This is a genomic window from Heyndrickxia sp. FSL K6-6286, assembly GCF_038630395.1.
Classification (GTDB): Bacteria; Bacillota; Bacilli; order Bacillales; family Bacillaceae_C; genus Heyndrickxia; species Heyndrickxia oleronia.
This window is the reverse complement of the sequence record NZ_CP152029.1, coordinates 1,328,428-2,251,173: the sequence shown is the minus strand read 5'-3', so window position 1 is coordinate 2,251,173 and position 922,746 is coordinate 1,328,428. Positions and strand designations below refer to the sequence as shown.

The 922,746-nt window shown below is 34.6% G+C and carries 935 protein-coding genes, 23 tRNA genes, 3 rRNA genes, 3 other RNA genes, 6 pseudogenes, 7 riboswitches and 10 other annotated features (2 of these 987 cut by a window edge); of the genes and pseudogenes, 200 read left to right on the top strand and 770 right to left on the bottom strand.

Annotated elements, in window-relative coordinates; genetic code table 11:
• A protein-coding gene (locus MHI39_RS11385) for a hypothetical protein (protein WP_259545252.1) crosses the window boundary here: on the top strand, nucleotides 1-167 show its 3' end. Its footprint begins 226 nt before the window's first position; 167 of the gene's 393 nt are visible here — the last part of the coding sequence; the start codon falls outside the window, past its left edge; the stop codon is at nucleotides 165-167.
• A gap of 171 nt (nucleotides 168-338) precedes the next feature.
• Here MHI39_RS11385 and MHI39_RS11380 read toward each other — a convergent pair whose 3' ends face one another.
• The 4 genes from MHI39_RS11380 to MHI39_RS11365 all read right to left on the bottom strand — a co-directional run bounded on the left by MHI39_RS11380 (nucleotide 339) and on the right by MHI39_RS11365 (nucleotide 3,833).
• Nucleotides 339-1,592 (bottom strand): MFS transporter, encoded by a 1,254-nt coding sequence (locus MHI39_RS11380; protein ID WP_280615569.1) that lies wholly within the window; start codon nucleotides 1,590-1,592, stop codon nucleotides 339-341.
• 130 nt (nucleotides 1,593-1,722) lie between these two features.
• A complete protein-coding gene (locus tag MHI39_RS11375; protein ID WP_058004351.1) occupies nucleotides 1,723-1,998 on the bottom strand; it encodes a YqhV family protein in 276 nt (91 codons plus the stop codon).
• 97 nt (nucleotides 1,999-2,095) lie between these two features.
• Nucleotides 2,096-2,431 carry a hypothetical protein gene (locus MHI39_RS11370; protein WP_071974969.1) on the bottom strand — a complete coding sequence of 112 codons (336 nt, stop codon included), beginning with the start codon at nucleotides 2,429-2,431 and terminating at the stop codon, nucleotides 2,096-2,098.
• 37 nt (nucleotides 2,432-2,468) lie between these two features.
• Nucleotides 2,469-3,833, bottom strand: a complete 1,365-nt coding sequence (locus MHI39_RS11365; protein ID WP_342541259.1) for an amino acid permease — start codon at nucleotides 3,831-3,833, stop codon at nucleotides 2,469-2,471.
• 176 nt (nucleotides 3,834-4,009) lie between these two features.
• Between MHI39_RS11365 and MHI39_RS11360 the strand changes: the two genes are divergently transcribed.
• The 3 genes from MHI39_RS11360 to MHI39_RS11350 all read left to right on the top strand — a co-directional run bounded on the left by MHI39_RS11360 (nucleotide 4,010) and on the right by MHI39_RS11350 (nucleotide 5,632).
• Complete coding sequence (locus tag MHI39_RS11360; RefSeq protein ID WP_342541258.1) at nucleotides 4,010-4,363, top strand: hypothetical protein; 354 nt, start codon at nucleotides 4,010-4,012, stop codon at nucleotides 4,361-4,363.
• Between the two features lie 123 nt (nucleotides 4,364-4,486).
• Nucleotides 4,487-4,933: a YndM family protein gene (locus MHI39_RS11355; protein ID WP_058004347.1), complete on the top strand. Its 447-nt coding sequence runs from the start codon at nucleotides 4,487-4,489 to the stop codon at nucleotides 4,931-4,933.
• 75 nt (nucleotides 4,934-5,008) lie between these two features.
• Complete coding sequence (locus MHI39_RS11350; RefSeq protein WP_078111264.1) at nucleotides 5,009-5,632, top strand: LysE family transporter; 624 nt, start codon at nucleotides 5,009-5,011, stop codon at nucleotides 5,630-5,632.
• Between the two features lie 525 nt (nucleotides 5,633-6,157).
• On the opposite strand, the gene MHI39_RS11345 is transcribed toward MHI39_RS11350, so the two are convergent.
• The 5 genes from MHI39_RS11345 to MHI39_RS11325 all read right to left on the bottom strand — a co-directional run bounded on the left by MHI39_RS11345 (nucleotide 6,158) and on the right by MHI39_RS11325 (nucleotide 11,013).
• Nucleotides 6,158-8,137, bottom strand: a complete 1,980-nt coding sequence (locus MHI39_RS11345) for an LTA synthase family protein (protein ID WP_058004346.1) — start codon at nucleotides 8,135-8,137, stop codon at nucleotides 6,158-6,160.
• A 342-nt stretch (nucleotides 8,138-8,479) separates the two neighbouring features.
• Nucleotides 8,480-8,680, bottom strand: coding sequence for a cold-shock protein (locus MHI39_RS11340; protein WP_058004345.1), 201 nt, complete (start codon nucleotides 8,678-8,680; stop codon nucleotides 8,480-8,482).
• A gap of 480 nt (nucleotides 8,681-9,160) precedes the next feature.
• Complete coding sequence (locus tag MHI39_RS11335) at nucleotides 9,161-9,316, bottom strand: YjcZ family sporulation protein (RefSeq protein ID WP_071974974.1); 156 nt, start codon at nucleotides 9,314-9,316, stop codon at nucleotides 9,161-9,163.
• Nucleotides 9,317-9,424: 108 nt separating this feature from the next.
• Nucleotides 9,425-10,087: a phosphatase PAP2 family protein gene (locus MHI39_RS11330; protein WP_251345071.1), complete on the bottom strand. Its 663-nt coding sequence runs from the start codon at nucleotides 10,085-10,087 to the stop codon at nucleotides 9,425-9,427.
• Nucleotides 10,088-10,173: 86 nt separating this feature from the next.
• The gene (locus MHI39_RS11325) at nucleotides 10,174-11,013 is read right to left on the bottom strand and encodes a Ku protein (RefSeq protein WP_058004343.1); all 840 of its coding nucleotides are present in this window, start codon (nucleotides 11,011-11,013) and stop codon (nucleotides 10,174-10,176) included.
• 131 nt (nucleotides 11,014-11,144) lie between these two features.
• Between MHI39_RS11325 and MHI39_RS11320 the strand changes: the two genes are divergently transcribed.
• A complete protein-coding gene (locus tag MHI39_RS11320; RefSeq protein ID WP_071974976.1) occupies nucleotides 11,145-12,983 on the top strand; it encodes a DNA ligase D in 1,839 nt (612 codons plus the stop codon).
• Between the two features lie 62 nt (nucleotides 12,984-13,045).
• On the opposite strand, the gene dapF is transcribed toward MHI39_RS11320, so the two are convergent.
• The 8 genes from dapF to MHI39_RS11280 all read right to left on the bottom strand — a co-directional run bounded on the left by dapF (nucleotide 13,046) and on the right by MHI39_RS11280 (nucleotide 20,355).
• Nucleotides 13,046-14,029 carry a diaminopimelate epimerase gene (dapF, locus tag MHI39_RS11315; protein WP_058004341.1) on the bottom strand — a complete coding sequence of 328 codons (984 nt, stop codon included), beginning with the start codon at nucleotides 14,027-14,029 and terminating at the stop codon, nucleotides 13,046-13,048.
• A 153-nt stretch (nucleotides 14,030-14,182) separates the two neighbouring features.
• Nucleotides 14,183-15,436: an EAL domain-containing protein gene (locus MHI39_RS11310; protein ID WP_058004340.1), complete on the bottom strand. Its 1,254-nt coding sequence runs from the start codon at nucleotides 15,434-15,436 to the stop codon at nucleotides 14,183-14,185.
• Nucleotides 15,437-15,594: 158 nt separating this feature from the next.
• Nucleotides 15,595-16,878 (bottom strand): NCS2 family permease, encoded by a 1,284-nt coding sequence (locus tag MHI39_RS11305; RefSeq protein WP_058004339.1) that lies wholly within the window; start codon nucleotides 16,876-16,878, stop codon nucleotides 15,595-15,597.
• Nucleotides 16,879-16,992: 114 nt separating this feature from the next.
• Nucleotides 16,993-17,754: a hypothetical protein gene (locus MHI39_RS11300; RefSeq protein WP_078109920.1), complete on the bottom strand. Its 762-nt coding sequence runs from the start codon at nucleotides 17,752-17,754 to the stop codon at nucleotides 16,993-16,995.
• Nucleotides 17,755-17,830: 76 nt separating this feature from the next.
• Complete coding sequence (locus MHI39_RS11295; protein WP_078109921.1) at nucleotides 17,831-18,610, bottom strand: hypothetical protein; 780 nt, start codon at nucleotides 18,608-18,610, stop codon at nucleotides 17,831-17,833.
• Entirely contained in the window at nucleotides 18,607-19,515 is a 909-nt protein-coding gene (locus MHI39_RS11290) for an ABC transporter ATP-binding protein (protein ID WP_078109922.1), read from the bottom strand. Before MHI39_RS11290 ends, MHI39_RS11295 begins: the two co-directional genes overlap by 4 nt.
• On the bottom strand, nucleotides 19,512-19,727 hold the full coding sequence (locus tag MHI39_RS11285) for a PLD nuclease N-terminal domain-containing protein (protein WP_235813336.1): 216 nt from the start codon (nucleotides 19,725-19,727) through the stop codon (nucleotides 19,512-19,514). Before MHI39_RS11285 ends, MHI39_RS11290 begins: the two co-directional genes overlap by 4 nt.
• Before the next feature lie 304 nt (nucleotides 19,728-20,031).
• A complete protein-coding gene (locus tag MHI39_RS11280) occupies nucleotides 20,032-20,355 on the bottom strand; it encodes a DUF4870 domain-containing protein (protein WP_058004335.1) in 324 nt (107 codons plus the stop codon).
• A gap of 157 nt (nucleotides 20,356-20,512) precedes the next feature.
• Here MHI39_RS11280 and MHI39_RS11275 point away from each other — a divergent pair, with 157 nt between their 5' ends.
• The 5 genes and pseudogenes from MHI39_RS11275 to MHI39_RS11255 form a co-directional block, all read left to right on the top strand.
• Nucleotides 20,513-21,295, top strand: coding sequence for an undecaprenyl-diphosphate phosphatase (locus MHI39_RS11275; RefSeq protein WP_058004334.1), 783 nt, complete (start codon nucleotides 20,513-20,515; stop codon nucleotides 21,293-21,295).
• 15 nt (nucleotides 21,296-21,310) lie between these two features.
• A complete protein-coding gene (locus MHI39_RS11270; protein WP_342541252.1) occupies nucleotides 21,311-21,910 on the top strand; it encodes a DedA family protein in 600 nt (199 codons plus the stop codon).
• 271 nt (nucleotides 21,911-22,181) lie between these two features.
• A complete protein-coding gene (locus tag MHI39_RS11265; protein ID WP_058004333.1) occupies nucleotides 22,182-22,745 on the top strand; it encodes a GNAT family N-acetyltransferase in 564 nt (187 codons plus the stop codon).
• A gap of 68 nt (nucleotides 22,746-22,813) precedes the next feature.
• Nucleotides 22,814-23,365, top strand: a complete 552-nt coding sequence (locus MHI39_RS11260; RefSeq protein WP_058002529.1) for a helix-turn-helix domain-containing protein — start codon at nucleotides 22,814-22,816, stop codon at nucleotides 23,363-23,365.
• Nucleotides 23,329-24,216, top strand: a pseudogene (locus MHI39_RS11255) (IS3 family transposase); the annotation flags it as partial. The gene MHI39_RS11260 and the pseudogene MHI39_RS11255, both read left to right, overlap by 37 nt.
• A gap of 56 nt (nucleotides 24,217-24,272) precedes the next feature.
• Here the strand turns inward: MHI39_RS11255 and MHI39_RS11250 are convergent.
• The 3 genes from MHI39_RS11250 to MHI39_RS11240 form a co-directional block, all read right to left on the bottom strand.
• Nucleotides 24,273-24,419, bottom strand: coding sequence for a DUF2639 domain-containing protein (locus MHI39_RS11250; RefSeq protein WP_071975549.1), 147 nt, complete (start codon nucleotides 24,417-24,419; stop codon nucleotides 24,273-24,275).
• Nucleotides 24,420-24,857: 438 nt separating this feature from the next.
• Nucleotides 24,858-25,607 carry a CAP domain-containing protein gene (locus MHI39_RS11245; protein ID WP_058004332.1) on the bottom strand — a complete coding sequence of 250 codons (750 nt, stop codon included), beginning with the start codon at nucleotides 25,605-25,607 and terminating at the stop codon, nucleotides 24,858-24,860.
• A gap of 345 nt (nucleotides 25,608-25,952) precedes the next feature.
• Entirely contained in the window at nucleotides 25,953-26,219 is a 267-nt protein-coding gene (locus MHI39_RS11240; protein WP_058004331.1) for a hypothetical protein, read from the bottom strand.
• Between the two features lie 95 nt (nucleotides 26,220-26,314).
• Between MHI39_RS11240 and MHI39_RS11235 the strand changes: the two genes are divergently transcribed.
• Nucleotides 26,315-26,560: a hypothetical protein gene (locus MHI39_RS11235; RefSeq protein ID WP_058004330.1), complete on the top strand. Its 246-nt coding sequence runs from the start codon at nucleotides 26,315-26,317 to the stop codon at nucleotides 26,558-26,560.
• A 43-nt stretch (nucleotides 26,561-26,603) separates the two neighbouring features.
• Here the strand turns inward: MHI39_RS11235 and MHI39_RS11230 are convergent, their stop codons facing one another.
• From MHI39_RS11230 to deoD, 3 genes are all read right to left on the bottom strand, one after another.
• Complete coding sequence (locus MHI39_RS11230) at nucleotides 26,604-28,100, bottom strand: S41 family peptidase (protein ID WP_058004329.1); 1,497 nt, start codon at nucleotides 28,098-28,100, stop codon at nucleotides 26,604-26,606.
• Between the two features lie 142 nt (nucleotides 28,101-28,242).
• Nucleotides 28,243-29,046, bottom strand: a complete 804-nt coding sequence (locus tag MHI39_RS11225; protein ID WP_058004328.1) for a M15 family metallopeptidase — start codon at nucleotides 29,044-29,046, stop codon at nucleotides 28,243-28,245.
• Nucleotides 29,047-29,334: 288 nt separating this feature from the next.
• The gene (deoD, locus tag MHI39_RS11220; RefSeq protein ID WP_058004327.1) at nucleotides 29,335-30,033 is read right to left on the bottom strand and encodes a purine-nucleoside phosphorylase; all 699 of its coding nucleotides are present in this window, start codon (nucleotides 30,031-30,033) and stop codon (nucleotides 29,335-29,337) included.
• Between the two features lie 133 nt (nucleotides 30,034-30,166).
• On the opposite strand from deoD, the gene MHI39_RS11215 reads away from it, so the two are divergent.
• The gene (locus tag MHI39_RS11215) at nucleotides 30,167-30,292 is read left to right on the top strand and encodes a hypothetical protein (RefSeq protein ID WP_139254839.1); all 126 of its coding nucleotides are present in this window, start codon (nucleotides 30,167-30,169) and stop codon (nucleotides 30,290-30,292) included.
• Nucleotides 30,293-30,592: 300 nt separating this feature from the next.
• Here the strand turns inward: MHI39_RS11215 and MHI39_RS11210 are convergent, their stop codons facing one another.
• Entirely contained in the window at nucleotides 30,593-30,772 is a 180-nt protein-coding gene (locus tag MHI39_RS11210; RefSeq protein ID WP_058004326.1) for a YozD family protein, read from the bottom strand.
• A 140-nt stretch (nucleotides 30,773-30,912) separates the two neighbouring features.
• Here MHI39_RS11210 and MHI39_RS11205 point away from each other — a divergent pair, with 140 nt between their 5' ends.
• Entirely contained in the window at nucleotides 30,913-31,050 is a 138-nt protein-coding gene (locus MHI39_RS11205; RefSeq protein ID WP_158022186.1) for a hypothetical protein, read from the top strand.
• Nucleotides 31,051-31,089: 39 nt separating this feature from the next.
• Here the strand turns inward: MHI39_RS11205 and MHI39_RS11200 are convergent, their stop codons facing one another.
• Both MHI39_RS11200 and MHI39_RS11195 read right to left on the bottom strand, forming a co-directional pair.
• On the bottom strand, nucleotides 31,090-31,749 hold the full coding sequence (locus MHI39_RS11200; RefSeq protein WP_071975547.1) for a hypothetical protein: 660 nt from the start codon (nucleotides 31,747-31,749) through the stop codon (nucleotides 31,090-31,092).
• Nucleotides 31,750-32,121: 372 nt separating this feature from the next.
• Nucleotides 32,122-32,343 carry a YozE family protein gene (locus MHI39_RS11195; protein ID WP_058006402.1) on the bottom strand — a complete coding sequence of 74 codons (222 nt, stop codon included), beginning with the start codon at nucleotides 32,341-32,343 and terminating at the stop codon, nucleotides 32,122-32,124.
• A 254-nt stretch (nucleotides 32,344-32,597) separates the two neighbouring features.
• Between MHI39_RS11195 and MHI39_RS11190 the strand changes: the two genes are divergently transcribed.
• Nucleotides 32,598-34,442 (top strand): methyl-accepting chemotaxis protein, encoded by a 1,845-nt coding sequence (locus MHI39_RS11190; protein WP_278892400.1) that lies wholly within the window; start codon nucleotides 32,598-32,600, stop codon nucleotides 34,440-34,442.
• 43 nt (nucleotides 34,443-34,485) lie between these two features.
• Here MHI39_RS11190 and MHI39_RS11185 read toward each other — a convergent pair.
• The 3 genes and pseudogenes from MHI39_RS11185 to msrA all read right to left on the bottom strand — a co-directional run.
• A pseudogene (locus tag MHI39_RS11185) lies at nucleotides 34,486-34,575 on the bottom strand (YjcZ family sporulation protein); the annotation flags it as partial.
• A 161-nt stretch (nucleotides 34,576-34,736) separates the two neighbouring features.
• Nucleotides 34,737-35,174 carry a peptide-methionine (R)-S-oxide reductase MsrB gene (gene msrB / locus MHI39_RS11180; RefSeq protein ID WP_251337116.1) on the bottom strand — a complete coding sequence of 146 codons (438 nt, stop codon included), beginning with the start codon at nucleotides 35,172-35,174 and terminating at the stop codon, nucleotides 34,737-34,739.
• Nucleotides 35,164-35,700: a peptide-methionine (S)-S-oxide reductase MsrA gene (gene msrA, locus MHI39_RS11175; RefSeq protein WP_310795790.1), complete on the bottom strand. Its 537-nt coding sequence runs from the start codon at nucleotides 35,698-35,700 to the stop codon at nucleotides 35,164-35,166. The genes msrB and msrA overlap by 11 nt, the downstream gene beginning before the upstream one ends.
• A 138-nt stretch (nucleotides 35,701-35,838) precedes the next feature.
• On the opposite strand from msrA, the gene MHI39_RS11170 reads away from it, so the two are divergent.
• Nucleotides 35,839-36,531 carry a DUF4397 domain-containing protein gene (locus MHI39_RS11170; RefSeq protein WP_278892399.1) on the top strand — a complete coding sequence of 231 codons (693 nt, stop codon included), beginning with the start codon at nucleotides 35,839-35,841 and terminating at the stop codon, nucleotides 36,529-36,531.
• A gap of 238 nt (nucleotides 36,532-36,769) precedes the next feature.
• Here MHI39_RS11170 and MHI39_RS11165 read toward each other — a convergent pair whose 3' ends face one another.
• The 3 genes from MHI39_RS11165 to MHI39_RS11155 form a co-directional block, all read right to left on the bottom strand.
• The gene (locus tag MHI39_RS11165) at nucleotides 36,770-37,345 is read right to left on the bottom strand and encodes a YpmS family protein (RefSeq protein ID WP_058006406.1); all 576 of its coding nucleotides are present in this window, start codon (nucleotides 37,343-37,345) and stop codon (nucleotides 36,770-36,772) included.
• 23 nt (nucleotides 37,346-37,368) lie between these two features.
• Nucleotides 37,369-38,157: an SGNH/GDSL hydrolase family protein gene (locus MHI39_RS11160; protein ID WP_278892401.1), complete on the bottom strand. Its 789-nt coding sequence runs from the start codon at nucleotides 38,155-38,157 to the stop codon at nucleotides 37,369-37,371.
• Between the two features lie 84 nt (nucleotides 38,158-38,241).
• Complete coding sequence (locus MHI39_RS11155; protein ID WP_280615596.1) at nucleotides 38,242-39,204, bottom strand: nucleoside hydrolase; 963 nt, start codon at nucleotides 39,202-39,204, stop codon at nucleotides 38,242-38,244.
• A 189-nt stretch (nucleotides 39,205-39,393) separates the two neighbouring features.
• Between MHI39_RS11155 and MHI39_RS11150 the strand changes: the two genes are divergently transcribed.
• Nucleotides 39,394-40,029 carry a hemolysin III family protein gene (locus tag MHI39_RS11150; RefSeq protein ID WP_058006409.1) on the top strand — a complete coding sequence of 212 codons (636 nt, stop codon included), beginning with the start codon at nucleotides 39,394-39,396 and terminating at the stop codon, nucleotides 40,027-40,029.
• 81 nt (nucleotides 40,030-40,110) lie between these two features.
• Here the strand turns inward: MHI39_RS11150 and MHI39_RS11145 are convergent, their stop codons facing one another.
• From MHI39_RS11145 to MHI39_RS11105, 9 genes are all read right to left on the bottom strand, one after another.
• Entirely contained in the window at nucleotides 40,111-40,602 is a 492-nt protein-coding gene (locus MHI39_RS11145) for a dihydrofolate reductase (protein ID WP_058006410.1), read from the bottom strand.
• Entirely contained in the window at nucleotides 40,599-41,393 is a 795-nt protein-coding gene (locus MHI39_RS11140; RefSeq protein ID WP_058006411.1) for a thymidylate synthase, read from the bottom strand. Before MHI39_RS11140 ends, MHI39_RS11145 begins: the two co-directional genes overlap by 4 nt.
• 19 nt (nucleotides 41,394-41,412) lie before the next feature.
• A complete protein-coding gene (locus MHI39_RS11135) occupies nucleotides 41,413-42,108 on the bottom strand; it encodes a toxin (protein ID WP_342541250.1) in 696 nt (231 codons plus the stop codon).
• A gap of 107 nt (nucleotides 42,109-42,215) precedes the next feature.
• On the bottom strand, nucleotides 42,216-42,812 hold the full coding sequence (locus MHI39_RS11130) for a YpjP family protein (protein WP_342541249.1): 597 nt from the start codon (nucleotides 42,810-42,812) through the stop codon (nucleotides 42,216-42,218).
• A 428-nt stretch (nucleotides 42,813-43,240) separates the two neighbouring features.
• The gene (locus MHI39_RS11125) at nucleotides 43,241-44,023 is read right to left on the bottom strand and encodes a class I SAM-dependent methyltransferase (RefSeq protein WP_058006414.1); all 783 of its coding nucleotides are present in this window, start codon (nucleotides 44,021-44,023) and stop codon (nucleotides 43,241-43,243) included.
• 76 nt (nucleotides 44,024-44,099) lie between these two features.
• Nucleotides 44,100-44,534 carry a BrxA/BrxB family bacilliredoxin gene (locus MHI39_RS11120; RefSeq protein WP_058006415.1) on the bottom strand — a complete coding sequence of 145 codons (435 nt, stop codon included), beginning with the start codon at nucleotides 44,532-44,534 and terminating at the stop codon, nucleotides 44,100-44,102.
• A 143-nt stretch (nucleotides 44,535-44,677) separates the two neighbouring features.
• Nucleotides 44,678-45,802, bottom strand: coding sequence for a conserved virulence factor C family protein (locus MHI39_RS11115; protein WP_342541248.1), 1,125 nt, complete (start codon nucleotides 45,800-45,802; stop codon nucleotides 44,678-44,680).
• 164 nt (nucleotides 45,803-45,966) lie between these two features.
• A complete protein-coding gene (locus tag MHI39_RS11110) occupies nucleotides 45,967-47,871 on the bottom strand; it encodes an ABC-F family ATP-binding cassette domain-containing protein (protein ID WP_058006417.1) in 1,905 nt (634 codons plus the stop codon).
• Entirely contained in the window at nucleotides 47,868-48,512 is a 645-nt protein-coding gene (locus MHI39_RS11105; RefSeq protein ID WP_342541247.1) for an HD domain-containing protein, read from the bottom strand. Before MHI39_RS11105 ends, MHI39_RS11110 begins: the two co-directional genes overlap by 4 nt.
• A 167-nt stretch (nucleotides 48,513-48,679) precedes the next feature.
• Between MHI39_RS11105 and MHI39_RS11100 the strand changes: the two genes are divergently transcribed.
• Both MHI39_RS11100 and MHI39_RS11095 read left to right on the top strand, forming a co-directional pair.
• On the top strand, nucleotides 48,680-50,335 hold the full coding sequence (locus MHI39_RS11100; RefSeq protein WP_071975545.1) for a glutamine--tRNA ligase/YqeY domain fusion protein: 1,656 nt from the start codon (nucleotides 48,680-48,682) through the stop codon (nucleotides 50,333-50,335).
• Between the two features lie 256 nt (nucleotides 50,336-50,591).
• Nucleotides 50,592-51,854 (top strand): SulP family inorganic anion transporter, encoded by a 1,263-nt coding sequence (locus tag MHI39_RS11095; RefSeq protein WP_058006420.1) that lies wholly within the window; start codon nucleotides 50,592-50,594, stop codon nucleotides 51,852-51,854.
• Nucleotides 51,855-51,901: 47 nt separating this feature from the next.
• Here MHI39_RS11095 and MHI39_RS11090 read toward each other — a convergent pair whose 3' ends face one another.
• From MHI39_RS11090 to mntR, 7 genes are all read right to left on the bottom strand, one after another.
• Nucleotides 51,902-52,120 (bottom strand): hypothetical protein, encoded by a 219-nt coding sequence (locus MHI39_RS11090; RefSeq protein ID WP_058006421.1) that lies wholly within the window; start codon nucleotides 52,118-52,120, stop codon nucleotides 51,902-51,904.
• 19 nt (nucleotides 52,121-52,139) lie between these two features.
• Nucleotides 52,140-52,994, bottom strand: coding sequence for a TatD family hydrolase (locus tag MHI39_RS11085; protein ID WP_071975544.1), 855 nt, complete (start codon nucleotides 52,992-52,994; stop codon nucleotides 52,140-52,142).
• A 9-nt stretch (nucleotides 52,995-53,003) separates the two neighbouring features.
• Nucleotides 53,004-56,069 carry a GNAT family N-acetyltransferase gene (locus tag MHI39_RS11080; RefSeq protein ID WP_058006423.1) on the bottom strand — a complete coding sequence of 1,022 codons (3,066 nt, stop codon included), beginning with the start codon at nucleotides 56,067-56,069 and terminating at the stop codon, nucleotides 53,004-53,006.
• A 243-nt stretch (nucleotides 56,070-56,312) separates the two neighbouring features.
• Nucleotides 56,313-56,816: a hypothetical protein gene (locus MHI39_RS11075; protein WP_058006424.1), complete on the bottom strand. Its 504-nt coding sequence runs from the start codon at nucleotides 56,814-56,816 to the stop codon at nucleotides 56,313-56,315.
• A gap of 34 nt (nucleotides 56,817-56,850) precedes the next feature.
• Nucleotides 56,851-58,539, bottom strand: coding sequence for a formate--tetrahydrofolate ligase (locus MHI39_RS11070; protein WP_071975542.1), 1,689 nt, complete (start codon nucleotides 58,537-58,539; stop codon nucleotides 56,851-56,853).
• Between the two features lie 74 nt (nucleotides 58,540-58,613).
• The gene (locus MHI39_RS11065; protein WP_058006425.1) at nucleotides 58,614-59,288 is read right to left on the bottom strand and encodes a class I SAM-dependent methyltransferase; all 675 of its coding nucleotides are present in this window, start codon (nucleotides 59,286-59,288) and stop codon (nucleotides 58,614-58,616) included.
• A gap of 62 nt (nucleotides 59,289-59,350) precedes the next feature.
• Nucleotides 59,351-59,776, bottom strand: a complete 426-nt coding sequence (gene mntR / locus MHI39_RS11060) for a transcriptional regulator MntR (protein WP_058006426.1) — start codon at nucleotides 59,774-59,776, stop codon at nucleotides 59,351-59,353.
• Nucleotides 59,777-60,153: 377 nt separating this feature from the next.
• Here mntR and cspD point away from each other — a divergent pair, with 377 nt between their 5' ends.
• Nucleotides 60,154-60,354 carry a cold-shock protein CspD gene (gene cspD, locus MHI39_RS11055; RefSeq protein WP_058006427.1) on the top strand — a complete coding sequence of 67 codons (201 nt, stop codon included), beginning with the start codon at nucleotides 60,154-60,156 and terminating at the stop codon, nucleotides 60,352-60,354.
• Between the two features lie 28 nt (nucleotides 60,355-60,382).
• Here cspD and MHI39_RS11050 read toward each other — a convergent pair whose 3' ends face one another.
• Both MHI39_RS11050 and MHI39_RS11045 read right to left on the bottom strand, forming a co-directional pair.
• The gene (locus MHI39_RS11050; protein WP_058006428.1) at nucleotides 60,383-60,613 is read right to left on the bottom strand and encodes a zinc-finger domain-containing protein; all 231 of its coding nucleotides are present in this window, start codon (nucleotides 60,611-60,613) and stop codon (nucleotides 60,383-60,385) included.
• A 79-nt stretch (nucleotides 60,614-60,692) separates the two neighbouring features.
• Nucleotides 60,693-61,346, bottom strand: a complete 654-nt coding sequence (locus MHI39_RS11045) for a reverse transcriptase-like protein (protein WP_342541245.1) — start codon at nucleotides 61,344-61,346, stop codon at nucleotides 60,693-60,695.
• A gap of 280 nt (nucleotides 61,347-61,626) precedes the next feature.
• Between MHI39_RS11045 and MHI39_RS11040 the strand changes: the two genes are divergently transcribed.
• Together MHI39_RS11040 and MHI39_RS11035 are read left to right on the top strand one after the other, a co-directional pair.
• Nucleotides 61,627-62,025: a reverse transcriptase-like protein gene (locus MHI39_RS11040; protein WP_058006430.1), complete on the top strand. Its 399-nt coding sequence runs from the start codon at nucleotides 61,627-61,629 to the stop codon at nucleotides 62,023-62,025.
• A 4-nt stretch (nucleotides 62,026-62,029) separates the two neighbouring features.
• Entirely contained in the window at nucleotides 62,030-62,953 is a 924-nt protein-coding gene (locus MHI39_RS11035; protein ID WP_058006431.1) for a DMT family transporter, read from the top strand.
• A 20-nt stretch (nucleotides 62,954-62,973) separates the two neighbouring features.
• Here the strand turns inward: MHI39_RS11035 and MHI39_RS11030 are convergent, their stop codons facing one another.
• From MHI39_RS11030 to MHI39_RS11010, 5 genes are all read right to left on the bottom strand, one after another.
• Nucleotides 62,974-63,255, bottom strand: coding sequence for a DUF6123 family protein (locus tag MHI39_RS11030; RefSeq protein ID WP_342541244.1), 282 nt, complete (start codon nucleotides 63,253-63,255; stop codon nucleotides 62,974-62,976).
• 679 nt (nucleotides 63,256-63,934) lie between these two features.
• The gene (locus MHI39_RS11025) at nucleotides 63,935-64,837 is read right to left on the bottom strand and encodes a 5'-3' exonuclease (RefSeq protein ID WP_078110801.1); all 903 of its coding nucleotides are present in this window, start codon (nucleotides 64,835-64,837) and stop codon (nucleotides 63,935-63,937) included.
• A gap of 104 nt (nucleotides 64,838-64,941) precedes the next feature.
• Nucleotides 64,942-65,772, bottom strand: coding sequence for a sulfurtransferase (locus MHI39_RS11020; protein WP_342541243.1), 831 nt, complete (start codon nucleotides 65,770-65,772; stop codon nucleotides 64,942-64,944).
• Nucleotides 65,766-65,954: a hypothetical protein gene (locus MHI39_RS11015; protein ID WP_058006434.1), complete on the bottom strand. Its 189-nt coding sequence runs from the start codon at nucleotides 65,952-65,954 to the stop codon at nucleotides 65,766-65,768. Before MHI39_RS11015 ends, MHI39_RS11020 begins: the two co-directional genes overlap by 7 nt.
• A gap of 26 nt (nucleotides 65,955-65,980) precedes the next feature.
• Entirely contained in the window at nucleotides 65,981-69,613 is a 3,633-nt protein-coding gene (locus MHI39_RS11010) for a dynamin family protein (protein WP_342541242.1), read from the bottom strand.
• A gap of 702 nt (nucleotides 69,614-70,315) precedes the next feature.
• On the opposite strand from MHI39_RS11010, the gene MHI39_RS11005 reads away from it, so the two are divergent.
• The 4 genes and pseudogenes from MHI39_RS11005 (at nucleotide 70,316) to MHI39_RS10990 (ending at nucleotide 74,488) form a co-directional block, all read left to right on the top strand.
• Nucleotides 70,316-71,444, top strand: a protein-coding gene (locus tag MHI39_RS11005; protein ID WP_152984831.1) for an IS3 family transposase whose coding sequence is annotated in 2 segments (ribosomal slippage) — nucleotides 70,316-70,579 and nucleotides 70,581-71,444 — 1,128 coding nt in all. Because the reading frame shifts where the segments join, the coding sequence is not laid out codon by codon here.
• A gap of 541 nt (nucleotides 71,445-71,985) precedes the next feature.
• Complete coding sequence (locus tag MHI39_RS11000; RefSeq protein WP_058006928.1) at nucleotides 71,986-72,831, top strand: copper amine oxidase N-terminal domain-containing protein; 846 nt, start codon at nucleotides 71,986-71,988, stop codon at nucleotides 72,829-72,831.
• Nucleotides 72,832-73,021: 190 nt separating this feature from the next.
• A pseudogene (locus tag MHI39_RS10995) lies at nucleotides 73,022-73,438 on the top strand (solute carrier family 23 protein); the annotation flags it as partial.
• A gap of 279 nt (nucleotides 73,439-73,717) precedes the next feature.
• Complete coding sequence (locus tag MHI39_RS10990; RefSeq protein ID WP_259545194.1) at nucleotides 73,718-74,488, top strand: glucose 1-dehydrogenase; 771 nt, start codon at nucleotides 73,718-73,720, stop codon at nucleotides 74,486-74,488.
• Nucleotides 74,489-74,528: 40 nt separating this feature from the next.
• Here MHI39_RS10990 and MHI39_RS10985 read toward each other — a convergent pair whose 3' ends face one another.
• Nucleotides 74,529-74,981 (bottom strand): chemotaxis protein CheX, encoded by a 453-nt coding sequence (locus MHI39_RS10985; protein ID WP_251337146.1) that lies wholly within the window; start codon nucleotides 74,979-74,981, stop codon nucleotides 74,529-74,531.
• A gap of 1,070 nt (nucleotides 74,982-76,051) precedes the next feature.
• On the opposite strand from MHI39_RS10985, the gene MHI39_RS10980 reads away from it, so the two are divergent.
• Together MHI39_RS10980 and MHI39_RS10975 are read left to right on the top strand one after the other, a co-directional pair.
• Complete coding sequence (locus MHI39_RS10980) at nucleotides 76,052-77,125, top strand: 3-oxoacyl-[acyl-carrier-protein] synthase III C-terminal domain-containing protein (RefSeq protein WP_342541240.1); 1,074 nt, start codon at nucleotides 76,052-76,054, stop codon at nucleotides 77,123-77,125.
• A complete protein-coding gene (locus MHI39_RS10975; RefSeq protein WP_342541239.1) occupies nucleotides 77,125-77,586 on the top strand; it encodes an isoprenylcysteine carboxylmethyltransferase family protein in 462 nt (153 codons plus the stop codon). The genes MHI39_RS10980 and MHI39_RS10975 overlap by 1 nt, the downstream gene beginning before the upstream one ends.
• Nucleotides 77,587-77,796: 210 nt before the next feature.
• On the opposite strand, the gene MHI39_RS10970 is transcribed toward MHI39_RS10975, so the two are convergent.
• The 3 genes from MHI39_RS10970 to MHI39_RS10960 form a co-directional block, all read right to left on the bottom strand.
• Nucleotides 77,797-78,925 (bottom strand): IS3 family transposase gene (locus MHI39_RS10970; RefSeq protein WP_152984831.1). Its coding sequence is split into 2 segments (ribosomal slippage): nucleotides 77,797-78,660 and nucleotides 78,662-78,925, totalling 1,128 coding nucleotides; the frame shifts between segments, so codons are not numbered across the junction.
• 1,120 nt (nucleotides 78,926-80,045) lie between these two features.
• Complete coding sequence (locus tag MHI39_RS10965) at nucleotides 80,046-80,222, bottom strand: hypothetical protein (protein WP_342541237.1); 177 nt, start codon at nucleotides 80,220-80,222, stop codon at nucleotides 80,046-80,048.
• An 11-nt stretch (nucleotides 80,223-80,233) separates the two neighbouring features.
• Nucleotides 80,234-80,518, bottom strand: a complete 285-nt coding sequence (locus MHI39_RS10960) for a hypothetical protein (RefSeq protein ID WP_342541236.1) — start codon at nucleotides 80,516-80,518, stop codon at nucleotides 80,234-80,236.
• Nucleotides 80,519-81,008: 490 nt separating this feature from the next.
• Here MHI39_RS10960 and MHI39_RS10955 point away from each other — a divergent pair, with 490 nt between their 5' ends.
• Nucleotides 81,009-81,140: a hypothetical protein gene (locus MHI39_RS10955; protein WP_257234352.1), complete on the top strand. Its 132-nt coding sequence runs from the start codon at nucleotides 81,009-81,011 to the stop codon at nucleotides 81,138-81,140.
• A 154-nt stretch (nucleotides 81,141-81,294) separates the two neighbouring features.
• On the opposite strand, the gene MHI39_RS10950 is transcribed toward MHI39_RS10955, so the two are convergent.
• From MHI39_RS10950 to MHI39_RS10935, 4 genes are all read right to left on the bottom strand, one after another.
• Complete coding sequence (locus MHI39_RS10950) at nucleotides 81,295-81,660, bottom strand: DUF2178 domain-containing protein (protein WP_180213766.1); 366 nt, start codon at nucleotides 81,658-81,660, stop codon at nucleotides 81,295-81,297.
• Nucleotides 81,632-81,868, bottom strand: coding sequence for a helix-turn-helix transcriptional regulator (locus tag MHI39_RS10945; RefSeq protein ID WP_058006931.1), 237 nt, complete (start codon nucleotides 81,866-81,868; stop codon nucleotides 81,632-81,634). Before MHI39_RS10945 ends, MHI39_RS10950 begins: the two co-directional genes overlap by 29 nt.
• 788 nt (nucleotides 81,869-82,656) lie before the next feature.
• Nucleotides 82,657-83,961 (bottom strand): nucleobase:cation symporter-2 family protein, encoded by a 1,305-nt coding sequence (locus tag MHI39_RS10940; RefSeq protein ID WP_071975532.1) that lies wholly within the window; start codon nucleotides 83,959-83,961, stop codon nucleotides 82,657-82,659.
• Nucleotides 83,961-84,545 (bottom strand): xanthine phosphoribosyltransferase, encoded by a 585-nt coding sequence (locus tag MHI39_RS10935; protein ID WP_058002411.1) that lies wholly within the window; start codon nucleotides 84,543-84,545, stop codon nucleotides 83,961-83,963. Before MHI39_RS10935 ends, MHI39_RS10940 begins: the two co-directional genes overlap by 1 nt.
• A gap of 127 nt (nucleotides 84,546-84,672) precedes the next feature.
• Nucleotides 84,673-84,774, bottom strand: a riboswitch (purine riboswitch).
• A gap of 255 nt (nucleotides 84,775-85,029) precedes the next feature.
• Here MHI39_RS10935 and MHI39_RS10930 point away from each other — a divergent pair.
• Genes MHI39_RS10930 through MHI39_RS10920 form a run of 3 tightly spaced genes read left to right on the top strand, consistent with a single transcriptional unit; the run spans nucleotide 85,030 to nucleotide 87,312 of the window.
• On the top strand, nucleotides 85,030-85,170 hold the full coding sequence (locus MHI39_RS10930; RefSeq protein WP_139254838.1) for a cytochrome c oxidase subunit 2A: 141 nt from the start codon (nucleotides 85,030-85,032) through the stop codon (nucleotides 85,168-85,170).
• A 13-nt stretch (nucleotides 85,171-85,183) separates the two neighbouring features.
• Complete coding sequence (locus tag MHI39_RS10925; protein WP_071975531.1) at nucleotides 85,184-85,666, top strand: cytochrome c oxidase subunit II; 483 nt, start codon at nucleotides 85,184-85,186, stop codon at nucleotides 85,664-85,666.
• A complete protein-coding gene (locus MHI39_RS10920; RefSeq protein WP_058002409.1) occupies nucleotides 85,663-87,312 on the top strand; it encodes a b(o/a)3-type cytochrome-c oxidase subunit 1 in 1,650 nt (549 codons plus the stop codon). The genes MHI39_RS10925 and MHI39_RS10920 overlap by 4 nt, the downstream gene beginning before the upstream one ends.
• Before the next feature lie 127 nt (nucleotides 87,313-87,439).
• Here MHI39_RS10920 and MHI39_RS10915 read toward each other — a convergent pair whose 3' ends face one another.
• The 11 genes from MHI39_RS10915 to MHI39_RS10865 all read right to left on the bottom strand — a co-directional run bounded on the left by MHI39_RS10915 (nucleotide 87,440) and on the right by MHI39_RS10865 (nucleotide 99,648).
• Nucleotides 87,440-88,342, bottom strand: a complete 903-nt coding sequence (locus MHI39_RS10915; protein WP_218958462.1) for an EamA family transporter — start codon at nucleotides 88,340-88,342, stop codon at nucleotides 87,440-87,442.
• 66 nt (nucleotides 88,343-88,408) lie between these two features.
• Nucleotides 88,409-89,917, bottom strand: a complete 1,509-nt coding sequence (locus tag MHI39_RS10910) for a carboxypeptidase M32 (protein ID WP_259545186.1) — start codon at nucleotides 89,915-89,917, stop codon at nucleotides 88,409-88,411.
• A 217-nt stretch (nucleotides 89,918-90,134) separates the two neighbouring features.
• Nucleotides 90,135-92,054, bottom strand: a complete 1,920-nt coding sequence (locus tag MHI39_RS10905) for an ATP-dependent DNA helicase (RefSeq protein WP_212942810.1) — start codon at nucleotides 92,052-92,054, stop codon at nucleotides 90,135-90,137.
• Between the two features lie 90 nt (nucleotides 92,055-92,144).
• Nucleotides 92,145-92,321, bottom strand: a complete 177-nt coding sequence (locus tag MHI39_RS10900; protein WP_212942813.1) for a hypothetical protein — start codon at nucleotides 92,319-92,321, stop codon at nucleotides 92,145-92,147.
• Between the two features lie 69 nt (nucleotides 92,322-92,390).
• Nucleotides 92,391-93,527, bottom strand: coding sequence for a class I SAM-dependent RNA methyltransferase (locus MHI39_RS10895; protein ID WP_212942816.1), 1,137 nt, complete (start codon nucleotides 93,525-93,527; stop codon nucleotides 92,391-92,393).
• 147 nt (nucleotides 93,528-93,674) lie between these two features.
• An RNA gene (rnpB, locus tag MHI39_RS10890) (RNase P RNA component class B) lies at nucleotides 93,675-94,079 on the bottom strand.
• 83 nt (nucleotides 94,080-94,162) lie between these two features.
• Complete coding sequence (gene gpsB, locus MHI39_RS10885) at nucleotides 94,163-94,465, bottom strand: cell division regulator GpsB (RefSeq protein WP_058002404.1); 303 nt, start codon at nucleotides 94,463-94,465, stop codon at nucleotides 94,163-94,165.
• A gap of 224 nt (nucleotides 94,466-94,689) precedes the next feature.
• Entirely contained in the window at nucleotides 94,690-95,241 is a 552-nt protein-coding gene (locus MHI39_RS10880; protein ID WP_259549516.1) for a DUF1273 domain-containing protein, read from the bottom strand.
• Nucleotides 95,242-95,337: 96 nt separating this feature from the next.
• Nucleotides 95,338-95,634: a spore coat protein gene (locus MHI39_RS10875; RefSeq protein WP_259545181.1), complete on the bottom strand. Its 297-nt coding sequence runs from the start codon at nucleotides 95,632-95,634 to the stop codon at nucleotides 95,338-95,340.
• Nucleotides 95,635-96,116: 482 nt separating this feature from the next.
• Complete coding sequence (locus MHI39_RS10870) at nucleotides 96,117-97,367, bottom strand: ribonuclease H-like domain-containing protein (RefSeq protein WP_278890793.1); 1,251 nt, start codon at nucleotides 97,365-97,367, stop codon at nucleotides 96,117-96,119.
• 22 nt (nucleotides 97,368-97,389) lie between these two features.
• Nucleotides 97,390-99,648: a DEAD/DEAH box helicase gene (locus MHI39_RS10865; RefSeq protein WP_058002401.1), complete on the bottom strand. Its 2,259-nt coding sequence runs from the start codon at nucleotides 99,646-99,648 to the stop codon at nucleotides 97,390-97,392.
• Between the two features lie 142 nt (nucleotides 99,649-99,790).
• On the opposite strand from MHI39_RS10865, the gene MHI39_RS10860 reads away from it, so the two are divergent.
• Nucleotides 99,791-100,261: an Hsp20/alpha crystallin family protein gene (locus MHI39_RS10860; RefSeq protein ID WP_058002400.1), complete on the top strand. Its 471-nt coding sequence runs from the start codon at nucleotides 99,791-99,793 to the stop codon at nucleotides 100,259-100,261.
• A 160-nt stretch (nucleotides 100,262-100,421) separates the two neighbouring features.
• On the opposite strand, the gene MHI39_RS10855 is transcribed toward MHI39_RS10860, so the two are convergent.
• The 3 genes from MHI39_RS10855 to MHI39_RS10845 all read right to left on the bottom strand — a co-directional run bounded on the left by MHI39_RS10855 (nucleotide 100,422) and on the right by MHI39_RS10845 (nucleotide 101,708).
• Nucleotides 100,422-100,925 (bottom strand): YppG family protein, encoded by a 504-nt coding sequence (locus MHI39_RS10855; protein ID WP_058002399.1) that lies wholly within the window; start codon nucleotides 100,923-100,925, stop codon nucleotides 100,422-100,424.
• A gap of 100 nt (nucleotides 100,926-101,025) precedes the next feature.
• A complete protein-coding gene (locus tag MHI39_RS10850; protein ID WP_058002398.1) occupies nucleotides 101,026-101,391 on the bottom strand; it encodes a YppE family protein in 366 nt (121 codons plus the stop codon).
• 74 nt (nucleotides 101,392-101,465) lie between these two features.
• Nucleotides 101,466-101,708 (bottom strand): hypothetical protein, encoded by a 243-nt coding sequence (locus tag MHI39_RS10845; RefSeq protein ID WP_058002397.1) that lies wholly within the window; start codon nucleotides 101,706-101,708, stop codon nucleotides 101,466-101,468.
• 624 nt (nucleotides 101,709-102,332) lie between these two features.
• On the opposite strand from MHI39_RS10845, the gene recU reads away from it, so the two are divergent.
• Nucleotides 102,333-102,941 (top strand): Holliday junction resolvase RecU, encoded by a 609-nt coding sequence (recU, locus tag MHI39_RS10840; protein ID WP_278890792.1) that lies wholly within the window; start codon nucleotides 102,333-102,335, stop codon nucleotides 102,939-102,941.
• 145 nt (nucleotides 102,942-103,086) lie between these two features.
• Nucleotides 103,087-105,744 carry a PBP1A family penicillin-binding protein gene (locus tag MHI39_RS10835; protein ID WP_342541234.1) on the top strand — a complete coding sequence of 886 codons (2,658 nt, stop codon included), beginning with the start codon at nucleotides 103,087-103,089 and terminating at the stop codon, nucleotides 105,742-105,744.
• 57 nt (nucleotides 105,745-105,801) lie between these two features.
• Here MHI39_RS10835 and nth read toward each other — a convergent pair whose 3' ends face one another.
• The 17 genes from nth to MHI39_RS10750 form a co-directional block, all read right to left on the bottom strand.
• On the bottom strand, nucleotides 105,802-106,452 hold the full coding sequence (nth, locus tag MHI39_RS10830; protein WP_058002394.1) for an endonuclease III: 651 nt from the start codon (nucleotides 106,450-106,452) through the stop codon (nucleotides 105,802-105,804).
• Between the two features lie 36 nt (nucleotides 106,453-106,488).
• Complete coding sequence (locus tag MHI39_RS10825) at nucleotides 106,489-107,187, bottom strand: DnaD domain-containing protein (protein ID WP_058002393.1); 699 nt, start codon at nucleotides 107,185-107,187, stop codon at nucleotides 106,489-106,491.
• Nucleotides 107,188-107,626: 439 nt separating this feature from the next.
• Nucleotides 107,627-108,919 carry an asparagine--tRNA ligase gene (gene asnS, locus MHI39_RS10820; protein WP_058002392.1) on the bottom strand — a complete coding sequence of 431 codons (1,293 nt, stop codon included), beginning with the start codon at nucleotides 108,917-108,919 and terminating at the stop codon, nucleotides 107,627-107,629.
• 145 nt (nucleotides 108,920-109,064) lie between these two features.
• On the bottom strand, nucleotides 109,065-110,255 hold the full coding sequence (locus MHI39_RS10815; RefSeq protein WP_058002391.1) for a pyridoxal phosphate-dependent aminotransferase: 1,191 nt from the start codon (nucleotides 110,253-110,255) through the stop codon (nucleotides 109,065-109,067).
• Between the two features lie 15 nt (nucleotides 110,256-110,270).
• Complete coding sequence (locus tag MHI39_RS10810; RefSeq protein ID WP_058002390.1) at nucleotides 110,271-110,753, bottom strand: DUF5590 domain-containing protein; 483 nt, start codon at nucleotides 110,751-110,753, stop codon at nucleotides 110,271-110,273.
• A gap of 9 nt (nucleotides 110,754-110,762) precedes the next feature.
• Nucleotides 110,763-110,933, bottom strand: a complete 171-nt coding sequence (locus MHI39_RS10805; RefSeq protein ID WP_065107196.1) for a YpmA family protein — start codon at nucleotides 110,931-110,933, stop codon at nucleotides 110,763-110,765.
• Nucleotides 110,934-111,280: 347 nt separating this feature from the next.
• Complete coding sequence (dinG, locus tag MHI39_RS10800) at nucleotides 111,281-114,088, bottom strand: ATP-dependent DNA helicase DinG (RefSeq protein WP_278890790.1); 2,808 nt, start codon at nucleotides 114,086-114,088, stop codon at nucleotides 111,281-111,283.
• Between the two features lie 615 nt (nucleotides 114,089-114,703).
• Nucleotides 114,704-115,087, bottom strand: coding sequence for an aspartate 1-decarboxylase (gene panD, locus MHI39_RS10795; RefSeq protein WP_259545166.1), 384 nt, complete (start codon nucleotides 115,085-115,087; stop codon nucleotides 114,704-114,706).
• 32 nt (nucleotides 115,088-115,119) lie between these two features.
• Complete coding sequence (panC, locus tag MHI39_RS10790) at nucleotides 115,120-115,968, bottom strand: pantoate--beta-alanine ligase (RefSeq protein ID WP_259545165.1); 849 nt, start codon at nucleotides 115,966-115,968, stop codon at nucleotides 115,120-115,122.
• A 1-nt stretch (nucleotide 115,969) separates the two neighbouring features.
• Nucleotides 115,970-116,803, bottom strand: coding sequence for a 3-methyl-2-oxobutanoate hydroxymethyltransferase (panB, locus tag MHI39_RS10785; protein ID WP_180212397.1), 834 nt, complete (start codon nucleotides 116,801-116,803; stop codon nucleotides 115,970-115,972).
• Between the two features lie 300 nt (nucleotides 116,804-117,103).
• Nucleotides 117,104-118,087, bottom strand: a complete 984-nt coding sequence (locus MHI39_RS10780) for a biotin--[acetyl-CoA-carboxylase] ligase (protein WP_342541232.1) — start codon at nucleotides 118,085-118,087, stop codon at nucleotides 117,104-117,106.
• Nucleotides 118,057-119,265 carry a CCA tRNA nucleotidyltransferase gene (locus MHI39_RS10775; protein ID WP_342541231.1) on the bottom strand — a complete coding sequence of 403 codons (1,209 nt, stop codon included), beginning with the start codon at nucleotides 119,263-119,265 and terminating at the stop codon, nucleotides 118,057-118,059. Before MHI39_RS10775 ends, MHI39_RS10780 begins: the two co-directional genes overlap by 31 nt.
• Nucleotides 119,262-120,416 carry an N-acetyl-alpha-D-glucosaminyl L-malate synthase BshA gene (gene bshA, locus MHI39_RS10770; protein WP_342541230.1) on the bottom strand — a complete coding sequence of 385 codons (1,155 nt, stop codon included), beginning with the start codon at nucleotides 120,414-120,416 and terminating at the stop codon, nucleotides 119,262-119,264. Before bshA ends, MHI39_RS10775 begins: the two co-directional genes overlap by 4 nt.
• Complete coding sequence (gene bshB1, locus MHI39_RS10765) at nucleotides 120,413-121,120, bottom strand: bacillithiol biosynthesis deacetylase BshB1 (RefSeq protein WP_342541229.1); 708 nt, start codon at nucleotides 121,118-121,120, stop codon at nucleotides 120,413-120,415. Before bshB1 ends, bshA begins: the two co-directional genes overlap by 4 nt.
• Nucleotides 121,113-121,526, bottom strand: coding sequence for a methylglyoxal synthase (mgsA, locus tag MHI39_RS10760; RefSeq protein ID WP_342541228.1), 414 nt, complete (start codon nucleotides 121,524-121,526; stop codon nucleotides 121,113-121,115). The genes bshB1 and mgsA overlap by 8 nt, the downstream gene beginning before the upstream one ends.
• Before the next feature lie 12 nt (nucleotides 121,527-121,538).
• Nucleotides 121,539-122,342 carry a 4-hydroxy-tetrahydrodipicolinate reductase gene (gene dapB, locus MHI39_RS10755; RefSeq protein ID WP_342541227.1) on the bottom strand — a complete coding sequence of 268 codons (804 nt, stop codon included), beginning with the start codon at nucleotides 122,340-122,342 and terminating at the stop codon, nucleotides 121,539-121,541.
• 5 nt (nucleotides 122,343-122,347) lie between these two features.
• Complete coding sequence (locus tag MHI39_RS10750; protein ID WP_342541226.1) at nucleotides 122,348-122,680, bottom strand: nucleotide pyrophosphohydrolase; 333 nt, start codon at nucleotides 122,678-122,680, stop codon at nucleotides 122,348-122,350.
• Between the two features lie 201 nt (nucleotides 122,681-122,881).
• On the opposite strand from MHI39_RS10750, the gene MHI39_RS10745 reads away from it, so the two are divergent.
• A complete protein-coding gene (locus MHI39_RS10745; protein ID WP_058002378.1) occupies nucleotides 122,882-123,754 on the top strand; it encodes a YitT family protein in 873 nt (290 codons plus the stop codon).
• A gap of 53 nt (nucleotides 123,755-123,807) precedes the next feature.
• On the opposite strand, the gene MHI39_RS10740 is transcribed toward MHI39_RS10745, so the two are convergent.
• The 29 genes from MHI39_RS10740 to MHI39_RS10600 all read right to left on the bottom strand — a co-directional run bounded on the left by MHI39_RS10740 (nucleotide 123,808) and on the right by MHI39_RS10600 (nucleotide 150,142).
• The gene (locus tag MHI39_RS10740) at nucleotides 123,808-124,479 is read right to left on the bottom strand and encodes a zinc metallopeptidase (protein WP_342541225.1); all 672 of its coding nucleotides are present in this window, start codon (nucleotides 124,477-124,479) and stop codon (nucleotides 123,808-123,810) included.
• A 58-nt stretch (nucleotides 124,480-124,537) separates the two neighbouring features.
• On the bottom strand, nucleotides 124,538-125,320 hold the full coding sequence (ypjB, locus tag MHI39_RS10735) for a sporulation protein YpjB (protein ID WP_342541224.1): 783 nt from the start codon (nucleotides 125,318-125,320) through the stop codon (nucleotides 124,538-124,540).
• A 76-nt stretch (nucleotides 125,321-125,396) separates the two neighbouring features.
• Complete coding sequence (locus MHI39_RS10730) at nucleotides 125,397-125,990, bottom strand: DUF1405 domain-containing protein (RefSeq protein WP_058002375.1); 594 nt, start codon at nucleotides 125,988-125,990, stop codon at nucleotides 125,397-125,399.
• Nucleotides 125,991-126,073: 83 nt separating this feature from the next.
• The gene (locus MHI39_RS10725; RefSeq protein ID WP_058002374.1) at nucleotides 126,074-126,844 is read right to left on the bottom strand and encodes a menaquinol-cytochrome c reductase cytochrome b/c subunit; all 771 of its coding nucleotides are present in this window, start codon (nucleotides 126,842-126,844) and stop codon (nucleotides 126,074-126,076) included.
• Between the two features lie 66 nt (nucleotides 126,845-126,910).
• Nucleotides 126,911-127,585, bottom strand: coding sequence for a cytochrome b6 (locus tag MHI39_RS10720; RefSeq protein ID WP_058002373.1), 675 nt, complete (start codon nucleotides 127,583-127,585; stop codon nucleotides 126,911-126,913).
• 14 nt (nucleotides 127,586-127,599) lie between these two features.
• Nucleotides 127,600-128,109 carry a ubiquinol-cytochrome c reductase iron-sulfur subunit gene (locus MHI39_RS10715; protein WP_058002372.1) on the bottom strand — a complete coding sequence of 170 codons (510 nt, stop codon included), beginning with the start codon at nucleotides 128,107-128,109 and terminating at the stop codon, nucleotides 127,600-127,602.
• Nucleotides 128,110-128,263: 154 nt separating this feature from the next.
• A complete protein-coding gene (locus MHI39_RS10710) occupies nucleotides 128,264-128,725 on the bottom strand; it encodes a YpiF family protein (protein WP_058002371.1) in 462 nt (153 codons plus the stop codon).
• Nucleotides 128,726-128,928: 203 nt separating this feature from the next.
• Nucleotides 128,929-129,477 (bottom strand): ReoY family proteolytic degradation factor, encoded by a 549-nt coding sequence (locus MHI39_RS10705; protein WP_058002370.1) that lies wholly within the window; start codon nucleotides 129,475-129,477, stop codon nucleotides 128,929-128,931.
• Between the two features lie 34 nt (nucleotides 129,478-129,511).
• Nucleotides 129,512-130,783, bottom strand: a complete 1,272-nt coding sequence (locus MHI39_RS10700) for a tetratricopeptide repeat protein (protein WP_058002369.1) — start codon at nucleotides 130,781-130,783, stop codon at nucleotides 129,512-129,514.
• 14 nt (nucleotides 130,784-130,797) lie between these two features.
• Complete coding sequence (locus MHI39_RS10695) at nucleotides 130,798-131,685, bottom strand: hypothetical protein (RefSeq protein WP_058002368.1); 888 nt, start codon at nucleotides 131,683-131,685, stop codon at nucleotides 130,798-130,800.
• 83 nt (nucleotides 131,686-131,768) lie between these two features.
• Nucleotides 131,769-133,052 carry a 3-phosphoshikimate 1-carboxyvinyltransferase gene (gene aroA / locus MHI39_RS10690; protein WP_310795886.1) on the bottom strand — a complete coding sequence of 428 codons (1,284 nt, stop codon included), beginning with the start codon at nucleotides 133,050-133,052 and terminating at the stop codon, nucleotides 131,769-131,771.
• Between the two features lie 27 nt (nucleotides 133,053-133,079).
• Nucleotides 133,080-134,186, bottom strand: a complete 1,107-nt coding sequence (locus tag MHI39_RS10685) for a prephenate dehydrogenase (RefSeq protein WP_071976097.1) — start codon at nucleotides 134,184-134,186, stop codon at nucleotides 133,080-133,082.
• Between the two features lie 27 nt (nucleotides 134,187-134,213).
• Complete coding sequence (gene hisC, locus MHI39_RS10680; RefSeq protein ID WP_058002365.1) at nucleotides 134,214-135,317, bottom strand: histidinol-phosphate transaminase; 1,104 nt, start codon at nucleotides 135,315-135,317, stop codon at nucleotides 134,214-134,216.
• 6 nt (nucleotides 135,318-135,323) lie between these two features.
• Nucleotides 135,324-135,689, bottom strand: a complete 366-nt coding sequence (aroH, locus tag MHI39_RS10675; protein WP_058002364.1) for a chorismate mutase — start codon at nucleotides 135,687-135,689, stop codon at nucleotides 135,324-135,326.
• Between the two features lie 14 nt (nucleotides 135,690-135,703).
• Nucleotides 135,704-136,768 carry a 3-dehydroquinate synthase gene (gene aroB / locus MHI39_RS10670; RefSeq protein ID WP_278890777.1) on the bottom strand — a complete coding sequence of 355 codons (1,065 nt, stop codon included), beginning with the start codon at nucleotides 136,766-136,768 and terminating at the stop codon, nucleotides 135,704-135,706.
• A 1-nt stretch (nucleotide 136,769) separates the two neighbouring features.
• Complete coding sequence (gene aroC, locus MHI39_RS10665) at nucleotides 136,770-137,942, bottom strand: chorismate synthase (protein ID WP_058002362.1); 1,173 nt, start codon at nucleotides 137,940-137,942, stop codon at nucleotides 136,770-136,772.
• Nucleotides 137,943-138,108: 166 nt separating this feature from the next.
• Nucleotides 138,109-138,882, bottom strand: coding sequence for a protein-glutamate O-methyltransferase CheR (locus MHI39_RS10660; protein ID WP_058002361.1), 774 nt, complete (start codon nucleotides 138,880-138,882; stop codon nucleotides 138,109-138,111).
• A 112-nt stretch (nucleotides 138,883-138,994) separates the two neighbouring features.
• Nucleotides 138,995-139,441, bottom strand: a complete 447-nt coding sequence (gene ndk, locus MHI39_RS10655) for a nucleoside-diphosphate kinase (protein ID WP_058002360.1) — start codon at nucleotides 139,439-139,441, stop codon at nucleotides 138,995-138,997.
• A gap of 109 nt (nucleotides 139,442-139,550) precedes the next feature.
• Nucleotides 139,551-140,513: a heptaprenyl diphosphate synthase component II gene (hepT, locus tag MHI39_RS10650; protein WP_071976099.1), complete on the bottom strand. Its 963-nt coding sequence runs from the start codon at nucleotides 140,511-140,513 to the stop codon at nucleotides 139,551-139,553.
• A gap of 19 nt (nucleotides 140,514-140,532) precedes the next feature.
• A complete protein-coding gene (locus tag MHI39_RS10645) occupies nucleotides 140,533-141,237 on the bottom strand; it encodes a demethylmenaquinone methyltransferase (protein ID WP_058002358.1) in 705 nt (234 codons plus the stop codon).
• A 3-nt stretch (nucleotides 141,238-141,240) separates the two neighbouring features.
• Nucleotides 141,241-142,053, bottom strand: a complete 813-nt coding sequence (locus tag MHI39_RS10640) for a heptaprenyl diphosphate synthase component 1 (RefSeq protein ID WP_058002357.1) — start codon at nucleotides 142,051-142,053, stop codon at nucleotides 141,241-141,243.
• Between the two features lie 166 nt (nucleotides 142,054-142,219).
• On the bottom strand, nucleotides 142,220-142,786 hold the full coding sequence (folE, locus tag MHI39_RS10635; RefSeq protein ID WP_058002356.1) for a GTP cyclohydrolase I FolE: 567 nt from the start codon (nucleotides 142,784-142,786) through the stop codon (nucleotides 142,220-142,222).
• A gap of 278 nt (nucleotides 142,787-143,064) precedes the next feature.
• The gene (locus MHI39_RS10630; RefSeq protein ID WP_058002355.1) at nucleotides 143,065-143,337 is read right to left on the bottom strand and encodes an HU family DNA-binding protein; all 273 of its coding nucleotides are present in this window, start codon (nucleotides 143,335-143,337) and stop codon (nucleotides 143,065-143,067) included.
• A gap of 263 nt (nucleotides 143,338-143,600) precedes the next feature.
• Complete coding sequence (spoIVA, locus tag MHI39_RS10625) at nucleotides 143,601-145,079, bottom strand: stage IV sporulation protein A (protein ID WP_058002354.1); 1,479 nt, start codon at nucleotides 145,077-145,079, stop codon at nucleotides 143,601-143,603.
• A 276-nt stretch (nucleotides 145,080-145,355) separates the two neighbouring features.
• Nucleotides 145,356-146,063 carry a hypothetical protein gene (locus tag MHI39_RS10620; protein ID WP_058002353.1) on the bottom strand — a complete coding sequence of 236 codons (708 nt, stop codon included), beginning with the start codon at nucleotides 146,061-146,063 and terminating at the stop codon, nucleotides 145,356-145,358.
• A 36-nt stretch (nucleotides 146,064-146,099) separates the two neighbouring features.
• Nucleotides 146,100-146,300 (bottom strand): DUF2768 domain-containing protein, encoded by a 201-nt coding sequence (locus MHI39_RS10615; protein WP_058002352.1) that lies wholly within the window; start codon nucleotides 146,298-146,300, stop codon nucleotides 146,100-146,102.
• Nucleotides 146,301-146,888: 588 nt separating this feature from the next.
• Nucleotides 146,889-147,932 (bottom strand): NAD(P)H-dependent glycerol-3-phosphate dehydrogenase, encoded by a 1,044-nt coding sequence (locus tag MHI39_RS10610; protein ID WP_058002351.1) that lies wholly within the window; start codon nucleotides 147,930-147,932, stop codon nucleotides 146,889-146,891.
• Nucleotides 147,933-148,031: 99 nt separating this feature from the next.
• Nucleotides 148,032-149,342, bottom strand: a complete 1,311-nt coding sequence (gene der, locus MHI39_RS10605; RefSeq protein WP_058002430.1) for a ribosome biogenesis GTPase Der — start codon at nucleotides 149,340-149,342, stop codon at nucleotides 148,032-148,034.
• Nucleotides 149,343-149,527: 185 nt separating this feature from the next.
• The gene (locus MHI39_RS10600) at nucleotides 149,528-150,142 is read right to left on the bottom strand and encodes a hypothetical protein (protein WP_058002350.1); all 615 of its coding nucleotides are present in this window, start codon (nucleotides 150,140-150,142) and stop codon (nucleotides 149,528-149,530) included.
• Between the two features lie 105 nt (nucleotides 150,143-150,247).
• Between MHI39_RS10600 and MHI39_RS10595 the strand changes: the two genes are divergently transcribed.
• Entirely contained in the window at nucleotides 150,248-150,382 is a 135-nt protein-coding gene (locus MHI39_RS10595; protein ID WP_065107195.1) for a YpzI family protein, read from the top strand.
• A 124-nt stretch (nucleotides 150,383-150,506) separates the two neighbouring features.
• Here MHI39_RS10595 and rpsA read toward each other — a convergent pair whose 3' ends face one another.
• From rpsA to prsW, 9 genes are all read right to left on the bottom strand, one after another.
• Nucleotides 150,507-151,643 (bottom strand): 30S ribosomal protein S1, encoded by a 1,137-nt coding sequence (gene rpsA, locus MHI39_RS10590; protein WP_071976100.1) that lies wholly within the window; start codon nucleotides 151,641-151,643, stop codon nucleotides 150,507-150,509.
• A 184-nt stretch (nucleotides 151,644-151,827) separates the two neighbouring features.
• Nucleotides 151,828-152,412 carry a lysophospholipid acyltransferase family protein gene (locus MHI39_RS10585; protein ID WP_058002348.1) on the bottom strand — a complete coding sequence of 195 codons (585 nt, stop codon included), beginning with the start codon at nucleotides 152,410-152,412 and terminating at the stop codon, nucleotides 151,828-151,830.
• A 2-nt stretch (nucleotides 152,413-152,414) separates the two neighbouring features.
• A complete protein-coding gene (gene cmk / locus MHI39_RS10580; protein ID WP_058002347.1) occupies nucleotides 152,415-153,089 on the bottom strand; it encodes a (d)CMP kinase in 675 nt (224 codons plus the stop codon).
• Between the two features lie 143 nt (nucleotides 153,090-153,232).
• The gene (locus tag MHI39_RS10575; RefSeq protein ID WP_058002346.1) at nucleotides 153,233-153,415 is read right to left on the bottom strand and encodes a DUF5359 family protein; all 183 of its coding nucleotides are present in this window, start codon (nucleotides 153,413-153,415) and stop codon (nucleotides 153,233-153,235) included.
• 148 nt (nucleotides 153,416-153,563) lie between these two features.
• A complete protein-coding gene (locus tag MHI39_RS10570) occupies nucleotides 153,564-154,217 on the bottom strand; it encodes a flagellar brake domain-containing protein (RefSeq protein ID WP_071976101.1) in 654 nt (217 codons plus the stop codon).
• 219 nt (nucleotides 154,218-154,436) lie between these two features.
• Nucleotides 154,437-154,898 (bottom strand): IS200/IS605 family transposase, encoded by a 462-nt coding sequence (gene tnpA / locus MHI39_RS10565; protein WP_058006971.1) that lies wholly within the window; start codon nucleotides 154,896-154,898, stop codon nucleotides 154,437-154,439.
• Between the two features lie 174 nt (nucleotides 154,899-155,072).
• Nucleotides 155,073-156,422 carry a germination protein YpeB gene (gene ypeB / locus MHI39_RS10560; RefSeq protein ID WP_058002344.1) on the bottom strand — a complete coding sequence of 450 codons (1,350 nt, stop codon included), beginning with the start codon at nucleotides 156,420-156,422 and terminating at the stop codon, nucleotides 155,073-155,075.
• Nucleotides 156,423-156,434: 12 nt separating this feature from the next.
• Nucleotides 156,435-157,277: a spore cortex-lytic enzyme gene (sleB, locus tag MHI39_RS10555; protein WP_071976102.1), complete on the bottom strand. Its 843-nt coding sequence runs from the start codon at nucleotides 157,275-157,277 to the stop codon at nucleotides 156,435-156,437.
• Nucleotides 157,278-157,408: 131 nt separating this feature from the next.
• Complete coding sequence (prsW, locus tag MHI39_RS10550; RefSeq protein WP_058002342.1) at nucleotides 157,409-158,113, bottom strand: glutamic-type intramembrane protease PrsW; 705 nt, start codon at nucleotides 158,111-158,113, stop codon at nucleotides 157,409-157,411.
• A 109-nt stretch (nucleotides 158,114-158,222) separates the two neighbouring features.
• Here prsW and MHI39_RS10545 point away from each other — a divergent pair, with 109 nt between their 5' ends.
• Entirely contained in the window at nucleotides 158,223-159,200 is a 978-nt protein-coding gene (locus MHI39_RS10545) for an asparaginase (protein ID WP_058002341.1), read from the top strand.
• A 176-nt stretch (nucleotides 159,201-159,376) separates the two neighbouring features.
• Here the strand turns inward: MHI39_RS10545 and MHI39_RS10540 are convergent, their stop codons facing one another.
• From MHI39_RS10540 to MHI39_RS10515, 6 genes are all read right to left on the bottom strand, one after another.
• Nucleotides 159,377-160,345, bottom strand: a complete 969-nt coding sequence (locus tag MHI39_RS10540) for a YpdA family putative bacillithiol disulfide reductase (protein WP_058002340.1) — start codon at nucleotides 160,343-160,345, stop codon at nucleotides 159,377-159,379.
• Between the two features lie 191 nt (nucleotides 160,346-160,536).
• On the bottom strand, nucleotides 160,537-161,814 hold the full coding sequence (locus MHI39_RS10535; RefSeq protein ID WP_058002339.1) for a Glu/Leu/Phe/Val dehydrogenase: 1,278 nt from the start codon (nucleotides 161,812-161,814) through the stop codon (nucleotides 160,537-160,539).
• Between the two features lie 201 nt (nucleotides 161,815-162,015).
• On the bottom strand, nucleotides 162,016-162,567 hold the full coding sequence (locus MHI39_RS10530) for an adaptor protein MecA (RefSeq protein ID WP_058002338.1): 552 nt from the start codon (nucleotides 162,565-162,567) through the stop codon (nucleotides 162,016-162,018).
• A gap of 59 nt (nucleotides 162,568-162,626) precedes the next feature.
• A complete protein-coding gene (locus tag MHI39_RS10525) occupies nucleotides 162,627-163,394 on the bottom strand; it encodes a metallophosphoesterase (protein ID WP_058002337.1) in 768 nt (255 codons plus the stop codon).
• Nucleotides 163,395-163,651: 257 nt separating this feature from the next.
• The gene (tnpA, locus tag MHI39_RS10520) at nucleotides 163,652-164,113 is read right to left on the bottom strand and encodes an IS200/IS605 family transposase (RefSeq protein ID WP_058006971.1); all 462 of its coding nucleotides are present in this window, start codon (nucleotides 164,111-164,113) and stop codon (nucleotides 163,652-163,654) included.
• A gap of 186 nt (nucleotides 164,114-164,299) precedes the next feature.
• A complete protein-coding gene (locus tag MHI39_RS10515; protein WP_071976104.1) occupies nucleotides 164,300-164,932 on the bottom strand; it encodes a CBS domain-containing protein in 633 nt (210 codons plus the stop codon).
• A gap of 186 nt (nucleotides 164,933-165,118) precedes the next feature.
• Here MHI39_RS10515 and MHI39_RS10510 point away from each other — a divergent pair, with 186 nt between their 5' ends.
• The 3 genes from MHI39_RS10510 to MHI39_RS10500 are packed head-to-tail and all read left to right on the top strand — an operon-like array spanning nucleotide 165,119 to nucleotide 166,214.
• Entirely contained in the window at nucleotides 165,119-165,337 is a 219-nt protein-coding gene (locus MHI39_RS10510) for a spore coat associated protein CotJA (RefSeq protein WP_058002335.1), read from the top strand.
• A gap of 8 nt (nucleotides 165,338-165,345) precedes the next feature.
• Nucleotides 165,346-165,606, top strand: a complete 261-nt coding sequence (locus MHI39_RS10505; RefSeq protein ID WP_058002334.1) for a spore coat protein CotJB — start codon at nucleotides 165,346-165,348, stop codon at nucleotides 165,604-165,606.
• Between the two features lie 38 nt (nucleotides 165,607-165,644).
• Complete coding sequence (locus MHI39_RS10500) at nucleotides 165,645-166,214, top strand: manganese catalase family protein (protein ID WP_058002333.1); 570 nt, start codon at nucleotides 165,645-165,647, stop codon at nucleotides 166,212-166,214.
• A 15-nt stretch (nucleotides 166,215-166,229) separates the two neighbouring features.
• On the opposite strand, the gene MHI39_RS10495 is transcribed toward MHI39_RS10500, so the two are convergent.
• The 5 genes from MHI39_RS10495 to MHI39_RS10475 all read right to left on the bottom strand — a co-directional run bounded on the left by MHI39_RS10495 (nucleotide 166,230) and on the right by MHI39_RS10475 (nucleotide 170,589).
• Nucleotides 166,230-166,682 carry a YpbF family protein gene (locus tag MHI39_RS10495; RefSeq protein ID WP_058002332.1) on the bottom strand — a complete coding sequence of 151 codons (453 nt, stop codon included), beginning with the start codon at nucleotides 166,680-166,682 and terminating at the stop codon, nucleotides 166,230-166,232.
• Between the two features lie 159 nt (nucleotides 166,683-166,841).
• Complete coding sequence (locus tag MHI39_RS10490) at nucleotides 166,842-167,471, bottom strand: LysM domain-containing protein (RefSeq protein WP_058002331.1); 630 nt, start codon at nucleotides 167,469-167,471, stop codon at nucleotides 166,842-166,844.
• A 22-nt stretch (nucleotides 167,472-167,493) separates the two neighbouring features.
• A complete protein-coding gene (locus tag MHI39_RS10485; RefSeq protein ID WP_058002330.1) occupies nucleotides 167,494-168,081 on the bottom strand; it encodes a CPBP family intramembrane glutamic endopeptidase in 588 nt (195 codons plus the stop codon).
• Nucleotides 168,081-169,538, bottom strand: a complete 1,458-nt coding sequence (locus tag MHI39_RS10480; protein WP_058002329.1) for an ATP-dependent DNA helicase RecQ — start codon at nucleotides 169,536-169,538, stop codon at nucleotides 168,081-168,083. Before MHI39_RS10480 ends, MHI39_RS10485 begins: the two co-directional genes overlap by 1 nt.
• On the bottom strand, nucleotides 169,525-170,589 hold the full coding sequence (locus MHI39_RS10475) for a helix-turn-helix domain-containing protein (RefSeq protein WP_058002328.1): 1,065 nt from the start codon (nucleotides 170,587-170,589) through the stop codon (nucleotides 169,525-169,527). Before MHI39_RS10475 ends, MHI39_RS10480 begins: the two co-directional genes overlap by 14 nt.
• 213 nt (nucleotides 170,590-170,802) lie before the next feature.
• Here MHI39_RS10475 and MHI39_RS10470 point away from each other — a divergent pair, with 213 nt between their 5' ends.
• Nucleotides 170,803-171,051, top strand: coding sequence for a ferredoxin (locus MHI39_RS10470; protein ID WP_058002327.1), 249 nt, complete (start codon nucleotides 170,803-170,805; stop codon nucleotides 171,049-171,051).
• Between the two features lie 31 nt (nucleotides 171,052-171,082).
• Here the strand turns inward: MHI39_RS10470 and MHI39_RS10465 are convergent, their stop codons facing one another.
• From MHI39_RS10465 to MHI39_RS10395, 15 genes are all read right to left on the bottom strand, one after another.
• The gene (locus MHI39_RS10465) at nucleotides 171,083-171,655 is read right to left on the bottom strand and encodes an ECF transporter S component (RefSeq protein WP_058002326.1); all 573 of its coding nucleotides are present in this window, start codon (nucleotides 171,653-171,655) and stop codon (nucleotides 171,083-171,085) included.
• Nucleotides 171,656-171,845: 190 nt separating this feature from the next.
• A riboswitch (FMN riboswitch) is annotated at nucleotides 171,846-171,988 on the bottom strand.
• Between the two features lie 288 nt (nucleotides 171,989-172,276).
• Nucleotides 172,277-173,173: a M23 family metallopeptidase gene (locus tag MHI39_RS10460; protein ID WP_058002325.1), complete on the bottom strand. Its 897-nt coding sequence runs from the start codon at nucleotides 173,171-173,173 to the stop codon at nucleotides 172,277-172,279.
• A 216-nt stretch (nucleotides 173,174-173,389) separates the two neighbouring features.
• Nucleotides 173,390-174,604: a hypothetical protein gene (locus tag MHI39_RS10455; protein ID WP_058002324.1), complete on the bottom strand. Its 1,215-nt coding sequence runs from the start codon at nucleotides 174,602-174,604 to the stop codon at nucleotides 173,390-173,392.
• A complete protein-coding gene (gene sigX / locus MHI39_RS10450; RefSeq protein WP_342541221.1) occupies nucleotides 174,597-175,133 on the bottom strand; it encodes an RNA polymerase sigma factor SigX in 537 nt (178 codons plus the stop codon). Before sigX ends, MHI39_RS10455 begins: the two co-directional genes overlap by 8 nt.
• A gap of 221 nt (nucleotides 175,134-175,354) precedes the next feature.
• Nucleotides 175,355-177,115 (bottom strand): ATP-binding protein, encoded by a 1,761-nt coding sequence (locus tag MHI39_RS10445; protein ID WP_058002322.1) that lies wholly within the window; start codon nucleotides 177,113-177,115, stop codon nucleotides 175,355-175,357.
• On the bottom strand, nucleotides 177,112-177,828 hold the full coding sequence (locus MHI39_RS10440) for a response regulator transcription factor (RefSeq protein WP_058002321.1): 717 nt from the start codon (nucleotides 177,826-177,828) through the stop codon (nucleotides 177,112-177,114). The genes MHI39_RS10445 and MHI39_RS10440 overlap by 4 nt, the downstream gene beginning before the upstream one ends.
• 335 nt (nucleotides 177,829-178,163) lie before the next feature.
• Nucleotides 178,164-179,363 (bottom strand): c-type cytochrome biogenesis protein CcsB, encoded by a 1,200-nt coding sequence (gene ccsB / locus MHI39_RS10435; RefSeq protein WP_058002320.1) that lies wholly within the window; start codon nucleotides 179,361-179,363, stop codon nucleotides 178,164-178,166.
• Between the two features lie 12 nt (nucleotides 179,364-179,375).
• Entirely contained in the window at nucleotides 179,376-181,004 is a 1,629-nt protein-coding gene (locus MHI39_RS10430) for a cytochrome c biogenesis protein ResB (RefSeq protein ID WP_058002319.1), read from the bottom strand.
• Nucleotides 181,005-181,015: 11 nt separating this feature from the next.
• Entirely contained in the window at nucleotides 181,016-181,549 is a 534-nt protein-coding gene (gene resA / locus MHI39_RS10425; protein WP_342541220.1) for a thiol-disulfide oxidoreductase ResA, read from the bottom strand.
• Between the two features lie 133 nt (nucleotides 181,550-181,682).
• Nucleotides 181,683-182,417 carry a 23S rRNA pseudouridine(2605) synthase RluB gene (rluB, locus tag MHI39_RS10420; protein ID WP_058002317.1) on the bottom strand — a complete coding sequence of 245 codons (735 nt, stop codon included), beginning with the start codon at nucleotides 182,415-182,417 and terminating at the stop codon, nucleotides 181,683-181,685.
• 318 nt (nucleotides 182,418-182,735) lie between these two features.
• Nucleotides 182,736-183,266, bottom strand: coding sequence for a spore maturation protein (locus MHI39_RS10415; RefSeq protein ID WP_058002316.1), 531 nt, complete (start codon nucleotides 183,264-183,266; stop codon nucleotides 182,736-182,738).
• A 1-nt stretch (nucleotide 183,267) separates the two neighbouring features.
• Nucleotides 183,268-183,861, bottom strand: coding sequence for a nucleoside recognition domain-containing protein (locus tag MHI39_RS10410; protein WP_078111223.1), 594 nt, complete (start codon nucleotides 183,859-183,861; stop codon nucleotides 183,268-183,270).
• Nucleotides 183,854-184,972 (bottom strand): D-alanyl-D-alanine carboxypeptidase family protein, encoded by a 1,119-nt coding sequence (locus tag MHI39_RS10405; RefSeq protein WP_058002314.1) that lies wholly within the window; start codon nucleotides 184,970-184,972, stop codon nucleotides 183,854-183,856. Before MHI39_RS10405 ends, MHI39_RS10410 begins: the two co-directional genes overlap by 8 nt.
• A gap of 260 nt (nucleotides 184,973-185,232) precedes the next feature.
• Nucleotides 185,233-185,823 carry an SMC-Scp complex subunit ScpB gene (gene scpB, locus MHI39_RS10400; protein ID WP_058002313.1) on the bottom strand — a complete coding sequence of 197 codons (591 nt, stop codon included), beginning with the start codon at nucleotides 185,821-185,823 and terminating at the stop codon, nucleotides 185,233-185,235.
• Nucleotides 185,810-186,565, bottom strand: coding sequence for a segregation/condensation protein A (locus MHI39_RS10395; protein WP_173720034.1), 756 nt, complete (start codon nucleotides 186,563-186,565; stop codon nucleotides 185,810-185,812). The genes scpB and MHI39_RS10395 overlap by 14 nt, the downstream gene beginning before the upstream one ends.
• 206 nt (nucleotides 186,566-186,771) lie before the next feature.
• On the opposite strand from MHI39_RS10395, the gene MHI39_RS10390 reads away from it, so the two are divergent.
• Together MHI39_RS10390 and MHI39_RS10385 are read left to right on the top strand one after the other, a co-directional pair.
• The gene (locus MHI39_RS10390; RefSeq protein WP_071976118.1) at nucleotides 186,772-186,864 is read left to right on the top strand and encodes a YjcZ family sporulation protein; all 93 of its coding nucleotides are present in this window, start codon (nucleotides 186,772-186,774) and stop codon (nucleotides 186,862-186,864) included.
• Nucleotides 186,865-187,023: 159 nt separating this feature from the next.
• A complete protein-coding gene (locus MHI39_RS10385) occupies nucleotides 187,024-187,572 on the top strand; it encodes a DUF309 domain-containing protein (RefSeq protein WP_158022207.1) in 549 nt (182 codons plus the stop codon).
• Between the two features lie 13 nt (nucleotides 187,573-187,585).
• Here MHI39_RS10385 and MHI39_RS10380 read toward each other — a convergent pair whose 3' ends face one another.
• The 20 genes from MHI39_RS10380 to MHI39_RS10285 all read right to left on the bottom strand — a co-directional run bounded on the left by MHI39_RS10380 (nucleotide 187,586) and on the right by MHI39_RS10285 (nucleotide 205,526).
• Nucleotides 187,586-187,951: a GNAT family N-acetyltransferase gene (locus MHI39_RS10380; RefSeq protein WP_058002310.1), complete on the bottom strand. Its 366-nt coding sequence runs from the start codon at nucleotides 187,949-187,951 to the stop codon at nucleotides 187,586-187,588.
• 431 nt (nucleotides 187,952-188,382) lie between these two features.
• Nucleotides 188,383-189,705, bottom strand: coding sequence for a diaminopimelate decarboxylase (gene lysA, locus MHI39_RS10375; RefSeq protein WP_058002309.1), 1,323 nt, complete (start codon nucleotides 189,703-189,705; stop codon nucleotides 188,383-188,385).
• Between the two features lie 137 nt (nucleotides 189,706-189,842).
• Nucleotides 189,843-191,321, bottom strand: coding sequence for a spore germination protein (locus tag MHI39_RS10370; RefSeq protein ID WP_078110876.1), 1,479 nt, complete (start codon nucleotides 191,319-191,321; stop codon nucleotides 189,843-189,845).
• Nucleotides 191,299-191,883 (bottom strand): stage V sporulation protein AE, encoded by a 585-nt coding sequence (locus tag MHI39_RS10365; RefSeq protein WP_058002307.1) that lies wholly within the window; start codon nucleotides 191,881-191,883, stop codon nucleotides 191,299-191,301. The genes MHI39_RS10370 and MHI39_RS10365 overlap by 23 nt, the downstream gene beginning before the upstream one ends.
• Before the next feature lie 18 nt (nucleotides 191,884-191,901).
• Nucleotides 191,902-192,324: a stage V sporulation protein AB gene (locus tag MHI39_RS10360; RefSeq protein WP_058002306.1), complete on the bottom strand. Its 423-nt coding sequence runs from the start codon at nucleotides 192,322-192,324 to the stop codon at nucleotides 191,902-191,904.
• Nucleotides 192,314-192,934 carry a stage V sporulation protein AA gene (locus MHI39_RS10355; RefSeq protein ID WP_078110875.1) on the bottom strand — a complete coding sequence of 207 codons (621 nt, stop codon included), beginning with the start codon at nucleotides 192,932-192,934 and terminating at the stop codon, nucleotides 192,314-192,316. Before MHI39_RS10355 ends, MHI39_RS10360 begins: the two co-directional genes overlap by 11 nt.
• 289 nt (nucleotides 192,935-193,223) lie before the next feature.
• Nucleotides 193,224-193,982: an RNA polymerase sporulation sigma factor SigF gene (gene sigF / locus MHI39_RS10350; protein ID WP_058002304.1), complete on the bottom strand. Its 759-nt coding sequence runs from the start codon at nucleotides 193,980-193,982 to the stop codon at nucleotides 193,224-193,226.
• Between the two features lie 12 nt (nucleotides 193,983-193,994).
• Nucleotides 193,995-194,435 (bottom strand): anti-sigma F factor, encoded by a 441-nt coding sequence (gene spoIIAB / locus MHI39_RS10345; protein ID WP_058002303.1) that lies wholly within the window; start codon nucleotides 194,433-194,435, stop codon nucleotides 193,995-193,997.
• 3 nt (nucleotides 194,436-194,438) lie between these two features.
• The gene (gene spoIIAA / locus MHI39_RS10340; protein ID WP_058002302.1) at nucleotides 194,439-194,789 is read right to left on the bottom strand and encodes an anti-sigma F factor antagonist; all 351 of its coding nucleotides are present in this window, start codon (nucleotides 194,787-194,789) and stop codon (nucleotides 194,439-194,441) included.
• 153 nt (nucleotides 194,790-194,942) lie between these two features.
• Complete coding sequence (locus MHI39_RS10335; RefSeq protein ID WP_058002301.1) at nucleotides 194,943-196,106, bottom strand: D-alanyl-D-alanine carboxypeptidase family protein; 1,164 nt, start codon at nucleotides 196,104-196,106, stop codon at nucleotides 194,943-194,945.
• Nucleotides 196,107-196,280: 174 nt separating this feature from the next.
• The gene (locus MHI39_RS10330; RefSeq protein ID WP_071976121.1) at nucleotides 196,281-197,585 is read right to left on the bottom strand and encodes a pyrimidine-nucleoside phosphorylase; all 1,305 of its coding nucleotides are present in this window, start codon (nucleotides 197,583-197,585) and stop codon (nucleotides 196,281-196,283) included.
• Complete coding sequence (locus MHI39_RS10325) at nucleotides 197,582-198,415, bottom strand: purine-nucleoside phosphorylase (protein ID WP_058002299.1); 834 nt, start codon at nucleotides 198,413-198,415, stop codon at nucleotides 197,582-197,584. Before MHI39_RS10325 ends, MHI39_RS10330 begins: the two co-directional genes overlap by 4 nt.
• A 13-nt stretch (nucleotides 198,416-198,428) precedes the next feature.
• Nucleotides 198,429-199,616: a phosphopentomutase gene (gene deoB, locus MHI39_RS10320; RefSeq protein WP_058002298.1), complete on the bottom strand. Its 1,188-nt coding sequence runs from the start codon at nucleotides 199,614-199,616 to the stop codon at nucleotides 198,429-198,431.
• 336 nt (nucleotides 199,617-199,952) lie between these two features.
• Nucleotides 199,953-200,846: a site-specific tyrosine recombinase XerD gene (xerD, locus tag MHI39_RS10315; protein WP_058002297.1), complete on the bottom strand. Its 894-nt coding sequence runs from the start codon at nucleotides 200,844-200,846 to the stop codon at nucleotides 199,953-199,955.
• Between the two features lie 4 nt (nucleotides 200,847-200,850).
• Entirely contained in the window at nucleotides 200,851-201,066 is a 216-nt protein-coding gene (locus MHI39_RS10310) for a YqzK family protein (RefSeq protein ID WP_058002296.1), read from the bottom strand.
• 117 nt (nucleotides 201,067-201,183) lie between these two features.
• Nucleotides 201,184-201,639 (bottom strand): Fur family transcriptional regulator, encoded by a 456-nt coding sequence (locus tag MHI39_RS10305; protein WP_058002295.1) that lies wholly within the window; start codon nucleotides 201,637-201,639, stop codon nucleotides 201,184-201,186.
• 113 nt (nucleotides 201,640-201,752) lie between these two features.
• Nucleotides 201,753-202,403 (bottom strand): stage II sporulation protein M, encoded by a 651-nt coding sequence (gene spoIIM / locus MHI39_RS10300; RefSeq protein ID WP_058002294.1) that lies wholly within the window; start codon nucleotides 202,401-202,403, stop codon nucleotides 201,753-201,755.
• 179 nt (nucleotides 202,404-202,582) lie between these two features.
• Nucleotides 202,583-203,779, bottom strand: coding sequence for a class I SAM-dependent methyltransferase (locus MHI39_RS10295; protein ID WP_058002293.1), 1,197 nt, complete (start codon nucleotides 203,777-203,779; stop codon nucleotides 202,583-202,585).
• A 32-nt stretch (nucleotides 203,780-203,811) separates the two neighbouring features.
• Entirely contained in the window at nucleotides 203,812-204,975 is a 1,164-nt protein-coding gene (locus tag MHI39_RS10290) for an endonuclease Q family protein (RefSeq protein WP_342541433.1), read from the bottom strand.
• Between the two features lie 2 nt (nucleotides 204,976-204,977).
• Entirely contained in the window at nucleotides 204,978-205,526 is a 549-nt protein-coding gene (locus MHI39_RS10285) for an NUDIX hydrolase (RefSeq protein ID WP_058002292.1), read from the bottom strand.
• Nucleotides 205,527-205,647: 121 nt separating this feature from the next.
• Here MHI39_RS10285 and mciZ point away from each other — a divergent pair, with 121 nt between their 5' ends.
• The 4 genes from mciZ (at nucleotide 205,648) to MHI39_RS10265 (ending at nucleotide 207,841) form a co-directional block, all read left to right on the top strand.
• On the top strand, nucleotides 205,648-205,776 hold the full coding sequence (gene mciZ, locus MHI39_RS10280) for a Z-ring formation inhibitor MciZ (protein ID WP_071976122.1): 129 nt from the start codon (nucleotides 205,648-205,650) through the stop codon (nucleotides 205,774-205,776).
• 71 nt (nucleotides 205,777-205,847) lie between these two features.
• On the top strand, nucleotides 205,848-206,762 hold the full coding sequence (locus MHI39_RS10275; RefSeq protein WP_058002428.1) for an aldo/keto reductase: 915 nt from the start codon (nucleotides 205,848-205,850) through the stop codon (nucleotides 206,760-206,762).
• A 417-nt stretch (nucleotides 206,763-207,179) separates the two neighbouring features.
• Nucleotides 207,180-207,314, top strand: a complete 135-nt coding sequence (locus tag MHI39_RS10270) for an anti-repressor SinI family protein (RefSeq protein WP_078110871.1) — start codon at nucleotides 207,180-207,182, stop codon at nucleotides 207,312-207,314.
• Between the two features lie 197 nt (nucleotides 207,315-207,511).
• Nucleotides 207,512-207,841, top strand: a complete 330-nt coding sequence (locus MHI39_RS10265; protein ID WP_058002291.1) for a helix-turn-helix domain-containing protein — start codon at nucleotides 207,512-207,514, stop codon at nucleotides 207,839-207,841.
• Nucleotides 207,842-208,122: 281 nt separating this feature from the next.
• Here MHI39_RS10265 and MHI39_RS10260 read toward each other — a convergent pair whose 3' ends face one another.
• The 4 genes from MHI39_RS10260 to MHI39_RS10245 all read right to left on the bottom strand — a co-directional run bounded on the left by MHI39_RS10260 (nucleotide 208,123) and on the right by MHI39_RS10245 (nucleotide 211,116).
• The gene (locus tag MHI39_RS10260) at nucleotides 208,123-208,371 is read right to left on the bottom strand and encodes a YqkE family protein (protein ID WP_058002290.1); all 249 of its coding nucleotides are present in this window, start codon (nucleotides 208,369-208,371) and stop codon (nucleotides 208,123-208,125) included.
• A 147-nt stretch (nucleotides 208,372-208,518) separates the two neighbouring features.
• Complete coding sequence (locus MHI39_RS10255; protein WP_259545083.1) at nucleotides 208,519-209,187, bottom strand: CoA transferase subunit B; 669 nt, start codon at nucleotides 209,185-209,187, stop codon at nucleotides 208,519-208,521.
• Nucleotides 209,188-209,212: 25 nt separating this feature from the next.
• Entirely contained in the window at nucleotides 209,213-209,902 is a 690-nt protein-coding gene (locus tag MHI39_RS10250; RefSeq protein ID WP_058002288.1) for a CoA transferase subunit A, read from the bottom strand.
• A gap of 26 nt (nucleotides 209,903-209,928) precedes the next feature.
• Nucleotides 209,929-211,116 carry an acetyl-CoA C-acetyltransferase gene (locus tag MHI39_RS10245; RefSeq protein WP_342541216.1) on the bottom strand — a complete coding sequence of 396 codons (1,188 nt, stop codon included), beginning with the start codon at nucleotides 211,114-211,116 and terminating at the stop codon, nucleotides 209,929-209,931.
• Between the two features lie 246 nt (nucleotides 211,117-211,362).
• Here MHI39_RS10245 and MHI39_RS10240 point away from each other — a divergent pair, with 246 nt between their 5' ends.
• The 7 genes from MHI39_RS10240 (at nucleotide 211,363) to MHI39_RS10210 (ending at nucleotide 217,452) form a co-directional block, all read left to right on the top strand.
• Entirely contained in the window at nucleotides 211,363-212,022 is a 660-nt protein-coding gene (locus tag MHI39_RS10240; RefSeq protein WP_342541214.1) for a 5-bromo-4-chloroindolyl phosphate hydrolysis family protein, read from the top strand.
• Entirely contained in the window at nucleotides 212,019-213,197 is a 1,179-nt protein-coding gene (locus tag MHI39_RS10235; RefSeq protein WP_342541213.1) for a toxic anion resistance protein, read from the top strand. Before MHI39_RS10240 ends, MHI39_RS10235 begins: the two co-directional genes overlap by 4 nt.
• A 250-nt stretch (nucleotides 213,198-213,447) precedes the next feature.
• Nucleotides 213,448-214,344 (top strand): hydroxymethylglutaryl-CoA lyase, encoded by an 897-nt coding sequence (locus MHI39_RS10230; RefSeq protein WP_251345152.1) that lies wholly within the window; start codon nucleotides 213,448-213,450, stop codon nucleotides 214,342-214,344.
• 56 nt (nucleotides 214,345-214,400) lie between these two features.
• Nucleotides 214,401-214,532 carry a hypothetical protein gene (locus MHI39_RS10225; RefSeq protein ID WP_278890761.1) on the top strand — a complete coding sequence of 44 codons (132 nt, stop codon included), beginning with the start codon at nucleotides 214,401-214,403 and terminating at the stop codon, nucleotides 214,530-214,532.
• Between the two features lie 87 nt (nucleotides 214,533-214,619).
• A complete protein-coding gene (locus MHI39_RS10220) occupies nucleotides 214,620-215,543 on the top strand; it encodes an alpha/beta fold hydrolase (protein WP_058002283.1) in 924 nt (307 codons plus the stop codon).
• 103 nt (nucleotides 215,544-215,646) lie between these two features.
• On the top strand, nucleotides 215,647-217,062 hold the full coding sequence (locus tag MHI39_RS10215) for a LysM peptidoglycan-binding domain-containing protein (protein ID WP_058002282.1): 1,416 nt from the start codon (nucleotides 215,647-215,649) through the stop codon (nucleotides 217,060-217,062).
• 192 nt (nucleotides 217,063-217,254) lie between these two features.
• Entirely contained in the window at nucleotides 217,255-217,452 is a 198-nt protein-coding gene (locus tag MHI39_RS10210; RefSeq protein WP_058002281.1) for a CDGSH iron-sulfur domain-containing protein, read from the top strand.
• A 158-nt stretch (nucleotides 217,453-217,610) separates the two neighbouring features.
• On the opposite strand, the gene MHI39_RS10205 is transcribed toward MHI39_RS10210, so the two are convergent.
• The 6 genes from MHI39_RS10205 to MHI39_RS10180 form a co-directional block, all read right to left on the bottom strand.
• Nucleotides 217,611-218,165 carry an NAD(P)H-dependent oxidoreductase gene (locus MHI39_RS10205; RefSeq protein ID WP_071976126.1) on the bottom strand — a complete coding sequence of 185 codons (555 nt, stop codon included), beginning with the start codon at nucleotides 218,163-218,165 and terminating at the stop codon, nucleotides 217,611-217,613.
• A 568-nt stretch (nucleotides 218,166-218,733) separates the two neighbouring features.
• A complete protein-coding gene (locus tag MHI39_RS10200) occupies nucleotides 218,734-219,216 on the bottom strand; it encodes a CBO0543 family protein (protein ID WP_058002279.1) in 483 nt (160 codons plus the stop codon).
• Nucleotides 219,217-220,031: 815 nt separating this feature from the next.
• Nucleotides 220,032-220,658 (bottom strand): alpha/beta hydrolase, encoded by a 627-nt coding sequence (locus tag MHI39_RS10195; protein ID WP_342541212.1) that lies wholly within the window; start codon nucleotides 220,656-220,658, stop codon nucleotides 220,032-220,034.
• A 413-nt stretch (nucleotides 220,659-221,071) separates the two neighbouring features.
• Complete coding sequence (locus MHI39_RS10190; protein WP_342541210.1) at nucleotides 221,072-221,866, bottom strand: SDR family oxidoreductase; 795 nt, start codon at nucleotides 221,864-221,866, stop codon at nucleotides 221,072-221,074.
• A 418-nt stretch (nucleotides 221,867-222,284) separates the two neighbouring features.
• Nucleotides 222,285-223,244 (bottom strand): LLM class oxidoreductase, encoded by a 960-nt coding sequence (locus MHI39_RS10185; RefSeq protein WP_342541208.1) that lies wholly within the window; start codon nucleotides 223,242-223,244, stop codon nucleotides 222,285-222,287.
• A gap of 175 nt (nucleotides 223,245-223,419) precedes the next feature.
• A complete protein-coding gene (locus MHI39_RS10180; protein ID WP_342541206.1) occupies nucleotides 223,420-224,262 on the bottom strand; it encodes an aldo/keto reductase in 843 nt (280 codons plus the stop codon).
• 1,022 nt (nucleotides 224,263-225,284) lie between these two features.
• Here MHI39_RS10180 and cyoE point away from each other — a divergent pair.
• Nucleotides 225,285-226,223: a heme o synthase gene (gene cyoE, locus MHI39_RS10175; RefSeq protein WP_342541204.1), complete on the top strand. Its 939-nt coding sequence runs from the start codon at nucleotides 225,285-225,287 to the stop codon at nucleotides 226,221-226,223.
• Between the two features lie 322 nt (nucleotides 226,224-226,545).
• On the opposite strand, the gene MHI39_RS10170 is transcribed toward cyoE, so the two are convergent.
• Nucleotides 226,546-227,040, bottom strand: a complete 495-nt coding sequence (locus MHI39_RS10170) for a hypothetical protein (RefSeq protein ID WP_071976131.1) — start codon at nucleotides 227,038-227,040, stop codon at nucleotides 226,546-226,548.
• 333 nt (nucleotides 227,041-227,373) lie between these two features.
• Between MHI39_RS10170 and MHI39_RS10165 the strand changes: the two genes are divergently transcribed.
• A complete protein-coding gene (locus MHI39_RS10165) occupies nucleotides 227,374-227,757 on the top strand; it encodes a hypothetical protein (protein ID WP_071976132.1) in 384 nt (127 codons plus the stop codon).
• Nucleotides 227,758-228,009: 252 nt separating this feature from the next.
• On the opposite strand, the gene MHI39_RS10160 is transcribed toward MHI39_RS10165, so the two are convergent.
• The 3 genes from MHI39_RS10160 to MHI39_RS10150 form a co-directional block, all read right to left on the bottom strand.
• Nucleotides 228,010-228,861, bottom strand: coding sequence for an MBL fold metallo-hydrolase (locus tag MHI39_RS10160; RefSeq protein WP_078109401.1), 852 nt, complete (start codon nucleotides 228,859-228,861; stop codon nucleotides 228,010-228,012).
• Between the two features lie 102 nt (nucleotides 228,862-228,963).
• Entirely contained in the window at nucleotides 228,964-229,668 is a 705-nt protein-coding gene (locus MHI39_RS10155) for a GNAT family N-acetyltransferase (protein WP_342541202.1), read from the bottom strand.
• 12 nt (nucleotides 229,669-229,680) lie between these two features.
• Complete coding sequence (locus MHI39_RS10150) at nucleotides 229,681-230,790, bottom strand: dipeptide epimerase (protein ID WP_342541201.1); 1,110 nt, start codon at nucleotides 230,788-230,790, stop codon at nucleotides 229,681-229,683.
• A 124-nt stretch (nucleotides 230,791-230,914) separates the two neighbouring features.
• On the opposite strand from MHI39_RS10150, the gene MHI39_RS10145 reads away from it, so the two are divergent.
• Complete coding sequence (locus MHI39_RS10145) at nucleotides 230,915-232,186, top strand: transcriptional regulator (protein ID WP_342541200.1); 1,272 nt, start codon at nucleotides 230,915-230,917, stop codon at nucleotides 232,184-232,186.
• 131 nt (nucleotides 232,187-232,317) lie between these two features.
• On the opposite strand, the gene nhaC is transcribed toward MHI39_RS10145, so the two are convergent.
• The 4 genes from nhaC to MHI39_RS10125 all read right to left on the bottom strand — a co-directional run bounded on the left by nhaC (nucleotide 232,318) and on the right by MHI39_RS10125 (nucleotide 236,778).
• Nucleotides 232,318-233,745, bottom strand: a complete 1,428-nt coding sequence (nhaC, locus tag MHI39_RS10140; RefSeq protein ID WP_078109405.1) for a Na+/H+ antiporter NhaC — start codon at nucleotides 233,743-233,745, stop codon at nucleotides 232,318-232,320.
• A gap of 120 nt (nucleotides 233,746-233,865) precedes the next feature.
• Nucleotides 233,866-234,963, bottom strand: a complete 1,098-nt coding sequence (locus tag MHI39_RS10135; protein WP_078109406.1) for an amidohydrolase — start codon at nucleotides 234,961-234,963, stop codon at nucleotides 233,866-233,868.
• A 40-nt stretch (nucleotides 234,964-235,003) separates the two neighbouring features.
• The gene (locus MHI39_RS10130) at nucleotides 235,004-235,801 is read right to left on the bottom strand and encodes an SDR family oxidoreductase (protein WP_078109407.1); all 798 of its coding nucleotides are present in this window, start codon (nucleotides 235,799-235,801) and stop codon (nucleotides 235,004-235,006) included.
• Nucleotides 235,802-235,812: 11 nt separating this feature from the next.
• The gene (locus MHI39_RS10125; RefSeq protein WP_071976137.1) at nucleotides 235,813-236,778 is read right to left on the bottom strand and encodes an MBL fold metallo-hydrolase; all 966 of its coding nucleotides are present in this window, start codon (nucleotides 236,776-236,778) and stop codon (nucleotides 235,813-235,815) included.
• Between the two features lie 174 nt (nucleotides 236,779-236,952).
• Nucleotides 236,953-237,168: a binding site (T-box leader), on the top strand.
• A gap of 173 nt (nucleotides 237,169-237,341) precedes the next feature.
• On the opposite strand from MHI39_RS10125, the gene proC reads away from it, so the two are divergent.
• On the top strand, nucleotides 237,342-238,154 hold the full coding sequence (gene proC, locus MHI39_RS10120; RefSeq protein WP_078109409.1) for a pyrroline-5-carboxylate reductase: 813 nt from the start codon (nucleotides 237,342-237,344) through the stop codon (nucleotides 238,152-238,154).
• 288 nt (nucleotides 238,155-238,442) lie between these two features.
• Nucleotides 238,443-239,462 (top strand): NADPH dehydrogenase NamA, encoded by a 1,020-nt coding sequence (gene namA, locus MHI39_RS10115; RefSeq protein WP_078109410.1) that lies wholly within the window; start codon nucleotides 238,443-238,445, stop codon nucleotides 239,460-239,462.
• A gap of 620 nt (nucleotides 239,463-240,082) precedes the next feature.
• On the opposite strand, the gene MHI39_RS10110 is transcribed toward namA, so the two are convergent.
• Nucleotides 240,083-241,255: an IS256 family transposase gene (locus MHI39_RS10110; protein WP_071976245.1), complete on the bottom strand. Its 1,173-nt coding sequence runs from the start codon at nucleotides 241,253-241,255 to the stop codon at nucleotides 240,083-240,085.
• A gap of 355 nt (nucleotides 241,256-241,610) precedes the next feature.
• Nucleotides 241,611-242,525, bottom strand: a complete 915-nt coding sequence (rnz, locus tag MHI39_RS10105) for a ribonuclease Z (protein ID WP_071976141.1) — start codon at nucleotides 242,523-242,525, stop codon at nucleotides 241,611-241,613.
• Between the two features lie 233 nt (nucleotides 242,526-242,758).
• On the opposite strand from rnz, the gene zwf reads away from it, so the two are divergent.
• Nucleotides 242,759-244,264, top strand: a complete 1,506-nt coding sequence (zwf, locus tag MHI39_RS10100; RefSeq protein ID WP_071976142.1) for a glucose-6-phosphate dehydrogenase — start codon at nucleotides 242,759-242,761, stop codon at nucleotides 244,262-244,264.
• A 304-nt stretch (nucleotides 244,265-244,568) separates the two neighbouring features.
• Nucleotides 244,569-245,021: a YueI family protein gene (locus MHI39_RS10095; RefSeq protein ID WP_071976143.1), complete on the top strand. Its 453-nt coding sequence runs from the start codon at nucleotides 244,569-244,571 to the stop codon at nucleotides 245,019-245,021.
• 8 nt (nucleotides 245,022-245,029) lie between these two features.
• On the opposite strand, the gene MHI39_RS10090 is transcribed toward MHI39_RS10095, so the two are convergent.
• The 6 genes from MHI39_RS10090 to mce form a co-directional block, all read right to left on the bottom strand.
• A complete protein-coding gene (locus MHI39_RS10090) occupies nucleotides 245,030-246,232 on the bottom strand; it encodes a DNA polymerase IV (protein ID WP_071976144.1) in 1,203 nt (400 codons plus the stop codon).
• A gap of 45 nt (nucleotides 246,233-246,277) precedes the next feature.
• Nucleotides 246,278-246,754 (bottom strand): chemotaxis protein CheW, encoded by a 477-nt coding sequence (locus MHI39_RS10085; protein WP_058002258.1) that lies wholly within the window; start codon nucleotides 246,752-246,754, stop codon nucleotides 246,278-246,280.
• Between the two features lie 60 nt (nucleotides 246,755-246,814).
• Complete coding sequence (locus MHI39_RS10080) at nucleotides 246,815-247,936, bottom strand: tripeptidase T (protein ID WP_071976145.1); 1,122 nt, start codon at nucleotides 247,934-247,936, stop codon at nucleotides 246,815-246,817.
• A 140-nt stretch (nucleotides 247,937-248,076) separates the two neighbouring features.
• Nucleotides 248,077-248,523 (bottom strand): hypothetical protein, encoded by a 447-nt coding sequence (locus MHI39_RS10075; RefSeq protein ID WP_342541197.1) that lies wholly within the window; start codon nucleotides 248,521-248,523, stop codon nucleotides 248,077-248,079.
• Between the two features lie 271 nt (nucleotides 248,524-248,794).
• Complete coding sequence (locus tag MHI39_RS10070) at nucleotides 248,795-250,345, bottom strand: acyl-CoA carboxylase subunit beta (RefSeq protein ID WP_173720035.1); 1,551 nt, start codon at nucleotides 250,343-250,345, stop codon at nucleotides 248,795-248,797.
• Nucleotides 250,346-250,372: 27 nt separating this feature from the next.
• The gene (mce, locus tag MHI39_RS10065; protein ID WP_071976148.1) at nucleotides 250,373-250,780 is read right to left on the bottom strand and encodes a methylmalonyl-CoA epimerase; all 408 of its coding nucleotides are present in this window, start codon (nucleotides 250,778-250,780) and stop codon (nucleotides 250,373-250,375) included.
• Nucleotides 250,781-250,992: 212 nt separating this feature from the next.
• Between mce and prli42 the strand changes: the two genes are divergently transcribed.
• On the top strand, nucleotides 250,993-251,085 hold the full coding sequence (gene prli42 / locus MHI39_RS10060; protein ID WP_158022208.1) for a stressosome-associated protein Prli42: 93 nt from the start codon (nucleotides 250,993-250,995) through the stop codon (nucleotides 251,083-251,085).
• Nucleotides 251,086-251,288: 203 nt separating this feature from the next.
• Here prli42 and MHI39_RS10055 read toward each other — a convergent pair whose 3' ends face one another.
• The 12 genes from MHI39_RS10055 to MHI39_RS10000 all read right to left on the bottom strand — a co-directional run bounded on the left by MHI39_RS10055 (nucleotide 251,289) and on the right by MHI39_RS10000 (nucleotide 267,843).
• The gene (locus tag MHI39_RS10055) at nucleotides 251,289-251,726 is read right to left on the bottom strand and encodes a BrxA/BrxB family bacilliredoxin (protein ID WP_071976149.1); all 438 of its coding nucleotides are present in this window, start codon (nucleotides 251,724-251,726) and stop codon (nucleotides 251,289-251,291) included.
• 242 nt (nucleotides 251,727-251,968) lie between these two features.
• Complete coding sequence (gene meaB / locus MHI39_RS10050; RefSeq protein ID WP_342541195.1) at nucleotides 251,969-253,084, bottom strand: methylmalonyl Co-A mutase-associated GTPase MeaB; 1,116 nt, start codon at nucleotides 253,082-253,084, stop codon at nucleotides 251,969-251,971.
• Complete coding sequence (gene scpA, locus MHI39_RS10045) at nucleotides 253,085-255,211, bottom strand: methylmalonyl-CoA mutase (RefSeq protein ID WP_180212399.1); 2,127 nt, start codon at nucleotides 255,209-255,211, stop codon at nucleotides 253,085-253,087.
• A 42-nt stretch (nucleotides 255,212-255,253) separates the two neighbouring features.
• Nucleotides 255,254-257,089 (bottom strand): methylmalonyl-CoA mutase family protein, encoded by a 1,836-nt coding sequence (locus MHI39_RS10040; protein ID WP_236722870.1) that lies wholly within the window; start codon nucleotides 257,087-257,089, stop codon nucleotides 255,254-255,256.
• A 481-nt stretch (nucleotides 257,090-257,570) separates the two neighbouring features.
• Nucleotides 257,571-258,866: a dihydrolipoamide acetyltransferase family protein gene (locus MHI39_RS10035; protein ID WP_342541194.1), complete on the bottom strand. Its 1,296-nt coding sequence runs from the start codon at nucleotides 258,864-258,866 to the stop codon at nucleotides 257,571-257,573.
• A gap of 33 nt (nucleotides 258,867-258,899) precedes the next feature.
• Nucleotides 258,900-259,883: an alpha-ketoacid dehydrogenase subunit beta gene (locus MHI39_RS10030; protein ID WP_058002249.1), complete on the bottom strand. Its 984-nt coding sequence runs from the start codon at nucleotides 259,881-259,883 to the stop codon at nucleotides 258,900-258,902.
• Between the two features lie 28 nt (nucleotides 259,884-259,911).
• A complete protein-coding gene (locus tag MHI39_RS10025; protein ID WP_058002248.1) occupies nucleotides 259,912-260,910 on the bottom strand; it encodes a thiamine pyrophosphate-dependent dehydrogenase E1 component subunit alpha in 999 nt (332 codons plus the stop codon).
• Between the two features lie 29 nt (nucleotides 260,911-260,939).
• Nucleotides 260,940-262,364 carry a dihydrolipoyl dehydrogenase gene (gene lpdA, locus MHI39_RS10020; RefSeq protein ID WP_058002247.1) on the bottom strand — a complete coding sequence of 475 codons (1,425 nt, stop codon included), beginning with the start codon at nucleotides 262,362-262,364 and terminating at the stop codon, nucleotides 260,940-260,942.
• Nucleotides 262,365-262,391: 27 nt separating this feature from the next.
• Nucleotides 262,392-263,495 (bottom strand): butyrate kinase, encoded by a 1,104-nt coding sequence (gene buk, locus MHI39_RS10015; RefSeq protein ID WP_139254880.1) that lies wholly within the window; start codon nucleotides 263,493-263,495, stop codon nucleotides 262,392-262,394.
• Between the two features lie 117 nt (nucleotides 263,496-263,612).
• Nucleotides 263,613-264,710 carry a branched-chain amino acid dehydrogenase gene (gene bcd, locus MHI39_RS10010; RefSeq protein ID WP_058002245.1) on the bottom strand — a complete coding sequence of 366 codons (1,098 nt, stop codon included), beginning with the start codon at nucleotides 264,708-264,710 and terminating at the stop codon, nucleotides 263,613-263,615.
• Between the two features lie 21 nt (nucleotides 264,711-264,731).
• Nucleotides 264,732-265,634, bottom strand: a complete 903-nt coding sequence (yqiS, locus tag MHI39_RS10005) for a phosphate butyryltransferase (protein WP_058002244.1) — start codon at nucleotides 265,632-265,634, stop codon at nucleotides 264,732-264,734.
• Nucleotides 265,635-265,779: 145 nt separating this feature from the next.
• A complete protein-coding gene (locus MHI39_RS10000; RefSeq protein WP_251345164.1) occupies nucleotides 265,780-267,843 on the bottom strand; it encodes a sigma-54-dependent Fis family transcriptional regulator in 2,064 nt (687 codons plus the stop codon).
• A gap of 180 nt (nucleotides 267,844-268,023) precedes the next feature.
• On the opposite strand from MHI39_RS10000, the gene MHI39_RS09995 reads away from it, so the two are divergent.
• Nucleotides 268,024-268,266 carry a DUF2627 domain-containing protein gene (locus tag MHI39_RS09995; protein ID WP_058002242.1) on the top strand — a complete coding sequence of 81 codons (243 nt, stop codon included), beginning with the start codon at nucleotides 268,024-268,026 and terminating at the stop codon, nucleotides 268,264-268,266.
• Nucleotides 268,267-268,314: 48 nt separating this feature from the next.
• Here MHI39_RS09995 and MHI39_RS09990 read toward each other — a convergent pair whose 3' ends face one another.
• On the bottom strand, nucleotides 268,315-269,058 hold the full coding sequence (locus tag MHI39_RS09990) for a glycerophosphodiester phosphodiesterase (RefSeq protein ID WP_058002241.1): 744 nt from the start codon (nucleotides 269,056-269,058) through the stop codon (nucleotides 268,315-268,317).
• A gap of 254 nt (nucleotides 269,059-269,312) precedes the next feature.
• Between MHI39_RS09990 and MHI39_RS09985 the strand changes: the two genes are divergently transcribed.
• Entirely contained in the window at nucleotides 269,313-269,645 is a 333-nt protein-coding gene (locus MHI39_RS09985) for a hypothetical protein (RefSeq protein ID WP_058002240.1), read from the top strand.
• 278 nt (nucleotides 269,646-269,923) lie between these two features.
• On the opposite strand, the gene MHI39_RS09980 is transcribed toward MHI39_RS09985, so the two are convergent.
• The 26 genes from MHI39_RS09980 to MHI39_RS09855 all read right to left on the bottom strand — a co-directional run bounded on the left by MHI39_RS09980 (nucleotide 269,924) and on the right by MHI39_RS09855 (nucleotide 293,039).
• Nucleotides 269,924-270,187: a hypothetical protein gene (locus MHI39_RS09980; RefSeq protein WP_071976156.1), complete on the bottom strand. Its 264-nt coding sequence runs from the start codon at nucleotides 270,185-270,187 to the stop codon at nucleotides 269,924-269,926.
• Between the two features lie 835 nt (nucleotides 270,188-271,022).
• A complete protein-coding gene (gene spo0A / locus MHI39_RS09975; protein ID WP_058002239.1) occupies nucleotides 271,023-271,802 on the bottom strand; it encodes a sporulation transcription factor Spo0A in 780 nt (259 codons plus the stop codon).
• A 359-nt stretch (nucleotides 271,803-272,161) separates the two neighbouring features.
• Entirely contained in the window at nucleotides 272,162-273,451 is a 1,290-nt protein-coding gene (gene spoIVB / locus MHI39_RS09970; protein ID WP_071976157.1) for a SpoIVB peptidase, read from the bottom strand.
• A gap of 151 nt (nucleotides 273,452-273,602) precedes the next feature.
• Nucleotides 273,603-275,315, bottom strand: a complete 1,713-nt coding sequence (gene recN / locus MHI39_RS09965; protein WP_058002237.1) for a DNA repair protein RecN — start codon at nucleotides 275,313-275,315, stop codon at nucleotides 273,603-273,605.
• Nucleotides 275,316-275,422: 107 nt separating this feature from the next.
• On the bottom strand, nucleotides 275,423-275,872 hold the full coding sequence (argR, locus tag MHI39_RS09960; RefSeq protein WP_058002236.1) for a transcriptional regulator ArgR: 450 nt from the start codon (nucleotides 275,870-275,872) through the stop codon (nucleotides 275,423-275,425).
• Between the two features lie 159 nt (nucleotides 275,873-276,031).
• Nucleotides 276,032-276,874, bottom strand: coding sequence for a TlyA family RNA methyltransferase (locus tag MHI39_RS09955; protein ID WP_342541191.1), 843 nt, complete (start codon nucleotides 276,872-276,874; stop codon nucleotides 276,032-276,034).
• 3 nt (nucleotides 276,875-276,877) lie between these two features.
• Nucleotides 276,878-278,767, bottom strand: a complete 1,890-nt coding sequence (dxs, locus tag MHI39_RS09950; protein WP_058002234.1) for a 1-deoxy-D-xylulose-5-phosphate synthase — start codon at nucleotides 278,765-278,767, stop codon at nucleotides 276,878-276,880.
• Nucleotides 278,768-278,972: 205 nt separating this feature from the next.
• Nucleotides 278,973-279,833: a polyprenyl synthetase family protein gene (locus MHI39_RS09945; RefSeq protein ID WP_251345174.1), complete on the bottom strand. Its 861-nt coding sequence runs from the start codon at nucleotides 279,831-279,833 to the stop codon at nucleotides 278,973-278,975.
• 20 nt (nucleotides 279,834-279,853) lie between these two features.
• Nucleotides 279,854-280,078 carry an exodeoxyribonuclease VII small subunit gene (gene xseB, locus MHI39_RS09940; RefSeq protein WP_058002233.1) on the bottom strand — a complete coding sequence of 75 codons (225 nt, stop codon included), beginning with the start codon at nucleotides 280,076-280,078 and terminating at the stop codon, nucleotides 279,854-279,856.
• 5 nt (nucleotides 280,079-280,083) lie between these two features.
• The gene (xseA, locus tag MHI39_RS09935) at nucleotides 280,084-281,427 is read right to left on the bottom strand and encodes an exodeoxyribonuclease VII large subunit (RefSeq protein WP_058002232.1); all 1,344 of its coding nucleotides are present in this window, start codon (nucleotides 281,425-281,427) and stop codon (nucleotides 280,084-280,086) included.
• Between the two features lie 232 nt (nucleotides 281,428-281,659).
• A complete protein-coding gene (gene nusB / locus MHI39_RS09930) occupies nucleotides 281,660-282,052 on the bottom strand; it encodes a transcription antitermination factor NusB (RefSeq protein WP_058002231.1) in 393 nt (130 codons plus the stop codon).
• A 197-nt stretch (nucleotides 282,053-282,249) separates the two neighbouring features.
• Complete coding sequence (locus MHI39_RS09925) at nucleotides 282,250-282,663, bottom strand: Asp23/Gls24 family envelope stress response protein (RefSeq protein ID WP_071976161.1); 414 nt, start codon at nucleotides 282,661-282,663, stop codon at nucleotides 282,250-282,252.
• A gap of 23 nt (nucleotides 282,664-282,686) precedes the next feature.
• Nucleotides 282,687-284,036 (bottom strand): acetyl-CoA carboxylase biotin carboxylase subunit, encoded by a 1,350-nt coding sequence (gene accC / locus MHI39_RS09920; protein ID WP_058002229.1) that lies wholly within the window; start codon nucleotides 284,034-284,036, stop codon nucleotides 282,687-282,689.
• A gap of 12 nt (nucleotides 284,037-284,048) precedes the next feature.
• A complete protein-coding gene (accB, locus tag MHI39_RS09915) occupies nucleotides 284,049-284,537 on the bottom strand; it encodes an acetyl-CoA carboxylase biotin carboxyl carrier protein (RefSeq protein WP_058002228.1) in 489 nt (162 codons plus the stop codon).
• A gap of 252 nt (nucleotides 284,538-284,789) precedes the next feature.
• Nucleotides 284,790-285,329: a SpoIIIAH-like family protein gene (locus tag MHI39_RS09910; protein WP_058002227.1), complete on the bottom strand. Its 540-nt coding sequence runs from the start codon at nucleotides 285,327-285,329 to the stop codon at nucleotides 284,790-284,792.
• Between the two features lie 13 nt (nucleotides 285,330-285,342).
• On the bottom strand, nucleotides 285,343-286,002 hold the full coding sequence (spoIIIAG, locus tag MHI39_RS09905) for a stage III sporulation protein AG (protein WP_058002226.1): 660 nt from the start codon (nucleotides 286,000-286,002) through the stop codon (nucleotides 285,343-285,345).
• Nucleotides 285,992-286,612 carry a stage III sporulation protein AF gene (gene spoIIIAF / locus MHI39_RS09900; protein ID WP_058002225.1) on the bottom strand — a complete coding sequence of 207 codons (621 nt, stop codon included), beginning with the start codon at nucleotides 286,610-286,612 and terminating at the stop codon, nucleotides 285,992-285,994. The genes spoIIIAG and spoIIIAF overlap by 11 nt, the downstream gene beginning before the upstream one ends.
• 36 nt (nucleotides 286,613-286,648) lie before the next feature.
• Nucleotides 286,649-287,815, bottom strand: a complete 1,167-nt coding sequence (gene spoIIIAE / locus MHI39_RS09895; RefSeq protein WP_235813238.1) for a stage III sporulation protein AE — start codon at nucleotides 287,813-287,815, stop codon at nucleotides 286,649-286,651.
• 49 nt (nucleotides 287,816-287,864) lie between these two features.
• Entirely contained in the window at nucleotides 287,865-288,263 is a 399-nt protein-coding gene (spoIIIAD, locus tag MHI39_RS09890; protein ID WP_071976162.1) for a stage III sporulation protein AD, read from the bottom strand.
• A 7-nt stretch (nucleotides 288,264-288,270) separates the two neighbouring features.
• Nucleotides 288,271-288,477, bottom strand: a complete 207-nt coding sequence (gene spoIIIAC / locus MHI39_RS09885) for a stage III sporulation protein AC (RefSeq protein ID WP_058002222.1) — start codon at nucleotides 288,475-288,477, stop codon at nucleotides 288,271-288,273.
• Nucleotides 288,478-288,495: 18 nt separating this feature from the next.
• A complete protein-coding gene (spoIIIAB, locus tag MHI39_RS09880) occupies nucleotides 288,496-289,011 on the bottom strand; it encodes a stage III sporulation protein SpoIIIAB (protein ID WP_058002221.1) in 516 nt (171 codons plus the stop codon).
• Nucleotides 289,004-289,933: a stage III sporulation protein AA gene (spoIIIAA, locus tag MHI39_RS09875; RefSeq protein ID WP_058002423.1), complete on the bottom strand. Its 930-nt coding sequence runs from the start codon at nucleotides 289,931-289,933 to the stop codon at nucleotides 289,004-289,006. The genes spoIIIAB and spoIIIAA overlap by 8 nt, the downstream gene beginning before the upstream one ends.
• A gap of 379 nt (nucleotides 289,934-290,312) precedes the next feature.
• The gene (efp, locus tag MHI39_RS09870) at nucleotides 290,313-290,870 is read right to left on the bottom strand and encodes an elongation factor P (RefSeq protein ID WP_058002220.1); all 558 of its coding nucleotides are present in this window, start codon (nucleotides 290,868-290,870) and stop codon (nucleotides 290,313-290,315) included.
• Between the two features lie 71 nt (nucleotides 290,871-290,941).
• Complete coding sequence (locus tag MHI39_RS09865; RefSeq protein ID WP_058002219.1) at nucleotides 290,942-292,003, bottom strand: Xaa-Pro peptidase family protein; 1,062 nt, start codon at nucleotides 292,001-292,003, stop codon at nucleotides 290,942-290,944.
• A 2-nt stretch (nucleotides 292,004-292,005) separates the two neighbouring features.
• Complete coding sequence (aroQ, locus tag MHI39_RS09860) at nucleotides 292,006-292,452, bottom strand: type II 3-dehydroquinate dehydratase (protein ID WP_058002218.1); 447 nt, start codon at nucleotides 292,450-292,452, stop codon at nucleotides 292,006-292,008.
• Between the two features lie 89 nt (nucleotides 292,453-292,541).
• A complete protein-coding gene (locus MHI39_RS09855; RefSeq protein ID WP_139254882.1) occupies nucleotides 292,542-293,039 on the bottom strand; it encodes a YqhR family membrane protein in 498 nt (165 codons plus the stop codon).
• A 240-nt stretch (nucleotides 293,040-293,279) separates the two neighbouring features.
• Here MHI39_RS09855 and MHI39_RS09850 point away from each other — a divergent pair, with 240 nt between their 5' ends.
• Together MHI39_RS09850 and MHI39_RS09845 are read left to right on the top strand one after the other, a co-directional pair.
• A complete protein-coding gene (locus MHI39_RS09850) occupies nucleotides 293,280-294,176 on the top strand; it encodes a DUF1385 domain-containing protein (protein WP_058002421.1) in 897 nt (298 codons plus the stop codon).
• Nucleotides 294,177-294,400: 224 nt separating this feature from the next.
• On the top strand, nucleotides 294,401-294,751 hold the full coding sequence (locus MHI39_RS09845; RefSeq protein ID WP_058002217.1) for an SA1362 family protein: 351 nt from the start codon (nucleotides 294,401-294,403) through the stop codon (nucleotides 294,749-294,751).
• 65 nt (nucleotides 294,752-294,816) lie between these two features.
• On the opposite strand, the gene MHI39_RS09840 is transcribed toward MHI39_RS09845, so the two are convergent.
• Complete coding sequence (locus MHI39_RS09840) at nucleotides 294,817-295,707, bottom strand: patatin-like phospholipase family protein (RefSeq protein ID WP_058002216.1); 891 nt, start codon at nucleotides 295,705-295,707, stop codon at nucleotides 294,817-294,819.
• Between the two features lie 538 nt (nucleotides 295,708-296,245).
• Here MHI39_RS09840 and MHI39_RS09835 point away from each other — a divergent pair.
• Nucleotides 296,246-297,067: a phosphotransferase gene (locus tag MHI39_RS09835; protein WP_058002215.1), complete on the top strand. Its 822-nt coding sequence runs from the start codon at nucleotides 296,246-296,248 to the stop codon at nucleotides 297,065-297,067.
• Here MHI39_RS09835 and MHI39_RS09830 read toward each other — a convergent pair.
• From MHI39_RS09830 to MHI39_RS09820, 3 genes are all read right to left on the bottom strand, one after another.
• Nucleotides 297,021-297,551 carry a hypothetical protein gene (locus MHI39_RS09830; protein WP_058002214.1) on the bottom strand — a complete coding sequence of 177 codons (531 nt, stop codon included), beginning with the start codon at nucleotides 297,549-297,551 and terminating at the stop codon, nucleotides 297,021-297,023. The two genes, MHI39_RS09835 and MHI39_RS09830, sit on opposite strands and share 47 nt — an antisense overlap.
• A gap of 426 nt (nucleotides 297,552-297,977) precedes the next feature.
• Complete coding sequence (locus MHI39_RS09825) at nucleotides 297,978-299,051, bottom strand: hypothetical protein (RefSeq protein WP_058002213.1); 1,074 nt, start codon at nucleotides 299,049-299,051, stop codon at nucleotides 297,978-297,980.
• Nucleotides 299,052-299,109: 58 nt separating this feature from the next.
• On the bottom strand, nucleotides 299,110-299,640 hold the full coding sequence (locus MHI39_RS09820) for a hypothetical protein (protein ID WP_058002212.1): 531 nt from the start codon (nucleotides 299,638-299,640) through the stop codon (nucleotides 299,110-299,112).
• Nucleotides 299,641-299,876: 236 nt separating this feature from the next.
• Between MHI39_RS09820 and MHI39_RS09815 the strand changes: the two genes are divergently transcribed.
• From MHI39_RS09815 to MHI39_RS09805, 3 genes are all read left to right on the top strand, one after another.
• The gene (locus MHI39_RS09815) at nucleotides 299,877-300,434 is read left to right on the top strand and encodes a recombinase family protein (RefSeq protein WP_342541187.1); all 558 of its coding nucleotides are present in this window, start codon (nucleotides 299,877-299,879) and stop codon (nucleotides 300,432-300,434) included.
• Nucleotides 300,435-300,695: 261 nt separating this feature from the next.
• Nucleotides 300,696-301,241 carry a type II toxin-antitoxin system PemK/MazF family toxin gene (locus MHI39_RS09810; RefSeq protein ID WP_333728193.1) on the top strand — a complete coding sequence of 182 codons (546 nt, stop codon included), beginning with the start codon at nucleotides 300,696-300,698 and terminating at the stop codon, nucleotides 301,239-301,241.
• A gap of 366 nt (nucleotides 301,242-301,607) precedes the next feature.
• Nucleotides 301,608-301,757, top strand: a complete 150-nt coding sequence (locus MHI39_RS09805) for a hypothetical protein (protein WP_342541186.1) — start codon at nucleotides 301,608-301,610, stop codon at nucleotides 301,755-301,757.
• Between the two features lie 26 nt (nucleotides 301,758-301,783).
• Here the strand turns inward: MHI39_RS09805 and MHI39_RS09800 are convergent, their stop codons facing one another.
• Entirely contained in the window at nucleotides 301,784-302,239 is a 456-nt protein-coding gene (locus MHI39_RS09800; protein WP_333728194.1) for a hypothetical protein, read from the bottom strand.
• Nucleotides 302,240-302,338: 99 nt separating this feature from the next.
• On the opposite strand from MHI39_RS09800, the gene MHI39_RS09795 reads away from it, so the two are divergent.
• Together MHI39_RS09795 and MHI39_RS09790 are read left to right on the top strand one after the other, a co-directional pair.
• Nucleotides 302,339-302,773 carry an HTH domain-containing protein gene (locus MHI39_RS09795; protein WP_333728195.1) on the top strand — a complete coding sequence of 145 codons (435 nt, stop codon included), beginning with the start codon at nucleotides 302,339-302,341 and terminating at the stop codon, nucleotides 302,771-302,773.
• 199 nt (nucleotides 302,774-302,972) lie between these two features.
• Nucleotides 302,973-303,533 carry a DUF3967 domain-containing protein gene (locus MHI39_RS09790; protein WP_333728196.1) on the top strand — a complete coding sequence of 187 codons (561 nt, stop codon included), beginning with the start codon at nucleotides 302,973-302,975 and terminating at the stop codon, nucleotides 303,531-303,533.
• A gap of 621 nt (nucleotides 303,534-304,154) precedes the next feature.
• Here MHI39_RS09790 and MHI39_RS09785 read toward each other — a convergent pair.
• Nucleotides 304,155-305,132, bottom strand: a complete 978-nt coding sequence (locus tag MHI39_RS09785) for a site-specific integrase (protein ID WP_333728197.1) — start codon at nucleotides 305,130-305,132, stop codon at nucleotides 304,155-304,157.
• Between the two features lie 1,208 nt (nucleotides 305,133-306,340).
• Nucleotides 306,341-306,634: a hypothetical protein gene (locus MHI39_RS09780; RefSeq protein WP_342541182.1), complete on the bottom strand. Its 294-nt coding sequence runs from the start codon at nucleotides 306,632-306,634 to the stop codon at nucleotides 306,341-306,343.
• A gap of 4 nt (nucleotides 306,635-306,638) precedes the next feature.
• Between MHI39_RS09780 and MHI39_RS09775 the strand changes: the two genes are divergently transcribed.
• Nucleotides 306,639-306,917: a hypothetical protein gene (locus tag MHI39_RS09775; protein ID WP_058002199.1), complete on the top strand. Its 279-nt coding sequence runs from the start codon at nucleotides 306,639-306,641 to the stop codon at nucleotides 306,915-306,917.
• A gap of 361 nt (nucleotides 306,918-307,278) precedes the next feature.
• Here MHI39_RS09775 and MHI39_RS09770 read toward each other — a convergent pair whose 3' ends face one another.
• On the bottom strand, nucleotides 307,279-309,840 hold the full coding sequence (locus MHI39_RS09770; protein ID WP_342541180.1) for a vitamin B12-dependent ribonucleotide reductase: 2,562 nt from the start codon (nucleotides 309,838-309,840) through the stop codon (nucleotides 307,279-307,281).
• 428 nt (nucleotides 309,841-310,268) lie between these two features.
• Between MHI39_RS09770 and MHI39_RS09765 the strand changes: the two genes are divergently transcribed.
• A complete protein-coding gene (locus MHI39_RS09765; protein ID WP_058002197.1) occupies nucleotides 310,269-310,649 on the top strand; it encodes a rhodanese-like domain-containing protein in 381 nt (126 codons plus the stop codon).
• A gap of 128 nt (nucleotides 310,650-310,777) precedes the next feature.
• Here the strand turns inward: MHI39_RS09765 and gcvPB are convergent, their stop codons facing one another.
• The 3 genes from gcvPB to gcvT are packed head-to-tail and all read right to left on the bottom strand — an operon-like array spanning nucleotide 310,778 to nucleotide 314,700.
• Entirely contained in the window at nucleotides 310,778-312,235 is a 1,458-nt protein-coding gene (gene gcvPB, locus MHI39_RS09760) for an aminomethyl-transferring glycine dehydrogenase subunit GcvPB (RefSeq protein WP_058002196.1), read from the bottom strand.
• Nucleotides 312,228-313,577, bottom strand: coding sequence for an aminomethyl-transferring glycine dehydrogenase subunit GcvPA (gene gcvPA, locus MHI39_RS09755; RefSeq protein WP_058002195.1), 1,350 nt, complete (start codon nucleotides 313,575-313,577; stop codon nucleotides 312,228-312,230). The genes gcvPB and gcvPA overlap by 8 nt, the downstream gene beginning before the upstream one ends.
• A gap of 16 nt (nucleotides 313,578-313,593) precedes the next feature.
• Entirely contained in the window at nucleotides 313,594-314,700 is a 1,107-nt protein-coding gene (gene gcvT / locus MHI39_RS09750) for a glycine cleavage system aminomethyltransferase GcvT (protein ID WP_058002194.1), read from the bottom strand.
• 224 nt (nucleotides 314,701-314,924) lie between these two features.
• Nucleotides 314,925-315,019: riboswitch (glycine riboswitch) on the bottom strand.
• 284 nt (nucleotides 315,020-315,303) lie between these two features.
• On the opposite strand from gcvT, the gene MHI39_RS09745 reads away from it, so the two are divergent.
• Both MHI39_RS09745 and MHI39_RS09740 read left to right on the top strand, forming a co-directional pair.
• Complete coding sequence (locus MHI39_RS09745) at nucleotides 315,304-317,010, top strand: SNF2-related protein (protein WP_058002193.1); 1,707 nt, start codon at nucleotides 315,304-315,306, stop codon at nucleotides 317,008-317,010.
• Nucleotides 316,979-317,785: a YqhG family protein gene (locus tag MHI39_RS09740; RefSeq protein ID WP_058002192.1), complete on the top strand. Its 807-nt coding sequence runs from the start codon at nucleotides 316,979-316,981 to the stop codon at nucleotides 317,783-317,785. Before MHI39_RS09745 ends, MHI39_RS09740 begins: the two co-directional genes overlap by 32 nt.
• 622 nt (nucleotides 317,786-318,407) lie before the next feature.
• Here MHI39_RS09740 and MHI39_RS09735 read toward each other — a convergent pair.
• Genes MHI39_RS09735 through comGA form a run of 9 tightly spaced genes read right to left on the bottom strand, consistent with a single transcriptional unit; the run spans nucleotide 318,408 to nucleotide 323,109 of the window.
• Nucleotides 318,408-318,584, bottom strand: coding sequence for a YqzE family protein (locus tag MHI39_RS09735; protein ID WP_065107193.1), 177 nt, complete (start codon nucleotides 318,582-318,584; stop codon nucleotides 318,408-318,410).
• 25 nt (nucleotides 318,585-318,609) lie between these two features.
• On the bottom strand, nucleotides 318,610-319,128 hold the full coding sequence (locus MHI39_RS09730) for a shikimate kinase (RefSeq protein ID WP_321202138.1): 519 nt from the start codon (nucleotides 319,126-319,128) through the stop codon (nucleotides 318,610-318,612).
• Between the two features lie 15 nt (nucleotides 319,129-319,143).
• Nucleotides 319,144-319,518, bottom strand: coding sequence for a competence type IV pilus minor pilin ComGG (gene comGG / locus MHI39_RS09725; protein WP_342541179.1), 375 nt, complete (start codon nucleotides 319,516-319,518; stop codon nucleotides 319,144-319,146).
• Between the two features lie 16 nt (nucleotides 319,519-319,534).
• Nucleotides 319,535-319,948, bottom strand: a complete 414-nt coding sequence (comGF, locus tag MHI39_RS09720) for a competence type IV pilus minor pilin ComGF (RefSeq protein WP_161809502.1) — start codon at nucleotides 319,946-319,948, stop codon at nucleotides 319,535-319,537.
• Nucleotides 319,851-320,261, bottom strand: a complete 411-nt coding sequence (locus MHI39_RS09715; RefSeq protein WP_058002188.1) for a type II secretion system protein — start codon at nucleotides 320,259-320,261, stop codon at nucleotides 319,851-319,853. Before MHI39_RS09715 ends, comGF begins: the two co-directional genes overlap by 98 nt.
• Complete coding sequence (comGD, locus tag MHI39_RS09710; protein WP_058002187.1) at nucleotides 320,251-320,694, bottom strand: competence type IV pilus minor pilin ComGD; 444 nt, start codon at nucleotides 320,692-320,694, stop codon at nucleotides 320,251-320,253. Before comGD ends, MHI39_RS09715 begins: the two co-directional genes overlap by 11 nt.
• Nucleotides 320,691-321,014: a competence type IV pilus major pilin ComGC gene (gene comGC / locus MHI39_RS09705; protein WP_058002186.1), complete on the bottom strand. Its 324-nt coding sequence runs from the start codon at nucleotides 321,012-321,014 to the stop codon at nucleotides 320,691-320,693. The genes comGD and comGC overlap by 4 nt, the downstream gene beginning before the upstream one ends.
• 15 nt (nucleotides 321,015-321,029) lie before the next feature.
• Complete coding sequence (gene comGB / locus MHI39_RS09700) at nucleotides 321,030-322,100, bottom strand: competence type IV pilus assembly protein ComGB (protein ID WP_083498326.1); 1,071 nt, start codon at nucleotides 322,098-322,100, stop codon at nucleotides 321,030-321,032.
• Nucleotides 322,009-323,109, bottom strand: a complete 1,101-nt coding sequence (comGA, locus tag MHI39_RS09695) for a competence type IV pilus ATPase ComGA (RefSeq protein WP_078111013.1) — start codon at nucleotides 323,107-323,109, stop codon at nucleotides 322,009-322,011. The genes comGB and comGA overlap by 92 nt, the downstream gene beginning before the upstream one ends.
• A 221-nt stretch (nucleotides 323,110-323,330) precedes the next feature.
• Here comGA and MHI39_RS09690 point away from each other — a divergent pair, with 221 nt between their 5' ends.
• Nucleotides 323,331-323,573 carry a DUF2626 domain-containing protein gene (locus MHI39_RS09690; protein ID WP_058002183.1) on the top strand — a complete coding sequence of 81 codons (243 nt, stop codon included), beginning with the start codon at nucleotides 323,331-323,333 and terminating at the stop codon, nucleotides 323,571-323,573.
• Nucleotides 323,574-323,975: 402 nt separating this feature from the next.
• Here the strand turns inward: MHI39_RS09690 and MHI39_RS09685 are convergent, their stop codons facing one another.
• Nucleotides 323,976-324,608, bottom strand: coding sequence for an MBL fold metallo-hydrolase (locus tag MHI39_RS09685; protein ID WP_058002182.1), 633 nt, complete (start codon nucleotides 324,606-324,608; stop codon nucleotides 323,976-323,978).
• A gap of 222 nt (nucleotides 324,609-324,830) precedes the next feature.
• On the opposite strand from MHI39_RS09685, the gene MHI39_RS09680 reads away from it, so the two are divergent.
• The gene (locus MHI39_RS09680) at nucleotides 324,831-325,004 is read left to right on the top strand and encodes a DUF2759 domain-containing protein (protein ID WP_065107192.1); all 174 of its coding nucleotides are present in this window, start codon (nucleotides 324,831-324,833) and stop codon (nucleotides 325,002-325,004) included.
• 38 nt (nucleotides 325,005-325,042) lie between these two features.
• Here MHI39_RS09680 and MHI39_RS09675 read toward each other — a convergent pair whose 3' ends face one another.
• The 4 genes from MHI39_RS09675 to MHI39_RS09660 form a co-directional block, all read right to left on the bottom strand.
• Nucleotides 325,043-326,167: a hypothetical protein gene (locus MHI39_RS09675; RefSeq protein WP_342541177.1), complete on the bottom strand. Its 1,125-nt coding sequence runs from the start codon at nucleotides 326,165-326,167 to the stop codon at nucleotides 325,043-325,045.
• A 72-nt stretch (nucleotides 326,168-326,239) separates the two neighbouring features.
• Entirely contained in the window at nucleotides 326,240-328,120 is a 1,881-nt protein-coding gene (locus tag MHI39_RS09670; RefSeq protein ID WP_342541176.1) for an LTA synthase family protein, read from the bottom strand.
• Nucleotides 328,121-328,323: 203 nt separating this feature from the next.
• On the bottom strand, nucleotides 328,324-329,301 hold the full coding sequence (locus MHI39_RS09665) for an ROK family glucokinase (RefSeq protein WP_058002179.1): 978 nt from the start codon (nucleotides 329,299-329,301) through the stop codon (nucleotides 328,324-328,326).
• Between the two features lie 18 nt (nucleotides 329,302-329,319).
• Nucleotides 329,320-329,514, bottom strand: a complete 195-nt coding sequence (locus MHI39_RS09660; RefSeq protein ID WP_058002178.1) for a YqgQ family protein — start codon at nucleotides 329,512-329,514, stop codon at nucleotides 329,320-329,322.
• 166 nt (nucleotides 329,515-329,680) lie between these two features.
• On the opposite strand from MHI39_RS09660, the gene MHI39_RS09655 reads away from it, so the two are divergent.
• Complete coding sequence (locus MHI39_RS09655) at nucleotides 329,681-330,562, top strand: hypothetical protein (RefSeq protein ID WP_280615877.1); 882 nt, start codon at nucleotides 329,681-329,683, stop codon at nucleotides 330,560-330,562.
• Here the strand turns inward: MHI39_RS09655 and MHI39_RS09650 are convergent.
• The 4 genes from MHI39_RS09650 to rpmG all read right to left on the bottom strand — a co-directional run bounded on the left by MHI39_RS09650 (nucleotide 330,559) and on the right by rpmG (nucleotide 333,269).
• On the bottom strand, nucleotides 330,559-332,070 hold the full coding sequence (locus MHI39_RS09650) for a rhomboid family intramembrane serine protease (protein ID WP_342541175.1): 1,512 nt from the start codon (nucleotides 332,068-332,070) through the stop codon (nucleotides 330,559-330,561). The two genes, MHI39_RS09655 and MHI39_RS09650, sit on opposite strands and share 4 nt — an antisense overlap.
• A gap of 155 nt (nucleotides 332,071-332,225) precedes the next feature.
• Nucleotides 332,226-332,402 carry a hypothetical protein gene (locus MHI39_RS09645; protein ID WP_158022210.1) on the bottom strand — a complete coding sequence of 59 codons (177 nt, stop codon included), beginning with the start codon at nucleotides 332,400-332,402 and terminating at the stop codon, nucleotides 332,226-332,228.
• Nucleotides 332,403-332,482: 80 nt separating this feature from the next.
• The gene (locus MHI39_RS09640; RefSeq protein ID WP_342541174.1) at nucleotides 332,483-333,046 is read right to left on the bottom strand and encodes a 5-formyltetrahydrofolate cyclo-ligase; all 564 of its coding nucleotides are present in this window, start codon (nucleotides 333,044-333,046) and stop codon (nucleotides 332,483-332,485) included.
• A 73-nt stretch (nucleotides 333,047-333,119) separates the two neighbouring features.
• Nucleotides 333,120-333,269, bottom strand: a complete 150-nt coding sequence (gene rpmG, locus MHI39_RS09635) for a 50S ribosomal protein L33 (RefSeq protein WP_058002175.1) — start codon at nucleotides 333,267-333,269, stop codon at nucleotides 333,120-333,122.
• A gap of 224 nt (nucleotides 333,270-333,493) precedes the next feature.
• On the opposite strand from rpmG, the gene MHI39_RS09630 reads away from it, so the two are divergent.
• On the top strand, nucleotides 333,494-333,853 hold the full coding sequence (locus MHI39_RS09630) for a hypothetical protein (RefSeq protein WP_058002174.1): 360 nt from the start codon (nucleotides 333,494-333,496) through the stop codon (nucleotides 333,851-333,853).
• 19 nt (nucleotides 333,854-333,872) lie between these two features.
• Entirely contained in the window at nucleotides 333,873-334,409 is a 537-nt protein-coding gene (locus MHI39_RS09625; protein WP_342541173.1) for a hypothetical protein, read from the top strand.
• A 93-nt stretch (nucleotides 334,410-334,502) separates the two neighbouring features.
• On the opposite strand, the gene MHI39_RS09620 is transcribed toward MHI39_RS09625, so the two are convergent.
• Nucleotides 334,503-335,851 (bottom strand): IS3 family transposase gene (locus MHI39_RS09620; RefSeq protein ID WP_342539361.1). Its coding sequence is split into 2 segments (ribosomal slippage): nucleotides 334,503-335,395 and nucleotides 335,395-335,851, totalling 1,350 coding nucleotides; the frame shifts between segments, so codons are not numbered across the junction.
• A gap of 698 nt (nucleotides 335,852-336,549) precedes the next feature.
• Between MHI39_RS09620 and MHI39_RS09615 the strand changes: the two genes are divergently transcribed.
• Nucleotides 336,550-336,774: a hypothetical protein gene (locus tag MHI39_RS09615; RefSeq protein WP_342541172.1), complete on the top strand. Its 225-nt coding sequence runs from the start codon at nucleotides 336,550-336,552 to the stop codon at nucleotides 336,772-336,774.
• Between the two features lie 738 nt (nucleotides 336,775-337,512).
• Here MHI39_RS09615 and MHI39_RS09610 read toward each other — a convergent pair.
• The 4 genes from MHI39_RS09610 to sodA form a co-directional block, all read right to left on the bottom strand.
• The gene (locus MHI39_RS09610) at nucleotides 337,513-339,705 is read right to left on the bottom strand and encodes a penicillin-binding protein 2 (RefSeq protein ID WP_342541171.1); all 2,193 of its coding nucleotides are present in this window, start codon (nucleotides 339,703-339,705) and stop codon (nucleotides 337,513-337,515) included.
• A gap of 124 nt (nucleotides 339,706-339,829) precedes the next feature.
• Nucleotides 339,830-342,007, bottom strand: a complete 2,178-nt coding sequence (locus MHI39_RS09605; RefSeq protein ID WP_342541170.1) for a penicillin-binding protein 2 — start codon at nucleotides 342,005-342,007, stop codon at nucleotides 339,830-339,832.
• Between the two features lie 125 nt (nucleotides 342,008-342,132).
• A complete protein-coding gene (locus MHI39_RS09600) occupies nucleotides 342,133-343,350 on the bottom strand; it encodes an MFS transporter (protein WP_342541169.1) in 1,218 nt (405 codons plus the stop codon).
• A 188-nt stretch (nucleotides 343,351-343,538) separates the two neighbouring features.
• Nucleotides 343,539-344,147, bottom strand: coding sequence for a superoxide dismutase SodA (gene sodA, locus MHI39_RS09595; protein ID WP_212943292.1), 609 nt, complete (start codon nucleotides 344,145-344,147; stop codon nucleotides 343,539-343,541).
• Nucleotides 344,148-344,386: 239 nt separating this feature from the next.
• Between sodA and MHI39_RS09590 the strand changes: the two genes are divergently transcribed.
• The 3 genes from MHI39_RS09590 (at nucleotide 344,387) to ispG (ending at nucleotide 346,808) form a co-directional block, all read left to right on the top strand.
• Nucleotides 344,387-345,160: a DUF1189 domain-containing protein gene (locus MHI39_RS09590; RefSeq protein WP_342541168.1), complete on the top strand. Its 774-nt coding sequence runs from the start codon at nucleotides 344,387-344,389 to the stop codon at nucleotides 345,158-345,160.
• 112 nt (nucleotides 345,161-345,272) lie between these two features.
• Complete coding sequence (locus tag MHI39_RS09585; RefSeq protein ID WP_342541167.1) at nucleotides 345,273-345,596, top strand: hypothetical protein; 324 nt, start codon at nucleotides 345,273-345,275, stop codon at nucleotides 345,594-345,596.
• A gap of 117 nt (nucleotides 345,597-345,713) precedes the next feature.
• The gene (gene ispG / locus MHI39_RS09580; RefSeq protein ID WP_139254887.1) at nucleotides 345,714-346,808 is read left to right on the top strand and encodes a flavodoxin-dependent (E)-4-hydroxy-3-methylbut-2-enyl-diphosphate synthase; all 1,095 of its coding nucleotides are present in this window, start codon (nucleotides 345,714-345,716) and stop codon (nucleotides 346,806-346,808) included.
• An 89-nt stretch (nucleotides 346,809-346,897) separates the two neighbouring features.
• Here the strand turns inward: ispG and MHI39_RS09575 are convergent, their stop codons facing one another.
• Nucleotides 346,898-347,275, bottom strand: coding sequence for a DUF4190 domain-containing protein (locus tag MHI39_RS09575; RefSeq protein ID WP_058002165.1), 378 nt, complete (start codon nucleotides 347,273-347,275; stop codon nucleotides 346,898-346,900).
• Between the two features lie 202 nt (nucleotides 347,276-347,477).
• On the opposite strand from MHI39_RS09575, the gene MHI39_RS09570 reads away from it, so the two are divergent.
• Nucleotides 347,478-348,053, top strand: a complete 576-nt coding sequence (locus MHI39_RS09570; RefSeq protein ID WP_058002164.1) for a hypothetical protein — start codon at nucleotides 347,478-347,480, stop codon at nucleotides 348,051-348,053.
• Nucleotides 348,054-348,094: 41 nt separating this feature from the next.
• On the opposite strand, the gene MHI39_RS09565 is transcribed toward MHI39_RS09570, so the two are convergent.
• Entirely contained in the window at nucleotides 348,095-348,517 is a 423-nt protein-coding gene (locus MHI39_RS09565) for a Fur family transcriptional regulator (protein WP_280615886.1), read from the bottom strand.
• A 212-nt stretch (nucleotides 348,518-348,729) separates the two neighbouring features.
• Between MHI39_RS09565 and MHI39_RS09560 the strand changes: the two genes are divergently transcribed.
• Nucleotides 348,730-348,984, top strand: coding sequence for a DUF2624 domain-containing protein (locus MHI39_RS09560; RefSeq protein ID WP_058002162.1), 255 nt, complete (start codon nucleotides 348,730-348,732; stop codon nucleotides 348,982-348,984).
• A 33-nt stretch (nucleotides 348,985-349,017) separates the two neighbouring features.
• Here MHI39_RS09560 and MHI39_RS09555 read toward each other — a convergent pair whose 3' ends face one another.
• On the bottom strand, nucleotides 349,018-349,911 hold the full coding sequence (locus MHI39_RS09555) for a deoxyribonuclease IV (RefSeq protein WP_342541166.1): 894 nt from the start codon (nucleotides 349,909-349,911) through the stop codon (nucleotides 349,018-349,020).
• Nucleotides 349,912-349,940: 29 nt separating this feature from the next.
• Nucleotides 349,941-351,251 (bottom strand): DEAD/DEAH box helicase, encoded by a 1,311-nt coding sequence (locus MHI39_RS09550; RefSeq protein ID WP_280615889.1) that lies wholly within the window; start codon nucleotides 351,249-351,251, stop codon nucleotides 349,941-349,943.
• A 232-nt stretch (nucleotides 351,252-351,483) separates the two neighbouring features.
• On the opposite strand from MHI39_RS09550, the gene vrrA reads away from it, so the two are divergent.
• Nucleotides 351,484-352,188: a VrrA/YqfQ family protein gene (gene vrrA / locus MHI39_RS09545; RefSeq protein WP_342541165.1), complete on the top strand. Its 705-nt coding sequence runs from the start codon at nucleotides 351,484-351,486 to the stop codon at nucleotides 352,186-352,188.
• A gap of 137 nt (nucleotides 352,189-352,325) precedes the next feature.
• Nucleotides 352,326-353,279: a 4-hydroxy-3-methylbut-2-enyl diphosphate reductase gene (locus MHI39_RS09540; RefSeq protein WP_280615891.1), complete on the top strand. Its 954-nt coding sequence runs from the start codon at nucleotides 352,326-352,328 to the stop codon at nucleotides 353,277-353,279.
• A gap of 56 nt (nucleotides 353,280-353,335) precedes the next feature.
• On the opposite strand, the gene MHI39_RS09535 is transcribed toward MHI39_RS09540, so the two are convergent.
• From MHI39_RS09535 to rpsU, 25 genes are all read right to left on the bottom strand, one after another.
• On the bottom strand, nucleotides 353,336-354,454 hold the full coding sequence (locus MHI39_RS09535) for a Nif3-like dinuclear metal center hexameric protein (RefSeq protein ID WP_342541163.1): 1,119 nt from the start codon (nucleotides 354,452-354,454) through the stop codon (nucleotides 353,336-353,338).
• Nucleotides 354,451-355,155, bottom strand: a complete 705-nt coding sequence (locus tag MHI39_RS09530) for a tRNA (adenine(22)-N(1))-methyltransferase TrmK (protein ID WP_342541162.1) — start codon at nucleotides 355,153-355,155, stop codon at nucleotides 354,451-354,453. The genes MHI39_RS09535 and MHI39_RS09530 overlap by 4 nt, the downstream gene beginning before the upstream one ends.
• 108 nt (nucleotides 355,156-355,263) lie before the next feature.
• On the bottom strand, nucleotides 355,264-355,626 hold the full coding sequence (cccA, locus tag MHI39_RS09525) for a cytochrome c550 (protein WP_280615894.1): 363 nt from the start codon (nucleotides 355,624-355,626) through the stop codon (nucleotides 355,264-355,266).
• Nucleotides 355,627-355,889: 263 nt separating this feature from the next.
• Nucleotides 355,890-357,032, bottom strand: a complete 1,143-nt coding sequence (locus MHI39_RS09520; protein WP_058002154.1) for an acyl-CoA dehydrogenase family protein — start codon at nucleotides 357,030-357,032, stop codon at nucleotides 355,890-355,892.
• Between the two features lie 98 nt (nucleotides 357,033-357,130).
• Entirely contained in the window at nucleotides 357,131-357,670 is a 540-nt protein-coding gene (locus MHI39_RS09515) for a hypothetical protein (RefSeq protein WP_251337327.1), read from the bottom strand.
• 202 nt (nucleotides 357,671-357,872) lie between these two features.
• Nucleotides 357,873-359,009 (bottom strand): RNA polymerase sigma factor RpoD, encoded by a 1,137-nt coding sequence (gene rpoD / locus MHI39_RS09510; protein WP_058002152.1) that lies wholly within the window; start codon nucleotides 359,007-359,009, stop codon nucleotides 357,873-357,875.
• A 43-nt stretch (nucleotides 359,010-359,052) separates the two neighbouring features.
• Nucleotides 359,053-360,870 carry a DNA primase gene (dnaG, locus tag MHI39_RS09505; RefSeq protein ID WP_342541160.1) on the bottom strand — a complete coding sequence of 606 codons (1,818 nt, stop codon included), beginning with the start codon at nucleotides 360,868-360,870 and terminating at the stop codon, nucleotides 359,053-359,055.
• Nucleotides 360,871-360,938: 68 nt separating this feature from the next.
• Nucleotides 360,939-361,331 carry a DUF188 domain-containing protein gene (locus MHI39_RS09500; protein WP_235813236.1) on the bottom strand — a complete coding sequence of 131 codons (393 nt, stop codon included), beginning with the start codon at nucleotides 361,329-361,331 and terminating at the stop codon, nucleotides 360,939-360,941.
• Nucleotides 361,332-361,761: 430 nt separating this feature from the next.
• On the bottom strand, nucleotides 361,762-362,559 hold the full coding sequence (locus MHI39_RS09495) for a pyruvate, water dikinase regulatory protein (RefSeq protein WP_058002149.1): 798 nt from the start codon (nucleotides 362,557-362,559) through the stop codon (nucleotides 361,762-361,764).
• Nucleotides 362,560-362,590: 31 nt separating this feature from the next.
• Nucleotides 362,591-363,238 carry a helix-turn-helix transcriptional regulator gene (locus MHI39_RS09490; RefSeq protein ID WP_058002148.1) on the bottom strand — a complete coding sequence of 216 codons (648 nt, stop codon included), beginning with the start codon at nucleotides 363,236-363,238 and terminating at the stop codon, nucleotides 362,591-362,593.
• 268 nt (nucleotides 363,239-363,506) lie between these two features.
• Nucleotides 363,507-364,259, bottom strand: a complete 753-nt coding sequence (recO, locus tag MHI39_RS09485; RefSeq protein ID WP_058002147.1) for a DNA repair protein RecO — start codon at nucleotides 364,257-364,259, stop codon at nucleotides 363,507-363,509.
• A gap of 60 nt (nucleotides 364,260-364,319) precedes the next feature.
• Nucleotides 364,320-364,463 carry a YqzL family protein gene (locus tag MHI39_RS09480; RefSeq protein ID WP_065107198.1) on the bottom strand — a complete coding sequence of 48 codons (144 nt, stop codon included), beginning with the start codon at nucleotides 364,461-364,463 and terminating at the stop codon, nucleotides 364,320-364,322.
• Nucleotides 364,464-364,620: 157 nt separating this feature from the next.
• Nucleotides 364,621-365,544 carry a GTPase Era gene (gene era / locus MHI39_RS09475; protein WP_071976195.1) on the bottom strand — a complete coding sequence of 308 codons (924 nt, stop codon included), beginning with the start codon at nucleotides 365,542-365,544 and terminating at the stop codon, nucleotides 364,621-364,623.
• A complete protein-coding gene (locus MHI39_RS09470; protein ID WP_071976196.1) occupies nucleotides 365,534-365,935 on the bottom strand; it encodes a cytidine deaminase in 402 nt (133 codons plus the stop codon). The genes era and MHI39_RS09470 overlap by 11 nt, the downstream gene beginning before the upstream one ends.
• Nucleotides 365,936-366,190: 255 nt before the next feature.
• On the bottom strand, nucleotides 366,191-366,583 hold the full coding sequence (locus MHI39_RS09465) for a diacylglycerol kinase family protein (RefSeq protein ID WP_071976197.1): 393 nt from the start codon (nucleotides 366,581-366,583) through the stop codon (nucleotides 366,191-366,193).
• The gene (gene ybeY, locus MHI39_RS09460; protein ID WP_071976198.1) at nucleotides 366,561-367,031 is read right to left on the bottom strand and encodes an rRNA maturation RNase YbeY; all 471 of its coding nucleotides are present in this window, start codon (nucleotides 367,029-367,031) and stop codon (nucleotides 366,561-366,563) included. Before ybeY ends, MHI39_RS09465 begins: the two co-directional genes overlap by 23 nt.
• A gap of 33 nt (nucleotides 367,032-367,064) precedes the next feature.
• Nucleotides 367,065-369,209, bottom strand: coding sequence for an HD family phosphohydrolase (locus MHI39_RS09455; RefSeq protein ID WP_071976199.1), 2,145 nt, complete (start codon nucleotides 369,207-369,209; stop codon nucleotides 367,065-367,067).
• Between the two features lie 254 nt (nucleotides 369,210-369,463).
• Nucleotides 369,464-370,426 (bottom strand): PhoH family protein, encoded by a 963-nt coding sequence (locus MHI39_RS09450; RefSeq protein ID WP_342541159.1) that lies wholly within the window; start codon nucleotides 370,424-370,426, stop codon nucleotides 369,464-369,466.
• Nucleotides 370,423-371,616, bottom strand: coding sequence for a sporulation protein YqfD (gene yqfD / locus MHI39_RS09445; protein WP_180211703.1), 1,194 nt, complete (start codon nucleotides 371,614-371,616; stop codon nucleotides 370,423-370,425). Before yqfD ends, MHI39_RS09450 begins: the two co-directional genes overlap by 4 nt.
• Before the next feature lie 13 nt (nucleotides 371,617-371,629).
• Nucleotides 371,630-371,914: a sporulation protein YqfC gene (gene yqfC, locus MHI39_RS09440; RefSeq protein ID WP_058002139.1), complete on the bottom strand. Its 285-nt coding sequence runs from the start codon at nucleotides 371,912-371,914 to the stop codon at nucleotides 371,630-371,632.
• Between the two features lie 111 nt (nucleotides 371,915-372,025).
• Nucleotides 372,026-372,409 carry a hypothetical protein gene (locus MHI39_RS09435; RefSeq protein WP_071976202.1) on the bottom strand — a complete coding sequence of 128 codons (384 nt, stop codon included), beginning with the start codon at nucleotides 372,407-372,409 and terminating at the stop codon, nucleotides 372,026-372,028.
• 31 nt (nucleotides 372,410-372,440) lie between these two features.
• On the bottom strand, nucleotides 372,441-373,442 hold the full coding sequence (floA, locus tag MHI39_RS09430) for a flotillin-like protein FloA (protein WP_058002137.1): 1,002 nt from the start codon (nucleotides 373,440-373,442) through the stop codon (nucleotides 372,441-372,443).
• 28 nt (nucleotides 373,443-373,470) lie between these two features.
• Entirely contained in the window at nucleotides 373,471-374,784 is a 1,314-nt protein-coding gene (locus tag MHI39_RS09425; protein WP_218958286.1) for a nodulation protein NfeD, read from the bottom strand.
• A 145-nt stretch (nucleotides 374,785-374,929) separates the two neighbouring features.
• The gene (locus MHI39_RS09420; protein WP_058002135.1) at nucleotides 374,930-375,373 is read right to left on the bottom strand and encodes a GatB/YqeY domain-containing protein; all 444 of its coding nucleotides are present in this window, start codon (nucleotides 375,371-375,373) and stop codon (nucleotides 374,930-374,932) included.
• Between the two features lie 14 nt (nucleotides 375,374-375,387).
• Nucleotides 375,388-375,561 (bottom strand): 30S ribosomal protein S21, encoded by a 174-nt coding sequence (rpsU, locus tag MHI39_RS09415; protein ID WP_039238310.1) that lies wholly within the window; start codon nucleotides 375,559-375,561, stop codon nucleotides 375,388-375,390.
• 248 nt (nucleotides 375,562-375,809) lie between these two features.
• Here rpsU and MHI39_RS09410 point away from each other — a divergent pair, with 248 nt between their 5' ends.
• Complete coding sequence (locus MHI39_RS09410; protein WP_342541155.1) at nucleotides 375,810-376,748, top strand: Na/Pi symporter; 939 nt, start codon at nucleotides 375,810-375,812, stop codon at nucleotides 376,746-376,748.
• Nucleotides 376,749-377,137: 389 nt separating this feature from the next.
• Here MHI39_RS09410 and deoC read toward each other — a convergent pair whose 3' ends face one another.
• The 13 genes from deoC to gpr form a co-directional block, all read right to left on the bottom strand.
• Nucleotides 377,138-377,809, bottom strand: a complete 672-nt coding sequence (gene deoC / locus MHI39_RS09405; RefSeq protein WP_342541154.1) for a deoxyribose-phosphate aldolase — start codon at nucleotides 377,807-377,809, stop codon at nucleotides 377,138-377,140.
• Nucleotides 377,810-377,988: 179 nt separating this feature from the next.
• Nucleotides 377,989-379,344: a tRNA (N(6)-L-threonylcarbamoyladenosine(37)-C(2))-methylthiotransferase MtaB gene (gene mtaB / locus MHI39_RS09400; RefSeq protein ID WP_280615906.1), complete on the bottom strand. Its 1,356-nt coding sequence runs from the start codon at nucleotides 379,342-379,344 to the stop codon at nucleotides 377,989-377,991.
• Nucleotides 379,345-379,349: 5 nt separating this feature from the next.
• Nucleotides 379,350-380,102, bottom strand: a complete 753-nt coding sequence (locus tag MHI39_RS09395; protein WP_342541153.1) for a 16S rRNA (uracil(1498)-N(3))-methyltransferase — start codon at nucleotides 380,100-380,102, stop codon at nucleotides 379,350-379,352.
• Between the two features lie 8 nt (nucleotides 380,103-380,110).
• The gene (gene prmA, locus MHI39_RS09390; protein WP_071976208.1) at nucleotides 380,111-381,049 is read right to left on the bottom strand and encodes a 50S ribosomal protein L11 methyltransferase; all 939 of its coding nucleotides are present in this window, start codon (nucleotides 381,047-381,049) and stop codon (nucleotides 380,111-380,113) included.
• A gap of 57 nt (nucleotides 381,050-381,106) precedes the next feature.
• Entirely contained in the window at nucleotides 381,107-382,234 is a 1,128-nt protein-coding gene (gene dnaJ / locus MHI39_RS09385) for a molecular chaperone DnaJ (RefSeq protein WP_071976209.1), read from the bottom strand.
• Between the two features lie 216 nt (nucleotides 382,235-382,450).
• Entirely contained in the window at nucleotides 382,451-384,283 is a 1,833-nt protein-coding gene (dnaK, locus tag MHI39_RS09380; protein WP_078109897.1) for a molecular chaperone DnaK, read from the bottom strand.
• A gap of 35 nt (nucleotides 384,284-384,318) precedes the next feature.
• The gene (gene grpE / locus MHI39_RS09375; RefSeq protein ID WP_058002127.1) at nucleotides 384,319-384,888 is read right to left on the bottom strand and encodes a nucleotide exchange factor GrpE; all 570 of its coding nucleotides are present in this window, start codon (nucleotides 384,886-384,888) and stop codon (nucleotides 384,319-384,321) included.
• A gap of 157 nt (nucleotides 384,889-385,045) precedes the next feature.
• Nucleotides 385,046-386,074 (bottom strand): heat-inducible transcriptional repressor HrcA, encoded by a 1,029-nt coding sequence (hrcA, locus tag MHI39_RS09370; protein ID WP_071976210.1) that lies wholly within the window; start codon nucleotides 386,072-386,074, stop codon nucleotides 385,046-385,048.
• A gap of 130 nt (nucleotides 386,075-386,204) precedes the next feature.
• On the bottom strand, nucleotides 386,205-387,353 hold the full coding sequence (gene hemW / locus MHI39_RS09365; protein WP_078109911.1) for a radical SAM family heme chaperone HemW: 1,149 nt from the start codon (nucleotides 387,351-387,353) through the stop codon (nucleotides 386,205-386,207).
• A gap of 105 nt (nucleotides 387,354-387,458) precedes the next feature.
• Nucleotides 387,459-389,291 (bottom strand): translation elongation factor 4, encoded by a 1,833-nt coding sequence (gene lepA / locus MHI39_RS09360; RefSeq protein WP_058002125.1) that lies wholly within the window; start codon nucleotides 389,289-389,291, stop codon nucleotides 387,459-387,461.
• A 463-nt stretch (nucleotides 389,292-389,754) separates the two neighbouring features.
• Nucleotides 389,755-390,090: a YqxA family protein gene (locus MHI39_RS09355; protein ID WP_342541152.1), complete on the bottom strand. Its 336-nt coding sequence runs from the start codon at nucleotides 390,088-390,090 to the stop codon at nucleotides 389,755-389,757.
• Nucleotides 390,091-390,130: 40 nt separating this feature from the next.
• Nucleotides 390,131-391,339, bottom strand: a complete 1,209-nt coding sequence (locus MHI39_RS09350) for a stage II sporulation protein P (protein WP_342541151.1) — start codon at nucleotides 391,337-391,339, stop codon at nucleotides 390,131-390,133.
• A 108-nt stretch (nucleotides 391,340-391,447) separates the two neighbouring features.
• A complete protein-coding gene (gene gpr, locus MHI39_RS09345) occupies nucleotides 391,448-392,569 on the bottom strand; it encodes a GPR endopeptidase (protein ID WP_342541431.1) in 1,122 nt (373 codons plus the stop codon).
• A 269-nt stretch (nucleotides 392,570-392,838) separates the two neighbouring features.
• On the opposite strand from gpr, the gene rpsT reads away from it, so the two are divergent.
• Complete coding sequence (gene rpsT / locus MHI39_RS09340) at nucleotides 392,839-393,102, top strand: 30S ribosomal protein S20 (RefSeq protein ID WP_058002121.1); 264 nt, start codon at nucleotides 392,839-392,841, stop codon at nucleotides 393,100-393,102.
• A gap of 46 nt (nucleotides 393,103-393,148) precedes the next feature.
• Here the strand turns inward: rpsT and holA are convergent, their stop codons facing one another.
• Nucleotides 393,149-394,159, bottom strand: a complete 1,011-nt coding sequence (gene holA / locus MHI39_RS09335) for a DNA polymerase III subunit delta (RefSeq protein ID WP_342541150.1) — start codon at nucleotides 394,157-394,159, stop codon at nucleotides 393,149-393,151.
• 295 nt (nucleotides 394,160-394,454) lie between these two features.
• Between holA and MHI39_RS09330 the strand changes: the two genes are divergently transcribed.
• Entirely contained in the window at nucleotides 394,455-394,586 is a 132-nt protein-coding gene (locus MHI39_RS09330) for a YqzM family protein (RefSeq protein ID WP_065107191.1), read from the top strand.
• Nucleotides 394,587-394,681: 95 nt separating this feature from the next.
• Here MHI39_RS09330 and MHI39_RS09325 read toward each other — a convergent pair whose 3' ends face one another.
• The 3 genes from MHI39_RS09325 to MHI39_RS09315 form a co-directional block, all read right to left on the bottom strand.
• A complete protein-coding gene (locus MHI39_RS09325; protein ID WP_342541148.1) occupies nucleotides 394,682-396,973 on the bottom strand; it encodes a DNA internalization-related competence protein ComEC/Rec2 in 2,292 nt (763 codons plus the stop codon).
• A gap of 10 nt (nucleotides 396,974-396,983) precedes the next feature.
• On the bottom strand, nucleotides 396,984-397,553 hold the full coding sequence (locus MHI39_RS09320) for a ComE operon protein 2 (protein WP_058002118.1): 570 nt from the start codon (nucleotides 397,551-397,553) through the stop codon (nucleotides 396,984-396,986).
• 118 nt (nucleotides 397,554-397,671) lie between these two features.
• Nucleotides 397,672-398,292, bottom strand: a complete 621-nt coding sequence (locus MHI39_RS09315) for a helix-hairpin-helix domain-containing protein (RefSeq protein ID WP_342541146.1) — start codon at nucleotides 398,290-398,292, stop codon at nucleotides 397,672-397,674.
• A gap of 126 nt (nucleotides 398,293-398,418) precedes the next feature.
• Between MHI39_RS09315 and comER the strand changes: the two genes are divergently transcribed.
• Complete coding sequence (gene comER / locus MHI39_RS09310) at nucleotides 398,419-399,237, top strand: late competence protein ComER (protein ID WP_342541145.1); 819 nt, start codon at nucleotides 398,419-398,421, stop codon at nucleotides 399,235-399,237.
• A 55-nt stretch (nucleotides 399,238-399,292) separates the two neighbouring features.
• Here comER and MHI39_RS09305 read toward each other — a convergent pair whose 3' ends face one another.
• From MHI39_RS09305 to MHI39_RS09270, 8 genes are read right to left on the bottom strand one after another with little or no spacing between them, the layout of a single operon-like run.
• Nucleotides 399,293-400,063 (bottom strand): class I SAM-dependent methyltransferase, encoded by a 771-nt coding sequence (locus MHI39_RS09305; protein ID WP_071976218.1) that lies wholly within the window; start codon nucleotides 400,061-400,063, stop codon nucleotides 399,293-399,295.
• Nucleotides 400,060-400,416, bottom strand: a complete 357-nt coding sequence (gene rsfS / locus MHI39_RS09300; protein WP_058002114.1) for a ribosome silencing factor — start codon at nucleotides 400,414-400,416, stop codon at nucleotides 400,060-400,062. The genes MHI39_RS09305 and rsfS overlap by 4 nt, the downstream gene beginning before the upstream one ends.
• Nucleotides 400,406-400,987 carry a bis(5'-nucleosyl)-tetraphosphatase (symmetrical) YqeK gene (gene yqeK, locus MHI39_RS09295; RefSeq protein ID WP_071976219.1) on the bottom strand — a complete coding sequence of 194 codons (582 nt, stop codon included), beginning with the start codon at nucleotides 400,985-400,987 and terminating at the stop codon, nucleotides 400,406-400,408. Before yqeK ends, rsfS begins: the two co-directional genes overlap by 11 nt.
• A complete protein-coding gene (locus MHI39_RS09290) occupies nucleotides 400,974-401,549 on the bottom strand; it encodes a nicotinate-nucleotide adenylyltransferase (RefSeq protein WP_071976220.1) in 576 nt (191 codons plus the stop codon). Before MHI39_RS09290 ends, yqeK begins: the two co-directional genes overlap by 14 nt.
• 11 nt (nucleotides 401,550-401,560) lie before the next feature.
• Nucleotides 401,561-401,851: a ribosome assembly RNA-binding protein YhbY gene (gene yhbY, locus MHI39_RS09285; protein WP_071976221.1), complete on the bottom strand. Its 291-nt coding sequence runs from the start codon at nucleotides 401,849-401,851 to the stop codon at nucleotides 401,561-401,563.
• On the bottom strand, nucleotides 401,838-402,689 hold the full coding sequence (gene aroE / locus MHI39_RS09280; RefSeq protein ID WP_342541144.1) for a shikimate dehydrogenase: 852 nt from the start codon (nucleotides 402,687-402,689) through the stop codon (nucleotides 401,838-401,840). The genes yhbY and aroE overlap by 14 nt, the downstream gene beginning before the upstream one ends.
• 13 nt (nucleotides 402,690-402,702) lie before the next feature.
• A complete protein-coding gene (gene yqeH, locus MHI39_RS09275) occupies nucleotides 402,703-403,803 on the bottom strand; it encodes a ribosome biogenesis GTPase YqeH (RefSeq protein WP_235849602.1) in 1,101 nt (366 codons plus the stop codon).
• A 2-nt stretch (nucleotides 403,804-403,805) separates the two neighbouring features.
• A complete protein-coding gene (locus MHI39_RS09270; protein WP_058002108.1) occupies nucleotides 403,806-404,324 on the bottom strand; it encodes a YqeG family HAD IIIA-type phosphatase in 519 nt (172 codons plus the stop codon).
• Between the two features lie 420 nt (nucleotides 404,325-404,744).
• Between MHI39_RS09270 and MHI39_RS09265 the strand changes: the two genes are divergently transcribed.
• Nucleotides 404,745-404,885, top strand: coding sequence for a sporulation histidine kinase inhibitor Sda (locus MHI39_RS09265; protein ID WP_058002107.1), 141 nt, complete (start codon nucleotides 404,745-404,747; stop codon nucleotides 404,883-404,885).
• 68 nt (nucleotides 404,886-404,953) lie between these two features.
• On the opposite strand, the gene MHI39_RS09260 is transcribed toward MHI39_RS09265, so the two are convergent.
• Complete coding sequence (locus MHI39_RS09260; RefSeq protein ID WP_342541143.1) at nucleotides 404,954-405,736, bottom strand: phosphatidylserine decarboxylase; 783 nt, start codon at nucleotides 405,734-405,736, stop codon at nucleotides 404,954-404,956.
• Between the two features lie 155 nt (nucleotides 405,737-405,891).
• On the opposite strand from MHI39_RS09260, the gene pssA reads away from it, so the two are divergent.
• Entirely contained in the window at nucleotides 405,892-406,431 is a 540-nt protein-coding gene (gene pssA / locus MHI39_RS09255; RefSeq protein ID WP_058002105.1) for a CDP-diacylglycerol--serine O-phosphatidyltransferase, read from the top strand.
• Nucleotides 406,432-406,488: 57 nt separating this feature from the next.
• On the opposite strand, the gene MHI39_RS09250 is transcribed toward pssA, so the two are convergent.
• The 9 genes from MHI39_RS09250 to mtnN all read right to left on the bottom strand — a co-directional run bounded on the left by MHI39_RS09250 (nucleotide 406,489) and on the right by mtnN (nucleotide 416,030).
• Complete coding sequence (locus tag MHI39_RS09250) at nucleotides 406,489-408,285, bottom strand: M3 family oligoendopeptidase (RefSeq protein ID WP_342541142.1); 1,797 nt, start codon at nucleotides 408,283-408,285, stop codon at nucleotides 406,489-406,491.
• A 362-nt stretch (nucleotides 408,286-408,647) separates the two neighbouring features.
• Nucleotides 408,648-409,370, bottom strand: coding sequence for an RNA polymerase sporulation sigma factor SigK (gene sigK, locus MHI39_RS09245; protein ID WP_071974994.1), 723 nt, complete (start codon nucleotides 409,368-409,370; stop codon nucleotides 408,648-408,650).
• A 124-nt stretch (nucleotides 409,371-409,494) separates the two neighbouring features.
• Nucleotides 409,495-409,677 carry a transposase gene (locus tag MHI39_RS09240; RefSeq protein WP_071974995.1) on the bottom strand — a complete coding sequence of 61 codons (183 nt, stop codon included), beginning with the start codon at nucleotides 409,675-409,677 and terminating at the stop codon, nucleotides 409,495-409,497.
• Nucleotides 409,678-409,914: 237 nt separating this feature from the next.
• On the bottom strand, nucleotides 409,915-410,058 hold the full coding sequence (locus tag MHI39_RS09235; RefSeq protein ID WP_078109906.1) for a YrzI family small protein: 144 nt from the start codon (nucleotides 410,056-410,058) through the stop codon (nucleotides 409,915-409,917).
• 434 nt (nucleotides 410,059-410,492) lie between these two features.
• On the bottom strand, nucleotides 410,493-412,313 hold the full coding sequence (locus MHI39_RS09230; RefSeq protein ID WP_342541141.1) for a DHA2 family efflux MFS transporter permease subunit: 1,821 nt from the start codon (nucleotides 412,311-412,313) through the stop codon (nucleotides 410,493-410,495).
• An 8-nt stretch (nucleotides 412,314-412,321) separates the two neighbouring features.
• Nucleotides 412,322-412,966 carry an efflux RND transporter periplasmic adaptor subunit gene (locus MHI39_RS09225; RefSeq protein ID WP_078109908.1) on the bottom strand — a complete coding sequence of 215 codons (645 nt, stop codon included), beginning with the start codon at nucleotides 412,964-412,966 and terminating at the stop codon, nucleotides 412,322-412,324.
• A 133-nt stretch (nucleotides 412,967-413,099) separates the two neighbouring features.
• Nucleotides 413,100-413,357, bottom strand: coding sequence for a YrhC family protein (locus MHI39_RS09220; protein ID WP_342541138.1), 258 nt, complete (start codon nucleotides 413,355-413,357; stop codon nucleotides 413,100-413,102).
• 503 nt (nucleotides 413,358-413,860) lie between these two features.
• Entirely contained in the window at nucleotides 413,861-414,994 is a 1,134-nt protein-coding gene (locus MHI39_RS09215) for an IS110 family transposase (protein ID WP_259544790.1), read from the bottom strand.
• Between the two features lie 340 nt (nucleotides 414,995-415,334).
• On the bottom strand, nucleotides 415,335-416,030 hold the full coding sequence (gene mtnN / locus MHI39_RS09210) for a 5'-methylthioadenosine/S-adenosylhomocysteine nucleosidase (protein ID WP_342541137.1): 696 nt from the start codon (nucleotides 416,028-416,030) through the stop codon (nucleotides 415,335-415,337).
• 249 nt (nucleotides 416,031-416,279) lie between these two features.
• Between mtnN and MHI39_RS09205 the strand changes: the two genes are divergently transcribed.
• The gene (locus MHI39_RS09205) at nucleotides 416,280-416,486 is read left to right on the top strand and encodes a DUF2536 family protein (protein ID WP_280615923.1); all 207 of its coding nucleotides are present in this window, start codon (nucleotides 416,280-416,282) and stop codon (nucleotides 416,484-416,486) included.
• A gap of 18 nt (nucleotides 416,487-416,504) precedes the next feature.
• Here MHI39_RS09205 and MHI39_RS09200 read toward each other — a convergent pair whose 3' ends face one another.
• The 32 genes from MHI39_RS09200 to MHI39_RS09045 all read right to left on the bottom strand — a co-directional run bounded on the left by MHI39_RS09200 (nucleotide 416,505) and on the right by MHI39_RS09045 (nucleotide 447,266).
• Nucleotides 416,505-417,212, bottom strand: a complete 708-nt coding sequence (locus MHI39_RS09200) for a YrrS family protein (RefSeq protein WP_280615924.1) — start codon at nucleotides 417,210-417,212, stop codon at nucleotides 416,505-416,507.
• Nucleotides 417,213-417,304: 92 nt separating this feature from the next.
• Nucleotides 417,305-419,053, bottom strand: a complete 1,749-nt coding sequence (locus tag MHI39_RS09195; RefSeq protein WP_342541136.1) for a penicillin-binding protein 2 — start codon at nucleotides 419,051-419,053, stop codon at nucleotides 417,305-417,307.
• 369 nt (nucleotides 419,054-419,422) lie between these two features.
• Complete coding sequence (greA, locus tag MHI39_RS09190; protein WP_058002095.1) at nucleotides 419,423-419,899, bottom strand: transcription elongation factor GreA; 477 nt, start codon at nucleotides 419,897-419,899, stop codon at nucleotides 419,423-419,425.
• A 108-nt stretch (nucleotides 419,900-420,007) separates the two neighbouring features.
• On the bottom strand, nucleotides 420,008-420,643 hold the full coding sequence (gene udk, locus MHI39_RS09185; protein WP_058002094.1) for a uridine kinase: 636 nt from the start codon (nucleotides 420,641-420,643) through the stop codon (nucleotides 420,008-420,010).
• Nucleotides 420,644-420,724: 81 nt separating this feature from the next.
• Nucleotides 420,725-421,363, bottom strand: a complete 639-nt coding sequence (locus tag MHI39_RS09180) for an O-methyltransferase (RefSeq protein WP_058002093.1) — start codon at nucleotides 421,361-421,363, stop codon at nucleotides 420,725-420,727.
• Between the two features lie 152 nt (nucleotides 421,364-421,515).
• Nucleotides 421,516-422,664: an endolytic transglycosylase MltG gene (mltG, locus tag MHI39_RS09175; RefSeq protein WP_071975002.1), complete on the bottom strand. Its 1,149-nt coding sequence runs from the start codon at nucleotides 422,662-422,664 to the stop codon at nucleotides 421,516-421,518.
• Between the two features lie 257 nt (nucleotides 422,665-422,921).
• Nucleotides 422,922-423,209 (bottom strand): DUF1292 domain-containing protein, encoded by a 288-nt coding sequence (locus tag MHI39_RS09170; protein WP_058002091.1) that lies wholly within the window; start codon nucleotides 423,207-423,209, stop codon nucleotides 422,922-422,924.
• Between the two features lie 13 nt (nucleotides 423,210-423,222).
• Nucleotides 423,223-423,639, bottom strand: coding sequence for a Holliday junction resolvase RuvX (ruvX, locus tag MHI39_RS09165; protein WP_058002090.1), 417 nt, complete (start codon nucleotides 423,637-423,639; stop codon nucleotides 423,223-423,225).
• A complete protein-coding gene (locus MHI39_RS09160) occupies nucleotides 423,640-423,909 on the bottom strand; it encodes an IreB family regulatory phosphoprotein (RefSeq protein ID WP_058002089.1) in 270 nt (89 codons plus the stop codon).
• 249 nt (nucleotides 423,910-424,158) lie between these two features.
• A complete protein-coding gene (alaS, locus tag MHI39_RS09155; RefSeq protein WP_071975003.1) occupies nucleotides 424,159-426,792 on the bottom strand; it encodes an alanine--tRNA ligase in 2,634 nt (877 codons plus the stop codon).
• 50 nt (nucleotides 426,793-426,842) lie between these two features.
• Nucleotides 426,843-427,074, bottom strand: a binding site (T-box leader).
• 102 nt (nucleotides 427,075-427,176) lie between these two features.
• Nucleotides 427,177-428,253 (bottom strand): AI-2E family transporter, encoded by a 1,077-nt coding sequence (locus MHI39_RS09150; protein ID WP_342541134.1) that lies wholly within the window; start codon nucleotides 428,251-428,253, stop codon nucleotides 427,177-427,179.
• A 93-nt stretch (nucleotides 428,254-428,346) separates the two neighbouring features.
• Nucleotides 428,347-428,481 carry a YrzQ family protein gene (locus MHI39_RS09145; protein ID WP_251337378.1) on the bottom strand — a complete coding sequence of 45 codons (135 nt, stop codon included), beginning with the start codon at nucleotides 428,479-428,481 and terminating at the stop codon, nucleotides 428,347-428,349.
• Between the two features lie 22 nt (nucleotides 428,482-428,503).
• Nucleotides 428,504-428,692: a hypothetical protein gene (locus tag MHI39_RS09140; protein WP_058002086.1), complete on the bottom strand. Its 189-nt coding sequence runs from the start codon at nucleotides 428,690-428,692 to the stop codon at nucleotides 428,504-428,506.
• Nucleotides 428,664-429,182: a PRC-barrel domain-containing protein gene (locus tag MHI39_RS09135; RefSeq protein WP_342541133.1), complete on the bottom strand. Its 519-nt coding sequence runs from the start codon at nucleotides 429,180-429,182 to the stop codon at nucleotides 428,664-428,666. The genes MHI39_RS09140 and MHI39_RS09135 overlap by 29 nt, the downstream gene beginning before the upstream one ends.
• A 300-nt stretch (nucleotides 429,183-429,482) precedes the next feature.
• Nucleotides 429,483-430,202 carry a YebC/PmpR family DNA-binding transcriptional regulator gene (locus tag MHI39_RS09130; RefSeq protein ID WP_071975005.1) on the bottom strand — a complete coding sequence of 240 codons (720 nt, stop codon included), beginning with the start codon at nucleotides 430,200-430,202 and terminating at the stop codon, nucleotides 429,483-429,485.
• 120 nt (nucleotides 430,203-430,322) lie between these two features.
• A complete protein-coding gene (locus tag MHI39_RS09125) occupies nucleotides 430,323-432,722 on the bottom strand; it encodes an ATP-dependent RecD-like DNA helicase (RefSeq protein ID WP_259544821.1) in 2,400 nt (799 codons plus the stop codon).
• Nucleotides 432,723-432,747: 25 nt separating this feature from the next.
• Nucleotides 432,748-433,416, bottom strand: coding sequence for a tetratricopeptide repeat protein (locus MHI39_RS09120; protein ID WP_259544819.1), 669 nt, complete (start codon nucleotides 433,414-433,416; stop codon nucleotides 432,748-432,750).
• Nucleotides 433,417-433,841: 425 nt separating this feature from the next.
• On the bottom strand, nucleotides 433,842-434,957 hold the full coding sequence (gene mnmA / locus MHI39_RS09115; protein ID WP_251337384.1) for a tRNA 2-thiouridine(34) synthase MnmA: 1,116 nt from the start codon (nucleotides 434,955-434,957) through the stop codon (nucleotides 433,842-433,844).
• 9 nt (nucleotides 434,958-434,966) lie between these two features.
• Nucleotides 434,967-436,115 (bottom strand): cysteine desulfurase family protein, encoded by a 1,149-nt coding sequence (locus tag MHI39_RS09110; RefSeq protein ID WP_259544816.1) that lies wholly within the window; start codon nucleotides 436,113-436,115, stop codon nucleotides 434,967-434,969.
• A 212-nt stretch (nucleotides 436,116-436,327) separates the two neighbouring features.
• Nucleotides 436,328-436,747, bottom strand: coding sequence for an Rrf2 family transcriptional regulator (locus MHI39_RS09105; protein WP_058002079.1), 420 nt, complete (start codon nucleotides 436,745-436,747; stop codon nucleotides 436,328-436,330).
• Between the two features lie 381 nt (nucleotides 436,748-437,128).
• A complete protein-coding gene (locus MHI39_RS09100; RefSeq protein WP_058002078.1) occupies nucleotides 437,129-438,409 on the bottom strand; it encodes a replication-associated recombination protein A in 1,281 nt (426 codons plus the stop codon).
• A 118-nt stretch (nucleotides 438,410-438,527) separates the two neighbouring features.
• Nucleotides 438,528-439,481 (bottom strand): ABC transporter permease, encoded by a 954-nt coding sequence (locus MHI39_RS09095; RefSeq protein ID WP_058002077.1) that lies wholly within the window; start codon nucleotides 439,479-439,481, stop codon nucleotides 438,528-438,530.
• Nucleotides 439,474-440,397 (bottom strand): ABC transporter ATP-binding protein, encoded by a 924-nt coding sequence (locus tag MHI39_RS09090; RefSeq protein ID WP_342541132.1) that lies wholly within the window; start codon nucleotides 440,395-440,397, stop codon nucleotides 439,474-439,476. The genes MHI39_RS09095 and MHI39_RS09090 overlap by 8 nt, the downstream gene beginning before the upstream one ends.
• Nucleotides 440,394-441,116, bottom strand: a complete 723-nt coding sequence (locus MHI39_RS09085; protein WP_071975012.1) for an ABC transporter ATP-binding protein — start codon at nucleotides 441,114-441,116, stop codon at nucleotides 440,394-440,396. The genes MHI39_RS09090 and MHI39_RS09085 overlap by 4 nt, the downstream gene beginning before the upstream one ends.
• Nucleotides 441,106-441,483: a GntR family transcriptional regulator gene (locus MHI39_RS09080; protein WP_342541131.1), complete on the bottom strand. Its 378-nt coding sequence runs from the start codon at nucleotides 441,481-441,483 to the stop codon at nucleotides 441,106-441,108. The genes MHI39_RS09085 and MHI39_RS09080 overlap by 11 nt, the downstream gene beginning before the upstream one ends.
• 5 nt (nucleotides 441,484-441,488) lie before the next feature.
• The gene (locus MHI39_RS09075; RefSeq protein WP_342541130.1) at nucleotides 441,489-442,088 is read right to left on the bottom strand and encodes a hypothetical protein; all 600 of its coding nucleotides are present in this window, start codon (nucleotides 442,086-442,088) and stop codon (nucleotides 441,489-441,491) included.
• A gap of 32 nt (nucleotides 442,089-442,120) precedes the next feature.
• Entirely contained in the window at nucleotides 442,121-442,261 is a 141-nt protein-coding gene (locus tag MHI39_RS09070; RefSeq protein WP_342541129.1) for a hypothetical protein, read from the bottom strand.
• A gap of 142 nt (nucleotides 442,262-442,403) precedes the next feature.
• Complete coding sequence (locus MHI39_RS09065; protein WP_058002072.1) at nucleotides 442,404-443,168, bottom strand: tRNA threonylcarbamoyladenosine dehydratase; 765 nt, start codon at nucleotides 443,166-443,168, stop codon at nucleotides 442,404-442,406.
• 188 nt (nucleotides 443,169-443,356) lie between these two features.
• Nucleotides 443,357-443,545, bottom strand: a non-coding RNA gene (ssrS, locus tag MHI39_RS09060) — 6S RNA.
• 96 nt (nucleotides 443,546-443,641) lie between these two features.
• Entirely contained in the window at nucleotides 443,642-445,411 is a 1,770-nt protein-coding gene (gene aspS, locus MHI39_RS09055) for an aspartate--tRNA ligase (protein WP_342541128.1), read from the bottom strand.
• 13 nt (nucleotides 445,412-445,424) lie between these two features.
• Nucleotides 445,425-446,696 (bottom strand): histidine--tRNA ligase, encoded by a 1,272-nt coding sequence (hisS, locus tag MHI39_RS09050; protein WP_216385747.1) that lies wholly within the window; start codon nucleotides 446,694-446,696, stop codon nucleotides 445,425-445,427.
• A gap of 102 nt (nucleotides 446,697-446,798) precedes the next feature.
• Nucleotides 446,799-447,027: a binding site (T-box leader), on the bottom strand.
• A 62-nt stretch (nucleotides 447,028-447,089) separates the two neighbouring features.
• Complete coding sequence (locus tag MHI39_RS09045) at nucleotides 447,090-447,266, bottom strand: hypothetical protein (RefSeq protein ID WP_169846956.1); 177 nt, start codon at nucleotides 447,264-447,266, stop codon at nucleotides 447,090-447,092.
• A 326-nt stretch (nucleotides 447,267-447,592) separates the two neighbouring features.
• Here MHI39_RS09045 and MHI39_RS09040 point away from each other — a divergent pair, with 326 nt between their 5' ends.
• Nucleotides 447,593-448,867 carry an N-acetylmuramoyl-L-alanine amidase gene (locus MHI39_RS09040; RefSeq protein WP_158022168.1) on the top strand — a complete coding sequence of 425 codons (1,275 nt, stop codon included), beginning with the start codon at nucleotides 447,593-447,595 and terminating at the stop codon, nucleotides 448,865-448,867.
• 73 nt (nucleotides 448,868-448,940) lie between these two features.
• On the opposite strand, the gene dtd is transcribed toward MHI39_RS09040, so the two are convergent.
• From dtd to MHI39_RS08985, 11 genes are all read right to left on the bottom strand, one after another.
• Nucleotides 448,941-449,378 carry a D-aminoacyl-tRNA deacylase gene (dtd, locus tag MHI39_RS09035; RefSeq protein WP_058002068.1) on the bottom strand — a complete coding sequence of 146 codons (438 nt, stop codon included), beginning with the start codon at nucleotides 449,376-449,378 and terminating at the stop codon, nucleotides 448,941-448,943.
• Between the two features lie 87 nt (nucleotides 449,379-449,465).
• Nucleotides 449,466-451,655 (bottom strand): bifunctional (p)ppGpp synthetase/guanosine-3',5'-bis(diphosphate) 3'-pyrophosphohydrolase, encoded by a 2,190-nt coding sequence (locus MHI39_RS09030; protein WP_058002067.1) that lies wholly within the window; start codon nucleotides 451,653-451,655, stop codon nucleotides 449,466-449,468.
• Between the two features lie 687 nt (nucleotides 451,656-452,342).
• Nucleotides 452,343-453,476: an IS110 family transposase gene (locus MHI39_RS09025; RefSeq protein WP_078109156.1), complete on the bottom strand. Its 1,134-nt coding sequence runs from the start codon at nucleotides 453,474-453,476 to the stop codon at nucleotides 452,343-452,345.
• 416 nt (nucleotides 453,477-453,892) lie between these two features.
• Complete coding sequence (locus MHI39_RS09020) at nucleotides 453,893-454,405, bottom strand: adenine phosphoribosyltransferase (protein ID WP_058002066.1); 513 nt, start codon at nucleotides 454,403-454,405, stop codon at nucleotides 453,893-453,895.
• Complete coding sequence (gene recJ / locus MHI39_RS09015) at nucleotides 454,396-456,765, bottom strand: single-stranded-DNA-specific exonuclease RecJ (RefSeq protein WP_342541127.1); 2,370 nt, start codon at nucleotides 456,763-456,765, stop codon at nucleotides 454,396-454,398. Before recJ ends, MHI39_RS09020 begins: the two co-directional genes overlap by 10 nt.
• 116 nt (nucleotides 456,766-456,881) lie before the next feature.
• Nucleotides 456,882-457,223: a VOC family protein gene (locus tag MHI39_RS09010; protein ID WP_342541126.1), complete on the bottom strand. Its 342-nt coding sequence runs from the start codon at nucleotides 457,221-457,223 to the stop codon at nucleotides 456,882-456,884.
• A gap of 21 nt (nucleotides 457,224-457,244) precedes the next feature.
• Nucleotides 457,245-458,309: an S-adenosylmethionine:tRNA ribosyltransferase-isomerase gene (locus MHI39_RS09005; protein WP_235849756.1), complete on the bottom strand. Its 1,065-nt coding sequence runs from the start codon at nucleotides 458,307-458,309 to the stop codon at nucleotides 457,245-457,247.
• The gene (locus MHI39_RS09000; RefSeq protein ID WP_058002063.1) at nucleotides 458,281-458,997 is read right to left on the bottom strand and encodes an SDR family oxidoreductase; all 717 of its coding nucleotides are present in this window, start codon (nucleotides 458,995-458,997) and stop codon (nucleotides 458,281-458,283) included. Before MHI39_RS09000 ends, MHI39_RS09005 begins: the two co-directional genes overlap by 29 nt.
• A gap of 345 nt (nucleotides 458,998-459,342) precedes the next feature.
• Nucleotides 459,343-460,476, bottom strand: a complete 1,134-nt coding sequence (locus tag MHI39_RS08995) for an IS110 family transposase (RefSeq protein WP_259544790.1) — start codon at nucleotides 460,474-460,476, stop codon at nucleotides 459,343-459,345.
• A gap of 395 nt (nucleotides 460,477-460,871) precedes the next feature.
• On the bottom strand, nucleotides 460,872-463,133 hold the full coding sequence (gene secDF, locus MHI39_RS08990) for a protein translocase subunit SecDF (protein WP_071977012.1): 2,262 nt from the start codon (nucleotides 463,131-463,133) through the stop codon (nucleotides 460,872-460,874).
• A 294-nt stretch (nucleotides 463,134-463,427) separates the two neighbouring features.
• Nucleotides 463,428-463,748 carry a post-transcriptional regulator gene (locus MHI39_RS08985; RefSeq protein WP_058002061.1) on the bottom strand — a complete coding sequence of 107 codons (321 nt, stop codon included), beginning with the start codon at nucleotides 463,746-463,748 and terminating at the stop codon, nucleotides 463,428-463,430.
• Nucleotides 463,749-463,854: 106 nt separating this feature from the next.
• Here MHI39_RS08985 and spoVB point away from each other — a divergent pair, with 106 nt between their 5' ends.
• The gene (gene spoVB / locus MHI39_RS08980) at nucleotides 463,855-465,399 is read left to right on the top strand and encodes a stage V sporulation protein B (protein WP_278891797.1); all 1,545 of its coding nucleotides are present in this window, start codon (nucleotides 463,855-463,857) and stop codon (nucleotides 465,397-465,399) included.
• Nucleotides 465,400-465,420: 21 nt separating this feature from the next.
• On the opposite strand, the gene MHI39_RS08975 is transcribed toward spoVB, so the two are convergent.
• Nucleotides 465,421-466,083, bottom strand: coding sequence for a DUF421 domain-containing protein (locus tag MHI39_RS08975; protein WP_071977009.1), 663 nt, complete (start codon nucleotides 466,081-466,083; stop codon nucleotides 465,421-465,423).
• Nucleotides 466,084-466,273: 190 nt separating this feature from the next.
• Here MHI39_RS08975 and MHI39_RS08970 point away from each other — a divergent pair, with 190 nt between their 5' ends.
• Nucleotides 466,274-466,663 (top strand): TIGR04086 family membrane protein, encoded by a 390-nt coding sequence (locus MHI39_RS08970; RefSeq protein WP_278891811.1) that lies wholly within the window; start codon nucleotides 466,274-466,276, stop codon nucleotides 466,661-466,663.
• A gap of 42 nt (nucleotides 466,664-466,705) precedes the next feature.
• Here MHI39_RS08970 and yajC read toward each other — a convergent pair whose 3' ends face one another.
• From yajC to safA, 9 genes are all read right to left on the bottom strand, one after another.
• A complete protein-coding gene (gene yajC, locus MHI39_RS08965) occupies nucleotides 466,706-466,990 on the bottom strand; it encodes a preprotein translocase subunit YajC (protein ID WP_058002058.1) in 285 nt (94 codons plus the stop codon).
• Nucleotides 466,991-467,010: 20 nt separating this feature from the next.
• The gene (gene tgt, locus MHI39_RS08960) at nucleotides 467,011-468,150 is read right to left on the bottom strand and encodes a tRNA guanosine(34) transglycosylase Tgt (protein ID WP_071977008.1); all 1,140 of its coding nucleotides are present in this window, start codon (nucleotides 468,148-468,150) and stop codon (nucleotides 467,011-467,013) included.
• A gap of 74 nt (nucleotides 468,151-468,224) precedes the next feature.
• Nucleotides 468,225-469,253 (bottom strand): tRNA preQ1(34) S-adenosylmethionine ribosyltransferase-isomerase QueA, encoded by a 1,029-nt coding sequence (queA, locus tag MHI39_RS08955; RefSeq protein ID WP_071977007.1) that lies wholly within the window; start codon nucleotides 469,251-469,253, stop codon nucleotides 468,225-468,227.
• Between the two features lie 46 nt (nucleotides 469,254-469,299).
• The gene (gene ruvB / locus MHI39_RS08950) at nucleotides 469,300-470,301 is read right to left on the bottom strand and encodes a Holliday junction branch migration DNA helicase RuvB (protein ID WP_071977006.1); all 1,002 of its coding nucleotides are present in this window, start codon (nucleotides 470,299-470,301) and stop codon (nucleotides 469,300-469,302) included.
• 44 nt (nucleotides 470,302-470,345) lie between these two features.
• Nucleotides 470,346-470,957, bottom strand: coding sequence for a Holliday junction branch migration protein RuvA (gene ruvA, locus MHI39_RS08945; RefSeq protein ID WP_071977005.1), 612 nt, complete (start codon nucleotides 470,955-470,957; stop codon nucleotides 470,346-470,348).
• 100 nt (nucleotides 470,958-471,057) lie between these two features.
• Complete coding sequence (locus tag MHI39_RS08940; protein ID WP_071977004.1) at nucleotides 471,058-471,612, bottom strand: BofC C-terminal domain-containing protein; 555 nt, start codon at nucleotides 471,610-471,612, stop codon at nucleotides 471,058-471,060.
• Nucleotides 471,613-471,732: 120 nt separating this feature from the next.
• The gene (locus tag MHI39_RS08935; protein ID WP_216385756.1) at nucleotides 471,733-472,458 is read right to left on the bottom strand and encodes a YhcN/YlaJ family sporulation lipoprotein; all 726 of its coding nucleotides are present in this window, start codon (nucleotides 472,456-472,458) and stop codon (nucleotides 471,733-471,735) included.
• Nucleotides 472,459-472,568: 110 nt separating this feature from the next.
• A complete protein-coding gene (locus MHI39_RS08930) occupies nucleotides 472,569-473,549 on the bottom strand; it encodes a phosphotransferase (RefSeq protein WP_342541124.1) in 981 nt (326 codons plus the stop codon).
• Nucleotides 473,542-474,927 (bottom strand): SafA/ExsA family spore coat assembly protein, encoded by a 1,386-nt coding sequence (safA, locus tag MHI39_RS08925; RefSeq protein WP_328797903.1) that lies wholly within the window; start codon nucleotides 474,925-474,927, stop codon nucleotides 473,542-473,544. Before safA ends, MHI39_RS08930 begins: the two co-directional genes overlap by 8 nt.
• A 216-nt stretch (nucleotides 474,928-475,143) precedes the next feature.
• On the opposite strand from safA, the gene MHI39_RS08920 reads away from it, so the two are divergent.
• Entirely contained in the window at nucleotides 475,144-475,689 is a 546-nt protein-coding gene (locus MHI39_RS08920) for a transcription repressor NadR (protein ID WP_139254931.1), read from the top strand.
• 34 nt (nucleotides 475,690-475,723) lie between these two features.
• Here the strand turns inward: MHI39_RS08920 and pheA are convergent, their stop codons facing one another.
• The 22 genes from pheA to MHI39_RS08810 all read right to left on the bottom strand — a co-directional run bounded on the left by pheA (nucleotide 475,724) and on the right by MHI39_RS08810 (nucleotide 497,456).
• A complete protein-coding gene (gene pheA / locus MHI39_RS08915) occupies nucleotides 475,724-476,596 on the bottom strand; it encodes a prephenate dehydratase (RefSeq protein ID WP_058002048.1) in 873 nt (290 codons plus the stop codon).
• Nucleotides 476,597-476,623: 27 nt separating this feature from the next.
• On the bottom strand, nucleotides 476,624-477,079 hold the full coding sequence (locus MHI39_RS08910) for an ACT domain-containing protein (RefSeq protein WP_058002047.1): 456 nt from the start codon (nucleotides 477,077-477,079) through the stop codon (nucleotides 476,624-476,626).
• An 85-nt stretch (nucleotides 477,080-477,164) separates the two neighbouring features.
• Nucleotides 477,165-478,454 carry a GTPase ObgE gene (obgE, locus tag MHI39_RS08905; RefSeq protein ID WP_342541122.1) on the bottom strand — a complete coding sequence of 430 codons (1,290 nt, stop codon included), beginning with the start codon at nucleotides 478,452-478,454 and terminating at the stop codon, nucleotides 477,165-477,167.
• Nucleotides 478,455-478,507: 53 nt separating this feature from the next.
• The gene (locus MHI39_RS08900) at nucleotides 478,508-479,041 is read right to left on the bottom strand and encodes a Spo0B C-terminal domain-containing protein (protein WP_078109884.1); all 534 of its coding nucleotides are present in this window, start codon (nucleotides 479,039-479,041) and stop codon (nucleotides 478,508-478,510) included.
• A 334-nt stretch (nucleotides 479,042-479,375) separates the two neighbouring features.
• Entirely contained in the window at nucleotides 479,376-479,666 is a 291-nt protein-coding gene (gene rpmA / locus MHI39_RS08895; protein ID WP_058002044.1) for a 50S ribosomal protein L27, read from the bottom strand.
• A gap of 12 nt (nucleotides 479,667-479,678) precedes the next feature.
• The gene (locus tag MHI39_RS08890; protein WP_058002043.1) at nucleotides 479,679-480,008 is read right to left on the bottom strand and encodes a ribosomal-processing cysteine protease Prp; all 330 of its coding nucleotides are present in this window, start codon (nucleotides 480,006-480,008) and stop codon (nucleotides 479,679-479,681) included.
• 12 nt (nucleotides 480,009-480,020) lie between these two features.
• A complete protein-coding gene (gene rplU / locus MHI39_RS08885; protein ID WP_058002042.1) occupies nucleotides 480,021-480,329 on the bottom strand; it encodes a 50S ribosomal protein L21 in 309 nt (102 codons plus the stop codon).
• Between the two features lie 13 nt (nucleotides 480,330-480,342).
• Nucleotides 480,343-480,423: a sequence feature (ribosomal protein L21 leader region), on the bottom strand.
• 53 nt (nucleotides 480,424-480,476) lie between these two features.
• A complete protein-coding gene (locus MHI39_RS08880; protein WP_342541121.1) occupies nucleotides 480,477-481,943 on the bottom strand; it encodes an Rne/Rng family ribonuclease in 1,467 nt (488 codons plus the stop codon).
• 87 nt (nucleotides 481,944-482,030) lie between these two features.
• Entirely contained in the window at nucleotides 482,031-482,897 is an 867-nt protein-coding gene (locus tag MHI39_RS08875; RefSeq protein ID WP_251337417.1) for a M50 family metallopeptidase, read from the bottom strand.
• Complete coding sequence (locus MHI39_RS08870; RefSeq protein WP_342541120.1) at nucleotides 482,890-483,660, bottom strand: M23 family metallopeptidase; 771 nt, start codon at nucleotides 483,658-483,660, stop codon at nucleotides 482,890-482,892. Before MHI39_RS08870 ends, MHI39_RS08875 begins: the two co-directional genes overlap by 8 nt.
• A gap of 137 nt (nucleotides 483,661-483,797) precedes the next feature.
• Nucleotides 483,798-484,604: a septum site-determining protein MinD gene (gene minD, locus MHI39_RS08865; protein WP_058002038.1), complete on the bottom strand. Its 807-nt coding sequence runs from the start codon at nucleotides 484,602-484,604 to the stop codon at nucleotides 483,798-483,800.
• 2 nt (nucleotides 484,605-484,606) lie between these two features.
• Complete coding sequence (gene minC / locus MHI39_RS08860) at nucleotides 484,607-485,287, bottom strand: septum site-determining protein MinC (protein WP_058002037.1); 681 nt, start codon at nucleotides 485,285-485,287, stop codon at nucleotides 484,607-484,609.
• A gap of 80 nt (nucleotides 485,288-485,367) precedes the next feature.
• A complete protein-coding gene (mreD, locus tag MHI39_RS08855; protein ID WP_058002036.1) occupies nucleotides 485,368-485,886 on the bottom strand; it encodes a rod shape-determining protein MreD in 519 nt (172 codons plus the stop codon).
• A complete protein-coding gene (gene mreC, locus MHI39_RS08850; RefSeq protein ID WP_342541119.1) occupies nucleotides 485,886-486,737 on the bottom strand; it encodes a rod shape-determining protein MreC in 852 nt (283 codons plus the stop codon). The genes mreD and mreC overlap by 1 nt, the downstream gene beginning before the upstream one ends.
• 77 nt (nucleotides 486,738-486,814) lie before the next feature.
• Entirely contained in the window at nucleotides 486,815-487,834 is a 1,020-nt protein-coding gene (locus MHI39_RS08845; protein ID WP_058002035.1) for a rod shape-determining protein, read from the bottom strand.
• A 326-nt stretch (nucleotides 487,835-488,160) separates the two neighbouring features.
• Nucleotides 488,161-488,844, bottom strand: a complete 684-nt coding sequence (radC, locus tag MHI39_RS08840) for a DNA repair protein RadC (RefSeq protein WP_276514094.1) — start codon at nucleotides 488,842-488,844, stop codon at nucleotides 488,161-488,163.
• A 48-nt stretch (nucleotides 488,845-488,892) separates the two neighbouring features.
• Complete coding sequence (locus MHI39_RS08835; protein ID WP_342541117.1) at nucleotides 488,893-489,465, bottom strand: Maf family protein; 573 nt, start codon at nucleotides 489,463-489,465, stop codon at nucleotides 488,893-488,895.
• A gap of 180 nt (nucleotides 489,466-489,645) precedes the next feature.
• Nucleotides 489,646-490,644 carry a hypothetical protein gene (locus MHI39_RS08830; protein ID WP_071976995.1) on the bottom strand — a complete coding sequence of 333 codons (999 nt, stop codon included), beginning with the start codon at nucleotides 490,642-490,644 and terminating at the stop codon, nucleotides 489,646-489,648.
• A gap of 131 nt (nucleotides 490,645-490,775) precedes the next feature.
• Nucleotides 490,776-491,531 carry an A24 family peptidase gene (locus tag MHI39_RS08825; protein WP_058002031.1) on the bottom strand — a complete coding sequence of 252 codons (756 nt, stop codon included), beginning with the start codon at nucleotides 491,529-491,531 and terminating at the stop codon, nucleotides 490,776-490,778.
• 101 nt (nucleotides 491,532-491,632) lie between these two features.
• Complete coding sequence (locus MHI39_RS08820; protein ID WP_078109886.1) at nucleotides 491,633-493,339, bottom strand: sensor domain-containing diguanylate cyclase; 1,707 nt, start codon at nucleotides 493,337-493,339, stop codon at nucleotides 491,633-491,635.
• An 86-nt stretch (nucleotides 493,340-493,425) separates the two neighbouring features.
• Nucleotides 493,426-494,727 carry a folylpolyglutamate synthase/dihydrofolate synthase family protein gene (locus MHI39_RS08815; RefSeq protein ID WP_180211680.1) on the bottom strand — a complete coding sequence of 434 codons (1,302 nt, stop codon included), beginning with the start codon at nucleotides 494,725-494,727 and terminating at the stop codon, nucleotides 493,426-493,428.
• A gap of 83 nt (nucleotides 494,728-494,810) precedes the next feature.
• Nucleotides 494,811-497,456, bottom strand: a complete 2,646-nt coding sequence (locus MHI39_RS08810; protein ID WP_342541116.1) for a valine--tRNA ligase — start codon at nucleotides 497,454-497,456, stop codon at nucleotides 494,811-494,813.
• 55 nt (nucleotides 497,457-497,511) lie between these two features.
• Nucleotides 497,512-497,779 (bottom strand) — a binding site (T-box leader).
• A gap of 173 nt (nucleotides 497,780-497,952) precedes the next feature.
• Here MHI39_RS08810 and MHI39_RS08805 point away from each other — a divergent pair.
• Nucleotides 497,953-498,144 (top strand): hypothetical protein, encoded by a 192-nt coding sequence (locus MHI39_RS08805; RefSeq protein WP_058002029.1) that lies wholly within the window; start codon nucleotides 497,953-497,955, stop codon nucleotides 498,142-498,144.
• Nucleotides 498,145-498,208: 64 nt separating this feature from the next.
• Here the strand turns inward: MHI39_RS08805 and ysxE are convergent, their stop codons facing one another.
• Nucleotides 498,209-499,225 carry a spore coat protein YsxE gene (ysxE, locus tag MHI39_RS08800; RefSeq protein ID WP_058002028.1) on the bottom strand — a complete coding sequence of 339 codons (1,017 nt, stop codon included), beginning with the start codon at nucleotides 499,223-499,225 and terminating at the stop codon, nucleotides 498,209-498,211.
• Nucleotides 499,226-499,333: 108 nt separating this feature from the next.
• Nucleotides 499,334-500,530, bottom strand: coding sequence for a stage VI sporulation protein D (gene spoVID, locus MHI39_RS08795; protein ID WP_058002027.1), 1,197 nt, complete (start codon nucleotides 500,528-500,530; stop codon nucleotides 499,334-499,336).
• Nucleotides 500,531-500,697: 167 nt separating this feature from the next.
• Between spoVID and MHI39_RS08790 the strand changes: the two genes are divergently transcribed.
• Nucleotides 500,698-502,046, top strand: a protein-coding gene (locus MHI39_RS08790; RefSeq protein WP_342539361.1) for an IS3 family transposase whose coding sequence is annotated in 2 segments (ribosomal slippage) — nucleotides 500,698-501,154 and nucleotides 501,154-502,046 — 1,350 coding nt in all. Because the reading frame shifts where the segments join, the coding sequence is not laid out codon by codon here.
• A gap of 55 nt (nucleotides 502,047-502,101) precedes the next feature.
• Here the strand turns inward: MHI39_RS08790 and hemL are convergent.
• The 6 genes from hemL to hemA form a co-directional block, all read right to left on the bottom strand.
• Nucleotides 502,102-503,391 (bottom strand): glutamate-1-semialdehyde 2,1-aminomutase, encoded by a 1,290-nt coding sequence (hemL, locus tag MHI39_RS08785; RefSeq protein ID WP_058002026.1) that lies wholly within the window; start codon nucleotides 503,389-503,391, stop codon nucleotides 502,102-502,104.
• 125 nt (nucleotides 503,392-503,516) lie between these two features.
• On the bottom strand, nucleotides 503,517-504,494 hold the full coding sequence (hemB, locus tag MHI39_RS08780; RefSeq protein WP_058002025.1) for a porphobilinogen synthase: 978 nt from the start codon (nucleotides 504,492-504,494) through the stop codon (nucleotides 503,517-503,519).
• Complete coding sequence (locus MHI39_RS08775; protein ID WP_058002024.1) at nucleotides 504,491-505,291, bottom strand: uroporphyrinogen-III synthase; 801 nt, start codon at nucleotides 505,289-505,291, stop codon at nucleotides 504,491-504,493. Before MHI39_RS08775 ends, hemB begins: the two co-directional genes overlap by 4 nt.
• Nucleotide 505,292: 1 nt before the next feature.
• Complete coding sequence (gene hemC / locus MHI39_RS08770) at nucleotides 505,293-506,222, bottom strand: hydroxymethylbilane synthase (RefSeq protein ID WP_058002023.1); 930 nt, start codon at nucleotides 506,220-506,222, stop codon at nucleotides 505,293-505,295.
• Between the two features lie 12 nt (nucleotides 506,223-506,234).
• The gene (locus MHI39_RS08765) at nucleotides 506,235-507,068 is read right to left on the bottom strand and encodes a cytochrome c biogenesis protein (RefSeq protein WP_058002022.1); all 834 of its coding nucleotides are present in this window, start codon (nucleotides 507,066-507,068) and stop codon (nucleotides 506,235-506,237) included.
• A 95-nt stretch (nucleotides 507,069-507,163) separates the two neighbouring features.
• A complete protein-coding gene (gene hemA, locus MHI39_RS08760; RefSeq protein ID WP_058002021.1) occupies nucleotides 507,164-508,492 on the bottom strand; it encodes a glutamyl-tRNA reductase in 1,329 nt (442 codons plus the stop codon).
• A 201-nt stretch (nucleotides 508,493-508,693) separates the two neighbouring features.
• Between hemA and MHI39_RS08755 the strand changes: the two genes are divergently transcribed.
• Complete coding sequence (locus tag MHI39_RS08755; RefSeq protein WP_058002020.1) at nucleotides 508,694-509,179, top strand: DUF5668 domain-containing protein; 486 nt, start codon at nucleotides 508,694-508,696, stop codon at nucleotides 509,177-509,179.
• Between the two features lie 202 nt (nucleotides 509,180-509,381).
• Here the strand turns inward: MHI39_RS08755 and yihA are convergent, their stop codons facing one another.
• The 18 genes from yihA to MHI39_RS08665 all read right to left on the bottom strand — a co-directional run bounded on the left by yihA (nucleotide 509,382) and on the right by MHI39_RS08665 (nucleotide 528,545).
• On the bottom strand, nucleotides 509,382-509,963 hold the full coding sequence (gene yihA / locus MHI39_RS08750; RefSeq protein ID WP_058002019.1) for a ribosome biogenesis GTP-binding protein YihA/YsxC: 582 nt from the start codon (nucleotides 509,961-509,963) through the stop codon (nucleotides 509,382-509,384).
• Nucleotides 509,960-512,284 (bottom strand): endopeptidase La, encoded by a 2,325-nt coding sequence (gene lon, locus MHI39_RS08745; protein WP_058002018.1) that lies wholly within the window; start codon nucleotides 512,282-512,284, stop codon nucleotides 509,960-509,962. Before lon ends, yihA begins: the two co-directional genes overlap by 4 nt.
• A 183-nt stretch (nucleotides 512,285-512,467) precedes the next feature.
• The gene (gene lonB, locus MHI39_RS08740) at nucleotides 512,468-514,135 is read right to left on the bottom strand and encodes an ATP-dependent protease LonB (protein ID WP_078110119.1); all 1,668 of its coding nucleotides are present in this window, start codon (nucleotides 514,133-514,135) and stop codon (nucleotides 512,468-512,470) included.
• A gap of 233 nt (nucleotides 514,136-514,368) precedes the next feature.
• A complete protein-coding gene (clpX, locus tag MHI39_RS08735) occupies nucleotides 514,369-515,637 on the bottom strand; it encodes an ATP-dependent protease ATP-binding subunit ClpX (protein WP_058002016.1) in 1,269 nt (422 codons plus the stop codon).
• A 691-nt stretch (nucleotides 515,638-516,328) separates the two neighbouring features.
• The gene (gene tig, locus MHI39_RS08730; protein ID WP_078110051.1) at nucleotides 516,329-517,615 is read right to left on the bottom strand and encodes a trigger factor; all 1,287 of its coding nucleotides are present in this window, start codon (nucleotides 517,613-517,615) and stop codon (nucleotides 516,329-516,331) included.
• Nucleotides 517,616-517,760: 145 nt separating this feature from the next.
• On the bottom strand, nucleotides 517,761-518,768 hold the full coding sequence (locus tag MHI39_RS08725; RefSeq protein ID WP_342541111.1) for a tetratricopeptide repeat protein: 1,008 nt from the start codon (nucleotides 518,766-518,768) through the stop codon (nucleotides 517,761-517,763).
• A 132-nt stretch (nucleotides 518,769-518,900) separates the two neighbouring features.
• A tRNA-Arg gene (locus MHI39_RS08720) sits at nucleotides 518,901-518,977 on the bottom strand.
• Nucleotides 518,978-519,522: 545 nt separating this feature from the next.
• On the bottom strand, nucleotides 519,523-520,032 hold the full coding sequence (locus tag MHI39_RS08715; protein ID WP_342541110.1) for a metallophosphoesterase: 510 nt from the start codon (nucleotides 520,030-520,032) through the stop codon (nucleotides 519,523-519,525).
• Nucleotides 520,029-520,643 carry an XTP/dITP diphosphatase gene (locus tag MHI39_RS08710; protein WP_259544730.1) on the bottom strand — a complete coding sequence of 205 codons (615 nt, stop codon included), beginning with the start codon at nucleotides 520,641-520,643 and terminating at the stop codon, nucleotides 520,029-520,031. The genes MHI39_RS08715 and MHI39_RS08710 overlap by 4 nt, the downstream gene beginning before the upstream one ends.
• The gene (gene rph, locus MHI39_RS08705) at nucleotides 520,640-521,401 is read right to left on the bottom strand and encodes a ribonuclease PH (RefSeq protein WP_342541109.1); all 762 of its coding nucleotides are present in this window, start codon (nucleotides 521,399-521,401) and stop codon (nucleotides 520,640-520,642) included. Before rph ends, MHI39_RS08710 begins: the two co-directional genes overlap by 4 nt.
• Nucleotides 521,402-521,508: 107 nt before the next feature.
• Nucleotides 521,509-522,576: a GerMN domain-containing protein gene (locus MHI39_RS08700; protein WP_071976988.1), complete on the bottom strand. Its 1,068-nt coding sequence runs from the start codon at nucleotides 522,574-522,576 to the stop codon at nucleotides 521,509-521,511.
• 94 nt (nucleotides 522,577-522,670) lie between these two features.
• On the bottom strand, nucleotides 522,671-523,474 hold the full coding sequence (gene racE, locus MHI39_RS08695; protein WP_180211675.1) for a glutamate racemase: 804 nt from the start codon (nucleotides 523,472-523,474) through the stop codon (nucleotides 522,671-522,673).
• 10 nt (nucleotides 523,475-523,484) lie between these two features.
• On the bottom strand, nucleotides 523,485-523,943 hold the full coding sequence (locus tag MHI39_RS08690; protein WP_071976986.1) for a MarR family transcriptional regulator: 459 nt from the start codon (nucleotides 523,941-523,943) through the stop codon (nucleotides 523,485-523,487).
• A 239-nt stretch (nucleotides 523,944-524,182) separates the two neighbouring features.
• Entirely contained in the window at nucleotides 524,183-524,407 is a 225-nt protein-coding gene (locus MHI39_RS08685; protein ID WP_055739090.1) for a response regulator transcription factor, read from the bottom strand.
• A gap of 187 nt (nucleotides 524,408-524,594) precedes the next feature.
• Nucleotides 524,595-525,047, bottom strand: a complete 453-nt coding sequence (locus MHI39_RS08680; RefSeq protein ID WP_212943587.1) for a thioesterase family protein — start codon at nucleotides 525,045-525,047, stop codon at nucleotides 524,595-524,597.
• Between the two features lie 232 nt (nucleotides 525,048-525,279).
• The gene (gene sdhB, locus MHI39_RS08675) at nucleotides 525,280-526,047 is read right to left on the bottom strand and encodes a succinate dehydrogenase iron-sulfur subunit (RefSeq protein WP_259544719.1); all 768 of its coding nucleotides are present in this window, start codon (nucleotides 526,045-526,047) and stop codon (nucleotides 525,280-525,282) included.
• Nucleotides 526,048-526,117: 70 nt separating this feature from the next.
• Complete coding sequence (gene sdhA, locus MHI39_RS08670; RefSeq protein WP_058006597.1) at nucleotides 526,118-527,869, bottom strand: succinate dehydrogenase flavoprotein subunit; 1,752 nt, start codon at nucleotides 527,867-527,869, stop codon at nucleotides 526,118-526,120.
• A 64-nt stretch (nucleotides 527,870-527,933) separates the two neighbouring features.
• Nucleotides 527,934-528,545, bottom strand: a complete 612-nt coding sequence (locus MHI39_RS08665) for a succinate dehydrogenase cytochrome b558 subunit (RefSeq protein WP_058006598.1) — start codon at nucleotides 528,543-528,545, stop codon at nucleotides 527,934-527,936.
• Nucleotides 528,546-528,887: 342 nt separating this feature from the next.
• Between MHI39_RS08665 and MHI39_RS08660 the strand changes: the two genes are divergently transcribed.
• Complete coding sequence (locus tag MHI39_RS08660; RefSeq protein ID WP_310795780.1) at nucleotides 528,888-529,340, top strand: YslB family protein; 453 nt, start codon at nucleotides 528,888-528,890, stop codon at nucleotides 529,338-529,340.
• Nucleotides 529,341-529,379: 39 nt separating this feature from the next.
• Here MHI39_RS08660 and MHI39_RS08655 read toward each other — a convergent pair whose 3' ends face one another.
• The 15 genes from MHI39_RS08655 to zapA form a co-directional block, all read right to left on the bottom strand.
• Nucleotides 529,380-530,606, bottom strand: a complete 1,227-nt coding sequence (locus MHI39_RS08655) for an aspartate kinase (RefSeq protein ID WP_058006620.1) — start codon at nucleotides 530,604-530,606, stop codon at nucleotides 529,380-529,382.
• A gap of 113 nt (nucleotides 530,607-530,719) precedes the next feature.
• A riboswitch (Lysine riboswitch) is annotated at nucleotides 530,720-530,898 on the bottom strand.
• 60 nt (nucleotides 530,899-530,958) lie between these two features.
• Nucleotides 530,959-532,731, bottom strand: coding sequence for an excinuclease ABC subunit UvrC (gene uvrC / locus MHI39_RS08650; RefSeq protein WP_058006599.1), 1,773 nt, complete (start codon nucleotides 532,729-532,731; stop codon nucleotides 530,959-530,961).
• Nucleotides 532,732-532,807: 76 nt separating this feature from the next.
• Nucleotides 532,808-533,122 carry a thioredoxin gene (gene trxA / locus MHI39_RS08645; RefSeq protein WP_058006600.1) on the bottom strand — a complete coding sequence of 105 codons (315 nt, stop codon included), beginning with the start codon at nucleotides 533,120-533,122 and terminating at the stop codon, nucleotides 532,808-532,810.
• A gap of 132 nt (nucleotides 533,123-533,254) precedes the next feature.
• Nucleotides 533,255-535,441, bottom strand: coding sequence for a heavy metal translocating P-type ATPase (locus MHI39_RS08640; RefSeq protein ID WP_342541105.1), 2,187 nt, complete (start codon nucleotides 535,439-535,441; stop codon nucleotides 533,255-533,257).
• A gap of 56 nt (nucleotides 535,442-535,497) precedes the next feature.
• Nucleotides 535,498-536,208, bottom strand: a complete 711-nt coding sequence (locus tag MHI39_RS08635) for a cytochrome c oxidase assembly protein (RefSeq protein ID WP_216384999.1) — start codon at nucleotides 536,206-536,208, stop codon at nucleotides 535,498-535,500.
• A 378-nt stretch (nucleotides 536,209-536,586) separates the two neighbouring features.
• Nucleotides 536,587-537,567: an electron transfer flavoprotein subunit alpha/FixB family protein gene (locus MHI39_RS08630; protein ID WP_058006603.1), complete on the bottom strand. Its 981-nt coding sequence runs from the start codon at nucleotides 537,565-537,567 to the stop codon at nucleotides 536,587-536,589.
• Nucleotides 537,568-537,650: 83 nt separating this feature from the next.
• Nucleotides 537,651-538,424, bottom strand: a complete 774-nt coding sequence (locus tag MHI39_RS08625; RefSeq protein ID WP_071976983.1) for an electron transfer flavoprotein subunit beta/FixA family protein — start codon at nucleotides 538,422-538,424, stop codon at nucleotides 537,651-537,653.
• A gap of 130 nt (nucleotides 538,425-538,554) precedes the next feature.
• Nucleotides 538,555-539,328 carry an enoyl-CoA hydratase gene (locus tag MHI39_RS08620; protein ID WP_212943410.1) on the bottom strand — a complete coding sequence of 258 codons (774 nt, stop codon included), beginning with the start codon at nucleotides 539,326-539,328 and terminating at the stop codon, nucleotides 538,555-538,557.
• Between the two features lie 25 nt (nucleotides 539,329-539,353).
• Nucleotides 539,354-539,935, bottom strand: coding sequence for a TetR/AcrR family transcriptional regulator (locus tag MHI39_RS08615; protein WP_058006606.1), 582 nt, complete (start codon nucleotides 539,933-539,935; stop codon nucleotides 539,354-539,356).
• A 227-nt stretch (nucleotides 539,936-540,162) separates the two neighbouring features.
• The gene (locus MHI39_RS08610; RefSeq protein ID WP_342541104.1) at nucleotides 540,163-541,842 is read right to left on the bottom strand and encodes an AMP-binding protein; all 1,680 of its coding nucleotides are present in this window, start codon (nucleotides 541,840-541,842) and stop codon (nucleotides 540,163-540,165) included.
• Nucleotides 541,843-542,097: 255 nt separating this feature from the next.
• Nucleotides 542,098-542,508 carry a DUF350 domain-containing protein gene (locus tag MHI39_RS08605; protein WP_058006608.1) on the bottom strand — a complete coding sequence of 137 codons (411 nt, stop codon included), beginning with the start codon at nucleotides 542,506-542,508 and terminating at the stop codon, nucleotides 542,098-542,100.
• Between the two features lie 79 nt (nucleotides 542,509-542,587).
• On the bottom strand, nucleotides 542,588-544,942 hold the full coding sequence (locus tag MHI39_RS08600; RefSeq protein WP_259544705.1) for an endonuclease MutS2: 2,355 nt from the start codon (nucleotides 544,940-544,942) through the stop codon (nucleotides 542,588-542,590).
• A 90-nt stretch (nucleotides 544,943-545,032) separates the two neighbouring features.
• On the bottom strand, nucleotides 545,033-546,754 hold the full coding sequence (gene polX, locus MHI39_RS08595; RefSeq protein WP_342541101.1) for a DNA polymerase/3'-5' exonuclease PolX: 1,722 nt from the start codon (nucleotides 546,752-546,754) through the stop codon (nucleotides 545,033-545,035).
• 106 nt (nucleotides 546,755-546,860) lie between these two features.
• Nucleotides 546,861-547,400, bottom strand: a complete 540-nt coding sequence (locus tag MHI39_RS08590; RefSeq protein ID WP_212943414.1) for a CvpA family protein — start codon at nucleotides 547,398-547,400, stop codon at nucleotides 546,861-546,863.
• A 12-nt stretch (nucleotides 547,401-547,412) separates the two neighbouring features.
• Nucleotides 547,413-547,664: a cell division protein ZapA gene (gene zapA / locus MHI39_RS08585; protein WP_058006612.1), complete on the bottom strand. Its 252-nt coding sequence runs from the start codon at nucleotides 547,662-547,664 to the stop codon at nucleotides 547,413-547,415.
• Nucleotides 547,665-547,793: 129 nt separating this feature from the next.
• Here zapA and rnhC point away from each other — a divergent pair, with 129 nt between their 5' ends.
• Both rnhC and MHI39_RS08575 read left to right on the top strand, forming a co-directional pair.
• Entirely contained in the window at nucleotides 547,794-548,717 is a 924-nt protein-coding gene (gene rnhC, locus MHI39_RS08580; RefSeq protein ID WP_280616056.1) for a ribonuclease HIII, read from the top strand.
• A 332-nt stretch (nucleotides 548,718-549,049) separates the two neighbouring features.
• On the top strand, nucleotides 549,050-549,694 hold the full coding sequence (locus tag MHI39_RS08575) for a Bax inhibitor-1/YccA family protein (RefSeq protein WP_342541088.1): 645 nt from the start codon (nucleotides 549,050-549,052) through the stop codon (nucleotides 549,692-549,694).
• A 157-nt stretch (nucleotides 549,695-549,851) separates the two neighbouring features.
• Here the strand turns inward: MHI39_RS08575 and pheT are convergent, their stop codons facing one another.
• The 3 genes from pheT to MHI39_RS08560 all read right to left on the bottom strand — a co-directional run bounded on the left by pheT (nucleotide 549,852) and on the right by MHI39_RS08560 (nucleotide 554,453).
• Nucleotides 549,852-552,266, bottom strand: coding sequence for a phenylalanine--tRNA ligase subunit beta (gene pheT / locus MHI39_RS08570; protein WP_342541086.1), 2,415 nt, complete (start codon nucleotides 552,264-552,266; stop codon nucleotides 549,852-549,854).
• A 19-nt stretch (nucleotides 552,267-552,285) separates the two neighbouring features.
• Entirely contained in the window at nucleotides 552,286-553,323 is a 1,038-nt protein-coding gene (pheS, locus tag MHI39_RS08565) for a phenylalanine--tRNA ligase subunit alpha (protein ID WP_342541084.1), read from the bottom strand.
• A gap of 90 nt (nucleotides 553,324-553,413) precedes the next feature.
• Nucleotides 553,414-553,642, bottom strand: a binding site (T-box leader).
• Between the two features lie 55 nt (nucleotides 553,643-553,697).
• Nucleotides 553,698-554,453: an RNA methyltransferase gene (locus MHI39_RS08560; RefSeq protein ID WP_342541083.1), complete on the bottom strand. Its 756-nt coding sequence runs from the start codon at nucleotides 554,451-554,453 to the stop codon at nucleotides 553,698-553,700.
• A 115-nt stretch (nucleotides 554,454-554,568) separates the two neighbouring features.
• Here MHI39_RS08560 and sspI point away from each other — a divergent pair, with 115 nt between their 5' ends.
• Nucleotides 554,569-554,778 (top strand): small acid-soluble spore protein SspI, encoded by a 210-nt coding sequence (sspI, locus tag MHI39_RS08555; RefSeq protein WP_058006618.1) that lies wholly within the window; start codon nucleotides 554,569-554,571, stop codon nucleotides 554,776-554,778.
• Between the two features lie 86 nt (nucleotides 554,779-554,864).
• On the opposite strand, the gene MHI39_RS08550 is transcribed toward sspI, so the two are convergent.
• On the bottom strand, nucleotides 554,865-555,950 hold the full coding sequence (locus MHI39_RS08550) for a M42 family metallopeptidase (protein WP_071976976.1): 1,086 nt from the start codon (nucleotides 555,948-555,950) through the stop codon (nucleotides 554,865-554,867).
• A 163-nt stretch (nucleotides 555,951-556,113) separates the two neighbouring features.
• Between MHI39_RS08550 and MHI39_RS08545 the strand changes: the two genes are divergently transcribed.
• A complete protein-coding gene (locus tag MHI39_RS08545) occupies nucleotides 556,114-556,506 on the top strand; it encodes a hypothetical protein (protein ID WP_058006622.1) in 393 nt (130 codons plus the stop codon).
• A gap of 17 nt (nucleotides 556,507-556,523) precedes the next feature.
• Here the strand turns inward: MHI39_RS08545 and MHI39_RS08540 are convergent, their stop codons facing one another.
• The 22 genes from MHI39_RS08540 to citZ form a co-directional block, all read right to left on the bottom strand.
• Nucleotides 556,524-557,093, bottom strand: a complete 570-nt coding sequence (locus MHI39_RS08540; RefSeq protein ID WP_058006623.1) for a VTT domain-containing protein — start codon at nucleotides 557,091-557,093, stop codon at nucleotides 556,524-556,526.
• Between the two features lie 80 nt (nucleotides 557,094-557,173).
• Entirely contained in the window at nucleotides 557,174-557,440 is a 267-nt protein-coding gene (locus MHI39_RS08535; RefSeq protein WP_058006624.1) for a DUF1294 domain-containing protein, read from the bottom strand.
• A gap of 67 nt (nucleotides 557,441-557,507) precedes the next feature.
• Nucleotides 557,508-557,867, bottom strand: a complete 360-nt coding sequence (gene rplT, locus MHI39_RS08530) for a 50S ribosomal protein L20 (RefSeq protein WP_058006625.1) — start codon at nucleotides 557,865-557,867, stop codon at nucleotides 557,508-557,510.
• 28 nt (nucleotides 557,868-557,895) lie between these two features.
• On the bottom strand, nucleotides 557,896-558,096 hold the full coding sequence (rpmI, locus tag MHI39_RS08525; RefSeq protein WP_058006626.1) for a 50S ribosomal protein L35: 201 nt from the start codon (nucleotides 558,094-558,096) through the stop codon (nucleotides 557,896-557,898).
• Nucleotides 558,097-558,118: 22 nt separating this feature from the next.
• Complete coding sequence (infC, locus tag MHI39_RS08520) at nucleotides 558,119-558,619, bottom strand: translation initiation factor IF-3 (RefSeq protein WP_235813426.1); 501 nt, start codon at nucleotides 558,617-558,619, stop codon at nucleotides 558,119-558,121.
• Nucleotides 558,620-558,773: 154 nt separating this feature from the next.
• Nucleotides 558,774-558,911: a sequence feature (ribosomal protein L20 leader region), on the bottom strand.
• A gap of 218 nt (nucleotides 558,912-559,129) precedes the next feature.
• On the bottom strand, nucleotides 559,130-561,055 hold the full coding sequence (gene thrS, locus MHI39_RS08515) for a threonine--tRNA ligase (protein WP_280616061.1): 1,926 nt from the start codon (nucleotides 561,053-561,055) through the stop codon (nucleotides 559,130-559,132).
• Nucleotides 561,056-561,232: 177 nt separating this feature from the next.
• Nucleotides 561,233-561,461, bottom strand: a binding site (T-box leader).
• 73 nt (nucleotides 561,462-561,534) lie between these two features.
• Entirely contained in the window at nucleotides 561,535-562,383 is an 849-nt protein-coding gene (locus MHI39_RS08510) for a putative sporulation protein YtxC (RefSeq protein ID WP_251337463.1), read from the bottom strand.
• A gap of 92 nt (nucleotides 562,384-562,475) precedes the next feature.
• The gene (gene dnaI, locus MHI39_RS08505) at nucleotides 562,476-563,411 is read right to left on the bottom strand and encodes a primosomal protein DnaI (RefSeq protein WP_071976973.1); all 936 of its coding nucleotides are present in this window, start codon (nucleotides 563,409-563,411) and stop codon (nucleotides 562,476-562,478) included.
• A gap of 7 nt (nucleotides 563,412-563,418) precedes the next feature.
• The gene (locus MHI39_RS08500) at nucleotides 563,419-564,816 is read right to left on the bottom strand and encodes a replication initiation and membrane attachment family protein (protein WP_342541078.1); all 1,398 of its coding nucleotides are present in this window, start codon (nucleotides 564,814-564,816) and stop codon (nucleotides 563,419-563,421) included.
• An 82-nt stretch (nucleotides 564,817-564,898) separates the two neighbouring features.
• Nucleotides 564,899-565,354: a transcriptional regulator NrdR gene (gene nrdR / locus MHI39_RS08495; protein WP_058006632.1), complete on the bottom strand. Its 456-nt coding sequence runs from the start codon at nucleotides 565,352-565,354 to the stop codon at nucleotides 564,899-564,901.
• Between the two features lie 121 nt (nucleotides 565,355-565,475).
• On the bottom strand, nucleotides 565,476-565,853 hold the full coding sequence (gene speD / locus MHI39_RS08490) for an adenosylmethionine decarboxylase (RefSeq protein WP_058006633.1): 378 nt from the start codon (nucleotides 565,851-565,853) through the stop codon (nucleotides 565,476-565,478).
• 226 nt (nucleotides 565,854-566,079) lie between these two features.
• Entirely contained in the window at nucleotides 566,080-567,111 is a 1,032-nt protein-coding gene (locus MHI39_RS08485) for a glyceraldehyde-3-phosphate dehydrogenase (protein WP_071976972.1), read from the bottom strand.
• Between the two features lie 184 nt (nucleotides 567,112-567,295).
• Nucleotides 567,296-567,898, bottom strand: coding sequence for a dephospho-CoA kinase (coaE, locus tag MHI39_RS08480; protein ID WP_180211664.1), 603 nt, complete (start codon nucleotides 567,896-567,898; stop codon nucleotides 567,296-567,298).
• Between the two features lie 13 nt (nucleotides 567,899-567,911).
• A complete protein-coding gene (gene ytaF, locus MHI39_RS08475) occupies nucleotides 567,912-568,544 on the bottom strand; it encodes a sporulation membrane protein YtaF (RefSeq protein WP_342541077.1) in 633 nt (210 codons plus the stop codon).
• Nucleotides 568,545-568,617: 73 nt separating this feature from the next.
• Nucleotides 568,618-569,451, bottom strand: coding sequence for a DNA-formamidopyrimidine glycosylase (gene mutM / locus MHI39_RS08470; protein ID WP_058006637.1), 834 nt, complete (start codon nucleotides 569,449-569,451; stop codon nucleotides 568,618-568,620).
• Between the two features lie 22 nt (nucleotides 569,452-569,473).
• Nucleotides 569,474-572,107, bottom strand: coding sequence for a DNA polymerase I (gene polA, locus MHI39_RS08465; RefSeq protein ID WP_342541076.1), 2,634 nt, complete (start codon nucleotides 572,105-572,107; stop codon nucleotides 569,474-569,476).
• 109 nt (nucleotides 572,108-572,216) lie between these two features.
• Nucleotides 572,217-573,152 (bottom strand): protease modulator HflC, encoded by a 936-nt coding sequence (locus MHI39_RS08460; protein WP_058006639.1) that lies wholly within the window; start codon nucleotides 573,150-573,152, stop codon nucleotides 572,217-572,219.
• Complete coding sequence (hflK, locus tag MHI39_RS08455; protein ID WP_058006640.1) at nucleotides 573,142-574,116, bottom strand: FtsH protease activity modulator HflK; 975 nt, start codon at nucleotides 574,114-574,116, stop codon at nucleotides 573,142-573,144. The genes MHI39_RS08460 and hflK overlap by 11 nt, the downstream gene beginning before the upstream one ends.
• A gap of 99 nt (nucleotides 574,117-574,215) precedes the next feature.
• Nucleotides 574,216-574,692, bottom strand: coding sequence for a MaoC/PaaZ C-terminal domain-containing protein (locus MHI39_RS08450; RefSeq protein ID WP_058006641.1), 477 nt, complete (start codon nucleotides 574,690-574,692; stop codon nucleotides 574,216-574,218).
• Between the two features lie 130 nt (nucleotides 574,693-574,822).
• The gene (gene mdh / locus MHI39_RS08445; protein ID WP_058006642.1) at nucleotides 574,823-575,761 is read right to left on the bottom strand and encodes a malate dehydrogenase; all 939 of its coding nucleotides are present in this window, start codon (nucleotides 575,759-575,761) and stop codon (nucleotides 574,823-574,825) included.
• Nucleotides 575,762-575,878: 117 nt separating this feature from the next.
• The gene (icd, locus tag MHI39_RS08440) at nucleotides 575,879-577,153 is read right to left on the bottom strand and encodes an NADP-dependent isocitrate dehydrogenase (RefSeq protein WP_058006643.1); all 1,275 of its coding nucleotides are present in this window, start codon (nucleotides 577,151-577,153) and stop codon (nucleotides 575,879-575,881) included.
• A gap of 180 nt (nucleotides 577,154-577,333) precedes the next feature.
• Nucleotides 577,334-578,449 carry a citrate synthase gene (gene citZ / locus MHI39_RS08435; RefSeq protein WP_058006644.1) on the bottom strand — a complete coding sequence of 372 codons (1,116 nt, stop codon included), beginning with the start codon at nucleotides 578,447-578,449 and terminating at the stop codon, nucleotides 577,334-577,336.
• Nucleotides 578,450-578,984: 535 nt separating this feature from the next.
• Here citZ and ytvI point away from each other — a divergent pair.
• Complete coding sequence (ytvI, locus tag MHI39_RS08430) at nucleotides 578,985-580,112, top strand: sporulation integral membrane protein YtvI (RefSeq protein ID WP_058006645.1); 1,128 nt, start codon at nucleotides 578,985-578,987, stop codon at nucleotides 580,110-580,112.
• A 247-nt stretch (nucleotides 580,113-580,359) separates the two neighbouring features.
• Here the strand turns inward: ytvI and pyk are convergent, their stop codons facing one another.
• The 7 genes from pyk to dnaE form a co-directional block, all read right to left on the bottom strand.
• A complete protein-coding gene (gene pyk, locus MHI39_RS08425) occupies nucleotides 580,360-582,120 on the bottom strand; it encodes a pyruvate kinase (protein WP_058006646.1) in 1,761 nt (586 codons plus the stop codon).
• 23 nt (nucleotides 582,121-582,143) lie between these two features.
• Nucleotides 582,144-583,103, bottom strand: coding sequence for a 6-phosphofructokinase (gene pfkA / locus MHI39_RS08420; RefSeq protein WP_071976968.1), 960 nt, complete (start codon nucleotides 583,101-583,103; stop codon nucleotides 582,144-582,146).
• A gap of 327 nt (nucleotides 583,104-583,430) precedes the next feature.
• Nucleotides 583,431-584,408, bottom strand: coding sequence for an acetyl-CoA carboxylase carboxyl transferase subunit alpha (accA, locus tag MHI39_RS08415; RefSeq protein ID WP_058006012.1), 978 nt, complete (start codon nucleotides 584,406-584,408; stop codon nucleotides 583,431-583,433).
• A complete protein-coding gene (gene accD, locus MHI39_RS08410; RefSeq protein WP_342541073.1) occupies nucleotides 584,402-585,271 on the bottom strand; it encodes an acetyl-CoA carboxylase, carboxyltransferase subunit beta in 870 nt (289 codons plus the stop codon). Before accD ends, accA begins: the two co-directional genes overlap by 7 nt.
• A gap of 24 nt (nucleotides 585,272-585,295) precedes the next feature.
• Nucleotides 585,296-585,853 (bottom strand): GntR family transcriptional regulator, encoded by a 558-nt coding sequence (locus MHI39_RS08405; RefSeq protein ID WP_058006064.1) that lies wholly within the window; start codon nucleotides 585,851-585,853, stop codon nucleotides 585,296-585,298.
• A 68-nt stretch (nucleotides 585,854-585,921) separates the two neighbouring features.
• Nucleotides 585,922-587,160: a malic enzyme-like NAD(P)-binding protein gene (locus MHI39_RS08400; RefSeq protein WP_078110172.1), complete on the bottom strand. Its 1,239-nt coding sequence runs from the start codon at nucleotides 587,158-587,160 to the stop codon at nucleotides 585,922-585,924.
• 107 nt (nucleotides 587,161-587,267) lie between these two features.
• Complete coding sequence (dnaE, locus tag MHI39_RS08395; RefSeq protein WP_180211660.1) at nucleotides 587,268-590,618, bottom strand: DNA polymerase III subunit alpha; 3,351 nt, start codon at nucleotides 590,616-590,618, stop codon at nucleotides 587,268-587,270.
• A 299-nt stretch (nucleotides 590,619-590,917) separates the two neighbouring features.
• Between dnaE and MHI39_RS08390 the strand changes: the two genes are divergently transcribed.
• Both MHI39_RS08390 and ytrI read left to right on the top strand, forming a co-directional pair.
• Nucleotides 590,918-591,250, top strand: a complete 333-nt coding sequence (locus tag MHI39_RS08390; protein ID WP_058006016.1) for a YtrH family sporulation protein — start codon at nucleotides 590,918-590,920, stop codon at nucleotides 591,248-591,250.
• Nucleotides 591,247-591,747 (top strand): sporulation membrane protein YtrI, encoded by a 501-nt coding sequence (gene ytrI, locus MHI39_RS08385; protein WP_058006017.1) that lies wholly within the window; start codon nucleotides 591,247-591,249, stop codon nucleotides 591,745-591,747. Before MHI39_RS08390 ends, ytrI begins: the two co-directional genes overlap by 4 nt.
• Before the next feature lie 176 nt (nucleotides 591,748-591,923).
• Here ytrI and MHI39_RS08380 read toward each other — a convergent pair whose 3' ends face one another.
• Entirely contained in the window at nucleotides 591,924-592,859 is a 936-nt protein-coding gene (locus tag MHI39_RS08380) for a bifunctional oligoribonuclease/PAP phosphatase NrnA (RefSeq protein WP_251345883.1), read from the bottom strand.
• Between the two features lie 115 nt (nucleotides 592,860-592,974).
• Here MHI39_RS08380 and MHI39_RS08375 point away from each other — a divergent pair, with 115 nt between their 5' ends.
• Nucleotides 592,975-593,277: a YtpI family protein gene (locus tag MHI39_RS08375; RefSeq protein WP_058006019.1), complete on the top strand. Its 303-nt coding sequence runs from the start codon at nucleotides 592,975-592,977 to the stop codon at nucleotides 593,275-593,277.
• A 54-nt stretch (nucleotides 593,278-593,331) separates the two neighbouring features.
• Here MHI39_RS08375 and MHI39_RS08370 read toward each other — a convergent pair whose 3' ends face one another.
• Together MHI39_RS08370 and MHI39_RS08365 are read right to left on the bottom strand one after the other, a co-directional pair.
• Nucleotides 593,332-594,636 carry a CBS domain-containing protein gene (locus tag MHI39_RS08370; RefSeq protein ID WP_058006020.1) on the bottom strand — a complete coding sequence of 435 codons (1,305 nt, stop codon included), beginning with the start codon at nucleotides 594,634-594,636 and terminating at the stop codon, nucleotides 593,332-593,334.
• 87 nt (nucleotides 594,637-594,723) lie between these two features.
• On the bottom strand, nucleotides 594,724-594,957 hold the full coding sequence (locus tag MHI39_RS08365; protein WP_251345882.1) for a hypothetical protein: 234 nt from the start codon (nucleotides 594,955-594,957) through the stop codon (nucleotides 594,724-594,726).
• A gap of 237 nt (nucleotides 594,958-595,194) precedes the next feature.
• On the opposite strand from MHI39_RS08365, the gene MHI39_RS08360 reads away from it, so the two are divergent.
• Complete coding sequence (locus MHI39_RS08360) at nucleotides 595,195-596,769, top strand: IS1182 family transposase (protein WP_342540934.1); 1,575 nt, start codon at nucleotides 595,195-595,197, stop codon at nucleotides 596,767-596,769.
• 97 nt (nucleotides 596,770-596,866) lie between these two features.
• On the opposite strand, the gene MHI39_RS08355 is transcribed toward MHI39_RS08360, so the two are convergent.
• On the bottom strand, nucleotides 596,867-597,547 hold the full coding sequence (locus MHI39_RS08355; protein WP_058006021.1) for a metal-dependent hydrolase: 681 nt from the start codon (nucleotides 597,545-597,547) through the stop codon (nucleotides 596,867-596,869).
• Between the two features lie 197 nt (nucleotides 597,548-597,744).
• On the opposite strand from MHI39_RS08355, the gene MHI39_RS08350 reads away from it, so the two are divergent.
• Entirely contained in the window at nucleotides 597,745-598,842 is a 1,098-nt protein-coding gene (locus MHI39_RS08350) for a Xaa-Pro peptidase family protein (RefSeq protein ID WP_180211658.1), read from the top strand.
• 250 nt (nucleotides 598,843-599,092) lie between these two features.
• Here MHI39_RS08350 and MHI39_RS08345 read toward each other — a convergent pair.
• From MHI39_RS08345 to MHI39_RS08305, 9 genes and pseudogenes are all read right to left on the bottom strand, one after another.
• A pseudogene (locus tag MHI39_RS08345) lies at nucleotides 599,093-599,980 on the bottom strand (IS3 family transposase); the annotation flags it as partial.
• The gene (locus MHI39_RS08340) at nucleotides 599,944-600,495 is read right to left on the bottom strand and encodes a helix-turn-helix domain-containing protein (RefSeq protein ID WP_058002529.1); all 552 of its coding nucleotides are present in this window, start codon (nucleotides 600,493-600,495) and stop codon (nucleotides 599,944-599,946) included. The gene MHI39_RS08340 and the pseudogene MHI39_RS08345, both read right to left, overlap by 37 nt.
• A gap of 153 nt (nucleotides 600,496-600,648) precedes the next feature.
• Nucleotides 600,649-600,777: a hypothetical protein gene (locus MHI39_RS08335; protein WP_259544660.1), complete on the bottom strand. Its 129-nt coding sequence runs from the start codon at nucleotides 600,775-600,777 to the stop codon at nucleotides 600,649-600,651.
• 115 nt (nucleotides 600,778-600,892) lie between these two features.
• Nucleotides 600,893-601,408, bottom strand: coding sequence for a MogA/MoaB family molybdenum cofactor biosynthesis protein (locus MHI39_RS08330; RefSeq protein ID WP_342541069.1), 516 nt, complete (start codon nucleotides 601,406-601,408; stop codon nucleotides 600,893-600,895).
• Between the two features lie 5 nt (nucleotides 601,409-601,413).
• Complete coding sequence (locus tag MHI39_RS08325) at nucleotides 601,414-602,226, bottom strand: EcsC family protein (protein ID WP_342541068.1); 813 nt, start codon at nucleotides 602,224-602,226, stop codon at nucleotides 601,414-601,416.
• Between the two features lie 149 nt (nucleotides 602,227-602,375).
• A pseudogene (locus MHI39_RS08320) lies at nucleotides 602,376-602,456 on the bottom strand (hypothetical protein); the annotation flags it as partial.
• Between the two features lie 98 nt (nucleotides 602,457-602,554).
• Nucleotides 602,555-603,187: a hypothetical protein gene (locus MHI39_RS08315; RefSeq protein WP_342541066.1), complete on the bottom strand. Its 633-nt coding sequence runs from the start codon at nucleotides 603,185-603,187 to the stop codon at nucleotides 602,555-602,557.
• Nucleotides 603,188-603,199: 12 nt separating this feature from the next.
• Nucleotides 603,200-604,366: an FtsK/SpoIIIE domain-containing protein gene (locus tag MHI39_RS08310; protein ID WP_342541064.1), complete on the bottom strand. Its 1,167-nt coding sequence runs from the start codon at nucleotides 604,364-604,366 to the stop codon at nucleotides 603,200-603,202.
• Between the two features lie 9 nt (nucleotides 604,367-604,375).
• On the bottom strand, nucleotides 604,376-604,723 hold the full coding sequence (locus MHI39_RS08305) for a hypothetical protein (RefSeq protein ID WP_342541062.1): 348 nt from the start codon (nucleotides 604,721-604,723) through the stop codon (nucleotides 604,376-604,378).
• Between the two features lie 306 nt (nucleotides 604,724-605,029).
• On the opposite strand from MHI39_RS08305, the gene MHI39_RS08300 reads away from it, so the two are divergent.
• Together MHI39_RS08300 and MHI39_RS08295 are read left to right on the top strand one after the other, a co-directional pair.
• Nucleotides 605,030-605,245: a helix-turn-helix transcriptional regulator gene (locus MHI39_RS08300; RefSeq protein ID WP_342541061.1), complete on the top strand. Its 216-nt coding sequence runs from the start codon at nucleotides 605,030-605,032 to the stop codon at nucleotides 605,243-605,245.
• A 45-nt stretch (nucleotides 605,246-605,290) separates the two neighbouring features.
• On the top strand, nucleotides 605,291-605,494 hold the full coding sequence (locus tag MHI39_RS08295; RefSeq protein WP_259545029.1) for a YqaE/Pmp3 family membrane protein: 204 nt from the start codon (nucleotides 605,291-605,293) through the stop codon (nucleotides 605,492-605,494).
• Between the two features lie 31 nt (nucleotides 605,495-605,525).
• Here the strand turns inward: MHI39_RS08295 and MHI39_RS08290 are convergent, their stop codons facing one another.
• The 40 genes from MHI39_RS08290 to MHI39_RS08095 all read right to left on the bottom strand — a co-directional run bounded on the left by MHI39_RS08290 (nucleotide 605,526) and on the right by MHI39_RS08095 (nucleotide 636,807).
• Complete coding sequence (locus MHI39_RS08290; protein WP_342541060.1) at nucleotides 605,526-606,161, bottom strand: M15 family metallopeptidase; 636 nt, start codon at nucleotides 606,159-606,161, stop codon at nucleotides 605,526-605,528.
• 54 nt (nucleotides 606,162-606,215) lie between these two features.
• The gene (locus MHI39_RS08285) at nucleotides 606,216-606,449 is read right to left on the bottom strand and encodes a phage holin (protein ID WP_259545025.1); all 234 of its coding nucleotides are present in this window, start codon (nucleotides 606,447-606,449) and stop codon (nucleotides 606,216-606,218) included.
• Nucleotides 606,450-606,462: 13 nt separating this feature from the next.
• Nucleotides 606,463-606,720 (bottom strand): hypothetical protein, encoded by a 258-nt coding sequence (locus MHI39_RS08280; RefSeq protein WP_259545024.1) that lies wholly within the window; start codon nucleotides 606,718-606,720, stop codon nucleotides 606,463-606,465.
• A gap of 12 nt (nucleotides 606,721-606,732) precedes the next feature.
• Complete coding sequence (locus MHI39_RS08275; protein ID WP_342541059.1) at nucleotides 606,733-606,903, bottom strand: hypothetical protein; 171 nt, start codon at nucleotides 606,901-606,903, stop codon at nucleotides 606,733-606,735.
• The gene (locus tag MHI39_RS08270) at nucleotides 606,896-609,010 is read right to left on the bottom strand and encodes a phage tail spike protein (protein WP_342541058.1); all 2,115 of its coding nucleotides are present in this window, start codon (nucleotides 609,008-609,010) and stop codon (nucleotides 606,896-606,898) included. Before MHI39_RS08270 ends, MHI39_RS08275 begins: the two co-directional genes overlap by 8 nt.
• 119 nt (nucleotides 609,011-609,129) lie before the next feature.
• Complete coding sequence (locus tag MHI39_RS08265) at nucleotides 609,130-609,294, bottom strand: hypothetical protein (protein ID WP_342541057.1); 165 nt, start codon at nucleotides 609,292-609,294, stop codon at nucleotides 609,130-609,132.
• Nucleotides 609,287-609,430 (bottom strand): hypothetical protein, encoded by a 144-nt coding sequence (locus tag MHI39_RS08260; protein WP_342541056.1) that lies wholly within the window; start codon nucleotides 609,428-609,430, stop codon nucleotides 609,287-609,289. The genes MHI39_RS08265 and MHI39_RS08260 overlap by 8 nt, the downstream gene beginning before the upstream one ends.
• Nucleotides 609,430-609,735, bottom strand: a complete 306-nt coding sequence (locus MHI39_RS08255; protein WP_342541055.1) for a hypothetical protein — start codon at nucleotides 609,733-609,735, stop codon at nucleotides 609,430-609,432. Before MHI39_RS08255 ends, MHI39_RS08260 begins: the two co-directional genes overlap by 1 nt.
• Nucleotides 609,736-609,823: 88 nt before the next feature.
• Nucleotides 609,824-611,155, bottom strand: coding sequence for a hypothetical protein (locus MHI39_RS08250; RefSeq protein ID WP_342541054.1), 1,332 nt, complete (start codon nucleotides 611,153-611,155; stop codon nucleotides 609,824-609,826).
• A 98-nt stretch (nucleotides 611,156-611,253) separates the two neighbouring features.
• Entirely contained in the window at nucleotides 611,254-612,618 is a 1,365-nt protein-coding gene (locus MHI39_RS08245; RefSeq protein WP_342541053.1) for a hypothetical protein, read from the bottom strand.
• Nucleotides 612,619-612,629: 11 nt separating this feature from the next.
• Entirely contained in the window at nucleotides 612,630-613,436 is an 807-nt protein-coding gene (locus MHI39_RS08240; RefSeq protein WP_342541051.1) for a distal tail protein Dit, read from the bottom strand.
• Nucleotides 613,436-616,240, bottom strand: a complete 2,805-nt coding sequence (locus MHI39_RS08235; RefSeq protein WP_342541050.1) for a replication protein — start codon at nucleotides 616,238-616,240, stop codon at nucleotides 613,436-613,438. The genes MHI39_RS08240 and MHI39_RS08235 overlap by 1 nt, the downstream gene beginning before the upstream one ends.
• A 218-nt stretch (nucleotides 616,241-616,458) precedes the next feature.
• Nucleotides 616,459-616,842, bottom strand: a complete 384-nt coding sequence (locus MHI39_RS08230; RefSeq protein WP_342541049.1) for a hypothetical protein — start codon at nucleotides 616,840-616,842, stop codon at nucleotides 616,459-616,461.
• A gap of 18 nt (nucleotides 616,843-616,860) precedes the next feature.
• On the bottom strand, nucleotides 616,861-617,151 hold the full coding sequence (locus MHI39_RS08225) for a fibronectin type III domain-containing protein (RefSeq protein WP_342541048.1): 291 nt from the start codon (nucleotides 617,149-617,151) through the stop codon (nucleotides 616,861-616,863).
• Nucleotides 617,129-617,695 (bottom strand): major tail protein, encoded by a 567-nt coding sequence (locus tag MHI39_RS08220; RefSeq protein WP_342541047.1) that lies wholly within the window; start codon nucleotides 617,693-617,695, stop codon nucleotides 617,129-617,131. Before MHI39_RS08220 ends, MHI39_RS08225 begins: the two co-directional genes overlap by 23 nt.
• Complete coding sequence (locus MHI39_RS08215) at nucleotides 617,696-618,025, bottom strand: hypothetical protein (protein WP_342541046.1); 330 nt, start codon at nucleotides 618,023-618,025, stop codon at nucleotides 617,696-617,698.
• The gene (locus tag MHI39_RS08210) at nucleotides 618,022-618,366 is read right to left on the bottom strand and encodes an HK97 gp10 family phage protein (protein ID WP_342541430.1); all 345 of its coding nucleotides are present in this window, start codon (nucleotides 618,364-618,366) and stop codon (nucleotides 618,022-618,024) included. Before MHI39_RS08210 ends, MHI39_RS08215 begins: the two co-directional genes overlap by 4 nt.
• A 1-nt stretch (nucleotide 618,367) precedes the next feature.
• Nucleotides 618,368-618,670 carry a phage head closure protein gene (locus tag MHI39_RS08205; RefSeq protein WP_342541044.1) on the bottom strand — a complete coding sequence of 101 codons (303 nt, stop codon included), beginning with the start codon at nucleotides 618,668-618,670 and terminating at the stop codon, nucleotides 618,368-618,370.
• Complete coding sequence (locus MHI39_RS08200) at nucleotides 618,663-618,938, bottom strand: head-tail connector protein (protein ID WP_342541043.1); 276 nt, start codon at nucleotides 618,936-618,938, stop codon at nucleotides 618,663-618,665. Before MHI39_RS08200 ends, MHI39_RS08205 begins: the two co-directional genes overlap by 8 nt.
• A complete protein-coding gene (locus MHI39_RS08195) occupies nucleotides 618,939-619,223 on the bottom strand; it encodes a hypothetical protein (RefSeq protein WP_342541041.1) in 285 nt (94 codons plus the stop codon).
• 15 nt (nucleotides 619,224-619,238) lie between these two features.
• Nucleotides 619,239-620,381, bottom strand: a complete 1,143-nt coding sequence (locus MHI39_RS08190) for a phage major capsid protein (protein WP_342541039.1) — start codon at nucleotides 620,379-620,381, stop codon at nucleotides 619,239-619,241.
• A gap of 4 nt (nucleotides 620,382-620,385) precedes the next feature.
• Nucleotides 620,386-620,982, bottom strand: a complete 597-nt coding sequence (locus MHI39_RS08185; protein ID WP_342541038.1) for an HK97 family phage prohead protease — start codon at nucleotides 620,980-620,982, stop codon at nucleotides 620,386-620,388.
• Complete coding sequence (locus MHI39_RS08180; RefSeq protein ID WP_342541036.1) at nucleotides 620,909-622,147, bottom strand: phage portal protein; 1,239 nt, start codon at nucleotides 622,145-622,147, stop codon at nucleotides 620,909-620,911. The genes MHI39_RS08185 and MHI39_RS08180 overlap by 74 nt, the downstream gene beginning before the upstream one ends.
• Nucleotides 622,148-622,162: 15 nt before the next feature.
• A complete protein-coding gene (locus tag MHI39_RS08175; protein WP_342541035.1) occupies nucleotides 622,163-623,833 on the bottom strand; it encodes a terminase TerL endonuclease subunit in 1,671 nt (556 codons plus the stop codon).
• The gene (locus MHI39_RS08170) at nucleotides 623,830-624,198 is read right to left on the bottom strand and encodes a hypothetical protein (protein ID WP_342541032.1); all 369 of its coding nucleotides are present in this window, start codon (nucleotides 624,196-624,198) and stop codon (nucleotides 623,830-623,832) included. The genes MHI39_RS08175 and MHI39_RS08170 overlap by 4 nt, the downstream gene beginning before the upstream one ends.
• Before the next feature lie 102 nt (nucleotides 624,199-624,300).
• Nucleotides 624,301-624,516 carry a hypothetical protein gene (locus MHI39_RS08165; RefSeq protein ID WP_342541031.1) on the bottom strand — a complete coding sequence of 72 codons (216 nt, stop codon included), beginning with the start codon at nucleotides 624,514-624,516 and terminating at the stop codon, nucleotides 624,301-624,303.
• A complete protein-coding gene (locus MHI39_RS08160; RefSeq protein ID WP_342541030.1) occupies nucleotides 624,513-624,815 on the bottom strand; it encodes an HNH endonuclease in 303 nt (100 codons plus the stop codon). The genes MHI39_RS08165 and MHI39_RS08160 overlap by 4 nt, the downstream gene beginning before the upstream one ends.
• Nucleotides 624,808-625,005 carry a hypothetical protein gene (locus MHI39_RS08155; RefSeq protein WP_342541028.1) on the bottom strand — a complete coding sequence of 66 codons (198 nt, stop codon included), beginning with the start codon at nucleotides 625,003-625,005 and terminating at the stop codon, nucleotides 624,808-624,810. The genes MHI39_RS08160 and MHI39_RS08155 overlap by 8 nt, the downstream gene beginning before the upstream one ends.
• Entirely contained in the window at nucleotides 624,989-625,348 is a 360-nt protein-coding gene (locus tag MHI39_RS08150) for a hypothetical protein (RefSeq protein WP_342541027.1), read from the bottom strand. The genes MHI39_RS08155 and MHI39_RS08150 overlap by 17 nt, the downstream gene beginning before the upstream one ends.
• Nucleotides 625,349-625,457: 109 nt before the next feature.
• Complete coding sequence (locus MHI39_RS08145) at nucleotides 625,458-625,640, bottom strand: hypothetical protein (RefSeq protein WP_342541026.1); 183 nt, start codon at nucleotides 625,638-625,640, stop codon at nucleotides 625,458-625,460.
• 744 nt (nucleotides 625,641-626,384) lie between these two features.
• Nucleotides 626,385-626,948, bottom strand: a complete 564-nt coding sequence (locus MHI39_RS08140) for a hypothetical protein (protein ID WP_342541025.1) — start codon at nucleotides 626,946-626,948, stop codon at nucleotides 626,385-626,387.
• Between the two features lie 232 nt (nucleotides 626,949-627,180).
• On the bottom strand, nucleotides 627,181-627,900 hold the full coding sequence (locus MHI39_RS08135) for a Rha family transcriptional regulator (RefSeq protein WP_342541023.1): 720 nt from the start codon (nucleotides 627,898-627,900) through the stop codon (nucleotides 627,181-627,183).
• 572 nt (nucleotides 627,901-628,472) lie between these two features.
• On the bottom strand, nucleotides 628,473-631,262 hold the full coding sequence (locus MHI39_RS08130; protein ID WP_342541022.1) for a hypothetical protein: 2,790 nt from the start codon (nucleotides 631,260-631,262) through the stop codon (nucleotides 628,473-628,475).
• A gap of 75 nt (nucleotides 631,263-631,337) precedes the next feature.
• On the bottom strand, nucleotides 631,338-632,822 hold the full coding sequence (locus MHI39_RS08125; RefSeq protein ID WP_342541021.1) for a hypothetical protein: 1,485 nt from the start codon (nucleotides 632,820-632,822) through the stop codon (nucleotides 631,338-631,340).
• Between the two features lie 229 nt (nucleotides 632,823-633,051).
• Complete coding sequence (locus MHI39_RS08120; RefSeq protein WP_342541020.1) at nucleotides 633,052-633,276, bottom strand: hypothetical protein; 225 nt, start codon at nucleotides 633,274-633,276, stop codon at nucleotides 633,052-633,054.
• A gap of 128 nt (nucleotides 633,277-633,404) precedes the next feature.
• Entirely contained in the window at nucleotides 633,405-633,662 is a 258-nt protein-coding gene (locus MHI39_RS08115; RefSeq protein ID WP_342541019.1) for a hypothetical protein, read from the bottom strand.
• A gap of 760 nt (nucleotides 633,663-634,422) precedes the next feature.
• Nucleotides 634,423-634,602 carry a hypothetical protein gene (locus MHI39_RS08110; RefSeq protein WP_342541018.1) on the bottom strand — a complete coding sequence of 60 codons (180 nt, stop codon included), beginning with the start codon at nucleotides 634,600-634,602 and terminating at the stop codon, nucleotides 634,423-634,425.
• Between the two features lie 95 nt (nucleotides 634,603-634,697).
• Nucleotides 634,698-635,831: an AimR family lysis-lysogeny pheromone receptor gene (locus MHI39_RS08105; protein ID WP_342541016.1), complete on the bottom strand. Its 1,134-nt coding sequence runs from the start codon at nucleotides 635,829-635,831 to the stop codon at nucleotides 634,698-634,700.
• Nucleotides 635,832-636,068: 237 nt separating this feature from the next.
• Nucleotides 636,069-636,434 (bottom strand): hypothetical protein, encoded by a 366-nt coding sequence (locus MHI39_RS08100; protein WP_342541015.1) that lies wholly within the window; start codon nucleotides 636,432-636,434, stop codon nucleotides 636,069-636,071.
• 34 nt (nucleotides 636,435-636,468) lie between these two features.
• Nucleotides 636,469-636,807: a hypothetical protein gene (locus tag MHI39_RS08095; RefSeq protein WP_342541014.1), complete on the bottom strand. Its 339-nt coding sequence runs from the start codon at nucleotides 636,805-636,807 to the stop codon at nucleotides 636,469-636,471.
• A 144-nt stretch (nucleotides 636,808-636,951) separates the two neighbouring features.
• On the opposite strand from MHI39_RS08095, the gene MHI39_RS08090 reads away from it, so the two are divergent.
• Nucleotides 636,952-637,176, top strand: coding sequence for a helix-turn-helix transcriptional regulator (locus MHI39_RS08090; protein WP_342541013.1), 225 nt, complete (start codon nucleotides 636,952-636,954; stop codon nucleotides 637,174-637,176).
• A 40-nt stretch (nucleotides 637,177-637,216) separates the two neighbouring features.
• Here MHI39_RS08090 and MHI39_RS08085 read toward each other — a convergent pair whose 3' ends face one another.
• The 9 genes from MHI39_RS08085 to sppA all read right to left on the bottom strand — a co-directional run bounded on the left by MHI39_RS08085 (nucleotide 637,217) and on the right by sppA (nucleotide 645,285).
• The gene (locus MHI39_RS08085) at nucleotides 637,217-637,951 is read right to left on the bottom strand and encodes a helix-turn-helix domain-containing protein (RefSeq protein ID WP_342541012.1); all 735 of its coding nucleotides are present in this window, start codon (nucleotides 637,949-637,951) and stop codon (nucleotides 637,217-637,219) included.
• 207 nt (nucleotides 637,952-638,158) lie between these two features.
• The gene (locus MHI39_RS08080; protein ID WP_342541011.1) at nucleotides 638,159-639,181 is read right to left on the bottom strand and encodes a tyrosine-type recombinase/integrase; all 1,023 of its coding nucleotides are present in this window, start codon (nucleotides 639,179-639,181) and stop codon (nucleotides 638,159-638,161) included.
• A gap of 106 nt (nucleotides 639,182-639,287) precedes the next feature.
• The gene (locus tag MHI39_RS08075; RefSeq protein ID WP_342541429.1) at nucleotides 639,288-640,478 is read right to left on the bottom strand and encodes an acetate kinase; all 1,191 of its coding nucleotides are present in this window, start codon (nucleotides 640,476-640,478) and stop codon (nucleotides 639,288-639,290) included.
• Between the two features lie 270 nt (nucleotides 640,479-640,748).
• Entirely contained in the window at nucleotides 640,749-641,744 is a 996-nt protein-coding gene (locus MHI39_RS08070; RefSeq protein ID WP_058006044.1) for a class I SAM-dependent methyltransferase, read from the bottom strand.
• Nucleotides 641,745-641,907: 163 nt separating this feature from the next.
• Nucleotides 641,908-642,408, bottom strand: coding sequence for a thiol peroxidase (gene tpx, locus MHI39_RS08065; protein WP_058006045.1), 501 nt, complete (start codon nucleotides 642,406-642,408; stop codon nucleotides 641,908-641,910).
• Between the two features lie 87 nt (nucleotides 642,409-642,495).
• Nucleotides 642,496-642,966, bottom strand: a complete 471-nt coding sequence (ytfJ, locus tag MHI39_RS08060) for a GerW family sporulation protein (protein WP_058006046.1) — start codon at nucleotides 642,964-642,966, stop codon at nucleotides 642,496-642,498.
• Nucleotides 642,967-642,988: 22 nt separating this feature from the next.
• Entirely contained in the window at nucleotides 642,989-643,666 is a 678-nt protein-coding gene (locus MHI39_RS08055; protein ID WP_058006047.1) for a DUF2953 domain-containing protein, read from the bottom strand.
• Between the two features lie 74 nt (nucleotides 643,667-643,740).
• Complete coding sequence (locus MHI39_RS08050) at nucleotides 643,741-644,181, bottom strand: RDD family protein (protein WP_058006066.1); 441 nt, start codon at nucleotides 644,179-644,181, stop codon at nucleotides 643,741-643,743.
• A gap of 96 nt (nucleotides 644,182-644,277) precedes the next feature.
• Nucleotides 644,278-645,285 (bottom strand): signal peptide peptidase SppA, encoded by a 1,008-nt coding sequence (sppA, locus tag MHI39_RS08045; RefSeq protein ID WP_342541010.1) that lies wholly within the window; start codon nucleotides 645,283-645,285, stop codon nucleotides 644,278-644,280.
• Nucleotides 645,286-645,391: 106 nt separating this feature from the next.
• Between sppA and MHI39_RS08040 the strand changes: the two genes are divergently transcribed.
• The gene (locus MHI39_RS08040) at nucleotides 645,392-646,189 is read left to right on the top strand and encodes an NAD kinase (protein WP_058006049.1); all 798 of its coding nucleotides are present in this window, start codon (nucleotides 645,392-645,394) and stop codon (nucleotides 646,187-646,189) included.
• A gap of 81 nt (nucleotides 646,190-646,270) precedes the next feature.
• Here MHI39_RS08040 and rarD read toward each other — a convergent pair whose 3' ends face one another.
• From rarD to MHI39_RS08025, 3 genes are all read right to left on the bottom strand, one after another.
• Nucleotides 646,271-647,200: an EamA family transporter RarD gene (gene rarD / locus MHI39_RS08035; protein WP_058006050.1), complete on the bottom strand. Its 930-nt coding sequence runs from the start codon at nucleotides 647,198-647,200 to the stop codon at nucleotides 646,271-646,273.
• A gap of 241 nt (nucleotides 647,201-647,441) precedes the next feature.
• Nucleotides 647,442-649,028 carry an acyl--CoA ligase gene (locus MHI39_RS08030; RefSeq protein ID WP_058006051.1) on the bottom strand — a complete coding sequence of 529 codons (1,587 nt, stop codon included), beginning with the start codon at nucleotides 649,026-649,028 and terminating at the stop codon, nucleotides 647,442-647,444.
• 164 nt (nucleotides 649,029-649,192) lie between these two features.
• Nucleotides 649,193-649,387: an alpha/beta-type small acid-soluble spore protein gene (locus tag MHI39_RS08025; protein ID WP_058006052.1), complete on the bottom strand. Its 195-nt coding sequence runs from the start codon at nucleotides 649,385-649,387 to the stop codon at nucleotides 649,193-649,195.
• Between the two features lie 330 nt (nucleotides 649,388-649,717).
• Between MHI39_RS08025 and MHI39_RS08020 the strand changes: the two genes are divergently transcribed.
• Nucleotides 649,718-650,005, top strand: a complete 288-nt coding sequence (locus tag MHI39_RS08020; protein ID WP_058006053.1) for a hypothetical protein — start codon at nucleotides 649,718-649,720, stop codon at nucleotides 650,003-650,005.
• A gap of 161 nt (nucleotides 650,006-650,166) precedes the next feature.
• On the opposite strand, the gene thiI is transcribed toward MHI39_RS08020, so the two are convergent.
• The 4 genes from thiI to refZ form a co-directional block, all read right to left on the bottom strand.
• Nucleotides 650,167-651,375: a tRNA uracil 4-sulfurtransferase ThiI gene (thiI, locus tag MHI39_RS08015; RefSeq protein WP_078111128.1), complete on the bottom strand. Its 1,209-nt coding sequence runs from the start codon at nucleotides 651,373-651,375 to the stop codon at nucleotides 650,167-650,169.
• Entirely contained in the window at nucleotides 651,372-652,523 is a 1,152-nt protein-coding gene (locus MHI39_RS08010; protein WP_071976958.1) for a cysteine desulfurase family protein, read from the bottom strand. The genes thiI and MHI39_RS08010 overlap by 4 nt, the downstream gene beginning before the upstream one ends.
• A 388-nt stretch (nucleotides 652,524-652,911) precedes the next feature.
• Nucleotides 652,912-654,603 (bottom strand): septation ring formation regulator EzrA, encoded by a 1,692-nt coding sequence (gene ezrA, locus MHI39_RS08005; RefSeq protein WP_058006056.1) that lies wholly within the window; start codon nucleotides 654,601-654,603, stop codon nucleotides 652,912-652,914.
• A gap of 268 nt (nucleotides 654,604-654,871) precedes the next feature.
• A complete protein-coding gene (gene refZ / locus MHI39_RS08000; protein WP_058006057.1) occupies nucleotides 654,872-655,504 on the bottom strand; it encodes a forespore capture DNA-binding protein RefZ in 633 nt (210 codons plus the stop codon).
• A 189-nt stretch (nucleotides 655,505-655,693) separates the two neighbouring features.
• Here refZ and MHI39_RS07995 point away from each other — a divergent pair, with 189 nt between their 5' ends.
• Nucleotides 655,694-656,173, top strand: coding sequence for a GAF domain-containing protein (locus tag MHI39_RS07995; RefSeq protein WP_058006058.1), 480 nt, complete (start codon nucleotides 655,694-655,696; stop codon nucleotides 656,171-656,173).
• Nucleotides 656,174-656,232: 59 nt separating this feature from the next.
• Here the strand turns inward: MHI39_RS07995 and MHI39_RS07990 are convergent, their stop codons facing one another.
• Nucleotides 656,233-658,092: a diguanylate cyclase gene (locus MHI39_RS07990; protein WP_342541008.1), complete on the bottom strand. Its 1,860-nt coding sequence runs from the start codon at nucleotides 658,090-658,092 to the stop codon at nucleotides 656,233-656,235.
• Between the two features lie 389 nt (nucleotides 658,093-658,481).
• On the opposite strand from MHI39_RS07990, the gene rpsD reads away from it, so the two are divergent.
• A complete protein-coding gene (gene rpsD / locus MHI39_RS07985; RefSeq protein WP_058006060.1) occupies nucleotides 658,482-659,084 on the top strand; it encodes a 30S ribosomal protein S4 in 603 nt (200 codons plus the stop codon).
• A 335-nt stretch (nucleotides 659,085-659,419) separates the two neighbouring features.
• On the opposite strand, the gene MHI39_RS07980 is transcribed toward rpsD, so the two are convergent.
• The 4 genes from MHI39_RS07980 to MHI39_RS07965 all read right to left on the bottom strand — a co-directional run bounded on the left by MHI39_RS07980 (nucleotide 659,420) and on the right by MHI39_RS07965 (nucleotide 661,440).
• Nucleotides 659,420-659,752 carry a YolD-like family protein gene (locus MHI39_RS07980; protein WP_058006061.1) on the bottom strand — a complete coding sequence of 111 codons (333 nt, stop codon included), beginning with the start codon at nucleotides 659,750-659,752 and terminating at the stop codon, nucleotides 659,420-659,422.
• Nucleotides 659,749-661,017: a UV damage repair protein UvrX gene (locus MHI39_RS07975; protein ID WP_058006062.1), complete on the bottom strand. Its 1,269-nt coding sequence runs from the start codon at nucleotides 661,015-661,017 to the stop codon at nucleotides 659,749-659,751. Before MHI39_RS07975 ends, MHI39_RS07980 begins: the two co-directional genes overlap by 4 nt.
• Nucleotides 661,018-661,019: 2 nt before the next feature.
• Nucleotides 661,020-661,241, bottom strand: a complete 222-nt coding sequence (locus tag MHI39_RS07970) for a hypothetical protein (protein WP_058006063.1) — start codon at nucleotides 661,239-661,241, stop codon at nucleotides 661,020-661,022.
• Between the two features lie 121 nt (nucleotides 661,242-661,362).
• A complete protein-coding gene (locus MHI39_RS07965) occupies nucleotides 661,363-661,440 on the bottom strand; it encodes a hypothetical protein (protein WP_313902939.1) in 78 nt (25 codons plus the stop codon).
• Nucleotides 661,441-661,933: 493 nt separating this feature from the next.
• Here MHI39_RS07965 and MHI39_RS07960 point away from each other — a divergent pair, with 493 nt between their 5' ends.
• Nucleotides 661,934-662,413 carry an NUDIX domain-containing protein gene (locus tag MHI39_RS07960; protein ID WP_071976953.1) on the top strand — a complete coding sequence of 160 codons (480 nt, stop codon included), beginning with the start codon at nucleotides 661,934-661,936 and terminating at the stop codon, nucleotides 662,411-662,413.
• Between the two features lie 320 nt (nucleotides 662,414-662,733).
• Complete coding sequence (locus MHI39_RS07955; protein WP_342541007.1) at nucleotides 662,734-663,042, top strand: hypothetical protein; 309 nt, start codon at nucleotides 662,734-662,736, stop codon at nucleotides 663,040-663,042.
• Nucleotides 663,043-663,449: 407 nt separating this feature from the next.
• Here MHI39_RS07955 and MHI39_RS07950 read toward each other — a convergent pair whose 3' ends face one another.
• A complete protein-coding gene (locus MHI39_RS07950) occupies nucleotides 663,450-663,989 on the bottom strand; it encodes a Chromate resistance protein ChrB (protein ID WP_216385030.1) in 540 nt (179 codons plus the stop codon).
• 135 nt (nucleotides 663,990-664,124) lie between these two features.
• Here MHI39_RS07950 and MHI39_RS07945 point away from each other — a divergent pair, with 135 nt between their 5' ends.
• On the top strand, nucleotides 664,125-664,505 hold the full coding sequence (locus MHI39_RS07945; RefSeq protein WP_216385032.1) for a DUF1232 domain-containing protein: 381 nt from the start codon (nucleotides 664,125-664,127) through the stop codon (nucleotides 664,503-664,505).
• Nucleotides 664,506-664,891: 386 nt separating this feature from the next.
• Complete coding sequence (locus MHI39_RS07940; protein WP_071976949.1) at nucleotides 664,892-666,187, top strand: VTT domain-containing protein; 1,296 nt, start codon at nucleotides 664,892-664,894, stop codon at nucleotides 666,185-666,187.
• A 174-nt stretch (nucleotides 666,188-666,361) separates the two neighbouring features.
• Here the strand turns inward: MHI39_RS07940 and MHI39_RS07935 are convergent, their stop codons facing one another.
• From MHI39_RS07935 to MHI39_RS07890, 10 genes are all read right to left on the bottom strand, one after another.
• Complete coding sequence (locus MHI39_RS07935; protein ID WP_058006916.1) at nucleotides 666,362-667,051, bottom strand: N-acetylmuramoyl-L-alanine amidase; 690 nt, start codon at nucleotides 667,049-667,051, stop codon at nucleotides 666,362-666,364.
• Nucleotides 667,052-667,367: 316 nt separating this feature from the next.
• Nucleotides 667,368-667,589, bottom strand: coding sequence for a BhlA/UviB family holin-like peptide (locus tag MHI39_RS07930; protein WP_058006917.1), 222 nt, complete (start codon nucleotides 667,587-667,589; stop codon nucleotides 667,368-667,370).
• A gap of 367 nt (nucleotides 667,590-667,956) precedes the next feature.
• Nucleotides 667,957-669,093, bottom strand: coding sequence for a phosphodiester glycosidase family protein (locus tag MHI39_RS07925; protein ID WP_071976948.1), 1,137 nt, complete (start codon nucleotides 669,091-669,093; stop codon nucleotides 667,957-667,959).
• A gap of 552 nt (nucleotides 669,094-669,645) precedes the next feature.
• A complete protein-coding gene (locus tag MHI39_RS07920; RefSeq protein ID WP_058006919.1) occupies nucleotides 669,646-670,113 on the bottom strand; it encodes an ArpU family phage packaging/lysis transcriptional regulator in 468 nt (155 codons plus the stop codon).
• Nucleotides 670,114-670,131: 18 nt separating this feature from the next.
• Nucleotides 670,132-670,320, bottom strand: a complete 189-nt coding sequence (locus tag MHI39_RS07915; RefSeq protein WP_071976946.1) for a hypothetical protein — start codon at nucleotides 670,318-670,320, stop codon at nucleotides 670,132-670,134.
• Between the two features lie 372 nt (nucleotides 670,321-670,692).
• On the bottom strand, nucleotides 670,693-670,896 hold the full coding sequence (locus MHI39_RS07910) for an XtrA/YqaO family protein (RefSeq protein WP_235849540.1): 204 nt from the start codon (nucleotides 670,894-670,896) through the stop codon (nucleotides 670,693-670,695).
• Between the two features lie 181 nt (nucleotides 670,897-671,077).
• Nucleotides 671,078-671,419, bottom strand: a complete 342-nt coding sequence (locus MHI39_RS07905) for a hypothetical protein (protein ID WP_342541005.1) — start codon at nucleotides 671,417-671,419, stop codon at nucleotides 671,078-671,080.
• Nucleotides 671,420-671,594: 175 nt separating this feature from the next.
• Nucleotides 671,595-671,879 carry a hypothetical protein gene (locus MHI39_RS07900; RefSeq protein WP_342541004.1) on the bottom strand — a complete coding sequence of 95 codons (285 nt, stop codon included), beginning with the start codon at nucleotides 671,877-671,879 and terminating at the stop codon, nucleotides 671,595-671,597.
• A complete protein-coding gene (locus MHI39_RS07895) occupies nucleotides 671,863-672,654 on the bottom strand; it encodes a conserved phage C-terminal domain-containing protein (RefSeq protein WP_071976945.1) in 792 nt (263 codons plus the stop codon). The genes MHI39_RS07900 and MHI39_RS07895 overlap by 17 nt, the downstream gene beginning before the upstream one ends.
• 625 nt (nucleotides 672,655-673,279) lie before the next feature.
• The gene (locus MHI39_RS07890) at nucleotides 673,280-673,492 is read right to left on the bottom strand and encodes a helix-turn-helix domain-containing protein (RefSeq protein WP_071976944.1); all 213 of its coding nucleotides are present in this window, start codon (nucleotides 673,490-673,492) and stop codon (nucleotides 673,280-673,282) included.
• Between the two features lie 109 nt (nucleotides 673,493-673,601).
• Between MHI39_RS07890 and MHI39_RS07885 the strand changes: the two genes are divergently transcribed.
• On the top strand, nucleotides 673,602-674,042 hold the full coding sequence (locus MHI39_RS07885) for a helix-turn-helix domain-containing protein (protein ID WP_058005578.1): 441 nt from the start codon (nucleotides 673,602-673,604) through the stop codon (nucleotides 674,040-674,042).
• Nucleotides 674,043-674,050: 8 nt separating this feature from the next.
• Nucleotides 674,051-674,470 carry an ImmA/IrrE family metallo-endopeptidase gene (locus MHI39_RS07880; RefSeq protein ID WP_058005579.1) on the top strand — a complete coding sequence of 140 codons (420 nt, stop codon included), beginning with the start codon at nucleotides 674,051-674,053 and terminating at the stop codon, nucleotides 674,468-674,470.
• 118 nt (nucleotides 674,471-674,588) lie between these two features.
• On the opposite strand, the gene tyrS is transcribed toward MHI39_RS07880, so the two are convergent.
• Nucleotides 674,589-675,848 (bottom strand): tyrosine--tRNA ligase, encoded by a 1,260-nt coding sequence (gene tyrS / locus MHI39_RS07875; RefSeq protein ID WP_342541002.1) that lies wholly within the window; start codon nucleotides 675,846-675,848, stop codon nucleotides 674,589-674,591.
• Nucleotides 675,849-675,962: 114 nt separating this feature from the next.
• Nucleotides 675,963-676,184, bottom strand: a binding site (T-box leader).
• A gap of 138 nt (nucleotides 676,185-676,322) precedes the next feature.
• On the opposite strand from tyrS, the gene MHI39_RS07870 reads away from it, so the two are divergent.
• Nucleotides 676,323-679,154: a transglycosylase domain-containing protein gene (locus MHI39_RS07870; protein WP_065107319.1), complete on the top strand. Its 2,832-nt coding sequence runs from the start codon at nucleotides 676,323-676,325 to the stop codon at nucleotides 679,152-679,154.
• Nucleotides 679,155-679,385: 231 nt separating this feature from the next.
• Here the strand turns inward: MHI39_RS07870 and acsA are convergent, their stop codons facing one another.
• Nucleotides 679,386-681,104, bottom strand: a complete 1,719-nt coding sequence (gene acsA / locus MHI39_RS07865; protein WP_071976940.1) for an acetate--CoA ligase — start codon at nucleotides 681,102-681,104, stop codon at nucleotides 679,386-679,388.
• A 267-nt stretch (nucleotides 681,105-681,371) separates the two neighbouring features.
• Between acsA and MHI39_RS07860 the strand changes: the two genes are divergently transcribed.
• From MHI39_RS07860 to MHI39_RS07850, 3 genes are read left to right on the top strand one after another with little or no spacing between them, the layout of a single operon-like run.
• Nucleotides 681,372-682,004, top strand: coding sequence for a GNAT family N-acetyltransferase (locus tag MHI39_RS07860; RefSeq protein WP_058005582.1), 633 nt, complete (start codon nucleotides 681,372-681,374; stop codon nucleotides 682,002-682,004).
• Between the two features lie 29 nt (nucleotides 682,005-682,033).
• Complete coding sequence (locus tag MHI39_RS07855) at nucleotides 682,034-682,684, top strand: acetoin utilization AcuB family protein (protein ID WP_058005583.1); 651 nt, start codon at nucleotides 682,034-682,036, stop codon at nucleotides 682,682-682,684.
• A complete protein-coding gene (locus MHI39_RS07850; protein ID WP_071976939.1) occupies nucleotides 682,681-683,844 on the top strand; it encodes an acetoin utilization protein AcuC in 1,164 nt (387 codons plus the stop codon). Before MHI39_RS07855 ends, MHI39_RS07850 begins: the two co-directional genes overlap by 4 nt.
• 74 nt (nucleotides 683,845-683,918) lie before the next feature.
• Here the strand turns inward: MHI39_RS07850 and lepB are convergent, their stop codons facing one another.
• The 3 genes from lepB to MHI39_RS07835 all read right to left on the bottom strand — a co-directional run bounded on the left by lepB (nucleotide 683,919) and on the right by MHI39_RS07835 (nucleotide 686,961).
• On the bottom strand, nucleotides 683,919-684,467 hold the full coding sequence (gene lepB / locus MHI39_RS07845; RefSeq protein ID WP_058005585.1) for a signal peptidase I: 549 nt from the start codon (nucleotides 684,465-684,467) through the stop codon (nucleotides 683,919-683,921).
• Between the two features lie 167 nt (nucleotides 684,468-684,634).
• Nucleotides 684,635-685,633, bottom strand: coding sequence for a catabolite control protein A (gene ccpA, locus MHI39_RS07840; RefSeq protein ID WP_071976938.1), 999 nt, complete (start codon nucleotides 685,631-685,633; stop codon nucleotides 684,635-684,637).
• A 251-nt stretch (nucleotides 685,634-685,884) separates the two neighbouring features.
• Nucleotides 685,885-686,961: a bifunctional 3-deoxy-7-phosphoheptulonate synthase/chorismate mutase gene (locus tag MHI39_RS07835; protein ID WP_071976937.1), complete on the bottom strand. Its 1,077-nt coding sequence runs from the start codon at nucleotides 686,959-686,961 to the stop codon at nucleotides 685,885-685,887.
• A 495-nt stretch (nucleotides 686,962-687,456) separates the two neighbouring features.
• On the opposite strand from MHI39_RS07835, the gene MHI39_RS07830 reads away from it, so the two are divergent.
• Nucleotides 687,457-689,646, top strand: coding sequence for a cell division protein FtsA (locus MHI39_RS07830; protein ID WP_216385038.1), 2,190 nt, complete (start codon nucleotides 687,457-687,459; stop codon nucleotides 689,644-689,646).
• Nucleotides 689,647-689,678: 32 nt separating this feature from the next.
• On the opposite strand, the gene MHI39_RS07825 is transcribed toward MHI39_RS07830, so the two are convergent.
• Together MHI39_RS07825 and MHI39_RS07820 are read right to left on the bottom strand one after the other, a co-directional pair.
• Nucleotides 689,679-690,044: a YtxH domain-containing protein gene (locus tag MHI39_RS07825; protein ID WP_180211647.1), complete on the bottom strand. Its 366-nt coding sequence runs from the start codon at nucleotides 690,042-690,044 to the stop codon at nucleotides 689,679-689,681.
• A 22-nt stretch (nucleotides 690,045-690,066) separates the two neighbouring features.
• Nucleotides 690,067-690,558 (bottom strand): DUF948 domain-containing protein, encoded by a 492-nt coding sequence (locus MHI39_RS07820; protein WP_342540999.1) that lies wholly within the window; start codon nucleotides 690,556-690,558, stop codon nucleotides 690,067-690,069.
• A 216-nt stretch (nucleotides 690,559-690,774) separates the two neighbouring features.
• Here MHI39_RS07820 and MHI39_RS07815 point away from each other — a divergent pair, with 216 nt between their 5' ends.
• The gene (locus tag MHI39_RS07815) at nucleotides 690,775-691,890 is read left to right on the top strand and encodes an aminopeptidase (protein ID WP_078109097.1); all 1,116 of its coding nucleotides are present in this window, start codon (nucleotides 690,775-690,777) and stop codon (nucleotides 691,888-691,890) included.
• An 89-nt stretch (nucleotides 691,891-691,979) separates the two neighbouring features.
• On the opposite strand, the gene murC is transcribed toward MHI39_RS07815, so the two are convergent.
• A complete protein-coding gene (gene murC / locus MHI39_RS07810; RefSeq protein ID WP_216385043.1) occupies nucleotides 691,980-693,281 on the bottom strand; it encodes a UDP-N-acetylmuramate--L-alanine ligase in 1,302 nt (433 codons plus the stop codon).
• Between the two features lie 229 nt (nucleotides 693,282-693,510).
• A complete protein-coding gene (locus MHI39_RS07805; protein ID WP_342540998.1) occupies nucleotides 693,511-696,489 on the bottom strand; it encodes a DNA translocase FtsK in 2,979 nt (992 codons plus the stop codon).
• A 245-nt stretch (nucleotides 696,490-696,734) separates the two neighbouring features.
• Between MHI39_RS07805 and MHI39_RS07800 the strand changes: the two genes are divergently transcribed.
• Entirely contained in the window at nucleotides 696,735-697,355 is a 621-nt protein-coding gene (locus tag MHI39_RS07800) for a YhcN/YlaJ family sporulation lipoprotein (RefSeq protein WP_259544605.1), read from the top strand.
• A gap of 49 nt (nucleotides 697,356-697,404) precedes the next feature.
• On the opposite strand, the gene MHI39_RS07795 is transcribed toward MHI39_RS07800, so the two are convergent.
• The 5 genes from MHI39_RS07795 to MHI39_RS07775 form a co-directional block, all read right to left on the bottom strand.
• A complete protein-coding gene (locus tag MHI39_RS07795) occupies nucleotides 697,405-698,199 on the bottom strand; it encodes a DUF1444 domain-containing protein (RefSeq protein WP_071977014.1) in 795 nt (264 codons plus the stop codon).
• Between the two features lie 89 nt (nucleotides 698,200-698,288).
• Complete coding sequence (locus MHI39_RS07790; RefSeq protein WP_071976929.1) at nucleotides 698,289-698,600, bottom strand: thioredoxin family protein; 312 nt, start codon at nucleotides 698,598-698,600, stop codon at nucleotides 698,289-698,291.
• Between the two features lie 16 nt (nucleotides 698,601-698,616).
• A complete protein-coding gene (locus MHI39_RS07785; protein WP_071976928.1) occupies nucleotides 698,617-699,120 on the bottom strand; it encodes a hypothetical protein in 504 nt (167 codons plus the stop codon).
• A 106-nt stretch (nucleotides 699,121-699,226) separates the two neighbouring features.
• Nucleotides 699,227-699,742 (bottom strand): DUF84 family protein, encoded by a 516-nt coding sequence (locus tag MHI39_RS07780; RefSeq protein ID WP_071976927.1) that lies wholly within the window; start codon nucleotides 699,740-699,742, stop codon nucleotides 699,227-699,229.
• A 55-nt stretch (nucleotides 699,743-699,797) separates the two neighbouring features.
• Nucleotides 699,798-700,868: a M42 family metallopeptidase gene (locus MHI39_RS07775; protein ID WP_058005598.1), complete on the bottom strand. Its 1,071-nt coding sequence runs from the start codon at nucleotides 700,866-700,868 to the stop codon at nucleotides 699,798-699,800.
• A 338-nt stretch (nucleotides 700,869-701,206) separates the two neighbouring features.
• Here MHI39_RS07775 and MHI39_RS07770 point away from each other — a divergent pair, with 338 nt between their 5' ends.
• Nucleotides 701,207-702,046, top strand: coding sequence for an MBL fold metallo-hydrolase (locus MHI39_RS07770; RefSeq protein WP_078111174.1), 840 nt, complete (start codon nucleotides 701,207-701,209; stop codon nucleotides 702,044-702,046).
• Nucleotides 702,047-702,149: 103 nt separating this feature from the next.
• On the opposite strand, the gene MHI39_RS07765 is transcribed toward MHI39_RS07770, so the two are convergent.
• The gene (locus MHI39_RS07765) at nucleotides 702,150-702,461 is read right to left on the bottom strand and encodes a PepSY domain-containing protein (protein ID WP_071976925.1); all 312 of its coding nucleotides are present in this window, start codon (nucleotides 702,459-702,461) and stop codon (nucleotides 702,150-702,152) included.
• Between the two features lie 153 nt (nucleotides 702,462-702,614).
• Between MHI39_RS07765 and MHI39_RS07760 the strand changes: the two genes are divergently transcribed.
• Nucleotides 702,615-704,477, top strand: coding sequence for an LTA synthase family protein (locus MHI39_RS07760; RefSeq protein ID WP_342540997.1), 1,863 nt, complete (start codon nucleotides 702,615-702,617; stop codon nucleotides 704,475-704,477).
• A 47-nt stretch (nucleotides 704,478-704,524) separates the two neighbouring features.
• Here the strand turns inward: MHI39_RS07760 and trmB are convergent, their stop codons facing one another.
• A complete protein-coding gene (gene trmB / locus MHI39_RS07755) occupies nucleotides 704,525-705,178 on the bottom strand; it encodes a tRNA (guanosine(46)-N7)-methyltransferase TrmB (RefSeq protein WP_180211645.1) in 654 nt (217 codons plus the stop codon).
• A gap of 107 nt (nucleotides 705,179-705,285) precedes the next feature.
• Here trmB and MHI39_RS07750 point away from each other — a divergent pair, with 107 nt between their 5' ends.
• Nucleotides 705,286-705,564 (top strand): YtzH-like family protein, encoded by a 279-nt coding sequence (locus MHI39_RS07750; protein WP_058005602.1) that lies wholly within the window; start codon nucleotides 705,286-705,288, stop codon nucleotides 705,562-705,564.
• Nucleotides 705,565-705,621: 57 nt separating this feature from the next.
• Here the strand turns inward: MHI39_RS07750 and MHI39_RS07745 are convergent, their stop codons facing one another.
• From MHI39_RS07745 to pepV, 6 genes are all read right to left on the bottom strand, one after another.
• Entirely contained in the window at nucleotides 705,622-706,398 is a 777-nt protein-coding gene (locus MHI39_RS07745) for a phosphotransferase family protein (RefSeq protein ID WP_071976923.1), read from the bottom strand.
• A 308-nt stretch (nucleotides 706,399-706,706) separates the two neighbouring features.
• Nucleotides 706,707-707,657 carry a diacylglycerol kinase family protein gene (locus MHI39_RS07740; protein WP_180211643.1) on the bottom strand — a complete coding sequence of 317 codons (951 nt, stop codon included), beginning with the start codon at nucleotides 707,655-707,657 and terminating at the stop codon, nucleotides 706,707-706,709.
• A 6-nt stretch (nucleotides 707,658-707,663) separates the two neighbouring features.
• Nucleotides 707,664-708,623 carry an NERD domain-containing protein gene (locus tag MHI39_RS07735; protein WP_078111178.1) on the bottom strand — a complete coding sequence of 320 codons (960 nt, stop codon included), beginning with the start codon at nucleotides 708,621-708,623 and terminating at the stop codon, nucleotides 707,664-707,666.
• 23 nt (nucleotides 708,624-708,646) lie between these two features.
• Nucleotides 708,647-709,210 (bottom strand): RNA 2',3'-cyclic phosphodiesterase, encoded by a 564-nt coding sequence (gene thpR, locus MHI39_RS07730; RefSeq protein WP_078111179.1) that lies wholly within the window; start codon nucleotides 709,208-709,210, stop codon nucleotides 708,647-708,649.
• Nucleotides 709,211-709,606: 396 nt separating this feature from the next.
• A complete protein-coding gene (gene dat, locus MHI39_RS07725; protein WP_342540996.1) occupies nucleotides 709,607-710,455 on the bottom strand; it encodes a D-amino-acid transaminase in 849 nt (282 codons plus the stop codon).
• Nucleotides 710,456-710,483: 28 nt separating this feature from the next.
• On the bottom strand, nucleotides 710,484-711,899 hold the full coding sequence (pepV, locus tag MHI39_RS07720) for a dipeptidase PepV (RefSeq protein ID WP_278890974.1): 1,416 nt from the start codon (nucleotides 711,897-711,899) through the stop codon (nucleotides 710,484-710,486).
• A gap of 571 nt (nucleotides 711,900-712,470) precedes the next feature.
• Between pepV and MHI39_RS07715 the strand changes: the two genes are divergently transcribed.
• Nucleotides 712,471-712,692 (top strand): DeoR family transcriptional regulator, encoded by a 222-nt coding sequence (locus MHI39_RS07715; protein ID WP_078111183.1) that lies wholly within the window; start codon nucleotides 712,471-712,473, stop codon nucleotides 712,690-712,692.
• 56 nt (nucleotides 712,693-712,748) lie between these two features.
• Here MHI39_RS07715 and MHI39_RS07710 read toward each other — a convergent pair whose 3' ends face one another.
• Nucleotides 712,749-713,474, bottom strand: a complete 726-nt coding sequence (locus MHI39_RS07710; RefSeq protein WP_342540995.1) for a pseudouridine synthase — start codon at nucleotides 713,472-713,474, stop codon at nucleotides 712,749-712,751.
• A 123-nt stretch (nucleotides 713,475-713,597) separates the two neighbouring features.
• Here MHI39_RS07710 and MHI39_RS07705 point away from each other — a divergent pair, with 123 nt between their 5' ends.
• Complete coding sequence (locus MHI39_RS07705; protein WP_180211641.1) at nucleotides 713,598-713,813, top strand: hypothetical protein; 216 nt, start codon at nucleotides 713,598-713,600, stop codon at nucleotides 713,811-713,813.
• Nucleotides 713,814-714,042: 229 nt separating this feature from the next.
• Here MHI39_RS07705 and MHI39_RS07700 read toward each other — a convergent pair whose 3' ends face one another.
• Nucleotides 714,043-715,635, bottom strand: coding sequence for a polysaccharide biosynthesis protein (locus MHI39_RS07700; RefSeq protein WP_078111186.1), 1,593 nt, complete (start codon nucleotides 715,633-715,635; stop codon nucleotides 714,043-714,045).
• Nucleotides 715,636-715,760: 125 nt separating this feature from the next.
• Here MHI39_RS07700 and MHI39_RS07695 point away from each other — a divergent pair, with 125 nt between their 5' ends.
• Nucleotides 715,761-717,017 (top strand): NAD(P)/FAD-dependent oxidoreductase, encoded by a 1,257-nt coding sequence (locus MHI39_RS07695; protein WP_342540993.1) that lies wholly within the window; start codon nucleotides 715,761-715,763, stop codon nucleotides 717,015-717,017.
• A gap of 79 nt (nucleotides 717,018-717,096) precedes the next feature.
• Here the strand turns inward: MHI39_RS07695 and MHI39_RS07690 are convergent, their stop codons facing one another.
• From MHI39_RS07690 to MHI39_RS07655, 8 genes are all read right to left on the bottom strand, one after another.
• The gene (locus MHI39_RS07690; RefSeq protein WP_058005615.1) at nucleotides 717,097-717,279 is read right to left on the bottom strand and encodes a sporulation protein Cse60; all 183 of its coding nucleotides are present in this window, start codon (nucleotides 717,277-717,279) and stop codon (nucleotides 717,097-717,099) included.
• Between the two features lie 209 nt (nucleotides 717,280-717,488).
• Nucleotides 717,489-717,803 (bottom strand): rhodanese-like domain-containing protein, encoded by a 315-nt coding sequence (locus MHI39_RS07685; RefSeq protein ID WP_216385045.1) that lies wholly within the window; start codon nucleotides 717,801-717,803, stop codon nucleotides 717,489-717,491.
• A 166-nt stretch (nucleotides 717,804-717,969) separates the two neighbouring features.
• Nucleotides 717,970-718,542 (bottom strand): class D sortase, encoded by a 573-nt coding sequence (locus tag MHI39_RS07680; protein WP_216385047.1) that lies wholly within the window; start codon nucleotides 718,540-718,542, stop codon nucleotides 717,970-717,972.
• Nucleotides 718,539-719,672 (bottom strand): processed acidic surface protein, encoded by a 1,134-nt coding sequence (locus tag MHI39_RS07675; RefSeq protein ID WP_342540992.1) that lies wholly within the window; start codon nucleotides 719,670-719,672, stop codon nucleotides 718,539-718,541. The genes MHI39_RS07680 and MHI39_RS07675 overlap by 4 nt, the downstream gene beginning before the upstream one ends.
• A 233-nt stretch (nucleotides 719,673-719,905) precedes the next feature.
• Nucleotides 719,906-722,320, bottom strand: a complete 2,415-nt coding sequence (gene leuS / locus MHI39_RS07670) for a leucine--tRNA ligase (RefSeq protein WP_071976917.1) — start codon at nucleotides 722,318-722,320, stop codon at nucleotides 719,906-719,908.
• Between the two features lie 149 nt (nucleotides 722,321-722,469).
• Nucleotides 722,470-722,689 (bottom strand) — a binding site (T-box leader).
• 84 nt (nucleotides 722,690-722,773) lie between these two features.
• Entirely contained in the window at nucleotides 722,774-723,967 is a 1,194-nt protein-coding gene (locus tag MHI39_RS07665) for an MFS transporter (RefSeq protein WP_071976916.1), read from the bottom strand.
• A gap of 280 nt (nucleotides 723,968-724,247) precedes the next feature.
• Nucleotides 724,248-724,418 (bottom strand): hypothetical protein, encoded by a 171-nt coding sequence (locus MHI39_RS07660; protein WP_058005621.1) that lies wholly within the window; start codon nucleotides 724,416-724,418, stop codon nucleotides 724,248-724,250.
• Between the two features lie 9 nt (nucleotides 724,419-724,427).
• Nucleotides 724,428-724,703: a YtzC family protein gene (locus MHI39_RS07655; protein WP_071976915.1), complete on the bottom strand. Its 276-nt coding sequence runs from the start codon at nucleotides 724,701-724,703 to the stop codon at nucleotides 724,428-724,430.
• 167 nt (nucleotides 724,704-724,870) lie between these two features.
• On the opposite strand from MHI39_RS07655, the gene MHI39_RS07650 reads away from it, so the two are divergent.
• The gene (locus tag MHI39_RS07650; protein WP_071976914.1) at nucleotides 724,871-725,443 is read left to right on the top strand and encodes a class I SAM-dependent methyltransferase; all 573 of its coding nucleotides are present in this window, start codon (nucleotides 724,871-724,873) and stop codon (nucleotides 725,441-725,443) included.
• Nucleotides 725,444-725,704: 261 nt separating this feature from the next.
• On the opposite strand, the gene MHI39_RS07645 is transcribed toward MHI39_RS07650, so the two are convergent.
• Nucleotides 725,705-726,826 (bottom strand): tetraprenyl-beta-curcumene synthase family protein, encoded by a 1,122-nt coding sequence (locus MHI39_RS07645; RefSeq protein ID WP_071976913.1) that lies wholly within the window; start codon nucleotides 726,824-726,826, stop codon nucleotides 725,705-725,707.
• A gap of 15 nt (nucleotides 726,827-726,841) precedes the next feature.
• Nucleotides 726,842-727,648 (bottom strand): alpha/beta hydrolase, encoded by an 807-nt coding sequence (locus tag MHI39_RS07640; RefSeq protein ID WP_058005625.1) that lies wholly within the window; start codon nucleotides 727,646-727,648, stop codon nucleotides 726,842-726,844.
• Nucleotides 727,649-727,846: 198 nt separating this feature from the next.
• Here MHI39_RS07640 and MHI39_RS07635 point away from each other — a divergent pair, with 198 nt between their 5' ends.
• Together MHI39_RS07635 and MHI39_RS07630 are read left to right on the top strand one after the other, a co-directional pair.
• Nucleotides 727,847-728,359 (top strand): gamma carbonic anhydrase family protein, encoded by a 513-nt coding sequence (locus MHI39_RS07635; RefSeq protein ID WP_071976912.1) that lies wholly within the window; start codon nucleotides 727,847-727,849, stop codon nucleotides 728,357-728,359.
• Nucleotides 728,360-728,532: 173 nt separating this feature from the next.
• Nucleotides 728,533-729,297 (top strand): C39 family peptidase, encoded by a 765-nt coding sequence (locus MHI39_RS07630; protein WP_216385049.1) that lies wholly within the window; start codon nucleotides 728,533-728,535, stop codon nucleotides 729,295-729,297.
• Between the two features lie 23 nt (nucleotides 729,298-729,320).
• Here the strand turns inward: MHI39_RS07630 and asnB are convergent, their stop codons facing one another.
• Both asnB and metK read right to left on the bottom strand, forming a co-directional pair.
• On the bottom strand, nucleotides 729,321-731,213 hold the full coding sequence (gene asnB / locus MHI39_RS07625; RefSeq protein ID WP_078111355.1) for an asparagine synthase (glutamine-hydrolyzing): 1,893 nt from the start codon (nucleotides 731,211-731,213) through the stop codon (nucleotides 729,321-729,323).
• Between the two features lie 328 nt (nucleotides 731,214-731,541).
• Nucleotides 731,542-732,738 carry a methionine adenosyltransferase gene (gene metK / locus MHI39_RS07620; protein ID WP_071976910.1) on the bottom strand — a complete coding sequence of 399 codons (1,197 nt, stop codon included), beginning with the start codon at nucleotides 732,736-732,738 and terminating at the stop codon, nucleotides 731,542-731,544.
• Between the two features lie 281 nt (nucleotides 732,739-733,019).
• Nucleotides 733,020-733,201, bottom strand: a riboswitch (SAM riboswitch).
• A 241-nt stretch (nucleotides 733,202-733,442) separates the two neighbouring features.
• On the opposite strand from metK, the gene pckA reads away from it, so the two are divergent.
• Nucleotides 733,443-735,032 carry a phosphoenolpyruvate carboxykinase (ATP) gene (gene pckA, locus MHI39_RS07615; RefSeq protein ID WP_071976909.1) on the top strand — a complete coding sequence of 530 codons (1,590 nt, stop codon included), beginning with the start codon at nucleotides 733,443-733,445 and terminating at the stop codon, nucleotides 735,030-735,032.
• A gap of 290 nt (nucleotides 735,033-735,322) precedes the next feature.
• Here the strand turns inward: pckA and MHI39_RS07610 are convergent, their stop codons facing one another.
• On the bottom strand, nucleotides 735,323-735,565 hold the full coding sequence (locus MHI39_RS07610; RefSeq protein ID WP_058005631.1) for a DUF2584 domain-containing protein: 243 nt from the start codon (nucleotides 735,563-735,565) through the stop codon (nucleotides 735,323-735,325).
• Between the two features lie 41 nt (nucleotides 735,566-735,606).
• Nucleotides 735,607-736,338: a prolyl oligopeptidase family serine peptidase gene (locus MHI39_RS07605; RefSeq protein ID WP_078111239.1), complete on the bottom strand. Its 732-nt coding sequence runs from the start codon at nucleotides 736,336-736,338 to the stop codon at nucleotides 735,607-735,609.
• Nucleotides 736,339-736,571: 233 nt separating this feature from the next.
• Between MHI39_RS07605 and MHI39_RS07600 the strand changes: the two genes are divergently transcribed.
• The 4 genes from MHI39_RS07600 to MHI39_RS07585 all read left to right on the top strand — a co-directional run bounded on the left by MHI39_RS07600 (nucleotide 736,572) and on the right by MHI39_RS07585 (nucleotide 740,224).
• Nucleotides 736,572-737,576, top strand: a complete 1,005-nt coding sequence (locus MHI39_RS07600) for an ABC transporter substrate-binding protein (protein ID WP_071976907.1) — start codon at nucleotides 736,572-736,574, stop codon at nucleotides 737,574-737,576.
• 17 nt (nucleotides 737,577-737,593) lie between these two features.
• Nucleotides 737,594-738,367 (top strand): ABC transporter ATP-binding protein, encoded by a 774-nt coding sequence (locus tag MHI39_RS07595; RefSeq protein ID WP_071976906.1) that lies wholly within the window; start codon nucleotides 737,594-737,596, stop codon nucleotides 738,365-738,367.
• Nucleotides 738,351-739,160 (top strand): ABC transporter permease, encoded by an 810-nt coding sequence (locus MHI39_RS07590; protein WP_071976905.1) that lies wholly within the window; start codon nucleotides 738,351-738,353, stop codon nucleotides 739,158-739,160. The genes MHI39_RS07595 and MHI39_RS07590 overlap by 17 nt, the downstream gene beginning before the upstream one ends.
• 203 nt (nucleotides 739,161-739,363) lie before the next feature.
• A complete protein-coding gene (locus MHI39_RS07585; protein WP_071976904.1) occupies nucleotides 739,364-740,224 on the top strand; it encodes a DUF6612 family protein in 861 nt (286 codons plus the stop codon).
• A gap of 45 nt (nucleotides 740,225-740,269) precedes the next feature.
• Here MHI39_RS07585 and MHI39_RS07580 read toward each other — a convergent pair whose 3' ends face one another.
• Nucleotides 740,270-740,599, bottom strand: coding sequence for a hypothetical protein (locus MHI39_RS07580; RefSeq protein WP_058005637.1), 330 nt, complete (start codon nucleotides 740,597-740,599; stop codon nucleotides 740,270-740,272).
• 100 nt (nucleotides 740,600-740,699) lie between these two features.
• Between MHI39_RS07580 and MHI39_RS07575 the strand changes: the two genes are divergently transcribed.
• Nucleotides 740,700-740,948, top strand: a complete 249-nt coding sequence (locus MHI39_RS07575) for a DUF6154 family protein (protein ID WP_071976903.1) — start codon at nucleotides 740,700-740,702, stop codon at nucleotides 740,946-740,948.
• A gap of 47 nt (nucleotides 740,949-740,995) precedes the next feature.
• Here MHI39_RS07575 and MHI39_RS07570 read toward each other — a convergent pair whose 3' ends face one another.
• Entirely contained in the window at nucleotides 740,996-741,442 is a 447-nt protein-coding gene (locus MHI39_RS07570; RefSeq protein WP_071976902.1) for a Dps family protein, read from the bottom strand.
• 133 nt (nucleotides 741,443-741,575) lie between these two features.
• On the opposite strand from MHI39_RS07570, the gene ytzI reads away from it, so the two are divergent.
• From ytzI to MHI39_RS07555, 3 genes are all read left to right on the top strand, one after another.
• Nucleotides 741,576-741,755 (top strand): YtzI protein, encoded by a 180-nt coding sequence (gene ytzI / locus MHI39_RS07565; protein WP_058005640.1) that lies wholly within the window; start codon nucleotides 741,576-741,578, stop codon nucleotides 741,753-741,755.
• A gap of 90 nt (nucleotides 741,756-741,845) precedes the next feature.
• Nucleotides 741,846-742,079: a membrane protein insertion efficiency factor YidD gene (yidD, locus tag MHI39_RS07560; protein ID WP_058005641.1), complete on the top strand. Its 234-nt coding sequence runs from the start codon at nucleotides 741,846-741,848 to the stop codon at nucleotides 742,077-742,079.
• 97 nt (nucleotides 742,080-742,176) lie between these two features.
• On the top strand, nucleotides 742,177-742,338 hold the full coding sequence (locus MHI39_RS07555) for a DUF1540 domain-containing protein (RefSeq protein WP_065107321.1): 162 nt from the start codon (nucleotides 742,177-742,179) through the stop codon (nucleotides 742,336-742,338).
• A 60-nt stretch (nucleotides 742,339-742,398) separates the two neighbouring features.
• On the opposite strand, the gene menC is transcribed toward MHI39_RS07555, so the two are convergent.
• From menC to MHI39_RS07525, 6 genes are all read right to left on the bottom strand, one after another.
• Nucleotides 742,399-743,505, bottom strand: a complete 1,107-nt coding sequence (gene menC, locus MHI39_RS07550) for an o-succinylbenzoate synthase (protein WP_342540991.1) — start codon at nucleotides 743,503-743,505, stop codon at nucleotides 742,399-742,401.
• A 6-nt stretch (nucleotides 743,506-743,511) separates the two neighbouring features.
• Nucleotides 743,512-744,984, bottom strand: a complete 1,473-nt coding sequence (locus tag MHI39_RS07545; protein ID WP_342540990.1) for an o-succinylbenzoate--CoA ligase — start codon at nucleotides 744,982-744,984, stop codon at nucleotides 743,512-743,514.
• 310 nt (nucleotides 744,985-745,294) lie between these two features.
• Nucleotides 745,295-746,113: a 1,4-dihydroxy-2-naphthoyl-CoA synthase gene (menB, locus tag MHI39_RS07540; protein WP_071976899.1), complete on the bottom strand. Its 819-nt coding sequence runs from the start codon at nucleotides 746,111-746,113 to the stop codon at nucleotides 745,295-745,297.
• A gap of 47 nt (nucleotides 746,114-746,160) precedes the next feature.
• Nucleotides 746,161-746,970, bottom strand: coding sequence for a 2-succinyl-6-hydroxy-2,4-cyclohexadiene-1-carboxylate synthase (gene menH / locus MHI39_RS07535; RefSeq protein WP_342540989.1), 810 nt, complete (start codon nucleotides 746,968-746,970; stop codon nucleotides 746,161-746,163).
• Complete coding sequence (menD, locus tag MHI39_RS07530; RefSeq protein ID WP_180211632.1) at nucleotides 746,967-748,721, bottom strand: 2-succinyl-5-enolpyruvyl-6-hydroxy-3-cyclohexene-1-carboxylic-acid synthase; 1,755 nt, start codon at nucleotides 748,719-748,721, stop codon at nucleotides 746,967-746,969. Before menD ends, menH begins: the two co-directional genes overlap by 4 nt.
• Complete coding sequence (locus MHI39_RS07525; RefSeq protein WP_058005647.1) at nucleotides 748,718-750,127, bottom strand: isochorismate synthase; 1,410 nt, start codon at nucleotides 750,125-750,127, stop codon at nucleotides 748,718-748,720. Before MHI39_RS07525 ends, menD begins: the two co-directional genes overlap by 4 nt.
• A gap of 405 nt (nucleotides 750,128-750,532) precedes the next feature.
• Here MHI39_RS07525 and MHI39_RS07520 point away from each other — a divergent pair, with 405 nt between their 5' ends.
• On the top strand, nucleotides 750,533-751,459 hold the full coding sequence (locus MHI39_RS07520) for a 1,4-dihydroxy-2-naphthoate polyprenyltransferase (RefSeq protein ID WP_058005648.1): 927 nt from the start codon (nucleotides 750,533-750,535) through the stop codon (nucleotides 751,457-751,459).
• A gap of 511 nt (nucleotides 751,460-751,970) precedes the next feature.
• On the opposite strand, the gene MHI39_RS07515 is transcribed toward MHI39_RS07520, so the two are convergent.
• The 23 genes from MHI39_RS07515 to MHI39_RS07405 form a co-directional block, all read right to left on the bottom strand.
• Nucleotides 751,971-752,042 (bottom strand) — tRNA-Glu (locus tag MHI39_RS07515).
• A 7-nt stretch (nucleotides 752,043-752,049) separates the two neighbouring features.
• Nucleotides 752,050-752,137: transfer RNA gene (locus MHI39_RS07510), tRNA-Ser, on the bottom strand.
• A 7-nt stretch (nucleotides 752,138-752,144) separates the two neighbouring features.
• Nucleotides 752,145-752,219 (bottom strand) — tRNA-Asn (locus tag MHI39_RS07505).
• An 18-nt stretch (nucleotides 752,220-752,237) separates the two neighbouring features.
• Nucleotides 752,238-752,314 (bottom strand) — tRNA-Ile (locus MHI39_RS07500).
• Between the two features lie 10 nt (nucleotides 752,315-752,324).
• A tRNA-Gly gene (locus tag MHI39_RS07495) sits at nucleotides 752,325-752,398 on the bottom strand.
• Nucleotides 752,399-752,531: 133 nt separating this feature from the next.
• A tRNA-Phe gene (locus tag MHI39_RS07490) sits at nucleotides 752,532-752,607 on the bottom strand.
• Between the two features lie 156 nt (nucleotides 752,608-752,763).
• Nucleotides 752,764-752,840: transfer RNA gene (locus MHI39_RS07485), tRNA-Asp, on the bottom strand.
• Nucleotides 752,841-752,869: 29 nt separating this feature from the next.
• Nucleotides 752,870-752,943: transfer RNA gene (locus tag MHI39_RS07480), tRNA-Met, on the bottom strand.
• Nucleotides 752,944-753,112: 169 nt separating this feature from the next.
• Nucleotides 753,113-753,205: transfer RNA gene (locus MHI39_RS07475), tRNA-Ser, on the bottom strand.
• A gap of 9 nt (nucleotides 753,206-753,214) precedes the next feature.
• Nucleotides 753,215-753,291 (bottom strand) — tRNA-Ile (locus MHI39_RS07470).
• 4 nt (nucleotides 753,292-753,295) lie between these two features.
• Nucleotides 753,296-753,372, bottom strand: a tRNA-Met gene (locus MHI39_RS07465).
• 24 nt (nucleotides 753,373-753,396) lie between these two features.
• Nucleotides 753,397-753,472, bottom strand: a tRNA-Ala gene (locus MHI39_RS07460).
• Nucleotides 753,473-753,482: 10 nt separating this feature from the next.
• Nucleotides 753,483-753,559, bottom strand: a tRNA-Pro gene (locus MHI39_RS07455).
• A gap of 4 nt (nucleotides 753,560-753,563) precedes the next feature.
• Nucleotides 753,564-753,640 (bottom strand) — tRNA-Arg (locus MHI39_RS07450).
• 10 nt (nucleotides 753,641-753,650) lie between these two features.
• A tRNA-Leu gene (locus MHI39_RS07445) sits at nucleotides 753,651-753,736 on the bottom strand.
• 10 nt (nucleotides 753,737-753,746) lie between these two features.
• Nucleotides 753,747-753,821 (bottom strand) — tRNA-Gly (locus tag MHI39_RS07440).
• 15 nt (nucleotides 753,822-753,836) lie between these two features.
• Nucleotides 753,837-753,918 (bottom strand) — tRNA-Leu (locus MHI39_RS07435).
• Nucleotides 753,919-753,978: 60 nt separating this feature from the next.
• A tRNA-Lys gene (locus MHI39_RS07430) sits at nucleotides 753,979-754,054 on the bottom strand.
• Between the two features lie 173 nt (nucleotides 754,055-754,227).
• Nucleotides 754,228-754,303 (bottom strand) — tRNA-Thr (locus MHI39_RS07425).
• Nucleotides 754,304-754,311: 8 nt separating this feature from the next.
• Nucleotides 754,312-754,387: transfer RNA gene (locus MHI39_RS07420), tRNA-Val, on the bottom strand.
• A 7-nt stretch (nucleotides 754,388-754,394) separates the two neighbouring features.
• A 5S ribosomal RNA gene (gene rrf, locus MHI39_RS07415) occupies nucleotides 754,395-754,511 on the bottom strand.
• 190 nt (nucleotides 754,512-754,701) lie between these two features.
• Nucleotides 754,702-757,669 (bottom strand): 23S ribosomal RNA (locus tag MHI39_RS07410).
• Nucleotides 757,670-757,976: 307 nt separating this feature from the next.
• Nucleotides 757,977-759,529 (bottom strand): 16S ribosomal RNA (locus MHI39_RS07405).
• The 16S, 23S and 5S rRNA genes sit together here with 20 tRNA genes alongside, the layout of an rRNA operon.
• Before the next feature lie 323 nt (nucleotides 759,530-759,852).
• Between MHI39_RS07405 and MHI39_RS07400 the strand changes: the two genes are divergently transcribed.
• Nucleotides 759,853-760,026, top strand: a complete 174-nt coding sequence (locus tag MHI39_RS07400; RefSeq protein ID WP_158022253.1) for a hypothetical protein — start codon at nucleotides 759,853-759,855, stop codon at nucleotides 760,024-760,026.
• Between the two features lie 67 nt (nucleotides 760,027-760,093).
• Here MHI39_RS07400 and MHI39_RS07395 read toward each other — a convergent pair whose 3' ends face one another.
• Nucleotides 760,094-761,008, bottom strand: a complete 915-nt coding sequence (locus MHI39_RS07395) for a DMT family transporter (protein WP_058006828.1) — start codon at nucleotides 761,006-761,008, stop codon at nucleotides 760,094-760,096.
• Nucleotides 761,009-761,107: 99 nt separating this feature from the next.
• Here MHI39_RS07395 and MHI39_RS07390 point away from each other — a divergent pair, with 99 nt between their 5' ends.
• On the top strand, nucleotides 761,108-761,797 hold the full coding sequence (locus tag MHI39_RS07390; protein ID WP_058006827.1) for an MgtC/SapB family protein: 690 nt from the start codon (nucleotides 761,108-761,110) through the stop codon (nucleotides 761,795-761,797).
• Nucleotides 761,798-761,987: 190 nt separating this feature from the next.
• Here the strand turns inward: MHI39_RS07390 and MHI39_RS07385 are convergent, their stop codons facing one another.
• The 5 genes from MHI39_RS07385 to MHI39_RS07365 form a co-directional block, all read right to left on the bottom strand.
• A complete protein-coding gene (locus MHI39_RS07385; protein WP_078111426.1) occupies nucleotides 761,988-762,713 on the bottom strand; it encodes an ABC transporter ATP-binding protein in 726 nt (241 codons plus the stop codon).
• 4 nt (nucleotides 762,714-762,717) lie between these two features.
• The gene (locus MHI39_RS07380; protein WP_342541428.1) at nucleotides 762,718-763,494 is read right to left on the bottom strand and encodes an ABC transporter ATP-binding protein; all 777 of its coding nucleotides are present in this window, start codon (nucleotides 763,492-763,494) and stop codon (nucleotides 762,718-762,720) included.
• A gap of 2 nt (nucleotides 763,495-763,496) precedes the next feature.
• Nucleotides 763,497-764,510: a branched-chain amino acid ABC transporter permease gene (locus MHI39_RS07375; protein WP_209391884.1), complete on the bottom strand. Its 1,014-nt coding sequence runs from the start codon at nucleotides 764,508-764,510 to the stop codon at nucleotides 763,497-763,499.
• A gap of 14 nt (nucleotides 764,511-764,524) precedes the next feature.
• A complete protein-coding gene (locus MHI39_RS07370; RefSeq protein ID WP_071977804.1) occupies nucleotides 764,525-765,406 on the bottom strand; it encodes a branched-chain amino acid ABC transporter permease in 882 nt (293 codons plus the stop codon).
• A 66-nt stretch (nucleotides 765,407-765,472) separates the two neighbouring features.
• Complete coding sequence (locus tag MHI39_RS07365; protein ID WP_071977803.1) at nucleotides 765,473-766,639, bottom strand: ABC transporter substrate-binding protein; 1,167 nt, start codon at nucleotides 766,637-766,639, stop codon at nucleotides 765,473-765,475.
• A gap of 445 nt (nucleotides 766,640-767,084) precedes the next feature.
• Between MHI39_RS07365 and MHI39_RS07360 the strand changes: the two genes are divergently transcribed.
• Nucleotides 767,085-767,270 carry a YjfB family protein gene (locus MHI39_RS07360; protein ID WP_071977802.1) on the top strand — a complete coding sequence of 62 codons (186 nt, stop codon included), beginning with the start codon at nucleotides 767,085-767,087 and terminating at the stop codon, nucleotides 767,268-767,270.
• Between the two features lie 107 nt (nucleotides 767,271-767,377).
• Here the strand turns inward: MHI39_RS07360 and MHI39_RS07355 are convergent, their stop codons facing one another.
• Nucleotides 767,378-768,586: an MFS transporter gene (locus tag MHI39_RS07355; protein ID WP_071977801.1), complete on the bottom strand. Its 1,209-nt coding sequence runs from the start codon at nucleotides 768,584-768,586 to the stop codon at nucleotides 767,378-767,380.
• Between the two features lie 694 nt (nucleotides 768,587-769,280).
• Between MHI39_RS07355 and MHI39_RS07350 the strand changes: the two genes are divergently transcribed.
• Nucleotides 769,281-769,535, top strand: a complete 255-nt coding sequence (locus MHI39_RS07350) for a hypothetical protein (RefSeq protein WP_058006820.1) — start codon at nucleotides 769,281-769,283, stop codon at nucleotides 769,533-769,535.
• A gap of 479 nt (nucleotides 769,536-770,014) precedes the next feature.
• Nucleotides 770,015-770,650 (top strand): hemolysin III family protein, encoded by a 636-nt coding sequence (locus MHI39_RS07345; protein WP_071977799.1) that lies wholly within the window; start codon nucleotides 770,015-770,017, stop codon nucleotides 770,648-770,650.
• Between the two features lie 325 nt (nucleotides 770,651-770,975).
• On the opposite strand, the gene MHI39_RS07340 is transcribed toward MHI39_RS07345, so the two are convergent.
• Both MHI39_RS07340 and MHI39_RS07335 read right to left on the bottom strand, forming a co-directional pair.
• Entirely contained in the window at nucleotides 770,976-771,584 is a 609-nt protein-coding gene (locus MHI39_RS07340) for an IS3 family transposase (RefSeq protein ID WP_342540987.1), read from the bottom strand.
• Between the two features lie 53 nt (nucleotides 771,585-771,637).
• Entirely contained in the window at nucleotides 771,638-771,934 is a 297-nt protein-coding gene (locus MHI39_RS07335; protein ID WP_342540986.1) for a transposase, read from the bottom strand.
• Nucleotides 771,935-772,747: 813 nt separating this feature from the next.
• On the opposite strand from MHI39_RS07335, the gene MHI39_RS07330 reads away from it, so the two are divergent.
• On the top strand, nucleotides 772,748-773,293 hold the full coding sequence (locus tag MHI39_RS07330; protein ID WP_342540985.1) for a hypothetical protein: 546 nt from the start codon (nucleotides 772,748-772,750) through the stop codon (nucleotides 773,291-773,293).
• 105 nt (nucleotides 773,294-773,398) lie between these two features.
• Nucleotides 773,399-773,629, top strand: a pseudogene (locus tag MHI39_RS07325) (hypothetical protein).
• A 264-nt stretch (nucleotides 773,630-773,893) separates the two neighbouring features.
• On the opposite strand, the gene MHI39_RS07320 reads toward MHI39_RS07325, so the two are convergent.
• The 19 genes from MHI39_RS07320 to MHI39_RS07230 form a co-directional block, all read right to left on the bottom strand.
• A tRNA-Ala gene (locus tag MHI39_RS07320) sits at nucleotides 773,894-773,966 on the bottom strand.
• Nucleotides 773,967-774,102: 136 nt separating this feature from the next.
• Nucleotides 774,103-774,504 (bottom strand): hypothetical protein, encoded by a 402-nt coding sequence (locus MHI39_RS07315; protein ID WP_342540984.1) that lies wholly within the window; start codon nucleotides 774,502-774,504, stop codon nucleotides 774,103-774,105.
• 95 nt (nucleotides 774,505-774,599) lie between these two features.
• Complete coding sequence (locus tag MHI39_RS07310; RefSeq protein ID WP_342540983.1) at nucleotides 774,600-775,040, bottom strand: DUF2577 family protein; 441 nt, start codon at nucleotides 775,038-775,040, stop codon at nucleotides 774,600-774,602.
• Nucleotides 775,041-776,780, bottom strand: a complete 1,740-nt coding sequence (locus MHI39_RS07305) for a hypothetical protein (RefSeq protein WP_342540982.1) — start codon at nucleotides 776,778-776,780, stop codon at nucleotides 775,041-775,043. It lies immediately after the preceding gene.
• A complete protein-coding gene (locus MHI39_RS07300) occupies nucleotides 776,764-777,102 on the bottom strand; it encodes a hypothetical protein (protein WP_342540981.1) in 339 nt (112 codons plus the stop codon). Before MHI39_RS07300 ends, MHI39_RS07305 begins: the two co-directional genes overlap by 17 nt.
• 47 nt (nucleotides 777,103-777,149) lie before the next feature.
• Nucleotides 777,150-777,326 carry a hypothetical protein gene (locus MHI39_RS07295; RefSeq protein WP_342540980.1) on the bottom strand — a complete coding sequence of 59 codons (177 nt, stop codon included), beginning with the start codon at nucleotides 777,324-777,326 and terminating at the stop codon, nucleotides 777,150-777,152.
• A complete protein-coding gene (locus tag MHI39_RS07290) occupies nucleotides 777,326-777,991 on the bottom strand; it encodes a hypothetical protein (RefSeq protein ID WP_342540979.1) in 666 nt (221 codons plus the stop codon). The genes MHI39_RS07295 and MHI39_RS07290 overlap by 1 nt, the downstream gene beginning before the upstream one ends.
• Nucleotides 777,975-778,391: a hypothetical protein gene (locus tag MHI39_RS07285; RefSeq protein ID WP_342540978.1), complete on the bottom strand. Its 417-nt coding sequence runs from the start codon at nucleotides 778,389-778,391 to the stop codon at nucleotides 777,975-777,977. The genes MHI39_RS07290 and MHI39_RS07285 overlap by 17 nt, the downstream gene beginning before the upstream one ends.
• Nucleotides 778,391-778,807 carry a hypothetical protein gene (locus MHI39_RS07280; RefSeq protein WP_342540977.1) on the bottom strand — a complete coding sequence of 139 codons (417 nt, stop codon included), beginning with the start codon at nucleotides 778,805-778,807 and terminating at the stop codon, nucleotides 778,391-778,393. The genes MHI39_RS07285 and MHI39_RS07280 overlap by 1 nt, the downstream gene beginning before the upstream one ends.
• A gap of 1 nt (nucleotide 778,808) precedes the next feature.
• The gene (locus MHI39_RS07275) at nucleotides 778,809-779,210 is read right to left on the bottom strand and encodes a phBC6A51 family helix-turn-helix protein (RefSeq protein ID WP_342540976.1); all 402 of its coding nucleotides are present in this window, start codon (nucleotides 779,208-779,210) and stop codon (nucleotides 778,809-778,811) included.
• Between the two features lie 358 nt (nucleotides 779,211-779,568).
• Nucleotides 779,569-779,736, bottom strand: a complete 168-nt coding sequence (locus MHI39_RS07270) for a hypothetical protein (RefSeq protein ID WP_342540975.1) — start codon at nucleotides 779,734-779,736, stop codon at nucleotides 779,569-779,571.
• Nucleotides 779,737-780,094: 358 nt separating this feature from the next.
• Complete coding sequence (locus MHI39_RS07265; RefSeq protein ID WP_342540974.1) at nucleotides 780,095-780,295, bottom strand: helix-turn-helix transcriptional regulator; 201 nt, start codon at nucleotides 780,293-780,295, stop codon at nucleotides 780,095-780,097.
• An 89-nt stretch (nucleotides 780,296-780,384) separates the two neighbouring features.
• Nucleotides 780,385-781,185 carry a hypothetical protein gene (locus MHI39_RS07260; RefSeq protein ID WP_342540973.1) on the bottom strand — a complete coding sequence of 267 codons (801 nt, stop codon included), beginning with the start codon at nucleotides 781,183-781,185 and terminating at the stop codon, nucleotides 780,385-780,387.
• A gap of 182 nt (nucleotides 781,186-781,367) precedes the next feature.
• Nucleotides 781,368-781,943: a hypothetical protein gene (locus tag MHI39_RS07255; protein ID WP_342540972.1), complete on the bottom strand. Its 576-nt coding sequence runs from the start codon at nucleotides 781,941-781,943 to the stop codon at nucleotides 781,368-781,370.
• Between the two features lie 70 nt (nucleotides 781,944-782,013).
• Nucleotides 782,014-782,463 carry a hypothetical protein gene (locus MHI39_RS07250; RefSeq protein ID WP_342540971.1) on the bottom strand — a complete coding sequence of 150 codons (450 nt, stop codon included), beginning with the start codon at nucleotides 782,461-782,463 and terminating at the stop codon, nucleotides 782,014-782,016.
• A gap of 78 nt (nucleotides 782,464-782,541) precedes the next feature.
• Nucleotides 782,542-783,006, bottom strand: coding sequence for a DUF4241 domain-containing protein (locus MHI39_RS07245; RefSeq protein WP_342540970.1), 465 nt, complete (start codon nucleotides 783,004-783,006; stop codon nucleotides 782,542-782,544).
• 588 nt (nucleotides 783,007-783,594) lie between these two features.
• Complete coding sequence (locus MHI39_RS07240) at nucleotides 783,595-783,852, bottom strand: hypothetical protein (RefSeq protein WP_342540969.1); 258 nt, start codon at nucleotides 783,850-783,852, stop codon at nucleotides 783,595-783,597.
• Nucleotides 783,853-783,944: 92 nt separating this feature from the next.
• The gene (locus tag MHI39_RS07235; RefSeq protein ID WP_342540968.1) at nucleotides 783,945-784,070 is read right to left on the bottom strand and encodes a hypothetical protein; all 126 of its coding nucleotides are present in this window, start codon (nucleotides 784,068-784,070) and stop codon (nucleotides 783,945-783,947) included.
• Nucleotides 784,067-784,381: a hypothetical protein gene (locus MHI39_RS07230; protein WP_342540967.1), complete on the bottom strand. Its 315-nt coding sequence runs from the start codon at nucleotides 784,379-784,381 to the stop codon at nucleotides 784,067-784,069. The genes MHI39_RS07235 and MHI39_RS07230 overlap by 4 nt, the downstream gene beginning before the upstream one ends.
• Nucleotides 784,382-784,528: 147 nt before the next feature.
• On the opposite strand from MHI39_RS07230, the gene MHI39_RS07225 reads away from it, so the two are divergent.
• Nucleotides 784,529-784,750, top strand: coding sequence for a helix-turn-helix transcriptional regulator (locus MHI39_RS07225; protein WP_342540966.1), 222 nt, complete (start codon nucleotides 784,529-784,531; stop codon nucleotides 784,748-784,750).
• Between the two features lie 15 nt (nucleotides 784,751-784,765).
• Here the strand turns inward: MHI39_RS07225 and MHI39_RS07220 are convergent, their stop codons facing one another.
• The 4 genes from MHI39_RS07220 to MHI39_RS07205 all read right to left on the bottom strand — a co-directional run bounded on the left by MHI39_RS07220 (nucleotide 784,766) and on the right by MHI39_RS07205 (nucleotide 787,068).
• Nucleotides 784,766-785,422: a hypothetical protein gene (locus MHI39_RS07220; protein WP_342540965.1), complete on the bottom strand. Its 657-nt coding sequence runs from the start codon at nucleotides 785,420-785,422 to the stop codon at nucleotides 784,766-784,768.
• Nucleotides 785,419-786,564, bottom strand: coding sequence for an FtsK/SpoIIIE domain-containing protein (locus MHI39_RS07215; RefSeq protein WP_259544442.1), 1,146 nt, complete (start codon nucleotides 786,562-786,564; stop codon nucleotides 785,419-785,421). Before MHI39_RS07215 ends, MHI39_RS07220 begins: the two co-directional genes overlap by 4 nt.
• Nucleotides 786,561-786,752 carry a hypothetical protein gene (locus MHI39_RS07210; protein ID WP_342540963.1) on the bottom strand — a complete coding sequence of 64 codons (192 nt, stop codon included), beginning with the start codon at nucleotides 786,750-786,752 and terminating at the stop codon, nucleotides 786,561-786,563. Before MHI39_RS07210 ends, MHI39_RS07215 begins: the two co-directional genes overlap by 4 nt.
• A gap of 145 nt (nucleotides 786,753-786,897) precedes the next feature.
• Nucleotides 786,898-787,068, bottom strand: a complete 171-nt coding sequence (locus MHI39_RS07205; RefSeq protein ID WP_342541427.1) for a helix-turn-helix transcriptional regulator — start codon at nucleotides 787,066-787,068, stop codon at nucleotides 786,898-786,900.
• 161 nt (nucleotides 787,069-787,229) lie between these two features.
• Between MHI39_RS07205 and MHI39_RS07200 the strand changes: the two genes are divergently transcribed.
• On the top strand, nucleotides 787,230-787,772 hold the full coding sequence (locus MHI39_RS07200) for a tyrosine-type recombinase/integrase (protein ID WP_342540962.1): 543 nt from the start codon (nucleotides 787,230-787,232) through the stop codon (nucleotides 787,770-787,772).
• Between the two features lie 486 nt (nucleotides 787,773-788,258).
• Here the strand turns inward: MHI39_RS07200 and MHI39_RS07195 are convergent, their stop codons facing one another.
• Nucleotides 788,259-789,005, bottom strand: a complete 747-nt coding sequence (locus tag MHI39_RS07195) for a helix-turn-helix domain-containing protein (RefSeq protein ID WP_342540961.1) — start codon at nucleotides 789,003-789,005, stop codon at nucleotides 788,259-788,261.
• Nucleotides 789,006-789,159: 154 nt separating this feature from the next.
• Entirely contained in the window at nucleotides 789,160-790,212 is a 1,053-nt protein-coding gene (locus MHI39_RS07190) for a tyrosine-type recombinase/integrase (protein ID WP_342540960.1), read from the bottom strand.
• Between the two features lie 321 nt (nucleotides 790,213-790,533).
• Between MHI39_RS07190 and MHI39_RS07185 the strand changes: the two genes are divergently transcribed.
• A complete protein-coding gene (locus MHI39_RS07185) occupies nucleotides 790,534-791,526 on the top strand; it encodes a potassium channel family protein (RefSeq protein ID WP_259544532.1) in 993 nt (330 codons plus the stop codon).
• Between the two features lies 1 nt (nucleotide 791,527).
• Here the strand turns inward: MHI39_RS07185 and MHI39_RS07180 are convergent, their stop codons facing one another.
• Together MHI39_RS07180 and MHI39_RS07175 are read right to left on the bottom strand one after the other, a co-directional pair.
• Nucleotides 791,528-791,929: a YugN-like family protein gene (locus tag MHI39_RS07180; RefSeq protein WP_251346603.1), complete on the bottom strand. Its 402-nt coding sequence runs from the start codon at nucleotides 791,927-791,929 to the stop codon at nucleotides 791,528-791,530.
• 95 nt (nucleotides 791,930-792,024) lie between these two features.
• Complete coding sequence (locus tag MHI39_RS07175) at nucleotides 792,025-793,374, bottom strand: glucose-6-phosphate isomerase (protein ID WP_071976447.1); 1,350 nt, start codon at nucleotides 793,372-793,374, stop codon at nucleotides 792,025-792,027.
• A 370-nt stretch (nucleotides 793,375-793,744) separates the two neighbouring features.
• On the opposite strand from MHI39_RS07175, the gene MHI39_RS07170 reads away from it, so the two are divergent.
• Nucleotides 793,745-793,975, top strand: coding sequence for a DUF378 domain-containing protein (locus MHI39_RS07170; RefSeq protein WP_071976448.1), 231 nt, complete (start codon nucleotides 793,745-793,747; stop codon nucleotides 793,973-793,975).
• 121 nt (nucleotides 793,976-794,096) lie between these two features.
• Here MHI39_RS07170 and MHI39_RS07165 read toward each other — a convergent pair whose 3' ends face one another.
• Together MHI39_RS07165 and MHI39_RS07160 are read right to left on the bottom strand one after the other, a co-directional pair.
• Nucleotides 794,097-795,341, bottom strand: a complete 1,245-nt coding sequence (locus MHI39_RS07165; RefSeq protein ID WP_058002753.1) for a Glu/Leu/Phe/Val dehydrogenase — start codon at nucleotides 795,339-795,341, stop codon at nucleotides 794,097-794,099.
• 59 nt (nucleotides 795,342-795,400) lie between these two features.
• On the bottom strand, nucleotides 795,401-796,594 hold the full coding sequence (locus MHI39_RS07160; RefSeq protein ID WP_058002754.1) for an ornithine--oxo-acid transaminase: 1,194 nt from the start codon (nucleotides 796,592-796,594) through the stop codon (nucleotides 795,401-795,403).
• Between the two features lie 273 nt (nucleotides 796,595-796,867).
• Here MHI39_RS07160 and MHI39_RS07155 point away from each other — a divergent pair, with 273 nt between their 5' ends.
• Nucleotides 796,868-798,169, top strand: coding sequence for a sigma 54-interacting transcriptional regulator (locus MHI39_RS07155; RefSeq protein WP_071976449.1), 1,302 nt, complete (start codon nucleotides 796,868-796,870; stop codon nucleotides 798,167-798,169).
• A 91-nt stretch (nucleotides 798,170-798,260) separates the two neighbouring features.
• On the opposite strand, the gene yugI is transcribed toward MHI39_RS07155, so the two are convergent.
• Nucleotides 798,261-798,638 (bottom strand): S1 domain-containing post-transcriptional regulator GSP13, encoded by a 378-nt coding sequence (yugI, locus tag MHI39_RS07150; protein ID WP_058002756.1) that lies wholly within the window; start codon nucleotides 798,636-798,638, stop codon nucleotides 798,261-798,263.
• A gap of 273 nt (nucleotides 798,639-798,911) precedes the next feature.
• Here yugI and MHI39_RS07145 point away from each other — a divergent pair, with 273 nt between their 5' ends.
• The 3 genes from MHI39_RS07145 to MHI39_RS07135 all read left to right on the top strand — a co-directional run bounded on the left by MHI39_RS07145 (nucleotide 798,912) and on the right by MHI39_RS07135 (nucleotide 801,631).
• Complete coding sequence (locus MHI39_RS07145; protein WP_058002757.1) at nucleotides 798,912-799,118, top strand: helix-turn-helix transcriptional regulator; 207 nt, start codon at nucleotides 798,912-798,914, stop codon at nucleotides 799,116-799,118.
• 191 nt (nucleotides 799,119-799,309) lie between these two features.
• The gene (locus MHI39_RS07140; protein WP_342540957.1) at nucleotides 799,310-800,140 is read left to right on the top strand and encodes an alpha/beta hydrolase; all 831 of its coding nucleotides are present in this window, start codon (nucleotides 799,310-799,312) and stop codon (nucleotides 800,138-800,140) included.
• 360 nt (nucleotides 800,141-800,500) lie between these two features.
• Nucleotides 800,501-801,631 (top strand): MalY/PatB family protein, encoded by a 1,131-nt coding sequence (locus tag MHI39_RS07135; protein WP_342540955.1) that lies wholly within the window; start codon nucleotides 800,501-800,503, stop codon nucleotides 801,629-801,631.
• A gap of 90 nt (nucleotides 801,632-801,721) precedes the next feature.
• Here MHI39_RS07135 and MHI39_RS07130 read toward each other — a convergent pair whose 3' ends face one another.
• Nucleotides 801,722-802,231 (bottom strand): superoxide dismutase family protein, encoded by a 510-nt coding sequence (locus tag MHI39_RS07130; RefSeq protein ID WP_216386496.1) that lies wholly within the window; start codon nucleotides 802,229-802,231, stop codon nucleotides 801,722-801,724.
• A 1,132-nt stretch (nucleotides 802,232-803,363) separates the two neighbouring features.
• Nucleotides 803,364-803,957, bottom strand: coding sequence for a peptidylprolyl isomerase (locus MHI39_RS07125; protein ID WP_342540952.1), 594 nt, complete (start codon nucleotides 803,955-803,957; stop codon nucleotides 803,364-803,366).
• A 149-nt stretch (nucleotides 803,958-804,106) separates the two neighbouring features.
• On the opposite strand from MHI39_RS07125, the gene MHI39_RS07120 reads away from it, so the two are divergent.
• Nucleotides 804,107-804,511, top strand: a complete 405-nt coding sequence (locus MHI39_RS07120; RefSeq protein ID WP_058002763.1) for a kinase-associated lipoprotein B — start codon at nucleotides 804,107-804,109, stop codon at nucleotides 804,509-804,511.
• A gap of 256 nt (nucleotides 804,512-804,767) precedes the next feature.
• A complete protein-coding gene (locus tag MHI39_RS07115; protein ID WP_071976500.1) occupies nucleotides 804,768-805,976 on the top strand; it encodes an MFS transporter in 1,209 nt (402 codons plus the stop codon).
• A 146-nt stretch (nucleotides 805,977-806,122) separates the two neighbouring features.
• On the opposite strand, the gene MHI39_RS07110 is transcribed toward MHI39_RS07115, so the two are convergent.
• A complete protein-coding gene (locus MHI39_RS07110; protein ID WP_058002764.1) occupies nucleotides 806,123-806,506 on the bottom strand; it encodes a hotdog fold thioesterase in 384 nt (127 codons plus the stop codon).
• A 352-nt stretch (nucleotides 806,507-806,858) separates the two neighbouring features.
• Here MHI39_RS07110 and MHI39_RS07105 point away from each other — a divergent pair, with 352 nt between their 5' ends.
• Entirely contained in the window at nucleotides 806,859-807,242 is a 384-nt protein-coding gene (locus MHI39_RS07105; RefSeq protein ID WP_058002765.1) for a hypothetical protein, read from the top strand.
• A 33-nt stretch (nucleotides 807,243-807,275) separates the two neighbouring features.
• Here the strand turns inward: MHI39_RS07105 and MHI39_RS07100 are convergent, their stop codons facing one another.
• The 6 genes from MHI39_RS07100 to MHI39_RS07075 form a co-directional block, all read right to left on the bottom strand.
• Entirely contained in the window at nucleotides 807,276-807,485 is a 210-nt protein-coding gene (locus tag MHI39_RS07100) for a hypothetical protein (RefSeq protein WP_058002766.1), read from the bottom strand.
• A gap of 127 nt (nucleotides 807,486-807,612) precedes the next feature.
• The gene (locus MHI39_RS07095; protein ID WP_071976453.1) at nucleotides 807,613-809,115 is read right to left on the bottom strand and encodes a leucyl aminopeptidase; all 1,503 of its coding nucleotides are present in this window, start codon (nucleotides 809,113-809,115) and stop codon (nucleotides 807,613-807,615) included.
• 145 nt (nucleotides 809,116-809,260) lie between these two features.
• Entirely contained in the window at nucleotides 809,261-809,977 is a 717-nt protein-coding gene (locus tag MHI39_RS07090; protein ID WP_058002768.1) for a 3D domain-containing protein, read from the bottom strand.
• 169 nt (nucleotides 809,978-810,146) lie between these two features.
• On the bottom strand, nucleotides 810,147-810,470 hold the full coding sequence (locus MHI39_RS07085; protein ID WP_058002769.1) for a YuiB family protein: 324 nt from the start codon (nucleotides 810,468-810,470) through the stop codon (nucleotides 810,147-810,149).
• A 728-nt stretch (nucleotides 810,471-811,198) separates the two neighbouring features.
• Nucleotides 811,199-811,321, bottom strand: a complete 123-nt coding sequence (locus tag MHI39_RS07080) for a YuiA family protein (RefSeq protein WP_161809507.1) — start codon at nucleotides 811,319-811,321, stop codon at nucleotides 811,199-811,201.
• 200 nt (nucleotides 811,322-811,521) lie between these two features.
• Nucleotides 811,522-812,739, bottom strand: coding sequence for an NAD(P)/FAD-dependent oxidoreductase (locus tag MHI39_RS07075; RefSeq protein ID WP_058002770.1), 1,218 nt, complete (start codon nucleotides 812,737-812,739; stop codon nucleotides 811,522-811,524).
• Between the two features lie 400 nt (nucleotides 812,740-813,139).
• Here MHI39_RS07075 and MHI39_RS07070 point away from each other — a divergent pair, with 400 nt between their 5' ends.
• A complete protein-coding gene (locus MHI39_RS07070) occupies nucleotides 813,140-814,138 on the top strand; it encodes an NAD(P)/FAD-dependent oxidoreductase (RefSeq protein ID WP_058002771.1) in 999 nt (332 codons plus the stop codon).
• Between the two features lie 72 nt (nucleotides 814,139-814,210).
• Here MHI39_RS07070 and MHI39_RS07065 read toward each other — a convergent pair whose 3' ends face one another.
• Nucleotides 814,211-814,573 carry an iron-sulfur cluster assembly accessory protein gene (locus MHI39_RS07065; protein ID WP_058002772.1) on the bottom strand — a complete coding sequence of 121 codons (363 nt, stop codon included), beginning with the start codon at nucleotides 814,571-814,573 and terminating at the stop codon, nucleotides 814,211-814,213.
• Nucleotides 814,574-814,787: 214 nt separating this feature from the next.
• On the opposite strand from MHI39_RS07065, the gene MHI39_RS07060 reads away from it, so the two are divergent.
• Complete coding sequence (locus MHI39_RS07060; protein WP_058002773.1) at nucleotides 814,788-815,480, top strand: DUF2225 domain-containing protein; 693 nt, start codon at nucleotides 814,788-814,790, stop codon at nucleotides 815,478-815,480.
• Nucleotides 815,481-815,757: 277 nt separating this feature from the next.
• On the opposite strand, the gene MHI39_RS07055 is transcribed toward MHI39_RS07060, so the two are convergent.
• Nucleotides 815,758-815,994, bottom strand: coding sequence for a YuzB family protein (locus MHI39_RS07055; RefSeq protein ID WP_058002774.1), 237 nt, complete (start codon nucleotides 815,992-815,994; stop codon nucleotides 815,758-815,760).
• Between the two features lie 67 nt (nucleotides 815,995-816,061).
• On the bottom strand, nucleotides 816,062-816,394 hold the full coding sequence (locus MHI39_RS07050; RefSeq protein WP_058002775.1) for a YuzD family protein: 333 nt from the start codon (nucleotides 816,392-816,394) through the stop codon (nucleotides 816,062-816,064).
• 132 nt (nucleotides 816,395-816,526) lie between these two features.
• On the opposite strand from MHI39_RS07050, the gene MHI39_RS07045 reads away from it, so the two are divergent.
• The gene (locus MHI39_RS07045) at nucleotides 816,527-816,763 is read left to right on the top strand and encodes a NifU family protein (RefSeq protein ID WP_058002776.1); all 237 of its coding nucleotides are present in this window, start codon (nucleotides 816,527-816,529) and stop codon (nucleotides 816,761-816,763) included.
• A 522-nt stretch (nucleotides 816,764-817,285) separates the two neighbouring features.
• Nucleotides 817,286-818,419, top strand: a complete 1,134-nt coding sequence (locus MHI39_RS07040) for an IS110 family transposase (protein WP_259544790.1) — start codon at nucleotides 817,286-817,288, stop codon at nucleotides 818,417-818,419.
• Nucleotides 818,420-819,049: 630 nt separating this feature from the next.
• Here the strand turns inward: MHI39_RS07040 and yutH are convergent.
• Nucleotides 819,050-820,057: a spore coat putative kinase YutH gene (gene yutH / locus MHI39_RS07035; RefSeq protein ID WP_342540948.1), complete on the bottom strand. Its 1,008-nt coding sequence runs from the start codon at nucleotides 820,055-820,057 to the stop codon at nucleotides 819,050-819,052.
• A 137-nt stretch (nucleotides 820,058-820,194) separates the two neighbouring features.
• Between yutH and MHI39_RS07030 the strand changes: the two genes are divergently transcribed.
• On the top strand, nucleotides 820,195-820,692 hold the full coding sequence (locus MHI39_RS07030; protein WP_058002778.1) for a phosphatidylglycerophosphatase A: 498 nt from the start codon (nucleotides 820,195-820,197) through the stop codon (nucleotides 820,690-820,692).
• A 129-nt stretch (nucleotides 820,693-820,821) separates the two neighbouring features.
• Here MHI39_RS07030 and MHI39_RS07025 read toward each other — a convergent pair whose 3' ends face one another.
• Both MHI39_RS07025 and MHI39_RS07020 read right to left on the bottom strand, forming a co-directional pair.
• A complete protein-coding gene (locus tag MHI39_RS07025) occupies nucleotides 820,822-821,586 on the bottom strand; it encodes a TIGR01457 family HAD-type hydrolase (RefSeq protein WP_058002779.1) in 765 nt (254 codons plus the stop codon).
• A gap of 35 nt (nucleotides 821,587-821,621) precedes the next feature.
• Nucleotides 821,622-822,059, bottom strand: coding sequence for a DUF86 domain-containing protein (locus MHI39_RS07020; protein ID WP_058002780.1), 438 nt, complete (start codon nucleotides 822,057-822,059; stop codon nucleotides 821,622-821,624).
• 158 nt (nucleotides 822,060-822,217) lie between these two features.
• Between MHI39_RS07020 and MHI39_RS07015 the strand changes: the two genes are divergently transcribed.
• Nucleotides 822,218-822,526, top strand: coding sequence for a hypothetical protein (locus MHI39_RS07015; RefSeq protein WP_058002781.1), 309 nt, complete (start codon nucleotides 822,218-822,220; stop codon nucleotides 822,524-822,526).
• A 13-nt stretch (nucleotides 822,527-822,539) separates the two neighbouring features.
• Here the strand turns inward: MHI39_RS07015 and MHI39_RS07010 are convergent, their stop codons facing one another.
• Entirely contained in the window at nucleotides 822,540-822,815 is a 276-nt protein-coding gene (locus tag MHI39_RS07010) for a YutD family protein (RefSeq protein ID WP_058002782.1), read from the bottom strand.
• A 99-nt stretch (nucleotides 822,816-822,914) separates the two neighbouring features.
• Here MHI39_RS07010 and MHI39_RS07005 point away from each other — a divergent pair, with 99 nt between their 5' ends.
• Entirely contained in the window at nucleotides 822,915-823,628 is a 714-nt protein-coding gene (locus MHI39_RS07005; RefSeq protein ID WP_139254910.1) for a YhcN/YlaJ family sporulation lipoprotein, read from the top strand.
• Between the two features lie 249 nt (nucleotides 823,629-823,877).
• Nucleotides 823,878-824,843: a M23 family metallopeptidase gene (locus tag MHI39_RS07000; protein WP_235813255.1), complete on the top strand. Its 966-nt coding sequence runs from the start codon at nucleotides 823,878-823,880 to the stop codon at nucleotides 824,841-824,843.
• An 18-nt stretch (nucleotides 824,844-824,861) separates the two neighbouring features.
• On the opposite strand, the gene MHI39_RS06995 is transcribed toward MHI39_RS07000, so the two are convergent.
• The 23 genes from MHI39_RS06995 to MHI39_RS06885 form a co-directional block, all read right to left on the bottom strand.
• On the bottom strand, nucleotides 824,862-824,975 hold the full coding sequence (locus MHI39_RS06995) for a methionine/alanine import family NSS transporter small subunit (protein WP_071976460.1): 114 nt from the start codon (nucleotides 824,973-824,975) through the stop codon (nucleotides 824,862-824,864).
• Between the two features lie 2 nt (nucleotides 824,976-824,977).
• A complete protein-coding gene (locus MHI39_RS06990) occupies nucleotides 824,978-826,492 on the bottom strand; it encodes a sodium-dependent transporter (protein WP_058002784.1) in 1,515 nt (504 codons plus the stop codon).
• 191 nt (nucleotides 826,493-826,683) lie between these two features.
• Complete coding sequence (yunB, locus tag MHI39_RS06985; protein WP_058002785.1) at nucleotides 826,684-827,433, bottom strand: sporulation protein YunB; 750 nt, start codon at nucleotides 827,431-827,433, stop codon at nucleotides 826,684-826,686.
• Between the two features lie 60 nt (nucleotides 827,434-827,493).
• Nucleotides 827,494-827,796 (bottom strand): DUF1805 domain-containing protein, encoded by a 303-nt coding sequence (locus MHI39_RS06980; RefSeq protein WP_058002993.1) that lies wholly within the window; start codon nucleotides 827,794-827,796, stop codon nucleotides 827,494-827,496.
• A 60-nt stretch (nucleotides 827,797-827,856) separates the two neighbouring features.
• Nucleotides 827,857-829,230: a bifunctional UDP-sugar hydrolase/5'-nucleotidase gene (locus MHI39_RS06975; protein ID WP_342540947.1), complete on the bottom strand. Its 1,374-nt coding sequence runs from the start codon at nucleotides 829,228-829,230 to the stop codon at nucleotides 827,857-827,859.
• Nucleotides 829,231-829,241: 11 nt separating this feature from the next.
• Entirely contained in the window at nucleotides 829,242-830,087 is an 846-nt protein-coding gene (locus MHI39_RS06970) for a DUF72 domain-containing protein (RefSeq protein ID WP_058002787.1), read from the bottom strand.
• 71 nt (nucleotides 830,088-830,158) lie between these two features.
• Complete coding sequence (locus tag MHI39_RS06965) at nucleotides 830,159-830,302, bottom strand: hypothetical protein (protein ID WP_158022214.1); 144 nt, start codon at nucleotides 830,300-830,302, stop codon at nucleotides 830,159-830,161.
• 30 nt (nucleotides 830,303-830,332) lie between these two features.
• The gene (sufB, locus tag MHI39_RS06960; protein WP_071976462.1) at nucleotides 830,333-831,730 is read right to left on the bottom strand and encodes a Fe-S cluster assembly protein SufB; all 1,398 of its coding nucleotides are present in this window, start codon (nucleotides 831,728-831,730) and stop codon (nucleotides 830,333-830,335) included.
• A 65-nt stretch (nucleotides 831,731-831,795) separates the two neighbouring features.
• Nucleotides 831,796-832,230, bottom strand: coding sequence for a Fe-S cluster assembly sulfur transfer protein SufU (sufU, locus tag MHI39_RS06955; protein ID WP_058002789.1), 435 nt, complete (start codon nucleotides 832,228-832,230; stop codon nucleotides 831,796-831,798).
• Complete coding sequence (locus MHI39_RS06950) at nucleotides 832,220-833,449, bottom strand: cysteine desulfurase (RefSeq protein ID WP_342540946.1); 1,230 nt, start codon at nucleotides 833,447-833,449, stop codon at nucleotides 832,220-832,222. Before MHI39_RS06950 ends, sufU begins: the two co-directional genes overlap by 11 nt.
• On the bottom strand, nucleotides 833,449-834,759 hold the full coding sequence (gene sufD / locus MHI39_RS06945) for a Fe-S cluster assembly protein SufD (RefSeq protein ID WP_058002791.1): 1,311 nt from the start codon (nucleotides 834,757-834,759) through the stop codon (nucleotides 833,449-833,451). Before sufD ends, MHI39_RS06950 begins: the two co-directional genes overlap by 1 nt.
• Nucleotides 834,760-834,776: 17 nt before the next feature.
• Nucleotides 834,777-835,562 (bottom strand): Fe-S cluster assembly ATPase SufC, encoded by a 786-nt coding sequence (gene sufC / locus MHI39_RS06940; protein WP_058002792.1) that lies wholly within the window; start codon nucleotides 835,560-835,562, stop codon nucleotides 834,777-834,779.
• 927 nt (nucleotides 835,563-836,489) lie between these two features.
• Nucleotides 836,490-837,323 carry a MetQ/NlpA family ABC transporter substrate-binding protein gene (locus MHI39_RS06935; protein ID WP_058002793.1) on the bottom strand — a complete coding sequence of 278 codons (834 nt, stop codon included), beginning with the start codon at nucleotides 837,321-837,323 and terminating at the stop codon, nucleotides 836,490-836,492.
• Nucleotides 837,324-837,350: 27 nt separating this feature from the next.
• The gene (locus MHI39_RS06930) at nucleotides 837,351-838,019 is read right to left on the bottom strand and encodes a methionine ABC transporter permease (protein WP_058002794.1); all 669 of its coding nucleotides are present in this window, start codon (nucleotides 838,017-838,019) and stop codon (nucleotides 837,351-837,353) included.
• The gene (locus MHI39_RS06925; RefSeq protein WP_058002795.1) at nucleotides 838,012-839,043 is read right to left on the bottom strand and encodes a methionine ABC transporter ATP-binding protein; all 1,032 of its coding nucleotides are present in this window, start codon (nucleotides 839,041-839,043) and stop codon (nucleotides 838,012-838,014) included. The genes MHI39_RS06930 and MHI39_RS06925 overlap by 8 nt, the downstream gene beginning before the upstream one ends.
• A 106-nt stretch (nucleotides 839,044-839,149) precedes the next feature.
• A riboswitch (SAM riboswitch) is annotated at nucleotides 839,150-839,255 on the bottom strand.
• 146 nt (nucleotides 839,256-839,401) lie between these two features.
• Entirely contained in the window at nucleotides 839,402-839,740 is a 339-nt protein-coding gene (locus MHI39_RS06920; protein ID WP_058002796.1) for a hypothetical protein, read from the bottom strand.
• A 165-nt stretch (nucleotides 839,741-839,905) separates the two neighbouring features.
• Entirely contained in the window at nucleotides 839,906-841,174 is a 1,269-nt protein-coding gene (locus MHI39_RS06915) for an MFS transporter (protein WP_071976465.1), read from the bottom strand.
• A gap of 88 nt (nucleotides 841,175-841,262) precedes the next feature.
• On the bottom strand, nucleotides 841,263-841,580 hold the full coding sequence (locus MHI39_RS06910) for a thioredoxin family protein (protein WP_058002798.1): 318 nt from the start codon (nucleotides 841,578-841,580) through the stop codon (nucleotides 841,263-841,265).
• Nucleotides 841,581-841,737: 157 nt separating this feature from the next.
• Nucleotides 841,738-842,121 (bottom strand): glycine cleavage system protein GcvH, encoded by a 384-nt coding sequence (gene gcvH, locus MHI39_RS06905; protein ID WP_058002799.1) that lies wholly within the window; start codon nucleotides 842,119-842,121, stop codon nucleotides 841,738-841,740.
• A gap of 70 nt (nucleotides 842,122-842,191) precedes the next feature.
• Nucleotides 842,192-842,548: an arsenate reductase family protein gene (locus tag MHI39_RS06900; protein ID WP_058002800.1), complete on the bottom strand. Its 357-nt coding sequence runs from the start codon at nucleotides 842,546-842,548 to the stop codon at nucleotides 842,192-842,194.
• A 594-nt stretch (nucleotides 842,549-843,142) separates the two neighbouring features.
• Nucleotides 843,143-844,918, bottom strand: coding sequence for an acyl-CoA dehydrogenase family protein (locus MHI39_RS06895; protein WP_058002801.1), 1,776 nt, complete (start codon nucleotides 844,916-844,918; stop codon nucleotides 843,143-843,145).
• 111 nt (nucleotides 844,919-845,029) lie between these two features.
• The gene (locus MHI39_RS06890; protein WP_071976467.1) at nucleotides 845,030-846,205 is read right to left on the bottom strand and encodes an acetyl-CoA C-acetyltransferase; all 1,176 of its coding nucleotides are present in this window, start codon (nucleotides 846,203-846,205) and stop codon (nucleotides 845,030-845,032) included.
• A 52-nt stretch (nucleotides 846,206-846,257) separates the two neighbouring features.
• Nucleotides 846,258-848,642, bottom strand: coding sequence for a 3-hydroxyacyl-CoA dehydrogenase/enoyl-CoA hydratase family protein (locus MHI39_RS06885; RefSeq protein WP_342540945.1), 2,385 nt, complete (start codon nucleotides 848,640-848,642; stop codon nucleotides 846,258-846,260).
• Between the two features lie 421 nt (nucleotides 848,643-849,063).
• On the opposite strand from MHI39_RS06885, the gene MHI39_RS06880 reads away from it, so the two are divergent.
• From MHI39_RS06880 to MHI39_RS06855, 6 genes are all read left to right on the top strand, one after another.
• Nucleotides 849,064-849,198: a YuzL family protein gene (locus MHI39_RS06880; RefSeq protein ID WP_071976468.1), complete on the top strand. Its 135-nt coding sequence runs from the start codon at nucleotides 849,064-849,066 to the stop codon at nucleotides 849,196-849,198.
• Nucleotides 849,199-849,224: 26 nt separating this feature from the next.
• The gene (locus tag MHI39_RS06875; protein WP_058002803.1) at nucleotides 849,225-849,512 is read left to right on the top strand and encodes a hypothetical protein; all 288 of its coding nucleotides are present in this window, start codon (nucleotides 849,225-849,227) and stop codon (nucleotides 849,510-849,512) included.
• Nucleotides 849,513-849,581: 69 nt separating this feature from the next.
• Nucleotides 849,582-849,860, top strand: a complete 279-nt coding sequence (locus tag MHI39_RS06870) for a spore coat protein (RefSeq protein WP_058002995.1) — start codon at nucleotides 849,582-849,584, stop codon at nucleotides 849,858-849,860.
• 97 nt (nucleotides 849,861-849,957) lie between these two features.
• Nucleotides 849,958-851,061, top strand: a complete 1,104-nt coding sequence (locus MHI39_RS06865) for a sugar diacid recognition domain-containing protein (RefSeq protein ID WP_342540943.1) — start codon at nucleotides 849,958-849,960, stop codon at nucleotides 851,059-851,061.
• A gap of 114 nt (nucleotides 851,062-851,175) precedes the next feature.
• Complete coding sequence (gene glcD / locus MHI39_RS06860; protein WP_342540942.1) at nucleotides 851,176-852,588, top strand: glycolate oxidase subunit GlcD; 1,413 nt, start codon at nucleotides 851,176-851,178, stop codon at nucleotides 852,586-852,588.
• Nucleotides 852,585-853,910: a (Fe-S)-binding protein gene (locus tag MHI39_RS06855; RefSeq protein WP_058002806.1), complete on the top strand. Its 1,326-nt coding sequence runs from the start codon at nucleotides 852,585-852,587 to the stop codon at nucleotides 853,908-853,910. Before glcD ends, MHI39_RS06855 begins: the two co-directional genes overlap by 4 nt.
• A 42-nt stretch (nucleotides 853,911-853,952) precedes the next feature.
• Here MHI39_RS06855 and MHI39_RS06850 read toward each other — a convergent pair whose 3' ends face one another.
• The 5 genes from MHI39_RS06850 to MHI39_RS06830 are packed head-to-tail and all read right to left on the bottom strand — an operon-like array spanning nucleotide 853,953 to nucleotide 857,876.
• The gene (locus MHI39_RS06850) at nucleotides 853,953-854,210 is read right to left on the bottom strand and encodes a YusU family protein (RefSeq protein WP_058002807.1); all 258 of its coding nucleotides are present in this window, start codon (nucleotides 854,208-854,210) and stop codon (nucleotides 853,953-853,955) included.
• A gap of 25 nt (nucleotides 854,211-854,235) precedes the next feature.
• Nucleotides 854,236-854,994: an IucA/IucC family C-terminal-domain containing protein gene (locus tag MHI39_RS06845; RefSeq protein WP_078109456.1), complete on the bottom strand. Its 759-nt coding sequence runs from the start codon at nucleotides 854,992-854,994 to the stop codon at nucleotides 854,236-854,238.
• A complete protein-coding gene (locus tag MHI39_RS06840; RefSeq protein ID WP_058002809.1) occupies nucleotides 854,984-855,808 on the bottom strand; it encodes an ABC transporter ATP-binding protein in 825 nt (274 codons plus the stop codon). Before MHI39_RS06840 ends, MHI39_RS06845 begins: the two co-directional genes overlap by 11 nt.
• An 11-nt stretch (nucleotides 855,809-855,819) precedes the next feature.
• Nucleotides 855,820-856,875 carry an iron ABC transporter permease gene (locus tag MHI39_RS06835; RefSeq protein WP_071976473.1) on the bottom strand — a complete coding sequence of 352 codons (1,056 nt, stop codon included), beginning with the start codon at nucleotides 856,873-856,875 and terminating at the stop codon, nucleotides 855,820-855,822.
• A complete protein-coding gene (locus MHI39_RS06830) occupies nucleotides 856,872-857,876 on the bottom strand; it encodes an iron ABC transporter permease (protein WP_259549412.1) in 1,005 nt (334 codons plus the stop codon). The genes MHI39_RS06835 and MHI39_RS06830 overlap by 4 nt, the downstream gene beginning before the upstream one ends.
• Nucleotides 857,877-858,056: 180 nt before the next feature.
• Here MHI39_RS06830 and MHI39_RS06825 point away from each other — a divergent pair, with 180 nt between their 5' ends.
• Nucleotides 858,057-859,022 carry an iron-siderophore ABC transporter substrate-binding protein gene (locus tag MHI39_RS06825; RefSeq protein ID WP_180213333.1) on the top strand — a complete coding sequence of 322 codons (966 nt, stop codon included), beginning with the start codon at nucleotides 858,057-858,059 and terminating at the stop codon, nucleotides 859,020-859,022.
• 38 nt (nucleotides 859,023-859,060) lie between these two features.
• Here MHI39_RS06825 and tatC read toward each other — a convergent pair whose 3' ends face one another.
• The 4 genes from tatC to MHI39_RS06805 all read right to left on the bottom strand — a co-directional run bounded on the left by tatC (nucleotide 859,061) and on the right by MHI39_RS06805 (nucleotide 862,692).
• Nucleotides 859,061-859,804, bottom strand: coding sequence for a twin-arginine translocase subunit TatC (gene tatC, locus MHI39_RS06820; protein ID WP_058002813.1), 744 nt, complete (start codon nucleotides 859,802-859,804; stop codon nucleotides 859,061-859,063).
• A 131-nt stretch (nucleotides 859,805-859,935) separates the two neighbouring features.
• Nucleotides 859,936-860,139 (bottom strand): twin-arginine translocase TatA/TatE family subunit, encoded by a 204-nt coding sequence (gene tatA / locus MHI39_RS06815; protein WP_058002814.1) that lies wholly within the window; start codon nucleotides 860,137-860,139, stop codon nucleotides 859,936-859,938.
• Nucleotides 860,140-860,156: 17 nt separating this feature from the next.
• Nucleotides 860,157-861,872 (bottom strand): GMC family oxidoreductase, encoded by a 1,716-nt coding sequence (locus MHI39_RS06810; RefSeq protein WP_058002815.1) that lies wholly within the window; start codon nucleotides 861,870-861,872, stop codon nucleotides 860,157-860,159.
• Nucleotides 861,873-861,924: 52 nt separating this feature from the next.
• Complete coding sequence (locus MHI39_RS06805) at nucleotides 861,925-862,692, bottom strand: gluconate 2-dehydrogenase subunit 3 family protein (RefSeq protein WP_058002816.1); 768 nt, start codon at nucleotides 862,690-862,692, stop codon at nucleotides 861,925-861,927.
• A 154-nt stretch (nucleotides 862,693-862,846) separates the two neighbouring features.
• On the opposite strand from MHI39_RS06805, the gene MHI39_RS06800 reads away from it, so the two are divergent.
• From MHI39_RS06800 to MHI39_RS06785, 4 genes are all read left to right on the top strand, one after another.
• Nucleotides 862,847-863,566 carry a hypothetical protein gene (locus MHI39_RS06800; protein ID WP_058002817.1) on the top strand — a complete coding sequence of 240 codons (720 nt, stop codon included), beginning with the start codon at nucleotides 862,847-862,849 and terminating at the stop codon, nucleotides 863,564-863,566.
• 163 nt (nucleotides 863,567-863,729) lie between these two features.
• Nucleotides 863,730-865,229, top strand: a complete 1,500-nt coding sequence (locus tag MHI39_RS06795; protein ID WP_078109454.1) for a spore germination protein — start codon at nucleotides 863,730-863,732, stop codon at nucleotides 865,227-865,229.
• A gap of 59 nt (nucleotides 865,230-865,288) precedes the next feature.
• On the top strand, nucleotides 865,289-866,377 hold the full coding sequence (locus MHI39_RS06790; RefSeq protein WP_342540936.1) for a GerAB/ArcD/ProY family transporter: 1,089 nt from the start codon (nucleotides 865,289-865,291) through the stop codon (nucleotides 866,375-866,377).
• On the top strand, nucleotides 866,374-867,444 hold the full coding sequence (locus MHI39_RS06785; protein WP_259549410.1) for a Ger(x)C family spore germination protein: 1,071 nt from the start codon (nucleotides 866,374-866,376) through the stop codon (nucleotides 867,442-867,444). The genes MHI39_RS06790 and MHI39_RS06785 overlap by 4 nt, the downstream gene beginning before the upstream one ends.
• Nucleotides 867,445-867,489: 45 nt before the next feature.
• Here MHI39_RS06785 and MHI39_RS06780 read toward each other — a convergent pair whose 3' ends face one another.
• Nucleotides 867,490-868,662, bottom strand: a complete 1,173-nt coding sequence (locus tag MHI39_RS06780; RefSeq protein ID WP_212944505.1) for an FtsW/RodA/SpoVE family cell cycle protein — start codon at nucleotides 868,660-868,662, stop codon at nucleotides 867,490-867,492.
• 264 nt (nucleotides 868,663-868,926) lie between these two features.
• On the opposite strand from MHI39_RS06780, the gene MHI39_RS06775 reads away from it, so the two are divergent.
• Complete coding sequence (locus MHI39_RS06775; protein ID WP_251338256.1) at nucleotides 868,927-869,244, top strand: thioredoxin family protein; 318 nt, start codon at nucleotides 868,927-868,929, stop codon at nucleotides 869,242-869,244.
• 222 nt (nucleotides 869,245-869,466) lie between these two features.
• Here MHI39_RS06775 and MHI39_RS06770 read toward each other — a convergent pair whose 3' ends face one another.
• Both MHI39_RS06770 and MHI39_RS06765 read right to left on the bottom strand, forming a co-directional pair.
• On the bottom strand, nucleotides 869,467-869,943 hold the full coding sequence (locus tag MHI39_RS06770; protein ID WP_058002823.1) for a spore coat protein: 477 nt from the start codon (nucleotides 869,941-869,943) through the stop codon (nucleotides 869,467-869,469).
• An 85-nt stretch (nucleotides 869,944-870,028) separates the two neighbouring features.
• Nucleotides 870,029-871,450, bottom strand: a complete 1,422-nt coding sequence (locus tag MHI39_RS06765) for a phospholipase D family protein (protein ID WP_342540935.1) — start codon at nucleotides 871,448-871,450, stop codon at nucleotides 870,029-870,031.
• 141 nt (nucleotides 871,451-871,591) lie between these two features.
• Between MHI39_RS06765 and MHI39_RS06760 the strand changes: the two genes are divergently transcribed.
• Nucleotides 871,592-871,729: a lmo0937 family membrane protein gene (locus MHI39_RS06760; RefSeq protein WP_139254913.1), complete on the top strand. Its 138-nt coding sequence runs from the start codon at nucleotides 871,592-871,594 to the stop codon at nucleotides 871,727-871,729.
• A gap of 107 nt (nucleotides 871,730-871,836) precedes the next feature.
• Here MHI39_RS06760 and MHI39_RS06755 read toward each other — a convergent pair whose 3' ends face one another.
• Nucleotides 871,837-874,920: an efflux RND transporter permease subunit gene (locus MHI39_RS06755; RefSeq protein ID WP_058002825.1), complete on the bottom strand. Its 3,084-nt coding sequence runs from the start codon at nucleotides 874,918-874,920 to the stop codon at nucleotides 871,837-871,839.
• A gap of 98 nt (nucleotides 874,921-875,018) precedes the next feature.
• On the opposite strand from MHI39_RS06755, the gene MHI39_RS06750 reads away from it, so the two are divergent.
• Both MHI39_RS06750 and MHI39_RS06745 read left to right on the top strand, forming a co-directional pair.
• Nucleotides 875,019-875,879, top strand: coding sequence for a TetR/AcrR family transcriptional regulator (locus MHI39_RS06750; RefSeq protein ID WP_058002826.1), 861 nt, complete (start codon nucleotides 875,019-875,021; stop codon nucleotides 875,877-875,879).
• Nucleotides 875,880-876,037: 158 nt separating this feature from the next.
• Nucleotides 876,038-877,612 (top strand): IS1182 family transposase, encoded by a 1,575-nt coding sequence (locus MHI39_RS06745; RefSeq protein ID WP_342540934.1) that lies wholly within the window; start codon nucleotides 876,038-876,040, stop codon nucleotides 877,610-877,612.
• 113 nt (nucleotides 877,613-877,725) lie between these two features.
• Here the strand turns inward: MHI39_RS06745 and mgtE are convergent, their stop codons facing one another.
• The 8 genes from mgtE to MHI39_RS06705 all read right to left on the bottom strand — a co-directional run bounded on the left by mgtE (nucleotide 877,726) and on the right by MHI39_RS06705 (nucleotide 888,051).
• Complete coding sequence (gene mgtE / locus MHI39_RS06740; RefSeq protein WP_058002827.1) at nucleotides 877,726-879,084, bottom strand: magnesium transporter; 1,359 nt, start codon at nucleotides 879,082-879,084, stop codon at nucleotides 877,726-877,728.
• 152 nt (nucleotides 879,085-879,236) lie between these two features.
• Nucleotides 879,237-879,389, bottom strand: coding sequence for a hypothetical protein (locus MHI39_RS06735; RefSeq protein ID WP_161809508.1), 153 nt, complete (start codon nucleotides 879,387-879,389; stop codon nucleotides 879,237-879,239).
• A 141-nt stretch (nucleotides 879,390-879,530) separates the two neighbouring features.
• Nucleotides 879,531-879,700: riboswitch (M-box (ykoK) riboswitch) on the bottom strand.
• A gap of 75 nt (nucleotides 879,701-879,775) precedes the next feature.
• Nucleotides 879,776-880,723 carry a magnesium transporter CorA family protein gene (locus MHI39_RS06730; protein WP_058002828.1) on the bottom strand — a complete coding sequence of 316 codons (948 nt, stop codon included), beginning with the start codon at nucleotides 880,721-880,723 and terminating at the stop codon, nucleotides 879,776-879,778.
• 381 nt (nucleotides 880,724-881,104) lie between these two features.
• Nucleotides 881,105-883,429 carry an RNA polymerase recycling motor HelD gene (gene helD, locus MHI39_RS06725; RefSeq protein WP_342540933.1) on the bottom strand — a complete coding sequence of 775 codons (2,325 nt, stop codon included), beginning with the start codon at nucleotides 883,427-883,429 and terminating at the stop codon, nucleotides 881,105-881,107.
• Between the two features lie 591 nt (nucleotides 883,430-884,020).
• Nucleotides 884,021-884,800 carry a hypothetical protein gene (locus MHI39_RS06720; RefSeq protein ID WP_065107209.1) on the bottom strand — a complete coding sequence of 260 codons (780 nt, stop codon included), beginning with the start codon at nucleotides 884,798-884,800 and terminating at the stop codon, nucleotides 884,021-884,023.
• 145 nt (nucleotides 884,801-884,945) lie between these two features.
• Nucleotides 884,946-887,372: a heavy metal translocating P-type ATPase gene (locus MHI39_RS06715; RefSeq protein ID WP_058002830.1), complete on the bottom strand. Its 2,427-nt coding sequence runs from the start codon at nucleotides 887,370-887,372 to the stop codon at nucleotides 884,946-884,948.
• A 123-nt stretch (nucleotides 887,373-887,495) separates the two neighbouring features.
• Nucleotides 887,496-887,702: a copper chaperone CopZ gene (gene copZ / locus MHI39_RS06710; protein WP_058002831.1), complete on the bottom strand. Its 207-nt coding sequence runs from the start codon at nucleotides 887,700-887,702 to the stop codon at nucleotides 887,496-887,498.
• A gap of 13 nt (nucleotides 887,703-887,715) precedes the next feature.
• Nucleotides 887,716-888,051 (bottom strand): metal-sensitive transcriptional regulator, encoded by a 336-nt coding sequence (locus MHI39_RS06705; RefSeq protein WP_218958433.1) that lies wholly within the window; start codon nucleotides 888,049-888,051, stop codon nucleotides 887,716-887,718.
• Between the two features lie 273 nt (nucleotides 888,052-888,324).
• On the opposite strand from MHI39_RS06705, the gene speD (MHI39_RS06700) reads away from it, so the two are divergent.
• Entirely contained in the window at nucleotides 888,325-889,137 is an 813-nt protein-coding gene (gene speD, locus MHI39_RS06700; RefSeq protein WP_058002833.1) for an adenosylmethionine decarboxylase, read from the top strand.
• Nucleotides 889,138-889,265: 128 nt separating this feature from the next.
• Here speD (MHI39_RS06700) and MHI39_RS06695 read toward each other — a convergent pair whose 3' ends face one another.
• The 9 genes from MHI39_RS06695 to MHI39_RS06655 all read right to left on the bottom strand — a co-directional run bounded on the left by MHI39_RS06695 (nucleotide 889,266) and on the right by MHI39_RS06655 (nucleotide 899,998).
• Nucleotides 889,266-889,778 (bottom strand): DinB family protein, encoded by a 513-nt coding sequence (locus tag MHI39_RS06695; RefSeq protein WP_058002834.1) that lies wholly within the window; start codon nucleotides 889,776-889,778, stop codon nucleotides 889,266-889,268.
• A gap of 22 nt (nucleotides 889,779-889,800) precedes the next feature.
• On the bottom strand, nucleotides 889,801-890,259 hold the full coding sequence (locus tag MHI39_RS06690; protein WP_058002835.1) for a DinB family protein: 459 nt from the start codon (nucleotides 890,257-890,259) through the stop codon (nucleotides 889,801-889,803).
• 456 nt (nucleotides 890,260-890,715) lie between these two features.
• Nucleotides 890,716-892,377: an alpha-glucosidase gene (locus tag MHI39_RS06685; RefSeq protein ID WP_071976484.1), complete on the bottom strand. Its 1,662-nt coding sequence runs from the start codon at nucleotides 892,375-892,377 to the stop codon at nucleotides 890,716-890,718.
• Between the two features lie 52 nt (nucleotides 892,378-892,429).
• Nucleotides 892,430-894,115 (bottom strand): alpha-glucosidase, encoded by a 1,686-nt coding sequence (locus MHI39_RS06680; RefSeq protein ID WP_342540932.1) that lies wholly within the window; start codon nucleotides 894,113-894,115, stop codon nucleotides 892,430-892,432.
• 37 nt (nucleotides 894,116-894,152) lie between these two features.
• On the bottom strand, nucleotides 894,153-895,175 hold the full coding sequence (locus MHI39_RS06675) for a LacI family DNA-binding transcriptional regulator (RefSeq protein WP_251346071.1): 1,023 nt from the start codon (nucleotides 895,173-895,175) through the stop codon (nucleotides 894,153-894,155).
• Between the two features lie 83 nt (nucleotides 895,176-895,258).
• Nucleotides 895,259-896,080 (bottom strand): carbohydrate ABC transporter permease, encoded by an 822-nt coding sequence (locus MHI39_RS06670; RefSeq protein WP_058002839.1) that lies wholly within the window; start codon nucleotides 896,078-896,080, stop codon nucleotides 895,259-895,261.
• Complete coding sequence (locus MHI39_RS06665) at nucleotides 896,080-896,940, bottom strand: sugar ABC transporter permease (protein WP_180213326.1); 861 nt, start codon at nucleotides 896,938-896,940, stop codon at nucleotides 896,080-896,082. Before MHI39_RS06665 ends, MHI39_RS06670 begins: the two co-directional genes overlap by 1 nt.
• 175 nt (nucleotides 896,941-897,115) lie before the next feature.
• Entirely contained in the window at nucleotides 897,116-898,420 is a 1,305-nt protein-coding gene (locus tag MHI39_RS06660) for an ABC transporter substrate-binding protein (protein WP_180213325.1), read from the bottom strand.
• A gap of 789 nt (nucleotides 898,421-899,209) precedes the next feature.
• On the bottom strand, nucleotides 899,210-899,998 hold the full coding sequence (locus MHI39_RS06655) for a zinc ribbon domain-containing protein (RefSeq protein ID WP_071976488.1): 789 nt from the start codon (nucleotides 899,996-899,998) through the stop codon (nucleotides 899,210-899,212).
• Nucleotides 899,999-900,206: 208 nt separating this feature from the next.
• On the opposite strand from MHI39_RS06655, the gene MHI39_RS06650 reads away from it, so the two are divergent.
• Nucleotides 900,207-901,139 (top strand): VanW family protein, encoded by a 933-nt coding sequence (locus MHI39_RS06650; RefSeq protein WP_071976489.1) that lies wholly within the window; start codon nucleotides 900,207-900,209, stop codon nucleotides 901,137-901,139.
• Nucleotides 901,140-901,371: 232 nt separating this feature from the next.
• Here the strand turns inward: MHI39_RS06650 and MHI39_RS06645 are convergent, their stop codons facing one another.
• A complete protein-coding gene (locus MHI39_RS06645) occupies nucleotides 901,372-903,054 on the bottom strand; it encodes an FAD-dependent oxidoreductase (RefSeq protein ID WP_278891077.1) in 1,683 nt (560 codons plus the stop codon).
• Between the two features lie 214 nt (nucleotides 903,055-903,268).
• Here MHI39_RS06645 and MHI39_RS06640 point away from each other — a divergent pair, with 214 nt between their 5' ends.
• Together MHI39_RS06640 and MHI39_RS06635 are read left to right on the top strand one after the other, a co-directional pair.
• A complete protein-coding gene (locus MHI39_RS06640; protein ID WP_342540930.1) occupies nucleotides 903,269-903,937 on the top strand; it encodes a TetR/AcrR family transcriptional regulator in 669 nt (222 codons plus the stop codon).
• 209 nt (nucleotides 903,938-904,146) lie between these two features.
• Complete coding sequence (locus MHI39_RS06635; RefSeq protein ID WP_278891075.1) at nucleotides 904,147-904,554, top strand: LAGLIDADG family homing endonuclease; 408 nt, start codon at nucleotides 904,147-904,149, stop codon at nucleotides 904,552-904,554.
• Between the two features lie 471 nt (nucleotides 904,555-905,025).
• Here MHI39_RS06635 and ssrA read toward each other — a convergent pair.
• From ssrA to rpoN, 13 genes are all read right to left on the bottom strand, one after another.
• Nucleotides 905,026-905,366: a transfer-messenger RNA gene (gene ssrA, locus MHI39_RS06630) on the bottom strand.
• A gap of 134 nt (nucleotides 905,367-905,500) precedes the next feature.
• Nucleotides 905,501-905,968, bottom strand: a complete 468-nt coding sequence (gene smpB, locus MHI39_RS06625; protein ID WP_058002848.1) for an SsrA-binding protein SmpB — start codon at nucleotides 905,966-905,968, stop codon at nucleotides 905,501-905,503.
• A gap of 68 nt (nucleotides 905,969-906,036) precedes the next feature.
• Nucleotides 906,037-908,364 (bottom strand): ribonuclease R, encoded by a 2,328-nt coding sequence (gene rnr, locus MHI39_RS06620; protein WP_071976493.1) that lies wholly within the window; start codon nucleotides 908,362-908,364, stop codon nucleotides 906,037-906,039.
• Nucleotides 908,365-908,376: 12 nt separating this feature from the next.
• Nucleotides 908,377-909,123, bottom strand: a complete 747-nt coding sequence (locus tag MHI39_RS06615; protein WP_058002850.1) for a carboxylesterase — start codon at nucleotides 909,121-909,123, stop codon at nucleotides 908,377-908,379.
• A gap of 317 nt (nucleotides 909,124-909,440) precedes the next feature.
• Entirely contained in the window at nucleotides 909,441-909,674 is a 234-nt protein-coding gene (secG, locus tag MHI39_RS06610; RefSeq protein WP_058002851.1) for a preprotein translocase subunit SecG, read from the bottom strand.
• Between the two features lie 382 nt (nucleotides 909,675-910,056).
• On the bottom strand, nucleotides 910,057-911,349 hold the full coding sequence (gene eno, locus MHI39_RS06605; protein WP_058002853.1) for a phosphopyruvate hydratase: 1,293 nt from the start codon (nucleotides 911,347-911,349) through the stop codon (nucleotides 910,057-910,059).
• 76 nt (nucleotides 911,350-911,425) lie between these two features.
• Nucleotides 911,426-912,961: a 2,3-bisphosphoglycerate-independent phosphoglycerate mutase gene (gpmI, locus tag MHI39_RS06600; protein WP_280616633.1), complete on the bottom strand. Its 1,536-nt coding sequence runs from the start codon at nucleotides 912,959-912,961 to the stop codon at nucleotides 911,426-911,428.
• The gene (gene tpiA, locus MHI39_RS06595) at nucleotides 912,954-913,715 is read right to left on the bottom strand and encodes a triose-phosphate isomerase (protein WP_251346065.1); all 762 of its coding nucleotides are present in this window, start codon (nucleotides 913,713-913,715) and stop codon (nucleotides 912,954-912,956) included. The genes gpmI and tpiA overlap by 8 nt, the downstream gene beginning before the upstream one ends.
• Before the next feature lie 31 nt (nucleotides 913,716-913,746).
• Entirely contained in the window at nucleotides 913,747-914,931 is a 1,185-nt protein-coding gene (locus tag MHI39_RS06590; protein ID WP_342540928.1) for a phosphoglycerate kinase, read from the bottom strand.
• Between the two features lie 214 nt (nucleotides 914,932-915,145).
• Nucleotides 915,146-916,153 carry a type I glyceraldehyde-3-phosphate dehydrogenase gene (gene gap, locus MHI39_RS06585; protein ID WP_342540927.1) on the bottom strand — a complete coding sequence of 336 codons (1,008 nt, stop codon included), beginning with the start codon at nucleotides 916,151-916,153 and terminating at the stop codon, nucleotides 915,146-915,148.
• A 66-nt stretch (nucleotides 916,154-916,219) separates the two neighbouring features.
• The gene (locus MHI39_RS06580; RefSeq protein ID WP_280616631.1) at nucleotides 916,220-917,245 is read right to left on the bottom strand and encodes a sugar-binding transcriptional regulator; all 1,026 of its coding nucleotides are present in this window, start codon (nucleotides 917,243-917,245) and stop codon (nucleotides 916,220-916,222) included.
• Between the two features lie 145 nt (nucleotides 917,246-917,390).
• A complete protein-coding gene (locus MHI39_RS06575) occupies nucleotides 917,391-917,627 on the bottom strand; it encodes a glutaredoxin family protein (protein ID WP_251338289.1) in 237 nt (78 codons plus the stop codon).
• Between the two features lie 16 nt (nucleotides 917,628-917,643).
• Nucleotides 917,644-918,987 (bottom strand): RNA polymerase factor sigma-54, encoded by a 1,344-nt coding sequence (rpoN, locus tag MHI39_RS06570; RefSeq protein WP_342540925.1) that lies wholly within the window; start codon nucleotides 918,985-918,987, stop codon nucleotides 917,644-917,646.
• Between the two features lie 306 nt (nucleotides 918,988-919,293).
• On the opposite strand from rpoN, the gene MHI39_RS06565 reads away from it, so the two are divergent.
• Nucleotides 919,294-919,365 (top strand) — tRNA-Arg (locus MHI39_RS06565).
• A 255-nt stretch (nucleotides 919,366-919,620) separates the two neighbouring features.
• Entirely contained in the window at nucleotides 919,621-920,214 is a 594-nt protein-coding gene (clpP, locus tag MHI39_RS06560) for an ATP-dependent Clp endopeptidase proteolytic subunit ClpP (protein ID WP_058002861.1), read from the top strand.
• Between the two features lie 94 nt (nucleotides 920,215-920,308).
• Here clpP and MHI39_RS06555 read toward each other — a convergent pair whose 3' ends face one another.
• The 4 genes in view from MHI39_RS06555 to rapZ are tightly spaced (at most 58 nt apart) and all read right to left on the bottom strand, a layout consistent with a single transcriptional unit that may run on beyond the window.
• A complete protein-coding gene (locus MHI39_RS06555) occupies nucleotides 920,309-920,563 on the bottom strand; it encodes an HPr family phosphocarrier protein (RefSeq protein WP_251338291.1) in 255 nt (84 codons plus the stop codon).
• Nucleotides 920,564-920,602: 39 nt separating this feature from the next.
• Nucleotides 920,603-921,562, bottom strand: coding sequence for a DNA-binding protein WhiA (whiA, locus tag MHI39_RS06550; protein ID WP_058002863.1), 960 nt, complete (start codon nucleotides 921,560-921,562; stop codon nucleotides 920,603-920,605).
• 58 nt (nucleotides 921,563-921,620) lie between these two features.
• Nucleotides 921,621-922,613 carry a YvcK family protein gene (locus tag MHI39_RS06545; protein ID WP_058002864.1) on the bottom strand — a complete coding sequence of 331 codons (993 nt, stop codon included), beginning with the start codon at nucleotides 922,611-922,613 and terminating at the stop codon, nucleotides 921,621-921,623.
• Nucleotides 922,610-922,746: the final stretch of an RNase adapter RapZ gene (gene rapZ, locus MHI39_RS06540; RefSeq protein WP_058002865.1), read on the bottom strand. 742 nt of this gene lie beyond the right edge of the window; the window shows 137 of its 879 coding nt (coding positions 743-879); the start codon falls outside the window, past its right edge — the gene reads right to left on this strand; its stop codon occupies nucleotides 922,610-922,612. The genes MHI39_RS06545 and rapZ overlap by 4 nt, the downstream gene beginning before the upstream one ends.

The window sequence follows — 922,746 nt, the reverse complement described above, 5'->3', positions numbered from 1 at the left end:
GCTTTGCCATCCTTTGTTCCCTACTAGCTACTAAACAAATGAGTAATGCTGAGTTCGAAGAAGCAGTAAACCGTCTTCAACAGATCACCCAAAATAAATTTGTTTTTAATGATAATAATAGTTTATCTACAGTAAAACTATTCGAAGACAATCATAGAGTGAATTAACATTAATTCACTCTTCTTTATGTCAGAAGTCCTCCTACTTTCTATGAAAAATAAGGAAAGATATTTTTCATTCTGGTCTTCACCATTTGTTCAAGACTTTATGATTTCTCGATTTATTTCTATGCTTCAAAAAAATATGCCGTACGATAAATAGTACGACAATCGATTTATTTATTCATTATCAGGCTTTATTGCAAAAAAGGTTGCAATTAAGGCAATTATACTTAATCCACTTAGTAAATAAAAAAGTGAGTTTTCAGCGTTCTTCATTAAGATAGCCATTATAGGAGGACCTGCTGCAACCCCAATAAATCGCATTGAGCTATAAATAGATGAGATGGTTCCACGCTCCTGTTTTGCAATTCCCGACGTAATAAACGCATCTAAACATGGTAATCCAACACCAATTCCAATCCCACTAATTAAAAATAAACTAAGCATAAACCACATCGCTTTTGACATACCTAGAAATGCAATAGATCCAGCAAGTAATACTATTCCACCGAAAGTAATCCACTTCATCAATATTTTATTTTCTTTTATTAATTTTCCTGTGATATAAGAAGCGATACACAATCCGCCTAAAGGAATCGCAAGTAAAAGCCCTTTCTTTACATCCTTTATATGATATACCTTTTCCAATATATCAGACATAAAGAACAATACTGCAAAAAGAACAAACATTAATATTATTCCGATCAAAAAAATTGCAAATAGCCATTTCCAATTATTTTTGAATGTATCTTTTATACTTGCTATAAACTTTTTGAAAGGAATAGGTTCTTGCTTTTTTTTCGGACTTTTCACTAAAAAAATCATTAATAAAATCGATAGTAGGCAAAAAACGGGAATAGAAAAAAATGGGATAAACCATACAAAACCAGCCAAAAAAGCCCCTAAAATTGGACTCAGTACTTTTCCAAGAGTATTTGATGTTTCAATTAAACCTAAGGAACTACTGACGTCATCATCACTTTTAAACATATCGCCAACAAGGGGCAAAACAATAGGAAATGCACCTGCAGCTCCGACGCCTTGAAGTGCTCTTCCGATAAGAATAATCCAATAGGGATTTCCCATTTTCCAACCAGCCCACGCGGAGATGAGTCCCCCTATTCCTGTAATAATTAAACTCGGAATAATAACATTTTTTCTACCGATATGATCAGATAAAAATCCAGCAACAGGAATTAGTATGATTGCAACTATTGAATAAACGGTAATAATCATACTTGACTCAAAGGGAGATATTCCTAACTGCCTTTCCATCGCAGGAAGAACTGGAATTAGCATAGAATTTCCTAATGTCATTACAAGCGGAATAGATGATATTGATAATACAGCCCATTTTTGATTATTTTTATTCGAATCGCTTTTCGATCTTTTCTTTCCAACTACAGATTGAATATTTTCTACATGTTCCATTATTGACACGCCTTTTTGTGTTTTATTTTCAAAGATGGATTAAAAGTCTTAAACGAATCACATTACTTTTAATATGGACTAATACTCGAAAAAATACATGTACCTTTTGATTACATTTTATGGAATGTCTTTAATTTCCTTTTACTCCATAGAGAATACATGCTACTCCACCAAATATCCAAAGCATCTTAGTAAAAGAAATCTTATCTGCAAGACCAAATAAACCGATTGTTGTTGTAAGGATTAGAATAATTGGACCAATAAGAGCGAGGGAGCTATTAATAACTAGAGCCTTTTCCACATCATTATATTTAAGAATTAATAAAGCAACTAAGATCTCAATACTCCCAGATATAATTCTTAAAAATGCCATCCCTATAATCGCTTTTTCAAAGAAAAGAAACATCATTGTCCTCCTCGAGCACATCACTTTTTTACATTATATGCATCATGTGGTCAGAGAAGGACAAGTAATAAGCATTATCAAGATGTTTTTACTAAATCTACTCTTTTTTACTTTCCGGTTTTTTCTCATTTAAAGTTCGGTATAATTGGGTATTCATACTTCCTTGAACAATATTGTCTAGAAAAAAACTGCCAATTATTTTTAAATATTCTTCATCAGCAAACATCTTTTTGTTTTGCAGTTCCATTTCTGCTAATCCTTCATAAGTCGAAAGAACTGCATATGTATGATCAGGACCAGTAATAGGAGTTAAAATTTCCATTTGATGACTATAATTTTCATTACGATAATTTTTCATTTCATGTAAATTTTCGATAGCTTCTTTAAATTTTTCTTGTTTAATTTGAAAAGTTTGATAAACAAATACTGGCATAATTCTACCTCCAAAATTTTATAGTAAATTGGCAAAATCAAATGCCTTGTGGAAATAAATTTTTCTTCTTTCTTTTTGTCATTTGTAAAATGACAACGACAATAATTACCACCGCAACAAAACCAATACTTACAAAAAATCCTGGCCTACTCGTCTGATGAATGCATGTCCCACTAACAGCAAGTACTATTAATAACATGCCTATGAAACGCTTTAAATGATCAAATTTGGTTGCTTTAATTAATCTTGGAAAAGAAATAAGTATAAAGAACCAGTTATATAAAAGCATTAGTCCTGCAGCTGTTGTTATATATTCATACACGCGATCAGGCATTATTAGAGCTAATATAATTGAAATAATCATTCCACAAATTGTTAAGCCTAATGCAAGTGGGGGTACCTTCATTTTTCCTTTTTTAGAAAAAATCCTAGGTGCATCGCCATCCTCTGCTAACGTCACTAACATACTAGTTACTGCGAATAATGATGCAACCATTGTAGAAAATCCCGCAATAATTATTCCGCCTGTAAACAAATGAGGAAAGAAGGAAATATCATATTTATCAAGAGCAATTACAAATGGACTTTCCTTTGCATTAAATTTATTAAAACTTACTAAACTCGTTGCAAATATCAATGATATTAAATAAATGAATGTTAACATAAGGAGCATACTAGCCCCTGCCTTTTTTGCATCTTCTTTTTTCTTTAATCTAGTTGCCATAATACCCATAATCTCGATGCCACCAAAAGCGTAAAAACCAAAGATAAGTGAGGACCACAAGCCCATAATTCCTTTTGGAAAAAAATCTGTCTTGTGATAATGAAAGTGAAAATCTGCCTTACTTCCTCCAAAAAAGCCGATAACTACAGAAATGGCAAGCACTATAAACATAAAAATAGCAGCAATCTTTATGATTGCAAATATATTTTGAGCTCTTTCAAATCCCTTTGTCCCTATAATGACAATAAGTATACCAAGAAGAGCGTATACCGATGCAAAAATCCAAAGTGGAATATTCGGAAACCAAAACCTCGATAAAATTGAAAGTGCAGTTAATTGGCTACCAGTGATCAACATTTCTGAAAACCAGTATACCCATCCACTGCTAAAACCCGCCCAAGGACCGAATGCCTTTTTAGCATATGAACGAAATGAACCCTTTTGAGGGTCTTGTGCTGACATTTTTGATAAAGCTTCTGAAACGATATAAGTACCTACAGCAGCTAATATAAAGGTAATAAGGATCGAAGGACCAGTCATCTTAATTCCTATTCCCGATCCTAGAAAATACCCTGTACCGATAATGCAACCTAATCCAATAAGTGAAAATTGCCACCAAGCTAGTTTTTTCTCATTGCTATCCTCTTGTTTTTTTCCCGCACTAGCAGGTATCTCCAAATTTATCCCCTCCTTATTACTCAATATATTATTTGTCTGACTATTATTTATTATGTAAGAGAGTAAATAATGGTTTTTTTAATCTAATGATTTAAATATTCTGTCTAATCATATTTCCCTGAAGACAAGCATATTTGTAAAGGGCAAAGTTCTATAATAAAGGAGTGTAAACTTAAATGACTGGGAAACGATTTAATAAAAAGCTTTCAATTGTCGTTATACTTCTATTTACATTATTGACAATGGCCTTTTTAGATCATAAAACGGAGGTTGATGCGCTTAAAGTACCAGTATCGATTGCAACAATGGGAAATGATCAGGAAAATCAATCAACGAAATTGAATGAAACCTTTGATTTAGAATTTAAGCTCGTTGATACAAAAGAGGATAAGGATGAAGGAGAAATTGTTGAGACTTACCAAGAATTTGAAGTGTATAAAGATGAGAATGGTGTTGTTACAAAAGAAGTGCCTACAAACCATTATAATTACTTAACTTATTCAACTGACAATGGAAAATCTGATCAATAAAAAATTCTGCTGCCTCTTCCTAAAGAATGGGCAGTTTTTTTATTTATATCCATTGTAAAACGAATAATCTTTGCTTGTTATATAGAAACTATTATCAATTCAATTATGAAAGGAGTTACACTGTTGAAAAGATTAACTGCATTGGTGCTTAAATTTGGGGCCACTCTCATTGCACTCTTTATTGTATTAGGTCTTATTTATGGCATGTCTTTCCAAAGCATTGTTTTACTTACAGCTGTAATAGGTGTTGTATCTTATATTATCGGTGATTTATTAATCTTACCTCGGTCAAACAATATCGTAGCTACTGCAACAGACTTTGGTTTAGCTTTCCTTTTAATTTGGTCTATTGTTTCTTTTGGAAACGTAGATAATAATTATCGTGCACTCTTTTTTGCTTCCTTATTAGGAGCATTCGCTATATCTATATGTGAGTCTCTTTTTCATATCTATATGTATCGAAACTTCTATCAGGATGAACCGAAAAGTAAGCGAAGAATTTCTGTCATGAATTATGCAATGGAGAGTTCAGAAGAAATTGCTCCACCAAACAAAAAAAGTAAGAAATAATCTTATAAATAGTTGTACAAGCATAGTCCTCTGAATACAATGTAATACACAAATATTGTATGGAGGACTATTCATTTGAACAACTTTATTAGTTATGTCTTTTTAGGGATTACTTTAGCTGCTCCAATCGGACCAATAAACGCTGCACAATTAGATAAAGGGATAAAAAGCGGATTTCTTCACGCTTGGTTTGTAGGACTTGGAGCAATAGTTGCAGATTGTTTTTACATGCTGTGTGTCTATTTTGGACTTGTTCACTTTTTGGAAGCGCCTATTTTAAAACTATTTCTTTATTTATTCGGTTGTTTTGTCCTAGCGTATACAGGAATAGAGAGCCTGTCTACTGCAGGAAAAATTTCAACAAATCAATTTCGCAATAGGGAATCTTTAAGAAAATCATTTTCAACAGGTTTTCTTATGTCTATCTCAAATCCATTATCTATTTTATTCTGGCTTGGTATTTATGGATCAGTTTTAGCTAAATCTGTTCAAACCGTCGATTCGAGTCAACTTATCTTTAATAGTAGTGCCATATTTATCGGTCTCTTCATTTGGGATATCGCTATGGCTGGTTTAGCTAGTACCTTTCAAAAGATCATTGATTCAAAATTTCTTACCCTTATTTCCTACTTTTCTGGACTATCACTCATCGGTTTTAGCATCTACTTCGGATTTGAAGCTTATAAAATGATATTCTAAAATTTATGGTAAGCAACATGCTTAGAATCGACTCAGTTTCTTACGACCATCAATTTATACCAAGTTTATTCATTAAACGATTGATGGTCTTAATATCATCATATATTCCATTTAATCCTTAGCTATTTTATAACAATACCATACGAACTGTGCATTCATGATAATTTCTTCTTAATTGCCTCTTTCACATTAGCATATTCTTTTTCCCTGATTATTTCGTTCATTTCAACCAAAGCATTCAAGCTTTTTAAGTAATCCTTCTCATTTCTAAGCTCATAATTTTTTTCTCGTCATGCTTCTACTGAGTCTATTTCTTCTTATAATTGGAAAACACTCCCCTTTGCCTCTAGCTCCTCTAATTATTTTCTTTAGCAACTGATTCCGTTGATAAATAGTAACTTTATCTAGTCGATATTTCATTTCTATTTCCAGTTTTCAACTTCGATTACATGCCTTGAAATGAAAATACCCCGTAAATGTTAGTCATTAAACTAATATTTACGGGGTATTTATCAATAAGGATTTTTATTTCTCTTTATTTTTATCTTTTTCTTTTTCACTTGTTATAGGATTATTGATCGTTTGATCAGTTGTGTAATCATAATCCGCACGATTTACTGGTGTAAAGCCATTAGGTGTATAGAATCTTAATAAATCATCATAAACCACTTTATCTGAAAGTTCTAATTCAGTTTTTGAAACCTTATCACCTTCTTGACAAAGCTTATCATCCACTTTCTCACCTGTTGGATTACTATAACACTCACCACTTACTTGTGTTACATCTTTTGATACAAAATCACCGTTACGGAACGGAACAATTTGACGATGTTCTTTAGATAATAAATCAGAACCAAATTGAATGTACTCTTTTGTATCGATACCAAGTAAATGCATTAAAGTAGGACGAACATCAACTTCACCACCATATGTGTGGTCAGCCTTTGCTTTCACCCCTGGTACATGTATAAATAAAGGAACTCTTTGTAATTGAGCATTTATATATGGAGTAATTTCATCAACACCCATTACTTTAGCCATTGCTTTATTATGATTTTCTGATAAACCATAGTGGTCACCATACATCACAATAATCGAGTTATCATATAAACCAGATGTTTTTAAATCATTAAAGAATTGTTCAATTGACTCATCTAAATAATGAGCAGTTTGAAAATACTTATTAACAATTTTATCTCCAAAGTCACCTTCCGGGAAATTAGGGTCATTATTTAACTCAAACGGGAAGTGGTTTGATAGAGAGATAAATTTTGTATAAAACGGTTGTGGAAGTTTTTCAAGATAAGGCATTGACTCTTTGAAAAATGGTTTGTCTTCCATACCATAGTTAATTGTATTTTCCGGACTCATATCATAATAATTCGCATCAAAGAACTTATTATATCCAAAGGACTTATAGATTTCATCACGATTCCAGAATGTTTTCGTGTTACCATGGAATACTGCAGATGTATACCCTTTTTGTCCTAAAATTGCAGGTGCTGCTTGATATGTGTTCAGTGCTTTAGTAGTGAACACTGCACCTTTTGGTAGAGGGAATAATGAGTTCTCCATCATGAATTCAGCATCAGATGTTTTCCCTTGTCCTGTTTGATGGAAGAAGTTGTCAAAATAAAATGTATTTGGGTCCTTCGTTAATTTATTTAAGAACGGTGTAACTTCTTGACCATCTAATTTGTAATTAATAATAAAGTTTTGTAGAGACTCTAAAGAAATGTAAATGACATTTCTACCCTTTGCTGCACCAAAATAATCTGGATTTGGTTCAGAATGGTTTGCCTTCACATAATTTTCAACATCAACTACATCACTACTATCAGCTAGCGCACGTTGTGCAGATGATTTTGTCGTTTGAATCGCATCATAAATCGTATAGTTATATGCTCCTAAATATTTTACGATATAGTTACGATCAAACGTACGTGTTAATAATTCCGGACGATCAGCTTCAGCTAATCCTAAGTTAATGATAAAAAATGCAATCGCTGCTGCAAATACAGCAAAGATTGAGCGACGATTTATTTTTTCAGCTTGTGATTTAATTACTTTAAATACAATTAAACCGATTATGATAATCGTATCAAGGAAATAAAGCACATCATAAGGCTCCATTAACGCTGCTGCACTACCGCCTAAATCTCCAAAGTTCTTTGTTTGAAAAAGTACTGGAATGGTAATAAAATCATTGAAAAATCGATAATAACAGACGTTTGCATATAACAGTATCGATAAAATTAAATCGATGACTATGATCGCAATTGTTCGGGCACGTCCTTTAAAGAACAACGCAAAGCCAAAAAAGAGTAATGCTGAGCTTATTGGGTTAAAGAACAATAAGAACGCCTGCATACTATTTTTAATGTCTAAATTAAATTCTGCCTGATATACCGCATATGATTTTAACCAAAATAAAATAACGATTAAGAAAAACAAAGAAAACTTTTTATTTAACAAACTATGAATTTTTGATTTTATATTTCCCATTTTTTTACCTCCTATTTGTCATCGTGATGACTCAAAGGTGAATGAATTGAATTACATTGATATTTTTGACCCCAGGTAATTGGTACTCAATCATTTTAATACTTTCTAAAAAAAAAGCAAGCATTTTTAATGAAAACAGTATATCCGTACTAGTAAAAAATATCGGTAAATTAGTTGATTTTTCGACAAAAAAAATAAACATACTGTTTTATATTAGACTAAAGCTATGTTTAACTTATATATATTATAACATATTTTTATTTAGATTCTCGAACTTCATATAATTGTCAAAGTTTCTTATTCCAATAAAAAAACTGCCTAAAAAGGCAGCTTTTTAATCAATTATAGTTTTACAACGTTGTCAGCTTGAGGTCCACGTTGGCCTTCAACGATATTGAATTCAACACGTTGACCTTCTTCTAATGTTTTGTAGCCTTCTCCAGCGATTGCACTGAAATGTACAAATACATCATTTCCACCTTCAACTTCGATGAAGCCGAATCCTTTTTCACTGTTAAACCATTTTACTGTACCTTGTGTCATATATAGACAACCTCCAAAAATTTTTTAATATGTTACTCATATTTACGCAGTAAATAAAAATTCACATATTATAAAGAGCATCCACACAAATAAAAGTAGGTACTCTTTATAACATGTGAATCTAATAAACTCGATATTTGCATCCATAATAGATCATAAAAATGATTGGTATCCTTGTATTGCTTAAAGTAAAATGTAATGCATTGCACTATGCATCTGTCTTTCAAAACAACGAAAGCCCTTCCTCTCATCCGTCCTTACGGTTCCTAGACCGCGCCAGTATGAATTGAAAACTCCAAACCATACAGCGGAAAAGAATATAGCTTCAAAACTATTCACTCCTTAACTGAGTACTACCATATTGTACAACTATTTACAAAAAAAATCAACAAATATAGAAATTCTCCCATTTATTTCATGGATTTTCTTGATTTCTTTATAAATAATGAAAAGGCATCTAAAAAATAGATGCCTAAAAAATCACCAGAAGCCGCCATATCCACCATATCCGCCATAACCGTAGCCATAACCACCGCCGCCAACATAGGCAGCACCCACTATTATTAAAAGGATAAATAATACGACGATAAACGCAAAACCACCGCCATATCCTACTCCACCTGCAGCACCACTCATATGGTCATTCCTCCCTTATAGAAACTTCCCTAGCATAGTATTCATTTTTAGGGATTTGGGAATAGAAATTTATAATATTGGGCGAAAATGGACAATAGCCTATGTATCTCAAACGTTAAGATTTATCCTCTGTTTCCATTTCTCAATCATTACATATGTATTAAAACAAATGATTAACCAAAATGCTCCAGCAATATATCCACCTACTACATCACTAGGATAATGAACACCTAAATAAATTCTACTTATTCCTACAATTAAAATCATAATAATACCAATAATGGCCCCACATAACTTAGCCCATTTATGTTTATAAACTTTAAAAAGTATAAACGCTAAGCATCCATACAATATCATTGACCCCATCGAATGTCCACTAGGAAAACTATATCCTTGCTCTTGAATAATTGGTTGAATATCAGGTCTTTCACGTTTAAAATACAATTTTAAAATTTTATTAAATACACCCGCACCTAGTCCAATTGTAAGTGCCAAAAACAAACACATTAATCGATGACGTGTAATAAATAAAATGATGATGGCAATGACTGAAATGATTGCTACTCCTTTTACTGAACCAAAAAATGTGATGACTAACATTATGGAAGTTAACCTATCGGATATATTGCTTTGTACTTTTGAAATTATATCGTTATCAAATGAACGAATTTGTGGTCCGTTTAAGCTTGTACCAATCATCCAAAACACCCAAATAAAAATAACAAGCAGTAATATTTGAATTACACCTAACCAAATTACCTTCCTTTGCATCCTTAAACCTCCTGAAAACACTAGTCATTTTATGGTAACATATGAAATGAAAAAGACAATTCTTTTTCGAACTGTCTTGTCGTTCTTTATTGAACTTTTTTCTCCTTTCCTGGGGACTTCCGACGTCTTGTAGGAGCTTTCTTTTCTACCTTGGGCTTCGTTTTATCTATGGATGCTTGCAATGCAGCCATTAAATCAGTAACATTTGCTGTTGGAATCTTTTCTTTCGGTGTAACCATTTCTTTCCCTGTTCGTTTCGATTCAATCAATTCCATAAGTTTAGAACGGTATTCATCCGTGTATTTCTCTGGTTCAAAAGGAGTAGTTAATTGATCGATTAAAAGAATTGCAGTATCAATTTCTTTTTTTGTTACTTGATCCTCTGCTGGTACATTCGGTACATCTCCTACATTTCTTACTTCATCTGGAAAATGGATGGTCTCCATTAATAATGTGTTTTCATATACCCTTATCACTGCTAATTGTTCTTTAGAACGCATAACAATTTTCGCAAGTCCTGATTTTTTAGATTCAATCAATGCTTTGCGAAGTAATCCATATGCCTTCATCCCGCCTTCATTTGGGGACATATAATAACTACGATTATAATAGATTGGATCTATTTCCTCCATTTTAATAAAATCAATAATTTCAACAGCCTTTTCTTCAGTCGCCTTCTTCAAATCCTCCAACTCTTCATCCTCAAGTATCACATATTTTCCCTTTGCAATTTCATATCCTTTAACAATTTCATTCATAGATAGTTCCATTTCACAAACTGGACATCTTTTCTCATATTTTATTGGTGTGTGGCATTTTTTATGAAGTGATCGAAGCTTTATGTCTTTATCCTCAGTTGCAGCATGTAGTTTGATTGGTATATTGACTAATCCAAAGCTAATGCTCCCTTTCCAAATAGTGTGCATGGATGTCACCCTTTCGTAAATAACTATATATTATAAGGTTTAATTGTTAAGGGTGGTTTCATACTTAAAAAGTTATGGAAATAATATATCCCATCTTGTTAATAATCACTTGAATAGAAAGGGGACTAGCTATGAAACCGATGCTCCCAACTTTGAAATCAATTGCTCCTCTCACTTCAGATTGGCTATTTGAAATCAAATATGATGGTTTTCGAGCTATTTTAGACTGGGATCATGACACAATACATTTATGGAGCAGAAATGAAAAAGATCTACTTCCACAGTTTCCAGAAATTAAAGAGTATTTATTAAGTATTTACGATCAATTCAAAGATATACTTCCATTAATATTTGACGGTGAACTAGTTGTTTTGGAAAATGAAGGAAAGGCGAATTTTGGAGAATTACAAAAAAGAGGTCGTATGAAGTCACATGATCGAATTCAGCAAGTTGCCTATAAAAGACCATGCACTTACTTAGTCTTTGATCTATTAACCATTAATGGTAATGCCCTCATTGATAAAAGTTATTTAGAACGAAAAAAAATGTTAAAGGGCTTGTTTGTAACTTACCAATTACCTCTAAACCCGACATCTGGTACTTTTGAACTACTTCAATATATTCCAAATGAACAACATTTTGATACTATATGGGAACAAGTCACAACGGATGACGGAGAGGGCATCATTGCAAAACTTAAAAAAAGTAAATGGGAAATTGGTAAACGGACAGAAACATGGTTAAAAATAAAAAATTGGAAGAAAGTTTCATGCTTTATTACTGCATTCGATACCTCCAATGGATATTATCATGTTGGTGTTTTTAAGGGAGAACAGATCTACCAAATAGGCTTATTTTTATTCAGTCTAGATCCTGATCAAAAAAAAGCATTGAGTCAAGTCATTAAGGCAAATGCACTTAACAATCAGAATGGTGTCCTTAACATCCATCCTTCGATATGTGTTGATATCCATTATTTGGAGTGGTATGAGGAACAGTTACGAGAACCACATTTTCATGAGTTTCGTTTTGATTTATCACCAGAATCCTGTACATATGAACAGTTTCTTTTAGATGAAGCAGCTATACCAAGGGAAATTACGGTGACCCACCCAGATAAACCACTTTGGGAAAAGGAGCAAATAAAAAAGTTAGATTTTATTCGATATATGAGAGAAATTTCGCCATTTATTCTGCCTTTTCTACGTAATCGTACATTAACTGTAATTCGTTATCCCCATGGTGTATTTGGTGAACCTTTTTATCAAAAAAATTGTCCTGATTACGCACCGAATTTTATTCAAACATACCATCAGGAAAACATAGATTATATTGTTTGTAATGATTTAAAAACATTAATGTGGTTGGCCAACCAATTAGCAATTGAATACCATATACCATTTTCTACTATAAATAATCCTTATGTGAGCGAGATCGTTTTTGACTTGGATCCTCCATCTAGAAACGAGTTCCACTTAGCGGTTACAGCTAGCCTAATGATGAAGAAAATATTTGATCAATTAAATATTATTAGCTTTATTAAAACATCAGGAAATAAAGGACTTCAAATATATATACCACTGATTGATGGTACATATACTTGGAGTGATACTCGATTATTTACGGAATTTATCGCTAATTATCTTGTAACAGAAAGATCCGACCTCTTTACTATTGAACGAATGAAGAAAAAGAGAAATGGACGTTTATATGTTGATTTTATACAGCATGCAGAAGGAAAGACCATTATTGCTCCGTATTCAATGAGAGGTCATAGTGATGCACTTATTGCAACGCCATTGTTTTGGGACGAGGTGAATGAAAATCTTAATCCAGAATCCTTTACGATTCCTACCGTCCTGCATCGGGTTAATACCCTCGGATGTCCATTTGCTAACTATGTAAAAGCAAAAACAATACAAGTTTTCGATCCTGTACTTAACTTTTTAAAAGCAAATAATTTGAAATAAGAAGAAAACGGAGCTTTTCTATAGGAGCTCCGTTTTGACAATTTATTTAAATCATAGTTAAGTTAGAAAAGAATTCTCTCAACATATTCTTTCGCATGTGTTTCTAATTGTTCATATTGAATTTGTTCTTCTTTGTAATGTGTTGTGCTACTTACCTCAAAGGAACTTTGATTATTGTTCATAATGATTTCTGCATCATATAAATAAGTTGCATTTCCAATGAGTTCAATCCAATATGTTTGATCAGACTTATGAACGACACAACGAACCTTTCCACCATTATTATATACATCAATTTCCTCTTCATAATTATTTAAGGACAATATACATGAAATTAATGATGACGCTGACATGGCTGTTCCACAAGCATTTGTAAAACCAACACCACGCTCAAACGTACGAACATAGATAACTCCTTTTTCAACGGAATGAACAAAGCTTACATTAACTCCATCAGGAAATAACTGATTTGGTCCATTTACATATTCAGAAATCATTCTTTGTGTATTCGTTCGCATCATTTCTTTATCTACAAAAGTTATAAGGTGAGGATTTGGAACAGCGACTGCGCTAAATAATAACTGATCTGAGAGTTCATGTATCTTTTCATTCACCAATTGCTCTTGATTAAGATTCATCGGTAACGCATCTAATGAAAAAAGTACTGGTGATATTTCGACACAATAGGTTGGTAATTCATTAAAAATAGAATCTGACTTATTTACCTTCAAAATCGCCTTCATCGTTTCTACTCTTATTTCATCTTTCTGCAATAATTCGCACACATATCTACCAACACAGCGCAAGCCATTACCACACATGGAAGCCTCTGAGCCATCTGCATTAAATACCCTCATTTTTGCATCTGCTTTATCACTTTTCATGACAAAGAGAATACCGTCCGCACCTAATTCAGCATTTCTGTCACAGAGAGTAATACTCAAATTTTGACGGTCCTCTTCAGAAAACGTATATGGCATAGAGATCTCATCTATTAATAAAAAGTCATTTCCTGACCCATGACATTTTCGAATGTTTATATTCATAGCCTACCCCCATTAATTCAATGTGTTAATTTAAGCTCTATCTTCAAGATTATCGTTAATTAGAAATGTCTAATAATTTCTAAAAGGGTTTATGTCAAACTAAAAATAGATATATCCATAATCCTAACATTAAGGGTGACATAAAAAATTAAATCAATCAAGTGAGATATATGTAAAATCCTCATTCATGACCTGGTCACTCCATTCCCATGCCTGCTGATAAAATCTTGACAGTTCTTGTTCGGTAAGATCGGTAATCTGCAGCAATTCATCCATTTTTTCCCATTCTGCTTTTTCCAGAGCAATCGATAAATCAAGCACTTTCCTCATACTATTCTCTTCACCACATAATGCATTAAAAAGGCTTTCCTCCAATGATAATTGATTTAGCACCTCATCCATTGGCTTAAAGAGGATAGCGTCTAATAAAGAAAAAAGACCTAACAAAAAAAATTTCGGTGACTCTGATTTACCGAACTGCTTTTCAGATATTAACTCACAAAACTTCGCTCTAGTTAAGCTCGTTCTACATACTTCTTCTGAAAGTTGTTGTCTCCATCCAGCGTTTTCCCTAATTGCTAAAATAAATATCCATCTTTTAATTTCAATTAAACCTAGTAATATAATTGCCTGATGGATAGAGTGTATCTTTTGAGTAGGTCGGTGAGCTGGTGAGTTTATTAGTTTTAATAGTTTATAAGCTAATGATAAATCTTGTTCAATAATCATACTAATATGCTCAATGCTGACATCTTCATTAGATAATAAACGAACGATTTGTAAGTACGAATGAAAAGATGCTGGAATATCAAATGTTGAAATAATTACAGGTTGACTAAAATAATAGCCTTGAAAATACGTATAGCCATTTTGTTTAGCCTCTTCAAACTGCTCCTTCGTTTCAACTTTTTCAGCCAGTAATTTTATGTTAAACGATTGAATAATTTTTTCTATTTCTTTTCTTTCGATTTTATTCGTATTCATAAAATCTATTTTTACTATATCCACAAATTTTAATAATTCTAATGAATACAGATTATTACTATAAAAAATATAATCATCCAATGCAATTTTATAACCTAGCTTTTTTAATTCTCTACATATTTCTACTAATTCTCGAGAAGGAGTAACATTTTCAAGTATCTCAATCACTATATCCCTTGGTGAGAAATAAGTTGGAACCTTATGCTTAAGAAGGTTTTCAGTAAAATTAATAAAACATGGTAGTCCTGATGAAAGATTATCTATACCAATATTAAAAAAACTGTTAATAATTACGTCAGCAGTTGCTTGATCCCCATCAATATTTGGGAAGGAATTGACATTATCATTCCGATACAATAATTCATATGAAACAACCCTATTATCAATATTAAAAATGGGCTGACGTGCAACAAAAACTTCCATCGAGCTCTCTCCCTGCTTTAAAATGCATAATATTTCAAAATATATACGATTCTCTACTAAATGTATGTTATCAAATTACTAGGATAAAAGTCTATATTCAAAAAATAGAAAAAGAGGGTGAATCCATAATTGATTCCCCCTCAAAATGTCTAACAAAATTACATATACTGTAATAAAAAATTGATAAAAAACAAACTTGCAATAATATAAAGAGGAATGGATACATCCTTTGCTTTACCAATAGAAAGCTTCAGAACAGGATAAAGAATAAATCCAATCGCAATTCCATCTGAAATGCTAGATGTAAATGGAATCATCGCAATGATTAAAATAGCGGGCAGTGCCTCGGTCATGTCACGTAAATCCATAAATCGAATATTTTGAGTCATCAATATGCCAATTAATATAAGGATGGGGGCAATTGCATTATCCGGTATAATTTTCATATAAGGTATTGCAACTACGGACAATAAAAACAAGGCCCCAGTAGTGATTGCAGTTAAACCTGTACGGCCACCAGAGGTAATTGCGGCAGTTGATTCTACCGCTGACACTGTTGGACTAGATCCAAGCAGACCCGAAAAAATTGCAGAAATACTTGTTGCCTGTAATCCTTTACTAAATTTAGCTTCGTTTTTTAATTGGACTGTATGACTATGAACAAGACCGATATTTTCAAACACGACAACCATAGAAATTGTAAATACCGCAATCCAGAAAGGCAACGTCCATACCCGTTCAAAAGAAAAATGACCAAAAACTATTTGATAATTTTCTAATGAAAAACCTTGCTTACCTGTTTTCGGTATAATTCCAAATAATGCTGATAATCCAGTTCCAAAAAGAATGGTCCATAAGAAATGTCCCTTTACATTTCTCAAAAAAAGGATCAACAATACTAAGAAGGTGATAATCGTAGCCAAAACTTTTATATCACTTAAATTACCTAATGCAATGATGGTAGTTCCACCACGAACGACAAGACCACCCTTTTCTAATCCAATCAGCATTAAAAATAATCCTAACCCAACGGTTATCGCATCCTTTAATGTTGTAGGAATAGATGTATTCAAAATGGTTGCCAATCTCGTAAATGCTATAATCGAAAAGATCATGCCTGACACAAATACAACTGCTAAAGCCTCTTGCCAGGTCAATCCCATCGATTGTACTAGAGTATATGAGAATAATGCATTTATTCCCATACCTGGTACAAGAATAATTGGTGAATTTGCCCATAATCCCATTATTAAACAACCAAAAAAAGAGGTTAAGATGGTTGCAATAACAGCACCTTCTAAGGGTATCCCTGCTTCGGAAAGGATAAGGGAATTAACAGCAATAATGTATACTACAGTAAAAAAACCAATGACTCCAGCTGTTATTTCCTTTTTCACTGTTGTCTGATGATTTTTAATCTGGAAAATACCCTTCTTATCCATTTATTTGACACCTATATTTAGTTGTCCCTCTCCCAACCCGCTTTTATCTGTAAGAAAATACAGATTAGCCACAATTTAATATTATATAGATGAATCTCCGGAATGACAATATTATTAATCGTAGTAAACATGATAAAGATAAATCAATAGTCCAATACAAATAAAAAAATCCCTTTCATTCATAGTTTCTGTAAACTCAATGATTGGTGTATTGGGTGAAAAGTGTTTTTGCCAGTTTAAAGGCATAACACCTTTGGTAATTTTCGAAATAACTTGATCATCCTTACAAATTTTTATTGTTGCCAAACTCTTATTAATCGTAAACTGATTATTTTCCACTGAAAAACACAATGTTCTCCAATTTTCTTTCTTAGGATACATTTCTATTGTTTTCGATGGTAGAATCATTTTTGTAGCTTTCTTCTTGTTTTTACTTATTTCAATGTATACACAGTTGCTTCCACTGTGATTTTGGATCATATACATACTTTTAAATGTATGATTGAGGTTACTCCACTTCTTACCGTTTGTATTATAAGGTGCAATCTTCCATGCGCAAAGTCCATTACTTTTAAAAAATTTCAATTGTAGAAAGGGAGTTGCAGAAAGAACGAATAAGAAGCGATCATAAGAAGGTAACTCTTTCTCTTGAGAATCAAATGGAATAGAAGATTTTATTTCGCGAAAGACATAATAATAATATTTTATTAAATAATAGAGGATAACAATAAAAAGAAGACATACTGCCCATTTAGCGATTAAGGAAAAACTAGTATTCAAAAGAATAAATAAACAAATGGTCATATATATCCCGATAATGATTATTTGCTGCAAATATAATTTAGTCTTATAGGAATAGTATTCTTTTATATTCATCTTTCAATTCACCCTATCAATGAAGATTCTTTCTATTATATGAATATAACAAGAATATATTCCTATCTAGTTACTTCTAAATTAATTCTTTTCTTTTAAAAATTGATAGAGAAGATACAATCAGTATGATAATTAAACATATAGTAATGATAACCGTAGGAATTGTTCCTTTACTTAGATAGCCATTCGTCCATAATTCTCCTGTATATTTTAGGATATTTGAGGGTATCCAATCTAATTTTTCAGATAAAACCGAAGAAAGAAAGCTCAGAACGATTGTAACGACAAGTGTTAAAGCTGCAGTAACTCCAGAGGTATTTGACATACTTCCGAAGAAAAAGATTAAGGTTACAATTAATGTTAGCCATAACCCATATAGGAACATTCCTTTAAGCATAAGTGATAGATTTACTAATTCAAATAATTGGTATGTATAATACCAATTTGCCATCATTCCCATAAAGTAAGAAAACCAAACAATAAGTAAAGCCATCACCCATTTTGCGATCATATAGGAAGAAAATGAAACTGGTTTCACTAATATCAGTGCAGCACTACCATTTTTCCTTTCTGCCGTAACAGAAGACATAAAAGCTAAAACTATTACCAGTAAACCAATCATATTAAATTGTTGGGTTAAAGTACTGAATAAAACCTCAGGTGCATGTGGTAATGGTATTTCTATCACTGTACCTTCCGGTAGATCTCCTAAGGAATCAATAATTTTAGGCAAATAGTAAGTTGTAACTGGTTGCATAATCCCTAAAAGGATAAATAGTAAAGGCATCCATAACCATCTATAGTTTCTCAAGGACTCAGTGTTTTCTTTTTTTATAAAAATAAAAAATTGATTCATTCTTTCACCACTTTTCTAAATATCTCTTCTAACGAAAGTTGACATAAATCAAAACTATCTAATGGCCAATTCTCTTCACTTGCCATTTTAAGTAGTTGTTGTCTTCCAACCTGTAGATCCTTTACATACAGTACGATGACTTTTTCATTTTGCTCTATCTTTTCTACCCATGAATATTTCTGAAAGCGAGGAAGTAATAACTTTGGATTAGTTGAAAAAGTTAGTCGAATCATTTGACTGGAATGCTTTGCTCTTACATCAACGATATTCCCATCCTCTATTAACTCGCCATTATTTAACAGTAATACCTGATCACAAACCTCTTCTGCATCATTTAAAATATGCGTTGAAAATAATATCGTGGTTTCCGTTTTCATCAGTTTAATTAAATCGATGATTTCCCTGCGACCGAATGGATCTAATGCTGAAACTGGTTCATCGAGAATAAGAATCTGCGGCTTATGGATGAGCGCTTGAGCAATTCCAAGCCTCTGTTTCATTCCTCCCGAATATTGTCCAATTCTACGCTTTCTCCCCTCCATTAAACCAACCACTTCAATTAGTTCATCAATTCTTTGATTTAATCTATTGCTTTCAATATTTGTTAATCGACCAACAAAAGATAAATATTCTTCTCCACTCATCCAATCATAAAATGCTGGATATTGAGGAAGAAAACCAATCATACCTCTTAAATCCTTTTGATTTGGATAATTAGGAGAAAAGACTTTCCCACTCGTTGGAGTGATCAGCCCTGCAATCATATTAAGAGTGGTTGTTTTACCTGCACCATTGGGACCTAATAATGCAGTACATTTTCCTTCTTCTAGTGAAAAACTAATTGTGTCAACCGCCGTTTTCCCTTTATATTCTTTCTTTAAATTTTTTATCTTCAAGATACTCATCTATTGTGTCTCCTTCCTACAATGAAATAGATAATTGGACCAACTATATTTATAAATAAAATAATCAATACCCACATCCATTTAGGACCATTGGTTTGTTTATTGCGTATTAGATCAATGACCGCAATAATAACTAACAAAAATTGAATAATTATGATGGGCGCAATCAATCCCCAATTTATTTCTTTTAACACCTCATAAATATTTTCCACCTTTATCCTCTCCTGCTCTAATTACTATTCATGATTATCTGTTATATAAATAATAGAACAGATAATCATGAATAGCAATAGTTTAATTATTAATGTCAAAAAACTGTTTTCACATCGTTTGATGCTTGTGTAAAAGCCTAACTGATCGGCTTTTTATCTTAAAAAGGATTCTAGCGGTTCTAATGGAGTGTAGCGATCCTCAGACGATATTTATTAGCTATTACTTTACATAAATAGCAACAATATTTGAAAAAAGAGCCAAAAAAAAGAATGACCACAACTTCAGTCATTCTTTAAAACAGATTTATTTAATCCATTCAAAGGTAAAAGGAATTTTATAACGCTCACCCTGAAAGGCTTTGACGGCACCTATGATCGTAAATACAAATACAACGATTCCAAGTAACCAAAGCAATACAATTCCAATTAGAACGATAACGAGAATCCCGAAAATAATACTGTATATAAAATAAGAAATAATAAAATTAAAGTATGCTTTTCCATGTGCATTAATAAATTCAGAATCGTCTTTTTTAATTAACCATATGATTAAAGGACCTATGATCGTTGTAAAAAAGCTTGTGATATATATTCCAGCTGCTAATAATTTTTCCTCTTGTGATACCAATGATAACCCCTCCTTTTATTCTTACTAGTGAATATACGTTAAATTTTCACTTTTAGTTTCATTTCGGAAAATTTTTTCTTCATTATTATTTCCATCGGACTTGCATATGTTTATTATAGTTGTCCATATTTATTTTACTCAAGAAGTAGGTGATTATATGTTATCCAATATTGAGGCGTTCATTTTAGGAATTATCCAAGGTTTAACTGAGTTTCTGCCAATCTCAAGTACCGGACATTTGTATATTGGAAGACATCTATTTGGATTAGATGAAGCTGGCCTTTTTCTTGATACAATGCTCCATGTAGGTACTCTTCTTGCAATTATTGTGGTTTATAAGGATGATTTATGGAAAATGATACGTCACCCATTTAGCAAATTGAGCCTCATTATGGTGATTGGTACAATTCCTGCAGTGATCGTCGGATTTTCACTAAAAGATTACTTTGAAGAAATCTCTAAAACTGGGGTAACAATTGGTTGGGAATTTCTCGTAACTGGAGGGGTGCTTTGGTTTGCAGAGAAAGCAAAAAAGGGTAGTAAAAAGCTTGAAGATATCAAATATTCCGACGCGCTAATCATTGGCACATTTCAAGCTGCTGCAATCTTCCCGGCCTTATCAAGATCAGGATTAACGATTGCTGCCGGATTGATGAGAAAATTGGATAGACAAACAGCAGCATATTTTTCTTTTTTGTTATCAACTCCAGCCATTTTAGGTGGGATAGTTCTACAAGGAAAAGATCTTATAGTAGGACAAGTTGAATCCGTTACTTTATTTGGACTTCTTATCGGTACAATTGCATCAGCCATCTTTGGGTATCTAGCAATTGTTGGAATGGTCAATTTTTTAAAGAGAAAATCTTTGAAAATCTTTGCCTATTATGTTTGGACACTTGGAATCTCCATCATTCTATTGCAATGGTTGGGAATTTTTTAAATGGAGTTGAGGGTATTGTCTAGCGAATGGATAACAAACACATTAGAAACACTTGGCCAACATGGTTTTTTCGGAATTGCTTTTGCCCTTATGATTGAAGTGATCCCTAGTGAAATCGTATTAGGCTATGGTGGGTTTCTCATTTCTGGTGGGAAAATTTCATTTTTTTCTGCCTTGTTAGCGGGAATCATAGGTGGGACAATGGCACAAGTTTTTTTGTATTGGTTAGGTAGCTATGGTGGCAGACCATTTTTTGAAAAATATGGGCGTTTCCTTTTGATTAAAAGAAATCACTTAGATGCTGCTGAATCTTGGTTCGAAAGATATGGTACAATTGTTATTTTCCTAGCAAGATTTATCCCCATCGTTCGACATGCTATCTCGATTCCAGCGGGCATCGCTAGGATGCCGTTCTACCAATTTCTTTTATATACGATTGCAGCTATGTTGCCATGGACCATCCTGTTCCTTCTTATAGGAATGCAGTTAAACCAACATTGGAACACAATCTGTGAGGTTGCAACTGCTTACATTAAACCGATTGTATTCATTGCTGTAGCATCCTTGACCCTCTATTTCTTCTACCATTATTTTAGAAGATATAGATCTAAATAACAGAATGTCGAATCGAGGGAAAAATAGTCAAAAAAAATTAACAAAAAACCTATTTTCAATTTTAAATTTTTATTGTAAGATACAAAAAGAAATACACACATAAACGTATATACTGCAATTAGGGAAGGCAAATGGTGCGCCACCAGCAAAGTTTCTTGACTGGTCCTAGTGGGTTCGATTCCCACCCCGAAATTTTTTACGTAACTTTAAAAAATTTCGAGGGTGAGGCTGACCTATTTAGGTGAAATCTGCCCTCTGTGGAGGGGATAACATGCTCAAGAAACGTGAATTAATTGGCCAAGAGAGTCAAATTCTTTTTGATTTGATGGTGCACCCAGAAGTCTTCCCTTTTGTACGTCATAAGGCATATTCACATGATGAATTTCTTTTTTTAACGAAGCAAATAATCGAGGCCGAAGAACATGGAAAATTAATTTCTCGTACGATCACAGACGAATGGGAAAATCCAATTGGAACCATTAATTTATATGATATAGAGGATAATGCAGGTTTTCTAGGTACATGGATTGGAAAACCTTATCACGGTAAAGGCTATAACCAATTAGCAAAGGAAGCTTTTTTTAACGAAGTATTTTATGAATTAGGTATTGAAACCATTTTTATGAGAATTCGAAAAGAAAATATTCGTTCAAGAAAAGCGGCTGAAAAATTACCCTATACAATAAAAGCCAATGAAACGAGAAAATCTGTGTTCGAACAACTAAATTCAACAGGTTATATTTATGATCTTTACGAAATATCAAAAGATCTTTTCTCACTTCATATGATGCGAAACTCGTCTATCAAAGAAGATACGCAAGCTTTAGAAGCTTAAAAAAAGGATGACTCACTGATGTGCACCCCAAAAGTTAGACCAAAAATCTAACTTTTGGGGTGTTTTTTATGGTCAAATACGATGAAGGATTTAAGCAACAAGTTGTAGATGCTTATCTTTCAGGAGAAGGTGGCTATGATTCCATAGCTAAAAAGTTTGGAGTTAGAAGCTCAACGAATGTGGCAAAATGGGTTAATACCTTTAGGCAATTTGGAAAGGATGGTTTTCTTAGAAAGAAATCCCCGACTACTTATCCTGTTCAATTTAAGTTAGATGTCCTAAACTATAAATTAAGAACAGGAGAATCCTTTGAATCAGTTGCTATAAAATTCGGCATTCATGAGCCACCAATGATTGCAAATTGGATGCGTACATGGCAAAACGAAGGCATTGAAGGACTCTCTAAACTAAGGGGGCGTCCATCAATGTCAAATAAACAAAAGAAGAAAAACTCAGAGAAAAAGTTAACGAAAGAACAACAACTTGAAAAAGAGATAGAGTTACTTCGTGCGGAGAATGCCTATTTAAAAAAGCTCCGAGCTTCAGGGATAAATATTCCGAGCCGACTGCTAAAACAGAATCGAGAGTCATCCATGAACTCAGAAAAAAATTCAAACTAGCCGTTATCCTTGAAGCAACAGGTTTTCCAAAGGCAACTTATATGTACTGGAAAAAACGATTTGATGAACCTAGTCCAGATGAAGAAATAGAAAAGGTTATTAAAGAAATCGTTGATAAACATACAGGAAATTATGGATATCGTCGAATTGATATGGAATTACGTAAGCGTGGTTATGTTGTAAATCACAAGAAAATTCTACGGATTACAAATAAACTCGGCATTACTTGTAAATCCTTCACACGTAAGTCTCGTAAATTTAGTACTTACAAAGGAACGATCGGTAAGATTGCGAAGAACCTTATCCACCGTAGATTTGATACAAACATTCCACATCAAAAAATGACAACTGATACATCAGAATTTAGATACTACACGGCCGATTCTAAAGGAAATATGAACATCAAGAAAGCCTATTTAGATCCATTTTTAGATATGTATAACGGTGAAATTCTATCCTTTAGGGTATCAGAACGACCAAATTCAAAAGCTATAATGGAGGCTTTAGATGAAGCCATTGAACGAACAAAAGATTGCCCATATAGAACAACTGTTCACTCTGATCAAGGGTGGGCATATCAAATGAAAGCATATGTAAAAAAACTAAAAGATAATAATATATTTCAAAGCATGTCCAGAAAGGGTAACTGTCTAGATAATTCACCTATGGAAAATTTCTTTGGCATTATGAAGCAAGAAATGTACTACGGTAGAATTTATCACTCTTTTGAAGAGTTAAAACAGGCTATTATAAACTATATTTATTATTATAATAATGAACGAATAAAAGCAAAATTGGCTGGCATGAGCCCGGTTGAATACCGTCTTCATACCAGCCGATTAGCTGCTTAAATATTTAGTCTAACTTTTGGGGTTCAGTACACACATGTCATCCTTTTTTTAGTTCCCTATTCTTTTGAATTTAATTCATTATATAGATTTCTTACCACCCATGTTTTATAAAGTTCTAGTTTTTTTCTACCTACAGGATGATAACGGATTCCTCTGTTTTTTAATTGCATTACATACCAACCTTTAGAATACTTATATGCCATGGACAGGTCTCCCCTCTCAAAATGCTTGTCCATACAATATATGTGAGCATTAGATGAAATATGTTTAGCTAAATCATATTTCTTTCGAAGACCATTTACGTTAAATGTATTCTTTTAATTTAATGATAAGTTAACAATAACATAGGTATAGATCATATCGATTCGAATATACTTTAACTTTTACTATTATTTTTGATTAGGCTTTTCTATAACATTGTTGCTATTTAAGTAAAGTTTAACTCTGATCTAAAAATCGCAGCGTCTTACATTTTACTGAGAAAAGAGCAGCAATCTCCATAAGAAACCTAGACTCCTTTATCGGAGGAAAAAGCAGGCCAGTTAGGTTTTTTCGAAAACAACAAATTTTTCGAAAGCAGCATTTGATTAAAATGATAAAATAACAAAAAGAACCCCATAACAGGGGCTCTAGTCAATTATTTATTTTCCGATAAATTCTTGTGTCCAATAATTTCCATTCGCTACATAACCTACACCAATATGTGTATAGTTTTTATTTAAAATATTCGCACGGTGACCGTCACTATTCATCCAAGCTTTCATAACTTCTTCAGGTGTACGTTGACCCATAGCAATATTTTCACCCGCTGTTGAATATTTAATGCCAAATTTCTTCATCATATCAAATGGTGATCCATAAGTAGGACTTGTATGATCAAAATATTTATTTGTAGCCATATCATTTGATTTAACTCGTGCGACCTTACTTAGTTCATTATCAATTTTCAATGCAGGTAATCCTTGTTTCGCACGTTCTTTATTAACTAACTCTACTACTTGCTTTTCAGAAGCATTTAAAGTATCTCCTGCTGATTGATTGGTTGAAGTAGTTGGCTTTGTCGTCTGTGATGTAGACGGTTTATTTTGATTAACTACTGGTTTATTTTGGGAAGCTTGAGGTTTCGCAGGTTTTGATACTGGTTTTTTTGTATTTTCAGTTGTTTTTTGTTGAGTAATGTTTTTTGCTTGATTATAGCTTACATTATATTTAGTCATAATCTGATTGATTAGAGATTGTAAATCTTTTGCATTTTCTACTTTATATTCATATTTTGCTATATTAACAGTTTTATGTGAATCATTTTGAAATGTAGCAGCATCAGCTTTGTTTACAAATGGTGTCGCAAGAAGTGCAAATGCAGTTGCAGTAGTAATAATTGTTTTTTTCATCGTAATTTCTCCTCCTTGAGATCTGCGATATGTGTTTGTCTTACATGAAAATCATATCACAGCTTTTTTGTAATAAACTTGGAAGAGACTACTATTTTCATTTTAAAAGAGTCATTTTATGTTATTTTCATATAAAATTTATATATAAATAGCTATATTAATAGATTTATCTTTTTTCAACTTCATTTACTTACATCGGAAAGTTTACCAACTAATCCTAAAACAAACCATATATTAACAGGTTTTTTCTATTGACAGGTTTTAAAATGAGCGCTACATATAACGATTATTACAATTAAATTTCAAACATGTAGTTTAAGTAAAAAGAATAGAGGTTAATTATCATTAACCCCGTAAACCTTCCATTTGTTTTATAAAATAATTAATCAATCCCATTTTTTCAGATAAATCCAAGGAGGAATTAGATATCCTCTGGACAGCAAAAAAGAATTTTGTCTCTTTACTTACTCTAAGCCTCGGGTGTGTTTGCTCATCTAATAACTCACTTAACACAGCAGCTTTTAATTGTTCTTCTGATTTAGAATGACAATTTGTACTTTTACGATTTTTCCAAATGCTCAAATACACCTCTAATAATTTTTCATCATTCACTTCAATTTCTCCTCTTTTTAGTTTATTCTTCCGAATACTCTCCAAATTATTGGGTATTCTAACCCAATAATTAAAAAAGATTGGAGGATATTCATATGCATGGTCCCTATTGTTGTCCAAATTGTAAAACGAATAGAACCCGATTTAATATCATTCAGCAAGTTCCGCAGGCAGTTAAAATGGATCCAAAAACTGGTGAAATCATTGAGCAATATGGAAATGAAGCATCTGATCTATTCCATATTTCCTTTAAAGGCCCTGAATATAGGGTTCAATGTGGAGCGTGTGGGCTAGTAGAAGACGAAACAACCTTTTTGAAATTTGGTGAGTATAAACGATAAGAAATGGCTGTCTGAAAGTTTCAGACAGCCTCATTTTATGTTCCTATTTTTTCAAAATACTAATTGCTTTTTTGACCTGTGTGTCATTTTTAACAATATCTTCTCTCAATTGATTCATCAATTGAAGTGTTGTTTCTCCTTGTAAAACACCAGTTTCTTTTAAATTATTCTTCTTTTGAAACTCTTTAACAGCAGCCTCTGTATCCTGATCAAAGAATCCATCAACTTTCCCTGGGTTGTAGCCTAATGCCTTGAGCATTTCTTCCGCAGCCTTCACATCAGATGAAATTGATGACATTTCGATTTTAGTATCTGGATTTATAATTGGTAGATCCGCATATTTTGGTAGACTTACTTCATAATCTGGTTTGATCCCTTTTTGATGAATCCAGTTTGCATCTGGCGTTAGCCATTTTGCTGTTGTAATTTTCATATTAGACCCATCTTTAAAATCGGTGGCAGATTGTACAGTTCCTTTACCAAATGACTTTTGCCCAACTAATGGTATACCAGCAGACTCTTTAACAGCAGCAGCAAGGATTTCTGAAGCACTTGCACTTCCATTATCAATAATTACTGCAACTGGAACATTAATTTTTTTACCATCTTCAGCGACAAACTCTTCACGCTTCCCTTTTTTATCTTCAATTTGAACAATTTTCTTGCCTTCTGGAACAAAAAGATTTGAAATTTTAATTGCTTGGTCTAATAAACCACCTGGATTTTGACGCAAATCTAATATCAGTGATTTCATTCCCTTAGATTCCATATCTTTTAATCCATTTAATAGTTCATTATACGTATTCTCAGAAAAGCTAGTGATTTGGATTTTTGCAACACCATTTTCCAGCATTTCGGAATAAACCGTATTGACCGGAATATCATCTCGGGTGATCGTAATCTTTGTTGATTCACTTGACCCAGCTTTTTGAATCGTTAAAGTTACTTTGGATCCTTTTTCACCGCGAATCAACAGGACCGCTTCATTGGCGCTCATTCCTCTAATACTTTTTCCATCAACAGCTAAAATTTTATCATTTGGTTTTAAACCAATTTTTTCAGCAGGTGAACCTTTGATTGGAGAGACAACAACAATATAACCATCCTTTTCCTGTATCTCTGCACCAATTCCTTGGAAGGAGGATGAAATGCTCTCATGAAATTGTGCTGCTTCCTCTTTAGTCATATAATCAGAATAAGGGTCATCTAATGAGTCAAGCATTCCGTTAATTGCACCATTTATTAATTTATCATTATTCAGATCTTTATAATAATTTTTCTTCAATTGATCATAAGTATCATATAATTTATTGAATTCCGTTCTTTGATTTACAGCAACTTTAACAGGCTTATCATCACCAAATGCTAAAGCAAAGGTTGTCACTCCGGCTGTAGCAAAAACAAGAACAAAAATTAGCATGACAAATTTAAATTTTCTAATTCGAATATATCCATTTGTTTGTGCTGTCTGTGTTTCTTGAGACTCTACTTCTTTTTTCTCATTTTCCAAGACTTTCACCACTTTCATAACCAAGTACATTACAAGTTATATTTTCAAATACTAACTTCTTTATTTTATCAGTTTTTTTGATTATAAGGAAGAAAAGCTTTTAATTCCTATCTTCCTTCCTATTAACAGTTTCTCATTAAAACAGCCAAAGAAAAAGCAGGCCAAGCCTGCCTTACATTTTCTCAACATGCTGAAAATACTCTTCTAGAGTCCATCCATTTTTATAAATAACAGCAGCTGCCTTTTTTCCAACATATCGGAAATGCCATGGTTCATATTCATAACCCGTAATGTTTTCTTTATCTTTAGGGTAGCGCAGAATAAAACCAAATTCATGAGCATGTTCTCTTAGCCAAATCCCCTCTTTTTGTTTCCCAAAATTTTCAGAGAGAAGATAATTTTCACTTTCGCTAGTAATATCCATCGCAAGTCCTGTCTGATGTTCACTTTGGCCTGGAGTGGCTACTGCTTGCTCAGCTTTTTCTTTCCCTACATTTGCAATTTCATTATTTAAAATCGCTTTTTGTCTTTCATAGGAACGATACCCAGATGAAGCAAATAAATATATCCCATTTTTTTCAGCTTCACTGAACATTTTTTCTAATGCAGTTGCAGCTTCCTGTCTCATATAGCTTTTTTCTATATCTTGGTCACCAAATGAAAATTTCACCTTTGGGCGGACTAAGTCATTAGGAACATAACTCCCTATCGAATATTCTTTATTAACTAATGATAATATATTAGATGTGTTTTCTATCATTTTTTGACCATTTACTTCTTTGATTTGATTAAAATACTTTGATTCCAATAGCAAATCATTATTTTTTTCTTTTGTTTTCGTACCATTTTCTGCATTTGCTTGTTCATGGTTACTAGTTTGCTGTGAATTTTTGGATGCATCTTTCTCATGATTCTGTCCCCCACTACAACCACCTAATAGAAGAAGAACTGCTGCAACTGATACAATTCGTTTCATAATTTCACCTTTCTCTTCCTTTTGAGGCTTCTTTTCATAAAAATTTGATGCTTAATTCTATCAAACGCACCAAAAAATTAGAAAATAGCCTTTGAAAAACATAAGTAAATATTATCAAATCAGAGGAAAGTCCGCTAGAGGAAAATGAATAAAGAAAGACCATCTCAAAAGCATGTTTTTAAAACCATCTCTCACTAAAAATTCATTACCAAGAAAGATGATGTAAAACACTTATGAGATAGTCTCATTTTCCACATAAGACTGCTATGTAATATACTTTACCGATTATTAGACAAGTGTAGATAAAGCAACTTCAATCATGTCATTAAAAGTAGTTTGTCTCTCTTCAGAAGTCGTTTCTTCACCAGTTAATAAATGATCACTTACAGTTAGGACAGATAATGCTTTACGATCGAATTTTGCTGCTAGTGTATAAAGAGCGGCTGTTTCCATTTCAATGGCTAATATACCGTATTTTGCCCATTTTTCATGTTCTGCATTATCATTATAAAACATGTCAGCGGTAAATACATTTCCTACTTTCAGGTTCAATCCTTTTTCTAGTCCGCCATCATATGCTTTCTTTAATAAATCAAAATTTGCTGTTGGCGCATAATCAATTCCATTAAATGTTAGTTTATTCATTTGTGAATCAGTAGACGCAGACATTGCTAATATCACGTCTCTTACCTTAACATCCTTTTGAATCGCACCACATGTCCCAACTCTTATTAGATTTTGGACATTATAGCTTTGCATTAATTCATTAATATAAATTGAAATCGAAGGCACACCCATACCTGTTCCTTGAACAGACACTCTTTTCCCTTTATACATACCTGTATAACCAAACATATTGCGAACTTCGTTGTAGCAAGTTACATTTTCAAGGAATGTTTCCGCTATATACTTAGCTCTTAGAGGATCTCCCGGTAATAGGACTGTTTCCGCAATTTCATTTTCTTTCGCATTAATATGTACACTCATTTTATTTCCTCCTCCAAAATACCAATGTTTTCATTGTAATGTTTTCCTGGCAAGGATGCAAATATTGTTTGTAAGAATGTCGAAGTGGTTTTAGGCAATACTAAAAATGTAATGTACTAAAAGGAGGATCATCATGGGCAAAAAAAACCGTAATCGGATAAATGGTCAGAAGAAAAATAATCATATTCCTGCAGAGCAAATAATCGCAGAGCATGAAGCTCATGGAAAAGAATTTTCAGCACAAAGCCGAAAAAAATAAAACAAATGTGTAAGTACCTACTCAATTCCAATCACTTTTTGTGGGGAAATGTCCATAGGAAGTATAAACTTTGTTTTCATACGGTGAAAGTGAATAAACTAACATACACGATGATGAGAGACTGCAAAGTAACTTTCATATAAAAATTATCTATATTCTTAATTATAAAAAAAATGGTCATCTACAAAAAAGCAAAGGGGTCTGATCCTTAAATACAATATCTAATGAGATATTGCCATTTAAATGGTGTCAGACCCCCAATTGATTAATTATTCTTGAGTTATTACCTCTAATTCCTTTCTAATAAAGGTCATCCTCAGATTCCTCATCGATTATGGATTTTGCAATTAAGTAATCAAATGTTATGTCGGCGATTTCTTCTACCTCTTCTTCCTTAGGGGCATATCCCCTCTTGATTAATTCTTGAAAGAAAAACTCAGCAATTTCTTCTGTATCAATAAATACTTCGATTTCCTTCATCAAAATCGCCTCCTCTGATTTACAATGTATGTTTTATAACAAAAAATTATGCAGAATAACTTGATAATAGTCATCAATTTAATAGGACAAGCATATGGATAGAATAAATCATTCTTTACAAAGACTAGGGGGCAATAAGTATGAATCGTTTATCTAACGAATCCGCCAATCATATCGAAATCAAAATCATTCAATTCATGGACATTATTTTATCATTATTATTTAAATCTTTCATCCTTTCTTTTATTGCTTTATCACTTTATTTACTGTTAAGTTAACTTACTTTTCCAACCTTAGTAATATAAATAATTGCTCGCCTATTGTTTTTTTAATCTTTTGTTTTTTGCTATTGTAAGATGGTGCAATTGTTTTTCAATTGAATGTATGCAAGAGAGATATTCATCGTCCTGAAATAATAAATAAAGTGCTTTATAATCATTGTATTTATCTAACAAACAGTCAATTTTATGGGAAAGTTGTTCCTTTGACGTTGAGATATTCAATGGTTTTTTTGTTTTTTTAATTGGGTAAACAAAGCCAAACTTTTTTAAAAAGCTGTCAGCATGTTCAGAATCAGCGACTAAAATTAATTCCGCTTCATCCGCTTCTAGCCATTCTCCATCATGTATTCTTGTTAGCTCGTAAATAATATCTTCCCATGCGTCTTCCTGATAACGCCAAATTTCTGTACGAAAGCCTACTACCTTAAATATCTCTTCTCTATATCCTTTAACTTGAACTAAATCTCCAAAAAAGAATTTATATTCTATATCAATTTGTTCCTTATCAAATAATTCACCTTTATAGTCTGCTAGTAACATAATTCCATTTTCATTAAATAAGCCACCACTCTCATTAACTTCATACAATAATTGTCCATCCACAAATTTAATACTTGTTATTTTACCAACAGAACCATATCTGATAATTACAACAATATCCCCTATCTCAAATTTTGATCTGCCATATTCATCCATATCCTCCCGTCTCCTTATTTACTATCTAAGTATTATTAGTCAGTATATGCAATTGATTTCTTTTCGGTTTGGTTATTCGTTTGTCATTTTAATTTATGTATTTATTTATACTTATTATATTCAGGCAAATTTCGTATAGTTTGGCGTTGTATATTGCTTTATTTCCAGCTTTTACACTTAAATAGGCATTTCGCAGTTTTTATGACATTGCCAGGCTTTTTCTCAATGGAAAAAGGACTTATCCTTCTTCAACTTGTTTTCATAGGTAATACATTACCTAAATAGAAAAAAGGTTTGCAAAAAGAGCCTTAATTAAAATAAAAAAAGGCCTTCTTACCATATTTGCTAAAAATGATAAGAAACGCCTTTTTATTATTTTTTTTCATTTACATAAAGTTCCCATGCGTCATCAAATACCTTCATTGACTGTAGGTAGTGCCCATTTAATTCTAGGTAGGTACTCAATTCATGATAGTCAGATAATCCTTTCGGAAATGAATGATCTTCATAAGCATAATTAGCAAATTCAGATAAACTATCCTTTGGTTTTGGATCACGATATTTTATTAAAAAGTGGTAAAAAGATTGATTCAACTTTGTGACCCCCTTATTGATTCACTATATAAAAAAATAATTTAGTGAGAAATAAAAATCTCCTCTATTATATTTTATCTAGTCAAATTTTTAAACACATGACGAATGTTCTATCACTTTTTTCACATAAATTTTCTTTCTTTTTCGACAAAATTATTTTTAATTACTAGATAATTCAGTTCACTCAGGTTAAAATGATAATTATTAATAGTTTTTAAATTCAGTTATAAAGGGAAAAAGGGGGAAAAGGTTTGGTGAAAAAACAACAAAAGAGAATAAAGGAAAAAAGTCATATACCAAAAAAGAACAAAAAAACAACACTAGGGAAAAAGACCCTCTTTCAAAAATCAGATAATAAAAAACAAAAAACAAATGCTCAAAAAGGAAAAATCATAGCTTATTTACAAACAATCCGTGGAAAGGTTGTAGTATCCTTTAGTATTCTGACCATACTATTAATGATTCTAACTACTACTTCCTATATCAATATGTCTAAGCTTGAATCTGAAATTGATAGAGTGGTAAATAAGGATTTAGTTATTCATGATAAAGTAAAAGATATTGAAAACACTTCCTTAAAAATTGAATCTGCAGAATTAAGCTATGTTGCTTCTGGAGATAAAACATTCTTAAAGACGTTAGAAAAAGAAAAAGACCATGCAGGTGTATTAATCAAAGATCTACAAAAATTGTTAAAAAACAACAAAGATCAATTAAATAAACTGGACGGTATTGAAAATTCCTATCAATTCTGGGTTGAGTGGGTTAACAAGGTTATACAAATTCGTGATTTTTGGACAATCGATGAAGCTGGCAAAGAAGTACAGTCTGCTAGAGGCCAAGATTATATGAAGCAAATGAATGATAATATCCAGGCTCTAATTGAAGCAGAATCGAAATCTACAAAGCAACGAATTGACAACTTACATACTCAAGCAAATATTGCAAAAATAGTAACCATTGGATTATCCTCTTTAGCACTAATTTTATCTGTTGTACTTGCAATCATTTTGTCTAAAAATATTGTTACAAGTGTAAGAAAAATCAGTCGATCCATACTTGATATAGCAAATGCTGGAGGAGATCTAACCAAGAGGATTGTTGTTAAGTCAAATGATGAACTTTCAGACTTAGCTAAAGATACAAATACTTTAATTGAAGGAATTGCTGAACTTGTAAAAAGAGTATCTGCAATGTCTGAGAATGTTTCAGCTAGTAGTGAAGAATTACTAGCATCAGCTGAAGAAACCTCTAAAACCATTCTGTCAATTGCTGAAACATCAAGTGAGATTGCAACTGGAAGTGAAAAAACAACCACTCAAATGGATGAGTCTTTGAGTAAGATGAAGAATTTAGAGAAACTAGTCCATTCATTACATTCAGAGGCTGATCGAGTAAAAACTGCTGCTATGCAAATGCAGTCAGCTGCCGTAACTGGTAGTGAATCCGTCAAAAAAGCATCCAATGAAATTATGGGCATTGAGGAAACGATGGCTAGTACTAGCACAACTGTGGAAGCTCTTGGGAAAAAGTCTGATGAAATCACCAAAATTATAAACACGATTACAGGTATTGCTGAACAAACAAATCTCTTGGCACTAAATGCTGCTATTGAGGCAGCACGTGCTGGTGAACATGGACGTGGCTTTGCAGTGGTAGCTGATGAAGTGAGAAAGCTTGCAGAACAATCTCAAGGAGCAGCAAAAGAAGTAACAAAGATTGTATACTCAATTCAAGATGAAGTGAACAGAATCATAAGCCAAAATAAAGATGGTGTTCAAGCTGTTATTGCTGGAGTTGAAATATCAAACGAAACCAATCAGTCACTTCAAAGAATTTTGCAACAGTCCACTCAAACGAATGATGTAGTTGCCGAAATGGTCGCACAGATTGAACAGACGTTACTTCTTAGCCAAGAGGTCTCCACTTCATTCACCGCTGTTAGTGAGATCGCTGAAATTACAGCTTCTCATACAGAAACAACTGCAGCTGCCTCAGAGGAAGGTTCAGCAGCTATGGAGGAAGTTACAGCATCTGCATCTGAACTATCAAAGCAAGCTGAAAACTTAAGATCACTTATTTCTAATTTTAAAATTTAATACACAAATAGAAATGGGGAGGTTTTAACTCCCCATTTTATATTTAACATTTAGGTCCTATCCAGCTTGCGCCAATAATAATTAAAAGAATAAATAGAACAACAATTAGAGCAAAACCATTTCTGTATCCACCACCATAGCCATAACCACATGGGGCATAATTATATGTTGGATAGCAGCAGTTATCATATCCGTAGTACATACCTTTCACTCCTCATTTTTTTGTCAATGCTAAGGTATGATGATAACCTATTTTTTGTATGTGTATTTGCCCATATTTTTTGAACATTCTTCTTATTCTTTGTGATCCTCAAACAAAGAAGCCCATTCATCATATCCCTCTTCTTTAAGCTTATCTTTCGGGATAAATCTCAAAGCAGCTGAATTTATGCAATAACGAAGCTTTGTTGGTCCTGGACCATCATCAAATACATGGCCTAGGTGTGAATCTGCCGTTTTACTTCTTACTTCAGTACGAATCATTCCATGACTTGTATCTCTTTTTTCCATAATTTCTTCTTCAACAATTGGTTTTGTAAAACTAGGCCAACCACACCCTGCATCGAACTTATCTTTGGAACTGAATAGTGGTTTTCCAGAGACAATATCAACATAAATTCCTTCAGCAAATTGATCCCAATATTCATTTCGGAACGGTGGTTCTGTGCCATTATTTTGTGTCACTTCATATTGTATCGGATTTAATTTAGATTTGATTTCCTCATTTTTCATGAATATCACTCCAATGCTTTCGAATAAATGACGCTCTTCCTGATCCTTCATTGTACGCGTTGTAATGGGAAGGGTTTTTCTTATAGTAATCCTGATGATAATCCTCCGCCGGATAAAATGCTGTTGCTGGTAGAATTTTAACAACAATAGGTTTATCAAATCTCCCACTTGTCTGTAAATCGTTCTTCGATTTTAATGCTAATTGCTGCTGATGTTCGTTATGATAATAAATGGCAGGCTGATAGGAGATTCCTCGATCAAAGAATTGTCCATATTCATCTGTAGGATCAATTTGCTGCCAATATACTTCTAATAACTTTTCATACGAAAAAGTATCTGGGTGAAATGTGATTTGAACAGCTTCAGTATGACCAGTTGTTCCCGAGCATACCTCTTCATATGTAGGGTTCTCTGTTCTTCCTCCCGTATATCCTGAAACAACACTCTCTATGCCTGGTTGTTCATGAAATGGTTTTACCATACACCAAAAGCAACCACCTGCAAAAGTAGCCTTTTCCGTTTGCAAATTTCTCATCCTTTCCATCTATTTAAAATAAATATTACGCTTTTTTTTATTAATGCACAAATAATAGGAAACATTTACAGATGATAACGAATACAATGACAACGGTAACCATCGTATTTAATGAATGGAGAGAATAGTATGGCAGATCAATCGTATTTTTTTCATCATTTAGGAAATCCTTATATTCACTCAAATTCTACCTCATTTCTAAATACTTTAAATTCTGTTAGGGTTTTTCATAAACATTTACCTACTAACGTTAATAGACAAATCTATCTTCCGCCAATTTTTATACGTTTTCTACATGCAACACAAAGCTTAAAGGGTGTAGACGTTTATTTGAATGGAAAGAAAATACTCTATAATTTTTCTTTTAAAGAAATTAGTCAATATATCACCTTACCTGTTGGTATTTATTTAATAGAGATTTATCCACAAGGATCTACATCTACTCCAATCATTCGAAAGGAAGTGAAACTCAAAGAAAATCATCATTATACAATACCTCTCATAAGTAAAGACAAAACCTATCAACTTCTTGAATATATTGATGATAATAAAATCCAATCACCAATCACAAATATACGTGTTATCAATTTAAGCCCATTTTATAAGAATATCGATGTTTCTATTAAAAATGGAAACACTCTTTTCTCTACAATTGGATTTAAAGAGGCTACACCTTACTTAACTTTAACCCCTATGACTGTCGATCTAGAAATTAAAGATTCTTTAACAAAAGAAACCATTAGAGAAATAACTAATACTACTTTCAAGCCCAATCTTCATTATAGTATTGTGTTACTTAATCACTCTGTAATTATCTATTAAATAAAAAGCCTCTCTTCTGAAACATAGTTACTATTTATAAATCCGTTGAAGACCATCCCCTTCATTTCACTGAGAAAAGAGCTGCAAGCTAAATAAGAACTGCAAAAAGCCTATAACAAACGTAAAATTTCCGCAGCTGGACTTTTAAAAATGGCACTATATGAAAACAGCCAATAAAAAAGAAAGGATTAAACTATTAATCCTTTCCTATCGATGTGTAATTTTATATACATATTGGTTAGTTCATTGGTACTTGTAAGGAAAATTCAATATCATCATTTTCTAAATCAAATGTATTTGCTCGTACAGTCATATTATTTACCTTTAAATCATGTAAACCGACATAGATTACTTCTTCATTCGGTACAATCGTTACCCATTCGGGTAGTTTATATGACTTTTGAATAAATTTCAACACATATGAAACAGGTAAATTTAGATCTCCAATTAAAATCGATTTTTGCTTTAATAATAAGTCACCGTTTTTTAGTGCTACTGGTTCAAAAGTCATTTTTAATTGGACATCCTCTGAAAAAATTTGCATTGTTCCAAAAAGCTCAACTTCATTATCTAAATTTACACTATAATCTATCGGACCGTTTAAATTCTCCTTTTGAATATAATGGTTAATTAAATTCGTTAAGTCTTTTTTATTCGATTTTACTTTTAAGTTGATTTTATCAGATTCTTTGACATTATATTTTGGAATCTCATTAACACCGGGACTAAAAATGAAATATGATAGTAAACCGACAATCAAAATATTCAGGACTAATAAACTAAAAAATGCGATTTTCCATCGACTTTTTTTCATTATATCTCTTCCCTTGCACCATATTACTCTATGAATTGAGCTAATTTATTATTGTCTAAATAACTAAAGATTCGTTTCGCCATTAGCTTATAGCCATGATCATTTGGATGAAAATAATCGGTATACAGTAAGTCCTCTTCTTGATTTTCAAATATATCGAAGATTGGAATAAACTTTGTTTTACTATATTTAGCCAAAATTTGTTCACTGGCTTGATTCCATTCCTTAATGATTTCATCCACTTCTTTAATATCCGAAAACCATTTCATAAATGGATTATATATACCAACAAGTACAATCCCCGTTTCAGGATTATTTTCTCGAATCGTTTCAATTATTTCTCCAAGTCTTTTTTTGTAACCTACTAATGCCTGTTCAAATTTAGATACTTGAAGACTTGAAAAATTATCTTTAAACACTTGCATTACATCATTTCCACCGATTGTTATAATAACTAAATCTGCTTTTTTAATCGCTTTTTTTATTTCCTTTTGATCTAGTCTTTTTTCTAATTGATCGGTACGATTCCCTTTGACACCATAATTTTGAAAGTTCGCTGACCTTACCTCTTTTAATGTTTCAAGATCTTTTTTCAAATACGGAATATATCCACCCTGATTTGTACTATCACCCACACCTTGAGTTAATGAATCACCAACAGAGACTATTTCCACATCCTTTGGAATAAAACTAGATGGAGGATTTTTCTTATCTTGAACATCTATGCTCTTTAATGCATGTTCTGCTGTTCCACTCGAACAACCTGACACAAATAACATAGTAGCAAAAAGGAAGGTGAGAATTCTTTTCATTACACATCACCCCACTTTTACATTGTTTTATTATAACACGTAAATTAAGGGTCAAACATTTTTAAAGGTAATTTTTCATACTTTTTAACTTTTGATTGCAGTTAATGTTTCAATGACCTGTTTAATAAATTGAGAATAGTTAAATTGTTGGGCAATATGATGGACTGGCCATGGTGCCTTCATAATGGTATCGCGAAAATCTCCTAGACTTTGACCATAAGCATCCCCTTTTGTCACACAAATTTTCACCGGAACATCAACAAACTTTATATCTGCATAATCACTTATAGACCAAATGGCAAATAAGTCATGTATGGGACTACCTATTAATTTTGGATTCATTTTTTTATAATAATTGAAATAAAAATCGATCATAGGTTTAATCAATTGTCCAACTTTATTTTTTGTCATACTATAATGAGAATGCAATTCGTTCACAAGTTCTGGAGTAAGAATAGCATATTTGGTCACATCCAACGGAACAATATGAATCTTAATAGGAGATAATTGCATGACTAGATTAGCAGCGTAAGGATCACTAAAAATATTCGCTTCGGCAACTGGAGTTACATTGCCTGGTGATTTAAAAGCACCACCCATCATATAGATTCCTTTCACTTTTTTCATCATTTCTGGATATAAAATAAACATTGTTGCTAACGAAGTTAGTCTGCCAGCACTAAAAATAATTAGTTCATTTTCATATTTTTTTATCACATCATTAATGCTATTGAAATTTTCCAATGAATTTTGTGTATATAGTTCGGGTATTATCGGACCTAAACCAGATGGTCCATGAATTTCAGGATAGTAAACGGGGCTTTCTCCTGTAAGAGGAATCACCGCACCACCGAAGACTGGTACATCATAAATCCCTGTTAGCTGTTGAAAAAATTTAACATTCCGCAAAGCATCTTCTCTTGAAACATTCCCATAATCCGCTACAAAGCCAACAAGCTCTATTTCTTCACTAAAATAGGCATATATTCCTGCAAGCATATCATCGACACCGAAATCACTAAAAAAAAGAACCTTTTTTTTCCTCATGATCTCATCTCCTTACTTACATCTATGTGAGAAGGCTTGGTTTTAAAGCATGTTTTAAAAAAAGGATTGGCTCTATCAATTGAGCATCCTAGAAAAAGTTTGCTTAACATTGTAGAAACAGTTATCATATGGATAAGTTATGAAGGAAAAATCGCAAAATTGTAATGGTTATAGAAGGAGGTAAACTAATTGAATAGTACTTATTTCTATGATTGGAAAGAAGAGCTCGCAAATGCAATTACTCATGGTATAGGATTTTTATTAAGTATTCCTGCATTAGTCATGCTTATTATCTTTGCAGCACAAAAAAATAATCCTGTATATATGGTTAGTTTCATTATTTTTGGAACAACTATGTTATTGCTTTATTTATTTTCAACTATGCTTCACAGCTTTAAGCCATCTAGAGCCCGCAAGGTATTTGCTATTCTCGATCATTCGGCTATTTATCTACTAATCGCCGGCACATATACCCCACTTGTTTTAATATCTATTAATGGAGCATTCGGCTGGACATTATTCGGAATCATTTGGGGTCTTGCCTTATTAGGAATTACTTTTAAATGTTTTATGATTCACCGATTCCGAATCCTCTCTACTCTATTTTACATTTTAATGGGGTGGCTTGTTATTATTGCCATTAAACCCCTTTATGCAAGTCTTACTGGTACTGGCTTTGGTTTACTTTTAACTGGTGGAATCCTCTACACAATTGGTGCAATTTTTTATATATGGCGAAGATTGCCATACTCTCATGCAATTTGGCATTTATTTGTCATAGGCGGAAATGCATTTATGTACTTTTGTGTCTTATACTTTGTGTAAATCTTGATGTAAAACAATCATTGAACAACAACATTAATACGATATCACTTAGAAATGTAGAAAACCGTGAACAAAATATGTTCACGGTTTTCTTTGATACACCTGAAATTCATAATCATAAGGATTATCCTTATTTTTTAGACCTGTTTCTGATGAGACTAAATCCCATTCATCCCACTCGATGATTGGAAAATACGTATCTCCCTCAATATCATGGTAGATTTTTGTAACATACAACCGATCCACCTCATCCATCAGTAAGCCAAAAATTTCCGCTCCCCCGGTAACAAAAATCTCATTTGGAGCATTCCTAGATGCCCATTCTAGTAGCTGCTGTTTAGATTGAAATATTAAGCAACCATCAGCCTTAAAATCTACATCTCGAGTGATGATAATATTTTGTCTTCCAGGTAGTGGTTTCCCAATGGAGTCGAAAGTTTTCCGTCCCATCACAATGGGGTGTCCCATCGTTGTTCGTTTAAAATATTTTAAATCCTCGGGAATATGCCATGGTAACTGATTATTTCGTCCAATAACCCCTTTTTCATCCTGTGCCCATAAAAAAGAAATCATACACTTACCACTCCTTTTATATGTGGATGTGGGTCATATGCTTGAATCTCGAAGTCTTCATATTTAAAATCAAAAATATTTGTTACATTAGGATTTATAACCATTTTCGGTAGAGCACGTGGTTCTCTTGTTAATTGCAACTGGATTTGTTCGATATGATTTTTATAAATATGTGCATCCCCTAGAGTATGCACAAATTCACCCGGTTCTAAATCACATACTTGTGCAATCATCATCGTTAATAATGCATATGATGCTATATTAAATGGAACGCCCAAGAAAATATCTGCTGAGCGTTGATATAATTGACATGATAATTTTCCATTTGCTACATAAAACTGAAAGAAACAATGGCATGGCGGAAGCGCCATTTTATCAATTTCTGCTACATTCCAAGCATTCACAATCATTCTCCGTGAATCAGGATTGGTTTTAATTTGTTGAATCACTTCGACTATCTGATCAACGGTTGTTCCATCAGCTCCAGTCCATGAGCGCCACTGATGTCCGTAAATGGGACCAAGATTACCATTTTCGTCAGCCCATTCATTCCAAATCCTTACACCATTTTCTTGGAGATAGCTAATGTTCGTATCCCCTTTTAACATCCACAGAAGTTCATGTATGATTGATTTCATATGTAGCTTTTTTGTCGTTAAAAGCGGAAAACCCTGTTGAAGATCAAAGCGCATTTGATAACCAAATGTACTAATAGTACCTGTTCCAGTGCGATCCTCTTTAGTTACTCCAGTTTCTAGTACATGTTGACATAAATCTAAATACTGTTTCATTACTTGATATCCCCCAATTCTACTGAAGAAGTGAAATATAGGTGTATGTGCTTGGTGCTAATCGCCTTAATTCATTTTTCGTTACTTTATTATAGTAGTACATCGCAAAGGTTTCTGCAAAATATTCTTCTGGATATGTTAAAAAATATTGTGTATGGGGGAATAATAATGGTGCTTCCTCTTTCCAAATGTACTTAAAATTCCTTTTTTTATCATTGGAAGAATAGAGAAATCGTTCTAATGAATGGGCCATTTCATGAAGCTCTAAATTTACAGAACCATGCCCCATTCCTTGTTCACTACTTCCAATCTTCACTAATACAATTTGTGAGCCACCAATACCCGGAACTTTATCCCAAGTCATGGACCGATCCTGATAACCTCTTGGGGTTATTCCTTTTAAAAAAGCAGCTGAGGGATTATCTGTGAGCTTGCCATCGAATAGTTTAACTTTTATGCCCGCTAGCATTGCCCTATTTAGCATAGATGATGGTAAATGGTCCAATCTAGAAATAATTTTTTTTACTTCCCCATAATGATAATTTTTATGATTTGGTAAAATGATTATATTTTTTAATTGCTTGCCCGATTTCAAGTTCAGCGTTTGAAGTATCTTTGAATTTTTCAATAGAATTCCATCAATATCAGGTTTTGAATTTCCTTGCAGCAGCACTAAAGAAAAGATTAAAAGACTAATCATTAAGTATTTCCCCATTGGCTTCACTTCCAACTAGTATAATAATTTCATTATATCATAGAGAAATAGTCACTCCTTTTAATTAAAATTTGGTAAATAAAAAAAAATCGGTCTTAGCCGATTTTTTAAACGCTCATCCATTTTGGTGGTGTATTTTTATCCCAGTATATTTCACCTAAATGATAATGGGATTGATAGTTGTCAAACTTAGTATGATAATGAAAATTAAAATAATACCCATCCATAGGTGGGTGGTCTCTCCTTACGTGAAAACGGATAATGTCCTCATTCGTCTTAATATTGTAAATATGGAAAATTTTCTCACTTACACCACCACTTGGTGTTTCTGTAATGGCAAATGATGATAATTCTTCTTCTGGGTATTCTGCAATCGTCATTTCAATTGCATCTTGGATTTTTGGTAGAATCACTTGGCGAAATTCATCTTCAATAATTGGTGAAATTTTTTCACCAAACTTTTCAAAAGATTGTTTCTCAGCTTCCATCATCATTTTTTGAATAATCGTGTCACGATTATTTTCTTGTTGTTCGCTTCTATAGCTGCTAAGTGTTGTTGCTTGTTTTAAATCTGAAGCCTCATTTTGATGTTTTGCTTTATCAACCCCGTGATTCTCATTCCAAATTGCATGGGCAGGTGTCACTAGCCCAAATGTTAATATAGAAACGAGTATTACGACGGATTTTCTCAACCATTGTTTCATATAACATAGTCCTTTCTATTAAGATAAGACATGATTATTCTCCACTTAAGTCCAGTTACTAGAATCATATACTTATATAGACGATTTTTCGAATGAAAAGGTTTCAATTATTACCAAAAGGATATATAGTAGTATATATGTTGTTTGATTAATTGATTAAATAGTAATATTCTAAAATTAATCTTTATATGAATATTGTAAATCTAAAATTATTTGTTGTAAAGGAAGAGTATTTTATACTGTAACGGTATAAGCTAATTGTAAATTACATATCCTTGTGTAAACTTATTTCATTCATAGGAGGGGTCGAAATGGAAACAACACTTACTTATATTGGTATATTTATTATGCTGGCATATTTTGTCTATTTAACCATAACAGATTAATGAATGATATAAATAGAGGACTATCTGGATCAGATAGTCCTTCTATTTTGTTTCAAGTTCAATTACTCCATAATGAAATTTTGCGGACTTTCTAATATTGACATGGAATCCATACATTTGAAAATTGGGGGAGCGAAAATGATCTTTTAGAATGATCCGTTTTTTTGCGACTCGCTTTGCCTCAGAAATTAGCCCCTCATTCAATGAAGAATAGGAAGCAAATTGCCGTAACCCTGATATGCCATCAGATGATAAAATTGCATCTTCAAACATTGGATCAAAATAGACGATATCTACATAATGGTCTGGTAGACCTTTTAAAAACTCTAAGTGATCTGCATGATTTGTTTCTATTCTCCTCATGGCATGATTCATTTCTTCTATCTCCGATCGCCACTGTGTTAATCCATTTTTCACAATATAATGCAAATAAGGATTGGCTTCAATTGCGATGACCTTCCCTGTATTTCCAACGATGAAGGATGCAACAATACTGTCAGATGCGAGTCCCATTGTACAATCTAAAATCGACATTCCAGTCGATAATTGACAGACATCGATAAATGGATCTTTGTCACCCCTTTTTAATCTTTTTATTCTGAAACTTGCTGAATTAGGGTGAAAGAAAAACGCTTGATCTAAAGCGAAAGGAACTAATTCCAGTCTTTCTTTTCCTACAATCAGACAATCACATCTATATAAGTCATGTAGCCTTTTTACGGATTGCTTGTTTCGAGGTATATAACGTAATAGTAGTTCAGCTGCAATTAATTTTGCCTTCTCTATCATTTTTTTATCCGTTCGTCCTGCTGTTGTTACAATCATTTTTTCAACCTTCATTCAATACTATATTTAATTCACTATTTTCTATAACAAAAAAACAGGGTGTAAATACACCCTATTATAAATACTTATCAAATGCAGTTGTCAAATTACTTACTATCTCTTCCACATCATGATCCTCGATTTCATCTCTCGGAATGAAATGAACAACTTCTTTACCACTTAGTATGGCCATAGATGGAGAGGATGGTTCAAAACCAGTAAAAAATTCACGCATTTTTCCTGTCGCTTCCTTATCTTGACCAGCAAATACAGTAACTAAATGATCTGGTTTTTTGGTACTGCTTTGAACAGCAGAAACAGCTGCAGGGCGAGCCAATCCAGCTGCACACCCACATACAGAATTAACTATCACTAATGTTGTTCCTTCGACAGTATTCATAAAATTTTCTACTTCTTCTTCCGTAGTTAGTTCTTTGAAACCTGCATTGACTAATTCTGCCCGCATAGGCTTTACTATTTCTCTCATATATTCTTCATATGCCATTGACATATTATTCAGCCTCCTATTCGCTTTTACACTCATTTAATATGGATTTCTTTTAACAATAGCTTAAGTCCTACAATTCGAACAAATTTTTTCATTTAACTCTTCTTTTTGAAAGCAAGATAGTCAATGTTTTTGGTAGTATACGTTTAACTATTTTTTTGACGGGCTTCCAACATTTGCTTCCAAATTGATCCTTTAGCTTGCTCTCCACCTTCTATTCTTTCAATTGCCATCTTCACTTGTAACTGAACTTCAAATTCCGCATCATTTTCTGCTTGATGTAACGCTGAAAGTGCTCTTTCATCTCCTTCTTCATATAAGAACATCGCCGCTCGCCAACGTACTATTTTACTCTTATCACTAAGCGCCTCCATAATTGGTTCAATTGCTTCTTTGAAACCAAGATCTGATAAAGCGTCCCCTGCTGTTCTTCTTACCGTTACAACTTTATCCTTTAAGCCTTTATATAATAAGGGGAGAACTTGTTTATCTTTTATCATCCCAAGATAAACGACTGCTAATCTTCTAATTGAAGATTTTTCATCTGCTAGTGCCTTTTCTAATAAAGGGAGATCTTCTACTGTTGGCTCTTCCATTTGTTCGAGAAGCTGATATCTCTTTCTCCAATCAGGATCATCTAACATTTCCGGTGTAAGTTTTATAAGTTTCTTCAATTGTTTAGAACTTTCAGGGTTCTTTGCCATTTCAACGAGATTTTTTAATCTATTTTCTGGGTATGCAGCTAAGAGTTCTTCAACTACATCTTCACCGATCTGTTGAAGATCACCGTAGCGAACACCATATTCTTGCCATCTTCTTAATAGTACATAATTATCTCCCTCTAGCTGAGCTTCATTCATCGCTTCTACAAACATGCTTGGAAGACCAAATCGCTGTTCATGTTCCCCATCTGTAAGCTTTACTTGCAAAGGAATTCCTTTAAACATTTGGACATGAACATTAACCTCTCCAAAATGCTCATCTACGATCCCATGGTCTGCTTGATTTCCATCCTCTTCCCCAAATATTTCCCTTACTTTTGGTAAGATTTGTTGCCAATCAACTTTTCCATTTCGTTCAACCGCAAGGAAATCTGCTACGTGGTACACACCTTTGACTCCATCAATTTCTAGTATAGCTTTAATATAGGCTGGCGCATCTTCAATCTGTTCTTTTTTATAATTATTGCTTTTACCTGCAGGGAGCTCCTGATCTAATATTACTTTCATCGTATTTGGACTCGGTGTAGGTTCAATAGAAATAATGTTCATGAATCAATATCCACCCTTCTCTTTTTTCTTATCCCCATTTTAACATAAGAGAATTTTATCTTGTTCTTATTCGCACAAACTGTATTAGACAGCCTATTCTTTTTATAACCCTTCAAATTGATTTTTTCATCAATACCAATAAAAGTGTAAAAACCAATCGTAAATTATGAGGAGAAGGATTCGATGAGTTCAGATAAATAGCTCCATCTTTCAATTAATTGTTCAAGCTTCTCATTTTCAACGTCAATTTCCTCTGTTAGTGCTTGGGCCTTTTCAAAATCACTCCCAACCTGATTTAATTGATTTTGAAGTAATTCAAGTTTTTCTTCTGTTTCCGAAATTTTGGTATCAATCTCATCCCATTCGCGTTGCTCATTATAGGATAATTTTTTCTTTTTAGCCGGTTTATTTTGTTCAATCGCTGACGTGTCTTCTTTTACTTTTTCTTTTACTTGCCCTGACTTGATAGTCTTCACAGATTGCTCCAAATACTCACTATATGTCCCATAATATTTATCAATCACTCCATCTCCTTGAAACACGAGAAGCTGTTCAGCAGTTTTATCAAGAAAATAGCGATCATGCGAGACTGAAATGACTACACCAGGGAACTCTTCTAAATAATCCTCTAAAACCGTTAAAGTCTGGGTGTCTAGATCATTCGTTGGTTCATCCAAAAGGAGAACATTCGGTTTTCCCATTAATAGTTTTAATAAATACAAGCGACGCTTTTCCCCACCTGATAATTTTCTAATAGGGGTACCGTGGGTATGCATCGGAAATAAAAATCTTTCTAGCATTTGGGCTGCAGAGATGGTTTCCCCATCCTTAGTCGTTACAACGTCCCCATATTCCCTTATATATTCTATCATTCGTTTCGATTCATCTAACTCTTCATTTTGTTGTTGGTAATAGGCGATTTTCACCGTTTGACCTGTTATAAAACTACCTTGATCCAACTCAATTTTACCAGCAATCATATTCATAAGCGTTGATTTGCCACTTCCGTTTTTACCAACGATTCCAAAGCGATCCTGAGGTTTTACTAACCAATTAAAATCTTTTAAAATCATTTGAGTCGGATACGATTTATAAGCATGTTGAAATTCGAACACTTGTTTACCTAATCGACTTCCTTGGATAGCAATGTCTACGTTTTCTTTTGCTGGAACATTTCCTAAGTTCCCTTCTAACTCTTCAAATCTTTGTATTCTTGCTTTTTGTTTCGTAGAACGTGCTTTTGCTCCACGTCTCATCCATGCTAATTCTCTTCGATATAAGTTTTTTCTTTTTTCTTCTGTTTGGATACTTTCTTCATCTCGTCTCGCCTTCGCTTCAATAAAGGATTGATAATTCCCTTGATAAGCATATAAAGAACCGTGATCCAATTCAAAAATTCGGTTCGTAACATGATCAAGGAAATAACGATCATGAGTAACTAATAGAACTGCACCTTGATATTTTGCTAAATACTCTTCTAACCATTTGATCGATTCATAGTCTAGATGATTGGTTGGTTCATCTAAGATTAATAAATCTGGTGTTTCAATAAGAACTTGCGCTAAAGCAACACGCTTTTGTTGTCCTCCAGACAACTCTCCAATTTTTCTATAAAAATGATCAATACCTAATTTGGATAAAATAGTTTTTGCATTTGAACTTGCATCCCAAGCATTTTGTGCATCCATATCAGATTGAAGTTTAAATAGCTGTTCTTGATATACTTGATTTTCCGGTTCCTGTTCGAGTTTTATAAGAGCGGTCTCATATTCTCGTAACAGCTTCATTATCGCCGCTTCTCCTTGATATACCTGTTCTAAAATAGAAAGTTCAGGATTTAAATCTGGTTGTTGTGATAAATAGTTAATTGTGTAATCATTCGGGTGGATTAATTCACCTGTATCTGGATCATCAATTTTTGCAATAATTTTAAGCAGACTAGATTTTCCGGTTCCATTTACACCAATGAGACCCACTCTTTCTTTTTCATTAATATGAAATGAAATCTGTTGAAATAATTGTTTATCACCGTAAGATTTTGAAAGATTTTCAACAGTTAATGATCTCATATGTCACCATTCCATTCTTTAAAAAATTGTTTTAAAAAGTTTTCTATCCACTGATGTCTTTCTTCGGCCAATTTTTTGGCAGTCTCGGTATGCATTCGATTCTTTAGTAATAATAGCTTTTCGTAAAAATGATGGATTGAAGTTGATTTTCCCTTTCGATATTGTTCCACTGTCATGTTTTCACGTACTGCAATGTCTGGATCATATATTGGTTGTCCTTTTTTTCCTCCATAGGCAAAAACACGAGCAATCCCCATTGCCCCAATTGCATCAAGTCGGTCAGCATCGCGAACTACTTTTTCTTCAAAGGTAGTTAACTCTGCTTCATTTCCCCCTCTAAATGATAGCTTACTGATTATATTGATGATTTGTTTGCTTTGGACATCTGTTAGCTGAATGGAGGCTAAAAAGGATTGTAATTTAATCATCCCTTCATGGATGTCCGTGTTTAATTTTTCGTCAGGTATATCATGAAGGAGGGCCGCCATTTCAATAATGAACAGATCTCCATTTGCTTCATTTTTAGCTATATGTAAAGCAAGTTTCCTTACACGGTTCACATGATAATAATCATGGCCACTAGTATCCTCGCCCAATTCTTTTTTTATAAATTGCTCTGTTTTCTTAATTATCTCTTCCAAATAGTTCTCTCTCCCCTCACATCCATTTATTTTACCATGTTTTCTATATATAACATAAAGAAGAACCCTTTTCTTTACATATTCTTAAGAGAAATGTTTACTGTTTTGTTTTGTTTGTTATAATATTAGAATATGCAAAATGAATGTGTTAGAAGGGTGATTAATTAATGGAAGAAAAAGCGACTCCGTCCAATTTTATAAAAAATATTATGGTGGAAGATTTACATAACGGAAAACATGATACAATTGTTACTCGTTTTCCTCCTGAACCAAATGGTTACTTGCATATCGGTCATGCAAAATCCATCTTTATTAACTTCTCTTTAGCAGATGAATTTAATGGCAAGACAAACCTCCGTTTTGATGATACAAATCCTTTAAAGGAAGATATTGAATTTGTTGAGTCAATTAAGGAAGATGTAAAATGGCTTGGCTATGAGTGGGAAAATCTTCACTTTGCCTCCGACTATTTTGATGAAATGTATAAAAGAGCTGTGCTTTTAATAAAAAAAGGACTTGCCTATGTAGAAGACTTTTCAGCTGATGAAATTAGAGAGCATCGTGGTACATTAACAGAACCTGGAATAGAGAGCCCTTCAAGAAACCGTTCAATCGAAGAGAATCTTGATTTATTCGAACGAATGAAGAATGGTGTATTTGCCAATGGTGAAAAAGTATTACGTGCAAAAATTGATATGGCTTCCCCTAATATTAACTTAAGAGATCCAGTTCTATATCGTATCTCACATACTAATCATCATAATACAGGAGATAAATGGTGTATTTATCCGATGTATGCATTTGCCCATCCAATTGAGGATGCTATTGAAGGAATTACTCATTCACTGTGTACGGTAGAATTTGAAGATCAACGACCACTTTACGATTGGGTAGTTAAAAACTGTGAAATGGAAGCAACTCCTAGACAAATTGAATTTGGACGTCTAAATTTAACGAATACAGTCATGAGTAAACGAAAACTAAAGCTATTAGTTGATGAAAAAATTGTTGATGGCTGGGATGATCCTCGCCTACCAACCATTTCTGGTTTACGTCGCAGAGGCTACACACCTGAGGCAATACGCGCCTTTTGTGAAGAACTTGCGATTACAAAGGGCAGTGGTGCAGTAGATGTTCAAATGCTTGAGCATTTTATCCGTGAAGATCTAAAATTAAAAGCACCTCGTACAATGGCAGTATTGAAACCATTAAAAGTTGTCATTACTAATTATCCAGAAGGACAAGTAGAGATGCTGGACGCGGAAATCAATCCTGAAGTTCCAGAAATGGGAATGAGAAAAATTCCATTCTCTCGTGAGATTTATATTGAACAAGAGGACTTTATGGAGGATCCGCCAAAGAAATATTTCCGCCTTTTCCCTGGGAATGAGGTACGTTTAAAACATGCCTATTTCATAAAATGTGAAGAGGTCATAAAAGATGAAAACGGTGAAGTTATAGAATTACGTTGTACCTATGATCCTGAAACAAAGAGTGGCACTGGATTTACAGGTAGAAAAGTAAAAGGTACGATTCATTGGGTCGAAGCTTCAAAAGCAGTTCCTGCTGAGTTTCGTTTATACGATTCATTAATATTAGACGAGGAACTAGATGAAGATGGCGGAACATTCCTAGATCATATCAATCCAAATTCATTGGAAGTTGCCCAAGGATTTGTAGAACCAAATATGGCTGATGCGAAACCATATGATAAATTTCAATTCTTCAGACACGGGTATTTTAATGTTGATCCAAAACATTCTACATCTGATTCAATCGTCTTTAATCGTGTAGTATCATTAAAGAGTTCATTTAAATTATAATTTTTCATTTACTTTGTAAGAAAAAGTATTAGGATATTACTAAAGTTCTAAGCAATCAAACATAGATTAAAAAATGAAGCATACACACCAAAAACTATATGTGAAAAGATCCAATTTATACTAACAATAATAAGAGGCTTGTTTACAAAGAACTTTATTTCTTGTAGACAAGCCTCTTTTTCCCCATCATCCTACTCATAAATCCTTGTATTTCGAATATGTTTTAAAAGGACAAACTATAGAAAGGAGAACATTTGTGGCACTAAAACATACTTCGATTCCACATGTTAGAAACCACCATTTTCGTCATTCCTTTTCAAGTGATCTAACTGCTGGTATCATCGTTGCCATACTGTTTATCCCACAAAGTATGGCCTATGCGAATCTTGCAGGTGTCAATCCTGTATATGGCCTATATGCAGCCATTACTTCTTTATTAATATATACATTACTCGGTTCATCCAAATTTTTATCTGTTGGCCCAACTTCCATCATCTCTCTTATTGCTTTTGCAGGAGTTTTTTCAATAGCAAAACCACAGTCTCTTCATTTTTTTGAAGCAATGGTACAACTTACTTTGTTAGTAGGAATCATTCAAATTCTATTAGGGATTTTTCATGTAGGCAAATTATTTAATTACATCCCTAAACATGTGATCAGTGGGTTTATTTCTGCTGCAGCAGTTATAATAATTCTACATCAAATCGATGTTTTATTAGGTATAGAACGGATTACACAAACTAATGTTCTTAACTATATGTCTAAATTGTTTACAAACCTACCTTCTATTCATCCAGTCACTTCCTTGATTGGTATAGGGAGTATCATTATATTAATAATCCTAAAGAGAACTACTAGCATTTCACCTGGACCAATATTACTTGTTTTTCTTTTTCCAATCATAAATAAAATGTTTTTATTACCATACCATACAGCCATAGTTGGCTTTATTCCAAATGGGGTTCCTGAATTTATTCTTCCTAAAATAAATTTGGAAGATATGAAAGCACTTATACCTACTGCATTTATTATCGCCTTCATATCCTTCCTAGAATCATATGCAATCGCCCATTCTATTGCAGAAAAGGAAAATCAACTAATTCACCCTAATCGGGAAATGACTGCATTAGGTTCAGCAAATATTTCAAGCGCTTTTGTCGGATCGATTCCAGTTGCTGGTGCATTGTCCCGGACAGCTGTTAACTATCAATCGGGTGCACAAACTAAACTTGCAAACATCATTTCTATGTTCATGATATTAACTACTCTCCTCTTTTTCACATCTATATTTTATTATTTACCACTTGCAACTCTAGCAGCTGTGATAATTGTTTCCGTCTACCCTTTAATAAATTTTAAAAGGATGATTATACTATTAAAAAATAAGCCCCTTGATGGATTTAGTTTACTCATTACATTTATTTGCACATTATTCGTTGGTATGATCCAAGGATTTATTATTGGGTTAACACTTGCAACTATAAGTTCACTTATTCAGTTAAATAGAGTGAAAAACTAAAAAAGGGCTATGAATACGGAACTTCCGTATTCATAGCCTACTCTTTATTACCTATCATAATCACTATCCTCAAACTTAATCCCCTTTACTTTCTTCACTTTTTCCTGTTTATAAGTTACAAAAAAATAAATAGACAAGAACAAAAGGGTAAAAGGAAAAACAAATAAACCAATATTGTTATTAGCATACGGTAAAAATGTTTCAATTAAATACATAAACATTACAAATGAGAAACTTAAAGCAATGGTACCACTTACTAGTTTCATCTTTTGTATCCCCTTATCGTTAATCTATAATGTTTCTTAACCGTGGAAACACTTTTAAAGCATTATTGAAAAAAACATCTTCGTGAAATCTTTCTGGTATTAGATTCTTTACGAATTCAATATAGGGTTTTACCGGTGCTAATGGCCAATCCGTCCCAAATAGTAATCGATCATAATGATCACAATAAACTAATGCATGACGTAAATGGTCTAAAAAACGGCCTTCCGAATAACTTTTCAACTCTTTTTCAGTACCAACAATTAAGCCTGATAAATCAGCATACATATTTGAATTTTTATAAACAACTTCTGCCCCTGTTAATACCCAGGGATCACCGAAATGAGCCATGATAAAACGGATATTTCGGTACCGAACAGCTACTTCATCTAATGTGAGTGGATGAGAAAATTTCAGTAAACCACGCTCAGAATAAGTATCCCCCGTATGAAAAACAACCGGAACATCATATTTTTCAGCAAGTTCATAGACTGGATGATATACTTCATCATAAGCATAGAAAGGATAATAACCCAAATATATCTTTAATCCCACTACATTTGGTTTTTGGAGCTCTTTTTCTAGTAATATTAGACTTTGGTCATTTAAAGAATATGGATTAATTCCTGCACAGTAAACGATGTTATTTGGTAGCTCAGTTTCTAAATCTAATCCCATAGGGGTCATTGCTTCGGGATCCGGGAATCCTATCCCTTTTGTTTCGGTTAACCCCATGCCTATACCTAGGACAACTCCAGCTTCAGAAAATTCCTTTACAATCCCAGATTTTGAGTAGTCAACATGTGATTGCTGATTAGCGGTTTCATGGAATGAACGAATATTGGAGAAATGGATATGTGAATCAATAATTTTCATAACTTTCTCCTAAAATTTAATGGTTTTTAAACTTTCAATCGCTTCTTTTTCTATCGGCGTTCCTGGGAATAACATAAAAATTGGTTCCGTTCTATGATCATCACCTGGATTAATATTTAAATGAGAAATTGTAGCTGCTAGGGCGAATTCTTCGCTAAAAATACATTCTGAATCTGCCTTTGAATTTGCCGAAAATACTTGCATCCATTCTGTTTGATCATGATTAGAAACTAGATAAGGATTGCTAGAACGGAAGATATGTTCTTCTGACCCCGCTTTGAACCATTGGCTTCCTTTAGTATCAACTAATTGTGCCATTGTATGGCTAATCGATCCTTTCTTTAACCATAATTCAGTATAAAGTGGTTCATGTATTGAGCGGTGGAGATGAGCTAATTCTGTAAAATGAACGATAATTGGCACACCTGGCAAGGTTAAATAATATTGAATACTTCTTAATCCTTTCCATTTTTCATGTTTTTCAAAATTCGTATGAATAGCCAACCCTTCCCATACATTCCCGTGCTGATCCGTTTTCTTCACAAAAGTTGTATAGGATTGTTCTTTTAACCATGAAAAAAGACTTATACCATTTAAAGATGACTGTACTCCACCTCCCCAAGGATTCCACCATGCTTTTGGTTCAGGGACTGGAAAGCTAGAATCTAACCACTCTTGGTCTTTATATTTAATTGAATATAGTGTTGGAAAAAACCTCGTTGATGCCCGTATAGTTAAATCACCATTCGTTAACTTATAAATAGATTGTTCTTCCTCTTTGGTTAACTGAATTTTTGTATGATCTTGTTGAATAAATAACATTGAACCTTGTATTTGCTGCGAATCACTTTCCAATGAATAGTGAATAGGAGTAAACGCTTTTTTCTTTGTTGGAATTTCCAATTGAATATCCTGATTATTTTCTTGATGTATCTCCATTTGATGGATTATTTCCTGTCCTTCTTCAATGGATAGTGTTCCGTGAAAATATCGATTTTGGATTCTTTTTAATTGTACTGCCATTTTATCCTGATCCGCTAAAACTAAATTAGTTGTCGGAGTAGATAAATTTACTTCTTTATTGATGAGCATTGTTTCACGTAAACCGGTCGCAAAAAATTGAAAGTCTTCAACAGATTTAATTGCCCCAACCGCTATATGGATAGGACTCGTTCTTATTTTCCCCTTTACTTGAAGCGTTTCTATCTTCTCTTCTACATATAATAGCCAACCATCAAAGCCTATTTTTGCATTTTTACTCCAAGATAGACCATGAGGTTCTTTTAAGTCATCTGAAAAAATCCAATTCTCCGAAACTTCATTACTATTTAATTGGCTGAGATCCGTCATTTTAGCATCGTTAAAATAAATAATATTATTGTTTAAAGGGACATATGTTTGATTAAGTTCATGTCTAATGGGTTGGTATACATAAAGTTCATGCAATTCATCCCGGGAACTATTTTCTATTTCCAACCAATATTTCAATAGCCCTTCTCCATATAATTCAAAGCAAGCTATTAGTTTTAAATTTGATGGCTTAGAAATCTCATAAAATAATTTTAATGTTGACTTTTGCTCATCCTGATTCCATTCAAAATGACTTGCCTCTTTTTTCGAAAGTTCTCCAATATAAGGTTTACCAAATTTCGGTGGAAATATCACTGTTCTTTGAATAAGATTTTCCTCAGAACCAACAGTCATTGCATTGTCTCTTTTTCTTATACGCACTTTATAGTAGCCATTTTGTAGGTAATAATATTCTTTATCATACCCACACGCCTTAACGCCGAAATTTGGAAGAGAAAATGCAACTGGTTCTGACCATTCGAAGGTTTCATCTTCTGTTTTCACCGTTACTTTACATTCAGCCTGTATAAATCCATATTTATTGATTAAAAATGGAACCTCCAATAGTCCAATTTCCTCAACAGAATTTGTGATAATCGGTTCCGTCCACTCCAGCCAGGAATTCTCTGGTAATTCAAGTGAGATTTCAGCATTCTGTTTTAATTGATTATCAATCTCTAAATAACAGATTTGCCTTTTATTGGTTTCAAATTTTTTCGGGTGGTACACCCATTTTAACTTCATCGCTTTTTTCGGGTAGGTTCCTAGAGCCATTATACATCTCAGCCCATTCATTTGAATATTTAATTCTGCTTTAGGATGTGTAACCCACTCGTTCGGTTCACTTCCATCATAGATGGATACAGGTATATCTATATGGTATTGTTCTTTGACGTGTACTTGTTTATAAGTAGCATGAACATGAATTCGTTCATTTTGCAATCCGTTCACATCGATAGTCAAAGCCTCATTCGTTTTATTTTTTACAAAAACCTGTAAATTTGCATCTCTTCCCTCGATCTTTGAGTGACTATCCATCTTAATTTCTAATAAATATTCATTTGTTTCAATGAGACGAATTCCTCTCCCACTCTTTTCAATCTGAACCCTGACATAGTACTGTTCATTCTGCCAAATATATTCAAAAAAAGTAAATCCATTCTCCTTTGTTCCATCAGGTTTTACTTCAATAACTCTCTTATTATCTTTATACCAATCTAAGTGTTGAAAATATGGTTTTAAAAGTTCATTTTGCAAGACTAATGGGATAAAATTCATAAGGTGAGTCGTTTCATCACGATCCTCCCAAAAGAAACCACATTTTTTATAAAGAGGTACTGCCTTTACATTCCCTGCCCAGGTATATAGATCAATCCGTGGCCAACCGAGTTCAACTGTTTTTTCAACAGCTTTCAAAACTAATTGCTTACCAATCTTTTTCCCCTGATAATCTGGATGAACATTTAATAATCGAATATACAGAGCCTTGACATCTTCTTTATATTCAGATATACCACAATACCCCACTACCTTTTCATTATCTAAAGCAAGGTATAAAAACAAATCTTCTGAATTAGCTTCTTTTTCAATGACTTGCTCTTCAGTCATGATACTAGCATCTCCGCCCCAGCCCTCACGACTTTCATTCCACATATCAGCAATTGATTTAGCTAATCCTTCATGGTATTTTACAATTTTTATACTATCTATCGTTGATTGGGTCATTTAATAGCCTCCTAAAAAAATTCCTTCAATTTCTACTATGGAGAATCGTCCTTTAATCTTTTTAAAGACTTTTTTGTGTGCTGCATCATGTAAAACTCCTCCTTTTTTCTTTGAATTTGGAAGTTTTTTCTTCCTTTTGTAATACTAAAGGATTACTCTTTCTTTGTAAACACTTTTCTGAAAAATATATACGTTCTGAAAAATGATCATACAATTATTGTTTTTCAATAAAAAAACAGGCATTTAGCCTGTTCCTGTTAATAACTTTTTGATTGTTACTATAGAATAGTGAAACATCTCTACTAAATCATCTACCATCTCTTCTGTCATCGTACGAGAAAATCGAATCGTCATTTCTTCATGTGAACCATGTAACGAAGATATGATTTGTTTTTCCTCATATATATGTTCTGGACCCCAATGGGATTTAATGGAGTGAAAAAAATCCTTCGTATTTTCACTCGTATTCCAAGAAAAAGAAATGGCAATATTCGCTCCAAACATACTTTGATTTTCAATATTTAATAATTCGGAAGCTAATTGATTTAAATTTGCTTCAAGTGATATATTGGCCTTTATAGATGGCTGATTGACAAGTATATAGGTTATTTCATACCGTCTTACTATTTTTGCTAAATCTACGATATCATTCCGTTCAATTATTTTTAATTCCCCACTTAAATCTAAATCGTATACTGCTCCTTCCAATATTACTTTCAAATTATCATATGCTGTTGGATCGAACATAAAGTCACCTCTACTAAATTAAACGCAGGTAAACTTAGAAGAGTCCCATGGCTCTTCCATTTGCGTCAACGTCCATCTGATAGGCAGCTGGTTTTTTAGGTAAACCTGGCATGGTCATTACATCTCCAGTTAATGCCACAATAAAACCTGCTCCCAATTTTGGTTTTAGTTCACGGACATGAATAGTAAAATTTTTGGGACAACCTAATTTACTAGGATCATCAGATAATGAATATTGTGTTTTAGCCATACATACAGGTAGATTTCCCCAACCGAATTTTTCAAATTCGATTAATTGTTTTTCGGCTTTAGAAGAAAACTCTACATCCGTGCCTCCATATACTTTTTGTACAATCGTTTTAATCTTCTCCTTAATTGGTAATTGAAGATCATATAGATATTCAAATGTTTTATTATTTTTTTCAATTTCCTGGAGCACTAACTGTCCAAGCTCGATTCCGCCTTTTCCACCTTTTCCCCATACCTCTGTTAATGCAACAGGAACGGAACGCTGCTGACACCACTCTGTAAGTACAGCTATCTCATCCTTAGTATCTGTCGTAAATCGATTAATAGCTACTACAATCGGAAGACCATATTGCTGAATCGTTTCGATATGCTTCTGTAAATTTTCAAGACCAAGTTTTAATGCATCTAGGTTTTCTTTCTGTAACTCAGTTTTTGGTACTCCACCATGCATTTTTAGTGCTCTAATTGTGGCAACAATAACAACTGCATCAGGCTTAATATTTGCTGCTCTAGATTTAATATCTAAAAATTTTTCCGCACCTAAATCAGCTCCAAAACCTGCTTCTGTTACAACATAATCTGCTAATTTCAAAGCAGTTTTTGTTGCCATGATGCTATTACATCCATGGGCAATATTAGCAAACGGTCCCCCGTGAACTAGTGCTGGAGAATGTTCGATCGTTTGAACTAAATTTGGTTTTAATGCATCTTTTAATAGTAGTGTTAGTGCACCTTCAACACCTAAGTCACCAACTGTGACTGGTTCTTTTGCAATATTATAGCCTACCACCATTTTCGAAAGTCTTAGTTTCAAATCATCTATGCTAGAAGATAAACAAAGTACTGCCATAATTTCTGATGCTACAGTAATATCAAAACCATCCTCACGTGGAACGCCTTGTGATGGTCCACCTAAGCCAATTACGATCTGTCGTAAAGCACGGTCATTCAGATCTAATGCACGTTTCCAAACGATTCTTCTTTGATCAATTTTTAATAAGTTCCCTTGATGGATGTGATTATCCAATAGGGCAGCAAGTGCATTATTGGCAGTCGTAATCGCATGTAAATCACCTGTAAAGTGAAGGTTAATATCCTCCATCGGTAGTACTTGTGCATATCCTCCGCCTGTTGCTCCTCCTTTCATTCCCATTGTCGGTCCTAAGGAAGGCTCTCTTAAGGCAATTAATGTTTTTTTGCCAAGCTGGTTTAATGCATCACCAAGACCCACAGTAACTGTCGATTTACCCTCTCCAGCAGGTGTAGGATTGATGGAAGTGACCAATATTAACCTTCCATCGCTTTCATTTTGTAGACTATGTATTTTTTCATAAGTGATTTTCGCTTTATATTTCCCATAATAATCAATATCGTTTTCAGAAAGTCCAATCGATTTCGCTATATCTTTAATTGGTAGTAAACTAGACTCCTGTGCAATTTCTATATCTGTTTTTACTCGTTTGTCTGTCCCCATTTTTCTTCCCCCAATCAACTTTTAATACATCAATATTTTAACATTCCTCTGTAACAATTTGGTTAAAAGAATAACTATTTTACTTTTAAAATGAATATAGTCATGAATGATAAAGCTTGCTTCAATTTATTCGATAATCCCGTTACATGTCTATCTGTGACTTCTTTTTTATATACTTCTTTTTCCGCAATAAGTTCCCAACCATTTTCCGTTGCCAATTTTAAAAATTCCCATGGCATCATTGTATTACAAATGGTGTCTTTTCCTTCTAGCCTTGAAAAACTATTGATCCTTGGCATTGCCGTAGGGCCTAGAATGCCAAAGCAGCCAAACCCATTATCTTTCATCACCCTTTTTACTTCATTTAATGCATCTAACGGTCTTTCAGTCCATTCCAAAGAATTAATGGCCATCATTCCAGTAAATTCTTCATCATTAAATGGAAGGTTTAGCATATCCCCTTGATAGAAAGTCAAATGGTTGGTTTCCTTTTTTTTCGCATACTGAATCATTTTTTCCGAAATATCTATCCCGCTGACATCGTATCCCCTTTCAAAAAGTAAATAGGATCCAAAGCCATCACCACAACCTAAATCAAGAAACTTACCTTTAGGAATATAATTCTCAATAAACGGGATAATTTCCTTCCTACTTCCGTTTAACCACATATTTAAACTCTTAGAATGCCAAGATTTTGCGCGCTCATCCCATTGAAATTGAGACGTGTCCGTCCAAGAAAATGATTTCATCACTTACCTCCTTATCCTTAATGAAGAGTGATAGAAAAAAAGAACCGCTTAACGGTTCGATTTTATACCTCTTTTTCATTCTTTTCTTGTAATTGTTTAAGCACTTTCGCATGTTCTGGATTCTCTTCAAAAAATTGGACTAAATCTCCAATACGATCAATGGAATTCCAACTAAGATGATGTTCGATTCCTTCAACATCTTGATATATATTTTCTTCTTTAACGCCTATAATAGTAAGAAATTGTTCAAGTAGATCATGTCGGTCTACCAAACGTTTTCCAATCTTTTTCCCTTTTTGTGTAAGAACTAAACCACGATATTTTTCGTAAACTAAATATTCATCCTTATCAAGCTTTTGCACCATTTTTGTCACTGATGAGGGGTGAACAGATAGAGCATCCGCAATATCCGATACTCTGGCATATCCTTTATTTTCAATTAATAAATAAATTTGTTCGATATAGTCTTCCATACTTGGTGTAGGCATCCCTAAACCCCCATTATATAAAATAAAAAGTTAAATCACAATTCAAATATATCAATTATGTATATAGAATAAGATCAAGAGCATAAAAATGAAATTCTATTTTTATCTTCCATAAAAAGTTTACTATAATTACAATAATTAAACAAGAAATCCTATGTTTTAGGCAATATGGCATTAGCACGAATTACTTATCAAAAAATTCATAAAATTTTATTTTTAACAAAATGTTATCTTGACGCACTGAATGACATTGGTGTATATTAAATTTAACATTAATAGATATAAATATTTCTTATTATGGAAATCTTTATGACTCATTAATGGACTATATTTTTTCTTGGCACTTTGTGCTGTAAGATTTAGGAGGAATAAGAATTATGCAAAACGGTAAAGTTAAATGGTTTAACAACGAAAAAGGCTATGGTTTTATCGAAGTGGAAGGCGGAGATGACGTATTCGTTCACTTCACTGCTATTCAAGGTGAAGGCTTCAAGACTCTAGAAGAAGGCCAAGAAGTTTCTTTTGAAATCGTAGAAGGAAACCGCGGACCTCAAGCTGCTAATGTTACAAAAAAATAATCAAAATAAATGATATGGCTGACTTCTGTCAGCCTTTTTGGTTTTGATTCATATGCGCCTCGGCAGTTTGACCATTTTTGTGATTAAGTAGTGCTTCTCCATATTTCTTTATTTGCTCCCCAACTGTACACTCACGAATACAAAATTGATGTGCGTATCCTTTATTATATTCCTTCCTCAAAGCTGATTTAACAAAACATCCTTCACAATATGTGCTTATTATAGTATTCATATCCTCTAAGATGGTTCTTCGATTCATCGTCTCAACCTTTCATTATATAAAATGGCCCTTTTGGTATGGATTTTAAGTTCTGATTCCAATATCCATTATCTAACATTTATAATTCAATTTGACTATGCACAATCTTATTATTGAGTGCTTGAGATGCTAATTGGTCGGCTTCCTTATTATCACTACGAGGGATCGGCTCATAAATTGGTTTTATCCCTAATTTCTTTATTTTTGATTCAATTCGATCCAGCCATTGATTTAAAACCTTTTCAAAGCATGGCCATTCTCCTGATAATTGCTTCAATACACCATGCGAATCCCCTTTTATTGTACATGGCATATGGCGAATATTTAACTCTTCCAATAACATAATTGCATTATATAGTGCTGCATATTCTGCTTCATTATTTGACTCAAGTTCTTCCAATCGATAGTTAGAACGTACTCGAAAATGTTTGTCACCTTTATCATAATAAATCACTATTCCTATTCCTGCTACCTTTTGCTTAAGGTCATATCCTCCATCAAAATAAACAATAATATTGCTGGGCTCCAGTTCAATTGCTTTTTTCAATTTTACATATTCTTTTTTCGTCCACTCATTTCCCATTTCATCGAGAATCGTTATATCTACTGTCCGACCCGTTTTAATAAAATCATCCATTAACCGATCGATAACTTTTTCTGATATCCATTCCGTTTCTAAGAAAATGGTATCCATTTTAGGTGCTTTATATTTCCAAAGAATTTTATAATTCATAGCAAATCCCCTAAATAATTATTAATTATATTTTAATGCCCTTGGTTAAACTTTTCCTTTTATTGTCGCTTACATTCATATTACAATAGAAAGAGTTCTTGACATTTAAATTATTCCGTAAGGATGAAAAATCCTTCATTCATCCTACAACATAGATATTCTCTCTGTACTTAAATAGATAATATGGAAAGAGACTAAAAACGATGTTTACTTAATGATACTATTTATTTACCAATTCATGATATATTATTACTTTTACAATTGATAGGAGTGGTTAGTATTGGTGGAAGTCTATATTGATGGAGCAAGTGCAGGAGACCCAGGGCATAGTGGTGCTGGAATCTTCATTAAAAATAATGGTCAAGTTGAACGTTACTCTTTTCCCTTAGGGATTCTAAATAATCATGAGGCTGAATTCCATGCACTTATTAAAGCGCTAGAGATCTGCCAATCAAAGAAATATTCGATTATTTCTGTTCGATCTGACTCCACAGCAGTTGTGCATGCTGTTGAAAAAGAGTTCGCAAAAAAAGAAAAATATCGAGTATTACTAAATCAGGTATTATCATTAACAAAATCATTTGATTTGTTTTTTATTAAATGGGTACCAAGTTCTGAAAATAAAACTGCAGATGAATTAGCACGTCAAGGAATACGTTTAAATAAGGATTTGAGGTGATAGTTTGAATAAAAAATTCACAGCTGAAATCTTACTACTATTTGTTGCATTTATTTGGGGTGCAACGTTTGTCATTGTACAAAATGCAATTGATATTTTACCACCCCTTCTATTTAATGCTATTCGTTTTATGATTGCCGGAATAATCATTCTTATCATTTATTTAATTAGAAGGAAAAAAAATAAAATCCCTCAAAAAAACGCATTTATAGCAGGTGTTGTTTTAGGAAGTTGTTTATTTATTGGTTACTCACTACAAACAATAGGATTACTCTATACAACCCCTTCTAAAGCTGGCTTTATTACAGGTTTAAGCGTTGTAATGGTTCCATTACTTGCTTTTTTTATTTTAAAAAGTCGGCCATCACCAACAGCGATACTTGGGTCGATAGCTGCTACAATTGGATTATATTTATTAGCAGTAAAAAATACTTCTCCATTTTCAATTGGTGATTTTTATGTTTTACTTTGTACATTTGGCTTTGCTTTCCATATTATCTTTACCGATCGATTTGCAAAAAAATTACCCGTATTGTTACTTACAACTATACAACTTTTTACTGTAGCATTTCTTTGCTTAATAAGTGCATTTATATTTGAAAATTGGGAAATCATATTAAATCCAGAACTTTACAATTCCTCGTCATTATTATTTGCACTATTTATTACTGCTATTTTAGGAACTTCAATTGCTTTTTTTATCCAAACCTATTCCCAAAAAGCTACTTCACCCACAAGAGTTGCGATCATTTTAGCCATGGAACCTGTTTTTGCAGCTATAACATCATTTTTATGGATCAATGAGCGTTTGAGTATAGGAGCGGTAATTGGTTGCATTCTTATATTATTTGGCATGATCATAGCTGAACTTCCAGTAAGTAAATGGGGGATATTCCCATTTAAGAAGAAGCAGACAATTCCAAAATAAAAGAGGGCGTCATGCCCTCTTCATGCAGGTAATAAGCCGATCTCTCTAACATATGTATATGCCTGCTTCCTTGTTTCAATATTTTTTCTTTTAAATGTTTCCAATAAAGATATATAAAAGCTGCCATCAAAGCTTTTTTGTGTTTTTAGTGTTATTTCAATCGCAGCCTTTATGCTTTGATCTGATGCAGCGGTATATTGTTTACCAAAATAGATAAACCCGATGACATCCTCCTCAAATTTAAAACCTTTATCCCTTAAATAAACTAGGTACTCATCTAATGAAGCTTTTCTTGAATCCACTTCTTTCTCCTCCACTCCCCGAACATCCTTTATTATTGTACAGTATTTTTAATTTGGTGACTATATGAATGTTTTAAATGTAATGGAAATTGGGAAACATCCTTTCAGGATCGGTTAGTTCCTACTCTTTTCATCTATTCTTTAGATTTACTCAAGACAATTTATTACAAAGTCCAGCTTACTAGCGTACAATTTTTTTCTTTTTTAACCGCAAATTTATATATTTCTATTTATATTGGGAAGTCTACATTTACGGAGGTGAGTTTATTGGGTAGAAGGAAAAAAAATAGTAGGGAAAAAGTTACACCTGGTTCACACCCCTTAGGTTGGGGTCAAGAGAACATAGAATTTTCCGAGGAATATCAGCCAAATTCACAAACCTCAATTCAAAAGAAACCAAATAAAGTGTAAAGATAGAATCGTCACTTGTGGGATCAGACTTTGACTTTTAGACGCGCTGTTTGCGTTGTTGCTTTTGTAAAAGCCCAATAAAGGATATCAGCTGTTCTTATAGTGTTTGCAGTTCTAGCGATCTTCAGCGGATATTTAGTAGTTAATCTTTTACTTAAATACCAACAATGTTTGCGAAAAGAGCCTTTAAAAAACATCAAAAAAACCGAAAAGCCGGAATTAAATGCTTTTCGGTTTAAATTAAATCTCCAAATAGAACAAATTATCTTTAAGCAAGTTCAACCTGTTCCAACCATTTACTTTGAATCAAGTGACGTCTTATGCTTTTTAATTCTAATTCATCAATCATATCTATAAATGTGTTCGGGATTTGTTTTCTAATCACGGTTTCAAGAGAAAACTCAATTGGCACTTCACAATGAATTCTTGCTAATTTTCTTGAAAGATGAAGCATTTCCATATCCTCTTCAATCTTTTTTCGTTGACCTGGTGTTAACCGCTCCAAATTCTTTAGCAATTCATCGATCGTACCATATTCCTGAATAAGCTTCATCGCAGTCTTCTCTCCAATTCCCTTGACACCTGGATACCCATCACTTGTATCTCCCATTAATGCTTTAACATCTATAAATTGATTAGGGGTTATTCCCATCTCTTCTATAAAGCTAGTATGACTATAATGATTATAATTTCCAAAGCCCTTTTGAAGAATTTGAACTTCGATATTTTCATCTAATAGTTGCAATAAATCTCGATCACCCGTTAATATAGTTATCTTGGCATCATTTTGCATTCTTTTGGCGATAGTTCCTATACAATCATCTGCTTCATATCCTACCACCCCATGATTGGTTAAATGAAAAGCCTCTACAACTTCCTTAACTAAATCAAATTGAGGAATCATCTCAACTGGTGGTGCGGAACGATTTGCTTTATATCCATCAAACATTTCATTCCGAAATGTTTTACTTCCCATATCCCAGCATATTGCTGTATGGCTTGGCTCAACAGCTTCTAAGGCAAAAAATAAATGCCGCATAAATCCCTGAACAGCATTGGTTGGCATTCCTTTTGAATTAATCATAAATTGGCCAGTAACGGAAGTGGCATAAAAAGCTCGAAACAATAATGCCATTCCATCCACTAATAATAAATTTGGTTTATTATTCATATTTTCACCTCTATTTTCTTTACGTTATCTTTATTCCATTTTATATAGTCCATTATAACACGAAAGGACAAAGTTATTTTTACCACTTTGTCCCTTGGTATTTCCTATACTTTTTCAATTGGATTTTCATCGTAGGAAACCCAATCAGAATAACTTCCCACATATAGCTTGATATTTGAAAACCCTGCCTCCATTAAGGCTACTATATTTGGTGTTGCTGTTACACCTGAACCACAATAAACAATAAATGAATCAGACTTATTAAATTCAGTGAATCTTTCTATTTGTTGTTCTTTCTCTTTCCAATATCCATCTTTTAAACCTTCCATCCACTCTTTATTGATCGCGCCAGGGATATGACCCGGTTTCTTATCAATAGGTTCCTCGATCCCAGCAAAGCGTGAATAAGCTCTAGAGTCTATTAAAATTGCTTGCTGAGAAAGCATATTTTCTTTTACATCTTCAATGGTTGCTAGCATTGAAGATTGAATAGAAACTGGAAAGTTTGCTTTTTTATAATTAGGCACTTTATTATCAATTGGATATTTTGCGTTTATCCACTCACGATACCCACCATTTACTATTGAAACCCTCTGATGTCCTAAATACGTGAGGAGCCACCATAAACGGCTTGCATATTGCCCCTCCCCATTATCATATAGTACAACATGAACATTTCTATCTATTCCTGCTGTTTCAAGTTTTTCTTTTAATTCACTCAATGATGGAAGAGGGTGCCTACCACCATGTTCTTTAGGTTTACCGGATAAATCCTTTTCCAAGTCAAAATAAACAGCACCAGGAATATGATTTTGCATATATGCTTTTTCCCCTGCACTTGGTTCACCTAAGGTAAATCGACAATCAATAATTCGAACATTATCTTCGTGTAAATGATTCTTTAACCAATTTATTGGAACAATTATACTCAACATGACTCCCCCCGTTCTTTTTCTATTAGTTTGATAATATGGTCTTTTGGAGTCCAGCAATCAAAAGTGTAATTCGGCTTTGTCTCATATCCTAAACGACTACATGAATAATGCATACCATGATCCAATTTTTCAGCATGAAAATGGATACATGTTGCACATACATGAAACCGATTTTTCTTCACTAAATCCACTCCCTAATTTCCAACTATTATCGATTAAGTTGATTTTTAATTTCTACCCATTCCTGAATATCTATATGTTCATCAAGGATATCATACCAACCATTAAATTGTTCACTGACATCAGCAGCAATCTCTTTTTTCATTCGTGAAAATTCATGATTAATATAGTTTGTATAGCTCAACAAAATTACCTTTTCCTGCTCACTAATATATTCATCCGCCAATGGTTTAAGTTTTTCTTCTAGTTCATCTTGCATTTTTTGTTTTTCATTTTTTTCAAAAAAGGCATTGGCGTTTTTAAAATATTTAAAGGACCTCTCTAATGGAGCTTTTGAAATCGATTCAAATGCATTAGGAAACTCTGGTGTTTTGTTTGGATTGAACTCTATCATTGAAAGAGTAATATCCTTCTCAATTTCTGTAATTTGATCTTTTATTTGATTGAATCGATGTTTTAAAGTTTCTTTAATAAAGTTTTCTAATCTTAATGACGTTGCTCTAAGTTCCTGTGCAAAATCATAGCCGAGACTTTGTAATAAGTCATCAAGAGCAATATTAAGTGATGATTTATTCGTCTTTTGAATTAATGATGGATTAAATGCTTCTTTAAAAAAGTCTGGGAAACGATAAAATACTCTTTGTTTCACATAAAATAATAATTCATTGCTTTCGTGCTCAAATTGTTCAATGGCTGACTCAGCTGTTGAAGCATCCATTAATTGAATAATATCTTCCTGCTCTTTTTTTAATTTTTGCTTCTTCGATTGTTTCTCTTCTTTTCCTTCCTGTGCAGTGGTTATAAATTGATCTAGCATTTGTAAGCCTTTTTGGTATTCTGATACAGCTGATTGAATGGTCATTTGCATTAAATCATTGTCAAGAAAATGATTAAATTCGTTTTTAAACTCATCAATTCTCGATTCCTCTACACGATCTGTTAGTGCTAAAAGACTAGATATACCGAAAAGACGCGGAAAACGAATTCCATATTGGGTTAATTGTTCATACACATATGTATGAACTTCCTCTTTTTCTTCTAAAGAATCAGCTAAATCGATTGCATTAATCATAAAGAACATTTTATCTAATTCAAATGCATCCTTTACTCTACCTAACTGGATTAGAAATTCACGATCTGCCTTAGAAAATGCATGATTGTAATAAGTAACATAGAGAATGGCATCTGATTGTTTAATATATTCAAATGCTACACCAGTATGACGCGCATTAATCGAATCTGCCCCTGGAGTATCAACTAGAGTTATTCCTCTTCTCGTAAGTTCAGAATCATAAAATAAATCAATAGACTCTACAAAGCATGATTGCGCTTCATTCGCAACAAAACCTCTGAATTCATTCATATCTGTTTTTAATGTTTGGCCTAGTGTGTCCTGGTAAATTGAATATCCCGCATGAAATGCTTTAAGAAATGAGAGATGTACATTTACATAACCCTCCGTATTTTCCTTCTCTATTAGCTTTGGAATCAATGCCTCTGCCTCAGCCAAAGATTTACATTGTTGGTCAAAGTATTTCAGTGATTTTTGGACATCTTCTAACACTTGTGCCTCTGTCTTCAAATGTACAGCTGCAGTACCATGCATATGTTCTTTTGTTGGTGGACAAATGCGGTTAATAGCGGCCGTCGTCGGATTTGGTGATACAGGGAGTACTTTTTCTCCTAAAAGTGCATTCGCAAAAGAAGATTTACCAGCACTAAACGCACCAAACAAGGCAATCGTATATTTTCTATTCTTCAGTCTTTCTGCTTTTAAGGCTAAATTATCTATTAACCGTTGAAATCCTTTTCGATTTTTTAATAAGGTGACAGCTTGATTCAATTTAGAAATGATGTTCTCTAACGAATCATTTGTTTCCAATTTAGTAGTTTCTTTCTCAGCTTCTTTAATAATCTGTTTTTTTTGCTCCTGATTTGTTGCTTGTTCTTCTTGTTTATTATAAATCCGAATATTTTTCTCTTCTTCTAGCCAATGATTTTGTAATGCTTGATAGCATTCATTTAGGTCTGATAATGGTTTAAAGATATTTTCTTCCTTTTGTTTTCTTTCACTTTCAAAGTTTTCGATTTCTTTTATCGCTTCCGTTGCTTTTTGTACATAATGCCATTCATCTCGAAGAGCTGCTAAATCCTTGTCAATTTGTCTTTTCAATATTTCCCCTGTTTTTTCTTTAAAATCCTGACAAATTACCCTTGCTTTTTTCTGTAAGCGTTCAACTATTTGATCACAATAGTTTAGTACATATTCACCTGTTAATCGTGCACCAGATTTAACCATTTGAGAGATGAACTCTTCATCAAATTCAACGGTTAAATTTTGAGCAGTTCTTTGAAGATCATCATTAATAATGTCTTCTTCCTTCAATATCTTTATAGCAAACTGGCGAAGATGCCAATTCAGTTGGGAATCTACTTGAGTACAAAGATTTTGATAGAAGGATTGTAAGCGTTCAGTTCTTTCAATCACTGTTTTTTTCTTTCCAAATAAGCCGACTTTAAAATCGGGTTGAACCGATTCCAAATATTTTTCTGCTAATTCCCGTGTTTGATAAGGCATTAAATATGCAGTTTTTAAAATTTCTTCCACCTGTTCATGAAATTTGTCTTGCCAGTTTTTAAATCGGTTATTTAATTGCTCAATTTGTTCAGCAAGAGCCTTTTCATCCTTTAAAATAGTTGCTAGCTTTTCTTCAGAATATTGCTGTAGAATTTCCTCAGCGTGTAACGATTTCTCTTCTTGCTGTTCTTTAAGCCATTTAAAATGCTCTTGAACAAGTATATGAATTGATGATTCCGTGGATGCTCTTAAACGTTCTTCCTTATTTTTCAAAGTGTTATCAATTAGATTTTTAACATCAGAAAATTGATTTCGTGTATCATTTGGCTTTTTCAATGTTGTATAAAAAATCCCATTTGGGTGTACATTCCATGATGCAAAGGACTCTTTGACAGACATTTTAAACTCTTCGAAGGACAATTCTTCCTCATTATGTTTATCAATTTGATTAATAATTAAGTATAGCTCCACGCCATTTTGTAAAAGTTCCTTCGTATACGTAAAATTTAATTCTGATTGGACATGATTATAATCCATTACATAAAATACGATATTAGCCAAATGAATAGCTGACTCAGTTGAAATTCGATGAGCATCATCTGTAGAATCAACTCCAGGCGTGTCCATCACTGTTACACCATCAGATAATTTTGATAATGATTGACCAATCTCTATTTCTCGAACATCACCATTTTTACAAAACTCCTTAACCTTGGCAAAATCGTATGGTGCTTGGAATAGCAACGGTGGTTCATTACGATAAAATACCTTAGCAAAATCCTTTTGGGATTTATGCACTTTAACAAGATTAGCACTTGTCGGAATGGGACTTGAAGGAAGGACATTCTCTCCAAGTAAGGAATTGATCATCGTTGATTTTCCTGCTGAAAAATGACCACAGAAGGCAATAATGTATTCATGATTCAATAATTTCTTTAATAGTGCTTCCGTTTTTTCCGCACGCTCTATATCTCCATTATTATGAAAATGTTTGTATAACCCAATCAATTGCTCTGTTGATTCTTGTGTTTGATTGATGTCCATCGTTTTTGTCATGTTGATTTTTATCTCCCTAACTAACATTTGATACTCCTATTTTAACGGATTTGATGTTGTTTCCCAAGAAAAAATTCTGCTTTTAAAAACATCTTAGTTTTGTTAAAAAAATGATTGCTTTCGTTTAGTTGCCTAACTGCATTCTTTTAGACTTAATAAACTTCAGCGGTTCTTATGATGTTTGTATCACTTTTCTAAGTGAACTAAAGGGAGGTCACGGTAATAATCTTATATTTATTAGTAAAATACGATTGTTTGAGAGAAGAACCAAATAAAAAAACGTCCACATTAGCCGTGAACGTTTAAAATCGCTTATAAGTTTAATCTTGCTTCACTATATTAGGATTAAGTCCTTTTATAATATATTTCATTAACATACTATAGACAACAATAGTTATGCTTACCAATCCCCAAACCATATTGTCCCACCACCTTTTGTTTAATGAAAAATAGACCTATTATTTAAAAAAATTATTTTCTATGTAACTGAGAATAACTTTCATCCTCAAGTAAAAAGATATCATAATCGAGAAAGGTTTTCAATTACTTTTTTAGCTTTGGAAAATATCTTGGTTGTTCATTATGAATGAATGCGTAATCCGTATTTTCAGCTAATATTTTCTCTTCATATGGAATTCTTATCGCTAATATCAATTGATTTAATATGAAGAAGCAATATAATGGACCCAAGAAACTAGACACGAAATGAGGAGATGTTAAAGTAGGTTTATGAAAAGAAATCGATACACACCAGAGTTTAAAGCTCAAATCGTGCTAGAGGTCCTAAAGGAAGAAAAGACCATGAATGAAATCGCTTCATCTCATGGAATTCACGTCAATCAAATTAGACAATGGAGGAATGCATTTCTTGATCAAATGCCTTCGATCTTCGCTAAAGAAAATAAAAAAGCGGATCAAATGAAGGCGGAATATGAAAATCAAATTGAAAACCTCTACGCTGAGGTTGGCCGTTTAACCACGCAATTGTCGTGGCTTAAAAAAAAATCTGGAATCAAGGAGTAGGGCCGAGCGTATTCAAATGATTGATTGGGATGATAAAGAGCTGCCAATCACTACCCAGGCTCAGCTGCTTGGGCTCAATCGTACTAGCTTGTATTATAAGCCAGTCGAGCCTTCTCCTGAGGAAATATTTATCAAGCACAAGATTGATGAAATTTATACCAAGCATCCCTATTTTGGGTCTAGGCGAATTACTGTTGTTCTAAACAACAATGGAATAAATATTAATCGCAAGGCTGTACAACGTCATATGCGGGAAATGGGCATTGCAGGGATTTCTCCCGGCCCTAACCTTAGTAAACGCAATCTTGAGCACCGGATCTATCCGTATCTTCTTAGAAATTTGGCCATTAGCCACCCTAACCACGTCTGGGGAATCGATATTACCTACATTCGCCTCCAACGAGGCTGGATGTATCTTGTAGCTCTGATAGACTGGTATTCTCGCTTTGTCGTTAGCTGGGAGCTAGACCAAACACTAGAGATTGACTTTGTCTTGGAGGCAGTGAAACGGGCTCTGTCGGTAGGACAGCCAGAGATCTTAAATAGTGATCAGGGTAGCCATTTTACCAGTCCCCAATATACCGGATTACTGCTGGATAAGGACATCCGAATTAGCATGGACGGCAAAGGAAGAGCCCTTGATAATATTGTTACAGAGAGGTTATGGAGAACGATTAAATATGAGGAGGTTTACTTAAAAGATTACGAGAGTCCAAGAGAAGCAAGGAAAGAGATTAACAATTTTATCCACTTCTATAACTATGAACGCCCTCACCAATCGATTGGCTATAAACCCCCCGCCTCCGTTTATGGCCTCGGAGTGATTCATCCATAAGGGATGATACTTCTCAGGGAAGAACCTGTCAAGGGTATGGCTAGCCCTCGCTCCGCTCGCCCTTGACAGAACCTCCCCTGAGAAGGAAAAATAGAGTAGGATGAATCACTCGCAAAAAAATGTGCACCTACCACCCCCCTAGCCCCAGTGAGCACCTCTAGCTCCTATAAAGCAGATATCCATAATGGATTCTGACCCACCTTAAAAAATTTAAATTAGTGTCTTGACGAAGGGGTCCACTTTAAGATCCCGTTGAGATATCTTATTTGCTTTATCCTTTCCAGTAGCAATGTGATCATTGTTGGAGCGTGTTTTTCTATATGTTTGGTAATGTGAAAAGGTATGTTCTTTAATTCAATCAGCAGGACTAGGTTATGTATTGATACAGGTAACACCTTTAATATTGAATGTTTTGAAGCAGGTTGGGAAGGCTATAAAAGCGAGTAAAAATGTCTGAATTTAATAATATATTAGTCTCTTTTTCTCTTAATATGGTAATATCTAACTGCAAAGTAATCTATTATCATATTGGAGGTATAGTATGAAAAAACTATTTACAAGTTTAGTAGCAGTCATTCTCATCTTTACTCTAAGTCCTTTAGCATCAGGAGCAGCAAGTAAACCAATCAAAGTCTTTTATAATGGTAATCAGCTTAAGTTTGATGTTAATCCGATAGTTGAAAATGGGACTACGCTCGTTGAGTTTAAATCCTTGTTTAATGCATTAGGGTTAAGCATTGGATATGATCAATTTACCAAAAAAGTTACTGGTAAAAAAGGGGATTTAAATATAGAACTAACTATTGGTAGTAAAGCTGCAACTGTTAACGGTAAAAAGGGATCTTTAGATGTTCCTGCTAAGATTAAAAATGGTCGTACATTAGTGCCACTACGTTTTGTTGGACAATCTACAGGAGCTAACGTTGACTGGGATAGTAAAAATCAAGTAATCAATATTAAAAAATCTACATCAAATGAAGCACCAACTATCCCTAATCCTCAACCAGAAGAACCAGTTAAAGAAATTCCAACATTAAAAATTGGGGAAACTTTTTCTAATGCTCAGTTAGACATCACTCTTCAAAAAATCGAATATGCTTCCCAAGGTATTGAGATTTACTTTGATTATCACAATAAATCAGATATTCCTGTTCAAATGCCAGGAAATTTTCAATTCAAACTAGATCAACCAATGTATGAGCATGAACTAAACAATATGGGTTTCAGTTATCGCTCACAATCTTTCGGATATATTTATAAAGGTGAATCCAGATCCGGTTACTATTTTTATGTATTCGACAAGAATGTAAAAATTAAAGAGTTAACATTTCATTCACTGCAAGATGGTATAATTAAAGAAGCACTTGTTAAATGGAATGTTGAGTAGTGTACTTTACTAGACTAGGAACAATTTACCTAGTCTTATAATCTTATTGTAAATTAATAGATTACAGCTTATATTTCAGAATAAGATTATAAAATATTCATGACTAATTAATATGTGGGAGTACTAATTTTATCAAAACGTGATTAAATTAGTCATTATAATATATGGACTTCATCCGTATTTTTCCCGTGTTCAACTGTCAGGGATTAAGTCTAAAAATGTGATTTATTTAGTGGGAGTATATTTGATGGTTTTAGGTGTTATTCCTAAAATAGGGGCATTAACTACCATTATTCCCTCTGCTGTTTTAGGTGGCGCCATGGTAGCAATGTTCGGAATGGTCATTGCGTCCGGTATTAAAATGCTTAGCCGTGTTGATTTAACTTCCCAAGGAAATTTAATGATTATCGCATGCTCAGTTGGTATGGGAATGGGAGTAACAGTGGTCCCTAAAATGTTTACCCATCTCCCTGAAAATTTTCAAATCTTAACAAGTAATGGTATTGTTGCAGGAAGCTTTACGGCAATTCTTTTAAATCTTTTATTTAATCATTCGGCTACTAAGCAAAAGAAAAGCATCGAAATAATAGGTCAAAAAGCTTCTTAAAAAAGTAGTCACACAATCGCTTTAAAGTGCATATAATAATCTATAGTTTTATGAAGCGAGTGTGACACGATTATATGGAAAAATATTATTGTGAGCATTGTAGAAACTTAACTGATAAACAGGAAAGTTGCAGTAAATGCGGGAAAGACGTAACAAGAAAAATTATTATCCACGTACAATATCAAAACATTTATGGATCAAACCTTAATGGGGTTTGATCCTTTTATTTTATCGATTGAAATGAGTATGTTAAAATATGTTTAAAAAAGTAGGGATATTATGTATTTACCTTCATTTCATTTAAATGGAAAAACAGCAATTATTACTGGTGCAGGTAGAGGAATTGGAAAAGCTTTAGCAATTGGTTTTGCGGAAGCTGGAGCAAATATTGCGTTATTATCTAGAACAGAAGCTGATTTAGTCGATACTGCTAAAATAATTGAACAACTAGGTAGAACAGCTTATATTTTACCCACGGATGTAACTAATCGCGATGAGGTAAAAGCGGCTATTAACCATGTAGCTGAGTCTGCAGGGAAAATAGATATTTTGGTTAACAATGCCGGAATGAATATTCGTTCTCAAGCATTGGATGTTACAGATGAGGAATGGCAAAAAATAATGGATACGAATTTAAAATCTGCTTTCATGGCTTCTCAAGAGGTAGGACATTTTATGAAGCAGCAAAATGAAGGAAAGATTATTACAATTGCCTCTGTAGGAGGACATATTGCATTAAGAACAGGAGTGGTGTATGCTGCTACAAAAGCTGCATTAATTCAGATGACTAAGGTTTTAGCCTTTGAATGGGGGAAATATAATATTAACGTAAATGCCATTGGACCATGGTATTTCAAAACTCCTTTAACGGAATCTTTATTGCAAGATGAAGCCTATGTAAATGATATCTTAGCCGTTACTCCTTTGAGACGAATTGGTGAATTGGAAGAGTTGGTTGGTCCAGCGATTATGTTCGCCTCTGAAGCAGGAAAATACATAACAGGCCAAACGTTATTTGTTGATGGTGGTATGACGATAAATGGATTTTAATTTTTTTCAGGAGCGGTTTATACATTGTAGTAACCGCTCTTTACATTTCAATTGATAAGATAATGTTTAATACCCCTGCTTGTTCGATATTTACAGGAAGACAAAGTGCTTTTTCGAAACCAGAAAACTTGGAATGTCCAATAATAACAGTTGGTGGAGTAATATCAATGATAAATCCTTTTTGGGATATACTAGTTGACATATTTCCTGCAAGCATGTTTCCTAGTTCTCCCGCAAAGGATTCGAGCATTTCTTCTTGAAGTGGCATGCCAAACATACCTTCTCCAATTTTTGAGATCATTTCTTTTTCAGCATCAATGATCATTCTTCCTTTAATGTCACCAGTAATTCCGATTAAGACACCGACAGTATGCCCAGCAATTGGTGATTTAAAAAGCTTTGGAGAATCAATGATAATCGTAAAGGGTAGGACAGATTGTAATGCTTCAATTGTTGAATTTAGTACATCTGTCACATTTTTTGTTTGTGTCAATAGTCGTTTCCTCCCGAATTTTGTCTAAATTTATAGTATCATTTTAGGTGAGATTATTAAATAGTTTTTAAATAATTTCGAAAAAATGAATATGATGGCGACTTGGAATGTTTATATGGAAATTTTTGATTCTATGGTATATATGATTTCAAAGGTATAATAAAATTGCACAACAATTCCTTCAAAACGAAAAAAGTGGATGCTCCAGTTATTGGGGCATTTTTTTTTGCTCTTTTCAAAAGCATTATATGATCGTACTCGGTAACAAAAGAGAGTGCCTGGTAACCAAAGAGAGAGTATGATTCCCTTGAAGGATGAAATAGAGCATGCTCGGTAACCAAAGAGAGAGTATGATTCCCTGAAGGAGGAAATGGAGAGTGTCCGGTAACTAAAGAGAGAGTATGATTCCCTTGAAGGAGGAAAATGGAGAGTGCCCGGTAACAAAAGAGAGTGCTTGATTCCTTTGAAGAAGGAAAATGAGCGTACACGGTAACTAAAGAGAGAGTATGATTCCCTTGAAGGAGGAAAATGAGAGTGCCCGGTAACCAAAGAGAGAGTATGATTCCTTTGAAGGAGGAAATAGAGCATGCCCGGTAACCAAAGAGAGAGTATGATTCCCTTGAAGGAGGAAAATGAGCGTACACGGTAACTAAAGAGAGTGCTTGATCCCCTTGAAGGAGGAAATAGAGCATGCTCGGTAACCAAAGAGAGAGTATGATTCCCTAGAAGTAGGAAAATGAGCATACACGGTAACTAAAGAGAGTGCTTGATTCCTTTGAAGGAGGAAATAGAGCATGCCCGGTAACCAAAGAGAGTTTGGTTCCCTTGAAGGAGGAAATGGAGCGTACATGGTAACCAAAGAGAGAGTTTGAATGCCGTTAAGGAAGAAAATAACGATTCATATAGCAAGTCCCTTTTCATTTAACTAAGAAAAGAGCTACAACCTTTTAAGAATCGCTGAATCTTTTACAAAGCAACAAACTATACGAAAACAGCATTTTTTTTATCCTTATACATAATTCTCCTTTATTTGGTAAACATATCCTTATCGCATAAGGAGAGATTATAAAATGTCTAAAATATGTGCAGTTGGTTTAGGAAAACCTACTTATAAGATTTCACAAAATGAGACAATGGAATTTGCCAAGCGCTTGTTTTCTTCCTCGTTTCCAGATATTCATAGACTTTTGAGAGTGTTTGAAAACGGTGAAATAACTTCACGATACTTTGTTAAGGATTTAGATTGGTATGAGCAAGAACATTCATTTGCCGAGAAAAATGATGCTTTTATAGATGAATCCTTTGAATTAGGAAAAAAAGCAATAAATGATTGCCTCGAACAATTGGAAGGAATCGATTATTTCGATATTGATGCAATATTTATGATATGTACAACCGGGATGGCTACCCCAAGTATAGAAGCGCGAATACTGAATCAACTTCCCTTAAGAGAGGATATTAAGCGTATTCCAATATGGGGACTTGGTTGTGCAGGTGGGGCTGCAGGGTTATCGCGTGCTTATGATTATTGTCTTGCACATCCGAAAGATAAGGTTATTGTGCTATCTATTGAGCTTTGCAGTCTTACGTTTCAAAAAAATGATCACTCCAAAAGTAATTTAATTGGTACATCATTATTTGCCGATGGTGCTGCATGTACATTAGTAGTAGGAAATGATTGTGAGCTACTTAAAAATATTTCATTCCCACTACCAACTATAATTGACACGAAATCTAACTTGATGAAAAATTCTATGGATGTAATGGGGTGGAATATTAAGAATGATGGTCTTCATGTCGTTTTTTCTAAAGATATTCCATCAATAGTAGAAAGCTGGCTAAAACCAAAAATAGCAACATTTATTCAAAAGTATGGGCTAAAACTTACCGATATCTCACAATTTATTGCTCATCCAGGTGGGAAAAAAGTTATTAGTGCTTACGAAAAAAGTTTAAACTTCCCATCTTCAATAACAGAAGCATCGAGGGAAGTACTCAGACAATTTGGGAATATGTCTTCTCCTACCATCCATTATGTACTAAAAAGTATTATGGAAAAGAATATCCAGTCAGGTGAATGGGGTCTTGCCTTAGCTTTAGGCCCGGGTTTTAGTTCAGAACAGTTGTTAATGAGGTGGGAATAATGTTTTTTAATCTTTTTTTCTCAATCATTATTATACAAAGGCTAGCTGAACTTTTCTTAGCAAAGAAAAATGAACGCTGGATGAAGCAAAACGGTGGAGAGGAATATGGTGTTAGACATTATCAACTAATGGTGATGATTCATTCCTGTTTCTTTCTTGCCTTACTACTTGAAGTATTTTTTTTCGAAAAAACGATTCATTCACTATGGATAGTCTGGTTAGCCCTTTTTGTTATCACACAGCTAGGTAGGATATGGGTTATTTATTCTTTGGGGAAGTATTGGAATACGAAAATTATCGTACTACCTAGTTCCAAAACAATTTCTAAAGGACCCTACAAATATTTAAAACATCCCAATTATTTAATTGTTACGTTAGAATTATTAATCATTCCACTAATGTTTAATGCTTATATCACATTAATTTGTAAAGTGGACCCCTTCGTCAAGACACTAATTTAAATTTTTTAAGGTGGGTCAGAATCCATTATGGATATCTGCTTTATAGGAGCTAGAGGTGCTCACTGGGGCTAGGGGGGTGGTAGGTGCACATTTTTTTGCGAGTGATTCATCCTACTCTATTTTTCCTTCTCAGGGGAGGTTCTGTCAAGGGCGAGCGGAGCGAGGGCTAGCCATACCCTTGACAGGTTCTTCCCTGAGAAGTATCATCCCTTATGGATGAATCACTCCGAGGCCATAAACGGAGGCGGGGGGTTTATAGCCAATCGATTGGTGAGGGCGTTCATAGTTATAGAAGTGGATAAAATTGTTAATCTCTTTCCTTGCTTCTCTTGGACTCTCGTAATCTTTTAAGTAAACCTCCTCATATTTAATCGTTCTCCATAACCTCTCTGTAACAATATTATCAAGGGCTCTTCCTTTGCCGTCCATGCTAATTCGGATGTCCTTATCCAGCAGTAATCCGGTATATTGGGGACTGGTAAAATGGCTACCCTGATCACTATTTAAGATCTCTGGCTGTCCTACCGACAGAGCCCGTTTCACTGCCTCCAAGACAAAGTCAATCTCTAGTGTTTGGTCTAGCTCCCAGCTAACGACAAAGCGAGAATACCAGTCTATCAGAGCTACAAGATACATCCAGCCTCGTTGGAGGCGAATGTAGGTAATATCGATTCCCCAGACGTGGTTAGGGTGGCTAATGGCCAAATTTCTAAGAAGATACGGATAGATCCGGTGCTCAAGATTGCGTTTACTAAGGTTAGGGCCGGGAGAAATCCCTGCAATGCCCATTTCCCGCATATGACGTTGTACAGCCTTGCGATTAATATTTATTCCATTGTTGTTTAGAACAACAGTAATTCGCCTAGACCCAAAATAGGGATGCTTGGTATAAATTTCATCAATCTTGTGCTTGATAAATATTTCCTCAGGAGAAGGCTCGACTGGCTTATAATACAAGCTAGTACGATTGAGCCCAAGCAGCTGAGCCTGGGTAGTGATTGGCAGCTCTTTATCATCCCAATCAATCATTTGAATACGCTCGGCCCTACTCCTTGATTCCAGATTTTTTTTTAAGCCACGACAATTGCGTGGTTAAACGGCCAACCTCAGCGTAGAGGTTTTCAATTTGATTTTCATATTCCGCCTTCATTTGATCCGCTTTTTTATTTTCTTTAGCGAAGATCGAAGGCATTTGATCAAGAAATGCATTCCTCCATTGTCTAATTTGATTGACGTGAATTCCATGAGATGAAGCGATTTCATTCATGGTCTTTTCTTCCTTTAGGACCTCTAGCACGATTTGAGCTTTAAACTCTGGTGTGTATCGATTTCTTTTCATAAACCTACTTTAACATCTCCTCATTTCGTGTCTAGTTTCTTGGGTCCATTATATCTAAAATAAGTGCCAATGTAGATAAGGTTGGTTCACACCTACCACATGGTATACGATGGCAATACTCTAGACCCCAATCTAAATTTTTCTTTTTTATTAATTGAGTGGTGTATGTTTTGTTTCAATCTTTTACATTCAATCCAGTTCATCAATAAAGTTTCTATATTTTTGGAATCAATTCCCTCTCCATTATTTGATAAATATGCTTGCCACGCTAAACCTCCTATCAACATAGTACTATCACATATATCATTCAATTTTCCTCCTTACAAAGCCACCTCAAAACTTGCGGTAGAAAGTAAGTTATCCTATCAATCAAAAATTTTTGATTGGAGTTTTTTGAAGACTACTATATTAAGGATCTCGTAGTCATTTGGCATATACCCAGACATGCTATTGGGGGTGGAATTGAATTTGGTATTTGATAAATCATATTTAGAGATAGTTTTGTCTAATATTGTGAAAGGAATTAATTAAATTGCGATTGAATATATTTATTTGGTGTTATAGATGAAAACAGTAATAAGTAATATAGGATGGTTATTAATAAAAGAGCAGGATATAATAGAAAACAATTAAGAAAGAGGTATGGTAAATCACTCAATACAATTAGTAATTGGTGTACACGCAAAAGTTATCATTCCGTACCTGAATTGTATGATTTGGTTGAATTACTTGATTGCAAAGTTGACGATTTATATGTACGTAGTAAGGAAAATGAGGATTAATATTTACATAGATGGATTAATATTTAATTACCTATTTATTAAATAAGGTAATATAGAGTGTATTATGCTATTGAAGCCAAATAGGGGTAAATAAAGTTAATAGTATGTCAAATGATGAACTATTTGATGAAACAAAAAGTATAATATGGCTATCTGCCTGTTCAAACAATAATCCACGATTTGATTCCCTTAGCATGTAGATGCTTGTTATTATGTATGGAAAGAACGGAATAATTGAGAATGTTATAAAAGAGCTTATGTTGAAGAGATTAAAGAGCTTTAAGATAAATTGCGACATTTATAAAAAGCCCCAATAATATTCTGGGACTCAAGGTAATTTAATCGATTACTTCAATTATAGATACTAATTCAATATCAGTATCTTCGAGATTGATTAATGGTAATTCTAATGAACCTTTTAAAGTTTTAGCATTTAATAAATAGGGGTAAAAAGGACTGAATTCATCATTAATATCTGCATAATTTAAGATTCGTAATAATGAATTGAAGAGCATTGTAGGATCATTTATCTTTTTAAACAGATTGTTTCTTGATATGAGTCCCATATAGATTTAAATAATGCACTATTGTCATAATTTGGGCTGAATCTAACTTTTTCAATGTCACCAATATCGTCAATGAAATATTGGTATGCAAATACCCCATCCATTTGAACAAAATCACCATACCAAAGCTTATTATTGTAACTGATTACTAATTTTAGATTCTTCCCATAGAAAGGATAATTACTTTCTAAAAGGATTCTTTTTAATAGGTAGTCAAGAGCTTGCATTTGTTGAACAGTGTACATATTCTCCACCTCCATTTTATATTACTATTTTACTAGATTTAAAATATTAAGTAGAGGATATTTGTAAAAAATTCAAATAATTATTAGATTCGTTTCTTCATTCCTCAATTACTACATTGACGAAAGAAAGTATATATTTCTTTGCTTTACTTTGTAAGTGATTATTACCACAATTGTCAACACGTCACAATGTATTTATCTGACTATTCTTTATAGTCATGAATTATACTAGAGTCATTAGTAAGATTTTCATTTTGTTCAATCTTTTAATCACCAATTATTATTTATTAATTATTGATATTAAAGTTAGGTAAGTAAGTGTCAAATAAATTAAAAGAGAGAGATAAAATAGAAAGACAAAGTTGAATATATTAGACATGATAGAGTTAAACATCAGGTAAATTGAGAATACACTATTGTATTTAACTTTTGTACACCTAAAGTCAATGGAGTTACTAAAAACTATAAACAACGATTAATGAGAGATACAATGAATGGGCACACAATTAATAATGCTCTTGCTTTAAAAGAGAAAGATATGATGAAAGCCGTAGTAGCACTTTATAAAAGCGATATCATTTCAGATAAAGCAAAAGAAATACTGAAACAAACAAGGTATTAAATAATAGGGTTAGATTAATGAAAAGGAGAACATGGTTTTGATGAAATAAGTCTTTCTCGACTCATCACATACACAGTGTTCTATCTAAAATCAACAACGAATTCTCTCATAGAATTTACAGGCATTTCTCATATCCTCCTGTTTCGTTCTATAGTTAAAAAAAGTCTTTTTTATATCGAACTACTAGATAGATTGCTGAAGCAAGGAATGCAAGAGAATATTTAAATAAGAAGAAAATCTGCCACATATATTCTTTCGGGAAAATCACGTCGCATAAAATTACTACACATAACACTATAAGTGCACTATTTAAAGATATTTGCTTTGTTCTTTCATCAACTTTACCCATTTTTTTGTGTAGTGCGTATGTTACAATTGCTCCGACAAAAACCAATATAAAACCGCTAACAATGAGAAGATTCCAATTTCCTTGTGATTGTTCAGCCCAAGACTTTAACGGGTTAAAAATAGCGTTAAAGATTTCAGAAAAATTAATCACTATGATCACTTCCTTTCTCATAAGTAAAAATGTCGTTTACATCAACTTTAAAAAATTCTGCAATTCGAAAGGCTAACAGCAATGTTGGAACATAATTTCCTTTTTCCATGACAAAGATGGTTTGTTTGGAAACCCCGACTTTCTCTGCTAATTCTTGCTGAGACATTCTGGCAAGTACGCGATATTCATAAACCTTATTTGATATCGAATCACCAAAATCTTTCTTCATGACCATCACCTCATGAATAAAATGATAAACTAATCTTTAGTTAACGTAAAGTAAACTTATACAAAAGTATTAAATATTTTTATTTTCGGTTAGATTACTTTGATTCAGCAAGATCCAGAATACAGAAAGAACCTGACGAAATTCATGATTCTTTCAGGTTTACATATCGATCTGGTGTATTTTATGGTATTTGGTTGTGCATTTCATGATATTAAGTGGTGCAAAAACAGTCAGAGTAGTGCAGTCGGGTGATAATATTCACGAGAAAATCTAATATCTTTGCTAATAAGACGCAAAACATCAGATTTAATAACAACAAAACGTCCAGTTTATGGTACTTTCATTTTATTTAATTTAGTACCTGAGCAACAATACAGTCATAAACATTAATCTTTGATTTCACTTTATATTGATAATTCGTGTTTCTTAGTTTTGTAATTAAAACAATCCTCACGCATGTAATTCAAATATTCCCGAATTAATAAAGTACCCATATCAATTACTTTGCAATTTCCGGAATATATTATTTAATCCAATTAATAAAGAAATAGTGTTCAAAATAACTTTTTATTGTTTTTTCTCTAAGATCTTCTGCATTTTTTGCTGAAACGAAATAGTCAAATGTGAAATTAAATTCTAAATTAGTTGTTTCATTTTTTACTATGGGATTACTACAATTCTTTTTCGCTTCATAAAAAAATGCCACCACCATTTCTAAAATTAATAAGAAATGGTGATGACATATCGACATATTTTTAGTTGTAATATGTGGAAGTGTGACTACTTTTTTAAGAAGCTTTTTGACCTATTATTTCGATGCTTTTCTTTTGCTTAGTAGCCGAATGATTAAATAAGAGATTTAAAAGAATTGCCGTAAAGCTTCCTGCAACAATGCCATTACTTGTTAAGATTTGAAAATTTTCAGGGAGATGGGTAAACATTTTAGGAACCACTGTTACTCCCATTCCCATACCAACTGAGCATGCGATAATCATTAAATTGCCTTGTGAAGTTAGATCTACACGGCTAAGCATTTTAATACCAGACGCAATGACCATTCCGAACATCGCTACCATGGCGCCACCTAAAACAGCAGAAGGAATAATGGTAGTTAATGCCCCTATTTTAGGAATAACACCTAAAATCATCAAATATACTCCCACTAAATAAATCACATTTTTAGACTTAATCCCTGACAGTTGAACAAGTCCAACATTTTGCGAAAAGGTAGTATAGGGAAATGAATTAAATAATCCCCCGACAACACTCGCGAGTCCTTCTGAACGATATCCCCTAGCTAAGTCATCCTCTGTTAACTTTTGATTGGTTATATCACTTAAAGCATAATACACACCAGTAGATTCAACTAAACTTACTACAGCTACTAAAAACATAGTAATGATAGATGTCCACTCGAAAGTAGGAACCCCAAAGTAAAGTGGTTGAATCATATGAAACATCGATGCATCAGCTACAGGAGAAAAATCTACTTTTCCCATTAGAGCTGCTGCTATCGTTCCAGCCAATAATCCTAATAATATAGAAATAGAACGAATAAAACCAGTAAAGAATCGTTGTAAAAGAATAATTAAAATGAGTGTACCAAATGCTAAACAAACATTACTAACAGAACCATAGTCTGCACTTCCTTCTCCACCAGCCATATTATTCATTGCTACAGGAATAAGTGTGATTCCAATTGTCGTAACTACCGAACCTGTAACAACCGGTGGAAAAAAACGCACAAGTTTGCCAAAAAATTTACTAATAATCATGATCATAAGTCCAGATGCAATAACTGCACCATAAATAGTTGTTAAACCATGCTGTTCACCTATTGCAATCATTGGACCGACAGCGGTAAACGTACAACCTAATACTACGGGTAGACCAATACCAAAGAATCGACTCTTCCAAACTTGTAAAATAGTCGCTATGCCGCACATAAAAATATCAATAGATACTAAATATGTTAACTTTTCTGGAGAGAGTCCCATTGCCCCTCCAACTATTAAAGGGATAATCACTGCACCTGCGTACATCGCAAGAACATGCTGCAAGCTTAAAGTTGCTGTTTTTAACTTGCTATGCATTAGGCCATTACCTCCTCTTTGAAAATGACCTGCCCATTATCAAGTTTTTCAATTTCTGCTAGTGACTCTACTCTAATACCTTTATTACGAAGAAGCTTACCCCCATCTTGAAATGCCTTTTCAATGACGATACCAATCCCAGCAACAGATGCCCCCGCCTGTTCAACAATATCAAGTAGTCCTAACGCTGCTTGGCCATTTGCTAGGAAATCGTCAATTACTAATACATGATCATTTTCATTGATAAAACGTTTAGAAACCGCAATTTCATTTGTTACATTTTTGGTAAATGAATGTACACTTGCTGTATATAATTCATCAACAAGAGTAAGAGATTTTCGTTTTCTAGCAAAAATAACATTGACCCCTAAATTTAAACCTGCCATCACAGCCGGTGAGATACCTGAGGATTCAATCGTTAATATTTTCGTAATCTTCTCATTTTGGAATCTTTTAACAAACTCATCACCTATCTCCTTCATTAGTACAGGATCAATTTGATGATTGAGAAAAGAATCAACTTTCAATATTGAATCTGATAATACTACTCCATCTTGTTTAATTTTTTCTTTCAATAATTTCAATTTTTATTCCTCCCTTAGTTAATCATCGACCAATGAAGAAATATAAAAAGCTCAATGGTCATTGCACTCACCATGATCATGAGTGAGGCAATGTCCATTGAGCGTTAAGTCAATAGAAAATAAAATTGATATCCCATTGCTCACTCATAGTCAAGCCATTTACGGTAGCTTGGTAGAAACTTACGAGCCTTATTCTCGTGATTATATGAGTAAATGCAAGCTTATTTAAATGTAGCTAGATTATACCATCAATATTCAATGAAGAAAAGATGTTTAGAAAAAGCCTAAATAATATGAATTGTTTCGATCCTTGAATGAATTATTGATTCTTTTAAAGTTATAGTCCTATATTGTTGTCCTTCTATTTTCACAGATTCATCACAAAATGACTAGGAAAGTGTGATAAAAGTCACAGATGATTATAAAGGTCCCAACTATGATAAAGGTATCAGGAAGATCATTTTTTTAGGTGGGAGTGAGAAAAATGGCTAAAATTCAACCAAAAAAGAACATCCATGAAGAGACTTCTTCTTTAAAAGGTACTTTAATTGCTGTATTCATTGTTGGAGCCTTTCTAGTTATTTCATGGATTGCCGTCTTCGGATTATATTTAAATCGAATATAGGAGTTGAAAGTATATGCATTTACATCGTTATGAGAAATGGTGGTTAACCTTTGGAATTGGTGCACTTATTGTCTTTTTAGCTATTGTAGGTATTCAAGCATTTCATCAAGGACACCAACCACCAAGTGCAAAAGTAAAAGTGGATCCTGAACGTGTAGATCAAACTGAACCTTTTACCAAACCAGGATTACACAAGGTCACTGGGAAGGATTGGGATTATGAATTAGTTATTGTTGCCTCTGCCTTCATGTTTAATCCAGGTGAAATCGAAATTCCTAGAGGCTCAAAGGTTAAAATTATTGCAACAACAAAGGACGTTGTTCATGGGTTCGAAGTAGCTGGAACAAATATTAATATGATGCTCGAACCAGGATATGTTAGTGAATACATTACAACGTTTAAGAAGAATGGGGAGTATTTAATCGTGTGTAATGAGTATTGTGGCACTGGACATCATATGATGTCTGCAAGACTAAAGGTGGTGGATAAAGCATGATAACAACAATTAGTAAAGTAGATAAACGAGATGCACGATTGTCTATGGCATATATTTACGTTGCCTTTGCCGCATTAGCCATAGGCGGTTTAATGGGACTTTTACAAACATTAGTGCGGTCAGGAAGACTTGAATTACCGGGTGGAATTAATTATTATGAAATTTTAACTGCACATGGAGTTTTACTTGGTCTTGGACTTACTACTTATTTTATATTAGGCTTTCAATTTGCAGCTATTAGCCGTACAGTTGGAACTTTATCTACAAAAGCTCGATTATCAGGTTGGGTAGGCTTTTTACTAATGATCATTGGAACATTATTTGCTACTGCTATGATCTTAACAAATAAAGCCACTGTTCTTTATACGTTTTATGCTCCATTACAAGCGCATTTCCTATTTTATTTAGGATTAACTCTTTTAATAGTTGGGAGTTGGGTTGCTTGTGGAGCAATGATAGCCACATATATTAGATGGAGGAAGCAAAATCCTGGAAAACCAAGTCCATTATTAAGCTTTATGGTAGTAACAAATTCTTTGATGTGGATTGTTTGTACACTTGGTGTAGCAGGAGAAGTATTATTCCAATTACTACCTTGGTCCCTCGGTTGGGTTGATACAGTTAATGTACTCGTTAGTCGAACATTATTTTGGTACTTTGGTCATCCATTAGTCTATTTCTGGTTATTACCTGCCTACATGGCATGGTATGTAATCATTCCAAAAATCATCGGTGGAAGGATATTTTCAGACTCACTTGCCCGTTTAGTGTTTATATTATTCCTATTATTCTCTATACCAGTAGGATTTCACCATCAATTAACTGAGCCAGGTATTAATGCTAATTGGAAATTTGTCCAAGTTATCCTTACATTTATGGTTATTATTCCATCTTTAATGACTGCCTTCTCAATGTTTGCAACTTTCGAGATGTTTGGGAGATCAAAGGGTGCCAAAGGATTATTTGGTTGGTTAAAAAAACTACCTTGGAAAGATGCAAGATTTCTCGTTCCATTTATTGGTATGGTAGCCTTTGTACCCGCCGGTGCAGGTGGAATAATAAATGCATCTAACCAAATGAATCAAGTTGTCCATAATACCATTTGGGTTACCGGTCACTTTCACTTAACCGTTGCTACAACAGTAGTACTAACTTTCTTTGGAATAAGCTATTGGTTAATCCCACATTTAACAGGAAGAGTATTTACTAAAGCGATGAATCGATTAGCTATTTTCCAAGCTATTTGCTGGACGATTGGTATGGCGATCATGTCTACATCTATGCACCTTGAAGGGCTATTAGGTGCACCTAGACGAACAGCCTATACAACATATGGAGATGCTGCACAGGCACTGGATTGGATTCCATATCAGGTTGCTCAAGCAGTAGGTGGTTCCGTACTATTTTTAGGAATTGTATTAATTATCGTCATCATCTTAAACCTTGCGTTTTTTGCACCGAAAGGAAATCAAGAGTTCCCAGTCGGTGAAGTAGCAGAAAATGCTGAGAAAACACCTATGGTATTAGAAAACTGGAAAATTTGGTTAACCATATTGGTAGCATTAATCTTAATAGCCTATACCGTTCCTTTTGCTGATATGATTCAAAATGCACCCCCTGGTTCAAAAGGATTTAAATTATGGTAATCAGAAATCCAATTTTATCTAGATGCTTTCGCAATACAATATAGGCATAATAAATCAGACTTCGCGTCTTTACTATAATCCTTTATAGTAAAAGCAATAAATTAAAGATCCGCTCACTGCGGATCTTTTAAAATTCCTTTGATATTCTTTTAGATAGATCCCCTTTTGTTTTTCTCTTTATGCTTAAAATAAACACTGAGGATAAAATAAAGAGTATACCTATAAATTGTAAAATAACAATATCTTCTTTAAAAAGTATTATTCCTACTAAAATAGCTGCTACTGGTTCCATCGTCGCTAAAATAGCCGCCGTGCTACTTTCAACCTTATTTAGTCCAATGGTATATAATAAATAGGCTAATACAGTAGGCACAGTTGCTAATCCAATCATATATAAGTGATTTTCAATCGTAAAATCGCTCATTTTCCGCCAAAAATGAAAAAAAGGAGCTAAAGATACGCTAGCAACTAAAAACGTATAAAAGGTTATCGTCAATGAATCATAATGCTTCAAGGCTAATTTACCAAAGATACTATACAGTGCATAGCCAAGCCCTGCACCCAAACCAATAATAAATCCACCCCAATTCCAACTGGTTCCTCCTCCACTACTTGAAATCGCTATTAACGTACATCCCGTAATCGTTACAATTATCGCGAAAAATTTTTTTAGTGAGAGTTTTTCTTTTAATATAAAATAAGATAAAATCGCTACAAACGCTGGAGAAGTATATAGTAGCATAACAGCTAAGGATACGGAGAGTTGATTAATTGCGGTAAAATAACACCAATTAAAAAACACAATACTCAATAGACCAGTGCCAACAAAAAATGGGAGATGTTTTAATTTTATTTTAAACATAGCCTGTTTCTTTTGTAAAAATGTTAAAGGAAATAAAAGGATCCATGCATAAACGACACGAATTGTCACGATTTCCATCTCAGTAAATCCATAACTAGTAAGTTTTTTCGTAAAAATAGAAATAAAACCCCAAGATAATGCTGCTAATATAATGAAAGCACTAGGCAATCGTTCCCCCTCCCTAGAGATGGAGGCTGCCTAAATAGAAAACTATTAGACAGCCCCTTATTAAAATTATAAATTATAGACTTTTGTATATTTATTCGTTAAGTATTCGATAAGATATTTTGCGTTTAGACCTTCTCCCGTAACATCATGTAAAATTTCTAACGGTTTTTTCATTTTACCATATTGGTGAATATTCTTTGTTAACCATTCTTGGATTGGCTTCAGATTTCCAGATGCTAATAACTCATCAAAATTTGGTAGCTCTTCTACCATCTTATGTTTAAATTGAGCAGCATACATATACCCTAAAGCATAAGAAGGAAAATAACCGAAACTTCCCCCAGACCAGTGAACATCCTGTAAGATACCTTCTGCATCATTATTTGGACGGATCCCTAAATATTCTTCATATTTATCATTCCAAATTTGAGGTAGATCTTTCACTTCGATTTCATCATTAAAAATTGCCTTTTCAATCTCATAACGAATTATAATATGTAATGGGTATGTCAACATGTCAGCTTCAATTCTGATAAATGAAGGCTTGGATTCATTGATCGCATTATAAAAATCATCTATTTCGATTCCTTCAAATTGACCATCGGTATAATCCTGTAAAATTGAATAATTATGCTTCCAGAACGAATAATCCCTCCCCACAATATTTTCGTAGAATAAGGATTGTGACTCATGAATGCCCATCGACGTTCCACTACAAAGCGGAGTACCGATTAAATCTTTTGAAATATTTTGTTCATATAAGGCATGCCCACCCTCATGGATGGTTCCAAATACTGCTGTCCGAAAATCATTTTCGTCATATCTAGTCGTTACACGAACATCTCCTGGATTTAATCCAGTTGCAAACGGATGGACTGTTTCATCCAAACGTCCCGAATCAAAATCATACCCCATTTGTTCTAATATCTTGAGGCTAAATTCTTTTTGCTTATCTTTCGGAAAAGTTTCAAATAAGAAAGATGTTTTCGGCTTATTAGGCGATTCTGAAATTTTTTGAACTAAAGGAATAATTGCATTTCGAACCTCGGAGAAGACCTGATCGAGAATATCCACTGTAATCCCCGGTTCATACATATCCAATAATGTATTATATTTATTCCCTTCATAGCCCCAATAATTAATAAATTTTTTCTGATAGTTGATAATTTTTTCTAAATAAGGAAGAAACATGCTGAAATCTGATTTTTCTCTCGCAACTTCCCAAACACTTTCCGCTTTAGATTGTAAAACGACATATTCCTGGAATTCCTTAGCAGGTATCTTTTTATTACGGTCATATGATTTTTTACATTCTTCCAATGTTTTTAAGGTAATTTCAGAAAGCTCATTATTACCAGATAAACTTGCAATATATGCTGCCATCTCTTCTGATGTTGACATGTGAAACATTTCAGAAGACAACATACCTATTACTTCTGCACGCTGATCAACGCCATTTTTAGGAGCCCCAGTTCGCAAATCCCAATATATTAAGCCAAGCGCTTCATTATAGGCTTGCATTTTTTTAACATAATCTAAAAATTCTTTTTCTAATTCAATTAGAGTTTCAGTCATTTTTATCCTCCTCCTCAATCGACTCTTTCTTATTTTATCATATTGTTCTGAAAAGGGAGAACTATTAATGTACAACGTAAATTCTTAACTTAACTAAGTAATAAGTAGAATTAAGTACTCTACTAACGCTTACACTCTTTACAAGAAAAGCGCTAGTGGGCCATTTTTTATAAAACAGTCCACTAGCGCACTATTGAATAATTCTTTCGTGAGAAACTTAAACTCTTGGTTCTACTGGTAATATTGATTTTACTTGATCCAAAATAGAATGATTACTTTCATTCTCCATCCATATATGAATGTCTCCCTTATCTGTGGACGTCCGAATTAGACGTCCAATTCCTTGTCTTAGTCGAAGTAGCATATATGGCAAATCAACCTCTTCGTATGGATTTACACTTGATTGACGTTTGGCATCAAAAACAGGGTCATTAGGAGGAAATGGTAAATTTGCGATAAGGACATTGGATAGAGATGGTCCAGGAATATCTAATCCCTCCCATAAATGGTATGAACAAAGGATCGTTTCGTCATTCTTTTGAAATTCTTCAACTAGATGACTAATTTCTCGATCTCCCTCAAATATTACTGGATAGTTCAATTCATTTGATTCGTTAATATACTTTTTAAATTGATTCATTGAATCCTTTGTATCAAATAAAATGAGGCTTTTTCCTCCCCTTTCATTTAGGAGATTAGTCATTTCTTTACTTTTATTTTTAGGATCATTTTTGTGCATAATAATCTTCATATTTTCTTCATAATCAAATGGTGAATCGACTTTTAAAGATAAGAATTTCTCTATACCAAGACTTTTTGCTATATAAGAATAATCGCCGTTATTTGATAGAGTTGCCGATGAAAAAATAAAAGGAATCTTTTTTGAAAATACTTCATCGCGTAGTATTTCCTCGACAAGTCTAGGCATAATCACTAGAGTATGTTCAGTATCCGACATTTCAACCCAAATAACACCCTTATCATCTTTAGAAAACAATTTTAAGAAATACAGCACTTGATCTAAATATTCTTCAACGATATGCAAATCATATTCATTTAAGACAAACATTTCACCCTCATAAACAAGCTGCTCTGACAATTTTTCTGTTTGTAAATGCAAAGAATGAGCATATTTCATTAGTTCATCTGATTTCTCAATATGATATCGTTCTGAACCACTAATAGACTTCGCGTCTCTTTCAATAATTTCAAATAATTTATCATTAAAGAATAATACATTTTCAATGGTGTATAACGTTTCTTCACGAACATCATTTTCCATAAGTCTTGTTAATAATGTTTCTAATGTTTCAGATTGAATTCGATAGGTTAAAGCCTTTTGACTAGCATATTCAAGTAAATGACCTTCATCAAAGACTACACAACTTGATTCTGGTAATAAAGGTAATTGCCCTTCACGGATTCTTGATTCCTTCGTCCAAATATGTTCCATATAATAATCATGAGAACAAATAATTAAATCTGCAGCTTTACGGTAATGATCTCGATGAAGAGTTTGTCCACATCGATGTCGTACATCACAGGCTAAGCAATCCTGTAATGAATCCCATCCAATTCGTTTCCATTTATCCTCAGAGAGATTAGAATAATCCTTTCTGTCTCCATATTTCTCATATTTAATCATGGATCCTTGTGCATGAACAAATTCAGGTAATTCTTCGTAGATATCGAGAAATTCATCTAATTCGTTCTTTGCTACTTCTTTATCTAATTTTTTTAAGCATAAATATTGGTCTCTTGACTTTGCTAATCTTACATCAGTCTTTAAACCAAGTGCTTGTTCTAATTTTTGAATATCGCCCTCTTTTTTAACAAGCTGTTCAATCAACGTCTCATCTGCACAAGCAATAATTGCAGGTCTACCTGTATACCTCGCATAGCAAATGGCATATAGAAGATAGACAATCGTTTTTCCTGTCCCAACTCCCGCTTCAGCAAACATGATACTTTTTTCTTTAAACGCTTTTTCTAATTGGAAGGCCATATAGATTTGTTCGTCTCTAATTTCAAAACCTTTTTCCGGAAGAAGATCGTAAAATACATCCCCAATCCAATCACCCAACTTTTCATAGAAGGATTCTTCCTTAGTTACTGTAAATGGTAATCCCGTTTTCATATTTTTCCTCCAGCTATTCACTTCTGTCATTTATTTCGATCAATAGGTTCACCATATAAAAACGCAAGTGCATCATCTACACTTGCGTTCTTAAATAATGGTTTTTTCCCTTGTTAACACATAGCTTTTAGCACAATTTAGAGAATGCTCTGCTTCCCTTAGCTGAGCCATTACCGCTTCAGATGGACTCTCCTCTAATTGGATAAGCCGATATGTATTAGAAATCGCTCTTGAGATTTTATCAAAGTCAATAGAAACCAATGACAAGTTTCCCACTCCTTCATCTAATTTTATATATTATTATACTCAAGGAATGGGGGACTTATAACTATGAACTTAATTTCTAGGTGGTCTTGGACCCCAAAATTGATAAAGATCTGTTCGAATAAACCCATTAAATAGTTTCCGCTTTTTCGTTGCCTTTTTACCATAAACTTCTTCAAATTGTTCATATGATGTCAGCATATAGATGGACCATGTATCTAGTTTAGAAAATGCTTTTCCCATTTCACTATATAATTTTTCGACTTCACGACGTTCACTAAGACGCTCCCCATAAGGAGGATTTCCAACAAGTACACCATATTGATCCCTTGTAGAAATATCAGTTACTTGCATTTGTTTGAATTCAATTAAATCACCTAATCCAGCTTCAATGGCATTTTCCTCAGACACTTTTATCATTCGATGGTCAATATCAGAACCAATGATCTTTAATGGTTGATCATACTTAGCTAGATCTTCCGCTTCATTACGCGCATCATCCCATATATTTTTTCCGATCCACGGCCAAGATTCTGAAGCGAAATCACGATTAAATCCAGGAGCAATATTTTGACCAATTAATGCAGCTTCAATGGGAATTGTCCCCGATCCACAAAAAGGATCCCAAAACGGACGATCAGGATGCCAATTGGTCAATTGGATAAGTGCGGCAGCTAAAGTTTCCTTTAACGGTGCTTCCCCTTGATTAACACGGTACCCTCTTTTGTGAAGCCCTACTCCACTTGTATCGATTGTTAATGTTGCTATATCTTTGTGAAGTGCCACTTCAATTTTAAATAATGGACCATTCTCTTCAAACCAAGAAACCTGTTTATATTGGGAACGAAGTCGATCAACAATCGCTTTTTTTACAATTGCTTGACAATCTGAAACACTAAATAATTTTGACTTTACTGATTTACCTTGTACAGGAAATTCGGCATTAACAGGTAGGAATGTCTCCCAATTTAAAGCCTTCGTCTTTTCAAATAATTCATCAAATGTAACAGCCTTAAATTCTCCTACTTTAATTTTCACTCGATCAGCTGTGCGTAGCCAAAGATTACTACGTGCAATGGCTCGTTCATCACCTTTATATTCAATCTTACCATTATCGACTTTACATTCATAACCTAATTGATTTACTTCTTTTGCAACGATCGACTCGAGCCCCATCGCTGCAGTAGCAATTAAGGAATAGTTAGACATCATGTCACCCTTCGTATGTAATATTTTCACCTATCTAGTTTTTTTCTTTAAATAAGCATCTTTCAAACAGATAAGGATTATACAAAATATGCTCTCCTTTTCGGAAGGAGAGCATAACAATTTGTTTATTTATTACCTTCAATAACGTTCTGTAAGCCATGTTCTGTACCGTTGTACTTCTAACGACCAGGTAATGATCTCGTACTCAGGTGGTAATCATCTATCTACAGACACTTCATGTAGTGCCTGTCCCTTTCTTCGTTCATTTCCGAGAGAAAGGATTCCCCTACCATAATTTGAGTTTCTCGCTCGCGGGGTTTACCTCGTTCCACCCTTATGATTTCTCATAAGGCTACGTCACTGTGGCACTTTAAAGGTATTCACACCATATCCATTATTGGACTTAGGTATTTTCCCTGCCGTCAGCCCAGACGAATCCAAACTGCCCTAGCTTATGACTTTGCTAGGCACGATCACTACGGGCATCTCAGCACCGTGCGAGCATGGACTTTCCTCAACAACAGTTATCTGTTGCAGCGATTACCCGAACGCTATTTCATTACGACTTAACGTCGCTTGTTTATTATATATAAGATTTACTTAAATTTCAATAAGAAATTTCATCCAAGCAAATACTATTCACTCAGTTTGCTTCCAAAAACATGCTTTTCTAGATTTGATAGCCTCTTTAAGATATCAAAGTTAGTCGTTCCAGTTGTTGGCTGCGAAGGTTGTCTGCGAAATGAATCATCCGCTTGTTTCTTTAAGCGCATATTTTCCTGTTGTAAATCTTCTATTGTTTGATGAAAGGTTTCATAATCTTTAATAATAAAATCTAAAAATTTATCCACTTCTTCTTGCTTATACCCTCGAACTGCCGTTTTAAATTCTTTTTCTAAAATGTCCTTTGCAGTTAATTTAATTTTATCAGATAACATCTAACACACCACCTTAAATATTCGCAGGTTGCCCATTATTACTATTCTTTCAAAAATTAATATATTTGTCAATTTAATATGGTTTGACAACTAAAAAATCCAGTTAGATTTTATTCATAAATTAGTTTTGCTTTTTTACAGTAAGCATATAATAATGTTTATTTTTTCTTCACTACCGAAGAATTTTATCATTGTATTTTACTTTAAAGCAAGTGTGAAACGACTTATTTAGAATTCCATTGTGCCTCTTCTATTAACATTTGTAAATCATAAAAATCTATCGTTCTCATGTCATATTTACTCTCTTCGACTAATCGTTTTGCCTCATCAAAAATGTACTTTGGTGAACCTGGTTTTTCACCGTCATATACAATGATCATCCCTTGACTTTTATGTAAGAAAAGTTTGTTTTTATTACGGAATTGCTGTGGACTTGAATATGGTTGTTTTGATATAGAATCGACAAAATCAGCTTTACTAACGATCATTTCATAATAGTCTTTATTCATTTCATTCCAGCTCTCTTCTTGATGTAAAAAAGGTGTTAAAACAGCAAGCTTTAGTTCAGGATACTCATTTTGAAGTTCTAGAGTCACTTCAGCTGCCCAAAGTTCTACACCTAACTGGCCAGAAATTATCACCCATTCAAGTCCTTCATCCAAAAAGCTTACTAGCTCTTTTTTTATTGCCATTTTGATAAAGTCGATTGCGGGGTGTTTATTTGAAAATATCCCTAGTTCGAAGGGCTTATACCCCGTAATCGTAATTACATTAATCATCATTTTCACCTACTCTAAGACTCACTAGTTGATAAACCGATTATTTATATAAAAAAACAAGGATGGCAATTACCATCCTTGAAAATTCAACCTTTACCTCGGAAAACAGAATGGCATTGGTCCAGGACCACCCATTGGTCCCATAGCACCTGGCCCAAATCCACCCATCCCACCTGGAACCGGTCCGGAAACTGGACCTAAGTTTACATTTGACACTTCATTTACAAATGATTCAGTATGAGGATAGTAATTTGCGTGTCCAATTACTTGGTGATTCACATTTGTTGTATGTGATGGATAAATATGTGGTTGAATGAAATTTTGTTGAGTATGATTCGTACAGCATTTTGTCGGATGAACAATTGGTGGTAAAACCTTTCCACAAAACATAGTCATAACTCCCTTCATTAATTTGTCTTGCTACACTAACAAACTATGTGAAAAGGCTATAACATGTACTAATTCAAATACCTATTTTTAAAAGAAATCTTTTTTTCTCGAAAGATTTAAATATTCTTGATTTTAACCAAAAATCAATTTAAAAGAAAGTATAAAAACTATCTTTTAAACTAGTAAAAAGCAATGCTGTTAAACAAACAACGATAAAAAACAAGATAAACAGTGCTCGATACATGATTTCAGCCCCTATAATCCAATAAATTGCAATGAAGATTTCCATTATTATTCACAAACGATAATTCGTCCATCTACCGTCGCAATTTATTATTCTACAGGTTTCTATCATTCGACACAATCATTCCCATATAAAATAATTATTAATTTTTTATGACATTCTTGTAAGTTTTTGGCGTTTTTTGAAAAACTTTTTGAAACCTACGTCGAATTATGCGCTTCCCCAGGAAATAGAAGCATTATTTTCTTTCAAGTCTAGTAATTCTTTTGATCAAATCTTGATAAATTTTATCATCCTTCTTTTGCTTTCCAGATTGCCCTTCTTCATGCAAAGATAAACCGATTCGAGCGATTTTTAATGCTTGATCATAGTTCTTGAATTGGTGTTCAAATAATTTTGCAACCTCTATGCTTGATTTTATTTTAAGCTTACCATTCCCCTTTTCTAGCACCTCTAACCATAAATCCCTAGCATCTGAATATTTTTTTTGCCTTTTCAAATGAAATGCTAATTCAAATTTCGCCTCAATCTCATTAGCAAGTGAAAGCTTCTCGAACGTTTGAATGGCTACATCCTTTTCACCAATAGCCTGAAGCCATTTCCCAAGCATAAGTTTTTCTTGTGAGGTCTGAGAGGGATCTAGCTGCAAAATTTGAAAGGTTAAATGAGTATATAAAGTAATTAATGAAAGAATATCGTTTTCATTATGTTGTAAAACTGTAATGATCCCTTCAGGGTTTTTTCTTTCTACAAAATCAAAGTAAATCATCGGCGCTAAAAAACCTGGTACATCATCTTTTCTCTCAAATTCAAGAATATCCTTCTCTACATTTACTAGTTTTACAGACTCTAATTGATCCTTCCAAAATCTTCTTGATGCATGGTATAAATCAAAATGGCCAAATGATGGTAGTTTTGGGACATGTTCGCGAATAAGTGTATGCCTCGTTTTAACCTGTGGCCAATCAAAAGCTTTTCCATTGTATGTAACAAGGGTTGTGTAATCAATATTCTCAAGAAAACTATAATATAAAGGGATTTCTAAACCAGGTTCAGGTAAAAAATGCTGTCTTAAAATGATTTCATCCTTTTCAAGATATGCGTATCCAAGTAGAAAGATTGTATTTCCAACACCGCCACCTAATCCAGTAGTTTCTGTATCGAAAAAGAACAAATCATTCGGTTGATATCCATATGCAGATAATGGATGTTTCATACCATTATGATTCCACATATCAACAGCCTTAATATAATCTTGAAACCGATATTTGCCATGTTGATGACTTAATGGATAATGAACCTCACGAATAAAGCAGTATTCATCTTCTAAATAATAAACCTTTGTATTTGCTTGTTCCCACATTTCTATAAAGGGGATTTCACCTTTTGTATCTATATTTTTTGGATTTTCATTCATGTTTTTAGGCTGTTGTACCTGTTCTGGAACTAAGTGATTTTTAAAGCGTTGCAGCTTATTTTTCAAGGACATGTCATTTCACCTCGATAGGGATCTATTCCTTAAAATGTGATAATAGATGTAATGCGATATTTTTAGAACGTGAAGTAGTTCCATCTAACCCAATACATGATGGGCAACCATTTTCACATGGACATTGAGATATCATGTCAGTCGTCTTGCTTATGATTTCTTTTATATTTTCAAATACCTTTTCACTTAAGCCCACACCCCCCGGATAACGGTCGTACAAAAAGATGGTTGGCTTTTCATTGTGAATAGCTTTGATTTGTGGTACCACGTGAATATCCTGAGGATCACACATAACAAATAAAGAAACAATTGAATTCAATGCATGTGAAATTCCAATTAAACCTTCTTCTAATTTACTTTCTGATAACTCACTTTCAAACGTAAACCAAGTAGCACTTGTATGCAATTCTTGCTCAGGAAGATTGATAGGACCAGAGCCAATATTTTCATGTGTATTAAACTTAATTTTTTTAAAAATAGTTGCCATGGCTTGGACTGTGACATCTCCATAGCTCACTTCACCATTATGAATATATTTATGTTTATCCTCTTCTAGCACATGTAATTGTACGGCTAAATTAGCATCGGTATAATAATCTACTTCAACTTCCTTTACATACGCTTTTTTCTCTTCCCAATCTAGTTTCTCCACTTGGTATTGAATTCCTTGATGAAGGTAAATTGCTTCCTCATGTAAAAGGGTCATTGCACTAAATTGATCCATTTCACCAATTACTTTCACATTTGCTGTTTCAGTATAATCAATCACTACAACATTTTCCTGTGAAGCAGAACGTAAACTAATATTATGTGCTGGAAAGGAATCATTCATCCAATTCCATTTTTCACTTCGATAATGAAGGACTCTTTCTTCTACCAAATATTCAAGAATATCTTCAATTTCAACATCACCAAATGTTTCTCCCTTTTTAAAAGGTAATTCATATGCAGCGCATTTAATGTGATCAACAAGGATAATCAGATTATCTGGGTTAATTCTAGCGGTTTCGGGTGATTGATGTAGAAAATACTCAGGATGTTCAATAATATATTGATCGAGTGGTGAAGAACTTGCGACCATTATTACTAATGATTCTCCATGTCTTCTTCCTGCTCTCCCAGCTTGTTGCCATGCACTGGCAATTGTTCCAGGGTACCCTGTCATAATACATACTTGGAGTTGACCAATATCTACTCCAAGTTCTAATGCATTTGTACTTACTACACCAATAATCTCTCCATTCCTTAGTCCTTTTTCGATTTCTCTCCTTTGTGAAGGTAAATATCCTCCCCGATATCCTTGTATGGATTTAGAACCCAATTCATGTTTTACAACCTCTTGCAAATAGGTCAATATAATTTCAACTCTAACTCGACTACGCGCAAAAACAATTGTTTGAATTTTTTGCTGTAATAATTGCTTAGCAAGATGACTCACTTCTAATGTAGCACTTCTTCTGATATTTAAAGGCTTATTTACGATTGGAGGATTGTAAAAAATAAAATGCTTCTTCCCACTAGGTGCACCATTATTATCGATTAGCTCCATATGCATTCCTGTCAATCCTTCTGCTAATTCTTTTGGATTTGCAATAGTTGCAGAAGTACAAATAAATACAGGGTTACTACCGTAATACGTGCAAATTCGCTTTAGTCTTCGCAGGACATTTGCCACATGACTCCCAAATACACCTCGATATGTATGTAATTCATCAATAATTATATATTTAAGATTTTCAAAAAAAGCGACCCATTTTGTATGATGCGGGAGAATAGCGGAATGGAGCATATCAGGATTAGTAATCACAATATGTCCAGCTTTTCTTACCTTCTGCCTGATACTTGACGGTGTATCTCCGTCATATGTATAACTGTTAATGTCTAGTCCTGTTTCATCAATAATCTCATTTATCTCACTTTTTTGATCTTGAGCAAGTGCCTTAGTTGGAAACATATACAATGCTCGAGACGTTGGTTCTTCGAGAATCGTTTGGATAACTGGTAAATTATAACAGAGAGTCTTTCCGGACGCTGTTGGTGTAACAGCAACAAAGCTCTTCCCTTGCATTGCCAGTTCAAACGACGATTTCTGATGCGTATATAGTTCAGAAATTCCTTTGCGATTTAATGATTCTTTTAATAATGGATGAATTCTATTTGGAAACGGAGTAGTTTGTGCCTCTTTTGAATTTAATGTATGCCAATGAATAATTTGCTTATTTATATGAACATCCTCTTTTAAACCTTGGATGACCTCTTGTAAATTTTTTCGACGTTTCATTTTCTACACACCTCTTTCTATATTTTAGCGAATAAATGTTCGTTTTCCTAGTGTTTTTTATTGGTACTCATTGTCAAAAACATCATATTATACAATAGATAAAGTTGGTATTTAAATCTTACAGAGAGGAGTTTTTATTAAGATGACAGAGAAATTACCTGAAGAACCTAAAAAGGGATTGTTCCACGAACCTTTTCAAGACTTTTTTCGATCTATGAATGAACTTTTCCAGGAAAGGCCAGTGAAAGGCTTTCTTCAAAGCATTGATGATTTTTTTTCCTCGCCATTTCCAATCAGTGGTTTCCCTATTGACTTAACTGAATTAGATGATAAATATATTATCACCGCAAAATTATCTGGCATAAAAAAGGATCAGATAGATATTGGTATATTTCCTAAGTATATTACGATTACAGTCGAAAATAATGAAAAAGTTACAAAAGAAGATCAGTCCCAAAATGTGTTTTTTAATAAAAGCTCAATCCAACGATCCTCTAAAACCATTCCATTTCCGCAACCGATTATTGAAGATAAAGTCAAGGCAACCTATGAAGATGGCTTACTAACGATTAAAGTACCAAAGGAAAAAGGGAAACGATTAAGAATAGAATAAACATATTAAAACGGAATCAGAAAATAAGCTGATTCCGTTATTAACTATTTAGCTGTTATATGATATTTGTAAAACAATATTTTTCAATCGTCGAAAAACACAAAAATCAAATCTAGTTTTTACTAGATGAATAAATAAAAAAGCAAAAAGGCCAGGAACTCTAAGGCTTAAAGAGTCCCCCTAGCCCTTTCACCATCGTTGACACCTGGTTAACTGCATTCATCATTTGCCCAGCTGTGTTGACCATTTTATTAAAGTCAATCGAACCATCCTGTGATTTAAAAGAGTTCATCAGTGAATTAATCCCACCTGTTTGTGGTTGTTTAAAATGATTCCCTTGAGGATATGGATGAACGTATTGATTTAACATTTGATTTTGTTTATTGCTTTGATACGTTGCTTTTGTTTGAAGCGGGTTATCAAAAATGTTCGGCTGCGGACTATGATTCTGTTCATAACCCGGTTGTTGATAATATGGACTGTTTTCATTTTGCATAAATGGTGGTATCCCATTGTAATGGTAAGGTCCGTATGGATGTTGATATGGTATATTCGGCTGATTATATGCTTGCATATGAGGAATACCCTGTGCATGATATGAATGATTTTGCGGTTGATAATTACGTAATGGTAAATAGTTCATATATGGATTATAACCTTTCATCACTTTTTCCTCCAGATGACAATCTTTACTACCACAATATGAATGGTAAAAAAAATGGTGATATGTCTAAGAAAAAAATAAAAAGGCAGGGTTTGACTCATCAGTTATTTTTTTTGGTTTCCTCCAACAGTCTTTTCAACACATAGTCTACAGATTGAATATGACTTTTAAATTTTTTTAAACTAGAGTCTGGATAAAAGGCTTTAACTGAAACCATTTGAAGATTTTCACTTGTATTTTTTAACTGTATTGGATGTAAGTGTTTTGGCTGAACCTCATTTAGCCAAGCAATTGCCAAGGGCAACCATTGTTCACAAGCATCTCTTACTTGATCTGCAAACGGTTTAACATCTTGATAGAAATCCCCTTGTTCCCCTTTTTCTCTAACTTGATTATATGAATGATAGGCATAATCATTTAATTCTATTAATTTATTTGTTAAATGTATCAAGTCATTTTCGTACATTCGCATTATTCCTCCTGAGAAACTAACTAATGCAATTATACGCTGGAGTCACCACTAAGGTCAAAAAGACTAACTCAACCAAGCTGCTGCAACTTTGGTTGTTCATTTTTAATGTTTATCGAAGTTGACAGTTTTTTAATTTTGAATTTCTTTTCAAGACGTTTCAGTTTAGCTTCTAAAATGGAGTGATCTTCAGAAGCCCTCAATATGATTTCTTTTCTTACTTTTTTGATTTCTGCGTCAAAACATTTTTCTAGCTTCTCTAATAACTGTTCACATTCCTCAAGCTTTGCTAAAATCTCTTCCTTTAATAACATATCAACGCCTCCTAAGATTCTTTTAACGCTATATATTCTTCCTAATCTTCTAATCACCTCCATGCATGACAAAACTAGAACTGATTCGTCAAAGAAAGTGTTAAACGAACAATGCATTTTAATCTATTCGACAAAAGAATAAACTTCTTTATCAATGAATGGAGAACAGTCTTTGGTGCAAAATAGGTTCTAGGAGGTGGAAAATAATGAATAAAGAACTTAAAAATCAACGTAAAAAAGAAGAACGTTCTAAAACGAAAGCTGGTAACGGAAATCCTAAATTATCTGGGCCAAATCGTCCCTCAACTTAATTATAGAAATTCTAGTGATTCATACATTTATGTAGCTATTACGAAATAGGAAAAGGTTGATCCAAATGACGAAATTGGATCAACCTTTTTATTATTTTGTAATAAAATTACATCTAAATTTTAAATAAATGAAACAAATGGTGATTGCTATTCGTCGAATACTAATAAGAAGCAGCAAAAAATCACTATTTTCCCTTGAAAAACAACCATTTTACGCAATCTAACGTTATATTGGCAAGAAATCAAACTTTTTATTCACCCAATCTGTCTAGTTTTCTGCTATGATATAATTTAGTTTGTGAGGTGAGGATGAATGGATCTTCGATACCCTAATGGAAAACAATATACGATGAACAAAACGGGCATAAATAAATCTATCGCTTCGAAGAGTATTTCATACAGTAATAGAGGGATGACGTTGGAAGACGATTTAAATGTAACGAATCAATATTATTTACTAAATGAGATTGCTGTTATTCATAAAAAACCTACTCCGGTACAGATCGTCCATGTTGATTATAAGTCAAGAAGTACTGCAGTTATTAAAGAGGCGTATTTTAAACAACCATCAACAACCGATTATAATGGAGTCTATCAAGGTAGATATATTGATTTTGAAGCAAAGGAAACGAATAATACAACATCTTTTCCATTACAGAACTTTCATGAACATCAAATCGAACACATGAAAAAAGTAGTTGCACATAATGGAATATCCTTTGTTATACTTCGTTTTGCAAAAACTGAAGAAGTCTTTTTATTACCGAGTTCAGATTTATTCATCTTTTGGGATCGAATGCTAAATGGTGGGCGAAAATCTATAAAAAAAGAGGAAATTGAAGAAGTTGGACATCCTATCTCATTAGGCCTTCACCCTCGAATTGATTATATTCAAACGGTAAAAAAGATTTTTATAATCTAAGTTTTACACTTCTAAATCAATATTTGGTTTAGATCGGCTTTTTTTAAAATTTTTGTTGCTTATTTAAACATAATAGTAAAAACTATCATTTAAGCAATAATCAATGTTTAAAAACAGCCTAAAGGAAAGAGAGGAAAATTTGTTTATGGCTGAAAAATACCAAACACGTGAGGAACGAAGAAAACAGCAGGAAGCTGTTAAAAATAAAAAAGGAAAAGGTAAGAAGAAAAAACGTTCTATATTTAAGAAATTCATATTAAGTTTATTTCTAATTTGTGTTGTTGTTTTCTTGGCAGGTGTTGGAACATTCGCTTATTATGCAAGTAAAGCACCACATTTAAATAAAACCCAATTAAAAGATCCTATCGCTTCTGAGGTGTTAGCGATGGACGGTAAATCAGCTGGAACGATCGGCGCAAAAAAACGAGACTATATTGCCTATGATAAAATTCCTGATAAAGTAAAGGATGCAATCATCGCTACTGAGGATTCTCGTTTCTTTAAGCATCATGGGATTGATCCAATTCGACTTGGTGGTGCTGTTATTGCCAATGTTACACGTGGATTCGGTTCTGAAGGAGCGAGCACGATCACCCAGCAAGTAGTGAAAATGTCCTTTTTGACTAATAAAAAGACACTAGAACGTAAAGCACAAGAAGCATGGCTTTCATTACAGCTTGAACGCCAATACACAAAAGAAGAAATCTTCGAGATGTATGTGAACAAAATTTATATGTCAGCTGGAATTCATGGAATCCAAACTGCTTCTAAATATTATTATGGAAAGACATTAGATAAATTAACCCTACCGCAGATTGCACTAATTGCGGGACTACAGCAGAGTCCAAATAACTATAATCCATTTGAACATCCAGATTTGGCTGAAAAACGAAAAAATGTTGTTTTAGGGTTAATGTACCAACATAAGAAAATTTCTAAAGAGGAAATGGAAGCAGCGAAAAAGGTGCCTGTTACAAAAGGACTTAAAAAACAGACCAATGTCAACAATGTTGCTCAAAATAAATATGATGCGTTCATGGACATGGTCATTGATGAAGTTGAAGCGATGGGTTATAATCCATTTTCTGATGGCTTAAAAATCTATACTACATTAGATACAGATGCCCAAGAATATACAGAGCAAATTTTAAATTCAAATGATATTGTGCAATATCCGGATGATATGTTCCAAGCGGGTATAACATTATTGGATACGAAAACTGGAGAAATTCGTGCTGTAGGTGGAGCAAGAAATCCAAAAGTTCAACGTGGATTAAATCGAGCAGTGGATATCAAGCGTTCACCGGGTTCTACAATCAAACCGATATTAGATTACGGCCCAGTAATCGAGGAAAAACAATGGTCCACCTATCATCAAATCGTAGATGAACCATATAATTATGAAGGAACATCAGTTAAATTAAACAACTTTGACAACCGTTTCTTAGGACCAATGTCAATGAGGGAAGCTTTATACCGTTCCCGAAATGTTCCAGCAGCTAAAGCTTGGGCAGAAGTAGGTCCAAACAAAGCAAAAGAATTTGCCAATAACTTAGGTTTAGGATTAAAAGATTCAGAACTAGTACCCTCATCCGCAATTGGTGGTGGACTTGAATTATCCCCACTAAAAATGGCAGGAGCCTATGCAGCATTCGGTAATAATGGTATTTATAATAAACCACATACCGTAAGAAAAATTGTCTTACAAGATGGGGAAACCATTGTTAAAACAAATCCTGAACCAAAAGTTGCAATGAAGGATTATACTGCGTATATGATTACAGATATGCTTAAAGATGTTTTATCTTCAAAACCAGGTGCAACTGGTCGCTCAGCAATCATCCCTGGGCTAGAAGTTGCAGGAAAGACAGGTACCACTAATTTTAGTGACGATGATGTTGCAAAATATAATATACCTGCTGGTGCCAGCCCTGACTCATGGTTTGCAGGTTACACAACTAATTACACTGCAGCTATCTGGACAGGATATGATAGTTCCAAAGATGAGAATGGGAACTTTAAATATTATTTAACACCAAATGAACAAAAAATCTCACAGCTCATCTTTAAAAACCTAATAGAACATGTATCTGAAGGGAAAAACACACCTGATTTCAAAATGCCAAAAAGTGTTGTGAAGATTCCGATTGAAAAAGGAACAAATCCACCACAAAAAGCAAGTGAATATACTCCTTCTGGAAGTATTTCATATGAATTATTTGTTCGAGGTCATAATGAACCAAGTCAAGTTTCACATAGATATGAGCAATTAGAAGCTCCTACAAATTTAAACGGAACCTATGATCAAGCAACCAATCAAATAATTGTCAATTGGAATCATCCAAAAATATCTGAAGGGGTTTCTTTTGAAATATCTGGTTCACTTAATAATGAAGGTAAACAATCCTATGGAAATACGAAGGATACAACATTATCAATAGCCAATCCACAGCCTGGTGGAACCTACCAAATTGAAGTGAAAGCTATATTAGGTGATCAAACAAGTAAATCAGCTACTATCACTATAAAAGTCCCAGATCCTGATGAATTAGGAAATGGCGATGATAATGGTGATAATGGTGACCAAGATCAAGACAATGGGGAACATAACGGTTCTGATAATGGAAATGGTCCTGGTAATGGGAATGATAATGGTTCTGGTAACGAAAACGGACCTGGTAATGGGAATGGTAATGGTCCTGGCGATGGTAATGGTCCTGGTAATGGAAATGGCAGCGGCAATGACAATGGAGGAGGTAATCAAGAAAATCCAGATCCAGGTAGCGGAACCGAAACACCATAATTAATACAAAAAAGTCATCTAATCAAATCTGATTAGATGACTTTTTTCATTATATGGTTACTCCCTCTTCTTCATTCGTTTTTGTCCTTCCCGACAAACACTTAATAAAGGGCAAATGTCACATTGCGGATTTTGTGCCTTACAATGATATCTACCAAAAAAAATTAAGCGATGATGAGTCTGAGACCATTCTTCTTTTGGAACTTTTCTCATTAATGTATTTTCTACTTCTAACACACTATCTTTCCATCTGCAAATTCCTAGTCTTTTACTCACCCTTTCAACATGTGTATCTACGGCGATAGCAGGAATACCAAATGCTACTGAAACGACGACATTAGCTGTCTTTCGTCCGACACCAGGAAGTTTTGTTAATTCATCTCTATCCTCCGGAAGCTTCCCTTGATATTCATTAATAAGCATGCTACATAATTTTTGAATGTTTTTCGCTTTGTTTCTATATAGACCAATAGATCTTATATCATTTTGTAACTCTTCTAAAGAAACAGCTAAATAATCTTCGGGGGTCTTATATTTTTCAAATAAAGATTTAGTTACTTTATTAACAAGAACATCCGTGCATTGTGCTGAAAGTGAAACAGCAATGACAAGTTCAAAAGGATTAGAATGATTTAATTCACAATGTGCATCGGGAAACATTTTTCCTATTTCATCTAAGCAAAATCGAATTTGCTGCATATTTAACATTTTTCGTTCCACCTTGACTATTTCTTAAGTAATTTATTATTGTTCTAACCAATTATAAAAAGGGATGGTTTTCGAATCACTTTTTTGAACGAGCGTAGTTTTTTTACGTTGCTGACGAAATTTATTACCATAATCCTTTGCTTGTTCAATTGTTTTAATTCCGTTTTTCTTCCATTCAAATAATATTCGATCAATATATCGAAAATTTAATTTTCCAGAAATAACAGCTTCCCTTAGAGCTGCCTTTATTACAGATGGATCTTGATGATCTTGGTCAAGCCACATCGCCAAAGTTTCGCATTCAAGAGGAGATAATGGTCTTCCAAATTCCTGTTCAAAAATTGTATATAGATTCGTTTCTTCATGTAAATTATGTTCTAGTTCAGCTTGTTTCTTTTCAAATGTAAACTCATCGATTAATTTACTCCATAGAGGTTTTAATGAGTACTTTTCATAACGTATATTCTCTTCGGAATACCCTTCTTCAATACTAATATATTGATTCTGAACTAATCTTCTTAACAATGAAGCACACATGCCATCAGGAATCGTCATTCTTTCTGAAAGTTGTGCCGGGGTAGGAAAATCATTTCCTTTTTCTAAAAAGGAAAAAACCTGCAATAACAAAACTAATTCAGTTTCGTTTAAACCAATATGTTTATATTTAACCATTAAAAGTCGAGGAATCTGAATCATCCCATCCTCTATCCATGATAAAATTAAATCCTTATCCATTTTGTACACCTCATAAGTAAGTATAAAGGAAGTATTACAAATATGGAACAAGGAAAATCTGCCCTTTGATTTTCCCTAAATAGGAAAGTCACGTTCCTAGACTTTCCAAGAAAATCTGCCCTTTTGATTTTCCCTAAAAAGGAAAGTCACGTTCCTAGACTTTCCAAGAAAATCTGCCCTTTGATTTTCCCTAAATAGGAAAGTCACGTTCCTAGACTTTCCAAGAAAATCTGCCCTTTGATTTTCCCTAAAAAGGAAAGTCATGTTCCTAGACTTTCCAAGAAAATCTGCCCTTTGATTTTCCCTAAAAAGGAAAGTCATGTTCCTAGACTTTCCAAGAAAATCTGTCCCTTGATTTTCCTGTATATCCACAATGTAATGTCTATCGAAATAAAGAAAAAAGGCTGTGTTTATTAGACACAACCTTTTAATTCGTTAATTATGGGTAAAGTCGGTTAAGTAAACGTGGGAATGGAATTGTTTCACGAACATGCTCAACTCCAGAAATCCAAGCTACAGTACGTTCTAGTCCTAATCCAAAACCTGAATGCGGAACCGCTCCATATTGACTTAATTCAAGATACCATTGGTATGCATCTATTCCTAAGCCATGTTCTTCGATTCTTTTCTTCATTAATTCATAATCATAAATACGTTCAGAACCACCAATAATCTCCCCATAGCCTTCAGGCGCAATCAAATCAGCACATAGAACAACTTCAGGACGCTCTGGATGTGGTTGCATATAGAATGGCTTTAATGAAGTTGGATAATTCGTAATAAAGACTGGTTTATCAAATGATTCTGCAATTGCTGTTTCATGTGGTGCACCAAAGTCGTCGCCCCACTCAATATCATTAAAACCTTTTTCATGTAGAAGCTTAAGAGCATCATCGTATTCAATACGAGGGAACGGTGCCTTTACTTGCTCAAGCTTAGAAGTATCCCTACCTAATCGTTCCAATTCTAATTTGCAATTCTTTAGAACTGATTGAACAATATGAGCAACGTATTCTTCTTGAACTTTTAAGCTATCTTCATGTTGGTAAAATGCCATTTCTGGTTCAATCATCCAAAACTCAATTAAATGTCTTCTTGTTTTTGATTTTTCCGCGCGGAATGTTGGTCCAAATGAGAATACTTTACCTAAAGCCATTGCGGATGCTTCCATATATAGCTGACCACTTTGTGAAAGGTATGCATCTTCATCGAAATATTTTGTATGAAATAATTCTGTTGTTCCTTCAGGAGCACTTCCAGTAAGAATTGGTGGATCGATTTTAGTAAATCCATTGTCATTAAAAAATTCATACGTGGCGCGAATGATTTCATTACGGATTTTCATTACCGCATGTTGACGACGTGAACGTAACCAAAGATGACGATGATCCATTAAGAACTCTGTTCCATGTTCTTTCGGAGTAATCGGGAAATCATGTGCTTCATGAATTACTTCTACATCCTTTACTAAAAGCTCGTATCCGAAAGATGAGCGACTATCTTCTTGAACAGTTCCTGTCACATAAATAGAAGTTTCTTGTGTTAAAGATTTTGCTTTTTGAAAAACTTCTTCAGGGACATCTGTTTTTACTACAACCCCTTGGATAAACCCTGTTCCATCACGAAGTTGTAAAAATGCGATTTTCCCGCTAGATCTTTTGTTGGCAACCCAGGCACCTATCGTGACGTCTTGTCCAACGAATTTATTTACTTCATTAATTGTCGTTTTCAATCTACTTCCCTCCAAAAACTTCAAAAACTACACTTCATATCATTTTATATCCAAACTTATTATACTAAACAAGTATATAAAAGGAAAATATTAATTAAAAATCCCCCCTATTTATTAGGGGGATACTCTATTTTATAGAATGGATTTATTTCATTTTACTTTTTACAAACTGTTGAATTCTTTCAATTGCTTTTTCTAATAATTCTAATGATGTCGCATAAGATAAACGAATATAATCTTGAGCTCCAAAGCCTGAACCCGGAATGACTGCAACGTTTGCCTCTTCAAGTAATGCTTCCGCGAATTGATCCACTGAATCAAAACCTGTTAGCTTAGCTGCCTCGATTACATTTGGAAACAAATAAAAAGCACCTTGAGGCTTCAAACAGCTTACTCCTGGAATTTGAATAAGTTGTTGATGTATTTTATTTAACCTATCTTCAAATGCTTCTCGCATTGTTTCTACTGGCTCCTGAGTACCATTATATGCCGCAATCGCTCCATATTGTGATGGAGTAGTCGGATTTGAGGTGGAATGACTGGCAAGGTCTGTCATTGCTTTGATAATTAGTGCATTTCCAGCTGCATATCCAATTCTCCATCCAGTCATTGAATGTGATTTAGAAACTCCATTGATGATGATTGTTTGATTTTTTAATTCAGTTGAAAGTTCTGCAATTGAAACATGTGTATGTTCACCATAAATTAACTTTTCATAAATTTCATCAGAGATAATCAAAATATTATGTTCTAAACAAATTTCACCTAATTCAGTTAACTCTTCTTTTGTATAAAGCATACCTGTTGGATTGCTTGGTGAGTTAATAATGATAGCTTTTGTTTTAGAAGTTATAGCAGATTTCAGCTGATCTGCTGTAATTTTAAATTGATTTGCTTCTTCTCCATTAATATATACGGGTTCTCCTCCAGCAAGCTTAACCTGTTCTGGATAACTGACCCAATATGGAATTGGAATGATGACCTCATCCCCTTCATTTAAAATCACTTGAAAAAGTGTATAAAGGGCATGCTTAGCACCATTTGTTACAATGATTTCAGAAGGCTTATAATCAATATTTTGATCCTTTTTAAACTTTCCAATAATAGCTTTCTTTAATTCAGGAAGTCCACCTGTAGCTGTATATTTTGTTTGTCCTTCATTCATCGCCTTTATTGCAGCGTCGATAATATGTTGTGGTGTATTAAAGTCTGGTTCTCCAGCCCCTAGTCCGATGACATCTATTCCTTCTGCTTTCATTGCTTTTGCTTTTGCAGTAATGGCTAGTGTAGATGATGGTGTAAGAGCACTTACACGATTTGCTAGTTGTAATGTCATTTCTCCTCACCTTTTCTATATATTTGTAATCATATACGGAGTTTTATCATTATCCTTTAAAAAGTACACATAGGCATAATTTAACCGTGATGAATGATCAAGATATGAAATTTCCCAAACCGGTTCCTTATCTAACATACCTAAGCGACTACCTAGTACTTTAGCCGGTTTTTCCTTTTTCATTACTGTATTAATTGCCTCAGACTTTGAAATTCCATCTGACCATTTTTCAATGGTAATTTGATCACTGTTTTTTTCAGGTATCCATACAGCAACCTTTTTCCCATTTTTTTGTTTCCCAACTGCTACATAATAGGTAATATCCCCATTATACAGATAAAATTGATCCATAGACGTAAGATTCGCCTTTTCTCTTGCCTTTTTTTCTGCAAAATCTTTCGCATGGCTTATAGGCTTCATTGATTGGAAGTATACATTTACACTGACCCCAACAATAACTAAAATACATAATCCAGCGATGATAATCCATTTTTTCATAATAACCCTCTATGTACGATATATTGTAAATACTGCTTTACTTTGGTCCTCAGTATCTAATGCTAATCCGAACATTAAATCTTGATTTTTTAATGTTCTGTTGAGTGCATCAACGATTTTGTATAATTCAGCTTGGTATTCAATCTTTACAGTTGATAGCACTTCTATTTTGCTGTCCATCATAATCCCCCTACAAAAACAAATATTGTTATAAATATCGTAACCGATTATAGCCACAATATAAATACTGAAACACAAATTTATTATAACAACATTTCCGTGTTTATTGACGATATACCAAAAAATTTTTCTAATCCACACATTTTTTCACGCTGCTACTAAAAAGCAGCGTGTTTTTTACGATAAGAAATTATAAAATTCAATGTAGTTTATATAATTGAGTCGTGTCTACTCAAGTCGAAACTACGCCTAGCCCAAATATCTCTCTGCTAAGATAGCTATTTCTTCTATAAAAGTTTAATGCAAATTTTGTTATAGAAAATCAAAAGCCAATCAACTCCACATGTTTATAACCAATTTTCAACCGTTTCAATCATTTCCTTTAGTGATACATGTTCAATTGGAACGGATGGTATTGAGCGAATAAAAGCATTTCCATATGATGTTGTTTCAATTCTTCTATCAAATACAATGACAATTCCTTTGTCAGTACCGCTACGAATAAGTCGTCCAAACCCTTGCTTAAATCGAATAACCGCTTCAGGTAATGAATAAGTAGAAAATGGATTTTTCCCTTCGGCCTGTATAGCTTCATTCTTTGCCCATGTATATGGCTCATCAGGAGGACTAAACGGTAATCTCACAATTGATAAACACGACAGATCTTCACCAGGAATGTCTACGCCCTCCCAAAAACTATTTGTACCAAAAAGGACAGCTTTATCAAACCGTTGAAAGTTTTTTGTTAATCTCATCCTGCTTCCTGTCGTAATTCCTTGAGCAATAAGTATAAAATCATCCAATAAGCCACTTTCCTTCATTAACTCATACGTTTTCTTTAACATGTCATATGAGGTAAATAAGACGAGCATTCTACCTTTTGTTGCCTGTGCAATGGCAATTAAATGATTAGCGATGGCTTCTACATATTCAGATACTGCCACCTCACGAATTTCAGGAATATCATTTGGAATTAACAACTTGGTCATTTCTGAATATGGAAAAGGAGAAGGTATTTGCTTCTTTATTAAATCCGCAAATTGATGAAGTCCTAATTCATTTTCAAAAAAACGGAAAGAATCTTTTACAGTTAAAGTAGCAGAAGTTAAAATCACACTCTTTCTTTTAGCAAAAAACTCTTTGCTCAATTTCTCACTTACAGAAATCGGTTGTGCCTGTATCGAAATACTATTAGGTATGGCCCGCATATCACCTTCTAGCCAATAAACAAATTCATTTGTTTGCTCTAACAAAAGATGTTGGATCGAATGCTTAAATGATACTAATTCATGATCATAGCTAAAGACTTCCTCAAGAAGAGCCTTATCTTTTTCAGATAATTTTTCACTAATATTTTTCAATTGACTTAACCGCTCTTCTAATCCACTTCTTATTTGATTAACGGATGATATTACTCTTTCAGCTGCAAATAAAATTGGTTGTAAAGATTTTTCTTTCAATAACTTGTTTGAAAGACGAATCTGCAGTTTATGATGTCCTTTATTTTTCTTCTCATTTTTCAACAATTTCTCTGCAATAATGGTGAATAATTCATCGATTTCCGTTTCAAGCTCAGCGATAATAAAATCTAACTCAAAGGTAGGCATTTTTAGTGAAATTTTCTGCTTTTGTACCATTACTTCGAGTTGATAAAATAGTTGCTTTTTTTCATATGAACCTAGTTGGCTGCAAAAAAATTTGCTAGGAATATACTCCAATTTTTCTCCTAGAAAACCTCTAGAAGTTTTTTCAAAATGATGGGCTTCATCTATAACCACATAATTAAATTCTTTAAATAGTTGTTGTTTCTGAATTAAATCAAGTAGTAGCATAGAATGGTTTGTAATAACAATATCTGCATTCTCGGCTTCTCTTCTCGCGTATAAATAAAAATCCTTTGCTATCCATGGATCCCGTTCTTTCGATAAATGCCAACCATCATGCCTTATCCGATTCCAAAAGATTTTTCCGCCACTTGATAAATTCACCTCATCAATATCACCTGTTTCAGTATGAATAAGCCAAACTAATAACTGCATTTTCGTTAGGATTGTGTCATATTGCTGATCAGCTTCATAAAGTGTTTGTTCAAATTTAAATAAATTTATGTAATGTTGTTTCCCCTTAAGCACAACTGCTTTAAATGGAAAAGAGAGTACTTTTTCAAGTTTTTTCAATTCCGTATTTAATAATTGATCCTGCAATTGTATCGTATGAGTACTAATTAAAATGGGTTGATTTTCAGTTTTACTAAAATAAATACTCGGTAATAAATACGCAATTGATTTACCAATTCCCGTTCCAGCCTCAATCATTGCATGCTTATTTAATCGAAATGCTTCATACACGGTATCCATCATTTCATGTTGATCATCTCTTACTTCATAATGCTTTATTCCATTTGATAGTAATTTTTGCTTATCATGATGATGTAAAGGATACTCCTTTTTTTCGCGATAGTTATGATCGGAGTATTTCTTATTTTTTTTACGGAGTGCAATTCCTTTAAATACCTCTAAATGCTCAGAGAGGTTTTCTAAATGATTTCGTTTCTCTGTCAGAATGTCTTCAAAAATTTCGTTTAAATTACTCTTTAATCCTATTGAAAGTTTTGCAAGCTTTTCGAGTGTTACAAGCGGTAGCTCTCTTGTTTGGTTAATAAATTGCAAAAGCAATTCAGCGGTTACTAACGCATCACTATCCGCTTGATGTGGCCGATCATGCTTGATTGCGAGACATTCAGTCAACTCAAACAGCTTATAGCTATCAGATGTTGGCAATAATACTTTTGCTAATTCGACCGTATCGACATTTAAGCCGACAAATTCCGGGCAACCTACTCGAGTAAATTCTGATTGGAGAAAATTCAAATCAAACAAGACATTATGCGCCACAAAGATACTGTCTTTTAAAATCCTTGTTAACTCAGGGGCAACTTCTTCAAATAATGGTGCCTGTTTGACCATTTCATCATTAATCCCAGTTAGTTCCTCAATAAATGATGGAATTGGTACACAAGGATTAACAAATGTTGTATATTGATCAATTATTTCTTCATTTTCAATGACAACAGCAGCTATTTGGATGATTCGATCACCTTTTTTGGGTGAATTTCCTGTTGTCTCTAAGTCTACTACTACAAAACGCTGTTTCATTCAATCACCTATTTCATATTTCAAAAGGCTATTTTTGTTTCTACTTAGTTTATCATATTAAAGCGAATAATCCATAACTATTATATCCAAAAACGTATGCTCCTTGTTCAACAGCGTCGAATGCGAGAGCTTTGCAATGACAATTCCAATCTTAAAAATTGTATCGAGGTATAAACAAACATTCTCTACATAAGGAGATTTTCGTATCGTTTGTTGCAACCTATTTTGGTTCATTAAACTATTTAGCATAAATTTTGAGAAGAGAGCCTTATACTATACACTTCAACTAATGTATTGCTGTGTAAAAGGAGAGCGTTCTTATATTGCTTGAAGCTCTTTTCTCGGTGAACTAAGGAAACTTATCCTAAACTTATTTTTATTTGTAAAAACTTAAATTCTATACTATTGAGAAAAGGGACTTATATATACACTTCAACTAATGTGTTGCTTTGTAAAAGCCCTATTGCCGGCTTTTACTCCTATTAGATAATTAGCGCTCTTATATTGCTTGCAGCTCTTTTCTCAGTTAAAATAGAGAGACTCATCTCCATTTTAACTGAGAAAAAGCCTTATACCAAAAAACCGTATCCACTGAGATACGGTTTTCTTTTTATCTTAAATCATTGTTGCTTCGGGTTCATAGGAAATCATCTGCGAAATATGGTTATTTTCATCCAGAATAGCGATTTTTGGCTGATGATTTTTTATTTTATCCTCTTGAATAAGAGCGTATGAAATAATAATGACAATATCTCCTACTTGAACAAGTCTGGCAGCTGCACCGTTCAGACAAATTACACCACTTCCCCGTTTGCCTGGGATAATATACGTTTCTAAACGTGCTCCATTGTTATTATTCACGATTTGTACTTTTTCATTAGCAACCATTCCAACCGCGTCTAGTATATCCTCATCGATTGTAATACTGCCGACATAATTTAAATTAGCTTCTGTAACTGTTGCTCGGTGAATTTTCCCATTCATCATTGTACGAAACATAAATGATTCTCCTTTTATTTCTTTTGTGTAGTCTACCGGACATCAAGGATGAAATTATCAATCAATCTTGCTTTTGAAAACTTTACTGCTATTGCGATGATAACCTTCCCTTCAATAACATCTATCGCTTTTAATGATGGATAAGAATATATTTCAACATAGTCAATCTCACCACTTGTATTTAATTGAAGATGGTCAATCACCATTTCTATAATCCGTTTTTTAGATTTTTCACCAGACGTAATTGCAGTCTTTGCCTTTGTAAGACTTATATATAATTCTTTTGCCTCAACTCTTTCTGAATCGGATAAAAAGACATTTCTTGAGCTTTTTGCTAAACCATCAAGCTCTCTATTTGTTTCAACAGCAATGATTTGGATAGGTAGAAAGAAATCCTGTACAAGTCCATCAATCACTGCAATTTGCTGTGCATCTTTCTTACCGAAATATGCTCTCTCAGGCATAATTAGTGAAAATAGCTTTAACAAAATGGTAACTACTCCATCAAAATGGCCAGGTCTACTTCTCCCACAAAGTACCCCGGCTCTTTCCACGACAGTAATTTGATTATTCATTTTATTTGGATACATTTCCTCAACGGAAGGTGCAAAAATATAGTCCACTCCTGCTGCTTCTGCTAAACGTTGATCATGTGCCAAATCTCGTGGATAGGAGTCAAAATCTTCATTTGGTCCAAATTGAGTAGGATTGACAAAAATACTCATAATCACGATATCATTTTGTTCCTTAGCTTTTTCCACTAAAGCTAAATGGCCTTCATGTAAATAGCCCATGGTAGGAACAAATCCGATAGTTTCATGATTTTGTCTATGCTGCTTAACTATTTTCGAAATCGTCGTTCTATCTGTCACCAATTTCATTTTATTTTCCTCCGTAAAATGTAGACAATTCCTCTTGTTTCATTGTGAACGAATGCTTATCCTCTGGGAATTTACTCGTTTTCACATCTGCCACATAATTTTTTAGTCCATTCAAGATGAAATCATTACTATCTGCATATGTTTTTACAAATTTAGGTACTCTTTCAACACCAAACATCGTTAAGTCATGGAAAACTAATACTTGACCATCGACATCTACTCCTGCTCCAATACCAATGGTTGGAATACTGATGTTAGCTGTCACCTCTTTTGCTAATTGCTTTGGTACACATTCTAAGACAATTGCAAAAGCACCTGCTTCTTCACATTTTTTTGCATTTTCAATCAACTGTATAGCTGCATCTGCCGTTTTGCCTTGAACCTTATATCCCCCTAAGACACCTACAGTTTGAGGGGTTAAACCGAGATGTGCCATAACAGGAATACCTGATGATGTTAACGCTTCAATCATTGAAATTACATGTCCAGCACCTTCAACTTTTACAGCATTCGCACCACCATTTTGAATAAGACTAGCGGCATGTTTCAACGTTTCCTCCCGGCTAAGATGATATGTCATAAATGGCATATCGGTAACGACAAATACATCACTAGCTCCTCGTTTTACAGCTTTTGTATGATGTATCATATCCTCAATCGTAACAGGTACTGTTGAATCATACCCTAAAACAACCATCCCTAAAGAATCGCCAACTAAGATCATATCCAAATTGGCCTGCTGTGCCAATTTTGCAGTTGGAAAATCATACGCGGTAACCATGGTGATCTTTTCCTTATTTTGCTTCATCATTTTAAAATCTGTCGTTTGTTTCATCATGTTTCCTCCCTTAGTATTTGACTAGGGGAGCATCCAACCTTGCTTTTTATGGTTAGCTTGACACAAAGTCTAATTTGCTGGATCATATTTAGAACGTTTGATGCAAAAAGAGCCCTTCCGCAAGGCAGAAGGACTCCTGTTATTAGTAAATGATTGACCCATCCTCCGTCCCCGTCCAATTCATGGATCAAGGCAGAACAATATTCTATTAATAATAAATGTAAGCAAGGTGCAGTTCCTTTTGGATACTACCCGAGTAAATTATATCAAAAGTTTTCATTACTTACTATCCATTTTTTATTTTCCTACCTCAATATCCGCAGAATAAATATCATGAATGACACCATTTTTATCCTGGATTTTTAATACGCCTTCATCAGAGATACCTATTGCTTTACCAGCTATCACTTCATTAACGGTACGAGCAATAATGTCCTTCCCAATACTGATGGCATAGCTTTCCCATAATAACTTTAATGGAGCAAAGCCTTTATCTAAGTAAATCTGATAATACTTTTCCAAATTAGCTAGGATTTGTTGAATAAGTATAGAGCGGGACAGCTTTCCACCATTTTCAATCGCTATTGATGTTGCAACTGAATGCAATTCTTCGGGAAAGTCTTCTCTCGTTTGGTTAACATTAATTCCGATTCCAATAATAATAGAGTGAATTTTATCCGAATCTGCTTGTAATTCCGTCAATATGCCGGTTACTTTTTTTCCTTTTATTAAGATATCATTTGGCCATTTAATTTCTGGCTGTAGGTCGAATAGTTGTTCGATTGCCTGTACAACTGCAACTGCAGTAATCAAAGTAAATTGTGGTGCCTTAAAAGGTGGAAGTTTTGGTCGTAACACAATGCTCATCCATATTCCAGTAAACTTTGGAGAATGCCAATGTCTAGTTAATCTTCCTCTTCCATTCGTTTGTTCTTCAGCTACCACTATTGTTCCTTCTGGACAACCTTCTTGTGCTAGTTGATGGGCCACTTTTTGTGTCGAATCAATTGTATCTAAATATTGAATCATACTACCTAGTTTAGAAGTTTTCAGGCCTAAACGAATTTCATTTTCTGTCACTCTGTCCATTGTCGATATAATTCGATACCCTTTTTTACGAACAGCCTCCAGTTCAAATCCTTCTTTTCGCAGCTCCTCTATATGCTTCCATACTGCCGTTCTTGAACAACCTAAAATATCAGCGAGTGCTTGTCCTGATAAAAATTCTCCATTTGCATTGGTAAATGCCTCTAGCAATCGTTTGCGAATGGGAGATTGCATGTTCGACTCCACCCCTTTATCTCATCTCGATCATTGGCAATTTCTTTATTTAAAATGGCCAATTCAATCTGTTGCAACAAATCCTTAATCCAAGGTCCACCGGGTCGATTAAACCAATTTATTAAGTCTTCCCCTGAAATGACTATTTCTTCACGTGTCTTAATCGGCATGATTGAAAATTCATTCTCGATTGTTTCCTTGATCATGTATATCGACTGTTTATTCATTGTTTTATATACTACTTCAGCATCAATCGCAATTTCCTTTGTTGCATAAAAAAGTGAAGCAACTGTCCAAGAACTTTGATATCTTTCCTTCAAGACCGAAAGAGCTTTCACAATGTATTTCATTTGTTTAGATGGCATTCGCCATTCTCTTAAGAAATTCATCGGTTCGTTTACATCGATTAAGGCTAATATTAAAAGCCATGTTTGATTTTCAGAAAGTTCATTCACATCTAATTCTAAGCATTGTTTCAATTTATCTGTATGGTCTTTAAAACCGGGCAAGTAATCAATAATTTGACAATCAAACAATAGAGTTAAAGCTTGTTTTTTATTGCTGCCTCTAATTAACTTTGTAAACTCTGCTAAGATACGCTCTATCGCAATATGCTTTAATAAATAGGCATTTTCACTAATTGCAAGCTTTGTACTCATATGCAATGAAAATTCAAGTTGACTAACAAATCGAACCGCTCTCATCATTCTTAGTGCATCTTCATGAAATCGTTCTTTTGCATCCCCAACTGTTTCAATTAATTGATCATTAATCGCTTGTATACCATTAAACAAATCAATGATTCTTCCTTTTTTATCCATGGCTAATGCATTCATAGTAAAATCTCTTCGTTCTAAATCCTTTGTCAATGAACGGATAAAATGAACCGTTTCTGGTCTGCGATAATCCCGATAATCAGATTCTGCACGAAAAGTAGTAACTTCATAGCCAATCCCGTCGAAGAGAACAAGTATCGTTCCATGTTCAATACCAATATCTATGGTTTGACTAAAAATTTTTTTTACTTCCTGAGGAGTAGCAGATGTTGCAATATCAACATCATCAATTTTTCGATCTAGTAAATAATCTCGGACGGAACCCCCGACAAAATATGCCTCAAATCCATTACTTTCTAATGCCTCTATAATTGGGATGGCACTTAGAAATGGTTCATTCATTCCATCCCCACCTTTTCTTTGTCTGGTATTAGATGGTAATAAATGTCTTCATATTGTTCAATTATTTTCTCTGACATAAACTGATTGTGAACGGTTTGAATCGCATTTTCAGAAAACTCATTGTGTATTTTTTCATCTTCAAGAAGCTTTAAAGCATAGGTTGAAATCATTTCAATATTTCCCAATTCACAAACATACCCATTCATATGATCTGTAATTACTTCTGGAATTCCACCAATATCGGTTCCAATACATGGAACACCACAGGCCATAGCCTCAAGAGCTACTAATCCAAAACTTTCCTTTTCTGATAGCAAAAGCATTAAATCACTTATGGAGTATAATTCTTCAAGATTATCTTGCTTTCCCAACATGAGCACGTCTTCATTTAGTTGTAATTCATTCACTAATTTGCATACGATTGTCATCTCGGGACCATCACCAACTAAAAGGAGTTTAGCCGGTATTTTCTTTTTTATTTGAGCAAAAACCTTAACTACATCTGGTACTCTTTTCACATTTCGAAAATTAGATACATGAATGATGATTTTCTCATCTGGTGAAATTCCATATTCCGTTTTTAAATCACTTGAATTAACATTTCTGTACACCCGTTCATCAATAAAATTATAGACTGTATCAATTTCTTTCTTTGGTTGAATTAGATCATAAGTTTGTTGAACTAAAGCTTTTGAAACAGCTGTCACATAATCAGATTGCTCTATACCGAAGCGAATTGCTTCAGTTAATGATGGATCATAACCTAAAACAGTAATATCTGTTCCATGTAAGGTCGTTACAATCTTTACATTAGTCCCGGCCATCTGTTTTCCTAATATTGCACAAACAGCATGAGGCATTGCATAGTGAACATGGAGAATATCTAATTTTTCTCTCTTTATCACTTCTGACATCTTACTAGCTAACGCTATATCATAAGGTGGATATTGAAACACAGAGTATTGATTTACTTCGACCTGATGAAAATAGATATTATGATACATCTTATTTAAACGGAATGGGATGCTTGAAGTAATAAAATGGATTTCATGGCCTCGCTCTGCAAGAAATTTTCCTAATTCTGTGGCTATGACACCTGAACCTCCAACAGTCGGGTAACAGGTAATACCAATTTTAAGCTTTTTTCTCATTCTCCAATCACATCCATATTTAATATAAGCGGCTTTTTCGTTTTAAAGCCCTCGGCAAATTTTACTCCAACTTCTTTTCCGAACATTCTCTCTCTCGCTTGTACAGTTTCAATATAACCATCTGTTAGCGGTGTCCTTACACCTGTACTATTCATCACAAACTGGCTCTGGTATGCTTCTAAACTTTCTACTTTTTTAACCATATAGTTGGTTACATCAATGACAAAATCAGGATGATGAAAACCATTTATCATATAATGATATAAACTTTTTGGTTTATGTGGAGGCAAATTTAAACTCGTTTCAAATTTTTTAATCCCCGCAGAAAATATGGCCTCTTCTACTAATTTTGCACAATTACCATGGTCTGGATGTCTGTCCTCTAAAAATGGCGCAAAAACCACTGTAGGTTTATATGTACGGATGACTTCTACAACCATGCGTATATGTTCAATGGTAAGATAAATTCCACGATCAGGAATTTTTAATGAAATCCGTTCCTCAACACCTAAAATTGAGGCAGCCTTTGCCGCCTCAATCTTTCGATTTTCAACCGTTCCATTTGAAGACAATTCTGCTTCTGTTAAATCACAGATGACGACTTTTTTTCCTTCACTCGTCCATTTTGCAATCGACGCGGCCATTCCAATCTCTACATCATCTGCGTGTGCCCCAAATGCTAATATATCTATTTTCTTATTCATGCCTTGTTTCACCTCTAATAATACTTCGCCATTGTAAATCGCCTTTTTCTAACCCACGAACAAGAACCTCGGCAGTACCCATATTCGTTGCAAGGGGAACGGAATATACATCACATAAACGAATTAATGCGGTCACATCTGGTTCATGTGGCTGAGCTGTTAATGGATCCCTAAAAAAAATAACCATATCCAGTTTATTATTGGCAATTAATGCTCCTATTTCTTGATCACCGCCATATGGCCCTGATTGGAAACGGATCACTGGTAGGTTTGTCTCTTCGTTTATCCTTTTCCCAGTCGTACCTGTTGCATATAATCGTTGCTGTGCAAAAATATCTTGGTATGCTGTCACAAACCGAATCATATCATCTTTCTTTTTATCATGTGCAATTAATGCAATCTCCATTTCCTATGCCCCTTAATCGATAATATTTTCCAATCCGTAGACTAATGTATTGATTGCCAATACTGTTTCAATGGATAATTTGACCCCTGACATAAAGGAAGAACGATTATATGAATCATGACGAATTGTTAAGGATTGTCCATCTGCACCAAATAACACTTGCTGATGTGCGATTAATCCTGGTAAACGGACACTATGTATATGCATTCCATCAAAGTTGGCTCCTCTAGCACCAGTTATACTTTCTGATTCATTTGGATGTCCCTGTTGCTTTTTCTCCCTTGATAAAGAAATCATCTCCGCTGTTTTTACAGCTGTTCCAGAAGGTGCATCAAGTTTCTGATCATGATGCATTTCAATTATTTCTACATCTTTAAAATATTTTGCAGCTAATTGGGAGAACTTCATCATTAACACCGCACCTATAGCAAAATTAGGTGCAATGATACAACCAATATTTTTTTCTTCTGCTAATTGTTTCAATTCTATTAGTTGTTCTTGGGTAAAACCTGTTGTTCCCACAACCGGTCGAACTCCATATTGTAGGGCAGTTTTTGTATGTAAATAACCAACTTCAGGTGTAGTTAAATCCACAAATACATCTGCATTTGATTTCTGAAGACATTCTTCTACATTTGAATATACAGGAATATTTTCATATAAATGAAAATCTTCTATCTCATGTAACATTTTCTGATCATGCTTATGATCTAAAACACTCACAAGCTCAAATTTTTCTTCGTGAAAAACCAGCTTGACTGCTTCTTTTCCCATTCTTCCACGAGGCCCTGCAATAATTACTCTCACTTTATCCATAATTCTTACTCCTTTTCTTTTTTCGTCCATCTATCTTTATCACGTGTATTAAATTTGTACATCACTCTTTCATGAGCTTCTTGTAAATTTATATTTAATGAATTAGCTAAACAGATAAGAACAAACTGTAAATCTCCTAACTCTTCTTCCACCGTTTTTACCTTTTCTGTATTCTTCTTAGGTTTCTCTCCATAATAATGATTTACTTCCCTTGCTAATTCACCGAGTTCCTCAGTTAATCGGGCAACCATCGCTAATGGGCTAAAATAACCTTCCTTGAATTGTCCTATATAATCATCAACTTCTTGCTGCATTTGTTTTATTGTTTTTTCTTCCAATATCAAAACACCTCACTTATTTCTCTCTTCATGTTAGCTAAAACAAAAAATTTTTACAAATGTTTTAATTTATTCTAGAACCAAGCATTGCCAGTTGTAAATCCGTTTTATATAATGAGAACGTTGTGCTAATTTTGATTTTATTAACTTTTTCTTTAATAACTTGGACAATCTATACTCAAAAGGACAGGAGGAAACAACATGCTTCGTGGTTTAAAAATAAAAAATATTTTATTTATTCTATTAGGCTCTGCAATTTTTTCATTTGGTATCTATCACTTTAATATGCAAAATAACCTTGCTGAAGGTGGATTTACCGGTATTAACCTGCTATTATATGCCCTTTTTAACATAGATCCTTCCTATTCAAACTTAGTGTTAAACATTCCGGTATTTATTATCGGTTGGAAATTACTTGGGAAAAGAGAATTTATTTATACGGTGATTGGAACAATTGCTACATCCATATTTCTATGGATCTTTCAAAGAAAGCATTTAAATATTCCACTTGAGCATGATATGTTTCTTGCTGCTTTATTTGCTGGAGTATTTATTGGTATTGGCTTAGGGATTATTTTCCGTAATGGTGGTACAACAGGTGGCGTTGATATTATTGCACGATTAATATTTAAATATAAAGGATTAGCCATGGGTAGAACGATGTTCATATTTGATGCATGTGTCATCACTCTTTCCCTTTTGACCTATTTGAATTATCGTGAAGCCATGTATACACTAGTCGCTGTATTTGTTGGTGCAAGAGTGATCGACTTTATGCAGGAAGGTGCTTATACCGCAAGAGGAGCATTAATTATTTCACCAAAGCATGATGAAATTGCTAATTTAATTATGAATGATATGGAGAGAGGAGTAACAGTTTTACAAGGGCGAGGCTCCTACACAAAGGAAGAAAAAGATGTACTTTATTGTGTCGTAGGTAAAAATGAAGTCGTCCGTTTAAAAGGATTGATAAATGCCGTAGATCCACATGCATTCGTTTCCGTTACAATTGTTCATGATGTATTAGGAGAAGGTTTTACTCTTGATGAAAATAAGAAACCCATTGAAGTTTAAATTCATTTCCACTAAGTATAAAAAGGAAGGCATGTTATCATGCCTTCCTTTTCTTAATCATCACTTCTATTTGAAAAAATTAAGATCAACCTTAACAATTCAAGAACTGCAACAGCTGCAGCAGCTACATATGTTAATGCAGCAGCATTAAGCACCTTTCTTGCATCATGCTCTTCCTGATTATTAATTATGCCTAATGAGACAACTTGATCCATTGCTCTTGACGAGGCATTAAATTCTACAGGGAGGGTGACTAATTGAAATAAAACCCCTAAAGCCATTAAAACAATCCCAATTAGCAGAAAAGTTTGACTAGCGATTAATCCAATAATAATGAAAATCCAAGAAGCGTTCGAACTAATATTTGCTACAGGAACAAGGGAGTGGCGAAATCTTAATGGACCATAGCTCTCTTTATCTTGAATAGCATGACCAACTTCATGGGCTGCAACAGCTGCTCCGGCAACAGAATTGCCATGATAGTTTGAAGAAGATAAATTTACCGTTTTCGTCATTGGATTATAATGATCACTCAAAAATCCACTATGTTCAACCACTTTTACATTGTATAAACCATTTTCGTCTAAAATTCTTCTAGCTACTTCTGCTCCATTCATACCAGTAGTATTTGGAACTTCCGCATATTTCTTAAAAGTTCTTTGTACTTTAACCTGCGCCCAAATCGGAATAAGAGCAATAATAATATAGTAAATAATAAACTGCATTGGTTTCCTCCATATCTCGATGATATTACTATTATTTTATTCAATTCAGGTGAAATGGTCAATCATAATGCTCTTTTTGCTTCGTATGTTTTTCTCCTCTGTATTTTCTCCAACCAACATACGATAATGTCATGACAATAATACTACCTGTTGTAATAATCACCCACCATAATAAAGGATCTGTTTCATCCTCAGATAATTTATCGAAAATATGTTGTAAATCTGACTCTATAATATCTAATTGTACTAGCTGTGTGTCATCTTCAATAATTCGATTTCTAAACTTATCAATAAAAGAAATATCAGAATCTAACTTTTCTAATTTTTCTAAAGACAGATCCACCTTTAAACTTGGTTGAATTAATGAATATTTTTCTAAAAACATAGTAAGTGCTACATCATATGCCATTCGGTCCTTCTCTTTAGCCGCTTCTTTGATTTGAGAAAATGCTCCCATAATTGGCTCCTGTAACTCTGTCCACAATGGTTGATAGTGAGAATTAATTGCATCAATCACTAATCGGAACGTAGTTACTTTATCAATTTTTTCTCTAGGTTCTAAGCTTACTTTATTTATTGCACGAATAGCATCATTATATGACATCATGACTATTTTTAATTCATCCATTGCTAATATCGAGCCGTAGGATGTCTCTTCAATAAATTGATCTTGAAATTGTTCAAGAAATTTTTTAGCCGCTTCGAACCGGCCAATCTTTGTCATTTGTAAAGCTTCATCAGCAATTTTATCTAACCTATCTAATGGTGAAGTTTCCGCTGCATGAACGTGAGTGGAAGTCAATAAAACGAGCGAAAATAGAAGGATTAATATTTTTTTCATCCTTGTCCCTCCTCAAACTACTAATAAAGTGTATGAGAAGATGGACAAGATTAGACCTGATTTTAAATAGGACTAATTAATAGATCGTTAATTTAAGACTATTTTTTCGAACGGAGAAATAATAGCCGATTGCTAACGATAATATGCTTAACCAGAACGTAAAATATCCAATTTCTCGAACATAGATTGCCAATGCACCGTATTTCGGATATTGCATAAATACGTAATCAATTACATCATTATGTAAAGTCCAGATAGCTACTATTATAATATGTTTAAGCTTTATTCGATAAAAAGGAGAATATAATATCCCTTCTATTGCCATAGCTCCATGTGACATTATTAACATATACCCTTGCCATGGCAATTCACCAGTCACAATTAAGGTTAAAATGTTCATGACTACAGCCCAAACCCCGTATTTAAATAAAGTAACGATTGCTAAAGCTTCAATGATCGGCCAATTTTTTTTCAATAAAAATGCAAATAATACAAGAGTGAAAAACAAACTAGCTGTAGGGCTATCAGGTACAAAAGGAAGGAATATTGTCGGTGTAACATCAAATTGAGGTTTATACCATATATATCCATAAATTGTCCCTAATAAATTTACGATTAATAACACCCACAAAATATACCGATTCGCTAATATTGGATATAATAACTTCATTACGTACCGCCTTTCCTCTCACTCCCCAAATGACTTGAAATAGAAAGAAAAGCTGGCAAAAACGCCAGCTTTATCCCTTTCTATTATTCAGCTTTTAGCCCTGAAACAAATTCAGATAGCTTTTTCAATTCATCGTCAGAACCTTTAAATTGATTAGCTGGCATATTGCCTTTACCTTCTTTAGCAATTTTTGCAACTTCATCAGCACTTAAACCAGTACCAATTAATGATGGAGCTGCTGGACCACCAGTTAAATTCTCACCGTGACAAGTAATACATGATTGTTTAGAAATAACTTGGTATCCTTCTGAAGATTTATCAATATCTGCTTTCGCAACAATTTTCCCTTGTTCAGCCGCTTTTTCCCAATCATGGTGAGCCGCTGCTTCCCAAGTTAAATAGAAGACTGCTGCAATGGACAATAGCATAAATCCAGTTGCTAACGGACGTTTCAATGGACGTCTATGTGGTCCACGATCAATAAATGGAGCTAAAAGTAATCCTACAAATGCAATGCCAGGAATAATTAGTCCAATGATATTATATGGACCTGATGCATAGGAATATTTCAACATTTGATAAAGGAATAAGAAATACCAGTCAGGCATTGGAATATAACCTGCATCAGCTGGGTCAGCAATACGCTCTAATGGTGCTGGATGTGCAGCAGTTAGGCATAAAAATCCAACTAAGAATACGGCACCGACCATCCATTCCTTTAATAGGAAGTTTGGCCAAAAGGCTTCTGTTTTCCCTGGATATTCCGAATAGTCCTTAGGGCCCATTTTTTTACGAACCGAAGGGTCAAGAACACGTGAATCCCCTACAAATTTCATCCCTTTTCCACGATGCATTATGTCCCCCTCCTTCTTATAAAGAGTCAAAAATTTCTTAAATCAATTATTATAGCGAAATTAATTTTACAATGGTCCAGAAATACCTTGTTTACGGATCATTAGGAAATGGGCAGCCATTAATCCTAATAATACTGCTGGCAAGAAGAATACGTGAATCGCAAAGAAACGTGTCAATGTTTGTGCACCAACAATATCCGGATGTCCTGAAAGTAGTTCTTTCGCATATGGCCCTATTAATGGTACTGAATCAGCAATTTGCAATGTAACTTTTGTCGCAAATAACGCTTTCATATCCCAAGGTAATAGGTAACCAGTTAATCCTAAACCAAGCATAACAAATAAAATAAGTACCCCAACAATCCAGTTTAACTCACGAGGTTTTTTGTACGCGCCTTGGAAGAAAACACGAAGTGTATGTAAGAAAATCATAACAATAACTAAACTTGCTCCCCAATGGTGCATACCACGAACAATTTGACCGAATGCTACTTCATTTTGAAGATAGTAAACAGACTCCCAAGCGTTCTTAATATCCGGTACATAATACATTGTTAAAAACATACCAGATAAAATTTGGATTACCGTAATGAAGAAGGTTAATCCACCAAAGCAGTAAACAAACGCTGAAAAATGATGCGCCGGGTTTACATGTTCTGGTACTTCATGATCAGCGATATCTCGCCATAAAGGCGTAATATCTAAGCGCTCATCTACCCAATCATAGATTTTATTAAGCAATGATTACGCCTCCTTTACTTTACAAATGGATTTTCTTTCGGTTTTCCTAAGTACAAGTAACCATCTTTAACTTTTGTTGGATACGCATCCAATGGTGCAGACGGTGGTGTACCAGGGACGTTTTTGCCATTTAGCTCATAGCGTCCACCATGACAAGGACAATAGAATTGATGTGGATGTTGTTTGTTTTCGCCCCATGTTACGTTACAGCCTAAATGCTTACAAATAGGTGATAATGCGATGATTTCGCCCTTATCATCTTTATAAACCCATGCTGTTTGTTCCACATCTGACTTATACCATGCATCCACTTGTTCGTATTTAAACACGACACGTTGTGGTTCATTTGTCAGTTCAGCTACTTTTTTTGGTGTAGCGTGAAACTCACCAGCACCTCTATGCTGTAGAACTGGGTCTACTGCAAAACGAACCATTGGCATTAAAATTCCAGCTGCCATAAACCCTCCTACACCTGTAAGTGTGTAGCTAAGGAATTGACGTCTTGTTACAGGATTCTTGCTCATCCTTTTCCCCCCTCTAACAGTAAGGTAAGTCCAATGGACATTAATAAAATACGCACAAATACAAACTAGGACATAACCATGATATATCAATCTTTCAACTAGGTCAATATGTCACAACTTTAAAAACATGTCAACAATGTGACGAATATCCGAATTATTTTATAGTTTGCCATTGTTGAACAATAATATTAATTAATTGTTTTACTTGATCCTCTAAAATGGAATGTTTATATTGTTCTTCCATATGTTCAAGAGGGACAGACGGTATCCAGATCAATTTTCCCTCCGTTTTATCTTGCTCCCTCCATGAGATATCGGAAGTTAAATAAAAGATATGGGAAAAACCACTTTCTTTCAATTTCACCTCCCAATTTTGAAGCATGTCCATTTTTTGATGATCTTCCAATGTATTTAAATACGTAAAAGCTGGAAACAGAAGCAATCTTCCTTTAAATTGCCTTTCTAAATGTAAGGATAAAAGCTCAATGAATTCACCTTGTGAAGCTGCTTGTTTCATTTCTGACCCAATTGCAATTGGCAATAAGGGGACGACTGCAGTATCAATAAACTGCTTCTCCTTTAAATAGGTTTCTATATCATTTCCATTCCACTTCATATAAACACTCCTAAAATATATTATTACAAAACCTTTTACAGAACATGCAAAATAAAGTACATCTTTTCTAATAGCTATTGTCTAAATTTAAAAAGAAAAGTGCATCTGCAAACGTTAGCACTTAATATTATAAATGAAATCCTGTTCCCTAAACAATCATTTATCTTTCAAGAAAAAACCTCTTGCAGGAGCAAGAGGAGAAACTAGTCGACATTTAATTGTTTAAGCTGCTCTGTTAATTTGTTAAATGAATCTAAGTCAAGGTTATCAAGAGCTTCATCAATTTCCTTTAATAATTTTTCCCGTTGAAAGCCTAGTATACTTTCCTGTAAAAATTTTTCAGCAACAATACGATCTTCATCATTTATGCGTAATAAATTTGGCATAAAAGGATTCTCTTCAAGCACAGCGGCATACTGATAAGAAAGATTAGCTGATTTGAAATTTAACTGGATGTAAATATCTTCCTCTCGATTTAAGCGAATATCATGAAACGATTTTTCAGCATCAGTAGTCATAATATTTTCTTTATAAAATCGGAATGGTACATTATCAACACAATGGGTAGACATAATTAATCCTCGAGGACAAAATTGCGCTTCTTCGACAAAATGAACCTTTTCCATTAATTGGTCATGACTCATTAAATAATTTAAGATCCAGACTGATTCCCTTCTCTTTAATTGATAATGATTCAAAAACCAGCGTATAAAATCTTTTTTCTCGTTGACAGATACAGGGGTGGCAGCCAATGTAATCCCTCCTCTGCATAATGAATATATGCGATTAATGATCTTCTAGTCGTTCCAAGAGTGAGATCCATTCCTCATTTAAAGGATCATCGTGTAAAAGTGTTTGAAAAATTTCAATTGCTTCTGATCTTTTTCCTTCTTCCATTAAGAAGTAACCATATTCCGCTAAAAATTCTGAATGATTCTTTAAGTCATTATATGCTTGCTGATAATGTTTTAATGCATCCTGATATTGTTCTAAAGCTTGGAAAGAGATTGCAGCATCCCAATGTAATTGTGGATCGATGTCACCTTCTTTTTCCATTTGCAATGTAATTTCTAAGACATCTTCATAACGCTGTTGATGTAGAAGAAGCTTATTTAGTGTTAAAGCAGCATCAATATAACCTGAATCTAAAACAAGTGCTTGTCGAAAATATTCTTCAGCAAGCGACTCATCTCCTAACTTTAACGCAAGCTTTCCACCAAATTGGTATAATTCTTTATTAAATTCATCTACTGCTATGCCAGATTTTACAGCTTGCATCGCATTTTCTAGATCCTCTTCACTTTCATAACATTTTCCTAAATACAAATAAAGTGAATGATATTCAGGATCCATTTCTCTCAATTGTATAAATAATTCGATAGCCTTTTTGAAAAATCCTGCTTGATAGGCGGTCAATGCATAACCAAATAATGTATTTATTTCATTATTTTCTTCAACTGCTCGTTCAAAGAAAGGTAACGCCTCTTCGAATTTTCCGGCTGAACTCAGTACTTCAGCTAAACGTCCATTTATATCTACACCTGCAATTAAAGTTTTTCCTTGATTAAGAAGCTCTTCATAGAACTTTATCGCTTCATTATTTTTACCCTCCGATGCATAGAGTTCCCCTAATGCGAAATCAATAATGGATTCGTCTGGAAGTAACTGCTTTGCCTGACGTAGTTTATTCTCACTCACTTCCACTAATCCTTGCATTTGGTATAAATCCGCTAAAATTAGTAAAGCTCGCGGATAATCAGGATCATCCTCTTGGATTGAATCTAAATAACTAATTGCATCAGATTCCTTATCCATCTCAATGAGTATTTCTGCTAATGAAACTTTTAATTCACCTTCATTTGGGTATGAGACAAGTAATAGTTCATAAAGTTCCTTTGCTTCATTTAAAAACCCTAATTGCAATAATTCCTCAGCTAATAAATATTTTTCTTCATCATTATTTGAATTTTTTATTTTAAGAAAAAGATCCTTTGCTTTATCCATATCTCCATTTTCTAGTAACTGAATCATTTTCTCTATATTTTCGTGTATGTTCATTTTCTTTCCCTTTCTTACACAAAGAGGGAAGTTCTTCTTATTATTATTTCTTCCCCGAAACCTGGACGAAATGTCACATGATTCGCCGTAGTAATTACTCGCCCTTTGTGTACCATAATCGCTAATCTACTATTATCATAAAGAATCTTACTCTGTTCAGCAACTATCCCGTTTTTAAAATAAAGATTATAATTGATTTCTCCCCCAACATGTAAATCTCCTCTCTTAGGGTATAAACCAAATTTCTTTAAGTCTTTTATTGAAATTGGGGTTTTTTGCAACAATTCTTTAGAAAGTTTCGGAATTTTCTCTTTTCCTAATACATCATTCCATTGTTTTAAGATCAATTTTCTTCTTGACTCTTCTTTAGTTAATAAAGTTGGTACTAGTATAGGATTATAAGGAAACATTGCTTCTCTTATCCATCCCCATGGAATATCGTTTATAGTAGATTCATCTTGAATTTCTAATAAAATGATGGCGATTTTTTCCTTTTTACACTTTCGAATCAAACTAGTTGATAGTTTTTCTAATGGTAGTCTTATGGCAATACAATAATCAACAGGACTATTGAGTAATGTTATTCTTTTTTTATGTAGTTCTTCATCAAATTGGAATTCATATTGAATGGCGAATGACGTTATAATCGTATGACAACCTTCTTGAAGAAAATTTTTAATGAAGTACTGTTTTAGTAATGGAAACGAGGTGTTGGGGAGTTTTTCGTCTAGCATCACATGTGTAGGTGTCATGATAAATGACGCTACATTCATTTTCATCAATGATGATTTCATCTTAGTTGCTTTAATTGAATGGAAGCTATTGTTTTTAATAATAAATGATTGCTGCTTTATGTCTTTTGCTTCTTCAGAGTATATATCTGCATTATCTATGATATACATACTTTCCCCTCCATCTAATAACTATATAGACAAGCTATGTTTTGATGGAGGAGAAAATGACAGGATGAACTGTAGATTTTTTCTTATTTTTTTGTTAAATAATGTAAATGTTCAAAGAAATTCGGGTAGGAAACACTGACTGCTTCTGCTCCTTCGATATATACATCTTCTTCGCAAATTAAGGCAGCAATACTTAGCATCATCCCTATTCGATGATCTCCATAGCTTTTTACTTTACCACCTTTTAGAGGTGTTTTCCCATAAATAATCATACCGTCCTCTGTAGCTTCAATCTTTGCTCCAAGAATAGACAATTCCTTTACAACCGCATCAATTCGATTCGTTTCCTTTACTTTCAATTCTTCTGCATTTTTAATGACAGTTTTCCCACTTGCTTGGGTAGCTAAAAGTGCAATGATTGGCAATTCATCGATCAGACGTGGAATCAACTCACCTCCGATTTCGATTCCTTGTAAATTACTCGTTTTTACAGTCACTGTACCTGATGGTTCGAAATTGCTCAAAGTATTTTCTTTTACATCAATGGATGCACCCATTTTTTGTAAGACTTCAATAATTCCTGTACGAGTCGGGTTTAAACCAACGTTTTCAAGAATTACTTTACTCTCATTCACTATCGCTGCAGCAACCATAAAGAAGGCTGCAGAGGAAATATCCCCTGGAACTTGAATATCTGATGCTACTAATTTTTGTTTTCCAGAAATCTTTATTGTATTTTCATTAATGGTTAGATTTCCACCAAATTGTTTAATCATTCTTTCCGTATGATCTCTCGTAGAAGCTGGCTCTATAATTGTCGTTTCCCCCTCTGTTTGCAAGGCAGCTAAAAGAAGACAGGATTTAACCTGTGCACTTGCGACAGGTAACCTATACTGTATAGGATGCAATGTACTACCTACAATAGATAATGGGGTATAATTCGCCCCTCTCCTGCCATGTATTGTCGCTCCCATTTGTTTTAATGGGTCTGTTACGCGATTCATCGGTCTTTTCGCAATGGAATCATCTCCAATGATGACTGAATGAAAGGGCCTACCAGCAAGTAATCCAATAATAAGCCGTGTCGTTGTACCAGAATTACCAACGTCTAAAATTTCAACTGGCTCCTTTAAGCCATCAAAACCATTTCCATGTATTTTTATTTCGCCATCCTGCTCCTCTATCTTGATCCCAAGCTTTCGAAAGCACTCAATCGTGCTTTTACAGTCAGCTCCGTATAAGAAGTTTTTTACAGTCGTTATCCCTTCTGCAATCGCTCCAAACATAATGGCTCGATGAGATATCGATTTATCACCGGGAACATCAATTGTTCCATTCAATCCCGATTTTTTTGATTGTAGATGGATCATATCGGCAACACTCCTTCCATTTTTTTATTGTATGAATAGTTCATAATTGGTCCTATTTTTTAAACAAACCATCGCTTGTTCCCGATCTTGGATTGTTTGAAAACTAATTCGCAATACTCCATAAATGTCTTCTCTCGTTTCCAAAATTCGGATATTTGTAATACTAATTCGTTCTTCAGCTAAGTACCCAGTTATTTCAGAAATAACCCCTGGATAATCAGGTACATCGACATATAAATCATAAAAAGAATGGATGACACCTTTTGTATGTATGGGTAAGCCATCACGATAAGATTTTGCATTTGCAAAAAATTGATAGATTTTATTATATTCATCATCTATTAGCATTTGTTCGATTTTCTGCATTTCTTGTTTCCATTCACACATAAGCTGTAATAATACATCCTTGTTACGCAAAGATATATCAGTCCACATATGTGGGTTAGAGGAGGCAATCCGTGTAATATCTCGAAATCCACCAGCTGCTAATCTTTGCAATAATGGATAGATCTCTTGATATTTTTTTGCATGCCCTACTAATGACGCTGCAATAATATGAGGAAAATGACTAAGAATACCTGTCATTTCATCGTGCTCATCTGCGGTTAATTCAATAAACTTAGATTTTGTACCAGCTAATAAATGTTTTAATTGGTTCACTTGTTCCGTCATGTTTGTATGTTCGGGTGGAGTTAGCATGTAAAAGGCATTTTCAAATAACAAACGTTTGGCAGCTACCACTCCACTTTTATGTGATCCTGCCATCGGGTGACCCCCAATAAAAGTAATACCTTTCTCAATAAATAATGCAGCCTTTTTCATAATTGATTTTTTTGTACTTCCTGTATCGGTGATAATAACGCTTTGTTTTAATGGCAATAATGCTAATTCTTCCATTACTTTTTCCGTTTCAAAGATTGGAATAGACAAAATAATGAAATCGGCATCAACGGCACCTTGTTTGATGCTCTCTGCCATATCATCGATTACTTTTAAAATTTTCGCCTGATTAGCTATCTCTGCATCCCTATCATAGCCAATAATTGTAGTATTTGGGTGCTCATTTTTAATTGCTAAAGCAACCGAACCTCCAATTAGACCTAATCCGATAACGAATATTTTCTGTTGCAACTCTTCTCCCCCTGATGTGTATAAATTCTAATTTATCATCGATGCTTGCTTCAGAAATTCAAGCATTGCATCCATAACACCATCATTTTGTTCTTTTGTACCAATTGTTACCCGAACCGATGTAGGGAAACCTAATGCTTTCCCTGAACGAACAATATATCCCTTTGAGAGTAAAAATGAGAATACCTCATCACCATCATGTGCAAAATCAATTAAAATAAAATTTCCTTGTGAAGGATAATAATTTAGATTTTCTTTCTCACAAAATTGATAGAAACGTTCTAATTCCTCGTGATTTAATTTCCTACAATTTTGAACAAAGCTTTGATCACTCAGAGCTACTGATGCTACTTTTTGGGCTAAAACATTTGTATTGAATGGTTGTCGGACAGGTTCAAGTGCTTGAATAATTTCTTCAGATGCAATCCCATAGCCTATTCTAAAACTTGCAAGACCATAAATTTTAGAAAATGTTCTTGTAACAATTAAATTTGGATATTGCTGGATTAATACACGTGCATCATAATAATCATCAGCGCAAACATATTCATAATAAGCTTCGTCTAATACCACTAGTACATCTTTAGGTACTTTCTTTAAAAAACTCTGTAATTTTTCATCGTTAATATATACACCTGTAGGGTTATTAGGACTACAAACCCAGACAATTGCTGTATCCTGATTAATTTGAGTAAGCATTCCATCTAAATCATGTTCTCCGTTTATTAACGGTACCTCTCTTATCTCAGCACCTTCTAATATTGCATTATGCTTATATTGTGAAAAGGTAGGATTGGCCATCACTGTATTTTTTCCTGGCTCTAGTAGAGCATTAGAAATAATATGTAGCAGTTCATCTGTTCCATTTGAGAAAATTAACTGGGTTGGCTTTACCCCTAAAAATTCAGCCGCTTCTTTTCGTAATTGGGTTGAATATCCATCCGGATAATAAGAAAATGTTGAGCTACCCTCTTTATCTAATAAGTCCTTTACTTTTGGTGAGTAGCCATACGGATTTTCATTTGATGCTAATTTATGAATTTCATCTAAATGAAAGGCTGCTTTCACCTCTTCTATTGATTTACCTGGTTGGTATGCCTTTAGATTTAAAATTTTACTATTCCATTTCATGAATATTCACTCCTTTATCAAATCTGGTCTCAGAGTTACTGCATCTTTTAAATAAATGTGTATAATATCTTGTTGAGCTTTATCTGTATTTACATGAATCATCACACGGATACAAAGAGGGAGACTTCCCTTCACGTTAATTTCCTTCATACACATCACAGGTACATATTTCCATGAAGAAAACCTTCTCAATGCTTTGGCAGGAAACTCGGCATTGATATCTGCTGTTACTGATATGAAAACAGAAGCAACATTAGCTGCTTCTATGGCATTTTGCTCTATCAATTCCATTATTAATTCCTCTGTCGAGTTCACAATCTCATTTTCATCATTTTGTGTAACTGTTGTCGCTCCCCTAACTCCGCGTATCATTTTTCCCCCTCCTATTAACTCATCATATAAAATGTTTCCCTTAATACAGGCACATCTACAGCTGTTAATACGGGTTCTCCGATGCTTTTAAGTAAAACAAAGACAGGTTTATTTGCAACAGACTTTTTGTCTCTTTTCATTAATTCGTATATTGTATCAAATTGTGTGGATGAAGGAATTTTCCACTGATACCCTAATCTTTCAATCCAATTTATAAATGAATCTAAATCAAAGTCTAATCCAACAAGCTTTTTGCTTAATAAAAGAGCGTAAACCATGCCACACATAACTCCTTCACCATGAGTAAGATTACCAAATCCCGCATGTGCTTCTAATGCATGACCAAGTGTATGCCCAAAATTCAAATAGGCTCGTACACCACTTTCCCTTTCATCAAGACCTACAATTTTTGCTTTCACTTCAATTCCTCTTTTTAAATAGGTAGGAAGCTTGTCACTAATTACTTCTTCAATTGACTGTACATGATTCATGAGTTCATTTAAGAAATTAACATCCGCAATCAGGGCATGCTTAACCACTTCTGCAAATCCGCTTTTAATTTGCCTAACAGGCAAGGTGTTGAGATAGTTTGTATTATAAATAACAATATCTGGTTGATAAAAAGCGCCAACCATATTTTTACCAAGCGGATGATTGATTCCTACCTTTCCACCTACTGCACTATCATGAGCTAATATTGTGGTTGGGATCTGTATAAATGCAATTCCACGCATATATGTCGCTGCGACAAAGCCGGCTAAATCACCAATAGCCCCTCCACCAAATGCAAGAATCACTGATTTTCGATCAATACCCACTTTTAACGCAAAGGAAATACAGTCTTCATAAACCTTAAACGTCTTCGCTTTTTCTCCACTTGGAGTCGTATAGACTTCATAATCTATTCTTTCTGGGATACTATGAATGATAGTATTTAAATGAAGACGATTGACCGTTTCATCTGTCACCAATAGTACCTTTGAATATTTATTCAGTCTCATATGTAATGAATCTAAAATATCTTCCCCTATAAACACTTCATAATTTTTTGAATCAGTAAAAATCGCTACTTTTTCCATACTAAAAAAACCTACTATATGTTTTTTCTTTTTCTACGATTTCCTTTAATGTTTCAAAACGATCACTATAATACTGTTCAACTATTGCAGAAGCTACTTCCCAAGCAACCACTGCTTCAGCAACAACACTAGCAGCAGGAACAGCACAGCTATCTGAACGTTCAATACTTGCTGTAAATGGTTCCTTTGTTTCAATATCAACACTTTGTAGAGGTTTATATAATGTAGGTATAGGCTTCATTACACCACGAACAACAATTGGCATACCGGTGGTCATTCCTCCCTCAAAACCACCTAAACGGTTGGTTCGTCGTTCATAGCCTCTTTCCTCACTCCAAAGGATCTCATCATGAACCTGACTACCTGGTATATGAGCCATTTCAAATCCCAGACCAAACTCAACACCTTTAAATGCATTAATACTCATAATGGCTGCAGCAATCTTAGCATCTAACTTCCGATCATAATGCACATAACTCCCTACACCTGATGGCATTCCTTCCACTATTACTTCGACAATTCCCCCAATGGAATCTCCATTCTTTTTAGCTTTATCAATTGCTTCCATCATATTCTTTTCTGCTTCCTTATCAATACAACGAACTGGAGATTTTTCACTTCTTTCTTTTAATTCATCTATGGTTGAGTATTCCAATGCATTTGCACGAACTCCACCAATTTCAAGCACATGTCCTGCAACTTTTATCCCTAATAATGCTAATAGCTTTTTTGCAACTGCACCTGCAGCTACTCTCACAGTCGTTTCTCGTGCAGAGGAACGTTCTAATACATTACGCATATCATGATGACCATACTTTATACCGCCAACTAAATCAGCATGTCCTGGTCTTGGGCGAGTCACTTTTCTTTTGATTTCCTCATCTTGACCTTCCTCTAGTGGTTCTATCCCCATTATTTTGGTCCAATGTTTCCAATCCTTATTTTCTACAACCAATGCTAATGGTGATCCAAGTGTTAAACCATGGCGAACTCCACCTAAAATGTTAGCGCGATCGGTTTCGATTTGCATTCGCCTTCCACGACCATAACCTTTTTGTCGTCGTGCTAATTCAGTATTAATATCCTCAGCTGTTAATGGCATTCCCGCTGGTAACCCTTCAATAATCGTCGTAAGTTGTGGGCCATGGGATTCACCAGATGTTAAGTATCTCATTTCCTCTTCCTCCTTCAGTACTTTAAAGGATTTATGTATCACTATAACATAACTTCCAATAGAGATAAATAAAATTTTGAATTTTTACGATAGTCAAAAACCCTTTAATAGTAATTAAACTAATCCTATTAAAAAAAGTGACGCCTAAGAAATGGGTCACCCTCAATTAAACTTTTTTATAAAAGAACGTATCTTCAATAGCAAAATGATAGGATTGAGGATTAAAAATTTGTTCGGTACTTCCTACAAATAACATTCCTCCTGGTCTAAGAGCTGCATTAAATTTTTGATAAAGAGAATCTTTCGCTTCTTCAGTAAAATAAATCATTACATTTCTACAAACAATTAAATCAAAACCTGATTCATATGAATCTGCAAGTAAATTATGTTGTTTAAATTTAACAGTTTTCTTTATCTCGTCAGCCACATGATAGTAGGAACCCTGTTTTTCGAAATATTTCTTTTTTATATCTTCAGGTACTTCATTAAGAGATCTTTCAGGATATATACCTAACTTTGCTCTTTGTATCGCGTTTACATCAATATCGGTTGCTAAAATAGAAATACTTGATAAAGGAACATGCTTTGATAACACCATTGCAATTGTATATGGTTCCTCACCTGTAGATGAAGCAGCTGACCAAATTTTTAATGGCTTTCCTTCTTTTAAGAGAGTAGGGAATATTTTATTCTCCAAAACATCCCATCTTTGCTTATTACGATAGAACTCGGAAACATTAATTGTCATTCTATCTAAAAATTCATTTAATAATTCTTGGTCATTATTCATTGCCTGAAAGAATTCTTGAAAAGATGTAAAACCTTTTTTTTCATACAAGGAGGTTAATCTTCTTTTCATTTGCGCCTCTTTATATAGTGATAAATCTATTTTTGTCTTTCTCTTTACTTGGTTAATAAATTCTATGTAATCCGTTGTCATTTCCATTCTCCTATGAAATAGTCATATTACAATTTAAGTATAACGGACTTTACCAATAAAAAGCACCATGAAAATAAAAAAAGATTGGTGAAATCACCAATCCTAAAAAAAATTAATAAATCCAGTTATTAATTAATTTTGAGTACTCTACTAATTCTTCTTCTTTGAAGAAAAGGCCAATCTCTCTTACTGCACTTTCAGGTGAATCAGAACCATGAATAATATTTTTACCAACTGTTACTCCAAAATCACCACGGATTGTTCCAGGTGCAGCATCTTTTGGATTAGTAGATCCCATCATTTGACGTGCAGTAGCAATAACGTTTTCACCTTCCCAAACCATGGCAAAAACTGGACTTGAAGTAATGAAATCCACTAATTCGCCAAAGAATGGACGCTCTTTATGTTCACCATAATGTTGTTCAGCTAATTCTTTTGATACGCTCATAAGTTTTGCACCAACAAGGTGGAATCCTTTTTTCTCAAAACGGGAAACGATTTCACCAATTAATTCTCTTTGTACTCCATCTGGTTTTACCATTAAAAATGTTTTTTCCATTATAAAATCCTCCTACTGATGTTCCTCTTTTTCTAGTTGGAATTATGTATCCTCGAAAATATTATCATTTTTTGCGAGATTTAGCAATGAAAGGTATGATAACTTGACTTTAATATTTACGCTTTCCAATAAAATTAGCCACATCAGTCAATGATTTTCTGACCCGATTATTCGGAAGTTGCTCTAACATGGATAATGCTTTTTTTAAATATCGCTGACTAATTTCATTCGATTTCTCGATTGCACCTGAGCTTTTTATTTTCAAAATAATTTCTTTCATTTCATCTTTTGATGTATGCTCATTAATTCGCTTAATCATTGTTTCTATTTCAGGATCTTGCATGGCATACAGTACAGGTAATGTAATATTTCCTTGAAGCAAATCACCACCAGCTGGTTTACCTAGTTCCTTTTCAGATGCAGTAAAATCAAGTATATCATCTGTAATTTGATAAGACATTCCAACATAATAGCCAAATTTATATAGTTTCTTATGTATATCTTCTTCTGTTCCACCAGCAATTGCCCCTAATTGGCAGCTTGCTGCAATTAATATAGCTGTCTTCCGTTTGATTCGTCGAAGATAATCACGTAAATTTTGATTATATCGATATTTATCTTGAATTTGCTTAATCTCTCCTATGCATACTTCTACCATCGTATCAGCTAATATTTTATGTGCTAAGTAATGATCAATTTTAGTCATGTATTCAAGAGAACAGGCTAATATGTAATCACCTGTATACATAGCAATACGATTATCCCATTTCGCCTTAACAGTGGGTTTGCCTCTCCTTAGCTCCGCATCATCAATTACATCGTCATGAACAAGAGAGGCCATATGAATAAGCTCTAAAGAGACAGCAACATTTTTTACTCTCTCAATATCATAATTTCCAAATTTAGCGGAGAGAAGTACAAAAATTGGTCGTATTCTTTTTCCGCCAGCCCTTATCAAATTTAAAGATGCTGTTTCCAATAATTTAGATTCAGACTGTATTGCTGCAATAAGTTCCTTTTCAATTATATCTATATCCGTTTTTAGGAACGAATACAATCTTTGCAATTTCATATAATATCCACCTAGCTTATTATTTCTCTTTATAGCCTATATGTGATGCTGCAGCGCCCCCGCTATAAGGCTTATATTGTATATTTACAAATCCTGCTTTTTCAAACATATTTGCAAGTTCTTTTATACCAGGAAAGTCCCTTGCAGATTCTTGGAGCCAAGAATACTCTTTATAGCTTTTCGCAAATATTTTTCCCATTAAAGGCATGATATATCGAAAGTACATATAATATAGTTGCCGATATCCGATCATGGTTGGCTGGGATGTTTCTAAACATACAGCTATACCACCTGGCTTAAGTACACGATTCATCTCTTTTAATACCTGCATATAATCTGGAACATTTCTTAAACCAAAACCGATTGTTACATAATCAAATGTATGATCATCAAATGGAAGCTCCATTGCATTTCCGTGGATCATTTCTACTTGATCAAGACCTAATTTTCGTACTTTTTCTTCCCCCACTTGAAGCATATTTTTACTGAAGTCCAAACCGTAAACTTTGCCCTCTGTTCCTACTGCATCGGCAAGTGCAATCGTCCAATCACCTGTTCCACAGCAAACATCTAGAGCAGTTTTTCCTCTTTCCACAGCCATTTTTTTCATTGTATCTTTTCTCCATTTAAGATGCTGTTGGAAACTTATTACGGAGTTCATTTTATCGTAATTATCATAAATTTTTTCGAAGACATTATGTACACGCTCTTCCTTTGATGCCATCGCTTAACCCTCTTCCAAAAATAATTTTTCTCTTGAATGTTGTTTCAGAAGAAAATGTATTCTTTGATCTAATAATTGATTGAGATTTAATTTTTCCTTTACCATCACTATCTTTTCAATTGTCTGGTCTATAAATGGTTGACATTTTTCAATCAGGTAATATTTATTTTCTGAAGATAGCTGTTGAAAGGTATTTAAATTAGTCGGCAAGAGAAGCTTAGTTAGCGCTTCAAAGAGTGTTGAGTGTTTCTCTTTTTTCACCTTTTCAATTTCATTACTGATTGTAATTAAAAATAATAGCTCTTCACCTAAAATAGAAAGTTCTTTTGATCCAAAAAAATTAATAAATTTAGAAATAATCGTTGATTCAACCTTTTTTAAAGTATCCATATACTGTTCAACAGTGCAATCCTCTAGTCGGTAGATTGCTACTTTATGTTCATTTACGATCTTAATTCCTTCAGCAAGCGTTCGAATGAGTGGTACATTTTCAACTTCAGCTAATATTTTATAATATAGACCACTATAATAATCACCAGCTAAAACGGTTAATTGTCGCTTTTTTAACAATTCGGATGTATTATTCACTTTATCATGGGTATCAAGGGCTATTTGAATGAGCATGGTCGTCGTTACATATTTATTTATATTTCCTTTTGTAAGCTTCAAACTAGACAAGCTTTCAATTAATATGTTCATACGATCCTCATCAATATAGGGCTCATCAATAAACTGCATTAAATAATTTTGAGATATCTTTTGTTTAATTGTTTCTTTAATTAAAGCGATTTGTTGCATCCTTTCTTGCAAGTCCATTTCCCTTAAGCCCCATTTCTTTCTCGTACTTGATTTATATCTAAAAATAGTGTGTCATGAAAACTTCAACAAAAAATATTATAACATAAAAAAACTATAACTTGTGAGCATTATAAATTTGTTAGGCTCTTTTCTAAAACTTTGTTACAAGAGAAAAATATAATGATCAATTATGTATTAAATTTAGTATTTCTGAGCGTGCATATGAATCATTGACGAGTGATCCACGAACGGCTGTCGTAATAGCCTTTGCCCCTGGCTTTTTAACTCCTCTCATTGTCATGCACATATGCTCGGCTTCAATAACTACCATAACACCATGTGGGTCAAGTATTTCATATATTGAATCTGCTACAGTAGAGGTCATTCTTTCCTGTATTTGTGGGCGTTTTGCTACAATTTCAATTGCACGAGCTAATTTACTTAAGCCAGTGACTTTCCCATTACGAGGCAGGTATGCGATATGTGCTTTCCCATAAAAAGGGAGTAAATGATGTTCGCACATTGAAATAAATGAGATATCTTTTACTAAAACTAGTTCCTCATGTTCTTCACTAAAAACTAAATCAAAAGATTCTTTTGGGTCCAGATTAATTCCCTCAAAAATTTCTTCATACATTTTAGCTACCCGCTTAGGTGTGTCTAGCAAACCTTCTCTATCAGGATTCTCCCCAACAGCCTCTAAAATCATTCGAATAGCTTCTTCTATTTGGCTGTGATTGATCTCTACCATGGTGTGTCCTCCTACAAATTAAAAGCATTATTTATTTTTCAATCATTATATCGGTTTCACTATTGATTGGCTGTTTCCATAACAAAGTTTTAGAAAAGTGCCTTTACATAACAGTTCTAATCTTAGCATATTCTGTGTAATACAGTAAAATACTAGAATCGAGATTTGTAACATTTTGTTAGGAGTTTTGATTCAAGGAGAGTATTTTTCTTGAAGAGTTTATAAAAGAAAAAGGGCTGTAGCCAGCCCTTTTTTAACGCCTAAAGTAAAATATGTATTTATTTCACAGCATCTTTAAGCGCTTTACCTGGTTTAAATGCAGGTACCTTGCTGGCTGCGATTTCAATTTCTTCACCAGTTTGTGGATTACGTCCTTTACGAGCAGCACGTTCACGCACTTCAAAGTTACCAAATCCAATTAATTGGACTTTATCACCACTAGCTAATGCATTTTGAATAGATTCGAAAATAGCATCAACCGCTTTAGTTGCATCCTTCTTAGAAAGTTCTGTGCTTTCAGCAACAGCATTGATAAGTTCAGTTTTGTTCATGCCATTCACCTCCTCCCAGAGAAATAAAACATTTAGTTTTTGTCCTATTTACATTACTAAACATTTTGACCGGTTTCTATACATGTATACCATGAAAAACCTGAATAGAACAGCGTTGATTGCTGAACCAACAACAATTCTGATAAAAGATTATCACAATAAAATAGCCTTAGCAAGAATAATTCGTGAATTAGTGGGAAATCTTTCATCAAAAAAAGAAAAATACCAAGCTTTTTTAGCTTGGTATTTCTTTTTCTAAACGATTATAGTATAATCGCAATCAGTCCACCTGAACCTTCATTTATGATTCTTTCCAATGTTTCTTTAAGTTTATATCTAGCATTTTCAGGCATTAATGACAGCTTCGCCTGAATTCCTTCACGTACTATTGAACTTAAGTTACGCCCAAATATATCAGAATTCCAAATGGATAGTGGATCATCTTCAAAGTCCTGCATGAGATATCGAACAAGTTCTTCACTCTGTTTCTCTGTCCCAATGATTGGAGAAAATTCTGATTCAACATCAACTTTAATCATATGAATGGATGGTGCAACAGCTTTTAATCTCACTCCAAATCGTGAGCCTTGGCGAATAATTTCCGGCTCATCCAAACTCATATCTCCTAAAGTTGGAGACGCAATTCCATAACCAGTTTGTTTGACCATTTTTAGCGCATCTGCAATTTGATCATATTCTCGTTTTGCATGGGAGAAATCTTGCATTAATTCAAGTAAATGATCTTTTCCGCGAATTTCTACCCCAACTATCTCTTTTAATACTTGATCATACAGTTCATCAGGAGCAAACAAATCAATTTCTGCAACCCCTTGCCCCATTTCAATCCCTGCTAGTCCTGCATCCTGTATAAATTCATATTCATTAAATTGTTGCACAACACGATCAACATCTCTTAGCCTTTTAATATCTTTGACAGTTTCCTTGACTGCTTCTTGATAATTTTCTCGTAGCCAATGATTTTCTGTTAGAACCATCACCCAGCTTGGTAGATTAACATTTACTTCTAGCACAGGGAATTCATAAAGTGCCTCTCTTAAGACATTTAATACATCCCCTTCTCTCATGCTTTCAACTGACATGGCTACAACTGGTATATCGTATTTTTCAGCAAGTGATGAGCGCAATGCTTCCGTTTCAGGATGATGAGGCTTGGCAGAATTAACAACCATAATAAAAGGCTTTCCAACCTCTTTCAACTCAGCAATGACTCTTTCCTCTGCTTCAACATAATCCTGACGCGGGATTTCGCCAATTGAACCATCAGTTGTAATGACGACGCCAATAACAGAATGCTCTTGAATTACTTTACGTGTACCAATTTCTGCTGCTTCGTGAAATGAGATAGGTTCTTCATACCATGGAGTATGAATCATTCGTGGTCCATTCTCATCCTCATACCCCTTTGCACCTGGTACGGTATACCCAACACAGTCAACAAGGCGAATGTTGACATCCAATCCATCACCGACATGAACAGAAACCGCTTGGTTCGGAACAAATTTCGGCTCAGTTGTCATTATTGTTCTACCTGCTGCGCTTTGAGGCAGTTCATCCTGAGCTCGATTACGATCCGCTTCTGTTGCAATATTTGGTAAAACGACTAACTCCATAAATTTTTTTATGAATGTTGATTTTCCAGTTCGTACTGCACCTACTACACCTAAATAAATATCGCCGCCTGTTCTTTCAGCAATATCTTTAAAAATATCAACCTTTTCCAAGAGATTCCCTCCCCACATTAAGTTCCTGGGACATTACATCCTTAAAAAGTTTTGGACACTATATGTGTATGATGTTGTCCTATTCTCTTATGACTATAAATTGATGATTTATCAACTTTTTCTATCATTTTGGCCAAGTTAATCTATACCTTGATAGTGGTATCCCATTCATCTATTACAAGTCATGAGACAGATTCATATCAATTTAAAATGACCACAAAACCATAAAAATAAAACCCTTCCTTTACAATATATTTTGTAAAGAAAGGGTTATGACTATTTTGCTAAAAAAATAGGTTCATTTTTTTGGTTTATTGTATAGGGGAGAGAATACGCTGGTACAAATAAGGAATCATCCGTTAAAATATGTCGGATATCCTCTCCAGGTTTAACTTTTACATTTTTGTTGCGAAGTACATGATATAGGTCACTACTATAGTCTACAAAAATGTCTCCTTGTCCTGTGATGACAAAAGGAAGATTATTATTTGTATACGGGGAAACTACAAACGGTTCCTCCTTATAACCAATTTTTTTATAGTTTAGTGTATATACATTTTTAGATACTTCATTTTTATATGGAGGATACCCTTGAGCATTGATCCTCATATGTAATTCTCTTATTTTTTCCGCTATTCTTAAATCAAATATTTTAACTGTAGGATTTGTTTCTACATCTATTAAAACATATTGAAAGATTCCACCATTTTCATAAGAATTCCCAGGAGAATCAGATAAGTATTGCGGAACTATTTTTTTATAGTCTATTGGATATTTTTCATATATTGGTGTACTTTGATCCCTAGTCTTGATAGGTAGAATCCCACCATTATCTTTTTGAAATTTATCTACTGCCGTTTGTACCGATTGTATTTGATCCTCATAAGGAATTTGATTTTCAGCTAATTTTTCTTGAGGGTATAGACAACCACTTAACATAGTAATAGAAATACATACTAGAAATAGGAGAGTCAATCTTTTCAACGTACTATTCCAATCCTTTCCACGGAAAATTCATCATTAACTTGTAGGTCCTGTAAATACGACGTATACCATGATTAATCCGCCAATAATTAAACATAAATAAGCAATAATAGCTGTTATAGCTTTTAAAAATTTGAATTTAATCTTATACCTACTTAAATAAATGACAACCATCGCTATTGCCATTAAGCCCATTCCAGCAATAGACACCCACATTTTAAACATCGATTCAGACATATAATATCCACCTTTTTGTTCAACTAATCTTATGTATAATGACTGCGTTTACTTTTAAAAATAAGCAAAGCAACTATATTATAACACAATCCCTTCTATGGTCTATCTATGTTTGCCAAGCCATGTGACAAAATCTGAAATATTTTTCAATGACATCATTTGATCAATAATGATTAGTAAATGAACTGAAAAATTTTAAGCATCTTCCGTACTTCATGCTATTTTCATATCGTAAGTTGCTTTTTTTGTATAAGTCCTACTGCAGGCTTTTATGCCTAATAAAAAGTTTAGTGTTCGTATCACGTTCAAAATTCTTTTCTTAGTTGATCAAAAGACTCGGCGGTCTTCAACCTATTTTTTCCAATTAATATCACCTCAAAAATGTAAAAGAAAAAAATTCCTTATTGAAAACTAAAAAAACCGAAGCAAGGGGCGTTAACCTCACTTCAGTAAGAAAAAAATAGACAAATACCCATTCCACAAGTTTAAAGCTTTTACTTCATGGCATTTTATGCAAATCAATACTTATTTGCATCGTCGAATGCCCATTCATTTGAAAAAGTAGGACAAAAAAAGTTACTAAATGTATCATTCAATATTTAATAAATTTGTTAAATCTTCCATCTCATTCGTTTTCAATCTTCCCATGAGATTATCAACTGCATCTTTTGGATGGTATTCATTAAAGAGAACTCGATATAATTCATCGGTTATCGGCATTCTAACAGCATATTTCTCTGATAATTGATGTGCTGCTTTTGTGGTTCTTACCCCTTCAACGACCATTCCCATATTTTCCAGTACTTCTTCTAACTTCATTCCCTTACCAAGCATATTTCCTGCTCGCCAATTTCGTGAATGAACACTTGTACAAGTGACAATTAAATCACCTATCCCAGAAAGACCCAAAAACGTTAATGGGTTAGCACCCATTTTTGTACCAAGTCTTGCAATTTCCGCTAATCCTCTTGTTATTAATGCAGCCTTCGCATTATCCCCATAGCCAAGTCCATCAGATATACCTGCTGCCAAAGCAATGATGTTTTTTAATGCTCCACCTATTTCAACACCAATAACATCTAAGTTGGTATAGACCCGAAAATTTTGATTCATAAATAGGTCTTGTACACGTTTAGCAGCAGCTTCATCGTGAGAAGAAACTGTAACTGTTGTTGGATGTCTCAAGCTTACTTCCTCAGCGTGACTAGGTCCTGATAAAACAACAACAGCATTTAAAAGATCGTTAGGCATTTCTTCTTCAATCATTTCAGATATTCTAAGTAAAGTGTCTGGCTCAATTCCCTTGCTGACATGAACAATTGTTAATTTAGATAATTGAAATTCACGTATTTTCCCTAATACTTCTCGAATGGCCTTAGTTGGGACAGCCAAAATGATAACCTCGATATCTTCAAGGGCTTCTTGTAATGAAGAATAACCAATAATAGATTCAGATAATTGAATATTAGGTAAATATTTTTGATTAGTATGAAAACGATTAATTTCCTCGATTTGTTCTTGTTTATGTCCCCAAAGACGTACTTCATGCTCATTGTCTGCTAAAACCATTGCCAGTGCTGTTCCCCAGCTACCCGCTCCAATCACTGCAACCTTTTCCTTTTTATTAGACAACACGATCACCTGCTTTTTTATTTGAAGATAAGTATAAAATGACAAAACAGTTTTACAATAGCCATCTTGTTTTTCTTATTTACTGTTTTTTCACAATTATTATTTCCTTCTACGTGGTATTAAACGAATTGGTGTACCTTCAAAGTCAAAGGCATCACGAATTCTATTTTCAAGAAAACGTTCATAGGAAAAATGCATTAATTCAGGTTCATTTACAAAAACAACAAAGGTCGGAGGTTTAACTGCAACTTGAGTTGAATAATATATTCTTAAGCGTTTTCCCTTATCTGTTGGGGTTGGATTCATAGCAACAGCATCCATTACGACCTCATTTAGTATGCTTGATTGTACACGCATTGCATGATTTTCACTTACAGTTTTAATAATAGGGATTAAATTTTGTAAACGTTTCTTTGTTTTTGCTGATAGAAATACAATTGGTGCGTAACTTAAGAAAAGAAAATGTTCGCGAATATTTTCTTCAAACTTCTTCATCGTTTTTTCATCTTTCTCAACTGCATCCCATTTATTTACTACAATTACGATTGCTCTACCCGCTTCATGTGCATAACCAGCAATCTTCTTATCCTGCTCTCTTATTCCTTCTTCACCATTAATTACGACACAGACAACATCTGAACGCTCAATCGCTCTTAAGGCACGTAACACACTATATTTTTCAGTACTTTCATAAACCTTTCCTTTTTTCCTCATTCCAGCAGTATCAATGATGACATATTCTTGATCTTCAAAGGTGTAGGAGGAGTCAATTGCATCTCTTGTTGTCCCTTCAACATCACTTACAATTACTCTTTCTTCACCTAAGATCGCATTTACTAGCGAGGATTTCCCAACATTTGGGCGTCCAATAAAACTAAATTTAATCGTATCTTCTCCATATTCCGTTTCTTCCATTTTTGGAAAATGTTTTGCAACTTCATCTAAAAGATCTCCAAGACCAATCCCATGTGATCCAGAAATCGGAAATGGATCTCCGAAACCTAAAGAATAGAAATCATAAATTTGATCTCGCATTTCAGGATTATCAATTTTATTTACACCTAAAACAACAGGTTTTTTTGATTTGTATAAAATTTTAGCGACCATTTCGTCTGCAGAAGTAATCCCTTCACGACCACTAGTAATAAAAATAATCACATCAGCCTCATCAATTGCGATTTCAGCTTGCCCTCGTATTTGTTCGAGGAATGGTTCATCACCGATATCTATCCCTCCGGTATCAATGATATTAAAATCGTGAGTAAGCCACTCTGCCGAGCTATAAATACGGTCTCTTGTCACACCGGGAACATCTTCAACAATTGATATACGTTCACCGACAATACGATTAAAAATTGTCGATTTTCCTACATTCGGACGACCTACAATTGCGACAACTGGTTTTGTCACCTCAATCACCCTTTCATTTATAATTTCTTTCATTTCATTCATTTTTACTCTTTCATTTACTTGCTTTAGTATAATGTCTAACCTACATAGTTTATCAATAATATGTATGACAAGCAATCATTGAATGGAAAGAAACTCAAATCTAATAAAATAAACATTCATCCATATTATAACGAGCCAAAAAACTATTTTAACAATTTCGCCTTATTTTCCTTCAGTACATTATTTTTTAGTGTTATACTTGTTATCATTTTATTAATCATAAACCAAGATAAGAGGAAAAAAATAACTAAAGCGCAAATATCTAAACACGATCTATCACCTATAATATATGGAAATCCCCACTTTTTTAAAATTAAAGAATAGATTATTTCTCCATGTATAGTACCAGTGAATGCACACAAAATTTGCGAAGGTAAAGAACGAGGATATAATAATTGAGCAAGTAAAAAAAGCACGAATCCAAATAAAAATTTCCTGTCCATAAAAATCCAAACTGGATCGTATAATTCTAATAATAAAAATCCAGAATAACCAATCATAATAATAAAAATAGCCAAAAACATATAGACTTTTTTCCAAAATTTCAGCTTACTAAAATAAAAATAACAGATAATAAGTAGTATAATTGATGACAATTGCATCGGAATGGAAAAAAGCGAAATGCTAAATGGATATACGATTAATAATAATAATGATAGAAATGCAATCCGGAATCTTAATTGATTTTGACGACTTAAGATAAATGTGGTATAAATCCAAACTGACCATAAAAAGAATAAAGAATAAAAACCATCCATCCCTTTAACCTCCTTTCATTTTCATTATAGGAAAATAAAAAAGGTTCTAACCATGAATAGTAATAATTTTTCAAGTTATCCTACTTTTTAGGAGGTGTTTAAAATATGGGAAGAGATAGACAAGAAAAAAAGTTAAAACAAAGTAGAAGAGTTGAGTCAGATAGAGATCAGGCCCTTCATTATAATGGCTCAACTAAATTAGAGAGTGCCGAGGATGCCAGAAGGAATCAAAAAGGCTAACATAAAATGGCAAATTTCATGTTTTATCATCATTAGTGCAGAATTGAATAGATAAGCATGAACAAAATTTTATACGGAAAAAGGCTATCCCTATATTACTATGAGGATAGCCTTATATCTTATTTTATTTATTTAAATCTTTTAGTTTATCACCAATCACTTCACCTAATTGGAATCCTTTTGTTTCTTCGGGAAGTTCATAGTCCACAACTTCTTCTTCACGTTCTTCAAGATCTTTAATACTTAAAGAGAGGCGACTATCTTGAGTATTTACATCTAATACTTTCACTTGAACCTCTTGACCTTCTTTTAGAACTTCATGTGGTGTATTGATATGCTTATGGGAAATTTGTGAGATATGAACTAAGCCTTCCACTCCAGGGAACACTTCAACAAATGCCCCAAATGAAACTAATCTCTTCACTTTACCCGTTAGTACTGTTCCTTTCGGAGCCTTTTCTTCAATATCTGCCCAAGGTCCAGGCTGAGTTTCTTTTATTGACAGTGATATACGTTCATTATCGTGATCAACCGATAATACTTTCACTTTTACAAGTTGCCCTTCCTCAATTACATCAGAAGGTTTTTCTACATGTTCATGAGAAAGCTGAGAGATATGAACAAGTCCATCTACACCACCAATATCAACAAAAGCTCCAAAATCAGTAATTCTTTGTACTTTCCCTTCAAGAATTTGACCAGCTTGAATATGATGTAAAGCCTGTTTCTTTTTCTCTAATTTTTCTGATTCAATAACTGCTCTATGTGAAAGGATAATACGGCTTTTGTCACGATCTAATTCTACGATTTTAAAAGTTAATTGTTTACCCTTATAATCGCTAAAATCCTCTACATAATGATCTTCAACTAATGAAGCAGGAACGAAGCCACGGATTCCAAGATCAACAACTAATCCGCCTTTAACTACATCACTGATGGTTGCTTCAAAAATTTCATTGTTTTCAAAACGACGTTGCATTTCTTGCCATGCTATTTCTGCATCTACTTTGCGTTTAGAAACAACTAATGCTTCTTCTTCAACCTTTGTTACAATTAGATCAAGGACATCCCCTTCTTTTACAACGTCAGATGCTTGTTCAACATGAAGACTAGACAGTTCACTGATTGGGATGATGCCATCTATTTTACTACCTTCAATGGCTACTAGCACTTGTTTTTCTTCAACCTTAGTAACCGTTCCTTTTACCCTATCATTCTCTAAAAAGGTCTTTACTTCCACTTGATTCATATCATCTGTCATATGTACTCCTCCTTAATCCAAATAACGATAAGCTTTGGCTAGTTGTCTTTCAAGTCATCATCTCTATCGATAAAACTAGAAATCATCCAATTAGCAACAATAGCTTTTTATACTTTCAAACAATTCAAAAATGATCCTTTATACTAACTTCTAACAAATACTACATTTTGTCAAGTAAAGTGACTCATTTGCGATGTTCATCGATCAATTTTTTAATTCGATTCATGATCACATCTGTGACTTCACCAGGATTTGCTTTGTTATCACGATATTCTTGTAGGTCTATCGGTTCCCCATACACCACTTTTAATTTGCTAAAAGGTTTATAAGGTCCAATAATTGCACAAGGAATAACAGCGGCATCCGTCCTTAATGCAAAAAAACCTGCGCCTGCAAGACCTTTACCTAGTTCCCCAGTTTTACTGCGTGTACCTTCAGGAAAGAGTCCTAGAACTTGATCCTTTTTTAGAACATTTAGTCCTTTACGCAACGCTTCCCTATCACTCATACCTCTTTTTATAGGAATGACATTTAATTTTTCCATTAATGTTTTTAATAGTGGTTTTTGAAAAAGTTCTTCCTTTCCCATAAATACAACTGGTCTAGGTGCTGTAATACCAACTACTGGTGGATCCAGATTATCGATATGATTAGCACATAAGAGCACACCACCCTTTTCAGGAAAATGCTCTTTGCCAATAACCTGAATTCTATATAGCGGTTTAAAAATCCTCCATACAACCACTTTTGCAAATGAGTAAAAAGTCACTTTTATTCGATCCTTTCATTAGCAAAATTCATTATTTTATTTACAACATCTTGAATAGTTAATGAAGTTGTATCAATCACTATAGCATCATCAGCCTTCTTTAATGGTGAAACTTCCCGTTCTGAATCTAACTTATCCCTTAATTCAATTTCTTTTTGTAACTGATTTAAATCAGATGGATAATTTTTCGCAAGATTTTCAGTATGCCTTCTTAAGGCACGTTCTTCTACGCTAGCAAGTAAAAAGATTTTTAATTCAGCGTTCGGGATTACATGAGTTCCAATATCCCGGCCATCCATGACCACTCCACCGTCTTTAGCAAACGCTTGTTGCCTTCTTACCATTTCCTCACGAACTAGACGGTGTTTAGATACTTCCGATACATTATTTGTGACCGAAGCTTCACGGATTTTTTTAGTTACATCCACTCCATCTAAATAGACTAGCTGACCTTCAATCCCTGGCTTTAGTTCAATCATAGTGACATTCAGCAAGTCTGCTAGTGCTGATTCATTATTTGGAGATATCTGATTATCTAGAGCCTTTAATGTTAAAGATCTATACATTGCTCCCGTATCTATATAGATATAAGATAGTCTTTCGGCAACAATTTTTGCAACCGTACTTTTGCCTGCAGCAGCAGGACCATCAATAGCAATACGAATTTTTTGATTCATTCAGCTTTCCACCCATTCTTTATAATAACCATGACAATCCACGTTAACTAAATACTCTATTATGATGTACTTTTAGGTAGTTAACAGTTCACTTAATATTAACATATTATATAACAACTAAAAAAGACAGAATCTAATCTGCCTTAATGATGATTCTTCCATGTTTCTATTATAGGGGTTTCATTCATTTTATTAACCCCTTCATAAAAGGTGATTTTTTGATAATCTTGAAAAAAATGAAGTGAGTGAAGAACCCCTTGAATCAATAGTAATAATATAAAGTGAAAAATTATTAATTTTACCATCCATCTTTCTATTAATTTCATTTCATCCACTCCTAAAATAATATATTAATCATTATGGGAGTAGAAGAAATTCTTTATTCATTTAAGAAACTTAAATGTTTCTTAATTAAAGCTGAATTCAAGTCTATAGACCAAATTATAGTAGTTAAATTTCACCTAAGAAAATGCTTTAAGTTAATAATCCTTTTTTTCGAAGCTCTAATTGTCTTTCAAAACAGAAGCGAAAAAGTGATTGGGTATCTTTCTCATCTAAATCAATGAATTCAATTGATGCAATGTTCTTACCTGCATCCTCCCAATTTCTTATAAGTTTAATTGGTGTATTAATATACTGATAATCTCCGTTTTGCATTGGAAGTACGATGGTAGCATCACCCGTTTCTAATGGGTGCATCTGTATATTTTTTGGTAAAAGAACGGCACATCCTCCTGCACTTATATCCTCAGTAATTGTCGTGAATCTTTCTTTAGAATTTTGTAAATACAAGGATATATCAACCGCTGTTTCAACCCTTACGTATTGTCTACGTTGTATCTTCTTAAACTCCTCAACTGGTGGGATATGTAAAATAATCAAGGGGATATTTTTTTTGACTTTGCCTATAACTTTTGTACGAAAGAGATAAGTTCCATTATCTTCTGTAGAAAAAATACAATTTAAATGTAAATCATTCACAAGAAAAGCAGTACGATTAGTCGTTAAACTAATGGGATAATCGATATATAAATTATTATTTTCAATATCAGCAATTTTGCATTTATATTTATCAGGATTATTACTTTCCAAAGATTCAAGAGTTAAGTTCATTCCAATATTTAACATCGATTTGCAAATCCTTCCTTGACATAAGAATATGGTCCTGAGTATATTATGCCATTTAATGACAGACTTTTCTAGATATTCACCAAAATCAAAACCACCAGTGTGAACTGGTGGTTTGCTCTGCGGCTGAAAGCCTATGTTACCGGCCTTGGCCTAAAAGGCCCACTGAGAGGGTTTCCCGCCTGCACCACATTCACTCACTAATTCTAAAGAATTTCTTTATTTCTTCTTATTTTTCTCTCCTGTAAATGGGTCATATTCCTCGAATAATGTTAATTGATCACCCATATAGTCTTCCTTTAGCTGATTTCTAATGTATTCTTGTATTTGTTTCTTATTTCTGCCTACTGTATCAACATAGAAGCCCCTACACCAGAATTTCCGATTTCCGTATCGATACTTCAAATTGGCATGTCGATCAAATATCATGAGGCTACTTTTTCCTTTTAAATAACCCATGAATTGAGATACACTTAATTTAGGTGGAATACTGACTAACATATGAATGTGATCTGGACAGGCATTTGCTTCATGAATTATTACACCTTTCCGTTCACATAAATCTCGTATGATTTGCCCAATGCTCTTTTTATATTTTCCATAAATAATCTGCCTTCTGTACTTTGGGGCAAAAACTATGTGATACTTACAATTCCATGTTGTGTGTGCTAAACTATTCATGTCCTTCACAGGGCATACCTCCTTCTATGGTGAGATGAAGTGGTCGGGAAACCAACTTTATCTTACCCTGAAGTGAGGTTTTTTTATTACCACGCTATAAGCTCTCTGGAACCCCCGGCATAGCCAGGGGTTTTCTAAACCATAAAGAAAATGAGGAAAGCTAGATAGCTTTCCTCATAATACATTGTGATATACAGGTTCCGCGTTTTGCAGTTTTTCTACATTTTCTTCCTTTCCATCGTTTGCGTTTATAAAGATCCGGTACGTATCCTTACCTAGTGTACCTAAGAATTCATAGCAAAGCACTTCTTTTCCTAGTTCATTACTGATAATAGCCAATCTATCCTCCATTACCTTTAATTTTGGATTAATAGAGCCTTTTGCCTCTGCCATTGTTAGCTTAGGCTTAGGAATTTTTCGATTCTCAGTATTTTTCATATAATCTTGAGCAGTAAAACCAATTATTTGTCCATTATCTAAAGCAACCTTTAACTTGATCGTTTCTGGATAGATTCGAACGCCTTCTTCATTTACTACAAAGGAAAAAACACCTATATGATCATATTGTGTACTCTCAAAAACCTCCATATGATCAAACTGATTATTTTTCAAAAATTTAGACGCAGCCTGAATTCCATCATTTAAACTTAAATTTTGCTTTGTAATGTCTCGTCTTTCAATAAAATATATCGGATGTCCGCCTTTTTTAGTCATATCCATATTGCCCTCATTACCATTCTTATCTGCTAAGGTTACACTATAGAAACTAAAATTAGCACCTTTTCCATTTTCGGTTACCTTTACTTTGGTAGGATTTTTTATGTTTGTAAACTTCTTCGCTATTTGAATTGCTTCATCTTTAGTAATCGATTTACCTTTTACGTCCCGAAAATTGTTGTTATTTTTTTGAAAGCTTACTAAAGATGGATCATTTGTATTCGATTCATCGTATCCTTTAACTGTTTTTTCTACTGTTTTAAAGCCATCGATGATCGTATTATCTGCACCTTCCTTGCCAGTAGCTAGTGCCATTTCAACATCCATCCAACGTAAGTTGTTTTTTAGTACTAAGTGTTGTACTTTTCTTAGTTCCCCTTGAATATTAGCACTTTGTGAATATAATCTTTTAAGGGTCCCATATTCTTCATTAGATAGTGGTTCCTTATCAAGATCTCTAACTGCTGTTCGATAACTAAAATTTCCGATATTCGATAAAAATTCCTCTGTTTTATTAAATGGTAATAAAGTAAGAGGCAATTGACCGACATTACTATGTGCTTCCGAAGTAAGTCTCCATACATCTGCAAGGGCAGGTGAAAGAGACTTTCTTGAATTCATGGCTAACGTAGTACCAATTTGGTCATGTAACTGATCCATTTGATAAGCTAAATCATGAAATGCTCGTTGATAATTATTTTCAGCGTTTATTAAGATTGCATTTTTTTCTCGGTGTTCTTGGTACCCCCATACTCCAGTTCCAATGACACCAAGTGATAATACAGCTATAATAATTCCTCTAATCATTCAAATCACCCCTTACATACAAAATATATGTTTGCCAATTTGCTTGATTTGTGGTCTCGACCAAATCCATTTACTTGTTGCTGTAACAGGATTAAAGTAATATAAAGCATTTCCTGTAGGATCCCATCCATTAATCGCATCAATCACAGCTTTTTTTGCCGTTTCATTTGGTGTTAACCAAATTTGTCCATCTGCTACTGCTGTAAATGCACCTGGTTCAAAGATTACACCTGAAATTGTATTCGGAAATGAAGAGCTCTCCACTCTATTTAATATGACAGCAGCTACTGCCACCTGACCTTCATATGGTTCTCCTCTTGACTCTCCATACACCGCATTAGCTAATAATTGAATGTCATTTTGAGAGTAGCCATTTGGTACATTGGTCGCAGTTACATTCGTAGTACCTGATGGTTTTTTTGTTGTAGTAGTTTTTTTATTAGACGTAGATGATTTAGGCTTAATTTGTTTATTAATATCAACGCCCCCATAATAAGTAAACTCATTCCCCTTTTTAATTTGATCTTTAACAAAGGCAGCATTATAATTCGATGCTTTAACCAATTTCGCTTTTGTTGTTGGTCCAGCTAATCCATCAATATCTAAGCCAAAATCCTTTTGAAAATTTCGTAATGCCCAATACGTTCCCCATCCAAAAACACCATCAATTTTACCTGTATAAAATCCGATATTCTGCAATCTTGCTTGCAATTCTATAACATCGTCTCCAACTGCACCCCTTTGGATCACTTGATTTGTAAACGCCTGAATTGGCTGTTTTGAACTTGAAATTGTCAATGTTACAAGACAGAATAAAAGTACGAAAACAACTTTTACAAAAATGTTGTTCCTCATTGCGTTTTACCCCTCCAAAAATTGTTTTAGAATTACGGCTAGTTTTTGTTTCCAAAGGAATTTTATACAAAAAAGTAATAGTATCTTGTCATTTCCTGAAATTAGGGCAAAAAAAAACAACCGGACACAGATCATCCAATTGTATCTATAGCCGATTGATTATTTTCTGTCGTATTCATTTCATGATGCTTTTTAGATAAGGCATGCGCTTGCTTTACCTTTTTTAAACCAAGCCACCACAGAAAGAGCATAAACGGAATAATATAATATATCCATTTTGTCTTTGACAATAAAATGTAATCATAAAATCCATGAAGTAGTAAAGGGATTGTGAAAGAATATATTAATGCTTGCTTCATCTTGCGATCAAGTGAGAATTTGGCCTTACCTAAATAATAGCCCATAATTACCCCAAATAATGCATGACTTGAAACCGGTAGTAATGCTCTTCCAAAAGCAGTTCCGACACCATCAGCAATTAAATATAAAATATTTTCAACGGTTGCGAATCCTAAAGAAACACTAGCACCATAAACAATTCCATCATATGGTTCACTAAAATCCCCATGCTGATACACAACAAAAAAGAGGATAAACCATTTAAAAAATTCCTCTAATAATGCTATATTTATAAAAGCGTTAAAAATATTACCTTGTAAAATTTGCTCAATATCCAAAACATGCTGAATAAACATGATTGGAAACGTAAGAAATGCACCAAATAAAAAGGCCTTAAATACTAGTAGTACAGGCTCTAATTCATATTGATCTTTTAAATAAAAATAACTTAAAAGTGCTAAACCTGGTGCAATTCCTGCTGATAATATTACCAGCATTTTTCTGCCTCATTTCTTTTTCATTTTCTTAATCGTATCATGTATACTATAGAAAGAAAATAACCTTTTCAAAATTTGGAAAAGTATTGCTTTATTTGGGGGAATTTTTATGAAAAAAAATATATTGGTCATTCACACTGGTGGAACCATTTCTATGTATGAGGATGGGGAAACTGGTGCAGTTAAACCCGGCGAAGAAAATCCTTTATCAGCTCAAACAAAAGGACTTTCTAATCTTGCTAATTTAATCGTAAAAGAGCCATTTAATTTACCTTCACCACATATTACAATGACAGAAATGCTAAAATTAAAGGAATTAATCATAAATGAAACGAAAGAAAATACTATTGATGGGGTTGTCATTACTCATGGAACAGATACTCTAGAGGAAACTGCTTATTTTCTTGACCTTACCACTGGACTTGAGCTCCCTATAGTAGTAACTGGGGCAATGAGGTCTAGTAATGAAATCGGTTCTGATGGATTATATAATTTAATTACGTCTATAAGAGTAGCTGCCTGTGAAGAAGCAAAAGGTAAAGGTGTACTAGTTGTATTAAATGATGAAATTCATACCGCAAAAAACGTTACAAAAACACATACAAGTAATTTGTCAACATTTCAAAGTCCACAGTTCGGACCAATTGGAATCATATCAAAGCCAGGTATATTTTTCCATAATGCACCGACACATAAGGAATACTATCCTATCGATAGCATTACAAAAAATGTAGCATTACTCAAAGCACATGCCGGAATGGACTCTTTATTATTTAAAGCTATTTTAGATTTAAACTATGATGGTCTTGTAATCGAAGCATTAGGACAAGGGAATTTGCCGCCAGCAACTGTAGAAGGAATTAAGTTACTCATTGAAGCAAATATCCCGACAATCATTGTCTCAAGATGTTTTAATGGCATTGCACAGGATATTTATGGCTATGAAGGTGGAGGAAAACAGCTAAAGGAATTAGGTGCGATCTTTTCTAACGGATTGAATGGGCAAAAAGCTAGAATTAAACTACTTATTGCCCTTTCACAAACAAATAATATGAAAGAAATCGAAGAAATGTTTCATAAAATATAAAAATAGAAGCAGTCCTACAAGTACTTGGTTGTACTTGCTATGACTGCTTCTATTTTTTGAAGTCAATAAGATTACAGATTTCAACGAAACATCATATAGGGTAATACCGAGTGGAATAAGGGAAAAAAGTCTTTTTTTATTCCATCTGCCCCACCCTACCTCTAGTAAGAGATATTTTATTGGTTTTTTTCTTTTAAATAATTGGCGATTAACTCACCATGAAATCGCCCGTTTTCAATAAAGATTTCATTTGCATTATTCCCGGCAGCAAGCACACCTGCGATAAAGATCCCTTCCACATTTGTTTCCATTGTATCCTGATTAAATTCAGGCTTACCTGTCTCAGAATCAATCCTTACTCCCATCTCTTTTATAAAATGATGGTCAGGGTGGTAGCCAATCATTGCAAATACATAATCATTACTTATTTCCTTTATTTCCCCGTTCACTACATATCTCACAGTACCCTCAGTAATTGCTAAAGGCTCTGCATTAAATTCCATTTTTATTTGACCGTTTCGGATTAATGAATCAAATTCTGGTAATATCCAAGGTTTTACACTTTTAGAATACTCCTTCCCTCTATATAATACCGTCACATTCGCACCAGCTTTATGTAATTCAATTGCAGCATCAACAGCTGAATTTTTCCCGCCAATTACCATGACATCCATATCGAAATATGGATGAGCCTCCTTAAAATAATGAAAAACATGTGGGAGAGTTTCTCCAGGAATATTTAATTGGTTAGGATGATCATAATAGCCCGTTGCGATGATTACATACTGTGCTTGATATTCGTTCTTTGATGTTTGAACTTCAAAACTGCCATCTTTCATTTTCTGTACACTTTTGACTGTTTCAAACCTATTAATCCGTAGATTTTTTCTTTTTACGACTTCACGATAATAAACTAATGCATGATTTCTTCTCGGTTTTAAATTTTCGTTAATAAATGGAACCCCACCAATTTCAAGCTTTTCACTAGAGCTGAAGAAAGTCTGATGGGTAGGATAATTGTAAATAGCATTGACAATATTACCTTTTTCGATTACTAATGGATTCATTCCGATTTCTTGTAAAGCAATTGCAGCTGAAAGTCCACATGGGCCTCCTCCAACAATAATACAATTCTCAAACTGCATGTTTTGGTCACCTCTTATACACTATTTTGTTCATGAAAGAACAAAATGTTCCATATTCACTTTTTATATTATTACTAGACAGTACCGAACTGTTAATTAAAATCAAAAAATCTCCCATCCATAATGATAGGAGATTTTCTATTTTCATGCAATGATTTAAAATGATATGGAAAAGTCCATGTATAATTCGTTTAAATCCAACCTCTAAAGCGAGAAGCTTCTGCAGATTTTCTAACACCAACCATATATGCAGCTAGTCTCATATCGACTCTTCTCGTCTCAGCAGTATTGTAAACATTTTCAAATGACTGCACTAAGACTTTTTCAAGTTTCTCATCTATTTCTTCCTCTGTCCAATAGTATCCTTGGTTATTCTGTACCCACTCAAAATAAGAAACGGTTACTCCACCAGCAGAGGCTAAAACATCAGGTACTAATAAAATACCACGATCAGTAAGTATTTGTGTCGCTTCTAATGTAGTTGGACCATTAGCAGCTTCTACAACAATTTGTGCACGAATATTATGTGCATTTTCTTCTGTTATTTGATTTTCAATAGCAGCAGGGACTAAAATATCACAATCTAATTCTAGTAATTCTTTATTTGAAATGGTATTGTCAAAAAGCTTTGTTACTGTACCAAAGCTATCACGACGGTCAAGTAAGTAGTCAATATCTAAACCATTAGGATCATAAAGGGCACCATATGCATCTGAGATTCCGATGACTTTTGCTCCTGCATCATGCATGAACTTCGATAGGAAGCTTCCTGCATTTCCGAATCCCTGTACAACAACACGAGCACCTTCTAAATTAATACCGCGTTTTTTTGCTGCTTCGCGAATACAGATGGTTACTCCTTTAGCTGTAGCAGTTTCACGACCGTGAGATCCACCTAATACTAATGGTTTACCAGTAATAAAACCTGGTGAATTAAATTCATCGATTCTGCTATACTCGTCCATCATCCATGCCATAATTTGAGAGTTTGTGAAAACATCCGGAGCAGGAATATCCTTTGTTGGTCCTACGATTTGGCTAATTGCTCGAACATATCCACGACTTAATGCCTCAAGTTCACGAAATGACATTTCACGAGGGTCGCAAATGATTCCTCCTTTACCGCCACCATACGGTAAGTTAACAATTCCACATTTTAATGTCATCCAAATTGATAACGCTTTTACTTCTTTTTCAGAAACATTCGGATGGAAACGTATCCCACCTTTTGTTGGACCCACAGCATCATTGTGTTGGGCACGATACCCCGTAAAGATTTTTACAGAGCCATCATCCATTCGAACAGGTATTTTTACTGTTAGCATACGGATTGGTTCTTTTAGAAGCTCATATACTTCTTCAGGGTACCCTAGTTTTTCTAGTGCCTTATGAATTACTGTTTGTGTTGATTTTAAAACATCATGCTTTTCGTCAAATGCTTGATTATCTGCACCCAAATCGGCTGCCATTGTTGCAAACCTCCTAAAAATCACTCGTTGATGTGTATCATCCTTTCAGACATAGTATACACTTTTACTGCATTTATGCAAGACTTAAAATTATACTTTTTAAATTTTTGCAAACGCTATCAAACTAGATTTAGATTTGCTTAGTAAAACTGACAAAAAATAGGGCAATAGAAAAAATTCTCATCGCCCCATTTATGGTTGTTATTGGTTGAAATAACTTAAAAGTACCGGTAAAGCATTATTTTCAATAATCACCATTCCATATTCCTCTACCATTTCTATAGACATAGTTGATTCAATTCCATACTCTTCACAAAGTACATTTACTGCCTTAGTATTTGGTATCTTAAGATAATATTGATCTTCGAAAACCATTAATTTACTATTCAAACGTATTTGCAAATTTTCAAAGCATTGTGCAAGTTGAATAACATCTTCAATTGATTCAAAGCAAAAAACACTATCTGGAATAAATGTTGGAATTAAATGATTCGTTGATTGCTCTTCATTCATTGATTTCTCATCCATAGTTAATATTAAAACAATTTCCATTGAACTTAGTGAGAATATTTCAATTGAGATCGTATCGGTAATTTCACACTGATATTCTTTTTTTGCAATTTCAACCATCTCATCAAAAAGGTCATACCATATAAATGATTCAAACTCATCTGTTAAAAATCCTTTATCAGATAACTCTTCAAATGTAATCGAGTATTTTATTTTATTTCGTGATAATCGTTCTAATTTCATTTATTTCCGCCCCCTGATATGGCTTCTATGACCATACTATGTAAAAATGGGGAGAAAGTTCATTTTAAAGTAATGATATGGGCTTCAGGTTTGGCACCAAGTCTTAAAGGAAATAATGATGTTCCGTAACCATTGCTTACTAATTGAATGATATCTGAGTATTTATACACCCCACCTTTTTTATAAGGTGTATAACCTAAAATACGGATCTGGCCACCGTGCGTATGTCCACTAAGAATAAATGAGATTGTATCAAAATCAAACATTTTTTGAGTAATATCAGGGTTATGACTCAATAAAATTTGAAAACATGGTTCACTAATCTTTGCCATTGCTTTATGTAAATCATCCTGCTCTTGCGAGATATCATCAATTCCAATAATCGCAATTTTTTCTCCTGCTTTTGATTGGAGAAAATCAACATCATTCCTCAGCATTTTCACATCATATTTCTTAAAAATACGAAATAATTTAGCTTCATCAATTTCATAATCATTATTTCCCCATATAAAATAAATTGGACCAAGCATTTTTAATTTGCGAAGATTTTCATCGATTCTTGTCAGTGGAACACCTTGTTCAGCTAAGTCACCACCAATTATTACAAAATCTACCTTCCCTAAAGACTGCTTAATGATAGATGAATGAATATTACGCCGGTGTATATCAGAAATGAAAAACAGTCTAAGCTTCTTAAAAGATTTTGGAAAATTATTAAATTCAAATGTATGATATTGAACATTATTCTGAAAAGCTTCTGTCACCATATAAACTACTAGTAATACTCCAGCAATTATTACCATCATAAAAATTAACCAATAAATCATGTTTTCCTCCAATAATTTGGATCAATTACTAATAAATCATACCATAAATGTTGGTAATCGACACAATTGCAAGCAATTTTTCCACTTATCCTATTAACTCATCTTTTTAATTAGAGCTGCGGCAAATCAAAACCACCAGTGTGAACTGGTGGTTTGCTCTGCGGCTGAAAGCCTATGTTACCGGCCTTGGCCTAAAAGGCCCACTGAGAGGGTTTCCCGCCTGCACCACATTCACTCACTAATTCTAAAGAATTTCTTTATTTCTTCTTATTTTTCTCTCCTGTAAATGGGTCATATTCCTCGAATAATGTTAATTGATCACCCATATAGTCTTCCTTTAGCTGATTTCTAATGTATTCTTGTATTTGTTTCTTATTTCTGCCTACTGTATCAACATAGAAGCCCCTACACCAGAATTTCCGATTTCCGTATCGATACTTCAAATTGGCATGTCGATCAAATATCATGAGGCTACTTTTTCCTTTTAAATAACCCATGAATTGAGATACACTTAATTTAGGTGGAATACTGACTAACATATGAATGTGATCTGGACAGGCATTTGCTTCATGAATTATTACACCTTTCCGTTCACATAAATCTCGTATGATTTGCCCAATGCTCTTTTTATATTTTCCATAAATAATCTGCCTTCTGTACTTTGGGGCAAAAACTATGTGATACTTACAATTCCATGTTGTGTGTGCTAAACTATTCATGTCCTTCACAGGGCATACCTCCTTCTATGGTGAGATGAAGTGGTCGGGAAACCAACTTTATCTTACCCTGAAGTGAGGTTTTTTTATTACCACGCTATAAGCTCTCTGGAACCCCCGGCATAGCCAGGGGTTTTCTAAACCATAAAAAAAGGCAGTTGACCATTTAAGATCAACTGCCTCTTTTATTTAATCTTCAGTAATATTTAAGATTCTAAATCCTGCATCTTCTAAACTATCCGTAAACTTTTTAATATTATCTCGTTTTTCTATTTTTAAAATAATTCTTCTTACCAATTTATCTGTTTCATCAAACGTTACTAAAGAGATTACTGATTCATGATACTGCTGTATAATATTAGCTAATCTTGCAATTCTACCTTCTACTTCCACTGAACTAAATGCAATCCGAATCCCTGGACGTTTAATTCCAAAGGCACTTTGGAATTGTTCGATTACATCAAATCTAGTTACAACTCCTAGAAATTTTCTATTCTCATCTACTACCGCAAATAAAGGAAAATCCTTCAATTCAACTAATGTATTTTCAAAAATTTCATTACCCTGGAAAAAGATTTCCTGATGGGTTGCAATTTCCTTTACCTTTACTGTTTTTAAATACTCTTCTTTATTGAGCTCTGAATTAAAATAATTCCTATATATATGATAATGCGTAATCATACCTACATATTCATCCCCATTTAAGACAGGCAAACCATCAACTTGCTTTTTTCTTAGTACTTCCAATGCTTCTTCAATTGAATCTTCAGCATGAACATAAAAGCATTGAGATTTTGGAATCATAATATTTTTTGCGAACATCACTTTCACCTCATAAGATAGATTTCACCATGAATATATATTCTACAAACAATGAAATATTCCCTTTATGTAGATTCGCTTTTTTGCTTAAATATACATTTTTATTTTATTGTCTTTATTTTAATGACATGTAGGACAAATCTCTCCCATAAAATTAAATGATGACAAATACAAGGAGGGAAGAAGATGCATTCATTTTATAAAAGTTACAAACCTTATATTAGTCCATTTGATCCTTGTCCACCGATAAAGGTAAAAACCTATTCAACACCACCCAATTTATATATGGGCTTTCAACCACCAAATTTACCACAATTCCCACCATTAGAAGCATTAAGAAAAGGAACACTTTGGCAACCATTATATGATCCTTACTATAGTCCGTATGAACGAGCAAAGGAGTGAACCGAGTGATGAAACAAGTACCTCCTGAATATTATCAAAAACTTGAGGAACTTCAGGCTATTGATTTTGTAATAGTTGAATTGACATTGTATTTGGACACTCATCCAAAAGACCAGGATGCTGTTCAACAATACAACCAATTTGTACACCACAGAAAGAAACTAAAAAAGGAGTTTGAAAAGCTGTTTGGACCGCTGACTAACTTTGGTTATAGTTATTCTGATTATCCATGGAATTGGAAGGATGCACCTTGGCCATGGCAAGTTTAAATAGACTAATAATAAATACAAAGGAGTGAAGATCATTCATGTGGGTTTATGAGAAAAAGCTCCAGTACCCAGTTAAAGTTGGTCAATGTAACCCAATGCTTGCAAAATTCTTAATTGAGCAATACGGCGGTGCGGATGGAGAACTTGCTGCAGCACTTCGTTATTTAAACCAAAGATATACAATCCCGGATAAAGTTATAGGGTTACTAACAGATATTGGAACTGAGGAATTTGCTCATCTTGAAATGATTGCAACGATGGTGTACAAATTAACAAAGGATGCAACACCTGATCAAATGAAAGCAGCAGGTTTGGGTGCACATTATGCAGACCATGATAAAGCTCTTTATTATGAAAATGCTGCAGGAGTACCTTGGACAGCTGCACATATCCAAGCTAAAGGTGATCCCATTGCTGATTTATACGAAGATATTGCTGCGGAAGAAAAAGCTCGGGCGACTTATCAATGGATAATTAATATGAGTGATGATCCTGATATTAATGATACTTTAAGGTTTTTAAGGGAGCGTGAAGTAGTTCATTCTCAGCGATTCCGTGAGGCAGTTGAAATATTAAAAGAAGAAAGAGGAAAGAAAAAAATATTTTAAATATTTCATATTCCTCTATTTACTTTCATGGTATAAATTTATATTAAACTTTGCTTTCATGATTTCAAAAACTATATATCTAGAAGCCCAAGCATCATTTTTCCATAAATCTTTACTACGATCAACAATTTCACATCTTAATTCATGATACTCTTTTTCAGCTTTTTCTTTTTTATCATATAGCACCTTTGTCGCTCCGAATAATCCTATAGCAAGAAAAATAAATAGCAAATGTGTATTGTCTCCCACCAGAATAGAAAAGATCTCTGAAAATGAATACGAATATGGTTCAAGAATACGATAATATAAAAAATAAAGACATCCAAAACTGTAAAATACGCTAATTGTTAAAAGCAATATATGTTGCTGCTTTAAACGATCAAATTTTATTTTCCTGTTGACAAGATTTTGCAGCATTTGTTTTGTAGCTTGGTCAGTTTGCTTAAGTGATAAAATAGTAGATTCCATGGCAACTCCCCCTTTCAAATTCATTGTATGAACCAGTCCAAATAGGTATACCAAAAAAAGAGGTTCACTTAATTTTTAATTGAGGGGAAAGTCACCAATGCCATATTTTTAGGGTGATCGGATTGAGACTACCTTTCACCCTAATACACTTTAAACTTATTAAGGAAGATGAATTTCCAACACTTGGCCAACAATGATGCCATCATTCGATAGATCATTCCATTGTTTAATAAGATCTATCCCTGATTTGGAATGATAGTATTTTAACGCTATGCTATACAATGTTTCATTTGGTTGAACAGTGTGAAAAATAATTTTTTGGTCTTCGTTATTTGTCTGTGAATTGGTTTCAATATCTATTTTTTCGGCGACAGAATCATCTTGAGTCTCTTGTTCACCACTATTTTTATTTTCATTCGAGCCACTGTTATTGTATGTATTAGGTTGCTTGGCCTGTTTTTCTCCCGCTGACACAATCTCATAAGGAACCTCTTCCCCAGCCATTTTCGCACCTAAATCAAGAAAAAATGATTTTTTTAGTATAAATGTATATAGTGAAAAACTAATAATTGGTAATAAAATAAAAAAAGTTAAAAGTACTCTTAATAATGGGAAAGTCATTTTCCTTTTTTTCTTTTTTCTTTGTTTATTTCTTGAACCGTGTAATTCACTTCTAGTAGGTAGACGATGCACATCTTCATTTTCTTCTATATTCGTTTCATCCATCTTTATCTTTTCAATTTTCTTTCGATGGATCTCAATTGGATCTTTATATGGATCCGTCCTCATTTTTCATCACTTCCACTGCACTTTACTTAATTGTCTTGTTATTATATTTGATACTTAAACCAAGCAAAAAATCAACAATAAAATGCATGACGATTGTTGTCACAACATTATGGTCAGAAATCTCGTAAACCAAGCCCATCAAAAAACTTAAAACTACAATGTTTACGATCAAAAACCAATGTCCCCAGTACCGAATATGTGCAATTGCAAAAACGATACTAGCAATAACCATTCCGAAATTCGTTTGAATGACTCCTCTAAATAGGAGCTCCTCACTGAATGCAATGACTGCTGCTAAAAAAAGAATCTCAAGGAATGAGCGGTCTTTAAATATTTTTTCATTTACCCCACCATCGTCATAATAATGTTGAGGTAGAACTCTCATCAAAATAAGATCTAATATAACGATGATAATCCCACTGACAACTCCCAATGATAGGATAGATGAATTTACTTTAAATAAATGAAAAAACGATTGATAATCGTGAAATAAAAAAATAGACGAGATGATAGAAATTGTTAAGATTATCACTTGTGTAATATATAAATGGAAAGTTAGTTCCCGTTTCGACAACTGCTTTATTACATCTGATTGTTTGTTTTTTCTCATTATTTTTCGCCTCTCAGCAATAAATGACCTAGCATGGACTGCCAAGTTTTCTGTTGCTCCTCATTAATTGACTCTACTATTTCCATTTCAAACTCTTCCATCTGGATGCCACAATTATCACAACAGTTGTGAATCTGAAGGGTTTGGGTTTCATTAAAATACTCTAATATATCTTTTCGACGGCATGAGGTTGATTTTAACCATTTTATCATATCTTTCAGTTTTAATTGTTTATATTGAATCCTACTATCTCGGATTTTTTTCACTTTGTTAATCAATATAGACTGTTCTTCTGATAACTTACTATAATATATTAAAAAACGATGCTGTATTTCAGATAAGTTTAAAAGATCCACATGCTTTTTTCTTTCATCAGATAGATTATAAAACTGTTCTATTTGAGAATCAGTTGGCAGTTCTTGATCGAACATTTGTAATGGTAATAATTCATCCCCTGAAGCATATAAAAGAATGGCTATGCTCTGTTCTCCATCTCTACCTGCACGACCAATCTCCTGTAAATAAGACTCTAATTGATATGGCATATGAAAATGAATGACAAAGCGAATATTATCCTTATTTACCCCCATTCCAAATGCACTTGTTGCACAAATTATCTGTATCTGATCATGTAAAAATTGTTGCTGTATCAGTATTCTTTGCTCTTGCTCCATTCCCGCATGATAAGCTGCTATATTACCTATGCCCTCATTGCGAAGCAATTGAGCAATTTCTTCTGCTAGACGCTTACTTGAAAAATAGATAATGCCAGGCTTTTGTAGATGTTTAACCAAATATAAAAGTTTTTTAACCTTCATTTGATGGTTCCTAACTTTATCCACAGTTAATGAAATATTCGGGCGATCCACAGAGAATATTAATTGATTTACTCTTTTTAATCGCAAATATTTAATGATATCTTCACGTACTTCTTCTGTGGCTGTAGCAGTTAAAGCTAATGTAACCGGATTCCCAAGTAATGCTCGTACCTCATGTAAATTTAAATAATCTGGTCTAAAATCATGACCCCATTGTGAAATACAATGTGCTTCATCTACTACAAATAGAGTGATATTCAAATTCTTAATCTTTTCTAATACAAATTCATTTGTCAGCATTTCGGGTGAAATATAAATAAAACGATATAAATGTAATGTATTTAGTAATTTTTTTCGTTCTTGAAATGTAAGAAATGAATTCAATGCAATTACCTTTTTTTCTCCCATCATCCGAAATTGATCTACTTGATCCTGCATTAAGGACAATAATGGAGAGACGATTAAAACAGCACCTGTCATTAAATAACCCGGTAACTGATAACAAAGAGATTTTCCGGTACCTGTTGGCAATAATGCCAATGTATCCTTGCCGTTTAAAACCGAAGAAATGACATCCTCCTGCCCCGTACGAAATGAAGAAAAACCAAAATGATTATATAATTCATCAGTTAAGTTCATTGCCATTCCCCTTGTTTTTTGCTAATGCTAATCGAATTTGAAAATATGATACCTCTTGTATTACTTCTTTAATTGGCTTTAGCTTTTTTTTCCCTACGATTGCCGCTGTTTGAATAATTTCAGTTTCTAATTCCTTTGATAAATATGGTGAAACATCCAAATCTACTTGATTTAGCAAAATTTCAATTACATGGTCTTCAATTGTATTCGTTTTAAGTTTACGTAATATCGCTACTTCTTGAATCGAATGCCCGTTTTTTAATAATAAATAGGTTTCTTTCGTAGAATTTGTTAGAGGAACGGATTGATGGCTGTCTTTTATAAGCGAAAATAATAGCGGATATTCCGAATTATTCTGCAAAATTGTACCGAGCATAAAATGCAGTAAATGGATAAAACGATACCAATATTCCGTATACTCCATTCCGAAATATTCAGCGGATTGCTCTATCGTTAAGCCGACCTGTTGATTCCCTGTCAAACGAATGAGGAATAATTCCGGTTTTTCCGGAGGTTCCTGTTTAAAAATGGAAGATAACTCATGAAATAATTTTATACTTATCTCTTGTTTTGAAAATTGTGATTGCTTCAAAAAGGATTTAATCCAAATTTGTGTATCTGGATCCCTGACAATTGGATAGTATTTTTGTATATCATGAATTGAATTTGAAAGAACCTGAACAAATAATGTCAGCCGTCTCCAGAAAATGATTCCTACATCTTGGTATTTCAATCCGTTTAAGTATGAAGGAAATGTATCTTTTTCAAAAAAAACAGCTAATTCCTGACATCCTTTTTCAGAAAGGACGAACTTTAGTTCATCTTGTTGAGTAATGAATCCATTTTGATAAAGATCATGGATGATCTCATCAAATACATTCCGTTGTAGATTGGGAAAGGTTTGAAAAAAAACACCTAAATTAAATAAGTGAGCATCCTGAATCGTCTGAGATGACTTCTTACCTTTAAGTAAATGGTAAATGGAATAAACTGTACGTGCTCCTTCTATTCTTTGTAATTGAACTAATACGATAGCATGTAAAAACGTCATTATGTTTTTACCTCTTTGTCTTTTTATGTCTAATTTTATCATGAATGATAAAGCTATTGTTGATTATTTTTATGAACAAATTAAGAAACAGAAACTATCTATTGAAAAGTTGCTAGATGAGTTTTATTATTAGGATTGTATGAATAATAATGTTTCACATTTATATAGCTCCCAGATCAATGGGTATAGATAGATATTAGGAGGTCTTTTTTCATGCCAAAATATACAATAGTTGACCAGGATACATGTATTGCCTGCGGTGCCTGTGGTGCTGCTGCACCAGATATATATGATTATGATGACGAAGGAATTGCCTATGTGATTCTAGACAATAATAAAGGTGAAGTAGAGGTCCCTGAAATTTTAGAGGATGACCTTATTGATGCTTTCGAGGGATGTCCTACAGATTCAATCAAAATGGCTGATGAACCGTTTGATGGTGACCCACTTAAATTTGAATAATAATAAAAAAGCAAGTGCTAAAGCACTTGCTTTACGTATTTTTAAGGATAGTTTGTTTATTAATCCAATTTTGCATTTTTGAAAACAATAGCATAAATATAATAGCTACTAAAATACCTTTTACGAAATTAAACGGAAGAATTCCAGCAAGAATGTATTCTTTTACATTAGGTACTTGGAAATTCATTAAAGCTAGATATGCAGGTAGTATGACAAAATAATTTAATATACTCATCATTACTGCCATAGAAATCGTACCGACAAACAAAGCTAAAGTCATTCCTTTTTTCGTTTTCATTCGTTGGTATATATAATAAGTTGGAAGTACAAATAAAAGACCTGCAAAAAGATTAGCAATATGACCAATTGGAATCCCTGTTTCACTACCTGTCGTAAGGAAATCCAATAAATTTTTTATAAGTTCCACTAATAAGGCTCCGATAGGTCCGAAGATTAGTGCGGCGATCAATGCAGGTATATCGCTAAAATCTACGGTTAAATAATTCGGAAATGGCGGAATTGGAATTTTTATCAACATGATGACATACGCTAAACTACTTAATACCGCAATACTTACAAATGATTTTAAACCTAATTTTTTCATACTTTCTCTCTCCTTATGAGATCCATCTCTTGTCAGAAGAAAGTTGCCTATTTTTGAGCATAAATAAACCCTCAAGGAAAGAACCTTGAGGGAGAAAAAGGCATGCTCAATAAGCGTTCAAAACCTGCATTTTTTGAACGCTAAGAGACTGTCTATCGAAGGGTTACCCTTTATAGACTGCTCTAGGCACCTCCATCTTCTCCCATCCAGACTGTACTGTCGGCTTTGGAATCACACCAAATCCTGCCTTATTATTCTAAGGCTCGCGGGCTAAAAGCATGTATGAGCTTTATTACCGCCGGTCGGGATTTTCACCCTGCCCCGAAGATGAATCGTATTTTTTTTACATTTTAAATTATATCCCATCACGATACAATAGGGAAGTAAAATGATTCTAAAAAGTTTTTTTAAAGGATCCATTTCTTAAACATCGTTGCTATTTAAGTAAAGTTATAACAAGAAAATATCAACTGATGATCGCTAACGTTGAAAAATCAGCATCACTATAGGAAACTCTAGAATTCTTTATTGCGAGTAAAATCCGATAAATGTGCCTTTACAAAAGCAATAAACTATACGAAAACAGCCTTTTTATCATTAAGATGGATTGCTTTTCGATTATTATGTATGCTTAATGACGATTTTTTGCTTAGTATGAATTAAATCCTTGTTAGAAATATTATTCCATGACAGTAATTGATCAATTGTTACATCAAATTTCCTAGATATTTTACTTAATGTATCCCCTGATTGAACGATATACATTTCCTCTTTATCATTGTTAGATGATAAGAAGTTATCTACATAAATTGGTTGACCTTTTTCTATCGATTGATTACCAATAATTTCTGCTAAAAAATGTGTAATAATGACCTTTCGATCAGCGATCGGTTTTGCAGTCAGATTTAGTGTTAATTGTTCTTCCTTTTGTTTTTCTTTTTGTACTTCCTGTAAATTACCTGCCACATCAATGACACGGTAAGGATCATGATTCAGCGCAAATACAAATTGTCCTATCTCTCCTTCACCAAATACAGTAAATGGATCGATTGCATTTACTTTGTCAATGGTCCATTCGCCTTTATGAATTTCAAAATGAAGGTGAACTCCAGTGGAATTACCTGTATTACCCATTTTTCCGATTTCATCACCTTTTCCAACAATTTGTCCTTCAGCTACCATCCGATTTTGCAAATGAGCATAAACGGTCTCAAAACCATTGTCATGATGGATAAAAATAACATTCCCATATGATGGAGAATAGTATGACCGAATGACTTTTCCTCCTTCTACAGCATAAACAGCTGATTGATATTCCCCAGCAATATCCAAACCTTTATGGATGCCACTTCTAGAATCAAATACATCCGAAATTTCCCCTTCTGCAGGAAAGTACCAATCGTCCGTATTTTCATATATATTTATTTCGGCAGCTTGCACTCTTCCGCCTAAAATAAGCATGCTTACACATAAAGCCATGATCGCTACAATTAACATTCTTTTTAAATAATCAAGCATAATTTTCCTCCTCGGATAAACAAACTCTTGCTTAAACTTATATGACTGCTTGTATATTTTTAGAACATATTGTCAAAATCAAGTTTGCTAGAGCGAATCTTATTTTATGCTAAATCAAAGCTTTTATTCAAAACAAAAAACTGATACTTTTAAAAAAAACTATTGTTACGCACAAAAAAAAAGAGGCATTCTATATTTGAGAATGCCTCTTAATTATTATCTTTTTATAGTATATTTATTGGGGGAAATTGGTACCTTAATTGGTTTAGAAAAATCGAATTTCTCCCATTTCATTGGGGAAACATTTTTAAAGAATACCTCTTTATATCCAAAGCTTTTCGCTGTTAACAAAATCCCATCTAGCATTAATTGGTAATCCTCATTACCTTGTGAAAAATCAAGTAACTTATTGAATTCGATATTAAGACTTTTATCATGATTTTCTGTCGCTTTCAGATAAATCTGATTTGGAATGATTGGTTGGTAAAAATCATTTGGTGCTTTTTTCATATTTTCTATAGCGGAATTAAAAGAATTGTATTCCAAATCTGAAGGTACTAAAAGTTTCATACCATTTGTTTGATAGGAGAAATACCCAACATTCACTAACGGCGATACCTTATAAGGTTTTAATAATCCGATATTATTTAATTGGATTGGATCCCCATTTTCATCAGAATAATCAACTTCTTTAATATGATTTAGAAACGAAAAACTGTATTGTAAAATACGAGTTAAATTTTGTTCTACATATTCTGGAACTTTCTTCACCTGTTCCTTAGGAACGGTAATGTGGAGTTTCTTCTCATTTTGAATATATTGTACTTTCCCAGGAATATTGGGTAAACTAGCAAACCCCCATTGTTCTAGTGGTAAGGCTTCAGCAGTTTGCAAATAATTAGTAAACCAATCAATATCCGATTTGGAAACCTCCACACTTATTGGTACTAGGATAGCGTCTTTCGTAAAAACTCCATAGGTAAACATATCATTTTGTTGCAAATCTTGTTCATATATCGCTAGCGTGCTTTTCTCATTAATCGTACGTGTAGAAAACTCACTAACTATTCCTTCATCTGGACTGGCATCTCTTTTCTCTGAGTAAGAAAACTGCGAATTATGTTCAATATTTTGCTGATCTTGGTCTATGATTACTTTATTTTCTATTGATTCTTTTTTAGTATCGATTGTAGATTTCGCTATTTCATTAGGATTAGATTGCTTGAAGGAAGATGATATTAACACAACAATGATAGCAAAAGTGGCAATGATGACGGACGGAATCATTAGCATTTTCTTTTTACTTTGTTTTTTTTCTACTTTATATTTTATATTTCTGTAAATTTCCTCAGGACTCCGTTGATCACTCATTTTTGGCATATTCATCAAAAGATTTTTTATATATTCTTCTTCATTTTCAAACTCAGCCATACCGTTGTACTCCCCCTTCCTGACCCTTTTCTACCATCATTTCTCGCAAGATTTTCAGTGTACGATGTTGTGTAATTTTCACTTTACTTTCAGACCATCCAAGTATTTCTGCCGTTTCTGCAATCGTTAATTCATTAAAATAGCGCATAATAATCACCATTTTTTGATCTTGAGTACAATGATCCAAACACTCATATAATTTTCTCATATCATCACTTTGAATAATTATTTCTTCAGGTAAGGCAGACGAATCTTTTAATTGGCTGCGATTCCAGTCAAACGTATCGAATAATTTTTTTTTCCAACTTTTTTGCTTACGAAAATAATCAATTGCTACATTTCGAGCAATGGAAAATAACCACGTTTTTTCTGAGCTTTTTCCTTCAAAATTTTGATACGCTTTTAATACTCTAATATATACCTCTTGAACTAAGTCCTCAGCTAGTTCACGACTTTTTACCATATAAAATAAGAATTGAAAAAGATCGCGATGATATCTTTGATGTAAATCATTGAAAACGGAGTCCATTCATCTCCCTCCTCCGTTATATATTTAGTCGTTATCAATAAGGATAAGTTTCAATTAATTTCGAAAACTATTCCCTTTATGAGTTTATACTACCAAAATCCGAAAAAAAAAGCGCTACATTTTATAGCGCTTTTTTGTCATAATATTTTTATTATGATATTTTCAGTGCTTGTTTCTCATGAAACAAGATTTCTCGGCAGCATTCATCAATCATTATTCATTTACTTAGGTAAAAAGAAGGAAAATGTCGTCCCTTGTCCAACCTTGCTTTTAACAGTTATATTTCCATCATGGGCTTCTACAATATTTTTAGCAATTGCTAATCCTAACCCTGTACCAGATTTACCACGTGTTCTCGCCTTATCCGCCTTATAGAATCGTTCAAAAACAAATGGAATATCTTCTTCAGGTATCCCAGAACCATTATCTTCGACATTAATCTGGAACCCTTTATTGGTTTCCTCAAACTTTACTTTGACATTCCCATTCTCTGGTGTATGTCTGATTGCATTATCGATTAAATTTGTTAAAACTTGTTCAATGCGGTCTGAATCAATGAAAAACGTTTCTCTAGTAGATTGTATTTCACAGCTTAAATGGACATGGTTTTCCTTTGCTAAACCATTAAATTTATTCGTTACTCTTTCAATAAATGTGTGAATCGGTATGTCATCTTTTACTAAGGAAATATGACCTGCTTCCATTCTAGCTAAATCTAATAGTTCATTAACAAGTCTACCTATTCTTAATGTTTCATCGTAAATAATTTTTGCAAATTCCTTTTTCTCTTCATCAGATGCAGCGATATCGTCAATGATCGCCTCACTATATCCTTGCAGCATTGCTACAGGCGTTCTTAACTCATGTGATACATTGGCTATAAAATCGTCTCGAAGCTTATCTAATCGCCTTTCTTCTGTCATATCACGAATGACTACTACTGCCCCTCTTACACTCTCTTGATTATAGAGGGGGCTAACTATGATAACATAGGTCCTACCTTGAATCGTAATTTCACCTGTTTGCTCCATTTCAGTTTCAAGAACCTTTTGTAATAGCAATTCCTCTGGAGCTAAAAATGTTTCATCTTCACCTTGTTCATAAAACCATTGTTGAAGAAATTTTTCAGCAGGTGGATTTGTTATTAATATCGTTCCATCACGATTCAATGTTAAGACTCCATCTGCCATACTACTTAAAATACTTCTAAGCTGTTCCTTTTCTTGATTTAAAGCATTTATATTAAACTTTAGTTGTTTTCCCATTTGATTGAAAGCAGTAGCTAACTCCCCAATTTCATCATGGGTTAATATCGGCACCTTTTTATCAAATTTACCTTTAGTAATTTCAAAAACTGCTTCACGCATTTTTCTTAATGGAGCTGCTATTCTAGTTGATAAAAAGAACGCAAAACCAGTAGTTAATATAATAGCAATTCCAGCTGCTAATAATATGAGCCTTGTTGTTTGTTTTGTCGTTTCTTGCAAAATATCTAACGACCGATAAATAAAAATAGCCCCATTGCTATTGTCAGTTACATGTAATGGAACAGCAGCAACGATCACATTTTCATATCTATTATTCGTGTTGTTACTCGGGGCAGCAAATTCTTTTCTTTTACTCTTCCCATTATTAAATACTGCTGAAAATTCCGGATCGTTTAAAATTGTACTCGGAGGTATTTTATCCTTCGCATGAATATTTGGAGAATAATAAACATTATCCTTGCTGTATGCAATCATTACTTTCATTGATCGATCGACGAATTCCAGAGCCAACTCTTTTCCAAGATCATCACCAGAATGTGTCTCCACAATATTAGCTACTTTATGAGCTGTATTAGATAAATCTTTTTCAATCTGCCCTACATGGTAGTTCTCGAAAAACTCAAGCAATAGAATCGTTAGTATAAAAAGAACGAAACATACTAAAAATAAAATCGTTAGCCAGAGTTTTCCGACAACACTTCGCCATAATCTCATTCCGTGGTAACCTCAAATTTATATCCGACACCCCAAACCGTGACAATCATCTTAGCCGCTTGTTCTGACACACGATTTAGTTTTTCACGAAGTCTTTTTACATGTGTATCGACTGTACGTAGATCACCGAAAAATTCATAATGCCAAACTTCTTTTAATAAGTGCTCTCGATCAAATACCTTATCTGGTGATTTAGCGAGGAAATATAATAATTCATATTCCTTTGGAGTTAAGTTTACTTCTTTACCATCGGCACTAACTCGGTGTGCATCATTATCAATAGTAAGATGAGGAAAAACGATCATATCCTTCGTTTTTGTATCTGTATTTAAAAAGCTTGTAGAAGATGATCTTCTTAGTAAAGCTTTTACACGTAAAACCACTTCTCTAGGACTGAATGGTTTTACAATATAATCATCTGTACCAACTTCAAATCCTTCTACACGGTTTGCTTCTTCCCCTTTTGCTGTAAGCATTATGACAGGAGTAGCTTTTTTTTCACGTAGTTCTTTACAAACATCTATCCCATTTTTACCTGGCATCATCAAATCTAGCAGAATACAATCATAATCATTAGTTAAAGCCATTTCTAATGCTGACTCACCATCTCCTGCTTCTTCGATATAATAGTTTTCTCTCTCAAGATACATTCTCAATAATCTACGAATTCTATCTTCATCATCTACGACTAAAATTCTTGCTTCAAAATCCATTTTTAATCCCCCTATCATAGACTATCATTCAAATTCTTTACTCATAATAAATTATATATGAAAAAAGAAAATGAATCTTGTATTGTCATTACTTTCTTAAAAAAGCCTCCACAAAAGTGAAGGCTTTTTTGTTTTGACTCTTTTCTCAAACATTGTTGCATTTAAGTATTGTTTAAATTAGTAAAAATAGGTGGAAGACCAATAAGTCTTCCTTCCTTTGAGAAAAGAGGTACAAACTTCATAAAAACGTTGAGCCCATTAATTATTGTAATATCCAATATAAGGGCTTATAAAAAAGCAACAAACTTTACGAAAATTTTTATATGTCCTAATAATTAATTGGATGCATATGAATGAAGACCTGCTATTACAAGGTTAACAGCTACTAGATTAAACATAATAATAGCAAAACCAACAACTGCTAGCCATGCAGATTTTTCACCATGCCAGCCTTTTGATAAACGTAAATGTAAAAATGCTGCATAGAATAACCAAGTAACAAGAGCCCATACCTCTTTTGGATCCCAGCCCCACGGACGACTCCAGGCAATCTGGGCCCAAATCATGGCAAAGATCAAACCACCTAAAGTAAATACAGGAAAACCAATAATTACTGAACGGTAGCTAATTTCATCAACAAAATCTAATTTCAAATTTTTAGTCAGTGGCTTTAATAGTGCGCCAATTCGTTTTCTTGCAATGACTCTTACGAGTAAGTAAATAATAATACCAGAAATAAGTGACCAAATAACTGTATTCAATTTCACTGCATTTACAATACCAGGCACATTAAATAGTGGTTTGAATCGATCCGGTGTTTGCAATTCACCTTCATGAGGTCCAATCAATGCTGGTAGCTCATATTTCAATCCAGTCTGTTCAACACCTTTTTTATCCACCCAATTAAATGTGGCTTCATAATGACCTGCTTTAAAAATAACCGAACAAATGACAAAACCTAAAACTGCAATTAGCGAAAACATTACTAGTTCTAAAAGAAATGTTCGAGCAGACTTTTTAGATTGATCAATGCATTTAACTAAATAGATTAATCCTGCAGCAAAACTAATGGCCAATATCGCCTCTCCTGCTGCAACGGTTGTAACATGTATGTATAACCAATGGCTTTTTAATGATGGCACTAATGGATTCAGTTCTCCTGGGAACATGCTTGCAAATGCTATAACAAGTAATGCAATTGGTAATGCAAACAACCCAAGGACTGGAGTTTTATAAATAAAGTTGATCACAATAAATGCTGCTACTAGCATCATACCAAAGAACGTTACAAATTCAAACATATTACTAACTGGTGCATGACCAGATGCAATCCATCGAAGGATAAAGTAACCTAATTGAGCAATAAAGCCAATTATAGAGACAATTACTGCAATCGTCCCCCAACGATTCGGCTTTTCTTCATTCCCATGAATCTTTTTTTGCCTAATTGCTCCTCCGAAGAAAAAAGTGCCTAATAAATATAGAATAAAAGCTGCATATAATAAATTACTACTAATCTTAACTAATTCAGACAAATTCGCCCCTCCTTAATGTTTGTCTTTTTTCTTATCCTGCTGATCTACTGGTTCAGGAACATTTGTACCTTGTAAAATATACTTAATTTCGTTCTTTATGCCATACCAATTTTTGTTGGTGTGTGCAGCAACTAGAACTTCACCATTCACACGCCTAATCCATATTCTACGATGATTCCAGTACATGCCTTGAACGACACCTATCATAAAAATAAGTCCACCGAGAGCTAATATCCAAAGGGTTAAATCTTTTCGAACGGTTAGAATTGTTGCATTACGAGTATCGATTGATGAAAATGCAATTTTATAATCATTTTCACCTAATGGTTCTTGATTTAATTTTATTCCAATTAAACTAACTTCACCTTTTGGATGTTCAGGTGAAATCATATTAAATAAGAATGCAGGATTATTAGGTACAGAAGTTTTCGTTTGTGGTTCTCCTTCTTTAGAAATCCCACTAAAATCAGGATAATAACCCATTAGTTCTACTTTATACCCATTTTTCAAATCATAAACATCTTTCGGGTTATATAAATCAATTTTAAATTCACCCAATGATTGTCCATTCTTTTTATTTTGTAATTTAAACGACATTGCTTTTAGTTCATCAAGGGTGTAACTCATTTGATATAGTCGGTAATGCTCCATTTTCAAAGGATCATTTACACGTATTGAGTAATCCTTTACCTTTTTTAACTTATCCGATTCCCCTGCTATACCACCATCTTCACGTTTATAGAGAGTTACGTTCGTTTGGAAATTTTTCGCCACTGTACCTACACGATCTAATGCTTGATTAAACTTTTCTTTATCTTTGTTTTTATCATATGTTTCTAAAATAAATTTTTTGTTTTCTAGAACATATTGCGAATGTGTACCAGGGATTACCTTCTTTTCTCCTTCACGTAGCTTTAATGTTTCATCCACATACATGCCGGGGACGGAGCGTAACAATGCACCTATAAGAAAAATAATAAGACCAATATGATTGACGTAAGGACCCCATCTAGAAAAACGTCCTTTTTCTGCTAGAATACTTCCATCTTCTTCCCGGATCTTGTATCTTTTTGCTTTAAGATTTTGTTTAATTAAATCAAAATGATTATCTGTAAGTTCTACTTCTGATCTGATATATAATCGCTGACGTTTTAAAAATCCCTCATGTCGACCAATTTTTTGAGTTTTCAATGCTCGATGTAGTGGAATAAAGCGATCCAAACTACAAATAACAAGTGAAACGCCAATACTTGCAACTAATAACAAATACCACCATGAACTATAAAGATCTTGGAAGCCTAATTTGAACCATAATTCTCCAAACCAACCATATTCATCCTTATAATATTGTTCAGGGGTTAGTGAATTTATGTATTCTTCTTGCGGAAGGATCGTTCCGAGAGCACTTGCAATTAATGTTATAACGATTAACCATACTCCAACCTTAACTGATGAGAAAAAATTCCATATCTTATCTACAATTGTTTTATTATACGTTTGCGATCTGCGAGCACTACCTTCATAGCGCATGTCATGAAGTTTTTCCTGCTTAGCTTCATCTGTTAATGCTCTACCACAGGATTCACAAAGAATCGTACCAATAGGATTAACGTGACCACATACACATTTTATTTCTTTCATGATAAAACTCCTTAAGGTTTAATACTCTCCATTAAGTTTTGGATATTCTCTTTGGACATCGTTGTTTCTACTATTTTCTTTATTGTTCCACTTGAATCAATAAAAAATGATGTGGGTATTGGATCTATGCCATATGCATTCTGTACATCCTTACTCTTATCTACTAGTACAGGGAAATTTAAATCATAGCTTTTTATAAACTTATTAATTAAGAAATTGGATTCTCCAACATTTGCGGCTAGAATTTCAACTCCTTGCTGTTTATACTCTTTATACAAATCTACCATGTATGGCATCTCTTCTTTACAGGGCCCACACCAAGTTCCCCAAAAGTTTAAGAATACCCCCTTGCCTTTGTAATCGGATAATCGATGTTTCTGGCCATTCATATCTTGCAAAACAAAATCAGGGGCCTTATCGCCAACTTTCAAAGCCTTGCGACTATCCTTTGTTAAATTATTGTATAAAGCATAGGATACCGCAGCTATTAGAACGACTAGTATGATCGTTCGTATAACGAGCCTTTGCTTTTTCTTTTGTGACATTTCGTAACCTCCAATCGAAATTTCTGCCACATTATAATCAACATTATATCATTCCCCCAAATCATCCTGATTACCATAATTTGAAGGTTATGTGAAACTTTAAACAGTTGATAAACATGGATGGAACAACCATTTATTGGTTCCCTGATCCTGTTTCTGCAAGTGCGCGTAATTGTTTAACCTCATGAGGAGAAAGTTCTCTTACTTCACCCGCATTTAACCCGTGTAAATTTAAAAATGCGTATCTTTCTCGTTTTAACTTTTGAACGGGATGTCCTATAGCTTCAAACATACGTCGAACTTGTCTATTTTTCCCTTCATGGATGGTTAGTTCAATGATTGATTTTTGTGTTTTCTTATCTGCTGATAATAACTTTGCTTTTGCTGGTGCAGTCAATCCATCTTCTAATTTAATTCCTTTTTCTAATTGTCTCAACATTTGTTTTGATGGAATCCCTTTTACTTTTGCAACATATGTTTTATGAATTTCATAACGTGGATGCATAAGTAAATTAGCAAAATCACCATCATTTGTTAGGATTAACAGGCCTGAAGTATCATAATCTAAACGGCCAACAGGATATACTCTTTCCTTTATTTCCGGAAGAAAATCTGTTACCACTTTTCTGTTCTTATCATCAGTAACAGCAGATATGACTCCTCTTGGTTTGTACATTAACAAATATACTTTTGTTTCCCTTTCTAGCGGTATTTCATTCACTTCTACTTTATCATTAGAAGATACTTTGCTCCCTAGTTCAGTTACAATTTTACCATTTACTTTTACCTTACCTTCTAGAATTAACTCCTCAGCCTTTCGACGCGAGGCTATTCCCGCATGTGCTATAACCTTTTGAAGACGTTCCATCTATTTATCCACCTCATTTAAATTTTGAAAGTTATACTTTATGAATTATTACATATCAATGACAAAAAGCAAAGAAACTAAACCGGTTTAATGCGATTTTTGTTCTAAAACTTACCACTATTTATCATTCCAATCGTTTTTTTTTAAAACCGTTTTTGTATAATTTGTTACCCATAATATAGGTTTCTGCCGATCTTATGCAGTTTGCAGTTCTATTCCAGTGAATTAAAGGGGCAACATTTTTTTAAGTTTATACTTTACCTTACTAGCTATAAAATTTTATAAAAGAGCCTACAAAAAAACATGGATGTTGGAGAATTATCCAAACATCCATGTAATAATAATGATAGCTGCACCTATACCAACCAAATCTGCCAATAAGCCAACTTTCAATGCATCCCCCATTTTTTTAATACCTACTGCTCCAAAATAGACGGTTAAAACATATAGGGTCGTATCTGTACTTCCTTGAATGGTCGAGGCTAATTTACCAATGAAAGTATCCGGGCCATGTACTTTAAGAATATCACTCATCATTCCTAGAGCAGCATTTCCAGATATAGGACGAATCAGTGCTAATGGAACGATTTCTGTAGGAATTCCTAACCATTCAAGGACTGGCTTTATTAACTGTACAAAAAAATCTAATGCACCAGACGTTCGAAAGACAGTGATTGCTACTAACATTCCTACTAAAAATGGAATAATCGAAACTGCAATCTTTATACCTTCCTTACCTCCATCAACAAAATTTTCGTAGGCAGGTACTTTTTTCCACACACTATATAATAATATATAACCAATAAGAATAGGTATGATCCAAATAGAGATTAAGGAAATAATTTGCAATTTATTTCACCCCATTACGCGCTCTTTTATGATAAAAATAACGGTCGATTAAAATTGCTGCTATTGTTGCAATGGTTGTAGCCATAAGTGTCGGTCCCACAATTTCTGTAGGTGAAGCGGAATGGTAGTTCATTCGAATGGCTATTACTGTTGTAGGAATGATTGTCAATCCAGATGTATTTAAAGCCAGAAAAGTGATCATTGACCTACTGGCACTCGTTTTTCCCCCGTTCAATTCCTTTAGCTGCTCCATTGCCTTTATCCCAAGCGGTGTAGCAGCATTTCCTAATCCGAACATATTAGCGATAATATTTGATAATATATAGCCCATTGCTGGATGATTTTCAGGAACTTCGGGAAATAACCTCTTAATTAGTGGCCTAAATACACGTGCAAACTTATCTAGGAGCCCTGACTCTTGTGCGATTCGCATAATCCCTAACCAAAATACTAATATACTTATTAAGCCAATACATAAGGTAACTGCTTCAGTAGCAGATTGAAAAATAGCCTCATTCACTTCTTTCATTCTTCCATTTATTGCAGCAAAAACTAACCCAATCAATGTCATCCCAATCCATATATAATTAACCATCGTTTTTCACACCAATATGGATTAAAAATGTTTTCACAAAAAAATTAAACCACCCTTTTTTCTCGTTCATTTCTGCGTATTTAAAATAAACAGGTACCGTTTTTAATTTCTGTTCATCTAAATATATGACTGCTTTACCGACTATTTCAGGAATGTTTTTTTGATCCTTCCACTCTTTTTTTGATTTTAATAGTTGATATTCAATGGTAACTTTATCTTTCTCTTCATTTGTTAGAGAATATACAACTTTATTTTTGATATAAATATGATTTTTTAAGTATTTTTGATTAATATTATTGATTTTCCCTTTATCTAAAACAACGGTCGTATCAAAGTTCTTAAATCCATACTCAAACATATTGATGTGATCATCCCAGTCATTTGGTCCATTTAATGTAACAGCTATTAAATTTTGATGCTCTTTTGTAGCTGTTGTCACTAATGTACGTTTAGCTTTTTTTGTAAATCCTGTTTTTCCTCCAGTACAATATTTATACTTTTCAGTTAATAATCTATTTTTATTTGCCCAGCCTTTATAAGATTTTGTTCCGGAAATTTTTCTATAGGTTTTATTTTGCATTGCATATTTAGTTAATAGCGCCATATCATATGCTGTTGAAAAATGATTGTCCTTATTATCTAAGCCGTTAGGATTGGCAAAATGTGTATTTTGCATACCAATTTCTTCTGCTTTTTGGTTCATTAAGAAAACAAACCCATCAATACTTCCTCCAACATGTTCTGCAATCGCATTAGCTGCATCATTGCCCGATCTAAGCATTAAACCATAAACTAAATCTTCAAGCTTAACTATATCTCCAGGTTTTAAATATATAGATGAACCTTCTGTCCGAACGGCAGTATCACTAATTTTCACATCCTCTTTTAATTTTCCAGATTCTATTGCTAAAATAGCTGTCATGATTTTAGTGATCGATGCAATCTTTCGAACATCCTTTGCATTTTTTTCATAAAGGATTCGCCCACTGTCTTGATCCATAAGTATCGCACTAGCTGCACTAACCGAAGGTGTCGCCGCAAAAGTTTTGTCTGGCAATACTATTAGAATAAGTAGAAATACAATCATCATTAATGATATAAAACGTTTCATATAATTGCCCCTTTTCTCAATGCTCATACGCTTAAACTATAGAACTATCTTTTGTACAAGTTTATGCAGGACAAGTTTGTATATGACAAGAAAAGCACAAGCATCAAGACATTCTTCATTCACTAAAGAGACTTTTTTCATCTCGTTCTAAATTAACATTACTGGGATATGAATCATGTTTTTAGAAATTTAAGTAAGCTCACACCGATCTCCTCAAAAAAAAGACTATTTGCACATGCAAATAATCTTTTTTACTACTACTAATTATTTTCGATTGTCTCTTGGAATTTCTCAAAAAATAAATCAGCATCTTCCTGCTCAAAGTCATCTATTGACGCCTCTGCTAATGGCGGTAATTCATTAATGTCCTTTAATCCGAAGTAATCTAAAAATTCCTTAGTTGTCCCATATAGGATGGCTCTACCTGCTCCATTTGCTCTTCCAACCTCTTTAATTAAACCCTTTGCAGTTAAGGTTTGCAGTGGACGTTCTGTTTTTACACCACGGATATCTTCAATTTCTATCCTTGTAATGGGCTGCTTATAAGAAATAATCGCTAATGTTTCTAAGGCAGCCTGTGATAATGTATTCATTCCAGGAGATTCAACGAGTCTTTTTAAAAAAACAGAGTTTTCCTTTTTAGTAACAAGCTGATATGTACCAGCAAGTACAACGATAGCAATCCCTCTTTCTGCGTTCGAATCATACTCCTGCTTCAGTGATTCAACTAATTCAACTGCTTGATACTCTTCAAGCTCCATGACAGACATAATTTGTTTGATGGATAATCCTTCATCTCCTGCAGCAAACAAAAGACTTTCAAGAATTCCCTTCAAATTAGTAATTTCCAACCAAACTTACTCCTTTCCTTGCTACAAATATTTCCTCAAAATTCCCTTCCTGTTCAACCAATATTTCATTTCGCTTCATTAGTTCTAATACAGCAAGAAATGTAATCACGATATGATGTTTATCTGGTATCTCAAATAATGTAAAAAAGCTTCTTCTTCCTGATATGGAGGTTAAATCATTTAATATTTCCTCCATTCTATTTTCAATCGAAATTTCTTGTCTACTTATTTTCGTTGAAAGTGGCTTTTGTAATTTTTTTCTTCTTAATAATTTATTTAGAGCACCAATCATGTCATAAATCGTTACATCACTTTGTTGTTGATCGATCTGTATGTCTTTCATATACTCGGATAAATCACTTGGAGGTTTTGTAAATATCTGCCCACGTTCCTCCTCTAGATGCTTTAATTCTTGAGCTGCTTCCTTATACTTTCTATATTCAATCAGTTTTTCAACTAAATCATCACGTGGATCTTCCTCATATTCAAAATCCTCTTCTAGCTCTTCTTCATGCTTTGGAAGAAGCATTTTACTCTTTATTGCTAATAATGTCGCTGCCATTACTAAATATTCACTGGCAATATCTAATTCTAATTCCTTCATTGTATGAATGTAAATTAAATACTGCTCTGTAATTGCTGCCATTGGTATATCATATATATCAATTTCTAGTCGATTAATTAAATGCAGTAAAAGATCTAAAGGACCTTCAAACGCATCAATTTTTACATTATATTCCACAAATATCACCAATTCCAAATCAAAGCTATTTTAAGTTACATAACACCATTGTTATTTAAGTATAGAGGATTATTTAAAGTAGTCCAATATAAATTTACCTTATACCGCAATGATTAACAATAAAAAATAGGCTGAGGCCTATACAACTCTAACAAAACTTACATAGTATAAATCGACTAAACTATTTTCTTAGGAGGTTTTACATTATGTCAGACGGCTTTGGATATGGTGGCGGTTTCGCATTAATCGTAGTACTATTTATTTTATTAATTATTGTTGGCAGTGCATACATTTGGTAATTTACTCAATTATACATGATTAAAAAACAAGTTCAGTATTGGTGCTGAACTTGTTTTTTTTGGCTTTTATGGAATGAAAAACACTATCATTCTCCTACTATTAAAATTAAAATCTTGCTATTTATGTTACACTTATATAAGACAGAGAGGAGTTCATTCATGATAGTAACTAAAGCCTTTATACAATATTTAGTCCATTTCCATGGCGATAGAGATTATTTTGAATGCCATGAAATTCTTGAAGATCACTGGAAACAACAGGATGCAAGAAACCGTGACTCCATTTGGATTGCTTTTATTCAATTAGCAGTCTCCTTATATCATTATCGAAGAAAAAACCTAATTGGTGGTATCCGAATGATGGAGAAAGCCCTTCAACGTTTCATTCACAAAAAAGACCAATTACTATTATTGAAAATTGATGTTGATGATTTAATTTCCAAAATCAATATAGTATTAGACAAGATGAAAACAAATCAAGATTATGAACCGATTCAAATTAAAATAGATGATCAACAATTATTAGATATATGTAAGGAAGAATGTAAAAAACTTGGTGTTACATGGGCAGGAAAAGAGGATTTGTCTAATGATCCTATTATTCATCGTCATATCCTACGTGACCGCTCCACTGTGGAAAACGAAAGATTTCTTTCTTCTGTCATAAAAAAAATGGAGAGAGACGAAGGTAAATTCATCAACAATTAGAAAAGGGCTTCGATCATTCATCGAAGTCCCCATCCTCTTTCTCACAGATTTCACAAAATGCTGCTGTGTATTCATTTGAAATAATTTTCTTACCTTCATATATTTGCTTTAATGATTTAAGCATATTTTTTCCAATTCCTTGAAGACGATGGGATGGATTGACTGAGATGTGCTGAATTTCTACCGTTTCATTATGAATAGTAACACCAATTAGTCCAACTATATCATCATCTATCTTCCATAAAAAAAGCTGCCAATCATCTTCCTGTTCATATTGCTTTATTGTCTGCTGAAGCTTTTTAATATCCTTCTCGTTTGGCATAAACGATAAAAGACCCATAGCAATTTTCTCAAATGCTTTTTTATATCGAATTAACATGAATATCCCTCGTTATCTTTAATACATAATGTGAATGCTTTTATAACATTATAAACATTGGTGGCAAATAATAAACATTTTATCATACTTAGTCTTCACCTTATACGATAAATAACCAATAATATAATCCCCACCCTAAAGCTAATATTAGTATTAGAACAAATAACAAAGCGTTTTTTTTCCTCAAATGAATGACACTCCTATTTCTATTATTTCATCTCATCGTTGCTTGATCAAAAAGGCCAAAAAAAAGAACTTGGGGCGTTCATCTTCAAAACACATCTATGTACCTTGTCTATTGTATCTATTTTCATCGTTTTTCGCAATCGTGAAAAAAGTGGTGTAAGTGTTTTCACTCCCAGCAGTATAAAAGACCTATAAAATAAACCCATTCAATCCCTGACTAGGACGATCGAATGGGTTCTTTTGATTTATGATTGATTGATTTTACTTGGTAGTGGTAAATCGAGTCTTATTAAATCCTCATATGTTTCTCGCTTTATCACTAAATAATCTTCACCATTTTCGACAAAGACAACTGGAGGTCTTGGAATTCGATTATAATTATTGGACATAGAATATCCGTACGCACCAGTACAAAATACCGCTAAAATATCATTACTTACCGTCTTAGGTAAAGGTAAATCCCAAATTAACATATCACCTGATTCACAACATTTACCAGCGATTGAAAATGTTTCTTCTATAGTTGCTGTAGGTCGATTTGCTAGGACAGCTTCATATTTTGCTTCATATAAAGCAGGTCGGATATTATCGCTCATCCCTCCGTCCACTGCTAAATATTTCCTTACATTAGGAACATCCTTTCTCGAACCGATCGTGTATAAGGTGGTTCCTGCTTCTCCAACTAATGATCTTCCAGGCTCAATCCAAATTTCTGGCATTGGTAGTTGATAAGATTTTGTTCTGTTTTGCACTTCGATTATAATTTCTTTGACATAACTATCAGGACTAAGAGGTTCATCCTCTTCAGTATAGCGAATACCGAAACCACCACCTAAATTTAATACTGAAGGGAAGTATAAAAATTTTGAATTCCATTCTGCCAATTTATCGATGATCTTTCTAGCAGCTAATATAAAACCGGTACTATCAAAAATTTGTGAACCGATATGACAATGGATTCCTAATAATTTTATATGGTCAGAACCCATTGCTATTTTTATTGCCTCTTCAGCTTGACCATTTTGAAGATCAAAACCGAATTTTGAATCCTCTTGTCCAGTCAATATATAATCATGCGTATGTGCTTCAATTCCAGGTGTAACACGTAAAAGAATGGAAATACTTTTTTTCTGTTCATTACATAAACTTTCCAATAACTCTAATTCATAAAAATTGTCTACAACAATGCATCCAATATTATGCTCGAGTGCTAGTAAAAGTTCTTCTTTACTTTTATTATTTCCATGAAAATGAATTCTTTCTACTGGAAATTTAGCTGCTAATGCAGTATATAATTCACCACCAGAAACGACATCCAATGATAAACCCTCTTCATTTACTAAATTTAACATCGCAATGGACGAAAATGCTTTACTAGCGTATGCGACTTGTGATTTTACACCCAATTTTTCAAAAGTTTGTTTAAATCCTCTAGCACGTTCACGTATTAAAGTCACATCATACACATATACAGGTGTTCCATATTTTTGCACCAAATAGACTGTATCAACACCACCAATTTCTAGATGTCCCTGTCCATTTACTGTCGTAGTACCATGAAAATACATCCGCTTCCCTCATTTCATTTGAATCACCGATTATAAGGAGAAATAGACAGTTGTCTAAGTTCGACAAACTGTCTACTATATTCAGTATTTATAATAAATTAGATAAACTTTATCATAAAAAAGTAATTTTGACAATCTTATTCTGGTGGTTGTCTAAATCGATCACGCGGATGAACGATGCTTGGTCTAATTATTGATCCCGGAACAGTTCTTCTTATAAGTACATGGCTAATCGCTTGCGGATTAAATGGGATAAACGGCCATAAATAAGGGGCGTTCAAAGCACGTATATGAACCAAATAAATAATGAAAAGTGTACTACCAATCATCAATCCTGGTAGTTTGAAAAAGGCTACTAATAATAATAAGATAACCCTGACTATTTTATTGGCAACACTTAGTTCATAACTAGGTGTTGCATAGGTACCAATCGAGGCAACAGAAACATATAAAATAACTTCTGGTACAAACAAGCCCACATCTACTGCAATTTGACCGATTAACACGGCAGCAATTAATCCCATGGCAGTGGCTAAAGGAGTCGGGGTATGGATGGCTGCAATCCTTAGAAATTCAATCCCCATATCAGCAATAAAAAGTTGAAGAATTAATGGGATATGAGTATGTTTATTAGGTCCAATAAAATCAATATTCTCTGGTAGAAAGGACGGTTCTATTGCAAATAAATACCATAGAGGTAAAAGAAATAATGATGCAAGTATGCCGAGAAAACGAATCCAGCGGATAAATGTTCCTACAGCAGGTGCTTGTCTATATTCTTCAGCATGCTGAGCATGGTGAAAAAACGTTGCTGGTGTCACCATCACACTAGGAGAAGTATCGATAAAAATTAGTACATGCCCTTCAAGTAGGTGAATCGAACCAACATCTGCTCTTTCCGTATAACGAACGAGCGGATAGGGGTTATAGCCTTGTTTTAATAAGAACTCTTCAATTGTTTTATCAGCCATTGTAATCCCGTCAACATCAATAGTCTTTAATTCCTTCTTTATCGTTTCGATTAAATCTGGATTTGCCACCCCTTTTATATAGCCAATTGCTACATCTGTCTTTGATCTTTCTCCAATTTGCATAATTTCAAATCTTAATCGCTCATCACGAATTCTTCTTCTTGTAAGTGCAGTATTAACAATAATATTTTCTACATATCCATCGCGAGAACCCCTGACGACTTTTTCCGTATCCGGCTCCATCGGTTGACGGCCTGGGTAGCTACGTACGTCTACAATAATCGCTTCGCCTTCGCCTTCTATAACGATTGCGATTAATCCAGATAAAACTTGATCTACCATTTCATCAACTGTTTTTACTTTTTCTACTGATTGATTGACAATTCTATTTTCAATTACTTCATAAACTTTACTGGAAAGTCTCTCGGTATCATTTAACAGTACCAGTTCTTTTAAAATTTCAATGATAAACTCTGTATCTGTGAGACCATTAACATAATATAGTTGGATATGTTTTTTTAAAACTTTAATGCTGCGTACTCCCAGATCAAAACTTACACCTAATCCGACTCTTTCTTCAAAAATTTTCTTTAGCTTTTTTACATCCTCAGGTATGGGGAGTTTATTGTTTAGATCTTTTGTCATAAAATCCACTCCTTTCTAAAACTAACTTTACAGCTTTTTTTGTGATCGGAGCTCCCTTTGAATAGTGATCTTGCTTTCCCATTTTTCCTATATCACCAATCCCAACAATAATTGGAACGTCTAATTGATCTAAAGAATACACCGTATCACCATTAATTTTTTTTAACTCCATTTCTGGAATTCCATATTTATCTACACCATAGGGAGTCAATTCTCCATCCCGATCGATACAAACATCAACCCTTGTCCATTCTGCTTGATGAGTTTTTGATGCGACAGCAATGATCCCTAGAACATCAATGTCAGGATGATTAGCAACAGTCAATAAGGAAGCCTCCCCTTGTCCTTTACCTAAAAATCCACTATCATCAAACATCACTAAAACTGGGTCACATTGCGCTTTTTTTATTAAATTGACGATCTCCTGACCAGAAAGATGGGAAGGATTTCCGTGGGACTGAGAAATGCAGCGGCCACCTATTTCCTTCGCTACTGCCTCCAAAGCTTTTCTGGCATAATCATCTCCATCTGTAATTAATATCACCTGTCGTTTACTATTCATACGAAAATCCTTTCCATTTTAATGATCAATAAAATAGATCCAATGAAATAATGAGCCGAAAACTTTTCCAAATACTATTGCCATTAAAGCAATGATTAAATGACCTTCGATTCCAATTCTTTTTGCAAGAATTGGGATGACATTAATCACTTCAGTTAACGCAGCGGCAAGCATACCAACAAAAATTCCACATGCCAGACCAATAGGGATGAGTAATAGAGAAGTTAATTGAAAATGAATGTCCCTAAGCTGTGCCCAACCTCCTAGTAACGAGCCAATCACAATCGCCCATTCGTAAAGAGTAATGAATTTTGATGTTTTCGATATTTGTGTCAAACGAGGAATAATTCCAAGAACTGATAGAAACGCAACCAAGCCACAACCAACAATTAATCCACCTGCTAATCCAATAAATGCTAAAGAGATCCACTTAATGATCATCAAGTCGTTTAATACTCTCTTTATTTTCATTCATTACTACATAATGATCGACATCTTGTTGGTAATTAAAGATTTCTACCTCTAATGGACTTGGTTCTTCATTAAATCTTTTTTTAAAGAGATGATTAAAGTAAATGATCATTCCTAAACCTAGCCCTAATGAATAAGGAATTTGAAGAATTAGTGGTTTTGATTGATCATTCCCCGTAATCATTTTATATATTTTTTGATGAACGGCCCTCATACTAACATCCTCATGAAAATTCATGATGGCAAGTGCTGATCCAAAAAAAAGTAATAGCCAGATAAGAATAAAAAATATGATTGGTACTTTCTTTTTTTTATAAATGATATCGATAATCGTTTGCGATGGTCCTATTGTTTGGATATCAACAGCACCCCATTTTTCTGTAATGAGATCGATGAGTGTCATAACATCAATTACTACAGAGGATTTATCTGATGTAGATACTTCGTATACAGTTAGTTGTTTCAACTTAGTTAAATCTTTTTCAGGCGCAATAATTTGTGCAATATCTGCAAGAGTAATTTTACTGTTCGGCTTTACTTCTACTCGGTGCCGTAAACGAAGATAAATAAAACTCTCCATTTCCCTCAACCCCTGATTTTTTTTTATTGTAAATAGTAGTATGTGGAAATGAAATCATTTCATTCACGTTGTTTAATAATGGTGACTTTCTAAAGACATGGCTACTATTTAGATGTAATTTTGACGAATAAATAGGTTGAAGAGCGTCAATCACCTTCTTATCCTAGGAAAAGTTGTAACTTCATAACAACTACTAATTAGTTGTAAAAGCAAGCTGGCAGTAGGCTTTACAAAGCAACAGACGATACAAAATGCCTTTTTAATTGAACAAAAAAAGGATCGTATGGTCTTATAAGTCCATACGATCCTTCATTTGTTCTAATATTTTTTTTTCTAATCTAGATACTTGTACTTGTGAAATACCTAATCTTTCCGCTACTTCTGATTGCGTTTGATCTTTATAATACCGTAAATATACAATTAATCTTTCACGATCGTCCAATCCACGAATAGCCTCTTTTAAGGCGATTTTATCAAACCATTTTTGGTCATTTTGATCAGCAATTTGATCGAGCAAAGTAATAGGGTCGCCATCATTCTCGTACACAGTTTCATGAATGGAGGATGGTGTTCTACTTGCTTCCTGAGCCATAATTACATCTTCAGCCGTAATCTCAAGATAATCAGCAATTTCATTCACAGTGGGGACTCGTCCTAAATCTTTCGTTAATAGATCCTTCGCCTTACGAATTCGATTACCAATTTCCTTTAACGATCGACTTACTTTTACTGTCCCATCATCCCTTAAAAAACGTTGAATTTCACCTATAATCATGGGAACAGCATATGTTGAGAACTTAACATCGTATGATAAATCAAATTTATCAACAGATTTTAAAAGACCGATACAACCAATTTGAAATAAATCATCTGGTTCATACCCACGATTTAAAAATCTTTGGACGACAGACCAGACGAGCCGAATGTTTTTTTCTACAATTTCATCTCGTGCCTCTTGATTTCCTGCCTGGCTCCTTTTGATTAAATCCTTGACCTCTTGATCCTTCAAAAACTTTCCTGTTTTCTCTTTCTTTAGTTCCACATCCATAGGCACGACTCCTTAATTACATAAGGCTTTTTTAATCGCCAAATGCTTTTTTAAACGAATAATGGTGCCTAAACCAGGTTGTGATTCAACTTCTATATCGTCCATAAAGTTTTCCATAATTGTAAATCCCATGCCTGAACGTTCCATCTCTGGCTTTGTGGTAAACAATGGCTGTCTTGCTTCTTCAATATCAGAAATTCCTGCTCCCTCATCACGAATAATCATTTCAACTACTCCGTCCTCTATGGCTACAGAAATATAAACCATTCCATCTGGATTTCCTTCGTATCCATGAATAATCGAATTTGTTACTGCTTCTGAGACAACAGTTTTAATTTCTGTAAGTTCATCTAAGGTTGGGTCTAATTGCGCAATAAAGGCAGCAACTGTTACCCTAGCAAAGGATTCATTTTGGCTAAGTGCTGAAAATTGAATATGCATCTCATTTTTCATTATTTACGCAACCCCCAATCTTTCTAAAGCAAATTTTTCTGACTCATCAAGTCTAATAATTTTAAATAGACCCGACATTTCAAAAAGCCTCTTTACTGCAGGAGAGATTGCGCAAACAACCATTTCACCGTTTTTTTGTTTTATTTGTTTATATCTGCCTAAGATTACTCCTAAACCCGAACTATCCATAAATGTTAATTGTTCTAAATTTAATACAAGATGCTGTATTTGATAGTTTTCAATTGCTTGATTCACATTTTCTCTTAAGCTTTCAGCAGAATGATGATCCAATTCACCACTTAATCGAATGCATAGAACCTTTTGTTTGACTTCCAAATCGATTAATAGACTCACTATTTATTTCCTCCTTCTTTCTTTATAGTGAGTCAATTCGCCTTTAAAACCCTGTTTTCCTTCTTCATGACAAAACTAGAAGGATATCGTCATAATTAGTCCCTCTTCGACGTTATTCAATCAAACAATAAATTACAATTAATGATATTTTTATTAATTTGTTTTATTGAACATACCAAATGAACGCTTAAATAGCTTCCACCATCCAGCTTGCTTTACATCTTTACTAGCTATTAGATTTGATTTTGCTAATACCTTTCCGTCTTTTTTAATTGTAATGGTCCCAATCTTATCGCCCTTTTTAACCGGTGCTTTTAGATTTTCATTTAGTTTTATTGTTTTCTTTATACTTTCTATTTTTTCTCCTTTTTTAGTTAATACAGAGATCGGTTCACTTGTTAATGCTTGAATTTTCTTTGTATCACCTTTACTTACTTTTACTTCTGCAAGTGATTGCCCTTTTTTATATATCGGATGAGTGACATATTTTGCAAAAGCATAATCTAGCATTTTAGATACTTGAGCATTTCTTACTTTCGTAGAAGGTGCTCCAAAAACCACTGCGACTACACGCATACCATTCTTTTTTGCAGTTGCTGTTAAACAAAACTTTGCTTCATTTGTAAATCCTGTTTTCAAACCATCAACACCAGGATAAAACTTTACAAGCTTATTTGTATTAACTAACCAAAACTTCTTGTCGGTACTTTCACGTAAATAGGATTCATATGTACCTGTAAATTTCGTGATATTTTCATGTCTTAATAACTCTTTCGCCATCATTGCCATATCATAGGCTGAACTATAATGATCCTTCTCAGGTAAACCTGTTGCATTTTGAAACTTTGTATCTTTAAGTCCAAGCTCTTTTACTTTTTTATTCATCATGTCAACAAATTCTTCTTCACTGCCAGCTATCTTTTCTGCCATCGCAACGGAAGCATCGTTAGCTGACCCGATAGAAATACCTCTAAGCATTTCTTCGACAGTCATTTCCTCACCAGTCTCAAGAAAAATCTGTGATCCTCCCATAGAAGCTGCATATTCACTCGTCCGAACTTTTTCGTTCATTGATAGCTTATTTTGTTCAAGAGCTTCCATGATTAGTATCATGGTCATAATTTTCGTCATTGAAGCGGGTGGTAGCTTTTCATGACTATTCTTATCGTATAATATACTACCTGTATCACGCTCAATTAATATTGCTGATTTTGCGTCTGCAGCTAATTCTGTTGATTTTTCAGCTGCAAATGCAGGTAATGAAATCGTTGCAGTCAATAACAATAAGCATATTATTGAACTAAATATTTTTTTCATCTTGACCCCTCCATCATTGTTCTTCTTTTAACACGATACATAGCACCATTTTTTCCATCTCTAGTATTTTTATACAATGATTCCCTATTTCATAAATAAAAAAACAGTGGTCAATCCGTGTGTTCATCACGAATCGACCACTGTTAAACAATATAGCGGGTAATTGATGTCTAATTAATGTGTAATTTCCTCATGAACGAGTATTGGTGCAGGTACTTTTTCTTTAGAAATTTTAATATTTTTGTAAAGGATCTGCTTCACTTCTTCAATTTGTTCTTGGTTTGAATGAATAGTTAAAAGTGATTCACCTTTTTTCACTTGATCTCCAATTTTTTTCTTCAGTACAATCCCAACAGCTAGATCGATGATTGATTCTTTTGTTGCACGACCAGCTCCTAACATCATAGCAGCTGTACCAATTTCATCAGCAACGATTTCAGAAATATACCCATCCTCTGTAGCTTCCAATTCAATGATATATTTCGCTTGAGGTAATTTTGCTGGATCATCTACAACTTCAGGATCTCCGCCTTGCGATTGTAAAAAGATTTTAAACGTCTCCAATGCTTTCCCATTGGAAATCACTTCATTTAACTTATTACGTGCTTCATCTAGTGTAGCTGCTTGCCCAGCTAAATAAACCATATGACTACCTAATGTAAGACATAATTCTGTTAAATCTTCTGGTCCATCTCCACGTAATGTATCTATTGCTTCTTTAACTTCTAAAGCATTCCCTATCGCAAAACCAAGTGGTTGACTCATATCAGAAATAACAGCCATCGTTTTTCTGCCAACATTATTCCCAATACTAACCATCGCTTTGGCAAGCTCTCTAGAATCATCCAGTGTTTTCATAAATGCTCCTGCACCTGTTTTAACATCTAAGCAAATAGCATCTGCACCAGCAGCAATTTTTTTACTCATGATGGAGCTTGCGATTAACGGGATACTATTCACCGTTCCTGTTACGTCTCTTAAAGCATAGAGCTTTTTATCTGCTGGTGTTAAATTTCCGCTTTGCCCTATTACTGCAATTTTATTTTCATTTACCAGGCGGATAAATTCATCATTTTCAATTTCTACATGAAATCCTTTTACTGCTTCAAGTTTATCAATCGTACCACCTGTATGTCCTAAGCCTCTTCCACTCATTTTCGCCACAGGTACTCCTAATGCAGCAACTAAAGGCCCTAAAACTAAAGTTGTAGTATCCCCTACTCCTCCAGTAGAGTGTTTATCAACCTTTACTCCATCAATGGCAGATAGATCAATCGTATCACCTGAATTGACCATAGCCATTGTTAATTCTGCACGTTCACGTTCATTCATCCCTTGGAAATAGATCGCCATAGTCATAGCGCTCATTTGATAATCTGGAATGGAGTTATTGGTATATCCTTCAATAATGAATTGGATTTCTTCTGTTGTTAACTCTTTCCCATCACGTTTTTTTTCTATCAAATCTACCATTCTCATTTTGGTTCACCAACTTTTATATTTTTAACAATTTCTTTTACAAAAAGTAAGAAATCTTTTCGAACCTTTTCTGTTGTTTCTATTACTTCATCATGAGTTAAAGGCTGATCTAATATCCCAGAAGCCATGTTTGATATACAGGAAATTCCTAATATCTTTAGCCCAGCATGCTTTGCTACGATTACTTCAGGAACAGTTGACATTCCAACTGCATCTCCCCCAAACGTACGGATCATTCTAACCTCTGCCGGAGTTTCATATGTAGGTCCTGTATTTCCAACATATACTCCTTCTTGGATTCGAATATTTAACTTTTCTGCAACATTACGTGCGATTAAACGTAATTCCTTATTATACGGCTCAGACATATCAGGGAAACGAGCACCAAATCGATTGTCATTTGGACCAATAAGTGGGTTACTTCCCATATTATTAATATGATCTGAAATAATCATTAAATCCCCTGGTTCATAAGTTTCATTTACCCCACCTGCAGCATTCGTAACTACTAGGACTTCAACTCCCAGTTCCTTCATAACCCTTACAGGAAATGTAACTTGGTCAAATGAATATCCCTCATAATAGTGAAATCGGCCTTGCATAGCAACTACTTCCTTGCCACTTAAAGAGCCAAATACAAGTTGACCTGCATGGCCTTCGACTGTTGAAATAGGAAATTCAGGTATATCCTCATAACGGATTTTTACGGCATCCTCAATTTCATCTGCAAGAACCCCTAATCCAGATCCTAGTATTAAACCAATTCTTGGAGTTTTTGTATATTTACCTTGTAAATATGTTACTGCTTGTTCTATTTGTTGAAAATTCACTCTTAGTTCCCCTCTATTCTTGTATATCTTTTAAAAAGCTAGTTCCGTATTTTGGCATTGTTACATGGAAATTCTCAGCGACAGTTGCACCAATATCTGCGAAAGTTTTTCTTAGAGGTAATTCCTTTCCCTCTTTAAAACGTTTCGAATAGATCAACAGTGGCACATATTCGCGTGTATGATCGGTACCATGATGAATAGGATCATTTCCATGGTCTGCAGTGATAATTAATAAATCATCATCTTTCATTTTTTCGAAAACTTCTGGCAAACGAGCATCATATTCTTCCAATGCTTTTCCATAACCAATTGGATCACGTCGATGACCATATAACGCATCAAAATCAACTAAGTTCAAAAAGCTTAAGCCTGTAAATTCTTTGTCAAATGTTTCGATAAATTTATCCATACCGTCCATATTCGATTTAGTTCGGATTGCTTCTGTTACTCCCTCTCCATCATAAATATCGGATATTTTCCCTAAGGCAATCACATCAAAATGACTATCCTTTAATTCATTCATAACTGTACGGTCAAATGGTTTCAGTGCATAATCATGTCGATTAGGAGTTCTCGTAAAATGACCTGGCTCTCCGACAAATGGACGTGCAATAATTCGACCAACCATATATTTCTCATCTAAAGTTAGTTCCCTGGCGATCTCACATATTTTATATAGTTCTTCAAGTGGGACAATCTCTTCATGGGCAGCAATTTGTAGTACTGAATCAGCAGAAGTATACACAATTAGTGCACCTGTCTCCATATGTTCCTTTCCAAGTTCATCAAGAATCTCTGTCCCACTAGCTGGTTTATTGCCAATAATTTTCCGTCCGGATTTCTCTTCTAATTCATTGATTAATTCAGCTGGAAAGCCTTCAGGAAAGACTTGAAAGGGAGTTTCTATATTCAACCCCATTATTTCCCAATGCCCAGTCATCGTATCTTTTCCATTTGAAGCTTCCTGCATTTTTGTGTAATATGCAAGCGGAGGATTTGCCTTTTCAACACCTTGAATGTGCCGAATATTTGAAAGTCCTAATTTCCCCATATTTGGCATGTTGAGTCCATTCATTTTCTCTGCAATATGACCAAAGGTATCTGACCCTTTATCATCAAATTTCTCAGCATCTGGAGCTTCACCAATTCCTACTGAATCCATTACAATTAGATGTATTCGCTTATATGTATAGTTACTCAATTATTTCATTCCCTTCTTTAAAGATTAAAACGGTTACAAAAGGTTCAAAACTATATTACCCTTTTCTATGCATGTTACTCAAAATTAGAGCTATATTAACCTTTCATGTTTCCCTTCATGGTAAGAGGTCTGACAACTATATTGTATCAAATTCATTCCTTTTTCTGCAATAGTATCAAACGTTACATTTGAATGATTGAACATTTAATAGGGTTAGTATAAATAGTAAAGAGGTCTGCCCCATCATTCTATATCAAGTAGGAAATAGTTAATTTCTCACGAGGTACAGAATTTTAGTGTGGTCAGACCCCTTAATAGACAAACTCTACCTATCTATTAAGCTCGTGGATGATGCTTTGCATAGACATCCTTTAATCTTGTTTTCGTTACATGCGTATAAATTTGTGTCGTGGAAATATCTGCATGACCTAACATTTCCTGTACAGCTCGTAAATCAGCTCCATTTTCTAATAAATGCGTCGCAAATGAATGGCGGAGGGTGTGAGGAGTTAACTCCTTTTCAATATTTGCCTTTTTCGCAAGTCCTTTTAATATTTTCCAAAAACCTTGTCGGGTTAAACGATTTCCATGATGATTTAGGAATAAAGCTTCTGTTTGTCTCTGCTTCGAAGAAAGTTTTGGTCTGCCATCCTTTATATATTCTTCTAATACAACGGTTGCAGTTTTGCCAATTGGGATAATTCTTTCTTTATTTCCCTTTCCAATACATCTCACAAACCCCATCGTTAAATGTAGGTCATCAAGATTAAGATTTATTAGTTCACTTACACGAATTCCAGTCGCATATAAAAGCTCTAGCATCGCTTTATCTCTTAATGGTAAAGGCCCTTTTTCCGAAGGAGCATCTAATAGTGCTTCAACCTCTGTTAAGCTTAGCACTTTCGGAAGACTTCTCTCTGTTTGAGGTGTTTCAATATGAACAGAAGGATCGTTTTCGGTTACTTTTTCTCTTAATAGAAATTGGTGAAAGGACCGAATTGATGCAACATGTCTTGCTAGAGTTTTAGCGGACTTTCCCTGCTGTTTTAAATGATGTAAAAAGTGGACAATATGTATTCTAGTAATCTCATTCAAGGATTGAATTTGCTCCACTTTAACCATATAAGTTAAATAGCTTTTTAAATCTCTTTCATAAGACACAATTGTGTTTTTTGATAATCCTTTTTCAACCACCATAAAATGGATGAAATCCTTTAAACGATCTAGCATATAATTACTCCCCATCTAAATAGAACAATAGTAAACGATCAAACCATCCCGAATCATTTTCTTCCACAGAATTTACTTTAATCGCTGTTCCTTTTGGTTCATCATATCGATGATAATCCTCATATTCTTGATTTACCCACATAATACCATAATAAAAGAGTAATGTGCATCCAGTAAATAATATAAACACTTTTAACGTACGAAAAATCATCTTCACCATGACATAGACCAGTCCATCCTTTTTTAGTTTATCTTATACAAGCCTATGCCAAAGTGTGCCATTTTTATACCTTTCACTTAATAAACATAAAAGAACCTTTTCACACGAAAAGGTTCTTCAATCTTCACTTTTTTCTTTATCCTGGCATCGCCAGCAAATCCCATGGAAGGTTAAGCGATGATCTTTAATTTTAAAGTTCCAACGTCTTTCTACAATTGCTTCAACATCTTCGAGTAAATCCTCTTGAATTTCATCTACAGCTCCACATTCTATACAAACTAAATGATGATGGAAATGTGCAGCTCCCTCTTGTCTTAAGTCATAGCGTGATACACCATCACCAAAATTAATCTTATCTACAACCTTTAATTCCGTTAATAACTCTAGTGTTCGATATACGGTTGCTAGGCCGATTTCTGGCGATTTCTCTTTTACAAGGAGGTAAACATCTTCTGCACTTAAATGATCTTCTTCGTTTTCCAGCAATACTCGGACGGTTGCTTCACGTTGTGGAGTAAGCTTATAGCTTGCAGAATGTAATTGTTTTTTTATTCTCTCAACACGACTTTCCATCTGAAGTATCCTCCCTCGCCACTATCCACTTTATTATAGCAGAAGGAAGAAAAGATGCAAAATAAAATTATTATAATCTCTAAAATAGAAATTTTATTTGATAATAATTATTATTATCTATTAATATATGACATTGCCGATTTCATTAATTCAGGTGAAATATACGCTTCAACACCTGCAGCAATGGATATAAAACCAACCGCAATGATTAACACAATAAAATATTGTGTTAACATAGGAATAATTTGAACCCCCATACTTTGTTTAATAAAGATTTTACGAATTAACTTTAAGGATACACCTACAGCTACTACTGCAATAAAAATAAACATTGGGATGATAAAAAGATTTTGTGGTAATACGGTAACAAAAGAAAGAAGGAATCCCCCCCATCCCATTTGATTGACAAGAAATCCTACGGAAAATCCAACAACAATTCCTTTAATAAATAACAGAACTAAAATAAGTGGCAAACCAATAATCGAGATTCCCAAAACCCACATTAAACCTAAAAATTTCACATTATGAAGAAAACTTAATCGAAATAAATCGGTTGGTGCTGCAATTTTCCCTTCCGAAATTTGCCCAAAAAATTGATTTAAATAATAAAATAAATCTTCCTTTTGGTCGATTGATAAGCTGTTTACAATAATGGCACCAAAAACTACTCCCATTAAAAATAAAACAATAATAAATGAGTAAATCGAGGAATATTCTTGTACATGGCGAATGATAGGATTAGACAACGACTTTTTTCTGCGCATTTTTACTTCCTCCTATTAATCTAGGTAACATAATCTCATTACTAAATTATGCAGGAAATAAAAAGATAGACCTTAAATCTACTAATTTTTAAAAATTATAATAGAATCAATAAGTTGGCGTTGCAAAAAAAATTAGAGGGGTCCCCCCTCATTACAAGATCGAATGATTAATCAAACCCTTAACATAAGCATTTCTTTGCGACTAATGTAAAAGTCTTCGGCAATCCTATATCGTGAATTTTATGATTTGGTTCCTCTTCTAAAATGTCTATTTGCATTGGTGCCTTTGCAACTGCTGTTATTACCTCTCCCAATGTCCACTTTCTTTGTAAGACATGTTGCAGTTTAGCCTTTTCCTCTTCTGGCATATGCTTTGTAAACGCAACCTCATTCTTCACAATGGATGGATCAAAATAATTCCCAATCACCTTATGCTTTTTACCAGTGGAGGTAATCAGTTTCGTTGAAATCGGATGGAATTCATGGAGAACAAACTTTCCATCCTTGCTTAATAACTGCTGAATTTTCTTCATTAATTCCTGAATATCTAGCAAATAATGAAGAACCCCAAGTTCCATTAATACAACATCGAATTGCTCAAAATAAAGATCATTTGGCAGTGAGAGTACGTCCGAAACGATATAGTTGATTTTCACATTGGCATGGCTCGCAATTTCCATAGCAAAAGCTTTATTTTCCTCTGAAAAATCAACAACGGTTACATCTGCCCCAAGCAGTGAAAGGGCTACTGCTTTAATGCCATTGGAACCCATAAGATGCAGAACTTTTTTATTCGCAATTGGTTCAAGATAATGATCAAATGGGTGCAACCTCCATCTTGGATTATGCCTAATTTTTTCTGCAATTTCTTGAGGAGAACCGTATCTATTTAATAAAGCTACATAATTATTTTGATTCCAAGCTTGTTCATTTAACTTAGTTACCTTAGCATGTTCATTTTCTAAGTACCTATGAATTTTTTCTCTATCTATACCGCTTTGTTCGCTAAATAAATATTTATAAAGTGATATACACCATATTGGTTGTTCATCGCATGTCACTTGGATTCGATAGGGGTTTGTCTTAATTGTCGTATTATAACGGCATTGTACAATAATGGTATATATATCTTGTTGTACCTGAAAGGATGCGGTGGCTATATTTGAGTTCAAGTCAGTCTTTTCTATTGTAGAGAATAGTTCATAGGCTTTTTCTATGATATCCCACTGTACTTCTATATATATAGTATTGAAATGAGGAATATCCACCCCTTGAATATATAAGGAAGTAGAATCTAAAAAATGATATGGGATATTTTCCTCATCAAAACGAATGGAAAGTTCCTTTATAGCTTGTGCATATTTTTTGTCTTTCATGTTAATCCTCCATCAAAAGCTTGGATGAACGTTTATTGTTCATTAGCAACTCTACCATATTGGCCTCCGCCTCCAGCAGATAATTGCAGATTTCCCATTCTTGCTTTCATAATTAAATCAACTAACTCTTGTTTTATAACCTTTTCTAGTTCTTCCTTTGGAACATTATGTAAGATATTCATCTCTGTTCCGAAATGATCTAGAAGTTTTTCCATCGTTTTTGGTCCTAATCCAGGTAAGAAATCTAACGGTACTTGATGAATATAGGGTGGTCTATCGCAACCAGTATCTGTAGTTGTTAGTTCTTGAATTCGTTCAGATACTCCTTTTGTAAATTGTGTTGATCCACATACGTGACAGACATCATGTTCTTTTTTAGCAAAGCATTTTGCACAGGTTGTTTGGTGATATTTCCCAAGATAAGGATCTAGCCCATAATTCGCTATCACTTCATTTCCATCTTTTTGATGAAGTGCTTTTTCTAACCCCTTGAAAGTAGGAGCTTCAAATTGCATTATTTGATATTCACGTGCAATCTTCGCTAAAGAATGGGCATCTGAATTACTGACAAATGTATATCTATGGAGTTCTTTTATATGATCTGCCATGTCTGTATTTGAACTCAATCCTAGTTCGATGGCATCAATAAGATTTGCATCAAATACTTCTTCTAACGATTTTTCAACGCCTTTACCATATAAGCTTTTAAACGGTGTAAATACATGGGCAGGAATAAATAGACCACCTAATGACTTTATTTTTTTCTGTAAGCTTCTAGCATCTTCGTGGATACGTTGTGTACTTAATTGATTATTCTTTACCTTTCCAGTATACCAATAGGAAAATTCCTTTAATGAGCCTAGTGAAGGAAAGTATCCTAATACATGCAGTGGTCCTTTACAATTGTCATCATTTATTTCTATCTCTACACCTGGAATTAATGTAACCGATTCTTGATAAAGCAATCCTCCATCTTCCATTTCAATCATTTCTTTACTTTGCAGAAGATCTTCTATTTCAGCGATAACTTCAGGGGAATGGCAATCAATTACTCCAATCATATCTAAGCCTTTGGGTATTTTTGCTGCCTTCAAAATATTGGTAAGTGTCAATGTTTTTGAACCAGTAATTTTAACCGGTTTCCCTGTTTTCGTTCGTCCAATATGAATATGTAAATCAACAAAATAATTTTTCATCATTATTTTTGCGCCTCTTTTAACTGTAAATATTGAATTGCATATGCCGTTTTAGCATCAAATATTTTTTGCTCTTTTACTAGCTGGATAGCTTCCTCAAGTGATACCTCGATCAGCTCAACAAATTCATCCTCATCCGCAGCTCTAGGATTTTCTTTTTTTCTAAGCCCCGTTGCTAGATATAAATGAATAAGTTCATCAGCAAATCCCGGGGATGTATAAAAAGAAATGATATGGTCCAAGCGGTTACACTCATACCCAGTTTCTTCTTCTAATTCCCTAACTGCAGTAACTTCAGGCTTCTCTCCTGGCTCCAACTTACCTGCTGGAATTTCAACGAGAGCTCGTTCCATCGGTTTACGATACTGTTCTACAAGAACAATTTTATTTTCTGGAGTTAATGCCAAAACTGCCACTGCTCCAGGATGTTTAATAATTTCTCTTTTTGATGTTTTTCCATTTGGTAATTCAACATCATCTATTTGCAAACGAACGACTTTACCTTCAAATAATTTTTCCGTGTGAATCGTTTTTTCTTCAAATTTATGCATTTCTTCCACTCCTAGTTCTAATTAAACATATCATTCATACATTTTAACACAACTAGGTAGGGAACAAATAATACGAACGGATTGTTGATCATCATGTATAAAATAAGGAGATGAGTTATCGATGAAAATCTATATTCAGCAGAATGGAATTGTATTATGCGGCAAAGCTTGGGAAATTAGAGAACAGCTTAAATATTATTCTAAACAATACCAATTTGTTTATGATTGGATAAAGCAAACTAATTCATAACATATTCTTGGTAATCTTACAGAATCTTCGATAGAATAAGGGAAAAAGTTATTTTGAAAGGACTTATTCTTATGGAAAAACAACAATTGGGAGCTTCCAATCTATTCATATCTAAGCTAGGACTTGGTTGTATGTCATTAGGTACTGATGAAAACAAGGCAAAGGACATTATTAAAGCAGCACTTGATGTTGGTATCAATTATTTCGATACAGCCGATTTATATGATTTTGGTGTAAATGAAGAAATTGTAGGGAAATCATTAAAATCCGTACGGGATCAAGTCATCATAGCAACAAAAGTAGGAAATCGTTGGAATAAAGATCAAACTGGCTGGACTTGGGATCCATCTAAATCCTACATAAAAGAGGCTGTCAAAGCTAGTCTTCAAAGGCTTCAAACAGACTATATTGATTTATACCAATTACATGGTGGAACAATTGAGGACAATATTGATGAAACCATTGAAGCATTTGAAGACTTAAAAAAGGAAGGCTTAATCCGTTATTACGGACTATCCTCCATTAGACCCAATGTTATACGCGAATATGTTCAAAAATCTAATATTATTAGTGTCATGATGCAATATAGTTTATTAGATCGACGACCTGAGGAAACTGTTTTATCTCTTTTAAAAGAAAACAACATTAGCGTTGTTACTAGAGGTGCTTTAGCAAAAGGTATATTAAGTGAAAAAGCTCTCACTAAGATCCCGCAACAAGGGTATTTAAGTTACACGAATAAAGAATTGGTTGAGCTAGTTAAAGGCATTGAATCGAAATTAGTGAAAAAAAACCGAAGCATGACAGAGTTAGCATTGAAATATAATTTAAATAATGAAACTGTTGCAGCAGTTATCACTGGTGCTAGTTCCATTCACCAAATTAAAGAAAATGCTCATGTATTACAAGGAAATCCATTAACTAAGGAAGAATATTTGTTATTACAAGAGCTCAGTAAACAAACAAGCTATTCTGATCACCGCTAATAGTTTTTTATATGCTCTTTTCTCAGCGAAATGAAAGCTGCTACACCTTTCATTTCGCTGAGAAAAGAGCTTACAGAAAACTTTTCACCATCTTTCGTTTTTTTTAAACAAAATCCCCAAATCGTTTCGATAAATATTACAAGGTTCACAAGTAATCCTTTGATTGTTTTTTCTAAATATTCTAATTTTCTACATAATTGGATAATACATTCTTTTTTTGTTCATTGCTCCAGGGATTTTCCCCTTTTTTTTCAGCTATAGTTATCGACAAATTTTACGAGTTAATTATGCCTAATTCCTTTATACTTTTCATAAAGATAGAGAAATAGTAATAGTAAAAAAGGTTTGCACAAGCTTAAAATTTCTTCATGGGATAGGAAATTGCAAACTTAATAGTTTTCTAGGGGGAAAAGGGAGATGGAAAAACAATTTATTGTAAAGAAAGAATCATTAGATCCTGAATGGATTGACCTCATTCTTGATGCTTTTGATTTGGGAATGAGTGTTGAGGAGATAAAAGATTATTTTTCGAAAAAGCGTTACTCTTCTTAAAAGATTTACCACACCTTCAAAGTATTTAAGTTAAATTTCACATGATTGTTTAGTATATTTTTTCACTCCATTAGATTTTTTACCATTACTAATATTTCACTCAGATTAGTTTTTTGACTTATTAATTATTTTTCATTTAATGCGAAACAATTCCTTCTGTATATGTTATAATAACACGAAGGAAGGTGACATAAAGTATGATTGGACAACGTATTAAAAAATTTCGCTTACAAAAACAATTATCTTTATCTGAACTAGCAGAAAGAGCTGGAATAGCAAAATCATATTTGAGCTCCATTGAGCGAAATTTACAATCCAATCCATCTGTTCAATTTCTCGAAAAAATTGCAGCAGTTTTAGGGATTTCCGTTAACTTGCTATTGCATGATCAAATAGATGAAACGAATACTACCGAACTCGATTCAGAATGGGAATCATTAGTTAGAGAAGCAATGAATTCAGGAGTTTCAAAAGAGGAATTTAAAGAATTTCTAGAGTTCAATAAGTGGAAAATAAATAATAAATAATAAGAGTTTATGATGATTTCTTCATCGTAAACTCTTTTTTATTCATTATGAAAGGAGACTTGACAATAATTACAGGCTACAAAGTCAAATCAGCCATACTTTGGCCGCGCTAATATCGACACGCACTTTTTTTAATTGATGGTTTGATTTATGGGCTATTTTTCGAGCTTCTTGTGTAAAAGCACTAATAGCAGCTTTTACACTAAATAAAGGCTTCAGGCGTTAACCTAAAATTACCGGTAAGACTATTTCAAAAGAGTAATATTATTTATGGGAAGCACTTATTTATATTTTTTCCAGTCCATCGGGTTTTCGTTTAATAATTCTTCAAATGACTTGTTTTTTTCTTTTTGTCTTCTCTCTTCCCTTTTTCTCTCTTCTTCTAATTTTTTCTTCGACTCTTCATCCTGTTTCAGTTGCTGCTGTGTATGCTTCAGCTTTAAAAGGATATCTTGATTTAACGTATCTTGCAATGTTAATTTATCATCGGTTTGTTTATTTTTTCTTTGTGTTTGTTTCGATCTTGCCATGGGATGACTCCTTTAAATTCATTAATAGTAGGCTCTTTTTGCATAGATTATTATTTCCAAAATTCAGGATTGAACCTGTAGTTCTTCTCATGAAAGCTTAATAAGAAAAAGGGAATGCATTCATTCCCCCTTATTTTACTATAAATACTAATAGGCTTCTAGTTTGACATCTTTTGCAACTAATAGATCCGGTTCAGTTGATGAAAGAATTTCTTCAATTGAATATCCTTTTGCTACTTCCTTTAAAATTAAACCATCGGTAGTTACATCGATGACAGCTTGATCAGTTATTATCCGATTCACTACACCCTTACCAGTTAAAGGCAAGCTGCATTGTTTAAGTATTTTTGGTTCGCCCTTTTTATTTACATGATCCATAATGACGATTATTTTTTGGGCACCGTGGACAAGATCCATTGCTCCACCCATCCCTTTAATCATTTTTCCTGGAATCATCCAATTAGCCAAGTCACCAGCTTCTGACACTTCCATGCCACCTAATATTGCTACATTAATATGTCCCCCACGTATCATTGCAAAGGATTCTGCACTATCAAAATATGCAGCGCCTGGAATGGCAGTAACGGTTTCTTTACCGGCATTAATTAAGTCGGCATCAATATTTTCCTCTGATGGATATGGACCAATTCCTAATAAACCATTTTCAGACTGTAAAACTACCTGTTTATTATAGGCAATATAGTTAGCTACTAATGTAGGCATTCCAATACCAAGATTAACATAATCTCCGTCTTCAATCTCCTTTTCCGCTCTGCGAGCAATTTTTTCTCGTATTGTGAACTTATCTAGTGCCATTCTACATTTCTCCTTTCACTATGTATTAATGACTGATGGTTCTTCTCTCGATTCTCTTTTCTTGTTTTCCTTGAATAATTCTTTGGACATATATACTTGGTGTATGGATAAAATTAGGATCTATATCGCCAATTTCATAGAGCTCCTCTACTTCAGCAATGGTTACTTTTCCAGCTGCTGCAATCATTGGGTTAAAATTACGGGCCGTTTTGTTATAGACTAAATTCCCCATTTTATCCCCTTTCCAGGCTCGTATTAAACTAAAGTCTGCAATTAGCGCTTCCTCCAACACATATTCCTTCCCATTAAAATTACGGATTTCTTTTCCGTCAGCGATTGGCGTTCCGACTCCTGCTGGTGTATAAAAAGCAGGAATTCCTGCCCCACCTGCACGAATCTTTTCAGCTAGTGTTCCTTGTGGTGTTAATTCCACTTCTAGTTCTCCTGATAATACTTGTCTTTCAAACTCTTTATTTTCCCCTACATAGGATCCAATCATTTTTTGAATTTGTTTGTTCTGTAATAGAGGCCCAAGTCCCCAATCATCAATTCCACAATTGTTTGAGATAACGGTTAAATTTTTTACCCCTTTTTCAACTAACGCTTGAATTAAATTTTCCGGTATCCCACAAAGGCCGAAACCACCAACCATTAGAGTAGCCCCATCATGTATATCAGCAACTGCCTCATGAAAGGATGTATAAACTTGTTTCATTGCTCTATCTCCCTTCTATTCTTGCATTATGCTAATTCAACAATTGTTGCAACACCCTGTCCACCACCGATGCATAAAGTGGCTAAACCTGTTTTCGCTTGTCTTTTTAACATTTCATGGATTAGCGTTACAAAAATTCTAGTTCCACTTGCTCCAATTGGATGACCAAGTGCTATCGCACCACCATTCACATTTAATATATCTTTATTAAAATGTAGTTCGCGATCAACGGCAAGGCTCTGAGCGGCAAAAGCCTCATTCGCCTCAATCAAATGAATTTCCTCTAAAGAAAGGTTAGCCTTTTTCAATGCTTTATTTACTGCAGCTACTGGTCCAATCCCCATAATACTCGGATCAACCCCTGCACTTGCATTGGCTTTAATTGTTACAAGCGGCTTAATACCAAGTTCTTCACATTTTTTCCGTGACATGACAACAACGGCAGCTGCCCCATCATTAATTCCTGAAGCATTACCTGCTGTTACAGAACCGTTCTTTTTAAAGGCTGGTCGCAATCCCGCTAATTTTTCAGGTGTCGTTCCTTTTTTCGGATATTCATCCGTATCGAATACGATTGGTTCGCCTCTTCTTTGCGGAATTTCAATCGGAATAATTTCCTCCTGAAATTTACCTGCCTCGATTGCCTTTACTGCCTTTGATTGACTGTCACTTGAAAATTGATCCTGTTCTTGCCGTGTAATTTGATATTTATCACAAAGATTTTCCGCGGTAATTCCCATATGATAATCATTAAAAGCACACCATAAACCATCTTGAATCATACTGTCTACAAGCTTTTGATCGCCCATTTTAAACCCATCCCTCGCCTGATTCAATAGATATGGAGCTCTGCTCATATTTTCCATGCCACCAGCGACAATAATGTCTGCATCCCCTGCCACTATTGCCTGGGTAGCCAAGTGAACCGCTTTTAATCCTGAACCACAAACCTTATTAATCGTCATGGAGGAAACGCTTTCAGGAACACCAGCTTTAATGGCAGCTTGACGTGCCGGATTCTGGCCAAGTCCTGCTTGAAGTACATTTCCCATAATGATTTCATCTACCTGATCACCACTAACCCCCGCCTTTTCAAGTGCACTTTTAATAACAATTGCACCCAACTCAGTAGCTGATGTATTTTTTAATGTACCATTAAAGCTACCTATCGCTGTACGTACAGCACTTACAATGACAACTTCTTGCTTTTCCATGTTTTCTCCTCCCCTGCTGAACATAGTACTTTAAAAGCATTCTCCATTTTATTTTTCGCTAAAAAATAAGAAATTCCTTTAATTTTCGCAATTCTTTTCTACTGCTTCCACAGGAGTATGGTTGACTACTTCTCAAGATGTATTTATTTCAACTTCATACTCCTTTATAATAATATGCAATGAAACTTTTTTTTACGATAACCGTATATAATGATGTATTAGTTCTTTAGACAGGAGTCGATAGTTATGCACCCCTTTTTAGCATTCATGTTACGATTTTTTGTAACTCTTCCTACGATGACTATTATTTGGCTAGTAAGCAATTTCGCATTTAATCAAACTTTTTGGATCTCCGCATTGTGTGCATTAGGTGGAGGAGTGATTACTTACGTAGCCACTAAATGGTATACAGACCATGTTTTCTTAAAGAGGCATCAATTAACAAGGAAAGAGTATGCATATATTATAAAAAATCTAAAAGAGGCTCAACAGAAAATCTCACGACTACAAAAGGTATTTTTTAGTATTCGGAGTATCGGTTCTTTTAAACAAATGTTTGAAATTATTCGTTTGGTCAAACGCATCCAGTCGATTATAAAAAAAGAACCACAGCGTTTTTTCAAAGCGGAAAAGTTTTATTTCTATCATCTTGATTCTGTAGTTGAGCTATCTGAAAAATATTCCTTTTTAGCGTCTCAACCTGCTAAAAATGATAAATTATATTATTCATTGAACGAAACTCGTGATACATTAAAGGATTTGAAAAGATCGATCGAGAAAGATTTATATGAGGTTCTTTCAAATGATATTGAACATCTGGAATTTGAATTAGATGTAGCAAAACGCTCATTAAAAACATTAAAAAATCCATTGACGAAAGATGATGAAAGGAGATCTACTAAATGAGTGAAACAAAAGAAACATTATGGCAAGAAGATATAAGTGACGGGATGGATGACCTTTTATCTAACCCTTTTGGTGATAAAGAACTGATTATTAATGATACACCGTTACAAACAGAAGCTGAAAAACCAACCCGCTTAATCGATGTTATTCCCGAGGAAAACCGACAGAAGGCTATTCAATTAGCTGAGCAAATTGATCCTAAAAATCATCAATCCATTATTTTATATGGAACTCAAGCACAATCCAAGCTTTTAAATTTTTCTCATTCCATGCTTGATCATGTACAAAAGAAAGATATTGGTGAGATTGGCGATATTCTTAGTGATTTAATGAAAAAATTACATGATGTAAATCCTGACGAATTAACACCTGAGAAAAAAGGGTTATTCTCTCGCATGTTCGGTAAGATTTCAAATTCTATTCAAGAGGTACTATCAAAATATCAAAAGACTGGTGCCCAAATTGATCGAATAAGTGTAAAACTCGATCATTCGAAAAAAACTCTTCTTGCTGATGTTCAAATGCTTGAACAATTATATGAAAAAAATAAGGATTATTTCCATGCGTTGAATATTTATATTGCAGCTGGTGAAATCAAGCTTGAGGAATTACAAACAAAAACAATACCAGAATTAAAAAATAAAGCGGCTGCCACTGGAGATCAAATGGCTGTTCAAGACGTCAATGATATGATCCAATTTGCAGATCGATTGGAAAAGCGACTTCATGACTTAAAATTAAGCAGACAAATTACAATTCAGAGCGCACCTCAAATTCGCTTGATTCAAAATACGAACCAAGCACTTGCTGAAAAAATTCAATCATCAATCATGACCGCAATTCCTTTATGGAAAAATCAAATTGCGATTGCATTAACCTTGATTCGTCAACGAAGTGCAGTGGAGGCACAAAAACAGGTATCGAAAACTACGAATGATTTACTTCTAAAAAATGCTGAGATGCTTAAGCAAAATACGCTTGAAACGGCAAGAGAAAATGAACGTGGTTTAGTAGATATCGAAACACTTAAGAAAACACAGGAAAATCTTGTTTCCACACTAGAAGAAACTCTACGTATTCAGCAGGAAGGTCGTGCTAAACGTTACCAGGCGGAACAAGAACTTATGACCATGGAAAATGAACTAAAACAAAAACTGCTTAATTTAAAATCGTGATATTGTGCGGTTTTCGTAAATGTTAATGCTAATAATAAAGAAATTTAGCGATTCGAATGAATTTTCCAGCCCTTTTCTAATTGAAATGAAGAGGTTAAAAGGCTTCAATACTAAATTATTAGTTAGTTAAATAGTACATGTGTGATAGAATAGCCTACTTTAAAAACAAAGCTCTCATTCAGGGCTTTGTTTTTAATTATTCTTGCAATTCTTTTATTTCCCTCTAAAATGAAATTGGGAGGGAGATTTCATGTTATTACCTAAAGAAGTAACAATTATTGAGGTTGGTCCTCGCGATGGACTTCAAAATGAAAAGAATTTTGTACCTACCGAAGTAAAAGAACAATTTATTCACAATTTATCTGATGCTGGAATACAAGAAATGGAGATCACCTCGTTTGTATCTCCGAAATGGGTTCCGCAAATGCAGGATGCGGCTAGTATCGTATCTTCAAATTTCAATATTCGAAGGAAATTGGTTTTAACCCCCAATCGAAAAGGGGTTGATCGTGCACTTGAACTTGGTTGTGATGCAGTAGCAGTATTTGTTGGGGTTAGCAATAGCTTTAATAAGAAAAATATTAATAAAACGACGATGGAAAGCATGGAAGAACTAAAACCTATTATTGCAGAATTAAAGAAAAAGAATATTTTTGTTCGAGCCTGTATTTCCACCGCTTTTTACTGTCCCTTTGAAGGAAAAGTTTCGGAAGAAGCCACTATTAAATTATGTCAAGAATTTGTCACTGCTGGTGTCGATGAGCTTAGTGTAGCTGACACGATTGGCATGGCTGTACCAACAGAATCCTTTGCACTGTTCTCAAAATTAAAAGAAAAGCTGCAAGCTACTCTTTTAACTGCTCATTTCCATGATACGAGGAAAATGGCTTTAGCAAATATCTTTGCAGCTCTGCAGGCTGGCATTGATCGTTTCGATACTTCTGCTGGAGGACTTGGGGGCTGCCCTTTTGCACCTGGAGCAACTGGAAATGTTGCAACTGAGGATGTTGTTTATATGCTTGAAAGAATTGGCATTCAAACAGGAATTGAATTAGATAAACTCGTAAATGCCATTGATGTGATCGCACCTATGATTGCTCGACCAATCGAAAGTGGTTATTATCAACTAGCTAAGAAATCAGTATAGTTTTCTCCTCTTTTGCTCATTTTAAGGGTATCGTTGCAAATAAGGAGGATTGTCAAATGACTAAACAACGTGAAAAGGGCTATAGTCAAAAAGGGAAACCAACAGGTGATACAACAAAAAAGATGATTGCTGCTGAAGAATTAGAGCAGGCCATTCACCCGACTAAAAGACAAAATTCCAAACAATAACTTGCTAGTTGAAACTGACTTTGTTAGTCAGTTTCTTTTTATATATGGTAAAATATAGGAAAAATATAAACATTGGAGGAACTCACTATGAAAAAAGGATTGTCCATTTTCGGTGGTGCCACATTATTAGCTACAACTGGATTGGGTCTCTATCTTTCCGAACGTATTATGCATATAACAAAAAAAGATGAAAAGTATGTATACGATCGTGAAGTTCATGCTAAACGGGTCGACCCTGTTTCTTTTGATGCCCTACCGAAAGAAGAGGTTATGATTCCTTCCCCTTTCGGCTACCAAATTAAAGCTTTATTTATCCGGCCCTTCCCCCAAGTCAAAAAATATATGATTTTTTGCCACGGGGTTACTGAAAATAAAGTAAATTCCATTAAATATATGAATTTATTTTTGGAAAAAGGCTTCAATGCTGTCATTTATGATCATAGAAGACATGGAGAAACAGGCGGAAAAACTACGAGTTATGGTTATTATGAAAAACATGATTTAAAAGCTGTAGTTGATGCCCTTCTTTCCATTGAAGGAGAGGATATCGTATTTGGTATTCATGGCGAATCTATGGGTGCTGCGACTACCCTTTTATACGCAGGGATGCTAGAAGATCGCGCCAATTTTTATATTGTTGATTGCCCATTCTCAGATTTTCGTGAATTATTAGCGTATCAAATCTCTAATGAGATTAAGCTTCCAGGAAAATGGTTTCTTCCCTTGGCAAATTTGTTTATTCGATTGCGCGATGGTTATTCGTTAAAAAATGTTTCACCTATACAGGTTATAAAAAATATACAGAAGCCCATTTTATTTGTACATAGTGAAAAAGATGATTATATACTTCCAGAAATGACGAAAGAATTATTTAAACAGAAAAAAGGAGCTAAAATGCTTTTTATGGCAAGCAATGGAGCACATGCACAATCCTTTAATGAAAATCGGGAGGAATACGATCAAACCATTGACGAATTCTTAACGAAATATGTTAATGAAGCATGTAGTTAAAAGGATTGTTAAGATTTTCTCTTCCTATTTTTATTTTTTCTAAACATCCGCACCTGTCTATGAATACAGTAAATATTAAGGAAAAAAATAGGGAGAGATTGAAATGAACATTCATGTAGTACAAAAAGGAGAAAATCTTCGTGTGATTTCTCAGAGATATGGGGTCAATATAAATCAAATCGCTACGGCCAATCAATTGCCCAATCCCAATGTATTAGTCATTGGGCAAGCACTTGTTATTCCTGCTTCAGGACATGAATACGTTATTCAACCTGGGGACAATCTTTGGTCTATTGCCCAGCGATTTGGAACGACCGTTCAAGCTATAGCTGATATAAATCAGATTTCCAATCCAACCGATATAATGGTAGGTCAAATATTAATTATTCCCATTCAGTACCATACCGTACGTTCAGGTGAAACCCTATGGTCAATTGCTCAACGTTATGGTATCAGTATCACTTCTCTTATCCAAATCAATCGCGTTTTAAATCCTGCGAATCTTTATGTTGGGCAGGTTTTACGAATCCCAGAAACCTCCCTTCCTATAAAAGAAGTAAATGCTTATATTACCTCACTTGGTGAAAGTGGAGCTCGTGAAGTAACGCAATTAGGTAGATACTTAACGTATATATCTCCTTTTACGTATTCAATAAAGGAAGATGGAAGCCTCACTGACTTAACTGAATCAGCCGTTTTGGATGCTGCCCGTGTGGAACAGGTTGCTCCACTAATGGTTGTTACAAATTTTACAAATAGCGAATTTAATTCTGATCTTGCAGCAACTATTTTAAGAAATCCCTCGCTTCAAAATACAGTGATTGATCAATTGCTTTCTATAATGCGTGAAAAGGGCTATTCAGGGGTGAATTTTGATTTTGAATATGTGTATCCAGAAGATCGTGAGAACTATAATGATTTTCTCAGACAGGTTGTTACAAAACTGCACCCTGAAGGATTTTTGGTTTCTACCGCACTCGCCCCCAAAATATCTACTGATCAAAAAGGGATATTATATGAAGCACATGATTATGCTGCACAAGGAGAAATTGTTGATTTTATTGTTTTGATGACCTATGAATGGGGATGGGCTGGTGGAAAACCTTGGGCAATTGCACCGATTAACGAGGTGAAGCGAGTACTAGACTATGCTGTTACAGTTATTCCTCGTCAAAAAATTATGATGGGAGCCCCACTCTATGGTCGTGATTGGAAGATCCCCTGGAAGGAAGGAACCATTGCAAAAACAGTTAGCTCCCAGCAAGCTCTGAGCTTAGCAAGTAAGTATGGTGCCAGTATTCAATATAATACGACCTATCAATCCCCATTTTTCCGATATACTGATGAAAATGGTCAACAGCATGAAGTATGGTTTGAAGATGCACGTAGTGCTCAAGCAAAGTTTGACGTTGTAAAAAATTATCGACTTCGGGGGATTAGCTACTGGGTGCTTGGAATCCCTTTCCCACAAAACTGGCTCGTACAACAAAATAATTTCAATGCACGCAAACTTATTTAATGTTTTTCCTGCATTTTCATAACATCGGAATCAGTTTTGTCAATCATTATTTTCTCTTACAATCATCCAAAAGTAGTTAAAAAACCTTAAGATAAATTACATTAGAAATAATATCCATCTTACCTAGTTGCTTTTTCTACTTTTTCCTTATACCATCATAATAGAGTGTTAATTATAGAAAGGATGTTGTTAATGTCTAAAGTACAAATTAAAGTAAATGATAATGGATCCTACCGCATAACGGGGGATGTGGAACTAATTGACGCAGAAGGAAATGTGTTTGAAACTAAGCCGTCGTTTTCATTATGCCGCTGTGGATTATCTATGAAGAAGCCTTTTTGTGATGGTTCCCATAAAGGGCATTTTGAATCTGTTGTTCGTGCAAAATAAATATTTACTAAAAAAAGAATCCGAAGTCATTCCTACGAATTATTCGTGATTCTTTTTTTGATTCTTCAATATTCACCTTCATTTTAATAATCTCCTTTGTATAAAAAACAAATGGTCGGAGATAATGCTCAATTACAATATACATCCACATGTATTATTTATTCTTGATGTTTCTTAATTAAATCAACAAACGCATCAACGAAGGATTGTAGGAATTTAACAGTTCCTTCATCTTTTATCTTACCATCTTCATCCAATATATCAGCGACATTTCCAATATAGGCCTCAGGTTGCTGAAGTATTGGCATATTTAAGAATACTAAAGGTTGACGTAAATGATGATTAGCACCAAAACCACTCAATTTACCTGGAGATTGACTGATAATTGCTGCTGGTTTGTTATTCCATACACTTGCTCCATAAGGACGAGAACCCACATCTAATGCATTTTTTAATACAGCAGGTATTGAACGGTTATATTCAGGAGTTACAAATAATACGGCTTCCATTTCCTTCATCTTGTTACGAAAGGTCGTATACTCTGGCGGAGCATTGTTTTCATCGTCAAAATCCTGATTATATAATGCCAAATCTCCTATTTCAACAAATTCTGTTTCATATCCATTTGGGAATAAAGTTGCAACATTTGCTGCAAGTTTTTTTGAAAAAGATTCTTTCCGAAGACTACCAACCAAAATACCAACTTTAGTCATTATCCATTTTCCTCTCTGTTTTTTTATTGGACATAATAACATAGATTTCCTTTTTATTATCTCTTAAATGATTGCTAATCATTCTTCAAACAGTTAAGCAATCGTTTAATTTCGTTGCTCCATCTTTTTTCTAATATGTGCTTCATATATTTTCTAAACTTAATTTCTTACATTATGCAATCTTATACTTTTATATGAACAACTAGTTCATTTAATTACATTCGCGAAAATCTCTATTTTAAGATATATAATAAAAATATTGATTCTAATAAATTAACAATATCAAAAAAAATTATCGGCTTTACCTTTGAATATAAACTAATCTTTATAAGTTATTAAGCAGCTTTTTCAATAAAGTAGTTTAATTTTTCATTCAACAATAACCCAACAAACTAATTCATAACTAAAATCATTCATTACAGTTTGTTGGGTTTTTCTAAAAGACTGTTTTCGTATAGATTATTGCTTCTCTATTGTCGACTTTTACATTCAATAAAGGTATTAGCGGTTAGTAGAAACAGATATTTATGAGTTAAAAATATCCCTAAGTAGGAACAATGCAGAAATATTAGGTTACATTTTGATTATGCTTAAATTTATCTAACATCTTAATTAATCCGACAAGACCTCTAATCGTAAATAAAGTAAAACTTACACTTCCGAATGTATGAAGCGGTGACCATTTTTTCCATTTAAATAATTTTGAATATTTTTCTAAATACCATTGGCCTAAACTCATAGGGACACTAAAAAGTAGACTTTTTAAAAGGATTTTTCCAAAACTGTCATTATATGATAATTTAACCCAGATTACACTTAAAAGCGGGAAAAACAGTATGTCATAAACAATATTGGTTTTAAAAATTTTGGGGAAAGGGCGAACAGGATACTCTATCCTTTTAGTACCTACAACATAAGCATCTATAAGGGTTGCGATAACTCCTTTTGAGAAAAAAACAACAAGATTTTCTCTCATTTTTGATCCTCTAAATAAAAATGGGAGGCACAGCATGCATAGAGTAAATAGTAAGTGTAATAATCTTTTTTCCATTAATAACATCCTTTCAAGGATTTATTTACAATTTCCTAAATAATTTGCATCTACTTTAAATAATTTTAAAAATGTCATATATAGGTAAGAGGTTATCATCTATATTATTTTTACCTGAAAACATTTACAGTATTCTAGCATTACATTTTTCTGTATGATGTATAAATAGAGTGCAAATTCACAATATATTCCTACATTCCCAAAACACTGAAATGAGTTCAATGAATTATTTTTCCTACAGTAATTCTTATGTAGACAGCACCTAAAAAGCACCTTTTAGGGAAAATCTTGCTCTTCAACTCTTCTTCCCCTTTATTAGCTCAAGAACAAACTACAACCAAAAAAGCATTAATCCTCCTTGGATTAATGCAATGTAAATGCAATACAAACAACCTAAATTTGTTGGATAAATTTAATCCACTCATTTATATCTACATGATATACCATTTGATCCTATCATGTCCTTTAATCGTACAAGAGGATAAAATTCTATTAGATAATCTAGATTCTCTCTTATGTAAAATAAATGCTTGAAGATTATAAGTTAATTCCAAACTCAATAATGGTATATAACATTTTGTAACCTAATGATTTATATAAGGATATAACCCTTCCATTATCACCAAATACACTTAAAGTGTCTTCACTCTTTCCTTTGTTTTTTAGGAACTTTAAAGCTTCTGTTATTACCGCTTTAGCGATTCCTTTTCTTCTCCATTCTGGTAAAACAAAAATGTTTTCTGTAGCACTTATTTCCTTTCACAAGTCATTACACTAATTCATTAAATAAAAAACTGTGTGCTAACGACACAGTTTTAAAATTCATCTACTTTAACCATTACATCCTTAAGCACTTCAATTGATTTAAAAATATCACCTTCAATCTCTAAACTATGATTAGCACCTTCAATTAAACTTGTTTTTAATATATTATTGTTTTTAATTTCTTCAAATTTTTCATAGATATAACAAGGGTCCTTATCACCAATAATACAAAGTGCCTGATTTTTATTATTTAATAAAGCATTATAAACATCGTTTCGCTGTAATAAAGGAGTTAACCAAATAGCCTTTGCTGCGTGATACTTCGGATAATTCAAAAGATGAGTCAACGCAATTGTACCTAATGATTTAGCAACTATAGTAAAATCAGTGTAATCATTAGCTTTTAAAATTGTTTCAATCACTGCTTGAACATCGGATGTATGTTCATCTGCACTTAAGGAAGATACTTCCTCTTGTGAATAATTATAATTTACAAGTAAAATATCAGAACCTTTTTTTAACATAATTCCTGTTGTATAGTGGAGTAATGGTGCCTGAGTAGTATAACCTGCACCAGGTAAGATGATAGTAAGAGATTTAGATTTCTCTTCATGTTTATAATGTTTATATGGGATATCCCTGTTGGTTGATTTCGTATTGCCACTAATAAGCTTCATATTCCACACCTCTTTTAATAAAATTATACTATAAATCAAAAATTTACCAATAGAAAAGTCAATAATTCACTACTTAATAGTTATTCTTCAATCTTACTAAGTGAAAAATGGTTAGTATAATATAATAACTTAAAACCTTGTATCGAGATATTCTCGCGTAGAATATTTAGACATTTGACTTCCACAATCACACGTGTTTAGGAAATAACGAAAAAGCCCAAGTTTCTCAATTTGATTAAAGAGAACCTGGACCTCCCTTAAATGTAGTTTGCGCATTTTCCTGACATTACCCATTAATTGAGTCGTTTCAGATGAGGGAATAAACCCTGACTTCCCTATTAAAAAAATTGCTCTTGTAACCATTCAATTTATGGTTAACTAAGACATATTGAAAACTGGTAACGCTTTTGTCATTAAAACACACTACGTACTAATCCACCATCGATTCTCAAAGCAGATCCATTAATAGCTGAAGAAAGAGGACTACTTAAAAACGTAACAAAATGTGCAATTTCTTCTGGTCGAATAAGCCTCTGAATGATAGAGGTTGGCCGATTTTCTTTCATAAACCGTCTTTCAGCTTCTTCCATGGTCAATTTCTCATGAGGATAAAGGGTATTTAGCATTGTTTCTACTCCTTCTGTTAAAGTAGAACCTGGCATAATAGTGTTGACTGTTACATTTGTTCCTTTAGTCAGCTCAGCTAAACTTCGTGAAAGCGAGAGCTGCATCGTCTTAGTTGCGCTATAATGAGCCATTTCTTGAGATGGCATTATGGCTGCTTCGCTAGCAATAAATACAACTCTTCCTTCCTTTTTTTGGATCATTTGATTTAGGTACCATCGAGTAAGCCGAACACCACTCATAATATTGACCTCAAACATTTTAAACCACTCTTCATCAGAGATAGTAAAATATTCTTTGGGTTCAAAGATTCCCAGGTTGTTAATGAGAATATCTACTTCTGAAAATTCCTCTATAGACTTTTGGCATCCTTGTTCTGTACCCAAATCAGAAACCAATGACTGTAGGATAGCTTCAGGAAACTGTTCTTGAATTTCTTTAATTGTTTGACTAACCTTTTCTTCACGACGTCCATTAATAATGACAGTAACACCTTCTTTTACTAATGACATCGCAATTGCTTTACCAATTCCTGATGTTGACCCTGTAACGAGCGCAGTTTTTCCTTTCAAATTCAGAAACATATTGAATCACTCCTAATTGCTTTTTAAATGATTAATTATATTTAATAATATGGTTAGTATGGATTTTCCCCCTTATTTTAAACTGAAGGGATTATTTTACTTATAGAAAGGTAGCTTCATCATGTGCAACTATATTGTTATATATCTCATTGATAATCAATATCTTCAGAGACATGACGAATTAGATGGTTAAAATACAAACCGTCAAAATTGACCCATAAGAAATCGAAACAACTCGATGTAAGGCATTAGGATTTAACCAACGGAAAAAAGAGAGAAGTTGATGTACTTCTCTCCTTCAATCAAAAGCCAGGTGAAGCACTATCTTGTTAATCCTTCCTGCATGCACATCAATCCAGGTTCATTACTGATAATGTTGCTAACTTCCTATTATTCAATGAACAAGTAGTTTCATGAATTACAACTTAATCGCAGGAAAATGAGGCAAAACCTCTTCCCCTAATTCCTGTATAACTTCATCAGCTGGTCTTTTACTATCAAAAAGTGCAAAGAAAAGATGATTTACACCAATTTCTTTGTAAATATTCAATAATTCTATTAATCTATTACGCCCTATCCTGAATCCCAATCTTATAGCCGTAGGCATTTCATTTGGATCCTCAGACAAATCCAAATGCATCGGTTGTGAAAATGGCTTAAAAACTCCAGGATGGTATTCTGCAACAAGTTGTCTCCATTTTTCTATTGCTTCTGCTTGAAAATGCGGACTTCTAGGATAGTAAATCCATCCATCACCATTCTTTGCAAACCATTCCATGGATTGTTGAGCGTAACCAGTAATCATTGTTGGAATTCGTTTTGTAGGTTTTGGAACTAAATTACTTCCTTGAATTAATCCTAAAGATGACTCAATAGATGGATACTCCTCATATAATACTTGATTTAAATAATTAAATGATTCAACGAATCGTTTTCCCCGTTCCTCATGGTTAACGTTTAAACCATAGAAGTCAGCTCTTCGATCCCCAGAAGAAACTCCCATAATTAAGCGTTCTGGAAACAGTTGATCAATTGTCGCAATTTCTTTTGCAACGCGTAAAGGATGGCGCAGGGAAAGGACAACCGCTGCGGTTCCCAGAGCGATTTCTTTTGTATGGCTTGCTAAATATGTTAAATAAATTAACATATCATATATTTGTCCGATAGCTGGGTCACCGAACGATGGATCATCTAATATGACATCTCGAAGCCATAAACCAGTAAAACCGTAAGACTCAGCTAATTGAGATAGCTCCACTTGTTTTTCCATCTTGGGAGTTTCAAATTGATAATTTTCTAATGGTATATGGAGTCCTAGGGTCAACTCCCCTTCTTTATACATTCGACTATATCCATAATGCTTAGAGAATATACTCATAGCTTTTTATCCTTCTTTCTTAACAAAATGCCTTATGAATAACTCAGAGAACCCTTCTTTTGGGAGACATCAAATGATGATTCTTCTTCCTTATAAAGAAAGTCACCTTTTAAAGGTGACTTTCGCTATTAAAATACTGTGACTTACTTGGGCATACAAGTGAAACATAGATTCATTAGAAATCAAAATTATCAGGATCTGGACCTACTCGATGATTTTGATTTAAATCATCAATACGTTCCATATCTTCCTTGGTTAACTCAAAGTCAAATACATTTGCATTTTCTATAATTCGATGCTCTTTTGTTGATTTTGGAATAGTTACTACTCCGTTTTGTAGGTCCCAACGTAAGATAACTTGAGCAACGGACTTGTTATATTTAGTAGCAATTTCAGCTAGAACTTCATTATTTAATAATTGCCCTTGCATTAATGGTGACCACGCTTCTAATTGAATACCATGTTCTTGGCAGAACGTTTGAACTTCCTTTTGAGTTAATCGTGGATGGTACTCTACTTGATTTACCATCGGTTTAATTTCCGCATCTTTCATCAATTCTTCAAGATGATGTGTTTGGAAATTACTTACCCCAATAGCTTTAATTTTTCCTGCTTTATAAAGAGTCTCTAATGCTCTCCATGCCTCTTTATATTTCCCTTCTACTGGCCAATGGATTAGATACAAATCAAGATAGTCTAACCCAAGTTTTTTTAAGCTTGTTTCATAGGCTTGAATAGTAGACTCATATCCTAAATCAGCATTCCAAACTTTAGAAGTCACGAACAAATCTTCTCTGGTGATTCCTGCTTCTTGAATTCCTTCACGAATGCCTTGTCCAACGCCTTCTTCATTTCCATAGATAGCTGCTGTGTCAATACTACGATAGCCATTCTTTATGGCTGCTCTTACCGCATGAACCAAATCGGGTCCTTCTTCCACTTTAAATACTCCAATACCAAACCAAGGCATTTTTACTCCGTTATGCAAAGTAGTTGTATCCTGTAAATTTTTAACCATTACTTTTACCTCCAATATTCTCGATATTATTTTTTATTCGAATGCTTACGCTTTTAAGTTGTCTGACTTTTTGTAGGAATTACTCTATCTGCTCCCGTTATACCACTTTGTCCCCAATTTCCGGGAATCATATCACGAAAAACCATGAGATCTTAATCCAATTAAGTAAATTAGATGTTAATTGAGCAGGCTAGTGGACCCACTTATCATTTGTATCTTGATCAAATGTATTCTTTTCATCAATGGTTAACTGAGCCATTCCATCTACGTTCCTTTCTAGTCATGATGTAAATTTTCCTTGAACAGGAACTTCAAAAAGTCTGGTAGAAAGTGTTCGCAAGAAGTATTATAAGCAATGTATTTTATAAAAGTAAGTACGCACTTCAAAGTTATATAAGAACCCGAGAGTAACATAGGTACTTTTAGGTGCCCATAAATATTAATCAAAAGAATAATTATCTACTAAAAGGATCGTATTTTGGTTGAAGCATACTTGAAATTACTGGTGGTAAATGGAAGTGTTTATTTTTTTATTTGACATGGTAAAATGCGAACAAGTTAATTTAAACAACTTTTGCCTTCCATCTCATAGAAAGTGTTAACCTAACAATGAGGTGAATGAAAACAGAATGGAATAATAGAATTATATATAAAAAGCTTCTGCAAATTTCTAAGTCTAGAAAGAAGATTTCCAGGAAGGGGTAACAAGGAAAAATTTTCACTAAAACTAAGTAACCAAGTTTACCTATAGGATATTGTACATGCAATTCTGCCCTGTTAATAAAGAGGATTATGAGAAATTATATAGGCTTATTATAGAAGAAACAAAAAAAGACCCTACAGATGCCTCCATAAGTTCATTAATAATACTGCTAATAAATAATTAACAGGAAATGAAACCCACTTTCATATACTTCGCAGATTGTTCATAACTGAACATGCTTTTCATGCTTGAATTATGATAAACTGGTAAAGAACAGTTAGAGAATAGATTAACCTGATATATAGGAAAGAGGGTAAACATGCGAAGTGATGTAAAAATCGAGAAAGGTATTCAACATACCTCTTCAACGATTCAAAAACAGGCTTTGTCAAAAGTTTTGGCAGAAACCGTAAAAACAGGCATAATTAAATCAAATCTAATGGCGATGCTTGCTGGATTAGCATTAGCTTTATATACAAACCATATTAGACCCTTTGAAAAGCTACCTGAAATTATACTAGCAATCATTGGATCAGCTTTAGTTATAGGTGCAGCAGGTGTTTTTAATAATTTATATGATCGTGACATCGATTCCATTATGAATCGAACTAAAAATCGCCCAACTGTAACAGGTGCGATTCAACCAAAAACTGCACTCTTATTAGGTATCTTCATGGTACTAGTTGGACTCATTGCACTATTTTTCACAACTCCACTAGCAGCATTTTTTGGTTTTCTAGGCTTATTTTTCTATGTCATTCCATATACTATGTGGTCAAAACGTAGAACCATTTATAATACAGAAATTGGAAGCATTTCAGGAGCGATGCCTCCGCTAATCGGATGGGCCGCCATTACTTCTGATATGATGCATCCCGCACTATTTGGAATTTTTGCAGTCATGGTCCTTTGGCAAATGCCACATTTTTATGCGATTGCTATTCGAAAGTATGATGATTATAAAGCAGCGAATGTACCGATGCTACCAGTAGTAAAAGGATTTAAACGTACCTTCGTGCAAACAAATATATATTTAATTGCATTGATTGCAGCAAGCTTTCTATTTATTACTTTCAGTCTTAGCATTACAATTGTCGCGCTAGTATTAAGTGTAGCATGGTTTATTTTAAGTATTATGAGCTACAAAAAAATGGGTCCTGAAAAATGGGCAAAAACAATGTTTATATTTTCACTCAATCATTTAACCATTTTATTTGCAATTATCATTGTCTACTCTATTATCCGGACATATATTTAGTAGATCATGGACCGATCACAGATTATCATGGATCGGTCCTATTTTTTATTTCAATTCTAAGCAATTTTTTCCCCTAATACCGATTCCAACTATTTTTCCTGATTGATTCATATGTGACATTCATTGTAATGCTTTTTCCCCACCACTTCGGATATCTAAGTTCCAATAATTCATTCCTTTAAGAGCAAAGTTCATTATCCTCATCAAAATTAACTTAAGATGACATTAGGATTTTAAACCTGTTCAATTAACTTGTTTAGTACATCCATGTTTATACGCTTTGCACTTAGTTTATTGACTTTCTAAATTCTCTAAAGATTATTCAATGTTTTATATCTTTCATATCTAAAGTTATTTTTTCATTACCATCAATAATGACAATATTCGTTAATTTACTTGATATATTTTTATCCAATTTAAAAACAAAGTTTTTTGGTTTTGCATCAGCGGTACATTCCCCATCCTTTGTAGATAACATAATATTCATTATTGAAGAATCAATTCTAATTTCTTTAATATTTGTAGGGCAACTCCCACTTTCAGTTAGCCCCAAAAAATATATGTCATATTTTTCAAAATCGATTTCTGGTAGATTTTTATCTTTGTTATATTCCTTCCAGATTTTTTTGTTCTCATTTTTCGTACTAGCTATTTGCATCAAAAAATGGTTTTCACCTCTATTAAATTGTTCAGGTAAACTTTGTTCACTTGACAACAAGTAATCCTTAATTGAAATATTATGATCAGAGGGTTTTACACAAGCGTTCAAAAAAATTAATAAAGCAAATATTAGAGTAAAGAAAAATATGTTCTTCATTTTAACTCCCTTCTACTCACCAATTATTAATACTAGACGTTTTTAATGATTAAATGTTTCATAATTAACCTCAAATGATGTTATAATAAATGTAACATTCAAAATTTTTCCACTTCTAACCCTGGAGAAGCTTGAAATTTTTCAGATCTTTGCAACTTCGGTCGATTAAAAACAGAATTTCTAAAAAAACAAGTATGTCATTAGATTTCAACTATCACGCTTACAAAGGAGTTGCTTTTATTCGATCAGGACAAAACATTTAGAGAGAGTATGAAACTTTATGGCAAGGAGGGACGTAAAAATTAGAAGTATATAATTTAGGAGGTGGGCTGAATGAATTTTATGAAAGCCAACTATTTGGATTTAATTTTTTATATTGTCTTTAGTCTAGCGCTCTGTTATGACTATTTTCCGACTGTATTTCCTTCAACACCTTTTCAAAAATGGATATTCTTTTTTGCCATTCTCATTTTATTCGTTATAGGGCTAATAAAGGACCAAATAAAAAATTCATCCGAACAAAATGTCTTTCCTGCACAATTATTTTTTCACATTTTTTCAATCGCCTTTATAGGAGCTTTAACATTTTTAGGAGGGGAATCTCATTCTGGAATCTCGCTCACGAATCCCATTTTATGGATTGTATTTACCGTTTCTTTTATCCAAATATTTCTTCAAAGGAAAAAAAGCAAGAGAAGGCGATTTGATACATTGTAAAACAATATAAATTAGACCGTTTTCTTTTTTATCATGGGCTGTTTTCGTAAAGGTTGTTGCTTTTATAAAAGCCTTAGTGGCTTTTACACCTTTACACCCAATAAAGGATTTAACGATTCTTTTGGAAATTGCTGCTTTTTTCTCAGTGAAATGATAGATGTAGCAGTTTTTAGCCGATAGTTAATCGTTAAAACTTTACTTAAATAGCAACAATGTTTGAGATAAAAGCCTTTCATGCCTCTCTTCTTTTTTCTATAAGGAATAACCATTCACAAAAAAGCGAATAGTTTCTAACTCATCTTCATTTAATTGCCTTTTAATTATCTGCGACAATTCTTGAATGATTGAAGGTTCATTTCCAGCATATTTTTCAGTAAGGATTGCTGTATTTTTTAATAGACTGAGCTGGGAACTAAACTGATTTTTCGTTAATGGCTCAGGTGTATGAGATTGAAAAATTATTTCTGCATCATATTTTTCAAGTTTGTCCAATAACTGGAGTGTTTCCTCGACCGTATAATTCCATTTCTCAGAATAAAGATTTGCATACATACAATCCCCAAGAAAAAGCACTTTTTCCTCTGGGATATAAACGATACTAGAATCTGATGAATGATCCCCTCCAATATGTTCGATGAAACATGTCACTCCACCAAGGTCAATCGTCAGTTGACAATCAAATGTAATTTCAGGAACTGGAAGGTGAATCACGCGATTATTTCCAAGCTCTTTCTTTATGGCATCTGCACAAAATGGAATTTCAATTCCCTCTTTTACACGCTCATCTAAATACTCATCCTCCCAAGATAAGAGCTGCATTTCTTTAATCTTTTCCTTAGTCTCAGCATAGCAAATTTTCGGAACAGTCATCTCACTCATACCAAACACATGATCCCAATGCCAATGTGTAAGTGCTAAATAATCCCCTTTAATTTGTCTTTCTTCAAGTTGCTTCAAAAACAGCTTCGCGTGATTTTCCGAGTTTCCAGCATCAATTAATAAAGTTCTCTGAGATCCTTTAACCGCAGCCAAAATCGGGCGATCTGTTTCTTGATATGGAGGTAGATATAGGAAGTGGTCAGATATTTTTTGTAGCTTTTGCAAAGTTCATATCCTCCTTAACAATGTATGGATTAAATCATCTATTAAACAATCTTACTCATCATTATAAGCGTTTAAAAATAAGGTGAACAAGTGATGATCTGTTCATTTACCTATTCTACTATACTCAATCCAGTACTCACCGTTTTGAACTTCCATTCCAGTTCCTTTCCAATTGAATGCTAAAAGCTCTTGCTGGCCTTTTATATCTTTTATGTTCAATTTTACTTTTTCATCTAAAGACTTTTCACAGGGTTCGTCTATTTTTTTTGTGAAAATATAACGTAAACGACCACCGTATTTTTCCTTTAGAGCAGCAATATGCATACCTTGGACAAATTTATCTTTTAAACTAGGAATATTATATGGTGCAACAGTACAACAAAGATATGAATAAGCTAATTTCTTCCGTGCTAATTCTTTCATAATAAGTGTAGCTAAAGTTTGCTGCAACCGATTCCCACGATAGGTAGGATGAACATTTGAAATTTCTTGATAGATTACTTTTTTTAAGTCCTCTTCAGCAAGTCCAATATCTAATCCAAGATGTTCCTCATCAATGACTGGTACTAAGAGGGCACGAAAGGCAATCAATTTCTCATCCAAAAACGCACCAATCATCAGACCATTTCCATTCAAGATATACGCAAATTCTTCTCTAGATAATGGCTGTAACATACCTTTATCCTCTAAAGCATCAATCACAATTTCTTGTAAGTCTAATATCTTTTCTATATGTATGATAGATAACGGAATAACATAAAACGTTTCCTGTCCATTACATAAACTTCCTTCGAAAATCACTTCCATAAATCCCACTCCTTACTGAACTCTGTCCTGAAATACACTTAACTCATTCACAATCTTTTCACTCACATCAATCCCTAGCCCTGATTTTTCGGTCAATCGAATCATTGGAACATCATACTGAAGGTTACCAACATCCTTTGAAAATTTCAAAGGACCGGTTAATTCAACACTAGTAATATTTTTTTTAGAAAAAGCAACATGAAATCCAGCAGCAGAACCAATGGACGATTCAACCATTGAACCAATTTGACATTCTATTCCTGCGATTTCTGCTTGATGTGCCAGTTTCATCGCTGGATAGATCCCACCACATTTCATTAGTTTAATGTTCACTTTGTCTGCTGCTCGTTTTTGAATGATTTCACGCATTTCACGTGTTCCTTTCAATCCTTCATCTATCATAAGTGGGATATCAGTTTTTAATTTTATATCTACCATACCATCAATATCATCAGCAAGTACGGGTTGTTCGATCCAATCAAGGTTTAAATCGCCTAAGGAACGTAAGGCTACTAATGTATTAGCACTATTTTTCCAGCCCTGGTTTACATCCACGCGAATAGATATATCCTCCCCAACTCGATCCCTAACAGCACGAATTCTCATGACATCCTGCTTAACCTCAGTACCAACTTTCATTTTAAATGAGTTATACCCTTGTTTAACCATTGCTGCTGCTTCCTTTGCCATTTCATTAGGCTCACCAATACTTAATACATGAGTAATCGAAAATTCATCATGATAACGACCACCAAGTAATTGATACACGGGTTGTTCTAATTTTTTCCCTATAATATCATGGCACGCAATATCAATCGCTGCTTTTGCGGATGGTGCAAAGTAAATAGTCTTATCCATAATTTCATGCAATTTTTCAAGATTCATTGGATTACATCCGATAATTACTGGGGCAAGTGTATGTTTTAACGTTTGATAGGTTCCTTCCCATGATTCACCGGTTACATGCTCATCTGCGACAGCTTCTCCATAACCGAAGATTCCCTCGTCAGTTTCTAGTTTTATAATAATAGACGGCATATAATCGTATGTATGATAACTCACCACAAACGGCACTTTTAGTGGTAAGTGTATTGCAAATAGTTTCATTCCTGTTATTTCCATTCTATAACCCCTCCTCATTTTCATTCAAAATGACTCTATAATAAAGAATATTTACAATATATTTATTCAATTGATATAATGTCGCTAAGTAGTCGCTAAATTACGGAATGTAGGAGATGTTAACATGCCAACCAAAATCGCTGTTATTGGTTCAAAAGATTTTATCGACCATTTAGTAAAAATTATACCTCAAATAGAGAATGTTGAGATTGAACCATATATTTATACAGAACCATCCCAAGCCACTAAGCTTATACAACAATTGAAACCATGTGATATTGTCTTTTTCTCAGGAGCATTACCCTACTATTTTTCTAAGGAAAGTCATGAGCAACTGCCCATTCCTTGTATTTATTTAGAACAAGATGAATCAGTTATAGCTACATCTTTACTTTCTATTATATATCACCAGAACATCCACGTTGATCGAATATCTATTGATTTAATGAGATCATCATTTGTCGCGAATGTTTTAAGAGATATCGGTATCTTTCGTTCCCCACAACATGTAATTGATTATGAGGATATGCTTCCAAATGAGTTTGATATTACACAAATTATACAATATCATCACTCGCGCTACGAATTAGGCTTAATTGATATTGCCTTAACAAGTATTCATGCCGTTTACGACCAACTGCAGAAGCTCGGTGTTCCAACAGAAAAAATGATTGATCCTACACATTCATTAGTTAAAGGATTAGAAAGAGCAAAAACACTTGCTGAATATACCAATAGTCGCTCTACTGCAATCGCAGTCGTATCGGTTTCTCTACTTGTTCCGGCAAATTCACAGATAAATGCACTTCATAACTTAGCACAGGCAATTCATAGCACATTACAGGAAATAACTCAAACAAATTTTTTACTTTACAGCACACGTGGAGATATTGAATCATTTATGGCAGATAATGCTTTTTCAGACTTTATAGCGAATTTTATGGATCCCATCTCTATTGGCTTCGGATATGGTAAAACCATAATGGAAGCAGAGCAAAATGCCATCATTGCAAGAAGCTTTGCAGAAAATCATGCGAATTCGAGCACTGGATTTATTTTAACAGAGTCGAAGGAGTTGCTTGGTCCTTTTCCAAAAGGGAATAAAGTCTATCGTCTAAAAAACGATCATCCTGCACTTCTACAAATAGCAAAGGACATGAAACTCAGTCCTGTAAATCTGTCAAAGATCATTCAATTTAGTCGCTCTCGTCAACATCTTCAATTTACAGCAGCAGATCTTTCGGAGTATTTACAAATCACACGCCGCTCCACCGAAAGAATAATAAAAAAACTAGTTGATCATGGTTCAGCAAAAATAGTAGGAGAAGAAATGACCTATCAGCAAGGTCGCCCACGAGCAATATACGAACTTACGCTACCCATCTATTATTTGTAAGCATAACTGAGCTGCCTATTTAGACAGCTCTATATGATTTAACTCTTATTCTTATTCTACAAATTATTAGGAGAGTAAAAAATTTGTAATAAACAATTCTAAATAGATATCAACAGTTTTGTGCATAAGCCTTATACATTTATTGAAGAATGTTCTTCCTCTTTCAACTCTCGCATTTCTGTCTTAGATAATTTCGTGATAGTGAATCCCGTCAATGCATATACAATTGAAATGATTGGTATTACAAAATTTAAAACCGCATATGGTGCATATTGTAGAGTAGGTACTCCAAGTGTTCCTAAAATAAATACTCCACATGTATTCCAAGGAACAAAAACAGAGGTTAGTGTCCCTCCATCTTCTAATGCACGTGAAAGGTTCTTCGAATGGAGCCCCTTTTCCTTATATGCATTTGCATACATTCGAGAAGGAATGACAATTGAAATGTATTGCTCAGAACATGTTGCATTTGTTGCAAAACATGAAACAACTGTCGAAGCAACTAATGATTTAGATGACTTAGCAACCTTTAGGATTTGATTCACAATTGCTTTCAACATACCAGTATGCTCCAAAATACCGCCGAAAGTCATTGCAACAATTGTCATTGAAACCGTATACATCATGGAATCTAATCCGCCGCGGTTAAATAATTCATCCACCATGGTATTCCCCGTTTTTATTGTAAATCCACTTTGCAAAGCTTCAATTGCTCCCGAAAAATTTCCTCCTTGAATATATACTTGAGATAAAAAGCCAAGAATAATTCCAATAAGTAATGCGGGTATGGCAGGGACTTTTTTAGCTACTAAAACGATAACTAGAACTGGAATAATTAATAAGTAAGGAGAAATAACAAAACTATCTTGAAGAACATAGATTGTTTGCTGAATATCTGCTGTATCCACACCGCTTTTTCCGAAATTCTTTCCTAAAATTGCATACACAATTAAGGCAATCACTAGCCCTGGAATGGTTGTAAACAACATATGTCTAATATGTACAAACAAATCAGTATTTGTAAGCCCTGAGGCTAAATTCGTTGTATCTGAAAGCGGTGACATTTTATCACCAAAATATGAACCTGAAATAATCGCACCTGCAATCATTGGAGCAGGTATCCCCATACTAAGACCAATTCCCATGCCAGCTACCCCGATGGTTCCCATTGTTGACCAGGAACTTCCTATCGCTAAAGCGACTACTGCACAAATAATCGTAATCGAAACTAAAAAAAGTGATGGGGTAATAATTTTCAGCCCATAGTATATCATTGTTGCTACGATCCCCCCACCAATCCAAGCACCAATTGTAATACCTACGAGCATAATAATTACCACAGCGGGTAATGCAAGGCGAATTCCTTTATACATCGATTCTTCGATATCCTTCCATTTAAAACCGGAACTTAATGCGACAATAGCAGCAACGGTGGTTCCTACAATTAATGGAACATGCGGTCCTTGCTCTAATTTAATAATGGTTATCCCCATTACAACGATCATCACAATAAGTGGAATAACCGCCTTCCAAAAAGGCATTTCTTTTTCATTGATCATTATTATCCTCCCTATCCCCTTTGTTTTGGATAATTTTAAATAGTCGCTAAATAGACGCTATTAGGATAATAATATATTTTCCTCCATTGTGAGTCAATTTGTTTTGCTATTAATAGGTAATTATGCTCTTATTATTGTTTCAGCTAAAACACGTGCACCTATATCTAGTGCCTTATGATTGAATGTCATGTTCGGATGATGCAAGCCTGGTGTCAAGTCAGCACCAATCCCAATCATTGTCGCTTTCACATTTGGATGTTTAATCGTATAAAAATGAAAATCATCGCTTCCCGATGTCACAACCGCTGATGCGGTCGCTACATCACCAACTACATGACGAATAGCTTTTTCAGCGATCGATGCCGCTTCCTTTGAAACTTCAGCCCCAGGCGTATAATCCACCCAACGAGTTTCAATGTCAACCCCATATAAAGCTTTTAACCCACTTAATCCATGCACAATTCGTTCCTGAAGTTCATTTAGTATAGAATTTTTTTGTGCTCGTACATCAATAGCAAACTCTGCAACACCAGGAATTATATTTAAGCTTTCCCCACCTGCTATTATTTTTGTTAATTTCGTTGAATACGATTCAAAAGGTGAAATGTATATAGACTTCAAGAATTGATGCAACCCAACAACGACATCCAAAGCATTTTTTCCTTGATGTGGCCGAGCTCCATGTGCATCTTCACCAATAATTTTCCCTTCTAAAAATACCCCTGCCCCATGATGAATGGATGGTGCTACTAATCCAAATGGAAGCTCTTCAATCGGTCGTAAATGAATACCAAATAAATAGTTCACCTGATCCATAGCCCCACGCTCAATCATTGCTAGTGCTCCATTCCCTTTTTCTTCAGCTGGCTGAAAAATAAAACGAACTCTTTTATTTAAGGGTTGATCTTTCAAATAATGAAGTGCACCAAGAACCATTGAAATATTTGCGTCATGTCCACATGAGTGGTTGGCTTGCATGACCCCATTCACCTCTTGCCATAGTGCATCCATATCGGCTCTGACAGCAATTACTTCTTCCCCTTCACCTATTTCAGCAATTAAGCCTGTCACATCTGAAAAACGTCGATACGATACACCCACTTCATCTAAAATTTCGGCAATCTTATTTGTTGTATTAACCTCATTCCAACTCACTTCCGGGTGTGTGTGAAAATGATCAAACCATTTTAATATTTGTGTTTCTATATTGGCCATCATCTTTCTAACCTCCAACTTTAACCATATGAATATAGATTTTCTATTTTTTAAAAAAGGCCTTTCTTCCTACTCTTTCCACTAAACGTGGAAAAAGTGTATAGATGATGCTCCCTGCATTCATCCATTTTGGAGCATTAATTTCTCTCTTATTTGTTAGCATACTATCCACAATCTGATTCGCTAATTTTTCCGGATTTAACATAAATCGTTCTACATTTTTAACATACGTACCTGACTGATCTGCAATGGAAAAAAAATTGGTTGCGATTGGACCAGGATTCACTGTTGTTACAAACACATCAAAAAGGGATAATTCCATGCGTATACTATTTGAATATCCAAGTACTGCATGCTTAGTTGCAGCGTATATACTTGACTTAGGCGTAGCCATTTTTCCTGCCTGAGATGCGATATTGATGATATGTCCATACCTTTTTTTCCTCATTTGAGGCATCACCTCTTTGGTACATGCCATCAATCCAAGTACATTTACATCAAACATCCCTTTAATATGCTCAATGGAAACTGTATGTGCTTCTTCAAAAATTCCATATCCTGCATTATTAACTAGTACATCAATGTCCCCATTTTCCTCGGTGATTCTTTGAAATACTTTTGAGACTTGTTCATGATTTGAAACATCTAAATAATGCACGTCACATTGGACCTTGTAATTTTCTTCAATTTCTTGTTTTATTCCTTCTAGCCTTTTTATATTTCTAGCAAGCAAAATCACATTAGCGCCGTTTTTAGCAGATGAAAAGGCAATTTGTTCACCTAATCCCCCTGAAGCACCTGTAATTACTATTGTTTTATTTCGTAGCCGTTGATTTGCCATCCTTCCCACTCCTATACTGCTGTAAAATAAGCCACACCATTGTCATTCACATGTTTTTCAACTACCTCGATGGATAATAAAAAATCTAATTGTGCGGTTGTTTCCGATAATGTTAATCCTAGTTCCTTCTGATAAACGGCTGGAAATAGCTGCTTACAGATTTCAAATGTAGTTAATGCTTGATTATGAAGCATTTCCCTTACTTGCATCGCACGATCATATTGTCTTTGTAGTCTTCTTTCCACTAGGGAGTGTACATGATTAATTTCTGCACCATGACCAGTAAAAACCTTGTTAATTTCATAATTAAATAGCTTTTTTAAGGAAGCATTATATTGTAGCTGTGGTTTTGGACGCTCATTCTTTTTGAGTAATGGAGGTTCTAATAATGGATTAGATGAAATTGTCGCAAGCACATGATCTCCACCAATGAATATTCCATCCTTTGGGCGGTAAAAGGACAAATGGCTCTGAGCGTGTCCAAGAGTTTCTACGATTACCCAATCATTCAATCCCTCTATTTTATCACCTTCATTTATAGCATTTGTTAATGGTCGCTTAGAAGAGAATTTTAATGGTGATTTCCACTTTTTCAAAAGAGGGCTAAATTCACCTTCGATACCAAACTCCTGGAAAAGCCCATAATAAAATTGATCATGAGCAATAAAAAAGTCTGTGTCCATTTTTAGAAAAGGCTCACAATAGGGGTGTCCCAAAACTTTCACATGATCTGGCAACCATTCTAACAAACCGACATGGTCAGGGTGATGATGGGTTAAAATTACTTGGTCTATATCATTGGGTGCATAACCCAATTGGGCTAATTGTTTAGTAAATGAATCCCATGCTTCCTTTGTTTTTACCCCAGCATCAATAAGGGATAAAGCCTCCCCTTTCACTAAATAAACATTCACATCTCCTACAGCAAAAGGTGTCGGTAAAATGATTTTTGCAATATTTCCAATCCAAGAAGCCATTTTTCTCCATCCCCCTTAATCCTATATTTCTATAATTTCTAAAAAGTTATTTATATATATTGTACCTAGTTTTATAAAGGATGTCATTATATCGATATAAATAAAACAGAAAATTTAAATAAATCGCTTGACAAACAAGCACGATCTTCGGCATAATCGATATAATTTAATTATTCATCGGCAATGAACAAGACTACTAGATGAAAAATGATGAAAGAGAGTGAGGTCCACTGGCTGAAAGGCTTCACCATCCACTTTTTCATTGAACCTACCTTGTGAGCTTATTGGTAAACCAATACGTTTCCCGACGTTACCGGTTCAAGATAAATGTAGAAGTACAACTCTGCATTTAATAAAGGTGGTACCGCGAATCAACCCTTCGTCCTTTTTTGGATGAAGGGTTTTTTATTTATCTTTTTCTTTACTGCAAAAGTATAGGCTGGAGATTCTGCCGCTAAACAACCTACAAAAACAACTTTATTTCATTAACTTAAAACATTAAAAATGGGAATTTTACTAAAGAGGAAGAAACTTTATCAATCATATGAGAAGGAGGAAATACGATGAAGATTTCATTTATTGGTGCAGGATCCATGGCTGAAGCGATGATTAGTGGAATCATAAAGAAGAAATTGATTGACCAAAAAGATATTTTTGTAACCAATCGTTCCGATGATATTAAATTATCCACATTGCATGATAAATACGGGGTGCAAATAACCTATAAACTGGATGAACTCCTTAATGATGTAGACATTATTGTATTAGCAGTGAAACCAAAAGATGCCGATGAAGCACTTCAATTGATTCGCCCCTATATTCAGCCTATTACATTAATTTTATCTGTTTTAGCTGGAATTTCAATTTCATATATCCAGTCACTTTTAAATTGCCCAATTATACGTGCAATGCCAAATACTTCTGCCGCTATTGGAAAATCAGCAACAGCTATTGCTCTAAGTCCAGACGTTACAAAAAAACAATTAAATGATACAACAAAGCTTTTATCCGCAATAGGAAATACTACTATTGTTGAGGAAGAAAAGCTTGATGCAATTACCGGCTTATCTGGGAGTGGACCTGCTTATATTTACTATATTGTCGAGGCTATGCAGCAATCCGCAGAAGAAATTGGTCTTGAAGAAACAGTTGCAAAGCAATTGATTATTCAAACACTTCTCGGAGCAACAGAAATGCTCAGTGTTTCAGATAAATCTCCTGCAGATCTAAGAAAGGCAGTGACAAGCCCTGGTGGAACAACGGAGGCAGGAATACGGGTTCTCGAGAATAATCAAGTAAAGGAAGCATTTATACATTGTATTAAAGAAGCTACTTTACAATCTAGAAGACTTTCCAGAACAGTAAAAATAAAGTAATGATATACTTCATTCTATTGCATTTAATTAGGCTCTTTTCTCTTTTAACGAATACTATCGGTTGAAAACTGCTACATCTATCCTTTTACTGAGAAAAGAGCGGCAATTTCCATAAGAATCGCTAAATCTTTATTAGGTATAAAAGCCGGCTCTTAGGCATTTACAAAAGCAACAAACTATATAAAAACAGACAAAGGTCCCTCCCATATGCTGCCTTCCCAAGCAAGTTTCTTTCCTCAACCACTAGCTATTGCTATAATTTTTATTAATCTTTGAGGAGGGAAAGAAATGACTGTAAAATTATTTGAACCATATACACTTAAGAATATTACCATCAAAAATAGAATCGTCATGTCACCAATGTGCATGTACTCATGTGAAGCTGAAGATGGGAAAGTAACCGATTGGCATCGAACTCACTATACAAGTCGGGCCGTAGGGCAGGTAGGAATGATTATTCTTGAAGCTACCGCTGTCACACCACAAGGCAGAATTAGCCCTCAAGATTTAGGAATTTGGAATGATGACCATATTGAAGGATTATCAGAATTAGTCAAACTTATTAAGTCACATGGTTCTGTCGCTGGAATTCAAATTGCGCATGCAGGTAGAAAAGCCGAACTAGAAGGAGAAATTATTGCCCCTTCCGCTATTGCTTTTGATAATAAAAGTAAAACACCGAAGGAAATGTCTAAATCAGATATAGAGGAAACGATTGAGGCATTTAAACAAGGCGTTTTACGTGCAAAAAAAGCTGGTTTCGAAGTAATTGAATTACATGGGGCACATGGTTACTTAATCAATGAATTTTTATCTCCACTTTCGAACAAGCGAACAGATGAATATGGAGGTTCAGCTGAAAATCGCTATCGTTTTTTACGAGACATCATTGAAGCTGTGAAATCAGTATGGGAAGGACCGCTTATGGTTCGAGTATCTGCTAATGACTATCATGCTGAAGGATTAACTCCAGAGGATTATGTTCAATTCGGTATATGGATGAAGGAACAAGGAGTCGATCTTATTGATGTAAGCTCAGGTGCCGTTGTTCCAGCAAGAATCTCTGTTTATCCAAGCTATCAAGTACCATTTGCACAGGAAATTAAACAAGGCGTAAACATCGATACTGGTGCAGTAGGGCTAATTACATCTCCGCAACAAGCAGAGGAAATTCTCCAAAATGACCGTGCTGATTTAATCTTATTAGGACGTGAATTATTAAGAGATCCTTATTGGCCAAGAAAAGCCGCAAAAGAGCTTGGTATTGCGATAGACAGCCCCGTACAGTATGAACGTGGATGGAAATAAGAAAAGTTTGTTGTTGTTTAGCATATTTTTTGTAAAGTAATATTGAAAAGCAACAAATTATAAGAAAAGTATTTTTTTAAATGCCAAAGTACCTCAGAACTTTTGACTGAGGTACTTTTTTTGATAGCTGTTTCTGTGAATTTCGCTGATACACATTTTTCTGCATTTGGCTCCATTATCTGTTTCAAAACCTCGAGTTGACGCACATTTTTCTGCATTCGGCTCCATTATCTGTTTCAAAACCTCGAGTTGACGCACATTTTTCTGCATTTCGCTCTGTTATCTGTTTCAATACCTTTGGTTGACGCACATTTTTCTGCATTCGGCTCCATTATCTGTTTCAAAACCTCGATTGACGTACATTTTTCTGCATTTCGCTCTGTTATCTGTTTCAATACCTTTGGTTGACGCACATTTTTCTGCATTTTACAGTCAAGTCCTGGTTTTTGTGTAAAATCACTGGCAAGTACTTTCAACCTTAACCCTTTTATTTTTTTTGCGAAACTTCCATGGATTTTGAACTTCATATCCGGTAAGGGATGTCAAATGGTTTTCAATTTGACATCCCTTACCGGATATGTGATCATCCATGATGGAAGTTTAGCTGAAAATAATCTGTTCTATCTTCCACCCATAAGTGCTTTTCTCTTAGCGTAAACCGTATCCTGATATTGCATTAGAACAGCTCCAATCAAGCGAAAAGCCGATTGGGTGTTTGGAAAAATACGTATGACCCTTTCTCTTCTACGGACTTCTTGGTTCAACCGTTCAAGGGAATTGGTACTACGGATGTGGCATCGGATACTTTCGGGAAAGATCATATACTGGATGGTATCTTCGAACCCCTCATCTAATATAGAGAGTGCTTTTTCAAACTTTGGCTCTGTCCCGAACCTACTCATTAGCTCATCTTTAAACAGACGGATATCATCAATGGTTACTGCTTCAAATACGCGTTTGATCATTGTCTTGATTTCAGCCGAGCTCTTTTTGGGAAGTTTATCAAAGATATTTCGCTTAAAATGGACATTACATCTTTGCCAAGCTGTCCCAATAAATTCACGCTGTATCGCTTTTTGGAGACCTTGATGGGCATCAGAGATGATTAGTTTGGGAGATTGAAGGCCCCGTGATTTTAGCTGTTGGAAGAACTGCCCCCAACTCTCATAACTTTCCGCATGGTCAACACTCAAGCCAATTATTTCACGTGTATTCTTCTCAGTAATGGCAGTGGCAATATAAACAGCCTTGGAAACAACGCTTTGGTGCTCGCGCACCTTTATATACATAGCGTCAACGAATACGAAAGGGTAGTATGTTGTATTTAAGGGTCTCTTAGCCCACTCGTTCACAATGGGATCAAGCTTTTGTGTAAGTGATGATACAAACGACTTGGAAATGTTCTTGCCGCAAAGCTGTTCGACAATATTGGTAACATTCCTAGTTGAAACACCATTGATGACCATTTCCAGCATAGAGAGGACCAATGCCTGGTCACAACGGGCATATTTTTCAAAAACGGTAGTTGAGAATTCCCCGTTGCGTGTCCGTGGTACCTTAAGTGTTAAGGTACCGATGCTCATCATAAGATCACGTTCATAATAACCGTTGCGATAGTCACGGCGTTCAACAGCTCGTTCATAAGGTGCAGCCTTTAAATAGTCATCCCTTTCTTTTTCCATAAATTCGTTTAGTACTAAGACAACCGCTGATTTTATAACCATATCAAGGTTGGAATTTACAATGGCTTCTTTTAAAACATCCAAATTTAGGTTAAACTGTACTTGAGTCATTTTTATTCCTCTTTTCATTGTTTATCGTGGTTGAAAACAGTGTTGCCAAGAGTGAATAAAATGACTCATTTTTTTTGCATTTTCTTTTTACACAATTATACGGACTTAATCCATTTTACTCCATTATCTGTTTCAAAACCTCTAGTTGACGCACATTTTTCTGCATTTCGCTCTGTTATCTGTTTCAAAACCTCTGGTTGACGCACATTTTTCTGCATTTCGCTCTGTTATCTGTTTCAAAACCTCTAGTTGACACACATTTTTCTGCATTTCGCTCCATTATCTGTTTCAAAACCTTTGGTTGTCGCACATATTGTCTATTCTAGCCTCATAGACGATATGATATTTTGCTCATTTAGATAGATACTTCCATAAAATCATGTGCTATCAATGTTTGAGGGAAAATCGTTTTTGCTTCCTCAATTAATTGTTGCCAATCTCCTTTTCCATATCTTGAGCTAATATGTGTTAAGCATAAATTTTTCACATTGGCCTCATACGCGACTTTAGCAGCCTGAATAGTTGTTGAGTGGAAATAGTTATGAGCCATTTCTTCACTATCCCCTGCAAATGTCGCCTCATGAATCAAGAGGTCAGCCTGTTGCGCAAGACGAATCGCATTTTCACATGGTCTTGTGTCTCCTAGAATTGTGACTATCTTACCTTTTTGATTCGGGCCAACATAGTCTTTTCCATGGATCAATCGTCCATCCTCTAGATATACGCTTTCCCCATTTTTTAATTTGGCATAGATAGGTCCTGGAGGAATCCCGTCTTCCTTTAGCTTAACGGCATCTAAGGTTCCTATCCGATCCTTTTCAGTGATTCGATAGCCATAGCTATGAACAGCATGGTCCAATGTAGCCGCCTCAACGACAAACTGATCATCTTCAAATATAATGCCATCACTAATTTCCTCAATTATTAATGGGTATTGTAAATGGGTTTCACTCACCCTTAAGGACACTTCAATAAAATCTTTGATTCCTTTTGGACCATAAATGGTTAAGGTTGTGTCCCCTCCTTGGAAAGATCGACTTCCTAATAAACCTGGAAGGCCAAAAATATGATCACCATGTAAATGGGTAATAAAAATCTTTTCCAATTTTCTCGGTTTTAATGATGTATGTAAAATTTGATGTTGCGTCGCCTCTCCACAATCAAATAACCATATTGATTTTCTTTCTTCTAGCAATTTTAATGCAATAGATGTAACATTTCGTAACTTGGCTGGTATTCCTGCACCAGTTCCTAAAAATAAAATATCCAAGAGAGTCCCTCCCAAAAAACAACTATTTATTTATATTATCATATCTTTCATAAAATAGTCTTTAGTGCGTTAATTGCATATCAGTTGCTAATTCATATAAGAATGGAGTAAATTTAATACTTGGATGCACGAGAAAAAAGTAACACAATAAAAATTTTATGATTCTTAACTATTAACAACAAGTTATTGGTATCCTATAAACTAGAATGCAAAAAAGGAGAGAATAAACCACGATGACAACAAACGAAACACATACATCATTAATTATGATTTTCGGTGCAACAGGTGATTTAGCAAAGAGAAAACTATATCCTTCCCTCTTTCATTTATATAGAAAAGGCAAACTGGCTGATAAATTCGCGATTATCGGAACGGCTAGAAGCCCGTGGACACATGAGGAATTTCGTGCAAATGTTAAGGATTCCGTATTAACAGCACTAGGTTCCAATGAACAAATTGATGATTTTGCTTCTCATTTCTATTATCAACCACATGATGTAACTGATTCTGAGTCTTACATAAAATTACGTAATTTAGCTGGAGAACTTGATTCCAAATATGAACTACAAGGAAATAGAATTTTCTATTTAGCAATGGCCCCTGAGTTCTTTGGAACGATTGCAGATCATTTAAAATCAGACGGTCTAACGGAAACAGAAGGGTTCAAACGCTTAGTAATTGAAAAACCGTTTGGACATGATTTAGAATCTGCAGAAAAACTAAATGCGCAGATCAGACAATCATTTGCTGAAGAAGAAATTTATCGTATCGATCATTACCTTGGCAAAGCAATGGTACAGAATATTGAAGTCATTCGATTTGCTAATGCTTTCTTTGAACCATTATGGAATCATCGTTATATTTCAAATATCCAGATCACTTCTAGCGAAAAACTCGGTGTTGAAGAACGAGCAAGATATTATGAAAAAAGTGGTGCCTTAAGGGATATGGTACAAAACCATATGCTACAGATGGTAGCGTTATTAGCAATGGAGCCCCCTATTCGCTTATCTACGGATGAAATACGTAGTGAAAAAGTTAAAGTCTTCCGTGCATTGCGTCCAATTGAAGGAGAGGAAGTAAATAACTATTTTGTACGAGGACAATATGGACCTGGTTCCATTGATGGTGAAAAGGTTGAAGGATATCGAAACGAATTAAACGTAGATCCTCAATCAAATACAGAAACATTTGTAGCTGGTAAGTTGATGATTGATAACTTCAGATGGGCAGGTGTCCCGTTCTATATCCGTACAGGAAAACGAATGACAGCAAAATCAACCAAAATTGTTGTCCAATTTAAAGACATACCAATGAATCTTTACAAAAATAATCATGATCAGTTAAATCCAAACTTGCTTGTTATTCATATTCAACCTGATGAAGGAATTACTCTACACCTAAACGCAAAAAAATCAGGTCAGAATATGCAAACCAATCCTGTCAAATTGAATTTTTCAAATGAAGGATCAAATGGAATTAATACTCCTGAGGCTTATGAAAAACTCCTCTATGATTGCTTACAGGGAGATGCAACAAACTTTACTCATTGGGATGAAGTAGCCTTATCATGGAGATTTGTAGATAAGATTTCAGAGGTTTGGGAAAATACAACATCTAGCACTTTCCCCAACTATTCTTCCGGTTCTATGGGACCAGACGATGCAGATAAACTTGTCGAAAAAGATGGATTTTTCTGGTGGAATGTAACTGATCTCGATGTAGAAGATTGTAAATAATAATTCTCCTAAACAAATCCGAACAATGCTTTTAAAAAGTAAGCAAAAGAAAAAGAATCCATTTTGAACAAAAATCAAGATGGATTCTTTTTTTAGCCTCTTTCCTCACGGCTGAAGTCCACTACACCTTTCATTTCCCTAAGAAAAAAGTTGCAAACTCCATAAGAATCCTGAACCCTTTATTGGGTGTAAAAGCTGGCAGTTGGGCTTTAAAGAAAACACCAATAACTACAATCATTTGTAACAATTTATCTTCAATTGCCTATGTTATAATTAGGATTCTATTATATAGGAGGATTGTGCCTTGTCTAGACAGCCAAATATTGATGATTATTTACAAAAAGGGATGTACGGGGATAAACAAATAAAACCTGATGAAAAGAGGAAATTTCTTGGTACATTTCGTGAGCGAATCATTATTGCCCTAAAAAAAAGCCAAGTAATGGAAAACAAGATTTATTTCGAGATTGAGGAAATGATGTTAAAGTATCCAAATTCGAAGCTTTTATTAAATGGAGACATAAATTATCCTTCTCTCTCTAAATATATACAAATTGCAAAAAAACGTGGGAATCCTTATTCCATCATTACGAATAATGATTCTAATACATCGATTGGATTAGTTCTTGCACTTGATTATGCTATTAATATTGAAAATATTTATATCACTAATGAACTGACTCCTAAATCAAAAAAACAGAAAAAAGCAAGCTTTTGGTCCTCTATAAAGAGTACTCTTAATAGAAGAAAAAAATAAAAGGCTTGCTATTTCTTTCTGTCATTGTTTTTTAAACCTTTTAACACTGCATTTTCACCATATTTTTCGCGTAATTGATCAATTGCTTTATATAAAGGTTCTTTAACTGCAGCCTTTTCATAGGAAAACAAATTAAGTTGTTCAACAGCATGTTGCTGATCGACAAGATCTTGCCCTGTAACCCCTAGTAAACGAACAGGATTTCCATTCCAATGCTTCATAAAAAGTACCTTCGCAGCATTATAAATATCACTGTACTGAATGATAGGATTATTGAGCTTTCGACTTCTTGTTATAGTGCTGCGGTTTTTGTATCTTATTGTAATGGATACATTTTTCGTTAGGTAGTTTTTCTTCTTTAAACGTTGTGCAGTTTCTAATGCTAACCTTTCAAGCACTTTTAGAAGCTCTTGTTGATTGGAACAATCCTTCGGTAATGTGGTCGAGCTGCCTACACTTTTAAAGTCATTTGCTGCATTAGGATCAACTGTACGCAAATCTACTCCATTTGCACGTTCTTTTAATTTCATGCCTCGAATACCAAGTATTTTCTCAAGCTGCTTTTCATCTGAATAGGCTAAATCCTTAATCGTTTGCAATCCTATATTCATTAATTTCTCTGCAGTTTTTTTTCCAATTCCATGCATTTCAATTAGTGGCAAAGTCCAAATCTTTTCAGGTATATCTCTTTTTCTCATAATGGTAATGCCCATTGGTTTCTTCATATCCGATGCCATTTTAGCAAGAAATTTATTTGGAGCTATTCCAATGCTGCAAGGTAAATCCAACTCATTTAATAATTGTTTCTGAATTTTAGTAGCAATTTCCAGCGGAGTGCCAAGCTCATAGCTCTCTGTAATATCAATATATCCCTCATCAATCGAAACGGGTTCAACTAACTCAGAATATTGTCTTAAAATATCAAACATCGCACCTGATGCTTCACGATACCGCTCAAAATTCGGTCTTAGTATAATCAATTTAGGACATAATTTCTTTGCTTCCCAAACTGCCATCGTTGTTTTGACACCAAATTTTCTTGCTTCATAGCTACAAGTAACTATAATGCCCTTCCGCTCCTCAGGATTACCTGCAACCGCAATTGGCTTCCCTTTTAGAGAGGCATCATAGGCCATTTCAACAGATGCAAAAAAGCTATTCATATCAACATGTAATATGACCCGTCCATTTTTTGGATAGTATTGCTTCATCTGCTCACTTCCTGTTCCATGTAAAAATGCATGTTTTCACATGCATTATATCTCTTGCTGTTTCATATATTCAATAATATCTTTTATTCCTTCTAATGATTGCACTAATAAATTAGGATCAATCATCGTAATTAATCGTGATTCAAGATTAGCAACACTCCGGAAATATTTAGTTCTTTGATAGGCCATTAGACCAATTTGTTTTAAAGATTCTTGTGGAATGTTTAAGATTTCCTTTGCCTCTTTTACGAGTAACCCTATGTGTAGTTCCTCCGTATTTAAAACAATAAGCTTGGATTGATCATTATTCAGTAAAGTAGTTTGGTAGAGAACTTGTTCAAAATCGATAACAGGAATAAGTTCCCCTCTTGATTTCACAATTCCTTTTACAAAGTCAGGTAAATTAGGAATTCTTGTTGCATTTTCAAATTTTTCAATGGAAATAACATGATCAACGGAGATTCCATATTCTTCATTTCCAACTTGAAATACAATTGCTTGTTCATTTAGATCCACAATCATAATCCCCCAAATATAATTTCTAAATCAGACCGCCTGTAGCGGCCTGATTCATTTTTATCTTTATGCGCCTGCCACTTCTTCAACAATGGCAACAACCATTTCAGAAAGCTTAACAAGTTCCTCAACTGGCATGCGTTCATTGGTTGTATGAATTTCTTCATAACCTACAGCTAAATTTACTGTTGGAATCCCAAATCCTGCAATGACATTTGCGTCACTACCTCCACCACTTTGCTCCAACTTACTTTCACGTCCAATTTTAGCTGCTGCCTTTTTCGCAATTTCAACGACTAAATCGCCATCAGCAAATTTAAAGCCTGGATACATGACTTGAACATCCACTTCAGCTTTACCACCCATTTCAACTGCTGCTTGTTCGAATGCTTCCTTCATTTTCGCTACCTGTGCTTCCATTTTTTCAGGTACTAGTGAACGTGCCTCTGCTAAAATAGTCACATGGTCACAAACAATATTTGTTGCTTGTCCACCCTCAAAACGTCCAATGTTAGCTGTTGTCTCTTCATCAATTCGACCAAGAGGCATTCTTGAAATTGCTTTAGATGCAATTGTAATTGCTGATACACCTTTTTCAGGGGCAACACCAGCATGTGCTGTTTTCCCAAGTATAGTAGCATTTACTTTTGCTTGTGTAGGTGCAGCAACGACGATATTTCCAACTTTTCCATCACTATCTAAGGCAAATCCGTATTTTGCTTTCACTAAATTTCGATCCAATGCTTTAGCTCCAACTAAACCAGATTCTTCTCCAACAGTAATAATAAATTGAATGGTACCATGTTCAATATTTTCTTCTTTTAATACACGCAACGCTTCAAACATAGCTGCAAGACCTGCTTTGTCATCTGCCCCAAGAATAGTGGTACCATCTGTTACAACATAACCATCTTTAATCGAAGGCTTTACACCATTACCAGGAACGACTGTATCCATATGTGAAGTGAAATAAATGGGATCAACATTCTCCTTTGTACCTTTTAAAGTACAGATCAAATTCCCCGCCCCATGTCCAGTTTGAGACATCGTATCATCTTCAAATACCTCAACACCTAAATCTTCAAATTTTTTCTTTAAGACCTTTGAGATATTTCCTTCATTTTTTGTTTCAGAATCAATTTGCACTAATTCTAAAAATTCATTAAGTAAACGCTCTTGATTAGCCATATGAAAGACCTCCAAAAATGTATGTATTCTTCTCTATATTAGTATATCTCTAAATAAGTGGATGGACAAATAAACATTCTCTCTTGGATATAAAAAAAGGAAAGTCTGCAATACAAATCACAGCTTTCCTTAATTATAGGTTAGTACGGAACTCTCTTACTATTATAAATGACAATGCGCTCATTAGATCTGCTTCCATTATGGAAAAACGCAATAATAACAGGTGCAAGAATTAATAAAAATATGGATGACATGAGTAAAAGAAATGATCCTGTGCGCAATTTTTTCTCACCGACATTTTCATGCTTTTTTAAAAATTCACTTGTTGCTTCATTTCCTAAAACATCAGCAGAATTAACAATCTGGTTATTATCTATATCATAATAGTAAATTTGCGAATTATTCCAGAAATAAATGTCCCCACGTACTTCCTTAAATGCGACAAAGAGCACTTTCACATTTTTATCCGTTTCTTTCTTATTTTCCATTACGGGAACATTGGTTTCAATTGAGTCAATCACATTTACAGAATGATTATCATAATATGTAACTTCGTCTTTTAACGCTTTATTAATATCTTCAATCATGGAGCTTTCACCTAGAACTGTTGTACTTGAAAAAGAAACTAAAAGCAGAGTTAAAAATATAAGAAAACCCAGTCGTTTCAATATTATCACCCCTACATATAATAAGTACTTCTACAATATATTCTAGATTAGCCTCCTTTTTTAAGTAATAAAGCAAAAGCAAGTAATCTGTAAATTATATTCGTTGGAAAAACATACTCATTTTATATCCATACTATGACAAGTTTGAAAGAAATATTCTTGAACTTGAAACATAAAAAGCGTTCCTCGGTTACAACGGTATATTCCCATGTTTTTTATACGGTCTTTCTTCCTTTTTGTTTCTCATCATTTCCAATGCTTGTATCAATTTAATTCTAGTTTCTCGCGGATCAATTACATCATCAACCATACCGCGGGATGCCGCTACATAAGGATTAGCAAATTTCTCTCGATATTCTTCAATTTTTTGTTTTCTTGTTTCATCAGGATGATCACTGCTATTAATTTCTTTCGCAAATATAATATTGGCAGCTCCCTCTGGACCCATAACGGCAATTTCTGCATTTGGCCATGCATAGACGAGATCTGCACCGATTGATTTACTATTCAGAGCTACATAAGCACCGCCAAATGCTTTTCTTAAAATAACGGTAATTTTTGGAACGGTTGCTTCAGAATATGCATACAATATTTTCGCACCATGTCGAATAATACCGCCATGTTCTTGCTTTATTCCAGGGAAAAAGCCGGTTACATCTTCAAATGTAATGATTGGGATATTAAAAGAATCACAGAAACGAATAAAACGTGAGGCTTTATCTGATGAATCAATATCTAAACCACCTGCCATGACCTTGGGCTGATTGCAAACTAGCCCCACTACTTCTCCTTTTATACGTGCTAGTCCAATAACAATATTTTTAGCAAATTCCTTTTGAACCTCAAAAAATGATTGATCATCAACTACTTGTTCAATCACCTTTCTAATATCATACGGTCTAATTGCATCGAAAGGAATCACATCCGTTAAGTCAGGTCGGTAATCATTTGACTCATCAGTCGGTTGTATTGGTGCTTTTTCTTGATTATTTTGTGGTAAATAAGTCAATAAAGTACGTACCATACTTAACACTTCTTCTTCATTTTGAGCGCGAAAATGAGCATTGCCACTAATCGAGTTGTGCACTTTAGATCCGCCTAAATCTTCTGAGGAAATTCTTTCACCTGTTACCGTTTCTATTACTTTTGGACCGGTAATGAACATTTGGCTTGTCTCATCTACCATAAAGACGAAATCAGTAATAGCAGGTGAATATACAGCCCCCCCTGCACATGGACCCATAATAACTGAAATTTGTGGAATGACTCCAGAATAAATCGAATTTCGATAAAAAATATGTCCATACCCATCTAATGAAACGACGCCCTCTTGTATACGTGCTCCACCAGAATCATTAAGACCGATAAAAGGAGCACCATTTTTTGCTGCCAAATCCATCACATTGGCAATTTTCTCCGCGTGCATTTCTCCAAGTGCACCGCCAAAGACCGTAAAATCTTGTGAAAACAAATAAATTGGACGGCCATTTACTTTAGCATATCCTGTAACAACCCCGTCACCAGGACCTTTAACCTCAGATAAACCAAAATCATGGCTTCGATGCTCGATAAAAGGATTTAATTCGACAAATGTGCCTGGATCGACTAACAAATCAATTCTTTCCCTAGCTGTTAATTTGCCTTTTTGATGTTGTTTCTCGATTTTTTCATCTCCTCCACCGAGCTCGATTTCTCTTTTTTTATCATATAATTCATTGATTTTTTCATATATATCTGTCAATTTCATTCTCTCCCTGAAGTATAAATTTCATCTTTCCTTTTTCTTTTCGCATAATTCATAGAGGACTCCATGTCCCGATTTTGGATGAAGGAAAGCGACTTGAGCACCACCTGCTCCGAGCTTAGGTTGTTCTTGAATCATCTTTATTCCTTTTTCTTTAAGCTCTTTCATCCGTGACTCAATATCCTCTACCCCAAATGCGATGTGGTGAATTCCTTGACCACGTTTTTCTAAAAATTTAGTAATTGTACTAGATTCATTTAATGGCTCCAATAATTCTATCTTTACATTCCCAGCATCAATAAACGCCACTCGAATCTTTTCTGAATCTACCTCTTCAATATGTAAGCATGTAAATGGAAGCGTTTCCGTATAAAAAGGCAAAACGTCCTCAATTGAGTGTACGGCAATACCAATATGATCCACTTTTTTCATTATGACCCCTCCCCTTGTTGTATCAATATATACTTATACATGAAGTGTCAAATTTCCTGCAATTATTTGATATTTTAGTCGTTACTTTCTCTTTCAACTCATACAATCTTTCATAAAAACGTCTTATTTAATTCTATTTATGGCTTGTCTTCGTTTCTTTTTGTGAATAAAATATGAATAAGGAATCCTTGAAATAAGGAGTGAATGTTTACATGTCTAAAAAAGCTCAAAAATTTATAGTCTATTTAATGTTAATCGTTATGCTGGCTTCTACTTTATTAATGGGACTCTCATGGTTATTATAATTGCCTCTTTTCTCATGTTTCTATTAAAGTAATGATTTTACTAATAAAAATATGTTCAATAACGATCATTCCTTGCCATACATTGTTCTTCAAAAGTTGAAAGTGAAAAAGGCGACAATAGGGCTTTTACACAGGCAACAAACTAGACAAAAAAGTCTTATAATAAAAAAATCCGGTCGATAACCGGATTTTTTTATTACCTATTAAATTTCCTCACAATATTGATCAAAGTATTCTTGTAGTTTATTTACGACAGACATCGGATCATGTCCTTCGATTTCATGACGCTCAACCATTGTTAATAGCTTCCCATCTTTTAACAGAGCAAATGATGGGGATGAAGGCGGATACCCTTCAAAGTAACTACGAGCTTTTGCTGTAGCTTCTTTATCTTGTCCAGCAAACACTGTGACAAGATGATCTGGTCTTTTATCATGATGAATCGCATGAGCAGCCGCTGGGCGTGCTATTCCACCTGCACAACCACAAACAGAATTGACAAGGACTAAAGTAGTCCCTTTTTGGTTTAATGCCTCATCCACTTCTTCTGCAGTTAATAATTCTTTATAACCAGATGCCGTTGCCTCTTCTCTTGCACCACGGACGACATCATTCATGAATAGATTGAAATCCATACTCATTTTCTCGCTTCCTTTCATACCTCAATTAATCTACCTATTCATCATAGCAGGTTTTTCCTCAATTATACAAATAATCAATTTCAAAAATAGATCAGCACACATTTGATATTTTTTATAAAGGAAAAGGTTTAAGAAATTTTAAAGCGGGTATGATATGAATACATCTAGATCCATACCCCTAAACTCCCTAGATGTTATTGGATAGCGATCGCTCGCTGTCCTTTTTTTATGTTTAATAATTTTTATTTCTCCTTTTTAAAGTAGGAGTGGAAAAGATCATTCACCGCATTTGTAACGGTTATATTTCCTTCAATCACTGATTTTTTATAAATTGGAAGTAGTTTCTTCACCTCAGAATGTTGGTAAAAGGACTGCTCTAGCCTTTCTGTGATTTGTGAAAACATCCACTCCTGTGCTTGTAGCTTCCTTCTTTCCGCAAAAGCTCCAGATTCACTTGTATTTTCCATAAAGCTAGTAATTATATTCCAAACATTTACAATGCCATTTCCATAAAGGGCGGAGCAAGTATAAGCTTTCGTTTCCCATCCTTTAGTAGCTGGCATAAGAAAATGAAGAATTTGATTGTATTCTTTCCGTGTTTTTTCTGCTAAGGATTTATTATCACCATCAGCTTTGTTCACAACAATAGCATCAGCCAATTCCATAATTCCTTTTTTCATCCCTTGCAACTGGTCACCTGCACCGGTAATAGTCAAAAGCATGAAAAAATCAACCATGCCTCTAACAATCACTTCACTTTGTCCAACACCAACCGTTTCTACAATAATCACATCAAATCCAGCAGCTTCACATGCTAGAATTGATTCTCTAGTTTTACGATGTACTCCTCCTAATGTCCCAGATGAAGGGGACGGACGAATATATGCATTTTCATTTTTTACTAATCTTTCCATCCTTGTTTTATCACCTAGAATACTGCCACCACTAATACTTGAACTTGGATCAATGGCAAGTACCGCCACCTTATGTCCTCGTTCACATAATAACATACCGAATTCTTCAATAAATGTACTTTTCCCTGCACCAGGTACACCAGTAATGCCAATTCGAATTGAATTTCCTGTAAAAGGCAGTAATTCGCCAAGTATTTCTTGAGCCTTTTCAAAATGATGGGGTGCATTACTTTCAATAAGCGTGATCGCCTTTGAAAGAATCATTCTATCTCCTTGTAAAATACTTTGTACGAAATCAATCACAGAGGGATCTTCTTTCAGTCGTTTTCGAAATAGTTTTCTAGATGATTTCGTAAATCCATCATGTGTTGAAGAAATCCCTGGTACATAGGATGAGGTATCATGTTCATCATTTGACCATTCAGGTCGATTCAAATTAGTCATTTAATCCGTCACTTCCTCATAGCCTAAACGATGATAAATTTCTTCAATCACCTTTCCTGCTGCAACAGGAATGACTGTACCAGGTCCAAAAATCGCTGCTGCCCCATTTTCCTTTAAAAATGGATAGTCTTGAGCAGGAATCACCCCACCGATAACGACAACTATATCTTCACGACCTATTTTTTTAAGTTCTGCAACTAATTGTGGCAATAAGGTTTTATGTCCTGCCGCTAATGAACTCACACCGATGACATGGACATCATTTTCAGCGGCTTGTTTGGCTGTTTCTTCCGGAGTTTGGAATAATGGACCAATATCCACATCAAACCCTAAATCCGCAAATGCGGTTGCAATGATTTTAGCCCCGCGATCATGGCCATCCTGCCCCATTTTTGCAATTAATATTCTCGGTCTTCGTCCTTCATTCTCCATGAATCCCTCTGCCATTTCCTGCACCTCGGAAATCTCCTCTTCATTTGAAAAATGCGAGCTATATACTCCACTCACAGAACGAATCACCGCCTTATGTCTTCCAGAAACTGATTCAATCGCATCTGAAATTTCACCTAATGTAGCACGGGCACGGGCAGCATCGACCGCAAGCTCAAGTAAGTTTCCTTCTCCACTTTTTGCTGCCTTCGTAAGTTTTTGCAGACTAATCTTAATATCATTTTCATTTCGCGATGACTTTAAATGCTTCAACCGTTCAATTTGTTTTTGCCTAACCACCGTGTTATCAATATTTAAAATATCAAGAGGCTCCTCTTCCTCTAAACGAAACCGATTCACACCAATAATCGTTTCCTTCCCTGAATCGATGTATGCTTGCCTTCTTGCGGAGGCTTCTTCTATTCTCATTTTTGGTAAGCCTGTTTCAATCGCCTTTGTCATTCCTCCTAGACTTTCAATCTCTTCAATATGCTCCCATGCTTTATTCATTAATTCATTGGTTAGAGATTCAACATAATAGGAGCCTCCCCAAGGATCAATAACATTTGTAATCCCTGTTTCCTCCTGTAAATATAGTTGCGTATTACGAGCAATTCTTGCAGAAAAGTCAGTTGGTAGTGCAATGGCCTCATCAAGTGCATTGGTATGAAGTGATTGTGTATGTCCCATTGCTGCTGCATGTGCCTCAATCAAAGTCCTCGTTACATTATTAAAAGGATCTTGCTCGGTTAAACTCCACCCAGATGTTTGCGAATGTGTTCGTAGTGCCAATGACTTTTTGTTTTTAGGTTCAAAAGGTTGGATTAATTGTGCCCAAATTCTTCTCGCAGCACGCATCTTTGCCACTTCCATAAAATAATTCATACCGATAGCCCAGAAGAACGATAATCTCGGAGCAAATGAGTCGATATCAATCCCTGCTTTTAAACCTGTTCGAACATACTCTAATCCATCTGCTAATGTGTAAGCTAATTCAAGATCTGCCGGTGCACCCGCCTCTTGCATATGGTAACCTGATATTGAAATGCTATTAAATTTCGGCATTTTTTTTGATGTATATTCAAATATATCCGCAATAATTTTCATAGACATTTCAGGAGGATAGATATACGTGTTACGAACCATATATTCTTTTAAAATATCATTTTGAATCGTACCAGCCAGTTTCTCTGGTGGTACTCCTTGCTCTTCTGCAGTTACTATATAGAATGCTAAAATTGGTAAAACTGCACCATTCATTGTCATAGAGACAGACATTTGATCAAGAGGAATCCCATCAAAGAGAATCTTCATATCCAAGATTGAATCGATAGCAACCCCTGCTTTTCCTACATCACCAACAACGCGCGGATGATCAGAATCATATCCTCGATGAGTGGCTAAATCAAAGGCAACAGATAATCCTTTTTGTCCCATCGCTAAATTTCTTCTGTAAAATGCATTACTTTCTTCAGCAGTGGAGAATCCTGCATATTGGCGAACTGTCCAAGGACGATTTACATACATCGTAGGATACGGACCTCTCGTATACGGAACCAAACCTGGTTTATCATCTAAGTGGTTTAGTCCTTGAATATCCTTTTTGGTATAAAGTGGTCGAATAGAGATTTTTTCATTCGTTTCAAATAATTGGTCCTCCGTTATCGAAAGGGTGTCATACCGTTCTAGAGTAGACATTAATTCTGGTTCAATGATTTGAAAATTTGGTTTATTCCCCACCTATTCCACCTCCCATAATGACAACAACGCGGTTAATTTTTCGATCCTATTTTGATTTTTATTAATTGATCCAGAGATACCCTTATTCTTCAGTTGTGAAAATACTTCAGTTGTAATGTTCCCAACAATATCAATGATTGGTTTTCGATTATTTTTTGAAAACCAAGTTTCATATTTCCCTAAAAATAATTGATAAACTTCATCATTTCCACAAACACAATAATATGGGTAGTTGGTTTCTCTCATGAAGGTCTGCATATCATCTATATTCATGCATTCCTTGCTCCATGTAGCTTTTATCCCACCAGAAGCTAAAAATCCAGTTGCAAAATCTGCCCGTGCTTTATGATCCTTTAATGGTCCTAAACAGATCATTCCTGCATGAGGAGATACTCCCATTTGTTCTAGTTGATAAGATTTTTTTCTTAGCCTTTCAAATGGCTCAGATAATCTATTTACTGAAGTGTTCGCATTGTGTTTATGAAATTCAGCTGGGAAAGTGATTGGTTCTGCTAAATTAACATACACATTGGTTCCAATTAATGATTGCTTACCAGTAGCTATTGCGTTCTGTCTTTTTTCCAATACTTGATTGATTTCATCTTGAATCCAGTCTGATTTAAGAACGTCAATTATTCCACCTTTCGCATCGATTAATTGAAATAGCTCCCATGCTTTACTGGCAATTTCATTCGTAAGGGATTCAATATAATAAGAGCCGCCTGCAGGATCGATGACTTTACTTAAATGAGCTTCTTCTCTTAGGATCCATTGAATATTTCTTGCAATCCGAGCTGAGAACTCATTTGATTCTGCATAGGCCTCATCAAATGCTGCGACATGAAGAAAATCAATCCCACCAATTACAGCCGCGAATGCTTCATTGCCAGCTCTTAAGAGATTGACATATGGATCCAAAATGGATTTCGTTAATGAAGAAGTTTCTGCACTAGTGGTCACATGCTGATATTCTTTAGGTAATTGATAAGCATTTGCTACTGTAGACCATAATCTGCGAAATGCGCGAAGCTTAGCAATTTCCATAAAAAAGTTCGCACCTATTGAAAAGTGAAAAACTAGTTTTTCAGCAATTCTTTCTGGTTCCCATTGTTCATCCTTTAAGCTTTCTATATAAAATATCGATTCCGCAAGAGCAATGGCAATTTCCTGTATAGCATTTGCCCCAGCATTATGATAGGGGGCTGTGTCTATTAATATTGTTTTTAATTTTGGAAACTCATTATCTGCTTGCTTGATTTGTATGATCCATTCATTCAATTCTCTATCATCCAGGTTCACTATATCCCCTTTAGCAATTTTACGTGAAATTATATCGGTTCCTACAAAACCGTTTATATTTTCCTTCTCTGGATGCCTCAACAGTTTTTCCAACAAGCCTTTAAAATGGTTCTTTGTTGGTAAGAAAAGAGGTACCTTTCGAAACTCAATTCCTTTTAGATCAAAAAAATTAATTTGATCAAAATCATCGACTTGATCGACGTCAAATACAATGGTTTCCTGCCCTCTTTGCATAAAATTTTGAAGCATCGGGTAAAGATCTTCCCAGCTACTTTTCTTTATTTGTTGGGCAATTTTCCATCCATACTGCTTCCTTCCAAGCTCATCGAATCCTCTTGTATGGAAACCTGTACCAGGAATCTGCTCTATTTTTGTTTGATCAATATCTTCAACTGTATATAAAGGTTTCAAAGCAATATTTTCATACGTATCTTTAGTTGATATACCCCTACCCTTTAGTGATTGTTTAACTGCTTCTTCCCAATCTTCTATGGAATGAACAGGAAAGTTCTTTTGCTTTATGTCCTTTACATTCATCACCTGTTAAACCCCCTTTGTCCGTTGTAAACGATTGCAATTTTTATAAAATAAAATAGATTATGAATTACCTAATATTATTTTAATATAAATAAAGTTTTCAATCTACTTTTTCCCGATTTATTCTAAGTTTGTTTTAATGGAGCAGTAATTGTCCTTCCTGCCTATATTGAGGAATATTATTCCATATATAGACTAAAATTGTCTCTCATACTTATGTTGAAAGACATTTCTATACGAAAAATGAGAATAATGGCTCCTTCATGTACAAATAGTATATATATTGCAAAGGCTGTTTTTGTATGTTTTGTTACCTTATGTAAAAGGCTACCGCATGCTTGTTACACCTAATTAAGGGGTCTATATTTTACAGGGAAGTTCTTCGATTTATTCCTATTATCCTAAATAGCTACAAAGTTTGAGAAAAGAGCCTACAAAAAAGAACCCGTCATAATGACGAGTTCTCTACAAGTATTTATTATTAGTAAACAGACGTTTCGTTTGAAATATTTTCAAGAATTTGTTTTACACGTTGAAGGAATCTACCACAAATTAATCCATCAAGAACACGATGATCTAGGGACATACATAGGTTCACCATGTCGCGAACTGCGATCATCCCATTATTCATTACAACTGGTCGTTTCACAATCGATTCAACCTGTAGAATTGCAGCTTGTGGATAATTAATGATCCCCATTGATTGGACAGAACCAAATGAACCTGTGTTATTCACAGTAAATGTTCCACCTTGCATTTCATCTGCTTTTAATGTTCCCGTACGAACTTTATTTGCTAAATCAAATATTTCCTTTGCGATTCCTTTGACTGATTTATCGTCTGCATTTTTAATAACAGGAACAAATAATGCATCATCCGTAGCAACCGCTATTGAAATATTAATATCTTTCTTTTGAATAATTTTGTCACCAGCCCACATTGAGTTAATTTGTGGGAATTCTTTTAGGGCTTGTGCTACTGCCTTAACAAAGAAAGCAAAATAAGTGATATTAAATCCTTCACGTTTTTTGAAGTCTGATTTGATGGAATCACGATACTCCACTAAGTTTGTTACATCAACTTCCATCATTGTCCAAGCATGTGGTGCTTCATGCTTGCTTCTTAACATATTGTTTGCAATTGCTTTTCGAACCCCACTAACAGGGATTTCAATATCCCCTGGCAATGTTGGAATATTAACAGTTGGTGTAGATGGCTTCGCAGCAACAGCAGCTACAGGTGCTGCAGGTTTATTTTCTACCGTTTGATTAGTTTGTACTGTTGCCTCATTACTTGCCTTTGGAATATTTCCAGACTCAATGATTTTAAGTAAATCTTTTCTTGTAATCCGACCATCTTTACCTGTACCATCAACTAGCATTAGATCAATATCGTGCTCCTGTGAAAGCTTAAGAACAGCAGGTGAGTAACGTGCTTTTCCTTTGTTTTCCTTTATTTCTTGTGATGGTGCAGAATCCTTTTTATCTTTTTCTATCTTCTCCTCGCTATCTGAAGAAGCTGTAGCCGTTGCATTTCCTTCCACTTCCATCGTACAAATTACTTGACCTACTTCAAGAGTATCACCTTCTTCAGCAATTAACTCTTTAATTACCCCTGTAAAAGAAGATGGTACTTCTGCATTTACTTTATCTGTCATCACTTCAGCTAGCGGGTCATATTTATTTACATGGTCTCCCGGGGAGACAAGCCATTTACTTATTGTACCTTCTGTTACACTTTCCCCTAGTTGAGGCATCGTAATTTTTTCTAGTGTCATTAAGGGTACCTCCTTGTCATCTATTGATCAGTATTAGTATTCAGCTAATTCCCTCATTGCTTTTTCAACTTTATCAGGGTTAACCATAAAATACTTTTCCATTGTCGGAGCATATGGCATAGCCGGAACATCAGGACCTGCCAAGCGCATGATTGGAGCATCTAAATCAAACAAGCAATTTTCCGCAATAATCGCAGAAACCTCACTCATGATGCTACCTTCTTTATTGTCCTCGGTTACTAATAAAACTTTTCCAGTTTTTGAAGCTGCCTCAATAATTGCCTCTTTATCTAATGGATAGACAGTACGAAGATCCAAAATATGAGCTTCAATTCCATCTTGAGCAAGCCTTTCTGCCGCTTGTAAGGCAAAGTGGACACTTAATCCATATGTAATAACCGTGATGTCATCACCTTCACGCTTAACATCTGCCTTCCCAATTGGTAGGACATAATCATCATCAGGAACCTCTCCCTTGATTAGACGGTATGCACGTTTATGCTCAAAGAATATAACAGGGTCCTCATCACGGATTGCAGCCTTTAGTAATCCCTTGACGTCATATGGAGTCGATGGCATAACAATTTTCAATCCTGGTTGATTAGCAAACACTGCTTCAACAGATTGAGAATGATACAATGCACCATGAACACCACCACCATACGGTGCCCGAATAACCATTGGGCAATTCCAATCATTATTCGAACGATAACGTATCTTCGCTGCTTCTGAAATAATTTGATTAACAGCAGGCATGATAAAATCAGCAAACTGCATTTCAGCAATAGGTCTCATTCCATACATCGCTGCTCCAATTCCGACACCTGCAATTGCCGATTCTGCTAATGGGGTATCAATAACACGCTCTTCACCAAACTGATCATAAAGTCCTTGTGTGGCCTTGAATACCCCACCTTTTTTACCAACATCTTCTCCTAAAACAAATACACGTGAATCACGTTCCATTTCTTCTCGAATTGCCATTGTAACTGCATCTATATATGAAATAACTGGCATTTTTTGTTCCCTCCTGTTCTCCTAAAAATTATTCACTTTTAGCATAGACATACTTCAATGCATCCTCAGGATCTGCATAAGGTGCATTCTCAGCGTAATCTGTCGCTTCATTGACAATCTTCATCACACGATCATTTATTTCTTTTTCAAGTGCATCATTCAACACACCGACTTCCTTTAAATAAGCACCAAATGTAATGATGGAATCCTTGGTTCTCGCTTCTGCAACTTCATCTTGTGAACGATATGCACGATCATCATCATCTGAAGAGTGAGCAGTTAGACGGTAAGAAATGGCTTCAATTAGTGTTGGTCCTTCACCTTTTCTTCCTCTATCAGCAGCTTCTTTCACCGCTTTATATACTTCTAATGGATCATTTCCATCAATTGTTACTCCAGGCATTCCGTACCCAATTGCACGATCAGATACTTTTTCACAGGCTAACTGACGTTCAATAGGAACTGAAATCGCATATTTATTGTTTTCACACATAAAAATTACAGGTAATTTATGAACTCCTGCAAAGTTTGCTCCTTCATGGAAATCACCTTGATTGGAAGAGCCTTCACCAAATGTCACAAATGTAACTAAATCTTTCTTTTCCATTTTACCTGCTAAAGCGATCCCTACTGCATGTGGCACTTGAGTAGTTACAGGAGAGGATCCTGTTACAATACGATTTTTCTTTTGTCCAAAATGGCCTGGCATTTGGCGCCCCCCAGAGTTTGGATCTTCTGCCTTAGCGAATCCAGATAACATCAGTTCTTTAGGAGTCATTCCAAATGCTAAGACAACTCCTAAATCACGATAATAAGGAAGGACATAGTCCTTATCACGGTCTAAAGCAAATGCTGCACCAACTTGTGCAGCTTCTTGTCCCTGACAGGAAATAACAAATGGTATTTTTCCTGAACGGTTTAACAACCACATTCGTTCATCAATACGGCGTGCCATTAACATTGTTTCATACATTTCTAAAACGGTTTCGTCCGATAAACCTAAAGCTTTATGTCGATTTTCAGTCATAGTTTCCTACCTCCTAATAAAATCTAATTTTATGAATGAATCGCTTTGCCGTCAACAGCTAACGCTGCTTCTCCAATTGCCTCACTTAATGATGGGTGCGGATGTATAGTATGCGCAACCTCCCATGGAGTGGCATCCAGAACACGAGCAAGTCCCGCTTCAGAAATCATATCTGTCACATGTGGACCAATCATATGAACACCAAGAATATCATCTGTATCTTTGTCTGCAATGATTTTCACAAAACCATCTGCTTCTCCATAAACTAAAGCTTTACCAATTGCTCTAAAATTGAATTTCCCTACTTTCAGATGATAGCCTTTATCCTTTGCTTCCTGTTCTGTAAGACCGACACTTGCCATTTCAGGATTACTATAAATACACTTAGAAATTAAAGAATAATCGATTGGATCTGGTTTTTCCCCAGCAATATGTTCGACAGCAACAATTCCTTCATGTGAAGCAACATGGGCTAATTGTAAGCCACCAATCACATCACCGATTGCATATATATGTGATTCCTTCGTTTGAAAATATTCATTTACCTGGATAAATCCTTTTTCTACTTGAATTTCAGTGTTTTGTAACCCGATATTTTCAGTATTTGCTTGGCGTCCTACTGAAACAAGAATTTTTTCTCCTTTAAAACTTTGTTGTTCACCTTTTACTTCAGCAGAAATTGAAACTTGTGTATTTTCAATCTGTAAGGATTCAGAAAGAACTTTTGCAGAGGTTACAATTTTCACCCCTTTTTTCTTTAAGATCCGCGCTGCTTCCTTCGAAATTTCATGATCTTCAGTTGGAACAATTCGATCAGCATATTCAATGACTGTAACTTCTACACCAAAATCATTTAACATCGATGCCCACTCAATCCCAATCACACCACCACCAACAATAATAATTGATTTTGGTAATTCAGTTAAACTGAGTGCTTCGTCAGATGAAAGAATTTTTTCCCCATCAAACTCTAATCCTGGAAGTGATCGAGGACGAGAGCCTGTCGCAATAATCACATTTTTAGGAATAAGCATTTCATTTTCTTGACCATTGTTCATTTCTACAGAAATTGTTCCAGGCATCGGGGAGAAGATAGATGGTCCTAAAATTCGACCAATTCCTTCGTAAACATCAATTTTTCCTTGTTTCATCAAATGTTGAACGCCACGATGTAGTTGATCAACAATTTGATTTTTTCGTTCTTGCACACGTGGAAAATTAAGCTGTACTTCTCCTATTTCAACTCCAAAATCCTCGCTTTTTTTAGCAGTTGCATACACTTCTGCACTGCGTAGTAAAGCTTTACTTGGTATACAACCTTTATGTAAACATGTACCGCCTAAAAGCCCTTTCTCAACAATCGCTGTTTTAAGCCCTAATTGTGATGCTCGAATGGCGGCAACATAACCACCAGTTCCACCACCTAAAATGACTAAATCATATTCTTGTGCCAAAAATATTCCTCCTAACTTACTCACATTTTACATTTTATGAACAATTTTATCATTCGTATATTCTTTTGCTTGTTCTTCACCTATGAGGACGCGTAAAGTTCCTTCAGCTAATGCTTGAAGCTCATCTTCACCTGGTTGTACAATAACATCTGCTATCCAATTAATATACTCGCGAATTTTACTTACAAACTCTTTTCCGTATGCAAGACCGCCTGTTAAAATGATCGCATCGACCTTTCCTTTTAAAACAGCGCTTGCAGATCCGATCTCTTTGGCTACTTGGTATGCCATCGCATCATAGACAAGCTTTGCATTTTCATCACCATGTTCAATCATTTTTTCTACTTCAATCGCATCATTTGTCCCTAGGTAGCCAACTAAACCACCTTGACCCACGATTTTCTTCATAATTTCTTCACGATAATACATCCCAGAAAAACAAAGATCGATAAGATCACCAACTGGAACCGTACCTGCTCGCTCAGGACTAAATGGCCCTTCACCATGTAAACCATTATTTACATCGATCACTCTACCATTTTTATGTACACCAACTGTAATGCCTCCACCCATGTGAACAACAATAACACTTAATTCCTCATATTTTTTTCCTAATTGCTTAGAGACTCGTCTTGCAACGGCTTTTTGATTTAATGCATGAAATATACTTTTGCGTTCAATTAATGAAAAACCAGATATTCTTGCAAGGGGCTCCAGCTCGTCAACAACAACTGGATCAACGATAAATGCAGGAATATTTAATGCAGTAGCTATCTCATATGCTAATATCCCCCCGAGGTTTGATGCATGTTGTCCTGCATATCCTGAGTGTAAATCATCTAGCATCTCTTTATTTACTGTATAGGTTCCTCCTTCAATAGGGCGAAGCAGGCCACCCCTTCCACATATAGCATCTAAACGAGAAAGGTTTATCCCTTCTTCATCTAATGTTTCAAGAATGGTTTTTTTACGAAATTCATATTGGTCAGCTATTTTATGAAAGCATTGTATGAATTGTGAATCATGACGGATTGTTTTTTCAAAAATAGAATGATCATTTACAAAGACACCAATTTTAGTCGAAGTTGATCCAGGGTTAATCACTAATATTCTGTGTTCGTTATGCGACAAAGCTGTTACCTCCATTTACTTTCTTAACGCGAAAGATGTGAAGAATTATTTTTTTCACAAACAGCATCAATGAACCAGCTTGATGCTGATTCATTGATGGATGAAACCAGTTGTTGCTTAAGCACGATTGCTTAAAATATGTTTGCTATTTAATAAAAATTGACTTCTAGATTTTGAAACCTTTGCAATTCTTTCTTCTGCCATACGATCAGCTGCCATGTAAGTAGGAATTGCGTCACGCTTTGAAATTTCAATTACTTTTGCCACATTTTGATAAATTCCTTCTACCTTTTTCATAGCACGTTCATGATTATATCCATATAATTCATCCGCTACATTAATAACACCACCAGCATTAATGACATAATCTGGTGCATAGACAATGCCCATCTCATGAATTTGATCACCATGACGAGTTTCTTTTAATTGATTATTTGCTGATCCAGCAATAACTTTTGCCTTTAATTGTGGAATAGTTTCATCATTAATAATTGCTCCTAGTGCACACGGTGCAAAAATATCACTTTCAACACCATAAATATCATTAGGATCTACAGCTTTCGCTCCAAATTGTTCAACAGCTCTTTGTACCGCTTCTTTATTAATATCAGTAACAATTAGTTTAGCGCCTTCCTCATTCAAATAACGGCATAATTCGAATGCAACATTTCCTACACCCTGTACTGAAACCGTTAACCCTTCAAGTGAATCTGATCCAAAAGCTTCTTTAGCAGCAGCTTTCATACCTACGTAGCAACCGTATGCAGTTACAGGTGATGGATTACCTGAAGATCCGAATGCAGGAGAAATTCCTGTTACAAAATTAGTTTCTTCATGAATTAAATCCATATCAGCTACTGTTGTTCCTACATCTTCAGCTGTAATATATCGACCATTTAACCCTTGAATAAAGCGACCAAAGGCACGGAACATTTCTTCGTTCTTGTCTTTACGTGGATCACCAATAATGACAGTTTTTCCTCCACCTAAGTTCAAACCTGCTGCAGCATTTTTATAGGTCATTCCTCTTGCTAAACGAAGTGCATCTTCAATTGCTGCATCCTCTGATGCATAAGTCCACATTCTTGTCCCACCTAATGCAGGTCCTAAAGTTGTATCATGAATAGCAATAATGGCTTTTAATCCAGATTGTTCATCCTGACAGAATAATAATTGTTCATAATCATATTTACCCATGTATTCAAAAATTTTCATTTCATCTCTCTCCATTTCAACTTAATTTGATGAGCATATTGCAAGTGCTAGTGAATATAATTTATTCTCGGCACTATCTGCTCTTGATGTTAATACAATTGGTACTTTTGCACCAGCTATAACTGCAGCAACTTTTGCCTTAGCAAAATAAATTAATGATTTATAAAGGGAGTTTCCCGTTTCAATAGTTGGTACTAATAGAATATCCGCTTGACCCGCAACTTCACTATGAATCCCTTTGTGCTCTGCGGCTTCAAGAGAAATAGCATTATCAAGTGCAAGTGGTCCATCAACGAGACAATTTTTAATTTGCCCCCTATTATTCATTTGTGTTAGTGCTGCTGCATCTAATGTTGCTTTCATTGTAGGATTAATTACTTCCACTGCTGCCAAAACTGCAACTTTTGGAAGTTCAATTCCAGTTGCACGAGCAATTTGAACAGAATTGTTTATAATATGAGCCTTTTGTTCAACATCAGGCTCAATATTCATAGCAGCATCTGATACAAATATTAAACGGTCAAATGCTGGTACTTCAAAAGCAGCAACATGTGATAAAACTTTCCCCGTTCTTAGTCCATATTCCTTTTTTAATACTGTTTTCAATAACTTAGCTGTAGGAATATTTCCTTTCATTAGAACGTGAGCATTACCACTCCCCACTGCAAGCACAGCTAATTTAGCTGCTTCATCATTAGATTCGGCATGAATAATTGCAATATCCTCATGGCCAATTAGCTGCGGAAAATTGCGATCGATTAATTCGTAAATCCCTTTTTCCGATCCGTATAATAAAAAACTAGCCAGTCGATGTTCCACAGCGAGTGAAACCGCTTCCAATACCTCGTAATCCTCAGCGGCTGCAATTGCCACTTTTGCCTTATTTTGTTGGGTTGCTTTTTTTATTACTCCGTCTAAATTCATGTTCGTTGCCTCAACCCCTTTTCTTATTCTTCCACCAAATAGATATCATGCAATTTTCATACCAAAAATTATTATAGCATGTTCATAGCAACTAATAAAAAATATACACTTATCTCTGCGTGCAATATTTTTCTCACCATGCAAATTATTGCATGTTTATATTTGCAAGATTATATTTTTCAATTTTATAATATAGATTTCTAATTGAAACACCTAATTGCTTTGCCGTTGCTGTTTTATTGCCATTATTGTGCTCTAACACTTGTTTAATAATATTTTTTTCATACTGATCTACTAATGATGTTAGATCCTTATCAATTGTTATTTTTAAAGGTGATTCTAATGGCTTTGCTTGGTGGCTGGTTAAATCCATAATATGCCTACTATCCAATTGCACTTCATTATAGCCCATAAATATTATGGCACGTCCTAGGATATTTTCTAGTTCTCGAACATTTCCTGGCCAATCATATTCCATTAGTTTTACAATTGCCTGCTCAGTTATTCCTTCAACATTCCTACCATAGTCTTGATTTAACTTATGAATCAACTTATCACACAATAATGGAATTTCCTCTTTTCTATTTCTTAAAGGAGGAATATGAATCGGCATTCGATTCAAACGATAATACAAGTCTTCGCGAAACGAGCGATCAGCAATCGCTTTCTCAAGATTGACATGAGTAGCAGCAATGATTCTAACATTTATCGGGATAGCATTTGTACCGCCAACACGTACAATTTCGTTTTCCTGTAAAACCCTCAATAACTTTGCCTGAGTATTCGCACTTAATTCACCAATTTCATCAAGGAAAATACTCCCATTATTAGCTTCTTCAAACAAACCTTTTTTTCCGCCACGTTTTGCACCAGAAAAGGCTCCTTCTTCATAGCCAAATAATTCACTTTCCAATAAAGATTCTGAAATAGCTGCACAGTTCACACGGATAAATTTATTATATTTTCGATCACTTGCATTATGTATTGCATGTGCGAATAACTCCTTACCTGTCCCAGATTCCCCTCTTAGTAAAATGGTTGCAGGCGTTTTTGCCCCTAACTTTGCCTGTTCCACCGCAATGTTCATTTCATCAGAATTAGAAATAATATCTTCAAAGGTATACTTAGCTTCTAAGTTCCGAATGATTTGTCTTGCGCGATTTAATTCTTTTGTAAGGGATTGAATCTCGGAAACATCGTGAATGACTCCTACACTTCCTTTTAAAATTCCATCTACTATAATTGGTGCAACATTAACGATTACCTCTTTTTTCATCGGGCCAACACGCATTTTTGTACCTCTTATTGCTCGGCGTGTTTGAATGACCTTTAAATGCATACTTTCTCCCTCAGAGATATCTGCTGTGGCCGGCTGGCCAATTACTTGTTCTTTTGGTAGCCCGGTAATTCTTGTATATGCAGGATTAATTAATATCCCGCGTCCATTCTCATCAACAACGGAAATTGCTTCATCACTTGACTGAATGATTGCTTCTAACATTGTTTGAATTTCTTTCAGATTTGTTATTTCCTCAGCTAGATTAACAACCTCCGTTATGTCTTTAAACACGGCAATGGCTCCGATCACTTCATTACGATCGTTCGTCATTGGAATTCTTGTGGTGATAATTCTTTTTCCATTTTCAAGAACGGATTCTTGATTACTTTCTATTCTTTTAGTTGAAATAATTCTCGGCAATTTACTTTTTGGAATGACTTCATGAATATGTTTTCCAATTGCTTGTGATACAGGAACACCTGTCATACGGGCTGCACTTTTATTAAAGAAAATGATCATTCCATCTGTATCAATCACAACCATAGCATCATCAGTAGAGTTTAAAATTAAATGGTGTTTATATGTCTCATTTTGTAATTCTGTAATTAATCCTTCTTTTTCCTCCATTAAAGTAGCAATTAAATATGCAACACTGCCAGGAATTAAGACAGTTTGTTTACTTCTTACTTCTAAAATTTCTTGGAATACATTTTGATCACCTGTGACTTCAATTATAATATCAATCGAGTCATTATAAAAATCTCTCCAATTGCTTCCTGTAGGGATTCCTTTTTTTTCTGCCAATTGGATTGCCCTAGCATTTATATTTCGATCAATAACCGCCTGTATCCTAAAATTGTTACTACCAAGAAGCATTTTCAAAATTGCTGCTCCGCCCTTGCCTCCTCCAACTAATAGAACATTCTGCAATTTTGTTCCTCCCTAAATATGCAAAATTTTTCATACTATTATTTTATGTTTAGAAGAAATAATTTTCAAGTTTGGACTAACCAATTATTTCACTCGGATGGATTCTAATGACTGTTTGCTTGACAAATATTTTGTTTGGTATATGATTTTTTTGAAAGCGTATGTATAAGGAGATAGCTCATGATTCGTTTATTTGCATTAATTATTATGGTGATCCCAGGAATTATTGCCGCAATTGGTATTAAGTTAATGAGAGATATGTTATTCGGAATTCTTCAAGCGCCTTTTCCATATCTTTGGATACAATTTTTAATCGGCTTTATATTTTTTCTTGGTGGTTTAGGATTTATTGCAGGATTTGTATTTTATCGTGATCGTAAAAGAAATAAAGTTCAAAAAAGATTCGTCAAAAAGTCTAAATAAAAAAGGATGTTCCTATAGCAGCATAAAGCTAAGGACATCCTTTTTATTTTAGGTTTTCATCATTTGTTTTTTTATTTTTTTTGCTTTTTCTGGGTAATCCGTTATAATTGCTGAACACTCAATGGCAATTAATCGCTCCATATCTTCTTTTTTATTAACTGTATATGGTCTTACAGCAATACCATCTTCAATAGCTCCTCGAATAATCATATCTGGAGCAGCCTTCATATTTGGATGCATCCCCTTTGCATGGATGGCACGTGCATAAATCCAAGGCATATAAAGGCCTTCAGAGTACAAAGGTGCTGTTTCTATATCCGGAGCCAATTGATAACAGTGCACAAGTGAGTAATGATTAAAAGACGATATTATGATTCGCTCCTCATATTGATATTCCCGAATCAAATCAATTACTTTTTCTTCAAGAAACGGATACATAATTTTCCCATTTTTCAATTCAATATTACATTGAAGTTGATTTCCTTTCATCCAATCAAATACTTCTCTTAACGTAGGAATTCTAGGTACTCGAATAAAAGATTGAAAGGTCTTAAATTTATAACTTGCATTCAAGGATTTTAAATCACTTAGAAAAAAATCTTGTACAAATCCTTTTCCATTCGTTGTTCGATCCACTGTTTCATCATGAATAACAACAATTTCTCCCTCTTTGGACAAATGTACATCCAATTCAATTCCATCTGCCCCACATTTCTCCGCTGCAATAAACGATTCCATCGTATTTTCAGGGTGTGTCCCCGCTGAACCACGATGGGCAAAAATTAAAGTCATTTTTTCACGTCCTTTTTCGATACTGCGATTTAGCGTTCTCTTATATAGTCACTTATTCAATTTGATCACTCACTGAAAAACTAGATGCCTTGGCCCTTTTCTCAGTAAAGGCCATCAACAACTAAGAAAAGAGCCTACAGATCAAAAAAGATTAAATAGCGACTTCATCTTTCAAGTGGATAGATACAATTCGAATATTTTTAAACATACACCTATATACATAGTATAAACAGATTGTAGGCAGGGAGTGCATAATGAAAAAAGTCTTAATAAAAATGATTATACTAGTCGTTTTACTCGTTTTATTCCTATTTCTATTTTTTAAACTTCCAAAAAGCACATATAAAAGGGTTGAGATCATCGAAAAATACTACACTCCTCACTCCAATGGCAAAGCTAAAGGGATTACTACAAATAAAAATGTTCCTACCTATACAATCCCAAATGGTCAGGAGGCTTGTTTAATGGAATTCAGCAATGGTCAAATATTAGAAATGGACTGTACTCAATACCTCAACTATAAAGTCGGAGAAAAAGTCAAGATTAAATATGACAAACACCGGCTCCTTGATATCAGAAGGAAGTAAAGTGAACATAAAAAGAGAATCAAACCCCACAAAGAATATTTAGTGTTAAATTCTACACTAATAATATTCTCTGTGGGGTCTTTCCTTTTTGGATTAGGCTGTTTTCGTATCGTTTGTTGCTTTTGTAAAAGCCCAACTGCCGGCTTTTACATCTTATAATGATTCATCAATTCTTATGAAGAAGTAAGCTCCTTTTCAGTGAAATGAAACGTGTAGTGATCTTCAGCCGATAAAAACTTTAATCAAATAGCAACAATACTTGAGAAAAGAGCCTTGGATTAAATGATTAATTTCCGTTTTACATTAAAGTATGTTGCAATGCCTAAACATACATACATGCCTACCACGATTGAACAAATAATTGGGGAATATGAGTATAAATTTTTTAAAATGAAAAATCCAATAACAATTAGATATATTAAAAAAATTGATCCCGCTACTTTTCTTTTAACAATTAATGAAGAAAAAATAGCTAAAGATAACATTGTCATGAATAGATGAAAAACTAAAATTATTGATCCCTCTAATAAAATATTATCCATACGTTTCTCCTATATTGTAACTTTTAATGAAAGGCTGTTTTCGTATCGTTTGTTGCTTTTGTAAAAGATTCAGCGATTCTTATAAAGTTTGTTGCACTTTTCTCAGTGAATTGAAAGGTGTAGCGGTCTTCAGCTAATAGTTATTTATTAAAACTTTACTTAAATAGGAACAATGTTTGAGAAAAGAGCCTATTAATATAACCACCTATATAGTTTTATCTATACTTGCAATAAATAAGCTGTATGCAATATAAAGGGATAAGATTATCTAAAATTGCGAAGAGGATTTCCTAAATTTATTGTTAACCATATTTTTTTAGAAGATGAAGATTTCTTTCATTGGTATTTTTAATTACAAAATAATGAATATAATCATTATGGCATAAAAATTTTAAACATTCAATTAAGTAAATCAATTCTCATCCTTTTAAAAGATATTCAAAGCCTCTTTCCACAATAAAATAAACAAATCCGTTAGTCCTCAACCTTTTTTAATTGAACATTATCGATCAAGCAACAATGTTTGTGTAAAAAACGATAAAAAAGGCTATTTTCGTATCGTTTATTGCTTTTATAAAAGAAAAGCCCAACTGCCGGCTTTTACACCCATTTAAGGATTTTAGAGATTGCAGCTCGCAATATGAATGTTGTAGCGATCTTCAGCCGATATTATTAGCAAAAACATTAATTAAACAACACCAATGTTAGAGACAAATAAATTTAATCCCAACAAAAAAAAAGACATCTTCTTATATAAAGAATGATGTCTTTTTGAAACAAATTATATTTTCAAGTGTTGATACTGTACTTTAACAACATTAGCAAATAATGTGAATTATGATGCCTTATGTTCCAAACGCAATTTATCTGCAACCATTGCAATGAATTCTGAGTTCGTTGGCTTTGCTTTTGACATACTGACAGTGTAACCAAATAAGGAGGAGATAGAGTCAATATTTCCACGGCTCCAGGCCACTTCAATTGCATGGCGAATGGCTCTTTCTACACGGCTTGCAGTGGTATTATATTTTTTGGCAATATCAGGATACAATACCTTTGTAATAGAACCTAATAATTCAATATCATTATATACCATTGAAATGGCTTCTCGTAAATATAAATACCCTTTAATATGTGCAGGGACTCCAATTTCATGTATGATACTAGTTATGCTTGCATCTAAATTTTTAGGCTTTTGCTCAGTCCTTATAGAAGGATGACTTGTTTTCTTAATTATTGGACTAGTCTTTCCACTAACTTGCCTAATCTGACTAGCCAAATTGTTCATATCAAATGGCTTAAGAATAAAATAAGACGCACCTAATTCAACTGCTTTTTTTGTAACATCTTCCTGACCAAATGCAGTTAGCATAATGACATTTGGCATCTCACCATTTTCCCGTAACTGTTGTAATACCCCTAATCCATCCAAATGCGGCATAATAATATCGAGAATTAGAACATCAGGCTTAGCATCTTGCAATAGTTCTAAGCACTCCTGACCATTATAAGCAACACCACTTATTTCCATGTCCTCTTGGGATGAAATGAATTCCTCTAATAATCCGACTAGTTCACGATTATCATCTACAATAAAAACTTTAATTTTGTTCACTCCATGTTTCCTCCTCAATCACCTAAACGCGTTTTTCAACTTTTATTTGTTCTCTAATGAGATTTCGACAATGGCGTATAAATTCCTTCTGATATTTAAAAATTTCTCAAAAAAACTATAAAATCTTTATTTTTCTCTTAAAATCTCTTGTTTTCGACCTAATTCGATTTTCAATATTGCATTTGTCGAAAAAACTTTATTTTTATCATACCATAAATTATATCGGTAATTTCATGTTAATGTTGAATAAGATTTTTTCCAATTTTGTTCAGCATCCGAAATGCCATCATCACTTATTTCATAACCTACTTAGATCTAAAAAAGTATGATAAAAAAAGCAAGCTGGTAGAATTTCTCTATCAGCTTGCTTTTTCATGTTGTTTTTTATAAATATCTATCCCTGCTTCGCGAAGCATCCACTCAATATGAACTCCATATCCCGAAGTAGGATCATTTACAAATACATGTGTGACAGCTCCAACCAATTTTCCCTTTTGAATAATTGGACTCCCACTCATGCCTTGGACAATACCACCAGTCTTTTTAAGAAGCTTTGGATCAGTTATTTTGATAATCATTCCCTTAGTTGCAGGAAACTTTTGTGGGATTGTATTAACTATTTCTATATCATATTCCTCCACTTTATTCCCTTCGACAACAGTTAGTATTTTAGCCGGTCCTTCTTTTACTTGGTTGGATAAAGCAATGGGCATCGGTTTATCATATTTTTCATTTGATAAAGTTTTATCTAACGTACCGAATATCCCAAATGGGCTATTTCGCTTTATATCTCCAATTACTTCATGATCGGAAGAAAATCGTGCTAACTTCTCACCAGGCTTCCCATCACTTCCTTTTTCTATTGAAGTAACTGTGGATTTTAAAATTTGTCCATCATCAACAACAATTGCTTTTTTCGTATCCATATCTGAAATCACGTGACCAAGTGCACCATATTTTTTTGTCTTTGGATCAATAAAGGTCATTGTACCAATTCCTGCAGCTGAGTCTCGAATATATAACCCAAGCTTATAGCTTTGTTCTGATTGATCTTTTTCAGGATTTAATGAGGTTTTTATAATTTCCTGCTCGCGCTGGATAGTAATTTTTAATGATTTCCCCTCTTCTCCAGCCTTCTTCACCATAGGTGCCACATCTGACATTGTTTCTATTTTTTCATCATTTATTTCAGTTATAATATCTCCTACTTTGATTCCAGCCCTTTCTCCAGGTGAAACTTTACCAGATTTTGTTTCTACAAGATGATGACCGACTACTAAAACCCCTAAAGTATTTAATTTTACTCCTATTGAATGTCCACCCGGAATCACCTTAAAATCTTTAATGACATTAATGTCAACTTTTTTAATAGGTATTCCCGCAAATTCAAAGAAGATTTCATCTTCTCCTGTAGTATTCCCTTTAACAGTTAATGACTTCTTTTCCGAAAAAACGTTTACACTTTCACCATCATGCCTAACTTTAGCGGAAACTTTTGCTGTTTTAGGAAAACTTAGCTGATCACCTTCAAACAATGTTACATGGGTTGGAATGCTTAAATAATCTTGGAATGGTATTGAAAAACTAAATATACAAAGTGAAACAAGGAGAAATCCACCTAATATTTTTCTAAGAAGTTCAAATTTCAAAACCTTTCACTCTCCTCGCTTCTAATCCACACAAAATGGTTCTTGGAAATAGCCTTTTCTTTTTTAATTGGCTACAATTTTAATTTAGCCTTGATAGGGCGGAAATATAACAAGGGAAAAAGAAAAAAGCTAACCATTCATGGATAGCTTTTCAAGTTGCCTTCTTTGCATAAGCCAATTGTAATAATTCTTCTGCATGTTCCTTTGTTTTATCCGTAATTTCAACTCCAGAAATCATACGGCCTACTTCCTTTATCTTTTCATTATGTTCGAGGGTTCTAACCAATGTTCTTGTACGTCCGTCAACCGTTTCCTTCATAATAAATAAATGAGTATCAGCCATGGCAGCTACTTGTGGAAGATGGGATATACATAATACTTGAGAGTGTTCGGATACTTGGTAAATCTTCTCAGCTATAGCTTGAGCAACCCTACCGCTAACACCCGTGTCGACTTCATCAAAAATAATAGAAGTAATTCCTTGGTGTTTCGAAAAGATTGTTTTTAAGGCAAGCATCATTCTTGATAATTCCCCACCTGAAGCCACTTTATTTAAAGGTTTCAACGGTTCCCCTGGGTTTGTCGAAATATAAAATTCAATAATATCTAATCCATCCTTACGAAACGGTGGATTTGGGTTTCCTTTAAGTTCGCCAGCAGATTGAAGGAATCTAACTTCAAAGATAGTTTTATCCATGTATAAATGTTTTAATTCATCATGGATTGCCTTAGTTAATTGATCTGCCCATATCTTTCTAAGATCATGTAACTGCTTTGCTTCAAGAAATAAATCCTTCTGAACTTGGTAAAGTTTTTTTTGTAAATCCTCAATATGACTTTCTCTATTTATAATCGTTTCAATTTCTTCTTCGATGGTGGCACTGTATTCTAAAATATCTTCAACTGTCCCACCATATTTCCTTTTTAATTGATTGATTTCATTTAGACGACTTTCTATATCATTAAGCCTCTCCGGACTATACTCGAGACTATCATATTCGTTACGAATCGTTCGTGCTACATCCTCTAAGATATAAAAACAATTAGACACAGATTCTAAAATAGGACTAAAATCCTTCTCAATTTCAGCAGCAGCTTCTAATTGAGTCATCGCAAGGCCTACCCAATCAATTCCTTTTTGTTCCCCTTGGAGTGCTCCATAACTTGTTTTTAATGAATCAAACAGTTTTTCAAAATTTGAAAGCTTCCTTTTCTCCTCCATTAATTCCTCATCTTCATTTAATTGAAGATTAGCCCCTTGAATTTCACGAAGCTGAAATTGAATAAGATCGAGTCGATGCGCCATTTGTTGTTCATTTTCACTTAAACTTTTTAGTTTCGAAAGGGTTTGTTCATATTGTTTATATAGTATTCCATAATTATTTAGTGCTTGTTCAATTTCCTGACTTCCATATTGATCTAAGAGACGTAAGTGATTGGTTTCATTCATTAATTCCTGATGTTCATGTTGACCATGAATATCAATTAGAGTACTTCCAACTTCTCTTAAAATTGAAATAGTAACAAGCTTTCCATTAATTCTACATACACTTTTACCAGTACTTGATAGATCCCGATGAAGAATAATCATACCTTCTTCAATATCAATGCCAAATTCCCTTGCTCTCTCATAGCAGGGATGTGTTGGGTCATCTAAGATAAAAAGTCCCTCTATTTCAGCTTTTTTTTCTCCATGTCTTACAAATTCCGAAGACCCTCTACCACCAACTAATAAATGAACTGCATCGATGATGATTGATTTACCTGCACCAGTTTCACCAGTTAAAACAGTTAATCCTTTTTCAATTGATAAAAATAGTTCATCAATGATGGCAAAATTTTTTATGGATAATTCCTGTAACACTGAAAACTTCACCTCATTTTTCATCAAGCTTTTTGCCCAAACTCTGCTTTTATTATCTTTTTTATTTACTAATTAGCAACAGGATTTGCCATGCTAGCGTAGTATTATTAGAGCATGTCTAATATTTTTTCTGAAATCAGCTTAGATTTCTCCTCATCTCTACAAATAATTAAACATGTATCATCACCACATAGTGTACCAATGATTTCATCCCAATCAAGAATATCAATCAATGCACCAAGTGCATGTGCATTTCCTGGTAATGTTTTCAAAACGATCAGATGGCCCGCAGAATCTATACTTATAAATGCATCCATTAAGGTTCTTTTTAATTTTTGCATTGGATTAAAACGTTGATCTGCAGGTAGGCTATATTTGTATCTTCCATCCATTAACGGAACTTTCACTAAATGCAATTCTTTAATATCTCGTGATATTGTAGCCTGAGTGACATTAAACCCGCCATTTCTTAAATGTTCAACTAATTCATCTTGCGTTTCTATATCAAAATTAGCAATAATTTCTCGGATTTTTATCAATCGTTGTCCCTTATTCATACTCATCCACCTTTATTCAAAATACATTAAAACAACTTTTACATATTAAACTTTTTACTTCCATGTTAGCCTATTTTAGTTTAAATGTACACTTAAACAGCGTAATAAACATGGTTACTCCATAAAATTGTGTACTAAGAATTAGAAAAGAACAGATCCTTATTGATCTGTTCTTCCTGATAATTCACTGTGTGCTTTTTCAACCACTTCTTTAATAGAGAACGTAAGATTGCTAGTACCTTCCGTATCGATATTCTGCCCAGACCATTGTAAGTGAATTAAAAATTCAATATTCCCTTCTCCACCTGTAATCGGTGAATATGAAAGGTTCTCTACATTATAGCCTTCTTGAATAGAGAGTTTTATAATCTTTTCTATTACTGCTTCATGAACTTTTTTATCTCTTACAATTCCCTTTTTGCCCACTTGCTCTCTTCCTGCTTCAAATTGTGGTTTAATTAAAGCAATTACATCACTTGACGGCACTAATAAGGTTTTTAATACTGGAAGAATTAATGATAAGGAAATAAATGAGACATCAATAGTTGCCAAATCCGGCATTTCCCTAATTAAATCTTGAGGGGTTACATAACGAAAATTTGTTCTCTCCATTACAACAACCCGATCATCATTTCTTAATTTCCATGCTAATTGATTGTATCCCACATCAAGTGCATAGGACATTTTGGCACCATTTTGAAGTGCACAATCTGTAAATCCACCCGTAGAAGAACCAATATCAATTAAAATCTTATCCTTGGCAGTCACATTAAAAACATTTAATGCTTTTTCTAATTTTAATCCACCCCTACTTACGTAAGGAATGACATTTCCTTTAACAGTTAATGGAATATCTTCTGCTACCTTTTCACCAGGTTTATCTAACCGTGATTCATTTGAATAGACAATACCCGCCATAATGGCACGCTTAGCTTTTTCCCTTGTGTCAATGAGACCTCTTTCCACGAGAAGCACATCTAGACGTTGTTTTTTACTTTTCATTTTTCATGCCCTTTTTTGTATTTTCGGTGCAATAGCTTGTACCTTTTTTACAACTTCTTCTGTTGTCATACCAATTTCCTGTAATAATTGATTTACACTACCATGCTCAATGAACTGATCAGGAATCCCCATTCGATCGATTGTATTAGTAAATCCATGATCATGAGCATATTCAATAACCGCACTTCCAAATCCGCCTTGAAGTACAGCTTCTTCGATTGTTAATATCGGTAAGTTTAATGATAATAAATCATGTAACATATTTTCATCCATCGGTTTAATAAAGCGTGCATTAATCACTTTAACAGATAATCCTTGTTTTTGCAGAAGATTGGCAGCTTCAAGAGCCATTGGAATAGTCGTCCCAAATGTAAGAATTGCTGCATCTTTTCCTTCACGAAGAATTTCCCATGTACCAATAGGAATTGTTCTAAGTTCCCTATCCATCGGTACACCATAACCATTCCCACGTGGGAATCTCATAGCAATAGGACCATCATCATATTGAATGGCTGTATTAACCATATGTTGACCTTCATTTTCGTCTTTCGGCATCATTAAAACGAGATTTGGAATATGTCTTAAAAACGCAATATCGAAAACCCCTTGATGTGTTTCCCCATCAGCACCAACTAAACCCGCTCGATCAATCCCGATGAAAACGTTTAGGTTTTGTCGACAAATATCATGAACCACTTGATCATAGGCTCTTTGTAAAAATGTTGAATAAATTGCCAAAAACGGTTTCATTTTTTGTGTCGCTAAACCAGCAGCTAAAGTAGCTGCATGTTGCTCTGCAATTCCTACATCATACATTCTATCTGGCAATTCTTCCGCAAATTTCTCAAGCTTCGATCCGACAGGCATCGCTGGAGTAATCGCAACGATCCGATCATCCTTCTTAGCTAAACGTAGAACTGTATCACTAACTAATTTGCTCCATGCTGGTGGTGCTCCGACTGGCTTAATTAAATCACCGGTTTCAATTTTATATTGTCCGGTACCATGCCAGGTACCTATCGTATCATTTTCAGCAGGTTCATATCCCTTACCTTTTTTAGTAATGACATGTAATAAAATTGGTCCCTTCGTCTTTTTAGCGTATTGAAATTGCTCAAATAAAGCATCAAAATTATGACCATCAACAGGACCTAAATAAGTAAATCCTAATTCCTCGAAAAAGATTCCAGAAACAAGAAAATATTTCATGCTGTCCTTTAATCTTTCAGCAGTTGCTGCTAATTTCCCTCCAACCGCTGGAATTTTCTTCAATAAATTTTCTAGTTCATCTTTCGCCCATTGATATTTATTGGCAGTGCGTAAACGGCCCAAAATATTGTGTAGGGCCCCAACATTTGGTGCAATAGACATTTCGTTATCATTCAATATCACAATAAGGTCCTTTTTTTCATGACCAATATGATTTAATGCTTCTAATGCCATACCACCTGTTAATGCACCGTCTCCTATAATTGGAACAATATAGGACTTTTCTTTTTTAATATCGCGTGCAATCGCCATTCCCATTGCAGCAGATAGTGATGTTGAAGAATGACCCGTTTCCCACACGTCATGTTCACTTTCACACATTTTCGGGAATCCAGATAATCCTTTATATTGCCTTAATGTAGTAAACTGATCAGCACGTCCTGTAAGGATTTTGTGAACATATGATTGATGTCCAACATCCCATAAAAATTTATCCTTCGGGCTATCAAAACATTTGTGTAATGCGATTGTTAATTCAACAACCCCTAAATTAGGACCAATATGTCCTCCTGTCTTTGACAGATTTTCTATCAAAAATGAACGAATCTCCTTACTTAATTCTTTTAATTGACTCGTATTCATTGTTTTCAGAAAGGAAGGGTCCTTTATTGATAATAGATCCAAAACGGATCACTCACTTTCATTTAAATAGATTTTACTTTAATCATTATCAGTTTTAATAAATAATATAACGTTGACCACTCATGCATGTTTTTTCAGTGCCAGATGAGTACCTTAAAAATTGCCGCTACTCTTTTATAACGGCAAACTAATATCCATGTATTTTCATGTTTTTTTGTATTATAACATATTTTCTTCTTTAACTCATTTATGAATCCCTTACTTCAATAAGGCTAGCCATTTCTTCGAGTAAATTTGAATGTAAACTAAGTGTTTTTATACATTCTTTTGCTTTTTCTGTATGGTAATGAAGTCGTTTTTTTGCACCATGTAATGATAATAAAGAAGGATAAGTACTCTTCACATTTTCGACATCACTTCCAACAGGTTTCCCTAATGTCTCTTCGTTTCCTTCAATATCTAAAATATCATCTCTTATTTGGAATGCTAAGCCGATATTTTCAGCATATTCTGCTAAAATGTCAATCTGCTCATTTGTTGCATCTGCAATAATGGCACCTGCTTTTACTGCATATAATAAAAGTTTTCCCGTTTTATTTTTATGAATATATTCTAATTCATCAATGGTCAAGGATTTATTTTCCCCTAACATATCGGCTACCTGACCACCAACCATTCCTTCCGGACCAGCAGATATAGCTAATAGTTCCATCAGCTTCACCTTTTTATCATTAGATAGTTTGGGATCTTGAGCAATTACTTGAAAACTATATGTAAGTAATCCATCACCAGCTAATATTGAATAGGCTTCCCCGAAAACCTTATGGTTAGTTGGTTTCCCTCTGCGTAAATCATCATTATCCATCGCTGGTAGATCGTCATGGATAAGAGAATAGGTATGTATCATTTCTAGTGCACAGGCAACAGACATCCCCTCCATTTCGTTTTGACCGAATGAACGAATTGTGGCAAATACTAAGGACGGTCTTATTCTTTTTCCACCAGCTTGAAGAGAATAATCCATTGCTTCTTTAATGATCATTGGAGCGTTTAAGTTTGAAATATATGCGGAAAGTTGATTCTCTAATTCTTTATTCATTTTTGACATAAATGTTTTTAAATGCAAGCTTAATCCTCCTCTTTGATGATAAACTCCTCTTCACCATTATCTGTAATAATACTAGTTAGTTGCTCTTCTACTGTTTTTAATTTATCGTGACAAAGCTTGGAAAGTTCCATCCCTTTTTTATAGATCGTCAATGCTTCTTCTAAAGGGACATCCCCTTTTTCTAAACGTTGAACAATGACTTCTAATTGTTCCATTGCTTCTTCAAATGATAATGTTTCAGCCATCTTTTTCATTCCTTTCCAATTTCTTTCACTTCACAAATAATGTTTCCGTCAGCTACTTGTACTCGAATACGATCGTCTTCTTTTATTTGGTTCACACTTTTAATAATCTGTTGATTCTCTGTATAGGCAAGACTATATCCTCTATCCATGACTTTTAATGGGCTTAATGCTTCTAATGTCATAAGAACCTTTGAGAACTCCTGCTGTTTATCCTTTAAAGTAATCATTAATTGTTTTTGAAGTTCATTGTTTAATCTTTTGTATTTTTCCTTTTCATGTTCAACCTGTTTTTTCGGTTGATTCCTTAAAAATTGTTTTTGCAGTTGGGTAAAGTCAATGAAAAGAGATTGAATTTTTTGTTTCATCTCACGACTTAATTGGTTCGTTAATCGGTCCAAATGTTCCATTTTTTGTTCATATAAGCGCTGAGGGTTTTTAAATATATAAGAACGCTCTAAAAATTCCAGTCTTTTTCGTTCATGTCTAATCATCTCAGAAGTGCTTCGAATTAATCTCGATTTTCGATTCAACAGTTTTTCCATTAACTCCTCTATATGAGGGACAGCTAATTCTGCCGCCCCAGTCGGTGTAGGTGCACGTAAATCTGCAACAAAGTCTGCAATGGTAAAATCGGTTTCATGTCCAACTGCTGAAATGATAGGTATATGTGAATGGGCAATAGCCCGTGCAACAATTTCTTCATTAAATGCCCATAACTCTTCAATTGAACCACCACCGCGTCCAACAATTAAGACATCTATTTTTTCCATTTGATTCATTTTTTCAATTGCGTCTGCAATGGATTTTGCAGCATTTTCACCCTGTACTAAGGCTGGGTGTAGAATCATTTTTCCGATAGGATATCTTCGCTTAATTGTAGAAATAATATCTCTAACAGCCGCTCCTGTCGGCGATGTAATAATTCCAATTGTATTGGGATATTGAGGTATTTTCCTTTTTCTTTCCAGAGCAAATAATCCTTCACTTTCTAACTTTGCCTTTAACTGTTCGTACGCTAAATACAACTCTCCTATTCCATCTGGCTGCATTTCCTTTACATAAATTTGATATTGACCACTGCCTTCATAAACAGTTATTTGACCTTGAATTAAAACATTCATCCCATTTTCAGGCTGGAATTTTAATACTTTATTAGCAGAAGAGAACATCACAGCTAGAATTCTAGCTTTATCATCTTTTAAAGTAAAATACATATGACCACTGGAATGCTGCTTAAAATTTGAAATTTCTCCTTTTACATGGATATTAGCTAAATACGGATCGACATCAAATTTTCTTTTAATATATTTGGTTAACGCTTGAACAGTTAAATACCGATTTGCTGTCAAATGTAACACCCTTTTTATATTTAATATTGAAAAGGAGACTGTATTGACTCCATAGTGCTTTTCTTCATTTTAATGGTAGGATTACGATATCTAAGCCCTACATTATGTAAAAACAAAAGCTGCTTCAAGGGAAGTCAGCTTTTGTTTTATTATACATCTTAATCATTAGGTTGACGATATTTTAATTATTTTTCAGTGGATTTCAGCTTATTTTGTTAGCTTTATTATTCATTTACTTTTGGGTCGTATCTTTTATTTTCGACAATACACCATTAATAAATTTACTTGATTGCTCATCACCGAATCGTTTAGACACTTCTAATGCTTCATTGATCGCTACGTTTGCTGGAATATCATCAACATACATTAATTCAAATACACCTAAACGTAAAATATTTAGATCCACCTTTGCTAACCGATTGATTGTCCACTTTTCAAGGTGTTGAGCAATCATTTCATCAATTTCATTTAAATGATTACTTGTCCCATGTACCAATTCATTTAAATATTCATCATTTTCTTCACCTTTGACTACATTTTTGATGGCCTCATCTGGGGAAGCTTCGTTGATATCTATTTGAAATAATGCTTGGAGAGCCTTCTCTCGTGCTGTTCTTCTTTTCATTTTCAATTAAAACTCCTTTTTCTCTAAATGAGGATGTCAACGCCTCAATATTAATTCATATTGTCCCTTATTATTTTACACTAAAAAGATAATAGCATAAAAAATACATTGAACGCACGATTTATTCTAATATCATTCATTTTTATTATAATTCATAAAAAAAGTAAAGCCAAGGGTGTGTACCCTTGGCTAGTGGTTTATATCATTTCTGGTTCGTAGTCATTTTCCTGCTTCTGTGTTTCAAATTGAATGCCAACAATATGAATATTAACTTCTTGTGCTTCTAAAGCTGTCATATTCAGTAGTGCTTGACGAATATTGTCTTGAATTTTCCCGGCAACTGTCGGTATTGAAACACCAAAATTCATCGTACAATAAACATCAACAAGTATTCCTTCTTCCGTTAGGTCTACCTTTACACCTTTACCATGGTTTTTTCTTCCGAGTTTTTCAGCAACACCGGATGCAAAATTTCCTCTCATTTGAGCTACGCCTTCCACTTCCGTTGCTGCAATACCTGCGATTACTTCAATAACCTCTGGAGCAATTTCAATTTTACCTAAACCGTCTTGACCTTGGTTCATTTCTAGCATTGTATTTGTTTCAACCATCAATCAAACACCTCCATCTATGATTATTTCATTATATCGTATTTTTCTAAAAACTTCGTATTGAAATCACCACTTACAAATGTTTCATGTTCTAACAATCGCATATGGAAAGGAATAGTTGTATGAATTCCTTCTACTGCAAATTCACTTAATGCACGTTTCATTCTAGCAATTGCTTCATCTCTTGTCGCTCCATAAGAAATAACCTTTGCAATCATAGAATCGTAATATGGTGGAATTGTATATCCAGGATATGCGGCAGAATCGACACGAACTCCTAGTCCACCCGGTGGTAAATACATATCAATTTTCCCTGCGGATGGCATGAAATTCTTAGCAGGATTTTCTGCATTGATTCTACATTCAATCGACCATCCCTTAAAAGTTACTTCCTCTTGTTTAATCGATAGTGGTTGACCAGATGCAACGAGTATTTGTTCTTTTACTAAATCTACACCTGTCACCATCTCTGTAACGGGATGTTCTACTTGTATTCTCGTATTCATTTCCATAAAATAAAAAATTTGATTATGATGATCAAAAATAAACTCAATCGTTCCTGCACCAGTATAATCAACTGCTTTTGCTGCTTTTACAGCTGCTTCACCCATTTTTTCACGTATTTCAGGGGTAAGTGCTGGTGATGGAGATTCTTCTAATAGTTTTTGTAAACGTCTTTGGATTGAACAGTCACGTTCACCTAAATGTATTACATTCCCATGTTGATCAGCCATAATTTGGATTTCAACATGTCTAAAATCTTCAATGTATTTCTCAATATACACACCAGGATTACCAAATGCTGTTGCAGCTTCTTGTTGTGTGATATTGATTCCTTTTACTAGTTCTTCTTCATTTTTCGCAACACGGATTCCTTTACCACCTCCACCAGCAGTAGCTTTAATGATTACAGGATATCCCATTGAATTAGCTAATTGGATTGCTTCTTCAATTTCATTAATAATTCCTTGAGAGCCTGGGACGATAGGTACACCTGCATCCTTCATTGTTTCTCTTGCAACGTCCTTTGTACCCATCTTAGAAATTGCTTCTGGACTAGGTCCGATAAAGATAATATTGCATTCTCGACATAGCTCTGCAAAGTCAGCATTTTCAGCTAAAAATCCATATCCAGGATGAATTGCATCACAACCTGTTAATTTAGCAATACTAATGATATTTGTTACATTTAAATAACTATCTTTTGATGCTTTTGGTCCAATACAATAAGCTTCGTCAGCTAACTGTACATGAAGGGCATCTTTATCAGCTTCGGAATAAACCGCTACAGCTTCAATACCTAAATCACGACATGCACGGATAATCCTGACAGCAATTTCACCGCGATTGGCAATTAATACTTTTTTTATCATGATGTTCGCTCCTTACTTAGTCTTCACCAAGAATAAAGGTTGTCCATATTCAACAAGCTGGCCATCTTTAACTAAGATTTCAACAATTTCTCCGTCAACTTCAGCTTCAATTTCATTAAATAATTTCATCGCTTCGACAATACAAACAACTGTATTACTCTGAACCGTTGATCCAACCTTCACATACACGTCAGCGTCTGGTGATGGGGATTGATAAAATGTCCCAACCATTGGAGAAACAATTTTATGCAAGTTCTCATCTTGTTTTTTAACAGGTTGTTCTACTATCTCTTGAACTGGCTCATTTTTCACTTGTGGCGCAGCTGGAGCAGGCGCTACTGGTTGCATCACTGGATTTTGGGCAATAGGAGCTTCAACAACCGTCACGTCTGAATTTTTCTTCATTTTAATTGAATATCCTTCACCTTCCAATTTAAACTCATTAATGCTTGATTGATCAATAAGCTTAATTAGTTCACGAACTTCTTGTATTTTCATAATAATAACACCTCTTCAGTTTTTTGGATAAACCATCAATATGTACATGATTAATAATTATTATCCTGCTATTACATATCTGCTGTCAAACTTCATTATGAATAGATAACTAACTCTAGCAGAATGATTTAAGACTTACTACTAATATCATACGATAAGACTTAGTAAAAATTCAATAACCTAATAGAACCAATCTAATTTTACGAATAATAAAAGGTGATCCAATTCACTCCGGATCACCCTAAACATGACTATTTACGGTTGAAAATCTACAGCTACTTTTTGCATGTTGCCCATTTCTTCCTGTACTAATCTTAAAATTTGATTGGCTGCTTTTGTATTATGTTCTTTTGCTTTAACTGTAATTTTCATTTCAGTCCCATCTGCTCTTACTAAAACATCTTCATAGCCTTTAGATTTTATTAATTGTTCTAAAACCTTTTCAGTTGTTGCTAGTTCATTTAATTTCTTCATTTCATCCTGTGCTTTACTTCTTTCTTCAGCTGATAAATCAGTTGACGCTAACGTTTTTGTTAAATCATCCTTTGCTTTGCTACGATCATCCTGACGATCTATACGAATTTGTTCGAACACTTCATCACTTTGTTCTGTCACAACATTCATGTTTTGTTCTTTCTTAGTAGTTTCTTTTTCCTTCGTTGCATCCTTTCCATCTTTCTGCTCGACCGCGGCCATATCTGATTGTTTTGGATCTGAAGTAACATAATAGACGGAAAGTACGACGACTAAACTTAACATTGTTAATAACCATACAGTTTGTTTTTTCAATAACATGGATATATCCCCCTTAATTTTTTTTAGGTTGAACAGACACTTTATGTGTTGGAACATCTAAAGCCCTGGATACCGCTTCTATAATCATACTTTTTACTGATATATTTTTGGCTCCGTCTGCTACGACTAGAACCCCTCTAATTTCAGGTTTCTTTGTTTCAGTAATCAATGGTATTTCCTTGTCACCATCTCTAATGATGACAAGTTTTTCATCTTTGGAAAGATCCTCAATCTGCCGTTCTCCACCATTTTGGTCAGTTTCTGTTGTTGTTTGATTTTGAATCACGGTGTTTTTTTCGTAAACTTTACTTTCCGTTGCTGCAAGATTGACGATGACTCTAACCTTACCCACTCCGGACATTTGCTCTAAAACATCTTTAAGCTCTGTTTCATATTGCATTTCATAATCTTTCATCTTCTTATTTTGATCCTTATTCCCAGAACCAAATGTTTCTACATCCTTTTGATCGTCACTTGCACTATATACAGAAGTGGTAGAAGAGGATTCCTTATTCCCTGTTTTCCAGATGTCACTGATTAGCATTATTGCTATTCCACAGACTAGTAGAATAAGGAGGTATTGATATTTCTTATTTTTTTTATTAGAGTCATTCTCTTTGCTTTGAAATAATTTTTCTTTTAACCAATCAATAGGACCTTTATTATTGTTCATTCAGATTGCGAACCCTCCCTTCATAGTGAAGTTCAATCTGGTCTTTTGTTACATTCCATTGATCTGCTAAGGTTTCCTTAATGCTCTCCATCTCTTTTAAATGTTTGTCATTCTTGGGTTGATCTGCTTGAATCTCAATAGGTTCTATTGCAGCAATTGAATTTTCTTTGGCTTCTTCCAAATATACAATCACCTTATCTATAGGATTTTTACCATCATTTTTATGTCCACTTTCCTCGAGATTAATGTTTTGTATTTGCTTACCATATTGATTCATCAACTCCTCCTTGACATCATTTTTCATTTGGACAGCCACTTGTTCTAATGTATATTCATCTTGTACAGCTTGTATTTCTTTTTTTTTCGATTCTATTAAATTTTCTAGTTTTTTATTATCAACTGCTCTTTCAGAAGAAAAGGAGGTTAAGATTTGATCAAAGTCCTTTGAAAATACTTTGATAAGTGGGGTAATGATGATGGCAATTAACAAAAGACCTGTTACCATTTTTGTATATTTCTTCATATTAGAATTCGGTAGGAGCATGTCCACTATCATCGCTAATAAAATGAAAACTACAATATTCATGATCCATTCTGTAAGAAAACTCATGTAACCTCTTCCCCTTGCCTAACACAATTTTTCAATTTACCGCATCATCATCGTTATATTCCCAGCTACAATAATAATAGTGATACTTAAAAAAAACATGAGAGCAACAATTGCCAAAGCTGCAAATACATAAACCATATTTTTACTAATTGTATCTAAACATTTAATGACTGGACCGTTTCCAATTGGCTGAATAATTGCAGCGGTGAATTTGAACATAAACGCAAGTGCTAAAATTTTAATAGCCGGAAAAGCAGCAATGATTAGAACAATTGCTACCCCTGCAATTCCCAGGGTGTTTTTTAATAATACGGAGGCACTTATTACCGTATCGGCAGCATCAGTAAACATTCTCCCGATTACAGGAACAAAATTACCTGTAACAAATTTTGCAGTTCGAATTGTTATTCCATCTGTTACAGCTGTAGCTGTTCCTTGTACAGAAATCACTCCTAAAAAGATCGTCATAAATATCCCTAATAAGCCAATACTTCCATTCCGTAATAGCTGTGCAAGCTGTGTTGCCTTATACTGATCAGATAAAGTACTAACAATACTAAGGATGGTTGATAATAGTAGTAAAGGTAATACAATATATTGAACGAGTACTCCACTAGTATTCATAAGAAATAATATAACTGGATGAAAAAAAGCTGCTGAAGTTATTCCACCTGAAGTTGAAATCAGTGCGAGCAGAAGAGGAATAATCGCTAGTATAAAATTAGTCATCATGCTTATAGCATTTTTTGCATATTCAATAGCTACATGAAAACTATTAAGTGCTAATATTGTAAGAACGATAAAAACGATTGCGTAAGCGACTTTACTAATAGTTCCCTGTTCAAATGCTTGGTGTAGGGATTGTAGAAACATACTAAAGATCGTTAAAATTATTAAGGAACCTAATAATTTTCCATTTGCAATGAGTTCGTGAAAAGTAAACTTAAGAATCCCCTTAAACCATTGGTTGAGGGAAAATTCTTTATCCCCTTTTATAAAATCAATTAAGCTACCTTTCTGACTATCCGGTAAATAACCTCCATATTCCTGGATGACGTTATCCCAATATTGCTTCAATTCATCAATACCTAAGTCATTCATTTGTTTTTCAACTAATTCTTCTTGCAGTGATGGATTTGTCTCGCTATTTGAGGCTGCATATATGTTGCTCTGTCCAAAAAGAGTAGTAAATAGGATGGCCATTATTATCAAGATCCATTGCCGCAAAACGTATTCACCTCACAAGCTTGTACTATCCATTGGGAACCAAATTAAGGACGGTTTCTATTAATACGGTTAAAATCGGAATAGCCATTGCTAATATTAGTATTTTGCCTGCTAGTTCAACTTTTGCTGCCATAGCTCCTTGTCCAGCATCCTTTGAAATATGTGAAGCGAATTCAGCTATATAGGCGATTCCAATAATTTTCAAAATTGTTTTTACATAAATTGTGTTCACATTCGCATTCGTTGCAATGGTTTCAACCATCCGAATAATGGCATATACTTGATCCACTAAATAAATGAATATTGCACATCCAACAAATAGCACTAATAAAAATGCAAAATTAGGTTTTTGCTCTTTTATAATTAAAGCGAGGAAAGTTGTGATTAAGGCAATCCCAACAATTTTTAAGATTTCAATCCTTATTCCCTCCCTAGCCTTGAAATAAAAATACTGATTTTATTTTTTGAAATAAATCATCGACAATGGAAGCCACTAGAAATAAAATGTATAAAAATCCAAAGAGAGTGACCCATTGAGCATATTCCTTTTTGCCTACTTGATCTAAAATAGTGTGCAGGAATGCGACGATAATACCAACACCAGCTATTTTAAAAATCACATCTACATCTATTCCCACATCTTTCCCTCCTGTCAACTACAAAAGCAAAATAACCACTAATAATCCCGATAGAAAACCTAGGCTTTTCATCATTTTTTCATAGCGCTGCTGTTTGTCACGTGCATCTTCTTCCTCGCGTTCTAAATGTGTTAAAGTTAGGATAATTTGTTTTTGTTCAGTCATTCGATCATGTTTTCCTAAAGTTTCACCAAATTGGACAAGAATTTCATATTCACTTCTTTTTAATGCAGTCAATTTCCAAATCTCTTGTAAGCTCTCCTCCCAGGCACATTTAACTGTTGTTTCCATCGTTGTCAGCCGTAAAGAAAATTGTTCAAAACATGTAGCAATTGGCTTAGGCATTTGAGTAGATAGTCTCCTTGCTGCTTCATGAAGTGGAGTATGTCCATACATAATTTCAGCTTCTAATGATTGTAATGCTGTACGAAACATACGTAATTGCCTTGTTCTTTCACTTAAGCGCTTGGATAATTCGAACCCAGCCCATGTAGTAGAAAAAATAATAAAGATTGCTCCAATTACTCTAACCACTCGAAACACCAACTTTATAAATCCGTTCTTTACCATTTTCATCACAAATTTTATCAATTGTTCCTGGTCCTTTTCTTCTCGTCAATTCAATATAATTTTCAAAAACCCGGGAACGTAATATTTCAGTTAAGTTTGGCCGTTTTTTTATTTCTTCATATGATTTCCCATGTGTAGTCATAATCAATGTAATACCTGCATTTGCAGCTTCCATTATTGCTTCACTATCTTTTTTACTTCCTATTTCATCCACAATCAAAACATCTGGACTCATCGAACGAATGAGCATCATCATACCTTCTGCTTTTGGACATGCATCAAGAATATCAACTCTTGGCCCAAATTCTAATTGTGGGATTCCATGAACACAACCTGCAATTTCAGAGCGTTCATCCACTATTCCAACTTTTAATGGGGGAATCTTTCTTTTCGTATCTCCGGTTGAGATAATTCTTGCAATATCGCGTAAGAGGGTGGTTTTTCCCGACTGTGGGGCGCCAATAATCATCGTATGTCGCCAACGGTTCCGATAAAGCACAGGAATATAAGGATTTGCCACTCCAATTTTTTCCCTTGCGATCCGAAAATTAAAAGAAGCTAAATTTCTAATTGCTTTTACTAATCCATTCTCAAGAATTACCTTTCCAGCAAGACCGACACGATGCCCACCAGGAATCGTGATATAACCTTTTTTTAATTCTTCTTCCAATGTATAGAAAGAAAAATTCGCCAATTTATTTATGATCTGCTCAGCATCTTCTTCTGTAACGATATAAGGAATAAAATAGGGCTCACCTTTAGACATTATTTCTATTGGTCGATTAATTCGTATTCTTATTTCCTCCGTCCAATCTAAAACAGGAGTTGGTAATTCTTTTATTTTTACTGAGATATTCTTTGGCAAGAATGTTAGTATGTTTTCTATTTTCAACTCCTCCTTATTTTGAATAAAAATCCTATTATAAAAATATCGTTGTACATGCCTTCTGATATTAAATGTATTCGCAACAAATTAGAGTATGACTAATAATATAAAAAAAGAGGATGCCATAAGTGTTAACACTTATGGCATCCTCTTAAAAAAATATAATAATGGTAAAAGTATTGTTTTCTACCGATCTGCTCTTCTCATAGTAATCGTATATAACTTAAAAGGAGTCAAGTCATCGAACAAACTTCCTTAAAATAAAAAATGGAAATTTACTTTATGAAGGAAAAAAATTGAGATTTTCACTTTCGAAAACAAAAAAGCAGACTTTCTCTTCTTAATGAATGAGAAAGTCTGCCTGCGCTTTAGTTAGCGATTAAGCACGTGATACATATGAACCGTCAGTTGTATTGATAATTAATTTATCTCCTTCATTTACAAAGAAAGGAACTTGCACGATTAATCCTGTTTCAACAGTAGCTGGTTTAGAACCACCTGAAGCCGTATCACCTTTAATACCAGGTTCTGTTTCAGTTACTGTAAGTTCAACTGTGTTAGGAAGCTCAATACCTAGTGTTTCACCTTGGTACATCATAATTTGTACTTCCATATTTTCTTTTAAGAACTTTAATTCATAATCGATCGCTGCAGCACTTAATTCAATTTGTTCATAGGATTCATTATCCATAAATACATGTTGATCCCCATTTGCATATAAGTATTGCATTCTGCGGTTATCAATTTGTGCTTTGCCTACTTTTTCTCCAGCACGAAATGTTTTTTCTTGAATTGCGCCAGTTCGAAGATTACGAAGCTTTGAACGAACAAAAGCAGCACCTTTACCAGGTTTTACGTGTTGGAAGTCCATGACTCTCCATATTCCTCCATCCACTTCTATTGTTAGACCAGTTCGAAAATCGTTAACAGAAATCATCTTGTTTTTTCCTCCTAATTGTTCAGCAACATAAAATTATTCTTTTATGTGCATCCAGTTACAAAATCATATTAAAGAATTATTAAGTCTTTTGTTGAATGAGTTAAAGTTTCATTCGAATTTTCCGTAATTAAAGTGTCATCTTCAATACGAACACCACCAACACCAGGTAAATAAATTCCTGGCTCTACAGTAACAACCATTCCTGGTTGAAGAGCAAGTTCTGATCTAAAGGAAAGTGCTGGACCTTCATGGACTTCAAGCCCTATTCCATGGCCAAGAGTATGACCAAAGTATTCACCGTAGCCTTTTTCAGCAATATAGTCTCTTGCTATTGCATCCGCTTCTATACCTGTCATACCTGGTTTAATTTTTTCCACAGCCAGCAACTGTGATTCAAGAACAATATCATAAATCTCTTTCAGTTTATCTGATGGATTTCCTACAGCAATTGTACGAGTAATATCTGATACATATCCTTTATGTAAGGCACCATAATCTAAAGTAACAAAGTCACCCTTTTCGATCACTTTATCAGAAGCTACTCCGTGAGGAAGAGCAGATCTTGTACCAGAAGCAACAATGGTATCAAAAGATGAAGAGGTAGCACCTGCTTTTCTCATAAAAAATTCAAGTTCATTGGATACTTCCAACTCTGTAACTCCAGGCTTAATATACTCTAATATATGTTTAAATGCAGCATCTGCAATGTCGGCTGCTTCCTTTAATATCTTAATCTCTGCATCCGTCTTAATCAAGCGTAAATTTTCAACTAAACCTGAAACTGGAACTAATTCCGCATTAAATGTTTTGTCATACAGCATATATGCAGAATAATTTACATAATCTTGTTCAAATCCTAGTTTTTTTATTCCTAGTGCTTCGACTTGCTTCGCAATTTCATCATGAATTAACCCTTTATGTTGAATGACTTCATAGCCTTCTGCTTGTTTTGTGGCTTGTTCTACATAACGAAAGTCCGTAATAAACTGAGCAGCTTCACCTGAAATAAGTACAACACCTGCTGTTCCAGTAAAATTAGAAAGGTATCTGCGATTGTATGGACTCGTAATTAGTAATCCATCGATACCTGCTTTCGTGAATTGCTTTCGTAAATTCTCTAGTTTTTGCAAAGTTACTCTCCCCTTAATATGTATTCAATCATTGCTTTTAATGCTAGTTCATAACCGTAAAGTCCGAACCCAACAATTTGCCCCACTGAAACCGGTGAAATGACTGATTCTCTTCTAAATGCTTCCCTTGTATGGACATTTGAAATATGTACTTCAATGACGGGTACATCGATTGCAGCTATAGCATCCCGAATGGCATAGCTATAATGAGTAAATGCACCTGGGTTAAAAATGATTCCATTATATTTTGTCATACTAGCCTCATGTAACTGATCAATTAAAACCCCTTCGTGATTTGATTGAAAAAAATCAACCTTTACATTATACTCTTCTTCCAGTTTAGCAAAGCTTTTCTGTAACTCTTCTAGGCTGTTTTTGCCATAAATATTTGGTTCTCTTTGGCCTAATAAATTTAAATTAGGGCCGTTTAATAATAAGATTTTCATCATTCAAAAGCACCTTTTAAAAAATTTGAAACATTCTTATGAATATTCTATTGAATATTTTATCATAACTTTTTTCGCTACGAATAGTGAAATCACTCATTCAATTTTCTTTCTCTAAAATATTTAAATTCATTATGTTCATATGAAATTGAATATCCGACAAACAATCCATATAATGCATAAATACAAGCAGAAGTAATCAGGGTATTATGATCATTTTTGAAAAATGGTTTCATACTAGGAAAAATGGGATTAAGAATAAAAAAAACGACGAGATAAAGGATCAAACCATATGCAATCCCTACCCACATAGATTTAAATTTTTTTAAAACAAGATAATAAACTAAAGCAACACCAATGGATATAATGCCATACATGATAATCGTTATAATGATTCCAATCCAACTACCTCTCCAATTTCCTACCGTAAAAGGTTCTAATAGAATATTCGGTTCTATCTTTGTAAAGTTAAAATAATAACATAAATAAGCCAATAAGCTCCAAAGAATCCCACCAATAAATCCAGTGACTAATGCCATTGAAATAAATGAGACACGATGGTTTGAATGTTTTTCTTCCATATGTGACATATGAACACCTCCGAATATAATACTTACCCTTAGAATATCCAGCGTTAATTAAACTAGTCGTAATTTTATTTTTTTAGTAAAATAAAGTTAATATGTTTGCTATTTCTGATTAGTTCAATAAGTTAGAAACTCATTCATAGAAAATTAATCGAAACAAATAGCGAGGAAATGGTTGGTGAATAATTAGTGGAAAGTCAAAATAGACCTGCTTATGGTGGTCAGGCAGTTGTTGAAGGTGTAATGTTTGGCGGAAAGCACCACACTGTTACAGCAATTAGAAGAAAAGATCGTTCAATTGATTATTTTTATTTACCTAGAAAGTCAAATTCAGTATTACAGAAATTAAAAAAAATCCCTTTTTTGAGAGGGATTATCGCTTTAATCGAGGCAAGTGCAAACGGGTCACAACATTTAAATTTCTCCAGTGAACGTTATGATGTAGACCCTGAAAAAGATGAAGAAATTTCTGAAGAGAAAGTTTCGAAAACAACTATGATATTAGGAGTCGCTACACTCGGAGTTCTTTCCTTTATTTTTGGAAAATTTGTTTTCACTCTTGTGCCAGCAATTTTAGCATCATTTATGAAATCGATTTTTCCTAGTGATGTTGCACAAGTACTAATTGAAGGGTTAATAAAGCTTCTTCTATTATTAATTTATATTTATTTTGTTTCATTGACACCAATGATTAAACGAGTATTTCAATATCACGGTGCAGAACATAAAGTAATCAATGCCTATGAAAATCATTTAGAGCTGACTGTTGAAAATGTTCAATCCCAATCAAGACTTCATTATCGATGTGGAAGTAGTTTTATATTATTTACTGTTATCGTAGGAGTTTTTGTTTATATGCTCGTACCCACAGATCCACTATGGTTGCGACTAGTTGATCGTATCGCACTATTACCGATTGTTCTTGGAATATCATTTGAAGTACTTCAATTGACAAATAAACTAAGAGATATTCCTGTATTACGTTATTTGGGTTACCCTGGACTTTGGCTTCAACTTCTTACCACTAAAGAGCCTGCTGATGACCAAGTAGAAGTAGCTATTGCTTCATTTAATGAATTGCTAAAATTCGAAGAAGAAAAAATACCTATGAAAGCTGATATGCCAAACTTAGAAATGTAAAAAATATCAATACTCTTTACCTATCATTGATAATATTTCTTATTCAATTGACACTTTCTAAGTTTACCGAAACAGATAATGTGAAAAATTGGTATAAAAGGATGAAATTGCGGACAAAATGCATAGGAAAAGTGCAAAGCGTCTCGGTCAGTCTTCAATACAGATGATTAAAAGGCTAGGCGCTGAAGCTAGATCTGATGTTTCTATTGGAGGTGTCTTTTCTGATGGTAAGAAATTGGCTTATTGGTTTAGTTTGTCTATTGGCTATTATCGGGCTTGGATCATCATTAATACAACAGCCAGGGGCATTATTAAAGCAAGTAATTATTGCAGCTATTCTTATTTGCGCCTGCTATTTTATTTATCGGATTTGGTCTAATAAGCGACCGAATGCAAAGGATAAAAGAGAGTTTTTAAAAGCAGCACGAAGATCTAAAAAACGACTTAAAAATCGTCATGCAACTACAAGTACTCACTCACAGGCTCTTAAGAAGCCAATCCGTAAGAAATCTCAAGCTAATTTAACAGTAATAGAAGGAAAAAAGGGAAAAAAGAAAAATCGCGCCATTTATTAAGCAATGAGCTAGCGACGTTGGAAATGAAGTAATAGCTTCAGTATAGTCAGCTAGTTATTCTTTCATTAATATGACCATGTTTTTAAAAATTTTAATGTTTTTGAACGCCCTAGCTCAATAAGGGCGTCTTTTTTTTCCTTTGTAAGTTGGAAATCAGTTGACATAAAATTTTCAGCAGAAATAAACACAATATCTTTTTCATGTTTTCTCGAAATATACCTAGCATCATGGGCTTCTTTCATTGTTTCAAATAGAGCTTCAAATAATTGAACACCATTTTTTATATTGTGTTTCGGTTGGTCCATTAATTTCGAACTAAGTGTCAAACCCAAGACTGGACGGACCTTCTGTGTATCTTTATTTACAAAAATCCACATTGGAAAATTACTTAAGACCCCCCCATCAACCAACACACTTATCCCCTCTAAACTGCGTAGCTTCACAGGTTCAAAAAAATACGGGATACTACAACTCATCCTGATAGCCCTGGCAACTGGAAAACTGTCAATCGGAACACCATATTGCACCAAATCATCCGGCAATACAAGCAACCTACCGTTGCTTAAATCTGAAGCAATCACTTTCAACGAATCCTTTGGCAGATCTGCAAATGTGTATACTCCTTTAGCAGCTAGTAGTTCGGTTAATAAATTTTCTAACACTTTACCTTTATATAAACCTAATCTCCAATAAAGTAATATCCATTTTGCAATTTGCTTCGGAATAGGCAGCCATGAATTACGTGAATCTAATAATTTTTTAAAATCCAGATGATCAAGTAAATCCTTCAGTTCTTGACTTGAGTAACCCGCTGCTACTAATCCTGCGATTATTGATCCTGCACTTGTTCCTGCAAGTCGTTTAAAGGTGAAACCTTTTGATTCAATTGCCTCATATGCCCCAATTAAAGCCAGACCCTTTATCCCACCTCCAGAAAACACTCCATCTATTTCCATGTTCTGCATCCCCTTTGGTGTCATTTCTCTTTTTATATTTGTAAGATGAAGAAGTTTAAATTAGAACATAAAAAAAGAGATGAGAGTAATTTCTCATGCTGCTTTTAAAAAAGATTAATTAAAAAATGTGATTTAAGCTTATTACTAACCTCTACAAATACACCATTAAAAAAAACATTTGAACTAATCGACTCATTCATTAAACAACTACGCTCCCTTTATTCATTCCAATCAAATTTTGGGGTGAGAGAAATTCCTTAACAAACATTAGATACAAGTACTCTTGTACAAAATATTACCTATTTTTTGAACTTGAAAGAATATCTTTGTATTTTAACATGATGAAAACTTATAAAGGAGGCAAAAAATTAGTGTGGTAGTACTGTAGGTAGTGTGACATAATTGTTCCATATAAGGTAAACTTATATACTATTAATTTTAATAAAGGATGATTTTATGAAAAATACAGTATCGGTTAATCTTAAAACAAATAGGAGGGGGACTATACTTTAACCCTCCTAAAAACAAGGAGGAAAATATGACTCGGAGTGAAGTTATTAATATCTGTGATGAATTTTTGCTTTCAACCATTTCAAAATTATATGGATTGGAAGAATATCGAATTGGACTGATTTCCCCACACGAGGGAGGGCGAAATATAGTTTATATTTGTGAAAGAGAAGGATCAAAATCAAAAATACTTAGGATTTCTTACTTAAACGACAGGCACCTAGAGGATTATCTTAGTGAATTAGAATATATAAAATACCTATTTAATCATGGAGGCAGTGTTTCAAATGTAATCAGTTCTTTAAACGGAAATATTCTAGAGGAAATTTCCTATAACGACCAAATGTTTTTCGTTAGCTTATTTGAAAAAGCTAAAGGAAAAATGCTTGTTGAAAACAATTATATGTATCGAGAGGGCACAGAAATAACTGAATATTATTATAATTGCGGAAAAACTCTTGGGAAACTACATCAATTATCAAAAAATTATACTCCTATTCATAGTAGATATAATTTCTTTGACAAATTTAATGAACACTACATCGATGAATTGATACCCGATACCCTCACTTTACTCAAAACAAAACTGAAAGAGCTAATTAAAACACTGAAGAACCTCAGCAGAAATAGAGATAATTTCGGTATGATTCATTTTGATTACAATGACGGAAATTATTCGATAGACTTTGATAATGGGCAAATTACGGTGTATGATTTTGATAATTCTTGCTTTAGCTTTTATATGTTTGACCTTGCTTCGCTCTGGATAAATGGGGTTGGATGGATTCAATTCGAGCCTGATCCTATAAAACGGAGAATATACGTTTATTTATATTATTTTGTTTATTAGTTTTAAAAGAATTACTAGTTTTAAGGGGTGTCAATTGTCTAAAATCTTTTTCCTTTTGTGATGCTTGTTCAACCTGTTCCCCTTCTGTTTTGGGGGTGTCAATTGTAGTTGAATCAGAAACAAATCTCTTAAAAATCCATAGATTAGTTGATTGAGATCCATTAGTTCTTTTTGTTTGTCTTACTTCTAAGATTCCAAGCTTAATAGCCTTCCTTTTCATACGGTGAAAGGTACTTTCACTTGCTCCTGCAGCACAATCTTTTATTTTTATGCCTTCGAGAATGGCTTTAATGCTTGCAGTAGCAACCCCTTTTACATTTGCGCAGTACTTAGTTAAGCGTCTGAAAAGCATATATTCCGTTTTAGTAAAGTCTTTCTTATGTTCTGCAAGAAACATTTCAATATTGTTGTTAAAATCCTTTAATGACTTGAATTGACTGTATTTTTTAAAGCTTTGAATGTTGGCCATAAATAAGTTTTCCATGTTCTACTCCTTCTAACGGAAAAAGACACTGTTCCCGATATAACAACGTATAAGGGAAACAATGTCTTTAAATGTTAGATAGAAACATTCTTTTGTTCTTGAATCTCACATAAATATGTACTAAAATAAGGGTACATATTTATGTGAATACGAACTTCGACAAGTGTTTTCCCTACTGCATCTAGGGGGAACGGTTATAGGGTACGCCAATACCACTATAACAGTTGGAGTTCTTTTTCACGTTCATTTATTTGTTAAATAGATTCTAGCATATTTTACTAATGAATTGATAGAGAATATCTCGAATTATGCAGAAAAAAATAAAAGTAAGCCGAAATCGAGTACATTTTTTCTTACCGCACGGCTAACCTTATTGAATAAATATAGAAAAAAGTGGTGCAAAGCTGGCACCACTTTTTTCTATATTTATTGCTTATCAGTTTTGTAAAATTCTAGAACCTTTTGAAAACTAGTAGGGAAAGGTTTTTTATATAATTGCAATGCTTTTACATCAGCAATAATGCCTTCTTCTCTATTATTCATAATTAAGAAAAAATGTCTTCTATTATTTTTATACATTCTATTAAGTATGTTTTTATCTAAATTAATAAATGTATTTTTATTTGATTTTATTCTAATATTCTCTTCGACTATAGATGTATTTCCGTATTCATCAATTAAAAGTACATCTACAGTAGTATTATAAGGAACTGGTTCAAATTTCAAGCTATTAATTTTTTCATTTGTTAACGGTTTTTTCTTTTTAATTAAATACTCCAACTCCGTATTATTTTCTCCCATCCAGTAAGGTTCTGGCAAAAAATTCTGAATGGATGATAATTTACTTTGAGATAAATTAAACACTTGCTCTTGTATTAAATCTTTCCCAATATTTATATCCTTACTTTGAACAAAAAAGCGATAACTACCTAGACTACTACCATTATATCGATAAGCATCACTATTTTTCTCTAAAGGGAAGAATGTTAATTCTTGCATTCCATCTTTATCCCATTTTAAGTCAATATTAATTGTAATTGATGTATGAGGAGCAACATCGAAAATAATTGCAGGAACCCACTTTGTAGAATTTGTAGTTTTAATTTTAATATTTTTATTTCCCTGTAGAAATATTGATTGAACAACAATATTTTCTTTTGTATTATTCTCATATTTTAACTTACCCGAAATAATAGATTTTGTTTTAGGTAATTTTAAATAAGAAAAGTCATCTCCTTGTACTGACTCATTTTGAATAAATTCCTCATCTGGAATAAAACTTAAAACTTTATCAAAACCATCAAAACCAGAAGCAACCTCATCTGACTCATTTAATAGATCCATTTTTTTTGATACAATAACATCTTTACTATCTTCTTTAAGTTGAAGTAAATCTTTTTCAGTATTCAATTTTCCCTCCATTTTCCCATCAGATCCTTCAATATTACAAGATGTTAGAAGTAAAGCAAGAAATATTAAAATGATTATTCGAATTCTCATAGTAAAACCTCTTTCATTAAAAATAGCGCTGTAATATTTACAGCGCTAACTATTAAAGTTAGTAAAAATTCCTGTCAGAAGTTGCTTTTTCATATATGGAACCCTTCATAGTAGCTGTATGAACTGTCATCCCTATAAAGAGGTTTAAATCAAGTGGAATGTATTTCTTCTTTGCTTCAGATACGGCAGTACCAAAAGCAAGTGCTGTATCACGTACTCCATATACAGTTATACCACTTTGTGTCGCATTTCTAAGTCCTGCATATGCAGAAGTAGTTGTCATAAGGTGTTCTCCTTTTGTGGTACCTTTGCTATATACATAATAATTATGAAATCTTACTTGGGTTTTTCCTGTAGCATACCTCTCAAACTCTGCTGATCTAGCCTTTATATTATTATTATCACTATCATCCTCAACTACAAAATCAACTGATTGCGGATAGTAATTAGGATCATTTTCCAGTTTTTCCCATGCTTCATCCCAGTTAAATTGATAATCTTCATTAGTTCTTTCAGCCGCATAACTTTGACCACCTGTTATGGTTAAGGCTAATAATGCTGCACCAAATAAACTTAGAATTTTTTTCATTTTCCTTTTTACTCCCCCTATTTTTCTATAAATTTTGTACATTCTTAATATAGCATAGCTATTTTCCAGTTTCAAAACATAAATTGTAAAATTATACTATTTAGGTGTGATATGGATTTTGATAGTGTCGAAACTTAAAAGTATTGACACCGTTTTTGTGGCGCAGTAATATCAGGCTATCAGTGAGTGTCATAACTTAGTATCGTAATTTGATTTGAAAATGTGGGGTTTTACATATGAAATATGGCTATGCTAGGGTTAGTACAGTTCACCAGGATTTAGAATCACAATTACAAGCATTAGAAAAAGAAGGCTGCAACAAGATTTATTCTGAAAAGTTTACAGGAACTAAAGCAAATCGGCCGCAGTTCCAGGAGTTATTAGCGATATTAAAAGAAGGAGATACTCTAGTCGTTACCAAGTTAGATCGTTTTGCTAGATCCACCAGGGACGCTATAGACATAGTGACGGAACTATTTGATAAAGGCGTAAAAGTCCATATTTTAAACATGGGACTAGTGGAGAACACGCCAACAGGACGGCTTGTATTTAACGTTATGAGTGCCTTTGCAGAATTTGAAAGGGATATGATCGTAGAACGCACCCAAGAAGGTAAAGCCATTGCTAAACTTCGTGAGGACTTTAGAGAAGGTAGACCAAGAAAGTATGGAAAAAAACAAATAGAACACGCTTTAAGACTGTTAGAGACCCATTCATATAAGCAGGTGGAGGATTTAACAGGAATCTCGAAAAGTACGCTAATAAGGGCAAAAAAGAGGCAATTAAATAGATAGTGGAATAAAAAGAAGACCAGATATCTATTCTGGGCTTTTTTATGTAAGAAATTATCTAAATTCATACATTAGAAAAAATATAAAAAAATTTGATCCCCCCTCTTAAAACGAAGAATTTTAATCGCTATACTGCTTTATGAATCTCAGAAAGTATCGCAACTATTCGGCTGAATAAAACGATTACTTTTGTAGATGAGAAGCAAGTTAGTATTTCATCAGTGGTAAAATAATCATACAGAAAATGAGGGGTAGGGTATGTATATGAAAACAAGGTTAACAAATGCAATACAGGAATTAGAAAAGTTTTATGATATTAAAAGTAAATCGAATAATGAAAAAGAGATTGCCTTAGCTAAGGATTACTTAGCTTGGGTACAACAAAAAACAAATATGATTATCAACGAAAAAAATTTTTCAATTCCAGATGGTACTCACATCAAACGTGGTGATGTTTATTGGATTGAATTCGGATTTAACATTGACGAAGAATTCGGTGGACGTCATCCTGGTATTGTTTTAAGAAGAGGTGGAAATACAGCTATTGTATTGCCTTTATCAACCCAAGAGCCTACTAATGATCAGAAAAAAAGTGGTATATACGTTGAAATAAAAAAAGTTTGGGGCTTCAAGAACATGACTCGATGGGTCAATGTCTTGAATTCAACTCCAATTAGTATCCAAAGGTTCGACTTTGCATCAAATAAGGGAAATGTAAAAGGGGCAGATTTAGATGCAATTAATGAAGCAATAGAAAAATCAGGATTATGGGGAGTAAAGAAGAAGAACTTTTTGAAAAGTAACAGCTAAAAATCTATAAAAATATTAATTTTTTAAAATAATAGTTGACCTACATCCAACAAAACTGATATATTAGTAATCGCTAAAACAAAAACAAGACATGCATTGCCTTGTTTTGATGAACGTGAAGGAGCTTCATAGCTCAGAGAATGAAGAATGTGAAGGAAGCGCCCCCTTATTTATAAGGGGGCGCTTCAGTTTTTGTCGAATGTTTTTATGTATGTAGCAGTCTTTCTATGAGTATTCTAGTTAATGTGCATGGACTCTTTGAGTTCAGCCAAATGAAAGTGAAGGGAGAAGCCTAAGGGCTTCTCCAGTTTGTTTTCTGCCTATAATTTGATAGACTAAATTCACTAATACTACGGGAGTGAGAAAATGAAGCTTAAATTAACTGGATATCCCGATATAGACAGTCTTTTGAAAAGTACCTATGAACTCCTTGAACAAGGGAAGACACTACATAAGCAAATCGAACAATCTGTAAAATTCGAGCCAGTAAAATATAAAAGAGCATTCATTTTATGAATGCTCTTTTATATTGATCTATTAAATTATTTGTAAATCCATCTTAAATGAGCTCCATCAAACGAATATCCAAATCCATTTTTAGCTTTTACAGCACCTGATATTGATGCATAAAACTGATGATTTTTAAGCTTAGCAATTTGAACGGAACCACTTTTTCCGGAAATAGTAAATCTTCCTTGAGATAAACCACTTGTCAAATCTGTAACCATAATCAAACCACTAAAAGATTCAAATGTATATCCTTTATTCATTACTACCTCATATACAATTCTATTACTACTATCTACATGAAAATTCGCTTTAGCAATTTCTTTCTTAGCAGCTCTAAAATTATTATCTGGATATTCATAAATTGGTATACTTATAGTTGTAACTTCTTGAGAGTCATCATTATTTTCTACTGCTTTAACATTAGTCATTGGAGCAAAAATAACTAATGTTAGTAAAAGTGAAGCAACGATTAAAAAAAGTTTTTTCATCAGAAATTACATCCAATAGTGTTTATTTTTTCCAAAAAGAAGTATATACTATCACGAGAGAAAATTCCAATATTTTTATATTTAAGGAGATTGATTCCAATGTTTGGAGATTTTAGAAACTCAAGTGTATCCGATCAAAATTCTGATGTTTATAAAGAAAAATTCCATATTTTATTAAAAAACTTTGATTTAAAACCTGAACAACTATCAAAGTTACTTAATATCCCTATAAGCAAAATAAATAATGTAAAAGATGAGGAAATAACAAATGATGAAAAGGAAAAAATAGAATACATTTCTGCTATGTTGAATTATGGTCTTCCAGGTATGGAAGCAAACGAAAGAGTACACATATTGTTAGATACATTAATCGAAGAGTTCCAATTATCTATTAGAAATATAGCTAAAATGATAAATGTAGAGGAAGATGATTTATTAAATTTCAAAGAAAATGGATCAATAAAAAAGGAAATAGAATTAAAAATATGTGTTAATCTAGTCATGCTTAATTTTATACTGAATCAAAATAAATGAGCATTCGCTTTATGAATGCTCATTTATTAAATAATCGGGCAAAGAATCCCTTTTTTGTTTTTTTTCTTCTTATGTGATAGCAATAGATAGTTTTAACAAAAATATAATCTGTTTCAAAAACTGATAAGAGAATTTATGTTCTCTACCTATAACATAAGACTTGGATTAAAATAACGGTAAAGGGACGGAGGAAAGAACGATGAATAACACAGAAAAACCATATTCACCAAAAGAGATAACTCTTGATTTAGATATAGGTGACAGTACTTTACGTAAATGGTGTATTGCACTAGAAGAAGCAGGTTATTTTTTCAACAGAACGGATGGTAACAAGCGCGTGTTCTTTAATCGTGATCATATCGTCTTAAAAAAATTTCAGAACCTTGTGCAGGTGCAAAATATGTCTTTGCAGAACGCCGCGATTATTGTTTCATCAAAGTATAAAGTGGAACCGTCCGACATCAAGAACACCGAGAACACCGATCTTTCTATACGTTCTAGTAATGAGCTAGTTCAGGAATTATTTGATAGGATAGGAACACTTGAGGAACAACAAAATGAATTAATAAAGATGAATAAGGCACTGTTTAATCAATTAGAAGAACAACAAAGGTACATAGAAGAACGAATGAATAAGCGTGATTCATTATTGATGGAGTCTTTACGTGAGACCCAGGAAACAAAAAAGATGATGATCGCTGCTGAAGAAGAACGTAAAAAAAGAAAAGGTATCTTCCGTTTATTCACTAAAAACCAGTAGAGTAAGTAATAGTAATCTGCTAAATCTATCAAAGTTACATTTGCTAACTTATATTTATCTCTATATAGGCAACATAAGTTTAAGTGGCATGTCGAGTAGAAAAACTCTCCTAAAACAAGATAAAATTCTATAAAATTTCACCTCCCCTAAATAAAAAAAGCTCCTTAGAGCTTCATATTTGCTTTCTAAGAGGCTTGTTTTCCTCTCCCTTTTTTTTAAATAAGGGCTAACATTAAAGACCCTTAGATTGCCATCTAGGGGTCAGAGAAGTAAAGGTGCTTTCTATTAGATTATTGAGCTCGTGTTTTCACCATTTAAGAGGCACTTTAACATTTATATCTTCGAAGACATTCGGTATTAAGGCAACTAAAATTAATAAAACGTATGGATTTATATAGAGTTGTATCGAGCGTAGCGACAACAATTATAGGCATGAAATTTTGAAAAAAATGAGTGACAATAATTGCGAAGGTCGTAGGAATATCCCTACCAAGTCAAAAACGTAGTTTTTGGGGAGTGTAGTCACACTCCCGTAGCTTGCCCCCCCTTTTTTTCCCTTTGCGAATATGTTTTTTATATTTCATTCCTTATGTAAAACCAACAAATTATAATTCAAAATACTCAACCTTTACCTCCTAAATAAACATAAATAACATCCGTTCGCTCATGACCAACCTCTTTTGTAACTCTTTCCGTAGCCTGTTCTAGTGTAAACCCTTTATCAATCTCTTGCTGAACTCGATCTTGTACATACGCATAGCGTAAGCCATGGAAAGTCAACTCGTTAATGTGTGTCACACCATCTCTTTCCCAAGTGCGCAGTTCAACACCTTCTTGGGTTTCTATTTTTTTTCGATTGTTATATAAGAACTTCTCTATACGGTTGACCGCGAGGTGAGTTTTTTCATTTTCACGAACAAAGAAGCGACCACCGCGAGGAGTTTCTCGCAGTTTTTTTTCTAAAACATTTCGCGTAACCATTGGAACCGGAACCTGTCTCCACTTACCATTTTTCGCTTCACTCTTTACTTGATAAACGCCTGTTCGAAGCGCTTGTTCTGCTTGTGAACGCGTCATAGCGACGGCTTCAGTAACCCTCAAACCCATTGTCCTGCATAGCGTCATGACGCTATGCACATCTTTTGCTGTTCTCGCTCCTGTTCCATTGTCTCGGTACACTTCAAGGGCTAATTTTTGCATGTTTCGGTACTCCTCGTTGGTCCATGAACGATCCCCTTTTATTGCAGGAGTCTTATCGAGTGAAACGGAATAGTTTTGTTTCAGTCCATCATTATCCGAAAGAGTGTATTTTGCTTCTGGAAGCATATCGTGCATAAAACGAATCGCGGCCAGATCATTTTTCAATGTTTTAGCTGCCACCCCCTCGTCTTGGCGGTACTCGATATAAGAAACTAAATGTTTGTCATGTAGATTTTTTAAATTTTTCAATTTGAATTTTTCATTGAGAAACTCAATGAACTTTCTGCAGCTGCTCTTGTATCTACCACGAGTACCGAATGAATTAGACCGTGTATGACGAAAAGTCTTTTCAAATTGCTGCATAATCGAAGATTTTCCCTTCGCTGTTTTTTCGGCCATTTTTACCCCCCTTTTCAAAAAATGCACACTTCGCCCAACGGCATTTTTGGGCGTCCTCTGGACTTCCTCAAATGCCTGGATTAACCCCCAACCCCAAAATCACGGGCGAGAAGGATTCCGTTTGATTCAGCAGGCATTTTGCGTGTGCTTTCTCTTTGCCGAATTTGCATTCGAATTTTTTTCACTTCGTTGAAAAATTCATCATGCAAGTTTGACTAACGTCAAACCGTTCGGCAAAGAGAAAGCACCCCTGCTATGCAATTTTGATTATTAGTACTAGATGAAGCTTCCCCCTGTAATAGCAGGTTGACGACTTCGTCGTCACGCTCCAAGTAAACGGCATTCAGCAAGACTTTCGTCTAAGCGCCATGACGCTTCGTTCACTTTATTTCTGGACGGTAATGCGCGCCTCACCGCCATATAACCCCGAGTCTTAACCGACGATTTCCCTGTCTTAGACAGTCGCAATAAACGAACGTTTATCACTCTTGCGATCCACGCCACTAGTCAACTTGTATTAGCTTTGCTGACAAATTGAAAACAACAAAAAAACGACCTACTACGTAGCTCGCTGTTTTAGTAAGAACAAAAATCCTACTCACTTTTCATTTAAAATTATCCTTTATCAATCCATGACATAGACCTTTTTATTTCAAATCATCCCCTCTCAGAACGCCTTAAACGCCCCTATTTTTAGTTTTAAGCAATTCACTTATAAAATAAAATCTATTTAAAAGCCCTAAATGGGCTATATTTTAAGTAAAAAAATAAAATAAAAAAGCCTGTTCTAAAAAACACGCTCATTTTAAATGGTAATCATTTAATTTTTAAAAAAGGACATAGTAATCCCGTTTCGCAACTTTATAATTTTTCTTCATGTACTCATGAAGTCTTTTGTTCTAGTTTATCCACTAGAACGCTTTTTATCTTTCAGCTCACATTAGTGGGAAAGTATAAAAGCAAACTGTTTAACAGCCTTTTATGAAGGTCTTTCGATTATCTTCTGCCCAGCTTCATTCAGCACGTACACAATGGTACGGAAACGTACAAGGGCTACAAAAATTAAAAAACTTATCTTGATTATATCAAACTTTTTAGAAAAAAATAGTATTTTTTCTAGTATTTTGAGCACTTGAAAATCAATTCTATTTGCAGCCATAAAATTTCGTTATGGCGAATAAAAAGGCATTTCAAATAACCCTATGATTTTAACCGCATAAATCAGGGCAATAAGCTTTAGAAATTTGCTTGTTTAAAACACCTTTAAAATAGGCAATAGGGTTATGTACTTTTCCTTTCTTTAACTTGTTAATCATTTGCTTAAATGAATGAATAGCCGTATGTAAAATTTCTTCGTCATCTAACCAAATATTTCTAATCCGATATGTATCAATTCGAACCATTCTCCAGTATTCCTCAATAAGTCTAGCATCATCAAAGAAACATTTTACAAGATTTCTAAATTCTTTAGGAACATAATCACTGACATATGTATAATCCAACGTTATGGATGATTACTTTAATATAGCTCTTGACGGATATAGGTCCGAAACCGAAATTGCTGATCATATGCTAAATAAATTACCATTATTTATTAACACAGCTATTATGGAAAATATCGTAGACACGTTTGAGGTAATGAAAAATAATGAAAACGATCCAATGTGTGACGAGGCGTTTATGTATCTTGTAAAATGCTTAGAGGACGACATTCCTTATATGGGATTTTTCAGTGATATATATTCTTGTGATGCCCCATTTGATTTGGAAGAAGGAAACGTATAGATTTTGTTTTTAACGTTGATCCAAGCACCAATTTAATATTTACTATGAAATTCCATTAAGTAAGCATTCAAGCGAGCTAAACACACATTCCTATAGCTCGCTTGAAAACATAATGAATTTCTAAACAATATGTGACAAAAACATTGTTTTCAATCAGTTTAATTGACTTAAAATGAGTTTACTTTTTCTTCTCATTGCTTTTAACCTCTTATTCAGCTAACCAGCTCCGTTACTTTAAGTAAATTGAATCACAATCTTTTGTCTGATTTTGCTTAATAACACAAGCCCTAGAGAAATGATTTTTAAGGCAATAGCTTCGTGACTTTTATTTCAAAGCTACATTTCATCTCTTTCAACTTACTTATAATCCACATTTTAATTGTGCATTACAATTATCACATGTATTACAACCACCGATTTCCTTGACTGTTCCTTTACGACATACCGGACATGTATTGCCAATTTCAGAACCAATCGTTACACTTGTTGATCTTAAGTCTTGAATTGTATCTACCAGCACAACGTTTTGTTTATCATTGGAGCGATCCAATGTCATTCCATCATCTACTTGATTTTCTTCAGCTTTTAATGTTAATACTTGGGAGTCTCTGCTTCCATCTACATATACCGTTCCACCTTTGGCTCCACCTTTATATAAACGCTCATACACCTTCTGAACCTGGTCAACGGCATAGCCACGCGGTGCATTAACCGTTTTTGAGATTGAACTATCAATCCATCTCTGAATGATGCATTGTACATCAGCATGTGCTTCTGGGGCTAACTCCATCGCAGTAACAAACCATTCAGGTAATTGCTCAGGGTTTACATCTGGATTTTTTGTTAAATATTCTTGAACAATTTCTGCTTTTACTTCAATAAATTTTCCAAGACGTCCACTCCGATAATACGTAAATGAGAAATAAGGTTCAAGGCCAGTTGAACAACCAATCATAGTACCAGTAGATCCAGTAGGTGCGACAGTTAATAAATGGGAATTCCTAATTCCATGTTTTAAGATCGATTGTCGAATATCTTCAGGCATTTTCTTCATGAATCCTGTATGAATAAATGCTTCACGTAATTGATTCGTTTCTTCAGTAGTTTCTCCTTGTAAAAATGGGAAGCTACCTTTTTCCTTTGCTAGCTCAATTGATGTACGGTAAGCAGTCGTTGCAATCGTCTCCATTACTTGATCTACTAGTTGATTCCCTGCTTCTGAACCATATTCCTTTTCACAATAGATCAATAAGTCTGCTAAGCCCATAACACCAAGTCCTACACGACGTTCACCTAATGCTTGTTTTTTATTTTGTTCAAGAAAATAAGGTGTTGCATTAATCACGTTGTCTTGAAGGCGTACACCTATTTCAACGGTACGCTTTAATTTATCAAAATTAACTGTCTTTGTTTCTTTGTTCGCCATCTCAGCTAAATTGACGGCTGCTAAATTACAGACAGAATATGGAGCAAGTGGCTGCTCACCACATGGATTTGTCGCTACTACTTTTTGTCCATAACTTTTGGCATTTGTCATGTCATTCGCATTATCGATAAAGAAGATCCCTGGTTCAGCTGAGTAAGTAGCACATATATTGATTAAGTTCCAAAGTTCCTCTGCTTTAATTTTGCGATAGGTTCTCACTTTATGACCAAGCTTTTCCCATTCGCGAACATCGCCGATTTCTTGCCATTTCGTATTGTAGAGTTCCATTTCTTCGGCACTATAATTTTCAACATCCGGGAAGCGTAAATCATAATCCTCATTATTTTCAACTGCATCCATAAAGTCTTTCGTTAAGCAAACGGATATATTCGCACCAGTTAAAAATTCCGGATTATGGACCGTGTATGTTCCGCCTTCACGTAATTTATCTTCCGCTTCTTTAATGATGCTTTCGCTAAAACCACCTAATCCAGGGATTGTCTTATAATTAATAATCCCTTGATACATCGCCTTTTCTTGCTCTGTTAAAGGGGTGAATTTCAGCTTGTCCTTCGCATGTTTTTTAATCGATTCATCCTTTGTGTTTTCTATTAAAAATCGTAGGATTCTCGGGTTCTGCATCTTTGAAATGATAAACTCAACAATATCAGGATGCCATGAGGACAACATAATCATTTGAGCGCCTCTTCTTGATCCACCTTGTTCTACAAGATGAGTGAGCTTTGCAATATCATCAAGCCATGAAACTGAACCTGAGGATTTACCATTGACCCCTTTTGCTAATGTGTTTCTTGGGCGTAAAGTCGATCCGTTTGTTCCCACACCGCCACCACGACTCATAATCTCCATAACTTGCTTACGGTGTTCAGATATACCTTCTCGAGAATCAGGAACAAAAGGCATAACATAACAATTAAAATAAGTAACTTCAGTATCTGCCCCTGCACCATACAAAACCCGTCCAGCAGGTACAAAATTTAAGTTTACTAGCTCTTGATAAAACTTTTCAAACCACTCTTGACGTTTTTCTTCTGTTTTTTCTACTGAAGCTAAGCCTGTTGCGTTCCTTTTAGCAATTTGCTCATAAAACACTTCTAATGGTTTTTCGATAATATCTAGTGGTCTTGTTATTAATCCAGATTCCATTTCTTTCGGATCATCTAAAGCACTGCGATATTCTTCGTCCACTTGTACATCAGCAGTTTTCTGTTCCCAATTAATATGTTTGATAAACCCTAAACCACGTGCAGGAAATTTTGGATCTTCTTTAATCGTCAGGACAACGAAGTCTCCCTCTGCTAATGTGATCTTTTCCGTATCTTTAAATGAATAACGATCAATCATTACTAAACGTGAAACACCTTTATGGGTAATGCGCATATCAGGGGTCACTGGATGTACTTGAGGAAACAATTTAATCGCTTTATTTAATTGTTCCTCGTTAATTTTCAATTCACTTGTTAACGCAACAGACATATAGACAACTCCCTCTATCTTTCTATCATTTTACTCCTACAAGTTTTTATTCTCGTTGTTTTCTCCTTAATAAAGTTACCATAACCAACCATTGAAAATCAACAACAAAATACAATATATAGTATCTGAACCACTACCACAAATACTATATATTGCGCAAGTGTTTAACATTGTTCTTTTTTGTCAAATCATGAAACAAATAAAATAAGTAGAAAAAAGGAGAAAAAATGTGTTTTAGTATTAAAAAGGAACATTTTCAATCAATTTTACTGGTTGCATAATATTATCCCTGTACAAACCCCGATGATATCTACTCTGAACACATAAAAAATGAAAATAAAAAATTTTTATATGAAAAAGTTTTGATTCCAAGTCTATTGATGAATATAATAGAAGATAGTGTTACCTCGTAGAAAGGAGAAAGACTAGTGGGAAGTTTATATTTTCTTATTATTGTAATCATAGCCTTAATTGCATACACTCTTTTTAATTATTTTTCCCAAAAGAAAGCGGTAAAAACTTTAAGTGAAGAAGAGTTCAAAGCAGGTTATAGGAAAGCGCAATTAATTGATGTACGGGAAGCAAATGAGTTTGATGGAGGACATATACTAGGTTCAAGAAATATCCCTCTTTCCCAATTAAAAATGAGAATGAAAGAAATCCGTCCAGATAAGCCCGTTTATTTATATTGCCAAAGCGGAATGCGTAGTGGACGAGCTGCCCAAATGCTTTATAAAAAAGGCTATCGTGAGCTCTATCAATTACAAGGCGGATTTAAAAAATGGACTGGAAAAATAAAATCTAAATAACTTATAAGTAAAAAGACCTCTTCATTAAAAAAGAGGTCTTTTATTTTGGCTATTTTCATATAGTTTGTTGCTTTTGTAAAAACCCAACTACAGGCAGCAAAGTTATAGAAAAAAGCCTTTATTTTATATTATTTTACATATCTTAAAACTGGTTTACGGGCAGCTAAGGTTTCATCTAAACGTTTTACGACTGTAGTATGTGGAGCTTCTTGCACAATCTCAGGATTTTCTTCTGTTTCTTTCGCAATCTGAATCATTGCATCAATAAAAGCATCCAAGGTTTCCTTCGATTCTGTCTCTGTAGGCTCAATCATCATACATTCCTCAACATTTAATGGGAAGTAAATAGTTGGTGGATGGTAACCAAAATCTAAAAGACGCTTGGCAATATCTAATGTACGTACCCCCAATTTCTTTTGGCGCTTCCCACTAAGAACAAATTCATGCTTACAGTGACGATCATACGGAAGATCATAGTATTCTGCTAATCTTCTCATCATATAATTGGCATTGATTACTGCATTTTCTGTTACTGCTTTTAGTCCATCAGGTCCCATTGTTCGGATATATGTATATGCTCGAACATTAATGCCAAAATTTCCATAGTATGGCTTTACACGACCGATTGATTGTGGACGATTATATTCAAATGTATATCGATCGCCTTCCTTAACCAATACTGGTTTAGGTAGGAATGGAATTAAATCCTTTTTCACACCTACCGGACCTGAACCTGGTCCACCACCACCATGTGGTCCAGTGAAGGTTTTATGCAGATTTAAATGAACAACATCAAATCCCATGTCGCCAGGACGTGCTTTCGAAAGGACAGCATTTAAATTTGCCCCATCATAGTATAATTTTCCACCAGCACCGTGAACAATTTCAGCCATCTCTAAAATATTTTCCTCAAATAACCCAAGAGTATTTGGGTTGGTTAACATTAATGCAGCTGTATCAGGACCAACTAATTTTCGTAAATCCTCTAAATCTACTAATCCATTCTCATTAGACTTTACAGTAATCGTTTCAAGACCTGCTACTGTAGCTGATGCCGGATTGGTTCCATGAGCAGAATCTGGTACAATCACTTTCGTTCGATTTACATCACCATTTGCTTCATGATAAGCACGGATCATCATTAATCCCGTCCATTCCCCGTGCGCTCCAGCTGCAGGCTGTAAAGTGACTTCATCCATACCAGTTATTTCAATAAGATGCTCTTGAAGATCATACATTAATTCTAATGCACCTTGAACTGTGTCTTCATCTTGGAGTGGATGAATATGAGCAAATCCTGGAAAACGAGCAACAGATTCATTTATTTTAGGGTTATATTTCATCGTACATGAACCGAGAGGATAGAACCCAGAATCTACACCATGATTTTTCTTTGATAAAGCAGTATAATGACGCATAATATCTAATTCAGATACTTCTGGTAGATTGGGCTCCTCATCACGAATATATTCAGCTGAAAAATATTCACTAATGTCAATATTAGGAACATCAAGTTCAGGAAGACTATAACCGATTCGGCCAGGTTTTGTGAGTTCAAAAATTAATGGTTGATCCACCTTATTCATGGCTATCCCTCAATTCTTTAATAAATTGATCAATTTCCTCTTTTGTACGTAACTCAGTAACAGCAATCAACATATGATTAACCATTTTCGGATAATCTTTGCTTAAGTCATACCCACCAATAATTCCTTTTGCAAGTAATTGTTTATTTACTTCTTTAACAGGCTTATTTAATTTCACGACAAACTCATTAAAGCTTGGTCCATCCAATACAAGTTCAAAACCATTTTGAGAAAATGCTTTTTTCGCATAACAGGCTTTTTGGATATTTTGAACCGCCATTTCTTTCACACCTTTTCTTCCAAGGGCTGTCATGGCTACTGAAGCTGCTAATGCGTTCAATGCTTGGTTAGAGCATATATTAGATGTTGCTTTATCTCGGCGAATATGCTGTTCACGGGCTTGAAGAGTTAATACATAGCCTCTTTTCCCATTTTCATCAACTGTTTCTCCAACTAATCGTCCTGGCACCTTTCTCATTAATTTATTAGTAACTGCAAAGTACCCACAATGTGGACCTCCAAAGCTTTGTGGAATGCCAAACACTTGCGCATCGCCGACGACAATATCTGCACCAAACTTTCCTGGAGGGGTAATAGCACCCAATGCTAGAGGGTTACTCGAAACAATAAATAAACCTTTGTGTTGATGGACTATAGGCTCGAATTCTTTTAATGGTTCAATTCTTCCAAAGAAGTTAGGGTATTGTAAAATCACTGCTGCTACATCTTCATTAATTTCTCTTTCTAATGCCTTTATATCTGTCACACCATTTTCATGTGGAATTTCAACCACATCAATATACTGACCTTTTGCATATGTTTTTAAGACTTCACGTGATTCCGGGTGAACAGTTTCAGAAATAAGGACTTTTTTTCTACGTGTTTGGCCACAGCTGAGCATTGCTGCTTCGGCTAACGCTGTTCCTCCATCATACATAGATGAATTTGCTACATCCATACCTGTTAATTCACATATCATGGTCTGAAATTCAAATATTGCTTGTAATTCACCTTGAGAAATTTCCGGTTGATATGGCGTATACGCCGTATAAAATTCAGATCTACTTATGACATGATCAACAATCGTTGGTATATAGTGATCATAAACACCAGCACCTAAAAATGAAATATTTTGCTTTACATCCATATTTTTTGCTGCCATTTGACTTAATTCTTTAAGTAAGGAGCTTTCAGATTTTGCTTCTTTTATGTTATATAATCCATTAAAACGGACTTTTTCTGGTATATCACTGAATAACTCATCAACAGAGTCAACCCCTATTGTTTGAAGCATTTCTTTCTTATCCTGCTCTGTCATCGGTAGATAACGATGCTTTGTCATATATCTCTCTCCCATCCTATTTTTTAGGTCGTTTATAAAATGGTGTTTGTATTACTTTTGCTTTTAAACGTTTATTACGAATTTCAATATCGATCTCTTGATCTAGTTCTGTAAATTGAATATCAACAAGACCTAAACCAATATTTTTCTTCAATGTAGGGGACTGTGTTCCTGTTGTTACCCAGCCAATTTCTTCGGCTCCTGAGAAGATTTTATATCCATGACGTGGAATTCCACGATCAATCATTTCAATTCCTATGATTTTTCTAGTTAAACCTTTTTCCTTTTGTTCTTTTAATACGGACTTTCCAATAAAGTCAGCGTTCTTAGTCGTTTTCACAGCAAATCCAATCCCAGCTTCAAGGGGACTGATTTCCGCAGTTAATTCTTGACCATATAATGGCAAGGTTGCTTCAAAACGAAGAGTGTCCCTAGCTCCTAAGCCACAAGGAAGTAGCCCTTCTTCCTTTCCGGCAGCTAATAGTTCCTTCCATAATGAAATGGTATCCTCTGCACGACAATAAATTTCAAAGCCATCTTCACCCGTATACCCTGTACGAGAAACTAATGCTGTTATCCCTTTAATACTCACTTCAGGATTAAATTTAAAAAATTTAATATCGGCCAAATTCATGTCATTCACAATCGATTGTAGAATCGTTTCTGCAAGGGGACCTTGAATAGCAATTTGACCAATGCTTGAAGAAATATTTTCTAAAGCGACATCACCTTCCACGTGTTCCTTTAGCCAGTTAAAATCTTTTTCAATATTGCTGGCATTCACTACAAGGAGGTAATGTTCATCTGAATACTTATAAACTAATAGATCATCAACAGTACCACCATTTGCATTGCACATGGCATTATACTGTGCACCATGAATGGCAATCTTTGAAATATCATTTGTCATGACTTTTTGTAAAAATGCTGTACTGTCTTTTCCTTTAACCGTTATTTCACCCATATGGGATACATCAAATAAACCAGCTTTCGTACGAACTGCTTCATGTTCTTCTTTAATACTCGAAAATTGTACTGGCAATTCCCATCCACCAAAATCAATTGTTTTGCCACCATATTCTTTATATACATCATATAATGGTGTTCTCTTTAATTCTGACATTGATGATCCCCCTATCAATATAATTAAATTTGGCATTCTTCCACTTTCAATTAATTTCAAAGATTTAGACATAAAAAAGGACAGAGAAAACCAATTTTTAAATTAGTCTCTGTCCTGGCACCTGAAAGTTTACCTTCACATTTGTTCCGATACGATTGCTTTGAAACATATGAAAAGGATTTCCCCTTTGGTGGCTCCTAAATAGAAAGCACTCTCCAGAGTTGCGTCATACAAGAGTCTTTTTGCCTGAGAGATTCATAATTATTTATTATTTGCTCCTTCGGCGTCGCACTTAAGCGATCTCTCCCCCTGTAATCATTCGCCTATATTTAATTGAAAAATGGATATACTACTAAAATAAGCTTTTTATTCATTTTTAAATCCTTTTCAAGCTATATCCATCCTATCATTATTCATTATTTTCAGCAATCATTTTTCTAGCATTTTCGAACAAAAAATACACCTTTTACAAAAGAATTCTTGCAAGAAAAGGCATACATTTTATTTATAACACTAAAATACGAACATTTCTTTTATAAATTATTTTTTTATTCGTCTATTATTCATGTATATCTATATCGGACTGAATGATGAGGTGGTTTTATGTCAATAAAAATAAATTTTGATCACTCATGGAGTAAGGGTTTAGCAGATCGATTCGTAAAGGATGGTCCCTGGGGAAATTGGCAATTATATGATTTAGCAATCCAGATGGAAAAACAACAAATTATACCTGAGTTTGAAGGATTACAATGCACAAAACACTTAGCAAACTTAAAACCTTTGCCACACCAGCTAGAAGTTGCAAAACAAGTTGTTGAAAATATGAATGGCAAAGCCATTTTGGCAGATGAGGTTGGATTAGGAAAAACAATTGAAGCCGGATTAATTTTAAAAGAACTCATGATCCGGCGTCTTGTAAAAAAAGTGTTGATCCTTGTTCCCGCCTCTTTAGTCTCTCAATGGGCGTTTGAATTGAACACAAAATTCTATATTCCAGCAGTTGCTCAGAAAAAAAGCTATGTTTGGGATCAATGTGATTGCGTGATTTCTTCCATCGATACCGCAAAACGATCTCCACATCGGGAAAAAATTTACGAGCAAAGTTATGATTTAGTCATTATTGATGAGGCGCATAAATTAAAAAATCATAAAACAAAAAACTATGAATTTGTGCAAAATCTCAAAAAAAAGTTCTGTCTTTTGCTAACAGCGACTCCAATCCAAAATCGTATTGATGAGATTTTTCATTTAGTATCACTTTTAAAACCTGGTCATCTTGGTAGTCAAACGAACTTTTTTGAAAAATATAAAAGTGGTGAAAGGTCGACAAAGGATGAAGAACGTTTAAAAGAACTAGTTAATAAAGTAATGATCCGCAATCGTAGAATAGATACAGGGATTGAGTGGACTAAACGTCATGTTAAAACTATTTTAATTGATTTTTCTAAAGAGGAAAGAGATTTATATGATTCCATCCAACTATTGAAAACTAATGATCAAGCATATGGCCCAGGCGGTTTTTCTATGATGACTTTACAACGCGAAGCATGCAGTAGCAGGGAATCTGTCTACTATACATTAAAAAACATGTTGAAAAAATACGAAAATCCATCGCCTCTTTTTACAGAACAGATTTCACTTTTATTTAAAAAAATTGAAGCCGTTAAACAAAATTCAAAAGCTGAGAAAACTTTAGAATTAATAAAAAATATAAATGATAAAGTCATTATTTTCACTGAATATCGAGCTACACAGCTTTATTTGCAATGGTTTTTAAAGCAACATGGAATTAGCTCTGTTCCGTTTCGCGGCGGATTTAAACGTGGGAAGAAGGACTGGATGAGAGAATTATTCCAAAAACATGCACAGGTTTTAATTGCAACCGAGGCTGGTGGGGAAGGAATTAACCTACAGTTCTGCCATCATATGATTAATTTTGATTTACCTTGGAATCCAATGAGATTAGAACAACGAATTGGACGTGTACATCGTCTAGGTCAACAAGAAGATGTTCATATTTATAATTTAGCTACGAAAAATACGGTCGAAGATCACATTCTTAAACTTCTTTATGAAAAAATAAATTTATTTGAACGTGTAATTGGAGAATTAGATGACATTTTAACAAGGTTGGAGTTTGGAAAATTAGAAAATCATTTGCAAGACATCTTTCAGAACTCACGAACTGAAGGAGAAATGAAAATTAAAATGGATAATTTAACAGAAATGATACAGTTTGCCGAAAGTATAAAAGAAAAAGAAGGAGGTAATTTCGGTGCAGCAGCAGGAAATTCATCAATATCTTAGTCAATATTTTGAAGCAAACGAGTGTGAGATTATTGAAAGTGAAGCTGGTTACTTAACCGTTCAGTTAACAAAGGAACTTGATAAAGAATTAATGAATCGTCCTTTTTACTGGCATTATTTAGAGAAAACAGGTGGAATCCCTAACCCAATGAAATTAACTCTGATTACTGATCAAGAAAAAGCTCCTGATCAAATCAAAGGCGAGGTCATTCATTTTGGTTCTCCTCGTCTTCATCAAATTTTTCAATCGACGAAGAATTTTGCAAAATATATTCGATTATATGAAATCTCTCAAACTATGCCCAAGCAACAAACACCTTTATATCCATGGCTAGGAATGAATATAAAAATTTCTTATCAATGTGATCGGAAACGTGATGTTTTCCGGTCATTTGGTTTAAACCTTATTAACGGTATACTCATCGAACAATTTCATGAAAAACTGACAAAGAAAGTGCTATCCCCTAAAATTCCAGATTTTAGTTTTACCTTAACACCAATTATTATGCCTACAAGTGGTGTAACTAGAATTGAAAATTTTTTAAGACAGGAAATTATGAAGGAAGATCATTCATGGGCAGAAGAAGCAAAACAGCGTTGGAATGAGGATTTATCTTTATTAGATCATTTTTATGAAGACATCGAAGAAAAACCGGAAGCTTATTTAACAGAAAAAGAAGCGTTAAAACATCAATATGAACCTTTCATTACAATTGAAATTATCAATGGTGGACTGTTTTATTTGATGGATAATCATATATATGAAGAGAACTAACAAGTGAGGGAACACCTAAGCATCGCCATAGCACTCAAACAATTCACGACTTTAATCATTTCCATTGTGGATTAAATTGAAGTAATCAACAATCTTCATTGTAAGCCGTAGTGTAGAATCTTTATAATAAAGTCTGTTCGTATGAAGGACTTGCTGGTCTCAACCCATTATATTATTAGTTAAACATTCTCTAAATAGCAACAGGTTTGAGAAAAGTGCCTAATATACATATAAGATTATTTGTTGCGTCTGTAAAAGCCCTACTGCCGGCTTTTACACCTAATAATAGGACAGCATTCTTTCTAAGTTTTCAGCTCTTTTCTCAGTAGAATAAAGGATTTGGCTGTCTTCAACGTATTTTTAATTAGTTAAAAAATTCTCTGAATAGCAACAGGTTTGAGAAAAGTGCCTAATATACATATAAGATTATTTGTTGCGTCTGTAAAAGCTCTACTGCCGGCTTTTACACCTAATAATAGGACAGCATTCTTTTAACGTTTGTAGCTCTTTTCTTAATGAAGGATTTGGCTGTCTTCAACCTATTTTTATTAGTTAAAACATTCTCTAAGTAGCAACAAGATTTGAGAAAAGAGCATAAAAAAAAATAGGAGAGATTACTCTCCTATTTCCTTTTAAATAGCATGATAATTGAATAGGGCAATACACCAAACCAGCGATAAAGAAATGGATTCTTTTGTTCTTTTCGTTCCAATCGTGATTGGATTCGATCGGATTTTGGCGTGTCAAAGTGTTTCACAAAGGTTTGGGTAATATATTTTACATAATCATTAGTAGACATATTTTTTACACCACCCCTATGATACTTAATTATTGCCAAGCTCTAATCCTTGTATACATCCTTCAAGTTTTTTTAACGTTTCAGGGATGGATAAATTAGTGGTATCTATAATCATATCTGCACTTTCCTTATAATACGGCAATCTTGATTGATATAGATTAATCATTTCTCTTTCTGATTTATTCCGTGCCAATGGACGTGTCGGGTCATTTTGTATTCTTTTGACCATCTGAAGAGGATCACATTGCAAAAATATTGTGAAGCCTAATTTTTTTAATAATTGTTGATTTACTTCTGAACTAATAATTCCCCCTCCAGTAGTGATAATCCCTTCATACTCTTCTGTCCTTTGTAAAATTTCTGTTTCTTTTTTGCGAAAATATTCTTCACCTTTATTTGCAAAAATTTCTGCAATGGTTGTTCCTTCTTCCAGCTCAATCAAAACATCTGTATCATACATAGAACATTTCAATAGCTTGGAAAGTTCTTTTCCAATTGTTGTTTTTCCGGCACCCATAAAACCTATGATATACAGCTTATCCACTATTTCCTTCTCTCCTTAATTTTCATTCCATTTTAATGGACGATGGTCTTTTATACTATATAATACTTGATATTTAATCGCTCGACCATGCTCTATTGATGTAGTAATGTTTATTAAATAATTCTCCTCTTCTTGAGGATAGACATGATAATTAATTTTTCCTTGATTAAATGCAATTGTGCCGCTATCCATATTATTTTGATTTTCAATTTGCCTAATTAAGCTTTTTATTGCCATCACGTTTAAACTATTACTGATATAATATCCTTTTGTTTCATGCAAATATCGTTTTTCAGATAAATAAATATGGGTAGAGGATGTTAGGAATAAAAAGGTAATAAATATAACCCCTAATACGAGAGGGAAAACAAAACCTTTTTGATTTCTCATTGCCGACTCCCTCCATCTATTGACGATATACGATTGAACTATAATTGGCATCCCGTTGATGATGATTAATAAATTGAATGTGAACTTGCAACTTTAAATCGTTTACTCCAAATAGTACCTGATTTATATTTTGCAATACAATTTCATGACCTTCAGAATCAACTCTTCGTCTTAAGACAGTCCCATACTGTTCATACATGATCATTTGATCGTTCATTTTAAGAAAAAGCCTATTATTACTAACATCCAATCCATCACTTTCCCTCATTTCTTTTCTTAACTGGATTAAAAAAAGATTCCATTCATAATCTTCTTCAGTTGATAAGGATTGATTAATATGCTCGTATGTTTTGATAAACAGGGGGAAAAGGAGGAAGATCATCGAAATGATAAGCATCGTAAGAATACATTCTATTAAAGTAAAGCCCATCTGATTTTGTTTCTTCCTTAATACAATGATTCCTTTCAGCATAATAAACACAAGCCTTCCATTCGGGGTTATTTTCAATAAAAAGTTGATATGAAACACCATCAATTTGAACTTCATTGGCAATACTTGTTCCATTAATGACATATTCCTCAAGATGTTCATAAAGTACCCTAGCAGCAGTCAAGTCCTGTTTTTCATCAATTTGTTTTTGTAAAATCAAGAACATTAATGGAAATAAAAGAGCAGCAATCATCATCATTCCTCCAAGAGAGAGAATTCCTTCTGCCAATGTGAAGCCCTTACTATTGTTCAAATCGAAATCTCCCCCTTCCAATATAAAATATCAGCTTCATCTCACGTTTATCACTTTTAAAACGCAGTGTTCCAAATTTACTTATATTTCCACTCGGTAATATTGTATATGAGGTTAAACTGCCACCACTTAACATGTCGATTGATGGAGGTAGTTTTCGATCAAAGAGGACTGTGCTATCGCTTGTTGAAAGGGCTGTATATTGATCATAAAAGGGATAAAACTGAACCAATACTGATTCATGGCGATTAATGGCATAGGACTGTGCATAATAAAGATCTGCTTCAAGTTGGGTTATAAATACATTCCTTTCAATTGACCCCCTCATTTTTTTGACACTTGCGCTCCCAAGAAGCAGGAAAATTGTTAAAACAAGTAAAACTATTAAAACTTCAATAAGTGTAAAACCCCTTGACCCTTTTAGCACGATCATGATGGATCCTTTACTTCTGTGACTTTTCCTTCAGAATTGATGGAAATTTCATTCCCATTCGGACATTTTGTCTTTTTCTCTACTAGATACCCTTCATTTACTAATTCTTGAATCGTATTCGGAAATTTTTTATATTCCATTTCATACGCCTGAACTTGTCCTTGTACCATTTGAACAAAAGCCTCACATCCTTTATTATTTATCGATTTACTATGCTTTGTAATATTAGGAATGGCAACAAAAATTAATACCGTAATAATTAATAAGACAACAAGCATTTCTATTAATGTGAAACCACTATTATTTTTTAATATTTTCATTTCATCATCACCTCATTAAATGGAATCTATCATTTCAAACATTGGTAAGAGAATAGATAAATACACAGAAATAACCAAAATTCCAATAAAGATAAACATAATTGGTTGTAAGAGCCGAAATATTTTTTGTATCTTCTCCTCAAGTTGTTTTACACAAAACCGACTATAAAACTGTAGTTCATCATCTAATCGACCATTTTTCTCGCCATGTATAGTAATTGTTATAAATTGTTGATCCAAAAATTTCAATCTAGAAAGAGCATTAGAAAATGAGTAACCAAATTTCAATTCTTTTCGAATAGTAAAGGCTATTTCTCGTATCAATGGTTTAAAATTTTGAGTAGACATCATATCCAGAATTTCGTGAACAGAAAATCCACCTTGTAGCAAAAAGCTCCATTCTCTAGCTAAAAAATGACTTATATATAATTTGTAATAAAAATGAACAAATGGGATATGACATATCCATTCTGCTCTTTCAATCGGATTTTTCTTGCGAAATAGAAGATAAATGAAAAAACTAACACAAATAATCAAGATGAGGATCATTAACAAGTAAAATTGAGAATTTTTCATTAAGGAAATTAAAAAACTAACGGTAAAAGTAGGCTGATAATTCATCGAAGAATAAAGTAATTCAAATTGTGGTAGTAAAAAATTTTTTAACAGTTGCAGAACAAATGCGAGGAGAAAAATGAGCAGTAAGGGATATTGAAAAAGCTTCATCATCGTAACCTGGTCATGATGTTTTTTGGCTAAATAGGTTCCTGACTCCTTTAAAGCATATGATAGTTTGCCGTGCTGGTCTGCAAAAAACAATTGTGCACAAACCTTTTTATCAAATTTTTTTCGATTTAATACTTCATATAATGGGATTCCATTTTGTAAATCGACTAGTATATCATTAGGGTTGATTTTCGAATTACTCTTAAGATGCTGCAAAAAATCTATTGCCTCTGCAAGAGTGAAGCCGTTTTCAAGCATCTCACCTATTCTATTTAAGAACATTCCCTGAACCTTTAATGGGATTCGGTTCTTCCTCATCAAAAACCCAACGATCGTATTCGCTTTTGGAAATGTATCCAAGTGCAATCCCCTTTCTGATTACTTTTTTTAATGTTTGATAGTTCGATCGACAGTTTTGACCTTTGGCCTCATTTAACACACTTTTCAACATTCTTCCTGACAATAATTCATAAACCGCTGTCCGATTTCCTTTTTGGAAATTCGAACAAAAACGGGAACATCGCTCGCCACAAATCGGACATTTTAATGATACAAGTCGCTGTGCACTAACTGCTATCAATGTTTGTTCAATATCATGCCATTCCACCCCAAATTCTAATAAACGATAAATCGCCCCCTTTGCATCCCTCGTATGTAATGTACTAAGCACCAAGTGTCCTGTTAGCGCTGCTCTAATTGCGATTTTAGCTGTTTCACTATCCCGTATTTCCCCAACCATAATCACATCGGGATCATGACGTAAAATAGCCTTTAATCCAGTACTATAAGTAATACCTGCCTTTTCATTCACTTGCACTTGCACAAATGAACTATTTTGCTGCTCTACTGGATCTTCAAGTGTAATGACATTTCGCATGAGCTGATTGGAACAATGATCCACTAATGTATACATTGTTGACGATTTACCACTTCCGGTTGGTCCAGTAAAAATAATCATTCCATGAGAGTGCATGAGCAGTGCGATTAATTTTTTGGTAATCATAGGGAACAGCGAAATTTGATCGATAGTGATGGATTGATGTTGGGGTAGGATTCGTATAACAAGACTTTCCTTGGCGAGGGCCGTTGGTAAGGTAGAAATTCTAAACGAAGTCTTTTTCTCGTGCATGAGATGAAATGAACCACTTTGAGGTCTTCTTCTTTCACTAATATCCATTGAGGAGATAAATTTAAAATGAGATATTAGCCTTTCTCCAATTTCTAATGAATAATCACAATATGGAGAGAGTCTTCCGTTAAATCTAAATTGTACATGGTAATCTTTTGTTCTTGGGATAATATGGATATCTGTTGCACATAAATTGATTGCTTGTCCCAGTAATAAATCAGCAATTTTTTCTATGGACATATATCATAAGCCACCACCTTTATTATTTTATAACTATTTCGACAAAAAATTTCAATCTCCTTCATAAAAACATATTTTTTTCCCTAAATTTTTCAATCAATTTTTTATGTGTATTTATCACGTAAATGTCACAAACTAAAATACCGGGATATTTACATTTTCTATACTTTTCCTTTATAATAATAAATTGATGGAGTAAAAGGTACAAAGGAGGGATACATATGGATCGCATGTACAGAGTATTAGGATTTTGGACAGCAATTTTTGCAGTCATGCTTTATCTTGGGGATTTAAACACACTTGCATTATTATTCCTTGGTCAAACCGTATTCTTTGTTCTACTAAGTTATTTGAAATTATCTGAACGTATGTATATGTATATTTTTGGGGCGTACCTTACAATCTTCTTCGCTGGTTTTACATACTATACAACATTCATATTAGTACCAGGTGTAGAACATTAATTAAAAAAAGACTCTTGAAACGTTCAAGAGTCTTTTTTTTTGGCACTTTTCTCAAACATTGTTGCTATTAAAGTAAAGTTATCACTAATAAATATCGACTGAGGGCGTACATGTTTCTTTTACTGAGAAGAACTGCAATCTCCATAAGACCCACTAGAATCCTTTAGTGGTAGTAAAAGCCGGTAGTTGGGCTTTTACAAAAGCAACAAACTATACAAAACAGCCTTTTCTTACTAATTAAAGAACAAAATTCAATACTGGTTATTAAAGTTCAAAAATTCCTACTTGATTCAACTCAATTGCCTAGTCCCTCGAAGTTAAACGTCTTCACTATAAAGGCAAAAGCAGATTTCAATATAGAGTGAATATACTTGATGGGTTGAGTAAGCTGTTTGTGCTTTCTTATTCTGCTAAGAAAGGATTCATTCGTTTTTCATTCCCGATAGTTGTTTCTGCCCCGTGTCCCGGCAAAACCATCGTATCATCAGGTAGTACTAATAATTTTTGTTTAATACTTGTTAATAATTGTTGATGATTTCCGCCTGGAAGATCGGTACGACCAATACTCCCTAAAAACAAGGTATCTCCTGCAAAAACGGTAGATAAATCCTTTATGTAATATGAAAGACTGCCGGGTGAATGACCAGGTGTTTCAAAAAGTTCAATGGTAAATTCACCAATGGTCAATGTATCTTCTTGATGAATAATATAATCCGCTGGTTTTTGCTGAACTGCATTCCCCATCATAAACATCTGTGACCCATTTAAGTGAGGGTTATTTAACCAGTCAGCTTCCTTTTTGTGAATATAAACAGGGATATGGAAGACATCTCTCATTTGGTCTACTGCACCTATATGATCAAAATGGGCATGGGTTAATAAGATAGCGATTGGTTTAAGCTTTTGCTTATTAATAATTGAATGGAGCTTTGCTCCTTCATCACCTGGGTCAATAATAATACATTCCTGTTGATCACCTACAAATAAATAACAGTTCGTTTCTAATGGTCCTAATGGAACTCTTTGCCATTTCATTATATTAACACCTCTTTTTCAATCTTGTTCATTAATCGTAACATAGCTATAAAATATATTGTACAAGTATTGATTTTGTTTGGGTATACTATTAACAAGTCAAAGAACTTTCACTTTTGTACCTCGACAAATTTATTATAAAATTGTAAAATATCATTGAGTGCCATTATCATTTTACATATGAAAAATTGTCTACTTTACGAAGGAAGGGGTCATTATCAAATGGGTACAGTCATCATTTTTGCTTTAGTAACATTACTTGCTGTATTTGGAACAGTTAGTGCCTTCAAAAATAAAAATCCATTAGGAATTGTTTTTGGCGTAATTACACTAGGTGTTTTTGGTTGGTTTACTGTAATGACAGTTATTCATTCAGGATACCCAGCAACAATATAATCACTAAAAAAGAACAGAGTATATTGGCTCTGTTCTTTTTATATTTCTTCGATTTCTTTAACTAAGGGAATTACCCGTTTCCCTTTAAGATCTATAATATTTTCGAACTGATATCCATATAAACATAATTTTTCATTTGGTGAACATGTAATTGGTTCATTCTTTAAGTTTTTAAATAACACCTTTTCTTTCTGATTTTCAATATCAAAGCTAATTAATTTATAATCCTTATCATATTGATCGATTGAGCCGCTTTCATATGGAATAAAAGAAAGGAAGTGCTTTTCCTTCTCTAAGTAAGCATTAAAAGGAACCAACCATTCTTTAAATTGACTTAAATGAGGGACGCGAAAGGAAAACTTATCTTTTAAGGATTTATTATAAAAATGATAAATTGCTTCTTCTTTCGCCTGAGGATTCACTTCAACTGTCATGAGAAGATCCTTATATGTATCAAATTGATATAGATTCGTTTTTAGAGTTTTTGGTTGATCTACTTGTTTTAAATTATAAGAAATTAAGTTCGATGGAGCACTTGAGTCTTCCTTATTCCTGGTTTGCATAATTAGAGAATTACTACCAAACCATTTAACAAACGGATCGTCAAAAACATATTCAGTCATTTGTAATTGATTTAATTGAAGAACCTTAACCTTATAAGTCCAATCCTCATAAAATATGGTCAAAGCAAGGAGCTGTGGATTCTCTTTATTCCAGTTATAGGTCAGATCAAAGGACTCTATATCTTTTGTGTAAATCGTTTTACCTTCATCGTCCAATATATAAATTCTAGCAAGATTACTTAATGGAGCGGTTTGAATTAGTACCTTTGAACGATCAGGGCCTATTTTTACCGTTTTGATTGAGTCCTTACTATTAAAAAAGAGAGATTGTTTTCCACTCGTTATATTATATTTATAAACCTGAAACTCCTGATCATTTTTAGTGATATACAATATGGTATGATTATCAAACCAACCAGCAACTTTTTCAAATTCACCATTATCAACATGTATTGGTTTCAATTCCATGATAGGTTCTTTTGGTTTTTGAATCGTTTGATGATCCGAATATTCCTTTTCACAACCACTTAAAAGAAAAAGAAATAACATAAATGAGAAGATTGTATAAAAGTAATGACGTTTATGTTTTTTCTTTTTCATCTATTCCACTCCTTATTTATTTCTCTACCCTTACAAGAAAAATAAGAAAACCCTATTATACGAGTTTTCTTATTATAGATTATCACTTACAGTTGATGTATAAAATCTTAGTAAATCTCCGTAAATGATCTTATCAGAATAATCAAGCTCCATATTTGCTTTTTCTTGAAAATCACGACAAAAACTTTTATCTATTACTTCTCCAGTGTCTCGCAAATAACAGTTATTTGCTGTCCAAGCATATTTGTCAGTTATAAATTGACCATCTCGGAGAACGGTAAAATTAAGATGGTCTGGAGAAAATAAATCTTTCCCAAATTGAATATCTTTTTTTGTATCCACTCCCAATAGATGAAGTATGGTTGGTCGAATATCAATTTGGCCACCTACTTCGGATAGCACCTTTCCTCTTCCGTTATCAGTAACACCAGGTATATGGATAATGAAAGGAACCCTTTGAAGATCTAAATTTACATATGGGGTAATTTCTTTCCCTAAATATTCCCCCATCGAATGATGATGGTTTTCAGATATACCGTAATGATCACCATACATCACGATTATCGAATGATCATATATACCTGCTACTTTTAATTTTTCAATAAATTTTTTTATGGCTTCATCCTGATAGCGTACAGTGGTGAAATAACGATTAACCGTCTTATCACTAGAAGTATATTCATTGATTAGCTTATCTGATTCATTCAAAATAAATGGATGATGATTGGTTAATGTAAGCATTTTTGCATAAAACGGAGTTGGCATATTCTTCATTAAGTCAACAGATTGTTCAAAGAAAGGAATATCCTTCATTCCCCAGCCTACAGAATTCTCATCAGTGATAGAATAGGATGTTGAGGAGTAAAATCGTTGATAACCTAAAGATTTATACATTATATCTCGGTTCCAAAAGCTTTTATTATTTGCATGCATTCCTGCTGTAAAATAGCCATTTTGGTTTAATTTTTCAGCTAAAGAATTATATTCATTACTTGCATGCGTAAAAAATACAGCTCCTCGATTTAATGGAAATAATGAGTTTTCCACTAAAAATTCTGAATCTGAGGTTTTTCCTTGGCCTGTTTGATGATAAAACTGATCGAAATAATAGCTATCCTGAATAAATTCATTCAAAAATGGTGTGATAACTTGACCGTTCACTTTGGAATTAATGACAAAGCTTTGTGTTGACTCTAGGGAGATAACGATAACATTTCTCCCTTTCGCTATTCCAAAAAGCTTTTCACTAGGCTTTGCATAATTTGCACGTGCATAATTCTCAATATCAATTAAGTTGCTCCCATCTGCCAGAGCTTTTTGTGCGGATGTTTTTGATTGAAGGAAAATATCGTATAAATGATAATTAAAGGAACCAATATTTTTTACTAAGATTTCCCTGTCAAACGTTCGTGAAAGCAACTGTGGACGTTCTGCTTCAGCTAATCCTAGATTTAAAAACAAAACTGCACCTGTTACAAGAAAATAAGCCCTTCTGTTGATCCTTGTGGTCTGCTTAAAAGTCACTAATCTGGGTTTGAACTTAACAAGAAGCATTAAAATGATCACATCTATAAAGTAAACAAAATCCCACCAATGAATCTCTGCTACTGCACTATCCCCTAAATCACCAAAATTACTTGTTTGAAATAAAACCGGCAGTGTTAAAAAATCGGTAAAAAAACGATAAAAGACAACATTCGCATAAATAATTAAAGAAAGAAATACACTCACCAGAACAATATAGCGTATTCGAACTTTTTCCGATTTAAAGAAAAGTGACAACCCAAATACAAACAACAAAAAACTTGCAGGATTTATAAATAATATAAATTCCTGCATCCAATTTTCAATCTTAATTTGGAAAGCTGTCTTATAGATAAGGTAGGTCTTGATCCAAAGAGCTATTGCTCCAATAACAGGAAACAAAATATTCATCTTTTTAAATTTAATCATTTATACATTGGAAACCTCCTTCATCCAAAAACTCCGATAGTGGGGATTTATTTTTCCACTATGCACTATGATCCATGTCGGAAATTCCATAGAATTAAATTGAACTACGTGCTAATCGTATTACCCAATATATATGACGTCCAAAACCATTAAAAAGTTTCATGTTTGTCCAAGATTTATAACATACTATGCCAGCGCATAATTTATTTATTTCCAACATTTCCCTGAATTAGCCATGCAGCACCAATTACACCAGCATCATTCCCTAAAGTGGCTAAATCAATACGTGTAGATTGAGCAACAGTTGAGAATGCAAATTTTTGAAAATAACGAATTAACGGATCTAATAAAGTGTTCCCTGCTCGTGATACGCCACCGCCAATAATTATTTTTTCAGGATTAAATACATTCCCAACATTCGCCAATGCAATGCCTAAATAAAATACAACTCTATTTACAATTTCATTTGCCAGTATGTCGCCTTCTTTTACACTGTCAAATACATCCTTAGCAGATACTTTTCCTTTTTCAGAGTAGATGTCCTTCAATAATGAATTATTTTCATATGCATAAATGGCTTCAGTAGCCAATCGTGATATTCCTGTTGCTGAAGCAATAGTTTCTAGGCAACCTGTTTTCCCACAATTACAAGGCGCTCCATTCTCTGGGATAACCGTAATATGGCCGATTTCACCAGCTGCCCCTTTGATACCTTGAACGATTTTACCATTAGTAATAATTCCACCACCAACACCTGTGCCTAATGTCACACAAACGATATCTTTAGCGCCCTGTCCAGCCCCTTTCCACATTTCTCCTTGAGCTGCGCAATTTGCATCATTATCAATAACTACTGGCAGTCCCGTTAATTGTGTTAATGTGCGAGAGATTGGATAATTATTTTCCCAGCCAAGATTGACTGCTTCATAAATAATTCCTTCCTCTAAATTTACTGCACCAGGAGCGCCCATTCCAATTCCCTTAAGAATTTCTTTCCCTACATTTAGTCTACCTAATTGTGTATCAATTGACTCAGAAATATTTTTTAAGATATTTTTTCCGGCATCGGTATTATCTGTATCAATTTCCCACTTATGTATAATATCTCCATTTTCGTGAATAAAAGCTAGTTTAGTAGTAGTACCTCCTAAATCCACACCTACAATCCATTGTTTATCCATCCCAATCTCCCCCATTTATCAAAATCCATTTTTATTTTTTTCTTGTCTTAAAACTAAGATTGCTCGTTGAAATATTTCTTTCTCGATTAATCCTAATTTGTATAACTCTTTAACTTCCATTTCCATTAATTCTATATCAGCATTTCGATTTCCTACGTAAATGATGATGCCAAATTTTTTTAATAATTGTTGTACATCATAAAATGTCTTCAAATCCACACCCTCTTGACTTCAACCGGATTCTAATCATAAATCAGTATAGTAGATATTGTGCGGATGAACAAGTTTCAGAAAGATAAATTTGAGCTAAACAAACATAAATAAAAAATGGTGATCGTATAGTAGATTAAAGGGACAAGCAAAAGGTTGGGGAGATTCAATGAAACGAAAAAAACAAAAAATCGGATGGGTGATTCTACTTATAACAATGCTAATCTTTGTATTAAAAGTAACTCTATCACCAGTTAAAGAAACAATTATTTTCTTTCCGCTCCATAAAGAAGCACAATTTATTAAAGCGGAATCACAGTTAAATGTTACAACTTCAAAAATCAGTCCTTATAAATATAATCTTACCTATCATCTCTACTCAGAATTGGATCGATCAGCTTATTTAAGACAGGATATAGGATTATTGTATCGAAATGGCAAACTTGCAACGATCATTGGACTTAAAAATTGGAAGCAATATTCAGCTAACCTGAACCAGAATGATTTGATCAAGGATAATGACACAGCTTTCTACCAAGCAATTTCCTACCATTATGGTGAAATACAGGAGAATAGCAACATTACTAGTGTTCAAACAATGTCTATGGATTCACTATATATTATTAAATCAAAATACAGTCAAACATTTAACTCTTTTCATCATCCCCAATCAGAATTAGAAAAGGAGTGGCAGGATACATTAAAACCATATATTGATAATCAATTAAATGCAATTTGGAATAAAGGAATGAACGAACTAGATATTAATCGTCATCAATATAATTTAGTTATCCCACTGACTGAATTATCCACCTATAAAGATAAACCATTACCTGGGTTTACTAAGAGAAAATCAGAGGAAATGATCGGGAAGTTATGGGAAGGGATATATAAGAATTACCTGTTTGGAATAAAAACAGAAGAAGGTACTTCCATTAGTCCTTATGGAAGTACCATTCCTCTATTATTATTTAATCGAGACAAAACGGAAATTTTAGTACTGATTATCACAAAAGATTTTCAGCCTATAATTTTGAAACAACTGATTTAATCTTCTAATTGATTCAGTTGTTCAAGATATTCTTTATACTTTTTATCATCTGATATTCGAATTGCCTCTTTTAAATGCTGTTTAGCCTTTGTAATATTCCTATCATCTTGATAATAGATTAGTGCTAAATTAAAGTGGGCTTCATGGAAATCAGGTTTTAATTGAATTGTTTTTAATAAATGCTTTTTAGCATCTTCAGTTTTATTAAGCTGTAACTCGGTATATGAAAGCTGGAAATACGTTAATGCATCTCCTTTTCCTGTCTTTTCAAAATTACTTAATCGTTCATATACTTTTTCATAGTTTTGTCCTTTTTGAATTTCATGTTGAGCCCAGCTATTTATACTTGTTGCTGTTTCATGATGGTAGCCAAAATATAATGAAACGGCAGTGATGATCATTGTTAGAAGAAAAGCTCCAATCTGAAGCAGCACTTTCCGTTTGTTAGGAAAATACACAATAGCTGAAGCAAGAAATCCACCAAGGAGACCTCCGATATGTGCAGAAAGATCAATAACTGGAACAGTGAAGCTAATAACCAAATTTAATATTAGGACAACAATAACATTGGTCCCCATCGTTCTAAAGAAGATTTTAGGATTAGTAGCACCTATAAATAGTAATGCACCAAAACATCCATAAATTGCACCACTCGCTCCTGCCGATATTTGATCACTAAAAATAAAACTAGCAAGTACACCAGCAAATCCTGAAAAAAGATATATCAAAATAAAACGAATTCTACCATAAACTCTTTCAACAATTGTACCTAGAAAATAAATAGCAATTGAGTTCATAATCACATGTGAAAGTCCAATATGAAGAAAGATTGGTGTTACAAATCTCCACCATTCTCCTTCCATAATCGCAGGATTATACTTCGCACCATATTTGATTAAATTCTCAATATTTGTACTTCCACCAGTTATCTCTAAGAGAATAAACATAATGATCTGGATAACTAAAAAAGCATATGTAAAAAACGGCTTCCCATTATTAAAAAACTGTTGTTCTTGTTGAGAGCTTTCTACAGCTTTGTTTAATGCAGCTGATTTTATAGCTAATATCTCCTGATCATCATAATCATCTTTAAGCTGAATGGCTGATGGAATATTGATGATACTTCCAAAACTATTCACTTCTTTGTCAATTATCACACTATGAACAGTTGTTTTTTTATTCACCTGAAGCGGATGACGAATATATGATTCATACTCATCTACAGGTGTGTATTCACTAATATAAAGGTTTAAGACAGTTAATTCCCTTTTCATTAGATGTTTTCGTACATTTTCTGCTCTTACAGCAGTATGCTGAATATCACGTTGAAGCTTATTTCCCCAATCAAGATCATAGCGCAATAACCGAATGACTTGAGCATCTTTTTTTGAAGTATTTTCAAGCCATAATTCATCATGCCGTTCACTAATTTGCAATAATGAATAATTTTTTTCTATTATAAAATAATGGGCTAATCTCCAAAATAAAAAATCCTCTCTACTACTCAATCAAGCTCCTCACTCTCTATTTTTTCTTTTACTGTTTTTTTCTATTTATGTATAATCAACAACAACATTTTATATAACTATAACGAAAAAACAGACCAACTGTAAAGGAATCTCCATTGTCTACAGCTTGTCTGTCTGCGATTTAAATATATTTTTTATCGGAAAGCACTCTCCATAAATTTGGATTTAACTCCTGGAATGCTCATTACCACTCTAATAGCTATTTTTCTAAGCCAGTAGCTACCCATTACAACATTTAATAATTTATATCTATACTTGAACACACTATAAATAAAAACTCCTGATAGTAACCACTTAAACAAGGTTTTCATCAGCATTCCTCCCATATCAAGTGTCAATGTTTATCAAGTATAGTGTGTGAAGGAAGACATCATTTTATCCAAAGTTTGTACTATCTACAAATAATCTTATTACTTTCCGTTATAATGATATCTACCGGTATATCATGGTCCTCTATCGGTAAATTTTGTTTTATTTGTTCACTAAAAGCTAAGGAAATTTTACTTCCTTCATATTTAAGTAAAAAACGATCATAATATCCACCACCGAATCCTAAACGATAACCTTGCTTAGTAAAGGCTAAGCCTGGGACAATGATTAAGTCTAAGTCTGTTTTCTTTATTTCACTCGCTACATCTATTGGTTCATAAAGTCCAAAATAAACACTTTCTAACTGAGTAAAAGAAGTAATCTGTTTAAAGACCATTTCCTTTGTTTGAGGTACACACTTAGGAACTGCCACCTGTTTGCCTATATCCCAAAGGTGACGAATAATTTGCCAAGTATCAACTTCAGGAAAACGGGATAGCGTAATCGCAATCGTATTTGCTTCTTTAAATTCCTTAAGTTCTTTCAAACGTTTCGAGATAACATAGGAATTTTGTTCATATGTACAACGATTCAATGTGTCTAAGCTTTTCTTATACTTTTTTCTAAGTTCACTTTTTTCCATCATCCCCACTCCCACCTTTTACCATTCAAGAAAAAACCCTAATATAAGAAAAAAAGCAGCGGGATAGCCCAGCTGCTTACTTTGTTTCGCGATGTGCAGTTACACGTTTTTCTCTTGGACAGTATTTTTTAAGCTCAATACGGTCCGGATTATTACGCTTGTTTTTTGTTGAGATATAGTTACGCTCACCGCAATCTGTGCAAGCTAAAGTTATATTTACACGCATGTCTTTCCCTCCAAACTTCATTGCATTCATCACTATTCATACGACTTTTCTATAATATCATTTTTCTTATGGAAATGCTAGTCCGTTTTTATTTCCTTTTCAAGAAGAATAAAAAGTTTTGATACTTGAAGAACCTTCCAGAATAATAATACATCATAATTATGGAAGAAACCGTTTGTTTATGCTATAAATGAAAAGGAGCAAAAAATTGAAAGGGTGAGTATATGAGTGCATTAATTATTTTGCTGCTCATTTTGTCCATTATATTATTTATCGTATCCTTTTTCCAAAAGGATCAATCATCAAATGTAAAGAAAGAATTGGACGATCTTTCTATGAATCTATATCAAGAAACCTATCAAATGAATAAACGAATCAAAGTTTTAGAGGAAGAACTTCTTGTTGATGATCAATTGATGAAAAAAGAGCTATCAAAATCGGACAAGCCTATTGTCAATGAAATATTAAGGAACCAAGTAATTGCTTTATTTAAGCAAGGTTTAAGCGTTGAGCAAATATCCAAACAATCCGCTTTAGCTCAAGCAGAAGTAAAAAATGTGATTGCTAACTTTTTAAACCAGTAAGAAGGCGGGTGAAATACATATGGGCAAACAAATAACGAGAGCCTTCGCTGCAGGTCTTTTACTTTCAGCCATACTCATCCTTATTTTTAAGCCATTTGATTCTGGTGACAAGGAAGCGGCTGTAAAAAAAGGCTATGTCCAAGTAAAAGAAACTGAATTTAATCAAATGAAAAAAGAAAAAACAGAATGGGAAGAAAAGTATAAGGCCCTTTCAGCGAAGAGTAAGGAAACCTCAGTAAAACCTAAGGATGATAAGTCGAAGACAAAATCCGATAAAACTGAAAAAGAACCGAAAAAAGATACAACAAAAGATACAACAAAGAAAGAAACAACTAAAGAACCAATTGTAAAATATCAATTAACAATCAAAAAGGGAATGACTCCTAACCAAATAGCAGAAAAGCTAAAGGCAGCAAAAATTATTGATCATCAAGGAAATTTTGTTGAGTATTTAACTAAAAATAAATATCATGAAAAAATCCAACTTGGTGACTTTAATGTAACGAATGAAATGGATTATAAAGAAATTGCTGTTATTATTACAAAAGGCAAATAATAATATTTTGCACACTTTAAATTTACAATAAGATTAAAAACCACTTCTCAACAAGTGAGGTTTGATCTGAACCCAAAAAGTTAGACACGGGATTTAGGCAGCTACTAGGGCATGAGTTCGATATTGCACCGGACTCATGCCTTTTAATTTTGTCTTAATCCGTTTGTGGTTATAGTAGTGAATGTAATTCTCTAATTCTTCTTTAAAATGCTCCATACTCTCAAATTCTTTTAAATAGAGTAATTCAGACTTTAATAAGCCAAAGAAATTCTCCATGACTGCGTTATCTAAACAATTCCCCTTACGTGACATACTTTGAGTAATCTCATGTTTCTTTAAAGCATGTTGGTACTTCTTCATTTGATAATGCCAACCTTGATCCGAATGGAGGATAGGGGTGTCACCCTCTTTCAAATGCTCAAAAGCTTTGTCCAGCATTTTCGAAACAAGTAGATAAACAGGACGCTTTTCTATGTTATAAGCGATGATTTCTCCGTTGAATAAATCTAGAACGGGGGACAAATATAGCTTCTCCCCGTGTAGATGGAATTCTGTTACATCCGTTACCCACTTTTCGTTTGGATTCGATGCTTTAAAATCACGTTCCAAAATATTTGGGGCTATTTTCCCTACTTGCCCACGGTAGGAACGATATTTTTTCATACGCACAAGACACTTTAATCCCATCTCATTCATAAGACGGCGGACTGTTTTATGATTTATTTTGATGCCTCGGTTATGTAATTCTAATGTGATCCGACGATATCCATATCGTCCCTGATGTTCATCAAAAATCTCCTGAATTAACTCTTTAACTTCCTTATATTTATCTGGGCGATCCATTTGTTTTACCCAATAGTAATACGTACTACGCGCAATACCAGCGACCTTTACTAGATCAATCACTTTAAATTCTTGCCTTAATTCATAAATTATTTGCGCTTTGTCCTGTTCTGTAGTTTTTCCTTTTCTTGAATTAAGGCATGTAACTTTTTTAAGTAAGCATTCTCCATCCGTAAACGTTCATTTTCAGCTCGTAATGCTTCTTCAGACCCTTCTACTGGTTGAGGTTTATTCGTTTCCTTTTTCATTGGTGGGCGCCCCTTTTGTGTTGGTTTCAGGGCGTCAATTCCATGTAATTCAAAACCTTTTTGCCATTTTAGAATGGTACTATGTGTTGCAATGTTAAATATTGCAGCAGTTTCCCTTATAGACGTCCCTGTCTCTCTCATATAATTCAGTACGTCTAGTTTAAACTGTGTTGTATAAGATGTATAGGGTTTTATTAAAGCATCGGCACCATGATATTCATATTGTTTTATCCAATTTAATAAGACTGTATGATGTACCCCTATGGATTTCGCAATAAATTTTACCCCCTCCGTTCCCTGTAGATAACGAATAACTGCTTCTATTTTTTCCTCTATATTAAATTTAGACATATAAAAACTGCACCTCCAACTGTTAGTTTGTGTCTAACAATTGGGGTGCAGTTCAGTTGAGGTAGTGGTTTTTTATTTAATAAAAAAAACAAAAATCATATTTTAAACCAAAGAAGCGTGTAACCGAATTGTATTATTTATATTTATTTTCATTCAAGTTTTCCTAAAAAAAACATTCTTAAAGTAATTACTATACACTTAAATTTTCATTTCTTTTTCCATGCATATTGTAAGGAGTATTTTGAATTCTAGTTTTTTCATAATTTGTAATCTTAAATAAGTAATTATCGAAAAATTAGGAATTTTAACAAATTAATCCTATATTAAAATAGAAATTTTTGAATCTTAAGTCCTTCATAAGTTTCAATTGTAGCTAAGACTTTCAGATCATTTTTTGATTTATTAATGATTTCTAAATATTAGTTTGTTATGATTAGTTATAAATTATGAAAGGAGATGGTATTGTGAAAAAACTTATTCGTAGTTTTACTGCTTTAACTTTATTATTGCTAGGTATTTCATTTACATTCAATGATTTAAAAGTTAAAGCTGCAACTTCTTCATAGCAATCAGTCACTGGAATCTCAGGTTGTAAAGTTAGAGTTTGGACTGATTATACAGCCTATACATCTAGTGCTGATACTATTAATTCGTATTTAGAAAGTAATGGTTACTGCGGAAGGCTAGAGTATGAAAATATGATTGCACAACAGGAAGGAAATGCCAATTTTTACAGCAGAGATCGATATAGTGGATACTTTTCCAATCAAACACCTACCAAATTGTTTAATTTAAATAACTTTACCGGCAAATTTTATAGTACTACTGACGTCAAAGTTTATGCCCTTGTATGGAAGGATGGTAAAAAGTCGTCAACTGCAACTCTTATAGAATCTCTTCCTTTAACGATTTATAAGAGATAAATAGAACATAATATAAAATCAAGCTTACCGAAGAAACTATTTAAATTGTCTATTAATATGGCCAGTGTCTGAAGGCGCTGGCTTTAAAAATACATCTAAGCTTCATTACACTTGCTGCTTTTCTCCCCTAAAAGAGCATTGGTATTTTTACCATTATTAAAAAACTATAAACTTTTAAGTGCAATATCACGCTTTTCCTGGTCCCGATTATTTATTAAAAGTTGCTTTTTTTACACCAATTGTGCTCCTAAAATTCTTCCCCTAGAATAGTCCATTCTATAGTTTTACTATAAAATTACATTTTACACAAAAATTATAAGTACACCTTTTCCTTTTTAATCGTCTCAAAAGATGGTGATGGTTTATTAACTATATGAACTTGTTCAATCAAGTAGAGCCTTCATTATCACTACTCCCTGATATTTAAAATCTTTGCAATATCTCAACATACTACATCTGTATTTATAGTAGATAATTTTTCTCCTTTACTTATTTTTTTGCCATTTAACTACTTTCCTTTCTTTTATAGAGATTTGATCAATCTCTCTTTTTTGATGAAAATGAGTTTTTGTTCGTATAATACTTTACTTAATAGTAGAACAGGTGATTTTTGTTCTTCAAATTGTCACAAAATTTTACTGACTAAAGTCAAAAAAAAAGCCAGTGAAGAAAATCATATCTCCACTAGCCTTCATTTTTTATAATTTAGAATTCCATATTGTTTTAATCTTCTTTCCTCTACGAATCCGATTCCTGTTTTTTCACTTCACTGATATTCTCAACCTTTTGAATAGAACTTGATTGAGTTAATCCCTCTTTTTCACGTTTCTCTTTCAAATCAAAATAAGCTTTAAATACACGATTAGCAATTTTTAAGTTTGTATGCGGGTCTTTGTTATTGCCAATATACGACCATGGAAGAACGACCGAAATCGCTATTTCTGGTTTATCATATGGAGCATAGCCGACAAAAGTTGAATTCCATGTTGTTGGCAAGTTCTCAAATCGATAATTTTTTCGTTGTGGTCCATCATACAGACCTTGTGCCGTTCCTGTCTTTCCTGCTACCTTTAGTTCCTTTGATATTTGATTATAGGCAGTACCACCTTGTTCATTTACAACCTTCCAAAATCCTTCTTTTACACGATTAATCCAACTCGTTTTCATATCGACCTTATTTAAGATTTTGGGTTCAATTTCTTGAATGACTGGTCCAAGTTCATCCGCGTTTTCATTAGGCATTCGGATTTCCTTTGCAATATGTGGCTCAACACGATATCCTCCATTAGCAATTGTTGATACATATTGAGCTAATTGCAATGGGGTATACGTATCAAATTGGCCAATTGCAAAGTGCAGCACGTTCCCATTTTCAGGAGGAACCGCCTGACTATATCCAACTTGCTCACCAGGTAAGTCAATTCCAGTCTTAACCCCTAAACCAAATTGTGCAAAATTTTTGCGAAACTCATTAATGGCACGAATTTTATCAATTCGTAAAGGTCCTTCAGGAACATATTGTTGCTGACCTCCTAATTTCATAGCAGTAAGAAACATATATACGTTAGAAGATCTTTTTAATGCAGTCAGGTCATTAATGTTTCCCATTGGATATGCAGTCCATGATTTCATGACAGGTGTACTCGCAAAATTCAATGGTCGGTCATTTAAATATTCATTAGGATGAATTGCACCAGACTGGTACCCAGTTAATATAGTTGCTCCCTTGATTACCGAACCAGGCGCATAGGATGTAATCATATTTCCTAAAGCAAAATCGTTTAATTCCGTTTCTCCCGTTTCCGAATCCTTCACATACTGCTTGCCGCCTAAAGCGAGAATTTCACCTGTATTCGGATTCATTGCGGTAACGAAGGCGCGGTCAAGAAGATAACTATCCCCTCTCCTCTTGGCTGTTGCAAGTTCTTCTTTAATAATTTTTTCTACTTCTTTTTGGAACTCGATATCTATAGAGAGTACGAGATCATCTCCGCGTTTACCATGCCTAATAACTTCGGAATCAAGGACATTACCAGCTTTATCCGTTACATTTTTTAATTTTTCTTTTTGTCCTTGCAATACATCTTCGTATTGATATTCAATGTAACTTTTACCAACTCGATCGTTACGACTATAGTCTCTAGCTAAATAATAATCAACTAGTTCCTTAGGCAGACCTTCCTTCGAACTAGAAACTTTTCCAATCACAGAACCTAATGTTTCATTACCAGCTTTGTCCTTATATACATTATATCGATCCCAATCCGTAGTTGTATTAACCCCTGGAAGAGAATCAAGATTTTCACTAACAACTGCAAATTCCTCTGGTGAGACATTTTTGTTCTTAATAACTTGAGGTGATAATGGATAACCGCCAATCATTTCACGGTAAATCGCTAGTACTTCCAGTTCATCTTTTGAAAAAGAGTTAATCTCTTTATCTGTAATACGATCAAGAGTTTCTTGATAAATTTTCGAACTATCATTTTTAAATTTTTCTTTTTCAGCTTTTGACACTTTAGCATCCGCTTCTTCTGGATGCTTCAAGATCCAAAAATCCTTTTTGTCTCTTTCCGTAATAGCTTTAAAATCTGCTTCTGTATCCTTCTTAATAAGTTTTGCTAAATCCTCTGCAACTTTTAAAATGTCCTCTTGCTTTATATTTTGTGGCCTAGTATATGTAATCGCATTTAACGGTTTATTACCAACTACTAATTTACCATTACGATCTAAGATTTTACCACGTGGTACAGAGGTATTTACCGTTACATTCTCTTTTCTATCAATTTCCCGTTTATAATCATCACCATAAACAATCTGAACGATTCCTAAGCGAAGAATGAGGACAGAAAAAAGTATAAAGACAACAAAAAAAAGAATATTCATTCTTAAGCCGACAAACGCCTTTTTTTTCTTTTTCGTTTTCTTCAATAGACAAATCCCTCCCACTTTTCTACATCACTCTACATTGTATAGGAAAAGAGGGAGAAATTCTATAAATATCATGAAGAAATAAAAGGAAAAATGTAAAAAAATAATGAAACTTTTTTCTTACCTATTCCTCGATGGTTTCTTCATTTTTAGTTGTATCCGTTTGTTTTTTTATTGTTTGTATCGTAGTACTGTTCGCCATTTCACCACGATTTTTCTTTAGGTCAAAATAGGCTTTAAATACTTCATCTGCTATAACAAGATTAGGTGAAAAATTCTTATCTGTAACAGACCACGGAACGACAACAGAAATGGCCACCTCAGGATTATCATAGGGTGCATAACCAGCAAACGTCAGGTTCCAAAGCATCGGATGACCTGCTTTTGGTCCGTCATATTGTGCTTGTGCTGTACCTGTTTTCCCGGCAATTTTAAATTGCTTATTTTTAATCATTCCATAACCTGTTCCTAATGGTTCATTAACGACAGAAATTAGTCCTTGCTGTACACGTTCAATCCATTCTGTTTTCATGTCTAGTTTATTTAATATCTTCGGACTAATTTCCTGTATAATTGGACCCAATTCACTCATATGCTCCCCTGGTTCACGAATTTCCTTAGCAAGATGTGGCTGAATCCGATACCCTCCATTAGCAATAGTAGAAATGTATTGTACAAGCTGGAGAGGTGTATAGGTATCATATTGTCCAATGGCAAAGTCTAATACCTTCCCTGGTTCATCAGGTATTGCTCCTCCGTAGCCAATCTGTTCTCCAGGCAAATCAATTCCCGTTTTGACACCTAACCCAAATTGCGCAAAATTATGACGGAACTTTTTTAATGCTTCTACTTTATCAATATAAAGAGGTCCATTCGGGATGTAGGTTTGTTGTCCCCCTATTTTCATCGCTGTTAAAAACATATAGACATTTGACGATCTTTTTAATGCGTAAAGATCATTTATTTGACCAAATCCACTCGTATTCCATGAACTTTTTTTCTTCGTATCTTTAAAGTATAAAGGGCGATCCTCCAGATAGGTGTTAGGAGCAATTGCACCTGTTTGATAACCGGTTAACACCGTAGCAGCCTTGACAGTGGAACCCATCGAATAAGATGTGATCATATTTCCTAATGCAAAATCAACCATTTGGTTATTACCTGTCTTATCTGCCTCCAATAACTTCCCACCCAAAGCTAGTATTTCACCCGTATTAGGATTCATAACAGTCACAAAAGCCCGATCTAAGTATGGTTGACTTGCGGTCTTATGTTTCATAATTTCTCGAGAAATAATTTCCTCTACTTTTTGCTGAAGCTCCATATCTACTGAAAGAACAAGATCATTCCCTCTTTTTCCTTCCCGTAGGACATTTGATTCAATCACATTTCCTTGTTTATTCGTTACATTATTAATTTTTTCTTTTTGTCCTCTCAATATCTCTTCATATTGATATTCTAAATAGCTTTTACCGACACGATCATTGCGACTATAGCCAATGGCTTCATAATAGTTTGCTAATTCACGAGGTAACCCCTCTTTAGAGGTTGTTATTTTTCCTAGTACTGATGCGAGTGGTGCATATCCATTTTCTTGTTTATAAGTATTATAACGATCCCAATCTGTCATCGTATTGACACCGGGAAGTACATCTAAATTCTCCGCAATGATAGCCATTTCTTCTTTCGTTACATTTTTATTTTTAATAATTTGTGGCGATAATGGGTAACCACTCATCATTTCTCGATATATAGCAAGCACTTCCAGCTCTTTTTCAGTGAAAGACTGGATTTCCTTTTTGGTAATTCTTTTAAGAATTAATTGATATATTTCCTTATCATATTCGTTTTTATCGAGTTTTTTCTTCTTTAACATTGCTTCATCTAAAGGTGAAACCTTTGCTTGTGCCTCTTTAGGATGTTTTAAAATCCAGAAGTCTTTTCGATCCCTCTCCGTTATGGCTTTTATATCTTCTTCAGACTTTTTATTGATCATCCTAGCCAATTTTTTAGCAATTTCTAGTATTTGTTCGGTTTCAATTGATTGTGGTCTAGTATAAGTGATGGCATTAAGAGGTTGATTCCCAACGATCAAATATCCATTTCGATCAATAATCTGACCCCGAGGGACTGGTATCGAAATGATTACATCTTGTGTTTTCTTAATCTCATTTTTGTATGTGTCCCCATAAACAATTTGAACAATACCTAAACGAAAGATCAACAAAGAAAATAATAGAAAAACAATAAAAAAAAGGATATTCATTCTAATAGGAATATAAACTCTTTTTTTCTTACTCATTTTTTCACCACTTTCTCTTAATCCCTTTCTTATATTGTAAAAGAAAAAACGGTGAAATAGTATTAAAATTTAGAAATATCTAAACAAAAAAGATGTCACCATAAATCATGGGACATCTTTTTAATCTAAGTCATAGATTGAAATTTTACTCTTCTTAAAAAATAAAACACACATAAGTATCCTGCACCTAAAATCATCAATAGAAATGGTATGCTTTTATCTTGATTAAAAAATGTTATAGCTCCAATAAATGCTAGGATGGAGACAATTCTACCGAGATTTAAAAAGAGTTCTCGCACAACGATATATTCAATTCTCGCTTCTGCCGCCTTCCAGCCTTTCCCTATTACATCATATGTCATCGAAATGTATGGGACTAGAACGATCGGATAGGCGATGGCAATAACAGCTGCATAAATCAATAGTCTAACGTAACTGAAATCAAATACAATAATATAAATTGCTCCATATAAAAGAATTCCTCCTAATAGAATCGCTTTTTTTCGAAACTTATTTTTAATAAATTTCGGAACAATTGAATAGGCAATAAAGGAAATTCCTGAATTTATTAATCCAAAAGTTCCTAAAGCGAATTCGCTTCCTGTTGACACAAAAACAAAAACGGATATGATGAAAGCGAATGTTCCATCTCGTAGGCCTTGAAAAAAATGAGCAGTGGTAATTAGCCGCCAATTCTCATCATTTTTTCTTTGACTCAAAACACGAGCTAATAAATAACTTCCATGAGCAGGACGCCTTTTAATAAAGAAGCTCAAAACTACAGCTAGTGCAAAAAGAGTAAGAGATAGACCAAACACAATCGTGTAACCAAGATTTGAAACAAATCTCGAAATGATATAACCTGCTAATATTGGACCTATCATGCCTCCTCCAGAGCTCAAAGTTCCTAAAAAACCGTTGAAAAAATCTCTTGTCTCTGGCTCAGTGATTTCAAATGTTAGGACATTAAAGGCTAACCAATAAAAGCCATAACCAATTCCTAACAGACCTCCTAAAACGATTAAATATCTTGATGCATGGTCACCAAAAAGCAGTACCGAAATATAAAAAAGGGCCAGAAAAATCACACCAATTCTTAGTACGATGACTCTGTCTATTTTTTTCGCCCACCGCCCAGCAAGAATAAATGTAAGAGGTTGAAAAATAACAACTGATAAATTATAAACTGCTAAATCAATAAATTCACCTGATTGTTTCCATAAGTAAATGTTTACAAAAGTATTTGAAAGTGCCACACTGAGTGAATATATACCACCAATAAATAACAATAAAGAAAGATCTTTTGTTAATTCAACTTCACCTAACCATTTTCGAAATATCATAAAAAACTCCCCTTTTTCATCCTTTATAGCTTTTGAAAAAGGGGGGACATTATACATATTTTTACGAAGGCACTTTTTTAACTTTATTATTTTTCACAATTTCTTTGTTAATCAACAAAAAGTGGTTGAACAATCTTTTTTAGATAAAATAATAAAAGCACCGGAAAACCGGTGCTTTAGTTATTTTATTACTTTGCAGCTGAATATAATTTAGCTACTTCATCCCAATTTACTACATTCCAAAATGCTTTAATGTAATCAGGACGGCGATTTTGATAATTTAAGTAATAAGCATGTTCCCATACATCCAAGCCTAAAATTGGTGTTTTACCTTCCATAATTGGGTTGTCTTGGTTTGGCGTACTTGTTACTTCTAATTCACCATTATTTACAACTAACCAAGCCCAGCCTGAACCAAAACGTCCAGCAGCTGCTGTTGCAAATTCTTCTTTAAATTTGTCAAGGCTGCCGAATTTTTTATTAATCGCTTCAGCCAACTCACCAGTTGGTTCTCCTCCACCATTTGGAGATAAAAGCTTCCAGAATAATGAGTGGTTTGCATGTCCGCCACCATTATTACGTACAGCTGTACGTTTAGCTTCAGGAACTGCATCTAGGTTTGCGATTACTTCTTCTACTGATTTGTTTAGAAGTTCATCATTTCCTTCAAGCGCAGCGTTTAAGTTTGTAACATATGTGTTATGATGTTTTGTGTGATGAATATTCATAGTTTCCTTATCAATATGTGGCTCAAGAGCGTCATATGCATAAGGTAATTGTGGTAATTCAAATGCCATGGTAAATTCCTCCCTATGTAAAGTGATTGAATCAAATGATTCATTAATTTCAACTTAAGATTACCAAAGTTAGTAGGTGTTGGGCAAATATATTGCCTATTTTTTTAGAAAAAATTTCCCTGACATAGAAACTTCCTTAATAATTCACAATTTGAAATGACATTTAGTAAAAAAAAATCTAAAATGATAAATAGTTGTACAAATCTAGAATAGTGTATAAATGAAGGAAGTGATGTTTAATGACGATTATCCAACGTTTTGTTAAAAGCTTATATTCACCAAAGGATATTGCCAAATATCGTTTTCTTGGAATCGGAAGGACGATATTATATGTATTTTTACTAACGCTACTTTCAACAATTCCCAGTCTTTATCATCTATCAAAAATGTCTATTCAAGCATTAAACGAAGGAAAGCAAATTTTTATGGACGAATTACCTCCGTTTATCATTGAAAACGGTGAATTAACTTCAAATGAAAGAAAACCGATCATTATCAAAAAGGATGGCTTCGATATTATCTTTGATTCAACTGGACAGACCACGGAAAATGATGTTAGAAATCATGGAAATGCGATTGCTTTATTAAAAGATGAATTTTTTGTTGTTAATAATCAAACAGGTCAAAATTTCTCTTATTCTACTTTTCAAGATAAGAAAATGGAAAACAAAGATATCGATAAATTTTTAACATCCATTCATGGGGTTCTATGGATTGTGCTACCAATCATTTTTGTTTTTCTATATTTATTTACTGCTGCATTAGGATTTATAAAAGTATCTATTTTTGCAGGCATTGGGGTTCTAATCGCTCAAGCTCTTAATCGTAAACTTCAATACCGTCAAAGCTGGCGGCTTGCTGCACATAGTATTACCTTGCCAACTGTATTTTTCTTTTTAATGGATGCGATAAAAACAGTTGTTCCTGGTGGACTTTTTATCAACTGGATCGTTTGTTTCATAATGCTCTATCTAAGCATTCGTGAAATACCACAACCAAAAATTAAAGCATGACAAAAAAACTGGCTTAAATGGTGAGCATCAATATTAGCTCTAAAAAAAGCCAGTTTTTTTGTCATATTTCTTCGGGACTAGCATATATATTCTAAAAAAGGAGGCGCTAGTCTTGAAAAAAATTCTCGCATTCGTCGCAGTAATTATTGTTATTTACAGTATCTATATTGATTTAAATTTTGGTACTATTCCAGCTATCTCACATGCTTCCGAAGTAAAGGAAAATACTAAACCGTCTACTGCAAAAAAATCCTCTTCTTATAAAGAAATAATCATTAAGCCTGGAGATACTGTCCTATCCGTCGTTGAAGGAGTTAACAAAATCCCGCTTTCGGTGTCTATCGACAAAGTCATAAATGATTTCATCCAATTGAACAACGGAATACAGCCAGAAGAAATTCAAATTGGTCAAATATATAAGATACCTTTGTACTGAAATAAATAATCTAGCTTCAATTCCTTGTCAATAATAGCGAAATACTGATACAATACAAATGGTTATAACTAATTATAATTGTTTTTAATATAAAGGAGCGAATTACCCTTGGGTGAAATTACACATCGTTCAAAAACTCGTCCCGTTAAGGTTGGGAACCTAACGATCGGGGGCAGCAATGAACTTTTTATTCAAAGCATGACGACGACAAAAACACATGATGTGGAAGCGACAGTAGCTCAAATTAAACGTTTAGAAGAAGCTGGCTGTCAAATTGTACGCGTCGCTTGTCCAGATGAAAGAGCAGCAAACGCCATTCCGGAAATTAAAAAAAGAATTAATATCCCATTAGTGGCAGATATACATTTTGATTACCGCTTAGCCTTAAAGGCCATTGAAGGCGGAGTGGATAAAATTCGTATTAACCCAGGTAATATTGGAAAAAGAGAAAAAGTAGAAGCTGTGGTTAATGCTGCAAAAGAAAAAGGTATTCCTATTCGTATCGGTGTCAATGCTGGTAGCTTAGAAAGACATATTTTACAAAAATACGGATATCCGACAGCAGATGGTATGGTTGAAAGTGCATTACACCATATTAAAATTCTAGAAGATCTTGATTTTCATGATATTATCGTTTCAATGAAAGCATCTGATGTTAACCTTGCAATCGAAGCATACGAAAAGGCTGCTCGTGCATTTGATTATCCTTTACATCTTGGTATTACTGAATCTGGAACATTATTTTCCGGTACTGTTAAAAGTGCTGCAGGTTTAGGAGCTATTTTAAGTAAAGGAATCGGTAATACACTTCGTATTTCACTTAGTGCCGATCCTGTTGAAGAAATAAAAGTAGCTAGAGAACTACTTAAATCTTTCGGATTAGCATCGAACGCAGCAACGTTAATTTCATGCCCAACATGTGGCAGAATTGAAATTGATTTAATCAGTATTGCTAATGAGGTTGAAGAATACATTTCAACGATTAAAGCACCTATTAAGGTTTCTGTATTAGGCTGTGCTGTAAATGGTCCTGGAGAGGCACGTGAAGCTGATATAGGTATTGCAGGTGCACGTGGTGAAGGTCTTTTATTCCGGAAAGGCCAAATCGTCCGTAAGGTACCTGAAGAAACAATGGTTGAAGAATTAAAAAAAGAAATCGACCAAATTGCTGAAGAATATTATCAAAAACAAAAAAATGAACAAAAAGCATAAGAAAAGTGCGGAATTGATCCGCACTTTTTCTTTTTGGCTCCTACATTCAAGCGATCCATTATTTTAATTTTTCTAAATCACTAGCCTATTTAAAAAAATGGTTGAACAAAAATTCCAAGGATAAGTGAAACAACACCAATTCCGATACTCCATGCACCTAAAGCTCTTGCTCCCCTTCTTCTTGCAACAAAGCCAAGTATAGTTCCAGCGGCCCCAAGTACTATCGGTAAAAAAAATAGGGATAGAACAGATAACGCTAATGCTGACCAGCCAATGACTTTTCCACTAACATGAGCATGTTCATGATCCTTGTCTTCACTTACATCATTTCCACGATCACGATTAAACGAAACCGGTGCAGCAACTTCTGCAGCCGTTTCCTCATGATAGTCATGATTTTCCTTGTCTTCCATACGTTCCTTATGAAAACTATCTTCTAGCTTGTCATAACGTGTTTCATCATTCATAATATCCCTCACTTTCTAATAGTAAGTGCAGGAGCATTATTATTGTGTGCTATTCTTATTTTTTCATGACAACAATCTTTTCCAGTACCAAATCATATTACAACGATAAAATCCTATTTATGTTCACTTTTTTAATAAATATGTTACACTTTTTAATGTTACATATTCGATACTATTTGAAACTGCTAAAGGAGTTATAAAAATGATAAAAAAAAGATTTGGAATTGATATTGATGGAACCGTCACCCATCCTGATTCCTTAATTCCCTATATAAATGATAAATATCACTTAAAGTTAACTTTAGAGGATATTACTGAATATGAATTAACCAATGTTATAAATATACCACCAAAGGAATTTTACGAATGGTTTACTGAATCTGAACCAATCATTTATTCTGAGTCACCACTTGCAATCGGAGCAAAGGAAGTTTTAACGAAATGGAAAGAGCAATTCCAATTGTTCTTTATAAGTGCAAGAAGCTCCCATTTATTAGATGTGACTGAAAAATGGTTTAATAAGAATGATTTACATTACCACCATATTGAACTGATTGGATCCCATCATAAGATAGAGACAGCAAAAAAATATGAAGTAGATCTCTTTATGGAGGATAAGCATGATAATGCGGTAATGATTCACGAAGAGCTTGGCATTCCAGTTATTTTATTTGATACACCTTATAATAGAGACCCTATTCCTGAAGGTGTCATAAGAGTGAAGAACTGGTATGAGGCAGAAAAATGGGTAGAAGCCTGGATTAAGAATCAACAGTAAAAAAATCAAAAAAATCATAAGGTTTATTCCTTATGATTTTTTTATCCACTTATTTTTATACATTCAGGACATTTACCGTATATCTCGAACTTATGTCCTGAAACATTATAACCAACTAAATCCTCATCTAATACTGCCATTGGACATGTTTGAATTTCTTTTGTTTTTCCACAGTCAAGACATATAAAATGATGATGATGTTCTCTTGTTGCACAACTAAACCTAAAATTTTTCTCACCTGACAATTCAGTTGCTTCTAGAATTCCAAGATCCACGAATAAGGATAAATTACGGTAAATTGTATCAAAGCTTAATCCCGGATAATCGTCCTTCATATATTCAAGAACATCTTTTGCCGTCAAATACCTATTATTTGAAGCAAATAACTCAAGCATTTGCTCTCTTTTACCTGTATGTTTAAATCCCTTATCTTTTAGTTTTTGTATTGCACTTGTCACTTGCATGGTTTACACCTCTTTTAAAGATGCTATTCATTTAAGAATGATTTCGATTTATTCTTCTTCTATAAGTATACATGAGAAAATATAATATGTAAATTTATCAACTTGATTCATACCACTATGGTGGCAACTATGTGGATTTTTGATAAAAAATAGCATTTCTATGAACATTTATAATGTCCCCTTCATATGTATCAATGAGGGGTGATGCACAGATGAAATTACTACAAAATGTAATTAATTACAAAATCAACATGATAACAGGTGATGAATTATTAAAATACGCCAAACAATTTAATGTTCAATTATCAAAGAGTAATGCACATAAAATCGCTGCCTATTTACGTGGAAAACAAGTTAATATTTTTGATGATGCAGAACGAACAAAACTTATTAAAGCAGTAGCAAAAATAACTGGACCTGAAACGGCAAAAGAAATTAATCGTATTTTTATCCAATTCACAAAATAAAAAACATTGAGGGAATTATCCCCTCAATGTTTTTTATTCATTTACTATATCAGTCAGTAAATTTTCATTGAATTGCTTATTTCTTAGCATTGCAATTTCTTGCTTATATGGTGCTTTTTTATTATTTTTATCTTCACCAACAAATGGAGTTTCTAAAATTTTAGGAATATCAGCTAACTGAGGGTGATGAACAATATAATTTAATGCATCAAATCCAATATGTCCAAAGCCGATGTTTTCATGTCGATCTTTTCTGGATCCTGTTACATTTTTACTATCATTGATGTGTAGAACTTTAATGCGTTCAAGCCCAATTAAACGATCGAACTCATCTAATACCCCATCAAAATTATTAATTATATCATAACCCGCATCATGTGTATGACATGTATCAAAACAAATTGATAGCTTATCATTATGATGTACCCCATCTATAATTTTAGCTAATTCTTCAAAGGATCGTCCACATTCAGAACCTTTTCCTGCCATCGTTTCTAAAGCGATTTGAACACTTTGATCAGTTGTAAGAACTTCATTTAAACCTTTGATTATCTGCTCAATTCCCTTATCTGCTCTTTCCCCTACATGTGCGCCTGGGTGAAGAACAATTTGTTTTGCTCCGATCGCTTCTGTTCTTTCAATTTCTGTTCCTAAAAAATTCACCCCAAGTTCAAACGTTGCTGGGTTTACCGTATTACCGATATTAATAATATAAGGTGCATGAACAATGATTTCCTCAATACCATTTTCTTTCATATGAGCAAGCCCTGCTTCAATATTTAGATCTTCTATCTTTTTTCTTCTCGTATTTTGAGGGGCTCCTGTATAGATCATGAACGTATTAGCACCATATGAGACAGCCTCTTCACTTGCCCCAAGCAACATTTTCTTTCCACTCATTGATACATGTGATCCAAGTTTTAGCATTTCTCCTCACTCCATATCATTGACTTATTTTATTTACGTTTTTGTAGTTTTCTTTCTCTCTTTTTCATATTTTCAACCTGTTGATTAATTTTCTTTTTGTACCCAGGCTTTACTTTTCTTGGTTTTTTCATCATATTTCTTGCTTTTTCTTCTATTTCATCTACCTGTTTTTTACGGTTTTTTCTTTTATTACGTTCAGCGATTGAAACCCACTCGCCTTTTTGTAAATCTTTATAGCTAAAGACGATACCCATTTTTTCTAACTTATTTAAAGCATCTTCATCTGAAGGCTGATAGATTGTAGTAGCAATTCCGGAATAGCCAGCTCTTGCAGTCCTTCCAGCTCGATGAATATAAAAATCTAAATCCTGGGGTAATTCATAATTAATAACATGACTTACCCCTTCTATATCAATTCCACGGGCTGCTAAATCCGTCGCAACAATATACTGAAATTCAAGATTTCGAATTTGCTTCATCATTTTTGTTCTTTCACGAGGAGATAAATCTCCATGAATTCTTCCAACTTTTAAGCCTTTTTCAAGAAGATTATCTGCTACCTCGTCAGCCATTGATTTTGTATTTGTAAAAACAATTGCTAAATATGGGTTATATGAAATTAACATATCAAACAATAAGTCAATTTTCTCTCTACTACGCAAAGGTACTAGATTGTGCTCAATATTTTGTGCAGAAATATGTGTAGGCTGGACATGTTCATATTTCGGATTCTCCATATATTTCTTTAAAAATGGTTTTAATTTTTCAGGGATTGTAGCTGAAAAAACAAGCATTTGTAAATTTTGAGGCATTTTCCCAGCAATTTGATCCACCTCATACAAAAATCCCATATCTAACATGATATCTGCTTCATCGACAACAAGAATTCTTGATGTATGAAGCAATAAAGCCTGTTCTTTCATTAAATCATGAATACGTCCAGGTGTTCCAACAACAATTTGAGGTTGTTTTTTTAATTTTTCAATTGTTCGTTGTTTGTCTGTTCCACCAATAAAACATTTACTCATGATGGTTTGTTCCGTTTGATACTTAGTTATTTTGATGATTTCTTGATAAATCTGATTGGCTAATTCACGTGTTGGTGCGGTGATAACAGCTTGTACCTCTTGTAATTCAGGATCAACCATTTCAAGGATAGGTAATAAATAGGCATGGGTTTTTCCTGTTCCTGTTTGAGACTGTCCTACCGCACTTTCCCCTCTAAGGATAGTAGGAATCATTTTTTGTTGTATTTCTGTAGGCTCATAAAAACCAAGATTATTTATCGCCTCTTCAATATATGTCTTAAACTTAAATGTTGAAAATTTATTTTGTTTCACAATGACACTCCTTTTTGTAAGGACATTTACCGATCAATTTATGATTTTTAGTCCATTTTGTTATTATAATCGACAATAGTTAAAACTTCCACTCCTACAAAAAGTTAACCCTTAAAATTAGGTAATTAATATAAATTTATCATTTGATGGATAACAGACATCAAATGAAGACGTTTTTTTCATATTTGCATATTGTAATATAGAAGGATAATGAGTAGAAAGGAGGAAAAAAATGCCACCTAGAGGATTTCCCCCAATGAATGGACCGATGCAAGGATTTCCAAGTCCCTTTAGATCTATGCCGCGGACCCCAATGATCCCCCAAGGTAGAATGTTTCAAGCACCAATGCAAGCCATGGGAAGACCTTCCCTCTTTGGAGGTGCACCGCCGTCAATAGGGAGTAGTGCGAGTAGAGCTGGTGGTGGTCTAATTTCAAGATTATTCCAACGGGCTGGAACAGGGCAAGCTGGCAATGTGGCCAATGCAGCTGCTGGGTTTCAACGTGCAACTGGTGGAGGTGGTTCTTTACTTGGAAACTTAGGCAATATTGCTAATCCAGGAAAAATTGGTTCATTTTTAAATAATACACAAAATGTGATTAGAACGGCTCAACAAATTGGGCCGATGGTACAACAATACGGTCCATTAGTTAAAAATCTTCCTGCGATGTGGAGAATGTATAAAGGTTTAAAAAGCGTAGGTTCAGATGATGATTCAGACGAAAATGTAGACACTGAAAATCAAGAAGTTGAAGTGGAAAGTGAAAGTAATAATAAAAGCGAAAATAACCAATCCAAAAAAGGCAATACCTCCAAAAAAACATCTTCTAAAAATTCAAAGATGACTAAGAAGGCAGATGATATTGATCTCGAAATAGAATCCGAATCCACCGAAACAAATAAAAAAGGTCAATCAGTCCCTAAACTTTATATTTAAATTTTATGTATGAATTCCGTTAGGTGAGTATGTTACTACCTAACGTTTTTTCTTTTCTTTGTAAAATATAAGGATTTTTTATATAATAGGAATGATGCAATGCTTAAAGGAAAAACCTTTAGTTGGGAGGATGAAATATGGAGGTATTAAAAATCTCTCCACGTGGTTATTGCTATGGTGTTGTTGATGCTATGGTAATCGCGCGTAATGCCGCTTTAGATAAAACATTACCACGCCCAATCTATATACTGGGTATGATTGTTCATAATAAACATGTTACTGATGCGTTTGCTGAAGAAGGGATTATTACTCTTGATGGAAAAAATCGTAGAGAAATCCTTGAAAAGGTGGACAAAGGTACTGTAATTTTTACTGCCCACGGAGTTTCACCCGAGGTTAGAGAATTAGCAAAAAATAAAGGACTTGTTACAATTGATGCTACTTGTCCAGATGTAACGAAGACACATGATCTGATTCGTGAAAAAAAAGCTGAAGGTTTTGATGTTATATATATCGGAAAAAAAGGACATCCCGAGCCTGAGGGAGCGTTTGGTGTAGCTCCTGACATTGTACATCTAGTTGAAACGATTGAGGATGTAGAACAGCTAAACATAGCAAATAAAAAAGTTATTGTCACAAATCAAACAACAATGAGTCAATGGGATGTTATGGATATTATGGACAAAGTGAAAGAAAAATATCCGTATGTTGAGCAACACAAAGAAATCTGCCTTGCTACTCAAGTTAGACAAGAAGCGGTGGCTCAACAAGCTGGAGAAGCGGATGTTCTTATTGTTGTTGGTGATCCTAAAAGTAATAACTCGAATCGTCTTGCGCAAGTATCAGAACAAATTGCACATACTAAAGCCTATCGGATTGCCGATATCTCTGAAATTGAAATTGACTGGATTAAAGATGCCAAAAAAGTTGCAGTAACAGCTGGAGCCTCAACTCCAACACCAATTGTTCGGGAAGTTATTACTTTTCTTGATCAATTTGATCCAGAAAACGAAGAAACCTGGAAACATGAAAAACAAGTTCCACTTCATAAAATTCTACCGAAAGTAAAAAAATTAGCTACAAAAAAATAAAATCCCCTCAGGGATTTTATTTTTTTTGTATAAACTAGAATAGATTAATAAAGACTCTAAATAAAAGTAAAAGGATCAGTATGGATCTTTGATGCAATAAACTTCACATCGAACCCTTTTTCCTTACTCATTTTAGAAAGTTGCTCGGCAACACCTGTTTTCATTACCTTTTCGACATTATGACCCGGATCAACAATATTTAGTCCAATACTCATCGCATCATGTGCATTATGATAGTAAAAGTCACCTGTAACAAAAACATCGGCTCCTTTAAACTTCGCTTTAGAAAAATACTTATTACCATCCCCGCCTAAAACGGCAACTTTCTTAATGCGATCTTGTAAGTCGCCAACCACCCTGACGAAATCGACATCTAATGATTGCTTCACATGTTCTGCAAATTGCTTCAGCGTCATTTCTTCTTGTAATTCACCTATCCGTCCTAACCCTAACAACTCACCTTGGTTTTCAAGTGGATAAATATCAAATGCGACCTCCTCATATGGGTGGGATTGCAGCATAGCATTTATCACTTTTTTTTCTAATTTAGCGGAAAAAATGGTTTCTATACGTACTTCTTTTACCTCTTCAAGTGTTCCTGCTTTACCAATGTACGGTTTGGTCTGCTCATCAGGTAAAAATCTCCCTGTCCCTTGAGCACTAAATGTACAATGGCTATAATGACCAATAGCTCCAGCTCCAGCAGCACCAAGCGCATTCCTCACTGCCTCTTCATGATCAATCGGTACATAGACAACTAATTTTTTCAATTTTTCTTCATATGTAGGATCTAATATTTCAGTATGCTGTAAACCAAGGGCCTTTGCTAACAAATCATTTACGCCACCCTTGGCCACATCTAAATTTGTATGCGCAGCATAAACAGCAATATCATGTTTAATAAGTTTTTCAATAATTTTACCTTGTGACTGCTCTGTTAAAACATTTTTTAATGGCCGAAAGATGATTGGATGATGTGCAATAATCAATTGAACATTATTTTGAATGGCTTCATCAACTACCTCTTCCAATACATCTAGAGCAATCATAATAGTTTGAACTGGCTTATTTAAACGCCCAATTTGAAGGCCAATAGGATCACCTTCCATCGCATACTTTTTAGGAGAAAACTGTTCAAATAGCTGTATAATTTCATGCCCGTTTACTTTCTTCATGTTAATACCTCCTCAACCAAAGATATATTTTTCTCTATGGCTAGTTTTTTTTCAATTATTTTCTCTTGATTTTCTGCAAGATTCATTCGATCCAAAATTATTCTCCATTGCTTTAATTCATCCGACCATTTTTTAATAAAGACAACGCTTTTTTCCTTCATCAAAAACGGTCCTAATAATAATTCTGCATCTGTTAAATGACTTACCTCCGCAAGTTCATTATTTTCAGCAACAATAATTTCATAAATTTTTTCATCTTCCTCTAAAATTTCCTCAGCAATGATTACCCAATTATTTTGTACGCACCAATTTCGAATATGATTAGCTCCAATATTTGGTTGAAGAATTAATCTCTTTACACCTAACAAACGGTCCTTACCATTTTCTAGTATAGATGCAATTAATGGTCCACCCATTCCAGCAATCGTAATACAATCCACCTCATTAGGTTGGAGGACCTCTAAACCATCACCTTTACGGACAGAGATACTACTTTCATACCCACATTCCATGACCTGTTGTTTTGCTGTTTGGTATGGTCCCTCTACTACTTCACCTGCAATTGCGTATTTTGCTAGACCCTTTTTAATCGCATAGCACGGTAGATACGCATGATCTGAACCAATATCTGCAAAAGTTGAATTTTTTAATAGATATTGACTAACCATTTCTAAACGTTTTGAAAGTTTTTCACTATTCATGTTTTCACCACTTTATTTTAAACTAGGACCTAACATCCACATAAACATATTCTATACAAAAAAGAGCTCCTTGCAAAATGCAAAGAACCCCTTTGGCTTAATATCTGCTTATTTTAATTTCATTAGCCAATCTGCCATAGCATCAATATTTTCAGCCTTAACTAATCCACCAGGCATACCGCCAGTTGTCCCATTTTTCAGAACATCTTTTAGCTTATCCTTGCCTAGTTTTTCACCCATACCATGTAAATTTGGCCCTGTACCACCTTCAAGGTTATTCCCATGGCAACTAATACATGTTGATTTGGCAAAGGCTTCTGGTTCAAATTTTGTTGCTACTTCTTTTCCCCCACCTTCTTTTTCTTTTGCTATCTCTTTAGCATCTCCTAAACCTTTTACAGATAGAAAGAAAACAAGTGCGATTCCTAATAGCCCTATTAAAAGATAAGGAATTAAAGGATTTCGTTTCATAATATACCTCCTTATGTAAGAAACGTAAAAAATGAATACATTATACAAACAACTTTATTTTACTCGAAAAACTTTGGAAGGGAAAGGGTTAACCGCAAAGATTCAACATTTTTTCGGAATTTAGACAAAAACTCCATCTTAATGATGAAGTTTTTCACTTTTTCTGTATTTAGTTTGTTCAATTATCAACTTTTCATAAGGCACTTTTTTTCACTTTGTTTAAGATTATCGCCTTATTCAAAAAATATTTAATAAAATCATTTTTATTGACAACCAATTTCCCTTGCAATGACCATTCTTTGTACCTCAGAAGTCCCTTCCCCAATTTCAAGTAACTTCGCATCTCTCATAAATCTTTCAACATGATAGTCTTTCATATAACCATTTCCACCATGTATTTGAACGGCTTGATTTGTAATTTCCATGCAAACCTCTGAGGCATATAATTTACACATAGCTGCTTCCTTAGAAAATGGTTTCCCTTGATCCTTTAACCAAGCAGCTTTATATACCATGTTTCTAGCAAGTTCAATTTTCATCGCCATATCTGCGATTTTAAATTGGGTAACTTGGAACTGCGATAGTGATCGACCAAATTGTTTTCTTTCCTTTACGTATTGTAATGACTTCTCATATGCTGCTTGAGCGATACCTACTGCCATTGCTCCAATTCCAATTCTTCCACCATCCAATGTAACTAGAAACTGTTTAAAACCCTGACCTTTTTCTCCTAATAAATTTTCCTGAGGAACCCTTACATCTTCTAAGACTAATTCGGTAGTGTTCGACGCATGAAGTCCCATTTTTTCATAATTGTTAATAATAGAAAATCCTGCTGCATCTGTTGGCACAATAATTGAACTAATTTCTTTCTTAGACTTATCCATTCCTGTAATAGCTGTTAAAGCTACATGTTTGGCATAACTTGCATTTGTTATAAAGCATTTATTCCCATTAATAATAAAATCATTTCCATCCTCAACAGCAGTAGTCTTTGTTCCCCCTGCATCAGAGCCTGCACTTGGCTCAGTTAAACCAAATGCTCCTAATGATTCTCCGGTACAAATTGGCACTAAATATTTCTGTTTTTGCTTCTCCGTTCCAAACATATTAATTGGTGCCCCTCCGAGTGAGATATGGGCCGAATATGTAATTCCAGTTGAACCACATGCTCGACTTAATTCTTCCACTACAATTGCGAAACTTATCGTATCTGCACCTGCACCGCCGTATTCTTCTGGAAATGGAAGTCCCATCATTCCTAGTTTTGCTAGTTTATTTATAATTTCCATCGGAAATTCTTTATTAATATCTCTTTCTAATGCCCCTTTTTCCACTTCTTCTGTAGCAAATTCCTTTATTGTTTGCCGAATCATTTCCTGTTCTGCAGTAAGATGAAAATTCATTCTATATCCCCCTTTGCTATTGTAGCCGCTTACATTTATTATTATAATGTAAGTAGAATTATTTTCACAACTTTTAAAAGTTTTGAAAAATTCATTTACTATACTAGGATATAGATTGATAACGTAATTATTCCTACTACTCCGGAAACAGTAAAAAATAATAATTTTAATTTCCAACCTGTTACTACCCATAAAATACAATTTAAAAAAAGTGTAATTAATAAGGCAATAGAATAGTGATTAAAAAACTGATCGGTTAGTTGAACGGATAATAATAGCAATAAAATGGCAGAACTAATATAAAAAATATAGTACCAGGTTTCTTTTTTAGAATAATAAATTCCTAAGATTAGTAATAAAACGACAAAACTTGTCAAAATCATCATTTGCAAAACAAAAGCTAATTCAGTAAAATAAATGACAAATAATGAAATAAGCAATAAAGCACTAATTAAAATTAGAAATAATGATAACCTGTTGACTAATTTATTACTTTTCATCCTATCATTATGATTATTTTCAAACTCACCCTCACTATAAAGGGCAAGTAAATAATCACAATAATGATCAGGCAGCATTTTATGTTCTTTCCAATAGATAATTTCTTTAATAATTACTTCTTTACGTGAAGAATTCATATGCAACACATCCTAAATACTCTTTCGAGATAAGAGGTAAAAAATCCTTTTTTTCGACTAAATTTTGGTAAAACAAAAATAGGACTGTCTAAAAGTAAAAGGGGAAGACCCACATTCCAATACTTAGAACGAACAAATTATTCGTTCTAGGTACAGGATTTAAGTGTCGTCCCACCTTCAATAGACAGCCCCATATTCAATCTTATTCCAAGAAGTCTTTTAAACGTTTGCTTCTAGAAGGATGGCGAAGCTTTCGAAGTGCTTTCGCTTCAATTTGACGAATACGTTCACGGGTAACGCCAAATACTTTTCCAACTTCTTCTAGTGTTCTTGTACGCCCATCGTCTAAACCAAAACGTAGACGAAGTACGTTTTCTTCACGATCTGTTAATGTGTCAAGTACATCTTCTAGTTGCTCTTTTAATAATTCGTAAGCAGCATGTTCTGAAGGTGATGTAGCGTCTTGATCTTCGATAAAATCGCCTAGATGTGAATCATCCTCTTCACCTATTGGTGTCTCTAAAGAAACCGGTTCTTGGGCAATTTTTAAAATTTCACGAACCTTTTCTGGAGTTAAATCCATTTCTTCAGCAATCTCTTCTGGAGATGGTTCCCGCCCTAAGTCTTGAAGAAGCTGTCTTTGAACACGAATTAATTTGTTAATGGTTTCTACCATATGGACAGGAATACGTATTGTACGAGCTTGATCGGCAATAGCACGAGTAATCGCTTGACGAATCCACCATGTAGCATAGGTACTGAATTTAAAGCCTTTATCATAGTCGAACTTTTCAACTGCTTTAATGAGACCCATATTACCTTCTTGAATTAAATCTAGAAACAACATGCCACGGCCCACATAACGCTTTGCAATACTTACAACCAAGCGAAGGTTGGCTTCAGCAAGTCTTCTTTTTGCCTCTTCATCACCTTGCTCGATACGTTTAGCTAATGATATCTCCTCTTCAGCAGATAGTAAGTCTACTCGACCAATTTCCTTTAAGTACATTCTCACTGGATCATTTATTTTTACACCTGGAGGAACGCTTAAATCATTAAGGTCAAACTCTTCATCATCTTTCTCTAATTCATGTAAATTAGGAGCATCTTCATCTTCATCGTCATCATTTTCCTCTGAGATTTCAATACCTTGTTCACCTAAGTACTCATAAAATTCATCCATTTGTTCAGAGTCTAATTCAAAATGACCTAATTTACTTGAAATCACTTCATATGTTAATACTCCTCTTTTTTTACCACGCTCAACTAGTTGTTCTTTAGCTTGATCAAGAGTTAATTCGGATTCAATTTCTTTGGAACGAGCTGATTTTTCAGCCATCTGTCCCCCTCCTTCCAAGTATTTCATGCAATTTGCAGAATATTTATAAAGACTTACGCAGTACAATAATTTCTTTAGCCAAGTCAATCGCTTTTACAAAGTCATTTTCTTGTTCTGCTTTTTTTTGCAAGTTTTCTTTTTCCTTTATTTTTAACATCTTTTGATGTTTCAACACCTGATTCACATAATCCTCGATTTCACGATCTGCAACTTCACTGTTTAATGGCATCATTTCAAGTTCAGTTACAATTCTTCGTAAATTTTCGTCTGGTAAATATAATAAGAATTTACTCGTGTCGGCTTCATTTCCCTCTTCATAAAATCCAAGAAGATAAGTAAGTATTGCTTGGTGTTCATCATAATAAAGTATAATTCCATTTAATAAATCTTTTATTTTAAAGGCTAAATCAACACTTTGCAGCATATGAGCAAGTAAACGTCTTTCTGCAGTTTGATTTGCCGGTAATAAACGGGACTTCTGTTGTAAAAACAATCTGTTTTGATTGTTTTCTCGTTGTTTGACATGACCATTTTTCTTCTTAGCATAATACATTTGCTGTTGTTGTTGTTTCAGAGCATCTAATGAAATAGAAAATTCATCCGCTAATTGGCGTAAATAATGATCTCTTTCAACAGCTTTATCAAGATTTGTTATTTCCTCTATAATCTTTTCGATATATCTTAACTTTTCTCCTTCATTTTGAAGCTTTTTCCCTAGGCGATGATATTCCATCTTAAAAGCCATAAATGTAAGACTACCAGCAATAATTTCTTGACGAAATTTTTCACTACCATATTTTTTTATATACTCATCCGGATCGAATCCTTCAGGCATTCTTGCTATTCGAATTTGACAGTGATGATCTGTTAACATATTGGCAGCACGATAAGCGGCTTCAGTTCCCGCAAAATCCGAATCATAACAGATAATAATTGTATCTGTCATTCGTCTTATTAGCTGCACATGCTGCTCAGTTAACGATGTTCCCATCGTCGCGATACCATTATGAAGTTCTGCCTTATCAGCAGATATTACATCAGCAAATCCTTCGAATAATATGGCTTGCTGCTGTTTTTTTATAAAGCTTTTTGCCCGAAAAAAATTATAAAGAACATTACTTTTATTAAACAATTCAGTTTCTGGACTATTTAAATATTTTGGCTGATCCTCTTTTTCAATCGATCTTCCTGCAAAAGCAATGGTTTCGCCTTTGCTATTTTGGATAGGAAACATGATTCTGTTTCGGAATCGGTCAAAGTAGGAGTCACTGTTTTCCTTTTGAATGATTAGTCCTGCCTTTTCCATAAGGCTTAATGAAAAACCACGTTTTTGTAAAAGTTTTACAACAAAGTCCCAACTAGGTAAGGAATACCCTATTTGAAATTTTTCAATACTATCTAATGTAAATCCTCGATCAACGAGATATTCTAACGCATTTTGCCCCTCTTTCGTATTAACTAATAAATGATGATAAAACTTTTGAAGAAGTTCATGCGCTTCAAGCATTTGTTTTTTTTCAATATTCACTTTGGAATCTGATCGATTTTGTTCAGATCCTATTTCCAAATCTAATGGTATTTTCCCTTTCTCAGCTAGCTTAATGATGGCTTCCTGGAAGCTTAATCCATCAATATCCATCAAAAAAGAAATTGCATTTCCACCAGCTTTACAACCAAAACAATGATATATTTGCTTATCAGGTGATACCGAGAAGGAAGGTGTATTTTCACCATGGAAGGGACATAAACCAAAATAATTACGTCCCTGTTTCTTTAAATGAACATATTCGCCAATAATATCTACTATATCTATTGATTGACGAATTTCATTAATTTTATCCTCAGGAATAATTCCAACCATGAAAACATCCCCAATTGAAATTTTTCTCTCTATTATGTTTGATGTGTATAGATTATTCAGTTATAACTTTACTTTACATTTTTCGACAAAATCTCCTCAAGCGTATACAAAAATGATTGCCTATCACTTTTCGTAAATGCTTTTGGGCCTTTTTCATATTTCCCTTGTCGCCTAGCTTTAGCAGCTAAATAACGAAAATCAAGGGCTGTAGCAATTGATTCTTCTACATATTCTTTACCTCTTGGAGAAATTGCCCTCACTTTCTTCGGGAGTACTAGGCTTGCAAGCCCTATATCCTGAGTAATGACAATATCATTTTCCTTTACATGATTCATTATAAATAAATCAGCTGATTCTTTATAAGGATCAACATAAATCCAAGTAGCATCACTATTTTTTGTTTGATGTGCATAAGAGGCAATAAAATAATAGAGCATTTTATACTTCTTAGCAAGAAAAATGATTTCCGATTTAACTGGACATGCATCTGCATCAACAAATATGATGGATTCATTTCTTTCTGTATTAGTAATAATTCTACATCACTCCACAGAATCCTTCTTTCTTTTCCATACTATGAGTATATTTTTTTGCTTTTGTCGAATTTTTCTAAGCCTTGACTCTTGACATATCTCAATAGTTAGTTTACTCCTTAATCCGTGACTCTAAACCTATTTTAAATACATTTTTATCACAATTTTTTATTATAGTATATTTCTCTGATTTTGACCATATATTTTTATTTAAAATATTTTTATTCTTTTCCCATACTTTACAATAAAAATAGTAAAGGGATCTGTCCCCGCATTACTGTATCTGAAATAAAAAATCGTTCATTCTAGATACAGTATATATATTCTCTGGGGTCAGACCCTTTATAGACTCTTGTGTCTAATGATTCCTATTCATAATAATATTTGCTGTTTCTTCAACTGCCTTATTTGTTACATCAATTACTTTACATCCCATTTTTGATACAATCGCGTCAAAATACTCTAATTCCTTTTTTATTCGATTAATATTTGCATAGCTTGCTTCATCATTTAAACCTAAAGCTTGTAGCCTTTCCTTACGAATAAAATTAAGTTTTTCAGGGCTGATCCTTAATCCAAAGCATTTATTAGGTGATACCTGAAATAGCTCTTCAGGGGGGTCTACCTCTGGTACAAGGGGGACATTGGCCACTTTAAATCGCTTATGTGCTAGATATTGAGATAAAGGAGTTTTTGATGTTCTGGAAACACCCACTAAAACGATATCTGCTCGTAGAATTCCTTTAGGATCTCGTCCATCATCATATTTAACAGCAAATTCTATTGCTTCAACCTTCTTAAAATAATCATCATCCAATTTTCGAACTAATCCTGGTTCACATAATGGTTCTTTATGATATAGCTCTTGAAATTTATCCATTAAAGGACCAATAATATCTACCGCATTGACATGTTGTTCATTTGTTCGTTTTTTTATATAATCCCGCATAGCCGGCTTCACCAATGTATGCACAATCACACCGTGATTAAGCTTGGCTAAGGAGACAACCTCATCAATATGCTGGTAATCCTCAACATATGGAAAACGTTTGATTTCTGCATCTTTTCCATTAAATTGACTAATCGCTGCTTTAGTAACCAATTCAGCTGTTTCACCAACCGAGTCTGAAACGACATAAATAATCGGTCGCGTCATTTTAAGATCACCATCCCGTCATTTCTTGATATTAATATAAATTTTCGTCAGCAAGTGATACAAAGGCTTTTGTTATATTTGTTTTAGTTATCCGCCCAATCACCTCAAAGCCGTTTCCCTCGGATGATTCCTTAACCACGGGAACTGAATCAATTTGCTTCTCAATTAATTTTTTTGCAACATCAATTAATAAATCATCTTTTTTACACACTGTAATATTCGGCATTCTTGTCATAATAATATTCACTGGAAGTGAAGAGAGTTCTTGCTTACCGATACTCGCACGTAATAAGTCCTTTCGCGAAAGGACTCCAACTAATAACAGCTTATCATCTACAACAAATAACGTACCTACATCTTCAAGAAAAACTGTTACAATTGCATCATAAACTGATATATTTTCATTTACAACTACAGGAATTGATTGATAGTCTTTGACGACTATTTTTTTTAAACTGTCTGTTAAAAGCTGTGTACTTGATTTTCCAGTGTAAAAGTAACCAACCCTAGGCCGCGCATCCAAATATCCAGCCATTGTTAAAATGGCTAAATCTGGGCGAAGTGTTGCTCTTGTTAGATTTAATTTTTCTGCTATATGTTCACCGGTTATAGGCCCATTATCTTTTACGATTTGTAATATGGTTTCCTGTCGATTATTCAGTTCTATTTTCCACACCACCTAACCAGTATAAAATCTAAATAATGTTATACTCATACACAAATATTATATACTATTTACTTATATTGAAAAGAAATTTGTTAAATATTAAAAGCTGTTTTCGTAAAATATGTTGCTTTTGTAAATACCCTCCTACGTTCTTGTATGTTCAACTTAGTTTTATATGTAAAAACATGATCTCTTTAGCAGCAATATTTGAGAAAAGATCCATATAAAAAAACTCCATAAAAATGTGGAGTTCCTATCATACTATGAGGGCAAACTTACATTACAGCATTTGGCGAAATTTTTCGATTTGCTCTAAAAATTTTTTGGATTTTAAATGCAAACCGGAATACTCATCATAATACATAGATATAATCAAACGTAGTTCTTTTTTTGTTTCTTCTTTAACTGACACTGATCCTAGTCTGTTTAGATCAATAAAATAGAAGAGTCGGAGTAACTTAATAGCTATTGGTGAGGTAGGGATATGATAAGGGTCTTTCTCATAGCATCGATGGCAAAGAAGACCATTTTCCCGAATAGAAAAGGCAAACTTCCCATCTTTATTCCCACATACAGCACATTGATTCATGCAAGGATACAATCCAAGTACATTTAACATTTTCATTTCAAAAATATTCGTTATGATTTCTAAATCAACATCTTCATTTATATAATTTAATGTTTGGTATAAAAGTTCAAAAAGAAAAGGATTTGCCCTTTTCTCTTCAACCGCTTTATCTAATAAATCAATAATATACGAAGCATATCCTGTTTTAAAAATATCTTCACGAATAGATCGAAGGGAAGAAATAATTTCTCCCTGCTGCAGTGTACCTAGTCCTGAACCTAATGAGACTAAAAAGTTCCCATATGTAAATAGTTGAGAGATAGAGGAAAGACGGCTATTTGGCTTTTTAGCGCCTCTAGCCATCACTCCTATTTTCCCAAACTCTCGTGTAAATATTGTAACAATTTTATTTGATTCACCATAATCAATTGATCTAATAACGATGCCTTCACATTTTTGAAACATAAAATCCACCTTCCAAAGCAAGTCTTACAAGCTTCCCAGGTGACGCACGATCATTGCAACTTATGAAATGGGGAAATCAATTTCATTAAATTCATGATCTGTATTTAATGGTTCATCCTGACGATCTTTTTCAAGCTCTTTAAATAGCAAATACGTATCAATACTTCCAGTTTCCGCAAAGACTTTCCAGGTAAATTCTATCATAACATTAACCCCGCCTTTCATGTTGTGAAAAACTCATGAAATCATTAGTAAAGCCTTTAATACTAGGTTTACCAAGACTCCTTGGAACATGTGACGTAAAAATTGCTAATCAAAAGGATGCATAGAAATCAATTTTTCATTTTTAAAAACTTGCTAATTAATATTCATCTTCTCTAAAACCAAAATCTCGCAACTGTGTAATTTTATTTCTCCAATCTTTTTGAACTTTCACCCATAGCTCTAAATAAACCTTAGATCCAAGTAAGTTCTCAATATCTATCCTTGCTCTTTTTCCTACTTCTTTCAACATACTACCTTGTTTTCCGATAATGATCCCCTTTTGAGAGGAACGTTCAACGATGATTGCTGCCATTACATGTATTGTTTCACTTTCCGGCTTTTTCTGCATCTTTTCGATAATTACAGCAATCGAATGCGGTACTTCTTCTCTTGTTAGATGCAATACTTTTTCTCTAATTAACTCTGAAACGATAAAACGTTCAGGGTGGTCTGTAATTTGATCTGCAGGGTAATACTGAGGCCCTTCAGGCAAGTATTCCTTTATTTGCTCAAGCAATCTTTCAGTATTCTGTCCCTCTAGAGCAGATATTGGAATAATTTCAGCAAAATCATATAATTCCTTATATTTTTCAATTATTTTAAGCAAGTCATCTGGATGCACTTGATCGATTTTATTTATAACAAGGAAGACAGGTGTACGGACAGTTTTTAATTTTTCGATGATAAATTCATCACCTTTTCCATATCCCTCTACCGCATTAATCATAAACAAAATCAGGTCCACTTCTTTGAGTGTATTTGTTGCAACCCTCATCATAAAATCGCCTAATTTATGTTTTGGCTTATGAATTCCTGGTGTATCAATAAGTATTATTTGTGAATCGTTTGTCGTAAGTACCCCTTGAACTTTATTTCTTGTTGTCTGTGGTTTGTCACTCATAATGGCAATTTTTTGGCCGATCACTCGATTAATATAAGTGGATTTCCCAACATTTGGTCGACCTATGATAGATACAAACCCTGATTTAAATGTTTGCTGTTCTGTACTTTTATTTTGCATGTAAATCCTCCGGAGAAAATGCGCCTGGCAATAATTGCTCAACAGTTAATTCTTGAATATCACCTTTTAAATTTGTCAAAATCACTTTCATATCTTTAGGGCAAAGTTCAGAGATCACTTGTCGACATGCTCCGCATGGTGGTACAGGTCTTTCCGTATCAGCTGTTACAACAAGCACATTGAACTTTGTATCGCCATCAGAATATGCTTTATACAGAGCTGTACGCTCCGCACAATTTCCAACTGTATAAGCAGCATTTTCAATATTACAGCCATGATATACTTTTCCATTTTCACTTAATAGTGCAGCACCGACCGGAAATTTGGAATAAGGTACATATGCTTTGTCTCTTGCGATTTTCGCTTCTTCAATAAGCTGTTCTAAATTCATTATGTCTACCCCTTCTATTATAGTTTACTACAAATTCATCACAAAGTTATGGAATATTTTTATTTTGTTTAGAATATTTTCAAAACTCTTATATTTTAATTTGAAGTAGCTTTGAAAATATTTTACCGTAAAGAGAAACCCACTGCAAATAAATAGAAAAAGCTGCTTGTTTAGCGACTTTGACTTGTTAAGTTGTCTAAAGAGAACAACTTTGTTGACAAAATGCCATAATAGCAGCTTTTAAGTGATTTATTATTATCCTATGTAAGATTGAAATAGACGTGCAAGTTTCGGTAAAAAGATGATACTGCCTATAATTACCGTCATTATAGAATAAACTAAAACTGCCCCAGCTGCAATATCTTTCGCTTGTTTAGCTAATGGATGATAACTAGGGGACGCAAGATCGACTATTCGTTCAATAGCCGAATTTATTAATTCCAGCGTTATGACCCCAAAAATACAGAGGCAAATAAATAACCATTCAAATAATGATATGTTCAAATAGATACTAAATAAAATAACGATAACCGAAGCAGCGAAATGAAATTGTACATTTCTCTCAGTTTTACATGCATGCATAATTCCTTGAAATGCAAACTTAAATGCCTTCCAGAATCGCCCTTTATCTCGTAAGCCCATATTCATCTAAAATATCCCTTTGCAAACCAAACATCTCTTTTTCATCTTCCTCTGTCATATGATCATATCCGAGTAAATGTAGAAGGGAATGGACAGCAAGAAAGGCAAGTTCCCTTTCAAATGAATGCCCATATTCCATTGCTTGTTCTTGGATTTTAGGTACCGAAATGATAATATCTCCAAGCATTCGTGGTATATCTAAACCATTTATTGCGATTTCATCATCACCAAGTTCTTCCATAGCAAAAGAAATGACATCCGTCGGTTGATCCTTATCTCGATACTCTCGATTAATTTCTTGAATTCTTTCGTTTGTTACAAAGGTAACAGATACTTCACTCCCATTCTCTATCCCAAGCTTTTCAGAAGCAAAATTTAATATTTTTTCTACGAGATTTAAATCCGCTTCTTTCATTTCGCTTGTTTCGTCAATAAAATCAATAATTAAAGCCATATTATTCATCCTTTTTCACATTTAAGTTGTCTCTTATTTTGGGTTTGGATACTCTATCCGTGAGTGAAAGATTCCATTTAACGTTTCACTAAATGTTTTTTTAATCACTTCTATTTCCTTTAATGTTATATCACATTCATTCAATTGACCATCCTTTAAACGATCTTGAACAATAGAATCAATCAAATTCTTAATCTGTTCTGGTGTTGGATGTGTCATCGATCTAACTGCTGCCTCCACACTATCAGCAATACTAATAATTGCCGCCTCTTTCGTTTGAGGTTTTGGACCAGGATAGCGATAGTCCATTTCATCAATATGATCATTTTCTTCTTTTGCCTTATAGTAAAAATATTTTAATAATGTAGTTCCATGATGTTGTTCTGCTATATCAACAATCTCCTTAGGTAATTTATGCTTTTTAAGCATTTGTGCACCATCTGTCGCATGTGCAATAATAATATCTTTACTCGTTTCGGGAGAAATATGATTATGTGGATTTTCTATATTCATTTGATTTTCAATGAAAAATTGTGGTCTTCTTGTTTTGCCAATATCATGATAATAGCATCCCACTCTGGCTAATAATCCATTTGCACCGATTGCCTCACATGCTGCTTCAGCTAAGTTTGCCACCATTACACTATGATGATAGGTACCTGGTGCTTCCGTTAAAATCTTTTTCAATAATGGATGATTTGGACTTGAAAGTTCGATTAATTTTAAAGTGGACAAAACACCAAAACCAGCCTCAAAAAATGGCAACAGACCAATCGTTAGTATAGCAGATAATAATCCAGAAACAAAAGCAAAGATCGTATAGTATAGATACTCCATTTTTGTAAATTGACCATTGCCTAAAAATAACAAAAAGAAAATGATAAGGATGTTTATAATCGAAATGAAAAATCCCGCCTGTAGAATATTCGATTTTCGATTACGATTTGTTAATAATAATATACCAGCTGTTCCGCTAAATAAAATATAAATCGCAATCTCAATATTTACCGATCCTGTTATTTCATCATGAAAAATAATACTACCACAAGCAGCAAGTATAATCGTAATGATAAAAGCAAAACGTTCGTTAAGCATCATACGAATTAACATCGGTGCCATTGCAGCAGGAAATAAATAACCAATTTTATCAAGTTCTAAATCCGCCATTAAACCTATAATTTTCATTAATAATAAACTGATAATAAAAATTAGACTTAGCAGAATTAAATAATTTTGTTTTTTTTCTTCGCTTACTCGAAAAGTAGAAAAATACAAATACAAAGAACCTATAATCAAAAATACGAATATCCCCAAACCAATATATGGCTTAATGGTTGGATTACTTTTTAATAATCCAAGCAGTTCAAGCTGATGATAGCTTTCATGGTCAATAAGATGACCCTCTTGAACAATAACTTGACCTTGTAGTATTTTTATTGGTTCTACACTTTGCATTGCTTGTTTTTTTCGAATGTCTGTTTGTTCAGGATCATAAATTTCATTTGGGACAATTGCGTATTTACCCAATGCAATAGCAGCTGATTTTAACTCTGTTGGAATGGACGAATCACGAATTAGATCTTCCATTCTGCCTTGATACTGCCTAACTTTATCTTCGCGAATCTTTTCTCCCATTAATTGTTCAACCTGGCTATTAAGTATATTTCTCGTCTGCTCCAATTCAAAAGGGGTTGCCTTGAGTAAGTCCATCAAGACAGCATCCGAAATAGACTTTGTTACATCCTCATTTACATCGGATGTAAGTTTTGATTTTAAGTCAACCAATCTTTCTTTGTCTGTTTTTTTATCCGTCTTTTCCATTTCTTTATCTTTTATATGAGCTGGGATTTCTTTATTGGCATCCGTTACGAAATCAAAGATCGAATTAATTAGAGAAACTCGATTTTGCTCCTTTTCTTTTTGAAAGGTATAAACCTTTTCTACTGCATCTGCTGCCTTTTGTTGTTCATCCTTCGTCTTTTCTTCATCAACGATTGTCTTAGGTGAACGTATGGTTTTATCTGCCACTGAAAATAACTCTATATCATATGTCTGAGGTTTTACATTATAAAAAAGAACGCCATATAACAATATAGCCAATATCAGAAAACAAATAAATGTAAACACTTTATAACTTAATAATGTGCGGACTTTGCTTATATAATCTTGAAGATTCATTTACTCCCCACCACCATTTTTTTGCTTTTCTCAGCTCTTCCCTAATTATGTAAAATAATATCAGTTTTTGTATTGAAATGCACCCATATTTATTATATTCATTCATTCCATCTAACTCACTAATTCGACAATAGCTGATATTATCCCTTTTAATCAAAGGCCATTTTTGTATAGTTTATTGTATTTGCCAAAATCCTACTACCAGCCGAGAAAAAAAGCCAATCCAAAGAAAAAACCCGACTAAAAAGTACGGGTTAAGAAGAGTGTATATTATATGCATCAATAATCCGTGCAACAAGAGGGTGACGCACGACATCACTTTGTTCCAAATATACAAAAGAAATTCCTGAAACATTTTCTAAGATTTTTTCAGCTGCCACTAGTCCAGATTGAATCCCTTTCGGTAAATCAATCTGTGTACGGTCTCCTGTAATTACCATTTTAGAGCTGAAGCCTAGGCGGGTTAAGAACATCTTCATTTGTGCTTGAGTGGTATTTTGAGCTTCATCCAAAATAACAAAGGCATCATCCAAAGTTCTTCCCCTCATATATGCTAGAGGTGCAATTTCTATGGTTTCTCTTTCAATCAGCCTTTGTGTATGTTCACTGCCTAATACATCATTTAATGCATCGTATAGCGGGCGTAAATATGGATCTACCTTTTCCTTTAGATCTCCAGGTAAAAAGCCTAAACTTTCTCCTGCCTCTACTGCGGGTCTTGTAAGAATAATTTTTCTCACCTGGCCACTCTTTAATGCTGCAACAGCCATTACAACCGCCAAATATGTTTTACCTGTCCCAGCTGGACCTATACCAAATACTAAATCATGCTTTTTAATATCATTGATATATTGCCTTTGACCGAGATTTTTTACACGAATAATCTTGCCTTTCGCATTTTTAGTGATTTCTTCTTCATAAATATCTGTAAAATACTCTATCATTCCCTGTTTTTCCATTTGGATGGCATAAACAACATCCCGGCCACTAATATTAATCCCTTTCCTAATAACCTTTAATAGTTGAAATAGAACATGGTACACTTTTTCTACATTTGTTTCTTTTCCAGATACATCAATTGTTTCTCCTCGAGTAACAATTGATACTTCATATTCTGCTTCTAACATTTTTAAGTTTGAATCTGAGATTCCAAATAAGGCAATCGCTTCATTTGGATTTTCTAGTTGAAGTTTAGATGTTTTTAAATCTTCTGTCATTCTATGTCTCCTTGAATGATTGGTTTTTCTATTGCAATATTTTCGATAACTTGGAAATATATTGATAAATTAACTTTACCATTCTCGACCTTCTCATGCAAAACATATTCATCAACTACTTTAGCATCTGTAGGAATTTTTGACTTTAAGTCATTACGCGCCTTTTCCTTAGCAGCATCTATGGCTTGTTTTTCACTATATTTTCTTTTTACATTTTCTTTTTCTCTTACGGTTGTTTCTTCGTACTTTACTGGAAGAGACCACTTTATAAAATTTATTTTATGTGGTTCTTTTTCTGAATCGTATTCTTTATATTCAATTTTTCCAAATCCCCACAAAGGAACCTTTACCGATCCAAAATTTAAGCTATATTTTCGCTTTTCTTTACCTGTATAAACTTGGAAATCTGACTCAAGTGGCATCTCAACTGTTGACTTATACCATGTCTTACCATAGATTTTTCCAATTGCAGCAACTTGTTTCTCATTATGCTCATTGCCAATTGTACCCGAAACAAGTAACTGACCCTTTTTCACATATTGATTAATTTTAACCATTTGTTGACCATTTTCAACAAAAGTATCCACGATCACAGCTTTTTTAGTCGCTACAAGGTCTTGTGGGGACTTTTTCTCTGGTGGTTCAGGTATTGTCTTTTCTACTACCTGGAAATGAAAGGTTGTCCCGTTTAATTCGACACCAATCCAAGTTAATTCAGGAATGCGATCTTCTAGCTTTCTTTGAATCGTTTCTACATCATCTACAAAAAACTGTAGTTTCCCAATATGAATCCCTAATTTATCTAATTCCTTACGTATTTGATGTTCTAATTGCGGGCTAGCTCCCTTTATTTGTATTCCCCATATAATATTGGAGAGAATCGTAATAACGATAAAGAAAAGCAAAAACCCTGTAAAAAATCCTGAATTTTTCAATACTCTTTTCCATAAAAAAGGAGCACCTTGTCCATTTAAAAAGGAAATCTTACAGTCATATTTTCTGCTCTGATGCCTTAGTTTATGTAAATCCTGTAACCGCATAAAAAAAGTAATCGCAGTTGTACCTTGTCTTTTAACATTCCATATAGTTAAATGGGAACGGGTGAGCTGATTTATCAATCGCTCTACACCTTTCCCTTCTACCTTTACATGGATCTTACCACCAAAAAAAGTAATCCATTGGTTCTTCAAGAAAAGTCACTCCCTATTCATTTAAATAAATTACTTCATCGATTTTTCCTTCTAATAATATTTCTTCGGGTAATATCGTTCGAATAACGAAGGATTGACCTTTTACTAACAATTGTCCCTGCTTTAGAAGTAATCGAACCTCACGATCTGAAAAGGTTAATAATCCGCGGTGATTTTCTATATAAATATGGATTTGTCCGATCATCGTGATTCGGGGAAGATCCATCATGACATCCTGTGGAAGCTCCATTTTGCTTGTCATCCAATTACGAAGTTGTCTGCTCCATTTTTTTGCCATAAAAAAGAACCCCCTTTCATCTCATATTTATGAAGTAGGAAGGGGATTCAGCACACATTTTTAAAAAGAAAAAATCGTGTCTGGTGATCGACACGATTTCTCTATAATTTTTTATCTTCTATATGGTCTTTTTGATCTTGGTGGGCCTAAAACCTCTGATAAAATGATACCCTTTAATAGATCATTTTCATCAATTTCAAGCTGTTTAGGTTCACTTTCTTTATTGACCTTCTGAGGGAGCATTTCTTTTTCAAATGATTCCTTCAAATCCACTTCTGGAGTAGGCTCAAATGCTTCTTTAATTTCCCTATATTTAGCTTGAATTTTATCAGGTGGTGATGTAGTTTCGGTAATAGTTTTCGCAAGGGGCCGATTACTCCTCGGTGTAGAGACCGGTTTTGGAGCGTCTTGTTTATCCTGTTTCCCCTCATTCGATTTTTTATTAAGAAAAAGACTAATTAATCCTACAATTACCGCTATGATTAATGATTCCAAAGGAATTCCTCCCTACCTTTGGTTAAATACGTTATTCTGGCTTTTGTTGATCCTTCTTATCTGATGTCATTTTTCCAATGGATCCTCGCATATCTGTATCTGATTCAATATTTTTAAAGTTTAAATAGTCCATAACTCCAATATTTCCAGAACGTAATGCTTCAGCCATTGCTAATGGGACGTCTGCTTCTGCTTCAACAACTTTTGCTCTCATTTCTTGAACTCTTGCCTTCATTTCTTGTTCGGAAGCAACAGCCATTGCACGGCGTTCCTCTGCCTTTGCTTGGGCAATTTTCTTATCAGCTTCGGCTTGTTCAGTTTGAAGATGCGCACCGATATTCTTACCGATATCCACATCAGCGATATCTATGGAGAGAATTTCAAAAGCAGTTCCTGCATCCAATCCTTTTTTCAATACTGTTTGAGAGATTAAATCAGGATTCTCTAATACCTTTTTATGATTGTCTGAAGAACCGATTGTACTTACAATCCCTTCACCAACACGCGCAACAACTGTATCTTCACCAGCTCCACCGACAAGGCGTTCAATATTCGCTCGTACGGTAATTCTTGCTTTCGCTTTTACTTCAATACCATCCATTGCAACACCAGCAATAAATGGGGTTTCAATGACCTTTGGATTTACACTCATTTGAACGGCTTCTAATACATTACGACCAGCTAAATCAATTGCAGCACATCGTTCAAATGTAAGGGTAATATTCGCTCGATGAGCAGCAATTAAAGCATTTACTACACGATCAACATTTCCTCCAGCCAAATAATGGCTCTCTAATTGATTAATTCCTACATCAATCCCTGCTTTACGTGCTTTTATCAAAGGATTGATGACACGACTTGGTATGACACGTCGTAACCTCATACCAATTAAGGTGAAAATTCCAATTTTAACGCCTGCTGCTAAAGCTGATATCCATAGCATAACTGGAACAAAAGTTAATAGTATGGCAAGAACAATAATACCAGCTGCAATTGCTAATAATATAAGTATTGTACTTGGATCTAAACCCATTAAATTTATCCTCCTTCAAAAATTTCGATTATTTATCTAGTCTAACGACAATTCGAGAGCCCTCTACTTTGATTACTTTAACGCTCTGACCATTATCGATATACCCGCCTTCACTCACTACATCTATTCTTTCATCATCTATCGTTATCGTTCCCGCAGGACGAAGTGGGGTAATGGTTAGACCTGCACGACCAATTAGCTCCACACGATTTTCATTTGATACATATCCTTTTTCAGTACTCGTTGAATCAGATAAGACGATCTTTTTAAATATTTTCATGCGTTTACCCAACACCTTTACCATTATAATCATGCCAATAATAGCTACTAATACAGCAATTATTATTGATATTCCCATGTAAAAGATGTTTCCCCCTGCTATGAGTAAACTTCCTATAATGGCTGCAGCTCCTAGGATTCCCGCAATCGCTCCAGGTAAAAAGAATTCTGCGATAATCAGTACGATACCTATAATGAACAATATAAGAGATTCATAGCCTGCCAAACCTGCAACTAAATGTCCATAGAAAAATAATAATAATGCTGTTAATCCCATTGTACCAGGTATACCAAAGCCTGGGGAATATAATTCTACTACTAAACCAAGACTTGCAATGGATAGTAGAATAGGAACAACGATAGGATTAGTTAAAAACCTAGCGATTTTTTCAGCAAAGCTTAGATCAACATGCTCGATTAAAGCATTGTCATACCCAATATGCTTTAATAACTCCGATAAATTTTTGAATGTACCTTCTGAATAACCCACTTCAACAGCTTGTTCAGAAGTTAATGTCAGCAATTTCCCTTTTCCAGCATCTAGTTTTGGAAGATCAATATCCTTATCAGCCATGGCTTCTGCATAGATTGGATCCCGCCCATGCTGTTTAGCTGCCGCATTCATTGCAGCTTTCCAGGCACTTTCCGCTTTTTCTCCTGCTGTGTTCCCTTGTTGATTAATCACTGCTGCAGCTCCCATTGTGGCATCCGGTACCATATAAATTTCATCTGCAAACAAAGAAATATAGGCACCCGCAGATAGTGCTTTATTATTAACAAAAGCAATTTTCTTTATATCAGTACTATTTAAAAGTTTACCTATATCACTTGCTGCATTTACAGCACCGCCTGGAGTATTAATATCAAACACGATTAAATCAGCATAATTATCCTCAGCTGTATCAATGGCTCTTTTCAAAAAAGCTTGTAATCCCTTTTCAATCTCTTCTTCAATAGGAATGACTACAACAGTTTTTTTACTTTGACTTTCTGCACTTGCTGAAAAAAATAAACTTCCTGCAATTATTAATAGAGATCCTAATATAAAGAGAGCTTTTTTCAAATTATCCCCCCTTTCTACTCCTCTTCAGTTTTTCCTTATTTATTTTTACGTTTTTGTAACATAAAAGTTTCATTTATAATGAAATAATTTAAAGAATTATTTCAAGAAAAAAGCCAGGAAGTTAAAAAACTTCCTGGCTTTTTTGTTAAGCTAATTGCTGCTTTACGATATTATTTACAGTTGAACCATCAGCCTTACCTTTAACTTTCGGCATAATGGCACTCATCACTTTTCCCATATCAGCTTTCGATGTAGCACCAACTTCTTTTATTGTTTCGAGAACAATCGTTGTCAGTTCATCTTCTGAAAGCTGTTCAGGTAAATATATATCCACATAAGTTAGTTCTGTTTGAATTTTTTCAACGAGATCTTCACGACCTGCATTTCGAAATTCCTGGAGGGAGTCTTTGCGTTGCTTCACTTCGCGAGAAAGGATTGTCAGTTCATCCTCTTCTGACAGATCTTTACCAAGCTTAATCGCTTCATTTTGCAATGATGCTTTAAGCATGCGGATAACAGAGAGTTTTTCTTTTTCTTTGTTTTTCATCGCTTGTTTCATATCTTCATTTAAACGCTCGAGAAGACCCATTATTCCACCCTCTCTTAGAACTTACGCTTTCTAGCAGCTTCAGACTTTTTCTTACGTTTTACGCTTGGTTTTTCATAAAATTCGCGCTTTCTATATTCTTGTAAAGTTCCTGTTTTAGAAACTGTACGTTTGAAGCGGCGAAGAGCATCTTCAAGCGATTCGTTTTTACGAACAACTGTTTTTGACATCTCTCTTTCCCTCCCTCCGAACACACACTACGGCTTCATGCAACACATAAAAAAACCATGTACCATGACATTATAATATATCCTTTTTACGAGGTCAATAAACTTTCATAGTGTTGTTTAAAATGTCCTATAAAAAATTGTGTAAAATTAACTATTTCTCTACTGTAAACACAATAAATTTTACTATTTTTTAAAAGCGGCATTTTCATTGTTATTATACCATATGATTACTAATGAGGTGGGAGGACATGCTTTATTTAGGTTTATTTATTGGTTTAGTGGGAAGTTTCTTATTAGGTATGACGTGGCTTCGTATTGGTTTATTTAATCTTTCAGGGAAAGCAATGGAGGTATGGCTAAAAAAAATAACAAGTACTCCTATTAAAGGAATGGTCGTAGGAATAATCATGACGGCAATATTACAAAGTAGTTCTGCAGTTATGGTCATTATGGTAGGTTTAGTTGCGGCGAAAATTCTAAGCTTTCCACAGACTATAGGAATTATCTTAGGAACAAATATCGGCACAACCTTTACTTTAGAATTCCTTTCGTATGATTTATCACAGTTAATTATTCCTTTTTTAATCATTGGTTTGTTTTTTTTATTTTTTAATCGACCAAAAATAAAAAGCCTAGGTTTTATTTTTACGGGTTTTGCAATAATTATCTCCGCAATGAGAGGGTTTGAATGGCTAGCTGGCCCCTTAACAAAACTCGACTTTATTCAGCATCTTTTAATATTAATAAATGGTCATATGATTTATGGATTTTTATTTTCAATTCTTTTAACGGCATGTATTCAATCAAGTACAGTAATGACTGGAATCGCTATGAGTTTTCTAAGCGCAGGTATATTCCCCCTCGAAACTGGGATAATCATCATGCTTGGTGCAAATATCGGTACATGCATAACAGGCTTATTAGCAAGTATCGGTGCTGGAGAGGAAGCAAGATTAACTGCATACACCCATATATGGCTTAATCTAGTTGGCGCTATATTGTTTATTCCGTTTATTCAGTATTTAGGTGATATTTCAAGACACTTAACCTCTAATATTGAAACCCAATTAGCACATGCAAGTGTTATATTTAATGTCATTTGCTCATTAATTGTTCTTCCGTTTGCCACAAAATTCGGTAAATTCATTATCCGAATACACGGTAAAGGTAAGATTAAACCCATATAATAAAGAAGACAAGATAGAATTCTCCATTCTGTTCTTTTAAATGAGTTGCTTAATAGAGAGTTTAATTGACTTCAATAGTCTAAATATGGAGCTCAATTGACCTATTACCACTAAAGGAGAGAAACTTTTTATTCATTCTTACACTAAGGCTGTTTTCGTATAGTTTGTTACTCTTGCAAAAGCCCAACTGCCGGCTTTTACTAACAATAAAGGATTCTATCGGGTCTTATGGAGATTGTAGCTTTTTTCTCAGTAAAATGAAAAGTGTAGTGATCCTCAGCTATATTTAAAGTTATAACTTTACCTGAATAGCAACAATGTTTGGGAAAAGAGTTTACACTAAAACCCAGAGAGTACCATTCTCTGGGCTTTTTACTTTTTTCTATTACTTAATAATCACTATCACTGGTTAATCCTTGGACAATTTTTACACCTGAGCTAGCACCAATACGTGTTGCACCTGCTTCAATCATTTGCTGTGCATCTTCAGGACTTCTTACACCTCCAGATGCTTTGACACCTATATTTGGTCCAACTGTTTTACGCATTAATGCGATATCTTCAACTGTTGCTCCACCTGTAGAAAATCCTGTAGAAGTCTTCACATAATCAGTTCCTGCTTTTACAGCGAGTTCACATGCACGAATTTTTTCTTCTTCAGTAAGAAGGCAAGTTTCAATAATTACCTTTGTTAATGCTTTATCTTTTGCAGCATTTGTAACAGCTAATATATCCTGTTCAACTAGTTCAAGATCTCCACTTTTAAGGGCGCCAATATTTATAACCATATCAACTTCCTCCGCTCCGTTTTCAATGGCATTTTTTGTTTCAAATGCCTTTGTTTCAGGAGTCGTAGCCCCTAAAGGAAATCCAATAACAGTACATACCTTTACATCTGAACCTTGTAAAAGATCTGCTGCATATTTAACCCATGTTGGATTAACACATACGGATGCAAATGAATATTCTCTTGCCTCCTCACACAAACTTTGAATTTGTGACTTTGTTGCTTCAGGCTTTAGCAATGTATGGTCAATCATTTTTGCAATGTTATTCGTCATAATTCTAACTCTCCTTTATGTAATTTATGTTGTACGTACCTCTATTACTATATCATTGATAACCTATCATTTCGAGTAGATTTAGTATCCCCAAAACAAAAAAAATTAGAAGTAAATCCAAAGTCAATGTCATGAAAACCTTGACTTTAAATTCAACTTCCAATTTTTTCTAAAACCAATTATATTGCTTGCTGTTGATTGACCTCATCAATTTCATCCATCACACGGACAAATTGGCCTTCATTATAAGGATAGCCAGATTTAGTAATTTTAACTTTCACAATTTGACCAACCATATCTTCAGATGCAGGGAAAACGACTTTTAGATAATTATCTGTATACCCCTCATAAAGACCACTAGCTGGATCATCTTTGAATTTTTCTTCCGGAATGACTTCTAATACTTCATTCTCAAAATTAGAGGCATATTCCTTCGCTAATTGATCTGACAACGAAATTAAGCGATGAACACGTTCATTTTTAATCTCTTCATCAATTTGATCCTCCATGCGAGCAGCAGGAGTACCTGTACGCTTCGAATATGGGAAGACATGAAGTTCAGCAAATTTATGTTTTTTAATAAAATTGTAGGTTTCCATAAATTCTTCTTCTGTTTCCCCAGGAAACCCAACGATAACATCGGATGTTATTGCAAGTCCAGGCAAAGCCTTTTTCAATTTCAACAGTCTTTCTTCATATTCTGCCATCGTATATTTCCGTCTCATTCTTTTTAGGACTGTATCAGATCCTGATTGAAGAGGTATATGCATATGTCGAACAATTAATTTCGATTTATCGATTACCTCAATGACCTCATCCGTTAATTGACTAGCTTCTATAGATGATATGCGGATTCGTTTTAATCCTTTTACTTGTTTCTCCATATCGCTAAGTAGCATAGCTAAATTATAATCCTTAAAATCCTGTCCATATCCACCTGTATGAATTCCCGTTAAGACAATTTCTTTATAACCAGCGTCTACAAGTTGCTGTGCTTGATGAATGACTTCTTTTGGATCACGGGATCTCATAAGACCACGTGCCCATGGAATAATACAAAATGTACAGAAGTTATTACAGCCTTCTTGAATTTTTAATGATGCACGTGTTCGATCAGTAAAGGCTGGAACATCCAATTCTTCATAAACACGATTTTTCATAATGTTTCCGACACCATTAATTGGTTTTCTTTCTTGTTTGAATTGCTCAATATAGTCGAGCATTTTTGTCCGATCTTGTGTACCTACAACAATATCAACACCAGGTATAGCCATAATTTCTGCAGGGGAAGTCTGTGCATAACAACCAGTAACACAAATGACTGCATCTGGATTTTTTCTTACTGCACGACGAATCACTTGACGACTTTTTTTATCTCCTGTATTTGTTACAGTACATGTGTTGATGACATATACATCTGCCATTGATTCGAAATCTACCCGATCATAGCCTTGAGCTTTAAATAATTGCCAAATTGCCTCTGTTTCATAATGATTTACTTTACATCCTAATGTATGAAATGCCACTTGTGACATTGCAATCACCTCATTAATTCTAATTGGTAAGAAATTGCGGATAATGCATATAAAGGAGCTGTTTCAGTTCGTAATATTCTTGGACCTAATCCACAAATACAAAATCCCGATTCTTCCATTTGTTTCACTTCATCATTCGTTAGACCACCTTCAGGTCCAAATACGATGAGTACTGTCTCGCCAGCATTAAACTCATTTAATTGTTTTACAAAATTAGAGGTTTCCCCCAATTTTGCACTCTCTTCAAATGCAACTAATTTATGATCGAATGGTTGGCTGTATTCAAGTAGTTTTTTAAACGATAGCGGAGCAGTAACTTTAGGTATATATTGTCGATGGGCTTGTTCCGCTGCCTCTAATGCAATTCTTTGCCATCGTTCAAGCTTTTTCTTTTCCTTTTTAGGCTCCCATTTAACAATGGAGCGATCCGCTATAAAAGGGACAAATTGAAAAGCTCCGAGCTCTGTTCCTTTTTGAATAATTAATTCTAATTTATCCCCTTTAGGCAGTCCGCTCGCAATTGTTACTTTTACAGGCATTTCCTTATTTTCATCTTCCCATTTTACTACATTTGCGATAATTTCCTCATTGGTAATATCAACTATTTTAGCAACCCCTGATTTACCTTCTGAAAAAACAATAAAAAATTCATCATTCACTTTCATTCTCATAACATGTGAAATATGGTGATAAGCATCACCTTCCAAGTGAAATTGATTTTCTCCATCATGGTTCTTGTCGATGAAATAACGTTGCATCTCCTTGATCACCCACGTTTTGCAATAAAAGCAACCCAGTCTTCCATTATAATCGTTTCTTCAATGGTAAAGCCCGAAGCTATCATCGCATCCTTTACTTGATCTTTTTTCTGCTGAATGATGCCTGAAGCAATAAAATATCCGCCCATTTTAACTGCTTTTGCCACGTCATCTGTAAAACTCATAATCACTTCAGCTAGTATATTTGAAACAACAACATCCACTTGTCCATCCATTCCCTGAAGGAGGTCATTTTTGGAAACAGTAACCACTGACTGTACTTTATTTAGCTTTACGTTTAACCTAGCTGATTGTACTGCCACTTCATCTAAATCAAGTGCCGTTACTTTTCCTGCTCCCAGCATAGCAGCAGCAATACTTAAAACACCTGAACCTGTGCCAACATCAATGACAGAATCAGCCTGTTTCACTGTTCTTTCTAATGCTTGAATGCACATAACTGTTGTAGGGTGTGTCCCCGTTCCAAAGGCCATTCCAGGATCTAATTCAATAATGAGCTCATCACTTGATACTGGTTCGTATTCCTCCCAAGTAGGAACAATCGTAAACTTTTCAGATATTTTCACTGGATTATAATATTTTTTCCAAGCAGTTGCCCATTCTTCTTCATTGACTTCACTAATAGAAACATCATTATGACCGATATCAATATTTAGTTCAGTCAAGTTGTTTATCGATTGCTTAATTTCTTCAATCGTTTCACCTAAAAAGCTATTCACTGCTATATACGCTTTGATAATTACGCCTTCTTCAGGATAATCATCTGGGTTGAGTTGGTAGATTTCACCAAACTGATCTTCCCTCTCTTTAATAAGATCAAATGGGTCTTCGATTACTACCCCACTAGCACCTGCCTCATGTAAAATATTTGAGATCGGTTCAATTGCTTCATTTGTCGTATGGATCATAATTTCAGACCATTTCACTTCTACCAACTCCATCTTTTATTTATTGCATTCGAAAATAATTAATCACTCGAGGAATTATTCCCCTTTAAATGCTCTTTTCATTTTGTCAAAAAACGATTCATTATGTTCATCTGGAATAGTACCACTAATTTCTGAAAACTCACGTAATAATTGCTTTTGTTTTTCTGTTAACTTCGTCGGTGTAACGACCTTAACATGAATGTGCTGATCTCCAACACCATAACCTCTAACATTTGGAACACCTTTTCCACGGAGGCGGAATTTCGTACCTGTTTGTGTACCAGAAGGGACCTTTAACTTAACTTTTCCGTGTAGCGTTGGAACTTCAATCTCATCCCCCAACGCAGCCTGAGAGAAAGTAAGAGGAACCTCACAATATATATCGTCCCCATCACGTTCAAAGAATTCATGTTCTTTCACATGGAAAACGACATAAAGATCTCCAGCAGGACCACCGTTTATACCAGGTTCACCTTGACCTGAAACTCTTAATTGTTGACCATCATCAACTCCTGCAGGAATCTTTACATTGATTTTTCGACGTTTCTTTACTTTTCCTGTACCACCACATGTCTTACATTTATCTTTAATCATCTTACCTGTACCATTACAATAGTTACATACTCGACGATTTACAATTTTGCCAAATGGTGTATTTTGTTCTGTATTTAATTGGCCTGATCCATGACAGTGAGAACAAGTTTCTGGTTTCGTACCAGGCTTTGCTCCAGTACCATGACATGTATCACAGTTCTCTTCACGAGGTATTTCAATAACCGTTTCTTTCCCAAATACCGCTTCTTCAAATTCCAAGCTCATTGTGTATTGAAGGTCTGCACCTTGTCTTGGTGCATTTGGATCACGACGTCTTGAAGATCCACCACCAAAGAAGGTACTAAATATATCCTCAAAGCCTCCAAACCCACCAAAGTCACCATTACCAAATCCACCAAATCCTTGGTTTGGATCAGTATGTCCAAATCGATCATATTGGTCACGTTTTTGGTCATCTGACAAAACTTCATAGGCTTCTTTTACTTCTTTAAATTTTTCGTCCGCTCCAGCTTCTTTATTAATATCTGGATGATATTTTTTAGATAATTTTCGATAAGCCTTTTTTATCTCTTCTTTTGAGGCATTTTTTTCTAATCCTAATACTTCGTAATAATCCCTTTTACTCATTCAAACACACTCCCGAATCCTTTCGCATAAAGGTTATTTTAACATTGACGTTGGGAACAATCAATAAAAAGAACAGTAAATATCAGATAACCCCAAAGTCTTATGGAGCTTTTTTACTTCGATTCACTAAACATAAGAGCTTGTTTAAAACAAAAAGCCAAAGCCAAGAATGACCTGACTTTGACTTTTTGAACATGTATATGTGGAGACTATTTTTTATTTATCATCTTTTACTTCTTCAAATTCTGCGTCGACCACATCATCGTTATTATTTCCTTCTTGGCCTCCAGCAGCATTTTGCTGTGCTTGTGCTTGTTTTGCTGCTTCTTCATACAATTTCATTGATAGATTTTGTACAATTTCTTGGAGCGCATCTTTCTTTTCACGGATTTCAGTTAAGTCATTTTTCTCAATAGCCGCTTTTAATGCATCTTTTGCTTCCTCAGCCTTTTTCACTTCTGCTTCTTCTACTTTACCTTCAAGATCTTTTAACGTTTTTTCAGTTGTAAATACAAGCTGATCTGCTTCATTACGTAATTCTACTTCTTCTTTACGTTGTTTATCTGCTTCAGCATTTTCCTCAGCTTCTTTTACCATACGATCGATTTCTTCATCTGATAATCCTGAAGATGATTTAATCGTAATATTTTGTTGTTTACCAGTACCTAAATCCTTAGCACTTACATTAACGATACCATTTTTATCAATGTCAAATGTTACCTCGATTTGTGGAATTCCACGTGGTGCTGGCGGAATATCAGATAATTGGAAACGGCCTAATGTTTTATTATCTGCAGCCATTGGACGTTCACCTTGAAGAACATGGATATCTACGGCAGTTTGATTATCTGCAGCTGTTGAGAACACTTGTGATTTAGATGTTGGGATTGTCGTATTACGATCAATTAGTTTCGTAAACACAGCTCCCATTGTTTCAATCCCTAATGAAAGTGGTGTTACGTCTAGTAGTACAACATCTTTAACATCCCCAGTAAGAACTCCACCTTGGATAGCAGCCCCCATTGCAACAACTTCATCAGGATTTACTCCTTTATGTGGATCCTTACCAGTTTCTTTACGAATAGCTTCTTGTACAGCTGGAATACGTGTAGAGCCACCAACTAGGATAACTTTATCAATTTCACTTGGTGATAATCCTGCATCCTGCATAGCACGTCTTGTAGGACCCATTGTTCTTTCAACAAGGTCTGCAGAAATTTCATCAAATTTAGCACGAGTTAGGTTCACTTCTAAGTGTAAAGGTCCTGCTTCACCAGCTGTAATAAATGGTAATGAAATTTGTGTAGAAGTTACACCAGATAAGTCTTTCTTCGCTTTTTCTGCTGCATCTTTTAAACGTTGCATAGCCATTTTATCTTTAGAAAGATCAATACCATTTTCTTTTTTAAATTCAGCAACTAAATAATCCATAATTACTTGGTCGAAATCGTCTCCACCAAGCTTATTGTCACCTGCAGTTGCACGAACTTCGAATACTCCGTCTCCTAGCTCAAGAATAGATACATCAAATGTTCCACCGCCTAAGTCATAAACGAGAATGGTTTGATCTTGATCCATTTTATCTAAACCATACGCAAGTGCTGCAGCAGTTGGCTCGTTAATAATACGTTCAACTTCTAATCCAGCAATTTTCCCTGCATCTTTAGTTGCTTGACGTTCAGCATCATTAAAATAAGCTGGAACAGTAATAACTGCTTTATCAACAGTCTCTCCTAGATATTCTTCTGCATATGATTTTAAATATTGAAGGATCATTGCTGAAACTTCCTGAGGAGTATACTCTTTATCTTCAATAACCTCTTTATGGTTTGTTCCCATATGACGCTTAACAGAAATAATGGTATTAGGGTTAGTGATTGCTTGACGCTTAGCCACTTCCCCTACTTGACGCTCACCATTTTTAAATGACACTACAGATGGAGTAGTACGATTTCCTTCTGGATTTGGAATGACCTTTGGTTCTCCACCTTCAAGAACAGCGACACATGAGTTGGTTGTTCCTAAGTCAATACCGATAATTTTGCTCATGTTAATTTACCTCCTACTATCATATGTAAAAAAATTTATTGGTTTACCTTTACCATAGAAGGACGAATAACTCGATCCTTCAATATATAACCTTTTTGAAATTCTTCGATGACAATGTTAGAATCGAAGTTTTCATCTTCACCTTGCATAATAGCTTGATGAAAATTAGGGTCAAACTCTTTACCTACAGCCTCTATTACCTCAACACCTTCTTGTTTCAAGGCATCAATAATATTTCGATATACCATTTCTACACCTTGCATCAACTGTTTTGCTTGTTCATCCTCAGGTGTTATTTGCATAGCTCTTTCGAAATTATCAATGGCCGGTAATAAATTTGTAACTAAGCTTTGAGCCTTATATTTTTCATTCGCCTCACGGTCGATTTGAACTCTTCTACGGAAGTTATCAAAGTCAGCACGTAAACGCAGATAACGGTTTTCAGATTCATCAAGTTTTTTCTGAAGTTCCTCTATTGCATCATTAGCATCGGATTCTTCTTTTTCTTTTGTTTCAATTTGTTCAGAAGAATTCACTTCAGTCTCTTCTTCAAAAATTGTTTCAACCGTTTCCTCAGTCATTTCTTGATTTTTCTCTTCTGCCATTGTTTTCACCTCCCTTAAAGAAAAATGATAGGCGCCCTGGTTAACCTATACCTAGGCGCATATTTGTAAAGATGGTTATATTCACAAAAAAAGACTAGAAACCAGCGCGTATGACTAATTTCCAGTTGTTATGTCATTTGCAATTGTTCACCTAGATTTAGCTGTGAAACAAATTTGTTAATGCTTTTGACATATCCGTACTCAAAAAATCTAATAAACTAATGACCCTGGAATATTCCATTCTTGTAGGTCCGAGTATCGCTATAGTTCCAACTGGATCATTTCCTATCGAATAGGTTGCTGTAATTAAACTACAGTTTTCCATTTCCGACCGCTCATTTTCTTTTCCAATCTTCACATGTATCCCATGTGGAATTTGCTTAACAATTTCATAAAAACCATTTTCTCTTTCAATCATGTCCATTAAAGAATGGATTTTTTGTATATCTTGAAATTCTGGCTGATTAAATATATTCGCCTTTCCACCAAAGAAAAGTTTCTCCTGTTCCTTCACACTAATTGTGTCTGACAATGCATTAAGGATAGAATCATAATTTTGAATATGTCGCTTAAGTAGTTCAGCTACCTCTTTATATATCTTACTTTTCAATTCAGAGATTGGAACATCGGTTAATTTCTCATTTAAAATATTAACCATCTTTTCTAAATCCATAAGATTAAAGCCTGAAGGTATTGTGAACATTCGGTTTTCGACATGGCCAGTATCAGTTATCATGATGGCAATGGCCGTTTCATTGTTCAAAGGAACAATTTGCAGTTTTTTCAGCTTCGTTATTTTAACCTTAGGTCCTAATAAAATAGCTGTATAATTGGTTAACTCTGAAAGAATTTTTGCCGACTTTTGCACAAGTTTTTCGAGCTCATAAATTCTTTCTGCAAAAATAGAATGAATACGCGATATTTCCCCAGCATCTAGCTTTTGTGGAGCTATAATATGGTCAACATAATATCTGTATCCTTTTTCTGAAGGTATTCTTCCAGAAGATGTGTGGGTTTTTTCTAAATAGCCCATTTCTTCTAAATCTGCCATTTCATTACGAATAGTAGCAGAGCTAAAGGAAATTTCATTTTTTTTAGAAAGTGTTCTTGAGCCGACAGGTTGTGCAGATCGAATAAAGTCATCAGTAATTACTCGTAATATAAGAAGCTGACGATCTGTTAACAACTTTCATCACCTCTGTTAGCACTCATACAATCCGAGTGCTAATTCTAATAATAAATTATCAAAACTATACCTCTATGTCAATATTTTTACCCCTTTACCTTCCTTCTATTTTAACCCTTTTAATATTTATTTATAGACCTAAAAATGCCTGGAAAACCTCATTCCCTAAAAATCTTCCTTCTCTAGTCAGTTGAACCGATCCTTCACTTATTTGTAATAGTTGTTTATGAGTCATTTGTTCAATTGGCTCTTTAAAGACGTCGAGCATATTCACTTTAAATTTTTGGTTAAATTGCTCTATATTAACCCCATCGTTTTTTCTTAACCCTAAAAACATCTGCTCTTCCATCATTTCATTTTTCGTTAAAACGTTCGACTCTAAAATTGGCAAATGCCCTGCTTGAAGCTTTTCGATATATTTTTTTATTGGACCTATGTTTGATTGTCGTACACCATTAACATAGCCATGGGCTCCTGCGCCAAACCCAAAATATTCTTCGTTATTCCAATACACTAGATTATGCTTACTTTCATAATTTTCTTTTGAGAAGTTACTAATTTCATATTGGTGATACCCGTGCTTTTCCATTGAATCAATTAATACACTATACATATTAGCCTCCAACTCTACAGATGGAAGATGAAGTTTCCCCTTTTGCATTAAATTATAAAAAACCGTTTTAGGTTCTACAATTAACGAGTAACTAGAATAATGTGGTAAATTTAGATTCAATGCTTTACTTAAAGTATCGATAAAATCTTTTTCAGTTTGCTGAGGTAAGCTATAAATTAAGTCAATGCTTATATTTTCAAAACCTGCTTGGTGCGATCTCTCGATTGTCGTGTAGACATCTTTTTCTGTATGTGCTCTACCAATTTTTTTTAGTAATTCATCATTAAAAGATTGAACACCGAAACTAAGGCGATTGACATCATAATCCTTCAAAATATTTAACTTTTCCCTTGAAAGATCACCTGGGTTGGCTTCAAAAGTAAATTCTCCCTCGCTGTTGTATGGTAGTATATTTCGAATTCCTTTACATAGTTTGTCAAGCTGACTTTCGTTTAAAACCGTTGGAGTTCCACCTCCAACAAAGATAGTTTCTAATTGTTCTGTTGCATTTCTTGATATTGTTAATTCCATTTCATGTAATAACTGATCTATATACTCATCTACTGGCTGTCCTTTTAAGAAAACCTTATTAAAATCACAATAGTAGCAAATATGCTCACAAAATGGGATATGAATATAAGCTGACTTCACCAATTTTAAAATCATCTCCAATTTAAATGTTTCCTATAAATAATAAATTCAGTCTCTTCCAGTCATACAAAAAGAGGGAGTGATCGCATGATAAACATCAAGCTTACTCCCTTTTTCTCATTATTTTGTACTTGTATCATCCATTTTCAGAACCGCCATAAACGCCTCTTGAGGAACCTCAACTGATCCTACTTGCTTCATCCGTTTTTTACCTTCTTTTTGTTTTTCAAGTAGTTTTCGCTTCCGAGAAATGTCTCCTCCATAGCATTTTGCTAAGACATTTTTCCTCATCGCTTTAATGGTTGATCGTGCAACAATTTTTTGTCCGATAGCTGCTTGAACAGGAACCTCAAATTGCTGACGTGGAATAATTTCCTTTAATTTCTCTACAATGATCTTTCCACGCTCGTAAGCAAAATCACGATGCACAATAAAGCTTAGTGCATCTACTTTTTCAGAATTTAAAAGAATATCCATCTTGACTAATTTCGACGGCTTATAGCCAATTAACTCGTAATCAAAAGAAGCATACCCCTTCGTACTTGATTTCAATTGATCAAAGAAGTCATAAACAATTTCAGAAAGAGGTATTTCATATATTACATTGACCCTAATATCATCCAAATATTTCATATCAATAAATGTTCCACGTTTTGCTTGAGATAACTCCATAACAGCCCCAACATATTCATTTGGAACCATGATGGAAGCTCGTACATATGGCTCTTCAACCTTATCAATTTTTTGTGGATCTGGCATATTCGACGGATTGTCCACATTTACTTCTGTACCATCAGTTAATAACACATTGTATATTACACTCGGTGCGGTAGTAATTAAGTCAATTTTAAATTCCCGCTCAATCCGCTCTTGAATAATTTCCATATGCAAGAGTCCCAAAAAACCACATCGGAAACCAAAACCAAGCGCTTGTGATGTTTCTGGTTCAAACTGGAGGGAGGAGTCATTTAATTCAAGTTTTTCGAGTGCTTCACGAAGATCATTGAATTTTGCTGAATCAATAGGGTATAATCCGCAATATACCATAGGATTTAACTTCCTATATCCTGGTAACGCCTCATTAGCTGGATTGATAGCACTTGTAATCGTATCCCCTACTCGCGTATCTCCTACATTCTTAATCGAAGCGGTTAAAAATCCTACATCACCTACTGTTAGTTCATCACATGCAACTGGCTTAGGCGCATATACCCCTATTTCAGTAACTTCAAACTCCTTACCAGTTGCCATCATTTTAATTTTGTCGCCAACTTTTACCGTTCCTTCTACAACACGAATATATGCGACTACTCCCCGATATGCATCATATAAAGAATCAAATATTAATGCTTTTAATGGTGCTGCAGGATCACCTGTTGGGGCAGGTACCTTTTCAACAATTTGTTCTAAGATTTCTTCGATACCTATACCCGCTTTTGCAGAAGCTAGAACAGCTTCAGATGCATCTAATCCAATCACATCTTCAACTTCCTGTCGTACACGTTCTGGATCTGCTGCTGGTAAGTCAATTTTGTTTATTACTGGCAAAATTTCCAAATCATTATCCAAAGCAAGATAAACATTGGCAAGGGTTTGTGCTTCAATCCCTTGGGCAGCATCAACAACAAGAATGGCACCTTCACAAGCTGCTAAACTCCTTGAGACTTCATAGGTAAAATCGACATGTCCTGGAGTATCAATCAAGTGAAGAATATAATCATTTCCATCCTTCGCTTTATATTTTAATTGCACAGCATTTAATTTTATGGTAATTCCTCGTTCACGTTCCAAATCCATTGAATCGAGTAATTGTGCTTTCATTTCTCTTGAAGTAAGAGCATTTGTTTTTTCTAAAATTCGATCTGCTAAAGTTGATTTCCCATGATCAATATGGGCAATAATAGAAAAGTTGCGAATCCTTTCCTGTCTTTTCAGTCTATCTTCATTATTCATTTTTTTCACTCCTGTTAAACGCCACATGTAAACTATTTTTGATTATATCAGCAGGATTTGCAAGATTCAATTGAAATTAAACTAGATGAAAGAATTTAAATAAAAATAAGCGCAAAGTTTCTCGATCATTTATGTACTAAAGAGTAAGTTTTGAAGGGCGAATTTCACCTCCGCTATCGAAGACACACATGTCGAAGGATGAGGCGGTTGAGCTAGTTAATGCAGGACAAAATGAATATTGAAAACTGTATTATTAAAAGAGGCTGTCTGAATAGTGGTATCTGAATCATATCAGAACCTTTTCAGACAACCTCATCTTTATCAGTCTTTTCAAAAATTTTCTTACTTTTAAGGTTATTGATAAACTAGCAATCAACCCTTGATTTCATGGGACTTTATTGAATGTAAATGTTGGAAGTTGTGCTTTCATAAAAAAACAACCAAGTATACGAAATTAGCATTTTTATAAGATAGAAGAGAAAAAATTGATTATTTTCTCTGTAATACTAGATATCATATTAGCCATAGTCCTTCCCAGGGATGATAAAAAATTAAACGCTTTGATTTCTTTCAACTTCTCCTTTTTAGCCTCTAAATCATGCGAGGTTACATTCTTTCCAAGTACCGATGCTTCAATCTCGCCATTCTCAACTTCTTTCACTGTGATCGGTGCTTTTAATCCTTCCTCTTGGTAACCTTTCATTTCCCTCATTCCTTCATTGGCTTTTTGCATTCCCATTAAGACACCAATGAATAATGCACTACAGATCAAAAGGCATTTCAGCATAAAACGCTTCATTTTTAAATCATCCCTTTATTAGCTAATATCAATACTTAGGTTATTGTTTACTAGGTGGATTGGATTGATTTCCATCTACCTGTTCAGCTTGCCAATAATATTCACTAAAAACATCTGCTAAAGCGGCAGTTGTTCGATACATTTCTTCAAATGTATTATCAACTCCACCTACTTCGATTAATATTGCATTTGATGAAAGATCTTGGTTGAACTTTCCATTTGTTAAAGAACCTTCCTTCTTTAAAACTCCTCTTGAAAGACCTTTATACTTTTCTTGTAATAATTTATCTAACTGCTTAGCTAGCTTTGCATTCTTTTCATAGTTCGGGTTATTTCCTCCAATAACAAATGCAATCTTGGCGTAGGATTGTCCATTAATCGTGATCGTGGTATCTTTTTTACGACGTGAATCTCGATGAATATCGATTAAATAGTTCAGGTCCCGATTTTTGTTCATTGCAGTTTGAATCACTTCACGAGATTCTTGATAAGATTGGGGGTATTTCCAACCCTTTTGAATTAAGAGAGTTTGTACATCGGTTTTGTCCACAATAGTCCCTATGCCCCGGTCTTCTAATTGCTCTTTAAGCTTCATACCTACATTCGTAACGTTAATCTTTGAATGTTGAGCTGCGTTTGGATCTGTTATACCATCTAAATATGGAAGAAATGATTCTCGTGTATGTGTAAAATAGATATAAACAGTCTTTTTCTCTAGATCGGAAGATGATGGATTTTGTTTTATATCATTCTCTTTCTTCTCCTGAGATTCATCTGGTACTTCCTTTAAATTAGGATCTTCCTTTGCATGGAAGATCTTATCAGATGGAACAGACTCTATCGGTAAATTCGTAAAATCTGTTCCTTCTCCAGCAACAAGAATTTCACTATCAAAAAAAGCAAAACCTGGTAGTTCACGTCCGATAAAACTTCTCGGATCTTTAAAGCTAATATTTGTTGCCATATTTATGATCGTGTTTCCCAAACTTGGAAACTCTTCTGTATCTTGCATTCCTGCTTTAATCATCTGTGTATCTGTTGCCAGAAAATGAAAAAGTACTTTACTCGATAAATGCTTCGTTGCTTGATGAATTAAATTTGAATTTACCCGATATCCTGGTTTTAAAGCTGTAAGTAATCCTGAAATAGAGAACATTAAAACTAATGCTAGAAAAAAGATAACTCCTGCCTTTATTACACTAGAAATGTTCAACGTAACGATATAGCTACGATTTTTATATGATTTCATCGTTCCACCCTTTCTAGCAATTTTTATAGTAATGTATGTTTTTACTAGAAAAAGTAGAACAATTTAGCAGAATGAAATGACTTATCTTACAAAAACGAGACGATTCTCCTATCTTGTTTTATAACCAACATTTTCTTGGTTAACAGATGTATGTAATGCAGAATTTAAACCATTAGCGATTAAATTGGCCATATCTTCAATAAATACATCAACTTCCTTCGGTGTAACCATTAAATTATGTCCAAGAGGCGCCAACACTTCATGAATTAATGTTCGTTTCTCGTCATCATCAAGTGTCCCGATCATCCCCATAAACATTTTCCGGTGTTGTTCTCCAGGCATATCCTCTTCTGTCAATTCTCGTTTTTCACCAAATGTCATACCTGAAGGCGCCAATGAACGCGAAGGACGATTTCCCTCTCTCATTTCCCTTCCAAAATGCTTTAATAAATAGTCTATTGCATCACTAGTTATGGAAACAGCATCAACAACAGTAGGTACACCAATTGCAATCACTGGCACCCCTAGCGTTTCTTTGCTTAGTTCTTTTCTTTTATTCCCTACCCCAGACCCTGGATGTATGCCAGTATCCGATATTTGTATCGTTGAATTGACGCGTTCAATCGAACGGGAGGCAAGGGCATCAATGGCAATAATAAAATCAGGTTTAGACTTTTCCGCAACCCCGAAAATAATATCGCTAGTTTCAATACCCGTTAACCCCATTACCCCTGGCGCAAGAGCACTTACAGAGCGATAGCCCTCTTCAACATTTTCAGGTTGCAAATTAAATAGATGTCTTGTGACAATCACATTCTCACAAACAAGTGGACCAAGGGCATCCGGTGTTACATTCCAATTTCCTAAGCCGACAATTAAACAACTGGCATCCTTTGGAATTTTTGAAGCTTGAAGAAATTGACTAAACTCATTCGCAAACACTTCCTCTACTTCTTTTTGTAAATCAGAATCTTGTTGACGGATACCCTGAACCTCTAAAGTCAAATAATTTCCCGCTTTTTTACCTATCGCTTGTTCACCTTGTTTGGTTATTTGTACTGTTGAAATTTTTATATCTCCAACTTGTCGGTCTTTTATTATTACTCCTTCGATTTCCGTTTCCTTTTCTTGGCTTTTTAAGCGTTCTTCTACAGCCATGTCTTTCGCTTCTAAAGCTAAGTCTGTTCTCACGGAATACAAGCTTAAATCTATTTCATCTCGATTCTTCATCAATATGTTCCTCCTTATGTAGACACAAACATATTAGGATTTTTTTCATATTTTATATTTTTGCCTAATTTAGATAGATTCATTCCTATTAACGATGATTTACAGAATAGTACATCTTAAAATTACTAGAAAAGCCCTTTTTCTATTTCTTTTTCTAGGCTAAGTATTGCATAATCAAGGTTCGTTTGATAAAATATCACTTGTTCTTATTGTTAAGGATTGTGAAAGTCGAGTGATTGAATTTTCATTACTCGTAGGAGGTGAAAGAAATGCCAAACATCAAATCTGCCATCAAACGCGTAAAAACTAGCACTGAAAGTAACGCACACAACTCTGCTATGAAATCAACTATGCGTACTGCTGTGAAGAAATTCGAAGCTGCAGTTGTCAATAAAGATGAAAACGCAAAAGACCTATTAGCTACTGCTGTAAGTCAACTTGATAAAGCAGCATCAAAAGGTCTTATCCATAAAAACACTGCGGATAGACAAAAAGCACGTTTAATGAAAAAATTAAACACAGCTAATGCTTAATAAGAAAAAACGATCCAATTAAGGATCGTTTTTTTATTCACTAATTTTATTTCAATTGAAATAGGAACATCTCTATAATCATCACTTTATCTAAAGAGCTTGTTTTCATTTGATAATCACATTTAGCTAATAAATGCATGATTCTTTTCAGCTCTTCTTCTGAAAAAAGTTGTGCTTGTCCAGCAGCCAATTTAATTCGAAAGGGATGGACTTTTAAATGTGTTGCTATTTGCTGCTGACCATACCCTCTCCTTGATAGCTCTTTTGTTTGATAAACAAGTCTAAATTGGTTGGCTAGTATGGATAGAATTTTGATTGGCTCCTCATTTTGCTTTAACAAATCATAATAAATCCTTAACGCATCACTTATATTTCGATGGACCACTTTATCTACAAGGCTAAATATATTTTGTTCAAGTGTCCGAGAAGCTAAACGTTCAACTGTTGCTTTATCAATCTTATTATTTTCCCCAATAAAAAGAGAAAGTTTATCTATTTCACTAGAAAGCATCATTAGGTTTGTTCCTGACAAAGTTATAAGTAATTCCGCTGCATCTTCATCGATCGTGACACCATTCAGCTTAACCTTCCCAATTACCCAAGATTTTAACTCCGCATCTTTTAATTTTTTAGCTTCAAAAACAGATGCATTCTTTTTTATTAGTTTTGTTATTTTCTTCCGTTCATCCAATTTTTCATAGGGAGCAATGAATACTAAAATAGTATAATCAGGTGGATTTTGTATGTATTCTTCTAATTTTAAAAGATTATGTTCCACTTTTTGTTTTCCTTTTTCAGAAGTTAAGAAAATAGCGTTTTGTAATATAACCAGTCTTTTTTCACCCATAAAAGGAAATGTCTCAGCATCCTCTAATGCAACTTCTATAGGTACCTCTTCCAAATCATAAGTGGACAAATTAAAATCCATTTCTTCTTCCGTTAACATATTATTCACTAATTTTTGCTTTGTTTCATTGATTAAATAGCTTTCTATTCCATATAATAGATATAATGGAGAAAAAAACTTTTGTTCAATCTTTTTCCATAGGTCAATCATTCGAATCCTTCTTTCTAAAGGAGTTATACTTCTATCGTAAAAAAGGATTAGGATTTTGACAAGCATTTTAAAGGGGATTAACCTTTTAAATATGGAAGGATAACCCCCAAATCTATAGTTAACGTTAATAAAAAAGGCCTAGGATACTTTTTTATTAACGGTAGACTTTTATTTATTTTTATTCTCACCGTGTCTTTGAAAAGTATTTGTGTAAACTCTTGTCAGTATAGGGATTTGTTATATAGATTTTTTTAAGCAAATAGTCTATACTAAAGTTGAAATAGGAGGGGTCGTTGTGAATCAATTTGAAAAAAATGTACAATCAAAACGTAACGATGCAATCGATTCAGGAGTTGGATTTGGTGTTTCATTCGCACTTTTTGCTGTGATGTTCATCATTGCCACTATTATCAAATTTGTAGGCTAATTTAAAAAACATGAATTTATGAGAGAGTTTGCTTTTGCAAACTCTCTTCATTTTTCTCACACTTAAATGTTTTTGATTGGATAAACTACTTTATACTATGGTGAAAAGGTTCGAAAGGTTCCATTATTTTGTAAAAAATTATACTGTATCGCACCTTGTAAATCTGTGCGGAATATTTTAATATGATTTTCCGTTAATCTCTCAAGAACTTCCTTGTGAGGATGGCGATAGCGATTATTTTTCCCAGCAGAAATAATCGCATAGGTTGGATTTAACTTTTGAAGAAATACGTCTGTGCTTGACCCTTTACTTCCATGATGCCCTATTTTTAAAACATCGACTTTTAGATGATCATTTTCTAATAATTCTTTTTCTCCTTTTGCTTCTAAATCTCCCGTAAAAAGCCAGCTAAGTCCCCCCAATTCCGCATAAATAACTAAAGAATCATTATTCCCTTCATATTGATTATCAAGCGGAAAAATGATGTGAAAATATCCAGATTGATTTTTCCATTTAAATCCAGCCTTTACTTCCTTAATGGATATGTTTTTACTTAACGCCATTTGTACTGTTTTTAACATCATAGGCTTCTCCCATGAATTTGGGGATAGAAGTAATTCATTTACGGTTAACCTCTCTAACAGCTCTTCAGCAGCTCCAATATGATCTGAATCACTATGTGTCAATATTAATTTATCTATTTTAGTTATCCCTTTACTCTTTAAATACGGTAAAAGAATATCTTTTCCAACCGTAAATGGTTTTTTTCTTACCGCCCATTCCTCTTGAGGAAAGCTCACTTCTCCCCCTGTATCAATTAAATATGTTCCTCGATGAAAAGGAAGACGAATAAATATACTATCACCTTGACCGACATCAATAAAAGTCACTTCTCCTGTTGGATCATAAATTTGCAAGAACTTAAAAATGAGGATCATCATGAAAAGGGGAAAAATTGAATAAGTAATTGAACGTCTCCTTTCAAGAAGGAATAGAACCAATTGACTGACAACAATGAACATACATAAGAAGAACATACCCGGTTTCCCTGTAACTAAAACTCCATATTTAAAATCCAGCAGGCTGCCAAAACCTTCGGAAATAGATACGACGATATGTGATGCGTTCTCAATGAAATGAAAAACAGTAAAATCGATATAACTACTTATAAAAGTAAGAAAAAATAATGGTAATACTATAAAGGTATATAAAGGAACATAGATGATGTTACTAAAAATGCTGATCAATGATATTTCAAAAAAGTGAAAAGAAAGGATCGGTAAAGCGGAAATTTGTGAGATGAAAGATACCAACATTAAATTGGTAAAAAAACTTCTGTGTCGATGTAGAAGGGATCTTGAAGCAAGCAGAATACATAAACTTACAGTAAAGGATAATTGAAATCCAATATGAAATATGATATACGGATTCTTCAATAAAAATAAAATGAAACATATTGAAAGTGCATCTGTCGAAGAAATAGGTGAGTTCTTTCGGATAGTACCTATAATGAGCATGGACATAATAACAGCACGCACAACTGGAGGATGAATACCCGTTATAACGGCATAGGTAGGTAGAATGATTAATAAAATCCAGCTCGCCATTTCCCGAGGACAACCTAGTCGAATAAGTATATAAAATATCCCAGAGGATATGACACCAACATGTAAACCTGAAATAGCTAATAGGTGAACAATCCCTAAACGTTGATATAAGGAGTAAATTTCTTCTGAAAAGCTACTACTATCACCAAACAAAAGGGCTTTAGCATAAGGAATCGTATTTGGAGAAAATAAATTATCCACTCTTTTTAAACCATTTTCCCGAGCACGTAAGACCCATTGAATGAACCCTTTACTTGATTCTTCACAGCTAGTAATGGATGTAACTTTTAATATCCAATGTACATTTTGTCTATATAAATAAAGACGATAATTAAATAAATTTTCATTTCTATTAGATTCAGGCTTTTGTAACTCACCTTCTACTTTACAAATGATTCCACTATACATATTTTCCATTAACCGCTTCTTTTCGACTTCTGTACCTATTTTATAATTCAATACGATATTTTCTTTTTGATTGGTTTTTGCCATTGATTTAAACTGATTTCCGTTAATATGAGGGGGTTCATTAAGTTGAATGAAAAAGGAGGTTTGTGTAGGTGAAATCTTTGTCACTTGCCTTTGCTCATTGGCCCATAATCCATAAAGTGCAAAAATAACATATATCCCGACGGATAGGATAATTAATTTTCTCTTTTTTAATAATACAATCCGTAACCAAATGCAATGAAAAACAATGATTAGCCCCCAATGAACCCCTAAAAAGAGTGAACTTCCACAGAGGGCTGTACCCGCTAGAAAAAGCCAATATCCTTTCATAATCTACCTATTATACTAAATCCTCAAATAGTTTTTTTGCTTCATTTTGCAAGGAATTTAATTCTGTTTCACTGATTCCCACATCATCTAATTTTTTTAGAAGAGTTTGAACAAAACTTATTTTTTGTTGAGAGTGTAAATCTAAGGATTTTTTATTAAAAGGAACTTTTTCAACATATACACCCGCTTTTTGATATAACTCCATTGCATATGGATGATTCTTATAATCCTCGGAATAGTATACTGATTTAATTCCTGCCTGAATAATGGTTTTACAGCATTGCAAACAAGGAAAATGTGTTACATAGATTTCTGCTCCATTTGTAGGAACACCGAATTTTGCACACTGTAATATTGCATTTGTCTCTGCATGAATCGTTCTAATACAATGATTGTCTATAACATAACAACCTTCATCAATACAATGTTCTCCACCGGCTATTGATCCATTATAACCACCTGCAATAATTCTTTTATCACGAACAATGGTCGCCCCCACTGCTAGTCTTGTACATGTACTTCGATAAGATAGTAAATGGCTTTGCGCCAAGAAATATTGATTCCAAGAGATTCTTTCCATATCTTTTTCCCCTCTTTATAGATTATTTCTCTACCTATATAGTTTATAGGTACATTTGTTACCCCGTCAATGTTCGATTCTAGCGTTTCTATTTTCCGTTACAGAATTTCTATTTCCCTCAAATCGAAATCGAGTCTTTGAGTTTTTCATATGTCTTTTCACCAATACCCGTAACGTTTTTAATCTCTTCTATTTTCTTAAATTCTCCCTTTTGCTCCCGATATTCTATAATGGCATCGGCTTTCGATGGACCAATACCAGGGATCGTTTGAAGCTGATCCTTATTAGCAGAATTTATATTTACTTTTCCCTCACTATTGTTGGTAGTACTTTCAGCTTCATCAAATAGAGATACATTTATTTCTTCACCAATTTTAGGAACATATATTACCATTTCGTCTTTTACTTTTTGAGCTAAATTAACTTTCAATTTATCAGCATTTTTGCTAAATCCACCCGCCTTCGTAATGAGATCTTGTACTCTCTCCCCATCATTCGCTTCATAAATTCCAGGGTTAACGATTTCTCCTTTCAAATCAACGATGATCTTCATGTCCGCTATATTTTTTTGATCCTCATCTTCCTTTTGACCAGATTCTTCTAAATAAGCTGAGAAATCACTCGTATGAATACCGTGTTTTTCCCTTGGACTTTTTCCAATAAACAGGAATATAACGATCACCAAAAGTCCAACTGCTATTAAAAGAAATTTATATTGTTTAAAAATTCGTTCCAACAACTTAACACCTCCTTATTAATTTGTTTTTTACTGAATAAGGACAATCATGTTAGACATAAAGTATTGTGAATAGTTTTTTGACGGTCATCGTTTTTCAAGTAGTATGCGACCCGAGGAGTGTTGAAAATGAACATAGGCTTTATAGGTACCGGTAATATGGGGAGTATTCTTGTTGAAGGATTTATTGAGGGAAAAGCAGTCAACCCTTCAAATATTTATATAACCAATCGAACAAAGGTAAAGGCTGAAGCCCTTCAACAAAAATTCCCATCGATGCATGTTTGTGATGAGGCATCAAAGGTCATTGAAAAATGTCATTTGATCTTCATTTGTGTAAAGCCACATGATATTTACCCATTATTAGAGAAACATCAAAACGAGCTGACAACGGAAAAATGTCTGGTTTCTATCACAAGTCCAATCTCTGTAGACCAACTTGAACAATTACTCCCTTGTTCTTGCATTCGAGCGATCCCAAGCATTACTAATCGTGCTTTATCAGGGGTGTCCTTATTAACTTTTGGAAAAAACTGTGATAACTATTGGAAAAGAAAGCTGAAAGAACTTTTCTCTTTCATATCTACTCCGATTGACATTGACCAAAATATTACAAGAGTAGCTTCAGATATTGTTAGTTGCGGTCCAGCTTTTTTTAGTTACCTTACCCAACGTTTTATTGATGGTGCAGTTGCTGAAACCGAAATTGATCAAACAACAGCAACGATTTTAGCTGGTGAAATGTTAATTGGCCTTGGAGAACTCTTAAAGAAAGGTTACTATACTCTTCCTACACTACAGGAAAAGGTTTGTGTTAAAGGAGGAATCACAGGGGAAGGCATAGGAGTACTTGAAGATGGTATTGGGGATATTTTTGAAAAACTGTTTCAAGCCACGCATAGTAAATTTAATGAAGATCTGGAGATTGTTGCAAAACAATTTAGTTAATACTAGTTTCGACAAAAACTCTATTTTTCCTTCAAAAAAAGTCGGATTTATAAAATTATAAATCCGACTTTTTCTCTTGTTTATTTTTTTTACAAACGAAAAATATTCTTTCGGAAGTATCACTTGGAATGTTATCAGAATAATCAGCAGAAACTTCAAGAACATCAAAGCCTGCAGCTTCTAACCATTTAGAATACTCACTAATTGGAAATGTTCGCTGTCTATGAAGCTCATCAAATCGTATATACTGATCAGTTTTTTCATTCAATACAAAAAAGGTAAGCTCATGTTCCACTGAATGGGGAAAGTCTCCCTCAAAACTATTCCATATATATGAAATTTCATCATCAATATACGTAAATGTTTCATTCATAAATATTTGATCCACTTTATAGATTGAATGAACATCAAAAATAAACAAGCCATTATCATCTAAGTGAGTATATACCCCCTTAAATGTTTCTTGTACTTCTTCGGGAGTAGAAAGATAATTTAAAGAATCACAGAAAATAGTAACTGCATCAAAAGTTCCAAGGCCTTCTAAGGCACACATATTCTGTTGAAAAAGTTGAATAGGTACACCTACTTTTTCTGCCTTTTCGCGAGCGACCATTAACATATCCTCTGATAAGTCCACCCCTGTTACTTCAAAATCTTCTTCAGCTAATTTAACGGTTAATTCTCCAGTACCGCATGCTAAGTCCATGACCTTTTTTCCAGAAATATTATATTTTTTTACTTTATTTTGAAAAAAATTCAGCCATTGATCATATGGAACATCACGCATTAAATCATCATAAATATAGGCGAAATCCCCATAACTCATGGTGTTAACTCACTGCGTATATCTTCGAATGGCGCATCACCCCATAGGCGTTCCAAATTATAGTAGCTACGCTCATCACGATGAAAGACATGCGCAACGACATCACCTAAATCAATTAATACCCACTTTCCTTCATCAAAGCCTTCCATGCGCTTGACAGAGTAACCAATTTCTTCTGATTTATCTTTAATCTCACTTGCAATAGCTTGAACTTGCTTATCAGAATTACCATGGCAAATTAAGAAATAATCTGCAATTAGGGATATTCCCTTCATATTTAAAACAACAATATCTTCAGCACGTTTATCATCAGCAGCTTTAACCGCTGTATTCAAAAGTTCTCTATTCTCCATACACATATCTCTCCTTTTTCATGACAAGATCATTATAAAACGTGAACGTATCCGGATATACGGCCTGATTTTTATTCATTAAGAAAATAATTGTATTTTTAACTGAGTAAATCAGTGCCTCATCTAAATCCTTTTTAGCAAGTTTTCTTGCTTCTTCAACACCTGGAAACTGGCGTCCTGGCTCAATATAATCAGCTAAGTAAATAATTTTTTCAAGTAGCGTCATATTCATTCGACCGGAGGTATGATAGCGTACCGCGTTAATAATTTCTACATCCTTGATCCCTACCTCCTCCTGAATCAAATATGCCCCTACTGGTGCATGCCATAATTCAGGATTGTACTGTAACAGAAGCGGGTCAAACTTTTTCTCAATGATGATTTTTTTCATTTCCTCAAGCGGTCGAAATTTGGCATAGTCGTGAAAAATCGCAGCTAATTCAGCCTTTTTTTCATCTGCCTCATATAGTATCGCTAAATCAATTGCTGTCTCCATTACACCTAAAGTATGTGTGTAGCGCTTTTCAGTCAGCTGTTTTGCTACTATTTCTAATGCTTTATTCCTCTCCATATAAATTGTGCTCCTTTATATAATTCATGACCTCATCAACGACCAAATATTTAATTGATTGCTTATTTTTCACTTTCGTTCTAATTAAAGTCGAAGATAAATTTATATCAGGAATCTCAATGAATTGAATCGGGTATTTTGTTTGATGGGAATGTCCCGGCCGATTAACGCCAACGAACTTTATCATTTGGATTAATTCTTCTACACGATACCAATTTGGCAAATATTCAATCATATCTGCACCAATAATAAAATAGAAGTCTATGTCAGGTTCTCTCTTTTTTAATAATGAAACCGTATCAAATGTATAGGAGGGCCCTTCCCTTTCAAACTCTATTAAATCTAATAAAAAATAGGGTTGATCATTTATTGATAAAGAAATCATTTTTTTTCGATCATCATTTGTCACCCGACTATTTCTTACTTTATGAGGTGGTATTTTATTCGGCATAAATCGAATTTCATCCAAGTGTAATGCCTGCTTCACCTCATTTGCCATGATTAAATGGCCTAAATGTGGAGGATCAAACGTTCCACCTACAATACCGACACGCTTTTTCATCAATGCATCACCTATGGTAGTTGTAATTGTTTATTTTCCCTTGATTCCTTATAAAGAACAATGATGTTTCCAATAATTTGAACAAGCTCAGCTTTTGTTCCATTAACTAAAAGGTTCGCTACAGAATCTTTATCTTCTTCACAATTTTGTAAAATACTTATTTTAATTAATTCACGTGCCTCCAAAGCCTCAGAAATTTGCTTTATCATATTATCATTTACGCCACCTTTTCCAACTTGAAAAATTGGATTCAGATGATGTGCTTTCGAGCGTAGAAATCTTTTTTGTTTACCTGTTAACATTTTGTTGTCCTCCTAGTTGGTTTATCACAATTTGTTTCATTCTTCTTACATCCGGTACTTTGCCTGTCCATTTTTCAAAAGCAATTGCCCCTTGATAAATAAACATACCTAATCCATTACTTGTGGATGCTCCCTTTTCTTTTGCCGCTTTTAATAAAGCAGTTTCAAAAGGATTGTATATAATATCAACCACGTGTGTGTTCGGTAGTATATTATGAATAGATAGTGGTGTCTCATTCATATTTGGACTCATCCCAATAGAAGTAGTTTGTACGATGAGAGAATAGCTGTCTAGCGTTTTCTCTGCCTCATCCATCGTTAATATATTTGTTTCAGATGGATACGGACAGGATTCAACTAATTGTTTTGCTCGTTTAGTTGTTCGATTACATATATCGATAGCCTGAACACCATCATGTACAAGAGAATAAAAGATGGCCTTAGCCGCTCCACCTGCACCAATGATTAAGACCTTTTCTTTTTCTAACTCTCTCTTCCATTCCTCTTTCAAACTTCGGATAAATCCTAAACCATCAGAGTTGTAGCCTACAAAAGAATCATTCTCACGTACAACTGTATTTACTGCGCCGATCGCTTTAGCTAATGGGTCGATTTGATCTAATAATGGGATAATATTCGTCTTATGCGGTATTGTTACATTAAATCCTGCAATACCAAGTACCTTCATCCCTTTTACCGCTTCTTCTAAATGATTAGATGTTACGTGAAAAGGAAAATAACAATGATCTAAGTTTAGACTCCTAAAAGCATCAGTATGCATTAAGGGAGATAATGAATGGGCAATAGGATCCCCGATGACACCATAAATGTTTGCCATGACCAACGCCCCTTTAAATTAATGAAGATCGGATCATTACATTTACACCTTTAGGGACATACGCGGCAATTTTTGCCCCAGGTTCATTCACTGTTACCCACCCTAGTCCAGAAAAGACAATATCTGTCTTTGCTTCCTTAATAACAAATTCATGACGGACTAAATTCGGAAAATGATTTAGATCATCTTTTCTTGGTGGTTGTAATAAATCACCTACATGTTTTTCATATAATTGATCAGCATTTTCTATTTTGGTTCGATGAATTTTTAGCTCATTAGAAACATAACATACAAGGGATCTTCTTCCACCACTGATATAATCCAACCTAGCTAGTCCACCGAAAAATAATGTTTGTTCTTCGTTTAATTGGAAAATAGTTGGTTTAATTTCTTTTTTGGGTGTAATAATTTTAAGGTCCCTTTTATCAACAAAATGCGCCATTTGATGATGATTAATAATCCCTGGTGTATCAATTAAAGCACTTCCATCACTTAATGGAATTTCAATCATATCTAACGTCGTCCCAGGAAAATGTGAGGTTGTTATTATATCTCTTTCACCAGTAACATTTTTTATTATACGATTTATAAATGTTGATTTACCAACATTGGTACAACCTACAACATAAACATCTTTTCCGTCACGATATTGATCGATCTGCTCCATTGCCTCATCCATAGAATGACCTTTCGTTGCACTTACAAGGAGAACATCTATCGGGTTTAATCCTAATTCTTTCGCTTGTTGCTTCATCCATTTAACTAGCTTTTCTCTCTTCACCGATTTTGGTAGTAAATCCTCTTTATTCCCAATTAAAAGAATCGGATTATTACCAACAAATCTATGTAATCCAGGAAGCCAGCTTCCATTAAAATCAAAAATATCAACAATCTTTACGATTAAACCATCAACCGTCCCTAACCCATTTAATATTTTCAGAAAATCGTCATCCGTTAGTGAAACATCCTGCACTTCATTATAATGTTTAAGTCGGAAACATCGTTGGCAAATTAATGTTTCCTTTTCAAATGCAGATGGTGGTGCATATCCTAATTCTTTCGGGTCTTCTGATTGAACAGCAATCCCGCAGCCAATACAAATATTTTCAATCAATGTTAATCCTCCCAATTAATTAATCCTTTTTTCTTAAATGATGACATAATTCTACGTTCTATTTGACGATTAAAGCGAGTGACAAATCCATCTGATTGTGCGACAGGGATAACTAAAATGGTATAAAATCCACTTCGATTTCCACCAAGAACATCAGTTAAAAGCTGATCGCCGATTACTACTGTTTCTTCTTTTGACACATTCATCAGTTGGATTGCTCGTTTAAAAGCTTTTGTGAGCGGCTTACGAGCCTCATAAATATAAGAGATCCCGAGTGGTTCAGCAAATGCCTTTACTCTTCTTTCATTATTATTTGAAACAATTGTTACTTTAATATTATGTTTTTTCATGTCCGCAAACCATTCAATAAGCTTTGGGGTAGCATTTGGCCGATCCCATTCGACTAATGTATTATCTAAATCTGTAATTATGGCTTTTATTCCTTTTTCTTTTAAATCCTCGGGTTTAATTAGAAATACATTTTTTACATGTTGATTAGGTAAAAAATTTTTCAGCAACAATCATTGACACTCCTATCTATGTTAGACCGACTTCCCTTATTTTAAAATCGAGTACTCACTTTTTTGTTACACTTTATCATACCAATTTTAACTCTGTATTCAAAATAAAAGTTTGTTCGTCATTGTAATTTCTCTTTTTTCTCTACTATGAGGAAATCTATGACAAATATTTTTCGACAAAACTCCCATATTTCTACACTGTGGATAACTTTATTCACAATACCCACATTGTTTTAACCGCATATTGATAATTTATAAACAAGATAATCACAAGTTATCCACCAAGCATTGTGGATAACAAGAACGCTTGTTCTATCGATAGTAGTTTGTTAAAGTAATAATACATCATGGATAAATACATAATATATGATATTTTTTCTACTTTTAGAACGTAAATGTATATGGAGGTGATGGCTTATTATGAGAAAATTATCTGATGAATTGTTAATCGAATCCTACTTTAAAGCAAAGGAATTAAAGTTAAGCCAGGATTTTATACGCCTCATTGAAACAGAAATTCATCGTCGTACGCTGACAAATCGCATAAAAATATCATCATAAACATATGGCGGGGCAGTCTGATAATATCATTTTCGGACTGCCCCTCTTTTCTTTCCAGTATTATCATTTTATTTATCAAAATATCCTATTGCTTCACCAACCTTAATGTCAGTTGGAATCTGTATATTCTTATCTAAATAAAAAGTTCCCTTTTCAAATAATAAGACGACCGTTGATCCAAATGAAAAGTAGGCTATTTCATCCCCTTTTTTCCATTGTTCTGTTAAGTGGGTACAAACAATCGAATTAATAAACATGGCTCCGACTTTTACAATTAGTACTGAACCTTTATCATGTATCAATTCCGTAATCACTCGATAATTTTTTGCTAATGGTGATTTCCCATATTTCAGTCCAAATTGATTGACAGGATAGGATTTTTCACCTAATGTATATTGTTGGGCTACTTTTCCTGTTACTGGACTATGTATACGATGGTAATGTTTTGGGCTTAAGTATAAAATAATGAATTGTCCACCTATGTATTTATCGATCTTTTTTTCTTCACCTATCATTTCTTGCAATGAGTAAATTTTTCCTTTTACTTTTATATGCTTATCAGCTGTTATTTTACCGGCATCTTCTATAACTCCATCCACCGGACTAATGATGGCTTTATGATCAACAGAAATTTTCCGGGCATTAGGTTTCAATTTTCTAGTAAATAATTCGTGTAATGTCGAATAAGTATGAAGATCTTGAAGCATTTCATGCTGATTAATTTTATAAACCTTAGCATATGATGAAATGAAAGGTCTGCTAATCTTTGATTGGGCAAACTTTTTTATACATTTAGAAGAAAACTGATGATTTGTCAATTCAATCAAGAAGCGATAGATCCATTTTTTCACAACATCTCCTCCAGCATTGGCAAAAAAACTTTAGGTTATTGCATTATATTATAAAATTTTATTATATAATGGAAGAGGGTGTATAAAAAACTTTGAGAAATCTTCTTTCTCAAATTCAGAAATTGAACATATTATCTATCTAGGAGGTGAATAAAGTGTTTCATTCTGATGTAATTGATCAGACCCTCAAGAAGCTTAGAGCACAAACTGCTAATATGCTAACATTATTAAATTTAGGATTAGGTGGTTTTGCTATTCTAGTGGCCATTCATGGACAATTAGGACTCAGCGTTATTCTTATATTCATGGCCGCTCTTGCGGATCGATTTGATGGTCTAGTTGCTCGTAAATTAAATATCGTATCAGAAATGGGCAAACAATTAGATTCTATGAGTGATATTATTTCATTCGGAGTTGCTCCAGCTATCCTTCTATATCAAGGAATTCTGCATTCATTTGGCTATCCCGGACTATTTTTCACAGTATTTTATATAGGTTGTGGCGCTTTTCGATTAGCTCGATTTAATATTACTGAAGGAAATGGGTATTTTACTGGTTTACCTATAACAGCTGCAGGTTGTCTTGCAACCTTAAGTTACCTTGCACTTCCAGTTTTTCCAACGCATTTATATTTATTTATTATTCTTATTTTAGCTCTACTAATGATCGCATCATTTAAATTAAAAAAGTTTTAATAATAAATCTATAGTATAAATGGGGATGATTTGTATGCCAAATCATCCCCATTTTTTTCATTGCTTTGTAGCCTCTAAAAATTCCTCAACATCCTTCACGCACAGCTTAACTCCTTCTTCCCAAAAATCTCGCTTCGTTAAATCAACATTTAAATGTTTCATCGCAAGATCCTCAACCTTCATGGAACCTGTATCCTGTAGGAGCGCCATATATTTTTCCTCATAACCTTTCCCTTCTTTTTGAGCCTGTGCATATATCCCTAAGGAAAATAAATAGCCAAATGTATATGGGAAATTATAAAACGGAACACCTGTAATAAAGAAATGGAGCTTGGAAGCCCAGAATAATGGATGGTATTCCTCCAAGCCATCCCCATATGCCTCTTTTTGTGCTTCTAACATCAACTCATTTAAACGTTTTTTACTTACTATTCCTTTTTTACGTTCTTCATAGAATCGTGTTTCAAATAAGAATCTAGAATGGATGTTCATTAATAAAGCTACAGATCTTTGAACTTTGTCCTCTAATAAAGGTAATCGTTCCTCATCACTTTTTGCATTCTTTACAGACGCATCAGCAACAATCATTTCTGCGAAAGTTGAAGCAGTCTCTGCCACATTCATGGCATATCCTCTTTTTAAAGGATGAACATTTTTCAAGGCATATGAATGGAAGGCATGGCCTAATTCATGAGCTAAAGTTGATACATTGGAAGGTGTTCCAGAGTATGTCATAAAAATTCTAGATTGGCCACTAACTGGAAAAGAAGTACAAAAACCACCTGGTCTTTTACCCGCACGATCTTCCGCTTCAATCCAACTATCCTCAAATGCTATTTTGGTAAAACTCGCTAATTGATCACCAAATTTACCAAAGTGCTGAATAATAAATTCAGCTCCTTCTTGATAGCTAAATTGAGTATTCACCTTGCCAATTGGGGCATCTAAATCGTACCAGCTTAACTTTTCAATTCCGAGAAGTTCAGCTTTTCTTTTTAGGTAGTCTGTTAATGGTTTCTTATAATCACTTATTACTTGCCACATAGACTCTAATGTTTCTTTCTGCATACGATTATAGCTTAAAGGCTCCTTTAAAACCTCATCCCAGCCTCTTTCCTTGTAAAGTGATAACCGGAAACCCGCAAGATGATTTAGTGTTGTAGCAAACATATCAGCTTTCTCATCCCAAGCTTTTTCCCAGTTTTTAAAAACAGTTGCTCGAACATTTCGGTCAGGATTTGAAAATTTATTATGTGCCTGACCAACTGAAAGTTCAACTATTTCTCCATTCTCTTCAAACGGAATTTTCACTTGACTTACCAATGTGTCATACATAACTCCCCAACCATGATATCCATCAACACTTAATGAATTTACTAATGCTTCCTGTTCTTTTGGTAACTTTTCCTTTGCAAGTTCCCTACGTTCATTCAATACGAATGCTAATTCTTTAATCTCAGGGTTTTGTAATAGCTGTTGCCATTGATTCTCTTCAATCCTTCTTAATTTATCATCAAAATTAGTTAGAATTGTATTTAACTGAGCACGCAATTCTGCAACATTTCCTTTTAATTCACTTGCTTTTTCATCCAATGTATTTTGAGCTTGTAAACAGCTTACAAATGCACCAGCTTGAGTAAGCATTTGTGAGTTTGTTTGTAACTTTTTTAGTAATTCCAAAAATTTAGCTTCTTCATGTAACACTTGGATTGAATCCCAATTATCCACTTCATTATTAAATGAGATAATTTCCTCTTTAATCTTTTCTAAAAAATTTCTAAACTCTTCCGAATTACTTCCATCTTTGAAAAAAACATCTAAGTCCCAAGTCAATGAATAGGTTGTCGTTGTCAAAGTAATTCCCCCTTCTATGTATGTACATTTATATTATAAACATACCATCTAAATTTTTCTAATATTTTAAACACCTATAAAACCGAAATTTTTTTCGCAATATTTTTGGAATGCCACAATTTTGCCACTGTATAGTAAAAATCTGTTCATTTTTGAATCATCTAACTAAAAATTTGTATGCTACATTAAAGTTAGATATTCAAAGGAGTGATGAACATGTTTTCTATTGTTATCGGGCTTGTTTTATGTACTGCGGTTGCCTTAGTCATTGCTGCTGAAGTAACGGTGGAAATGGAAGGGTAATAGATATCATCTGCTTAAAAAATTCCCCCTTTTATATAAATAAAGGGGGAATTTAACTTTTATTCTTGCTGATTCTTTTTCTTTTCCTTCTCCGCACGATAAAATTCATGAAACATTTTCATTAATGCTCTTTTTTCTATTCGTGATACATAGCTCCTTGAAATACCTAATTCCTTAGCAATTTCTCTTTGTGTTTTTTCTTTTTGTAAATCAAGACCAAACCTACCAATAATCACTTCTTTTTCACGCTCATCTAGAACATCAATATACTCTTTAACCTTTTCCAGTTCCATGCTTAATTGAATCGTATCAAAAACATCTTCAGCATCTGATTTTAAAACATCGATCAACGAAATTTCGTTCCCCTCCTTATCCTGACCAATGGGATCATGTAGGGATACATCCTTTTTTGTCTTTTTTAGTGCTCGTAAATGCATGAGTATTTCATTTTCAATACATCTAGCCGCATAAGTAGCAAGTTTGGTACCTTTTCCCTCGGAATAGCTTTCAATTGCCTTAATAAGGCCAATCGTTCCTATAGAAATAAGGTCCTCGACATCCTCTCCTGTATTCTCAAACTTTTTGACAATGTGAGCAACAAGACGAAGATTATGTTCAATCAAAATGTTCCGGGCCTCATCATCCCCATGAGCCATTTTCTTTAGATACTTTCGTTCGTCACTAGCAGAAAGAGGTTGGGGGAATGCATTATTTTTTACATACGAGACCAAAAAAATAAGTTCTTTAAAAAGATAGCCAATTGCTGTTAAGATTCCGGACATTTTCTCACCTCCGTTAGGCTTTTACCTATACATAATGCTTATGTAATTTAGCCTTTGTTCGTGCAGGTCCTACTAAAGAAAATTAAAGGAAAAGTTTTCCGAAAATAAGAATAATGGTTGATTGTTATTTATAAGGTAAAAAAGAAAAAGGGCTAAAACCTAGTGATCTGAACCGATACTTCGCTACCCATTTTTTTAACTTCGTTGTAGTGACATTATGGCGTTTTGCTGTATCTTCGAAAGATTCCATACCTTTAAGGTAGTCTTGAATAGCATTTAATTTAATTTCCAGTGAATATTTCTTCATAAAAAAAACTGCACCTCCAATTGTTAGTTGTGTCTAACAATTTGGGTGCAGTTCATAGTGGTTCAACCCTTTTTCTTTTTATGAAATGAAATGGTTAATAGCATAATTTGCAAAAACATGTTATCCTCCTATTCAACTGTTAGCTAGGCGGAATCTTTCTCCACCCATAAAGAATTCAACCTTTTTGTTTGCCAAATTAACATCACTAATATCTCCCTTCTAATTTTTATTTTTCGATTACATATTTCTGTAAAAAAGCTCACAGTACTTCATTTTGTTCTCATCAATTATTTGATTAATTCTTTGTTCATGAACACAATCTTCTAAAGACTGTTTACGTTTTTTGATGGTAACTGTTACAAAAATCAAATTTAGTGTCATACGATCACCTCCTTATTCATGCGTTTCTTACTATTAATGGGGTTTCTTACGGAACTGCTAAATGTTGTAATTAGGATCAGTCCTCTTCTTAGTAACTTTCTTCACTATAGACAAATCTTAAACAAAAAATAAATGATGCAGCTAAATTCTTAGACAGGAAAAAGCCGCAGGGAAGACCGTTTCCACTGCGGTTTTTTGGACACAAAAAAGCCGCAGGAAGAAACATATCCATCCTACGGCTTCGAAAATTAGCTGTCATTTAAAGCAAATCAAATTCGGGTTAGGTCGAATGGATTACAAAATATTGAATTGTAATGAAAAAATAAATTTGAGATTCTTTTCATTTTAAACGACCTCCCTTTCATGAAATATTTGTTTACGTAGGTAAGTATATCCAATAATGATAGCTTTGTAAACATTTTTTTGAAATTTTTTTATTTTTCTTTTGTTGGTTTTGCTCTTTTGATAAAAAAGGCTAATACAAAGGCAACAGCAGCAATTCCAGTGGCTACTACAAAAGCATCATTTATACCACTAACCGTAGATTGTTGGACTACCTTCCCGTAGATGATACTGGTGGCTAAACTTTCCCCCGATTGTGATGGAAGACCTGCCATTTGAGCAATTCCTTGACCTAATTGTGACATTTTACTTTGAATATAAGGATTTGAACTTGCAATGATATTCCCATAATTTGCGGTATGATACGATGATCGAGTTGTCATAACCGTAACTAGAAACGCTGTTCCAATACTTCCTGCAACTGTCCTTGCAGTATTAGAAGCAGCCGTTCCATGACTTGTTAATTTTAAAGGTAGCTGATTCATCCCTTCAGTCATTACTGTCATCATTAAAAATGACATCCCAAACATCCTCATTACATATAGCAACATTATATGCGAATAGGTTGTCTGCATCGTTAATTGAGTAAATTGCCAGGTGGTTACTACAGTGATAATAAGACCAAATAAGGCTAATGGTCGAGCCCCCATTCGATCAAATAACCACCCTGATATTGGTGACATAATTCCCATAATAATTGCACCTGGAAGCATTAATAATCCTGATTCTAATGCAGTAAACCCTCTAATATTCTGTAAATAAATCGGTAGCAGGATCATAGCAGCGAACATAGCCATATTAATAACCATACTTATAATAGTAGTGAGTGCAAATATATCATATTTAAAGACACGTAATTCAAGCATTGGTTTATCTGTTGTTAATTCTCGCCATGTAAATAGAATCAAACCAATTACCCCAATGGCTAAGGAGATAATAACGACCATACTATCCCAGCCATTATTTCCTGCCTCACTAAATCCATACAGTAGAAACCCTAAACCGATCGCAGAAAAAATAAATCCTGCAGTATCGAATTTTGGATTGGTTACCTTTGTTACGTCCTTCATCCAAGCAAATGCCAGAATTAAATCGATGATCCCAAAAGGGATTACAATATCAAATAAGATTCTCCATGAGTAATGTCCAATTAACCATCCTGACAAGGTTGGACCAATTGCTGGAGCAAATATCATCGCTACACCCATCAATCCCATTGCTGAACCACGTTTATCTGGTGGAAAGATCGTTAAAAATACCGTCATCAATAAAGGCATAATGACCCCTGCTCCTGCAGCTTGTACGACCCTTCCTAACATCAGTAAGGAAAAAGTTGTAGAGATAGAGCATATAATGGAACCGATTGTAAAAGCAGAAATAGAGAAAATTAGCAACTTCCTTGTACCAAGTTTTGCAATCAAAAACGCGGTTATCGGAATAAAAATTCCATTTGTTAACATATATCCCGTTGACAACCATTGAACCGTGTTTGCGGATACATTTAGATCATTCATGATATGCGGAATCGCTACATTAAGTAAGGTTTGATTTAATATTGCTACAAATGCCCCAAGCATCATCGCCGCAATAATTTTCCCTCTATTTTTAGCAAATTGATCGACCGGCTTATCATTTTGACTGCTTTCCTGCACTTGATCATCATCACGGTTTTCCTCTTCCTCAATCAATCCTGCAGCTTCATTAACATACTCTAGCGCTGGCTCGGTAATTGCAGTGGATTGAAGTGTTTCATCGATTAACTCATCTGCAGTCGTGACCTCTTCGTTCTTTTCTTGCGTCTCATCTATTTCTTCTACTTGAGGTAGTGGTGCGTTTTTTTTGCGAATCATATAATTCACAAATAATAGCAAAAGAATGGATACAAGAATATAACCTGCGATATATATTGACATGTCATCACCTACTTATGAATTCGCACAGTCACATTCATACCTGGAACTAAGTTAAGATTACTTTCAATTGATATCCTAACAGGAATAACTTGAACCTCTTTTGTATAATTCCCTGAGGCAGTATTGGTTGGCAGAAGAGAGAATGTTCCAGCTGTTGCTAGCCCAATTTCCTCAACTTTTCCTTTTAAAGAGGTATTAGGGAATGCATCAACATAAACATCCACATTTTGGCCAATTTCAACATCATCTATATTTGTTTCTTCAATATTTGCTGTTACCCATAAATTAGATAAATCATAGCTAATTGCTAAAGGGGTACCTGCTCCAACAATTGTGTTTGGTACTGCATTGGATTGAACGACTGTACCATTTGCAGGAGCAGTAATATCCATATTAACTGGACCATTATCGCCTAGTGTTTGAACTGTTGCGATTTTATCATTTTTGGCAAAGGTATCTCCCGTTTTAAGGTTCCAAGCTGTTAATGTTCCATTAACTGGTGAGGCAATCGTGACTTGCTGACCCGCAATTTGCGCATTATCCGTACTTAAATAAGTAACTGATCGATTATAGAAAAAATAAGCTGTAAATCCACCCCCTACCAAAATGATTAGTAAAATTACATTAATTAAGATCATTCGTTTAGCATTCATAGATGTTCCTCCCATAAAAATGAACATTGTAAAACATTCAAACATTCTTCCCTATTTTTTCTCTCATTCTTTTTTTTATCCAGATCATTTTATGATTTTCCTTTACAACAAAAAAAAATAGCACATAATTGTACTATTTTTTCATTAAATACTCTTCCCCTTCATCACTATCAAGAAGAATTTTTCTATATCGGTTAGATTGAAAAAGAAAATAGACAGAAAGTAAAAGTAATAAAACGGTTCCGCCCATTAATAAATCTGTTTTTATAATTGTTTTATCCTCTAATGGTAGTACGACGCCAAGATATAAAAACGATGATAATGCTAAAGATGTAATTCCAAATCTTTTAAAGTCGACCATTTTCTCATAAAGATCTCTTGCTTTAGACATATACGTCATCCTCTCTATGAATCTACTAATAACTTTAACATATATAGCAGAAAGATTTATTAGGTAATTAAAGGGAATATAGAAATGCATGAGTGATAAAAAAGACGAGAGCAAAGTAATACCTGCTTCTGTTGAGAGTAGATGAAGGATTTGATCGTGGCTTAGGCTTATGCTAAAACAATTTTTTAAACTTGTTATATATGTAGATGATAAAAAACGTATACATGTTGATACACTAAAAAAGGATAGGTGAAGTTGCTTATTCACACTATCCTTTTGTTTATTATATTTTGTATAGTTATAATGCTATTTTACCCAATTTGTAACAATTGCAGCTCTTTTCTGTGAAAATAAAACTCCGCCTTTAAGAATAATTTATTAAGTTTAAACTTGATTAAAATGGTGCAAGCTATAAATAATTTAATTTGGGCAATAGGAAAGCAGAGCTACCGAATTTTTCGGTTTCTCGTTTAACTTTTCTGTTGTTTGTCTATAATGCTAATTTAAGTTGACTCATGGTAGGGTTCCTTATTCTGAAGCATATGATAGACAATAGTTAGCATTCGATGTCCGATGGCAACGAGTGCTTTTTTCTTTCCCCTTCTTGCAGCTAGTGACCAATATTTGATTCCTAATCTTTGATTCCGACTTCTTGAAACAGCCCACGCAGCCTCACACAATGCAGATTTAATATGAGGATTTCCTTTAACCGTTTTAGTGTTTTTTTTCCTTCCAGCACTTTCGTGATTTCCGGGCGACAATCCTGCCCATGATGCAAGATGTTTGGAGGTTGGAAATTGTCCCATATCTACTCCTATTTCCGCAATGATAACAGCTGCCGTGTCTTTCTTAATTCCCGGCATTGTAACCAGAAGCTGTACTTCCTCCTGATAGTTGGATAAAATGACGTCGATTCTTTTCTCGATATCTAATATTAATTCTTCTAAATTAACAATGTGCATCCAAGATTGCTTAATAAGAAATAGCTGGTGATCATTTAATGTTCCAAATAGTGAGTCGGTAATCAATTGCTTTTTATGGGCCATTCTTCCATGTATCTTTTGTTCGACATCTTCTTGATCGATATAACCTTCATTCATCAGTTGTTCCAATAGTTTTCGTCCTGATACTCCAAATATATCTGAAATAACTGTGCTTAATTTGATGTTTGAGGACTCTAGTACCTTTTGGATTCGGTTTTTTTCGGATGTCATGTGTCCAATCCATTTTTTTCTGAGGCGAGTCAAATCTCTCAAATTTCGAAAGTCTTCGGGAGGGACAAAACTTTTCTCTATTAAGCCATGTCTTAATAATTTAGCAATCCATTCAGCATCCGAAACATCTGTTTTCCTTCCAGGGACATTTTTAATCCTTTGAGCATTTGCCAAAGTAATATCAAAGAAATCCTCCAAGATATTGTATACAGGTTTCCAGTAGACGCCTGTACTTTCCATTGCGATGTGGGTTACTTCCTTCTCCTCAAGCCATTTAAGAAGATGAAACAGATCCTTCGTCAAAGTAGGAAATGTTTCGGTCTCCTTAATCAAGTCAGTTTCTGATTCTCCAAGAATGACACAGGCAACTATTGTTTCCGAATGAACATCTAGGCCTGCACATCGTTTGTGCAATGTTTCCATTTCACTCCACCTTCTGAAAATATTCCACAAACAGTGGAATGAATTTGAAATTAAACATTTTTCTGTTCGTAGTCATCTCTCGAAATTGAGAGAGCTAACAATGGGTTGTGCACCAAATTCATTCCAACAGTTTTCTCAACAGGGTAAGACCACCAATAAGAGCTACGTCATATACTCACTGTTTGTGGTATCTACATTATGGGACAGAGAACCCATTTTCATTCTGGGTTGAGAGCGAAAGATCATGAAAGTTTTCTCAGTCCAATAAAGGGTGCTGCCAGTTTAGCCTCTGGTTTATTTATCTTTATCTTACTAGCAATATTGATTAAACATATAGCCTTTAATTAAAATGCTTCACCATTTCCATTACAAGCTTTGCAGAATGGAGAGCAGCCGTTTCTAAAAATTGATCAAATGAAATATTCGATTCTTTCCCAGCAATATCTGATAAGGATCGTATAATGACGAACGGTATGCCAAATTGATAAGCAACTTGTGCAATGGCAGCAGCCTCCATTTCAGCTGCTTGAAGCTGTGGAAACTTTTCATGAACAAATGCAACCCTTTCTGGATCGTTCATAAAAGAATCACCTGTTGCAATCAATCCTTTACTTACTTGAACGTCTTGAATAGATTCTGCAGCTTTCTTAGCAATTGAGATTAATTTTTCGTCTGCATTAAATGCAGCAGGCATTTGAGGAACTTGTCCATATTCGTAACCAAATATTGTTGCATCGACATCATGATGACGAACCTCAGTAGAAATAACAATATCGCCAACCTTTAAGGATGGATTAAATCCACCTGCAGATCCGGTATTAATTACTACATCTGGTTTATATTGATGCAAAAGAATCGTTGATGACATAGCAGCATTTACTTTTCCAATTCCAGAGCGGAGTAATATCACCTCTACACCATTCATTTCTCCCGTAGAAAACTCATATCCTGCTATGGTTTCTATTTTTAAATTATTAATATTTTCTCTTAAAATGACGACTTCTTCTTCCATCGCACCAATGATTGCTACTTTCATATTCATACCTCTTTCATTTAATTATCATTCACAAATATTATAAATCAATATAGAAAAAAAATCATTTTTACAAAGAAAACCTTGAGCATGATTTTATAGATGAGGAGTTTGCAATACTTTTCTCTGTGAAAATGAAAGATATAGCGGTCTTCAAGCAATTATTATTAGTTAAAACTTTACTTATATAGCAACAATGTTTGAGAAAAGAACCTATAAAAAATATGCTACAATACATATGGAGGGATGTTGATGAGCTTACAGTTTGAATTAATAGAGGATAAGGTTGAATTTTTTGAAGCTGTAGATTTAAAAAATCTTGAAAAGAAAATCAATGAAAAAATTGAACAGAATAAGGCGATCATGCTACATGTCCATTCTGTTTCTCATCAAATGCAGCTCACTGAAAATGGGCAGCCATTTTATTCTGCAGTTGTACATTTTAAATTAAAAAGATAGGGTGACCAAATGCACACCCTATCTTTTATCATTTTTGTTTAATTCTAATACTTTTATTGGTTTCCAACCTTGACCATCTTCCCAGCTTAAATAGACACGATATGTCTTTGACGGATCATTTTTAGAGGAAACTGTACCTGCCACTAAATTATCAGATCCACCCTCACGTCCTAAATACCAAATAGTTAAACTTTCTTCAGGTATTCCAGTAGCGTAAGATAAAGCTCTAGTTTTTTCCTGCCAATCAATCGAATTTTGATCTGAGGAATATTGGTGACCATTGGTTTGCTCTGTTCCGATACCTTTCCAATTAGGATTAGTATAAGATTTTTTCACATTTGGTTCATCACTTTCTTGAGAGATAACTTCTTCACTATTTAAGTCCTCTCCATCAAGATCCTGTTTTTCATCCTCAGATGAAAGCTCATCATTATCATCCTGATCTTCATTTGTGTCATTATCAGAAGTCACACGGTCTTTATTTTCACTGTTGTTGTTTTTATTATCTTTTGAGTCATGAATACCTTTGGCTTGTTCTGTCTCTTTATTTTTATCTATAGCTGCTTTCTTATCATCATCATTTCCACCAAGAAAGATTTTACTTCCAACAATGATAATTAGTACAACAACAACTAATATAAGTGAATTTAGGATAATATTCGTTTTTCGCCTTTTTGATCTTTGAGCTGACCGGGAACGAATTTGATCGTCAAAATCATTTGCCATAAACAAAATCCCCCTTTTCATCTTTACTATCATACCATGTCTTTTAAAAAGGGAAAAGTTTGTGGAAATAAATTAATGCTTTTCGACTATATTTACTGATCATATTCATAAATCGATTGAATAATATCTGAAAATAGTGGGTTAATCCCTCCTTCATTTTCTGGAACACCTAAGTTCACAACCACTAATGCATATTTAGGCTGATTAAATGGAAAATACCCTGCAAACCATTTATTATGTAACTGCTGATTATTTTCATTATAGATCCCCGTCTCTGCAGTACCTGATTTACCGGCAACTTCGTATGGAAGATTCTGAAACCATCTCCCAGTCCCTTGATTACTCGTTACAACATGCCTTAACATTCCTTGTAATTTCATAGCAGTAACCTTTGAAATCGAATCATCCTTATTTCCTTGTTTAGGGAAATCCATCATCGTTGTCCCATCTTGATATTTAATGGCAGAAACAGCCTTTGCGGCTTGTCTTTCTCCTCCTCTAGCAATCGTAGCCATCATATTGGCTACTGCTAATGGTGTTACTCTCACTTCCTGTTGTCCAATACCTGTTTGAGCGACAAAATTATCATCTACTTTACTATCTCCCTTTGAAAATACCTGTCCCTCGTCTTCTCTCAGCTGTCTAAAGTCAGTAAAATGATATACATCTCCCTGCCAACTGATTTGTCCAATTAGCCCTAACTTTTTCGCATATTCCTCTAGCAGATTTGGATCTTTTTCCTTCAGTCTTTTTGCCAAATCACCAAAGGCCCGATTACAACTTGCAGAAAAGCTTTCATCAAAATTCAGTTCTCCTAATGCCCTTTCGGCAGGCTTCCCATATAAATCCTCACTACAAGGAAACGTTTCATTTTCCTTCACCACACCCATTTCAATGGATGCTGCTGCAACTACTGTTTTAAAAATAGAACCAGGAATCTGTTGCTTCAACATTAAATTTTCTACGGCATTATTTTCATATGGATGTTTGGGGTTAATTTTTGGGCGTGAAACATCAGCTAAAATTTCATTTTTCTCAATATCTAGTAATAGGACGCCACCTTTTTCAATTTTATATTGATCCACTAGTTTTTCTAATTTATCTTGTAAATCTTTATTTAAAGTTGTTTGGATATTCACTGGAAAGAAAGGATTACTTGGACCAGTATATTTCACATTAATACCAAAGAGCGGTCCCCCCATGGCATCTACATGATATACAAGCTTTGATGCGCCATCTGGTAATAGAAATTCATCAAATTGCTTCTGTAATCCTGTAATGCCTATTTTTTGATTTTGCATACCCTTCTTATCAGGATACCTTTTTAGGAAAGTTTCAGCTTGCTCACCAGTTATACCTATAAATTGAGCAGCTAAAGGGTTCTTTTCTATAAACTTCTTACGTACAGCAAATACTCCAGGTATTTTTAAATGGTTAATTTGCTCTACTTGCTCATCAGATAATATTAATGGATCAATCTCACTAAAAACAAAAGGTTCCTTTGCTTTGTCGATTTGATCCAATAGCTGATCCTCAGAAACCTCTAGGATACTTGCTATTTTCCCTGAATCCCATCGCATTGTTTTTAAAAATGGAAATAAAATCAGAACAGACTTTTCTGAGTATGTTAATGGTTGATTTTTTCTATCTAAGAATTGTCCCCTACCATCATCAATAATAATCTCTTGTGTTCGTTGGGCCACGCTTTCTTCTATTAGATTTATATGGTGCTTAGAATAGGATTCAGTTTCAATCAATTGTAGCTGAACAAGTCGTGCAATCAGTAATAAAAACATAATGATTAAAGTTACTGAAAAAAATATATATCTTTTTTTTCTCATGTATCCACCTCTAGTGTCTTGTCATTCACTACACTCCTTTCTCTCATTCTTGACCGAATTACAGTTTCTAATCGATTAATTGAATAATTAATTATTATTTTTCTGAAAAGACAAGAAAAATATAGAACGCTTTTGGGGTAAATAAAAAAGAAACTGTTTTTAATAGTTTGTTGCTTTTGTTAAAGCACTGCTGGTGGGGTGTATAAACAAGAAGCTTGAGCAGTTATTTTGAAGTTCGGAGCTTTTTTCTCAGCGAAACGAAGGAATTTAACCATTTTCAACCTATATATTATTTTGAATTTTAATTGAATAGCTTAGAAAAGAATTCAAAAAAAGACTGTCTAAAAAGATTAGACAGTCCTTTGATTATTATTTTATAGAAACGATTTTTACCTTCATTTCACCACCAGGTGTTTGAACAGTAACTTCTTCATCAATTTTTTTGCCAAGTAGACTTTTTGCGATAGGTGAATCATTTGAAATTTTCCCTTCAAACGGATCTGCTTCAGCACTACCGACAATGGTATAAGTTTCTTCATCTCCATCAGGAAGTTCAACAAAAGTAACTGATTTTCCAAGTGTTACTGTATCTGAACTTGAACCATCATCTTCAATGATTTTTGCATTTCTAATCATATTTTCTAAAGTTGTTACACGTCCCTCTACAAACGCTTGCTCTTCTTTCGCTGAATCATACTCCGAGTTTTCAGATAGATCTCCGAAACTACGTGCAATTTTTATACGTTCAACAACTTCTTTACGTTTAACCGTTTTCAAATATTCAAGTTCTTGCTCTAATTTTTCTTTTCCTGCTTGTGTCATAGGAAATACTTTTTCTGCTGCCAATTCCCTTCACTCCTAATTTTCTATTTGTATAGGTTGTAAAATACATCATAGCGCGTCCTATAAATAGGGCGCGCTTATTAATATATAATTATTATCTAGACTATCGTATTACAAAAATGATTTTTGTTCAAGAATTGTTTGAATTTTGGTGACAACCAAATCAATTGCAACATGATTTTGTCCACCTTCTGGAATAATTACATCAGCATATCTCTTCGTTGGTTCGATAAATTGATTATGCATTGGTCTTACTACATTAGTATATTGTTCAATGACTGAATGCATGGTACGACCACGATCTTCAATATCTCGTAGCATTCTGCGCATAATTCTTAAATCAGCATCTGTATCGACATAAAGTTTTATATCCATTAAATTGCGCAATCTTTCATCTTCTAATACTAAAATTCCTTCTAAAATTATAACATCCTTTGGTTCTACTATAATTTTTTTATCGGAACGTGTATGTAAAGTGTAATCATACACAGGCTTTTCTACCGCTTGATAATTTAAAAGCTTTTCAAGATGCTCAATTAATAAATCATTATCAAATGCTAATGGATGATCATAATTTGTTTTTAATCTTTCTTCAAAAGGTAGATGGCTTTGGTCTTTATAATAATAGTCTTGCTCAAGCACGAGGATAGAATGCCCTTTAAAATGTTCATATATCGCTTGAGTGACACTTGTTTTTCCCGATCCCGATCCACCTGTAACCCCGATGACTGCTGGCTTACTTCTCATTGACTAAATGGTCCCCTTTCCATTACTTATTAAAGGCTTCTTGGATATAATTTCATATAACGATTTAGCCTTGAAATATTCTTATTTCGTTTTCCGACTTACAGCCAAACCATCTCCTACAGGTATAATGGTCGTCAAGTAGTCTTCGTGGTTAACTAACCATTCATTATATTTTTTTATTTTTCCTACAAGATTGCGTATCCGTTTATTCTCAATATTCTCTTCAGCAACTAGTCCCTTAAACAATACATTATCTGTATACACATACCCATCTTTTGTTAAAAAGGGTGTATAGAGTTCAAAAAATTTCATATATTGACCTTTAGCTGCATCAATAAAAATGGCATCAAATGGACCAAATTTCTTTACTTCCTCTATGATTTCAAGGGCATCTCCCTTTAGTACATTGATTTTGTTCCCATATTGGGACTGTTTAATATTTTTAATGGCCTGTTCATATCGCTCTTCATCTCTTTCAATCGTCACAATTTGAACATCTGTCAATACATCTGCCATCCTCATCGCAGAATATCCAATTGCCGTTCCAATTTCAAGAATTTTACATGGCTTCTGCATCGATATTAATTGAAGCAAAACTTCAATTCCAGCTAACTCCATAATTGGCACACCGTTTTCTTGTGCATAATGTTCCATTTCTTGAAAAAGGGGACTTCTTTCTTTAATTAAAGATTCAACATAAGTATGAATAGAATCCTTCACATTTACTTGCCTCCTATACGAAAAGGAGATGACATGAAAAGTAGAAAGCTTCTTACAACAGCTTTCTACTACTTCTGCCCTAATCGATTCGATAGATTATAAAAACACGATAATTATTTTAGCATATTATTTATTAAAAAGCTATTTTAGTTCTAATCATTGTCAACATTTGTTATATATTTTTCTTTCAATTTGTTATGTTCTTCTAATGACTTAGAATAATAAACTTTTCCCGTTTTCTTTGCAGCTAAGAAATATAGATAATCCGTTTTTTCCGGGTTAATTGCAGCTTCTATTGATGTTTCACCTGCATTTGAAATCGGACTTGGTGGTAAGCCTTTAACCTGATAGGTATTATACGGTGAAACTACCTCTGTATCCTTATAAGTCACCCGTTCCTTATGTTTACCTAAAGAATAAAGAACTGTTGGATCTGTTTGTAAAGGCATTCCTACTTTTATACGATTATAAAAAATACTCGAGATTTTATGACGATCCGCTTTTTCCGTAGCCTCTTCTTCTATTAATGAAGCCATTGTTAATGTTTCATGGATCGTTAATTTCTTTTTATTCATCTGATCCTCATATTTAGCGATAATCGAATTGGTTTTAACTAACATTTTATTAACCAACTGATCAAGGGTTGGTTTTTCTTCATAAAACGAGTAGGTAGCAGGAAATAAATAGCCTTCAAGTGGATGTTTAATATCCTTCTCTAACAATTTATCTGTCAATAAATGAGGATATTTTTCCATCAAGCTTTTAATATACTTTGGATCATCCAGTTTTTTTAAGATTTCAGCCTGGTCATAATCAGTGTGCTTTGCGATTATCTTAGCAATTTCATCTAGTTGTAGACCTTCAGGAATTGTGAACTTGAGCTTTGCTTGTTTTAAAACCTTCCCTTTTTTTAAGTTCGTAATAATTTGATCTATTGTCATAGATGGGGATAAATCATAGGTACCCGCCTGGAAACCTGTCTCATTATTTAACTTAACGTAATATTTAAAGATTAACTCACTCTTGATAATCCCTTGCTTCTCTAAAATTTGACCAATAGACGAGGCTGAAGATCCAATAGGAATTTCTACTTTTTTCATTTCTTTTGAACCCGGACTTACAGGCTTTAATGAAGATTGAATATACAAATATCCTGTTAATGCAATTCCTGCAACAATTAAGACAACTACTAGGCTAATAATCATAACTATTTTCCTAATAGTCCTTGCTTCATTACTTTTCCTTAACAGATTATTATATATTTCATCTTTTTTATCTTTTTTACCCTTTTGTTCAGTCAATTTATCTATCACCCTTTCAAGCAGCAGACCTTACAAGGTATTCATATAGTGAACTTTACTTTCACCTATTATGTCCCATACATTATACTATAACTTTCCTAAGTTTCGACTTATTTTTTATGGACTTGTTTTAAAACTTTTTTGTTATTGTGAAACATTTTTTCTTATTACAACGGATAAAGGCACTATACTAAATAGGATTAAGATAAAAAAACCTTTTCCAAAAGGAAAAGGTTTTTTTACATTTAATAATGTAATTATTCTTCTTCTTGTTCATCAAGAAATGTATTTAACATTTCTTCAATCATATCCCATTCTTCTTCAGTTTCAATTGGTTGAAGATCTCCTTCTTCACCATCTTCTTTTTGAATAAAGGATGATGCATGAATTTCGATTTCTTCGTTATCGTCTTCTTCTGCTCCAACTGGGAAATAAAGAACGTATGACTTTCCAAACTCTTCAGATTCAAATGTAAAGAGCACTTCATACAATTGCTCGTTTCCATCTTCATCAATTACTGTAATATGCTTTTCACCATGTTCCATTTTCTTCACCTCATTAATTTTGACTATCAAGAAATCCTTGAAGAATCATACTAGCTGCCATTTTATCAATGACTTTTTTTCTTTTTTTGCGGCTAACATCTGCCTCTAAAAGAACTCTCTCAGCTGCCATTGTTGTTAAGCGTTCATCCCACATTACTACTGGGAGGCCTAGTTGTTCTTTTAAATGTTCAGCATATGCCTTTGATGCCTCGCCACGGGGACCAATCGTATTATTCATATTTTTAGGAAATCCTACAACAATTTTTTCAACTTGATATTGTTCAGCGATTTCAGCAACACGATCGTATCCAAATTTACCTTTTTCCTCATCAATCGAAATGGTTTCAATACCCTGTGCGGTCCAGCCCAGCTCATCACTTACTGCCACTCCGACTGTCTTGGATCCAACATCTAGACCCATTATTCTCAATTAAAATCCCTCACGATGCTGTTTTAAATATGACTTAACCAATACCTCGATCATTTCATCTCTTTCTAGTTTACGGATAATATTCCGCGCATCATTATGACGAGGAATATATGCTGGATCACCTGAAAGGAGATATCCTACAATTTGGTTAATCGGATTATAGCCCTTTTCTTGTAAAGCTTGATAGACCTGTAATAGTACTTCTTTAACATCCTGATCAAAAGGTTCTTCCGAAAAATTAAAACGCATGGTTTTGTCAAAAGAGCTCATTTTACAGCACCTCTCTTTAAAAAGCTTGTCCAATAAACACAAGCCTATTTTTTGTTTAATGCCTATTTAGAAGCTCACCCAATTTTTTCGACCAGAAACTTTCACTTTTTCGTTCATTAGGAGGAAGGAGGTACTAACTAGGGGAGCACCAAAGCCAACGATTTTTCCTAATTATTGGTACTAACCCCTTAAGACATCTCCTTCAAGGCACTATATCTTATCTTCATTGTACACCACTTTTTATTTGAATCAAATGGATTTTACCCACTCTTTCACAAATTCAAGTGCAGAATCTAATTTCTCTGGATCTTTACCACCTGCTTGAGCCATATCTGGACGACCACCACCGCCACCACCGCAGCGTGTAGCTACCTCTTTCACTAATTTACCAGCATGGTATCCCTTATCGATTAGATCTTTTGTAACACCTGCGATAATATTTACCTTATCATCTTGTACAGATCCAAGAACAACAATACCTGTTTCTAGCTTTTGTTTCAACTCATCTGCCATATTTCTTAGATTATTCATATCTACACCTTGAACCTTACTAGCTAAAACTTTAATACCATCTATTTCTTCGGCCTGATCGATAATGCTCCCAGCTTCGATATTTGATAGCTTAGCGGCTAATGATTCGTTTTCTCTTTGTATTTCTTTCATATCACTAAGTAAGTTATCAATTCTTGTCAAAATATCTTTTGGATTTGCTTTTAATTTTTCTGCAGCTTCATTTAAGCGATGGATTTGCTCATTCATCAAATGATAGGCTGCTCCACCAGTTACAGCTTCTATACGTCGTGTTCCTGCACCAATTCCACTTTCCGTAACAATTTTAAACACACCAATTGCAGAGGTATTTGCTACATGACATCCTCCACAAAGTTCAATGCTATAATCACCCATTGAGACTACACGAACAATATCCCCATATTTTTCACCAAATAGTGCCATTGCTCCCATCTCTTTTGCTTCAGCAATCGGTTTACTTTGAATGATCACTGGAATACTTGCCCATATCTTTTCATTTACAATTTCTTCAATTTTCACTAGTTCCCCAGGTGTAATTTGGCCAAAATGAGAAAAGTCAAAGCGAAGACGATTAGGTTCTACTAAAGAACCTGCTTGATTGACATGTGACCCGAGTACATCTTTTAAAGCTTGATGTAAAAGATGGGTTGCCGAATGGTTCTTTATTGTTTGATTTCTCTTTTGTCCGTTTACGGAAGCAAAAACTTCTTGATTCGTTTTTATTTCGCCTTCTTCTATGATTGCACGTTGTAAATGCTGTCCATTTGGTGCTTTTTGAACATCTTTTACTAGTACCTTTAACCCGTTTGCAGTAAGAGTTCCCTCATCAGCAATTTGTCCACCACTTTCTGCATAAAATGGCGTTTCATCAAGAATAAATTGAATTTCGTCGCCTGCTAAAGCATAATCAACGATTTCGCCATCTTTTAAAAGAACAGAAACTTTTGTCTGTATTGATAGTGTTTCATACCCGACAAACGTGCTATCAACCTTAATGTCACCAAGAACTCCACCCTGAACCTGCATTGAACCTACATCCTGTCTTGCATTTCTAGCACGCTCGCGTTGGTTTTCCATTTCTTTTTCAAAACCTTCGTGATCAACCTTTAATCCTTCTTCTTCAGCATATTCTTCTGTTAATTCTACAGGAAAACCATAGGTATCATATAATCGGAATACATTTTCACCAGAAATTATATCGGATCCTTCTTCCTTAGCTTTTTTTATTACTGAAGAAAGAATAGCCAGACCTTCATGTAATGTTTCATGGAAACGTTCTTCCTCATTCTTCACTACTTTTTGAATAAACTCTATATTTTCTTTTACCTGAGGATAAAAATCTACCATGATTTCCGCTACAACTGGAACTAACTTATACATAAATGGTTCATTAATTTGGATGGTTTTAGCATATCTTACTGCTCTACGTAAAAGTCTGCGTAAAACATATCCACGACCTTCATTCGACGGAAGGGCACCATCACTAACTGCAAAAGATACTGTACGAATATGATCAGCTATTACCTTAAAGGCAACATCTTTTTCGACATTTTCTCGATATTTCTCACCAGAAATTTTTTCTGTTGCTTGAATAATTGGCATAAATAAATCAGTATCAAAGTTTGTTGGGACTTCTTGAATGACAGAAGCCATACGCTCTAATCCCATACCTGTATCGATATTTTTCTTCGGTAGAGGGGTATAAGTGCCGTCTGGGTTATGGTTAAATTGTGAAAATACAAGGTTCCAGACCTCTAAATATCTTTCATTTTCCCCTCCCGGAAATAATTCTGGATCGTTTTTATCATCCCCAAATTCAGGTCCACGATCATAAAAAATTTCAGTATTAGGTCCACTTGGTCCTTCACCGATATCCCAAAAATTCTCTTCTAAGCGAATAATACGTTCTTCTGGAATTCCAATTTTTTTATTCCATAATTCGTGAGCTTCATCATCCTCAGGGTGGATGGTTACAGATAGTTTATCTGGATTAAAACCTATCCATTTTGGACTAGTTAAAAATTCCCATGCCCATTCAATAGCTTCCTCTTTAAAATAGTCACCAATCGAAAAGTTTCCAAGCATTTCAAAAAAAGTATGATGTCGGGCTGTTTTCCCAACATTTTCAATATCATTTGTTCGAATTGCTTTTTGAGCATTAGTAATTCTAGGATTTTCAGGAATTACACGGCCATCAAAGTATTTTTTCAGTGTAGCTACCCCACTATTAATCCAAAGCAAGGACGGATCATCATGAGGGACAAGGGAAGCACTTGGTTCAACCTTATGACCTTTTTCTTGGAAAAAATCTAAAAACATTTGGCGAATTTGTGCACCAGTTAATCTTTTCATACATATTACCTCCATTTAAAATTGAGAAATAAAAAAAGCCTCCATCCCTGGACAGGGACGAAAGACTTATTCGCGGTACCACCCTGATTAAAGACAAATCAATGCCTTTCTCTTGGGTGCCTATAACGCGGCAAAACGGCAGTTTTTTTCTGCACTCCAGATTAGCCTTCTGTTATCCTTCATCTTAGAATTTCTTTCAGCCAGGGAAATTCCTCTCTTTCTGTGCTTATTCATACACATTTAAGATGGACTATAACATACTTGATCCTTCAACATTTTCAGTTATATTTGGATTGTTTCCACTTATTTTTAACAACCAATCGGCACAAAAATAAATGATAAACATTTACATATTCGAATTATAAAAAATGAAAGCACCCTTTGTCAATCTTGTGAATGAATATTAGCAATAAAATAGTTCCTCACATGAATAATTGCTACCTTAAAAATTGCTAAAACAGGTACTGCCAGTATTAATCCAATGACTCCACCTATTTCTCCACCCATAGTTAATGCTAGTATAATGAATAACGGATGCATATGTAATGATTTTCCAACTATTAGCGGTGATAATATATTGCCTTCAATAAACTGAAGAACCGCAATAATAATTAATACATATACTAAATATTTTACAGAAATTGTTGCAGCTATAATGCCCGCAGGAACAGCTCCTATAATCGGTCCAAAATAAGGAATAATATCTGTAATTCCAACAATTATACCTAATAAGATTGGATATTTGATTCCCATTATCCAGAATGCAATGGTGGAAATTATTCCAACTAGTAAACAGACTAGAAGCTGACCTCGTATATAACCACCTATCGATTCATCAACATCTTTTAAAAATTTTGTACCAGCTTTACGCCATTTTTTCGGTGTGAAATACCATGTCGTTCTTTTTACACTATCAATATCTTTTAATAAATAGAAAGAAAGAAAAGGGATAATCGCTAAAACAAAAATAAAATTAATAAGCTTCATTAATGAATTGATCGCATTAGATAAAAAACCGCTTAGCCAAATTTCAAATTTGTCAATTCTTCCTTCTATTTGTTCTTTCATTCCATCCGGCCAGCGTGAAGTAGAATCATGTAAATTTTCTACCCAATTACGATAATGATTAGCAAATTCAGGAATATGGTCGGATAAATCCTTAATTTGCTCAATTAAAATCGGAATGCCTAAATAAATACTATAGCCTATTCCCCCAAAGAAAATCACATAAATTATAATGATTGCAATCCCTCTATGTAGACCTGTCCTATGTAATTTTTCAACAAGAGGATGTAGAAGATAAGTAAAAAAAGCAGCAATAAAAATTGGTAATAATGCAGATAAAAGAACCTTTCCAAGCGGCATCCATAATGGTTTGAGTAGTAAGAAGACGTATAAAATGATTAAAACTAATAAAATATATGCTAAGTAAAATAACAAATACCAGCGAGGTTTTCGCAATGTTTATCCCTCCCGATACTATTATTCGTGAAATGGAATATTTTATCCTCAAAACAAAAGGACTGCCTATAAAATAGACAGCCCTGGTTCATTTTATTTAAATGCTTTTCTTAAACGTTTCGTCATTTTTCTCATTTGTTTATTATCGAAATATCCTTGTCTTTGTGAGATTGCAGTTGCTGCTATCCCTGCTCCAAAACCTAGCAAGGAGACGACTGTTTTATTCAAAACAATGCACCCCTTCCAAATTTTAACTTAAACGACGAGATTCCTCATCAAATAAATCGTCTAACGAGCTTAAGGTACCATCTTCCTCTACTTGATGGGTATAGATCGTTTCTTGTGAAATGGAAAGCTCTATAAAGCAATTCCAGCAATAATATTGATTAATACCGATTTTACCAAGATCTTTACTTTGGCAATTTGGACATTTCATCATAGGATAAGCCACCTCGCAATTGTTTTACTGACACGATGATGGCATCCTTCCCTATCTTTGGAGGACCATTTACTTGAATTACTTTTTTCCCTTCCAACATATCTGTAAAGAAGCCATCAGTTAGTTCGTATCCGATAATTTTTCCCAATTCTTCGGAAAAATATACGTCCTCGAGCAATCCTAACTGATCCCCACTCGTGGAAAGAGCTAATTTTTTCATAATGGGATTCGAATGGTATAGAGTATACTCATTATCTCGATCCTTGTATTTTTCAATCTGTGTATCCTGATGAAGAACAATTCCATGTTGACCAAAGCTTTGAACATGACTTATCGCTATTCTACAATTTTTTCCAAAAAAACGATCCTTTTTACATAAAAGACACGTGACTTTTCCCTCTGCCGATATCCCTATATCGCATACCTCGCCAAACAATTCCCCATTGAAAAGATAAACAGGCATTCCTTTTAAAAGACTCAATGTTCTCAAAAAGCATCCCACCTTTTTCGAACATTTATATTGTCTGTTTTATTTTCAAAAACATAAGGTGTAACGTTTACCAATATTAATTAAACTTACTTTAGCTTATATTAACAAAGGTTCCTTCTCAAATAAAAATTGTTGCAATTTAGGTAAGTGTGTACGAATAAATAGCGGTTAAAACCTGCAGAACCCATTCATTTCACTAAGGACAAGAGTGACAAACTTTATAAGAATTGCTGTAGCCTTTATATTCCGCAAAACGGCATAAAAAAAGAGGGGCAGAATTGCCCCCCTTTGTTTGAATGATTATTCACCAAGATCCACATTGTGGTAAACTTGCTGAACATCTTCCAAATCTTCTAATGCATCAATCAGTTTTTCAAATTGCACTTGTCCATCCTCAGGAAGTGAAATTTCATTTTGAGCAAGCATAGTAAGCTCTGCTACTGTAAATTCAGTAATCCCTGCATTTTTAAATGCCTCTTGAACAGCATGGAATTGATCTGGCTCAGCATAAACAATAACGGAATCCTCTTCTTCAAGAATATCACGAGCATCCACATCTGCTTCCATCAATAGCTCTAATACTTCATCGGCAGTTTTTCCCTCTACCCCAATAACTGCTGTATGATCGAACATATAAGCAACAGAGCCTGTCACACCCATATTTCCACCATTTTTTCCAAATGCTGCACGAACATCAGCTGCTGTACGATTCACATTATTGGTTAAGGCATCTACAATTAGCATTGATCCGTTTGGTCCAAAACCTTCATATCTAAGCTCATCATAGTTTTCATCTGATCCGCCTTTGGCTTTCTCAATTGCACGATCAATAATATGCTTTGGTACATTATATGTTTTCGCACGTTCTAAAACGAACTTTAATGCTTGATTTGATTCAGGATCAGGTTCTCCTTGTTTCGCAGCAACATAAATCTCACGACCAAATTTTGCATAAATTCGACTAGTATTTTTATCTTTCGATGCTTTTTTTTCTTTAATATTGTTCCACTTACGACCCATTTCGAACACTCACTTTCAAATAATAAGGTAATAATTATCTGTATATCTTCTGAATACCGTTCGTATACCAAAATATATTATACCGCAAACACATTATTCGTTCATAGAATAATTCCTTAATTAACTTAAAAAATCATACGGTGTAATATTTTCCATTCCAATCATTGGATCAACTTTGAACATATTTTCCTCGTTAAAAATAAATATTTCACCTTTATTTTCTTCTTGAGGGTTTATTTTCTCTAGGATACATAATTTATCATATAGACTTGTCTTCCTTTGTTGATCATCTTCTCTTTCAATTCCAATCCGAAATGCTTCTTCTTCACCACAAATAATTAAGGATTGCTTACTTCTCGTTATTGCCGTATACAACAACTTTCTTCTAAGCATTCGATAATAACTTTTTACAACAGGAAGGATAACGATCGGAAATTCACTTCCTTGTGATTTGTGAATTGAGCAACAGTATGCATGGGTAAATTGATTAAAATCCTGTCGGGAATAAGTGACCTCAATTCCATCAAACGATACAAGGATCAGGTCTTGTTTTTCCGTATTTTCCTTTGCATAGAAAATCGATATGATTTCACCTATATCACCATTAAAGACATGTTTCTCCGGTTGATTGACAAGTTGTAAAACTTTGTCTCCAATTCGATATTTACTCTCACCAAAACTAATTTCCTTCCGATTTCCTGTATCATTCGGATTAAAAATTTCTTGTAACAAAACATTTAACCGATCGATCCCTGCAGGTCCTCGATACATTGGCGCGAGAACTTGTACATCTTTTTGGGTATAACCTTTTCTTTTTGCACTTGATACGACTTTCTCGATCACTTCAGGGATTTGTCCTGAGGTACAACGTATAAATGATCGATCTTTTTGTTGCTTTGTCACATCCTCTGGGATATGACCATTCTTGATTTCATGAGCGAGTTCAATGATGGATGAGCCATTTTCTTGGCGATAGATATCTGTCAATTGTACAGTAGGGATAACCTTAGACCTTAATAAATCTTTTAATACTTGTCCTGGTCCAACAGAAGGAAGCTGGTCTTCATCTCCTACAAATATAACCTGTATATGATCAGGTAAAGCCTTAAGCAATTGATGTGCTAGCCAAGTATCAACCATAGACATTTCATCTACAATAACAAGCTTACCATCAACCTTTTTCTCGTCATCTGTATCTAAATCCTCTTGTCCCGTCATCCCTAATAAACGATGAATCGTCATAGCCGGCAAACCTGTTGATTCCGCCATTCTTTTTGCAGCTCTTCCAGTAGGTGCAGTCAATACGATCGGAAAGGGGTTTTCCTTATTATACTTTTTAGGATCGAGAGAGCACCCATTTAGTTCTGCATAAAGTTCAACAATCCCCTTTATGACAGTTGTTTTTCCAGTTCCAGGACCCCCAGTTAATATCATCATTGGAGACATCAATGCTTTTTGGATTGCTTCTTTTTGAGATGGTGCATATTGTACTCCAATCCTTTCCTCAAGTTCCCCTAATGCCAGTAAAAATTCGGATTCTGGAAATTGATCTTGATACTCCTCTTGTTGAAGTATACGTTGTACATTTGTTACAATGCCTTTTTCTGAAAAATAGAGGGATGGGATGTATAATTTTTGGGTTTCTCCAATTAATTTTCCCTCTTCAGCTAGCTTAATAATTTCAGCCGAAATATCAGTATATTCGATTGTAATAGGTTGAGACTCTTCCAATAATTTCTTAACTTTAGGAAGTAAATCCTCTGAATCCATGTATACATGACCATTTTGAAGACATTCCTGCTCCAATGTATACATACATGCTGCTTTAATCCGATCAGGATGATTGCCTACCAGCCCTAATTGTTTACCAATTTCATCCGCTCGGCCAAAACCAATTCCTTCAATATCTTCAACTAACTGAAAGGGATTTTTTTGGATTATTTCTAATGACTGTTCTTTATAAACTTGATAAATTTTCATTGATATTTGTGGCCCAAAACCAAATTGGTTTAGACCAATCATCACACGTTCCAGACCTTGATGTTCAATTAATTTATCATATAAGCTCTTAGCCTTTTCAGATGGTAGTTTTGGGATACTATCTAGTATGGTTGGCTGATCAAGGATTTTACTGATCGCATTTTCACCGAGCTCCTCAACAATCCGTTCCGCTGTTTTTTTACCTATCCCACTAAATATTTCACTTGATAAATAAGTAATAATACCTTGTTTCGTTTGCGGTATTTCTTTTTTAAAATGTTTAGCTTGAAATTGAGGACCAAACTTTGGATGCTCTTGCATATCTCCATAAAAAATATACGTTTCCTGCTCATGTATTTTAGGAAAATGACCTGTAATTACAGCTTCTTTTTCGTTATATTCAAGATTCGTTTCGTCCACCCTTATCCTTATGACAGAGTATAGATTTTGTTCATTATGAAAAATGGTAACGAGATGACGTCCCCTTATATATTTTTCATCGTTTGCAAATAAATCAAGTGAGTTTTGCTGTTCCAACATGAGCCCCCCTTTTTTTAGCGGGATATTATTTGTTCGCTTCCCTCATTTTTTCAATCATTTTCAAACCATATCCTGCTAGTACATGGTCTGATTGAATTTCTAATGCTTTATTAAAAAAGGTTTCTGCCTTTTCTGGACTTTCGTAATAACCTAAATAGGCTACACCTAAATTATAGTAAGCATCGGCATGATTAGGATCTTTATTAATAATCATTTCAAAATGTTTAACAGCCATTTCATACACTTCTGATTGTGCCAAGGCTAGTGCATATTGAAATCTTGCATCAATATCCTCATCATTCAATTCAACACTTCTCTGTAGGTATGGAATCGCCAATTTAGGACTTCCTAACTGTACAAAACACATACCAAGCATGAAATAAATATCGTTATTATGTAGACCATTCTTTTCAGCTTTTTCAAATTGTTTAACTGCCTCTTCATAATTTTCTAATTCATACAATACATTTCCTAAACAATAGTAAGCAGCTGAAGCATGATCATCCAATTGAATTGCTTTTTCAAAAAATCTAATTGCTTTTTCTCTTTCATTTACAGCAATTAATACATTTCCAAAATTGATATATGCCACAGGATCATTGGGATTTTCTTCAATTGCTTCATTAAAATATTTGATTGCTTCCTCAAATTTTCCTTGTTGTAAACATTCAATTCCTTTTTTATTTTTATCCAAAATCATTACACCCCGAATCAGTTTTATACTAGTTGAAATTATATCATAGTCATTTAGCTTTTTTCATAAGAAAGGCTGTTTTCGTATGGTTTGTTGCTCTTGTAAAAGAAAGCCCAACGCCGGCCTTTACACCTAAAGGATTCCAGCGGTTCTTATAGAGATTGGTTTTCTCAGTAAAAATTAAAGATGTAGTGATCTATTCGTTAGTACTTTACTTAAAATAGCAACAACTGTTTGAGAAAAGAGCTATAAGTAAGAGTAAGCTCCTTAGTCAAACCCCAATGATGAAATAACCTCATGAAAGAGATAGGAATTAGAGGGTAAAGCCAAACGAATTAATCTTGAAACTAGGATTAAAAATCTCTTCTTTTTTTTCACAAAGAAATACCTCATCCGAAAGTATGGATGAGGTACTCCCTACACTATTAACCAACATACATTAATTGTTTACCTTCTTTAAATACTTTATCGATTGTTCCTCCACCTAAGCATTCTTCACCATTGTAAAACACAACTGCTTGTCCAGGTGTAACTGCTCGAATAGGTTCATCAAAGACAACCTCTACTTCGTTATTAGCTAATACCTTCACTGTAACTTTATTATCTGGTTGACGATATCGGAATTTTGCTGTACATGTAAACTCTTTTTCGTTCATATTTTTAGATACCCAACTCACATTTACTGCAGTTATGGAGTTTGAATATAAGGAATCATGATCAAAGCCTTGTTCAACAAATAGAATATTTTCTTTCAAATCTTTTCCTACTACAAACCAAGGTTCACCAGAACCACCAATGCCTAAACCATGCCTTTGTCCAATAGTATAGTACATTAAGCCATCATGCTCACCCATAGGTTTTCCGGATAGGGTGGTCATTTTACCTTTTTGAGCAGGTAAATAATTACTTAAAAATTCTTTGAAATTTCTTTCCCCAATAAAGCAAATTCCAGTACTGTCTTTTTTCTTTGCTGTTGCAAGATTTGCTTCTAAAGCAATTTCTCTAACGCGTTTTTTATCCATGTCGCCAATCGGGAATAACACCTTTTCAAGTTGTTCGTTTGTCAATTGATTTAAAAAATACGTTTGATCCTTATTTTCATCCAAGCCACGGAGCATTTTATACTCTCCATCTTGGAAAGCAACCCTTGCATAATGACCTGTTGCTAAATAGTCTGCTCCCAGATTCATTGCATGCTCTAAAAAGGCTTTAAATTTAATTTCTTTATTGCACATTACATCAGGATTAGGTGTTCGCCCAGCTTTATATTCATCTAGGAAATAAGTAAAAACTTTTTCCCAGTATTGTTTTTCAAAATTTACTGCGTAATATGGGATTCCAATTTGATTACAAACACGGATTACATCATTATAATCTTCTGTAGCAGTACAAACACCAAATTCATCCGTATCATCCCAGTTTTTCATAAATATTCCTATTACATCATATCCTTGTTCTTTTAGTAAAAGCGCAGCAACAGAAGAATCGACTCCTCCTGACATTCCTACGACTACTCTTGTATCTTTTGGTTCCTTTTTCATGTATCCTCCCTACTTTCTACTTACTCTTCGCACGATTGCTCCCACTTCATTTGCCGCTTTTTCTATTTCATCTAGTGTATTACCTAGTCCAAAACTAAAACGAATGGAATTTCTTAAACGCTCGGAGTCTTTTCCGAACATGGCTACTAATACATGTGAAGGCTCAATTGAACCTGCAGTACATGCTGAACCACTAGAAGCCGCAATCCCTGCTAAATCTAAATTTACTAACATTGCTTCTACATCTGTTCCAGGGAAACTGATATTTAGCAAATGTGGCAATGAATTTGTTTCTATAAACCCATTTATCTGGTACTCAATTTGTTGTTTTTCTAAAATTTCTACGAACTTTTGCTTAAATTGAAGAAATAATTTTTGCTTCTCATCCATCATTTCTTGTGCAATTTTTACTGCCTCCGCAAAACCGACAATGGAAGTGATATTTTCAGTGCCGGCACGTCTTTTTAATTCTTGTTCTCCACCATGTAATCTTGATACTAATTTAGTACCAGTTTTAATATATAGAAAACCGATGCCTTTTGGACCGTTAATTTTATGCGCAGATACTGAAAGTAAGTCAACATTTAGATCTTCTACATTAATCTTTAATACACCATAAGCTTGTACCGCATCGGTATGAAAATAAGCTTGATGGTCTTTTAAAAGCTCTCCGATCTCTTTTATTGGCTGTATGGTTCCTACTTCATTGTTTCCATACATAATCGTCACAAGAATTGTATCATCTCGAAGTGCTGCTTTTACCTCTTCAACTGCAACTTGTCCTTTTTCATTCACTTCAAGATAGGTTATTTCAAAACCTTGCTTCTCTAAATATTCACAAGTATGCAAAACAGCATGATGTTCAATTTTTGTCGTAATAATATGTTTACCTTTTTCCTTCATTGCTTCCGCTACACCGATGATTGCATAATTATCGGCTTCTGTACCACCACTCGTAAAAACAATTTCATTAAATTGTGCATGAATACTTTGTGCTATCAAAGTTCTTGATTCATCTAATAACGCCCTTGCTTTCCGTCCATATGAATGAATACTAGAAGGATTACCGAAGGACTGATTTAATACATTGATCATTTTATCAATCACTTTCGGATGTACGGGTGAAGTCGCCGCATGATCAAGGTAAATTTTTTCCATTTTATTTCCACCTCTAATTAAACAATCTTTTTTTAGGCTTTTTTCTCAACTATTATTTGTTATTAAAATACGCTTTTTCTTGTAAAAAAATAGGTTAATGTCCATCTTCTCCCATCATTCTTCTGAGAAAAGAGCTATATACAGCTTTATTAGAGTAAAAGCGGCAGTAAAACCTTTTAAAAGCATTAAACTATACAATAAAACAGCCTTATTTAAATGTAGAACATATATGAATCAGTTTCGCCTTCGTCTTTATAATTGACTAGATCTTGAATAGTTGTATTATCTAAAACATCCTTAACAGCATCACGGATTTTTATCCAAAGGGATCTCTTAACCGGTTCTTCATCCTCAATTCCTTCAACCGGACTGATAGGCCCCTCTAACACTCTAATAATATCACCAGCCGTTATTTTAGATGGATCATCAGCTAAAATGTAGCCACCATATGCCCCACGAATACTTTTAACTAGCCCGGCATTTCTTAACGGAGCAATTAATTGCTCCAGATAATGCTCTGACAAATCATGCATTTGGGCGATGGTTTTTAAAGAGGTTGGACCTTCGCCAAATCTTTTTCCTAATTCAATCATAATCGTCAAACCATAACGGCCCTTTGTTGAAATCTTCATAACTGCACCTCGATTTATTTCAATATTTCTTATTAACGAACTTTACACATACACATCCTTAAACAAAAAATCCGACAATGATAGACCATGAGCCAATTGTCAGACTTAGATGCATAATGCTCACTAGCTTCCTTCTAAAAAAAGTGTTCTGCATGCAATGCTAGAACGAAATAACATGTCATTAACAACATTTATTACTAAACCAATTGATCTATTTACATAAAACTAAAACTCAATGAGATTTCTTTTTAGAATTAAATACTTTCCATTCATGATAAATAGAAACAGTACGTTTGTCCTTATTTTCTCAAAATAAAATAATAAGCTTTTGCCATTATAGCATAATTAAATACATAAATATATTCAGTAAGCTTATAGGGATTATTTCTTAAATTCTTCTAGTTTTCGGTAAATAGCTGCTAACCTCTTTTCTTCTCCTGCTTCAATCGGTTCATAATATTTCGTACCTTCAAGACTACTTGGAAGATATTCCTGCTTTACCCATCCACCAAAAGTGCCGATGGGATAATCATGGGGATATTTATAGCCAACATGACCAAGAACTTTTGCCCCAGCATAATGTCCATCACGTAAATGTTTTGGTATCTCACCAACTTTTCCTGCTCGAATATCTGAAATGGCTTTATCCAGTGCTTTATAGGCAGAGTTGGATTTTGATGAAAGACACATTTCCACTACTGCAACAGATAGAGGTATTCTTGCTTCTGGAAGGCCTAATCGCTCGCTAGCTGTAATAGCGGATAATACATTTGTACCAACTGATGGGTTTGCTAAACCAATATCTTCAAAAGCTATAACTAATAGTCTCCGATTCACTGCAACCAGATCACCTGATTCTAATAAATGTGCAAGATAGTAAAGGGCTGCATCTACATCACTTCCACGTATACTTTTTTGAAGACTTGACAACAAATTATAAAAATTGGAACCTTTTTTATCACCATAAACCCCAATTTTCCCTATTAAATCGTCAATGATTTCATCTTGAATAATATACGTATCATTCTCCTTATTTGATGAATAAACAATAGATTCTAACAAAGTTAATGATTTTCTTGCATCTCCCCCAGATCCTCTTGCAATTTTTTGTATTTGTTCATTTGTAATTTGGATGGCAAGCTCTCCTAGTCCCTTTTGTTTATCATGGATCGCACGATTAAGAAGCTCTTGAATATCATCCTCTGTTAGTCTTGATAATTGTTTAATCTGTCCACATCTACTACGAATCGCAGGATTTACATCATGAAAAGGGTTTTCTGTTGTTGCTCCGATCAAGATAATTGTTCCATTTTCCACATGTGGTAATAAATAATCCTGCTGTGCCTTATTAAAACGATGAATCTCATCGAGAAATAATATTAATTTTCCGGTTAATCTTGTCTCATCTACGACTGCCTCTACATCTTTCTTACCTGCAGTAGTTGCATTAAGTGCAACAAATGGAATTTCCGTTGTCCCCGCTATCGCATAAGCAATGGACGTCTTTCCAATTCCTGGTTCACCATATAATAGCATAGAAGGAACAAATCCATTTTTTATCATTTTATATAAGCTTGTATGTTTTCCGATAATTTCTTTTTGGCCAACAACTTCATCAATCGTCGTCGGACGCATTCTAAACGCAAGTGGTTCACCATACACGATCAAAAACCTCCAATGATGATATATCTATCCATCATTATATCTTTAAAAGTTTTTTATTGAAAACCGAAAAACTCTAAAACAAAAAAAGGGATGGAACCTCCATCCCTTTTTCCCCTTACGCTGCGACATCCCTCTTTGTAAAAATACCAAAAGCGAGTAGCATAAAAATAACAAAATATATAAGTAACATAATGATCGAAAACCCAAGAGTCATTCCTGATACTAATGGTGTCCCATCAAAATATTGCATTAAATTTGTATTAGCAAACAGGATATACTTAGCCCATTCATATTTCATTGCAATAAGGGCAGTAACATTCCCCCCCATTAGTAATAAGAAAATTGATATTCCAATGGCTAATGAGCTATTTCTAAATACAGCTGAAATCATGAAGGCCATCGTTGTTAGCATGATTACATCTAAAGAAGAAAGTAAATATGTTTTCATCAAATACAGGATCATATTTTGCTCGACGACATGGCCATTTGCATATGCAAGGTGAATATGATCTCCTTCGGTTCCAAATAAGATAAACCCTAAGATTCCAGAAGAAGCAAATAGGATGGCAAGTAATAGAATTCCAAATAATAGGACGGTAATATATTTTGATAATAATATTTTCCATCTATTAATCGGACGAATTAATAATAATTTTATCGTCCCCCAACCAAATTCACTAGCAACAATTCCCGCGGCAATAATGATGGTAAATAAACCAACAAATGAAATGAGCATGGTATTATCACTTATAAAAGTATAACCATTTGATTGATCTGAAGGCGGAATATTATGATCTAAACGATATTGATTGATTTCAATCTTCTGTTCATAAAGTTTTTTCATTTTAACTTCTGATTTTGGGAGATCCTTTATATTTTGTTCGTCAGCTTTAATTTGTTGGGTAATACTTGCTCTCCATTCCTTGTTTGATGGCTGCTGTACTTTAGATTCATAGTATTTGGTCAGAGCACCATTTCCAATTACACCAATTAGAACTAATGCGATCATTACATATGTGCCTACACGTTTAAATATTTTAATCCATTCATTATAAACCAGTTTAAGCATGTACTTTCTCCTCCTTTGACGTGATCTCTAAAAAGCGATCTTCTAATGATTTTGACATCGGCTTTACTTCATAAATCCGAATTCCTGCCTGAATTAAAGTCTGAATGAATTCAGGGACTTGATTTTTTTCAATTTCCACTTCAATTCCAGTCTCTACTTGTTTAATTGAATATTCTTGTATAGTTTTCAAAGATTCCTTGGCATTATCAGTTAACTCTACTTCGATAAAGTACTTTTGTTTTGCATCCTCATAAACAAAATCATGAACCTTTTGTACATCAATTAATTTTCCTTTTTGTATAATCGCAATTCGGTCACACATCATTTCCATTTCAGATAAAAGATGGCTAGATACAATAACAGCCATTCCTTTTTGCTTAGTTAGTTTCCTTAAATGGTCACGAATTTCACGGATTCCTGCGGGATCTAACCCATTAGTTGGTTCGTCTAAAATCATTACTTTAGGTTCATGCAATAAACTTTGTGCTAAGCCTAGACGTTGTCTCATTCCTAGGGAATACGTTTTAACCTTCTCGTGTATACGATCTTTCAGACCGACCAATTCAATGACCTCATTTATTTTTTCCTTTGTAATCCCTTTAATCATCCTTGCATATTGCATTAAGTTCTGATATCCCGTAAGAAATTTATACATTTCTGGATTTTCAACAATCCCGCCAACATTTCTCAATGCATCTTCATATTCGCTTTTTACATTTTTTCCACAAACCAATATATCACCAGAAGAAATTTTCATTAAACCAACTATCATTCGGATAGTAGTCGTTTTACCGGCACCGTTTGGACCCAAAAATCCGAATACTTCACCCTCCTGTATATTAAAAGTTAAATTATCTATAATTTTTTTTCCTTTAATCACTTTCGTGACATTTTTCAGTTCAACAACTGGTTTCATTTTTCCTCTCTCCCTTTCGTGTCAATATACTCCATTTCTTGTTTAAACCATTTTAAGACAGACAAACCTTCTTTTTCTCTTAAATCTTCCACATTTTTATGACCGAGAATCTTCCCATTATAAATAGCAACAACTTCATCTAATAATGGTTCAATTTCATTAATTTCATGTGTTGCCATGATAACAGTTTGTTCTCCAAAATCGATATAGGATAATAAACTTTTTACGATTGAATCTCTAACCATCGGATCTAATCCAGAAAATGGTTCATCTAGTAACAGTACAGATGTTTTTCTTGCAAGAGCTAAGACGAGTTTTAATCTTCCACGATTACCTTTCGATAACTGTTTGATTTTTTTTGAACGATCTAATTTTAATTCTGTTAAAAGAAGTAATGCTTTATCCATATTAAAATCGCTGAATTGGGACTGATAAAATTGAATCATATCTTTAACTGTGAATGGATCATAAAACATATCTGATTCAGTTAAATAGGCGACAGTTTGCGATATTTTTCTAGTTACCTTTTTTCCATTAACCAAAATTTCTCCACTGTTAGGATAGACTAAACCGCCAATCATTTTTAATGTAGTCGATTTACCACTTCCATTTGGACCAAGTAGACCATAAATTTTTCCTTTTTCAAATGTCATACTCGTATTTTTCAAAGAAAATTCTTTTCCATATTTTTTAGTAACATTCTTCAGTTCAATTGTCATCTTTATCCCACCCTAAATAATGCTCAAGCCCTTCTAACATCTCTCCTTTAGTAAAACCAAGTTCCTGCATACTTTTAACATAGGTCTCGACAATTTCCGTTTTCATTTGATCTTTTAGTTGCTTAAGCACATCTATATTTTCAGTAACAAATGTACCTTGTCCTCTTCTTGTTTCCACAATATCCATTCTTTCCAACTCCCCATATGTTCGTTGAATCGTATTTGGATTCACTCCAGATTGAATAGCCATTTCACGAACGGATGGTAATTTTTCTCCTGATTTTAATTCTTCACGTATAATTTTCTGACATATCCGTTCAACAATTTGCAAATAGATCGGCTTCGTTGCAAGAAATTCTTCTGTCATACTGTCTACACCTCAACCTTCTTATCCAATAGCCAGCTGGTGATAACGAATAAGATGAGCGAAATGAAGATATAAATCAAAATAGGAATTAGTGGTACATCTGTATTTGCAAATGTGAAATCCCACGTTTCGTTTTTATACTGAAAAGAAGGGTTTAAGCCAATAGAAAAATGCCATTTATCTAATAGATTGGAAAAAGCGTCGATTTTTAAGATTAGATCCTCCATAATTGATAACACAATAAAAATTACTACAATTACTAACCAACGAACCCTTCTAATCCTCGGAAATTTACCTAATGAATGATAGATCGCCCAATAAAACATAATCCAGAATGTTAGATATAAACCAAAAGCCATAAGAAAAATAGAAACAGAAAATGATTCATTTATTAGTATAGAATCCAATTTAATAGTAGAAGAAATAGAAAATTTAAAAACAATATAGCCATAAACGAATAATAGTATCAATGAGATTACTTGATAGCTGACGGCTGTGATAATTTTTGATAGCAGCAATTTTGTACTGCTTTGTGGATTATATAACCATAACTGAGTTTTCCCTTCCACTCTCAAAGAAGCAGATACTAAAACAGGAATTAACATAGTATTGAGCACCAATAGCATGATGAATATACCTATTGGCACCATAGGTTCATGCATGTATTTAGACAAAAAAATGAGCCAATCATAAATAAAATATTGATTGCAAACCAGACGATAAATAAAAATCGTGAAATCAATAAATCTTTCTTTACCAAACCAACTAACGAATTCATTATGTACCTCCACATCACACTGTATTAGTGTACTACAAAAATAGTACACTAACACATACATACATGTCAATATAAATTTACTATTTTTTCTAGCTAATGTTTTTTTATTCCAAATAAAAAAAGTCGCCCTAAAGGACGACTTTTATCGATCTTTTACTCTTTTTATTGGAATATCCTTGACAATATCCCGAATGACATAACTTGCCATAAATAATCCTGCGGTTGATGGAACAAAGGCATTTGAGGACGGAGGCATTTTAGCTTTTCTTATTTCTGCATCGTCATTACCAACAACCTTTCTAATATCTTCACGAATAACAATTGGACTTTCATCGGAGAAGACTACAGGAATGCCTTTACGAATTCCGTCTTTTCTAAGTCTTGTACGGATAACTTTTGCAATAGGATCGGTATGTGTTTTAAAGATGTCCGCAATTTGTAATCTGGTTGGATCCATTTTATTTGCAGCACCCATACTTGAAATAATATTTATATTTCTATTTAAACATTCTTTTATTAAATGAATCTTATAAGCAATAGTATCTGAAGCATCAACAACATAGTCTAATTGATGACTAAAAAATTCCTCATAGGTTTCTTCAGTATAAAACATTTTCAGAGCAATTACTTCACATTCAGGATTTATATCTTTAATTCTTTCTTTCATTAAATCCGCTTTAGATTGGCCGACTGTTGATAATAAAGCAGGCAACTGACGATTGATATTCGTTATATCTACATCATCTTTATCCACTAACACTAATTTACCAACACCTGATCTTGCTAAGGCCTCAGCAGCAAATGACCCTACACCGCCAACACCAAGTACCGCTACAGTACTATTTTTAATTTTTTCAATTCCTTCTACTCCAATTGCTAATTCATTTCTCGAAAACTGATGAAGCACAATATCATCTCCAAAATTCTACTTTGTCTTAATCGCAAAATGGGATAGATATCCCCTTGCTTTTTTATTTCCTTGATTAAGAATAAACAAATCCTAAGATAAAATCAATCTACTAGAAACTAAAAGCCTCAAAGCTAAACAATAACAAAACCCTCTATCTGTAGAGGGTTGAATGGTTAATATGAGAGATAAGCCCCAATCATGCCGTCGTAAAATCCTAATGTTTTGAACCCGCTCTAAAAGCAGGTGGGTGTTCTGTTCCAGCTTTATACGTCCTTATCAATAAGGCATGTATGCCACATGAAAACTCCAAACTCCCATTGTTAATATGTTCGGTCAAAACGAATAGGTACATGGAACGTACACATCAGGACTTATCTTATTGATTAAAATCTTACCATAGTAAAATTCATTTTTCAATCATACTATAGTCAGAAAAATGTTACGAATTTTGACAATCATTCATTGCATAATTATTCTTTAACATTTAATGCTAAATGTAAATCTTGTAACTGCTGTTCACTTACCGTTCCTGGTGCTTCAGTTAATAAACAGCTTGCACTTGCCGTTTTAGGAAATGCAATAGTATCACGTAAATTGGTACGTCCAGCTAATAACATAACAATTCGATCTAAACCTAAAGCAATTCCTCCATGTGGTGGCGTGCCGTAATCGAAAGCTTCAAGAAGAAATCCAAATTGTTCTCTAGCTTGCTCCTCAGTGAAACCAAGGCATTTGAACATTTTTTCTTGGATGTCTCTTTCGAAAATACGTAATGAGCCACCACCTAATTCATAACCATTTAAAACCAAATCATATGCCTGTGCTTTAACATTCACCGGATCTGTTTCTAATTTTTCTATATCTTCACGTGCTGGCATTGTAAACGGATGATGAGCTGCATAATATCGACCTTCTTCTTCGTCATACTCGAATAATGGCCAATCTGTTACCCAGAGAAAATTAAATTTAGATTCATCAATTAACCCAAGGTCTTTTCCTAATTTTAAACGAAGTGCACCTAATGCATCAGCGACAACAGATTTCTTATCTGCCACAAATAATAATAAATCTCCTGTAACAGCTTCTAAAATAGTACTCATTTGCTCTTGTTCTTCAGGAGAGAAGAATTTAGAGATTGGTCCTTTCAAACCTTCTTCTTCCACTTTTAACCAAGCTAATCCTTTCGCACCATAGCGAGAAACATACTCTGTTAAATGATCAATATCCTTTCGAGAATATTGACTAGCTGCACCCTTCACATTAATGGCTTTTACCTGCCCCCCATTAGCTACTGCAGCTGCAAAAACTTTAAATCCAGAATCCTTTACAAGTTCAGAAACGTTTATGAGTTCCATTGCAAATCTCGTATCTGGTTTATCGGATCCGAATCTGCTCATTGCTTCATCATATGTCAGTCTTGGTAATGGAGTAGGAAGATCCATACCTTTTACTTCCTTCATTAAGCGAGACATCATTCTTTCCGTCATATCCATGATATCTTCTTGACTATAGAAGCTTGTTTCAATATCAATTTGTGTGAACTCTGGCTGACGGTCAGCACGTAAATCTTCATCACGGAAACAACGAGCAATTTGATAGTATTTATCAAATCCAGAAACCATTAATAATTGTTTAAATATTTGTGGAGATTGAGGTAGTGCATAAAATTCCCCAGGATGTACACGACTAGGAACTAAATAATCACGTGCTCCTTCTGGAGTACTCTTCGTTAAAATTGGTGTTTCAACATCTAAAAACCCTTCGTCATCAAGGAAACGACGAAATGATTTCGTAACATCATGACGCATTTTAAAAGTTTCGAACATAACCGGTCTACGTAAATCAAGGTAACGATATTTCAAGCGAAGATCTTCTGCCACATCTGTCTGATCCTCAATCATAAATGGTGGGGTTTTCGCTTCATTAATAATTGTCACTTCTTCTACTTTGATTTCAATTTTTCCAGTCTTTAATTTTTCATTGACTGTAGATTCATCCCTTGCAACTACCGTTCCTTTAACATCTAATACATATTCTGAACGAATTTTATTTGCAATTGCTAAAGCTTCTGAAGAAAAATCAGGGTTGAAAACTATTTGTACAATTCCTGAACGGTCACGAAGATCGATAAAAATTAATCCTCCTAAATCCCTTCTCTTTTGTACCCATCCTTTTAATATAACTGTTTCACCAATATGCTGTTCTGTAACTTCTCCACAATAATAAGTACGTCCAAACATCTTTCTTAGCCCCCTACTTACAGATCCTTTTAAATTCATTAATAAAATCAACAAGTGAAATCTCGACCTGTTCACCCGTTTCCATATTTTTCAAATTAGTGATTCCTTTTTCTAGTTCATCCTCACCTAAAATAGCTACATACTTGGATTTCATACGGTCTGCTGCTTTAAATTGTGCTTTCATTTTACGGTCGAGGTAATCTTTTTCCGCTGAAAATCCTTCTTTTCTTAACTGTTGTAGCATGATCATTGCTTTATGTTTTGCTTCATTTCCTAGCGCAACTATATAACAATCAATTTCATCTTCAAACGGGAGTGTGACTCCCTCCACGGTTAAAGCTGCTAGTAATCGCTCAATGCTTAAAGCGAATCCAATTCCTGGTGTTTCAGGTCCACCCATTTCCTGGACTAGTCCATTATATCGACCACCACCACATAGTGTTGTTATAGCTCCAAACCCCTCAGCATTACTCATAATCTCAAATGCTGTATGGTTATAGTAATCTAGTCCCCTTACAAGGGTAGGGTCAACCTCGTACTCAATCCCTAATTCCTGTAAATACACTAATACTTGATCAAAGTATTCTTTCGATTCAGAGTTTAAATAATCAAGAATTGATGGAGCTGATTTCATTAATTCATGGTCTCTATCCTTTTTACAATCGAGTATTCTTAGAGGGTTCTTTTCTAGTCGATTTTGGCAGTCTGCACAAAACTCCCCAATGCTTGGTTTAAAATGATTGATAAGTGCATTCCTATGAGCAATTCTGCTGTCTTTATCACCTAAACTGTTAATGACTAATTTCAAATGTTTTAATCCAAGACGACTATATAATTCCATTGCCAAAGAAATTACCTCTGCATCTATCGCAGGATCCTGGCTACCTAATGCCTCTACTCCAAATTGAACAAATTGGCGAAATCGTCCAGCCTGTGGTCTTTCATAGCGAAACATTGGACCATTATAAAATAGCTTTACAGGCTGACTAGGATTTCCAAACATTTTATTTTCGGTATAGGAACGGACCACTGATGCCGTACCTTCAGGACGTAGGGTTAAACTTCTTCCTCCACGATCATCAAACGAGTACATTTCCTTTTGAACGATATCAGTCGTATCGCCTACTCCCTTTTGAAATAGCTCTGTATGTTCAAATATCGGGGTTCTTATTTCTTTATATTGATATTTTTTGCATAGATCCCTTGCAGCAGCCTCAATAAACTGCCACTTTTCTACCTCTCCAGGTAAAATATCCTGGGTTCCTCGTGGAATTTGTATAGCCATTATTAAACCTCCTTCATGTCCAAGGACTGAGACTTTACTCAGCAGTAAAAATATAAAATTGATTCATATAAATAAAAAAACCCTCAGTCCCTTGTTTAAAAAACAAGGGACGAGAGTTTTATTCCCGTGGTGCCACCCTAATTGAAGCAAATGCTTCCACTTAACACAGTTAACGCCTGCTAGACGTTTACCCCTACTAGAAAAACCTCTTTCAGGGCAAAACCTACAAAGTGTTCATTCATTAAGTCAGCATGTAGAAATGCTTTCAGCCTTGGACATTTCCTCTCTTTTCATGTGTTTCTTAACTACTATTCTTTATCATTGGTTATATGCGAATATTTTTATTTTATTTATATAATAATACGGGGCAGTAATAGTATTGTCAAGGCAAAATTAATTTCTCCCTAATTTCTTTTTTAATAATTTCACGTCGCCTAATGATAACCCAAATTCCGATGCAAGCTCTAATGAAGTTGCTTGATTTTCTCTTTCAATAAACGAATGTAAATTGGTGCCAAATATTTGATTTCCCCCATTTGTAACTAACTGGCTCTTTTCATTTGATCGCATCACTTTTACTCCTTTATTACTAATTTTTTCTGTCAAAAAACACGAAAGTATTTTCCATGATTCGATAGCAAAATTAATCGTGGTTACCTTTAATTCCTTATACTTATTCATTTTCTATACTTGGAATTGTTTTACCGCTCAATCGTCGAAGAAAAATGAATCGCCTCAAAACATCATTAAAATTATCAATTCTTGTCTTATTTTTATCTTTTCCCAATCACCTTTTTTTCTTTCATAAAAAAAGGATTTTTAAAATATTTCAAGAACTGAATATTAGACACTTTACATATTTCATCACTTGATTTCTAGAAGGGGTGTTTCATCGCTTGATTAAAAGAAGTTTTATATTGTTTACTTTATTAGTCTTCATAACTATAGGGTCAATCCAACCCTTCTATTATGTACAAGCCGAGGCAACTGTGAAGGTTGAAGTAGAAATTCTCAATATTCGAGAAGGACCTGGACTTTCTTATCCAATCATCCATAAAGGGAAAATAGGAGAAACATATGGATTACTGCAGGAAAAACAAGATTGGTATGAAATTCAACTTGAAAACGGGAAAAAAGGTTGGGTTGCAGATTATCTTGTTTCGGTAGATGAGCAACAGAAGCATTTGGAAAGCAAGGGTATAGTTACGGTTGATGGATTGAATATTCGTTCTACACCCAATCTCTCAGGAAACATTATTGGAAAATTAAACGCAGGTGAAGCCATTCAAATTTTGAACGAGTCAAAGGATTGGATCCAAATCTCAATTGGTAATAGAGGACAAAAAGGTTGGGTTAGTCGCCAATATATTATGTTTGATAGTAAAAATGAAATGAACACTCCGCAACAATTGAACGTAACAATCATACATAATGGAACGAACCTACGAAGTCAGCCGAGCACCTCATCACCAATTGTTGGAAAAGGAAGTAGTGGAGACTCCTATACGGTTGTCGAAACGAAGAATAATTGGTACAAAATTCAGCTTTCTAACGGGAACTTTGCATATGTCGCCTCTTGGGTCGTATTAACGACAATGGAAACAGTTCAAGACAATGACAAAAAGAAAGAAAAAGGATTAAAGGGAAAAATCATTGTTATTGACCCAGGTCATGGAGGACGAGATTCAGGTACAATTGGATTTAGTGGAACATTTGAAAAAGATATTACTTTACAGACTGCGGAAATTTTAAAAAATAAATTAAAAGAAGACGGTGCCATCGTTTATTTAACTAGAGAAAAAGATGCTTTTGTGCCGCTACCAGCAAGGGTTAATCTGTCTTCTATCCATCGTGCAGATGCTTTTATTAGTCTACATTATGACAGTATTGATGATCAAAGTGTCGTTGGCCATACAAGTTATTACTATCACTCCTATCAAAAGATACTAGCAGAAAATATTAATAATGGAATTTCAAATATATTAGAAATGAACAATCGTGGTGTTCGTTTTGGTGACTTTCATGTCATTCGAGAAAACACACAACCTGCTGTCCTTTTAGAATTAGGATATCTAAGTAATCCTGTTCAAGAAGCGTCTATTAACAGTAAAAAGTACCAAGAATTAATGACTGATGGAATATATAATGGTCTAGTCAATTATTTTAATTAATCGCTAATCGTATCTAATAATGTAAAAGGGATGTCTAATAAAGAGTCAGACCTCTTACTAGACACCCCTTTTATTAACTTTCAATTATTAGTGTAACAGGACCATCATTGATTAAGGAAACATCCATCATAGCTCCAAATTCCCCTGTGGCTACATAGATTCCATGATCTCTCAACATTTGATTAAAAAGTTGATAGATTTCTTCTGCTTTGTCAGGCTTGGCAGCTTCCATAAAATTAGGACGCCTTCCTTTACGACAATCACCATATAATGTGAACTGGGAAACAGATAAAATTTGACCGCCTACATCTAATAAAGAATAATTCATCTTTTCATTTTCATCTTCGAAAACTCTTAAATGGACGATTTTATCTGCTAAATATTTTGCATCTCTTTCTGTATCTTCATGTGTAATTCCAACTAGCAATACAAACCCATTGGATATTTCCCCTACTACTTCCCTATCCACTTTAACACTGGCTTGCTTACTTCTTTGCAATACAACCTTCATACTATATGACTCCTTTACATCTAACTACCGATCAAAACACCCTATTTATTGAATAAAACAATTAGTCATTCGTCATTCGACTTCTACCTAACTCATAATCCGACGAACGGAATATATATCAGGTATTTGCTTAATTCGTTCAACTACTTTATGAAGATGGCTGATATTTTGTATAGAGATAGACATTATGATTGTTGCCATTTTATTTCTATCAGAACGTCCACTTACAGCTGTTATATTTGTTTTCGTCTCATTTACCGTTTGAAGAACTTCATTTAACAAGCCACGTCGATCATAACCAGAAATTTCGATTTCAACATTGTATTCCTTACTAACGGTTGTATCAGATTCCCATTCAACCTCGATTAAACGGTTTTGCAGTTCCTCAGAAGTAACATTTGGACAATCTGTTCGGTGTACAGAAACACCTCTTCCTTTAGTAATGAAGCCAACAATTTCATCTCCAGGGACAGGATTGCAACATCTAGATAAACGAATGAGTAAATTATCAATCCCTTTTACCGTTACCCCAGTATCCCGTTTTTTCGGTTTAGCTGGAGCCTTCATGTCTGCTACAATTTCATTAACTGCCTCTTCTTGATCACGTTTTCTTCTTAATTTCTCTGTCAGTCGATTAGCAATTTGAAGTGCAGTAATACCATTATATCCAACTGCTGCATACATATCGTCTTCATTTGAAAAATTAAACTTCTCTGATACACGTTTTATATTTTCAGCTGTTAATATCTCTTTTAAATCAAAATTTAAATTCTTTATTTCCTTTTCTACTAATTCTTTACCCTTAACGATATTTTCTTCTTTACGCTGGCGCTTAAAAAATTGGCGAATTTTATTTTTCGCTTGAGTTGTTTGAGCCATTTTTACCCAATCTTGACTAGGACCATATGAATGCTTAGAAGTTAATATTTCTACTATATCACCGGTTTTTAATTTATAATCAAGTGTCACCATTTTCCCATTTACCTTTGCTCCAATGGTTTTATTCCCAATCTCAGAATGGACACGGTAAGCAAAATCAATTGGAACAGACCCAGACGCTAATTCAATTACATCACCCTTAGGGGTAAAGACAAAAACCATATCTGAAAATAAATCAATTTTTAATGATTCCATAAATTCTTCTGCATTTTCAGATTCATTTTGAAATTCAAGAATTTCTCTAAACCAAGATAATTTCTTTTCAAAAGAGGTTTGATTATTAACGACTTTGCCCTCTTTATATGCCCAGTGAGCAGCAACCCCATATTCTGATATCCGATGCATTTCAATCGTTCGAATTTGAACTTCAAGAGGATCACCCTTCGGGCCAATGACCGTTGTATGAAGAGACTGATACATATTTGGCTTAGGCATAGCAATATAGTCCTTAAACCTACCTGGCATTGGTTTCCAACATGTATGAATGATTCCTAATACAGCATAACAGTCTTTTATACTATTCACGATAATGCGAACAGCCAACAAATCATAAATTTCATTAAACTGTTTATGTTGTAAAACCATTTTACGATAAATAGAATAAATATGCTTAGGACGACCAGAAATTTCAGCCTTAATGGAAACATCTTCAAGTCTTTCATTAACTTCTTCGATGACATCATCTAAATATTGCTCACGTTCTGCCCGCTTCTTTTTCATTAAGTTGACAATTCGATAATATTGTTGGGGATTTAAATAACGAAGTGCGGTATCTTCAAGCTCCCATTTTATTTTGGAAATTCCAAGTCGATGTGCAAGAGGAGCAAATATTTCTATCGTTTCATTGGCAATCCTACGCTGTTTTTCAACAGGTAAATGTTTCAGTGTTCTCATATTATGGAGCCTATCTGCAAGCTTTATGAGAATAACACGAATATCCTGCGCCATTGCAACAAACATTTTTCGATGATTTTCTGCTTGTTGTTCTTCATGCGATTTATACTTAATCTTTCCAAGCTTTGTTACTCCGTCGACAAGCATTGCTACTTCTTCATTAAATGCTTCGCAAAGCTCTTCTAATGTTACTGCTGTGTCTTCAACTACATCATGTAAAAATCCTGCTGCTACAGTAGACGGATCCATTTCCAAATCAGCTAAGATTCCTGCTACCTGAACAGGATGAATAATATACGGTTCACCCGACTTACGATACTGCTCTTTATGAGCGTCAGCAGCGAATTCATATGCCTTACGTACTAAGGCAACATGTTCTTCGTTCAAATATTTAGTTGTACGATCAATTACTTGTTCGGCGGACATTATTTGATCCTTCGCCATATATAAAATCACCTTTAATTTTTAATGTAAGATAGAAAAGCATAAGCGCCTTGGCCAGGCCAGCCCTAAAGACGTAAGAAAATTCGTTTTTTGATTTTCCATAAAAGGAAAGTTGGCTTTATAACTTTCCAAGAAAATCCGTTTTTTGATTTTCTATAAAAGGAAAGTTGGCTTTATAACTTTCCAAGAAAATCCGTTTTTTGATTTTCTATAAAAGGAAAGTTGGCTTAATAACTTTCCAAGAAAATCCGTTTTTTGATTTTCTTTATTACTAGTTTTCGACTAGGGTCAGGACGCTATATTTGGACAACTATTTAATAAAAATAACAATACTAAGTTTAAAATGATTATAATTACTATTATCGAAAAAAAAACGTATAAAGTAAAGTGAATAATGCAGTTTTTTCTACAAGTTTCATTATTCTAGGTAATTTTTGTATAGTTTGGTGCTATATAAAAGCCTGATTAACGGCTTTTACACCCAATTAAAGATTAAAGCGATATTTATAAAGTTTATAGCTCTTTTCTGTGAAAATAAAACTCCGCCTTTAAGAATAATTTATTAAGTTTAAACTTGATTAAAATTGTGCAAGCTATAAATAATTTAATTTGGGCAATAGGAAAGCAGAGCTACCGAATTTTTCGGTTTCTCGTTTAACTTTTCTGTTGTTTGTCTATAATGCTAATTTAAGTTGACTCATGGTAGGGTTCCTTATTCTGAAGCATATGATAGACAATAGTTAGCATTCGATGTCCGATGGCAACGAGTGCTTTTTTCTTTCCCCTTCTTGCAGCTAGTGACCAATATTTGATTCCTAATCTTTGATTCCGACTTCTTGAAACAGCCCACGCAGCCTCACACAATGCAGATTTAATATGAGGATTTCCTTTAACCGTTTTAGTGTTTTTTTTCCTTCCAGCACTTTCGTGATTTCCGGGCGACAATCCTGCCCATGATGCAAGATGTTTGGAGGTTGGAAATTGTCCCATATCTACTCCTATTTCCGCAATGATAACAGCTGCCGTGTCTTTCTTAATTCCCGGCATTGTAACCAGAAGCTGTACTTCCTCCTGATAGTTGGATAAAATGACGTCGATTCTTTTCTCGATATCTGATATTAATTCTTCTAAATTAACAATGTGCATCCAAGATTGCTTAATAAGAAATAGCTGGTGATCATTTAATGTTCCAAATAGTGAGTCGGTAATCAATTGCTTTTTATGGGCCATTCTTCCATGTATCTTTTGTTCGACATCTTCTTGATCGATATAACCTTCATTCATCAGTTGTTCCAATAGTTTTCGTCCTGATACTCCAAATATATCTGAAATAACTGTGCTTAATTTGATGTTTGAGGACTCTAGTACCTTTTGGATTCGGTTTTTTTCGGATGTCATGTGTCCAATCCATTTTTTTCTGAGGCGAGTCAAATCTCTCAAATTTCGAAAGTCTTCGGGAGGGACAAAACTTTTCTCTATTAAGCCATGTCTTAATAATTTAGCAATCCATTCAGCATCCGAAACATCTGTTTTCCTTCCAGGGACATTTTTAATCCTTTGAGCATTTGCCAAAGTAATATCAAAGAAATCCTCCAAGATATTGTATACAGGTTTCCAGTAGACGCCTGTACTTTCCATTGCGATGTGGGTTACTTCCTTCTCCTCAAGCCATTTAAGAAGATGAAACAGATCCTTCGTCAAAGTAGGAAATGTTTCGGTCTCCTTAATCAAGTCAGTTTCTGATTCTCCAAGAATGACACAGGCAACTATTGTTTCCGAATGAACATCTAGGCCTGCACATCGTTTGTGCAATGTTTCCATTTCACTCCACCTTCTGAAAATATTCCACAAACAGTGGAATGAATTTGAAATTAAACATTTTTCTGTTCGTAGTCATCTCTCGAAATTGAGAGAGCTAACAATGGGTTGTGCACCAAATTCATTCCAACAGTTTTCTCAACAGGGTAAGACCACCAATAAGAGCTACGTCATATACTCACTGTTTGTGGTATCTACATTATGGGACAGAGAACCCATTTTCATTCTGGGTTGAGAGCGAAAGATCATGAAAGTTTTCTCATTAAAATGAAGGGTGTAGTAGTCTTCAGATGATAGTTATTTGTTAACACTTTATATAAATAGCAACAATGTTTTAGAAATAGAGCCTTATTCTAAGATAAAAAGCACCCAAATCGAGTGCTTTTTACTACTTAGCTAATATAGCATTGTAAAGAAAATTAGTAATTCATTAACGTTAAAATATCATAACCATCCAGCTTTTTTCTTCCCTCAAGATAGGATAGTTCAATTAAAAAAGCGATTCCAGCTACAATTCCTCCAAGCTCTTCAACTAATTTAATTGTAGCTTCAATCGTACCACCAGTTGCGAGAAGGTCATCTGTAATTAATACTCTTTGACCAGGTTTAATTGCATCCTTATGAATAGTTAATGCGTCTTTACCATATTCAAGGCCATATTCTACCTTTATCGTTTCACGAGGTAGTTTTCCTGGTTTTCTTACTGGAGCAAATCCTACTTCAAGTGCATAGGCAACCGGACATCCGATAATAAATCCTCTTGCTTCCGGTCCTACAACTAAATCAATTTCTCTTTTTTTTGCGTATTCTACTATCTGATCTGTCGCATATTTATATGCTTGTCCATTATCCATTAAAGTCGTTATATCTTTAAATACAATTCCTTCTTTGGGCCAATCTGGAACAATTGTAACAAATTGTTTTAAGTCCATTGCTTTGTTTCCTCCTCAACATCTTGCAAACCAATCATTCTTTCATCAAACCATTTTTTTAATTCTTGATAGGATGAAAATAATAATTCATTTTCTAATGTCATTTTTGCTAATTTTTCTTGATATGTGGATGATTCCAATAAATCTCTTTTCGATTTAACTGGATGAATTGTAATTAACCCATTCTTTATTGTAACAAATTCTAGTTCAAAAAACACCTGTGACATAAAGTCAACCGTTTCTCTTGTCCAACCACGGTGACTTGCTAAATCATTCCCAAAGCGATTTAAATCAAATGTCCCCCGTTTTCTTAAAAACGCATAAAACCATTTAAAATGTTCTCTAGTTGGTAAAGTACTAAAGAAATGTTCTTCTTTATGATAAAAATAAGTGTAGACCCTCGATGGTTGTTTGTTGTTTATCAATGATTCTAGTATCTCTTTTGAAGGAGGAAGATCTAATAGTATAATATTCCCACCATTAATGTTTAAAGACTGTGCTTGTGAAATATCCTCCAAGTGGACGATTGTACCATTAAATTCTGATTTTTGAAGTTCTTTAATGTTATCTTCATGAAATACAATAAATATACTATTATCCATAGGTACTTGCTGAATCCACTTTTTTAGAGGTTTATGTCCTCTTACATCAAAAAGTTGCCATTCTTCAATCATCATATCTTTGATAAAGATTTGTGGTTTTCTAATATTATTCCATTCATTTACTGCAAGTTCACCAATAGCAGAAACAGATGCAAGCGGGGAAATTTGCATGGAGTATTCACCTAACCCAAAACCGACTCCATCCAAATGAACTCCTGACTTTTCAAATATTACCTTCAAATGCTTATTGTCAGCACCTATTTGACGTATTTGTGAAATAGATAAGTCTTGTACTAACACTTTTGGCTTCGGATTAGACATCCCATAAGGTTCTAGTAAATTTAATTGTTCAATTGCTTCAAGATGGATATCCTCAATGGGAATACACGCATCAACTTCAGTAATAGGAACAAAATCTTCCTCTGTTAATACATCTTTAGCTATTTCATGTAATCGACTTCTTAGTTGAGAAACATCATCAATTTTCAAGGTCATACCAGCAGCCATTGGATGACCGCCAAAATGAGGGAGAATATCCCTGCATGCTGATAAGCTTTTAAATAAATCAAAACCAACAATACTACGAGCAGATCCTTTAGCCAAATTTGTTGAAGGATCGAAACTCAAAACAATAGTAGGACGATAAAATTTTTCTACTAGCCTCGATGCAACAATACCAATTACACCTGCATTCCATCCCTCTTTACCTATTACAAGTACATGGCTTTCTTTTAATTCCATGTTATCTTCCACCATAGCAATGGCTTCTTTAGTTATCTCATTGACGATAGATTGGCGTTCTTTATTCATTGCATCAATTTCTTGGGCAATATTTTCGGCTGCTATTTTATCGTTAGTAAGTAACAGTTCTACAGCAGGGTCTGCACTGTCCAGCCTGCCAGCTGCATTTAACCTTGGACCAATAACAAACCCCACTGTCTCTTCATTAATATCTGATTGTTTAGTATTTGTTAGCTCGAACAATGCTTGGAGTCCTTTATTCTCAGTTTTAACTAATCTTTTAAGGCCATTTTTTACAATAAGGCGATTTTCTCCACGTAATGGAACTAAATCGGCAATAGTTCCAATCGATACAATATCTAGTAAATGTTCTGGAATTTTTCCATATAATGCATGAGCTACTTTAAATGCAACCCCTACACCTGCTAATTCTTTAAACGGGTAATGGCTTTCCGGGTGTTTCGGGTGCACAATTGACAATGCCTGAGGTAGAATAGGACCCGGTTCATGATGATCGGTTATAATTAAATCCATTCCTAGCTCTTTGGCAATATCCGCTTCATGTACAGCTGCTATACCGGTATCAACTGTAATAATTAAATCAATTCCAATAGATGCTGCATAGCGAAATGCCTCTTCATTTGGACCATAACCTTCGGTAAAACGATTGGGTATGTAAAAATCCACATTGGCATCTAAATCATTTAATACGGTCATCATGACAGATGTACTACTTACACCATCTGCATCATAATCTCCATAAATTAATATTTGTTCTTTATTTTTTATAGCTAAGCGTATTCTATTAACTGCCTCTTCCATCCCATAAAGCAGATATGGGTCATGAAAGGATTCACTTTCACCATATAAAAAGGATTTAGCATCTTCAATTTTTTCAATTCCACGATTCACTAATAGAGTAGCTACGAGTGGAGTTATGTTTAAATGATTTACGAGTTGTTCCACAGCATTTTGATCTGTATCTCGCACGACCCACCGTGTTTTTGACTTTAACATATTTCCACCCCTCCAACCTATATATTATACAATGACTATTTCTAGATGTCATCTATATGAAAGGGGAGAAAAATAGTTAAAGATTAACAAATCAATGACTTAATCATACTTTGTTTCTAAGAATTCCAATATCTCTCCATCAATGCCTTCATAAAACACAGTTTTCCACCATTAGATAATTGATAAGGACCCTCAACTGGAACCAAACCTTTGCTTTTAAAATGACTAATCATTTCTTCTAAATTCTCGATTTCTAATGCCAAATGAGTAGAAGTTAGCTTCATCGTCGGAAGGTTTCGTTTGATTAATTCGATCAATAAACCATTTCCTGAAAGAAAAACAATCTCTTCATCCATGAATTGGAATTTACTGCCCACTTCTAAATTAAGTATATTTATATAAAAAGAGATGGATTCTTCCAAATTTGAAACTTCTATTCCAAAGTGATGAACCTTCAAAACGACCACCTTCTTTTATAATTAAATAATAAGATTCATATCTCCAAATTCATGCCATAAATATTTATGGCTCAGTGCCTCTTGATAAGCATGATATAAATGCTTAGGATTGACAAATGCAGTTAACAAATCCAAATGACTGGCTTCTGGTTCATGGAAACCTGTAATTAGTCCATCAGCTACTTGAAGCTTTGTATCAGCGGCAATATACAAATTGGTCCAACCATCCTTTTCTGTGATTTCCCCATATTTATCAACAGCAGATTCTAGAGCCCGGACAACCGTCGTACCAACTGCAATAACTCTACCATTATTTTTTTTTGTCTTTTTAATAGCTTCTACAGTCGCCTCATTGATTACGTACTTTTCAAAATTATCAAGAGGACCTAAATGCCATCGATCATCTAACAAATAACTTAAACCAGTATGAAGTTGAAGATAGGCTATTTTCACACCTTTTTTCTGAAGACGAAAAAGAAGCTCCCAACTAAACGCTCTACCAGCTGAAGGCATTTCAACAGAACCCGGCGTTGTTGCAAAAACGGTTTGATAATAGTCTAATGACCATGCTTCTTTTGTATATTCATATCTTACTGGTTCACCGATTTGATAAATTTGATTGTATAAATCAGAACAGCACATATTAAACTGAAGGATTGAAAATGGTTGATTAGGATCCGAATGGGTGACTGTTGCCTCTAATTTCGAATTGAACTTTACTTTTTCCCCCTTTTTCAAGTGATCACCAATTATAAGTGCTTCCCATAATGAAGGATTTTTTTGATGAGCAAGGCGAATTCCAACTTGCTTTTGAGTCCGTTCACATATCCCTTGAAGATCTGCTGGTACTGTTCGACTTGAGTTTAATATAATTAGATCATCTTTATTTAAATATTGGTCTAAACGAAAAAACAAACTATGATCTATTTTTCCATTCTTCTTATTAAGCACCATCATTTTCACATGATCTCTTCTTACTCCTCTCCGCTCAGGAGGAGCAATTGCATTTAATTCATCAGGTAAATGGAAATTCAATACATTGGTTACCATATGCTGTTCATCCTTCCCTAAAAAAATTCTGTGCATTTATTCGTTTTCCAGTTACGCCTATCGATTGGTCAGATGCTAAATAGCCAAATACATCTACGAGTTGATTAGGATCAGCAAGTTCATAATCACAGTCGGGTACGGCGAGTTTATGCATTTCCGTATCCATTTCACCAGGATCCACCATGTTTATCCTTATATTCGTTTCACTTAATTCATCGGCCCATGTTTCCGTTAATCCTTCTAAAGCAAACTTTGAAACACCATATGCTCCCCATCCAGCAAATCCTGTATTTCCTGCCTCAGACGTGACATTAATAATACTTCCTTGATTACGCAATAACATCCCTGGCAATACCCGTCTTGAAACAATAAATGGACCGATCGAATTCACTCGCATAACCTCCATAAAATCTTCCTCTGGATAATCGATTAAAAATGGCATCGGACTAGGACCAAGTATGGATGCATTATTAATGAGTACATCAATTTTTCCAAAATGAGCTTCAGTCATTGCCACAAATCGTTCAACATCTTTTGGAATGGATGCATCTGCCACTACAGCTAAAATGTTGTTTCCCATTGCTTCTATTTCATTTTTAACCTGCAGCAAATGCTCTTCACCTCGTGCACAAATTGCTAAATCACAACCCTCATTTGCAAAATAATAAGTTAACGCTTTACCCAAACCTTTTGATGCGCCTGTAATCATGACTACTTTATTCATTACGTTTCCCCCAATCATTTTTATACTTTTTATACATTTTTATATAATAAGTATATTTATTATAATAATTATCAAATTAAATAGTCAATTATTTTTCTTATCAATTTTTCGACAATTATAAAAAGGCTGTTTTCGTATTGTTTGTTGATTTTGCAAAAGGTCTTATGTAGATTGCAGCACTTTTCTGTGAAAATAAAACTCCGCCTTTAAGAATAATTTATTAAGTTTAAACTTGATTAAAATGGTGCAAGCTATAAATAATTTAATTTGGGCAATAGGAAAGCAGAGCTACCGAATTTTTCGGTTTCTCGTTTAACTTTTCTGTTGTTTGTCTATAATGCTAATTTAAGTTGACTCATGGTAGGGTTCCTTATTCTGAAGCATATGATAGACAATAGTTAGCATTCGATGTCCGATGGCAACGAGTGCTTTTTTCTTTCCCCTTCTTGCAGCTAGTGACCAATATTTGATTCCTAATCTTTGATTCCGACTTCTTGAAACAGCCCACGCAGCCTCACACAATGCAGATTTAATATGAGGATTTCCTTTAACCGTTTTAGTGTTTTTTTTCCTTCCAGCACTTTCGTGATTTCCGGGCGACAATCCTGCCCATGATGCAAGATGTTTGGAGGTTGGAAATTGTCCCATATCTACTCCTATTTCCGCAATGATAACAGCTGCCGTGTCTTTCTTAATTCCCGGCATTGTAACCAGAAGCTGTACTTCCTCCTGATAGTTGGATAAAATGACGTCGATTCTTTTCTCGATATCTAATATTAATTCTTCTAAATTAACAATGTGCATCCAAGATTGCTTAATAAGAAATAGCTGGTGATCATTTAATGTTCCAAATAGTGAGTCGGTAATCAATTGCTTTTTATGGGCCATTCTTCCATGTATCTTTTGTTCGACATCTTCTTGATCGATATAACCTTCATTCATCAGTTGTTCCAATAGTTTTCGTCCTGATACTCCAAATATATCTGAAATAACTGTGCTTAATTTGATGTTTGAGGACTCTAGTACCTTTTGGATTCGGTTTTTTTCGGATGTCATGTGTCCAATCCATTTTTTTCTGAGGCGAGTCAAATCTCTCAAATTTCGAAAGTCTTCGGGAGGGACAAAACTTTTCTCTATTAAGCCATGTCTTAATAATTTAGCAATCCATTCAGCATCCGAAACATCTGTTTTCCTTCCAGGGACATTTTTAATCCTTTGAGCATTTGCCAAAGTAATATCAAAGAAATCCTCCAAGATATTGTATACAGGTTTCCAGTAGACGCCTGTACTTTCCATTGCGATGTGGGTTACTTCCTTCTCCTCAAGCCATTTAAGAAGATGAAACAGATCCTTCGTCAAAGTAGGAAATGTTTCGGTCTCCTTAATCAAGTCAGTTTCTGATTCTCCAAGAATGACACAGGCAACTATTGTTTCCGAATGAACATCTAGGCCTGCACATCGTTTGTGCAATGTTTCCATTTCACTCCACCTTCTGAAAATATTCCACAAACAGTGGAATGAATTTGAAATTAAACATTTTTCTGTTCGTAGTCATCTCTCGAAATTGAGAGAGCTAACAATGGGTTGTGCACCAAATTCATTCCAACAGTTTTCTCAACAGGGTAAGACCACCAATAAGAGCTACGTCATATACTCACTGTTTGTGGTATCTACATTATGGGACAGAGAACCCATTTTCATTCTGGGTTGAGAGCGAAAGATCATGAAAGTTTTCTCAGTAAAATAAAAAGTGTAGTGATCATCAGTTTAAAATTACAACTTTACTTGAATTGCAACAATGTTTGAGAAAAGAGCCTTATAAAAAATAAAAAAGCTATCTGACATTTAATCAGATAGCTTTGATTTTTATTTAATTACACCTGTGGTTCATCAGACCATTTACGTTTTTCTTTAACTGTTTTAATAGGTCCTTTTTTCTTTAATTCACGTTTCTTTAAGACATACCATAGTTGTGCAGCAATGAAAATGGAAGAATAACAACCCATAATTAAACCAACAAGTAAAGCAATTGAGAAGTTTTGAATTGATTCGCTTCCGAAAATAAACAATGCAGCAGCTGTTATGACTACAGTTAATACAGTATTAATTGAACGAGTTAACGTTTGACGCAAACCTACGTTTACAATTTCTGCAATATCTTCAGCTGTTTTCAAACGCCCTTTAAATTTCATATGGTCACGGATTCTGTCAAAGGTAACAATCGTATCATTAATTGAATAACCTATAATCGTCAAGATCGCCGCGATAAAGGTAAGATCCACTTCTAGCCTTGTAATACTAAAGAAGGTAACCATTAGAAAGGCATCATGTAAAAGTGCCACAACTGCCGCTACTCCCATACGCCATTCAAAACGGAACGCTACGTAAATAATTATTCCAATGGCAGCTATGATTACCGATTTAAAGGCATTTTTCGCCAATTCCTTCCCTACAGTTGGAGAGACGGTGCTCACATTTGTTGGACCATATTTCTTTGTAAAGTAATCCGTAATATGCGCTACTTCAGCTTTATTAAAGGCCCCTTTAAAACGCATAACTCCGATCTCGTTTTTATTTCCCGATAGAACAATATCCTCAGTCGATAAATTTAATTTATCAACATCCTTTTGTAGCTGAGACGCAGTTAATGAATGTTTTGCCAACACTTCAACCCTTGTCCCACTCGTATAATCAATACTTAAATTTAATTTAAATACGGATAGAACAATTATTCCTACAATCGTTAGAATGATCGACAGCATGAAAAATTTATTATGATGCTTAACAAAATCAAAGCGATCAAATTTTGTAGGAAGCTTATGGGCATCCATATTTTCAGAAATGTCGTGCATATCCTTTTGTTTTACTCCAAAAAAGCCTGGTTTATTCTTTAGAAGATTACTATTCACCCAAAGCCCTAAGAAAAGTCTAGAACCATAAACGGCTGTAATGAAGCTAAGTAATATACTAATAATTAGTAAAGTAGCAAACCCCTTGACAGAGCTTGAACCATAAACAAACAATACAACAGCTGCCAAAATCGTCGTAATGTTGGCATCAAATATCGTCATAAAGGATTGCTTATTACCAGCTGCAAATGCAGCTTTAACCGTTCGACCTACTCTTAATTCCTCTTTAATCCGTTCGTACGTGATAATATTGGCATCTACTGCCATACCTACCCCGAGGACTAATGCCGCAATACCCGGCAAAGTTAGAACTCCATTGATCAAATCAAATACCAATAGCGTTAAATAAATATAGATAGAAAGGGTTACTACGGCAACAAGACCTGGTAAACGATAATAGAACAGCATAAATAAAAATACTACTGCAACACCAATGATCCCTGCTTCAATCGTTTTATTTAAAGCATGCTCTCCGAATTTAGCTCCTACTGAAGTCGAGTAAGTTTCTTTTAACTTTACCGGAAGTGCTCCAGCCTTTAGTAATGATGCTAAATTTTGTGCTTCTTGGATGGTGAAGTTCCCTTCGATAGTAACTGTGTCCGTATTAAATACTTCTCTCACATTTGGATTTGAAAGGAATTTAGGATCCTTCTTTTTCAATTCTTCCTTATAGGAATCCTTTCCTTCTTCAAAATCGAGCCAAATAATTAATTGATTATTTGGTGCCATATTTACAATTTTTTGTGTTACATCGTGAAACTTTTTACGATCTTTTACTTGCAAAACGACATTTGGCTGTCCATTTTGCGTATAGGATTGTTTAGCTTTGCCTTCAACTAAATCGGTTCCATCCATTAATTTATTGTCATTCACATCGCGAAATGAAATATTCGCAGTAGTAGCTAATATATCTCTCGCTTCTTTTTGATCTTTGACACCCGCAAGTTGAACACGAATTTTATCTTTTCCTTCGATAGTGATAGTAGGTTCATTAACTCCAAGTGCATTTACCCGTCGATCTAACGCTTCAACGGTATTCGTCATTACATCTTTTGTAATTTTTTGTCCCTTTTTCGCAGGTTCAACCTTATAAAGAACTTCAAAACCACCTTGTAAATCAAGGCCGAGATTAATATGTTTCAAAATACTATTGGTTGTCCCACCCATTAATCCTGCAAATAGCAGAATAATTAAGAAAAAGGCTATAATACGACTTCTTTTTACCATTATGTAAAATCCTCCTAGCAAATTAAGAAAAGCGTGTAAACCAATTGCTTTCACCAAACATCTTTAATATCAAAATACATTGAAACTTTAAGACACTAACTGGAACTATATAAAATAAAAACGATAATAACATTATGAAGTAGAAAAAAAAATGTGTCAATTTTTCTTTTAAGCACTTTTTTATAAACTTATACCATATTAAATCATGTAATAATCGATTAAAATTTACGAAGTATGGATGTAGGAAAATAATTCGAAGCCTATTTTTTACAGCTTTAAAGAAAAAAAGAAAAGTTACAAATTATCGGCTTTTGTATGTAATAATGCTTGTAGCTCTTCCTCATTTAATTCTACATTCCAACTAGTAGTGCGATAGGCTTCTACAGTGGTAAAGTTCATAAAATCTCCTATTTTAATTGCTAAAACATCTGATACTAATTCATGCATATGAATATCTTCTGTTCGCCTCTTCCAAATTTTTTTCTTTAAAAAGTTCCATAAATCCCGAGTTTCGATTTTACCGTATCCTATAAGTTCAAATTCCTCTGCCTTACTTTTTAAAGCTGGCTCTAATACCCCAAAATATTGATCATAAATATGTTTAGCCTCCCTCAATCCCCTTCGCTCCTTTTATAATGAACTTGTCATGCTTTGTCCATCTTGTTGCATATACATTTTATTGTATATGAAAATACCGCTTTTGAGAAGGTAGGTCAATTGGATGTCAAAATTTTTAAAAGGAACAATGATTTTACTTGTTGCTGGCCTTATCACAAGGGTTCTTGGCTTCATTAACAGGATGGTTATTGCCCGTTTTATTGGTGGAGAAGGTGTGGGCTTATATATGATGGCATTTCCGACTTTAATGCTTGTTATTACAATAACACAAGTAGGACTGCCTGTAGCCATTTCGAAATGTGTGGCGGAGGCTGCCGCATTAGGAGATCGCAAAAAAATAAAAAAAATACTAGTGGTTTCACTTACAATAACGGTTTCATTATCCCTTATCTTTACACCTGGATTAATTTTATTGGCACCCTATTTAACAAAAACCTTATTTACTGATCCAAGAATTTACTATCCATTAGTAGCAATCACCCCTATCATTCCCATTGTAGCCGTCTCTGCTGTTCTTAGAGGGTATTTCCAAGGAATGCAAAACATGAAACCATTTGCAATTTCCCAAATGATTGAACAAGCTGTTCGAATTGTATTAATTGCTGTACTGACTACTCTCTTTTTACCATATGGGATTCAATATGCTGCTGCAGGTGCAATGTTTGCTTCTATTGTTGGGGAACTTGCTTCTCTAGCCTATATGTTTACTATGTTTAAATTGAAAAAGAAATTTAAGGTAAGAAGGAATTTTTTTCATGTTATGAAGGAAGGAAAGGAAACAATCAGTGAACTTTTGAGAGTAGCACTGCCAACCACAGGGAGCAGACTTATTGGAAATGTTTCTTGGTTCTTAGAGCCTATTGTTGTTGCTCATAGTTTAGCCATTGCTGGATTTACCGCAAGCCTTGCTACGAAGGAATATGGAGTATTAACAGGTTTTGCATTGCCATTGCTTATGCTACCTTCATTTGTAACCCATTCACTATCTACAGCACTTGTTCCTGCTATCAGTGAAGCAAGTTCACAAAGAAATTTTTCTTTAGTAGAGCATCGATTACAGCAAGCCCTTCGCTTTGCTTTACTTGCCGGGGGGATATCCGTTGTTATTTTGTATGTTTTCGCCGAACCGCTTATGGAAACCGTGTATGGGTCTAAAAATGGAACAAATTTAATACAGCTTATGGCCCCATTTTTTATATTTCAATATTATCAAGGTCCACTACAGGCAACTTTACAAGCACTGGATCTAGCAAAAGCGGCAATGATAAATAGTATGATTGGTGCAATTGTCAAACTAGGTATGATTTTTATCCTCGCATCTAATCCCGATTATGGAATTACTGGGGCAGCACTAGGAATAATGACAAGCACTTTACTTGTCACATTACTTCACTACACTACAATAATAAAAAAAATACAATTTACTATATATATTCTTGAATATGTTAAATTTCTAATAACTACCTTAGTATCTGGTTTTATCGGCTATTGGTGGTACCATCATTATTTAATACAAGAAACGATATTCACAAGACTAATCTGTGGAATCATTGTTACCTCTATTGTTTATCTATTATTATTACTCCTAACAAAACTTATAAATAAAGAAGATTTATCTTATATACCAATTATTAAAAAATTTGTCTAGAAGGGATATTGTATCCCTTCTCTATTCCGATTCATCCTTTAAATCAATATAAAATTCACCATCTTGAAAACTGCAGAAGGATATCTGATTTATATCGGAATATCCTCTTTTTCTTAGCTCTCTTCGAAGCCACATTTCGGAAACCTTTCGATTAGCAAGATTTTCATGCGAAATTTCACCATCAACAATAAATGGGAGCGTAAAAACTTGCTTTTGTTTCTTTTTCTTATCCTTTTTTACAATGGATAATTCACCAGATGTTTCTAAAATGGCATACTCCACATCTGCAATATTATTGATATCCTTTTGCCTTAACTGCATTAATAAATCATCAAAATTATAACGCTGTCTTTTCATTGCTTTTTCATCAATTTTGCCTTTACGAATAACGATGGATGGAGTGCCATCAATCATTTTACGAAATGTAGGGCTTTTCAACGAAATTAACGCAAAGAAAACTTGGATCCCAAGTAAGATGACCATTGGAAGAATGGTATGACCAATAGGCTCTGCGTGATTTTCAATTGCCACAGCAGCTAATTCACCGATCATAATAAAAATAACTAAATCAAGTACACTTAATTCCCCAATTTCACGTTTTCCCATTAATCGAAAAATCACAAGAATAAGAAGATATAATATGACTGTCTTCCAACCGATTGTAAAGTATTGATACAAGCCCATTTTAAAATCCTCCTATGTATAATCATTCCTACTTAGTATGTCTCTTTTTAGTGACAAAACCTTTGGTAAAAAATTGTTATAACATTAATCCTTACTTCTTCAAAAATAAAAAAATATTAGTCTAATTTTGTTTTTCTTGAATATGCTTGTACTAGTAGAAAAAGGGATTTTCTGAAGGGAGAGATGAAAAATCGGAGCTAAAAAGCTAGGGACTAGTCTAATCTTTGGGGTATTAACAATCTTTGTACTAATTACCATTTCAAGTGTCATTTTTGCTTTCATTTTAAGATTCACTGAGCTTCAAGAAGGTTCAATAAAACTAATTGTTACTATTATTTCATTTATCGCTTTATTTATTGGCGGATTCATTTGTGGAGGAAAGGGACAACAAAAAGGGTGGCTATCTGGTGGGTTAACAGGGATCGTTTACACATTCATTATTTTTCTTTTTCAATATCTAGGTTACGAAAAGCTTTTCACCTCTGAACAAACGATTTATCATATTTGCTACATTCTAACTGCCATGATGGGTGGTGTCTTAGGAGTGAATATGACATCCGCCCCTCCTAGAAAAGCCTAAAAAAAGAAGCATCCATACGGCTGCTTCTTTTTTTGTAATACATTATTCAGCGCTAGGAGAAGAAGCTGCTGATTCTGTTACTTCTCTAATCGCAGAACGATCATATGTAAGACGGCTTCCATCTCCACATTTAATTACAATTTGTCTGTCGTCAATTGCATCGACAGTTCCATGTAATCCGCCAATTGTCACAATCTTATCACCTTTTGACAAATTATTTTGCATCATTTGAACAGATTTTTGTCTTTTTTGATTTGGTCTAATGAGCAAAAAGTAAAATAGGACAAACATGATTAAAATAGGTATTAATCCACCTAAATTCCCCATTCATTTCCCTCCTTTCAGTTTTAGAAATTTTTCGCATCCGGACGGTTAAATCCATATTGCTCAAAAAATTCTTCTCGAAAATCACCAAGTCTATCTTCCTTTATGGCTTGTCTGACTTGTTGCATTAATTGTATCAGAAAATAGAGATTATGGTAAGTTGTAAGTCTAATTCCGAACGTTTCGTCACATTTTATTAGGTGACGGATGTAGGCTCGTGAATAATTTTTACAAGTATAGCAATCACAATTTTCATCTAAAGGCCTATAATCTCTAGCATATTTGGCATTTTTAATTACCAATCGACCTGTGCTCGTCATACATGTTCCGTTTCTACCAATTCTCGTTGGTAGTACACAATCAAACATATCAATGCCTCGAATTGCCCCATCAATTAACGAATCTGGTGAACCAACCCCCATTAAATATCTTGGTTTATTTGTTGGAAGTAGTGGAGTTGTAAATTCTAATACACGATTCATCACATCTTTTGGTTCTCCAACAGATAGCCCACCGACAGCATAACCAGGAAAATCTAGAGATGTTAAATCCTTGGCGCTTAATTTTCTTAAATCCTCGTATTCTCCACCCTGAACGATTCCAAATAATCCTTGATCGTGCTTTCTTGAATGGGCAGTCAAACAGCGTTCTGCCCAACGAGAAGTACGTTCAACTGATTTTTTCATGTATTCATGTGTTGCTGGGAATGGTGGACATTCATCAAAAGCCATCATAATATCAGAACCGAGTGCATTTTGGATTTCCATTGATTTTTCTGGAGAAAGAAATAACTTATCCCCATTTAAGTGATTACGAAAATATACTCCTTCTTCCTCAATTTTTCGAAAATCACTTAAACTAAAAACTTGAAATCCACCGGAATCTGTTAAAATGGCTTGATCCCAATTCATAAATTGATGTAGTCCACCCGCTTCCTTTACAATTTCATGCCCAGGACGAAGCCATAGGTGATAGGTATTACTCAGGATGATACCTGATCCTATTTGTTTTAATTCTTCAGGTGACATAGTTTTAACTGTTGCTAAAGTGCCAACTGGCATAAACATAGGTGTATCATAAGAACCGTGTGGTGTATGGATTTTCCCTAATCGGGCACCGGTTTGCTTACATGTTTTAATTAATTCATATTTAATTGCAGTCAAAGATGATTCTCCTTCCAATATACAAATCCTAAAACGCCATCAGGGTTAACAGCGAAATATTTAATACAAATCGATTATATAATTAACATCGCATCGCCAAAGCTAAAAAAGCGATATTTTTCGTTTACTGCTTCTTCATATGCATGTAAGACATTTTGTCTACCTGCTAAGGCACTAACTAGCATAATTAATGTTGATTTTGGTAAATGGAAATTCGTAATCATTCCATCTATCCCTTTAAATTCATAGCCTGGATAAATAAAAATATCTGTCCATCCACTTGTAGCAATAATTTTACCATTATTTGCACTTGCGATTGTTTCTAGAGTTCTTGTAGAAGTTGTTCCAACTGAAATGATTCTACCCCCCTGTTGTTTTACACGATTAATTAAATCAGCTGTTTCTTCAGATACTTGGTAAAATTCAGCATGCATTTCGTGCTCATGAATATCTTCAACACTAACAGGTCTAAAAGTACCTAGTCCAACATGTAAAGTTAAAAATGTGATATGGACACCCATGTTTTTTATTTCCGTAAGAAGCTCTTCAGTAAAATGCAGTCCAGCTGTCGGAGCAGCAGCAGAACCGGTTTCTTTCGCATAGACCGTTTGATATCGATCCCGATCTTCTAACTGCTCTTTTATATAAGGCGGTAATGGCATTTCTCCAAGTTCATTTAATACTTCATAAAATATTCCTTCATAATGAAATTCTATTATTCTTCCACCATGATCTTTTTCCGCAATACATCTTGCCTTTAGCTTTCCATCGCCAAAGACGATTTCTGAGCCTACTTTTATTCTTTTTGCTGGCTTAACCAATGTTTCCCATCGATCATTTTCCATTTGTTTTAATAATAATACTTCAATTTTTGCCCCAGTATCCTCTTTAATCCCAAATAATCTGGCAGGTAAAACTTTTGTATCATTTAAAACTAAACAATCACCAGGCTTTAAGTATTTTGTTATGTTTTTAAAAACTTGGTGTTCAATTTCACCAGTTTGTTTATTTAATACCATTAAACGGCTATCAGACCGATTCTTTAATGGGGTTTGAGCAATTAAAGATTCTGGTAAATTAAAATCAAATAAGTCAATTTTCATGTTGTCACCTTCATATTATTTTTCACTTTTTACTAATCATTAAAAACTATTTCATCGGCATCTCGAGCTGAAAATGCTGATAAACTAAATTTGTCACCATTCTTCCCCTTGGTGTACGTTGAAGAAAACCAATTTGCATTAAATAAGGTTCATAAACATCTTCAATCGTATCCGGCTCTTCTCCAATACTAGCGGCAATCGTTTCTAGTCCTACAGGTCCACCACGAAATTTCTCAATTATTCCTTTTAGTAATTTATGGTCAATATGATCCAATCCAAGACGATCGACCTGGAGGAGTTCGAGTGAGTAATCTGCCAAATCTAAAGTAATTATTCCATCACCTCTAACTTGGGCAAAATCTCGAACTCTGCGCAATAATCGATTGGCTATCCGTGGAGTTCCGCGAGAGCGTCTAGCAATTTCTATTGCTCCTATTTCCTCTATTTCAGTATTTAATATTTCAGACGTTCTTATAACAATATCAGTCAGTTGTTTTTCATTATAATACTCCAAACGACAAAGAACACCAAATCGATCCCTTAATGGTGCAGAAATAGCACCTGCCCGTGTAGTTGCACCTACTAAAGTAAAAGGGGGTAAATCCAATCGTACTGATCTTGCCCCTGGTCCTTTTCCAATCACTATGTCTAAACAAAAATCTTCCATAGCTGGATAAAGAATTTCCTCAATGGAACGAGGTAGGCGATGAATCTCATCAATAAATAATACATCACCAGGTTCTAATGCTGTTAATATAGCTGCTAAATCTCCAGGTCGTTCTATAGCCGGCCCGGAAGTTGTACGCATATTAACCCCCATTTCATTTGCAATAACAGCGGCTAATGTCGTTTTCCCTAGACCCGGAGGACCATATAATAAAACATGATCTAGCGATTCATGTCTTTGTTTAGCAGCTTCTATAAAAATTGCTAAATTGTTTTTCACTTTTTCCTGACCTATATAGGTAGATAAGCTCTGTGGACGTAAGCTTTGTTCAAATGTTTGTTCATGCTCAGTCGCTTCTCCCGATACCACTCGATCTTCCATATAACTCCCTCCTTTTGAAGATGCTAGTGAAAATTGTCATTAGCCTATGACTTCATTAATTTTTTCAATGCTACTTTTATATACTGATCGGTAGTTAAGTTTTCTTGTTTTAAGTCTGATGAAATCTTCTTAATTTCTTTATCAGAGTATCCAAGGGCTTTTAATGCTAATATTGCCTCTTCAAACTGTGTGGAGGTATGGGAAGCTTGTTCTACTCGATCACTATTAAATAAATTTGGAAAATAATCAGGTACAACATCCTGTAATTTTCCTTTTAAATCAAGAATCATTTGTCGAGCAGTCTTTTTTCCAACCCCAGGAAATTTAACTAAAAATGCTTCATTCTCGTCCTCAATAGCGCCTATCACCTGCATAGGATCACCAAATGCTAGGATAGCAAGAGCTCCTTTAGGACCAATTCCAGAAACATTTAACAGTTTTTTAAACAGGGTTTTTTCCTCCATTGTTTGAAAGCCATATAGAGCAATAATATCCTCCCGTACATGCTGGTATATGTATATTTTAACAGGCTCCTTTTGAGTGGTTGAAAAAACAAATGGATTGGGAGTATATACCTGATATCCTATACCATTATTTTCAACAACTACATTTTCAGGAGTCACCATTCCTATTGTTCCAATAATATATTCATACAAACTACTTCTCTCCTCATCTTTGCTACATTTCATTGTAACATAATCATTTAATAGATGTGTAAATACGAACATAAAAAAACCGGATCATTTTAGATCCGGTTTACTCCACTTGAGTTTGAATAGAATAAGGTTTTAGCGCTTTAAGAACCTTATCATAATCTTCTTTTGATTTGATTGGTATTCCTTTTTTCAACTCTTCTTGTTTTTTACCTTCTAGTTTTTTAATATCTATTTGAAAGAATGACTGAATGATATCTGCTTTTTTCGGCTTACCATTAAAAATAGAGATAATCCCATTATCGGAAATACCGAAATATCCATTCGCTTTTAGTAAAGGGGAAATATCATTCACTTTCTTCTGTAATACGATTTGTTCCTCATCCATTTGGATGATATTCCAATTTTGATATTTTCCTTTTATTTCTTCAATGGTATCTACATTTTCTTTTAATATCTCCTCACTTACTTCCCCATCTATATACACTCTTTCTAATATTATAGTTTTATTCTTAGGATTCGTTGCAACTTCAATCGATTTAGGTTGACTATCTGTCTTATTTTCTTTTACCTGTTCGCGATCATCTTGCAATAAATAAGAATAGAATACGCTCAATACTATGACACATACAAAGACGATTCGAACAAAAAAATTCATAGTTTGTCACCTCAATAAAAGGAAGTATGTTTATACGTGGTTAGTATGACCATACTCTAATCAAATTATCCAATAATAAAAAAAAGAATAGTGATTTTACCACTATTCTTGTCAGTATATTTATTCTCGATTTCGTTCTATATTTTGGGATTCGATTAAATGTTTCGCATCCAATTTAACCGCGTCCTTCGGGCCACCATTCCTTAATTCATTATCCAATTGACGAACACGATAATACGTGCCAAGGTCAGATGTAATAAGTAATGAGCGATTACCAAGTGTAGGCTGTACCGCTTGCTTTACTCTTACTTTCGTTTGCTTAGCATTATTATCATCCTTCAGAACAAGTGAAACTAATACTTTATCGCCATAAATAAATGCACGTGCATCTGAAACATTCGTCACAGCTGCTGCTTGATTCGCTACTTTTTCTGCCAGTGCACCTTCATAAGCTGTATAATAAGAGGATTTGGCAGCAGAATTTCTCTGATTTAAATGTCCATGATAATTAATGTCACGTAGATGCCTATCACGATTAACAACACGAAAGTTTGTATCATATTGAGTTAATGGTGATTGCACATGATGATCATAATCATCTGGATGTCCGGAAGGAAGTAAATGATTATTATTTTTTATATTATCTTCGCGTCCAAACGTATAATCCATCAATTCTTGCATGGGTCCATCATGATCAATATATTGTGCGTTATTAGTGTGGTACCCAACAGGTTGAAAATTACTTTTGTTTTGAGTATTACCTGCATTATCCTGGTTTTGTCCACAACCGGCTAAACCACTTATTAAAAATAAAGCAATGGGTGCAACTATCAGTTTTTTATTCAAACAGTTCCCCCCCCCTAAAATTTAACCTAGAGCAAAAATGCTCACTAATATTTTGTGAAGAAGGGGTTATTCTATACTATTTGTAATTGGTTTTATTCCCTTAACATTCCTCATATTGATTTGGCCAGTTCTTCTGTAAATATTCTCCTCATATTGAAATGGTTTAAGGTTATTTCTTTTAAATAAGTCAGTAATTGAGGTTTACTTCCTTCTTCTTTTTTAGTTAATGTTAATCTTACATATCGATTCCATTCACGTAAAATATCTGTGGGAAATATTAATGCAATTAAAAATTCTTTCATTTCTAGATAGGGGCTTAATAGTTGATGTCGTCTTAGACGAGTTAAAGACCAAGAAATATTAGGAAGAACTCGATTTGCGAATTGCAAATAATCGATCATAGGGTTTGCAAGTTGGATGAGATCAAAATCAATGATATATAATTGCTGATATCGATTGAGTAGAAAATTATGGTGAGCGACATCACCATGAATAATACAATTTGGTCCTTCATTGTAAAAAGATTTGTTTCGCTCCATTTGAGATAATGCCCATTTTGCCCAATCTACATACTTGTTTAAATAATAAGTCGGGATAAAATTTATTAGTAGTGGGATGTTAGCTATAAACTCTTTTAAGCGTTGCTCCCATTTCATTTGTTGATCAAATACTGTTAAGTTTGGTTTAAATATGTCTCGAAACTGACTTGTTGTCTCATGAAATTGCTTGAGTAATTTTAATGCACTAGTTCTCTCACTAAAGGTTTGATACGTAAAGGTAGATCCTTTTTTTAAATACTTAACTAAAGCAAATACACGTTGATCAAATTTTATGATTTTTTCTTGATGAATAGGATGAAATTGATATGTAAAATAAAAGTCATGTTTAAAGAGTTGTTCAACAAAATGAATTTGATTGAACAATTTTTCTTCTGAAAAGAATTCCTTTAATATCCATTTACTACTATCTGTATAGCAAAGCCATATCCCATCTTTAATTTTTTTTATATATCTAAACTTTTCTCCTGTAATTGTAGACAAAGAAAGAAGGAGACGATTTTCGAGTCCGTCTCCAGTGCTATAATTACTCAAAATCATCACTGTCTTCTTGTCTTGGGAATGGGTAACCTCCTGGATAGCCCTGCGAATATGGGGTACCAGGATACATATGACCATAATTCATTTCATTTGGATACCAAGAATATTGGGCATATGGTTGCTGGCCATATGGTTGTTGACCATATTGACCGTAGTGTCCGTAGTGTCCATATTGACCGTAGTGCCCATGTTGGCCATAAGGATGACTATACATATGGCCATGATCCGTTCCATGATGATCATGATCATAGTGATGATCATGGTCGTGATCATGGTCATGATCATAGTGATGATCATCATGGTGGTGCCCATAATGTTGATGACTATAATATTGAGGGTTATTCGGTCTCATTCCATACATTCCCATTTGTTGTTGCTCATAAGGATTATATGGCATTGTTTGCATTGGTGGCATATTTGGGTATTGCCCTTCATTTGCTGGTGGGTAGACTCCTTGGTTAAAATGTTGGTATTCCATAGGATTCATACCAGAATAACCTGATTGTGGATCTTGATAATAGGCACCTTGATGCATACCAGGATTAGCCATCATTGGAATCGATGAAGAAGATGATTCATCTTCATACATCCAATTACCTGCTTCAGGCACGGCAGTTGGATGTGCCCCCATAGATTGTGGCATGACTTGCTGATACGGTACACATTGTTCATGTGGCATTTGCCCCATTGGTGCTACAGGTCCTCCTTGAGCCATAGGAAATTGTCCCATTGGTATTCCGGGTCCTTGTGCCATTGGATATTGCCCCATAGGTGCTTGAAAGCCATATGGCTGATGGTATGGATAAGGTGTTGGGCCACAGCCACAATCAGCTACTGGCATAAAAGGTACAGTCGGATACATTTCAACACACTCCTCTTGAACTGGCATGGGCATTTCAATCGGACTCTCGACTTTTTCCTCATGTACCGGTGGTGGAACAAATGGTTGTGGAGCTTGCACTTGGGCCTGCATTTGTGACATATTCATTGTGTAATAATTATTAATATCTATTTCCGGAATAACTGGTTGAGGCATAATCGGCGTATAAATGGTTTCCTTTTTTTCTATTGGAACCTCTTTTATTATTTCCTTTTGGACTGGAAGTGTCGGTGTAGGCTTCTCCTTATAGGGATGTACTGCCTTAGGTTGTTCCTTGTATGGTTGTTCAGCCTTAGGCATTTCCTTTACTGGGCTTACCATTTCTTTCTTAATTGTTCCACCGGTCGTTGGTACTTTAATTTTCATACCAGGCATAATCATTTCCGGGTTTGATAATTGGGCATTCATTTTCTTTAATTCCTCGAAATTAACGCCATATTTTTTAGCAATATTCCACAGAGTATCGCCTTTTTGAACAATATGGATCTTCACTCATTTCCCCTCCTCAGGCATAAGTCCATATAGTCTATGTTAAAATGGGCAAAGTGCTAATAATCTTCAAAAAAAATTTATGTTTCAACAAAATAAAATATGCCTTATTACATATTGGATGTGGCTTATAAATTTAGAAAGTAAAATGGTTTAAAGGGTATACAAATTATGGTAGAATCCTTATATAACAAGGATTCTAGAAGGGAGTCTATTTTTTTGACTGCGGAAAAAAAATTATTTGGTGAAGATCGACGACAATTTTTATTAAATATTTTAATGACAAGCAATAGTCCGATAACAGGTGCAGACTTAGCCAATAAAGCCAATGTAAGTCGCCAGGTCATTGTAAATGATATGACCTTGCTAAAGGCAAAGAATGAACCGATAGTAGCTACAAGTCAAGGTTATATATATTTACGTCATGCACATGATAATCAGCTATTTGAAAAAACAATTGCCTGCTTCCATACCCCAGAGCAAGCAGAAGAAGAACTTAATCTTATTGTTGACCATGGGGTTACAGTAAAAGATGTCAAAATTGAGCATCCTGTGTACGGTGATTTAACAGCTTCTATCATGGTTTCAAATCGAAAAGATGTGAAACAGTTCATTTCAAAAGTAAAAGATACCCAAGCGGTTTACTTATCAAATTTAACACATGGTGTGCATATTCATACGATTGTAGCCAAGGAAGAAGCTCAACTGCATAAAGTAGAAGAAGAATTAAAACATGCAGGTTATTTAATTAATGTTCAAGAATAAAGAGGTGGTCTCACAGAAGGGAATTTAATACCCCTTATGAGACTACCTCTTTCTCATGATTCACTGCATTGTATGAGGAATAACTACCTAATACTTTCACCTTGCAACCAAGTACCTCGATTTCCTCTAAAGCATTTTTTACTAATTGATTTTGCATTTCATGATTAATGTCTATCATAAAAAAATAGTGGCCTAAACCGGTTTTTAATGGTCTTGATTCAATTTTACTTAAATTAATTTGTCTCCAGGCAAATGCTGATAAAACTTGATGTAAAGCACCCGCTCTGTCTGATGGTAGAGTTACCATAATTGTTGTTTTTTGATACAAAGGCTTAAGCTCTTTATTAACCTTCACATCTTCATGAGCTAATACGATAAACCGTGTATGATTGAAATGGTAATCATGAATATTTTCTTTAACAATTTGCAAATGATATTTTTCTGCAGCCATTTCATTTGCAATTGCAGCTAACTTCAATTCTGGATGTTCACTTATGTACTTAGCAGCTGCAGCAGTCGAAGTGAATTGCTCTAGAGTGACCCCCCTAAACTGTTGATGCAGAAATTGATGACACTGGGCAAGGGCATGTGGATGTGATAAAATTTTCTCTACTTCAGTCCAATTATTGGTTTGCAAAGGATGGACCATTAAATGTTGCTGTATTGGGACTATGACTTCAGCTCTAATTGGTGGATTTATTTCATGATATAAATAATCAATGGTGAGGTGAACAGTCCCTTCTAACGCATTTTCAAATGGAACAATAGCAACATCTACTTCCCTACATTTAACGGCATTTAAGCAATCAGGGATTGTTGTATATGCAATTCGTTCTGCATCGGGAAAAGTATTCTGGACAGCAATATCTGTAAAGGTGGCCTTTGGCCCTAAATAACCTACACGCATCTATTTCTCCCTCCTTATATTCATTTCTTATGCTCCCGAACCTAGTATCTCTACCTTATCAACAAAATCCAAGCGTCTTAATTTAGACAACAATTCATCAAGACTTATCATAATATCTGATACCTCTAAGGTAATGGTAACATTCGCACGTCCTTGAATAGGAATAGTTTGGTGAATCGTTAATATATTACATAAGGATGTGGCGATAATTCCTAATAACTCATGTAGGGTACCAGAACGATCTTCCAAATGAAAAAATAAAGTAATCATTCTTTCCTTAACAATGGAATGAAATGGAAATACAGTATCACGATATTTATAAAAAGCACTTCGACTTAGATCAACACTCTGTGCAGCATCAGCAACAGATTCGGCTTTTCCCCTTTCAAGAAGCTCTTTTACTTCAAGAGTTTTTCTCATTGCCTCTGGTAATACGTCTTCACGTACTAGTATAAATTTATAGTCTACCTCTTTTTTCCCCAACGATCTTTCCTCCAGTAGTACTAAAATTTAGTCAAGGGTTGTCTATAAGCGAACGGTTTGCTCCCTTATCAGACAACCCATACAATTATTCAATAAATTCAAATTCATATTCCATTATTTTTACAATATCACCATTTGTTGCTCCGCGCTGTCTTAAAGCATCGTCGATACCCATTGAACGCAATTGACGAGCAAATCGTCTAACTGATTCATCTCTAGTAAAGTTTGTCATTTTAAATAGTTTTTCCAGCTTTTCACCTGTTACAACAAAACTACCATCAGGTTCCCTTGTAATTTCAAACTCTTGTTCTTGTTTTTCATGCTTGTAAATCACACGTTTAATTTCTTCGTCCTCTACTACTTCATGGATAGGGAATTCAGGTGTTGTTTCTAAAAGGTCTGCAATCTTAAATAATAGATCTCTTAACCCATTTTGAGTAATAGCTGATATAGGGAAGATTGGATAATCCTCTTTCATTTGTTCTTTAAACTTTGCTAGATTCTCTTCCGCATCAGGCATATCCATTTTGTTAGCAACAATTATCATCGGTCTTTCCATTAAACGCAGATTATACTCTTTTAATTCCTGATTAATCGTTAGATAATCTTGGTATGGATCTCTTCCTTCTAATCCAGACATATCGATCACATGGACAATCACTCGTGTCCTTTCAATGTGACGTAAAAATTGATGGCCCAATCCAACACCTTGATGTGCACCTTCAATTAATCCAGGCAAATCAGCCATTACAAAACTACGGCCATCCCCCGTCTCTACTACTCCTAAATTGGGAACAATTGTTGTAAAATGATATTCCGCTATTTTAGGTTTTGCCGCAGAAACGATGGACAATAGTGTAGACTTACCTACACTTGGAAAACCTACTAGCCCTACGTCAGCAAGAACCTTTAACTCGAGTACAATATATCGTTCCTGGCCAGGTTCCCCATTCTCGGATATCTCAGGTGCCGGATTAGCTGGGGTAGCAAATCTGATATTTCCCCTTCCTCCACGACCTCCTCTAGCAACAATTGCACGTTGCCCATGCTCCGTTAAATCAGCAATGATCTCATTTGTATCATCATCTTTCACGACTGTACCAGGCGGAACTTTTACAATCATATCTTCGGCTCCTCGGCCATGTTGGCCCTTTGACATGCCGTGTTCTCCTCGGTTTGCTTTGAAATGTCGTTGATATCTAAAATCCATTAAGGTTCTAAGTCCTTCTTCAACAACAAAAACGACGTTTGCTCCTTTCCCACCGTCTCCACCTGCGGGTCCACCTTTAGGCACATATTTTTCACGGCGAAAGGCAACCATACCATTTCCACCGTCTCCACCTTTTACGTAAATTTTCACTTGATCGACAAACATAGAAGTACCACCCTTATTGTTAATATTAATTATGTAAGAAATATATTTAAAACTTACAATATAAATTCAGCAGAAAAATGCAAAATATCCATCTCTTTAATCTTTACATCTTCAACAATTTCTTTTTGAGCAGCAAACCATTGACTAAGTATTGACAGCTTTTGTTCCTTTATTGTTCCATTAAAATCAAAAACAAAACGTGTTTTACCTTGAAAACGTTCAAAAGTAATGGATAGGTAATTTTCCTGATAAGGTTCGACAGCACTGTCAAGAATATGAAAAAATGATTGAATCCAAGTAGATAACCATTGATCATCGACCGTTAGGCCCCCACTTTCATTAAGTATTTCATATTCCATATGATATGGATGGGGTTTCCAGTTAAATGTTAGAAGAATTTCTGCAAAATGAGGAAGTTTTAAATTTGAAAGCCTAGATTCTTGTTGTGCCTCTAATATCATTTCTTCCAAAATTCGTTCTACACTATCTATTTTATTCAATGCTATATTCCCTTTTATTAATTGAAGCCTATTCATCCAATCATGACGTGCATGGCGTAGCACATCAACTACCGTCCAATTTTCCATTAATAGATTCTCCTATTACATTCATATCATTCTTTTGATTAGTATATCAAAAGACGGATTTTAATGCATATAATAAAAAAGCATGGGAAGCTTGTTTATCAGCGTACAGTTGAGTGAAATTTGAGATGCCCAATTCACCTTTGTAGTCTCTTCACCAATTCAGGGAACACAAAGAGGATAGGGTGTTGCCTTTTTTTGTAGGAAGAAGACCTGTTGAAATAAACTAGCTGGAAGGACCTTAAACAGGTTAATGTTGGACCAAATTATATGGAATTTATACTTGATAAAAAAAACTCTAACCGATCCAATCGATTAGAGTTTTTTAATCGTCATATTAAGCTTCTTGTGCAACAGGATATACGCTCACTTTTTTCTTGTCACGGCCCATACGCTCGAAACGTACGATACCATCAACTTTTGCGTATAGAGTATCGTCGCCACCACGGCCAACGTTTTCACCTGGATAAATTTTTGTACCGCGTTGACGGTAAAGAATGGATCCACCAGTTACTAATTGACCATCCGCACGCTTCGCGCCAAGACGCTTCGCGATAGAGTCACGACCGTTCTTTGTAGAACCTACTCCCTTTTTAGATGCGAAAAATTGAAGATCTAATCTTAACATTTGTTCCACCTCCTACCCGAAGGTTATTTTGATATATTTACCATAATCGCGTTCAATCGTTTGTAATGAAACGACCATCCCTTGTAACAGTAATTGTACCTTTTCCTCTTCATCAGCAGATAAATGATCAGGGATTGTACATTCAAGAAAGCCACCATTTGATTGTGTAATCATGGGTTCAATCTTAGTCAATTCCATAATGGCATTAATCGCACCGAATGAAACAGCTGAAGCACCTGCACAAACGATATCTTGGCCTTTTTCAGCAAAATCGGCATGTCCCTTCATCTTAAAAGATGAAATATTCCCACCAGATGTTTGCTTAATTTGAACATGTATCATGTTCAGTCACCCTTATGCATTGATTTTTTCAATCACAACTTTTGTAAATGGTTGACGGTGACCTTGTTTTTTGTGATAGTTTTTCTTTGGCTTATACTTGAAAACAACCAATTTTTTAGAACGACCTTGCTTTTGAACTTTAGCAGTTACAGAAGCACCTTCAACTAGAGGGCTACCAACTTTTACATTTTCGCCACCTACGAAAAGAACTTTGTCAAAAGTAACAGTTTCACCTTCAGCAACATTCAATTTTTCGATAGTAATTGCTTGGCCTTCTTCAACTTTGATTTGTTTTCCACCAGTTTCAATAATCGCGTACATACTTGCACCTCCTTAATAAACTCAGACTCGCCAAAACCAGGCGTTTTGCAATAAGCAAAAACTTATTACCTGTTTCGAGCGGTTGTAGCACGGGTGCTACAAACATAACATGAAAATCTTATCAAAATACCCGGCCTATGTCAATGCTTAATTACTCATCTTTTTTGCCAATTCTTCTTTCGTTCCAAACTGACGAATATAATATATTGGACGACAAGATGGAATAATGGATAAATAGATTTGAATACCTAATAACTGTTCTAATCTTTTAAGATGAACATCATTTTCTCCACAAAAAATGATTTTTACATCTTCCGTTAATTCGATAAACACTGCCTCATGTTCTTTAAAAGGTTTCTCCCATAGTTCACGCTCCAAACGAAAAGCAATTGTTTCCCTACTTTCAACTTTTCCTCTCCCAGCACAAACTGGGCAAGGATTTAAAAGAGTTTCCGATAATGATTTTTTTGTTTTCTTTCTTGTTAATTGAAGAATTCCTAATGGAGAAAATCCTATTACCCTAGTATGTTTTGAATCCTGCTTAAATTCATTTTTTACAATTTCCAATACTAAGTGACGATCCTTTTCACTTTTCATATCTATAAAATCAACTAGGATCATACCACCATAATCTCTTATCAGGACTTGGCGAACCATCTCTTTTGCAGCTAAAATATTGGTCTTTAAAACTGTATCTTCGAAACCTTTCGTACCGGAAAATTTACCAGTATTTACATCGATACTAATGAGTGCTTCCGTTTCATCGATTACGATATATGAACCATTTTCTAGCCAAATGAGTCTCTTTAATGATCTGTCTATTTCAGATTCAATCTTATAATATGAGAAAATATTTTCATCACTAATATGGAGCTTATATTCCCATTTTTCAGGGAAATACTGCTTTATTTCCTTCAATCTGTTTTGATTATTAGAAATCACTCTGCCTTCCTTCAAACGAGTTAATTCTTGAAATAACTCTTTTTCAAATAATGAAGTTTTATAAATAAGTGCAGGAGACTTTACTTTCGCTACCTCGTTCAATAAATGTTGATACCGTTTACGTAGAGATTCTAATTCATTCCTCCACTCCTCTTCCGTTGAATCGAAAGCTTCCGTACGTATAATAAATCCTTCATGATCTTGTTTATGATTATTAGCTATTGTCCTCCACTTTTCACGATCCTGAATATTCCCTTTTTTTGATACAGCAATATACTCCCCCTCAGGTAAATATATTAATTTATCACCATTGATTTCAATCAATGCTGTTAATAAGGGGCCTTTTATATTTGTTTCATCTTTTTTTACTTGAACAAGAATACTTTCACCTTTACTGATAAATTTTGAAATCGGGTGAAATTTCTTATTTGGATCATCATTGTGTAAGTAAAATGGCAATTGGTCACGATGTAGGTATCCATGTTTTTCACTGCCGATATCTATAAAACAGGCATTCATTCCATTTTTTACATCTACTACTTTGCCAAAATAAATATTCCCCACTTTCGTTTCAACATGGGGTTGTTCAATAAATAGTCTTGAAACTTGATCCGTTTCCTTCGTTGCAAATCTTTTTTCTGATATTTTCTCATCGATAAAGATTTCATTCATAAAATTCACCTATCCATAATCAGTGCTAAAAGAGCTAATCCATAAGTGTTTCTACACTTTTAGACAGCTCCTCAAAATTACTACTCGTCAATAACTATACAAGAGATCCTTTACTTTTGCATCTGTTTGTTTTTCTGCAAAATAGGCATGCAACAGCTCATTTTCATCTAGATGACCAATTTCTTCACCATTTTTTACAATTAAAAGTGGATGCTTTTTTCCACGTTGGAACTTTCCGAGCACATCAAATAAAAAGTCCTCACCACTTACCTTTAATGGACGTAAACGTTCAAAACTTATTCTTTTTCCATAATAACGCTCTAATAAAAATCTCATAAATACAAAGTTCATCTGCTTCCATTCTGCCCATAATGATAAATATAAATAAATCACGACAATCCATATATTTAAATTAAATGGATGATAAAGAATAGCAATTAAATGGAAAGCAATTAAAAAGATCACTGAACTCGACAAAGTGATCCGAATAGATTGAAGAAAGGGCTTATTCATAGAAAAAATGATGTGTAAAAGCTTACCACCATCAAGTGGCCATATAGGCAATAAATTAAAAATAAGAATCATTATATTATATTCCATAAAGATAGTAAAAAGATGGGTTGATACAAATCCCATTTTTTCTAGTAGTAACATCATCAAGCCCATCCATAAATGCTGAAGGGGACCTGCAATGATGACAAAGAGCTCTTCCTTGAGAGGGCGATTCCCATGTTCATCCATTTCAGCTACTCCCCCAAATGGAAGAATTGAAATCCTCTTTATTCTCCATGAAAAAATATAGGCCATAACACTATGTCCCATTTCATGAATAAATATAATCGTAAAAAGTACTAGTAATTCTTGAAAGTTGGCAGTTATGACTGCAATACCGACAACAATCCAAAATAAAGGATGAATATGGATTTTACGGAGCAGCCCCATGAAATTATTCAAATTTTATCACCTGAATAGGATCAATAAATTTTTTTCCCTGCTTAATTGCAAAATAAAATTCTCCAGACCGTCCATTCTCCTTATTTGATACTGTACCAACTTTCTTTCCTGTCTTTACCTCCTCATATTGACTAACATCAATGGTTTCTAAATTTCCATACCATGATTCTGTCATATCTGAATGCTGGATAATAACGGTATTACCTAGATCATTTTTTTTTCCAGCAAAAACAACCCGACCTCCACTCATCGCCTCTACTGCTTCATCGTATTTTGTTTCAATCAAAACTCCACGTCCGTCAGTAGAGAAATTTGTAAGCACTCTTGCCGAAGCATCCATCACATATTGATCCTGAGCGAGATCTAAGCTCTCGTTTTTTTTCTCCTTGGTTGGTAGGATAGCTAGTGGCTTACCAAACTGTTTTTCATACCATGCAGATACAGCTGCAAATTGAAATTCTGTTTTCATTGTGTTTTCGACAAAACCTTTAACAGAATCAAGCTTTGGAGAAGACGTTTTAAAAATGATAGCAATTACCAAAACTAGAATGGCAGACATTAAAATTTTAAAAAGAAAGATTTCCTTATTCCAAAGTGGGTGTATTTTACTTGGTGGATCCGCTTCAAAAATTGAGTATTCCTCATTTTCTTCCCAATCAATAGAAGGAGAACTCACGGTACCTACTTTTCTTCTTTTTGGATATGTTTTCGTTTTCCTCCTTTTCTCGATTTGTTTCCGAATTTCGTCCGATCGATTTCCCATCCTATCACCATTCTCCCTTAAACAGTTTGTACAATTATATGAATGAAAGAAGACGGATATGACAAGCTTTAGTGAATTACACCAAAACAATATTTTTCAAAATCATATTAAAAAAGCCCTCCATTAGGAGGGTTTGATTAGGCTTTCACACCAAATAATTTTTTTATTTTTGCAAATACACCTGTTTTAGGGTCTTCCAATTGCTGCAACGGAACTGATTCACCTAGTATTCTTCTCGCAATATTTCGATAAGCAATTGAAGCTTTACTATTTGGATTCATTACAATCGGTTCCCCTTGATTAGAGGATTTAATTACTTCTTCATCATCTAGTACAATTCCTATTAAATCTATAGAAAGATGCGTAGTAATTTCATCAATATCAAGCATATCACCATTGGTCATTAAATGATTTCGTATTCTGTTAATGACTAATCTTGGCGCTTCAATATGTTTCTCTTTTTCTAGCAAACCAATTATCCGATCTGCATCACGTACAGCAGACTTCTCTGGTGTTGTTACAACGATTGCTTTATCTGCTCCAGCTACGGCATTTTTGAATCCATGTTCAATACCAGCAGGACAATCGATAACAATATAATCGTACTCTTGCTTCAATTCACTGATTAGATTTTTCATTTGTTCTGGATTTACCGCTGTTTTATCACTTGTTTGTGCAGCAGGGAGAAGAAATAACTTATCTTCGAATCTTTTATCCTTTACTAATGCTTGATGGGGTTTACAACGGCCCTCCACAACATCTACTAAATCATAAATGATTCTGTTTTCAAGTCCCAACACAACATCCAAGTTCCGAAGTCCAATATCTGTATCAACAAGACAAACCTTCTTTCCTTGGAGAGCTAGTGCCGTACCTAAATTAGCAGATGTAGTGGTCTTACCAACACCACCCTTACCGGAAGTGATAACTATTGCCTCACCCATGATTAGTATCCCCCTTTAAATCTAGTAATATTTGGTCTAAGATGTTTTAATACCTGAATACGATCAATGACAATATGATTAGTGTCGTCTATGTATGCACATTCCATTCCATGCTGTTCTTCTTTACCATACTGATCAGGGGCCCGATTAATGCAATCAGAGATTCTTATTTGTGATGGCATCATTAATGATGCTGCAACAACAGCATCTTTATTACCATTAAATCCTGCATGTGCAACACCCTTAAGAGCCCCCATAATAAAGATATTACCACCAGCAATTGCGGTTCCGCCAGGATTCACATCTCCTACCAGTAATAAATCACCTGGTACCTCTAATACTTGTCCAGAGCGAACAATGGTTGTTACCGAATAGATTTCATTCTCTTTTTGCATTTTTTCGGCAGATTCCTTCGTTATTACATTACTCTGAACTTCTTCAACAACTAAATTTCGTTTATTACGCACTAATTCTTTTAACTCTTCCTCTTGATCCGGAGATATATATCTATTTCCTACTTGTATTCTAACAGTGATTAGAGGACTTTCTTCATTCTCTATATGATGAACAACAAGCTTTTCTTCTAACTCTTCTTTCAATTCAAGGTAGGAGCATTGGTCGTTCAAATGTAGAATTAGTCCTTCTTTTGTACCCTTAATCATCACATTCTGTCTTTTTCTCATCGCAAATTGCTCACCTCAGTGGCTATAATATTCGACAATACTAAGTGATTTTCCTCTATTCTAATTTGTGATTCATAAAATTATTCAGCTATCACTTGCTTCTTTCTCCGTTCCATTAATTTTTTTAATGGGTAAGAAAAAATAACAAAGAATATCAAATTAACCACTAATGTTGGCAAAAGTCTAATATTCAAAAAAGTCATCATTGACATTGATACATGTTCAATTAAAATATTTAGCTCGTATACTAGAAATTCAACGATAGCAACATTTAATATAGTCACAAGCCCAGCAATAAATATATTCGTTTGGAGTATCTTCATCATCTTGGAAGCAATATAGATAGATAATGGAAACAAGAATAGATAAACTCCCAGAATTCCTGTATGAAATACATCAAATATTAATCCGAAAATAAACGCAAATACAATGGCACGATTTCTGACATAGTAAATACCCATTAACAATAGTACTACTAAGAGAAAATGTGGCACAATAATCATTCTGCTTCCAAAGGGATCTCTTGGAACAAATTGAACAAACAAACTCTCACTAATAAAACAAATGCTTAAAATAAGAGGAAGAATAATGCGTTTCATCATTCTCCCTCCCCATGCTGCTTCACTTTGCGATCAATTATTTGCACATGTTCGATACTGTAAAAGTTTGCATATGGTTTTACATAAGCGGTTTGGGTTAGTCCATTTTCATCCGGCACTAATTTTTCAACCGTACCAATAAGAATATCCTTTGGAAAAATCCCTCCTAAACCAGAGGTTTCTACGACATCACCTTTTTTTACTTTCACATCATAGGGAATCGTTTTAAGTAATAACACTTTGTTTTCCTCATCATATCCTTCAATTAGGCCATATTCAGGTTTTTCACTTTTAATAACAGCCGATATACGATTTTTAGGATTTGTTGAACTCAAAAGCTCTACTTTTGAATCGAACTTTGAAGTATCAACTACTTTTCCTAAAAGTCCCTCTGATGTTATTACTGCCATATTTTTTTTAACACCATTGACTTCGCCTTTATTTATATTGATATATTCATACCATTGTTCGGGTGATCTCGAAATAATTGTCGCTTGTATCGATGAATATTCCCTTAAATCTTCTTTATCTAAGATTTTTTTCAATTCATCATTTTGCTGTTTTAAATCTGCCACTTCAGCAGATAATTTCGGCAGTTCTTTTAAACGAGCCTTCAATTTTTTATTTTCGGTATATGTATTTTGGATATCTTTAATACTTCCGAAAAAATCAGCTACTCCATTTGCAGGTATAGCTATGGCTGATTGTCCAAAACCTACTATATCTCTAACAAATTGTTCTGGTTTCGATACATTTTTATGATCACGTAAAGAATAACCAATTAATGCTACTAGTAAAATAATACTAATTAGCAAAATTATCAAACGTTTATTTAAAAAGAATTGTGGCATACTATCCACCCCATTAAGAAAAAATCCATTTATGTATAGTAAAAACAAGAAGGATAGGGGCATGATGCCCCTTCCCCTTATTTACTATCTTTTACTCTATTTTTAAACAAATCAATATGTTCAAGCGCGTTACCTGTTCCAATTGCTACACAATCCAATGGATTTTCGGCAATTAAGACTGGCATACTTGTTTCCTTACTAATTACTTTATCTAAGTTACGTAGCAAGGCTCCTCCGCCGGTTAAGACGATTCCACGGTCCATAATATCCGCAGCAAGCTCAGGAGGTGTTTGTTCCAATGTGCCTTTCACAGCATCAATAATAGCATGAACAGTATCATGTAAAGCCATAGAAATCTCTTCAGCGGTGATTTCAATGGTTTTTGGTAATCCTGTTAATAAATCACGTCCGCGAATCTCCATTGGTTCAATGCCTTCAGGTTCTCCAGCTGAACCTATTTCCATTTTAATCGCTTCAGCGGTACGGTCACCAATTAAAAGATTATAAGTTTTTCGAATATAGCTAATAATGGATTCATCAATTTCATCACCAGCTACACGGATAGATTGACTCGTTACAATTCCACCTAATGAGATAATAGCTACTTCAGTTGTACCGCCACCAATATCAACGACCATACTCCCAGTAGGTTCCCATACCGGCAGGTTGGCACCAATCGCAGCTGCAAAAGGCTCTTCAATTGGAAATGCATCACGTGCGCCAGCTTGTCTTGTTGCATCAATAACAGCTCTTTCTTCAACAGACGTAATACCAGATGGTACACATACCATCACATATGGTTTTCTAGAAAATCCTCCGCCTTTATTTTTCGTTGCTTGCTTTATATAATATTTCATCATGGTTGCTGTTGTTTCATAATCAGCAATAACTCCATCCTTCATTGGTCTAGTTGCCACAATATTACCTGGAGTACGGCCAATCATATTTTTTGCATCATTACCAACGGCAACGATTTGTTTCGTATCTGTATGTATGGCCACAACAGAAGGCTCCCGTACAACGATTCCTTTTCCTTTTATAAAAACGAGTGTATTCGCTGTTCCTAGATCAATCCCAAGATCTCTACTACCAAACATTGATGTATCTCCCTTTCTACTCTGAAATGTTTCCTAAGGCTTATCCATGCCTTATAACATTTAAATACAAATTTCTTTTCTTTTTTAAGCTATATGAACAAAAATTGTTCAATTATAGCCACTTATTCTGAATATGAATGATTGGAGCAAACTAAACCATTATTTCTTCTAATCCTAAAATACGAACTACTCCATATCAAAAACAATGTTTCTCTATCTTATATTGTGTAGTTCATGTGAAAATATTGTCTTTTTTTAGCGAAGAAACAAGTTTCTGCAAAAATCATAAACATTATTATATCGTAACAAGAGCAAAATTAATAGTACTATAAATATCCTTTTTCTTTCAGACTTACGAATTTTTTGTCCCCTATAATTAAATGGTCTAAAATTTCAATCCCTATTATTTTACCACACTCTACTAATCTTTTGGTTACTTCAATATCTTCACGTGAAGGACCTGGATCTCCCGATGGATGATTATGGATACAGATAATGGATGCAGCGGATCTTCGGAAGGCTTCCTTAAATACCTCCCTTGGGTGGACGATTGAGGCATTCAAGCTTCCGATAAAAATGGTTTGTTGATGGATCACTTGATTTTTTGTACTTAAATATATACAAACGAAATGTTCCTGTGATAGAAACCGCATATCATTCATAACGTAATTTGCAGCATCTTCTGGACTTCGAATAATGTAACGGTCATTATAGGTAAGATTCCCTATTCTGCGACCGATTTCAATAGTAGCTAAAATTTGAACGGCTTTCGCAAACCCAATCCCTTTAATTTTCATTATTTCTTCTAATGAGGCTTCCTTTAACAATCTTAATCCATCAAAGGCTTGCAACACGCGATTAGCCATTTGAATTACTGACTCATCCTTTGTCCCTGTTCTAAGTAGAATGGCCAGTAATTCTTGATTAGAAAGGCTCCTTGCTCCATGTTTAACAAGCCTTTCACGTGGACGCTCACCAGCAGGGTAATCGCGAATCATTATTTTTTCCACTTTCAGTGTAACCTCCTAGGCGAGATGCGCATTTTAAGAGGCCGTACATCAAAATGAGGATAATAGGTTCCATTCCTCAAGTACTTTTTTTAATCGTGAGATCGGTAAACCAACAACATTGTAAAAATCACCATGTATGGATTTGACGAATAAAGATCCTAAACCTTGAATACCGTACGCACCAGCTTTGTCGAATGGTTCACCACTGTTTAAATAATTTTCAATTTCCCTTGATGACAGCTCCCAAAATGTCACATCTGTTTTTTCGTAAAACGTTTGAATGCTTTCCGCATGAATAATCGCAACACCAGTTAGAACCGAATGTGTTTTACCTGAAAGTCCTTCAAGAATGCTTCTTGCATGATCTTTATCCTTTGGTTTCCCAAGAATTTGCTGAGCATGTACAACAATCGTGTCTGCTCCGATAACAATGGAATTTGGATACTCTCTTGATACAGCTTTAGCCTTTCTTGTCGCTAACTCTAAAACAACTTGCTCTGGGGAGTAATTTTTTTCAAATTCTTCATTCACATGACTGGTTACGACCGTAAATGGGGTTTGTAACTTTGCTAGAAGTTCTTTTCTGCGAGGAGATGTTGAAGCTAATATTAAATTAGACATGTGTTCACCTAAACTTTCTTAGTAGAAGTTGAGAGATACAATATTATCCTATCAAATAACATAACCATTCACAATGAAAATAATCGAAATTTGGCATAAAAAAGAAATTTTTCTTCTACAAAACTAATCCCTATTGAATTAGAATTTCCGACCTTCAATAGGGAAAGTATATAAAATAATCTATTTTAATTGATTTATTTTTTCAACAAAGGTTAATAAGGACATTTGCGCATCCATTAATTCTTCCTTATTTTGTAGATCTTTGAAGCTAATCAGTGACTTTAGACTAGTTACTTCCAGTTTCCTCAATAAATCAATATCCTTACTTTTGACGTCCTTTATGCTATTTATTTTGTTTATTTTTTCTTGAAGTGATGCAATTTTTTCACTGTTCGTTTGCCCAGTAATAAAGGATTTTGAAATTTCTTCTGCTAATGTCGGGAAAAGCGAAATCGCTTCAGTAATAAGCTTTGCTTCATCTTTTGTAGTTATAGATATTTTTTTCCCTTCAATACTTAGCTCCTTTGCATAAACTTCAACCCCTTTATCTTTTAATATAGAGGCTAATTCTTTAGCAGTATCTAAATTACCTGAAACACTTATATAAATATAATTCTGATTATTCATAGGAAGCACAATCGCTGGTAGCCCCTTACTTTTAATCGTATTTACTATAGGTTCAGGGTCTTTAAAAACACCACCTTGGACAAAAGAAGATGTTAGGGTTGGAATTTGAACCGTCGAAGATATTCCATTATTAGATGGCGCTTGATTGGTATCAGTCTGTTTAGAAACATTTGCTTGTCCTGATGAATTCGTTTGATAAATAACTATTTTCAACATAAATATCCCAATAATGACACCAATAGTTACTGCAGTGATTACTGAAATCAAAAGTGCTGATAGGTGTTGATTCCCTGATTTTCTTTTGAATTTATTTTTAAAACTAGATTTGGAATGAATGTTTGGATAATGGATTTTTTTAAACTCATTGACTTCGTTTTCATCTATTTCAGGAAGCACCCAATCAAACGAATCCTCTTCTGAAGCGTTTTCCGCACCAGCAGCTGTTTCCTTCTTCGCTACTTTCCAATCATGGATTTCCATTTCCTCTTTAAATGGACGTTCTTCTCCATTTATTTTAATTTTGATCCTAGGATTTTGATTCTGCTTGTCCATTTTTGTCTCCCTTCCGTGCGCATATTTGTTATATGCTACCACATGGATAAAAAAAAAGAACAAGACTTTTGTCGTCTTGCCTGTGAAGGATTTCGTCAAATTTTTTAATAGGAGATGATTACACAATACATTCAAAGTAGTACACCAAAATACCAAGAAATAATTACATTTCCGTAAAAAAGAGAAATAATCGATGCTAAGCTAATAAAGGGGCCAAATGGAATCGGTTTTCTTTTTTTATATTTTCCAACAATAATGATAAAAATCCCGTAGATGGCACCGAGGATCGTGGCTAAAATAAATGTCAACAAAGATAGCTTTGTACCCAGTATTAATCCGATAACAAAAAAAAGTTTAACATCTCCCCCACCCATTGCACCCTTGCTAATAATAGCAATGAACAATAATAAAGAAAAACCAATTATTGCACCTACAATGAAATCCCACCATGGGTTTGTGGGATAAAATATTCTTAAGAAGATAAATACACTGCAGAAAAATAACAATATTCTATCAGGTATAAGCATATAAATAATATCTGTTACCGTAATAATGATCATTAATGATATAAATAGTAGAACAAATAGTAAATCAATATCCCATCCAATTTTCATATAAGAATAAGCAAATAAGGCTCCAGTCAATATTTCCGTTATAGGATACAATACTGACAATTTGGATTTACACTGCTTACACTTTCCATTTAATAAGAGGAATGATAGTAAAGGAATTAATTCGAACCAGCGTAATTGATGTTTACAACTCGGACAATGTGATCTCGGAAAAAATATTGATTGATTAACTGGGACTCTTAATCCAATCACATTAAAAAATGATCCAAATACAAGACCTAATATGAAAAAATATACGATCATCAAACTATCCATATGAGTAAAATACTCCTTAAGTTATAATAGTTTATCTAAGTCTATTATATTGTTTGATTGGATAAAATATCTACAAAAACAAATATTTCTAAATCTTATTATTACTTCACGTATTCCGCTACACGATTTTTCCCCTCACGCTTGGCTCCAATATATAAGGCTCGATCTGCATGGCGAATTAGGGCAAGGGCATCATCTGCATCATTTGGTGCTGAAGCTACTCCAATACTGACAGTTATATCCACACTTTCATATTTTTCATCAAAGTCTAAAAAATTTTGTGTACTAAATGGGCGATTAGCAATAGTTAAACGAACGATTTCCGCTAACCGTAATGCTGATTTCTTATTTGTATCTGGTAGAAGAATAACAAATTCTTCTCCTCCATACCTAGCTACAGTTCCTCTATTTCCTATTAAACTACGAATTCTTTTTGCCATTTGAACAAGGATCTCATTTCCGCTTTGATGGCCATATGTATCATTAATCTTCTTAAAATAATCTATATCTAACATGATGATAGATAATTCTTTTCGGTCACCTTTTTTCAGTAATTCAAATTCACGCGTAAGAAGATCATCAAAATATCGATAATTATATAATTTTGTTAATGAACAATGTTCACTTATATTTTTTGTTTTTTCATAATGTCTAGCATTTGATATCGCCACGCCAAAATAAGAACATAAAATATCTAACATTGACGTTTGATATTTTTCATATTGTTTCTTTCGTGTAGACGCTAAAAATAATATACCCTCTACTTTTTTTTCTCTAAAAATAGGAACACAAATAATACTTTCAGCACCTTTAGGCATATATCCTTTTGCATCCTTCTCCCATTCAGATTTTTCATGGTAGAAAACGGCTTTTCTTGTTCCCCATACCATTCCACTAATCCCTTCATTCTTTTCAATTGGTGGAATACTATTTAATTGTTGCTCTCCTTTTTCTACTCCTCTAAGAAGAACAAGTTTATCGTTTTTTACGTCTAAAATATAGGCATAATCTACCGGTAACATTTGCGATATTTTTTGAATAAATACATCTAGTACTTCATTAACCTGCAATCTCTCTGTCAATTGATGTCCTATTTCTGCGGCGCGCTGTAGATAATCATTAATTCTTTCTGATGAATTATACATTCTTAACACATAACCAAAACTAAGGAAGGGGATCCCAATTAAAAGAAATGCAACATAGCTAATCTCTTCAAATAAATAATATAATGCAAGACCAAGGGGAAGAATCATAACTAATGTACAGAAATCCCAAATCATATCTTTAGCAAATAATTTTGCTTTCTTTTTTAACATTATTTTCGACCAGTATAAAAGGATTTGATTTAAGATAAAAAGAACAATTTGATATACAAATAATGGAATAATTAATTCTTGAATGGAAAAATACCCAACTTTGCCTCCAAGTGCATAAAATACAGCTCCACTAAAAAGTGAAATAACAAAAAACATGATTGAATTAATAAAATAACGATAACTATCATCTTTTCCTATCTTTAATGAAAACATCAGCATAAGGATGGAAAATTGCATAAAAATAATCTCATATATTAAACCATGTAAAAGAAAGGCTACTAACGTTACCCATTGTACTAAAAATATAGGAGTATCATTAATAATGATGGGGAAATAGGCAACTACGCCTACTAAAACTAAAAAGACTAAAATTAAAAGTGGGTTCATGGGTACAGAGGGGAAAAAACGGTAAGCTATATATATACCAGCAGGTAAAATTAGCAACCATGAGATGATTAGAAGCTTAGTTGGTTTAATAGCTTGATTACTCATTCTTGCCCCTCCTGAACTAGTTAATAAGTCTCAATTTTATAAAATATTCTACCAAATTATAGTTAAATTGTCATTATATTTTCTCATTAATCCTTGTAGTTATTTTCTTTAATGATTGTTCTTAAGTAGGGTTTCACTTCACTAATAAAGTATAATGAACCTGAAATGATTAATACCTCATCACGCGTTAAAGTCATATAGACATTTTCAATTAATTCGCGCCAATTACTATTTACCTTAGCATTAGGAATAGGATATATTGACAAAAATTCCTCCGCTTCTGTTATTCTCGGTGAGTCGAATTGGGTAAAATATATTTTCGATTCAATACTTGCTAATGTTTTTAACATAGGCTTTAACTCTTTATCACGTAGGGCCGCAAAGACGATATGTCTTCTTTTATTCGGGAAATGTTCCTCTATGGTCTGGACAAGTGATAATACTCCTTCTGGATTATGAGCGCCATCCAGGATTACCACAGGCTTTTCACTGACCATCTCCATTCTTCCCGGCCAAAACGCTTTTTTTAACCCTTCTCTTATTACATGTTCAGGTATTTTCAAAAAATCAGCTGCAGTGATTGCTAATGACGCGTTTTCAACCTGGTGATATCCAAGCATTGAAATTTCGATATTTTTATAAAATGATACAGCTGAATGGTAGGAAAATTGTTCACCTTTTTTCAATGTTTTCACTTCATCTATCGCGAAATCTTTCCCACCTACCAAGAGCTTGGCTCCTAACAGTTTTGACTTTTCAATAAAGACATTTAAAGCCTCTTCCTGCTTCGCCCCAGTTATAATTGGTGTATCTTTTTTTATGATTCCTGCTTTTTCAGTAGCAATTTCCTCAACGGTATTACCAAGAATATTCATATGATCCATTCCAATATTTGTAATAATACTCATGATTGGAACTAGTATATTGGTTGAGTCTAATCTACCACCAAGTCCTACTTCAAAGATGTTAATATCCATTGGATTCATATTAGCAAAGTAATATATAGCCATCACGGTAATCACTTCAAATTCTGTCATTGTTCCTAGTTCTGTTGTTTCAATCTCTTCGACTAAAGGTTTGATGACGTTCACTAGCTGAATAATCTCTTCATCCTTTATTGGGGCACCATTTACACTTATACGCTCGTTAAACGTTTCAATGTAAGGTGAAGTAAATGTTCCTACCTTATAGCCTGCTTCATTTAAGATCGAACGAAGATAAGTAACCGTCGAGCCTTTTCCGTTTGTTCCTCCAATATGGATGACCTTTAATTTTTTTTCAGGAGATCCTAATTTTTCCATCATCCATTGCATTCGTTCTAAACCAGGTTTAATACCAAATCTTAATCTTGAATTAATCCAATGAATGGCTTCATCATACGTTTTCATTACGATTCCCTCTTTTTTCTACTGATGTAATAATAAAGAGGCTGCCTGTTTTTTTAGACAGCCTCTCACGGTTGATAATAACATTAATTTTGCTTTAATTCTTCTATTCTTGCTTTAACCGCTGCTTGTTTTTCTAAATAATCTTTTTCCTTTGCTCGTTCCTCTTCAACGACCTGAGCTGGAGCTTTGCTTGTGAATTTTTCATTACCTAGTTTCTTTTGTACTCTATCTACTTCTTTAGACCATTTATCTAATTCTTTTTCCAAACGTGCTATTTCTTCATCAATATTAATCAAACCTTCCAGAGGAAGGAATAGTTCAACTCCTGTTACAACAGCAGTCATCGCTTTTGCTGGTGTATCCATTTCAATATCAATGATTAATTCTTCCGGATTACAGAAACGTTCAATATAGGACTGATTCTTTGTTAAAACGCTTAGTACTTGTTCATCCTTTGCCTTAAGTAATAGTTTAATCTTTTTACTTAATGGTGTATTTACTTCTGCACGAATATTACGTACCGAACGAATGATTTCAACTAATAATTTCATTTCACCCGCTGCGGCCTCATCATGTAAATCATTGTTTTTCGTAGGCCAATTTGCTACCGTAATCGATTCACCTTGATGAGGTAGATTTTGCCAAATTTCTTCTGTAATAAATGGCATAAATGGATGTAAAAGACGCATAGTGTTATCTAAAACATACGCTAAAATAGAACGAGTTGTTTTCTTAGCAGTCTCGTCTTCCCCATAAAGTGGTAATTTAGCCATTTCAATATACCAATCACAGAAATCATCCCAAATGAAGTTATATAAAGCTCGACCCACTTCCCCAAACTCATACTTATCGGCAAGTTTAGTTACTGTTTCGATGGTTTCATTTAAACGAGTTAAAATCCATTTATCTGCAACTGATTTTTCACCATTTAAATCAATTTCATCAAAAGTTAATCCATTCATATTCATTAAGGCAAAGCGTGAGGCATTCCAAATTTTATTGGCAAAATTCCAAATGGATTCAACCTTTTCCATACTGAACCTTAAATCTTGACCTGGTGAGCTGCCTGTCGATAAGAAATAACGCAGTGAATCTGCCCCATATTTATCGATAACATCCATTGGATCAACGCCATTTCCAAGAGATTTACTCATCTTTCGACCTTGTTCATCACGAACAAGACCATGAATTAATACATCTTTAAATGGTATTTCGCCAGTAAATTCTTTCGCTTGAAAAATCATTCTAGCTACCCAGAAGAAAATAATATCGTAACCAGTTACTAATGCATTCGTTGGGTAATAACGTAGAAAATCTTTTGCCTCAGTATCGGGCCAACCCATAGTTGAGAATGGCCACAGTGCTGAACTAAACCATGTATCTAATACATCTGAATCTTGCTCCCAGTTATCAATATCAGTAGGTGGTTTTGTATCAACATAGATTTCACCTGTTTCCTTATGATACCAAGCTGGAATTCGATGACCCCACCAAAGCTGGCGCGAAATACACCAATCACGAATGTTTTCCATCCATCGTAAATACGTATTTTCAAATCTTTCAGGTACAAAGTGAACTTTTGAATCGGATTTTTGTAATTCAACTGCTGCGTCTGCTAATGGCTGCATCTTAACGAACCATTGTGTTGACAAATATGGTTCAACAACAGCACCACTACGTTCAGAATGTCCAACAGAATGCATATGATCTTCTATTTTAAAGAGTACATTTTCTGCCTGTAAATCTTTAACGATTTGTTTACGACATTCAAAACGGTCCATGCCTTCATATTTACCTGCTTTTTCATTCATGGTTCCGTCTTCATTCATAACCAATATACGTTCTAAATTATGGCGGTTTCCAATTTCAAAGTCATTAGGATCATGTGCTGGAGTGATCTTAACTGCACCTGAACCAAATTCCATATCTACATAATCATCACCAACAATCGGTATTTCACGGCCTGTTATTGGTAAAATAACCGTTTTTCCGATTAAATGTTTATAACGATCATCATTCGGATGAACAGCTACAGCTGTATCTCCTAGCATGGTTTCCGGACGTGTTGTTGCAATCTCAATATGCCCTGAACCATCTGCTAATGGATAACGCATATGATAAAAAGCACCCTGTATATCTTTATATATTACTTCAATATCAGATAATGCTGTTTTGGTTGCAGGGTCCCAGTTAATAATATACTCCCCACGATAAATAAGTCCCTTTTTATAAAGAGTAACAAACACCTTTTTAACTGCATCTGATAATCCTTCATCTAGAGTAAATCTTTCGCGGGAATAATCTAAACCTAACCCAATCTTAGCCCATTGCTTGCGAATAAAAGCCGCATACTCCTCTTTCCATTTCCAAGTTTCTTCTACAAATTTTTCTCTTCCGAGATCATACTTTGATATACCATTTTCTCTTAATTTCGCCTCAACTTTAGCTTGTGTAGCGATTCCTGCGTGATCCATTCCTGGTAGCCATAATACATCATAGCCCTGCATTCTCTTCATTCTTGTTAGGATATCTTGTAATGTTGTATCCCATGCATGACCAAGATGCAATTTCCCCGTCACATTTGGAGGTGGAATAACGATTGTATACGGTTCCTTATTTGGATCGTCTGCTGCCTCAAAGAATTTTCCTTTTAGCCACCATTCATAGCGGTCCTTTTCTATGGCATTAGGATCATATTTGGTTGACATTTGTAATTCATTTGTTTCCATTTCTTTCTCCTCACTTTCAGTAAAGGGTACCAAAAAAATAAAAAACTCCCATCGTCAAAAGGACGAAGGGAGCGATTTTCGCGGTACCACCTTTTTTCACAGAAACAGCATTAAAAGAACTGTTTCTGGCACTTATGTAAGATAACGGCTCTTCGCCGGCTTCCATTACTCCGCTATGTTTCACAGAAGCTACTCATGGGTGACTTTTCCAATGTTCTCTCTTAGGAAATCTTTCAGCTATTGATTTCCCTCTCTGAAGAAGTATGATAAATACCTCTGATAAAGTAGTATCCCATTGTACTTTTCCCAATCACTGCATTTACATTTTGATTTATTTTTATTTATTATACTATCTAATTAATAGTCATCTCGTCAATTATTATTGCCCATTTTTTTAAAAAAATTCATGGATAATCATTCAATTGACACTCTGACACAGATTCGCCTATTAATCATACATTATTACTAAGGGGATCGATAAGAGGAAGGTGAAAGAATGAAAAAAAAATTTAATCAATATACATTACAGTCTTGGATGAAAACATTCAAAGGCATATGTAAACAACTAATTATTCCTTTTACTATCTTTCAAGCTATTCGAACCATTTTATTACCCACTGCATTTGATGTTTTGTTATTAGCAATATTTATTTTAATTGCCTTTGCATTTCAAAACGAATGGATCTAGATATTTGCTAAAAACAAATATGGGTTGGGGTGGTAAGATAACAATATAGACCCATCCTTAATAGCTAGGAAGGGTCTGTCTTTTGTTTATCTATTTCATTCATTCGCATAACCACATATTCTGTATTTTTTAATAACCAATATTTTCTTTGAAGTTGTTTAACAAACTCCCATTCATTCTTTTTTGTTTTATTCAAATAATATTCCTCAACTATTTGATGAATCGGACCTGGATATGCTAAATAGCCAAGAAATAAGTATTTTTCATCCTCTCGAAATGGAAAATGCGATAAATATGTGTTTAGCCAATCCACACACTCATCCATACGTTTCGGAAATGTATTTAATGTTCTCGCTAAGAATGGTAATAAATCATGTATTGGGGACAAGATATTTGATTGTTCAAAGTTAGAAAAATATCCATAGCCCCTCTCATCGTATAAAAAATGCTCTGTAGAAATTTTCCCATGAACAACGACAGTTCTTCCCTTTTCCTGATCCTTTGAAACCTCATACCATTTTTCAAGTTGCTCTTTTGAATATTTTGCAGCTCGAAAGATATCCTGATAAAATGTACAAAACATTAATTCAAATGGTGACATATACCACTTCTGTTCACTACGTTCTAAAAATTCTTCAAAAAACTCGGTTTCCCTTTCCCATTGCCAAACAGTTTGATCATAATGCTCTTTACGTTGTTCTTTAGAAAGTTGGATGTCCTTAACTGATAAAGTATGAAGCCTAGCTAACTCCCTAAACATTTTTTGATGTTTTTCATTTCTATCTTCTTTCTCTTCATTTGGTAGCCAAGGCATTAAGTAATATAAATCATTTTCATGGAGAACCCCATATCTCCCATCCATTGTAGGATAAATTGGCACAATCCGATTATATCCACGGTGGTATAGCATTTGAACATTTTTTACAAAATCTGTACCCTTTTGTGGAGAGATTCTTTTTAAAGCAAAAACTCCTTCATTCGTAATAACTTTAAAGCTTTTTCCATATCTCTCGTAAAAATTAACATTTAAACCATATTGTTTAATAATCGTGTGAATATCTGTTTTTTTCGTCTTAGCCATCCTTTCACCTGCTTAACCCCTACGTATTGCCATTTTCATCATCTGAGAACATTTACATATAATCAACAACAGCGATTCACTAGGCTAGGAGTAAGAGCTAGACTTTAATTATTTTTTTGTAGCACTTACATATGAAGGAATATAGAGAACCTGCCCTTCGTATACGTCTTGATTAATTTCTAAATGATTCATTCTTAATATTTGTTGAACACTAATCTCATATTTATCAGCTAAATAATCGAGGGTCTCCCCATTTTGAACGATAACCACTTTTAGCTTCGCTGCTTTATCATCTGCTTTCCTAGCAAAAAAATCAGCTAATGAAATAGATTCGTACTTCCCAAATTTCTTCTTTTTCTTTGTTTTACTTTGATCTTCTTCTTCAGGAGATTCATCTTCTTCCTCTGCCTCTGACTGGGCAGATGGAGAGGATTCAATCTCATTGGTATCCTCATAATGTGCAGAGGATTCATTTCTGTGATCTCCAGAAACTTGAAGAAATTCCTCTTCTGATTCATTTACTATTCCTAGATTTAAAATAGGCTCTTCCTCTTTATTTTCTATCATTTCTTCATGATCTTCTGGTTCTTTCCTTGCTTCAATGACAAACGGTTGAAATAATTCTTCATCAACTTTAAAATCTACAAACTCTTCTTCGTTATTTCCCTCTTTTTCCTCCTCCTCAGGTTGTGGTTTTACTGGTAGTCCTCGTTCTAAATGGTATTCAGGTATTGATTCACTTTCTGTTTCAAACAATTCAGGGTCAACATTTACAGACTCTTCTGTATTATCTTCGGATTCGGTTTCCGAAACTTGTTCATTTACTTCTGGTTCTAATAATGATATCGGTATTTCTTGTTCATCACTTTCTTCCATTTCTTCATTGCGAATTCCAAAAATCGAAAGATCCGCAGTAAGTTTTAACTTACCTTTTTCCGGTAGTATATAGTCAAACATATCAATGCTTACATCGATATCTTCGAGTTGATTGATTCTATTCTTAGGTATCGTTACATCAACAGGAAAGCGATGTTCAAATTGATAAACACCATCATCTTCCCGATATTCAACCTGATGAACAAATTTTCCATGGAGATCTAATTCTTTTTCTTCGTACTCTTCTCCTCCCCCTTTGTATTCACCTTGCAGCTGTAAATTACCAATAATTTGTACATATTGCTCTTGTTCTTGAATGGTTATATGTGGATCTAATGAAATGGATAGAAGTTCATCAACTTCCTGTCCTTTTTTAAACCAAACATACTCCTCTAATGAAAATCGCAGTGACGATTGACTTTGTGACAAAGTGGATTCCTCCCTTCAATTCCAATAAAAACTAGCTATGTCATTTATATTTTTATGAATGAAATAAGAAGAATATGATTTTTTTAAATAAAAAAACCACATGATGGAAAACTGAACTGCACCCCAATTGTTAGACACAAACTAACAGTTGGAGGTGCAGTTTTTATATGTCTAAATTTAATATAGAGGAAAAAATAGAAGCAGTTATTCGTTATCTACAGGGAACGGAGGGGGTAAAATTTATTGCGAAATCCATAGGGGTACATCATACAGTCTTATTAAATTGGATAAAACAATATGAATATCATGGTGCCGATGCTTTAATAAAACCCTATACATCTTATACAACACAGTTTAAACTAGACGTACTGAATTATATGAGAGAGACAGGGACGTCTATAAGGGAAACTGCTGCAATATTTAACATTGCAACACATAGTACCATTCTAAAATGGCAAAAAGGTTTTGAATTACATGGAATTGACGCCCTGAAACCAACACAAAAGGGGCGCCCACCAATGAAAAAGGAAACGAATAAACCTCAACCAGTAGAAGGGTCTGAAGAAGCATTACGAGCTGAAAATGAACGTTTACGGATGGAGAATGCTTACTTAAAAAAGTTACATGCCTTAATTCAAGAAAAGGAAAAACTACAGAACAGGACAAAGCGCAAATAATTTATGAATTAAGGCAAGAATTTAAAGTGATTGATCTAGTAAAGGTCGCTGGTATTGCGCGTAGTACGTATTACTATTGGGTAAAACAAATGGATCGCCCAGATAAATATAAGGAAGTTAAAGAGTTAATTCAGGAGATTTTTGATGAACATCAGGGACGATATGGATATCGTCGGATCACATTAGAATTACATAACCGAGGCATCAAAATAAATCATAAAACAGTCCGCCGTCTTATGAATGAGATGGGATTAAAGTGTCTTGTGCGTATGAAAAAATATCGTTCCTACCGTGGGCAAGTAGGGAAAATAGCCCCAAATATTTTGGAACGTGATTTTAAAGCATCGAATCCAAACGAAAAGTGGGTAACGGATGTAACAGAATTCCATCTACACGGGGAGAAGCTATATTTGTCCCCCGTTCTAGATTTATTCAACGGAGAAATCATCGCTTATAACATAGAAAAGCGTCCTGTTTATCTACTTGTTTCGAAAATGCTGGACAAAGCTTTTGAGCATTTGAAAGAGGGTGACACCCCTATCCTCCATTCGGATCAAGGTTGGCATTATCAAATGAAGAAGTACCAACATGCTTTAAAGAAACATGAGATTACTCAAAGTATGTCACGTAAGGGGAATTGTTTAGATAACGCAGTCATGGAGAATTTCTTTGGCTTATTAAAGTCTGAATTACTCTATTTAAAAGAATTTGAGAGTATGGAGCATTTTAAAGAAGAATTAGAGAATTACATTCACTACTATAACCACAAACGGATTAAGACAAAATTAAAAGGCATGAGTCCGGTGCAATATCGAACTCATGCCCTAGTAGCTGCCTAAATCCCGTGTCTAACTTTTTGGGTTCAGATCAAAACATCATGTGGTTTCAGATCCACTAACCTCTGATTGTCTTAAAGGTAGTTTCAACTGCTTTTATTGTTTTTTCAATATCCTCATCTGTATGGGCTGTCGATAGGAAAAGTCCCTCAAATTGAGAAGGTGGTAAGAATACACCATTATTTGCCATTCCTCGATAATACTCAGCAAATAACTGTAAATCAGAAGTTTTTGCTGTATCATAATTTATTACATCTTCATTTGTTAAGAAAATACCAATCATCGAACCAGCTCGATTGATTGTATGCGGAATTTCATATTTCACTGCAGCATTATGCAAACCTTGTTCTAGTTTGTCTGCTTTTTTAATAAATTCTTTATACGTATCCGGAGTCAATTGAACAAGTGTTTCATAACCAGCAGTCATTGCTAATGGGTTACCAGATAAAGTTCCAGCTTGGTAAACAGGACCACTTGGTGCAATCTTTTCCATGATTTCTGCCTTTCCACCAAAGGCACCAACAGGAAGTCCTCCACCAATTACTTTCCCTAAGCAAGTTAAATCTGGAGTGATCCCAAAATACCCTTGTGCACAATGATAATCAACACGGAAACCAGTCATAACCTCATCAAAAATCAATAATGATTCATACTGGGAAGTTATTTCTCGCAATCCTTCTAAAAATCCTGGCTGTGGTGGAACAACACCCATATTGCCTGCAACTGGTTCTACAATAATACAAGCAATGTCTTCTCCAAATTGCTGGAAGGCAGCTTTAACTCCCTCCAAATCATTATAAGGAACAGTAACCGTATTAGAAGCAACACCTTCAGGTACACCAGGGCTGTCAGGTAAGCCTAGTGTAGCTACACCTGATCCTGCCTTAATTAACAATGAATCACCATGCCCATGATAGCTTCCCTCAAATTTTAAAATCTTATTGCGACCTGTATATCCTCTTGCAAGCCTTAACGCACTCATAGTTGCTTCGGTTCCAGAGGAAACCATCCGAACAATTTCAATAGATGGTACACGTTCTTTTACTAGCTTTGCAAGCTTGTTTTCAGCTAATGTAGGTGCACCAAAGCTAGTCCCATTCTCAGCAACTTTCTTCAAGGCACTGACTACTTGATCATTTGTATGACCTAGTATTAGTGGTCCCCATGATAAAACATAATCAATATATTCATTTCCATCAATATCATATATTTTTGAACCTTTTCCCTTTTCCATAAAAATCGGATCCATATTGACGGACTTAAAGGCACGAACAGGACTATTCACCCCACCGGGCATAAGTGTAATAGCTTCTTTAAATGCTTTCTTTGAATTTTCATAGGATCGCATCATATTAACCCCCATTTAGTTCGGATTGTTTTTCATTCTGCTTTTTCTTTTATGACAGTTTCTACCTGATAATTAAAGGAAAAAACAAGCAAAAATAACTAGAACAATGAAATAATCTTATTCAGTTATTCAGCTAACCATTTTGCAACATCTTTTGCAAAATAGGTAATAATTAAATCGGACCCAGCTCGTTTCATACTTGTTAACGTTTCTAGTACAATAGTCTTTTCATCGACCCAACCATTTTGTGCAGCCGCTTTTATAAGTGAATACTCACCACTCACATTATAAGCAACTACAGGAAGATTAAATTCATTTTTTACATCCCTTACAATATCAAGGTAAGAAAGTGTTGGCTTGACAATAAGAAAATCTGCTCCTTCTTCCACATCTGATTCAGCTTCTCTTAACGCTTCTAAGCGATTGGCAGGATCCATTTGATAGGTTTTTCGATCTCCAAATTGTGGTGTGCTTCCAGCTGCATCACGAAATGGACCATAGAATGCAGAAGCATATTTTACTGCATACGACATAATTGGAATATCCTCATAACCCGCTTCATCTAATCCCTTTCTAATGGCCGCGACGAACCCATCCATCATATTTGATGGGGCAATAATATCTGCACCAGCCTCTGCTTGACTTACAGCTGTTTTTGCCAATAGATCAAGGCTAGGATCATTTAGAATTTTTCCATCTGCAATCACTCCACAATGTCCATGATCGGTATATTCGCAGAGGCAGGTATCGGCAATAATAATAATCTCAGGATACATCTTTTTAATCAAACGCGTGGCTTCTTGGACAATTCCATGATTGTGGAAAGCACCGGACCCTTCAGCATCCTTCTCATTTGGCACCCCAAATAACAAGACAGATTTAATGCCTAAAGCAACTACTTCATCCATTTCACCTTTTAACTGATCAAGGGATAGGTTGTAAATACCTGGCATAGATGAAATTTCCTTTTTAATATTTTCTCCTTCGACAACAAAGATTGGATAAATCAAATCATCAATATGTAAATGAGTTTCACGAACCAATGCTCTCATATTCGCTGAACTACGAAGTCTTCTATGACGTTTAAATTGCATGTCTTTCATTTTTTTTCCTCCTTAAGTTTCGCTAATTGACATAAGCTATCTAACATTGATTCTATAGTATACACTTCTGGGCTTGCAGCAACGGAAAAACCATATTGTTCAATTGCTTTTTTGGTTACAGCACCAATCGCAATAAATTCAATATTTTTTAGGGCATACTGCAATGAACAGGAGGTAACAACCTCCATAAAATGGTGAAATGTCGAAGGACTAGTAAAAGTCGCATAATCCAATTCCCTATCTACTAGTAATTGGACAAGCTTATCTCTACTTTTATATGGAAAAAAAGTTCGATACACAATCCATTCATCAACTAACACTTTTTTTTCCTCTAGTCCATCAGCAATCGTTCTACTAGCTAAATTGCCTTTCGCAATTAATATATGTTTAGTCGAGTGTTCCTTTTTTAGAAACTCAACAATAAAGTCTGCCGCACTAAATTGAGATGGATAGAAACCTACTTTAACTCCATATTTCTCTACAGCTTCCTTTGTTTTACTCCCAACGGCCGCAACATTATTTTTAATATCAGACGGACAAAAATTGGGATTTAATCGGGTACATTCTTCAAAGAAATAGTTAACACCATTTTGACTGGTAAATATGATCCAATCATATGAAGGCAGTTTTTGAACATATTCGCGAGCATGTTGATCATTATTTACTGTAAAATCAATCAGCGGGATGATAGAAGAGCTACCACCTTTACTTATAATTTTACTTGCAAGCTCCTCACCTTTCCTACCTCCCCGGGTAACCAATATTTTTTTGCCTGCTAGGGGCAAATCGTAAATCATCTTACTCTTGCTCCTGCTTAACTCGATCAATTAATTGTTTTGCGCCTTGTTCTGTAAGAATTGCAGCTGCCTTTTCTCCAACAATGACCGGGTCTTCGCCCATAACCGTTTCTTTATATATGATTTTTCCATTAGGATCCGCAACTAGTGCAGTTAAAGAAATTTGAGCATTATCGGTAATTGTTGCATAACCAGCAATCGGAACTTGACAGCCACCCTCCATTTTATGAAGAAATGCCCGTTCTGCTGTTACTGTTTCCTTTGTTTCCTTAGATGTTAGCTTTAATAATTCATCGAGCAATTCTTTGTCATCTTCACGACACTCGATAGCTAATGCTCCTTGACCTACAGCAGGAAGACAAACCTCAGGCTCTAAGTATTCAGTTACAACATCACTACTCCATCCCATACGAGATAGACCTGCTGCGGCCAAAATAATTGCATCATATTCATCTGTCTCTAACTTAGCTAATCGCGTATCAATATTTCCACGGATCCATTTGATTTCTAAATCCGGACGCTCAGCTAGTATTTGAGCACTTCGACGTAGACTACTTGTCCCTACCTTTGCACCTTTCGGTAAATCCCTTAATGTCATATGACCTTTGGAAATTAATACGTCACGGTGGTCTTCACGATGCGGAATACAGCCGATGGTAAGACCTTGAGGTAAAACTGCTGGCATATCTTTCATGCTGTGAACTGCCATATCAATTTCTTTATTCAATAATGCTTGTTCGATTTCCTTGACAAAAAGTCCCTTTCCACCAACCTTTGATAAAGTAACATCAAGGATTCGATCTCCTTTTGTTACAATTTCCTTTACTTCAAATTCAAAAGGGACACCTAGTTTCTTTAATTGATCTGCTACCCAATTGGTTTGCGTTAATGCTAACTTACTTCTACGTGATCCAATAATAATTTTCCTCATTATGTAATCCTCCTATGAATACCAAAAATGAAACGCGGATAATCGGCTAACTAAAAAGAAATTGATAAGTACTACAAGAAATGCTGCGATATTCCAAAGTGCAATGGATTTCCCAAACATATTTCTCCGCTCTCTTAAATAAAGAATAAGACTGTATATAATCAGGATAATAAATGATCCAATAATTTTTGAATCATACCAATGAAATACGGATAGTTTAATAAATGCCCACTGGAGTCCTAAAATCAAACTCAATATAAGCATCGGAACACCAATAACATTTAATACGTATGACATCTTTTCAAGCTTAGATAAATCATTTAGTCTCCATAGCCTGTGGCCCCATTTTTTTTGCTTCAGCAACTTATACTGAAGTAAATAGAGAGACGAAAAAACAAATGAAAACGAAAATGCCGCATAAGATAGAATAGCCATTGTTATATGAATAAATAATAATTCAGATACTAATCTTTCTGAAACTGCCGTACTCTGTGTATGTACAGGTGCAAATGTATGTATTGCCATAAAAATAAAACCAATAATATTCGTAAAGAAAACTGTAAAATCTACTCTTAATATTTTATTTATTATAAGTGATAAGGTTAGTAATACCCATGCATAGAAATAAATCCCCTCAAATAATGAAAGGACAGGGAATCTTCCTGTTCGAAATACGTACATAAACAAAAAAATTGTTTGAAGAGACCAAACAATTGCAAGTAACCAATAAGCGAGCTTGTTCGCCTTCTGATTTTGATGTTGAAAATCATTAAAATATAAAAGGATACTAATCGCATATAATACAATCATTACTTCATGAAGCCTCGACATAACCATATCAAACATAAGAAAATTCAACCTTTCTCAAGAAAAGAATAAGAGATTGGTAAGGGACGAGTCCTTCCCCTTACCTATCACTTACAAAAATAATGGTTGCTGCTTTATACAGGCTGAACATTCCATTTTAGTGAAGTACTTTGACTTTTTTCTTCCATTTGTTCTGGTTGTTCATCAATATTAAAGATTTTCTTAAACAACTCTAATTGTTCGGCAGCATTTGGTTGAGCTGCTATTTCCTTTGCCTGGGCAACAGGGTCCTTTAATAATTGATTAACAATGCTCTTTGTATGTTTATTTAATATTTTCCGTTCACGTTCAGTTAAATTTGGCATTTTTCTTTCAATGCTCATCATTGTCTCTTTCTGAATAGATAGGGCTTTTTCACGTAAAGTAGTAATAACTGGTACTACCCCTAGCATATTTACCCATTCATTGAAACGAACAATTTCTTCCTCTATCATGAGCATGATATTTTCAGCAGCTTTTTTTCTTTCCGCAAGGTTAGCTTCAACAATACCTTCTAAATCATCGATATCATATAAAAATACACTATCAAGATCAGCTATACTAGGATCTAAGTCACGTGGTACTGCAATATCAACCATAAATAAAGGACGTCCCTTTCTCATCCTTTCAATCGCTAGCATCATATCCTTCGTTATAACATAATCTTTTGAACCAGTAGAGCTAATTAAAATGTCTGCTTCAACTATTGCACATTGAAGTTCCTGCAATGTTTTAGCTTGCCCATTAAATTGTTGTGCTAGATCTTGTGCTTTTTCAAATGTCCGATTAATAACGGAAACCTTGGTTGCTCCACTGCCATATAGGTTTTCAATCGCTAGCTTGCCCATCTTACCGGCACCAACAACTAACACATGTTTATTTTTCAAATCACCAAGTACCTTTTTAGCTAACTCCACTGCAGCATAGCTTACAGAAACAGCATTAGATCCAATTTCTGTTTCAGAATGCGCCTTTTTAGCTAAAGTAATCGCTTCTTTGAATAAGTGATTAAAAATCGTTCCAGTTGCTGATACTTCTTGACTCATAAAGAAGCTGTTCTTCACTTGACCTAGAATTTGTGTTTCACCAAGAACCATGGAATTCAATCCACAAATAACTTTAAACAAATGTTCAATCGCCCCATCCTGTTCATAGAAAAACAAGTAAGGGGTAAATTCCTCTTTATCAATTTGAAACCATTCTGAGAGAAAATCTTTAATATAATAACGTCCTGTATGCAGTTGATCAACAACCGCATAAACCTCTGTTCGATTACATGTTGAAACAATTACATTTTCCAAAATGCTTTTTTTATTTTTTAATGCTGTCGTAGCAGCCGATAAATCCGCCTCATTAAAGGACAGCCTTTCACGTATCTCTACAGGGGCTGTTTTATAATTTAAACCAACAGCTATGATGTACATAAAAAATGGCACCCCCAAAAAAATTTGACAACTAATGAACCTTATATTTTCTATTATATCATGTCCATTTTCCTATTCTTTTATTAAATGTGAAAAGAAAATGAAACCTATGTTATATTAGTAATAATTAATCATAGTCCATATGTACAGTATCAAAAAATAAGCTTAGAATCAAGTAAATGAAACGAAAGCAGGTTAATTATGAAAAACCAAAAAATCTTTCCTGGATTGATTTTATTGGGGTTTGGTTTATATTTTTATTTAGAACATAGTCAAATTGACATATTGAAGGAATATCTTACTTGGCCAACCCTTCTTATTATTGTAGGAATCGCATTTTTAGGACAAGGCTATGGAGGAAAAGATTATGAAGCCATATTACCTGGCGTCATCTTAACAGGTTTTGGTATTCATTTTCACATTGTTAATCGATTATCCATATGGCCAGATCACATAGGAATCTTCATTTTAATCATTTCTTTAGGCTTTTTATTACGTTATCAAAGGACAGGGAATGGTTTATTTCATGGTGTTTTATTTTTAATTATTTCTATTATTCTTTTATTCTATAATGAAGTACTTCAATGGTTAGGCTTATTGGAAAATAAAGCAGGGAATATCATCAATCTTTGGCCATTTCTTTTAATCATTCTCGGAATATATCTATTATTTTTTAAACGAAAATAAAAAGCTGTTTTTGTAAAATTCATCGTCCTTTTCTCAATAAAGGAGTTACAGTCTACACTCTTATTATTGATAAAACTTCACTTAAAATAGCTATAATGTTTGAGATAAGAGCCAAATAAAAAGACCTTCGTGTTATGCTGTGCCCCAAAAGTTAGAATGGATTGTTCTAATTTTTGGGGGGCATACCACTTGAAGGTCTTTTTTACATCCATTTATTTAGAATACCCCATATCTTATCTTTGCCTTCACCGGTTTCTGATGAAAAAAGGACAATTTCATCTTCCGGATCAAAATTTAGGGTTTCTTTAGTAATTTTTAAATGCTTTTGCCATTTCCCCTTAGGAATCTTGTCTGCTTTTGTTGCAATGACCAAACAAGGGATTTGATAATGTTTTAAAAAGTCATACATTAATATATCATCTTTTGTTGGAGGATGTCGTAAATCAACGATAAGAAGTACGGCACATAATTGTTCACGTGTCGTTATATAAGTCTCAATCATTTTCCCCCATGCTTCTCGTTCTTTTTTGGAAACTCTCGCAAAGCCATAGCCAGGAACATCTACAAAAAATAAGCTATCTTCAATTTTATAAAAATTCAAGGTTTGAGTTTTTCCTGGTTTAGATGATGTTCTTGCAAGAGCCTTTCTGTTGATCATTTTATTAATAAATGATGATTTCCCTACATTTGAACGTCCTGCAAGCGCAAACTCAGGAATACGTTCATCTGGATACTGCTCTTGTCTAACTGCGCTAATAACTAATTCAGCTTGATTTACTTTCATTTCAATTCACCTGCTAATGCTACCTTTAAGACTTCATTCATATTTGAAACAGGAATTAATTTAAGATCCCCTCTAACGCTTTCTGGAATGTCATCAATGTCCTTTTCATTGTCTTTTGGTAAAATAATCGTTGTAAGTCCAGCACGATGTGCACTTAAAGTTTTTTCCTTCAAGCCACCAATCGGTAAAACTCTCCCTCTTAAAGTAATTTCTCCTGTCATACCCACTTCTTTACGAATCGGTATTCCTGTTAAAGCAGAGGTTAAAGCTGTTGCGATTGTTATCCCTGCCGAAGGTCCATCTTTTGGAACAGCACCTTCAGGTACATGGATGTGTATATCATATTTTTCATAGAAATCTTCTTCTAGCTTAAATTCGATTGCTTTTGATCGAACGAAACTTAAGGCAGTTTGTGCAGATTCCTTCATTACATCTCCTAATTTTCCTGTCAACACAAGCTTGCCTTTACCAGGAGAAAGAGAAACCTCTATTTGTAAGGTGTCACCACCTACCGTCGTATATGCTAATCCTGTCGCTACACCGACTTGATCCTCTATTTCTGCCTGACCGTAGTGATATCTTGTCTTTCCTAAATATTCTTCAATATTTTTGTCGGTCACGATTACACGTTTTCTTTCTGACGAAACAATAATTTTTGCTGTTTTTCTGCAAATCGATGCGATTTCTCTTTCTAAACTTCTAACTCCTGCTTCACGTGTATAGTAACGAACAATTTTTTGAAATGCTTCATCCCTCACTTGCAATTGACCCTTTGTCAAACCATGTTCGTTCATTTCCTTTTGTAGTAAATGATCCTTTGCAATATGAATTTTTTCCAATTCCGTATAACCAGGTATGGAAATAATTTCCATTCTATCACGGAGAGGTCCAGGTATAGAAGACAAATCATTAGCCGTTGTAATAAACATGACCTTCGATAAGTCATATGTTTCTTCAATATAATGATCACTAAAGCTATGGTTTTGTTCTGGATCTAATACCTCTAGCATAGCTGCAGAAGGGTCACCACGAAAATCATTAGACATTTTATCAATTTCATCTAATAAAAAGACTGGATTGATTGTACCTGCTTTCTTCATCCCTTGAATGATTCTCCCAGGCATAGCACCAACATATGTTCTACGATGACCTCGAATCTCAGACTCATCTCTTACTCCACCTAGAGAAATACGAACAAATTTTCTTCCTAAGGATTCTGCAACAGAACGTGCAAGACTTGTTTTACCGACCCCAGGAGGTCCGGCTAGACAAAGGATTGGCCCTTTTAAGGATTGAGTTAATTTCTGCACAGCTAAATACTCAAGTACACGTTCCTTTACTTTATCAAGACCATAATGCTCTCGATTTAAAATCTCTTCAGCCTTTGAAATATCTAAATCGTCTTCTGTCGCATTAGACCACGGAAGAGAAATTAACCAGTCAATATAATTACGTATGACTGAGCTTTCAGCAGAGCTTGAAGGCACCTTTTCATATCGGTCTAGCTCTTTAAGCGCTGTTTTCTTCACATGTTCAGGCATACCGGATTTCTCAATTTTCTCCGTAAATTCTGCTACCTCACCGGTTTTCCCTTCTTTATCACCTAGTTCTTTTTGAATGGCTTTCATTTGTTCACGTAAATAATATTCCTTTTGTGTACGCTCCATTGACTTTTTGACACGTTGACCAATCTTCTTTTCTAAGTTTAATACTTCTTTTTCATTATGAATAATTTCAATTACTTTGTTTAAACGCGCTTTAATATCAACGGTTTCAAGGACTTCCTGTTTTTGAGATAATTTTAGAGGTAGATGTGAAGCAATAATATCGGCCATTCTACCTGGCTCTTCAATATCAGAAACTGTTTCAAATGTTTCTGCTGAGATTTTTTTAGATAGCTTTATGTATTGTTCAAAGTACTCAAGCATGGTTCTCATCAAAGCAATCATTTCTACATCACTAGTATCATTTTGCTCATATGTTTTTAGTGAAACAGCATAATAATTATTTTCATCATAGAAATGTTGAATTTCCGCTCGATATAATCCTTCTACCAGTACTCGTATAGTTCCATTAGGTAATTTAAGCATTTGCTTAACCTTTGTAAGTGTCCCCATACGGTATAGATCCTCTTCATTTGGTTCATTTATTGAATCATCTTTTTGAGTCGTCAAAAAAATTAAGTGATCGTTCATCATAGATTGTTCTAAAGCTTGAACAGAATGTTCACGCCCCACATCTAAATGAAGGACCATTGTAGGGTACACAAGCAATCCTCGCAGTGGTAGCAGAGGAACAGTGTGTTCTTTTTTCTTTGGCAAATTAGTGCACCTCCATAAACCATTGCATTCTTTCCACTCACTAGGTGAATCTTTTTACAATTCTAACGTATTTAAATAATCGTGTCCATTTTAAAGAACATATCATTCTTATCCTATTCAAATCTTCTAATGGGGTGACCTTTAAACGCACATTTATTGCGTATTGGTCACCCTTTATATGAATTAAACGCTTTTTTTATCCATCGCTTCTAATGACGTCTTTAATGGTGACTCCTCCTCAAAACGATGGATTAAAGCAATTTTAATCGCACTTTCAAATTCACGTATAGGAATAATTGTAATACCTTCAATTTCATTTAAAATGGATTGCATGTTTTCTTCAGGAATAATCACTGTTTTTACTCCTGCTTGTTTTGCCGCCTTCACCTTAGCGAATACGCCTCCAACAGGCTTGACATTTCCATGTATGCTTATTTCTCCTGTCATAGCAATTGAATGATCAACAGGAATTTTATAGATAGCTGAATATATCCCAGTAGCCATCGCAATTCCTGCAGATGGACCATCGATTGGTATTCCTCCTGGGAAATTTACATGAATATCATATTGGTCTGCAGGTACCCCCATTGTTCGTAAAACAGTAATGACATTTTCAATTGAACCTCTTGCCATACTCTTTCTTCGGATCGATTTTCCCTGTCCCCCAATACTTTCCTCTTCAACAATACCAGTAATGTTTATCGTCCCCTTTTCTTTCGCTGGAATAACTGTTACTTCAATTTCAAGTAAAATTCCACTGTTGGGACCTGTGACTGCTAATCCATTTACAAGACCTACATTCGATTTCTCGCCAATTTTTCTTTCTAATCTAGGAGTTAATTGACTAGATTGAATGATCCATTCAATATCTGTATTACTTATATCATTTCTTTCTTCTTGAATCGCTAATCCTGCTGCAATTTGTACCATATTTACTGCTTCTCGACCATTTCGAGCATAGGAGGAAAGAATTTGCAATCCTGATTTATCAATTGTGAGATTAACTTTTTCCGCGGCTTTTTTTGCTACCTTAGCAATTTCATCTTGTTCTAAATCCCGAAAAAACACCTCCATACATCTAGAACGGATAGCTGGAGGTATTTCATTAGGAGTTCGGGTGGTTGCACCAATTAATCGAAAATCTGCTGGTAATCCATTTTGGAATATATCATGAATATGTGACGGAATTTGAGTATTTTCCGCACTATAGTAGGCACTATCAAGAAATACCTTACGATCTTCTAATACTTTTAATAGTTTGTTCATTTGAATTGAGTGTAGTTCTCCAATTTCATCGATAAAAAGTACACCGCCATGTGCATTTGTTACTGCCCCCTGCTTTGGTTGTGGAATTCCAGCCTGTCCCATCGCCCCTGCCCCTTGATAGATAGGATCATGGACTGAACCAATAAGCGGATCGGCTATGCCACGTTCATCAAATCTTGCGGTTGTTGCATCTAACTCAATAAATACAGAAGTTTGTTTAAAGGGAGATTTCTCATTGCGTTTAGCCTCTTCCAGAACTAGTCTTGCTGCTGCTGTTTTCCCTACACCCGGTGGCCCATAAATAATGACATGTTGTGGATTTGGACCACAAAGTGCTGCTTTTAATGATTTAATGCCATCCTCTTGTCCGACAATATCTTCAAATTTAGATGGACGGACTTTTTCCGCCAACGGTTCCGTTAATTTGATGGAACGAAGCTTTCGCAATTGCTCCATTTCCTTTCGTGATTCCCGATCTATAGAAATCTTTTGTGTTTTTTGGCTCTTTAACAAGTTCCAAAAATATAATCCTATAATCACCCCAAAAAACAACTGAATAAATAATGCTATCCCTGTCCAACTCATCGTATTCCCTCCAAGATGCTTTTTATATGAAGGAAAAAGGGACGTAAGTGGAAATCATCTACCTTCTTCTGCTTACGTAACCCTTTCATTCAATTTCCTTCATGTTAACTGATGAAGTACAAAGCGGCTCCATCGGATTTGTATACCAACTAGTATCTCCTGCAGTTTGGGGGAATAAACTAATTTTTTTGCATATAAAAAGCCTAGCGACATTTACGCTAGGCTTTTTATATTTAGGCAGTTTTCGTTTGTTCGTTTCCTTCAACAACCGTTCCATCTTCTAATATTAATTTTGGTGGTTCTGAATTTAGTACGGCTTCTTTTGTTACAATACATTTTTTAATATCACTTCGTGAAGGTAAGTCAAACATTACATCAAGCATAATACTCTCGATGATTGAACGTAAACCACGCGCGCCAGTTTTTCTTTCAATTGCACGTGCCGCAATTTCTTTTAATGCACTGTCTTCAAACTCAAGCTCTACATCATCTAGTTCAAGCATTTTACGGTATTGTTTAACTAATGCGTTCTTTGGCTTTGTTAAGATTTCAATTAACGCTTCTTCATCTAGTGGCTCTAAACTTGCAATAATAGGTAAGCGTCCAATAAATTCAGGAATCAAACCAAATTTCAGTAAATCCTCTGGTAAGACTTTGGACAATAATTTTTTATCTTCAATATCAGCTGATTTATTTTCGCCACCAAATCCAATAACCTTCTGTCCAAGACGTCTCTTAATAATTTGTTCAATTCCATCAAAGGCTCCACCACAAATAAATAATATATTTGTCGTATCAATTTGAATAAATTCTTGATGTGGATGTTTACGACCACCTTGTGGAGGAACACTTGCAACAGTCCCTTCAAGAATTTTTAATAAAGCTTGTTGTACACCTTCACCAGAAACATCTCTTGTAATTGATGGATTTTCTGATTTACGTGCTACCTTATCAATTTCATCAATATAGATAATACCCTTTTCAGCCTTTTCTACATCATAATCAGCAGCTTGGATTAATTTTAATAAGATATTTTCAACATCTTCCCCTACATACCCTGCTTCTGTTAATGAAGTAGCATCAGCAATAGCAAATGGAACATTCAAGATTCTTGCCAGCGTTTGGGCAAGAAGGGTTTTCCCACTTCCAGTAGGTCCGATTAAACAAATATTACTTTTAGCAAGTTCAACATCATCAATCTTGCTATTTGAGTTAATACGTTTGTAATGATTATATACTGCTACTGCTAATGATTTTTTTGCTTGATCCTGACCGATTACATATTCTTTTAATATTTCACGGATTTCTAATGGCTTTGGTATATCTTTAAATTCAACTTCTTCTTCTGTACCAAGCTCTTCTTCTACAATTTCTGTACATAGCTCAATACACTCATCACATATATATACACCTGGTCCGGCAACTAATTTACGAACCTGATCCTGTGTTTTACCACAAAACGAACATTTTAGCTGTTGTTTTTCATCGTTGAATTTAAACAATGAGATTCACCCCTTATAAAGACTTACTTACTAAGTATTATCTTGAAAAGAATTCATTTTATAAAATAAAAATAATATATCATAATGGATGATATAGTACTTTTTATTTGTTATGAGATAAACTCCTAATTATTTTATTCTTTTCAAAAAAATGGCTGTTCCGTTGTACTTAAAACAATTATGTATTGGATTGTATCACATTTATATGCCTGACAGGAAGTTTTAAGCTCTACTAACTATTTCGACGTCGATAGTTTATTTTCCTACTTACTCCAGATTTTCCCGAAAATAAATGAAATATTCCTCATATGTATAAATATTTTTATTGCTTATATGTATAATTTAAAATTTTTATAAAACAAGGCACGAAAAGTCGTGCCTTGTTCCATTTGCAACCTATTTTCTTATGAGGCAAAGCCGCCTCCGCTTTTCTATATTGTCTAGCTCCGGCTCCTAGCCCCTCGAGGTCAAATAACCTGATGCAAGAAAAGTCAAACTACAGACTTTTTTGCATCAGAACATTTGCTTGTCGGGGCTGTTCAAGTCGCCTCCGCTTTTCTATATTGTCTAGCTATGGCTCCTAGCCCCTCGAGGTCAAATAACCTGATGCAAGAAAAGTCAAACTACCGACTTTTTTGCATCAGAACATTTGCTTGTCGGGGCTGTTCAGTCGCCTCCGCTTTTCTATATATTATGCAACAGTTTTGCTGTTTTGTACAAGAAATTCGACTGCTTTACGAATTTTCACATCTTTTTTGACTGTATCTAATCCACCAAGTGCATTTTTGATATCTTCAACAGACATGTTGTACATACCAGACATTTTAGTAATTTCTTCTTCAGCTTCTTCATCAGAAACTTCAATTTTTTCAGCTTCAGCAATCGCTTCTAATGTAAGATTCATACGAACACGTTTTGTTGCGTCTTCTTTCATTTGTTCACGTAATGCTTGTTCATCTTGACCAGAGAATTGGAAGTATAAGTCAAGGTTCATTCCTTGCATTTGTAAACGTTGAGCAAATTCTTGCATCATACGATCAACTTCAGTTGTAATCATTGCTTCAGGAATATCCATTTCAGCATTTTCAGTAGCTTTTTCTACAACTGCATCTTGAACTGCATGCTCTGCTTCATGCTCTTTAGAATGTTTTAAATTAGCTTTAGTTTTTTCTTTAAGTTCAGCAAGAGTTTCAACTTCACTATCCACATCTTTAGCGAACTCATCATCTAATTCAGGAAGTTCTTTAGTTTTAATTTCATGAACTGTTACTTTAAACGTAGCTGGTTTGCCAGCTAATTCTGCAGCGTGATATTCCTCTGGGAATGTTACTTCTACATCTTTTTCTTCCCCAGCTTTTACACCAACTAATTGTTCTTCAAAACCAGGAATGAAACTATTTGATCCAAGTACTAGAGAATAGTTTTCTGCTTTCCCACCTTCGAAGGCTTCACCATCAACAAAACCTTCAAAATCAATCACTACTGTATCGCCATCTTCAGCAGCGCCTTCTTCTTTAAGAACAAGTTCTGCATGACGTTCTTGTAATGTTTTTAATTCATTCTCTACATCTTCATCTGTTACTTCAGTATCAAATTTTTCAACTTCTAAGCCTTTGTATTCACCCAGTTTAACTTCTGGTTTTACTGTAACAGTAGCTTTAAAGATTAGTTCTTTTCCTTTTTCCATTTGCTCGATATCAATTTCAGGACGATCTACAGGCTCAATCCCTGTTTCTTCAATTGCTTTTGCATATGCGTCCGGTAAAATCACATCTAAAGCATCTTGGTATAAAGATTCCACACCAAAACGTTGTTCGAACATTCCGCGTGGCATTTTTCCTTTACGGAATCCTGGAACATTTACTTGTTTTACTACTTTTTTGAAAGCTTCATCTAAACCAGCTTTTACTGTATCCGCATCTACTTCTACAGTAAGTACACCTTGGTTACCTTCAAGCTTTTCCCATTTTGCTGACATACCTTTCCCTCCAACAATCTATATTTTGATAGTGTAATGAACAGATTTGATAGATAATTCCTCTAATTAATGCCATTACTTTTTAAATGAAAATACATTACAACCCTTTCATTATAACACACGTTATCTCCGTTTCAAGAAGGAGCTATAGAATCGGTAAAGAAATTTCTTCAAGTCTTTCAATAAAGTCAATCGAAATTGCTAGACTCTCAGCGTCCGTTTCAAATTTATTTGCTATTTTATCAATATCTATATTATCCCCATAGAGCTTTCCGACATAACCATATAATGCAGCTGCCCATAATTCCTTATTTTTAGGAGATAATTCAAAAGGATAAAGTAGGAAAAAATGCCGATCCAAAATTTCTTTCATTTGTGAAAACAAAGTTGGATTTTCATGCTCTATTTTTTCCTTTAAAAAGTTCGTTAGCTCTAAATAGAACGGAGTTTCAAATACCGGTTCAATCTGATCAGGAGAAACTTCTCCATCATAATGAAACTTCTTTACCATTACCTGTCTGTTAAAGTGATGCTCCCGTAAAACATTTAATATCATAGTCTGTATAAATGGATGTTCGCGTTCATTTTGAAGATGCTCCAATAATTCATCTATATAAGGATAAATATTTTGGTTTGCCAATTGGGCAATTTTAAACATATTTTCCTTCATATCATTTGACGAAAATAAAGGCTCGTGATCTACACGTTTTCTACTTTCAAACGGATTGTCCATTCGAGTTTGACTGAATTGAAGTAGTTTTTCATAATGATCCAATTTATCGAAAGGGACTTCCTTTTCATCTATTAATGCCTTTATTGTATGTACTACAGCATGATGATCACCCATTTGAATTAAAATCATAATGTACACATCATTTATTTCAAAATAATCTCCAATTCCCTGGTGCAATAATTTTAAACATAACTCCTTCGCTTCCTCAAAATCACCGTTTTCATACAGAGCTAAGAGATATGCAGTACTAATTTCCTGATTACTAGGATCCATTTCATTTGCTTGTCTTAATAAATTTACTGCTTCCGCATATCGGTGATGATGTAAATGTTCAAGACCAAGCTCCATTAGACGATCCTTTAAAAAAGGAATGGGAATTATTTTCTGTTTATCCTTGGGTCCTTTATCATTGCTGTTCATCAAAAAAACCGCCTTTATTTATAAAAGTAAAACAAGTGTAGCATGAATGAACACATGATTACAAAAACGATTAGCTATTTCCTTCCACAACAAAAAAAGCTTACTTAACAGTAGGCTTTAGGTAAATAAGAATGGCGTCCCAGGCAGGATTCGAACCTGCGACCCACAGCTTAGAAGGCTGTTGCTCTATCCAGCTGAGCTACTGGGACATATTATAATTTTTTAACCTGCTTAACTTCCAGTCGTCCCGATTTCGGTTTGCTTTTCTGGGATGCAGCTCAATCGGTACGCTGATGTTTTTCTTTGATGCATACTCGGTCGTGCTCTATCCAGCTGAGCTACTGGGACATATTATAATTTTTTAATCTGCTTAACTTCTAGTCGTCCCGATTTCGGTTTGCTTTTCTGGAATGCAGCTCAATCGGTACGCTGATGTTTTTCTTCGATGCATACTCGGTCGTGCTCTATCCAGCTGAGCTACTGGGACATATTTTAATTTTTTAACCTGCTTAACTTCCAGTCGTCCCGATTTCGGTTTGCTTTTCTGGGATGTGGCTCAATCGGTACGCTGATGTTTTTCTTCGATGCATACTCGGTCGTGCTCTATCCAGCTGAGCTACTGGGACATATATATCAATATTACAAAATTACTATATAAGACAATTATCATTTTATTCAATTACCATTAAAAAGTCAATAGATTTTTTCTAATGTTCTATTGCAGCTCTATTTGAACTGCAATAGATCCAATTGACTATATATAAAAAGTTAATCTTAGTTCCTCTAACTCCTGATGAGCATCAGTAAAAAATTGAATTGTAATCATATTTTTTTCTTTTTGAACAAGTGCATATGTTCTTTCTCTTCTCCCGCGAGGCATTAAAAAACTACCTGGATTTAAAAATAGGGTTCCATTGATCATTTCAGCACCAAGGATATGTGAATGTCCAAAAAACACAAAATCAGCATGTACTTCTTTTGCTTTATATGACAAATTCATTAAAGTCATTTTCACATTGTAATGATGTCCGTGTGTAATAAATATTTCATTGCCATTGATATTTTTACGGATATCAAGTGGGTACTGTTTATCAAAATCACAATTACCACGTACAATTAAAAACCCTTGAACTTCGTCTTCATTTGACATAAGCTCTGAATCACCACAATGGATCATTGCATCGACCTGATGTTCGTATCTCTGCTTAAGTTCTCCTAATTCTTTTTTCAATCCATGACTATCACTAACAATCAGTAGCTTCATTTCATTTCACCTTGATTCAATTTATCTTTAAGGATGATATAGAGATTTTGCAGAGCAGCTGCACGGTGACTAATTTGATTTTTTTCTGATGATGGTATTTCTGCCATTGTTACTCCTTTATCTTTAAGAAAAAATATCGGATCATATCCAAATCCATTTTCCCCATGTCTCCCACGAAGAATTTCACCTTCACATGTTCCAGATACAGTTATTGTTTTTTCTCCAGGTACTGCAAGAGCCAATGCACAATAAAACCGAGCTGCACGATCACCTGCAGGCACATCTTTCATTTCTTTTAAAACTTTATCAATATTTTTCTCATCATCTTTTTCTTCGCCTGCATATCTTGCAGAATAAATTCCTGGTCTTCCGTTCAATGCATCAATGCATAATCCACTATCATCAGCTAGTACCATTTGACCAAATTGTGAAGCGATAGTTTCTGCTTTTAATACTGCATTTTCTTCAAAGGTATGTCCTGTTTCTTCAACATCTATTGCATCAGGAAAATCTAATAATGTTTTTACTTTAATATTAAATGCTGAAAATAAACTCTCAAATTCTTTTGCTTTCCCACTATTTTTTGTTGCTATAATTACTTGTTGTTTCATTTTTTATTTTCCTCACTTGTAAGCGTAATATGATTTGCGATTGGACCTAATGCCTTTTGTTGAATGGAAAAGATTTCTCTCAACCCATGCGTTGCTGTTTCAATTAATTGCTGCAATTCATTTGGGGAAAATGTTGCTTCTTCTCCTGTGCCTTGTAATTCAACAAAATTTCCTTCCCCCGTCATGACGACATTCATATCTACAAGTGCCTGACTATCTTCTGAATAATTTAAATCTAATACTGCACCATGATCCTTTATTATCCCCACACTCGTTGCTGCAAGATAGTCCGTAATCGGAAACGTTTTAATCGTTTTATTTTCATATAATTTCGAAAACGCTTGAGTCATTGCTATAAAGGCACCTGTAATCGAAGCTGTACGTGTGCCTCCGTCTGCCTGAATGACATCACAATCGATCCATATTGTTCTCTCGCCAATACTCTCTAGATTTACCACTGCACGCAATGCTCTCCCAATTAAGCGTTGAATTTCCATCGTTCTCCCGGAAACCTTTCCTTTTGAAGATTCACGTATATTACGCTGTTCAGTTGCCCGTGGGAGCATTGAATATTCTGCAGTTATCCATCCCTTGCCACTCCCACGCATAAAGGGTGGCACTCGATCTTCTATACTTGCTGTACAAATTACTTTTGTATCACCAACTGTAATTAATACCGAACCTTCAGGGTGTTTTAAGTAATCAGTTTCTATATGTATTGGTCGTAATTGTAGTTTTTCCCTACCATCAACCCGCATGTAAATATCCTCCCTTAACTTATATAATAAAAAGTTCTACCAATAAAAAGAGGTGGCAAAATGCCAACCTCTTTATTCACAGTATATAGTATATCAAACTTTTATGATTAAAAACTACCAGTGTTCACATTTTCCGGCCGTGTTACTGGTTCTGTTAGTGGCTCACCATTTTCATTGACAAGTTTAGAACTTCCATCAACTTCAACTGCTACACTTTTAATTTCCTTTTTCTCTGTTAATGTATAAACCAGTGGTTTTAAAACACTGTCTGCAATCTTCTTTTCCTCAAAGCTTCCTAGAATATTTTCATTAAAATTTAACGTAACTTGCCCATCTTTAATAACAGGATCTTCCAATAGCGCTACATCAGATTGGAATGCACTAACAAGAGGAGAATTTTTATTAGGCCCTTTAACTAATTCTGCAACAATTTGTTTAATCTCTGCATTCACATCAGTAGATTCTATATTCTGGACACGTTTTGTTACAGGTACGTAGTATGAATGACCACCATTTTCAGCTAAATAATAGACTGTAAGCGGATGTGTATTAGTCACATCGATTACATCTGACAAGTCATTATTGATACCATTAGCTCGCGTTAATCCTTCTTGATTAATCGGTGTTCCATTAACTGGCATTTCCTTTAAAGGTTCGCCATTTACCATTAATTTAACTTTATCGATTGAATCAAATTGGGTTAATGTCCAGGTTATCGATTGAAGAATTTTTTCCTCATCCGCTTTATCGTAATTTTTGAATTCCTTAGAAAAATCAACTACTGCAGTACCATCTTTTTCAACGTTCACACTTATATTTGTGTTTGCAGGTAGGACTGTTCGGAACCCGTTAGGTATTAAATCTTGACCTGGTCCATCACTTACCAAATATTCTAAAGCTTGTGCAGCAACTCCCGATTTATTCGGTAATGGCAATGTTTGTGAAACGACATAACCGTTTTTATCAATTAAATACAGTTCAGTCATCACAGTATTTTTTTCTTCATTACTATTCTTTTCAGTACTTTTTAAGGAATCAGCATTTTTCAATGAAGTAACCTTTTGAGGAGGATCAATTTTCTCCATTTTTTCCTCTCCAAATAAACCACAACCAGATAAATATACACTTGATGCTAATAATGTAACGGCTACCGTTGCCTTTGTTTTTTTAGACATATCGTACCCCTCCTAGGACAGTTTGTACTAATATGTATACGAGCTTTCTTTTCAAAATAGACCGTTTTCAAATAAAAAACCATATACTCAGGAGTTATTCATCTCCTAAGTATATGGTCTCTACATCCTTTATCTCTCGTTCAAGCCATGATGAAGCAATATTACTAAAAATACTACTCGATCCTGTTGTAAAAAAGTGATGTTTTGGTGTTGTTTCATTCATATTCATAATATGACGAAAATATAGGATTGTACTAATTTCTCTTGCGGTTTCATCACCTGAACTAATCACCTGCACATGATCACCCATCACATTCTTAATGATTTCTCCTAACAAAGGATAGTGTGTGCATCCAAGTATTAATGTATCAATATCACTTTTTTGAATTGGATACAATGTCTCCGCAACTATTTTTTTTGCAATAGCACTTTTATATTCACCGCTTTCAACTAGCGGTACAAACTTCGGACATGCTAAGGAAGTGATGCTTGTCTTTTTATTAATTGATTTCAAAGCTCTATCATACGCTCCACTTTGAATAGTACCAATCGTGCCTAATATGCCAACCTTAAATGTTTTTGTTAATTTTAAGGCTGCCCTTGCTCCAGGATAAATAACTCCAAGAACAGGGATTTTTAGTTCAGAACGAATTTCGTCTAACACAACTGCTGTTGCAGTATTACAGGCAATAACAAGCATTTTAATATTTCTTTTTAATAAGAATCTTGTCATTTGCCATGTGAAAGCTTTCACTTCACTTACAGGTCTGGGGCCGTATGGACAACGTGCCGTATCACCTACGTACATAATACTTTCATTAGGTAATTGTTTGAGTACTTCCTTAACAACCGTTAATCCTCCAACACCTGAATCAATAATACCAATTGGTTGGTTCAAAAATCTCGCCTCATTCTTCTCTCATTTCTTGATGTAATTTCATGAGGCTGTCTTTTAATTGAAGAACCTCATCTGAAGAAAAATTAAAAAGAATATCTTGTAAATATCCTTGTCTTTTTTGAATGACTTCATCTATCATTTGTTTCCCTTTATCCAAAAGGTGAATACGTACTACTCGTCGATCATGCGGGTCTTTTACCCTCACAACTAATTCGTTCTTTTCCATGCGATCGATTAAATCAGTAGTAGTACTAAATGCTAAATACATTTTATTCGATAATTCACCAATTGTCATGTCCCCTTCTTCAAATAGCCACTGTAAGGCAACAAATTGCGGAGGCGTGATCGTATAATTACTTAATAATTCCCTGCCCTTTTGCTTAATAATTGCTGAGATATAACGCAGATCCTTTTCTATTGTTGCAACAATATCTTTTGGATGTTGTTGTACATTTCCTTCATTATTCATTAATGAAGAACCCCCTATCAATTAGAAGTTAGAGGTTGAAAGTCGGATATTAAGTATGGTTCATTCTTACTAAACCCACGAATCAAACATCAATTCCTCTGAACTTTCATAAGCTATCTATTAAATAGTACTAGAAATATTGTCACCTTTTTTCTAAAAAAATTCAAGCATGTTTTTATTAAGCTTCACATTTAAAATTCAAAGCAAAACCGACTGCAGTCTGGCAGTCGGTTTCTTGGTTAAAGCTTTAATTCTCCCATGCGAAGAAGTTCCACTACAGCTTGAGAACGCCCCTTGACTCCAAGCTTTTGCATGGCATTGGAAATATGATTTCGAACTGTTTTCTCGCTTATAAACAATTCGCTTGCAATTTCTTTTGTTGTCTTATCTTGAACTAACAGCTCGAACACTTCTCTTTCTCTTTTTGTAAGCAGCGGTTTGTGTGTGAATTCGTTGTCCTTCAACTATTGTAACCCTCCTTGCCTTCGCCAGCTTTAAACCGCGGGGATGGGTAATTTGATTGTCAGATTATCATATGTGAAAGAAATAATTAGAGTGACATTGTATTAGCAAGGAATAAAAGAAAAAGAGAAAAATGTGCTGTTTATTTATTTTTTTGTAGCTTACGACTGAAATTAATACTGATAATTTTTAATGACTAGTAGCTAATTTTAATTTTTCCTCTTCAGTCCAAGGTATTCCTTTCCCTGTCTCTGTTGAAATTTGAACCATTGCACCTCTTCCGACAAAACAAATTTCATTTTGTTCATTTACTGCCATATAATGAATATCTACCGAAGAGGTTCCAACTTTATTAGCCTTAACAAAAATATTAAGCGTCTCACCGAAAAATACCTGCTTTATGTAATCACATTGTAGATCCGCTACAACGGGAATTGCATGAGTTGTCTCCTTTATCCAATCTTGCATAAATGCTTTTTGTTTTAAAAATTCAATTCTCGCCTCCTCAAAATAAGTAAATGGGACTGTGTTATTTAAGTGACCAAACATATCTGTTTCTGAAAAACGAACAGTTATAGGATGATAAAAAGAAAAGCCTTTTCTCCATTCATCAAAGTTTTCTATATAGGATATATTTTTCATCATTTATTTCTCCTCCCCTATAAATGAATGAGCATTCATTCTATTCTATTATAGCGAGAAAATAATTCTGTGGAAAGTGTTTTCACTGAATTATCAGGTAAATCAAACTTCTGAAATTTATAGTTTACTCTTTTTATTTCCATAAAGAAGCTAGAAGTGGAATAAAACGGGGTTAGATAGAGGGATGTTATATAAGTAAAAAGCCGCCCACACATGTGGACGGCCGTCTAAATTAATCTACCATATGATCGCTTCCGAAGAAGTTTTTAAACATTTGGAATGTAGCTGCACGATTTAATGAAGCGATGGAAGTAGTCAAAGGAATACCTTTTGGACATGATTGCACACAGTTTTGAGAGTTACCACAGTTTGCAAGTCCTCCATCTCCCATGATTGCTTCTAAACGCTCATCTTTATTCATTGCACCTGTAGGGTGGCTATTAAATAAACGAACTTGTGATAGTGGAGCCGGTCCAATAAAATTGGATTTGCTATTTACATTCGGACATGCTTCTAAGCAAACACCACAAGTCATACATTTAGATAATTCATATGCCCATTGACGTTTTTTCTCTGGCATACGTGGCCCTTCACCTAGATCATAAGTACCATCAATTGGAATCCATGCCTTTACCTTTTTCAAGGAATCAAACATACGACTGCGATCTACTTGCAGGTCACGAATAACTGGGAATGTACGCATTGGTTCTAAACGAATCGGTTGTTCCAGCTTATCAATTAAAGCAGAACAGGACTGTCTAGGCTTACCATTTATAACCATTGAACATGCGCCACAAACTTCTTCCAAACAGTTCATATCCCAAGTAATAGGCGTTGTTTTTTCACCTTTTGCATTTACTGGATTCCGACGAATTTCCATTAATGATGAAATTACGTTCATATTTGGACGATACGGTAATTCAAATTCTTCTTGATACGGAGCAGAATTTGGATTATCTTGACGAGTAATAATAAAGCGTACCGTTTTTTGTTCACTCATCCTTATTTCTCCTCTTTCGTTTTAGTATAGTCGCGTTCATAAAGTTAATAACGTAAAACACTAATAGTTATTAATGTTTCTTAGTGTAGTCGCGTTCACGAGGCTTAATAAGGGATACATCTACATCCTCGTAGCTAAATTTCGGAGTATTCGTAGAAGCATCGAAATCAGCCATAGTCGTTTTTAACCATTCTTCGTCATTACGTTTTGCGAATTCCGGTTTGTAATGAGCACCACGACTTTCATTACGATTTAATGCACCAATCGTAATGACACGAGCAAGATGAAGCATATTTTTTAACTGACGTGTAAATGTCGCACCTTGGTTACTCCATTTTGCTGTATCATTTACGTTGATGTTATTATAACGCTCCATCAATTCAAGTATTTTATCATCAGTTTTTTGAAGACGGTCATTGTAACGTACAACCGTTACATTATCAGTCATCCATTCCCCAAGTTCTTTGTGAAGAAGATATGCATTTTCATTACCATCTAATGATAAAATATCATTCCATTTTTCTTCTTCTTTTTTAATAGCCTGATCGAAAATCGAAGAAGATAAGCTATCCGTGCTCTTTTCTAATCCATTAATATAGTTTACTGCTTCAGGACCAGCAACCATACCACCATAAATAGCAGATAGTAAGGAGTTTGCTCCTAAACGGTTACCACCATGCTGAGAATAATCACATTCACCAGCAGCAAATAAACCTTGGATCTTTGTATGTTGTTTATAGTCAACCCATAATCCACCCATTGAATAATGGACAGCAGGGAAGATTTTCATAGGTACTTTATGTGGGTCTTCACCAACAAATTTTTCATATATTTCAATGATACCACCAAGTTTTACATCAAGCTCATGTGGATCCTTATGGGATAAATCTAGATATACCATGTTTTCCCCATTAATTCCAAGTTTCATATCTACACACACATTAAAAATTTCACGAGTGGCGATATCTCGAGGTACTAGGTTTCCATATGCAGGATATTTTTCTTCAAGGAAATACCATGGTTTCCCATCTTTATATGTCCAAACTCGTCCACCTTCCCCACGTGCTGATTCACTCATGAGACGTAATTTGTCATCACCAGGAATCGCAGTTGGATGGATCTGAATAAACTCACCATTTGCATAAGTCGCACCTTGTTGGTAAACAATAGATGCAGCTGAACCAGTATTTATAATGGAGTTTGTGGATTTTCCGAAAATGATACCAGGGCCACCTGATGCAATAATAACTGCGTCTGCCTCAAAAGCTTGAATTTCCATTGATGTCAAGTTTTGAGCAACAATTCCACGACAAACTCCTTCATCATCTTGAACAATCCCTAAAAATTCCCAGCCTTCAAATTTATTTACTAGACCTGCTACTTCATGGCGGCGAACTTGTTCATCAAGCGCGTACAATAACTGTTGACCAGTCGTTGCTCCTGCGAAAGCTGTACGGTGATGTTGAGTTCCACCAAAACGACGGAAGTCTAATAAACCTTCTGGTGTACGGTTAAACATTACACCCATACGATCGAATAAATGAATAATTCCTGGCGCTGCTTCACACATCGCTTTAACCGGAGGCTGATTAGCCAAAAAATCTCCGCCGTAAACGGTATCATCAAAGTGAATCCATGGTGAATCTCCTTCACCCTTTGTATTCACTGCACCGTTAATTCCACCTTGTGCACAAACAGAGTGAGAACGTTTGACTGGCACTAATGAAAATAAATCTACTTGTTTTCCTGCCTCTGCAATTTTTACTGTTGACATCAAGCCAGCTAATCCACCGCCGACTACGATGATTTTTCCTCTACTCACTGGAAGACTCACTCCTTCTCATAACATAATTCCTAAAAGAATGTTACTTATTGCTGTTTTACTCTTATACGAAAGCGAATATTGCACGAATTCCAATTATTGATAATACGACAAATACTACTAATACAACATAACTAGCAATTTGTTGTGAACGTGGAGATTGTGTAATTCCCCAGCTAACACAGAAAGACCATAAACCATTAGAGAAGTGGAAAGTAGTTGCAATTAATCCAACTATGTAGAACCCTATCATCCATGGGTTTGAAAATACATCTTCCATTAAGTTGAAATTAAGTTCTGCATTCCCTAAAGCTGCTTGAATTCGAGTTTCATATACGTGCCATGCAAGAAAGATTAACACGATTACTCCTGAAATTCGTTGGAACAGAAACATCCAATTTCGAAAATAACCCAATTTACTCGTATTGTTTTTTGCTGTAAACGCAATGTATAATCCATAAATTGCATGGAACAGCAAAGGTAAATAAATAACAATAATTTCAAGGAAAATAAGGAATGGTAGACTTTCCATGAAGCCTACAGCATTGTTGAATGATTCTTCTCCGCCTGTTGCAAAATGGTTCACAACTAGGTGGACAATTAAGAATATTCCAATTGGCACAACTCCTAGTAATGAATGCAATCTGCGATTTAAAAACTCACGATTTCCGGCCACATTATACCCCCCTTATTAATAAAAGCGTGTGTGCATAGCAAAGTAATTCAAAAAAATTTTTTTTTGAATATCCTACGCAAAAATATAGCATTTATGTGACATATCCATTTTACTCCCGCTCTTAGTGACCGTCAAGGAAACGTATACATTATTTCGACATAAATACGAATACTTTTTTGCTGTATTAATCATATAAATCATTGATAAAGTAAATTATTGCTAGCAGCACTAATCATTTTGAATTATTTAAATAATTTTTCATTGCATTCCTTTCCAAAATTTTTATTAAACTGAAATGAAATTTTGTATATAATAATAAACATAGAGAAAGAGGGGAATAACTTGAAATCTTCTGCAGAATTAGAAATGAACACAGAAAATTTGGATCTTAGCGTTCCTGCCTTTGGATACGAATTGATTCGTGATATATTGATACCAGATATACTTGGTAAAGAAACACCCGAAATATTATATTGGTCTGGGAAGCATCTCGCAAGAAAATTTCCTCTTGTATCAATGGATGAGATAATATCCTTTTTTGAAGAAGCAGGCTGGGGATCTCTTCATTTGATAAAAGAAGATAAAAAGGGAATGGAGCTTGAACTCACAAGTTCCATTATAAGCCGACAATTTGATTTAAAAACTGAAAGTTGCTTTAAATTAGAAGCAGGTTTTATCGCTGAACAAATTCAAACACAGCGCAAGCTAAGAACTGAGGCATATGAGGAAATCATTAAACGTCATAGAAAAATCAAATTAATTGTTCGTTGGGATGTCAAGGATACGGATATTTAAAATAATGAAGGGTGACCGTCAAGGTCACCCTTCATTATTTTATTTCATTGCAACTAAATCAAGACCAAAAGCAGTATGTAATGATTCTACTGCCTTAATCATCTGTTGTTCTTCAATAACTGTAGATACTTTTATTTCAGAAGTACTTACCATTTTAATCATTATATTTTGTTCAGCTAATGTGGAAAACATCTTTGCTGCTACACCGGGATTTGAGATCATCCCAGAACCAATGATCGATACTTTTGCAAGACCAGCTTCATATTCAAAATGATCAAAACCCAATGTTTCTTGATAATCTTCTAAAATTTTACTTGTATCATGTAGATCATCATTTTTTATCGAAAATGAAAGATAAGCATCCTCTCCGTCTGTTTGATTTTGTATAATGATGTCCACGTTTATATTATTATTTGCTAATGTAGTAAAAACGGATGAAAGATTTTGAAAACTATTTTTCAAACCAAAAATAGTAATTCTTGTAATATCTCCCTCAAATGCGACCCCACGGACTACTAAACTTTTTTCCACTGTAACTTCCTCCTCAATAACTGTACCGGCTACTCTTTCTAAACTTGAACATACTTCTAATGGAATTTGATAATTTTTAGCAAATTCAACAGCCCGCGAATGCAAGACTCCTGCACCTAAATTACTAAGCTCTAGCATTTCATCATAGGAAATGGCTTCAAGCTTTCTTGCTTGTGGTATAAATCTTGGATCAGAAGTATATACACCGGTTACATCCGTATATATTACACACTTTTCTGCTTCTAATGCGGCAGCCAGAGCGACTGCAGTTGTATCTGAACCACCTCTACCCAAAGTTGTAATTTCTCCATCCGTTGATACGCCTTGAAAGCCTGCAACAATCACAATATTCCCTTCTGCCAATTGGTTAATAATCCTTTTTTGATCAATATCAATAATACGAGCGTTACTATGTACAGATTCGGTTAATATACCTGCCTGCCAACCTGTAAATGAAATCGCTGAATGACCTTTTTCTGCTAATGCCATAGAGAGAAGTGATATTGTCACCTGCTCTCCAGTCGATAATAGCATATCCATTTCCCTTTTATTTGGATAGCTTGATAGTTCCTTTGCTAGAGTAACAAGTTGATCGGTTGTTTTACCCATTGCTGAAACAACAACGACCACTTGATTTCCCATCTTTTTTTCATCTAAAATTCGATTTGCAGTGTTTTTGATACGCTCAACATTTCCAACCGAGGTTCCACCAAATTTTAGTACTACAACTCCCAATGAATCCGCCCTCTTTCCCATGATATAAAATCCTATCCCTACAAAAAAAAGCAATGAGAACGATATCTCATTGCTTGTGATGACGTAATAAATAAACATTACGAAAAAACACTTTGCGAGATAGCTCTCCAAGGTGATATACCTTGACAGTTCAGTATTTCTTAAACCCTGAACCAGCGAAAACAAAGAATGAGTCTGTTTTCACTTCGGCGAAACTCCCTTTCAAAGCTTTTCAACGAATCTCATCATTCTCCAAGCCTTTACTCTTTAGTTTCGCACCTCTACCACTAAATTAGTAATAAAAGTATTAAATTTTTTATCATTATAGCATAGTGCTCTATAGTTGACTACCTTAATTGTCTAATTTTTCTTTTAGTATGACTGCAACATTTTTTGGAATACCGAGCTTTATAAAGTCATCCACTGATGCCTCTTTCATATTCTTCATCGAACCAAAATGGCGAAGAAGTTGCTTTTTTCGTTTTGGACCAATACCTGTTATCTCATCTAAAATCGATTGAAAAGCATTCTTCCCTCTTAATTGACGATGGAATGAAATAGCGAAACGATGGACTTCGTCTTGAATTCTTTGTAGTAAGTAAAACTCTTGGCTATTTCTTGGTAGAGGTACCATCTCTAAAGGATTTCCAGCCAATAATTGTGATGTTTTATGTTTTTCATCTTTTGCAAGTCCAGCAAGCGGTATTGATAATCCTAATTCGTTTTCAAGTATATCCCGTGCGGCTTCAATTTGTCCCTTTCCACCATCAATAATAATTAAATCCGGTAAAGGTAATTCTTCTCTTAATGCCCTACTATATCTTCTTCTAATTACTTCTCTCATTGATTCGTAATCATCGGGTCCTTGTACAGTTTTAATTTTATACTTCCGATATTCTTTTTTCGCGGATTTTCCATCAATAAATACAACCATCGCTGATACAGGATTTGTTCCTTGGATATTTGAATTATCGAAAGCTTCAATACGATGTGGCGTATAAATTCCCATCGCTTCACCAAGATTTTCAACTGCTTTAATGGTCCGTTCTTCATCCCTTTCAATAAGTGCAAACTTTTCGTTTAAGGCAATAGAAGCATTTTTTTCAGCCATTTTGATTAAGTCTTTCTTTTGACCTTTTTTTGGCTGCAATACTTTGGTCTCCAGTAATTGTTCACAAATCTCAATATCTACATTCTCTGGAAGCAATATCTCTTTTGGTTTAAAGTGATTAGGCTTTAAATAGAATTGTCCTAAAAAGGTTAAAAACTCTTCTTCAGGCTCATTGTATATTGGGAACATAGAAACATCACGTTCGATAAGTTTGCCTTGTCGAATAAAAAAGACTTGAACACACATCCAGCCCTTATCAACTGAAAAACCAAAAACATCTCTGTCAGTAAAATCAGTCATCGTTATTTTTTGCTTTTCCATTGTTGTTTCTATATTTAGAATCTGGTCTCGATACTCTTTTGCTCTTTCAAATTCTAAATTTTCAGCTGCCTCTTCCATTTTTCTTGAGAGTTCAAGCTTAATTTCCTTGTAGCCACCATTTAAAAATTTAGTTATATCATCAACGATGTTTTTATAGGTATCCTCTTTCACCTCATTAATACAGGGAGCTAAACACTGTCCAAGGTGATAGTATAAGCATACTCTATCTGGAAGTGTGGAACATTTTCTAAGAGGATAGATTCGATCCAGGAGTTTTTTTGTTTCATTAGCTGCCTGTACATTTGGATACGGTCCGAAATATTTTCCCTTATCACGTTTTACTTTTCTAGTTGTAATTAATTTAGGATGTCTTTCATGGGTAAGCTTAATATATGGATAACTCTTGTCATCCTTTAACATGACATTATATTTGGGATCGTGTTTTTTTATAAGATTTATTTCTAGAATAAGAGCTTCTATATTGGAGGATGTGATAATGTATTCAAAATCTTCAATTTCACTTACTAACCTTTGTGTTTTCCCGTCATGAGAACCTGTAAAATAAGAGCGAACTCGGTTCTTTAATATCTTCGCCTTCCCAACATAAATGATGGTTCCTTGACGATCTTTCATTAAGTAGCAACCAGGCTGGTCAGGAAGAAGAGCTAACTTATTTTTGATAACATCATTCATATTCTTCTACCTTTCATAAAAGTCGAAAATGCGTTTCCTCTAAAAAATCCGAGTCAATATGACCCGGATTCTTATATTATAAATGTTTATTTACTAATTCAACTAATGCTTCTTTAGGTTGATAGCCAATAACTTTATCAATTTCTTGACCATCTTTCATTAAGATTAATGTTGGGATGCTCATTACACCGTACTTACTAGCTGTTTCTTGGTTTTCATCAACATCTAATTTTACGATTTTAACTTTATCTCCCATTTCAGCATCTAATTCTTCAAGTACTGGTGCAATCATCTTACATGGCCCACACCAAGTTGCCCAGAAATCTGTTAATACTAATCCTTCAGAAGTCTCTGAAGAGAAATTTTGATCAGTAACATGAGTAATTGCCATTTGTTTAATGACCTCCTATATATAACTGTAATTCTAACGCAAGTATAACATCCTTCATATTGAGATGCTAATAATTTGTTTCTACATTAAAATTCCCACTTATTTTTTTAGTTATTCTAATGAACAAATCATTTAAAATTTAATATTTTTTAAACGCAATGAATTTAAAACAACTGAAACAGAGCTAAATGCCATAGCTGCACTTGCAAACCAAGGTGGAAGCACACCTGTAATAGCAAGAGGAATACTAATTACATTGTAAATAAATGCCCAGATAAAATTTTGCTTAATATTTCTCATTGTTTTTTTACTGATGATCATAGCATCAGCAATTTTATTTAAATCATTATTTAATATCGTAATGTCACCAGATTCAATGGCTATATCTGAGCCATTTCCCATCGCCATTCCTACATTAGCACTAGTTAATGCAGGAGCATCATTTATTCCATCTCCTACCATTATTACTTTTTTTCCTTCATTTTGTAGTTTTTTTATCCAGCTTGCTTTCATTTCTGGTGTCACTTCTGCCTCAACATGCTTAATACCAACCATTTCACCAATCATTTTAACCGAGTTTTTATTATCTCCTGAAAGGATCATGATTTTCAAACCCATTTGCTTTAGTCTTTGCACTGCCCTTTTTGAAGAATTCTTTACCTCATCTGCGACAGCTATTATTCCAACAAGTTGATCATCGATTGAAATAAGCATAACAGTCTTCCCTTGTCCTTCTAACTTATTTATTTTTTCTTCTACTCCAATAAGTGTATAGTTTGTCTGTGTTTTAAAATAGGAAGGGTTAGCAATAATAATCTTCTTACTTTCGACAATTCCTTTGACCCCATGTCCGGGCAGCGTAGTCACATTTATCGCTTTAGGTAATTTATCAGTCCTTTTTTCTGCCTCACTTACAATTGCCCTTGCAATTGGATGATTCGTATTCATTTCAAGGGCACCGACTGATTGTAGAAAACATTTCTCCTCAATATTTTGTATAAATATATCTGTTACTACAGGGTTCCCTTTTGTAATCGTCCCTGTCTTATCAAGAACAATCATATTGTTTTTGGATAAAAGTTCAATTAGTTTCCCTTCTTTAAAAAGAATACCAATTTGAGCTGCCTTCCCACTTCCCACCATAATTGATGTTGGAGTAGCTAAGCCTAAAGCACATGGACAAGAAATAATTAAAACAGCGATTGTTTTTTCTAGGGCTTCATTAACTTGTCCTGGATTTAAATAGCCATACCAAAGTATGAAGGTTGCCACAGCAATTAGCACTACAATTGGAACAAATATTGCAGTGAATTTATCTGCAATATGCTGGATAGGTGGTTTAGAAATTTGGGCTTCCTCTACGATTTCAATTATTTTTGAAAGAAAAGAATCATTTTCCTTTTTAGTCGCTTTAATTTTTAATAATCCGTTTTCATTCATCGTTCCTGAATAGACTGTATTTCCTATATTTTTTTCTACCGGGAGGCTTTCACCGGTCAGCATCGATTCATTGACGGTTGAAATCCCTTCAATTACTTGTCCATCGATTGGTATCCTTTCACCAGGTTTCACAATTACTATATCCCCGGGAATAATTTGATGGATAAAAGTCTTTGATTCTTTTCCATTCATATATTTAATAGCTGATTTTACTTGTAATTGATTTAATTTTTTAATGGCATCCATCGTTTTTCGTTTCGATTTAGCTTCCATTAGTTTTCCTAATAAAACAAATGTAATAATTAATACACTTGTTTCATAATGCAGCCCAGTTGTTCTTGATGATGAAAAAGTCAAATAATGGCTGTAGAAATAAGCAGCTGACGTACTTAGTACCACAAGTACATCCATGTTTGCACTTCTATTTTTTATTGCGCTCCAAGCACCTTCGTAAAAGGGCAACGCGATGAAAAACTGAACAGGGGTCGCTAATGCCAATTGAAACCATGGATTTAAAAACAACTCTGGGACAGGTATAAACGAAATGTTTAAATGTGAAAACATTGTCCAAATGAATGGTAATGCCAAAATTGCTGAAATAAAAAACTTCCAAGCAAGTCCTCTCATTTCTCTTCGCTTCGACTCTATTAAATTCTGAGCATTTTTAGAAATGACTGCTTCGTACCCAATCTTTTTAATTCTGTTGAAAATCAATAGTTTACTCGTAAGATTCGGATCATATATGATTCGTCCTTTTTCAGTGGCTAAGTTTACATTAACCTTTAATACTCCATCCATTTTTGAAATAACCTTTTCAATTCGAGCAGAGCAGGCACTGCAATGCATTCCTTTAATATCTATCTGCATTGTTTCATTCATCATTTTCACCAGCTTTAAAAACATAGTTACTATAGTTTATTGTTACAAAAATTGGACTAGAACTTATGTTTAAAAAAGAAATCAAGTGAACATTTAGGATCATTGTTTTTTGAACTATGTTTTTTGGACCTATGAGCAAATACCATTCCCATCTTATGCATAAGAAACATTAATAGCCCGGCTAATTGCTGATCGAGTTGAGGAGGAATAATCGGTGTAAACAGAGTCGAATCAACACCGGTTGGCAAACATAAATTTAACATGTCATTCAATAATGGATTAGCGGAATTAGAGGGTAGAATAATCAATATTAGACAGGATGGGGTGATCAACCAAATATTTACTTTTTTATAGCTAATTGAAAAGCATACATTTTTATTTATTCTTGCTGAAATGGAAGGAATCCATAGAAAAATAGATAATAAAAGCATTATGAATAAAAATATTTCATGGTAGCCTTTTACTTCAGTAAGCATACTTAAAAATGCAGGTGTATGATAGAGATAAAGAAAAAGCGCAAATAGGATAATATTTAAATAAGGATCTATTTGTAGCTTCATCATCTTTCGATTAAGGAAAAGACTTTTAGGAATTCCAAGTAACAGTAGAGGCGGGATTAGGAAAAATAGAAGACTAATATGCAACATATGCGTGATAAAAGATAAATGACTAAGAGTGTATAAAGGGCTCCCTACTAACAAATAAAATAAAACTATACCACAAAAAAAGAAAACATATTGTTTCTTCCTCAATCTAATTTTTCTCATAGTAAGTATATAAATACTTAATAAAAATAAGCTAATTAATCCTAAGGGTATATTCCATTCAAGTGATTGCCGAATAATCCAGAAGTAGGACAAAGGACCACCCCTAACATATCTTTTCTCTATTTTATTAAATGGGCTATGTCCATTATGTAGTAAATAAATAAAAGCTGTAATCACATAATTTATTGCTTTTGTAAAAGCTGCCGCCTGATATTAAGCATCTATTATAGGATACAGAGGGCTTTCTAAGGCTTGTAGCTTTTTTTTCAGTAAATTAGGGGTGACTTGTCTTCAACTTTTCCTAAATAGCAAACATATATGATAGAAAAAAACATAAAAAAACGGAGAAAGATGAACTTTTCTCCGTAAACATTCAGATTATGAGGCAGATACTTTCAATTTTTTAAATTCTTCCGTTAACATTGGAACAACTTCAAATAAATCACCGACAATTCCATAGTCTGCTACTTTAAAGATATTTGCTTCTGGATCCTTATTAATAGCAACAATAACTTTTGAGTTAGACATACCTGCTAAATGCTGAATCGCTCCCGAAATTCCACAGGCAATATAAAGATCCGGTGTAACTACCTTCCCTGTTTGACCAATTTGCAAGGAATAGTCACAGTAATCCGCATCACAAGCCCCCCGAGAAGCACCGACTGCACCACCTAATACTTCCGCTAATTCTTTTAAAGGTTCAAATCCGTCAGCACTTTTCACTCCACGTCCACCAGCAATAACAACTTTTGCCTCAGACAAATCCACTCCTTCACTTGCTTTACGTACCACTTCTTTTATGATTGTACGAAGATCTTTGATTTCAACAGAGATTGAACTAATATCACCTGTTTTCGCATCTTCTTTTTCCAATGGATTTATATTATTAGGACGGATTGTGGCAAATAGTATCCCATCTGTAACAATTTTCTTTTCAAATGCTTTTCCGGAATAAATTGGTCGAGTAAAAACTAAATTACCGCCTGATACGTCAACATGAGTTACATCTGAAATCAAACCTGTTTCGAGTTTACTTGCGATTTTAGGTGATAAATCTTTTCCTAGTGCGGTATGCCCCATTATGATTCCTTCCGGATTTTCTGCCTCTACGACTGCCATAAAGGCTTGTGAGTAACCATCAGATGAATATTGGGCTAATTTCTCATCCTCAACAATTACCACGCGATCTGCCCCATATTGTATAAGCTCTTGTCCTAAAGCGTTTACATTATTGCCTATTAACACTCCAACTAGCTCTCCACCCTCAGCAACCGTCTTCCCTGCAGCAATTGCTTCAAATGAAACATTACGTAATGAACCGTCACGAACTTCCCCTAATACTAACACTTTTCTTGCCATTTCAATTCCCTCCTGTATGTGAACAAAGTTTGATAAAATGGTATTGTAAGAATCTATTTAGCTTCCCAATAGGAATATAAATTTTAAATAACTTTTGCCTCTTTATGAAGAAGATTTACAAGCTCTACTACTTGGTCAGCTAACTCACCTGAAAGAATTTTTCCTGCTTCTTTTTGAGATGGTAAATACACTTCAATCGTTTTTGTTTTTGCTTCTACATCATCCTCATCAAGATCGAGATCATCTAATTCAAGTTCTTCTAAAGGCTTTTTCTTCGCTTTCATTATGCCAGGTAATGATGGATAGCGTGGTTCATTCAATCCTTGCTGTGCAGTAACTAATAATGGTAAAGTTGTTTCGATAACTTCAGAATCCCCTTCAACATCACGAATAACCGATACTTTTTCACCAGTAATTTCTAGTTTTGTAATGGTCGTTACATACGGGATGCCCAATAGATCTGCAACACGTGGTCCTACTTGTCCTGAACCACCATCAATCGCTACATTTCCACCAATAATTAAATCTGCATCTTTATCTTTTAAATACTCTGCTAGAATCTTAGCTGTGGAAAATTGATCTGCATGATCTAAATCATCCTCTGTATTGATTAATACTGCCTTATCAGCTCCCATTGCAAGGGCAGTTCGCAATTGTTTTTCAGCTTCTTCATTGCCTACCGTTACAACAGTAACTTCTCCACCATGTTCATCACGAACTAGGATTGCTTCTTCAACAGCATATTCATCATAAGGATTAATAATAAATTCTGCACCATCCTCATTGATTGATCCATTAGTAATTGTTATTTTTTCCTCAGTATCAAAAGTTCTTTTTAAAAGTACGAAGATATTCATGAATGTCCCTCCTAGAATTTAAAAACATTTTCTCAGTTTTAAAGATTTTGAATTTTTTAATGATAGATCGGTTTAAGAAGTAGCTTCTTATACCATCTACTAATAATATAATTAAAAGAGCAAAGCTCTTTTACTCCCCTTTAAATTGCGGTTCACGCTTTTCAATAAACGCTTGTATTCCTTCTTGTCCATCTTTCGAAGCGAAAACTTTAGCAAATAGTTCTGCTTCACGTTTTACCCCTTCGTAAAATTCTTTCGTTTTTCCATAGTTTAATAGTTCGATGGCAGCTTTTAATGCAATAGGACTCTTCTTTGCAATTTTATATGCCAATTCCTTGGCTTTTACTAATAATTCATCGTCTGAATAAGCATGATTTGCTAGACCATATGCAACGGCATCTTTACCGGAAATTGGTTCACTTGTAAATAACATTTCAGCCGCTTTTGCCATCCCTACATATCTAGGAAGCCTTTGTGTTCCAGCGAACCCAGGAACTAATCCCAATTGGAGCTCTGGCAGTCCTAATTTAGCTGTAGCCGTCACCAAACGAATATGACAAGCCATAGCTAATTCAAGTCCCCCTCCTAATGCTGCCCCATGTATAGCAGCTATAATTGGTTTTTCAAACTTTTCCATTCTTTCAAATAATCGCTGTCCTTTTTCTCCTAATCTACCAAATTCATCATCTGAACCGATCGTTGTAAATTCTTTAATATCCGCACCAGCTGAAAAAAAGCGACCGTCTCCATGTAGGAGTAATACTCGGATATCACGATCAGCTTCTAATTGATCGAGAAGCTCTGATAACTCATCAATGACTGCTGAACCTAAAGCATTAGCAGGTGGTCGATTAATCGCAATGAATGCAACTTGTTCTTCTTTTGTACAGGTTAGAAACTCCATGGCCATCCTCCTACCTCTATTTTCATCATGCACCCATACCGTTGATTAGTAATTGTTGAACGGCTGGTGCTTGTGCAACTAAATCATACTTTTCTTCATTCATTACCCATGTTGTTACCGTTTCGTCAATCGTTCCAAAAATCATTTGGCGGACAAGCCTTACTTCTGTGTCTTTTCTGAATTCGCCTGTATTCATACCATGTTCAATGATTCTATCGATTAATTTTAAATACCCTTTTAAAACCTCATTAATTTTCAAGCGAAGTTCCTTATTTGATTGACGCAATTCCAATTGTGTAACAATGGCTAATTGGTGATCACTTGATAAGATTTTATAATGGCTTTCTATCATTACTAATAATTTCTCCGCCGCGGTTTGTTTTCCTGCTATTTCTTCATCAATTTTATCAATGAAATTCCCCATTTTCTCTCGAAACAAAGAAATGAGAATATCTTCCTTATTTTTAAAATAAAGATAGATTGTTCCATCTGCAACGCCTGCTTGTTTCGCAATCTTTGAAACTTGAGCTTGATGATATCCATTTTCTGCGATTACAATGACAGCAGCATCAATAATTTGCTTGTATTTCGGTTTATTAGTCTTCATATATATAACCATCACCTTTCGAATATTCAAAGCGAGAGATGAGGGCCAAAAATAAATTGTTCCAATTATTATTAAATCACACACTCGCTATTACTTAAGTAGAAATGAATGATTATTCATTCATATTCCTATAATATAAATAATCATAAATATTGTCAAGGTTCTTCTTTTGAAAAAAGAGCCACGCTCGGGCTCCACAAAATTAGTTGATTCTAATTTCTAACTGATTACCCGTGCTTTTTACGTTCTTCGTCAATTAATGAACGCCTTAGGATTTTACCCACTGCTGTTTTTGGTAATTCCTTTCTAAATTCATAAATTCTAGGAACCTTATATGCAGCTAAATATTTTCTTGTAAATGTATTTAATTCTTCTTTCGTTACAGTAGCATTTTCTTTTAACACGATATATGCCTTTACTGTTTCGCCCCTATATGGATCGGGTACTCCTGCAACAACTGCTTCCTGGATATCCGGATGTTCATATAAAACCTCTTCAATTTCACGAGGATAAATATTATATCCGCCAGCAATAATCATATCTTTTTTCCGATCAACAATATAAAAATAGCCATTTTCATCCATATACCCTAAATCTCCCGTATATAACCAGCCATTTTTTAAAACCTGATCTGTTTCCTCTGGTCGATTCCAATATCCTTTCATTACTTGCGGACCCTTTACGGCAAGCTCACCAATTTCTCCATATGGCAATGGGGTGCCATCTTCCATGGAAAAAATAGCTGCATCTGTATCTGGCCAAGGAACACCTATGCTTCCTTTTATACGCTTTTCTTCCCAAACAAAATTTGCATGGGTTACGGGTGACGATTCCGATAAACCATAACCTTCAACAAGCTTTCCACCTGTTACTTTTTCAAATTTCTGTTGTACTTCCACTGGTAGAGCAGCAGACCCGCTAATACAAGAATTAATGGATGAAAGGTCATATTTTTGAATATCTGGATGATTTAATAAACCTATATATATCGTTGGTGCTCCTGGAAATAAAGTAGGACGCTGTTTTTCAATTGTCTTTAAGGTAGTTTCTGCATCAAACTTTGGTAACAACACCATTTTATATCCTTGCATGATCGATAATAATAAGACCGCTGTCATACCATATACATGAAAAAAGGGTAATAGTCCAAGAACAATTTCTTCCCCTTTTTTTGCTTTATATAACCAGGCATCACACATTGTTGCATTAGCAATAAGATTTTTATGTGTAAGCATAACTCCTTTTGGAAACCCTGTTGTACCACCTGTGTATTGCAACAGTGCTAAATCATTTTCAAAATCAAAATCAATATTTAGTGGCACTGCCTCCGTTTCAATAAGGATTTTTTTTAGAAGATGATGATTACCTTCGTGTGACACATTAACTGTCAAACCGGTTTGCTTTTTTTGGATAAAAGGATAAATAAGATTTTTTGGGAAAGGTAAGTAGTCTTTGATAGCGGTTACAATGATGTGCTCAATTTGCGTATTTTTTATCACTTTTGAAACTCTTGGAAAAAGGATATCTAACGTCAAAATCACCTTTGCACCAGAGTCGTCCATTTGATATTCTAATTCTCTTTCTGTATATAAGGGATTCGTTTGAACAACAATTGCACCTGCATATAGTACACCAAAATAACCAATAACAGATTGAGGTCCATTCGGTAACATTATTGCTACCCTATCTCCCTTTTCTACTCCTAGCTTCTTTAAGTAGTTTGCAAATTTCAAAGCAGATTCATAGATTTCCTGAAAAGTTAACTCTTTCCCCATGAAATGAATAGCCATTTTATTTGAATAGAGCCTTGCAGCTTCAGTTAAATAAGAATGTACCGGCTTTTCCTCATACGTTAATGTAGCTGGTATCTCTTCAGGATATTGATTTAACCATGGCTTATTATCCATATGTCCCCCTCCTACCCTTAGTGTTAGAAAATTTAAACTGTTCCCTCTTTATTATAGACCATTGGTATTCAAGTGACAATTTGAAAAAGACAAAATAATTCATTTCCCTAAATATATAAAAAGGGCTGCATCGCAGCCCTTCACAACTTATGACATAACCATATATATAATACCAACAATTAAGAAACACGCACATACAGCGAGTAAAACTTTTGCTAATGTTTCCATTTTCCCTATTCACCTATGTCCTTCCTGTTAAGAAATACTTTCTCCAATGACAAATGATAAGCCAATTGAAATGACCATGGAAATAAAACCTACTGCGCGATTATCATTTTCAATTTCAACATCAATTTTAAACTTTGGCGTTAAAAATTCATAGATAAAATAACCAATTAACAATAAAACAAAACCATAGAATCCCCAGCCGATCATAATAAAAAGTGAATCATGATGCTGAATAGAATATCTAAAAATATTGGCAATCCCAAATATTTTACCACCCGTAGCCAATGCAACAGCAATATTTCCTTTTTTTATTTCATCCCAGTTTTTATATTTTGTAACCAGCTCGAAAATGACTAAAAAAACAATCATACATAGGATAACAACGCTGTAGTACCCTGCTGTTTGTACAAATGGGTTTTCCCAAAAATTTATCCTCATACCCTTTGACTCCTTTATTTCATAGAATTAAGCGACAGTGAAGATAATGTTTTTATGATATCTTGTTACAAATTAATATTTACTTAAATTCAACAACAGTTATACCGCTTCCACCTTCACCTGCATCACCTAATCTTATACGTTTGACAGAACGATGTTGTTTCAAATATTCTTGAACACCATGTCGAAGGGCACCTGTTCCTTTCCCGTGAATAATTGATACACGAGGATATCCAGCAAGAAGGGCATCATCTATATATTTCTCGACCCTTAATAAAGCATTTTCATACCTTTCTCCACGTAAATCAAGTTCAAGACTGACATGATAATCCTTACCTTTCACAGTAGCAAGTGGTTTGGTTTCCACTTTTTGCTGGGATTGGATAAATTCCATATCTGATTCCTTTACTTTCATTTTCATAATCCCCATTTGAACCTGCCATTCTTTATCACTTACTTTTTCAAGCAATTGCCCTTTTTGATTAAAGCTGATAACTTTCACCTCATCACCTGGGGCAAGTTCACGTTTTTTATTTGCTGTTTTCTTTACAGTCGATTTTTCGAAATTTGGTACCGCATCACTAAGTCGCTTTCTCGCTTCAATCAGCTCATGTTCTTTTATAGAAGCATGATTTTCTAAACGCATTTTTCTTAATTCACGAATAATTTCTTCTGCTTCTTCCTGAGCCTTTTCAACGACATTTGCTGCTTTGGATTCTGCCTTTTCATACATCCGATCACGCTGTGTGTAAAATTCAGCCATTTGCTTCTGCAAATCCTTATGGAGCTTTTCAGCATCTTTTAAATAATCTTGAGCTTCCTGTCGTTCTCTTTCTGCATCTCGCTTACTTTTTTCTAAAGAAGCAATCATATTTTCGACTTTATTCGTATCTGTTCCAATATATGATCTCGCATGATGAATAATTGATTCTGCAAGGCCTAATCTTTTGGAAATTTCAAATGCATTACTTCGTCCGGGTACACCAATCAAGAGCTTGTAGGTTGGGCTTAAAGTTTCAACATTAAACTCAACACTTGCATTGATGACTCCTTCTCGATTATAGCCATATGCTTTTAACTCTGGATAATGGGTAGTCGCCACTACCCTCGCTCCTCGGTGGTATACCTCATCTAAAATAGATATTGCTAAAGCTGCACCTTCCTGGGGATCAGTACCTGCTCCTAATTCATCAAATAAAACAAGACTCTCATGGTTTACATGTTTCAATATATCAACAATATTCACCATATGGGAGGAAAACGTGCTTAAACTTTGTTCTATAGATTGTTCATCACCAATATCAGCAAAAACATCAGTAAATACGGCAAGCTCTGAACCATCCAATGCAGGAATTTGTAATCCCGCCTGAGCCATTAGCGTACAAATACCGATCGTTTTAAGAGTTATCGTTTTTCCACCTGTATTTGGACCAGTTATAAGGATGGTGGTATAGTCCTTTCCTAAGCTAATATCATTAGCAACCACTTCATTAATTGGTATTAAAGGGTGTCTCGCCTTATATAAATTGACAATACCATTATTATTCATTATCGGTCTAGTTGCTTTCAAAGATTTTCCAAACAGAGCCTTGGCAAAAATAAAATCAAATTCACCTAATATCATAACAGTTGTAGTTAAATCCTCTCCGACATCTGCGACATCTGCGGAAAGTTCACTCAAGATTCTTTCAATCTCTTGCTGCTCTTTCATATGGAGTTCTCTCAATTGGTTATTTAATTCAACTACAGACTGCGGTTCAATAAACAATGTTTGTCCAGAGGAAGACTGATCGTGAACAATCCCCCCATAGTTAGATCGATATTCCTGCTTAACAGGAATAACGTACCGATCATTTCTAATAGTAACAATTGCATCCGATAACATCTTAGATGCATTACGAGAACGAATTAAACTCTCTAATTTTTCACGAATTCGTCCCTCATTTGATCTCAATTTTTGGCGAATTTGTCTTAATGCTTCACTAGCTCCATCAAGAATGTCCCCATTTTCATCTATAGCATTTTTAATCTTATGTTCAAGGGGAGTGAGAATTATAATTTGTTCTGCTTTTTGTTCTAAGATTGGAATTTCAACACTATTTTCAAGTAAACCTTCAATAAATCTTTTGATTGTTCGTCCAGCATAAATCGTACTAGCCGTATGGACTAATTCCATTGGACTTAAGATTCCACCTATTTGTGCTCTTTTAATATGTGGACGAATATCATGTATACCACTTAGCGGGATATGCCCTTTTAATCGTAAAACATGTACTGCCTCATCCGTTTCTGCCTGTAAATCTAATACTTCTTCAAACGAAGATGAAGGGACAAGTTGTTTAATTTTATCTTGACCAAGTGTTGAAGAAGCATGTTCTAATAGTAGTTCTTTAATTTTATTAAATTCTAATGTTTTGAGTATCTTCTCTTGCATAAAACTTGCAAGCCTCCTATATTCTAGTGGTTTAAGGATAAAAACAAACATAGATTTGACCACGATAGTCTCATCCTAGAACCATATGTTTTAGTTGTTTTTCTTTGTTAAAAAATCGATCAATTCATCCGGTTCCATAGTATTTAATACAGATTTTTTTTGTATCCATCCTTTTCTTGCTGTACCAACGCCGTATCCCATAAATTCCAAATCTCCTTTATGATGAGCATCGGTATTGATGACTATTTTGACGCCATTTTCTTGTGCTTTTCTAACATATGTCGATGTTAAGTCCAGACGATTAGGATTTGAATTTAATTCGAGAACTGTATTTGTTTCTTTTGCCAATTCAATCAATAACTCAATATCGACATCATATCCTTGCCGACGTCCAATTAATCGTCCTGTCGGATGTGCAATGATGTCAACATGTGGATTCATTAATGCTGTTTTTAAACGGTCCATTATTTTCGCTTTCGGCTGATTAAAGCTAGAATGAATAGATGCAATGACAATATCTAATTCTGCTAATAATTCATCCTCATAATCGAGTGTTCCATCCGGAAGAATATCCATTTCAATCCCTGATAAAATCAATATATCATCATATTTATCATTTAAGCGCTTAATTTCTTCATTTTGCTTTCTTAGTCTCTCAGGAGTAAGGCCATTTGCTACAGTTAAATAACGGGAATGATCTGTTATAGCCATATATTTATACCCTTTTTCCCTACAAGCATTAATCATATCTTCCAGTGTATGAGCACCATCAGACCATGTCGTATGCATATGCAGGTCACCTTGAATATCCTTTAGTGTAAGCAATTCTTTCTCAAAAGTATACTCATCTACTTCCTTGCCGTCCTCACGAATTTCAGGTGGAATAAATGGTAAATCAAAATGATGATAAAACTCTTTTTCACTTTCAAAAGTAAGCGTTTCACCAGTTTCAATCAATTCAACACCATACTCACTAATTTTTTCTCCGCGTTGCTTAGCAAGCTGCCTCATGCGGACATTATGTTGCTTTGAACCAGTGAAATGGTGTAATGCAGTAGCAAATTCCTCTGGCTTAACGAGTCTAAAATCCACATTCACATCATGTACATCTGAAATTGTAATGGAAACCTTTGTATTTCCACTAGCAATCGCTTCCTTTGCTTCATTGAGCTTTAAAAGCTGTTCTTTTACCAGTTTAGGCTCATGGGTTGAAATAACATAATCCAAATCTTTTAAAGTTTCCTGTACCCTTCTTAAGCTTCCAGCATGAGAAAACTGGATAATTCCATCCATATGTCTTAATTCCTCATCAAGTAATCGGATATGTTTTAACATATATGCCAGAGGAAAACGAGTAGGCTTTACACTGAAAGTTTCAATGGCTTCCAAAATTTTTTCTTCAGTCTTTTTACCAAAGCCCTTTAATGTTTGTACTTTTCCTTCTTCACAAGCAGCTTTTAAAGATTGAACATCTATAATATCTAATTCATGATATAATCTTGAAATCTTTTTTCCACCTAAGCTGGGGAGCTGTAATAAAGGAATCAGCCCTTTAGGTACTTCATTTTGTAATTCCTTAAGGACACTAGATTGTCCACTTTGTATATACTCAATAATGACTTCATTCGTCCCTTTTCCTATTCCATTAATCGAGGTGAAATCTTCAATTTGCTCAAGGCTTCTAACATCTGTTTCTAACGCTGCTGCTGCCTTTCTAAATGCTGCTATTTTAAAGGCATTCTCGCCTTTTAATTCCATATAAGTAGCAATTTGCTCTAATAACCGAACAACTTCCTTTTTATTGACCTTCATTTCAATCCCCTTCCTATCAAGGAACTTCCTAGTATATATATTAGCAAAAATGATCAAAAAAGGCATTTTTCCCTTGTAAGAAAAAAACTCCTCTATAAAAGAGAAGTTAGGATATATTCGTAATCCACCATTCTTCAATTTGTTTTGAAAGAAAAGGTGTATTTTTAATGATACCTTTAGCAATGAAAGATTGGTCCAAAGATGTTTGGATTGAATCTATTGGTAATAAGGCAGCAATATATAATAAAATAAAGATAATTAAATATACTTCTACAAAACCTAAAATCCCACCAGCCCATATATTCAACGGCTTAATTATTGGTAAACGAGCAACAAAATCTAGTGCAGAACCGATAATATGTAAAATGATTTTTACTGCAAAGAAAATGATGGCAAATGCAATTGCTCGATAATAAGCTGTTTCTAAATTCATTCCTTTTAAAAGCATAGCTATTGAATTATTATCATCTAACGCAGGGTAAGGAATCCATAACTTTAGATGCGGAGCTAAATCTTTAAAATACATGTATGCTATAATAAAAGCAATAATAAATCCTGTAATATGGATAAGCTGAAGGATAAATCCTCTCTTTAGACCAACAAAAAATCCAATTACTAAGATTAATAGAATCACTAAATTAATCATTTTTTCATTCCTTTAATTATTGAAGTTTTTAATCAGAAGCTCGTATTGCTCCTTTAATTTAAGATATTCATTTACTGTATTGACAGCAGTTAAGACAGCAAGTTTACTTGTATCCAATGAGGGGTTATTGGAACGAATTTCACGCATTTTAGCATCAACGATTGAGGCAACTTCACGTATATGACTTGTTGACTCTGTACCAATAATGGTATATTGCTGTCCATATATTCCAACTGTTGTTCGATTTTTCTCAGTCAAATTCATTGCCCCCCTAAAAACAATCCTATTGTATATAATAGCATGAATTTATAGGGTTGGGAAGAAATTGTCCAGTAATGTCGAATAAGATAACGATAGAAAAACATTGTTCTAATAAGATTTGGAGGATTGTTCATGTCAAATACTGTAATTAAAGTTTCACCTAAAACGATTCAATTAATGAACGAACATTATTCTCACTCATTACTTGAAAAAAAGCCACCTGGTGCTATTTTTACTGCAAAGCATAATGGGTGTACGATCACCGCCTATCATTCAGGTAAAGTAATGTTTCAAGGCAATAATCATTCTGAAGAAGCAAGTAACTGGGGAAGTCCAGTAGTAAAACAGGGAGACCCAATTAAACATCAAACATCAGGAAATCCTTTACCTCGGAACCTAAGTTCACTTTCAATCATCGGTTCAGATGAAGTTGGAACTGGAGATTATTTCGGCCCTATCACAGTCGTAAGCGCATATGTTGATAAAGAACAAATACCTTTATTAAAAGAACTAGGTGTAAAGGATTCTAAAAACCTTACTGATACACAAATTATCACAATTGCTAAGGATTTACTTCATATTATTCCATACAGCTTGCTTACATTACATAATGAAAAATATAATGAATTACAATCATCCGGTATGACCCAAGGTAAAATGAAAGCAATATTACATAACCAGGCAATTAGTAAGTTATTGAAGAAAATATCTCCAATAACACCTGAAGCCATATTGATTGATCAATTTGTTGAAGCAGATACTTATTACCGACACCTTAAGGGACAAAAAGAAATCATTCAAGAGAATGTATTATTTAGTACAAAAGGTGAAAGCGTGCATTTAGCTGTAGCTGCTGCCTCTATTTTAGCTAGATATGCTTTTGTTAAAGCTTTTGATGAATTAAGCAAGAAAGTCGGGGTTTCTTTACCAAAAGGAGCTGGACACAAAGTTGATCAAGTAGCAGCTCAATTGATTAAACAAAATGGGAAATCAAGTTTAAAGCATTTAGCAAAACTCCATTTTGCTAATACTGAGAAAGCGATAAAGCTAATATAAGATATTCTTGAAGAATCGTTGGACAAAATTTTGGAAACATAGGGATATTACCATTGGAGGATGTAGAAATATATTAGCAATTGGAGCTAAAGCAATTTAACTTTATAAATAGTATGGAAATTTATCTCCTTATCTTTTTAAAATAGCCTATTTTCGTAGTGGAAGAATACTTTTCAGTATATCTATTTTTATTAGTTAAACATTAGCTAATTAACAATATGGTATTGAGAAAAAATCCTAAAAAATGAAACCTTGTTGAATAAATTTCCGTATATATAATAGTATGTAAATATATGATAGAATACAGTAAAAAAAGGAGAAGTGAGATAATAATGCAAGAGGTATATTCGACAAGTAGTAAGCGTGACCTAATGGGTTCCGTGCTTAAGGCTTTTGCTTTATCCCTACTCGTAGCAGTTGTCGGGATGTTAATTGGAACAATGGTTCCTCCAGCACTATTTATGCCTTTAATGATCGTAGAATTCGTAATGCTATTAGCTGCATTTTTCGTTCGTAAGCGTAAAAGTGTTGGTTACGCATTTTTATTTGCCTTTACTTTTATTTCAGGTATTACAACCTATCCAATTGTTGCTTATTATGCAGCTACATCAGGAGCACAAGTACTAATATCCGCTTTCACTGGAACACTAGTTATATTTGCAGTAATGAGTTTCGTTGGTACGAAAACAAAAAAAGATTTATCGTTTTTAAGCGGATTTCTATTAACTGCCCTACTAGCTCTTGTTGTGATAGGATTAATCAATATCTTTGTTCCTTTTTCATCAGCAGCACTATTCGTAGCTTCAATTATCGGAACAGTCGTATTTTCACTATACATTATGTACGATTTTAATCGTATGAAAAATATGGACTTCACTGATGAAGCAGTTCCATTATTAGCTCTTAATCTGTACTTAGATTTCATTAATTTATTCCTTAATCTATTAAGATTTTTCGGATTCCTTAGCAGGGACTAGTTCTCCATAAACTTTCACGCAAAAAAAAGAATCTAATTTAAGTGTTTACACTTTAATTAGATTCTTTTTTAGTCTTCAAACTTTCTCGATGACACATTGTGGTGTCTCTATATAGCATGAAGTCAAAAAATTATCCCAATGTATTCCTTGGATAAGCTTAACCCCTTAACTCCGCACCTGCCTGCTGCTTCACTGCCTCGAGTACTTTGTCATGTGCCTTAACTACTTCTTCATCTGTTAATGTTCGTTCTGGATCAAAATATTTTAATGAGAAAGCAATGGATTTCTTTCCTGGCTCCATGTGCTCACCTTCATAAAGATCAAAAATAGATACCTCTTTTAATAAAGAGCCTCCTGCACGGACAATAATTTGTTGAAGAGTGCCAGCTTCTACATTGCGATCAACAACAAGTGCAATATCCCTTGTCATTGAAGGGAAACGCGGAATTGATGTATAGTGCAGTGGTTGAACTTCATTTGCAAAAATAGATGCTGTTTTTAATTCAAATACATAAGTTTCTTTTAAATCCATATCTTTTTGTACTTGCGGATGAATTTGCCCAACAAATCCAATCACTTCATCATGCCATAAGATTTCTGCTGTTCTACCTGGATGCATTCCTTCGATAGCAGCCGCTCTATAAACAATTGAATGACTAACACCAAGTTTATCAAATAGTCCTTCAAGAATTCCTTTAGCGACAAAGAAATCAACCGATTTTTTTTCACCTTGCCAAAGCTGAGAATGCCATATACCAGTAATTGCACCAGCTAAATGCTCAAATTCCTCTGGTTGCTCCTGATCTGTTGTTTTTAAAAATACAGAACCAACTTCATATAAAGCTACCGATTCATTTTTTCTAGCTAAATTATATGAAACAACATCTAATAAACCTGGAAGAATGCTTAAACGTAAATGGCTTCTTTCCTCACTCATTGGCATTGCTAGACGTATCGGCTCACGTTTGTCTAATGCATACATTGTTGATTTCTCTTCATTAGTTAATGAATAGGTAATTGCTTGATATAATCCTGCACCTTCCAGATATCTTTTTGCCGCACGTCGTTTACTCTGAACATCTGTTAATCCACCAGGTGTTGTTGAACCTGTAGGTAAAGTTGTTGGTAGATGATCATATCCATAAAGTCTAGCTACCTCTTCGATAAGATCCTCTTGAATCGTAATATCCCCACGTCTAGTTGGTACAGTTACTATAAAAGTTGAATCTTCTGTTTTCACTTCAAATTGAAGTCTAGTAAATATATCTAAAACTTGTGTTTCAGTAATTTCCGTTCCAAGCACTCGGTTTATTTTCTCTAATGAAATTTCAATAACTGCTGGTTCAACTTTCATTGTATTCACTTCAACTATACCTTCAAGAATTTCACCATTTGCATATTCAGCTATTAACTTCGCTGCACGCTCCGCGGCATCATGAATACGATTAGGATCAACTCCTTTTTCAAAACGAGCACTTGCTTCACTGCGTAAGCCATGATCCTTTGATGCATTACGAACAGTTTGACCATTGAAATAAGCTGATTCAAGTAAAACCGTTGTCGTTGTATCACCAACTTCAGAGTTCGCTCCACCCATCACACCAGCCATTGCCACTGGTTCTTTCCCGTTCGTAATAACTAAATGATTTGCTTTTAATGTTCTCTTACTATCATCAAGCGTAATGATCGTTTCACCTTCATGTGCAAGGCGTACGATTATTTCCTTTGAACCTAGCTTATCATAGTCAAATGCATGTAGGGGTTGACCATATTCAAGTAATATATAATTCGTAATATCAACGACATTATTATGTGGGCGAATACCTGCCGCCATTAATCTTGTTTGCATCCATAATGGAGACGGTCCTATTTTAACATTTTTAATAATCTTTGCTACATATAGTGGATTTTCTTCTGGTGCTTCGACCTTAATCGATACATAATCAGAAGCTTTTTCCACTGAAGATTCTCCCTTTGTATTTGGTAATTTCACATCAGTGCCAAGGATAGCAGCCACTTCATATGCCACACCTAACATACTTAAACAATCAGAACGGTTCGGAGTTAAGCCTAATTCTAGAATCTTATCATCTAGATTCAGTAACGCAATAGCGTCAGACCCAACTTCTACATCGCTAGGAAATACATAAATCCCTTCAGCGAAATCTTTAGGGATTAATTTTCCCTCAATCCCAAGTTCTTGTAGGGAACAGATCATACCATTAGACTCTTCACCACGAAGTTTTGACTTTTTAATTTTAAAATTACCCGGCAAAACAGCTCCAACTGTGGCAACTGCAACTTTTTGCCCCTTCGCTACGTTCTTCGCTCCACAAATGATTTGTACAGGCGCTTCCCCACCTAGATCCACTAAACATTTGTTCAATTTATCAGCATTTGGATGTTTTTCACATTCCATTACGTAGCCAACAACGACACCTTTAATTGAAGAAGCTTTATGTTCTACTCCTTCTACCTCAATACCACTTCTAGTAATCTTTTCTGCTAATTCTTCAGCGGAAATATCTTTTAAATCAATATATTCCTTTAACCATTTATATGAAACAAACATGTTTTTTCCTCCCTACCTTTTATTCATGTGTGGAAAATTGTTTTAAGAATCGAGTATCATTGGTGTACATATGACGAATATCATCTATACCATATTTTAGCATTGCAATTCTCTCTGCTCCGATCCCGAAAGCAAAACCGGTATATTTATTTGCATCAAATCCTGCCATTTGTAGAACATTAGGATGAACCATCCCTGCTCCAAGCATTTCAATCCAGCCTGTTTTTTTACAAACATTACAGCCTTTTCCCCCACATGAGAAACAAGAGACATCTACCTCTACTGAAGGTTCAGTAAATGGGAAGAAACTTGGACGTAAGCGAATTTCACGCTCTTCACCAAACATTTTTTTCGCAAATAATTCTAATGTTCCCTTTAAATCACCCATTGTTATGTTTTCATCAACCACAAGTCCTTCGATTTGCATAAATTGATGAGAATGGGTTGCATCATCATTATCACGACGATAGACTTTACCTGGGCAAATAATTTTCACTGGCCCTTTGCCTTCATGCTTTTCCATTGTTCTCGCTTGGACTGGTGATGTATGTGTACGAAGAAGAAGATCTTCCGTAATATAAAAAGAATCTTGCATATCTCGAGCAGGATGCCCTTTTGGTAAATTTAATGCCTCAAAATTATAGTAATCCTTTTCCACTTCAGGTCCTTCGGCAATTTTATAACCCATGCCAATAAAGAAATCTTCTATTTCCTCGACTACCCTTGTTAATGGATGATGATTTCCACTCTTGACAGGACGTCCAGGCAAGGTGATATCAATTGTCTCCGCGGCTAATTGTTTTTCAACTGCTTCCTTCTCTAATGATGTGTGCTTTGCTTCAATCTTTTGACTAATGGATTCCCTCACCTCATTTGCAAGAGCTCCCATTTTTGGACGTTCATCAGCAGATAACTGTCCCATTCCTCTTAAAACCTCTGTTATCGGTCCTTTTTTACCTAAATATGCAACACGAATTTCATTTAATATTTTCAAGTCTTCAGCTTGTTCAATTTTCGCTAATGCTTCCGTTTGCAAATCTTTTAATTTTTGCTCCATTATTTTACCTCCTCTTAATGATGAGCTGACAAAAAAGCCTACATAGACTTTTTACCCGCTCATAAAAAAACATAAAAAAACCTCATCCTACAAAGGGACGAGGTTATCATCGCGGTACCACCCTAATTAGCATCTTTTTCATGCTCATCTTCATTTCATAACGGCTTTTCACCGAGGCATCTTTACGTTATTAGCAACGGTCCCGATGCTGACTCCAGGGGTGAACTTCACTTAATTTTTCCATAAAAATGCTCTCAGTCAAAGGCATTTTCTCCCTTAATGGTGACATTAAGTTACTTTTCCCTTTCAGTGTCTTTTATTTTATGCAATTGTTTATATTATAGTATTTTATGGAATGAATATCAAATTTTATTTTAAACCTTTAAATAATACATTAATATGCCAGCAGCTACGGCTACGTTTAATGATTCTGCTTGCCCAATGATAGGGATATATAAATTATTCTTCGTTAGGCTAAGTAAATCAATAGACACACCATTTCCTTCATTGCCAACCAATAAAGCGAATTCAGAACTAGGTTCTACTTGTTTGTAAGATACTCCATTTTCCAATGATGTTCCATACACTGGTATTTGGTTTTGATTAAATTTTTGAATCCAATCCTCAAGCCTTCCAAAAAGAACAGGAATATGAAAATGACTTCCTTGAGCAGAACGTAGAACTTTAGGATTGAATAAGTCCACAGTCCCTTCACCTAAAATAACAGCATCCATTCCTGCTGCGTCAGCAGTTCGGATGATTGTCCCTAAATTTCCTGGATCCTGGACGGCATCGATTAATAAAAAGGATTTTCCCTTTAATGTTTGAAAGCTCGGTTGCTTCATCTTACATATTGCAAATACACCTTGTGTTGTTTCAGTATCTGATATTGCCTTACTAATTTCCGAAGTAATTTTAGTTAATGGTAATTGCTGGATATCCCAAGTTGCTGGAATCTCAACATCTTCACTTAATATAATTTCAATAATATTTTTTTTATCTTTTAAAGCCTCTTCAACAAGATGAAATCCTTCTACTAAATAGGTCTGTGTTTTTTCACGCTCTTTTTTAGTTAATAATTTTTTCCATTGCTTTACTTGTTGATTTTTTATTGACTCAATAAACTTCACCTTCTGTACTCCCTTTCCATTTCTCAATATCTCATTATAACCTAATATTTATACATATAACATTGGTTTAAGTGACATCCTAACAATGATTAATTTGAAAAAAGGAGTGTATTACATGAATTTAAATCTCCGTAATGCAATCATTCATAATGTTTCTGGTAACAATCAGGAACAACTTAAGGATACCATTGTGGATGCAATTCAAAGAGGCGAGGAAAAAATGCTTCCAGGCTTAGGAGTATTATTTGAAGTCATTTGGAATCATGCAGATGACCAAGAAAAGCATATGATGCTAGAAACATTAGAAGAAGGATTGAAGGGGTAAACTTCAAAATAAAGGACTGTCATATGACAGTCCTTTATTTATATAAAAAAATTCAGTTTCCTATAAGGTCAAAACACTTAAGGATCTTATTCAAATGTTAATTTATTTACTGTTTCACGGTCTAAGCGTTTGATCACCTCAGTAATGAGCTTCACAGCATTTTCATAGTCATCTCGATGCAACATAGCTGCATGAGAATGAATATAACGTGTAGCAATTGTAATTGCAAGTGATGGTACACCATTAGCTGTTAAGTGGATAGATCCCGCGTCTGTTCCTCCACCAGCAATTGAATCAAATTGATATGGAATATCTAATTCTTCAGCAACCCCTACAACTAAATCTCGTAAGCCTTTATGGGAGACCATTGAAGCATCATAAAGAATAATTTGTGGTCCTTTCCCCATTTTACTTAAAGCTTCTTTTTCAGTAATTCCTGGTGTATCTCCAGCAATTCCTACATCAACACCAAAGCCGATATCAGGTTCAATTTTCGCTGCAGCAGTTTTCGCTCCACGAAGTCCGACTTCCTCCTGAACATTTCCTACTCCGTAAACAATGTTAGGGTGCTTTTCATTTTTTAAATTCTTTAAAACATCAATTGCAATAGCACAGCCAATACGGTTATCCCAAGCTTTCGCTAATAGCATTTTTTCATTGTTCATCACAGTGAACTCGAAGTACGGTACAACCATATCACCAGGAAGCACGCCCCACTCCATTGCCTCTTCTCTGCTTGATGCACCGATATCAATAAACATATCTTTTATTTCATAAGGCTTTTTACGAGCTTCGGGAGATAAAATATGTGGTGGCTTGGAACCAATGACCCCAGTTAAATCACCCTTTTTCGTCACAATTGTTACTCGCTGAGCAAGCATGACTTGTGACCACCAGCCACCTACCGTTTGGAAGCGTAAGAAGCCCTTATCATCAATTTGTGTAACCATAAAGCCAACTTCATCTAAATGACCGGCAACCATAATTTTTGGACCATTTTCATCGCCAATTTTTTTAGCAATTAAACTGCCCAAACCATCATACTCAATTTCATCTGCATAGGATTCAATATATTTTTTCATTACCTCTCTAGGTTCATGTTCATTGCCCGGAATACCTTTTGCATCAGTTAGGTCTTTCAGCATTATTAGTGTTTCATCAAGCTTTGCCATTTGTCTGACCTCCAATAATAGTGTATATGTACAGCTATTATTATAATAGATATAATCAAAAAAATACAAAAATTAAATTTCATAAAAAAATATTAAAAAAATGAATCCTTTTTGAAACTTAATCGTATGCATTGAAAAGATCACAATATTGGAGGCTAAAACCATGCTTTGGTTCGTAAGACTAGCAATTTTCTTTTTAATCCTTTACCTTATCGTTAAAATGATAAAATATCTTTTTAATCCAAAGCGGAAATTGGAGTTAGCACATGAAGAAAAACGGTATTTCTTTTTTGATGACTCAGAAAATATTCGAAAAAACTTTCTCATTACTTACAATGGCGTCCTATTTGAGGGAGAAAAGTATTTAGGAACAACAGACCAATCCTTTGAGGTTATTTCAATTTTTGTATGGCCTCATAATGTAAATGCATTAAACGGTTTAACCTATCAAGACTTTCTTTTTTTAGAAAAGGAAATTACTCTAAGGTATCCTAATGCTACTATTGATTGGAAAAGTCCAATTAAAGAACTTGTAACAAAAAACAAAAACTGCTGATAGGCTCAGCAGTTTTTTTATGCTTCAGGAAAAAATTCCCTCCATTTAATTACGACCACTTTTTCTCGTAAAATAAAAAATAGGATGGATAATGCAAAGAGAATGATGATAATAATTGTAGGGGTAAAGCGTGAGATAAATTGACCAAATACGGTATAAAAAACGACTAGTGGGATATTTGAAAGAACAGAGCCCTTTAAGTAGCCTCTAAAGTCTGGCTGTCTTTCAAGTAAACAAATATTTAATAAATGATAATGAAAGAATGGTATTAGTCGTAAAACTGCAATTTGTCCTGTAGTTAATTTTGCGTGATGACCAAAACATTTTAATTTTATTTTCAATAGCTTTTCATATGTTTTTGGCATTCTCTTAATGCAAGCATAAAACATAGCAGACAAAAGTAATAATCCAATTAAAGAGTATATAATTCCTAGCATACTGCCAAATAATATTCCCCCAGCCATGCAAACCACTGCTACAGGGATAAATAAAAACTGCCGAAGTAAATGAAATAGAATAAACATAAAGGGTGCCAATACGATGCTACCCTCCACAAAAGAGAATAGCATTAATAATCTCTCATCCATCTGATTTCACCCCACCACTGTTGATTTACTCAAGATGTTGTACTCTATTTAAACATATTTAATAAAATCAATGGTTATGACTATCTTAAGAGAATTATAAAAATAACAAGATCAATAATTGCAAGGAATGGAAAACCCACTTTAAATAGAAGATGCCTTGTTTTATGATGAAATACATTCATGGCGATTGTCATTCCAATGGCTCCACCAATGACGGCCAATCCCCAAAGAGTTTTTTCTTGAATTCTCCATTTATGTGCTTTGGCTAATTTTTTATCCCTACCCATAACGATAAATCCAATAACATTTACAATAAAGCAGTAGCTTATTAATAGTCCTTTTAACATTTTTCATCCCTCATAAATAAGAAAAGTCACCCTCATTCAAAACAAGGATGACTAAATTCTAAAAAAATTATTTTGCAAATTGAGATTTTGCTTGGTTTGCAAGTTCTGTAAATGCTTTTTCATCATGAATAGCTAAATCAGCAAGCATTTTACGGTTTACTTCGATACCAGCAAGCTTTAATCCATGCATTAAACGGCTGTAAGAAAGACCGTTCATACGTGCAGCTGCATTAATACGAGTAATCCAAAGCTTACGGAAGTCGCGTTTTTTCTGACGACGGTCACGGTAAGCATACATATAAGATTTCATTACTTGCTCATTGGCAGTTTTATATAATGTATGTTTTGAACCAAAATAACCTTTTGCTAATTTAAGAACTTTTTTACGACGTCTGCGGCTAACAATTCCGCCTTTTACACGTGGCATATTATTTCCCTCCTATATAAATCGCTCATTACTTAAGATTGTCAAGCATATGACGAATACGTTTAAAATCACCTTTTGATACAAGTGTTGCTTTACGAAGTTTACGTTTTTGTTTCGTTACTTTATTTGCAAATAAATGGCTTCTGTAAGCATGAGAACGTTTTAGTTTGCCAGAACCTGTTCTTTTGAAACGCTTTGCTGAGCCGCGGTGAGTTTTCATTTTTGGCATAGGATATTTCCTCCTTCAGACATTACTTTTCAGTTTTTGGTGCTAATACTAAGAACATACTACGACCGTCCATTTTTGGCTTAGATTCTATTGTTCCAAGGTCATCACATTCATTTGCAAAACGATCAAGAACTTTTTGACCAATTTCTTTATGTGTAATGGCACGACCTTTGAAACGAATAGAAGCTTTTACTTTATCGCCCTTTTCAAGAAACTTACGTGCATTGCGAAGCTTAGTATTGAAGTCATGTTCATCAATCGTAGGGCTCAAACGAACCTCTTTTAAATTGATGACTTTTTGGTTTTTACGTGCTTCTTTTTCTTTCTTTTGTTGTTCAAATCGATATTTACCATAGTCCATAATTTTGGCTACTGGCGGTTTTGCATTTGGAGCAACAAGAACAAGATCAAGATTCACTCGTGATGCGATCTCTATTGCTTCATTTCGAGATTTAACACCTAGCTGTTCGCCATTTTGACCAATAAGACGAACTTCTCGGGCACGAATGCCATCATTAACCATCATATCTTTGCTAATAATTAGCCACCTCCAAGGTTTTTTGCGGGGATCAGATTTTCTGATCGCATAAAGCAACTTTAGTCGAATACATGATTTGGGTTAAGAATTCCTGCCTGATCTCATTTGAACACAATTTTTATCGTTAACATAGGTTTCATAAACAAGAAAAGTGCAGGCCGTAAAAAGGACCCGCACTTTACATTCGCATGAATAGTTAGAATGTGATGAATTTCGAAACCTGCCAACTGCAAACTTGCGTCAATCAGGCGAGAAGCGGGTGCTTCTTCTTTTCCTCAAATAAATATTCAATTTACCTTAGATAATATATCATACATCATAATTTGATGTCAAATGGCTTTTAATCATTAGAATTTCTTTTTGCAACATCATCTATATTAGCAAAATCCCAACTAATCTGCAATAGTTTTTTTAAAGATAAGAAAATATAGCATGCACTACCAAAGTCAGTCCAACTTTGACGAGCTCCAGTGCATAACTAACACTAGACTTTTTTTATTTTACAACTTCCTTTTTTAAATCTGCGACAAATTGTTCAAAAGATACTGTTTCAGATTTTTGTTCGCCATACTTACGTACATTAACGGCATTGTCGCTTACCTCATTATCTCCAACGACAAGCATGTATGGAATTTTTTGCATTTGATGCTCACGAATTTTATAACCAATTTTTTCATCCCGTGAGTCTAATTCAACCCTAAATCCTTCAGCGCGAAGTTTTTCCTCGACTTGTTTCGCATAATCAATATGAACTTCCGGTGATACTGGGATAACTACAGCTTGTACAGGAGCTAACCAAGTAGGGAATGCACCTTTGTATTCCTCGATTAAATAAGCGACAAAGCGTTCCATTGTCGATACAACTCCACGGTGGATAACCACTGGACGATGCGGTTTCCCATCTTCACCTACATAAGTTAAATCAAAGCGTTCAGGTAATAAGAAATCAAGTTGAACTGTAGAAAGAGTTTCGTCTTTTCCTAATGCTGTACGAACTTGAACATCTAATTTTGGACCATAGAAAGCTGCTTCGCCATCTGCTTCAAAGTATTCAAGACCTAATCCATCCATCGCTTCTTTTAACATACTTTGTGCTTTATTCCACATCTCATCATCATCAAAGTACTTTTCTTTATCTTCCGGATCACGATAGGATAAACGGAAGGAATAGTCAGTGATATCAAAATCTTTGTAGACGGCAATGATTAATTCAACTACACGTTGGAATTCCTCTTTTATTTGATCAGGACGTACAAATATATGTGCATCATTCAAAGTCATTCCGCGAACACGTTGTAATCCTGAAAGTGCACCTGACATTTCATAACGGTGCATTGTACCTAGCTCAGCAATTCGAATTGGCAATTCTCGATAACTATGAATGCCATTTTTATAAATCATCATATGGTGCGGACAGTTCATTGGACGAAGAACTAATTGTTCATTATCCATCTCCATTACAGGGAACATATCTTCTTGGTAATGATCCCAGTGTCCACTTGTTTTATATAAATCAACACTACCCATAATTGGTGTATACACATGATTATAGCCAAGACGTTCTTCCTTATCGACAATATAACGCTCAACAATACGACGGATTGTTGCTCCCTTTGGTAGCCACATTGGAAGACCTTGTCCCACTTTTTGGGAAGTTGTAAATAAATTTAATTCCTTCCCGATTTTACGATGATCTCTTTCCTTCGCTTCTTCTAGAAATTTCAAATGCTGTTCTAAGTCCTCTTTTTTAAAGAAGGCTGTTCCATATACACGTTGTAGCATTTTATTATCGCTATTGCCGCGCCAATATGCTCCCGCAATGCTTAATAATTTAAATTCTTTAATTTTACCTGTAGAAGGAACATGTACTCCACGACATAGATCAAAGAATTCACCTTGTTCGTAAATCGTTACTTTTTCATCAGCAGGAATTGCATCAATGAGTTCTTGCTTATATTCATCACCAGCAAAAAGTTCTTTTGCTTCATCACGAGAAACTTCCTTACGTATGATTTCAAGATTTTCGCTAATAATTTTCTTCATTTCTTTTTCTATTTTCGGTAAATCCTCAGGTGTGATAGATACTTCAAGGTCCATATCATAATAAAATCCACCTTCGATAACTGGCCCTACCCCTAATTTCACATTTCCGAAAATTCTCCGAACAGCTTGTGCCATTAAATGAGCTGTACTATGACGTAGTACCTCTAATGCATCTTTATGGTCGGGTGTAACGATTTCAATAGATCCATCAAACGTAATTGGCGTACGAAGATCAATTAATTTTTCATTCACTTTCCCTGCAATTGCTTTTTTCTTTAATCCAGGACTAATAGATGCTGCAATATCTTCAGTAGTTGTTCCATTAGGAAATTCCTTTACAGCACCATCTGGAAAAGTCATTTTAATCACTTCTGACATTCTGTACCACTCCTTCATTAATGCGTGAGTACCTTATTTGGTACGACAGCAGATTATATTATGTAGACTCTTTTTGCGTTTTTACTACATTTTTTAGTTGTAATCAATAGCATTCATTATAATCACCTGCTACAAAACTTTTTAAAGAGCCCAAAAATAAAAAAACTCGTTCCCTATGAAAGGGACGAGTTATATACACGTGGTTCCACCCTAAGTTTTCATATCAACATGATGATATGACTTCGGATCATTATAACGGAATGTGTCCGTCAACTACTAATAGTTTAAACGTTCGCAGTTGAAGTTTAGAGGTGGTAAGTACTCAATTCGTGTTGGAAAGCTTTCACCATTTCTTTCCTCTCTGGGAACCGTAAAGGAATACTCTTGTCCTCATCAATACATTTAACTATTTTGATTGAATATGTACGTAATTATAGATGGTTCACCCGAGAAAATCAAGAGGTGTGTCAATAAATTTTTTAGTGATTAATAGGATACCTGTTTTTTTCTTTCCAAAATTGTTCTTTCTCTAAAAGGATAACCCTTTCTTCAAAAATATTTTGAATGGTTCGGATCAATCCATTATCTGCTGAATCAGCATATAAATATATATTTTTGGGCGCAATGGACAGTAAAGGAGCAATTGTAACAGAATCAATATAGATTGGATGATTCGTAATTAATCTTCTATCAATCATTTCTGAAATCTGCTCTTTTGATAATTCCTGATATTCTTTACTATAAAACTTCCCATACTCACCAAAATAAATTCGAACAGTGTCCATACATGCCTTACGATTAGCCAAATAATCTCTTAACATTTGAATAAATACTTGATACTCTTGTTCCATTTTATATTCATCTATCGCCATTTCAACATATTGAATCAATTGTTCAAAATATTTTTTTAAGCGAAACTTGATTAATGAGTCAAAAGAAATCGATTTATGATCATCAAATAAAGAGAGAATTGCCTCTCGTATCATCACTTCATCATTCATTACACTAACCATTTTCATAAGTTCTGGACGTTCCCCATCAAACATTTCCGTTACAATGTCCAAAATATTATCTTGTTCGGACTCCTCTTTATAATAAAAATATTCTTTGAGAATATCTCGAGCCCAATCCATTCGTTTTTTTATTAGAATAAATTGAATAAATCCAGATTGTATTTCTTGGATTGAAACCTTATGATTATCAATCGTTAAAATATATTGCTTTTGATTTTGGAAAGCTGTTTCATAAAATGTTATCGTTTGATTTTTCTTGATAAAATATTCATGTAGCCAAATTGCATCAGATAATTCTTTAAAAACAAAATCCAAGCATATCCCCCCTCTACATGGAATCATCCATGATATATATATATGGGATGCTTGGACAATTTAGAAGTAGTAGTTACTTAAATGTATCTAGACTAGTGTCGCATATTCGGTCCATCTACACGTATTGGAATCGATAAGTATTTAATTCTTTCCATGATTCGGGCAGCTTTTATTTTTTCTTCTTCTCCTCTTTGAGAATAAGTAAGATGATGTTGTAGTTCCCCATAATCAAAATTGGATGAAAAAAAGGTAGGTAAGTTTTCTTGCATACGAAATTGCATGATCGATCCTAATATTTCGTCACGTGTCCAACTTGTCATTACTTCTGCACCAATATCATCTAGCATTAATAGAGGGGCTTTTTTTACAACCTCTAGTTTTTCATTTGTAGAATGATCACTTAATGATTGCTTCATTTCTCGGAAAAACTCTGGCACATAAACAATCAAGGAGGAAATTTGTTTATTTTCAGCTAAATGATTAGCAATCGCCCCTAATAAATAGGATTTCCCAACACCAAATTTCCCAAAAAGATAGAGCCCCTTCATTTTTTTACCTAGTTCATATTCTCGAGCAAATCGCTCTGCATACTCATATGCCGTTAACCGTCCATCCGATTCCAATGAAAAATCACCAAATGAAGCTTGTAATATTTCCTTTGGTACATAAATGCTTTGAATTAATTCTCTTGATTTCTTTCTTTCGTCAGCTATTCGTTTCTTTTTACATGGACGATAGTGGAGATCAATCGAGTCTCTTCGCAAAATAATTTCTGGTTCAAAACCTTTCATCATATTTACACAAGAATCTAAACTAGGACAGTCCCTACAGTCCTTTGATTGATCCTTATACTCATATAGCTTCATTAAACTTTTTTCAATCATTGATGTAGTAATCTCATCTTGGTGCTTTCTAAGAAACTCACGTATATCCGGGTGATTGATCACTTCTCTTTTTATATCATTCATTTGTTGTTGAAAACGACTATTCATAGTAAATCTCTTTAATGTATCATTTATATTTTCCATCTATACTTCACCTCCGATTTTTATATTGATTTTGAATTGATTCTAATCTTCGGCGCTTTTCCTCCATCGACTCTTTCTCTTTCAGTTGATTTTTTTCTTCGGTCTGATTATTTTCTTCATTAAACCAATCAGGTAATTTTTCTTTGCGAATCGGTTGTTTTCTTTGTGTTTTTTGATCCTTGTTTTTAGCCCATTGCTGATACTGTCGGTGCTCATTTTTTGCAAGATCCATTGCCTCTTTCACCGTCTTGACTTTTTTTCTTGCCCAATGAGAGGCTATTTTTTCTATATAATTTTTAGTGAGTTTCATATCTGTCTTAAGCATAACATAATGAATTAGTACATTGACAACTCCTGGAGGAAGCTGCTGTTGAAACATTATCTCTTCGATTGCAACAAGGTCGCCTTTGGAAGGTTCTGCACCGTCCGAAATATCAATTAATAATTGACGCGGCGAGGTTGTTTCCAAATAATGGACTAATTGTTCTTCCTGTGTCATTGTATCATTTACACCAGCTTGACGTTGCAATCCCGGTTGAATTCGGTCAACTAATTGCGGGACCCCATCTGCATGTTCCAGTTGATACCAATCTCTCGCTGCTTTTCTCAAATCATTAATATCAATTTCCTGTTCTGCATTTAATGAACTCAGTAATAAACTTTTCATCTCAATCGCGTTAATACTATATAAGAATGCAAGGTTGGATATTGCTTCCTTCACTTGACGAGTGATAGCTTTCCTTGGAATTAGGTATTCATTTAATCCAGCAAACAATAATTCAAAATCAAAATTCGCTACTTCTATTTGTATCTTACTCGTTTCATTTCTTGAGATATACTGACTATTGTTTTCAATAAGACTTGCGTTTTGAGCATCCATATCCTGGATAAAAGGATCATTATTCGTAGTAAATACATCCTGAAATGATCGAGTAATTTCTTTATGTGAATCTCTGTCAATCACATGGTCCGAGAAAAACTTTTTCATCCGTTGAAAATGACTATGCCCTAATTGTCTATATAAAAAAACATTTAACATCCCATCCGTAAAAAATTGTTCAGGGGATAAGGGTGGCTGGAGCTCATAAATAAAACCTCGTTCTTCCCCATCTTTTTTCATATATGTTTTCAATAGTCCGATTCCCTCAAGCTTTAAACGGGCTTCATAAATTTCTCTCAAATTTAATCCTAAAAAATTCATTAAATGATAATGTGTCCAATCATCTGACCATATCCTATTGATTTCAATTTCATTCCAAAGAGTCGAATACAAGCTATAACAATTAGTTCCAATTAATGGTTGATAAAGAAACGAGATGACCTTCCGATCATAGTCATGTAGGATTCCATTTGAAGTTACCTGGTACCGATCAACAGGCTGTACCTCATTCCACATCTGATTCATGTCTACACTTCCTCAAAACACATTGATTTGAAAAGGTGACCCTAAGTGTAAAACACTCATTAGTTGGGTCACCCTCCATTTGCTAATCTTTTTTTATTAGTTCTTTCAATTCCTCAAGAAAAACATTGATATCCTTAAACTGCCTATAAACCGAAGCAAACCGGACATATGCAACCTCATCTACTTTTGCTAACTTGTCCATAACCAGTTCACCAATTAACTCCGAGTTAACCTCAGAATATCCTTGATTTCTTAAGTGCTGCTCTATATCTAACGTTATTTTTTCTAATTCCGCAAGAGCCACAGGTCTTTTTTCACAAGCTTTTATTAAACCTCGTAATATTTTATCACGACTAAACTCCTCGCGTACCCCTTCCTTTTTCACGACGATAAGAGGAGATTCTTCGACCTTTTCGAATGTTGTAAAACGATAGTTACATATTTCGCATTCTCTTCTTCTCCGTATAGAGCGGCCTTCATCAATAGGGCGTGAATCAACTACGCGAGTTCCATTATGTGAGCATGACGGACATTTCATATGATCAACTCCGTTCAAAGATCATTAATATCTTCATGATATAGAAAACTTGTGAAAATCACAAGAAAAAAAACGAGGTGTATGTCTATACACCTCGTTGCTCTTTTTTTATATTATTTTTTCATACATTTACTTGTTCTTTGCTAATTTGTACGGCTCCCATGCCACGAGGTAATTCAATCGTTTCCCTCTTTTCAGCATGTAAACTTTCTGCTATATAATCTGCGGCAATATTTGGATCTAAATTCCCGCATGTGTAAACATCAATACTAGCATATCCATGTTCAGGAAAGCTGTGAATAGTTAAATGTGACTCAGAAATAATAACTACACCGCTCACACCTTGTGGAGCAAATTTATGAAAAGCCACCTCGCGAATTTCAGCACCAGATTTTAATGCTGCATCAACAAACGTTTTTTCAATAAAATCCATATTGTTTAACTTTTCAAAATCGCAACCCCATAATTCAGAAATTACATGACGACCCATAGTTTCCATTGATCGTTCCCCCTTCAAACTTAATATTTTTGCGGTTAAAAAACATTGTGAAAAGCACAAATGTAACTACCACGGGGGAAAGTTAGTCCAAAGAGGTCCTAACCCTTTAAGTAGCCACAAATATTAAATTTTTAACTTCACGAAAAATAGTATACTTTGTTTAAATTCTTTTTGCAATAGAATGATAAAAAAAGCTTGCTATCCATGGATAGCAAGCTCATATATTTTATCCTATGTTTACTTTTGACTTTGTATTCATTTCTTTGGCAACAAATTTAGTTAAATCTACAACTCGACAGGAATATCCCCACTCATTATCATACCATGCAAGAACTTTCACTTTCCGTCCATCCATCACTATGGTCGATAAACCATCAATAATAGTTGAATGTGGATTCGTATTAAAATCAACTGATACTAGTGGCTCTGTCGTAAATTCTAGGATTCCATGCAAGGAGCCTGAGGCAGCTGTCATAAACGCCTCATTTACCTCTTCAACTGTTACTTCTTTCTTCAAATCTACAACTAAATCAACTAAGGATACATTTGGAGTTGGTACCCTTAAAGCCATTCCGTGAAGCTTCCCCTTCAGTTCTGGTAGAACGAGGGCTAACGCTTTAGCAGCACCTGTTGTTGTAGGTATAATGGATTGCGCACATGCACGGGCACGACGTAAATCTTTATGCGGATTATCTATATTATTTTGGTCATTCGTATAGGCATGGACAGTAGTCATTAATCCGTTTTCAATGCCAAATTGCTCATTTAATACTTTGGCGACTGGTGCTAAGCAGTTTGTTGTACATGATGCATTTGAAATAATGTCATGTTCATCAATTTTTAATGCGCTTTCATTTACTCCCATGACAATAGTTACATCTTCATTTTTCCCAGGGGCAGTTAAGATCACTTTTTTGGCACCGGCTTGTAAATGAAGTTCAGCCTTTTCTCGTGAATTAAATTTACCAGTTGCCTCAATTACAATATCTATATTCATATCTTTCCACGGAAGTTCTCCTGGATTCCGTTGATTTAGGAGTTTAATGCGATGTCCATTAACAATTAATGCTTCTTCAGTTGACAGAATATCTGCCTCAAATTTCCCATGTGTTGTATCATACTTAATTAAATGTGCTAAGCTTTCTGCAGGATAACTTGCATTGATCGCTACTATATCTAATTCATTCTCTAATATCGCTTTTCGGAATACCATTCGTCCAATTCGACCAAATCCATTAATTGCTATTCTTGTTTTCATCAATGTTAGCCTCCAATATTAAAGTTATACTCATTAAGTGGATTTTCTAAAAATAGTATAACACATTAATCGAATTATGTAAGTACAAATATGTTTCTATTTATAAATTCCAAATAAAAATAGGGAGATTCCTAATATTTATAGGAATCTCCCTTATTTGTGTTATTCTATTTACCTTATAAATTTAAGGTTTAAGGAACCATTTTGTAATGATTTCATTTAATTGTTGTTCTGTCTCATCAATCGTTCCATTATTATTAATTACAGCATCAGATTTCTCAATTTTTTCTTCAAGTGGCATTTGTGATTGAATTCTTGCCATCGCCTCTGCCTCCGTGAATTGATTTCTATCCATCAGTCTTTGTAATTGGATGGATTGCTCAACATAGACAAGGATCGTTTGATCTACCATGTAACCGAGGTTACTTTCAAACAATAATGGAATGTCCATAATAACCGTCTCTTTCCCCTGTTTAAGAGCTGTTTCTTTTTCTTTTTGCATGTATTCTCTAACAGCGGGATGAACAATTTGATTTAGCATTAGCCGTTTTTCTTCATCATGAAAAACAATGGTTCCTAGTTTTTTTCTGTCCAGATTCTGATCTTGTTGTAAAATCTCTGGACCAAAAGCTTCAACTATTTGTTTATAGGCATCCTTACCAATTTCAACAACTTTTCTAGCAGCAATATCTGCATCCACAATAGCAAAGCCTTTTCTTCTTAATAAGTTAGAAACTGTACTTTTTCCACTCGCAATACCACCGGTTAGTCCTATAATCTTTGCCATATTTATAACCTCACTAAAATTTAAATACTCCGATTAATATTAGTAATACACCCGGTAAAAAAGAAATTTTTTGCATCCAATTAAGATGGGAGAACATTTTTCCTAATTTTAATCCACCTGTTACAAATAAAAAGCTCATTAACGCAACTAGAATACTTAAGTAGGTTGGAGAATATCCGAGCATAGCTGCTCCAATTCCAGCTCCAAAGGCATCTAAAGACAAAGCAAATCCAAGCATAAACGCTTCAATTCCATTTATGGCTCCGGAATTGTCAAAATCCGCACTCGTTGGCTTTTTTAATATATTTATTACTACACCGAGTGAACGAATTTCAACATTTAATACTACTTTTTCATCCTCTTTTGTTGATACCTTTTCTGGCTTAAAAAATTGATACAAGACCCAAATGCCAATCAAAATTAATATGATACCACCCAATCGATTGGCGAGATTATGATCGATAAACGACTGTAGAATCCTCCCAAAGACACATGCAATTCCCAATGAAAGTCCTGAACAAATCGCTATAATCAATATAGATTTTATCGGGATTTTCATTTTTCTTAAACCATAAGTAAAACCTGCACTAAAATTATCTAAACTAACAGCAAAAGCCATTAAAAAGAGTGATAACTGAAAGCCCATGATAAAGCTCCTTCCTGTTCTCACATCACTAACTATAATATATGGAAGGAGCTTATCAGATGTTAAAATTTAATTAGGGCCTATTCTTTTGACAGTTTGGACAAAAATGAGTTCCTCGACCCGCAGTGACAATTTTTTCTATAGGGGTTCCACATCGTTTACATTCTTCCCCTTTACGCCCATATGCAAGTAATTGCAATTGGAACATACCAATCTCTCCTTGGGAATTTACATAGGAACGAATCGTACTCCCACCTTTTTCTACAGCTTCAGATAAGGTAGCGATAATTTCTTGATGAAGATTTATTAGTTCATCGCTATTCAAGGTGTTGGCCTTTCGTTCAGGATGTATCTTTGCTCTAAACAATGCTTCATCCACATAAATATTGCCAAGTCCTGTAACAATTGTTTGGTCTAAAAGTACAGGTTTTATCTTTCGTTCCGTTTTCTTAAGTTTTCCCTGCAAATATTGGTTAGTAAATGAGCTTGAAAACGGTTCAGGACCTAATTGTGATAATGGAAGGTCGTTGTTTTCTTCACCCTTCAAAAATAAATGCATTGTCCCAAATTTTCGGACATCGCGATAACGCAGCTCTGTTCCATCGGTAAAATGAAATATGACATGTGTATGCTTATCATATGGTTCATCACTATTAAATAAACCATATTTCCCTTCCATACGTAGATGGGAAACGAGAGCGTAAGTATTTAGATTAATAATTAGAAACTTCCCTCTTCGATTAACATCTGTAATTGTTTCCCCGATCAATGCATCCTTAAATTGTTCAACCTCAACCGGCTTTTTTACGATTTTAGGCCAATGCACCTGTACATTATCAATCGTTTTCCCTACTACAAGATTCTGTAATGTTCTTCTTATCGTTTCTACTTCCGGTAATTCAGGCATCATAAATCTCCTCTTTTATTACTTATTTTGCATCAAACCATGTAGGACCGTATGCATAGTCAACCTTAAGAGGTACAACTAATTGAACTGCATTTTCCATCACTTCAGGTACAATTTTCTTTAAAATATCTATTTCATTACTAGGAGCTTCAAAAATCAATTCATCGTGTACCTGTAAAAGAAGACGTGCTTGTAGGTTTTCTTGTTTTAATCTAGCCGCCATATCAATCATTGCTTTCTTAATAATATCAGCGGCACTTCCTTGAATCGGTGTATTCATTGCAGTTCTCTCGGCAAAGCTACGAATATTAAAGTTTCTGCTAGTTATTTCAGGTATATATCTTCTTCTTTTTAGAATTGTTGAAACATAACCCTTTTGTTTTGCGTCCTGAACAATATCCGTCATAAAATCTTTTACCCCAGGATAACTCGCAAAATAGCGTTCAATAAATTTCCCTGCTTCCTTCCTTGTAATACCTAAATTTTGTGATAACCCATAATCACTAATTCCATAAACTATTCCAAAGTTAACTGCTTTTGCTTGCCGACGCATATTATTGGTTACTTCATCTTTTTTCACATGGAATACATCCATCGCTGTCTTCGTATGAATATCCATATCTTCGTTAAAAGCTTCGATAAGCTTTTTATCACCCGCAATATGAGCTAATACACGCAACTCTACTTGTGAGTAATCAGCAGAGAAAATGAACCAATCCTCTTCAGTTGGGATAAAGGCTTGTCTTAATTTACGTCCCTCCTCTAGTCGAATGGGGATATTTTGAAGATTGGGGTCAACTGAGCTTAGTCTTCCTGTTTGAGCAAGAACTTGATTATATCTTGTATGAATCCTACTATTGTCTAAATGAACAACTTTTAATAAACCTTCAATATAGGTAGATTGTAATTTACCTAATTGACGATAGTGGAGGATTTCCTTAACAATCTCATGTTCAGATTCAAGCTTTTCAAGTACATCTGCAGATGTTGAATAACCCGTTTTAGTTTTCTTATACACAGGTAATCCTAGTTTTTCAAATAATATAACACCTAATTGCTTTGGAGAATTAATATTAAATGACTCACCAGCTAATTCGAACACTTTTTCTTCTATTGATTGTAAACGTTCAGTCAATTCTTCCCCCATCTGTTTTAAACGGTCAATATTCACCATGATTCCAGTTGATTCCATATCTGCTAATATAAATGAAAGAGGTAGCTCAAGCTCTGTAAAGAGTTCTAGCTGATCATTTTTCTCAAGCTCCTCTAAGCAAGAATTAACCAAGCTAGCAATTCCAACAGCCTTTCTCACTACATGATCAGCAAGGGTGTTCTCTTCTGGAACTTTTCGCTTCACCCCTTTACCGAACACCTCTTCATCACTATGAACCATGTTATACCCGTGACGTTTCGCAACGGATGCAAAATCTTCCACAGTTTCCGAAGGATTGAGTAAATAAGAAGCAATTAATAAGTCAAAATCTATTCCTTTCAGCTCCACACCAAAACGTCTTAAAGCAACAACTGCAGCTTTTCCATCATATACAAATTTTTTCTTTGTTTCGTCTTGCGCCCATGTTTTAAATGCACTAGAATTCAAAGCAGTCTTTACCGGTAAATAAAATACTCCATTTTCATTACAAATACTTAGACCAATTATTTCACCCGTATGATAATTCTCTTCAAAGATTTCCAAATAAAGAGCACTCTCGTTCGTAAACAGTTCATCTGTGATTTCTTCAATTATTTGATATTCGAGCTTGTCGAACTCTTCCTTTTGATCAGGGTTATGTTTGACATCTAATTTATCTATTAATGAATTAAAACCTAGCTCCTTGAAAAGAGTAACTAGTTTTTCATCATTACTATTTTCATAAGCTGTTTCATCCACTGATATAGTTACAGGAGCTTCACGAGTAATTGTTGCAAGCTTTTTACTCATGATTGCTTGTTCTTGATATTCCTCGATTTTTTCTTTTAATTTCTTTCCACTAACTTGATCAATAGATTGTAATAAGTTTTCTACTGTTTCATATTCCTTTAATAGTTTAATGGCTGTTTTCTCTCCGACTCCAGGAATTCCAGGAATATTATCCGAAGAATCACCCATTAATCCCTTCATATCAATAATTTGCTCTGGAGTTAAACCATACTTTTCTTTAATGTGCTCTGGTGTATACTCCTCTATTTCTGTGATCCCTTTTTTGGTAATGCATACTGTTGTATGTTCTGAGCTAAGCTGTGTTAAATCCTTATCTCCAGATATTACCTTCACTTCAAAACCATCTTTTTCAGCCTGAAGAGAGAGTGTCCCAATAATATCATCAGCTTCATAGTTTTCTAATTCATACCTTTTAATCCCATAGGCATCTAGTAGCTCTCTAATAAATGGAAATTGTTCCGAAAGCTCAGGTGGTGTTTTCTGCCTCGTTCCTTTATATTCTTTAAATGTGTTATGACGAAAAGTCGTCTTCCCTGCGTCAAAAGCCACTAATAAATGAGAAGGCTTTTCTTCATTCAAAATTTTCATTAGCATCGTTGTAAAACCGTAAATGGCATTGGTATGGATCCCTTTATCATTGTTTAATAATGGTAAGGCAAAAAATGCCCGATAGGCGATACTATTTCCATCAATTAATATTAGCTTTTTTTCCAATCGTTTCCCCTCCAGATTTATCGTATCCGAGTAGTTACCTTACCCCATTTTATCATGTACACGCCTGAAAAGGAAAATGGCCAGCATCGTTGCTGACCATATCAGTCTATTATTTTGTATAGCCCATTAATAATTTTGCATATGGTGAATCTGATGGGAGAATGATCATTGTTTGGTCACCAATTGTCTTTTTGTATGATTCTAATGTTCTAAAAAGATGGTAAAACTCTTTATCTTTCGAGAAAGCTTCATTATAGATTTTAGCTGCCTCTCCTTCTCCTTCGGATCGGATTACTTCTGCATCCGCTTGAGCTTTTGAAAGCATTTCTTTTACTACTTTATCCGTTTTGGCCTCGATCGTATTTTTCTCAGCATCACCCTTAGACAAATATTCTTGTGCCTTCGTTTCTCTTTCAGAAATCATTCGAGTATAAACGGATTGCTCATTTTCCTCAGGTAAGTCGGTTCTTTTCGTCCGAACATCAGTTACGACGATGCCGTAGTTATCCTTAGCTAAAAGATCGTTAACCATATCAGTAACCTTATCATTTAAACTTCCTCTCGATGATACTTCATCATTAATAATTTCTTCATAATTTAAGTTTCCTAATTCGGCACGGACAACTGAATAAATAAACTCTTCCATTCTATTTTCAGCATTATCAACATTTCTAGCATTGGTAATCATTTTTTTAGGGTCTACTATTTTCCAAATAGCATAATTATCTATAATCATTCGTTTCTTATCTTTTGTATTAATTTCTGCTTTCGAGACATCATAGGTCATTTGATATTTTGGAAGTGTTGTCACACTTTGAATAAATGGCAGCTTAAAGCCCAATCCTGGTTCACTTTTGATTTTTACCACTTCACCAAATTGCCGGATGACCTTATATTCTCCCTCTTTAACAATAAAGATATTTGATAGGATTAACCCGAAAATAATGATTAAAATAATAAAAAACATCCCAATCTTTGTATACTTTCTCCAGTTCATTTCCCCAAGCTTTGTCTCTTTCATATTAATGACGTTATCATCCTTCATTATTTTGGTCGCCTCCCTCTTCTTTCTTTTCTGTTATTGGTGTTTCTTTTTCTAACGGACGGATCGGCAGGTATTTCATCGTATTCCCGTCATCATTCATAATGTAGATTTCTGCCCCAGGAAGAACCTGCTCAAGCGTTTCAATGACTAGGCGCTCTTTAGTAATTTCAGGATTTTTTTTGTATTCATTATAAAGTTTATTGAATACTGCAACATCCCCACGAGCTATTTGAATTCTGGATGCTTTTTCCCCTTCGGCTCTAGATATTAGTGCTTCCTTCTCTCCTTCTGCTTCATTCATTCGCTTATTTTCGTATTTCTTTGCTTCATTAATTTTCGTATTCATTGTTTCTCTCGCATCCGTGACATCTGTAAACGCTTTTCGGACATCTGTATTCGGGAGCTCAACATCCTGTAATTTTACCGCCATTATTGAAATACCAATGTCATATTTTTCAATTAATGAAGTCAATAATTCACGGACACCTGCCTCTATTTCAGCTTTCCCAGATGTAAGTGCATCATCAATTTTCGAGCTTCCTATAATACTTCTCAAAGAAGATGATGTAGCGTTATATAAAATTTGATTCGGCTGCTCAGAATTAAATAGATATTTCTCCGGATTAGTTATTTTCCATTGTACAACTAAATCAGCCATGAGGATGTTTTCATCCCCAGTAATCATTTTTGTTTCATCAGGGTAATCTTTCACCTTATTTTTCTTTTGATCATAACCAAATTGCAAACTAAAAGTCTCTCGTGAAAGCTTTTCAACCGATTGGACTGGCCAAGGTAACTTAAAATGGAGTCCTGGTTCCTGGATAGCTTCCTCTGCTTTACCAAATGTTAGTATCACTGCTTGCTCTGATTCATCCACAGTATACCAAGAAGAAACAAGCACAATCCCAAGGATAATGATTGCTATAATGAATCCTGTAATTGTATAAATTCTTTTTAAACTCAATCAAACCACCCTTTCTCCCCCTATTTATCTATCTTTATGTACGTATTTATTTGTAAAAGGTTCCGAAAAAAATAAAAACGATCCGATTATTGGATCGTTTCAAAAATTATCTAATACTTTTTCATTTAATGTTTCTATTCTATGTGGTGGACATACAGTTAAAAAACCTTGAATAACTGTTTCGTTTGCATCATTGGTTGCTTGAATTTGAATATCTATCAAATGTTTATCTGGATGTACATCTACTACTTCGAATAGGAAATGAATCGAGCTATAATGATAGATAGGTTTTAAAAATTCTAATTTCTGAGTAACCACATGTGACCCCGGACCTGGTAAATACTTGGATATAGCCGATGTAATCATACCTGTTAGCATGATTGTTGGTACAATTGGCTTTTCGAATGGAGTTTGGGCAGCATAATCATGTTGTATGTATAATGGATTTGCATCATTTGTCAATCCTAAATATAGAAGGAGGTCCTTATCCTCAACTGTTTCAGTTAAGGTTAATTTTTCTCCAATAGATATTTCTTCAATTTTTCTCCCAATCTTTCTCCTTTTTCCTAAAAGCATTACAACATCTCCCCTTTGTTTTTGAAAACGATTACATTTATTATATCATAATATTTAATAAGTACTTAGATAGAAAAAGGGATTTTTCAAAAGAATCAAATCCTTTCGAAAAATCCCTTTTTCTATTTATTTAAGCTAATACATTCATTACATTTTTAACGGATTCAGCCGATTTATCAAGCGCAGCTTTTTCCTCTGCTGTCAATTCTAGTTCGATTATTTTTTCAATACCATTAGCACCTAGGACCGTTGGAACTCCAAGATAGATCCCATCATATCCATATTCACCTTCTAAATAAGCGATGGAAGGCAGAACCCTGCGTTGATCTTTTACAAGTGCCTCAACCATTTCCACTAAAGAAGCTGCAGGTGCATAATAAGCACTACCATTACCTAGTAAGTTTACAATTTCTCCACCACCAGTACGTGTACGTGCAACAATAGCATCTAACCGCTCCTTTGGAATTAATGTTTCCAAAGGAATGCCGCCAGCATAAGAATAGCGCACTAACGGTACCATATCATCCCCATGGCCACCAAGAACGAATCCCGTTATATCCTTTACGGATAAATTTAATTCCTGTGCAACAAATGTACGGAAGCGAGCAGTATCAAGTACACCTGATTGACCGATTACACGGTTTTTAGGGAATCCGGACTCTTTGAATACTGTGTATGTCATTGCATCAACTGGATTGGTTAATACGATAATGAAGCAGTTTGGAGAATACTTAACTATTTCCTGTGTTACACTTTTCATTACTTTTTGGTTTGTTTGTACTAAGTCATCACGACTCATACCTGGTTTACGAGCAATACCTGCTGTAATGACAACTACATCAGAATCTTTTGTATCTGCATAATTAGACGTTCCGATAATATTAGCATCAAACCCTTGAACAGGACCAGCTTCTAACATATCAAGTGCCTTCCCTTTTGTAGGATTTTCGGCTTGAGGAATATCAACAAGTACAATATCTCCAAGCTCTTTTTGTGCTAAAAGGAATGCTGTAGTTGCACCAGTAAAACCGCCACCAATAACTGAGATTTTTTTTCTGTTCATAGTCATTTAAAAAATCCTCCTTGAATGGTTAGTCATGTAATGATTCTGTACCGATCTATATTAAAACTGCCGGCGATAAGTATCAACCGGCATTTTTTTGTCACCTGTTGCCAGGCTCCCTTATTATATTTCCATATTTTTGATTAGCTCTGTTCCAAATTCAGAACATTTCACTTCTGTAGCCCCATCCATTAGACGAGCAAAATCATAAGTGACAACTTTTGAAGCAATTGTTTTTTCCATAGATTTAGTAATTAAGTTAGCAGCTTCATTCCAACCTAAGTGTTCAAGTAAAAGAACACCAGAAAGGATTACTGAAGATGGATTTACTTTATCTAATCCAGCATATTTAGGTGCTGTTCCGTGTGTTGCTTCGAAAATAGCATGACCAGTTTCATAGTTGATGTTTGCTCCTGGAGCAATACCAATTCCACCTACTTGAGCAGCAAGTGCATCAGAAATATAGTCACCATTTAAGTTCATTGTTGCAACCACATCAAATTCACGTGGACGAGTTAATATTTGTTGTAAGAAGATATCAGCGATTGAATCCTTTACAAGAATTTTTCCAGCAGCTAAAGCTTCATCTTGTGCTTTATTCGCAGCATCTAAACCTTGTTCATCTTTAATTTTATCGTACTGTGCCCAAGTGAATACTTTATCGCCGAATTCTTGTTCGGCTAACTCATAACCCCAGTTTTTAAATGCTCCTTCTGTAAACTTCATAATATTTCCTTTATGTACAAGTGTTACAGATTTGCGTCCTTCTTTAATAGCATAGTTAATTGCTGCGCGTACCAAACGCTTCGTTCCTTCTGCAGATACCGGCTTAATACCGATTCCAGAAGTTTCAGGGAAGCGAATTTTATTCACACCCATTTCGTTTTGTAAAAATTCAATGACTTTCTTCACTTCTGCAGAACCTTCTTGATATTCAATACCTGCATAAATATCCTCAGTGTTTTCGCGGAAGATTACCATATCAGTATCTTCAGGACGTTTAACAGGAGATGGAACACCCTCAAAATAACGAACTGGGCGTAAACATACAAATAAGTCTAATTCTTGACGTAAAGCTACATTTAATGAACGAATACCGCCTCCAACAGGAGTAGTAAGTGGTCCCTTAATTGCTATTAAATATTCACGAATTACGTCTAGAGTCTCAGAAGGAAGCCATTCACCAGTTTTATCGAATGCTTTTTGACCAGCATAAACTTCTTTCCACTCAATTTTACGCTCACCTTTGTATGCTTTTTCAACAGCTGCATCTAGCACTCTTTGTGATGCTGCCCAAATATCAGGTCCTGTACCGTCACCTTCAATAAATGGGATAATTGGATTATTTGGTGTGTTTAACACGCCATTTTCTACTCTGATTTTTTCACCTTGTGACATTTCTTTCCCTCCAATTCATTTTAAAAGCTCAAGCACCTCGATTGACTTTAAAAAACTTTTTAAATCTCGAGGGTGAGATATTAATGCAAAAACAGTATCAAAGGTTAGAAGAGCAAACTTCTAACCCGAAGATTACATGTATATTAGACCAATTTTTTTTAAATTTGTAAATAATTTGTCTTAACGATTTTCAATTGGTACATACGTTTGCATTCCAGGACCTACATATTCAGCACGTGGTCGGATCAAACGGTTATTTGAATATTGTTCAAGGATATGTGCCAACCATCCAGAAACACGACTAACCGCAAAAATTGGTGTAAATAAATCATGATCGATTCCTAAGCTATGGTAGACAGATGCAGAATAGAAATCAACATTTGGTGGAAGAGCCTTTTCTGAAGTAACGATTTCTTCAATTTTTGTAGACATTTCATAGTATTGAGGCTCACCAGTTAATTTAGTTAATTTTTCTGACATTGCTTTCAAATGTTTAGCACGAGGGTCACCTTGGCGATAAACACGATGTCCAAATCCCATAATCTTCTCTTTATTTGAAAGCTTGCCGTGAATATAGGAATCAACATTTTCTACGGAGCCAATTTCACTTAGCATTTTCATTACTTGCTCATTCGCACCACCATGAAGAGGTCCTTTTAATGCACCAATTGCTGCTGTTACACCTGAGTAAACATCTGACAATGTAGCAACACAAACACGTGCAGTAAATGTAGAAGCATTAAGTTCATGATCAGCATGAAGAACGAGAGCTTTGTTGAATGCCTCAATCGCAATTGCTTCTGGTTCTTCTCCAGTTAGCATATAAAGAAAGTTAGCAGCAAAACCGAAGTCAGTTCTTGGTGCAATTGGTTCCAGCCCTTTACGAATACGTGCAAATGCTGCTACAATGGCAGGCATTTTTGCTTGAAGACGAACAGCTTTACGGAAATTTGCTGCTTCTTCCATTACATCTGCTTCTTCATCGTAAAGTCCTAAAGTTGAAACAGCTGTACGCAATGCAGCCATTGGATGAATATTTTTTACTGGGTATGCTTTCATTGCATTAATTACTTCTTGAGGTAACTCCATATTATTCGCTAATTGTTGTTTTAAATCATTTAGTTCTTCTTTGTTAGGTAGTTTAAGATGCCATAATAAATAAATTACTTCTTCAAAGCTAGCATTTTCTGCTAAATCATCAATGTTATAACCTACATATGTAAGGGTATCATCGATGATTGAACTGATTGAAGTACTAGCTGCAACAATTCCTTCTAGACCTTTCGTTGCTGTCATGATCATCTCTCCTTTTTATCCTTCTATTATCCTAATTAAGGATGCTGATATGATAATAATACTTTAGTTATTTCTATACCCGAAAATCTTCGGGATTAACACGTTTGCCCCACTATGTACTAACGAATGCAAGCGGTCACATATCCTATTATAATATAATTAAAATTCTTGTCTATTTTGGGGCATTGTTAATTCGCTTACATTTCTATTATAAACAAAGAAGGTAAGTATGTGTAATAATTTTCTACATTTTTTGCAATTAATTTTGCTAATATTATTTTCTGAATGAAACAATTTCTAGTCATTAATTTTCATCTTGTTAATTATGTGTATTTTTCTATCTTTAAATTCGTTATTATCTGTTTTATGCAGATATCACAATTTGTGTTAACTGCACATTATTATATTAAAATAATTTTATTTCATTTAATATAGATTGATTAATAATTAGAGTTTTCTCTGTATATCTTTATTACTTTTTTTTTAACTTTACACGTTGTAAAATATACATATTAAAACGATTGGGGGCTGTAAATTGAATCCCGTTTATGTCAATCGTACCATTCGATTTTTAATAGTTTTAGGAATCGTTTTAGGTGGTGCGTTTATCTTTTATTTCGTATCAAAGGTTACTTATCCATTTCTCATCGCCATAGTGATTGCACTACTTATTAATCCTTTAGTCAATTTCTTGGAGAGAAAAGCAAGATTTCCTCGTGCACTTGCAGTGATTGTATCTATCATTTTAATCATCAGTATTTTCATTGGATTGATTACTTTATTAATTGCTGAAATTGTATCAGGAACGAATTATTTAGCTGATGTTGTGCCAAAACATGTGAATACATTGGTTGAATATATTGAGGATTTTATTGCTGGACAGGTTTTACCTATATATAATCAAGCAGCGAGTTTATTTAAAAATTTAGATGCTGGTCAACAAGATACTATTATGACTAATATTCAAACAGCTGGTCAAAAAATCGCTTCTAGTGCTGGTAACTTTTTGCAAAACTTTTTCCTCAAACTACCAGCACTAGTTTCCTGGATTCCAAATGCTGCAACTGTTTTAGTTTTTTCTTTATTAGCCACATTTTTTATAAGCAAAGATTGGAATAGACTATCTAGATTTAGTGGAAAGCTTCTTCCAGAACGGGCGATGAAAAGTTTTCGAACAGTGATAACCGATCTAAAAAAGGCATTATTTGGTTTTGTTCGTGCCCAGCTTACTTTGATTTCAATAACTTTGGTAATCGTACTAATTGGGTTATTAATTTTAAGGGTAGACTACGCAATTACGATTGCTTTAGTTAGTGGAATTGTTGATATTCTTCCCTATTTAGGAACTGGAGTTGTATTTATTCCTTGGATTATCTATGAAGCAATTGTAGGTAATATTCCTCTAGCAATAGGACTAGGAGTTCTGTACACCGTTGTCGTTGTACAGAGACAATTAATGGAACCAAAAATTTTATCTTCAAGTATTGGTTTAAATCCACTCGCAACACTAATTGCGTTATTTGTCGGCTTTAAGCTTGTGGGATTCCTAGGATTGATACTTGGGCCTGTTACCTTAGTAATCATCACAACCTTGCATAGAGCTAATGTTTTTCAAGATATTTGGAATTTCATTTTAGGGAAACCAAATGTAATTAAAAAATGACGTGAACATAGTCTCACGTCATTTTTTTTACTAAAGCTGTTTCCTTATAGTTTGTAACTTTTGTAAAAGCCCAACTACCTGCTTTTACTCCAAATAAAGGATTCCAGCGGTTCTTATAAAGATTGCAGCTCTTTGCTCAGTAAATTGAAACATATAGCCATCCTCGGTTGATATTTATTAGTTATAGCTTTACTTAAATAGTAATAAATTTGAAAAAAGAGCCTTCACTAATTATATAAATTTCAAATTATAGCACACTTGCATGGCCATTATAAATGACTCCACGAGATGGATCAACCGTGATTTCCTGACCTTCTACCAATAAGCTTGTAGCTTTTTCAACCCCTACAATAACTGGTATTCCTAAATTGATTCCTACTACTGCAGCATCGCTTGTTAATCCACCTTCTTCAGTAATTAACGCACTACATTTTTTTACGATTGGTACCATTTCTTTATCTACTCCATGAGTAACTAAAATAGAACCTGGTTCAACCTTGGCTTGAGCTTCCGCTGCACTTTTTGCTATAACTACTTTTCCATAGGCAGATTTTCTTCCTACGCCTTGACCTTTTGCAACAACATCCCCTACTACATGAACTTTCATTAGATTCGTGGTTCCAGCTTCACCTACTGGCACTCCCGCAGTAATAACTACTAAATCTCCATGCTTAACAATATCTGTGTTTAGGCTTTCCTGTACGGCAAGTTCTAACATTTCATCTGTTGTTTCAACTTTTTGACCAATTCGTGGCGTAACTCCCCAAACTAAGGCAAGATTTAAATATACCTTTTCATTAGATGTTACAGCAACAATCGGAGCTTTTGGACGGTATTTAGAAATCATCCTAGCTGTATGACCACTCTCAGTAGGAGTAATGATCGCATTAACATCCAGATTGATGGCCGTATGAGCAACCGATTGACAAATGGCATCAGTCATATTGTGTTCACTGTTTTTACTATGATAAGAAAGTATTTCATCATGATTCAATGCTTGCTCTGCATGAATAGCTATTTTATACATTGTTTGTACAGCTTCAACTGGATAAGAGCCAGCAGCAGTTTCACCTGAAAGCATGATTGCATCTGTACCATCAAAAATAGCGTTAGCAACATCACTAGCTTCTGCTCTTGTAGGTCTTGGATTTCTTTGCATAGAATCCAACATTTGAGTAGCTGTAATAACCGGTTTACCTTGTTCATTACATTTTTTAATTAAGCTTTTTTGAACAAGCGGAACAGCTTCCGTAGGAATTTCCACACCTAAATCTCCACGCGCTACCATTAACCCGTCTGATACTGCTAATATTTCATCGATATTATCGACACCTTCTTGATTCTCAATCTTTGGTATGATTTGAATATGTGTCGCATTATTTTCTTCTAATAATTGTCTAATTTCTAGTACATCTGAGGATCTACGTACAAAGGATGCAGCAATAAAATTAACTCCTTGTTGTATCCCAAATAGAATATCACTAGCATCCTTTTCTGTAATACCAGGTAGATTTACGGATACACCAGGAACATTGACACCTTTCTTATTTTTTAATGTTCCACTGTTCAAAATTAAAGTATGTATTTCTTGTTTATTCATATCTACGGAAGTAACTTCCAATTCAATTAGTCCATCGTCTAATAAAATTTTAGAGCCAACACTAATATCATGAATCAATCCATCATATGTCACAGAGAACTTTTCAGTTGTTCCTAATACCTCACTCATCGAGATAATGATTTGATTGCCTTCACGTAATTCAATCGCACCATCCACCATATCATTTGTACGAATTTCAGGTCCTTTTGTATCAAGTAAAATAGCAACCGTTTTATTAGTATTTTTAGCTGCCTGACGAATATTTTTAATTCTTGCCTCATGTTCTTCGTGGCTACCATGTGAGAAATTCAAACGGGCAACATCCATACCTGATTCCATGAGTTTTTCTAGCATTTCAATACTTTCACTAGCTGGTCCAATTGTACAGACAATTTTCGTTTTTTTCATTTTGCTTCTCCTTCTTCATATTTCTATATTGATAGTTCTTTTGACAATCGATACATATCAAGATCAACTTTATGAGGTGTACCTAATATCTCCAGTATATCATAATCCACTAATTGGTTATTTTGAATACCTACTGCTCTTCCACCTTTTCCTTCAATTAGTAACTCCACAGCTCGTGCACCTAGACGACTAGCTAATACTCTATCACTAGCTGTCGGAGAACCTCCCCGCTGAATATGCCCAAGTACAGAAATTCGTGTATCAAAATGACTTGCTGCCTCTAATTCTTTTGCAAAGTCATGAGCACTTTTAACTCCTTCAGCGACTACAATAATACTATGTTTTTTTCCACGCTCATTTCCTTTTCGAAGACGATCTGCAATTTCTTCCATATCATATGGATCCTCTGGAATTAATATTGTTTCGGCTCCGCCTGCTAATCCAGACCAAAGAGCAATATCTCCAGCATTTCTTCCCATCACTTCAATAATAAATGTTCTCTCATGTGATGAAGCAGTATCTCGAATTTTATCAATGGAATCTAATACAGTATTTAATGCAGTGTCAAAACCGATGGTAAAATCAGTTCCTGGAATATCATTATCAATCGTACCTGGAACACCGATACATGGAAATCCATGTTCTGTTAATGCTTTAGCTCCTTGATACGAACCGTCCCCTCCAATTACTACTAAACCTTCAATTCCAAATTTATTCAGTTGTTCAATACCTTTTTGTTGTCCTTCTTTAGTTTTAAATTCTTCACAACGTGCAGAATGAAGCATTGTACCACCACGATGTATAATATCACCTACGGATCCTACTTCTAGTCTTTCTATTTTTCCATTTATAAGACCACTATAACCGTTATAAACTCCATATACCTCTAAATCATGATAAATCGCTTTACGCACTACCGCACGAATAGCTGCATTCATTCCAGGTGCATCTCCACCACTTGTTAAAATACCAATACGTTTCATGATAACCACCTCTAATTTTATCTCACATTTAATAGTAGATTGTGAAAAGGTAAAAACCTTCATAATGAATACCTTTTAATATTTCTAAAATACCACTTTATATTCTTGTTCTCAAACTTTTAGAAGACGAGAAAACGTTATCATAAAAAATTTTTTTATGAAAAGGCTCTTTTCCCAAACATTGTTGCTATTAAAGTAAAATTTTAACTAAAAACATCAATTGAAAACCGCTACACGTTTCATTTCACCTGTGGAAGGACAGGTAAACTTTGGATAAAAATAATGTAAGCAATCGGTTCAACGATTGCTTACATTTCTAATTATCTATTATTTACTACTAACATAATCCTTTAATTCTGTAAATTCACCAATAACACGATATTTATTATAGCGCTGTTCAATAAGAACTTCAGATGATAAACCTACTAAATCCTTTAACGATTTTGCTAACACTTTATCAATTGCTTCTGCTTGAGATGCAATGTCCTTATGTGCTCCACCTTTTACCTCAGGGATTACTTCATCGATAACGCCCAATTGTTTAAGGTCAGGGGCAGTAATTTTCATAATTTCCGCAGCACGTTTGGCTTGACTTGCATCCTTCCAGAGTATTGTTGCAGCAGACTCAGGAGCAATGACGGAAAACCAAGAATTTTCAAGAACATGAATATGATTGCCAACACCTATACCTAACGCACCACCACTTGCTCCTTCTCCAATAACAATACAAATAACAGGTACTCTTAAGCCAGCCATTTCAAAAAGATTTTTCGCAATTGATTCGGAAATACCTCTTTCTTCAGCAGCTTTTCCAGGAAATGCACCTTTAGTATCAATAAAACTAATAATAGGTCGATTGAATTTATCCGCTTGCTTCATTAATCTTAAAGCTTTACGATACCCTTCTGGATGAGGCATACCAAAATTTCTACGTATGTTTTCCTTCGTATCTCTGCCTCGTTGCTGTCCGATTACTGTAACAGGCAGTCCTTTATATTTAGCTATTCCACCAATAATCGCTTCATCGTCTCCGAATACACGATCCCCATGTAACTCAAAAAAGTCAGTAAAAAGATGTGGAATATAATCAAGAGTCGTCGGTCTGCTTGGAAATCTAGCAATCTGTACACGATCCCAAGGCTTCATGTTTTCATAAATATCAGCTTCCACTTTTACAAGTCTTGCCTCTAGCTTGTTAATTTCTGCTGATAAATCAACATCTGAGTCTTTTGTAAGCTTTTTAAGTTCTGCAATTTTTTTCTGTAACTCCAGTAACGGCTTCTCGAATTCAAGCTCATTTACCATATTATTTCACCTGCTTGCTTATGAATTTCAAGAACATTTGTAATGGTATCTTTTAACTCTAATCGATCAATAATTGCATCTAACTGTCCATGCTTTAATAAGTACTCCGCCGTTTGGAAGTCCTCTGGTAATTCCTCGCGTACCGTTTGTTCAATTATTCTTCGGCCAGCAAATCCAATTAATGCACCTGGTTCAGCAAAATTATAGTCACCTAAGGAAGCAAAACTTGCTGAAACCCCACCAGTGGTAGGATGAGTCATAATTGATAAAGCTAATCCACCATTATCACTAAATTTCTTTAGTGCTGCACTTGTTTTTGCCATTTGCATTAATGAAAGAACAGCTTCTTGCATTCTGGCTCCACCAGAAGCGGTAAAAATAACAAAAGGAACTCCCTGTTTATCCGCTTCTTCTATGGCTCTCGTTATTTTTTCCCCTACTACTGATCCCATACTTCCCATTCGGAAAGTTGAATCCATTATTGCAAGGATTATTGGTATGTCATTTACATTTCCGCTACCCGTTAAAACAGCTTCATTCATTTTTGTTTTTTGTTGATCTTTTTTCAGTTTTTCTAGATAATCAGGAAAGTTTAAAGGGTTTTCGGATTGTAGATGTCGATCGAATTCTTTAAAAGTCCCCTCATCAATAAAGCTTTCCACACGTTCATACGCATTCATCGGATGATGATAACCACAATGCATACATACTTTTAAGTTTTTCTGCAATTCCTTTGTATATAAAATCTTCCGACAGTTAGGACATTTTGACATTATTCCTTCAGGAACATCGTGTTTAGCAGCCTCTGACGGAATGGTTGCATATTTTCTTTTCTTTGGTTTCGAAAAAAAGTCTTTAAGCAAAAGATAATCCTCCTTGTCGCTCTTTTACAATTTTCTTATTTGTTCATATAAGTGGAGTGATAAAAGTAAGTCTTCATCCAATATAGCATTAATGAGCTTTTTATATGGTTCTATATTGTTTATTTCTCTAGAAACATTTAATTGTGATGCATATTCTTTTATTAATAACCAAATTTTAAGTAGTAAGCGTATATTTGTAAGTTGAACTAACTCAAAAAAGAAATCATCTTCTAATAAGTAGACTCCTTGTTCCATTTTGGTCTTTAATAAGAAAATTGAATCTTTATCCTTTTGTTGAATAATAAGTCTAATTGCACCTTTTTCCAATAATTCTTTAGTAACAAAAACATCATTTTTTACTTTTTCATCCTGTAAAATAAAGGTACTTAATAATTCAACTAAATAATGGTCTGCAAAATCGCGAAGAAATGTTCCTTCCCCTCTACGTGTTTCAATTAAACCAAGTAACTCTAGAGCTCTCAATCCTTCTCTCACAGATGATCGTCCGATATTGAGACGCTCTGATAATTCACGTTCAGAGGGAAGCTTATCCCCAGATACAAGTCCGTCATCATGAATCATTTGACGAATTTGATTAACAATCTCAAGATAAGCCTTTGTTTTACTTGTTTGTTTCTCCACTTAATAAATCACTCACCTTTACCGATTACAGCAAGCTTTTCTGTTCTTGCTCTCACTTCCTCTGGGTCCACTTTTATACGTGCAACACCTGTTTCCATCGCAGCTTTCGCAACAGCAGCTGCTACAGCTGGGGCAACTCGTGAATCAAATGGTCTAGGAATCACATAATCTGCATCAAGCTCTTTTTCATCAATAAGATTTGCAATTGCTTCAACTGCAGCTTGTTTCATTTTTTCATTAATATGTGTAGCACGAACGTCTAAAGCACCTCGGAAGATCCCAGGAAACGCCAAAACATTATTCACTTGGTTAGGAAAATCCGAACGTCCAGTACCTATTACTTTTGCCCCCGCTGCCTTCGCTAAATCAGGCATAATCTCAGGATCAGGATTAGCCATTGCGAAAATAATTGAATCTTTATTCATTGTTTCAACCATTTCTTTTGTTAATGCCCCAGCTACAGATACACCAATAAATACATCTGCACCTTGAATAACATCAGCTAAGGTTCCTTCCAATCGATCACGGTTCGTATATTTGGCAACCTCTGATTTAATGCGATTCATTCCATATGAACGACCTTCAAATATTGCACCTTTTGAATCACACATAATAATATCACGAACACCGTAGTGGTGAAGTAGTCGAATAATTGCAATTCCAGCAGCACCTGCTCCACTTGCGACTACCTTAATTTCACTTATTTTTTTGCCAACTAATTTCAATGCATTTAATAAACCAGCAACTGTAACAATAGCTGTTCCATGCTGATCATCGTGAAAAATTGGGATATTCGTTTCTTTTTTTAATCTTTCCTCTACTTCAAAGCAGTTCGGTGCAGCGATATCTTCTAAATTAACTCCACCAAATGTAGGTTCTAATAATTTTACAGTTTCAACAATTTTATCAACATCCGTAGTATTTAAACATATTGGGAAAGCATCTACACCAGCAAAGCTCTTAAATAATACTGCTTTTCCTTCCATTACTGGTAATGCAGCTTCCGGTCCAATATTTCCTAATCCTAATACAGCAGTTCCATCAGTAACTACAGCTACCATATTCCCCTTCATTGTATATTCATATACAGTTTCAGGTTTGTCATATATCATTTTACAAGGTTCAGCTACTCCTGGTGAATAGGCTAAACTTAAATCCTTTGCATTTTTTACAACAACTTTAGATTTAGACTCTAGTTTTCCTTTGTTTATCCTATGCATATGTAGGGCTTCTTCTCGCAAAGTCAAAGTTCTTCCACTCCTTTATTCTTCCTCCGAAACTTTCATTTAGGTGGTCTGACCACATTGGTCTATTACATAATATATCATAATTCTCTTTTCAGTGAAAAATATTATTATTGTAAAACGACATTCTGCTCTCCTAAAAATCCTTTTAACTGGTCAATACATTCCTGTGTAGGATTAACGGATTCTTTCTTCGGGAGTTGAATCGTTCGTTCATTTTCTTCGTAAAAAAGTATGACTGATGTTTCCCCATTAAAAGCATGAATAATCGCTTTTATTTTTTGCAAACTTTCATGTGTTGAAAATGATTGCGGGATTCGAAGAAATAATTTTTTCTTTCTTTCTTCTAAGCAATGAATATCAACAATTTCTTGCACAATTAATTGTATTCCACCATTACGTTCCTCTAAATTCCCTTTAAGCAAGACAATTTGTCCCTCTTTACAAAGTTCACGATATCGTTGGTAAATATTCGGGAAAATTACCCCTTCCATTTCACCAGTTGGGTCACTAAACCTTATAAAGCACATCAATTCTCCTTTTTTTGTCCTAATTGTCCGCGCATTTAATATGAGGCCTCCCATTGCTACTTTGCGCTGACTAGTTTGGCACCTATCGATAGTCAGATTTGAAAATTCCTCTAATAGATTTTTGTAAGGGCCTATCGGATGGTCGGATAAATAGACACCTAAAACTTGCTTTTCAAAGTTCAGCTTTTCAATTGATTTCATAGGTTCAACTTCTAGGTATTTGGGTTTTATATGAAATAGTTCTTCATCTACAAATAAATCTAATTCAGTTTCATCAGGTTTGACTAACTCAGCATGCTGAATAGCCACGTCCACACTAGCTAAAAGTGTTGCACGATCTTGATTAAACTCATCAAACGCACCAGCAAAAATTAATCCTTCTAGTACATTCCGATTAATGGATTTATAGACTGTCCTTAAACAAAAATCGAACAAATCACTAAATGGTTTGGACGATCTAACGTCTAATATATCCTTTAACCCGGCAACTCCAATCCCTTTGATTGCAGCTAAACTATAACGTATCGCTCCTTTCTCAACTGTAAACGGAAAGTAGCTTTTATTAATTGAAGGAGGGAGAATAGTAAGTCCCATTTGTTTTGCCTCACGTATATACTGTGAAATTTTATCCTCATTTCCAATTGCAGAGGTTAATAATGCCGACAAAAAATATAATGGGTAATGTGCCTTTAAATAGGCTAATTGATAGGCTATTACACTATATGCAACTGCATGGCTTCTATTAAATCCATAATTAGCAAATCGAACGATTAAATCATATATTTCATTAGCTGTACTTTGATCATATCCATTGTTAATTGCACCCGTTACAAAATGCTTTCTCTCTCGATCAAGAACATCTCTTTTCTTCTTACTTACTGCTCTTCTTAATAAGTCCGCTTCTCCTAAAGAAAAACGAGCCATCTTTGAGGCAATTTGCATAATTTGTTCTTGATATACAATAACACCATACGTATTTTTTAAAATTGGTTCTAAATCCGGATGAGGGTAATAAACTTTTTCTCTCCCATGTTTTCTATCAATATAAGTTGGGATATTCTCCATTGGTCCTGGTCTAAATAATGCATTGACAGCAACGATATCCTCAAATTCGTTTGGTTTCAACCTTTTTAATACATTTCTCATTCCATCAGATTCAAGTTGAAATACCCCAGTTGTATCTCCTTTACTTAATAATTGAAAGGTTTTTTCATCATTCAATGGGATATGAGAAAGATTGATTACTTTCTTTGTTCCTTTTGAGATATTAGTTAGAATTCTTTCTATGAGAGATAAATTACGGAGACCTAGAAAATCCATTTTTAAGAGGCCAATCTCCTCTAGTATATCCATAGTATATTGCGTTAAATATACCCCTGCATGTCCTTCTTGAATGGGAATTAAATTGACTAGTGGCTCCTTGCTGATGACCACCCCTGCCGCATGTGTTGAAACATGTCTAGGTATTCCTTCCAACTTTAGTGCTGTTTCAAATAGTTTCTTATGAAGATTTGATTCTTTTACAAAACTCTGCAGCCGTTCTGATTCTTTATAAGCTTGTTCCAAAGTAATTCCAAGTTTAGTTGGTATCATTCTTGAGAGCTGTTCCAATTCCTTGGAATTGAAACCAAAAGTTCTCGCTACATCTCTAGCAGCGGCTTTTGCTGCAAATGTCCCAAATGTAATAATTTGAGCAACATGGAGATTATCATATTTCTCTGTTACATATTGGATAACTTCATCACGACGATGATCTGGAAAATCAATATCAATATCAGGCATTGAGACACGTTCAGGATTTAAAAAACGCTCAAACAGTAATCCATAGGAAATAGGATCAACATCCGTTATATATAATACGTAGGCTACGAGAGAGCCTGCCGCTGATCCCCGCCCTGGTCCTGTATAAATTCCGTTATCCCTGGCAAACTTCATAAAATCCCAAACAATTAAAAAATAATCGCTAAATTCCATTCGCTCAATAATATCTAATTCGTAGTTTAACCGCTCCATGTATGTGGTTGTTAGATTTGTTATCCTTTCTTTTAAACCATTTCTACACAAATCTCGTAAAAAACTAGAAGCCGTTTGATTATTAGGTACTGGGAATTTCGGAAGAAGCTTACGGTTCATTTCTATTTGAACATGACAAGCTTCCGCTACTAAAATGGTATTTTCTAATGCATCTATATATGCTGCAAAATCCTCAGCGATACTTTCTTTATCTTTTAAATAATATTCCTCAGACATGAGCTTAGGTCGTTCATCATCACTTAATTTTTGATTTTCACGAATGGCCATTAAACATTCATGACTAAAGGCATCTTCTTTATCTATATATTGAACATCATTAGTGACAATTTGTTTTATCTCATATTTGTATCCTAACTCGATTAACTGTTCAATTAGCTTTTTTTCTTCTGGTAGACCATGATTCTGCAAAGAAAAAAAGAAAGAGTCCTTTTCAAATAGATTTTTAAAAGTTACTGCAACCTCTTTCGCAGCTTCATTATCTCCATTTAAAAGATACTGTTCAATTTCACCCTTTAACCCGGGAGTAAAAGCAAATAAACCAGAGCGATAACCTCTTAACCATTTTAATGGAATGCCTTGTTTAGATTTTGTTTGTATAGTACTGGATAGTTTCAAAAGATTTTCATAACCTTTTTTGTTTTTTGCCAATAGAACTAGAGGGTATGATTGCTCTTGATTGATTTCACTTATCACATCAATCGTTAATCCGATAATTGGTTTTATATTATTTTTTACACATTCTTTATAAAACGGCACAACACCGTATAAAACATTTCTATCTGTTATAGCTAATGCATGGTAGTTTAGCTTTTTCGCCTTCTCAATTAATTTATGAATGGAGACTGTGCTTGATAACAAACTATATGCCGTTGAAATTTGTAAATGAACAAATGACATCTATCGTCCCCTCCTTATTGATCTTCTTTGTATCTATTATAAATCGCTATGGTCAAAAAAGAAAATATGTTCCCATTTGATCTTTTTTATTAATTCTCTACATAACTAACTAAGTTGTCCCATATATATTGTAACAGGCTCTATTCTTAAACTTTGTCGAATTTATAGTTACAAGCTTTACAATTGGTAAGTTTTAAAATTAATGTACACTTTTTGATTCAACAATCTATACGGAAATATCCTTGTAAAAGAATTCACTAAAATCTTCACCTAATTTATGGTAGTTGGAGTGGATATATATGGATGAAGCTTTTTTCCCCGCATTTTTTAATAGTTTTTTTATCGCACTCGGGGTGATGTTAGGGGGCACCTTAATAGGTGGACTTGCAGCTTTTATAACTGGTGAACAGGTCTTATGGGAGATTTCCAGAATTTCCAAAGGCCTAAGAATCTGGGCAATTATCGCTGCAATTGGGGGTACATTTGATACAGTTTATAGCTTTGAAAAAGGATTTTTAAACGGAGAAACAAAGGATCTATTTAAACAATTTTTACTCATCTTATCAGCGATGGGAGGAGCGAATACGGCTTCTTTAATTATTTCATGGTTAACACAGGAGCATGGTCAATGAGAATTCCGCCTTTATATCGTCGACCTGCATGGCAGCGTTTCATTGCTGGAGTAGTCATTGGAGGATGTATAAGCTGGATTATCTTTCTGTTTATGTTTGGGGTATTGCAAGAGAAACAAGCTAAGAAAATCAAATCCCAAACAGAAATTATCAATAATCTGGAACAAGATAAAAAAATATGGCAAGAAGACTATAAAGAACTAAATCGGAAAAACGCCGAGCTTTTAATTATACAAAAAGTTCAAGTAAAAATTAAGAACTATGAAAAATATAAAATTGACCATTTAAGTATTATGGAAGCCGAGAATAGGATTAAAGATGACTTAAGCTCCCTTATCGCTAAGGACTTATATAACACTTACAAAAATAAAGATTTAGTTTATAAAACAATCGAGAATAGAATTGATAAATTTAACAATCGTCCATACAAATATACGATAAAAAACATCGTTTTCTATTCTACGATAAGCATTGAACTCGAAATAAAACTGAGTTGATGGTCGTCGAGAAATTGTCAAGCGCCTTGATCTAACTAGATGAGAGGATCAAAATTTTCATTGATTACTAGTTTTTCTCATGAAAGGTTAGGCGCTAGGAGATGACATATAATCGCTCAACTAACAATAAGCCAATTGCACGTATTTATATTAATTTCTTAGACTAGTCGACATGACTAGTCTTTGCACAATTCAATCAAGTCATCTATTACTGTATCCACTTCATTCCATGAATAAACTGATGCTCCTGCTGCTAATGGATGTCCTCCGCCATTGTATTTCTTTGCTAATTGATTAATAACTGGTCCTTTCGAGCGAAGTCGGACACGAATTTGATCTTCTTCTTCAATAAAAAAACACCAAGCCTTGATCCCTTTAACATCGCCAAGTGTACTAACTAATAAGGATGCTTCTGAAGGAATGACATTAAATTTCTTCAATAGATCTTTACTAAGCTTAACAACTGCTGCCCCATTGACATACATTTCAAAGTTTTGTAGAACATATCCATGCAATTTAATCACCTTTGGATCACGCTCATACATCTTGTCATATAATTCGTTACGATCGAAGGAAAACTTAATTAGCTCACCTGCGAAATCAAATGTCTTTTGGGTTGTACTCGGATATAAAAATCTTCCAGTATCACCAACAATCCCGCTATAGATTAGTCTTGCGGCCTCATCGTTTATTTTTAACCCTTTTTCCAATCCAAATAGATAGAATTCATAAATCATTTCACTAGTGGATGAAGCTGAAGTATCTACCCAAAGCAAATCTCCATATGCATCTTCATTTGGATGATGGTCGATTTTAATCAATTTATCTCCCAGTTTATACCGACGGTCACATATTCTTTCTTCATTTGCCGTGTCACAAACAATCACTAATGCATTTTGGTAAGTCTCGTCTGGCACAATGTCTAATTGTCTTAAGAATTCCAATGATGGATCCGGTTTTCCGACAGCATAAATTTTTTTATTCGGAAATGAAGTACGTAAAATTTCTACAAGCCCACCTTGTGAACCATATGCATCCGGATCAGGTCGAACATGACGATGAACGATGATCGTTTCATATTGTTTTATAGTTTCTAAAATTTGATCTTTCATTCTTTTAACCCCTTTATAAATTGTCAAGATTATTTAATGAACCTCTGTGGCTTTTTCATTTAAAACTCGTTACAATAAAATCAATATTGTTATTATACGTGTTGGAGGGAAGTAAATGCCTTTTTTAGTATTGTTAATTATTTTATCACTGACATTCTATGTATTCTATAAAATAAAATTTGTCAGAAGTCGTCTTCCAATGGAGAAAAAATATTTATCTGGAAAATCAGGTATTGCACTTGGCTTATTCGTTGGTTTGTTTGGTATTAATCAATTATTCCTACACCCTTCGACCATTACCTACATTATAGGAGGTATTTTTATCCTTTTAGGCTTTTTTAGTGTGTGGGCAGGGATTAAGTCATTGCGTTATTTTAAACCTTTTGCTATAAAGGAACTTGAGGAAATAAATGAATAATCGCTGAATAGAAAGAGGGTGTCCTAGTAAAGGACATCCCTTTTTCACATATACTTACCTATCAATTAATTGACACATTAATAAAGCTTTTCCCACAAGCTGCCCTTCATTAAATACTTCAACGTCCATTTTCCCGAATTTACGCCCTGCCTCTAAAATGGTCGGAACAACCTCAATTGTACTCTCGATTTGTACAGGCTTAATAAAATAGATTGTTAAATTCTCAATTACTATATCGCCCTTTTTTTGCTTTTTTAATTTTCTGGAAGCTGCTTCATACACAAGTGTAGTAAATACCCCATAAGAGATCGTCCCTAGGGGATTTGTCATTTGCGGGGAAACTTCAAAATAATAGCTTTCATCACTACTATTTGCATCGATCTGAGTTGTAATAATATCATCAATTGTTTCACCAACTTGTGGCTGACGTTGGGACATTTGTAAAGCTTTTAACACATCCTGCCTACTAATGATGCCAAATAGTCGATGATAATCATCTACAACAGGAAGAACCTCAATCCCTTCCCAAATCATCATATGTGCAGCTGAAGTAACACTTGTCTTTAATCCTACGGTAATAGGATTTTTGGTCATTACCTTCTCAATTGTCACCTGATAATCATGTTCGATAATATCTTTTGAAGTGACCATTCCAAGTACTTTCATTCCTTTATCAACAACAGGAAAGCGACTATGGGAGGTCAATTTATTTTTTTTATACCAACTACCTAGATTATCATTATTCAGTAAATAGGCAGTTTGATCAATTGGGGTTAAGATATCTTCAACTAATATGATTTCCTTCTTAATTAATTGATCATAAATGGCTCGGTTAATCATCGTTGCAACTGTAAAAGTATCATAGCTTGTTGATAAGATAGGTAATTCTAATTCATCCGCTAGTTTCTTTACTTCTTCGTCTGTATCAAAACCACCTGTTATTAAGACGGCTGCTCCAGCTCTTAATGCTAATTCATGAGCCTTTGTCCGATTTCCGATAATAAGTAAATTTCCGGCACCCGTATACTTCATCATCGCCTCAAGCTTCATGGCACCAATAACAAATCGAGTTAACGTTTTATGTAGTCCTTTTTTGCCACCTAGTACTTGTCCATCAACAATATTCACAACTTCTGCAAAGGTTAACTTTTCAATATTGTTTTTCTTCTTACTTTCAATGCGAATGGTACCAACTCTTTCAATCGTACTGACATATCCTTTATTTTCAGCATCCTTAATCGCTCGATAAGCAGTACCTTCACTTACATTTAATGCCTTGGCAATTTGTCTAACTGAAATTTTTTCACCAATTGGTAAATTATCTATATATTGTAATATTTGTTCATGTTTTGTTGCCAAGCTCCCCACCCAATTCTTTCCGCTTACTATATTAGTTACATTATAAGGTGAATAGCTTGGCAATTCAATTTTTAGCGCCAAAAACACTTAATTCGAACGTGCACGTTTTCGAGTGGTTTCAGCAATTTTTTGATTCGCTCGATATTTTTTTGGTGTATAGAGCCAAGCCGAAAGGTTTCCTGCGAAAACTAGTAATGATAATCCTAACCATGCTAATGAAAAAATGCCCTGCTTATTTTCAAGTGAAAATGATAATTGAGGTAGTGCATAATACAGCATTAATATGGTTAATAGCATACATAGTAAGTATCTGTTTCTCATGATTTATTCCCTCCCCATAAATAAGCTTGTATTATTCTATGCACAAACCACACGGTCAAATACTAAATATATAAAGAAAAAAAGAGGCTGGGACAAAACCCACCTCTGAGATGAAAAAGCCGGTGAATTTTACGACGAGTAAAATTTCACCGGCTTTGATTTTTTTACAATAAAATAAGGACCACTTCTGATAAAATTAAGTTACCACACCAAATAAAATCAGAAAGAAGGATCCTTATGTTTAAAAATTATACCATGAATCAATTAGTTTTACCTTTAGATTTAGAAGTAAAATTACAAAAAAATGATATTGCCTTTCATATCCATCATCTAGTTGAAAGTATTCCTCATGAAGTTTTCGAACCATTTCTGCGAAATGAGGGCTATCCTGCTTATCATCCACGCATGATGCTTAAAATTATTTTATGTGCCTACACCCAATCTGTCTTTTCAGGGCGAAAAATTGAAGCCCTATTAAAAGACAGTATCCGGATGATGTGGCTATCACAAGGGTATGAACCAAGCTACCGTACAATCAATCGATTCCGTGTTCATTCAGATGTGAAAGAATTAATTCGCCAATGTTTCGTCCAATTTCGTTGCCAATTAATCGAAGAAAAACTAATCGATCAAGAAGCAATTTTTATTGATGGTACAAAGATTGAAGCAAATGCGAATAAATTTACGTTTGTCTGGAAGAAATCGATTGAGAAATATCATCACAGTTTAATTGAAAGGTCAAACCAGCTATATAACGAGCTACTTGAGAACGAAATTATACCTGAAATTGAACGGGAAGGTGATGAACAATTATCATTGAAAGAGCTCGCTCAATTGGTTGAAAAAGTGGACAATGTCGTAGCTGAGTATGATAAACAAATTGAAGAATCATCAGACGTTCCAGAACGAAAAGCTTTAAGAAGTGAGCGCAAATACCCGAAACAAGTGCGTAAACAATTGATTGATTTTGTCTTACGAAAACAAAAATACCAACGAGACTTTGAAATCTTTGGCACACGTAATAGCTATTCCAAAACAGATCTGGACGCGACATTTATGCGAATGAAAGATGATTATATGCAAAACGGACAATTGAAAGCTGGCTATAATGTACAAATCGCAACGGAAGGGCAATACACGCTTGCCTATAGTTTATTTTCAAACCCAACAGATACACGTACGTTAATTCCATTTCTTGATGAAATCGAGAACCATTATTTCGTGTTACCGAAACATATTGTCGCAGATGCAGGTTATGGTAGTGAACAAAACTATAATGATATCCTTTCGAACAGAAAACGAGAAGCACTGATTACGTTTAATCTGTATTTGAAGGAGCAAAAGAAAAAGTACAAACAAAACCCATTGAATCCCGATAACTGGCAGTATTGTGAAGAAACAGATACATATATATGCCCTAACCAGAAACGTCTTGAATTTCACTATCATTCTGTCCGTACTGACCGTACAGGATTTCAACGAAGGTTCAAGATCTACGAGTGTGAGGACTGTTCGGGATGTCCATTCCGTTCATTATGTACAAAAGCTAAAGAAGGCAACAATCGAAAACTAATGGTGAATGAAAAATGGGAACAACAAAAAGAATATGTGAGAGCGAAGCTTTCAGAAGAGAAAACGAGCACCATCTATCGAAAACGCAAAATCGATGTGGAACCAGTTTTTGGATTCTTGAAGGCTAATTTGCGTTTCTCTCGATTTTCTGTACGAGGAAAATCGAAGGTAGAAAATGAAATGGGACTCGCATTAATGGCCGTGAATTTAAGAAAATTCACGGCCAAACAACTACGGTAATAGAAGAATCAACACACAAAAATAGAAAAAGTTGAATTTGAGTTCGCTCAAATTCAACTTTTTCACTATTTGAAGCTAGTTATGTCCCAGCCCCTTTTTAAAGATTCATTGAATCTCCAGCACTCATTATCTTTCCATTATTTTTTTCTAATAAGTCAATAAAAACCTGTGGATCCTGTTTGATTGGTGGAAAGGTATTGTAATGGATTGGTACAACGACCTTAGCTTGACAGAACTTGGCTGCAATTGCAGCATCCTCAGGCCCCATCGTAAAATTATCTCCAATTGGTAAAAACGCTAAATCAATAGGATGTCTCTCACCTATCAGTTTCATATCTGAAAATAAGCCTGTATCACCCGCATGATAGATCGTTTTACCTTCTACCATTAATAGTACTCCTGTAGGCATTCCTAGATAAATTATTTCTTTATTTTCGGTGATTAATGCAGATCCGTGAAAAGCAGGTGTTAATTTTACTTTTCCAAATTCAAATTCGAACGAACCACCAATATGCATAGGATGAGTATTAATTCCCTGCCAGCTTAAATAATTAGCAATTTCATTATTCGCAATCACTAGAGCCCCGCTTTTTTTGGCAAGTTCAACTGTGTCACCGACATGATCCCCATGCCCATGTGTCAGAATAATATAATCAGGATGTTCATTTTCTACCTTTAAATCAGTTTGTGAATTTCCCGTAATAAATGGGTCGAATAAAATTGTCTTACCTTTCGTTTCAACCTTTACAATTGAATGACCATGATAGGATACCTTCATTTACTCTCTCTCCTTTTTAAAAAACTAGCCTATTTCTTTATTTCCATAGAAACTAAAGAAATCCTTCATCATATTACAAAATACCCTTTTTGAACTAAAATTAAAAGAAACTTTTATATTTCATACAGCTTCAAAAATAGATAGTCTGAATCATTTCTGCTATTCTGTATATATACGTATTTAAGGAGATGAAAAAAATGAATCAACGACTACATGAATTAATGAATTGGCTTAAACAAGAAAATATAGATTCTGCCTTTATAACTTCAACTGAAAACGTATTTTATTTAAGTGGATTTCGAAGTGATCCTCATGAACGACTACTCGGTATTGCAGTGTTTCAGGAAGCTGAACCATTCCTAATCTGTCCATCATTGGATGTTAACGATGCAAAGGCTACTGGATGGGAATATGAAGTGATTGGATGTTCAGATACCGACAATCCATGGGATACACTTGAAAAAAACATGAAAAGTCGTGTAACGAATATACATACTATGGCATTGGAAAAAGAACATGTAATAGTAGAAAGATATGAACAGTTAATTAATCGATTTGAGGGCACTAAATTCATCGCTGCTGAAGAAAAACTACGCCAGTTACGTTTGATTAAGAACGAAAAAGAAAAAGAGCTATTAAAAAAAGCAGCAGAATTTGCTGATTTCGCTGTGCAAACAGGTGTTAGTGAAATTAAAGAAGGCAAAACAGAATTAGATATTATTGCTGCCATTGAATATGAATTAAAGAAAAAGGGAATCTCTGAAATGTCCTTCTCAACGATGGTGCTAACTGGAGCAAATGCTGCCTCACCCCATGGTAACCCTGGCCTAACTAAAATTAAAAAAGGCGACTTTGTTCTTTTTGATTTAGGTGTTGTATATGAAGGATATTGTTCAGATATTACTCGTACAGTTGCTTACGATCATTTTAATGAAGAACAAGAAAAAATTTATAATACCGTATTAAAAGCAGAGATAGAAGCAATTAATGCAACCAAGCCAGGTGTCCAAGCAAAAGATTTAGATAATATTGCTAGAAATATTATTACTGAAGCTGGCTATGGACAATACTTCCCACATCGACTTGGTCATGGATTAGGTATTGGTGTTCATGAATATCCTTCTGTAACAAATACTAATGAACTTGTTATTCAAGAAGGAATGGTCTTTACTATTGAACCAGGAATTTACGTCCCTAATGTTGCTGGTGTCCGTATAGAAGATGATATATTTGTCACAAAAGATGGAGTAGAAATTTTAACTGCCTTCCCTAAGGAATTGCAAATTATTAAATAAGCCTCTTTTCTCAAACATTGTTGCTATTTAAGTAAAGTTTTAACTAATAACTACTATCGGCTGAAGACCACTACACCTTTTATTTCTCTGAGAAAAGAGCTGCAATCTTCATAAGAACCGATGAATCTTTATTAGGTGTAAAAGCCGGCAGTTGGGCTTTTACACAAACAACAAACTATACGAAAACAGCCTTAAATAAAATAAAAAAGGAATCAGCTATGTACTGAACCCCAAAAGTTAGACTAAATATTTAAGCAGCTAATCGGCTGGTATGAAGACGGTATTCAACCGGGCTCATGCCAGCCAATTTTGCTTTTATTCGTTCATTATTATAATAATAAATATAGTTTATAATAGCCTGTTTTAACTCTTCAAAAGAGTGATAAATTCTACCGTAGTACATTTCTTGCTTCATAATGCCAAAGAAATTTTCCATAGGTGAATTATCTAGACAGTTACCCTTTCTGGACATGCTTTGAAATATATTATTATCTTTTAGTTTTTTTACATATGCTTTCATTTGATATGCCCACCCTTGATCAGAGTGAACAGTTGTTCTATATGGGCAATCTTTTGTTCGTTCAATGGCTTCATCTAAAGCCTCCATTATAGCTTTTGAATTTGGTCGTTCTGATACCCTAAAGGATAGAATTTCACCGTTATACATATCTAAAAATGGATCTAAATAGGCTTTCTTGATGTTCATATTTCCTTTAGAATCGGCCGTGTAGTATCTAAATTCTGATGTATCAGTTGTCATTTTTTGATGTGGAATGTTTGTATCAAATCTACGGTGGATAAGGTTCTTCGCAATCTTACCGATCGTTCCTTTGTAAGTACTAAATTTACGAGACTTACGTGTGAAGGATTTACAAGTAATGCCGAGTTTATTTGTAATCCGTAGAATTTTCTTGTGATTTACAACATAACCACGCTTACGTAATTCCATATCAATTCGACGATATCCATAATTTCCTGTATGTTTATCAACGATTTCTTTAATAACCTTTTCTATTTCTTCATCTGGACTAGGTTCATCAAATCGTTTTTTCCAGTACATATAAGTTGCCTTTGGAAAACCTGTTGCTTCAAGGATAACGGCTAGTTTGAATTTTTTTCTGAGTTCATGGATGACTCTCGATTCTGTTTTAGCAGTCGGCTCGGAATATTTATCCCTGAAGCTCGGAGCTTTTTTAAATAGGCATTCTCCGCACGAAGTAACTCTATCTCTTTTTCAAGTTGTTGTTCTTTCGTTAACTTTTTCTCTGAGTTTTTCTTCTTTTGTTTATTTGACATTGATGGACGCCCCCTTAGTTTAGAGAGTCCTTCAATGCCTTCGTTTTGCCATGTACGCATCCAATTTGCAATCATTGGTGGCTCATGAATGCCGAATTTTATAGCAACTGATTCAAAGGATTCTCCTGTTCTTAATTTATAGTTTAGGACATCTAACTTAAATTGAACAGGATAAGTAGTCGGGGATTTCTTTCTAAGAAAACCATCCTTTCCAAATTGCCTAAAGGTATTAACCCATTTTGCCACATTCGTTGAGCTTCTAACTCCAAACTTTTTAGCTATGGAATCATAGCCACCTTCTCCTGAAAGATAAGCATCTACAACTTGTTGCTTAAATCCTTCATCGTATTTGACCATAAAAAACACCCCAAAAGTTAGATTTTTGGTCTAACTTTTGGGGTGCACATCACTAAGCTGATTCCTTTTCTATTAGGATCGTTTCTCATTTAATATTGCTGTTAAGGTAAAGTTTAAAATAATTTGCAAACATTATGAGAGCCTTTGAAGCCTTTATTTACTATTTTCTTCTTCATCATTTATATCTGGTCGATCAACTGTGCCACTCGTATAAGCACTCATTATTTGATTACTGATTTGCTCTACACCTTGTTCATCATAGAATAATTCTTTTTTATTCATCATCTAACCCCTTCCTATTTTCTAACCTATATTGTTTGAATTATAGGATTAGTTATGCTCTCTAAAATTTGGAAGAGGAATGTTTAACGCTGTTTGTCGCTTCTATAATGAAAATTTATCGTATATCTTTTACTAACTCATGAATAATATGAGGGAGTTCTGGAATAATTAGTTTCGTCATTGCAAGCTTAACTGCTCCAGTAGAGCCAGGTGTGATAAAGATGATTTTATTTTTATAAACACCCGCTGTCGCTCTTGATAGCATGGCTGCTGAACCAATATCCTCTATATAGCTTAAATACCGAAATAACTCACCAAAGCCTGTAAGCTCCTTATCAAATAAAGGACTAACCGTTTCAATGGTAACATCCCTTATTGCAATACCTGTGCCACCATTCATTAAAATGACTTCTATATGATTATTCTCCGCCATGTTCTCGACCGCTTCTAAAATTTGTGCTCCTTGATCAATAACAATTCGATAATCATGCACACGATGACCTTTTGTAGTTAATAAATCCATCATTAATTTCCCGCTTCTATCCGTCTCAGTTGTTCTTGTATCACTAACTGTAATAACACCACAACTAACTTTTCGAGTGCCGTTCTCTTTATGCTTTGTAACACCCATTCCAATCATCCTTTATCAAGTAAATATCTATATTTGTAAAATTTATCTGCAAAATCAGTTACTTTTCTTGAAAATTGATAATTAAGCCCTGCTCCAATTGCAATCGGAATAATTGACGGCTTCGATTTAAACATTGTGATAAAATATGTTTTTAAAATTTGCTTAAAGGGTTCTTCCAGCCATTGATATGATAATAAATTTTCGGGACCTTGATAAAAATAGGGGTCTTCCTGGAGATCAATGACAATACCTTCCCATGCTTCTCTTCTCAATCTTTTTGGTAATGTCGCAGCATGAAACACTTTAAGAGAAATCATCAATTCAAGCGGGGTTTTTACATTATATCCATAAGAAATTGCAGTAATTTGTACCGATCGTAAATTTAACATCATTAGAACTAAAAAATCAGTACTAAGTAAAATTGATTTCCCCGTTCCCGTCATTCCTCCTTGTGCTAATGCATATAAACGATGTCTTGCACTATGTTGATCTGCAATAAAAGAAAGCTGATCAATCGATAGCTTTCGCATATCTGCAATGGTTTGTATACTTTCATCAAACACACGTGCACTAGTAAGAATTCTTATTCTTGCATCCTCTTGTATTTGAGAAGCTTGAATAAATGAATGTAAATGAAATAACCAAGAATCTAATTTTTCAAAAAAAATGTCGGATAAATGTTTAGGTATAAACGAAATTGCTTGATCCACCCATTGAATATATGTATCTTTAAAATCGTTTGAACGGATAGACTCAAGTGAATGAATATAGTTTTCGATTTCTTCCCAGACGGCTTGATCTCTATTGGTCCATTTCATCAAGATTCACCTCGTTATGTAGATATTTATCCAGTTTAACCAAGTATATCATATCGCTAAAATAATTCCTTTAGTCATTATAAATTAACGTACATGATGTTATTCTTCAAAAAAACAAAAAGGCAAACGAATATGTTTGCCTTTTTGTCTTATTTAGATAATCGCACAACATCGCGTGCAATCATAACCTCTTCATTGGTCGGTATAACCATGACTTTAACTGGAGAATTTTTCCTTGTTCTATCAACGTTCTACATGTAATTTATCACCATTCTATCATTTAGGTAATGGTTTGACAATCACATTCTAGTAATAAATTGATAGATTTTTATAAAGTAAATTCAATCCTACCATTCACACTTTTAATCGTTTTTTCCTTAACCTTTTCTACTAATCTTTTCAACTCATTAATGTCCTTCACTTGCTTTATTTTAATAGGATAGTCTTCAGTATCAAATTTCAAATTAATTTTACCTACTATAAGTAATCTCTCATCATTCCAATTACCTTTATTAAAGTAGTCAATATACTTATTTATCTTTTGATGCATTTGTTTCGCAGTATATAAGCTATTCTGATATTCAATGAAATACTTTTTTCCCATCCATTCACATATAACATCGGGTATGAAATCAGCATCCTTAATCTTAGGTTCAATATCGTAATTTGTAACGGGTGACATCCTATTTAAATCAATGTACCCTTGTGCAATCATTAAATAATGATCAATCTTTTGAGAATTAATCTTCATACTACTTGGGACTGGAAAATAGATATACTGTTGAAATGCTCTATCTGTATTGGCTTGAATATATCCTGCCATTCTCAGCCTTCTTAAAACTCCATTCGCAATAACATGTGGACGTTTATTTTTCTGAAAATGTAACGCTGCTATTTGATCACGTTCAAGACATTTAAACTTTTCTAATGATTGTATGATTTCTAAATCTCGCTTTTTCATAATGATGTCACCTCATAGAAAGAAATCCAATTCATTATTTTTGTTCGACTCCGATTTTAAAACGGAATCATCATTAACTTCCTTCACTTTCCCTTTGATTACACAATAAGGGTTCAATATCTCTTTAGCTTTCTCATAGGTCAAATGTGGGGATTGTAACTCCTCAATTTCGCCTGAATTTAATATAAATCTTCCCTTTTCTTCACGTTTGATTAGTTCAGACCCTTTAGTTCCCAGTAACATTGCATTAGTCTTATCAACCGTTCTAAAACTCATACGAATGTTAAAGTTAGTTCTTGCCTTTGTATCCATAATATCTGCATCCATTCGTTGAGCAGAAGCTAATAATATTATTCCGACTGCCCTTCCTTTGGATGTTATTTTAATAATAGATTCCATGATTCCTTTATCACCGAGATATTCGATGAACTCATCTACAGCAACTAAAATATATTTTTGTCTATGCTCTTTAGGTAAGTCATTGATATGGGGAACATCAAATGTATCTAATAAATCTTCTCGTTTTGACATTTCTTTTACAACATAATTTAATGTATCCTTTGCGTGTTTGTTAGAGTGTACAACTGATTGAACATGTTCCACCTTTTTAAATAGTCCAAATTCTGCCTTCTTTCCATCAATACAGTAGATTTCTAATTCAGAAGGCTTGAAGTACTGAATAAGCGTTGTCAGGATTACTCTAATTGCTGAACTCTTTCCTGATCCTGTTGTTCCCTGTATAATCACATGTGGTAATTCTAAGGCATCTAACACAAGGTAACGACCGTTTTTCTTTTGTCCTGTAACTATCGGAAATGAGATATCTTCAAAATAAGGAACTAAATCTTTATAAGAATAAATTAAATTAGATTGTAAAGGTTTATGGTAAATATAAAGGGTGTACTTTTTTAGATCCCCTTGCAAGTCAATTGATTTTCCAAAATACTGTTGAAAAACATAGTACTTTTTCTTTAATTCCTTTGGATCTATTCCATTAAGCAATGTAAAAGTAATGTAGGTACTATTTTCATTTTCCTTTTTAACAACAGCATGTATTTTAGGATAGATATAGATGGTTCGATTATTTCTTTTGTTGGTTAGATACAACCCACTTGAGCGAAAACAATCGAGTAATTTAGATTTTATGTTTTGTTTATAGAAATACTCTTTTAGTATCATGATTCCACCTCACAGAAAAACTTTTACAATTCCAATGAAAAGAAAGGCATAAAAAGCAATAGGCATAATTACCTTAGTTATTGATTCAATCGTTTCTGCTTTTCTAGGATTTCCATTTGATGCAATTGTATATTCGATTAAGGTTGATAGAATAAGCACTCCTGCCACTCCAAATACAACGAAATAAGGCATGTTGAAATCATAAGAACTAACAGTATGATGTGAGTTGAAATCAATTCCCATGAAGCCATATAATGGTTTATAGGAGGGCTTACAGTGATCTAAATTCTTGTGCTTGCCGGCTAGGAATTCCTTCACTGTGTAGACCTCTTTTTGCTTATTTAAGATTGATAGCATTTAACTAATACCTCCTTTTGAACATTAGAGAAATTTTTTTATTTTATTCCCCCTCACACTCCCCCTTCTTCGTTCACTCGTTCCTCCTTCTCTCTTAATGAATTTCAAAATGCTTTTAAATTACCCATTGTACAAGTTCAAAATTAGTTTTGTTATAAATAATCAATTACTTAAGTTACTACTTAATCAGCTACCTAATTTTATGTATATGAGATTTACCAATAATATTGCTTGTTTTTAGGAAATTTAATTTCCTAAAAGGAGAATACTACTTGTCCGTTGAATATTTTATATTAGGTGATATTAATGATATTAAAAAGTAATATTAGAGAATTAATATTAAATAGTGGTTATAAAAGAAGCTTTATTGCTGATAAACTTGGTATAACAGTAAAACAGTTACGTAATTATGAAACAGGACATAGTTTAATACCAATCGATAAGGCATATCTTTTGGTTGAATTATTAGATAATGGTGTCAAAGTCGATGATCTGTATGATAAAATTGATGATAACCAGTGAAACTTTAGTCCTATTTAAACGTACATAAATTAAGGAGGTTATTTTATGTTGTATTTACTTGCTATCATTTGTCCACCAATTGCAGTACTGTTTGCAGGTAAGCCATTTCAAGCATTTATAAATTTTTTATTAACTCTTTGTGTTTGGATTCCGGGTGTTATTCATGCAATATTAGTTGTTAATGAAAAGAAAGCAGATAAAAGAGCAGTAAAACAAGCAAAACTAATTGCTAAAATGAATAAAGAATAAACCCTCCTCAATTAAGAGAAGGGTTATTTAATTATCTAATCTGATACCATGCTTTAATACTTTTTAAAAAGTTCTCCATTTCTTTTGCCTTTGCAGTTCCCTCAGTAAATTGTCCAATCTCAAATGAAAGTGAGCCACCTTCATTGCGAGAAGGCTTAAAATAATAATCTTTTCCTACGAGGAAATTGTGGATCATGATAAGTGAATCACCTGAGTATCCACCTGTATAAAAACTAATCTTCTTTGGTTGATTGCTTGCCACTGTAGTTTCCTCCTTAATATTAGGTGCTTTCCATGTAGATTTTACTTCAAAATGTGGTTGATCTGGTGTATCCCATGTTCCACCCCAAGTAATACCAAGTTTCTTTGCAACTTCACCAGCTTTCTTCAACGTAGCTGTATCATACAAAGATGGTTTATTACATGCAATATCCCATGCCATACGTCCTTTATGGTTACTATTTCTTGTCCATGTCACAACTTGCCCTGGTCTTGTACGCCCCTGAGCATATAGATAGTCTTGTCTTTCTTGAGAACGATAAGTTTCAGTTATGAAAATGTCCAGTCCTGCTTTCTTACACTCCTCTAAAAACAATTTACATGCTTTTTGAGCCACAGGATTCAATTCATTAATATCACGACATGTAGAGGTAACACTAACTGCCATTATTCAATCTCTCCTTTCAAAAATAAAAAGAGTGACAACTATTTGTTATCACTCTTACTTAGTTAAGCCTTCTTTTTTCAATACTTCTTTTTGCTTTTTGCCTTTGTGTGTTATGTAATTATTTTTAAACCATGCAATTAGCGTAGCAACGATTGTAAATACTACAGTAACTCCGTTATAAACATCTTCATCAGAAAATGGCAGTGGATTTAATCCGTACATTGTTAAAAATTGGTTTACCAATGCAATAACTAATACCACTGTTCTTGCTAATGAACCTTTATCCATAGTGATCTTCCTTTCACTTAAGTAAATTTATTAATGCAAAGACTATTGTTGCAACTATCCCTATAGCACTAACGAGTAACGCACTGTTAGCACGTTTGTTATTTTTATTTTCATTTAATTCTTTTTCAATACTTTGAAATCTAAATTCAGCTTCACTTTTTGTCATGAAATTCGAACTATAAGCATCTAATTTAGATTCAATTCGCTCAAGACTATTTGACAATGCATCTAGTCTCGTTTCTAAGGTTGCAATTCTTTCATTCTGCTCCACAAAAACACCACCTTATTTTTTATCTTTTAATTTCTCTAATTCTTTTTCCAGTTCGTCCACTTTAACTTTATTCTCAGTTGCAAGGGCAAAATAAAAAGCCTTCTCTTTGCTGAGAATGGCTATCTGGTTTACTAACTCATTAATTACTAATTGTGGATTAGCGTTAACTACTTGATTATTCAATTCGGTCACTCCCATTTAATTTTTCTTTTAAACTGTTAAGCTCTTGTTTCATTAAATTAAATTCTTTAATTAATTCTTGAGTTCCCTTCCAATTAATCATTGAGACAGCATAGAGATCAACACCGTCATCATCAGATTTTAATAATGGGGAAAATGGACGATTTTCTTCATCAATGATTAGACCTGTTCTTCTTTTAGTCCATCCTTTTTTATCATACTCACGTTTGTAGTTATATCGATAAATTGGATGACTTGTAATAATATCCATTGCACTCTCACTAAACAGAGCAATGTTTTCCTTATAATTGATATGGGACAAGTTTGTAACTTTATTCGCCTTTATTTCTCCCGGAACGTAAAATCCTACTCCATTGATTGTACGAATCCAATCATAGTCATACATGGCAAAACCACCACCATAGTTACTAAAACCGAAGTTATTTGAATAAAGTGTTCCTGTATAAACTGTACCACCTGTCATTGATACGTTTGCAGCACTAATATTTAAGTCGCTACCATCATTTGTATAAATATTTGCTTGTCCATTAAATCTAAGGGAAGCATATCCATAACTTCCTGTACCCAGTGTCAGCTGAGATGCAACATTAGTTATACCTGAAAGATCAATGGCTTGGGCTGAAATGCTTACTCGATAGGCTGATTGATTAATCATAGAAGTGATTGTATCACCATTGTACTCTGATCGACTAACTTTAGATGATATTTCGTAAGCAGTTTGATTAATTTCAGATTGCATTTCACCAATATCACTATTTATTTCATTGACTTTTAAATTAATACTATTCGAAAGTTGAGTAATACTCGTATTTGCAGAGTCAACCCTTCCATCAAGACGATTAACTTCTTTATTTACTTCACTACGAATAGATGTTGCAGTTTGTGCGATGGTTGAATTAGCAGTATCGACCTTATCATTTAAGGTTTTAACTTCTTGACTGACCATGCTACGAATTTCTTTATCAGTTATTGTTATTTCGCCTCGTAATTCTTCTCCTAAATTTTGTACTGATAAGGATATTTTATCTGCGTTTACTTCAATTTCTCCAATTGACTCATTAATACGTTCAACTTGAAGTGTAATCCTATCGTTTGTTTGTTCAATTTTCGATCTAGTTTCCTTTTTATTGTTATCAATATTGACAATTGCTTCAGAAAGTAAATCTGAAAATTGTTTTCTGTAATTTCCAAAAGTTACCTTATTCTTACCTTTTTGTTTTGGATAAGTTGTCGTAGACATAATTCTTGTTTGGAATTCTAGATTTAATGGTTCATAGATTAACCAAACATGATCTCCAAGCTCTCTATTTCCATCTAAATCAATTTCCTCTACCTCTATGGATACTTCTGGAACGTCAATTAATTCTTGTTTTAAGCGTTCAATCATTGTTTCAGATTCAGATATCTGATCATCTTCAATTGGTTCAGCATGGATTTCTCCAAATTTAGAAACATTAGGAGATGTATAAGTCACTACTAGTCCATCCATACCATATCCAGTAATAACCGTTGCTAAATTTGTGGTACTAACACTTTCCGTTAATCCCTTTATGTTGTACTTATAGCGATATTGAAAGTCATCATCTTTACCCATTTGCTTGTATATTTTCAAATGCCGATTAGGTTCAATCTTAATTTCACACTCAAATAATTCACATGCTTTACGGATTAAAGATAGTACATTTCCCTTACCAAAATTAAAGAATAACTTAGGTGGAATATCTTCCATGATCTCAAATGTCCATCCAGTATCTTTGAGGATAAATGAAAATGTTTCTTGTGGATACATAGTACCGCCAATAATATCTTCATAAATTTGATGTCCATTTAAATCAAAGAATGTATGTCGTGCAGTACTTATTACTTTTACATTTCTTGTACTATCAATTTCTTTAATTCGAAATTCATGACCATTTTCTAATTCAATTATTGACTCCTCTTTTACAAGTGGAAAAACATCTTTATTATTGCTTGTTAGAAATGTTGTAAAGGATATATTAAAAACTCCATTAATTTCCTCAACAACTTCTAAATCTTTATAATCAATTAATGGTTCAGACTGTCCTTGTAAATCTGTAACTATTAGCAAATTATCACCTTCCTTTTGCTCGAAAAATAACACTACATGTAGTAGCAAGGATTTATAACTAACCACTACATGTAGACTTTGGATAAAAGACAGTTTTTATTAGAACATAAAAAATACATCTACGCTGCAGGTGTTTCTTTATTAACGTCATATCCTATTTGTTTTAGTTTCTTACTAACTTCATCACGAAGATTGAGTAAATCTGGCACATCTGAGAATTTATATGTTCCGCCCAATACAGCAGAAAACCAAACTTTAACACAAATGCTATTTTCATTAAACATTGATCTCACCTCCTTTAATAATTTCAGAAACAATTTCAATAAGGTTAAACAAATCAGGAACCTCTTCAAGTTTTTTATCTCCCTTCAAAACTGCTTTCGCCCATGTAATAGCTACAATACTGTTTTCATCAAACATTACATTCCACTTCCTTGCATTGAAATTACAGTTGTTAATTCTAAGACTGCTTGATCTAGACTATTTTGTAGAGAGGAAAGATTTGATTTTAGTTCCTCGTTTTCTTTTTGTAAATTATATTTATCATTTGCAATCATCTCAATGTATTCATCTTTACAATATTGAATCTCATCGTACTGCCAACCTATGAAATCTTCTTCATTAATGCTTTGGATGTTATTTCTAACATATACAGTCGTCACGCCAACTTCTATTTTCGAAGGTTTATTTGGATTGGTACTACGAACATTTGATACTTCACGCATTTAGTTTCACTCCTTTTATTTAATTATTAAGTAAAAAGACAAATAATAATTCTACTATTAAAACAAACGTTTCATAAGGAATAAAACCTTACAAAGCGAGCAAGCGAGCACCAACATCCGAACTCGCACTCGAAGCGGAATAATACACATTCAGCCGAAAAGCGCCAGCATAATCCGCATTCGCCCAATACCCACCGAAATAAGGCAAGCGAGAAGAATACAGAAACCCGTAATCTGCGTAGTACGTTGTCGTGCTTCCTGCGGAAGCTTTAATAATAAAACCTGTCTCTGTGCCACCTTGAATATCACTAATGTATCCTGATAAGTTTGCAGTAGCACCTCGACCATAATTCGTGTAACCATTACCAGTATCATTGAAATTTTCCGTTCCAATTAGTATATTCCAATTTGAATCACTGTATAATCCATCTATCCAGTAGTAACAATTCCCCCAAAAATCTTCAATGCCACAGAATTTATTTTGTTGTTTACCTGTGGTTTCTCCGAAATACAGTCCTCTAGCATTCGCTCCACCAGTCGATGTAGCACTACTATTACCATCAACGTAACCTCTACCTAATGCAGTTTGAGAATCTAGTGACTTATAGCGTACTAAATATAAAATCTGTAACATTAAAAGTTGAAAATATCCCATTTGCTCATATCCTACACCATTTGCTTGAGCGAGTGTTCTGAATGCTCCAATAGTTTTATTTACAGTTGGAGTTTTCCCACTTAATGACCGTAATCTTGAAGATGATTCAAAACCTAAATAAGCACCAATATAAGCTTTGTCTTTTTCAGTTGTACCTTTTGTATGAGCTAAACATTTCCAAGTATCATCAATTTTACTTTTTGAATATCTAACTAGAACCTCTGAATTATTAGATATTATTTTCCAGTAAATTTTAGGAAATTCAACCATTACATCTCCGTCATTCCCACTTGTAATATCAGCGTTTGTACCGTCAATTTTCTTAGAGAAATCGTTTGGATTCAGATAATAATTTACTTGTCCATTTTTAAACACGCATGGTTTAATCTGATTAAATGGGTACACTTTATCCCATTGCATTGAAGCGCCATTCATTCCGATAGCATCATCAGTATAAGTTACTGCGGTTAGTGGATTAGAGTTAGTTTTATCAATTCTCACACCATAAATTTTAGATGAAGAACCTGCATTTTCTAATACTTCATTAATTGCATTTACAAGATTTGTTTTATCTTGCGTAGCTAAATTATTAAGTTCACCTGTTATAGAATTTCTATTTTGCACAGTATCAAATTCACTGTCATTATCTAATTGACTAGTCTTACTAGGAATCACGGGTTTATTTTTCAAAGAATTGTAATCGCCATTATTCTTTATCTCATTAGACAAACTATCATCCAACTCTTGATGTGTAATTTTAGTCATATCTTAACCTCTCTTTCTAATAAAAGGTAATTTTTATCATATAATAAATTTATGTATTTCTTACTCTTAAATAGTTATTTCTCAATCACCGCCTTAAATCATGCATACATGTTCTCAACAATTGAAATGAATAAAGATGTTCCAGTAATTACACCATTATTTAAAGTAATAGTTGTTCCCGTAACTGAATAATGTTCTAATTCATTTAGAAATATTGTATTTTGTACAACTTGCAAGGAGTCTTTTGTCTTATCAAATGTTGAAAGGGGAATAGTGAATTCTGTTTGATTATCTGTAGTTGCTTTAAGTAAGTAGGGATAGTGAGTTCTTTTTGGAATTGTAGCTACTACTTGGTCTATATAATCTTTAGCATTTTGCTCTGCATTATCAGCTTTTTCTTGGGAACCCGTAGTAGTTTCATAGTCGCTATCATTTGTTAAATCACTTGTTTTAGTGGGAATATCTAAATTTACTTTGCCTGTCTGTCCGTTTACAGATTCAACTGCACCACTTACTGGATTATTATCAGCATCCACTACTTGCCCATTTTCATTTAATTTTGCAACACCTCCAGCTACTCCCTTTTCACTTGATAATATTGCTCCAATTTCATTAGCATCTATTTGTACATTCCCGTTTAAGTCGGGTGATTTACCATTGATTGTAACGATTGAACCCGATCCATCTATTCCGCGCTGGCTTAAAAGATTGAAGTAAGTAGTGTCAGTAGGGAGAATACCAATGGATGTATTTTTGATACAAACATATGATGATCCATTGTATCCAACGGTATCATTGACAATATAAGTTTTAGTTGGACTATATTCACCCCTCCAAATGAAACTTGTTCCGGGATCACCTTTTTCACCTTTTAATCCCTGTTCACCTTGGATACCTTGTAGACCACGTTCTCCAGTATCTCCCCTGTCTCCTTTCTCTCCTTTAGATGCAAAGAGATTGAAGTAGGTTGTATCTGTTGGTAAGTTACCTGTTGATACTGTTATACAGATATATGAGGAACCATTATATTCCACTATGTTGTAAGGATAATAAGTGACTAAAGGATCATATTCTCCAACGCTTTTAAAGTGATCATTAGTTTCTTTTAATCTATCAGCTTGTTCCTTTGCATAGGTTGATTGAGTCTGTGAGTTTTTTAGTTCAACTTCAACTCGTTGTTCTAAATCTCCTAAGTTTTCAACTGATTGTTTCACTTTGTCAGCCTGTGCCTTAGCGTAGTCACCTTGTTCAGACGCATACAGACCTCTTTCATTAGCGTAATCCCCTGCGTCTTGAGCATAACCAGCTTGAGCCTGTGCTTCATGTGCAGCTTCTACTGCTTCTAGTTGTCCACCATTTAATTCTTTGATATCTGATTCAATGTCTTTTAAATTCTGATTGTATTGATTTCTGAATCTTCCATCAAGATCTTTTTCTAATGGTGTATAAGGAAATTTTGGCATTAAAACACCTCCTATAAATAATAAAAACGGAAGTCAAAACTAATTTCAAAGAAACCAGTTACTCCCGTTATCATAAAGTCATTCCATCCTGAATCAATGGAAATTAATTTTTTATTTGTTGATTTTAATATACTTGTACCATTTTTAAATGGTCGTATTCCATTTATTTCAATTACATCACCAACATTACTAGTTCCATTGTATTTCCACTCGTCACCTGTTGTGAGATTTGTAATAGTAAGATTATTGGAAGCACCAACGAACTTTATATTCAATGGAACTGTACGTGGATCAATTGGAACATCACCAGCATTATAAATTCGAAATGTACCTGTATTATGTATATACTCAACATCTTCTGCTATTAATCCCATTCCTACAGCCCATAAATTTGAAGTCATTGTATAGGGATCTAGTGTTTTACCTATTGATTCAGCAAAGGGTAAGAAGGAAATCAACTCTAGATTAAAGCTTCCATTGTAAAGTCCTATCTTTTCTAATTCAAAGGGTTTATCCAACAATACCTTCCAACGCTTTGTAGATTCCCTTTTAAATATCACATAAAAAGGCTCTTTCTTTGCAAATAATCTATTTAAATCCGACTGAAGAAGATATAAATCAATCAAATCCTTTGATTCAAGAAACATTTCTACAGTAATAGGGCGAGGACTGTAAGTATTATCTAAGAAGACAACTCCGTCCCTCCCATCAACTGTTTCGGTATTGTTTATTAATTCAGGACTTGTTATGTGATATTTAAGACATTTTAAACCATAATCACTAATATCAATTTCCTTAGTAGATGTAATGATTTTCACTAAGCTCTCACCCCCGAAGCTATCAATCTATTATTTGTTTTATTCATTAGCTGATTTTGAATAATCTCAACCATCGTATATGCATCATTAATACTACCTGAGCCATTATAATTCAGATTAATATTAATAGGTTGATTATTTGTTACATTACTGCCTGTTGTTCCATTTAAAGTTCCGGTAAATGAAGATGCTTTTAAATTTGGAATAGCTGCATTTGCCAATAAAGATGCTTGTTTAGCAATTGTATAAATCGTATTACCTAAGCCTATCGCAAATCCCAAACCTGTATATTCGCCCAATGCCTCGGTGACACGTGATGGAGAATGAATATCCAGAGCTTTCTTTATGGATTCTCCAATACTGTTTGCTATAGATTTTGCTTTGTCCCAAACAGCTCCTGCCATACTACCGATTCCTTTGATCAAGCCTTTGATAGCATTCTTTCCTATTTCTTTGAGATCAACCTTTTTCAAGGTATCTACAATCTTAGGAATAATATCCGTAATAATTGATTTACCTAATGATCCTGCCATTGAGACTATTCCCTTAATTAATGAAGTTAAGATTTTTACACCTGCTTCAATAATCTTAGGTAAATTTTTGACTAACTCACCTGCTATTTTGACAATTAGACTCACTGCGGTAGTAATTAGTTGAGGTAATACCTTTGTAATACCACTAATTAGAGATGTTAGGATTTTTACCCCTGAGTCAATTATTTTTGGTAAGTTCTTGATAATTGTTTGTACGATATTTGAAATCAAACTTAATGCAGTTTTTAATAAACTTGGTATTAATTTTACAATTCCATCTACCAAAGATTTAAGGATTTTACCCCCTGCACTTAATATGGTCGGAAGATTTTCTTGGAGAATACTGTTAATTTTTGGAATTAACCCCTGAATGGTGGATATCAGGTTAGGCAGTATAGAGATAATACCATCTATTAGATTAGTGAGGATTTTCACACCCGTTTCTAGTATGATGGGAAGGTTTTGTGTAATAGCATCAATCAATGTGGTTATGATATTCATACCCTGTTCAGCTAATTGGGGCATTAATGCGGCTATTCCTTCTCCAATCGAACCAAAACTTTTCACTAATTCAAGGTTACCATTTACCCATTCTAATATTTTAGTAATAAACTCAGCAACCATTGTGAAAAATGGTTCTGCAACTGACTTTAAGTTAGCAAAGGCAAGTTGTAATTGTACTGCAGGATTAGCATCCATCTTAGTTATAGACTCATTTAACTGATCTTGATTGTCTTTTAGATCTACAGTTGCATCCTTTGCACCTAAAATGGTATTTATTATGTTCTCACCTTGATCCTCAAACTTTGTGCCGAACATCTTAATACCAAGTTCATTCCTTGCTGTTGCGTCCTTTACACCATCCAGAGCCTTTGTGGCTTCATACATTGCATTTTTACCTTTGTCTCCACCTTCAGCGATTGCAGCTCCCCATTCTTCAAACTTCTCGATAGATAATCCTGCTGCATCAATTATTTGTCTGGTAGCTTTATCAGTACCCGATCCAAACTCAGCCATAACGATACGACCTTCTTTTAAACCATCTAAAAGGTTATCGATATTCCAAGTCTTGGTATCTACTCCTTCTTTCATAATAGCTTGAACTTCTTCAGCACTATAACCTGCACGTTGGAGTTGTTGACCATATTCAGCAATGGTATCTAATTGTTCTGGTGGGAAACCAACTTTTAACAATGAATTAACTAGTCCAAGAGCATCGTCATTGGATATTTTTAATTCACCTGATATTTCATTGATTTCTTGAACCAATTCAATGAAATCAATACCTGCATATGCTTGGGATACTACAGAAGCACCTTTGACAATTGCTGTATTTGCTTCATCACTTGCATTTTTATTTAATGCCCATTGTCTTCTTACACCTTCTAAGGCTTCTTCTCCGTCTACTCCATAAGCTTCAATATTCCTTACAGCATCACGAATAGATTGTTTAGATTCTTCAGGAACATTAAATGATATATCTATTTTCGTGTTTAACTTAGATGTATCAAACGCTTTCTCAACTGCTCCAGCTATGCCTCCACCAACTGCTATTGCACCAACTACACCTTTTAACTCTGAACCAAAACTTTTTACTTTATTTTCTGCTTCCAAGGCTTCATTTGAAACTTTGCTAAAATCATCTTTTATTGATTTTAAAGATGCTCCATCATCTACCTTAGATAAAGCTTGTTTAAACTTATCTAAATCAGCATCAGCGCCAAGAGCTTCAACACCAATCTTATCTATGGCTTCTTCAAGTTGCTTTGAGGATGCAGTACCATTTTTTATAGCATTTGTAAGTTTACCACCTAAAGAATTAGAAAATTGATCTATGCTTGTTCCAGTAGCTTCAAAGAATGTATTCAATTGTTGAGTAGATTTAGCAATGTTATCCTGCTCTTGTTGTAATCCTGATAATTTACCTTTTAATCCATCAAGTACACCTTGAGTAGACACAATTTCACGATTAAAAGCACGATATTGTTCTCCAGATATCTTACCTTCTGCAAATTCCTTTTCTACTTTAGATTGAGTATCTTTTAAAGCATTTAATTTTTCGGTCGTATTTGCTACTTGGTCAGCTAATAACTTTTGCTTTTGTGCGACTAATTCGGTATTACCCGGATTGAATTTCAAGAGTTTTTCAACGTCTTTTAATTCGCTTGTAAGTTGATTACTTTTCTTATTTACATCTGTTAATGCTTTCTGTAATCCAACCGTTTCTCCACCAATTTCTATTGTGATACCTTTAATTCTACTTCCTGCCACGATCTCACCTCACTTTAAAACAAAATAAAAAGCACCTTAACATGATTAAAATGAATCAAAATCACGTTGAGATGCTTTTCTAACCTTTTCTTTTTGTGGTTTCTGAAAATCAATGTACTCATAAATGAAATCAAGACACATTCCAATTGTTAAATCATCTAAATCCACTCTTGAAAGACCACATTTATAACAGAGAGCAAGGAATGATTCAGTGGTTATTATTTCACCACTTTCATTTTGCTCTCCATCTGCTTTTTTTTGGATTGTAAAGATGCGATTGCCATTCCAAATAATTCAGGAACAATTTCAATCATTGGGAATTCGTCAAATTCATCTAACCATGACATAGGGTCTGGAATATCCTTATCCGCAGTCTTTGCCATTGTCCAAGCAATATTATAAAAGACTTCGAAGTCTAATCCTTCAAAGTCTTCAATCTTAATATTTTTCTTTTTTTCTATATCTTTCAACTTTTCAAGTTGTGCTAATTTCAATACTTCAGTAAAAAAATCCTTGTGAAATTGTGCCTTATATCTAAGTGGAGTTGCGGCAGTAGATTTAAATCGAACATCTCTTCCATCTATCGTAATTGTTTTTTCCATATTCTCACCTCAATTTTTTTATGTTGCTGGTGTCATTGCATCAGTTGTAGCATGTGTTGACTCAATACCACCATAATTTGATACTGCAGATACATCAAAATAATGAATAGTATCAGGTGTTAATCCTTTAACTATAAAACTTGTATCTGTTGTTTTAGCAATTAATACAGGAGTAAGTCCAGAATATATACGGTATTCTTTGATTCCCCCATCAACAGATACTGCATCCCAAGTCAATTTAATACTTGTTGGTGAAATCGCAGTAGCTGTTAAATTTTGGGGTTCATCAGGGAGTGGCAATCTTTTCATACACTTTTGTATACCATGCATCGTAAACTTCTTGTGGTGTAGTTTCAGTTGTCTTTGTTTTGACTGCATAGTCTGTTTCACGTGGACTAGATACAAAAGTTAATTCATTTGGTTGTGGTTCTACAGAGTCAGTTTTAGTACTCGATGAAATTGTAGGACGGTTCGCAGTGCAATTATAAAGTACGTGTCTAGTCGCTTTAACATCACCATCAAATTCAAACATTAAGGCATATGGCTTAGGCTTTGAAGATGATTTCTCAGTCAGTACCATATCTGTTTCATCTTTAACTTCTCCTAATGCATCAATAGCAAATTGCTCTGGAATGTTAGCAATTGATAGAGTACCATCATAACCTTGGTTATTATTAGCAGAATAATAGAGCATATCATCTGCATAAAATTCAATCATTTCTCCACGTGGTTCAAGTGATAACTCAACCGCACCCGGAATACTAATTGGTTTTTCATAGGTAATTACACCGTCTGTAATAGTGAAAGGTGCATAGTATACATTTTTTAATCCGAAATTTACTTTGTTTCCCATTTAAATTAACCTCACTTCATAAATTTTTTGAAATAAACCTTCCGATTCAATGAAAGTTTCCGTAGTTTGATATGGAATCTCATTGTTATCTAATACTGCTTCAAGCTTGGCTTCTGCAGTTAAGTCTTTTTTTACTGTATATAGTTCAACTTGAACATTATCAATCTTCTTATATACTTTTCCATCTGCCATAAAATTGGACGAATACGCTACTAAATAAGTAATATATGGAGGATCAGGAACAGGCTTATTATTTGTAGCTATAAATTGATAGTAAGCCACTGGATAACCTACAGTATCTAATAAGTCCTTTAATTCAATTAGATTCATTGCTTGATAGCCTTTGCTGTTCGATCTAAATATTCATCAATAATTTGTTCCTCCACTGGACGTATATGTGGTCTTGCAGGTACTCTTCCTCCACCTTTTTTCGCATGGCCATTTTCTAAAAGATGAGTTAATTGATACTTTTTGTTATAAATCACATAATCGTTACCTACTTTTTTACGAGTCCACCCTTGAGCATATTCACCATGTTTTTTAGGACTTTTTTCTCTAAGTAGAGAGACTGCTTCCTTAGACAAATCATTTTTAGCAGTCTGCATTTCTTCCTCAATTTCCTTTGAATATAGTGCTAGTTGTTTGGTTATTTCTTTTGATAAGTCTTTTATTTTAGCCATCAGCTCTCACCTCACAGTAAAGTTCAATCTCTTCATCTGATTTTTCATAAGTTCGATAGATTCTATAAATCTTATTTCTATATTTAACTTTAACTTCATCTTGGTAATCTAAAATGTCTACAATGAGAATCTGACTAGCTTTAATTCCACTAAGTCCTGCTTGGAAGAATTCATTTTGAGGAATACTTCTTCTTTCACAAAATGCTTTTCTACTATATTCCTCTATCTCTTCAATTTGTCCTAATTCATCTTCAGTAGACGTAATGATTGGGAAGAAAAGAATATCGTTACGCATTGTAGTCACCTGCTAATGCAAGATGAATTTTTAACAATTTATACGACAAATGAAATCTTTCAGCATCCTTAATATCAGAAGAGAATTCCGCTTTACAGTATGTTTTTATTGCACGTTTAATTAGAGAGTCTTCATCATTTTTTGCCTTTTCAGAAGAAACACCCGACAACATTAGATCGTGTCGGGCTTCCTCTATTAAATCTAGTATTTCATCATCTAATGAATCATGTGAAATTCGTAATGCAGTCTTAACATCTTCAAGTATCATTTACTCCACCTCAATTTCAGCTAACCGATTGAGTGCATTTTTCTTACCTTTTACTTTTTCACCATTAGGTAATTCAAAATAGCCACCACCTAAGTGTTTAGGTTCTAACTTTTCATTTGAAGATGATTCTGAATCATAATTGATAGTAATTTTCTTTTTTTCTAAAAAATTATTATTTAAAAGAAAAATGACTCTTTCGAAATCATCAGATTCAAAAAAGTCACCAATTGCATAGTGTATTTTTGTATTTTTATCTCGAAAGGCTTGTACCACTCGATGTTTCATTTAAATCAACTCCTGTTATACTGTTGGAGCTTTCTTCACACGTAAGAATCCATTATGTGCAGCTACGTTACCGCCAATAAATACAGAACCACGGTGAGCAACCATACCTTGTTTAAATTTAAAGTCAGTAGAACGTTGAATTTCAGTAGGTGAGAAAGTTGCCAATTCATAATTTGATAATGGTCCGTAAGCCATTACATAATCACCATCATTAGCAGTAGCAAGTGATTTACATGCACTATTAATTATGTAAGGCACACCATCAATTGTTCCTGTGTTTCCGTTGGATTTTACTTCATACTGTTTCTTACCATCTGCATCACGTAACATAGCAAATGCTTTTAAATCTGTTTTGTTTAAAATCAATACTGCTGCATCTTCCACATCTTCATCACCGCCAAATGAGAAGATAATATTGTCTAACGTGTCAGCATCAATTGCTGAAATAGCTAAATCTTTAGTAGGATCAATTGCAGTTGCTTTGTCTGAGAAGATACCAATTAAATGACCTGCGTCACCATCACCTACAAGAATTTCTTTAGTAATTTTCTTACGTAGTGATTTATTTACTCCACCTACAATAACAGAATCATAGTTTGCAGCAGGAAGTTTCTTCACTTCTTCAGATTCTTCACTGTACGCAGTAATTTTTGTTTTATTAATAGTAGCATATCCAAACTGAACATCAGTTTCATTGTAATCTGCACCTTCAGCAGTATAATCCCCTTCACCATGACCTTTCTCATAAGCTCTTTCATAGCTCTCGCCACCATTTAAAGGAACAACTTTTACACGATCAATTAAAGAAGACACTTGATTAAATGTACCATTGATATCATTAGCAGTGTGTTTAGGTAATACTAAATCACCACTTGATACTGTCACAGCTCTTTGTTCTAATAAGTTCTTTCCACGAACTTCTTTTTCATTCACTTTTCTTTCCTCCACTTCAGGTTTGAAATCTTTAATTACTTCAACATTTTCCATATTTGTCACCCCATCAATTAGTGCTTTTCTTTTTTCTGCCTTGTCCATAATTCCTTTTCTTTCCTCTTTTAAACTTGTAATCTCATTTTCAAGCGCATCTAAATCTGCACCATCTTTTTCAATCTCCAATTTAATATCTGATAATCGTTTATTAATTTCTTCTAATCTCATTTTTTTAATCCTCCAATAATAGTTTTAATTTTAGTGTTTTTCTTTTACGCTCTAGCAACTCCTGCTTTTCTTTTTCAATCACTCCGTTGAAAAATGAACGAGCTGATATTTCAGTATCATCGTTTGCTGGTATGCTTACGGCTGACACATCATAAACTTTTTTAACTTTTTTAATGATTCTAGTCCTTGTTTCTCTGTCATAGTCTTCATCAAGCACAGTAAATGCCCAAGACATACGAGTAGTTAAACCATTATCTATTTCCTCATATAATTCTTTACTAGCACTAGATTTACTTAAATCTGCGCAAACAAAAAGACCGTTATCATCGGTCTCTACAATCAAAGTATTGTTTGATTTTCGTGCTAATACTTTTCCTTGATGATCATACTGTAAAATTACATCGGACATATCAGCACCATCTAATGCATGTCTATCAATCATTTCATAATATTTGATACCATCGATTTCATACATTTCATAAGGCTTATTAAATGTTGTTGCGTACCCCTCAACATAGTAATCTGTATCAATTCTCTTCTCCTGTGTCTGTGGTTGCAGGATTTGTAGATTCCGATATTCCCTGTTCTTTACTATCGGCAATATTCTCACCTCCTTTGTCGTAGTCAAGTTTATTAACCTCTGTATATTCTCTTCTAATAAACCGTTTATCACCATCTTCAACATGTGCCATATTCCAAATGTCCATAACTTGGTTTGTTGTAAGAATACCTCTATCAAATAATTGAGTAGATACCTGCAATTTAGTATTATTAGAAGCATACTGAAGCCTGTTAGCAGTGAAAATAATACTATTTCCAAATGATAATTCATTTGAAGTAAAGGTCATGTTAGACATAACTAAACTAAGTTGCAATGCAAAAGGTTCAATTTTCCCCTCATACCATGCATTCCATTGATCCTCAGTATAGCTGTTTTGAAGGATAGACTCGTTTACACCAAAATAGTTATACACATTGGTATGAATCAATTTCATTTGCTCTGCATCAATAATAAAAGGCTTGCTGTCAATTTGCTTTACCTCAGAATATTTTTGGTCAAACATCAATACTCCTGATTTATTATCTGAACTCAGATTGTCTTGTGAGAAACGCTCCCTTTCTTTTGTGATGTCCTCTGGTCTTAATGTTTGTCCTAGTTTTGCCATGAACCTTAGCACAGCAGACTGTTTTATTCCTTCTTCTATCCCTTGTCTTTGAGTATCTAATAATTTCAATGTAGGCATTAAAGAACTATTTCCATCACCAAAGAAATCATCTTTATATTGATAATTTGTTAAAACTCCCACTCTACTTAACTCAATTGAAGCTCTTTTACCATTTGAGAAACTATACCTTAACCATGGCTCACCATTAACATCTATCATTTCAGTACGCTGAGGTAATAAAGGATAATAACCGACAATTGTTTCATAGTCTTTTCCATACAAAGGAATAATAAAAGCAGTCGTATTAACACTTAATATCGTAGCAAGTCTATAAATAAATTTAGAAGTATCCATCCAAGGATTGGGTCTAAACTGTAATGTTTTTTCTAAGTTTTTATATGCCTTTCCTTGAATTTCAGGAGTCAATTTACTACAAGAACTTGCAAAACTGTGGATTGCTGCTCTTGTCAATTCCATTTCATACAATCCACCTTCATAAGTAGTGAAAACAGGAGAATAAGCAGTTAAAGTTTCAAAGTACTCTCCAACTAACCTTTTTTCTTGTGCTTGTTTAGTAAATAACTTATCAAATAATCCCAATTTCACACCCCCTTTCTATATCAGATTGATATAGTTATCCCATTTATCTTTTAAGACAATATATCCACATGCTAAAGAAACGACACCATCAATCCTTTTACGGTTATCTATTCCTTTTACTAATTGTATGTTACCGTTAATATCAGCTTTAATTTCAGCATTAGATAAACACCACATATCAATTGGGTTACCATTATGTACAATAATATTTGATGATAAATCAGCTTTTAATTCCTTTAATGGTTGACTCATTGTTGCTACGCCTTGACGAATTGGAATCATACTTTCATTTCCAAACTCACTCTTAAATTCCCGAAGTAAACTATCATCAATATGCCAAGGATCGTAACCAATGTATAAAACATACAAATCCTCTTCATCTCTTAATTCTTTAAACCAATCTAAAAAGACTTTTTTATCTACTTTGTTACCCGGATGTGTACGTAATAATCCTTGTCTTTCCCACAACAAATAAGGAACGTTATCACGCTCCCTCCTGTTACCATCTTGTGTCATTTGATTTAAGACCTCTTCAGGCATCCAATACATTGATTTTATATAGATGTTAGAATCATTGGGTCTCATACATAATGCTTTAGCTGAGTTTAAATCGACTGAATCCGCTGCATCAAATCCACCAATCGCATAACGAAATCCCATTTTCTTAAAATCAAATCTAGTTTCATTTTCAATTTCATTCCATGTAAGCCATGCAGATGCTGAGTTTTCTTTCATGTTAAAATCTTTTACCATTACAGTAGGTTTAAATGCAGGATCATCTTTTGCTTTCTGAACGTTTTCCCTTAAAGTATCAATTGACTTAATTACTCCTAAACCGGGATTAGCTTTAATCCAACATTCTTCTTTGTCCCATTCATCTCGATCATCAAGAGTGTATAAGAGTGGAAGAAACCTTTCATTCTTTGATTTTCCATCTAAAATGTCACAAGCATATTGGAACTGACTATCAAAAATTCCTTCCCTTACAAATCCATTTGTTGATATCGTATGTAAAAGTGGTTGTGTCCTACTGGACATTGATTGCTTCATCAAATCATAGATATCACGATTCTTTATCGCCGCAAGTTCATCAATTGTAATAAAAAATCCGTTGAGTCCATCCAACGAATTAGAATTACTTGCTAAAGCTTTAATGAATCCCATGTTATAAGGAAAATACAAGTCTGACTGCCTCTTTTTAATATGTTTCCTTAAATAAGGACTTTGTTTAATCATGTTCCAACTTTCGTTAAACCCCTTCTTTGCTTGATCCAACGCAGTTGCAATGAAATAGTTTTCAGGAGATCCTTCTCCATCAGCAACTAGACCATAAATAGCTGTTGCTGATAACTCAGTTGTCTTTCCGTTTTTCCTTCCACGTATATCTAATACTTCAGTATATTTTCTAACTCCTTCATCTTTATGTACAAATCCAAAAACAGCCTGAAATTTTGCTTTTTGAAACAACATCAATTCTATAGGAGTACCCATTTTTCCTTGAGATTGCTTACAAAAAGTTTCAATAAATTCAATTGGTTTATTTGCTCGTTTTTCATTAAACTTCCAATCACTATTTGATGTTTCTAATAAGTCAAGTAGCATTTTGTAAACTTGTTTGATTCGATGACTAGCGACTATATCACCTTTCAATACTGCATTACCATATTCATAGAGTGGAAGTGTCACTTATTAATAAACTCCATTAATGGATCTTTTTTATCTTTATTGTTGTTACCATCCTTTGGTAATAAGTCGCTTAACTGTCTGATTATACTTTGGTAGTTCTTATTCATCGTATTATACAATCTAACTACTGGACGTTCTCTTTCGTATGGTTCAGTCTTTTCAGATTGAGAGAAAAGTTCAACATAACCACCTTGGTCAATGTCTTTTTCATAATCCTCTAGAGTTATCCGCATATAAGCAGCCCTTTGGATTAATCCATCAATTAATGACTTTGTATCTTTATCTATGTTTTTATAAAGTTTCTTAAGTTTCTTTTCTTCTTTTTTAATGCGTTCATCTTTTTCTAAATCATCCAAAGTTGCCACTAATATCACCTCTTTCTGTTAAATTATGGGTAGGGGGTACTGTGGATTTAACACGCAGAAAAATTAAACTCCTTCCATCGGTATCCTAAGTTGTCTGACAATTTAATCTAATGGGGGGAATATCCATCCTTGTTTCTTTACATACTCTTCACTAAACACATGAAGATCATTTAGTAATTTGTTATAGTATTTATACCTTTCCAGACAATCATTTATCTTAGCTTCATCAGCTAGCAACGATGGAGCTAATTCTTCAATAACCTCTTTAGTTAGTAAAGCTAATTCAACCTCATACCCATTCATGTCAACCTGTTTCATTCTTTATCTCTCCTTACAAGATTCCCTTCTTCATCAAACATTACATCTTTTCTTAATGGTGAATACTTTTCAAAATGCTCCTTGTTATGACAGTCCTTACATAGATATTCGAGGTTCGACCATGATAATGTAATACTGGGATCATTAATATTCTTAGGTGTTAAGTAAGTCTTATGATGGAGAATATATCCCGGATCATCACACCTTTCACACAATCCTGAAACACTAGCTATATATCCTTTTCTACATTCTTTCCATTGCTTACTATTGTAGAAAGACTTAGCCCAAGGCTTAGCCATTACTCTTCTTTCCTTCAGAATCATCTATTGAGTTATAAGTCAATGCAACCAATAATCCAAACAATAGTGAGAAATAAAGAGGAGTACTAAAGTGTATGATTGCACTTACTACAAATCCAATAGCAAACAGACCTCCAACAAACAAAGCAGCAACAATAACAGATGTGATTAGCTTAGTCACTAAGTTCATTGCCATCACCACTCTCATGTTTCTCAAATCGTTTCAATATATTGTCTAATCGCTTAGCTATTCTATCCTGTGATTCATTTAATTTCTTCACTGCTTTATTAAATTCTTCTCGATTCATATATTCTTTATTACTAGATATCGTTCTAATAACAGGAATATTGTCTCCATCCGTTTCAGCATGCTCAATGTAAAAGTTAACAGGTTTCTTTTCACATTCATCTGTTTCCCAATTAAATTGTACTTTTACTTTTCCACCTGTGATTTCTTCACCTTTATAAAATACTTTAGGTACACTTTCTTGATTGTCTAATTCAATTGTAATAAGTTTGTTATTATTATTCATTAACTATTCCTCCCATATTTTAATTTTAAGCAAATTAGACTTTGATTCACCTGTAGCAACTTCATCTTCAGAAAATGGTATCGGATTTTTCTTATAGTAATATACCCTATCAGTCATAGGTTGAAGTTTGCTTTTTTCTTCTGAATTCCATTGATTCCCGCATATCTTTAGGTGATAGACTTGACAGTTTCTTTCTATTGTTTTTTCTCTTTTTGTTAGAATTGAAATCAAAAAGATTGTAAACTTTACTTGCAGTTGCATTCATCTTTTTGTTCCCCTTTCTTTTAGTCATTAGACATCCTCCTAGAATAGTTACTTGACACGGAGGTGATGCTTTATGATCAACAAACCAGTTTTTATTCGTGCATATACTAGATTTCGATTTGGTCAACTCGAATGGGTTTGTCAGCATTTTCGATCTTATCCTAGCCGATAGTTAGTTAATACTCCCCACATATTATTGTAAAAGGTCTTCTAATTCAGGATGTATTGTGGCTGGTCTTATGCGATAGCTACCCTATCCACCCATACTTTCTCCATCGGCGTGGTGACAGAAATAATTTCCCCCACACCTTAAATGACTGTATCCAAATACTATTCGATTCAATTAAGAATGAACCATGTGTTTTAGGTCTTCATCCTGACCAATGGATGTGGGTTTTTAGTCTCCACTCCGACATTATTTGTGTGCAGATTCATCTTTGAGATTGGATGATTGTTTGGAATCCTCTGCACTTGTTTGTTTTATCCTAGATAGTTTGGATGCAAACTTGATAGTAACTGGATTAAAAACTGAAGTGATATTTCTCTCCACAAAATTGTGGTTTGTATTAAGTATGATATTTGCTCACTTAAGAGTTTTTTATAATTTAATATTATGTATACAAAACTATTAACTTCTATTATTATGTATTAATTCTTAATAAATTTATCCAATATCCTCTGTTCATAAGGACTATGTATCACTGTTACTATTCCATTTAAATCAACTGTATATTTAACACGTTTAGATGGAGTACTCATTATGTATTCGTTATTATTTTCCATTTTCAATCAACTTTTTAACAAAATTATCAATTGCTCTCCAGTGTATATCTAAGTTTTCCGACCACTCATTAACAAATTCTGATCTTTTTGGATTATCTAAATCTAACCATGCTGATTCTAAAGTTTCACGATCAGACTTAGAAAGTTTTCGTGTACTTCTATTTTTCAATCGTTTCTTGGTTTCACTGTCTTTATATTGATCTTTATGTCTAATTGGCATTAAATTAAAAATACTATTATCATTTTTCACACCATTAATATGATGCAATGTTAGACCGTTTTTAATGTAAATTTCCTTTGAGATTCCCGTATAGGCACTGTAGACCACCCAATGTTCAGACACAGTAACAATATTTCCATCTTTATCTTTCAAACTTATGTAAACATATCCTGTCCGCTTTGAACCCTTACTACCCAATCCTAACCACGACTCAGTAAAAGTATTAAATACTTTCCCTTTCTCAAAATCAACGTAAAAACCTGGGCAATTAGGAACCGGATAAAGTTCCACATCATCAACTAAAATAGTATCTTCTCTAAATTTGTCCGTCATTATAAAATTTCCCCCATTGTAATTTTTTTATAAAATAATGCTTTACATTTGCTATATCCACCTATATAATTAGATTATGGATAAATTTAAATAATTTTAGTTAAAAGAAATATAAAGGACTCGGCACATTACCGAATCCCAAAATTTATGTATTATGTAATATAATTAATTAATCTTTGTACAACCTATGTATTTCTAATTTCCTCAGAAACGCTCTTAGCAACATCCAGTATTATCCAATCTTCGCATATCTTACTTTTTGTCCGTAAGATCTTTTATTTAACTCCGTAATATCTCTCAATATCACTTCTGTTAATTCAATTATGTTCTCTCTTTCCGCACGATAACCTTTTTGTTTAGTTCGGTATAACTCATCCTCCCTAACTTTCAAGGCATCAATTATTTGATTCAGTCTAGTTTCACGTTTATCAGTTGTAAGCGACTTTCTACTATAATTAATGAATCTCTCATAATCCTTAAAAATATCCAGACTATTTAAGAATGTTTTCCTTACCCTTTGGGCAGTAGAAAATTTAACCTTCGCATATTCTTCCTCAGTTAACTCACCAACACTATTCATTACTATATCAATCTCTTTAAGTTGTGCTTCCATTTGATTAAATTTATAAATGTAGTCAACTTTAAACTGTAACGCATTTGCTCCTGTGAATCCCATAGCAAGTAAGGTAAATCCATCTTTTGTGAGTTTATATTCTGATTTAGTCCTATTCATACTGTCCTTATACGTTGATTTAACGAAGTAATTAGATACTTGGGAAATCCCACCTATTTCATTTAATAAACCATGATTCTTGATATTCCCTTTTGAATCCTTTCTTCCCTCGATCGCATAAAGCACTTCACTATGCTTCTTACCAAAATCCTTTGCAACCTGTCTGCTAGTTGCATATACAACTCCATCTTCTGTAAATAAATCAACTACTTTTGCCATAAAAACAACACATCCTTTTCCATTAATATTTTAGGGGTTGGCAAATACACCCAAAACAGGAGGCTAAAGCCCCTATTCCCTAACCTCCTGCGTGTTGCATTATGGCTAGAATAGGATTAACCTACTCTTTTGGGAGTATTTTATTTGAATCTTTAATCAACACCTATTTAAAAGCTGTGGGAGATCAGTCTTATATTTAAATAGATGTTGATTAGAAATTCAAAAATTCTTAAATAAATACTTGCAATCCACTTTATTATTGGTTTATAATGAACTCAAGATTATACTAAAAGTATAATTGATCTCCATTTATGGTTTGAAAAACGATAAAAAATAAAAGTAAGATGACTAGATATTCCCTAGTCACCTGTGTTACATAAACTAATTAAATTAATATAGGAGAGTTTATTAAATGCATAAATAGGAAGAAAGGAAAACTACACTGCCGATTAATGTGTATACTGACTTGGCATTATCCTTCCCTAATACACCATTAACTTAATTTTAATATAAAGCCTACAGACCTTGATATTACTAGGTTAGTAGGCTCTCTGTATTTCATTCTCAAAAACTCATGCGGACATATCTTTAAGACGTTGTCTTAGTTTACGCTTACGTGCTGCATCTTGTCGTTTTCTGTATTCCTTTTGACAATCATCACATCTGACTTGTCGTTGCTTTGGCTGGTCAATCACTTCACCACAACCAAGACAATCCACTTTCCCATGCACATTTTTCTTGATACTTTTTACTACTTCTTTTCCAAATGACTCAAACAGTGTTGTCTTATGTTCACTGTCCTTTTCGTTAAATAAATACCTTACTAAAACATCTGCAACCTTATGAGCATTGGGATATATATCCAATAATTTCTCACGAATGACAATGTATACATACTGTTTCTTGCCATCCAAATCATCTTCATCTGCAGACATATAGTGTCTTTTATTTTGGTCAAGTTCAGTATATACTTTGATTATCTTTTTATCAGTTTCTTCATTAATTACAAACGCATCATCCTTGATATTTGGAGTCCACATTAATTTCTTATAATCAAATTCACCAACAACATTTTTAAAGTAAATTCGTTTATCAGTGATTATTTCTTTAAGTCGATTTACTGTACTGTTATTATCCTCCATAATCTGTGAATCGGATTTATCCTTGGAATATTTAAAGAAGAATGGTAATTTTACTTCATTGTATTCATTCCATTTTTTCTTAACATTTGGTGGTAATTCCACCACATCTAATGTTTTTGCCATATCAATAACGTGGTTATTATATGCACAAAGTTTTTTGATTAAATCATAATCAACCTTTGGATCAAAGTCAGCTTTGTTGTAGAGTTTTGACAATGTATTTGAAATTATACCGATATTTGCCTTGAACGCAACTTTCAAACTCTCGAAGATATTCTTTGGATTAATCAATTTAGGTTCAGAGACACCCATTTCATACTCTAATTGTACAACATCCAATTTTTCCATATTATCCTTAACCACTTTAATTAATGTTTCATTTGTTGGCGATGCAATTAAAACTTTATCCCCATCAAAGTCAGCTTGAAGGGTTTTTGGTACTGAAATATCTAGCGCACTAAAATGTACTGCTTTTGTAATAAACCATTTTTTTATTTGTTCCGACCTGATATTTTCCCTTAGAACATGTTCAAAGCTTAAAGCCGGAGCCCTCATTATATCAACAGTCCCTTGGTTATATAAATTACAGTAAACCTGACCATCCTTTAGTAAACCTGTAGGATTTTTAACCCCTTTAAATATCCTCTCCATGACTGCGTACCAATCTGGCAAAATGTAAGTGTATTTTCCTTCGATACTCAATTTTCCTGCTCTTGCTTCTTTTAAAATTTTCTCCTTACGTTTCTTAATTGCTCTTCTACTATTCTTATCATTCAATAGTGCAGGATATAGATTGATAGCCTGCTGAAATTCATTCTGTTTCTTGTTTTCATCATCTACACCTAAAACACGAGCCATAACATCTGCATCTGATCCCATCAAATGAATATCATTATTAGTCATTTGCGCCAGTTCCATCAAATCTTTATTATCTACATCAACCAACGATTGCAAATATTGATAATTAGTCTTAGCATTTGGGATTGAATCTTCCTCGGCATTCATGTAAGCTGCTTCACAGTCATAATCCTTAAATGCCTTTTGATAAACCTTCCAACTTTCTTTATAGTTCTCCTTATCAATGAAATGCTTCCACATCTTAAACTGGCTCTTAAAGAATATTATTTTGATGCCTGATTCCTTTATATCCCACTCTTTCCCATAGATATCAGTGACTGTGAGATTATCGTCAAAATCTGTAAATGGAACAGGAGATAAACACCCTTTCATCCAAGGGGCTCTAAATTGTATATTTTTATACACACCTTCGCCAAACAATTCTTCACTCACAGAGGGTAACATCATTCCTGCCCCATCAGTGATTTCTAATTCAACTGGTCTTTTATTAGTTCTTTCTATTTCAAAAGAATCTCTACTAATATAATCAATAGTTCTATTCTTTAATTCAACTTTAACATCGTCTACAACAATGCTTTTATCAATTAATTTTTCAAATCCAATCCATTTGTCACTTGCGCTTGATGCTAATGCTTTGTAACTAAGGAATTTATTAACGCTCATTCCTTCATTATTATTGATATCCTTAATACTCAATCCTGCTGTAATAGAATTTTCAATTCCGCCTAATTCAGCATCCCAGGCTTCTTCTAGGATAAAAAATGCCTTTTTCTGTCTAATTTGACCACTCGATGATGACCAATAAATATAACGTTGTTTATTCTTAAAGGTAAATCCATTCTTTAGTAAATTCTCGAATATTTCATAATTAAAAATCTCCACAACTATTAATTTCTCAGACAGTTTGTCAATCTCCATTTTTAATTTTCGTGTCAATGTGCTATCAAATAATGCTATTGTTTGGCTAGGATTCAACATCAATGGATTTAATGAACGTGCACTCTTATCTTTATTGATACTTTCATTCGTTTCGATGATCTTACTTTGTAAATCACGCTTTAGACCAGCTTTAGAAACTTTTGCATCCTTAAATACCTCCTTAGACAACCAATTATAATAATCCAATTGTCGTTGTTTAGATGATATTTGGGACTTAATATATTCCTTCGTTTTTTCTTTATCAGTCTCAGATAGTTCGATGTGTAAATTGTTTAATTTAGCTTTAATTTCATCCTCTTGCTTGGATAATCTTTTCATGTCATGTAATCTATCTTTTAGTAACTTAATTTTTCTTTCTTCCTCTGTCATAAATACATCAGTTGATAATGAATAAATATATACTTGTTTTGATAAATTTGTCATTTAACATTTCTCCCATTCTGATTTTATATTTAATTATTTTATAAATAAAAAACTTACTAATTATGTATAAAGAAATCAAAATACTATATCTACATCTTCAAAATACTTAATTGGACTGCTCTTCTTTGATTGATCATTATCTATTTCATTTATTTCATTAAACATGTCGATCATAATTTCTTGGCTCATTTCTGGCGATGGTATATTAGCTTCATACGAAAATGGATCAACAATTCCACACTTTTTATCAATCATTTTGACCAGTCTTCCATTGAGGATTCCCACATTAATAGTGACATCCTCTTTTACAAGCATCTGATAGGATTCCCAAGCTGCTTTAACTATTTCTGGATTATCATCAATTTCATTTGTTTTTAAATTGGTATATTGGAAGTTTACAAATTCCTTTTCGCTTTGTAGATGACCCCCATTTGAATAGAACATGGATTTAACCTTATCTAGTTCAAATTGATCAATATTATCCTTATTGACTTCAACAATATCGCCAGTCTTTAATCTGATAGCATTAATTGCATTACTCAATTGATTACTAAGTTTTTCCTTTTGCTGTTCCTTAAATAATCTTTCACCATTCTCATATTCCTTTTGGAACTGTGAATTATTCTTTAGATAGCCCATTCTTTTATCAGCAATTTGGATAAATTTCTTTTCTAATGGAGTCGGTTTTCTATCTTTAATGTTATCCTTAACTTCCAAATAAAAAGCATAATCACAATCATCTGGAAAGATGTTATTCCCATATTCATCTTTGTAAGTTTGAAATATTTCTATAACATCATTGAGATCCTTCACATATTCATCAGACTGAAAACTTGCATTTAACTCTTCACGTATTTTGTCATTAGCTTGTTGTTGTTCAACCTTTTTCGTTTGTTTAGTTTTTTCTGATTCATTGAATGGAGAGATGCTATATACATTAACATCTTGATTATCCTGTGTATTATAATCGCCAATGTTCTTATAGATAATGTTACGATTCACTACATCTTCAATTATTCTTATTGCAGACTCTCGGTGTTTAAGTCCCAATAACTCAGCCCAATTAGAATGAGAACATTTAAAACCTTTTCCCCATTTTGCCACCAGAAAATAAATGTAATAATCCCTGGTCGATTTAAACTCTAAGAACTTTGAGAAAGGAATCTTAGCAAAATTTTTATAGCCATTATTTATTTTCTTATCATCATCAATGCCATCATTAGATAACTCAATGTCATTGATTGTTAATTCAATCAGAGAATAGTTTTTTGTTAACTTGATGTCATTTTCAACTATTAATACCTTTTTATTAATCAATGAGGATATCAAGTTTCTAATCTTTGTTTTATTTTTCGTATCATCTTTTATAAATTTAATTGGATATAAGATTTGATTAATGATATCAACGTTGGTTCGGATTGAACCATCCATCATTTGATTAGTAAATAAGATGGAGTACATGTAAAATTCTTCTTCGTTTAAATAAAATTGACTATCCTTATTAGCAAATGAATTGTAAGCACGAATAAATTTATCATCCGTATAATTTTTCAATAACATTTAACCACTCCTAATTTATAATTGATTTTATGAATTTATAATTGAAGAAGAATGACTAGAAACTCACTCACCTTCTTCTTATCTGTAAGTATGTTTTATCTGTAATTATGTATTATCTGTATTCTGTAGCATTTGGAGCTTATATTTATGCTTTTTATGCTACTAGGGTGCTAGCATTTGGAGCTTATAAACAGAATTTCAAATTGAATGACGAGCTTATATTTATGCTCTAAATGCTACTAGTGATATTATTTTCTATATTTAATCTCGAAATGCTACTAGTTGATTCCTTATATTCGTCTAAAGCTTTTTGTAATAATGGAGTTACTTCGTATAAACTGAACCATTTACGTGTGTTCGGATCAATTGCTACTGTAATAAATTTAATTTTTCTTGACTTCAAGAAATCTGAAAGCTGTTTGTTGTAACAAAAGAAATATGGCTTATTATTCATCCTCTTCACCTCCTTAAAATGGTTTTATAAATTTAATTTGGTATTACTTACTCATTGATAGTTGGGTTTGACATCTAACCGAAACACCGAGGTTTCTTTTAAAGTAAGTTTCATCATGAAACTGTCTTTTAATAAATTATTAGTCCGGCAGATTTATCAATATAGACTTGATATGATTTTTGTCTACCATCTAGTGCTCTCAGGTGCATTTCATTTAAGATATCTTTAGTAATAATTAAAGATGGTTCAAAATAAAACTTTATTCCATTTATATCCAAGTAATCCAATTCATCATTTAGATTATTGAGTACATCTTTAACTGTGCGATTGTTCTTTTTCATCGCTTTTTGTAATAGTTTCTTAGCTTTATGTAATGAGTTTCGCATGTTATCACCTCCTTAAAATAATTTGTATAAATTTAATTAGTTATTACTTTGTGATTGCTAAAAACAACAACGATTTCCTTAAAGCCAGTCCTAAAATAGGGCTGCATTTTACGATGTCGCAACATTTGACAAGATTTTGTCAGAAGTTAAATCATTTCTATTTCCTTTCAAAGGGAAATTATTTCTGTTTAATTTTCTGACATTTCATCTAGTCAACTAGACAAACTAATCTGAGATATTGGGTAATCAGTTACGACTAAAAAACTTTTAAAATTATTGTTGACACTCTCTTTTCCCCTTGGTACAATAAATGCGTGAGGAACTTGTACCATAAAAAAATATCTATCCTATTTAATTTTCAAGGATCAGGTAAAACTGAGCTTTCGGATTTACTACAATGGTAAAATCGAACCAATATTTGCACTCAAGAGCAATTTTGAATCAGGGTTACGAAAAAGGAAAAACGAAACTCGGGATTCTATTTAAGAGAGCTTGCACGAAATTTAGTTCTAGTATTTATAGTACTCAGACAATCTATCAAGTGCAATATTATTAAAACGATTAACAAGATTATTTGTTAGTCTTATTTGTCGTTGATTCAATGTTAATCTTTAAAGTAAATTAAATATACAATATCCTTTACTGCTTGTCTACAAATTTCCATAAAAAATCCAATTATTATTTTTTGAAAAATCGGCACGTTTTATTAATTTAATTAGTTTATTTGGTCTTTACCACGGAGGTAAAGACCTGTTATGTATTACTTACCGCCTGTTCCTACGTCACCGATACCGCCATTTAACGGTTCGTATGATTTGATTACTGCTTTACCTCCAGTTCCAACATCTCCAATTCCTGAAGCGTTAGATGTGTTACCAAAAGCAAAACATCCAACTATTAAAGCAACTGTAAGTAATAAAGTAGCTACTAATTTACGCATTTTTTCACCTCCTTTCAGATTGTGATTTAGCTAAACTTGAATTATTCAAATTAAGCTCCTTTCAGTATCCAAATACGAATTATTCGGATTTGCCTCTAATGAAATACTGCATCAATAATGTATTCCGGCACTCCTAAAGCTAAAAGTCTAACCTTTGGTAAGGTAGCAAAATATCTATCTCCACGTTTTAGGAATAGCTTCATGGACTCAAAATAATATTGTTGGTCATCTGTTCCTTCTCCTCTTATGAATAGCCTAAAAGCATCTGGAGTACTCTTTTTATCTAAATCATCTAGTATTGACAGTCCCTGTTCTGTTTGTCCATTTTTTATCATGGAGTATGCTTTATGTTCCGTATCCAGAAATGAATCAACTGGTTGATTCCATAGAACTTTGATAAATTCAATTGATAAACTAACAACCTCAAGATCATTTCTCTTATTATTTAATAAATATATCTCTTTGCAATCTTCAAGAAATTTCAAACACTTTTCTACATCTTCAAATAAATAAGATATTCCATGTATATAAAGTGACGATGCATTAAAGTTATAACCAATATTGGCATTTAGAATTTTATCAGTGTAAGTTCTCGCTTTAATTGGATCATTTAGAACTTTTAATGTGATGTACTGAAGCATCTCACATAATCTAGCTTTGTATGACTCTTTTAAATAGGGATCTAAAAGACTATCAATTTGAGATTCTAGATTTTCAGATGATATGAGGAGAAAATGATACTCTTTTTGTTCGTACAGGCTGTACAATTCTAAAAATCGTAACATTACAATAGAGTCCTCATATTTAACATTCATTCCTCTGGTTGTCTTGTATAATTCATGGGCAGTAATGTTTGAGTTGATGTATTTAAACAGTAAACGATATAAGCTTGTAAATTCTTTAAGTTCATCATTTTTATTTTGTTCACTGCGAATTAACGTTTCCTCAAATACATCCAAGATTCTATTGGTTGAAAGATATTCTAATGCAATTTTCAAGTTGTGTGGCATAGTAACTTCGGAGCAATACATAGACATTAGTTCTTTCTCTTTCTCAGGTGCGATTGCTCTGATCATTTTTAGAACGTTATCTGCGCTAATTTGTCTTCCAGCATTGAACAATCTTGTGAAATTTCCGTGTGAAATTCCAATATCTTCAGCTATATGCGTAGTTTTTAGACCTTTACTTTCAACAATATTTTGTAGTATCTTTCCTACTTTTGCTACCATTACAAATTCACACCCAATACTTAATTTTTCTTTCCCTGCATTATTATATCGATTGACTTAATTTTTTCAAATTGTTATGCTAAAAATGCGCTGACTTACTTAAATGTCTAAGGCTACCAACCGGATTCTTTAAGTAAATCAGCGTTTTTATTTATTTTTGGATTAGATATTTTTCAGCAATAATTCGCAGGGTTGCAAATAAGATAAAGAATGTTAAACAGAATATTGCTATTCCCATTACATAAACACCTCTAGCTCTGGATTTTCAAAATCACTGAAGTTTATAGTAGCTTTTTGAATAGTAGTTTCAGTAAGATTGTTCAGTGTATCCTCTATGTAATATTTATCAATGTCAATCTTGCTAAATTTGTTAATTGCTTCTTCAAAAGCTTCATCTTCAGTTTGAGCGTTTGGAATAAAGGTGACTACAGAATTAACTTGATAAGTATTTTTATCAACCTGCTCTACCCAAATATCTTGTTCGCTTAGGATATTTCCATTAACTTGTAATACTTCATTTTCGATAAGCCAATCAGTTGCAATTACCTCACCATTATTTACTTTAACTATTAGATCTAGATTTCCCCATAAAGTAGCACCCATATTTAAACCTCTCCCTTTTCATTTTCGATTTTTTTTAAATCCAATCAATGTTAAGTGGTTGTAAGTTATCAAAAATATCTCTAGTAATAAATTCCCAAACTGTTTGACTCCTTAAATCATTAACAAACTTCCTAAGATATTCCATTGTATCTCCATGCTTTTCAGGTAAAACATCTAAAATACTATTGGTTGTTTCAGTGTAGTGTCCCTTTTCATTCAACTTAATGTTACGAGCCAAATAAATTACATTACCGATTGTGTAAATAGCAAATTTTTTATCAATTTTTAATGCTGGAATAGTATATTTAACATCTTCTTCTTTGTCATCTACATCTGGATGAGATAAGTCAAAGTACATAGTTATTTGTTCCATCAAAACCCTCCTTTTATATTGTATATACTTAATATACGATATCGTATATACGAAGTCAATACTTATTTTAAAAATATTTTTTGAAGCTTTTTAATATCGAATATCGTATAATAAATATATATAATAAAGGAGCGTAATAAAAAAATGATATTAGAAGTAAAAGTTAAACCAAACTTAATGAATGTACTTAAAGCAAAAGGGATGACTCAAGTTCAATTATCAGAACTATCAGGTGTTCCTCAAGGGTCAATTTCTCGCTTTGATAAAAACAATCGTCATGTTGACTCACATATATTTGCCATAGCAAAAACACTTGATGTTAATATTAGTGATTTATTCGAAGTTGAATATATTTACAAAAATGAATAAGTGAATAAACAGGGGTGCTTGTAATTTCAAGCACTCTTTTTTATACCTCAAACAATTCATCAAAATAACGTTGATCCAATATTCCATGTAACACTCGATTGTAATATCCAAATAAATTTTTAATTTTTTTACCGAGTTTAATATTCCTAATCACCTGTTTAAAGGCTTCTAGGCTAACTTGTAGTTTATCCTGTTCTGAGTAATACGTTAGGTATCTAGTTACTTGTTGGGACACTCTATAAAGCTCCTCGATAGTCTGAGCGTCATGGTAAAAGTTGCTTAGGTATTTGACAAATGGTTTAGGTACTCTAGATGATACAAATTCTGCTGACAGTTTAGAATCATCGTGTGTATTACGTTGTTTTTTAATCTTTTGTTTTAAGGTAGTAGTAGTTGTCTTATTGGTCGGACACTTCTCGGACTTTTTAGTAGGTGTCTTGTCGGACACATCACTTTCAGTTGGAATGATCTGAACAATATTAGCTGTTTGGAGCATATCTGACTTACGTTTCATTGCTACCTGACGGATCATACCTAAGTCTTCTAATTTTTTCATTAAACGTTGGACAGTTTTATAAGATAGTTCTAATTTATCAGCAATAGTATTTTTAGACATGTAGCTTACACCAATTTGCTTGCAGCTATGACGCTTTAATACCTCTAGTAGTGTAATTAGTCTAGTTCGTACGTCAGAACGCTTCACAGTCGATTTAATGATGTCTCTGTATGTACGGATAGTTTTGTTCATCGATTCGATATCGTTGAATGTGGACATATTTGAATAAGCTTGATTAGATGCTACGATTGTTATTGATTTAGACATAAAAAATCCTCCTACATTTTCTGTAGAAGGCGCACTTTAATAAGCCTAACCTATTGCATTTTTTTGCAAATGTGGTAGACTGTAATTAGAGAATTTCAGTGAGCCTTCAGTGGTTCGAAAGAGGTTAGGTGTTGGTAGCACCTGACCTTTTTTATTTGCTTATTTTCTTGTTCTTTTTGTTCTGGTTTTTCTTATTTGGACATCTTCAATTAATTGTAATGGTGAGAATAGTTCATGCTGTTGACGGATAGTATCATCTAATACATGAGCATAACGGGAAGTTACGATTAAATCCGAATGTCCTAAGATTTTTTGTAGCACTCTAATGTTTCCATTTTGTTTTAAGAACATTGCTGATGCTGAATGTCTTAATAAATGGGGATGTACCCTCTTATTAATACCAGACCGCCTTATTACTTCTCTAAAATGTTTACGGAATGTATCTGGTTTAAGTGGTTTCCCATGATTGGTTAGAAAAATATATTCACTTTCAAATTCTTCATTTTCCTCAATCATTTCTTCAATTAACTTAACTGTCTTTTTAGATATTGGAACCATTCTTACTTTTCCAGATTTAGTATTAGAAAAAGTAACTACTTGTGAATCTAAGTCAACGTCTTCTTTCTTGAGGGAAAGGATCTCATTAATACGACCAAAGGAATCTAGACAAACATGGATTATTATGTATGCTCTCAATTCTGAATAGACACGTTTGTCCAATGAGCGTATTATTTTTTTTATTTCTTCTGGAGTTAGTGTTTCTATCTTTTTTTCTTTATCTTTTATGTGTTTAATGCCATTAAATATATTCTCTTCTACTATTTTTTCATTTACCAATACATTGAAGATAGAAATTGAAAAATCCAAATAAGTGTTAGCACTATTAATTGATACGCCTTTAGGTTTATTTTTTCTATATTTGTGATTTAAAAATTGAACCTTTTCATTTAGCTGCCAATAAATAAAGTTTCGTGCATCTTCTTGAGTTAAACTTTTTATATCAGTCTTCTCACCAAAGAACCTATCGAAGTCGTTAAACACTTTTTCGTAACCGTGTATGGTATTTGTTGAGACACCTTCAAGTTGTTTAATTTTAATTACAATGTTTCTTACATCATCAATTGTTTTATTTTTAACTTTTGCATAACGTTTACTTTTCCGATAAATAGGATTTTCAGCCAATAAAAAACAACCTCCTACCATGTGTAAATAATTACATGATAGAAAGTTGTAAATTAGGTCTTGGTTTGTAAATCAATATTTTTCACCAATTAATCCACTGAAAAGCCTATAATGACGCCATTTTGACAACATCGCGTGCAATCATAACCTCTTCATTGGTCGGTATAACCATGACTTTAACTGGAGAATGAGGGTAATTAATAAATGCTTCCTTCCCACGGATTTTATTTAAAGAAGGATCCCAATATACACCCATAAATTCTAATCCATGCAGTACCCGCGCACGAATAAGTTCACTATTCTCGCCAATTCCTGCAGTAAAAATAATTGCATCGACACCGGACATTCTTGCAGAGTAGGAACCGATATATTTATGAATCCGATTCGCAAATACTTCTAAAGCTAATTCTGCACGTTTATTGCCCTTTGCCGCTTCTTGTTCAATATCGCGAAGGTCACTTGATAAACCAGATACTCCTAACATACCTGATTTTTTATTTAGAACCTCAAGTACTTCATCAGCTGTTTTACCAGTTTTATCCATAATGAAAGGAATGAGAGCTGGATCAATATTCCCAGAACGCGTTCCCATCGCTACTCCTGCTAATGGAGTAAAACCCATGGATGTATCAATCGATTTCCCTCCTTCTATTGCAGCAATACTAGCACCATTACCAAGATGACAAGATATTAATCTTAATTGTTCAACTGGGCGTCCTAGCATTTCTGCCGCACGAAGGGAAACATATTTATGTGACGTTCCATGGAAACCATATTTACGTATGCCATATTTTTTATAATAATCATAAGGTAAGCTATATAAAAACGAATTTTCCGGCATTGTTTGATGAAATGCCGTATCAAAAACAGCTACTGATGGAATGTTCGGCAAAACAGATTTGAATGCTTGGATCCCTGTAATATTAGCTGGATTATGAAGAGGAGCTAATTCTGAAAGTTCAATTAGCTGTTGAATGACTTCATCGGTTATAAGAACAGAATCATTGTATGTTTCTCCTCCATGTACAACACGATGACCCACTCCTTCAATTTCATCTAAGGAATGAATGATGTGAAGCTTAGTTAAACGATCTAAAAGGAGTTTTACTGCTACTTCATGATTGGGAATATCAAGAATCTCCTCGTGTTTCTCATTATCTACCGTTATCGTAAAGATTGAATCTGATAATCCAATTCTTTCAATTAGACCTTTTGTTATAACACGTTCTTCAGGCATTTGAAATAATTGAAATTTTAGTGAAGAGCTTCCAGCATTTATCGCTATAATTTTCGCCATTTCTACCTTCCCTCTCATCTTTTGAAAGTTAAACTCGATAGTATGAATTTTATCTATACTTACTATTCGATTTATCATTGTAATCCCCAAAATAGATATTATCAAGCATTAAGCAGAGTAAAAGCGTTTACACTAAAAAAGAAAGTTAATTCAAATGATTTGGAAATACCATTAAATAACCTAAAAAGGGAAAATTAAGAGGCCACCTAGGTAGGTGACCTCTTCATCATTTTTATTACAAAATACAATCGTAAAGTCAAGAAATAACAACTACTGTTCTAGTTTATTTTCCATGAACCATTTATCAATTTTTCCAATCATATTTTCCATTGAAGATTGATTGGAAAGGGAAGGAAGATTGGCGATTAATACTTGCTTAGGTGCCTTTAAGGCCGGAGCTTTCTTTTGTAAAACAAATATACTTTTTGCTGCATTTGGATTTTTAAACATGGATTCAGGAAGTTTTAATATTCCTTGTATATTTACTTGCTCTGATAAAAATTTGTGGAGCTTAGGTGCCTGTTCCGATTCAAATAAACCATTTGGAATAAGAAAAAATAAATATCCACCTGGTTTTGTTTGATTAATACTTTGCTCAATAAACAAATGATGTGCATAAGAATGTCCTTTATCTGCTTTTAATGTATATTTTTCTGCACCTTCATCATTCGGATAATACCCCACTGGTAAATCACATACAACAGCATCCACTGATTCTATAAATAATGGCTCTAATGAATCTTGGTTAAAGAATTGTATAGGCTGGCTTTGTAAGTTTGCACCGATGTAAGCTAATTTTATGAGTAAATCATCAATATCTACACCATAGGATGTTATCTCTGTATCATCCATTTGATTTAAAATGGTTGTTAGTAAATTCCCGGTTCCTACAGCTGGATCTAATAATGAAAAAGAACTCATTTCTGCCATGAATTTTTTTATTAAATAACTAAAGACTAGCCCAATTGAATCAGGTGTCATTTGATGGTTGGATTGTACACTATCCTTCATACCTTTTAAAATGGCTAATTGATAGGCTTTACGAATTTGCTCTTGACTGAACATATCTATGTTTAATTCACTATATTTTTTTTGTAATCTTTTAACAGTTAATTCACTTAATTCTTCCTGAATAATATTACCATGAAATAAATTCTCACCTGTCTCAGCAAGAGCTTCTAAATACGAGCAATTCAGTTCCTCTTGTAAAATCGTGGCTGTCTCATTAAATATATTAAATATCGTTTCCATTGGTGAAATCTTCATGTTTTTCCTCCTTTTCCTTCTCTCTAAAAATTCTTCAATCAACATAAAAGAGGATGACCCATCAGATAAAATGGGACACCCTCTTTTTAGAAGGTTCTTTCGCAAAGATTAGTTAAAATCTACGTTTTAACCTATTACCTATCCGCATAATTCTTACTTTTAATTACTTTGCTTGCTTAACAGCCTCAATTGCTTTTTCATAATTAGGATGATTCGTTCCTTCACTAACATATTCTACATATGTAATCTTGTCATTACTATCCACAACAAACACAGAACGAGCAAGTAAGCGTAATTCTTTCATTATAACACCATATGCTTCACCAAAAGATAAATCACGGTGGTCAGAAAAAGTTTGAACGTTATCAAGACCACTTGCTGCACACCAACGACTTTGAGCAAAAGGTAGATCAACTGAAATCGTTAAAACTTCTACACCATTTAATTTAGAGGCTTCTTCATTAAATTTACGTGTTTGAGCATCACAAACACCAGTATCAACAGAAGGTACAACACTGATAAGACGTACCTTACCTTTTGTATCATTAAGAGTTACTTCTGAAAGATCGTTTGCTAAAACTGTAAAGTTTGGTGCTTGATCACCGACCTTTACTTCATTCCCTAAAATTGTAACCGGATTTCCTTTAAATGTAACATTCGTCATATTCATTTCCTCCTTTATTTACTCATCTCTCTTTATCATACTGAACTATTTATATTTTTTCCAATTAAAAACTCGCCATTGGCGAGTTTAAAAGTCAAAATCTTGTTTCTGAGTAGATGGCTGATGATTTTTCCACCCGTTCGAACCTGTATTCTGATTATTTTTCTTCATCATTGCCTGAATTTTATCTACTACACTAGGTGCTACATCTAATATTTTTTCTAGCAAATGTGTACCTTCATCAAGATGAAGCATTTTTACCCCTTGAGAGTTTACTATCAGAAAGGCAATCGGTGTAATCGAAACTCCACCCCCACTACCTCCACCAAATGGCAGTTCGTTTTTACTTCCTTGTCCTTGACTACCAGACTCAGATTTCCCACTTGCATTAAATTGACTTCCTCCAGCTGCAAATCCAAATCCAACTTTTGATACAGTTAAAATCACACTTCCATCCGGTGTTTCAACAGGATCCCCAATAATGGTATTAACATCAATCATTTCCTTTAAGTTTTCCATTGCAGCTGACATTAATCCTTCAATCGGATGTTCACTCATAGAAATCCTCCTATCAATTTGTTTACATGGATTGACCAGGATCTTCCTTCGATACTTTCGATAAAGGTTTAGTTCTAAATGATCCCTTACCGCCTCTCCAAAACTTAAATACTTTTAATCCTGCTAGAATAGCATTCCCGATTCGTAATTTAAACATACATTTTAGTGTTGTTTCAGATAAAGGTATTTGAAAGGAGGGCGTAACTGAATAAGTAGGTAATTGAATAAGATTCATATGCATACTAAGAAAGGCAATCAGTAGACCCTTTACTGCCCAAATAACACCGGTCATTTTCCCAGTAAGTGCTGCATCTTTAAGACCAATAGTTGTATACCATTCCAGCTGTTCAACTTTAATTTTCTTTAAAAATTTAGAAATGATGGTTTTTAAACCAAGAACATGCTCAAGCAGCTCCTTAAAATCAGCTAGCTTATCTGAAATTTCTTCAGGAGTAATTTCACTGTGCTCATTTGCTCCTGTATTTGTTTCCTTTTTAAAGGTGATGGTAGGTTCATCTTGTTCTACTTTGATTTTTGGCACTTTTATCTTGTAACGGATCACCTTCCAAATAATCAGTTGAATGATTAAATGATCATCGTCTTGTCTATGGGAAAAATCAATTAAAATGCTGACCGTTGTAAACCAAATAACCAAAAATAAAAGGAAAATAATTGCAATGATAATGAGAGCAACGATCATTTTTTCACAACCTTTCAGCCTACCATTATCGTCAAAGGAGCAAAAAAATAAACCCGCTGTTAGCGGGTAAAAAATCAAGCAGGTTGAAATTGTTTTCTTACACGTTCATATATCACTGAGGTATCTGCAAAAATATCATGCAGGGCTTGCTTTTTCGGTGTAAATGCAACGAGTAAGTATAATAATTTAATGAGAACGGAGATATATCGGCCAATTCCTTCACGAAAAATAATTGTCAGCCATGAAAGCCTACTTTCTTCTTTTAAGGATATAACCCTCAATCCAAAAACCATTTTACCAATTGTTGCATGAAAGTATTTTGTCATAAGAATAAAATATAAATAAAAAATTAACACTGAAGCAATAGTAAATGGAGAAAACATACTGGAATCAAAGGATAAATCTGCTACTCTGAAAACGGGCTTGATGATCAATCGTTCAATACTCGCGATAACAACTAAATCGAGAAGATAGGCCCAAAATCTCATCCAAAATCCAGCATACTCGTATTCCATGTGATTCTGAAGAGTATTTATAACATCTCCTTGTGATCCAGCATCTAACTGTATTTCCTGCTCAACATTAGTACCTTCTGTCATTCTACTCCCTCCTTATTCGGAATACATGTACATCAATCTAGGAGCATTAGGTTGGGATAACATTTTTAATAAGCCTGTCGCCTCGGCTTCTCGCCCCATTAACTTTTGAGCAGTCAAAGAAAAAAGTGATCCGAATCCCCCATTATTTGAAAAGCGAACTACTTCTGCATTTTTTAAATGATAATCCTTTTTTACTCGCTCAATAACATCATCTAGATAACCGAAATCATCAATTAAATTGAGATCCTTTGCCTGTCTTCCATCGTAAACTCGACCATCGGCAATCTTACGAACATCTTTTTCAGTCAAGTGTCTACCTTCAGCTATTACACGAACAAATCCTTCATATGAATTATTAACCATGTTTTGAATAATTTTCTTCTCATCTTCTGTCATTTTTCTTGATGAGCTCATGATATCCTTATAAGGTCCACTTTTAATAGTTACAAAATCAACCCCGAAATTTTTAGCAAGTTCAGAGTAGTTAATTCCTTGCATAATCACTCCAAGCGAACCTGTCATCGTTTCAGGAGTGGCGAAGATTTTTTCTGCTGGAGCAGAAATATAATATCCACCTGAAGCCGCCATTGCTCCCATTGATACATACACTGGCTTTTTCGATTCCTTTTGAATTTCGATAATTTTGTCATGAATCTCAGCGGACTCAACAACCCCTCCACCAGGAGAATTCACTCTTAAAATAATTGCCTTTATATCATTATTATCTTTTACATAATTAAGTTGTTCCATAAATCCTTTGTGATTATATGTACTACTATCAAGCAATGAACTACTTCCAGTATCCTGAATCACTCCCTCTACATCAAGAACAGCTACTTTCCTCAATTCATTTCCATCCTCAATAATTTCCTCGGAAAATGATCGTTCAGGCTTGGTGAATATTTCATCAAAAATTGACGTTATGTCAGTCGTGAAAGCTACAGTTGCTACATTCACAATAATAGAAACACCAAATAGAAATACTGCAATAGCTAATGCAGCCCATCTTTTTTTATTCATTTGTCATCTCCTCCCTTTTCCTATGTAAAAATGGTAAACTAATTGTATACCTAATTGCAAGATTTTAGAAATCGTTAAAACAGAAAGAATAGAAAGGGGTTTCTATATGTCTGAACGGAGAAATATTTATTTTTATAGTAATCAACAAGATATAGAAGAAAAAGTAGAATTACTAAAAAAGACCGCGATTCAATATGACTTTCATATCGTTGATAATGATCGAGACGCTAATATTATCGTAAGTGTTGGTAGTGATGGCACCTTTTTGCAAGCTGTTCGTAAATCTGGATTTAGAGATGATTGTTTATATGTAGGGGTATCAACAAAGGATCGTTTAGGTATGTATTGTGATTTTCATATTGATGACCTATCCGAAATGGTTGAAGCGATGAACAAGGATAAAATCGAAGTAAGAAGATACCCAATTATTCAAGTCAATATTGATCAACAAGGATCGTTTTATTGCTTAAATGAATTTAGCATCCGATCTAGCATTATTAAAACATTTGTCATGGACGTTTACATCGACGACCTCCTCTTTGAAACCTTTAGAGGAGATGGATTATTAATTGCCACACCAACCGGGAGTACAGCATATAATAAATCCGTGAATGGTGCGATTGTTGATCCACTTCTTCCTTGTATACAGGTAAGCGAGTTGGCATCACTCAATAATAATCAATATCGAACATTAGGCTCCTCATTTATTCTCAGTGGTAGCAGAAAACTAACACTAAAAGTCGTCCAGTCTGGAAATGATTATCCTATCATGGGGATGGATAATGAAGCAATCAGTATTCAACATGTTGATAAAATTGATATCTCATTAAACGATAAAAAAATTAAAACTGTAAAATTAAAAGATAATTCTTTCTGGGAAAAAGTGCAAAGAATTTTTTTATAAATAAAACAATCTTACCCTTCTAAAAACAAAATTTGATCAAGTTACTAATAGAAAAGAGCAATCACTATGGATTGCTCCTTTCTATGCACTGAAGCTTTTATCTTTTTTGATACGATTCGTCAAACTTATAAACCATTTTGAATTGCCAATTGATAGAACAATAGCTGCAGTCCATATGCAAATAAATGCAATCATGTGTGCAGTACTAAAGTGTTCGTGATAGACAAGTACACCTAGAATAAGCATAATCGTTGGGGCAATATACTGGAGAAATCCTAATAAATACAAAGGAATTCTTTGAGCTCCTTTAGCAAATAAGAGTAATGGAATCGCTGTAGCTGCCCCAGCTCCAATTAGTAGAAGATCGATTTTTAACGATCCATTTAAAAATGAAAAATTGCTAGTAAACAATAGATAAATCATATATATTAACGCAAGTGGAGCAACTGTCATAGTTTCCAGCGTTAGACCGATTGCAGAATCTACTTTAATCATCTTTTTTACTAATCCATAAAGTCCAAAAGTTATTGCTAGACTAAAAGATATCCAAGGAAAATCGCCATAGGAAATCGTTAATATTAATACACCAAGTGCAGCAATACAGAATGAGATGATTTGTGCTTTATTCAGTTTTTCTTTTAGAATGAAAACCCCTAATAATATGCTTATAAGTGGATTAATATAATAGCCAAGACTTGTTTCCACGATATGATTCTCATTAACGGCCCATATATAAATAAACCAATTCGCAGTAATGAGAAGAGAGGCTAAAATAAGTGAAAGAAATACCTTTTTATTGACCTTTAAACCTTTTAATGTTTGTAAAAATACCTTCCACTTTTTAGTTACGGCTAAAAGCACAAGCATAAATATAAAAGACCAAAATATCCGATTTGCTAATATTTCTTCAGCAGATACACTGCTGAGCCATTTCCAATATACCGGGAGAACTCCCCAAATAATGTATGAAAAGGCAGCATAAAAAACACCTATTTTTTCCCCATGTTTCATCCAAATTCCTCTATTCTTTAGATTTTCGAAATAATTACTATTTTAAAACGTAACATTTATGAATACAATCCTTTTTTAACAATATTTTTAGACAAAAATTTTAATAGAGTAAACTTCTTACTATATTGCCTTCAGCCGTTGATAATCGCGAAGTTATTTTTATTTCGCCATTATACTAGGAGAATAGAAAACAGATAAAGCTGTTTGACTTATCTTCAAACAGCTTCATCTGCTCATACATTTATTTATTTAATTTTTCATATTCCTTAAGTCTCAGTTCAATTCTCCTTATTTTACCAGAAGTTGTTTTCGGCAATTCATCTATAAATTCTATTTCACGAGGATATTTATAAGGTGCTGTCAAGTCTTTCACATGATCCTGTAATGCTTTAACTAGGCTCTCTTTATCCAAATCAACGACTCCATCTCTTAGTACGACATAGGCTTTGACAATATTCCCGCGTACATCATCTGGACTTGCGACAACTGCACATTCCTTAACTACTGGATGTTTTACAAGCGCATCCTCCACTTCAAATGGTCCGATCGTATACCCAGAACTGATAATAATATCATCAGACCGTCCTTCAAACCAAAGATAACCATCCTCATCTACTTTCGCTTTATCTCCTGTAATATAATAGTCACCTCTAAATTGCATAGCCGTACGTTCAGGATCTTTATAATACTTTTGAAATAATGCGGGTGTTTCAATATGAACGGCGATATCTCCGACTTCACCTATATTGCATGGTACACCATGTTCATCAATCACTTCCACACGATTTCCGGGTGTCGGTTTCCCCATTGATCCAGGTTTTACTTTCATCCCTTTTGTTACACCAACTAATAATGTATTTTCCGTTTGTCCATATCCATCACGTACTGTTACTTGAAAATGCTTTTCAAAAGTGTCTATTACTTCTCTATTTAATGGTTCTCCTGCAGAAACAGCACTATGCAGTTGCTTCAGCTGATAGTCGGCTAAATTATCAACTTTAGCCATTAGACGATATTCTGTTGGCGTACAGCATAGAACATTCACACCATATTTATCAAGAAGATTTAAATAGGTTTTAGGTTCGAATTTACCATAATAAACGAGACCGGTTGCACCTGATCCTAATACAGAAAGAAAGGGGCTCCAAATCCATTTTTGCCATCCTGGACCAGCTGTTGCCCAAACAATATCATCTTCTTTAATACCAAGCCAATGAGGTGCAGCAGTTCGCAAATGGGCATAGCCCCATCCATGAGTGTGTACCACACCTTTGGGATTTCCTGTTGTCCCTGATGTATAAGAGAGAAATGCCATATCATCCTGTAATGTTTTTGCTACATCTAATTCATCACTTGCATTCTCCATTAATTGATCTAATAGAAGCCAATCATTTGTCTCTTTTCCTATCACAAAACGTTTAAGCTTATTAGAATTTTTTACTTGATTAACCTCTTCAATATAAGGAAAATATGAAACGACTCCTTTTACATCTCCATGTTCAATACGATACTGTAAATCTTTCGTTTTTAACATTTCTGAACATGGGATAACAACTATTCCTGTTTTTAATGCTGCTAGATACACTTGATAAGCTTCAATTATTCTTGGAATGATGACTAATATAGTATCTCCTTTTTTAAGTCCATTCTCTAAAAAAACATTCCCCGTTTTATTTACCTTATTTATTAATTCTTTGTATGTAATTTCTTTAGTTTCACCTAATTCATTCACCCATTTAATGGCTAATTTTGAAGGACTAGATGCATATTTTTCTATCTCTTCAACAATATTGTACTCTTTAGGTGCTAATAAATCTTCACGCTTCATAATGTTTCCCCCTTACAAATAATTAGGTGATAAAATCCTCAAACTTATTACTCTATTTAATATTATACTAAATAATTTTAAAATTTAAAATAGTTAACCAAGAGAGAGGAACACAAATAGGGAAGCGGGTTATGCCGCTTCCCTAAGCCAAAGTATTAAATTTTTTAACGAAAACTTCCACCTAATTGTTGTTCAGCCATAGATACAAGGCGTTTTGTAATTTCACCACCAACTGATCCGTTAGCACGTGAAGTTGTATCTGCTCCAAGATTTACACCAAATTCTTGAGCAATTTCATATTTCATTTGATCTAATGCTTGTTCCGCTCCTGGTGCTAGTAATTGATTATTGTTTGGCATGTGTCTTCACCTCCTTGTGAGTATAGAGTGTGCGAAAACACAAACCTTCATACGGAATTTCTATTGGTAATTCTTCCTTTTTTATAAGGATTTTTCTAGAAAATTTCTATACCTCCCTAACTATTTACTCTATCGTCACATTAAACAAATTTATTCATGTGTTCGGCAATAAAAGAATGGTTACTTATCTAAAAAAACAATTATTTACCTAACTATCTGCCGCAAGTATAGTAATTTTTTTCCATCTCAATTGAAATATGTTAAAATAAATAAATATTTAAAAATTTCTAGCGATCTAGTTGTAGTTCTTATGTAGAAAGAAGGAGTAAAATGATCAAAGGATTTCAATGGTTATTTAAACGACCACAACAAGATTTGGTTACATTTATTACTTTTATTATTGGCTTATTGATAATAAGTTTTGTAACAGCAAACATTAAATTAGGAGTAAACCAATGGTATTGGATCATTCCATTACTTGTTTTTTTGTTAATTCTCTATAAAATCATTGAAGAAGTTATAAGATACTTGTTTGTTAAGGGAAATAAAAAGGTAAACAGTGGATACTTTGTATTGGTAATAATAGTAATAGCATTCATCAACACACTTATTCAATAAAAAGATCATTATTGATGATAATACAAGTAATGTACCTTATTCAAACACTATAAAAAACAGATTTTTTACCGAAAATTATTAATGTCGATAAAAAATCTGTTTTTATTAAGGCTCTTTTATCCAATACTACCTTTAGCAAGAATAAAAATTTATTAAGAAATTTAGAGTAGATCCGCAAAATCCTCTATATCTTCTTTCACTTCCGTTGAAACATTAATCGTTTCTATATTTTGCAATGTTTCCTGAATAAGTGAATCAAAATCCACCTTACTTTCAAAATACTGCATTTTATCAAGTTTTGGTCGTGTTTTTGGTGCAGGAGGAGTAAAGATCGTACAACAATCCTCATACGGTAAGTTGGATATTTCAAATGTATCAATCTTTTGAGCAATATCAATAATTTCTATTTTATCCATTGAGACTAATGGACGAAGAATTGGCGTTGATGTTACATCATTAATTGCAATCATACTTTCTAAAGTTTGACTAGCTACCTGCCCCAAACTTTCTCCGGTTACGATAGCAAGACCACTGTTCTTGCGTCGTATTTCATCCGTAATTCTTAACATCATTCTTCTTGTTGCTGTCATTGAATAGCCTTCTGGAATTTCCTTATGGATAATCTCTTGAATTTTTGTAAATGGAACAATATGCATTTTTACATTCCCATTATAAGGGGCCATTTTTTTAGCAAGATCAATGGCTTTTTGCTTTGCACGTTCACTAGTAAAAGGTGGGCTATGGAAATGAACCGCCTCTATTTTCACACCGCGTTTCATTGTTAAATAACCTGCAACAGGACTATCTATTCCTCCAGATAGCATTAACATAGCCTTTCCAGAAGAACCCACTGGAAGACCACCTGCACCACGAATAATTTCACTTGATAAATAGACGCCATCCCTTCTGACATCAACAATCAGATTAATGTCGGGTTTCTTTACATTGACGTTAATTGAATCCATATTCATTAGAATATGTGAGCCAATCGCATGATTGATATCATTTGTATCGTATTGAAATGATTTATCCCCACGTCTTGTTGAAACCTTAAAAGTCATTCCTTCTTGATACAGCTGTTTAACAAGTGTTAAGCCTACATCTTTCATTTCATCAAGATTCTTTTCTGTTTTTACTGCTAAACTAAAGGACTGAATTCCAAAAACTTTTGAAAGTTCCTCCATTATTGGTTGACTATCATGCCCATTTAATAAAATGTACATTCGGTCATGCCCACCTTGAATGACAAGTCCTTTAAATTCCTTTAAGACACTGCGAATATTTCTTTTTAAATGGGTGATAAAATGGTTTCTATTTTTACCTTTTGTTGATAGTTCACCATATCGAATTAATATGCGGTCATATTTCACTGTGTATCCCTCATTACTTCATTCAATTTATTAATTATACTTTCTAACTTACTCATAAATATTTTTGCTTCATCCATCGTATTTTCATACGAAAGGCTAATACGAACTGCGCCTTCGGCTATATCCTCAGTCACCCCTATTGCTTGAAGTGTCCTACTGATTGATTTTTGCTTAGAAGAACATGCACTTGTCGTTGATACATAGATTTTTTCAGCCTCTAGTGCATGGACAACTACTTCTCCCCTTAATCCAATTGCAGAAAAATTAATAATATGGGGTGCAGAAACGGATGGGACTGTGTGAACCTTTATAGTTGGAAGCTTCGTTAAACTTGAAATTAAAAAATCTCTTATTGAAATCATTTCTTCAAGTTTTTGCTTCCGATTGGCTTCAGTTAATCTAAGCGCTTTTGCCATTGTGACAATTCCACCTACATTTTCTGTACCACTTCTTACTTTATTTTCTTGATTTCCTCCTGAAAATAACGGAGAAATTCGGACACCATTACGGATATAAAGAATTCCGCTCCCTTTCAAGCCATGAAATTTATGGGCAGAAATCGTACAAAAATCCACATGAGCTTGTTTTAAGTTTAACGGGACTTTTCCAATTCCTTGAACATGGTCAACATGAAACAAAATCTTAGAATATTCATTAAGAAGTTGGCCAATTTCCTCAATTGGTTGGATCGTACCCATTTCATTATTAACATGCATGATGGAGACCAGTATAGTTTCATCTTTAATGGCCGATTTGAGATCATCTAGCTCAACCTGTCCCTTTTGATTGACAGGTAAATAGGTAATGTCAAAACCTAATGAGCGCAATTGCTCACAAGCTTCATAAACAGATGGATGCTCAACCGTTGTCGTAATAATATGATTCCCACGAGAACGATACTGAAGAGCGGTCCCTTTAATCGCTAAATTATTCCCTTCTGTACCACCTGAAGTAAAATATATTTCATTATCCTTCACTTGTAAAAGTGAAGCGATTTGCTTTCTTGCCTGATGAACTAATGTTTCGACTTTTCCACCAAAATTATGAAGTGAAGAAGGATTTGCATAGTACTCTTGGGAAACTTTTGCAAATGCTTCAATTACTTCATTATAAGGTTTCGTTGTTGCACTATTATCAAAATAAATCATTCATTAACACCTTCATATTTAATATTCCAACAATGATAAATCATAACATAGGATGAGAAAAGCGCAAGTTCCTTGATTAGCTTCCACCATGATAACAAGGTCTTGGAACTATTTTTTCGATAAGGATTTTTTCCGTATAATTGGCAGCTCTTTTCTCAATAAACTAAAGCGGGTGAGGATGGTCTTCACCCTATATTTATTCGTGATAGCAACAAGATTTGAGAACAGAATCCTAATAAAAAACTACTTCCTACATTTTATGTCGTTTTAGTTTTAATCTCCCTAACACATTTCACCAAGGAAAATCTAGGATAACTCTTTTTTATAGATCTAGTATTATAACTGTGTTATCTAGAAGTAAAAAGACGAAAGCAACTCTGCCATCGTCCTAAATTTCTTCTTTAGTTATCATTTCCTCAATTTGTTTCAGTGCTCCCGGCTCTACACCTTCGATTGCTGAAGCGGCTTCTTCTAAAGCTGAATAGTAATCATAGCTTCTAAAATATTCCTCTGCTCTTTGTAAACCTTCTGCAAGGTTTCGATTTCTTGCACGGTAGCGGTTCCCATACTGTATGACTTTCTCGACTAACACGACTGTCTCAATCATTTCAACCGATTTATTATAGAAAACATCTACTGCTTCAATGGCGTTCTGCAAGAAATCTTGTATAGCCTTAATATTCAAAGGTTTTTCATTTAAGCTTTTAAAAACATCTTGAATATGTTTATTAACATCATCCATTAATTGTTTATAATCATCTGGAAGCCCTGGTATATTACTTTTGGTAATTAGCCTTGTTGCCTCATTCGTTTTTCTTCTTAATTCAGTAAGTTTATCACGTGCTTCTAATTCATCTTTTCGCAAGTTTTGTAAATGTAATGAGAAATCGTGTTGATCCTGGTTTAGCTTTTCTATCCCTTCACGTATTTCTCTTAAATCAGCACCAAGAATCGTAAATGCAGAATGGTCTTCTGTAATCTTAGTTTCAAGGACTTCAAATCTCTTCGTTAATTTTGTTAATTGTTTCTCCAGACTATAAGGCGTATTCAATTCTCCGTCTAATAATTGATAACTTTGTTGGACAAAATTAACTTCCTCTTTAATTTGCTCGTTTGATTCTTTTATTCTCTCTAATTGGTTCTTTGTTTCTTCACGATTTTTAATGATAAAATGCTTTTCATGAACCTCTTTTTCTAGCAATTCATATAATAGGTCTATTTTTTCCTTTTGTTCATATATTCCTGACTCAACTTCTTTAACTTCTGTTTTCACAAGAAGATCCGTATTGATCTCTAACGACTTTCTTAATTCTTCCAATTCTTTATCCATGTTTAGGTGATCCAATATGAAACCTTGGTCAATCATTTCTTTATATCCTTCTTCAATCTCATTTAATTGTGAAGGGATGATGTTAACCTCAGTAATTAAGTCTGGAATTTTTTCGATTTTTTCTGTAAGTGTTTGAATTTCATCCTTTAGCATGATGACTACTTCTCTTGCCTTCAAGTAATCACCATTTGCTGTAAGATCATTGTAAACAACAAATTGTTCCGATAAAGAGTCTAATTTCTTTTCTAATGCATCAATTGATGTTCCATATGTATGGCGCTGAATCAATAATGTCTTTTTTATTTTTTTATGCTCGGCACTGAGCTCCTCCATTTCAGCACGATTTGACTCCTCACTGCCGATCAATTCATTTAACTCCCCAAGAATTTTATCTATTTTCGCATCAATGTTTGTTAGAATGGCTTCTATTTTTTGATTCGACTCCTTTGCCAACTTAAAACGATATTTGTCCGTAAATTCCTCAGAATCAAACAGGTGATCTTCAATATCAGGTAGTTCTACAGCAACAATGTCATCCCAATTTTTTCTCCATCTTTCAAACATTTCCTCGGTTTCACCGGTCATGTTAAGCTGTTTTACTTTTCCTAGTTCGTCTATTACGGGACGATTCATAATTTCAATTTTCCAAGATTCAAGTCGATCAATTTCTTTATAAAATTTTTTCTTAATAATATAACCACTTACAAATATGATGAGAATAATTAAGATTGCGCCGATGACTAACTCCATCGTAAGCCTCCTGTTCCAACGTTCACTTATCTATTTTTAATAAATCAATTAATTAAATATGTAATGTAGTATTAATGATACCATGTAACGACAATTTTTGACTATTAAATTAAACATTTTTTACAATTTTCGTAGAGCTTTCTAGTTCATTTGTATGATTTATAAAAAAAAGAAGGATGGTCCAGTTATGTACTGAATCATCCTCTTAACGAACTAATACACCAATTCACTGGGAAAAGAGCGACAAACTATACGAAAACAGCCTATATTAGACAGGAATATTCAATCGACTATTCCTACTTACTAGTGATTCTTCAATCCACCTATCAAGATGCTGATAGTATTTTTCAACAAAGTATCGCTCATGAGGAGAAACATTCCAGACCTCACGTAAGTACTGCCCATTAAGAAATGGCATGGTTAACAAACTCCTTAGTTGAATAATCAAAAAATGAATATCTGAATTCGAAAATACTTTTCCTGCATTTATCTCTTCAATTAATTTTTTAATTAAATATCTTTCCTTCATGAAGTATGATGAGGTAATTTCTCTAACAATTTGAGAGTCAATGGATACCTCTCTCCAAACGAATCGTGCTAATAAATGATTGGTACTTTGAAAATATAAAATCTTGTAGATGGCTCTTTTTAAACAATTTTCTGGACGATCAAATTTTAATGATTGAACTTCTTCCTCAAAAAATGCCAGATAGGCTTCAAAAAAATGAATAAAGCATTTTTCCAGAAGGCCCTGTTTTCCGTCGAAATAATAGGATATATTTGCAGGATTCACCCTTGCTTTTTTTGCAATATCTCTCACCGATGTTCCCGAATATCCTTTAATATTAAATAATGATATGGCTGCATCAATAATCGAATCCTTTGTAGACATCTTCGCCATCTGATATCCCTCATTTCAATCATTTAACTTGAATCAATCATCTATTTATGCTAAAAGTAATTCAACTGTTTAATATACTATTTCTTGTTGATCCAAATATTTTCCTTTAAGAAAATATCGACAATATCCTGTATAATCAACGAGAATTTGTTGCTTTAAGTAAAAATTTGTTGAGATTGGGTGATGACTATGTTTCATACAACAGCCTATGAAGGTACACGAGATGAAAAATATCAATTAGTAAAGAAGCAACTTACTGCACTTATTGAAGATGAGTCTAATATGATTGCAAATTTAAGTAATGCAGCAGCCCTACTGAATCAGTTTTTAGATCGAATCAATTGGGTAGGTTTTTATTTAGTAGAGGGAAATGAGCTCGTATTAGGGCCATTTCAAGGACTCCCTGCATGTGTTCGGATACCTTTTGGGAAAGGTGTTTGTGGTACTGCGGTCAAAGAACGTAAAACTTTAAGGGTCGAGGATGTAAATCAATTCCCAGGCCATATTGCCTGTGACTCTGCTTCACAGTCAGAGATTGTCGTTCCAATTATAAAAAATAATGAAGTAATCGGTGTATTAGATATTGATAGTCCAGAAATCAATCGGTTCGATGAAGTTGATGAGATACATTTAAAAGAATTTGTTGACGCTTTAGTTAAACATTTATAAGTTAAATTGTTGATAGATGAAAAAAGGAGTTTTCCGTTACTGGAAAGCTCCTTTTCACACTACTTATTACCAATCTCTTGTACAACTACTTGATTCTTTCCCAACTCTTTTGCAAGGTATAGACCAATATCAGCCCGATTAAAAAGATTCGGCACCTGATCCTCTCTATTCCTCGTCCAATAGGAAACCCCACAAGAGATTGTCACTTGAGGATTTGTATTTTCATAGACAGCTTTCACTAATCTATTCGCTACACGAGCTCCTACTTCCAATGGTGCACCCGGAAGATAGATTGCTAGTTCTTCTCCTCCCCATCGTGCCCCAATATCAGTTTGACGAATATTTTGATTAATTAATTTTGCTACTTGTATTAAGATTTCATCACCAATTTGATGTCCATATGTATCATTGACTACCTTAAAATTGTCAATATCCAATAGGAGGAATGTTCCTTCTTCATCATTCTCCATGGATCGTTGGATTGTATCATTTAAATAGTTTTTTGCATATAGTTGTGTCAAATGATCTGTTATTACCATCTTTTCCAATTCCTCTCTTAACATTGAATTGGTGACAGCTAATGTTGAATGATGAATTAAAGACTGAAATAATTTAAACATATCAAATGTAAAATAATAAGGTTGTTCATTTAAAACAACACAGAACCCTTTAATGGTTTCCCCTTCAATCATAGGTACAGCCATTAAGGATGAATAAGGAGATAAATGTTCCATTTGCTTTTTAACATTACTAAAAATAATTGATTCCTTTCTTTTCATCATTACATCTGTAACAAAATCAAGATATTCCTTACCTTGGGATGTTGTAAAAAAATCATGACTTCCATCCAAAATCGTTCTTTTTTCTTCATTTAATAAAAAATATCCAGTAATATTTGTGTGAAATGATTTTAATATTTGTGAGTTAAGAAAATGTAAGGTTTCATCTAATCTTGCTGATGAATTTAATCGATGTGACGTCTCATTAATCAACTGTAGATCCTCAACTAATCGTTGAGATTGTTCATATAATTTAGCGTTTTCCAATGCACTTCCACCAGTATTTGCAAGTAAACGAATAAATTCTACTTCGCTATTTTGAAAAACAAAGGAAGAAAAGGTGACTACTTGCAATACACCATAAACACCTTGTTTACCGCTTAATGGGGCGTATAGCATCGTTTTTTGCTGAGGTTTTTCCACAATATTGGTTTCCCCATTTAGAAAGGATTTCATCACAGCTTCGTCTGCGTCATCAAATTGAATTTCTTTTATCGGTAAATTCTTATCATGTTTAGTATCATTCGACAATAGTAAAGTATATGTAAAGTGTGGAAAAACTCTTCTGAGTGTATTTATAATTTCATATAAAATTGCATCCACATCCATTGAATCGTGAAATGTTTCAGTCACTCTAAATAATTCTTTAAATTTCTTTTCCTCTTCCACAATACAAGAGATGCTTTCTAAAACACTAATAAATTTTCCACTCTCATATATAAAAGAAGTTTGGTGCGGGGCAATATATTTATTCAGACTATCTTCATTACTACATAAAAACAAACAGCCTACTTCTTGTCCCTTATATATAAAATTAAATGCTGAATTAAACCCCTTAAAAAGCATTGGATATTCCGCAAGCTTTTTTCGATCAACATAATTAGATTCACTAAACAAAGACTGTATTATTTCTTTATTTATACAATTTGGATACTCAATCTCTTCATTTGAGTATGTATATTCCAAACAAAGCTGATTATTAATTTCCTTCTTTCTCTTATAAAAAACTGCTTTTCTGACTTCCAAACACTCTACAAGGATGGATATCCATTCAGTAATTCTTTTATCTTTAGGGGCTTCCATTAAATCAAATAGTCTAGATTTATAATATAATAAGAAATTTTGTACGCTTAGATTCATTTTTTATCACCTATAGAATCAATTTCAATTTTTAAATTTCAATAATAATCCTTAATACCTATTTATTTCCGGATTTCATCTAGTACTATTATACTATATTCTATTTTTTTTGCATTATCTTCTTAACAATTTATTATTAAGCTATTCAAGCTAACTTGACTTTCTAATTTATCCATCATATAATACTCTTTGTGTAAAATAATGCAGCCTTTGCGGACAACTTTATGATCGTATGTTGTTCCCGTTTTAGATTCTATTTCTAAAATGAGGTGTATCGCGTAACCCTCTGCTGCTAGGGCGATGGTACATGAAAACAATATACACTTAATTTTTGTTCACACCTGGTTTTTATTTTATACAAAATAAAAACAATGAAGGAGGAGTCTTAAATGGCTCGTTATACTGGTCCAAGTTGGAAATTATCACGTCGTCTTGGCATTTCTTTAAGCGGAACTGGTAAAGAACTAGAAAAACGCCCTTATGCACCAGGACAACATGGTCCAAACCAACGTAAAAAATTATCTGAATATGGTCTTCAATTACAAGAGAAGCAAAAGCTTCGCCATATGTATGGAGTAAATGAACGCCAATTCCATAACACTTACTTAAAAGCAGGAAAAATGCAAGGTAAGCACGGTGAAAACTTCATGATTCTTCTTGAATCACGTTTAGATAACCTTGTATATCGTCTAGGTTTAGCACGTACTCGTCGTCAAGCACGTCAGCTTGTTAACCACGGTCATATTCTTGTTAATGGTAAGCGTGTTGATATTCCATCTTACCGCGTAGCACCTGGTCAAACAATTGGTGTTCGTGAAAAATCTAACAATTTATCTATCATCAAAGAAGCAATCGAAGTTAATAACTTCGTACCTGAATACCTTACTTTTGATGCAGATAAACTTGAAGGTACTTTCACTCGTTTACCAGAACGTTCTGAATTACCAGCAGAAATTAACGAATCATTCATCGTTGAGTTCTACTCTCGTTAATAGTAATTTTAAAAGCCTAGAAAACATTGATTTATCAATGTTTTCTAGGCTTTTTGTATTTTTTAGGTTTGTAGAATATGTATTCTCATGTAAATGATTGGAGGACTTTTCGGGCTGCCTTTTCTAATAAGTGGATAGACGAGATCCCATTCATTTTATACTGCTTTCCTCCTTATTCTAGAACATTAAGAATAAAGCATGTGGTCCATTATCCCGAGATGGTCATGAATCATTGAAACTAAGAGTTAATAATGTAGTAGGTGTTATTGGATCTATAAATGCGATAAAGATTTTAATAAATGGAGAAACAAAATAAACCGTCCACGCGGGCGGTTTTAATCTAAAATCTTAATTTCTATAACATCGGTGAAATTTATATACTCAAATTCAGATTTCATTGTCTTTATCTTAATTTGCTTGGATAAAGGATCTAATTTAATTACTCTTCCAATACTATTTTTTATAAAACCCTGATCGAAGATGCTGAATTCCAGCAGTAACTTATATTCTTGTGCATACTTTATCCGTTCTTCAAACTCCTGAACCTGGTATTCATCAATCATTGGTCTACTTTGTCTATTTAGATCCACTTTCATATCCTTTAACATCTTGATATGTTCGGGGAGCATAAGTGATACCCATTTCTTATTACCTCTGTCACGAATCATGCTTTATGCCCCCCAACAAGTGCTGAACGTTTCAGTGATGTTCCAGCTTCAGTAAAAGATACAGCTCTCAATAATGCTGCGGAACCAAAGCGATCCCTTATTTTATCTACAACATAACCTAAGTCATGTAATTTCAATTTATCAGGCTCAAATAAATTTAATTGTAATGTCACATCATCTGTGATTTTTGAAAGTGTTATTGATATTTGACGTACACTTTTCCCCTCATAAAATTGATGAAAAAGCTTTAAACACTCATTATAAATATCCATTGTAACATTAGTTGGTTCATCAATAGTATGTGATCGATGGAATCCCCCTCCAAAATCAGAGTCACTGTATCCAATGCCTAAGCTTATTGTCCGTCCTGCCTTTTTAGCAGATCGCGCCCTACGTGCAACTTCCTCGCACATTTCCAATATTACCGCCTTAATTTCATGCTCCTCTTTATAGTCACGAAGGAGTATTTGTCCTTTTCCATAACTTATTTGCCCTTGTAAAAGTGGTGCGCCTAGATCAGATAAATCTACTCCCCAGGCATGATGATAAAGTTGGTTTCCAATTATTCCAAATTTCTTTTCTAACATTTCCAAAGGATACTTTGCTAATTGTCCTACATTAAAAATCCCCATTCTATTTAAATTTCTTTCCATTCTCCTCCCTATCCCCCACATTTCACTTAACGGAGACACTGGCCATAGTTTGGTTGGGATATCTTCGTAGGTCCATACAGCAATACCACTTGGTACTTTTTTAGATTCTAAATCTAAGGCTAATTTTGCCATAAGCATATTAGGTCCAATACCAATAGTGCAGGGCAAACCAAAATTTTTGTAAATCTCATCTTTGATCATCTGTGCAATTGTATAAGCATTACCAAAAAGATTTTTCAAGCCATCGACCTTAATAAAGCTTTCATCAACAGAATAAACATGAATATCTTCCATTGGAGCATACCTATTAAAGATTTTTATGATTTCTGTAGATATTTTTAAATATGAAGACATTTTAGCCTCTTCTATTATAATTCGCTTATCATCCGGAATATTAAAAAGCCTAGAAGATGCTGATTTAACACCAAATTCTTTTTTTAATCGTGGTGAGGCAGCAAGCACAATACTACCAGGTTGCTCTTTGTTACCAACTACAGCAAGATAACATGTCATTGGATCCAATCCTCTCATTACGGCGCTGCAGCTAGCGTAAAACGACTTCATATCGATACAAAGAATTTGATTATGTGGAAGTTCATCGTAATTAATCATTATTAAGCCCCTTTTCTAAGATGTTTTCTAACAGGGCCAATCGATAAAATGTTACTCATACTAAATGTGCGAATCTGGTTTCTTGTATAGCAATATGCACGAAAATAATTTTCTCCAACTTTCTTCACTTTGATAATACGTTGAGTGATCTCACCTTCATTGGACAGATAAATCATTTCAAGCCTTTCACCAGCAGTTGAAGCTTTATGAAGTAACCCTTTCATCGATTGTCCCTCCTATTTTCTAATGATGGGCAGTTGATATCTGCAATATATCCATAAAAGGAATCTTTATTGTTTCCATTTTACTTTCCACATGTATTAATTTTGTTGAAGTGATGGTGCCTTACGTTTGTTGAACTTCTCCTTTCTCCCACACTGTAAGGTTAACTAAAGTTTTGTCTTGAAATGCTTCAGCAAGCATACTCCCTAATTCCTCTAATTCAAATTCATCGCGAGTAGGTCTTTGAGGTTTAGTTTTTTTTAGGAATTTTTACCCCATTATTTATTACCTCTATATAATACGAACTATTGTTCTTATTATATGCGAACAACTGTTCTTTATTCAATGTTTTTTACTGGAAAATAAATAGAAATTATTTGGGAGTAATGGTATAAATTTTTATAGATACCAAGTAAATAGGAGTAGACGAAAGAGATATGCATTTAATCGAAAAGAAAGATTATTTCAGTGCCAATATGACTCAAAGACCATTAGATGTTAACTTTTCATATACATCAACTAAAGAAAATAAGTTTATAGGTTTCAAGAGAATATTGTTTAAATAGTTTACAATCAAATAAAAGTTAATGTAAAAAAGAGGTCAAATTTCTATAATAAAGGGAATAGTGAAACTCAAATATTATTTTCAGCAATACTTTATAAAAATTTATCACAACGATAGGATGTGGGTATTTTGTCAAACCATATAAGGATACGAGCTGGGGCAATAATTATTAAAGATGATTTAGTTTTATTAACAGAATATAATGACCCGATTAGAGGACTTGTTTATGATTTCCCTGCTGGTGGGGTGGAACCAAAAGAATCAATTATAGAAGCAGTAAAAAGGGAAGCTAAGGAAGAGGCGAGTGTTAACGTAGAAGTAGGTCCATTAGCTTTCGCTTATGAATATGTACCGCACCTTAATAACAATAAATTTGGTAAAACTCATACATTAGTAATGATGTTTGATTGTGTTATCAAAAAAGGTTCCTTCCCTAAACTACCTGAAATTCCCGACCCTAATCAGACTGGTGTTAAATGGATACCACTAGCAGAATTAGAGAAAATAGAACTTTATGCAAATATACAAAGCCAATTAAAGAACTATACCTTTCACAAACGAAATATTGATTTAATTCAAGAACACAACATTAAATACGAAGCCGATTGATAAAAAATACATATGTTGAATTACAAATTTCATTTTATGACTGAGCGCCCATGTTGGTCTTATTGTATGTATTGCAATAAATTCTTTATAGTTAGTACATATAAATCTGAAACATAATCGGCTTATTGGAACTGTTTGTTTATTGGAGTAACATTGGGCTTATAAACATCTTTTCAACTTAACACAAGAATAATACGGTATAGGGTTATAGAGTATTTGTCTTACTAAAAATGGGTAGTAGTGCTAGTACATATGACCAGGCCACATTATACATAGCGAATATAATAATTTTGAAAAAATTAATAAGGAGGAATTTTAAAATGGAAAGAAGGCGAAATAACAATACAAATGTTGATGTTGACACAGATATTGACAATCGTTTAAGAAATGAATCCGAATCAGAGGCTGAGTCAAATGTACGCAACTTTGATAGAAATACCAATATAGCTCGTGCAACAGTAACGAACTCAGGTAATTCAAGAGTAGATGTTCGTTTAAAAAGCAGAAGTAATTCGAACGTTAGAGCTGAACAAGAACAAGAAAACGACCAGGATCAAGACCTTGATATTGATATTGATGTTGATGTTGAAGAGAGACGTAGACGTAGAGAATTCGATGAAAGTTTTTAACTTTTTACCATGGATGGAGTTTTTAACTTCATCCTTTTACAATACAGGTTAAAAAAATGTACGTTAAAGGGTGCTTTCGCTTGAATTACTGGCAAAGCTTTTTTTATTTTAGCATAGGTTTATCAATTACTAACTAACTAACTTTATTAAACTACGTGGGCAAGAGTTAAAGAAGATTAAGTCGCTACGGAGATTTTTTTTGTTTCCCAAACGGGGTAGGTTAGCTTCATAATTTCCCCTCTATTCTTTATATATTCTTTCCTTTCAAGCGATATTGATTAATAAGAATAATTTATAAAAACATGTAAAAGACGCTGAATATTCTTAAAGCCAGCGTCCGTTTTTTTTTCTAAAAAGTTTTTTAAAATGACTTACATTAACAAGGAAACTTTTTAATCTTTATTCTCTTAAGTAATTCCTTCACTTCTGTATACCTTTTCCGTAAAATTATCAAATGTCTTTTCGCATTCCTCAATACGTGTTATTGCTTGTTTTTGCAATTGGCATTGAAAAAAATCTCTTTTTTTTATTTTTATTAACCAATTTTTTAACCGTCGTAATTCAACTTCATTCTCTTCAATTTCACGGAATGAAAAGTTGGCTTTCTTTGTTTCATTTTCTATTTCATTTAAAAACTTTTCCGATTCCTCAATAAATTCCTGATATTCAAGTGTACGTTCTTGATTAAATTCCTCTAAAATTGTTTCTTCGGATTTTGTGGATAATTTTTCAACTTCTAAAAGAGTAATTTCTCCACCATTTTCAACAATAAGTAATTCTAATTTTTTTAATCTTTTAAGCAGCTCTTTCGTATTTGGACAAATGCAGACAGATTGTTGAATGTAATGAACCCCTATTGATTTAAGATTTCTCCATACCCTAACTCTAATTGAAGACGGTTCAGAAGGAATTTTATATGCAAAAATAATCCAACCATTGAATCCCATAAAGTTTAAAACCCCTTAAGTGAATTTTTCTCTTATTTTACCATAACTTTAAAAGTGTAACATCTGTTGCATTATTAAATATCATAAGTTACACTTTTATTGTAAAAAGAAGCATCTTTATTGGAGGATTCATACGTGGGGGAAGCAATTGCAAAATTAAAATCTAAAGCGAATAAAATAAAACAAAATATTTTTGTTTTAATAGAAGCCTCCAAACACCCCCGAACTCCTATATTAGTAAAATTCTTATCCATTATTGTCGTAGCATATGCATTTAGTCCAGTTGATTTAATTCCTGATTTTATTCCAGTGCTAGGTTATTTGGATGATATTATCCTTATCCCACTAGGAATTATCTTAGTATTGAAATTGATACCGAAGGATGTCCTTCAGGAATGTTGGAATAAAGTAGAGAAATTAGAGAAGATAAACTACAAAAATTGGGTTGCTGGAACAATCATCATACTCCTGTGGATTGTGGTTTTATTTTGGATTGTAACTCTATTCATTCAATAGGAGTGGAACATTAAAACTTATATTAAAGAGGGGAAGAGACATTATCAATTCTTTTTGAAATCTTTAAAACTCTGGTCATGTTACCACTTTCATTTTTAAAATGAAATCCCCACTGTTAATCGGTTTTATCAGTGCTATAATTTTTATTTTTTCAATCATTTCTTGGATAATACAAAAAGTTAAAAGTTTATTAACCTTTTTTCATCCCACTGAAATCATTTCATTGGGCATTACTAATAATAACCTTTGTTATCAATAGTTTATTTTATATTTTACAATGATAAATAATCTTTCCAGGTGGATGATATGTGGAGTAGCATAAGGTTATGTTTTGAACATTTTGGATACTTTAGCATTTTTATTGTTTAAATTGGAGATGTAAATTGATGAATGAGATTATCCAGTTATTAAATCATTATGGATATATTGTTTTGTTCTTATCACTTTTGTTGGAACTTATAATCGTCCCTATTCCTAATGAAGCATTAATGAGTTATGTAGGTGTTCTTTGCTATCAAGGGAAAATGAATATCATTCTTTCCATTCTCTTTGCAGGGGTTGGTGGCGTGGTGGGAGCTACTATATCTTATTGGATAGGATATAAACTTGGAGTTCCGTTTTTCAGGAAATTTGGTCACTATTTTCACATGGGCCCAGAAAAAATGGAAAGAATGTCCAAGTGGTATGGGAAGTATGGAAAAGTTTTGCTAATTATTTCTTATTTTATTCCTGGAGTCAGACATATTGCCAGTATTATTACTGGTGTGATTAAGCTACCATTTGTTTCATTTTGTATCTTCTCCTATATTGGAGTTTTTCTTTGGGTAGGGACATTCATAGCTCTGGGGAATGTTTTCGGGCCTCAATGGGATCAATATCAAGGGGAAATAAAAAAATGGGTAGTATTGTTCAGTATCGTAATCGGTTTTTTTGCACTTATCTATTTTATATTTAGAACAAATAGAAATTATATTAAAGAATCGATAGTTCTACTACATCAGGCTGCTTTTAGAAGGTTTAAAAGTTTTTTAAAAATAAAGTTTTTAATTTTGGTCATCTTCATTTTATTTATCACCTTTTTTACATTAATGGTTGGACTAATTCAAGATCTTATCAGTAATGAATTTGGCCATTTAAACATCATAGTAAATACCCTTATTTTTACAATATTTAATATTCATTGGCATTGGATAATGTATTCTTTATTTTCCCTTTCATCTTGGAAGGTCTTGGGTGCAATTGCACTATTAACAATAGTTGTAATCTTTATTAATAGAAAAAATAAATGGCTTGAGTTGACCTTTTTTGTTTCAACATTAATTGGGGGGGTTCTTTTTTCAAAAGGAATTCGATGGATATTTCATTACATGCTTAGTAAAAATAATATCAGTCCTGATTTTCCAAATAGTGAAGCAGCGCTTTTTCTGATGACCTTTGCTTTTTTCTTTATTATGATGATGCGCCATAGCAGAAATTATTTTTATATAGGTGCAATGTTTTTTGTGTTTATCTTTATTTTAGCCGCGTATTTTATTAGTGGAATTTATGTTCATCATCTCAAACCAAGTGATTTATTAGCAGGTTATGTTTTTAGCGCAGTTTGGGTAACTGGTATGGTATTTACAATGGAGATGTTCCGTCTAATATCTCTAATAAAAAGCGATTTAACTAAAGATAAATGATGTGAAAATACAAATTCTTATTTTATATTGATATATAATCCGTTGTTCAATCTAATAATTTAACTTTGTTATTAAGTTTGCGAAAAAATGTACTTAAACTGGAAGGGGCGTTAGTTAAATAAGAAAAAGCCCCTCTCTATTGAGAAGAGCTCATTTTTTTGTTCAATTAATTTATTATTTAACTCTCAATACTTGTCCTACATAAATTGTATAATTCGCATCAAGACCATTCCAATCACGTATCTGCTGAATAGTGCTTCCATACTGTCTACTTAGTGAATATACTGTATCACCCGCAATAACAGTGTGATAAACTGCCCCACTCTTCTTTTGTAAATTAAAAGCCTTAGCTAAGCCATTCACATGACCACGAGCTACATCTGTTATCCAAGAATCACTTTTCATTTTTGCCGCGTCATTAGCATTATCAATAAATCCATTTTCAGTTAAAAGAGCAGGCATATTAGATTCACGTAGTACATGAAGGTTACTTTGTTTTTTCCCTCTATCCGATAATTGATTAAGTTTCATTACTTCATTATGAATAGTAGATTGATAAGTAGTTGTCGGAGTACCTACTCCAGGATAAACAAAGCTTTCAAATCCAGTTCCACCCCCAGCATTAATATGAATGGACAAGAAATAGTTAGCTCCCCATGAATTAGCTGCATTTGTACGGTCACTTAATGTTGGATACGTATCCCCTGTTCTAGACATAAGAATAGATACATCGCTGTACTCATTTAAGAGAAAATCCCTTATTTTTGTAGCAATCTTTAAAGTAATATCCTTTTCTTGAATCCCATTACCTACTGCACCTGGATCACTACCACCATGACCTGGATCTAAAAATAATTTAAACATTTAGCATCTACTCCTTTAATATATAAAATGATTTTCCTTACTATTTGGTACAGGCTATCTGACAAAAAAATTGATTGATTACTTAGTAACCCTCTAACTTTTAAAACTTCTCTTTGTTTCTTTCCTTTTGCCGTAAGTTTTTGAACCAAACAATTGAAGCAGTAAATCCACCTGATAATAATACTGTTTGTTCTTCCTCTGTTTCTGGTATTTCATAAAGTCCGAATCCCTCTAGAAACTAATTCACTAAAATAGCCAATATGACATTACCTTTATCCATTGATCTCACCTCCTTTCAAGCAATAAAAAAAGACGATTACTCTTTGAATGGTAATCGCTCCTCCATGTCATCTAATTTTGTTATAATGATGTCGTACTTTGTACTAAACCTTTTAATGATTTCATTCTGATCATCAATCGTTTGATATAATTGTTTTTCTCTTTCTTGGCTTTCCTTTCTTGAAGAATAAAAAAGCCAAACAAATAGGACCGCAAAGGGTCCTTGTGTTAGGAAATATTGTGCTAAACTTGCATCCATATGTTATCACCACCTATATAAAAAAAAGCCTTGATCGATTCAAAGCGTTGCTGAGGTCTTGGTGTATGTCTTAGCCTGGTATGATTCACATTTAGTAGTGAGAGATGCACTAATTACCATTCCAAATAACAAAGTTTAAGTAGCGCCAATACATGACCCGCCTCCATATAAAAAAGCACCCAATATTTTGGATGCTTTAAATTTCTATATGACTAAAACACGGGTAAGGATTTGCACCTTACATGAAACTAGGTTTAAAGGGAGAACACCATAATATATACATATAGCGTTAGTTTCTTATCCCCCTTGCCAAGCGTCTACCTATTCCGCCACCGTGCAATTACATTATCTTTTCTTCACTAATATATTACATTGGACGCCAAGAATACCATTCCTTAGTTGCTGCATTAGTTCTTCGCATTTGTAATCCCCCAGAGTTTGTATTCTGGTTATATGGAATACCCAGTTGCATTGCATTTGCGTCACTATGACGAATGTGCAATACTGCCCAACTATTATTAGCATTTGGTACGCCAGCAGCATTTCTATCACACCAATATATTCCTGAATCTTCTAGGGAATTTAGGTCTTTAACAACTTTTACTGTTCGAGAAAACATACCTACAGAATTAGTTGTATCATCAAGTTTCTTTTTCACTTCACCGATATCTTCATGAATATTCGCAAGATCTATATCTCTAGGGATTTGCATTTCCTTAGAAAAATATAAGAAATCCGGAACAGGTCTTTCAGTAAAACCTTTATCGTCGATAGGTGTATTTAATAAATGTCCTCGAATAACAGTTTCTGTAGAACCACCACCATCAAGCATATAGGCAAACTGTACATTTTTCGCTAAAAGAATACGAATGACATCCTTATCAAACATTCCTGCTTGGTCTGGTTTTCTCCCTTCACAAGTAAAAAACACCAGGTCTTTATTGGCCATTTGTCCAATGACTTGTCTAGGATTTCTTACAGAACCATTTGCGTTCGTATCAAGTATACTCTGTGGTACAGCAACTCCATTAGTAATTAACGGAGTGAAAGCTGTCAATGCATTCACACAACCACTATTTAGCATTTCTTGAGCGGAAGTACCAGGATTAAAATATGTTAGAGTATTATCGGCTTTAATTCCTAAAGTATATCTTTGAAGTGTTTTATTCTCATTAAGAATCTGTGAATTAAAGATATGAGTACCAGTAATTTCCTTAGTTGTCGTATTGAAAATTGAAGCATTCACAGCAAAAGTAACTCTATTATCATTAGCAAATTTCCTCACAGAAATAGCCTTATTATCTTCAGTAGTTGCAGGTGCAAAACCTCTTTTTAATTTAATTAAGTTTCCATCTGAATCCTTATTTTTCACCGTTGTTATCCAATAGTCTGTCCCAGACTCTTTATCTCTGTCTTTTACAACTTTAATGTCTTGTACAAATGCAGAGTTATTAAGTATTGTGTTTCCATCCTCTTGTTGTAGTTCAGTAGTATAGGTTTCCATAATTATCTCTCTCCTTGTTGTGATTAATATTATCCGTATTATCTAGTAATCTATTTTTTAATTTATTTCATAACATCACCCCCTTTAGGCATAAAAAAAACACCCAATACTTTGGATGCTTTCCCTTTTTATATTCCCTTTTCCTTTAGAACAACAGCTTTTAAAAACCAACGATCTTGCTTCATTTCTTTAATGAGTATTATTTTCCCATTGCCCAAAATTCTTTTAATATTTTACTCTTGTCATTTCTTAGGGATTATAAACAATGTAACCTGAAATGGAGTAAAAAGAAAAGGAACCAACGATTGCTGGCTCCTTGATAAATTGTCTATGATATAAATTTATCACATAAATCCCCTTTTGTTCTGTCGTTTTCCTGCCATAGTTCTGCCATTATATATTTTTAAATTCATTTCAAAAAGCAATGAATATTAATGTAAGAATATATTGTTCGCATTAACTCTGATCTTACTTCATTCGCATGACGATATATTATTATATATTTTTTGACTTTATCTCAAATAGGTGTACCTGTAACAGAAAGTAGATAAATTAGGTTTGTTCATGTCTATGATAAGAAATATCTCTTTTATAAACTTCTAATCGTAAGGCAAATGCCAATTTATAAATAGCTCTTGATTTAATTCTGTGGTAAGTTCTTTCGCTTAAATTCATGTTGTTGTAAACCTCATAATCATAAACATCATCTTCGGTCATATATCGATCTATTAAAATGGCTCTTTCTTTATACCCAAGGCGATTCACAGCCATACTAATGCGTCTAATGTATTCACTTCTTTCCCTTTCATAATCAGCATTGGCAACAGCAGCATCTTCTGTTGAAGAATAAAATTTATTTGTTTTTGCAGGCGGTACAATTGAGAAATCTTGAGTTACTCTCGGTAAACGATCTAATTCTTGAGTAAGAAGCATAATACGGTATTTTTCTAATGCTTTTTCTACATTTTTCTTTGTTTCTACGCGATTAATTTGATCTAATTGAAAATCTAACTGTTTCATTTTATCACCCTCGACCTTCTACTTTCTACGGATTGCTCCACCTCTACCACGTCTATAAGTATCTCGATTCACTCCCATAAGATCTTTTATCTCATCATCAGATAAACTGTCTAATTTCCGCCTTCTGTTCGTCTCATGCTCTTTTCTAATCAAAACCTTATGTTGTTTTTCCCATTGATTTAGTTGTTCTTTAAATGATTTATTCATTTTTTCATCCCCTTTTAAACAAATAAAAAAGGACACGATACGGCAGCATAAAAAGTTGTCGTTTCGTGTCCTCACGCTTTCGGTCTTGGACTCTTCTATTTCCTCATAATCTTTATCATGAATGAAAGGTACAATCAATTTAGTATTTTCTTCTGTTAAGAAAGAAATCACCCTTGAATATAATGAATGATATCTCTAAGATTACTGGTGCAATACAATTAATTGGGACGCTATTACCTTTTTTAAAAAGTCTTTTCTCTAACATTGTTGCTATTTAAGTAAAGCTATAACTAATAATTATTAACTGAGGATCGCTACACATTATCTATCTCAATTTTTGTGAAGGAAACATAATTAAAACCCTATCAATTTTTAAAAAAGTTCACCCTCTTCAAACTTAATTTTAGTAGCTTTCCCCTTAGCTGTCTCTATAATTGTAAAGCCGTGTTCAACGGCTTCTACCCACTTTGCTTTTCTTTGATTTCCATCTAAAATGACAACTAAAACTTTCCCAAGTTCAAGTTCCTTTTTTATTGACATATCCTCTATATTAATTTCTAGTTCTTTTGCTCTCACCAATACCCCTCCTAATGGGATTATTAAGTTAGCTGACGGGATGATTTTGACTCTGTTTAACAAGGTTCTTTTCTTAAACATTGTTGCTATTTAAGTAAAGTTTATATAATAACTATCGACTGAAGATCGCTACACATCTAGGATCACAAAGATTGTTGAATAAATTTGATCCGCCATTCTCTTAAAATGGAATACTTGCTAATCTCTTATCTTTAGTTTCTTTAAATAACACATACTTTGGGTTTTTCAAAAGCCTCGATACTAATTTCTTGTCATACAATTTGAAAAGGACTTCGCTTGATAAATTAGTTGTTAGAATAGTCGCTTTATCTTGTCTTGTAGAAGTAATAGCATATAAAATCCGTTGCACAAAGTCTGAAGCTGTTTTATCCGTATCAATGGCTCCTGTTTCAGCTCCAACATCATCTAGTGCTAGGAAGTCTACGGACGAGAGTAAATCAACAAAGTACCGTTCTGTATATTTACTTTGACGATTGCTAAAGGAATCTTTAATCTTCCTCATCATGTCCTCAACATTTATAAATAAACATGATTTATTTAACTTGGCATGAATTGATTCTTTTAAGAATGGAATAGGCTAAATGACTTTTCCCCGTTCCTTGTATACCTTGCAAAAATGGATTAAATACTTGTCCACTTTTTAATCTCTCTGCAATTTCGATGCACGTGCTTTTATTTTACCGCTCTTCTTGAATACTTGTTTCATAATTTTCAAATGAAGCATTTAAAATGGTTTGATCAGTTATAATGCTTTTATTTAAAAATATGTTATATATTTTCTGACTCTGAAAACCATCATAGTAAGCTTGTACCTCATTTGTTAAAGCTTGATGCTCTTTTTCTAATTCGCATCGAGGGCAAACAACGTGTCCCCCGATGACCATTTTTTGAATAGGATTTACAATCTCTTTCCCATTCTTTCTGTATGTATGTTCTTGGCAGTATTCAGAATGGAAGATCATACTCTTCTGCAAACTGTGCGGTTTCGTTAGTTTTTCTATTGGATCCACCGCCTTTTTGATTTAGATAGGATTCAAACTTGGTTCCAAACAATGTCTCTGGTCTTAGAAATTTATTCATTTTATCATCATTCAGCCATTCTACTGATTTCTTATCAATGACATTTTTAAAATCCTCTAGTTTAAATCCTTCATTCCATCGTGCTTTAATTAAATTTTGTGTTTTCTTAGATGTAAACCGATACGAAGAATTCGTTTTTAAATTTAGATATGAAACGACTTCCACATATGGAATAAATTCTTTTTCTTCTTTTTCTTCTTTTTCTAATTCTTTTTCTTGTCCACCTGACGTTGACGATTCGTAATACGCCTCGTATAAACTTTTGATTTCATTTTTTTCGATTCGTTCAGCAACATACTTAATTAATGATGTATCTTTAACAGCTTTTAGCTCTGACTTAACGCAATCTATAATTGGCTTTCCACCTTTATTGAAGTTATATCTTCCCCAATTTTTAAGTGCTATTTCTCGTGATTCAGTACTAAAACGAACTATTTTATGATGATTAATAAATCTCTCTAACAAGACATTTACACTTTCAAGTGAGTAACCCATATCAAATGCCATTTGTTTTTTTGTAATTTGGTAGATTCCTATTTGAGTAGTATTAGAATTTGTAAGAAGATATAAAAAGAAATACTTGTCCTCTGGTGTCATTTCTTCAACCACTTTAGGATCATCCCAAAATTCAGTATGAACCATTCGAAACCTTGCCATATCCTCACCTCTTATTGTTTGGAAATAACATAATGATAAGGTAGTTGTAATTACATTATTTTCTTATTTGCAGTACTTACTGTTATTTCTTTCTCGATAACCATCTTTATATAACCAATACCTTTCAGCATTCCTTTGATAATTTCTGTAAATAACCTTTTGTTCTGTATCATATGATTTAGTTAATTGAGAAGTATTTAAAATAGATTAGATTTAATTTTTATAGAAAAAAATGCTCTAATCAGAATGCCTATAAGAATTACTATAGGTACTAAAAAGAATAGGATTCATTTGAATTAACTCCTCTTCTTAAATTCGTCTGTCCACGCCCTAGTCATTACCATTCATTATTTCATCCTTCAAGACCTTGACTGTAAAACCAATATGTTTTCCTTCATTCGAGAATCATGTAAAAAAGAAAAAGTCATTTTCTAAAAATAATTGCATGCGGGTTTCTTTTTTGGTTTAATTCAATATTAATTTGATTAAAGGACAAGAATGTTCACCTCCTAAACACCATCGGTACTCTAAGTACCATTATCAATAAAAAAATAAAAGAGCCAAAATAGGTATTGACAGTACCATTATTACTACCTATACTCAATAATAGGTACAAAAAATACCCTCAAATACAGACGATGTCTTTAAATAGTTCTTCTGGTGTGGAATTCAATTCCTTACATAATTTATACATTAAGGGAATACTAGGATTGACTCTTCCATATTCAAGACTTTTTATATGCTCGAAACTTACACCTACTAACGTTGCAAGTTCAGTACGGGTTAATCTAAGAGCTTGCCTTGATTCAATAAGTGCTTGTCTTTTTTGAGCAGTCAACAGTTTTTCACCTCACTTAACATTTGATGTACCTTGATTATAAATGGTACTTATAGTACCGTCAATTATTTTTAAGACTATTTTTATATTTTTTTCAGGGGGAACATTTATGTCTTTAGGTAAAAGGATAAAAGAGCGTAGATTAGAAAAGGGGTTAACTCAAGAAGATGTAGCTAAAAAGTTAGGTATGGGACGATCAAATTTAGGTCATATCGAACGTGGAAGAACTAAGCCAAGTGCAGAAGTCTTAAATCAAATTGCAAGTATCTTAGATACGACCACAGATTACTTACTTGGTAGATCTGAAAAGAAAGATGAAACTTTTAACCCAGAACTTACAGAAAAAGATGAAAGAGATATAAAAAAAGAACTTCAGAAAATGATTGATGGTTTAAACAACAAAGGGAGTTATGCTGCATTTGATGGTCAAACTCTCGACGATATGGATGATGAGGATCGTGAATTATTGATTGCTTCATTAGAGAATTCTTTAAGATTAGCTAAAAGGATTGCAAAACAAAAGTTCACTCCTAAAAAATATCGTAAGTAGGTGTTTAGATGTTATCAATAAAGGGGAAAGCCAATGAACTTATAGATAAATATGGGACAAACTGTCCATTTAAGATTGCAAAAATGATGGGAATAATTATAACTTATGAAAATTTAGGAAATACACTAGGATATTTTAGTAAAAATTTCAGGGTTCCTATTATTCATATTAATGAAAAGGCGAGTGAATATGGAAAAAAGTTCATTTGTGGTCATGAATTAGGACATGTAATTTTGCATCCAGAGGTAAATACTCCTTTCTTAAAAAAGAGTACCTTTTACTCTGCTGATAAGAAGGAAAAAGAAGCAAATATATTTGCAATAGAATTATTATTTCCAGACAGTATGTTGGAAGTAGAAAATATCACTTTATATGAAGCATTAGAACAATATAAAATTCCAAAAAACTTAACGAAATTAAACTACTAAAATTTTTTTACCTTCAATGGAAACATTGTTAAAGGATATAACCAGAAAAAACTGCACCACTATTGTTAGTGTTATTGATTCTAACAATTATGGTGCAGATGATTTCTATCTATTATCATTAATAACGGATAAGGTAATACTTTTTCTTCCCTCTACGTATAATCGTAAATTGCTCTTCAATACGATCCTGTTCACCTAGCACATACTGTACATCTGTATTTCTATCGCCATTAATATAGACTGCTCCATTCTGAATATCTTCACGAGCTTGTCGTTTAGAAGGTGAAATTTTAGCTTCCACTAATAAGTCAACTAACCCTATTTCTTCGCTATTACTGAAATTGATCGATGGAACATCCTTAAAGCCTTGTTTTATTTCTTCAGCTGTCAAATTTTTTACTTCCCCACTGAAAAGAGCATCTGTAATTTTTATAGCTTGCTTTAACGAATCTTCGCCATGTATTAAACGAGTCATTTCTTCTGCTAATGCTTTTTGTGCATGACGTAAATGTGGCTCTTCTTCAACAGCTTTCTCAAGCTTCTCGATTTCATCACGAGATAAGAATGTAAAGTATTTAAGATACTTCACAACATCTGCATCTGCTGTATTAATCCAAAATTGATAGAATTCATATGGTGATGTCTTTTCTGGATCTAACCATATTGCTCCACTTTCCGTTTTGCCAAATTTCGTTCCATCTGCTTTTGTCACTAAAGGAATCGTTAAGCCAAAGGCTTTTTCCCCTTCAGGATTCATTTTACGAATCAACTCTAAACCAGTCGTAATATTTCCCCATTGGTCACTTCCACCAATTTGCATTCTACAGTTATGATTTTTGTGTAGATGGTAGAAATCAATAGCTTGTAAAATCGTATAAGTAAACTCAGTAAATGAAATACCTGTTTCAAGGCGAGATGCAATTGTATCTTTTGCTAACATATAATTAACACCAATGTATTTCCCGTAGTCACGTAAAAATGTGACTAAATCCATTGATCCTGCCCAATCATAGTTATTTGTCATAATTGCGCCATTTTCGCCTTCAAAATCAAAGATTTGTTCCAGTTGTTGCTTAATACTTTTCACATTATATTCAACGGTTTCTAATGTTTGAAGCTTACGTTCTTCCTTCTTACCACTTGGGTCTCCAATGAGGCCAGTAGCTCCACCAACTAAAACGATGGGACGATGCCCTTCTCTTTGAAATCTTCTTAACGTTAGAAATGGAAGTAAATGACCAATATGCATACTATCAGCAGTTGGATCAATCCCACAATACAGGGAAATTTTTTCCTTATCTAATACTTCACTGATTCCATCCTCATCTGTTTGCTGATAAATAATACCTCTCCATTGTAATTCCTCTAATAAATTCATGCTACCAACTCCTTCATGTAAAAAAAATATAGTTTTCAATTAGTGAACGATTTTCTGAAAAACCAATTCAATTAGAAATTTGTAGAGAAATAAAAACGTCCCTTCGCAATCATGCGAAGGGACGATTATTTACCGTGGTACCACCCAACTTGAGAAAAATATAATTTCTCCACTCTTGTTCTATAACGGTTTAATCCGTTTACTGCTACTTACATTTTTCACAGTAAAAGCTCCAGGAAGTAATTCATCTAAGCTATTTGTATCGATTCTCACCAACCATCGACTCTCTACAATAACAGGGATAGAAAGACTACTTTTTCCTCTCAATGCTTATTCTATTTAGTTGCGTATGAAAACTTAATCTATTTTAAACATAAATAAAAATGAATGTCAATTAATTTCAGATTTCGATCGATTTTAACATTTTCCATATTAAATTATGCTATAATGTAGGTGATTTTAAGGGGGTATATAATGAAAGAAACATCAAACAAATGGGTAAAAAGTCTCCAAAAGTTTTTCTCTTTTTTTCAAAATGAAAGACTTCAAAAAAATTCAAGAATAACCTATGGAGTTATCTGGAACCTATTATTAATATTATTTATTGTTTGTATTATAGGTGGAGCATTTGCTGGAGGGATCGGTGCAGGGTATTTCGCCTCACTAGTGAAAGATGAACCTACTCGTTCTTACGCCCAAATGAAAAAAGATATTTATAATTATGAAGAAACCTCCAATCTTTACTTTGCAGATAATGTTTATTTAGGAAAAGTACGATCTGATTTAGAACGTGAAGAAGTAAAAATTGAAAATGTGTCAAAATACCTCAAAGACGCCTTAATCGCAACGGAAGATAAATATTTCTATGAACATAATGGTATCGTGCCAAAAGCCCTACTACGTGCAGTATTTCAAGAAGTAACCAATTCCTCAACGCAAACTGGAGGTAGTACATTAACACAGCAAATAATCAAAAACCAAATACTTACAAATGAAGTCTCTTTTGATCGAAAGGCAAAAGAAGTTCTCTTAGCTCTTCGACTTGAACAATTCTTTAAGAAGGATGAGATTTTAGAAGCGTATATGAATGTTTCTACATTTGGTAGAAATTCATCTGGTCAAAATATTGGTGGGGTTGAATCAGCTGCTAAAGGATTATTCGGTGTCTCAGCAAAGGATTTAAATTTAGCACAATCAGCCTTTATTGCAGGTTTACCACAAAGCCCTTTTATGTACACACCTTTTACCAATGATGGCAAGCTAAAAAGTAAGGAAGGCTTAGAACCTGGTTTAAATCGGATGAAACTGGTTCTACACCGAATGAATGAAAATGGATATATTACAGATAAACAATACAAAGAAACGATCAATTATGATATTGTTAAAGATTTTATAAAGCCTCAAAAAAATCCACTTGATAAATATCCATGGCTAACAAACGAAATTGAACAACGGGCAAAAAACATTATAGCTATTATGCTTGCTGAAAAAGATGGTTATAAAGAAAAAGATCTAAATAAAAATGCTAAGTTGTACGAAAAATATATCACTCTAGCAGATCGTAATATTAGACAAAATGGGTATAACATTCATACAACCATTAATAAAAAGATCTATGATAATATGCAGAAGACTAAAGATGAGTTCAAAAACTACGGTCCTGATAAAACTGTGACTAGAATTAATAAAGAAACAGGTGAAGAAGAATCCTATGTCGAACCCGTTCAAATTGGGGGCATTATGATAGAAAACAAAACAGGGAAAATACTTAGTTTTGTTGGGGGTAGAGACTTCAAACAAGAGCAACTAAATCATGCTACCCAAGGAAGACGACCAAATGGATCAACGATGAAGCCTTTACTCGTTTATGCACCTGCAATGGAGATGGGCGTTACCGCACCTGGAACGGTAATTGCAGATTCTGATACTGGAATTAGAGTTGAAGGAAGAGCATGGCCAAGCAACTATGTTACAGGAAAATATTATGGCCTTGTAACCACTCGAGAAGCTTTGGCTAAATCACATAATGTAACTGCGATAAAAGTTTATCAACGTATCATTAATAAAAGACCAGCTCAATATCTTGCTAAAATGGGATTCTCCGATTTAACAGATGTTGATTATGAAGTATTGAGTGTGGCATTAGGAGGTTTAACAAAGGGAGTAACAGTTGAAGAAAACGTTAATGCTTATACGACCTTCGCGAATAATGGTAAATTTATTGATGCCTATATGATCGATAAAATCACTGACCAAGACGGGAAGATTATCTATAAACATAAAGTAGAGCCTGTTGACGTATTCAGTAGCCAAACTTCATATTTAATGCTGGATATGATGAGAGATGTTTTTAAATATGGTACTGCTGCCTCCGTACCTGGAATGTTGAACTTTTCAACTGACTGGGCAGGCAAAACAGGAACAAGTAATGACTATAATGATGCATGGCTTGTTGCTTCGAATCCCAATATTACATTTGGTACTTGGATAGGATATGATACACCAAGTAGCCAAGTACGAGGATATGATCATAGAAACTATCAAATATGGAGTCGGTTGATAAATTCTGCCTATGATGCAGATCCAAATTTAATTGCTACAAAGGAACGATTTAAGATGCCTAGTGGAATTGTCCAACGATCCTTCTGTGCAATTTCAGGTATGCTTCCATCTCAGGGGTGTTCCAGTGCTGGATTAGTTCGTACTGACTTATTTAACGCAAAATATGTTCCAACCGAAGTAGACAATAGTCTAATTCAAGGTAAATATGTAGTAATAAATGGAAAGAAATATATGGCACTTGATTCTACACCTGCAGAGTTTTCTCAATCTGGGCTAATGCTAAATCCTGATTTTATCAAGAAACTATCTCAAGGTGGTAAGATCGATGCAAATCAAATAATCCCAGAGGGTCACCCTTTATGGGAAAAAATTATGGCACCAGAAAATAAAATGAGTGATGATGGTAAAGCACCATCATCGGTAAATGCCAATGTCTCTGGTAATAAATTAGTTTGGAGTGCTTCGGGAAGTCCAGATGTAATTGGATATCGTGTCTTTACAAGCGGCGGTCAGCAGGTGGGCTCCGTTCACGCTGGGTCCAATTTATCCATATCATTGGGAAATGGTGAATATTATGTTGTAGCAGTTGACATTGCTGGAAAACAATCAGGTCCTTCCAATAAAGTCACAATTGGTACGATTAAACAAGAAAAACCACCTGAAAATGAGACGCCTGATGAAAATGACGAGAATACTAATAATGAAGAAAATCCAGGAGATGAAGATACAATACCAAATCCGTAATCATTCAATGACTTTAAAAAGCCCGCATCATCGATGCGGGCTTTTTGTTTACTTCAAAGCAATAATATTTAATATTGATTACAAAGTAAAGTCATCTTGTCAGTTCTAATTAAGAGCCTTGCTCTTACCTACTGCTAAGCAAAACCTTATTACATTTAGGCTCTTTGCTCAATGAAAGTTGCTTTTTAAGTAAGTACTAACGACTAACCATCTGCTGAAAATTTCCTTTATTTAGTCCTCCATCGTAGATAAATCCCCAGTAGGAAGATCTAACTCCCATGCTTTAAGGACTCTACGCATGATTTTTCCACTTCTTGTTTTCGGAAGTTTATCTCGAAATTCAATTTCCCTAGGAGCTGCATGAGCTGCTAAACCTGTTTTCACAAATTGACGAATTTCCTCTTTTAGTTCATCTGATTCTTCATATCCCTCTAATAAAGCAACAAATGCTTTAATAATTTCCCCACGAACTGGATCTGGTTTCCCAATAACTCCTGCCTCAGCGACCGCTGGATGTTCTAATAATTTGCTCTCTACCTCAAATGGGCCCACACGTTCCCCAGAGGTCATAATTACATCGTCCACTCTTCCTTGGAACCAGAAATATCCATCTTCATCCATATAGGCTGAATCCCCTGAAACATACCATCCTGACGGGAAAAAATATGAATCATATTTTGCTTGGTTATTCCAAATTGTGTGCATCATTGATGGCCAACCTTTTTTGATTGCTAAATTCCCCATTCTATTCGGAGGCAGTTCATTTCCTTGATCATCAATAATCGCTGCTTCCACACCCGGAATTGGTTTACCCATCGATCCAGGTTTAATTTCCATACAAGGATAATTACAAATTAAATGTGCACCTGTTTCTGTCATCCACCATGTATCGTGGATACGTTTATTAAATACCTTCATCCCCCAACGGATTACTTCAGGATTTAACGGCTCACCCACACTTAAAACATGTCTAAGGCAACTTAAATCAAATTTCTTAATAATTTCATCCCCAGCTCCCATTAACATACGAAATGCGGTTGGCGCACTGTACCATACAGTTACGCTAAAGTCTTCAATTGTTTTATACCAATCCTCTGGCTTAAAACGTCCGCCAACAATAACATTTGAAGTTCCTGTTAACCATGGACCGAAGATTCCATAGGAAGTACCGGTAACCCAGCCAGGATCAGCTGTACACCAATAAATATCCTCTTCTTGTAAATCTAGTACCCATTTTGCCGTTTGATACTGTTGAATCATCGCATTATGAACATGGAGCACACCCTTTGGCTTTCCAGTTGAACCAGATGTATAGTGTAGAATTAAGCCATCAGTACGATCCACCCATTCAATTTCTAAATCTTTTGATGCAGTTTTAACATACTTTAAAAAATCAAGATATTTATCATCTTCTTCAATATCTGAACCGACAATAAATATTGTTTTAAGAGCAGGTAATTGATCTACAGGTACACGTTTTAACAATTCAGGTGTTGTTACTAAAACCTTAGCTTCACTGTCCTCTAAGCGGTCTTTTACCGCACCCTCCATAAATGCTTCGAAAAGTGGACCAACGATGGCACCTAATTTAATCGCTCCAAGGGTGGCTATATATAACTCTGGAGATCTAGGCATAAAAATAAAGACCCGATCCCCTTTTTCAACATTTCCATATGCTTTAAAAACATTTCCTGCTTTATTAGAAAGATCTTTCATTTCTTTAAAAGTGTATTTTTCATTTCTAGTTTCATCCCGATAATATAGGGCTACTTTATTTTTGCGAAAGGTATTTGCATGACGATCTATCGCTTCATACGCCATATTCACTTTACCTGTTTCGGACCATGAGAACTCTCGTTCTACGTCCTTCCAGTCAAAACTAGTATACATATCTTCATAGCTTTTAAGATTATAATCACCTTTTACAGATGGCAGCGTTACTAATTTCATTACAAATCCCCCTTTTTAAAAAATTCACACTATTATTATAGTATAAAATAAAATATTTCACAAAAAATTTAAATTTATTAAAGAAGAGTATTTTCGAAAAAAATTAAAATTTAAATGAATGGCATCATTTCTATACCTTTTAAAAAATTTTAAAAACATTCATAAGTTTACTCTTAAGATACTCATCTTATCATGTATAATAAGTACGAAATCCTGTTATGAAAATTTAGTATATTAAATAAAAATGCTAAAATAGGAGGTGTTACTATGGAACATAAAAAAACATATAATGCGATGGAATTAAAGACTACAAAAGGCAGTCTAATTATAGAAGGTCCAATTTCTTCAGAACAATTAGCTGGTTATGAATTTCATCAAGATTTAGTTGCTTTTCGTCCTCCCAATCAACAGCATAAAGCTCTAATTGAAATCGCTAATTTACCAGAAGGTAGAATTATCATTGCTAGACAATTTAATACCATTGTTGGCTATGTAACATATCTATACCCCGATCCACTCGAGAGATGGTCGCAAGGAAAAATGGAAAATTTAATAGAACTAGGGGCAATTGAGGTAATACCAGAATTTAGAGGTTGCTCTGTTGGAAAAAGCTTGTTAAGGGTGTCAATGATGGATGATGCAATGGAAGATTATATTACCATTACGACTGAATATTATTGGCACTGGGATTTAAAAGGAACCGGACTAAATGTCTGGGAGTATCGAAAGGTGATGGAAAAAATGATGGGAGCAGGCGGGCTAGAATGGTTTGCAACGGATGACCCTGAAATTAGCTCTCATCCTGCCAACTGTTTAATGGTCAGAATCGGAAAAAGAGTAGATTATGAATCGGTTCAAAAATTTGATCAATTACGGTTCATGAATCGATTTATGTATTAGTCAATGACTTAAACAAGGAGTTGAATGGCATGATCATTGAGGAAATAATGAAAACAGATGTTATTACATTACAGCCTGAAGATACGATTCACTCTGCTTTATTGATTATGAGGGAAAAAAAAATCCGTCATATTCCTATCGTTGACAGCGAACAGCATTTATTAGGTTTGGTGACAGAACGTGATATTAAGGATGCAACTCCATCCCCCCTATTCGAAAAGAAGCGGTTGGAAAAAGAATTGACAATCCCTCTTGAGCAAATAATGAATCCAAACGTAATTACCGGTCATCCTTTAGACTTTGTCGAAGAAGTGGCTGGTATCTTATATGAACATCGAATTGGTTGTTTACCTATTGTCGTAAATAAAAAGGTAGTTGGTATTATCACTGGTACTGACATCCTCCGAACCATGGTTGAATTAACTGGAGCCAATCAACCTGGCTCACAAATTGAAATTAAAGTGCGGAACCGTACTGGAGTTTTACACGAAGTCACAGGCATATTCAATCAATATCATGTTAATGTTCATAGCGTGCTCGTATATCCCGATAAGAAAGATCCAAACCATAAAATACTAGTTTTTCGAATTCAAACAATGAACCCAATCATTGTAATTGAGCATCTTAAAAAAAATGGCTACCAAGTATTATGGCCAAATATGCCTGGAATGTCATTATGACAAAAGACGCGGTTTTTATTTACTCAGATGAACTTCTTTCTTATCGTTTTTCAAAGGACCATCCATTTAATCAATTCCGATTGACATTAACATTAGATTTATTAAAAGAACTCAATGCTATAACAAATGAAGATATCATACCTCCTAGAATGGCAACTGATGAAGAGCTTTGCTTAATACATGATTCATCCTACATAGAAGCGGTGAAAAGTGCGGGAAATGGACGTTTATCAGAAGAAACTGCAGAAAATTATGGATTAGGTACAGAGGACACACCCATTTTTTCTGGAATGCATGAAGCAAGTGCCCTACTTGTTGGTGGTACATTGACGGCTGTGGATCAAGTAATGACAGGACAAAGCCGACATGCTGTACATCTAGGTGGAGGATTACATCATGGATTCAGGGGGAAAGCTTCCGGATTTTGTGTTTACAATGATAGTTCAGTAGCTATCAAATATTTACAAGAAAAGTATAATGCTAGAGTCCTATATATTGATACTGATGCCCATCATGGGGACGGAGTTCAATGGTCATTTTACGATGATGAATCAGTCTGTACATTCTCAATTCATGAAACCGGAAGATATTTATTTCCCGGGACAGGTAATGTCAACGAATGGGGCAGTGGTAAGGGTTATGGATATTCATTCAATATACCAGTGGATGCCTTTACTGAAGATGAATCTTGGCTCTACTGTTACGAAACAGCTTTGAGGGAAGTTGCTGCCTATTTTAAACCCGATGTTATTCTTACTCAAAATGGTGCAGACTCACACTACTATGACCCACTTACCCATTTATCTGCTTCTATTAATATATATAAGAAAATTCCAAAGCTTGCACACCAACTTGCTCATCAATATTGTGATGGAAGATGGATTGCTGTTGGTGGAGGTGGATATGATATTTGGAGAGTTGTTCCTAGAGCATGGTCACTTATTTGGCTAGAAATGAACAATTATCCAGATGTAAAAGGTGAACTTCCAACTTCATGGGTCAATAAGTGGAAAGCAAAAGCACCAATACCATTAGCAACCGCATGGGAAGATCCCGAAAATATGTACAAACCTATACCAAGAAAACCAGAAATTACTGAAAAAAACAAACAAACTGTGGAACGATTACTACATTTTATTAGACAGCAAACGTCTCGTTAATAATGACTATAAAAAAAAGGGTTGTCCCATTAGTGTATGAACACAATTGTAGACAGCCCTTCTCTCTTTAAAACTTATTTAAAATAATCAAACTCATTTAATGGCCAAAAGCGAATTTTCACCTTTCCTATGACAGAATCCATTGGAATGACACCGAAATATCGGCTATCTTTACTTACTAAGCGATTATCCCCAAGAACAAATAAATATCCCTTTGGAACTTTACTTTTACCGGTTTTTTCCTTTAAAGTAAAGTCTTCAGTTAATTGTTGCATAGGTAGTAGATCTTTACGATTTTCTTTCAAATAAGGTTCTTTGTATGCTTTTCCATTTATATATAGAACATCATCTTTCATTTCAATAGAGTCACCTGGTAAACCTATAACTCTTTTTACGTAATGTTCATCAGCATCTGGTGCATGAAAGACAATTTCATCAAAACGTTTAATATCACTTAGCTTACTTACGATAATTCGGTTTCCATCCTGTAAATTAGGCATCATTGATTCTCCTACAACAACAGATGGAGTGAAAACAAAATATCGACAAACAAGCACAATCACTACCGCAAGTAATATTGATTTTATCCATGAAAATAATTCACTTTTCTTTTTCTCTTTCAAACTCTGTCACATCCTTTTGACTTCATAACGAAACTCTTACCTTACTATATAAAGAGTATCAGAAATAAATAGAGGTATCAATTCACAATAGAAAAAGCTGCTAATATTTTTCTACTATGTCTGAAATAATATATGCCTTCCGATAATAATCAAAAGGCATTTATTATTTATTTTGTTGAACTTCTATGTTCAATTCTATGAGGTAGTATTACAATATTTTCGGATACCTTTTCTTTATTCATATATTTAGTCAACAGACGCATGGCCACCGCACCAATATCATATAATGGCTGGACGACAGAGGTAAGCTGTGGACGAACCATTAATGCCAAACGTGTATTATCAGATGTAATCACTTCTACATCATTAGGAATTTGCAATCCATTATCTTGTGCACCATGTATTACACCAATTGCCATTTCATCATTGCCTACAAAAACAGCAGTAGGTCGATCAGGAAGAGAACTTAGCTTCTCCCATGCTTCAATTCCTGAATCATAGGTGTAGTCTCCTTCAATTACATACTCCTCATTAAATGGAATTCCCGCTTTTTCAAGTGCTTCTTTGTATCCTTCAAGCTTTTGTTCTTTATTAATTTGATTGTGTAATGGACCTACTACAAAGGCAATATGCTTATGTCCTTTTTCAATAAATTCCGTTACTACATCATATGTTGCTTGACGATAATTAATATTTACAGAAGGTATTTTATTAAATGGCTCTATCGATCCAGCTAAAACAATTGGCACTGGTGAACGTTCGAATTCTGCTACATGCTCCTCAGTAATATTACCACCCATAAATACAATTCCGTCAACTTGCTTTCCAAGCATTGTATTCAATAGATGTAACTCTTTGTCTTTATTCTGATCTGAATTACTTAAAATGATATTATATTTGTACATTGTTGCGATATCCTCAATACCCCTTGCTAATTCAGCGAAGAAAATATTAGAGATATCTGGAATAATTACTCCTACAGTCGTTGTTTTCTTGCTGGCTAATCCACGCGCAACAGCATTGGGACGATAGCCTAATCTTTCGATTACTTCATTCACCTTTTTTCTTGTTGCTGGCTTCACATTAGGATTCCCATTCACTACCCTAGATACAGTAGCCATTGAAACATTCGCTTCACGGGCTACATCATAGATGGTAATATTCATAAAACATTCACACTCCATTACTACTATATATAATCGTTAGTTTTTATCAGTCATCACATTTCTAATCACTTTAAATTAAAGAAAGTAAAAAATATGTACTCATATAATCATACGACAGACAACTACTAACTGCAATGAATAACACTAATTTGACACGATTTTTACATAGAAAACACAAGTATTTATCCATTATCTACATTAATTAGAAAAAGCAAAAACCCTCTGAATGTTTCAGAAGGTTATTACAGTCATTATACCCTTACTGGTTGCGATTGTTGTAATTCACGATAAAAATGTTCGAATTGATCTAAGTCCATTTGTTGGGCTGAATCAGAGAGAGCAACTGCTGGATCAGGATGTACCTCAGCCATGACCCCATCAGCACCAATTGCTAATGCTGCTTTCGCTGCTGGTAATAATAGATCTCTTCTTCCCGTTGAATGAGTAACATCTACAAATACAGGTAAATGGGTTTCTTGTTTCAAAATTGGAACGGCTGTAATATCTAATGTATTTCGTGTTGCACGTTCATAAGTTCTAATTCCACGTTCACAAAGAATAATTTCACCATTACCTTGTGACATTATATATTCAGCTGCATTAATAAACTCATCAATCGTTGCTGCTAAACCTCTTTTTAATAAAACGGGTTTTTTCACTGAACCAGCAGCTTTTAATAATTCAAAATTTTGCATGTTACGTGCACCAATTTGAATCACATCTAAATAATCCACTGCCTTTTCAATATCATTAGGCGTAACGATTTCACTAATAACGGCTAAGCCATATTCATCTGCTATTTGTTTTAATATTTTCAATCCTTCAATGCCCAATCCTTGAAAATCATAAGGGGAAGTTCGTGGTTTATACGCCCCACCACGTAATAAAGTTAACCCTTTAGCCTTGACTGATTTTGCAACTTCTGCAACCTGTTCATAAGACTCAACTGCACAAGGTCCAAAAACAAAATGTGGTCTACCATCACCAATCATCTCGCCCTTAATTTCTATAATGGTATCCTCAGGCTTCTTTTTGCGGGAAACAAGAAGAGCTTTTTGCTGATTTTCCTGTTGAAGATCTAAGCCAGCTTTAAAAATCTCTTTAAAAAGATGTTCAACAATCTTGTCTTCGAATGGTCCATTATTATGTTCTTTAATTACATTGAGCATCATTCTTTCTCGAACCGGATCATAACGATTAACACCACCAGCTTCTTTAACTTTCCCTATATCCTGAACAAGTTTTGCTCTTTCATTAATAAGTGCTAACAATTGTAAATTAATATCTTCAACCTGCTGACGTAACTGATCAAGCTCTTGATTACTCAAAACGTACCATCCTCTCCAAATTATTGTGATGATATGAACATTTGTAATAGCCTCTTTCCAGGCATTGCTGCTATTTAAGTAAGATTTGAACTAAGATGTTTAACCACTTTTAAGAAAAATGCTGAAACTTCATAAGAACCAACTTATCCTTTATTAGGTAAAAGCTCTGCTGAAGGGCTTTTTCAAAAGCAACAAACGATACAAAAATAGCCTTGCAAAAAAAAATTCTTTACAATAACGTTCACACCATAAATCTTTGAAATGACAAGTCAGTTTAATTTTATACTCCTTTGTGATACATTTTAAAAAAGGAAGAAAAAATAAAATCTGATCCTATTAATATTAGGACTAATTATAATCTATTGTTAATAAAATGTCACGATAAAAGTTTTAATACTTAAACGCTTTTAAGCATTAAAGTATTTTTCAGGGGAATTATAAACTTTTTCATTGATCTTTATTGCCACATATATTCATTAAAAGAAGGTGTATCTCTTGCAAGAAAAAAACAAAATATTTGCACTTGATATTGGTACACGGTCCGTTGTAGGAATTATCCTAGAGGAAGCCAATCAACAATACTATGTTTCCGATATTTTTATAAAGGAACATAAGGAAAGGGCCATGCTCGATGGACAAATCCATGATGTCCTTTCCGTCTCAAAAGTGATAAAAGAGGTAAAGGAACAATTAGAGAAAAAGCATGGAAAGTTAACTAAGGTTTGTGTTGCTGCCGCAGGGCGTGCTCTAAAAACAGAAAAAGCTCATGTAACCATATCTATTAAAGGAAAACCAATGATTACAAAAGAGGATATTTTGCATCTAGAATTAAGTGCTGTTCAAAAAGCTCAAGCTATCGCAGCAGAAAAATATTCATCTTTAAAAAGTCATTATTATTACTGTGTTGGTTACTCGGTGTTTAACTATCAGTTAGATGGCGAGGAGATTGGAAATCTTATCGACCAGCAAGGAAATGAAGCATCTGTCGAAATAATCGCTACTTTCCTACCTAGGGTAGTTGTTGAGTCATTAATTTCTGCCTTACAACGGTCAGATTTAGAAATAGAGGCATTAACATTAGAGCCCATTGCAGCTATCAATGTCCTAATCCCTTCATCTATGCGACGATTAAATGTTGCACTTGTTGATATTGGTGCCGGCACATCTGATATTGCCCTAACTGATTTAGGTACAGTAACTGCATATGGAATGGTTCCTATTGCAGGAGATGAAATTACAGAAGCAATTAGTGATCAATTACTGCTGGACTTTCCTATTGCAGAGGAAACAAAAAGACAGTTAGTAGCTAGAGATACGCTAATCATTCAAGATATTTTAGGGTTTGAAACGGAAGTAACAACTGAACATATTATCGAACAAGTTTCTCCAGCGATTGATAAGCTAGCCAGTGCTATTTCTAAGGAAATTCTTTTATTAAATAATGGAAAGCCTCCAAAGGCAGTGATGTTAGTGGGAGGTGGTAGTCAAACACCAAAGATTACAGAAAGAATTGCAAAACAATTGCAATTACCTGAAAATCGTGTAGCGATAAGAGGAACAGATGCCATTCAAAGCTTAGTTCTTTCAGATCAAATCCCAAAAGGCCCTGAATTAATTACACCGATTGGTATTGCTATCGCGGCTAAACAAACACCTGTCCATTATGTAACAGCTTACGTAAACGACCAACCTGTAAGATTGTTTGAAGTAAAGAAGCTAACGGTTGGAGATTGTATTTTAGGTTCTGGAATGAAATTAAGTCAATTACATGGAAAACCCGGAATGGCAAAGATGATAACTGTTAATGAAAGACAAATTACCGTTCCAGGGGAGCATGGTAAACCGCCGGTTATCATGAAAAATGGGGTAGAAGCAAGTCTTGATCACCCAATTAATAATGGTGATGAAATTTCTATCATTAAAGGAAAAGACGGTGCCCATGCAGTGGTGAAAATTAAAGAATTTCTTGACGATATTCCAACTAAAAAGGTCTATATTAATGGAAGGTCATATAATGTATCAATGATAATAAAAAGGAATGGCGAATCGGCTTCAGAAAATGATCTTCTCGAAGACCGCGATTCTCTAGAGATTTATTTTCCTAAAAACATAGAGGAATTATTTCTTTCCTTAAATCTATTTGATTACCTTCAAGAACTAAAACCATTTCGAATCAATATTGATGGTAAAGAAACTTTTTTACCTTCTCAGTCTCATAGACTATTGTTAAATGATCAAGAGGTTAAACTAACACAAGGTTTTCAAAATAATGATCAGATAAGTATCAAAAAGAAAAGTCCTTTGACGGTAAATGACCTTGCAAAGTTAAAGAATCTTCGTTTAAATTATCATATTAATATTACTTTCAATGGACAACATATAAAGATTCATAAACCACTTACTGAAGTGATTCGTTCAGGGAAAATACTGACCAAAGATGAAATTATCCATTACGGAGATATGATAGAATTAAAGTCTCATAAAATCGAAGAATTTATTTTTCAAGATATTTTTAAATTCGTAGAAGTGAATATGCCAAAGCATAGTAATGGTAATTTTCAATTACTTAAAAACAAAGAACAAACCACCTTCTATGATCCAATAAGAGAAGGTGATCAATTGGAAATTATTTGGCCAACTGAACCTAAAAAACAAAAGAGACTAAACCAAAAACACACTATCTAATAATAATCTAGATAGTGTGTTTTATAAACAGTTTAAATAAATTCTTCCTCTGTCTCTACTTCATCGTTTTTGAGCATTTTTTCTTTTTGTTCCTTTACCGTTTCCTTCAACTTATTCCCTGCATCAACAGCTTTATCCTTCAATTGAATCGTTTTTTCTTTTGTTGCAGCAGCTAAATCATTTCCTTTTTGAGTCACAGCTACACGGAGATCATCCGTCTTGTCTTTTAATGAAATAAATTGCCCGCTTACATCATTTCTTAAGTCTTTACCTGATTTGGGAGCTAGGAACAAAGCAGTTGCAGCTCCTATTACACCACCAATGATAGCTCCTATTACAAAATCCTTCGTATTTAAATGTTTTGGTTCATCCAAATGTTTTACTTCATTATTTGCCATTTTTGATTCCTCCTTATTATTTCTACCCTCTTGATCTTTTTACTTCACGCAGATGGGATTCATCTTCAATCGCATGTTTCACTAATTGCTCTGTTTTTCTTTTTTCTTTTTTTTGTACCCATTTATCTTTTATTTCTTTTAATACATTACCCCATTGTATTGCCTGACTTATTTTATCTTGATTTTGTTCTAGTTGATTTGAAACATTATTCGTTACCTTTCGAACAGATGCATTTAGAGATTTAATGGTTGTCCCAACTTCTTCAACAGCATATACTACTGAATTTAACTTTTCAGCTTTATGCTGAATATCTTCTGCAAGTGCATTTGTCTTATGTAATAGCATTGTTGTTTCGCTTGTTATTCCTTGTAACTGTCCTTCCAAACCATCCATTGTTTTTGTCATTTGATTAACTGCGTCTTTTACTGAATTTAATGTTTTTGATACAAATATGACTAAAACCAAAAAAGCAATTGCAATCAAGGCGACACTTAAATAAAGAATTACAATCATGTTAGTTGACCTCCCTTGTATAATACACAGTACCCTTTCTTTTCTTTTGTAAACAACCATCTTCTTTTTCAGACATAAATTCCTCCTTTATTTTCTCATATTCTGCTATCTTCGCCAAATATTTTTACTAGTAAAGGGCTAATTTTCTTTATTCAACTATTGGATAAATAGGAGTACAATGAAAAAGTATGAAATATTGTTTATGGAGGAAAAAAGATGAAAGATCCGAGAGTAGAACAACTAGCAAAAAATTTAATTAACTATTCTGTGCAATTGCAACCAGGGGAAAAAGTTCTGATTGAAAACTTTGGTCTACAAAAAGAACTTGTAGTCGCATTAGTAAAGGAAGCATATGCCGCAGGTGGGTATCCTTTTGTCTCAATTAAGGATCACCAAGTAGATCGTGCACTATTAATGGGTGCTAAAGAAGAACAATTTGATATGATGGCTGATTTCGAAGCAGAAGTTATGAAAAAAATGGATGCATATATTGGCCTAAGATCTGGTGATAACATTAATGAACATGCAGATGTACCCGATGAAAAAATGAAAATACAAGGGAATACTGTCGGCAAAAAAGTTCATCGAGAAATTCGTGTTCCGAAAACTAAATGGGTTGTTCTTCGTTACCCTAATTCAGCAATGGCTCAATTAGCAAAAATGAGCACAGAAGCCTTTGAAGATTTTTACTTCAATGTATGTAACCTTGATTATAGTAAAATGGACAAAGCGATGGATTCTTTAGTGGAGTTAATGAATAAAACAGATAAGGTTCGCCTTATAAGTCCTGGAACTGACCTAACTTTCTCAATCAAAGATATTCCTGCTATTAAATGTGCTGGACGTCTTAATATTCCAGATGGTGAAGTGTATACAGCACCTGTGCGTAATTCAGTTAATGGGACTCTTACATACAACACACCTTCTCCATATCAAGGCTTTACTTTTGAAAATGTAAAATTAACGTTTAAAGATGGGAAAATTATTGAAGCAACATCTAATGATACAGAAAGAATCAATAAGATTTTTGATACAGATGAAGGCGCTCGCTATGTCGGTGAATTCGCAATAGGCGTCAATCCATATATTCTACATCCTATGCAAGATATATTATTTGATGAAAAAATTGCGGGAAGTATTCATTTTACACCTGGACAATGCTATGATGTAGCCCCTAATGGTAATGACTCTAACATTCACTGGGATATGGTGCTTATTCAACGTCCAGAGTATGGTGGAGGAGAAATATATTTTGATGACGTGCTTATTCGTAAAGATGGATTATTTGTTTTACCTGAATTAGAATGTCTCAATCCAGAAAATTTAAAGTAAACATAGCTTTCACATATAATTAGAAATTAATCGATTCTCCTAAAAACAAAAAAACAGGCCCTATCAAAAATGATAGGTAACCTGTTTTATTATTTTTCTAAAAGCTGTTCATAGGCTCGTTGATATTTTTGAATATCACCTGCCCCCATAAATAAGATCACACTATCTTTTAGCTCAAGTAGTGGGGAAGTATCCTCTTCTAAAAGTATTTGTGCGCCTTCAATTTTGTCCTTCAAGTCATTTACTGTTAATTTACCATGAACTTCTCTTGCTGAACCAAATATTTCACATAAGAAAACATGGTCAGCCTCACTAAGACTTTGCGCAAATTCCGTTAAAAATGTTTGTGTTCTTGTAAAAGTATGCGGCTGGAATACGACAACTATTTCTCTATTTGGATATTTTTGTCTAGCTGAATCTATTGTTGCTTTTATTTCTGTAGGATGATGCGCATAATCATCGACAATAACTTGTGTGCCTACTTGCTTTTCCGTAAATCTTCTTTTTACACCTTTAAATGTTTTTAAATATTCCTGAGTTTTCTCTGTTGATATTTGCTCATAATGACATAAAGCGATGACTGATAAAGCATTTAATACATTATGGTCGCCAAAAGTTGGTATTTCGAATGTAGCAAAATAATTATTACGAACAAATACATCAAATTTAGTTCCCGTAGAATTTTTTTCAATATTTCTTGCTTGAAAATCATTTTCTTCAGCAAAACCATAGAAAAGAACAGGAACTTTAGCCTGGATTTTTTGAAGTTGCTCATCATCGCCGTAAGCGATAATTCCTTTCTTCACATGCATTGCCATTTCTTGGAATGCAGAAAACACATCGTCAATATTTGCAAAATAATCTGGATGATCGAAATCAATATTGGTCATGATTGCGTAGTCTGGGTAATATGAAAGAAAATGACGTCTATATTCACAAGCTTCAAAAACGAAGTATTCTGCATCTTTTTCACCATGCCCAGTTCCATCCCCAATTAAATAAGAAGTAGGCTTTGATCCAGAAATTGCATGAGCAAGTAACCCAGTGGTTGATGTTTTCCCATGGGCGCCTGTAACAGCAACACTCGTAAACTTCTGCATAAATTCCCCTAAAAATTTATGGTAACGGATAACTGGTACTCCAACTTTTACTGCTTCTTCGATTTCTTCATGTGTATCAGGAAAAGCATTTCCTGCAATAACAGTTAAGCCTGGTTTAATATTTTCGCGCTGGAATGGTAATATTTTAATTCCAGATTGCTCCAAGCCTTTTTGGGTAAAGAAATATTTTTCATAATCTGATCCTTGCACTTCATAACCCATATCGTGTAGTATTTGTGCCAATGCACTCATACCGGACCCTTTAATACCTACGAAATGGTATACAGTCATAATAGAACCTCCAACAATGTCTATATGTACACAGTATATGATATACGTATATCATTTGCTATAATTGGTTTTATGAACGATTGACAATAATCAAATGTTCATATTGAAATATTATAGCACTTTTTCTATTCCATGACTATGCTATGTATGACATCTTCATTTTAGGAATATTTTCAAGGACTGTGCTTTATAAATTTTAAAGTAATGAGCAGAGAGAATCTCTGCCCTATCATTTCATTTGATTGCCATAGGCAACCTCTAAATCATCCCTAGAAATTAAAACATCTCTTGGTTTGCTTCCTTTTGCTTCAGAAATAATTCCTTGTTGCTCCATCATTTCAATCAACCTTGCAGCCCGATTATAGCCAATTCGAAAATTTCTTTGTAATAATGATGTAGATGCACCGCCCTGTTCAATAACAAATTCACATGCTTCAAAAAATATTTCATCTTCTTCATCTTCAATTTGTGCCTTTTTTAATAATTCATCTTGTTCAAATAAATAATTAGGTTTTTCTTCATTTCGAACATGTGCTACTATACGATCTATCTCATCATCCGTTACAAAGGTTCCCTGTATTCGGGCAGGTTTAGAGGATCCATTCTCTAAAAATAGCATATCTCCTCTTCCCAACAGCTTCTCAGCACCGCTAACATCAATAATTGTCCTAGAATCCACTTGTGAAGATACCGAAAAAGCAATCCTCGTTGGAACATTTGCTTTAATCAATCCAGTAATAACATCAACTGACGGTCTTTGTGTCGCAATGATTAGATGAATTCCGCATGCTCGCGCTTTTTGGGCGATTCTACAAATAGCTTCTTCTACATCAGCTGGAGACATCATCATTAAGTCTGCCAGTTCATCAATAACTATAACAATGTATGGAAGCTTCTGATTAAACTGACGGTTTTGTTCAGCTACCTCATTGTATTTTTTTATATCCCTAACACCTGTATGAGCAAATAATTCGTATCTTCTCTCCATTTCTTCAACAGCCCATTTCAGTGCTGCTGTTGCTGCCTTCACATCAGTAATTACAGGACTAACTAGATGTGGAATATGATTATAGGGTGCAAGTTCCACCATTTTTGGATCAATCAATAATAATTTTAACTCACTAGGTTTTGCCTTATATAACAAACTCACAAGGATTGAATTGATACAAACACTTTTTCCTGAGCCAGTAGCGCCGGCAATTAGACCATGTGGCATTTTTCTAAGATCGGTTATAATTGGATTTCCCGAAATATCAAGCCCCATTGCTGCTGTTAAAGGAGAATCACTTTCTTTAAAAACTTCACTTGAAATAATTTCACTGATCATCACTGGTCTACTACTAACATTTGGAATTTCAATTCCAATTGTATGCTTACCAGGAATAGGCGCCTCAATTCTAATATCTCTTGCTGCAAGACTCAGCTTAATATCGTCGCTTAAATTCGTAATCTTATTTACCTTTACCCCTGGCTCAGGTTGTATTTCAAATCTGGTTACAGACGGTCCTTGACTTACATTTACAACCCTTGCTCTCACATTAAAATTTAATAAAGTCTCATTTAAAATGGTACTTTGCTCTTGTATCCAATCATGATCTAATGATTTTTCAACAGGTGGAATCAATAATTGGAAGGAAGGGAACATATAAGACTGTATAGGCTCCATATCCAAATCATTTTCCTGATTAATGGTTAATACTGACTCAGGTTCTATCTTTACGGAAGTCTCCTTTTTGAATTTTTTCTCTAACTTCTGTCGATCCTGCTTTAACATAAGGACATTAAATGGTATATGAGAACGATTTGGCTTCTCGACAGTGTCGGAAGCTTCATCTGCTTCTATCATCGCTGCCCCTTCCTCAAATCCTAGATCCCCATCATTTGAAGGAGAATTCTGAGATAATGGTTTACGATCTATTTGAAAGTCTTTTTCGACTCCTACAGCTATTTCGTCTACAGTTTCAGAAATTTCTTGTATGAATTTTTCCTCACTTTGGAATGTTGGATTGTTTTCTTCTGCTTTCATTAATGGTTGTATTTCTTGTGTCTCTTGCTCCACATTCATTGATGGTACTTCTTGCAGCTCTGCTTCATTGAACATCAATGTAGGAGATGCCTCATTTTCTGCTTTGGTTTTCTGTATAGGTAGTGTCCTCATTTCTTCTTCTGTTTGCTGCACTGGTATTCTCGGCTGCTCTTCTACCATTTGCTGTACTGCTTCTCTCGGCTGCTGCTCTTCTGCCACTTGCTGTACTGCTTCTCTTTGCTGCATTTCTTCCATTTGCTGTACTGGTATTCTTGGCTGCTCTTCCACCATTTGCTGTACTGCTTCTCTCGGCTGCTGCTCTTCTGCCGTTTGCTGTACTCGTACTTTCGGCTGCTCTTTTGCCACTTGCTGTACTCGTACTCTCGGCTGCTCTTCCGCCATTTGCTGTACTGCTTCTCTCGGCTGCTCTTCTGCCACTTGCTGTACTCGTACTCTCGGCTGCATTTCTTCCGTTTGTTGTACTGGTACTCTCTGCTGCTCTTCCACCGCTTGCTGTACTGGTACTCTTTGCTGCATTTCTTCCATTTGCTGTACTCGTACTCTCGGCTGCATTTCTTCCATTTGCTGTACTCGTACTCTCGGCTGCATTTCTTCCGTTTGTTGTACTCGTACTCTCGGCTGCATTTCTTCCGTTTGTTGTACTCGTACTCTCGGCTGCTCTTCTGCCATTTGCTGTACTGCTTCTCTCGGCTGCTCTATTTCCTTTCGGATCCCTTCCATCTTTTTGAGTTGGAGATCATTCATTGAAGTTAATTCATATTCACATATTTCTTCTTCTTTTTTCGCTTGTTTTGGACGTGAAAATCCATAAACAGGTGAAGGAATTTCTGTTGGACGAAAAGGTTGTCTATTTTTTGGTTCTATTTTTCTAGCGCTTTTTTGTATGTATACTCTTTCTTTTTCCAATTCTATTGGTTGTTTAACTTTTTGTTTAACTGGCTCCTCCCTCTTTGAAATCGACCTATTACTATTCCTCGTTCTTTTTTCATCGGGAATGGCAGGAAAGCGAAAATTCCCCTTTGGATATTGATATTTCATACGAGTTTCCATCGTTCTATATGGTTCATTTTGTTTTTTTTCAATTAATGTATTTTCCTGTGGTTCAATTGTATCTTCAACCTCAACGGTAAATATATTTAATATTTTTCTAAACCAGCCCAAATTACTCACTCTTTCTTTTTATACTACAAAATAGTCCTTTTTTTACAACAGACTGTTCTAAGATCATTAAAAACACAGTCATGTCGAAAAACTTGCTCTTTTTCATTATACAAGTAAAAAGAAAAATATCGAGAGATTTTACCATTTTAAAAAAAACGAAATGTAAATTTAATTTTTTTTTAATTAGAGCATAAAAAAAATTTTGCATGGAAAATTAGTTAATGAATAAAAAAAAGGAGGCAACAATGATGAAATTGACAAAAACCTTGCTTTGTGTTGGTTTAATATCAGGGCTTTTAGCTGGATGTGGAACAAATAATAATGATAAAAACGTTGCAAATAGAAATAATGTTAATCCAGTAAGATATAATAATGATGATCGTAATATGAATCCTAGAAATGTTAATTATGACAATGATTTAGGAAACAATAACAACAATATGAACAATGGCTTAGGTACGAATAATAACAATGGTTTAGGCACAAATAATGATAATAACGGTATTGGAAATAACAATGGACAGGTAAATAATAAAATGAGAGTAGCGGATGAGGCTGCAGATCGTGTAGCCAAATTGAAAGAAGTTAGCCGTGCAAATGTCATTGTTACTGACAATAATGCATACGTGGCAGTTATGCTAACTGATCGTTCGCGAAATGAATTAAACAAAACTTTTGAGGATAAAATTGCAAAAGAAGTTCGCAAAGCAGATAAGGATATCGACAATGTTTATGTTTCCGTTAACCCTGATTTCTATGATCGAATGAATGATTATGCTAACGATATCAGAAATGGAAATCCAATTAGCGGCTTATTCGATCAATTTAATGAAACTGTCCAACGTATTTTCCCTAATGCTCGTTAATTTTGATATACACTTTTTATCATTAAATAAGAGGGAACTCAATCCCCTCTTATTTTTTCCTGTTTTTTCCCATAATAAAAATTGGTTCAAGTTCACCATCATCATAAATAAAAGATAATGCAGTGATCGGGACATGGCCATTGGTAAAGAAGCTCATCGTCATTTGTGCTAATACATCATATCCTGTTTCATTTCGAATATCCCCGATAATAAGAACATCCTGATGTGGGACAGACACAGTCATATCACCAGTGATTTTTTCTGACATTTCTTTTAGAAATTTATCATTTAATATCCTACTTGCATCATATCCGTCATTCGTATTTAAAAAATAAAAGATATTATCTGCTACAGTGTCCTGCTTAGTTAACGTACTTAATGACCGCACATTAAATCGTGCCATTTCTTTAATTTCTTCTCTATCCCACTTTTCTTTCCTTAGCATTTCATCATCAATCAAACGATAGGTATTCCCTAAATCTAGTGCATAATATATTCTTGTCTCAGCTGTATGATCTTCTGTAAAAAAGGAAACTCCTTCTGATGTTTCTTTAGGAAATGAGGTAGACCGAATCACAGGAAAAATCCTACTTTCCTTACCACCCATTTTTTGTTCCGTCCCCATTACATTTAATGCTTCCTCTACATAATAAACAATTTCATCGACTGCTTTTTCCTTTTTTTCATGCCATTTCGATACTGCATTGGACAATGATACAGTAATTCCTTTACCTGTTTGTTTATTTTCAATTCTTAAAGTTTCTTTCTCACGATTATAAATAATGCTTCGGTTATCATGCTCTAACCGTTTTTGAAGCTCCTTTTTCATTTTGATTGTATCCATTTTCATGATTATTTTCCCACCTTTGATTGATTGCTTTACTCATTCTACATGAAAAACTCCCTCATCTCAAAGATGAAGGAGTCGAATCATTAAAGCCCTTTTAAAAAGTTTTCAATTTCCTCTTTTGTTTTACGATCTTTACTTACAAAACGCCCTAGTTCATTGCCTTCTTTAAAAACAATAAAACTTGGAATCCCGAAAATATCTAAATCAGAACATAGATCAATGAATTCATCTCGGTCTACATATACAAAAGTATACTCTGTAAAATCAGCCTCTATTTCTGGTAAAAACGGATCGATAAAGCGGCAATCAGGACACCAATCAGCCGAAAACATAAAAACTGTCTTCCCACTATCCTTCAATGTTTCGAATTCTTCCATTGATGTTAATTTTTTCATTTCCATCCTCCTAATATTATTTTTTGTATTGAACTGATTTAACTACTCTCATCATTTTACTCGCATTGGCCGAAATATTCTTCTCTTTTGACTCGGTGGTCATCTTAATACCTCCAATGCCGACAGTCACTTCATACATATCTTTCTCTACCTTAGATACAATTAAGTACCCAAATTGTTTTTTATTTTTAAAGGTATGGTCAACAACTAAATTTTTTTCAGGTTTAGACATTTGATATACAATTTTACTGTCTTCTTTCTCATTCTGATTATAAAATAATATATAATCATTTTTTCCTTTAATAATAACATTGTTAGGGGATTCATCTTTAATAGACATACCAAATGGTAAATAAAACTTCACATTATTTGATCCATCGGTAATTTTTTCGCTTTTATGATTAAATGCTTCCTCAACATTTTTAATAGCATCGTCGTTTTCATCCTTTAATGAATGACTGCAACCTGATATGACCATCATGAGACAAATGAAAACGACCCCACTTATCCATTTTCGCAAATTTACTTCCTCCTAAACATATGAGGCTCTTTACCTATTCTAACGAAAATAGACAAATGTTGACAAGAACTTTTCGCAAAATTCCCAATAGGAGTTCATCATTTTTTTACTTCTTTCTAAATTGAAATTGCCCAATTAATATTTTCATTACATGAGTAAACATCTCATCCCTTGTTATTACATTATTTGTGAATATTCCAATAGCCCCTTCTTTTTTACTAACATTTCTTACTTTTGATACATCCTCCATTACAGGGCCTAATTCCTCCCCTTTCCTTAAACGTTCTGCCACATCTTCTGGTAATCGAATTCTAGCCCCACCCGCAATAATTGGTGACTCCCCCTTTACTACAAGAGCTCCCCAATTACATACGAATAGACCAAAAGGAGTTTCTACAACTCCCCCCTCTAAACCTATTCCAATTTCTATGTTTTCCTCTAATAAACAATTTGTCGCACGATTGACCGCACCTTGTATCGTTTCTTCATCAGAAAAAGGCTGATTACTTACTCCTGAAGGAACTGACATTGGGGTAATGATTACATCGATATCTTGTTCTTTACATGCTTCTTCTACTGCCTTAACTTTTGCAGGATTTACAGATCCAATAGCGATTTTCATGCTTTCACTCCTAATTTATTAATTTCCATAAAAAAAGAGGCAATAGCCCCCTTTTTTAATTATTTAATATCGTATTAACTGTGGATTGGTCACATAATTGAACAAGTTTGACTAATAAAGCCTTTGCTGCTGCATAATCATCAACATGGATAATAGATGCATGTGTATGAATATATCGAGAACAGATTCCAACGACAGCACTTGGTACACCTTCATTTGAAGTATGGACACGTCCAGCATCCGTTCCACCTTGAGATACAAAATATTGGTATGGAATATTATTACTTTCAGCTGTATCTAAAATCAGCTCTCTCATACCTTTATGAGTAATCATCGAACGGTCCATGATACGAAGCAATGCTCCTTTACCAAGTTGGCCAAATTCATTTTTATCCCCGGTCATATCGTTTGCAGGGCTAGCATCTAAGGCAAAGAACAAATCAGGCTTAATCATATTAGCTGCGGCTTGAGCCCCACGAAGGCCGACTTCCTCTTGCACATTTGCTCCTGAGTAAAGAATATTAGGAATATCTTTTCCTTGAAGCTCTTTTAATAATTCAATGGATAAACCACAGCCGTATCGATTATCCCATGCTTTAGCTAATATTTTTTTCTCATTAGCCATAGGTGTAAAAGGACAAATAGGAACAATTTGCTGACCAGGCTTAATTCCGATGCGAATGGCATCCTCACGATTATCAGCACCAATATCAATTAACATATTTTTAATATCCATTGGTTTATTTCTTTTACTGTCATCTAATAAATGTGGAGGAATTGAGCCAATTACTCCAATTACAGGACCATTATCTGTTATAATTTCCACTCGCTGAGCTAATAATACCTGACTCCACCAGCCACCGAGTGTTTGAAAACGAAGCATTCCATTATCAGTGATAGAAGTCACCATAAATCCAACTTCATCCATATGGCCAGCTACCATAATTGTTGGTCCTTCTTCCTTACCACGTTTTATCCCAAAAATTCCGCCTAAACGATCCTGAACTACTTCATCCGCATATTTTTCAAGCTCCGTTCTCATAAAAGCTCTAACTGCATGCTCATTGCCTGGTGCACCGGGCAATTCTGTTAATGTTTTAAACAACTGTAAAGTTTCTTGTTCCATCGAATATCCCTCAATTTCTATTTATTATGTACCCTTCTATTTTACAGAACTTTCATACTGCTTTCTAGTTTTCTGTTTTGTCATTCTTTTTTGATTGGCTCTTTTCTCATACATGCTTAAGTATGCTTTAACTACTATATATTAGTTTGATACACCTCTCATTGAACACCAATGACCCTCTAAAAATCCTTTATTCGCTGTAAAAAGGGAGGCTATTAGGCTTTGACAAAAGCAAAAACTATACGAAAAACAGCCTTTTGATATCAATTCATTCTTTAATCTTAATTTTCCTAATAGATTATTCAACATGATACAATAAGGAATGAGGAGGGATAAAGATGGAGAAATTATCAATTGGTGAAATAAGTATTTACTGGTTAGATGGAGGGGTAACATTTTTAGACGGAGGGGCAATGTTCGGTGTTGTGCCTAAACCGCTTTGGTCAAAAAAATATCCTGTCAATGAAAAAAATCAAATTGAATTAAGAACTGATCCAATGCTACTACAGATTAATAACAAGAATATTCTAATAGAAACTGGGATTGGAAAGGGAAAGTTAACTGACAAACAAAAAAGAAATTATGGAGTGGTTGAGGAATCGAAACTAGATGAATCATTAGCCGAAATTGGATTATCACCAAAGGATATTGATATTATCTGTATGACACATCTTCATTTTGACCATGCTAGTGGATTAACAAGATGGGAAGATCATCAATTAGTTTCTGTTTTCCCTAATGCAAAAATTTATACCTCCAAAGTTGAATGGGAAGAGATGAGGAATCCAAACATTCGGTCGAAAAATACATATTGGTCAGAAAATTGGGAACCTATACAAAACCAAATATACACATTTGAAAATCAAGTGGTTATTGAAGAGTGTATTAAAATGATTCATACTGGCGGACATAGTGACGGACATTCTATCATTGAAATTGAAAGTAATGGTCAAAAACTAATTCATATGGCCGATTTAATGCCGACACATGCCCACCGTAATTCTTTATGGGTCCTAGCCTATGATGACTATCCGATGACATCGATTTTTGCAAAGGAAAAATATATTCCGTATGCAATCGAGAATCAGTCATGGTTTATTTTCTATCATGATGCCTACTACCGAGCATTAAAATGGGATCAAGACGGAAATATCATCGACGAGATAAAACGGAAATAAAGTTTCATTTTGACCCAAAAGTACATCTTACATTAATTTCCTATATCAAAGAGTGCACTATCATTCGTAATATAACGGTGCACTCATTCTTTTATTATGTAGATTATATTGGATAAACATCCAATACAGTACCTGTATAGGCATCAGCAATAAATTCATATTGCATCCTTTTATCATTTATACGACAGGTAACCCCGCCACGATAAATTTTTGCTTTAATAGGAAACTTCTCATAATCTTCCTTCATTTGCTGAATCCAAGAACCCTCTACATCTGTTGATTCTTTAAATGCTTTTTTTACATTTGACAATACTGTATCACTAGAAATAAAGGTTTTACTTTTAACTACCTCATTAACTAAGTAACCGCTTACCGCACCAATTGCTATACCAGTAACAAAAGATTTCAAATTCATGCATCATACCTCCTATTTCCCTATAGTTTATCATATTCAAAATTATCCATGATATATTTTTAAACCTTTAATGATACAGAAATAACTATGTAAAATAAATTCAATTTTGCTTGTAAAAGGTATCTTACTTTTTTTAAAATGGAGATAGAGAGGATGAATGGCATGAAAAAACTAAATAGTTTTTCCTTCTATATACTAGCCGTTATAGTATTATGGCTAAAGACACTTGTGATATACTTCTTTGAATTTGACCTAAGAACGAGTACATTTCTTGAAACATTCCTAATATTAGTGAATCCACTTGGATCAATTGGATTATTTTTAGGGATTAGTTTGTTTTTTCCAAAAAAAGTTAGAAAAACAGCTTTTATGGTTTTATACATATTACTAACTGGTCTTTTATATGGAAATATTTTATATTATCGTTTTTATATTGATTTTATTACTGTTCCTGTTTTATTTCAATTTCAAAATGTAGGCGGATTAAGTCAAAGTACATTAGAACTCATTAATTGGACCGACCCTTTGCTATTTATTGATATTGCGATTTTAGCCTGGTTACTCGTGAAACGAGTAGATAAAGGTTTACCGCTAACCATAATTAAAAGAACATCAATGATATGTAGTAGTATTGCACTTATCATTCTTGTCATTTTAAGTGGTTTCATTGAGAATCCACAGCTTTTAAAAAAATCATATGACAGAGAAAACCTAGTCAAAACGCTGGGGAGTTTTAATTACCATATCTACGATATCCTATTCAATTCTAAAATGTCTGTCCAGCGTGCGTTTGCAGATAGTACCGATGTTGATGATGTGACTAAGTATATAAATAAATTAAATTCAAACGCACCCCCGTCCTCAATGAGCGGATTGGCAAAGGGGAAAAATGTCATATTAATCTCTCTCGAATCAACACAGCAATTAGTCATTAATCGTAAAATTAACGGCGAGGAAATTACGCCGTTTCTCAATTCAATTTTAAAAGATAGCTTGTATTTCCCTAACTTCTATCATCAAACTGCCCAGGGGAAAACATCTGATGCTGAATTTATGATAGATAACGGGCTCTACCCATTATCTGGCGGTTCTGTTTTTGTCAGAAGGCCAAGGAATGATTTCTATGCATTACCAGAAATTTTAAAAGAAGATGGGTATTATAGTGCCGTTTTTCACAGTAATGATGAAACTTTTTGGAATCGTGAAAATATGTATGAAACGATGGGATATGATCAATTTTTTTCGAAGAAATATTATCATGTTTCTGAGGAAAATAGTGTGAACTACGGTTTAAAAGATATTCCATTTTTTGAGCAATCCATACCCTATTTAAAAGATTTGCCACAGCCCTTTTATGCAAAGTTTTTAACATTAACCAATCACTTCCCGTTTTTATTAGAACCGGAAGATCAATTTCTTAAAGATGACGAAGAAAATCCTGATTTAGTTCATCGTTATTTCCGTACAGTTCGCTATGAGGATGAAGCAATTAAACGTTTCTTTACACTATTGAAAAAAAATGGGTTATATGATAACTCCATCATCATTTTATACGGTGATCATTACGGTATATCAAAAAGCTACCATAAAGAACTTGAACAAGTATTAGATAAAGAAATTACACCTAATGAACAAATCGATCTTCAAAAAGTGCCTTTTATTATTCATATTCCGGGAGAAAAGGGAAAAATCATTAAGACCATTGGAGGTCAAACAGACATTAGACAAACAATACTTGATCTACTTGGTATTCACCCTGAGAAGCCTGTGATTGATTTTGGTCATAGTTTAATTTCTAAAAAGCCGAAGGATCTTGTTGTATTTAGGGATGGTAGTTTTGTAACGAAAAAATACACCTTTACAGAAAATGCTTGTTACAATAAATTAACAGGCGATAAAGTGAAAATGAGCAAATGTACACCTTATTTTGATCGAGTTCAAAATGAATTAAACTTCTCAGATAATGTGATATTCGGTGATTTATTACGATTCAATGATGAGAAAATGGCAGAATAATAAAAAGGCGGCAACCCTATGATTACAAGGGTAGCCGCTTTTTTGAATTAGTTATTCGCTTCATTTTGATACTTCACTTCACAGCGATAAATCCGTTGACCCTTTGCAGAAAATTTTTCTTCATATTCCGTCATAATATTATCTTCAAACTCACTATTATGCAGATCCAAGCTAATATATTTTAATAGCAGCCCGTATTCAGAAAAACTTTGAAGCGAGTATTCGAATAATCCCTGATTATCTGTCTTAAAATGAATTTCTCCACCATCAATTAATAATCCTTCATATAATTTAAGAAAGCTTTTATAAGTTAGTCTTCTTTTCGCATGTTTCTTTTTAGGCCAAGGGTCAGAAAAGTTTAAGTATACCCGCTCAATATCCCCTTTTGCAAAGAGATCACTCAAATTACTTCCATCGATATTTAATAACTTAATGTTAGTAAGCTCTTCTTCGATCAACTTGTCCAATGCCGAAACAATTACACTATCCTGCATTTCAATCCCAATATAGTTAATTTCAGGATTTGCTTTTGCCATCCCAACAATAAATTGTCCCTTTCCCGTTCCAACCTCAATATGAATAGGATGATCATTATTAAATAGTTCTCCCCATTTTCCTTTATATTTCTCAGGAGTTTGAATCACAAATTGGGGATATTCCATTAGTTTTTCTTTTGCCCATGGTTTATGTCTCAATCGCATTTCTATACACCTCAATATGAATTTTTTAGTCCATCATGCATAAAGACAAAAGGAATTCACAAAATAATTGTGGATTCCTTTTTACTAATACTGAAAGGAGATTGCTCATGCCTCTTAGTCATCATGATCAAATGACCTTATTAAAAGATATTTTAAACAATCATCAAGTTGATTGTTGTGGCTCTGTTGCCGAATGTGAACAGTTGGAACGCTTAGTTAAATCATTAATGGTAAATCCAAATATTCATGAAAATATTAAACCTATTTTACAGGAAGTATTCAATTACAGTCAAAATGGTCAATATACTCAACACTTGGATTTCCATATTGAATCAAATCAAGAGAATATATCTGAATGGGTAGATCAAATGAATATATATAATTAAAACGTCTCTCGCACAGATTTTTTACCTCTTCAATTAAAGATAGTTATGAAAGAGACCTTAAATTATAACGGCAGATAGCCGATCTAGCCAATCATTCACTTCGCTTATGCGATTTTTACTTTTATTCCATTGTACGGCCAAGAGAGACTGTGAAATATAATACCATTTCATCCGTAATAAAAGATGATCATTTAGATGAAGGCCATATTGTTTTAACCACTGATCCCAGTTTTGTCGATCAATGTATAAATATAAAAGCATCCCAATATCAAGAGCAGGGTCGGCGATCATTGGACCATCCCAGTCAATTAGATACAACTGGTTGTCATCTGATAACAGCCAGTTGTTATGATTAATATCTCCGTGGCAAACAACGTATTCTTCGCTTTTAATATTTGCAAGCTCGTTTTGGAGATAATAGATAGATGACTGAATAATGGGTGTTGATAGTAGGTCATGATCTAATTCAGTTTTTATTTGTTCCAGTATCATATTAGCTTCAATTGGAGTTTTTCCTAACCGAAGCAGCATAGAAAGTAATGGACCAGATTCATGGATTTTTTTCAATAGCTTAGCAACAATATCTTGGCTCATTTCATGAGACTTTAATTCTCGTCCACTTAGCCATTGCTGTGCCGTGATGACATCCCCATTTTCTGTCCGTTTTGTCCAGACAAGCTTTGGTACAATCCCTTCAGCCGATAATACAGCTAAAAAAGGAGAGGAATTTCTTTTTAAAAATAATTTTTGTTCTTGATGTCTGGCAAAGAACGCTTCTCCCGTTGCCCCACCGGCTGGGGTTATTTCCCAACCTTGACCAAGTATGTGTTCCAACATCATTCACCTTCAATTGTTTCGCATATCACCATTTTAATTACAGCAAAAAATAGTACTAAGATTTATAAGATGGCTGTTTTCGTAAATAGATTTAGACCTTAAACAGTATAAAAAGCCTATAAGAATAAAAAAGATAGCTATTGATACGGCGTACAACAATAGCCACCTTTACTAATACAGATTTTAAATTATTGTCGCAGCTTTATATAAATAAAAAACTGCATAAATCATATCATTTATCGACTTTATAAAGATCTTTAAATAAATTTTATTCTTTATGACATTTTTCGTCAAGTTGTTTTAACCTAGGCAATTAGTTGTTTCACATTTTCATATGTTTTTATTAATTTCCACGAATGAGGACAGACCTTAATTTGAACTGGTGTTTCACCTGCAAACTCACCGTCAGCATGAACAGGAATGTTAGCCGTTGAATGAATGAGAATATCTGTCCCTTTGAGCAAATGAACAGCTTTAAATTTTGTATGGCCTCCCCAAAATACACTAAGAAAGATAAATAAGATCATTATTCTTGAAATTTCCGAAACAACTGTAATATCTAATTCGCCATCTCCCGGATCTGCCAGTGGAGAAATTTTCATCCCCCCGCCGTAGAAGGCTTGGTTAGATATTGTTACAAACCATGCCCTTTCGAATGTATATTCAACACCGTTAATGACAAGATAAATCGTAGTTGGGCGATATCGAAAAAGCTCTATAAGCATGAAAATAGCGTAAACTAATTTTCCTAAACCTAATAGATTTAACCACTTTTTTGTAAAGGAAGAATTCACCCTTCTAGTAATTGATGCGTCAAAGCCTGCACCTAGACTATTAACAAAATGCCCTTGACCCGTTATATTCGTAAATTTTCCTGTATCGAAAAAAACTCCTTCATTTTCCTTCATTTGCAATAGGTGAGCTAAACATTCATCCGGTTTCGTAGGAAGTTTGTAGCCTTTAGCAAAATCATTACCAGAACCCGCTGGTATATAAGCAATCGTTACATGCTGGAATGAAACAACACCATTAATTACTTCATGGATGGTACCGTCACCACCAACTGCAACCATTAAAATAGGATCAGATATTGATAGAGCAATAGAATGCGCTAGATCCTGTGCATGTTTTTGATGTTTTGTATAGAAAACCTCATATGGAATATTATCCAGCTTATAGTTTAGCTTATTCCAAATCTTTTTGCTTACTCCATTTTTAGCCGAAGGATTTACAATAAATACAAGCCTTTTCTCCATACTTCCTCATTCCTCATTCCCTTCTTGTTCAACCCACTCTGGTCTTCTTGAACAAGTCGTCTGACAATAATCTAGGAGAATCTTTGCTGTCTTTAATTGGACATGCTTTAAAGGTGATTGTAATTTTCTTTGCTGTTGAAACCATGTAGGGTAGGATCTTTTTTCCAGTAATACAAGATCAGCCGGTGCATTAGGAAAATCAATATACCCATCTCTACATATAACAGCCTTTTTTAACGGGATATCGAGCTGATATTTATTTAATAATTGTTTGATTATTTTTGACATGCGATTCAGTGCAATGACAGGGTTTAAAATTTTGCTTTCTCCCCCAATTGATCTTTTTATCCAAAATTTTTCATTTGACCCAAGGTACACTGCATCCTTTTCTTGGTCTAAGAAGGATAAGCACCATACTTCAGTTGGAGAAATTAAGATAACCTCCATTTCAATCGGAGCTTTTTTTAACAAGAAGATCGGTTCATATAAAAATAAAAAAGTATCAGGAAAACGTTGCAATAAGTATTTTAAATTTTCATTTCGATAGTATCTTTGGTCAGGAAAAGATTTTTCTACTATTGTCGAACTTGCCCATTTCATTTGGAAAGAAAATAGCTGATCTAAGAATAACTGCTTCAACTCATCAATTGAATCCGGATAATACGTTAATTCAGGCATAAATTGAAACAATGATTCTTTGTTAATTGGTTGTTTGTCTACGGTCTCTTCTTCTATTTTTCCTTTCTTAAATAATCGTCTAATAATATTGGTCGATGTTGACCGTTTATTCTCCACATGCTCATTCCCTATAGGCGAAACAAGTTGGATTTGTTCCTCTCTATTTTCCCAACGATCCTTTAATTTGTCCCATTGTTGTTTCTTTAGTCTTGCATACTGTGCTGGATACCTAAACGGATCCATTTCGTATCGTGAAATATAATCTTGTAACTTTATTAATTGTCCCATGCTGTTACTACTTCCTTTTCTACCTATTCGTCACCCAAATATATGCTTGCTTTTTTTTGATATTTAGGAACCGCTTCAAGAACGGTTTCATATAGTACAACTTCCTCTATATTGAATTCTTCCATTTTTATAAACTTTTCTTGTAGAGATGATAATGAGAATGCACCGAATGATTGCTCCCATTTTCTTGCCAAAGTAATATGAGGACGAAATGGTTTTTCATCTAATTGAAATCCAGACTGTATACATTTTTCATACACATTTACTCTTAGTTTGTTTAATTCATTCGATTCATGTACACCAGCCCAAAAAATCCTTGGAGTCTCATTTCTTCCAAATATGCCTATATGATTGATCTGTAAACGAAAACTACTAATTTCTATAAGAGATTCTTTCATCAAATTAAGTGCTAAATTTAATTGATTTATTTCGGCATTACCTAAAAAAGCAAGTGTGATGTGATAATCTTCTGGATGAACCCATCGCTTAAAAGGATAATCTTTTTTAATTTCATCACACCATTCAAATAGTTTGTTTTTTATAGCAGAAGGAATGGGAACAGCAAAAAAATAATGTCTGCTTTGCATTAGGTCACCCTCTATAAAGTTTGTGTTACTCCTATTTTATCAAATTTCTTCTTGAATATGACATATTTCTATTTTTTCCTACATATATTGAAATGACAACAAGGTTTTCTTTTAGTTTTATTGGGTAAAGGATACAGAATTGTATGAAGGGAGAATAGATTTGTGAAAAAGGGAGAAAAGGTTATTTATAACGGGGAGGAATATGAGATCTTTTTTTTATATGATAGTGGATATTGTGAAATCAAAAGGCTTTACAGAAAAAATATTTTATTAGTCCATCATACCGAAATACAAAAAATACATAAATTTGACCATTTTAAAAAATTATCCCCAAATAATAATTACATAACAAAACCCCATAAGTGTTAACAAAGCTTATGGGGTCTTATTTTAATTTTATTCACTTAATTTTTCGATTTCACGTTTAAATAAATTCTGAAGTTTTTTGGTAATCTTTCCTGGTGTTCCGGAATTTATTTGTAATTCATTAATTTGTACAATTGGCATAACTTCAGAAGTTGTACTGGAGATAAACACTTCATCAGCTTGTTTTAAATCGTTAACCGTAAATATTTGTTCCTTATATTCTATTCCATTTTCCTTACACAATTTAAATATTACTTGTCTTGTAATACCATTTAAAATAAGATTAGTGGCCGGACGCGTAATGACACAGTTATCTTTGACAATAAATACATTAGAGGAAGATCCTTCAGTAATTTCCTCTCCACGATGCTGAATTGCTTCATAACAACCAGCCTCAGCCGCTTGTTGTTTTGCTAAAATATTTCCAAGTAAATTTAAGCTCTTTATATCGCATCTTAGCCAACGGATATCTTCTACTAGTAATCCTTTTACACCATTATCCATCGAGACCTGTGGAATTGGCATTTCTCTTGTATAAGCAACATATGTTGGAATAATTTCTTCACTAGGAAAACCATGTTGTCTTGTATAGGTTCCTCTTGTTATTTGTAAGTAAATAATGCCAGTATCTAGCTGATTTGTTTCAACCAATTCCTCTAATCGCTGCATTAAATCTTTTTTGGAAAATGGAATACGGATGGAAATTTTTTCGGCACTTTCATATAAACGCTGTATATGTTCATCTTTCGTAAATAAGTGACCGTTGTATACGCGAATAACCTCGTATATTCCATCACCAAATTGGTATCCACGATCTTCAATGTCAATATTCACTTCTGATTTTTCTACGATTTCTCCATTAAATATAATTTTCTCCATACTTTTCTCTCTCCCATCAAAATTTTATTTATTTTTTAGCTAATTCAAAAATAGCTTGTGCATAAATAGCAGTAGCTTTGATTAAATCCTCAATAAACATAAATTCATCCTTTTGATGCATTACATCTGGTCTACCTGGAAACAATGCTCCAAACGCCACACCTGATTTCAATGAACGTGCATAAGTTCCTCCACCAATTGATAATAATTCTGCTTTTTCACCGGTCTGCTCTTCATATACCTTTTGCAAGGTCTTTACAAGATCAGTATTTGCATCTACATGGTGCGGTTTCGAATCGGAAAAATTCTCAATCACAAATCCCTTTTCATTTACCTTATCATTAATGATTTTTTTATTTTTTTCCATATCGAATGTCACAGGATAGCGCATATTTAAGCCGAAACGACCACCGGAATTTACTTCATAGACCATTTTTCCGACATTTATAGTTAGGTCTCCTGTAATTTCATCCTGATACTGAACTCCCAATCCTTCCCCACGTGATTGATCAAAGAGGATATTCACTGCAAAATCAATATAACGCTTGGCAGATGTATCTAAATCTAATTCATTCAAAAATGTTGTTAATAATAACCCGGCATTTTTCCCATTTTTGGGTTCCATCCCATGTGCGGAAACACCTTCAAGTTCTAAATGTAGCTCCCCATTATCAATAAAGTATTTTCCTTTTAAACCTATTTTCTGAAGAAAATCACTATATCTTTGTAAAATATCTGTTTTCTCCCCGTCAAAGGTTAAAACAGCTGATGCAAAATCAGGTACCATATTATATCTTCGTCCAGATTGGAAGGATAGAAGGGTAATATCCGCTTGTTCTTCAATTACTGAAAAAGGTAGAACTATATCATAATCAGCAATTCCCTTTTCCGCATTAATAATTGGAAAATCGGCATCTGGAGCAAAACCGATTGATGGCATTTCTTCATGTTTGAAATAATGTTCGACACAGCGCCAGTTACTTTCCTCATCCGTACCTATGATCATTCTTACTCTTTTTTCAATTGGAAGACCTAATTCTTTAACGATTTTCATCGCGTAGTATGCTGCCATAGTAGGTCCTTTATCATCGCTAGCTCCTCTAGAGTAAATCTTTCCGTCTTTCACTTCCCCGCCATATGGATCAACACTCCAACCATCGCCTTCAGGAACTACATCAACATGACACAGAATACCCAATAAGTCTTTCCCATCTCCCATTTCTAAATGACCAGCTAGGTCCCCTACATTTTTTGCTGTAAACCCATCTTTTTCTCCTAAATCTAATAAATATTGCAAAGCATCTTTTACTCCTTGGCCAAGAGGAGCATTTGGTGTACTATTTTCTTCGTCTAATACACTTTTAATTTTTAAAATGCCCTGTAAATCTTTAATTAGATCCTCTTTTCTTTTTAAAACCTCTTCCATCCAATTTATCTTTTCCATTGCTAGCACTCCAATTTTATGTATTTTCTAAAAGTTTATCGTTTTTTATTTTACTCCTTTTCATCAATTTAATAAATCTTTTATATTCTGTTCACAAACATTGTTTCTATTTAGATAAAGTTTTAACTAATAAATATAGCATGATCTCATTATTTCACTGTAAAAAGAGTGTATCATTCATACGAACTATAGGAAGCCTTTATTATTATTACAAACTATACAAAAACAGCCATCTTTAAAAAATTATTTGCAGGAAATGGAGATGCTATTTTATTTTTCTGAAAATTATACTAATTTCATTTTATTTTCATATAATATACTATGACAATTACCATATTAATTCCTTCTTATCTCTGGATATTTTAAAAAAGAAGGTGTACAATGTAATTGTCTGAAATCTAAGTCAATAATTCACGAAAAAAAGGAGTTGTCTGTGAGGAGAATAAGTCTTTTCTAATTTTATTGAAGAATAATTTCTAAACTGCTTGATTAGCATTAAAACAAAATTTTCTTCAATTTCATAAGCCGTCTGTAGTCTTAGTCTTTGGAAATAAGATGAGGGAGTGGTTTTTTGAAACCTTCAACCAATCGAATGCTAACCCGAATTAAATCAATCTACATGTTTATTAAGGAAAATGGGACAGTAACGACACAGGACCTTGTAGATGAGTTCGGCATCACTCCTCGCACCATTCAAAGGGATTTGAATGTGTTAGCATACAATGACTTAATAATAAGCCCAAATCGGGGAAAATGGACAACAACAGATAAAAGAGTAAAGATGTCTTCTTAACCAAACAGAAAATCATCCTATATACTAGATAGGGCTGTCTGATTCAGACAGCCCTATTATTTACCCTTTATTTCATATGTGGTGAGTAGTTGAACTTCTTCATTAGATAATTCACGATAGTCACCAAGTTCAAGACTTTCATCTAACTGAAGTGGCCCCATCTCAATTCTCTTAAGATATATAACCTTTTTATCAACCGCTTCGAACATTCGTTTTACTTGATGAAATTTCCCTTCTGTAATGGTTAATTCTATATCAGACCGTAGACCTGATTTTAAAATTTTTAATAATCCTGGTTTTGTATGATAACCATCCTCCAAAATGACACCATTGCGAAAAGCCTCAACATCTTTTTCCGTTACTTCACCTTGAATAACAGCAAAATACGTTTTTGGTACATGATTTTTAGGGGATAGAAGGCGATGTGCCAACTTACCATCATTTGTTAGTAATAATAGACCTTCCGTATCTTTATCTAATCGTCCAACTGGAAAAGGCTCCATGATAGCATCCTCTATTTTTAATAAATCTACAACTGTTTCTTCATTAACATCTTCAGTTGCAGAAATGACACCTGGTGGTTTATTCATCATAAGGTATATAAACTCACGGTATATGATCTTTTCACCTCGTACCGTTATTTCATCACTTTTGGGATTTATATGTATTTTACCATCTTTCGTTAATTGGTTATTAACGACAACCACGCCATCTTTTAACACCTTTTTTACTTCTTTTCTACTACCTAGACCAGCATTAGCTAAAAATTTATCTAATCTCATGAAAGCACCTCTATTTCTAATTAAATCTTTTTATATAGTGAAATAGCCTATACGTATTTCTTTTAGGGGCATAGGCTATTATGGGAACCATTCATAACAAAAGAAGACTGGAGTGAATTTTTTATGGATTATAGGCAACAACAAGCACCGACGCAATTTCCATGGCCACCTGGACAACAAAATCAAAATGTAAATAGAAGACTGGATAATATTGAAAGGCGACTCGATCGTTTGGACCGCAGGTTTGACCGTTTAGAACGCCGTGTGACTCGGCTTGAACGTCAAATGGGTTGGGGTCAAGGTCAAGGATCTACAGGACGAGAATACTACTATTATTAATCTAGGTTCTATTCTCAAGCATTGTTGCTATTCAGGTAATGTTTTACTCATAAAAATAGATTGAAGGTCGACATGTCCTTCATTCCTCTTAGAAAAGAGCTGCAAACTACTAAAATAACGCTGAACCCTTTATTAAGGGTAAAAGCCGTGGAGTAGGGCTTTTACAAAAGCAAAAAACTATACGAAAACAGCCTTAATCTAAAAGGAGGTCAATTCTAAGACCTCCTCTTTAACTAATGTGTAATTTTGATTTAATCCTTTGGAGTCTATCACCAAATAATTTATCGGCTAACTTTGATCTTAATCCCATATAACCATAAACCACTGCGCCAATTCCACCGCAAATAATAACGATGATCAATGATTGGATTTTTGAATCAGTCGTTAAGAATAGTGTAAGGAGCTTATATACCAATAAAACGACTACAGCCATGACCCCATTCATTAGCAGAATGAATATCGTTCTTCTAATAATGATTTTAAATGGATATTTGGCAAAAATCTTAATGACAATTAAATTAATTAGTATCGTTGCTGTATATCCAAGAGCAGTTGCATATACTGCCCCTTCAGTCTCATATAATTTCATTAATGGAATATTTAAACTTAACTTAACCAATAACCCTACTAATAAACTCAATACTGTAAATCTTTGTTCATTAATTCCTTGAAGGATAGCAGCTGTAACTGAAAACAAAGCAAATAAAATAGCAACTGGTGCATAGGTAGCTAATACATCTGTACCGAATTTACTATGTTCATAAAATACAGTATAAATAGGTTCCGCTAATAAAGATAAACCAATAGCTGCTGGTACAGTTATGAAAAGAAGAACCTGAAAAGTTTGGTCCACTTGACGAACTAATGTATGTCTATTCCCTACTGCATAAGATTCTGTTATGAGTGGTACTAATGTTAAAGAAAAGGCAGTAGCTAATGAAACTGGAATGATAACTAATTTATGAGTGGAGAAATTTAAAACTCCGAGATGCTCAAGTGAAATTGCTCGACTATATGTTAGTTGATCAATCCCTTGATATAATGAATTAGCAATTCCGACTAAAATAAAAGGAAAAGCATAAACGAAGATTTCCTTATACATAGAAATTAAGGATATCTGCATTTTTCCTTTATCATGTTCAAGTAATTCATCAAAATGATGCTTTCTTTTTCTCCAGTACCATAAGAGTGTAATAAGACTTGCAATTCCTCCAATAAAAGCTGCAAATGTTGCTGCACTAATGGCAGAAACCATACTGCCTTTAAGTATTTTTAATACAAAAAAGGCACCGAATAATAAAAATACAATACGAATAATTTGTTCAATAACCTGTGAAACCGCAGATGGTCCCATCGATTGATGTCCTTGAAAATATCCCCTTAATAAACTCATTACCGGTATGATAATTAGAGCAAAACTAACAGCTCGAATAACTGTTGCAACTTCAGCAATAGTATATGGACTATCCGCTTTGTTCATAGACATTTCCGCAAAAAACGGCGCAAATATATACATGATTAAAAAGCTGACGATTCCTGTGATCAACATCAGCAATATACCAGATTTAAATAATTTTCTTCCAACAGCATATTCTTCCAATGCATTATATTTCGCTATATATTTTGATACCGCTAATGGAACACCTGCAGTTGCAATACTTATAAATATTGTATATGGGACATAACCAAATTGGTAAAGGGCTGCTGGCTCAGACCCACCTATAATTGCATAAAAAGGGATTACATAAAATAATCCTATTATCTTTGATATAATAGTCCCTAGTGTTAATATAAATGTACCTCTTATTAGTTTCGAAGACATACGATCCCTCAATTTTAAAAATTAAATTGCACTAATAAGTAGTGTACCTCTTACAAGATTAATTGACAATTTATTAGAGTAATCTTTTTTTTCTTGAACATAATTTTTACAAAAGGTGTGAAATAATGAAATATGATGTAATTGTTATTGGTGGAGGGCCATCAGGACTTATGGCTTCTATTGCAGCAGGTGAAAACGGATCAAAAGTTCTATTACTGGATAAAGGAAATAAATTAGGAAGAAAACTCGCTATATCTGGTGGAGGCAGGTGCAATGTTACCAATAGATTGCCTATTGATGAAATAGTAAAACATATTCCTGGGAATGGACGTTTCCTGTATAGCGCTTTTTCGATCTTTAATAATGAAGACATTATTCGTTTTTTTGAGGACTTAGGCATTGAATTAAAGGAAGAGGATCATGGAAGAATGTTCCCCGTTTCTGATCGTGCTCAATCTGTCGTAGATGCCCTTTTAGATAAGTTATCAAAATTAAATGTCGAGATTCGAACAAATACAGCTGTCAAAGACATATGCTATGCCAACGGTTGCGTTGAAAGTGTTGAGCTTATGACTGGAGAGAAATTACCTACTAGTGCTGTAGTGGTTGCAGTTGGAGGAAAATCTGTTCCTCAAACAGGTTCAACAGGAGATGGTTTTCCTTGGGCTGAAAAAGCTGGACATACCATTTCAGAATTATTTCCTACAGAAGTTCCAGTGACCTCAAATGAGCATTTTATAAAGGACAAGCTACTTCAGGGCCTGTCATTAAGAGATGTAGCAGTAAGTGTTTTAAATCCAAAGGGTAAAGCGATAATTACCCATCAAATGGATATGATATTCACTCATTTTGGCATATCAGGTCCCGCTGTACTTAGATGTAGTCAGTTTGTTGTTAAAGCGATGAAAAAGTGGAACTTAAAGGAAGTATTGATGAGTATTGATGCCCTTCCCGATTACAATGAAGAAGAGCTATTTCAAAAAATAATGAAAATCATCAAAGAAGAGCCTAAAAAAGTAATTAAGAATTCATTGAAAGGATTAGTTCCGGAACGCTATTTACTCTTTTTGCTTGAATTCAACCAAATAGATGTAAATACACAAGGTGGTACTATTTCAACAGAGTTAATTAGAAAATTTGTGAAGTCTTGTAAACAATTTCAGTTTCATGTAAACGGTACGCTCCCATTAGAAAAAGCATTTGTCACAGGGGGTGGAGTCTCTGTAAAAGAAATTGAACCAAAGACAATGGCATCTAAACTTATGCATGGCCTATATTTTTGTGGTGAGGTACTAGATATCTATGGATATACAGGTGGCTATAATATTACTTCAGCATTAGTGACTGGAAGATTAGCTGGCATGAATGCAGCCCTAAAATAAAAGGAGTCTACCTAGATAGTGCACCCTCCATTTTAGACATCGTTTAAAATGAAGAGGTGCACCTCATTTAGGTCACATTTTATTTACGATACATCACCAAAGCACTAAAACAATAAATTTGTTCTTCATTTTCCTCAGTCATTGCTGCTACATGAAATTTAATGTCTATAAGCTTATCTTCTTCTAAGCGGCTTAAAAATTGATTAACATCCTCTTCTAAATCCTTCTCATGCTCACAATCAAATACTTTTACCTGAACCATTTTAATCTTCTCCTTTAATTGAATAGTATTTATTATTGACAAAAAGTAATAATATTCAATCAAAGTTTTCAGCTCTTTTCTTAGTAATTGAAGGGAATTATAGGTCTCCAATATTTATTGGATAACACTTTGGCTAAATAGTAACAATGTTTGCGAAAAGAGCCAAAAAAAAAGAACCAACTGCATTTCTTGTGCAGTTGGTTTCTCTCTTATAATTTCGGCTTTGTTACACCTGTCCAATTAAGCATGCCACCCTCCATATTCACGACTTTATAGCCATTATCTTGAAGAAATTGACAAACCCTGGCACTTCGACCTCCAGAACGACAAATCATTATGTATTCCACATTTTGGTCTAATTGATCTAATGACTCTGGAATTTTTCCCATTGGTATATGCTTTGCTTCTGGTATCATTCCTTCCGCCACTTCATCAGCCTCACGAACATCTATTAAATTTAGTTTTTCTCCTTTTTCCAGCTTTTCCTTCAATTCATCAGGAGTAATAATTGGAAATTCACTCATTCACACGTCTTCCTTTCAATAAATAATATTCTTTTGCTATTATACCAAAATTATTATTAAAGGAATAATTAAGGCTCTTTTACAAGATGTTGTTTTTATAGAGAACATCCGATAAAAACCAAATTCAAGAGTTTTACAGTATAAATACTCCGTTTTAGAGCGAAAATCAACGAACTAGATCAGCAACTAAAATAAATCGTTTAGGTGCATCTCCAATATAGTTAAAAGGATAACAAGTTGTGACCGTTAATGTTGCTCTAGGTTTTGGAACAATTACCGTTCGATCATCTGCATCAACGATTTTAATTTTCTTAATTTTATAGGTGAATTGTCCAGCAGATGTCTTTACGATTAATTCATCATCTTTTTTCATTTCACCTAACTTGCGAAAAACAGTGTCCCGATGCCCTGATAGTACCGAATTGTCTTTTTCACCAGGCAGTACACTTTTTGAAAAATGACCAACACCCTTCACTAGCTCCTCGTCTTCTGCCCCTTCATAAATTGGTAAACCCGCATTGATTTTTGGAATAACTAATTTTCCAATTATGTCACCTTTTTTCGGAGCTTTTTGATAAAGCTTCCTACTGTTTTCAGTTTTCGGTTCCAAAGTGGTTATGTATACATCGTTAGGATGTTGTAAATAAAACAACCTATATCCATTCATGCTTATAATCCATATTCCACATAAAATAAATATACAACCGAAAATAAAAAGAAGGATTTTTTTCGTCCTCATATTTTCTTTGTTCGCCACCTACGTAGCACTAGACTACCTACGATAAGCATAGCAAGTCCACCTAATATATTATCAACATAGTGTCCAGCAGTATTCGGTAATTTACCGCCTTTTATTGTTTTCTTAACTGGTTTGGTTATACTTTTTTCAACTTTTTCTACCTTATTAATCGTATCAGTAATCAATTCAGAACCAAATAGATTTGCTGAAATCATCATATCTGCTAAAAAATCACCATTATAATTATATAATTCGATAGATAGATTATATCCATTCGTTGTTTCAAGCTTGGTTAATTCATTCAATGTTATTGGTTTTTTATCTGTACCTTTTACTAAATAGAACTTAGCATCTAGTTTAAATAATGCTAAGATTTCTTGATATGCTTGAATAATCTCTTGAATCTGATCGTCTGATAAATCTGTCTCGCTTTCAAAATCCCCAATCGCCATCATACGCTCAGAAATGGCTTCAAGCTTTTGCTCCATTTTTTCATCCATATCAATGGACATAAAATGATTCAGCAAATTTTCAACTTCATCATCTGTTATCCCAATTTCTTTAAAAATATCAGAGAATATCTCTGAATCATCTGTATAAGCAAGAATTGCATTATCGAGGTCTTCAATATATTTGTATTGGTCGATAGAATCTCCATTACTTGAAAGTAATTCTATTAGTTCCTCATAGCTCATATCATAATCTTCTAATAAAGATTTTAGATTTTCCTTCGTGATTGGTGTACCGATATAAAAAGAAATGGTCTCATCTAAAGTATTGATAAAACGATAAACATCATTTAGATTATCCTCTTTATCTATTTCTCCATTTTCTACTAAGAAATCCTTAAGATCTGCTTCATCTTTAAATTGATACTCTACGATTAATTTTTGTAAATTATCATTATTAATAGGTTCTCCTAGAAACTCCTTCAATTCAGCCACCGAAGAAAATGAATCAATATTTTCATCATAAAAGTATTCTAAAAAGTCATTCAATTCTTCCTCTGACATATCAATATCTTCAAAATATGACATGAGCTCCTCTTCAAAAGATGCTGCCGAACTTAAACTTGGTAAAAAATTTAAACATACAATAAATGCTGTGATAAATAAAAAAATCTTTTTCAACTTTTTTCCCCCATTATTATTAAATAAATACTTTCATACTATAAGCTAGAAAATTTTTTTAAGATAGTATTGATTTTTTTATTTCGTTTATGTAAAATATCAAATATTTTTTTCACCATAAAAAAAGGGCAGAAACCTTAATAAATAAGGATTCTGCCTTGTAATCAAATTATAATCTTTCACAAAAACAATCATTATTCTACCTGTATTTCCCTTTAATTCCATCATTTTTATTAGTTTGCAACAATGTTAACTAGCTTTCCAGGGACAGCAATCACTTTACGGATCGTTTTTCCATCAATCAATTCTTTTACTTTTTCATCCTCCATTACGAATGCTTCAAGTTGTTCACGAGAAATTTCGCTTGAAACCATCATTTTCGAACGGACTTTACCATTAAGCTGTACAACGATTTCAACTTCTGCATCAACTAGTTTCGATTCATCGAAAATTGGCCATGCTTCATAAGTGATTGTACCTTCATGCCCTAATTTACTCCATAGTTCCTCAGCAATATGTGGGCAAATTGGTGAAAGTAATTTAACGAAGCCTTCAATATATTCTTTCGGTAGAACATCAGATTTATATGCTTCATTAATGAATACCATCATTTGTGAAATTGCTGTATTAAATCCAAGTTGATTAAAGTCTTCCGTTACCTTTTTCACCGTCTGATGATACACTTTTTCAAGCACATCAGAATGTCCTTGCTGAACTTTGCTTGTAATTTCACCTGTTTCATCAACAAGTAAGCGCCACACACGGTCAAGGAATCTTCTTGCACCATCTAATCCGTTGGTTGACCAAGCAATCGATGCATCTAAAGGTCCCATAAACATTTCATATAGACGTAATGTATCTGCTCCATGACTATCAATGATATGATCTGGATTAACAACATTTCCTTTTGATTTACTCATTTTTTCATTGTTTTCTCCAAGGATCATCCCTTGATTAAATAATTTTTGGAATGGTTCTTTAGTTGGAACAACACCGATATCATACAAGAATTTATGCCAGAAACGTGCATATAACAAATGAAGAACAGCATGCTCTTGACCACCAATATAAATATCAACAGGAAGCCATTTTTTTAATTTTTCAAAGTCTGCCAAGGCATTTTCATTTTTAGGATCTACATAACGTAGGAAATACCAACTGCTACCTGCCCATTGAGGCATTGTATTTGTTTCTCGACGACCTTTTTTACCAGTAGCTGGATCAACAACATTTACCCAATCACTAGCATTCGCAAGTGGTGATTCTCCTGTTCCAGATGGTTTGATTTCTTTCATTACTGGGAGTGTCAACGGAAGTTGATCTTCAGGAACAGTAGTCATTGTTCCATCTTCCCAATGAATAATAGGAATTGGTTCACCCCAATAACGTTGACGGCTAAATAACCAATCTCTTAAACGGTAAGTTATTTTTTTCGTTCCTATATTTTTTTCTTCGAGCCACGCAATCATCTTCGAAATAGCGTCTTCTTTGTTTAATCCATCAAGGAAACCAGAGTTGATATGTTCTCCATCTCCTGTATATGCCTCTTTATCCACGTCGCCACCAGCAACAACTGCTTTAATTTCTAATCCAAATTTCTTCGCAAACTCATAATCGCGTTCATCATGTGCTGGAACTGCCATAATTGCTCCTGTCCCATAACTCATTAGAACATAATCAGCAATCCAAATTGGCATTTTTTCATTATTGACTGGATTAATTGCATACGCTCCTGTAAAAACACCTGTTTTATCTTTCGCTAAATCTGTTCTTTCTAAATCGCTTTTTGATTTAATTTGCTCAAGATAATTTTCAATCGCTTGCTTTTGTTCCTCTGTTGTAATGTCATTAACGAGCGGGTGTTCAGGTGCTAAAACTGCATAAGTAGCGCCAAACAAAGTATCTGGACGAGTTGTAAATACTGTGAAATTTTTACCTGTGCCTTCAATAGTAAAAGTTACTTCAGCACCCTCTGAACGGCCAATCCAGTTACGTTGCATATCCTTTAGATTTTCTGGCCAATCAACGTCTTCTAAATCATCAATTAAACGATCCGCATAAGCAGTAATTTTAAGCATCCATTGTTTCATAGGACGACGTTCAACAGGGTGGCCGCCACGTTCACTCTTACCATCGATAACCTCTTCATTGGCAAGAACTGTCCCAAGAGCTGGACACCAGTTAACAGGAACTTCATCGACATAAGCAAGTCCTTTTTCGTATAGCTTTAGAAAAATCCATTGCGTCCATTTATAGTAATTAGGGTCAGTTGTATTTACCTCACGCTCCCAATCATATGAGAACCCTAGCTCTTTTATTTGACGAGTAAACGTATTAATATTATGCTTTGTGAATTCCACTACATCGTTACCTGTATCAATTGCATATTGTTCGGCAGGTAATCCGAATGCGTCCCATCCCATTGGATGAAGTACATTATATCCTTGCATTCTTTTCATTCTTGATACAATATCTGTTGCAGTATATCCTTCTGGATGACCAACATGAAGACCCACACCAGATGGATAAGGAAACATATCTAATGCATAAAAATTAGGCTTATTCTCGTCTTCAGTTGTTTTAAATGTTTTATTCTCTTCCCAAAACTTTTGCCATTTTTCTTCAATTTCATGATGATTAAAACTCATGTAAAATCCTCCTTCTTTATCAATGACCCTTTTCTCAGTTAAATAAAGAGTTGCCTTTTACTTAACTTAAATAGTTAAACTTACCTAACTAGCAACAATGTTTAAGAATAGAGCCTTAAAAAACAATATAAAAAGCCTCTCATCCCTATTAAAGGGACGAGAGGCTGTATATTCTCCCGCGGTACCACCCAAATTAGTGTAAACCACTCACTTCATTCATCCTTAACGCGGAAAACGGCAAATATTACTTAATTGATGTTCACATTTGCAACTCCAAGGTGAGTTCATGATGTTCCTGATTGGCTTGCACCGACCGCCAACTCTCTTATCAAGGAGATCATCACTACTATTCCTTCTCAACGTTTAGCTATCTGATAATTGTATTCACCATTGTAACCAATATTATACTTATTATCAAGTACATTTTACTATTTTAATTATAAATAGTCTTCCTTACATAGGTATGGATTGTTTATCTACTTTTGATTTTGATTTAAGTGGGCGATCATATATTAATGATAAGATAATGGAAACGATTAGTAATACAATAAGAGCTTTAAATAATAATGACATACTATATACATCCACTAAAATTCCGCCCAATAATGGACCAATCATTCTCCCACCCGTTGCTGTACTATTAACAATTCCTTGGAAAAATCCTTCTTTTCCTTTAGGTGCTAACTTATCGGCTATGGTTGGTACAGTTGGCCATACAAACATTTCTCCAATGGTAAGTATAATCATCGCAGTTAAGAATCCTTTAAAATCAGAAGCAAAACTGGCAATTCCAAATGAACACATAAAAATAACAATACCTGTAATAATTGGACCTTTTAGATTTGTACCGAACAGTTTCATTATAGGATTTAACAATGGTTGACCAAGGACAATTAATGCACCATTTATTGTCCACAACATACTATATTGACTTAAGGAAATGTTAATTTCTTGTGTATAAGTAGCAATCGTTGACTGCCATTGAACATAACCAACCCAACACAATAAATAGCCTGCACATAAGATCATTAAAGAAATAAACTTTGTTTTGTTCTTAATTGGTTTTTTCTCATGAATAACAGAGGTATGATTCCCTTGTTCGGATTTTATATTGCGATATCCAAAAAATGAAATGAAGAAAAAAACAATAAACATAAGTAAATTAGCAATAAAAATATAATCAAAGGAAAAGGAAGCTACAAAACCTCCTAATGCTGAACCGACTGCAACTCCAAAATTCTGTGCAATGTAAATAGCATTGAATGCCTTTCTTCCTCCCTCTTTCCAAACGGAGCCCGCCATTGCAAAAATAGCTGGAGGAATAATCCCTGAGCCAAACCCGATAACAGTTAAAAAGATTGCATATGTTGGCCATTCATGCCAAAAAGTCATACCAATCAAAGAAAATATGGTGATAAATACTCCAATTAATATCGTACGATAACCACCAAACTTATCATAAAAACTTCCACCTAATAAATTTCCTAGTACACTTGCAGCAGAATTTAACATTAATACGATACCTGCCACAGATAAAGATTTCCCTAGATGATCATGCATGTAGATAGCATTTAAAGGCCATAAAAAAGAAGAGCCCGTTACATTTACCATCATACCGATTACCAACATCCATAATGACTTTGGCATGAAACCGCCCCCTCCCCCATTATTTATATAAGTACTAAATAAATTCACTTAAATTATTTATTAGTACATGAGTTATTTAACTTAATCTCCTTAATCACCTTCCCAATTTTATTCCTTTTCGCTACACTCTACAAGTACCAATCAACCAAGAATGTAAACACATAATATTCAGTTAAATAAGGTTGATCTTTCCTATATTTTATTTATAGTAAATTCTACAAACAGAAAGGGTCGACTCAATGAAGATGCTTCAAACACCTTTTTGAGTCAACCCTATAATTTAATCTGGCTTTTCTATACGTTGTTTTGAGCGGATTGGTTGGCTTTTTTTTGCATTTTGTTTCTTCAGTTGTTTTACTGGATCATACTCCCTACCTAACTCCATATCTTGATTATTGATGCCATTTTTAGTTTTTTGTTCTGGATTATTTGCCTTCGATCTTTTTTTCATGATATCCTCCTATATTGGCCGATCATGATTTAACAAAATCATTTGATTTTGTATTTGTTGAAGTTGTAATCTCATCCGATGTAATTGTTCCCTTTGCTGTGAATTCGCACTGTTTGATAGTTGGGCTAACTCATTATAGGAATTCTCCAAACCTTGGAGAGCATCTTGATATTCATTATCATAATAATGTTCCTGACGACTTCCCTCAATAAACTGTTCTTTTGCATATTGAATAGCTTCTTCACATTTTTGGATATGTTCACCAACCGATTGTCTAGTGGCCAACTTCATCCCCACTTTCATATGCTTTTTGAAGCAATCGCTTCTTCTTTATTTTGTTCATTTATATACTTACTATGTTGGCAATCGAAGGAATCAAGATTAGACTGGTTTGATTGTACATGATAAAATTTGAATGATTTTTATATTAATTTTGAAATTGGAGATTTGCCATGAAACTTATGAAAGTAATTGATTTTGCTCATAGCTTACTAAAGGAAAGTGTAACGAAGAAGGAAATAGTTGTTGATGCCACTGTTGGAAATGGCTATGATACTGAATTTTTAGCAAATTTAGTTGGCCCTGAAGGTAGGGTATTTGGATTTGATATCCAGAAAATGGCTATCGAACAGGCAAAAAGGTATTTAGCTGAAAAAACATGTACTGAAAATATAGTACTGATAAATAAAGGTCATGAAACACTTAAAGATTCGATTCCAGAACAATATCATGGGCAAGTTGCAGGAGCAATCTTTAATCTAGGTTATTTACCTGGTGGGGATAAACAAATTATTACTCATGGGAATACAACCATAAATGCCCTCAAGCAATTATTAGAAATAATGAAGCCTGGAGCTCTTATTGTTCTTGTTATTTATCATGGTCATCCAGGTGGGGAGATTGAGCGTGATCAAGTTTTAAACTTTGTACAAACTATTGATCAAAAAAAGGCACATGTACTTCAATACCAATTTATTAACCAGATCAATCAACCGCCATTTGTCATTGCAATTGAAAAACGATAATCATTCAGTTGATTATCGTTTTTTAGGTATTTTCTCAAGCATTGTTTTTTTAAGTATAGTCTTAACTAATGGCTCTTTTCTCAAACATTGTTCCTATTTAAGGAAAGTTTCAACTAACTACTATCAGTTGAAGACCGTTACATCTATCATTTCACTGAGAAAAGAGCTGGAAACTCCATAAGATCGCTGATCATTTATTATGTTTAAAAGCCGGGCAGTTGGTTTTTAAACATGCAAAAACTACATAAAAACTGTCGATCATTAACCAATTTCCGCACTTTTCTTTTTCGATTTTAAAATTATTTTTACTACGCCACTTGGTACCATACTTTGCACTTTACGATATGCACGCCCATTCCAATAAAAGAAACGACTAATCGATCCACCATGTTTAATCATTTTTCTCGAAATTCTTTGCACATCTTTTTGTTTATTTACCTTATTATCCGATAAATATACAGCTAATAACCCACGATTGATTAATTTATGGAAAGTCTGGTCTGGTAATTTATCGGTATGTTTATCTGCTTCAGTTAGAAAATGGGTCAATCTTTTCAATAAATGTTCATTGTTTTCATAATAGAAACAGAAATTTAAATCTCCCCCTTCGCGATCCTCCTCCTGATCAATAAAATAATCTAGAAGGATATGTAATCCTTGAATATATGGGAAATAACCATTACGTATACTTGTAGCATGTTCCTCTTTAAAATCCTCACGTAATGCATAAGAGACTAGACAAAAAATTCCAAGTGTTGAACCAGAACAAGCGGAAAATTCGTACCAGTCCATTTCTGGTAAGGAATCTTTATATTTTTCAAACCATTCTTGTAACCGTCCCTCTCTCTCATCAACCTTTACATGTTTATGTATTTGTAAATCACAATAGTAGGAACATAGTTCCAATAATGGTTCCTTGATTAAATGATAATTCTTCAGTCTGGTTAAAACCTTTTGGCATGTGAGGACTAAATCATGTAAATATCCACCATCATTTTGATCAGATCGCAGTCGATAATAATTTTTCGGCTCTGCCCCAACTGTTAATGAATCTTTCATTGATTCGTGTAATGCAGCAAAATCATCCGGATCTAACGATGTACTTCGATCACATAAGTTATCGAGATAATCACTTATTGTTTGATATGCGACGATAAATTCAATCGCTTCATCTCGCCTCTCTAATGCAAGAAGACCAAGAATAGACCCACCTTCGCAATGGAATGTTTTATGATTAATACTTGCTAATGCTTGATTCTTTAGCTCTTTATTTGGGATAGATGCCGCCTTCTCTTTCCATTGCAGTAGCTCACGATGGACACTAGGAAAAACCCTTTTGTACACCTGAGTCATTAATGAAATAGGATGTGATGGAACTGACATATTTTTCGGATCACCTCATTTTATGATATAACCTAATGAACTCAGTCTTGTTTCCACAAAATTTTTCGCATATTGGAATACCTCTTCTCGTTCAGGTTCACTAAATATTTCGTGATAACTTTCTGGCCATATTTTGTACTGTTTCTCAGATAGTGAAACTTTATTAAACCAATCATTCACTGCTAACTTATTAACAATTTTATCATTTCCACCTTGTAACACGAGTAAAGGAATATCTGGTACATTTGATATTTTTGAAGTAGCTAATTTCATCGCCTTTAAAAGCTCCCGATACCATCTAACTGAAACTTTAGTAACATATAGTGTATCGTTTAATGCCAAATCCTTCGCCTCTTCATTTCTTGTCACTGACTCAATGGATAATCCACTTGAGAATTTTAATTGGGGAGCAGCACGATTTAAAAATATCGATAACACTCCTAAAAAACTCGATGGATATTTTACTAAATCTAAACATGGTGCAGAGAGGATAACACCTGCTAAATTTAACTTTTCCTCTTGGATTGTTCGAATAACCGCAAGTCCTCCCATACTATGTCCTAATAAAAATACCGGTACATTAAATTGATAAGAAGTTTGTACCCAATCTTTTATTTCAAAAATATATTCATCAAAGGATTCGATATGCCCTCGCTGCGATCTACTTGTCATTCCTTGTCCAGGTAGATCACCCATAATCACATGAAATCCTGAAGATCGCCACATCTCAATAAGCCAATTATATCTTCCATGATGTTCCATCGCACCATGAACGATAACAATGACAGCTTTTGGATCTTCATCGGCTTCCCATTTCCACATATCTGAAACCTCCTCTTCTTTGCATTGTAATACTTAACTATTTTAAATGAAACCGATTGATATGAAAAGGATTTGACTATTCCGTGGCAAAGCAAGAATAATTTATCATTTTTCTTATTGTACCCATTATAAAATAATGACAAAATAAAATAGAAAATAATACACAATTAATTTATGGAATAGAAGGGATTGGGTCAAATGATTTACCCATATAAGGGGAAACTGCCTAAAATTGCTGATTCGGCATATATTGCAGATTATGTCACGATTTCTGGAGATGTAGAAATCGGTGAAGAATCTAGTATTTGGTTTAATACGACCATTCGTGGGGATGTTGCACCAACTATTATTGGGAAAAAAGTAAATATACAAGATAATTCAGTCTTACATCAAAGCCCAAATAATCCATTAATTATTGAAGATGAAGTAACCATAGGACATCAAGTAATTTTACATAGCTGTAAAATTAGAAAGAAAGCACTTATTGGGATGGGGTCGATTATTTTAGATCGTGCAGAAATCGGTGAAGGAGCATTTATCGGAGCTGGTAGTCTCGTCCCCCAAGGGAAAGTCATTCCTCCAAATACACTAGCCTTTGGCAGACCGGCAAAAGTGATTAGAACATTAAACAATGAGGATATCCAAGATATGATTAGAATTTCAAAAGAATATGCTGAAAAAGGGAAATACTATAAATCAATACAAAAGTAAAACATACAATACTTCGTTATATTAATTGTATGCTCGAAATAAAAAGTTAGTAAACGATATAATATAAATTTGCTGCTTTCTAAATAATTTGTTGAATGGTGACATTCTTCACTAAAACATTGCAGATTATTGTCGATGTAAATAGTAAAGATGATGGAATAAGGTGATTATTAATGAAATCTATTCTCTCTATTTTTGCTATTTTTCTATTGGCATCTATTGTTTTTTTATTTGGTTATATAAATAAAGAAGATAACAGCTTTGCCTTTGAGGAAAATCAAAAATTGACAGAAACCTTGTCTGCTTCAGATCAATATAAAATTATTAAACTAAAAGATAAGGTCCTTCTTGATATACCTGTTATTTCTCAATTTCCTGAGTTGGCACGCGGCTGTGAAGTAACAAGCCTATCGATGCTTCTACTAGCAGCTGGAATTAATAAGGATAAGATGGCTTTAGCGAGTGAAATTGAAAAAGATCCGACTCCTCAATCTGTAGTCAATGGAAAAGTGTATTTTGGGAATCCACATAAGGGGTTTGTTGGCAATATTTATACATATGATCAACCAGGATTAGGAGTGTATGTTGAACCTATAGTTAAACTGGCTGAAAAATATTTACCTGGGAAAATTGTCAATTTAACGAATTCAACATTTGAAGACTTAAAAATATATTTATCAGATGAACGCCCAGTATGGGTTATTATTAATACAAAGTATCAACAACTTTCGGATTCTTACTTCAAAACATGGTACACCGAAGAGGGACCCATTCGAGTTACTAGTAAGGAACACTCTGTATTAGTCACTGGGTATGATAAGGAATATATTTATTTTAACGATCCACTAACAGGAACAAAAAATAAAAAAGCACCCATTGTCGACTTTAAAAAAGCCTGGGTGCAAATGGGCAGCCAAGCAATTACATTCCAAAATTAGGTCTGTAATCATTGGCTGTTTTTTTATAATGTTGCAGCTGATAGCTTATATTGTTTCTGGAAATCGTATTTCTCTTCAACATACACTGCATGCCAGATCATAAATACAAGAACCGTCCAAATTTTACGGCTATGATCCATTTTTCCTTGACAGTGCTCCTCTAATAAATTCAAAACATAATGTTTATTAATAATATGATCAGTTGCACTTTCATGAATGATTTGTTTCGCCCAATCATTCATTTCATTTTTTAACCAGTGGCGAATTGGGACGGGAAATCCTAATTTCTTTCGATTAAGAACATGATCAGGTACAACCCCTTCAGCCGCTTTTCTTAAAATATATTTGGTTGTATTATTTGCTGTTTTTAAACTAGTTGGTATTTTCGATGCGATTTTAAATACTTCTTTATCTAAAAATGGAACGCGCAATTCCAAGGAATGTGCCATTGTCATTTTATCTGCCTTTAAAAGAATATCTCCACGCATCCATGTATGGATATCAATGTACTGCATACGATCAACCGGATCATATCCTTTTGTTTCTGCATAAAGTGGTTTAGTTATATCTGTATAATCTATACCTGTTCGATACTGAGCTAATAAATCCTTTTTCTCTGCTTCAGTATACATTTTGGCATTTCCAATATATCTTTGTTCCATTGGAGTCACACCGCGTTCAATAAAGCTTTTTCCTTTTACTCCCTCAGGTAAAATTTTTGCTAATGCTTTTAACAAAGATTTTCCAATCGCAGGAATTTTGTCAAACACTTCTAATGATTGCGGTTCACGATAAATATTATATCCACCAAATAGCTCGTCTGCACCTTCACCAGATAATACAACAGTTACATGTTTTCTCGCTTCACGTGCGACGAAATACAATGGAACACATGCAGGATCAGCAAGTGGATCATCTAAATGCCAGATGATTTTAGGAAGTTCTTTCATATATTCTTCAGGTGAGATGATATAACTAATATTCTCAACACCTAATTTTTCTGCTGTTTCCTTAGCCACATCAATTTCACTAAACCCATTATGTTCAAAACCAACTGAAAATGTTTTAATGTTCGGATGATATTGCTTGGCAATAGATGCGATAATTGAAGAATCAATACCTCCAGATAAGAAGGATCCTACCGGAACATCACTTCGCATATGGACGTTTACTGAATCAAATAATACATCCCTAATTTCTTTAACAAATTCATCCTCTGATTTTTGAACTGGTTGGAAAGAGGCTTTCCAATAACGTTCAATCTTCATCTTCTCTCCAGGCTTTTTCGTAAAATAATGTCCTGGTTCTAATTTTTTTATTCCTTTTGTCATTGTTTCTGGTTCAGGAACAAATTGATAGGTCATATAATGTTGTGCTGCATCATAATTAAGCTCTTCATGGTCCATTGCAAGTAGAATACTTTTCTTCTCTGATGCAAAGAATGTCCGTTTTTCTTCTTCACGATAGAAAAATGGTTTAATGCCGAATGGATCGCGAGCACCAATTAAAACTTGCTCTTGTTTATCCCAAATCGTAAAAGCAAACATTCCCCTAAGTTTCTCCACCGCTTTTTCTTTATAATGACTATAAAGAGCAATAATTACTTCTGTATCTGAAGAAGTTTCAAAAGTAAGTCCCATCTCAATTAGTTCATTTCTGAGCTCAACATAATTATATATTTCACCATTAAAAATAATCCAATAGCGCTCATTTTCATAGGTTAATGGCTGGTGTCCACTTTCTATATCAATAATACTTAATCTGCGGAAACCAAATTGGATATGCTCATCTTCAAAAAAACCTTCATCATCTGGTCCACGATGTGTAATAATATCATTCATATTCTTAAAAAGCTGTCTATCCGAATCTCTTAAACCAATCTCTCGGTCATGAATACAACCAACAAATCCACACATTTATGTATGTCACCTACTCCATTTCTAATTAACATACTTTATTAAAGGCCAACCGCCTTTTAAAAATACACTCCACTATACTATCATTATTTTACTTTTTTTGCAGTAGACATTATATATATTTTTATGGAAAGAACTACAAGTGAATAACAAACGTGCAAGCATCTTGCTCAGCCCCGCCAAGTTATGGTAACGCTTTTGATTTTCCTTTGGTGAGGTTGTTTGGAATCAGGCTCGACGTAAACAACAATCATGTGATTAATATCTACGGTGCATATTTTCCTTAAGAATAAAAAATGGGGCTACCCATGTAGCCCCATTTCATTCTTTAAAGTGAAAAGTCACGTAATGCTTCTGCTTTGTCTGTTCTCTCCCATGGAAGATCAAGATCATGACGACCGAAATGGCCATATGCAGCTGTTTGCTTGTAAATTGGACGGCGCAAATCAAGCATTTTAATAATCCCAGCTGGACGTAGGTCAAAATGCTTTCTAACTGCTTCGATTAAGATATCCTCTTCAACCTTCCCTGTTCCAAATGTATCAATTGAAATAGACACCGGTTGAGCTACCCCAATCGCGTAAGCAAGTTGAACTTCACACTTATCAGCAAGACCTGCAGCTACAATATTCTTAGCAACATATCTAGCCGCGTAAGCTGCTGAACGGTCAACTTTTGTAGGATCTTTACCAGAGAATGCTCCGCCACCATGACGTGCATAGCCACCATAAGTATCAACAATTATTTTACGACCTGTTAAACCAGCATCACCTTGTGGTCCACCAATTACGAAACGACCAGTCGGATTAATAAAATATTTGGTATTTTCATCGATTAACTCTTTTGGAACTACTGGATTAATCACATATTCTTTCACATTACGTTGAATTTGTTCTAAGCTTATTTCCGGATGATGCTGAGTAGATATGACAATTGTATCAATACGAACAGGTTTGTCATTTTCATCATATTCAACTGTTACCTGGGTTTTAGCATCAGGACGCAAATATGGAAGAATATCCTCTTTACGAACTTCAGAAATTCTTCGTGCTAGCTTATGAGCTAAGGAAATAGGTAATGGCATTAATTCTTTTGTTTCATTACATGCAAATCCAAACATTAACCCTTGGTCACCTGCACCAATAGCCTCAATTTCCTCTTCAGACATCTGACCTTCACGAGCTTCTAATGCTTTATCTACACCCATTGCAATATCTGCAGATTGTTCATCAATAGAAGTTAGCACTGCACATGTTTCTGCGTCAAAGCCATATTTTGCACGAGTATATCCAATTCCTTTAATTGTTTCACGAACAATTTTCGGAATATCCACATATGTACTTGTTGTAATTTCACCAGCAACAAGTACAAGCCCTGTAGTTACAGATGTTTCACATGCTACACGAGCATTTGGATCTTTAGCTAAAATTGCATCTAAAATCCCATCAGAAATTTGATCACAGATTTTATCTGGATGACCTTCTGTTACAGATTCAGATGTGAATAAACGACGCTTTTTTGTCATATTTATTCCTCCCAAAAATTACTTCTATCTATTTTTACGCTTCACGGTACTCATTCCCTAATAGTATGAAATAAACCATAGATTTTATCCTTTAATGTTAAGGAGCAAAATCCTTTTCATGGGTTTAGAAAGACGATATTGTATAAAAGATGGCTTTTCGTATTCTTGTTAAATTTATGCAGAAATTTACCTAATAGCTACAAAGATTAGAATAGAAAAAATAAAACCTTTCCCCGCATGTTTATGAGAGGAAAGGTTAAGATCCATTATCGCGCCTTTCACTCTTATCGTTCAAGGTATTCCCTTGCGTCAGGTTAGCACCATTGCTTTCTAGTTTAGAAAATCTTAAAATTAGATTACACAATCGATAAACATCGGTTATGATCTAACTAAAAAATTCTAACATAGAATGCCGGTTGCTGGGTTTCATCGGGCCTGTCCCTCCACCAGCTCGGGATAAGAGTATCCGTTCAAGGTAAAATATTACGCAATTTGCAAGTTCGTGTCAACATGTTCCTACAAAAATTTTTATTCATCTCTTATTTCCTATTAAATAGATCACGAAATGTATGAAGAAAATATGTCGAAATAATGTTGTTAAAAAAAATGTGCACAAATAGTATAGACTATTAATACAATTGTGTTATACTAATTAACGAATAAAAAACAATCTTTAAATTTTTGAATAAAGGAAGGTTAGTATAATGAAATCTGTCGCATTTTCAAATACATTAGCTGAAATTTTAACTGGAAAAAATGTGTTATCCCAACTATCTGTTCCTCAATTAGTGGAAAAAGTGTTACAACGTAAAGAGGGAAAATTAACATCAACTGGTGCTGTTTGTGCTGAAACTGGTAAATATACTGGCCGCTCCCCTAAAGATAAATATATTGTTGAAGAAGCTTCTACAAAAGATCTTATTGATTGGGGTTCTGTAAACCAACCAATTTCGGAGGAATCATTTGATAAGCTATATAAAAAAGTTAGTAATTATCTTAAGGAACAAAATGAAATATTTGTTTTTAATGGTTTTGCAGGTGCAGATAATAAGAGTCGCTTACCGATTCAAGTAGTAAATGAATATGCATGGCATAATCTATTTGCACATCAATTATTTATCCGTCCAACTGAAGATGAATTACAAACACATCAAGCAGAGTTTACCATATTGTCAGCACCGAATGTGAAAGCGGATCCAACGACCGATGGAACTAACTCTGAAACATTTATCGCTGTTTCATTTGAACGTCGTATAATCTTAATTGGTGGAACTGAGTATGCTGGAGAAATGAAAAAAGGAATTTTCTCCATTATGAACTATCTACTACCTCAAAAAGACATCCTACCTATGCACTGTTCTGCCAATGTTGGAGCAGAGGGTGATGTTGCGTTATTTTTCGGATTATCAGGTACAGGAAAAACTACACTATCCGCTGATCCAAATCGCCGTCTAATCGGGGATGACGAACATGGATGGTCTTCAAATGGAGTTTTCAATATTGAAGGCGGCTGCTATGCAAAATGCATTGGATTAACAAGAGAAAAAGAACCACAAATTTTTGATGCCATTCGCTTTGGTTCTGTCTTAGAAAATGTCGTTATAGATTCAAAAACTAGACTTCCCCTTTATGAGGATGCTACATTAACTGAAAATACACGAGCTGCTTATCCAATTCAAGCGATTGATAATATTATCGAACCGAGTATTGCTGGCCATCCACAAACAATAGTATTTTTAACTGCTGATGCATTTGGAGTGTTACCTCCTATTAGCAAGCTTACGAAAGAACAAGCTATGTATCATTTCCTAAGTGGCTACACTTCAAAATTAGCAGGTACAGAGCGTGGAATTACTTCACCTGAAGCTACATTCTCAACTTGCTTTGGTTCACCATTCCTTCCATTACCTGCAACAGTGTATGCAGAAATGCTTGGTAAAAAGATTGATGAACATGGGGTTCAAGTCTTTCTTGTCAACACAGGTTGGACTGGCGGAGAATATGGTGTTGGTAGCCGAATGAAATTAAGCTATACTCGTGCAATGGTGCAAGCTGCACTTGAAGGTGAATTAACTCATGTTGAAACGTCACAAGATGAAATTTTTGGACTGCATATCCCATTACATGTTCCTGGTGTACCAGATGAAGTGTTAATCCCAAATAAAACATGGACGAATCAACAGGAATATACAGATAAAGCAAAAGAGCTTGCTGCAAAATTCAACGCTAATTTCAAAAAATTCCACAATGTACCACAAGAAATTGAGGTAAATGGCGGACCGATTTTTAAATAATTTACTATTAAAAGCCCTTTTTTCAAACATTGTTGCTATTTAAGTAAAGTTATAACTAATAAGTACCGACGGAGGATCACTACATGTTTCATTTCACTGAGAAAAGAACTACATTCTCCATAAGATCCGCTAGAATCCTTTATTGGGAGTAAGATCGGTAGTTAGGTTTTTACAAAAGCAACAAACGATGCAAAAACAACTATATAAAAAGAGGTTGATACGACATGATCAACCTCTTTTTTATATTCTACATTCTACTTTTAAAAATTACTTAACTGCTAGTTCTTTTTTTAGTTTATCGAATTTAAAGAAACAAGTTGATAAATAATTCTCGTTTTTCCGTTTTCCCACTCCATCTTTTTAATCACTGCTGTCCCGCTTGTATCGCTTTCTTTTGATCGACGAATATCTAATGGGATTTCAATTGGATACAGACGATAATCATCTTTCTCTAAAATAAATAGATTCTCCTCTAATCTCTGTTCCTTACCTTTTGTTACAATCATTGTATTTAGTTCTAATGGCATACCCATAATCATATTCTCCTCTTTCGTACATGTTTTCTCTTATTTTATCATGCTTCATGCTTACTTTTCATCCATGAACATAAATCATTGACGATTTGCCGATTCATTGCTGGTGGAAAATAATGAGTATAATTAGCAAAATACCAAGTTTCCACTTTCCTTCCAAATGAGGTTAATCGTTCCTCCAATCTTTTTGCATGTTCAATAGATACATTTTCATCTTTTTCCCCATGTATGATCAAGATGGGTTGGGTTAGTTTTTCAATGAAAAATAGTGGCGTACGATCCTGATATCGTTCTGGGTATTTATTCGGCGTGCCACCTATAACCCTCTTGAGCATTTTTCGCAAATCTTTTCTTTCTTCATAAGTTAGAATCATGTCAGATACCCCTCCCCAAGTGACAACTGATAATGCTTCTTTGCGTGCTATCGCTGTATGTAATGCCATGATTCCCCCTCTAGAAAAACCAAAAATATGGATTCGTTTACTATTTACTCGATGATATTGTTTAAGTAGATCGAATGCAGCGTATGCATCTACTCGATCATTTCCTGCAAAATCTTCATTTCCTTCTCCCCCCCTATTACCACGGTAAAAGGGAGCAAAGACGATAAATCCCTCCGCAGCAAATTGTCCAATTCTAGCTGGACGAACCATCCCCACACTTTTTATCCCTCCCCTTAGATAGAGAAAACCATCATATATTTGTTCATCCTTCGGTTCTGCTAATAATCCCTTTACTCTTAATTCATCAGACCAATATGTAATCATATACATTCGTACCTTAGGATTTGGTGATGGAAAGGGCTGTTTCTCTATGATTAAACCATTACATTTCTGATTCGTATGCAATACGCTAACCTCCAACTACTAAAATCTTTCAAAAAAATAGGCATTCACACATTTATTAATTCCTCATACGATATTTTATCAGACAAAGGCGAAAGTACCATACCCCTTACGGAATATGGCATTGTACAATCGTTAAACAGCTAAAGGAGGATTATAGTATGAAAAAATGGGTTAAGCTTAGCTTCTCACTCTTGATCGTATCCATTCTGATTTTTTCTCTTGGAGCATGCTCAAAGAAGGAATCCTTAAAGAAAGTAAGAGTAGCGGAAGTAACACGTTCAGTGTTTTACACTCCTCAATATGTAGCACTTGAAAAAGGATTTTTCAAAGATGAAGGATTAGATGTTGAATTAAAGACAACTGCTGGCGGTGATAAGACCATGACTACTTTATTATCAAATGGTGCAGATGTAGCACTCGTTGGTTCAGAAACATCTATTTACGTTTATGCACAAGGTGCAGAAGATCCGGTTATAAATTTTGCACAGCTAACCAGAACCGACGGTACTTTTCTTGTATCTAGAGAAAAAATTGATAATTTTTCGTGGGATCAGTTAAAAGGCTCTACATTCCTTGGTCAAAGAAAAGGTGGAATGCCTCAAATGGTTGGGGAGTTCGTCATAAAGGAGAATGGAATTGATCCCCATAAGGATTTAAATTTAATACAAAATATTGATTTTGCCAATGTAGCGAATGCCTTTGCCTCAGGTACTGGAGATTATGTTCAATTATTCGAACCTACGGCCTCTGTCTTTGAGAAGGAAGGGAAAGGTCATATTATTGCCTCCTTTGGTGAAGAGTCTGGAAGTGTTCCATATACAGATTATATGGCAAAGGAAAGTTATATAAAGGACAATAGTGAAACCCTTGAAAAATTCGTTCGTGCCGTATATAAAGCGGCAAAGTGGATAGAGGAAAATGATTCAAAAGAAGTGGCGAAAGTGGTTCAACCATTTTTTGAGAATATAGACTTAGATATACTAGCTACTTCCATAGAAAGATATCAAAAACAAGGATCTTTCGGAACAGATCTTATTTTAAATGAAGAAGGATGGAATAGACTTCAAGATATTATGGAGGAAGCTGGTGAGCTTCCAAAAAGGGTAGATTATAAAACATTAGTTAATACATCTATTGCTGAAAAAGCATTAAATAACAAATAAAGGAGGTTTTTAGCCTTATGAGCTTCCTAACTGTAGAAAATATCCATCACAGTTATTTCACCCCCAAAACAGTAACAACTGCATTAAAGGACATAAACTTTAGCGTAGAGAAAGGAGAATTTATTTCGTTAGTTGGCCCAAGTGGTTGTGGTAAAACGACTATGTTATCAATTCTATCCGGTTTAATTCAACCGACACAAGGATCTGTCATCATTGACGGTCAGTCCCCGGATAATCAGGTTCGTTCGATCGGTTATATGCTTCAACAAGATTACTTATTCCCCTGGAAAACGATTGAAGAAAATATTTTATTAGGATTAAAACTTAAAAATAAATTATCAATAGAGTCAAAACAAAAATCATTAGAACTATTAAAGGAAATAGGTTTAGAAGGTGTGGAAAAACAATACCCTCGCCAACTTTCTGGAGGGATGAGACAACGTGCTGCTTTAGTTAGAACCCTTGCCATTAATCCTAAAATTTTGTTATTAGATGAACCGTTCTCTGCGCTTGATTACCAAACAAAGTTAAAACTTGAGGATTTAGTATTTGAAACACTGAAAGCCTACCAAAAAACAGCCGTCTTAGTTACACATGATATCGGAGAAGCTATTTCAATGAGTGATCGGATCTTGTTATTTGCTGCTAAACCAGGCAGACTCCATAAAATATTTACTGTACCTGAACAGCTAAGAGAGCTTCGCCCATTCGATGTTAGAAGTAAAGAAGAATATTCTACATTATTTCAAGAAATATGGAAGGAGCTGGAGTCACTTGAAAATAGTGAATAAAACTGATTCCTTTCATCAAAAGTACCTGCAAAATATAAAAAAAGAAAAAAGATGGGTGCGCATGTTTCAAGCAATTATTTTAATTGCCTTCTTCGCACTATGGGAAATGGCGAGCAGACTCCATTGGATTGACCCTCTTATTTTCAGCTCACCTTCTAAGATATGGAATTTATTTATTGATAAGTTAGCTGATGGATCCCTATATATTCATACTGGTGTAACAGTCTATGAAACAATACTAGGCTTTGTATTAGGAACATTATTAGGGGCGATTATTGCAGGAATTCTTTGGTGGTCCCCAATACTCTCAAAAATTTTTGATCCCTATCTAGTTATTTTTAATGCGATGCCTAAAGTTGCATTTGGTCCAATGCTAATAGTTATATTTGGAACTGGAGTATCATCAAGTATTGCTATGGGAATCATCATATCCGTTATTGTAACAACCATAGTCATTTATTCCGGTTTCCGTGATGTAGACCCAAACTATATAAAGGTGCTAAAAACATTTGGTGCTACACGAACCCAAATATTCAAGGAAGCCATATTACCAGCCACTTTTCCTACTATTATTTCAACTTTAAAGGTCAATGTAGGATTATCATGGGTTGGAGTAATCGTTGGAGAATATTTAGTCGCTTCTAAAGGACTAGGATATTTAATTATCTATGGATTTCAAGTTTTCAACTTTACCCTTGTTATGCTTTCATTAATGGTAGTGGCCGTTATAGCAACCATTATGTATCAATTAGTAGATCTACTTGAAAAGAAATTGGTGAAAACTGGATCATAGAGACAAATACAGGGTGTCTATTAAATTGGCTTGTCTTTTAATAGATGCCCCTTTTTTCATACATAATTTCCATTTTATTCTAGTTATGTGTGTACATTTCATTATATATATCTTTTCTTTAAAATTTTGTACCATTTTTTGAAACCTTTACCAAATGAATGCGTATAGTTTATAGAATTAGAAAAAGGAGTGGTGTTTTTTTTATGAAAAAAATATTTATTAGTTTCTTATCATTGATGGTGATTTTTGTACTTGCAGCCTGCAGTGATAAGGCGGATCCAGTAAATTCAAATGTAAAATCAAAAAAAGAAGACAGTCTTACTTTACAGGAAGTCTTCGAAAAGACAACAGAAGCTTCAAAAAATCTGAAAAGTGTTCATTCAGATCTGGAACTAAAACAAACGATGAGTGTACCTGGACAATCTGATAATATGAATATTAATTCTACGGTTTCTGTAGATATGGTTTTAGATCCTATTGCGATGCATCAAAAAATGAAAATGAATATTGAAGGTGGAGACGCAAGCGTCCAAGGCCAAGCAATGGATACGGAAGCATACTTATCTAAAGAAGGATTTTTTATGTTTGAACCAACATCAGGAGTGTGGATGCAGTTACCTAAAGAATTATCAGATACTGTATTACAAATGCCTGAACAACAAATGAACCCTGCAGAACAATTAAACCAATTAAAAGAATTTGCAGATGACTTTTCTTTTAAACAAGATGATGCTCAATATATTTTATCTTTAAAGGCTTCAGGTGATAAATTTGATCAGTTCCTAAAAGATAATGCAAAACAATTAATGCCTGATCAATTAAAGGAAAATGAAGAATTGTTTAATAATCTTAAGTTCAAGAATGTAGAATATGAAATATTTATTGATAAAAAAACATTTGATATTACAAAGCTTAATATGACTCAAGAGTTAGAAATGGCTATTGAAGATCAAAAAATGACCATGAAACAAGAAATGAAGAGCACATATACTGATTACAATAAGATTAAAGAGATTAAGGTACCACAAGAAGTGTTAGATAATGCTCAAAAAATAGAGCAATAATTAAAATAACAATAGCTAGGGACTGTCTCAGACAGTCCCTAGTTTTCATTCTGAAGTAAAATCCTTTAGAATGCCAATTTGGTCTATATGCTGTCTAGCTGTTTCATCACCTAAATCATAAATCATTTGATATACCTCAATCATATGTTTATCATAATCATCATTTGATTTATCATGATGATATTCCAATGCAGGAACATGTGATCTGAAAAAATTTGCAATTTCTACATCATAATTCGCATCAAAAATTTGCCTTAGCTTTGTTATTTCATCATCTGTCGCCTCAATTTTAAAATTCCAAGGTGAGTCAGTAGAACTTCTTGAAATTTCTCCACTCCCAATATTTATATAATACGTGTTTTTTGGTTGATCCATTCCCAACACTCCTCGTAAAATTTCTAAAAATGATTCACTATGTATCGTTTCCCACAAACCAAGCCAAAATATTCTTACGAAGATAAAAAGGATGATGAAGATGAGACTTGTAGATGAACTATTTGAAATTTACCATAATCGGCTGACAGCAGATGATGAGGATATAGATATTATTACATTTGCCGTTCTTGAGGAATCTGATCGTGGGGATTTAATGAAAATAGTAGAAGAAATGAAGGATGATGAACTTCAATATTTTATTCGACTCTATTTAATTGAAAGCTTAAAAGGGAAATTTTCTAATCATCCACCGGAATCTGATCCATTCAAAAAAAAATACTTGCATTAAAAGGAAAAGGAAACTGCAATCAATTTACAGTTTCCTTTTCACTTTATTTATTTAGATAAATAAGCATTTAGCATCCATACATGCTTTTCAAGTTTTTCTTGGAAAGCAGTAAACATATCAGCAGTTACATCATCCCCTGCTTCATCCGCTATAGATATTCCCTCTTTAAGCTCCCCAATAATTTGTTTAAAATCACTAACGACCTCTTTTACCATCTCATCTGCAGGAGCTTTCGTTTCTGCTTCCTTTATACTAGCCAATTCTAAAGATCCTTTTAATGTTGATACAGGTTGTCCTTCTATTGCCAATAATCTCTCTGCTATTTCATCAAGGGCAGCGTCTGCTTCATTATATAGTTCCTCAAATTTCTCATGTAAGGAGAAAAAATGATGTCCTTTAACATACCAATGAAAATGATGAAGTTTTGTATACATTACTGTCCAATTTGCTACTTGTTTATTTAATACATCCTGTAATTGTGATTGATTTGCCATATTTAATCATCCTCCTGTTATTTATATACCCTAAATGAAGATGTCAAAACATATACATATATCTTTCACATCTATAGTCCATTCCATGCTAAAATAATGAATAGGAATAAAGAGGTTGTAGGAGGTTTATTCATTGCTTACATTTATTATGATTGTATCCATTATAATCATTATCGTCATTATTGCAGCTGCTGCTATTACAACATCAAAGGCATATGCATTTAAACATACAATCGATCCAATTGAAAATAACCCGAATATTAGAACTGAAATGGATGAAAAAAATAATACTCATGAACGATCCGATACGTAATGGATCGTTTTTTGATTGTTTCTTCATCTTTGACACTTTGAGTATTTGACTGATATGCTAATTGAAACTCACTATAAGGAAGTTTTCCTAATGTTAAAATTTATTTTTATTAAAATCATACGGTTTTATCAAATCTGTATTTCACCATTAAAACCACCATCTTGCCGTTTCTATCCTACATGTTCGCACTATGGACTAGAGGCGATTAAACGCTTCGGAGCCCTACGTGGAGGCTGGTTAGCGGTTAAAAGGATACTAAAATGCCATCCTTTCCATCCTGGTGGATTTGATCCAGTTCCAGAGAAAAAACAGGAAAAAATATAATTAAAGGAACATAAAGCCCTAGACTTTCCAATCATAGTTACCACTCCAATACAAACACTATAGTTGTATCATAAAATCCATTAAGGAGTGAGGTACAATGGCAAAGGACGTCTTATGTGAAGTAAACAATTGTCACTATTGGGCAAAAGGAAACCGTTGTTCTGCAGATGAAATTTATGTTGTCAGCCATAAAGGGGACACCGCAAAGAAAACAGAAGAAACAGACTGTAAAACTTTTAAGCCTGAAGGAAATTGGTAAAGGTTTATTATATAGCTTTTTTGTTTAAAAAGTTAATAAGCGCAGGGTTGAGATCTGCGCTTATTTTTTATATTTTTCTATATATGTCGTTACCTCTTGTAAACGTTTAGTATTTATTTCAAACCCAATTCCGGGATGAATAGGTGCCTTAACGAACCCATGCTTGACTTCAACTTCTGGAAGGATTATATCCTCATTCCAAAAACGACTGGACGCTGAAATATCTCCAGGGATCGTAAATCCTTCTTTTGTTGATAGCGCAATATTATGGGCTCGCGATATCCCAAATTCAATCATCCCACCACACCAAACTTGAATTTGATGTTTTTGGCATAAATCATGTATAGCTAAAGCATTGCTTAGTCCACCTACTCGGCCAATTTTTATATTAATTACCTTACAACTATTTAATAATATCGCGCTTTTCACATCATGATAGGTAATGATGCTTTCATCTAAGCAAATAGGAGTTTGTATTTCTTTCTGTAAAAAAGAATGTTCTACAATATCATCGACAGCTAAGGGCTGCTCAATCATCAACAATTCAAATTCATCGAGTGATTTTAATAAATCAATGTCATCAAGTGAATAGGATGAGTTTGCATCTGCCATTAAAGGGATAGTTGGAAAATGGTTGCGAATTTCTTTTAGAAGTTTATAATCCATTCCAGGTTTAATTTTTACTTTTACTCTCTTATAACCTTCTTGCAAATACGAATCAATTTGTGACAGGGCATCCTTTATTTCATGGGTACCAACTACCACACCTGATGGAATTTCACTCTGAACTCCATCAATGAGCTTCCATAAAGGACGATCTACCTTTTTAGCATAAAGATCCCAAATAGCAGTTTCAATCCCTGCTTTAGCCATCTGATTACCTCTTATATGATCAAAATATTTTTTGATCTCATTTGGGTGCTTAATCGGATTGTTCAAGACAATAGGAATGAGGAAATCCTTTAGCATATGATAACTGGTTCTTACCGTTTCCTCTGTATACCACGGAGTAGAGAAAGCGACAACCTCGCCATAACCTGTTCTCCCCTCCTCATCCAATACTTTAATAATAATTCCTTCTCGATCATTCACCGACCCTAAAGCCGTTGAAAAAGGACTTTTTAGTGGCATTTTTATGATAGACAATTGCACTTCTTTTATCATCATCCTCATTCATCCTTTTGGCATTAATTCGTGTAGCTTACGACGAAGCAGTTTATTAGACGCATTTCTTGGCAGTTCATTGACAATATAAATATGATGTGGAATCTTAAATTTAGCTAATTTATCCTTACAATAATTAATTAAATTAGCTTCATCAACTAGCTCAGATACAACAACAAATGCGTAGGGAACCTGTCCCCATTGTGTATGTTCAATTCCCACAACACCCGCTTCTTTTACAGACGAATGAGATAATAAGACCTCCTCAATTTCAGCAGGGTAAATATTTTCTCCTCCAGAAATAATTAAATCAGAGCGACGATCCATCACAAAAAGATAGCCATCTTCATCCACATAGCCGATATCACCTGTGTAGAACCAACCATCTTTAAAATTTTTCTTATTTGCTTCGTCTCGATTCAAATACCCTTTTGTCACATTGGGTCCCTTAACAACAATTTCTCCGGGTTGATTTGGTAATAGTTGCATTTGATTATTCATTATTTTTAATTGAGAAGGAAATAATGGCTTTCCAGCTGAACCAAGCTTTACTATACTATCTTCAGGTGCTAGTGTTACAATTTGGGAGGATGTTTCTGTCATCCCATAAGACTGAAATACTGGTATGTTTTTTTCTAGACAAGCATCTAGTAAAGGCTTTGGAGCAGGTCCCCCGCCTAATAGCATACAACGAAAATTTGAATGATATCGCTTATCTCCTAGATCATCAATCATACGAATTAGCATGGTACTTACGACCGACATAATCGTAACCTCACCTGCTTGCAGGACTTGATTGATGGTCTTTTCATTAAATTCCTCATATAAATAAACAGGCATTCCATATATGACACTTCGCATTAGAATGGATAAACCACTTATATGAAATAAAGGAACGGCGCAAAGCCAGCCATCCTTCTCGGTTAACCCAAGATTCAAAGCGGACCCAACAGCACTCCACCAATGGTTCCCATAGGATTGTAATACACCCTTCGGATTACCAGTTGTTCCAGAAGTATACATAATTGAACAAACTTCATCCAAAACAAACTCGTTTACTAAAGGAACCTTTTTAGTCTCGAGATGATCTATTTCTACGATTGTTGTCATTGGAAGCACATGAAACAATCCTTTAATACCATTCATCTTTTCCTTAAAAGCATCTTCACTTATTAATAACCTTGTACCACTATCTTTTAACTGAAATACCATTTCCTTTGCAGTTAAACGATGATTTAAGAACACCGCTGATACACCTAGTTGTTGCAATGCATGGATAATAAAGACTGTATGGGGACGATTAGTTAGCAGAATAGCAACGGAGTCCTTTGCCTGTATACCTAGAGTTGCAATTTTTTGTGCTAATGTTTCAACCGTACGATACATTTCCATAAAACTCCATCTCTGATTATCAAAAACGAGTGCGAGGCGATTGGGAGTTAAAAAAGCTCTCTGATTTAAAAAATTAGGTAGTTGTTCCATAAAAAATCACCTTTTGTTAAAGAATTCTAAAGAAAAAGGGGCAGTTCCTTTATTGACACCCCCTGGATTGTTACATAATTTCCTTACATTAAAACCAGTGGTCTACATTCTTTTTTAAAACATCTCATATAATATAGCTTTTCAGGTGAAATTTTGAATAATAAAAAGATTGAATACCCTCAAGCATTCCTTCCACTGTGAAAAGAACCACAAACTATGAAAATCTCCTTTGAAAAAAGCTTGATGGATGAAACCACCAAGCCTTTAATTCCCGAGATTGTACGGGAAAACTCATTATATCCCTATTAAATCAAGGGAAGCGAGGGAATTGTCCAAAATCAGGCTTACGTTTTTCTTTGAATGCGTCACGGCCTTCCTTCGCTTCATCCGTTGTATAGTAAAGTAGAGTTGCATCTCCACCAAATTGTTGAAGACCTGCTAAACCATCAGTATCGGCATTAAATGATGCTTTCAAGAAACGAAGCGCAGTTGAACTCTTCTCTAAGATTTCTTCACACCATTTAACTGTTTCTTCTTCAAGTTTTTCTAAAGGAACCACAGTATTGACAAGTCCCATCTCTAATGCATCTTGTGCATTATATTGACGGCAAAGATACCAAATTTCTCTAGCCTTTTTGTGACCTATAATACGAGCTAAATAACCTGCACCATAACCGGCATCAAAGCTACCAACCTTTGGTCCTGTTTGTCCAAAAATAGCATTGTCTGCTGCAATTGTTAGATCACATACAATATGTAGAACATGACCGCCTCCAATAGCATAACCTGCTACCATTGCAATCACTGGTTTTGGTGTAAAGCGAATTAATCTTTGTAAGTCTAATACATTTAGTCTTGGGATATTGTCTTCACCTACATACCCACCATGTCCACGAACCTTTTGATCTCCTCCAGAACAGAATGCTTTCTCTCCAGCTCCAGTTAGGATGATGACACCAATTTTTGAATCATCACGTGCACGTGAGAATGCATCAATCATTTCATTTACTGTTTTAGGAGTAAATGCATTATGTACCTCAGGACGGTTAATTGTTATTTTTGCAATTCCATTATACGATTCATAAAGAATCTCATCATATTCTCTCTCAGTTATCCAATCAATTGCCATTTGAGAATCCTCCTTTTATTTTTATAATTGTAAATGTCGAATATTCTTCACTTATTCGACAAAAACTCCTCTATTATTGTACCAAACTTTCGAGAATCTTCCACATGAATTGCATGACCTGCATCAAGAATCGTTTCATGTCTAGCATTTGGTATCCATTTTTGCATTTCCTTAGCAATAAGACAAAACTTTTCATCTAAACTGCCAGTTATTAGATAAACAGGCATTTCAAGCGTAGAAAGTTTTCTCCATAAAGATGGCATGCTTCCTGTCCCCATACCTATTAGACTATTTGCTAAACCTAAAGGATTATTTTGTAAACGCTGCCATCTAATTTGTTCTATCCTGGCTTTATCTAATCTTTTCTGTGTCTTAAATAATGGAATATCAGTCCAATAATCTACGAAGGATTCAATTCCTTCTTCAATTATTCTCTTCGCTAATCTCTCATCTTGGTGACGTCTTTCAATTCTTGCTTCCTCCGTTTTTAATCCAGGAGAAACACTTTCTAAAAGAAGCATACTCACCATATCTGGAAAACATGTAGCAAATGTTAGTGCCAATCTACCACCCATAGAATAGCCTAATACTTTTATTTTGTTTATTTTTAATTGAAAGAGAATGTCTTTAATATCATGTGCTACTAGTTCTATCTGATAACGCTCTGCAGCTTTAGGACACTCTGTTTTGCCATGACCGAGTATATCTATAAGGATACATTGATAACGTTTATTTAAAAATTGAACAACTGCGTTCCACGTTGTACAATCTCCAGTAAATCCATGTAAAAGTAATAAGGGCTCACCTGAGCCTATTACTTCTACATGATAGTTTACTCCATTTACATGAATGTTCATAATTGATCACCGCGTAAATAATGATCCACTTCCATTGAGACATGCTTCCACATTTTACGATGAACCTCAACATTCTTTTCACGGTTGGTAGGAACTTCAATTACATGTAAACCTTTAGTTTCAACCGAGGCTTCAATCGATTGTTGGAAGTCATCCCAATTTCTTACTTTAGAATAATTACCATTATACATTTGAACCACATGCTCAAAGGCTAAGTCAGTTGGAGTCCCAAAAAGGACTTCAAAATGCTTTTTCTCACTTGACTGCGGAAGGTAATGAAAAATTCCTCCACCATTATTATTTATAACAATAATGGTGATATTTAATTGATACATTTTAGCAGCAAGTAATCCATTTAAATCATGGAAAAATGATAAATCACCTATTAATAAGAATAGTGGTTCACCATATAGACTTGCACCAAGTGCACTTGAAACAACCCCATCAATCCCATTTGCTCCTCGATTTGCCATAACACGTATCTTTTTACTGTTAAAATGGAAAAATGTATCAACATCACGAATAGGCATACTATTCCCTACAAATAAAGTACTATTCTCTGGCATACCTTTAATCAATTCTAAGACAACTTTCCCTTCGTCCAATTCATTGATATCTCCAATTTCTTGTATGACAGTACTTCTTGAAATATTATTTAAATGCTGCCACATATATAGCCACTGAGCATTTTCTTTTTTATTTACTTTCTTACATAGCTCATTACAAAAAAGAGCTTCATCACAATAAATCATTTGCGTTGCCTTCTTGATTGGATCTCTCCAACCTCCATTTCCACTTTCAACAATGAAATGCTCCGTATCAGACAAACTTTTCATGAATAGCGTAAGTGGCTTCGAAACTGGCATTCCACCGAATCGCAAGATGACATCCGGTTTTAATTTTTCTTTATATTGGGTTTCCTTTAAGATTGCATCATAATTATCAATAATATAGTCCCCGGAAAAATTACCACTTCGTAATTGTGACAATGGATCCGCCAAAATTGGATATCCTAATTTCTCAGCTAATTCTATAATTGAGTCCTGTAGATATGGATGATCAAGCACTCCACAAATAATGAGTCCTTTCTCTGTATTCTTAAGCTTTTCACTTAAATCCAGCATAACGTTCTCATTTGGCATAAGATGCCCGTGAGTTACAGTGACACTTGGCTGATCATCTAAGTCTGCATATGGCGATGGCTCAATAATTGGAATAAGTGGTTCCCTCAATGGAAAGTTCAAATGGACAGGTCCAGCAGGCTCTAATAACGCGATACTTACTGCTCTAGATGCTGTTGTGCGCACAAAGCTAAACATCTCTTCATTCGCTTCTGGAATGGCCATTTCCGTAAACCATTTAACATGTTCACCATATAAATGAATTTGGTTAATAGCTTGGGGCGCACCAATATCCCTCAGCTCATGAGGGCGATCAGCAGTTAATACAACAAGTGGTACTCTTGCTATTCTAGCCTCTACAATTGCTGGGTAATAATTGGCTGCAGCCGTTCCAGAAGTACATAGTAATGCCACAGGCTTTCTAGTTTGTTTTGCTATCCCCAATGCAAAAAAAGCAGCAGAGCGTTCATCAATATTAATGTAATAATTTAGTTTGGGATGCTCAGCAATGAGCATAGCTAACGGTGTTGATCTAGAACCAGGACTAATAACTACATTTTCAATTCCAGCATTCGATAGTTCCTGAATAAACATTGCTAAATATTTTGTTAAAGTTTCTTGATGTATCATAGTTGTTTTCCTCCTAATGCTCGAAGCATCGGACGAAATTTAATTCTTGTCTCAAAATATTCATCCTCCGGGATTGAATCAGCCACTACACCACACCCGGCATATAAAAATGCTTCTTTTCCCTTTATTAGACTTGATCTGATTCCTACTGCAAATTCACCATTTCCCTGATAGTCCAGCCAGCCGATTGGAGCAGCATAGAAGCCACGATCCATATTTTCCACTTCACGAATGATTTGCATCGCATCCGTTGTCGGAACTCCCCCCATAGCTGGTGTCGGATGTAAATCTTTAGCTATAGATAGAATGGATGTATTTTTATTTTTAACTGTCCCTTTCACTGGTGTGAAAAGATGTTGAATGTCGCGCATCTTCATTAACGTCGGTTCGATAGCGATTTCTAAATCATGACAATATTTATTCATAATCTCTTGGATCATTGATACAACGAATTGGTGCTCTTGTCTATTCTTATCGTCATTTAATAGAGCTTGTCCTAAGGCAACATCTTTTTTCTCATCTTTATCTCTTTTTATTGATCCTGCAATACAGGCAGATAAAATGTTATCCCCTATTTTTTTCACAAGCCTTTCAGGTGAAGCACCTGTAAAACAACTATCTAACCATTCTAACGCAAAGATAAAACTTTCATGCTGTTCATTCCATAAATGATTCAATACATGGTCCGAAGAAATCTCTCCATTAAAGGTTACATTCATTTTTCTAGCCATAACAACTTTTCTTACTTCATTATCATCATTTAATAGACGAACTACATTAGCGACAGCCTTTTTCCACGCATCAGGATTTACTTCTTCTTCTTGATGTATGTCTACCTTTAATATATTTTCTGATGCACTTGATGATAGAATTTGTTCTTTAATTCTAAGTAATTGAGCCAATCTATCTTTATCTTTGATTGAAGAACATCGTATATTTATCGTTAAATACGAACTTTGTTTATCGATTACTAACATTAATTCAGGTAAATGGAATAATGCATTAGTGAATGAACTCCACTCTGGTTCTTCTACACTATCAGGATCAAAAGAAAAGCCTCCGAATATAAGAGGTCCTGTGCCTTGTACGTTATATGGATTATAAATATGAGCATCTTTAATGAGATCATTCCATTCAGACTGAATCGTTTCAAATCGATGTTCCCCTAAAGATGTTTGTAATGTATAAGTACTTCCTAAACCTACGATGATGGTTTCATCATCGGGTACTTTCCAAAAAAACCTTTTCCCTTGAAATAACTGCTTAGCAGAAGAATAAAATGAAAGGGGGTTCATATTATTCAAAATTTCTGTATAGCTAAATAGAATGGGATACTCTTTATCCTTAGCTCTACCAACAGCAATTTCAAACTCAGTTTCAATTTTTGAATGTTGAATACTTGTCAACTTTATCTCCCCCAAAACTACCTTACGTTAATTACTATGATCATTGCATTCTTGTTCTATATTATGCCCAACTTTTAAGATACACTTCTAAATCGACGGAGTCAACGAACATATCTTATGAAACTTTTTCCCTACCTTATTATATGACAACTAGACAAAAAAGTTCAGTAATCTATGATTCAAATATTGAAATGGGAATTTTTCTTTCCATTACATATAAAAATTGATTGACACCTATCCTTCATTTACCTACACTTTAGAGTGTACTCCTATTGTCATTTCGATGGTCTATAGGAGGACTAAATCTGCATTAACAATAGATTTGCACGCCTTATGGATAATGCTGGGGAACAAAACCAGATGAACTTTTTCAAGGTAAAGATATGTAAAGGGAGAGACATAACAATGAGTTCACATTCTTCACCATTGGTGAAACCAGACAAAGGATGGCGAATTTGGTGGCAATTAACGCGACCCCATACGCTTACTGCTTCTTTTGTCCCTGTATTATTAGGGACAGCCTTTGCCATGCAAAACTCAAAGATTGATATTCCAATATTCATTGCGATGCTAGTGGCTTGCCTACTAATACAGGCAGCGACAAATATGTTTAATGAGTATTACGATTATGCTAGAGGACTAGACCATGAAGAATCAGTTGGAATTGGCGGTGCCATTGTCCGAAATGGTGTAAAACCAAAAACTGTTCTTAATCTTGCTCTGATTTTCTATGGGATCTCTGCATTATTAGGACTGTATATTATCATCAGTAGTTCCTGGTGGATTGCAGTTATTGGAGCCATATGTATGGCTGTTGGTTATTTTTATACTGGAGGACCCTTACCAATTGCATATACCCCTTTTGGAGAAATTATTTCAGGGTTCTTTATGGGGATTGTTATTATACTAATTTCTTATTTTATTCAAACCGGTAATATTACGACAGATAGCATTCTTATCTCTATTCCTATATTCATTTTAGTAGGAGCAATTATGTTATCCAATAACATTCGTGATTTAGATGGAGATAAGGAAAATGGACGGAAAACAGTTGCTATTCTAATAGGAAGAAAAAATGCAATTACATTACTTGCTACCATGTTTATAGTCTCATATCTATGGTTAATTGTTTTAGTGCTAATGCAGATCGTCACACCATGGACTCTCATTACACTTTTAAGCCTTCCAATGCCTATTAAAGCAGTAAGAGGCTTCATTGGAAAGACAGAACCTATTCAAATGGTTCCTGCGATGAAAGCAACAGCTCAAACAAATACTTTCTTTGGTTTACTAGTAACAATTGGGCTTTTCATTTCATTTCTTATCAAGTAGTGAAAAACAGATTTCATATGTTGCTATTCCTTATAGCAACATAACATTAAAATGAGATTCAATGCTAAATGTGGGGAGAAGTTATTTTTACTTCTCCCCTTTTTCTTTTATTCTAAGAAGATAATAGTTTTTGCTCAACGCTTTCGTTCAGTTGATTCAACAGTCTCTACCAATTGTTCAAATCATTTCACTTTTGTTAAGGCTATACGTATACCCATGGGCTTTTGACAGACAGGAAAAAAAGGATTTTTATAAGCCTGTTGAGATGGACTTTGATTATTCTCCTATACTTTTTTATAATCAAGTAATATCATGTTAGAATTTATTATGTATAGTTGATACTGGTTTCTTGAAAACTCACATAATGATTACGAGCATTTTTTATGTCTTAAAATTGTGTAAATCCCTACATCATATAGTATAGAACCAATATTACCTCTAGACAAAAAAAGGTAGTTTAAAAGTTTCTATTTTAGAAATCTTTTAAACTACCTTTTTTCTTAATAATGAATGACCCGTACGGGATTCGAACCCGTGTTACCGCCGTGAAAGGGCGGTGTCTTAACCGCTTGACCAACGGGCCGACAATACGGAGAAGGAGGGATTTGAACCCTCGCGCCGGTTACCCGACCTACACCCTTAGCAGGGGCGCCTCTTCAGCCACTTGAGTACTTCTCCAATTATATGGCTCCGCAGGTAGGATTCGAACCTACGACCGATCGGTTAACAGCCGATAGCTCTACCACTGAGCTACTGCGGAACAAGTAAATTATCATTATGGTGGGCCTAAATGGACTCGAACCATCGACCTCACGCTTATCAGGCGTGCGCTCTAACCAGCTGAGCTATAGGCCCACAAAAATTATGGAGCGGGTGATGGGAATCGAACCCACGACAACAGCTTGGAAGGCTGTAGTTTTACCACTAAACTACACCCGCATGATGGGGCCACTAATCGGAATCGACCTCACAAATGTCTGAGCCACAATCCAATTTTTAACCACTTCGGAATAGCCGTCATGTTCAACTAAACATTGGATTACATGTAGTTATTAGCCACTTAAACATAAAATGGTGGCTCGGGACGGAATCGAACCGCCGACACATGGATTTTCAGTCCATTGCTCTACCGACTGAGCTACCGAGCCAAATATAATATCTATTTTCTATATAAAATTGTGTTCGCCATCGTCCCAATTTCAGAAAGCTTATTCAAGCTGTGGCTCAATTGGTACGCTGATGTATCGCTTTGTAGCCTATTCGGACGTGCTCTACCGACTGAGCTACCGAGCCAAATTATAAAATGGCGGTCCGGACGGGACTCGAACCCGCGACCTCCTGCGTGACAGGCAGGCATTCTAACCAACTGAACTACCGGACCAAATTTCTTTCAAGTTTACTTGAAAATGATTGCGGAGGCAGGATTTGAACCTGCGACCTTCGGGTTATGAGCCCGACGAGCTACCAGACTGCTCCACCCCGCGACGATATTATTAAAAATATTCTAATCCAATCTTTTCATCAACTGTCCCGATTTCAGTATGCTTACTCTAGTAGCAGCTCAATCGGTACAACTCGTAGTTGTTCGATGAAGTAACGCTCGTTGCTCCACCCAGTGACGATATTATTAAAAATCTTTTAAAGAAATAGTTATGGCGGAGGAAGAGGGATTCGAACCCCCGCGCGGTGTAACCCGCCTGTCGGTTTTCAAGACCGATCCCTTCAGCCAGACTTGGGTATTCCTCCAATTATATATGGTGGACCTTGTAGGACTCGAACCTACGACCGGACGGTTATGAGCCGTCTGCTCTAACCAGCTGAGCTAAAGGTCCTCTATGGTAGCGGCGGAGGGGATCGAACCCACGACCTCACGGGTATGAACCGTACGCTCTAGCCAGCTGAGCTACGCCGCCATAGTAAATTTTAATTTTAGATATTGGTGGAGCCTAGCGGGATCGAACCGCTGACCTCCTGCGTGCAAAGCAGGCGCTCTCCCAGCTGAGCTAAGGCCCCAATTGTATAATGGTCGGGAAGACAGGATTCGAACCTGCGACCCCATGGTCCCAAACCATGTGCTCTACCAAGCTGAGCTACTTCCCGTTCATGGCGCGCCCGAGAGGAGTCGAACCCCTAACCTTTTGATCCGTAGTCAAACGCTCTATCCAATTGAGCTACGGGCGCATGATTTATATGCCGAGGACCGGAATCGAACCGGTACGGTAGTCACCTACCGCAGGATTTTAAGTCCTGTGCGTCTGCCAGTTCCGCCACCCCGGCAAGGGTTGTTTGGAGCGGAAGACGGGATTCGAACCCGCGACCCCCACCTTGGCAAGGTGGTGTTCTACCACTGAACTACTTCCGCAACTTTATTTTATAATGCGGGTGAAGGGAGTCGAACCCCCACGCCTTGCGGCGCCAGATCCTAAGTCTGGTGCGTCTGCCAATTCCGCCACACCCGCGTTATGAAAAATGTTTTTCGTTTAACAAAAAGATAAGTAATTTTTCGTTACAAAAAACAATGGTGAGCCATGAAGGACTCGAACCTTCGACCCTCTGATTAAAAGTCAGATGCTCTACCAACTGAGCTAATGGCTCTTTATGAATATAATTAATAGTATAAGCATGTACTTCGAATATAAATGCATCTACGACGTCCCAATCTCAGCAAGATTATTCAAGCTGTATCTCGATTGGTACGCTGATGTTACTCTTCGTAGCGTACTCGATCGTGCTCTACCAACTGAGCTAATGGCTCGTAATGACCTAAGTGGTGCCGGCCAGAGGACTTGAACCCCCAACCTACTGATTACAAGTCAGTTGCTCTACCAATTGAGCTAGGCCGGCATTATATATGGTGGAGGATGACGGGATCGAACCGCCGACCCCCTGCTTGTAAGGCAGGTGCTCTCCCAGCTGAGCTAATCCTCCATAAATCGCCTGGCAACGTCCTACTCTTGCAGGGGGAGAGCCCCCAACTACCATCGGCGCTAAGAAGCTTAACTTCCGTGTTCGGGATGGGAACGGGTGTGACCTTCTTGCCATAATTACCAGACTATATGTTGTTAAGGGTTTATTCCCTCAAAACTAGATATATCAAGAAGTAACGGTTCATAACCTCAAATCCCAGTTGCGGCTCCTAAACCCTCTCAGAAAAATGCTACCTTGCTGTGGTGGCTGAAAAGCTACCTCCTCGCAAGCCATCATTTTTTGGCGGGTTTGAACAGTCGCCTTCACTTTTCTATTTGGTTAAGTCTTCGATCTATTAGTATTCGTCAGCTCCATGTGTCGCCACACTTCCACCTCGAACCTATCAACCTGATCATCTTTCAGGGATCTTATTTAGATAAACTAAGGGAAATCTCATCTTGAGGGGGGCTTCATGCTTAGATGCTTTCAGCACTTATCCCTTCCGCACATAGCTACCCAGCGATGCCTTTGGCAAGACAACTGGTACACCAGCGGTGCGTCCATCCCGGTCCTCTCGTACTAAGGACAGCTCCTCTCAAATTTCCTACGCCCACGACGGATAGGGACCGAACTGTCTCACGACGTTCTGAACCCAGCTCGCGTACCGCTTTAATGGGCGAACAGCCCAACCCTTGGGACCGACTACAGCCCCAGGATGCGATGAGCCGACATCGAGGTGCCAAACCTCCCCGTCGATGTGGACTCTTGGGGGAGATAAGCCTGTTATCCCCGGGGTAGCTTTTATCCGTTGAGCGATGGCCCTTCCATGCGGAACCACCGGATCACTAAGCCCGACTTTCGTCCCTGCTCGACTTGTAGGTCTCGCAGTCAAGCTCCCTTGTGCCTTTACACTCTGCGAATGATTTCCAACCATTCTGAGGGAACCTTTGGGCGCCTCCGTTACCTTTTAGGAGGCGACCGCCCCAGTCAAACTGCCTGCCTGACACTGTCTCCCACCCCGATTCAGGGGTGCGGGTTAGAATTTCAATACAGCCAGGGTAGTATCCCACCGATGCCTCCACCGAAGCTGGCGCTCCGGTTTCAAAGGCTCCTACCTATCCTGTACAAGCTGTACCAAAATTCAATATCAAGCTGCAGTAAAGCTCCACGGGGTCTTTCCGTCCTGTCGCGGGTAACCTGCATCTTCACAGGTACTATAATTTCACCGAGTCTCTCGTTGAGACAGTGCCCAGATCGTTGCGCCTTTCGTGCGGGTCAGAACTTACCTGACAAGGAATTTCGCTACCTTAGGACCGTTATAGTTACGGCCGCCGTTTACTGGGGCTTCAATTCAAAGCTTCGTCTTGCGACTAACCTCTCCTCTTAACCTTCCAGCACCGGGCAGGCGTCAGCCCCTATACTTCGCCTTACGGCTTCGCAGAGACCTGTGTTTTTGCTAAACAGTCGCCTGGGCCTATTCACTGCGGCTCTCTCGGGCTTGCACCCTAACAGAGCACCCCTTCTCCCGAAGTTACGGGGTCATTTTGCCGAGTTCCTTAACGAGAGTTCTCTCGCTCACCTTAGGATTCTCTCCTCGCCTACCTGTGTCGGTTTGCGGTACGGGCACCTTTCACCTCACTAGAGGATTTTCTAGGCAGTGTGGAATCAGGAACTTCGGTACTAAATTTCCCTCGCCATCACAGCTCAAGGTACATGGTGACGGGATTTGCCTCGTCACCCCTCTAACTGCTTGGACGCACTATTCCAGCAGTGCGCTTACCCTATCCTCCTGCGTCCCCCCATCGTTCAAACGGTGAAGAGGTGGTACAGGAATATCAACCTGTTGTCCATCGCCTACGCCTTTCGGCCTCGGCTTAGGTCCCGACTAACCCTGAGCGGACGAGCCTTCCTCAGGAAACCTTAGGCATTCGGTGGAAGGGATTCTCACCCTTCTTTCGCTACTCATACCGGCATTCTCACTTCTAAGCGCTCCACCAGTCCTTACGGTCTAGCTTCGCAGCCCTTAGAACGCTCTCCTACCACGGACATCCAGCATTTTTCCGAAGGAAAAGATGCATTGGTGTCCATCCACAGCTTCGGTGATACGTTTAGCCCCGGTACATTTTCGGCGCAGAGTCACTCGACCAGTGAGCTATTACGCACTCTTTAAATGGTGGCTGCTTCTAAGCCAACATCCTGGTTGTCTAAGCAACTCCACATCCTTTTCCACTTAACGTATACTTTGGGACCTTAGCTGGTGGTCTGGGCTGTTTCCCTCTTGACTACGGATCTTATCACTCGCAGTCTGACTCCTAAGGATAAGTCATTGGCATTCGGAGTTTGTCTGAATTCGGTAACCCGATGAGGGCCCCTAGTCCAAACAGTGCTCTACCTCCAAGACTCTTACCTTAAGGCTAGCCCTAAAGCTATTTCGGAGAGAACCAGCTATCTCCAAGTTCGATTGGAATTTCTCCGCTACCCACACCTCATCCCCGCACTTTTCAACGTGCGTGGGTTCGGGCCTCCAGTAAGTGTTACCTTACCTTCACCCTGGACATGGGTAGATCACCTGGTTTCGGGTCTACGACCTCATACTCTATCGCCCTATTCAGACTCGCTTTCGCTGCGGCTCCGCCTCTTCAGCTTAACCTTGCATGAAATCGTAACTCGCCGGTTCATTCTACAAAAGGCACGCTATCACTCTGCATAAAGCATAGAGCTCTAACTACTTGTAGGCACACGGTTTCAGGTTCTCTTTCACTCCCCTTCCGGGGTGCTTTTCACCTTTCCCTCACGGTACTGGTTCACTATCGGTCACTAGGGAGTATTTAGCCTTGGGAGATGGTCCTCCCTGCTTCCGACGGGATTTCACGTGTCCCGCCGTACTCAGGATCCACTCTGGAGGGAACGAAGTTTCAACTACAGGGTTGTTACCTTCTTTGACGGGCCTTTCCAGACCTCTTCATTTACTCCGTTCCTTTGTAACTCCGTATAGAGTGTCCTACAACCCCAAGAGGCAAGCCTCTTGGTTTGGGCTTCTTCCGTTTCGCTCGCCGCTACTCAGGAAATCGCAATTGCTTTCTCTTCCTCCGGGTACTTAGATGTTTCAGTTCCCCGGGTCTGCCTTCCTTACTCTATGTATTCAAGTAAGGATACTACCCCATTACGGGCAGTGGGTTCCCCCATTCGGAAATCTCCGGATCAAAGCTCGCTTACAGCTCCCCGAAGCATATCGGTGTTAGTCCCGTCCTTCATCGGCTCCTAGTGCCAAGGCATTCACCGTGCGCCCTTACTAACTTAACCTAAAAGGTTATTTAAAACTACTTAATGGATTCATCCATAAAGTGGCGATTCTCGGTTATTACTTGGTTACTTCTTAATATTATCTAGTTTTCAAGGAACAATCCGGCGAATGATAAGCTTCGAATCTCTTCGTCAGCGCACTCACTCACATCCTCACGTATATTTAATACGTTCTGGTGCTCGTTCGCTTGCTTCCTCGACCTTCTCGCTTCTAATTCACCTCTATAAAATTGAAAGGATTAACCCTTCAAAACTGAACAAAACAGAAGACGTCTGAACCACGTAAGTGGTTTTCCATATTCCTTAGAAAGGAGGTGATCCAGCCGCACCTTCCGATACGGCTACCTTGTTACGACTTCACCCCAATCATCTGTCCCACCTTCGGCGGCTGGCTCCAAAAGGTTACCTCACCGACTTCGGGTGTTACAAACTCTCGTGGTGTGACGGGCGGTGTGTACAAGGCCCGGGAACGTATTCACCGCGGCATGCTGATCCGCGATTACTAGCGATTCCGGCTTCATGTAGGCGAGTTGCAGCCTACAATCCGAACTGAGAATGGTTTTATGGGATTGGCTAAACCTCGCGGTCTTGCAGCCCTTTGTACCATCCATTGTAGCACGTGTGTAGCCCAGGTCATAAGGGGCATGATGATTTGACGTCATCCCCACCTTCCTCCGGTTTGTCACCGGCAGTCACCTTAGAGTGCCCAACTGAATGCTGGCAACTAAGGTCAAGGGTTGCGCTCGTTGCGGGACTTAACCCAACATCTCACGACACGAGCTGACGACAACCATGCACCACCTGTCACTCCTGTCCCCGAAGGGAAATCCCTATCTCTAGGGAGGTCAAGAGGATGTCAAGACCTGGTAAGGTTCTTCGCGTTGCTTCGAATTAAACCACATGCTCCACCGCTTGTGCGGGCCCCCGTCAATTCCTTTGAGTTTCAGCCTTGCGGCCGTACTCCCCAGGCGGAGTGCTTAATGCGTTAGCTGCAGCACTAAAGGGCGGAAACCCTCTAACACTTAGCACTCATCGTTTACGGCGTGGACTACCAGGGTATCTAATCCTGTTCGCTCCCCACGCTTTCGCGCCTCAGCGTCAGTTACAGACCAGAGAGTCGCCTTCGCCACTGGTGTTCCTCCACATCTCTACGCATTTCACCGCTACACGTGGAATTCCACTCTCCTCTTCTGCACTCAAGTCTCCCAGTTTCCAATGGCCGCTTGCGGTTGAGCCGCAAGATTTCACATCAGACTTAAGAAACCGCCTGCGCGCGCTTTACGCCCAATAATTCCGGACAACGCTTGCCACCTACGTATTACCGCGGCTGCTGGCACGTAGTTAGCCGTGGCTTTCTGGTTAGGTACCGTCAAGGTACCGCCCTATTCGAACGATACTTGTTCTTCCCTAACAACAGAGTTTTACGATCCGAAAACCTTCATCACTCACGCGGCGTTGCTCCGTCAGACTTTCGTCCATTGCGGAAGATTCCCTACTGCTGCCTCCCGTAGGAGTCTGGGCCGTGTCTCAGTCCCAGTGTGGCCGATCACCCTCTCAAGTCGGCTACGCATCGTCGCCTTGGTGAGCCGTTACCTCACCAACTAGCTAATGCGCCGCGGGTCCATCTGTAAGTGATAGCCGAGGCCATCTTTCAATTCTCCCTCATGCGAAGAAAAAAGTTATCCGGTATTAGCCCCGGTTTCCCGGAGTTATCCCAGTCTTACAGGCAGGTTACCCACGTGTTACTCACCCGTCCGCCGCTAATCATCAGGGAGCAAGCTCCCATCAGATTCGCTCGACTTGCATGTATTAGGCACGCCGCCAGCGTTCGTCCTGAGCCAGGATCAAACTCTCCAAAAAGATGTTTGATATAGCTCTTTATAAATAAAAGTAAATCATTGACGTTTCGTTTTGTTCAGTTTTCAAAGATCAATCATCAATCTTTTCTTCCAAAAAGACGACTTTTATATTCTATCATCCATCCGATTCACTGTCAACATCTTTTTTTATGTTTTAAATGAGATTCTTTATTCTTCTGTATCGGACGAATAATAATATAACATGGATAGAATATCATTGCAATACATTTTTATAAATTTAAATTTATAAAAACGTAAACATACTTTGTACAATTAATAAATATATTTTATCAAAATGATAAAAATTAAGGAAGGTGTAAATGTGTGAATATTTTAGGATTATTGCTTTCTTTTTCAATGGCTATTTATTTATTCATTTACTCTTTCATTAGTGAATTAAAACGAACTAATCATCATGGTCCACGAGGAACTACATTTCTACTTTCAATGATCATGGCATTTATTTTTTCCGGTTTAACCTATCTTTTTATTCGATAAAGTTTATTTCAAAGCTTTATAAAAAAAAGGGATTATAATAGTAATTTCATAACCCCTTTTAATAAATCTATTGTGCATGAAGTGCATGTTTATCTAATGCTTTTGCTTTACTTTTTTTCTCATCGATAATAAATAAAGAAATACTTATTATAATGACTGCGCCACCCATTATCTGAGTCCACAAAATTTTCTCTTGTAAAATAAAGTACGCTAGAATAGAAGCACCGATAGGTTCAAATAAAATAGCCATCGAAATAATAGATGTACTCAACCATTTAACAACCCAATTAAAAAGACTATGACCTAATAGCGTTGGTAAAATCGCTAATAGTATAAAATAAATCCAATCAGTCTGTTTAGTAGGTAGTAATGATTCTCCTGCAAACAAAACATAAATAATTAGGACGATCGAACTGATTGCATAAACAATAAATGTATAGGTCATTAGCGACAGCCTCTGACGTACATTTTGTCCAAACAGTAAATATGCTGTTACAAGTATACATGCCAAGAATGCCAAGAGGTCACCAAACAAAGCCATTCCACTAACAGTGAAATCTCCCCAGCTAATTATTACGCTTCCTACAACAGCACAAATACCACACAAAATTGCTTTTAAAGAAAATGATTCTTTGAAGAAGAAGAAGGTTCCTAAAAATGCAAATAATGGCTGTAATGTAACTAATACAGTCGAACTAGCAACTGAAGTGTAGTTTAATGATTCAAACCATAAAATAAAATGGAATGCTAAGCATACTCCTGAAATTATAGAAAAGATCCAATCCCGCTTAGTTATCCCTTTCAATTCCTTTATATTTTTCATTAGGAATATCGGTAACATGATGATAACCGAAAAGAATAGACGATAAAATGCTATTACTCCTGAATCAGAAGTACATAGTTTTACTAGTATAGCTGATGCGGAGACGGTGATCACCCCTATAACTAAAATAAAATAAGGGTTTATTTTTGGACTGTTCATACAATTCTCCTTCAATATGATAAAATATACTCACTATTTTATATTGTCTTATCAATATTTTCTAGCATTGATTTTTTTATAGGGGAAAAGGGGGATTGAATGGAAGTTATAAATATAGATGTATTCATTAAGCTAGGTATCTCAGCAATACTTGGATTAATAATTGGTTTAGAGAGAGAATTAAAAAGGAAACCGTTAGGATTAAAAACTAGTCTTGTAATCTCAATTATTAGTTGCCTTTTAACAATTGTTTCGATTCAGTCTGCTTATCAATTCCCTCACTCAAATGGAGTTCCTATCCAGATGGATCCATTACGACTTGCTGCACAAATTGTATCAGGAATCGGTTTCCTAGGTGCTGGAGTAATCTTAAAAAAAGGAAACGACAATATTACCGGCCTAACTACTGCGGCAATGATCTGGGGAGCTGGAGGAATTGGAATTGCAGTGGGAGCAGGCTTTTATTATGAAGCAGCTGCAGGAGTTATTTTACTAATGATCAGTGTAGAAATTATTCCATCTATTTTAACAAAATTTGGTCCAAAACAATTAAGGAAAAAGGATCTGCAGCTTAGACTGATTGTTAAGGATAAAAGGAATATTGACAAAGTAATAGAAAAAATCGAAGCCAATAAGATAACAATTGAAGGTATAAGAATTAAAGATCTTCAAAATGAAGGTCATCTTATCATTTTAAGGGCTGTAGCAAGCTTTAGAAAGCCAACTACTGAAATCTACCATATTATATCTAGTTTAAATGAGATTGAAAGTACAGAAATTGAATATTAAAAAATTGAAAGAAACGGCTCTCCAAAATTATGAGCCGCTTTTTTCTATTGGCTCTTTTCTCAAGCATTGCTATTAATTTAAGTAAAGTTTTAAGGAGTAACGATCGCGGCTAAATGCCGCTACACCTTTGTGTCTTCTGAAAAAAGTGCTCCAAACTCTCCATAAGAAAACAGTCTTCCTTTAATATGATTTAACCTACATGTCTTTTTCCTAAATACGCCTCTTTTATCCGATCATCTTCAAGTAATTCTTTTGAAAAACCTTCAATTATAATCTCTCCTCTTTCCATTACACAGGCACGATCAGAATGTTTGAGCGCTGATTGAACATTTTGCTCAACTAGGATGATTGTCGTACCGAAATTATCTCTTAATTGTATTAATATATTCATAATATCTTTCACAATTAATGGAGCTAGACCAAGAGAGGGTTCATCAAGTAACATTAATTTAGGATTTGCCATTAATCCTCTGGCGATGGCAAGCATTTGTTGTTCCCCACCACTTAATAATCCCCCCAGCCGTTCCTCCATTGACTTTAATTGGGGAAATAGTTCAAAGCACTGGTCCATTTCCTTCATTACAGCTTTTTTCTCTTTTTTATATCGATGATAAGCACCTAATAGAATATTCTCCTTCACTGTTAATGAATCAAAGATTTGTCTTCTTTCAGGTACAAGACAGACACCCTTTTTAATCATGCTTTCAACCTTTTGTGCTTCTACAGATTCATTTTCAAGAAGAATTTCTCCTTTTTTAGAACGGTACAATCCACAAATCGTACCTAATAATGTACTCTTTCCAGCGCCATTTGAACCAACAATCGCAAAGATTTCCCCTTTAGATAATTCGAAGCTAACACCCTTTAGCACATGTAAATAACCGTGATACGTATGAATATTCCTTACTTTCAGCATAATGTTAACTCCCCACCTCTTCACCCAAATACGCAGATATAACCCTCTTATTCATATAGATTTCTTCAGGTGTTCCTTCAGCAATTTTCTCACCATAATCCAAGACAATGATTCGATCAGAAATATTCATGACCGTTTCCATATCATGTTCAATAAATAAGAATGTCATCCCATCAGACCTCATTCGGCGAATAACTTCTACTAATTGGCGTGATTCTTCCGGATTTAGTCCAGCCATCGGTTCATCTAATAAAATCATTTTAGGATTAGCTGCGGCAGCTCTAGCAATCTCAACTAATCTAAGATTTCCATATGGTAATGATTTCGTTTCCTCGTATGCTAAATGGCGAATACCAACCATATCTAAACATTCCATTGCAATTTCAAATACTTGACTTTCTTCCCTTTTTACATGTGGTAACCTAAAACCAGCATGTAAAATCCCTGTTCTAAATCGTATATGCGTTCCCGTCATTACATTATCAACCACATTCATATTTTCAAAAATTTGCAGATTTTGGAAGGTCCTTGTAATACCTTCTGCAGCTATAAGAAATGGCTTCATACGTGTAATTTTTCTACGATAAAAAGTTACATAACCTGAACTGGGGGGGATCACACCTGTTATCATATTAAATAAAGTAGTTTTTCCCGCTCCATTTGGCCCGATAATCGCTACAATTTCCTTTTCACTAACGTGAAAATCTACATTATTAATCGCCAATACTCCCCCAAATGATTTGGTCAGCCCCTTAATTTCCAAAATTGGATCAGAAATCATCATTATTCACCTCCTGTTTGATTCTCGATCGCTTTATTTCTACTTTTAAATAAAAAGCTAATTTTATCCCCTAGCTTTTTTAATAGAGATATAAATCCTTTTGGCATAAAAATTAACATCACTACAATTAATAAACCAAAGAAAATGATTTGAAATTCCCCACCCACATTAGGAAAAATAGTTGGGGTAATTTCCTTTAACCATTCACTTAAAAATACATATAATGCTGCACCAATGACACCACCCCAAACACTAGCAGATCCACCTATAACGACAATAATTAAAAAATTGATTGATTCCATTGCTGTAAAAAGATTTGGATTAATAAATGTAATATAATGTGCATATAAGCTACCTGCAATCGAGGCATAGATTGCACTTAACACAAATACTTGAAGCTTATATTTTTGTATATTTATCCCAATAGAACTAGCTGCCACTTCACTTCCATGAATCGAACGTAACGCTCTACCAACTCTTGATTGAATCATATTATTTGCAAATATAATTCCAAGCAGTACAAGAATCCAGGTTAATAGGTAAAACTTTATGTCCGTATCAAAGAGAAATCCAAATACGTTGAACATGGGGATACCAAAAAAACCGTTAAGTCCCCCTGTCAATCCTTTAAACTCTTTAAAAAAAGTGAAAATAATAATCCCAAACCCTAATGTAGCAAGGGCTAAATAATTTTCCTTCAATTTTAATGTCGGGTGACCGATGATATAAGCAATAATCCCTGCAATGATCAAACCAACAATAATTCCAATTACACTTGGCAAGCCATATGTTCCAGTTATAATTGCGGTTGAATAAGCACCAATTCCATAAAAAGCAGCATGCCCCAAAGAGATTTGACCTGCATATCCCATTAACATTGTCAATCCTGTTCCTACCAATGCATATAAGCCAATAAGTATCATCATACTTAGGAAAAATGAATTCGAGATGAAGGGTAAAATAATAATGACGGCAACTAAAATAATCCATTTAATATAATGTAAAAGATTGCCCATGCGTAACACCCTCCCTAGACTCTTTTTCCTGATCTTTTTGAAAATAGCCCATTAGGCATGAGAAATAAAACAAGCAATAATAAAGCAAAACTAATTGCATCCTTATATCCACTTGACCATAACCCCTCTGTAAATGCTTCTAATAATCCGATTAAAAAGGCACCAATGATTGCAGCTGGGGCATTAGTTAAGCCGCCTATTACTGCAGCAACAAAAGCTTTCATCCCCAATGTTAATCCCATATCATACGAAGCACCTGATATTGGTGCAATAATAATTCCTGCAATGGCACCTAGTCCTGCACTAATAATAATTGATATAAATGACATAAACTCCGGTTTAATCCCCATTAAACGCGCAGCAAACCGATTGACAACGCAAGCTGTTACTGCTTTTCCAATAAGGGTATAATTAAAAAAGTAAAACATTACAAGGAAACTTATTAAGGAAATTCCTATTGCCCATAAGCTTTGTGGTAAAATTACCGCATTTAACATAGTAATCGGATCATTTTTTGAAAAAGCCGGTAGCGCTCTTGATTGGGTTCCCCAAATAAGGATCCCTAGACCTCTAAATGCAATGGCTACACCAATGGTAATAATAATAAGAGTAGGTAAGGAAGCATTTCTAGCTGGATAAATAGCAGCTCGCTCAAATATGCCACCAATACACGCAACGATCAAAATGCTTAAAATAATAGCTAAAAGCATTGGAACCTTCATTGAAAAAAATGAAATGGCAATCATAGCACCTAGCATCGCGAATTCACCTTGTGCAAAATTTAAAACTCCGGTCATGTTGTACGTTAAAACAAATCCAATAGCAATTAACGCATAGATACTCCCTATAGTTAAACCAGAAAAGATTAGTTGAATGATTTGGCTCGAAACATCCATCCTCAATTCCCCCGTTCGAAATACAGACAAGGATAAATTATCTCCTTGCCTGTCCTGACTTAGTACTTATTCACCGATGCTCCATTTCCCGTCATCATCAATTTTAACCATTATTAAACTATCTGGCCCTAAACCATTATGATCATCACTTGTCATATTAAATTCGCCGGATATTCCAATAAAACTCTGTGTTTTTTCTAATTCATCACGAATTTTTGCTTTATCACCTTTAGATTTTTCAAGAGCTATTTTTAAAATGTGAAAGGCATCCCATGTGTGCCCGCCAAATGTACTTGGTTCCTTATTATATGTCTTTTCAAACGCAGCTTTATATTTAAGTAGTGTCGATTTTTGTTTGTCACTCTCTGCAAGTTCATCGACTACTAATAATTTTCCTGCAGGAAAAATGACCCCATTTGCTGCATCTCCAGCTAATTCAATAAAATCTTTTGAACCAATTCCATGACTTTCAATAATCGGCAGCTCCATACCTAATTCTCGAATATTCTTCGTAATAACTGCTGATTCTTTTGCTGTTCCCCAAACAATTATTGCTTGAGGGTTCTCCTTCTTAACCTTGGTTAACATTGCTTTTGCATCATTGACCGTTGCTTCGAATTCTTCCTCTACAATGGCTTGAATCCCGTATTCAGGGGCCAACTTTTCAAACTCCTCATGTCCACTAGTACCATAGGAATTGGCTACACCTAACCATGCAACATTCGTTAAATCTTGGGATTTTAAATATTCCAGGAGTTTAGGGATAACAATATCGTCCCCTTGGGCCGTCTTAAAAGTCCACTTTCTTGAAGAACCATCATCAGGGTTATTGACTTGTTTACTTGCAGCTAAAGAGATATATGGAACTCCTGCTTTTTCAATTAGCGGAATCATTGCTAAACTATTTCCACTAATCGTTCCCCCAATAATTGCCTGAACTTTTTCCTGATCAATTAATTTTTTAGTTGCTAAAACAGCTTCATTTTGATCGGATTTGGAATCAATCGAGATTAATTTTATTTTCTTTCCTCCAATTCCTCCTTCCTCATTAACTTGTTCAACAAGCATTTTTAATGTTTCCTCTTCACCTTTTCCTAAAGGTGCCGAACCACCTGAAGAATCAATCACCGCTCCAATCTTAATCGTATCTTCACTGCTTGCTGATTTTTCACTACATGCACTCATCCCAAAAGCAACTAAAACAACCATCAATCCCATCAACCACTTTTTCATACTTCCGACCTCCTTTTTCCATAATCGTCTAAAGTTTTCTTTTATGAGTAATGAAGTTTAATAGCATGATTTGTCCAATCTACAACTAAATTTATTCATCGTAATAAGAAATTATGTTCACCCCAATATATATAAAGGCTGTTTTCGTATAGTTTGTTGCTTTTATAAAAGCACAACTGCCGACTTTTACTCCCAATGAAAGATTCTAGCTGTTCTTATAAAGATTGCAGCTCTTTCTCAGTAAAATGATACGTGTAGCGATCCTCAGTCGATATTTAATAGTTATAACTTAACTTAAATAGCAACAATGTTTGAGAAAAAAGCCAAAAAAAACGACTCTATCATAGAGTCGTGCTTATCATTTGGATGTAAAAGGAAAAAAGTCCAATTAAGATAGATTTTAATGATATAATTAAATTATACTTCTATTTAAGGAGGAATAACGATGGATATTGCAGCTATGTCAATTGGGATGCACCAAGCACAATTACAACAAAACATTAGCCTAGCGTTAACAAAGAAAGTCATGGATCAATCGGAAACGCAAATGGAGGGATTAGTGCAACTATTACAAACATCTGCACCTGCTCCACATCCGACAACTGGTAATACAATCGATATTAGTATTTAAGGCTGTTTTCGTATAAAGTATTGATCTAATTAAATTTTTTCTTCAGTAAAAAAAAGCAAAGAGGATAACCATATAATTATCCCCTTTGCATTTTTTTTGTTATCTTTTTATTTAACCGAACCGACCTGCACATGTACTCTTTCTCTTCTCAGCATAATCATATATAAAATAATTGAAATAACTACTGAGATTGCTGCTGTTTTATATATACTGCCATATCCAAACATATGACCAATTTGTCCAAAAACCATGGCACCAATTCCGACACCTAAATCAAAAAATGAAAAGAAGGTAGCATTCGCCATTCCCTTACGATTCTTCGACGCTTTATCGATCGACCATGCTTGTAAAGCAGGTTGAACAGAGCCGAATCCAAAACCATAAAGAAAGGCAGCAATAAATAATACATACGTGTTTGGGAGCCATGCTAATAGAATCATCGCAAATACAATCAGTATTGCTCCTGGAATAAAGATGGCACGATGTCCTCTTTTATCATATAATCTTCCAGCAAATGTTCTTGTTAACATTAATGCTAATGCGTAGATAAGGAAGTACCATTGAATACCAGAAATTCCTTTTTCAGCAGTATATAAAGGAAGAAATGATGCTATTCCGCCAAAAGTAACGGTAATAAAAAATAATAATAAAGACGGTGGTAATGCAGATTTTTCATAAAAGTCCCATTTAACCGTTTGTGTTTGAGCTACAGGTTTTTCCACTTTTTTATAACGAATTCTTGATGATAATAATAAAGCAGCTAATCCTAAAATAGCACAAATAAAAAATAACTGTTGAAAGGATAAAACCCCAGACAAAGCTAAACCGAGAGATGGTCCAAATGCCAAGGCTAAATTCCCGGAAAGACCATAGTAGCCCATTCCTTCTCCTCTTCTTTTTGGAGGAATTAAATCAGTGGCAATAGTTCCCGAAGCAGTTGTAGAAAATCCCCAGCCTACCCCTTGGATAACTCGTAATACAAATAAAAAAGCAATGCTAAATGCAAAGCCAAAAGAACCGACCGATAGTACGAAAATGGCAAGACCTATTAAATATACAAAACGTCTCCCCTTTGATTCTAATGCATGACCAGCTATAGGGCGTAAAAGTAATGCAGAGAATGTAAAAATACCAACTACAAATCCAATTAGTTGATCATTACCTCCTAAATGTTCGACAAACAAAGGAATTGTCGGTAATGTCATTTGAAAACCAAGGAAAATAAAAAAGTTAGCTAGACAAATTAATACAAAATCTTTCGTCCAAATCTTTTCCTTTCCTGATTTCATCTGAAGGTCTTCATTATTTAAACTCATGGATGTCCTCCTTCTTATTAAGTTGTCATTTTACATTTTACATAAAATTATTTCGATTGGCTAATTAAATGATTATTTTATTATTTCGGATTTATTACAGAGAACAATATTGTTAATTAAAACAACTTCATTCCTTATCAAAAATAGTTAGTTGTAGAGTGATTTATTTCTAGCCATTAAACAAATCAGTCATATTATCTTAAAATTCATAGGATGACAGGTCACAGTTTGATTTACAAATGACATACGAATACCCTCTTGAGTTATCTAATACAAAGTGATTGTCATACAAGACATAACAGAACGAGTAACCGCCTAACTTGTAAATTTACTCAGATTATCACAGATAACAGATTCTTATCCAAGAAATACACAATAAAAAACGACATTGTCTCTCACAAACGAGAAACAATATCGTTAATAAAAAACTGGAGCATAGGGGGATCGAACCCCTGATCTCGACGCTGCCAGCGTAGCCACTCATTTTTGATGGTTTGAGATTAACTTTGAATAAGACTTGATTAAAATTGTTTTCGTAATCGTGTATAGGAGCAAAAGGAACGAAAAGGAAGGTTGTTGACAAGTTTAGTCAACAATTCGTCAACAATCCCTTTTATCTCGTTTCTTCTATATTATTGCCTGTATCAACGGTATAATGAGAACAGCTAAGATTAAATAATCTGGGGTGAATACTATGACCATAAACATAGATATATATTTAAAGTTAGAGGATAAATATTATCAAAAAGGTGGCAGTTTCTCCACTCTAACACCTTTCAATGGTGCTGTTGATGCTGCTAAATATGCTTATATTTACATTAAACAATTCAAAAAGGAACATGGTAATAAAGAGGTGCAAATTTATAAAGTTATTTATGAGGAAACAATTGATATTACTGAAGAAGTTCAGAAGTTATATAAGAATAGAAATTTATATCTTGTGAAATAAACAAAGACCTCTCTCCATATAGAAAAAATCTATAAATGAGTGGGAAGCAGTAGTGGAAATAGATAGACAACAAATTGACCATTTTACATTCGCGACTTATTACGGAAAATTTATTGATTAATTCAATTTATCTAATTTGTTTTTAATCTACTCACATGTTATACTTACTGTAATATTTTTTATTCACGATTCTTTTGTAAAGAACTCAACCACACTATAAAAGAATTAAATAGTACCATCTTTCTATTAAAAAAATCCATTCATTATTCCACATAACTCAATTAAGATTTATCCATTCAATTATCCATTACCACGAATAAATTTTAATTTTGACTTTTTAATAAGTTCAATTCACACTTCTACGCTCTAGGAATCATTAGGGCGAAAGGAAGATAAGGCATTTTTTTTATTTGATAGGTCAATATTAATTAGGAAGTTACAATTTTATGTGAATTTTAGTATTGAAAGGAAATGATAATTTGGCAGCTACTCATTCATTCTCTAAGGGAGAAGAATTGGCAAACTCAATTACACATGGTATAGGAGCAATATTAAGTATAGTAGCATTAGTTCTGTTAATCATATTTGGAAGTATTAAAGGAAGCGAAATGCATATTGTAAGTTTTGGCATTTTCGGCATTACAATGTTGTTTTTATATATTTCGTCCACACTTGTTCATTCGCTCAGACAAGGCAAGGCAAAAGATATATTTGAAATATTAGACCACTCTGCAATTTATTTTTTTATTGCGGGGACGTATACACCTTATTTATTTATCATTGTCCAAGGATGGCAAGGGTGGACGATATTTGGAATCGTATGGGGTTTAGCCATTCTGGGTACAGTATTTAAGTGTTTTTTTGTTAAGAAATATTTATATACTTCAACTATTTTGTATTTATTAATGGGCTGGTCCATTATAGTGATTTGGAAGCCAATTATACAAAATTTAAGTATAACAGGAATCGTACTTTTAGTTGCAGGTGGGTTAATTTATAGTATTGGTTCCATATTTTATATGTGGAGAGGATTTAAATATCATCATGCCATATGGCATGTCTTTGTAATTGCTGGTAGTGCATGTCACTTTTTCGGAGTATTATTATATTTATAGTTAATTAAATCTCTTTTAAAACAGTATAGTACGCTTAGTTGAATAAGTAATAGCCCCTCTCGATTTGGAGTGACCCCTGTCAAGTAGACAGTACTAAGTAAGCACCACTAAATAACCTGAGTTCTATATTCATAAGGACTCAGGTTATTTAATTTCTTTTGAAACCTCTGATGATTATAAAATCGTATGTATTTTTGTACGGCAAACTTAACGTCTGCAGCTGTTCGGAAAGAATAGAGATTAAAACATTCCGATTTAAAGTGACTGAAGAAGCCCTCCATACATGCATTATCCCAACAGTTCCCTTTCCGAGACATAGACTGTTTCATCTGATTCTTTTTAAGAAGTTGATGATATAAACGCGATGTATATTGAAATCCTTGATCACTATGAAGGAGGATTCATGTTTCATTATTGCTTTCTTAAGTGTATCTACTACTAATTTTAAATCATTTCTACTACTAATTTGGAAAGCGACTACCTCATTGTTATATAAATCTATAATGACGGAAAGATAGAGTTTTTGCCCATTAAAAATAAGATATGTAATGTCTGTAATCCATTTCTCATTAGGTTTTGAAGCTTGAAAAGCTCTATTTAAATGGTTGTTTGAAACAATATAAGCTTCCTTTTTTCCGTAGTATGGTCGTTTCTGTCTAATTCTTGCGCGAATGTCAAGTTCATTCATTAAACGTTTCACACGTTTATGATTGATGCACAGATTATAAGTTAAACGTAACCACACTAGTATTCTTCGATATCCGTAAATACCCTTTAATTTTCTATGACACTCTAAGATCTTTTCTTTGATCTCTTCATTTTCTAATTGTTTTGGAGAAGGGCATGACTGCCTTTTAACCCACTTATAATAGCCACTCCTTGAAACTCCTGCAATCTTACATAATAATTGGAGAGAGAAATCTCCTCCAGCCATATCTTGAATCACCTGATACTTCTTTTTCTAAGGTACTTCATCCATTCCTCCTTTCACATTTCTAAGAGCTTTTTTAGCATTTCGTTCTCTGCTTGAAGTAATTTTATTTTAGTTTCTGGATCTTCTGAAAGAGTTCTAGGTCTGCCCATACCGATTCCTTTAGACTTCCCCCGTTTCTCTTCAAGTCCCATCATTCCTTCATTATTAAAGTAGTTCACCCATCTTCTTACTTGATTTTTATCTATCCCTAACTCTTTAGCAATAAGGTTATAACCCATTCCTTCTTCTAGATGGAGGTCCACCACTTTTTTCTTGAAATCTATATCATAAGTTTTTCGCTTTTTCTCCATAAAAAAATCCCCTCCATAGTAGACATTAATGTGCTTTCTTTTTTCTGTCTACTATTAGGGAATCATATCAATTAAGAAGGGCTATTTATGTAGAATCGTGATGTTAATTTTTTTGTGAGAAACAATCAAATATTCCATATTCCTCAAGGGGTTTTTATTCACTCATAATCTATTCTAAATTATGTTTATGGATTGTGTAATTCACTTTCCTTTTCAATCTACTTCAACTTTGCTTCCAAATTTTTAATATCTTCAGTATTAGTCAATTAATGGTAAAATTTTCACATATTTGTTCACAACCGAAGTTACCTTACTTCAATATCTCATTCTTATAATGGATTATTTTAATATTAAAAGTTGAGACACCCTCGGGCGACCTCTTTGTACCGGCTGCCTCGGCGCTCGGTACTGCTATCGTGTTCAAGAAATAGTAGCAGCGGAAAGCATGTTTTTATCAAGTTCAATGGTAAATGCTGAACGTATGAAGCAAATATTGCGATAGAATCAGTTGCAGATAGACGAAATCGAAATAGTATCACTATATGTCCAAATAGTGTATTAAACGCATAAACATAAAGATCATTTGAAATTGAGAAAGGGCTGTAACTTCCCTTAAGTAATTACCGTCTAATAGGAAAGGAGCTGATATTTTGACAAGATGCATTATCCTTTTATTCGCAATTGGACTTGTATTAGTTGGGTGTAGTTCAGATATAACAAATAGTAATAACGAAAAAAATACGTCTGTAGTCTCGGGAGATAGCAGCACAGATAGTTCAATAAACACAGAAATTACACCTATCATAGAGCAAAATGTATTACACACCCGTGTATGTAGCAAAGAGAGAAGGGAAAGTAATTGTTCAGGATTCTGAAACCGCTTATGAGATGTGTGTTAAAGCGCTGATTGACTATTATAAAGCGATCTGGAACGGTTCAGACATTAAATTGGATACATTTATCGAAAACGATAACCTTAAACAGTATATGCAAATAAAAATTCAATCACAATATGATTTACATTCAGAATTTACTGATTCTAATGAGGTGCAAAATCTTGATATTGGCACTTGGGAAGTGGAGTATACTGATGATGTGGATGGAGGTTTTCTCTATTTAAAATTACCTGTACAAATTAATAAGACTACAGGTAGTTATGGTGAAGTCACTGAATTTCTCGTACGTAATGTAAACGGGAATTTAGTTATTGTCGATTGGTATACTGGTGCCAAAGATAGTTATGATTTCCTGGTGCGTGGAGAAAATCTAACGATTGACAACCCAAATATTTGGAATGAAAGTGAATGGGTAAAGAAGTCAGAAAGAAAACAAATTGAATTTTCAGGCTCAACTCGATAGCAGTTATTTAATTATTTTATTCATAATGGTTACAAGTTTTTTAGACTATCAAGCGCTTTATTTACGAATCATCTCTTTTCAAATTAAAACTAAAGGAAAATAAAGATGAAAATACGTTTAGTGAAAGGGTCAAACTACTATGTAATATCTCCACTAATCAATAAGTGGTGAGGAAGGCAAATGTCTGATAAGTTACCGAAATTATTCTTTGACCATTTTACAAATACAAGTTTCGTTGTTGAAAAGGGAGATAAAACAATAAATGATTTTTCCGTCAATATAGACTATGATGGATCAAATCAAGACAGAGTATTATTTATGAAAGAGTTAGTTTAATTAATAAGCTATTTATTCCATTAAAGGGCGCAATTGTTGAATAAAACATAGATTTTTTAATGACCATGATTCAAAATGCAGGACTTGGTTATGTACTTATCCAAGTTCCTCCAATAATACTAAATGTTCTAAAACAAGTATGAAATGCGTTTTAAAAATAGCAAAAATTTCATTTCGGCACCAATTTGTCAATAAATACAAAATTTTCATGTTTAGAAAAAATAAAAAACCCTTAGAACCTATGTGGCTCTAAGGTTTTTTTTATGGAGCATAGGGGGCTCGAACCCCTGACCTCGACGCTGCCAGCGTAGCGCTCTCCCAGCTGAGCTAATGCCCCTCGATATAATATCCGTAAAGTCAGACGCAAAGCACTCGCTCGCTGTCCGATTCCTCTTTCGGTAACGCTATTATACCGCATAGCACCGCAACGCTACAAGACTATTTTCGCAAAAAGTGACGTATTTTCATACACGTTATTTATTCAACTTCTGCCCGTCGCGACCCATTACCATGATTGTATACGGTTCGTCTAAAGTTAGTTTCGCGGTATTTTCGTCTATATATTTTTCGAGTGCGGACGCTAATTCGCCGCCCCTTTTACTCGAATATTGGTCCGATTTATTCATTAAGGCGTGAAGTTCTATCGATTTGTACTTGTGATCGACTTTTATTTTTTCGATCTTTTCGTAATCCGCCGCGTCTAGGTAATCTTTTAACCCGGTCGTAATTGCTTTTTCGTCAAAGTCGGCGCGTTGTTCCTCGGACATACCTTCGGCTGATACCGGACTTTCCTTTTGTCCGAGATTGAAAAATGACGCTAAACCTATAATTACTACGAGTGCGATTCCAATAAGTAATATTTTATCCTTTTTCACCAAAACCCCTCCCCGTTTTCTTCTATTGTATTACTACGAGTATGTATAAAGGAAGTTTCAAAACAAAAAAATTGCCCGGCATTACGCCGAGCCTATTAGTACCATACCGCCCTATCTAGTACGATATAAATCATATCTTCGTCTAAGCAAACGACGATAACACGGTCGCCTACCGCTAGTTCGTCCTCAAACGTCAATATACCTTCTTGAATATCGATAGATTCGTAGCCGTGAGTATGCGGTCCTTCGCCAGCAGGCGTTGTGGCACCGCCGACGCCAGCAGGCGTTGTGGCACCGCCGATGCTCGAACTTTTAAGCGACACTTTCCGCTCATGCTTCGTTAAAGATTGCGCAACTATTAAATCTTCCTTCTCTAGCACCAAACCGTCCGCGTCGAGTTTTAGACGTAGATTAGGAGGCGCTTCGACAACCGTTGCGAGTTCGATGTTTACCGGCTTTGAATAGCCTGTTTCGCGAATCATCTGACCAAACTTATCATATATACCACCTTCGCGTTTAAGCCATTTCTTTTTCACTTACGCACCCGCCTCCAATGCACTGTTTATTTTCATGTAAAGTGCCTCCGCGATTTTATCAATGTCAGCATCTTCTCTTACGATAATTTGGTCGGCTAGTTTTGCGATATTAATTCCACCGCCGCCATTACGGTATGACTTCGCTTCTTCCGGAGTTAAAACACGCTCGTTCTTATGAAGTGTCGCTTGATATCCGTTATAAGGAATGCGATCAAGTCCGCTGGCGTGAGATTTACCTTTTTTCTCTTTCTTTTTCTTTTTACCACCAGGTAGTTTATCTTCTATAAATTCCCCGACTTCCATTCCCCATTTAACCGGATAAGGCATCCACTTACTTTCTTTTATCTTAGTTTTATTCCAGTCTTGAAGCTGCTTACTAGCTTTTGAAACTAACGCACTACCAACAGCACTACCAATCACTTCGGCAGTTTCTACGATAATAGGCTGCGCAGCGATAAGGCCTGACGAAATAGTTTCAATTAAAGTTTTAGTCATTTCGTTAATTCTTTTTTGATTATCTTTCAACCAAGTCTTAAATTTGCCGAAAAGGTCGTCAATAACAAAGCCTACTTTTGCGGCTAGACTTGTTTTTTCCTTAAATTCCGGCGACGATGTTATACCGGTAAACCATTCATACACGTTTTGAATACCCGTGGTTAATCCACTTATAATACTCTGAATCATGCGACCGCCGATTTGTGCGAATTGTTTAAAGTCCCCGTCCTGCAATCGTTTAAGGATGTTTTCAAAGAAGTTACTTAATACTTTAAGCGAAGGTTCTCCCATTTTACGTAATACAAGTTCGACCTGCTCATTAACTTGATTCCATAATCCGAGTGTTGAATCCCCCATGTCATCAATTAACTTCTGTGTAATCCCCATTCTATTAAAGTATTTATCTAGTTCTACTATCTGCTTTTCTAATGGTAGATTTTTAATTCCTTTAAGTGTTGTTCGGTCAAGTTCGAATCGTTCTTGTAGCGACTTTGCATCGCCGGAGAATAACTCCTTCAAAGCAAATACGGCACCCTCGACGCCTTGTGCCGGGTCAATGGCGTTTAACCTTTCGACTAATGACCACATTTGTTTAAGTTGTTTATTATCTTTCGTTAACATAATAAACGACTTCGAGTTTCCGAAAATGTCTTGCGAGTTAAGTAGCGGCGAATCGATAGCCATTTTTTGCATCATATCTTTATACTCGTTAGACACTTTCTTGTTGTCGAACATGGCGTCAATCATAATACTTGATTGCTCGAATTTCATCGCCTCACCAACGGTACTCTTGAAAATTTTAACCGCCGTATAAGCACCGCCCGCCGCAGCCGCAATGCCGAGAAAGCCCGTTTTTAAACTCGTTAAACCTCGAAAGGCGAATTTCGCACCGTTTCCTATACTTGTTAAAGACCTAACTGTATAATCGCTAACACGTCCCATACGATTCGCGTCTTTAACAAAACGCCCCATTGCGTCACGAAGTCTGCCGGTTGAATCGCGGAAAGTGTCTGCCGACCTCCCCGCCCTAATAACGCTACCACCAAATTTATTAACTGCCGATCCGGACGACGTTGCCGAATTTCTAACGCTACTCATTGCGCCGCTTAGTTGACCGCTAGATTCGGACATTTTCTTCGTGATACTTTCAGTCTTTCGCATTTGACGCTCGATTTTCCGCATTGTTTTTGAGAAGTTGTCGTCCTCTAAACGGAGGATCGCACGAAGGTTAAATGCCATTTTCAAACACCTTCCCCATTAGACGTTCTATATCGTTTACTAATCCGATAATGACGTCAGCTTGTCGTTGTACTTCGTCAAAGTTTTCGCCTTTGTTGAATGTGTCTCGGTAATCGTCGAGTTTGCTTATTAGCGTTAGACACTTTTCAGCTACCGGTCCAAGTTCATCATCTTGCTTGCATCCTTCGAAAAAAAGAGTGTACTCCTTCAAGCGTTGCACTCGTCTTTTAGGAATACGTCCTCGTTTCATTGTTCCGCTGAACTTGACCCAATCGCTGCAAAATTGGCTAATTCGCTGCAATCGCGCTTTTCGTAAAAATTCATCCATCCCTTTCACCCTTTCGCTTAAATTAAAGAGGCACCGTTAAGGTGCCGTTACTCATTTTCTTTACTTATTAGTTCTCTTTTTAATTGTCCGTATAAAGCTAAATGTTCGAGTTTACGAGTTTCCATTGCGAGTTCTTCTGCAATAGTTAAGTCGCCGACTTCACAAGTTCCTTTGGCAATCTTCTCCCTAAGTTCTGCAGCGCGTAAGCTAAAATGTTTTGTCATTATTTATTTACCCCTTTCAAATCTGCGATATATGTTGCATTAGATGGAAGTTCTTTGTCTCGGATTGTTCTATTAGTTTCCGTAATTAATCGACTAACTATATTCGCTATTTCGTGATGTCCCTCGAAATCACTATGGTTACTAAATACTGGATTCGAAATATATAAATGGTGAGGGGTTTCTCCGGATTCCTTTGCCGCCAACGAAATTTCTTTAATCTCCGCCGTAATGCCGTCATATTCGTCCCTTGCGTTATACAAATCAAGTAATGCCGATAAAATTAAATCACGAGCATAATTCACACGATCATAGATTGACGGTAATACTTCGTTTTGAACTTTCTGCGTGTACTCTCCCCTAAATGCTTTTAGAATATCAACCCTTTTAGTAGCCCCTTTATTAATTGTGTTGCTCGCTAGTCTCTCTTGTTTTCGTCGTTCATACAACTTTTTCGCCTCTTGAATTTCTTCGTCCAACTTATCTAAATCGGCAGTGAGGTCCTTTCCATCCTTAACGGATTCCTCTAGTGTTCGTTGATACTTATGTTTCAATTCCGTATACTTTTCTAAAGCTTCTTGTTCACGAACCATAAATTGCCGATGAGATTCCTTAATAGTTTGCTGCTCTTTTCTATACTGTTCATACAATTCAAATTCCAATGTCATATTTTCCGTTGCCCCCTATTTTGTTTATAAATTTCGTTAGTACTACGTACAACCAACGCCTCCACCTCGGTAATTTCGGCTTAGGCTTCATCGGCGGTATGTCGAATAGTTCCGTTAATAATTCCCTCTGTCCCTCAATTACTTGTCGTGTTTCTCTCGTATCGTCATGATGTTTTATTTCCGCCCCGATACCCACTGTTTGAAGCAACAAACCGTATAACTGGCGGTCACTTGTCCAAACGTGCGAGGTGCCGACTTCTCTCAAAACTTCTATGACCTGCTCGCAAGACTCAAACGGTCGAATTACTTGATCGATAAGAAAGCCCATTTCGTCATCGTAAATATTGACGACTATAAACCTCTTTGTTTCTAATTGTTCGATATTAACCACCGCAAACATCATAGTACCTCCGTAATTGAACTTCGGCGCCTTACCGCATCAATAGCGAGCGACACCGACTCGGTACTAACGTTTTGAACTTGCCTAAATTTCGTCGCAACCCCGCCACTATAAACGCCTGCTTTCCTTTCCATTTGACCGAGGTTGTGCCGAAAATACGGAGAAGTTGAGTTGAAAATAACTAAACGGTCGGTGTTTGGGATAAATGCGAAAGTCTCAATAAACACCCGCGGCAACGTTTGTTTAATTGAAGAATATTCCTCACGCGGCAAGTAAAGGCTTGCTATTGCGTAAGTTTCCCGCGGCGTTTCGACGTTTGCTTTTTTGCTTAGTTCGATACCTACGCCGAAAGCGTCGGTTTCCTTTGTGTAAAATGCTACATTAGCAAACGTCACGTATTGCGGATTGATCCGCATATTAATGAACCTCTTCGTCAAATGCTTTTGCAAACGAAGCGATTTCGTCGTCTAGTGCGTCATAGTCGATTCCATCTTGTTCGGCCTGTTTTTTCTCAATTGATACTTGATCGGTTAACATTCCATTAACTTGCAAAGCTAACTTGGCCATCGCTGCCGACTTTTCTTGTAAAGCAATATCCACTAAACTATCCATCAACTCCGGCAATCTGTCGCGATTTCGTCGTCGCATTTCGTTTTTTATTGCTGCGTCAAATTCCGGCTTTTGTTCCCAATTTCGTAAAGTACGGTCGGTTACTCCGCAAAGTTCTGCTATCTCTTTCCTTGTTTTTCCCCCACATTTTGGCTGCGCTAACCATTCAACTGCAATAATCTGTTCTGGTCTGAGTCTTTCCTTTGCCATTTACATCGTGCTCCTTTCAAAAAGTAGTGTTCAGCGTCTATCGTTGCGCTTGGATATTTCGTTAAAGCCTCGTTTATCATTCGTCGTCCTATTCGAACTGGATCGCCCGTTTTTGCCGTTAAATCCCTGTCGATTATCTCGCCCGTTGTTTCGTCGACTACGTGAAGCGTCGTTATTGCTCCGACTGCGACCCGTCTTTCTTGGTTTAAAACGATTAACACTTCGTCCAACTCCTTTTGGCATCTGCCATATTTTACGAGGTCGGCGCAAGTGTCCAAGTTCCGGCGTGTGTTCTACTAACCACCGTACGAATGGCGTATAGTAGTCGTCATAGAACGTCGGTATCTTTTTTTCGTCTTTATCCTTCATTTTTTCGCCTTCCTTCGTCTTGTTTATCAATTCCAAACGTAAAGAAGTGTATGTCTTTGCCTTCCTTCACCTTTGCGATAATATGTCTGTCCGGTAACGGATAATTTCGACCAGGTATACAATACATAACTTGTAATCTATCGTTTTTACTCCGCATGTTTAACTCGCCTCCGAAATGTGTGTAATGAGCAGATTTTCATTTAAATTAGCCGATTCTAGTCGTCAAAAAATAGACCGAATATATTTGTTAGGGTAATCGGTCTAGGCGTCTAAAATCGTTTAATTTTCATTAGTATTTGCTTGCCTAAGTACCGTTAAAGGTACTTTGACGAAACATCCTTTCAGCCGGTCGTCGTTGCTCGATTGGTATTCGGAATTGAACGCCGATAAGACGGTCATTTTTAAAATAGTCCGCCATGATCGACCAGTCTTTTTTATACCGTTTAATTCGCCGGATTAACTCGCGATCCTCGGTATAGCCGGCGAGCCAACCCGTTTCTAGTTTCCATAGTTTGTTATTCAAGCAACGCACGCACCTTTTCGATGTACTCACTTTCGAAACTACTGTAAATCTTGTCTTTTACTATTTGACTTGGCGATATATAACCAGCTTCAATCTGTGCTAATTGCGCGCGACTGATTCCGATAAATTCGCTAAACTGATATTGATTCATACCCCTAATCGCTCTAAGTCTTTTAATCAAATCACGATTCAAGACCATCACCCCTTTAACAAAATGTTGTTAAAAACCGCATTAAAAAAGCCGACTACCAAAAAAGGCAATCGGCACATAGGATTCAAACATCACGCGCCAATGCTCGAACCCTTCCCACTATATTCGTGTTTCTTCCCGTTTGTATGGTAAATTTTCAGTCCAGTTTTGATATTAACAGTAAAGACTCCGGGGGTCTCACCTCGTTTAAATGCTTCATATCTCTCTCGTCTTTCCTCGTCCCTACTACCCGTTTCTCCATATTTTACTTTGATTCTTTTTGCGGGTTTATCCGGATTTCTATTCGGTGAATAAGGTCGATTGCCGTCTTTTCTTCTCTCTACGTATCGGAAATATTTTTCTAAATCGTCAGTGTAAATTAATCGGTGTTTATCTTTGATACCGGTATTTTCTTCTCTGTTGGGGATGTAATTATCTCTCTTTGGCGCCAAGTAGGTTCCAGTCTTTATTAGTCGTTTCCTCGCATCTAGTTGCTCCTGGGCGCACTCGTTCGAACAGTATTTCTGTTTTCCGTTCTGCGGAAAGGTGTTGCTACAATTCCAACACTCGCAAACACGATACCCTTCCGGCACATAACTTGGATCAGGTGGAATATATTCGAGTTCAATCTCCGCCCATTCTTCACGTGTTCGATTTTTTGCTTTTTGTCGCTCTATATTTTCATGAGTTTTAACGAGTAATCGTTGCATGAGGTCTAATTCTTTGGGGATTTCGCTAACCGGTCTAACACCGCCATTTCGCAGATACTCGTTTATAATTCGGCGTGTCTTAGTTTTTAACCAATTCTTGTTTGTAAACTTCGAATCTACTACTTCTGTAAGCTTGCGAACTTGCTCTTTAACCTTCTTTTTTGCTTCGTATCTTCCTCCCACTACGTCAGTCACCTCTTTTCGTTTGTCTGTAATGGACACTCGGCTCGTCTTTTTTACTCTTATTTCATAAGAATTTATATCGATCAAATGATTATTAGAGTTATCGGTTCAGCGACAAATTTATTTGGCGCAATGTTTTAATTGCTTACATAAGGAGTTGCTTACTTATTAAATTGCTTACTCTACGTTCCTTTTGGTAACACTTGACTGTCCGTTTTGGACTTACCATCGTCTGTACCGTTTTGGACACTCGGTAACGCCGAACGCCTCAAATGACTCTGATTCACTTCTTCGGCAAGTTTTTCTAAAGCGAACCGCTGACGTCTTTCTCTGTCAGCAGCCGCCTTACTATTGATTGCCTCAACTTTTTCGAAAAACCTTTTAACTTCATCGGGGTATTTTTCGATAAACTCGTCGCGAGTTAGTGGATCATGTATCACGAAATAATCTTTGTTCGGAACTTGCGGGGATTTTACCACGTCCACAAGTCCGTATTTTTTCAATACTTGAAGTCTAGCATCAAACGCTTTACGCCCTAGTCCCGATTGCGCGTATAAATACTCGCGGCTATGCCATACGATACCGAACATGTCGGGATTGGAAGTATTTCGCCATGAACGTAAGTATGCGTAAAGTCCCGCCGTTGTTGCGTCGAATCCATCTAATAACGTATACAAGCGAACAAGCGTATTCGAAACCCTTGAAAAGCCGCTAGGGTCTCCGAATTGTTTTACTAATTGTTCCTCAGTATATTCCATTTCGATAGCCTCCTTTAATAGATTGATAGACTCGGAACATCAATGTTCCTTAGAGCCGACCGAAGCCGGCTTATACCGCGAGATCATCTTCAAATCCATCAAAATCGTCCAATTCATCTAAATCTATTTCATCATTAAGTTCAAGTAGTGCTTCCTCTCTACAGAAGCGATCAATTTCATTTTTTGACATCACAAGCTCAAACGGAGCGTATAACAATCCTTTTAAATCAGTTGCAATTAAGTAGACTTGTTTTCTCGTTGTTTTAGTTACGAATCGTGGTTTTCCGGTAAACTCGCATTTTTCAGCGTAGTGGTACCTGGTATCGACTACCGACCTAACTCCGACTACTATTCCATATTTGGCTTTACCCATTTCGAACTCTTTCACTTCATATTTCTCACTTTTAGCGGTTACACCAAGGTTCAAAACAGCATCTGTAACCTCTGATATATGAACTGGATCGAAACTTCGTTTTACTAATTTCCCTCTTACTAATACTCTTTCGCCTAATTTGTACATAATAGCATCTCCCTTTTTATTTTGATTATTAAGCCTTCACATAAGATATTCGCTTGCTTGTCTGGAAAATGGTTCAAACTACTCCAAATCGATTTCTATTTTTATAATGTGACCATTTCGATCTCGCTTTGCATAAACGTCGTAAATCCCGTCACCGTAACCAGGTTCAAAACCGAGGCAATAACTGTTAAGTATTTGAGCGCTTTTTGACTCGTTGTCCACCTGTTTGAAAATTTCCTCACATTTGCTATCGGTTGCTTCTTTCACATAGCACGGATCAGCAATCATTAACATTCCGCTATCCACTCCAACGCTGCCAATTTGCTCACCTCGATCCCAAAATTCATTCCGATAATGCTCGTACCATTCGATCATTTTTTCGGTTAACTCACCTGATTTAGCTGTCACTCTCCGAAGTTCAAATTCGCCATTCCACTCCTTGACTAAAGCATATCTTTTCGGGTCTACCAAAGAGTCTAAAACTAAGAAATCAACCGGAACCCCACTTTTAACTTCAATAACCTCATAGAATCTTTTCGCCATTTTATATTCCCCTCTCATTTTTCCGCCTTCATATAACTATACAAACCAAATCGGCAACCTCGCGCACTTTCTGCGAAATTTTTCTGCGCCTTCACTTAATACTACGAAATGACTTGCGCAATCTGTGCTGACTTTTCGAAAGTTTTTTCGCTTTCACTTAATATTACGTTGCTCGCAAGCCACCTCGGACACTTTCAGCGAAATTTATTTTTCCGTCCTTACTCGATATAACAATCGACCGCGAAACTTTTCGCAATACCTCTCTAAAATTTTTCATGTCAATTAATAATACCCGCGAATCTCAATTTTCGGACACTCTACTATATAATAGGAGTGAAAATTTATTTTCGCGCATTTTTGAAAACAAAAAGACGGACTGTTGCCGCAGTACCGTCGTCGTTCGTTTTATCGTCTATCGTCCATTTCCGGCGTTTGCAGCCGCCGTTATTTAAGAAAGCCGACGTCTTGTAACGGCATTGTACACGACGATTGCCAAGTCGCCCCGTAGAATGTCGCGCGTCATTTAAAGTCGATTGCTCGGACGGTTGCCTATGCCGCCCGAACGTTTCGACTACCTTCTAGTTGCATTTATGCGCTAATCCATTGAAAGTTTGCGTTACTATGTTTAACGATTAAATCAAATAGCAAACGCCCGTCATCTGCTAAGTAATCCGTATCGTTTTTGTCCAAATTGACGATGTACACTCCGTCATGGTCTACTTTATCGAATTTATGAAGTGAGTAATCACCGTCCGCAACTGTTAAAACTTTATCGCCAATTAGTACACCTTCCTCTATTGAATCTTTTTTACCTTCGAATACAAACGCCACTTTAACCTTTTTCATTTCGATTCCTCCTTTAATTGTCCTGTACCATTCATCCCTACAAATAAACCAACAACAAAACTACCAATAATTGATAAACCTATAAGCATTGTCTATTCCTCCGTTTCCTTTAGTGCGAAAATAGCAAATAATCTACAATCCATATATGCAGCTATTGTTATACTTGTCCCATATCGAGCAATTACTTCCGTTGTGATAGTTACTGTTAAATTTCTCATTCCACCGCCTCCATTCTTTCGAATATTGCAGCCGCTAAGTCAATGACGGTCATTTTCAACATATCCACCAGGTCGATGTCCATAAGTTCGGGAAACATATCTAGGTGAAATACTTTGACCGAACGATCCTCCGCGTCAATGTTGACGACTTTATCATTCTCCTTTAGATACGGAACTTGTTCGAAAGTTACCGCGGTTTCGTCCTTTCTTACAATCATTTGATTGCCGATGTAAAATGCCTCACTAATGTCGGTCGGACTTTCAACATTTACTGGATCAAAATCTGAATATACTCTGACGATTGACCTCACTATATTACCCCTTTCCGTTATTTCGTAATTTCTAACTTGTCTCTAGTATAATTCCGTTATTTCGTAATGTCAACACAAAAATTACGTAATTGCGAAATTATTTTTTATGAAGTATAATAAACATATAAGTAGTGGGGTGATGGAGAAATGAAGTTAAATATTAAACTGGACGAATTATTGAAGAAAGAGGGACTAACTCAAAAGCAGTTACACGAAATGACTGGCATTAGAACGGCAGCTATTAGCGAATTGTTCAATAATCAAAGAAAATCGATTAACCGTGAACACATCGAAAAAATTGCTACCGCCCTCAACATTAAGGATATAAACGAAATTATCGAACTACATGAAGAAACCGACTCCAAGTGAGCCGGCTTTTTTTATTTATCCAATTTTTAACCGTATGCCTCCCGTCTGTTTAATTGGCACCGGCTTTTCCTTCGGTTCTACCATTCGAACGAAATCGGCAATCGACTCCGCTTGCATAATCGCAAAGTTGTCGCTTTTGACAGCGTACCTTGTTTTCGTAAGTATTAGCAGCGTTGGAAACACCTTCCTAGCACTCGGCTGCCACGGTTCATCGTAAACTACCCCCGATTGATACAACGCCTCATATCGAGTTATTTTGTCGTTTATCTGCCGGTCACTGTATGCGGATCGCTGAACCTCGATAAATAACGGCGAGCCTTTCCATATGGCGAAAATATCCGGCTCCGCAAGTCCTTTCGAATATTTCACCTCTACGTTAAACCGCGTCGGCTTGGCAAAGGCTAACATGTCACGGTACACTCGCACCAATTCCAGAAAGTGCGGTATTTTCTGCGAGTCCTTTCTAATACTATTGTCGGCGGGAAAGTATACGAACGGCTGAAACTCCGTCGATCGGTCGATTTTACCCAAGCGATAAAGGCGCAGCAATGTGCGATTAGCTGCCGTGATTGAATTGCTGACATTGCGGAAATGTATGTCGGCTATATCATCTCGACTCATACAACGGAATCGTTCCAAGTCGTCGATAATAGCGCGGTCACGTTTGTTCATTGTAATTCCTCCAGTATGCCGAATTTGAAATCGGTTATGGCTTCGGTTAAACCGACATCATCTTTTTCCTCAAATGGGAACTCGAATTCCGTTTTCACCTTCAACGGCTCTAACAACCGTTTAGCTTCGTCGTATTCAAGCCACGGCGATTGTATCTCGATTGGCTCGTCAAGTACGAAGATCATTCGTCCCTTGTCGGTTATTTTGATTTTTTCAGCGCCCTCGGCTCCTGCTACACTGGCGTTTCTTTTATTCGATTGGCGACCACTTATTCGGACGGTCAAGTTATTCTTGAGTCGACCTTCCAGCACCTTCGAGTCGGGACGTTGCATTGAAAGTATTAGCAATACGCCAAGCGATCGACCTATCGACGATATATCCTCGACAATATTCATAATCTCCCTTTCCTGCCGCAACAAAGCGACTTCATCAATTGCAACGATTATATACGGCAACTTGTCGCGCAGTTCTTTTATATGCGTGACTTCGTTTTTGTCGAGCAGGTTGCCGCGACGTTCCATTTCGACTTTAATCAGCCGTAAAGCAGGCAATAACGTACGCGGGGTTACGTGAACGCCTTCGACGTGTTTTACATTGCGATAAATACCAAACTCCGACCGCTTCAAGTCGCCCAGGATAAAACGAACGTCGTCGGGGCTTTTCGTTAGCATTAATGAGGTCAAAACGGCACGTAGTAGACTCGACTTCCCCGATCCGGTTTCACCCGACGTTAAAATATGAGGAAAAATTGCCAGGTCGAAAGCCTGCGGCTGGTTGTTACGATCACGCCCGACTATAATCGGAAGTGTTTTGTCGGTCATGACCGACTGCCATTCGTCGAAGTTGTACGCCACCTTTGACGGCAAGCCTTTCCGGTAAACGGTAATTGTAAAATATTTGATTTCGCCGTCAATGACGACATTCGGTCCGAATACTTGTTGGAAAACGAAAAGATTATCGGTTAGTGTGTCGGGGTCAAATCCGGTAGGGAGTCGGAGAGTAAATTTAGTGTAGTCGTCGGTTAGTTCAACTTTGCGGATAGTCGGAAAGATATAAGATTCACCAGCCATGCGGTAAATATTGGCGTGCTTAAAGGCGTTTATGAGCCGTTTACGCGCTTGTAATGTCGCCCATAGAGTCATCGTAACCACCCTAACAAAGCGTTAGTTTCGAGGAAATACACGCCTGCAGCAAAGGCGGCTATCGGCAGCAGTATTTTAACGATCGAGCCTATTCGATACCATCCGAACGACTCGGCGGTTTTATCAAGACAAGCAAGCGCCACCACACCACCGCCGGCTAACAACATTGCGCCACTAAATAACATCATACGTTATCACTCCTTCGTTATTTTAAACACTTTTTACATATCGCATATTGTCACCGATTGCGGTCGATTGGACGATTCAGCGATAATGTACTAATAACGTATGTAGCTGACGCAGTATTCTTGCCTGTACCGGCAATATTTTTTACTACGTTTCATACGACTTGTCCGTTATGTAAAATATGTCATTCACTGGACAACCTAACTTGTCGCTTATAATGATCGCTATCTCTAACGTCGGCTGATTGGTATTTCGTTCATAGCGATTGTATTGTGATTGGCTAATACCGAGGTAAGTAGCGAATTCTTTTTGGTTCATTTCGTATCTATGGCGGAATGATTTAAGTCGATTATTTACTGGCATAAAGAATCACCTCGCCAATAAATTCGATATTTTTAGAAAAAACCCTCTTTACAAAGGCAATATTTTCCGTTATCATGAGTGTAACATAAATTAATTTTAGTTACGGAGGTTATACTATGAACAAAGTGGAGCCAATTCGCGAGCAAGCCGACATTGAAGCGATGAAAGAAGTATTGACTGGACGTAATCGATTAATGTTTGTCATGGGCGTATCTTTCGGACTACGTATATCGGATTTATTAAAGTTAAAAATCGGTGACCTACGCGGTAAAGACTTCTTTTTTATCAACGAGGATAAGACGGACAAGAAACGTAAAATTACCTTAAGCCCTACCGTCAAGGAAGAAATCGCAAAACTAGACGGAGCCGACGACGAGTTCGTATTTAAGAGTCGACAAGGCGGTAACAAAGCAATTAGTCGCGTGCAAGCTTATCGAATACTTAATAACGCAGCTAAACAAGCCGGCATACTCGATAAAATCGGTCCGATAGGCGGACATTCATTGCGAAAAACGTTCGGCTTTCAACTTTATAGCAAAGGCGTCGATATAACACGATTAATGGCCATCTTCCGTCATAGCACACCGCAAACAACACTGGCATATATCGGAATCCAAGACGACGAAATCGCTGACGCATACCTAATGATCGAAGTTTAACCGCTTCGGTCTTTTTTATTTGTAAGTTTTTACCACTAAAGGTTTTAATATAGCGCGGATTGTTATGTCACCAAAAAACGCCCAAAAGAACGCCCCGGCTTGGGGGTCAGCAAATTCGCATCGATAACGAAAATAAACGTTTTTAATTTGTTAATCGATGAATAAATATTCGATTTGAGTGTAACACAATCCTATAGTGATACACTGGCGGCACCCCCTCCCCCTTATTTAACGCGGTTCATTTGCTTTGGGTAAAATTTCGTTATGCAAGATTTTATACATCGTTGATTTAACGCAATTTGTTACGCAATCAAAACGCAACATCGTGCATAAATATTGCATAAACCTAACGCAACATAACTCCCGAAGTTTTCGGAGCGTGCGTCCAGCAGAGGCGTCGAGTTGATAAAAGCGGAAGTAATCGGAAATACTTCAATGCGTTAAAACGTTGATATAACGCTGTTTACTCGCTATTCCTCCCGTTTCCTACCCCTCGCATATATTTCCGCTTAGCCAATCGTAGAACAACGGACTGGAACGTAAGGTCATACGTCGTTTAATCTCGGTCGTAACCTCGCGCCATGCTGCGAATAGGCAGCCGAACAACGATCGTACATTGCCTAGTTTATGCGAATACACGACGGACTTGAAAGCGTCAATGTATTCCGTTGTATGTTCCTCGATAGTTATATTACGATCGACGGACGCTTTAGCACGGTAAAGTACCCCTATTACTCGATATAGTTCTCCGTCATTAAAGTACGGACTTAATGTGTCATATAACGGAGAATGGACTGCGCGCTTTAAGGCGCCGTTACTATATGTATTATTAGATTTAGAGTTTAATTGCGGAGTTTCTTCGGTGTGACATTCCGGTGTGACAAGCTCATTCTTTTCCGTACGTACGGAAATGTGTTGGTACGTACCAACGTTTATCGGCTGAATAACGATTCTATTACTCGTTTGTCTACGATCGCCCGTTTCTCTCTTACGCTTATATTGCTTGATGATTCCAAGTGATTCTAAACGATTGCAGGCACGTATAACAGTACGGCGGGATTTGCCGATTGCCTCGCCGATTTTACTTTTTCGTAGATAACTAACGCCAGGCTCCACGCAACTATATTGCGCCAATACGTCCAAGACTGCCAGTTCTGTTTTCGTAAGTTCATTTGCCGCACGATGTTGACGGATTGCTGCGTCTAGTTCTTTGACTGATTGGAACGATTGCATAATTTACGGCTCTCCTTTTCGGAGCGCAACCCATTTATATCGAAAAATGGCGTACTTAAATAAGCCTTGCATTACGTCGATTTTTTCGATATAATTCAATTAGCGTATATTGAAAGTGGGCGTTCGATTGTTGGTAGCAATCGGCGCTCTTTTTTTATTTTCGTTTGGTTTTTCGTTGTCTATTTAATTTGTCTAATACTTGATTCATTGCGGAATAACTCTCGTGATTCTCCGCTATTGATCCCCGCGATAAATGCGTATATCGTGATGTCATTCGCTGATCGACGTGTCCTAGAATCGATTGTAAAAATCGCAAGTTTCCTCCCGACTCTAGGTATATAGTAGCTGCTGAATGCCGCAATAAATGAGGATGGACGTTCTTTCTAATGCCCGCCTGCTTTGCGTAACCTTTTAACCGGTGTCGAAAATGGTTAGTCGTCAGTGGCTCGCCGTAGTTTGATAGAAAGATATACTCCGAATCAAATTCCTCTACCTCCGAAATTAACTCCCGCAATAACCTTGCCGTCCTAGATTGAATCGGCACTATTCGACCTCTCCTAGTTTTTGTTACCGTTTCTTTGAATACGATTTCTTTTGCGTGCAAATCTACTTCTGCTAGTGTTAGATTCAATACTTCGCCAATCCTTGCCATTGTGTCGATACAAAGCGTAATAATACAGTAATCTCGAAATGACACGTAATTGTTTTTATCGATCACGTTTAATAGCTGCCGCAGTTCTTCCGGAGTCAAAACGTTTATGAGCTTTTCCGGCTGCTTTACGGCTTTTACACTCTCGAACGGGTTAGTATCGATTGTTTTTTCTTCGACTAATACTCGGAATAATGTTCGTATGGATTTAATTAAATCGTTCACATAACGAGGTGATACTCCTTTTGTTTTCTCCGAATCGGACTTGAACTTGTGTCCGTCGAATCTCGGTTTGTCTTTAAGTAGCCACGAAGCAAACTCCCGACAAGTATCGTTATCCAATTCCGCAAAGTCTAGCGAGTGATTCTTCGTATGTAAGTAGTCGATAAATAATCGGATAGCATAGTCGTAACGAGATAAAGTTCCGTCCGCCAATCCCTCCGATTTTTTAATACGATAGGCTTGTTCAAATAAAGCCGGCAAGTAAAGGTCATTGTTACGTCTTGTACTGCGACTCGTTTTTACACGTCTGCCTTTTCGCTTTTCTGAATGCGCCATAAACGCAAAAAAGCCCCCTTCCTCGGTAAAGTCACCGAAAAAGGAGGCGGTAAAGTCAACGTCAAAGCTAGCGTAACGCTGCTCGGATATTATATCGATATAAGTACGTAAAAAGACCGTCATATCAACGATTTTATATTACGTATGAATGGGCGGGCTGCCAGCGTAGCGCTCTCCCAGCTGAGCTAATGCCCCTTAAGCTTACTCCTTAATTATATTTGATTCTATAAAGCAAGAGCAAGCAAAAATTTAAAAATTGTTATAGATTTACCTCAAAACGGGGATAATGGTCTATGCAATGGGTATGAAGGAGCGGGGTATATGTTTCAGCAAATCTATTATCGTTTTTTACGTTGGCCAGTCATCTTTAGAGTTTTCCTTTTGGCTTTATTGGTCATCTTTATCTTTGGAGCTGCGATTCATTATATTGAACCTAGATCCTTTCCTTCGATATTCGTAGGAGTGTGGTGGGCAGTGATTACTACAGCCACGGTTGGCTACGGGGATGTTTATCCAGAGACGGTCAAAGGAAGAATTCTTGGAATGCTGCTTGTGTTTATTGGGGCTGGTGTTGTTTCCGCCTACTTTGCATCACTTGCAGCAACTACAGTAAGATTACAAAATTCACAAGTAAAAGGAAAAAGCATGTTTAGTGGAAAAAATCATATCATTATTATTGGTTGGAATGGCCGTTCACAAAGTGTTATTGAGCAGTTATTACAAACTAAATTTCTTCATCCAATTGTTTTAATTGACGATTCACTTGAAGAAAATCCTTATCCAAATCGACAAATACACTTCATTAAAGGAAAGCCCTATATAGATCAAACATTAAGAAAGGCAAATATTAGTGAATCCGAATTTGTTTTAATTACATCAGATCAAAATAAAACTGAGACCCATGCAGATATGGGAACCATTCTTACTTTATTGGCGGTCAAAGGAATCCATCCCGCTGCTTACTGTGTTGTAGAGATTCTAACGAGTGAAAATTTTATGAATGCAAAACGTGGTGGTGCGGATGAAGTGATTCAAACAAATATGCAATCCTCCTATATAATGATGAACAGTATTCTTTCTCATGGTATGTCAGATACAATCATTACTATGCTTGATCATTTAAATGACAATCACTTAAAGTTAATTCCGGTTAAGCCCGAATGGGAGGGACTCTCTTTTCAAGCATTAAGCAAATTGATCCAAAAAGATGGAATGTTACTTATCGGATATAAACATGGGGAGAATACGAAAATTAATCCTCCCCTCTATTATAGAATTAAAAAATCAGATCAATTATTAGTTATTTCCAAATGATTCAAGATAAAATTTGTTCTAATTCGCGAACAAGTTCCTTACCAAAATCAATATACTTTTTGGGAATATCTCCATCTCTATCTTTAGGTTCCGCGAATTGATCAAAGCTTGCAGCTGCCACCCCTACTCCTGCTTCATCATCTACTGCTTCTTGATAGACATGATTCAGGATAAAGGGTTTACCAAGTTGAACAACGACACCTCTCGTATCCAGTTCTCCATCAACTGGTGTAAAGGGGACTCTTAAAAATTGATAGCCCTCATCATTCGCCATTTTAAAATCAAAATATCCTTGATCATAATCCCAGCCACCACCAATTGAATACCCAATTGGTTTTAATGCTTCTTCCAATTTATATAAAGAATATTGCTTACCTTCTATTTTTGTCGGGATCTCATACATACTCTGCCTACACTCCTTCTTGTTTTTCATAGTTTCCCTAAAGAACGCTTAGCATATTCTAAAAAAATAAAAACCTCCCTTAAGGAGGTTTTCATTTACTTTAATCGATTTTCTAATTCTATTTTCTTCGCTTCATACCCTGGCTTGCCCAATAGCGCAAACATGTTTACCTTATAAGCTTCAACACCAGGTTGATCAAATGGGTTTACCCCTAATAAATATCCACTGATGGCACATGCTTTTTCAAAGAAATATACTAGATATCCAAATGTATAAGCATCCATTGCCGGAATTTCTACAATTAAATTAGGTACATTGCCATCCGTATGTGCTAACAATGTTCCTTCAAATGCTTTGTTGTTTACGAAATCAATCGTTTTTCCAGCAAGATAATTTAAACCATCCAAATCCTTATCTTCTTTTTCGATAACTATTTCATGTCTAGCTTTCTTTACTTTAATTACTGTTTCAAATAAGTCACGACGTCCTTCTTGAACATATTGACCTAATGAGTGTAAATCAGTAGAGAAATTCGCTGAAGCAGGGAAGATACCTTTTTGATCTTTCCCTTCACTTTCTCCAAATAATTGCTTCCACCATTCAGAGAAATATTGCAAACCAGGCTCATAATTAATAAGCATTTCAATTGTTTTTCCTTTATTATAAAGAATATTTCGAACTGCAGCGTATTGATAGGCAGGATTCTCTTTCAATTCCTCTTGAGCAAAGTCACTGCTAGCTTTAGCTGCACCTTCCATCATTTCTTGAATATTTACTCCACTGACAGCTATCGGTAATAATCCTACTGCAGTTAGAACTGAATATCTTCCACCAACATCGTCAGGAATAACAAATGTTTCATATCCTTCTTCATTTGCTAATGTCTTTAAAGCACCCTTAGCTTTATCTGTCGTTGCATAAATACGTTTTTTAGCTTCTTCTTCCCCATATTTCTCCTTTAACAACTTACTAAAAATACGGAAAGCAATAGCTGGTTCAGTAGTCGTACCGGATTTTGAGATGACATTAATTGAAAAATCCTTACCGTCTAATAATTCAATTACATCTGTCATATATGTTGAACTAATATTATTCCCAACAAATAAAATTTGCGGAGATTGACGTTTTTCTTTTGGTAACAGATTATTAAAGCTATGATTTAACATTTCAATAGCTGCACGTGCACCTAAATAGGAGCCTCCAATACCAATTACTAAAAGGATGTCTGAATCATTTTTTATTTTATTTGAGGCAGTTAAAATGCGGTTAAATTCCTCTTTATCATATTCAGTAGGTAGATTTATCCATCCCAAGAAATCATTACCTGCCCCAGATTTTTCATGTAAAGAACGATGGGCAGCCTTAACAGCTGAATCTAAATATGTAAGTTCATGCTCACCAAAAAAGCTTAGTGCCTTTGAATAATCAAAACGAATGTGTGTCAAGGTTAATTCCTCCATTTCATGTTCTACTTTATCACTTTATCCAAAGAAATCATTTTTTTCAAGCTTCCACACTTACAGATTGACCAGTTGCATAATATTTATGTATTTACATCATTCTATAAATGTACGAAATCTTTTCTCAATGGCTTGTCAGATCCAAAGGCTATTTTCGTATAGTTTATTTTATAAAAGCACTTTTCAGCTTTTGTACCATAAGGGAAGTGATTTTTATGAAGTATTGCAGCTCTTTTTTCAGTGATAGAGGGAGTCAGCAATTTTTTGGCCGATATTTATTAGTTAAAAACTTTACTTAAATAGCAACAATGTTTGAGAAAAGACCCTATCCAAAAAGGAAAGGAGGGAGAAAAAAATGAGTACTACTCAACGTATTGCATTAATTCTCACTATTATTGGGGCTATTAACTGGGGGCTCATTGGCTTTTTCCAATTTAATTTAGTAGCTGCTATTTTTGGTGATAATACGATTTTGTCACGTATCATATATGGATTAGTTGGTATTGCTGGACTTATTAATTTAGGATTGCTATTTAAACCGAATGAGGAAGTAGAGCGTTCACCTGAGGCAAGAACAACAAAATAAGTAAATGAAGAAGTATGTAAGAGGTGGATCAAACAAAAAATATACTTTGTTTAACCCACCTCTTTTTTTAGTATTATTTCTTTCAACGAAATGATGAAACTTTATTATGTCTTATGATAAATTAAACCCAGCCTCTAAATTTCGATGCCTCAGCAGCATAACGAAGTCCAACCATATATGCAGCTAATCGCATATCCACTTTCCGTGTTTCAGAAGTATGATAAACATTATTAAAGGCATCCACTAGTTTATCACGAAGCTTATCATTCACTTCATCTTCTGACCAATAATAACCTTGGTTATTTTGAACCCATTCGAAATAAGAAACAGTGACTCCTCCAGAGCTTGCAAGTACATCTGGTACAAGGAGAATGCCTCTTTCAGTTAAGATTTTCGTTGCTTCTGTTGTTGTTGGTCCGTTAGCTGCTTCAACGACTATAGAAGCTTTGATATTTCCTGCATTCTCTGATGTAATTTGATTTGAAATGGCTGCAGGAACTAAAATATCACAATCCAATTCTAATAATTCCTTATTCGTTATTGTATTCTCAAATAATGTAGTAACTGTACCAAAGCTGTCACGACGATCAAGTAAATAATCGATATCTAAACCATCAGGATCATGAAGTGCACCATACGCATCAGAAATTCCAATTACTTTTGCACCTTCTTCATGCAAAAATTTTGCTAAGAAACTTCCTGCATTTCCGAAACCTTGGATGACGATACGAGCCCCTTTAAGGCTAAAACCTTTCTTTTTCGCTGCCTCTTCAATACAAATAGTAACTCCCTGAGCAGTTGCCTTTTCACGACCTTCAGACCCTCCAAGAACAATTGGCTTTCCTGTTATAAACCCTGGGGAATCATTTTCACGTAAACGGCTGTATTCATCCATCATCCAAGCCATTATTTGTGAATTGGTATAAACATCAGGTGCAGGAATATCTTTAGTCGGGCCTACGATTTGACTAATCGCTCGAACATAACCGCGGCTTAACCGCTCAATTTCTCCCATTGACATTGTTCTAGGATCACAAATAATCCCACCTTTACCACCACCATATGGAAGACCCACGATTCCACATTTTATCGTCATCCACATTGATAAGGCTCTTACTTCATCTTCATCCACCTCTGGGTGAAAACGAACACCACCCTTTGTAGGGCCTACAGCATCATTATGCTGTGCACGGTAGCCAGTAAATACCTTTACTGTTCCATCATCCATTCGAATTGGCATTCTAACCGTAAGCATGCGTAATGGTTCTTTTAATAGTTCATACATTTCTTCATTAAAACCCAACTTAGTTAGTGCTTCTTTTATGACATCCTGTGTCGATGTAAATAGATTTAGATTTTCCATCAATATTTCGCCTCTTTATTTAATAATCGTGTGACAGTACTAAGAAAAATACTCAAAATAAATTAAGAGAGAACTTTTTTAATCCGTTCAATAGCCCAATCTAATTCTTCTTGACTTATTACCAATGGTGGAGCAAAGCGTATTACGTTTTCGTGTGTTTCTTTACATAATAACCCTTCCGCTTTAAGGGCCTCACAATATTTTCTTGCTGGTTCAGTTAAAACAACTCCGATAAACAGTCCCTTACCACGAATTTCTTGAATAATCGGATTTTTAATCCCCCTTAATTGTTTCATAAAGTACTCTCCAAGTTCAAGAGATTTTTCACTTAATTGTTCATCAATTAGTACATCAAGTGCCGCAATGGATACCGCACATGCCATTGGATTTCCACCAAAAGTAGAACCATGTGAACCCGGATTAAATACACCTAAAATATCTTTATTTGCTACAACACATGAAATAGGGAATACTCCTCCACCAAGTGCCTTTCCTAAAATATATACATCAGGTATGACGTCCTCCCAATCACATGCAAACATTTTACCAGAACGTGCTAATCCCGATTGAATTTCATCAGCAATAAATAATACATTATTTTCTTTACAAAGCTCATAAGCTGCTTTTAGAAAACCTTCTGGTGGGATAACAATTCCCGCTTCCCCTTGTATCGGCTCAATAATAAATGCCGCTGTATTTGGTGTAATTATTGATTTAAGCGCATCGATATCACCATATGGAACAAGTTTAATTCCTGGCAGCATCGGACCGAATCCTCTCTTATACTCTTCTTCAGAAGATAGCGATACAGCAGTCATTGTTCGTCCATGAAAGTTTCCTTCGCAACCGATGATTTCTGCTTGGTTTTCAGCAACGCCTTTATGATCATATGCCCAACGTCTTGCAGCTTTGATTGCTGTCTCCACTGCTTCTGCACCCGTATTCATCGGAAGGGCCATATCTTTATTTGTCAATTGGCAAACTTTTTCAAACCAAGGCCCTAGTTGATCATTATGGAAAGCGCGTGATGTTAATGTCACTCGATCTGCTTGTTGCTTTAATGCTTCAATAATTTTTGGATGCCGGTGCCCTTGATTAACAGCAGAATAAGCACTTAACATATCCATATATTTGTTACCCTCAGGATCCTTCACCCAAACTCCTTCTGCTTCAGAAATTACAACTGGTAGTGGATGATAATTATGCGCTCCGAAACGATCCGTTTGTTCAATAATTTGTTCTGATTTTGTAACCATGAAAATTCCTCCATCCCTCTAAGAAAAATTAAGTTATCTAAAATGCAATGGGTTCACGCCGTTTAATAGCCGTCCCTAAAACAAGCTTATTTTTTATCTAATCACAACATTACAGATGTCGTTTAGTATAAGCCAGTTCCATCTATTTGTTTAAAACAAGTGCAAAAAAAATTTGCACTAAGAAAACCCTTACATATATAATAATGCAAAAAGATATTGCATTTTTCAAGAGTTTTTTATATTTTCTTTATAGTTTTTAAGGAGGGGGACATGATGCAGATAAATATCGAGAACGACATGTATAAGAAAATTCTTGACTTATTAGATGTTGGTATCCATGTTATCAATGAAACAGGTAAAACGACTATATATAATAAAAAAATGATGGAAATTGAAGGAACTAAGATCGAAGATGTATTAGATAAAAATATTCTTGAAGTCTTTCAATTTTATCAAGGAGAAGCTAGTACTTTATTAAAGGTTTTACATACAGGAAGGGCAATTCTAAATACCCATCAAACCTATTTTAATCACAAAGGACATGAGATAAAAACAGTAAACAATACCTATCCATTAACTTTTAATAATCAAATCGTTGGTGCTGTGGAAATTGTTCGTGATGTAACATACCTTGATCGAATGATGAAGAAAAGCATACAACGGAAACAAATAGGATCTACCACCTTTGAAAGCCTATCCGATAAACAATTTTATCCACATAAAGTTCTTGAAACTGGACAAAAAGTTGCTACAACATCGTCGTCAATTTTTATAATTGGTGAAGCAGGTACCGGAAAACGTACATTAACTGAATGTATTCATCATGAGGTAAATCAAGATTCAAAGCCTTATTTTATTCATAATTGCACATCTTTATTAGATAACTATGTTGAACAAGCAATTCTCGAATCCATTCATCAGTTGGAAAATGCCGATGGGGGAACATTGGTTATAGAGGACATTCAAAACTTATCTCCTACCAGTCAATTAAAACTGCTAAATTTTTTAAACAATGCAAGAAACTATAAAATTATTTGCACGACTAATGAGGATCCTATAGATCTGATAGCAAAAGGTCAGTTAAATAAAAAGTTTTATTATCTTCTTAGTGAATTAACAATTTTTATCCCTCCAATACGTGAAAGAAAAAATTCTATTCAAGAACTAGCCTTGTTTTTCATAGAAAAATATAACAGGATCTATCAAGTCAATTTAAAGACAGTCTCAGAAGAAGTGTTTCAAGCATTTATTGATTACGATTGGCCAGGAAATTTGAGAGAGCTGGATCATATTATCGAACGTTCAATGAAAATTATTGATAGTGAGGATACACTCCTATTTCAGCACCTTCCTATGAAATTTAAAAATCGCATTTCACAGGATCATCAATTTCTTATTAACAAAAATCAAGAAATTAAGCCACTGGAAGAGTATATGCAAGAAGCGGAAAAATATTATATTCAAAAAGGATTACAGTACCATAAATTCAATATTACTAAAACTGCCCAAACACTTAAGATGAGTAGACAGAACCTACAATATCGGATGAGGAAATATGGAATAAAAAAACCTTAGCAAAAATAAAAAAACTCTAGCACCTTGATTCAACAAATATAACTGGAGCACTCTAATAATAAATTATCTGAGTGCTCCACTTTTTTGTATATTATTTCTTAATTAAATCTGATTGATTAATCCACTCTTGAAGCTTATCTTTAAGAGTATTGAAGCCTTCAGTAGGTTCTTCACTAATAACATTAGCTTGGCGACGGCGAGCTGGTTTTTTCTCTTGCTTTGGAGCTTCCTCTGTCGCACGAATAGATAAACTGATTTTTCCGCTCTCTTCGTCAACAGTAAGAACTTTTACTTTCACTTCATCTCCAATTTTTAAATGTTCATTGATATCTTTTACATAACCATGCTTTATTTCAGAAATATGAACTAATCCTTGAGTTTCTTCATCAAGTGCGATGAATGCACCATAAGGCTGGATTCCAGCCACTTTTCCAGTTAATACGCTACCTACTTCATAATTTGTTGTCATAGAAACACTCCTATTTTTATATTTATTTTTCTCCTATATATACGCAATAAAAAATTATACCACAATTGAAAAGATGACGCAAAAATAACAAATTACCATTCAATCACAAAAGTTTCATAAATCGGAAATACCTGATTTTATTAATATTGTGATACAATATACTGAGAAATACGGAAGCAGATAAATGATGAAGCTGGACAGAGCAGAACCAACTTAACATTAATGACTAAATGAAAGTTTCTATAAAATAAAGTGGATAATGGAGGGATTTTGATGGCTTCCTTTGCTCAAAATTTAAAATTTTACCGTGAACAAAAAAATTTATCACAGGAAGAACTAGCATTGAAAGCAAGATTAGGGGCAAAAATTATTGAAAAATATGAAAATGGGGAGCAAATTCCAACTACTCAAACCATTTTAAAATTATCTACTGTTTTAGACGTACCTGCATCAGTTTTGACAACTGATACAAAAGAATAATATTTTTTATTATTTATGTTTAAAAAGTTGGAAATCTGGAAATCCTTTATAACACAAGGCTTTCTGTGTAGCATTGATAGAAAGTTTTTATCAATGTTAGCACACTAGTATTCCCCCTTTTTATTTTTATTTTGACGAGAGTAAATGCTCGTCCTTTTTTTTGCAAAAAATTTGTAATAGGAGTGAATTAAATGTCCATCACAGTATCAAAAATGAAGAGAAATATTGATGGAATAGATCTCTATTATGAAGAATATATCAACGAAAAGGCAAAAGATACTTTCGTCCTCATACACGGTTTTCTTTCGTCTACATTTAGCTATAGAAGATTAATCCCCCTTTTAGCAGAAAGCTATAATATTATTTCTGTCGATCTTCCACCATTTGGCCAAAGTGGAAAACACTACTTATATCAATATTCCTATAGAAATATGGCCCATTCAGTTCTTCATTTAATCAAGTCACTTGATTATTCACGCATATATATTATTGGCCATTCAATGGGAGGACAAATCGCACTACATATGATGAAGCAAAAGCCTGATATGATCAATAAAGGAATTCTTCTTTGCAGTTCGGGATATTTAAAGCCGGTGAAACCCTCTTTAAAACTGCTAAGTCACCTACCGTTTTTCCACCACTTTGTCAGGTACTATTTAGAAAAATCCGGTGTTCAAAAGAATGTTGAAAATGTAGTCTATGATCACGCTATGATTGATGCGGAAATGTTAAGAGGATATGAGGAACCTTTTACCGATAAAAATATATTCAAAGGACTTGCGAAAATGGTTAGGGATCATGAAGGAGATCTACTATCGGCTGATTTAAAAAACATCCAAATTCCCTGCCTCCTTATATGGGGTGAACAAGATCGAGTCGTACCTTTGGCCATTGGAGAAAAACTATCCAAAGATCTCCCCAATGCTCAACTTGTTATTTTAAAGAACACTGGCCACTTAATTCCAGAAGAGAAGCCAAATGTAGTCTTTACTTATATTCAACATTTTGTTAAACAAGCTTAGTATCTCTTGCACTGAACTATAGATCACAGGATTCACGTATCAAAGTTCCAGCCATTTTTTCTCACTTAGGGATCCGTTACACAAAAGCAAACTCATAGATGGATCTCCACTATGTCGTGCACAGCTTGATGGACATTAACCATTTCTGTTTCATATGACCCTTAACCGGCGGATCTCAATTGTGTAATACCTCTCTGAATTTTACATTCATTTCTCTATTGCATCTTCACACCTTATCTCTTTATGTTCTAGTCACATTATAATAACATATTGGTAGGCTTTCTTCTTAACATGATTGTTGCTTAAAATCTTATTTCAAGAAATCAAAGCCTTAAAGAAGATAATAGGATGGTGATTTAGATGGCTATTTTTGATCAATTAATTGAACGAAAAGGAACCGCTTCCGTTAAATGGGATCAGATGAAATTTGTTTTTGGTGAAGAAGACCTGCTACCAATGTGGGTAGCAGACATGGATTTCAAGCCACCAGAAGCGGTTACTCAAGCCTTACAGAAAAGACTCAGCCATGAAATTTTTGGTTATACTTCCATTCCGGACAGTACAGGTGAAGCAATACGTGAATGGATGAAAAAACGTCATGATTGGGAAATTGAAGCAGACTGGATTTTGTATAATCATGGCGTTGTACCATCTTTAGGACTTGCCATTTTAGCTTTTACTGAGCCAGGGGATCACATTCTCTTGCAATCGCCTGTTTATACACCATTTTTTACAATGATCGAAGCAAATGACCGAAAAGTGACGAACTGTCCATTACATTTAGTCAACAATAGATATGAGATTGATTTTGAGCAATTCGAAGAGACATTAAAAAATAATCATGTAAAACTGTTTTTCTTATGCAACCCACATAATCCTAGTGGACGGGTCTGGAAACGTGAAGAACTAAAAAAAATAGCTGAACTGTGCCAGAAATACCATGTGCATATTCTCTCAGACGAAATCCATTCTGACCTAGTAGGTGCTCCAAACAAACATTTTCCGATCGCATCTATTGATGCATCCTATCGTGAGTTTGTTATCACTTGTATCGCACCCACAAAAACATTTAATTTAGCTGGACTACAAGCTTCAAGCTTAATTGTTCCAAATCCTACATTACGAAAGAAAATCGAAACCATTCAACATCAACAAGGATTTCACACTTTGAATGCTTTTGGAATTATCGGAATGGAAGCTGCCTATAAATATGGTGAGGATTGGCTAAATCAGCTTCTATTCTACATAAAAGAAAATGTTCATCTCGTCAAAGAAACGGTCGAAGCTGAATTGCCAGCAGTAAAAGTGATGGAGCCTGAAGGTGGTTATTTAATATGGATCGATTGTCGAGATACCGGTTTATCTGATGAGGAACTAAAAACACGTCTAATTGAAAAAGGACGTCTTGCTTTAGAGCCAGGGAAGAAATACGGCCCTGGTGGAGAAGGTTTTTTTAAGGATGAATGTAGGTTGTTCAAGGGAAACGGTTAAAGAGGGAATTGCTCGATTCATAAAAGCATTGAGTTGATGAACGAATCTGGAGGCAATATTCCATCAAAGTAGGGGATTGCCTCCCTTTAACTATTTTTTTATTACACCACAAGCGATTCTATCCCCTGCATTACCTGCTGGTTGGGACTTTCCATCATCTTTCATTTGATGAATAACAATGGACGTCCCCTCTTTTTTCAATAAGGAGTTTTTTCCATTTTGAAGTGTTATTTGATCGGACAGTATTTCTGTACTAACTTTTCCATCAGTCTTAACTGTGATATTTGGTAAGTCACCAGCGTGAGCTCCTTTATTATTAAGGAGGCCATGCTCCTTATTCATTGGATTAAAATGCCCCCCAGCAGAAGTAAAGTCAGGTGCAGTACAACTCCCTATTTCATGAATATGGATGGCATGCTCTCCTGGGGAAATTCCCTTTAAATCCATTTGAAGCTTTACACCTTTGGAACTCTCTTGTAAATGGATCATTCCAATCGTCTCACCGGAAGTATTTTTCATTTCAACATCTGCCTCTATCGGATTACCTAGTGTACCCGTACTCAAAAATACAGTTGTAAATAGAACTGAAAGCAACTTCATCCAAAAAACCTCCAATATTTATTAGCCAAGGCTCTTTTCTATTAGACTAACTCGAATTCATTACTTCGATTCAACGATCTATTTGAAAAGCTCTTTTCTTAACCATTGTTGCTATATTTAGGTAAAATTATAACTAATAAATAGCAACTGTGGATCGCTACACGTCTCATTTTACTGAGAAAAGAGCTACAATCTCCATAAGAACTGCTAGAATCCTTTATTGGGGGTAAAAGCCGGTAGTTGGGCTTTTACAAAAGCAATAACTATACAAAAATAGCCTTGAAAGCTCTTTTCTCAAACATTGTTGCTATATTTAGGTAAAATTATAACTAATAAATAGCAACTGAGGATCGCTACACGTCTCATTTTACTGAGAAAAGAACTACAATCTCCATAAGAACCGCTAGAATCCTTTATTGGGGGGTAAAAGCCGGTAGTTGGGCTTTTATAAAAGCAGCAAACGATACGAAATCAGCTATTAGAAAAAAAGCTATGGTCCATAAACATTGTAGCCATGAAAGTCTCTTTCTATTACAAAGAAAAAGAGGTTATCTGAAAGTATAGTATCAGATAACCTCTTAAAGGATTACTTCAGTGTTTTCTTTAAATTTTCTTCGAATTCTTTCGCTTTTTTTAATTGCTTTTTATTTACTTTGAGAATCCAAACGAAAGTCAACACACAAAAAACCATAAAAATAGAAAAAGAGATAAATGCTGGTATGTACTCTCTCTTATCCTCAGGAAAATACAAAAATAAATTCAATACAAAAAAATTCAAAGGGTTAATCACGGAAAAACTCCCTTTCATGAATATCGTCTTTTTATTATTTATTCATATTATACCAATTACAAATAGGTAAAACCAATAACAGTGATTGACAATTTCTTAACAATCCTAGGAAAACCGCAACCAGCTCGATAAGTAAAGGAAAAATTTCCATTTGATATTCCAGTAGAAGCTAGATTTTAGTTATCACTATTAAGCATCTACTCCTAAAAGGCTACCTTTGTTTCCTTTTGTTGCTATAGTAAAATGCCCCTTTTTCCCGCTTTTACACCCAGTTATAACTTCATTCATATATTGAGAAAAGTGCCAAATAAAAAAAGCTGTCAATTATGACAGCTTTCCTTATTATTTTAATACATTAATTTTTTCAATCACGACATCAAATTGCACTGGACGATCTTGCATATCCGTTTTTACTTCTGCAATCTTATCAACAACATCCATTCCCTCAACCACATGTCCGAATACAGTATGACGGAAATCTAAGTGAGGAGTACCACCTAAGTATTCATATGCTTTTATCGCTTCTTCTGGGTAGCCTGCCTGCTCCATTTGTTTTAACATTCTTGGATCAACTGCTACACTTTGTACGATAAAAAATTGACTACCATTCGTATTTGGACCTGCGTTTGCCATTGATAAAGCACCACGGAAATTGAATAATTCTCTTGAAAATTCATCTTCAAAAGAACCACCATAGATACTTTGACCACCTGTACCATTACCTAATGGATCTCCACCTTGGATCATAAACCCATTAATAACACGGTGAAAAATTACTCCATCGTAATATCCATCTTGACTATGCTTAATGAAGTTTTCTACAGCCTTAGGTGCGTGCTCTGGAAACAACTTTATTTTAATATTTCCCATATTTGTCTGCATTTCGATAAGTCTTTCATTATCCATTACTTCTTTTGTTAATTGAGGATATGTCATTATCACTATCTCCTTTATGTATCATTTAATACTTTCTCAACTACTTTACTAAATTCCTATAGGAGCGCGCAACTTTTTACCTGTCTTTATGATCTATCATTTTTCTTTTTTGATCTTGTACCTCATAATATATATATAGATAGTAGTAAATGGGAGGAATAAACGTGGAACTAGAACAAACGGTCACATTTTTCAACAAAACAGGAAAATACATTGGAGAAATAACTGCCATATATCCGGATCATTATGTTGTTCGAACTCTAGCTGTATTAAAACATCCAATGCAAGGAGATTTACACAACCCTAAGCAAGTTAATGTAGACTTTTTTCATGAGAGAAAAGCGTTGGCATTTCGTGAGCAAACGAATATACCATTAAAAATGGTTAAACCGTATGAGGGTGAAGTACCAGAATATAAATTCACTTTAAAAGAAGCAGTTGATAAAATGATTCAAGAACTTTCAACCAGTGATGATGATTTTTCTCAAAAAAGCCTTGATTGTTTGAAAAACATCCAACAAGAATATGGTTGGATGTATAATATTCAGTGGTAAAAAGGATGAACTAGGAGATGATGAAAATATCATCTCTTTTTTAATGCGCTAAAAGTAAATAAACTCCTGAATTTTAAACGTTTTCATTAGATAAAAGGGCAAACTTCTAAGTTGTATTTTTTTATAAAACTAATATAATGTTTAGGAAAGCTAAATTTTAGTAAAACAAAATTATTTTTATATGATTGTAAATAGGAATTAGAAATTAATTTTTTTATGAATCTAGAATTAAAAATTTACAAAGAAGGTGTCTTTTATCAGTATTGAAAAGCGCAACTTAGTAATAATGTGGTTTTGTAATTTTTTAGTTGGAGCAAGTACAACAATGATCATGCCATTCCTTTCATTGTATATTGAATCATTTGGGCATTTTAATGATGAATACGTCCAAAGATGGGCAGGATTTGTATTTGGAGTGACCTTTTTGGTGGCTTTTTTCATTTCACCTGTTTGGGGAAGATTTGGAGATCGTTATGGGTTTAAACCGATCCTATTGATTACTGGATATGGGATTGCAGCAAGTATTTTTTTCATGGGAATGGTCCATCATGTCATTGGACTATTCATTTTAAGGATTATGATGGGGATTGTTACAGGATTTATTCCTACCTCCATTGCTTTAATATCTGCTCAAACACCAAAGGAAAGTGCAGGAAAGACTTTAGGTACCTTACAAATGGGAACCGTTTCGGGAACTTTATTTGGTCCGCTCATCGGCGGTGCAATGGCAGATACGTTTGGTTTTAAATATACATTCATAATTACTTCCATTTCAATTGCTATCGCAACAACAGGAGTATTATTTGGTATCGTAGAAAAGCGTAAACAAACATCTTCCGCACAAGAAAAAACATTTAGCAGAAAAGATGTGATTAAACGAATTTTTAATCACAGAATATTAATCACTGTAATGATTATTGCATTACTTATCCAAGTAGCTAATTTTAGTATCCAACCGTTACTTGCTCTTTATGTCAGTCAATTAAGCAGTGCTGGAAGTGTGGCCTTACTAGCCGGAATGGCATTTTCTGCAACAGGGTTTGGAAATTTATTAATGACTCGTCAATGGGGGAAACTAGGAGATCGTATCGGACACGAAAAAGTACTAATGTGTTTACTTTTACTTGCAGCTATATTTATTATTCCACAAGCTCTAGCCCAACAATTATGGCAGCTCGTTATTTTTAGATTCCTATTCGGTATGGCCATTGGTGGTATGCTCCCAAGTATTACGGCCTTTATTCGTAGAGAAGCACCTCTTGAAATGCAGGGTGAAGTTCTTGGATATAATCAGAGCTTTCGCTTTTTAGGAAATGTAGTGGGGCCTGTCTTAGGTGGAATAGTTTCAGGGTATAGCGGTATATCCTCCGTTTTTTATGTGACAAGTGCCTTATTTATCCTTGCATTTGGTATTCTTTTGTATAGTATTAAGCATGACCATCGTCAGTTTAAGGAAAGCTATTAATATATTTACAGAGGGGACACGATGTGCCCCCTCTTTTTTTTGTATTTCAACCATAACAATATTATTATGCAGTATAAAATGATGGTTATTATATATTTTATTTAAAGAAAAAAAGAGAGAAATATTCATTATTAAATGAATATACCTTATTTTTTTGGTACAACTGCCATTGTGCATCTAGACATACAAATGAGTTGCTCCTCTTCGTCTCTAATTTTAATGTCCCAAACTTGAGTACTTTTCCCCTGATGAACGACTTCTGCTGTTGCAGTAACTATCCCATCTCGTTTTGACCGAATATGATTTGCATTAATTTCAAGTCCAAAGCATATTTCTTTTTCTGAATCGATAATAGCCGCAGCACCTACACTTGCTACTGTCTCCGCAAGAGCAACAGAAGCTCCGCCATGTAAATAACCGAACGGCTGTCGCGTACGCTCATCAACGGGCATCGTAGCAATTACTTTCCCTTGACCAACTTCAAGAAATTCCATTCCGAGAGCTGCTATAAGTGTGTTTTTTAATTCCATATGAATCCCCCCTCACTTTTTCTAATATTCAAGATATAATCTTAGGAATCCTTCTTTTTAAAAGCTCTTTTCTCAAATATTGTTACTTATTTATGTGAATTTAACTAATAAATTTGATTGAGGAATGACGTCTTGCATATTACAGAGAAAAGAGCTACAAACTCAATAAGAACCACTGAAACATTTGTTAGGAGTAAAAGCCGGCAGTTGGGCTTTTACAGACACAACAGACTTTACGAAAACTGTCTTTAAAATTTATCATTAACAATGAAATTGTATTTCATATATATGTAGTTTACCGCATAATGTGGTTAAGAAAGACCATTATTTATAGTTGAAAGGATAGATTGCCGTGAATAAGGATCATCCTAATAATTATATACGTTCCCCAAACCCATACCTTCACTATCCTTATCCATATCATTACCCTTATCGCCAATACCAGCCCGTCACCCCACAAAGATTTATTGATTCAGCGAATAAAATGATACCAATATTAAAAGATGCAGAAAAGATTACAACTCATATATCGAAATCATTTGATTTTTCAAAGCGTTTAATGACACTAGCACAAGAATCCAAATTAAATGAAGTGAAAAATATGTTATATCAAATTGGATTATCAACAAAACCCGACGTTCGTTTCACACCTAGTGGGCTTGTGTTAAATTTCGCAAATAGCAAAGATGCCTCCAATTGCTGTTTGCTGCAACTAAAAATTCGCTGGGCTGAATAGAAGAGGGAGAACACTTCTCCCTCTATTTATTCATTAATATCCATATGGTCCCGGTCCATATCCTCCCCCATAAGGACCATACGGATAAGGGCCATATGGTGGTGGATACGGATATGGTCTCGGTCTAACTAGTGCGCTTCCCAATAGGCCTCCGACGAATCCTCCTAGTAGTGGAGCACCGAAAAGAAAAGGAAAGAACTGTCTTGATTGATTTGGTACAGGTACATGACGATAATAATACATTTAAGGTATACCTCCTTTATAAAAAGACACTCTTTATCTTTCTATGCAATAAGGAGGCGAATGGCCTAGGCAAATATAACAAAAACGAAGAAAAGAATCGATTCATTCGATTCTTTTTCTTTTTTTATTATTTTATTGGCTCAAATCTTTCGACTAATAAGGCTAATGTGCGAACCATTACACCTGTTGCACCAGCAGGACCAAGATCATGTTCTTTTTTGGTATCAGCTGTTCCTGCGATATCTAAGTGTACCCACGGTGTCTCTTCAGCAAATTCTCCAATAAATGCTCCACCCATGATCGCGTGTCCCTCACTGCCTGGAGAATTGTTTAGGTCTGCAATTTTACTTCCACGAACACGCTTTTTATCATTTTCAGTTAATGGAAGACGCCAAATAAATTCACCAGATTCATGAGAAGCTTCAAGTACCTGTTCAAAGAAGGCTTCATGATTCGTAATAGCACCTGTTTTATCTAATCCTAATGCAGTAATTACTCCACCTGTAAGTGTTGCAACATCCACAATGTAATTTGCACCATGATGCTTTGCATATGTAACTGCATCTGCTAATGCTAAACGGCCCTCTGCATCCGTGTTTAATACTTCAATCGTTTTACCACTCATCGAAGTAATCACATCATCTGGCTTAAATGCTGAACCACTAATCATGTTGTCAGTTGATGGGATGACAGCTACTACATTCTGCTCAGGTCTTAACTCACCGATAACTTCCATCGCACCTAAAACTGCGGCTGCTCCCCCCATATCTGTCTTCATCCCAACGATCCCTGTTTTTGTTTTTAAGGAATAGCCACCAGTATCAAAAGTAATTCCTTTTCCAACTAAAGCGATTACATCCTCCCACTGTTCTTTACCTTGATATTTCAATACAATCATTTTAGGTGGCTCATTGGAACCTTGATTAACGGCTAGAAGTGCGCCCATACCCAATTTTTCCATTTCCTCTTTTTCAAGAATCTCTACCTCGAACTCATATTTCTTGCCAAGTTCCTCTGCATAATTTGCCAAATCAGTCGCTGTAAGCATATTCCCAGGTAAATTAACTAGTGTACGTGCCGAATTGGTAGCTTTTCCATATGCGTAACCAACCGTTACAGCAGCCTCTATTTCCCCTTGATCCGCTTCGCTTATTATTTTCACTTCTTCTATTCTTTTCTCTGGTTCATTCGATTTTTTCTTATATCCAATAAACTCATATGTAGAAAGAGCGAATGCCTCACTTAGAGCAGTAGCAACATCATCATATGAAATAGAATCAGTAAAAAATGTATCTAACGCAATTGAAATTGATTGAATCCCATTTGCATGGACCTTTTTAAAGGCCTTACCAAAAGCTTCTTTTAACACATCAAATGTTAATTCTTTTTCCTTTCCTAGTCCAATACATACTAAACGTTTTGCACCAATTTTTTTAAAGGTATGTATATAAGAGATTTTTTTTGATTTCGCAGAAATATCACCAGATTTAACAAGTTCAGTTAATTCATTTTCAAACTTCTCATCTAATTGAGCAAGTAATCCATTAAATTTCTCTGGTGTATCTTTCACTCCTATAAATAAACATTCTTGGCTTTCTTCAAATGGATTTACATTCATTATTTTAAACATTAACTCCACCTCCAATCCTAATTATAACGAAAAGAAGGAATGATTACATTATTCCGCCATAAAATAAAATTCAATTTAGAATTTCTTGAAATTAAATAATGCGCAGATAATATGATAATTTTTCTGCGCATCCATAGGATTTGTATTATTCATCCTTCGTTTTTATATATTGTTGACGAAATACTTGCATCGATTCATTTTCATTAAGTGCCGTTAAATCATTTTCGGATAGTTTACCATTTCCCATTTGAACGATGTAAACATTAACTGTTCTTTTTCCCCATTGCTCATACACATCTTTCACGGTTTCATAGTACAAATCTAATTTGTTTCCCTTGATCGCTGAACCAGTATCAGCGACCACTCCATAACCATATCCTGGTATAAATAAAATAGTTCCAATAGGGAAAACACTAGTATCTGCTGCAATGGTTGAATATAAATCCCTTTTTACCTTCACTCCCGAATATGTAATACCGTACTCTGGATCATTAGGATGCTTCCCCGTTGATTCAACACCAGCAGTATAGCCGGTAGCTATTACCTCTTTCGAAGGATAATTTGTCCAATTTATCGCTTCTTCTAAAGTAGGGGTGGATCCTTTAATTGATTCACTAGATGAGATTTGTGTTGTTGTTGCCTTTGATTTTTTTAATGATTTTAATGAAATACCTACTGATTTTAAACTTAAATTATGAAATCCCTTTTGCAATTCTGTCTTTTTTTGCTCACCAATATCGGATATAGAAACGTCATTTAAGTCTTCTGCTTTCACTCCTGATATCGATTGAAAAGTAGTAATTAAAGCCCCAATAAACAAAATTGTCATTAATAAGCGTTTTAATATTTTTTTCATGTTCATAGTATTTTCCACTCCTCCCAAATCTATTCCTTTCCCAATCTGATTTGAATTATTCACTCGGAATGAAAAAAACTTAAAATTCTGAAATAAATATATATAAAAAAATAGAAAGGACGCCTGCTCCTTTCCATTTTCGATTAAATCCTTTTTTTATAAAATCAGCACATGATCAAAACATTCGGTACCCTTTTTTTCTTAATATTCTCATTACTATCCCCGCTACAATTGTCCCTAAAAAACCGCTGATTAAGATTATTATATCCGGTGTATGGAGCCTTGTAATTTTCTCTCCTAATAGATGGAATGAATGACCCGGGTTAGTAAAATAATCTAAAAACCGTACTTCATCAATAATTAATATAGCCACAATTGGATAAACAATTGCCATAATCCATGTCATCCGTAACAACATGTTTAAAATAAAACCGATTCCAAAGAAAAGAACAAAAAATAATAATATCGATATAATTAAGACTGGTAAAGCCATTTGCATAAAATCTGCACCTCCACTCACTCATTTACCTGTTCATCCTATCATTTATGTAAAAGGGCAATATACACCAAATTTAAGTGTACTCAATGTTTTTTTCTGAGTCAATAAATGTAATACGGCAATATTATGAACAAATAAAAAAGGAAAGTTAAGGTATGTCATGAAACTAAAGCATTTTCTAATTAGCATAAAATGGTTGAGAAAAGAGTATTTCAAAGATTATTTTTGTATTTTTGTAAAAGCCCTACTGCCGGCTTTTACTCCTAATAAAGAGAGAATAGTTATTACAAAGTATGTAGCTCTTTTCTCATAAAAGAGCCTTATCAAGGCTATTTTTGTATTATAGCTTTTGTAAAAGCCCTACTGCTGGCTTTTACTCCTAATAAAGAGAGAATAGTTATTACGAAGTTTGTAGCTCTTTTCTCTGCGCAATGCAAGGGGCTTGAAGTTTCAACTTATTTGCATTAGGTAAACCTATGGTAAATAATAAGGTTGAGAAAAGAGCTTTATCAAGGCTATTTTTTTGTATTATAGCTTTTGTAAAAGCCCTACTTCCGGCTTTTACTCCTAATAAAGAGAGAATAGTTATTACGAAGTATGCAGCTCTTTTCTCAATGAAATAAAAGAGGATTGTAGTTTTAACTTATTTGTATTAATTAACGGTAGATGGATGAGAAGAGAGCTTTTCAAAAAAAAGAGAATCCATTTGGATTCCTGAGTAATGAATATTATTTATTTTTTCCAGTACCATCACAACGTGGGCATGTTTCTGATCCACCTAAAATGAGTTGAAAATACCCTTTACCTGAGCAATAAGTACATGTTGTTTTTTCTGTTGAAGTTGCATTCATTTTACTCAATCCCCTTATTTTTTATTTTAATTTTCTGATAATATAACATCTTTTTATAAGTAGGTAAACAAGCAAAAGAATGCAAGAAAACGCATACAATAATCAATTAACTACTCTTATCTTTATTTTCCTTCAAATAACTGAATATTTCAAAAAGATAAAAAGGATGTCTAAACATATTAGACATCCTAAACTCCTAATTAAAGAAGCTTAAATTTCCCTTTTTTCATTACTAATGATGGCCCACCAACCATGAATAATGCACGGTTATCAATGACTTTTTTCATCACAGAAGCCTTTGTACCTTTTATCTTCTTACCAAATACAACCCCAATTGCATCATCCTCACCGAGCGAACAAACTGTTCCTTTGTCATCAAATACAAAATCTTCTAGAGGACTTTTGCCTTGAACAAGCTTCGCCACGTTACGTGCACAAACTTCACCATGTTGCATTGCAATCTGTGCAGTTGGTGGATATGGTCGATCAATCGCTTCATTAATGATAAGAGAACAATCACCAATAACAAAGATATCATCATATCCAGGAATGCGTAAATCATTGTTTACTTTCACACGTCCACGCATATTTTCAAAACCAGACTTTTCAATTATAGAGTTTCCACGTACACCAGCAGACCAAATGATGGTTCCTGCTTTCACTTCATGAGGCTCTTCACCCCTTTTACCAATTAAAACCCCTTCAGCATTTGCTTCTTGAACTGCAGTACCAATATGGAATTCAACTCCTTTACTTTCTAGTAAAGAAATTGCATAATTAACAAGGTCACGATCAAATTGTGGTAAAACCATTGGTGAAGCTTCAACACATGTGATTCTAACTTTTTTACGATCTATATCATATTCTTCACAAAGTTCCGGAATACGGTTTGTTAATTCACCAAGGAACTCGATACCTGTGAAACCTGCCCCACCTATTACAATAGATAAGCGCTTTTCATCCTTCTCTACTTCTGTATTGTAGGTTGCAAATTGATATTCAATATGTTCACGAATTTGTCTTGCAGCATTCACATTCGTGATTGCAAAAGCATATTTATCTAATCCTTTAATACCAAATGTCTCAGAATCTGATCCTAGTGAAATAACTAAGTAATCATACTCTACTTCACCATTCTCTAGGATAACCTTCTTTTCTTCAGGATTCACTTTTTCAATTGTTGCTTGAATAAACTCAACTTTACTTGGATTAATTACATTTTTGATTTCATAACGTACACGATCATGATGTAATGTGCCAGCAGATGCTTCATGAAGCCATGTCGTTTCATAATGATATTCATTTTTATTAATAAGAATAATTTCAGCTTCATTTACACTTAATAATTTTTGTAATCGAGTGACTGTCATTAAACCACCATATCCAGCACCTAATACTACTATTCTTGGCTTTCTCAACTTGTATCACTTCCATCTTTATTATTTTTGAGTGATGGTACCTATTATTTTCCCACCATAAATGCAAGCTTATGAAAAAAAGCTAAGGTAAATTTGTGATTTATTTCACTTAAGACTGCATAAAGAAATAAGCCTTCGTTAAATTATCTAAGTTAAAATAATCAATAACAAAACAAAAGCCTTCATAAAAATGTCATAAAAATTTAATATAATATCCACATCTAATAATATTCCTTTTACTATGTTTTTTCAATATGTATTTAGGAAAAACATAACTTAAGAAAATTCCGACAAATCTTATTTATTTGCATATTTTTATGAATGTAAACATTAGATTCCATTTATTCGAATGTGATATGATGAATAATGAAATGATGATTTGAAATTGGAGGGAATTTTTTTGAACGAGGATCAAAAAATTTATGATATAACAATCATAGGAGGCGGACCAACAGGCTTATTCACTGCTTTCTATGGTGGAATGCGTCAGGCAAGTGTTAAGATTATTGAAAGCTTGCCACAACTAGGTGGGCAACTTGCTGCTTTATATCCAGAAAAGTACATATATGATGTAGCTGGTTTTCCTAAAATTAAAGCTCAAGATTTAGTTAATAACTTAAAAGAACAATTATCTATGTTTTCCCCTACCATTTGTCTTGACCAATCTGTAACAAATGTAGAAAAAGGAGAAAATGAGGTTTTCAAACTTACGACAGATAAAGAAATTCATTATTCTAAAACAATCATTATTACTGCTGGGGTCGGCGCTTTTCAACCACGTCGTTTAGAATTGGATAATGCAAAACAATATGAAGGAAAGAACTTACACTATTTTGTTGAAGATTTACAAAGCTTTAAAGGTCAAAAGGTTGCTATATTAGGTGGAGGAGATTCTGCCGTAGACTGGGCATTAATGCTTGAACCAATTGCTGAAAAAGTATCTCTTATTCACCGTAGAGATAAATTTCGCGCACATGAACATAGCGTAGAAACATTAAAGAATTCTAAAGTTGAGATCATTACCCCATTTGTACCTACTGAATTAATTGGGGATGAGCAACAAGCAAACCAATTAGTTTTAGAAGAAGTCCGTGGTGACAAAAAAGAAGTGATTGATTTCGATTCATTAATCGTTAATTATGGTTTCGTCTCTTCATTGGGTCCAATTAAGGATTGGGGAATTGAAATTGAAAAGAACTCTATCATAGTGAATTCAAAAATGGAAACGAATATTCCTGGTATTTATGCAGCTGGAGATATATGTACTTTTGAAGGTAAAATAAAATTAATTGCCACTGGTTTTGGCGAAGCACCTACTGCCGTTAGTAACGCAAAAGCATATATCGATCCAAAAGCAAGATTACAGCCAATGCATAGTACATCACTATTTCCATCTTAAATATTGGATAAGTCGAAATGTAAATGATTATAAAAAAGACCTGGATATTCTCCAGGTCTTTACTTATATTTATTAACAATTCTCCGGCGTTCCAGCAACCTTCGCTGTTCTAAATGATGAACCGCATCCACAGGAAGCAATCGCATTTGGATTATCGATGGTAAAGCCGCCACCCATAAGTGATTGTTTATAGTCAATTTTAGTTCCTTGAAGAATAGGAGCACTTTCTTTATCAACTAGTATAGTCAAATCATGCTGGACGTCTTCGATGTCATCATCCTTTTTCTCATGATCGAATCCCATTCCATAGGATAAGCCCGTACAGCCTCCACCATTTACAGAAACACGAAGAAAAGCACCTTCTTCTTCATTTTGCTTCATCATATCTTTAATTTGAAGTGCAGCAGCATCAGTAATTATTACTACCTCGCTCATCAATTTTCACCTCCAATTCAAAATTCTGCTTTTATCTACAATTACATCATATGAAGTTTACATTTAATTATATACCCTTGCGATGACACACTCAACTCATTCGCTTGTTATGATTAATTTTCATGTATTCCTATATTTATGCAAATCTTTATATTATAATAGGACATAGGATTAGTGTCTTAATACCTATTAATTAAGGAAGGGGGCAATTAAGATGAACACTACTTTAACACCGTTTTACGATAAACAGGTCCAATGTCTACACTGTGAAGCTAAATTCCCATCAACAAAAATTCGTTCAAGCTTCGTAAAAGTGGATCGTTATGACAAGGACTTTTGTCCTAATTATCAGTCAGAAGAGTTAAATCCTCTATTCTATCATGTATTCGTATGCCCTCAATGTGGATTTTCGTTTACAGATGATTTTTCTAAATATTTCCCTCCTAAAACAAAAGAGGAAATTAAAAACAATGTTTCGGATCGATGGGTTCATCAAGACTATGGAAAACAAAGGACGGTTAGACAAGCGATTGATTCCTATAAATTAGCAGCCTATTGTGCTGAAATTAAGAAAGAAAAAAAAGTTACGATTGCTGGATTATATATGAGAATTGCTTGGCTCAATCGAAAAATGAAGAATAAAGAACAGGAACAGCGGTTTATATCTTTCGCTCTGCATAATTATTTAGAGTGTTATTTAAATAGTGATTATCATAGTTCACAAATGTCAGAATTAAAGATAATGTACTTAATTGCTGCCTTATCACATCAAATTGGCGAAACTGAGCAAGCGGTCATGTACCTATCTAAAGTCATAGAAAAACAAAATACAACAACAGAACGAACTATTATCGAAATGGCCAAGGATCAGTGGCAAGAAATTAGAGGCGAAAAAAGTACTGCATAATTAATGGGCTTATTTGCAAGTAAAGCGTGTTCTGCCCAATAAACCTAGGGGAAAATCTGCGCAAGAGCTAAACAGAGTAGGAAGAACTACCAAATTTCGGAAACAAGTATGAATTTTATACCTCTTGATAATCAAAGAGAGAGACCATGTCTCTCTCTTTTGATAAGCTCTTTCTTAAATTGATTGAAGAACGACAAACGCCTTAAAAAGAGCTAGTTTAAGCTTCAAATATGGCAGCTACGATACTCCAAAATGATAAGATTAAAAAAGAGATATACTAAAACATTGGATTTTCTTCCAAATATTTATATATATTCTCTACAAGTTCCTCAGGAGTTTCACCCTTTACATAATCTCCATTAACGAGGGCAAAAGGAGCTTCACCACAAATATCACAATAATCTAAACAGCTATATTCAACAATATCGAGATTTGGATCCTCTTCCAATATTTCAAGCGCTTTAAATGCTCCACTTGCAAGATTGCTTGCACAAAACTCAATAATAGGATTCAAAGATAGTCACCTCACTACCAAAGAATATCCTACCTTTTTTTATACAAACAGTCAATTTATGCGCCCTTTAAAATGATTCAACAGCTTTGTAACCATATTTCTCCAATTCTGTATATATCGTCTTTAATCGTGGATTCCCCTCACCAACAACCTGTCCTTCTAATGTAATAACAGGATAGAACATATCCTCTTCAACTACACGTTGAGCAAAGCTTTTTATCTCCTCTTCCTCTGGAGGATTAAAAATATCTACCAAGCGAATGTTCACTGGTTGATTAGGGAATTTACGAGCAACTGCTGCCCCTAACCATTCATACGTATCTTTCGAAGAAGGTAAATTTACACAGCTTGCACAAATGATTTCAGCCCCATATATGATCATTTCCACTTGTTTTTCCACAGGATTCTTCTCCCTTTTTTCTTTCATTGTACAACATTTCAAAGATAAAAAGGGAAAATTAGAACGATTTCTTTAATAGATTTTTTTTCGTTTACTGATTATAATAGGATTATGGAAAGGAGTCGATATTGAATGTCAGAACCAACAATCATTGAAAAAGTTCAAGAAGTATTAGATAAATTACGTCCGTTCCTACTTCGTGACGGTGGAGACTGTGAATTAGTAGATGTTGAAGATGGTATTGTGAAGCTTCGCCTACTAGGTGCATGTGGAACATGCCCAAGTTCAACGATCACATTAAAAGCAGGTATTGAACGTGCGTTGTTCGAAGAAGTTCCTGGTGTGGTAGAGGTTGAACAAGTATTTTAATTTTGATGTTTAATAAATGATAATGGTGGAGTCGATATATCGGCTCCACATTTTTTTTAGGCTCTTTTCTCAAACATTTTTTATATAGGGTATTTTTATCTTATACCTATTAGTTGAAGGCAGCTATCTCATTCTTTCCAATGAGAAAAGAGCTATATATTTCATTAACAACGCCTGGATCCGTTTTTAGGGTAAAAGCCGGCATTTGGGCTTTTACAATAGCTATACTATACAATTATAGCCATTAATAAGGCTCTTTTCCCTGAGAAAACTTTCATGATCTTTCGCTCTCAACCCAGAATGAAAATGGGTTCTCTGTCCCATAATGTAGATACCACAAACAGTGAGTATATGACGTAGCTCTTATTGGTGGTCTTACCCTGTTGAGAAAACTGTTGGAATGAATTTGGTGCACAACCCATTGTTAGCTCTCTCAATTTCGAGAGATGACTACGAACAGAAAAATGTTTAATTTCAAATTCATTCCACTGTTTGTGGAATATTTTCAGAAGGTGGAGTGAAATGGAAACATTGCACAAACGATGTGCAGGCCTAGATGTTCATTCGGAAACAATAGTTGCCTGTGTCATTCTTGGAGAATCAGAAACTGACTTGATTAAGGAGACCGAAACATTTCCTACTTTGACGAAGGATCTGTTTCATCTTCTTAAATGGCTTGAGGAGAAGGAAGTAACCCACATCGCAATGGAAAGTACAGGCGTCTACTGGAAACCTGTATACAATATCTTGGAGGATTTCTTTGATATTACTTTGGCAAATGCTCAAAGGATTAAAAATGTCCCTGGAAGGAAAACAGATGTTTCGGATGCTGAATGGATTGCTAAATTATTAAGACATGGCTTAATAGAGAAAAGTTTTGTCCCTCCCGAAGACTTTCGAAATTTGAGAGATTTGACTCGCCTCAGAAAAAAATGGATTGGACACATGACATCCGAAAAAAACCGAATCCAAAAGGTACTAGAGTCCTCAAACATCAAATTAAGCACAGTTATTTCAGATATATTTGGAGTATCAGGACGAAAACTATTGGAACAACTGATGAATGAAGGTTATATCGATCAAGAAGATGTCGAACAAAAGATACATGGAAGAATGGCCCATAAAAAGCAATTGATTACCGACTCACTATTTGGAACATTAAATGATCACCAGCTATTTCTTATTAAGCAATCTTGGATGCACATTGTTAATTTAGAAGAATTAATATTAGATATCGAGAAAAGAATCGACGTCATTTTATCCAACTATCAGGAGGAAGTACAGCTTCTGGTTACAATGCCGGGAATTAAGAAAGACACGGCAGCTGTTATCATTGCGGAAATAGGAGTAGATATGGGACAATTTCCAACCTCCAAACATCTTGCATCATGGGCAGGATTGTCGCCCGGAAATCACGAAAGTGCTGGAAGGAAAAAAAACACTAAAACGGTTAAAGGAAATCCTCATATTAAATCTGCATTGTGTGAGGCTGCGTGGGCTGTTTCAAGAAGTCGGAATCAAAGATTAGGAATCAAATATTGGTCACTAGCTGCAAGAAGGGGAAAGAAAAAAGCACTCGTTGCCATCGGACATCGAATGCTAACTATTGTCTATCATATGCTTCAGAATAAGGAACCCTACCATGAGTCAACTTAAATTAGCATTATAGACAAACAACAGAAAAGTTAAACGAGAAACCGAAAAATTCGGTAGCTCTGCTTTCCTATTGCCCAAATTAAATTATTTATAGCTTGCACCATTTTAATCAAGTTTAAACTTAATAAATTATTCTTAAAGGCGGAGTTTTATTTTCACAGAAAAGAGCTGCATATTTCATTAAAAACGCCTGGATCCGTTTTTAGGGTAAAAGCCGGCATTTGGGCTTTTACAATAGCTACTATACAATTATAGCCATTAATAAGGCTCTTTTCTCAAACATTTTTTATATAGGGTATTTTTATCTTATACCTATTAGTTGAAGGCAGCTATCTCATTCTTTCCAATGAGAAAAGAGCTATATATTTCATTAACTACGCCTGAATCCGTTTTTAGGGTAAAAGCCGGCATTTGGGCTTTTACAATAGCTATACTATACAATTATAGCCATTAATAAAGCTCTTTTCCCTGAGAAAAGATCTGCATATTTCATTAAAAACGCCTGGATCCGTTTTTAGGGTAAAAGCCAACAGTTGGTTTTTATAACAAATAAAGTCCCTTCTATAAGATTTTCTACATTCTATTGTAGCCAACCAAAATGTACTAAATAGGATTCTTTACTTATGATTCTCATCTATTTAACCACTCAACTCTAGGTAGATTTTGTCCTCTGCTTGGTATCTCTGCTATTTGGAAAAAGTCCCCAAGGAAACGTTCATAGTCTTCTGTATCTCTTAAAGTTTGTTTTAATTTTTCCTCTAAACTTATCTTGCGATGCTCTGAACCTGTTACAAAATATTCTTCAATGCATTCAAAATAATGTAAAGGGAAAAATAATCGAGCATAAAGAAGTCTCCATGAGAATGATGAAAGTGGGCTTATGCTTTGATAGCTTCTTAGAAATTGTTGCAAATCCGGCAAGAAGGTACGCTTATTTCGAAAATACTGATCTCGTATCCATTCTGCCAGATCCCTTGTTGCATGATCATAAACCCAATCAAATGGATTTCGAATCCAATGGTTTTTCCCCCATGTATTTTTATTAAAACGTTCATGACAAATCGTTCCTGCATCAATTAATTGTGGGGTATCATCTAATTCTGTATCAACTAAGTATTGAATCGCATTTTCACATAACCCCATATAATATGGAAATGAGTCTATAAATAAATATTCAAATTCATGATCAGGATGGTTTTGCACATTTTGGTACCATACTTTTTCCATTTGATCCAATCGTTTCTCCCAAAATGACTTCCACTGTCCGATTCGTGATACATTTTGTAATTCAGTTCTTAATGATCTGCCTCGGAGGTGAAACTTTGCAAGTTTTCTTCCATGATTTATTTTTCTAGGTATTGAATGATATTTATTTTTCAATAAGCAAAAGTCTTCATCATTAACTGTAATTAAAAATTTACTATCCTTTGAAGAAACAAATCTTGAAACATATCTATCCCCTTGTGCGAATAGATGTTCTGACATTTCATACCATTCCACTAATTGTTCCTCTTGAATTGTAGTAACTGGAATTAATGTATATAGAGTGTTCTCATGCATATATCTAACATAGTTCCCTTCTAAGAAGGACTTTTCAGGAGTTATGTTGAAAAACTTCTTAAGGATATCAATAGACAATATAATCCGCTCCTTCCATCCACTCCTCTCTATGTATATGTTGAAATAGAAGCATTTAATAATGATTAAGGGAATAGTAAGAAATAAAAAATCACTTATATAAGGAATGACTATTAAATAGAAAAAGGTGATCAAGTATGAATAATAATCAAAAAATGACATTATCTGAGAAAACAGCAAGGGATTGGCTTAATCAACGCGGTGTCAAAATAGAGGATATTGCCGAACTTGTCATGTTTCTTCAGCAGAAATATCATCCCAATTTGCAATTAGAGGATTGTATCGAAAATATTAATCGAGTGCTGTCCAAACGGGAGGTTCAAAATGCCATTTTAACTGGAATCCAATTAGATATTTTAGCTGAAAAAAAGCTGCTTGAAGAGCCATTACAATCCATCATTGAGGTAGATGAAAGTTTGTATGGAGTTGATGAAATATTAGCATTTTCTATTGTGAATGTATATGGGTCCATTGGCTTCACAAATTACGGTTACATTGATAAACAAAAACCAGGTATTTTAAAGAAATTAAATGACCATACTTCTGGACAATGTCATACATTTCTAGATGATATTGTCGGTGCGATTGCTGCAGCTGCCTCCAGCCGATTAGCACATCGTGCAGTTGAAGAATAAATTTTTGAGATTCTCCTTTAAAGATTTCTTGACATTGAAGAAACATTAACGAAAGACTAAATCTATATTAAAAAAGAACCTGGAGCAAAAAGGTTCAATCTTTTTGCACAGGTTCCTCGTATAGAAAGGTTAACATTCCCATTCATTCAATGAATCGATTGAATAAGTTGGTTGCTTCTCCTTATTCAGCAAATCTTCCTTTGTCGTTACGCCTGTATGAACAAGAAGCGTATCCATTCCCGCTCGTATCCCTGCTAAAATATCGGTTTCATAAAAATCGCCAACCATAATTGTATCTTCCTTAGCAGTTCCTAAATATGCTAATGCCTGATTCATAATAATCGATTCAGGTTTCCCAATAAAAATGGGAGTAGTTTGTGTTGATACCGTAATGACTGAAGTAATTGATCCGTTACCAGGTAAGAACCCTCTTTCAGTAGGCAATGCAATATCTGCATTTGTGGAAATAAAGGTAGCACCCTTTCTAACAGCAAGGCATGCCAAGGATAATTTTTCATAATTAATTTCACGATCAATTCCTACTACTACAAAATCTGGATTTTGATCATCGAAAGAAAAGCCCTTATTTTTTAATGCGGTTAGTAAACCCGTTTCTCCAATGGCATAAACCGTTCCATTTTTATTCTGCCCATACATATATTCAGCAGTAGCCATGGATGTCGTGAAAACTTGATCATCTTCTGTAGGAATATCAAATTCACGAAGCTTTTTAGCCACTTCTTCTGGAGTACGCGATGAATTATTGGTTACGAATAAATAAGGAATTCCTTTATTTCGAAGTCGATGAATGAAATGACCTGCTGCCTCAATTTTTTCACTTCCACGATACATTGTACCATCAAGATCAATTAAATATCCTTTATATTGTTTCATATCTATGATGTCCTTTCCATCAAGTTTGGCTATATTTAATTTCTAAATGCAGAAACTGGTCCTAATTCACTTTCTATATATGTTCGTACACAAGGAACAAATCCTTCGATTGCCTTCATATGAATTGAAAAGTCCTGATACATCTGCTGATGTTGAATCGATGTATATTGTTGAACTAAGATCTTTCTCCAAGCAACAATTTTAATTAAACTTTTAGAAATTTGTTCCGTAATTACCTTTTCATCTTCGAGAATGTCTATAATATCTTCATAACTTCCTGGATCCCTCATGATAAAACCATCAATAATTGAATTTCCTACATCCAATATGGATTCAATTATTGTATGGGCAATTCTTTCTAAAGCTGCCTTTTCAACATCAGTTTCCCATATTTGTGTAGAATTTAATAGCTTGATTTTACTTTCCATATATTGAAGTGTTTCTTCAATTTTTTCTCGGTCTACAAAATACACGATTAAGACACCCTTCCATACCTACTTTTATCCTGTAATTGTCTCTACTATTTCATTTTAACACATTGTTCTATTTTTTCTTAGCATCTAATGTAGACGAGTTATTTACTTGAAATGATCACATAATAGAAATAAATATATAAAAGGGAGTGAGCGTTTTGGATGAAAAATTAGATCATATAGATAAAGAAGATATTCCTTATACCGACTTTTCTACAGTGGAAACAAGAAGAAATTTTATTACAGCTGAGGATCTACCTGATGGTCCCTATGGATCACCAAGAGGGGAAAATGAACCTGTACAAGGGAAATCGTCCCCGTGGAAAAAAGGACAGCGTCCATATAGTAACTTCAATTACGAATTTAAATCCTTTCACCAAGATTTACCTCGGGAATATCCTGGTGCACATCCTACCCATGATGATAACGATGTTAACCAAGAACCTCCTTATGATGAAAGCAACTAGCCCCTTAAAGGGGCTACCCTTCTATTTTCTTAGCTACAAAATAAGCACAACCAAAATTACAATATTCATACAAATATTCAGTTAGTGTACCAATTTTTGTATCAAATGCCGCCTTAGGATTTTGATCATCGAAAAAGCCTTTTAATCTTAATTGACCATATCCCCAATCACCTACAATATAATCATATCTTGCCAAAATTTCACTATATCGATTTCGAAAGGCTTCCTCATTAAACCCATTTCGGAAATCTTTTATCACTTCATAGGTTTGATTATTGATATTTATCATTTTTTCACCTCATTTAATGTCCCTATTCAAATTATAACTAATTCCCCATCAATTACTAAGAAAAAAAAAAAAATTTCAGTGCAAGATAACAAATAGGAGGTGTTATTATTGCAAAAAGGATTGATTACCGCGACTATTTTAGGTGCAGCTCTTCTATCAGCCTGCGGAAATAACAATGATAATAAAGATGTTGCTGAAAATTCTGGAATTTATAAGCAAAATGGAAATACAATCAATAGACAAAATGAAGAAGATTTATATAACCCTGAAAAGGTAAATACGCCCAATGAACGTTCAAGTGAATTCGGTTATGTAAGACAAGTAAAAAGTCCTGTACCAAATAAAGCAGTGAATTTTAAACAGGACAATACGTTCGATCGAGAAAAGGTGGCAGACACCATAAGTAAAATAGCCATTACATTGCCAAAAGTACATGATGCCTCCTCACTTGTAACAGACGAAGAAGTGTTGATTGCTTATCGAACTGATGTAAAAGATAAAGAAGGAAGAAATGATATAGCTGATCAAGTGAAAAAAACTGCATTGTCTGTCGTACCTAGATGGTACCATGTTTATGTAACAGATGATCCTTCACTAAGACAAGATATTGAAAATATTGCTTACATGAACGGTGCCTCTGGCAATCATGAAAATGCGATTAATGGAGTCATAAAAAGAATGTTAAGCCGTTCACCCCAAGGCTCGAAACTAAATAATGGAGAAAATGAAAATGGTGAAACAATGACAGATGATAAAGAATACATGAATGATAACGATAAATATCGAAATCAATATAAAAAAGGTGGTTCATAAATCTTACTGCGTCGCTTTGGCGCAGTTTTTTTAGTCGATAAGGCCTTAACAAGCTTTAAAATATAATCATATGTTTTCTTTTGTATCACTACAGGAGCCTTGTTTCCAAAATTTATCCCTAATGATTTGTCCTATCCTACAAATACTAAACATGTTACTAAATCAATCATACTTGCACTTATCGATATTTCTCATCAATTTATTAAGGAGGAGGCTCTAAAATTGCGTATTCTCATATGCACTTTATTTATCTTTTCTTTTCTATCTGTAAGCTGTCATGCGAATTCCAAAGCCACATCTGATGAAGAAAGCTATCAAAAAAGGATGGAATTATACCGAAGAGTAGAAATAACTACACAAATTCCTTGGTACTATATTGCGGCTGTTGATCATTACGAGAGAAGTATACGGACAGTTAGAAATGATTTACCGAGAGCAAAAGGGATTACCGGAATATATATTCCTCCAGAAGTCTGGTCAGGTTATTTAAATCCTAATAAAAATGATATGTCTCCCTTATCGATCCAATTATTTAATGGATTTGGCGTTGACGGAAATGGCGATGGAAAAGCAAATCGAGCAGACGATGCTGATGTTATCTTTTCATTTGCCGATTTTATATTAAATTATGGAGTAGATGAAGATCATTTTCGTTTAGCACTATGGGATTATTATAAGCGAGATAAAACAGTCAGTATTATTATGGCAAAAGCAAGACTTTATAAGCATTTTGGCAAATTAGATCTTAATCATAAAACCTTCCCACTGCCAAAGGGTTATAATTTTACTTACCATAATACTTGGGGTGATTCCAGAGGTTGGGGCGGTAGAAGGATACATGAAGGAACAGATATCTTTGCTGGCTATGGCGTACCTGTACGTTCAACAAGCTATGGAATTATTGAAATGAAGGGATGGAATAAATATGGCGGTTGGCGGGTAGGTATACGTGATATAAATAACACTTATCACTATTATGCTCATTTAAATGGATTTTCTAAAGGTTTGAAGGTAGGACAAATTGTTAAACCAGGTACCCTAATAGGTAGTGTAGGAAGTACAGGTTATGGACCTCCAGGGACATCAGGAAAATTCCCACCACATTTACATTACGGGATGTATAAAGACAATGGGCGAACAGAATGGTCATTTGATCCATACCCATATTTAAAACAATGGGAGCTTTTAGATAGAAAAAGAGCCTCAGCTAAATAATGCTGAGGCCATTCCTTTTTATATCCTTGCCCGCTGTTTTGATTTCTTGATTGCGTGAAGAATACTTGCACCCAATCCACCCCAAATGATAACAATTCCAATGATCATCATCGTTACAGCTCCCGCACTCATAATTATGATACCTCCTTTTGATTAGAAGAAACCGGTAATTGCAATTGATCTTCCTTCCAACGTTTAATGCCCATTAGTGTAGCAACTACGATAACACCAATAGCAACCGTCCAGCCAAAATTAAAAATGAATTCGCGAGGATAATCACCATATTCTTTTAATAGGTTTTGACGTAAATTATCATACATCATATATCCAAGTACAACTGGTGTAATGATAGAAAGACAAATTCTCCACCATGCCCCTAATTTTATATCAGAAATGGCATCTGCATGATTTTGTAAAGGTTTTAATTGTTTTGCAAACCATGCGATAAATACAACCTCAAACAGCCCCGCTAGAGCAACACCGAATTGGTTGATAAAATAATCCACTGTATCTAAGAAATTCAGTCCACCTTGTGTAGCATATAAGAGAGAAATTATGGCTGCTAAGCCACCACCAATAGTTACAGACTTCGTTCTCGATACGTGAAACTTTTCTTGTACACCTGCAATAAACGTTTCAACAATAGAAATAAGAGATGTTAATCCCGCTAATATTAATGAGCCGAAGAATAAGACACCAAACAACCCATTTAAAGCAGGAAACTCATTGATGATTTTTGGAAATACTGAGAAAGCAAGGAGAACACCACTACTTACAACCTCATCTACAGGAACTCCTTGTTGTGAAGCCATATAGCCTAATGCAGCAAAGACACCAATTCCTGCTAATAATTCAAATGATGAGTTAGCAAAACCTGTTATAAACGCGTTATTTGTAAGGTCAGTCTTTTTAGGAAGATAACTAGAATAAGTAATCATAATTGCAAAACCAATTGATAAACTAAAGAAGATTTGCCCATAAGCAGCTACCCATACTTTACCATCCAAAATTGAACTCCAATTTGGTTGAAAGAATGTATTTAGTCCTTCAACTGCACCATCTAATGTTAATGCACGAATGACTATAATCATAAACAAAACGACTAGCGTAGGAATCATTATTTTATTCGCTTTTTCAATTCCTTTTTTCACACCAGCAAACATAATACCTAAAACTACTACCCAAACAATAATTAATGGAATTAATACTCCGGGAACCATGCTTCCTGTTTTTCCTGGGTCAGCTAATTTCAAATAATCCTTGATCAAAAAATTAGTTGTATCTGTGCCCCATGATAATTTAAAGGAAAAAACAGTATATGATAGTGCCCATGCAACGATAACTGCATAATAGGTTGCAATGACAAAGGAAATCCCTACTTGCCACCAGCCAAGCCATTGACTCCCTTTATTAATTCGTGTAAATGATAGCGGTGCTGATCCCTTATACTTATGACCAATTGTAAATTCTAGAATTAATAAAGGAATTCCTGCAGTTAAAAGTGCAAAGAGATACGGTAGAAAGAATGCTCCACCGCCATTTTCATAGGCAACTGCCGGGAATCTCCAAATATTCCCTAGTCCAATCGCTGAACCTATAGCTGCCATAACGAAACCCGCTCTCGATCCCCACTGTGGACGATTATCCATTATGTACCCCCCTAATCACCTAATTGTCAACTAAACAATCGGATATTATTTTATATTCTGATTATTTAAATAATCTGATTTTAGTATAGCATTTTGCACCCTAATGTCAATTTAATATTTTATCTTTTCTAAATATTTCATTTACTTTAGTAGGATCTATTTTATAGGTGAATAGACCCTACTATTAAAATTTATTTATCTTTATCCTTTTTTTCATCTAGCTGAATGGAAGGTGGACTAGATTCGCCATTGCTATTATATAACGGAATATCACCTTTGTATGATCCAAATGGTCCAGGAATGGTTTGGTGATAGACTGCCACTTTAGAAGCAAAAGGAATAATCGTTTGCACATTGACCGTAACCTGAATATACGTTTTAATGTGAGTGCTATTGATTCCCTCTTCCTCCATTACAATCTTTGGATCCACCTTGACATCTCCAATGACGTGAAACTTTGTCGGAATATCTGGACCAAGATTCCCAAGTAGAACATTATTTGTTACCCGTCCTAATGGTACTGAGTAAACTAATTCACCGGTACTTTTATTATATTTCCCTTCCTGTACTTCTTGTAACTTTCCCTCTTCTGCCCCATTTAAATAATTTTGTACCAATTGCTGCACATCTGCTGTCATTTTATTTAACATGGTTGGATTACCTTCTACTACTGCAACATTCCCTTTTTCATTAGGAACAAATTTCACCATATCATTTAATTCTATATTTTTTACGATTTCTTTTACTGCATAACTAATTGCATTTGCAGCGATTTTTTGATTTTGACTTTCCGCATAACGAACAATTGTAGGTTTTAACCCTTTATTTACAATCACCAATCCACCAATTGTAGAAAAGATAAAAAAGGCAAAGGTTAATAGTACTACGTAACGAAATGGAAGTGGACCACGTCGGGATTTGCGCGGACGAAATTTACCCAAAAAAATCCCCCCTTACAAGCTATATGTATGCTTGTAAGAGGGGTTCTAGGTATAGAAATTCTAGATCATTTTCAATAGCGCATCTTTTCCAATCATCCCTTTTTTAATTCCTCGATTTTCTGCCTCTATTGTTATAGATTCTAAAGGAGATTCTAACAACTCCTCTATTGATTTCACACCTACTGCTCTACCGGCTATAATTTTACGATCTGTTAATTTCTCATTTAATAAGCGAACATCCAAAGCACCACACATAATATATCCTTGATCATTGGAAACTGTAAGTAGCGTCGTCTTAGGCAGTTTTACAGTTGTCGCAATAAATGTGTGTCCATGAATAGTTATAGGCTCAATGGTCACCACATTAATCGCTCCCTTCATCAAATTTCCTACTATTATGTGTATGGGTTAATAAGGATATGGTTACTGCTTTTCACTTTTGTATTCCTTTTTTAGTTTCCATTCCATAACATCTCGCAAAAATTCGGGTAGAAAATATTTTTTATCAGCCAAATATAATTCAGGGAAAAAATGGCCAAAGGTATACATATCAATGGTTCCAAGTTTGTACATTTTATTAGGTTGAACTTTTTGATCCTTAATGTACATATCACTGCCTTCGATAGATATATTGGTATATACAAAGTTACCTAAAATAGTTCCACGAAAGCCCAGGCCTTTCAGTTCTAATTTTGGCCATTTCGGATCAAGGGTTTGCAAAATAACACTATGCAAATCCCTTCCATTTAATTCAATTAAACATGGATTAATCGGGTGAGGTAAAATTTTATGAAGCTCATATTTTGTGACCATTCCTTTTTCTAAATGATCGAGAAGTAAACCAGCATTAATAAAAGCACAATCTGCGTCACACCACTCTTCAATTGCTTCACAAAGCAAAACCGTTAGCTGGGACTCCTTAAACCATTCAACAGATAGCGATTCTGGCAATCGTACAATCTCTTGAAACAATAGTTTTCTACCCTTTTCATAAAAATCTGCAATTTCCTCTTTTTCATTTTGCGACGGAGGTAATTTAGCCGTTTCGTTCAACTGCGCTTGTTTATCCGTAACGATCTTTTTATCGAGATCAACTTCAAGTTTAACATGCCCAATAAACTTTCCATGTTTCCCCGCGGCAGCTAATAAGGTTCGATCAACTAGTTTCCTTTTTTCCAATATATGATGGGTATGTCCCCCCAATATCAAATCTATTTCTGGAAATAATGTTGCGATTTTCTCATCATCATGGATACCTAAATGGGACAGTAAGATCAAAACATCGACTTGTTCTTTCAATTCTTTTACTTGACTATGCAACTCCTTAAAAGGCTCTTCAACATGCCATTCTAAAAGCTCATAGAGTTGCTGGAAATAAGCTGTTACAGCTGTAACCCCTATTTTTAGTCCACCTTTTGAATGATAAATCTGATGTGGGACAGTCCAATTAGGACGATTCATTTTATTATCATATACATTTGCTAAAATTAGATCAAAATCAGCATCAGAATAAAGAGAATCTAATTCCTGATGCGATAAGGTGATCCCCTCATTATTTCCGATGGTAGCTGCTGTATAACCAACTGCATTCATCAGCCCAATATTTCCTTTGCCAATAGTAGCTTCTGTAAAAGGATGCCACCGATCAACATGATCTCCAATATCAAATAGGAAACAATCTTCTCTATGGTCACGATGTACCATCTTTTTATTCATAAGGAAATCTCTAATTCTTGGCCAATTTTCAAGATGGCTATGAATATCATTCGTATGGTAAATATGGATGGTTTCAAGCATGAATAACTCTCCTAAAATAAATCTAATTGTTTTGGCGCTAATCCACTATATTCAATTGAAAGTATGTTAATTAATTGCTTTGCATTATCTGCTGCATCTCCACCAGAGTTATTATTAAAAATGATATAAATATCTTCGCTTTGTTTTTCCAACAATAGGATCCTCTCTTGCCATTCAGTTAATTCCTGATGGTTATAACGATACAAATAGCGAACCTCCCGCCAATTTCCGTTATGTGGCTTCCTCCACCCGTAAACATTTCTTCCATGAAAACGTACGAGCGTTTTCAATGGATGGGTAGCTTTCAAGATAGTAGGTACGGACCCTTGACCTATTTGTGGTTCGTCACAAATACTATGAATCCACCCTTCACTTTTCATAAATTCTAATGTCGCATCGTTAAATTGAGGGTAAAACCATGATTGGTGTCTAAATTCTAATGCGATTGGCATATTCTTCAATTGTTCTTTACAAAAGCGTAAATAATCTACATGTTTTTTTTGACAATCAAACCATGGGGGGAACTGTAATAATATCATACCTAATTTTCCGGATTGATAAAAAGGAAGAATGGCATTTAAAAATGCAGTAAACATCTCTTCCCTTGAATTAAAAGTATGACTTCCCCTTCCATGGCCTGTCATTCCTTGATAAGCTTTAACAATAAATTGAAAACGATCAGGGGTATCATTGATCCATTTTCTTACACTATTTTCTGATGGTATCGCATAAAAGGTCGAATCTACTTCCACGATTGGAAAATGTGCGGCATATTCCTTTAGCTTCTCCTTTTGTGCCGAACCATTTGGATAAATCGTATCATGATCTCCCCAACCAGCCAAACCAATATATATCATTTGCTCCCCCCCTTACATTGAATAGTAGCTTATTGCTAAAATATACAAGAATATTTCATATTGATTGATATTTACAAATCATTCTTTAATCCTTTAATAAAAACATTCTTTTCACCAATCCATCCTTCCCCATATAGGATGGTAAAATCCTCATAGGATACTTGCTTTGATGTCTTCCGGAAAGATGTAAGAAAAGCTTTATATAAAAAAATCACTTGGAATACTCCAAGCGATTTTTTTATTTATTATCCGATTGAACCTTCCATTTCGAACTTGATTAGACGGTTCATTTCTACGGCATATTCCATAGGTAATTCTTTCGTAAATGGTTCAATGAATCCCATGACAATCATTTCTGTTGCTTCTTCCTCAGAAATACCACGGCTCATTAAATAGAATAATTGTTCCTCAGACACTTTAGATACTTTCGCTTCATGCTCTAATGAAATATTATCATTTAAGATTTCATTATATGGAATTGTATCTGAAGTGGATTGATTATCCATAATGAGTGTATCACATTCAATATTTGAACGTGCCCCTTCAGCTTTACGACCGAAGTGAACAATACCACGGTATGTTACTTTACCACCATGCTTAGAAATCGATTTAGAAACAATTGTTGAAGAAGTATTAGGTGCTAAGTGCATCATTTTCGCACCTGCATCTTGGTGTTGACCTTTACCAGCAATCGCGATTGAAAGTGTCATACCACGTGCACCTTCACCTTTTAAAAGTACGGCTGGGTACTTCATTGTTAATTTTGACCCGATATTTCCATCGATCCATTCCATAGTAGCATTTTCTTCACACACTGCACGCTTCGTTACTAGATTATAAACATTATTAGCCCAGTTTTGAATCGTTGTATAACGGCAATATGCATTCTTTTTAATAATAATCTCAACAACTGCACTATGAAGTGAGTTTGTTGTGTAAACAGGAGCAGTACATCCTTCAACATAATGAACATGTGCACCTTCATCAACAATAATAAGTGTACGTTCAAATTGTCCCATATTTTCAGAGTTAATACGGAAATATGCTTGAAGTGGAGTATCTACCTTTACACCTGGTGGCACATAAATAAATGATCCACCTGACCAAACTGCAGAGTTTAATGCTGCAAACTTATTATCAGTTGGCGGTATAACTGTTGCCCAATGTTCACGGAAGATATCTTCGTTTTCTTTTAACGCAGAATCTGTATCTTTAAATACAATTCCAAGCTTTTCAAGATCTTCCTTCATATTATGATAAACTACCTCTGATTCATATTGTGCAGAAACTCCAGCTAAATATTTTTGTTCTGCCTCAGGAATTCCTAATTTATCAAAAGTGTTTTTAATTTCTTCTGGAACTTCATCCCAAGAACGACCTTGTGATTCTGATGGCTTTACATAATAAGTAATTTCATCAAAATCTAAGCCCATTAAGTCCCCACCCCATTGCGGCATAGGTTTATTATAGAAATGTTCTAATGATTTAAGACGAAAATCCAGCATCCACTGAGGTTCATCTTTCATACGAGAAATTTCTTCAACAATTTCTTTTGTTAATCCACGTTTTGAACGGAAAACAGAGACATCTTTATCATGAAATCCGTATTTATAATCACCGATTTCAGGCATTTTTTTTGCCATTTCAATCATTCCTCCATCCTATTTTGTTTTACATTTCGATCTATTTTTGACTAGAGGATATTTTATCAGTTCTTAGAATCTAAACCCTTTTCCATTGCCTTCCAAGCCAATGTTGCACATTTAATTCGTGCAGGGAATTTTGAAACTCCTTGTAATGCTTCAATATCACCTAAATCTTCATCTTCTTCATATTCATTGCCTTGTATCATTTCAGAAAAAACATGAGAAAGCTTTACAGCTGTTTCCGTATCTTTCCCAATAATCGCTTGGGTCATCATCGAAGCAGAGGCCATGGAGATGGAACAACCTTCCCCATCAAATTTTGCATCAACTACTTTTCCATCCTCTACTTTCATTGTTAAATGAATTCGGTCGCCGCAAGTCGGATTGTTCATATCGATAATCACACTATTTTCATCTATATGCCCTTTATTTCGAGGGTTTTTATAATGATCCATGATGACTTGTCGATAGAGAGTATCTAGATTGTTAAAAGACATCGCTGAAATACTCCTTTGTTTTTAAAAGTCCAGCTATGAAACGGTCAATATCTTCCTCTGTATTATATAAGTAGAAGCTTGCCCTTGCAGTTGCTGATACTTTTAACCATTTCATAAGCGGTTGTGCACAGTGATGACCTGCCCTTACTGCAATACCTTCTGCATCTAAGACAGTTGCAAGATCATGTGGGTGAACATCATCCAAATTAAAAGTTACTACCCCTGCACGTGCCATAGGATTAAGTGGTCCATAAACCGATAATCCATCAATCTCTTTGAGACGATTTAATGCATATTCAGCTAAATGATGTTCATGATTTAATATATTTTCCATACCAATCTCTTCAAGGAAATCGATTGCTGCACCTAAACCTATTGCACCAGCAATAATTGGGGTTCCACCTTCAAACTTCCACGGAAGTTCTTTCCAAGTTGAATCATATAGATCGACAAAATCGATCATTTCTCCTCCAAATTCAATTGGTTCCATGTTTTCAAGAAGTTGTTTTTTACCGTATAACACACCGATTCCAGTAGGTCCACACATTTTATGACCAGAAAATGCATAAAAATCACAATCGAGATCCTGGACATTTACTTTTAGATGAGGGGTACTTTGTGCACCATCTACTACCATAAATGCACCATTATCATGAGCGATTTTTGTTATTTCCTTGATCGGATTTATTGTACCAAGAACGTTAGAAACATGCATAATAGCAACTATTTTTGTCTTAGAAGTGACCGTATTGCGAACATCCTCAAGTGTAATTGTTCCATCTTCTTGCATTGGGACATATTTTAATGTTGCATGATTACGCTTAGCAAGTTGTTGCCATGGAATTAAATTACTATGATGTTCCATATAGGAGATGACAATCTCATCTCCCTCTTTTACATTATCACGTCCAAAGCTATTAGCAATGGTATTTATTGACGTAGTCGTTCCTCTAGTAAAAATAACTTCACTAGTAGAGCTGGCATTTATAAAACGGCGAACTTTTTCCCGTGCACCCTCATATTTATCCGTTGCTCTCGTACCTAGTGTATGCACGCCACGATGAACATTAGAATTATCCTCTTGGTAATACTTATTTAATGCTTCGATAACAGAATACGGCTTTTGAGATGTCGCAGCACTGTCTAAGTAAACAAGTGGATGTCCATTGACTTCTTGGTCAAGTATCGGAAATAATTTACGAATCTCCTTCGCATTCATTACTTAACTTTCCTTTCAATAACCTCAGTAAGAGCTCGTTTAACCCCTTCAATAGGCAATTGATTAACTACAGGAGCAAGGAATCCGTGAATAATTAGACGTTCTGCCTCTTTTTTAGAGATCCCACGGCTCATTAAATAGTAAAGCTGAATAGGATCAACACGACCAACAGATGCAGCATGTCCAGCCATAACATCATCTTCATCGATTAGAAGCATTGGATTGGCATCCCCACGCGCTTTTTCACTTAACATTAAAACACGTGATTCTTGTTCCGCGTCTGATTTAGATGCGCCGTGCTCAATTTTTCCAATTCCATTAAAGATGGATGAAGCAGAATCCTTCATTACTCCATGCTTTAAAATAAAGCCTTCTGTATTTTTTCCAAAATGAGTAATTTGAGTTGTAAAATTTTGAGTTTGACTTCCACGACCAACTACAACTGTTTTTGAATGAGAAGTTGAACCATCTCCCATTAAATTAGTTGTATTATTTGAAATCGTATCGCCATCATTCATCATTCCCAATGCCCATTCGATATTGGCATCACGATAAGCGACTCCACGACGATTGACATAAGTTGTCACACCTTCTGCCAAATTGTCAACAGAGCCATATTCTATCTTTGCATTACCGTTTGCAATAATTTCAGTAATGATGTTTGCAATTCCTTTTGCTTGATCATTGGTTGAAATATAGTTTTCAACATATGTTACTGAACTATTATCATCAGCAACTACCAATACATGGTTAAATAGAGGTGCCTCTGTGTGATCATGTACATAAACAGTTTGAATCGGCTCAGACACTTCTACATTTTTAGGAATATATAAGAATACTCCACCATTTACAAGTGCTGCATGTAATGCAGTTAATTTATGTTCATCAACTTTTACTGCATCCTTCATAAAATATTTTTGTACGAGATCTGAATGCTCTTTTACTGCAGTCAAAATATCAGTAAAAATCACGCCTTTTTCTTTTAGCTCTTCTGATAGAGCCACATAGGCAGGAGTTTGATTATGTTGAATATATAAGTTTTTATTTACATTTTCTACATCGATTAAAGATTTTACCGCTTCAGGAAGTACATCTAGTGATTGATACGTACCACTTTCAATCGAATGCTTTGTAAATTGAGTAAAATTCCATCTTGTAATTCTAGTTTTATCAGGATTTGGCATAGGTAGCTCTTCTGCTTGAGCTAATGCTTGAATTCGAAGTTCTGTAAACCACGCTGGTTCACTGTTTCCTTCTGAGAAGGAGCGAACATAGTCCTGATCCACTGAAAGATTTGTTTCTACAGTCATGTTAAGTCCTCCTAACTTTATGCTTCTTGCCCTACTGTTTCGTCTTCAATACCAAGTTCGTGTTTAATCCAGTCATATCCCTCAGCCTCTAAACGTTGTGCTAATTCTGGACCACCGGATTTAACTACACGTCCTTGCATCATTACATGTACATAGTCAGGAGTAATATAGTTCAATAAGCGTTGGTAGTGAGTAATGATTAAGCAACCAAATTCACTGCTGCGCATTTCATTGATTCCTTTAGAAACAACTTTCAATGCATCGATATCTAAACCAGAATCAATTTCATCAAGAATTGCAATTTTTGGTTCAATCATCATTAATTGAAGAATTTCATTACGTTTTTTCTCACCGCCAGAGAATCCTTCATTTAGATAACGTTGTGCCATATTTGGATCCATTTCAAGTAATTCCATCTTTTTATCCATCTCGCGAATGAATTTCATTAATGAAATTTCATTTCCTTCTTCGCGACGAGCATTGATAGAAGAACGTAAAAATTCAGCATTTGTTACACCGCTAATTTCACTTGGATATTGCATCGCTAAGAAAAGACCAGCACGTGCTCTTTCATCAACTTCCATTTCTAAAACATCTTTACCATCTAGTGTAATACTACCTTTTGTTACTGTATATTTAGGATGTCCCATTATCGCAGATGATAAAGTGGATTTACCAGTTCCGTTAGGTCCCATAATTGCGTGGAATTCTCCACCTTTAAGCTCTAAATTAACGCCCTTTAAAATCTCTTTTCCTTCGATCTCAACATGAAGATCTTTAATGATAAGTGTAGAACCTGCCATGATTATACCTCCGTTGTATATTAAAAATTTCAAAATCTCATTCTCAATTTATTCTCATTATAATCTTATAACAAATTAAAATTATTATCAATAGAGAAAGTCTGCTGTGGGACTTTCTTGAAAGGAGAAAGTCTGCTCTAGGACTTTCCTATGTACACACATTCTATTTAGTTTTTTCCCTCCCACCATTCTTCATTCTCTAATTCACTATATTATGTATTTTAAAATGGGCAAAAACCAGTGTTTGATACACTGGTTTTTGCTATCATTATTATAAGCTATTTAGCATTTTTCGTCCAAGGTCTGCAACCATCCGCTGGGAACGAACGTATTCCCTCTCTCTCCTTTTTTCCACAAGCATTCTTACTTTGTGCTTTTGTTTGTACACCTCGTAACCGACTCCATGTGCCCCATGCAACGCCTTTTCCATATCATTTGTGTACTGTAACTCAAGAGAGTTAATAACGAATCATTCCTTCCATTTTTTGTTTACGGTCTTTATGATAACAAAGATTTTCTATCTTAACAAAAAGGATATGGCGGATTAATAAAGCATCTCCTTCTATATTCATGAGTCATGGTAAAAAACTTTATTAATTACTTAATAATGATCTTAAATGCTTCAAAATAATAGCTAGTTTCGAGGAGATGTATGAAGTGTTCACTTTATAATAGGAAACAGGAATGAACTTTTTAGATTCGCACAAAAGAGGGGGCATTTCGCTCAAAATTTTCTTGATTCGCACGAAATCCATCTTGATTTGCACGAATTCTATTCTTGTCCCCTGATTCGCACAAAAACAATTGTGATTTGCACGAAATTAAATATGATTCGCACGATATGACTCTTTTTCGCACCAAATATTTTTGAAACTGATTTGCCAATAATAAAAGCTCCGGAAAAAAATTCCGAAGCTTTTTACTATATTATTTACCTGAGACTGGAACAACTGACCCTTTCCACTCTTTTTTAATAAAATCTTGGATTTCTTTAGAATGTAAAACTTCAACTAATGTTTTAATTGATTTTTTGTTTTCATCACCTTTACGTACAGCGATCACATTTACATATGGTGAGTCGTCTCCTTCAATGGCGATAGAATCTTTTTTCGGATTCATACCTACATCAATAGCAAAGTTGGAGTTGATAACAACTGCATCTCCCTCTCCATTATTATATGCTGTAGTTAAGAAGGCTGGATCATATTCATAATCAAATTTTAATTTTTTTGGATTTTCAGCAATATCTTTAATCGTTGCCTCATCCTTATTTACACCATCTTTAAGCTTAATTAAGCCTTTTTCTTCAAACAATGTTAGAATACGACCGTGATCAGCGACAGAATTACTCATTAATATTTTAGCACCATCCGGAAGTTCATCTAGAGATTTATATTTTTTTGAATAAATCCCCATCGGTTCAATATGAATGCCACCTGCATTTACAAAGTCATATCCAAATTCTTTGATTTGTTTTTCTAAATAAGGAATATGTTGAAAATAGTTAGCATCTAAATCTTTTCCATCTAATGCTTTATTCGGTAAAACATAATCTGTGAACTTCTCAATTTTAAGATTGATGCCCTTTTTCTTCAAAATAGGCTTTGCTTGTTCCAAAATCACTGCATGCGGAGTATTTGAAGCTCCTACTACTAAAGTTGTTTCTTTACCATCGCCTTTTGATTTTTCATCTGAAGAACCACAGGCCGCTAATCCAAACACAAGCAATGCTGCAAAAAGTATACCTAACCATTTTTTCATTTGTATTTCCTCCTCTTTAATATGAAGTTATCGCTTATCTATTTTTCTTGTAATTAAATCTCCAATCATCTGGATGATGAAAACGATAATTAAAATTATAATTGTAGCTACAAAAGTAACATCTGTACGATTTCTTTGGAAACCATCTAAATAGGCTAGATTTCCTAATCCGCCGGCACCAATTGCACCTGCCATTGCGGTATACCCTACAATAGCAATGGATGTAACAGTTATACCTGAAACAATGGCCGGCATTGATTCTGGTAATAATACTTTAAATATAATGGTACTCATCTTGGCACCCATAGCCCTCGCTGCTTCAATAACGCCTTTATCGACTTCTCTTAGACCAATCTCCACTAATCTTGCATAAAAAGGTGCCGCACCTATAATCAATGCAGGTAAAGCTGCTTCTGGCCCAATTATGGAACCGACAATTGTTTTAGTAAATGGAATTAAAAGAACAATTAATATAATGAAAGGAATCGAACGAAAAACATTAACAATTGCTGAGATAATTGTGTTTATTGCACGGTTTTCCCATAAACTTCCTTTCGCTGTAAAAAACAATAACAAACCTAATAATATTCCGATTACAAATGTTGCAATCACGGACCAGAATGACATATATATAGTTTCTTTAGTGGCATCCCACATAGAAACCCAATCTACGTTTGGAAAGTATTTCTCAAGCATCTGCCTTCATCACCTCTAGCTCAATCTCCTGTTGTTTTTGTAAATAAGTTAATCCCTTATTTATTTCTTCTTCCTCACCATCTACATGAATGAACAATGTCCCATATGATCCATTCTGTGTTTGTGAGATGTTGCCCTGAATAATATTTACAGAAAGAGAATAATTCCTAATAAGATCAGTTATAATCGGTTGTTCAGCAGAACCTCCAATAAAAGTAATCTTCACTAATCGTCCACTTGAATACATATTTAATAGTTGTTGTACTGTTTCATGGGTATCTTCAGGTTCTGTGAGTTGTCTAACGAAACGTTTTGTTATTTTCTCTTGAGGTTTTCTAAACACATCAAGTACGCTTCCCATCTCAACAACCTGACCATTTTCCATAACAGCAACTCGATGGCAAATTTTCCTAATCACATGCATTTCATGGGTAATTAGCACAATCGTTAATCCAAGTCTTTTATTAATATCCACTAATAGATCCAAAATAGAATCTGTAGTCTGTGGGTCCAATGCAGAAGTCGCCTCATCACATAAAAGTACTTGAGGGTCATTTGCTAAAGCACGGGCAATACCTACACGTTGCTTTTGTCCACCACTAAGCTGTGAAGGGTATGCTTCTTCCCTTCCATCTAATCCAACAAGCTTAATTAATTCGTCTACTTTTTTTCTACGCTGCTGTTTTGATACACCCGCGATTTCAAGAGGAAAAGAAATATTTTCCCTAACAGTACGTGACCAAAGAAGATTAAAATGCTGAAATATCATTCCAATGCCTTGTCTTGCTTTTCTTAGCTCTGCACCCTTTATACTTGAAATTTCCTTCCCAGCTACATGAATCTTACCCGAGGTTGGAATTTCTAGACCATTTAACATACGGATTAACGTACTTTTCCCGGCACCTGAATAGCCAATAACACCAAAAATTTCACCTTTATTTATATCAATGTTAATGTCATTAACTGCTGTAACTTCTCCATTTTTTGTAGAAAATATTTTTTTTACTTTTTGAACGGTTATCATGCTGTCCACCTCACTTGTATATGACGCCTAGTATTCCAATAATCTGGGCAAAATAAAATGCCTTTCTGCAAAATGACAGAAAGGCATGAATAATTATGAAACCTTCCTCTCATCTTCCAAAGTTAAAAACTTTGTGTGAATTGGCACCATTTCAGATATCTGACGGTTGCCGGGCTTCATAGGGCACATCCCTCCACCTCTCTTGATAAGAGCACATATATATGTAATTGTTAATCTTTCAAACAAAAAATCCCGTTATTAAACTTTCAATATCAAAGACTTAATTTAGTACAAAAGTCATTCTATCATGATGGTTAATGACTGTCAACAAAAAATCACAAGAAATATAGTTCTCCATTCATGCAATCTGATAGTCTTTACTTAGCCATAAAATCGATTCAAGTAAAAGTGATAAGCGATAGGAGCCATATAATGTAAGTTCGTTATTTTTCACTAATTGACTTAAGCGAATATGACCATTTAAAAGATGACATAGTATTGGTTTGGAGGCATGTATTTCTAAATTCGATTCGCCTATATCTTTTTTCATTATAGAACAGCTATTTTTAGAAATATACAATCCCCATTCCTCTTTATCGCAAACAAATTTTATCATAATAGGACGGTTTGGAAATAAGGCATTCAAATGTTTTCGATTATCCAACTCTTGAATCAGTCTTTCAAAAAATGAATCCACAAAGATCACCCATTTCTCGTTTATCTTTTATACACTTATTCATTTTTTGAATAGAAAATCCTCTATCTATCGTTCTACAATTTTTTCAAGATATAAAATACATAAAAAATTCTTGTCGAATAAAATCATTATCTATTTATTTCCCAAGAAATTTGTCATAAGTATTTATACTACTTTTGAAATAGGAGGATGATCTTTTTTGCTTCCAAAAGATTTAAAGACAATAAAAAAGTAGATCGACCCCACTAAATATAAAAAACATGTGATTGAAAAAACAATGGCGTAGCCATTATAAGAACCATTTCGTGAAACAATTCCCATTGAAACTGGCCCCATCAACGCCCATCCTAAATTAAATACCATTTGATTGACAGAGTTTGCAAGACCCTTCACTGAATTATCAACTTTAGACATCATTAATGACATTTGAATTGGATTTCCTGCATTCATTAAAGCCTGCCTGAATAAAAACCCAATTGCTGCAAGTAATAAACTATGAGTAAATCCCGTTAATAATAAAAATGGGAGAGAAGCCAATTGCAAAAAGACAACTGCCTTAACCTCCCCTACTTTACTTACTACAAATGGACCAATAAACATAGCGATGGCGGTTGCTGCCTGCCCCATCGAAATAATAAATCCAATCGTTGTATTTGAAGCATTAAATCGATCAGCAAAGTATAAATTTAAATAAGGGATTACAAGTCCTGCACCAAAACCGATTAATAATTGTGCAATGGCAAAAAAGATGATTAATTTAAGACTTTCCTTTTGTTCTTTGAATGAAATGAAGCGCTTATTATTATTTTTATCGTTGTTTACATCTGTTTTCATTTCCTTCAGTCTCATTATTGGCAATATTCCGATCAAAAATATAACTGCGCCAATTATTAAAGTAATCCGAATACTAATAATCGGACTATAGATCCATTCAAGTAAGTCAGAAAGTACTCCCCCAAATATATTTCCAATCACATTAGCAGCTGTCATCAATCCAAAATGTAGTGAAAACAGTTTGACACGTTGTTCAGCTGTAGAGTTTTCAGCCAATAAAGGAACGGATGAAACTTGTATAAATGCTTGGGTTAAACCAGTTAAAAAAGCTGCCATAAGGAGAAGTGTTCTTGGCTCAATAATACTTCGAAGAAATAATGTAACTCCTGTAAAAATTAATCCATATATTATAACTCTTTTCCTTCCCAGTCTATCACTTAATATTCCTGCTGGAATCAGAATAATGGCTGTTGCCAGGGATGTCATTGAGATGACCTGCCCATTCATCTGATCTGGGAAACCGAGTTCACGAATATAGAAGTTGTAAATGACCATAAAAACACCCAAACCAATTTGCGTAAAAACGTTTCCATAAATGGCATTTCTTATATTCGAGTTATAACCTCCCCATTGCTGTTTCCACCTATTTGCCCATTTCATAAAAAAAATCCCCCACCCGATTATTTCGATACCCTAAATAATCATAATCGCGTGAGGAGAAAAAGTAAATGGTCTATTCAGAAATGTTTTAATCATCTTTATTTATTTGTTTTAAAAGCTCATACAAATGAGTAACCGATTGAAAAGCATATATTTTTTCCAAACAAATTCCCTCTTGAAATACTAATAAACAGGGGACACTCTCAATTGAATACTTCTCAGCCATTTCTGGCATATAATTTAAATCAGCTTTTCTAAATTCAAACTGTGGTACTAAATTTTCCACAATATCGAGCATTCTCCCCGCTACCTGACATGTCCCGCATAAAGGTGTATAAAAGTATAATGCTAGTTGCTTGATCTTCCTTGTATTTTCTGTAATCTCTTCCTTTGTCCATTCTTTCATTATGATCGTCCTCTTGTGAATTTCTATATTTATAATATAGCCTTTATAATACTTGGCTATAATTTTTCAAGAAAAAATTAAGATTGATAAAGGTATAAATAAAAAAATGAGGTTGTCCCAAGTTACTCGGAAACAACCCTAGTTTTTTATCTATTTATTAGTCTTCGTTAATCATTTCTTCATATGCTTCAGCAGTCATAAGATCATCTAATTCACCAATATTAGATGGTTCAACAACAATCATCCATGCTTTTTCATATGGTGATTCATTAACAAATTCTGGACTATCGCTTAATTCTTCATTCACAGCAACTACTTTACCACTTACAGGTGCATATAATTCAGAAACTGTCTTAACTGACTCAACACTACCAAATGGTTCATTCGCTGTTACTTCATCTCCAACTTCAGGAAGTTCAACAAATACAATATCACCTAATTCAGATTGTGCGAAATCTGTGATACCGATACGTAGGCTTTCTCCCTCTTTCTTTACCCACTCATGTTCTTCAGAATAACGTAATTCTTTAGGTAAACTCATTCAAAGATCCCTCCAAAGATTTATCAAATTAATATTTACATAAAACACTTTTGTTAGCAAGAATACTAGCTTAAGCCCATGTATTCTTATACATTTCTTCTTTAAATCCAACGGTTACTTTATCTCCATCAGTTAATAGAGGACGTTTAATTAACATCCCATCTGATGCGAGCAGATCCAATAGTTCGTCTTCACTAGCCGTTGGGATGCGATCTTTTAGCCCTAGTTCACGATATTTTTGACCACTCGTATTAAAAAATTTCTTTAACTCTAAGTCGCTTTTTTTGTAAAGCTTTTCTAATTCCTCACGAGAAGGAGGATTATCTACAATATGTACTTCGTTAAAGGAGATTTGATGTTCCTCTAACCATTTCTTTGCTTTGCGACATGTCCCACATTTAGGGTACCAATAAAATGTTAATGTCATTTCTTAATCACCACCTTAAATTATGGGATTATTAGCTATTTTAACACTATATCTATTTTACCTGTTCAATCTTACAAATTCAAAGATTATTTTCCTCTTACCACTTTCAAAATTTTTCTGATGGATAAGCGTTATTACAAAGCTAATAAATAGTTATTACCTTAGTCTGTTTTCCTATAGTTTGTTGCTTTTGTATTAGCCTAACTGCCGTCTTTTACACCCAATAAAAAGATTCAGCGATTCTTATAAAGTTTGTAGCTCTTCAGTGAAATGAAAGGTGTAGCGGTCTTCAGCTGATAGTTATTTGTTAAACTTTACTTAAATAGCAACAATGTTCTAGAAAAGAGCCTTACTTTAAAATATAAACATAAGAAATGCCCTTGATGTAGATATCATCAAGGACATTAACATTATTTTTTATAAAGGCTGTTTTCCTATAGTTTGTTGCTTTTGTAAGAAACCAACTGCTTTCTTTTACACCCAATTAAGAATTCAATGGTTCTTATGGGTTTGTAGCACTTTTCTAGCGCACTTCAACCGATATGAATAATTAAAACTTTTCGTAATTAGCAATAAAGGTTGAGAAAAGAAACTTTATAATACATATTTTTCTGCTTCAATTAGTTTTACTGAAGCTTCACGCTTTTTCGCAATGACATTGATCGGTGTGTGTCGAATTAATTTTCGAAGAGCTGATAACATCATTCGTAAAGTATCACCCGTTTCAATCGCTACAATGGATTCCTTAGCCAATTGCTCAATTTCATTGATTGCTTCTTGGCAGAAAATTTGCGTGTAAAGGACTTTTTGTGCACTCTTTTCTACACCTTCTTTTGCGATTGCTTTTTCTGTACGAAGGACAGCTGATTCCATTGCATATGCTAATGAAACGATATCTGCTACATTTACAAGGACTTCTTGTTCATGTTCAAGTTTTGTTCCATATTTCTGTGCTCCTAAACCAGCTACCATTAAGGCTACTTTTTTCGCACTACGTGTTAAATATTTTTCCTGATCAACAGGTCCATCACCAATTTCCTCAGGCATCATCATCATAAGCTCTTCTTGTAAGCTTTGAACTTTTTGAAGAAGTGGAAGTTCACCCTTCATTGCTTTTTTCATCAAAGTTCCAGGGACGATTAAGCGATTGATTTCATTCGTTCCTTCAAAGATACGATTGATACGTGAGTCACGATAGGCTCGAGAAATTTCGTACTCATCCATAAATCCATATCCACCATGTATTTGAACACCTTCATCAACAACATAATCTAGAACTTCTGAACCAAATACTTTATTTAATGAACATTCAATTGCATATTCAGCAATCGAATTAGCAATTTCATGACCATCCTTCACATCAATATGGCTCATTCTTTCATCAAAGAGACCAACCGTACGATAAACTGAACTTTCAGCTGCGTAAATTTTTGCTGCCATTGTTGCAAGCTTTTCTTTCGTTAAATTAAATGAAGAAATTGGTGTTTTGAATTGTTTTCTTTGATTAGCATATTTTGCTGTAATTTCAAACGCACTTTTTGATCCGCCAACTGTACCCACACCTAATTTATAACGTCCAATATTTAAAATATTGAAAGCAATTTTATGACCTTTTCCCACTTCACCAAGCAGATTCTCCACAGGAACTTCAGCATCCTCTAAAATTAACGTACGTGTTGAGGAACTCTTAATTCCCATCTTCTTTTCTTCTGCCCCAGTAGACACACCTGGATAATCACGTTCAACAATAAATGCGGAAAATTTATCGCCATCAATCTTCGCATAAACAACAAACACATCGGCAAACCCTGCATTTGTAATCCATTGTTTTTCACCATTTAAAATGTAATGTGTTCCAGCCTCATTTAATTTAGCCGTTGTTTTCGCACCTAATGCATCCGATCCTGAGCTCGGCTCTGTTAATGCATATGCAGCTAGCTTTTCACCTGTCGCAAGTAGTGGTAAATATTTTTGCTTTTGCTCTTCATTACCAAACAAAACAATTGGTAAGGAACCAATTCCTACATGGGCACCATGAGAGATAGAGAATCCACCAACTTTAGCCATTTTTTCAGAAATAAGTGCAGAACTTACTTTATCTAATTCTAAGCCACCATATTCTTCTGGAACATCGGCGCCTAGTAAACCTAGTTCACCAGCTTTTTTCAATAGTTTAACGGAACGATCAAATTCATGCTTTTCAAGATACTCCACTTGAGGAACAACTTCATTATTAATATAGTCTTCTGTTGTTTTAGCAATCATTTTTTGTTCGTCTGTATAATCCTCAGGAGTAAACATTTGCTCATAGGAAATATCTTCAATTAAAAAGCTTCCACCTTTAATCAATTTATCTGTTTGATTTGTCATTATCGATTCCTCCTAATCATCTATTCAAATCTTTTACATACAATTTTTCTATTCAACATTAGCCTACGAAACTAACAAGTAAAAATTAAGATATTAATAAAAAACACTTTTTTATATTAATTCAAATACACCAGCAGCCCCCATACCGCCACCAATACACATCGTTACAACACCAAATTGAACCTTTCTTCGTTTCATTTCATGAATGAGAGATAGCGTTAATTTTGTTCCTGTGCAGCCAAGAGGATGACCAAGAGCAATGGCTCCTCCGTTCACATTGACAATCTCCTCATCTAAGCCTAGTTTGCGAATCACTTGAATGGATTGGGAAGCAAAAGCCTCATTTAATTCAAATAATCCAATATCTGATAATTCCAAGCCAGCAATTTTCAAGGCTTTAGGAATCGCTTCAACAGGACCAATTCCCATAATTTCAGGAGGAACACCAGCTACGGCGAATGAGCGAAATTTGGCCATTGGTTCTAGTCCATGTGATACCGCCTTTTCACGATCCATTAATAATACAGCGGCAGCGCCATCACTTGTTTGTGAAGAATTTCCCGCAGTAACAGATCCTTTAATCGAGAACGCTGGTCTTAATTTACCAAGCACCTCTACCGTTGAATCGGGACGAACACCTTCATCTTGTTTAAATACAATGTTTTTCTCAATTAACTTATGATCTGCTCCAACTGAACGTAATGTAACATTAACAGGAACAATTTCATCGATAAATTTACCTTCCGCTATTGCTTTTGCTGCTCTTTGATGACTTCTAACAGCGAATGCATCTTGATCCTCACGGGAAACGTCAAATTTCTGCGCAACTTGCTCAGCCGTATGTCCCATTCCCATATAATATTCAGGAGCTGTTTCTGCTAAAGTGGCATTCGGACGAACTACATGCCCCATCATAGGTACAAGACTCATAGATTCTGCTCCCCCTGCAAGAACTGTATCGGAAGAACCAAGCATAATTCGTTCCGCTCCATATGCAATAGCTTGAAGTCCTGATGAGCAATAACGGTTTATAGTCACTGCTGGTACTGTATTCGGTAGTCCAGCGAGTGCACCTATATTTCTTGCCATATTTAATCCTTGTTCTGCTTCTGGCATTGCACAGCCAATAATCAAATCATCGATATTTCCTTCGTAGTTTCCGGCACGCTTTAATGTTTCTTTCACAACTAATGCACCTAAATCATCTGGTCTTACAGTGGCAAGTGTGCCTTTACCTGCCTTACCGACTGGTGTTCTTGCACCAGCAACGATGACCGCTTCTCGCATGTGTAATCCCTCATTTCCTTTGCTCTGATTATCTTATTCATTCGTTAGTTTATTAATTTCTTAATGGTTTTCCCTTTACAAGCATATGCTGCATACGTTGCTGTGTTTTTGGTTCTTGAATAAGGCTTAAGAAGGCTTCCCTTTCAAGATCTAATAAGTATTGTTCATCAACTTTAGTACCATAAGGAACCTTCCCACCTGAGATTACAAAAGCTATTTTCTTCGCTATTTTCATATCATGTTCTGAAATATAACCTGATAAATACATGCCTTGGGCACCTAACAATAAAGTGGCATATCCTGGTTCTCCAACGACAGGTACCTTTTGGCGAATTGGTGGCTTATAGCCTTGTGAATAGAGAGACAGAACCGCTTGCTTTGCATCATATAATTGATGATCTGCATTCACACTAATACCATCTGCATTGTTCAAGAAATTATTTTCTCTTGCTTCTTCCGCAGACGTAGATACTTTTGCCATAGCAATTGTTTCAAATACTTTATTAGCCACTTTTTGTAAATCAAAGTCCACTCCATTTGGCATATTTTTTAGATGCTTAATATATAACTCCTTATTACCTCCACCACCAGGAAGTAGACCAACACCTACCTCAACGAGACCCATATAGGTTTCCATAGTAGCTTGAATATGTGCAGAAGGCAGGCAAACCTCTGAACCACCACCAAGTGTCATAGCAAAAGGTGCAGTGACTACAGGCCTTGGACTATATTTGATTTTCATCATCGCATTTTGGAATTGTCGCACGACCATATCTAATTCATAGATATTATCATCCTGTGCCTCCATTAACATAAGAGCAAGATTGGCTCCTACACAAAAGTTCTTCCCTTGGTTTCCGATGACAAGACCCTTATAATTTTTGGCGACTTCATCAACAGAGTAGTTAATCATTTGCAAAATATCTAAACCGATAGCATTATTAGGAGAGTGAAATTCTAATAATGCAACACCATCACCAATGTCAATTAAGCTTGCACCTGTATTTTTCTTAATTAATTTCCCTTGATTTTTTAGTTGTTTTAAATTTATCACTTTAGGATTCTGTTCTATTTTTTTGTAATCACTAGAATCATAGAAATACATTCCATCACTTTCTTCCTTGTAGAAAGAAGTGATTCCTTTTGCTAACATTTCTTCTATCCATGTAGGAACAGCTAAACCTTGTTCTTTCATTTTATTTACTGATTGTTCCACACCTATGGCATCCCACACTTCAAATGGACCCTGCTTCCAACCGAAACCCCATTTCATTGCATTATCGATAGACACAATATCGTCAGCAATCACGTTCATTAACTCTGCTGAATAGACAAGAACCGGTGCAAAGATATTCCATAATAACTTTCCGACCTTATCTTCCGCATAGACAAGCGCTTTCATTTTAGCCGATGTACCTTTTACTTGCTTAACCATTTCTAAGGAAGCTGATTTTAATTTTTTTCTTTCGCCATACTCGAGCGTATGAGGATCGAGTTCTAAAATCTCTTTTCCTTTTTTCAAATAAAAACCTTGACCGCTCTTACTACCTAACCAACCATTTTCGAACATTTTTTTCATAAATGCCGGGACTGTAAATACTTCTTTTTCTTTACCATCTACCTGATCATATACATTATTCGCTACGTGAATAAAGGTATCTAAGCCAACAACATCTAATGTTCTAAATGTTGCACTTTTTGGACGCCCAATTAATGGACCTGTAACAGAATCAACTTCCCCAACACTATATCCACCTTTTAACATTTCTTGAACTGTCACAAGAAGTCCATATGTTCCAATACGATTACCGATAAAGTTTGGTGTATCTTTCGCTAGAACTACCCCTTTACCTAGCACATCCTCACCAAAAACCTTCATAAATTGGACTACTGCTGGATTAGTATGCTGAGTAGGAATGACTTCAAGAAGCTTTAAATATCTAGGTGGATTAAAAAAATGAGTGCCTAAGAAATGCTTTTTAAAATCCTCGGAACGATCTTCTGCCATCGCTTCAACAGAAATTCCTGAAGTATTTGAACTGACAATACTTCCTTGTTTCCGATATTGATCAATTTGTTCAAACACTTGTTTTTTTACTTGAAGCTTTTCTACAACCACTTCAATAATCCAATCTACTTCCGCTAACTTGGATAGATCATCTTCTAAATTCCCTGCTTCTATAAGGGCAAGATTATCCTTTGATGTTAACGGTGCAGGCTTTTGTTTAAGTAATTTTTTCAAGGCAAGTTCACTCAGTCGATTTCTAACAATTTTATCCTCTAGTGATAATCCCTTTAATTTCTCTTCATCTGAAAGTTCTTTGGGCACGATATCCAATAGCAAAGTTGGAATCCCAATATTCGCTAAATGTGCAGCAATTCCTGATCCCATTACACCAGAACCGATAACAGCCGCTTTTTTAATGCTGTAACTCAATGCTATTTCCTCCTTCAATGCCTTCTTATTAACATTTTTGAATGAATACTCATTCATTTTGCTGTTAAAAAAAATCCCATGAATGAGTTTACTACTTATAATATATACGATTTTACAGAAACTATCAATTATTAATCTCTAAAAATGACAAATTTTCTAAATTATTTTTATACATGAGGGTTTTCGTATAGTATGTTGCTTCTGTAAAAGCCAAATTTCCGGATAAAAAAGGATTCTAACAATTCTTATGGTGATTGCAAATGAAAGTTGTAGCAATCTTCAGCTGATATGGATGGATTAGTTAAAACTTTACTTAAATAGCAACATTGTTTAAGAAAAGATCCCTTTTCATTGAACATCCGCTAATTGGATAAAAAATAGCTAATTAGGTAAATCTACACATAGCAATGGAGGTGAAAAAATGCCGAAGCACAAGAAAAATCCTTCTAAAGCTGGTGTCAGTGCTGCTAGTGTAAAAGGCGATGCAGGTCCTACGGTTGAAGCAGATGGTGGAGGAAAAGTAAATAGCCAAAATAATCAATATAAAAAACAATAATTTCATTTAAAATGGGGGTTTGACAATTGCAACAGCAAGGCTTTAATCAACAACAACAGCAGCAAGGAACTATGCAACAGCCACCAGCAATATTATCAACGAAAGATCTATCCTATATTAATGATATGCTTTCCTGGAATTTACTTGCGATGAAGAAGGCGCATTTTACAGCGATGCATTGTCAAGATTCATCGATAAAAGCAACATTGGAGAAATGTGGCCAGATGCATCAGCGTCATTACGAGAAAATTCTTCATCATTTACAAGAACATTTACAAACACAACCAAATCAACAAAATCAGCAAATGATATAAGGAGGATTAAGATTGCAAAATCAGCAAAAAATCCAAAATCCACAGACAACTGTACCTAATAATGAAAAAATGAATGACCGCGACCTTGTGAATGATTTATTAGCTATGGAGAAATATATGACTGCATCCTATAATACTGCCATGAATGAGGCAAGTCATGAAGGACTATACAAGGATTTATTAAGCATTTTTACTGAGACTCAAAATGAGCAGCGAGAATTATATAATCTGATGTTTCAAAATGGCTGGTACAAGCTCGAAGCTGCCGAGCAACAAAAGGTTCAGCAATCCTTTCAACAGCACCAAGGCTATTCAAGTCAATTCCCTTATGGGAATCAAGTGCAATAATTTTAAAGCAGCATATTTTATGCTGCTTTTCATTCTTTATGAAACCCTAGAAATCATTTATCCTTAAATAAGAGTAGTGTTTTTAAGGGGGACATCAATGTTACAAGTAAATTTCGCAAAAAAGATTGTAAATGAAGTCCGGAAATTATTAAATGAAGAAATTGTAGTGATGAATACCTCAGGAACTATCATTGCAAGTACAAATAATGAAAGAATAGGAACCTTTCATGAAGGCGCCTTAATCACGAGTAAAAAAAATGAAAAACTCATTATAAAAAAAGAGGATGAATCCCTCCTAGAAGGAGTTAAGGCGGGTATTAATTTACCAATTTGCTTCGGAAAGCAAGTCGTTGGGGTAATCGGCATTACTGGTGAACCGATAAAGGTGTTACCCTATGCAGAATTATTAAAAAAAATGACCGAACTTCTGATTCAGGAAAACTTCTACAAAGAGGAAATGACACGTCAAACTCGTACACTTGAAGCGTTTATCTTTGATTGGTTAGAGCTAAGAGAGTGGGACTTAGCATTTTATAATCGAGCTGAACTCTTAAATATAAACTTATCTGTCCCAAGACTCCTCATTCTCATAAAAGTGATTCGTGAAGATCAACAACTTTTTGATTTATCAATGAAGTGGAGATCAGAGAGAAATCGGAATGACTTATGCATCAATTGGGGAAATGACCGCTTATTATTGCTATTAGAAGCGGATCCTCCTCTGGACCATTATTCACTTAAAAATAAATTATATAGATGGAAAAACGAAATAGAGACATCAAATCATCTCAGCTTACAATTCGGTGTTGGAACGATTGTTCAACCAACTGAACTAAAGAAGTCATTTTTAAAAGCAGAACGTGCACTTCATGCTATCACTGGACATAATTGGATAATGTTTGATGACCATCTCACATTAGAAATGATTATGGAGGATTTACGATTGGATACAAAAAAGGAATTCATTCAACGTACCATCTCTCCCCTACTTGAAGATGAAGAGCTTTTACAAACTTTACGTGTATTATTTGAACGTAATTTCTCAATTAAAAAAACTGCAGAAGCATTACATATACATATTAACACCCTTCATTATCGTATTAAAAAAATTGAGGATCATACATCATTAAATCCCAAAAAAACAAAAGACCAATTTACTCTTTATTTAGGGTTATATATTTTGGATCATTATACAAAGTAAATCTATTTTTCTTCTATTTTATTTAGTGAAAAATACATAGCGAGGAATACTCGCTTTTTTTTATACTTTATTTAGGAAATATAAAGAGAATTTACATGAAAATGGAGGATATTCATGATTTCACAAATCGTTAAAGATCGTCTAATTTCAATAGTTGGTATTGAAAATGTGGATGACTCTAAGGCTGGAAGATTAGTATATTCCTATGATGCTACACCACAATTTCAATCCCTTCCAGACATTATCGTTTCACCTAGAAATAAACAGGAAATAGCCGAGATTGTAAAGCTTTGTAGCGAGTTCAAAATTCCTATCGTTCCTAGAGGCTCTGGTACAAATCTTTGTGCAGGTACTTGTCCTACAGAAGGCGGACTTGTTCTCTTATTTAAACACATGAATCAAATTATTGACATTGATGAAGAAAATTTAACCATTACTGTTCAACCTGGAATCATTACCCTTGATATGATTCATGCAGTCGAAGCAAAAGGCTTATTCTATCCTCCAGACCCTAGTAGTATGAAAATATCAACCATTGGAGGGAATATAAATGAAAACTCTGGTGGGTTACGTGGTTTAAAATACGGAGTTACGAGAGACTATGTCCTTGCATTGGAAGTTGTACTTCCTAATGGAGATATCATCAGAACGGGTGGCAAACTAGCTAAAGATGTAGCGGGTTACGATTTAACTAGACTGTTTGTTGGCTCTGAAGGTACCCTTGGGATTATAACTGAAGCTACTTTAAAGTTAATTCCCATGCCTGAAACAAAAAAAACAATGCTTGCTTTATTCCAAGACATAGAAGCGGCAGCACGCTCCGTATCGAAAATTATCGCTAATAGAATCATTCCTACTACTCTTGAGTTTTTGGACCAGCCAACATTAATAGCTGTAGAGGATTTTGCTAACATCGGATTACCAACGAATGTAAAGGCAGTTCTTCTCATTGAACAAGATGGGAGTAAGGATGTTGTCGATAAGGATATGGAAAAGATTGCAACACTTTGCTTAGAAGAGAACGCAGAATCTGTTGAGATAGCAAAATCAGAGGAAGAAGCAGATGCATTAAGAACAGCACGAAGAGTTGCACTTTCTGCTTTGGCAAGATTAAAACCCACAACCATACTTGAGGATGCTACTGTTCCACGTTCAGAAATTGCCAAGATGGTTCGCTCCATTAATGAAATAGCTGAAAAGTATCAGCTAAATATTTGTACTTTCGGACATGCTGGAGATGGAAATCTTCATCCTACTTGTCTAACAGATGTAAGAAATACAGAAGAAATAGAACGTGTAGAACAAGCCTTTGCTGAAATATTTGAAAAGGCCATTGATTTAGGTGGTACTATAACAGGCGAACATGGAGTTGGTGTAATGAAAGCACCATACTTAGAATGGAAACTTGGAAAAGAAGGAATTTCAGCCATGAAGGCAATAAAGACTGGCTTCGATCCTTTAAACATTTTGAACCCGGGAAAAGTTTTTGCTAAAGACAGTCGGAAACGTGTGGTGATATCAACATGAAATCAGTAACTGAGCGAAAAATTATACAACAAGGCTTTATGGATCGAATGGATGAGGATGAGCTTTTAAACTGTATGAGATGTGGATTTTGTCTCCCATCCTGTCCCACTTATATTGAGTCAGGCTTTCAAGAACTCCAATCACCTCGTGGGAGAATCGCTCTAATGAAAGCTGTAAAAGATGGTCTTCTTGAGCCAGATGAAGATGTTGAGCGTTCATTAAGCCTTTGTCTAGGTTGTAGAGCCTGTGAGCCCGTTTGTCCATCAGGAGTAAAATACGGACACTTATTGGAAGAAGCAAGGGATATTATTCAACAAAATAAAAAACAAAAAGCTTCTGTTAAAACGGTTAGAAATGCTGTTTTCGAAGGACTTTTTCCCCATCAAAATAGAATGCGGACCGTCACAAGTTTACTTGGAATTTACCAACGATCAGGTCTTCAAAAAGTTACTAGAAAGATTGGCTTTATGAAGCTTTTCCCTGAGAGTTTAGCGACAATGGAAAAAGTATTACCAAAGGTTCCGAAAAGAAAAGAGATGAATAACCGTCCTGAATTTTTACCCGCTGAACAAAAACGTTTGAAAAGAGTCGCATTTTTTGCTGGTTGTTTAATGGATACAATGTTTTTAGAAACAAATAATGGAACACTAAAATTATTGCAAAAAGCCGGCTGTGAGATAGTTATCCCGAAAACACAAGGATGCTGTGGGGCGCTGCATGGACATAGCGGGGAGAAGGCAAAAGCGATTGAAATGGCAAAACTTAATATTGAAGCATTTGAGCATACAAATGCTGATTATATCATTACAAATGCAGGAGGGTGTGGAGCATTTCTTATTGACTATGATCATTTGCTTATGAATGATCCTGAGTGGTATCCACGCGCCAAAGCCTTTAAAGAAAAATTAAAGGATATAACACAAATATTAGTTGAACTGGACTTCCATAAACATGTCTCTCTCCATCTTCCTAATCAATGCATCACATATCAAGATTCCTGTCATCTTCGAAATGTAATGAAAACAGCCGAAGCACCAAGGCTATTACTCCAATCAATAGATGGAGTCCAATATTATGAGATGAAAGATGCTGATCGGTGTTGTGGTTCTGCAGGAATCTACAATATTGTTGAATCTGAAATGTCTATGAAAATATTAGATTCCAAAATGAAAAATGTGATAGAAACGAATACAACTACCATTGTTACAGCAAATCCAGGATGCTTATTGCAGATGAAGCTAGGAATTGAACGTGAAGGTTTATCCGATAAAATGAGAGCTGTTCATATTGTTGATTTATTAATTGAGGCACTAAATGATTAGAGGAAGTTGGAAAAAGGGGTTTTCCCCCTTTTCCAACTTCCTCTATTGATTGTCTCTTCCTTTTGCCCGATGCTCATCATTCAGCTGTTTAATTTCATAAATGAGTTGTTTCAATTGCTCTTTACTCTCTGGATATAGGGTATTCCAGTGCTTAGCGAGCGCTGGCATCGATTTTGATATATATGTATAAAGCACCCATATTTTTACTTTCTCCATCAATTCCTCATTTGATTCACCAAGTAAGAGCTCTGTGTACTTTTCAATTAAAGCTTCGAATTGATCTTGAAAAACTTGATCCATGATCTTCACTTCTTTTCATCAATATTTAAAAAGGCGGCATATTACATCCATTTGGACAAGTGGAACATCTCTTTCCATTTTTCTCTTCTAATAGATTAGCAAGACAACAAGTTTTTCGTACCCGTACCGGTTCAACCAAATTCTCACGTATTACTTTTTCACTATCAAAACGTGTTAGCGGATTATATTTGTACGGGCCAAAAAGTTCAGGGCTCGCTTCATGAACGATAAAGCGATAATCATCCTCTAATTGGTGATGGATCCACTTATATTCATTATCCTTCATAAGGCTTTCATATAACCAAAAAATATAGATTGCAATATTTTCCCACATGACTAATTTAGAGAATCGTGTTTCTCTTCTTAATGCTTCAATCATAGGATGAAAGAAACCAGAAAAAATATTCTGGATAACTTCCTCCCTCCACTTGACACGATCATTTAAGGCATCTTCAGCAAAATAATGCTCAAAATAAAAATCAGGTAACCAAAGTCTGTCCTCAGCACGACCAACTAATTTTATATCATCGATTTTCACAATAAATCTTTGATTTAAAACACTCATTGCATATAAATGAATCACTCCGAAAAATGCCATCCGCTTGGCAATCATGGAAGCTGTTACTTTATTAGTTGGAGCTCCTAATTTTTGACCGATTCTTACTAGAATATCTGGTAAGTGCTCTTTATTAAAAAAATCTTTTAATTCAAGTATGAAATCCTGTTGTTTTAATTCATTTAATAACCGATATTTCGAAAGCTCAGTCATGGACCTAGATTGCATCAATTTTCCCGCCTTTTAAGATGCATCTGCCTTTTCCATGAGGGATACAAAGTGGTGTTCCGAAAAGAGGATCCATAGTTACTTGGCAATTCATATCAAAAACATCTCTAACCATTTGACAACTGATCACTGATTCAGGTGTACCTTGTGCATAAACTTTTTTGTCACGAATCGCTACTATATTATGTGCATAGCGACAGGCTAAATTTAAGTCATGAAGAACCATTACAATCGTTCTATTTTCCTTTTCATTCAACTCGAATAATAGATCGAGGATTTCAATTTGATGTGTCATATCTAAGTATGTCGTTGGTTCATCAAGTAAAATAACATCCGTATCTTGAGCTAGGGTCATAGCAATCCATGCTCTTTGTCGCTGGCCACCAGATAATTCATCTACAGGACGATCTTTATAATCCATCATACGCGTTGCTTGTAAAGCACGCATAACAATTTGTTCATCTTCATCTGACCATTGCTTTAGCCACGTCTGATAGGGAAAACGCCCTTGCTTCACAAGCTGTAAGACCGTCAATCCTTCAGGTGCAACAGGTGTCTGTGGGAGGATAGATAAATTTTTAGCTACTTCCTTTGTGGGAAGTTTGGCAATTTCCTTACCTGCCAACAGAACCGAACCTGCTTCTGGCTTTAAGAGTCGTGCCATCGAGCGAAGTAAAGTTGACTTACCACACCCATTTCCACCGATAAATACAGTTATTTCTCCTTTAGGTATATTCAAGTCAAGCTCATCAATAATAATCGAATCTCCATAGCCCAATGTTAATGATTTTGTTTGAATAGTCTCACGCATCATGTCCACTCCTTTTAAGAAGACTTCGTTCTAAATAGTAAATAGATAAAATAAGGTGCTCCAATTGCGGCAGTAAATACCCCTGCTGGAACCTCAAGAGGAGTAAAAACAGTCCGTCCAATTAAGTCCGCCACCATTACTAGGATGCCACCAAGAAAAGCTGAAGCCGGCAATAACGCGCCAAATGATGACCCCACAAGTCTTCTCGCCATATGAGGCGCCATTAACCCGACAAAACCAATACCTCCACCAAATGCAACGGCTGCACCTACTAAAGCGGTACTTAAAAGTAAAAGGAAAAAACGCTGTCTTTGTACATGACTCCCTACGCCAGTAGCGAGTTCATCACCAAATTCCTGAATATTAATTTTTCTTGCCGAAATGAGTGCGACAATGGTTAAGATAATGACCCATGGAACAATAACACTTACATTCCCCCAACTTGAACCATTAACCGTTCCTGTTAACCATATATTAGCATCACTTGCCCGATAAATTGGACCTAGTATCATTAGTAAGGTTGTGATGGCTTTCATTACAGCCGAAATACCAATGCCAATTAAAACTAATCTTATGGGAGAAACTCCATCCTTCCAAGCTAAAAAATATACCAAAAATGCCACGATTGCTGCTCCTAAAAATGCTGCTACCGGAAGCCAACCAATACTAACCGTTAGACTATTATCTTTATTACTAAAAATGGCTAAAAAGGAGACTACCGCTGCCCCTGCTCCACCTGTAATACCAATAATATCTGGTGATGCTAACGGATTCCGTATAATTCCTTGTAAAATGCCACCTGCCATTGCTAAAGCAATTCCTACAAATAAAGAAACGATAATTCTTGGCAAACGGAATTTTAAAACAACTAGTTGTTCCAGACTAGTTCCCCCACCGAAAAATGTCTTTACAACTGTAAGAGGGTTAATATTCATATCCCCCAGCCCAGTACTAACGATCAATGCAATTAATGTCACAATAAATAATAGAAAAATAACCCATGCTGCACGAAGGTCAACCAAAAAGGAGATTTTCCCTTTAAAAAGACGAAGATTTTTATACTGACTCATCGTCCATTAAACCCCCTTCGAGCGATGTAAATAAAAAATGGAACTCCAATGATTGCAGTCATCACTCCAACGGGTACTTCCTGAGGCATGATCACATATCTTGCTGCAATATCTGCCGCAAGTAAAAGTATACCGCCAAGTATTCCAGAAAAAGGTAAAAGCCATCTATGATCAATCCCAATAATCTTTCTAGATATATGTGGAACCACTATTCCTATAAAACCGATTGGTCCTGCTACAGCAACCGCACTACCTGCTAAAAAGATAACGAGTATACCAGAAACTATTTTTACAAGTCCTGTTTTTAATCCAAGTCCTTTTGCAACATCTTCTCCCATTGCAAGGACATTCATTTTGGACGCAAAAATCAATGCAATCACCCAGCCAGCAATCATATATGGTAGGATAGATTGTAAAATTTCAAGCTTTCTACCTTGCACAGATCCAGCGAGCCAAAAAAGAACCTGTTCCAATGCTGCATCATTAATAGAAAGCAATCCTTGCGTAAAGGATGAAAATAAGGCAGCAATAGCAGCACCTGCTAATGTTAGTTTCATTGGCGTTAGTCCTTCACGACCAACTGAGCTAATCACATATACTCCAGCTGTTGCAACAGCTGCACCTGCAAAGGATATCCAAGCAAATGCTTGTAGCCCAGAGACGTGGAATAAAGTAACCGCAAGCACAACAGCAAATCCCGCTCCTGCGTTTGTACCTAAAATTTCAGGTGCTGCAAGGGGATTTTTGGTTAATGTTTGCATGATGACCCCTGCCATAGCTAAGCATGCTCCTACTGCAGCAGCAATCATTGCTCTTGGTAAACGTACTGTAGTTATAATTACATGTTGATTGGAGCCATTATAATCTGTAAATGATTGAATCGCTGTTTTTATAGAGATACCTGTATATCCTAAAACAATACTCATTGCAATTAATAGTAATAGAATAATAATAGATACAATTGTTGCACTTAATTTTTGCCAATTCTTTTTAAGAACCATTGTAAAGATTCCTCTCAAATATTCTCTAAATTAAGTGTAGTGAAAGTTTCTCATTTAGTCAATGACTTTGAAAATCATTATCATTTAAATATTGACAATACTTTAACAGAATTATATGATTGGAGAGGTAATTGATAATGATTTTCAATATTCTACATATCTATCAGGAGGTAACAACGCATGAAAAAAATGCGACTAATCGTATCACTTCTATCCATTATAGCTATATTTGTTCTTGCAGCTTGTGGAAATAAAGAAAATAATAGCACTGACAATAGCAAAGAGAGTAAAAAAGGAAATGAAGCAAGTTACACAGTTGAACATGCTATGGGTAAAACTACAATTAAAGGGACACCTAAGAGAGTGGTTATTTTAACTAATGAAGGAACTGAGGCTCTTCTTGCAATGGGCGTTACTCCCGTAGGAGCTGTAAAATCATGGACTGGTGACCCTTGGTATAAGCATATTAGTGATCAATTAAAAGATACTGAAGTTGTCGGAACTGAAAGCGAAGTAAATGTTGAAGCTATTGCTAAACTACACCCAGACCTCATTATTGGAAATAAAATGCGTCAGGAAAAAATTTATAACCAATTAAAAGAAATCGCTCCTACTGTTTTTGCAGAAACATTACGTGGTGATTGGAAAGAAAACTTTGAGCTGTATGCGAAAGCATTAAATAAAGAAGAAAAAGGAAAAGAAGTATTACAGAACTATGATCAAAGAATTGCTGATTTAAAAGAGAAATTAGGTGATAAATTAAAAATGAACGTTTCTCTTGTTCGTTTTATGACTGGAGATGTTCGAATTTATCATAAAGATACATTTGCAGGCGTAATTTTAGATGAACTTGGATTTAATCGTCCTGGTGATCAAAATAAAGATGACTTTGCGGAAAGAAATTTAACAAAGGAAAGAATCCCAGCTATGGATGGAGACATACTATTCTACTTCACTTATGAAACTGGTGATGGTGAAGCATCTACCCTTGAAAAGGATTGGATTAATGACCCACTATTTAAAAATTTAAAAGTTGCAAAAGCTGGAAATGTGCATAAGGTAAATGATGATATTTGGAATACAGCAGGTGGAGTTCTTGCTGCAAACCTTATGCTAGACGATATAGAAAAAATCTTTTTACAATAAACTAAGAAGGGACTATCTTTAGATAGTCCCTTCTTTTCTTATGGATTCAGAACGGCTTCTTTTCTCATCCTCTTCTTAAAGGAAAGGATAGAAAGATAAATGCCGAGTTCATATAGAACAACTAGCGGTGTCAACACTAAAATTTGACTAATAAAATCTGGTGGCGTAATTAGTGCTGATATGATGGCAAGGACAATATACGCAAATTTGCGTATTTGTTTCAACTTCGTCGGAGTTAAAAATCCAATTGATGTCAAAAATACCATCACAATCGGCAATTCGAATAGGATTCCTAATGAAAGGGTTGATGTTAATAAAAACAGAAAATATTCTCTTGCTGTAATCAAAACGTGAAAGGATTGTTGCCCTAAATTCATTAAGAACTTAAATAACACGGGAAAGACAATAAAATAACCAAAAGAAATCCCCATTATAAAGCTAATTGAAATGGCTGGAACATAGGTCAAGGTTATTCTACTTTCAGTTGGTGTAAGTCCTGGCTTCACAAACCTCCATATTTGATAACCCATAAAAGGAACAGTAAGTCCTATAGCCAGTGCTCCTGCAACACCCGTGTAAAAACGAATGACATCTAACGGCCCCATCAAAACGATATCATATCCATTGGATAATAACGGCAATACCTTTGGCATAAAAACTAAAAATCCAATAAACATAACTGCAAAGAACAATGCTGATTGTAATAATATTTTACGTAATTCTGTAAAATGCTCTAGCGTAGCTTCATCTTTTTCTACATTGGATTGGAGATCTTCTGACAATGAAATCCATCTCCTTTATTAATAACTCTTAGAATCGATAAACCCCTTATAAATAGTATAGCAACGATTAGCTTAATCCTATTTCCTCCCAGGATTCTTTACTCTTCTATCAATCTAGAGTCTAAATGAGCTTATTTCTCTACCTGGTTTTCACTTTTTACATTTTTTTCCTCAACGACTTCATCACTCATAATTGTATTTGCTGTTCTCTTAAATTCAGATAACGTTTTTCCAAATGCTGAACCAATTTCAGGTAATTTTTTTGGTCCAAAAATAATTAATGTGATCACCAGTATAATAATAAGTCCTGGGATTCCGATATTAGATAAAAACATAGCAATCCTCCTTTTGTTTATGCGAGTGAACCACCTGATTTATGATATTTCAAAATTCCCTCGGCTGCGCGATAGGATAAAGCCCCTACCGTACCAGTCGGATTGTATCCTGAGTTATGAGCAAATGCTGAGGCACCTACAACAAATAAATTATCTACATCCCACATTTGCAAATAATTATTTACAGCCGATGTTCCAGGGTCACTTCCCATAATGACTCCACCAGTATTATGAGTAGATTGATAAGTTGTATTATCAAATGGGCCCAGTTCCTTAGTATAATCAATATGGTCCGCACCCATTTCTTTTAATATATCTGCACATTTTTTAGCCATGAAGATAGCAAGATTTCGATCCTGATCCTCAAAATCAAATGTAATCCGTGGCAATGGATCTCCAAATGCATCCTTATAAGTTGGATCTAAATCAACATAATGATGCTGAAACGGGAGTGATGCACCTTCTGCACCAACAGATAAATAGGAATTTGCATATTTTATAGACTTTTCCTTAAATTCTTTTCCCCAGGAAGGAGTGCCACTAGGAACAGCATTATTTTGAATCGGTCTTTGTCCATTTTGAAACAAAGCTATTCTTGCACCATGTAAAAAGTCTAAATTCGAATGGTCAAAGTTATCACCATTATAATCATCTAAACACATTCCAAGAGAACCCGCTCCGGCAAATGTATTAAACTTTTTATTATCATAAAAACCTACAGCACTTCCCTTGAGCACTTGGTAGCAATAATTCTTTCCAATAACTCCCGTACCTGTTTTTGGATCATATGGTTTACCTATACCAGACATTAGTAATAGACGAATATTATTGAATACATAACTTGTTAGAACAACAATGTCTGCTGGCTGCTCGATTTCCTCACCAGTGGTGACATCTGTATACATCACACCTGTTGCTTTATTCCCACTATGTAAGATTCTTCTTACATGGGAATGGGTTCTAATTTCAAACTTACCCGTCTTTTTTGCAACTGGGATGACTGTTACAACAGGGTCTGCTTTTGCTCCATACTCACATCCAAATCGTTCACAGTATGAACAATATTGACAAGCCGCTCTAGAAATCCCATCTGGGTTCGTATAGGCTTTTGAAAGATTTGCAGATGGGGAATTATATGGGTGCAATTTCATATTTTTTGCTGCATCCGCAAACATTTTCATTGCTGGTGAAACCTTCATAGGTGGCGTTGGATATTTATCCGATCGCTTACCAGCTAATGGATTTTCCTCCCCAGAAATCCCCGCCATTTTCTCAAATTTATCAAAATAGGGTTCCAATTCATCATAAGTGATTCCCCAATCCTGAAGTGTCATTCCATTAGGTATTTTCTTCTTACCATATTTTTCAATGGTTTTACTTTTTATTTCAAAATCATATGGTAAAAAACGATAGGTTTGTCCATTCCAATGGACACCAGCACCACCTAACCCATCTCCTAATAAAAAGGAACCATATTGTCTCATTGGAAGAGCCCGTATTTTTTCATTCCCCCGAAAAGTAGTCGTTTCTTTAGAGAGATCTTGGAATAGCTCATAACGTAGCGCATAACGAAGTTCATCATGAACCATAAAATAATCTTCGGTTTTTCTTTCTTTTCCTCTCTCTAATCCGACCACATTAAGGCCTTGCTTCGTTAATTCGGACGCGATAATGCCGCCTCCCCAGCCAACTCCAACTACTACTACATCTACTTTTGGCAATTTTTTTGCCATTTTTATTCACCTCTGTTCCTAATATGCAAATTCATTTAAAATTACTTTTCCATTAGTGAGAAAGATGGTCTCGAAGACTTTGAGGAGCAATCTTTTTGAAATCCTGTTCAATAATTTCCGCATACGCCATTTGATTCCCAGGATAATCCCTCATTTTCCATCCATTCATATTGATATTTCCACCATACAATGGATCACTATATACACCTTCTAAAGTTGCACTTCTGAGCATACTAAAGAATCCACTCGGTGAAATTGTTGTGATCTTCACCTTATCCTCTTCAAAATCTTTCAACACAGCATCCTGTTCATCACCAGAGAGCTCAACAAACCTTTTCTTATATTTATCCATGCTATGATTCTGTATTTCCTGTAATGCGATATCAAATATTTCTCTCCGCTTTAATCTGCCTTGATAACCCTGAACTTTTTCTCCGTGATAAAAAGGAGGCTGCATATACTCCCTTCCATTGAAACCCCATTCACCAGCTAATTGGTGATCAATAAAAAAAGCAACCCCAAGAGCTTTTGCCCCTGGCCCATTATCATCCTCCGGAAAAATTCTTTCTGTTGCTGCATTGACAATATTGAATTGCTCTTGTGTAAAATACATCAATGCCTGATTAAAGTTTTCTGCGTTAGTTCCTGCTACCTTTTGATTATTTTTAGTCGTTTCTTTTTCGTTTTTTCTATTCCCAAAAGGTAATAAACTTCCAACCACCCCACCAACAGCGACACCACCAACAACATACCCGGTGTTTTTAATAAATCGACGTCTTGAGAGTGATTCTGGAGTTTCTTGGTTTTTTTCATCTGTCACGTGATTCCACCTCCTGAAATTTTCACCATTTAGGTTCAAAAAAAGTAATTATGGTGTTTTTTATAATATGACCTAATTTTTTTTACTCATACATTAAACAATTTTGGGAACGCTAATTTTTGAAATAATAATATCGATCTAGGAGGTTAAGAAAATGAAGCAAACATGGAGCAAATGGATGGTTCCTATGATTGGTGTACTTCTTGTACTTGCCGCATGCACAAGTCAACAAGGTGCCAATAATCGACAAGGGGTTACGAATACGGACCAGCCAAGAAACGTATCAACCAATCATGACAACTATAGGAATGAAAATGTATCTACAAAACTAAATCAAAATGTGAATGAAATTCCTAGTGTTGACCGCACCAAAAAATTATCTACTAATGAAAATGGAAACATTACAAATGGATTAGGGTCTAATGTATATAGCTTGATAGGTAGCTCTGGGTTACATGATGGGGGCATTTCTTCCCATTTAGAATCACGTTTATCAGGTGCCGGAATTCCAGGTGTGAAAGTTTTTGTACTTGATGATACCGTTATCCTCGCAAGAGCAAAGCATGAAACGACTTCTAATCAATATGACGACATGCAAAATCAAGTTCTTAGCGGGACACATGGTGAATCAGGGACTGGGAAAAAGCGAGGGATAAATAATAAAGAAAATTACTCAGATGATAATTTAGATAAAGCAAAAAAAATGATGACAGATGCTTTTAATGGGCATGTACAAATTTTAACGATCACAAATACTGGAGCACCAGCTTTAATCGATAAAATAAAAGCAAATATCCAATCAGATCAACCTTCATATGACAAATTAACGAATGATATTCAAACACTAATAAAAATGACAAAAGAAAAAAGCTGACAACAATCAGCTTTTTTTCTTTTGTCATAAAAGAAGCTATTTCAAAGAATAATTTAGTTCATTGATTGATTTACATAGTTCCCTGCAATTTGGTAACAATACTGATAAATGTCAAAAGTAAATGAAATCTAATCTTACGATCACTTTAATCGGGGGATCAAATATGGATTTTTTTAAGAAGAGAAAAGAAAAGAAACAGCAATTACAAAATATTGAACCTAAAAAGGAAAGTCTCAAGCCTAAATCAAAAGATGTAACAGAAGCAAAATATATTAATAGTCGAACTGGGATGCAATTTTCTTTAACTTTCGTCTCCACAGTTGTAGATGAAGAAATTATTCAAAAGGACATATTACCTGATTTATTAGAAGGAGATTTTGCAACAATTGGAGACATAAAAAAACTTCTTCCTGTAGCAGATGTAGAAATTACTACAGATATGGCCAAGGTCGATCAAAAGATATATAACGGATATATTTTATTACAGGTGGAGACAGATGAGGGGAAATATGCGTTTATAGCTGCTCAAAAGGAAATTACTCGTTCAGTAAGTGCACCAGAAATTGAATTTAGCGTCATAGGTCCAAAAGAAGCGTTTATTGAATCCCTTGATCAAAATTTAAATTTAATTAGAAAGCGGCTTCCTGTCAAACAATTGATTGTAGAGGAATTAACTGTAGGTAAATTATCCAAAACAAGAATTGCTATTCTTTATATGGAAGACATCGTTGAGATGGAAAATGTTGAAACTGTCAAACAAAGACTTGAAAGCTTAGAATTTGATGAAATTAGTGATAGTTCCTTTGTGGAACAATTAATTTCGGATAACCAAGCCTCCCCTTTTCCTATCTTTCTTGATACAGAGAGACCTGATAGGGCAGCTGGCTCTCTCAGTCAAGGAAAAGTGGTTATGGTAGTGGATGGTTCCCCACATGCTTTGATCGGGCCCACTACGCTATTAGAATTTTTCGTTTCGTTTGAAGACTATTACTTGAACTGGATTATCGCAACGTTCTTTCGTATTTTGCGTATTTTCTCAGTTGTCTTTTCCATTATAGTTACACCACTATATGTTGCAGCTCTAACTTATCATTATCAAATGGTTCCCAGAGCAGTTATGGCAACCTTAATCAGTTCACGGCAAGGGGTTCCCTTACCACCTATTTTGGAGGCATTAGTATTAGAAATTACAATTGAGCTTTTACGAGAAGCCGGAGCTAGACTACCAACAAAGATCGGTCAAACAATCGGTATCGTGGGAGGAATTGTTATTGGTACTGCATCAGTTGAAGCTGGATTAACTAGTAATGTCTTACTAATATTTGTCGCCTTAGCTGCACTCGCTTCCTTTACAACACCAATTTACAAAATTGGTAATACCATTCGTTTCATCCGTTTCCCATTTTTAATTTTTGCTCAGCTTTGGGGTTTACTTGGAATTGTATTTTGCTTTTGTATTCTTCTTACCCATTTAATTCGCTTAACTTCGTTGGGTAGACCATATTTAGAGCCAATCTATCCGCCTAGATGGAGTGATTTGAAAGATACCATTGTTCGATTAGGTTTTAGTAAACAGGCAAAACGGCCTAAATATTTACGAACCGATAAGAAGAAACGCTTTTCCTCTAAAAATGCTAAACAAAAGATAGATATTGATGAATAAAGAGTACTAAGAAAGTAGTGAAAGAATTTATCCATTTTTATTCTGTTAGGAGTCATACTATGCAAACAGTACCTGAAAACCGAAAAATATCACCATTCCTCGTTTTTTTTACAGTTACATCCATTCAAATAGGTGTGGGTGCTTTAGGTTTTCAACGACTTATTGCGAAAACAGCAGGTTATGATGCTTGGATTTCTGTTATTATTGCAGGTTTAGCAACCAATATGATTATGTGGATGATGTATAAGCTATTGGAAATGGGAAAAAAGGATCTAAGCGAAACACATAAATTTGTATTTGGAAAATGGATTGGATCGCTATTTAATACTTTCTTTATTCTTTATTTTACCTTTTTTATCATCACCATTCTGCGAACCTATATCGAAATCGTTCAGGTATGGATGTTTCCCGATTTAAATACTTTTTGGTTTACCTTATTCTTCCTCATTCTCTGTATTTATATTGTGAGAGGAGGATTTCGGACAGTAACTGGAATTGCTTTTTTTGGAGTCGTTTTTCCTTCCTATTTAATTGTATTGTTTGGCTTTACGATCCCTTATTCAGATTTCAAGCATTTTTTGCCTTTACTTGATCATTCTCTCAAAGAATTAATTATTGCTTCTCATCAAATGTCCTTAACATTTATGGGGTATGAAGTGTTCCTGATCTACTATCCTTTTATTAAAGAACCAAATAAATCAAAAAAGTGGGCTCATATTGGCCTCTTTTCATCAACCGCCCTGTATTTATATACAACCCTCATATCATTTGCCTATTACAGTGAGGAACAAATTCAAAAATACATTTGGGCGACACTGTCTACGTGGAAAATTGTCCATCTTCCTGTCGTAGAGCGATTCGAATATGTCGGTATTGCCAATTGGTGTTTAATTATTTTGCCGAATGTATGTCTTGCATTATGGTGTGCGAGTCGAATACTTAAACAAACATATAAAATTTCACAAAGAAAAGGAGTATTTATCATAGCAGCTCTTTCTCTTCTAATTATTCCTTTGCTTAAAACCCGACAACAAATAAATATGATCAATAGGATTTTAGGGAATTTAGGTTTTTTAATTAATTTTATCTATATTCCATTTTTATTAATTTTAGTTTGGCTGTTAAAGAAGGTGAAGCTGAAATCATGAAAAAATATTTACTCATTTTACTATGTACAACCCTACTAACAGGTTGTGTGGAAAAGCAAATTATTGATGAATTAAATATTGAAACAGCTCAAGGATATGACCTAGCTGAGAATGATCATTTGAAAGGTACCCTTCTTTATGTAAAATATTTACCTGATAAGAGCTTTCAAAATCAAACCTTAACAACGGTAGCTGAAACAAGCAGGGATGTTCTAACAGCACTTGAACGACGTTCCAGTGATCCTCTTGTTACAGGGGGGATTCAAGCTGTATTATTTGGGGAAGAATTAGCTAAACATGGCTTTGTTAGACTGATTGATTCCCTCCTAAGAGATCCGAATGTAGGTTCAAGAATTTTATTAGCAATGGTAGAAAAGGATAATGCACAAGATGTATTAGAAGGGAATTATGGATTTAAAGGAAATGGTACCTATATTAAAAATCTGCTCACACATAATATGAAAAATCGCGATGTTCCTAAACTAAACCTTCACCTATTTGGAAACTATTACGCTTCAAGAGGTAGAGATGCTTTTTTACCTATACTAAAGAAAATAAATGACAACACGTTAGAAATAGTTGGGATAGGAATTTTTAGTATAAACAAGGTTGTTTATAAAGTTAGTGAAGAGAAAATGTTCTATTTTAAACTTATGGTGGACAAGTATAGTGAAGGAAGTAAAATTGTTAATTACGGAAAAAATGAAGCGGTGATACGAAGCATTCATTCCAAAAATAAAATTAAAATTATAAAATCTCCTGGCAAACTTCATGCTAATATCTATATCAATGTCGATGCTGTAGTACGTGAATACTCTGGAAAAAAAGTATCCCACAAAGTAATCAACGGTCTCGAGCAAGCAATGGAAAAGGATATAAAGAAAGAATGTTTAAAAATGCTACACACTTTTCAAGATAGAGGCATTGATCCCGTGGGACTTGGCGAATATGTAAAAAGTAAAACAAAACACTATAATTATGATAAATGGTGGGATGAGGATTACAAGAAAATCACCTTAAATGTTATTCCGAAGGTAACGATTATGGAAAGTGGAACGGTTGAATAAAAAAAGCTAGCCCGAAACTTAATATGTGACGGGCTAGCATACTGTCTATTTTTCTCCACCGAACATATACTTTTTATAATGATATCGTATCGAAAATATTAATCCAATGGCAAACATATTACCCATTAAGGAGCTTCCTCCATAACTAATAAATGGCAAAGGAATACCAGTAATTGGTAAAAGTCCAATTGTCATTCCGATATTCTCAAATACATGAAAGGTAATCATCGCAATTACACCAGCACAAATATACGAATAAAATTCATTCTTTGTTTCTAAGCTCGCTTTAGTAATGTGATAGATCAACATAAAAAATAAACTTACAACCACACTGGCACCAATAAAACCGAAGCTCTCGCCAATCATACTAAAAATAAAATCGGTTTGTCTTTCCGGTATATCCACTTCCGTAAGACTAAATTGTTTTCCAAAAGTTTGTCCGGAGCCAATGGCAAGAAGGGAGTTGATTAATTGATACCCCTCATTACTCTTATATTTATATGGATCAAGCCATGAGTTAATCCGATCAAACTGATAAGGCTTTACATGTAAATATTTTTCTAATATCTCTGGCATCCAAATAGCAAAATAAAGCACGATTCCTGCAATAAAACTTCCACCGCCGAAAATGGGCAATAATAATTTCCATGTAATCCCTGATACAAAAATGACCCCTAATAGAATTGATATGACTACTAGTGAGGTTCCTAAGTCAGGTTGTTGCATAATTAGCACAAGGGGAAGTAAAGTAACTAATCCTAATTTTACTAATAACCAAAAATCGGTTTTCAATGTCTTAATGATAAATTTATCGTGATGATCTACTACCGTTCTTGCCAATGCTAAAATTAAAAAGACCTTCATGACCTCCGATGGCTGGAAGGTACCCATAAACGGAACCGTAAACCAACTTTTTTGCCCCTTCGTTACATGGGCAATGCTTTCTGGAGCAATAATCAAAAATGTTAATAGAAAAATTCCGAATCCATATAAATACCATGATAATCTTTTTAACTGATCAGAATCAAAATGAATCGTAACTGCTATTATACATACTCCCACTACATACCATACTACTTGTTTGATGACAAAGTTTTGATCTAATTGACCTGATTTTTGTGCACTATAAATAGAAATAACACTGACCAAACACATTAACATTAATGTTAAAACAAGACCATAATCTATTTTTGAAGTTTTCCCTGTCTGAGAAGTCATATAATCCTCGTCTCCTAATACAATCTAACAAATACACACTTTAATTTTCTTTATGTATTATATTTCTATTATACTTAATCCCTTCAAAGAGACAAAGAAACAATTTGTGCCAAGATATTATTTTATATTATTTACATGGAAACATCCACAAAAGAAGACTAATTTATTGAATGAATTCATTAAACTATATACAATACTAATAGTACCTGACATGGTCCTAAAAAAAATAATTTAACATGTTATCGTTAAGGAGGAAAAGTAATAATGGAAGAAATTAAATCAATTGAAACATTTGAAGATATTATTTCTGGTAATGATCCTGTAATCATAAAATTCTATGCGGGTTGGTGTCCAGACTGTACACGTTTAAATATGTTTATTGATGATATAATTAAAGATTATTCACAATATAAATGGTATGAAATAAACCGTGATAATTTTCCAGAGCTAGCTGAAAAGTATAATGTTATGGGAATTCCAAGCTTATTAATTTTTCAAAACGGAGAAAAGTCCGCACACCTTCATAGTGCAAATGCAAAAAGTCCTGAGCAAGTTCGAGACTTTCTTGATAGCCAAAAATAAAGGCTGTTTTTTTGTATCATTTGTTGCTTTGTAAAGGCCCAACTGCCAGCTTTTACATCCATTAAAAGATAGTAGCGGTTCTTATGGAGATTGCAGCTCTTCTCAGTAAAATGAAAGTTGTAGCGATCTTCAGCAGATATTTTTATTCAATCGCAACAATGTTTAGGCTAGTGCCAAAACATGAAAGAGGATGATTTATATCATCCTCTTTTTTGCTGCTTATTAATATTTCATTGTTAGTGCTTTTTCAGCATTTTCAGCGTCATTAGTAAGTAATTGATGAAGATCAAATGCTGGATAATACCCATGCTTATTCATATATTCAAATACTTTAGTATGCCATTTAATACTATTATTTAAATGCTTTGTAAATACAGATTTAAGCTCTGGAGTGGCAGTTTCAGTAATTGCAGCTGCATAAGTTCTTACAGATGTTTTTGCAGCACCTAGCAAATTTCCCGCAAAGAATGCACTATCGTCTTGACGTTCATGTGCATATGCTCGAGGTGCTCTTGAAATAAATGGAACGAGCTCTTTTATATTTTTTTCCAGCGAACGGATTGAGAATAAAAATAGATCACGTAATTCTGGGTTCGTTACCTTTTTTAATGATTTTTTTAAATGTATTAAACAATTGCTTTGCAATGCAATTAATTCATGTAATTCTAATGTTTCATGCCATGCTAAATGTCTTGCCATTTCTTCTCTCCTCCTCTTTTCAAATCGCTTTATTATATGCAAATTTAGGCGATTAGGAAGGTATTCCTTAAAATATAGAAATCATTCAATAAGTAGTTAATTGCAATAGCTCCTGCATTCTATAGATTCCTTCTTGGAAATAGATGAACCTACTTTGGAATTTAGAGAAGTCAAGTGTAAAATCACCATCGCGATTTTCCCATAGTCGATGAAAATAACGATTTAGTTGATGAACTACTTTAGAATGATTCGGAGCCTTTATTTTTATATCAGTCTCTAAATTATAATCGGCAAGATTACGAGAGGTAAGATTTGCAGAGCCATTAAAAATTAGTGAATATTTATCTTTTTTAATAAAAATAAGCTTCGGGTGAAATTGTTCCTTTTTCGTATTATACCAACGTATTTGAATCTTCCCTTTCGATTTCTTATGCAGCTCATGAGCAACAGGTCGATTAGGTAAACCAGATTTTTTGTTTCCAAAAGCATTTTCATTTGGATCCAAGATTAAGTTGATTTTTACGTTTCTCTGAGAGGCTTCCAACAAGGAATGAATAATTTTTCTATCAGCGAGATAAAACATCGCCATCCACAACTCATCTCCAGCTTTTAATCGGTTAATTTCTCTTAAAACATGCTTATATATCTTTCCCTCTGTTAATAACTGAAATTGATGATCACCTTGCTGCCCCCCCTTTTCCGTATATATTGGGAGCTTCGGTCCATTTGATATATTAACTGCTGCCTGCTCAGATTCTAGTAGATCATGAATAATCGGTCCGCTTATTTCAATGCCATGGTTAGAAAAATAAGCACTTGCATCATGAGGATTTCCTGATGCGATGAAAACAGTTTTATCAGTCGCAATCGTTTTTCGATGATTGGCTTTTATATTTAATAATTTTAAATAAGAACGAATGGTCATTTTGGGAGCATTATCTGCCATAGCATTAGGAATCCACTCTTGTCCTGACTGTCCAAACCATTTAAAAAACATCCTCCATATACTTGAATAAAGTGGAGTTGAATCTCGCAATGGATCAAGGTCTGTCATAATTACTTCAATCCCATTTTTCTTTAATCTTTCAAGTTCCTTCGATTTATGTGAACCATAAGAAGTATTAATCTCATCCGTGATAACCATAATCCGAACTTCTGGTTGCTGCTTCTTTTTATTAATCAATTGATTAGCGAAACTCTCACTAAGTGGCGGAAAATGAAGATGTTTATCGTAATAACCATTAAATAAAAAAAAATCACAAACGATAAACTGCTCTGCCTCCTGAATAATTTGAAAAACCCGAGGAAAGATTTCATGTTCTACTTTAAGCTCATTTCCCCTTTGATAAGTTAAATCTGTTAATAAAGTAACCTCCTTATCGGTTCCACGATAAATCCTCCCCTCATAGGAAAGTCCCTTTGGAAGTGGTTTATAAGAATGATAAAGAATAGTACCGCAATATGTAATAAAAAAGATAGTAACAAGAATAAAAAGAACCTTCCTCATCATGATCCCCCAATTTTCATAATCACTTCATAGCTTTCCCCACTCAGGAATGAACATGAGAAGATTTCATAACTTTCCAATTGGTTTGGAATTGTCAACCATGGGTAAACTATTACAAATACAAAGAGGAGGAGACTGAATATGCTTTGGGCAATAATTGGCATACTAATTTTACTCTGGATCTTAGGACTCATCGGACATATTGCAGGAGGATTTATTCATATCCTACTTGTTATAGCCGTAATCATCCTGGTCATTAAATTAATTAAACGTGTATAAAAAAATGGGACAAGGGGTGGGACAAGGGGTCAGGTCCACTGTCCCACTGTCCCACAATAAAAAAAAGCCTTACAAGCTAAAAAATTGACTTGTAAGGCTTTTTTCCTTTAGTTTTCCTCTATTTCATTCCGCTTTTTCTTGAACATCTTAGACAAGACTTCATAGACAATTGGTACTACAAGTAATGTTAATAATGTGGAGCTTGTTAAACCACCAATAACAGTAATGGCAAGACCTTTCGAGATTAGTCCCCCACCGCCTTCTCCTAATGCTAGTGGAATTAACGCACCAACTGTTGCAATTGCTGTCATCAAGATTGGACGCAGTCGTGTAGCCCCTGCCTCTAATATTGCCTGACGCATAGACATACCATCACGTTCCATATGAATTATTCGGTCTACTAATACAATGGCATTTGTCACTACAATACCGATAAGCATCAATAATCCCATCATAACTGGTACAGAGATCGTTTCGCCCGCAAGGAATAATCCAACGAATGATCCGATAACGGCAAATGGTAATGAGAAGAGAATCGCAAATGGTGCCACACCCTCGCGGAAGGTAACCACAAGAATAAAGTACACAATGGCAATCGCTGCCAACATCGCGACACCTAGTTGTGTAAAGGCCTCATTCATATCAGCCTGTACACCAGCAACATCTACAGTTACTCCTTTTGGTAAATCCATTTTATCAATTTTATCACCAATATCAGCAGTTACTTTTGAAACATCTTTTCCTTTAACTTTACCAGAAACAGTTGCATAATACTCACCTTTACTACGTGCAAGTGTATTTAGCGTTGTTCCTTTCTTCACCTTAACTAGCTCAGAAAGAGGCATTGTGTTACCAAGCGCTGTTGGAATTTGCTTATCCAAAATATCATTGATAGATTCTGGCTGTGCAGCTTGTTCTTGTTGAACAACTACATCTAATGAATCTCCATCTTTTTCAACTGTTGTTAAGACATCTTTTGTTTTTTGTGGACTTAACATCCCAACAAGCTGACCTGTTGTTAAACCATATTTCAATAAATTTCCTTGTTCCACTCGGAATGTATATTCAACATATGCATCTTCCGCACTTGATGAGACATCTTTAAGATCGTCATTCTTATTCATTAAGTCTTCTACTTTTTTTACAGTCTGATTGAGTTTATCTAAATTTTCACTGTAGAAAGTATAACTTACTTCATTACTTGATCCAGACATTGAAGAGAAGTCCTGGCTCTTCCATGTACCAGATTGATCAAGAGTCGTCACGTACTTTTCTATTTTTTCTTTCTCTTTTGGAAAATCTTTCATGTCAGGGTCAAAAATCAAGTACATTAATGCCCCACCTGAGCCTCCGCCCATCATCATAGCCGAAGCATCACCTGGCTCCGTGACAGATACTTGCACAATATCAATATCATCACGTTTGAGCATTTTCTCTTCGACTGCTTTCACATTCTCCAAAGTATCTTTTTGAAGTTCTCCCGTTTTTGGTGTATACGTTAAGTACATCACCTTTTCCTCTTCACTACCTAAAAAGCTAAACCCAATTAATGGAGTTAACGCTAAGCTTCCTACTAATAATAGAACTGCAAGAATCGAAGCAATCCATTTATGATTAAGCACTTTATCTAATATTCTTTTATATCCTCTTGCTAATTTACCAGCTTCTTTATGGCTACCTTCCGTTCTTTCACCATATAACTTTTTCCTAAATAAAAAGTGAGATAAGGCTGGAACAATGGTAATTGCCACAAGTAAAGATGCTCCAAGTGCAAATGCCATCGTTAATGCGAAAGGCATAAACAACTCGCCAACCATGCCACCAACGAATATCATAGGTGCAAATACAGCTACAGTTACTAAAGTAGATGACATAATTGGTTTGAACATTTCAATCGTTGCTTCACGAATTAATGCCCGACCTGTTAATTTTTCTTCTTTCAGATGGAGGCGTCGATAAATATTTTCCACAACAACAATTGAATCATCGATAACCCTTCCAATCGCAACAGTTATTGCACCTAGGGTCATTATATTTAATGTAATATCTAACCAGTGGAGCAATAGCAATGCCATGAAAATAGAAACTGGTATAGATACAATTGATATAATGGTTGATTTAAAGTCACGTAGGAAAAGAAGAATGATTAATACAGCAATTAATCCACCGAATACGGCCTTTTCCACCATCGTAGACACAGATTTTTCGATTGGTTCACCTTGGTCAAGTGTGATATCAATCTTTAGACCATCATATTTTTTCTTTTCATCTTTTACAAGATCCTTCACCTCGTTGACAACGTCAACTGTATTTGCCTGTTGTCCCTTTACAATCTGTATGGCAATAGCATCCTTCCCATTTGTTCGAGAAACTGACTGTACTTTACCGACAGTTTTAATTGTTGCTATGTCACTAAGCTTCACAAATGGGGTTGGATTTGTCGCTGATGGGGTAACAGGAACCATCATATTTTTCAATTCATCAATGGTCATGAACTTGCCATCAATAGCGACAGCTTGTTCACCTTCTTTAAACTCATAAAGCCCTAAAGAAACAGACATGTTACTTGCTTGGATGATTTCTTTCACCTTATCTTCTGTTAAGCCTAATTCATCCATTTTAGTTTTATTATAAGTTAGATCTACTTCCTCAATATGCTGACCTGTAATCGTGGCAGAAGCCACACCATCTAACTTCTCAATTTTCGGTAGTAAACTCTCCTCTACCGTTGATGTTAAGTCAACGATATCCTCTTTGGAACTGCTGACACTTAGTGCCACTACTGGCATCATATTCATACTAATAGCAGATGTTGTCGGTTCCTGTGCTCCCTCAGGTAATTTCACCGTATCTAATGCTGACTTCAACTCACGCTTTGCTTCGTCCATATCGATCCCATATTCATATTCAACCTGGATACTTGCCATGTTTGAATATGAATTTGAATAAACGGATTTTACATGATCAAGACCTTCTACTGCCTTCTCGATTGGCATAGATATATCATTCATTACCTGTTCAGGAGTTGCACCAGGATAAACATCCGATACCATTAAGAAAGGAATTGAAATATCAGGAATGGTCTCTGTTTTCATTCGTGTACCTGAATAAATACCAGATACAGTTATTATTATCGTAAGCAACCAAACTGCTAGTTTATTCTTTAAAACAAAATTGACTAACCCTCTCACTTTTACACCTACCCTTATTTGACTTATTTAGCCTATTTTTCTATAATAATGACTACTTGGTCATTTGTCAAATAAAGACATAGGAGCGATTAATTCAAATGGTTAAAAAACAATTAATAATGGAAAAGGCATTGGAGCTTTTTGCTAGGCAAGGTTTCGAGGCAACTTCTGTACAACAAATAACAGAGCACTGTGGTATTTCTAAAGGGGCATTTTATTTATCTTTTAAATCAAAAGATGAATTGATTATTGCTCTCATTGACCACTTTATGATGCAAGTAATCGCAGATATTGACCATATAGTCAGAGGAGATATCAAAAACGAGATACTCTTATATAAATTTTATTATACAATTTTACAATCTTTTCATAATCATTCGGACTTCGCAAAACTTCTTATGAAAGAACAGTCGCAAACTCTCAACGATGAATTGATGCAAAAACTGCATTACTATAATAGTTTACTTGATAAAACTATTTTATTATTGCTTGAACGTCTCTATGGAAAAACCGTATTAAAGACAAAATATGATCTAATGTATTGCGTCAAAGGCTTTATGAGTATGTACTCGCATTTATTCTTGTTCTTTAACCTTCCACTTGATTTGGATCAATTAGTAAGATCACTAGTGGAAAAGACAAATATACTTGCTGAGCAGGCGTCCAACTCCTTTCTTTCAAAAGAACTGGTCCAAATTACAAGCCAAGCAATGAATGAAAAGATTTCAATAGAACAAATCCTTCCAATGATTGATCAAAAAATATCAGAATTAGAAGAGTCTATCGAAAAGGAATCCCTCATCCTCCTAAGGCAGCATCTAATAGAACCAAGCCTAAGCCCCGCAATCGTCAAAGGGTTACAAGAGAATATACGCAATCATCCACATTGCAAATGGATTGCCTATTTAATTCGAAGATACTACGGGGACATAGGGTCCGGTCCAATGTCCCAGCAATAAAAAAGAGGCTGGGACAAAACCCACCTCTGAGATGAAAAAGCCGGTGAATTTTACGACGAGTAAAATTTCACCGGCTTTGATTTTTTTACAATAAAATAAGGACCACTTCTGATAAAATTAAGTTACCACACCAAATAAAATCAGAAAGAAGGATCCTTATGTTTAAAAATTATACCATGAATCAATTAGTTTTACCTTTAGATTTAGAAGTAAAATTACAAAAAAATGATATTGCCTTTCATATCCATCATCTAGTTGAAAGTATTCCTCATGAAGTTTTCGAACCATTTCTGCGAAATGAGGGCTATCCTGCTTATCATCCACGCATGATGCTTAAAATTATTTTATGTGCCTACACCCAATCTGTCTTTTCAGGGCGAAAAATTGAAGCCCTATTAAAAGACAGTATCCGGATGATGTGGCTATCACAAGGGTATGAACCAAGCTACCGTACAATCAATCGATTCCGTGTTCATTCAGATGTGAAAGAATTAATTCGCCAATGTTTCGTCCAATTTCGTTGCCAATTAATCGAAGAAAAACTAATCGATCAAGAAGCAATTTTTATTGATGGTACAAAGATTGAAGCAAATGCGAATAAATTTACGTTTGTCTGGAAGAAATCGATTGAGAAATATCATCACAGTTTAATTGAAAGGTCAAACCAGCTATATAACGAGCTACTTGAGAACGAAATTATACCTGAAATTGAACGGGAAGGTGATGAACAATTATCATTGAAAGAGCTCGCTCAATTGGTTGAAAAAGTGGACAATGTCGTAGCTGAGTATGATAAACAAATTGAAGAATCATCAGACGTTCCAGAACGAAAAGCTTTAAGAAGTGAGCGCAAATACCCGAAACAAGTGCGTAAACAATTGATTGATTTTGTCTTACGAAAACAAAAATACCAACGAGACTTTGAAATCTTTGGCACACGTAATAGCTATTCCAAAACAGATCTGGACGCGACATTTATGCGAATGAAAGATGATTATATGCAAAACGGACAATTGAAAGCTGGCTATAATGTACAAATCGCAACGGAAGGGCAATACACGCTTGCCTATAGTTTATTTTCAAACCCAACAGATACACGTACGTTAATTCCATTTCTTGATGAAATCGAGAACCATTATTTCGTGTTACCGAAACATATTGTCGCAGATGCAGGTTATGGTAGTGAACAAAACTATAATGATATCCTTTCGAACAGAAAACGAGAAGCACTGATTACGTTTAATCTGTATTTGAAGGAGCAAAAGAAAAAGTACAAACAAAACCCATTGAATCCCGATAACTGGCAGTATTGTGAAGAAACAGATACATATATATGCCCTAACCAGAAACGTCTTGAATTTCACTATCATTCTGTCCGTACTGACCGTACAGGATTTCAACGAAGGTTCAAGATCTACGAGTGTGAGGACTGTTCGGGATGTCCATTCCGTTCATTATGTACAAAAGCTAAAGAAGGCAACAATCGAAAACTAATGGTGAATGAAAAATGGGAACAACAAAAAGAATATGTGAGAGCGAAGCTTTCAGAAGAGAAAACGAGCACCATCTATCGAAAACGCAAAATCGATGTGGAACCAGTTTTTGGATTCTTGAAGGCTAATTTGCGTTTCTCTCGATTTTCTGTACGAGGAAAATCGAAGGTAGAAAATGAAATGGGACTCGCATTAATGGCCGTGAATTTAAGAAAATTCACGGCCAAACAACTACGGTAATAGAAGAATCAACACACAAAAATAGAAAAAGTTGAATTTGAGTTCGCTCAAATTCAACTTTTTCACTATTTGAAGCTAGTTATGTCCCAGCCCCTTTTTAACTATAAAATTTATTACATTAATTTAGATATAAATGCTGTTGCAATCCCAAAATAAATAAGTAAGGATAAAATGTCATTTAATGTAGTAATTAATGGACCAGAAGCGACTGCAGGATCAATCTTAAAGCGATATAAAATTAAAGGAATAATAGTCCCAGCTAATGTTCCAATGATTAATGTCATAATTAACGAACTACCTACAACTAACCCTAAAACAGGACTACCCTGCCAAATATAAGCGATAATCGAAATTAAAATTCCACAAGTAACCCCAATGATAAGACCAACAGAAAATTCACGGAAGATTAGTTTTAAAACAACCTTTTTATTAATATCGTGTGTAGCCAACCCTCTTACAACAACTGCTAACGACTGTGTTCCCGTATTCCCCGTCATTCCTGCGATCATAGGCATAAAGAACGTTAACGCAACAACCTTTGATAATGTATCTTCAAATCCACTAATAATGGTTCCAGATACTAAACCAATAAATAATAGTAAGATTAACCAAGGCAATCTTCTATATGCAGCAACAAAAGCTTTTGTATCAAAATCTATCGCCTTACCAGAGGCAGATAGCTTTTCAATATCTTCATTTGCCTCTTGAATAAAAACATCAATAATATCATCAACCGTTACAATCCCTACTAACTCATTGTTATTCTCGACAACAGGGACAGCTAAAAAATCATATCTTTCAATAACACGGGCAACTTCCTCTTGATCAGCATCAGTTGAAACAGATATCACTCGACTAAACATGATGTCATAAATTTTTTCGTATTCATCCGCTAATATTAAGTCTCGGTAAGATACGACACCGACTAATCGTTTTTCCTCATCAATGACATATAAATAGTTAATCGTTTCAGAGAACTCCGCAAATATCTTAAGCTTATCAACCGTTTCACGAACTGTATAATGTTGCGGTATCCACACAAAACGATTGGTCATCAATCTACCCGCTGTTTCAGGAGAGTAATTCATTATATTTTTAACAATTGTAGATTCCTCTTGTTTCATACCTGAGAGAAGCTCATCTATTTTCTCCGGTGACAAATGCTCAAGTAAAGAAGCTAGATCATCATTATCCATGAGATCCATTACTGGTCCTGATTTCTCTCCACCTAGTTTTGCAAGTACCTTTAATTGGTATTCCTTATCAAGCTCTTGGATAAGCTCTGCGATTTGCTCAGGATAAAGAAACAACAGGAAACGGGTATAATGTTTTTCTGGTAGGCTCTCAAATATCCGTGCTATATCATAAGGATGAAGTTCATCTAAAATTTCTTGGAACTCTTTTCTTTTTCCTTCTTTGATGTTTTTTATGATTTGAATGATGATTTGGTCTTCTGTCATATTCATTATCAACTTAGACACTCCTTTTCGAGGAAGAAAGAGGATTTTCCCAAATATAAAGGGAAAATTATATAATTTCTACCTTTTCATTATTCCCCTAAACATCGAAAAGAAAGGCAAGAGACCACTAAAAAATATTTTTTCAAAAACAGAACACTAGTGTTCTATTCCCGTTTTTTTAAAGGACAAACATTCTTCACATCGATCAGTGGATCCTTCCTTTTCTCCACTTCTCTTTCATAGGGGTATGAGAAGTGAACGTTTTTAACTAAAAATTTATTCATATATATAGGTACCGAATCAGGTAAATTGTCCATTCTCATCACCACCTAAATTAAAATCTTAACTTTATGGATAGTAAAATTTAGTAAAAGTACCCAAAGCTAAAAGAATAAAATAAAAAACATCCCCCAACGAAGAGGATGTTTCAATAATTGACAAAAAAATGATCATGATTGAATAAGACTCAAATCGTTGAGCTTTAGCACTATATGGCATAGGATAACGTTCATCCAGCTACATTAAAAACCACCTTAATTCGATGGTTCCTGTTGACCCATTGGCGTCTTTCGAAATTTCTGGGCAGCAGCATATCTCCATATAGGAGCCTCACCTAACGAGGTTATTAAATTTTACTATTCACTTTTATTTATACGCAGTAAACAAAATAATGTCAACATCTAGAGCAAAATATTTAACCCATTTAAAAATATTTCTTCTTCCAAAATACAAATGCCGTCATACTAGCTAAAAAGATTGCAAATAAAATAGCAGTTTGAAAGGCATGTGGATAATTTTCTAAGTTAAATGGTAAATGTACATTCATCCCAAGGAAACTAGCAACCATCGTTGGAAATGACAGAATAATTGTGATAGAAGTTAAAAACTTCATTACACCATTTAAGTTATTAGATATTATTGAAGCATATGCGTTCATCATACTACTTAAAATTGAACTATAGGTCGATGCCATCTCAATTGCCTGAGTATTTTCAATAATGACATCCTCTAATAAATCCTTATCCTCTTCATACATTTTTATATAATTTATTCGCAAAATTTTATCTAGCACCATTTTATTTGACTTCAAAGAAGTGGTAAAATAAACCAAACTTTTCTCTAATGCTAATAATGAATATAACTCTTTATTTTTCATCGACGATTGGTGAAGCTCCCGCTCAACCTCATCTGTTTTCTTATTAATTTGTTTCAAATAACGTAAATAATAGGATGAAATAACAAATAAAATTTGTAAGGCAAATCTTGTTTTTTTAAACGTATAGAATTCTTTCTTTTTGTTATTTTTAAAATCCATTAATACTTGGGCATCCTTTAATGATATCGTAATGATGCACTCATTTGTTAAAATAATTCCAAGTGGCAATGTTTCATAAACTGAATAACCAGATTCATCCTTCGATATATATGGATAATCAATAATAATAAATACATCGCCCTCTTCTTTTTCGATACGGGACCGTTCTTCGTCATCCAATGCGTCTTTAATAAAATCAACTGGTACATTGGCATGATCAGCGACAAATTGAATTTCTTGTTCGCTTGGAGAAACTAAATTAATCCAACATCCTTTTGTAATGTCGGTTACAGTTTCTAATTTGTTCATTTTATTTGTTTTATAAATTTCTAACATAAGCCAACCTCCTCTTGTTGAGCGAGGAAGTCATTTTACCTTCGATCGGAAAGTAGATATATTGACTTCCTCATATGTTATTGGTTCAGGATCCAAATATATCAACTCCCTTTGAATGTAATACTTTCTAATCTTAAACTAAAATTGTATAAAAGGACAATGCATTTGAAAAACATTTCATTTTTCAGAATTCTATTATCATTATAGTGTGCAATCATAAAAATGCGCATAAATCGCCATTCAAAATAAATTGGAAATTGAACAGACTATAAATAAATAAACGAAAAAAACGCTTTATGCAGCGTTTTTTCGTTTATCAGTAAATTTAACAGTTTACCTTTCGTCTAATGATTATCTTCTAAACCAAGCCTTTATCAGTCACTAGTCTAACGAATATAGTTCTGAATCAACTGCATCAAAAAGCCGAGACGGTTTACCTACACTTGTAATGATCAGTTGGTGCATGGCTCTAGTACAAATCGTATAAAGTAATGTTCGTTCAGAATCCTGATGATACATTTCATTGGAAGCATTTAATACAATCACACTGTCAAATTCCAAGCCCTTCGCTAAATAAGAAGGAAGGAGCATCGGACCATCAACGATTTCCTGATTTTTCATCCCTATTAAAGTAACATTTATTTTGTTCTTTAAAAGTTGAAATGCCTGTTCACAGTCCTTCATAGTTTTACCTATAATTGCGACTGAACCCGATATTTTTGTTAATTTATTCACCTGATCGGTTATTTCTTCTATTAATTGATCAACATCATTTCTGACAATGATAGTCGGTTTTTTCCCTTCTCTCTCAAAAAGCTCAATTTCCTCACCGTCTTGTAAAATCTCCTTTGTAAACGCAGTTATGGCTGCAGTGGAACGATAGCTCTTTGTTAAACGGATAATCTCTGCTTTTTCTGCACCAAAAATATCAATTGCAGTTTGAATCGTCGGTTTTTTCCCCTTATTGAAAATCGATTGATTGATATCCCCCAGCATCGTAAATTTACTATACGGAAACATATATTTCATATATTCAAGTTGAAGCGGGGAATAATCTTGTATTTCATCTATGAACACATATTTGATTGATGTTTGAGATTTTCTTCCCTCAATGAGATCACTTAAATATAAATATGGTACAACATCCTCCATATGAATTTTTTTATGATTTAATGCGTGAATCGTATGATTTTGAATTTCCAGCCATTCTCTATCAGAAAGCTCAAATTCATCAAGATGAATAAATTCAGATGCTTTCTTTAGAAAATCAACAAACTGAGCTTTTATATGAAAGAAACGGTATCTCTTAACAGCAACCTTTATTTTGCGAAAGTATTTTCGGACAATTTGCTTAGCTAGATACTCTTTTTCTTGATCAAATGAATCAAAGACAACCTTCCCTTTTCGTTCCCCTTTTAGTGAATGTTGGAAAGCTTTTAAGTAATCTTCTCGATCAAGAAGTTCCATCTCCTCTTCAACCCAATCCTCTTGTTCCTCCTCTAGCGCTTTTTCTTCTAAGCGTTTTAATAATTCTTTCGTAACTAATGGAAAACGATTAGGCAATGAAAATGATGAATCATAGGAATAGAAAAGCTCAGAAATTTCCTCCTTCGATATGAGAACCTTTCCCCGAAAACGAATATCTTTAAAAAAGAGACCAGATTCATTTAAATCATGTACATATTTATTTATAGCCTGGAAGAAGGAGCGATCTCCTTTCAATTGTATCGCTTTAGACCTCCACGTATTCTCTATTTCATTTACACTATTTTCGAATTGCTCAAATAAACTTTCCAACTCCAAATCAGGAAACCTTGATTGGGCATAATCAAAAAAGGTTGTTTGCACAATATTACTTTCCCCGAGCTCAGGAAGCACTTTTGAAATATAGTGATTAAATAAACGGTTTGGTGAAAAAAGTATCATTTGCTCAGAATGCAAAGAATCCCTAAATCGATATAAAAGGTAAGCAATTCTTTGCAAGGCTGCAGAAGTTTTCCCGCTTCCAGCAGCTCCTTGAACGAATAAGAGGCGACTGCTTATATCCCTTATAATCTTGTTTTGCTCCTTTTGGATAGTAGCTACAATACTTTTCATATGTGTATCTGCTTTATTTCCTAAGACTTCCTGAAGCATTTCATCCCCAATGGTTACTCCTGTATCAAATAATGATTCAATACGCCCATTTTTAATTAAAAATTGACGTTTTAATAGCATTTCACCAGATCGTGAACCTTCCGGGGTTTCATAAGAGACAGGCCCCGGACTTCCATCATAATAGATGCTTGATATTGGTGCCCGCCAATCATAGACAAGATATTCATCATTTTCATCGATAAATGATGCAATCCCGATATATATTTTTTCTTCCGTTTCATCATTCTCTTTAAAATCTACTCTTGCAAAATAAGGTGATTGTTCAAGCTTCTTCAGTGTTTCAATACTTTCTTCTACATGTCCATAGCTTCGTTCACGCTCAGAAAGCAATTCCGCTTGCTGTCGAATACTTGTAAATGTTTCAATAACATCATCAGGTTCATCTAAATTAACCGTCACATCTTCCCAAAAGTTTTGACGTATTTCTTCAGCCTCATCCTTTACTGATTTTACCTGGGATATCAGGAATTTTTCTTTTTGTTTTACCTTTGCTACAGTTTCATCTACTCTTTGTTGTTCCTGTAACCATTCATCATTTTGATTTGACATAAGAAACCTCCTGAAAAAAATGTGAAATAGTTGACATCGCACTTTAAATGTGATAATGTTAATATAGGATATTTATAAACTACACCAACAAACGATGTCATGCATCTCTAAATTATATCACCTTTGTCATCTTCTTTCCAGTTATCCTCTTCATTTTTTCAATCCTTTATAATAAGTACATAACCTTTTCATTTTATATTACATTTTCTAAACAAGAAAAATGCATGTGTATTTTTGTGTTGCGCACAGATAAATAAAATTTGCTGTTGCCATTTTAACCCTTGCTCCCTCGAAAAAGAGTAACTGTTTATGTAGACTAACATACCCAGCAGAGGTTTGAAATGCCTAAACCAACAAAGCATTGAAGCCAATATTATAAAAAACACAAAAAGAAGAGTTAACCAACCCTTCTTTTATGCTTATTTTTGGCTCTTTCCTCAAACATTGTTGCTATTTAAGGAAAGTTTTAACTAATAACTATCGGTTGAAGACTGCTACATTTTATTTCTGAGAAAAAAGCTGCAAACTTCATAATGCCGCTGGGTGTAAAAGCCGGCAGTTGTTTACAAAAGCAACTATACGAAAACAGCCTTATTTTTTTATTTCAACTACAAATGGAAATACTCTAACTTTATTTTCCTGTTTAAATTCTGCCCAAATTTTATAGATCCCTTCCTTATCGAACTGTGTTACGAATACAGGCTGATCTTCCCTTTCTGGATGTACATGAAGAAAATGATTGGCTTTTTTATCTAGAATAACGACATGCCCCATTGCTCCAAGATACGGTTCCAAGTTTGATTGATCTAATTCGAATGAAAGTGTAATTGGCTCATTAGGTTTAGTTGAACTCATTTTTAATTTTACTGTTTTCCCTTCTACAGTTTTCGTCAAGGAAGAATCAGAAACTATATGATTTGTTTGAGAGCCTTCATCAGAATTTCCAACTTCAAAAGGAATAGGTTTGATTGAATAGTCCAATCCTTTTGGTTTTATGTCAATAAACGCCTTATATTTTCCATTTGATAATGTCTTTTCAACAGTAAATTCACCTTCACTCACCTTCGTTGGATGAAGGTGAGCATATTGATTTAATGATTCATCGACGATAATTAAATGAAGAAGCTTCTCATGGTTGACCTCTAATGGAATTGGATTATTCGAAAGGTCTGTCAATCGTATATGGATAGACCCATCTTCATAATGGAATTGTGAAAGCACTTGGCCCTCTTGTTTCTGCTCCTGATGTTCGTGATGCTCGCTCGCCTCAACTTTTGGGGCATTTGTTTTTTCAAAAAACTTTGCATAAACCGTATAACCAGCAATGACTACTAAAAGGTAGATAATTGCAGCTAAAGCCCATTTTTTCATTAAGTTCACTCCCTTTCTTTTTTGGTACAGACTATAGATATTGGATAAAGCGTCTCATTTGTAAAACCTATTTGCTCTTCTCTGTCAGTACTTGTAAAATCCATTCCCTACAAAAATATCAGAAAAGAGCTATTTGATAGGTGCTTCAGGCTTTATTCACCTTTACACGTTGTAAACGAAGTGCGTTTAATACAACAGATACTGAACTAAATGCCATGGCAGCCCCTGCAAGCCAAGGTGCTAAAAATCCAAGTGCTGCAACAGGAATTCCTAGTGTATTATAAGCAAATGCCCAAAATAGATTCTGTTTAATATTCCTTATAGTTTTGTGACTCATTAAGATAGCATCTGCAATTGCATTTAAATCGCCTCTCATTAGAGTAATATCGGCAGCTTCCATTGCAATATCTGTACCAGTACCTATAGCCATTCCAATATCACTTATAGCAAGTGCCGGTGCATCATTTATACCATCTCCAACCATCGCCACACGTTTTCCTTGCTGCTGCAATTTTTTTACTTCATCAGCTTTTCCTTCCGGTAATACTTCAGCGATTACATGATCAATCCCTACTTCAGATGCAATTGCATTTGCAGTACGTTGATTATCACCAGTCATCATAATAACCTCTAATCCTAAATCCTTTAGTCTTCTAATTGCTTGCTTAGAGGTATCCTTGACTGTATCAGCAACAGCGACCATTCCCATAAAGGAACCATTGATTGCAACAAGCATAGTTGTTTTCCCAGATTCCTCAAGTTTTTCCATTCTTTTAATGGCAGAGTCAACATTTATATCATTTTGCTGCATTAATTTTTTTGTACCTACTAAAATATGATTGTTATTTATTCGTGCAGCTATTCCATATCCTGGTATCGCTTCGAAATGATCCACATTTAGTAATGATATTTTCTTTTCTGTAATTCCCTGGACAATAGCTTCTGCCAAAGGATGTTCCGATTGTTTTTCAGCAGAACCGACCAATTGGGAAAAGGTCATCTCATCCATATCTCCATCAACAATAATGTCTGTTAAAACTGGTTTCCCATTTGTTACTGTACCGGTCTTATCAAGAACAATCGTGTTAATTCGATGTGTTTGTTCGAGATGTTCCCCACCTTTAAATAAAACACCTAATTCTGCTGCACGACCTGAACCTGCCATGATCGAAGTAGGAGTGGCAAGACCTAAAGCACATGGACATGCAATGACCAGAACGGCGATTAATTTCTCTAGAGCAACAGCGAATTCTCCAGGACTTACCCATACATACCACACGATAAAAGTTAGAAACGCTAGACCTACTACAATTGGCACAAAAATACCAGAGATTTGGTCAGCTAAACGCTGAATAGGTGCTTTGGAGCCTTGTGCCTCCTCTACAACTTTTATAATTTGTGATAATGCCGTATCTTTACCAACTTTTGTTGCATTTATTTTAAGAAAACCATTTCGATTTATAGTTGAACCGATGACATCATCACCGACTGTTTTATCGACAGGAACACTTTCCCCTGTCAACATTGACTCATCTAATGCTGATTGTCCTTCCACGATGATACCATCAACAGGTATTTTTTCACCGGGCTTAACGAGAATGATATCTCCGACTACAACTTCTTCTAAGGGTATTTCTATTTCTTTCTCATTTCTTAAGACGATCGCAGTCTTTGCTTGTAATCCCATTAACTTTTTAATCGCTTCAGAAGAACGTCCTTTAGCACGTGCTTCAAATAATTTACCTAAAATAATGAGTGTAATTAATACAGCACTTGTTTCAAAATAAAGATCTACCATATGCTCCCCTGATCCAATAGATGCAATGGCTACATAGAGACTGTAGAAATAGGCTGCAGATGTTCCTAAAGCCACTAGTACATCCATATTTGCACTTTTATTCCTTAATGCTTTATAAGCACCTACATAAAATTGTTTACCGATAATAAATTGAACAGGGGTTGCAAGAGCAAACTGGACCCATGGATTCATTAACATTTCAGGTAAATATATAAAAGAAGTAAATTTAAAATGACTAACCATCGCCCATAATAATGGAATCGACAATATTAGTGAAAAGATAAATTTCCCTTTTTGTTTTTCTATTTCCTTTTCACGATAGTCAAGAGTATCTTCTTTATCTTGCTTTGGTATTGCTTGATAGCCAATCTTCTCTACTGCTTTACTCATTTCCTGAATCGATATCTCAGATGGGTTATATTCAACACTTCCTGTCTCTAATGCAAAGTTTACAGTTGCATTTTTCACCCCATCAAGCTTATTTAGAGTTTTTTCAATCCTATTAGCACAGGCTGCACAAGTCATTCCTACTAAATTAAAATCAGCTTTTTCCGATTCTACTTCATATCCAAGACTATTAATTTTCTTTTCCATCTCACCTAGATTAGTTACTTCAGGACGATATTTAACAATAGCTTTTTCTAAGGCAAAATTTACATTGGCTTCCTCAATACCATCCATTTTATTTAATCCCTTTTCGATTCGATTTGCACAAGCTGCACAAGTCATACCTATAATCGGGATTTGAGATTCCTTAATCGTTGATTGACTCATTTTCACTCACTCCTTTTATTCAAACCTCAACTACTATACCCCAGTATCCTATAATATGCAGATAAAAAAATTTGGCTAATCAGCACCGTTTATTTTTTCAAGTAAACGGTGCTAACTTCCACTTTACTCTACATCATATCCTTGATCATCAATTGTTTCTTTAATCTCGTTTAAACTTACAACATTAGAATCAAATTGTACTTGAACTTTACCATTATCTAAATCAACACTAACATTTTTTACACCATTTAATTTTCCTACACTACCTTCTATAGAATTAACACAATGACCACAAGACATTCCATTCACAGTTAAAGTAATATTTTCCATGATAATCCCTCCATTATTTTTTCATTAATTTTTGAATAGTGACAAGAACTTCATCTAGTACTTCCATATCACCTTCTTGTATTCTTTCAACAATACAACTTTTCATATGGCCTTCTAATAAGATTTTTGCAACGCTATTAAGAGCAGATTGTGTTGCAGATATTTGAGTAATCACATCATCACAATAAGTATCTTTCTCTATCATACCTTTAATGCCACGAATTTGTCCTTCTATACGATTTAACCGAGTAGTTAAGTTTTTCTTTACATTAGCTGAATGATGACTCTTTCTCTCTTCGTGAGTAGAACAACTAGTTTCAATTTCAATATTTGAATTTTGATTTTCCAAAGACGTCACCTCCTATTTACACTTTACTATACCCCCCTATCCTATGTCAATGGATAATTTATTTTTTTTCTGCCTATTTTCAAACATTGTTGTTAATTAGGTAAACTTCTAACAAATTTAGATTAAAAACCGTCAGTCCTCCATAAAAAACTGCCTTTTTAACTAATATTGATGCTTATTGTGTCTCTTATCATATTGATTTATTAGTATTAATGATAACTGAAATGCCATAATAAAAATGTGAAACAACTTTAAAATAAAGGGGAGATCTAGATGAAGCTTACACCAGAACAGCGGATCGAACTTCATGGCTTTAATAATTTGACTAAATCCTTAAGCTTTAATATGTATGATATATGTTTCACTAAAACAAAAGAAGAGCGTGAGGCTTATATAGAGTACATTGATGAACAATATAATGCTGATCGATTAACAAAGATCCTAAATACTGTTGCCGATATTATTGGTGCCCATGTATTAAATACAGCTAAACAAGATTATGTTCCCCAAGGAGCTAGCGTTACATTATTAGTTTCAGAAGGACCTGTTGTGGAAGTTCCAACAGAATCCTTTAGTGAATCTCCTGGGCCATTACCAGGATCTGTTGTCCTACAATTAGATAAAAGTCATATTACGGTTCATACATATCCCGAATATCATCCCGATGAAGGAATTAGTACGTTTCGCGCAGATATTGATGTATCCACATGTGGTGAAATATCCCCTCTTAAAGCCCTAAATCATCTAATTCATTCCTTTGATACGGATATTATGACCATCGATTATAGGGTTAGGGGGTTTACTCGAGACAAAAAAGGGCATAAATTATTTATTGATCATGACATCCGTTCCATCCAAAATTATATACCAGATAATGTGAAGAACCTTTATGATATGATTGATGTAAATGTGTATCCAGAACATATTTTTCATACAAAATGTAAATTGAAACAATTTGATTTGAATGATTATTTATTTGGATATAAAAAAGATATACTTACGGAGAAGGAACAAGAAGAAATTACCCAAAGATTAAAAAAGGAAATGGATGAAATCTTTTATGGAAGGAATTTTGATGTGCAGTAAATTTCTATTGATACAAAAACGGGTTGTCAAATAGGTGACAGACTATTTTAGACAACCCCCTTCACTCATTTATTTGTGATAAAGTTTGATTAGATTTTATCAATGAATTTAAAATGACTTATCTAAACTTATTTTGTCCCGACTTCATATAGGTAATAAACATAGTCTGTTGGAGTACCTGAATAACCTTGTTGATTCAGCATAGCAGTAATATTTCCACGATGATAGGTCCCATGATTTACTACATGATCAATTAGTTCCACGTAAGTCGCATTTAATATTCCATAAACAGGGTGTTCATATTGAGAAAGATGGTCAAGATTTTCTAATTGGCTGAAGAATTGATCGTACTCCGCTCTTAACTTAACAAACTCCGTTTCCATTTCTTTCATACTAACAGCTTTTAATTCAGAAGCTTTCATCCCTACCTTTGTCTTTGTTTCTTCAAAAGAAACACCTTGCATCGTATTTAACCAAACAACATCCGTTAAATACATATGAAGCAAAGTAGCTGAAATGGATGGAAATACACTTTTAAGCTCTGTATCATATACTTCATCAGGTAGTTCTTTTAATCGTTTAAACAATTTATCATTCGCCCAATTATGGTACTCATACTTTTTTATAGAAGGATGTTTCATAAATTTGTCCCCTTTTCACTTTTTATTTATAGTCCCTAAAGAATGGCAATTTCTCTTTTCCCAATAATCGTAAATAAACAAATAGCTGTCCTTTATGATGAATTTCATGATCATACATTATTGTAAGAAAGGTGCTCCCCGACCCTGCAAAGTTTCCCATTTGTAGTGAACTAGAGATATCTAAATCCGTAATTAACCTATACTTTTCCTTTGTAATCCTAGTGACTTTCTTAACGATGCTTCTTAATTCATCAACATTTGTGCACACTGGAATATTCGGAGGCATAAATTCCTTATTTTTTACTAATGAAACAAATGTATCATTCCAATATACAATATGTAGAAAGAGCTCTCCTAAAGTCATCGCCCCTTCCCAAGGCTTAAAAGTTAAATCCTCATCTTTCATTGGAATATCTACTAATTGCTCAGTTATTTTACGATGCCTCAGCCAATTATTCATCATCTTTTCTGATTCAATCAAAAGTATTTCTCCTTTCATATTTTGCTCTCATCATACATGAACTTCACTGACAAATACGGTCATTATAATGGTTTAGTCATGCCACAATAATTTCCCACGATTATGACCTTATTTCTGCACGATATGGTTCGATGACCGCCCAAAATCTTTCCCAAATGTCCTTAGAATCTTCCCCAATTAATTGTAAATCCGTTTTTATCATAAAAATTATCACCTCAACTTTTTAATCTGTATATAAGACGGATAAACTTGAAAGAATCATACGCACATTTCAAATTTTTTATTTATAGTTTATTATTCTCCTAAACCTATAAAGTTCCTTCTATAATCTGTTAGAGATTAGTTTGATAGCTCAATTCTTGAGTTAGGCAACACAGAACCAATTTAGTTTTAAATGTACTTTCTTCATAAAAAAACTGACCCTTCCTTGTAAGAAAAGATCAGTTTCTTAAATATTTATAATTTGTAAACTCTTGCCTCATAAGGTTTCAGCATAAAGTGTTGGATATCCTTATGTTCCGGTAATTTATAATTATTCAAGAGTAAATGATTATATTTTAATGATGCTTCATTATACGAATACTCTGCTGGTCGATCTGTTAAATTCGTTATGACAATCATTTTCTCATCTCCAAGAGTCCGAGTATATGCATAAATTTGTGGATCCTCTTCCAAAATGAGATCATATATTCCATAAGTAAATACTTTATTCGTTTTCCTTAAACGAATCATCTGCTTATAAAAATGATAAATAGAATCTAAATCATTTTGTTGCCTTGCTACATTTATTTCTTGATAGTTCGGATTGATCCCCATCCAAGGGGTTCCTGTAGTAAAGCCAGCATGGATATCCTCAGACCATTGCATCGGAGTACGAGAATTATCACGACTTGATGCCCAGATTACCTTCATTATTTGTTCATGAGGGATATCATCTTCGATTCTTAACTTATATAAATTCTTCGTTGCCACATCATCGTACTCATCAATCGATTGATATTTCACATTGGTCATTCCTATTTCTTGACCTTGATAAATAAATGGGGTACCTTGCATAAAAAAATACATTGTTGCTAAAGCTGTAGCACTTTCACGCCAATATTCTTTATCATTCCCCCAAGTCGAAACAACACGTGGCTTATCATGGTTTTCAATAAATAGTGCATTCCATCCTTTATTTTCAAGACCCTTCTGCCATCTGCTTAGAATTTTTTTCAATTCAATAATATCAATTGCATTCTGACTTTCGGCATCCCATAACCCTAGATGTTCAAATTGAAAAACCATATTAAATTTCCCTTTATCTTCGCCTACCCATAATTCCGCTTCATCAATCCCAACACCATTGGCCTCACCGACGGTCATAATATCATATTTTGAGAATGTTTCCCTTTTTAATTCTTCAAGAAAAGGCTGAATTCCATCAACATTCATATGCTTGTCAAAAGATGAAACATAAGGTAATCCTTGAGGATTAGGCATATCATGAAGACCTGCCTCTTTTTTTATATGACTGATGGCATCAACACGGAAACCATCAATTCCTTTGTCCAACCACCAAGTCATCATCTTATAAAGAGCATGCCGTACCTCATCGTTTTCCCAGTTTAAATCTGGTTGTTTCTTTGAAAAAATGTGCAAATAATATTGTTCTGTCTTTTCATCATATTCCCATGCAGAGCCCCCAAAAATACTCTCCCAATTATTTGGTTCTCTATCTTCCTTTCCGTCACGCCAAATATACCAATCTCTTTTTGAGCTATGTAAGGAACTTCGGGATTCAATAAACCATGGATGCTCGTCACTAGTATGATTAATAACCAGGTCGATAATTAATTTCATCCCTCTAATGTGAACCTCTTTTAACAGTTCATCAAAATCACACATCGTTCCAAACTCATCCATTATATCTTGATAATCACTGATATCATATCCGTTATCATCATTAGGGGATTTATACATAGGACAGATCCAAATCACATCAATTCCAAGCTCCTGTAAATAGTCCAACTTTGTAATAATTCCATTTAAATCCCCGATTCCATCCCCATTGGAATCCATAAAACTTCTTGGGTAGATTTGATAGGCAACTGCCTCTTTCCACCATGTTTGCTTCATCGGTTTTCCTCACTTTTCTTCGATCATCTGTTGTTCACGAAAGCAATTATTATCATGTTAATTTATACACTCTTGCTTCATAAGGTAACAATTTAAAAGCCTCTTGTTCATCTTCCTGATCAATTGAATAATTACTAATTAATAATTCTTTTTTCTCATACTCTAATTCTTGTGGCCATTCAAATTCAGGTTGTCCATCAGAAAAATTTAATATGATTAAGAGTTTTTCATCACCCAATGTTCTTGTAAAGGCATAGATCTCACTATGTTCTGGAAGAATTAAATCATATGTGCCGTATACAACAATTTCATGTTGTTTTCGAAGCTGAATTAATTTTTTGTAATACTGAAAAATGGAATGATCATCAACTAATTGTTGCTCTGCATTAATTTCCTGATAATTTGGATTTACCTTTATCCACGGTGTTCCGCTCGTAAAACCTGCATTAGGACCACTACTCCATTGCATTGGAGTTCTTGCATTATCTCGACCTTTTGCATAGATTGAATTCATGATTTGCGATAGATTTTCTTTATCTTCACTAATTTTTTCATTATACATATTTAATGTTTCAATATCTTTATAATCATCAATGGTTGGAAAACGGACATTCGTCATACCTAATTCTTCCCCTTGATAAATATATGGTGTACCCTGTAGAAAATGGAGAAAAGTGGCAAGCATTTTTGCAGATTCCAACCAATATTCATCATCATTTCCGAACCTCGAAACCATTCGTGGTTGGTCATGATTATTTAAATAGAGACTATTCCACCCGACCTGTTCAAGCCCTTTTTGCCACTTTGTGAAGGATGCTTTTAAATCACTTAATTGAAGCTCTTTAAGATCCCATTTTCCAGTCGGTCCAGAATCTAAATCTACATGTTCAAACTGAAAAACCATATTCAATTCATTTCTGCCTTCACCTGTATAAAGTTTTGCTTGCTCTACAGTGATACCAGGCATTTCTCCAACAGTAATAAGATCATATTTAGATAGAACTTGTTGATTCATTTCCTGTAGATATTCATGTATTTTTGGACCATTCATATAGAAATCGGCTCCAGATGCATATTTTTTTCCCTCTAATGCAGGAGCATCTGGAAGACTTGGAACCTTTGAAATAAAATTAATAACATCCATACGGAAGCCATCAATTCCTTTTTCCAGCCAAAACTTCATCGTATCAAATACCTCGGAGCGAACCTTCGGATTCTCCCAATTTAAGTCAGGCTGTTTTTTGCTAAAAATATGCAGATAATATTCATTTGAGTCCTCATCATATTCCCATGCAGATCCACTAAATACAGACTCCCAATTATTTGGTTCCGCTCCATTCTTTCCTGGCTTCCAATAATAATAATCTCGATATGGACTGTCTTTTGATTGCTTTGCCAATCTAAACCATTCATGCTCATCAGATGTATGATTAACGACTAAATCCATCATAAGCTTCATATCACGCTTATGAATTTCTTGAAGAAGTTCCTCAAAGTCTTGCATTGTTCCGAACTCGTCCATAATCGATTGATAATCACTAATATCGTAGCCATTATCATCATTTGGTGATTGATATACTGGGGATAACCAAATGACATCTACCCCCAATTCTTTAAGATAATCGAGTTTCTCCATTATCCCTTTTAAATCACCAATCCCATCACCATTTGAATCATTGAAACTTCTTGGGTAAATTTGATAGACAACGCTTTCTTTCCACCATGCTTTTTTTGTCACTTTATTCACAACCTTTAGAGGAATTCTATATCCTGAATTATTTCAGGCTAGCACATGATTTTCTTTCAATCATCGTCGCAGGAATGGTCAATCGCTTCGGTAAAATAGTTGGATTCTTAATTTTTTCAATTAAGCAGCTCGCGGCTTCAAGTCCTAATTGAAAGATATCGATGTCAACAGATGTTAATGGTGGTCTCATATGATTAGTTAACATGATATTATTGAAACTTATGATAGAAATATCTTCGGGTACCCGTATATTTAAACTTTCCGCATAGCTCATTAATTCAATGGCAACAAAGTCATCTGTAACAACAAGTGCTGTCGGTGGCTCATTTGCTAGTAGAAATTCTTTTGCTACCTCCACGCCACCTTCTTTTAAGCTACTTTCCTGAACTACTAATTGTTCGTTAAATGGAATTCCCGCTTCTTGTAGTGCCTGTTTGTACCCTTCCATACGATCAATTGTAAAGACTACCTCTGGATTTAAACCAATAAATGTAATCCTTTTATGCCCTTTATCAATTAAATATTTCGTTACTTGTTTGGTTGCATAAATATTATCATTATCGACATGTGTAATTCTTTCTGCATTATTATATGGCCGTCCAATGACAGTGAAGGGAAAATCCTCCTCTAATAAATAGTTCATGACTGTGTCATTTGTTTTCGAGTATAAAAGAATAATTCCATCAACTCGTCTTCCTTGAACCATTTGTACAACTTCCTCGAAGATTTCCTCTTGAGTGGCACCTGTAGATAAATAAATGCCATAGCGATCCTCTCTTGCCACCTGGCTGATCCCACGTAAAACTTCTGGAAAGAATGGATTTTCCAATACCTTTGTAGCAGAGTTAGGCATAATGATACCAATACTTTGAGTACTTTTTACGGCTAAGCTCCTTGCTTGAAAATTTGGATGATAGCCAAGTTCTATCATCGCTTCTCTGACACGTTTTTTGGTTTCTTCACTAATTCTTGGGTTATCTGCTATAACCCTCGAAACGGTTGAAGGTGACACACGAGCGACCTTCGCCACATCTTTTATTGTAACTGCCATTTTCATATCCCCCGTTAATCAAATGTTTACATAAATCTATTGTAAACGGATTATCTACCAATAGTTAGAATTTTTGCGAAAATTTATTTCACTGAGCCTTCTGATACTCCTTTAATAATTTGTTTTTGTAAGAAGAAATAAACAATAATCACTGGGATAATGGCTATTGTTAAACCGGCTAATGCTAAGTGCCATTGTTTCGTATATTCCCCAAAGAAGAAGAACATTTTTAACGGGATCGTTTCCATTCCTTCTTTATTAATAACTAGTGAAGGCAATAAATAGTCATTCCAAATCCAAATAATATTGAGTATCGCAACTGTCACAGTAATTGGTTTAAGCATCGGGAAGATGATATACCAAAATACTTGAAAACGATTGGCTCCATCAATGGTGGCCGCTTCATCAAGGGATTTGGAAATACCAGTTAATGTTCCATGATACAAAAAGATCGATAAACTTGAACCAAATCCTAAATACATTAAAATAATTCCAAATCGATTAAGTAGTTCCATCTTTCCAAATACAGAAATGAGCGGAATCATGACGGATTGAAATGGGATTAACATCGCAGCGACAAATAGGAAAAAGATGAAACCTGTCATTTTACTTTTTCGTCTTGATAACGCATACGCTGCCATAGAAGAAAAGACTACAATAACAATAACGGCTACTACAGTAATTAACACTGAATTAAATAAAGTTTTTAAGAAATCCAATTGTTTAAATGCCTCGATATAATTATCAAAGGTAAATTTATCAGGAAGCCCTAGCGTATCCGTGAATATTTCTCTTTTTTCTTTAAAGGAGTTTACAACCATCAAATAAAATGGTGAGATCCAAAGAAGGGCTAAAATGATGCCTAGAATTCCTATAAAATATGTTTTTTTCTTGTTTCTGCCCATTACATTTCAACCTCCCGTCTCTTATTGATGTATACCTGTGTAAGTGATATTGCCGCTACAATAATAAAGAATATGACTGCCTTTGATTGGGCGTAAGCCATTGCATTTTCAGTAAATGCTGTTTTATAAATTTCCATTGCGACCATTTGTGTTGAATGGAATGGGCCTCCACCTGTCAGTGAAAGGTTTTGATCATATAGTTTAAATGAATTTGATAATGTTAAAAATAAACTAACTGTAAATGCTGGAGCAACAAGTGGGAATGTGACATGAATAAATCGTTGGAAGCTATTTGCCCCATCAATTTCAGCTGCCTCTAATAATTCCTTAGGAACACTCTCTAAATATGAAATATAAATAACCATAATATAACCCGACATTTGCCAGCTCATTAGTATTGCCAGTGCCCAAAAACCAGTTTCCGGAGTGGAAAGCCATCCTTTTAAGGCTTCAATACCTAATAAATCACCAACTCCAGAGAAAACCTTAATAAAAATAAATTGCCAAATAAACCCAAGGATAAGTCCACCAATTAAATTTGGCATAAAGAAAATGGTTCTTAATAAATTGCTTGTTTTCATTTTTTGAGTCACAATGAGTGCCAATGAAAGTCCAAAAAAATTAATTAAAAATACGGATACAACAGTAAATTTAATAGTGAACCAAAGTGAATCTAAAAACTCCTTATCTTTAAATAGATTCATATAATTCTCAAAACCAATAAACTTTAAATTGTCAATTCCATTCCAATTAGTAAATGAGTAATATACACCGAAAATTAATGGCAAAATGACAACAAGAGCTAATGCAATTAGTGTTGGCGCCAAAAATAGCCAGTACCATAAATTACCTTTTTTCATGACCATTCCTCCAAGTTAGAAAAGTGCCTCATTCGTAAGTCATCATACTGCGTGACCTTCCTGATAGCCACGCAGTATGATGAGTTGTATTTGGCACCCAGACCTTTAGATTAAAATATAGAAAACAAAGCAACGAAAGGGTTGCCTTGTTTTCTCTTTTCTAAAGTCTCAGTTATTACCTAGCAGCTTCCCAAGACTTTTTAGATTCATTCACTAAATCCGCCCAACTCATTTTACCGCTTATATATTTCTGGATGTTGATACCTAATTGCTCTTGTCCCCAGCCTGTTGGATATCCCATAAATACCCATGCAATGGTTTTGCCATCCTTTGCATAATTATAAACAGCTTTTGCTAAAGGATCTGAGATTTTACTTGCATCGAAGCCATCATATGCAGGAATAAATTTGAAATCATTAATAACAGCTTCTTTCCCCGCATCAGATGTATATAACCAGTCTAAGAATTTTTTCGCCTCAGTAATTTCTTTATCATTTTTATTTTTATTTACTGCCCAATACATTGGTACGCCAACAGGAATGGCATCTTCTTTATATCCTTCAACAGGAATTGGTAATAACCCAATACTATTTTCCGCTAATTCCGGATCAATCCCTTCAATTGAACCATATACCCAGTTTCCTTGTTGAATCATGGCTACTTTACCAGTTGAGAATAATTCTTCAACTTGTTGAGAATAGTCTAAACTTACAGTTGGTTGTACAGAATATTTGTTTTCTAAATCAAGAACATGCTTAAATGCATCGGCATATTTAAAATCAACTTTTTTAGCATTATAAGCATCCATAACATTTCCATTAAATTCTGGTGCTAAAAATGTATTTGACAAATGTAAACCTGTTACCCATGTTTCCTTACCAGGTAATGCAAATACCGCATCAAGTCCTAAATCTTTTTTCTTCTTATCTAATGTTTTTACAGCGTCTTCTAAAGCTGAGAATGAAGTAATTTCTTTCGGATCAATTCCTGCTTTTTCAAAAACTTTTGTATTATAAATGAAACCATATCCCTCTTGGTTATAAGGTAAACCTAGGATTTCATCTCCTTTTTTAACCCCTTCAAGTGTTCCGTCAAGTGCAAGTGATGCTGCTTTTGTATCTGATAAATCTGCTAATTTTGCTTCCCAATCCTTAACGTCTTGGGGACCACCTACATTGTAAATTGTCGGCTCGTTTCCTGATGCGAATTTAGACTTAAGTGCTGCACCATAATCCTCACCACCACCGACTGTCGTAATATTGATTTTTACGCCTTTATTCTCTTTCTCATATTTTTCTGCTAGTTTTTTAAATTGATCTTTAAATTCAACTTTAAACTGAAAAATATCAACAACTACATCACCTTTAGATGATCCTTTTCCTTCTTTTGAATCATCGTTTGATGATGAGCATCCAACTAATCCTATACTGACTAAAAGAATTAGAGCCAGCATAGCAGGTAAGAGCCTTCTTACTTTCATGATTTATACCCCCATCTTTTTTGTTTAACTACTATTCATGTAATGCTTGCATACCCAGGAAACCGCTTGCATTGTTTTCTACTTTTAAATCTACCTTATTTTTGCAAGAATCATAGATTAAGATTAAACCGCTTACAAAATATAAGAAAAAATAAAGAATTTTAGTTTATTATTATTCCAAGGTTGATGCAAACGATTGCATAAACTTATGTCATTATAGTAGCACAGGAAATAAGTGTTTACAACAGAAATTTTTTAAAAGTCAAAAACCTTCCTATATTAAAGCTTTTTGTAAAGCATGTTCCTAATATGGATTCAGCGCATGTTTTGGCTAATGACATTTCAAAAAGTAAATGGTAGGGGTAGAAACATGATGCAATCAATCCCCATTAGATGAATAGATAAAAATGGATTACGAGAAACATAGAAAAAAGCCTTTCCCTTACTCAATAGAGAAGAAACAAATAAAAAGAGCCAGGGTAAAGCTGGTGATGGGACCAATCCTTTTCCACTGCTAGATGAATTGGTGCACAGAATGGACAAAAAAATAAATAAAAACCATTTTATATGAAACAACAGGTTAATAATTAGTCTTCCGGTATCAAACGAAGATTTATGATAATACGAAAGAAATAGCAGATACTTGATTGGTTCGGAGAAGCGTTCGCTCGACTCCTACGGGAAAGGCAAGAAGGCGGGAACCTGGAAAACCTCATCTCTCAAAAATAAAAAATGCCGACAAACTAATTGTCGACAGTGTGAGACCCAATGAACATCGGGTCCGTTTTCTTAAAAAATATTAAACAGGCCACTAAAAAAATTCTTAGTAAAAACATCAGATGTTAAAGCAACAAAGATCCCCATGATCACATAGGCGATAAGCAGCCCATAAATAGGATCGAATTTTACATTAGATTGTTTTCGGTAAGAAAGAAATGTGATAATAATAGCAATTTGAAGGCTAATCAAAATTAAACTGATAATAATACCAATTATTTTTAATAATCCTGGTAAGGCAGCAATAAAGAAAAGTACTGATAAAACGGTAGGTATAGTAATTAACGTACCAAAACGACCTAGTATGTGATTAAACGAAATACTTACTTTAAATAATAATTTTTGAATTCCAAATAGCACCGCTACAGCCACTAATAAAGTAATAATTCCATATAAAAACACTGAAAAAAATGTTTTAAAGAAATGAATATTATTACCTAAAAGACTAAAACCACCAGTGATAGACTTCATTTCAAAATACGTACCTAATCCAAAAAATAGTGATAAAAAGAAAATATTAAAATAGCCGAAAAGGAAATCATTTGGTTTTTGATTAATTCCTCTTTCAAAAGGAGATTTTATATTTTCTAATAAAAATCCCCAGTAATTTTTAGCAGCTTTCTTTGCCTTTTCTACATTTTCATTTAAATGCTTCTTCTCTTCTTGTCCATCTTCCATAGTGACTGCTGAGGCAATCTCTATTTTTGATTGATTCACTTCCTGCTGTTCCACTCTTTTGCCACAACCACTACAAAATAAATCTTCTTTTTCTAAACTCTCCCCACAATTTGAGCAATACATTAATCGAGATCCTCCCCCGTTTTCCTCATCTTTTTTGGAAAATAATAGACTTTATTCCATTTACATAAAATTATACTAAAAGTCCCACAAGATAAAACACCTTTTATTTAGAAAAGGTATAAAGAACTACCTTTCAAGCTATTTTCCCTATTCTTGCTCACATAAAAATATTCTTTCTTACCTATACTATTTTGGGAGGTGATCATTTATGAAATGGATTGGATTATCCATTTTAATGTTAGTTGGAAGCCAAAATATTCTTTCAGATAATTTTACTGTATCTCATAATGGTGAAACCATTGCCAATGTCAATCGAGCTTATTTTTCTAATCCTTTCATCGATATACCTTTAGTAAATGAGAATAACTATGAGAAATTTATTCAACTCCTTGAAAAAGCGATTTATCAACCACCTGTTAATGCCACTCTCGACGACACCGGTAATATTGTGCCTGAAAAGGTTGGCTATAAATTGGATCACGATACTTTTACAAAGCAATTTTATACATATTATTTTAATCAAGGCCCTGCTAACATCATTGCTCCAAAACAAATGGTTTATCCAAATGTTGATAGTGAATTACTTTCACTCATTCGGGTGAAACAGATTGGTCATTATACTACTTTTTTTAACTCAGGCAATAAAGAGCGATCAATGAATATTAAGCTTGCTAGTGAGGCTATTAATAATCAAGTAGTATTTCCGGGGGAGACCTTTTCATTTAACAAAGTAGTTGGTAAGAGAACAAAGGAGAAAGGCTATATGCGCGCCCCTGTAATTGTAAAAGGAGAACTATCTGAGGACATTGGTGGTGGAATTTGTCAGATTTCATCCACTTTATATAATGCGGTGGATAATGCGGGGATCACGATTACCGAGCGCTACTCTCATAGCAAACGAGTGCCTTACGTACCTTCTGGACGAGATGCCACAGTTAGCTGGTACGGTCCCGACTTTCGGTTTACCAATAAGTATAATCAACCTGTGTTAATTCGCTCGAAGGTCTACGGGGGAACCGTACGCATCATGGTTTATTCTTCTGAAGACATCAATTTTAAACCGAAAAGAATCCAAAAAGCTACCTATAAGTTGCCGAAAGAAATCCCACTTGATTCTGAGGTGAATAGGAATCATTTATAGTTAGTAATCGTTTTATTTAGAGGACACTAGTTATGTATTTGAGAAAAAAACATTCTTTTTCTTATGTTATTCCTCAATTATATACTCAGTGTCCACTTTGAACTTATAGCAATTATTGCTCTGCGATTTTGTGAAGAACTCTAGTAATCATGGTTCTACGTGCTTTATTGGTTCGCTCTAATAACCTGTCCATTCATTCCGTCGGCTGGTAAGGTTGCCAACTTAACAATTTCTATGCTTCTATTGGTCTTGCTGCAACAGCTGCCATCTCACTTGCCGCAATATAACCGAACACCATCGCCGGTCCTATTGTAGCACCTGGTCCTGGATAGGTTTCTCCCATCACAGCAGCTGCACAATTTCCAGTAGCATATAAACCTTGTATATGCTGTCCATTTTCGTGAAGGACTCTTGCAAGATTATCCGTGACTAGCCCACCTTTTGTTCCAATGTCCCCAGGGTAAATGGGAATCGCATAGAAAGGTGGTTTTTCCAATGGTGCTAAATTAGGATTTTTTAACGTTGGGTCACCATAATAACGATCATAAGCACTTACGCCGCGTTGAAAATCTTGATCATGTCCATCTTTAGCAAATTTATTAAAGCGAGCAATAGTTGCTGCTAATTTCTTTGGTGGCACACCAATTTCTTTCGCTAAATCTTCTGGTGTTTCTGCCTTTTTCGTATAGCCTGTTTCAAACCATGTTTTTGGGAAGGATTGGCCTGGCATGATACCAAAAACTAGATAACGTTTTTTCACTGTTTGATCAAAAATCATCCAAGAAGGAATCGTTGTTGCTCCTCCTTGATTATTTTGGTACATCTTATCTACAAATTCATGGTAAGGAACCGATTCATTTAAATAACGCTCCCCTTCACTATTTACAATAATTAGCCCTGGGGTTGCCCGTTCTGCGACAGGCATAAATGCTGGGGAACCAGGTGGGATTGATGTTGGTGTCCCCCACATTTTATCCATCAAATCCAACTTTGCTCCTAATTTACGACTAGCCCCAATTACATCGCCAGTTTGTCCTTCAGATGATAATGTCCACTCTGTATTAGATGGTTGGGGTAAATACTTTTCACGGAGTTCCTGATTGTGTGAAAATCCACCAGAGGCAAAAACGACGCCATGCCGTGCTTCAATATTTATTTTTCTACCATTATGTTCGGCAATAATGCCTGTAACACGATTATTTTCAAATACAAGATCATGAAATGGAGTAGATAACCAAACCTCTCCACCTGCTTCCTTAAGCGAAGCATATAACCGGGCAACGAGAGCCTCTCCTAGTGTAGCTGGATTATATGAACTTAGCTTCGTTCGAATAAGACGCATACCGACTTTCAATGATGTTTTTTTCCCAATCCATGTTCTCGTAATCATATTTACTTTATGAAATTCGCTTGACTTCAACACCATCCCCTTCGTCGGTAACCCAGATTTGCGCATATTTTTTTCATCCTTGCCTAGCTTACGAAGATTGAAAAGCTGCGCCTCAATTGCCCGCCCACTAGGTTTTCCACCAGGCAACTCCGGATAATAATCTGAATACCCAGGAGTATATTCCCATCTGACATGCTCCGTATTTTCATGGAGATATTTTATCATCTCAGGTCCTCTTACCAAGTACGTATCCTTTAAATATTGAGGGACCCGATCGCCTACAGTTGCATTCAGATATGCACTAGCTTGCTCATACGAATCTCCTACACCAGCTTCTTCTAAATAGAAATTATTTGGTACCCAAACCGTGCCCCCCGATTTAGATGTTGAGCCACCAAAAAGTTCTGTTTTTTCTACAACAATTGCTGAAAGACCCTGTAGCTTTGCAGTTAAAGCTGCGGTTAATCCACCTGCTCCAGAACCGACGACTACTACATCAAAGCAGAAATCCCAATGTTTATCCATAAGCCCAAACCCCCACTTGAAATAATTAAAATATGGTACACTGTTATTAAAGGTAGGGAAAATTCAGAAAAGTTATATCAACTATACATTCCCTTGCTACAACTATAATTTTCTTTAGTCAAATCATTCAATCAGTAAATTAATTCATGTTGTATTGATAAACAACAGATTTCATAAATATGTTTAAAATAATAATAATTAGGGGTGGAATCTCATGATAGACTCGGATAAAAATTTGGATAAACGAGTACGCAGAACGAAATTGCAATTAAAACAGGCTTTTATTAAACTAATGGAGGAAAAAAATTATGATCAAATTACAGTGACAGACATCGTGAACCGTGCTGATTATAATCGTGCAACCTTCTATCGCCACTACAATTTTAAAGAAGAATTGGCAGAAGAAATGATTACTGACAAAACGACAGCACTCTTAGAAACCTTCAAATATCCTTACAAAAATAATAATATGATTCATCTAAACTCATTATCTTCATCAGACATCATCGTATTTGATCACATTATGGAAAATAAGGATTTCTATAAACTATGGAGAAAATTTCAATCAATACCTGGGTTTGAGGAGTCATTTTTACAATCCATAGTTAAATTTATCAAAAAGGATATTACTTTATTAACTCCTCATGACCCTCATTTGGATAATAACCTTTATACAACTTTTTATGCCAATGGCATTTTAGGATTGATATTAGATTGGATCAAAAATGGACTTGAACCGCACCCTGACTATATGGCAAAACAAACTATTATCCAGCTAAGTCATATATTTCGGCAAAAGGCAATTCCCCCACTACTTATGTTAATTGGTAAAATGGACAACTATACATTCCAATCAGGGATGGCACTACATAAAAAAGGTTAAAACCTTGAAGACTAATATCTTTTGGGGGCATTACATTTTTAAGGATCGAATTAGATATTCGAATTTAACAGCATCGTTTAGAAAAAGATAATTACCCTTTAAGTAGTTCATCCTACTAACTCCACATTAATATTTACTTGCTTAGTCAAACTAAATTTTGTAAACTTAAAACAGAACATATGATCGTCTTCATGAAAGGGAGGCTAGACATGGAAAAATGGGAAGCAGCCTATGTAGCTGGAATTATAGATGGAGAAGGAAGCATTACTTTAACTAGAATGCATGAAAAGGAACACAGACGTCCATGTATCACAATTGCTTCCACTGATAAAGAACTACTCATTTATATTCAATCTTTAACAAGGGGAATAATAATAAATAAAAAGAATTACAATCCGAATAAATATAAAAATTCATATACCCTATATATTAAAAAGAAATTAGATGTATTTCATACATTACAATCGATAACACCATTTCTAAGGATAAACCAAAAAAGAGAACGTGCTAAATGGATTCTCAATAATTACGATACTGTCACTCCACGAAATGGAAAATACTCTCATGAACTTTTAAAAGAAAAATTGATGTTTGAAGAGGAATTTTTCAAATTATAAAATTTTAACTATACAAACCAATGAAAATTCCAAAAGAAAACAAGATATTTCCATATTGCCCACACTTTAATTATCTCTAATCTAATCAAAATCCTTCCCACACAAAATAAAGCATAAAGTTTCCAAAGGAAATTTTATGCTTTATGTCATAATTATTAAATTATTATCCACCATTATGTATTTGGTGGAGACGGTGGGACGTGCTATTCCATACTTTCGTAATGGCACTGACTATATCTTGTACCTGAATATCTTTCAGGTACCCCGGCGTATTATACGAAATATATATTTACTTAGTTTAAGTAGATTTCGTATCCTAGTACTACCTTTCAGGTAGCCTATAAGTCGATACACGGCTGTTGGATTACTCCACATACCGCTCGGCATTGCCTTATCGCATTTAAGCAACTTAGGTTTCACCGATAAAGCCGGATTTTCACTTATGTGTTACCACATAAGGCGACTATTTACTAATCGAACCCACGTCCAGAAACATTGCCACTTAAGCGTCTACGAGTGTAGTCGATATATTATTGTTTCGCAGCTTCTTCTGCCTATCGACAGGCGTCTGAAGTGCTAGCCTGATTGGTCTCTTCCATCGTCCCCAGGCGGAGGACAACCGGCGTAGCCCACTACAGTTGAGACCCTGACCCTACCACATGGGCGATGGAGGGAGGATCCGCTTAGTGCTTATTAGGCAGCTAAAGCGAAGTTATTGTTAGATTTGCCAGTTATTATTGGCTTTGGCGTTTTTACGAGGACGACCCCCTCGACTCGCAACCTAAGCTCAAACTATCCCTGTCGAATCCGTAACGTCCCCATAATAGAAAGGTTACGATTTCTCTTAAAAAGAGAAAGACGCTCGAGACATATGAGCTTATCTTTATTAACTACATGTATTATTATAGCATAATAATCATGAAATGCAATTGTAAATTTCTTCAAACTACATTTGCTGACGAGCTTTAAAGGCTTTTTCAATTTCACGTTTGGCTTCTTTTTTCTTTAGATCTTCACGCTTATCATATTTCTTTTTCCCTTTACCTAGGCCGATAAGCACTTTAGCATAACCATCTTTTAAATACATTTTAAGAGGGACTAATGCATAGCCAGCTTCCTTCGTTTCTCCAATTAATTTATTTATTTGTTTACGGTGAAGCAATAATTTTCTTTCACGCAATGGATCATGGTTATAACGATTTCCTTGTTCATATGTACTAATGTGCATATTGTAAATGAAAACTTCACCTTTTTGGATTCTAGCAAACGAATCCTTCAGGTTCACACGACCCGCACGAATCGATTTAATTTCTGTGCCTTGAAGAACAATTCCCGCTTCAAATGTTTCCTCAATAAAGTAATCATGATTTGCTTTTTTATTTTGTGCAACTACTTTGCCTTCTCCTTTTGGCATCTTTTTCTTCTCCCCTCTTGCCTGAAAGTAAGGGCACCTTGATCAAAGGTATCAAAGTGCCACTTGGTTTATTTACGTTTTTTTGAACGCTTATTTTTCGGTGTATTAGCAAAGGATTTTTTCTTTTTCTTCTTTGCTTTTGGTGGACGTGTAGACCAATCACCATTATCAGAATTTCCTTGTGGTCCTTTTTTCTTTGTATCCTTTTTATGTGAACGAACCTTAACAATTCTAGGCTGTTCTTGTCTTCCTCGTCTTGCTTGGTTATTTTTCATACCTACAATTTCAAAGTCAATATCGTGTTCATCTTTATTTACATTAATGACTCGAACCGTAATTTCGTCACCGATGCGGAATACATTTCCCGTTTTTTCACCAATCATCGCATATTGACGTTCATCATAATGATAATAATCATCTGTCATATAACTAACATGAACTAGACCTTCAATTGTATTTGGCAATTCAACAAACATTCCAAAATTCGTTACAGAACTAATCATTCCATCGAATTCTTCGCCCACTTTATCTTCCATATATTCAGCTTTTTTCAACTCATCTGTTTCACGTTCAGCATCAACTGCCCGTCTTTCCATTTTTGAGGCATGGTCCGCGATCTCTTGAAGTGATGCATCCCATTTCGCTCTAGTCGCTTGATCGAGTTTTCCTTCTATGAGATACGTACGAATTAAGCGATGGACAATTAAGTCCGGATAGCGACGAATCGGTGATGTAAAATGTGTATAAAACTGAGTTGATAAGCCAAAATGTCCTAAACTTTCAGGATCATATTTTGCTTGTTGCATCGAACGAAGCATAACAGTCGAGATGACCATTTCCTCTGGTTTGCCCTGAACCGCTTCAATAATTTCTTGCAATGCTCTAGGATGGACAGAGTTGGCTGTTCCTCTAACAATTAAACCGAAATTAGTAATAAATTCGAAAAAGCGTTGTAGCTTTTCTTCTTTAGGGTCTTCATGAATTCGATACATGAATGGAACATCTAGCCAATGAAAATGTTCAGCAATTGTTTCATTGGCAGCAAGCATGAATTCTTCAATTAAACGCTCTGCAACTGAACGTTCACGAATGACTACATCAACTGGCTTTCCTTCTTCATCGACAACGACCTTTGCCTCTTTAAAATCAAAATCAATGGCACCACGTTCCATTCTTTTATTTCGAAGGATTTCAGCCAATTGTTCCATTGTTTCAAACATTGGAACTAACATTTGGTAACGGTCTCGAACTTCTTCATCTTTATCTACTAAGATTTTATTAACATCTGAGTAGGTCATTCTTTCAGTCGTTTTAATGATGCTTTCAAAAATCTCATGGTTAACCACTTCCCCTTTATCGTTAATTTCCATTTCACACGATAAGGTAAAACGATTAACTTTAGGGTTTAACGAACAGATTCCATTTGATAATCGATGAGGAATCATAGGAATGACGCGATCAACTAAATAAACACTAGTTCCTCTTTCTAATGCTTCTCTATCAATCGGTGAGCCTTCTGTCACATAATGCGTCACATCAGCAATATGTACGCCCAATTTATAATGACCATTTTCAAGGCGAGTAACCGTAACAGCATCATCTAAATCCTTTGCATCAGCCCCGTCAATGGTAACTATGGTTTCCTGGCGTAAATCGCGACGATTTCCAATTTCACTTTCATCGATCGTATCTGGTACATTATTGGCTTGTTCTAATACTTCCTCTGGAAATGCTTGCGGGAGACCATGTTTATGTATGACAGATAAAATATCTACACCTGGGTCATTTTTATGTCCTAGGATTCTTACTACTTCTCCCTCTGCATTTTTATGCCCTTCTGGATAAGAGGTTAAATGAACAACCACCTTGTGTCCCTCAACTGCTCCTGCATTTGCATTTTTCGGGATAAAAACATCGCTCCCGAATTTTTTATCATCTGGAATAACAAATCCGAAATATTTGCTTTCTGTATAGGTTCCTACTATTTCTGTTATCCCACGTTCTAAAATCCGGACAACGGATCCTTCTCTTCTCGCTCCTGAGCTTTGTGAAGAAACTCGTACTAAAACGATATCGCCATGCATAGCGTTATTTTTTTCATGGGGTGGGATAAAAATATCATCTAATCCCGGCTCTTCAGGTGTAACAAAGGCAAAGCCCTTTGCATGACCAGTCATTTTCCCACGTACAAGATTCATTTTCTCTGGAAGACCATAGCGATTACTTCTTGTTCGAACGACAAGCCCTTTTTCTTCCATTGACACAAGTGTTTTAACAAATTCCTTGAAATCTGTAGAATCCTCAATTCCAAATACTTGCTCTAATTCTTGAACGGTCAGTGGTTTATAGGCTTCGTCTTTCATATATGTTAAAATTCGTTCAATTTTTTCTTCCATAATCATCCCTCCTTATTCAGACCAATCTAATTGCTCAAGATATTCATAAATATCTTCGTGAAGTTGTTCTTTTTCTTTGTCTAATGTAATCACATGCCCTGATTCTTCATACCATTTAATCTTTTTTTGATCGGATTCAACACTATTATAGATAATATTCGCACTATCCGTGTTAATCATTTCATCATTTCTAGCTTGTACGACGAAGGTTGGCGAATAGATCATATCTACATTATCACGAACTTCTCCAATTAATTCTTGAAGAGCTTTTAAGGTTTTCATCGGTGTTTTCTTAAACTCTTCTATTTCTGCCTCAATTTGGCTGTCAGTTTTTCCTTCAAACTTTTTATATTGTTTAGCGTAATCAATTATACCGTCATACATCGTTTCTTCACTTTTTATATACATAGGGGCACACATAGGAATTATTCCCTTTACAGGTACAGTGTAACCTAATTTTAAAGAAAATACCCCACCTAGTGATAAACCAGCAACAGCTATTTCATCATACCCTTTATTTTTTAAATGCTCATAACCTGTCAATACATCCTGCCACCAATCATTGGGACCAGTATGAACTAATTCTTCAGGTGGTACTCCATGTCCTTTATAAATTGGGGCATGTGTGGTATAGCCCTTTTTTTCAAGAAATCTTCCAAGCATACGAACATCAGCCGAACTACCTGTAAATCCATGTAGTAGTAATACCGCTCGTTTTCCTGCTTCGAATGTAAATGGCTTTGGTGGTACAATTTTCATGATGCTTACTCCTTTAAAAAAGACTTTGTATCTTAGTTTTAACAGACTCTTTTCAAACATTCCAGAAATTACTGCTTGTTTATGAAGGAATATTTAAAAACAAAAACCTAAATCATTAGATCGTTTATAATATCTATCGATTACAGTATCTTCCATTTTTCTGTTCCTGCGAGAATAACACTTACGTTTTCTCACACCTCGTCCCTTTTTCCGCTCGATTCAGAAACTTCACCCGGAGTTTTCGTCACATCTCATTTCTAAAATGTAGATGATAATAAACGATAAAAAACCTGACCAACCATCGGTCAGTCAGGTGTTTAAATTCCGAAATATGAAACAGCTAATGCTAATAAAATAAATAATACTGCAAGAACTACTGTAATTCGATGTAATACTAAATCCATTCCACGAGCTTTTTGCTTTCCAAATAGCTGTTCTGCACCACCAGAAATCGCTCCTGATAAACCTGCACTTTTTCCTGACTGTAAAAGTACAACAATAATTAATGCAATCGCATCAACGATTAATAATGTCATAAACAATGCGTGCACGAAGCCCACCTCCATATCGAACAAATAAACGTAACTTTACTGTACCATACTTTCAACTTGTACACAACGAAATTTGGTGGCTAGAACCAAAAATGGTGTCTGTCACTAAAAAAAGTAAAAATGATTTGCGATAGGGTATAGAATTCGCACAAATAAAGATGGAATTCGCATGAAATTTTCGTTATTCGCACGAAACGGACCTTGTTTGGCACGAATACAAATTATATTGCTTGATTCGCACAAATTCCTACATGATTCGCACGATCTTACGCTGGATTCGCACGAAATATTTTCAACTCCAGATTTCCCATAAAAAAAGGGAATATATATTGTCTTACCTAGTAAAAAAAGCCGGCAAGCAGCCGGCATCTTTAACTAACAATTATTTTTTCAAATTGTAGAATGTATCTTTTCCTAGGTATTGAGCTGTATCAGCTAATTGATCTTCAATACGAAGTAATTGATTGTATTTTGCAACACGGTCTGTACGAGATGGTGCACCAGTTTTAATTTGGCCAGCGTTTGTTGCTACAGCAATGTCAGCAATAGTTGTATCTTCTGTTTCACCGGAACGGTGTGAGATGATTGCTGTGTAGCCTGCACGTTTTGCCATTTCAATTGCATCGAAAGTTTCTGTAAGTGTACCAATTTGGTTAACTTTAATTAAGATTGCATTGCCGACACCTTGTTTGATTCCTTCAGAAAGTTTCTTTGTATTCGTTACGAATAAATCGTCACCAACAAGTTGAACTTTTTTACCGATACGTTCAGTTAGAAGCTTATGACCTTCCCAGTCATTTTCATCTAAACCATCTTCGATTGAGATGATTGGATATTTAGAAGTAAGCTCTTCATACCAATCCACCATTTCAGCAGATGTACGAACAACACCTTCACCTGATAAATGATATTTACCGTCTTCTTTATTGTAGAATTCGGAAGATGCAGCATCCATTGCAAGCATAACTTCTTCGCCTGGCTTGTAACCAGCTTTTTCGATTGCCTCGATAATTGTTTGAAGTGCTTCTTCATTTGATTTTAAGTTAGGAGCGAAACCACCTTCATCACCAACAGCTGTATTTAAACCTTTTGATTTAAGAACCGCTTTAAGATTATGGAAAATTTCAGCACCCATACGTAATGCTTCCTTGAATGTTGGTGCACCAACAGGCATAATCATAAATTCTTGAATATCCACATTGTTATCTGCATGTTCTCCACCATTTACGATGTTCATCATTGGTACTGGAAGTTGCTTAGAGTTAAATCCTCCAAGGTATTCATAAAGCTCAATGCCTAAGAAATCAGCTGCTGCACGAGCGACCGCCATAGATACACCTAAAATAGCATTTGCGCCAAGCTTACCTTTGTTTTCTGTACCATCTAGTTCAATAAGAAGTTTATCAATAACTACTTGCTCTGTAACGTCATAACCGATTAATTCTTCAGCAATAATTTCGTTAACATTTTTTACAGCAGTTTGAACACCTTTTCCTAAATAACGGCTCTTATCACCGTCACGAAGTTCAACTGCTTCATATTCACCAGTTGATGCTCCACTTGGTACTAAGGCGCGTCCAAATGCACCTGATGCTGTGTAAACTTCTACTTCTACAGTTGGATTACCGCGTGAATCCAATACTTCGCGTGCGTATACTTCAGTAATATGTGGCATATTTTATTCTCCTATTCTTTTCAATAAATTTTGATATGTTAATTCTTGTTTTCGGTAATTAGACTAAATAAATAATTTAATGTTTAATAATCGTTTTACCTGTCATTTCTTCAGGCTGTTTTACACCAAGTAGATCAAGCATGGTTGGAGCAAGATCGCCTAATATCCCGCCATCTCGAAGTTCTACTCCTTTTTTCGTGACGATAACTGGAACCGGATTGGTAGTATGAGCTGTCATTGGTTGACCTTCGAGAGTGATCACTTCATCGGCATTTCCGTGATCAGCAGTAATAATTGCTGTACCACCCTTTTCGATAATGAGATCAACAATCTTACCAAGACATTCATCCACTGTTTCTATCGCTTTTATTGTTGGCTCTAGCATTCCTGAGTGCCCAACCATATCTGGATTGGCAAAGTTAAGAATGATCGCATCTTGTTTATCACCTTGAATTTCTTTTAATAAGGCATCTGTAACCTCATAAGCACTCATTTCCGGTTTTAAATCATAGGTAGCTACCTTTGGTGAATTAATTAATATTCGTGTTTCACCAGGAAATTCAGCTTCACGTCCCCCACTCATAAAGAAGGTAACATGTGGATATTTCTCTGTTTCTGCTATACGTAATTGTTTTAAACCGTTTTGTGATAAAACTTCACCAAGTGTATTATCCAAGTTTACAGGTTTAAATGCAACGTATCCATCTACAGTTTCAGAAAAATGAGTTAAACAAACAAAAAATAAATCTTTTGGATGCTTTGGACCGCGATCAAATGAACGAAAATCTTTATTCGTAAATGTGTTAGAAATTTGTATTGCACGGTCTGGTCTAAAATTATAGAAGATGACTGAGTCCTTATCTTTAATTGTTGCTACAGGCTCACCATTTTCTTTTGTGATAACAGAAGGAATAACGAATTCATCATAGATACCATGAGAATATGAATCCTCTACAAGCTTTAATGGATCTGTATACGTTGGACCTTCTCCATAAACCATTGCGCGATACGATTTCTCTACACGTTCCCAACGCTTATCACGGTCCATTGAATAATAACGACCAGAAATCGTAGCAAATTCACCGACCCCTAGTTCATCCATTACTTTTTGTGTTTCTTTTATATATTTTTCAGCAGTTTGTGGACCAACATCACGACCATCAAGGAAAGCGTGGACATACACCTTTTTCACGCCTTCACTTGCTGCTAGTTTTAATAATGCGAATAGATGATTGATATGACTGTGTACGCCCCCATCAGATAAAAGTCCAAATAGATGGAGACTAGTTCCATTCTTTTTCACATTTTCAATGGCTTGAAGGAAGGTTTCATTTTTCACAAAATCTCCTTCGCGAATTGATACATTTACCCTTGTTAAACTTTGATAAACGATACGACCAGCACCGATATTTAAATGTCCTACCTCAGAGTTTCCCATTTGACCCTCAGGTAATCCAACTGCCTCACCACTCGCAGTTAATGTATTGTGAGGATAATTTGCCCAAAATCGATCAAAGTTCGGCTTTTTAGCTTGAGTAACCGCATTTCCCTTTGTTTCCTCACGCAAACCAAACCCATCCAAAATAATTAGGGCTACAGGAGATTTACTCATGGCTTACCGCCTCCAGTAGTTGTAAAAAGCTTTGTGGCTCTAAACTTGCACCGCCAACTAATGCTCCATCAATATCAGACTGTGCCATATATTCTTTAATATTCGTTGGTTTTACACTACCACCATATTGAATACGTACAGAATCAGCAGCTTCTTTTGAAAATTGTTGTTCAACAACTCTGCGGATATGTGAGCAAACTTCATTTGCATCTTCTGCAGTAGAAGATTTTCCTGTTCCAATTGCCCAGATTGGTTCATATGCAATCACTGTTTGTTTCACTTGATCCTCAGTCAATCCAACTAATGCGTTTTTCACTTGTGAAGCAACAAAATCCATTGTTTCATTGTTTTCTCTTTGTTCAAGAGTTTCCCCTACACATACGATTGGAGTTAGATTGTATTTAAATGCAGCTAGTACTTTTTTATTTACTGCTTCATCTGTTTCATTAAACATTTCTCGACGCTCTGAGTGACCAAGAATGACATAATCTACATGTAAATCTTGAAGAGCTTTTGGACTAATTTCTCCTGTAAATGCTCCACTTTCTTCAAAGTGCATATTTTGAGCACCAATGGCAACATCAGACTGATTCGTAGATTCTACTAATCGATCTAAAAATAGAGCTGGTGCACAAATAACAGAATCAACGACGTTTTTATTTGGAACTAAGCCTGAAACTGCTTCAGCAAATGATTTTGCTTCAGACATTGTTTTATGCATCTTCCAGTTACCGGCAATAATCGGTTTACGCATGAATAACATCCTTTCTATTTTCAACGATTGCTTATTTATCGTTTAACGCAGCAACACCTGGTAATGTTTTACCTTCCATAAATTCTAAGGAAGCTCCACCACCAGTTGAAATATGACTCATTTTATCTGCTAGATTGAACTTCTCTACAGCTGCAGCAGAATCACCTCCACCAATTACAGAATATGTATTTGGTGCTTCTGCTAAAGCGGCTGCTACACCCTTAGTACCATTCGCAAAGGAATCTAATTCAAATACTCCCATAGGTCCGTTCCAAATGACAAGTTTGGACTCACGAACGACATCACGATAAAGTTCAATTGTTTTTGGTCCTATATCAAGAGCTTCCCAATCAGCTGGAATTTCATCAATGGAAACAACCTTTTTATTAGCTGAATCTGAAAAATCATCCGCTACAACTACATCTACAGGCATATAGAATTTCACATTTTTTTGTTCTGCTTTTTCCATAAATGATTTTGCCAGATCAATCTTATCTTCTTCTAATAAAGATTTTCCGATTTCATAACCCTTTGCTTTAACAAACGTATAAGCTAGACCACCACCGATAATCAAGTTATCGACTTTCTCTAGCAAGTTATCAATGACACCAATTTTATCTTTTACTTTTGCCCCACCAATAATTGCTGTAAAAGGACGTTCTGGATTAGAAAGAGCTTTCCCGAGAACTTCTAGTTCCTTTTCCATTAAGAAACCTGCAACAGCTGGTAAAAATTTCGCAATTCCTTCTGTTGAAGCATGGGCGCGGTGTGCTGCACCAAATGCATCATTCACATAAATATCAGCTAAATCTGCAAAGTTCTTCGCTAATTCCGGGTCATTTTTTTCCTCTCCAGGATAAAAACGAACATTTTCAAGTAAGACAACATCACCATCATTTAATTGATCAATTTCTGCCTTTGCAATTTCACCGTAAGCCTCGTTTGATTTACGAATATCCTTTTTCAATAACTCACTTAATCTTTTGGCAACAGGTGTAAGTCTTAATTCTTCCACTACTTGGCCTTTGGGACGTCCTAAATGGCTAGCTAAAATTACCTTAGCTCCCTGATCTATTAAGTACTGAATAGTTGGTAATGCTGCACGGATTCGCGTATCATCTGTTACGTTTCCATTTTGAAGCGGGACATTAAAGTCAACCCGGCAAAATACACATTTTCCACGCAAATCAATATCTTTAATTGTCTTCTTATTCATCCGTTATGACCTCCTTTAGTAACACAATTATGTACAGGCATATTAGCAAAAGTTTTAAACTAAATACTAAATAGCCTATGTAAAAAGGGAGGGGGATTGTTCCCCACTCCCCTTTGTCCATTTCTATAGGTTAGCTTGTGCTTTCCAAGTAAAAATGGTTCAAGAAAAATATACCATTACATTCATCGAATTAAAAATGAAATTTTAAATTATATTACAAACCTTTTTTTGCAATGTAAGCAGCTAAGTCTACTACACGGTTTGAATAACCAGTTTCATTGTCATACCATGAAAGAACTTTTACCATATTATCTTCTAATACCATTGTAGATAAACCATCTACAGTTGATGATTCTTTTGCACCATTGTAATCACGAGATACAAGTGGAAGATCACTGTATGCAAGAATTCCTTTTAATTCACCTTCTGCAGCTTCTTTTAATGCTGCATTAACCTCTTCAGCAGTTACATTTTTATCTAATTCAGCAACTAGATCGACAACTGATACGTTTGAAGTAGGTACACGCATTGCCATACCGTTTAATTTCCCTTTTAATTCAGGTAAAACTAAAGCAACAGCTTTTGCAGCACCTGTAGTTGTTGGAATCATATTTTCTGCTGCTGCACGTGCACGACGATAGTCTTTATGTGGTAAATCAAGAATTTGTTGATCATTTGTATATGAGTGAACAGTTGTCATCATACCACGTTTAATACCAAATTTTTCATTTAGTACTTTTGCAAATGGAGCTAAGCAGTTTGTTGTACAAGAAGCGTTAGAGATAACATTATGATTAGCAGCATCATATTTATCTTCGTTAACACCCATTACGATTGTAATATCTTCATCAGTTGCAGGAGCAGAGATAATAACTTTTTTTGCACCAGCTTCTAAATGTTTAGCAGCATCTGCACGTTTTGTGAAGCGACCAGTAGATTCTACAACGATATCTACTCCAAGATTTCCCCAACCAAGTTGAGCTGGGTCACGTTCAGCTAGAACTTTTACTTTATGTCCGCCTACAACAAGGCTATCTCCGTCAACAGTTACATCTTGCTCAAGTGTTCCATGAACAGTATCATATTTTAAAAGATGAGCGAGCATATTCGCATCTGTTAAATCATTAACAGCTACCACTTCAACCTCAGGATTATTTAATGCAGCACGAAATACATTACGACCAATACGACCAAAACCATTGATACCAACTTTTACAGTCATTTATATTTCCTCCTTAGGATATCTTTTATAATTTATATAATTTCAAAAAGAATCTTCCTTTTGAAACTAATAACCAATCATTTTTGTTGCAGCACCTTCATCGGTAATCAGGACAGTAGATTTTGTTGCACTTTTCATACAAGCTTTTATTGCTTTCGCTTTAGAAGATCCACCAGCCACGGCTATGACATGTTTTATTTTCTGTAAGTCTTGTAATTGAAGGCCAACAGTAGGTACTTTATGTACTACTTGACCAGCTTCATTGAAATAGTAACCGAAGGCTTCTCCAACCGCATGTCCATTTGTAATTAGTTTCATATCTTCTTCCTTTGTGTTTCTACGCTTAGCCATTACATTAGCATCTCCAATTCCATGTAAAACCATGTCTGCATTTTTAATTAAATGGAGTACCTCTTTTATAATGGGTTCTTTAATAAAGGACTGATATACTTCTTTACTTACTTGATCAGGAACATACAGGACACGGTGTTTTGCACCCGTGTTTTCCGCCATTTTGGCACATACAGAATTTGCCTCATTTTTGACATCTTCTCCAATTCCACCTCTAGCTGGTACGAAAACAGTATTGGAATCACCAATAAAATCAGCAGATATCATATCTGCGACAGCTGCCATTGTACTACCACCTGCAACAGCAATCGTATTTTTTCCTACAAGGCGCTTCTTCATTCTTTTTGCACATGCTCTACCAAGTTCCTGTTTTACCCAAGGGGTTTCATCACTATCGCCAGGGACAATAACCACTTCTTGAAGGTTCAATAATTCTTTTAGCTTTTCTTCCATCTCATTGATGCCTGAAATCTCTCTCATCATTCCAGATAGACCTTCGAGTACGGAAAGACCCTGTTCCGAAACAGACATTCCATTCGTTTTAATTGTAATGAGCTTTTGTTCATTGAGAAATTCTACTTCACTACGTAAAACGCGTTCCGAGAAGCCCAATACTTGTGCTAATGTTCTTCTTCCCACAGGCTCCATAAAATGAATAGAGCGAAGTATTTGGAAACGTTTTTGCATAACAGAGAGCATATCAGGTAATAATTTTTTTTGAAGCTCTATTAATGTATACATCGTTTTAATCCCTTCAAGAAATATCACGGGTCACTTATCGTCCCACGTAGACATATTATGTCCCGACTGATATAAAAAAAATTTACCCTTGCTACATTTTTTATTTTAGCAGGGTAAAAACAGGAATTCAACCAAATTGACTTATTTATTTTTTTAAATAGCTTTGTAAGGTAAAATAATCAATCTGGCCATATTGAATGATCTCATTATTCATTTCAATGACTGGAATCATTAAGCCGTACTTCTCGGTCAACTCATCACTTTCATCAATATTCTTCTCAATTATTTCAAAAGAAAATTCACTTTGTAAGATGGTCAATAATTGCATGGCTTCTTTACAAAGCTGGCATTGATTTCTTGTGTAAAATATTACTTGATTCATATCGATTCTCCTTATATTATGCAAATCGCTTTCTTTTTGAAGAGGATGGAATGTTTAATTGATCTCGATACTTTGCTACTGTTCTACGAGAGATGATGATCCCTTCATTTTTTAAATCATCTGCAATTCCTTGATCAGATAATGGTTTTAATTTATTTTCTTGTTCTATCAAATGGGATATGCGCATTTTAACTTGTTGAGCAGATGCCTGGTCCTCCTCATCAATTGAATTAGATTTCATTATACTAGTTGAGAAAAAGTACCGTAATTCATATGTCCCAAATGGTGTTTGAATAAATTTTTCTCTTACTGCCCGGCTAACTGTTGATTCATGCACATTAATTTCTTCAGATATCTCTTTCATCGTTAAAGGTTTTAAATATTCCGGTCCCTTTAAAAAGAAATCATACTGCTTTTGAATAATCGCCATTCCTACTTTCAAAAGTGTTTCTTTCCGTTGTTGAAGGCTTCTCATAATCCATTGATAATCTTGTGTTTTTTCCTTTAAAAAATGCTTCACTTGTTGATCTTTATAGGATGACATCATTTTATAATAGTCTTTTTGAAATTGCACATTTGGAAGATGTTTCTGGAACAGATCTAATTCGATCGTATCATTCTCAAGCGTTACAATTAAATCCGGCACGATATATTGCGCCTGTTCCGAGTGATAAGCTGCTCCTGGTCGTGGATTTAATGTTTTGATATAGTCAGCAGCCCATTGTATCTCATTAATTTCCACTCCAAGCTGTTTGGAAAGCGGTTTCCATTTTCGATCGGCAAACTCCAAAAAGTATTGAGTAAGAATGTCATAAACCAGGGTTGGGCAATCTTTTTTTTGATTAACCTGTAGTAATAAGCACTCCTGTAAATTTCGTGCACCGACTCCGACAGGTTCTAAACCATGTAGTATATCCAGGCAACGGTTCACAACTACCAGCTCTACATCATTCTTTTTAGCCACTTCCTCAATTGGAACAGTTAGATAACCATTTGAGTCAAGATTGTAAATGAGATAGGATAATACAGCTTTTTCACTATTTGTTAGCGTTTTCAAAGAAAGCTGCATAAATAAATAGTCTTGTATATTGATAGATGACTGAGAGATTTGATCAATCCATTGTTTATAGTCGCGCTCATTTTTGTATGATTTTCTCTTTTTGGATCCATCCGAATGCAAATCTATATATTTTACATTTGTATGCTCTAATTGTATCAAAGGATTTTCGATAGCCTTTTCTTCCAGAAAAGAGACTAGCTCTTGAGATGAGTATTGTAGAAGTTCGATAGCTTGTTTCAATTCTTGTGTCATTGTTAATTTCAAAGATTGTTGTTGATATAATCCGAATTGTAAATTCAAGCAATTCCCCTCCGTTTGTTCCTTTTTTATTATTTTACCTTACAATATATTCTCCGTACATAATAAATGTAAAATCCCTTCTTTATCATCTCTTTAGTTAAGGCTCTTTTAACTAATAACTATCGGCTGAAGACCACGAACTTTCTTCATTACACTGAGTAAGGTGGCGCAACCTCCATAGAAGGACCAAATTTGTGAAAAATAGATTAAGACGTAATACTGTATTTTAAATAGAAAGGGATGGAAAAAAGTGTTGCATTTTCAGTGTTTCTCATTTATAATTTTAATTCGTACGGTTCTAAACATGCCCTCGTGGTGCAACGGATAGCACGTGAGATTCCGGTTCTTAAAATGGGGGTTCGATTCCCTCCGAGGGCGTAAGAAACCTCTTGTTCTGATGAGAACAAGAGGTTTTTTTATATTTTCAAATGGTTTAAAAACTTTTAATTTGGTTAATATGTTTAGAGTGTAAAAAAGTTTATAAAATTAAAAGTGTATTGTTTGACCTTTATTGACCATCAGTGTATGATAACATTAAATAAGGAAAATTTTCCTTTAGGCTTTTAAATAAAAAATGCCTTGTAAAGAGAATTCAATCGGTGTATATACCGAATATGTTAAGGAGGAGCAAGTATGAACTTAATTCCTACAGTTATTGAACAAACGAATCGTGGAGAACGCGCATATGATATTTATTCAAGATTATTAAAGGATCGTATCATCATGCTTGGTAGTGCTATCGATGATAATGTAGCAAATTCAATTGTTGCACAGCTTTTATTTTTAGATGCAGAAAACCCAGGTAAGGATATTTCACTTTATATTAATAGCCCTGGTGGAAGTATCACGGCTGGTATGGCAATCTATGATACGATGCAATTTATTAAATCTGATGTTTCAACAATTTGTACTGGGATGGCTGCTTCCATGGGTGCTTTCTTACTAGCTGCAGGTGAAAAAGGAAAAAGATATGCACTTCCAAATAGTGAAGTTATGATTCACCAACCGCTTGGTGGTGCACAAGGACAGGCAACAGAAATTGAGATTGCTGCAAAGCGTATTTTGTTCTTACGTGAAAAATTAAATAAAATTTTAGCTGAACGTACAGGTCAGCCATTAGAAGTAATTGAAAAAGATACAGACCGCGATAACTTTATGACTGCTGAAAAGGCAAAAGAATATGGGTTAATTGATAGCATTATTACTCGTTCTGACGAAAGAAAATAAGATAAAAGAAAAAAGAACTGCTACCTATAAATAGGTAGCAGTTCTTTTTTACATACAGTTCTCCCCACTCTTAGTAGCCAGAAAGTTACGTGATTTATTCGTTCTCAACAAATTTAGCTAAGCTTTCAACAGCCTCTTTTTCATCGCTTCCACTAGCACTTAATGTAATAACGGAACCTACTCCTGCTGCTAAACTCATTAACCCCATAATACTTTTGGCATTTACCTTCTTGCCATCCTTCTCTAAGAAAATTTCCGCAGAATAACGATTTGCCTCCTGAACGAACAAGGCTGCTGGACGAGCTTGTAGGCCTGTTTTCAGTTTTATTTCTACTTGTTTCTCAACCATTCTTTCTTCTCCCTTCAATTATTTTTTATTTAACCTAATTTATTTTGAAATAGAATTTCTATCTAGTTCCCCTGCTCTGAGCTTGTCAGCGATTTCGTCAATTTTTCTTAATCGGTGATTGATACCGGACTTACTAATATTCCCTGATGAGACCATTTCGCCCAATTCCTTCAGTGTAACATCCTGGTAGGCAACCCGTAATTCAGCAATTTCACGTAGCTTATCTGGTAATATTTGAAGACCCACTGTTTCATCGATGAATCGAATATTTTCAACTTGGCGGAGAGCAGCTCCAATTGTTTTATTCAAATTGGCCGTTTCACAGTTCACTAGTCGATTGACCGAATTTCTCATATCCCGTACGATCCTAACATCTTCGAAGCGAAGTAATGAATTATGAGCACCAATGACATTTAAGAACTCTGTTATTTTTTCAGCTTCCTTTAAATAAGTAATAAATCCCTTTTTTCGTTCTAATGTTTTACTATTAAGATTGAAAAAGTTCATTAATTCACATAAAGAATCATTATGTTCCTTATACAATGAAAAAATCTCTAGATGATAAGAGGAAGTTTCAGGATTGTTTACTGAGCCTCCTGCAAGGAATGCACCACGTAAATAGGAACGTTTACAACATTTTTTCTTAATTAGAGCGGGTGAAATATTATGGATAAAAGTAAAACCTTCACCTAATATTTCTAAATCCTCTAGAATTTCCTTAGCTTTTGCTTTCATCCGAACAATGTAAACATTGTTTTTCTTTAAACGCATTTTTTTTCTAACTAATAATTCAACAGGAGTATCATATATGCGCTTTATTAGAGTATAAATCCTTCGAGCAATTGCTGCATTTTCCGTCTGAACATTCACGACCAAAATTCGATTGGAAAAGGATAATGATCCGTTCATACGAATCAATGCTGACAGCTCTGAGCGAACACAGCAATCTTTTACTTGTAAATTTGTTAATTCTTTTTTTGTTTCCGAAGCAAATGACATATTTTTATACCTCCAGTTGACCCTCGACTGAATGTTGTGGAGGGGGAAGCATTACCGTTCAGCTTCCACTCTTTATTTTTTCTTTTAATTGATCGTCAATCAAGGAATATATAATTTTAGCAACCTTTTCAGTATCATGACGTATATAGCCATTTTGGTAAGTTATAATTCGATCATAGAGAACTTCTAATCCCATTGTTTCAAGACGATCTACATCAAAAACAACTGGTTTTGCAAGCTCCTCTTTATATTTCTCCTGTATTTCTGGAGGTACCTCTTCGTTATTCACAAGTACAGTATCAATAAATGAACACCCCATATGATCATAAATGGCTTGGATATGATCGCTGGCAGTAAAGTCAAGTGTTTCACCTGCTTGTGTCATTAGATTGCAAATGTATACCTTTTTTGCTTTTGCACGGCAAACTTCTTCTCCAAGCTTTGGAACAAGCAAATTCGGTAAAATACTAGTATATAAGCTACCTGGTCCAATGATAATAAGGTCGGCATTTCGTATTGCACGAACCGTTTCTGATAAAGGATGAATCACATCAGGTGTCAAAAACACGCGTTTTATTTTTTTGCCTGAAAAAGGAATCTGTGATTCACCAGTAATCACTGTTCCATCTTCCATCTCTGCATGAAGGACCACACTTTGATTCGCAGCAGGCAGAACTTTACCATGAACATTTAGTACTTTGCTCATTTCTTGGATAGCATGAACAAAATCCCCAGTAATAGATGTCAAAGCGGCTATAATTAAATTTCCTAATGAATGCCCGGAAAGTTCATTCGATGTTTTAAAACGATGCTGAAACATTTGTTCAACTAATGGTTCTACATCTGAAAGAGCAGCGAGGACATTTCGTATATCACCTGGAGAAGGGATATCCATTTCATCCCTAATTCGTCCAGAGCTCCCCCCATCATCTGCTACTGTCACAATCGCTGTTATATCGACTGGATATTTTTTCATACCTCTTAATAAAACAGATAATCCAGTCCCACCGCCGATTACAACAATCCGCGGTTGCTTTCCATCCATTCTCATGATGTTGTTTCCTTCCTTTTCTTTATATCCCGATGCGTAATCCGCGTCTGATAATCATTTTCAAAATGATGGGCTATATACTCAGTCAATGCTACGGAACGATGTTGACCACCAGTGCACCCAATCGCAATAA

What these genes read in the sequence shown, in the direction of transcription:
- MHI39_RS10075 (WP_342541197.1), bottom strand. Translation starts at nt 248,523, where the DNA reads ATGATTGAAGATATTAATAAAGCGTTAAAAGACGAAGTTACATATTAT.
- MHI39_RS10260 (WP_058002290.1), bottom strand. Translation starts at nt 208,371, where the DNA reads ATGGCAAGATCGAAACAAACACAAAGAAAAAATAAACAAACCGATGAT.
- MHI39_RS10385 (WP_158022207.1), top strand. Translation starts at nt 187,024, where the DNA reads ATGATAGTAACTAAAGCCTTTATACAATATTTAGTCCATTTCCATGGC.
- MHI39_RS09205 (WP_280615923.1), top strand. Translation starts at nt 416,280, where the DNA reads ATGAGCTTACAGTTTGAATTAATAGAGGATAAGGTTGAATTTTTTGAA.
- mtnN (WP_342541137.1), bottom strand. Translation starts at nt 416,030, where the DNA reads ATGAAAGTAGCAATCATTGGTGCGATGGAAGAAGAAGTCGTCATTTTA.
- MHI39_RS10925 (WP_071975531.1), top strand. Translation starts at nt 85,184, where the DNA reads ATGCATTTACATCGTTATGAGAAATGGTGGTTAACCTTTGGAATTGGT.
- MHI39_RS11090 (WP_058006421.1), bottom strand. Translation starts at nt 52,120, where the DNA reads ATGAAACTAGTAAGTGGTACCATTGCTTTAAGTTTCTCATTTGTAATG.
- MHI39_RS07215 (WP_259544442.1), bottom strand. Translation starts at nt 786,564, where the DNA reads ATGACTCTATGGGCGACATTACAAGCGCGTAAACGGCTCATAAACGCC.
- MHI39_RS11065 (WP_058006425.1), bottom strand. Translation starts at nt 59,288, where the DNA reads ATGAAATCATTTTCTTGGACGGACACGTCTCAATTTCAATGGGATGAG.
- hisC (WP_058002365.1), bottom strand. Translation starts at nt 135,317, where the DNA reads ATGAAATGGAATAGTAAAATTTTAAATCTAAAGGCATACCAACCAGGT.
- tnpA (WP_058006971.1), bottom strand. Translation starts at nt 164,113, where the DNA reads ATGAATAGTTTAGCACACACAACATGGAATTGTAAGTATCACATAGTT.
- cmk (WP_058002347.1), bottom strand. Translation starts at nt 153,089, where the DNA reads ATGAATCAAAAAATTCGTATTGCTATTGATGGTCCTGCTGCTGCAGGC.
- MHI39_RS06660 (WP_180213325.1), bottom strand. Translation starts at nt 898,420, where the DNA reads ATGAAAGTAAGAAGGCTCTTACCTGCTATGCTGGCTCTAATTCTTTTA.
- MHI39_RS07965 (WP_313902939.1), bottom strand. Translation starts at nt 661,440, where the DNA reads ATGCTTGCTGAAGCATTTCAAGACAAAACTTTAGTTAACCTTACAGTG.
- MHI39_RS09455 (WP_071976199.1), bottom strand. Translation starts at nt 369,209, where the DNA reads ATGAATCTTCAAGATTATATAAGCAAAGTCCGCACATTATTAAGTTAT.
- MHI39_RS09910 (WP_058002227.1), bottom strand. Translation starts at nt 285,329, where the DNA reads ATGTTATTGAAAAAACAAACTGTATGGTTATTAACAATGTTAAGTTTA.
- MHI39_RS11245 (WP_058004332.1), bottom strand. Translation starts at nt 25,607, where the DNA reads ATGAAAAAAACAATTATTACTACTGCAACTGCATTTGCACTTCTTGCG.
- MHI39_RS09495 (WP_058002149.1), bottom strand. Translation starts at nt 362,559, where the DNA reads ATGACGCGACCGATTATTTATGTCGTTTCAGACTCGGTTGGTGAAACA.
- MHI39_RS10440 (WP_058002321.1), bottom strand. Translation starts at nt 177,828, where the DNA reads ATGGATTTTGAAGCAAGAATTTTAGTCGTAGATGATGAAGATAGAATT.
- sigF (WP_058002304.1), bottom strand. Translation starts at nt 193,982, where the DNA reads ATGGATGTGGAACTAAAGAAAGAGAAAACAGGAAAGTTTTTGAAGGAT.
- MHI39_RS07735 (WP_078111178.1), bottom strand. Translation starts at nt 708,623, where the DNA reads ATGGGACAATTAATAAAGTTACAAGATTATATTTCACGATACGAAATG.
- MHI39_RS11075 (WP_058006424.1), bottom strand. Translation starts at nt 56,816, where the DNA reads ATGTTCGATCCAACAGCATATGATAATTTGAAAGTAATATTGGAAGGA.
- MHI39_RS10130 (WP_078109407.1), bottom strand. Translation starts at nt 235,801, where the DNA reads ATGGCAAATCAACGGCTACGAAATAAAACAATAGTAATTACAGGTGCT.
- hemL (WP_058002026.1), bottom strand. Translation starts at nt 503,391, where the DNA reads ATGCGATCCTATGAAAATTCAAAGAAAGCATTTAAAGAAGCTATTACA.
- MHI39_RS11380 (WP_280615569.1), bottom strand. Translation starts at nt 1,592, where the DNA reads ATGGAACATGTAGAAAATATTCAATCTGTAGTTGGAAAGAAAAGATCG.
- MHI39_RS11020 (WP_342541243.1), bottom strand. Translation starts at nt 65,772, where the DNA reads ATGTTGAGTATAATTGTTCCAATAAATTGGTTAAAGAATCATTTACAC.
- MHI39_RS09195 (WP_342541136.1), bottom strand. Translation starts at nt 419,053, where the DNA reads ATGAGAAAAAAAAGATATATATTTTTTTCAGTAACTTTAATCATTATG.
- MHI39_RS09990 (WP_058002241.1), bottom strand. Translation starts at nt 269,058, where the DNA reads ATGACTTTAATTTTTGCCCATCGTGGTTCAGCGGGGACACACCCTGAA.
- MHI39_RS09240 (WP_071974995.1), bottom strand. Translation starts at nt 409,677, where the DNA reads ATGAAGAAATATTCACTGGAAATTAAATTAAATGCTATTCAAGACTAC.
- MHI39_RS10090 (WP_071976144.1), bottom strand. Translation starts at nt 246,232, where the DNA reads ATGAAGCAATACTATCCAAAAAATGGACGGGTCATATTACATGTTGAT.
- MHI39_RS11230 (WP_058004329.1), bottom strand. Translation starts at nt 28,100, where the DNA reads ATGTACTTGGTTATGAAAGTGGTGAAAGTCTTGGAAAATGAGAAAAAA.
- MHI39_RS08020 (WP_058006053.1), top strand. Translation starts at nt 649,718, where the DNA reads ATGATCAAAGGATTTCAATGGTTATTTAAACGACCACAACAAGATTTG.
- rpsT (WP_058002121.1), top strand. Translation starts at nt 392,839, where the DNA reads ATGCCAAACATCAAATCTGCCATCAAACGCGTAAAAACTAGCACTGAA.
- MHI39_RS07690 (WP_058005615.1), bottom strand. Translation starts at nt 717,279, where the DNA reads ATGGTTCAGGTAAAAGTATTTGATTGTGAGCATGAGAAGGATTTAGAA.
- MHI39_RS11025 (WP_078110801.1), bottom strand. Translation starts at nt 64,837, where the DNA reads ATGAATAATAAACCAAATTTATTATTAGTGGATGGAATGGCATTATTG.
- tpx (WP_058006045.1), bottom strand. Translation starts at nt 642,408, where the DNA reads ATGACGAATGTTACATTTAAAGGAAATCCGGTTACAATTTTAGGGAAT.
- MHI39_RS11080 (WP_058006423.1), bottom strand. Translation starts at nt 56,069, where the DNA reads ATGACCCAATCAACGATAGATAGTATAAAAATTGTAAAATACCATGAA.
- MHI39_RS06655 (WP_071976488.1), bottom strand. Translation starts at nt 899,998, where the DNA reads ATGTATTGCTCAAATTGTGGGGAGAGTTTAGAAAAAGAAGATTTATTT.
- helD (WP_342540933.1), bottom strand. Translation starts at nt 883,429, where the DNA reads ATGTCAAATCAAAATGATGAATGGTTACAGGAACAACAAAGAGTAGAT.
- MHI39_RS09655 (WP_280615877.1), top strand. Translation starts at nt 329,681, where the DNA reads ATGAAACGAAAAAAACAAAAAATCGGATGGGTGATTCTACTTATAACA.
- MHI39_RS07210 (WP_342540963.1), bottom strand. Translation starts at nt 786,752, where the DNA reads ATGATGTTATTTAGTGGCGCAATGTTGTTAGCCGGCGGTGGTGTGGTG.
- bshA (WP_342541230.1), bottom strand. Translation starts at nt 120,416, where the DNA reads ATGAGAAAAAAGCTTAAAATTGGTATTACCTGTTACCCGACTGTTGGA.
- nusB (WP_058002231.1), bottom strand. Translation starts at nt 282,052, where the DNA reads ATGAAAAGAAGAACAGCACGAGAGAAGGCTCTCCAAGCATTATTTCAA.
- MHI39_RS06580 (WP_280616631.1), bottom strand. Translation starts at nt 917,245, where the DNA reads ATGTATACATTAATAGAGCTTCAAAAAAAATTATTACCTGATATGCTC.
- MHI39_RS08225 (WP_342541048.1), bottom strand. Translation starts at nt 617,151, where the DNA reads ATGAAAAGATTGCCACTCCCTGATGAACCCCAAAATTTAACAGCTACT.
- MHI39_RS06865 (WP_342540943.1), top strand. Translation starts at nt 849,958, where the DNA reads ATGTTACAAGTAAATTTCGCAAAAAAGATTGTAAATGAAGTCCGGAAA.
- MHI39_RS07650 (WP_071976914.1), top strand. Translation starts at nt 724,871, where the DNA reads ATGAAACTTATGAAAGTAATTGATTTTGCTCATAGCTTACTAAAGGAA.
- MHI39_RS10025 (WP_058002248.1), bottom strand. Translation starts at nt 260,910, where the DNA reads ATGACTGAAAATCGACATAAAGCTTTAGGTTTATCGGACGAAACCGTT.
- menD (WP_180211632.1), bottom strand. Translation starts at nt 748,721, where the DNA reads ATGATACATCAAGAAACTTTAACAAAATATTTAGCAATGTTTATTCAG.
- MHI39_RS09600 (WP_342541169.1), bottom strand. Translation starts at nt 343,350, where the DNA reads ATGATATTTCGAAAATGGTTAGGTGAAGTTGAATTAACAAAAGATCTT.
- MHI39_RS07130 (WP_216386496.1), bottom strand. Translation starts at nt 802,231, where the DNA reads ATGAAGTTGCTTTCAGTTCTATTTACAACTGTATTTTTGAGTACGGGT.
- MHI39_RS07140 (WP_342540957.1), top strand. Translation starts at nt 799,310, where the DNA reads ATGTCCATCACAGTATCAAAAATGAAGAGAAATATTGATGGAATAGAT.
- MHI39_RS10035 (WP_342541194.1), bottom strand. Translation starts at nt 258,866, where the DNA reads ATGACACTAGAAAAAATTACGATGCCTCAACTAGGGGAAAGTGTAACA.
- MHI39_RS07275 (WP_342540976.1), bottom strand. Translation starts at nt 779,210, where the DNA reads ATGGCAAAGGAAAGACTCAGACCAGAACAGATTATTGCAGTTGAATGG.
- mutM (WP_058006637.1), bottom strand. Translation starts at nt 569,451, where the DNA reads ATGCCTGAATTACCGGAAGTAGAAACGATAAGAAGAACATTACAGAAT.
- MHI39_RS11370 (WP_071974969.1), bottom strand. Translation starts at nt 2,431, where the DNA reads ATGCCAGTATTTGTTTATCAAACTTTTCAAATTAAACAAGAAAAATTT.
- sleB (WP_071976102.1), bottom strand. Translation starts at nt 157,277, where the DNA reads ATGAGGAACAACATTTTTGTAAAAGTTGTTTTCGTACTTTTATTCTGT.
- MHI39_RS06750 (WP_058002826.1), top strand. Translation starts at nt 875,019, where the DNA reads ATGGTTAAAAAACAATTAATAATGGAAAAGGCATTGGAGCTTTTTGCT.
- rplT (WP_058006625.1), bottom strand. Translation starts at nt 557,867, where the DNA reads ATGCCACGTGTAAAAGGCGGAATTGTTAGCCGCAGACGTCGTAAAAAA.
- MHI39_RS10815 (WP_058002391.1), bottom strand. Translation starts at nt 110,255, where the DNA reads ATGACATTACAACTAGCAAATCGTGTAAGTGCTCTTACACCATCATCT.
- ccpA (WP_071976938.1), bottom strand. Translation starts at nt 685,633, where the DNA reads ATGAATATTACCATCTATGATGTAGCCCGTGAAGCGAATGTTTCAATG.
- MHI39_RS07245 (WP_342540970.1), bottom strand. Translation starts at nt 783,006, where the DNA reads ATGGCGAAAAGATTCTATGAGGTTATTGAAGTTAAAAGTGGGGTTCCG.
- MHI39_RS08540 (WP_058006623.1), bottom strand. Translation starts at nt 557,093, where the DNA reads ATGGATGAGAGATTATTAATGCTATTCTCTTTTGTGGAGGGTAGCATC.
- MHI39_RS09215 (WP_259544790.1), bottom strand. Translation starts at nt 414,994, where the DNA reads ATGGAAACATTGCACAAACGATGTGCAGGCCTAGATGTTCATTCGGAA.
- MHI39_RS08040 (WP_058006049.1), top strand. Translation starts at nt 645,392, where the DNA reads ATGTCTGAACGGAGAAATATTTATTTTTATAGTAATCAACAAGATATA.
- MHI39_RS09110 (WP_259544816.1), bottom strand. Translation starts at nt 436,115, where the DNA reads ATGGAAAAAATTTACCTTGATCATGCGGCGACTTCACCCGTACATCCG.
- rarD (WP_058006050.1), bottom strand. Translation starts at nt 647,200, where the DNA reads ATGAAACATGGGGAAAAAATAGGTGTTTTTTATGCTGCCTTTTCATAC.
- MHI39_RS08590 (WP_212943414.1), bottom strand. Translation starts at nt 547,400, where the DNA reads ATGATTAATTTAGTGATTCTATTAATCTTAGTAATTGGATTTTTTGTT.
- MHI39_RS10570 (WP_071976101.1), bottom strand. Translation starts at nt 154,217, where the DNA reads ATGTTAAATATTGGAATGAACTTAACTCTTGAATCTTTGGAAAGTAAT.
- MHI39_RS07990 (WP_342541008.1), bottom strand. Translation starts at nt 658,092, where the DNA reads ATGAATCTAAGCGTACAAAATTTCTTATTATATTATAAATCTAGACTA.
- hemB (WP_058002025.1), bottom strand. Translation starts at nt 504,494, where the DNA reads ATGAAAGACATGCAATTTAAACGTCATAGAAGACTTCGTAGTTCAGCG.
- MHI39_RS10740 (WP_342541225.1), bottom strand. Translation starts at nt 124,479, where the DNA reads ATGCAGTTTATTATTTACTATATTATTATTGCTCTTATTCCGATTTGG.
- recU (WP_278890792.1), top strand. Translation starts at nt 102,333, where the DNA reads ATGGATCTTCGATACCCTAATGGAAAACAATATACGATGAACAAAACG.
- pheS (WP_342541084.1), bottom strand. Translation starts at nt 553,323, where the DNA reads ATGGAGCAAAAATTAAAAGATTTGCAAACGGAAGCATTAGCGAAAATT.
- MHI39_RS07905 (WP_342541005.1), bottom strand. Translation starts at nt 671,419, where the DNA reads ATGAGGAAGATTAAAGATTCCTTTAGCAATCGTCAAAGTAAATATACA.
- MHI39_RS07635 (WP_071976912.1), top strand. Translation starts at nt 727,847, where the DNA reads ATGATTTACCCATATAAGGGGAAACTGCCTAAAATTGCTGATTCGGCA.
- MHI39_RS09225 (WP_078109908.1), bottom strand. Translation starts at nt 412,966, where the DNA reads ATGAATGCTAAACGAATGATCTTAATTAATGTAATTTTACTAATCATT.
- MHI39_RS07640 (WP_058005625.1), bottom strand. Translation starts at nt 727,648, where the DNA reads ATGTGGAAATGGGAAGCCGATGAAGATCCAAAAGCTGTCATTGTTATC.
- obgE (WP_342541122.1), bottom strand. Translation starts at nt 478,454, where the DNA reads ATGTTTGTCGATCAAGTGAAAATTTACGTAAAAGGTGGAGACGGTGGA.
- MHI39_RS08055 (WP_058006047.1), bottom strand. Translation starts at nt 643,666, where the DNA reads ATGATCGTTGCTCTCATTATCATTGCAATTATTTTCCTTTTATTTTTG.
- MHI39_RS10905 (WP_212942810.1), bottom strand. Translation starts at nt 92,054, where the DNA reads ATGAAAACGGGATTACCATTTACAGTAACTAAGGAAGAATCCTTCTAT.
- MHI39_RS07125 (WP_342540952.1), bottom strand. Translation starts at nt 803,957, where the DNA reads ATGACATATCCTCAATTAACAAAAGAAGTAATGGATAATGAAAGACTT.
- MHI39_RS08120 (WP_342541020.1), bottom strand. Translation starts at nt 633,276, where the DNA reads ATGAATAATAAGCCATATTTCTTTTGTTACAACAAACAGCTTTCAGAT.
- xseB (WP_058002233.1), bottom strand. Translation starts at nt 280,078, where the DNA reads ATGGCTGAAACATTATCATTTGAAGAAGCAATGGAACAATTAGAAGTC.
- MHI39_RS10305 (WP_058002295.1), bottom strand. Translation starts at nt 201,639, where the DNA reads ATGGAAAGTCGTGTTGAGAGAATAAAAAAACAATTACATTCTGCAAGC.
- panB (WP_180212397.1), bottom strand. Translation starts at nt 116,803, where the DNA reads ATGAAACAAACGACAGATTTTAAAATGATGAAGCAAAATAAGGAAAAG.
- MHI39_RS06665 (WP_180213326.1), bottom strand. Translation starts at nt 896,940, where the DNA reads ATGAAAAAAGGTAATTTATGGTACTGGCTATTTTTGGCGCCAACACTA.
- MHI39_RS06720 (WP_065107209.1), bottom strand. Translation starts at nt 884,800, where the DNA reads ATGAAAAAATGGGCTTTAGCTGCAATTATCTACCTTTTAGTAGTCATT.
- rpmG (WP_058002175.1), bottom strand. Translation starts at nt 333,269, where the DNA reads ATGCGTGTAAATATAACTTTAGCTTGCACAGATTGCGGTGAGCGTAAC.
- MHI39_RS09395 (WP_342541153.1), bottom strand. Translation starts at nt 380,102, where the DNA reads ATGCAACGTTATTTCATCGACAAGAACCATGATGGAGAAAATCAATTT.
- MHI39_RS10945 (WP_058006931.1), bottom strand. Translation starts at nt 81,868, where the DNA reads ATGAAGAAAGATTTTGGTGATTCGATATCAAATAAGGTTTATGAATAT.
- MHI39_RS10245 (WP_342541216.1), bottom strand. Translation starts at nt 211,116, where the DNA reads ATGGAAAAGCAAGAAGTTGTCATTGTAAGTGCTGTACGTACAGCGATA.
- sufD (WP_058002791.1), bottom strand. Translation starts at nt 834,759, where the DNA reads ATGACTGTAGAAACAAATCTTTCAGTGGATCAGGACTATGTTCGCTCC.
- MHI39_RS07980 (WP_058006061.1), bottom strand. Translation starts at nt 659,752, where the DNA reads ATGATTCGTGACAGAGGTAATAAGAAATGGGTATCACTTATGCTCCCC.
- MHI39_RS08135 (WP_342541023.1), bottom strand. Translation starts at nt 627,900, where the DNA reads ATGGCAAAAGTAGTTGATTTATTTACAGAAGATGGAGTTGTATATGCA.
- MHI39_RS07190 (WP_342540960.1), bottom strand. Translation starts at nt 790,212, where the DNA reads ATGGCGCATTCAGAAAAGCGAAAAGGCAGACGTGTAAAAACGAGTCGC.
- MHI39_RS09170 (WP_058002091.1), bottom strand. Translation starts at nt 423,209, where the DNA reads ATGGAACATGGTGAAAAGCATATTACAGTAATTGATGAAGATGGAAAC.
- meaB (WP_342541195.1), bottom strand. Translation starts at nt 253,084, where the DNA reads ATGACTAATTTGAATCGACCTGAATGGTCAAATGATGAACATGATACC.
- prsW (WP_058002342.1), bottom strand. Translation starts at nt 158,113, where the DNA reads ATGCTGGTAATATTATCAGCAGGAATTGCACCAGGTTTAGCACTTTTA.
- MHI39_RS11210 (WP_058004326.1), bottom strand. Translation starts at nt 30,772, where the DNA reads ATGAAGGAAATCGAAGTATTTATTGATACAGAAGAAATTGCTGAGTTT.
- MHI39_RS09355 (WP_342541152.1), bottom strand. Translation starts at nt 390,090, where the DNA reads ATGAAGCGTTTTATGCTGAAATGCCTTTTGATCTGTAGTGCATTATTC.
- accA (WP_058006012.1), bottom strand. Translation starts at nt 584,408, where the DNA reads ATGGTAAATGAGCTTGAATTCGAGAAGCCGTTACTGGAGTTACAGAAA.
- MHI39_RS08115 (WP_342541019.1), bottom strand. Translation starts at nt 633,662, where the DNA reads ATGCGAAACTCATTACATAAAGCTAAGAAACTATTACAAAAAGCGATG.
- MHI39_RS10725 (WP_058002374.1), bottom strand. Translation starts at nt 126,844, where the DNA reads ATGCATCGTGGAAAAGGGATGAAATTTGTAGGGGATTCACGTGTTCTT.
- MHI39_RS09025 (WP_078109156.1), bottom strand. Translation starts at nt 453,476, where the DNA reads ATGGAAACATTGCACAAACGATGTGCAGGCCTAGATGTTCATTCGGAA.
- MHI39_RS10405 (WP_058002314.1), bottom strand. Translation starts at nt 184,972, where the DNA reads ATGAAACGTTTTATATCATTAATGATGATTGTATTTCTACTTATTCTA.
- MHI39_RS10955 (WP_257234352.1), top strand. Translation starts at nt 81,009, where the DNA reads ATGAATGGGCACACAATTAATAATGCTCTTGCTTTAAAAGAGAAAGAT.
- MHI39_RS07135 (WP_342540955.1), top strand. Translation starts at nt 800,501, where the DNA reads ATGGCTATTTTTGATCAATTAATTGAACGAAAAGGAACCGCTTCCGTT.
- MHI39_RS07080 (WP_161809507.1), bottom strand. Translation starts at nt 811,321, where the DNA reads ATGAATGCAACTTCAACAGAAAAAACAACATGTACTTATTGCTCAGGT.
- tatA (WP_058002814.1), bottom strand. Translation starts at nt 860,139, where the DNA reads ATGTTTTTATCTAATATCGGAATCCCAGGACTTATTATTATACTGGTG.
- mreC (WP_342541119.1), bottom strand. Translation starts at nt 486,737, where the DNA reads ATGCCACAATTCTTTTTAAATAAACGTTTGATAATTTTGCTAATTAGT.
- eno (WP_058002853.1), bottom strand. Translation starts at nt 911,349, where the DNA reads ATGCCACATATTACTGAAGTATACGCACGCGAAGTATTGGATTCACGC.
- MHI39_RS11235 (WP_058004330.1), top strand. Translation starts at nt 26,315, where the DNA reads ATGCATGGTCCCTATTGTTGTCCAAATTGTAAAACGAATAGAACCCGA.
- MHI39_RS08025 (WP_058006052.1), bottom strand. Translation starts at nt 649,387, where the DNA reads ATGCCAAACAATAATCAATTACTAGCACCAGGAGCGGAACAAGCATTA.
- MHI39_RS08365 (WP_251345882.1), bottom strand. Translation starts at nt 594,957, where the DNA reads ATGAGAAACAGATACTTACTATGTATGCTATTAACCATATTAATGCTG.
- MHI39_RS11215 (WP_139254839.1), top strand. Translation starts at nt 30,167, where the DNA reads ATGGGCAAAAAAAACCGTAATCGGATAAATGGTCAGAAGAAAAATAAT.
- MHI39_RS09745 (WP_058002193.1), top strand. Translation starts at nt 315,304, where the DNA reads ATGTCAATAAAAATAAATTTTGATCACTCATGGAGTAAGGGTTTAGCA.
- MHI39_RS08255 (WP_342541055.1), bottom strand. Translation starts at nt 609,735, where the DNA reads ATGCGTGAAGTATCAAATGTTCGTAGTACCAATCCAAATAAACCTTCG.
- MHI39_RS07605 (WP_078111239.1), bottom strand. Translation starts at nt 736,338, where the DNA reads ATGTATATGATTACATATTGGTCTGATGAATTAAGAGTAAAGGGATTA.
- MHI39_RS07090 (WP_058002768.1), bottom strand. Translation starts at nt 809,977, where the DNA reads ATGAACATGAAAAAAATATTAAAACGCTTATTAATGACAATTTTGTTT.
- MHI39_RS07975 (WP_058006062.1), bottom strand. Translation starts at nt 661,017, where the DNA reads ATGATTAATTACGATGAACTTCCACATAATCAAATTCTTTGTATCGAT.
- MHI39_RS08200 (WP_342541043.1), bottom strand. Translation starts at nt 618,938, where the DNA reads ATGATACTTGAAGATGTTAAGACTGCATTACGAATTTCACATGATTCA.
- cccA (WP_280615894.1), bottom strand. Translation starts at nt 355,626, where the DNA reads ATGAAACGAAATCCTTTAATTCCTTATCTTTTAATAGGGCTATTAGGA.
- MHI39_RS10910 (WP_259545186.1), bottom strand. Translation starts at nt 89,917, where the DNA reads ATGACTGAAACTCTAATTGAATTAGAAAAAGAATTTTTAGATTATGTT.
- MHI39_RS08605 (WP_058006608.1), bottom strand. Translation starts at nt 542,508, where the DNA reads ATGAGGATAAATTTTTGGGAAAACCCATTTGTACAAACAGCAGGGTAC.
- MHI39_RS07040 (WP_259544790.1), top strand. Translation starts at nt 817,286, where the DNA reads ATGGAAACATTGCACAAACGATGTGCAGGCCTAGATGTTCATTCGGAA.
- MHI39_RS11295 (WP_078109921.1), bottom strand. Translation starts at nt 18,610, where the DNA reads ATGAATCAATTTTTTATTTTTATAAAAAAAGAAAACACTGAGTCCTTG.
- ezrA (WP_058006056.1), bottom strand. Translation starts at nt 654,603, where the DNA reads ATGGAGTTAGTCATCGGCGCAATCTTAATTATTCTCATCATATTTGTA.
- sspI (WP_058006618.1), top strand. Translation starts at nt 554,569, where the DNA reads ATGAATTTAAATCTCCGTAATGCAATCATTCATAATGTTTCTGGTAAC.
- MHI39_RS10640 (WP_058002357.1), bottom strand. Translation starts at nt 142,053, where the DNA reads ATGGACTTGCAAGAAAGGATGCAACAAATCGCTTTAATTAAAGAAACA.
- MHI39_RS09690 (WP_058002183.1), top strand. Translation starts at nt 323,331, where the DNA reads ATGGATCGCATGTACAGAGTATTAGGATTTTGGACAGCAATTTTTGCA.
- MHI39_RS07225 (WP_342540966.1), top strand. Translation starts at nt 784,529, where the DNA reads ATGAAGTTAAATATTAAACTGGACGAATTATTGAAGAAAGAGGGACTA.
- MHI39_RS06915 (WP_071976465.1), bottom strand. Translation starts at nt 841,174, where the DNA reads ATGAAATGGGCAAATAGGTGGAAACAGCAATGGGGAGGTTATAACTCG.
- MHI39_RS07270 (WP_342540975.1), bottom strand. Translation starts at nt 779,736, where the DNA reads ATGCGGAGTAAAAACGATAGATTACAAGTTATGTATTGTATACCTGGT.
- MHI39_RS10595 (WP_065107195.1), top strand. Translation starts at nt 150,248, where the DNA reads ATGGGAAGAGATAGACAAGAAAAAAAGTTAAAACAAAGTAGAAGAGTT.
- comGA (WP_078111013.1), bottom strand. Translation starts at nt 323,109, where the DNA reads ATGTCCATAGAAAAAATTGCTGATTTATTACTGGGACAAGCAATCAAT.
- MHI39_RS10535 (WP_058002339.1), bottom strand. Translation starts at nt 161,814, where the DNA reads ATGGCAGCCGATTTGGGTGCAGATAATCAAGCATTTGACGAAAAGCAT.
- MHI39_RS10950 (WP_180213766.1), bottom strand. Translation starts at nt 81,660, where the DNA reads ATGAGAAAGGAAGTGATCATAGTGATTAATTTTTCTGAAATCTTTAAC.
- MHI39_RS08205 (WP_342541044.1), bottom strand. Translation starts at nt 618,670, where the DNA reads ATGCGTAACGATATTCTTTTCTTCCCAATCATTACGTCTACTGAAGAT.
- comGC (WP_058002186.1), bottom strand. Translation starts at nt 321,014, where the DNA reads ATGAAAATATTAAAAAATAATAGTGGTTTCACATTAATAGAAATGCTT.
- MHI39_RS10500 (WP_058002333.1), top strand. Translation starts at nt 165,645, where the DNA reads ATGTGGGTTTATGAGAAAAAGCTCCAGTACCCAGTTAAAGTTGGTCAA.
- MHI39_RS10080 (WP_071976145.1), bottom strand. Translation starts at nt 247,936, where the DNA reads ATGGCTAATCAAGAGCGTTTACTTAATGAATTTTTAGAATTAGTGCAA.
- aspS (WP_342541128.1), bottom strand. Translation starts at nt 445,411, where the DNA reads ATGTTTGGACGTACTTATTATTGTGGAGAAGTTACAGAACAGCATATT.
- thrS (WP_280616061.1), bottom strand. Translation starts at nt 561,055, where the DNA reads ATGTCAGAAGTGATTAAAATGACTTTTCCAGATGGTGCTGTAAAGGAA.
- MHI39_RS10225 (WP_278890761.1), top strand. Translation starts at nt 214,401, where the DNA reads ATGACTAAACAACGTGAAAAGGGCTATAGTCAAAAAGGGAAACCAACA.
- MHI39_RS09810 (WP_333728193.1), top strand. Translation starts at nt 300,696, where the DNA reads ATGAAAACAAGGTTAACAAATGCAATACAGGAATTAGAAAAGTTTTAT.
- menB (WP_071976899.1), bottom strand. Translation starts at nt 746,113, where the DNA reads ATGGCAATTGATTGGATAACTGAGAGAGAATATGATGAGATTCTTTAT.
- MHI39_RS06790 (WP_342540936.1), top strand. Translation starts at nt 865,289, where the DNA reads ATGCAAACAGTACCTGAAAACCGAAAAATATCACCATTCCTCGTTTTT.
- hemC (WP_058002023.1), bottom strand. Translation starts at nt 506,222, where the DNA reads ATGAGGAAAATTATTATTGGATCACGTAGAAGTAAGTTAGCATTAACG.
- pepV (WP_278890974.1), bottom strand. Translation starts at nt 711,899, where the DNA reads ATGGAAAAGATAAATTGGATGGAAGAGGTTTTAAAAAGAAAAGAGGAT.
- pfkA (WP_071976968.1), bottom strand. Translation starts at nt 583,103, where the DNA reads ATGAAACGTATTGGTATTTTAACAAGTGGTGGAGATGCACCTGGAATG.
- gpsB (WP_058002404.1), bottom strand. Translation starts at nt 94,465, where the DNA reads ATGTTATCTGATAAAATTAAATTAACTGCAAAGGACATTTTAGAAAAA.
- MHI39_RS09665 (WP_058002179.1), bottom strand. Translation starts at nt 329,301, where the DNA reads ATGGATAAACAATGGATTGTAGGTGTGGATTTAGGAGGTACTACTACT.
- MHI39_RS06800 (WP_058002817.1), top strand. Translation starts at nt 862,847, where the DNA reads ATGAAGCAAACATGGAGCAAATGGATGGTTCCTATGATTGGTGTACTT.
- MHI39_RS07185 (WP_259544532.1), top strand. Translation starts at nt 790,534, where the DNA reads ATGTTTCAGCAAATCTATTATCGTTTTTTACGTTGGCCAGTCATCTTT.
- MHI39_RS10545 (WP_058002341.1), top strand. Translation starts at nt 158,223, where the DNA reads ATGAAAAAAAATATATTGGTCATTCACACTGGTGGAACCATTTCTATG.
- MHI39_RS07110 (WP_058002764.1), bottom strand. Translation starts at nt 806,506, where the DNA reads ATGGAATTAAAAAACACACTTATAGCAGCTCTCGGAATGGAATTTCTT.
- MHI39_RS08090 (WP_342541013.1), top strand. Translation starts at nt 636,952, where the DNA reads ATGATATTAGAAGTAAAAGTTAAACCAAACTTAATGAATGTACTTAAA.
- tyrS (WP_342541002.1), bottom strand. Translation starts at nt 675,848, where the DNA reads ATGAATTTATTAGAGGAATTACAATGGAGAGGTATTATTTATCAGCAA.
- MHI39_RS08715 (WP_342541110.1), bottom strand. Translation starts at nt 520,032, where the DNA reads ATGAAGCTACTGATTGTTAGTGATAGTCATGGATTGAAAAAAGAATTA.
- MHI39_RS07665 (WP_071976916.1), bottom strand. Translation starts at nt 723,967, where the DNA reads ATGCCAAAGTCATTATGGATGTTGGTAATCGGTATGATGGTAAATGTA.
- yqiS (WP_058002244.1), bottom strand. Translation starts at nt 265,634, where the DNA reads ATGAATTTAGACGGAGTAATAAAAAAAGCAACCCAACAAAATAAGGCA.
- MHI39_RS08315 (WP_342541066.1), bottom strand. Translation starts at nt 603,187, where the DNA reads ATGAAAAAGCGAGATTTAGAAATCATACAATCATTAGAAAAGTTTAAA.
- MHI39_RS07295 (WP_342540980.1), bottom strand. Translation starts at nt 777,326, where the DNA reads ATGACAAAACATTTTAGCTTACGCGCTGCAGAACTTAGGGAGAAGATT.
- trmB (WP_180211645.1), bottom strand. Translation starts at nt 705,178, where the DNA reads ATGCGATTGAGACATAAACCATGGGCAAAAGAAAAACTAATGGAATAT.
- MHI39_RS10835 (WP_342541234.1), top strand. Translation starts at nt 103,087, where the DNA reads ATGGCTGAAAAATACCAAACACGTGAGGAACGAAGAAAACAGCAGGAA.
- dnaG (WP_342541160.1), bottom strand. Translation starts at nt 360,870, where the DNA reads ATGGTTGGAATTATTCCTGAGGATAAAATTAATGAAATTCGTCAATCA.
- MHI39_RS09680 (WP_065107192.1), top strand. Translation starts at nt 324,831, where the DNA reads ATGGGTACAGTCATCATTTTTGCTTTAGTAACATTACTTGCTGTATTT.
- MHI39_RS08890 (WP_058002043.1), bottom strand. Translation starts at nt 480,008, where the DNA reads ATGATACATGTTCAAATTAAGCAAACATCTGGTGGGAATATTTCATCT.
- MHI39_RS07925 (WP_071976948.1), bottom strand. Translation starts at nt 669,093, where the DNA reads ATGGAAACCTATACTACTGAACTACAACAAGAGGATGGAAACACAATA.
- MHI39_RS10380 (WP_058002310.1), bottom strand. Translation starts at nt 187,951, where the DNA reads ATGTTAATTCGATATAAAAAAGCATTTGAGAAAATTGCTATGGGTCTT.
- MHI39_RS11250 (WP_071975549.1), bottom strand. Translation starts at nt 24,419, where the DNA reads ATGGCATATAAGTATTCTAAAGGTTGGTATGTAATGCAATTAAAAAAC.
- panD (WP_259545166.1), bottom strand. Translation starts at nt 115,087, where the DNA reads ATGTTTCGTACAATGATGAATGGGAAAATTCACCGAGCAACAGTTACA.
- MHI39_RS10230 (WP_251345152.1), top strand. Translation starts at nt 213,448, where the DNA reads ATGTTATTACCTAAAGAAGTAACAATTATTGAGGTTGGTCCTCGCGAT.
- MHI39_RS06640 (WP_342540930.1), top strand. Translation starts at nt 903,269, where the DNA reads ATGATAGACTCGGATAAAAATTTGGATAAACGAGTACGCAGAACGAAA.
- refZ (WP_058006057.1), bottom strand. Translation starts at nt 655,504, where the DNA reads ATGGCGAAGATGTCTACAAAGGATTCGATTATTGATGCAGCCATATCA.
- MHI39_RS10030 (WP_058002249.1), bottom strand. Translation starts at nt 259,883, where the DNA reads ATGCCAGTTATTTCATATATAGATGCAGTTACAATGGCAATTCGAGAA.
- MHI39_RS10370 (WP_078110876.1), bottom strand. Translation starts at nt 191,321, where the DNA reads ATGACAAAAGATCTAAACAATAAACTCCCCATACCTGAGGATGTAAAA.
- MHI39_RS09775 (WP_058002199.1), top strand. Translation starts at nt 306,639, where the DNA reads ATGGATGATTACTTTAATATAGCTCTTGACGGATATAGGTCCGAAACC.
- MHI39_RS10490 (WP_058002331.1), bottom strand. Translation starts at nt 167,471, where the DNA reads ATGAGGACGGATCCATATAAAGATCCAATTGAGATCCATCGAAAGAAA.
- MHI39_RS06895 (WP_058002801.1), bottom strand. Translation starts at nt 844,918, where the DNA reads ATGACAAATCAAACAGATAAATTGATTAAAGGTGGAAGCTTTTTAATT.
- MHI39_RS07870 (WP_065107319.1), top strand. Translation starts at nt 676,323, where the DNA reads ATGAAAGAAACATCAAACAAATGGGTAAAAAGTCTCCAAAAGTTTTTC.
- MHI39_RS07120 (WP_058002763.1), top strand. Translation starts at nt 804,107, where the DNA reads ATGGGAGGAATAAACGTGGAACTAGAACAAACGGTCACATTTTTCAAC.
- MHI39_RS08245 (WP_342541053.1), bottom strand. Translation starts at nt 612,618, where the DNA reads ATGCCAAAATTTCCTTATACACCATTAGAAAAAGATCTTGATGGAAGA.
- gcvPA (WP_058002195.1), bottom strand. Translation starts at nt 313,577, where the DNA reads ATGACAAAGCATCGTTATCTACCGATGACAGAGCAGGATAAGAAAGAA.
- ybeY (WP_071976198.1), bottom strand. Translation starts at nt 367,031, where the DNA reads ATGGCTTTAATTATTGATTTTATTGACGAAACAAGCGAAATGAAAGAA.
- MHI39_RS10965 (WP_342541237.1), bottom strand. Translation starts at nt 80,222, where the DNA reads ATGCTCTTCAATTCATTATTACGAATCTTAAATTATGCAGATATTAAT.
- MHI39_RS09615 (WP_342541172.1), top strand. Translation starts at nt 336,550, where the DNA reads ATGATTGCACAACAGGAAGGAAATGCCAATTTTTACAGCAGAGATCGA.
- MHI39_RS08870 (WP_342541120.1), bottom strand. Translation starts at nt 483,660, where the DNA reads ATGGGAAATCGATCGGACGAAATTCGGAAACAAATCGAGAAAAGGAGG.
- MHI39_RS07920 (WP_058006919.1), bottom strand. Translation starts at nt 670,113, where the DNA reads ATGAAACAGTTAGATTTTCAATTAGATCAAATTAATCGCGTAGAAACA.
- dtd (WP_058002068.1), bottom strand. Translation starts at nt 449,378, where the DNA reads ATGAAGGTTGTATTGCAAAGAAGTAAGCAAGCCAGTGTTAAAGTGGAT.
- MHI39_RS07095 (WP_071976453.1), bottom strand. Translation starts at nt 809,115, where the DNA reads ATGTTTAAAATAATGAATGTAAATCCATTTGAAGAAAGCCAAGAATGT.
- MHI39_RS10975 (WP_342541239.1), top strand. Translation starts at nt 77,125, where the DNA reads ATGTTTTTTAATCTTTTTTTCTCAATCATTATTATACAAAGGCTAGCT.
- ytfJ (WP_058006046.1), bottom strand. Translation starts at nt 642,966, where the DNA reads ATGAGTGAACATCCGATTGAAGGATTAATGTCAGCTGCAATGGAAAAC.
- MHI39_RS11145 (WP_058006410.1), bottom strand. Translation starts at nt 40,602, where the DNA reads ATGATTTCTTTTTTATGGGCACAGGATGAAAAAGGGGTTATTGGACGA.
- MHI39_RS07235 (WP_342540968.1), bottom strand. Translation starts at nt 784,070, where the DNA reads ATGAGAAATTTAACAGTAACTATCACAACGGAAGTAATTGCTCGATAT.
- MHI39_RS10255 (WP_259545083.1), bottom strand. Translation starts at nt 209,187, where the DNA reads ATGGCACTAGATAAGTTCACAATACGAGAAAAAATTGCTCGCAGAGCG.
- MHI39_RS08765 (WP_058002022.1), bottom strand. Translation starts at nt 507,068, where the DNA reads ATGTTTGATATGGTTATGTCGAGGCTTCATGAAGTAATGATTGTATTA.
- MHI39_RS09140 (WP_058002086.1), bottom strand. Translation starts at nt 428,692, where the DNA reads ATGATGAAATGTCCAAATTGCCAAAGTAAAGATCTTGGTAAAATCGGT.
- recJ (WP_342541127.1), bottom strand. Translation starts at nt 456,765, where the DNA reads ATGTTAAAGTCAAAAACACGGTGGGTCGTGCGAGATACAGATCAAAAT.
- pheA (WP_058002048.1), bottom strand. Translation starts at nt 476,596, where the DNA reads ATGCGTGTAGGTTATTTAGGGCCAAAGGCCACCTTTACAGATATTGCT.
- MHI39_RS10645 (WP_058002358.1), bottom strand. Translation starts at nt 141,237, where the DNA reads ATGGCATCAAAGGAAGAGCGTGTACATAATGTCTTCGAAAAAATTTAT.
- MHI39_RS08550 (WP_071976976.1), bottom strand. Translation starts at nt 555,950, where the DNA reads ATGGCAAAGCTTGATGAAACACTAATAATGCTGAAAGACCTAACTGAT.
- pckA (WP_071976909.1), top strand. Translation starts at nt 733,443, where the DNA reads ATGAAATCTGTCGCATTTTCAAATACATTAGCTGAAATTTTAACTGGA.
- icd (WP_058006643.1), bottom strand. Translation starts at nt 577,153, where the DNA reads ATGTCACAAGGTGAAAAAATCAGAGTAGAAAATGGCGTGTTAAACACA.
- MHI39_RS11300 (WP_078109920.1), bottom strand. Translation starts at nt 17,754, where the DNA reads ATGAATATAAAAGAATACTATTCCTATAAGACTAAATTATATTTGCAG.
- MHI39_RS09080 (WP_342541131.1), bottom strand. Translation starts at nt 441,483, where the DNA reads ATGACAGAAGAATTTCTTGCAACGAAGCCGATCTATTTGCAAATTGTT.
- MHI39_RS08230 (WP_342541049.1), bottom strand. Translation starts at nt 616,842, where the DNA reads ATGGAAAAAACAATTACGATAGATGGAAGAGATGTTCGATTTAAATCT.
- MHI39_RS08995 (WP_259544790.1), bottom strand. Translation starts at nt 460,476, where the DNA reads ATGGAAACATTGCACAAACGATGTGCAGGCCTAGATGTTCATTCGGAA.
- sppA (WP_342541010.1), bottom strand. Translation starts at nt 645,285, where the DNA reads ATGAATAAAAAAAGATGGGCTGCATTAGCTATTGCAGTATTTCTATTT.
- spoIIIAE (WP_235813238.1), bottom strand. Translation starts at nt 287,815, where the DNA reads ATGGCCATCCTATTTACTACTCTTTTTGGACAGAGCAACATATATGCA.
- MHI39_RS08690 (WP_071976986.1), bottom strand. Translation starts at nt 523,943, where the DNA reads ATGAATAATGAAGGAAATGTACAACAACATCCAAAAGATATTGTTGCA.
- yihA (WP_058002019.1), bottom strand. Translation starts at nt 509,963, where the DNA reads ATGAAAGTAAATCAAGCTGAATTAGTTATTAGCGCAGTTAGACAAGAG.
- MHI39_RS09095 (WP_058002077.1), bottom strand. Translation starts at nt 439,481, where the DNA reads ATGCTTAAACTGGTTTATAATGAATGGATTAAAATATTTAAACGTGTA.
- speD (WP_058006633.1), bottom strand. Translation starts at nt 565,853, where the DNA reads ATGGAAACTATGGGTCGTCATGTAATTTCTGAATTATGGGGTTGCGAT.
- MHI39_RS06925 (WP_058002795.1), bottom strand. Translation starts at nt 839,043, where the DNA reads ATGATAACCGTTCAAAAAGTAAAAAAAATATTTTCTACAAAAAATGGA.
- MHI39_RS09840 (WP_058002216.1), bottom strand. Translation starts at nt 295,707, where the DNA reads ATGGAAATAGATGGAGTGTTTTCTGGAGGTGGGATAAAGGGTCTGGCT.
- dnaI (WP_071976973.1), bottom strand. Translation starts at nt 563,411, where the DNA reads ATGGAAAATATAAATGATACATTAAAGAGATTTACTATGAATAGTCGT.
- MHI39_RS06850 (WP_058002807.1), bottom strand. Translation starts at nt 854,210, where the DNA reads ATGGATCAAGTTTTTCAAGATCAATTCGAAGCTTTAATTGAAAAGTAC.
- MHI39_RS09480 (WP_065107198.1), bottom strand. Translation starts at nt 364,463, where the DNA reads ATGATAGAATTTACCTGGAAAGTCTTTGCGGAAACTGGAAGTATTGAT.
- MHI39_RS10170 (WP_071976131.1), bottom strand. Translation starts at nt 227,040, where the DNA reads ATGAAGAACATATTTTTCTTTACTCTAATATTTGCTTTATTAATTTTT.
- minD (WP_058002038.1), bottom strand. Translation starts at nt 484,604, where the DNA reads ATGGGTGAGGCAATAGTTATCACTTCCGGTAAGGGTGGTGTTGGTAAG.
- MHI39_RS10180 (WP_342541206.1), bottom strand. Translation starts at nt 224,262, where the DNA reads ATGGTTAAAAATTTACAGGATACAACTACTTTGCATAACGGAGTAAAA.
- lysA (WP_058002309.1), bottom strand. Translation starts at nt 189,705, where the DNA reads ATGTATTTTCATGGTACTACGACAGTAAATGGACAGGGACATCTAGAA.
- MHI39_RS07575 (WP_071976903.1), top strand. Translation starts at nt 740,700, where the DNA reads ATGAGACTTGTAGATGAACTATTTGAAATTTACCATAATCGGCTGACA.
- MHI39_RS08250 (WP_342541054.1), bottom strand. Translation starts at nt 611,155, where the DNA reads ATGACTAAAATTACACATCAAGAGTTGGATGATAGTTTGTCTAATGAG.
- rpsA (WP_071976100.1), bottom strand. Translation starts at nt 151,643, where the DNA reads ATGACAGATGATATGAATCAAGTGGAAGTAAAGACCTTTTTAGAGAAT.
- MHI39_RS09785 (WP_333728197.1), bottom strand. Translation starts at nt 305,132, where the DNA reads ATGGCCGAAAAAACAGCGAAGGGAAAATCTTCGATTATGCAGCAATTT.
- MHI39_RS08600 (WP_259544705.1), bottom strand. Translation starts at nt 544,942, where the DNA reads ATGCAAGAGAAGATACTCAAAACATTAGAATTTAATAAAATTAAAGAA.
- MHI39_RS08820 (WP_078109886.1), bottom strand. Translation starts at nt 493,339, where the DNA reads ATGAGTAATCAAGCTATTAAACCAACTAAGCTTCTAATCATCTCATGG.
- MHI39_RS10240 (WP_342541214.1), top strand. Translation starts at nt 211,363, where the DNA reads ATGCACCCCTTTTTAGCATTCATGTTACGATTTTTTGTAACTCTTCCT.
- gpr (WP_342541431.1), bottom strand. Translation starts at nt 392,569, where the DNA reads ATGAAGAATCGAGATGAAATAGATTTAAGCTTGTATTCCGTGAGAACA.
- MHI39_RS11115 (WP_342541248.1), bottom strand. Translation starts at nt 45,802, where the DNA reads ATGAACATTATTTCTATTGAACCTACACCGAGTCCAAATACGATGAAA.
- MHI39_RS09005 (WP_235849756.1), bottom strand. Translation starts at nt 458,309, where the DNA reads ATGCACAGAATTTTTTTAGGGAAGGATGAACAGCATATGGTAACCAAT.
- MHI39_RS08680 (WP_212943587.1), bottom strand. Translation starts at nt 525,047, where the DNA reads ATGAAAAATATATCCTATATAGAAAACTTTGATGAATGGAGAAAAGGC.
- MHI39_RS07180 (WP_251346603.1), bottom strand. Translation starts at nt 791,929, where the DNA reads ATGTATGAGATCCCGACAAAAATAGAAGGTAAGCAATATTCTTTATAT.
- rluB (WP_058002317.1), bottom strand. Translation starts at nt 182,417, where the DNA reads ATGGAACGTCTTCAAAAGGTTATAGCACATGCGGGAATAGCCTCGCGT.
- efp (WP_058002220.1), bottom strand. Translation starts at nt 290,870, where the DNA reads ATGATTTCTGTTAACGATTTTCGAACTGGTCTAACAATAGAAGTGGAT.
- MHI39_RS09630 (WP_058002174.1), top strand. Translation starts at nt 333,494, where the DNA reads ATGAGTGCATTAATTATTTTGCTGCTCATTTTGTCCATTATATTATTT.
- cspD (WP_058006427.1), top strand. Translation starts at nt 60,154, where the DNA reads ATGCAAAACGGTAAAGTTAAATGGTTTAACAACGAAAAAGGCTATGGT.
- MHI39_RS09735 (WP_065107193.1), bottom strand. Translation starts at nt 318,584, where the DNA reads ATGTCTACTAATGATTATGTAAAATATATTACCCAAACCTTTGTGAAA.
- MHI39_RS07545 (WP_342540990.1), bottom strand. Translation starts at nt 744,984, where the DNA reads ATGGAACAACTACCTAATTTTTTAAATCAGAGAGCTTTTTTAACTCCC.
- MHI39_RS09575 (WP_058002165.1), bottom strand. Translation starts at nt 347,275, where the DNA reads ATGAATGATGAAACACGTTATGACAAGCTAGAAGATAGTTTTCATAAG.
- MHI39_RS07195 (WP_342540961.1), bottom strand. Translation starts at nt 789,005, where the DNA reads ATGCAATCGTTCCAATCAGTCAAAGAACTAGACGCAGCAATCCGTCAA.
- MHI39_RS07285 (WP_342540978.1), bottom strand. Translation starts at nt 778,391, where the DNA reads ATGTTTGCGGTGGTTAATATCGAACAATTAGAAACAAAGAGGTTTATA.
- MHI39_RS10850 (WP_058002398.1), bottom strand. Translation starts at nt 101,391, where the DNA reads ATGTACGAAAATGACTTGATACATTTAACAAATAAATTAATAGAATTA.
- MHI39_RS08130 (WP_342541022.1), bottom strand. Translation starts at nt 631,262, where the DNA reads ATGACAAATTTATCAAAACAAGTATATATTTATTCATTATCAACTGAT.
- MHI39_RS07695 (WP_342540993.1), top strand. Translation starts at nt 715,761, where the DNA reads ATGAAATATGATGTAATTGTTATTGGTGGAGGGCCATCAGGACTTATG.
- MHI39_RS07885 (WP_058005578.1), top strand. Translation starts at nt 673,602, where the DNA reads ATGTCTTTAGGTAAAAGGATAAAAGAGCGTAGATTAGAAAAGGGGTTA.
- grpE (WP_058002127.1), bottom strand. Translation starts at nt 384,888, where the DNA reads ATGGCAGAAGAGAAAAATCAAGAAATGACTGAGGAAACGGTTGAAACA.
- aroQ (WP_058002218.1), bottom strand. Translation starts at nt 292,452, where the DNA reads ATGATGAAAATCTTATTATTAAACGGCCCTAATTTAAATTTATTAGGC.
- MHI39_RS07710 (WP_342540995.1), bottom strand. Translation starts at nt 713,474, where the DNA reads ATGAGATTAGATAAATTTTTAGCTAATGCTGGTCTAGGTAGTAGAAAA.
- MHI39_RS11110 (WP_058006417.1), bottom strand. Translation starts at nt 47,871, where the DNA reads ATGAGATCATTAACTGTTGAAAATCTTTCAAAATCTTACGGTGATAAA.
- namA (WP_078109410.1), top strand. Translation starts at nt 238,443, where the DNA reads ATGACTGTAAAATTATTTGAACCATATACACTTAAGAATATTACCATC.
- MHI39_RS08450 (WP_058006641.1), bottom strand. Translation starts at nt 574,692, where the DNA reads ATGCTTTTAGGAAAAAGGAGAAAGATTGGGAGAAAAATTGAAGAAATA.
- xerD (WP_058002297.1), bottom strand. Translation starts at nt 200,846, where the DNA reads ATGCTAGATCGTTTAAAGGATTTCATCCATTTTATGGTGGTTGAAAAA.
- MHI39_RS09565 (WP_280615886.1), bottom strand. Translation starts at nt 348,517, where the DNA reads ATGCAAGTGACAAGTGCAATACAAAAACTAAAAGATAAGGGATTTAAA.
- MHI39_RS11100 (WP_071975545.1), top strand. Translation starts at nt 48,680, where the DNA reads ATGGAAGAAAAAGCGACTCCGTCCAATTTTATAAAAAATATTATGGTG.
- MHI39_RS07030 (WP_058002778.1), top strand. Translation starts at nt 820,195, where the DNA reads ATGAATAATAATCAAAAAATGACATTATCTGAGAAAACAGCAAGGGAT.
- whiA (WP_058002863.1), bottom strand. Translation starts at nt 921,562, where the DNA reads ATGTCATTTGCTTCGGAAACAAAAAAAGAATTAACAAATTTACAAGTA.
- MHI39_RS10865 (WP_058002401.1), bottom strand. Translation starts at nt 99,648, where the DNA reads ATGAAACGTCGAAAAAATTTACAAGAGGTCATCCAAGGTTTAAAAGAG.
- MHI39_RS09560 (WP_058002162.1), top strand. Translation starts at nt 348,730, where the DNA reads ATGAAATTACTACAAAATGTAATTAATTACAAAATCAACATGATAACA.
- MHI39_RS11330 (WP_251345071.1), bottom strand. Translation starts at nt 10,087, where the DNA reads ATGCAAAGGAAGGTAATTTGGTTAGGTGTAATTCAAATATTACTGCTT.
- MHI39_RS06930 (WP_058002794.1), bottom strand. Translation starts at nt 838,019, where the DNA reads ATGCTTGAGAAATACTTTCCAAACGTAGATTGGGTTTCTATGTGGGAT.
- MHI39_RS10250 (WP_058002288.1), bottom strand. Translation starts at nt 209,902, where the DNA reads ATGAAACAAGTTTATACATCCTTTCATGAGGCAGTTGCTGATATACAT.
- deoD (WP_058004327.1), bottom strand. Translation starts at nt 30,033, where the DNA reads ATGAGTGTACATATTAATGCGAAAGAAAATGAAATTGCGGAAACAGTC.
- MHI39_RS08805 (WP_058002029.1), top strand. Translation starts at nt 497,953, where the DNA reads ATGAAAAAAAAATTTAATCAATATACATTACAGTCTTGGATGAAAACA.
- MHI39_RS06840 (WP_058002809.1), bottom strand. Translation starts at nt 855,808, where the DNA reads ATGATGCGTGAGACTATTCAAACAAAATCATTAACATTGGGCTATGGA.
- acsA (WP_071976940.1), bottom strand. Translation starts at nt 681,104, where the DNA reads ATGAAATTAGTAACGCTGCCATCTGTAAAAGGTGATTATAATCTTAAA.
- MHI39_RS10040 (WP_236722870.1), bottom strand. Translation starts at nt 257,089, where the DNA reads ATGAATGTAAAGGACATAAAGCAAAAGAACTTTCCTGTTCATTCCATA.
- MHI39_RS11125 (WP_058006414.1), bottom strand. Translation starts at nt 44,023, where the DNA reads ATGATTGTAACAACAGCAGGACGAACGGATAAAAAAATGATAGAGAAG.
- MHI39_RS08110 (WP_342541018.1), bottom strand. Translation starts at nt 634,602, where the DNA reads ATGCGTAAATTAGTAGCTACTTTATTACTTACAGTTGCTTTAATAGTT.
- MHI39_RS10190 (WP_342541210.1), bottom strand. Translation starts at nt 221,866, where the DNA reads ATGTTTCTGAATTTGAAAGGAAAAACTGCGCTCGTTACAGGGTCAACA.
- hepT (WP_071976099.1), bottom strand. Translation starts at nt 140,513, where the DNA reads ATGAAATTGCAAAGATTGTATTCGTTCCTAAAAACGGATATAGATATA.
- ypeB (WP_058002344.1), bottom strand. Translation starts at nt 156,422, where the DNA reads ATGATTAGAGGAATTATTATAGCTGTATTATCACTTGGTGTCATTGGA.
- MHI39_RS07240 (WP_342540969.1), bottom strand. Translation starts at nt 783,852, where the DNA reads ATGAAAAAGGTTAAAGTGGCGTTTGTATTCGAAGGTAAAAAAGATTCA.
- MHI39_RS07365 (WP_071977803.1), bottom strand. Translation starts at nt 766,639, where the DNA reads ATGAAAAAGTGGTTGATGGGATTGATGGTTGTTTTAGTTGCTTTTGGG.
- leuS (WP_071976917.1), bottom strand. Translation starts at nt 722,320, where the DNA reads ATGAGTTTTAATCATCATGAAATTGAAGAAAAATGGCAAAAGTTTTGG.
- ruvB (WP_071977006.1), bottom strand. Translation starts at nt 470,301, where the DNA reads ATGGAAGATCGAGTGGTATCGGGAGAAGCGACTGAGCATGAACAAACA.
- MHI39_RS07600 (WP_071976907.1), top strand. Translation starts at nt 736,572, where the DNA reads ATGAAAAAATGGGTTAAGCTTAGCTTCTCACTCTTGATCGTATCCATT.
- MHI39_RS07660 (WP_058005621.1), bottom strand. Translation starts at nt 724,418, where the DNA reads ATGAAAAAAAGATCGAAGGCAAATAATCCAGAACAAAAAACTAAAAAT.
- nth (WP_058002394.1), bottom strand. Translation starts at nt 106,452, where the DNA reads ATGTTAAATATGCAGCAAATTCGATTTTGCTTAGATGAAATAGGAAAA.
- dnaE (WP_180211660.1), bottom strand. Translation starts at nt 590,618, where the DNA reads ATGTCATTTGTTCATTTACAAATTTCAACGGCATATAGTTTGTTATCA.
- MHI39_RS09085 (WP_071975012.1), bottom strand. Translation starts at nt 441,116, where the DNA reads ATGACAATTGAACTGAAGAATGTTACTAAAAAATATGGAAAAGAATTT.
- MHI39_RS06890 (WP_071976467.1), bottom strand. Translation starts at nt 846,205, where the DNA reads ATGCGAGAAGCGGTCATCGTTGCTGGTGCAAGAACACCAGTCGGTAAG.
- MHI39_RS09000 (WP_058002063.1), bottom strand. Translation starts at nt 458,997, where the DNA reads ATGAATAAAGTAGTCATGATTACAGGCGCATCAAAAGGTTTGGGTAAA.
- yidD (WP_058005641.1), top strand. Translation starts at nt 741,846, where the DNA reads ATGTTAAAATTTATTTTTATTAAAATCATACGGTTTTATCAAATCTGT.
- MHI39_RS06780 (WP_212944505.1), bottom strand. Translation starts at nt 868,662, where the DNA reads ATGACTTCTCAGACAGGGAAAACTTCAAAAATAGATTATGGTCTTGTT.
- rnhC (WP_280616056.1), top strand. Translation starts at nt 547,794, where the DNA reads ATGTCAAATACTGTAATTAAAGTTTCACCTAAAACGATTCAATTAATG.
- alaS (WP_071975003.1), bottom strand. Translation starts at nt 426,792, where the DNA reads ATGAAAAGATTAACTGGTGCACAAATTCGCCAAATGTTTTTAGATTTT.
- MHI39_RS08190 (WP_342541039.1), bottom strand. Translation starts at nt 620,381, where the DNA reads ATGAGATTAGAAGAAATTAATAAACGATTATCAGATATTAAATTGGAG.
- MHI39_RS08640 (WP_342541105.1), bottom strand. Translation starts at nt 535,441, where the DNA reads ATGAATGAAACAATGCAGATAGATATTAAAGGAATGCATTGCAGTGCC.
- MHI39_RS07385 (WP_078111426.1), bottom strand. Translation starts at nt 762,713, where the DNA reads ATGCTGAAAGTAAGGAATATTCATACGTATCACGGTTATTTACATGTG.
- MHI39_RS07555 (WP_065107321.1), top strand. Translation starts at nt 742,177, where the DNA reads ATGGCAAAGGACGTCTTATGTGAAGTAAACAATTGTCACTATTGGGCA.
- MHI39_RS08325 (WP_342541068.1), bottom strand. Translation starts at nt 602,226, where the DNA reads ATGAAATGGACCAATAGAGATCAAGCCGTCTGGGAAGAAATCGAAAAC.
- MHI39_RS07010 (WP_058002782.1), bottom strand. Translation starts at nt 822,815, where the DNA reads ATGATAAATATCAATAATCAAACCTATGAAGTGATAAAAGATTTCCGA.
- MHI39_RS11155 (WP_280615596.1), bottom strand. Translation starts at nt 39,204, where the DNA reads ATGAGGAAAAAAAAGGTTCTTTTTTTTAGTGATTTCGGTGTCGATGAT.
- MHI39_RS10330 (WP_071976121.1), bottom strand. Translation starts at nt 197,585, where the DNA reads ATGAGAATGGTAGATTTGATAGAAAAAAAACGTGATGGGAAAGAGTTA.
- MHI39_RS08940 (WP_071977004.1), bottom strand. Translation starts at nt 471,612, where the DNA reads ATGAATTTTTTTGTTCGAATCGTCTTTGTATGTGTCATAGTATTGAGC.
- dapF (WP_058004341.1), bottom strand. Translation starts at nt 14,029, where the DNA reads ATGAATATAAACATTCGAAAATGTCATGGGTCAGGAAATGACTTTTTA.
- MHI39_RS06845 (WP_078109456.1), bottom strand. Translation starts at nt 854,994, where the DNA reads ATGCAATCTAGGTCCATGACTGAGCTTTCGAAATATCGGTTATTAAAT.
- MHI39_RS09105 (WP_058002079.1), bottom strand. Translation starts at nt 436,747, where the DNA reads ATGAAGATTTCAACAAAGGGCCGTTATGGTTTGACGATTATGATTGAA.
- MHI39_RS09535 (WP_342541163.1), bottom strand. Translation starts at nt 354,454, where the DNA reads ATGAAGAAAGTAAACGGGCATGAAATTATACAGCTATTTGAACAGTTT.
- MHI39_RS08775 (WP_058002024.1), bottom strand. Translation starts at nt 505,291, where the DNA reads ATGATTTACGATTTGCCCCTAGCAGGCAAAAAAATATTGGTTACCCGG.
- MHI39_RS10470 (WP_058002327.1), top strand. Translation starts at nt 170,803, where the DNA reads ATGCCAAAATATACAATAGTTGACCAGGATACATGTATTGCCTGCGGT.
- MHI39_RS09265 (WP_058002107.1), top strand. Translation starts at nt 404,745, where the DNA reads ATGAGAAAATTATCTGATGAATTGTTAATCGAATCCTACTTTAAAGCA.
- rnr (WP_071976493.1), bottom strand. Translation starts at nt 908,364, where the DNA reads ATGGAAGAAAAAATTGAACGAATTTTAACATATATGAAAGACGAAGCC.
- MHI39_RS10825 (WP_058002393.1), bottom strand. Translation starts at nt 107,187, where the DNA reads ATGGATAAGGATTTAATTTTATCATGGATAGAGGATGGGATGATTCAG.
- MHI39_RS10195 (WP_342541212.1), bottom strand. Translation starts at nt 220,658, where the DNA reads ATGAAGCTTATTAGTGGCAATACGAAATCAACCAACAGGGATATCCCA.
- MHI39_RS11165 (WP_058006406.1), bottom strand. Translation starts at nt 37,345, where the DNA reads ATGAAAAAAAGTCGATGGAAAATCGCATTTTTTAGTTTATTAGTCCTG.
- MHI39_RS10125 (WP_071976137.1), bottom strand. Translation starts at nt 236,778, where the DNA reads ATGGCTTCTTGGATTGGAAATATTGCAAAAATCATTTTACCGACACCT.
- pyk (WP_058006646.1), bottom strand. Translation starts at nt 582,120, where the DNA reads ATGAAAAAAACGAAAATTGTCTGTACAATTGGACCAGCTAGTGAAAGT.
- MHI39_RS07855 (WP_058005583.1), top strand. Translation starts at nt 682,034, where the DNA reads ATGATCATTGAGGAAATAATGAAAACAGATGTTATTACATTACAGCCT.
- MHI39_RS10355 (WP_078110875.1), bottom strand. Translation starts at nt 192,934, where the DNA reads ATGGAGAGTTTTATTTATCTTCGTTTACGGCACCGAGTAGAAGTAAAG.
- MHI39_RS08150 (WP_342541027.1), bottom strand. Translation starts at nt 625,348, where the DNA reads ATGAATAATAATAACAAACTTATTACAATTGAATTAGACAATCAAGAA.
- floA (WP_058002137.1), bottom strand. Translation starts at nt 373,442, where the DNA reads ATGGGTTTAGATCCAAGTACAATACTTATATTATTAGCAATTGCAGCT.
- MHI39_RS08405 (WP_058006064.1), bottom strand. Translation starts at nt 585,853, where the DNA reads ATGATTCATGATGACGGACTTGTATCTGGGGATAAGCTTCCCTCTGAA.
- MHI39_RS06695 (WP_058002834.1), bottom strand. Translation starts at nt 889,778, where the DNA reads ATGAAACATCCTTCTATAAAAAAGTATGAGTACCATAATTGGGCGAAT.
- MHI39_RS10495 (WP_058002332.1), bottom strand. Translation starts at nt 166,682, where the DNA reads ATGGAATCTACTATTTTATCACTTAAGCAAACTGACCAAGCTACAAAA.
- mdh (WP_058006642.1), bottom strand. Translation starts at nt 575,761, where the DNA reads ATGACTATGAACAGAAAAAAAATCTCAGTTATTGGTGGCGGTTTTACT.
- MHI39_RS10845 (WP_058002397.1), bottom strand. Translation starts at nt 101,708, where the DNA reads ATGTTATTAAAGGAAGAGATTTTAGCAAAGCTTGAGGAATGTGAACAG.
- argR (WP_058002236.1), bottom strand. Translation starts at nt 275,872, where the DNA reads ATGAATAAGGGACAACGATTGATAAAAATCCGAGAAATTATTGCTAAT.
- mtaB (WP_280615906.1), bottom strand. Translation starts at nt 379,344, where the DNA reads ATGTCACAAGTGGCATTTCATACATTAGGATGTAAAGTAAATCATTAT.
- MHI39_RS10085 (WP_058002258.1), bottom strand. Translation starts at nt 246,754, where the DNA reads ATGATTGTGGATCTAAATGAACAAGCAATTGTATTTCAAGTTGGAAAT.
- MHI39_RS08390 (WP_058006016.1), top strand. Translation starts at nt 590,918, where the DNA reads ATGGATGAAGCTTTTTTCCCCGCATTTTTTAATAGTTTTTTTATCGCA.
- MHI39_RS10660 (WP_058002361.1), bottom strand. Translation starts at nt 138,882, where the DNA reads ATGACAACGGATTACATAGAATTTATTAACCAAGTAAAGAGAAAGACA.
- MHI39_RS06555 (WP_251338291.1), bottom strand. Translation starts at nt 920,563, where the DNA reads ATGGTTGAGAAACAAGTAGAAATAAAACTGAAAACAGGCCTACAAGCT.
- MHI39_RS06760 (WP_139254913.1), top strand. Translation starts at nt 871,592, where the DNA reads ATGCTTTGGGCAATAATTGGCATACTAATTTTACTCTGGATCTTAGGA.
- MHI39_RS08070 (WP_058006044.1), bottom strand. Translation starts at nt 641,744, where the DNA reads ATGAAGATTTCACCAATGGAAACGATATTTAATATATTTAATGAGACA.
- MHI39_RS08340 (WP_058002529.1), bottom strand. Translation starts at nt 600,495, where the DNA reads ATGGTCAAATACGATGAAGGATTTAAGCAACAAGTTGTAGATGCTTAT.
- MHI39_RS06745 (WP_342540934.1), top strand. Translation starts at nt 876,038, where the DNA reads ATGTTTAAAAATTATACCATGAATCAATTAGTTTTACCTTTAGATTTA.
- ysxE (WP_058002028.1), bottom strand. Translation starts at nt 499,225, where the DNA reads ATGGCTAAGACGAAAAAAACAGATATTCACACGATTATTAAACAATAT.
- MHI39_RS08300 (WP_342541061.1), top strand. Translation starts at nt 605,030, where the DNA reads ATGATATTAAAAAGTAATATTAGAGAATTAATATTAAATAGTGGTTAT.
- MHI39_RS11275 (WP_058004334.1), top strand. Translation starts at nt 20,513, where the DNA reads ATGTTATCCAATATTGAGGCGTTCATTTTAGGAATTATCCAAGGTTTA.
- MHI39_RS09570 (WP_058002164.1), top strand. Translation starts at nt 347,478, where the DNA reads ATGATAAAAAAAAGATTTGGAATTGATATTGATGGAACCGTCACCCAT.
- MHI39_RS08140 (WP_342541025.1), bottom strand. Translation starts at nt 626,948, where the DNA reads ATGACGGACAAATTTAGAGAAGATACTATTTTAGTTGATGATGTGGAA.
- MHI39_RS09805 (WP_342541186.1), top strand. Translation starts at nt 301,608, where the DNA reads ATGAAGCTTAAATTAACTGGATATCCCGATATAGACAGTCTTTTGAAA.
- aroH (WP_058002364.1), bottom strand. Translation starts at nt 135,689, where the DNA reads ATGATACGCGGAGTTAGGGGAGCGACAACAGTTACACAAAATGATGAA.
- MHI39_RS09515 (WP_251337327.1), bottom strand. Translation starts at nt 357,670, where the DNA reads ATGAATTCTTCACGTAAAGAAGTAATTATTAAAGAAATTATCTATTGG.
- zapA (WP_058006612.1), bottom strand. Translation starts at nt 547,664, where the DNA reads ATGAATTTGACTGAGAAAAATCGAACAACAGTTGGAATATATGGACAG.
- MHI39_RS09800 (WP_333728194.1), bottom strand. Translation starts at nt 302,239, where the DNA reads ATGAAAAAACTTTTTTTAATCGTTGCTTCACTTTTACTAACATTAGTT.
- MHI39_RS10310 (WP_058002296.1), bottom strand. Translation starts at nt 201,066, where the DNA reads ATGGTGAAGATGATTTTTCGTACGTTAAAAGTGTTTATATTATTTACT.
- MHI39_RS07350 (WP_058006820.1), top strand. Translation starts at nt 769,281, where the DNA reads ATGACCATAAACATAGATATATATTTAAAGTTAGAGGATAAATATTAT.
- gpmI (WP_280616633.1), bottom strand. Translation starts at nt 912,961, where the DNA reads ATGAGTAAATCTCCTGTAGCCCTAATTATTTTGGATGGGTTTGGTTTG.
- MHI39_RS08050 (WP_058006066.1), bottom strand. Translation starts at nt 644,181, where the DNA reads ATGGAATACGAGTATGCTGGATTTTGGATGAGATTTTGGGCCTATCTT.
- MHI39_RS06935 (WP_058002793.1), bottom strand. Translation starts at nt 837,323, where the DNA reads ATGAAAAAATGGTTAGGTATACTTTTTGCAGCATTGCTTGTGTTTGGA.
- MHI39_RS10220 (WP_058002283.1), top strand. Translation starts at nt 214,620, where the DNA reads ATGAAAAAAGGATTGTCCATTTTCGGTGGTGCCACATTATTAGCTACA.
- dinG (WP_278890790.1), bottom strand. Translation starts at nt 114,088, where the DNA reads ATGAAACAGCGTTTTGTAGTAGTAGACTTAGAGACAACAGGAAATTCA.
- MHI39_RS08625 (WP_071976983.1), bottom strand. Translation starts at nt 538,424, where the DNA reads ATGAATATCTTCGTACTTTTAAAAAGAACTTTTGATACTGAGGAAAAA.
- MHI39_RS11130 (WP_342541249.1), bottom strand. Translation starts at nt 42,812, where the DNA reads ATGAAACAATGGTTGAGAAAATCCGTCGTAATACTCGTTTCTATATTA.
- MHI39_RS09530 (WP_342541162.1), bottom strand. Translation starts at nt 355,155, where the DNA reads ATGAATAGTGAAAAACTTTCAAAACGTTTAGAAATGGTTAGTCAATAT.
- MHI39_RS10360 (WP_058002306.1), bottom strand. Translation starts at nt 192,324, where the DNA reads ATGATCATTAAGTGGATCTCTTTAGCATTTATTGGATTAGCAGGTGGA.
- MHI39_RS06675 (WP_251346071.1), bottom strand. Translation starts at nt 895,175, where the DNA reads ATGGCAGTTACAATAAAAGATGTGGCGAAGGTCGCTCGTGTGTCACCT.
- mciZ (WP_071976122.1), top strand. Translation starts at nt 205,648, where the DNA reads ATGAAAATCTATATTCAGCAGAATGGAATTGTATTATGCGGCAAAGCT.
- secDF (WP_071977012.1), bottom strand. Translation starts at nt 463,133, where the DNA reads ATGGTAAAAAGAAGTCGTATTATAGCCTTTTTCTTAATTATTCTGCTA.
- MHI39_RS10430 (WP_058002319.1), bottom strand. Translation starts at nt 181,004, where the DNA reads ATGAAAGAAATAAAATGTGTATGTGGTCACGTTAATCCTATTGGTACG.
- MHI39_RS08610 (WP_342541104.1), bottom strand. Translation starts at nt 541,842, where the DNA reads ATGGATAATAAGCCATGGTTAAATCAATATCCTGAAGAGATACCAGCT.
- sufC (WP_058002792.1), bottom strand. Translation starts at nt 835,562, where the DNA reads ATGGCAGGTTCTACACTTATCATTAAAGATCTTCATGTTGAGATCGAA.
- MHI39_RS08310 (WP_342541064.1), bottom strand. Translation starts at nt 604,366, where the DNA reads ATGATACTAAAAGAGTATTTCTATAAACAAAACATAAAATCTAAATTA.
- resA (WP_342541220.1), bottom strand. Translation starts at nt 181,549, where the DNA reads ATGTCACAAAAGAAAAAGCAAAGGCTCGTTATACGAACGATCATACTA.
- MHI39_RS09200 (WP_280615924.1), bottom strand. Translation starts at nt 417,212, where the DNA reads ATGGCAAATGATTTTGACGATCAAATTCGTTCCCGGTCAGCTCAAAGA.
- MHI39_RS09675 (WP_342541177.1), bottom strand. Translation starts at nt 326,167, where the DNA reads ATGAAAAAGAAAAAACATAAACGTCATTACTTTTATACAATCTTCTCA.
- lonB (WP_078110119.1), bottom strand. Translation starts at nt 514,135, where the DNA reads ATGAGTTGGACAGGGATAGCATTATTTATTCAGTTGTTTTTTGGGGTG.
- MHI39_RS07045 (WP_058002776.1), top strand. Translation starts at nt 816,527, where the DNA reads ATGTCAGAACCAACAATCATTGAAAAAGTTCAAGAAGTATTAGATAAA.
- MHI39_RS09830 (WP_058002214.1), bottom strand. Translation starts at nt 297,551, where the DNA reads ATGGAAAACTTATTTATGGCCAACATTCAAAGCTTTAAAAAATACAGT.
- MHI39_RS07255 (WP_342540972.1), bottom strand. Translation starts at nt 781,943, where the DNA reads ATGGAATATACTGAGGAACAATTAGTAAAACAATTCGGAGACCCTAGC.
- MHI39_RS07160 (WP_058002754.1), bottom strand. Translation starts at nt 796,594, where the DNA reads ATGGTTACAAAATCAGAACAAATTATTGAACAAACGGATCGTTTCGGA.
- hemW (WP_078109911.1), bottom strand. Translation starts at nt 387,353, where the DNA reads ATGATTTTAAAATTGGTGAAGTCAGCTTATATTCATATCCCATTTTGT.
- yhbY (WP_071976221.1), bottom strand. Translation starts at nt 401,851, where the DNA reads ATGTTAACAGGTAAACAAAAAAGATTTCTACGCTCGAAAGCACATCAT.
- MHI39_RS09305 (WP_071976218.1), bottom strand. Translation starts at nt 400,063, where the DNA reads ATGAGTTATGGGGATTTCGCCTATATTTATGATGATTTAATGCGTGAT.
- deoC (WP_342541154.1), bottom strand. Translation starts at nt 377,809, where the DNA reads ATGACGAATAACATTGCAAAAATGATTGACCATACATTGCTAAAGCCT.
- MHI39_RS06810 (WP_058002815.1), bottom strand. Translation starts at nt 861,872, where the DNA reads ATGGCAAAAAAATTGCCAAAAGTAGATGTAGTAGTAGTTGGAGTTGGC.
- MHI39_RS08460 (WP_058006639.1), bottom strand. Translation starts at nt 573,152, where the DNA reads ATGAAGGATGATAACGTCATTAATATGAAAGAGACAAAGCTTGGGGAA.
- MHI39_RS09770 (WP_342541180.1), bottom strand. Translation starts at nt 309,840, where the DNA reads ATGTCTGTTGCGTTAACAAGTGAATTGAAAATTAACGAGGAACAATTA.
- MHI39_RS09980 (WP_071976156.1), bottom strand. Translation starts at nt 270,187, where the DNA reads ATGGATAATATTTTATTAGAGGGATCAATAATTTTAGTTTTTCATCTA.
- cyoE (WP_342541204.1), top strand. Translation starts at nt 225,285, where the DNA reads ATGCGAAGTGATGTAAAAATCGAGAAAGGTATTCAACATACCTCTTCA.
- MHI39_RS10365 (WP_058002307.1), bottom strand. Translation starts at nt 191,883, where the DNA reads ATGAATAGTAAACGACAGGTGATATTAATTACAGATGGAGATGATTAT.
- asnB (WP_078111355.1), bottom strand. Translation starts at nt 731,213, where the DNA reads ATGTGTGGATTTGTTGGTTGTATTCATGACCGAGAGATTGGTTTAAGA.
- folE (WP_058002356.1), bottom strand. Translation starts at nt 142,786, where the DNA reads ATGGTAGAGATCAATCACAGCCAAATAGAAGAAGCTATTCGAATGATT.
- MHI39_RS06910 (WP_058002798.1), bottom strand. Translation starts at nt 841,580, where the DNA reads ATGAAAGAATGGACAAAGGAAGAGATTACAGAAAATACAAGGAAGATC.
- MHI39_RS06590 (WP_342540928.1), bottom strand. Translation starts at nt 914,931, where the DNA reads ATGAATAAGAAGACAATTAAAGATATTGATTTGCGTGGAAAATGTGTA.
- MHI39_RS11135 (WP_342541250.1), bottom strand. Translation starts at nt 42,108, where the DNA reads ATGGGGAAATACTTAATGATTAGTCTTTTAATCTTTTCTTTAGTGCTG.
- aroC (WP_058002362.1), bottom strand. Translation starts at nt 137,942, where the DNA reads ATGAGATACTTAACATCTGGTGAATCCCATGGCCCACAACTTACGACG.
- MHI39_RS10145 (WP_342541200.1), top strand. Translation starts at nt 230,915, where the DNA reads ATGCCAACCAAAATCGCTGTTATTGGTTCAAAAGATTTTATCGACCAT.
- MHI39_RS07065 (WP_058002772.1), bottom strand. Translation starts at nt 814,573, where the DNA reads ATGAGCGAGGTAGTAATAATTACTGATGCTGCTGCACTTCAAATTAAA.
- panC (WP_259545165.1), bottom strand. Translation starts at nt 115,968, where the DNA reads ATGAAATTGGTGACAGATAGAACGACGATTTCGAAAATAGTTAAGCAG.
- MHI39_RS08545 (WP_058006622.1), top strand. Translation starts at nt 556,114, where the DNA reads ATGCTTTGGTTCGTAAGACTAGCAATTTTCTTTTTAATCCTTTACCTT.
- MHI39_RS10525 (WP_058002337.1), bottom strand. Translation starts at nt 163,394, where the DNA reads ATGATTTATTGGTTAATTTTTATGATGGTAATAATTGCTGGAGTATTA.
- MHI39_RS09070 (WP_342541129.1), bottom strand. Translation starts at nt 442,261, where the DNA reads ATGAATTCGTTAGTTGGTTTGGTAAAGAAAGATTTATTGATTTCACGA.
- MHI39_RS10960 (WP_342541236.1), bottom strand. Translation starts at nt 80,518, where the DNA reads ATGTACACTGTTCAACAAATGCAAGCTCTTGACTACCTATTAAAAAGA.
- MHI39_RS11010 (WP_342541242.1), bottom strand. Translation starts at nt 69,613, where the DNA reads ATGTTAGTTAGGGAGATAAAAATCAACATGACAAAAACGATGGACATC.
- MHI39_RS06765 (WP_342540935.1), bottom strand. Translation starts at nt 871,450, where the DNA reads ATGAGGAAGGTTCTTTTTATTCTTGTTACTATCTTTTTTATTACATAT.
- MHI39_RS07335 (WP_342540986.1), bottom strand. Translation starts at nt 771,934, where the DNA reads ATGGAGAAAAAGCGAAAAACTTATGATATAGATTTCAAGAAAAAAGTG.
- MHI39_RS06870 (WP_058002995.1), top strand. Translation starts at nt 849,582, where the DNA reads ATGAATGACCGCGACCTTGTGAATGATTTATTAGCTATGGAGAAATAT.
- MHI39_RS10920 (WP_058002409.1), top strand. Translation starts at nt 85,663, where the DNA reads ATGATAACAACAATTAGTAAAGTAGATAAACGAGATGCACGATTGTCT.
- ndk (WP_058002360.1), bottom strand. Translation starts at nt 139,441, where the DNA reads ATGGAAAAAACATTTTTAATGGTAAAACCAGATGGAGTACAAAGAGAA.
- MHI39_RS06855 (WP_058002806.1), top strand. Translation starts at nt 852,585, where the DNA reads ATGAAATCAGTAACTGAGCGAAAAATTATACAACAAGGCTTTATGGAT.
- MHI39_RS10805 (WP_065107196.1), bottom strand. Translation starts at nt 110,933, where the DNA reads ATGGACAGCAAAATAGAAGTGCTATCAACTGTAAAGATTGAATACCAA.
- menH (WP_342540989.1), bottom strand. Translation starts at nt 746,970, where the DNA reads ATGAACATTCATGTAAATGGAGTAAACTATCATGTAGAAGTAATAGGC.
- MHI39_RS11160 (WP_278892401.1), bottom strand. Translation starts at nt 38,157, where the DNA reads ATGAAAAGAATTCTCACCTTCCTTTTTGCTACTATGTTATTTGTGTCA.
- hemA (WP_058002021.1), bottom strand. Translation starts at nt 508,492, where the DNA reads ATGTACATCATAGCTGTTGGTTTAAATTATAAAACAGCCCCTGTAGAG.
- menC (WP_342540991.1), bottom strand. Translation starts at nt 743,505, where the DNA reads ATGATGATAAAAGAAGTGCAATTGTCTATCATAAAAATGCCACTAAAA.
- MHI39_RS07580 (WP_058005637.1), bottom strand. Translation starts at nt 740,599, where the DNA reads ATGGATCAACCAAAAAACACGTATTATATAAATATTGGGAGTGGAGAA.
- MHI39_RS11320 (WP_071974976.1), top strand. Translation starts at nt 11,145, where the DNA reads ATGAAACCGATGCTCCCAACTTTGAAATCAATTGCTCCTCTCACTTCA.
- MHI39_RS07825 (WP_180211647.1), bottom strand. Translation starts at nt 690,044, where the DNA reads ATGGCAAATAATGAAGTAAAACATTTGGATGAACCAAAACATTTAAAT.
- MHI39_RS06635 (WP_278891075.1), top strand. Translation starts at nt 904,147, where the DNA reads ATGGAAAAATGGGAAGCAGCCTATGTAGCTGGAATTATAGATGGAGAA.
- uvrC (WP_058006599.1), bottom strand. Translation starts at nt 532,731, where the DNA reads ATGAATGATGTTATCAAAAATAAGTTAGCTCTTCTTCCTGACCAGCCT.
- MHI39_RS07995 (WP_058006058.1), top strand. Translation starts at nt 655,694, where the DNA reads ATGTTTCATACAACAGCCTATGAAGGTACACGAGATGAAAAATATCAA.
- accC (WP_058002229.1), bottom strand. Translation starts at nt 284,036, where the DNA reads ATGATAAAAAAAGTATTAATTGCCAATCGCGGTGAAATTGCTGTCAGG.
- MHI39_RS10930 (WP_139254838.1), top strand. Translation starts at nt 85,030, where the DNA reads ATGGCTAAAATTCAACCAAAAAAGAACATCCATGAAGAGACTTCTTCT.
- MHI39_RS11290 (WP_078109922.1), bottom strand. Translation starts at nt 19,515, where the DNA reads ATGAGTATCTTGAAGATAAAAAATTTAAAGAAAGAATATAAAGGGAAA.
- rpoD (WP_058002152.1), bottom strand. Translation starts at nt 359,009, where the DNA reads ATGGCTGAAAAATCAGCTCGTTCCAAAGAAATTGAATCCGAATTAACT.
- comGD (WP_058002187.1), bottom strand. Translation starts at nt 320,694, where the DNA reads ATGATCGTGCTAAAAGGGTCAAGGGGTTTTACACTTATTGAAGTTTTA.
- MHI39_RS07950 (WP_216385030.1), bottom strand. Translation starts at nt 663,989, where the DNA reads ATGGGATTCAATGGTTGGATTATTTTTGCATATAAAATTCCTTCTGAA.
- MHI39_RS10205 (WP_071976126.1), bottom strand. Translation starts at nt 218,165, where the DNA reads ATGACTAAAGTTGGTATTTTGGTTGGTAGTCTTCGGAAAGAATCTTTT.
- MHI39_RS11170 (WP_278892399.1), top strand. Translation starts at nt 35,839, where the DNA reads ATGGCAGATCAATCGTATTTTTTTCATCATTTAGGAAATCCTTATATT.
- MHI39_RS09420 (WP_058002135.1), bottom strand. Translation starts at nt 375,373, where the DNA reads ATGGGTCTTCTCGAGCGTTTAAATGAAGATATGAAACAAGCGATGAAA.
- MHI39_RS10290 (WP_342541433.1), bottom strand. Translation starts at nt 204,975, where the DNA reads ATGAAAAATTATTTTGTTGATTTACATATTCATATTGGACGAACGAAA.
- MHI39_RS09230 (WP_342541141.1), bottom strand. Translation starts at nt 412,313, where the DNA reads ATGTCAATATATATCGCAGGTTATATTCTTGTATCCATTCTTTTGCTA.
- hisS (WP_216385747.1), bottom strand. Translation starts at nt 446,696, where the DNA reads ATGGCTATACAAATTCCACGAGGAACCCAGGATATTTTACCTGGAGAG.
- MHI39_RS09130 (WP_071975005.1), bottom strand. Translation starts at nt 430,202, where the DNA reads ATGGGTCGTAAGTGGAACAATATTAAAGAAAAAAAAGCATCGAAAGAT.
- dat (WP_342540996.1), bottom strand. Translation starts at nt 710,455, where the DNA reads ATGGAGAAAATTATATTTAATGGAGAAATCGTAGAAAAATCAGAAGTG.
- MHI39_RS07850 (WP_071976939.1), top strand. Translation starts at nt 682,681, where the DNA reads ATGACAAAAGACGCGGTTTTTATTTACTCAGATGAACTTCTTTCTTAT.
- sufB (WP_071976462.1), bottom strand. Translation starts at nt 831,730, where the DNA reads ATGGCAAAAAAAATGCCTGAAATCGGTGATTATAAATACGGATTTCAT.
- MHI39_RS10895 (WP_212942816.1), bottom strand. Translation starts at nt 93,527, where the DNA reads ATGTCTAACTATTCCTTAATTGCTACTGCAGCGATGGGGCTCGAGTCG.
- MHI39_RS10265 (WP_058002291.1), top strand. Translation starts at nt 207,512, where the DNA reads ATGATTGGACAACGTATTAAAAAATTTCGCTTACAAAAACAATTATCT.
- mgsA (WP_342541228.1), bottom strand. Translation starts at nt 121,526, where the DNA reads ATGGAGATTGCATTAATTGCACATGATAAAAAGAAAGATGATATGATT.
- MHI39_RS09450 (WP_342541159.1), bottom strand. Translation starts at nt 370,426, where the DNA reads ATGACAGAAGATTTAAAAACATCTAAACTTCAACTAGAAAATCCAAAT.
- proC (WP_078109409.1), top strand. Translation starts at nt 237,342, where the DNA reads ATGAAGATTTCATTTATTGGTGCAGGATCCATGGCTGAAGCGATGATT.
- MHI39_RS07820 (WP_342540999.1), bottom strand. Translation starts at nt 690,558, where the DNA reads ATGATTGTAATTCTTTATTTAAGTGTCGCCTTGATTGCAATTGCTTTT.
- msrB (WP_251337116.1), bottom strand. Translation starts at nt 35,174, where the DNA reads ATGAAAAATGAGGAAATCAAATCTAAATTAAATCCGATACAATATGAA.
- gap (WP_342540927.1), bottom strand. Translation starts at nt 916,153, where the DNA reads ATGACTGTAAAAGTTGGTATCAATGGTTTTGGTCGTATTGGTCGTAAT.
- MHI39_RS08620 (WP_212943410.1), bottom strand. Translation starts at nt 539,328, where the DNA reads ATGGAGTTTCTAACCTGTACAAAAGAAGAACAAGTTGCATTCATTGCG.
- MHI39_RS11120 (WP_058006415.1), bottom strand. Translation starts at nt 44,534, where the DNA reads ATGTCAATGGCATATGAAGAATATATGAGAGAAATAGTAAAGCCTATG.
- MHI39_RS07790 (WP_071976929.1), bottom strand. Translation starts at nt 698,600, where the DNA reads ATGAAAAAATTAACATCAATGGAAGAATTCGAAACATTGAAGGATAGT.
- smpB (WP_058002848.1), bottom strand. Translation starts at nt 905,968, where the DNA reads ATGCCAAAAGGAGAAGGCAAAGTAGTTGCACAAAATAAAAAAGCAAAT.
- MHI39_RS11375 (WP_058004351.1), bottom strand. Translation starts at nt 1,998, where the DNA reads ATGTTTCTTTTCTTTGAAAAAGCGATTATAGGGATGGCATTTTTAAGA.
- MHI39_RS09590 (WP_342541168.1), top strand. Translation starts at nt 344,387, where the DNA reads ATGACGATTATCCAACGTTTTGTTAAAAGCTTATATTCACCAAAGGAT.
- MHI39_RS09090 (WP_342541132.1), bottom strand. Translation starts at nt 440,397, where the DNA reads ATGAAACCAGTTGTTGAACTGAAAAATGTCACGAAAGTGATTAAAGGA.
- sufU (WP_058002789.1), bottom strand. Translation starts at nt 832,230, where the DNA reads ATGTCTTTTAACAATCTAGATACTCTCTATCGACAAGTCATCATGGAT.
- MHI39_RS07370 (WP_071977804.1), bottom strand. Translation starts at nt 765,406, where the DNA reads ATGGATGTTTCGAGCCAAATCATTCAACTAATCTTTTCTGGTTTAACT.
- gcvH (WP_058002799.1), bottom strand. Translation starts at nt 842,121, where the DNA reads ATGAGTTTACCTAAAGAATTACGTTATTCTGAAGAACATGAGTGGGTA.
- MHI39_RS10475 (WP_058002328.1), bottom strand. Translation starts at nt 170,589, where the DNA reads ATGACGTTTTTACATGCTATCGTATTAGTTCAATTACAAAGAATAGAA.
- MHI39_RS09955 (WP_342541191.1), bottom strand. Translation starts at nt 276,874, where the DNA reads ATGAAAAGTAAAAAACAACGTCTAGATGTGCTTCTCGTGGAAAGAGGT.
- MHI39_RS08615 (WP_058006606.1), bottom strand. Translation starts at nt 539,935, where the DNA reads ATGAAGACTAATAAACCGAAATACAAGCAAATTATTGATGCTGCTGTC.
- MHI39_RS06775 (WP_251338256.1), top strand. Translation starts at nt 868,927, where the DNA reads ATGGAAGAAATTAAATCAATTGAAACATTTGAAGATATTATTTCTGGT.
- MHI39_RS08195 (WP_342541041.1), bottom strand. Translation starts at nt 619,223, where the DNA reads ATGAAACATCGAGTGGTACAAGCCTTTCGAGATAAAAATACAAAAATA.
- MHI39_RS07220 (WP_342540965.1), bottom strand. Translation starts at nt 785,422, where the DNA reads ATGAACAAACGTGACCGCGCTATTATCGACGACTTGGAACGATTCCGT.
- MHI39_RS10710 (WP_058002371.1), bottom strand. Translation starts at nt 128,725, where the DNA reads ATGAAGTGGAATGGAAATGATATAGAAACCTATTTAAAGGAGAAGCAG.
- MHI39_RS10810 (WP_058002390.1), bottom strand. Translation starts at nt 110,753, where the DNA reads ATGAAAAAATGGATTATCATCGCTGGATTATGTATTTTAGTTATTGTT.
- MHI39_RS07765 (WP_071976925.1), bottom strand. Translation starts at nt 702,461, where the DNA reads ATGAATTTGAAATCTTTTGTTACTGGTATAGCAATTGGTGCGGTAAGC.
- MHI39_RS09825 (WP_058002213.1), bottom strand. Translation starts at nt 299,051, where the DNA reads ATGAGAATTCGAATAATCATTTTAATATTTCTTGCTTTACTTCTAACA.
- MHI39_RS09845 (WP_058002217.1), top strand. Translation starts at nt 294,401, where the DNA reads ATGGTAAGAAATTGGCTTATTGGTTTAGTTTGTCTATTGGCTATTATC.
- tnpA (WP_058006971.1), bottom strand. Translation starts at nt 154,898, where the DNA reads ATGAATAGTTTAGCACACACAACATGGAATTGTAAGTATCACATAGTT.
- MHI39_RS10185 (WP_342541208.1), bottom strand. Translation starts at nt 223,244, where the DNA reads ATGAGTATATTCTCTAAGCATTATGGATATAGTCGAATGTATAAAGAA.
- infC (WP_235813426.1), bottom strand. Translation starts at nt 558,619, where the DNA reads ATGGTTAATGATGGCATTCGTGCCCGAGAAGTTCGTCTTATTGGTCAA.
- MHI39_RS10775 (WP_342541231.1), bottom strand. Translation starts at nt 119,265, where the DNA reads ATGAATGAACCATTTCTAAGTGCCATCCCAATTATAGAGGCATTAGAA.
- MHI39_RS10165 (WP_071976132.1), top strand. Translation starts at nt 227,374, where the DNA reads ATGAATTTTATGAAAGCCAACTATTTGGATTTAATTTTTTATATTGTC.
- MHI39_RS10745 (WP_058002378.1), top strand. Translation starts at nt 122,882, where the DNA reads ATGCTTCGTGGTTTAAAAATAAAAAATATTTTATTTATTCTATTAGGC.
- MHI39_RS07380 (WP_342541428.1), bottom strand. Translation starts at nt 763,494, where the DNA reads ATGATTTCTGATCCAATTTTGGAAATTAAGGGGCTGACCAAATCATTT.
- MHI39_RS06785 (WP_259549410.1), top strand. Translation starts at nt 866,374, where the DNA reads ATGAAAAAATATTTACTCATTTTACTATGTACAACCCTACTAACAGGT.
- copZ (WP_058002831.1), bottom strand. Translation starts at nt 887,702, where the DNA reads ATGGAAAATATTACTTTAACTGTGAATGGAATGTCTTGTGGTCATTGT.
- MHI39_RS06950 (WP_342540946.1), bottom strand. Translation starts at nt 833,449, where the DNA reads ATGAATGCGAAGGAGATTCGTAAATTATTTCCGATACTTGACCAAGAA.
- gcvPB (WP_058002196.1), bottom strand. Translation starts at nt 312,235, where the DNA reads ATGAATAAGGTGGATCAACCATTAATTTTTGAACTCACAAAACCTGGC.
- yqeK (WP_071976219.1), bottom strand. Translation starts at nt 400,987, where the DNA reads ATGGAGAGGAATAAAGCATTAGAAATAGTAGCAAAACAGCTGACTGAA.
- MHI39_RS08500 (WP_342541078.1), bottom strand. Translation starts at nt 564,816, where the DNA reads ATGAATCAGATGTGGAATGAGGTACAGCCTGTTGATCGGTACCAGGTA.
- udk (WP_058002094.1), bottom strand. Translation starts at nt 420,643, where the DNA reads ATGAGAAGTAAGCCAGCAGTCATCGGGGTTACAGGTGGATCGGGATCG.
- MHI39_RS08100 (WP_342541015.1), bottom strand. Translation starts at nt 636,434, where the DNA reads ATGGGTGCTACTTTATGGGGAAATCTAGATCTAATAGTTAAAGTAAAT.
- MHI39_RS11260 (WP_058002529.1), top strand. Translation starts at nt 22,814, where the DNA reads ATGGTCAAATACGATGAAGGATTTAAGCAACAAGTTGTAGATGCTTAT.
- mreD (WP_058002036.1), bottom strand. Translation starts at nt 485,886, where the DNA reads ATGAAACGCATTATTCTTCCTCTTATTTTAAGCATTTGTTTTATTAGT.
- MHI39_RS10870 (WP_278890793.1), bottom strand. Translation starts at nt 97,367, where the DNA reads ATGTCCTTGAAAAATAAGCTGCAACGCTTTAAAAATCACTTAGTTCCA.
- MHI39_RS08285 (WP_259545025.1), bottom strand. Translation starts at nt 606,449, where the DNA reads ATGGATAAAGGTTCATTAGCAAGAACAGTGGTATTAGTTATTGCATTG.
- MHI39_RS08360 (WP_342540934.1), top strand. Translation starts at nt 595,195, where the DNA reads ATGTTTAAAAATTATACCATGAATCAATTAGTTTTACCTTTAGATTTA.
- MHI39_RS08350 (WP_180211658.1), top strand. Translation starts at nt 597,745, where the DNA reads ATGAATCAACGACTACATGAATTAATGAATTGGCTTAAACAAGAAAAT.
- MHI39_RS08710 (WP_259544730.1), bottom strand. Translation starts at nt 520,643, where the DNA reads ATGAAACAACAAGTAATTATAGCAACAAAAAATAGTGGGAAAGCAAAA.
- MHI39_RS09985 (WP_058002240.1), top strand. Translation starts at nt 269,313, where the DNA reads ATGAAAAAAGTCTTAATAAAAATGATTATACTAGTCGTTTTACTCGTT.
- tpiA (WP_251346065.1), bottom strand. Translation starts at nt 913,715, where the DNA reads ATGCGTAAACCGATTATTGCCGGTAACTGGAAGATGCATAAAACAATG.
- spoIIM (WP_058002294.1), bottom strand. Translation starts at nt 202,403, where the DNA reads ATGCGCAGAAAAAAGTCGTTGTCTAATCCTATCATTCGCCATGTACAA.
- MHI39_RS09235 (WP_078109906.1), bottom strand. Translation starts at nt 410,058, where the DNA reads ATGACACTAAATTTGATTTTTGTAACAGTTACCATCAAAAAACGTAAA.
- dnaK (WP_078109897.1), bottom strand. Translation starts at nt 384,283, where the DNA reads ATGAGCAAAATTATCGGTATTGACTTAGGAACAACCAACTCATGTGTC.
- MHI39_RS08845 (WP_058002035.1), bottom strand. Translation starts at nt 487,834, where the DNA reads ATGTTTGGTAGTAGAGATCTTGGGATTGATCTAGGAACAGCGAATACA.
- ypjB (WP_342541224.1), bottom strand. Translation starts at nt 125,320, where the DNA reads ATGAAAAAAATATTAATCCTTCTATTTTCGCTCGTTTTATTGACTTCC.
- MHI39_RS08295 (WP_259545029.1), top strand. Translation starts at nt 605,291, where the DNA reads ATGTTGTATTTACTTGCTATCATTTGTCCACCAATTGCAGTACTGTTT.
- MHI39_RS07290 (WP_342540979.1), bottom strand. Translation starts at nt 777,991, where the DNA reads ATGACATTGGAATTTGAATTGTATGAACAGTATAGAAAAGAGCAGCAA.
- MHI39_RS09555 (WP_342541166.1), bottom strand. Translation starts at nt 349,911, where the DNA reads ATGCTAAAACTTGGATCACATGTATCAATGAGTGGAAAGAAAATGTTG.
- MHI39_RS08355 (WP_058006021.1), bottom strand. Translation starts at nt 597,547, where the DNA reads ATGAAGGTATCCTATCATGGTCATTCAATTGTAAAGGTTGAAACGAAA.
- mntR (WP_058006426.1), bottom strand. Translation starts at nt 59,776, where the DNA reads ATGCCTACACCAAGTATGGAAGACTATATCGAACAAATTTATTTATTA.
- MHI39_RS07100 (WP_058002766.1), bottom strand. Translation starts at nt 807,485, where the DNA reads ATGTATTATTATCGTCATGTACCTGTACCAAATCAATCAAGACAGTTC.
- yqfC (WP_058002139.1), bottom strand. Translation starts at nt 371,914, where the DNA reads ATGGCAAAAAAATGGAGCAGACAACTTCGTAATTGGATGACAAGCAAA.
- MHI39_RS07280 (WP_342540977.1), bottom strand. Translation starts at nt 778,807, where the DNA reads ATGCGGATCAATCCGCAATACGTGACGTTTGCTAATGTAGCATTTTAC.
- MHI39_RS11340 (WP_058004345.1), bottom strand. Translation starts at nt 8,680, where the DNA reads ATGACACAAGGTACAGTAAAATGGTTTAACAGTGAAAAAGGATTCGGC.
- MHI39_RS10700 (WP_058002369.1), bottom strand. Translation starts at nt 130,783, where the DNA reads ATGAACATACACGAAAATATAGAGAAAATGATTCAGTTACTAGAAAAT.
- MHI39_RS06975 (WP_342540947.1), bottom strand. Translation starts at nt 829,230, where the DNA reads ATGCTTGAAACCATCCATATTTACCATACGAATGATATTCATAGCCAT.
- MHI39_RS10155 (WP_342541202.1), bottom strand. Translation starts at nt 229,668, where the DNA reads ATGGAAGTGATTTTCGAAGGAAGTTTATGTAATGGACAGGAAACGTTT.
- MHI39_RS10465 (WP_058002326.1), bottom strand. Translation starts at nt 171,655, where the DNA reads ATGAAAAAATTAGGTTTAAAATCATTTGTAAGTATTGCGGTATTAAGT.
- MHI39_RS10505 (WP_058002334.1), top strand. Translation starts at nt 165,346, where the DNA reads ATGAAACAAGTACCTCCTGAATATTATCAAAAACTTGAGGAACTTCAG.
- MHI39_RS06730 (WP_058002828.1), bottom strand. Translation starts at nt 880,723, where the DNA reads ATGTTAGAAATTTATAAAACAAATAAAATGAACAAATTAGAAACTGTA.
- MHI39_RS10515 (WP_071976104.1), bottom strand. Translation starts at nt 164,932, where the DNA reads ATGTTCGCAAAAAATATTATGATTCCAAAATCTCAATGCTTTTATGTT.
- MHI39_RS07395 (WP_058006828.1), bottom strand. Translation starts at nt 761,008, where the DNA reads ATGAACAGTCCAAAAATAAACCCTTATTTTATTTTAGTTATAGGGGTG.
- ytaF (WP_342541077.1), bottom strand. Translation starts at nt 568,544, where the DNA reads ATGGGCTTTCAGTTATCACTCTTTTTAATGGCTTTTGCTGTTAGTTTA.
- MHI39_RS07815 (WP_078109097.1), top strand. Translation starts at nt 690,775, where the DNA reads ATGAAAGATCCGAGAGTAGAACAACTAGCAAAAAATTTAATTAACTAT.
- MHI39_RS08335 (WP_259544660.1), bottom strand. Translation starts at nt 600,777, where the DNA reads ATGAATAAAAAAGAATTATTCTATGATGAACAAGGTGTAGAGCAAATC.
- MHI39_RS08375 (WP_058006019.1), top strand. Translation starts at nt 592,975, where the DNA reads ATGCCTTTTTTAGTATTGTTAATTATTTTATCACTGACATTCTATGTA.
- MHI39_RS08010 (WP_071976958.1), bottom strand. Translation starts at nt 652,523, where the DNA reads ATGATTTATTTTGATAATAGTGCAACAACGAAACCTTATAATGAAGTA.
- MHI39_RS06715 (WP_058002830.1), bottom strand. Translation starts at nt 887,372, where the DNA reads ATGAGTCAATCAACGATTAAGGAATCTCAAATCCCGATTATAGGTATG.
- aroB (WP_278890777.1), bottom strand. Translation starts at nt 136,768, where the DNA reads ATGGAAAAAGTAGCGATTTTTACTGATTCAAAAAATTATGAAGTGTTT.
- MHI39_RS07610 (WP_058005631.1), bottom strand. Translation starts at nt 735,565, where the DNA reads ATGGGTATGCCATTAGAACTAAATACAATGATTGTAACAAAAGGTAAG.
- MHI39_RS07740 (WP_180211643.1), bottom strand. Translation starts at nt 707,657, where the DNA reads ATGGAGAAAAGGCTTGTATTTATTGTAAATCCTTCGGCTAAAAATGGA.
- MHI39_RS10150 (WP_342541201.1), bottom strand. Translation starts at nt 230,790, where the DNA reads ATGGAAATAACAGGAATGAAACTATTTGCAATACACTTACCACTAAAA.
- MHI39_RS09045 (WP_169846956.1), bottom strand. Translation starts at nt 447,266, where the DNA reads ATGCGATCAAATGAAAAGAGCCAGTTAGTTACAAATGGGGGAAATCAA.
- MHI39_RS11305 (WP_058004339.1), bottom strand. Translation starts at nt 16,878, where the DNA reads ATGGATAAGAAGGGTATTTTCCAGATTAAAAATCATCAGACAACAGTG.
- MHI39_RS06650 (WP_071976489.1), top strand. Translation starts at nt 900,207, where the DNA reads ATGAAATGGATTGGATTATCCATTTTAATGTTAGTTGGAAGCCAAAAT.
- MHI39_RS08755 (WP_058002020.1), top strand. Translation starts at nt 508,694, where the DNA reads ATGAAAAACCAAAAAATCTTTCCTGGATTGATTTTATTGGGGTTTGGT.
- MHI39_RS07145 (WP_058002757.1), top strand. Translation starts at nt 798,912, where the DNA reads ATGGCTTCCTTTGCTCAAAATTTAAAATTTTACCGTGAACAAAAAAAT.
- spoIIAB (WP_058002303.1), bottom strand. Translation starts at nt 194,435, where the DNA reads ATGAAAAATGAGATGCATATTCAATTTTCAGCACTTAGCCAAAATGAA.
- MHI39_RS10530 (WP_058002338.1), bottom strand. Translation starts at nt 162,567, where the DNA reads ATGAAATTAGAACGATTATCACGAAATAAAATAAAATACTCGATTACA.
- lepA (WP_058002125.1), bottom strand. Translation starts at nt 389,291, where the DNA reads ATGAATAATGAAGATAGACTGAAAAGACAGGAAAGGATTCGCAACTTT.
- MHI39_RS07770 (WP_078111174.1), top strand. Translation starts at nt 701,207, where the DNA reads ATGGAGAAATTATCAATTGGTGAAATAAGTATTTACTGGTTAGATGGA.
- MHI39_RS11345 (WP_058004346.1), bottom strand. Translation starts at nt 8,137, where the DNA reads ATGGGAAATATAAAATCAAAAATTCATAGTTTGTTAAATAAAAAGTTT.
- mnmA (WP_251337384.1), bottom strand. Translation starts at nt 434,957, where the DNA reads ATGAAAAAGGAACCAAAAGATACAAGAGTAGTCGTAGGAATGTCAGGA.
- MHI39_RS10335 (WP_058002301.1), bottom strand. Translation starts at nt 196,106, where the DNA reads ATGAAAAAAATATTTAGTTCAATAATATGCTTATTGTTATTGACTGCA.
- MHI39_RS09075 (WP_342541130.1), bottom strand. Translation starts at nt 442,088, where the DNA reads ATGTTAATTCCTGTTTTAGTATCTGCTTCTTTGAGAGTGGAAGGGAAA.
- MHI39_RS09350 (WP_342541151.1), bottom strand. Translation starts at nt 391,339, where the DNA reads ATGAAATCATATAAAAATCGTAGCTATATCGTTACGTTGAACATTTCT.
- MHI39_RS09625 (WP_342541173.1), top strand. Translation starts at nt 333,873, where the DNA reads ATGGGCAAACAAATAACGAGAGCCTTCGCTGCAGGTCTTTTACTTTCA.
- MHI39_RS08305 (WP_342541062.1), bottom strand. Translation starts at nt 604,723, where the DNA reads ATGCTATCAATCTTAAATAAGCAAAAAGAGGTCTACACAGTGAAGGAA.
- prli42 (WP_158022208.1), top strand. Translation starts at nt 250,993, where the DNA reads ATGTCTAAAAAAGCTCAAAAATTTATAGTCTATTTAATGTTAATCGTT.
- MHI39_RS10455 (WP_058002324.1), bottom strand. Translation starts at nt 174,604, where the DNA reads ATGGCTGAGTTTGAAAATGAAGAAGAATATATAAAAAATCTTTTGATG.
- MHI39_RS09685 (WP_058002182.1), bottom strand. Translation starts at nt 324,608, where the DNA reads ATGAAATGGCAAAGAGTTCCATTAGGACCATTAGAAACGAACTGTTAT.
- MHI39_RS09160 (WP_058002089.1), bottom strand. Translation starts at nt 423,909, where the DNA reads ATGAGCTCTTTTGACAAAACCATGCGTTTTAATTTTTCGGAAGAACCT.
- MHI39_RS10390 (WP_071976118.1), top strand. Translation starts at nt 186,772, where the DNA reads ATGTCAGACGGCTTTGGATATGGTGGCGGTTTCGCATTAATCGTAGTA.
- speD (WP_058002833.1), top strand. Translation starts at nt 888,325, where the DNA reads ATGAAGCTTACACCAGAACAGCGGATCGAACTTCATGGCTTTAATAAT.
- MHI39_RS10855 (WP_058002399.1), bottom strand. Translation starts at nt 100,925, where the DNA reads ATGAAAGGTTATAATCCATATATGAACTATTTACCATTACGTAATTAT.
- zwf (WP_071976142.1), top strand. Translation starts at nt 242,759, where the DNA reads ATGACAACAAACGAAACACATACATCATTAATTATGATTTTCGGTGCA.
- comGG (WP_342541179.1), bottom strand. Translation starts at nt 319,518, where the DNA reads ATGAGAAATCAAAAAGGTTTTGTTTTCCCTCTCGTATTAGGGGTTATA.
- sdhB (WP_259544719.1), bottom strand. Translation starts at nt 526,047, where the DNA reads ATGAGTGAACAAAAAACGGTACGCTTTATTATTACTCGTCAAGATAAT.
- MHI39_RS11070 (WP_071975542.1), bottom strand. Translation starts at nt 58,539, where the DNA reads ATGGGGACAGACAAACGAGTAAAAACAGATATAGAAATTGCACAGGAG.
- MHI39_RS10445 (WP_058002322.1), bottom strand. Translation starts at nt 177,115, where the DNA reads ATGAGATTATGGCGAAGTGTTGTCGGAAAACTCTGGCTAACGATTTTA.
- sigK (WP_071974994.1), bottom strand. Translation starts at nt 409,370, where the DNA reads ATGTCCGGAATCTTAACAGCAATTGGCTATCTTTTTAAAGAACTTATT.
- MHI39_RS07170 (WP_071976448.1), top strand. Translation starts at nt 793,745, where the DNA reads ATGAGTACTACTCAACGTATTGCATTAATTCTCACTATTATTGGGGCT.
- MHI39_RS06970 (WP_058002787.1), bottom strand. Translation starts at nt 830,087, where the DNA reads ATGATATATATTGGTTTGGCTGGTTGGGGAGATCATGATACGATTTAT.
- rph (WP_342541109.1), bottom strand. Translation starts at nt 521,401, where the DNA reads ATGCGGGTTGATGGTAGGGAAAAACTACAATTACGACCAATACATATA.
- MHI39_RS07860 (WP_058005582.1), top strand. Translation starts at nt 681,372, where the DNA reads ATGGAACATAAAAAAACATATAATGCGATGGAATTAAAGACTACAAAA.
- MHI39_RS07680 (WP_216385047.1), bottom strand. Translation starts at nt 718,542, where the DNA reads ATGAGGACGAAAAAAATCCTTCTTTTTATTTTCGGTTGTATATTTATT.
- rpmI (WP_058006626.1), bottom strand. Translation starts at nt 558,096, where the DNA reads ATGCCAAAAATGAAAACTCACCGCGGCTCAGCAAAGCGTTTCAAAAGA.
- MHI39_RS06795 (WP_078109454.1), top strand. Translation starts at nt 863,730, where the DNA reads ATGGATTTTTTTAAGAAGAGAAAAGAAAAGAAACAGCAATTACAAAAT.
- era (WP_071976195.1), bottom strand. Translation starts at nt 365,544, where the DNA reads ATGCAAAATAAAAGTACAGAACAGCAAACATTTAAATCAGGGTTTGTA.
- MHI39_RS10295 (WP_058002293.1), bottom strand. Translation starts at nt 203,779, where the DNA reads ATGAAAGACAAAAAATATGCACAAGCTATAAAGGAACTTTCCATTCGT.
- comER (WP_342541145.1), top strand. Translation starts at nt 398,419, where the DNA reads ATGAACATAGGCTTTATAGGTACCGGTAATATGGGGAGTATTCTTGTT.
- MHI39_RS09020 (WP_058002066.1), bottom strand. Translation starts at nt 454,405, where the DNA reads ATGGACTTAAAACAATTTGTTACAATTGTTCCAGATTGGCCCAAAGAA.
- rsfS (WP_058002114.1), bottom strand. Translation starts at nt 400,416, where the DNA reads ATGGAGAATAGAGAACTTTTGAATACAGCGGTTAAAGCTGCTGATGAT.
- MHI39_RS07685 (WP_216385045.1), bottom strand. Translation starts at nt 717,803, where the DNA reads ATGAGTGAATTTCCAATTATTACTCCTGATGAATTGAAGGAAAAGCTG.
- MHI39_RS10410 (WP_078111223.1), bottom strand. Translation starts at nt 183,861, where the DNA reads ATGGTTAATTATATATGGATTGGGATGACATTGATTGGGTTAGTTTTT.
- vrrA (WP_342541165.1), top strand. Translation starts at nt 351,484, where the DNA reads ATGCCACCTAGAGGATTTCCCCCAATGAATGGACCGATGCAAGGATTT.
- bshB1 (WP_342541229.1), bottom strand. Translation starts at nt 121,120, where the DNA reads ATGAATAAGAAAATAGATATATTAGCATTTGGGGCACACGCAGATGAT.
- MHI39_RS10215 (WP_058002282.1), top strand. Translation starts at nt 215,647, where the DNA reads ATGAACATTCATGTAGTACAAAAAGGAGAAAATCTTCGTGTGATTTCT.
- MHI39_RS10730 (WP_058002375.1), bottom strand. Translation starts at nt 125,990, where the DNA reads ATGAAGTTATTATATCCAATATTAGCGAATCGGTATATTTTGTGGGTG.
- MHI39_RS07750 (WP_058005602.1), top strand. Translation starts at nt 705,286, where the DNA reads ATGCCTCTTAGTCATCATGATCAAATGACCTTATTAAAAGATATTTTA.
- MHI39_RS09325 (WP_342541148.1), bottom strand. Translation starts at nt 396,973, where the DNA reads ATGAAAGGATATTGGCTTTTTCTAGCGGGTACAGCCCTCTGTGGAAGT.
- MHI39_RS08260 (WP_342541056.1), bottom strand. Translation starts at nt 609,430, where the DNA reads ATGTTTGATGAAAACAGTATTGTAGCTATTACATGGGCGAAAGCAGTT.
- MHI39_RS09540 (WP_280615891.1), top strand. Translation starts at nt 352,326, where the DNA reads ATGGAGGTATTAAAAATCTCTCCACGTGGTTATTGCTATGGTGTTGTT.
- MHI39_RS10270 (WP_078110871.1), top strand. Translation starts at nt 207,180, where the DNA reads ATGGAAAAACAATTTATTGTAAAGAAAGAATCATTAGATCCTGAATGG.
- MHI39_RS07780 (WP_071976927.1), bottom strand. Translation starts at nt 699,742, where the DNA reads ATGAAAATCGCTATTGGATCTGTAAATCCTGCAAAAGTTAAGGCAGTA.
- dapB (WP_342541227.1), bottom strand. Translation starts at nt 122,342, where the DNA reads ATGGATAAAGTGAGAGTAATTATTGCAGGGCCTCGTGGAAGAATGGGA.
- MHI39_RS09790 (WP_333728196.1), top strand. Translation starts at nt 302,973, where the DNA reads ATGAATAACACAGAAAAACCATATTCACCAAAAGAGATAACTCTTGAT.
- MHI39_RS07760 (WP_342540997.1), top strand. Translation starts at nt 702,615, where the DNA reads ATGAATGGCATGAAAAAACTAAATAGTTTTTCCTTCTATATACTAGCC.
- MHI39_RS06575 (WP_251338289.1), bottom strand. Translation starts at nt 917,627, where the DNA reads ATGAATCAAGTAATATTTTACACAAGAAATCAATGCCAGCTTTGTAAA.
- MHI39_RS06615 (WP_058002850.1), bottom strand. Translation starts at nt 909,123, where the DNA reads ATGAAAATTGTACCACCAAAGCCATTTACATTCGAAGCAGGAAAACGA.
- MHI39_RS11265 (WP_058004333.1), top strand. Translation starts at nt 22,182, where the DNA reads ATGCTCAAGAAACGTGAATTAATTGGCCAAGAGAGTCAAATTCTTTTT.
- MHI39_RS09945 (WP_251345174.1), bottom strand. Translation starts at nt 279,833, where the DNA reads ATGTCAAAAATGAATAAAGAATTAGAGAATCAACTTTCCGCATATATT.
- MHI39_RS07940 (WP_071976949.1), top strand. Translation starts at nt 664,892, where the DNA reads ATGAATGAGATTATCCAGTTATTAAATCATTATGGATATATTGTTTTG.
- MHI39_RS09925 (WP_071976161.1), bottom strand. Translation starts at nt 282,663, where the DNA reads ATGGTTGAAACAAATACAATGCTAGAAATGAACCAAGGTCAAGACGGT.
- trxA (WP_058006600.1), bottom strand. Translation starts at nt 533,122, where the DNA reads ATGGCAATTACTCATGTTACTGATCAAAATTTCTCTTCAGAGACTTCT.
- MHI39_RS07025 (WP_058002779.1), bottom strand. Translation starts at nt 821,586, where the DNA reads ATGAAACAATATAAAGGATATTTAATTGATCTTGATGGTACAATGTAT.
- citZ (WP_058006644.1), bottom strand. Translation starts at nt 578,449, where the DNA reads ATGACAGCAACGAAAGGTCTAGAAGGAATTGTTGCAGCTAGTACTTCA.
- MHI39_RS09995 (WP_058002242.1), top strand. Translation starts at nt 268,024, where the DNA reads ATGATTCGTTTATTTGCATTAATTATTATGGTGATCCCAGGAATTATT.
- MHI39_RS10875 (WP_259545181.1), bottom strand. Translation starts at nt 95,634, where the DNA reads ATGTTTTGTGGAAAGGTTTTACCACCAATTGTTCATCCGACAAAATGC.
- MHI39_RS07970 (WP_058006063.1), bottom strand. Translation starts at nt 661,241, where the DNA reads ATGAAAGGGTTACTTCATAAAGCTTCAACTGCTGGTGAAAGGCTTGAA.
- MHI39_RS06545 (WP_058002864.1), bottom strand. Translation starts at nt 922,613, where the DNA reads ATGAGAATGGATGGAAAGCAACCGCGGATTGTTGTAATCGGCGGTGGG.
- MHI39_RS11325 (WP_058004343.1), bottom strand. Translation starts at nt 11,013, where the DNA reads ATGCACACTATTTGGAAAGGGAGCATTAGCTTTGGATTAGTCAATATA.
- MHI39_RS10200 (WP_058002279.1), bottom strand. Translation starts at nt 219,216, where the DNA reads ATGGAAAAAAGATTATTACACTTACTATTTACTCTATGCATGCTGTGC.
- MHI39_RS09220 (WP_342541138.1), bottom strand. Translation starts at nt 413,357, where the DNA reads ATGTCTAAAGCAAGAGATCTTTATGAGAAAATGGTCGACTTTAAAAGA.
- MHI39_RS10615 (WP_058002352.1), bottom strand. Translation starts at nt 146,300, where the DNA reads ATGTCTGAATCGATGTTTAAAATGTGGGTGTCTATTGCTGGAATGGGC.
- metK (WP_071976910.1), bottom strand. Translation starts at nt 732,738, where the DNA reads ATGACAAAAAAGCGTCGTTTATTCACATCTGAATCTGTAACAGAAGGT.
- nrdR (WP_058006632.1), bottom strand. Translation starts at nt 565,354, where the DNA reads ATGAAATGTCCGTCATGCTCACATAATGGAACTCGCGTAGTTGATTCA.
- MHI39_RS08725 (WP_342541111.1), bottom strand. Translation starts at nt 518,768, where the DNA reads ATGAACAGCAATGATAAAGGACCCAAGGATAAACAGAAAATAATTCCC.
- MHI39_RS06825 (WP_180213333.1), top strand. Translation starts at nt 858,057, where the DNA reads ATGAAAAAAATGCGACTAATCGTATCACTTCTATCCATTATAGCTATA.
- MHI39_RS09855 (WP_139254882.1), bottom strand. Translation starts at nt 293,039, where the DNA reads ATGTCACATATGGAAGAAAAACATTCAAACCATCGTGTCTCATTTATT.
- MHI39_RS10235 (WP_342541213.1), top strand. Translation starts at nt 212,019, where the DNA reads ATGAGTGAAACAAAAGAAACATTATGGCAAGAAGATATAAGTGACGGG.
- MHI39_RS07900 (WP_342541004.1), bottom strand. Translation starts at nt 671,879, where the DNA reads ATGATCTTCCATTCTGAATACTGCCAAGAACATACATACAGAAAGAAT.
- MHI39_RS11335 (WP_071974974.1), bottom strand. Translation starts at nt 9,316, where the DNA reads ATGAGTGGTGCTGCAGGTGGAGTAGGATATGGCGGTGGTTTTGCGTTT.
- MHI39_RS08160 (WP_342541030.1), bottom strand. Translation starts at nt 624,815, where the DNA reads ATGGCTAAGCCTTGGGCTAAGTCTTTCTACAATAGTAAGCAATGGAAA.
- MHI39_RS09125 (WP_259544821.1), bottom strand. Translation starts at nt 432,722, where the DNA reads ATGTTGGAACAGCAAAACTCACTTGATTTATTTGCAAACGATGAAAAA.
- MHI39_RS08105 (WP_342541016.1), bottom strand. Translation starts at nt 635,831, where the DNA reads ATGGTAGCAAAAGTAGGAAAGATACTACAAAATATTGTTGAAAGTAAA.
- MHI39_RS11050 (WP_058006428.1), bottom strand. Translation starts at nt 60,613, where the DNA reads ATGAATCGAAGAACCATCTTAGAGGATATGAATACTATAATAAGCACA.
- yugI (WP_058002756.1), bottom strand. Translation starts at nt 798,638, where the DNA reads ATGACAACAAATTATGAAGTAGGTAGCGTATTAACTGGAAAAGTGGCT.
- MHI39_RS10485 (WP_058002330.1), bottom strand. Translation starts at nt 168,081, where the DNA reads ATGAGAAAAAACAAACAATCAGATGTAATAAAGCAGTTGTCGAAACGG.
- rplU (WP_058002042.1), bottom strand. Translation starts at nt 480,329, where the DNA reads ATGTACGCGATTATTGAAACTGGTGGAAAACAAATCAAAGTTGAAGAA.
- MHI39_RS09815 (WP_342541187.1), top strand. Translation starts at nt 299,877, where the DNA reads ATGAAATATGGCTATGCTAGGGTTAGTACAGTTCACCAGGATTTAGAA.
- clpP (WP_058002861.1), top strand. Translation starts at nt 919,621, where the DNA reads ATGAACTTAATTCCTACAGTTATTGAACAAACGAATCGTGGAGAACGC.
- MHI39_RS06880 (WP_071976468.1), top strand. Translation starts at nt 849,064, where the DNA reads ATGCCGAAGCACAAGAAAAATCCTTCTAAAGCTGGTGTCAGTGCTGCT.
- pheT (WP_342541086.1), bottom strand. Translation starts at nt 552,266, where the DNA reads ATGTTTGTTTCATATAAATGGTTAAAGGAATATATTGATTTAAAAGAT.
- MHI39_RS07645 (WP_071976913.1), bottom strand. Translation starts at nt 726,826, where the DNA reads ATGTCAGTTCCATCACATCCTATTTCATTAATGACTCAGGTGTACAAA.
- MHI39_RS07355 (WP_071977801.1), bottom strand. Translation starts at nt 768,586, where the DNA reads ATGAGTTTAAATAATGAAGACCTTCAGATGAAATCAGGAAAGGAAAAG.
- scpA (WP_180212399.1), bottom strand. Translation starts at nt 255,211, where the DNA reads ATGTCTACTCTAGAACGGTATGACACCCTTTCGATAACGGAGGACCAA.
- thpR (WP_078111179.1), bottom strand. Translation starts at nt 709,210, where the DNA reads ATGCAAAGCAGACATTATTTTTTTGCTGTTCCCATTCCTTCTGCTATA.
- MHI39_RS06990 (WP_058002784.1), bottom strand. Translation starts at nt 826,492, where the DNA reads ATGGATAATCGTCCACAGTGGGGATCGAGAGCGGGTTTCGTTATGGCA.
- MHI39_RS08815 (WP_180211680.1), bottom strand. Translation starts at nt 494,727, where the DNA reads ATGAAAACGTATGATGAAGCCATTCATTGGATTAATTCAAGATTAAGA.
- MHI39_RS07955 (WP_342541007.1), top strand. Translation starts at nt 662,734, where the DNA reads ATGGAAAGAAGGCGAAATAACAATACAAATGTTGATGTTGACACAGAT.
- MHI39_RS08535 (WP_058006624.1), bottom strand. Translation starts at nt 557,440, where the DNA reads ATGTTAAAAGGACTATTAATAAGCTACTGCTTTATTGTAAATGTTATT.
- MHI39_RS09820 (WP_058002212.1), bottom strand. Translation starts at nt 299,640, where the DNA reads ATGAAAAAAATTCTAAGTTTATTTGGTGCAGCATTATTAGCCTTAACC.
- MHI39_RS08700 (WP_071976988.1), bottom strand. Translation starts at nt 522,576, where the DNA reads ATGTCTAAAAAAACAAAGGCAACGGTAGCCGTTACATTATTAGCATCA.
- MHI39_RS07330 (WP_342540985.1), top strand. Translation starts at nt 772,748, where the DNA reads ATGTATTACACACCCGTGTATGTAGCAAAGAGAGAAGGGAAAGTAATT.
- yajC (WP_058002058.1), bottom strand. Translation starts at nt 466,990, where the DNA reads ATGGGGAATTTAGGTGGATTAATACCTATTTTAATCATGTTTGTCCTA.
- MHI39_RS08330 (WP_342541069.1), bottom strand. Translation starts at nt 601,408, where the DNA reads ATGGGTGTTACAAAGCATAAAGAGAACGGCACTCGAAAAGTTAGTTGT.
- MHI39_RS07595 (WP_071976906.1), top strand. Translation starts at nt 737,594, where the DNA reads ATGAGCTTCCTAACTGTAGAAAATATCCATCACAGTTATTTCACCCCC.
- MHI39_RS06835 (WP_071976473.1), bottom strand. Translation starts at nt 856,875, where the DNA reads ATGAGTCAGTATAAAAATCTTCGTCTTTTTAAAGGGAAAATCTCCTTT.
- rpmA (WP_058002044.1), bottom strand. Translation starts at nt 479,666, where the DNA reads ATGTTAAGATTAGATCTTCAATTTTTCGCATCTAAAAAGGGAGTAGGT.
- MHI39_RS07205 (WP_342541427.1), bottom strand. Translation starts at nt 787,068, where the DNA reads ATGAACCAAAAAGAATTCGCTACTTACCTCGGTATTAGCCAATCACAA.
- MHI39_RS09465 (WP_071976197.1), bottom strand. Translation starts at nt 366,583, where the DNA reads ATGAATATGGGCTTACGAGATAAAGGGCGATTCTGGAAGGCATTTAAG.
- MHI39_RS08830 (WP_071976995.1), bottom strand. Translation starts at nt 490,644, where the DNA reads ATGGACAAGCAGAATCAAAATCCTAGGATCAAAATTAAAATAAATGGA.
- MHI39_RS06900 (WP_058002800.1), bottom strand. Translation starts at nt 842,548, where the DNA reads ATGACATTAACATTTTATTGGTACCCTAAATGTGGGACATGTCGCAAA.
- MHI39_RS07930 (WP_058006917.1), bottom strand. Translation starts at nt 667,589, where the DNA reads ATGGATGCAAGTTTAGCACAATATTTCCTAACACAAGGACCCTTTGCG.
- MHI39_RS06645 (WP_278891077.1), bottom strand. Translation starts at nt 903,054, where the DNA reads ATGGATAAACATTGGGATTTCTGCTTTGATGTAGTAGTCGTCGGTTCT.
- MHI39_RS07800 (WP_259544605.1), top strand. Translation starts at nt 696,735, where the DNA reads ATGATGAAATTGACAAAAACCTTGCTTTGTGTTGGTTTAATATCAGGG.
- queA (WP_071977007.1), bottom strand. Translation starts at nt 469,253, where the DNA reads ATGAAAATTGACTTATTTGATTTTAATTTACCAGAATCTTTAATTGCT.
- MHI39_RS11045 (WP_342541245.1), bottom strand. Translation starts at nt 61,346, where the DNA reads ATGAATTATAAAATTCTTTGGAAATATAAAGCACCTAAAATGGATACC.
- rpsU (WP_039238310.1), bottom strand. Translation starts at nt 375,561, where the DNA reads ATGTCAAAAACAGTTGTTCGTAAAAACGAATCGCTTGAAGATGCTCTT.
- MHI39_RS07340 (WP_342540987.1), bottom strand. Translation starts at nt 771,584, where the DNA reads ATGGCTGGAGGAGATTTCTCTCTCCAATTATTATGTAAGATTGCAGGA.
- MHI39_RS08095 (WP_342541014.1), bottom strand. Translation starts at nt 636,807, where the DNA reads ATGGAACAAATAACTATGTACTTTGACTTATCTCATCCAGATGTAGAT.
- MHI39_RS07300 (WP_342540981.1), bottom strand. Translation starts at nt 777,102, where the DNA reads ATGGATGAATTTTTACGAAAAGCGCGATTGCAGCGAATTAGCCAATTT.
- MHI39_RS09520 (WP_058002154.1), bottom strand. Translation starts at nt 357,032, where the DNA reads ATGAATTTTCATCTTACTGCAGAACAGGAAATGATTCGGCAAACAATA.
- MHI39_RS07085 (WP_058002769.1), bottom strand. Translation starts at nt 810,470, where the DNA reads ATGCAAATGGCTTTACCAGTCTTAATTATATCGATATTATTATTTTTT.
- tig (WP_078110051.1), bottom strand. Translation starts at nt 517,615, where the DNA reads ATGTCAGCAAAATGGGAAAAGCTTGAAGGTAACCAAGGTGTACTTACT.
- MHI39_RS09670 (WP_342541176.1), bottom strand. Translation starts at nt 328,120, where the DNA reads ATGATTAAATTTAAAAAGATGAATATTTTGTTTCCTGTTATTGGAGCA.
- MHI39_RS06995 (WP_071976460.1), bottom strand. Translation starts at nt 824,975, where the DNA reads ATGAGTGCGGGAGCTGTAACGATGATGATCATTGGAATTGTTATCATT.
- gcvT (WP_058002194.1), bottom strand. Translation starts at nt 314,700, where the DNA reads ATGTCAGAATTAAAGAGAACACCATTATATGATGTATATAAAGAATAT.
- MHI39_RS08825 (WP_058002031.1), bottom strand. Translation starts at nt 491,531, where the DNA reads ATGGATAGTTTGATGATCGTATATTTTTTCATATTAGGTCTTGTATTT.
- MHI39_RS09470 (WP_071976196.1), bottom strand. Translation starts at nt 365,935, where the DNA reads ATGAATTTAGAACAGCTTATTGAAGAAGCGAAAATCGCAAGAGACAAA.
- bcd (WP_058002245.1), bottom strand. Translation starts at nt 264,710, where the DNA reads ATGAAAATTTTTGAATACATGGGTAAATATGATTATGAACAATTATTA.
- MHI39_RS09410 (WP_342541155.1), top strand. Translation starts at nt 375,810, where the DNA reads ATGCTTTATTTAGGTTTATTTATTGGTTTAGTGGGAAGTTTCTTATTA.
- MHI39_RS08265 (WP_342541057.1), bottom strand. Translation starts at nt 609,294, where the DNA reads ATGTTTAATGAAAATAGCATTTGTGTTAAAGTTTGGTTTTCTGCTGTA.
- MHI39_RS07570 (WP_071976902.1), bottom strand. Translation starts at nt 741,442, where the DNA reads ATGGCAAATCAATCACAATTACAGGATGTATTAAATAAACAAGTAGCA.
- MHI39_RS08575 (WP_342541088.1), top strand. Translation starts at nt 549,050, where the DNA reads ATGCAAGAGGTATATTCGACAAGTAGTAAGCGTGACCTAATGGGTTCC.
- MHI39_RS10715 (WP_058002372.1), bottom strand. Translation starts at nt 128,109, where the DNA reads ATGAGCAAGAATCCTGTAACAAGACGTCAATTCCTTAGCTACACACTT.
- murC (WP_216385043.1), bottom strand. Translation starts at nt 693,281, where the DNA reads ATGACTGTATACCATTTCGTAGGTATTAAAGGGTCCGGTATGAGTGCA.
- minC (WP_058002037.1), bottom strand. Translation starts at nt 485,287, where the DNA reads ATGAGAAAAAGACAGAATGTGATGATTAAGGGTACAAAAGAAGGACTA.
- MHI39_RS09795 (WP_333728195.1), top strand. Translation starts at nt 302,339, where the DNA reads ATGTTTGGAGATTTTAGAAACTCAAGTGTATCCGATCAAAATTCTGAT.
- sodA (WP_212943292.1), bottom strand. Translation starts at nt 344,147, where the DNA reads ATGGCATTTGAATTACCACAATTACCTTATGCATATGACGCTCTTGAG.
- MHI39_RS10695 (WP_058002368.1), bottom strand. Translation starts at nt 131,685, where the DNA reads ATGTATATCATAGATAATGCAGATATATACTCTGAAGAAGCAAAAGAC.
- MHI39_RS08485 (WP_071976972.1), bottom strand. Translation starts at nt 567,111, where the DNA reads ATGAAAACAAGAATAGCAATTAATGGATTTGGTCGAATTGGACGAATG.
- MHI39_RS08125 (WP_342541021.1), bottom strand. Translation starts at nt 632,822, where the DNA reads ATGTTATTGAAAAATTATACGGATGATAAATTTATTCGTGCTTACAAT.
- MHI39_RS08075 (WP_342541429.1), bottom strand. Translation starts at nt 640,478, where the DNA reads ATGGCGAAAATTATAGCGATAAATGCTGGAAGCTCTTCACTAAAATTT.
- glcD (WP_342540942.1), top strand. Translation starts at nt 851,176, where the DNA reads ATGATTTCACAAATCGTTAAAGATCGTCTAATTTCAATAGTTGGTATT.
- MHI39_RS10600 (WP_058002350.1), bottom strand. Translation starts at nt 150,142, where the DNA reads ATGGATGGTTTTTATTCTTTATTCTTTTTATGGTCAGTTTGGATTTAT.
- MHI39_RS07155 (WP_071976449.1), top strand. Translation starts at nt 796,868, where the DNA reads ATGCAGATAAATATCGAGAACGACATGTATAAGAAAATTCTTGACTTA.
- MHI39_RS09320 (WP_058002118.1), bottom strand. Translation starts at nt 397,553, where the DNA reads ATGGAAAGAATCTCTTGGAATCAATATTTCTTGGCGCAAAGCCATTTA.
- MHI39_RS08290 (WP_342541060.1), bottom strand. Translation starts at nt 606,161, where the DNA reads ATGGCAGTTAGTGTTACCTCTACATGTCGTGATATTAATGAATTGAAT.
- MHI39_RS08975 (WP_071977009.1), bottom strand. Translation starts at nt 466,083, where the DNA reads ATGGGCTTGTATCAATACTTTACAATCGGTTGGAAGACAGTCATATTA.
- MHI39_RS10940 (WP_071975532.1), bottom strand. Translation starts at nt 83,961, where the DNA reads ATGCATAGCAAGTTAAAAACAGCAACTTTAAGCTTGCAGCATGTTCTT.
- mce (WP_071976148.1), bottom strand. Translation starts at nt 250,780, where the DNA reads ATGAAAAAAGTGGATCATATTGGTATTGCCGTACACTCAATTGAGGAC.
- MHI39_RS08900 (WP_078109884.1), bottom strand. Translation starts at nt 479,041, where the DNA reads ATGGAAAATTGGACGGTAGTTGATGTGCTACGCCATGCACGTCATGAT.
- MHI39_RS10980 (WP_342541240.1), top strand. Translation starts at nt 76,052, where the DNA reads ATGTCTAAAATATGTGCAGTTGGTTTAGGAAAACCTACTTATAAGATT.
- MHI39_RS07200 (WP_342540962.1), top strand. Translation starts at nt 787,230, where the DNA reads ATGAACAAAGTGGAGCCAATTCGCGAGCAAGCCGACATTGAAGCGATG.
- MHI39_RS08145 (WP_342541026.1), bottom strand. Translation starts at nt 625,640, where the DNA reads ATGACTAAAAGAAAGGGGAACAAAAAGATGAATGCAACTGCAAGTAAA.
- MHI39_RS06685 (WP_071976484.1), bottom strand. Translation starts at nt 892,377, where the DNA reads ATGAAGCAAACATGGTGGAAAGAGGCAGTTGCCTATCAAATCTACCCA.
- MHI39_RS11085 (WP_071975544.1), bottom strand. Translation starts at nt 52,994, where the DNA reads ATGAAAATTATTGATTCACATATCCATTTCTCCAATATTCGTTCATTC.
- dnaJ (WP_071976209.1), bottom strand. Translation starts at nt 382,234, where the DNA reads ATGAGTAAAAGGGATTATTACGAAGTATTAGGATTAGAAAAAAATGCC.
- MHI39_RS09850 (WP_058002421.1), top strand. Translation starts at nt 293,280, where the DNA reads ATGTTTGGCGGAAAGCACCACACTGTTACAGCAATTAGAAGAAAAGAT.
- MHI39_RS10860 (WP_058002400.1), top strand. Translation starts at nt 99,791, where the DNA reads ATGACAGAGAAATTACCTGAAGAACCTAAAAAGGGATTGTTCCACGAA.
- MHI39_RS08635 (WP_216384999.1), bottom strand. Translation starts at nt 536,208, where the DNA reads ATGAGAAAAATTAGATTGAGGAAGAAACAATATGTTTTCTTTTTTTGT.
- MHI39_RS07250 (WP_342540971.1), bottom strand. Translation starts at nt 782,463, where the DNA reads ATGTACAAATTAGGCGAAAGAGTATTAGTAAGAGGGAAATTAGTAAAA.
- MHI39_RS10510 (WP_058002335.1), top strand. Translation starts at nt 165,119, where the DNA reads ATGCATTCATTTTATAAAAGTTACAAACCTTATATTAGTCCATTTGAT.
- MHI39_RS07375 (WP_209391884.1), bottom strand. Translation starts at nt 764,510, where the DNA reads ATGGGCAATCTTTTACATTATATTAAATGGATTATTTTAGTTGCCGTC.
- spoVB (WP_278891797.1), top strand. Translation starts at nt 463,855, where the DNA reads ATGTCAAAATTTTTAAAAGGAACAATGATTTTACTTGTTGCTGGCCTT.
- nhaC (WP_078109405.1), bottom strand. Translation starts at nt 233,745, where the DNA reads ATGATCAATGAAAAAGAAATGCCTTTTTGGAAGGCGGTTATTCCACTT.
- polX (WP_342541101.1), bottom strand. Translation starts at nt 546,754, where the DNA reads ATGAAGGTCAATAAAAAGGAAGTTGTTCGGTTATTAGAGCAAATTGCT.
- MHI39_RS06830 (WP_259549412.1), bottom strand. Translation starts at nt 857,876, where the DNA reads ATGGTTCTTAAAAAGAATTGGCAAAAATTAAGTGCAACAATTGTATCT.
- MHI39_RS11225 (WP_058004328.1), bottom strand. Translation starts at nt 29,046, where the DNA reads ATGAAACGAATTGTATCAGTTGCAGCAGTTCTTCTTCTATTAGGTGGT.
- MHI39_RS10540 (WP_058002340.1), bottom strand. Translation starts at nt 160,345, where the DNA reads ATGCAGTTTGAGAATTGTATTATTGTTGGAGGAGGCCCATGTGGACTT.
- MHI39_RS08380 (WP_251345883.1), bottom strand. Translation starts at nt 592,859, where the DNA reads ATGAAAGATCAAATTTTAGAAACTATAAAACAATATGAAACGATCATC.
- MHI39_RS11310 (WP_058004340.1), bottom strand. Translation starts at nt 15,436, where the DNA reads ATGGAAGTTTTTGTTGCACGTCAGCCCATTTTTAATATTGATAATAGG.
- MHI39_RS07705 (WP_180211641.1), top strand. Translation starts at nt 713,598, where the DNA reads ATGGATTATAGGCAACAACAAGCACCGACGCAATTTCCATGGCCACCT.
- MHI39_RS10575 (WP_058002346.1), bottom strand. Translation starts at nt 153,415, where the DNA reads ATGAAATTAATAGAAAGATGGATGGTAAAATTAATAATTTTTCACTTT.
- MHI39_RS07700 (WP_078111186.1), bottom strand. Translation starts at nt 715,635, where the DNA reads ATGTCTTCGAAACTAATAAGAGGTACATTTATATTAACACTAGGGACT.
- MHI39_RS07630 (WP_216385049.1), top strand. Translation starts at nt 728,533, where the DNA reads ATGAAATCTATTCTCTCTATTTTTGCTATTTTTCTATTGGCATCTATT.
- MHI39_RS09835 (WP_058002215.1), top strand. Translation starts at nt 296,246, where the DNA reads ATGACTCGGAGTGAAGTTATTAATATCTGTGATGAATTTTTGCTTTCA.
- MHI39_RS06735 (WP_161809508.1), bottom strand. Translation starts at nt 879,389, where the DNA reads ATGGACAATTTACCTGATTCGGTACCTATATATATGAATAAATTTTTA.
- MHI39_RS10055 (WP_071976149.1), bottom strand. Translation starts at nt 251,726, where the DNA reads ATGAGTATGGATTTCAATCTATTCATGAATGATGTCGTCCGTGGTGCA.
- MHI39_RS09605 (WP_342541170.1), bottom strand. Translation starts at nt 342,007, where the DNA reads ATGAGTAAGAAAAAAAGAGTTTATATTCCTATTAGAATGAATATCCTT.
- MHI39_RS08220 (WP_342541047.1), bottom strand. Translation starts at nt 617,695, where the DNA reads ATGGGAAACAAAGTAAATTTCGGATTAAAAAATGTATACTATGCACCT.
- MHI39_RS08880 (WP_342541121.1), bottom strand. Translation starts at nt 481,943, where the DNA reads ATGAATGAAATCTTTATCGATGAGAAAATATCAGAAAAAAGATTTGCA.
- holA (WP_342541150.1), bottom strand. Translation starts at nt 394,159, where the DNA reads ATGATTGACCTATGGAAAAAGATTGAACAAAAGTTTTTTTCTCCATTA.
- MHI39_RS08030 (WP_058006051.1), bottom strand. Translation starts at nt 649,028, where the DNA reads ATGAAGCGTGAAGATTTATTAGCACCTAAAGAGTACAATATTGTTGAA.
- MHI39_RS10460 (WP_058002325.1), bottom strand. Translation starts at nt 173,173, where the DNA reads ATGCTTGATTATTTAAAAAGAATGTTAATTGTAGCGATCATGGCTTTA.
- spoIIIAF (WP_058002225.1), bottom strand. Translation starts at nt 286,612, where the DNA reads ATGAGTTTTCTTACAGAATGGATCATGAATATTGTAGTTTTCATTTTA.
- ytrI (WP_058006017.1), top strand. Translation starts at nt 591,247, where the DNA reads ATGAGAATTCCGCCTTTATATCGTCGACCTGCATGGCAGCGTTTCATT.
- recO (WP_058002147.1), bottom strand. Translation starts at nt 364,259, where the DNA reads ATGTTTCAAAAATGTGAAGGCATCGTTATTAGATCAATTGATTATGGT.
- sigX (WP_342541221.1), bottom strand. Translation starts at nt 175,133, where the DNA reads ATGGACTCCGTTTTCAATGATTTACATCAAAGATATCATCGCGATCTT.
- MHI39_RS06770 (WP_058002823.1), bottom strand. Translation starts at nt 869,943, where the DNA reads ATGGCAAGACATTTAGCATGGCATGAAACATTAGAATTACATGAATTA.
- MHI39_RS11000 (WP_058006928.1), top strand. Translation starts at nt 71,986, where the DNA reads ATGAAAAAACTATTTACAAGTTTAGTAGCAGTCATTCTCATCTTTACT.
- MHI39_RS07060 (WP_058002773.1), top strand. Translation starts at nt 814,788, where the DNA reads ATGAACACTACTTTAACACCGTTTTACGATAAACAGGTCCAATGTCTA.
- MHI39_RS10990 (WP_259545194.1), top strand. Translation starts at nt 73,718, where the DNA reads ATGTATTTACCTTCATTTCATTTAAATGGAAAAACAGCAATTATTACT.
- coaE (WP_180211664.1), bottom strand. Translation starts at nt 567,898, where the DNA reads ATGGCAAAGATTATAGGACTAACCGGTGGTATTGCGAGTGGAAAAAGT.
- MHI39_RS06670 (WP_058002839.1), bottom strand. Translation starts at nt 896,080, where the DNA reads ATGGGCAGAAACAAGAAAAAAACATATTTTATAGGAATTCTAGGCATC.
- MHI39_RS08155 (WP_342541028.1), bottom strand. Translation starts at nt 625,005, where the DNA reads ATGAACTTAGTGACTAAGCTAATCACATCTGTTATTGTTGCTGCTTTG.
- MHI39_RS09645 (WP_158022210.1), bottom strand. Translation starts at nt 332,402, where the DNA reads ATGAAAACCTTGTTTAAGTGGTTACTATCAGGAGTTTTTATTTATAGT.
- comGF (WP_161809502.1), bottom strand. Translation starts at nt 319,948, where the DNA reads ATGGGCTTTACTTTAATAGAATGTATTCTTACGATGCTTATCATTTCG.
- MHI39_RS08215 (WP_342541046.1), bottom strand. Translation starts at nt 618,025, where the DNA reads ATGAATCTAATTGAATTAAAGGACTTATTAGATACTGTAGGTTATCCA.
- MHI39_RS10780 (WP_342541232.1), bottom strand. Translation starts at nt 118,087, where the DNA reads ATGCAATCTCCCATTCGCAAACGATTGCTAGAGGCATTTACCAATGCA.
- MHI39_RS07775 (WP_058005598.1), bottom strand. Translation starts at nt 700,868, where the DNA reads ATGGAACAAGAAACTTTACAGTTGTTTAAAACATTAACAGAATTGCCC.
- MHI39_RS09290 (WP_071976220.1), bottom strand. Translation starts at nt 401,549, where the DNA reads ATGAAAAAGCGTGTCGGTATTGTAGGTGGAACGTTTGATCCTCCACAT.
- MHI39_RS08085 (WP_342541012.1), bottom strand. Translation starts at nt 637,951, where the DNA reads ATGTCCACATTCAACGATATCGAATCGATGAACAAAACTATCCGTACA.
- MHI39_RS07390 (WP_058006827.1), top strand. Translation starts at nt 761,108, where the DNA reads ATGGAAGTTATAAATATAGATGTATTCATTAAGCTAGGTATCTCAGCA.
- rpsD (WP_058006060.1), top strand. Translation starts at nt 658,482, where the DNA reads ATGGCTCGTTATACTGGTCCAAGTTGGAAATTATCACGTCGTCTTGGC.
- MHI39_RS07935 (WP_058006916.1), bottom strand. Translation starts at nt 667,051, where the DNA reads ATGTTTAAATTATTTTTAGATCCAGGTCATGGTGGTAGTGATCCAGGT.
- aroE (WP_342541144.1), bottom strand. Translation starts at nt 402,689, where the DNA reads ATGGCAAACATTTATGGTGTCATCGGGGATCCTATTGCCCATTCATTA.
- MHI39_RS07795 (WP_071977014.1), bottom strand. Translation starts at nt 698,199, where the DNA reads ATGGATACAATCAAAATGAAAAAGGAGCTTCAAAAACGGTTAGAGCAT.
- MHI39_RS11140 (WP_058006411.1), bottom strand. Translation starts at nt 41,393, where the DNA reads ATGAAACAGTATTTAGATTTATGTCAACATGTACTAGAAACTGGAGTA.
- MHI39_RS07360 (WP_071977802.1), top strand. Translation starts at nt 767,085, where the DNA reads ATGGATATTGCAGCTATGTCAATTGGGATGCACCAAGCACAATTACAA.
- MHI39_RS10210 (WP_058002281.1), top strand. Translation starts at nt 217,255, where the DNA reads ATGTCTAAAGTACAAATTAAAGTAAATGATAATGGATCCTACCGCATA.
- MHI39_RS10275 (WP_058002428.1), top strand. Translation starts at nt 205,848, where the DNA reads ATGGAAAAACAACAATTGGGAGCTTCCAATCTATTCATATCTAAGCTA.
- MHI39_RS08630 (WP_058006603.1), bottom strand. Translation starts at nt 537,567, where the DNA reads ATGGCAAGAAAAGTGTTAGTATTAGGGGAAGTTCGTGACGGTTCATTA.
- MHI39_RS10110 (WP_071976245.1), bottom strand. Translation starts at nt 241,255, where the DNA reads ATGACTCAAGTACAGTTTAACCTAAATTTGGATGTTTTAAAAGAAGCC.
- MHI39_RS08810 (WP_342541116.1), bottom strand. Translation starts at nt 497,456, where the DNA reads ATGGAAACAAATGAATTACAAATGTCAACCAAATATGATCCTAATGCC.
- MHI39_RS08835 (WP_342541117.1), bottom strand. Translation starts at nt 489,465, where the DNA reads ATGTCTAATTTAATATTAGCTTCAACATCTCCTCGCAGAAAAGAACTT.
- MHI39_RS10135 (WP_078109406.1), bottom strand. Translation starts at nt 234,963, where the DNA reads ATGATGGCCAATATAGAAACACAAATATTAAAATGGTTTGATCATTTT.
- MHI39_RS07520 (WP_058005648.1), top strand. Translation starts at nt 750,533, where the DNA reads ATGAGTTCACATTCTTCACCATTGGTGAAACCAGACAAAGGATGGCGA.
- MHI39_RS10630 (WP_058002355.1), bottom strand. Translation starts at nt 143,337, where the DNA reads ATGAACAAAACTGAACTTATCAATGCTGTTGCTGAAAGCACAGAACTT.
- MHI39_RS07915 (WP_071976946.1), bottom strand. Translation starts at nt 670,320, where the DNA reads ATGAATAAATCATTTAAAGAACAACTAAATCAATGGGAAAAACAACAT.
- MHI39_RS10480 (WP_058002329.1), bottom strand. Translation starts at nt 169,538, where the DNA reads ATGAACTTAACTGATGAATTATATAATCATTTTGGTTTTTCTTCATTT.
- MHI39_RS07880 (WP_058005579.1), top strand. Translation starts at nt 674,051, where the DNA reads ATGTTATCAATAAAGGGGAAAGCCAATGAACTTATAGATAAATATGGG.
- spoIIIAG (WP_058002226.1), bottom strand. Translation starts at nt 286,002, where the DNA reads ATGAACAATAATAAAGGTCCTATTGATTGGTTAAAAGAAAAATTATTT.
- MHI39_RS08165 (WP_342541031.1), bottom strand. Translation starts at nt 624,516, where the DNA reads ATGAAACAGGTTGACATGAATGGGTATGAGGTTGAATTAGCTTTACTA.
- MHI39_RS11200 (WP_071975547.1), bottom strand. Translation starts at nt 31,749, where the DNA reads ATGGATGAATATGGCAGATCAAAATTTGAGATAGGGGATATTGTTGTA.
- MHI39_RS07895 (WP_071976945.1), bottom strand. Translation starts at nt 672,654, where the DNA reads ATGGCAAGGTTTCGAATGGTTCATACTGAATTTTGGGATGATCCTAAA.
- MHI39_RS07585 (WP_071976904.1), top strand. Translation starts at nt 739,364, where the DNA reads ATGAAAAAAATATTTATTAGTTTCTTATCATTGATGGTGATTTTTGTA.
- MHI39_RS11360 (WP_342541258.1), top strand. Translation starts at nt 4,010, where the DNA reads ATGACTGGGAAACGATTTAATAAAAAGCTTTCAATTGTCGTTATACTT.
- MHI39_RS09640 (WP_342541174.1), bottom strand. Translation starts at nt 333,046, where the DNA reads ATGATGGAAAAAAGTGAACTTAGAAAAAAGTATAAGAAAAGCTTAGAC.
- MHI39_RS10285 (WP_058002292.1), bottom strand. Translation starts at nt 205,526, where the DNA reads ATGCATAAATTTGAAGAAAAAACGATTCACACGGAAAAATTATTTGAA.
- MHI39_RS11205 (WP_158022186.1), top strand. Translation starts at nt 30,913, where the DNA reads ATGAATCGTTTATCTAACGAATCCGCCAATCATATCGAAATCAAAATC.
- MHI39_RS09030 (WP_058002067.1), bottom strand. Translation starts at nt 451,655, where the DNA reads ATGGCGAAGGATCAAATAATGTCCGCCGAACAAGTAATTGATCGTACA.